The sequence below is a fragment of the Aestuariibaculum sp. YM273 genome, from assembly GCF_030908365.1.
Taxonomy (GTDB): Bacteria; Bacteroidota; Bacteroidia; order Flavobacteriales; family Flavobacteriaceae; genus Aestuariibaculum; species Aestuariibaculum marinum.
In genome coordinates this window covers 722059-1565000 of sequence record NZ_CP133090.1, presented here as the reverse complement: position 1 = coordinate 1565000, position 842942 = coordinate 722059, and the positions used below count along the sequence as shown (strand labels likewise).

Sequence of the window (842942 nt, the reverse complement as noted above, 5' to 3'; positions counted from 1 at the left end):
CCAGCTTCACGGAGTCGAGTTGCAGACTCCGATCCGAACTGTGATAGGGTTTATAGATTCGCTCCTCCTCGCGAAGTGGCTGCTCTCTGTCCCTACCATTGTAGCACGTGTGTAGCCCAGGACGTAAGGGCCGTGATGATTTGACGTCATCCCCACCTTCCTCGCAGTTTGCACTGGCAGTCTTGTTAGAGTTCCCGACATTACTCGATGGCAACTAACAACAGGGGTTGCGCTCGTTATAGGACTTAACCTGACACCTCACGGCACGAGCTGACGACAACCATGCAGCACCTTGTAAGTAGTCCGAAGAAAGATCTATCTCTAAATCATGCAACTTACATTTAAGCCCTGGTAAGGTTCCTCGCGTATCATCGAATTAAACCACATGCTCCACCGCTTGTGCGGGCCCCCGTCAATTCCTTTGAGTTTCATTCTTGCGAACGTACTCCCCAGGTGGGATACTTATCACTTTCGCTTAGCCACTCAGCCCGAAAGCCGAACAGCTAGTATCCATCGTTTACGGCGTGGACTACCAGGGTATCTAATCCTGTTCGCTCCCCACGCTTTCGTCCATCAGTGTCAATACATTATTAGTGATCTGCCTTCGCAATTGGTATTCTATGTAATATCTATGCATTTCACCGCTACACTACATATTCTAACCACTTCATAATGATTCAAGAAAACCAGTATCAAAGGCAATTCTACAGTTGAGCTGCAGGATTTCACCTCTGACTTAATCTTCCACCTACGGACCCTTTAAACCCAATGATTCCGGATAACGCTTGGATCCTCCGTATTACCGCGGCTGCTGGCACGGAGTTAGCCGATCCTTATTCTTACGGTACCGTCAAGACTCTACACGTAGAGTGGTTTCTTCCCGTATAAAAGCAGTTTACAACCCATAGGGCAGTCTTCCTGCACGCGGCATGGCTGGATCAGGCTTGCGCCCATTGTCCAATATTCCTCACTGCTGCCTCCCGTAGGAGTCTGGTCCGTGTCTCAGTACCAGTGTGGGGGATAACCCTCTCAGGCCCCCTACCTATCGTCGCCATGGGGTGCCGTTACCACTCCATCTAGCTAATAGGACGCATACTCATCTTGTACCGTAACCTTTAATGTTTAAGTCATGCAACTAGAACATACTATGAGGTATTAATCCAAATTTCTCTGGGCTATCCCTCAGTACAAGGCAGATTGTATACGCGTTACGCACCCGTGCGCCGGTCGTCAGCGGTGCAAGCACCCTGTTACCCCTCGACTTGCATGTGTTAGGCCTGCCGCTAGCGTTCATCCTGAGCCAGGATCAAACTCTTCATCGTTAAATTTTAAATATTTTAACAACTAATTAGAATCTCTAGTACTCAAAATGGTTTATTCTCTTAGTCAATAATAACCGTTTCCAATTATTATTTTACGCTGTCAATTCAATATGTTTATGAACTTATTTCTCTTTGTTCCTTAACTCGTTTCCTCGTTAAGCGGGTGCAAATATAAAACCCTTTTTTTAACCTCACAATAGTTTTGATACTTTTTTTGAGAAAAATTTTAAAGCTCTTAAACTCCGCTTTTCTCAACCATACCAACACATCTTATAAGAACTTCGCTACTCATAACGCTCGCTATTTTTGCGGCTGCAAACATACAACCTTTTTTAATTCTACAAACTGTATTTTGATATTTTTTTGAAGTTTTTTTATTTGGTTTGAAAACCAACTATTTAAACCTCGTATCACCACCTTTTTTATGAACTTACCCTAGCAGCTTCGCCGCTAACGGGCTGCAAATATACCACCCTTTTTCTCTACCAAACAAACTTTTTTAAACCTTTTTTTGAATCTTTTTTACCCCAAGCTTATTCTCAATGAGTTAACACTGATTTAAATTACAATCAAGCTTAAACATTCTTTTATAGTATCTATTCTATAATAATGTCTCTACTATATACTATATGAAATTGATTTCTGCGTTAGGGATAGGAATGACATCCTTTTTATGCTTACCTCCTACTTCTTTATCATATATATGTATTATAAATACCACTTATTACTCTTTATTACTCTATTTATATATAGAAGCATAAAAAGATATAATGGATAGCCCGACCCGAAGTACTGCGAAGGGAATGCCCTAATAAAACTATTATCCCACAAAAAAAGCGAACTTTTCAGCTCGCTTTTTCTATATTGTAAAATGTTATTCTAAGCATTCTTCATAAACTCTTCACATTTATCTACCATATTTCTACTTCCACAAATAAACGGTACACGCTCATGTAATTCGGTTGGTTGAATATCCATAATTCTTGTAAATCCGTCACTCGCTTTTCCATTGGCCTGTTCAGCCAAATATGCCATAGGATTACATTCGTATAGCAAACGCAATTTACCTTTAGGGTTTTTAGAACTTTGCGGATACATATAAATCCCTCCCTTAATCATGTTTCTATGGAAATCGGAAACTAAAGAACCAATATACCTTGACGTATAAGGTCTGTCTCCTTCATCTTTTTGGCAGTACTTAATATAATCTTTTATACCTTGAGGGAACTGAATATAATTTCCTTCATTCACCGAATAAATATTACCATCTTCAGGAAACTCCATTTTAGGGTGCGATAAATAAAATGACCCAATGGCCGGGTTAAGTGTAAAACCATTTACGCCATCTCCGGTAGTGTAAACCAACATAGTTGATGTTCCGTAAACAATATAACCTGCAGCAACCTGCTTACTTCCTTTTTGTAAAAAATCTTCAATCTTCACAGGCGTTCCTACAGGAGTCACACGACGATAAATAGAAAAGATTGTTCCAACAGACACGTTAACATCAATATTTGAAGACCCGTCTAAAGGATCAATCAATACAACATATTTATTACCATGACTTTCATCAATACTATTAATAGTAATAAAATCGTCTTCCTCTTCACTCGCAATACCACAAACAATATTACGCTTGGTAAGCGTTTGAATAAATTTATCGTTAGCGTATACATCTAACTTTTGTTGATCTTCTCCTTGAATATTTGTATCTCCAGCAGCCCCAATAATATCAACCAATCCGGCTTTATTAACTTCGTGATTTACTATTTTAGCCGCCAAACGTAATGAATTAAGAAGACTGGATAATTCACCAGAAGAATATTTAAAAGATGCTTGATTTTCGATTATAAATTCTCCTAAGGTTTGCTTTTTATGCGCCATGAAATGAAGGTTTAGTTTATACAAATATCCGTTATTTTTTAAATAACTACAACGTTTTCGAGTAAGAAAACAATTTAAATATTCCAGTTTAAACTATCTTTGAAATAATTATTAAAGTATTATGAATTTCACAATTAGAAAAGCTGAAAAAGCAGATATGACACGCGTCCTGGAACTTATAAACCAGCTCGCCGTATTTGAAAAAGAACCCGATGCTGTAGAAGTTACCCTTGAAGACCTTGAAAAAGATGGCTTTGGAAACCGTCCAGCCTTTGAGTGTTTGGTTGCCGAAGTTAACGGAAAAGTACAAGGTACTGCCATTATGTTTCACCGTTACTCCACCTGGAAAGGTCGCATTTTACACCTTGAAGATTTAGTAGTTAGCGAAGACATGCGCGGTGCTGGTATCGGAACAGCTTTACTTGACGAAGTGGTTAAATTCGGATACGACTTAGGCGTCAGACGCATCAACTGGGAAGTACTTGACTGGAATACGCCTGCTATTAATTTATATGAGAAAAAAGGAGCCAACGTATTAAGAGATTGGAATGTTGTACATTTAAGCGAACAAGGTATAAAGGATTATATAGCGAACTTATAATATGCAAGTATTTAAATTTGGTGGTGCATCGGTTAAAGATGCCGAAGGTGTAAAAAATATGGCATCGGTACTCCAAAAAACGGGGTATAAAAATACCCTAATTGTGGTATCGGCTATGGGTAAAACAACCAACGCCTTAGAACTTGTTATTAAAAACTATTTTGACAACAAGACCGAATTACAAAGCTCGCTTCAGGAGGTTATTAAATATCATAACGAAATATTACTAACACTCTTTGAAGATGATTCGCACCAGGTTTATACCAAAGTAACATCGTTTTTCGACGAACTTAAAAGCATTTTAAAAAGTAACAAATCGCCAGATTACAATTTTGTTTACGACCAGATTATTGGTTTTGGAGAACTCATTTCCACAACTATTGTTAGCGAATATTTAAACTCTATTGGCATATCCAATAATTGGATTGATGTTCGCAATCAAATAAAAACCGATAACTATTACCGGCGTGCTCACGTCAACTGGAGCATTACTCAGGAACACATTTCAAAACAATTCAACACTCAAATTTTAAATATTACGCAAGGCTTTTTAGGAAGTGATGCCAACAACTTTACAACCACATTAGGCAGAGAAGGCAGTGATTATACGGCTGCCATTTATGCCTACTGTTTAAATGCCAATAGTGTCACAATCTGGAAAGATGTGCCCGGTGTATTAAATGCTGATCCTCGATATTTTGAAAATGCGCAGTTACTAAACAAAATTAGTTATCGCGAAGCTATCGAACTAGCCTTTTACGGGGCTTCTGTAATTCACCCTAAAACCTTACAGCCACTGCAAGCTAAGGAAATTCCGTTGTACGTTAAATCGTTTTTGCATCCGGAAGCTCCAGGAACACGAATCGGTAAAAACATTACCCTCGACCCTATGATTCCCTGCTTTATTGTTAAAAAAAATCAGGTGTTGATATCGCTATCATCTCTGGATTTCTCGTATATCGTAGAGGAAAACATTAGCGAGATTTTTAATTTACTGCATTTGCACAAGATGAAGGTGGATGTTATTCAAAATTCAGCAATTAGTTTTTCGGTTTGTATCGACGATAATTACAATAATCTGGAAAAATTACTGCTTCATTTAAAAGCAAAATTTAAGGTAACGTGCCATGAAAACGTTTCGCTTTACACGATTAGACATTATAATCAATCGGCAATAAATCAAATTGAAACAGGTAAAACGGTATTATTAAAACAATTAACTCAAGAAACTGTACAAATTGTTGGCTATTAAATCTCACTAAGAAGTAACTAAACAATTTAGTACATTTACACTCATGACTAAACAGCAAAATACAGGGCTGGTAACTGCCAAAGAAGTCGCTAAAGTAATTCATGTAGCGAAATACGGTTTTATAGGCACCTTTTTAGGGTGGCTACTTATGAAAGTTTTAAAAATTTCAACCCTTAATAAAATATACAACAGAAATAAGCATCTGGAAGAACTCCCCTTTTTGGATGCTATTTTAGACGATTTTAAAATAAAATTCGAAATTCCTGAAGAGGATTTAAAACGCTTACCAAAAGATGGTGCTTATATTACGGTGTCTAATCATCCGCTTGGTGGTATTGATGGTATTTTACTTTTAAAATTAATGCTCGAACAACGCAAAGATTTTAAAATTATCGCCAACTTTTTACTGCATAGAATTGAGCCGTTAGTACCCTTTATTATGCCGGTAAATCCTTTTGAAAACCGAAAAGACGCTAAGTCAAGCATTGCAGGCTTTAAAAATGCCATTCTACATTTAAGAGAAGGGCATCCGCTTGGTATTTTCCCCGCTGGTGAAGTTTCAACCTATCGCGATGGTAAACTGGTTGTAGACCGCCCTTGGGAAGAAGCCGCCATGAAACTGGTTAAAAAAGCCGAAGTTCCGGTCGTACCAATTTATTTCCACGCCAAGAACAGCAAACTGTTTTACAAACTTTCAAAAATTAGCGACACTTTAAGAACGGCTAAACTACCTTCGGAATTATTAACCCAAAAACGTCGTACAATTAAAGTGCGTATTGGTAGACCTATATCGGTTGCCGATCAAAAAGAATATACCTCTCTTGACGATTTCTCAGAATTTTTAAGACGAAAAACCTATATCCTATCTAATGCATTCGAACATAAATCGAAAATATTAGATAATTTATCATCAACCTTAAAAACGGCAAAACTTCCTAAAAACATTGTAACACCTGTAGATAAAACGTTAATGACTGCAGAGGTTGATACACTACGAGAAAATGACGGCCGACTGTTACAAAGTAAAAATTACGAGGTGTTTTTGGCCGAGCCTATTAAAATACCAAACATACTAAGGGAGATTGGTCGACTACGCGAAATTACCTTTAGAGAAGTTGGAGAAGGTACAAACGAATCTATCGATCTGGATAATTTCGACACCTATTACCATCATATGTTCTTGTGGGATAATGATGCTAAAGTAATAGTAGGCGCTTACCGTATGGGATTGGGGGCTCAAATCTTTGAAAAATACGGTATCAACGGATTCTATTTACAGGACCTATTCAGATTCGAGCCGGAATTATATAAAATGATGAGCCAGTCTATAGAAATGGGGCGCGCCTTCATCGTTAAAGAATACCAGCAAAAGCCCATGCCTTTGTTCCTATTATGGAAAGGTATCGTACATATTACACTGCGTTATCCGGAACACAAATACCTGATTGGTGGTGTAAGTATTAGTAATCAGTTTTCAAATTTCTCGAAATCGTTGATGATTGAGTTTATGAAATCGCATTACTACGATCCGTATATCGCGCAATATGTACGTCCGAAAAAAGAATTTAAAGTGAAGCTTAAAGACGCCGATAAAGACTTTGTCTTTGATGAAACCGAAGCCGATTTAAATAAATTCGATAAAATTATTGATGAAGTAGAACCAGGGGCCTTACGCTTACCTGTACTCCTTAAAAAATACATTAAACAAAATGCGCGTCTGGTCGCCTTTAATGTCGACCCGTTGTTTAACAACTCGGTAGATGGCTTGATGTACATTAAAATAGCCGATTTGCCGGAAAGCACGGTTAAACCAGTTATGGAAGAATTTCAAGCGGAACTGGAACGCAAGTTTATGAATGGTAATAACGAAGAAGATGTCTAAAAATCAAGCTTGTTGTCTTATTTAGCTTGTCGAAATATTTTTAACGTACAGATAATCATTATCAGTTTCGACAGGCTCAACTTGACAAACCAAATTATAACGCCTTTTTTAGACACCTTCTTTTTATTTAGATTACCCTATTACGGGAAAACCACAACAACTTGAATGTTAAAATTAACATTTATGTAATTTTTTACAAAACACGTTGTTTTTTCTGTTTTTTTTTTACATTTAAACCGTTCATTACTTTTTGGTCTAGTCTATACATAAAGGTGACGAACAATTTAGGAGTACTCTAAGCCAGCGCTGGTTTTTTAAAATGCTCTAAAAACATTTTTATAAATGGCTTAGACTACCATTTTATGCAATAGACTACCATAGACTAATTTTTATAGACTGCACAAACAACAATCGATTAGGATAATGTTTTGCAGCAAAAAAAGCTATTTATCCATTTGAGGGTTAAAGCCATAATACGTCTTGCAAACTATTACCTAATAATTATTAACAACATGAAAACATTAACATTATTTTTCTTTTTTGTATTTACCTGTTCTTTAACTAGCAACGCACAAATTACCAAAGGCCATTGGATGGTTGGGGGGGATGCAAATTTTAATTTTAGTAAAACTAAAAACACAAGTAGTAACGGTTTTGTAGCAACTAATAAAGTTGCTAACTTTCGTATTACGCCTGACATTGGGTATTTATTATACGATAAATTTACTATTGGTTTAAGCCCCTTTCTAGCTTTTTCGAATCCAGAAGGAGCAAATAATAATTCGACAAGCTATGGAATTGGACCTTTTGTACGTTATTACTTTTTAAAAACAGATAATATAATAAATCTATTTGCTCATACCGGATATTTTTATGCTCATACCAAAAATCCTTCTGATAATGGAAACAGTTCATCGTTTGAATTAAAAGCAGGGCCAGTTATTTACTTTAATAGCAGTGTAGGCTTAGAATTGACTTTAGGCTATAAGAAAGATAATTTAAACACTAGTTCAGGAAGTAAAGGGGAGTTTAATACATTAAGCTTTAATATTGGTTTCCAAATACATTTAGAAAAATAATTTTAATGGTTGAAAACCTTAAAATTATGAATTTAAAAATTACCATTACTTTAATGTTACTTTTAATAGTAAATAAAGTGTCAGGACAAATAACATTAACGTTAGATGAAATATATTTGAACAATCAGACTTCAATTGAAAATTGTAACACGGTTGATTTTGGACTAACAACTAATAATTATTTAGTTTTTTATTATACATTACAAAAGCCCATTAATCAAGCAGTATCTGATGGAACAATTAAAGTTATTTTGAAATATGATTCGTCTAGTAGCAGTGAAAAAAACTCCTCAGTTATAGGTTCTGCACTTTGGAATACTACAGATATGTATAGCAATAGTATTACTGCAAATATTCAGGCTAGTCAAATTCAAGCCTCTGGAAGTTCCATTTTGTTGGAATTTTCAGAAGGAGGCTATACATATAAAAGCTGTGAGTATCCATTAATTAAAATACCAACACCAGAATTTAATTTACAACCTACATCGGTAAGTTTTGGGTGTGGTTCTATAAGTTCAAGGGCCTTTACAGCTGTTAATGTATACAATTCGCCCGGTGCAGTAAGTTATAACTGGAATGTGGGTACAGGTTGGAAACAAAACGGGACACCTGTAAATGGTACATTTACCACCACAACCAATAGTATTACTTTAGAGCCTGTTTCGGGTTCTGTTTTACCTTCAAACGTAACCATGACAGCTACTTTAAATGGTGTCGTTTACCCTCCTAAAACAACAACTATTAGTCGTTCGGCTATGTCGCAAACTATTACAGCCATTTCCGGTCCATCTACAATATGTAGTGGAAATACCAATTATAATTTTGGAACAGAAAATGTATTACCGGGCCAAACTGTAACATGGAGTTTATCAAACAGCAGCGTTGCCTCTTTAAGTAACACTTCTAATACGGGTGTTACTCTTAATTTAATTGGTAGTGGCGAAGTTACATTAACAGCTACAATTTCAAATGATTGTGGACAATCGTACAGCAAAACAAAAAAAATATTTGGTGGTTCTCCCCCATTCTTTAATGTGGCAAGAGGTACGGCGCAAAGTGAAACTTGCGATACTAAGTACCATTACGTACCTTTTACCATAGCCAACAAAAGCCCTTTATTAACCTATAGTATTAATGTGTACGGAAATAACAGTGGTTCTTTTGCCTACTTCACTAATGATGGCTTTGTACTTGAGTTTACAGACACATATAATGATTGGGCAACATTTACCGTTACAGCCAGTAATAGCTGTGGATCTAGAACTGTACTGCATGAAGTGTATATAGACGATTGCAGCTCTTTGCCTTACGGAAGCAGTTCTTCTAACAAATCTATGGACAAAAACACTATATTATCCATTTACCCCAATCCCTCAAGTAGCACCATAAATCTAAACTTAAACGAAACTTTAATCAATTTAGAAAGGGATGAACAAATAAAAGCATCTATATATAATACGCAAGGTATAGAAAAGCAAAAAATTAATATTAAAAACAACTATACACCTGTAAACATTAGCAAACTACCAAAAGGGCTTTACATTTTAATCGTAGACCTTGGTTATAAAACCGAAAGTCACATGATATCAATAGAATAATTTTCAAACCTAACTAGAACGCAAGTTTATGAATGGTAATAACGAAGAAGAGAGCAACGAATAATTGCTCTCTTCTTTTTAATATCTCTCTTTGGCTTAATTAATTAAAACCAAGGTTTCTTTCCAACCTGATAGGTATTGTAAAAATCATCATCCGATTTTGTTAAGTAAATAATCCCTTCTATAAAAGGGATAATACTGGCAATACCACACGTCACCACACTAGCAATTAATTGAATAATGCCTTCTTTGGTATAACCCAAAACAAACTTATGAATTCCCAAATACCCCAACAGTATTGCTAAAATACCAGCCAACACCTTTTTGTTGTCACTTTCAAAAGTTTCTTGTGCGCCTTCGGTAAATTCTTTAGCAGTTTCCTTAGCTTCTTCAGCAAACTCCTTTGCTTTATCTTTAAAATCGTCGTTTAAATTTTTATCTTCTGACATAGGTAAAACGTTATAAATTGATTAGTCTCTCTAAAATTAATAAAATTCTATTCAACTGAAACAAATATATTACCTGAATAACATTACAACTCCACCAATAGCCGTTACTATAAGTATAAAACGCCTGTAGTTCAAATTCGAAATTCGTTTAACCATAAACGCCCCCAGAAAAAAACCAATAATTACAAAAGGAACCAAGACAGAGTTTAGTGCCAGCGATTGGAGACTAACCGTATGCCAGACAAAAAAATGAAAAGGTAATTTAAAAAGATTAATAATGAAAAATAACCAAGCGGCAGTGCCTATAAATTCATTCTTTGGTAATCGGGTAGCCAGAAAATAAATATTAGCAATTGGTCCTGCCAGATTACCAACCATGGTAGAAAAGCCTGCTAAAAATCCTGTTGAAATTGCAAACCCTACATTATTTGGGACATCGTTAAGCGGTTTTCTTTCGGTATAAAACATGATAATTACCGAACCTATAATGATAATGGCCATAATACGTTTAAACAATTCTTCGGAAATGTCGTTACCTACCCAAACACCTACCAATACTCCAACAACCATGGCGGGCATGAGTTTCCAGATATAATTCCATTTAGCATGTTTGTTATAATAAACCACCGCAAAAATGTCGGCAACAATAAGCATAGGAAGTAAAATACCGGTGGATGCTTTTTCGCCAAAGACAAAGGCCAGAACCAAAATAATAATAATGCCAATGCCTTTAATACCGGATTTTGAAAGTCCTAAAACAAAAGCCGCAAAAGCAATAGCCACCCATTGATACAAACTTAATTGATATGCATAAAGACTCTCTAAATACCCCAATAGAAATAATTTTAAAATTTAAGATGAAGTTACAAAAAAGCTTTGTCTACGGGTTCCCAAAGTTCTATTTTATTCCCTTCATTATCTAAAATCCAACCAAACTTTCCATATTCATACTCCTCCATTTCACCAACTACAGTAACCCCTTCCTGCTTTAAGGTTGCTAACAATAGGGGGAGATTTTCCACTCGATAATTAAACATGAAGTCTTTTTTAGAAGGCTGGTAATATTTTGTATCCTCTGGAAACGGACTCCATTGTGTAGAACAATCCTTCCCATCTGCATCCTTCCACCAAAACGTACAACCGTAATCATCGGTATTGAAGCCTAAATGCTTTTTATACCAGTCTTTCGACGCTTTGGGGTCTTTCGATTTAAAAAACAAACCGCCAATACCTGTAACCCGTTTCTTCATAATTATTTCTTTTTAATATTAGTTTCGTAAATGGTAATCCATTGCTCAGGGGTAAGTTTCCTGCATAATTCTGCAATGAGTTGATAAGGGATCTCTTCTACTTTCTTAAAACGAATACAACTTTTACCCATGTCCAGTTTACGCTTACTGTACTTTGGGTATTCAGTAACAAACCAATCGTAAATCTCGGGAACTGCATAAATACCCATATGGTAAAGGTTGACAGAATTTTTCTGGGATGCAAAACTCATAAACGGCAAAGGCTCACTTGGGTTACAATGATATCCGTCGGGATATAAACTATGAGGCACAAAATAGCCAATCATTCCATATTGAATGCCTTCCTGAAACCCTTCCGGAAGATTTTCTTTAATAACTTCACGAAGTTTAGTCAACACCTCCTGACGTTCTTCAGGAACTTGTGTAATATAATCTTCAGGTGTTTCGGCTTGATATTGCATAGCGTTAGCTTTAGTTTCCTAAAGTTAACAAAATTTAGCTTTTATTTTATCGACAATAGTTTGTGCTAATTTTTCTTTGCTCTCTACCGTCCAGCCTGCAACATGAGGTGTGAGTAACACATGTTCCGAATCGATTAGATACTGAAACGCTTCTGGTAATTCTGAAGAAAATAATGTTTCGAACGATGCTTTTTCGTATTCTAACACATCAAGACCTGCACCAAGAATTTTACCCGACTTTAAAGCATCAACCAAATCTTGAGTTACCACACTTTTACCTCGTGCCGTATTTATAAACCAAAACGATTTTTTAAATCCGTTAATAAAACTGGTGTTAATCATACCTAGTGTTAACGGGGTTTGCGGCGTATGCAAACTCACTACTTCCACTTTTTCTTGAAACTCTTCTAAACTTACTTGTTTGGCATTCGCATCACCAACACCCTCTTTAATATCGTAACACAATACCTCAACATCAAAGCCTCTTAACTTTTTTGCAAAGGCTTTTCCCATATTACCATAACCAATAATACCTACCGTTCTGCCATCGAGTTCAATGCCACGATTGGCTTCACGAAGCCATTGTCCATGTCGCACTTCTTTGTCTGCTTTATTCAATTTATTAAATAGCGACAACAACATCCCTAAGGCATGCTCACCAACTGCATTTCTGTTTCCTTCAGGAGCTGCAATTAGCGCAATTCCTTTTTGTTCGGCGTACTCACAATCTATATTTTCTAAACCGGCACCAACACGACCTATAAATTTAAGGTTAGTGGCTGCATCAAGAAAGGGTTTATCGATGGTAAATCGGCTACGAAGAATAATTCCATCATAATCTGAAATTTTTGCCTCGACAGCTTCTTTTGATGATGTATAATCTTCATGATTAGTAAATCCTAAATCGTTTAACTGATTTAGCATGAGCTCGTGATTGGTGTCTAAATGAAGAATTTTCATGGTAAAAAATTAGACTGCAAATTTACGAAGTTTCGGGTTAGAGGATATAACAATACCTTTAAAACCCTAAAATAAGTTTTGCTATTAAAAAATAGATAAAAATCCCAAACACATCGTTGCTGGTGGTAATAAAAGGCCCTGTAGCCACCGCAGCATCGATGCCACGTTTATCAAGGAAAATCGGAATAAAAGTACCTATAAGGGCAGCCATAATTATGACAGAAATAAGCGCAACACAAATGGTTAACGACTCGTAATAACTTGTTTTAAAAGCAAAATGGCTTATTAGTAATACAATGGCAGCAATAGCCAATCCGTTAACCAATCCTAATGCGAACTCTTTAAGTAAACGACTAAAAATTTTACCATCGATCGTATCGTTTGCCAAACCTTGTACCACAATTGCTGAAGATTGTACGCCAACATTACCTGCAGTTGCCTGAATTAATGGAATAAACATTAATAATGCTGGAAATTTTTCCATAGCATCACTAAACCCGTTAATAATACTGGCAGCACCAATACCTCCGAACATACCAATAAGTAACCATGGTAAGCGAGCTTTGGTTAACTTCCAGATGCTATCATCGGCTTCAACATCTTGAGAAATACCGGCAGCTAACTGATAGTCACGTTCAGCCTCTTCTTTCATCACATCGACAATATCATCGATGGTAATTCTGCCTAACAATTTCATATCGTCGTCTACAACAGGAATAGCCTCTAAATCATATTTTTGCATGACTCTTGCCACATCTTCGGCATGATCTTTTACATCAACATAATCGACACTGGAAATATAAATATCTGAAATCTTTTGCTCGTTCTTAGCAACAACTAAATCTTTTAAAGATAGGCGACCAACTAACTTTTCCTGTTTATCGACCACATAAACCGAATGTACACGGGTAACTTCTTTGGCTTGCCCACGAATACGACGTAAACAACCGGCCACCGTCCAGGTATCGTAAACCTTAACCAACTCTTTAGCCATCAATCCACCAGCAGAATCTTCGTCGTATTTAAGTAACTCGGTAATTTCAGCTTTGTGCTCTTCATCCTCAATTTGAGAGATAACCTCTTGGCGGCGTTCCTGTGGTAACTCAGCAATAATATCGGCAGCATCATCTGTATCTAATTCACCAATCTCTTCGGCAATTTCTTTGGTCGATAAATTTCTCAGGACTTTTTCTCGATTGTCCTCATCGAGCTCCATTAAAATATCGGCCGTCGTTTCAGAATCCAGAAGTTTAATCACATACATGGCCTCTTCAAGATCCAGCTCATCAAGAATCTCGGCAATATCGGCGTAATGAAAATCGTCTAACAGGTTTTTAAGATCTTTATCACGGTTTAAGCGGATAAGACTTTCTACCTGATTAACTAAATCGTCTGTTAACTCAAATTGTATGTTTTCTGTTTCTTCTGCCAAATGCTATGCTTTAATATCGTTTTCTATTAATTGTGTAAGTTCTATAAACTGCTGAACATTGAGTTGTTCCGGGCGTTTATCAAATATACTATTTGCTTTTAAACTATCGCTTAAATTAAATGTTTTTAAGCTGTTACGAATAGTTTTTCGACGTTGCTGAAAAGCTGCCTTGACTACTTTAAAGAATAAGGCATCGTCACAAGGCAAACTGTAATCGGCTTTACGAATTAATCGCATCACACCAGAGTCGACCTTTGGTGGCGGGTTAAACACATCTGGCGGTACTGTAAATAAATATTCGGCATCATAATACGCCTGAGCCAAAACCGATAAAATACCGTACACCTTGCTGCCTTCTTTTGAACAAATACGCTCGGCAACTTCCTTTTGAAACATCCCTGAAAATTCAGGAATTTGGTCGCGCATCTCAAGCATTTTAAAAACAATCTGCGTTGAAATATTATAAGGAAAGTTCCCGATGATTGCAAAAGGCTCACCTTTAAAAACCTCGTTTAAATCGTACTTTAAAAAATCCTTTTCAATAATTCGTGGTGCTAAATTCAGATAATTAGACTGCAAATACTCTACCGACTCCGTATCTATTTCAATCACATACGTAGTAATATCCTTTTTAAGTAGGTATTTGGTAAGCACACCCATACCAGGCCCAATCTCTAAAACCGATTTGTAACCGTTTAAAGTAAGTGTATCTGCAATATCTTGTGCTACACTTTCATCATTTAAGAAATGCTGTCCTAAATGTTTTTTTGCCTTTACCTGATGTTGATTGGAATTATTTGCCACAGAATATTGAATATTTTAAATGCAAAAGTAAGTTTTATAATTTGGAATAGCTGCATTTCTCAAGGATTCGCAACTTATTCAATAAAACGACACCTACTTAAAGTTTACCGTGTACTCGTCTACTATTTGAAGTTCGGTTCTAAACGACAACACTTTATCACCAAAACGCTTCACCACATCTTCTCGTAATATGCTGGCATGATCTCTTAAATAGTCGTCTAAAGCCTCACGAGATGTTGCTCTGTACTGCACCGAATAGGTAACGCCTCCCATATCTTCCTCTACCAACACACGCGTTAAAGTTGCTGTTTTAAACTTTCCTGTAGATAACACCTGCGGAATGTGATCTTTTATCCATACTAACCACTGCTCGTGAATTGACTCCTCTACATTTGAAGTAACGTTATATATATACATAATGAAAGTGTTTTTGCAAAGTACCGTAGTTCTGCAACAGCATCAAAGTATTTTAGCGTAAAATTGGAATGGCAGGTATATATTTATACGATTTATTTTGGTAAACCCTAATGGTATTAATAACAGTAACTAAAATATTAAAACCGTAGGTGATAAATATAAATTTAATTATCCCAAAGGGGCCTACAGATATTCCTAAACTCCCCGATGTTCTAAAAAAACCTAAAAAGCTTGACATTATTATTAAATAAAAAGCGAACAACACCAGAACCCAAGTGATTTGAAAGTTCATAATTGACTTTCCTAATTTATCAACTCCCTTTAACTTATCCTTTTTTAATATCCATAAAACAAGAGGGATGATGATTCCTAAAATAGGAAAGAATAAAAAACTTAAAGACGATATACTCATAAATGTTAAATAGCCTTTGTCTTCCTGAATTTTCCAATCAATGATATCTTCAGGAGTACACTCTAAAGCTTCAGATAATTTTCTTAAGGAATCGCCTCTGGGTTCGGTTTCGCTATTCTCAATTCTTTGAATGGTTCGCAGGCTTAAACTGGAGGCTTCAGCTAGATCTTCCTGAGATAATCCTTTTCTGTTTCTTAATTCTTTTACACGTTGCGCTAAATTCAATTCACTCATTTTTTATAGGTTTTAATTTTGAGTAAAATTATGTCTCAGAGCTTCTTTTTGATAACGTCTTTAGAACGACATGTTTACGTCATAAGTGTCAAAACCTAATGTTTTCGGTATATTTGAGGCTAATTTATAAAATCGCCACGCAAAGCACGATAGCGCTTTCTGGCATCTACAAAGTAAATACTATCGGCATGATTAAAAATAATTTGCTCGTATAAAGGCTTAGCTTTTTCCGGCTGATTCAGGATATTTTCATAAATATCAGCCAGACTAAATAGTGCGTCATCAACCAAAATGCCTTCGCTAAAATTTTCTATTATACTCTCATAATTGGCTTTTGCCTGCTCAAACTGTTCAAGAGCTTCAAACAACTGGGCTTGTTTAAACAAGGCCTGAGGAATGATCGCTTCGGTTTTATGCTCATTCAGAATTTTATTTAGCAAACCTATCGCCTCTTCTTCCTTATTTTGAAATGCTAACAAATCGGCCTTTGCATACATTTTTAAAGCCGTTTGCAAAGAATCGCCATCATATTTGTTATCGGTAATCAAGAGTTTCAAATCTAAAGCATCATTAGCTATTAATTGCGATGTTGAGGCTTTTAAAATATTTAATTGAGATTCTGCCCATTTAAAATCTCCTTTGTAATAACTTGTCTTGGCCACTTTAAAGCGCGCTTCCTGAGAAATGGTACTATTCTTTAAGTTCCGCTGAATTTGTGTATAGTAAATTAAGGCATTATTAAACTTTTCCTGCAACACTAAAATATCGCCAAGCTCAAGCTTTACCTCTGCCTGCTGCATTTGATTTAAAGGTAATTTTAAGGTATCCTCTAGAAACGACGTTGCCTTATCCGGTTGGTTATTTGAAAACGCCAAAAAGTGCGCATACCCCAATTGCAATTTAAAGGTTAATGAGGACAAACCAAATTCAGAAAACAACTCCTGATACTTTTCATTTATGATTGCGTAGTCTTTCTTGGGTGTTTGTCGCGTTTCAATTTGAATTAAATTATAATGGGCGTTAAGCAACATTTCGGTATCCTGAGCCGTTTGGGTTACGAAAGTTAAAATATCTTTTGCTATATCAAGTTCACCCTCATTCATCGCTATTTCTGCAAGGTCTTCAATACTATCAAGGCTTTCTGGTTGGCGCATAAAAATAGCTTTCTCCTGCACAAAGGCTTTATTGTAATCTTTCTGCTGAATAAATAACCAACTCAACAACTGGTTCCACAAGACCTGAGGTTCCTGCTGCATTTTTTTTAGTAAAATCTTTCTGAACAGAATATTATTTTCATTCTCTCCATTCTCACTTATAAAGTCGCTTATAAATCGCTTTACATTACTTAAGGCTATAGGATTGGCTTCAGCGAAATCGACATAACCAATAAACATCTCTTCAATATTCCCCAACTCTCCATTTAATTGTGCCAATTGCAAATTGAAATTAAAATCAGGTTTTAACGCCATCGCTTTTTCATAAGCCTGTATGGTTTCGTTTAGAAGTGTATGACCTTGAAAACTCTTAGCCACTGCAAACACATTACTTGGGCGCTCTTCTATGCTATTAAGGGCTTCATTATAATATAAAGTGGCTTGTTCCAAATCTCCCTTAAGCTGGTAATTATAACCTAAATCTACTTTAAATGCCGGGTAATTGACACGCTGTATTAGTTTTAACAGAAAAGTTTCAGCCTCGGTGTATTGCTCCAGTTCCTGATGTGCTGAAACAATCTGATTTATATAATTGACGTTAGAAGGCGATTCTGCATATAGTTTTTTATACTCGAACAAAGCTTTCTCGAAATCACCATTATTAAAATATTCGCGAGCCAGCATATCGCTTTGCGCAAATGCAGCCGAACTCACCAATAGAAAAATAACAAACAAACGTCTCATACCGTAAATATAATAAATGCCATGTGTAGATGTGGCATCTTACAGAAATAAAAAATGCCCGAATAACATCCGGGCATAACCAACCAAAATTAATGTTCTATTAACTACCTCCTAAAATGAAAGTAACACTCGATTGGGGACAGTCTTAATTGCACCGCATAAGCGATAACAGACAGTTTAGATTGAACACTTAATTATAAAAATTAGAATTTAATTCTTGCTGTAAAATGTTATTCTGCAGTAATTACATTTTCAGTTTTATGTTCAGAGTGAAAAATATCGAAATCTGAAAATAAAACTTTCGATGCTACAAAAATTAACGTGATAAGAATGAGTAGGCGTTTAACATTTTTCATGGTAGGTCAGGTTTTTCAGTTTTGGAACTCCTAACTTCGAAAAATTATTTAAAAACGCAAAATAATAAGGCAACAAATCGACTAAAAACGCTGTTAATTAACACTTTGTCGATTTTAAAATTAAAAAATCGGGTGATTTGTAAGTTTTTTACCCGATTTTTATTATTCTGTTAATCAATGATTTTAAATCCTGTGTATGGCTGTAAAACTTCAGGGATAACAATACCCTCTTCCGTTTGGCAATTTTCTAAAATTCCTGCTAAAACACGAGGTAAGGCTAACGAACTTCCATTTAAGGTATGAGCCAATTCGTTTTTACCGTCACTATTTTTAAAACGCAGCTTTAATCGGTTAGCCTGGAAAGTTTCAAAGTTAGACACCGATGAAATTTCTAACCAACGGTCTTGCGCTGTAGAGAACACTTCAAAATCGTAAGTTAACGCTGAAGTAAACCCTAAATCACCTCCACATAATCTAAGAATTCTGTATGGTAATTTAAGTTCCTGTAAAATTCCTTTTACATGTTCTACCATACCGTCTAAAGCCTCATAAGATTTGCTTGGATGTTCTACACGTAAAATTTCAACTTTATCGAACTGGTGTAAACGATTTAAACCTCTAACGTGGGCACCGTAACTTCCCGCCTCACGACGGAAACATGGTGTGTATCCTGTGATACCTATTGGCAATTCACTTTCGTTAAGCACCACATCTCTAAAAATGTTGGTTCCCGGAACCTCAGCTGTTGGAATTAAATATAAGTTATCAGCCGTCACATGGTACATTTGCCCTTCTTTATCCGGCAACTGTCCAGTACCAAACCCTGATGCCTCATTTACTAAATGCGGCAACTGAAATTCGGTGTAACCTGCTGCTGTATTTTTATCTAAAAAATATGCTATTAAGGCACGTTGTAATCGAGCGCCTTTGCCTTTATATACCGGAAAACCTGCTCCAGTAATTTTATTCCCTAATTCGAAATCGATAATATCGTATTTCTTAGCCAGTTCCCAGTGTGGCAAGGCCCCTTCATGTAATTTAGGGATGTCACCTTCTCTGTAAACTTCTTCATTATCCTCATCTGTTGAACCAGCCGGAACAATCTCGTTTGGTACATTAGGAATTTTATAAAGTAATTCACTTACCTCGGTTGACTTTGTATTTAAAGCTTCGGTAAGTTCTTTAGATAATTCTTTTAACTGACCCGTTTTTTCCTTTAACGCATTTGCCTCTTGTGCCTTACCAGATTTGTACAAGTTTCCTATTTCCTTGGATAAGGAATTGGATTCAGCTAAAGTGTTATCTAATTCTGTTTGAATTCGACGTCTGTCTTCATCAAATGCAATAACATTATTAATCATCTCAACAGCATCAATATTACGTTTTGCTAAGCGATTAATTACCAAATCTTTGTTTTCTCTAATAAAAGGAACTTGTAACATGAATATAAAATTTAAGCGACAAATTTAATGAATTGCACGATATATATTTGGCTTTTTAAAACTAAAAATCCAATTAAAAGTGGGAGGCGATATAAGTTAGTGAGGTTTCTTTATCTTTTTGTAATTGCTCTTTTAAAGCCTCTATAGATTTGAAGGTTTTCTCATCTCGAATACGGTGTAGTAAGTCTATTTGAATTTGTTTTCCGTAGATATCTTCATTGAAGTCGAAAAAGTGCACTTCAATCGTTTCTTTATTACCTTTAACCGTTGGATTCGTTCCGATGTTCATCATACCAAACACTGTTGCACCGTCAATAATCGATTTTACTACGTAAGCACCTTGTTTAGGTATTAATTTATAGTCTTCTTCTATTTGAATATTGGCTGTTGGGTAATCTATTTGTCTCCCTAAGGCTTTCCCTTCAACTACCGTTCCTGTGAGCATAAAATTATACCCCAAATAAGCATTTGCCTTGTCGATATCTCCCTCACCTAAAGCCACTCTTATTTTCGTAGAACTTACTGAGACATCATCTATATCCTGAGCAGAAATTTCTTCTACATCAAATCCGTAAAGCTCTCCGTACTTCTTCAAGTCGTTTATATCGGCATTTCGGTTTCTACCAAAACGATGATCATACCCAATAATTACTTTTTTAGCGTGAAGCGTATCAACTAGAATTTCTTTAACAAACTCTTCAGCAGTTAAACGTGAAAATTCTTTGGTGAATTTTTTAATAAGTAAATAATCTAAACCTAAGCCATCTAAAATGGCACGGCGTTCATTTATAGTATTAATCAGCTTAATATTAGAATCCTTTTGCAACACCATGCGCGGATGAGGAAAGAACGTAAGGATTACCGATTTTAATTGCGATAGCTTCCCTGTATTAATTAAACGGTTAATTATTTTTTGATGCCCAATATGAACTCCGTCGAATGTTCCTATGGTAACAACTGATGGCGTATCAGAGCTGTAAGCCGTAATATTTTCAATCTTGCACATAAAAGCTATTAATTGCTAATTTGATTTAAAAAAGTTAGATTTGTTATTAGCGTTTTAATAATCTCGTTCTAAATCAGTTTTATGAAAGCAAAACTACATTATGTTTTATCAATAACAATGCTTTTATTTATCTTTTCAGCTTTTGGTCAAAATTCTTCATGGAAAAAACTAGAACGTGTTAAAGATTCTAAAAAACTATCGAAACTGCATTTAGATCGTTCTAAAGTTCATTTTTTTAAACTAGACATAACATCTCTTAAAAAGAATATAGGTCCAGCAACATCGAGATACGCTAAATCTAAAAAAACTGAAACCTTAGTAGACATTCCATCACATGATGGAATCATTGAAACATTCAAAATTTATGAATCTTCTGTTTTTGCTCCATCGTTAGTAAATAAATACCCTGATATAAAAACCTATGTAGGCTATTCCTTGACTAATTCAGGTAAAAAACTAAGAATGTCTATTTCTCCACAAGGTGTATACACCATGGTTACATCCATGAACAAAGGAATGATTTTTATGCAGCCGGTAGAGAAAAACTCAGACGAGTATGTTCTTTACCATAGAGCTGATAAAAATGATTTGAAATATGAATTTCTATGTAAAACATTTGAGAACCTTGATAAATTATCTTTAAAAAGCACTTCATATTCAAAAACAACCGTAGACGAAGGCGGCGCTAATAATCAAACCCTTCAAAAATTCAGAATAGCTATTTCTACCACCGCTGAATATACCGCTTACCATAACGATGGCATTGCTGCGAACGGAAATGCCGTTGCCGATGCCTTAGCAGCAATTAACACAACCATTGGTCGTGTTAATGAAATTTTTGAAACCGATATGGCTATTACTTTCGAATTGGTTGATGCGCCCCAACTTATTTATACCAATGCAACCACCGATCCTTATTCCGATGCCAATATAGGGGCAAGTGAAGATTATGCAGGTGAGCCTGAAGGCTGGAATTTACAACTACAAAACACTTTAACATCTGTAATAGAAAACAGCGCCTATGATATAGGACATTTATTCGGTGCTACTGGTGGGGGCGGAAATGCAGGTTGTATAGGTTGTGTTTGTGAAGACGACACTCCCGCATCAAACGATATGCATAAAGGCAGTGGCTTTACCTCTCCCTCTAACGGAATTCCAGAAGGCGATACTTTTGATATAGATTTTGTTGTTCACGAAATTGGTCACCAAATGGGAGCAAACCACACCTTCGCATTTGAATCTGAAGGTACTGGAGTAAACTCGGAACCAGGGAGCGGATCGACGATAATGGGATATGCCGGTATTGTAGGTCCAGACAATGTAGAAAATAACAGTGATGCTTATTTTCACTATCACAGTATAAAACAAATTCTTGATAATATTGTTGGTAAATGCCAAACTACTGAAAACATTAATAACCTTCCACCAGCTGCCGATGCCGGTCCTGATTATATTATCCCTGCGGGTACCGCTTATGTTTTAAAAGGAAATGCAACAGACTCCAATAGGGCAGATAACTTAACCTATTGCTGGGAACAAATAGATAGCGGCACAACAAACTATTTAAATTTTGGGCCCGATTTAGCTACGGGTTCTATGAATCGCTCATTACCGCCTTCAAATTCAAGTGATCGGTACATCCCTAATTTCAGTAGTGTTTTAGAAGGAAAAATTACTCAAACGGACCCTAATATTTTTAGCGACTGGGAAACAGTTTCTAACGTAGGCAGAACGCTAAACTGGGCTCTAACGGTACGTGACAGATCGCCCGGTGATGGCAGTATTGGACAGTCCAGTTACGACACAATGCAAATAACCGTTGAAGACGTTACTCCATTTACTGTCACTAATCCTATATCCTGGGCACAGGGAACTTCACAGGAAATAACATGGGAAGTGGGTCAAACGAACAATGGCACCATTAATTGTCAAAATGTAAATATAAAGTTATCTACCGATAGCGGACTTACATTTGATACAACCATAGCCTCCAATGTACCAAATAATGGGTCATACAATTACACCGTACCCAGCCTGACCAATACAACAACTGCTAGAATATTAATTGAAGCTGCCGACAATATTTTTTATGATGTTTCAGACTTTGATTTCTCGATATCAAATGAGCCGGAATTCTTTATGGTAGGTGAAACTCTGGACCCATTAGCTTGTAAGAGCACTTCTGCTATTTTTCATTTTAACTTTGCCACTGCTAACGGTTATACAGACAATACAACATTTAGCGCAACAGGCAACCCAGCAGGATCATCGGTAACATTTTCTCCAACAAGTTTAGATTCAGATGGCACTGTAACAATGACTATTAACAACCTAGACAACATCGCTAATGATGACTATACCATCACTGTTACCGGAACCTCTAACTCCCTAACCAAAGATAAAGTATTTGAATTTCCATTTTACAATGGTGTTTGTAAATCTATTGCAAACGACAACTACGAAACCAGTACCACAGGAGTTATTTTTAACACCATCAATAATCTAAATAATGGAAAACCCTCGGGCTATTCAGATTACACCAATCTTTCTACAGATGTCAATCGATCTAACACATTTGACTTAACGGTTAATGTAAATACAGATGGAGATTACAGCACCAATACAGTTGTTTGGATTGACTGGAATCAAAATTGTAGTTTTGATGATGATGGTGAAACTTATATCTTAGGGTCGGCAACCAATGTTGTTAATGGTCCTACAAGTAATTCTCCGTTTTCTATTACGGTTCCGAGTAATGCCGTATTAGGCAATACCATTATGAGAATATCTACCAAGTTTGCTGGTGAAGGTTCTCCAATACTTTGCGAAAATGGTTTTGATGGAGAAGTTGAAGATTACAGCTTAAATATCATTCCTACACTTAGCGTTGAGCAATTTGGCTTTGATAACTTCAATGTCTTCCCTAATCCTAATAATGGAACTTTTACAATTAAATTAAATGGATCACTAGAGGGCAATATTACTGTAGATATTGTTGACTTAAGAGGTAGAACGATTTTTAAAAACAGGTATAAAAACCCTGGTGACTTTGAACAGGACATTAATTTAAATCAAGTTCAAACCGGGCTTTACCTTTTAACTGTTAGTGATGGTATGCGAAAATCGAGTAAAAAAATTATCATTAAATAAATAAAAAAAGCAGAATTGAGTTCTGCTTTTTTTACTTCCCATTAAAACTATTCATGGTATTTGATAGTCCAGCCAAACCAAATGATTTTATTAGTTCTACCGATTTTTCTAAACGCTCGTTTAATTTATCATTTTCTTCTTCCGTCCACTCGCCAAGCACATAATCAACTTGACGCCCTTTACTAAACGTATCACTAATTCCGAATCGGTAGCGGTTATATTTGGTAGTATTCAATTTATCCTGAATATCTTTTAAACCGTTGTGCCCCCCATCACTTCCTTTAGCTTTAACACGAATACTTCCAAAAGGCAAGTTCAAATCGTCGGTAATTACTAAAAGGTTTTCTAAGGGAATTTTCTCTTTCGTCAACCAATACAGCACTGCCTTACCACTTAAATTCATATAAGTGCTTGGCTTTAAAAAAATAAAGGTTCTCCCTTTTAATTTATATTCCGTTACATCACCTAATTTTTGAGTTTCGAATGTTAGCCCTTCCTTTTTAGCGAAAAAATCTAAAATCTTAAACCCTATATTATGGCGCGTATTCTCATACTTATCTCCAATGTTTCCTAAACCTACGATTAAGTATTTCTTCATAAAATATGTGTCGTCTTAAAAATCTTTTGTAAAAATAAAAAAGCATCCTGAATTCAGGATGCTTTCGTATTCAATTTAGAATAAAGTCTTATTCTGCTGCTGCTGCTTCTACTTCTTCTTCTTCATCTTCGTCATCAACATCTACTGAAGTTCTAGAACGTCTTACTTGACATACAACCGTGTTATCTGGGTGCATAAATTTGTAAGCATCGTTTTCTAAAGTAGTGATGTATAATTTACCACCAATTTTTAAAGGAGTGATATCTGCTTCGATAAAATCTGGTAAGTTAGCTGGAAGAGCTTTTACTCTTAAGCTACGTTTATTTTTACGTAAAACACCACCATTCTTAACACCACGAGAGTTACCAATTAATACTACAGGAATTTCCATAGTAATTTCTTTGTCTTCGAATAACTGGTAGAAATCGATGTGTAAGATAGCATCTGTTACTGGGTGAAATTGGATATCTTGTAATACCGCATTGTAAGTTTCACCATTTTCTAAAGCAATCACAACTGTATGCGCATTAGGCGTGTATACAAGTTTAGAGAATGCAATTTCATCTGCAGAGAAATGAACTGGTTTATCTCCTCCGTATAATACGCAAGGAACCTGACCAGCATTACGTAAGGCTTTTGTTGCTTTTTTGCCCACGCTTTCTCTTTGAGATCCGTTGATTGTAATTGATTTCATAATTATTTATTTATTATTACTTGTTTATAATGGAAGCACGTATGCGCTTTCATGTCTTTTTACATTACAAATTTAGAAGCTATAGATTGGTTGTTGTGTACTTTTTCCATTACCTCAGCAAATAAATCGGCACAACTTAATACTCTAATCTTATCGCTTAATGGCTTAACAGGAATAGAATCTGTTACTATAAGTTCTTCTAGTTTTGAATTATTTAAATTATCGTAAGCCTTACCAGATAATAAAGCATGAGTACAAATCGCTCTAACGCTTAATGCTCCTCGCTCCATCATTAAATCGGCAGCTTTAGTTAAAGTTCCTGCAGTATCTACCATATCATCAACTAACACTACATTTTTCCCGGTTACATCACCAATTAATTCCATATGAGAAATAACATTGGCTTTAGCACGTTGCTTGTAACAAATAACCACATCACTTCCTGAAGCTTTTGCATAAGCATAAGCACGTTTCGAACCTCCCATATCAGGAGAAGCGATTGTTAAGTTATCCAGACCTAAACTCCTTAAATATGGTAAGAAAATAGTTGACGCGAATAAATGATCAACTGGTTTCTCGAAAAACCCTTGAATTTGATCAGCATGTAAATCCATGGTGATAATTCTTGTTGCTCCCGCAGCTTCTAAGGTTTTAGCAACAAGTTTTGCTGCAATTGGCACTCTAGGCTTATCTTTTCTATCTTGTCTTGCCCATCCAAAATATGGTAAAACCGCGGTAATGTGTCTTGCTGATGCACGTTTAGCAGCATCAATCATTAATAACATTTCCATTAAGTTTTCCGGTCCAGGATTGGTAGATCCAATGATAAAAATACGAGTCCCTCTAATCGATTCTTCATACGATGGTTGAAACTCTCCATCGCTGTAAGTCGACATAATTACTTTTCCTAATTCTGTTCCAAAAGCCTTAGCAATTTTCTCTCCCAGTACCTGACTTTGGGTACATGCAAAAATCTTGGCTTCGGTTACAATTGTCGGCATAGCTAACTTGTTGTTTTTTAGCGCAAAAGCGCGGCTTGTTTTTAACGAGGTGCAAATTTAGACATTTATTTTTACCTAAAAAGTATATTACACCGTATTTTTATCATAATTATGAAAATTTTATATATTTTTGCTCTCGCTAAAATGCTCAAGTGGCGGAATTGGTAGACGCGTCGGATTCAAAATCCGATTCTTAGGAGTGCGGGTTCGATTCCCGCCTTGAGTACAACAAAAAGCTTCACAAATGTGAAGCTTTTTTCATTTTAATCTGCTCACAAACCTTATTGTAAATATTTATACACGTATTTATATCCTGTTTTTCTATACTTTAGGTTTTAATATTACCTTTGTACCCTTTAAAACACTTTGTTTATGATATATTCAATGACAGGCTACGGTAAATCGGTTTTGCAATTGCCTACCAAAAAAGTGACTATAGAGTTAAAATCACTTAACAGCAAAAATTTAGATTTAAATGCGAGAATGCCGTCTATATACAGAGAAAAAGAATTGGCCATTAGAAAACTTCTTGCCGATAAACTGGTAAGAGGTAAAGTCGATTTTTCAATTTATGTAGAAGCCACTGCCGAAGACACCTCAACGCAAATTAATACACCTGTTGTTAAACAATATATTGAACAATTGCGTCAAGTGGTTGATGGAAATGACATTGAATTATTAAAAATGGCGGTGCGTTTCCCTGATGCTTTAAATACCGTTCGTGAAGAAATTGACGAAAACGAATGGCAACTTATCGATGCCGAAATTCACAAAGCTGTAAAAGATTTAAACAATCACCGATTAGACGAAGGTAAAGTTTTAGAACAAGATTTTAACGCCAGAGTAGCAACTATAGGTAGTATTCTGGAACAGGTAATAGCGATGGATCCGGAGCGTGTTCAAGGGGTTCGCGAGCGATTATTAAAAGGTGTTGAAGAACTAAAGGAGAAATACGACGAAAACCGTTTCGAACAGGAATTAGTCTATTACATTGAAAAATTCGATATCACCGAAGAAAAAGTACGTTTAAAAAATCATTTAAACTACTTTATAGAATCTATCAATTCTGAAGACTCCAACGGAAAAAAATTAGGCTTCATCTCTCAGGAAATGGGTCGTGAAATAAATACCATTGGTTCTAAAAGCAACTATGCACCAATGCAACAGTTAGTCGTACAGATGAAAGACGAGCTGGAAAAAATTAAAGAACAATTATTAAACGTATTATAATAATACCAAAACCTTATAACATTGAATCAAGGTAAACTTATTGTATTTTCTGCACCATCGGGTTCGGGAAAAACAACCATAGTAAGACATTTATTAGGTATTGAAGATTTAAATTTAGAATTTTCAATATCGGCGACATCACGTGAAAAACGCGGCACAGAAGTAGACGGTAAAGACTACTACTTTTTATCGCTTGAAGATTTTAAAAAACATATTAAAAATGAAGATTTTTTAGAATGGGAGGAAGTGTATCGCGATAATTTCTACGGTACTTTAAAAACTGAAGTAGAACGCATCTGGGCGATGGGTAAACATGTTATTTTCGATATCGATGTATCTGGAGGCTTACGTATAAAACGAAAATTCCCTGAGCAAACGCTGGCGCTTTTCGTAAAACCCCCAAGTATTGACGAACTTAAAATTCGCTTGAAAAACCGTAAAACGGAAAGCGAAGAAAAGATAAGCATGCGTGTATCGAAAGCATCAGCCGAATTGGCAACCGCACCGCTTTTCGATAAAATAGTAGTGAACGACACCTTAGAACACGCTTTAGAAGAAGCCGAAACACTGGTAAGAGATTTTATAAACTCTTAAAAATAAAATAGCGCGCCATAATTACTTAGTAGTTATGGCGTTTTTAAAACTTATAAACACTGTACTAAACTCATGAAAATCGGATTGTATTTTGGCTCTTTTAACCCTATTCATGTTGGACATTTAATTATTGCCAATCACATAGCAGAATACAGTGATTTAGATGAAGTTTGGTTTGTGGTAACACCGCATAACCCGTTTAAAAAGAAAAGCACTTTACTAGACAACTTCGACCGGCTAGAACTGGTGCATCGCGCCACAAAAGATTACGACAAGCTTAAGCCTTGCGATATCGAGTTTAATTTACCACAGCCAAATTACACCATTAATACACTGGTACACTTACAGGAAAAATATCCTGGTCATGAATTTGCCTTACTTATGGGTGAAGACAATTTAAAAAGCTTCCATAAGTGGAAAAACTACCAGGTGATTTTAGAGCATCATCATATTTATGTGTACCCTAGAATTTCGGGAGAACAGCAAACCACGATTTTCGATAACCACCCTAAAATTCATCATATCGATGCCCCGGTAATGGAACTTTCTTCAACCTTTATTAGAAAGTCTATTAAAGCAGGCAAAAATGTAAAGCCTATGCTACCCGAACACGTTTGGGAACATATTGATGATATGCTTTTTTATAAATAGACCAAAACTTCTTCTTTTATGAACAAAATATATTTAGATGAGAACTTAAAAAATTATTATACAAATTGTCTCTTAGAAGAAATTAAATTAGAAAATATTGATAAAGGAATTGAAGATTATCTTCTTCTTATCTGTAAAAATAATAGTATCAGACCTATTTTTTCGAAAAAAGGAATCGATTTTGGAAAACATTATAGTTACCTAAAAATCTCATACTCAAAACACTCTGAAGATACTATTTTAAAAAAAGTTATCCCTTATTTTGAAACCGAATATTCAGACAATAGATATAAATGTGTTTGTTGTGAAATCAAACCATATATACAAACCAAAAGAAAAGTAACAATAGAAAATGAAGGTTCTAAGTGGCTTGTAGATTCAAACTACTTCAATATTTCTCAAATTAGATTTGAATTAAAAGGCGGTTCTGAAGATTTACATGAAAAATTCTGGAGCGAATTAAGCTTACAACTATCAGAATTAGATTAACTCCAAAACAAAGAAACCGCTTAAAGAAAGTCTCTTTAAAACGGTCTCTTAACTACTAAATAACCAACCAAAAATTGTTATACCCTTGTACTTGATCTCGGGTTTTCTACTTTATCTTTTCTAGGCTTACGCATTTTCTCTGTGGTTTCAGAAGTTGTTGTCGCTTTGCCTTTTGTATTTGTTGTTTTTAAATATTGAATGTATCCACGCCCTGTAAACTGGTAAACCGATTGCGACGACGGATGATACAATTCTATCTTACTGTCATTTATAACGCTCAATTCAAAATATTCATTGTCGAAATAATCATAATCTAATGTTAAAGTTTTCAGGTACATATCTCCGGCAACATCACCTACACCATACACACCTGTGTAATCCCAGATTAAATTATTAACACTGGTGCCTGAATTATCTTGAGAGCTTCTAAATTCAGAATCATTGCCTCCTGCTAAAAACTGTAAAAAGTTTTCGTTGTCAAATTCATTTAAAGCTCCGAAATCACTGGTATATGTCTTTTCCCAGGCATCGTATTCCTGTAAGAAATAATGAATGTTATCGTAGAACACAAAATCGTAATCGAAATTGTTTCGTTGGTACCCATCTAAGAAATAGGACGTATCATTTTTTGGGTTATACAATTCAATGGTATTGTTATCTATTTGATACACATCAAAAGTTGAAAATCCATCAATATCGTGATATACATCTAAAATCATCTCATAAGCATCGTATTCCCCGATATCAATTCCGAAGCCATTGCCGCTGTCTCCTAAACCTACAATATTATTATTGGCATACACCACACCATTTAAAAACGACATAGTAAACGCTTTTTGTAAAAACGGTGTTGTTCCGTAACCAACCGTACTATTTATATCTACATACCAAATCTCATAAGAGCGCAATAGCTGATTTAATGATATTCCAGGTTCTTCTTCCACAACTACAGTTTCCTGATAACAGGATGTGAAAAGTGTCGCTATTAGCGAAAAGCTTAAAAGTAATTTTACAGTCTTCATAGTCATTCGTTTTTTGAGTTACTGACTTAAGAGTTTCAAAACGCGTGCCAAAAAAATTGTTTAATAATTTCTTCACACCACTACAATGAATATTTTATGTACTTTTGCTCAGTATTAAACATTTAAACTTTTCATGGAAAAACCTTTAAAATATGCGGTGTTTGGCGCTGGAAGCTGGGCAACGGCTATTGTTAAAATGCTTTGCGAAAATTTAGATGAAATTGGTTGGTATATGCGTAGCGTATACACCAAAGAACACTTACTAAAAGAGCAACATAACCCTAATTATTTAAGTTCGGTTGAGTTTCATTTAGAGCAGTTAAACATCAGTAATGATATTAACGACATTGCCGATTATGCCGACGTTTTAATCTTCGCCATTCCTTCGGCATTCATGCATAGTGAACTTGAAAAATTAAACATCGATATTTCTAATAAAATTATTGTTTCGGCAGTGAAAGGCATTATGCCTGAAAGCGGATTACTGGTTGGTGAACATTTTCATGATTTTTACAATATCCCTTTTGAAAACATAGCCGTTATTGCTGGTCCATGTCACGCCGAAGAAGTCGCTTTAGAGCGTTTATCATATTTAACCATTTCATGTTTTGACCTTAGTAAAGCTAAAGCTATTGCTAAAAACTTATCCAGCGATTATATAAAAACTAAGGTTAATGATGATGTTGTTGGCGTTGAATATGCCGTTATGCTGAAAAACATTTACGCCATTGCTGCCGGTATTGCTCATGGTTTAGGGTATGGCGATAACTTTCAGTCGGTATTGATGAGTAATTCTATTAGAGAGATGAAACGTTTCATTAAAAAAATGCATAAGATGAAACGTAATATTAATAATTCTGCATATTTAGGTGATTTACTGGTTACAGGATATTCCATCTTCTCTAGAAACCGCATGTTTGGTAATATGATTGGAAAAGGGTATACCGTGAAGTCAGCACAAATGGAAATGAGTATGGTCGCCGAAGGATATTACGCCACTAAAAGTGCACACCTACTGAATGAAAAAAATAAACGTAAAACAAAACTCCCGATTATCAACGCCGTTTATGAAGTGCTTTATGAAAACAAAGACCCTAAAAAAGTCTTTAAAAAGCTAACCGAAAAATTGGACTAATTTTTAGAAAAACAATACAATCAAAAAAACCTCTTGAATATACAAGAGGTTTTTTTGATTTAAACTAGGCTACTCTAGGTACTCACACCTCTTCTACCAAATTCTCAGAACAATACAATGAATATAAAATCAACCAATTAGACAAGTTTATCACCTATCCGTTTTCTAAAGGAGCTATAGTTTTACCGAAACTATTACAAACTAAACTCTAACTTTCATGAAAAAGGTTTTACTTTACTTTTGGGTATTAATAATGCCATTATTCTCTTTTGGTCAAAATTCGGCGCCTTCATCTCATATAGGGGCAAACGACTATGCTTCTGGCGATATTATAATGAAATCTGTTCGATCTACCATAACAACAACCTCAACTTACTACTGTACCATGCAGTGGAACGCAGGCGGAGAAGGCGGGGCTTACTGCGGATTTCAAGACTCATCTGTTAATGGTCATCAATTTATTTACTCGATTTGGGACCCAAGTAACGGAGAACCAATTACAGCAGTTTACAGACCGGATGGCACTACAGTACAAAATTTTGGAGGAGAAGGCACTGGCCTAAAATCCGAAAACCAGATTATTGGATGGGATTTAAACAAATGGAATACATTAGTGTCTCGTAGGTGGGATGTTGGCGATCATACCTACTTTGGCTTCTGGATTCGTCGCGACTCTAAAGATAAATGGTACCATATGGTAACAATGGATTATCCAGTTGCCAACGTCACTTTTAATGGTAGCACAAACGCCTTTTTAGAAGACTGGTTGTCGTCTGGTGCAAATACCCGTCGTTTTGAAATGAAAGATGCCTTTAAAAGAAAACTTGATGACACCTGGCTACCAATGACCCAAGGTAATTTTAGTGTTAACAGTGGTGACATTACCTCTGGGGGGCGTTCAGAAAACTATGCTAGCTCCTATGATGCCGATGAAAACAATGGTGTATTTGCTATGCAAATAGGAGGCAGCACGACACCTTCTTTTTCAGGAACCACAAGAACATTAACCACATCGACTTACGCTTCAGAACCACAAAACCCTGCAATTAGTTTCTCTATAACAGGAGCCGCTACCAATAATGTAATTTGGGAAGTACCGGAATCATCTACACCTCAATTCAAATTCACTGTAAAAGTGAATGATGTTACTGTAGGTTCTGAAATTGAACCTGAAATTAGGCATTTTAATTTATCCGCTTCTGCTGGTGATAATGTAGAAGTTACTCTTGAAGACATTTTAGGAAGAACTTCAACTATAAGCACAACAGTAGCCGCAGGAACTATTGATGACCCGATAGCTACTGATTACACCTTAGCTGATGGTACCTATAAAATTACAGGGGTTGAAAGCGGTAAAGTTATTGCACCAACAAGTGCAAACCAATGGACACAAATAGCAAATTATAACGGTACTGAAAGTCATCAATGGGTACTTTACAACCAAGGCAATGACGACTATATCATAAAAAATGCTAATTATACAAGTCAATCTTTAGATGCCTTTGTTGCCGATTCAAAAGTAGGTATGTATCAATCTCATAATGAACCTGTAGGAAGTAATCAAAAATGGTATCTTACACACATTGCAGATGGTAAATACAAAATTACTAGCGTAGGTACAGGTAAAGTTGCAAACGTTTCAGGGACTACAAATGGATCAAATATCGATTTAATAAGTCCTTACACAGGAGAAGACAGCCAACTATTCACCTTTACAAACTTAGATGAAACCCTATCTACTAACACCCCAAATAAATATACTGGGTTATTTAAGTTTTACCCTAATCCTGCATCAAAAACCTTAAACGTTTTTATCGATAATCAAATCAATAAAAGTGAAGTTTTATTAGAACTTTACACCTTAACAGGTTCTTTGGTTTCTAAAAAACTTGTAAAAGTTGGACTCAACAAAGAATTAAACATCTCAAACCTTTCCTCTGGATTATATATTTTAAGATCTGAAGGAGTTACTCAAAAAATAATTATAAAATAGAACCAATTCAAGGTTAATTTTTATGTAACAAAAAAAGGCATCGAAAAACCGATGCCTTTTACATTTATATTTTCCAAACCTACTTCACAACAACCCCCTTAACTTTCATTAAAGGTACCGGTTGCAAAGCCTTTAGGTTAATGGTGTTTTTTCTAAACAGATACGTTTTTTCAAACATTTGGTTTCCTTCAAAAAACGTCACCTTAAACTGGTTATTTAATGCGAACAAAGCCTCCTGCATCAATTCAATTTTAGCATAACTTTTTGCTGGTAACTTATCTAATTTCTTTCTAAAGACAGATGTTATTTTTTCATCATTGTATCCATTAGTAACAATAAGAACCACGTCTAAATCAACCTCCTTATCATTAATAATATATGCATTCCAATCCTGAGTTTTATAAATGTCATTATACTCATTTACAATTGCTACATAGACGTCCTCTACCTTTGGAATTTCAATATCTTTTTTCATATTTGATTTATCTCCTAACTTAATTTGTGCTGCAAAAGTAATAAACTATTCAAAATCTATTTTATAACCTTCTTTAGTAATTCCTTTTAAATTGTAAATAATGAAATGCCTTAAAAGTTCTTCGTTAGTATAATTATCAAAAAATATGTTATTCTTTAAAGCAATTTCTTCAAATCGCACAAAATAAAGATCGCAGAACAGTCTTAAATTTACCTCTGGCCTAATAATACCATCGGTTTGCGCTACAACTAAAAGTGGAAAAATAAGCGTGTTTAAGGTATAATCTCTAAACTCATCGAAAACCAAATTGGCTTTTGGGTAGTATTTTTTAAGTCCGAAAATGAAGGATGGTTTAAAATGTGAAACGTGCTGAAAAGCCTTTTTATAGATTAAAATAATAGAAGTTATAGGGTCCTCGTCGATACTTTTTATTTCGTCTTTGTAATTTTGAATCAATAATTCTACACATTGAATGACCAAATCTTCTTTATTTTCGAAGAATTTATAAATGGTTTTTTTAGAAACTCCTAACGATGATGCCAGCTCATCCATAGTAAAGCGCTTACTTCCAAACTTAGTAAAATTAGCAACCGAGCACTCTAAAACTTCCTCTTTTGTAGTCATATTAATTAACCATTATAAGATTTTAATTTGACCATAAAATCCTTAAAATGGGGTTGTAAATCTGAAAAAACTTCATGATTCCTATTTCTAAGAAGAACTTCACCAAATAATTTTAAACCTACAGCAAACTCTTTCGCATCTTTAGCATTTTCAAAGATATTTTTCGACTCTACTTTTTCAATAATATTGAAAATATTATCGTGGTTTTCGAATTCAAAATCTAAAGATTGGGTTGGAGCAGAAGCATCTTTTAAAGATACTTCTGCCAACGTCAATCGGTACTTATTGTTCTTCTTTTTCATTGTATTATTTCCAACCGCCACCTAAAGCTTCGTAAATATTTACTACACTTAACAACTGTTGAAGTTTATTGTCAATCACATTAAGTTCGGCATTTAAGGCACTTTGTCTAGCTGTTAACAGGTCTAAATACGTAGCATAACCGTTTTGTAGTAACTCTTCAGAATTAGTTTCTGCATTACGCAAAGCTTCTACTTCCTTTTGTCTGTATTCAAACTTTTCGGTCTCAGCGTTATATGTATAAAGCGCATTAGACACCTCGTTTCCTGCTGTCAATAACGTTTTCTTAAAGTTTAACAACGCTTGTTCTTGCTGGGCATCGGCCACTTCTTTTTGCGTTCTAATTCTACGCTGATTAAAGATTGGCTGTGTTAAGCCTCCCACGATATTAGCAAACAACGAATTCGTATCGATTAACTGATCTAGCTGTAAACTTTGCAACCCTCCAGAACCTGTTATGGTTAAAGACGGATAAAAATTACTACGTGCCACATTAGTCATTTCAAAAGCATTAATTAAACCATATTCTGCCGCCATTACATCTGGCCTGTTACTTAACAATAAAGATGGTATACCTAGTTTAATTTCAGAGTCTAAATGCTGACTCTCTAAATCGCTGCGCTCAATAACAACCGACGTACGACCTAAGAGTAAATTCAGAGTGTTTTCAGTTGTAAAAATAGCCGCTCTTAAATCGACTTCAAGTGCTTTGGCATTGTTGTACTGTGCTATATTTTGATCTACCGCTACCTGAGTTACCTGACCAGCATCTTTTAAAGCCTGAATAGTTTCTACACTACTTTCTCTGGTTTCAATTGTTTTTCTTGTTACATCTAACTGTGCATCTAAAGCTAACAACTGATAGTAAACCGAAGCAATACTAGATACGAGTTGCGTTTTCACAGCCTGATGGGCCGCTACACTTTGTAAATAACTGGCTTCACTTGCACGTTTGTTACTTCTAATTTTACCCCAAATATCAGCTTCCCAAGATAAATTACCTGAGATTTCAAACTGTTCTATCGAACCATTAAAGAACGACCCGAACTGACTGTTACCCGCTAATTCCTGATGCGTCATGGAAGCCGTAGCTCCCAAAGTTGGAAAGTAGCCAGCTTTACCTTGTTTGTAATACGCTTCGGCGGCAGCCATTTGCTGAATAGCCACTCGAATATCAATATTATTCTCCAAACCTTCCTGAATATATTGATTCAGGTAAGAGTCGGTAAACATATCTGTCCACGATACATCTGCCATCGATAAACTATCGGATGGCAGCGCATCGGTTCTATATAAATTCTCAGTTTCTTCAAACTCTGGTCTGTCATAATTTTTAGCTACAAAACAACTCTGTAAAAATGTTGCTGCTACAGCTAAAACCAAAGCTTTTTGTACCATGGTATTTTTTATATGTAATTTCATAATTAGTCTACTTTAGTTTCTATAACAACAGGTTTACTTGATACTTTTTCTTGTAACCACTGGAATACGATAAACAACACTGGAATAATAAATACCCCTAAAATGGTTCCTATTAACATACCTCCGGCAGCACCTGTACCAATAGAATTATTTCCTTCAGCACCCACACCTTTGGCTAATACCAATGGCATCAACCCTAAAATAAAGGCAAACGATGTCATTAAAATTGGCCTTAAACGCGCCTTGGCTCCATGGATTGCTGCATCAATTAAACTTTCGCCATTTCGTCTACGCTGTAATGCGAACTCTACGATTAAGATGGCATTCTTCGCCAATAACCCTACAAGCATAATTAATGCAATCTGGAAGTAAATGTTATTTTCAAGCCCCATCATTTTTGTGGAGAAAAAGGCTCCGAATACCCCTAATGGCAGTGAGAATATTACCGAAAGTGGTAACAAGTAACTCTCATACTGTGCAGATAACAGGAAGTAAACGAAAACAATTACTAACAAGAAAATCATTACGGTTTGATTACCTGCATTAACCTCTTCACGTGATAAACCAGAATAAGCCACCTCATAATTACTAGGTAGATTTTTAATCTCGTTGTTTACAATGGAAATCGCATCACCGGTACTAAATCCAGGATTCGATGCACCATTTATCTTTACGGAGTTATATAAATTAAAACGTGTAACCGACTGCGGACCATACACACGCTTTAAGTTAACGAATTGTGTAATAGGCGTCATTTCACCGCTTCCGGTTTTAATATATAATTCGTTTAGTGAATTTTTATCCGAACGATCTTCTGGAAGCGCTTGAACATACACACGGTACTGCTTACCGAATCTAGAAAAGTCTGCCGCGTAAACCCCTCCAATATATCCTTGCATGGTGGAAAAAATACTGCTTATCGAAACACCATACTTTTTAGCTAACGGTACATTGATTTCTAATTCGTATTGAGGATACTTTGTATTGAAAGATGACTGTCCGTATTGTATTTCTGGATTCTGCATCAAACTACCAATAAACTCCTGAGTAGTTTTATCTAACTCCTCGAAACTTCCTCCTGATTTATCTAATAAGTTGACCTCAAAACCTCCAGACAAACCGAAACCAGGTATACTTGGCGGTGCAAAGAAAATAATATTCGCATCTGGAATAGTCGCTGCAATACCAAATAATTGCCCAATAATTGCATTTGCCGATTGACTTTCGTCTTCACGCTCTTCCCAATCATTTAATTTAACAAATCCTAATCCGTAGTTAGATCCTGCTCCACTAATTAAACTTCTACCATTTATAACAGTAACCCCTCTTACACCTGGTATTTGTTTTGCTTTATTATAAATTTCTTGCGTCACCATATTGGTACGGTCCATAGAAGCACCTGCTGGCAACTCAACATTCATAAATATAATACCTCTATCTTCTGAAGGCACAAACCCTGTAGGCGTAGAATTGGCTGCCCAATAAATACCCACACCCGATAAAATAAGCACAAAAACAGTCACCCATTTATTATGCGATAAGAATTTTAATGATTTTCCATAACGCTCTGTAGTCGCTTCGAAAGCTGCGTTGAAGGCATCATAAAAACGTTGTAAAAAACTTTTACTTTTATGTTCTTCGTCGTGAGATTTTAAGAAAAGCGCACATAAAGCCGGACTCAACGTTAAGGCATTAACCGCCGAAATTAAAATGGCTACAATTAAGGTTACACCAAACTGCTCGTAAAATACTCCTGTTGGCCCTTGAATAAAGGTTACCGGAATAAATACCGCCGCCATAACTAAGGTAATAGAAATAATAGCACCAGATATTTCGTGCATCGCTCCTAATGTCGCCTTCTTCGCATTCTTTTCTCCTTGGTCTATTTTTGCGTGAACCGCTTCAACTACCACAATCGCATCATCTACCACAATACCAATCGCTAGTACTAATGCAAATAAGGTTAATAAGTTAATGGAGTACCCGAATAAATTTAAGAAAAAGAAAGTACCAACAATCGCTACTGGTACAGCTATAGCTGGAATTAGCGTAGAACGGAAATCCTGAAGGAAGATAAACACCACTAAGAATACCAATAAAAAGGCTTCAATTAAGGTGTGTTTTACTTTATTCATGGACGCCGTCAAGAAATCGTTCGTATCATAATTAATAACATACTTAACGCCATCAGGGAAATCGGCCGATAAACGCTCTAGCTCTGCTTTAATTGCAGTAATAATTTCCTGAGCGTTAGATCCTGCTGTTTGATAAATCCCCATATTCACACTCGGAAAGCCTTCGGTAAATCCGTAAGATTCATAACCCTGAGCATCCATTTGCACAGTCGCCACATCTTTCAAGCGTAAATACTCACCATTATCTAAAGCTTTAATGATGATATCTTCATATTGTTCTTCAGTTTTAAAACGCCCGCTATACTTAATATTATAGGTAAATGCCTGACCGTCATTCTGACCTAATGAACCTGCCGAAGCCTCTAAACTCTGCTCATTTAAAGCTGCAGTTACTTCAGCCGGAATTAAATTATACGCTGCTAACTTTTCTGGTTTTAACCAAATACGCATCGCATAATCCTGATTAGAAAATACGTTTACATCCCCTACCCCGTCAATACGTTGAATGGCAGGAATCACGTTAATTTTTAAATAATTCTGAACATAGGTCGCATTGTAATCTTCATTTTCAGAATACACCGAGAAGAACATCAATGCTGATGTTTGTTGTTTTTTGGTTAATACTCCGGTTTGTTTCACCTCTTGAGGTAAAAGCGGATTAGCTCTCGCCACACGGTTTTGTACGTTTACCGCGGCAATATCCGGATCAATATTCTGGTTAAAGAATACCGTTACGTTTGCAGTACCGTTGTTATCTGCAGAAGAGGTCATATACGTCATCCCTTCTACGCCATTAATCTGCTCTTCAATAGGAATGATAACACTCTCTAAAATGGTTTCGGCACTGGCTCCTGGATAAGTAGCCGTTACCTGAATGGTTGGCGGAGCAATATCTGGATACTGCTCAACCGGTAAGGCCGCATAGCCTAAAATCCCCAAAATAACTATGATAATGGAAATTACGGTTGATAAAACCGGTCTTTCTATAAATGTTTTTAACATAATATTTTTTGTTTCTAACTCTTACTGGAATAATGGTTTAATAGGCTCTACAACACTATCGAATGCAACTTCTTGTGGCACAATAGGCATTTGATTTCTTAATTTACCAATACCTTTCACTACAATTTTATCTCCTGTATTTACACCAGATGTTACCACATAAAGCTCATTGGTCTTATCTTTAATTGTAATTAACGTTGCCGACACTGTATTGTCTTCATTAACCTTATAAACAAAGGTTTGCCCTTGTTGCTCGTATGTTGCAGATTGTGGCACTACCACAGCATCTTTATAATTGGTAGGAATTTCTATAGTTCCACTATTACCGTTAGCGAGTAATAAATTAGGATTTTCGAAAAGCGCTCTAAAACTTACCGTTCCTGTAGTTGGATCAATTTGACCAGTAACTGTTTGAATTGTTCCTTGCTCGTCATATTCCTGTCCGTTAGCCAACAATAAACTCACTTTAGGGAAGTTATTTACTTTATCCTGAAGTGTTTTTCCTTCAGTCTTTTGAATGAAGTTTAAATATTCGGTTTCATTCATTGCAAAGAATGCGTACATCTTATCTATGCTTGCCACCGTAGTTAACGGTTTTGCACTGGTAGCACTAACCAGCGCTCCTTCTCTATAAGGAATAGCTCCTACATACCCATCAACCGGACTGGTTACTGTTGCGTAACCAATATTTGCTACAATACTATTGTAGTTACTTTTGGCTTGTAACAATTGAGCTTTAGCCGTTTCTAACTGCACTTCGCTAATGATGTTTTTTTCAACCAGTGGTACTAGTTTATCAACCTCCACCTGAGCTGCATTTACATTAGCTTTAGCCGCTTCGGCATCCTGACTTAACGATTGCGTTTCTAATTTAAAAAGGGCCTGCCCTTTTTTTACTTTTTGCCCTTCGTCAATTAATACTTTTTGAATGTACCCCGATACTTTTGCTCGAACTTCACTACTTATAGTTCCTTCAATGGTAGTTGGATACTTTATAAATGAAGTAACGTCCTTTTGAGGTAAGGTTGTTACCGTAAATGGTAATGCCTGTGATTGCCCTTGAGCAGCCTGACCTTTATCTTTTCCGCAGGCTACGAATAACATCGTTGATGCTATCAACGATAATATAAAATAATTATGTTTTATCATTTTCAGTGTATTGATTTTTCTAATTGGTTCTCTCTATTATTTTTGTTTTTAATCTTAATATGGAATTGGTTGCTTCTTCTAAATATTGAAGGTAATCGTCATGAAAATCTAAATCAAACTCCTCATCTTCATTTAAAGTTCCCGATTTATTCACCTTTTCTTTATAATCTCGAATTTCCAGATGCACTTCTTTCTCGGTATTCCAACTCTCTACCATTTGGTCAATACTGATTAAAATGGTATCTCTTTTTATTATAAAGTACTTTTTTCTGTCTCCGGGTTTCGTAAAATATTCAATCTTCTTTAAATCCTGTAGATGATTTAAGTGCGTCGAGATGGTACTTTTGCTAGCGCATAAATCTACCACCAAATCTTCAAAGGTTGTTCCTGCCTTTCCTTTAAGAATAGCATAAGCCATAATGCGGGCAGCAACCGGCGCAAGCTGTTCTTTGTTCTCTAAAAATACGCCTAACTTTTCAATTAGGGTACTTCTTTCTTTACACGTCATCATTTCTTTTAAAAATTTGTGCAAAGATATATTTTAGTTCGGAACAAACCGAACTAAACGAAGTTAAAATTTGTTAAAAACAATTTTTTGAAAGAAAAATTAGCTAATTTTAAGATGATCAAACCACTAAACCAATGAATAGACTTCTTATTTTTACTTTCTTTTTAATTTTCTCATCAAGCCTTTTTGCTCAAAAAAACACTATAAACAATGACTTTAATATTGATTCTATTCCCGCTAATAACTTGGAATTAGAACTAAAAAACAAACTCATAAAAGAATTAGAAAACATAGATCGGTCTGAAAGAGACAATTTAAAAATTGGTTTTGTTTCACCTATTGAAGACCTTAAACATGAGAATAGTTATACTTTTACGATAGCTGTAGTTTACAATCTTGTAACTACTGAAGAAGGCATATTAAATATAGGCTACAATAACGCTACAAAACCTAATTCACATAGGTTGATAACTGAAGTCTCAAAAGTAATTAATAAAGGGAAAGGTTACCACATTTTTAACATCACCGCTAAGGTTTACGACTTGCATAAAATAGGAAAAGCCTTTTATATAGCAACAAACCTATCTGAATACCCTCACGCACAAGCTTGGCGTCCTTTGGCTTCAGACAGGTTTATTCTAAAAGTTAACTAAATTTATAAAGCAGATTTAAATTGCTCTAAGAAACGCACATCGTTTTCACTTAATAAACGAATATCGTTAATTTGGTGCAATAACATTGCAATACGATCGATACCCACACCAAATGCAAAACCTGAATATTCTTTAGAATCGATATTACAGTTTTCAAGTACATTTGGGTCTACCATACCACAACCTCCAATTTCTAACCAACCGGTTCCTTTGGTAATACGGTAATCAGATTCGGTTTCTAATCCCCAGTACACATCAATCTCTGCACTTGGCTCAGTAAATGGAAAATACGACGGACGTAAACGGATTTTGGATTTTCCGAATAACTGCGTAGTAAAATATTGAAGTGTTTGTTTTAAATCAGCAAAACTCACTTCTTTATCAATATATAATCCTTCTATCTGATGAAAGAAACAGTGAGAACGTGCCGAAATCGCTTCATTTCTATACACACGACCTGGTGAAATTGTACGAATAGGCGGCTGGTTCTTTTCCATATAACGCACCTGTACCGAACTGGTATGTGTACGCAACAACACATCTGGATTGGTTTGAATAAAGAACGTATCCTGCATGTCACGCGCCGGATGGTATTCCGGTAAGTTTAAGGCGGTAAAGTTATGCCAATCGTCTTCAATTTCCGGACCTTCACTTACGTTGAATCCAATGTTTGAAAAGATATCGATAATTTGATTTTTTACAATAGATATCGGGTGACGTGCTCCTAAATTAATTGGAGCTCCCGGACGTGATAAATCACCGTAAACACCTTTTACTTCTTCCTTGCTTTCTAACTCCTCTTTTAAGGCGTTTACTTTATCTTCGGCTGTTTTCTTTAGGGCATTAACGGCTTGACCAAACTCTTTTTTTTGCTCGTTTGCTACATTTTTAAACTCTGCAAAATACTGGTTTAATAATCCTTTTTTTCCTAAATATTGAATTCTAAATGCCTCTACTTCTTCTTTAGTTTGCGCTTTAAACGCTTCGGCTTCAGCTATAAGTTCTTTTATCTTATCTATCATAACATCCTTAAAATGATGGCAAATTTACTATTTTTTGTTTAGTTGCGTTAGGGATTGCCGTGTAAATCCTTTTTGTTTTTACAAAAGATTAAAACCTTTCGACTACGCTCAAGATAAATTCCAAGCTCGACTCGAAGGGTAACGCCTAAAAACTAATCGATATATTCGGCTTCAAGAAAATAGTTTACAATAGCCTCTTTCATCAGTACACTTTGCTCACCAGCTTTTAAATGTGGTAACTGTGCTTTTACTTTGTAGTGCGGCCATTTATCGTCGTCGAAATAATCGAACTCGTAATACCCATAAGGCTCTAACAGTCGGCAAATAGCAATATGCATTAAATCTAACTTGTGGTCTTTTTTAAATTTTAGGTGTGGTTGCCCTAATTCCTGAACACCAATAAGGTAAATAATGGAATCTAAATCTAACCGATCTCCATCGGCAAATTGATTAGAAAGCTTATCTACCACTAAATCCCATCGTTCTTTTAATTGTTCGTCTCTCGCCATTTCTATTGTGTTTCGTAGTCTGTGCTACCAAGTCGCAAAGTTAATTTATATTTGTTAAAAATCTTATAGAATATGAGTGTATTAGACATCGTTTTACTGGCCTTGCTATTATTTGGACTAATTAGAGGGTTTATGAAAGGGCTATTTGTTGAAATTGCCTCTTTAGTTGCATTAATTGCTGGAGTTTACGGTGCCATTCACTTTAGTGATTATGCCGGGTCTTTTGTTGAAAATAACGTAGACTGGGATGAAAAATACGTCAACATCGTTTCGTTTGCTATTACCTTTATAGTGATTGTTCTCGTGATAGCCTTAGCTGGAAAAGCCTTAACACGACTAGCAGATTTTGCCGCTTTAGGGATTATTAACAAAGTACTAGGTGGTATATTTGGCGCTTTAAAAATCGGATTGATTTTAAGTGTTATTCTTATTGTTTTTGATACGATGAATAAAACACTACCCTTTGCCAGTGAAGAAAATTTAGAAGATTCCGTTCTTTATGAGCCCGTAAAATCCCTTGCACCAATAATTTTCCCAAGCATTTTAAATAAAAAGAATATTTTGGATGATGACGAAACTGAAGAAGAACCTGCAATGAAAACTGAAACCACTTAAATTTAATCTAAGTGGTAAATCTCTCGTATTTTTTCAAGAATGGCTTCGAAATCTATCTTTAGATCAATAAGTTCACCTGTGTGAATATCGAATACCCAACCATGTACTTTTAAACCTCGTTTCCGTGCCGCCTTTTGAACGGCTGCAGTTTTAATAAGATTAACACACTGCTCCTGAACATTTAATTCTACAAGTCGTTCGTATTTTTGCTCTTCATTTTTAATGGCATTCAACTCCTTTTTATGAATCCGGTATACGTCACGTATATTGCGAAGCCAGGGATTTAAAATCCCTAAATCGGCCGATTGCATGGCCGCTTTTACACCGCCACAGGCATAATGACCACAAACCACCACATGATTTACTTTAAGATGCACCACAGCATATTCGACTACCGACATGACATTTAAATCGGTCGCCGTAACCATATTAGCAATGTTGCGATGTACAAAAGCTTCACCAGGCCCTAAGCCCATAAGTTCTTCTGCCGTTACACGACTATCGGAACAGCCTATAAATAATAATTCAGGATTCTGCCCTTCACCTAAGGCTTCGAAATAATGAGGGTCGACCTCCAGTTTACTTTCAATCCATTTCTTATTGTTATTAAAAACACGTTCTAAATTCATATTACAATAATTACAGATTAAAGGTAATCTAAAAAACGTTACAAGGCTTTAATATCTTGGTTAGCTATCCAACCAGATTTACCATCGGCGAGTTTTATTTTTTTCCAGTCTTCAACGGTATCTAAAATTTGTACTTTAGTCCCTTCATGAAGTCTGAAAGACTCTTCACTTCTATTGTTGGGTTCGCTCTTTACTTTACTCTCCTGAACAAACACAATCGCCGGACGGTCCTTTTTATCTAATGCATATTTATGAAATGCCAAGGACACACTAATGCAAATAAAAGCGAGCACCGTTAAGCTACCTACAAAAGCAAGGCGCTTTCTCATAGTAGAATAAGCAAAATAATACGCTAAAAATAATATCACAAAACACAATACAAAAACAATAGCTAATTTCGCCCATCCATCGAAACTCATCGTGTTCGTAATTTTTTTAACTAATTTTGAAACACCACCCTCTGGTAACACATCAATAGCATCGATGGTCATGTTTCTGGCGAAACTTAAATTGTTCTGAATATCACTATCATTTGGCGACAATTGTAAAGCCTTCTCGTAATAATATATACTTGGCGCAATATTATTAAGTTTATAATTGGCATTTCCTAAATTGAAATACAACTCTGCCGATTCGTTTTTTGTTGCTAAAATAGCTTCATATTTATCAATTGCTTCAGCATATTTTCCGTCGTTATATAAAGCGTTTGCCTGTTCGAACAGTGCCAGATTTTGCGCAAACACTCCAAAACTCATCAATACCAAAAGTGTAACTAATAACTTTTTCATCTTATCGTGCCTGTTTATCAATTAAAGAAATGGTCTTCGCTGCCTTATCGTAATCTTCCTGCATGGTTACAATATCGATTGGGGTGTAACGCGCCAATTCACAACTTTCTAAAATGCTATTAAAGTCTTTAACCACATCCTGCTCTACCTGTTTTTCTGTAAGTAACTCCGTAATATTTTCTTTACTCAACTCACTGGTTTCAATATGTAATTTAGCTTTAAGGTAGTTATGTAACGCTTTCTCTAAAGCAATATAGAACTCTTCTTTTTTACCTAAAGATTTCTTAGCATGACTTAAATATTTCCTTGCCAGTTTATCCGCCTTACGTATTTTATTACCGTAAACATCGGCATCTCGAACGGCTTTCTGCTTTCTAATAACAATAGCAATAGGAATCGCTAAAAATGGCAACAATAATAAACTCCAAAATAAATTGGTTTTAAAAAACTGAGTGCGCTTCATACTTTCAAAGGTCGTATCGGTTTTTATAAACGCAAACTGATCGTTGTTTAAGGTCACTGCTTGCTTCACTGTACTTGCAGGACCTTCAGTATTGGCTGAAGCATTATTTGTCGGGCCTTCCAAGACATCAATCACGATTTCCTCTGATGACAAGCGCTTATAGCTTTTAGTCTTTAAATCGAAATATGAAAATGAAATGCTTGGAATCGGGTATTTACCTTTGTATTGTGGTACCACCGTATAACTATCGGAAATACTTCCCTGCATACCCGATAAATTGGTTCTAACATCTTCGTTGTATTCCGGTTCGTAAACCTCTAGCGAACTCGGTAAAGATACCTTAGGCAGTTTAAATAATTTCAGGTTACCGCTACCGCGAACCGCTACTTTTAGTTGAAGTGATTCTGAAGCACTTAACTCCTTTTTCGATGCTGTAACATCAAAACTAAAATCCCCAACTGCACCGGTAAAATCCGATGGCTTACCAGCTTCTGGCAGTGCTTTTACATTAATAGTTCTGTTTCCTGCCGACACCGTTCTGTTTGTGCGCGTCATTAACATACCACCAAAAATATCACGTCGGTTTGTTGGCACGCGCAAAGCAATATCCAACGTTAAAGGCTCTATGGTTAATTCGCCCGTTTTCTGCGGATACAATACCGTTTTACGAAGTACTAAAAAGCGATAATTTTCACCCTTATAGGTGCCATTTTGAACCTTTTGCCCTTGGGTATCAATATTCTGACTCCAGAAATCATTAAAACGTGGGGTGTCAATTTCATTCCAGTTATCGACAGACACTGTAGGGGATACATATAGCTTATACACCACCGTAATAGCTTCATTTAAATACGGATTCTCTTTAGATATCTCGGCTACCAAATGCACACTTTCGGAAGCAATATAATCCGGGTTATTAGGGTCCTTTGGAATATCAACAGCTGCTGTAACTTCAACTTTAATCGGCACAGTTTTATACACCTCATCATCTATCGTAATAGATGCTTGATTTATGGTAAATGTGCCGCGTTTTTTTGGCGCTAAAAAGTAACTATATGTTTTTTTGTAAGTACGCACCCCATTGATCCAGGAATTACTTACCGACTGATTTGGTCCGCCAACAACCGTAAAATTTGAAAAATCGGGAGGGTTAAAATTATCGCCGTCCTGATTCATTTCAAAATCGATACGCAGACGCTCATTAACTCCTAAAGTTTGCTTACTAACTTTTGCTTCGAATTTAACTTGAGCTGTTAATACACTTGTGCTAAGTATAATTAACAGTAAGGTTATGTGCTTTATCAGTTTCATCATAAATACGATATTAGATCTTTTGTTTACCCATAGGATTTCGTTTGAAATTTCAATTTGTAAACCGAAAATCGTCTACTCGTTTACCAGTCTTTTTCTGTTTTAACTTTTACGCCCTTAACCTTTTCAGCATTCATTTTTTCCTGAACTTTTTGCTCCTGGTTATTCATGGCTTCTAATAAGTTCTTTATTTGTTGCGGCGACATTTGCCCTTTTCTAGGCTGTTGTGGTTGTTCTTTTTCATCGCCTTCGCCTTGGTCTTTTTTCTCATCCTTAGGCTTACCATCTTCATTTTCTTTATCGTCGCCGTCTTTTTTATCCTGATCGCCCTCGTCTTTATTATCTTGATTCTGGTCGTCTTTATCGTCGCCTTGGTCCTTGTCGTCCTTGTTTTGTTGATCTTCTTTATTCTCCTGATCTTTATCTTTTTGCTGATCTTGATTATCCTTATTCTCCTGATCGTCTTCGTTTTGGTCTTGCTGGTCCTGATCTTTTTGTTGCTCAGCACATACCTTGGCCAATCCTAAATTATAACGTGTTTCTTCGTCGGAAGGGTCATTTCTTAGTGCATTTTTGTAAGCTTCAACAGCTTCCTTACACTTCTTATTTTCCATTAACACATTTCCAATATTATGAAATGCTTTATGCTTTTCAGATTTTGAAGTTGCCGTTTTAGCCGCCTGTTCTAAACGATAAAGGGCTTCATCAAAACTTCCTTTTTTAATATATGAGCTTCCTAAATTATAAATCCCAGCAACCGACGACGGTTGTTCAGAGACAGCTTTTCTATAAGCCATCTCCGCTGAAACAAAATCGTCATCCTGAAGTAAATTATTGGCTTCGTACACATAGCCATCTGCTTTTTTTTGAGCCAACAAAGCCTGCTTTTGCGCGTCTTCATCCTGAGCAAAAACATTACCTACAAATAATGATAATATGATTAATAATACGTTCTTCATCTTCAATTTTATAATTTCTAAGATATAAAACCCTATGTTTTTGTTAGTTAAAAATTATATAAAATATTCATCTAACTTTTATGAAACCCTAAGTTTTTAAAGGTTTTCGTTAAATAAATTCAATTTCTTTAACCAAGCGGTTTTACGGTCTAATAAGAAAATATCAAGTAATAAAAAGAAAATTGCAAAACCTAAAAACCATTGAAACTGATCTTTAAAATCGGCAAACTGTTTGGTTTCAAATTCCTTTTTATCCATGTTGTTTAAAATGTCTCGAATACTTTCTACTACATCGTTGGTATTCCTTCCATTTATATACACCCCATTCGCCTCGCTGGCAATGGTTTTAAGGGTTTCTTCGTTTAATTTTGTAATTACCGTTTCGCCACTACTATCCTTCTTGTAGTTTAAAAGCACACCATTTCGCTTTTCAGGAATCGGACCACCTTTAACATCTCCAACACCAATGGTAAAAATACGAATGCCCTGTTCGTTAGCTTGTTCGGCTACTGCAGCGGCTTGCTCACTGTGATCTTCCCCATCGGAAATAATGATTAAGACACGGTTGGTTTGCTCTTCGTCATCAAAATAAGTGGTTGCTAATTTAATAGCTTCGTTAATGGCTGTTCCTTGCGACGATAACATATCGGTGTTCATGCCTTGCAAAAACATTTTTGCCGAAGCATAATCGGTAGTAATTGGCAACTGTGGAAACGCTTTTCCTGCATAAGCAATAATACCAACACGGTCACTTGCTAAGTTATTAATAATTTGCGTTACTAATTGCTTTGCTTTTTCCAATCGGTTGGGCGCAATGTCTTCAGCTAACATACTTTTAGACACATCGACAGCAAACACCACATCGACACCTTCACGCTTTACGGTTTCTAATTTAGATCCTACTTTTGGGTTTACTAAAGCAATGGCCAAACAGGCAAAAGCCAAACTTAAAACAATGACTTTTAAAACGGACTTAAATAATGATGTATTCGGACTTAACCGCTTAAGCAATGCTTTATCTGCAAATTTGCTCTGTGCCTTGTGTTTCCATATTTGAAGCACCAAAAAGAATAGGATTATTACCGGAATAATACCTAATACCCAAAACCATATTTTTTCTTCTAATTGATACATATTCTCTATTTATTTTTCTTGGAATTGTTTTGACGAATTAAACAAAACTTCTAAAAATAGTGTTACGTAACAGAAATTCTAAAAGCAACATCAGCCCTGCTAAAATAACTAACGGACGGTATTTTTCATCGTAGTTATAATACTTGAATTCTTCTATTTCTGTTTTCTCCAGCTTATTAATTTCTTCGTAAATATCTTCAAGCTTTTTATTATTGGTTGCTCTAAAATATTCACCTCCGGTTACCTCAGCAATTTCCTTTAACAATACTTCATCTATTTCCACCTGAATACGTCCATATTGAAAATCTCCCGTTCTTGGATCTATAGCCACAGGAGATAATGCCATACCGTTTGTTCCTAATCCAATGGTGTACACTTTAATGCCATATTCAACAGCTAATTCACTGGCTATTTTAGGGTCTATAAACCCAGAATTATTCACCCCGTCGGTTAACAGGATAATAACTTTACTCTTCGCTTTACTATCTTTTAAACGATTGACCGAAGTGGCTAACCCCATACCAATGGCGGTTCCGCCTTCAATAACCGTGTTGTACCTTATCTCCTTTAAGGAACGCAATACAATAGATTTATCGCTGGTAATTGGTGTTTTGGTATAACTTTCTCCAGCGTATTCCACCAATCCGATACGATCGTTCGGTCGTCCTTTAATAAATTCGGCAGCGACATTTTTAAGTGCTTCCAAACGGTTAGGACGTAAATCTTTAGCCAGCATACTCGCCGAAACGTCAATTGCCATAACAATATCGATACCACGCGTTGTTTTTGTTTTTGTCGACACATCAACGGTTCGCGGTCTCGCTAAAGCCATAATTAATAACCCTAAAGCCAATAATCGTAATGCAAAAAGCACGTGTTTGAATTTCGGCAGCACCGAATTTGTGACTTTAAACCCTTTAATGCTTGATATTTTTAACTCAGCAGTTTGCTTATTATGTTTAAACACGTACCACAAAATAGCTAATGGCAACACTAATAGTAACCAGAAAAACTCTTTGTTTAAAAACTCTATTCCTTCAAACATTACTCTTCTGATTTTTTAAGTTCAACTGAGTTTAAAATACGCTCTACCATTTCATCGGCGTAAGTATCATTCTGTTTCCACGTTAAGCTTATTTGCTGTATCACACTTCCTGTCGTGAAACCTAAAATAGCATAATTTGCTGTTTCGTATCTGTCTGTATTTTGTACCGGCATATCTAACGTACCAAATACTTTCAACCCTTCTGCTCCATTAGGTGTAGTAAACTTTTCACTTTTTGTAACTATATTTTGCGCTCCAGCTTGTTCTAAAACCTTCAAACTATTATCTAAAGCTTTTTGTAAGTCAATTTTATTTTCTTGGCCTTGGTTTTGACCTAAATTTTTAAGCTTAGTCGTTGTTACTACAACATAAAAACGATCAATTAAACTACCATAAGTAAACTGAGTCAGCTCAATTTGTTGAGCCAGTTGCTCTGGTAATTCCGGGGTGGTTCGTTTTAACACCTTAGGTGTTGAAATTGTAACCGGTGGCACACCATAATCGCTGGTTACCCATTCGCCTTCTAAAAGTTCTTTGCTCTCATGACCGATAATGGTATCCTTAACATATCCGAAACCATATTTAATACCGAAACCTACAAACGTTGCTGTTAATAAGAATAAACTTATCGCTACTGTTAATACAATTTTGTTTCGTTTCTTTTTGCGCTCCTGCTCGGCTCTGTATTGCTCATCTAAAAGCTTTTCTTCTTCGGTTGGTTCCGGAAGTGCTTCTTTTACGTGATCTATTTCTACATCGATAGTATTACGGTCTAATTTAGCCAACTCGACATCGACAGCAGACTTCGCAAATTTCACCAAATCGGCACGCTTTAAAATACTTTCAAGGTTTTTAAGATCGTCCTGACTGATATCGATTTGATTACCATCTTTCAGTAATTTTAGACGGCTAATTAATTCATCTGTGGTACTTTCTAAAGCACGATCGTAAACTTTTTCGTCAAGGTATTTTCTGATGATAAATGTTAACTCTGAATAATAATCTTTAATTTCATCATTTTCTAAATAATGACTTTCATCTAATTTCTTTAAGGCCAGTTTCGCACGATCGTATGGTGGCAATAAAGCGATTTCCTCTTCTTCGGTTAGTGGTTTCTTTCTCCAGATAAACCAATACATTAAAAAGGCAACGGCTCCAATAATCACTAAAGCAATCAATACATATTTCCACCAATTGCTCGCTGGTTTTTCAACCTCAATAATAGGTTTAATATCGTAAAGGCCTTGCTTTGTTGTATCGATAACCACATTTCTTACCTCAACTTGTAACGAATCAGTAAAAAAGGTTTTATCTCCAATAAGTATTTTTTGTCTTGGAATGGTGTAGCTCCCTGAATCGAATTGCGTTAACCCGTATTTTTTAATCAGGTTGAATTTATCTTTATTCTTTAAGGTGTCAACATCGTAAGAATCGATAACCTCTAAAGGATTAAACGTTTGCCCTTCGGGGAATACCACCAAGTTTGTAGAATCGGTTTCTACCGAAACCGTATACGTTATTTGTTGTCCGATTTTTACAGACGTCGAATCGATAGTCGATTTAACCTGCGCACTGGCAACAAATGAAAACAATACAAAACATACAAAAAACAGGATTGAAATCGGAAGGTATGGTCCTTTAGATTTAGGATTCATAATGTTCTTTTTGTAATTCATATATCGTTTATCCTCTTCTTTTAAAATAGCCCAACATTTTTTTAACATAGCTTTCATCAACGCGACAATCTATGGTTCCTGCTCCTGCTTTGTTAAAGCTTTCTTTATAATAACCTACTTTTTCACGATAGTATTTCGCATAGTTAAGTCGTACTTTTTTAGAGGATGTATTTACCAGCATAAATTCACCGGTTTCTTCATCCTGCATTTGCACGACACCCAGATTAGGAATCTCTTCCTCGCGTTTATCATACACACGTATTCCGGTTACATCATGTTTACCCGCTACAATTTTCATAGTTTGATGATAATCGTCAGCGATAAAATCAGACAATACGAACACAATTGCTTTTTTCTTCATGACGTTCTGCATAAACTTTAAAGCTTCAGCTAAATTCGTCTGTTTGCTTTCCGGCTCAAATTCGATTAATTCACGAATAATACGCAACACATGAGAACGCCCTTTTTTAGGCGGAATATAAAGTTCAACTTTATCAGAAAATAAAATCAATCCTATTTTATCGTTATTCTGCGTTGCCGAAAAGGCTAAGGTCGCCGCAATTTCGGTAACCACTTCGTTTTTAAACTGCTGGTCGGTACCAAATAGTTCTGAACCTGAAACATCAACCATTAGCATCATGGTGAGTTCGCGTTCTTCTTCAAAAACCTTTATATAAGGCTCGTTATACCGCGCGGTAACATTCCAATCGATATTACGAACATCATCACCAAAATGATACTGACGAACTTCACTAAACGTCATACCACGCCCCTTAAAGGTAGAATGGTATTCTCCTCCGAAGATATGATCAGACAAACGGCGTGTCTTAATCTCTATTTTCCGTACTTTTTTTAGTAAATCTTTTGTATCCATTTTTTAATTTGTCATTCCGCACTTGATGCGGAATCTATCTGATTAAATTCCTATCAAATAACAATGAGATTCCTGCCTACACAGGAATGACAATTATGGCACTTCGATTTCGTTTACAATCTTATTGATGATATCTACTGAAGTTATATTTTCTGCCTCAGCTTCGTAAGTAATACCAATTCTGTGTCTCAACACATCGTAAACCACGGCACGAACATCTTCTGGAATGACATAACCACGACGTTTGATAAATGCATAACATTTAGCGGCAGTTGCTAAACTGATACTACCACGAGGTGATGCTCCAAAAGAAATTAATGGTTTTAAATCGGCTAATTTATATTTTTCCGGGTAACGTGTGGCGAAGATGATATCAAGAATATACTTCTCAATTTTTTCATCCATATATACTTCACGCACCACTTTTTGTGCTTTTAATATTTGATCTAAGCTAACTACAGGATTTACCTTTTCCCAAGCGCCTTTTAAGTTGGCACGCATGATTAACTGCTCTTCAGCAATTTTAGGATAATCGATAACTGTTTTTAGCATAAAACGGTCTACCTGAGCTTCTGGTAACGGATAGGTTCCTTCCTGCTCTACCGGGTTTTGGGTTGCCATTACTAAGAATGGTTTATCTAACGGGAAGGTATCGTCGCCAATAGTTACTTGCTTTTCCTGCATCGCTTCAAGCAAGGCTGCCTGAACTTTTGCCGGTGCACGGTTAATCTCATCAGCTAATACGAAATTCGCAAAAATAGGTCCCTTTTTAATAGAGAAATCATTCTCTTTCATATTGTAGATTAATGTACCTGTAACATCGGCAGGTAATAAATCCGGAGTAAACTGAATTCTGCTAAACGTGCCGTGAACGGCTTGTGACAAGGTATTAATAGCTAAGGTTTTTGCCAGACCAGGAACCCCTTCTAATAAAATATGCCCTTGACCAAGTAATCCGATAAGCAATCTTTCGACCATGTGTTTTTGTCCGACGATGACCTTGTTCATCTCAAGCATTAGCAAGTCAACAAAAGCACTTTCTTTTTCTATTTTTTCGTTAATTGTCTTAATATCAATTGTACCTGTATCTTCCATCATTATTAGAATTTTTAAAAGCCGAATATAATACGCATATTCGAGCAATGCAAATTGTTAATTTTTTTCTTGGAAGCCTGTTAACAATTGGTTAAAATAAATATTTTAAGAAGTTAATAATAGGTTAAAACAAAAAAAAGCAATGCGAATTGCATTGCTTTTAAATTTTTAAGGGTTTTATTAAGATTTACTCAGCTGCCGTAAATACAATATCGCCAACTGCTGTATCTGCATCCGGATTAACTGTAGCATTCACGGCGTCTGAAGTATAACCTTCAGCTGAAGCTGTAACTACATAGTCTCCTGGAGTAACACCTTCCAATAAAAAAGCGCCATCTACTGAAGCTCCTGTAAACTCAATATCATCTTCTGTATCTTCTGTTCCCATATCATTTAAAGCAGAAATTGTTGCCTCCATACCTTCACCTAAACCAGAAACTGTTCCTGAAATAGAACCTGGTTTTAACATCATTACGATTGGTGCTTCAATAGTAGTAATTTCACCATTAACAACCACAACATCCATGGCGCTAGCCATACCGTAAACTGATGCTTCATCTACCGGAGCAATCATAACTTCATAAGTTCCTGCTGGAACACCCCATAATGCGAATGCTCCATTTTCATCGGTGTATGCAGAAATCACAAAATCATCTTCTGTTTCTTCTGTTCCCATGTCGTCTACTAATACAGATGCCATTGCTGATACATCCATTGGCTCAACCATTCCTTCAATAATACCTGAACTCACTTCTGCACTGGCGTAGATAACAGGTTTTAAGATAATATTACCTGAATTCCCAGCCATTACAATAGATTTCTCTACATCAAAATCTAAGACATAATCATAAGTAAAACCTTCTTCAATAACAGCATCAATTTTAATTTTTAATCCTGATTGTTGTGCACTAGGCGTCTTTAGCGGGTAATTCTCAACCGTTCCTTCTTCATCCACTTCAATATCAATAGTGTTTCCGTCACCTAAAACCAAACGCATTTGGCTTAAAGTTCCTGCCGGAATAGGAAAACGATCTACCAATACTTTACTGAAACCTCCTGTAAAGTCTAACAAATCAACCATACCGCCTTCGGCATCTAGAGACATCCAACCTTGGTCGCTATCGCTGTCGTCATTCATTTTAATCATAACGTCAACAATCTCTACGTTAACACCTGCATAATCTCCAGGGGCATCAACAAGTCTAACTGAAATTTTTGGTGCTTCGGCGCTTACTCCATCAGAATCAGAGTCTTTACATCCAAACACGAAAGTTAATAGTAACAGTGGTAAAATAAATTTTAGCTGTTTTAAAGTTTTCATAAGGGTAATTTTTTTAGATTAACTATTGCATATATACGTAGCAAAATTGAATACGGACTATATACAAACCACATTTCCTGAATCCAAAACCGCTTTACAAGTAATAATAAGCCTCGAGAAAATAAGGTTTAATTTCTTTTTCATTTTTAAAATTCGGATCATCAATTTAAGCATTTGAAGTTGTTTTTGAGTACTTTTATATATGAATTGCAGATAAATTGATATGAACTGTACCCTATTATTACACTAAGAATAAATAATGACAAAAACAGCCTTAATAACCGGAGCTACCAGCGGTATTGGACTTGCAACCGCGCGTGAATTTGCAAAACACGGCATTAATTTAATTTTATGCGGACGCCGTTTTGAACGCTTAAAAACTATACAAAACGAATTAAACTTGCTAACCAATGTTTACATTTTAAACTTTGACGTAAGCCATAAAACAGAAACTTTTAAAGCCATAGAAAGTCTTCCGGAAGACTTTAAGGTTATCGACATTTTAATAAATAACGCCGGAAATGCGCATGGTCTAGACCCCATTCAAGATGGAAGTATTGACGATTGGGATGCCATGATGGATATAAATGTTAAAGGACTACTTTATGTGAGTAAGGCCATAATTCCTCAAATGACAGAACGCCAGTCTGGGCATATTATTAATATAGGCTCTTCAGCAGGAAAAGAAGTATACCCAAAAGGTAATGTGTACTGTGCCAGTAAGCATGCTGTTTTAGCGGTTACCGAAGGCATGCGCATTGATTTAAATCCGTTTGGTATAAAGGTCAGTGCCATAAACCCCGGACTAGTGGAAACCGAATTTTCTCAGGTTCGTTTTAAAGGTGATAAAAAAGCCAACGAGGTTTACAAAGGATTTAAAGCCTTACAAGCCGAAGACATTGCCGAAATTATCTATTTTGTAGTCTCAAGACCCGACCATGTAAATATTGCAGATATGCTTATCTTTCCAAAAGCACAAGCCAATAGCGTGACCGTTAAAAAAGATTTTTAATTTATGATTAACAAACGCCTGCTTATTAAGCATTTATTAGCCCACAATGATGAAAACAGCTTTTACGACAAAAAGCGCAAGGTTAATATTAGCTTTAAAGAAGGTAAGGCGAAATTTTTAAAGCATATTTGTGCCCTATCGAACAGTAATCCTAAAAACAATTCTTATATCTTAATTGGCGTTGAAGACCATGATAACAAAATTGTTGGTGTCGATTTTTTTGATGATAGTAAAATTCAGAATTTAATTAACGCGTATTTAACCAACCCGCCAATTGTACAATACGAGAATATTTCATTTCCACACCTTCCTGATGATAAAGTAGTTGGACTGGTTACCATTCGACCCACAGGCAAAATAACCTCACTGAGAAAAAATATCTGGAAATATTATGGCGGTTCGGTCTTTTTTAGAGACGGCAGTATGAGTATGCCGAAAGTGTTCGATATTGAAATAAAAGATATCAACTCTAAAATTGTTGAAGCCATTGAAAACAACGCACAAAACAATATCGAGCACACTTTAAACGGGGTAATCGACTTTATGAATCTTCATAAGGACTACAATCCGCAGTATAAAGTTTTCAAGGAGTATTTTGTAGTTTGCTGGTCCGGACAAAAGAAAATCGTTAAAGAGGAAACCTTCTATTCCAGAGTAGATATTAAACTCATAAACGAACAGGTATTACTCTTTTTCTCTGCTTTAGATGAAGTTGCCATAACCATAAACGAGGACTCTTTTAAAATTGTTGAGTATGTAAACCTGGGGTTTCAAAATGCAAACAAATATTATCAACTGGAAGAAACCATAATTCATTTTGATAATAGTGCCAGCTATACAATCGATACGAAATTACTTTTTGAGCCACCTCAATATGATAAAAAAGTACTTTACCATATTTACAACACCAATAACACCATTTTAGAGAAATTAAAAAAAGGGCTATCCTTTACAAAAAATGAAGAAGCCGATTTAAACAATTTACCTGTTACGTACTTAATTTGCTATTTTAATTCATTTCATGACGCCATCGATAAACTTAATGAAGCCAAACCTTATTTGAGAGATTATAGTGAATCATTATACCAACTTTACAAAGAAACCATTAGAATTTTAAGAAAAGTAAAATATAGTTGATAACAAGTTTCTTAATTTTAATTTAATCTAAAAAATTCACATCGTATAAGAAAATTCACTATATTTGAACTGCTATTAATCTTTTTAAGATATGACCTTGTTTCTAAATGAGCTTGCTCAAACTGGAACAAGGTCTTTTTTATTTAGCAGATTTTATCCCTGAAAAAACATCTTTATTCCCAAAATAAAGTCTTAAACCAAAGGTTACGGTATAGAAGCCTGCATTATCAAATAAAGGTTGAATTTCAGAAGCCGTTTTAATATCCATCCTATCGTTCCGGTAAGCAGCATTTAAATGAAGTGCTATAATTTTGTTAAGCATATAATCAAAATACAATTCATAACATCGAATTCGTCCTGTATCTCTCTGAAAAGCTACTCTATTATTGGTCTCACTAGTATTGATGAACTGTGATTTACCAAAAAGAGCAGTACTAAAACCTAACCTAAAATTTGTTGCAAGCACAAATTCATATCCCAACCCTAAATATTGATGCCCTTCTTTCGCTTTATAATAATTACCAATAATTTCTTTATTCTTTACGTCAAAATAGTTAACTCCAAAGGTTCCTGAAATAAAAAAATGTTTAAAAACAAACAATTGTGCATCAACACTATACCCTCCTTTTCCTTCTAACCCCTTGCCTACAAAATTATCACCAGTAGCAATAGGCAAAGTATACCCAATTGCATATGTTCCTAAAACCTGATTTTTCGGAAGTCTCTTGCCTCCATTAATTTCCAGCATAGAATCGTTAATCTGAGCAATACATATACCCTTAAAAATCAGTATAAAAGCAAAGCAATAAAACTTAATACGAGAATTCAAATTCATAATTTTCTTGATCTACAGTGAAGGTTTCTATAATTTCAGGTTGATCATTTATTGAATAATGAAATTCAACCACTGTTCCTATTGGAGTTAAAAATGAATTGGAATAATCCGGGTAAGTATCGTTTAAAAATGATCCTGAATTCGCTTCGAAAAAGCAACGACTTAACTCGGGCTCTAATACGCCTTCATTAAAATACTCTATACAATTTATATCGCTGTATTGAAATGAAAACCGAAAAGTAGTTCCTTCAGGGCTTGTTCTACTAATGGAGTAATTAACTTTTGAGACGCTTTTTAACTGTTTATCTTCTAAGTCGAAAACTAAATCCTCAGGAGTATGATCTGTTGTACTTGATAGATATGTATAATTAGTATATTTTTCATTTCCATTTATTACAATTGCAAAATCCTCATCCTTATCGAAAAGTGAAACAACTTCAAAAGAGCCATCAGTTTTACTTTTACCTAAACCCAGGAGATACTCATCCTCGATGGCATCAAAAATATAACCACTAAACCTATAAGTATATACACTAATTTCGACTTCAGAAATAGGCTGATTATTTTCATCAATCATCTTTCCTTTAACTAAAACCCTGGTATTCCTTTCAAATTCGGGAGGTTTACAATTAACAAAAGCCATAAGCCCTAACAACAAAAACACGTATCTCTTCATATGCATAAGCATTTTAATCTAAGATACGTGTTTTGCTAAAAGGTTGCGTTTATTTTAAAAGAAAAATATTACAAATCGAATTTTATACCTTGAGCCAATGGCAACTCGGTCGTGTAGTTAATGGTATTGGTTTGACGTCGCATATATACTTTCCAGGCATCAGAACCAGATTCTCGTCCACCACCAGTTTCTTTTTCACCACCAAAGGCACCACCTATTTCTGCTCCCGAAGTTCCGATATTCACATTGGCAATACCACAATCTGACCCGGCAACGGATAAAAAGCGTTCTGCTTCTCTTAAATTGTTGGTCATTATCGCAGACGACAACCCTTGAACTACATTATTTTGAATATCAATAGCATTTTCTACATCACCGGAATACTTTAATAAATATAGTACCGGTGCAAAAGTTTCATGCTGTACAATTTCAAACTCTGGTTGCGCCTCAGCAATAGCCGGTTTTACGTAACATCCACTTTCATATCCTTCACCTGTTAACACACCACCTTCAACAACTATGTTTCCTCCTTCTTCAACCACTTTCACTAATGCATTCTGGTAATTTTTAACCGCATCGGTATCAATTAACGGCCCAACATGATTGGTTTCATCTAACGGATTACCAATACGTAATTGTTTATAAGCATCAACAATAGCTGTTTTTACCTTATCGTAAATACTTTCATGAATAATTAATCGGCGTGTACTGGTACAACGTTGTCCCGCTGTTCCAACAGCCCCAAAAACCGCACCGATTACCGTCATTTTTATATCGGCATCTGGCGTTACAATAATCGCATTATTTCCTCCGAGTTCTAATAAACTTTTTCCCAAACGCGCTGCTACTTCCTGAGCCACAATCTTACCCATACGAATAGAACCTGTGGCCGAAACCAATGGTATGCGCTTATCTTTAGTGATAAATTCACCAACCTGATAATCGCCATTTACTAAACAAGAAATGCCTTCCGGTAAGTTATTAGCTTTAAATACTTCGGCTGCGATATTCTGACAAGCAATTCCACAAAGCGGTGTTTTTTCGCTAGGTTTCCAAATACAAACATCGCCACAAACCCAGGCTAAAGCCGTATTCCAAGACCAAACAGCCACCGGAAAATTAAATGCTGAAATAATACCAACAACACCAAGCGGATGGTATTGTTCATACATGCGATGCCCCGGACGCTCGGAATGCATAGTCAAACCATGAAGCTGACGCGATAACCCCACAGCGAAATCACAGATATCTATCATCTCCTGAACCTCGCCTAAACCTTCCTGATACGATTTTCCCATTTCGTAAGATACCAGCTTACCCAGCGCTTCTTTCTTTTCACGAAGCTTTTCAGCAAACTGTCGGACAATTTCGCCTCGTTGTGGTGCTGGCATTAATCTCCAAATTTTAAATGCTGAAGTTGCTGTTTCTAATACCTGATTATAATCTGTTTTTGTTGTTGTTTTTACTTGAGCAATAAGTTGGCCATCAACAGGAGAACGACTCTCAATTAAGTCTCCCGAACCAAAATTATTCGAGCCTGTCGATGTTCCTTCGTTTATATCTTTAACCCCTAAAACTTCAAGGGCTTTATCTATACCAAAACTTACAGTTTCTGCCTGCATATATTATCGATTTATTATTATTTTTAAAATTCCTTACGAATATAATAATTAAATGATGGTTTTATCGAACATATATTCTGAAGTTTTCTCTGTAACCTGTTCTTTTACTTCTTCTTTATGTTTTTTTTTAACTAAACTTCGGATCACCAAATACCCTAAAACACCTGAAAACAAAGAACCAACTAAAATTCCGACTTTAGCTGAACTTAGTAATATTTCGTCTGTAAATGCTAAATTAGCAATAAACAGGGACATGGTAAACCCGAGTCCACCAAGTAAAGCAGCACCAAGAATATGTTTAAAATTCACCCCTTCCGGCAAATAGGCTATTCTGGCTTTAATTGCCAACCAGGATGCGAGACTAATACCAATAAATTTTCCAAGAATTAAAGCCACAGCAATTGGAACGGCTAATCCGAAATCAATCTCTGAATCGCTAGTTAAGGTTACTCCGGCATTTGCAAAAGCAAACACGGGCATGATAAAAAACACTACCCACGGATGTAAATCGTGTTCAATTTTTTGAAGTGGAGAATTAATACTTTCCGAAGCCATTTTTATATCGATAGCTGCATGAACATGTTCTTGTTTTAAAATATGGTGTGTTGTAATGTGTTCGCGTTCTTCAGAAAATCGTTTTAAAGAAGTTTTTATCTTTTCAAAAAAACGATCTAAAGTTGTCGTTCTTGTTGCAGGAATGGTAAAAGCTAATAATACCCCTGCTATTGTTGGGTGTATTCCTGATTTTAAAAACAGAATCCATACCACAACACTTAATGGAAAAAAGATAAACTTAGAAAAGTATTTTTTCATCCCTAAAATAGTCATAAAGAGCAATATAACCGCCGAATACAAAAGAAGCATTAAGTTAATATCTGTCACATAAAACACACCAATTACAACAACAGCAGCTAAATCGTCGACGATAGCGAAAGCTGTTAAAAACACTTTTAAACCTAAAGGCACGCGCTTTCCAAAAAGCTTTAAAACACCCAGAGAGAATGCTATATCTGTAGCCATAGGCACACCCCACCCTGATGTTAACTCAGGGTTTCGAGCCATGAACAAGTAAATAATTATAGGAACTATAACACCTCCTAAAGCAGCCACCACAGGTAGTGATGCTTTTCGCAATGAAGATAATTCTCCATCTAAAATTTCACGTTTAATTTCAAGACCAACGTGAAAAAAGAAAATGGCCATTAAGCCATCGTTAATCCAAAGGTAAAAAGGTTCTGTAAGCTCAAAACCATTATGAATAAACCCGAAAGTGAATTCACTTTTTAATAAATCATGATACATAGAACTCCAAGGGGAGTTCGCTATAATTAATGCCAACGCCGTTGTGAACAACAATAAAAAACTTCCTGAGTTTGAAGATTTTATAAAACGGTTAATAGGGTCTATAATCTTATCCATTGTAATAATTAGTTGTTTTTGATGGTCAAGATACAAATTACACGCCCTGCATAATATGACAATTATCAAGTTTAGAATGAAACAGTTATAACAAAACTAAAATTTATAAAAAACAACTACCTTTAAAACTATAAATTCATTTACCATGCATAAATTTCTTTCCGCTGTATTTATTATCATCCTTTGTTTTTCATGTAAAAACGAAACGAACAATATCAAACCGTCATTACCCGAAGCCGCCACTTTTAGCATCGTTATTCATGGCGGTGCAGGTACTATTCTGAAAAAAAACATGTCGCCTGAAAAAGAAGCACTTTATAAAGCCAAGCTTGAAGAAGCTATTAAAGTTGGTTATCATATTTTAAAAGATGGTGGAAGCAGTTTAGATGCTGTGCAAAAAACAATTAATGTTTTAGAGGATTCTCCCCTCTTTAACGCTGGAAAAGGAGCTGTGTTTACCAATGCCGGCACCAATGAACACGACGCCTCCATCATGGATGGTAAAACCTTAAATGCAGGAGCATCAGCAGGAACAAAAACCATTAAAAACCCTATAAATTTAGCCAGAGCGATTATGGAACATTCACCTCATGTGATGCTTTTCGGAAACGGAGCAGAACAATTCGCAACCGAGCAAGGTTTAAATATTGTAGACTCAACTTACTTTTATACAGAAAACAGATATAATTCCCTTAAAAAAGTAAAAGCTTCTGAACAGGTTGCTTTTTACGATGACACTATTAAGGATTCTAAATTCGGGACTGTAGGTTGTGCTGCACTCGATAAAAACGGTAATCTGGCAGCAGGAACTTCTACGGGTGGCATGACCAACAAACGCTGGGGACGTATTGGCGACTCCCCAATTATTGGTGCGGGCACGTATGCGAACAATAACACCTGTGCTATTTCTTGTACCGGTTGGGGTGAATTTTTTATTCGTTCGGTAGTTGCTCATGATATCTCTGCGCTTATGGAATATAAAGGCTTATCCATTGAAGAAGCTGCCAAAGAAGTTATTCAAAATAAAGTACCGGCTTTAGGTGGCGATGGCGGTATTATTGGGGTTGACAGACACGGTAATATTGCAATGGAATTCAATACAGCAGGCATGTACAGAGCAACTATGAATGCTAACGGAGAATTATATATTGGAATTTACGGAAATTAAACGCAACCTTTTCTTACTTTTTGTATCTACATATAAAATACAAACGTTATGAAAATTTCAAGTCTTCTATTAAGCCTGTTTATTTTATTATCTTGTAATTCAGATTCTGATGAAAACGGAATTGACTGTTCGTCTATAACTATTGTACCTCCATCTATATTATTGAAAATAACAAATGTAACTGGTGATAATTTAATTGAAAACGAAACTTATATAGCTAATAATATTACAATAGAATTTAATAATGATTTATATAATAATGTTGTAAATCAAAACTTTGAAAATTTCAAAAATCTTATAAATATTCCTCTTTACGGCTCCGAAATAGAAAGAGAATACAAAATCAACCTATCAGAAACAGAAACTGATATTTTAAGTTTAAAAGTTTCATTAAAAGAAGGCGCTTGCGGGATAACTATAACAACACCAAATTCTGGTACTTATAACGGTAATAGTATAACCTTTGAAGATTACAACGGCAATCATCTCATTACCGTTGTAAAATAGATATTATCTTAACGAGAATCCTTTAGCAGCCCACCACGGATGGATTTCGATAATTAAACGTCCAGCTTTAACCATGGGGTCTGAATTTGCTAAACTATCGGCCATTTTTTGCGTTGGCACATTATAAATGGTGATGCCTCGAATATCGCCATCGTCACCAAAAGGACCTGAAATATCGGCATAACCTAACTCATACATTTTTTTCAAATGAGCTAGATGTGCTTCCTGCAACATTTCGGCTTCTTCTTCGTTTTGCGAACGGATTGGTCCGCTTTTTAAAAAGGCCATAAAATACTGTTGCATTAAAATGGTATCCTGTGTTTTTTCATCTACATAATCAAAAGTCTTAAATCCTTTGGCTATAAGTTCTTCTTTAATTTGTTTTGTAGTTTTAACCTCAGGTTTTTCGATAACTTCAATTGTATCTACAACTTCCTCAACAACTTCTGTTGTTATTTGTTCTGATTCCTTTGTTTCGTCTTTACATGCCACAAATGCAAGTGCCAAAACTAAAACCAATGCTATTTTTTTTACTATTTCCATAATTTAAATGGGTATTTACTTAGTTGTGAATTATAATATTTTATATCGCCGGTAACTTCGGCACCAAGCCATTCCGGCTTTTCAAAATCTTCTTCTTTAGTTTCTAACTCGACTTCTGCAACAACAAGTCCGTCGTTATCACCATAAAACTCATCAATCTCATAAACATGTGCTCCCACTTTTACCTCGTAACGTGTTTTATCGATCACTCCTTCTTCGCATAACTTTAAAAGTGCTTCTGCTTCAGTTTTAGAAATTTCTTTTTCCCATTCAAAACGTTCCAAACCATCTTGAGATGACGGTCCTTTAACGGTTAAAAAACCTTGTGTTCCTTTTAATCGTACCCTAACAGTTCTCGCCTTATCCGTATTTAAAAAGCCCTGAATGATTCTGGTCTCCTTAAAAGCTTCAGCCTTAAAACTTTCCGATGTTACTAAAAATTTACGTTCTATTTCTATCATTAATTCCGCTTAAATGCACAATAAAATTACAGCTATTAATGCTTAAATTTACACTATGTTTAGCGATTTACCAATACGAAAAATTATTCATGTGGATATGGATGCCTTTTACGCTTCGGTGGAACAAATGGATAACCCCGAACTTAAAGGCCAACCTATTGCTGTTGGCGGTGGTGGTAAACGCGGTGTTATTAGTGCAGCGAGTTATGAAGCACGAAAGTTTGGAGTTAAAAGCGCTATGTCTGGAACATTGGCGGCTAAACTGTGTCCGGACTTAATTTTTCTTAAACACAATTTTGAACGCTACGCCGAGATCTCTAAACAAATTCGTAACATATTTTACGATTATACCGATTTGGTAGAACCTCTATCTTTAGATGAAGCTTACTTAGATGTGACCAATAATAAAAAAGGAAACCCCAGTGCTTCTCTGATAGCTAAAGAAATTCGAGCGCGCATTTTAAGTGAAGTGGGGTTAACAGCTTCTGCAGGCATCTCCATCAATAAATTTATTGCTAAAGTAGCGAGTGATTACAATAAACCTAACGGACAAAAAACGGTAAATCCTGAAGAAGTTATAGACTTTTTAGAGCAATTAGATATTCGAAAATTTTACGGTGTTGGAAAAGTGACCGCCGAAAAAATGTATCAACTCGGTATTTTTACTGGCATGGATTTAAAACAAAAATCTATAGAATATCTGGAAGAGCACTTCGGAAAATCAGGTAAGGACTATTATTATGTGGTTCGAGGGATTCATACCAGAGAAGTAAAACCCAATCGTATTAGAAAAAGCCTGGCAGCCGAACGTACCTTTAGCGAAAACCTGTCTAGTGAAGTCTTCATGCTTGAAAAACTGGAACATATCGCCGATGAAGTTTCACGACGTTTATTAAAAAGTAAAGTCTCTGGAAAAACGGTAACCTTAAAAATAAAATACAGCGATTTTTCGCTTCAAACACGGAGTAAAACGCTACCTTATTATATTAACGACAAACACCTTATCCTGGATACAGCTAAAGACTTACTCTATCAGGAAAAACTAAAAAACTCGGTACGCCTTTTGGGTATTTCACTGTCTAATTTAAATACCGAAACCAAAAAAGAACCAGAGCAAAAAAGTGTTAGCGTACAGTTAAAATTCGGATTTTAGCGGCCCACACTCCTGTCAGCATTCGTATTTTATTTATAATCATTATAAATAAATATCACTTTCATAATATTTACCTCACAAAAAACACAATTCATTAATACATTTTAAGCATTGATGAATTTTTGATAAATCCCTTATTTTTATTTGTACTAATTCTAAATAAGATATAGTTTTGTCAAAAAAATTAATGTTTTGAGAACAACTTTACCTCTTCTTATTGGTTTACTCATAAGCTTTTCTGCTATAGGACAAAATGGAAACCTTTCTGGTTATGTTCTATTCGATAATAATACCCCTGCCCTAGGTGCTTCTATTGTTCTATCAAATGAAACCATGAAAAAAGATATCTCAACAGGTATAAGTGGTGAATTCATTTTTAAAAACCTCGATTATGGTGATTATACTTTAGAAATACACTCCTTAAATGCAAAATCTAAGACTGTTCACACTAAAGTCGATGCCAATACAAACACCATAAATGTCGTTTTGGAGCTTACAGATCATCAGGATCTGCAAGAGGTTTTGGTACAAACCAAAACTGAAAAACGAAAAATTGAAGATGAAGGTTTTGCCGTTAATGTAATAGAAACGAAAGAAGCCAGTATTAGAAATATTCAAACCAACGAACTTTTAAACACAACGGTTGGTGTAAAAATTAGACAAAACGGTGGTTTAGGATCAAATGTACAGTATAGCCTAAATGGATTATCGGGTAGTGCCGTACGTATTTTTATTGATGGTATTCCCATTTCTACATATGGTTCTTCCTTTAGTTTAAACAGTATTCCACCTTCCATGATAAAACGTATTGAAGTTTATAAAGGGGTGGTTCCTGGTCATCTAGCCGATGATGCCTTAGGAGGTGCCATTAATATTGTACTTCATAATTCTACAAAAACCAACTTTAACGCTTCGGTATCTTATGGTTCTTTCAATACCCTACAAACCAGCGTTAATGGTTTATACCGTTTTGATAAATCTGGTTTTACGGTTAAGGCTTCCGGGTTTCATAATTACTCAGATAACGATTATAAAGTTTGGGGTGGACAAGTTAAAGTTACTGGACTTGGTGGTGTACAAACGCCAATAACAGCGAGACGATTTAACGATGCTTACCGCTCTACAGGTGGTATGGCTCAAGTTGGTTTTACCAATGTGACATGGGCTGACCAGTTTTTTATTGGAATGACAGCTTCAGACAATTATAAGGAGATTCAACACGGGGCTTTTATGACCATCATGCCATATAAAAACAGGTATATGGAATCTGATGCCATGCTATCGAATTTAACTTATAAAAAAGAGAATCTTTTCACTGAAGGTTTAGATGTTAGCATAAACGGTTTATACGGTAAACGCAATCGTGTTGTAAGTGACACCTTAGCCTGGGCTTATGCTTGGAATGGAGAAAGAGCAATAGATTATGAAGGCAATGAATATCAATACTCTTGGGGATCTCAACAGGAAAAAGAAGAATATGGCCCTATTTTAAATCATATCAACAGAAATGTTGCCTCTATTAGAACTGGTGCATCATACGCTATAAACAAACATCATAAAGTCTTATTAAACCATGTATATAGTAGTATTGATAGAAAAGACCGCGATGACTATGCCTCTGATTTAGAAAATACCTTCACAGGAACAAGAGAGTTACGTAAAAATATATTTTCTGCCACTTATGAGCTAAATGCTTTTGAAAACAAATTAAAAGCGAGTGTATTTGGAAAATATTACCAACAAAAAACCATAAATATAGACCCCTATGTTGACCAGAACACAGGCGAAATTCAAGACGACATAACTCGTGCTAATACAACAAATGAAGGTTATGGTTTTGCCTTTTCATACGCCATTCACCCAAATATTACCATACTAACATCGGCTGAAAAAGCCATTCGTTTACCTAACGAAACAGAAGTATTTGGTAATGACGGCGACAACGTTGTGGCAAATCCGAGCATCAATCCCGAACAAAGTAAAAACTATAATTTCGGATTCCGATTGGGTACCTTTAGTCTGAAAAAACATGATTTCACTTTTGCTACCAATTTATTTACCCGAAATATTAAAGATAGAATTGGTTTACCTATTGAAAGGACACCTGATGAAGTTCTTATTTTATATGAGAATCAAGGACACGGAACTTCTAAGGGTATCGACGCACAGTTCAACTATACCTACAACAAGAACTTTGCTTTTAATTTTAACCTATCACGTTTCGATTTAAAAGTTGTTAACCGAGGTGTGGAAATAGATGTACCTAACACCCCATTTTTTACAATGAACAGCAACTTTAGGTATTCATTAAACAATGTGTTTCAAAAACATAGTGCTTTAAACCTCTTTTACACCCTTTACTTTACAGACGAGTTTTCATACATCCCTCCACAAGGTAACAATACTACGGGAAACGAATTCTTTAATGTACCACAACAATTAGCTCAAGACTTCGGATTGAGTTATGCTTTTCCAAACCAAAAATTTGTGGTGAGCTTCGATGTCAAAAATATTTTCAACGAAGCACTTTACGATAACCTCAGAGTACAGAAACCTGGGAGAGCCTTTTATTTAAAACTAAATTATTTTATCAATAAATCTTAAATATAATCAAATGACAAATCGATTTCTTAACCTTAATACTTTAAGTCTAGCACTAAGCGCATTATTACTTACTGTAAGTTGTAGTGATGATTCTAACGATATAATTGACGAAGAAAAAGAAGAAACCAGCCGATGGATTACTGTTGCTGCTGCAAAAATGGGAGACAACCCTGGTGATGGTAACGGTGGAACCTTAATTTATTCTATTAGTAGTGATGATGCTAAAGACCCAACAAAATCAATAGCACCATTCGATAATGGTTTTATCGTTCCTTCCAACAGAACAGCGCGTTTACAAGCTTCAGAAGATGGTAATACTATTTTTAATATTAGCTATGCTGGAGATACAGGTGGCAACTACTCTAAATACCTTGTTAACGGCGGACAAAATTTTGTTCAAACAGGATCTGAAGTTAGTATTGCACCTTATGTAGGGTCTGCTCCAAGATGGATTAAATTATTCGATGGCGATAAAACAGGTGCCGCTGTATATGTTTCAACTGAACATCAATTTGATGATAACGGAACTCCTGAAGATACTGCAGACGACACTTACACACGAACCGAAGCCACTATGGGTATTGTAACCTTAGACTTAGAAAACTCATTGATTAAAAACTTCGAAGAATCTAGTATTCCTTTAACTGCTGAAGAAGAGGCACAAGGATATTACATTTCAAGAATTGATATGCCGGTATTAAATGCTGCAGGAGACAAATTATATATTGGTGCTCGTTTAAGCAAAGTAGACCCTGCCACAGCAGAAAGAGATAATGACTATGAAATTTTAGGTTCAAAAACTATTGTTCTGGATTACCCATCATTATTAAACCCAACAATTATTAGTTCTACCGTAGGGCACGGAAACACCAATGGTTACCGCAGTATTAATACATTCCTTTATAACGGTAGTGTTTATCAGGCCAATCAAGGCGACCCTAACGGTTCACATATTTTAAAAATTGATGCCAACAATCAATACGATGATTCTTATACTTTTAGCTTAGACGATGCTTTAGGTATCGAGGATGCTTATATTTTAGCCTGGAGACCTGCAGCTAACGGAAAAGCCGTATTAGCATACCGTCATGCCGGATCTCAAGATGGAATTTCAGGACGACCAGAATCGTTTTTTGCTTTAGTAGATTTAGAAGCACAAACAGCTACTAAAATAAATGAAATTCCTTATACCGTTGATTTAGATTTATTTCAATACCAAGGGTACGCTGTTGAAGGAAATGAAATCTACTTAACAGCTGCTCCTGTGGGACAAAATGGAAATATCTACGTTATTGATACCGAAACAGGTGAAGTAACTAAAGGTGCTGAGTTAGTCAATGTAGCAGGAAGCCATTTTATTGGTGCCTGGTAACAACACCTTTCTATTTAACTAAAAAAGGGAGAAATTTAAATTTCTCCCTTTTTTTTATCTAAATATATTATAAACTATTTAGTAATCTCTCGTACACGAAGGGTATTTACCATACCTTTTTCTGCAATTGGCATTGAAGCTAAACTCACTACAAAATCCCCTTTCTTAACAAAACCTTCGGCTTTAGCCATTCTATTAATATCACCTACAGTTTCATCAGTAGACACAAACTTATCGTAATGGAAAGCTTTAACACCCCATAATAAACTTAACTGCGTTAAAATTCGCTTATTAGGTGTAAACACTAAAATATGACATGATGGTCTCCATGCTGAAATCTGAAATGCCGTATACCCACTGTTTGTTAAAGTTGAAATTGCTTGTGCATCAATCTCATTGGCCATTAATGCGGCATGATAACAAATTGATTTTGTTATATAACGTTTTGTACGCACATGTGGTGGCAATTGAGGCACTTGAATTAATGGTGAATCTTCTACATTTTTAAGAATGTTGGCCATTTGTTTGATAACCTGTACCGGATACTGACCAACAGAAGTTTCTCCAGAAAGCATTACAGCATCAGCGCCATCCATTACAGAGTTTGCAACGTCATTCACTTCGGCACGTGTAGGCGTTAAACTGCTAATCATGGTCTCCATCATCTGGGTTGCTATGATAACTGGTATTCTTGCCTTCTTAGCACGTAATACTAATTGCTTTTGTATTATTGGCACTTCTTCAGCAGGAACTTCAACTCCTAGATCTCCACGAGCCACCATTAAACCATCACAATTGGCTACAATAGCATCGATATTTTTAACCGCCTCAGGCTTTTCAATTTTTGCTACAATCGGAATTTTATGCTCTGTATGTTTAGCAATTAAATCGCGTAACTGTTGTAAGTCTTCAGCGTGACGCACGAATGAAAGTGCAATCCAATCGACATCCTGACTAATCGCGAAAATAGCATCTTCAATATCCTTTTCTGTTAACGCTGGCTGCGAGATATTTGTGTTTGGTAAATTAACACCTTTCTTAGATTTTAACGGTCCACCTTGAATGACTTTTGCTTTAACTTCAGAATCGCCGTCTGTAGATACGACTTCAAAGATTAATTTACCGTCATCTAAAAGAATGCGCTCACCTGGTTTTGCATCTTGTGGAAATCTTTCATAAGTCATGTAAACACGCTCTTTAGTTCCCTCAAAACGTTCTCCGGTAGCGAAAACAATTTCATCTCCAGGGTTTACAACAACTTCTTCTTTCATAACCCCAACACGAAGTTTAGGACCTTGTAAATCGGCTAATATCGCTGCAGAAAAACCAAATTCATCATTCAGTTCACGTATCATTTTTATGCGCTCGGCAACATCTTTATAATCGGCATGAGAAAAGTTTATTCTAAACACGTTAGCTCCTTCTTCAAGCATCTCCTTTAGAACTTCTTTTGTACTTGTAGCAGGACCTAAGGTTGCTACTATTTTGGTTTTCTTATTTAATGGCATTAGCTAAAAAATTAAATTTTCTTTTGATTTCAATTTATTAATATCTACACTAAAGGCTGTTGCTACTTTAGGAATACTTAATATACTTTGCAGTATATATTTCTCCTTATTTGTACTAAACTCGTTATCTATTTTTAAAAAATAATTAACGGCCTTGTGTTCTGGTATTAAATGTGATACCCTTGTTATTTTTTCCTGTAAATCGAACAATGATTTACCTGTATTTTGTTGAAAAACTTCAGTCTTACACGCATTAGAAACCAAGTTCCATGTGGTTAACTGTTTTTCGTCCTTCCACTCGAAAATAGAATAGGCTGACTGGTCTACATTAACATCGATATCGGCATTTTTTCGAGACAGACTTATTCCTAAGTGTTTGTTTAACAGATAGGCTAATCGGTAATCGTCAATAGAACAATGAATCGCAATTAAAGTGTGTGAAACTTCATTAAAAACATCATCCAGAATAAGTTTGTGAACAGCCATAACTTATATTAAACGTTGTAAATATAATATTTATAAACATTCAATTGTTATAAGTTTATATTAATATTTACTAGAACTTTAACTAAAACGTTGTAGTTAATAGCTTTGTTTGATAAGTTTTACAGCATTTTTGATATTTTATTCTGGAATACAAAAAACGCACGCTTTGATGCTTTTTCTTCGGCTTTCTTTTTAGATGTTGCTCTGGCTTTAGCCACCACTTTGTCGTCTATAGAAAGCTTAACCGAGAAGTGTTTTACTTCATCAATTCCAGTGTCGTCATAAACATTATAATTAAATGTTTTTTTCTCCTTTTGGCACCATTCAATAAGTAAACTTTTATAACTTATTACCTTTCCTTCCAGACGCTCGATATCGACATGAGGTGTAATAATTCGATTGTAAATGAATTTTTCACAGTGTTTATACCCACGGTCTAAGAAGATTGCACCTACTAAAGCTTCGAATAAATTTCCGTGAATATTATCTCCAAACTGACCCGGGGGAATTTTACTCTCTACCAAATCGATTAACTTAAGCTCTTTACCCAATTCGTTAAGATGCTCTCTACTTACAACTTTAGATCGCATTTTTGTAAGATAACCTTCGTCGCCACTAGGAACCTCTAAATATAGGTGAGAAGCAATAACAGCACTTAACATGGCATCACCTAAAAATTCCAATCGCTCGTAATTAACAGCATTTCCTTTACTGTCTTTAATATTCATGGAGCGGTGTGTAAATGCCTTTTTGAAGTATTTTAAATTCTTAGGTTTAAACCCGAGAATCTTATGTAATTGCATAAAAAAATTCCCGTTACGTTTAAAACGGGAATTTAATATGTTACGAATGTTTTTCATTCGGGATTTAGTCTAATTTCTTGAATAATACACAAGCGTTATGTCCGCCAAATCCAAATGTATTACTCATAGCCACTTTAATGTCTCGCTTTTGAGCCTTATTCAAAGTTAAATTTAATTCAGGATCGATATTTTCATCTACTGTTGTATGGTTAATGGTTGGCGGAATAATACCGTTTTCCATTGCCATAATAGACGAAATCGCTTCAATAGCACCGGCTGCACCTAATAAATGCCCGGTCATTGATTTTGTTGAATTAATATTTATGTGTTTTGCGTGATCGCCAAACACCTCTGAAATTGCTTTAAGTTCTGCAACGTCTCCTAATGGTGTAGATGTTCCATGTGTATTAATATGGTCTACGTCTTCAGGGTTTAGACCTGCATTCTCTAAACAATTTTTCATTACGGCTACTACGCCTTTTCCATCCGGATGTGGTGCCGTCATGTGGTAAGCATCAGAAGATAGACCTCCACCTATAAATTCTGCGTAAATTTTCGCACCTCTTGCTTTTGCGTGCTCATATTCTTCTAGAACAAGTGCGCCTGCACCTTCTCCCAATACGAAACCATCTCTTGTACCGTCAAACGGACGAGAAGCTGTTTCAGGGCTTTCGTTTCTAGTTGATAAGGCATGCATAGCATTGAAACCTCCCATTCCTGCAATTGTTACTGCTGCTTCACTTCCTCCTGTAACCACTACATCACAATGTCCTAAACGAATCGTGTTTAAAGCATCGAACATAGCATTAGCTGAAGAAGCACAGGCTGAAACCGTTGTATAGTTAGGCCCCATAAATCCATGTTTAATGGAAATATTTCCTGGTGCAATATCTGCAATCATTTTAGGAATAAAGAACGGATTGAATCTTGGCGTACCGTCACCTTTCGCAAAATTTAAAACCTCGTCTTGGAAGGTCTCTAAACCTCCAATACCAGCACCCCATATAACCCCAACACGTAGCTTGTTTACTTCGTCTAAGTTTAAATTCGCATCTGCAATAGCTTCGTCTGAAGCTACCATAGCATACTGCGTAAACTTATCCATTCTACCAGCTAACTTACGGTCTATAAAGTCTGTCGCTTTAAAGTTTTTCAACTCACAAGCAAACTTGGTTTTAAATTTTTCGGTATCAAAATATGTTATAGGCGCAGCACCACTTTTACCACTGATTAAGGCATCCCAATACTCTTGTTTGGTATTACCTATCGGTGTTAAAGCGCCCAATCCTGTGACTACAACTCGCTTTAATTCCATAAAGTATTTGGCTTATTTTGCTTCTTCGATGTATGATATAGCTTGACCTACAGTTGCAATGTTTTCTGCTTGGTCATCTGGAATCTGGATATCGAATTCTTTTTCGAACTCCATGATTAATTCTACAGTATCTAAAGAGTCTGCTCCTAAATCGTTAGTGAAGCTTGCTTCAGTTACAACTTCGTTTTCATCAACTCCTAATTTGTCTACGATAATCGCTTTTACTCTTGATGCAATGTCTGACATAATCTTTTAATTTTAAGTTTTAATTAGTTGGCAAAAATAAAAAACTTTATTTTATAACACACCTTTAGTGTTAAAAAAGTGTTTCTAATTTACTAAATTCCTTTTAAGAATTTAAATTTAACCTATTAATTGTTAATAATTATTCTTTTTTTTGCCCAAATAATCACAACTCTATAAGACTGTGATTAAATTGTGCTTAAAAATTTAATTTTGAAATACTTTAATATTTTTGGAAAGCACATTACATTCCATACAAATTTAAAACGTCAGCCATTCAATGAAACGTATCGTCATTTTTGCTTCCGGAAGCGGTTCTAACGCAGAGAATCTTGTAGAATATTTTAATAACAACGATGTTGCTTCGGTTGTTCAAATACTTACCAACAACCCACAAGCCAAAGTTTTAGATCGTGCTAAACGATTAAAAGTTAGCGCACTTTCATTCAACAAGATTGCCCTAACCGAAACAAACGATGTTTTAAACCTGTTAAATGCAACCAAACCAGATTTAATTGTTTTAGCGGGGTTTTTATGGAAATTTCCTGAAGCCATTATTAATGAATATCCGAACAAAGTGATTAATGTCCATCCGGCTCTATTACCTAAATTTGGCGGTAAAGGCATGTATGGCATGAACGTACATAAAGCCGTGGTTGATAATAAGGAAACTGAAACTGGAATTACGATTCACTACGTAAACGAAAACTACGACGAAGGCGCCATTATTTTTCAAGCCAAATGCGATGTAACTCCTACTGATACAGCCGAAGATGTTGCTGCAAAAATTCATGAACTGGAAATGGAGCATTTCCCTAAAGTGGTTGAAGATTTATTAAAATAAAAATGTCATATCGAGCATTTGAAATTAAACGGAACAAACACTGTTTGTGGAAAATATCGAGATATCACAAAATAATGTACAATATATAATTGTTATACTTTAGCAACAACCCATGTCTAAAAAAAAGAAGAAATACTATACCGTTTGGAAAGGCCACAAAACCGGTGTTTTTGAAACATGGAACGATTGCAAAGCTCAAATAACCAATTACGAAGGTGCTCAGTACAAATCGTTTGAAACTTTTGATGCCGCTAAAAACGCTTTAAACGGAAATTACAAAGATTTTATTGGCAAAAACAAATCCTTCTCAAGCTCGTTATCTCCTGAACAATTAAAAAAAATCGGGCAACCTAATTACAACTCAATTTCGGTAGATGCCGCCTCAAGCGGAAATCCTGGCGTCATGGAATATCGAGGTGTCGACACAAAAACCAAACAACAACTTTTTATTCAAGGTCCTTTTCAAGAAGGCACTAATAACATAGGTGAATTTTTAGCTATTGTTCATGGCTTGGCCCTTCTTAAAAAGAAAAACAGCAACCGTATTATTTATACCGATTCACGGACTGCCATAAGCTGGGTAAAGAAGAAAACCTGCAACACCAAATTAGAGCGCAACGAAAAAAACAAAGCTCTTTTTGAATTAGTAGACCGTGCCGTTAACTGGTTAAAGACCAACAACTATACCACAACCATAGTAAAATGGGAAACAAAAGCCTGGGGTGAAATCCCGGCAGATTTTGGACGAAAATAAATTCGTTTTTTAGCACTTAAAAGACGTATATTTGCACCAAAATTAAAAAACCTTTATGGGTAAATTAGTAATTGTTGGCACAGTAGCCTTTGATGCTATTGAAACGCCGTTCGGAAAAACCGACAAAATACTTGGTGGTGCAGCCACTTTTATTGGATTATCTGCTTCACATTTTAACGTAGACGCTGCAGCCGTATCGGTTGTTGGTGGCGATTTTCCTCAAGAATATTTAGACCTATTATCTAATAAAAATATTGATATTTCAGGTGTTGAAATCGTAAAAGAAGGAAAAACCTTTTTCTGGAGTGGTCGTTACCACAACGACATGAATAGCCGTGATACGTTAGTAACAGAACTTAACACATTAGCAGATTTCAATCCAGTAGTTCCTCAAGATTACAGAAATGCAGAAATCGTGATGTTAGGAAATCTTCATCCTATCGTCCAACTAAGTGTTTTAGAACAAATGGAAGAAAAGCCTAAACTGGTTATTCTCGACACGATGAATTTCTGGATGGACTGTGCTTTAGACGATTTACATAAAGTGATTAAGAAAATTGATGTGATTACCATCAATGATGAAGAAGCTAGACAATTAACCGGAGAGTACTCACTGTTAGTTGCTGCCAGAAAAATTCACGAAATGGGACCTAAATACGTAGTGATTAAAAAAGGGGAACACGGTGCTTTGTTGTTTAACAACGATAATGTATTCTATGCTCCGGCTTTACCACTGGAAGAGGTTTTCGATCCAACAGGAGCTGGCGATACGTTTGCGGGAGGTTTTGCAGGATATATTGCAAAAACTGGAGACACCTCATTCGAGAATATGAAGAATGCTGTAATTTACGGTTCTACATTAGCCTCCTTCTGTGTTGAAAAATTCGGAACAGAACGCATGCAGAATTTAAGCGAAGGAGAAGTCCATAAGCGCTTGTTACAGTTTAAGCAACTAACACAATTTGAAATAGAATTAGCATAAAACCGCGCGCTCGAAAAAGAGCGCGTTTTTAAATTATAAACGTTATTATTTACGCAAAAGCGACAAACACAATAGATCTAAAATGAGTGATGCTTTAAAACACGAATGTGGAATAGCCATGGTTAGGTTATTAAAACCACTTGAGTACTACAAAGAAAAATACGGAAGTGCATTTTACGGGGTAAACAAAATGTACCTGATGATGGAAAAACAGCACAACCGTGGTCAAGACGGTGCTGGTTTTGCTAGTATTAAGCTAGAAATGAAACCTGGCGAACGTTATATTAGTCGAGTTCGTTCTGTTGCACAACAACCTATTCAGGACATCTTTGCTCAAATTAACGATCGCATCAACACCGAACTTACGGCACATCCAGAATACGCAAACGATGTTGAAGCTCAGAAAAAAAACATTCCTTACATAGGTGAAGTTTTATTAGGTCACGTGCGTTATGGAACATTTGGTAAAAACAGTGTAGAAAGTGTTCACCCATTTTTAAGACAAAACAACTGGATGCACAGAAACTTAATTATGGCCGGTAACTTTAACATGACTAATGTTAAAGAGTTATTCGGAAATTTAATTGAGTTAGGACAGCACCCTAAAGAATATACCGACACCATTACTATTATGGAAAAAATCGGTCATTTCTTAGACGATGCCGTTGCTAAAGTATACAAAGACCTTAAAAAAGAAGGCTACAACAAAAGAGATGCATCTCCTAAAATTGCAGAGCGTTTAAAAGTTGGTAAAATTTTAAAACGTGCTGCTAAAAACTGGGATGGCGGTTATGCTATGGCTGGATTAATAGGTCATGGTGACGCCTTTGTTTTACGTGATCCGGCAGGAATTCGCCCAGCATATTACTACCAAGACGACGAGGTGGTAGTTATCGCTTCAGAGCGCCCGGTTATTCAAACTGCTTTTAACGTAAAATTTGATGATGTTCATGAATTAGATCCAGGAAAAGCCATCATCATTAAAAAATCGGGAGAAGTTCGTTTCAAACAAATTTTAGAACCGTTAGAAAGAAAATCATGTTCTTTTGAGCGTATTTATTTCTCAAGAGGTGGTGATGCCGAAATTTACCAAGAACGCAAAAAACTAGGAAACTTGGTCATGCCTAAAGTTCTTGAGTCTATTAATTACGATGTAAAAAATACGGTATTTTCATTCATCCCTAATACCGCTGAAACCTCATTCTACGGTATGGTAGATTCAGCGGATTTATATTTAAATGAAAGAAAAACATCCGCTATATTAGAAGGACAGCACTCTTTATCTTCAGATAAAATTAAAGAAATCCTTTCTGAGCATATTCGAGTTGAAAAAATCGCCATTAAAGACGCTAAATTAAGAACCTTTATTACTGAAGATAGTAGCCGTGACGATTTAGTAGCGCACGTTTACGACATTACGTATGGTGTTATTAAACCTGAAGATAATTTAGTAATTATTGACGATAGTATTGTACGTGGTACTACACTCAAGAAAAGTATCTTAAGAATGTTAGATCGCTTAGGTCCTAAACGCATCGTAGTCGTTTCGTCTGCGCCACAAATTAGATACCCTGATTGTTACGGTATTGATATGGCTAACCTAGAAAGTTTAATAGCTTTTAGAGCGGCGTTAGAATTATTAAAGGATAATGGTCAGTATCATATTGTTGAAGAAGTTTACAACAAGTGTATCGAACAAACAGAATTAGCGGATAAATACGTTCAAAATTTTGTTAAAGAAATTTACGATCCGTTTACAGACGAACAAATTTCTGATAAAATAGCCGAACTATTAAGTCCTGAAGGCATTAATGCCGATGTAAAAATTATCTTCCAACCGGTAGAAAATTTACATAAAGCATGTCCAAAAAATTTAGGAGACTGGTATTTTACAGGAAATTATCCAACTGTTGGAGGTAACCGTGTAGTGAATAGAGCGTTTATTAATTTTTACGAAGGCAACAAAGAACGTGCTTATTAATTAAGCACTTCTTAAAAGATGATAGCCAAAAATATATAAATCTCATTTCATCGCAGATAAAATACATTTTAACTAAAAAAAATGCACTTTATCTAATAAATATTATAATTACCTGAATACCACCTACATTCGTAAGACCATAACATAAGTAGGTTAAGTTCATGGTAGATTTGGGGCAAAAAAAGGTGAACGTCTGTTCGCCTTTTTTTATGCGTTTTAGTTTCCTAAACAAAAATTAACATAGAAGAGTAAAAATCTTACCTAATTCCCTTTAAACCAATTTTTTGTACTTTAAACTAAATTTTTTTACCACAATATTTTACTGATATATATTTGAATCACCATAACATAAGTAGGTTAAGTTCATGGTAGATTTGGGGCAAAAAAAGGTGAACATCTGTTCGCCTTTTTTTATACGTTTTAGTTCCTTAAAAATCAGAACCTTTACAAAAACTTAAATTTAACGGAATTCGGTTAAGCCAAATTATTGGTAGTTCACCCAAAATATTTTATCACAAATTTTTACCACGATATATTTGCCCTTACCATAACATAAGTAGGTTAAGTTTATGGTAGATTTGGGGCAAAAAGGTGGACATTCCGTCCACCTTTTTCATTTTTATTCATATCTCTTCTAACGTTAAGACATAAAAAAAATCGCCTGAATAACTCTTCAGACGACTTTTATATTTTAACCAGCTTAATGCTAATTATTTAGCCTCAGCGTAACGTTTTTCAGCTTCGTTCCAGTTTACTACTTTAAAGAAAGCTTCAATGTAATCAGGACGACGGTTTTGGTAATTTAAGTAATATGCGTGTTCCCAAACATCAAGTCCTAAAATTGGAGTACCTCCACAACCAATGCCTGGCATTAAAGGGTTATCTTGGTTTGCTGTAGAACAGATTTCTAATTTTCCTCCTTTATGAACACATAACCATGCCCATCCAGATCCAAAACGTGTTGCAGCAGCTTTACTAAACGCTTCAATAAAAGCTTCTTTAGAACCAAATTCTGCCTCGATAGCATCTTTTAATTCTCCAGATAAATACCCTCTGTCTTCAGGATTCATTACTGTCCAGAATAAAGAGTGGTTATAAAACCCACCTCCGTTATTTCTAACAGCTGTATTATTTGAATCTAAATTAGTAAGGATATCTTCAATAGATTTTCCTTCTAAGTCTGTTCCTGCAATTGCAGCGTTTAAATTGTTTGTATATCCTTGATGGTGCTTAGTATGATGAATCTCCATTGTGCGAGCATCCATATGAGGCTCTAAAGCATCGTAAGCATAACCTAATTCAGGTAATTCGAAAGCCATAATTTTTTTGTTTTAACTATTAATAAATATTTTGTTTTTCAAATTTACGGATAAATGACCTCAATTAAAAATAATAAATCGTTATGAAATGATTGATTGTTTCTATCTTGTGTTCAAATTACAATTTCATGTTGCAAACTCCGCCGTTTACAATTTACAATGCCTCTGCAGGAAGTGGAAAAACCTTTACACTGGTTAAGGAATATTTAAAAATCTTATTCAAATCGGACACTTCGGATCAATTCAAACGCATTTTAGCCATCACCTTTACCAATAAGGCGGTTGCTGAAATGAAAGAGCGTATTATTGAAGTTTTAAAACAATTTTCTGAACCTGAAATTTTAGAAAAGCCGAATACGATGTTTAATCTCATTTCTGAAGATTTAAATATAGCACCTGAAGCACTTCATGAAAAATCGATTAAACTACTAAACACCATCATTCATAACTATGCCGCATTCGACATTTCGACTATTGATGGGTTTACACATAAACTGATAAGAACCTTTGCCTACGACTTAAAACTACCTATTAATTTTGAGGTCGAACTGGATCAGGATACACTACTAAATCAGGCTGTAGATAGTTTAATTGCCAAAGCCGGAAGCGATAAAACTCTAACCAATATTTTGGTTGAATTTGCACTAGAAAAAGCAGATGACGATAAAAACTTCGACATTGCTTTCGATTTCAATAAAATCGCCAAATTACTCGTTAACGAGAACGACATCCCTTATATAGAAACCTTAAAAGATAAAACGTTAGCCGATTTCAATACTTTAAAATCTCAGCTTAAAAAAGATATTAAAAGCACCGAAGAAGTTATTATTGAAGGCGCTCAAAATATACTAGAGTTAATTGAAGGTGCTGGCTTAGAGTTTGGAGATTTTTCAGGGAGTTATTTACCCAAACACTTCAAAAAAATTAGTGACGGTAATTTTGATGTTGCCTTTACCTCGAAATGGCAGGAAGATATAGAAACGAGAACCCTTTACCCTAAAAAGGTAAGTAGCGATATCGCTTCAACCATAGAATCAATTCAACCACAAATAGCCTCTGCTTTTAATTTAACGAAGCAAGCTATTTTTCATGTGAAATTTTTAAAAGCATTTTATAAAAACATTACACCTTTATCGGTTTTAAATGCCATTAACAAAGAGTTAAAATCACTGAAATTAGATCAGAATAAAATGCTTATTTCAGAGTTTAACACCATAATTAGTCAGGAAATAAGCAATCAGCCAACACCGTTTGTTTACGAACGCTTAGGTGAAAAATTCAATCATTATTTTATCGATGAATTTCAAGACACTTCGGTTATGCAATGGCAGAATTTAATTCCGCTATTAGATAGCTCGCTTTCGGCAGACAAAGGAACCACAATGTTGGTTGGAGACGCGAAACAAGCCATTTACAGATGGCGCGGCGGAAAAGCCGAACAGTTTATAGATTTATTTCTTGATAAAAACCCGTTTCATGTTGAAAAAGCATTAAAAAACCTACCGGCCAACTTCAGAAGTTTTAGAGAAGTGGTAGACTTCAACAATAAATTTTTTGAATTTTTAGCACATCAAGTGTTTAGTAACAACACCTATAAAAACCTTTACGAAAAAGGACACCAAGATATTAGTAAAAATGAAAATGGTTATGTTGAATTATCTTTTTTAGACCTTGATAAAGAAGACGATCGAGACGAACGTTTTTGCGAACAGGTTTTAAACACCATTAACCGATGTTTAGACAACAATTTTAAACTCGAAGATATTTGTGTTCTGGTTAGAAAGAAAAAAGAAGGTGTGGCTGTGGCTAACTATCTAAGTCAGTCTAATATTCCTATAATATCTTCGGAAACTTTACTAATACATAATGCACCGGAAGTCGTCTTTTTAAACAACGCTTTAAAACTACTCATTCAACCCAAAAATAACGAAGTAAAAATTGCCGTTTTAAACTATTTGGTTGATTTGTTTCATATTGAAAATAAACACGACTTCTTTAGCCAACATTTAAAATTCGAATTACCAGAACTCTTTAAAAGCTTTGAAGACTATAATGTTTACGTGAACAGTAATTATTTGCTTCAATTGCCTTTATATGATTTAGTTGAAACATTGGTGAGAAGTTTTAATCTGGTTGAAAACTCTAATGCTTATATCCAGTTTTATTTAGATATTGTTCTGGATTTTTCTCATAAAAAAGGATCGGATATCGGTGGCTTTCTGGACTACTTCGATACTAAAAAAGAGACATTGAGCATTGTATCTCCCAAAGGGCAGGATGCTGTTCAAATTATGACCATTCATAAATCTAAAGGATTAGAATTTCCGGTAGTTATCTTCCCCTATGCCGATTTAGATATTTACAGAGAAATTGAGCCTAAGGAATGGTTTCCTATTAATAATGAGGTGTATCAAGGCTTCTCTCATACGTTGTTAAATTTCAACAAAGACTTTGAATATTTTGGAGATATAGGCTTAGACATTTATAATAATCATCGTTCAGAACAGGAATTAGACAATATAAACCTCTTATACGTTGCTTTAACGCGTCCGGTAGAGCAACTTTACATCCTTTCTACTAAAGACCTTAATGCAAAAGGCCTAACCAACAGTAATAAATATTCTGGTCTGTTTATAAACTATCTTCAGCATATTGCACTTTGGAATAACAACCAAACCACTTATAGTTTCGGGTCACCTGAAAAAACAGTACATGAAGACAGCGCAACAAAAGAAACCATAACGGTTAACGACTTTATATCTACTGCAAAAGAAGACCATAATATTAATGTGGTTACAAAATCAGGGATGCTTTGGGACACTAATCAGGAAGAAGCCATTGAAAAAGGAAACCTTGTACACAATATCATGTCTAAAATTATTTCTAAAAATGATATTAATTCTGCACTGTCAGAATTCTTATCTGTAGGAACAATCAATCAAACTCAAGCTAGCCAGCTAAAAGGCACTATTTTTGAAATTGTTAATCACCCAAGCCTTGAACCTTATTTTCAAGACAATCTAACTGTATATAACGAACGAGATATTATATCGAAAGAAGGTATTATATTACGCCCTGACCGAATCATTTTACTACCTGATAATCAATCCGTAATTATTGATTACAAAACTGGTATGGAAGACAAAAAACACGCCCAACAATTACAAACTTATCAGGATGTATTAAACGAAATGGACATTTCAGTCATGAAAAAAATCCTAATTTACACTAACAAAGAAATCACAATAAAAGAAGTTTAATTCCTACATAACGAACAAAAAATACATTTTACAAGATTTTTATGCACTTTATCGAAAAAAAACGATTCATGTTTCAGAAACTTTATAAAGCATTATTTTTGTTTGCTTAAAAAATTGTTCAAACAAATCTGACACATGAAAAAAATTATTTTATTTTTCGCTTTAGTTGTTGTAGGATTAAGCAACCTACAAGCACAAGATGCTAATAACCCTTGGTTAATTGGTATTGGTGTAAATGCAGTGGATACTTATCCAACAAATGTTGGTGATTCTAACTTCCCAGGACAAAGCTGGTGGACTGACGAATACTTTAATGCTACAGACCACTGGAATATCGCACCTTACCCATCTTCTTTAACAGTTTCTCGTTACTTAGGTGGTAACTTCTCTTTCGGAGTTTTTGGATCTGTAAACAAAATTACTAAAGTTGGTGATGCTTCTACTTACTTAGGAAAACAAATTGATGATTTCTCATACTATGGTTTTGACGGATTCTTCAAATACAGCTTTGCCACTGAAGGTAAATTCGAGCCATTTATTAAAATTGGTGGAGGTTACTCTTGGATTGATAAAATTGGAGCTGGAACTTTAAACGGAGGTTTAGGTTTTAACTGGTGGTTTACAAGAAAGAAAAATGTTGCTTTAAACTTCCAGTCTACTTACAAGCACGCTTTCGAAGATTATTTAATTCCACACTTCCAACACAACGTAGGTATCGCTTACAAATTTGGATCTAAAGATACTGATAAAGATGGTATTAAAGACAATGAAGATGCTTGTCCAGAAGTTCCTGGTTTACCAGAATTTAATGGTTGTCCTGATTCTGACGGTGATGGTGTTCAAGATAGCGAAGACGAGTGTCCTGAAGTTGCTGGTTTAAAAGAATTCAATGGTTGTCCTGATTCTGATGGTGACGGTGTTGCTGATAAAGATGATAGATGTCCTAACGAAGCTGGTTCTAAAGAATTAAACGGTTGTCCTGATTCTGATGGTGATGGTGTTGCTGATATCGATGACAAGTGTCCAAACGAAGCTGGTCCTGCATCTAACAACGGATGTCCAGTTGAAGTTGATAACACTCAAGAATTAATCGATGCGCTTGCTAAAACTATTTTCTTTGAATTTGACAGTGCTAAATTAACTACTGAAAATCAAATTACTTTAAACAAGATTGCAGATTTAATTGAGAAAACAGATATGGATTATCACTTAACTATTGAAGGTTATGCTGATAGCGTAGGTCCTAAAGCTTACAACCAAAAATTATCTGAACAAAGAGCTCAAGCTGTTTCAGATTATTTAACAAGAACTGGAGTAACTCCTGCTCAAGTTTCTACTGTAGGTTTCGGGGAAACTAACCCAGTTGCCGATAACAAAACTAAAGAAGGTAGAGCTGAAAACAGAAGAAGTGAAGTTAAATTCAAACTTGTTTCTAAATAAAAAATCTTACATATTTTTTTTAAAAGCCTCATATTGTGAGGCTTTTTTTATTATATTTATTTTGTTAATAAATTTTAACAACTTAAATTTGTTTACGATTAACACTTAAAAATTAAACTTTTGAATATGAAAAATCTTAGCAGATTATTGTTCGCTATGTTGTTAGTGCTAGGCTACAGCAACATGAATGCGCAAGACAAAAACAATCCTTGGCAGATTACTATTGGTGCAAATGGCGTAGACGCATACCCTTCTGGAGATGGCGTTGTAGGCAGTGCTCAATTTGGTGAAACCATTTTTGATGAATTTTTTAATGTAGATGATCACTGGAATATCTTACCTTCATTATCTACAATTTCGGTATCGAAACATATAGGAGGAGGATTCTCTTTTGGTGTTGCCGGATCTTTAAACAAAATTGAAAAATGGGGTGATGTCCCTGGATCTGACCCAGAGGTAGTAAATGATGTTGACGATTTATCATACTACGGTGTAGATGGTACAATTAAATACAATTTCTTAGAAGGAACAACTATCGATCCATTCCTTGGTGTTGGTGGTGGTTATACTTGGATAGATGAAATCGGAGCTGGAACTTTAAATGGAACTGTTGGTTTCAACATTTGGTTTAGTGAAAATATCGGTTTAACTTTCCAATCTTCTTACAAACACGCTTTCGAAGACTATTTACAAACACACTTCCAACATACTGCTGGTATCTCTATCAAGTTTGGTGGAGCTGATAGCGATGGTGATGGTGTTTACGATAAAGACGATGCTTGTCCTGAAGTTGCAGGTACAGAAGAGTTTAACGGATGTCCTGATACTGACGGTGACGGTATAGAAGACAGTAAAGACGATTGTCCTAACGAAGCTGGTTCAGTTGAAATGAATGGTTGTCCTGATACAGATGGTGACGGTATCGCTGATAAAGACGATAAATGTCCTACAGTAGCTGGTTTAGCATCATTAAACGGATGTCCTGATGCTGACGGTGACGGTGTTACAGATGCTGAAGATAACTGTCCTAACGAAGCAGGTCCTGCATCTAACAACGGTTGTCCTTACGCTGATGCTGACGGTGACGGTGTATTAGATAAAGATGATTTATGTCCAGACAAAGTAGGAACTGTTGCTAATAACGGTTGTCCAGAAGTAACTGAGGCTGTACAAAAAGCACTTAACGATTACGCTAAAACTATCTTATTCGATACTGGTAAATCAACAATTAAATCTCAATCAGCTCAAGTATTAAACGATATTGTTGCTATCTTGAAAGAATACCCTAATGCTAAATTTACAGTTGAAGGACATACTGATAGTGTTGGTAGCGAATCTTTTAACCAAAAATTATCAGATGCACGTGCACTTTCTGTTAAAGATTACTTAGTACAAAATGGTGTAGATGAATTCAGACTTTCTGCTGAAGGATTTGGTGAGTCTAAACCAATTGACACTAACTCTACAAGAGAAGGTAAAGCAAACAACAGACGTGTTGAAATTAACTTAGTAAAAGAGTAAAAAACTAGAAACTAGTTTTTAATAAATAAGTTTTATAAAAACGCTTCGGATGTCCGGAGCGTTTTTTATTTTTATCCAATGACGACGTTTATTTTCGATGTTCTAAAAGATTTACAGAACACCAACAAAAATCTTTCAGATATAACCTTTATTTTACCTAGTAAGAGAGCCGGGCTCTTCTTAAAACACCAACTTCATAAGGTGTGCAATCAAACTATTTTTGCTCCTGAAATCATCAGCATCGAAGAGTTTGTCGAAGAATTATCCGGGTTAAAAACCGTATCTAATACCGAATTACTTTTCGAGTTCTATGATACCTATCTGGCATTAACTCCCAAAGAAGAAACCGATTCTTTTGAAGTGTTTACTAAATGGGCACAAATTCTATTACAAGACTTTAATGAGATAGACAGATATTGTATTCCTCAAAAAAAGATTTTCGATTATTTGAGTGATATTAAAGAGATCGAACATCATCATTGGTCACTAGAAGAAAACCAAACCGAGTTTATTAAAAACTATTTAGCGTTCTGGAATAAACTTCATAGCTACTATAATCACTTTTCTGACGCATTAAAACACAAAAACATAGGATACCAAGGTTTACTTTATCGTGAAGCTGCCAATAGTATTTCAAATTACATTGAAACCAATCCTAATAAACAACACTTGTTCTTAGGATTTAACGCCTTAAATACCTGTGAGGAAACCATTATTCAAGCCTTACTTAAAGAGAGGTTAGCAGATATTTATTGGGACATCGATGCGTCGTTTTTCAATAACACCTATCATGATGCGTCTTTATTTACGCGACAACACAAGAAAAACTGGCCTCATTTTAAAGCACATAATTTTAAATGGATAACTAATAATTACACCGAGAAGAAAAATATAGCCACTTTTGGTATTCCAAAAAATATCGGACAAGCCAAATACATAGGTTCGCTTTTAAAAGATTTACAACAAGACAATCCGAATCTTGAAAACACTGCGGTTGTTTTAGGCGATGAAGATTTATTAATTCCGGTATTAAATTCCATTCCCGATGGAATTAATGCCTTGAATATAACCATGGGATTTCCCTTAAAATCCATTCCACTAGCCTGGTTATTTGAATCGCTATTTTACATTCATAAAACTCCAGCTAAAAGCTTTTATTACAAAGATGTGATTAACATTATTTCACATCAGTTCATCAGACCATTGTTTTTCGTTGATGATATAGACTATGCTTCAAAACTTATTGAAACTATTGATGGCAATAACATTATTTACCTGACTGCCGAACGCCTTAAGGCCATTGCTCCAAAATCAGTTGAGTTGCTAGATTTATTATTTTCTAACTGGCATAAATCTATAAATCTAGCTTTAAAAAATTGTTCTGATTTAATTCTACGCATTAAAAACAATCTTGATCAGGACAAAGATGCTAACTTATTGGCTTTAGAGTACCTCTATCGCTTTAATGAGTTATTCAATGAACTAGGAGACCTAAATTCAAAATACGAACATATAAACGATATTTCAACTCTTTTTGGTATATACAAAGAACTGCTAAGTTCTGAAACTTTAGACTTTCAAGGAGAGCCATTACAAGGACTTCAGGTTATGGGAATGTTAGAATCGCGTGTTTTAGATTTTGAAACCGTTATTATTTCTTCGGTAAACGAAGGCGTTCTACCCTCCGGAAAGAGCAACAATTCGTTTATTCCTTTCGATTTAAAAATTGAAAATAAACTCCCAACCTATAAAGAAAAAGACGCGGTTTATACCTATCACTTTTACCGACTATTACAGCGCGCTAAAAACGTATACATCCTTTACAACACCGAAGCAGATGTACTAACAGGAGGTGAAAAAAGCCGATTTATAACCCAATTAGAACTGGAAGATATTCATAACATCAACCATCAAATTTTGGCTCCAAAAATTCCTGTTTTAAAATCGGAAGAACATATTGTTGAAAAAACGGAACAACTGGTTAATGAAATAAAAGCTGTCGCTGAAAAAGGCTTCTCGCCGTCATCATTAACTTCATACATTCGAAATCCGATGGATTTTTATTATCAAAAAATATTAAAAATCAAAGAACACGACGATGTTGAGGAAACCGTTGCGGCCAACACATTAGGAACCGTGGCACATAACACCCTCGAAGATTTCTACAAACCTCTGGAAGGCACGTTTATCTCTGTTGAAATTATTAAAGGTTTAAAATCTAAAATTGACGAGCGTGTTACGTATCATTTTAAAAATGAATATAAAGAAGGGGATATTACCAAAGGAAAAAACCTAATTATTTACGAAATCGCCAAACGCTACGTATCCAACTTTTTAGATTTCGAAATTAAAGATCTAAAAGCTGGAAATGAAATAAAAATAGTAGCCATTGAAGCCGATAACAAAGTAGAGATAACAGACATTCCCGAATTAGATTTCCCCGTAAAGCTTGTTGGTAAAGTAGATCGCGTGGATGAATACAATGGCATTACCCGAATTGTAGATTATAAAACTGGCCGTGTAGACCAGAATCACGTTGAAATTATAAATTGGGAAGATCTTACAACAGACTATAAAAAATACAGCAAGAGTTTTCAGGTATTAACCTATGCCTACATGATGCAACTTATGAATCAAATAAATCTACCTGTTGAGGCCGGCATAATTTCCTTTAAAAACTTAAGTGCAGGGGTTTTAAAATTTGCTAAAAAAGATAAATCGGGATACGGTGCTAAAAAAGATGTTTTAATTACTAATGAAACCCTTGACAATTTTAAAGTTGAGTTAAAAAATCTTATTTTAGAGATTTGCAACCCTAACATTCCGTTTACAGAAAAGGACGTTTAAATGCTAACCAGAAAGCAAACCGTTATTGATGGTCAACACCAAAAATCCATTTTAATTGATGCAACTTACACATCAACTAAAACCAATCAGCCTATTATTATATTTTGTCATGGCTATAAAGGTTTTAAAGACTGGGGCGCCTGGAACTTAATGGCTGAAGCTTTCGCCCAACAAGGATTTTACTTCTTAAAATTTAACTTTTCGCATAACGGCGGAACAATAGAAGAACCCATCGACTTCCCAGATTTAGAAGCTTTCGGAAATAATAACTACTCGAAAGAGCTAGATGATTTAGAAAGTGTGATGGACTGGATTTGTAATAATTCCAACATACAATCGTTTGCTGATACCAAAAACATTTCGTTAATAGGCCATAGTCGTGGGGGAGGCATTACTTTGATAAAAGCCGCTGAAGACTCAAGAGTTAAAAAACTTGTTAGCCTAGCCAGTGTATCAGATTTTGAAAACCGAATGATGAATCTTTGCGATGCCAATCAATGGAAAGAAAACGGTGTTACATTTGTAGAAAACGGCAGAACCAAACAGCAAATGCCGCATTACTACCAATTTTACGAAGATTTCATGGCTAACCAAGACCGTTTTAATATTGAACGTGCAACAAAACTTATACGTATCCCACATCTTATTATTCATGGCGATGCAGACACTAGTGTATCTATAAAAGAATCTAAACATATCCATAGTTGGAATACAAACAGTAAATTTGTAACCATTGAAAATGCCAACCACGTTTTCGGTGCTAAGCACCCTTGGAAACACAACGAACTACCACCTCAACTAAACACCGTAATTCAAGAGATTTTAAACTTTTTAAATGATTAACATGACCACCACACAAGAAACACACACTTACGAAAACGGAGAGAAAATCTATGTTGCCACCGATTGTATCATATTCGGTTTCGACGATGGTATTTTAAAACTTTTAGTTTTTGAACGACGTGTAAAACCTAAACAAGGTGAGTTATCTCTTATAGGAAGTTTTGTTAGCCCTAATGAAAGTGTTACCGAAGCAGCACAACGTGTTTTAAAGGAAATTACAGGCCTGGAGAACATTTTTATGGAAGAGCTTAAATGTTACTCTGACACCAGCAGAGATGATGGTGCTCGTTGTATTTCTATAGCACAATATGCTTTAATCCGCATTGGAGAATACGACAAAGAACTGGTTGAAAAACATGGTGCACATTGGTTTGAAGTCGATAAACTACCTAAACTCGTTTACGACCACGGTGATATGGTTCAGGATGCTTTAGAACGTTTAAAATTGAAATCAAGATTCTACCCAATAGGCATCGAATTATTACCGAAACAATTTACTATTCCGCAACTTCAAAAGTTATACGAAGTCATACATCAAAAAGAATTAGATCCAAGGAATTTCAGGAAGAAGGTATTATCGCTTAAACTTCTTATTCCGTTAAATAAAAAGGATAAATCTGGATCTAAGAAGGGCGCTTACCTTTATAAATTCGATTATAAAAAGTATAAAAAACTGGAGGAAAAAGGTTTTAATTTCTCCATATTCAAATAATACAATTCAACATAAAAAATCCCGATAAGTTGGTACTTATCGGGATTTTTGATTCGTTAAAACTTTAAATTACTTGGTAATAAATTTAAATATAGTTGTTGTGTTATAGGTTTCGCCTGGGTTCAAAGTAACCGATGGAAACTCTGGTTGGTTTGGAGAATCTGGATAATGCTCTGTCTCTAAACAAAAGCCTGTTCTATGGCCATAGGTTCCTCCGTTTTTAGCAGGTAATGTTCCATCAAGAAAATTACCTGTGTATAACTGAATGCCTGGCTCATCAGTGTAAACTTCTAACACTCTACCGCTAGTTTTGTCGTAAGCTGATGCCGCTAAACGCATACCTTCATCCTGATTGTTTAATACCCAACAGTGGTCGTAACCTAAACCACGCTTTAACTGGGTATCCTCTGCATTAATATCCTGACCTATTGTTTTGGCTGTTCTAAAATCAAACGGTGTTCCTGCAACATCTGTTAACTCTCCTGTTGGAATTAAGGTTTCATCAACTGGAACTAACTGGTCAGCATCAATCATTAATTCATGATCCAAAATAGTCTGAGACTCATCTCCTGTTAAGTTAAAATAGGAGTGTTGCGTTAAGTTTACAATGGTCGGTTTATCGGTTGTTGCCTCATAAGCTACTTCTAGCTCATTATTATTATTAAGTGTGTAAACCACTTTTGTATCTAAATTCCCTGGGTAACCTTCTTCCATATCTTTACTTAAATAAGTTAACACTAAAGAAGCTGTGCTATCGGTTTGCGTTTCAGAAGCTGTCCAAACTACTTTATCGAAACCTTTTTTACCTCCATGTAAGTGATTTGGGCCGTCGTTAGTTGCAAGGGTATATTCTTCTCCGTTTAAAGAAAATTTACCTTTAGCTATGCGATTTCCATAACGCCCAATTAATGCTCCAAAGAAGGTCGGATTTGTTTCGTAAGGCGCTAAGGTTTCGTACCCTAAAACAATATCTTTATAATTGTTGTCTTTATCTGGCGCTGTCCAGTGTGTAATAATGCCGCCAAAAGTGATAATGCTTACTTCCATACCCTTTTCATTCTTAAGAGTATATTGATCTACAGCAATACTATCGGAAGTCATTCCGAATGGTTTCTTTGATATGGTAACGACCGGAGTTGGTTCTATAACAACCACATCTTCTACAGTTTTCTTTTTATCACTTTTACATTGCACGCTTAGTAAAGCTACTCCTAGCAAAGCAAACGTGTAGATGCCTTTTTTAAATGTATTGTTCATTTTTATCTTTATTTAGTTATTCTTGAGACAGGATATAAAATTAGCTTTAAAATTGTAAAATTCACACTTATCTTATCTTAAATTTAAAAACAGATACTGAATAAGGCTGCAACTCAACACTAAGCTTACCTCCTCTATTTTGAATTTCAGCAGTTACAGGAACAATTTTATTTGGGTTTTCAAATGAATTTTCATCCTCTAAGTGTTCACTTTTTAGAACGATTAACTCTCCTTTCTTATAAACTTTTTTCCCTTTTAAATTTATAGCAACCTCTTGTGATTGATTTGACGTGTTAACCACTTTTACAATCACTTCATTTGTTCCTGAATCGGTTACTGCTGAAGCATATAATTCGTTTTGTCCTGTTAAATCTTTTCCGGCGCTGGTTACCGAAATTAAATCGGTTCCACGGTTGGTTGAAAACAACTTTTGCACCTGATAGTTGGCTGTTCCATACGATTGCAAATTGTTAAACCAAATCATATCTGGTGTCCATTGCCAGCCTTCTTCGTGAGCCATAAGCGGTGCATATGAGGTTAAATTTACTACCTCAGCATTACGCTCTAGTCCTGTTATAAAAGCAGCTTCGGAGAATGCACACTCCCAGTTATTTTTATTTTCAGGACTGGCAATAGCTACACTTTGAGCTGCATATTCACCTGCAAAAATTTTAGGCCCTTTTCTGTCGTAACTATCATAACGTGTTGCATTCTCTCTAAACCATTCTGGGCTACGGTAATAGTGCTCATCAATAATTTCTGCATTTAATTTTTTAAGCTCTTCCATACCATATTCGAAATAATCGCCATCCGGAAACGGACCACTTCCAGATACAATAATCATGTCAGGATATTTAGCTTTAATAGCTTGTTCAAACACTTTGTAACGATCAATATAATCTGGCCCCCATTGTTCATTACCAACTCCAATATATTTTAAATTAAACGGCTCCGGGTGCCCCATCTCGTTTCTTAATTTACCCCAAGGTGTATCTATAGACCCATTGGCAAATTCAATTAAATCTATGGCATCCTGAACATAAGGATCTAGCTCATCCATAGGCACTAACTCCCCTGAATTAAACTGACAAGCCATACCACAGCTTAAAATAGGTAGAGGCTCTGCACCTAAATCTTCAGACAACTGAAAATACTCGAAAAACCCTAAACCAAAACTCTGGTAATAATCGGGTGTTAATCGATGACTAAACTCGGTATTCCATCGGTTTACCAAAACCTCTCTGTTTTCGATTGGGCCTACCGTTTTTTTCCATTGGTAACGTCTTGCCAGCGTGCGACCTTCTACAATACAGCCTCCAGGAAATCTTAAAAACCCTGGATCTAAATCGTATAATAACTGTACTAAATCTTTGCGTAATCCTTTTTCTCTGCCTTTCCAGGTATCAACCGGAAATAAAGAAATCATGTCTAAATCGATTTCTCCGGTACCTTCAAATGTAAATCTAAGTTTCGCTTTTGCCAGTGTTTTGTTAGCTGTAATTTGCGCGGTATAATCGGTCCAATCTGATGATGTTATATCTACTGAAGTTTCTCCCAATACCGCATTATTTTCATCGATAAACTGTACTTTAATTTTACTAACATTTCCACTATGTTTAGCAACTGATAAATACAAGTTATAGCTTTCGCCTTCTTTGATTCCCATGCCACGGAAGCCCTCATTAATCAATTGATAGCCTTGATCGTTATTTACTTTTACTCTAATAAAATTGGTATTTCCGGGGTTATCTGCATATTTCACGATAGATCCAATTCCGGAATTATTATTAAATGAATGTCTATCACTGTTGGGTTGTATCCAGCCTAAAAACGGATCGACCGTAAACTCGAACGATCTATTTTTTATCATTTCGGCATACAAACCGCCGTCGGCAGCAAAGTTGATATCTTCAAAAAACACACCATACATCGTTGGTTGAATCTCTGCTATTTTATTATTGATATCTACCTCCAAATCGGTTTGCCCAACCGCCAAAAATACATTTAGCATCAGGGATAAACCAATAGCTTTTTTTAAACGTTGTTGTATCATAATATTTAGTTTAGTTGTTGTATTAATTTTTAGTTTCACTAATTAATCGTACGCCATAAATGCCTCCCGCTACAGAACCTGCTTTGGCTTCAAAACGTACGTTTAAAATATCTTTCTCCCTAGTTAAATCAATAGGAATTTCATAGTCTACATCGTAAAACACATTGCCCTTAGAACCGTCTAATGTTACTTCTGATATCTGCATTCCGTTTATTAAAATGTTGAACGTTCTCCCTGTATCTCCACCAAAATAAGTGACACGTAACGCTTTTGCCTTATGTTCTTTATTTTTCATGTTATAACTGAACCAACCTGAAGCATCACGCCAATGACGATTTTGATGCACACCATTATTTGATTGCTCTGATTCTATACCATGATCAGATTCTGGTTGCTGTTCTCCTGGAGCAACATAATCGATAGTAATAGATCTTAAATACGCATCGGATTTTTGTTTTTCTTCAAGAGCATGCTTCATTTTAGCTAAACTTTCAGGTGTTTCATTTTTGAAATAAATAGCATATCGTTTCTCATGAAGTTTATAAAATGGCTGAAGAACCAAACCTTTAAATTGATTTGGATACACCATATCTCCCGTTGAAAAGGTTAACGGCTTTCCTTCAACAGGTTTTATATTTTTTAAGATACTTTGAAGGTTTTCAGACACAAACATTGGTGCTTCAGTTAATGGTAAAAACGGACCATTTGCAATATGTCCGCCGCGGCTATCATCGGCGAATAAACCCACCTGATTATCTTCTCCTGTTACAGCAGCCAAAACAATAGGTCCATACTTAACCGACACATAACCTGAATTATCTGGAATTTGCTCTACAACTAAATGCATAGGCAATTGCATTTCAATGGTATCACCCTTTTTCCATTTACGTGTTATGGAAATATAGTTCCCCGGCTGGGTTTCGATAGTTAATAATTTTTTATTGATGAATAATTTTAACTCACCCGGTTTTACCCAAGTGGGATAGCGCAATTTTAAAGTGGCATTGGTTTTCTTTTTACTTTGCCAAACCAGTTGCGTTTTAGCCTCTTCCGGGAAGTTTGTATTTTGTGTTAATGTTGCTTGTTTTTCTTTCCAGTTAACTTTTGATGGAATAAACAGATTCACATAAAGTGTATCTTCTTTTTTAGCATAAATAAGTTCATTATACTTGGTATGATTTTCTAAACCAGAACCCACACAACACCAAAAACTGGTTTCAGGTTGCGAATACACACGGTAATGTCCCGGACGCATCGGTGTGAAATACACAAAACCACCATTAGGATTTTGCGATGATAAAATATGGTTATATAACCCTCTCTCGTAAAATTCAATGTATTTATTGTCTCCTGTATCTTCAAACAACAACTTACTTAACTTAAGCATATTGTAGGTGTTACAGGTCTCAGGACCTTGCTCGCCTGCTAACACAGTACTAAAATCATCAATCGGATTGAAATGCTCTCGCACACTATTACCACCTATACTCAGCGAACGATGTTGGGTCACATTATCGTAAAAATGAGAAGCGGCATTATGATATTTTGCATCGTGATCGAGCTGACTAATTCTTTCAAAACCTATAAACTTAGGGATTTGTGTATTGGCATGCATTCCGGTAAGGATATCTTTATTTTCAGCCAACGGATTTAACAACGCGTTTTCTGAAAAACGTTTAGCCAATTCTAAATAGATTTTATCATCTGTAATCTTATAAACCTCAGCAAAGACTTCGTTTAATCCACCATGCTCCGAACGTAACATATCCTGTACCTGAGCTTCGGATAAATCCTTAGTAACCTCAATAAACCAATCGGTTAATTTAATGAGCATATCCTTTGCCTCTTCTTTACCAGCATGCACCCAAGCATCTTTTAATCCTGCAAAAGTCTTATGAATATTATAAAGCGGTACCCATTTGTTATTTAAGCTAAAACTTCCTGCTTTAATTTTTCCAGATTTAATTTCCTGCCATAAGTCTGAACTACCTGGAATACCTCCAATATACCCGTTGCCATTAGCTTCTTGAACACGTTTTAATTCAGAAAGCGTGTAGTCCAGTAACTCTTCGGCTTTAGCATCGTTAGTTGATGCCAAATACATAGACAATGCCGATACATAATGCCCAAGAATATGACCATCTAACCCCGTATTTTCCCAATTGGTATAAGACGTCGCCTTTGATTCCAATCCAGCTTGCCGTAAAAAAGGCGCTAATAATCGATCTGCATTAAGTTTTTGAATGTAATTAAAATCGGTTTCAGAAGCTTGCTTAAACACCCCAGTAGTGACAGAAACCTGATCTAAAGGAAATACCTCAACCTGCTTCTGCCCATGAACATAAAAACTTCCGATAGTAAATATACCGACAACTAATTTTCTCATCTTAATCCAAAATATTTTCTTTTAAACTTGGCCAACCTAATTCATCCCAAACTAACTCTGCAATCTTAAGTTTTGGTGAACCATTATCGTTTGCATCATACGCATGGAAAAACATATAATCTTTTCCATTAAACGTGTAGGTGCTGTTGTGCCCTGCTCCGTACCAGTTTTTATTCCCTTCAACGAGTAAAGTTCCGCCACCTTCAAAAAGTGGTTTTCCTGTTTTATCAACATAAGGTCCAGTTGCCTTTTCCGAGCGTCCAACCACAACTTTATAAGTGCTTTTATCCCCTCGGCAACATAAGTCCCAAGACAAGAATAAATAATAATAACCGTTCTTTTTAAAAATGAAAGGCGCTTCAAGAGCAGCATCACCAGGATTCGTATCCGCCAAATCGAATGAACGTTCACGTCTGGCAATAGTATACCATTCCTGAGGTTCAGCAATAGACAATAAATCCGGATTCAACTTCACCATTTTTAAACCATCCCAAAAAGACCCGAACGATAACCACGGTGTATTCTCCTCATCAAAAATTAGATTGGGATCAATAGCATTCCATAAATCACGATTAGGTACCGATTGGATAACAATACCATAATCTATCCATTTATAATTTTCATCGGAAGGATTTAACGTGGTGTTTGTAGCTACTCCAATAGCAGAAGTATTTTTAGCAAAAGCAGATACCGAATAATACAAATAATACTTCCCGTTATAAAACGAAATATCGGGTGCCCAAATATGATTTTTAAAGTCTGAAACCACTTGATCTGTCCACTCTGGTTTTTCAGAAAACACCGAAGGCTGCTTTTCCCAGTTCTTTAAATCTTTTGAGCTAAAACAACTAATCCCTCGTCCGGTACAATACAGATAAAAGGTATCATCCTGCTGAATGACCACTGGGTCGTGTACACGAATATCCTGTGCGAAAGCAAATGTTCCGACGAACAAAAACAAGAAGCTAAACTTTGATGCAAGTGATTTCATAATATTATTTTATTCCTGAATGCCTTCAGAAGTCATTATTACACGTTTCATCGTGCCGTCTTCATTATAATACAAACGGTCTACACAAACCGAACGTCTGAAACTTCCGCCGTGTGTTGGGATACTTCCATTATGATAAATGAAATAATCTTTGCCTTTAAACTCAATAATGGCCTGATGATTCGTATTACTATTTCCGGCTACTTCATTTAAAATTCCTTTAAATTCCCAAGGACCTGTGATGGATTTGCTCATCGCATAAGCAATTTTTTCAGGGAACTGATACGCATACGATAAATAATACCAATCGCCTTTTTTGTGAATCCAAGGTGCTTCGGTAAAATTTGGTAAGTCAACTGTCATTATCGGGCCATCTAACTCAATCATATTTGGTTTTAGCTTCGCATATTTACAAACGGTATTCCCCCAGAATAAATACGCCTGACCGTCATCATCTACCCAAACAGTGGGATCGATATCGTCCCAGCTTATTTTGGTTTGTGTAGTCATATCGTTTGTTATTAAGGCTTTTCCTATGGCATCTACAAAAGGGCCAGTTGGGCTATCAGAGACGGCAACACCAATGGCTTTACCATGAATACTGCCATGCTCTACGGTAACATACCAATAAAACTTCCCATTATGTTCTATTACTTGAGATGCCCATGCACTGCCTGATGCCCACTTAAAATCTGTAGGTTTTAAAGGTACTGGATGCTCTTCCCAATGCACCATATCTGATGATGAATACACCAACCACTCATGCATACGATAGGCATTTACATCGTTTGCTGCCTGATCGTGACCTGCGTATAAATACACTTTATCGTTGTGCACAATAGCAGCAGCATCAGCTGTGTATTTGTCGGTAATAATAGGATTGTTAAACTTTTCGGTCGCTTTTAAGGCTTCATTGGTATTTGTTGTTTTACCTGATTTACAAGCTACTGTAAAGGCTAAAAGTCCTCCCAAGCATACATAACTTAATTTCATGTTTAAATATTTATTTTTTAAAGAACAATACTTCAATATTATATTTTCTTACCCCAAACTGGCAATCCACCAGTTGTTAATCCTGAATAAGTAATTGTTACTTTTCTGGTACTTGCCTCCCAGTCCCAGGCATCTTTTACCTTACATTTAACGCCATTTATGGTTAATGTTTTCGAAGAACTATCGTAAGACCATGTTCCTGATACACCACCCGTAACCTTTTTATCGGCTGTGAGATTTATGGTTTTTGATGTTTGAAGGGTTTTATACTGATATTTCATTTCAATATGTTCCCAAGAACCAATGAAAGAGACTTCGGTAATTTCGGTATTTGGTACTCCGGCATAACGCTCTGGTGCAATAACCGGCCAACCATCATCGGTCCATTGAATTTCACGTACATGCCCCATCATTATCGCATTAGAAACATTAATACCTGGAATATCTTTAGGCAAACGAGCTTGCGATGCATAGAACCATTCCTGGGTATCAGGATTTTGGAAAACAGCGTTATGAGAAAACCCAACCCAGCCTGTATGGTTTTTAAAACTGTATGGATGTGTCAACATCGGGTAACAATCTGCACCAGCTGAAACATCTGCTCCATTAATACCTAAATAAGGTCCGGTAATAGTTTTAGAACGCGCAACACGAGTGTTATAAGCAACTGATAATTCATCGTAAGCCATAAACAAATAATAATAATCAGTATCCGGATTATATAAAATTTCTGGACCTTCTGAAGCTTGCCAACGGCTACTACCACGCTTCGCAATAGTAACACCGTAATCATCTAACGTGTCTAATTTATCAGGTTTTCCTGTTTCTGGATTCAGCTTTAAAGCTGCTATGCCTGAATGCCAAGACCCGTAAATTAAGTATTGTTCATTCTGTGGGGTTTCAATGAATGTTGGATCGATGGCATTGAATTTAAAATAGCCACTCCAATCATTTCCGCTCGTTCTTGTATAGGTTTCCAATCCATCTGCAATCGAGCAAACCACCATACCTTTATCGGTCCAATTATTCGAGGCTAAATCGTCGGTTTCCATTAAACCAATAAACGCACGTTCAGTCCATGAGGTATTAAATTCGCTTCCTACAATAGGCTCAATAACAACGATACTATAATACATTCTGAATTTTTCACCTACTTTTCTAACACAAGGTGCCCAATAGCCATACCGCGGATTTTCGATAGGCGGTAAAGCTGGATCCATTTTAGAACGCATATTGTTCAACGTGTCCTTTACCCAAACTGGGGCAGAAGGCATTGTACTCCCACGATACTCCCAGTTTACCAAATCTTTGGATCTTCTGTGATGAAAATGTCCATGACCATCATGCGCATTGCCATAAGACGCATCGGTTTGGTACATGTAGTAATATTCACCATCTTTTACAACCGACGGATCGTGCACATTAGCCAAATTCCATTGCGAATGACTACTCCATGAAGCTATCGATGAATAATTGTCAGGATACGTCGGACCATCAAAAGCTTCAACATCTGGATCTGGAGATGGGTTTGGCTTTTCTATAACATCATCTGCAAAACCATCATCTTTAGAACAGCTCATTACTGTTAAAGCCACTAAAAAAAATATTCTTAGTGCTTCAACTTTAAATATGTTATACCTTTTCATAAGCTTAGGTATTATTTCCCTTCCAGCATCACAACAGAAAACGGAGGAATAGTTACAGTAAGCTTATTCTTTTTTAATTTGAAATCTTTAAAATCTTCAACTTTAACCGTTGAAGGCTCATCAAATGTATTATGGTCTTGAAGTTTTTTAGAAGCTACAATGTTTGCTGTAAAATCTTTTACATCTAAATTAGCACAATCAATTTCAATTGTATTTTCTTTTTTAGAATCGATATTTACTAATGAAATATGCACTAATCCTTCTTTATCTTTTGAAGCTGAGGCAGAAATAGCCGGAAGCGATTCTCCGTTAAAACTATACTCTGGCGACTCGAATGAAAGTGGCAACAATTTCGCATCCTGATGCGCTGTATACATTTTCATAACGTGATATGTAGGCGTTAGCAACATTTTTTCATCCTTCGTTAAAATCACCGCCTGTAATACATTAACCGCCTGTGCCAGATTAGCCATTTTAATTCGGTCTGCTCTTTCATGAAGCATGTTTAATGTTAGTCCAGCGATCATGGCATCACGCATAGAGTTTTGCTGATAGGCAAACCCTGGATTTGTTCCTTCTTCAACGGCGTACCAACTTCCCCATTCATCAACCACTAAAGCCACTCGTTTTTTAGGATCATATTTATCCATGATGGCAATATGATTATCTAAAATTTCACTGGTCTTTAAACAGGTTTTCATGATAGAGAAATAATCTGACTCATCAAATTTTGTTGCAGAACCTGACGGTGGCCATCCTGTACGCGTATAATAATGTACTGAAAGTCCCCACATCATATGATGCGGTACATCTCTCATCATTACTTCGGTCCAGTGATAATTATCGGCATCGGCACCCGAAGCAATTCTTTTAATATCTATTCCAGGATAGTTTCTAGCATACGTAGCATATTGTCTGTACAGATTAGCAAAATACTCTGGTGTCATGTTACCACCGCAGCCCCAACTTTCATTCCCAATTCCCCAGTATTTCACTCGCCAAGGTTCTTCTTTCCCATTTGCCTTTCTCCATTGCGCCATGCTTGTATTACCATCGTAATTACAATACTCGACCCAATCGTTCAGTTCTTCTACCGTTCCGCTACCTACATTTCCCGCCAGATAAGGCTCAGCACCAAGTAACTCACATAACTCTAAAAACTCATGAGTTCCGAAGCTGTTATCCTCTTCGACCATACCCCAATGGGTATTAACAATCACAGGTCTGTCGGCTTTAGGACCAACACCATCTTTCCAATGGTATTCGTCTGCAAAACAACCTCCTGGCCAACGCAAATTAGGAATCTTTAATCCTTTAAGCGCTTCAACAATATCGTTTCTAATACCGTTTGTATTTGGTATTTCACTGTCTTCACCTACATAGAAACCATCGTAAACAGAGCGTCCTAAGTGCTCTGCAAAATGTCCGTAAATATGTTTGCTAATTACAGGGGCATTTTCATCTACCTGAATGGCTATTGAAGTTGTATTATCTTGTGCATTTAAACCCGAAGTAACCATTACAAATAAGGCTAGAGGTTTTAATAGTTTAGTTTTAAAAGTTGTCATTAGTTGTTGGTATAAATTTTATACATTTTTCTCTACAAACACGATAAGTGTTTAATGTACACTTACAAATAAATTAAAAAAAGTTAATATATCCAAGACGGAAAGGCAAATAACTGTAATATTAACATTTAAAAACCTTGTACCTTCTTAGGTGTTTAACGCTTTGTCTACAATAAAAAGACCAATTATTAGTCTATATAATTCAAAATCAATTTGAATTTCTAAAATCGAACCACAATTTAATAGGGTAGCTATCGTCACCATGACGTTCAAAAAACATCCCTTTCTTACTAGTTGGTCCCAAATGATCGACATTAAAAAATTTTGTTCCGATAGCTGGAATTTCATATAAAAATGAAATATCTCCATCTGGAAAAGATGGATCTGTTCCTCCAGCTATATGTTTAGGTTTTGCGGGTTTAAACAATTGGAAATACAAGTTAGGTGTTTCTGAAATAATAGTAATCGGACTTTCCTTTGTTTCAAGCGTTGCCCAAAACAGTGTTCCATGGTAGCCTTTAAATTCAGGGTAAATTAAATTTTCAAAACTTTCACCTGTAATGGTGTTATTGTATGCTTTTTTCCAAACACCAATATTGCTTCCTTTCAATCTATTTTTCCAAACACGGTATGGTCCTTTTCCCATCCAGGTTACACCAGTACATTGTTCTTCAGGATAATTAAATGAAATCCCGATAAAATCAATATCTGTTACATGCTCGCGAAGTGGATTCGCTTCAAACTTTAATAAACCAGACTGTAATAAAGTCCATGTCATTTTTCTCGGATACCCTTTCGAATTAATTTCAAAACTAAAATTTCCTTCTTTATCCGTTTTCCAATTGGTTCCTAATATTTCACTTTTTACACCTGCAATTGAAGGTCCGCCAGTAAATGAGACATTACCTTTTTCATTTTCAATGGATAATAATTCCCCATTGGTTTTACTAAACTCAATTTTTAACTTAGAGACAGATGCCACAACCGATGTTTCAGTTTCGTTAATAACAATCTGATTCCTTTCGCCATTCAGTTTCTGTAACAGTTCTTTGGCTTTGTCTTTGGGTTGAATAACAGGCCAAGACCAAGTATACAATACCCTACCATGAGGATCTACAGCTGTAAATCGAAACAAATCGGCATTTTGAAGTGCATTATTATGATCTATTGTTATTTGAGCCGTTTCCCCTGGTTTAGCATCAGGACTGGTAGCATTTCCTGAAGCAATTATAGTTTCAGCTTCTGGAGTTAATCCTGTTTTAACCGCTTCCCATTTAAACTCACACTGATTTAAATTAGTATAAATGAATTTATTGGTTAAAAATATTCGTCCGTTCCAACTTTTAATAATAGACACAGGTTCAACCTGAACGGGCGACCATATTTCTTTAATGGTATAAAAACTACCTTCGCGTTCTCGGTGTGGCCCTAAAATACCATCTGGCGCATGATTACCGTCGCCATCGAATACCGTTCCGGGTTTATCGGTTCTTAATACGGCTTCATCAACTAAAGACCATAAAAATCCTCCGGCATGCAGCGGTGATGTTTGATAATTTCTCCAGTAGTCTTCAAGTCCAGCTCCATGACCACCATCATACAATCCATGAAGAAATTCTGTTGGCATAAAAGGATTGTTTCCAAAAATATTACGTCCAATGGCATATTCAAACTCCGGATAGTGATGTGTATCAACACCGTTGCGCAATAACCAAGGATAAATTACAGGTCGCTTTTGAATATCGAACAGATTAAATCCGTCCTCGTTTTTAAAATCCCATCCGCCTTCATTTCCATGATCCCAGATAACTACACTCGCATGGTTTTCATCTTTCAGAATCGTTTCCTTAACTAATTTGGGTCCTACAACTGTATCGTAACCTTGTTGCCAGCCTGTTACCTCATCGAGCACAAAAAGTCCTAACGAATCACACAAGCTTAAAAAACGTTCATCTGGTGGATAATGGGACGATCGAACCGCATTCATATTCATTTCCTTCATAAGTTCAATATCCATAATATGATGCTTATCACTCAACACCCGGCCAGTTTCTGGCCAGAATGAATGACGATTAGCGCCTTTAAAAACTACCTTTTCATTATTAATGTAGAATCCATCGTGCTCTCGCAATTCAACCGTTCTAAAACCGATACGCTCGGTAACTTCGTGCAATACTTTATTTCCTTTTTTAAGAGAAACTTTCATATTATAAAGTGTTGGAAACTCAGGATTCCAAGCTTTTACACCTTCAAACTGTCCTGAAATCCATGCTTCTGAATTGCCTTTATTAATTTCAGAATTAACCGTTTCCCCTATTTTATTTCCTTTTAAATCAAATAATTCGATTGAAGAAGAATAATTAGATTTGGAATTATTTAGGTTTACAAAAACATTGAATGTGCCATCCATTTTAGGGTCGATAGCCACACGACTCATATGTGTTTCTGGCAACACCTCTAAAAATACCGGACGAAAGATTCCTCCGAAAATCCAGAAATCGGCTTGTCGTTCTGCTCTATTAATCGATTCGTTTTCGGAATGTTTAGCGACATCAACCTCTAAAACATTGGTTTGTCCAAACTTTAATAATTTACTAACGTCGTATTTAAACCTATAAAATCCGCCTTGGTGCATGTCACCTGCCGATTTACCATTTATTTTCACTTTGGTATCGGTCATAGAACCATCAAAAACAATATTTATGGTTTTACCTTTCCAGCTATTTGGCACTTCAAATTGATGCTTATATAAACCGTGTTCCTTACCTAACTTTTGCTTTTTATTCGCCCAATCGTGACCGTAGTTATAATTTCCAAAACCTTGTAATTCCCAATTAGAGGGCACTGGAATTGTTGTCCAAACTCCACTATTTCTTCCTTCTGTGCAGTAAAAATCCCAATCGACTGTGTGGTCTGCGTCGGTTCCTGATAAATATACAATTTCAGTGTTTTGTGACATCCCTTTAAAAGTTATTAAAACAACTAAAAAGAAGGCAAAAGAAATATTTTTAAGGTTCATTATTGTGAATTTGATTTGTTGAAAAAACAATATAAAACAATCCCTACAATTTATAGTTTGTTGTTAACAAATTGTAGGGATTTTGTTTGAATCTATTAATAATCCGGATTCTGGATTAATAAGTTATTCCTATTAATTTCATCTAATAAAATTGGTAGGAAATAAGACTTATTTTCCCAATTTCTGGTTTGGTTTTGTACTTCAAAAACCTGATAACTAAGGTCTCCTCCTCCGTAAGGATACTCAATTCGGATGCCTTGAACATTTTCAATAACATCTGGAGCAATCATCCATCTTCTAATATCAAAATATCTATGTTGCTCATAAGCTAATTCAATTTTTCTTTCGTTTCTATAACGACTCTCTAAATCGTCTCCACTTTCTGTATCAGGCACATCTGGCATTCCTGCACGATTACGAATCATATTTAAGTAAGTTCTTGCTTCTCCTTCTTCTCCTAGTTCGAAACTCGCTTCTATATAGTTTAATAAAACTTCAGCATAACGTAATTCACGCCAAGGTAAATCTTGTTTTTCAAACTGATGATCAATCGCTGGGTCTACAAATTTACGGATGTAGTATCCCGTATAAGTTCCATTCCAGTCATCAATTCCTTGTCGAGTGTCTAACCCTCCTCTGAAAGAGCCGTCTTCATTTTCGTAATACCCCGTTTGAATAATACCTTCAGGATCTGCTGAAATAACATTAGCCGGACGTTGTCTCCATTGAGATCCATCGTAAAGAATATTTGCGTAAAATCTAGGATCTCTGTTATCGTATGGAGCTACTTGATGTGTTGGATTACTCCAATCAAACATACTACCATCAACCATTTCAAAAGAATCTATAAATTGTTGAGTTGGTGTATGGTTTCCCCAACAATGGTATCCGTTAGGGCCATAAAACAATCCTGGATTTGGTTCTTGCCAATCGTTATCGTTTAACATATCGTGAAAGGTAAGAAGGATATCTTCTTCACTTCCATAATTTAAAAATAAATTAATATAATTCTCTTTAGCTTGCTCTAAAGAACCTGGATTAGTTCCTCCATATAAACTATATAAATTTAAATCCATTACAGCCTTAGCTGCATCTTTAGCTGCTTGCCAACGCGCCATTTGATTTCCATCGGTGTAGCTTACCAGCTCTGGGTTGTTAAACCCGGAAGTCCACGATGCATTTGAATTACATAAATCACTCGCTGCAAATAGCAATACTCTAGACTTTAATGCCAATGCTGCTCCTTGTGTAGCTCTTGCTTTATCGCCAGAAACTGGTAACAAATTGGCGGCAGCATCTAAATCTGAAACTATAAAATTAACTGTTTCTTCAAGAGAGCTTCTACTAATCTTTAAGTCATCCGACAATTCATAAGCCTGATCTACTAATGGAACACCTCCCCAAAATTTAAGTAGCCAATGGTAATAATATGCTCTAAAAAAGTAAACCTCACCTTTAAGTCTATCTATTTCATCTCCTTCTAATGTTGACGTACTCATATTATCAAAAAACACATTACAAGCTCTAATATTTTGGTAAAGCCTATTCCACGTAACATTTCTATAGCTTATCAACCAATGATTAGGATCTAAAACGCTTAAATAACTATCTCCTATACCACTATTTAGAATTGGGTTAACTTCACCACGTTTCGTCATAGATATATCGCTAAGGGATGCCATCATTTCTAACTGAAATCCATTTTGCCTTCCCATATTAATGCTGTTAACAAAAGCTTCTACTAAAGCTGGATCTGACCACACAGCGGCATCAGAATAAGAATCCATGGGTTTTGTTTCTAAAAAATCCTCATTACATGATGATAACAATCCCGCAATAAGTACTATATATATTTTTATTTTATTCATAATTTTTCCAATTAAAATGTTACACTTAAACCAACATTTAACACTTTATTCAGCGGATAGTTATATCCTGAACCACTTGTGTTTTCCGGATCGTAATCTTTCATATCTGGACTTAGAGTTAATAAATTAAAAGCACTTAAATACACTCTAAAATCCTTCGCTTTGAAACGACTTACTAATTTTTCTGGTATTGTATATCCTAATTCTATATTTTTTAACCTTATATAGTCCGTTTTGTGTAACCAATATGAATTTCGCTCTGTTACCCAATACGGTGAATTTCTATTGTAAGTTCTAGGGTGTTCTGTACTCGGGTTTGCTTCCGTCCAACGATTATCATAGAAGCTTTTTAAGTAGTTTGCAAAATCTCCAGATTCTGTTGTTTCGTAAAATATACCTCCTGAAGCTCCTTGAAAAAGCACAGACAAATCGAAATTCTTATAGGACAAATCAAAATTTAAACCTGCTGTAAATGTAGGTGTTCTACTCTTGTCGTAACGCACTCGGTCATCGGCATTAATAACCCCATCATCATTATAATCTTCAAAAATAATATCTCCGGGTTGTGCCCCATTCCAATGTGGATACGCATCAATCTCTTCCTGAGTTTGAAAAACTCCAATAGCATTATAATATAAATCTGATCCAATTGGTCTTCCTGTTGATTGCTGATAATCTGGACGTCCAGCAGTTTCACTCCAATACAAGATTTTATTTTTAGAGTATACACCATTGAAACCTACACCAAAAGATAAATCATTAAACTGGGTTCTGTAATCTATATTAAAATCAACTCCTTGATTTTTAACTTTACCAATATTCACATCTGGCAGCTTACTAACAAAGCCTGTTGTATAAGGAACATCAGCCGAATCTGGCCACAATATATCCTCACGCTTATTGATGAAATAATCGGCTGTTAAAGCAAGAGCTCCATTGAAAAATTGTAAATCAACCCCTATATTTTGCTGGATAGCTGTTTCCCAAGTTGCACTACTATTAGGAATAAGTTGTTCATAAACAGCTTGATTTAACACTTCTCCATTATTCGTAGGAAAATACAACCCATTAATACTGTATGTAGAAAGGTATTGAAATGGCGGAACTAAATCGTTACCTGTTTGTCCCCACGATGTTCTAATTTTTGCATAATTGATAACAGAAGAAATATTATCCCAAAAACCTTCTTTAGAAATAACATAACCTAACGAAACCCCTGGGAAGAAGCCGAAGCGATTTGATTGTTCGAAGATATAAGATCCTTGGTATCTCCAAACAAACTCAGCTAAATACTTATCCTGATAGCTATAATTTACACGACCAAAATAATTTAATCGTCTTTGTTCCCAACCACTTCCATTATTATTCAATTCATCCTGTCCTCCTGCAAATAATTGATCTATTTCAGTCGAGTTAAAATATCTTCTAAAGGCAGAAAAATTATCTCCTTTATTAGTTATTCTTTCAACTCCGGCCATTAAATTTATAGTATGGTCTTCATTAAAAGTACGATCATAATTTAAAAGTCCTCTTAGTAAAATACCCTGAGAATCGTCCATGGATTCTCCTAATCGAGCGTCTTCAAAACCTACCTTGGCTTCACTTAACAAAGGATCTCCATCGTCTCCATATGAACTGCCATCCCACGAATAAAGATACCATGGTGTTTCCCAACGTTTTGTAAAGCGAAAATTCTTATCTAAAGAAGCTGTTCCCTTAAAGGTTAATCCTTCTACCCCAGGAATTTTTAAATTTGCCCCGAAATCGGAATTTAAAACATATCTTTTATCACGGTTATACCCCATTTCGTCCGTAACAATAACAACTGGGTTATCTCCAAATTCAACACCAGGACCAGGCAATCCATTTGGCCAATATGCACGATCTGTTGGTTTAGAACGCATTAACATTCTGAAAATATTTTCAGCCGATCTAATTGGGAAATTACGATCTTCAAAACGACCTGTTGTATTGATATACAAATCGAGGTATTCGTTTACTTTAACATCCAGATTTGATCGTAAATCGTATTGCTTATATTTTGTTGCACTTTTTTCATAAAAACCATCTTGTGATTTCTCTGACAAGCTAACGAAATACTTAACATTCTCGGTACCTCCATCAATAGACATGTTTCCATAACTTTGTAAAGACCAAGGTTTTAGAGTCTCTGCAAACCAATCTGTATTTGGGTGTCCCCATGGATCTGATCCATCTCTATACATTTGAATATCTTCTTCTGAATATCTCCCCGGCTCAATTTCATTTAATAATGTTGCGTACTCTGCCGCATCAGCCATTTCAGGTATAACTGTAGGCCTAGCAAAGCCTTGGTTATAAGATAACCTAATGGTTGGTGCTCCAATAGTTCCTCGTTTTGTTGTTACCAAAATAACACCATTAGCTGCCTGTGCTCCATAAATAGCAGCTGAGGCATCTTTTAAAACAGAAATACTTTTAATAGTACTTGGATCAATACGCTCTAATGAACGCCCAGGAACTCCATCAACCACTACAAGCGGCGCTGAATTACCGAAAGTATTAACTCCTCGAATTCGTAAAGTTGCACCATCATACCCTGGCTCTCCTCCTTCTGAAATAGCAACAACACCGGGTAGTCGACCGGCAATACCCTGACTTACATTAGTTACCGGGGCTTGAGTTAATTCCTCGCCATTTACACTGGCAACTGACCCTGTAAGTGTTTCCTTTTTCTGCGTTCCATACCCTACAACCACAACCTCATCTAACGCTGCTGCGTTCTCTCGTAAACTAATATTAAATGACGTTTGTTGTCCTACTGCTACTTCCCTTGTTGTATAACCTACATAAGACACCACAAGAATAGCATCTGAACTTGATACGGTTAAAGAAAACTTTCCATCAAAATCTGTTTGGGCACCAATAGTTGTTCCTTTCACAATAATATTGGCTCCAGGAAGAGGCATACCTAATTCATCTAAAACTTTTCCTGATATATCAATACCTTGTGTATCTAAAACCACTTCTTCTATTTTTTTACTGATTACAATGGTATTATTTTTCGATACTTGAAAATTTAAATTACTTGTTTCTAGACTTTCATTTAGCAAGTCTTGTATTTTAATATTTCCCTTTTTTAATTGAATTTTAGGGGTATCTTTAAATAAGTCCTTTGGATAAATAAAATGATAGTTGGTTTGCTCCTTAATAATTTTGAAGACCCGGTCTACACTCACCACTTCGTCCTTGGTAATAAATACTTCTTCTTGAGAAAAAACGTTTACCGAATTCAAACTGAATACAGCCGTACAAAATAAGAAGATAAATGTTTTCATAATAAACAATAGCAGCCGTTTTCGCGTACGCGAACGGTCCGTAATTAATTTAATTTTCATAATTTAGTTGTCGGATTAGTTAAACATTAGTTTTAATTAATTTAGTTTAGGAGAGACGAAGTTCGATACCGCTAAATGTCAAAACTTCGCTCTCTTTTTTATTTTAAAATGATGGTCTTATCGTTTATTTGGTAATCGGAAATAATTCCGAAATTTTGGATGGTTTTAAGAATCTCAACAATATCCTGGTCTTTACCTAAAACCCCAATAAATTCTTCTTTTTCAATAGATTTATTCTCGAAAATTACATCGGTATCATACCACCTGGACAGCACCGTCATAATCTCCTTTAGATTTTTATTTTCAAAACTAAAAATGCCTTCGCGCCATGAAATTTCATTATATACGTCTATCTCATACACTTTAAACATATTCGTTTGTAAATCAAGATTGGCCTGCTGACTCGGCTTTAAAACCTCCTTTTTATCATTAATACTTACTTCTACTTTACCTTCAACCAAAGTCGTGTAAATATTAAATTCTTCTTTATAGGCCTTTACATTAAACTCGGTTCCTAAAACCTTTATTTCCTGATCGTTGTTATAAACTTTGAATTTAGAGCCTTTATTTTCGGTACTTGGAGACACATCAAAATAAGCTTCACCGTATATTAATTCTACTTTACGGGTATCGCCTTCAATAAAACTTACTGGATATTTTAATTGAGATTCTGAATTTAACCACACTTTAGTACCATCGGAAAGCTCGACATAAAACTGACCTCCGCGAGGAATAGTTAAGTAATTGTAAGCAATTTGTGAATTTTGAGGATTTGGTTTCTTGTAAATTAAATTTTCACCATCGCTATTAGCATTCTCACTTTCAAAGGAAGTACCTTCCCCTAATTCAACTTGCGAACCATCCTCCAGAGTTAATGTCGCCTTATCGGAACCCACTTCTATATTATTTACAATAATTTGAGGTGCGTCAACTGCAGTATAATTTTGCTTTATTAAATACCCTACAGCTAAACATGCAACCAACACCGCTGCAGCAGCATAATACCTGTTTAGCTTTATAACAGGCCTGGTAATTTCATTTTTCACTAATTGCCAATCGGCTTCAGTATTTATTTTTTTTGCTAAAGATTCACGACGCTCAATAGCTTCTTTATTGGTTAACTCATTTAAAATATAAGCTTTATCTTCTTCTGAAAAAAGTTCTGTTTTAAGCAACTTTTTTGGTGGCTTATTATTCAATAAAGATTTTGCTGTCTTTTTTGAAAGTTTAAATATTTTATTGAAAATCGACATTTAAAATATGTTTTTTTAACCTTATTATATGCTTATTTAACCATAAGACGACAAAAGTTACTTTAGGGGTTAAAAAAAAATTAACTTTTTTTAAGAAATATTAAAATACGTAGGTATAAAAGCTATATAAATTATTGATTTGCAATAAAAAAAGCCTTGAAATTATGGGTGTTACAAAATGCTTATTCTAAAGTGAAAACAATAAACAGAAAATACTCTTTAAGGATGGGTTTAAGCTTTTTGTAGGCTATTTTCTTTTGTGCTTTAACGGTATTTATTGAAATTTGAAGCTCGTTAGCAATATCCTGATTACTATAATCCTGAATACTTAACAATAGTATTTCTGCACATTTTTTGGGTAAAGTAGCAATAGCCTCATGTATTATTTTTGAAGTTTCCTGAACCACCACTTCTCGCAAGAAAAAGGGCTCTGTTTCTAATTTTTGAATGTCTAAATCGGTAAGTTTATTGGTAGCTTTATAAGTTTTGCTTTTAAGAAAATCAAGACTTTTATTTTTCACAGAAGTATACAAATACGTCTTAATGTTACTTTCATTTTTAAAGGTAATTTTCTCTTCCCATATTTTCACAAAGACATCCTGTACAATATCTTTTGCTATTTCCATATCACCAATATACTTATTAGCAAACAAACACAAAGACATGTACTGACTATCAAAATACTCCTTAAATTCCTTTAAGCTAATACTGTGCATTTACATAACTATTAATCCCTTATTGGTACAACTTTATTAAAGTTAGCCAAGTTATATTGAAAAAATTGATTTAGGGACAAAAAAATATAAAGTGTTGTTTAAACACTTTCAAATATAAGTAAAATGCTAACTATCTATAAAATTTAAATTTCAAACATAAAAAAACTCCAAGGGTCATTGCTTGGAGTTTTATAGAAACCGGCAATCTTTTATGAAATCTCAGAGACATATTCTAAGTCCTGCAGAAACATTGGCTTTTATGATAGCTATATATTTTTGTTTAGACGCGATTCTAACTCTATTCTAACCTCATCTGCTGTAGGATCTTTGGCTAAAATAATTCCATTTTCGTCGATAAGGAATATGCCTCCACCGCCACCATCAACGCCATATTTTTGCCATAGATTATTTTGTCGATCAAGTTCTACAAGATTTAACCATTCCCATTTTTCTTTTTCAAGGAACCTAGTGAGTCTGTCTGTACCTTTAAATTCTCCAGCAACTCCAATAATTGTAAATCCTTTGTCCTTGTATTCATTATACACCGGCACCATGGTTCTACTTTTAGCGATACACGGACCACACCAAGTTGCCCATAAATCTAACAAAGCCACTTTTCCTTTTATCTGATTTGAAAGTTTAAATTCACTTCCATTTAAGTCGGGAGCAGAAAAATCTGTGAATGGTTTACCAACCTGAATGTTTTCAATCGCATCGATTAAATTTCCAGCAAGCTTGTTATAAGGGTGATCTGGATTAGTTTCCTTTAGTGCATTATAAGTTTCTTTAGCTAAATCAACGGTTATTGTTTCTTTATTATAGTAATCCTTGTATCTTGAATATGATTGTAAATCGTTTAAAAGTAAATAGTAAGATATTAAACTATTATGAGTTGACATGTATTCATGTTTAAAAGCATTTTGTCCATCATAAATTAGACTTAATTTACCTTCTATTTCCTTGGCTTTTGGACTTAAATATTGCCCTGATTCTCTTAATTTTTCAAGCTTTTTATAGATAATAATATTTTCATCCTGATTTTTAGACTCTCTTAATTCAGCATATAATACTCTTGCCTTATCGCTATGGTATGCGTCATTTTTTGAAAGCCTTAACATACTGTCTTGAAGTGGTTTTAACTTATTATTAAATTTATTTTCTAGACTTTTATTGAATTCATTGTATTTAGCATTTAAGTTTCCACCTTGAACGGAATTTTTATCAAACTCCTGTTCTCCATAAATAGTTAATTCTATGGATTCATTTTCAAGAAATAGCGGCATCGGTCTGTAAGCTCCGTTTTTAACACTTTCGGCAAATGCCAGATTTACTGCTTCTGGATATTCCAGTTTTGCTTCATAATAAAATTTTCCATCCACAACAGGAATCTCAATTATAGAATCGAATCTTGGATCCTGATTAGGTTTAATAAGCATGATAGATTTGCTATCTGTTCCGATAACTTCCCCTCTAAGTTGCAATAATTTCTGTTTTCCTGATGAGCAGTTAAGTAAAAATAGAATTAATAAAGGTGATAATAATTTGGAGGTAAATTTCATTTTATGTTTTGATTTTGAACAAAATAAGAATTTTCTTCAAATAAAATGATGTAAACAAAGGGTTTTTATATTTCTTTCTATTTACAAACTCTATAAAACTAAAAAAACCTCCAGAAAATCTAGAGGTTTTAAAACCAGTGGAGAATACCGGATTCGAACCGGTGGCCTTTTGGCTGCCAGCCAAACGCTCTAGCCAACTGAGCTAATCCCCCGACATTTATTTCAAACCACTTAATACCAATACTGGAATCGAGCTGTAAAATTCTTTTTTCAAGATAATATTTTTTTCCCAGGCTTTTACAAAAAATCCGCGTTTGCGTCTTACCACACATAACAGATCTGGTTGATTAGCCTGAAAATGTTCTAACACACCTTGGTAGGTCGTTGCATTTACGGTTTCTGATGTTGAATCGACTAAAGCCGATAACTCTTCGTTTAAAACAAAATCGCCATCGCCATAAAACGGCGTTTTTACTAATAATAAGTTTACGGCCGATTTAAATTGCTCTTTTACCGACTTTAAAGGATTTAAAACATCTTCTTTTTTAATAATCGCTGACTTTACCGCGAACAATACATTAGACACCGGTTTGAATGTATAACCTTCAGGTACAATTAAAGCCGGTATTTGCGTTTGCTTAATAATTTTACCCGATGTTTTTCCTAAATACACCTCATCACTTATAGAAGTCGTTCTTGGCTCAACAATAATCAAATCGATATCACCTACTTTACAAGCTAGCTCAAGGGTATCTATTAATTTTCCTTTAAAGGTTTTTATAACAACCTCAACATTTTTAGTATCTAATTGAGACACCAAATTGCTTAAATACGCTTTACTTTCACGCTCAATAATATCATCAACTTTAAGCATCGTTCCCGCCTTGGTATATACGTTATACACCTGAACCACATAAAGCTTGGCTCCAAAAGCATCGGCAAAATCTACAGCATATTGTAAATTACTCAACGCATTTGATGACGACCCAACGGGAACCAAAATATTTTTCATATTGATGACTTTTGAAGTTTAAATTTAATATAATTCTTGAAAAACGAGCACAAATGTAAAACATTTTACATCACACTAAACTGAATTATAACATTCCGTTAAGACAGGTTTTAAATTCAAATAATCTAAACCATTAAAAATTACGACCTTTGGCATTCGCTTAGCTGTAAACTTATGAATCCAACCTTAAGCTTTAAACACATTAATAAATTAGCTATTCCCGCTTTAATTGCAGGGATCTCAGAACCTATTCTTTCTATTACCGACACGGCTATAGTTGGAAATATGGAGGTTAACGCTACCGAATCGCTTGCTGCGGTTGGTATTGTAGGCACATTTATTTCCATGCTCATTTGGGTTTTAGGACAAACGCGAAGCGCCATTTCTTCAATTGTTTCACAATATGTTGGCGCTAATAAAGTCGATAAAATTAAAAACCTACCGGCACAGGCTATATTCATCATCACTTCGTTAAGTATCATTATCATCATAACTACTTTTCCGTTTACAAACACCATATTCAAACTGTACAATGCTTCTGGGTTAATTTTAAATTATACCTCGGAATATTACAAAATCAGGGTGTTTGGCTTTCCTTTCACCTTATTTTCAATTGCTGTATTTGGAACGTTCAGAGGATTACAAAACACCTATTACCCCATGATTATTGCTATTATCGGGGCTTTAAGCAATATTATTTTAGGTGTTGTTTTGGTATTTGGTATTGAAGGCTTTCTTCCTGCTATGAATATTAAAGGTGCCGCTTGGGCGAGTCTCATTTCACAATGTATAATGGCTATCCTTTCTGCATACTACCTTTTAAAAAAGACAGATATTCCTTTAAAATTAAGCTTCCCTTTTAATAAAGAAATCAACCGATTCATCATCATGATTCTAAATTTGTTTGTTAGAACCTTAGCCCTTAATGCAACCTTGTATTTTGCTACGCGATTTGCAACAGGTTATGGAACTGCTTACATCGCTGCCTACACCATTGCCATTAATTTATGGTTTTTTGGGGCTTTTTTTATAGATGGGTATGCCAGTGCTGGTAATATATTATCGGGAAAACTTTACGGAGCTAAAGATTATAAAGCGCTAATTGCATTAAGCAATAAACTTATGAGATACGGTATTGTTGTTGGTATTACTTTAGCCATTATTGGAGGCATTGGCTATTTCCCGCTTGGGCGATTATTTTCTCAGGACCCCGAAGTTCTTAACTTGTTTTACAACACCTTCTGGATAGTCCTTGTCATGCAACCAATTTGTGCACTGGCTTTTATTTTTGATGGTATGTTTAAAGGCCTCGGTATGATGAAATTTTTGAGAAACATTTTATTGTTCTCAACGTTTTTAATTTTTATCCCCATACTTTTTCTGCTAGATAGTTTCGATTATAAACTCCATGCTATTTTCTTTGCCATGACACTTTGGATGATAGCTCGAGGCTTGCCACTAATTATATTTTTCAGAAAAAAATTCTTAGCGCTATCGCAAAACCATTAAATTTGTTTTACAAGCGCATATCGAATGACTTTACTCAACACACTTTTATTTCTTCAGGTAGATATTGAAGAAAAAATAAAAAAAGCCCCGGATAAAGGTTACGAAATCGGCGTATTTATTGGCACCATGTTACCTTTTATTGTACTGGTAATTATTGCCTACGCTATATACCGTTACAACAAAAAAAAGAATCAATAACCCTCAGGCTTCTGTTTCAAAAAACGTAACTTTAACCTCTAATCTTAAACACCGTAAATTATGGGAGGAAATACACTTTTCTTAATATTAGCCTTAGTACTTGTAATTATTTACGTTTACAACCGCAATAAAAGACGCTAATTATCGTGTTTTTAACCAGCCAGTTATACTTAAACGTTCAATATTAACTACTTTTACTTCGTGTTCTATAATCTGGCTTTCAAAAATAACCACGCGACCAGGAAACGGGTAAATCACCTTTTCAGTTTCCTGTCCGTTTTCATTTAAATATAACACCAACTCGCCACCATTTTCAGGTAGCCAGCCATCTTCGTTTAAATAACACACCACCGATAATTTTCTTCGGTCATCATTTTGAAAGGTATCGATATGGCGCTGATAAAACGTATTCTGCGGATATACAGCATAATGAAACTCCTTATGCAAAATCCCCATAAAACAGGTTTTATTTAAATACCCGACCAAATCGTTTATCTTTTTAAAAAACACCTGTTCAACAACATCTACTTTGGCCTCGTCTATCCAGAAAATCATATCACCTCGAATCGATTTTTCAATGGTTTCATTAACACGATTTCCAATGGCAGCCTTTTTAAAAGCATGGTCTTCATGCTTATCGATTAACGACTGTCTTAAAAGTTCTACTTCTTCATTAGTGAAAAAGCTTTCAACAATACTAAATTGCTGGGTTGAGATATCCGAAATAATTTGCTCGTATAACGGATTTTCAACAAAATCAATAGCTTCAAAAAGTTGACTCATAAATAACTAAGCGATAAAAACTATTAATCCTGAGTGGATAAAAGCGCGCAAATGTAAACTAAAATCCAATTGCTTTTACAAAATGAATATCTTTGTATAAAATATTTTCATTTTGATGACCTATATCCGCATAACGAAACAGTTTTCTTTCGAAACTGGACATGCCCTTTACGGGTATGACGGTAAGTGTAAAAACGTACACGGACACAGCTACAAACTATCGGTAACGGTATTTGGAAAACCTATTTCAGACAAAAATAACGTGAAATACGGTATGGTTATAGACTTTGGTGACCTTAAAAAAATTGTAAAAGAAGAGATTGTAAATGTCTTCGATCACGCTACAGTTTTTAACAAAAACACACCTCATGTCGAGTTGGCCAAAGAGCTTGAAGATCGTGGTCACAATGTGCTTTTAGTAGACTATCAACCAACCAGTGAAATGATGGTTATCGACTTTGCTAAAAAGATTATGAAACGTTTACCAGAGCATATCACCCTACACTCGTTAAAACTTCAGGAAACCGATAGTTCGTTTGCCGAGTGGTATGCTAACGATAATCTATAGGGCGTTACCCTTCACTACGTTTCGGGTCGCGCTTTACGCTGTATCTTTTTTACAAAAAAGGATGCCGCTGCAATCGCTAACGCAAACCACAAATAAATACGACATAATGAGATTTCTGCAGTCGCAGGAATTATTATATTTACAACATGCAAATTCCAGAAGGAAAAAAAATATATTTCGCCTCCGATAATCATTTAGGCGCACCAACTTCAAAAGACTCATTACCACGCGAAAAAAAATTCGTTGCCTGGTTAGATGACGTCAAACAAGATGCTGCGGCTATTTTTTTATTAGGCGATTTATTCGACTTCTGGTTTGAGTACAAAACCGTAGTTCCTAAAGGCTTTACAAGAACTTTAGGCAAACTTGCCGAAATAACAGACTCAGGCATTCCGGTTTACTTTTTTGTTGGTAATCACGATTTGTGGATGAACGGCTATTTCGAAGAAGAGCTTAACATTCCGGTTTACCACAAACCACAGGAATTCACCTTTAACAAAACGACATTTTTTATTGGTCACGGCGATGGTTTAGGTCCTGGAGACAAAGGCTATAAACGCATGAAAAAGGTATTTACCAATCGGTTTTCAAAATGGTTATTTCGTTGGTTACACCCCGATTTAGGCGTTAAGTTAGCGCAATATATGTCGGTTAAAAACAAACTTATTTCTGGCGACGACGATGCTAAATTTCTTGGTGAAGACAACGAATGGCTGGTACAATACTGCAAACGCAAACTGGAAACCGAACACCGCGATTATTTTATTTTTGGTCACCGCCATTTACCTTTAGAAATTGATTTAAATGAGCAATCGAAATACGTTAATTTAGGTGATTGGATTTCGTATTATACCTATGGTGTTTTTGATGGAAATCAATTGGAATTAAAAGTTTTCAATCCTAAATAATTATTAAATAAACCCTCAAAACAGTACAATTTATGTTCGAAATTCTATTTGTCCTTATTGTACTTTTTGGTATCTATGCCGTTGTTTCAACACGACGAAAAAAGCCAAATCCATTTCCTAAATCCTGGCACAATCTCTTACTTCAAAATGTGCAATTCTATAAAGCTTTAAAACCAGACGAACAACAACGATTTCAAAACAGAATGATGTTGTTTTTAAGTGAGGCTTTTGTTGAAGCTGTCGGGTTTCAGCTGGAAGACCTAGATAAAATTCTGGTTGCTTCAAGCGCTGTTATTCCAGTATTTTACTTTCCTGAATGGCATTATAATAATTTGAGTACCGTTTTGATTTATCCCGATCATTTCAATGAAGACTTTGGATACAAACAAACCGATAAAAAACGACAAATTGCTGGTGTAGTTGGCAACGGCCGCTTAAAAAACCAAATGATTTTATCACGAAAAGCATTGCACCAAGGATTTGATAGTAAACGTGATAATTTCAACACTGGGATCCATGAATTTATTCATTTAATAGATAATACAGACGGTATAACCGATGGTGTGCCAGAAGCCTTAATACAACACCCTTATGTTATTCCTTGGTTAAAAACCATTCATAAAGAAATGGAAGCCATAAACAACAACAGGTCTGACATTAGGCATTATGGTGGTACCAACGAAGCTGAATTTTTAGCTGTTGCTTCAGAATACTTCTTTGAACAACCTGAACGCATGAAAGTAAAACATCCTGATTTGTATCAAATGCTAAAAACCTGTTTCCACAGTAAACAAATAAACTAAGAGATTATTTAATATCCCTTAACTTAAGTTGTAAAGATACATTGCCTTGCCACTCGTTTTCATCAACCGAATACACAGCATCAAAAGGTGCCTGACTGGAAATGATATCCTTTTTATCGCCCAAGCCAAAACCAATACCTACAATAGGATTGGAATCGGACTGTTTTACGGTAACTCGTAAATGCGTTTGATCAGCACCAACACGTTTTCCCCAACCCGTATCCATTAAATTTTTGGTCATAAAAACTGGGGTCATATTACTGGGGCCAAAAGGTGCAAATTGTTTTAAAATTCTATAAAATTTAGGGGTGATGTCGTTGATATTTATTTGAGCATCAATTTTAATTTCGGGAACTAATAAACTCTTGTCTATAGTTTTAGTCACTTCATCTTCAAAAGCCTGCTTAAAGGCTTCGTAGTTCTCTTCTTTTAGCGTTAGTCCAGCGGCGTATTTATGTCCTCCAAATTGTTCAATATGTTCGCTACACGCCTCTAAAGCGTTATACACATCGAACCCTACCACCGAGCGCGCTGATGCCGCCAGTTTATCACCACTTTTAGTAAACACCAAAGTTGGCCGATAATACGTTTCGGTTAAACGTGAGGCTACGATACCAATAACCCCTTTATGCCAGCTTTCATGGTATACCACCGAGGTGATTCGGTCTTCTTCTTTATTGTTTTTAATTTGCTCTAAAGCCTCTTCTGTAATGCGCCTATCGGTTTCACGTCGGTCTTCATTATAGGCGTTTATTTCCTCAGCATATTTGGTTGCCAAAGCTTCATCTTCTTCTGCTAATAAGGTCACCGCGTAATTACCGTGCTTCATACGTCCGGCAGCATTAATTCGAGGGGCTACGGTAAAGACGACATCGGTAATGGTCAGTTCATTTTTCTTATTAACCTGATTGAGCAACGCCTTAATTCCCGGACGCGGAAATCCATTAATAACTCTCAATCCGTAAAAAGCAAGAATCCTGTTTTCGCCTGTAATCGGAACAATATCAGCCCCAATAGCTGTCGCTACCAAATCTAAATACCCGACTAAATCTTTAATGGTTTTTCCTTCCCGTTCGGCTAAAGCCTGAATGAGTTTAAACCCAACACCACATCCACACAATTCTTTATATGGATATTCACAGTCACTACGTTTTGGATCTAAAACAGCAATCGCCTCAGGAATGATATCTCCTGGTCTGTGGTGGTCACAAATGATAAAATCGATGCCTTTTTCTTTTGCGTAAGCCACTTTATCAATCGCTTTAATACCACAGTCTAAAGCGACAATAAGTGTAAAATCGTTATCGCTGGCAAAGTCGATCCCTTTAAACGACACCCCGTAACCTTCATCATAACGATCTGGAATGTATGTCGCCACAAGGTCACTTCTAGTTTTAAGGTATAAGCTCATTAGTGCCACCGAGGTGGTGCCATCAACATCATAATCACCATAAACCAGAATATTTTCGTTATTGGCAAAAGCTTCTTCGATTCGGGTAACGGCTTTATCCATATCTTTCATAAGATACGGATTATGTAAATCGTTTAAATCGGGGCGGAAAAAAGCTTTCGCTTCATCAAACGTTTCAATGCCACGCTGTAATAACAACGTAGCAGTGATATCATCTACTTGTAAAGCGTCTTTTAGGGTTTTTAATTTTTGGGTTTCTGGTTTTGCTTTTATTGTCCAGCGCATAATCTGAAGTCTATATAATCCATCCCGCAAATGTTTACACATTTACACATACAAAACTGCGAAACATTTCCATAACACCACAATATTTTTCTAATTTAAATCAATAGCTTGAATTTTAAAAGAGGCTTACTTCATTAAAATCACAAAATATTACTCAGGTAAAATACAAGCCTTACTCAATCGCTTTAAACTGGCTTGCAACCCATCTTCTAAAGTTTGTTGCATGACTCTGGAAGTATCTGAATGACACTGTAAACATGCACCAACAAACAACAAACGCTGTTGCTCTTCAACATTGAAAGGCCTGAAATTGGTTCGTGTTGATGTTAACGCTTGCCCGTTTCCATGCTTCATAAATGGAATCCAGGCATCTTCAGGCAAACCATCATTAGGATTCAATGCATATTCCGGGGTAAAGATCCATTCTCCTTTTTCTTTGTCTATATGATATACCAAATCTCCATTGCCATAGCCCAAGGCATAGGGATCGGCGTGACAGGATTTACAATCGCGAACTTCTTTAGTTGTGGTATGTGGGGCATTTGGGGCAAAAAGCCTATGAAAGGACACATCGGTATCCGGATGTCCACTATAACTTCCTTTGTCTATGGTCATGACCATCCCGGGAATCGCCGCTTCAATAATGTTTCCTTCCTCGTGTTCCCTAACACCCAATGCAGGTAACGACGCCGAAAACTCAGCCACATATTCCTTCCATTGGCCTTTAACCAATTTCTTATCTAACAAATCGAAAGCCTGCGGCTCATTGCCATCAAACTTATTATGACAACCTATACAGCGTGGTGTCCATGAAGAATGACAGGCACTACAACTCACATTTTTATGAGCATTATCCCGAGAACAAACCTCGGATTGCGGTGCTAAAGGATGCAATTTCTGGTCCTTTTTTCCTATTAAAAAGGCATTACCCAAAGAATCGATATAATTATTTATTAAAGGGTGTCCATCTTTTTCTACTACCAAAACGTCTTTGTCGTGATGCTCATAGCCTCTGTGTAAATAGACCAATCGGCTTTCTCTATCAATGGAATCGAAAGGTACTGTGCGAGGTTTTGATTTGAAATGGCAATCGCTGCATTTCAGGGTTACGGCATCTTCGGCATGCGCATAGGTCTTACCGTCTCCCATCACTTCATGAGATGAATGACAATCTATACACAATAAGCCCTTAGTATGGTGCACATCTTCCTGCAACTGCTTATAAACCCTTTTGTCTTCCAGCACCACATGGCCTTCCTCAGCTTCATCTAACAAAGTTTCCTGAAGCCCTATATAATTGGTAGAAATTCTGCTGGAACGACTATGACAGCCAAAGCAATGGGTATCGTTCATAAACACATCACTGGAAGGGTGTACTTTTGGTAACTGAATTTTGTTAGAAGCTATATAGGTATTAAGATCGGCTTTGGCCTGTTGTGAATAATTTAAATGACAGGCATTACACCCGCCTCCACGACTTAATTGAGTAATGGGCCCATAATCGGTTTTTTGGGCACCCAAATGGCAATTGGCGCATAAATCCCGTAAATGTTTATCGGCAGCAGAATACTGCAAATCTTTAATATGGTAATGGGCATTCAAGCTATCAGATTCACCGAACACAAATTTATCGACCGCGACCAAACCACTATTGGTAGTCATTAGGGAGTGCTCTACATTATGTAATTCGTTGGCATGACATGTTCCGCAGGTTCTTTGGGCATCTACCAGGTTCCCAGGTATCAAAACCATACCTTTATGTGCTTCCGCTTTGTTCAAAGCCTCTGTATTCCCCAAATGGCAATTGGCACAACCAATAAGTTCCGGATTATGGTATTCTGAAAACCCTTTGGTTTGCTGATGACACTGCAGGCAAGATTCCCCTTCGGATACGACCTTACTTTCATAGTCTACATCAATAAATTCATGAGACCGAAAAGCATCTGCATGCCTTACAACATAAAGCAAGCCAAATAACAATACGGCGAGAATCAAAATCCATCGAAAATAAGTCTTTTCTTTCATAGTAAGTACACAATCAAATTTACAATAAATTTATTCCTGAACATCATTAAAAAAATGTTTCTACTGTAACAAATGTTACTCCCAAGTACCTGATTTTATTATACTTTTAGTACGCTCAAACATTGAAAAAAATTCTTAATTTTAAGAACCAATCCATATAACTATGGTGACTTCCAGACGAAAATTTATAAAAATTTCAGCTTTAGGGTTAGGGGGATTAACACTTTCCGCTTCAGCAGTCAATTTATTAGCGTCTAATCCTCTATTAGATGCAGCCGTAAAAGAGAACCTTGCCAAAAAACTTTCCAGAACCGCTACCTATTGTGAGGTATGCTTTTGGAAATGTGCCGCATGGGCCTATACAGACGAAACAGGAGACATTAAAAAAGTGATAGGAAATGATGACGACCCACACTGTAACGGAAGACTCTGCCCGAGAGGTACGGGAGGTCTTGGTATGTATAGTGACGAAGATCGCCTTAAAACCCCATTAATAAGAACCACCATAAACGGTGAAGAAACCTATAGGGAAGCAAGTTGGGAAGAGGCCTTGGATTTGATTGCCGAAAAATTCACTGAAATAAAACAGAAATACGGACCCGAGTCCTTCGCGCTTTTAAAACACGGTTCTCCAGGAAGTCATTTAGAACATCTCTTTAAAGCCTATGGCTCCGATACTATTGCCGAACCTGCCTACGCACAGTGTAGAGGCCCAAGGGAAACAGGATTCGGACTGACTTTTGGCTCTTGGGTAGGCTCTCCTGAACCTACCGATATTAGAGACACCAAATGCCTGGTGCTTATTGGTTCCCACATTGGGGAGAACATGCACAATACACAGGTTCAGGAAATGTCGGATGCCATTGATAATGGCGCTACCATTATTACCGTAGACCCTAGATTTTCTACAGCGGCCAGTAAATCGTCGCATTGGTTACCAATCAAACCCGCTACCGACATTGCCTTACTTTTATCATGGATGCATGTGTTGATAGAAGAAGAACTCTACAACAAAAAATATGTTGAAAAATATTCCATTGGCTTCGATGAACTAAAAGCCCACGTAAAACCATTTACACCAGAATGGGCCTACGGCATCACCACCATAAAACCGGAAAGCATTAGAGAAACGGCACGCCTTATGGCAGCTGCAGCCCCGGCTACTATAGTTCACCCTGGACGTCATGTGACCTGGTATGGAGACGACTCGCAACGCGAGCGTGCCATTGCCATATTAAATGGACTTTTAGGCTCTTGGGGGAACAGAGGTGGTTTCTATTTTAAAGAAAAAATCAGTATTCCAAAATATCCGCATCCAGCCTATCCAGAACCTAAATGGGGCTGGCATGAAATAGGTGAGCAATATCCATTTGCTGAAATGGGCAATACTTCGGAAGTAGTCAAAGCGACCATTCCTAATGAAGATAATCCATATCCTATTAAAGCATGGATGATTGCCGGCACCAATTTAATCAACACACTACCACAGCGAGAACAAACTCTTGAGGCAATTAACGCTCTTGAATTTTTGGTCGTAGTAGATACCATGCCAATGGAAATCACAGGCTATGCCGATGTGGTACTACCTGAATGTACTTATCTGGAACGTTATGATGGTATTCGCTCTGCGACCAACAGACATCCGTCTATTGCGGTTCGTATTCCAGCTGTAAAACCTAAATACAATTCGAAACCCGCCTGGTGGATAAGTAAACAAATTGGTGACCGCATTGGTTTGGGCGACTATTTCAATTACAACGATTTTGAAGAGGTTATTGAATGGCAACTCAATAAACTAGGGACTTCCTTAGATGAAATGAAAAAGATTGGTGTTAAGAACTTCGAAAGAACCTCTGGGCCATTATTTCTCGAAGAAGGACAAGATTATGAATTCGGTACGCCAAGTGGAAAAATAGAATTCTATTCTCAGGAATTGGCAGATTTAGGATTCGATCCTATGCCGGTTTACACGCACCATCCGCAACCACCTCAAGGGTATTATAGGCTGAATTACGGAAGGTCTCCAATGCACACATTCAGTAGAACCATTAATAATCCGTATTTAAGTGATTTAAAAAGCGAAAACACCCTTTGGGTCAACCCTAAAGTAGCCCGTATATTAGATCTTAAAAAAGACCAGCCCGTTTGGCTTAAAAATCAAGACGGCATTCTGTCTGCATTCCCCATTAAAGTAAGAGTTACAGAGCGTATCCGCTGGGATTCTGTGTATATGTACCATGGCTTTGGCCATAACAATAAAAAATTGAGCCGCGCCTTTGGAAAAGGTGCCAGTGACGCCGAACTTATTTCCCAGATTGTTGTAGATCCATTAATGGGTGGTACTGGATTAAGAGGAAACTTTGTTTCTATTTTAACCGAAGATCCACATAAAAACACAAAGGTATGAGATATGCAATGGTGATAGACACCTTAAAATGTGTTGGCTGCAGTGATTGTGTTGTTGCTTGCCAAACAGAAAACAATGTGCCACATGGCTATTGCAGAGATTGGGTAACTGAAGCTGTTAGCGGTTCCTACCCAAATCTGGAATTGGAATTGCGTTCTGAACGCTGCAACCATTGTGCCAATCCGCCATGTGTAAGATGCTGCCCAACAGGAGCAAGTCATGTTATTGAAGGTGGAATTGTATTAGTGACTGCCGACCAATGCATAGGCTGTGGTGCCTGTATAGAATCCTGTCCTTACGATGCGCGGTACCAACACCCTGACGGTTACGTAGACAAATGCACTTTTTGCCATCACCGATTGGAAAAAGGACAATTACCAGCCTGCGTATCTGTATGCCCAACAAAGTGCATGTATTTTGGTGATTTAGACGACCCAAACAGTGAAATTTCTCAATTGTTGAAAAACAGAAAATATAAAACCCTATCGCCAGAGGCAGGGACCGATCCCCACGTGTTTTATCTCATTTAAAGCTAAAGTACCATGCAAGAAGAACTATTTACAAGCGGCCGAAACATTCCAAACATTGATCCTTCATTACAAATTTGGCATTGGCCCATCTCTTTATACCTATTCCTAGGCGGACTCGCTGCAGGCATTTTATTTTTTGCAGCTTTATTCTACCTCATGGGTAAAGAAAAACAATATCCCGCGCTTAAAGCAGCGGCTGTAATACCTCCAATTGCTCTTTCCGTTGGTCTATTGGCACTGGTTTACGATTTAACACACCCTTTATACACCTGGAGATTATACACCACCTTTAGGATAGAATCTCCAATGTCTTGGGGAGCCTGGGTACTACTCATTACCACCCCACTTTCCTTTTTATGGTTGTTTAGCTTCTACAGAAGCACTTTCCCTAAATGGGAATCGAAACTCAAACTCTTTAAAAAATTTAAGTTTCTGGAAAAATTTGAAAAATTCCTTATTGCCAACAGAACCTATATGGCATACGCCCTTGTTCCCCTATCCATAATTTTAGGCGTCTATACTGGTATTTTATTATCGGCATTCAATGCCCGACCTTTATGGAACAATGCCATTTTAGGACCTTTATTTCTAACCTCGGGACTATCAACCGGAGCGGCAGCGATTATTTTGTTATCCAAAAACAGAGAAGAACGTCATCTGTTCAGTAAAATAGATTTAGGCCTTATTGTTATTGAAATAGCCTTAATCATTCACATGATTATGGGCTATTATGCAGGTTCTCAAGTACAACTGGAAGCCATGGACCTTTTGGTAGGCGGTGAATTCACCCTGATGTTTTTTGGCTTCGTTATGCTCCTAGGCTTACTCGTACCCGCTATTTTAGAAGTTATTGAATTATTAGGCTTTAAAGTCCCCGTTGCAGTCCCTGCTATTTTGGTCATTATCGGCGGACTCATTTTTAGATTTATTATGGTAGAAGCAGGACAACTTACACGATACCTTTACTAAATTATTTGTTATGAATACAAAATATAAAACAAACCCACACCAATACTGGAACCCGTATTTTGGAGGATTCCTTTTAGGCATCATCATTATTTTTACGTTTTATCTTACCGGTAGAGGTCTGGGAGCCAGTGGTGCCATAAAAAGCAGCGTGGTTACGGTGGTTGAAAATGTAGCTCCAAAACATGCCGAAAGCAACAGTTATTACAGTCAGTTTATAACAGACGACAAATCACCTATGAATACCTGGCTGGTGTTTGAAGCCTTAGGTATTTTGATAGGAGCCTTTATTTCGGGAAGTATCAGCGGACGCATCAAATGGCGCGTTCAGCACTCTCCTAAAATAACAACTAAACGTCGTTTAATATTTGCACTAATAGGAGGTATCTTATTTGGATTGGGCGCTCAGATTGCCAGAGGCTGTACCAGTGGTGCCGCTTTAAGTGGCATGGCGGTGTTGTCTACGGGAGGCTTCCTTACTATGCTCTCCATTTTTGGATCTGCCTATGCTTTTGCGTATTTTTTTAGAAAGAACTGGATTTAAAATTTAAAAGAAAAAATTATGGGACCTTTAATTCCTGGTGGTTACATTCCTTTAGAATGGGATAGCATTATAGCAATATTTATAGGTATTGCCTTCGGTTTCGTTCTTGAAGCTTCGGGCTTTTCCTCCTCACGAAAATTGGCCGGTGTGTTTTACGGTTACGACTTTGCTGTACTTAAAGTATTTTTCACGGCAGCAGCTGTATCGGTAATTGGCATTTACTATATGGATTATTTAGGATATCTGGACATCTCTAAACTTTATGTACATCCCACCTATTTATGGGGAGCTATCATAGGCGGCATTATTATGGGTGCCGGTTTTGTTACTGGTGGCTTTTGTCCAGGCACAAGTTTGTGTGCCGTAGCCATTGGTAAATTAGATGCCTGGATATATGTATTTGGTATTATGGTGGGTGTCTTTATATTTTCGGAACTTTTTAATTTTTTTGAACCTATATACGATGGCTATAACTTCGGAAACATTACTTTGATAGACTCCTTTGGCTGGAATCCATATTGGGTTATTTTTGTTTTTGCCATTATTGCTGTACTGGCTTTTGGCATTGCCGATATGGTTCGAAAAAAAATAAAAAGTGTGTTTTACTAATAAAACCAATACAATATGAACCAGAAGAAAACCATAAAATTTCCTTCAAACAGGTATCAAATCCTGGCAGTTATACTGGTTATTCTAGCAGGTGGACTCCTATTACTTCCAAAATACGATAAGCAGGAAGGCATACGTTCCAAACAGTTATTGAGCCACGCCATTAGTCCAGAACGCTATATTTCGACTGACCAACTTTCACACATACTCATTAGCCAGGACCCTTCATTTATCCTTGTAGATGTTAGAGACGAATCTAGTTACAATAGCTATGCTTTACCCAACGCTATCAATATTCCTTTACCTAAATTATTAGATGAAGACTCCCTTACCTACCTAAATCAAGACCAGTTTGACGTCGTGTTCTATTCCAATGACACCTTTCTTGCTGACCAGGCCTGGATGTTATGCGATCGTTTAGGATTTAAAAACCTGCATGTTTTAAAGGGAGGCCTCAACATCTGGTATACTACCATAATCAACCCCACAAAACCAAATGAGACCATGCCAGAAGCAGACTTTAAACTCTATGCCACCAGAAAGGCTGCCAGTATGTATTATGGCGTAGCATACCCTGATCAAAATTTAGGTGCCGAATTGCCAACAGTCCCTACAACTCCTAAAAAAGTAATTACTGTAGAAAAGAAAAAGAAGCGTAAAGCAGAAGGCGGCTGTTAAGTCTAAAATTGACCTTATAACTAGTATTATGAAAGAAATAGAAAAAACCAAACGAATATCCATTGCTGCCACGTTATTTATTTTGGCTGTGTTAATAGGCTTTTTAACCTACAAACGTCCAAAAAACACCTATGCTTTCAACACCAAAAGCACCTTGGAAAAAATCACCTCAACAAATTATTTCCTTCCCTATTCCCTTCTTGAAAATGAAGATGTAGTATTTATAGACATTAGAAACTCTTTTGAGTACAACAAAGGCCATTTACAAAACGCCATAAACATACCTTCAGCAGACATCATGAGTGAAGCCTCTCAAAAACTACTACAGGACCTAAAAACATCCAATACAACAACGGCGCTTTACGGAAGCACTCCCAAAGAAGCTAACATCCCTTTTCTTATCTTATATCAATTAGGGTTCGATAATCTTAAAATCCTTCCAGTAGAACTCAGCTATTCCCAAAACAAACTCATCACCAAAGAATCAAAACTGGAAACTCTGGCACACGATATTAATGGGTTTATCATGGATTCTAAAAAGCATTTGGATAGCTCTAATACTATAGTTCCACCAACTTCAAATGTGCCTAAAAAAGTGATTACAGTTGAAAAGAAAAAGAAACGTAAAGCTGAAGGTGGTTGTTAAAAGTTCTGATTTTAAGCTTCTGGCTTTGGTTTTAATCGTTCAACAAATCTATTTCTTTTATTCTTTTAATCGTATTCTGTTTTTATAAACTTCTTTGTCGTTTACAAATACTTTAATATAATAACGTTTAGCCGGTAAATACGATAAATCGTAAGACAGTGATCCTTTACTGAAGTTTTTATATGAATGGGTTTCAACAACATCAGATTCATTCTCCTGATCCACAAGAAGCACTTTGACTTCCGATGGCGTATTGCAGAAGTAATCCAAAGTGATAGGTCCTTGAGTACGCGCAGGAAACACCCCTACTGAAGGTTCATTATCCAATTCGTAAGACATATCGGGTTGAACAGAGAAATAATAATTAATACCACTTCCAAAATCGGAGGCAAATTGCTTAATGGCTTTACCATTGGCATCTAATAATTTAACTTCCCCTCGACCATCTTTGGCTTTGTACCAAAACTCTAATCCATCACCTTCAGTATCATCAAATTTAAAATTATAGTTCCCCGGCTTTAAGGCAATCGTATCTTGATTTACTGTACTTGGTTTCACATTAATGCTATCTTTTGTAAAAACAACATCTCCAAAACTGTTTTGAATGCTATACGTATTTTGCCAAGGTTTGTTGTTGCTTTTATAACGAACCACTATAGTGTCTGGAAAAATATCCGGACGTTCGTAATCTGATTCTAATGCATTATCAGCTTTAAAAGCATCACGTTTACCATTTGGTTTTGACAATTCTACATGAAATTTGGCATATTTCTGTTTACTGAACACTTCTGTTGGCAAAGTAATCGCCGCTTCATCTCCAAAATTAATATGTCCTGTCCACTGATATTTTTGCGGTTTTTCACCTTCTATAAAATACTGAATGGTCATTTTCTTTAACGGGTTACTCCCATTATTTTTCACCTGAATAACCGGCAATCCTCCAAACGGATTTTTTCGACTATGAATTAATCGTTTAGACGGCTGCACAATATCAACAAGTGTGACATCATTTTTTGCATTTGGTGCTTCATACTCTACTACAACAGCCGATAGCAATTCGTTGGCGCTTGGTTTTTCGGTTTCATATGCCTCCATATTTATATCAACGGTATATGGCTTTCCTGCTTCGGTATTTAGCATCACCTCATCGGGTTGTAACAAGTAGCCAGGACACCAATTGGCACGATCAAAAATCCAGGTTCCAGCCTGTGGAAATAACGGATTATCGCCACATTCCATCCATAAATCTTTATGATCTATAACCTTACCATTAAATACAATGTCGCGGTACTTACTACAAAACTCACCACAACCATTTGCATCCATACCATGTCCGGTTTGGAGAATCTTCATTTTAGAAAATCCTGCATTAGTATCTGCACTGAATGTTAACGGCACCAAATGGTTTTCAATTGGATCGTCTTTGTATCCATATTTAAAATTTCCATCGTATACTTTATGAATCGCTAACGGATTGGCCACTGGTGTTCCGTAAGTTACTTCAAAATCTACGGTGACTTTCCAACCCCGGGTTTTATTATCTTCGTAACCCGTGTGGATATAATCAATTTCTACTTCATCTCTTAAAATTAAACTAAAATCAGTAACATCTACACGCCATTCAAAACCCCAGTCTTTTTGAAAAAACCCACCATAAGGTGTTAGCATTCTTGCTATTTCGTAAACCGTGGTATCATTTTTTTGACGTGCTTTAATATGATCGACATAATCCCAGTCGGCACAACGCATTTTGTCTGGACATTCGAATTTTAAATTTAAAATAATGCTTCGAATACCTTCTGAAGCTTTTGGGAATACCGCAGTGCGTTTATAACTATTGGTTCCTTTAGACGGATCGGTTACTATCGTTTCTCCATCATGAGATATAACGTGGGTTTTCTCCTGTGCCTGGCCTAAAAAGGCAATAAAAACAATACAGAAAAAGAGTTTAAAAGTATTCAATGGTGGTAATTTTAGTTGTTAAAAAAGGTGTTTACTTGTACATCGGCAAATTGGCGAAACATTTCCATAACACCACAATATTTTTCAACCGATAAGTCTACCGCTCTTTGCAACTTTTTCTCATCTAAATTATCACCAAAAAAATGGAAATTCATCTCTACTTTATCGTAATATTTGGGGTGTTCTTCCGTTAAATTTGCGTTGATTTCAATTTTAAAATCGGCCACCTCAAGTTTCATCTTTTTAATTAACGAAGCTACATCTAACCCCGAGCAACCTGCCAAACCAGATAACATTAAAGCTTTCGGGCGATACCCTTCACCATTGCCATCGTTTTCAGGACCTGCATCAATAAACAGGTTATGTCCAGACGGATTTGTACTCTCGAATTTCATGTTTCCAAGCCAGGTTGTAGTAATATGATTTGTCATAGTTTGTGAAATATTTTTTGTTACTTGTAGATATCAAAAATACTACTAAAAAATAAATTTATGCCTTTAGTTTCGCCTTTATCTGCCAATCACGATTCGGAAACCAGACAACTGGCTGAGTTCTTTAATGAAACGCTTGGCTTTTGCCCAAACTCGGTTTTAACGATGCAACATCGCCCTGAAATAAGCCAGGCGTTTATCAACCTGAATAAAGCGGTTATGGCAAATAAAGGACGTGTCACATCGGCTTTAAAAAGGATGATTGCCTGGGTTAGCAGTAATGCTGCAGGTTGTAGTTATTGTCAAGCACATGCCATTCGGGCTGCCGAACGCTATGGTGCCGAGCAAGAACAACTGGATAATATCTGGGAGTACCGTACTCATCCTGCTTTTAGTGAAGCCGAACGGGCGGCTTTAGATTTTAGTTTAGCAGCATCACAAATTCCGAATGCTGTAGACGATTCTATTAAAACCCGATTATATGAATATTGGAATGAAGGTGAAATTGTTGAAATGTTAGGTGTTATTTCTCTTTTTGGTTATTTAAATCGTTGGAATGATAGTATGGCCACAACCATTGAAAGCGGCGCCATTGAAAGCGGCACACACTATTTAGGAAAACACGGTTGGAACCAAGGGAAACACGTATAAAACATCGTAACTTCGTAAGCATGAAAATACCATACTACACATTAAGATTAATAACATTACTTATTCTTAGCTCATTAACTGCTTGCAAAAACACCCCATCTGAATCTGGTTTTAAACTTATTGGAAGAAGTGATTATTACGTTGATGCCTATGACGGAATTTCCTACTATAGAAATAGCGAAACACATGAGTTTCTGGACGGCTATTTTGTTGTTGGTAATAAAATATCGAAATGGGAAGAATTTAATACTATAAAAGGCATACTGAACGGAGAAAACATCGTTTTCCATAATAATGGTAATATATTTTCTAAAACAGAATACAAGAACGGTAAACGCCACGGAGAAGAACGTCTCTATTCCCCTTCTGGTAACTTAACAACCCTAAACCACTACAGAAACGATGTAAAATATGGTAAATCTTATTTATACTTTGAAAACGGAGACATTCAAACTGAACTTAAAATAAAAAATGGAAACGTTATAGAGTCTATAACCTATAACACTATTGGGGAAATGGTAGCGCAGATGTTTATTGAAGATGGTAAAAAAATAACACAACATCTAAAAAATGGCATTCTTTTCTCCGAACAAATATCATCAACCTACGACAATTTTGAAGCGACTAAACTTTATAATGAAGATGGCTCATTAAAACTATTTATACAAATGAAGACACAAGGTGACGAAGCCTTTATTATTGAACGAGACGAAAATGGTAAAGAACTAAAACGTATTAATGTTAAAGAGAATCCACAAGAGATTATGAAATACCAAATGCTTTTTAGAGAACTTTAATGTATATTCTGAACATGATCTCGAAGCACTGGCACTACCTCGGCTTCAAACCACGGATTTTTGGTTAACCAAAACCGATTTCTTGGCGACGGATGTGGTAAGGGTAAATATTTTGGCAGATATTCGCAATAGTTTTTTACCGTTTCGGTTAAGGTTTTCTTGGCTTGATTTTTCAAATAATAATTTTGAGCATACATACCAATGAGCAGCACTAACTCAACTTGTTTCAAATGATCAAATACAGGTTGATGCCACTGCGGGGCACATTCGGGTCGTGGAGGCAAATCACCGGTTTTTCCTTTTCCAGGATAACAAAACCCCATTGGTATAATGGCAAACTTCTTAGCATCATAAAACACTTCTGGAGTCACACCCAACCAGCTTCTTAATTGTTTACCACTGGCATCATCCCAAGGAATACCAGACTCATGTACTTTGGTTCCCGGCGCCTGACCTACAATAACAATTTTAGACTCTGGGTGTGCTACCATAACCGGTCTTGGCCCTAAGGGTAAAACATCTTTACAAATCGTGCATTGTTTTATGTTTTGTAACAGGTCTTGCATTAAAAAAATATCGCTAAGAGGATTTTAATTTATTAGTTATTAGAACCATATTCATAATTTTTGAGTTCTTCAAGTTCTTTAGAAATTCTTTCTGACCATTCTACCTGAACTCTTTTACTAAAATTAGATTCTTCATATAAATTATTAATTTCACTAGACTTATTCATATATTTCCTACAAATAGATTCATAAACTTTTATATCACTTACTTTTTGCTTATTTAAACTATCATATGCTTTACGTATTTTTCTAGCATAAATCTCGTAAATATCAAAATGCCCTTGTTCATGTACTAGAGATAAAGAGTCAGAAATTTTATTCCAAGAATCAAACTTTTTCATATAGGAATTAATTCGAAATACAGGAATATCTCCATTCCAATATTCAAGGACAGTAGTTATCCCTGCTTTAATTATAGCTCCTGCACTAATATAATTTTCATCATCAACCTCGCCCTTAAAGTCGTCCCAAATCAATTTTCTTTCAGACCGCCAAAATAATAAACTATCAGTCTCTAAATCTTCGACTTGTCCTACCGTTCTATTACTAAAACACAGAAGAACTATAATTAAAATTATTAATCTCATCTACTATTTTCTTCTATTTACATTTAAAACAAAAAATGCTTTAGCATCACTAAGAAGACACTAAAGCGTTTTAAATATATAAAATTTTAAACCCTTTTATTTCGCTATTAAAGGCTCACCTTCAAAAGATAAACCTTCAAAACCGGTTTTCATAAAGTTTCTAATATTTTGGTGTCCTGTACCTTCTGGATCGTTTAATACCTCTTCAGAATAGAATTTACCAAAGCATGCTAAGGTTTCTTCTTTTGTGAAGTTTTGATGTTTTGCAAAGGCAAATAATTTACAAGACCCTGAATTTTGCCCCGCCTCATTTTGCAATTCTCCATTTTTGAATGCGGTTGGTGTAAATTCAAAATTAGCTTCAATGGTTGCCATAGTATCATTAAACTCCACTGTTTCAGGTGTACTTTGTAATTTTGCTTTAAACGTTTCTAATGTCATTTTTCTTTATTCTTAATTCAATTTATTTTCCTTTTCCTGCAACCACAACTACAATTTCACCTTTTGGTGGTTTGTTGGTGTAATGCTCTAAGACCTCTTTTGCGGTTCCACGAACGGTTTCTTCATATAACTTAGTAAGCTCACGAGATACAGACACCTGTCTGTCCTCTCCAAAATACTCACAAAAATGCCCTAAAGTTTTCACCAGTTTATGCGGACTTTCGTAAAAAATCATGGTTCGGGTTTCTTCGGCAAGCAATAAAAATCGAGTCTGACGTCCTTTCTTTACAGGCAAAAACCCTTCGAATACAAACTTATCGTTTGGCATTCCTGAATTCACCAAAGCAGGAACAAAGGCTGTGGCACCAGGTAAACATTCCACGTCAATATTGTGTTCTATACAGGCACGGGTTAATAAAAATCCGGGGTCGGAAATAGCAGGTGTACCGGCATCACTAATTAAAGCCACCGTAGTGCCACTTTTTAATTTCTCGATAATAGTTTCAACAGTTTTATGCTCGTTATGCATGTGATGCGATTGCATGTGGGTTGAAATTTCGAAGTGTTTTAGCAATTTTCCCGAGGTTCGGGTATCTTCGGCTAATATTAAATCGACCTCCTTTAAAACTTCAATCGCTCTAAAGGTCATGTCTTTTAAATTCCCAATGGGTGTTGGTACTATATAAAGTTTACTCATTAATTAAATTTACCTTCAATAATCTCCATAAATCGTGCCTCATACTCTTCTTTGTTAGCCCAACCCTGATGGTCTGGCTTTACCATGGTTTCAATAAACTCCTTAGCTTCGGCAAAAGACCCAATGGTATTGATTTGTGAAATGACACGATCGTAATCGGCTCCATTACCTTCAAACAGATGTTTTATAAAAGCCAACTTATCGTTCAACCCTATGGCTAAACCTCCATTTTTAAGCTTATCGTTTAACGATTTCTTATCGTTAGATTGACCATTCTGTTCTTTAGGAACGGGGTCAAAAATAGGCATATCTTTATAATCCGCGGTAAGATCTTCCAAATCGTTTTTATGGTATTCTGTTTTTGGCAAAATATCCTCTACTGTTTGTTTAGGCTCCTGAGCTATATCTGGCATAAATGCCACCATATTTTTTATCTTTTCAATGGCAGGTTCCATAATGCCATCATCTTCCTTTTCATCAAGGTTAACAAATAACCTATCGTCTATTTCGCGATTATCGCTAATCTTATCGTTATAAGACGAATCAATTACACCATAAAAAGAAGCATCTTCACCTATAACAGGCATTTCACCATCAAAATGTTCATACGAAAACTTTAACACCGATAGCTTTTCAAGAAGAAGTGTTGCTTCGGCATGCATTTTAAGTACATCTTCCTTTCCTTTTAGTTTTAAAATTCTATGTGCAATACTGACCAACTCAGATTCTAGTTTCTTCTTCATAGCTACAATATTAAAATTAATGTGATTAAGGTTTTTGATTTTTAATAAATTTAGTTCACCTTTATACAAACATATAATCGCTTTATTTTAGTGTTAAATTTACGAAATGTTTCTTGAAAATACAGTAAATCATAAAGAACAATTTGGATGGATAGAAGTGATCTGTGGATCAATGTTTTCCGGTAAAACCGAAGAACTTATCCGCCGATTAAAGCGTGCCCAGTTTGCAAGACAAAAAGTCGAAATTTTTAAACCGGCCATCGATACCCGATACAATGATGAAATGGTAGTATCACATGACGATAATGAAATTCGATCGACACCTGTTCCTGCGGCTGCAAATATTCCTATTCTTGCCGACGGCTGCGATGTTGTAGGTATTGATGAAGCACAGTTTTTCGATGATGAAATAGTACGTATTTGTAACGATTTAGCCAATAAAGGGGTTCGTGTTATTGTGGCTGGTCTGGATATGGACTTTAAAGGCAATCCTTTTGGCCCCATGCCAAACCTTATGGCTACTGCCGAATATGTTACCAAAGTACACGCCGTTTGCACCCGAACAGGAAATTTAGCCCAATACAGTTATAGAAAATCTACCAACGATAGTCTGGTGCTTTTAGGTGAAACCGATGAGTACGAACCATTAAGCCGTGCCGCTTATTACAAGGCCACCATGCGCGATAAAGTGCGAAATATTAAGGTAAACGATGTTGAACAACTTACTCCCAAACCCAAAGATACCGATAACAATGCCTAAAGCGGAAGAGACCATTTTAGAAGTCGATTTAAAAGCGCTGGAACACAACTTAAATCATTTAAAGTCAAGAATACCAAAACACACCAAATTCTTGGCTGTGGTAAAAGCTTTTGCCTACGGTAGCGACGCCTGTGAAATTGCCAAACACCTGGAAAGTTTAAATGTCGATTACTTTGCTGTAGCTTATACCAATGAAGGGGTTCAACTTCGTGAAGCCGGTATTACCAAACCCATTTTGGTATTGCACCCGCAAACGGTGAGCTTTACAACATTAATAAAACACCAACTGGAACCTAACTTATACAGTCCTAAAATTTTAGAGGAATTTATAGAAGTGGCTTCTGCTTTAAACTATAATAACTATCCGATACATGTTAAGTTTAACACCGGATTAAACCGATTAGGATTTGCTGAACATCAAGTGGATTATTTGGCTGAAACCTTAAAATCGACTGAGGTTGTTCATTTAACATCTATCTTTTCACATTTAGCAGCCAGTGAAGATTTAAACGAACGTGAATTTACCATAAATCAGATTAACACGTTTAAACGTATTGCTGAAGCCTTAACAAAAAATATCAGGTTTAAACCCATGATGCATATGTGTAACACCTCTGGAATATTAAATTACCCGGAGGCGCATTTCGATATGGTAAGAAGTGGCATCGGACTTTACGGCTATGGAAATTCTGAAAAGGAAAATAAAAACTTTAAGCCTATTAGCACTTTAAAAACCGTTATTTCTCAAATTCACAATATTGAGCCAGGGTCATCGGTAGGCTATAATAGAGCTTTCACCAGTGAAATTCCTGTTAGAACCGCCACCTTACCTTTGGGTCACGCCGACGGTATTGGCAGACAGTACGGCAATGGTAAAGGCTACGCCATTATCAATGGTAAAAAAGCCCCTATTGTTGGTAATGTGTGTATGGATATGATTATGGTTAATGTTACCGATATAGCTTGTAAAGAAGGGGATGAAGCCATCTTGTTTGATGCTAATACAACTGCCGAAGATTTTGCCGAAACTGCAAATACCATTTCCTACGAATTGTTAACCTCTGTTTCTCAACGTGTAAAACGTGTTTTTTTGAAATAAATCGTTTACATCTTTTAAAGATTTTAACTACTTTAGTAACTCACTAACTATAAAATAACTTCATATGTTAAAAGAGTTTAAAGAATTTGCCATGAAAGGCAACCTGGTCGACATTGCTGTCGGTTTTGTAATGGGTGCTGCATTTAAAGAAGTAGTTACGTCATTTACCGGTGGTATTGTTTCGCCGTTAATTGGTCTAATCTTCAATGCAGACTTCAAAGATTTAAAATGGGTCATCTCAGAAGGTGTAGCCAATGCCGATGGCGTTATAGAAGGTGAAGTATCAGTACTTTGGGGAGCATTCCTAACCAATGTTATCGACTTCATTATTGTTGCTTTTGTAATGTTCTTAATTGTAAAAGGCGTAAACAAAATGAAGAAGAAAGAAGAACCTGCACCAGAGCCTCCAAAAGGTCCATCTCAAGAAGATTTATTAGCAGAAATAAGAGATTTGCTTAAAAAATAACTATATGTTAAATAAATAACAAAGTGTTATTTGTTGTTAAAAAGCCTTGGTTTTAAAGAATCTAAGGCTTTTTTTTATTTTTAAAATGGAATTAATAGTTAGTTTTGTCACTCGAAAAATTTAAGTACAAGATTTTAAACTATTATAAAAGATGAAAGTAGCTGTTGTTGGTGCCACTGGTATGGTTGGCGAAGTGATGCTAAAAGTATTAGAAGAACGTAACTTCCCTGTTACAGAATTATTATTAGTCGCTTCAGAGCGTTCTGCAGGAAAGAAAATAGCATTTAAAGGAGAAGAATTAACCGTTATTGGTTTAGCTGATGCCGTTGCTGCAAAACCGCAAATCGCTATCTTTTCAGCAGGTGGAGACACTTCATTAGAATGGGCTCCTAAATTTGCTGAAGCAGGCACTACTGTAGTAGATAACTCTTCTGCCTGGAGAATGGATCCATCAAAAAAATTAATCGTTCCTGAAATTAACGCTGGTGAGTTAACCAAAGACGATAAAATTATTGCGAACCCTAACTGTTCTACCATTCAAATGGTATTAGCTTTATCGAAACTTCACGAAACGTATAAAATGAAACGTATTGTGGTATCAACGTATCAGTCGGTTTCTGGAACAGGTGTTAAAGCTGTACAACAGTTAGAAAATGAAATTGCGGGTGTTGAAGGTGAAATGGCGTATCCTTACCCAATTGGTAGAAATGCATTACCACACTGTGATGTATTTATGGAAAATGGTTACACTAAAGAAGAAATGAAATTAGCTAAAGAACCTCAAAAAATCTTTGGCGACAGTTCTTTCACTGTAACGGCAACTGCCGTTCGTATTCCTACGGCTGGTGGACACAGTGAATCTGTGAACGTACAGTTTGAAAACGATTTCACTTTAGCTGAAGTAAGACAGTTAATCAGTGAAACACCTGGTGTTGTTTTACAAGATGATACAGCTACAAACACTTACCCAATGCCAATTTTAGCACACGATAAGGATGAGGTTTTTGTTGGTCGTTTAAGACGCGATGAATCTCAACCAAATACATTAAACATGTGGATTGTTGCCGATAACTTACGTAAAGGTGCTGCAACAAATACCATTCAAATTGCTGAATACTTAGTTGAAAATAACTTGGTATAACAAACAGTATAACCAGATAATTATTTTAAGCTCCTGTAATTCTACAGGAGCTTTTTTATTTAATCCTGATTGATAAAATATAGCTCTTCTGCTGAAGAGGCCTTCTTTAAAATGGTTTGAAAAATATATTCACATACCATTTTCTCTCCCGGTAAATTAATGAATTCTAAAGTATCTTCAGGAGTATGATATTGCGGATGTCCGCCGGTATGCATTCCTAAAACAGAAATCCCTTTTTTATAAAACGACACGTGATCCGATCCGCCTACACTACCGGCATGCACTCCCGGATTTAAGCCTAACGAAACGCCCAGGTCTTTCATAAAATCGACACCTCCAGGAAAGGTTCCTGCGCCTCCCATATACACTTGTTTTTTATCATTCAGCCTTCCAACCATATCCATATTAATCATCAACTTAATATTTTCGAGTGGCACTAACGGATGTTCTGTAAAATATTTACTTCCTAATAATCCTTGCTCTTCAGCACCAAAGGCAATAAAAATAACACTGCGCTTTAATTCATCTTTATGGGCCGCCAGTTTTTCAGATATCTCCAATAAAGCGGCTGTACCGCTGGCATTATCATCAGCACCAAAATGAATGGCGTTCTTTTTATCTGATTTCGACGATGGTCCACCCAATCCTAAATGATCGTAATGGGCACCCAATACAATATATTCATTCTTTAATTCAGGATCATTACCTTCAATAAAACCAATAACATTACAGGTAGACGCCAGTGGCTTCTCTGGCTCTCCTTCGGCTACACGTAACTTAGCTTCAAAAGGTTGCTTATATCCTGTTTCGAAAGCCTGTATGCCCGAAGATTTAAAATCTTTTATAATGTACTTCACTACTCGTTTGTTGGCCTTTGTTCCTGGATAACGTCCGCCATTTTTCTCTAAGGTTAAAAATTTAATATGGCTTTCAATTTCCTTTTCAGTGACCTCATCCTGAGCAAACACCGATAACCAACCGGCTGTAACTAATAACGCAAATAAGAATTTATTCATCTGCTAATATATTATTGAAATTTAGTTGTTAGATGAAATGCCCAAATTAACATATCGATTGATATTAAACATTTTGATAATGGCATTTCATAAAACAATTGTAATTAAAAATAAAGTAAGGGTTTTAAAAACGAAAATATAAACTTTTAAGACGAACAACGTAAACCAGGGTATTTTCGTTATTTTTAGTTGTTTTTTCAAAACGATTTTTCAATATTTAGCAAAGTAAACCCTCGAGAATTATAGCCAGTGAAATACCCGAAAACAAAAACTGTTGATGTTGTAGATACTTATTTTGATGTTGAAGTAAAAGATCCGTATCGTTGGTTAGAAGACGACAGAAGTTCTGAAACAGAAGCCTGGGTAAAAGCACAAAATAAAACAACTTTTGATTACCTTGAGAAAATTCCGTTCCGAAATATTTTAAAAAATAGATTATCGCATTTATGGAATTACGAAAAAATTGGTGCGCCTTATACCGAGGGGGATTACACGTATTTCTCAAAAAATAATGGTTTACAAAACCAAAGTGTCGTTTACAGAAAAAAGGGAGATGAACAACCTGAAATCTTCCTCGATCCGAATACGTTTTCAAAAGACGGCACCATTTCTTTAGACGAATTAAGTTTTTCAAAAAGCGGCAAGCTTGTAGCCTATTCTATTTCTGAAGGTGGTAGCGACTGGCGTAAAGTCATGATTCTGGATGCTGAAACTAAAGGTATTTTAGAAGCTCCCTTAGTAGATATAAAATTCAGCGCTATTTCCTGGTACAAAGACGAAGGCTTTTACTATTCAAGTTACGATAAGCCTGAGGGCAGTGAACTTTCAGCAAAAACTGACCAACATAAAGTATACTATCACAAATTAGGAACTTCTCAAAAGGAAGATATCCTTATTTACGGTGGAACAAAAGAGCAAAAGCATCGCTATATCAATGCGCATGTCACTCGAGACAACCAATATTTAATTATTATTCCAAGAATATCAACATCTGGAAACAAACTTTTAATTAAAGATTTAAATGTTCCTGACGGCGATTTCATTACCATTTTAGATGAAGATTACAGCGATACTTTTGTGATACATAATGAAGGTTCAACACTATTTTTAGTCACTAATTTAGATGCGCCAAACCGACGTATCGTAAAAGTAGATGCTTCAAACCCAACTCCGGAATATTGGGAAGATTTTATTCCTGAAACAGAGCACGTACTCACCCCGACAAAAGGTAGTGGCTATTTGTTTACACATTATATGATTGACGCCATTTCTCAGGTTAAACAGTACGATTGGTCAGGAAAACACATTAGAGATATCGAACTACCAGGGATAGGCACAGCCAGTGGATTTTCAGGTAAAAAAGAAGCCTCTAAATTATATTTTAGTTTTACGAATTATAAAACACCTACTAGTATTTTTGAATTGAATCCCGAAACAGGAAATACCAAAACCTATTGGCAGCCTGCTATAGATTTTAACCCGGAACACTACGAGAGTAAACAGGTTTTTTATACCTCAAAAGATGGTACAAAAGTCCCTATGCTCATTACCTATAAAAAAGATATTAAACTTGACGGAAAAAACCCGACCATCCTTTATGGCTATGGCGGATTCAATATTAGTTTAACACCTGCTTTTAGCATTACAAACACTATTTGGCTGGAACAAGGTGGCATTTTAGCTGTGCCCAATTTACGTGGTGGTGGAGAATACGGTCGTGCATGGCATGATGCGGGCACCCAACTACAAAAACAAAATGTATTTGATGATTTTATCACTGCCGCGGAATATCTTATCGACAATCAATATACATCTTCTGAATATCTGGCACTACGAGGAGGATCTAATGGAGGTCTCTTAGTTGGTGCAGTTATAACTCAGCGTCCTGATTTGGCCAAAGTAGCTTTACCTGCCGTTGGTGTTTTAGACATGTTGCGTTATCATACCTTTACCGCAGGTGCGGGATGGGCCTACGATTACGGAACTGCCGAAGACAACAAAGCTATGTTCCAATACTTAAAAAACTATTCGCCATTACACAATGTAAAACAGGGTGTTGAATATCCAGCAACTTTAATTACTACAGGCGACCGCGACGATCGTGTGGTGCCTGCCCACAGTTTTAAATTTGCGGCTGAATTACAATGTAAACAGTCAGGAATAAACCCTACACTTATTCGTATTGAAACCAATGCTGGCCATGGTGCCGGAACGCCTGTAAGCAAAACTATAGACGAATATGCCGATATTTTTGGTTTTACGCTTTACAATATGGGCTTTAAAACCCTTCCCAATTCAATTGAAGAAAATTTAGAAGATGTAAGCACATTATAAACCCCAAACCCTTTCTTTTCAAACATTTTTTAACCTACTTTTACAGTATGTTACAGATAAAAAACCTGTCGTTTCGCTATAAGAAACAGGCTATTTTAGATAATATTTCTTTTTCCGCAAAACCGGGAGAACACATCTCAATTATTGGTGAAAGTGGCTCTGGAAAAAGCACACTTTTAAAATTACTTTACGGCTATTACGATTTACCTGAAGGTGAAATTTTCTGGAAGGATAATCAAATTCTCGGGCCAGATTATAATTTGGTTGTAGGCTATGATTTTATGAAATACGTGGCGCAGGAATTCGACTTAATGCCTTACATTTCTGTTTCTGAAAATATAGGCGCTTTCTTGTCTAATTTTTATCCTGAAGAAAAACAGGACCGCATTAATGAACTTCTTAAAGTGGTAGAATTAGAACCCTATGCAAATGTAAAAGTGAAAGAATTAAGTGGCGGACAAAAACAACGTGTAGCCATTGCCAGAGCTATAGCAAAGGAACCCGAAATTTTATTGTTAGATGAGCCCTTTAGCCATATAGATAACTTTAAAAAACAATCACTAAGACGTAGCCTTTTTAAATATTTAAAAGAACATCAAATTACTTGTATTGTTGCGACCCATGATAAAGATGATGTGCTATCTTTTTCAGATGAGATTATTGTGTTACATGATGCTAAAATTATAACTCAAGACACCCCGCAAAACCTATTCAATAATCCGAAAAACAAATTAATAGCAGCTTTTTTTGGAGAGTATAATGAAATTGAAAATCATGGTATTGTATACGCACACCAATTACAAGTAAGTGAAAATGGGACTTTAAAAGCAACCGTAAAACAAACTTATTACAGAGGAACTTCGTATTTAATAGAAGCCGATTTAAATGGAAATTCTATACTGTTTGAACACAAATATGCTTTGAATATTGATGAAGAAATCCATTTATCTGTCTTAAAATAAGTCTACAGAATATTAAGAATGGTAAACCCATTTCCTCTAAAGTTAATATCATCATGTACAGCTTTACCCAATAGTAATTGACCTATTGGTGTACTTGGTGATATGGCATAAAACACGTCACTATCAACTTTTAACTCACCTAAGCTAACTGCTATAAAATAATTAGCTTGAGAAGTAAAAACAATGCTCCCTAAACTCACTTTAGTGGCTGAAGCTTTAATATCAATCTTAGAAAGCACCTGCTTAATTTTATTGATTTCTGCTAATTGCTGTCCGGCTTTTTCACGTTCTAATTGAAGCATGGCTCTTCCCGTTTCATGTTTATCGCCTGCCGTACTTTTTGTTTCCGACGTTAACGATTCCTGAATTTGAGCAATTTGTTGTTTTACCACGTTTAAACGTTTAGACACTAAAACCTCACACTGGTTGTAAAGCGCCTCTTTGATTTCAAAATTACTTTTTGTCATAGGAAAAAGGACCATAAAAATGCATTTGTTTAACAATCCAAACTTTTCTCCCCTGAATATAAGCCGATGCTGGATTAGCCTTATATCGCTGTGGACTTGGTAATACCGCTGCAATTGCTGCAGCTTCATATTGCGTTAATTTAGCTGCTGGCTTTTTAAACCAATATTGAGCAGCAGCCCCTACTCCATAAACCCCCCTACCCATTTCAATACTGTTTAAATAAACTTCCATAATACGCTCTTTACTCCATATAAGCTCTATCAATCCCGTAAAATAGGTTTCTAACCCTTTACGCAACCAGCTGCGCTCTGGCCATAAAAACACATTCTTCGCCGTTTGCTGAGTAATTGTACTACCACCTCTAACGCGTTTGCCTTTTTTGTTGTATTCTATCGCCTTTTCAATGGCTTCTATATCAAAACCATTATGGTTTAAAAAGTTTTGGTCTTCACTACAAATGACCGCCAATTGCATGTTTTTGGAAATCTCGTCTATAGACACCCAATCGTGTTTCCAAAAGGTTCTTTGTTCACTATCCTGCTCAAAATAACGAATCACCATTAACGGCGTTACCGGTACGGGAATCCACTTAAATAAAACAACAAAACCCACTGTGATAATAACAAACCACACAACTATTTTAAATAAAAACCGAAACAGTTTTTTCATGTAATATTAAATCTAATTTTGAAATTAACAGCTAGACAAACCGGCAAGTTCTTTACCTACTAGGCTCCCCATAGCGATTCCCATTCCTCCTAAACGAACACCACAAAACACCTGATTCGACAATTGTTTTACAATGGCTTTTTTTTGACCACCAACGCCCATAATACCACTCCAACGATGTTCAATTTCAAAAGGCGTATTAGGCAAAATAACCGTTTTTAATAGTTCTTCCAGCCTATTCTGAATTTGTTCCGTCTCACCAAATTCTGTTGTTTCTTCACCTTTAAAATCTAAATGTCGTCCGCCACCAAACAAAATTCGGTTGTCTATATTTCTGAAATAATAATAGCCTTTATCTAGATGAAATGTGCCTTTAATATGTAAGTCTTTTATAGGTTTGGTAATAAGCACTTGCGCTCTTGCTGGTTTAACCTCTTCACCAATTAGCTGTGAGGCAAAACCATTGGTAGCAATTAACAGTTTTGAAGTTGAAAACTCAAATAAATTGGTTTTTATTTTTACTGAATTTCCACTTTCGGTAAAATTTTCAACACCACAATTGTTTATAATTTTAATGCCTTTAGACTGCACTTTATTAAGCAAACTTGCCATCAAAAGACCTGTATCTATTTGTCCTTCAAAAGGATTGAATACATAATATTCTTTAATATTATTAAATTTAAAAACATTTGATTTTTTACTGTAAACCGGAGCATTAAAAACAGGTTTTAACAGCTGGTTAATTGAATTCATTTGAGTCAAGCACGATTCATACAAATCATCTTGTTCCAAGAACAACTCGTAACCACCATAATTTTTATAACCTATAGATGTTTCTCCTAAAGTTTGCTTTAAAAGATTCAAACCATCTACACGCATTTTTACAAGCTGTAAGACTTCCTCTTCCGAATGTGTCTTTAAATCTTCTATAACCTCACTTAAACTACCAAAACACGCAAACCCCGCGTTCTTTGTACTAGCTCCCTGAGGCAAGAATCCTTGCTCTAAAATTAAAATGTTTGATTTAGGAAATTGCTCTTTTAATTGCAAAGCACAACTTAAACCTACAATACCACTTCCCACAACAGTAAAGTCGGTATTACAAAGCCAAGATTTTATTTCCCAATAGGAGAGGTTCACTATTTTTTTATGGTTTGATTTTAGTAAAAATAGTGATTTCGTGTTAAGGATCACGCCATTGTTCGAGCTCTTTTATTTTGATTCCCATTGACAGAGGAATAACAATTTTAACGGAAACCTCGACACAAACGTCGAGCAATTATCTTTAACTAAAAAGCGACTTACGAAATACTAATATTCATGAGTTCATTAATTTAAAATATAAACTCTCGAATAGAGCAGACATCTCCTTCTTTAATAAGGAAAAGTAACACCATAAAAAAACTCCGAAATTACTTTCGGAGTCTTTTACTGTTTTATTCTTCTTCAACGGGCTTTTCCATAACGAAATCTTCCATGAACTTGGTGGTATAATTACCCGCAACATAATCGGGATTATCCATAAGCTGACGATGGAAAGGAATCGTGGTTTTAATACCTTCGATTACGAATTCGTCTAAAGCACGTTTCATTTTACTAATGGCTTCTTCTCTGGTTTGCGCTGTTGTAATTAACTTGGCAATCATAGAATCGTAGTTTGGTGGAATAGTATACCCAGCGTAAACGTGAGTATCTAATCGCACACCGTGTCCTCCCGGAGCATGTAATACTGTAATTTTCCCTGGAGAAGGACGGAATCCGTTATAAGGATCCTCGGCATTAATACGACATTCGATAGAGTGTAAGTTTGGTAAATAATTTTTACCAGAAATTGGCACTCCTGCCGCTACTAATATTTGCTCACGAATCAAGTCGAAATCAATTACCTGCTCGGTAATTGGGTGCTCTACCTGAATACGTGTGTTCATTTCCATGAAGTAGAAATTACGGTGCTTATCTACTAAGAACTCAATCGTTCCAGCACCTTCGTACTTAATGTATTCTGCCGCTCTAACCGCTGCTGCTCCCATTTCCTCTCTTAACTCATCGGTCATGAATGGAGATGGTGTTTCTTCGGTTAATTTTTGGTGGCGACGTTGTACTGAACAGTCTCTTTCTGAAAGGTGACACGCTTTTCCTGTTGCATCTCCAACAATCTGGATTTCGATATGTCTTGGCTCTTCAATAAGTTTTTCCATGTACATATCGTCATTTCCGAAAGCTGCTTTACTTTCCTGACGCGCTGAATCCCATGCTGCTTTTAAGTCTTCTTTCTTCCAAACCGCACGCATACCTTTACCTCCACCACCGGCAGAAGCTTTAAGCATAACAGGGAATCCTGTCTCTTTCGCTACTTTTTCACACTCTTCATAAGAGTTAATAACGCCATCACTACCAGGTACACATGGTACTCCAGCGGCTTTCATAGTAGCTTTCGCATTGGCTTTATCTCCCATTTTATCAATCATCTCTGGAGATGCACCGATAAACTTGATACCGTGTTCTTCACAGATTTTAGAAAACTTAGCGTTTTCTGACAAGAACCCGTATCCTGGGTGAATAGCATCTGCATTTGTAATTTCAGCAGCCGCTATAATATTAGACATTTTTAAGTACGATTCGCTACTTAAAGCAGGTCCGATACAAACCGCTTCATCAGCAAACTTTACGTGTAAACTTTCTGCGTCGGCTGTAGAATATACTGCAACCGTTTTGATGCCCATTTCTTTACAGGTTCTAATAACACGAAGTGCTATTTCCCCTCTGTTGGCAATCAGTATTTTTTTAAACATATCTTTATGAGTTTAAGAGTTTAGGGTTTATAAGTTCTACTGAACTTTAAACTTTAAACTTCAAATTAAGATGGATCTACTAAAAATAACGGTTGATCGAATTCTACCGGAGAAGAATCGTCAACTAAAATCTTAACAATCTTACCTGATACTTCAGATTCGATTTCGTTAAAAAGCTTCATCGCTTCAATGATACAAAGTACATCACCTTCAGCTATAGTTTGACCCACCTCTACAAATAATGGCTTATCTGGAGATGGTTTTCTATAGAATGTACCAATGATTGGCGATTTAATTGTGATATATTTTGATTCCTCAGCTGCTGGTGCTGCTGGTGTAGCTACTGCTGGAGCCGCTGGTGCTGCTTCTGCTGCCGGAGCTGGCGCTGCTACTTGTGGAATTTGTGCTGCTGGCATAGGGGCATACTGTACTGTAGTTGCCTCGTCTGATCCTGTTTTAATGGTGATTTTAATGTCATCCATTTCTAATTTAACCTCACTTGCACCTGATTTTGCTACAAATTTGATTAAGTTTTGAATCTCTTTAATGTCCATAATTGTATTAATTAATTATTGGGTTATGAATTATAGGCCCATTTTAAATAAATAGAACCCCAATTGAATCCGCCTCCAAAAGCGGCAAAAATTAAATTATCTCCTTTTTTAAGTTTAGACTCGAAATCACTTAGTAATAAAGGTAATGTAGCCGATGTTGTATTTCCGTATCTATGGATATTTACCAATACTTTTTCTTCAGCTAAATCAATACGCTGCGCCGTAGCATCAATAATACGCTTATTAGCTTGATGTGCTACTAACCAGTCAACGCTATCTTTATCTAAATTATTACGTTCTAATATTTTTACAGTGGCATCTGCCATATTGAATACTGCGTTTTTAAATACAGTTCTTCCTTCTTGAAATGCATACTGACCACCTTTGGCCATAGCCTCTTCGGTGATTGGGAATGAAGAACCGCCATAGGTAGCTTGTAAAAACTCTCTACCTGTACCGTCACTTCTTAAATATTCATCTTGGAATCCTAATCCTTCTTCATTAGGTTCGAATAGCACTGCTCCTGCACCATCTCCGAAAATGATACATGTCGCTCTGTCTTCGTAATTAATAATTGATGACATTTTATCGGCACCAATTAACAATACGTTTTTATATCGACCTGACTCAATATAACTAGCTGCTACCGACATACCATATAAGAAACTAGAACAAGCCGCATCCATATCGAAAGAGAATGCATTAGTAGCTCCAATTTCGGACGCAGTGTAAGCAGCTGTAGATGCAGCTTTCATATCTGGTGTTGCCGTTGCAACAATAACAAGTTCTATAGTTTTTGGATCGATGCCTTTCTTATTGATAAGGTCTTGTGCAGCTTTAATAGCTAAATAGGACGTCCCTTTTCCTTCTTCTTTAAGAATGCGACGCTCCTTTATTCCTGTTCGTGAAGTTATCCATTCATCATTTGTATCAACCATCGTTTCAAGAATTTGATTGGTTAATACATATTCTGGCACATAAGCGCCAACAGCCGTTATAGCCGCTGAGATTTTACTCATAACTTTATAGTTAAATTGACCGAAAAATCACTAAAATTGATCAAAAACACGTCAAAATTTGTGAAAATTACTAAAAACTAGCTTAATAACTCGCAAATTACGTGTTTTTACGCTTTAGAAAAAGCATATCATAAAAAAAACGCTCACATGTGAGCGTTTTTTTATATGCACGCATAACTATTATGCTATGTTTTCTACTGCTTCAGAATTGTCAATTAATACTTGACCTCTGTAATAAAGTTTTCCTTCATGCCAGTGAGCTCTGTGATATAAGTGAGCCTCTCCTGTAGTAGGACATGTAGCAATCTGTGGCGCAGTTGCTTTGTAATGGGTTCTTCTTTTATCTCTTCTTGTTTTCGAGATTTTTCTCTTAGGATGTGCCATTTTCTATCGTTATTTATCCGTTAATAGTTTCTTTAATGTATTCCAACGAGGATCTATATCGTCCTCGGTTTTATTCTCTTTCTTTCCTTTCGGGCTTAATTCTTCTAACTTTTTAAGTATGTCTGAATCTAATGTTCCGTCTTCAATTCCAGGATGCACGCGCTTAATTGGCACCGCTAACACAATGGTCTCGTATATATTCTGTTGAACGTTAATTTCGTATGTTCCGTGTGGTACAATTAAAATATTAACGTCTTCATCATTATACTCGTCACCAAATTTAACTACTAAATCGAACTCATTTTCGATGCTTTGATCGTACGGTTCGTTAGTTAAATCGCAATTAACATTAACAAATCCTGAAATTTTAAAGTGCAACTCTAGTAAAGTTGTTTTCTTCTCTAACTGAAGATCGACCTTTACTTTCACATCATTAAATTCCTGATACTCAAAATAATCAAAGAACGCTTGCTCAATTTCATACTCAAAATGGTGCTTTGCTAATTTTAGCCCTACAAATGGAATTGTATACTCTTTTAATGGCTTCATTATCAAATCTATTTTGAGCCTGCAAATATATAAATTTTTATTTAAGCAGCATTACTTATAAACATTTTTTTGTTTATATCTTTTTTGAGGATTTTTTTAATGGGTTAGCTGTAAGTTCCTCATATTCATTTCTATTTCTAAAAATATGTATTGCTGTAAACACGGCTTCCTTAAAGGAACTCTCGTCTGCAACACCTTTTCCTGCTATTTCATAAGCCGTACCATGATCTGGAGATGTTCTTACCTTATTTAATCCGGCTGTAAAATTAACCCCCTGACCAAAAGATAAGGTTTTAAACGGAATTAAACCCTGATCGTGATATGATGCCACGACCGCATCAAAACTTTTATAATTATTTGACCCGAAGAAACTATCGGCCGCATATGGCCCATAAACCAGCTTACCTTCTTCTTTAAGTTTTTTTAATGTAGGTCTTAAAACCGTATCATCTTCATTACCAATCACCCCATTATCTCCCGTATGAGGATTAATCCCTAATACTGCAATACGCGGCCTTACAATATTAAAGTCCGTTTTTAGAGAATTATAAACCGTATTAATTTTATTAATGATTAATTCTTCAGTAATATGATTTACTACTTCTTTAACCGGAACATGGTCTGTTAACAAGCCTACTCGTAAATCATCGGTTACCATAAACATTAAACTTTCCCCCTCCAGTTGCTGTGCTAAATAATCGGTATGGCCCGGAAATTTAAAATCCTTAGACTGTATATTATGTTTATTAATTGGCGCCGTTACTAAAACATCGATATCCCCATGTTTTAAAGCTTTTGTTGCAGATTGAAGGGATTTAATAGCGTAAGCTCCTATTTTTAGGTCTTCTTTACCGAATTCAATATTCACGGGCTCACTCCAGCTATTAAACACATTTACCTTTCCGTGAACTATTTGATTAAGATTATTGGTTATATTAAAATTAATTTCAGATTTGAAATGCGACTTGAAAAAATTCATCGCTTTAGCCGAAGCAAAAATTACAGGCGTGCAGAAATCTAATACTCTGGAATCTACAAATGTTTTTAAAACAATTTCGCCTCCAATACCATTTAAATCCCCTATTGAGATCCCTACTACTATATTTTCTGATTTCTTCATTAAAAATGATAACTTTTGTTTGTAATTTTGACGTTACAAATTTAGTTAAATAAACAAACCATAGATATGTTTACAGGAATTATTGAAGATATTGGCGTTATTACCGATTTAAAAAAAGAATTTGACAATCTTCATATTACCGTAAAAAGTAATATTACTTCTGAATTAAAAATAGACCAAAGTGTAGCTCATAATGGTGTTTGTTTAACTGTAGTTAATATTAAAGGAGACGAATATACCGTTACTGCTATAAAAGAAACACTGGACAAAACCAATCTAAACACATACAATATTGGAAACAACATCAATCTGGAACGCGCCATGAAGCTAGGTGACAGATTAGACGGACACATTGTTCAAGGCCATGTAGACCAAACAGCTACTTGTGAAAATATAGAAGAAGCTAATGGTAGCTGGATATTTACATTTAGCTATGACTCTTCTCTAAATAACATAACCATTGAAAAAGGTTCTATTACAGTCAACGGAACGAGTTTAACAGTAGTAAATTCGAAAAGAAACTCGTTTAGTGTAGCAATTATTCCTTACACTTACGAGCACACCAATTTTAATTCCTTTCAAAAAGGAACAATAGTAAACTTAGAATTTGATGTTTTAGGGAAGTATGTTTCAAGATTGGTTAATCTGGATAAAATAGATTAGTCTTTTTTAGATAGGAGTTTATTAGCCCCATAAAATAAAGCAATACCCAAGCCCACTATAACATCTCCATCAATAGGAAGATTCACTGGTGGTGGTGGTGGCCCCTGTGACATACAAACAAAACTTATTAATACAAATAAGATTGAGGCAAGTATTTTCTTGTTTTGTATTCTCATTGCTTACAAATTTAAATGTTTTGTTGATTTAACAAAACTAAACTCGACCAGATACACAAAATAGTTTGTAATTCAATCAATTACAACAAAAAAACCTTTCAATTTCTTGAAAGGCTTTACGATTTCAAATCGTGGTCCCACCTGGTCCACTGGTATTTTTACTTTATTTTACTCTATTTTCCCGTATTTATTGGGCTTAAGCCTTGAAAACAGTACGTTATAAAGTTACATGAAATTAAGCCAAATTAAACAAAATTAAAATTATTCGTCCCCTCATTCGTCCCCTAGAAATACTTTTTATGTATATTTACCTACGCAATATATAAAAACCCACTAATTGAAACTACTTTACTTAACTCTAATTTCATTACTCATTATCTCATGCAATCATGACATAAACAATAAGAACTTTAGAAATGAAAATTACGTCTTTTACCAAGAAGATGGTAAAAAAGGAGAATGGCGAGAAATTGACCCAGATTTAAAAATTAAACCACCTAAATCATTTTCAACATATTTCTATCCTAACGGCAATAGGTATCTTGAACAAGAGGTTCTTGATAGTTTCCCAAATAGAATACTAAAACACTACGACATGCGTAATGTTCTATCCTATACTGCAACTTATAGAAATGACTCATTAATTGATCAAACATTTGAAAACGGATACCACTATGAATATCATTCAAATCTAGGCAATCTCAAATGTGAGGGCATTATTAAAAATTCAATGTTTCAAGGAAAATGGAAGTTTTATTGGAAAGATGGAAAAACATTAAGACAAATAGTAGAATATAAAAATGATACTCTACATGGAATTCGAGAAGATTATTGGGAGAATGGTAATTTAAAAAGCAAGACTACTAATGTAAAAGGAAATCAAAATGGCAAAACATTTCATTATTACGAGAATGGACAACTTGAAGAGGTTCTTTATATAAAAAACAATTTAGCACATGGTAAATCAATTAGATATTATGAAAATGGCAATATCCAAGCTAAATGTCAATACTGGAATAGAATAACAAAAGACACTTGCAGATTCTATTATGAAGACGGAAGCCTTAGCGGAATAGAAGTTTCAAAAATTGACACTCTAACATCTAGTTATGCAAAAACAGTTAAAAGCTACTATAAAAATGGCAATTTAAAACAATCTTTTAAATCAATAAACGGAAAAAACAATGGCTTGATTCTTACTTATTTTGAGAATGGTAATTTATATCTCAAAATAAATGCCGTGGATAACATAAAAAATGGAGAGGCTTTTGAATATCACGAAAATGGTAATTTGAAATTTAAAGCTTTTTATAAGAATGATTTAATCGATGGTGAAATGCTAGAGTATAATAACAATGGAAAACTTATAAAAACTCATATAGTAGAAAAAGGTGTAAAAGTAGATTCAATTATTCACTAAATCTTTTAAAATGGCTAAAGCAAAATTCGTACTTAAAGAACCCAACTCAAAGTCTGAAACTTTAATCTATTTGGTTTATAATTATCAATACAAAAGATTTAAATATTCAACTGGAGAAACTATAAATCCTAAGTTTTGGAATAAAACTGCTCAAAGAGTAAAGACAACAAAACAGTTTAAAGAATATCCCGAATTCAATTCTCGATTAGATAATTTTGAAAACGGTATTAATAATGCATTTAGAAAACTTCTTAATGATGGCATTCAACCCAACAATACAATTCTCAAACAAGCTTTAGAGGATGAATTAGATGATAGTATTGTTAAACCTAAAAGACTTACATTCTTTGAATTTATTGATGATTACATAGAAGAAAGTAAACTGAATAAAACAGAAGGCACAATTAAAGTTTACAATACAACATTTAAGTACTTAAAAGAATATGCTAAAAAGTATAAGTCTGTAAACTTTGAAACTATTACTCTGGAATTTTACAATCATTATTTAGGTTTCTTAAAAACCGACCACAATCTCTCCTCTAACACAGTTGGCAAACACATAAAAACAATTAAGTCGTTTATGAATGAAGCCACAGAAAGAGGTTACAATACAAACTTAGAATTTCGAAATAAACGTTTTAAAACCATTCGAGAAGAATCAGACACTGTTTACTTAAGCATTGATGAATTAAAAAAGATTGAAAAAGTTGATTTCTCAGCTAGTCCAAGATTAGAACGAGTTAGAGATTTATTTTTAATTGGTTGCTATACTGGTTTACGGTTTTCTGACTTTACACAAATAAAACCCGAAAACATTGTTTCAAATAACACTGTAATTGAAATTAGAACCCATAAAACAGGACAACGTGTTTCTATTCCACTTCATAAAACAGTTAGAAAGATATTAAAGAAGTATAAAAATAACCTACCAAAAGCTTACACAAACCAAACAATGAATGACTATTTAAAAGATGTTGTAAGTGTTGCAGGAATCAAAGAAGAAGTAGAAACAACTATAACAAAAGGAGGTAAAGTCGTAAAAAAACCACTTCCAAAATATAAGCTTGTTTCAACGCATACTGCTAGACGTAGTTTTGCAACTAATTTATATCTTGCTGAAGTCCCCACTATTTCAATCATGAAAATTACAGGACATAAAACCGAGCGTTCCTTTTTACAATACATAAGAATGACGCAAAAAGAAAACGCAGACAAATTATTAACGCACCCATTTTTCAACTAATGAACCAAGAACCAAAAAATCACTTTATTGAAAGCTTTAAAAGTAGTTTAGAAACAATTAAAAACAAGGAATATTTAATTGATAATGAGATTAACCAAATACAGCTTTTCACAAGTAGCGAGGGTAGTTCCAGTATCCCATGGAATCCAGGTGATTTGAATTTTAATAATGAAACAAATAGTGTTTTTGATTTAATGGAAATGGGAGGTCGTAGTTATTTTAATTCTGTATTTAACGAATACCTAATGCATGGAGAAGTCCAACCTATTTATGAAGAAAATGAAGAAGGAGAGATGATTCCAACAGATGAAGATTTTCTTAGGCATGATAGAGAAAATGCAATTCTATTTGCTGATTATTATCAATGGTTAAAGGAATTAAAAAATGGAAAAAATAAGAGTCATAAACCTAAATTATCTCCACTAACTCACAAACAAAAAATTCTAGCCTTACACTATTTAGGATTAGATTTGAATAAATACGACAATGTCAAAACAGCTAAAATACTATCTCAAATTTTAGGAGTTGGAGAGGAAAACACAAGAAAATATCTATCCTATGTATCAGCAGGTAAAAACAGCGTAAGAACAAAACAAAATTTAGATAAAATTCATCAATTATTTGAAAACGTTGGAGTTACAGAAATATCAAATAAAATAAAATCAGATTTAGAAAAATAAGATAAAAGTTGTGGTTACCACAGCAATTACCATACGACTGTCATTGAATCATATTTGCTCTGTAAAATTAAAAAAACAGAAAATTTATGAAAAATCCAGTCATGTACTTATCAGGAGTAACTTTATCAAACATTAAAGATATTCTCCAAGAAGTAATAGAAATCAACCTTAAACGAATTGACAATGGAGTAAAGCAAGAAATGCTAACTCTATTAACTAGGCAAGACACAGCAAAAGCCCTTTGCATTTCACTACCTACACTCAATCAGTGGACTAAAGAAGGCGTGATTAAAGCCCATAGAATTGGGAATAGAGTTTTATATCGTTTAGAAGATATAAACGACGCTTTAACAGAGGTTAAAACTTCAGTAAAGAGAGGAGGTAAGTCATGTTAAAAAAGAAAAATGATTACTCCGTTATTGTATTCTTAGAAAATGAGAAAAAGCCTAAAAAATGGACTTATGTACATAAGCTAAATGGGTTCTCTCTATTCCTATCTAAAAAGCATCCTACTTGGCAATACATGAATGTATACAACCGAAGAGAAGGAACCTTTATCAAACAAATCAAGAAAGGCGAGTTCGTCCCTGCGTTCCTCGACTAAGGGGCGTCTTTCTTTTTTTTAACCTTTAAAAACCTATCCACCTTTATAAACAACCTTTAATAAATAACCTTTTAATGGTATTTATTAATGTACAACGATTCAGATTATGGTAGTTAAGAATACATACGGAACAAGTGTTGCTTTTTCAACTAGATTAAGTGGAAAAGAACCTAAACATGAATTCACTGGTTCTGCTTTACAACGAAAAAAGTATGAGCCTGTAAAAAATACAAAAGCAAAAAAAAAGGAAAGTAAGGACAAGGAGAAAAAGGAGCGCTCCTTGTCCAGGCGTTCGAAACAAAAGATTCGAAAAAAGATAACCTGTTTTGCTAGATGTTATAAAAGATTAAGCTTTGTCACACTCACCTTTTTAAATAAGGTGAGTGATGAAGAAGCGGTTAATTTACTTCGCAAGTTTGTTGATAATGCTAAAAAGCGAAGTGAGGATTTTCAATATGTATGGGTAGCGGAACGGCAAACCAAAAATGATGCGTTCAAGGGAAATGTACACTTCCACATGATAACCAATAAATACTGGAAAATTGAAAAATGGTGGAATTATTGGATAAAACTCCAACAAAAAAATGGTATCACTCCAAGAGATAAAGACTTTAAACCCTCATCTGCTTTCGATGTAAAACAGTTAAATTCTAACAATATTAGGTCCATCGCATCTTATGTTACAAAGTACGTAACCAAGAACGATGCTAAGTTTAAATGTCAAGTATGGAATTGCTCAAAACGAGTTTCTGAACTATACACAGACTTCTATACCACAACAGACTTTACAGACCAATTTAAGCGCATGAATGCCGTTTTAAGCGAATTACCCAACACAGACAGAAAAAGCCCTGTAATTAATGTTAAAATGATTGATTTGAATAGAAATACCCTACCTATGTATAAAAGGCTAGATGAAAAAAATAAGTTTTTAAGAGATAATTTAGATATTCAGTGAATTAGTTAGATAAATGAAAGACCAAATAATTCATGATACTTACAATGCAAATTATTTAATCTATTTTTTTTCTATCAAAACAATCTCTTTTGGAGGGTCACACAATGGAATATTACTCAGTTGCTTTGAAATTTTAGCGAATGTATACTCTTTAGAAGTGAAAGTTTGTGCTTTATGTCTCCCCGTATGATTAATCTTAGTGTATTTATAGGGCTTCTTTTTATTAATTGCAACAAACATATTTTCACATTCCAACTTTGAGCCTAAATCTAGTAATGAGTGTTCATTGTAAAATGGCTCTTTAGGGTCTAATTCCTTTTTCACTGTAGCTTCACTATTTCGTGAACACTTATAAGTAAAACACCTACCTACATGTTCAATCTCAAGAAAAGAAGATGGTAAAATTTTACGAGAAATAATTTCAGCAGATAGACATTCAATGGTGGAATTGTTGAATACTTCTTTACTCATTATTAGATTTGGCTTTTAATAAGATTTTTTCAAAATTTTCAGATTTTAGAGAAAATATCTCACTTAAGTCATCGTCTAACAATACATCTCCAATTCTATTCATAATTTTTGAAATAGTAAAAAAGTTTTTAGCATTCAATTTATTATCTAATTTAATTAAGTACTTAGATTCATTTTCCTCTAATTCAGTGCTAAATTCTTCATCTGAAATCAGTTCATTACTAACTTGGTAAAGCAAATTAACATATTCTTTTTGCTTTTTTAAATTTTGAATTGCTTTTACATAAAACTTTTCCCTCTCTTGAAATTCTTGCATAATTTCAAATATTCCCTCTGTATAAGAGCATAATTCACCATGAACTAAATTAACTTCATCTTTCTTGCTAATTGCAAAAAGAAAGCTATCTGAAGGTGTTATATAATCTTCCTCAAATGAACTTGAAGAAAAACTACTTCCTTCTACAATTTGATATTTCTTATCAATACTACTCATAATCCTTAGTTATTTCAGAAACCTTACTTGAATACACATCATAACTTTCAATAGATTTCATTATGTACTCTTTTTCAAAATGAAGATTATAATCTAAATTTAATATTAATTTTGAATTATTGGAATCAACTTCTTTTAAAACGCCCGGCTTTATATCTAACTTCATCCTAGCATCTAAAAAATCCCTACTAACATAATAACCATACGCAGAATTATCCGAATCAAAATGACTATTCAGTTTGGTATTTGAACTATTCCAAAATCTCGTCTTTGTATGCTCATGGATATCAGGCAAAAATATAAACCATTTATAATTAAAACCTATAGCCTCAAAATCAAAACTAGATTGAGTAATAATCTTTAAAGTAATATCCTTAATAAAATCATTTTGTTTTCTAGTTTTATTAACTATAACTATTTTAGTTGTTTCTATATTAATAGCAATGTCATTTGTAATAATGCGAACCAAACTAGGCGTTATAATTGTTGAGTCTAAAAAAGAATCCTCTGATATTAGATTATTTTTAACGAAAAACAACTTATCATAAAATGATGGTTTTAAATCACCTAAAATAACAATATTCGACTCTATAAATTCTTTTTCCATATTTGATTAGTATACATTAAGTATATGAAATTTATGTTTAAATAACTAAAAAGTAGTCGCAAAAGTACAGTTTAAATTGAATCAGAATAAAGAATTTTCACCAAATTAAATAAATTTTAATGAAATCCAAGAAAATCCTTGTTAATTATGACAAATAATCCTAAATAAATCATTCGCCCCCTCATTCGTCCCCTAGAAAAGAAAAAGCCTCGTAAACTCAACGTTTACAAGGCTTTACGATTTCAAATCGTGGTCCCACCTGGGCTCGAACCAGGGACTTTCTGATTATGAGTCAGATACTCTAACCAACTGAGTTATAGGACCGAAATCGGCTGCGAATTTAAGACTATTTTTATAACCCCACAAGAAAATTATTCGTTAAAATTAATTTCCTGACAAAGTTCTATTAAAACGCCATTGGTCGATTTTGGATGCAAAAAAACAACTAACTTATTATCAGCACCTTTCTTTGGCACATCGTTTAAAACCGTGAATCCTTCAGCTTTTAATCTTTTTATTTCTTTTTCTATATCCTCTACATCAAACGCGATATGATGTACGCCTTCTCCTTTTTTTTCTATAAATTTTGCTATCGGGCTATCGGCTTTTGTTGCTTCTAAAAGTTCAATCTTATTCTCACCTACTTTAAAAAACGACGTTTTCACTCCTTCACTTTCTACCGCTTCGGTTTTATAACTTGGTGACCCAAGTAATTTAGCAAACAATTCATTAGAGTTCTCAAGGTTTTTAACCGCAATTCCTATATGTTCTACTTTATTCATCAAATATCAGTTTAGTTTAAGATACAAAATTTGTAAATCAAAAGTAAGATTATCTTTAAATATCCTGTATTTTTGCACGATAAACAACCTTAGTACTTAAAATAAAGGCTTTGGTAAATATAAATTTTAATTTCGGGATAAATCTCGGTATATTTAAAACTCACTTAGTGAGTAACCTTTAACAGGTATAAACATGAGCAACGTAGAGGAAAGTCAAAGACAGAAGAAAATAGGATCGGTTTTACAACGCGATTTGGTTGAAGTATTACAAGGAGCAGCTACTCAAGGCGGTATGCAGGGTGTGATTATATCGGTATCTAAAGTTAAGGTAACGGTAGATTTAAGTGTTGCAAAAGTATATTTAAGCATTTTCCCAAATGCTAAAGCCAAAGAATTATTAGAAGGCATCAAGTCGAACACCCCTTTAATTCGTCATGAATTAGCACAACGTACCAAAAACCAGTTGAGACGTATGCCTAATTTAGAGTTCTTTATTGACGACTCTTTAGAATACATTGAAAAAATAGATCGTTCACTAAAAGGCGAAGAAAACCCTATTAAAGATCCGAGTATTTTAGATAAAAGAAAAAAATCGTAATTGAATTTTCCGTTATATATAGCTAAACGTTACTTGCGCTCCAAAAGCAGCAACAATGCTATTAATTTCATTACCTATATTGCTATTATTGGCGTTATTTTAGGTGCCGCTTCTTTATTTATTGTACTTTCAGGTTTTGCGGGGCTTAAAGATTTTACACTTCAATTTTCAAGTATTGTTGACCCCGATTTAAAAGCCGAAACCACTTATGGGAAATCTTTTGAACTTTCAGACTCCGAAATATCTCAATTAGATACTGTTCAAGGTGTAGCTTCGTATTCAAAAATAGTTGAAGAACGCGTTATCATTTCATCAAACAATAAAAATACGATTGCTACTATTAAAGGTGTTGACCAAAATTTTGAACAGATTGTTGCAGTCGATTCTATTTTAGATACCGGAAGTTGGCTCGATCAGAATACCAGAGAAATTGTTGTAGGCTGGGGACTATCAAACACGCTTTCTTTAGGACTTTTAGACTACACTAAACCCTTAAATATTTATGTCCCTAAACCTGGAAAAGGGCAAATAACATCTACCAAAAATGCCTTTAATACCGTAACTGCAAATAATGTTGGTATTTTCTATATTAATGAAGATTTAAACGACAATTACATTTTTGCACCTATAGATTTAGCTCAAAACCTTTTAAACTACCAGCAAAATCAAATTACGGCAATTGAATTCAAACTGAAACCAAATGCAGATATCGAATCTGTAAAACAGGAAATAGGTACCATTTTAGGCGACAAGGTTATTATTAAAAATCGTGAACAGCTGAATGATGCTTTGTACAAAATGCTGAACACTGAAAATCTTGCAGTATACCTTATTTTCACGCTGGTTTTAATCATTGCCTTTTTCAATATTGTGGGTTCATTAATCATGATGATGCTGGATAAAAAACAAAGCTTAAACACCCTGTTTAATATTGGAGCTACAGTAAAAGACATTCGTAGAATTTTCTTTTATCAAGGCAGCCTAATGAGTATTATCGGTGGACTTTTAGGGCTTATCATTAGTGTAATCGTTGTGATTCTTCAGCAACGTTATGCCTTACTTATGATTACACCATCGTTACCTTATCCGGTAGCCATTAAATGGGAGAACTTTTTTGTTGCCTTTTTAACCATTTCTGTATTAGGTGTTATTGCCTCAAAAATTGCCTCCGTACGTATTACAGAATCTTTAGTAAAAACCAACTAACCCAACTAAACTATGTTAAATAAAAACCGAATAAACCTTAAAAAGTTATGGCTTTTTATAGGTTTCATATCCTGCTGCCTTATTGTTTTCAATTGCAAAAATAAAAGAATTATCAAACTAAAAGTCCTTCAGTTTAATATCTGGCAGGAAGGCACGGTGGTTAAAAACGGATTTGACGCTGTTGTAGATGAAATTATAAGAACCGATGCCGATTTAATTTCTTTTAGCGAAGTCAGAAACTATAACGGTGTCGATTTTAGTAAGCATATTATTGAAGCTTTAAAAGACAAAGGACACACCTATTACGCACAACCAAGTCAGGATACAGGACTACTGTCTAAATACCCTATTATTGAACAAACCGCATTATACCCTGTTAAAAACGATCATGGCTCAATCACCAAAGCCATCATTAATGTCCTTGGAGTTGAAGTGGCCTTTTACAGCGGGCATTTAGATTATTTAAACTGTGCCCTATACTTACCTCGCGGTTACGACGGATCGACATGGAAAAAATTAGATAGCATTGTTACGAATGTTGAAATCATTCATAAAAACAACCTCGAATCGATGCGAGATGAGGCTATCGATACCTTTATCGCTGACGCGGAAAACGAAATCAAACAAGGCCGCTTAGTTATTTATGGAGGGGATAACAACGAGCCTTCACATTTAGACTGGATTGAAGCTAATAAACATCTATACGATCACAATGGTGTAGTTATCAATTGGAGAAACACCGCCAAAATCGAAAAACACGGTTTTAAAGATGCTTACCGCGAAATATTTCCAAATCCGGTATCACATCCAGGATTTACCTATCCTGCCGATAACCCTTTGGTTCCTATTAATAAATTAGCCTGGAGCCCTGAAGCAGATGATAGAGATCGTATTGATTTTATCTTTTATAACCCTGATGAACGTCTTAAACTTATAGACGCTAAAATTCTTGGACCGAAAGGCGATGTTTCCAAAAACAAACGTGTTTTACAACCTACCGAAGATATTTTTATAGAACCGCTTAACGTCTGGCCTACCGACCATAAAGCCGTATTAGCCAGTTTTGCACTTAAGTTTTAAGACTTATAAAAACAGCTGCTTAATTAAGGGTGAAATTCCTTGGCACACTTAGAATGACAAAGTATACGCAAAAGTGATAGCAGCGGCAGCTTTTGTAAAATTAACTTCTCGATACAAATTTTCCTCATTTCAATTGGAAACCCCACTCGAAGTGACAAATTTTACAAAACTACAGCGCATACCACGGTGGCTTGCCATTTGCCATAAAAATTAATGTGTAAACTGATAGTCACCGAAGTTCTCTAAAACCTCATCGAAAGCTGCAAATACATCTTTCGGGTCATCGCTGGTTACCATTTTAGTGCGGTATTCCTTGAAATGTGGAATCCCTTTAAAATAGTTGGTATAGTGGCGACGGGTTTCGAAAACGCCAAGCACTTCGCCTTTCCAGTCGATAGACATTTGCAGGTGTCTGCGAGCGGCTTCTACACGCTCTTCTATAGAAATAGGCGCTAAATGCTCACCTGTTTTAAAGAAGTGTTTTACCTGTTTAAAAAACCATGGGTTACCAATACTCGCTCGACCAATCATAGCACCATCAAGTCCGTAACTATCACGCATTTCCATAGCTTTTTCGGGTGTATCGACATCGCCGTTACCAAACACTGGAATATGCATTCTTGGATTATTCTTTACTTCAGCAATAGGTTTCCAATCGGCATTACCCTTATACATCTGGGCTCTGGTACGACCGTGAATAGAAATAGCTTTACACCCTACATCCTGTAAGCGCTCAGCCACTTCTAAGATGCGAATAGACTCGTGATCCCAGCCTAAGCGGGTTTTTACCGTAACCGGAATATTAGTGCGTTTTACCATTTCGGCAGTAAGTTGCTCCATTAAGCATACATCTTTTAAAATACCTGCTCCAGCACCCTTACTCACGACTTTTTTAACCGGACAACCAAAATTAATATCAATAATATCTGGTTTCGATTCGGCTACAATATCTATGGTTTGCAGCATACTATCCAGATTGGCACCAAAAATTTGAATCCCTACCGGGCGCTCCTTTTCATAGATATCCAGCTTCATAACGCTTTTCGCAGCATTACGAATTAAACCTTCACTCGACACAAACTCCGTATACACAACATCGGCTCCTTGTTCTTTACAAAGGGCACGAAATGGTGGATCACTCACATCTTCCATTGGCGCTAAAAGCAATGGAAACTCTGGTAAAACTATATCGCCAATTTTGGGCATATGCTTCAAAAATTAATATCCTAAAAACAAATAAAGCTGTATTAAATACAGCTTTATTTGGTGCAAAGATACTAATTTTCTATAGTTTAGCTGCAATATCAGCCGTATATTTCCTTAGGGTAGCTCTTGCCATACCTAAGTTTGCCTTGCTAGAATCTACAGCTAAATACACAAAGTACTCTCCGTTTTCAGACAAATTAATAATGTGAATTTGAGAGTTTAGTGTAATCAAAATATCGTCTATTTTTTCGTTTAACTTTAAAGCGCGGATAGCGTTTAACTTTGCTTTTACAACTTCTAAGTTATATGCTGAAGCTAACTCAGGATCGAAACTTGGATCTAATGTATTAGAAACATAAGACATTCCGGTCTGAACCTCTGTTACAGCAACCGCTACGAATCCGCTTAAGTTACTTTTTAAATCATTTACAAATGTGTTCAAAAAATCTGACATAATTTTTTAATGGTTAAGTTTATAATTATTTTGGGTTTGTATTAAGATGAGGCATTATGCCTCGGTTTCTTGAAATAAGCTTTGTAATCTTTTGTGAATAAGGGCTAGCTTACTAGAATCGTAAGTGACCACGCCTAAGTACCTATCTTCCTCTACCTTTTTAACAACAAATAGCCCTGATTGGGTATTAAGAATGATGTTGTCTATTTCTCCTAATTCGAAGTCTTCCGCAATCTCCCTGCACATTGTAGTTATCATACTTGACATTGCAGCAAAATTTTCGGCTAACTCTAAATACATGGATTCCTCTAAAACGCCATCTGAATCAAAGATAAATCCACACTCTACGTCAATATCTTCTATTAACGCATCTAAATCTATTGGTTTAGGCATAGGTTGTAGGTTTTAAGATTAGGGGTTTTCAAATATAAAGAGTCCGAGACTGACTACAAAATGTTTTTTAACATAAAAACTCCTATATTTTTATGTATTTTGTTAAATTTTTCCTATTTGGTTAATATATTTATATTTACAAAAAGAAAACCCAAATTTACCACCTATGAAAAACAAGATGTCTTTAAAAAATCTAGAAAAAAAACTAGACAAACAACTCATTGAATTTAGAAAATATAGAACAAAAAATGGTTTGCAAACCAAAAAGAAAAGTTTATTAACCAAACTTTTTACCTAAATATTATATTACTAATTTATACATAACTGAGCCTGTAAAATAGCAGGCTTAGTTTATTTAGACGCCCATCCAGTTTTTAACTACGGTGTTATACGTTCGACCGGTTGTAATAGATGTTTTAGAATCGTTATTTAGGGAAATGATATACCTATTACCAAAATACTTTTGAACCTCCTTTACATAATTTGTGTTTACTATAATACTTCTGTGAACCCTTATAAAGTCTTCAGGTAGTTTTTGTTCAAGACTTAGTAGCGATTGTTCACTAAGATGTTTTTCGTTTTTAGTATGAACAGTAACATATTTTTCATTTGCTTCGAAATACAAAACTTCTTCTAACTTGATAAAAACAATTTTATCACCCTTTTTTATAGTCATAGAAGTCATTTTAGTATCACTTTTCAAGGTTGTTAGTTTTCGTAGTGTATTTAAAATATTCTCATTAGAACTTCTATCGAATAATGTAAGCTTTTTAATCGTCGTTTCTAACCGTTCCTGACGCACAGGCTTTACTAAATAATCCAGACTATTCGTATCGAAAGCCTGCAAAGAGTATTGGTCGTATGCTGTACAAAATATAACTATAGGAATAACCTCTATAGACTGTAACACCTCAAAACCGTTTAGACCAGGCATTTCAACATCTAAAAAAATAAGATCCGGGTTTAGTGTATTAATTAGCTCTTTAGCTTCAGTTCCGTTTTTGGCAATACCTATAATTTGAAACGTTTCAGGATATACCCCTAACAAACGCTCCAAACGATCGCGAGCAGATTGTTCGTCGTCAATAATTATAGTCGTATACTTAGCGCTCATATAAGGTCTTATGAATTATAATCAATAACAATTTCTATTTTCTTTTCGGGTTGATTTTCCCAATTTAATTTAGCGTTCGATTTATAACTTAAACGCAACAAATCGAATACCGATTGTAAGCCATGCCCACTAACTAAACCTTCTGGAAATTCAAGACCATTATCGAAAACTGCAATAACCAATCCTTTTTCAGTTTTACGTATTACCAACTTAATAATCCCTTTGGTTTCCTGTTTAGAAATACCGTGTTTTACGGCATTCTCCACCAATGGCTGTAATAAAAACATAGGTAACGCTTCGTCTTCTAAATTTTCGTCAATTTCGATGGTAAACTCCAGACGGTCGCCAAACCGAATTTGTTCAATTTCGAGATAGGTCTGCACCATGTCGACCTCGTCTTTTACGGTGCTCATTTGTTTTCCTTGTCGGTTTATAGAATAGCGAAATAAATCGGAAAGCGACAAGGCCATTTTCTCGGTTTTATTGGCATCGGTATGCGACAACTCGGCAATAGAGTTTAACGCATTGTATAGAAAATGAGGATTAATTTGTGATTGTAACGATTTAAGCTCGGCTTGGGTATTTAATGCTTTTAGCTCACTTAGTTCTACATCTTTTTGTTTAATAATATTATCGGAATAACTTTTTAAATACAACAAAACACCTCTTGCTATAGCTACTACTAAAGCAATAGCATATACAGGATTAGTTGCCACCATGACAGCGTTTACACCTTTGTGGATCCAATATTCAGAAACAACAAAATAGTAGATAGAAAACGGAATGATAATGGCAATAAACAGTAAAACCGATTTTAAAAATAATTTGGTATGAAACGACTTATCATTTTTAACAAATATTTTTTCCAAACCCCAAATAAAAAATGAAACAACCAAACCTGGGGTTATTACCATAAATACCATCAACTTAAAAAAGTGAGACCAAGTTGAATAAATCAATAAATCTATATTGGATAAATGATTGTATAACCCTTGCAATCCAACAATTCCTGAAAAAACAATTAAAGCAGGTATTAAATAATTAAGGTAACCTACTTTAAAATAGGGATTAACAAAGAAATTTTTAGAAAAGACCACCAAACATAAAACCAATACGGCAATAATCATTGCTGATATCGTTTTCAGTTCGCTTGAACTTAAATAATGCATAGCAAATCGCCAGTTGTAATGGCTATACATATATTCTTCAAACTGTTGGTTGAAGTCTGGAGCGTATAATTTTTTAAGTAAAAACTCGTCTTGGTAAGTAAATGTATAGTACTGAGGATAATATTCCTTAAAATTAAATACAGCACCAGGAACAAAAGATTTATTAGCTTGCGGGTTATCCTTTATCTCACATAAACTTCGGAGCATTTCATATTTTATTAACTTCGCTTTCTCCTCAAAACTTATTGTTTCATTAAATGCGAAGCGAATATTTGGGAAAGTGAAATAACTACCCCAACTCGCATAATCACTATAATCAGTTCTTTCAATATATGCTGCCGAATCTAACTGTGTTTTAATTAATTTTAGAGGTGCAAGTTTTTTAAAAGGCTTGTCGTTATCAAAGTTAAATTGCATTCTTATTGCTGCATCCCATAAATCAATACGCCTAAAATTCCCTATTTTTTCTTCTGGATCGCTTTTATCTTTACTGGTAAACATAACATCGATAAAAACACCCGTGTAGTTACTGAAATAATCAATGGTTTTATGCGGCAGTAACGCCTTTAGCTCCTTTATAGTATTATTGACAGCCAAACTATCTTCCTTAGACGCATTATAAAGCGCAAACAATATTGGTGTTTGAAACCTCTTAATAAACTGCCCCATTCCATCATTTGTGGTGAGTCTGTCTTTTACATATTCCCAGTTGGGGTCTGCTTCTTTTTTTAAAAATTTGTTTTGGGAAAAATCCCATTCTGGGTTATTAATCTTAGCTCTGGACAAATTATCCAAATAAGGATAAATAAAAATCCCTACAAGAAGTAATATTAATAAAATAGGTTTTAATTGTGTCATGTTCGTTGTGTTATATTATAACCACAAAACAACCTAAAACCCTTATACAAGGAAACCTTTTTCTGACGAACGGCACATAGCTGGAATGAACGGTTTTTACTTTTCAATGGAATATTCTGTTGTTCTAATTACTGGAATACCAGATAAGGTTAGCCCTTCTAAAGTGACTTTTACCTTGGTTTCTACCTTACTATTGTTATAGTTTAATTTAGCTAGACCTTTATCGTCTGGATGTACATAAGGATTCCAATAAAGTGTATTTCTAATCGCATCGTTATTATTTAAATCGAACTCGGCATCTTCACCATAACTTCCTGTGTAAAACACGCGAGCATCATAATACCCTTCAACGGTTTTAGAAATAGAATGGAATTCCTTTTTAGGCTGATTATTCACCGATCCTATCTTAGTGTAAATTAAAATAACACCATTACCACCATCTGGTCCAAAAATAGCAGCGCTAGGCCCTTTAAATACTTCTACACGATCGACATTTTCGGGCATGATGTAGCTAATATCTGCTGAAGAAAACACAGGAAACCCATCCAGAATAATATGTGCCGGGCCATTAAACCTCATAAACCTAATGGTATCGTTCGTAACCAAAACACCAGGAACCAGAAATTGAATCAATTGATAAATACTACTGTAAGGCGGTGTATCTTCATCTACGTAATATTTATATTCCGGATTGCCATAGTAACTAGGTGTTTCATCCTTTTTTTTGGCTATAATTTCAACTTCATCTAAAACGTTTTCAGGAGAAACACCGTAAGCAATAAATTTATTATAGACATGTTTTTTTATAGACTCCAATTTTAACGTATCAGACATCACCGGTTTATATTTAAAGTTTGCCGGCATAGGTTTAGATGATAAACTATCGAGTAACAACTCCCCTTTCCCCTTTCCTTTTTCATTTTTAGTATTCACCAACATCGTGGTTTTACCAGTATAACTAATGTCTTTAAAACGAAAGCGCCCTAACGAATCGGTAACTTCGGTAAACAACTGCATCCCTTCCTTATCGTTTAATAACGCCAAAGTAATATTGTTGTCCGGTTTGGGTTTGTTTCCAAAAAGTTGTTTAACCCTGCCCGATACCGGAAGACCTGTCTCGATATTATATTTTGGTAATTTAGGCACCTGAGGTAATGTTTTCCAATAGAAATCTCGCCATCCCTGGGTTAATAGCAATAAATCTAAACAGACCAATCGTTTAGAGTTACTCTTATCGAAATAAAACCCGGGATTGTGCACTTGCCCTTTAATATCGGATTCCATTAAAAAATAAGAACAGATATTGCTTGCGTATTTAGAATTCTCACTCACACTACTCACGTCAATACTAGCCATAGAAAAACTGGCAGGTAATGGTTGCCCTGACTTGCTTTTTGAAACCACACTAATTTCCACTTTTTCCTCTGGTTTGTAAATAGCCTTATTGGTCTTTAGTCTAACATCTAAATCATCTTCCGAACCTTTATCATTATACCACAGCCGTTCGCTTTGCGGAACAGCATTTTTATCGTAAAGGGTTATTTGGCATATACCTTCTGGAATTTGATTTTTAGGAATTTCAAAAGACACCTTTTTGGCGTTAAACGGAATTTCACCTTCGAAATAAGAAATGCCTCGTACTCTGACAACGATAGCCACAGGATCACCTTTTTGTCCTTTAAATGTTTTATCGTTTGTTTTAACCGTAATAATATCTCTTCCTCGAACCTTAGAAATCCCCATCAATACCCCTGTTTCACTCACCTTAGGTAATGGGATATCTATAGTTTTTCCGCGCTCTGAAGTTATTTCTGCTCTTAAATTAGAACTTAAATTGGGCTGAATTTGAAATTTCCCCATACCATCATGTAAACTGGCAAAAAGCGTCACCAAATTACCATTAGGTTCCACAATTCTTCCTTTAACTTTTAAAGGATTTCCATTCTCATCTGACGCTTTAAAAGCCACTGTACTAATAACACCATCAACTAAATTTCCGCCTTCAGGAAAAAACTGAAATTGAAAAGGCTGTTTAACTTCTGTTGCCGCTTCTTCTTTCTCCTTTTTTCTTGAATTTAACTTTCTCTTAGCTTCAGACTCATTAGAGTTGTCTTTAAAAACATCGATAATTTCAATCTCTTTTTCAAATACAAAGTCATCTCCGAAATTTCGATCCCAATTGGTGTAAGCTCGTAACTGATAAACTCCGGGCTGCTTAATACCTAAAGAATCTGACAGTTTAAAATCGCCATGTCCTAAACCTTGATCTAACTTGGTTTTATTTCGTGCAATAATTTTGGAGTCTGGTGAAATTAACTCTACATAAAGAATTTTGCTTTGATCGAACAACAAATGATTATATGCCAATACCGAATAGGCTTTATACCATAACGACTCTCCCACAGTATAACACGATCTGTCGGTATGCACGTAAACCTTTTCTATATTCGCAACGGTTCCACTTTCCTGAGCCTGTAGACCTCCTATTATTAAAACAAAAATACCGGTTAAAAACCATTTTAAATCTGTAGATATTCGGGTTAGCATATTTAGTTTGTAATGAGTTAGCAGTAAAACAATAGACACTAAATGTAAGTAAAAGTTTAATGTTTTAAGCTAGCAAGCTTCATTCCATGTCACTTTTCTTATTAAAAAAACTAATTATTCATCTGAATTATAACTCCAAGTAATATTTTAGAGAGATACAATTTGAAAACATCTATATTTGCAAATTATATCTAGGTTTAGATCAGTTTTATGAAGAATATTAGAAACTTTTGCATCATTGCACATATAGATCACGGGAAGAGTACACTTGCAGACCGACTATTAGACTATACTGGTTCGGTTACCGAAAGGGAAAAACAAAACCAGCTATTAGATAATATGGATTTGGAGCGCGAGCGCGGTATTACTATTAAATCGCACGCCATCCAGATGGACTACATTCACGAAGGTGAACATTTCGTTTTAAATCTTATTGACACTCCTGGTCACGTTGATTTCTCTTATGAGGTTTCTCGTTCTATTGCCGCATGTGAAGGGGCTTTACTTATTGTTGATGCCGCCCAAAGTATTCAGGCACAAACCATATCTAACCTATATTTAGCTTTAGAGAACGATCTGGAAATTATTCCAGTTCTTAATAAAGTAGATTTACCGAGTGCCAACCCTGAAGAAGTAACCGATGATATTGTTGATTTATTAGGTTGTGATCCTGAGGATGTTATTCACGCCAGTGGAAAAACAGGTTTTGGTGTTGACAATATTTTAAAAGCTATTATCGAGCGTATTCCTGCCCCTAAAGGTGACCCGGATGCGCCATTACAAGCCTTAATTTTTGACTCAGTTTACAACACCTTTAGAGGTATTGAAACCTATTTTAGAGTATTTAATGGTGAAATTAAAAAAGGACAGCACATTAAATTCGTAGCAACAGGCAAAGATTATTACGCCGATGAAGTTGGAACGTTAAAACTAACTCAGGTTGCTAAAAAAGATATTAAAACCGGAGATGTAGGCTATCTTATTACCGGTATTAAAACGGCAAAAGAAGTTAAAGTTGGTGATACCATTACCGATTTTGAAAAGCCAACACAAAACATTGTAGAAGGTTTCGAAGATGTAAAACCAATGGTATTCGCTGGGATTTATCCTGTAGACACCGAAGATTACGAAGACCTTCGTGCTTCTATGGAAAAACTACAGTTAAACGATGCTTCGCTGGTTTTCCAGCCGGAAAGCTCGGCTGCATTAGGGTTTGGATTCCGTTGTGGATTCTTAGGAATGCTTCACATGGAAATTATTCAGGAGCGTTTAGAGCGTGAATTCGATATGACGGTAATTACTACCGTACCCAACGTATCTTACCACGCCTACACCAATAAAAACACTGAAGAAACCATTATTGTAAACAACCCGTCTGATTTACCAGATCCTTCAACCTTAAATCGTGTTGAAGAACCTTATATCAAGGCAACCATCATTACCAAATCAGACTTTATTGGTAACGTAATGTCGCTTTGTATTGAAAAGCGTGGTATTGTAACCAATCAAACGTATTTAACACCAGAACGTGTAGAATTATCGTTTGAAATGCCGCTTGCCGAAATTGTATTCGATTTCTACGATCGTTTAAAAACGGTTTCTAAAGGGTATGCTTCTTTCGATTATCACCCAATAGGAATGAAACCATCTAAACTGGTACGTTTAGACATTTTATTGAATGCACAACCTGTCGATGCGCTTTCTGCATTAATTCACGCCGATAACGCACAAACTATTGGTAGAAAAATGTGTGAGAAGTTAAAAGAACTTATTCCGCGTCAGCAATTCGATATTCCTGTTCAGGCAGCCATCGGAGCCAAGATTGTATCTCGTGAAACCATCAAGGCCTTACGTAAAGACGTAACAGCAAAATGTTATGGTGGAGATATTTCTCGTAAACGTAAATTACTTGAAAAACAGAAAAAAGGTAAGAAACGTATGCGACAAGTTGGTAACGTTGAAATCCCTCAGCAAGCGTTTATGGCGGTATTAAAGCTTAACGACTAACATTTTTCTAATCAGCAGGCGTTTTTATAAGAAATTATTATTGATATTTTTGAATTATTTCGATAATGTAATTTTTTCTTTAAAAATGAACGTATGTTAAAAAAGTGGACAATATTTTTGTAAGTTTATAACAAAGCAAAAATATTTAATGACTATTTTACATATAAGTGCAGAATGTTATCCCGTAGCAAAAGTAGGCGGGCTAGCTGATGTCGTTGGAGCTTTACCTAAATACCAAAACAGCTCAAGCACCACATCTCAGGTTATCATGCCATTTTATGATAACAAATTTACTCAGGAAAACACGTTTTCTTCAGTTTACGATGCACAGCTAAAATTAGGAGATTCCGTTTACGATTTTCAAATTTTAGTATTAAAAGATAAGCCATTAGATTTTGATGTCTTTTTCGTAAATGTTCCGGATTTGTTATTTAAAGATTATGTATATTCTTTCGATGACACCGAGCGTTTTTTAGCCTTTCAAATAGGCGCTTTAGATTGGTTACTAACCTGGCATGATTATCCGGATATTATCCATTGCCACGACCATCATACGGGACTGGTTCCATTCATGCTTCAGGAAAGTTATAAATACGAAGCCTTCAGAAATATTCCGAATGTCATTACCATTCATAATGCGCAATATCAGGGCTGGTTTTCGCATGATAAGGTTGGTTTAATTCCTCCTTTTAATTTTGACCATGTTGGATTATTAGATTGGGGCAGCCAGATTAACCCCTTAGCGGCAGGTATAAAATGCGCCTGGAGTGTGACTACCGTTTCGCCAAGTTATATGGAAGAACTTAAACAGGCTGCCAATGGTTTAGAAAGCTTATTAAGTGCCGAAAGTGAAAAATGCACCGGTATTTTAAATGGAATAGATTGGAAGGTATGGAATCCGGAAACCGATACCTATATCGTAAAAAACTATTACATAGAAACCGTTGATAAAGGCGCTAGCTCTAACAAGAAATATCTATGCGACACTTTTAATCTGGACTTTAAAAAACCCTTGTTTGCTTTTATCGGTAGACTGGTTGATGAAAAAGGATCGGATTTATTTCCCGAAGTGTTTAAACTGGCACTCGAAAAAGATAACCTTTCCATTTTACTACTGGGATCAGGAAATAAAATGGTTGAAGGTCAATTACAAGATTTAAAACCAGATTTTGTTGGAACCTATAATGCCTTTATAGGCTACGACGAAAAGTTATCACATATAATTTATGCCGGGGCCGATTTTTTACTAATGCCCTCGCGTGTTGAGCCATGTGGCTTAAATCAAATGTATGCCCTGCGATATGGAACCATTCCTATTGTAAGAAGCATAGGCGGTTTAAAAGATACCGTAACTGATATTAATGAAGAAGGCGGCTTTGGTATTTGCCACCCAAATACAGCCGTTTCAGAAATAACCGAAGCTATCGATAGAGCTATAACCCTATATAAAGACCAACCAACCTATAAAGGCATTAGGCGCCAGATTATGGCTATCGACCATTCTTGGGACGCTTCTGCTGGAGAATACATTAATTTATATAACACATTAAAATCTAGCCAACAATGATTAACAACAAGGTTTTAGCCATCATACTTGGTGGTGGACAGGGATCTCGATTACACCCATTAACGCAACAACGCTCAAAACCAGCAGTACCAATTGCCGGAAAATACAGGTTGGTCGATATTCCTATTTCAAACTGTATTAATGCAGACATTAAGCGTATGTTTGTGTTAACACAATTCAATTCTGCTTCGTTAAACCGCCACATTAAAAACACGTACCACTTTAGTTTTTTTAGTAGTGCTTTTGTCGATGTATTGGCAGCAGAACAAACACCAGAAAACAAAGGTTGGTTTCAAGGAACAGCAGATGCCGTGCGACAAAGTATGCACCACGTATTAAGGCACGATTGTGAATACATTTTAATTTTATCTGGTGATCAGCTTTATCAAATGGATTACGATAAAATGATTGAGGCCCACGAAAAATGCGGTGCCGAAATCTCTATTGCTACCATTCCTGTTAATGCAAAAGATGCTACCGGTTTTGGAATTTTAAAATCAGACGAAAATAGTATCATCACCTCGTTCATTGAAAAACCAGATGCTAGTTTATTACCTGAATGGACCTCGGAAGTAAGTGATGAAATGAAGGCTGAAGGTAGAAACTATCTTGCTTCAATGGGTATTTATATCTTTAATCGGGATTTATTAGTTGAATTAATGAATGACGAATCGACCATAGATTTTGGAAAAGAAATCATTCCGCAGTCTATCGATAAACATAAAACCTTGAGCTACCAATACGAAGGTTACTGGACCGATATTGGAACTATTGAATCCTTCTTTGAAGCCAATATTAGTTTAACCGCTAACATTCCTAAATTCGATTTATACGACGAAAACAGGCGTATTTATACGCATGCCCGAATGCTTCCAACCACCAAACTGGCAGGAACCAATTTAGATAAAGCCGTTATTTCTGAAGGTTGTATTATCGCAGCAGCAAAGATTGAAGAATCGGTTATTGGTATTCGCTCCCGCATTGGTAAAGAATCAACCGTAATAAAAACATATATGATGGGTAACGACTTTTACGAAACCCTTCAGGAAATAGAAGAAAAACACATCAAAATATTAATGGGTATTGGCGAACGATGCTTTATTAAGAATGCTATTCTCGATAAAAACTGTCGCATTGGAGACGACGTAAGAATTAATGGTGGCAGTCATTTAGAAGACACCGAAAATGACATGTACGCAGTAAGAGATGGCATTGTAGTAGTAAAAAGTGGTGCAACTATACCTAACGGATTTGTAATATAATTTATGGCTCAAACTAAAGTTTATAGTCTGTTCACAGACTTCGATATCAATTTATTTAAAGCAGGTAAACACTATAGGCTTTACGAAAAATTTGGCTCACATATTGTAACCGTCGATGGCATTGAAGGTACCTACTTTGCTGTATGGGCACCAAGTGCTAAACGTGTTTCGGTTATTGGCGACTTTAACTACTGGGCCGAAGGCGAACATGAGCTGAATGTGCGTTGGGATAGCAGTGGTATTTGGGAAGGCTTTATTCCTTTTGTTGGCAAAGGCAACCTGTACAAATACAAAATTGAAAGTCATAATAACGGCATTAAAACAGAAAAAGCCGATCCATACGCCAAACGATGTGAGCATCCACCTAAAACAGCATCGATAGTTTGGGATGACACCTACAAATGGAAAGACACCGATTGGATGAAAAAGCGTAAAAAGCACAATGCTTTAAATGCTCCATATTCGGTTTACGAAGTCCATTTAGGCTCTTGGAAACGCAACATTGAAGAAGACCGATCGCTATCTTATTTTGAATTGGCAGATGAATTGGTAAACTACGTTAAGGACATGAATTTTACACACGTCGAGCTCATGCCTGTTATGGAGTTTCCTTACGATCCGTCTTGGGGCTATCAAATTACAGGATACTTCGCTCCTACCTCACGTTACGGCTATCCGGAAGAATTTAAATATTTAGTAGACAAATTACATCAAAACGATATAGGAATTATTTTAGACTGGGTGCCTTCGCATTTTCCTGAAGACGCCCACGGCCTGGGATTTTTCGATGGCTCAAATTTATATGAGCACCCAGACAAACGCAAAGGCTATCATCAGGACTGGAAGAGTTTAATCTTTAATTACGGTCGTAATGAAGTAAAATCTTTCCTGATTAGTAATGCCATTTTCTGGCTCGAACAATACCATGCCGATGGCTTACGTGTCGATGCCGTAGCCTCAATGCTATTTTTAGATTATTCTCGTGAAGATGGAGAGTGGGAACCAAATATTTACGGAGGAAGAGAGAATCTGGAAGCCATCGACTTCATGAAAGAGCTCAATAAAGAAATTTATGCATCCTTCCCCGATGTACAAACTATCGCTGAAGAATCAACAGCATTTACAGGCGTCTCTAAACCTGTTTTTATGGGAGGACTAGGCTTTGGTATGAAATGGATGATGGGCTGGATGCATGATACCTTAGAATACTTTTCTAAAGATCCTGTATACCGTAAATACCATCAAAACGATATTACCTTTAGTTTGGCTTATGCCTTCTCAGAAAACTTCATGTTACCCCTATCGCATGACGAAGTCGTTTATGGTAAAAATTCTATTTTAGGCCGTATGCCTGGCGACGAATGGCAGCGCTTTGCTAATCTGCGCGTGCTTTTTGGTTATATGTTTACTCACCCGGGCACTAAACTACTGTTTATGGGTGGCGAATTTGGTCAGTATAATGAATGGGATTTTCAGGCGAGTTTAAACTGGAATCTGTTAGAATTTGATCCACACAGAAATTTCCAAAATTATTATAAGGCCTTAAATAAATTATACACCACTACCCCAGCACTATTTGAAAAAGGATTTTCTTATGACGGGTTCGAATGGATAAACTACGGTGATCATGAAAATTCTGTGATTTCATATATACGAAAAGGCGAAAACCCAGAAGACAACGTCGTTGTTGTTTGTAATTTAACACCAACCATTCATAAAAAATATTGTATTGGTTTACCGGTATCTGGAAAAATTAAGGAGATCTTTAATAGTGATGACGAAACCTTTGGTGGGAGTGGCGTTTTAAATTCAAGAGCTATCACTATAAAAAACAAGCCGTATAATGGTAAAGACTATTCGGCAGAAATTACTTTACCTCCTTTAGGCATTTCCATTTTCAAATTTAACTAGCAAGAAGGCTTTGTTATACATTACGCAATTATACAACTGATATGTTGCGCTTTACGCAATTTGTCTCTTGTATTTTTGCCAATAATAGCGCATTAAAAATTAATTGTTTTAGTACTTTTAATGATGCATATACTAAAGTTATAATTTTATGATTTTAAATACAGAATTAGAGTATAAAGGAAACTTGTTTCCTTCCCATATAATTTCCTACGAAAAAAATCTTGACACTCTAAATTTCACCACAGAAAATGGTGTTATTTTACAAATAACCGTACAGCGCGATAGTGTACTACGTTTTCGATTTACAACAACAGGTATCTTTGAAAACGATTTTTCATATGCTATTACCAAATACGCCAGTCGAGGTTATAACCATTTAGAGGTTGAAGAGGAAGAGGATAAATATATCATTATCACTTCTAAACTTAAATGTCAGGTTAATAAAGCCGACTTAAGAACCGCTATTTATGATGCACAGACCAATGAATTGATTTGTGAAGATGAATTAGGTTTCCACTGGGAAGAAAGTTACGAGTTTGGTGGAGATATTGTAAAAATGTCTAAAGTTGCACAAGAAGGTGAAAGCTACTATGGCTTAGGCGACAAACCTGCCGATGTAAATCTAAAAGGCAAGCGCTTTGAAAATTGGGTAACCGATTCTTACGCCTACGGAAAATATACCGACCCTATTTACAAAACCATTCCGTTTTATACGGCACTTCATCATAAAAAAGCTTACGGGATTTTCTTTGATAATACCTTCAGATCGTATTTCGATTTTTGTCAGGAGCGACGTAATATTTCCAGCTTCTGGGCGCAGGGTGGTGAAATGAATTATTATTTCATTTACGGACCAGACATGTCGGAAGTGGTTGCAAACTACACCGATTTAACCGGAAAACCACATCAATTACCGCCGCTTTGGGCTTTAGGGTACCACCAGTGTAAATGGAGTTATTACCCGGAAGCGAAAGTAAAAGAAATCACCAATAAATTCCGAGAACTAAAAATTCCATGTGATGCCATCTATTTAGACATCGATTATATGGAAGGATTTCGATGTTTTACCTGGAGTAAAGAATATTTCCCGGATCCGAAACGAATGGTTAAGGAATTGGCAGATGATGGCTTTAAGACCATTGTTATCATTGATCCTGGAATCAAAATCGACAAAGAATATTCAGTATTCAAGGAAGGCTTAGATAACGATTACTTCTGTAAACGTGCCGATGGCCCTTATATGAAAGGTAAAGTATGGCCCGGCGAGTGTTATTTCCCTGATTTTACGAATCCGGAAGTACGCGAGTGGTGGTCTAACCTTTTTCAGGAATTAATTGAAGAAATAGGAGTTAAAGGCGTTTGGAACGACATGAATGAGCCTGCTGTAATGGATGTGCCTGGAAAATCGTTTCCAGACGATGTAAGACACGATTACGAGGGTAACCCCTGTTCACATAGGAAAGCGCATAACATCTATGGTATGCAAATGGCAAGAGCTACTTATCAAGGCTTGAAAAAGTTTGCCTACCCTAAGCGTCCGTTTGTCATTACGCGTGCAGCATATTCAGGAACCCAGCGTTATACCTCGAGTTGGACAGGCGATAATGTCGCATCCTGGGAACACCTATCAATTGCCAATATTCAAGCACAGCGTATGTGTATGTCTGGATTCTCGTTTATCGGATCGGATATTGGTGGATTTGCAGAACAACCTAACGGCGAACTTTACGCTCGTTGGATTCAGCTAGGTATTTTCCATCCGTTTTGTAGAACACACTCTTCCGGCGATCATGGCGATCAGGAACCATGGACTTTTGGTAAAAATATAACCGATGTGGTTCGTAAATTTATAGAGTTAAGATATGAGCTCCTACCCTATTTATACACTGCTTTTTGGCGTTATGCCGAAGAAGGTATTCCTATTTTAAAATCACTGGTGTTATATGACCAGTTAGATACCCATACTCATTACAGAAGTGATGAATTTATATGTGGTGAAAAAATACTGGCCTGCCCTATTTTAGAACCTAATGCTAAAGGACGACGCATGTATTTCCCGACTGGGGAATGGTATAATTACTGGACCGACGAAATTGTTGAAGGTGGTCAGGAGTTGTGGGTTGATGCCGATTTAGATAGTATGCCTATATTCATTAAATCGGGTGCATTAATACCTAAATATCCTGTACAGCAGTTTGTAGGAGAAAAAGAAATTGAAGAGTTAAAACTGGACGTTTATTTTAAAATTGGTAAAGAAACCTCTGAAGTTTATGAAGATGCCCACGATGGTTACGATTACATTAAAGGTAGATATAGCCTAAGAAACTTTAGCTTAACCGGTAAAACAACAGAACTTGTTATACAACAACATAAATCTGGTAAATACACCACTCCTTATGATACGTTTAAACTACAGTTACACGGTTTACCGTTTAAAATTAAAAAAGTGATTATCGATAAAGTAGAATATTCATTTAAAGATATTCAGCTCAACGGGAATAATTCTTTTATCATTAATAAAGACTTTACCGACTTACATATTTTATAAACTCCACACAAAAACAAGTTGAACAAAAAAGCGCTCGTATCTAACAAGCGCTTTTTTTATTTATTAATTCAAATTAAACATCTATACTATCGAAAGGTTTTCCTAAGTACACAAGTTTAAATTCTTTTTCAATTTTAAACTCTTTGGTAAGGGTACATATAATATGAAGTTCTCCGTCGCCATCTTTAACAAATAAAGGAATGGCCTTTTGCTCTCTGTTAAGTTTATCAATCTTCTTGAGGTATTCCTCTTTTGTATTGATATCTACTTCATGGATAATAGGATAATCTCTGGCTACTTCACTGAAATTAATAAAATCATCTTTGGTAGAGAATATCGTATCTAGTGACATATCTTCCTGGTTTTTTATTTCTTGCGACGAAATCAACCTATACGATCCACGTTCTCCTAAATGATCTCTAAACTTATTAATACTGTATTTATTAATCTCATCACTTCCCGTAAACGCCAATAAATAGCCAATATCACTTAACTCGACATCATTAGTTAAGTCTTCAGAATAAATATTGGCCTGCATGGCATCTAAATCTAAATTTTTTGCTTTGTTTATATTATCCAGGTTATTATCAATCAAGACCACATGACGGGCGTTTTGTTTTAAATATCTTGCAATAATTCTTGATGCTTCAGAAGCCCCAATTATTAAAATACCATTACTTGCTTTAAGATACACCCCTATCCATTTGGCTACATAGCGTGCAGATGCCGCATTTAAAAGAACTGTCACCAAAACGGTTGTAAATACTAAAGGTGTGATATATTCGGCATAAGGCTCGCCTCTAAAAGCGAGTTTTGTACCAAATAACGAGGCGATTCCCGCTGCTACAATACCTCTTGGTCCTACCCAGCTTATAAATACTTTTTCATTGAACTTAAGTCCGGAGTTTGAACAACTTAAGAAAACACCCAATGGCCTTAAAACAAAAATGATAATAGCCATGAGTAAAACGGTTTTCCAATTGTAAACAATTAGTAAATCTTCAAGATTTATATTCGCCGACAGTAAAATGAATAATATTGATATCAATAAAACACTCAACGATTCTTTAAAATATAAAAGCTCTTTTAAGTTTGGCAACTTACTATTTCCTAATACCATTCCCATCACCACAACCGCCAAAAGTCCGGATTCGTGCGCAAAAATGTCCGATTCTACAAAAACTAATAACACTACAGACAAGGCCGTTACGTTAAGCAGATAATGTGGTATGAGCTTTTTCTTAATTGAAAAATATAGCACCAACGCTGCCGTAGTACCAAAAGACAAACCTACCACGACAATTTTACCAAATTCTATAATAGCCTGAAGAGTATACCCATTGGTTTCTTCAATACTAATAAACTCAAACATTAACACGGCTGCTAAAGCACCAATCGGGTCGATTAAAATTCCTTCCCATTTAAGCACCGTTGAAATTTCCTTTTTTAAAGGAATATTTCTCAAAATAGGAGCTATAACGGTTGGCCCAGTAACTATAATTAGAGCCGAAAACAAAAAGGACACTTTCCAACTTAAGTCAAATATAAAATGTGCTGCTAAACCAGCCCCTATAAAAGTAATGAGTCCACCTATACTGATTAGCTTCATTATAACTGGACCTACCTTCGATATTTCATTTCGCTTTAAGGTTAATCCTCCTTCAAAAAGAATAATACCAATGGCTAAGGATACAAAACTATACAGGCTATCACCTGGAAATAATCCTTTTTCGCCATTCCAAACAGGCTCAATCCACTTGCTTCCATCTGCAGAAAATAACGTTGAAATAGGTCCTACAAAAAGTCCTATAAGGATTAATGGTAAAATTGCGGGGAGTTTCATCCGCCAAGCAACCCATTGTGATAATATTCCTAAAATAACAATCCCTGAAAGTTCTATCATGTACAAATTCTTTTACTTAAGATAATAGCAAAATATTAAAAAATGACTACTAAACAGCTATGTTTCTGGGGATATTTATAAAAATTTCGGATATTTATAGTATACCGTTTAAACTAAATAGGCTTTTATGGAAGGATTTGATATTTTAAACCTCTTCTTTGTCCTGCTTTCTGCTTGGGGAGCCGGCGCCCTAATTAAACGTATTGGGTATCCCGCTATTTTAGGCGAACTATTAATTGGAATCATTATAGGTCCGCCATTACTCGGACTTGTAGACACCTCAAGCACCCTAACAATCCTATCTGAAGCTGGAGTTATTCTACTTATGGCCTACATAGGTATGGAAATTAATTTTAAAGATTTAGGAAAAGCCTCTTGGGCAGGACTTCTTGCCGCTATTGGTGGCTTTGTTGTGCCATTTGCTTTAGGATATTATGTAGTAACTTTATCTGGAGGCACAAGTATAGCCGGGCTTTTTGTTGGTATTGCAGTTGGCGTTACTTCCTTAGCTACTAAAAGTAGAATTTTGGTAGATTTAAACCTCTTAGATACCCGAATTGCTTATGTTTTAATGGCTGGTGCTCTATTTTCTGATACTTTAGCACTGATTATTTTTGCCGGATTATCAAGTTTTATAGATGCTGGTTCTGTAAATATGAATGAAATCATATGGATTAGTGGCAAAATAATTGGATTCTTTTTATTTGCAACGGTATTCGGACTTTACCTTTTGCCGAAACTTATCAAATGGTTTGAATCCAAACATATTGAAAATCGTACATTTTATTTTTCCTTACTTTTAATTATTGTTTTTGGACTATCAGAATTAGCAGAATTGGTGGGACTACATGGTATTTTAGGGGCTTTTATGGCGGGGTTATTTGTTAAAGACGATCTCTTCAATAAAAAAATAAGTAAAAACATTTCAAACGTTTTTCATGATGTATCAGTCGGTTTTATGGCGCCCATATTTTTTGTTACTGCCGGGTTTCATGTATCTCTCAATGTATTTCAAACCGATTTAAATCTATTACTACTAATACTAGGCGCGGCCTTTATAGGTAAAATATTAGGAACTATTTTATTTTATTTACCAAGCGGACATGGCTGGCGAGAAGGATTAGCCGTAGGTACCGGAATGAACGGTCGAGGTGCTGTAGAAATTGTTATCGCGGGTATTGGTTTACAAAAAGGGGTGATAACCCAAGAAATATTCTCAATCTTGGTATTCATGGCCATTATAACGACACTTTCGGTGCCTCTATTATTAACATGGTCTACCAATTGGTTAAAAAAACGTGGTGAACTCGTTAAACAATTTTCTAAAAAAGGATATATTATTTTGGGTGCAAATCCATTAGGGTTACTTCTTGGTAAACACCTAAAAGAAACGCATAAAATTGTTTTTATTGATGCTAACAAAGACATAACTGAACATGCTGAGAGCATGGGATTTCAATGTATTCATGGTAATGTTTTAGACGAAACCACATTAACCAAAGCCTCTGCGAAAGATTACAGAACATTTATTGCCATAACCGAAAATACCGAAATCAATTTACTGGCCTCTCAATTAGCAAACGATACATTTTATATACCCGAAAAGTATGTTGTTGTCAGCCCAAATAACAATAGCGAAGGGGCAGGTGTTAATTTATTAGGAGCAGCATCTACCCTATTTGCAAGTCGAACAGACATAAAACCATGGATAGAAAAAGTGCAGAATTCAAATTATAAAGAAGTTAACTCTAAAATAACCAAAGAATCCACTACCCGCTTATGGGTAAAAGCTCAATTACAAAAAAATAAAAATGTTCTTCCTCTTGTTATTATTGGAGTCAACGGAGATAAACGTCCTTTTGGATATAACGATGCACTAGAACCTAACGAGTCTGTCATTTATATAGAATAGCACCTCAAAATAAGGTTTTCCACAGACAATTTTAATCTAACACAGTAGTAAACAGAATATATACAGATAACACAGTGTTATTTAATTCATAATATATTCTTAACGTTTTAAAGCAATTAGTCGATTTTTAGTAATTTGCAGCACTTATGAAATTATACCCAATAAACGCTGGTAATTTTAAGCTGGATGGTGGTGCTATGTTTGGCGTTGTTCCAAAATCGATATGGCAAAAAACCAACCCTGCCGATGCTAACAATATGATTGATATTGCTGCTCGCTGTTTACTTATTGAAGACGGTGATCGATTAACTTTAATTGATACTGGCATGGGTAATAAACAATCAGATAAATTTTTCGGATATTACCACTTATGGGGTGACGATAGTATTGATAAATCCTTAAATCAATACGGGTTTCATCGCGATGATATTACCGATGTATTTTTAACGCATTTACATTTCGACCATAGTGGAGGCGCCATTCAATGGAATAAAGACCGTACCGGTTACGAGCCTGCCTTTAAAAATGCACATTTCTGGAGTAATGAAAACCACTGGCAATGGGCTATCAAACCAAATCGCAGAGAACAGGCTTCATTTTTAAAAGAAAACTTACTGCCAATGGAAGAAAGTGGACAATTAAAGTTCACATCGCTTCCTAAAGGAGATCTTTTAAAACAATCGACCCTAGGTTTCGATATCTTTTTTGCAGACGGTCACACCGAAAAACAAATGATTCCGTTAATTCAATATCAAGGTAAAACCATCGCTTTTATGGCAGATTTACTACCTACGGCAGGACATTTACCATTACCATATGTTATGGGCTACGATACAAGGCCGGTATTAACCTTAGATGAAAAAGAAAAATTCTTAAATCTTGCAGCAGACCAGAACTTCTATTTGTTTTTAGAACATGATGCGCACAACCAGATTATAACAGTTCAGCATACCGAGAAAGGTGTTCGCTTAAAAGAAGTCTTTACTGCCCAAGATATATTTAATTAAAAAAATAGACTAAAACAATAATTACCAAATGAGAACAATTCAAAGATTATCATTATCAGTGGCTGCAACCGCTATATTATCTGGTTGCGGTGGCTCTAGTTTTATATCAACACCCGTTGAAAATATAGATTCCTCACCTTTAAAAGTTTCTGAATTAACCGAGCAAGAAAAACACACTTGGGGACATTTAGATTTAGTAAAAGATACCATTCCTGGAATGAGTGTTGAAAAAGCATACGAAGAGTTGCTTAAAAACAAAAAAGGAGCGAGCGTAATTGTAGCAGTTATCGATTCTGGTATTGATATCGATCATGAAGATTTAAATGATGTACTTTGGACAAACGAAGATGAAATTCCTGGAAACGGTATCGACGACGACAAAAACGGTTACGTTGATGACGTTCACGGATGGAATTTCTTAGGCGACGGTTACGATGAGCAATTAGAGCTTACCCGTATTGTTGCCAGCGGAGATACAAGCAACCCTCAATATGCTGCTGCGAAAGCAGAGTTCGATGAAGAGTTTGAAAAATGGTCTCAAAGAAAAATGCGTTATGAGCAAATTTATGCGCAATTAAAAGCTGCAGACGAAACATTTGTAAAACACTTCGGTAAAGCAGATTATACAAAAGAAGACATTAATGCTATTGGTGCTACAACTGACGAAGACTTAACTAAAGCTGTGCAAATGGCCAAGTTTATGTTCAGCAATGGATTAGAATCTATTCAGGATGCTAAAGAAGAAATTAACAGTGGTTTAGAGCACTTTGCAGATCGTTTAAACTACAACTTAAACCTGAACTTTAACGGTCGTGTAACTGGTGATAACCCAGACGATATGTCAACAAAATACTACGGTAACGGAAACGTTAAACCAGTAAAAAAATCTGAAAGCCATGGTACACACGTAGCTGGTATTATTGCTGCAGAGCGTGGTAATGGTTTAGGGGCAGACGGTGTTGCAAACAACGTGCAAATAATGTCTGTTAGAGCGGTACCTAACGGTGACGAGTACGATAAAGACATCGCTTTAGCTATTCGTTACGCTGTAGATAATGGCGCAAAAATAATTAACGGAAGTTTCGGTAAAAGCTACTCTCCACACAGCGACTGGGTGCGTGAGGCTATTAAATATGCTGCCGATAATGATGTTATTTTTGTTCACGCTGCTGGTAACGAAAGTAAAGATGTAGATGTGAAGCCTAACTTCCCTGACGATAACGTAGACTATGTTGAAATTGCAAACAACTATATTAGAGTGGGTGCTTTAGAGCCTAAATACGGATCAGGTTTATTAGCTGGTTTTTCTAACTACGGTAAAAAGAATGTAGATGTATTTGCTCCTGGAGCTAAAATTTACTCTACAACTCCAGAAAACGAGTACGATACTAAAGGAGGTACATCTATGGCTGCTCCTGCTGTAGCTGGTGTTGCTGCTTTAATTCGTTCTTATTTCCCAGATTTAAATGCTGGTCAGGTAAAACAAATTATTTTAGATTCTGGTTTAGCCTTAAACCTTAAAGTTGTTGTTGCTGGTGACACTAACGATGTTAGACCATTTAGCGAGTTAACTACTTCTGGTAGAATAGTTAATGCTTACAATGCTTTAATTATGGCTGCTAAAGAATCTTCAGCCAAATAAAAGATGATATTCTATTAAAAAAAGAGGCATATGCCTCTTTTTTTAATTATAGCCTTTTGGTATTTTACTCCAAGAGCAATACGTTTAACAAAACTAATAATCCCTTAGATGAAACAATTTTTTATCTCTATTTTAAGCTTGTCATTATTGGCTTCTTGTGGTGGTTCTAAAGAATATACTACAATTACGCCAACAGTTCCGGTCATTCCTAATACACCGGCAACATCAACATACTGGCAACAACATGTAGATTACACTATGGATATTGATATGGATGTGAACGACTATCAATATCAAGGAAAACAAACGTTGGTTTACACCAACAATTCACCAGATGTTTTAAACAAAGTATTTTACCATTTATACTTTAATGCCTTCCAACCGGGCAGTGAAATGGACGTACGTTCGCGTACAATTACCGACCCAGACGCTCGCGTAGGCGATCGTATAAGCAAACTTAGTCCTGATGAAATCGGATATATAAAAGTTAACTCATTAAAACAAAATGGTACTGCGCTAACTTACGATACTGTTGGTACTATTTTAGAAGTCGAACTTGCAAAACCTATTCAACCGGGAGAGCGTGTAACCTTCGATATGCTTTTCGATGCACAGGTACCGGTGCAAATCCGTCGTTCGGGAAGAAATAATAAAGAGGGAGTTGCGCTTTCTATGACACAGTGGTACCCAAAATTAGCTGAATACGATTTTGAAGGCTGGCACACCGACCCATATATTGGTCGAGAATTCCACGGTGTTTGGGGTAATTTCGATGTAACAATTCACATTGATAAAACTTATGTAGTAGGAGGGACAGGGTACCTTCAAAACCCTAATGAAGTAGGTCATGGTTACGAAACATCAACTGTAAATCGCCCTGATGGAGAAAAACTAACCTGGCATTTTGTGGCGCCTAATGTACATGACTTTACCTGGGCTGCCGACCCTGAATATATTCATGATACTTTAAAATCGTCAAATGGACCTACATTACACTTTTTATACAAAAAGACTTTAGATAAGGAAAAACTTAATTATTGGAAAAAATTCCAGCCAAAAGCAGCAGAATTAATTCAGTATTATAGTGAGCACATAGGAACGTATCCATATAAACAATACTCTGTTATTCAAGGCGGTGATGGTGGTATGGAGTATGCTATGTGTACATTAATTACAGGTGACAGAAGTTTTGGTAGTCTGGTAGGCGTTACTGCTCACGAAATGGCACATACCTGGTTTCAGTTCTTATTAGCCACTAACGAAACAAAACACGAATGGATGGACGAAGGGTTTACCAGCTATATTAGTGATTTCGCTATGAATGATATCATGAATGAAGGTAAAGAAAACCCAGCAGCCTCAGCATACAAAAACTATATTTATTTAGCTAAATCTGGTAAAGAACAACCACTTTCTACGCAAGCCGATCGCTACCAGTTTAATCAAGCGTATAGCATTTCAGCATATAGTAAAGGTGAAGTGTTCTTATCTCAATTAGGGTATGTAATAGGCGAAGAAAACCTGAAAACAACGATCAAGAAATACTTTAATGATTTTTCATTTAAACACCCAAGACCTATTGATATTATCCGCTCTGCCGAAAAAGTATCTGGTTTAGAGTTAGATTGGTATTTAATCGATTTTACACAAACAACAAACACCATAGATTACGGTGTTAAAGTTATAAATGGTGAAAATATTACCCTTGAGCGTATTGGCTTAATGCCAATGCCTTTAGATTTAACGGTAACCTACACTGATGGAACTACTGAAGATTTCTACATTCCGTTACAAATGATGCGTGGTGAAAAGCCAACTACTGTAACGATTGCCCCAGATTGGGCCTGGGCATATCCGGTTTACACGTTAAAAGCAAATAAAGCTGTAAAATCTGTACAAATCGACCCTAAAGAATTGATGGCAGACATTAATAAAGAAAACAATAAAATGTAAATTCATTCCTCATTTTATTTTAAGTACAAAAGGCTTCTTTTTTATTAAAAGAGGCCTTTTTTTGTTTCCTATAAAATCAAATAATTTTAAAATCATTGTGCCAACGCTTTATTTTTTAATACCTTCGTCGTGTAAACTTTAGGGGTGTTCTAATATTTAGAACTGAGACATACCCTTTGAACCTGATACGGTTAGTACCGTCGAAGGGAAAAGTTGAATAGCCTGTTGCAATACAGACTAACACACCTTTTCATAAACACACTTCAAATCGCGAAGTGTCTTTTTTCAAAGTCTTTATTTTCCTCTACGGTTTACAATATAAAATGTATTGTAAATGATAACCATTCAACTTAACGAACGTAAATTAAATATTGATGCTAATGTCAATATTTCACAATTACTGCTTCAGGAAAACTATCCACAAATTGGCATTGCTGTAGCCATCAATCAACAAATTATTTCCAAAACCAACTGGGCAAATCAATTGCTACAGGATGGCGATAATATTCTCATTATTCAGGCAACCCAAGGGGGGTAATTAAATTTTGAAAAACCACAACCCATGAAAAATAAAGATACCGCTCCTAAACAAGAGCAAATTACAAGAAACCCGTTTCCTAACTCTAAAAAGATATACGTTCCCGGAAAAATCCATCAACAAATAAAAGTGGCGATGCGTGAAATTTCTTTGAGTGATACCAAAGATACCTTCAATGGAAAATTAACGCCAAACGAACCCGTAACGGTCTACGATACTTCGGGGCCATATACCGATCCAGATAAAGAAATCAATGTGCACAATGGTATTGAACGCATTCGTGAACAATGGATTTTAGATCGCGGAGATGTTGAACAATTAAATGAATTTTCATCTGAATATTGTAACCAGCGTTTAAACGATTCAAGCTTGGATCACATGCGTTTTTCACATTTAAAAAAACCATTACGTGCCAAAAAAGGAAAGAATGTAACGCAATTACATTACGCTAAACAGGGGATTATTACGCCGGAAATGGAATACATTGCGATTCGTGAAAATCAGCGTATCGATGAAATGACTGAGATTAGAAAACAACATCCTGGTCAAGATTTTGGAGCTGCTATTCCTAATAAAATTACGCCAGAATTTGTTCGAGAAGAAGTTGCTCGCGGTCGTGCGGTGATTCCATCGAACATTAATCACCCGGAAGCCGAACCTATGATTTTAGGGCGAAACTTCTTAGTGAAAATTAATGCAAATATTGGTAACTCAGCCACGACTTCGTCTATTGAAGAAGAGGTTGAAAAAGCGGTTTGGGCTTGTCGTTGGGGCGCCGATAACATCATGGATTTATCTACTGGACAAAACATTCATGAAACCCGCGAATGGATTATTCGTAACTCACCAGTTCCTGTTGGAACCGTACCTATCTATCAAGCTTTAGAAAAAGTAAATGGGGTTGCCGAAGATTTAACCTGGGAAATTTTCCGAGATACCTTAATAGAACAAGCAGAGCAGGGGGTTGACTATTTTACCATTCACGCTGGTGTGTTATTACGCTATGTGCCAATGACGGCTAAACGGGTTACCGGTATAGTTTCTCGTGGTGGTTCTATCATAGCTAAATGGTGTTTGGCACATCATAAAGAAAGTTTCTTATATACACATTTCGAAGAGATTTGTGAAATTTTAAAACAATACGACGTTGCGTTTTCTTTAGGTGACGGTTTACGTCCGGGTTCTGTTGCCGATGCTAATGATGAAGCGCAGTTTGCTGAACTGGAAACTCTAGGCGAATTAACTCAAATAGCGAGAAAACACGAGGTACAATGTTTTATTGAAGGTCCAGGTCACGTACCGATGCATATGATAAAGGAGAATATGGAAAAACAAATCGAGGTTTGTGATGAAGCTCCTTTCTATACCTTAGGTCCTTTAACCACAGATATTGCACCGGGTTACGACCATATTACTTCTGGCATAGGAGCCGCAATGATTGGTTGGTATGGCTGCGCCATGTTGTGTTATGTAACACCTAAAGAGCATTTAGGCTTACCAAATAAAGAAGATGTTAGAGTAGGTGTAGTCACTTATAAATTAGCTGCTCATGCTGCCGATTTAGCCAAAGGGCATCCGGGTGCTCAACATCGTGACAATGCTTTAAGTATGGCGCGCTTCGAATTCCGTTGGGAAGATCAGTTCAATCTTGGTTTAGACCCTGAGCGTGCGCGCGAATACCACGATGAAACCTTACCTGCTGAAGGTGCTAAAATTGCACATTTCTGTTCGATGTGCGGACCAAAATTCTGCTCAATGAAGATTTCACAGGAAGTGCGTGATTTTGCCAAAGAAAATGACATTGTAGAAAACGAGGTCATTAAAAAAGGTATGGAAGAGAAATCACAAGAGTTTAAAGAAAAAGGTTCTGAAGTTTACCTTTAAAATGTAAAATATGATTGTTCTAATTGCCCCTGAACATACACTTGATAATGAAATCATAATCCTTCATGAATTATTTCGTGAAGGTTTACAATACTTTCATTTACGTAAACCGCATCAAGATTTTCAATTTTATTATGATTACCTGAATCAAATAGAGACAAAATATCACAATAGAGTAGTGGTTCATGAATTTCATGAGCTTTTAGAACATTATAACTTAAAAGGCATTCATTTTCAGGAAGCTAAAAGACGAGAAACTTCAACGGAAGCTTTTCAAAAGTTAAGAAAAGAAAATAAGATTTCAATAAGCAGTTCATTTCACTCACCTGAAGAACTCGCCGATTGCAAATTTAATTTTGATTATCACTTGTTGAGTCCGGTATTTTCTTCCATTTCAAAACAGGGTTATGAAGGGCAAGGCTTCAAGGTAAATCACATTAATAAAACGATTATTGGCATGGGCGGTGTAACAAACAAAAATCTTTCAGAATTTGATAAACTGGGCTACAACGGCGTTGGTGTTTTAGGAGGCATTTGGCAAAGTCAATCTCCCGTTGAAGATTTTAAAATCATGCAAAAGCATTACAAAAATTAATTATTTGGATACCAATACATACATATTATCAATAGCCGGATTTGATCCGAGTAGTGGAGCAGGACTTACTCAGGATATTAAAACTTTTGAGGCTCATGGACTTTATGGCTTATCAGTTTGTACGGCTATCACTGTTCAGAATGATGTGGATTTTAAACAATGTATCTGGACAAACCCTAAAATCATTTCTGCTCAAATTGAAACGCTTTTTCAACGTTTTTCTATATCGGTAGTAAAGATTGGTATTGTAGAATCCTGGGAGGTATTACTCCAAATTTTAAAACAATTAAAACAGCTAAACCCTGACATAAAAATTGTTTTAGACCCTATTTTAAAAGCTAGTGCAGGTTTCGATTTTCATTCTAAAGACCATCAATCTACTTTGGATGCTATCTGGACATATTGCAATATCATCACTCCAAATTACGATGAAATTAAATGTTTATACCCCGAATTAAACATTCAGGAAACTATAGAACACATTTCAAAACTCACTAATATTTATTTAAAAGGAGGACATCGCAAAGACAAAAAAGGCTGGGATGAACTTTATTACAACCGCATTGTTATGGTAAACATTCCACCAAATACAGAAACTATATCTGAAAAACATGGCAGCGGTTGTGTATTATCGTCAGCTTTAACATCAAATTTGGCTTTAGATTTTTATTTAGAAGACGCTTCAAAACTGGCTAAATATTACACCGAACGATTCTTAAATTCTAACACAAGTTTACTCGGAAATCACACCTATCAAACGAAAACATAATATTATGAACATCGCTAAATTACATTATATATCACAAGGAAACACATCAGAAGAACACCTAGAAAATATTCAAAAAGCCTGTACTTACGGTGCCGAATTGGTACAACTACGACTTAAAAACACAGATGAAAATACCCTGTTAAAAACAGCAGAAAAAGCTCGGGAAATTACAAGTCATTTTCAAACGCGACTTATTATAAACGATCATTATAAAATCGCAAAATCAGTGAATGCCGATGGGGTTCACTTGGGAAAAACCGATGCTTGTCCTTTAGAAGCTCGCGAGCATTTAGGTAAGTGGTTTATGATTGGAGGTACTGCAAATACCCTTGAAGATTGTCAAAATTTACTAAACAAAAAAGTCGATTATATTGGTTTAGGTCCTTTTAGATTCACTAAAACCAAAGACAATTTAAGTCCGGTTTTAGGTCTTGAAGGCTATCAATCGATACTTGAGCAATTAAAATCTACAACTCCAATAATTGCCATTGGTGGTATTATTGAACAGGATATTCCTCAACTTTTACAAACTGGAATTTACGGTATTGCCATGTCTGGTGCTATTACAGGAAATTTCAATAACATTTCAACCTTCAACAAGTTACTAAATGCATCAGCAACTTTAGAACAACGACACACTTTTTAATTATGAACGATTTACTACATATAGCCGACAAAGCTTTTCAATCCAGATTATTCACAGGAACAGGAAAATTCAGTTCCAACCAACTCATGTCTGATGCTTTAATAGAAAGCGAAAGTGAACTGATTACCGTTGCTTTAAAACGTGTAGATGTGAATAATGAACAAGACAAAATGCTAAAAAGTATTATGCGTCCAAACATTAATTTATTGCCAAATACCTCAGGGGTTCGCGATGCTAAAGAAGCTGTTTTCGCGGCCCAATTGGCTCGTGAAGCTTTAGAGACCAACTGGATTAAACTAGAAATTCACCCTGACCCTAAATACTTATTACCTGATCCTATTGAAACCTTAAAGGCGGCAGAAGAATTAGTGAAATTAGGATTTGTGGTGATGCCATACATTCATGCCGATCCCGTTTTATGCAAACGATTAGAAGACGTCGGTGCACAATGTGTGATGCCATTAGGCGCTCCAATAGGAACCAATAAAGGCTTAAAGACGCTTGATTTCTTAGAAATTATTATTGAACAAAGTAATGTACCTGTTATTGTTGATGCCGGAATTGGCAGTCCGTCGCATGCGGCTTATGCTATGGAAATTGGTGCCGATGCTGTTTTGGTAAATACAGCTATTGCCGTTTCTCTAAATCCTGTTATTATGGCTAAAGCTTTTAAAATGGCTGTTGAAGCTGGTCGTATGGCCTACAATGCAAAACTAGCCTCAGTGAAACACCATGCTGAAGCCAGCAGCCCTTTAACCAGTTTTTTAAACTAAAAACTCATTATGAATACTTCATTTCAAACTCTATTCGATACGTATAATTGGGATGATACTTTAGCCAGTATTAATACTAAAACATCACAGAATGTTGAATTTGCACTGGCTAAAACCAAGCGTGATTTAGAAGATTTTAAAGCGCTTATTTCACCTGCCGCTAAACCGTATTTGGAGCAAATGGCACAACAAAGTCGATTAATTACTAAAAAGCGTTTTGGTAATACCATTCAAATGTATGTGCCTATGTATTTATCTAACGAATGCCAAAACATTTGTACCTATTGTGGTTTTAGTATGACCAATAAAATTCCGCGTCGCACGTTAACCGACGTAGAAATTTTAAAGGAAGTTACTTTCCTAAAAGAAAAAGGTTACGATCATATTTTACTGGTTACTGGTGAAGCCAATAAAACGGTTGGCGTGCCGTATATAAAACATGCGATGGAATTGATTAAAGATCAATTTTCAAACATCACTATTGAAGTTCAGCCATTACACCAAGATGAATATGAAGAACTAATTGAAGCTAATTTATATGCCGTTTTAGTCTATCAGGAAACGTATCACAGAGCCGAATATAAAAAACATCACCCGAAAGGGAAAAAATCTAATTTTGACTTCCGATTAGAAACACCAGACCGCTTAGGTCGTGCAGGAATTCATAAAATAGGGTTAGGCGCTTTGTTCGGATTAGAAGACTGGCGTGCCGACAGTTTCTTTACCGCGTTGCATTTAAAATACCTTCAAAAGACCTATTGGAAAACAAAATATTCCATTTCTTTTCCGCGATTAAGACCACATAGCGGTGGCTTAGAACCCAAAGTAGAAATGACCGATCGGGATTTAGTCCAAACCATTTGTGCGTTTAGATTGTTAGATGAGGATGTTGAACTATCGATGAGTACAAGAGAAAGTGAAACCTTTAGAAACAACATTGTGCACCTTGGGGTAACTTCATTAAGTGCCGAATCGAAAACCAATCCGGGTGGGTATGTTGTAGAACCACAATCCTTAGAACAATTTGAAATTTCAGATGAACGCCCTACCGAAACTATTGCTAAAATGCTTCAGAACAATGGTTTGGAACCTGTTTGGAAAGACTGGGAAAACAATTGGTAAATTATAGTATTTTAATCTCGATTATCGAGTAGAATTTTGACATTGCATAACATTTAAAGTACCTTTATACTTTTAAAATTTTCAACCTAAAAGCATGCTAAATTCAATTAAAACAAAAACCTTTAAAACATTAATTCTTGCCCTTATTCTATCATCAACTTCAGGTTTTGCACAAACCGAAAGTTTATGGGATAAAGCAAGTGGTTGGGTTAAGGAATTAAACTTAAATGACGAATCGAAAGAAACCACAGTTACCTCATTAATTACATCCCATTTAACGGCCGTTCGCAACTGGCATAACAGTCATTCGTTTGAAGAAGTTCCGGCAGGAATAAACCCAAGGACCGGAGAAAAATTATCAGATTTAGACCGTTCTATTATTGCTGATTCAGCCATGCCAGATAGTGTTCATACCGATTTAATGACGGGTTTAAATAATAATTTAACTGAAGATCAGGTAGAATTTATTCTAGATAAATATACCATTGGAAAAGTCGATTTCACTATGAAAGCCTATCGTGAAATCGTTCCTTATCTAAAGCCTTACGAAGAAGCTGAGCTCATTAAAAACCTAAAAGAAGCTCGCGAAATGGCGATTGATTTTAAAAGCATGAAGCAGATTTCAGCTATTTTCGAAATCTATAAGACTAAAAACGAACAGTTTTTAAACAATAATGGTCGTAACTGGCGAAAAATGTATAAAAACTATGTTAACCGAATGAAGAGAACTAAATAACTCAATACTAATACCAAGATTCATTTTTGTAAATCTCGGTTTTAGCAACGCGTTCTCTGTTTTTTAGTCTTAAATGAGTTTTATCAAATTGTTTACTTCTGTATCCTAATAAATGGAAAAACGATTTTGCAAAAAATCTGGCTATTTTAAGGTTAACCTGTAAAACACCTTCGTTTTTATTAAGCCAGGATATACCGGGTAATACCACCAGTAAATTATCAAATTTTATAAGTCTTAAAACCGTAGATAACTTTAAGAAAAAGGGTGCGATGTGTTTTATAATAAAAAAACCATCGGTGCCCTTTTTTTGATAAAGCGGCATAAAAATACTACCCTTGTAAGGAGATTCAATAACCTTGTTATTATTGATGGCGAGTTTAGTTCCTTTGGCAATCGGCTGAAAGCTTTCAAACCCATTAATCATTTTAAATGTGTCCTGCTCCTGAATTTTATACAGATATACGATTTCAAAAAAACCTACAGAATTATTAGCCGCCTTTTGCAGTTGCTCGTAATACTCAGAAAATTTAAAGCAGTCCTGTTTCAAAACAATACCAGAAAAAACAAGTGCTAAATTTATAAATGCAATATGGTTGTTTATAGCAGCCATTGCATCATGTTGGCCAGACTCAAAACCCAGAGATACATAGCCTAATTCGTTAATATAACTCAGCAATGCGCCATTTAAATATTCCTCAATACCTAATACAATTGGAACTGGGAATTGTTTAGCAAATTTTCTATTTATTAATGCATCACTTAGAGTAATAAAAGGGAATGTTTTACTGGATGTGGTATGTAAATCGATAAAATAAAACGGTGGCTCATTACTTTTTAAAATATCTTCCAAAATATATAATAGCTCCTGAAGCTCGCTCTCTTCTGTATTTAAGGTTTTACTTTGCTTTATAACCTCTATATGCTCCTTAGTCCAATAACGATTTAAATCTTTATCAATAAAACGCTGATGTTGTTCTAAGGCTTTTAAATTCCCTGAAATAGCATAAATAGTTCCTTTAACATTGGTGTTATTTACAGATTCCAAGATGCTCTTTAAAGCAAAAATCCCAGAAGTTTCATTCCCATGAATACCTCCAAAAATTACTAATGTAGGTCCTGGTAAATCTCCTTGAATTGTACCTATTATTCTGTTAATATTTACTGTTGAATTAACCGCTTTGTTATAAACTGAAGTCATTTTTAAAAATCTTTAAGGGTTAATAAGCCCACTAATTTTTTATATTTTACAACAGGAAGACAACTTATATTATACTCCTTCATAATGTTTTTTGCTTCCGATACACTTGCATATTCTTCAATAGTTTTAATATCTGTTTTCATAATATCAGATATGCTATTTTTCTGTTTTTCTACATCATTTAAATAACATTCCAGATCTTTCCAGCTTACCAAACCAATAAGTTCTTCATTGGTATCTATGACGGGCATGTGATGAATATTTTTCCAGGTCATTACCTGTATGACAAGCTCGATAGTATCATTTTTATTCACCGAAAATATATCTGAACTCATAACGTGTTTAACAATCCAATGGTGTTTGTATGTGGTATCGTAAGATGGGGTTAACATTTCCCAATGATGAACAGGGATACCTTCTTCCTGTTTTTCATACATTTTTGCCGTAAGAATTTGCATGGCTTCAAAACGCTTATGTGATTTTAATAAGTGCCTGTAATTTCTAACCAACCACTCTGACGCATTTCTACTATGCACCCGGCTTTTTATAATTCTTAAGTAATATTCCGAATCATCGGCAGATATTCCTGCGTTTTGTAACCCTTTATAAGCCATAGGTAATAATTCATTTAAAATAAGATCGAAGCTGGAAACGTATTTTCCATCCCAATAAAATTGAGTTGCCATACCATATCGGGCTGCATTAAAGAAATTGGTTTTTACATCTTTAAAATCCCATTTTTCATGAATATTACTATACTTTTCAGGTTTACCAAGCATAACACCAACCCAGAACACCATATTTGCAATTTCGTCGGTTGTAGTTGGCCCTGAAGGTATATATCTGTTTTCTATTCTTAAATTTGGTTTGCCATTGGTTATACCGTAACACACTCTATTCCATGGATACACCGTACCATTGTGCAGATGTAAAGCTCTTAGTCTGGGGATTTTATCTTCTTTTAAAAGCTCTACACTTGTTTTCGTAAAATTTGTTGTTAAAAAACCTCTGAATCTGGAAATATTGTCTTTATAAATATCGGTTATTGATCCCGTTTGCCATTGATTACCAAAGCTAACTCTGGATTGTTTTTCATTTAATAAATACGAATTCACACGCATATCAAAACTTTGGGTAAAGAGCGCTATTCGGGTTTCACTCCATAATTCTTTACCAAAAAGTAAAGGTGAATTTGTACAAATACTTAAAATAGGACCAGCAATGGCCTGCGCCCAATTATAATCGTCTACAAAAGTTTTTGGTTTAATTTGCAAATGCGACTGAAAGCTGTTGTTACAACCTTCCAGCATGGCCGAATTATGTAATAGGTTTAATTCATCGACACCTTTTATGTGCACATTAAATCCGCGTTTACGCGTCTTTTTTACAATTTCATTTAAAACCGAATACCGCTTCGTATCGGTCATACTTTTATCGCCTACATTATTAATAGATAATGATGGTAATATACCGGTGAGAACAAGTTTTATATGCTGTGTAGCTGCAACTTTTTTAGCCTGTTCTAATAAATGATCTAATTGTTTATGTAAGGCTGAAAAACAACTATCTTTAAGTTCAAAGACATCTAAATTAATCTCAAACGTATAGGTACTTATTTCAGTAGTAAAATTTTTATGATTGATTTTTTTTAAAAACTCCAGAGATTTATTTTCAGGTAAAAACTGATCATTAACCAAAAAAACCTCCTGTTCTGCGCCAATACGTTGTGGCTGGGCTTCAATCATACCTTCTTCAATCATTATATCTAAAGCCTTAATATCATTTAGCAAATGATGAATATAATTTGACTGATCTTTTTTGGTCTTTATTTGTGTAACATTCAAATCTCCCATGACTATTCAATCAGCTTAGTTTAAGGCTTAATTTAGCTATAATTCGAGGATTTAAAAATGACTAATATCAGTAGTATTAAAATACTATTTACACTATAATGAAGACCTGATTTTTTTATTTCCGTACCTTTGAAAAATTAAATGACACATCTTGAAATTTACTTACAATAAAAACGAAAAACTAAAAAGTAAAAAGCTGATTGATCAGCTCTTTAGCGAAGGTCAATCTGTTTCAGCTTATCCTTTACGTTTAGTGTATATGCCTACAGCTTTTAATGAAGATATTATTGCTAAAACAGGAGTTTCTGTAAGTAAACGTCAGTTTAAAACCGCTGTAGATCGTAACCGAATAAAACGTTTGTTAAGAGAAGCTTACCGCCTGAATAAGGGTGTATTTTTTAACAACATTTCTACACAATATGCGTTTATGATTTTGTACATTGGCAAAGACAAACCTACTTTATCCCAAATTGAAAACAGAATGCAACACTTGTTTAAGAAGTTTTTAAACAAGGTTTCTGAAACTGAAAACAAGTCTCATGATGAAAAAAGTACTTAAAAAACGCATTATTATTCCGATACTGGCTTGTGGTTTATTTTTTACCACAACTGCCTTTCAAAATGATTTTTTTGAGATTGCAAAACAGCTGGAAATCTTTACCACCTTGTTTAAAGAACTCAACATGAATTATGTTGACGAAACCAATCCAGGGGACTTAATGGATACAGCTATAAAAAGTATGTTAGCCGATTTAGACCCGTATACCAACTTCATGAACGAGCAAGATGTTGAAGCGGCCAGAATTAATAATACCGGGGATTATACGGGTATTGGAGCTAAAGTTAAAACCTTAAAAGATAAGTTAATAATTGTTGAACCCTATAAAGATTATCCAGCAGATAAAGCGGGTTTAAAAGCGGGCGATGAAATTATTCAAGTTGGTAATATTCGTATTGAAGATTATAAAGAAGATGCCGGAGAACTGTTAAGAGGTGTTACCGGAAGTTCTGTTGAAGTGACTTATAAACGCCAGGGAAAAACCAATACAGCTACTATTAATCGCGCCGAAGTAGAAATTAAAGCAGTCCCTTATTTTTCGTTAATCAATAACAAAACAGGATACATTGTTTTATCGCGTTTTAATAATAAAGCAGCAGCCGAAACAAATTATGCCTTACGTGATTTAAAAGCTCAAGGCGCTCAAAAAATCATTTTAGATTTAAGAGGAAATCCTGGTGGATTATTAAACGAAGCCATTAAAATTGTCAACCTATTTGTACCTAAAGGGCAGTTGGTGGTTACAACAAAATCAAAGGTTAAAAAGTATAATAAAACTTATTACACACAAGGCAATCCTATCGATACAGAAATTCCTTTAGTGGTTTTAATTGATGGTGGCAGTGCCTCGGCAAGTGAGATTGTTTCTGGATCTTTACAGGATTTAGATCGTGCGGTTATTGTTGGTTCCAGAAGTTTTGGAAAAGGACTGGTACAACGCCCTAAAGAGCTTATTTACGGGACTCAGGTTAAGATTACCATTTCAAGGTATTACACGCCTTCTGGTCGTTGTATTCAGGCCTTAGATTATTGGCACCGTAACGACAAAGGGGAAGCTGTAAGAGTAAAACAAGAGAACTACAACGAATACAAAACTAAAAACGGTAGAAAAGTATTTGATGGCGGTGGTATTTTCCCAGATGCCAGTTTCGATGCGTCTAACAATTCAGCAATTACCAGCGCCATTGTAAACAACGATTTGGTGTTTGATTATGCAACAGACTACTACTACAATCATAAATTAGATAACGTCGATAATCTTAAATTAACAGATACCGATTTTAACGATTTTAAAAGCTATTTAAAGGCTAATAATTTCTCATTCGAAACCGAAACCGAAAAAGCTTTAAATAAAGCCTTCGAAACCGCTACAAAGGAAGAATTAAACGATAATATAGAAAAAGATTACAAAACCCTTCTTACCAATTTAAATAAGTCTAAAACCAGTATTATCGACGCTAATAAAGATTATTTATTAGAGTTATTAACTGAGGAGATTGTTAAACGTTATGTATACCGTGAAGGCTTGTACGATTATTATAAAACACACGATACGAAAATTAAGAAGGCAACCGAAATTCTTAGTAATCCTTCAACTTACAACGATTATTTACATTAGTTCTTAGGGAATTTTAAAAAAAATTCATTTAAAATAGTATATTTATAATCCTGTCTTTTGCCGCAGATTATGAATAAACTAGTAACCTTTATACTCATATTTTTAGGGAACCTTACCTATGCTCAAAATAATATTACTCACGAAGTTTATTTTGAAACAGATAAATATGAAGTGATTCCAACCGAAGAAAACAGGTTATTACTTTTCATTTCCGGGTTAGCAGACATCGATATTGAGTCTATTGCCATCTTTGGTTTTTGTGATGATGTCGGCGCCGATAGTTATAATTTAAAACTTTCAAAACAACGCGCTGAAGCGATTAAAGGTATTCTTTCCAATCATGAAATTAGTGAAAATGTCATCACCAACGTAGACGGAAAAGGTGAGGTTTTACTAAAAATTGTAAACGAAACCAACGTTGCAAAAATTAGAGGATTAAACCGAAAAGTGGAAATAATAATAAATCCGAAACCACCTATTCTTCCAAAAAAAGAAGAGAAAAAAATTGAAATTCCTATTGAAGAAACACCTTTAGAAACTGCAGAAATTTTAAAAGGAGAAGTAAAGGTTGGGGATAAAATTCGCTTTGAAAATATTTTATTTAAAACAGGGTATAGTGTGATTAATCCTGAGTCAAAAAAAATACTTAACGATATTGCGAATGTCTTGGTAGATCGTGAAGATATTTACTTTACTATTGAAGGTCATGTATGCTGTACACAGTTTAGCAGAGATGCTATCGATCGTAAAACAAAACAACGTAATTTATCGGTAGCCAGAGCCAAATACGTATATGATTATTTTGCAAAAAAAGGGGTGAGTAAAAAGCGTATGCGTTACTTAGGTATGCGTCGAAAATTTCCTTTAGGTGGCGACCCAAAATACGATCGTCGCGTAGAAATAGTGATTAATTATATTGATGACAGACCAAACAGACGAGAAGAAAGTAAATAGTATAATAAGCTAAAACTTCATATAAATGGATACGTTTTTAACAGTATTAATAACCATCTTAGCCTTTGTTTTAATCACTTTTTTATACTGGAAATTAACCAATGGCTATGTAAAAAAACTATACGGTAAACCGCTTTGGAAACAATGGGGTTCTAAAATGTATTATTGGACTACCGCTATAGCTGTGAGTGGTGCTCTTACTGTACTATTAATTTATGTTGTTAAAAACCTAAAATTTTAGAATAATCAAGTTACTCTTTTACCATCGCAATATGAGGAATATCATCTTCCAGATAGCTTTCTCCTACTTCTACAAAACCTAAATTTTTATAAAAATTCTTGAGATAAACTTGTGCTGAAAGTCGAATAGTAGTTTCATTAAAATGTGTTTTGATGGCTGAAATTGCCGCCTTCATAATATCGTATCCATACTTAAAATCACGTTCATTTAAATGTACAACTACACGCCCGATACTCGAAAATTCAAAGTAATCGCCAGGCTTAAAAATACGTGAATAGGCAACTATTTTTCCATTTTTAAACCCTAAAATATGAAGTGCTTTTTGGTCCTTCCCATCTACATCCTGATACACACAATCCTGTTCAACCACAAAAACTTCAGAGCGTAATTGTAAAACATTGTATAACTCATGAACTGATAATTCATCAAAAGCTTTGACTTGTATTTGCAGCATATTTCAGATATTAATAATTAACCTCTACACTTATTAACAAGATACTAAATTTTTTAATCTTGCACAATAACATGCTTATCGTCTGATTTTCTGAATTCTGGCTGAATATTAACATGATTGATATGATACCTTATTAACACTAAATCTTCTATATTGTGCAAAACTTCATCGAACTGCGACAGGGTAATATCCTCTTGAAAATCGATGTGAGCCTCTAAATGAACTTCATCTTCGTTAAGCTGCCACACATGCACATGGTGTACATTCTTAATGGCATCGAATGCAGAAATCTCATCTACAATTTTTTGAATAGGCACATGATCTGGAGTAAAGAGCATCAACACTTTAGTAGACGATTTTAATAAATCATACCCCATATAAATAAGATATATGGCAATCGCTAAAGTTAAAGCACTATCTACCCAGAAAATCTGGTAATACTTCATTAACAAGCCACCAATTAGTACCGCAACACTTGCTAACATGTCTGTTAATAAGTGTAAATAAGCACTACGCATATTCATGTTAGATTCACTATCCTTTTTTAAGAGTAACACACTGGCTCCGTTAGCGATAATAGCAATTAACGATAACCAAATTACTAGTCCGGTTTTGATTTCTTCAGGGTGTTGAAAACGTTTAATAGCTTCAATAATTAAAAGAATAGCAACAATTATTAAAGTAGAAGCATTTATAAAAGCAGCAAGAATTTCAGCCCGTTTATATCCGAAGGTTCTGTGAATAGAAGCTTGCTTTTTGGAAAGTTTATTAGCAACGTAACTAACTATTAATGAAAGAACATCACTAAAATTATGAAGTGCATCACTAAGTAATGCTAAACTACCAGACACTAAACCACCAATAATTTGAGAGGCCGTAATAACAATATTTAATATTATAGATATTAAAAGATTACGGCCCTTTAAATCGTTGTGCGCATGCGCGTGGTTATGCGAGTGCTGGTGTGACATTTAACAAGATACAGGAATTTTATCTATACGAGTTTGGTGTCTGCCTCCTTCAAATTCAGTACTTAAAAAAACATCGACCATTTCAACAGCTTGCTGAATCGCTGTAAATCTGGCTGGTATACATAATATGTTGGCATTATTATGACTACGAATTAAATGTACAATCTCTTTATTCCAACATAAACCGGCACGTATTTTTTGGTGTTTATTAGCAGTCATAGCTACACCATTGGCACTACCACATATTAAAATTCCAAAATCGGCATCTTTATTTTCAACATCGGTAGCTACCGGGTGAACAAAATCGGCGTAATCTACACTATCATTACTATCTGTACCATAGTTTTTTATAGTATAGCCTTTTGATTCTAAATGCTTTACAATAGCAAATTTATAATCGGTTCCAGCGTGATCGTTTCCTATAGAAATATTCATTGTTTGTGTATTAAAGTAAAATATACTGCAAAAGTACTAACTAAAAATGACTTACAAGAGTTGTCAATTAGTATATTAACAACTTGTTAATAGGTGTTAATACTAACTCAAAAAAAAATCATTGTTCTTTCAATTTTTTTTCCAAACAAAAACCGCAAGCACATCACCAAAAAATAACTCCACTTTTTTTAGCAAAATTATTAGACACAAAAATAACGGATATAAACAGAGATATTAAAATTAAATATCAAAAAATAGCTGTTAGCATTGGTTATCAACAGCTGTTAATAGACCTATTAAATCAATTAAATATTAAGCATTTACAATGATTATATCTGTTAACAACCATCTAATAGCTTGTAAAGAACGAATATTCCTAATCATCTCTAAAAAAGTTATTCTAGATATTAACAGACTATAATAACAAGTATTTTTTTTTAAATTTTTCAAGAAGATAAATGATAATTATATCTATTGTGAATAACTCTGTTTTTCATTTCTTGCTTTAATTTTTAATTTGATGGTTATGGCCTATTCATAATTTCAAAGAACCTAAGTCTAAAGGTCGGTATTTAAAAAGACGTTTGATATTTTAGTTATTAGAAGTTTTTAGATGGTTTATAACAGGTGCTTTTTGATAATTAACATTCTCTAAACCTTGTTTCAATTTTTAATTGTAACTTTGAAAAAGAAATAGTTGTCACTTCCGCTTTTATCATAAGCTATTTTTATAACAGATTTTCCTCTATCTTAGGAAATGAAAATGATCACAGAAATTACATGAGTAAAAAGAAAAAAAGGAAATCAAGAAATGGCATTTCCAACCTATCAAATACAATTCTTAGTATTTTAAAAAAAGAAAGAAACCAGGCTTTTAACTATAAACAGATTGCTGCTAAGTTAGGAGTGAATGATGCGAGCAGCAGAAATCAAATCATAAAAAAATTACGCGACCTACAAGGAAAGAATGAAATTGAAGAAGTTGATCGCGGAAAATTTAAAGCTGTTATTAACACCGAATACCACACAGGTATTTTAGATCTGTCTGGTAAAGGTACCGGATATGTAATTTGCGACGACTTCGATGACGATGTTTTTATCGCCTCAAATAATATCAACAAAGCCCTGAATGGAGACGAAGTTGAATTTTACGTTTATAAGCGCCGTAAACGCGGTAAAATGGAAGGGGAGATAGTTAATATCATAAAACGAGAGAAAAACGAATACGTGGGCGTTATACAGCTTCATGAGAAGTATGCGTTCGTTATTGCCGACAGCAATAAAATGTATAAAGATATTTTTATCCCGATTAACAAGGTTAATAAAGCTGAAGATGGTGATAAAGTTTTAGTTCGTTTAGAAGACTGGCCAGAGAAAGCCGATTCACCTTACGGGAAAGTGATTGAGGTTTTAGGAAAGCCAGGAGAACACAATACAGAAATTCATGCCATCCTTGCCGAATATGGTTTACCGTTTGAATTTCCATACGAGGTTGAAAAGTTTGCTAATAATTTAGATACTTCGATTACTGCTGAAGAAATTTCGAAACGTCGAGACATGCGTAACGATTTAACGTTTACCATCGATCCTAAGGACGCCAAAGATTTTGATGATGCCTTATCCTTCACCGTGATAAAAGATGGCTTATATGAGATTGGAATACATATTGCAGATGTATCGCACTATGTGAAAGAAGGAACGGTTTTAGATGATGAAGCTTACGAGCGTGCTACTTCGGTGTATTTAGTAGATCGTGTGGTGCCTATGTTACCAGAAGTTTTATCTAATAATGCTTGTTCATTACGCCCGCATGAAGAGAAGTATACCTTTTCTGCTGTTTTTCAAATGAACGATAAATGCGAAATTAAAAATGAATGGTTTGGTAGAACCGTAACGTATAGCGATGCGCGTTTTGCTTACGAAGAAGCACAATCGATTATCGAATCGAAAACAAACGAAATTCCGCAAGAGGTTTCTTTAACTGGTGAAGCGTATCAAGCCGATCAAAAAATTGCCGATGCTATTTTAAAAATGGATGAGCTGGCGAAAAAAATGCGAAACAAGCGCATGAAGTCTGGAGCGATTTCATTTGACAAAGTTGAAGTGAAATTTAATTTAGATGAACAAGCAAATCCAATTGGTGTATTTTTCAAAACCAGTAAGGATGCTAATAAATTGATTGAAGAATTTATGTTATTAGCTAATAGAAAAGTGTCTGAATTTATTGGAAAACAATCACCGAAAAAAACATTTGTATATCGTGTACATGATGAACCAGATGTAAGTAAGCTGGCTAATTTACAAGGCATCGTTTCTAAGTTTGGTTATAAACTGAATTTTAAAGACCGAAAAACCACATCGGCATCTTTAAACAATTTATTAACCGAAGTAGTTGGTAAGAAAGAACAAAATCTTGTAGATACTTTAGCGATTCGAAGTATGAGTAAAGCTGAATATACCACGCACAATATTGGTCATTACGGATTAGCGTTCGATTATTACAGTCATTTTACCTCGCCAATTCGTCGTTACCCAGATGTGATGGCGCATCGTTTATTACAACATTATCTCGATGGTGGAAAATCGGCAAATGAAGAAGCTTACGAAGATAAATGTAAACATTCCAGCGATATGGAAAATTTAGCCACTAAAGCCGAACGTGATTCTATCAAGTACATGCAAATTCGTTTTATGGAAGATCATAAAGACGAACAGTTTGTTGGTGTGATTTCAGGCGTAACCGACTGGGGAATTTATGTCGAAATTATCGATAATAAATGTGAAGGAATGGTAAGTGTTCGCGATATGAACGACGACCATTATGCGTTCGATCAGGATTTATATGCCATGATTGGTCGATCGACAAAAAACATGTATCAGTTAGGAGACGAAGTTGTAGTAAAAGTTAAAAATACCGATTTGGTTAAAAAACATCTCGACTTTAACCTGATTGGGAAATACGAAGGATAGTATATTTAAAATATTAATTTAACGTCATTACGAGGAAGTATGACGAAGTAATCTTTTTACTAGGAGTTCCTTATTTAAGATTACTTCATTTCACTACGTTTCATTCGTAATGACGTTATTTTTTTAACCCGTCAGTTCGAGTGATTTTCGATGAATTAGAAAATTGTATCGAGAACGTTTTTAAATTTATTTTCTAAAAACATTTCTTAATTATTATCTCTTAAAAAAATCCAAAAGCAAATTTACAACGGTATAATTATTGATAATTTTACATTCAAATCAAAAAAAGTTAAGAAATGAAAACCTTAGTTAAAATATGTGTTCTATTTATAACAACTATAATTTATGCACAAGATCCAGTAGAAACAAATCTTGAAGAATTTAACGAATTAAAAGTTTACGATTTAATTCAGGTGAAACTGGTAAAGTCTAACGAGAATAAAGCGGTGGTTTCAGGAAAGAATAAAAACAACGTGGTGTTGAGTAATAAAAACGGCGTGCTTAAAATTAAAATGGAATTCGAAAAAATCTTTGATGGTGATGCTACCGAAGTGGTTTTATATTACACCTCGTTTGATATCATTGATGTTAATGAAGGTTCTAAAGTAGAAAGTGAAGACGAGATAAAACAATTTGAAGTGAATTTACGAGCTCAGGAAGGTGGAATTATTAATGTACCGGTTAATGTTTCAGTAATAAATATAAAAGCGGTTACCGGTGGAATTGTTGAAACTAAAGGAACGGCAAAAGAGCAAACCATTGCACTTAGAACTGGTGGTATTTGTAAAGCCACCAATTTGGAAACAAAATATACCGATGTAACGGTTAACGCAGGGGGTGAAGCTTATGTAAGAGCATCAGATCAGGTCGATGCTACAGTCCGTGCTGGTGGAAATGTTTATGTTTATGGAAAACCAACAACTATTAATGAAACCACTGTTATTGGAGGGAAAGTACATCGAATGAATTAACAATCTTATTTTCAATATAGATGATAAACCGGTAATTATGTTACCGGTTTTTTTATGCTAAAATCTAACATTGAGGCGGTCTTTTATAGTTCTTCTAATAATATGTTTTTAAAATATTCCTTTACTTTGTATTGAAACTCTCGCTCGATTATGTTTGATGATATTTTAGCGGCTATTCCTTTTGGTATTGTATTGGCATTTACAATAGGTCCGGTATTTTTTGTACTTCTGGAAACCAGTATAACCAAAGGTTTTAAAAGTGCCTTGATTTTTGATTGTGGTGTGATGCTTGCCGATGTTATTTTTATCCTGGTAGCTTTTTTTAGTACCAGTAAATTACTCGATAAAATTAAAGACGATCCTAATTTTTTAATTTTTGGTGGTGTATTATTGGTGGCTTATGGAATTATTTCATTTGTAAAAACCTCTAAATCGTTTAGAGACATTGTTCGCGAATACCATAAAGTGGAAATTAAAAAGGGCTACGGAAAATTATTTTTAAAAGGCTTCCTTCTTAATTTTATAAATATTGGCGTGCTTTTGGGGTGGGTGGCGTTTATTGTTTTAGGAAATTCTCTAACCACTTCTGAAGATGGTGTCATTATCTTCTTATCAACGATTTTAATTGTGTACTTTTTAATCGATTTAATAAAAATTGCGGTGGCAAAAAAATTACGTCATCATTTAACCCCGCGCTTAATTTTTAAAACCAAAAAAATTATAGCGCTAGTGATTTTAGGATTTGGCGTATTATTACTTACCCAAGGGTTCTTCCCAAAAGAAAAGGAACTTATTAAAGAAAAGTTAGAACAGATTAATCCTGTGAATAGGTAGGGTTAAGGTTGTTCGTTTGATGAGTTTTATAAAGTTTTAAGTGAAAATGGTAAAGTTTATATTTTTTTGTGTGTAGGTAATTTTGTTGTTTCTAAATCAATTTCACATCTAAAATCGACTAATTTTAAGTCCATCTCGGAAAGATCCACATTTTTAAATACTGTTTCCCAACCATTTGGTGAATAAGGACCATAGAATACAATGTTTTCTGCTTTTCCTGTGAAACTACAATTTTCAAAATTTGTATTCCAAAACTGATTATTTTTAAATAAAATATTAGTGAATTCACAATCCAAATATTTAGTTGGTCCGCCCATGTTAGTATTCTGCCCTAAGAATTTACAACTAATAAATTTACAGTTTTCTAAATTCGAATTACCAAGAATATAGGTGTTCTTAAATTGACAGTTCTTCCATGTAACACTTTTAAAGTTACAATTAAAGAAAGTACAATTGTAATACACAGTGTTTTCAAAAGTAATACCTACGAAAGTTTCATTTAAAAACTTAATACTATCTATTTTTTTAAGTTTTTTCATTTTATACTTCAGTCAATCTGTTAATAAGTAATCGCTTTTACGAAACCTAATTTACACATTTTTCTTACAGCTTAAAATAAAGGCATAAAAAAACCTTCAAGAACTCTTGAAGGTTTTTTGAGGTGTCGAGCGGATTCGAACCGCTGTAGCAGGTTTTGCAGACCTGTGCCTAAGCCCCTCGGCCACGACACCATTAATTTTAGGGGCAATTAATTTTATGTAGTAAATCTACAAAAAATATGTCAACTGCCGTTAAGCGGTTGCAAATGTAAAAAAAAATAAGACTTTACAATAACTTAAAATTAATTTTTCCGCGATAATCGAGATTTATAGACTTTAGCTGATTTCTCGGAATGAAAAATCAGTTATTAATTAACGTCTTATTGGTTTAACCTTTATAATCTTTACGTCTGTCCATCATTTTAATGGTTACTTTCTCCACATCGCCACCAATAGGCGGGTTTAATTTACTTACCCAAACTGTGGCTTTTCTAACCAGTTGATCTTCGTTAAAAATACGATCTAAAATACGACGCGCTACCGTTTCTAATAAATGCGAAGGCACAGCCATTTCTTCTTTTATAATTCGGTTTAGTAACACGTAATCTACCGTATCTTTTAAATGATCAGATTTAGCCGAAGGTTGTAAGTCGGCTTTAACCTCTAAATCTACACGGTAATCGCTACCAATTTTAGTTTCTTCTTTTAAACATCCGTGGTAAGCAAATACACGAATATTTTCAACTTTAATAATGCCCATAGTTTAAGTGAATAAATCAAAAATGTTACTCAACGCGCTAGTACTGGCTTTATAGAATTCGGTATAGGTGCAATTGGAACAGGTTACCGAGGTAAATTTTTTGTTTTGAACATCAAAAATTTTCGATAAAGTGCCGCCGGTTGCACGTATTTCACCAACTTCAAAAGTGGTATTAGCACATTTAGGGCAAATGTAGTTAGTATTTTTCATTGTTATAAGGTGTTTTCCAAGATTTAAATGATTAGTAACGTTTCCTTAAATTTTGTTACGCTTCTACAAGTATATTCATCTATAATAACTTGTTTTTATGTAATTTTGAGCCTTATTTAGTTGAAATAAATTTCACGTATGTCTGAAGAAAGAAAATCGCTCAATTTTTTAGAGCAAATTATAGAAGAGGATTTGGCTAATGGCATGCCAAAAGAAAACTTAAGATTTCGTTTTCCACCAGAACCAAATGGGTATTTGCACATTGGTCATACTAAAGCTATTGGTATTAGTTTTGGTTTAGGTGAAAAATATAATGCACCTGTAAACCTTCGTTTCGACGATACTAACCCAGCTAAAGAAGAGCAGGAGTATGTTGATGCGATTAAAGAAGATGTAGCTTGGTTAGGTTACAAATGGGATAAGGAATTGTATTCTTCAGATTATTTTCAGCAGTTATACGATTGGGCCGTTCAGTTAATTAAAGATGGTAAAGCCTATGTGGATTCGCAAAGTAGTGAAGCGATGGCTGAACAAAAAGGAACACCTACGCAACCAGGTATCGATGGTCCTTATAGAAACCGTACCGTAGAAGAAAATCTTGATTTATTCGAACGTATGAAAGCGGGTGAGTTTGAAGAAGGCGAACATATATTACGTGCTAAAATAGATATGCAGCATCCTAATATGTTGATGCGTGATCCTATTATGTATCGTATTTTAAAGAAACACCACCACCGTACTGGTGACGATTGGTGTATTTACCCAATGTACGACTGGACACATGGAGAAAGTGATTATTTAGAACAAGTATCACACTCCTTATGTTCATTAGAATTTAAACCACACCGTGAATTATACAACTGGTTTAAAGATCAGGTGTACGATTATAGTAAAACAGAATATCCGTTATTACCAAAACAACGTGAGTTTGCCCGTTTAAACTTAAGTTATACTATTATGAGTAAACGTAAGTTATTACAATTGGTAAACGAAAAGGTCGTTGTTGGTTGGGACGATCCGCGTATGCCAACTATTTCAGGTTTACGTCGTCGTGGTTATACGCCTGCTGCGCTTAGAAAGTTTGTGGAAACTGTTGGTGTAGCCAAGCGTGATAATGTGATTGATGTATCGCTTTTAGAATTCTGTATTCGTGAAGATTTAAATAAAACAGCGCCTCGTGTTATGGCAGTTTTAGATCCGGTAAAAGTGGTAATTACAAACTACCCTCAAGGGAAAGAAGAGTGGTTGGATGCTGAAAACAATCCCGAAGATGAAACGGCTGGTTCAAGAAAAGTACCGTTTTCAAGAGAAATTTATATTGAGAAAGACGATTTTAAAGAAGAAGCTGGTAATAAGTTTTTCCGTTTAAAATTAGGTGGCGAAGTGCGTCTTAAAAATGCATATATCATTCAGGCGAACGATGTGGTGAAAGATGCTAATGGTGAGGTAACTGAAATTCACTGTACATATTCCGAAGACACTTCTAAAAAGGTAAAAGGAACACTGCACTGGGTATCGATTAAGCATGCAGTAAAAGCTGAAGTTCGTGAGTACGACCGCTTGTTTATGGACGAAGCTCCGGATAGTCATCAGGATAAAGATTTCATGGACTTTTTAAATCCAGATTCATTAAAAATTATCGAAGCTTACGTAGAACCAAGTTTAGTGGAAGCTCAAATAGGTGATCGATTCCAGTTTCAACGTTTAGGGTATTTTAATGTCGATAACGATGCAACTTCAGATAAACTAATTTTTAATAAAACCGTTGGTTTACGCGATACCTGGGCTAAGCAAAAACCTGTAAATACACAAAACACTACACAGAAGGCACAACAAAAAAATCAACCTCCTAAGAAAAAGGCGATTGATGTGATTCAGCAATTAGGTAAAAAATATACCAATTTACCTGAGGCTAAACAACAAAAGGTAAAGACTGAAATTTTAGAATTAGCTAAAGAAATAAGTTACGAAGAGCTTCAACCCTTATTTAATACGGCTGTTAAAAAAGTAGGAACGCGAATTGCTGTTGCCCTTGCTTTAGGTGTGTTATTAGAAGAAGGTTTAGAAAAGAATACAGATGTTCAGGAATTCATTGATAAAGCCTTGGAAGATAAAAACGATATTCTAGTAGCAGAGGCACAGACCCTATAATCGGTCTTTTGCTATTCGATTATAACTTGTAGATTCCATAATTATTTTAGCTATATTTAAAGTATCTAACTGTAACTAAAATAATTATGGAATTTAATTTATTAGCAATTATTGTTGCCGCAATTTCAGCTTTGGTTGTCGGTGCTGTTTGGTATAACCCAAAAGTATTTGGAACAGCCTGGATGCAGGCTGCAGAGATGACCGAAGACAAAATGAAAGGCGCTAACATGGGTAAAATCTTTGGATTAGCCTTGTTGTTTGCATTCTTTTTAGCTTTTGCACTCCAGATTTTAACCATTCACCAAACGGGAGCCATAAGTATGGTTGGTGGCGATGTTGAAAATGCCTTACCGTCATTTCACGCTTTTATGGATGATTATGGAACTGCGTTCAGAACATTTAAACATGGTGTGCTGCATGGTGTTATAGCGGGTATTTTTATAGCACTTCCTATTCTTGGTACCAATGCGCTTTTTGAACGCAAAAGTGGAAAATACATTTTAATTAACGCTGGGTATTGGATTGTAACTTTAGGTTTAATGGGCGGAATTATCTGTGCATGGCAATAATGTTGTAATTTTTATAGATATTTAAAGACTGAAGCGATTTAATCTTCAGTCTTTTTTTTGCCTTAAGCTATATGTATCACATCTATAATACAGTTTCCGATTTACCCGATTCTTGGGATGGTTTAGTCAAACAGGATGTTTTTCTTCAGTCGGATTATCTACAAGCTTTAGAAGCTTCTGCTCCAGAAAATATTAAGTGTTATTATATAGGTATTTTTAAAGCCGACAACTTAGTTGGTATAGCGATAATACAACGGGTTCAGTTGTATTTAAAAGATATGTTTCGAAATGCGCAGGTATCTTGTGTGAAAGACTTTTTAAAGGATCAAGTATCAAGGATTTTAAAAGGGAATATTCTTGTGGTTGGAAATTTGATGCACACCGGGCAACACGGTATGTTGTTTAAAAAAGAGAATATCGATCAAACAGAATATTTAAAATTAATTTTTGAGGCTTTAAACGATATAGAAAAACAAATTAAACAAGACGAAAATAAAACCATTCGAGCGGTGGTTTTTAAGGATTACTTTTTAAAGGATACGATGCATTCTGAAGTTGATTTTTTTAAATCACATGGGTTATATCAAGTCGCTGTACAACCAAATATGATTATGGAAGTAAAGTCTGGTTGGACTAACTTTCAGGATTATATTTCAGAGTTAAATAAAAAGTATAGAACACGTTATAAACGTGCCAGAAAAAAGTTTAACGGTATTATAAGTCAGGAATTAAATCTTGATGCTATTGAAAATAATCAAAATCAACTTTATGCACTGTATTTAAATGTTTCAGATAATGCCAAATTCAATACGTTCATTCTTTCTCAAAATCATTTTTACCAATTAAAACTTCAGCTTAAAGAACGATTTAAAGTGTATGGGTATTTTTTAAATAACGAGTTGGTTGGGTTTTATACGTTAATACTAAATGGTAACGATTTAGAAACCTATTTTCTGGGTTATGATTGCAAACATCAATACCCTAATCAATTGTATTTAAATATGCTTTACGACATGGCGGAATACGGCATCAATAATAATTTTAAGAATATTGTTTACGCCAGAACGGCCATGGAAATTAAGAGTTCGGTAGGAGCAGAAGCTAAACCTATGGTCATGTATTTAAAGCATACTAATTATGTTTTAAATGCACTTTTAAAAGAGATTTTTGGTTTAATGAACCCTACTAAGCAGGACTGGCAGCCCAGACATCCGTTCAGGTAGTGTTAAAATGCTTTGTTAAATGGTTTAAAATTAATAACTATATAGCTATAGTTTATTTTTAATTTAGAAGTCATGAAACCTTTAACCAAAACACTTTCAAAAATTTCGCATCTTATCCGTTATATTGAAACCGATTATCCGGAATTATATCAGCATCTTGATGAAAACCCAGTGACACTTTCAAGTCATATGGGAGCGCAGATGGATACCGATTCGATGCAAAATTATTTAGAAACCCTCAAAAGTATATTACATAATTACAAGCTTGAAAAAGGTATTATTGCAGCCTCATAACACTATTTTATCCTCTATACTTGTAATAGTTACTTTGTTTAAAAGCAACATGTTTTTTCTTCAGTAAAACATGCGGAATGGTTTATGTCCTTTTATTGTCTTTTTAAAGGATTAACTTTCGTAGGTAAATAAGCTTTCCTATTTTTAGATTTTAATTCCACAAAACGTTAGAATGAGTATTAGAACCCTGATATTAGTTATTATGAATAGCTTAATTTTTTTAGTGGTTCTGGTCTTATCTATTACTTTTTATCATCAGTTTTCAAAGGTTTTAGATGATAGAATTTTATTGCAGTTAAATTCCATAAAAACCCTTAAGAAGGTTCAGATTGAAAAATTGATTAACGACGAATGGTTGCTCTTTAATAATGAAGTAGAAAGTTATATCCCTAACGATACTTCTGATGTTGTTTTACCAAAAGGGATGCATTTTAAATCTGGAATCTACGATTTAACGTCCTATAGCACATCAGGTAAAACGTCTATTGGGTTAATTCTTAATAAGGATGGTAGTCCTGTTTTTAAGATTATAGATTACAATAAAATTAAATCCATTTTATTGGAGCGTACAGGAATGGGAAATACCGGTGAATCGTATTTGGTGGGAGAGGATTTTTATATGCGATCGCCATCGCGTTTTTATCCCGATAAACGGCCAACTACGATAAAGGTAGAAACCAAAGGAGTGATAAATGCCCTTTCTGGAAACGAGGGTCGGGCGATTATACAAGATTATCGTGGGGTTGATGTGTACAGTTTGTTCAGCCCTATTGAAATTTCTAATCTTCATCTGGCTATACTTTCAGAAATTGATACTAGCGAAGTAAATGCACCTCTAAAAAAGTTAAAAGTTAGGCTTACAGGTTTGATTGTAATTACTATGCTTATCGCTGTTATTTTATCTTTGTTTTTGACTAAAATTATTACCAGACCCATTATAAACATGCAGAAGAGCCTTAAAATTATGGCTGCCGGCGATTATAATAAAACCAATACTTTTAGTAAGAATTCAAACGAAATTAAGGAAATGTTTGATGCCTTAGATAATCTTAAAAAATCGCTTCAGGGGGCTGTTAAGTTTTCCAACGAAATGGGGGAGATGAATCTCAACTCAGAATATGTTCCAAAAGGTGATAATGATTTATTAGGAAAAAGTTTATTGAAAATGCGCGATAAGCTTATTGAATTCAGAAATAACGAAAATAAGAACCGTATTAATACCAAGCGTTTGCTGGTTGATGGTTTAGAAAACGAAAGGCAGCGTTTGTCTCGTGAGTTACATGATGGAATAGGCCCTTTGTTAACCTCCTTAAAATTTTACATTGAAAACCGTATTGAAAGTAAAAAGAAACGTACTGAAATGAAACAGCTTTTAGATACGACAATTACCGAAATCCGATCGATGTCTAATGCGTTAATGCCATCCACTATAGACGATTTTGGGGTTGGAGCGGCATTATCTAATTTTGTTGATAGTGTAAAACAATTTTCAGATATCGATATAGAATTTGAAGATTTAACCAGTCCGGAACAAAGTAAAATAACAAAAAATCAGGCCATCAATATTTTTCGAATTGGGCAGGAACTCATCAATAATTCCTTAAAACACGCACAAGCAAAACACATTAGGTTAACCTTATCGGAATTCGAAAATTTCATCTCCTTTTTTTATTTTGATGATGGTATTGGTTTCGATTTAAATACCGTAAAATTAGGTTCAGGAATTATTAATATTAAAGAGCGTGTTGAGATTTGTAATGGAGAAATTGATATAAATTCCAAAGCAGGCCGAACAACGTTTGAAATAGAATTACCCATTAATCATGACACAAATTAAACTTATTATAGCCGACGATCACGAACTATTTAGAAATGGTTTAATAGAATTATTGAAGAAATACGACGATGTTTCTGTGGTTAAAAGTGTAGCTGATGGAAAGGAATTTATTGAAGCTATTAATGAAGATGATGATATAGATATCGTCTTGTTAGACATTACTATGCCTAATATGGATGGTTTTCAGGTTTTAAAGGAAATAAAGGATTTAAATACCAAAGTAAAGCCTATAATCATTTCTATGCATAACGATGGTAATTATATTGCAAAGTGTGCTAAAAGTGGCGCTTATGGTTATTTATTAAAGAATACAGACCAGGAAGAACTGATTAAAGTTATTCGTATTGTCCATCAGGGGAAAAAGTATTTCAGTCCTGCTATTACAGAGAAGATGATTAATTTCATGTCGGTACAAAATGTGAGTGAAAATATTCTTTCTAAAAAAGAAAAGGAAGTATTAGGACTCATTGCAGAAGGGCTCACCACTAAGGAAATTGCAGCTCAATTATTTGTAAGTAGCCGTACTATTGAAACCCACAGAGCTAATGTTTTAAAGAAACTGGAAGTAAAAAACACTGCCGAATTAATAAAAAAAGCCACCCTTTTAAATTTAATATAAAGTGAACGTATCCGTATTTATACGGATATAAATTACGTGATTTCTCATATATGTAAAACCTTGAGTTTGCCTGTAACTTTGTAGCGAACATTAAATTTTATATATCATGAAAAATTTATTATTTATCCTAGCATTCGTGTTTGTTTCATTTAGTGCATTTTCACAAGATAGAAGCGATCTAAAAGGACCTGCATATAAGAATTACAAGCCTTGGAAACACAAAACAGAAGCTAAACCTGTTTTTACTTCAAATACAAAAACAGATTTAAAAGGACCAGAATATAAAAACCGCAAAGTATGGAAGAAGTCTGAAGAGGCATCTTACACTCAAGTTGTGGTTGAAAATAAAAAGGCTAACTTAATGGGGCCGGCTTATAAAAACTATAAGCCAAATAAAGAGAAAGAGGTTAGTATTGTCGCTGCGAATGAATAGAGAGCATTAACAGCGTTATAATTTTTTAGTTAATTAGGATAAAAAAAGCATTTCAATTTTGAAATGCTTTTTTTGTTTTAGAGAATTATGTTGAGTTTACGAATCTTTTTTCTTTTTGCTTTCTTTCATAGCTTCACCAATCTGGTTACTGGCCGTAAAACTTGCTACCATATCGTTAAGCATGTTACTACCGGCTTGTGGTGAGTTTGGAAGTAATATCAGGTTGCTGTTGGTTTCGCCACCAATAGCCTGTAAGGTATCGTAATGCTGAGTGACTACAATTAAGGCAGAAGCCTCCTGACTGTTAATACCAACGCGATTTAAAACGTCTACCGATTCTTCTAAACCACGGGCTATTTCACGACGCTGATCGGCAATACCTTGTCCTTGTAAACGCTTACTTTCTGCTTCGGCTTTTGCTTTTTCAACTATTAAAATACGTTGTGCATCCCCTTCGTATTGCGCGGCTGTTTTTTCGCGGTCGGCAGCATTAATACGGTTCATGGCAGCTTTTACCTGTGGGTCTGGATCGATATCGGTCACTAAAGTTTTAATAATATCGAAACCGTAATCCAGCATCGCGTCGTTTAATTCGGCTTTTACAGCTAATGCGATATCATCTTTTTTTACGAAGACGTCATCGAGTTTCATTTTAGGGACTTCGGCACGAACAACATCAAAAACATAACTGGTAATCTGGTCATGCGGATAATCGAGTTTATAAAAGGCATCATACACTTTATCTTTAATGACTTTGTATTGTACCGATACTTTTAAACGGACAAAAACGTCGTCTAAGGTTTTGGTTTCAACAAGAACATCTAATTGTTGAATTTTTAAACTTAAGCGTCCCGCAACGGTATCAATTAATGGAATTTTTAATTGTAAACCGGAGTGTCGAATGCTTTGAAATTTACCAAAGCGTTCAATTATAGCCGCTGTTTGTTGTTTCACGGTAAAGAAGGAAAATATCAAAACGACAATTCCTAAAAACAGAATAATGGGCAATGAGAATGACATAATGTGTTATTTAATGAGTTAGAATAAATTAAGATACTAAAATTATATGTTATATTTGGTTACAAACCACTAACCAATGAATTTTAAGCAATCTTTACTATTAGTAGCATTTATGCTATGTTTTGTTACAAAAAGTTTTTCTCAACATCGAAATTATCGCATTACTAATGGGTTTTCTATTTTTGGTGGAATGACTCAGTTAGATATCACGACAGACAATTTTACCACCAGTAAGGAATGGGGGTTTCTTGGAGGTATGTGGGCTACGGTCGATATTCCACACCGTTGGTATAATGTAAGTTTTGGGATGCAGCTTTCTGAAAGTAAAATTGGGATTTCTGCTCGGGAAATTCAAACTGTTGCGGAAGAAAACTATGTAAATTATAAATTATTTGCCGCTCAAATTGCTTTGTTGGGGCATATTAAATTAGGTACGCCAGATGTGACGATTGATTTAGGACCGATGTTTCAATACAACAGTGATTTGGAAATGAAGAACAAAGACTACGAAAGTTATTACGTAAATAATTATATCAATTTGCAAGCTTCACAAATAGGAAGTATTTCAAACTTTAATTTAAACGGTGTTGCAGGTATAACAGCAGGTTATAAGTATGTGAAATTACGTGCCCAATATATTTATGGGGCTACCAATATTTTGAAGCGATTAAATTCTAAAGATTTGAATACTGAAGGAGGGAAGTCAACATTTAAAGGCAACCAAACTATGTTGGTTTTAGGGTTGAATGTGTCTTTCTAAACATTGATATTTATAAAATATAAAAGCCATCCTCAATAGAAGATGGCTTTTTTGTTTGATAATAAATATGTTCTTACAGTGTGGAGATAACGTTTTGAATACGTTTAATAGTTTCTGCTTTTCCAATCATATAAATAATATCGAAAACATCAGGTCCTTGTAACGCGCCTACTAAAGCTAAACGTAAAGGCATCATTACTTGTCCGAAACCAATCTCGTTAGATGTAATCCAGCCTTTAATCTCTTTTTGAAGCGCTTCTGCTGTGAAATCTTCATTAGCTTCAATAATTGATATCACTTGGGTTAAAATATCTTTAGTACCGTCTTTAAAAGCTTTTTTAGAGGCTTTTGCGTCGTATTCTGTTGGAGCTGTAAAGAAGTAGTGGCTTAGGTTCCAAAAGTCGCTTACAAAGGTTGCTCGTTCTTTTACTAAGTCAATAACCATGGCAATATAATTCACATCAATATCGGCTAACTCCGAACGTTGTGCTTTAAAAGCTTGAGCTAAGTCTTCATTAAATTGCTCTTGCATGTAATGGTGATTAAACCATTTTATTTTATCCGGATCGAAACGTGCTCCCGCTTTATTTACGCGTTCTAAATCGAAGGCTTCAATTAATGCATCTAAACTAAAAATTTCTTGTTCCGTACCTGGGTTCCATCCTAAGAAAGCTAAAAAGTTCACCACGGATTCTGCGAAATAGCCATCTTCTTTATAACCACGAGATACTTCGTTGGTTTTAGGATCGGTCCATTCTAATGGAAATACAGGAAACCCTAATTTATCACCATCACGCTTACTTAATTTTCCTTTTCCGGTAGGTTTTAAAATTAATGGTAAGTGTGCAAATTCTGGTATAGTCCAGCCGAAAGCTTGATATAAAGCTATGTGAAGAGGTAAAGATGGTAACCATTCTTCACCACGTATAACGTGTGAGATTTCCATTAAATGGTCGTCCACAATATTTGCCAGATGGTAGGTTGGCATCCCATCGCTTTTAAATAATACCTTATCATCTAAAACTTCTGTTTTAAATGAAACATGTCCTCTTATTATATCTGTAGTTGAAATTGTTCCATGTGCTCCATTTTCCGTTTCATGCATTTTAAAACGAATCACGTAGTCCTCGCCAGCATCTAATTTCGCTTTCACCTCTTCCGCACTAAGCGATAAAGAGTTGCTTAATTTTAGTCTGTTATGCCAGTTGTAGATAAAGGTTTTTCCTTTTTCCTCATGGTCCTTTCTATGCACATCTAAAGATTCGGCAGTATCAAAAGCATAGTAGGCTTTGCCTTTAGCAATTAATTCTTCAGCATATTGCTTGTATAAATGCTTGCGTTCACTTTGTCTGTAAGGTCCAAATTTTTCGTTTTTATCAACCCCTTCATCAAACGGGATACCACACCAGTTTAAAGCGTCGATAATATATTTTTCTGCGCCTTCAACATAACGGTTTTGATCGGTGTCTTCAATTCTTAAAATAAAAGTACCGTTGTGTTTTTTGGCAAATAAATAGTTAAATAAAGCAGTACGAACTCCACCTATGTGAAGTGGGCCAGTTGGGCTTGGTGCGAAACGCACACGAACATCTTTAGTCATGTTTGAAAAATTTGCTGCAAAGATACAATTAACACATTATTATAAAGACTCTAAAAAATAAAATTGTAGCTTTATAAGTTATAAAGCCAATAACTGTGACGAATTTTAAGAACATACAATTAAAGCTTGAAGGGTTTATAAAGCGGTATTATTATAATGAATTACTCAAAGGAGCTATCCTGTTTTTTGCTATAGGATTACTGTTTTTTTTAGGCACCTTATTGGTTGAATATATGTTGTGGTTAAATACTACGGCGCGTACAGCTTTATTCTGGGGCTTTGTGCTTGTTGAGCTAGGGTTACTTATAAAGTTTATAGTTTGGCCGTTAAGTAAATTGTTTAAACTTCAGAATGGCATTAATTACGAACAGGCTAGTAAAATTATTGGCATACATTTTCCGGAGGTAAATGACAAATTATTGAATGTACTTCAGTTATATGAGAACAGTGATAAAAGTGAATTGCTGTTAGCGAGTATAGATCAGAAATCTTTCGAACTTTCACCCATTCCTTTTAAGTTGGCTGTTAATTTTAAAAGCAACCTCAAGTATTTAAAATATGCTGCTATTCCTGTTATAATTTTATTGGTTGTTTTTTTTACCGGAAATATCAATTGGTTTAGTGATAGCTATAAACGTGTTGTGCATTATAAAACAGCTTATGAACCACCAGCACCGTTTCAGTTTTTTGTGGTTAATGAAAATTTAAACGCTTTAGAGGACAAGGATTTTAAGCTTTTAGTTAGAACCTCTGGTAGTGTTGTTCCAGAAAATGCGCAAATAGCTTATAATGACGAAACGTATTATTTGCAGCAAACTGGAGTAGGGGAGTTTGAATATATTTTTTCTAAACCTAAGGGGGAAATAACATTTCAATTAACAGCTAATGATGTTACTTCAAAGCCCTATACCGTAAAGCTTATTGAGGTGCCTTCATTGTTAGATTTTCAAATGATTTTAGATTATCCTGAGTATACTAAAAAGCAGGATGAAGTGTTAAAGAGTACCGGTAACGCTGTTGTTCCTGAAGGAACCAATGTGAGTTGGAAATTAAAGGCAAAATCCACCACGCAGGTGCATCTGTATGCTACAGATACTATCTTATTTTCTAAAGATAATGATGCATTCCTAACATCTAAGCAAGTGTTTAATAATTTAAATTATAGTTTAAGTACAAGTAATGAGAATTTAAAGAATTATGAAAACCTTGGATTTACAATCGACGTCATTAAAGATGCTTATCCTGAATTGAATATTAAAATGGAAAAGGATAGTCTTGATTTGCAGACTTTATATTTCTACGGGCAGATTAGTGACGACTATGGATTTAGTAAATTAGAGATGGTGTACTATCCTGCTGACGACGTAACTGATGTTAAAACTGTTGATATGAAAGTGTCCGGTTCAAATTTTGACGAATTTATTACATCTTTCCCTTATAATATTGATATTCAGGATGGTATATCTTATGAATTGTATTTTCAAGTCTCTGATAATGATGTAGTTAACCGTTTTAAAACAGTAAAATCGAACACGTTTAGTTATAGAAAACGAACGTTAGATGAAGAGGCTCAAAAAAATCTAAATGAGCAGAAGGAAACTATAAAAGATCTGAATAAATCCTTAAAGAATTTTGAGGAACAAGAAAAACAATTAGAGCAATTATCCAATACGCAAAAGGAAAAGGAGATTCTAAATTTTAATGATAAAAAGAAACTGGAATCTTTTTTAGAACGTCAAAAGCAGCAAGACGAATTGATGAAAAATTTCAATAAAAAATTAAAAGATAATATTGAAAATTTCCCAAAGAATGAAAAGGAAGATCCGTTTAAGGAGGATCTAAAAAAGCGTTTAGATGAGAATGAAAAAAAGTTAAAGCAAGACGAAGAATTACTTGAAGAGTTAGAAAAGTTTAAGGATAAAATTACCAAAGAGCAACTAGCTAAACGCCTTGAAGATTTAGGTAAACAAAATAAAAATAAAAAGCGTAGTTTGGAGCAGTTGTTAGAATTAACCAAACGTTTTTATGTGCAACAAAAGTTGGATAAATTAAAAGAAGATTTAATGCAAATGGCCATTGAGCAGGAGGAATTATCCAAACAAAAACCCCAAGAAAATACTAAAGAAAAGCAAGATAGATTAAATAAAGATTTTAAAGATTTCACCCAGGAATTGGAAGAATTACAAAAGGAAAGTAAAGGATTAAAAAAACCGATTGATATTCCTCAGGATAAATTGGAAGAAAATGAAATTAAAAAGGAACAGCAATCGGCATCTGAAGCATTAGAGCAAAATCAGGACGAACAGAACCCTGATGATGCACCAAAAGATTCTAAACCAAATAAGAACATGCAGGATGCTCAGAAAAGTCAAAAAAAAGCTGCAGAAAAGATGAAACAAATGAGCGAACAAATGCAGGCTTCTATGCAAGCAGATGGAGGTGAGCAGATGCAGGAAGACGTTGATATGCTCCGTCAGATTTTAGATAATTTAATATTATTTTCTTTTGATGAAGAAGCGCTGATGAATCAGTTTAAGGCAATAGAAGAGGGGCATAGTAAATATGCTAATTATCTAAAAATCCAGAATTATTTGAGAGAACACTTCGAGCATATTGACGATAGTTTGTTTGCTTTGTCTTTACGTCAACCAAAATTATCAGAACAGGTCAATAAGGAAATTACAGAAGTGTATTATAATGTCGATAAGGCTTTAAATTATTTCGCCGAAGGACAATTGTATCAAGGTATTTCCAACCAACAGTTTACTGTTACAGCGGCTAATAATTTGGCTAATTTTTTAAGTTCCGTTTTAGATAACATGGAGGAACAATTAAACATGTCACAGAGTTCTAGTGGACAAGGTGAAATGCAATTGCCTGATATTATTTTGAGCCAGGAGCAATTGAATGAAATGATGGAAAAAGGCATGAAACAAAGTGAAGAAGGAAAGCCCAAAAATGATAATGAACAAGGGCAACTTAAAGATGGAGAAGGGGATAAAGAAAATGAAAAAGGGGAGCAAGGAAAGCCTGGGGAGAAGGGAAAGAACAATGAAAATGGAGAAGGAAATAGTGAAGAACTTAATGGAATGTTGTATGAAATTTATCAACGACAGCAGGAGCTTAGAAACGCGCTTGAAGAGCGTATGGCTAAAGAAGGTAAAGATGCTAACACAGAGCGTTTAGTTAGGTCTATGGAGCGTGTTGAAATGGAATTATTAAATAAAGGATTTACTAATCAAACACTGCAAAGGATGATGAATTTAAAACATCAATTATTAAAATTAGAAAACGCTACCTTACAGCAAGGAGAAAATAATAAGCGTGAATCTGAATCTAATAATAAGACGTTTCAGAATACTTCAAATAATCCATTACCAAATGCTAAACAATATTTCAATACTACAGAAATATTGAATAAACAAACCTTACCTTTGCAGCCGGATTATAAAAAGAAAGTTCAAGTTTATTTTAAGCAAAACAATGATTAATTTCAATTACGAAACCGATTTCAATATCGAGAATGAAGACCAATTGGCTACCTGGTTAACTGGGGTAATTTCTAATGAAGGATTTAAGTTAGAAGAGATAAATTATGTGTTTTGTGATGATGAATATTTACATAAGTTAAATGTTGAGTTTCTTGATCACGATACGCTAACTGATATTATTAGTTTTGATTATACGGTAGGTAAATTGATTCAAGGAGATATCTTTATTTCGGTTGAGCGAGTGAAGGATAATGCTAAAGATTTTGAACAAAATTTTGATAAGGAATTACAACGGGTTATTGTTCATGGTGTGCTTCATTATTGTGGTTATAAAGACAAAACTGATGATGAGTCTAAGTTGATGAGAGAGAAGGAAGACTTCTATATTAATCAGCTGGCTTAATATTCACAAAATCAGTGTATATTTGCAAACTCAAATTTAAAAATTGTATTGTGTTCCACGTGGAACAACCTTAAAAAGTAAAGTTATGTTTAGTGATGTATATGATGTTATAGTTGTTGGTGCTGGTCATGCAGGGAGTGAAGCTGCTGCTGCTGCTGCCAACATGGGAAGTAAAACATTACTTATTACAATGAACCTTCAAAACATTGCACAAATGTCTTGTAATCCTGCCATGGGAGGAATAGCAAAAGGACAAATTGTTCGTGAAATTGATGCGCTTGGTGGGTATAGTGGAATTGTTTCCGATACCTCTGCTATCCAATTCAAGATGCTAAATAAATCTAAAGGGCCTGCTATGTGGAGTCCGAGGGTGCAGAGTGATCGTATGCGATTTGCTGAAGATTGGCGTATGCTTTTAGAGGGAACTCCTAATCTGGATTTTTACCAGGAAATGGTGTCGGGGTTGTTAATAGAAGGCGATCAAGTTGTAGGTGTGAAAACATCACTTGGTGTTGAGGTTAAAGCTAAATCTGTTGTCCTTACTAATGGAACATTTTTAAATGGATTGATTCATATTGGAGATAAAAATTTCGGTGGTGGTAGAGCAGGGGAAAAAGCTGCGAAAGGAATCACTGAGCAGTTAGTTGATTTAGGTTTTGATTCGGGTAGAATGAAAACAGGTACACCGCCACGTGTTGATGGTCGTTCGTTAGATTATTCTAAAATGACTGAGCAACCTGGTGATGAGAATCCTGAAAAATTCTCTTATCTAGACGTCACAAAACCGTTGACTAAACAGCGATCTTGTCATATGACATATACGAGTGAATTGGTTCACGATTTACTTCGCGAAGGTTTCGATAGGTCGCCTATGTTTAATGGTAGAATTAAAAGTTTAGGTCCGCGTTACTGTCCGTCTATCGAAGATAAAATTAATCGTTTTGCAGATAAAGATCGTCATCAGTTATTTATTGAACCAGAAGGGTGGAACACCTGTGAAGTGTATGTAAATGGTTTTTCAACATCCTTACCAGAAGATGTTCAGTTTAAAGCGTTGCGTTCAGTTGCTGGATTTGAAAATGTGAAATTCTTTAGACCAGGTTATGCTATAGAGTATGATTATTTTCCACCAACACAATTGAAGCATACTTTAGAAACGAAGTTAATTAATGGGTTATATTTTGCTGGACAAATTAATGGAACTACTGGATATGAGGAAGCAGCTTCTCAAGGTTTAATGGCTGGTATAAATGCTAGTTTAAAAGTACAGGAAAAGGATGCTTTTACATTAAAACGAGATGAGGCTTATATAGGGGTTTTAATTGATGATTTAATTACAAAAGGTACCGAAGAGCCCTATCGTATGTTTACGTCGCGTGCTGAGTATCGTACGTTACTAAGACAGGATAACGCTGATTTAAGATTAACACCAAAAGGTTTCAATCTTGGTTTAGCTTCAGAAAAGCGTTTAAGACGTATGGAAGAAAAACACGAGGCTGCAGAAAAGTTTGTTACCTTTTTTGAAGAAACAAGTGTAAAGCCGGATGAGATAAACCCAATATTAGAGAGTAAAAATTCTTCAGCGGTTAAACAGTCTGGGAAGCTATTTAAAATTTTTGCACGACCTAATATTGAGATGGAGGATGTTCGAAAAGTGGATAGTGTTGAACAGTATATTCAAGATAATAATTTAGATCGAGAGGTTATCGAACAGGCCGAAATTCAGGTAAAATATTCTGGATATATAGCCAAAGAAAAAAACAATGCCGATAAATTGAGTAGATTAGAATATGTTAAAATCCCAGAGAATTTCGATTATTCAAAAATTAAATCTATGAGTTTTGAAGCGCGTGAAAAACTAAAAAAGATTCAACCAACAACTGTGTCGCAAGCGTCACGAATTAGTGGTGTTTCTCCTAACGATATTTCCGTACTATTGGTTTACATGGGAAGATAATTTTTTAAACGTTCCACGTGGAACGTTTATTTTTTTATTGAAAAGACATCTTGTTATATTAATTTTCAGTTTAATTTCTAAAAAATAGTTGAGCATTCGTGGTGAAAGAAAACGAAACTAAAGTGTATTTAAAAGTAAAAGATCATTCCGTTTCAGGAGAAGAATTTAGTTTAATTCAAAATTCAGAATACGGTTTTTTAGAAACCGTGCCTCAACCTAGTTTAGAAAAATTACCAGATTATTATAAAAGTGAAGATTATATTTCACATACTGATGCTAAACGAAATGCTTTTGAAAAAGTATACCATCTGGTTCGTTCGTATGCGTTAAATAAAAAATTGCAATTAATAAATTCATTTCAATCGGAATCTAAAACTATTTTAGATGTTGGATGCGGAACAGGCGATTTTTTGCAAACGGCACAAAACAATGGTTGGACCATTTTTGGAGTGGAACCAAACAAAGAGGCGAGGGGAGTAGCAAATCAAAAAACAAATGATTCGGTTTTTGATATCGATCAACTTTCAAAATTTGAACCGCATATTTTCGATGTGATTACCCTTTGGCATGTTTTAGAGCATTTGCCAAATTTAGAAAAACAAGTTTCTGTTTTTAAAACACTTTTAAAACCAAATGGTACTTTGGTAATTGCTGTTCCAAATTTTAAAAGTTATGATGCCAAATATTATAAATCGTTTTGGGCTGCTTTCGATGTCCCGAGACATCTTTGGCATTTTGATGCAAATTCTATTTCTAAGTTATTTGCAACCGTTGCAATGGAAGTTGAAAAAATTAACCCCATGCTATTTGATGCGTTTTATGTAAGCTTACTTTCAGAAAAATATAAATCAGGAAAAATGAATTTTATAAAAGGTTTTGTTGTCGGGCTACAATCAAATATAAAAGCATTAACCACAAAAGAAGCGTCATCACTTATTTATATACTTAAAAACGCTAAAAAATAGTTTTAAGGCTTTGTTTGCTTTTTAATCCCTTTGTGATGATAAAACACCTGTCTTAATTTTTAAAGTGTCTTAAATCGCTTAAAAACGGGTTGTTTTTTATAAGTCTTTCTTATCATTATTTATTTTATAGATAAGAATTATTTATTATTTAAATAAAACTTAATTTTTATCTATTTATAGATTACTTTGCTACATTTGGCTTAATTAAATTAACGAACAAAACATGAAGAAAATATTTTACTTAGCTGCTCTTGCAGTGGCTTTAACATCTTGCCAGCAACAGGCAAAAATTGGATTTGTAGATAATGGGGTGGTGATTAATGATTACCAGGAGAAAAAAGATGTAGAAACAAAATATCAAGATAAAGAAGCGGCGTTTAGAAAAAGAGCAGACAGTATAGGTCAAGCCTTCCAAATGGAAGTTCAGTCTAAGCAAGCCGAAGCTCAAAAGTCCTCTCAGGCAAAAGCTCAGGAAATAATGACTACGTTGCAAAAAAAACAGCAGCAGTTACAACAGCAAATGCAAATGGAGCAACAGATGATGCAACAGGAATTTCAAACTGATATTGATTCTGTAATTAATCGTGTAAAAGCTTTTGTTAAAGATTACGGAAAAAATAATGGCTACACGTATATTTTAGGAACTAGTGAAGCTGCTGCCACTGTAATGTACGGTTCTGAAGAAGATGATTTAACTAAAACTATTACTGATGCTTTGAATGAAGCATACAAAAAGTAAAAATAGTTTCAGTTTTATATATAATTTAGGCTCAGATTTAATTTTCTGAGCTTTTTTTGTAAAATGTAATTTATTTATAAGAAATTTCTGATAACTAAATTACAGGATATCAGAAACAATTCTAAGTCTCGTTCGTTGACAGAGTAAACAGCCTCGAGTCAAGCCCATGAGGTATTAAGTGAAATTATAATTTAATTTCGAGATATGACATTGAGTTTTTAATTTCGATTATCTAGTAAAATTTTAACCCAAATTGATTTTGAATTCAGTTTTAAAATCGGACTTATATAAAACGTTTAATCTTAAAGTAAATTAATTTTTATGAAGCACGTTGTGTTTAGCTTATGTATGTTGTTTAGCTGTGTGATTTTTGCGCAGGATAAATATACCATTAGGGGTACATTAAAAGATAAAGCCAATGGCGAAACTATTATCGGGGCTACAGTCTTTTTAAAAGGTACTTCTAACGGTGCCATAACCAATGAATATGGTTTTTATTCATTAACGGTGGCTGAAGGCGATTATGCGGTTTCTGTATCGTATTTAGGATATAACACCATTACAAAAACTATCAGTTTAACGGCTGACATGACCTTAGATTTTGAATTGGAAGAGTCGGCCATGTCATTAAATGAAGTTGTTATTACCGCTGAAGAATCTGAACAGATTGCTATTAGAAAACCACAAATGAGTGTATCCAAATTAAATTCTGGGACTATTAAACAGATTCCGGTGGTTATGGGTGAAGTAGATGTATTAAAGTCCATTCAAACATTACCTGGTGTTACAAATAATGGCGAAGGGTCATCAGGTTTTAATGTGCGTGGTGGTGCAGCCGATCAGAATTTAGTACTTCTTGATGAAGCTATTATTTATAATACATCCCACTTTTTTGGTTTCTTTTCAGTGTTTAATGCCGATGCTATTAAAGATATTAAGCTTTATAAGGGGGATATTCCAGCCAATTTTGGAGGAAGGGTATCATCTGTTTTAGATGTAAGACAAAAGGACGGTAACAGCAAGGATTTTAGTTTAAATGGTGGTGTTGGATTAATATCAAGTAGACTAGCTGCTGAAGGACCTGTGTTTGGTGATAAAGGTTCTTTTTTAATTGCCGGAAGAACATCTTATGCGCATTTGTTAATGAAAGCTATTGATGATTTAAAAGATGATAAAATTTCATTTTATGATTTGAACCTAAAAACCAATTATCAGATTAATGATAATAACCGAATTTATTTGTCTGGATATTTTGGTCGCGATGTATTTAATCTGTCTACAATCATTGAAAATAACTACGGAAATGCTACTGGAAACGTCAGGTGGAATCATATTTTCAACGATAAGTTGTTCTCTAATTTATCGCTTATATACAGTAAATACGACTATCAAATTATTCTTGATTTTATCGAGTTAGATTGGATTGCAGATATTAAAAATTACAACCTTAAGTACGATTTAAAGTACTATCTAAACGATAAGATTAATTTTGATTTTGGTGTAAGCGGAATAACTTATAATTTAAATCCGGGAGAAGTCAAACCAAGCTCCGAAAGTTCCTCTATTAATTATTTAAAATTAGATGATAAACGGGCGTTTGAAGGTGGTTTATACGTAAGTGCTGAGCATGAAATTACTAAAAATCTATCGGCACAATACGGTTTGCGTTTTAGTACCTTTTCAAGATTAGGCGGACAGAGTATGACGAATTACGTCAATGATCAGCCAGTAGTTTACAACCCGGAATTGGATATTTATGAGCGCGGTGAGGCTTCAGATGAAACTTACTATAAAAAAGGAGAAAGCATTAAAAATTTCAGCTATTTCGAACCGCGTTTGGGCTTGTCTTATCAGCTGAATAGTAATGCGGCTTTGAAAGCGAGTTATACCAAATCGTCACAGTATTTGCATTTATTGTCTAACACCTCTTCAGTAACGCCTTTAGATGTATGGACTCCTAGTGGACAGTATATAAAACCGCAAATTTCAAATCAGTATGCGATGGGGTTTTTCAGAAAGTTTAAGAATAATACTTATGCATTAGAGTTAGAAACCTATTACAAGACTATCGATAACCGGATTGATTATATCGACGGTTCAGATTTAATTGGAAATAATAACATAGAAACCGAAATTTTAAACGGGGAAGCCCGTGCTTACGGTTTAGAATTGTTACTAAGAAAAAACAAAGGAAAATTTACAGGCTGGTTTGCTTATACTTTATCAAAGTCAGAGCAACGTACCTTAGGAGGAAAAGCAGGAGGTCCGGGTATAAACAATGGGAATTGGTATAATACGCCTTACGACAGGACGCATGATATTTCGGTTACTGGAAGTTATAAACTAAATGATAAATGGAGTTTCAGCTCGAATTTAATATTTCAAACGGGGAGATCGGTAACTTATCCAAACGGACAGTACAATTACGAGGGACTTTCGGTGGCGACGTATGCCAATAGAAATGAAGATCGTTTACCAAGTTATCATAGATTGGATGTATCAGCAACGTATAAGCCAAATAGAAAGCCGGACAACCGTTGGAAAGGCGAATGGGTATTTGGTATTTATAACGTTTATAATCGGAAGAATGCAGCCTCTATTTCGTTTAATCAAAACGATCAAACAGGGTTAAATGAAGCGTCTCGTATTTCAATCTTCGGAATCATTCCTTCAGTAGCTTATAATTTTAAATTTTAAACAGAATGAAACGATATATAAAAAACATAGCGGTACTAATCATGGCGAGTTTAGGGGTATTAGCTTGCGAAGATGTAATAGAAGTAGAGGTGCCAACAGGGGAAATTAGATTAGTAATTGAAGCTTCTTTAGATTGGGAAAAAGGAACTTTAGGAAACAATCAAACCATTAAATTAAGTACATCAACACCGTATTTTGAAACTACAAATAATACAGCCGTAACTAATGCGACGGTAACGGTAACAAATTTAGAGACAAATGAAGTTTTTGATTTTACAAATCAAAACGATGGCACCTATACAACTTCGACCTTTGTGCCGGTTGAAAACAACCAATATCAATTAGATGTGGTTTATAATAACGAAACATATACCGCTATCGAGACTTTAATTCCGGTGCCTGATATCAATGCCGTTAATCAGTCCCAAGATGGTGGTTTAGATCCGGATTTATTGGAAGTAAATGTCTATTTTGACGATCCAGCTGATGAAGATAATTTCTACCTGTTTAGATATTATGAAGACGGTGATTTATTTCCATATTTTGAAGATTATTCAGATGAGTTTTCTAACGGAAACGAAATTCATGATTTCTTTGAAAAACAAGAAGATGATGATAATGATCAGGCCGAATTTCAACCGGGAGATACTGTCGATATTAATCTATATGGTATTTCAGAAGGCTACTATAATTACATGCGTATTTTAATAGAGCAGTATTATTCTGGAGGTAATCCTTTTTCTTCAAATGGCGTTCAGTTAAAAGGAAATTGTATCAATACCACCAACGCAGAAAATTATCCATATGGCTATTTTAGAGCCACACAGGTTGTAAAAACAAGCTATACGTTTGAATAAATAGATAAAAGAAATAGTGAAAAGTTTGCGAATTTGAAACAGTGTCTAATAGCAGAAAACCTTGTGACAAATTCGCTTTTCACTCTTCTCACTTAAAATACTCCCAGCATAAGTTTTAGCTATTAAACCAGTCTTGGAGGTTAAGATTTTGGGAACAAAAAAAGGATCAACTCACTAGAAAATCTAGTTCATTTAAAATCTCTCGTTTATATTAAAACAGTCGAAAGTAGATTTACCCTACTTTTTATTTTAATTTTTTTAAATTTGATTGTCAGGCCCTAAGCATTTTAGCAAATTATGGACAATGAAAATCAATCTGTTTGTGAGGAGAAAACCTACGAATTGCTCTTCAATATACACTCGGAGTCACTGTATAACTTCATATATTATAAATGTGGTGATCAGCACCAAGCCGAAGACATTGTCCAGGAAGCCTATATAAAACTTTGGAATAATTGTTCAAAAGTACTTTTTAAAAAAGCAAAATCTTATCTCTTTACGATATCACGTAATCTCTTTTTAAATGAAGTCGCGCATCAAAAAATTGTTTTAAATCACCAGTCTAAACAAATAAAACAAAACAATATTGAAACGCCAGAATTTCTTTTAGAAGAGCAGCAATTCATGGAAAAATTAAAAAGAGCGATAGCGAATTTGCCTGAAAAACAACGTGAAGTTTTTTTGTTAAGCAGGATTGATAAGAAGAAATATAGTGAGATCTCAGAGATTGTAGGCATCTCTGTAAAGGCCGTAGAAAAACGCATGAGTCAGGCCTTGGAATTGTTGCGGAAGCAAATAGTTGAAATTTAAAGTAGGGTAAAACCGTAATTAACTGTTTTAGAAGTATAATAACTTATTTATTCATGGAGGGGTTTAATAAAGATGAATCATTTTTAGCACGCTGGGTTGCTGGTGAATTAACCGGTGAGGAGCTTGAGAATTTCAGAAATTCTGAAGACTATGCGCTGTACAGTAAAATTAACGAAGCCTCTCAAACCTTAAAAACTCCTGAGTTTAATAAAACTGAAACGTTTAATAAAATCCAAGCCGGTACTAATAAAAAGGGTTCAATACCTAAAGTTAAACGACTTGTTCCGCTTTGGAGTTATGCCGCCGCTGCAGCAATTGTTATCGCTTTTGGTCTATTTTATTTTACATCAGCAACAAATGAATATGTAACAGGCTTTTCAGAGCAATTAGCTGTTATACTTCCTGATGATTCTAAAGTACAGTTGAATGCTAATTCAGAGTTAGAATTTAAAAAATACAATTGGTTAGACAATAGAACCTTAAACCTTAAAGGGGAAGCATTTTTTGAGGTTGAAAAAGGAGAAACGTTTACAGTGCTAACATCTCAGGGGGCAGTAGAAGTTCTTGGAACGGAGTTTAATGTTATTGCCAGAGATGGTTATTTTGAAGTGCAATGTCGTGAAGGTAAAGTACGTGTAACAAGTAAACCTGCTAATAATCAAACGGTGTTACTTCCAGGTAATGCCGTGCGTATTGTAAATAATAAATTGGAACCCTGGGAATTTAATGCCAAAGAACCAAGCTGGGTAATTGGTGAAAGTACGTTTTATGACGCTCCCATTAAACAGGTTTTAATTGCCTTAGAGAATCAGTATCAAATAACCGTTGATGCGTCTCAGATAGATTTAAACAAAAGATATACCGGTGGGTTTACCCATAAAGATTTAAATCTTGCTTTAAAAACGGTTTTAATACCAATGGATCTTACCTATAATTTTAATGCCGAAAAGCGCGTTATAGTTTTAGAATCAAGTAACTAAAATTAGATTAATAATATTATTTTAAATTTAAGGTGTTATTTGAATGAACTTAACCGCATAAATGAAACATAAATTAACGTTACTTTTTCTGTTAGTTTCCTTTTCTATGCTTTCACAGGAGAGAGCATCGGTAAGTTATTTAAATATTCCAATAGCTCATGTTTTTCTTGATTTAGAATCGAAGTTCAACGTTAAATTCTCGTATAATTCAAAGTTGATAAGCGAGCAATTAATAACCTTGGAGGCAAAGGAGATTACTTTAGAAGAGCTTTTGTTTGATATTGAAGCTTTGGTTGATATTAGGTTTAAAAAAGAAACAGAACGCTATTATACAGTTCAAAAAATTAAAAACCGAAGTGTAACAGATACGCAGCATCTGGAGCAGGTGGTAGTTCGGGAATACCTTACTTCCGGAATTAATGAAAACAACGATGATACGTCTATTATTTTATCTCCTGAAAAATTAGGGATACTTCCTGGCTTAACTGAGCCTGATGTGTTACAAAGTATTCAATTGTTGCCCGGTGTTCAAAGTCCTACAGAAACGGCTTCAGGCTTATTTATAAGAGGAGGGACTCCCGACCAGAATTTAGTACTTTGGGATGGTATTAAAATGTATAATTCCGGACATTTTTTCGGAACCATTTCGGCGTTAAATCCTTACATAACGCAAGATATTAAGCTGTATAAAAACGGAACGAAAGCGCGATATGGTAATCGAATTTCAGGAGTTATTGATATTACATCAGATGAAGATATTCCTAAAAAAATAACAGGTAGTACAGGCCTTAATATGACGCATACCGATGCGAATTTAAGATTACCTTTAGGAGAAAAAGCTGCTGTAATGATATCCGGAAGACGATCTATAGCTGATATTTTTGATACGGAAACCTTTAGAAATTTGTCCAAACGCGTGTTTCAGGAAACCAAAATATCGGAGGGCAATAAAGTGACCGAAGATGATGAAGTAACTACGACTAAAGATTTATTTTATTTTAATGATTTCACCGTAAAGGCAATTCTTAAACCCAATGAAAATAACACGTTTTTGGTTAGTAATTTATTTACAAAAAATAAACTGGACTATGGGTTTTTAATAGACGCCTATGATGAAGCTTCACAAGATAAATTAGATATTAAAAATCAAGGGTCAAGCGTGAAATGGAATCATCGTTATAATGATGTTTTTACGCATGAATTTAGTGCATATTATTCAAATTATGATTTTGAATATACCGGTATAAATTCAATACCAAATGAATTCAGTAATCGACTTAATAAACAAAATAGAGTAGAAGATTTGGGTGTGGCTTTCGATGGCAATTACCATTTGGGTAGTGCTTCGACATTAGATTTTGGGTATCAATTTTCGTCTAATAAAGTTAATTATGCACTGAGTTTTGAAGACAGCGAAAGTCCGGAGGATAATTATAACGAATTTAATTTTAAAACGAATAATAACCATGCCGTTTATGGTGATTATAAATATTGTGTTTTGGATAAATGGTTATTGAATTTTGGAGTAAGAGCCAACTATTTTTCGGTAGTAGATAAACTCTTTTTTGAACCGAGGTTTCAGTTAGAAACCAGACTGTTTCAGAATATAAAATTTAAAAGTTCAGTTGAAAATTTACACCAATCGGTTAGTCAGGTTATTGAGTTTAATACCCAAGAATTTGGTTTAGAAAATCAAATATGGGTATTATCCGATGGCGAAGACATTCCTGTTTTGAAGAGTTTTCAGGTGACTTCCGGCTTTGTTTTTGATAAATCGGGCTGGTATTTTGATGTTGAAGGGTATTATAAAGACATCGATGGTTTAACCTCGTTTACCTTAGGTTTTGATAATATCGATGACTTCTTTTCAAAAGGAAAAAGTAAGGTTTTAGGGCTTGATGTATTGGTAAAAAAGAAAATACATAATTACCGAACCTGGATGAGTTATTCGTTGATGAATAATGATTTTACGTTTAATACTATCAACAATGGTAATGCTTTTCCCGGTAATTCAGATATTACGCATCATTTTACTTGGTCGCATACTTACGAATGGAAACATTTAGAGTTTTCTTTAGGCTGGAATATCAGGATGGGTATTCCTTATACAAAAGCGAATGGCTTAATAGAAACCTTGGGGGATCCTATAATTGATTTTGAAGAAACTAACGGCGCTAGATTACCAAACTATCATAAATTAGATGTTTCTGCGACATATAGCTTTAATTTTTCTAAAAATGAACGCTGGAAAGGAAAACTAGGTGTGTCCTTTTTGAATGTTTACAATCAAAAAAATGTGTTGAGTCGAAAATACGAAATAGCTCAAAGTACAGAAGATGATAGTCTTGTGCTACGCGAAATCAATAAGAATTCATTAGGATTTACCCCTAATGTAGTATTTAGAATAGATTTTTAAAGGTTACTCTTTTTTATGAAGTAAACGAGTCAGTTTAATCGATAAATCGGTTAAAATGATTTTTGAATTCCCGTTACGCTCAATGTGGTAAATGGCATCTTGAAGTTCATCACTAATTTCCATGATATTATTGCCGTGAATGAACGGTGCAAAATTTTCCAGTTTAAACTTTTCCGTTTTTGGTTCTAAGAACACCAAATCTTCCGCATTGTAATTCAGTAATAACGCTTGTCTGAAGAAATCGATACAAAACTGAAGAAACTGTTTTTGGGTTTCTCTGCCCGTTTTAGAGATATCTTCGCTCCATGAAATTAAATCGTGAATAGCGGCTTTGTTACCTTTGGCTTTAAAGGCGCTGCGGACCCAGAATATAAACCAGGTTTCAAACTGAATGTCTTCAGAATCGTGATAAACTAAATCGCAGGCTTTGTTAAAATTACCGTTCGATTGATGTGCAATTTTCGTGGCTGCTGCTTCGTTTAAATCGTATTTGTTTTTAAGTGTTTCTTTAATAACCTCTTCGGCTAATGGAGGAAAATGCAATACCTGACAGCGAGAGCGAATCGTGTTTATAATTTGCTCTTCATCTTCTGCAATAAGTAAAAATATGGTTTTAGTTGGAGGCTCTTCAATAAGCTTTAAAAGCTTGTTAGCGGCTGCAATGTTCATCTTTTCAGCCATCCAGATAATCATCACTTTATAACCACCTTCATACGATTTTAACGAAAGGGCTTTTACAATGTCCTGAGCTTCATCTACACCAATTTGCCCCTGTTTGTTATCTACCCCTAAAAGTTTATACCAATCGAAAAGGTTTCCGTAAGGCTGTTCTTTTAATAATTGACGCCATTCTTCCAGATAATGACTCGAAACGGGATGACTTTTGGCTTTTTCACTGGTCGTTACAGGAAAGGCAAAATGTAAATCGGGATGTGATAGGTTGTTAAACTTTAGGTTGCAAGATTCATTGCCTGTGTTGTTTTCTCCGTTACTATTTTTACAAAGTATATACTGAGCGTATGCAATGGCCATTGGTAAAGTGCCCGACCCCTCTGGTCCAACGAATAATTGGGCGTGCGGAATTCGTCCATTATCAACACTTTGTGTTAAATGGGATTTAATATAGTCTTGACCTAAAATTTCTGAAAATAGCATGAGACAAATATAACCGAATTCATAAAAGAATTCATAGTAACTCTTGCAATAAGACTAATTAACAGGCAGATTGTCGAAATTGTGACAGGGATTTATATTTTTCTATTAGATTTGAAAAACCCTATTAATCTATTCATTTTTAGTTGTTTAAAATTAAGAGTCATGAACAAAACTACAATCACTTTTCTATTTTCGGTGGCCTGTTCATTTATTCTTAGGGCTCAGGCTTATAAGCAGGGTTTCGATGCCAGTAATAAAGACAATTGGGCATATACAACTAATATTCCGTTTTATTCAGAACAAAATGGAACCGATTTATGGGGAAGAACTTCCCAGGCTAATGGTAGGATTCCAAGAGCGTTTTCAGGAACTAGTTATATTGCTGGGCGTGATCTAGATAATGAATATTCTGAAGCAGCAACAGGGAAAGCTTCTCCAGAGCATATGTTGTTGTTTGATCCGATTGAATTGAATGGCGTTCCTGCCGATATTTCGTTTCGAGCACAATATGTGAATCTAAAATCTTCTGATTATATCTTCTTTGAAATAGCTTTCGATAACGAAACCGAGTGGACGAGATATGATTTTCACGAAGATATATTTAAAACGGCTCTGTCCGGCAGGTTTAATTCTAACGGTTGGAAACATCTAACGTATAATGTGCCATCTGGGCATCAATACGTACGCATGCGAGTGGTAATTTACCAAAATGGAAATGCTTACTTAGGTTTGGATGATTTTGAATTAACCATGAAAACCTTATCCTCAGATGATTTTAGTTTGGAGGGGGTTTCTTTTGGGCCAAACCCAACTAAAGATTATTTAAAAATTAAAGCTCATGTTGTTCTTGATGAGGTGTCAATTTACAATGTTTTAGGAAAAGAGGTGCTGACTAAGAGTATTAACAGAAGCGAAGTTAATTTAGATTTATCGAACCTACCTAACGGCATTTATATTGCAAAAGTGACGTCAGGAGATACGTCTAAAAGCATTCAAATAATTAAGAAATAAGCCTAAATTCAATAATAAATGTAAATCCGAATTGCTGTATTAGTGGTTCGGATTTTATTTTTTTTTAAAATTATACGCCGGTTACATCGTTTTCGTAAAAAAAGGCGTTTTAAAGCTCTATTTAATTAGTTACATTTGTGAAACAAATTAATTAAGAATAAGAATGAAAACGCTAAACGATTTTAACTTCAAAGATAAAAAAGCACTAATCCGTGTAGATTTTAATGTGCCTTTAGATGAAAATTTTAATGTAACAGATGCGACACGAATTGTTTCAGCAAAACCAACCATTATAAAGGTTTTAGAAGATGGTGGGAGTTGTATTTTAATGTCTCATTTAGGGCGTCCAAAGGGTATACAGGATGAGTTTTCATTAAAGCATATTGTAGCAAAGGTTTCTGAAGTTTTAGGAGTTGAAGTGAAATTTGTTTCAGAATGTGTAGGAGAAAAGGCTGAAGCTACCGCTGCAGATTTACAACCAGGAGAAGTATTGTTACTTGAAAATTTACGTTTTCATGCTGAAGAAACAGCAGGAGATAAAGACTTTGCCGGTCAATTGGCAAAACTTGGAGACATCTATGTGAACGACGCGTTTGGTACGGCACACAGAGCGCATGCTTCAACGACTATTGTAGCTCAGTTTTTCCCTGAAGATAAATGTTTTGGAAGCCTACTAGCTCAGGAAATTGAAAGTATAGATAAAGTAATGAAGACGGGAGAAAAGCCTGTTTTAGCAATTCTTGGTGGTGCTAAAGTGTCTTCAAAAATCACTATCATAGAAAATATTTTAGATAAGGTAGACCACTTGATCATAGGTGGTGGTATGGCATTTACATTTGTTAAAGCTCAAGGCGGGAAAATAGGGAATTCTATTTGTGAGGATGATAAAATGGATTTAGCCTTAGATATCTTAAAGCAAGCGAAGGAGAAAAATGTTCAGGTTCATATTCCGGTAGATACTATTGCTGCAGATGCGTTTAGTAACGATGCTAATACTCAGGAAGTGGATATTGATGCGATTCCTGATGGTTGGGAAGGTGTTGATGCCGGACCTAAATCAAGAAAACAATTCCATGATGTGGTAATGCATTGTAAAACAATTCTTTGGAATGGTCCATTAGGTGTTTTTGAAATGGAAAGCTTTGCTCAAGGGACAATTGAGTTAGGAAATTCAATTGCTGAAGCGACTAAAAATGGAGCTTTCTCATTAGTTGGAGGAGGTGATTCTGTAGCTGCTGTTAAGCAATTCGGTTTTGAAGATAAAGTAAGCTATGTAAGTACTGGAGGTGGTGCAATGCTTGAAAGTTTAGAAGGAATTGTGTTGCCTGGTATCGCTGCAATTCAGGAATAAACCTAATTAAGTTTTTAATTTAGCTTAAAAAATACGATTTTAGCCATATTATCGTTCAATAACGTAATGAATTGATTTTATGGCTTTTCGCATTTTTATAGTTGTATGTTTTGTGTCGTTTACGAGTGCTTTCTCGCAAACAAATGGTGTTGAGGTAGAAGAAAAGACTGATGTTTCTCAAAATAATGTCGTTTTAAAGGATTCTTTAGTGGATGGAAAAAAGCCTAAAGTAACCCAAGTTCTATTTCAAAACGACTCACTTCTAATTCAAAAGTTTGAAGATAATTTTTTAGCGGCAGGTGTCGATGAAAAATGGTTAGAAGAATTATATAGTAATTCGCTTTACGATACGGTTTACAATTCGGTTGCTCAAATGAATTTTGAGGAGGTCGAATATCCTGAATTACCTACCGATACTCTTAAGTCTAGGTTAGCCTTATTAAATGCTAGAACACCTTTTAATGTAGAATACAATCCAAGTTTGGAGAGTGTTATTAAAGGGTATTTAAAAAATCGTAGAGAGTTATTACAACGCTTAATTAATTTAAGCGCCTTTTACTTTCCAATGTTCGAGCGAGAGTTGGATAACTACAATTTGCCATTAGAAATAAAATACTTAGCAGTCGTTGAATCAGCGTTAAAACCTAGGGCTAAATCTAGAGTAGGAGCGACTGGTTTATGGCAGTTTATGTTTAGTACAGGTAAAATGTATGGTTTGGATGTAAGTAGTTATGTTGATGAACGTAGCGACCCAATAAAGTCTACTGAGGCAGCTGCAAAATATTTGTCTAAACTTTATGAAATTTTTGGTGACTGGGATTTAGCTTTGGCGGCATATAATTCTGGCCCTGGTAACGTAACAAAGGCGATTAGAAGATCTGGAGGCTATCAGAATTATTGGAATATCAGACATAATTTACCACGTGAAACAGCGGGATATCTTCCGGCATTTTTAGCCAATATGTATATTTTTGAATACGCCGAAGAACATGGGTTTACCAGGCCCAGACCGGAAGTGGCGTATTTTGAAACGGATACTATTCGTGTAAAGCAAATGATTACTTTAGATCAGGTTGCCGAGGTAACAGGTGTGGCTATTGAGGAGCTTCAATTTTTAAATCCATCTTATAAATTAGATATTATTCCGTTTATAAAAGATGAAAATTACACGTTGCGTTTGCCAAGAACGGTAATAGGTGACTTCGTTACCAACGAAGAACAGATTTATGCGTTTGCTAAAGCCGAATTTGATAAACGAGAAAAGCCTCTACCTCAGTTTTTTGATGCCGATGCTAAAACCATTTACAGAGTTAGATCGGGTGATTTCTTAGGCAAAATTGCCAGAAAATATGGTGTTCGAGTGAGTCAGATTAAACAATGGAACGGATTGCGTAGTAATGATTTAAGAATAGGTCAACGATTAACGATATACCCTAGAAACCCTAATATGGCTGTTGCTAATAATGCTACAACAAAAGTGGTGGCTGGTAACGCAACGACTTATGTCGTTAAAAGTGGTGATACACTTTGGGGTATTTCTCAAAAATTTCCTGGAGTTTCTGTTCAAAATATTAAAGATTGGAACGGTATTCGCGGTAATACTTTAAAACCAGGAATGAAACTTAAAATATCTAAAGGATAATTCCTTAAATTTATCGAACTATGAGAACTCTTTTTGTTTCAATTTTAACTCTATTACTTGTGGTGTCTTGCGGTGATAAAAAGTCGTCGGATAAGAAAATCATTTTAGACTCATCTGGAAATATTAATAATGTTTCAGTGATTTTAGAAAATGATTTGTGGGATGGTAGAATAGGAGATGCCATAAGAAATGTGCTTGCTGCGCCTATTTACGGACTTCCTCAAGATGAACCTACTTTTACTTTGAGTCAGATACCACCATCGGTGTTTTCAGGCTTTGTAACCAAGAACAGAACGATTTTAAAAATTGAAATGAATAAGGAGCCTGGTGTAACGTTTCAGGATAATGTTTATGCTCAGCCACAGAAAGTAATTGTTGTTTCAGGAAAAGATAGAGAAGAGATTGTAGGTTTAATTCATGAAAACGGTGATGCTATAGTGCAAACGTTCAGAGCCATGGAGTTAAAAGAAAGACAACGCCAAATGGCTAAATCACCTCATAATTTTGAATCTATAGAAAATAAATTAGACTTAACTCTAAAATTTGCTTCAGCTTATCGTATTGCCAAGGAAACCGATAATTTCTTTTGGATTAGAAAAGATATTACTACAGGAACCACGAACTTAATGATTTACGAATTGCCGCATTCAGCTATTAAAAGAAACGATAGTGTAGTTGGGCAAATCATTAAAATAAGAGATTCAATTGGTCAAACTCATATAGAAGGAACTGTTGAAGGAACGTACATGGTAACAGAAAATGCCTATACACCATTTTTTGAAGAAACAACATTAGACAATAAACCAGCTTTTGAGGTTAAGGGGATTTGGGATTTGAAAAACGGTTTCATGGGAGGTCCGTTTTTAAGTTATACCATTGAAGATAAAACGCATGACCGATGGGTGGTTATTGAAGGCTTTGCGTTTGCGCCATCGGTTGAGAAACGCGATTATATGTTAGAATTAGAGTCTATTATAAAATCGGTTAAAATAGAGTAAAAAAGGTATTTAAATACATAAAAAAACCAGCTGAATCAGCTGGTTTTTTTATATGAATAAAAGATGATACTTATTGTTTATCCTCTTTTTTGTCTTCGTCTTTACTAGCGTCTTTAAATTCTTTAATTCCGCTTCCTAGTCCTCTCATTAATTCAGGGATTTTTTTACCTCCAAATAATAATAAAACTACTATAACTATTAGAGCTATTTGTAATGGTCCAATAGCGCCTAAGAATATACTTGATGAGATCATAATTAAAAATTTAGTTTCGCAAAGTTAATAATTAAAGTTTAATAAAATCGTTATTAACAATAACTTTAGAATAAAGCAAAGCTATTACACTATAATTTTAATTATTTTTGTTTTTGTCATGGAGGATAAAAAGAAAAGACCTAAAAAAATAAAACGCAAATTACTCGATAAGTACCGTTTAGTTATTCTAAATGAAAACACGTTTGAGGAGCGATTATCTCTAAAATTAACGCGATTAAATGTGTTTGTTATAGCGTCGTTATCTGCCATATTTTTAATGGTTGTAACTTGTTTAATTATAGCTTACACACCTTTAAGGGAATATATTCCTGGGTATTCCTCTGCTGCTTTAAAAAAGAAAGCTACGGAACTCAATTATAAAACCGATTCATTGCAGCGCGTATTAGCTTTGAATGACCGCTATTTTGAATCTATAAAGCAGGTGCTAAAAGGTGATGTTAGCGTATCAGATGTGAATAAAGATTCCATTATTCAAGCCGTTAAGTTAGAAGCTAGTCAAGTTGATTTTACACCTAGTGCAGAAGATTCATTATTAAGAGAAAAAGTAGATAAAGAGGATAAGTATAATTTGTTTGAGTCGGCAACGTCTGCTTCAAATTTCATCTTGTTTTCTCCGGTTAACGGCACAATTAGTGAAGCTTATAATGTGAAGGACAGGCATTATGCGGTAGATATTGTAGTGGCTAAAAATACACCAATAAAGTCGGTGGCCGATGGCATAGTGATTTTTGCCGAATGGACGGCTGGCACTGGGTACGTCGTAATTATAGAGCATAGTTACGGTTTAATTTCGGTATATAAACATAATGCTTCGGTAACCAAGGCACAAGGCGATTTGGTTAAGGCTGGAGAAGTTATTGCGACGTCTGGTGACGAAGGGGAGTTGTCGACCGGACCACATTTACATTTTGAGCTTTGGAACGACGGGTATCCTGTTAATCCAACAAATTTTATAGATTTTAACTAGTATATGATTTCATTAAAATCGGCATTGGCAAAACCATTTGCCAAACGTATATATAAAAGTGTTTTAAAGTGGGCTAATAACCCTATTGAAACTCAAGAAAAGGTATTTCAGAATTTAATTGCCGATGCTGCTGAAACAGCTTTTGGTAAGGATCATGATTTTGTAAGTATTAATAATCATTCAGATTTTGTAAAACGTGTCCCTATTCGTGATTATGAAAGTTTAAAACCGTATGTAGAACGTGTAGTTGCAGGCGAAGACGACGTGCTTTGGAAAGGGAAACCTTTGTATTTTGCTAAAACTTCTGGAACAACCTCAGGGGCGAAGTATATTCCCATTACTAAGGAAAGCATGCCCTATCATGTAGAGGCTGCCCGTAATGCCATTTTGCTATACATTCAGGAAACAGGAAACAGTACGTTTGTCGATGGTAAAATGATCTTTCTTCAGGGAAGTCCGATTTTAAAAGAACAAAATGGCATTCAGTTGGGGAGGTTGTCTGGCATTGTGGCGCATTATGTGCCTAAATATCTTCAGAAAAACAGATTGCCTTCATGGGAAACCAATTGTATTGAAGACTGGGAAACCAAGGTGGATGCTATAGTTGAAGAAACCTTGCCTGAAAACATGACGGTGATTTCAGGAATCCCATCGTGGGTGCAGATGTATTTTGAAAAACTTCAGCAGAAAACAGGCAAGAAGGTCGGTGATGTTTTTAAGAATTTTAATTTATTCATTTTTGGAGGGGTTAATTATGAACCTTATCGTGCCAAGTTCGAAAATCTTATCGGTCGTAAAGTAGATAGTATAGAATTATATCCGGCCAGTGAGGGCTTTTTTGCTTATCAGGACAGGCAGAATGAAAAAGGAATGCTACTTCTTTTGAATTCAGGAATCTTTTATGAGTTTATAAAAGCTGATGAGTTTTTCAAAGAAAACCCGAAGCGTATTACCATAAGAGATGTTGAAATCGGAGTAAATTACGTGATGATTATTTCAACCAATGCCGGGCTTTGGGGGTATAATATCGGTGATACCATTCAGTTTACATCCACAAAACCGTATCGCGTTATTGTTTCCGGGCGGATTAAGCATTTTATTTCAGCATTCGGCGAGCATGTTATTGGAAAAGAAGTAGAGCAAGCCATGCAGGAGGCTATTTCGGAAACAAATATCAGGGTATCTGAGTTTACTGTGGCACCACAAATTAATCCGGAAGAAGGCTTGCCGTATCATGAATGGTTTATAGAGTTTGAGAATGAGCCAGATGATTTAGAACTATTAGCACAGAAGTTAGATGAATCTCTTCAAAAGCAAAATGTTTATTATTTCGATTTAATAGAAGGGAAGGTTTTAAGGCCTCTTGTTATAAGAAAAGTTAAAAAAGATGGATTTAAAAATTATATGAAATCGATTGGTAAATTAGGGGGACAGAATAAGTTACCGAGATTATCGAACGACAGAAGTATAGTTGAGGGTTTCCCTCATGTTGATTAACGGAAATAATAGTATATTTGGCCGAATATTAAGACGTATGAGTAATAGAAAACATCACGAAAGAACACGAGCTCAAGAGAGTTCGAACGCCATTGAGCGGATGTATATTACTATGCGTCATTTATTTAACCGTGGGTTTTATAAGCCTATGGGTGTTTCTGGAGAAACTTTAAGGCAATCGTTATTGCTTTTACGCCCTGAGATTTATGGTTCTATTGGTGATGAAAAAGCAGAGTTAGAAGGCTTACTTTATGTGATTGATCGCCTTCCTATGGGAATTGAAGAATGTATGTTCATCAATTTAACCAGTGATGAAGGTTATTTGAATTCACATTTTAAACCTATAATTCCTTCAAAACGACGTCGTAATTGTTACCGAATAGATGCCGAACAAATGAATATTGAAATTACGCGAGGTCGTTCGGAAATCTATGATATTTTAACCCATTTAACGTTTTTGTTTGTCGAGTCTCATAAAATTAGTAGACGTGTAGTTATCAATGAATCGGGAGCAACAACACGTGACTGGATTAAACTAGAAAAGGCGGTTTTATCGAATAAAAAGTTAACTCAAGAAGAGCGTGAGGTAGCCATAACGCATACGGCAAATATTTTAGGAAGAACGTTTAACGAATTGATGACGGTTTACAATCAATTCGCGACTGAAAATCAACCAGAACGTTTTTTGCATATCATTTATTGGCTGGGTAAACTAGCTATCGAGGAGCAAACGACGAATAATAAACGTACCATAACTTTCAGTCCGATGCTTAGAGAACGCATTGGGCATCATATACACGGAGAAATCTGGTCTGACAATATTAAGGAGATTCTATATAAAGAAGGACTTATTGAGCGTCCAATTCATATCATTAGTGCTAATATGCATAGTGTGATGAACACATTATATGCTCCCAATGCATTAGCGTCTTTAGTTGCTAAAAAGGAGATATTCGGCGTTTATGAAGATTTAAGCAATAAAGAGAATAAGTCACTTCGAATTAAGGTAAGTAAAGAAGCTTTAAAGCGAGGAATGATTTATGTTAAAGATACTTCCGGAACAAATATAGACGTTCAAATTTTTGATACCAGTAAAATTGATGTTTCGAAAATTGATATTCCTCTAAAATTAGAATATTTAAAAGATAAAAAGCCGGTTATTTTAGTCATGGATTATGCGTTTGGAGAGCAAGCCTATGAAACAATAGACGAACTTTTAAAGCCCTATAGTTTTAAGGATGAAGATATGCTTTTAGATGTCGATTCAATTTCCATTATGGGTAAAGCAGGAATCTTACAAGGTGGTAAAGGCGATATTATGATTCCTTCGGCGCATATTTTTGAAGGTACAGCAGATAATTATCCGTTTGAAAACGAACTCAACAAGAAAGATTTAGAAAATCAAGGTGTTGCTGTTTATGAAGGTGCTATGATTACAGTTTTAGGAACATCGCTTCAGAATAAAGATATTTTAAAGTTTTTCCATAATTCGACCTGGAAAGTTATAGGTTTAGAAATGGAAGGTGCGCATTATCAAAAGGCTATTCAGGCAGCTTCCAAAGTGCGTGGAAGCATAAGTAAAGATGTAAAGGTAAGATATGCCTATTATGCCAGTGATAATCCTTTAGAAACAGGAGCAACACTTGCATCCGGAGGTTTAGGAACGTCCGGAGTAAAGCCAACATATTTAATTACAAGGAACATATTAGAACAAATTTTCAATTAATAATTTAATTTATGAGTAAAGAATTGCAAAAGCCAGAGCAATCATCAGAAGAGGTAGATTTAGGGCAGTTATTTAAGTTAATCGGTAATGCTTTCGACCGCTTTTTTAAGTTTATAGCATCTATTTTTCAAGGCTTGTTTAAAGTTGTTTTAATGTTATTGATACATTTTTACAAGCGTTTTGTTTGGTATGTTGGAGTCGTTGTTTTAGGTGTAGTAGTTGGTTATATTTTGGACAATAAGGCAGATACACTTTATGGTGCTAATATGTTTATAGAAACGAATTTCAATTCTACCCGTCAGGTTTATGAGAATATGAAAGAATTTCATCAGTTAGCTCATGAAGACCGCGACACTTTAGAATTGGCGAGGCGATTAGGTATCACGCCGTCTGAAGCTTCTAAATTAAAAGGGTTTTATATTGAACCAGATGTGGATGAAAACAAGTTGTCAGAGATGTATTCAGCGTATTTCAATAGATTAGATTCTATAACTCAATTAGAAATGACATATGATAAGTTTAAAAGCTCTTTAAATGCATTTAGTTTTCAAGTTCATAAATTAGGTGTGGCATCTAAAGATAAATCTCTGTATAAAAAAATAGAAAAAAACTTAGTAAAGGAGTTGTCAAATAACCCCTATTTAAAAGAATTATTAGAGGTAAGTAATGAAAACCTTGATAAAAAGGATGCAACCTTAATGGACCAAGTAGCTAAAACAGATTCTTTATTAAAAGAATATTTAAAGATTAGAATTAATGAGTCTCAAAAGGAATCTAAGTTAGGTTCTGGAACTAATTTATATATGGGAGATGCTGAATCGACTAGCTTAATTGTAGATGAGTCTAAAATTTTAGATAAACGCTTGGGTCTAGAGGCAGAAAGACTAAAAATTAATAGATATCGAGTTGAGCAGCAAAATATTGTTAATGTTTTAGCAGGATTTCCCGTTACTGGATATGATATTACTACTTGGAGAGATAAGATGAAGTTTAAATTACCAATACTATTATTAGGCTTGACATTAGTAGTGTTTTGTTTGTTGGGGCTTTCGGAATATATTAAGGAACAAGTTAAGGATTAAAGGATAAAGGCATGACTATTTTAATTACAGGAGGAGCTGGTTTTATAGGGAGTAATTTTATTTCTTACTTTCTCAAAGAATATCCTGGAGTTAAAATAGTTAATTTAGATAAACTGACTTATGCAGGAGACCTTTCTAATTTAACAGATATTGAACAATCAGATAGGTATACTTTTGTAAAGGGAGATATTTGTGATAGAAGTTTTATTGAACAGCTTTTTAAAAAATTTGATTTTAAAGGCGTTATTCATTTCGCAGCGGAATCGCACGTAGATAATTCTATTATGAACCCTGATGATTTTATGCAAACCAATGTTTTGGGAACATATAATTTGTTAGATGTTGCTAAAAATCATTGGATGCAGGCGCCTAATGTGGTGAAAAAAAACTTTGAAGAAGCAAGGTTTCATCATATTTCAACAGATGAAGTTTATGGATCTTTAGGAGAAACAGGTTTGTTTTCAGAAAGTACCCCGTATGCACCAAACAGCCCATATAGTGCATCAAAAGCATCATCAGATTTTATTGTAAGAAGCTATTTTCATACTTATGGAATGAATGTTATAACGACAAATTGTTCTAATAATTATGGGCCCAGACAACATGACGAAAAGTTAATTCCAACCATTATTAGAAAAGCTATAAACGGAGAAAAAATCCCGATTTATGGTGATGGTAAAAATGTTCGTGATTGGTTGTATGTCGACGATCATTGTAAGGGGATAGACTTGGTTTTTCAAAAAGGTAAAGCCGGAGAAACATACAATATAGGAGGAAACAACGAACGAAATAATTTAGATATAGCTGATACTATTTGCGAAATATTAGATGAAATATGTCCTAAGGATACTTCATGTAAATCGCAAATTTCTTTTGTTAAAGATAGACCTGGACATGATTTTAGATATGCGATTGATACCTCTAAAATTGAATCTGAATTGGGATGGAAAGCTAATGAAAATTTCGAATCAGGAATTAGAAAAACCATAGCTTGGTATTTAAAGAAATATAAAGAATAAATGAAAGGCATCATATTAGCAGGAGGTTCAGGAACGCGCTTGTATCCGCTTACAAAAGTGGTAAGTAAGCAGCTTATGCCCATATATGATAAGCCTATGATTTATTATCCGTTAACAACATTAATGTCGGCAGGAATCAATGAAATTTTAATTATTTCTACATCTAAGGACCTTCCTAAATTTAAAGATTTACTAGGAAATGGTTCTGATTATGGATGTAAATTTGAATATGCTGTACAGGAACAGCCAAATGGTTTAGCTGAAGCGTTTATTATAGGTGAGGACTTTATAGGTAAGGATAGCGTCGCGTTAATATTGGGAGATAATATTTTTTATGGTTCAGGATTAGAAGATACCTTACATAAAAGTATAAACCCTCAAGGCGGTGTTATTTTCGCTTATCACGTGTTAGACCCTAAACGTTATGGTGTTGTTGAATTTGACAAAGAAAATAAAGCCATTTCAATAGAGGAAAAGCCGTTAAATCCAAAATCTAATTTTGCAGTTCCAGGTGTTTATTTTTATGATAATTCGGTTATAGAAATCGCTAAAAATATTAAGCCAAGTCAGCGAGGAGAGTTAGAAATTACTGATGTCAATAAAGCGTATTTAGAACAAGGTAAACTTCATGTAAGTGTTTTAGATCGCGGTACAGCTTGGTTAGATACAGGAACATTTTCTTCATTAATGCAGGCTTCACAATTTGTTCAAGTTATTGAAGAACGCCAAGGGCAAAAAATAGGGTGTATAGAAGAAATAGCCTTTAAGAAAGGTTTTATAAATAAAGATCAGTTGCTTAATTTGGCTAAACCTTTATTAAAAAGCGGTTACGGCGAATACCTTCAGCAAATAATAAAAGAATGATTGTAAAAGAAACATACCTGAAAGGCTGTTTCATTATTACGCCTAAAATTTTTGAAGACGATAGAGGTTATTTCTTTGAAAGTTTTAATGAAAAATTGTTTGAAAAAGAAATAGGACAGCAAGTTAATTTTGTTCAGGATAATCAGTCAAAATCAAATAGAGGCGTTTTAAGAGGGTTACATTATCAAACAAATAATCATGCACAGGCTAAATTAGTTCGTGTCATTAAGGGAAAGGTGCTTGATGTTTGTGTCGATTTAAGAGTACACTCCAAAACGTTTGGTAAGCATTTTTCAATACTATTGGATGATGTAACGCATCAACAATTATATATTCCTAAAGGATTTGCACATGGTTTTGTAGTGTTAGAAGATAATACCTTGTTTTCTTATAAATGTGATGCTTTTTATAATAAAGCTTCAGAATCAGGAATCATTTTTAATGACAAGGATTTAAATATAGATTGGAATTTTTCAGAGGATGAGTTAATCATTTCCGATAAGGATAAATTACTTCCATCATTTAAAAGTCAATTTAAACTGTAATGAAAGTAAAGGTCTTATTAACAGGAAGTAAAGGGCAGTTAGGGCAATGTGTTAAAGATTTATCTGAAGAATATAGTTCAATTGATTTTGTCTTTGCAGATCGTGAAACCTTAGATATCACAAATCAAGAGCAGGTTGATCGAATATTTCAAAAGGAAAATTTTGATTATTGTATAAATTGTGCGGCATATACTGCTGTAGATCAGGCTGAAGAAGAACAAGATAAAGCATTTGATATTAATGCCAATGGCCCTAAGAATTTAGGGCTTGTTTGCAAACGATATGGTGTAGTTTTAATTCATATTTCTACTGATTTCGTTTTTGATGGAACTAAAAAGGAGCCTTATACAGAAGAAGATACACCAAACCCAATTAGTGTTTATGGGGCTTCTAAGTTACAGGGAGAAATAGAAATTCAAAAAGATTTAGAGCGGTATTTTATTATTCGTACATCCTGGTTGTATTCAGAGCATGGCAATAATTTTATGAAAACCATGTTGCGTTTAGCAAAAACACGTGATGAAATTAGTGTAGTAAAGGATCAAATTGGGACACCAACTTATGCCGGAGATTTAGCTCAGGTTATTTTAAAAATTATTTCAGATAAAAGTGATAATTTTGGATTATATCATTACAGTAATGAAGGAAGTATTAGTTGGTATGATTTTGCTAAAGCGATTTTTAAGGAATCAAAAATTAATATAAAAGTAAATCCAATAACGACAGAAGCGTATTCTGCATTAGCTAGGCGTCCAGCTTACAGTGTGTTGAATAAGCAAAAAGTGAAATATAATTTAGGGGTTATGACCTCAGATTGGAAAGAGAGTTTAAAGAAGGCTGTTTATGCTTTTGTTAGTAAATAATTTGTTGTTGATTTTTAGTTAAAATTTAAATTACGAACTTCCATAGAGTATCCATAGAGTATCCATAGAGTATCCATAGAGTATCCATAGAGTATCCATAGAGTATCCATAGAGTATCCATAGAGTATCCATAGAGTATCCATAGAGTATCCATAATAGAGAAATGAAATTTTTATATAATGTGATTTAAAACTAGGATTTGTTTTTAAAATATTGATTTCCTTAAGGATGTTTAAAAATGCTATTAAATAGTATGAATTCTCTTGCCAACATGGTTTAATATCTTATTTTTGCTAAGAAAGCCAAAAGGTGTTTGATAAATTAAAATAAATGAAAAAGAAAGTAGCCTTAATTACAGGGGTAACAGGTCAAGATGGGGCCTATTTAAGTGAGTTTTTATTAAAAAAAGGGTATGAAGTTCATGGTGTAAAACGACGATCTTCATTATTTAATACTGACAGAATCGATCATCTATATCAAGATCCACATGTAGAAAACCGTAATTTTTTTCTTCATTATGGCGATTTAACCGATAGTACCAATTTAACGCGTTTAATTCAGGAGGTTCAACCAGATGAAATTTATAATTTGGCAGCGATGAGTCATGTACATGTATCTTTTGAAATGCCGGAATATACGGGTAATGCAGATGGTTTAGGTACACTTCGTTTATTGGAGGCGATTCGTTTGTTAGGCATGGAGAAAAAGACCAGAATTTATCAAGCATCAACATCAGAATTATACGGAAAGGTACAGGAAGTTCCTCAAACTGAGAAAACGCCATTTTATCCTAGGAGTCCATATGCAGTTGCGAAAATGTATGCCTATTGGATTACTGTAAATTACAGAGAAGCCTATGGTATTTATGCGTGTAATGGTATTTTATTTAATCATGAGTCTCCTATTAGAGGGGAAACGTTTGTAACTCGTAAAATTACCAGAGCCACTTCAAGAATTGCGTTAGGATTACAGGATAAATTTTATTTAGGAAATTTAGATGCGCAACGCGATTGGGGACATGCTAAAGATTATGTGAGAATGATGTGGATGATTCTTCAAGCAGATGAGGCAGAAGATTGGGTTATTGCCACTAACAAAACAACTACTGTAAGAGATTTTGTGAAGATGAGTTTTGCTGAAGTAGGTATTGAATTAGAATTTAAAGGCGAAGGAGTTGACGAAAAAGCATTTGTTAAAGCTTGTAATAACTCCGAGTATCAATTACCAATAGGAAAAGAGGTATTAGCTGTAGATCCTAAATATTTTAGACCTACGGAGGTTGATTTGTTAATTGGAGATGCTACTAAAGCAAAGGAAAAACTTGGTTGGGTGCCAGAATACGATTTACCAGCCCTAGTTAAAGATATGATGCAGAGTGATGTTAAACTCATGAAAAAGGAGCAATATCTTAAGGATGGAGGGTACCAAATCATGAACTATTTTGAGTAAACCTTATGAACAAAAATTCTAAAATTTATATAGCTGGTCACCGAGGTTTAGTTGGTAGTGCGATTTTAAAAAATCTTCAGGAAAAAGGCTACACTAATATCATCACGCGCACCCACAAAGAACTGGATTTAACTAATCAGGTTGCTGTGGCTTCTTTTTTTAAAGAAGAACAACCGGAGTATGTGTTTTTAGCCGCAGCTAAAGTAGGCGGTATTGTGGCCAATAATATGTATCGCGCTGACTTTATATACGAAAATATGATGATTCAGAACAATGTGATTCATCAGAGTTATGTGCATCAGGTTAAGAAGTTGTTGTTTTTAGGAAGTACCTGTATTTACCCTAAACATGCGCCACAACCTATGAAAGAGGAGTATTTGTTGACCGATACGTTAGAATACACCAACGAGCCGTATGCTATAGCTAAGATAGCCGGCATTAAGATGTGTGAGAGCTATAATTTGCAGTATGGCACGAATTTTATCTCGGTGATGCCAACCAATTTATATGGCCCCAATGATAATTTCGATTTAGAAAAATCACATGTCCTACCAGCCTTAATCCGAAAAATACATTTGGCGAAGTTGCTATCCGAATCAAAATATGATGAGGTTATACAGGATTTAAACGTGTCAAATATGGAAGAAGCTAAAACGTATTTAGCAACGTTTGGCGTTTCTGAAAATAGTGTGGAAATCTGGGGGTCAGGAAAACCCAAAAGAGAATTTCTTTGGAGTGAAGATATGGCCGATGCCTGCGTGTTTTTAATGGAAAACAGAGATTTTAAAGACTGTTACTCTTCACTTTCCTGTCATTCTGAACTTGTTTCAGAATCTTTTTCCAAAGGAGCAGAAATCCGAAACACACACATCAATATAGGAACTGGAACGGATGTTTCCATTAAGGAATTGGCTGAAACAATAAAAGATATCGTTGGTTTTAAAGGCCATTTAATATTTAATACTGAAAAACCCGATGGTACGATGCGTAAACTTACAGATGTTTCTAAATTGAATGGTTTGGGGTGGAAACATAGGGTGGAATTAAAGGAAGGTGTTAAGCAGATGTATGAATGGTATAAAGTTAATAAAACTTAAAGGTTGGATTCAAAAAAAATTGTTTCTGGAATAAAATGGACAGGTATTGAATTTGTTCTTAATACAAGCTTTAGGTTTATTGTTCAGTTTGTTTTGGTAAAATTGCTTTTGCCTGAAGAGTTTGGATTAGTTGGAATGTGTACAGTTTTTTTAGCAGTAACTGGAGCAGCTTCAGAATTGGGGATGAGCGCTGCTCTAATTCAAAGAAAGGATGATAGTGAGGTTGAGAAAATGTATTCTACAGCTTATTGGAGCGGTATCGGTTTTGGAGTATTGTTTTTTCTCTTTATGTGTTTTGCCGTTGCTCCATTTGCGACTTATTTTTATGGAGAACCAATATTAATAAAGTTAATAGCCTTTTTAAGTTTAGGTGTTTTAATCAAGCCTTTTAGTTTGATTTATAATGTGATTTTAACTAGAGCTTTAAATTTCAAAAAAATAGCCCAGATTTTTAATTTATCAGCTTTTATTGCAGGCGTTATTGCTGTTTTTGCAGCTTATAATGGTGTTGGAGTTTGGGCCTTGGTAATTAATAATATATTGTCTATTGCATTAACATTACCCATGTTATATTTTAGTACTAAATGGAAGCCTAAACTGGAATGGAATAAAGAGTATTTTAAAAGTATATTTGGTTTTGGTATCTATTCAACAGGAACAGGAGTTTTTAGTACTTTAACATATAATATTGATAATCTTATTATAGGTAAAATGTTAGGGGCTTCAGTGTTAGGATCCTATACACTTTCTTTCTCCTTAACAGAGCAATTAAGGCAAACGGTGAGTGCTGTTTTAAATAAGGTAATGTATCCTGTTTTTGGTAAATCACAGGATGATAAGCAAAAGCTTAAAAGTTATTTCTTAAAAATCATAAATTTTAATGCCTTATTAATTTTTCCTTTAATGACATATTTTTTTCTGTTTGCTGAGGAAATAATTGGTTTTTTTGGAGAAAAGTGGATTGATGCTATTGTGCCTCTTAAAATATTATCGATAGCAATGATGATTCATTTGTTAATAAATTCTTTTACCTCATTAATTAGAGGGTTAGGAAAACCTAAATTAGAAATGAAAATAATAGTTGGATTAACTCTTTTTGTTCTTGTGCCTGGGTTATATTTTGGGATTTCATTTTTTGGATTAGTTGGAGCTTCATTTGCTATATTAATTAATAAATTTTTTTTGGTAGTAATAGGCATTATTGTATTAAAAAAAGAAATTGGTTTAAAAATTGTAAATGTTTTTTGCTCTGTTAGAAGTGCATTAATAGGGGTTTTTATGAGTAGTTTTGTTGTACTCATTTTAAAGTTATTTTTTGATTTTGAAAGTATATTGATACTTTCCTTTATTTATGTTATTTCATATTTAAGTTCTATCTACTGTTTAGAAAGCAAAACGATTACTCCCTTAATCAAAAAACTATTTTAATAGATTATGAGAAAGTATTTAGTTAAATTATATCTCGCTTTTCAATATTTCATACATAATATTTTGCCTCGGTACTTTGTCTCGACACCCTTTATGAGTGGACTTTATTATTTGTTTTTTTCAAGAAATTTTTTGAGAGAGCAGCATGCCGTGTTAAAAGGTAAGGTCCTGCATTTAAAAGAAATGAAAACAGCAAAGGCTAATATTTATACTTTAGTACGTAATACGCATAGGATAGAAAAAGGCTTGCTTATGAGGCCAAGGCGTGAAATTTTTGCTTTGGATTATATAGAAGAAACTATTGAAGCGTTTGTAGTACTTTGGAGTAAAGAAAAATTAAAGCAAGATTTGCAATATCAATGGTTTCAAGATGTTTTATATGAATATTTCAAAGGTAGTGCTAGTCATCCTTTGATAGATAGTTTATCAATTAAGTTTTTTGATAAGATAAAAGAAACTAATAATGATAATCAATATGATAAAGCCTCTTTAAAGCGTATTCCATATAATAGATTAGAAAAAGATTTGTCTTGCATTTCATATAATGATTTTTATAGGTTAGCACGGCAACGCCGTTCCGTTAGATGGTTTGAAGATAAGCTAGTCCCCCATGATTTAATTGATAAGGCCATAACTGTAGCGAGCCAATCACCCAGTGCTTGTAATCGTCAACCTTATGAATATAGAATCATTGATGAGCCTAATTTGCTCAAAGAGTTAGTAAATTTACCAGGTGGTGTTAAGGGCTATGCAGAAGGAATTCCTATGATGGTTGTTGTTGTTGGGAATTTAAATGCTTATTTTGATGAAAGAGATCGACACGTTATTTACATTGATGCTTCTTTAGCCAGTATGACTTTTATGTATGCTTTAGAAACTTTAGGATTAAGTAGTTGTGCTATTAATTGGCCTGATGTAGAAGTTTTGGAGAGAAAGATGGAAAAAGCATTGAAACTTGAAAAATACCAAAGACCAATTATGTGTATGGCTGTTGGTTATCCAGATCCTGATGGCAAAGTCGCTTATTCAGAGAAAAGAGTCCTAAATAATATTAGAAAATTTAATTAAACCAGTTATGACAATTCAAATAGATGGTACTAATACCTTAAATAAAGGGGCTGAATTAATGCTTTATGCTGTATTGGAAGAAATCGAAAAGAGTCATCCTGATGCTCTTATATACTACAATTCTAATTATGTAGGAGAAGAAAAACTTAACATAAAATCTTCTTTAAAAATAAAAAAAAGATTAGCGTTGCATTATGGAAGATATCCAAAAGCTATCCTAAGAAGATTAAAGTTACCTTATACTTATTTCACTTCTAAATATCCTATCGATAATATTGACCTAGTTTTAGATGCCGCTGGATTTCAATTTTCTGATCAATGGAATTATTCAAAAGAAAGTTTAGTTGTAATTGAAAAGTATTATAAAAAACTTAAAGAAAATGGGGCTAAAATAGTTTTTTTACCTCAAGCATTTGGGCCTTTCGAGACAACTGAGGGAAGAAAAAGCATTGAGATAATTAATAAATATTCTGACCTAATAATTGCTAGAGAAAGGATTTCCTTAGAACATTTATTGAAAGCGGGGGGAGATAAAAATAAAGTTTTAATGTACTCTGATTTTACGTTGTCGGTAAAAGGAAAACTATCTGAAGAATATAATTTTGTTAAGGGAAAAGTATGTATAATCCCAAATCAAAAAATGATTACACATACTAAAACAGGTTCTTTAGAATATGTTGATTTTATGGAACAGACGATTCGTGAGATTCAAAGAAAAGGTAAAGATGTCTTTTTGTTAAATCATGAAGGAGAGGGAGACTTTGATATTTGTAATCAAATTAATGCTAAGTTTGAAAACAAGCTTCGAGTAGTTAGTGGTTTAAATTCAAAAGAAGTAAAAGGTGTAATAGGGGCATCGTTTATGGTCATTTCATCTAGGTTTCACGGTGTTGCAAGTGCTTTAAATCAAGGCGTTCCTTGTCTGGCTACAAGTTGGAATCATAAATATGAAATGTTATTTGAGGATTTTAAGCAGAATAATAGGATACTTGATGTAAAAAATAGTATTATTGGAGACGAAATGTTAAAAATTGATGAGCTTTTAAAAGACTACGATAATATTAAAAGTATTTTACAAGAAGCGAAAATTAACTTAAATAAAGCAAATACAGAAATGTGGACTAAAGTTTGGTCTTTAATAAAATGAAAATAAATTAATTATTACTATTGGATACTTAAATTTGATTGTTCTTGGATCGTTTAAAAAAAAAAATATTATATATCCATCATGCAGGAGAGTTAGGAGGAGCTCCTAAAAGTCTATCTATTCTATTAAATGGTTTAGATAAAAAATTTTTTGAGTCTACCGTTTTTATGCTTATTGATGGTCCTGCTAAGGTATTATTTGAGAATGTATGTGACAAAGTTATTGTTAGTAAAAAGCGTTTATTTGCTTTTCATGGCACAACTGTGTCTGGAATGAGTTTTAGGTTATTTGTAAAAAATCTTTTATTTATAATACCAAATGCTATAGCTGCTTACAGAGTAATAAAAAAAACGAAACCACAGTTAATCCATTTAAATACTTCCTGTCTATTTATTTACGCTTTAGTTGCCAAACTATTTTTTAAAAATATAAAAATAGTTTGTCATGTGAGAGAACCACTTCTAGAGAATTTTCATGGAAATATTCTTAAATTTTTTAATAATAAGTATTGCGATTTTTTTATTCCTATAAATGAATACGAGGCTGAACCATTTAAAAAAAATAAATATAAGGTAATAAGAAATTCAATAGATACAAGTTTGTATCATTTTAATAAGGATATTAGAGCAGAGCAAAGGGAAAATTACAGAATTATCGAGTCAGATTTTGTTATAGGTTTTTTTGCAAGGTTTAATTTAGAAAATGGAATACAAGATTTATCAAACTTGGCAAATGCTTTAAATCCAGATATAAAAATTTTGGTTTTTGGATATGAGCCTAACGGTTTATATCAAAAAGAAATAGATATTGCTAATAGTATGCCTAATAATGTTGTATTAAATGGAATGATATCAGATGTAAATATTAAAATGCAAATGATAGATTTGTTATTGAGTCCTTTTAAAACACCCCATTTTTCTAGAGCAATGATTGAAGCACAATCTCTTTCAATACCTGTTATAGCTTCTAATATAGGTTCTCAGAATACACTTTTAAGAGATGGTGAAACAGGTTATTTATATGAAGTTGGTGCGATACAAGATTTGAAGAATAAGATTACGTTTTTAAAATCAAATAAAGAGATCTTATCTAAAATGAAGTTTGAAGCAAGAAATTTTGCGTTAGATATGTTTGACCAGAGTAAAAATAATGAGATGGTTTATAGTATTTACAAAGATTTATTAAAAATAAAATGTTAAATAAGGTTTATGCCATATTAGTTTCTTTAAGATATTTTGGTAGTAGATTATTAAACAGAATTAAATTAGCTCTATTTAAAGTTAAGGTGGGGAGAAATTTAAAAATTAATGGCTCTTTGTTTTTAAAAGGCAAGGGAAATATTACTTTTGGTAATCATGTAACCATTAATTCTAACTATTTTTTTAATCCTATAGGTGGCCAAACGTTTAGCAGTATAGTTGTTGCTAAACAGGCCAAGTTAAAAATTGGTAACCACGTTGGAATTTCGAATACTGCTATATTTTGTTCTATTGAAATAGTTGTTGAAGATAATGTTTTAATTGGTGGCGGTTGCAAAATTTGGGATACAGATTTCCATTCTTTGGATAAGAATATTAGAGGAACAGAGAAAGACAATGGGGAGTCAATTCCTGTTAAAATAAAGAAAAATGCTTTTATTGGAGGAAGTTCAATAATTTTGAAGGGAGTAACCATTGGAGAAAATTCAATTATAGGAGCAGGAAGTGTTGTGACAAAATCTGTTCCTGATAATGAAATCTGGGGAGGTAATCCCGCAAAATTTATAAGAAATATAAAACAAAACTAATTCTGTGCTTACAATAATTACAGCAAGTTACAATTCTGAGAAAACAATAAAAAGGACTATTGATTCCTTATTGAATCAAACCAATACCCAATTTGAGTACATTATCGTTGATGGAAATTCTACAGATACGACGGTTGATATTATACAATCGTTTGAGGAAGCTTTTAAGACTAAAGGAATATTATACAAGTGGATATCGGAACCCGATAAGGGTATTTATGATGCTTGGAATAAAGGTTTAAAAATGGCGACCGGAAATTGGATTTCATTTTTAGGTTCTGATGATTATTATCTTGATAACGCTTTAGAGATATACAGTCGTGAGTTAAACAAATTCCAAAATGTAGATTTAGACATAATATATTCTAATGTTAATGTCGTTTCAGGTAATAAAACTTTGAAAACAATTAGTGGTAAATGGTCTTGGTCTGTTTTTAAAGGACGCATGAATATTGCTCATGTTGGAGCATTTCATAGCGCCAATTATTTTGAAAAATATGGGTTTTTTGATATATCTTATAAAATTGCTGGAGATTATGAGATGTTGTTGCGAGCTGGGCATATATTAAAAACATTAAAGGTTAATGAAATTACGGCTATTATGGGAGCCGAAGGAGTAAGTAATAATAATATTTCAAAAGTTTTAAAGGAAACATTAAGAGCTAAACATCAAACAGCGGGTGTAAATTATATTGTTTGTTTAATAGATTATATTTGGGCAATGCTTAAATTTGAAGCAAAAAAAATCTTACATGAAGATTCTTGATAAATTCATTGTCGGAACAAGTATTTTTGCACTTTTTAGTGAAGATTTTAATTTTCATTATATAATAGACATTAAGCTGTTTTATTTTATAATATTATTGAATTTAAGTTTACTTGCTTTAAAAAAACAGATTTATCTAAATAAATTTTTCTTTGGTTTAATTTCCTTTTTTATTATTCACGGGGTTCTAAATTACATAGTGGTTGGTAGTCCCATAGATTCTTTAATAGCACAGCTAGCGGGAATTTCTTTGAGTTGTATATTCTATTATAGTTTAATTAAGACTTACGGCAAGCAATATTTAATTAAAGTTTATTTACAATTTGCTTTTTGGCTGGCAGTATTAGCCATTTTTATGTTTTATTTAAGAATAAACGTTTTCTTAAATGGGGATAGATTGAACGGTATTTTACAGGAACCAGCGCACTATGCGGCAATTATGTTGCCTGCGGTTTATATTTATTGGAAGCAAAACAAATATTTTAGAGTATTTGTTTTGGTTATAACCATAATGCTTTCTAAATCATCTATGGGGTATATAGGACTATTTTTAATGATTATAATACCGCTTTTTAAAGTCAAATATTTTATGAAATATGTTCTAGTGGTTTTAATACCATTGGGAGCAGCTTTTTATTATTTATACTCTAATTGGGATGTAAATGTAAATTCTGAGGATTCCAATTTTTTTATCAGAAGGGCAAAACAAACGGTTGAATCGTTTTCAGCAGTAGATGATGGTAAATTTAAACAATCTACTAATTTAAGTTCTTATGCTTTGTTGAGTAATATGTTTATCACAAAAACCAGTTTTTTAAACAACCCATTAGGTTCAGGTCTTGGTTCATATGGTTCAGTGTATGAAAAATATTACTATTCAATGGAGCCCCCTGAGTATTTAATTACTATTGGTTTTTCTAAAATAAATAAGGATGATGCAAATTCATTGTTTTTAAGAATGTTGGTAGACTTTGGGGTTTTCGGTTTGTTTTTAATAGGGTATTTTATTTTAAGGGCAAGTCGTATTTTTAAACGGAACGATAAAGTTATAGAACAGGGTACTTTTTTTTATTTAATAATTAAATTAATTAGAGAAGGACACTATTTTCCTCCTGAATTTTATTTTATATTACTCGTTTTTATAAAAGATTTTAATGAAGATAGCACACATCATAGAAGATTTCTCGATACATAGTGGAGGTTTACGTACCGTAGTTCAGGAACTTAATGGTAGACTGAATAATGTTGAAGGTGTTGAGTCGTTTGTTATTTCTTCAAGGAAGGAAAGTGAAGATGATATATTCCTTGTAGAAACTAATAAACCATGGTTGTTTTCGAAGGATTGGGAAAAACTATTTAATAGCATTAAGAAGGATAGAGGTATCGATGTTATCCATATACATGGTGTATGGATGTTTCCTCAGTATTGTGCAGCTAAATTTGCAATTAAAAATAAAATTCCTTTTATATTAACACCTCATGGCATGTATGAACCTTGGCTTTGGGAAAAAGGGCGCTTAAAAAAGAAAATTTACTTTAATAGTTTCGCTAATTCTGTTTTTTCAAAGGCCTCGAAGATTCATGGAATAACTTCCGATGAAATTAAAAATTTAGCAAGTATATTTCCCTCTTCTAATTTTGTTGAATTACCTAATGTTATTGACCATAACAAATTTAGTTTGCAAGAGGATTTTTTTGTTGAGAAAAAGGAAAAGTACTTTTTTTATTTAGGTAGGCTAGATGCTAAAAAAGGTATTGATATGCTTATTAAATCGTTTTCAAGACTAAAAAACGATGATTTTAAATTAAAAATAGCGGGGCCTTTTAATGCATATAAAATCTATTTAGAGAAGCTAGTCAAAGAGTTAAAAATTGAAGATAAAGTTGAATTTTTAGGCTTGGTTACTGGGGAAGAAAAAGAACGTTTATATAAACAGGCTTTTGTTTTTGTGGCACCTTCTTATTCCGAAGTTGTCGGGATGGTTAACTTAGAAGCAGCTATTTGCAAAACACCGGTAATAACTACTTTTCAGACCGGATTGGATTTAAAGTGGAACGATAACGGAGGAATTTTAATAAACCCAAATGAAAGTGAGTTGACACAAGCTTTAATTAAGGTAGCTAATTGGACCTTTGAGGAACGTAAACTTAAAGGAGAACACTTAAGTGATTTTGTTAAACTTAAATATTCATGGCAAAAAAGAATAAAAGATTGGGAATTATTATACAAATCTTTAGTGCAATAAAATTGAGAATGTAGTTTTTATGAATAATTTTAAGGACATTCGGGTATTACCTTTATATAATAAATTCTTTTTTTTATTGTTAGCATGTTTTCCGTTAATGAAAGAAAACATAAATTCAATAACTATTATTTGTTGTTCACTTGGATTTTTTATTCAATATTTTAAAACCGACGGACGCAGGCAAATAACCAAAGAATTGATTTTTTTGACTTTAATGTTTTGGTTGTTTTTAATTCATGAATTAGTGTCAACCGATTTATCTGTTAAAACAATATTGCTTAATTTACCTTTTCTTGTTTTTCCTTTGCTTTTTTATTTTAGACCTATTTATATTGGAGAAAAAGAAAAGTCTTTAGCATTAAAAGTTTTTCAAGGTGCTGTGTTGATAGTATCTATTTATTTTTTGTGGTTTTTTTTAGATGTTAACAGTGTTAAATTGTTGTTTAATGTTAGCCCAGAGAACATTCCTTTTTTTAGAGATTATGTTTTTAGACATGCTAAATTAGATATTCATCCAACGTATTTTTCAATGTTTTTACTCATTAGTTTTACATTATCCATTTATCATTTGGTTACAAATAAATTAAATTTTAAAAGAGAAAAATACTTGTTTATCGTAAACGTAATAATGACAACATTCATGTTGTTTTTGTTTAGTTCAAGAATTATTATGGTGATATATTTATTAACTTTGGTATTGATAGTTTGTTTTTTCTTTAAAAAGCTTAATAGAAAGCATAAAATAATTACCTTAATTTTCCTAGTCAGTTTAGGTTTTCTTCTTTTGTTTTCATTTAAAGAAATTCTATTTAAACGTTTTATTGAAGTTTTTACAGAATATAAAGTAGAATTAAAAGGAAACCATCATAATTCTACCAATATCCGCGTTGCTATCTATAATTGTGCAAAGGAGCTATATTATGAAATGCCTTTTTTAGGTTATGGAGATTCGTTACAAGGAGAACTTAATTCATGTTACGAGTCAAAATACGATAGTAACTTTAGTAAAATCCAACCTTATAATACACATAATTACTATTTAAATATATTGCTTTATGGCGGATGGATTTGTTTGTTGATTTTTTGCTATTACATCTATGTTGTTTTTAAATGTATTAAAGGCTCTAAATTATCCGTATTGTTGCTTTTTCAAATGTTATTGGTTTGCACAACTGAAAACTTTTTGTCTAGGCATTTTGGAATAGTTACATTTACCTACTTTTTGGGAATGTTTATTTTTATAAAGGAATTAAAGGAAGTAGGTTAAGTGCAATAGTTTTATGCAGAATTTAAACATGTTTAAAATGCCTGGGGGCTTTAGGGGCAAATCGCCTATTTTTGTACAAATTTGGTGGTTTGTACAAGCAACTTTATTTGCCTGGTCTCCACAATTTTTATACGGTTGGAGGCGTTTTCTTTTGCGTTGTTTCGGTGCTAAAGTAGGAAAAGGGGTTATTGTAAGACCTTCAGTAAAAATTACCTATCCGTGGAAAGTATCTATTGGCGATTATAGTTGGATTGGGGATGAGGTTGTTTTATATTCTTTGGGAGAGATTGAGATAGGTTCTAATACCGTAATATCACAAAGAAGTTATATTTGTACGGGGTCTCATGATTATTCGAAAATGGAGTTTCCAATTCATGCTAATAAGATCATAATAGAAGATGGATGTTGGTTGGCCACAGATGTTTTTGTAACTCCGGGAGTATTAATTGAAAAAGGAACGGTAGTTGGAGCCAGAAGTTCTGTATTTAAAAATTTAAATGCATTTTCCGTATATGCAGGATCTCCAGCTAAATTTATAAAGATTAGAGAAATTGAGTAAAAAAATTACCATAGTAGGTATAAACTATTACCCCGAAGACAGTGCAATTGGTTTATATACGACTCAAAAAGCAGAATATTTAGTAAGACAGGGATTTGATGTAACGGTTATAACAGGCTTTCCGTATTATCCTCAGTGGGAAATTAGGGAAGATTATAAGAAGAAATCCTATTTGCTAAAAGAATACATTAATGGAGTAACCGTTTTAAGAAGTAAGCAGTATGTTCCTAGTAATCCTACGTTTTCAAAGCGTATTCTTCATCTTATAAGTTTTACGTGTGGAAATTTTATAAATCTTTTTAAAGTCTCTAAACCAGATATAATTATATCTATAGTTCCTTTTACTACTTCTGTTTTATTAGGATGGTTTTTAAAATTGCGGTATAAATCTAGGTTATGGGTACATATTCAGGATTTTGAATTTGATGCAGCCATAGATTCTGGCTTATTAAATGGTAATACAAAGCGTATTTTTAAGTCCCTGTTATGGGTAGAAAAAAAGTTGCTTAACAAAGCTGATGTCGTCTCGACAATTAGTTATGGCATGATAAATAAGCTTAATTCTAAAACTAACACTACATCATATTATCTTACCAACTGGATAGATGTTTCATTATTTGATGATATACAGAATAGACATCCGTATTTAAAATCAAGTAAATTCAAAATTTTGTATTCTGGTAATATTGGGGCCAAACAAGATTGGAAGTTTTTTATTGATTTTGTGAATCAATTGAATAATATGGACAACATTGAAGTTATTGTGGTTGGGGAAGGTGCCGAAAAGGGTAAAATTGTTGAAGAATTAAAGCAATTTAACTTTGTGAAGCACTTTAATCTTGTGCCTTTTGAAGAGTTACCTGTTTTATTATCAAGTGCAGATGTGCATGTGCTGTTTCAAAAAAAAGATGTTATTGATACGGTTATGCCATCTAAGTTATTAGGAATGATGGCTAGTGGGAAACCTTCAATCGTAACTGGAAATATAGAAAGTGAGGTAGCTACTGTTTTAAGGGAATCTAATGGGGGCTATTATTTTGATGGCACAAATTTAGAGGATATAATAGGGTGCCTTAATAACTTGAGAAACAATAACGACTTGAGTATTTCAATTGGAACCAATGCAAAAAAGTATGTTCAAGAAAAGTTTTCTCAAAAGGAAGTTTTAGATAAGTTTGTAAAAGAATTAGTTAGATAAAAGAAATAAATGAAAATAAAAAATATTTGCTGCATTGGTGCTGGGTACGTAGGCGGGCCTACTATGGCTGTTATTGCACAAAAATGTCCAAGTATAAAAGTAACTGTTGTAGATGTTAATAAAGCTCGCATAGCAGCATGGAATGATGAAAATCTGGACAAATTACCGGTATTCGAACCTGGGTTAGATAAGGTTGTTGAAGAAGCACGTGATAGAAACTTGTTTTTTTCTACAGAAGTAGATAAAGCAATTGACGAAGCCGATATGATTTTTATATCCGTGAACACACCTACAAAAACCTACGGTAAAGGGAAGGGGATGGCGGCGGATTTAAAATACATCGAATTATGTGCGCGCCAGATTGCTTCAGTTTCTAAAAATAATAAAATTGTCGTTGAGAAATCAACGTTACCAGTACGTACAGCTTCAGCCATAAAGAATATTTTAGATCATACAGGTAATGGTGTTGAGTTTCAGATATTATCAAATCCGGAATTTTTAGCAGAAGGAACAGCAGTTGAAGATCTATTTGCTCCTGACCGTGTGTTGATTGGGGGAGATACTTCGGATAAAGGTCAGGAAGCCATTCAGGCTTTGGTTGATGTGTATGCCAATTGGGTGCCTAAAGAGCGTATTTTAACGACTAATGTCTGGTCTTCAGAATTATCAAAATTAACAGCCAATGCGTTTTTGGCGCAACGTGTATCATCTATCAACTCTATGTCGGCACTTTGTGAAAAAACGGGAGCGGATGTCAATGAAGTAGCCAAAGCCATTGGACTGGACTCTAGGATTGGTTCTAAGTTCTTAAAATCTTCAGTTGGGTTCGGAGGGTCTTGTTTTCAAAAGGATATCTTAAACCTTGTTTATATCGCTAAAACCTATGGCTTAAATGAAGTTGCTGATTATTGGGAACAGGTCATCATTATGAACGATTATCAAAAGAATCGTTTTTCTAATAATATTGTCAGTACCCTATATAATACGGTTTCAGGAAAGAAAATCACATTCTTAGGCTGGGCGTTCAAAAAAGATACAAACGATACTCGGGAGTCTGCAGCAATACAAGTGGCAGATAATCTATTGAATGAACAAGCGCAAATTGAAGTTTACGATCCTAAGGTGATTGAAGAGCGTATGTATGCCGATTTAGATTATTTGAATACCCGTACTGAAGACGAAAACAGAAGTTTATTGAAGGTAAAAAAGGATCCGTACGAAGCTTGTAAAGATTCCCATGCTATTGCAGTCTTGACTGAGTGGGATGAGTTTAAAACTTACGATTGGCAACGTATTTACGATAACATGTTAAAGCCAGCTTTTGTGTTTGACGGACGAGGTATTTTAGACACAAAAGCTCTTGAAAACATTGGTTTCGTTTGCTATTCTATAGGAAAAGGATCTAATAAATAAATTAAGGATGAAGAGGGTTTTAATAACTGGTGCTGCAGGGTTTTTAGGGTCACATTTATGTGATCGCTTTATTAATGAAGGTTTTCATGTTATTGGCATGGATAACTTCATTACAGGTGATAAAAAGAACCTTGAGCATTTAGAATCAGACCCTAATTTTGAATTTATAGAACACGATGTTACGGAGTTTATTAAAATTGAAGGGGATTTAGATTATATCCTTCATTTTGCATCTCCTGCCAGTCCCATAGATTATCTTAAAATTCCTATTCAGACGCTCAAAGTAGGTTCTTTAGGTACGCATAATCTGTTAGGTTTGGCTAAAGCTAAAAGGGCAAGAATATTAATTGCCTCAACGTCGGAGGTATACGGTGATCCTTTAGTGCATCCACAATCTGAAGATTATTATGGAAATGTAAATACCATAGGGCCAAGAGGTGTTTATGATGAGGCGAAACGTTTCCAAGAATCTATAACTATGGCTTATCATCGCTTTCATGGATTAGAAACGCGCATTGTTCGTATTTTTAATACTTATGGACCAAGAATGCGATTGAATGATGGTCGTGTTATTCCTGCATTTATGGGACAAGCCTTAAGAGGGGAAGACTTAACCGTTTTTGGGGATGGGTCTCAGACGCGATCGTTTTGTTATGTAGACGATCAGGTTGAAGGAATTTATCGCTTGCTATTTAGTGATTATGCTTATCCGGTTAATATTGGAAATCCTCATGAGATAACTATTCGAGATTTTGCAGAAGAAATTATCAAGTTAACAAATACGTCTCAGAAAGTAATATATAAGGAATTACCGGTTGATGACCCTTTACAACGTCAGCCAGATATTAGTTTAGCAAAAAAACTATTACATTGGGAACCTAAAGTAAGTCGAGAGCAAGGGATGAAATTAACTTACGATTATTTTAAGACTCTATCGGAAGACGATCTATTTAAAAGTGAGCACAAAGATTTTAAACAACATATAAAAAAGTAAATTGAGTACAAACCCAAAAGGACGATTTTCTAAATTTATTAATCCCATATCTCGCTGTATTGATATAGGGCTTATTATAGGTGCTATTTTTTTGTTTCCTATTAATTTCAATCATGTTTATTTGTTTTTGTTATACTCCATTATTTTCTGGGAAGCTATTGCCTTTTATAATCATTTCTATGAGGTGCAAAGACATACGCGTTTATTTCAAATCATTGCTTTGTTGCTGAGACAATTTGTGTTACTCGCTTTTGCGCTGTATGCTTATATTGGATTTTTTAAACAACCTAATATTAGTAGATTGGCTTTGGGGGAGTATCTCATTTCTATTTTTATTTTAGTGTCCTTTTTTAAGATTTTAACGTTTTTCTTACTAAACAGATATCGAGCAGTTTTAGGAGGGAATTTAAGAAATGTTATCGTTTTAGGTAATACAGAAAAGGCAAGACAGTTAATTAAAATTTTTAACACTAAACTTCATTTTGGCTATAAGTTTAAAAAGCAGTTTATAGTGAAGGATGATGATTTTTCTTTAAAAAAATGTTTTGATTATATTATTGAAAATGATATTAATGAGATCTACTTTTCTGTAGCAAATTTATCAAATAAACAAATAAATAAACTTATTGATTTTGCCGATAATAATTTAAAAGAATTAAAGTTTATTCCTGATAACAAGGACATCTATTCAAGAAAATTGAAATATGAATATTACGACTATATTCCTATTCTTTCTATGAGAGATATACCTATTCAAGAACCTATAAATAAATTTGTGAAGCGAGCATTTGATATTATTTTTTCTTCATTTGTTATCATTTTTATTTTGTCTTGGTTGACCCCTATTTTAGCAATAATTATAAGATTAGAATCAAAGGGACCAATATTTTTTAAACAGTCCAGAAATGGATTTAATTATAAAGAATTTGACTGCTATAAATTTAGGTCTATGACACCGAATGAAGATGCTCATAAGCAACAGGCAACTAAAGGTGATATGAGAATAACTAAGGTTGGTGCTTTTATTCGTAAAACCAGTATAGACGAATTGCCTCAGTTTTTTAATGTGCTATTTGGGGACATGTCTGTTGTAGGTCCAAGACCGCATATGGTAAGTCATACCAATATGTACGCTCAACGCGTAGATAAGTTTATGGTACGTCACTTTGTAAAGCCTGGCATAACGGGTTTGGCGCAAACTAGTGGTTTTCGTGGTGAAATAGAAACAGATAAGGATATTGTTAATCGTGTTAAATACGATATATTTTATATAGAAAACTGGTCTCTGTTGCTAGACTTAAAAATTGTCATACAAACATTTTTAAACGCTGTTAAAGGGGAAGAAAAAGCATATTAATGAAAGGGTTGGTTTCTATAATAACGCCTTCTTATAATTCGGCTAAATTTATTAGTGAAACCATTGAATCTGTTCAAAGTCAAACTTACACAAATTGGGAACTGATTATTGTAAATGATGCCTCAAGTGATAATACTATTGAGCTTCTAAGGGAATATATCCATAAAGATTCCCGAATAAAACTACTTCAATTAAAAACCAATTCAGGACCAGCAATTGCTAGAAATAAAGGAATTGATGAAGCAAAAGGTGACTATATAGCATTTTTAGATGCGGATGATATTTGGAAACCTAATAAGCTTGAAAAGCAAATTTCTTTTATGCAAGTTGAAAATTGTGATGTTTGTTTTTCTGATTATGATTTAATTAATGACCAAGGCGTTCATTTGAATAAAAGAATTAAGGCATTGCCAAAAGTGTCTTACAATACACTTCTAAAGAGCAATTATATTGGGAATTTAACCGGAATTTACAATGCAGAGGTTTTAGGTAAGATAAAATCCCCTAATTTACGTAAAAGACAAGATTGGTTATTATGGATAAATGCTGTTAAGTCTTCTGGAAAAGATGCCATAGGTATTAATGAATCTTTGGCATATTATAGAGTTCATAAAAATAGTATGTCTTTTAATAAGTTTCACTTACTAAAACATAATTTTTTGGTTTACAAAAAAGGGTTGGGTTTTTCTGTTTTTAAATCATGTAAATACATGATTTTGTTCTTGTTTGAACATTTTTTTGTAAAATCAAAACTAGTAGTAGCTATAAAAAAGATCTAAACTGTTTCAATTTGCCGCTTTTTTCTCGGTTTAAGCGTTCTTTTCTTTCAAATTGAACAGTTAGTCCAGACTCTAAATAGGTTTCGACAGCGGCTTTTATATTGATTTTGTCTTTTTCGGAAAGAATCTCATTGCTAACATAACTAATTTTAAAGGTATTTATCTTAGTTTGCTCAATAATGAATTCCTTTACATTGCCAGAATCTTCAATTACTGTTTTTGTGACGTAATAAAAGGTTAATCCTGCTGCTGTTTTTCCGCTTGGTAGTTTAACCAAATCGTTTGTGCGACCAGTTAAATTCTCAAGGATAGGTGTTTTTAATGTGCTAGTTTTAGATAAAACTCCTATGTCACCTAAATCATAGCGAATAAAGGGGTGTGCTTTATTGTAAAGTGTGGTAACTACAATGCGTCCTTCTTTCCCGAATGGCAAAACATTGTCGTTTTCATCTAGTATTTCAACATATAAATCGTCGCTGTTTACGATCCATTGGTTGATTGGGTTTTCAAAACCGATTATTCCTAATTCTGCAGCACCGTATTCATTAACAATAGGAATACCAAACTGTAATTTTAGAAGTTCTCTATCGGTTTCAAATAGCATTTCCGAAGTCACAATACACAATTTTAAAGTTGGACAAATATCTTTTAAAACAATATTTTTCTTTTCAAGAAACTTAGCAAACTGAACAATGGCACTGGTATAGCCGTTTATGTAGTCGAATTTTGTTGCCTTAAATTTATCAAGGTTTTTTTCAAATTCAGAATCACTTAAGTTGAAAACCGAGAATCGATGCCTGTTACCTAGAGTATCTTTTAAACGTTCTTTGTAATAGCCTTTTTTGTTCAAAGGAATACCATAAAATCGGGCTTGTTTCGATGTGTTTAAATCAATATTATACCAGCCATAGCGATCAAAAATGCCAGACCATGTTAAAGCATGACAAAACGTGTCTTTCGCAAAAATAAATGGATCACCCGAAGAACCAGATGTCTTGTTTACAAATGTGTTTTTTTTAGAAAATCCTTCCGAAAGCCGGTTTGAAAGTGGTTGTTGTAAATCGCGTTTGGTCATTACTGGAATGCTATTCCAATCGCTTAAGTCTACATCTTTAGCAAAAGTCTTGTAAAACGGGTTATGTTTTAAATGGTAGGCAACAATTGCTTGTTTTTGAGTATTTAAATATTCCGCGTAATGTTCCTCACTAATATTTTGAATAGATTTCAAAAGTGTATTGGTTTCCTTAACAGGAAAGCCTTTTAAAGCTAACGATAGATTAAATAAATTCAACAGGACACATTATTTTTGTAAAGTAAATAAAAAAAAGTCGTGAATTCGAGGCATTAATTTTATTTTTGCACTCAGAAAAATTACGTTTAGTGCTAAGCATTAAATAACAATAAATTGAAATCCCTAAGAAAGGGGAAATCTAAAAACATCTAAACAATGAATATATTAGTTCTTGGTTCAGGAGGAAGAGAACACGCTTTCGCTTGGAAAATTGCACAAAGCCCGTTATGTAATGAATTGTATGTAGCACCTGGAAATTCAGGTACTGCTAATGTGGCGACCAATGTAAATATTGGCGTAACAGATTTTGAAGCCATTAAAGAATTAGTATTAGACAAGAAGATTGATATGGTTGTTGTTGGGCCTGAAGATCCTTTAGTACAAGGGGTTCATGACTTTTTTTTAAATGATGATGCTCTTAAGCATATTTCAGTTATAGGGCCACAAAAAGAGGCTGCTGAATTAGAAGGTAGTAAAGAGTTCGCTAAAGAATTTTTATACCGTCATAACATTCCAACGGCTGCTTATGAAAGTTTTACTGCTGAAACAGTTGAGAAAGGCTATGCTTTTTTAGAAACGCTTAATGCGCCGTATGTGCTTAAAGCCGATGGTTTAGCTGCCGGAAAAGGCGTTGTTATTTTAAATGACTTAGACGAGGCTAAAGCCGAATTGAAAAGCATGTTAGTTGATGCTAAATTTGGTCAGGCGAGTACTAAAGTGGTCATTGAAGAGTTTTTAGATGGTATCGAGTTAAGTTGTTTTGTGTTAACCGATGGTGAAAACTATAAAATTTTACCAACCGCTAAAGATTACAAGCGTATCGGTGAAGGAGATACCGGATTAAATACAGGTGGTATGGGAGCGGTTTCTCCAGTGCCTTTTGCTACCGAAGAATTCTTAACTAAAATTGAAGACCGTATTGTTAAACCAACTATAGAAGGGTTTAAGAAAGATAAATTACCTTACGTTGGTTTTGTGTTTATCGGTTTAATTAAAGTTGGAGACGATCCTAAAGTGATTGAATACAACGTGCGTATGGGCGACCCAGAAACCGAAGTTGTTTTACCTAGACTTAAAAATGATTTTGTTGAAGTGTTACAAGCAATGGCAAATGGTACACTTAATAAGATTGACATCGAGATTGACGAACGTGCAGCGACAACCATCATGATGGTATCTGGAGGTTATCCTGAAGCTTATGAAAAAGGCAAAGAGATTACTGGTTTAGATGCCATTGAAGATTCTATTCCGTTCCACGCAGGAGCGCAATTAAAAGAAGGTAAAGTTGTGACTTCTGGAGGACGCGTTATTGCAATTACCTCTTATGGGGAGACGTACCAAGAGGCCATAAAAAAATCTTACCAAAGTATAGATAAACTAAACTTTGATAAGATGTATTATCGTAAAGATATAGGATTCGATTTATAAAAACGAGTGCGAAGAAACAGTTTTGTCTTCTTCGTTATTGTCGTTAAACTTTTTAAGTTGTAACATCCAGTAAACCAAAGCTACTAGACAGATAACAACAAAAATCCAAGAAATGATGCTTGCTGCGAACCAGTTTTCAAGTTCTAAAGCACGTAAAGCATCTAAAGGTTTAAAAAGAACATTAACGAATAAATCCTGTATCGCGTAAAAAAAGTCTTTCATGAGTGTGTTATATTATTTTTTTAAGGCTCATGTCACGTTCAATATTTAAAATTTCAAAAGAGAAATAAATAAATATATCAGTTTCATAGTTAGTATATTTACGTAGCAAAAATACAAAAACGGTTAATGATAGCAAGTCTTTTTAGTAAATCTAAGCCAATAAATTTCGTCGTAGTACTTTTTATTACGCTTTTAGCTTTTACTATGGCTAGAATTCCGTTGGTGAATCAACCGATAACCATTGCTTTTATTTTTAAGCAGTTATCGGTTTTTTTATTGTGTTGCTTGACCATTTTGGTAGTAAATTTTATTATTTCAAAGAATAATTTAACCAAGAAGAATAACTACGATGTGTTGTTGTATAGCGTGTTTTTACTCACGTTTGTGCAAACTACAGGAGATATCAATATTCTATTTGCTAACTTCTTTTTCTTACTGGGATTACGACGAATTATGAGTTTGAGAACTGAAAAAAACGTCAAAAAAAAATTGTTTGATGCTGCGTTTTGGATTGCCATAGCGTCACTTTTTTACTTTTGGGCGATTCTTTTTATCGTACTTATTATAGTCAGTCTTTTGTTGTATTCTGACAATCATTTACGTCATTGGATTATACCATATACAGGCGTAGCTTCTGTATTTATATTGTCGGTTTGTACCTCAATTGTGGTAACAGGAGATTATTTTAAGTTACTGCATATTAATCCAACTATTGGCGCTGATTTTACATCGTATAATTCATTAAAGTATTTGGTTGGGATTACCATGCTACTATCCTTCGGAATCTGGGCTTCAATATTTTATTTGAAGAATTTAAAAAGTAAAAAGAAATCGTTTAGAGCATCGTTTCAAATTGTTATTATTGCGTTTCTGGTTGCGGCTTTAGTAATTGCTATGTCGCCAAATAAAACAGGAAGCGAATTCTTATTCGCTTTTGCACCATTGGCTATAATTATTACTAATTATTTGGAAACCATTGAGGAAAACTGGTTTAAAGAAGTCTTTTTGTCAATTTTGGTAGTTGTTCCTTTTATTTTATTACTGCTGTAGTTTTTGACCGAAAGCTAAGTCGCCTGCATCACCTAATCCAGGGACGATATAACTGTTTTTGTCTAACTTTTCATCAATGGTTGCGATCCATAAATGAGTATTGGCATTAAAATGTTTGTTTACTAACTCTACGCCTTCAGGGGCTCCAATTAAACTTACTAAATGAACTTCTTTTGGTGTCCCAAAGGGCTTTAACGCTTCGTAGGTTGCAATCATAGATTGGCCGGTGGCTAGCATAGGGTCTGCGAGAATTAGGGTTTTGCCTTCTAAACTGGGGCAAGCTAAATATTCCACTATAATTTCAAAACTTTCTGGATTGTGTTTATGGTGGCGATACGCCGAAATAAACGCATTTTCGGCTTTGTCAAAATAATTTAATAAGCCGTTATGTAAAGGCACACCGGCGCGTAAAATGGAACATAACACAATGTTGTTGTCTATTAAATTCATATTACAGCCGCCTAAGGGCGTGATGATTTCTGATATTGAATAGCTTAATGTTTTACTCATTTCGTAGCCTAAAATTTCACCAATGCGTTCAATATTTCGTCTAAAACGCATGCTGTCCTTTTGAATGTTTACATCACGCATTTCAGCAATAAAGCTATTCAGTATAGAATTTTCAGTTGAGATATTGTGAATTTTCATGCGTTCTATTTTAGAATTGAACAATAAAGTTAATTAATTAGACTTATATTTGTGCTCCTAAATATTAATACATCATGTTTACAGATAAAGCCAATAAAATATTTCAAGAGGTTATTGCAAAATACCACGTAATAGATTCAGTAGATCAACCATTCGAAAATGCTTACCCAGAAAGCGATTTAATCGAGCATTTATTGTATAGAAAGTGTTGGATTGATACGGTACAATGGCATTACGAAGATATTATTCGCGATCCGCAAATCGATCCAGTAGCCGCTTTAACCTTAAAACGTCAGATTGATGCTTCAAATCAGGACAGAACGGACATGGTGGAGTATATTGATAGCTATTTTTTAGATTTATATAAAGACGTTGAGGCTAAAGCCGATGCTACAATCAATACAGAAAGTCCGGCATGGGGCGTAGACAGGTTATCGATTTTAGCCTTAAAGATCTATCACATGAATGAAGAAGCAACGCGTACTGATGCTTCCGATGAGCACCGTGCAGCTTGCCAAAAGAAATTAGATGTGCTTTTAGAGCAACGTGTGGATTTAAGTACTGCTATCGATACCTTATTAAGTGATATTGAAAAAGGCGATAAGTACATGAAAGTATACAAACAAATGAAAATGTACAACGACGATGAGCTTAACCCGGTTTTAAGAGGTCAGAAATAATAATTGTCATTCTGAACTTGTTTTAGGATAAAACAATGATATTAATGTTGTCACACTGAGCTTGTCGAAGTGTCAATCGTATAATTTCATTAAAAATACATGCCAAAATCACCAGAACATATTCTTGTTATTCGCCTTTCGGCAATGGGTGATGTGGCGATGACGGTGCCTGTACTTCGGGCATTTACAAAACAATATCCTCTGGTTAAAATTACGGTTTTAACCAGAGGTTTTTTTATGCCTTTTTTTAAAGGGATTCCTAATGTAAATGTGTTTGCAGCTGATTTAAAAGGTAAACATAAAGGCGTTTTTGGGTTGTATAAATTATCAAAAGAATTAAAAGCTTTAGGTGTTACTCAAGTTGCCGATTTACACAATGTCCTTCGAACAAATATTTTAAAAACCTTCTTTTTAGGAACTAAAGTGGTGCAAATTGATAAAGGTCGTGCTGAAAAGAAAGCTTTGGTTTCGGGTGATGTTTTTCAGCAATTAAAAACCACGCATCAGCGCTACGCCGATGTGTTTAAAGCTTTGGGGTATCCAATTGATTTAAGTCAGCCGGAATTTCCAAAACCAAGTCCGTTAACATTAAAGGGCTTTGAATATAAATCTGAAAAATGGGTTGGTATTGCGCCTTTTGCGGCTCATGAGGGGAAAATGTATCCTTTAGAGTTGATGAAAGAAGTCATCGCTGAATTATCAAAAGATTATCACGTTATTTTGTTTGGTGGTGGAAAAGAAGAAGCTCAAACTCTTAAAAATATTGCTAAAAGTTTTGATAATGTTACCAATACCGCAGGACAGCTAAAGTTCGATGAGGAATTAGCTGTGATTTCTAATTTAGATCTCATGCTGGCTATGGATTCTGGTAATGCACACATGGCTGCTATGCAAGGCGTAAAAGTAATTACTATTTGGGGTGTAACACACCCATTTGCAGGTTTTGCGCCTTTCAATCAACCGGAAGATTATGCTTTGGTTGCTGATAGAAATCAGTTTCCATTGGTGCCAACTTCCATTTACGGAAACAAATATCCTGAAGGTTACGAAAAAGCTTCAGCGAGTATTTCTCCACAAACTATTATAGAAAAGATAAAAGCGGTTATTTAATTAAGAACCGTGTCAACCTGAACTTGTTTCAGATTCTCATAACACTTGAGATTTGACACAATGTGATTCTGAAATAAATTCAGAATGACAGTTTTTTCAGTCTTTATTAAATAACCGCTTCTTTATTCTAAAAGCGAACTAGTCTAAAAATCTAATTTAAACGTCGTCGTAGTCTACGGTAATGGTCGGTGTTGTCGGTTGGGCCTGACAGGTTAATATTAAACCTTCTGCAACTTCCTGCTCGGTTAAAATACTGTTTTGGCGCATGGTTGCAGCACCTTCTTTTATGCGTGCTAAACAGCTGCTACAAATACCACCCTGGCATGAATACGGTGCATCTAAATCTTCGTCGATTGCTGCTTCCAAAATGGTTTGTTTTTGAGACATTTCAATTACCGTTTCTTCATCGTCAACTATAATGGTTGCTTTAGTAGATCCGTTTGTTGCTGAAGTGGCAGGTGTTTCAATGGCTTCAGCTTTTGCAGCCTTAAATAATTCGTAATGAATACGCTCTGCATCGGCACCGTTAGCTGTTAAAACATCTTTTACGGTGTGAATCATAGCTTCTGGTCCACACAAGTAATAGGCATCAACATCAATATGTTTGTGCTTGTTTTTCATCACGTAGTTTACCGTACTTTTCTCGATACGACCAAAAATAGCATCGTCTTCATCAGCTTGGCTAAATACAAACTGAATAGAGAAACGCTCTTTATATTCATGTTGAAGCTCTAAAAGTTCGTTTAAGAACATGGTGTCTTCGGTAGTTTTGTTTCCGTAAACCAAAATCACATGACTGTGCACTTCTTCTTCTAAAGCACATTTTATAATACTTAAAACAGGTGTGATACCACTACCAGCTGCAAAAAGCGCAATGTTTTTAGTGATAGAATCATTAGGTTCAAAGGTAAAACGCCCCTTTGGAGGTGCAACTTCTAAAACATCACCTTCTTTTAATTCTTGGTTGGCATAAGCAGAAAACGTTCCGTCTTTAACTTCTTTAATAGCGACTTTTAATGCACCACTTTTTGGAGAAGCGCAAAGCGAATAATCACGACGAACTTCGTTGCCGTTAACTGTAGCTTTTAATGTGATATACTGTCCTGATTTAAATGAAAAAGTATCGGTTAAAGCTTCCGGAACATCAAACGTAATGCTAATGGCTTTTGATGTCTCACGCTTTATGTTTTTAATGGTAAGATTATGAAATGATGACATGTGTAAATTTTTGACAAAAATAGTGAACTTGGCGTGGAAAAATTAAATTTGTTAGTAACAATTGAGCTAAAAAAAATATTAATTCGTAGAATTGTGTAAGAATAAAGCTAAGTATTAACCAATTAAAAATCAGTAAAATTGAAAAATCTTTTATTTGCTTGCTTATTAGTGGTGGGAACAGCAACCCATGTTCACGCACAAGACAATTCAGAATTCAAAAAGGAAACTATTGAATTCATTAAACTAACGGGTTCAACTACCGCTTTCGAAACAGCTATTTCTCAAATAGGAAATATGGTTTCTGAAGATAAAAAAGAAGCTTATATGCAGGAGGCTAAAGGGACTTTAGGAGGTTTGTATGAAAAAATGGCCGGGTTATACATGGTTGAATTCACTCGTGAGGAGATTAAGGAATTAACTGCTTTTTATAAAACTGATTTAGGGAAGAAACTTGCAGGAAAACAATACGGTTTAGCGCAAAAAGCCATGATGTTTGGACAGAGCTGGGGCATGGAAGTGCAAGCTATTGCTCAAAAATATATGTAAAAAGAGGTCTGTAGACTTCTTAAGTCGAGTTTTCATAGGCATTTCATCGCATAATCAAAAAAGATGTTTATTTTTACCTGCTTACATAATATAAGTAAGAGTTTACAGTTATTTAATTAGACTAAAAATACCAACATTGAAAGCATCATATAAGGTTCCATCTATTATTGCATGTTCCATTCTTTTGGTTGTAGGTTGTTCTAGGAAAAAGGACAAGTTTATCAGCCGAAATTTTCATGCAGTTACGGCAGAATTCAACACGCTATACAATGGGTATAACGCTTTAGAACAGGGTAGAGCTAGTCTTAATGAAAGCTATACCGATAATTACTGGGATGTTCTTCCAATCGAGCGCTTAGAGGTTTTTGATGAGGTTATTTTGCCAGGACAATCAAAAAATGAGAGTTTTTCAACGGCAGAAGAAAAGGCAGTAAAAGCCATTCAAAAGCACAGCATGAATATTGGCGGGAAAGAGAAAAATCCGCAAATGGATGAAGCCTACTTGTTATTAGGAAAAGCGCGTTACTTCGATCAGCGTTTTGTGCCGGCTTTAGAAGCGTTCAATTACATTCTATACAAATATGCAGCTAGCGATAAAATTAATCAAGCCAGAATTTGGCGAGAGAAAACCAATATCCGTTTAGAAAATAACGAGCTGGCGATTAAAAACTTAAAGCGTTTATTAGAGCAGGAGGAGTTAGAGGATCAGGATTTAGCCGATGCAACGTCTATGTTGGCGCAAGCGTATTTAAATACCAAATCTATAGACAGTGCTATAACCCAGCTTGAAGTGGCATCAAATGTTACAAAAAGTAATGACGAACGCGGACGTTACCGTTTTATACAAGGGCAGTTATACAATGAACTAGGTTATAAAGACAGTGCCAATATCGCATTTGATAAGGTTATCGAACTAAACAGAAAGACGCCAAGAATTTACATGATTAGTGCCTATCTCGAGAAGATGAAGAATTTCGATTACGAAAATGGGGATAGAATGGCGTTATTAGAATTGTTAACCGATTTAGAAGAGAATCGTGAAAACCGTCCGTATCTCGATAAAATTTATTTCCAAAAAGGGCAATATTATCAAAATACAAATGCCGAAGCTTTAGCGATTGAATACTACAACAAGTCGTTAAGAACTAATTCCAGAGATCGCTTATTAAAAGCTAAAAATTACGAGATTTTAGGTGATATCAATTTTGATAATTCGGTTTATAAAGAAGCTGGAAATTATTACGATAGCACACTAACTAATCTTGAATTAAATTCCAAACCGTATCGCGTTATTAAGCGTAAGCGCGATAATTTAGAAGATGTTATTTACTACGAAGGTATTGCAATAACTAACGATAGTATTTTACGATTGGTGCGCTTACCGGACGCAGAGCGGTTAACTTATTTTCAGGGTTTTATAGATGATTTAAAAGCCAAAGCTGAAGCAGAAAAAGAAAAAGCCGAAGCTTTAGAACGTAATCAAGGGTTAGCTACGGTTAATGCGGGAGGCAGACAGGCACCAGCGTTTCAAGGTGTGGGAGCTCCAGCACAAGCAACGTTCTATTTTTACAATCCAACCACTGTGGCATATGGTAAAAATGAGTTTATTAAAAAATGGGGGAATAGAGCACTAGAAGACAACTGGCGTTGGTCCAGTAAAGGTGTTATTGGAAATATTGGAGAAGCAGGAGGGACAGATGTTGTAGCCGCTGCGACCGAGGAAGAATTATACGATCCGGAATATTACATCTCTAAAATTCCAACTGAGCAAAAGGAAATTGATAGTATTTCTAAAGACCGTAACTACGCTTATTATCAGTTGGGGTTAATCTATAAAGAGAAGTTTAAGGAATACGAATTGGCGAAAGATAAGTTTCAGGATTTGTTAGAGAGTAATCCGGAAGAGCGCTTAATATTACCTTCAAAATATAATCTGTATAAAATTTACGAGTTGCTTGGTGAAAATGGTGAAGCAGCCATTGCTAAAAATGACATTATAAACAATTATCCAGATACGCGCTACGCGATGATTTTAAGTAATCCGGATATGGTTTCTGATGAAGATGAGAATAGTCCTGAGAATTTATATCAGGCTTTATATGCGCAATATGAGAATCAGGAATATGCCGACGTGATTTCGAAAAGTGAAGATTACATTAATAGATTTGAAGGCGATGCCATTGTGCCAAAGTTTGAGCTGTTAAAAGCAACAGCTACTGGTCGATTATATGGTTTTGATGCTTACAGTAAGGCTATTAATTTTATAAGTGTCACTTACGCAAACAAACCAGAAGGTAAAGAAGCACAACATATTGAAAGCAATGTATTACCTGTTTTAGCAAATAAAGATTTTGTAAAAGATAGTGATAGCATCAGGCAGCAATATAAGGTGATATATACGTTTAAAGACGCTAAAAAGGAGCAATTAGAAGGCTTTAAAACCGAATTAGATACGGTGTTAAGTCATGTTAAATATTATAAATTACAATCTTCAGTTGATGTTTACGATACAAATACTAATTTTGTGGTCGTTCATGGCATAACTAATAAGTTAGTGGCGAACACTTTCGAGCAGTTATTTGCTAAAGAAGATAAAAAGAAAATAAAAGAACCCCATTTCGTAATATCGTCTAAGAATTATCAAATTATTCAGATTCATAAGAACCTAAATGATTTTTTAAACGTAGATACAAATTAAATTAATAGCAATTATGTTTACCGAAAACAAAAAAGAAAAAAAAATGACAGAAGGACCTACCAGTCAGAATATTTCGCAAGGCACTAAATTAGTTGGAGACCTTACAAGTGAAGGTGATTTTAGAATAGAAGGCACCGTAGAAGGTAATGTAATTACCAAAGGAAAAATTGTAGTAGGTAAAACAGGATTTATAAAAGGAACATTGCAAGGTACCGATGCCTATTTTGAAGGTAAGTTTTCTGGGAAGTTAACCTTATCAGGAACATTAACCTTGAAAAATTCAGCAGAAATTGAAGGCGAAGTTTCTGTAGGTAAGTTAGCTGTAGAACCTGGTGCAGCATTTAATGTAACCTGCTTAATGAAAGGTGCTGTAAAAGAAATGAAGGGTGGACAACAATCGAAATCAGCCGAAAAGACAGCTTAATAAGTATGTAAGGTTTACATCTATTGCGCTTCAAATGGGGTTAACCATTTATTTGGGGAGCAAATTAGGCGAGTGGTTAGACCACAAATTTGGCAACGCCAATCAATTATATTATAAAATAGTAACATTGCTAGCAGTTTTCCTGGCAATGTTTTCTGTTATTAGGCAAGTACTTAATATTACCAATAACGATAAGAATGATTAAAAGAATACTCCTTTTTACACTGGTTGTGGTGTTGCTTTTTGCAATAGCATTAGCAATACATCAAAGCATTTTATCGCAACCACTGTCGTTTCCATTGTGGCAGGTGTATTTGTTTCACTCTGTAGCATCGTTAGTAGTGTACGCCAGTATTGAGGGGATTTGCAGCATTATGCCTAACAACGCGGGCTATGCGTATCTGGCATTTATGTTTTTAAAAATAGGTTTGTTCTTATTGATTTTTAAAAATGCCGTATTCGAAAATGATAGTTTAACACAGGTGGAACGCTACGCTTTAGTATTGCCTTTATTCTTGTTTTTAACAACCGAAGCTATCGCAGTAGGAAAGTTGCTTAACAACAAATAGTTAATGAATATTTTCCCTGAAAAATGAGAATTCCGCAACATAAAAAAAACTAACTAAAAAAAGGGTTTGGGTTTTTAAATTATTGTGTACATTTGCACAAAATTTTAGAGAGCGTAATTTCATTAGTTTAGAAAATATGATGGTAGCAACAAAATCTATCAAGTTTATTGCAATTTTAGTTTTAATGATGACTTCGGTTTTTGCTTTTGCAAACGAAGGAGAGCATGATAATCAGCATCATGAAGGAGGAAATAAAGTTGATACTCCAGAAGAGATTAAGGAATATATTGCGCATCACTTAAAAGATTCTCACGATTTCCATTTATATACTAACAACGAAACAGGAACGCATGTAAGTTTCCCGTTACCTGTTATTGTATGGACTAGCGAAGGTTTAAGAATGTTTATGTCTTCAGAATTTCACCACGACGATGCAGGTCATGTTATTGTAGAAAAAGATGGTGTTAAGTTAACAAAGATTCACAGTAAAATATACGAACTAGAAGCAGGTGCTGATGAAGTTATTTTTGACGATCATCACCACGCTGAAAATGCACGCAAAGTTTTAGACTTCTCTATTACTAAAAGTGTATTCGGTATGTTATTAGCAGGGCTTTTAATGATCTTAGGATTTGGAGCCTTAGCTAGAGGATACAAAAAGGGAGCGATTCCAACTGGTTTTGGTCGTGCTTTAGAACCATTAGTAATTTATGTGCGTGACGAAATTGCACGTCCTAATATTGGTGAGAAAAAATACAGAAAGTTCATGTCGTTCTTATTAACTGTATTTTTCTTTATCTGGATCTTAAACTTATTAGGGTTAACGCCACTTGGGTTTAACGTAACAGGTCAGATTGCAGTAACTGTATGTTTAGCAATTTTCACCGTAGTTATCTATTTATTTAGCGGAAGTAAAGATTTCTGGGGTCATACCTTATGGATGCCTGGAGTACCTTATATCTTAAGACCTATTTTAGCAGTAATAGAATTAATTGGTTTCGTATTAATTAAACCATTCTCTCTGTTAGTGCGTTTATTTGCTAACATGACTGCAGGACACTTTGTGGTTATGAGCTTAATAGCATTAGTTATTACAATGAAAGAAGCCTTTGGTCCGGTAGCATCAACAGGAGTTTCATTAGCACTGGCATTATTTATCTCGGTTATCGAAATATTGGTAGCCTTTTTACAAGCGTTTATTTTCACGATGTTATCATCGTTATTTATAGGAATGGCTGTTGAAGAACACGACCATCACTAATTAAGAATTTGTTTAATTAATATTTAAAATCAATTAGTATGTACAATTTAATTGGAGCAGGATTAATCGTAATCGGAGCTGGATTAGGTTTAGGTAAAATTGGTGGTAGCGCTATGGAAGCTATCGCTCGTCAACCAGAAGCTGCTGGAAAAATCCAAACAGCAATGATTATCATCGGAGCTTTATTAGAAGGTTTAGCATTCGGTGCATTAATCTTAGGGAAATAATTCCTAAAAGAAACAAAATAGAAACAGCATTCTGTAACGGTTGGTTGCAGAAGCTGTTTTTAAAAGATTAAACAAAACACAAAAACGAAACGTATTATATAGTTACATATGGATCAGTTATTAAATGATTTTTCACCGGGATTGTTTTTTATGCAAGCCATCATCTTATTAATCTTAATTGTATTAATGAGAAAATTTGCTTGGAAACCTATTTTAGAGTCTTTACAAACTCGTGAAGACGGTATTAAAAATGCATTAGATTCAGCTGAGAAAGCTAGATTAGAAATGCAAAATCTTCAGGCAGATAATAAGAAATTATTAAACGAGGCTAGAGCAGAAAGAGAAGCGATGCTTAAAGAAGCACGCGAGATGAAGGATAAAATGATTGAGTCTGCTAAAACAGAAGCTGAAACACAGGCTAACACAATCATCGAGCAAGCGCATGCTGCTATTGAAAGCGAAAAGAAAGCTGCTATCGCAGAGTTGAAAAATCACGTTGCTGGTTTATCTATTGAAATCGCTGAAAAAGTATTACGCGACGAGTTATCTGATAATAGTAAACAACAAAAATTAGTAGATTCTTTAATTGGAGAAGCTACATTAAGTTAATATTACTATGGCAGGAGAAAGAGCAGCAATACGTTACGCAAAAGCGGTTTTAAGTTTAGCATCAGATAAAAATGCAGCCGAGGCTGTAAATGCTGATATGACTTTAATTGCTAACACCATTGCAGAAAGCAAAGAATTAAACGGTGTGCTTCAAAATCCTATCGTAAGATCATCTATTAAAAAATCAGTAATCGAAGAAGTGTTTAAAAACACTAACGAATTAACTGGAAATTTAGTAGACACTTTAATTAGCAACAAAAGAATTGCTTTAATTGGTGAAGTAGCAAAACAATACAGTGTGTTATTCGATCAGTTAAAAGGAACTCAAATTGCTAAAGTAACTACAGCTGTGCCATTAACGGCAGAATTAAATACTAAGGTATTGGCTAAAGTTAAAGAACTTACAGGAAAAGAAGTAGAAGTTCAGAATATAGTAGACGAAAACATTTTAGGTGGTTTCGTATTACGTGTTGGCGATGTGCAGTACGATGCAAGTATCGCAAACAAATTAAACAAGTTAAAAAGAGAATTTACATTAAACTAAAGATAGTTTTATCTTAAATAAACAATAAGATGGCAGAAGTTAAACCAGCTGAGATATCAGCAATCTTAAAACAACAACTTTCAGGTTTTGAAGCAGGAGCTTCATTAGACGAAGTAGGAACAGTATTAACTGTAGGTGATGGTATTGCACGTGCTTACGGACTTTCTAATGCACAATACGGTGAGTTAGTAGAGTTTGAAGGAGGATTAGAGGGTATCGTTTTAAACCTTGAAGAAGATAACGTAGGTGTGGTATTATTAGGTCCTTCTAAAGAAGTAAAAGAAGGTTCTACAGTAAAACGTACAGGACGTATTGCTTCTATTAACGTAGGAGAAGGTATTGTTGGTCGTGTTGTTGATACTTTGGGTAACCCTATCGATGGTAAAGGTGCTATTGCAGGAGAAACTTACCAAATGCCTTTAGAGCGTAAAGCGCCAGGGGTTGTTTTCCGTGAGCCAGTAACTGAGCCATTACAAACTGGTATTAAATCTATCGACGCGATGATTCCTGTAGGTAGAGGACAACGTGAGTTGGTAATTGGTGACCGTCAAACTGGTAAAACTACCGTTTGTATCGATGCTATCTTAAATCAAAAAGAATTTTACGATGCTGGTAACCCAGTATACTGTATATATGTTGCTGTTGGACAAAAAGCTTCAACTGTAGCAAACATTGCTAAAACATTAGAAGAAAAAGGTGCTTTAGCTTATACTACTATTGTTGCTGCTAACGCATCAGATCCTGCTCCAATGCAGGTTTACGCTCCTATGGCAGGTGCTGCAATTGGTGAGTACTTTAGAGATACTGGTCGTCCTGCTTTAATTGTATTCGATGATTTATCGAAACAAGCAGTTGCTTATCGTGAGGTATCTTTATTATTACGTCGTCCACCAGGACGTGAGGCGTACCCTGGAGACGTTTTCTACTTACACTCTCGTTTATTAGAGCGTTCTGCGAAAATCATCAACGATGATGAGATTGCAAAAGGAATGAACGATTTACCAGAGTCATTAAAACCAGTAGTAAAAGGTGGAGGTTCGTTAACAGCGTTACCAATTATTGAAACTCAAGCGGGTGACGTATCGGCTTATATCCCAACAAACGTAATTTCGATTACAGACGGACAGATTTTCTTAGATGGTGATTTATTCAACTCTGGTGTACGTCCGGCGATTAACGTAGGTATCTCTGTATCTCGTGTTGGAGGTAATGCACAGATTAAATCTATGAAGAAAGTATCTGGTACTTTAAAATTAGATCAAGCGCAATTCCGTGAGTTAGAAGCATTCGCGAAATTCGGTTCAGATTTAGATGCTGTTACTTTAAACGTAATTGAAAAAGGTAAACGTAACGTAGAGATCTTAAAGCAAGCTCAAAACGATCCATTTACTGTTGAAGATCAGGTAGCAATTATCTACGCTGGTTCTAAAAACTTATTAAAAGACGTTCCTGTAGATAAAGTAAAAGAATTCGAAAAAGATTACTTAGAGTTCTTAAAAGCGAAACACAGCGATGTATTAGCAACTTTAAAAGCAGGTAAATTAACTGATGAAGTTACAGATACATTAGCAACTGTAGCAAAAGAATTATCAGGAAAATATAGAGCATAATATCCATTGTCATCCTGAACTTGTTTCAGGATCTCAAATTATAGTTAAAGAAGATTCTGAAATAAATTCAGAATGACAAAAAAGAGACTATGGCAAATTTAAAAGAAATACGTAGTAGAATCACATCGGTATCTTCAACCATGCAGATAACCAGTGCCATGAAAATGGTATCTGCTGCTAAGTTAAAGAAAGCCCAAGATGCTATTACAGCAATGCGTCCTTATGCAGATAAGTTAACTGAACTGTTACAAGGCTTAAGTGCTACTTTGGACGAAAATACTGGAAGTAAATTTTCTACACAACGCGAAGTAAATAAAGTGCTTATCGTAGTGATTACTTCAAACAGAGGTTTGTGTGGGGCATTTAACTCTAACATCATTAAAGCTGTAAATAAGTTAACTACTGAAACGTATGCTAATCAAGAAGTGTCTTATGTAGCTGTTGGTAAAAAGGCAAACGATGCATTTAAGAAAACCAACAATATTATAGCTAATGAGAGCGATGTTTTTGATGATTTAACCTTTGATAATGTTGCTGAAATCGCACAAATGTTAATGGATAAATTTGTTGCTGGTGAGTTTGATAAAATTGAAATCGTTTACAACAAGTTTAAAAATGCGGCTACGCAAATTGTTACGAGAGAGCAGTTTTTACCAATCGTACCAGTATCGACTGAGGAAAATGTGAATTTAGATTATATTTTCGAACCATCGAAAGTAGAAATCGTAGAAGCATTAATTCCAAAGTCTTTAAAAACACAACTTTACAAAGGAATTAGAGATTCTTATGCTTCTGAGCATGGTGCCCGTATGACGGCAATGCACAAAGCAACAGATAACGCTAAAGAGTTAAGAGATCAACTTAAATTAACTTACAATAAAGCACGTCAGGCTGCTATTACTAATGAGATTCTTGAGATCGTTGGTGGAGCAGAGGCTTTAAATAACTAAGTTTCCATTTAGATTTCTTAAAATCATAATATTAAAACCTCTCATAACTATGGGAGGTTTTTTTATGGCTTAAGGTAAAGTGCTAAAACTATATTAAAAGCTTTATTAAGGCGCATGGTTTTCATAATTTTCGACATTAATAAAACTCAATCAATGAAAAAACTATTTGCCATCCTGTTATGTCTGCAAGCATTAGGATGTAAAACTTCAAAGCAAGAAAGTTATTCTACAGAACGACAAATTTTCGATCATGTTATTTTTTATAATGGTTATGGAAAAACTGTAAACGAACCCGTTCCGGAACACGTTATCCGTTTAAAAAATTCCAGCTATGTAAAAAAGCTAACGCAAGACGATTTAAATGCGATTAGCAATCGTTTAAACCTTCAAGTTACCCTACATGCACGTTGTGATAATTACGATCGTTTAGGCCACGTAGGACTTAATTTTGTAAAAAAGGGAAAACCTTATACAGAAAAGAATGTGGTTGTTAAACAGGAAATCGCACGTTTTGTGAGTCCGTTTATGAACAAAAATAAGATGCCTAATAGTGTTGATTATTTGTATGAAATCAACAATATAGGGCGATTACTTAACAATAAAGAATTGAGGAATACCTATGATTTCTGGATACAGTTTGATTTGTTTGGTACACCGGATGCTGCTCAAAAAGAAGTGCCTGGATGTGAAGGGCGAGGTGATATTTATGGCGGAAGTATTAAATTAGTTTCTTCAAGTGCTAAATACAGCAACAAGGATGAAAAACTAGTGCATTTGTATTCTCGTGATAAACTAGATAACTATAAGCATAGTGATGTGGAAGGTGAAACGATTAAGGTGAATGATTTTACTTTAGAAAAGCCTGTAAATAATGCCAGATTGTATGTTATAACTTCAAATCATGGAGCTAATAAAGGCGGAGAGGAGTACATACGTAGAGAACATATGGTGTATTTTGATGGTGAGGAATTGGCAAAATATACTCCGGGAGGTGAAAGCTGTGAAGAATTTAGAGTTGTAAATACCCAGGGTAATGGCATTTATGGTAAAAGACCTAAAAAGCTGGAAGATTGGGCACGTTGGAATAATTGGTGTCCAGGAAATAAAATTCCGATTAGAATTTATGAGTTAGGCGATTTAAAAGCGGGTAAACATCAATTTAAAATGGATGTACCTGAAGCCGAATTTAAAGATCAAAAAGGATATATACCGTTAACGGCCTATATTCAAGGTGAAGAAAAGTAATTAAAAAAAGGATGTCTTATAAGGCATCCTTTTTTAGTTTTAAAAATCTGTTGGTGTATAATAATTTTCTAAGGTTACAGGATACCAGCCGTTTTCAAAAAAGACGTTCATAATTCTGCTGGTAACAGTACTAAATCCGGTATTCTTGTCATCTATTTTATGTGGGTAAGTCATGTTAGAATTGTGATTGTATCCAATCATATGGCCAATCTCGTGGGCGGTAACAAATCCGGTTTCTTTCGTGATATAATCCCTTAAAACATGATTTGCAACACCAAAAGTAGCACCTCCACCTAAACCGGAAACATTAACCGATCGGCCGCAGTTGAAACGTGGTTTGTTTAATAAGTTCTGATAGATGGTTTCTTTTTCTTGTAGTGTTAATACCGTAGTACCATCATTGCCTACAATGTGTTCTTTTAAAAAGGCTTCTTTAAACGTATCAGACGCAAAGACAACGCCCAGATTTATCATTAAACCTGTATAGCGTCGAACATCAAGAGCAGACATATCTTCGGCCCAGTTGTTATCGGGATTGTTGTCAGGATCGAAATCATGGTATTTAACTGTCCATTTTAATTTTTTAAGGTCTTTTAGTTTATCAAAAATCTCACCTTCACCTTTAAAATCGAAAACAACATCATTTGGACTTATACCTGTTTCTCTGTATTGAGACAAGTTAACTTCTTTGTTATCGATGTTTAAAAATTTTGAAGTGCCATTTGTAAACGGGTAAGAGATAACATGAACAGCATGTGCTTTTATCTTGTCGATTTGCAATAATTTAATGGGGGTTTCAATACCTGCAACAGTTGTGGTAATGGTGATGTCTTCAAAATCGAAAGGGGCAAAATTGGCAATTTCAATGGTGTAATTGTCAATAGGTTTTACGCGAATAAGTTGACTTATTTCATAGATTCTATCTGCGGAAGTCAGATATTCAATGCTTTCGCCGTCTTGAAACATAAATGTAACATTTTTATCAGTCTCAAAAGAATAGGTTGTAAGTTCGATATCTGTTTTGCTACAGGAAACACAAAACAAACAATAGATAAAGGTTCTAATTATTAATTTCATAGGTTAAAGATTTGGGAGTTGTGAAGATATAATCAAAACAAATAATATGAAAGTATTTTCTTAATAAATAAATATGGCATCAATTTTGAAAATACTATCTTGAACGTTATTAATCGAAAACCCATGAAGCTATTAAAACATATATCGTACGGTATCGCAGTTTGTACACTAAGCTTAAGTTTATTTCAATGCGCAGGCGCTAAACAGACGAATTCTGAAAAGTCTTTGGGTGTAAAAGAGGTGTATTATAAAGCGTTAGATTCAATAAATCGAGAGCTATACATTGTTGTTAAGCCCAATTCCCAGCCATTGGATCATGTTTATTTTCAAGGTAGGAAAATTAGTTTAGCCAAAGATAATTCGATGTTGTATATAGGACATTACCAAAAGCTGCCATTAGCAAAACAAGATGTAATTATGAGTGATAAACCTTTTGCTGAATATGGCAATAAGCTACCTGTATTACCAGAAAAGATACCTTTCAATTTAAAAGAAAATGAATGTATGATTGTCTATAAACTAGATGATGATTACCAGTATCTTAAATATACTAATGTTATTAGGAAATAGCAAATTAAGCATCAAATAGGTTTCTTTGGTTTGCGTTGGGTAAAAGCGTATTTTTAGCCATAAAATAAATTGATTGAGTACATTAAAAAGTTTTTTTAAAGACACCATAATTTATGGTATTGCAGCCATCTTACCCAGGGCTGTGAATATATTTTTAGTTCGCTTGCATACAAATGTATTTGGCGCAGAAAGTTATGCTATAAATACAGATTATTATGTTTACGCAGCATATTTAAATGCGCTTTTAACGTACGGCTTAGAGACTGCGTTTTTTAGATTCTTTAGTAAAGAAAAGGAAAAAGGAAAAGTGGTTTCAACCTCATTTTTGTCACTATTAATAACAACTCTTTTGTTTTTAATTGTCGCTTTAACCAATGTGGAAGCGATAACCAATATGTTTGGTTTTGAGGATGTACTGTTTGTTAAAATATTAATTTGGACAGTTTTTTTCGATACAATTGTAGTTATTCCATTTGCCTATTTAAGAGTAACTAATAAACCAATTAAATTTACTTCTGTTAAGGTGTTGAATATTTTAATTTTAGCACTTTTTAATGTATTGTTTTTATGGGTAATTCCTAATGGAATTCTGTCAGAAGGATTTTTACCAAAAGTCTTAAATTTCTATGAAGGAGGAGAGCCTCAGGTGATTTATATTTTCTTTTCCAATGTAATAGCTAGCTTTTTAACCTTTATCATTTTAATTCCAGTTTTATTCAAAATGAAATTAGAATTAGACCCTAAAATATTAAAAAAGTTATTAACGTATGGACTTCCTATTATGGTTGGTAGTTTAGCGTATGTTACCAATGAAAACGTAGATAAATTGTTTTTAGGTGATCTTGTTGGTAAAAAGGAAATGGGAATATATGCAGCCTGTTACAAATTGGGAGTGTTTATGACGCTTTATATTTTTGCTTTCCGTTTGGGAGCAGAGCCGTTCTTTTTTAATCATTCAAAAGAGGTAAATGCAAAACAGAATTATGCAACAATACTTAAATGGTTTACTATTTTAGGAGCCATTTTTATGCTAGTTGTGGTTTGTTTTATTGATTTGTTTTCAAGTTTATTACTTGGTCAAAAGGAATATTTTGAGGCATTAAGTATCGTTCCCATTATTTTGCTCGCAAACCTATGTTTAGGTATTTATAATAATCTGGCTATTTGGTACAAACTTACAGATAGAACGCGTTATGGTATGTATATTTCAATTCTAGGAGCCATAATTACAATTGTCTTTAATTTAATTATGATTCCAAAAATGGGATTTATGGCTTCGGCTTGGGCTACATTAGCAGCCTATGGTATCATGATGTTAATTTCGTATGTTATGGGAAGAAAATATTACCCTGTACCATATGATTTAAAACGTATAGGAGGGTATTTAATACTTTCAATAGGTTTATGCTTTATTTCTTTTCAGCAAGGATTAAGAGGCAATTATTATATCAATACCTTGTTAGTTTTAGTATTTTTGGGCATCATTTATATTTCAGAAAAAAAACAAATTAAACAGCTTTTAAAAAGATAATATGCAAATAAAAATCATTAATAAATCCAGTCACGACTTACCTAATTACGAAACCATAGCTTCGGCAGGAATGGATTTACGAGCTAATTTATCAGAGCCTAGAACATTAAAGCCTTTAGAGCGCAGCATTGTTGGTACGGGGTTATTTATTGAATTACCAATTGGTTATGAAGCTCAGGTACGTCCGAGAAGTGGTCTGGCAGCAAAAAAAGGAATAACAGTTTTAAATGCTCCAGGAACAGTAGATGCCGATTACAGAGGTGAAATAGGTGTGATTTTAGTCAACTTGTCTAATGAAGAGTTTGTAATTAACAATGGCGAACGAATTGCGCAGTTAGTAATAGCTAAGCATGAGCGCGCGGAATGGGTTGAAGTTGAGGCTTTGTCAGAAACCGATAGAGGAGAAGGTGGATTTGGTAGCACCGGTGTAAAATAAAACGTTTAATGTAAAAAGATACCTGTTTTGCAGGTAATGAAAGAATGAAAATTATAGTACCCATGGCAGGTCGAGGTTCTCGTCTGCGTCCACATAGTTTAACAGTGCCTAAACCGTTAATTCCTGTTGCTGGTCAGCCAATTGTTCACCGATTGGTGAAAGATATCGCAAAAGTATTGAAGCAACCTATTGAAGAGGTGGCCTTTGTTTTGGGTGATCCGGCTTGGTTTGGTGACGATGTTGTAGAAAGTTTAGAAGCTCTTGCCCAAAGTTTAGGAGCTAAGGCATCCATTTATCGTCAGGATTTACCATTAGGAACCGGTCATGCCATTATGTGTGCAAAGCCATCATTATCTGGTCCAGCAGTAATTGCTTACGCGGATACACTAATTCGTGCAGAATTTGATTTAGATCCTACTGCCGATAGCGTGATTTGGACGAAGGAAGTAGAAAATCCTGAGGCTTATGGTGTGGTGAAGCTTAATGAAAACCAAGAGATTGTTGAGTTGGTAGAGAAACCTAAAACTTTTGCAAGTAATCAGGCGGTTATCGGTATTTATTATTTTAAAGATGTTGCTGTTTTAAAGGATAAATTGCAAGAGGTTCTAGATGAAAATGTAACCAATGGTGGAGAATATCAGATAAACGATGGTATTAAGCGCATGATGGCAGAAGGAAAAATATTTAAAACAGGAACGGTTGACGAATGGATGGACTGCGGGAACAAAGCCATTACCGTTGAAACCAACGGAAAAATGCTTCAGTTTTTGAAAGCCGATGGTGAAGAACAAATGGTAGCATCTTCTGTCACGCTTGATAATGCTGAAATTATTGAACCGTGTTTTATAGGAGAAAATGTGGTATTAAGAGATTGTATTATTGGTCCTAATGTTTCTATTGGAAACGATTGTATTATCGATAATTCAATTATTAAAAATAGCTTAATACAAAACCATACAAGCATAAAAAATGCTAACTTAGATGATGCTATGATAGGTAACCATGTAAAATATAATGGTAACTTTACAAGTGTAAGCATTGGTGATTATGCTGTTTTAGAATAAAAAGTTAATTGTAGCCTGACTAAGATGTTTATTGTGTTATATAATTTTGTGGTGAAGCGCGGTCAGGAAGACATATTTGTTGACGCCTGGACAAACTTAACAGACTTAATTTATAAGCACGAAGGTAGTTTAGGATCACGTTTACATAAAAGTGAAACGCAGCAATATATTGCTTATGCGCAATGGCCAAACGAATTCGTATTCGATAAAGCTGGGAGTAATTTACCAGAAGAGGCCGATGCATACCGAGATGCTATGCGCACATCTTGCGAAAAAATAGAGGTGCTACAAAAACTGGAAGTGGTTAAAGATGTATTAAAACAAACCCCAAATGTGTAAATTTAACAAGAACATAAGGTACGTTATTTGTGCTTTTGCCATTGCTCTGCTGCCGCAGATGCAGTATGCTCAAGTCGATTTTAATAAACGACCGGACGACGATTTGGGTAATGTTGAAGATAAATTTCAGGAAAACTTTTATGAAGCTCTAAAACAGAAAAGTATCGAGAACTACGACCGATCTGTTGAAGCACTATTGAAGTGTGTTGATTTAGATAATTCGGTGCCGGTTTTGTATTTTGAGTTGGGAAAAAATTACATGCAGCTTAAAAACTTTGGTGCGGCCGAAGATGCTTTTAAGAAAGCCGTAAGTAAAGACCCCGATAATGAATGGTTTTTAGATGAATTGTATGGGTATTACATTGTACAAAACGATTACGATAAAGCCATAAAAACGGTTAAACAACTCGTTAAATATCATACCGATTATAAAGAAGATTTAGCCTCATTATACGTTAGAAATAAAGATTATAAAGAAGCCCTTAAAATTCTTGATGAATTAGATGCCGAGCTTGGTATTTCAGCACGTCGCGACGTTATGCGTAATCAGATTTACAGTGCTACTGGCAAGAAAAAAGATCAGATAAAAAACTTAGAAGAACGCGTTGAAAACGATCCAGATCGTGAAGCTAACTATCTGGCATTAATCTTCCGCTACAGCGAGAATAACGAAAAAGAAAAAGCGTTTGAAACGGCTAAGGAACTGCTAAAAGTGAATCCGAATTCGCAATTGGTACACCTGGCGTTATATAAGTTTTATTTAGACGATAATAATGCTGATAAAGCTATTGAGTCGATGAAAATTGTAGTGAAAAGTAGCGAGATAAAACCGGAAGCTAAACTTAAAGTACTAACCGATTTTGTTCAGTTTGTTGGTGAGCATCCGGAATATGAAGATGACTTGGTTGAAGCTACAGCCTTGGTTGGAGATACCAATAATAGCAAAACACTGGAAGAACTGGGACAATATTATTTGTCAAAAAATGATAAGGCAAAAGCTCTGGAGTATTTTGAAGCATCTTTAAAAATAAATTCTGAAAACTTTAATGTCATTCGTAATACGTTGCTACTTTATATAGATTTGCAACAGTACACTAAAGCAGAACAAAAAAGTAGTGAGGTGCTACAAAGGTATCCGTCGCAGCCCTTGTTTTATTTGGTTAATGGTGTTGCATTAAACGAACTAAATGCACCTAAAAAAGCAGTTAGTAGTTTAGAAATGGGATTAGACTATATTATCGATGATACTAAAATGGAACACGATTTTTACAGTCAGTTAAGTAAAGCATACACCTTGTTAAACAATACCGCTAAGGCAAAAACGTTTAGTGATAAAGCAAAACAATTAGAAACCTCGAATTAAATGAACAAACTTAAATATATCATCTTAACCCTTGCTTTGGGTTTGATGTTTAATTGTAAGTCTTCAAAACATGTTACTGGTACCGACGCCAATTTAAGGCTTTCTACACGCCAGCTTATAAAAGAAAATGCCAAGCAGGTAGCTGATTTTAAAACCTTGCAGTCTAAACTTAAAATCAATTATCAGGAAGGAAATAAGTCGCAAACGTATTCAGTGAATTTCCGCGCAGAGAAGGATAAAGCCATTTGGATGAGCGCTGCGTTTTCGGTGGTAAAAGTCCTAATTACTTCAGAAAAAGTTAGTTTCTATAATAAGTTAGACAACACGTATTTTGAGGGTGATTTCACTTATTTAAGTAATTTATTAGGAACCGAATTAGACTTTCAAAAAGTGCAGAATCTCCTTTACGGAGAAACCATTTACAGTTTAAAGGATAACGATTATACTTCCGAAGTAAATGATAGTCTTTACGTGATTCAACCTAAGAATCAGCGTGAATTGTTCGAGATTTTCTTCTTATTAGATCCTGTAAAATTTAAGGTACAATCGCAACAAATATCGCAACCCAAGGAGTTCAGACATTTACAAATTGATTATTTATCGTATCAAAATATCGATAAACAATTACTTCCGGAAAACATAAAAGTTATTGCTGTTGAAGCTAATGAAGAGCTAATTGTAAATTTGGAATTTAAAAATGTAAGCCTGAATGAAAATTTAAGATTTCCATTTAAAATACCATCAGGTTTTAAAGAAATTCAATTTTAATGAATTATAAAACGTCTGCATATAATCTGCTTTTTATTCTGGCTTTAACCTTAAGCAGTACATTGGTATTGGCACAAAGCAATAAACAGAAAGAACTGGAAACGCGCAGACAGGAGTTACGTCGTGAAATTCAAAAAATCAATCAACTTCGTGCTGAAAATAAGTCTAAAGAAAAGTCGGAGTTGTCATTAATTGAAGGGTATAATTATAAGATTAATGTACTCGACAATCTTATAAAAGTTACCAATCAGCAGGCAAATTATTTAACCCGTCAGATTAATTCCAATCAGAAAAAAATCACAGATTTACGAGATGAATTAAAGGTGTTAAAAGAAGATTATGCTGCCATGATAGTGAAGTCTTACAAAAGTAAGAACCAGCAAAGCCGGATAATGTTTTTACTGTCTTCAAATAATTTTAAGCAGGCGTATAAGCGTTTGCAATACATGAAGCAATATGCCGACCACCAAAAGCAACAAGGCGAAACGATAAAGTTAAAAACGGTAGAGTTGCAGGAAACCAATACGAAGTTATTGGCGCAACAGGAAGAAAAGAAAAAACTAATTGCCGAGAATAAAGAAGTTCAGCGTTCGCTCGAGGTCGAAAGAAAGCAGCATCACGAGCTAATGAAAACCATAAAGAGTAACCTTAGTCTTTATGCGAGCCAGATAAAAAAGAAACAACAAGAAGTTGATAGAATTGATGCTGAGATAGATCGTATTATTAAGGCAGCTATTGCTAAATCTAATAAAAAGGCGGGGAAACCTACAACATCTTCTAGTTTTGCTCTTACAGCCGAAGAAAAGGTGTTAGCGGCCAGTTTTGTATCTAATCGTGGTAAATTGCCCTGGCCTGTGGCAAGAGGTTATGTAATAGAGCGGTTTGGTAAGCAACCATCTCCTATCGACAAATCTATTGTTGTAGTAAGAAACGGAGTTAAAATTGCGACGGAGAAAGGGGCCGATATTAGAGCTGTCTTTAACGGCGAGGTCATTGGTATAGGTACTATGAAAAACATTAACCCATTTGTAATTATAAAGCATGGTAACTATATAACCACATATACAGGTCTGGGTAAAGTATATGTAAAGACAGGTGATAAGGTGTCTACAAAGCAAAAAATCGGACAGGTTTTTACAAATCCTTCAAATGGAGAATCAAACTTTAGGTTTTTAATTTCAAAAGGGGCATCCGTAGAGAATCCAGCGTCGTGGATTTATAAAATGTAGGTTAGTATAAGATAGTTTAGTTTGAAAGAATTAAATTTTGAAATAACCCCTTCAATAGCAGAAATATTAAATGCTGAGCTAAATTTAGGGAATAGTATTGTGGAAATAAATAAGGGTTGGCCAGAAAAGGATTCAGTATTAATAATTTTGGAAAAGCCTTTTCATAAAAATTATAAGATTCCAGATTTAATATTTTTGAGTATTAATGATCCTCATTATTGGAAAGAAGAGTATACTCATAAAATAGCAAAACAATCAATTGCTTGTAGGTTTTAGTTTGCTGGTCTAGTAAAATGTAAAATCCCGTCCGAGGTCAGGATTTCATATATGTTTACTTTTTAAAAAGGCGTATTATTCTCCTTCCATAAAAAAGGCTTTTAATTCGGTAGCTTCGCTTGGTTTCATTTTACCTGAAAGTAATAAACTCAATTGTTTTCGGCGTAAAGCAGCATCGTAACGTGCTTTTTCTAATTCGGTTTCTGGTAATAGTTCAGGAATTTTTACAGGACGCCCGGTTTCATCTACCGCAACAAAAGTGTAAATACCTTCATTAGCTTTAGTACGATCTCCCGATTGACGATCTTCAATCCAAGCATCAATAAATACTTCCATCGACGTTTTAAAGGCGCGAGATACCTTAGCTTCAACAGTAACAACGCTATCTAATGGTACCGCTTTATTAAATGCCACATGGTTAACCGATGCCGTTACTACAAAACGAGCACTATGGCGTCTGGCAGCGATAGCCGCACAGCGGTCCATTCGGGCAAGTAATTCACCTCCAAACAAATTGTTTAAAGGATTGGTTTCACCAGGTAAAACCAGGTCGGTCATGATTGTTTTTGATTCTTCAGGAGTCTTTCCCTTCATTGCGTTTAGTTTAATTTTGCCGCAAAGGTAAAAGGATTTTAGAAATCAAGAGGAATAAATAAGTTAAAGAATGCTTAATCTAAGACTCTTACATCTAACCAAGCCTCTTTATTGTGCTCTTTTTTAATGGTTCTTAAGGCTCTTAAGGCTTCAAGTCTGTCTTCGTAACTTGCATACACCACTTCGTGTAAACCAAAACGGTTAACACCAATTTTTCGAGCGCTAAACCCTAAGGCTTTTAATTCGGCTATTTTAGCATCACAGTTGTCTTCAACTCTAAAAGCACCTGCTACAATATGGTATTTACCGGTTTGCTTAGTGACCTTTAAATTGGCTACAGGAAGCGGGTTTAAACTAAATGTGGCCTGCTGTATTTTATTTTCCAACTGCTGAGTAGCTTCTTGCTGAGCAATTTGATTGTGTTCTTCCACTTGATTAACATACATGTTGGAAGCGAAGTAACCACTAAGAGTCAGGGCTATAACGGCAACAGCGGCATACTTAAAGTAAGGTCTGTTTTTACGTTTTTCAGCAGTAATGGTTAAAGGAATAACGTTTTCAACCGCTTCAACCTGTTCTTTGTAAGTTTCGCGAGCAACAGATGGTGAAACAAATTGAGATAAACCAAAAGCATCGGTTAAGTAGTTTACCTGATACGATGGTTCGAACATTATTTTGTCTTCACTATTAAAAACAAGGGTTCCAATGTTTTTAAAGTTAAGCGTTTCACCTTGTGTTAAGTTTGCTTTTAAAACGTCTACACGTTTTGCTATTTTTTTGTTGGCAGCTTCGAAAGAAATCTGCTCTACATCGGCAATATAATGCGCTAACAAGCCATCATTTTTTTGAATTTGCTCATTAAACGATAAGATTTTTTTCGGCGGAAAAAACGCATTCGAAGTTTCATCTATCGTTGCAGATACGCATTGTGTTAAAAACGAACCAAACTCAGGAACGGTAACACATTCATATCTATATAGTAAATCGCTTATGTAAGTTTCTAATTGCATATTAACAAAGTTAAAAAATTATGCTTTCGATGAAAATATACTTTTATATTTTTTTTAAGAGTACGAAAATTCTTTTATTGTAGATTGAAAATCAGTTAAGTATCATGAATGAACACGAGTTATTATACACTTTAGCCTTGCAACATGTGCCTAATATAGGTGACATTATTGCTAAACGACTGATTGCGCATTGTGGTAGTGCTGAAGCGGTGTTGAAGGAGAAACAACAAAATTTGCTCAAGATTGATGGCATTGGCGCAGTGACTTTAAAGCATTTATTTGAAAAGGAACATTTAAAGGCAGCCGAAGAAGAACTGAAGTTTATTAATGAGAATGATATAAGAGTCTCTTATTTTGATGGTGTAGAATACCCTCAAAAGTTAAAGCATTGTATAGATGCCCCAATTTTGTTGTTTGAAACAGGGAACATTAATTTGAAGCAACAGCGGGTAATTAGTATCGTGGGTACCAGAAAGATTACAAGTAGTGGTATTGCTTTTTGCGAGCAGTTGGTTGAAGAATTGGCTATATACAACCCGGTTATTGTTTCTGGATTTGCCTACGGAACTGATATTACCGCACACAAGGCAGCTTTAAAACATAAGTTACAAACCATTGGTTGTTTAGCGCACGGTTTGAATCAAATCTATCCTAAAGTTCATAAAAAGTATATGGTTGAGGTCGAACAAAACGGTGGTTTTTTTACCGATTTCTGGAGTAGCGATACCTTTGATAGAAACAATTTTTTAAAGCGAAATAGAATTATTGCCGGTGTTAGTGAAGCCACTATTGTTATCGAATCTGCAGAGAAGGGTGGAAGTCTGGTAACGGCCGATATTGCCAATTCGTATAACCGTGATGTGTTTGCAGTGCCTGGTCGAACAACAGATATACAAAGCGTAGGATGCAATAACTTGATTAAACAACAACGGGCCCATATGTTATCAACTCCTTTAGATGTGCCATATATTCTTAATTGGCAATTGGAAGAAGAAACCAAGCCGGTAATACAAAAACAGCTGTTTGTAGAGCTTGATGATACAGAAAAACTCATATACAATTATTTGAAAGTTGAGGAAAAACAGCAATTAGACTTGATTGCCATTAACTGTAACTTACCCATTTTTAAGGTCGCCAGTATTTTATTGAATATGGAATTGAAAGGTGTTGTGAGACCGTTACCCGGTAAACTTTTCGAGCTTATTTAGTAGTTGATTTTCGCTACCCAAAGTCCTTTAAAATATTCTTTTTCCGAAAGTTTTTCTTTTTCAAGGAAGATATAGTAAGGGTCAGTGTCTTTTTTTATGTAAACGTAATACCAATTGTTTTCGGGGTTTATATAGTAGTTTGTATTGTATCCTTTTTCATTTAAAAAGGTCATCCAGTTTGTAGTGTGTATTTTGTTTTTAAACACATTGGTAACCAGATAAAATCCCTTTTCTAACTCAGGAACAGAAACTCGTGTCAGCGAATTTACTTTTTTGTCAATTTCAAGTTTTGTATTTTCAGGTATGTCGCTTGATTTTTTAATTACTTCTTCTGTTTTAGAAAGATTATTTTCAGAGGAATTCGGTTTAAAACTATTTGTAGTTGTCGCGTCAATAGAGGCGATTAGCTGGCCTTGTTTTGATTCGTAATAATCGCTGCTGATTTCAGTTTGAAAAGCTATAAAAAAAGGATAGAAGCGATCGACTTTTGTTGAAAGTTGAATAGCAGTTTCCGTGCTACTTGGCTTTAAAATGGAGTTGTTTTCGTTCGGTATATCTATTCTTACTAAATCGTAACCAAGTGTATTCGTACTATTGGGTGTTCTATTGGTTTGTGAATCGATACCGCTATTGAAAAAATTATTTTCTTCTCGATTGTTACTTTTCAGATTGGTAAAGCTTTGGGTGTCCGAATCTAAAATGCCGCAGTAATCCGATTTAATACGTCGGTCGCCATCAAGTGTTGCAATAGTTAAATTCGCTTTTATTATATCGGTTTCAGGTGTTTTAAAATCCTTAAAATGGATGGTGACAGGTTCACTTTCTATACCTACAAGACCATTATAGGTTGTAAAATATTTAGGGGATTCGTTTTCAGATTCGTAAATCACATAAAGTAACCAGCCGCCAGATGATCCACCTGAAATATGGCCTTGTGCAGCTTTTATATTAGCGACGGTATAGGTGCCAGATTGGTTTGATTCTTGAATTAAATTAGTGATATCGGCAGAACACACATAAGGAGAGTTCGATTGAAAACCTTCTTGTTTATAACTGTCAAAAACAATCTCACCAGTGATAGGAATATAGGTGCTGGAAGCAGGTGTTTTTAATAAAACTTCATTAATATTTTGTGCTCTTCCCCCTTTGCCTTCATATAAAATTTCTAGATTTGATTTTTCCTTTTCCCCAAATTCAAAAGGGTAAGTGGCACTCCAGCAGAGAGCTGCATAGGTGATTTTAGCATTTTTTTTTATAACTAAATCAGCGCTACTGGAACTAAATGTTGTGCTGTCTTGATCGATATCTACATAAACAAGACTAAAACTATCATTAATTTCGGTTGTATCGTGATACGGGTTTTGAGCGTCAATACTCAAAATGCTGTTACCCGTAAGTGCAGAATTTCCTTTCAAATAAAATTGCTTGTTGGGATGAAATTCTAACCCAACTTGAGAAAAGATGAGGTTGCCACAAAAAAGGATTGCTATTTTTAGACAGATAAGGTGTTTCATCTATCTAAAAATAGCAATTATATTTAATATCCTACTTTTTCACGAACTTTATTTAGCACTTTATCAGCAACTTGTTTTGCTTTGTCAGCGCCTAAAGCTAAAACTTTGTCTAGTTCTTCTAAGTTGTTCATGTAATAGCTGTAGCGTTCACGCTCGGTAGCAAATTTTTCAACAATCAACTCAAATAATGCTTGTTTGGCATGACCGTAACCATAATTACCCTTTTCGTAGTTGGCTTTCATGGTTGTTATTTGGTCGTCATTAGCTAATAAGTTGTAAAGTGCAAAACAGTTACATGTAGACCAATCTTTAGGTTCTTCTAAAGGGGTACTATCGGTTTTAATTCCCATAATTTGCTTACGTAGCTTCTTATCGGTTTCAAAAATATTGATGAAGTTATTACGAGATTTACTCATTTTCTCGCCATCGGTACCAGGAATAAGCATGGTGTTTTCCTGAATTTTTCCTTCAGGTAACACAAAAACCTCTCCCATTTTAGCATGAAAACGTGATGCTACGTCACGTGTCATTTCAATATGCTGTAACTGATCTTTTCCAACCGGTATAATTTCGGCATCGTATAATAAAATATCGGCAGCCATTAACATCGGGTAAGTAAATAATCCTGAGTTTACATCTTCTAATCGGTCGGCTTTATCTTTAAAACCGTGCGCTAAGGTTAAACGTTGATATGGAAAAAAGCAGCTTAAATACCAAGATAACTCAGTTACCTGTGGAATATCGCTTTGTCTGTAAAAAACAGTTTTTTCGATATCAAGACCAAAGGCAAGCCAGGTTGCAGCGACAGAATAGGTGTTATAACGTAACTCTTCTGCATTTTTAATTTGCGTTAGGGTGTGCAAATTAGCGATAAATAAAAAAGAATCGTTTTCAGGTTGTTCAGCCATTTTAATAGCTGGAAGAATTGCGCCTAAAATGTTTCCTAAGTGTGGTGTTCCTGTACTTTGTATACCTGTTAATACTCTTGCCATAATTGTTATTTCCGCTGTAGCGGAAATGCTTTAAATTAAACGAAAGAGCAAATGTAATTATACTTGGCAACATAAAAAAGCAATTATAAAACCCCCTTTAAGCTTAACGGAAATATTATCTGATTTTTAACTAAACTGAAACCCTATTGTTAATTTTTTAAAATTCGACCGACATTAAATAGAATCAATTTAATAGTCTATTTTTGTTTTTATGAGAGTCTTTAAATATCTATTCTGGATTTTATACCGCATTTGGTTTTATGTGCTTGTAGCGTTACCAATTGTATTGTTATTTCCTTTGCTATTACTCTCTATTTTAAAGGAAAAATGGTATCCGTTTTTCTTTAAGCTGGCTCGTATCTGGGCTAAGTTTATATTGATAGGTATGGGCTTTTATTTTAAGATTGAACGGGAACAAACCCCCGAATATGGTAAAAGCTATATGTTAATCGCTAACCATACCTCTATGGCAGATATAATGCTCATGCTGGTAACGGTTAGTAATCCGTTTGTATTTGTTGGTAAGAAAGAATTGGCTAATATTCCGTTATTTGGTTTTTTCTATAAGCGTACCTGTATTTTGGTAGATCGAAATTCAGCAAAAAGCAGACAGGCCGTTTTTTTAAGAGCACAACGCCGATTGAAATCTGGATTAAGTATCTGTATATTTCCTGAAGGCGGCGTGCCGGAGGAAGATATTCTATTAGACGATTTTAAAGATGGTGCATTTCGTTTGGCGATTAACCACGATATCCCAGTGGTGCCCATTACCTTTGCCGATAATAAAAAGCGCTTTTCTTATACTTTTTTTAGTGGTGGTCCTGGTATAATGCGTGTGAAGATACATAACTTTTTACCCACGGAGCACTTGCAGGTTGAACATACCAAAACGCTTAATGAAACATCAAGATCTATAATTCTTAATCAGCTTAAAAACTTCGGATAGAGGATTATAATATAAAAGTAAAAGGCTGCTCTGGGCAGGGAGCAGCCTTTGTATGATATTGATTTAGGGCACAGTAAAATCAATATCCAGATTTAACCAAAAAATCTAAAATTTAATCGAGAATCCACTATACACCCCAATAAAATAAGGTTTAAAATCTCCAGATGTATTCTCGAATGTGTTAATCTGGTACTTGAACATAGGTTCTAAGTTCAGGTCTAATTTTTTAGTGACTTTATAATTTAAGCCCAATCCGAAATTGGCACTGTAACTTACGTTGTTAATATTAATGGCTTCACCTATATAGGTTCTTGAACCATTAACGGGTTGCGAGTAAACTTCATTGTTGTTTAAAAATAATGAGCTAAATCCGCCAATAACATTAATACCTAATTTCTTATTGGTAATGGCGTACTCTATTTCTAAAGGAACTTCAATAAACCCAAAAGATTGGTTTAAAGATGTGTTGAAACTTTTAAAGGTTTCGGGAGCTTTATTAGCATCAGCAATATTGTTAGAACTAATAACAGCAAGGCTACTTTCTTTAGAACCACTTGAACTTACATTTTTTAGCATGCTAGAACTGCTGCTAAAGGCAGTAGATTCGTAAACGACAACATCGTTAGTGTTGTAACCTAGATTAACACGGTTAATTCCAGAACGAATACGTACTTTTTTATTAATGGCATAGCTGGCGTTTATACCGTAGCTCATATTAACTTCTCCGGTCTTCGAGTTTTTCACAAATTGTTGATCTAATGAAGAGCCTTCACCTAAAGAGTTGAAGTAAACAGGAGCGACATTAGGCGTAATAGTCCAACGGTTTGGTTTACTTTTATTATCTGCAATAGTATTGTTGTTTTCAATAGCCTCTTCAATAGATAAATTATTTTTTTGTTCTTTTTGAATACTAGTACTGGCAATTGTGGTTTCTGTTTTTGGTTCACTTTGGTTTTCAGTGTGGCCAGCGATTTCAGATTTTGAAATTTCGATTTTATCGGAAACAGAACTATTTGCGATTATAGTATTATTGTTGTCTTCGGTATGGTTTATAGCGATAGTATTCTTAGCTGAGTTAATACTGGATTTTGAATCCTCGCTTTTCGAAATATAGCTTTCGGTTAAAGCAATAGAAGACTTACTGTTTTGTTGAATAGGAGTTGTTATTTCCGATGGATTTTCAGTCAGCTGCTCTTCAGGATTTATAGTTTCATTGTTTTCTGAAGCGATAGAATTTTCATCGTTGTTTGAAGATTCCAAACTAGAATTTGTGTTTACAATTGTTGGAACATCAACAGGAGTGGTTTTGTTATTATTAAAAAATAGATTGCCTAAAGTCAGTAACAGTAATAATACAGCTGCTGCACCGCCATAGCGCCACCAGATAGGAATGACTCTTTTCTTTTTCTTGTTACTAAGTTGAGCCTCAATATTGTTCCAAACAGCATCATTGGGAGTCGCTTCAAAGTCTTTAAAGCGCTCCTGAAACAGCCGGTCTATATGTTTTTTATCACTCATTATTATAATGATTGTAAATTTTGTGATGCCAGATATACTTCTATAGTTTGCTTTAAAATCTGTCTGGCACGGGCTAGATTAGATTTAGATGTTCCTACATTTATATCGAGCATGTCTGCTATATCTTTATGCGAATACCCATCAAGTACGTAAAGGTTAAAAACCAATCGGTATCTATCGGGTAATTCCTGAATGATCTGCAATAGATAGTCGATGGATATACGATCATCATCAATATCTATGTCTACATCTTCAATATTCTCATCGTAAGCAATTTCAAAAACCTTTTCTTTTCGATATTGCTGCAATACGGTATTCACGGTGATGCGTTTTAACCAACCTTCAAACGATCCTTTGTTTTCGTACTGGCCAATTTTTTTAAAGATGGTTAAAAAAGCGTCCTGTAAATTATCTTCGGCTTCGGTGTAATTACGCGAGTATTTTAAGCACAAAGCAAACAACTTACCGGAAAAGAGGGTGTATAGTTCACTTTGTGCTCTAATGTTGTTGTTCTTACACTTTTCTATGAGTTGACTTAAACTCAAATTTGCCGAATTAGTTAATACTTACTTAGTTTATTCTACTACCGGAACTTCAATGGTTAAATATAAGTCTTCTCCATTTTCGTCTTCTCCCTGCCAAAATTTAAACACATAAGAACCATTGCTTGTCACGATAAAGTTAAAGGTAACATCTTCTTCAAATTCTACCAAAGGTTGACAATTATTATTGTCGTATACCGTCATGATAGGTGCTACTGTTCTTTGATTGTTGTCTTTAGCATAGTACAAGTTTCTGTAAACATAGCAAGACGAAGGTTTTTCGTAACTCACCGTAATCGGGTAAGTTTCTCCCATAACAAACTCTTCCGGGATGTCTACACTTTTTACGGGTAGAATCTCAAAGTAATAGTTGTCGTAATCATCATCGGTGTTACACGACACAAAGAGTAATAAGCTTAAACTAAATAATAGTAACTTTTTCATAATAAATTAAATAACTTTTCTTTTTATGCTTTTTGTTACTAAGATGCGAAGCGGCTTAAAAGGTTGCGTCTAGAAATAAAAAAATCCCGATAAAATCGGGATTTTTTTATTTATTCATCTTCTGACGCTGCTTTGGCAACAGCTCTTACTTTCGCTTCGAGCTCTTCCATGAGTTCAGGATTGTCTTTTATAAGTGTTTTAACGGCATCTCGACCTTGACCAAGTTTCGTGTCTTCGTAGCTAAACCAAGAACCACTTTTCTTAACGATTTCGTTTTCTACAGCGATATCTAAAATTTCCCCTACTTTACTTACGCCTTCGCCATACATAATGTCGAATTCGGCAGTTTTAAAAGGAGGTGCTACCTTGTTTTTAACAACTTTTACGCGAGTCTTGTTTCCGGCAACATCACCGTTGGTCTCTTTAATTTGTGTTGAACGACGAATATCTAAACGCACAGAAGCGTAGAATTTTAAAGCGTTACCACCAGTAGTTGTTTCTGGGTTACCAAACATAACACCAATTTTTTCACGTAACTGGTTAATGAAAATAACCGTACAGTTTGTTTTGCTGATTGAAGCTGTAAGTTTTCTTAACGCCTGAGACATTAAACGGGCGTGTAACCCCATTTTAGAATCTCCCATTTCACCTTCAATCTCACTCTTTGGAGTTAAAGCAGCAACCGAATCGATTACTACAATATCAATAGCTCCCGAACGGATTAAGTTATCGGCGATTTCTAAAGCCTGCTCACCGTTATCTGGTTGCGATATAATTAAGTTTTCTAAATCGACACCTAATTTTTCAGCATAAAATCTATCGAAGGCATGCTCTGCATCAATAAAAGCCGCAATACCACCCGCTTTTTGAGCTTCGGCAATAGCATGTAATGTAAGGGTTGTTTTACCCGAAGATTCTGGTCCGTAAATTTCAATGATACGTCCACGAGGATATCCTCCAACACCTAAAGCAATATCTAAACCTAATGAACCCGACGGGATAGCATCAACATCTACAACTGCTTGATCGCTCATTTTCATTACAGTACCTTTTCCGTAGGCCTTATCTAATTTGTCTAGTGTAAGTTTTAGCGCTTTTAATTTCGCTTCTTTTTCGTTGCTCATTTCCTAATCTATTTTTATCTGAAATTGTATGCTAAAATACTATATCTTTTATCATCTTACAATTTTATGACGCAACCTTTTTGAACATTTTGCATCTAGTAGAAAACTAGGGAAATTATTGCTATGAAATTTACCTATGAAACATTTTAAGTAGACTAACTCGAAATGATTTGAAAAGCGCTCCATACTGCACATGGGCGCTTTTTTCATGTTGTTGGGTGTTGTGTTTAAATTGTTTACCTTTGCGGCATTAAAATATAATCTTTAACCTTAAAACATTAGTATAGCATGCAACTGTACAATAAATTAAGTGCTAAAGAGAGAGCAGAATTAATCGACCAAGCAGGGAAAAATCGATTAACGCTTTCTTTTTACCAATACGCGAAAATTCAAAATCCTCAGGAATTTAGAGATCAGTTATTTATCGTTTGGGACAAATTAGATGTCTTGGGTAGAATTTATGTGGCTCACGAAGGCATTAATGGGCAATTATCGTTGCCAGCTGATCGTTTCAATGAGTTTAAAACACATTTAGATACGATTGATTTCTTAAAAGATATTCGTTTGAATGTAGCGGTAGAGCAAGACAATAAATCGTTCTTAAAACTGAAAGTTAAAGTACGTGAAAAAATTGTTGCCGACGGATTAAACGATGAAACCTTCGACGTAACAAACAAAGGTGTTCATTTAAAAGCGGAAGATTTCAATAGATTTATTGAAGACGAAAATACCGTATTGGTTGATATGCGTAACCACTACGAGAGTGAGATAGGTCATTTTAAAAATGCCGTGACACCAGATGTGGATACGTTTAGAGAATCGTTAGATATTATTGAAGACGATTTAAAGGAACATAAAGAAGATAAAAATCTGGTAATGTATTGTACCGGAGGTATTCGTTGTGAAAAGGCGAGTGCTTACTTTAAACATAAAGGGTTTAAAAATGTATTTCAGCTTGAAGGTGGTATTATAGAATATACCCGTCAGGTAAAAGAGCAAAACTTAGAAAATAAGTTTTTAGGTCAGAATTTCGTATTCGACGAACGTCGTGCTGAGCGTATTAGTGACGATGTTATTGCTAATTGTCACCAGTGCGGCGAGCCGTTCGACTTACATACCAATTGTGCAAACGATGCCTGTCATTTACTGTTTATTCAATGCCCGAAATGTCAGGAAGAAATGGAAAACTGTTGTTCTACAGCTTGTATGGAAATTAATAGATTACCGTACGAAGAGCAAAAAGCGTTGCGTAAAGGGCAAGGTAATAGTAATGACATTTTCAAAAAAGGTCGCGCCGACCACTTACCTTACAAAAAGGATTTAAGAAACATTTTCGATCATTTTAAACAAGAAGAAGCTTAGTTGAGTTATGCAAAAGATTGAGTTAATGGCGCCTGCAGGGAACTTCGAGTCGTTGCAAGCAGCCTTAGATAATGGTGCAGATTCTGTTTATTTTGGTGTTGAGCAGCTTAACATGCGTGCCCGAGCATCTATCAATTTTACGTTAGATGATTTACCTGAGATTGCACAACGTTGTCAGGAAAAAAATGTTAGAACCTATTTAACTTTAAATACGATTATTTACGATCACGATTTATCGATTGTAAAAACCCTTATCCAAAAGGCTAAAGATTCCAATATCACAGCGGTAATTGCTATGGATCAAGCGGTCATTATGGCGGCTCGTGAGATTGGTATGGAAGTGCATATTTCTACACAAATTAACATCACCAATATCGAAACGGTTAAGTTCTACGCTATGTTTGCCGATACGATGGTGTTAAGTCGTGAGTTAAGTTTACGCCAGGTGAAAAAAATTACCGAACAAATTGAGAAGGAACAGGTTAAAGGCCCTTCAGGAAATTTAGTGGAGATTGAAATTTTTGGTCATGGTGCCTTATGTATGGCGGTTTCCGGAAAGTGTTATTTGAGTTTACACTCGCATAACTCATCGGCGAATCGTGGTGCTTGCAAGCAAAATTGTAGAAAGAAATACACGGTGATCGATCAGGAGTCTGGTTTTGAAATAGAACTGGATAACGAGTATATGATGTCGCCAAAAGACTTGTGCACCATTGACATTTTAGATCAGGTGGCAGATGCTGGTATTAAAGTGTTAAAGATTGAAGGTCGTGGCCGTGCACCAGAATATGTTGCTAACGTGATTAAATGCTACCGTGAGGCGATCGATAGTTTAGAGAATAATACTTTCGATAAAGAGAAAACCATCTCCTGGATGCAGGAACTGGAAAAAGTTTACAATCGAGGTTTCTGGAATGGGTATTACTTAGGGCAGAAATTAGGAGAGTGGAGTAAAGGCACAGGGTCTCATGCTACCCAAAAGAAAGTCTACATAGGTAAAGGCCAACACTATTTCCCAAAGGCGCAAATTGGAGAATTTAAAATTGAAGCCTTCGATTTATCGTTAGGTGATACCATTTTAGTAACGGGTCCAACCACAGGAGCTAAGGAAGTTGAGGTGGCTCAAATGTTGGTAAACGACGAGCAACTTACTAAAGCTTCAAAAGGCGATTTGGTAACAATTCCGTTAGGATTTAGAATACGTCCTTCAGACAAATTATATAAAATCGTAGAAAATAAAGTAGAAGCATAATGGTTGTTGTTACCTTACAACGAAATAAATGTATTGGGTGCAATTATTGTGTGGAATTAGCACCCAATCAGTTTCAAATGTCGAAGAAAGATGGAAAATCGGTGTTGTTGAAAAGTGCTGAGAAGAAAGGCTTTTTTACTATTAAGTCTAACGATTACAATATTTTAGAAGACTGTGAAAATGCTGCAAAAGCATGCCCGGTAAAGATAATAGATGTAAAAAATATTTAATTTTTTATCGATTTAGATAGTCTATATAATAATCTTATCTTTACCTTTTGATAATAATATGAACATTCATTCGCAATAGATTAATTATTAGCGAATTCAATATATAGAAATTTATGGCTTGTAACAGTTGTTCAACTGGTAAAGACGGTCAACCAAAAGGATGTAAAAATAATGGCACTTGTGGAACAGATAGTTGTAACAAACTAACAGTTTTCGATTGGTTGTCTAATATGTCTCTTCCAAGTGGTGAGAAACCGTTTGACTGGGTTGAGGTTCGCTTTAAAAACGGAAGAAAAGATTACTACAAAAATACAGAGCATTTAACGCTTAGCATAGGTGATATTGTGGCTACACAGGCGCCTGCAGGGCACGATATTGGTATGGTTACCCTAACAGGGGAATTGGTACGCATTCAAATGAATCGTAAAAATATCTCCGAATCTCCCGATGATGTTCTTAAAATTTACCGGAAAGCCAATCAAAAAGATATTGATATCTGGCAAACCGCGCGCGATCGCGAAGAACCCATGAAGGTAAAGGCGAGACAGTTTGCAATAGATTTAAAGTTGGAAATGAAAATTTCCGATATTGAATTTCAAGGCGATGCCAGTAAAGCCACATTCTATTATACCGCCGAAGAACGTGTCGATTTTCGTGAGTTAATTAAAGTCTTTGCTCGCGAATTCAGAACGCGTATCGAGATGAAGCAGGTTGGATTCCGTCAGGAAGCAGCCAGACTTGGTGGTATCGGGTCTTGTGGTCGTGAGTTGTGTTGTTCTACTTGGTTAACCGACTTCCGTTCGGTGAGTACCTCGGCAGCACGCTATCAGCAGTTATCATTAAATCCTCAAAAATTAGCAGGACAATGTGGGAAATTAAAGTGTTGTTTAAATTATGAGTTAGATACGTATTTAGATGCACTCAAAGATTTTCCAAAATCAGATATAAAACTTCAAACAGAAAAAGGTATTGCTGTTTGTCAGAAAACCGATATTTTCAAAGGGCATATGTGGTATGCTTACGAAGGCGAATGGATTAACTGGCACAAAATTACTACCGATCAGGCGAACGAAATTATTGCTCTAAATAAGAAAAATAAAAAGATTGCCAGCCTTGAAGAATATGCTTCAGATTTAATAGCAGATACCATTGCAGATACTAAAGCCGAGTTTGAAAACGTTGTAGGTCAGGATAGTTTAACACGATTCGATAATCCAAAACCTAATAAAAAACGTAAAAACAATAGGAACAGGAATAATAGAAACCAAAACAACAAAGGCAGAGGTAACGCAAATAATAAAAAAGGAGGCAATAAGACGGCGGATAAGAGTTCGAATTCAGGAGCTAAAAATCCTAAAGCTAAAACTACCGGAAACAATCCAGATAACACCAAAAATTCTGGAGGAAACAAGAGTAGAAGCAGAAGCAATAACCGTTCTAAAAACAAGAAGAAACCTCAAAACCAAAGCCAAAAAAATAAAGATGTTACGAAGTAATACGTTGTTATTTTTAGTAATCTTTTCATTAGTGTTTGTGTCTTGCGATTCCAAACGTGTTTTCGATGAGTATAAATCGGTTCCTAACAAATGGCATAAAGATTCTATTGTTAGCTTTAATTTAACACCTCCAGATTCTACTAATGCCTATAATTTATTTGTAAACCTTAGGAATACAAATGCTTATAAATACAACAATTTGTTTTTAATTGTTGAGATGGTTTTTCCACATGGTAAAACGATAAAAGATACTTTAGAGTATAGAATGGCAGACCCTACTGGAAAATTATTAGGTACCGGTGTTACCGATACCAAAGAGAATAAACTCTGGTATAAAGAAGGTGTGGTATTTCAGGAAGCAGGAGAGTATCAGGTTAATATTCAGCAGGCTATGCGGGAGAATGGTAAAGTTAATGGTGTAGAAGAGCTTGAAGGAGTTACCGATGTTGGTTTTAGAATAGAGCATATAAACAGTAACGAGTAAAAATCACTGCTGTAGACCTCAAAGCTACAGACATTGTTTAAAACGTATTTGTAAAATATAGTACATGGCAACAAAAAAACAAGAAGCAAAACCTACAACAAACTTCGCCAAATACATACGTTGGTTTTGGATGCTATTTACCACTGGAATTCTGGCGGTAGTTTTAATATTTTTATTAGCATCTTGGGGTGCTTTTGGTGAAATGCCCGACCACACCGTATTAGAAAACCCAAGAACAAATTTAGCTACTGAAATCATTTCTTCCGATGGACAAACCTTAGGAAAGTTCTATTTTGACGATAACAGAACACCTGTAGGTTACGACGATTTACCTCAGGATTTAGTAAATGCTCTAATTGCTACCGAGGATGCACGTTTTAAAGAACATTCAGGCATTGATGCCATTGGTACATTAAGAGCTGTTGTTAAGTTAGGAAGCGGCGGCGGTGCCAGTACTATTTCACAGCAGCTGGCCAAACAATTATTTCACGGTGAAGGATCTAAAAACATTGTTGAGCGTATTTTACAAAAAGTTAAAGAGTGGATTATTGCTATTCGTTTAGAACGTCAGTACACCAAAGAAGAAATAATTGTACAATATTTTAATATTTACGATTTCTTAAATAACGCCGATGGTATACGCAGTGCGGCAAGTATTTATTTCGATAAGGAGCCAATGGAATTAGATTTAAAGGAATCTGCGATGTTGGTGGGGATGTTTAAAAATTCATCATATTATAACCCAAGAAGACGAGAAGAGTTAACCAGACAAAGACGAAATACGGTATTATCGCAAATGGCGAAGTATGGTTATATTGAAACTGCAGTTAAAGATTCTCTTCAAAAAACAGATTTAGATGTTAAATACACTCCGCAATCGCATCGCGATGGGCTTGCAACGTATTTTAGAGGGTATCTTGATACGTTTATGAAAGATTGGATTAATAATAATCCGAAACCAGATGGTACTAAATGGAATCTTTATAACGACGGATTAAAGATATACACAACTATCGATTACAGAATGCAAGGATATGCCGAAGAGGCGGTTCAAAAGCATATGGTGAAGTTACAAAAGGAATTTTTTCACCAGAATACTCCAGATAGAAATCCAACGGCGCCATTTTTAGATTTATCTAAGGAGGAAATCGATGCGCTAATGAAAAATTCTATGCGTCAGTCTGAGCGTTGGAGACATATGAAATACGACCTAGGTAAATCTAATAAAGAGATTGAAGAATCATTTCAAAAACCTGTAGAGATGTCGGTTTTTGCCTGGAAAGATGGTCAGCCTTCAGAGATTGATACTATTATGAAACCAATCGATTCTATGCGTTATTACAAATCGTTTTTACGTACCGGAATGATGTCTATGGATCCGCAAACCGGTCATGTAAAAGCATGGGTTGGTGGTATGAATTATCGTCATTTCCAATACGATATGGTTAAACAAGGAAAACGTCAGGTAGGTTCAACCTTTAAACCTTTTGTTTATGCCACAGCTATCGACCAGTTGCATTATTCGCCTTGTGATGAATTTCCAGATACACCATTCTGTATAGAAAAAGGTAAATATGGTAATATGGAAGACTGGTGTCCTAAAAATGCAGGAGGTGATTACGGAGGTATGCGTACTTTAAAAAATGCACTTGCAAATTCCGTGAATACGGTTACTGCACGTTTAATGGATAAAGTAGGGCCTGAAACTGTGATTAATTTAGTAGATAAATTAGGGATAGATTCTGAAATTCCTCCAGTGCCGTCTATTGCTTTAGGAACACCGGATTTAAGCGTTTACGAAATGGTTGGAGCTTACTCTACATTTGCCAATAAAGGAGTGTATACAAAGCCCGTTATGGTAACCACCATTGAAGATAAAAACGGAACTATTTTATATCAGTTTAAACCGGAAACAAGAGATGTGGTAGGCGAGGAAACCGCTTATGTAACCGTTAAGCTTCTTGAAGGGGTTACTCGTGGAGGTTCAGGCACACGATTACGCGGTAATTGGGCGGTGAATAATCAAGTGTATAAAGAAGTGATTACCGGATATCCTTATGAGTTTGAAAATCCTATTGCCGGTAAAACAGGAACTACGCAAAACCAGAGTGATGGCTGGTTTATGGGGATGGTACCAAATCTGGTAACAGGAGTTTGGGTAGGCGGTGAAGATCGCGCTGTGCATTTTAGAAGTATTACTTACGGTCAAGGGGCAACTATGGCATTGCCAATTTGGGGGATGTATATGAAGAGTTGTTATGCCGATGAAACCTTGAACATTTCAAAAGAAGATTTCGAGGCTCCCGAAAACTTATCTATCAATGTGGATTGCGATAATATTGTAGAAAATGAGACTGTTATTCAGGAAGAAAAAGAAACACCAGACGATTTAGAGTTTTAAATTTGTTAGGTGAAATAATAGTGTTAAACCCGTTCAATAATTGAGCGGGTTTTTTATTTCTCATTATTTTGTGGTTATCCTTTAGTTATTCGTAAATTTATATTGCTAAAACTAATAATAATGATAAATAAGAAAGTAGCTAATATAAATGAAGCGTTACAAGGTGTTACCGATAATATGACCTTTATGCTTGGGGGTTTCGGTTTAAGCGGTATTCCTGAAAACTCCATTGCCGAATTAGTAAATTTAGGCGTCAAAGGATTAACCTGTATTTCTAATAATGCGGGCGTAGACGATTTTGGTCTGGGATTATTACTTCAAAAACGTCAGATTAAAAAGATGATTTCTTCATATGTAGGCGAAAATGAAGAGTTCGAGCGCCAGATGTTATCCGGTGAGTTAGAGGTTGAACTCATTCCGCAAGGTACATTAGCAGAACGTTGTCGTGCGGCACAAGCTGGTATTCCTGCATTTTATACGCCTGCTGGTTACGGAACTGAAGTCGCTGAAGGTAAAGAAACGCGAGAATTCGATGGTAAGATGTATGTTATGGAAGAAGCCTTTAAAGCCGATTTTTCTTTTGTGAAAGCATGGAAAGGGGATTCAGCCGGTAATTTAATATTTAAAGGAACCGCCCGAAATTTTAATCCGGTCATGTGTGGGGCCGCTAAAATAACGGTAGCTGAGGTTGAAGAATTGGTGCCGCTCGGTGAACTGGATCCTAATCAGATACATATTCCAGGCATATTTGTGCAACGTATTTTTCAAGGTGAACATTACGAAAAACGAATAGAACAACGAACTGTAAGACAAAGAGATTAATTATGTTAGATAAAACAGGAATAGCACAGCGCATTGCTAAAGAAGTTAAAGATGGCTATTATGTAAATCTTGGAATTGGTATTCCAACTTTGGTGGCCAATTATGTGCGTAACGATATAGAAGTGGAGTTTCAAAGTGAAAATGGTGTTTTAGGTATGGGACCTTTTCCTTATGAAGGCGAAGAAAATGCCGATGTGATTAATGCCGGAAAGCAAACCATAACCACGTTGCCTGGAGCTAGTTTTTTTGACTCCGCTTTAAGTTTTTCCATGATTCGCGGTCAACACGTTGACTTAACAATTTTAGGCGCTATGGAAGTCGCTGAAAACGGTGATATTGCGAATTGGAAAATTCCAGGTAAAATGGTTAAAGGTATGGGAGGTGCTATGGATTTAGTAGCCAGTGCCGAAAATATTATTGTAGCGATGATGCATACGAATAGGGCAGGAGAGTCTAAGCTATTAAAAAAATGTTCATTGCCATTAACTGGTGTAGGCTGTGTAAAAAAGATTGTAACTAATCTGGCCGTATTAGAAGTTACTCCAAAAGGATTTAAATTATTAGAACGTGCACCAGGCGTTTCTGTGGAAGAGATTCAAAAATCTACTGAAGGTACTTTAATTGTTGAAGGCGATATTCCAGAAATGACACTTTAGTTGTAGGAAAACGTGTTTATTCTATACGATAAATTCGGTGAAATGTTAAAAATAAACGCATTTCATCGAATTTATTTGTTTTTAGACGATGATATTGAAAAAATGTTGCATCTTAGTAATCCCCAAAGAAACCAAATTAATAACTAGATTTACCTAAATCTATCATAAACTTAACGCTTATGAATTTTGCAACAAATCTACCTGACCAACCTACATTGACGGAGAATAAATTCAAAGAAACAATGCGTGAAAACCTAAAGTTTTTAAAGAGTTTATTCTATTTAACTAAAAAAGTGTTCATGTTATAATCCCTTCGGGATAGCCTTTATTAATTTTTTAGTGTATGCAGAATTGGGTGTGCTGTAAATGGTATCAGCATCACCCAATTCTTCTATTTTACCCTGGTTCATTACCAGTAATTGATCCGACATATATTTCACCACGGCTAAATCGTGGGAAATGAAAATATAGGTGAATCCAAAACTCTCTTTAAGCTCATTTAACAGATTTAAAACCTGTGCCTGAACCGAAATATCCAATGCCGAAACCGATTCGTCGCAAACAATCAACTTAGGTTGTAAGGCAATAGTTCTGGCAATCCCGATACGCTGACGTTGTCCACCTGAAAACTCATGAGGATAACGGTTAAAATAGTCTTCCGATAGACCAACACGCTCCAGTATGTCTATCACTTTTTCTTTTCGTTCTTTATTCGAATTATAAAGTTTATGTACCTGCATGGGTTCCATAATGGCTTCACCAACTGGAATTCTGGGGTTTAAAGATGAATACGGATCTTGAAATATAATCTGAATCTCTTTTCTAAGCGTTTTTATGGCTTTGTTCGATAGTTTAGTAATGTCGGTGCCTTTATACAGAATTTGTCCTGCAGTGGCCTTATCAAGCTGAAGAATGGCATTTCCTAGAGTCGATTTTCCGCAGCCGGATTCACCAACCAAACCTAACGTTTCGCCTTCGTATAATTTAAAACTCACATCGTTTACGGCTTTAAAGGTACTTGGTTTACTAAACCAACCGCTTTTCGAGAAGTATTCCTTTTCAACATTAACCACTTCAAGTAAAGGTGGTTTGCTGTAAATACTGTCATGTTTTTGTTTTCGGTCGTCAGCCGTAATAATAGAATGTTTGATTGTACCGTCTAAATAATCTTTTATGGTTGGTAATACCTTTAGTCGTGTATCTAACGATGGACGAGCATTAATTAGTGCTTTTGTATAAGTGTGTTGCGGATTGTGAAATATGGTATGCGCATTCCCTTGTTCTACAATATCACCTTTATACATCACTAAAACACGGTCTGCAATTTCTGAGATTAACGACAAATCATGCGTGATGAAAATCACACTCATTTTTGTTTCAATCTGAAGGTCTTTCAAAAGTTTAATAATCTCTTTTTGAACGGTAACGTCTAAGGCAGTTGTAGGTTCGTCGGCAATTAAAACATCCGGTTTACAACTTATAGCCATGGCAATCATAACTCGTTGTTTTTGTCCGCCTGAAATCTCATGCGGATAGGCATGATAAACCCTTGTAGGATTCGGAAGTTTTACTTTTTCAAAAAGCGTAATCGTTTCTGCTTTGGCTTCTTGCTTCGATAAATTGGTATGTTGAAGCAGGATTTCCTGAACTTGTTTTCCGCAGGTCATAGACGGATTTAAGGAACTCATGGGCTCCTGAAAAATCATGGCTATTTTTTTGCCGCGAATTTGTTGTAATGCTTTTGAAGATAGCGTCGTTAAATCTTCATTATTAAAAAGAATTTGCCCTGAAGAAATGTTTGAAATGTTCTTTGGAAGCAAACCTAATATGGCTAACGATGACACCGATTTCCCGGATCCAGATTCACCAACAATACCCAGAATTTCATTTTCAAATAACTCATACGAAATGTTATGAATCACTTCATTTTTTCCAAAGGCAATGGTTAAGTCTTTTATGTTTAAAATTGGGGTATTCTGCATTTATATATGAAAAATTTCATCGTTGGTTAATAGCTCGTCGCCTCGTAATCGTAAAAAGATTTGTGCTACGGCAATGGTATCTTTTTCGCAGTATATAACAATGCGATCGATTTCGTTTTCTTCGTAATACACGCGATAGACTTCACTACCATCGATATCATCTTTAGGAGAAGGAACACCTAAAACATTGGTAAGCAGTTTTAGAGAGGTGTAACTTTTAAAATCCCCAAACTTCCAAAGTTCCAAAGTGTCGATGTGAGGTACTTCCCATGGTTTTTTACCAAACAAATTAAGTTTATGAGGAAGTTCAATACCGTTTATAATCATACGACGTGCGATATAGGGAAAGTCGAATTCCTTGGCATTATGTCCGCAAAGCAGATGATTTGGGTGGTTGAAATGGGTATTCAGTAAATTTTTAAAATCCTTTAAAAGTTTGGCTTCATCACCAAAAAAAGAAGTGACTCTAAAGTTGCGCATGTCGCCTTTAAAAGCAAAATACCCAACCGAAATACAAACTATTTTACCGAATTCTGCCCATATACCGGCGCGATCGTAAAACTCTTCGGCGGTGTAATCGTCTTTACGTTGGTATTGTGATTTTTGTTCCCATAAGGCTTGCTTAGTCTCGTCTAAATCTGAGAAATGCTGAACCTCGGGTACGGTTTCAATATCTAAAAATAATATGTTTTCTAAGTTGATTTTAGAGATCATATCCTAACATGTTATAAGCTTCTTCAATATAGACAGTAATATCTCGTGTAAACTGTCCAACGCCTTCGTCGGGTGATTTTCGGTGTCCTAAACGAACAATGATGAGGTTGTCTTCGGGCTCTACAATAACATATTGCCCCAGATGGCCACGCATCATAAAAAAGTGTTTGCTTCCAACATCTTTCATCCACCACCCGTAACCGTATTGTGGGCTTTCAGGAAAACGAGGGGTCACGCTTTTTACAGCATAAGAAGAATCGAGAAGTTGCTTGCCATTCCATTTTCCGTAGTCTTTATATAATTTTCCAAAACGGGCAAAATCCCGGGCGTTACTTGAAATACAGCAAAATGCTTTAGCTAATTTGTGTTTGCTATCATCTAATTGCCAAAGGGCATCGTCGGTAGCCCCCATAGGCTCCCAAAAACTTTCTGATAAATAATTTGAAAGAGATTTTCCGGATGCTTTTTCTATAATCATCCCTAGTAACTGAGTATTTCCGCTTAGGTATTTAAATGACTTACCAGGTTCCTCTATCACTTTTTGGTTAAGAATAGTTTCGGCCAAATCATCGTCGTAATTGGCTCTTGCGGTTACCGAAAACGGACTTGTATAATGCTCGACCCAATCTAATCCTGATGCCATTGAAGCCAGGTCGCCAACCGTAGTTTTCGTATCATTATATTGTGGATAAAAATCACTTACAGGTTGGTCTAAGTTATCTATGTAACCATCCATAATAGCTTTTCCCAGCAACGTGGTGGTGATGCTTTTTGCCATTGAAAACGAATTGGTTTTTGAGTCTTTACCAAAATCTTCGTAATATTTTTCAAACCAAATGCTATCATTTTTAATAATGAGATAGGCTATGGTTCCCCAGTCGTTATTGACTTTTATAAGTTTCTCGGTGGGTTCGACTGAATTGTAATTTTTGTGAATAGGCCAAGGTTGAGGATCTGTTCCTTTTTTTATAGTGTCGTTTTCGAAATATGGGTAATCATCAATAAAAGCAGTGTTATGACCTGTGAAATAAACGATTTTGGCACCACGAATAATGTAACCGTAATCGAAAAGGTAAAGTAAAGCAATAAGCAGCGCAATGGTGATTACGATCCATTTAAGTAGTTTTTTGAGGAATTTCATGCTGACAGGTTTAGTTGAACTAAATATAGGAAATATTTTAAGGAATAAAGGGCTCGACTTTAGGGCTCATTTTAAAATTTTAAAGAACTTAAAATAAACTTTGTTGTTTATTCGGGCTTTCGTGTTCTAAAAGCCATTGTTTGCGATTTAAGCCACCGGCATACCCTGTTAAACTACCATCGGTACCAATAACGCGGTGACATGGCACAATAATCCAGAACGGGTTTTTGCCATTCGCATTAGCCACGGCCCGAATGGCTTTTGGATCGCCAAGTTGTTTGGAAAGTTCTAAATAGGAAATGCTCTTTCCGAAAGGAATTTGCTGTAATAATGTCCAGACAGATTTTTGAAAATCGGTGCCTTTAGGGCTTAGTTTTAGGTTGAATGTTGTGCGTGAACCTTCAAAATATTCTTTTAACTGGGTGACACAATCTTGTAAAGTTTCGGGAATAGTTTCAGAGATTATTTCTTCAGAATTTAAAACAGTAACCGATGAAATCCCCATATTGTCTCCAGTTATTTTGGTAAAACCTAATGGTGATTTAATAATACAAGTATCCATGTTTATTGTTTAGAATCGTCAATAATACCTAAGCGTTTAGCTCTGGTTTCCCAGCTTTTTCGAGCCAGATGTTGCAAATCGGATACGTTATCACTTTCGTCCATAATTTCCAAACCAAGTAAAGTTTCAATAACGTCTTCAACAGTTACAATACCACTTACAGAACCGTATTCGTCAACCACCAAAGCCATATGATTTCTACTATCAACAAGCTTGTCAAATAATAATGGGATAGGCATATTTCTAGTAACAACAATGATATTTCTTTTAAGTTCAGATAACTTTTTGGTATTGTTATCTAAAGCCATTTGTTTGTAAACATCGTCTTTTAATACCAAGCCTATAATATTGTCGTGATCTTTAGAATAAATAGGAATTCTTGAAAACCTAAGATTTAAATTTTTCTTGAAAAAAGCTTCCACAGTCATATCTTCATCTTCAATTTTCATCACGGTTCGTGGAGTCATGATATCTTTAGCGAAGACTTCCTTAAATGTGAGTAGGTTTTTAATCACCTTACTTTCGCTTTCATGAAAAACACCTTCCTCATGAGCGATATCGGTCATAGCCATAAAACTTTCTCTGCTTAAAACACTGCCATGTTCTGTGCCACCAATAAGTTTTGTAGTAAGTTGTAACAACCAAAGAATCCCGGTCCATTTTAAGGGGAAAATCAAGATGGTCAGAGTTGTAGCGGTAAACCCTGATAAGTTTTTCCAGTAGGTTGCTCCAATGGTTTTCGGAATAATTTCAGAGGCAATTAAAATTAATAGAGTCATGATTGCTGAAACCACTCCTACTGTATTGATACCGAATAGTTCAATTTTATACGGAAGTTTTTCTGCCTGAATACCCACCATCATCGCACCCAAAGTGTGTGCGATAGTGTTTAGGGTTAATATAGATATTAGCGGTTTGTCGACGTCCTTTTTTAAGGCTTCCAAAGTAAAAGCAAAGTCTTTACCTTCCTGTTTTTTTAAGTTGATAAACGTTGGTGTTACACTAAGTAATACCGCTTCGAGTATGGAACATAAAAAGGAAAAGAAGATTGAGATTGTTGCCCAAAAAATAAGTGCGCTCATAAAATATGATATCGTTTTTTACGAAGTTACGAAATCTGATTTACTCCTAAAGTAAAAAAGCATATTCCGAAATTGAATACTCTTGGAATATGCTTTTAAGAACGATATTAATATTTTAAGAAATTAACTTAACCATATCTTTGGCAAAATATGAAGCTATAATATCTGCACCGGCACGTTTAATGGCGTACGTTTGCTCTAATATAACGGCGTCGTGGTTTAACCAGCCTTTTTCTGCAGCAGCTTTAATCATGGCGTATTCGCCAGACACTTGGTATACAGCGACAGGAACATCAACAGCATTTTTAATGTCACGAACAATATCTAAATAACACAAGCCCGGTTTTACCATAACAATATCAGCGCCTTCGTCAATATCCATTTCGGTTTCTCTTATGGCTTCAATACGATTTGCATAATCCATCTGGTAGGTTTTTTTATCCTTTGGAACATCTGCCATATCAACAGGGGCAGAGTCTAAAGCATCACGGAAGGGCCCGTAAAATGCCGAAGCATATTTTGCTGAGTAACTCATAATTCCAGTATTGGTAAAACCTTCGTCCTCTAATAACTCTCGCATTTGAATAATACGACCATCCATCATATCACTTGGTGCTACAAAATCGGCACCAGCCTGAGCGTGAGACAAAGCCATTTCTGCTAGTACTTGAGACGTTGGGTCGTTTAAGATGATGCCGTTTTCAACAATTCCGTCGTGTCCGTAAGCTGAATAAGGATCTAAAGCCACATCCGTCATGACCAACATCTCAGGACAAACATTTTTTACGGTTTTAATGGCGCGTTGCATTAATCCGTTAGGGTTTAAAGCTTCAGTTCCTTTATTGTCTTTTAAATTTTCTGGTACTTTAACAAATAATAATACCGATTTTAAACCTAGGCTCCAAAGTTCTTTAACTTCGTTTTCCAGTAAATCTAAGCTATAACGAAAGTAGTTTGGCATCGAAGCAATTTCTTCTTTAATACCTTTGCCTTCAACAACAAATAAAGGTACTAAAAAGTCGTTCGGTGTAACTATGGTCTCTCTTACCAAGCTTCTAATAGCTTCGTTAGCTCTTAATCGTCTATTTCTTCTTAATGGATACATAATCTTTTTTATTTACTCGATAATCGAGGTTTGTAGTTTTTATCGGATTAATTGATGTTTACTGGCTTAATCCTAAGTATTTCCAAATGTTATTTTCTTTTACAAAAGCTGATTTTTCATGAATGACGTCTACTTTGCCATTTTCAAAAAAATAGGCATCGAAGGTTACGGTGCCTTCATTGTCGGTAGCCATACCTTTTGAAGTTTCTTGTACTTCTAGCTTTATCCACTGTACCGATTTGGCCCAGTTTACAATCGCTTTTTTCTCTTTTACAGGCCTGGTTGAGCTGTGATGAGTCAGCATTAAATAATCACCATCAGCCACAACAAAAGCACTGTAACGCGAACGCATAAGTTGCTCGGCAGTTTCTGTTTTTCCACCGTTTTTATGAAATACTTCGCAGCATGTGCTGTAGGTTTTGTTATTTCCGCAGTAGCAATTCATGTTACACCCAGTCTACAGGATTTTGTAAAACCTCGACTAGTTTTTCTTCCTCGCTACCAGTTTCAGGCTGATGGTCGTAAACCCATTGCACATGTGGTGGTAAACTCATTAAAATACTTTCTATTCGGCCATTTGTTTTTAACCCAAATAAGGTGCCTTTATCGTGTACTAAATTGAATTCTACATAACGCCCACGACGAATTTCCTGCCAAGTACGGTTAGCTTCGGTATAAGGTAAATCTTTACGTTTTTCAACTATTGGAACGTAGGCTTCAAGGAAACTGTCACCAACTTCGGTTACAAAGTTATACCAGTCTTCCATACTGGTTTCTTTGGTTGCTTTACAATAATCGAAAAATAAACCACCTATACCACGACCTTCATTGCGGTGTGTATTGTAAAAATACTCGTCGCAACGTTTTTTATAAGTTGGGTAAAATTCCGGATTGTGCTTGTCGCAGGCTGTTTTACAGATTTGATGAAAATGAACAGCGTCTTCGTCGAATAAATAGTACGGCGTTAAATCTTGTCCGCCACCAAACCATTGGTCTACAATCTTTCCATCTTTATCATACATTTCAAAATAGCGCCAGTTGGCATGAACTGTTGGCACCATTGGACTCTTCGGGTGAAGTACCAGGCTTAAACCACAGGCAAAAAAGTCGGCGTCTTCAACACCAAAATACGCCTGCATGGTATCTGGTAACTTACCGTGAACACCAGAGATATTTACGCCACCTTTTTCAAATACATTGCCGTTTTGAATCACACGGGTTCTACCACCGCCGCCTTCAGGACGTTCCCAAAGATCTTGCTGAAACGTGGCTTTGCCATCAATAGCTTCCAGTTTAGAAGTGATGGTGTCTTGGAGTTGTTGTATGTATTTGTAAAATTTATTTTTCATAATGACTTTCTAATTGAAGGGCTTCAATGGTTTTTACTGAAGCTGCCGTTACCGATAGGGGCAATACTAAAATGACTCCGATAAACGGAATTAATAAAAACAATATAAATATGATACCGTTACCAATAGCCAATCCGCGATTTCGTTTTACAAAGTTAAGGCTTTCGTTGTATTTATAGTGGCGTTCCAAGGTATAATCCATGTTACCAAAGCCAGCGTAATAGGCCTGAATAAAGAAAATAAGTATGGTGAACAGAATGCCTATTATAGGAATAAAACTTAAGATTAACAACGGAATTGTGATGAGCAATTCCATAAACAGGTTTCTAACGTTAATACGAATGGCGCGCCATAACTGTTCGGTAAAAGAGGTAATTCTATAGGTTTTATCGGAACCAAGAAGATGCGCTTCAATTTTCTCGGAAACTGGACTCATAAATGGTGCCGATAAGGCCATAACAATATGCTTGTAGATAATTAATCCTAAGAGAATAATTATAAGTCCTGTTATAATTCGGAAAGTAGTTTTTAACCAATCGTATGTGTTCCAGCTTGGATAAATACTTGTAATATAATCTACAATATTATCAGAAAGGCCGTAAGCAGAAACACCAATCACAATGGCAGTTATGAAACTAATAAGCATGGGGATGGCGAAGTATTTCCAAAGGTTTAGTTTTGAAATCAAACTAAACGCTCCGAAATAGGCTTTAATTCCTGAAACAATATTTTTAATCATGGCTGTTGTTTTGCGTTAGCGATAGAGGCTTTGTTGAAGCTCTCCCGGTTATATTTAACCGGGAAGCGACTGCCGAAAGCGCGACCTTTGGTAACGCCCAAATATTATGCGCTATAATTTTTAACAGCATCTACAAAGGCTTGCGCATTTTCTAACGGGATGTTAGGTAAAATACCATGACCTAAGTTTACAATGTATTTATCTTTACCAAATTCGTTAATCATTTGGTGAACCATGCGTTTAATATCGGCTGGAGGTGATAATAATCTTGATGGATCGAAATTACCTTGAAGCGTGATGTTTCCACCGGTTAAATAACGTGCATTTCTTGCCGAGCATGTCCAGTCTATACCAAGTGCAGAAGCGTTACTTTGCGCCATGTCGTGAAGCGCAAACCAGCAACCTTTACCAAAGGCGATCACAGGTGCATCGTCTTTTAACGCTTCAATTATTTGGTTAATGTATTGCCAAGAAAACTCTTGGTAATCGGTTGGTGATAACATACCACCCCAAGAATCAAATACCTGAACGGCATTAACACCAGCTTTTACTTTTTCTTTTAAGTAAGCAATGGTGGTATCGGTAATTTTTTGCAGTAGTGTGTGTGCTGCAACCGGATTAGTAAAACAAAATTCTTTCGCTTTATCAAAGGTTTTACTACCTTGGCCTTGTACCATGTAGCAAAGAATAGTCCATGGAGAACCTGCGAAACCAATTAAAGGAATTTCGTCGTTTAATAATTCTTTAGTGGCTTTAATAGCCTGATAAACGTAATCTAAAGCTTCTTTTACATCTGGAACAATTACATTTTCGACATCTTTAGTCGTACGTATCGGGTTAGGAAGGTACGGACCAAAATTTGGTTTCATTTGTACCTCGACATTCATAGCCTGCGGAATCACTAAAATATCACTAAATAAAATAGCGGCATCCATACCGTAACGACGAATAGGTTGTACGGTAATTTCACTTGCTAATTCTGGTGTCTGGCAACGCGTAAAGAAATCATATTTCTCACGTAACGCCATAAACTCTGGCAAATAGCGTCCTGCCTGACGCATCATCCATACTGGTGGACGGTTAACAGTTTCGCCTTTTAGTGCTCTTAAAAACAGATCGTTTTTTATCATCTTAAATGTTTTTGTTTCTTAAATCGTATTCTTCTTCACCCATACAGTAATTTTCGATGTCTTTGTTGTTTCCGTAAACCACTAAAATATCGTTATCTAAAACTACTGTATCTGGGTTGGTGCGGCCAATAGTTTCTTTAACTATTGTTTTTTTGCCTATTAAATTTTTCTTTTCTCTTTCGCGAATAATGGTAATCAACGTTAAGCTATAGGTGTCTATAGAGTCCAGTTCTCTTAAAGTCTTTCCGTAGAATTCTTTTTTGGCTCTAACTTCTGAAATGGTAAAGTTGTTATCTAACTGATAGTTTTCCAGTGTAGACTTAAAGTTGATTTGTTTTGTTAATCGATCTGCCGAATCCTGCTCTGGGTGAATGATACTGTGAATACCCATCGCCTCCAATACCGTATCGTGAATAGGTGATAAGGCACGACTGATGATTTTTACCGTACTCAATTTTTTAATGATAGCTGTGGTGATAATCGCTGCACCTTCATTTTCACCAATAGCAACCACCACTTTGTCGGCGTCGTTTAAAGGTACGGCATCGTAGGCCAGCTCGTTGGTAGAGTCCATACAAATGGCATGAGAAATCTTGTCTTTCACCAAGTTAATCTTATCCATTTGTTTGTCTATGGCAATAACTTCATTTCCTGTTTCGGTAAGGCTTAGTGCTAAGGCTGTACCGAAATTCCCAAGTCCAAAAACTATTATTTTCATGAGTTATTTATTTTATTAGAAACGGTTTCTAGTTGATTAAAATATTTTCTTTTGGATACTCATAGAATTGATGATTTAACTGTCGTAGTAAACCAATCATTAAGTTGAGCATACCTATTCTCCCTACAAACATCACAATAATGATGACGTATTTACTTGGGTCTGAAAGTGTAGGTGTAAAATTCAAACTCAATCCAACGGTACTATATGCCGAAAAACACTCGAATGCTACGGTAAGCAATGGCGTGTCTTTGGGTTCAAAAATTAGTAATGCCATAATGGCAATACCAATAACAATTAACGAAATACATAAAATGGCAAACGCTCTTAATGTCGATTCTGCCGAAAGGCGTCTTCCAAAAAGCTCTATCCTACTTTTTCCTCTGGCTATAGCAATAATATTAAGCGTTGCAATTGCAAAGGTACTGGTTTTTATACCACCACCGGTAGATGCAGGCGAGGCTCCAATCCACATTAAAAAAATAACCAATAGTAATGATGGTACGGCCATTGAAGAATAGTCCACCACATTAAACCCTGCGGTTCTTGGTGTAACCGACCCAAAAGCGACATTAGTAAATTTACCAAACGCTGAGGTATGGTCTAATAGCGTATTGTTGTATTCTGAAATAAACAGAAATCCAGCACCGCCAATAAGTAAAATAAAAGTCGTGTAAATTACAATTTTTGTATTCAGAGTTATGACTGGAATACGCTTGTGAATACGTTTTTTGCTAAATAATTCCAGGATATAGGTTTTAATGTATTGTACAAAGTTGAACACAATATTATGGCCTAGACCACCAAATACAACCAGTATCATTATTATCCATTGAAAACCATAGTTGAAACGAATACTTTGGTCGAATAATCCTGCTGAAAATATCGAGAATCCGGCATTACAAAATGCAGAAATGGAGTGGAATACCGAAAAGAAAAACTTGTTACTTATAGTACTAACATCAAGTATAGAATAATAAATAAAGAAAGCTCCAATAATTTCTAAAGACAATGTAAAGATTACTACGTGAAGGGCGGCTTTAAAAACGTCCTGTAAACCTTCCTGTGCTATAAAATCTCGTGTATTTAGGCCTTCTTTAAACGAGGAACTCCCTCTAAAGAAAAAGGCGAAAAACGAGGTGAACGTTAAAATTCCAATACCTCCTAGTTGTATTAATACTAAAATAATGGTTTGCCCAACCAGCGTAAAATCCAGACTGGTATCAACTACGGCTAATCCGGTAACGCAAACGGCGCTGGTTGCTGTAAATAGGGCATTGGTAAAAGTGATGCCGTGCGGTGTTGCACTGGGCATAATTAATAAAAATGCACCCGATAACGCCAAAATTATAAAACTCCCGACAAACACTATGGCGGGATTAAAATACACATCGTAAATGTGACGTACTAAAATGAGTAATCTTAAAAAGAAATAGGCGATAAGACCACCTTCTAATACCGGTTTTATTTTTTGCAGGATGTAATGGTAGTTATAGTCGATATAGACTATGGTCATAATAAGGGACGTCAATAGTAGAGATCCCATAATAACAATGTTTACCAGAGCAACTTTCTTACTTTTCTTGTATTTATATACAAAGAATTTGGCTGCATTAAAAGCAAGTAAAAAGCCTGAAAGAATAAGTAAGCCTAAAACGTGAGGCGTATTAAAGTTATCAGCAAAGTCGTAACCAAAATCAAAAACAATAAAGAGCAATACTATGATATCAAAAAAGCGATATACGTTATTTAGTAAAGATTCTCTTTTCATTGTTATAATTTAGTTTTCTCTATGCTTATAAAATAACACTGATTTTAAGCAGGTTAAAAAACGTGGAATTCTATAACAAAAATAGAATTTTTATATGTAATGCTTGTTAACTAATTCTATAACACTTTCTACCGTAGGTACTTTTGCAACTCTAACATCGCTAAAATGCTTTTTAGCTTCCTTAGCTGTGCTATCTCCAATACAAAAGGCAATCACTTCTGAATTGTTTTTCTCAACAAAACTTTGCACTGTTGAAGGGCTGTAAAACATAACGCTTTCTACGGAGTCATTTACACGAATACCATCGTATTTGGTCTGGTAAGCCTCAACTTCGGTTACTTTAATATTGTTTTCGGCTAAAATAGTCGGAAGGTCATCCAGTCTTAAATTACTACAGAAATAAGTAACTGCATTGCCATCAATATTTTCAACTAAATAATGAGCCAATTTTTTGGCACTATTTTCAAAATGGGTGACTTTACCAATCTTGTTTTCTACCATACGTTTGGTTCGGCGACCCACGCAATAGATGTTTTTAAACTGAAGCTCTAAAGGAGAAAAACTAGTTAGTAAACTTTCTACAGCATTTTTACTGGTAATGATAACGTTTTCAATTTCGTTTTTTACAAAACGCGGATGAATACGGTTTAAACTTATTTTTATAAAATCGCTATGTTCAACGATGGCCTTATCATGAAATAATACACGTTGGTCTTCGGTAAACGATTTTGTAGAATATACATTCGTATTTTTATGGCCGTTTTTAATGTTATCCATTAAACGTTTTCCGCCACGTTCAATAACGAAATCGGCACAGTATTTAGCCATGCCATCATGTTGCCCCACTTTTTTAACATGGGTTACATCGATGCGTTTGGTTCCGTCGAAACTTAAAAGCACACCTTTAAAGTGTATTTCATCATTTTTTATGGTGGCTAGTGCGCCAATTGGAGCGGTACAACCACCTTCAAGTTTGTTTAAAAACTCACGCTCGATAGAAGTACAGATTTCTGTTTCTCTATGGTTAAGTTGTGAACAGGCTGTAAGTGAATAATCATCCTCGCCTAAAGCAGTAATCATAATGGCTCCTTGAGCTGGCGCAGGAATCATCCAGTCTAAGTTGATAGCTTCTTCTGGACGAATGCCAATACGTCCAATACCGGCAGCTGCGAAAATAGCACCATTCCAGTGTTCGTTATCTGCTAATTTTTGTAAACGTGAGTTTACATTACCGCGTAAATCTACAATGGTATGTGTTGGGAAACGGTTTAGCCACTGTGCTCTACGACGTAAACTTCCTGTTGCAATAACGGCTTCTCTGGCGCCTAAAAATTCTTCATTGTGTTTAAAAACCAAAGTGTCGTTTACATTACCACGTTTTAAAACTGCAGCTTGTACAATGCCATTAGGTAAAACCGTAGGAACATCTTTTAATGAGTGTACAGCAATATCGATATCATGATTAAGCATGGCAATATCAAGTGTACGGGTAAAAATTCCGGTGATTCCTAATTCGTAAAGGGGTTTATCTAATACTATATCACCTGTAGATTTTACAGGAACTAACACGGTATTATACCCTAAATCTTCAAGTTGACTTTGTACTATTTTGGCTTGCCATAGCGCTAATTCGCTATCGCGTGTACCAATTCTTATTATTTTAGACATGTGTTTTGGTTTCTAACTGAAACACCTTTTTAATGAGTTCCAGACTCTCATCTGTAGATACAGCATCATCTTTTAAATGATGTGCAAAATGATTTGTTATTTTTTGAATAAGGTTGTTACTGATTAATTCGGCTTGCGCTTCATTAAAATCAGTGGTTTTTTTGCGTTGCGTTTCTAATTCGCTTGACGCAAAATCCATTAATTTATGTTTTAATGCTTTAATAGTTGGGGCAAACTTTCGTGTTTCCAGCCAACCGTTAAATTCTGTTTTTACTTCTTCGATAATAGCTTCGGCTAAAGGAATATGTTTTCTGCGTTCCTCAAGTGTTTGATCTGTTATTTTCGATAAATCATCTAAATGTACCAAAGTCACATTGTCTAAGGTTTCAACATTAGAATCAACGTTTTTAGGAATCGATAAATCTAAAATTAGTAATGGCTTTTTAGATTGAATCAAGTGTTTGTCAACCGTTGGGCGTTGCGCGCCGGTAGCCACTATTAAAATATCAGATTTGTTGATTTCTTCCTGAAGGTTGGCATAATCTTTAACTACTAAATTGAACTTACCAGCAATTTGTTCGGCTTTGGTCTTGGTTCTATTAATTAAAGTAATATGCTCGTTCTTGGTGTGCTTTACTAAGTTTTCACAGGTGTTTCTTCCTATTTTACCTGTTCCAAAAAGTAAAATATTTTTACTTGAAATATCTTCAACGGTATTAAAGATATATTGAACAGAAGCAAAAGACACCGAAGTAGCTCCCGAAGAAATTTCGGTTTCTGTTTTAATGCGTTTACTTGCTTGAATTACAGCGTTTAGCAAGCGTTCAGTAAAATGATTTAATAACTTGTGTTTTTTAGAAACACGTGCACTGGCTTTTAACTGACTAATAATTTCAAAGTCACCTAAAATCTGACTGTCAAGACCAGAACCTACCTTAAACATATGGGCAATGGCTTCGTTGTTTTTGTAGATATAAGCAACCTTTTGAAATTCGTCAACAGTACCTTTGGTGTTGTCGCAAAGCAGTTGTATAAGCTGATAAGGATGTTGTGCAAAACCGTAAATTTCGGTTCTGTTACAGGTAGAGGTAACAAGCAAACTTTCAACACCATTTTCTTTCGCTTGATTAATTAACGCTTGTTTGGCGTCTTCATCTAAACTGAAGTGTCCTCTTATTTCGGCGTCAGCTTTTTTGTAGCTTAACCCTATGGCATAGAAGGAGTTACTCTTAGATATATTGTATTGGTGCATGCTTGGTTTGAAATTTCATGGCAAATGTATGTCGATAGAAATAAAAAAAATAACGCTGAAAGAACTTTTAATAACGTTTGTGGTTTTTTATGTCCCATTTTAGTTATAAATTAGCTTTTGTCATATTTTTATAGGGAAATAGGCAGGTTTAGAGTTTTTTGTTTAGAACTAATCTAAATAATTTAGATATGATGAATAATAAAATAGATTTTAAAAATAACGCTGTAAGTGCTTTCGATGAAACTGAAATAGATGATGGCTTTTTAGTGTTTACGTTTAAAAACGATACCAGTAGTGAACAGTGTATTGTGAAAGATATTAACTGCGATTATATACAATTTCACTTTTGTGTGAAGGGATCCAGTAAATTTCTTTTTAATGAAGGTCGCTATACTTTAAATATTCATGAAGAAAACTCATTGTTGCTTTATAATCCCCAGCGCGATTTGCCCATTAATCTTGAGGTAAGCCCAAACTCGTGGATTGTTTCGGTTCTAATTTCCATTAAAAAATTTCATGGCTTGTTTTCTCAGGAAGCCGATTATATTTCCTTTTTAAATGCTGAGAATAAAGACAAAAAGTATTATAAAGATGGTATTATTTCGCCGTCTATGGCTATTGTTTTAAATCAGTTAATCAACTTCAATTTAAATTCGTCTATTAAAAATCTTTATTTTAAAGGGAAAGCTTATGAGTTGCTGAGTTTATATTTTAACAGAAGTGAAGATGCCAATGTTGAGCAATGTCCGTTTTTAGTTGATGAAACTAATGTTATTAAAATTCGAAAGGCAAAGGATATTATTATAGCGAATATGGCAGAGCCACCAAGTTTACAGGAATTAGCCGATGAAATAGGCTTAAGTCTAAAAAAATTGAAGGAAGGGTTTAAACAGATTTATGGAGACACGGTTTATAGTTTTCTATTTGATTATAAAATGGAAGTATCTCGAAAGCTATTGGAATCTGGTGAAAATAATGTGAATGAAGTCGGTTTAAAAGTCGGGTATAGCACAGCAAGTCACTTTATTGCAGCATTTAAAAAGAAGTATGGTACAACGCCTAAGAAATATCTTCAATCTATAAGCTAAGTTATGCGAATAATTTTTCTATTGATTTCCTTGGTGCTACTCACTGGTTTTGCTGTGCCGCCTAAAGATAGTGAGGTGTTAGTATTTACCAAAACAGCGGGTTATAGGCATAAATCTATTACGGTTGGTGTTGAAACATTAAAAGAATTGGGAGCGGAAAATGACTTTAATATCACTCATACTGAAAATGCCGAATTATTCAATTACAAAACATTAAAACGGTTTGATTTAGTAATTTTTTTAAACACTACAGGTGACGTTTTAGACTCTGAACAGGAACAAGCATTTGAAAAGTACATAAATAAAGGTGGCAGCTTTATGGGGGTTCATGCTGCTACCGATACCGAATTCGAATGGCCTTGGTTTAATAAACTGGTTGGTGCTTATTTCCTGGATCATCCAGATAAGTCTACGGCAATTATTAAACGAATTATTAGATCGCACCCTTCTACTGCACATTTGCCAAACCAATGGAAGCATTACGATGAATGGTATAATTTTAAATCGATTAATAAAAGTACAAATGTCTTGCTTATGTTGGATGAGACTTCTTACAAAGGTGGGAAAAACGGTGCATTTCATCCCATCGCGTGGTATCATGAGTTTGATGGTGGACGTTCTTTTTATACAGGATTAGGGCATACAATTGAGTCTTATAACGATCAAAAATTTAGAAAACATTTACTTGGAGGAATTTTTTATTGCTTAAACCGATGATTTTTAGTAGATTAGGAAAACCTAAATCCTTGTTTATGAAATATTTAACCCCAGAAATTGAAGCGCTTTCAAAAAGTGTCAATTCAAAAGCATTAGCAAGACCCTCAACCTCCTGTGGTATTTTTCAGGATTGTGATTACAACGAAGAACGACCAAAACCTTATTTTCAGAAAAAAATTGAAGAAAACGACGTATAGTTTATTTTACCGAGAATTAATCTCTTTTCGTATCAATTTGGTTTAATTCTTAATAAGAAAATACTATACCAACATAGTACTACGATTATAATTTCTATTGTATTTTTGCAATAGGAGATGAGCCTTGGTCACCCATTTTTTAAAGTAAAATGTTTACAGGCAAATTCCATCTGACGAAAAAATAGAAATTTAGCATTAACAGATGAAAAAAGGTATTCTACTCGTTAATTTAGGGTCGCCAGACAGCCCGTCACCAAAAGATGTCAAGAAATATTTAGGAGAGTTTTTAATGGATGAGCGCGTTATCGATATTCCGCTCGTTGCTAGAACAGCTCTGGTAAAAGGTATTATTTTAAAAACACGACCTAAGGCTTCGGCAGCTGCTTATCAGAAAATTTGGTGGGAAGAAGGCTCGCCTTTAATTGTTATTTCAGAACGTGTTAAAAAGAAAGTGCAGGACCTTGTTGATGTGCCTGTAGCTTTAGCGATGCGTTATGGAAGTATGACGATTAAAAAAGGGCTACAAGAATTGGTAGATCAAGGGGTGGAAGAAGTGTTGTTATTTCCGTTATATCCTCAGTTTGCAATGGCAACAACCGAAACAATTACGGTTTTAGCTGAAGAATTACGTAAACAACATTTTCCGAATTTAAAGATTGAATCGGTACCAGCTTTCTACAACAAACCTGGCTATATAGAAGTGCTTTCAGAAAGTATTAAGAAGCATTTAGAAGGTAAAAACTACGAACATTTACTGTTTTCATATCATGGGGTTCCGGAGCGTCATATCCGTAAAAGCGACGTGACAAAATCGCATTGTAAAATAGATGGTAGCTGCTGTAAAACGCCAAGCAAAGCACACGAGTTTTGTTACAGGCATCAATGTTTAGAGGTTACCAGGCTGGTGGCTGAAAAACTTCAGCTTAAAGAAGATTCATACTCTACATCGTTTCAATCACGTTTAGGATTTGATCCATGGTTACTGCCATATACAGACAGAACCATTGAGCGTTTAGGAAAAAGTGGAGTAAAAAACATGGCCATTGTAACACCAGCATTCGTAAGTGATTGTTTAGAGACTTTAGAGGAGATTGCTATGGAAGGTCAGGAGATTTTTCATGAGATGGGTGGTAAAGATTACACTACGGTACCATGTTTAAATGATGACAAGGAATGGGTTGAGTTACTGGCAAAATGGATTAATAACTGGGCGATTCCTAATGTAAAAGCTTAATGGCAAAAGTATCGGCAAAAGATTTAGGCGAGCAACCTATAAGTAAATTATTGGTGAAACAGGCCGTACCTGCTTCGATTGGTATTTTGGTGATGTCGCTTAATATTTTGGTTGATACCATTTTTGTAGGCCATTGGATTGGATCTATTGCTATTGCGGCCATCAATATTGTATTACCGGTGTCATTTTTTATTGCGGCATTAGGTATGAGTATTGGGGTTGGTGGTTCGTCTATTATATCAAGAGCTTTAGGTGCTTCTAATTATGAAAAAGCGCTAAAAACTTTCGGAAATCAAATTACCTTGGCATTACTTTTTACTGTGTCGATGGTAGTTTTAGGTTTGGCTTATGCCGACAATATTATCATGTCTTTTGGGGGGAAAGGTGCTATTTTCGATCCTGCCAAAATTTATTACCAAATTGTGCTTTATGGTGTGCCGTTTCTGGCATTGTGTATGTTGGGAAACACGGTAATTCGTGCAGAAGGCAAGCCAAAGTTTGCCATGTACGCCATGATGATTCCATCGGTAAGTAATTTGATTTTAGATTATATTTTAATTAATCTTCTCGATTTTGGAATGTATGGTGCGGCATGGGCAACCACCATTTCATATGTTATCTGTTTCATCTTTATTCTTTGGTTTTTCTTGTCTAAACATTCTGAATTGAAACTTAATTTCATTCATTTTGGACTGAATTTATCTATTGTAAAGGAGATTGGGTCATTAGGCTTTGTAACCTTAGCAAGGCAAGCTGTTGTAAGTATTACATATTTGTTTATGAATAATATTCTCTTCGATTTAGGAGGGGAGACATCGGTAACAGCATATGCTATTGTTGGAAGGATGCTTATGTTTGCTTTGTTTCCAGTATTCGGAATTACCCAAGGATTTTTACCAATTGCTGGTTTTAATTACGGTGCCAGAAACTACGATCGAGTTAGAGAAAGTATCAATACAGCCATTAAATATGCTGCAGTTTTGGCGACTTTAGTTTTTATTTTATTAATGACGTTCCCCGAAGCTATTACTAAAATGTTTACCACCGATGTAGAGGTGATTAAGCAAACTCCAAGTGATATGCGCTGGGTATTTGCAGCTACACCAATTATAGCGCTTCAACTAATTGGAGCCGCATATTTTCAGGCAATAGGTAAGGCAACACCAGCCCTATTGTTAACCTTGTCCAGACAGGGTTTTTTCTTTATTCCATTAATTTTAATTTTACCAAAATTTTATGGAGAATTAGGGGTTTGGATGTCTTTCCCGATTTCTGATGTGCTATCTACTTTGGTTACCGGGTATTTTTTAAACCGTGAAATTCGAAGAGATTTAATTGCTAAAACTGTATAATAAACGCTATGGAATATTACTACTATATAAAATCGTTACATCTTATTTTTGTGATTACCTGGTTTGCCGGGTTGTTTTATATTCCCAGGTTGTTTGTATATCAAATTGAAGCTTCAGAAAAGCCTTCGCCGGAAAAAGAGATTTTAGGAAAACAACTGGCCTTAATGGCAAAGCGATTGTGGAATATTATTACCTGGCCGTCGGCCATTTTAGCTGTTATATTCGCTATTTGGTTACTACTCCTTCGTCCGGATTTTTTACAGGAACCATGGATGCGCGTCAAACTGGGTTTTGTGGTATTGCTAATCATTTATCATTTAAAAACACATCAGTATTATAAGGAATTGCAAAACGGAATAGTGACAAAAACCTCTAACTTTATGAGGTTATGGAACGAAGGTGCTACCTTTATCTTGTTTGCAGTAGTGTTTTTAGTGGTTTTACAAAGTGCCTTAAACTGGATTTTTGGAGTCGTTGGAATTATCGTTTTAGGTATTCTCATTACCTTAGGATTTAAAATCTACAAGAATATTCGCGATAAAAATCCGGAGGCATAAGAGTCTGCTTCAGGCTAGCGAAATATTGGCTCAATTATTGCTATATTTAGTCAATTAAAACTTCAAATGAAATTAAAGAAGCTGTCTTTACGAACCCGTATTTTCTTAGCCATGATTATGTTGGTATTTTTGGCGTCGGTGCTTATATCGGCCGTAGCAATATATCAATATAAAGAGCAAAGTGAGGATTATCACAATGAAAATTTAGAGAATAAAGAACGAAATATCCAAACGCATTTAAAGCGTGTTTTAAATGGTAGGCAAAATACCTGGGAGGTAAAAACAGAAAATATTCCTATTATTTTTAAAGAAGAGATTTTTAATATCGCTGATATTCATAAACTTCAAATTAACCTTTACGATCTTGATGGTGGTTTATTAATATCTTCCCGTGCCGGAATACAAAGGCAGGAAGCAGAGAGTTGCTTAAAGGCTGAAATTTTAAACGCCATATCAAATACTGCAGAGCACATGTATATGGATGTGCATAAGGAAAATGGGGAGATTTTTCAGTCGTCTTATACCTATTTGCTCGATCAACAATCTAAGGCTATTGCAATTTTAAATTTACCTTATTTAACAAAAGATGACTTTTTAACCAATGAGATTTTAGAGTTTTTACAACGCATCGCTTACGCCTTCATGTTTGTATTGTTATTGGCCATTGGTATTGCTTTCCTTTTATCAAAATACATTACAAAATCGTTACAAACCATTAGTGAAAAAATTAATGCCACGCGATTAGAGCGACGAAATGAAAGAATTGATATAGATGATACCAGTGAGGAGATTTCAACTTTGGTAACCTCTTATAATAGTATGGTGGATGAGCTGGAAGAAAGTGCTATTCAATTGGCCAGAAGTGAGCGTGAACAGGCTTGGCGAGAAATGGCTAAACAGGTGGCACATGAAATTAAAAATCCGTTAACCCCTATGCGTTTAACGGTTCAGAATTTCCAACGGAAGTTTAATCCTGAGGATGAAAAAATTAATGAAAAACTCGATGAATACAGTAAAACGCTTATTCAGCAAATTGATACGATGAGTGCTATTGCGTCAGCTTTTTCAAACTTTGCAAAAATGCCGGCACAGCAAAATGAGACTTTAAATGTGGTTAAAATTGTAAAACTGGCACTTGATATTTTTACTGAAGACTATATACAGTTTAATGCCGAAGACGAAGAAATTATCGCTAAATTTGATAGAACTCAGTTGATTCGGGTGATTACCAATTTAGTGAAAAATGGTATCCAAGCGATTCCTGAAGACCGCGAACCTAAAATTGAAATTGAAGTCTCTGCGACCGATACAAATGTAATTATGACGGTTTCCGATAATGGATCCGGGATTTCAGAAGATAATTTAGATAAGGTATTCGAACCCAAGTTTACAACAAAAAGCAGTGGTATGGGACTAGGATTGGCAATGGTTAAAAATATTGTGGAAACCTATAAGGGAACAATAACCGTAACATCAGAAAAACAATTAGGAACGACTTTCAAAGTGATTTTCCCTAAAGAATAGATCGCTTAGTATTTAAATATAGTAACATTATGAAATTCAATAATATTCTTTTAGAAGCAGATAATAGCATTGCAACCATCATTATTAATCGTCCTAAAAAACTCAATGCACTTAATAGGGAGACCATTGAAGAGTTACATCAGGCGATAAAAGCTGCAGAGGCAGATAAGGCTATAAAGGTGATTATCATTACTGGTAGTGGAGATAAGGCCTTTGTTGCAGGGGCGGATATTAGTGAATTCGCGGATTTTTCGGTGGAAGAAGGAACACAGTTGGCTGCTAATGGACAAACCATATTATTTGATTTTATTGAAAACTTATCGAAGCCTGTTATTGCAGCTGTTAATGGTTTTGCTTTAGGAGGTGGACTTGAATTGGCGATGGCCTGTCATTTTAGACTCGCTAGCGATAATGCTAAAATGGGACTTCCGGAAGTGTCTCTTGGTGTAATTCCTGGCTATGGTGGTACACAGCGTTTGCCTCAGTTAATAGGGAAAGGACGTGCTATGGAGATGATTATGACTGCAGGTATGATTGATGCTAATAAAGCACTGAGTTTTGGTTTGGTTAATTATGTAACTACGCAAGAGGAGCTACTTCCGCTTTGTGAAAAAATAGCTCATAAAATCTGTAATAATTCTCCGGTTGCCATTAGTTCTGCTATTGCTGCTGTAAATGCTAATTTTAAATCTGGAGTTAATGGTTATGATGTTGAAATAGAAGGATTTGGTAAATGTTTCGGAACAGCCGATTTTACCGAAGGAACTACTGCCTTTTTAGAAAAGCGTAAAGCCAAATTTACCGGAGAGTAAATTTAAATATTTTAAAAACAGCAAGATACCCGAGTTGCGAACCCTGTAGGATGTTTATAAAGAAGGGCATTAAAATTATTTTAATAAAAAAAGGTGAGCTATTTAGCTCACCTTTTTAGTTGTTTTAAGTGTTTTCTTGTCGTGTTTTACTTTGCGATTTCTTCAGTAAAAACTTTACCTTCAGTCTTGTAAACAATTTTATAGTCACCTTTGTTTAAACCTGAAAGTCTGAATATTCTACTAACATTTTCGGTGTTTGTAATAGTTTCAGAATGCATTAATTCAGGAACTGGTGCACCATCTTCACTTGTAAAATACACATTGATTTCTAAAGGAGCTTTGTTTAAAGACAATCTAGAAATATAAACCATCTCGCCTTTTATGCGTGTAACCGGTTTAAACATAGTGCTTTCCATTTCTTTTTGAAAGTCTACTGTGTTGTCGTTTACAGTAAATGGGATAGTAGTAATTTCTACATCTTTATCTAATTCAAAAAAGTAACTACCATCAGGAAGCGAAGTTAAATCGAATCCTTTCGTGTACGTTCCGGTTTTCTGAATTTGCTCTTTATATAAAATCATTCCGTTATCATCTTTAATAGACAATAGGTTGCCTGCTTTAACATCACTTAACGTTACAGAAGTCTTCTTAGCATCTTCTTTAAATGCGAAAAATGATGCGTCGTTTGCGAAACTTAACAAGGTAGCAAACATTGTTACCATTAAGAATCTTTTTCTTGTGTTGTTTAATACGTTTTTCATGATTTGGTGTTTTTAACGTTTCACAGTGTAAAGATACTTCGGGAATTCTGTTGGTAAAACACTGAAATTAATGAATTTATATACTAAATTATCCGTTATTTTATCGTGAAATTTAGGTTAAGTCAATTTGGTTTATAATGTGGTTAATTAAGTATATAACTACAATTATTACAAGAATTTACATTAAAAATTCTTTCTTCTTAATGTTGTAGTAGCAGTCAATATAAAAGCTCTTTTGTGCATAGAATCTCCAAAGATCTTAATGTGATTTTTTATTTAAAGGGTGAAACTCCTATCTGGAATTTCATTTCAATCTGAATATTTTATTGTAGAAAATTAAATATAGCGCAAAAAAAAAGTGAGCCACCACAGCTCACTTTACCAACTAAACTAAATAAGACATTAAACTAATTATTAATGAATTTCGTGTATTCCTTGTTATCAGAGACAAAAACTAATTTATAGTTACCTTTCCCTAATTTATATGCTTTTTCAATAGATTGAACACCTTTAATTCTTTCTGTATGAACTAATTCGTATTCGCTATTATTGTTTGCGTAAATGTGAATGTTTAAAGCCTCTTGCTTTGGAGCTAATTTTGTAATGTAAACAATACCATTGTCTTGTCTTACATAAGGCTTATAGCTTGTACTTTCTTTTTCTTTGTTAAAGTAAACTTCTTCAAAGTTTACAGTAAAAGGAATCGTTTTTACCTCTAGGTTTTTATCGATTTCGAAAATATACTCACCGTTTGGTAAAGCAGATAAATCGAATCCTTTTTTATACGTTCCGGTTTCTTTAATTTGTTCTTTGTAAAGAACAACACCGTAGTTATCTTTAATAGATAAAATATCACCAGCTTTTACATGGTTTAATGTAATGGCTGTTTTAGAAATTTCTTCTGCATTTGTTGAAATGGTAATATCACTAGCGTTACTTAATAGAGATGTAGAAACAGCTAATAATAAAATACTTTTCTTTAATACGTTAATTGTCTTTTTCATAATAATGTGTTTTTCAACGTTCAACAAGGCAAAGATATGACGGATATCAGGTTAAGAAAACATCGTATTTGACGTATTTGTGTGCTATTTTATCAATTAATTCTATGTTAAATTAATGTAAAGGTAAAATAGCATATGTTGAGGTTAAATATTTATATAATCGTGATTTTGCTGTGTTATTTTAACCTGGTAAATCTTATAGAATTTAAATTGTTTCGGACTACAGGTTAAAATACTATATGGGAGTAAGGTTGGATAATGTAATTATAGTGCTTTGGTTAAAGTTTAAAAGAATAGTTTCTATTTAAAGAGTGGTATATGTTATTTATAATAACCTTTGTCTGGAATAGAAGATTTATGCTTGCTAATTAATTTTTAATATTGAATAAGTGGTTAGATCTTAAAATTAAATTAGGGCAAAAAAAAAGTGAGCCACCACAGCTCACTTTACCAACTAAACTAAATAAGACATTAAACTAATTATTAATGAATTTTGTATATTCTTTATCGTTAGAGATGAAGACTAACTTATAGTTACCACCTTTCTCTAATCTGTAAACACGTTCTATAGATTGTATTCCTTTTATTTTTTCAGAGTGAATTAATTCATACTCACTATTATTATCAACATAAATGTTAATTTTTAACGTTTCGTGCTGAGGAGCAAGTTTAGAAATAAATAACATGCCATTGTCTTGCTTTAAGAAAGGTTTGTATGTTATTGTTTCTTCGTTTTTGTTAAAAGTTACATTTTCAAAGTTTACTGTAAAAGGAACAGTTTTAATTTCTAATGCTTTTTCTACTTCAAAAAAGTAGTTACCGTTTGGTAAAGCAGATAAATCGAATCCTTTTTTATAAGTTCCTGCTTTTTTAATAGCCTCACTATATAAGGTAGCTCCGTTAACATCTTTTATAGATAACAAATCTCCAGCCTCTACATTATTAAGAGTAAATGCTGTATTTGTAATTTCATCATTGATTGTAGACACAGAAACTTCGATAGCGCTACTAATTAATGAAGTAGATAATGCTAATACTAAAAGACTATTCTTTAAAATTTTTACTGCGTTTTTCATAATGTGTTGTTTTAAATTGTTCAACGGTACAAAGATAGGGTAGAGTAAGAGGTTGAAAAACAACATTTTTGACGAATATATATGCTATTTTATCAATAAGTATGCTTTTTTGTTATTTATATGAAAAATTAGTGTAAATTAGGGTTAATTAAGCATATAATGTTTGTTTAGCTGTGTAAAATTAACATGAGATTTTAGTTTATAGGATTATTGAAGTTAAAATAGTGCAAAAAAAAAGTGAGCCACCACAGCTCACTTTACCAACTAAACTAAATAAGACATTAAACTAATTATTAATGAATATTGTAAACTCTTGTATCGAGTTATTTGTATATCGAAATTTCTGTTTTTTAGAAATTCTTGATGTCAAAATTTAAATGTTCTTAAAAATATCGCTTTAATTACGAATGATTTTAAGAGCGCGTTGTTATCATAAATCAACAATACAAATATACCACAGGTTAAGTGTTAAGAAAACAACTAATTTATCGTATTTATATGCTATATTAACTGTTAACTAAATGTTAAATCAATGTGAAGTTAAAATAACACATAATTGAGATAATAAAAAATATGTTTGCACTGTTATATGTTGTAAATTTGCTTTAAACCCAATTTGTTATGATTAATAAAAAGCCAACATTCAGAAAGCTTACTCCAAGTTTTGGTAGTTCGATATTAGTTAAGCAACATGTCGATAATGTAGATAAGAGCTTTGCCTACTGGCATTTTCATCCAGAATTAGAACTTATTTATATAAATAAGGGGCAAGGAAAGACACATATAGGAAACCATTTATCATATTTTAATAATAGTCAGTTAATATTAATCGGATCTAATTTACCCCATAACGGGTTTACAGATAGGTTAACCGCTAACGGAACAGAAACTACAATACAGTTTAAGTCTAACTTTTTAGGAAACGATTTTCTTGAAGTGCCCGAAATGGCGAATATTGTATCGCTTTTTGAACGTGCTAAAAAAGGAATTCGTTTTAAAGTAGAAACCAAACAGAAAATTGGTCCTAAAATAGAGAAGCTAACCAAGTATCAAGGGCTTAAGCGCGTGTTTAAATTTTTAGAGATTTTAGATTACCTGGCAACTACCGATGATTATACCATATTAAACGCCGATGGCTTTTCGTTCGAGACCGAGGCTCAGGATAGTTCTAAGGTAGATGTGATTTATAAATATGTGAATAAAAACTTCCAGAGACATATTAGCTTAGATGAAATTGCCGAAGAAGTAAGCATGACCGTACCTGCCTTTTGTAGGTACTTTAAAAAAGCTACGGGAAAAACATTTACGCAATTAGTAAATGAGTATCGTGTAGTGCATGCTACCAAATTGCTTAACGAAAGCCAGATGAGTATCGCAGATATTTGTTTTGAGTGTGGATTTAATAATTTTTCGCATTTCAATAAGCAGTTTAACGAGATTGTGGGGAAAAGTGCCTCGAATTACCGTAAGGAAATTAAAATGATGATAGGGTAACTTATTATTTTAGGCCGTTCCACTCGTTATAAAATTGATCTAGAAACTGAGTCATATATATATGACGCTCGGCAGCTACTTTTTGCGCCGTTTTAGTATGCATTTTATCCTTAAGTAATAGTAATTTTTCGTAAAAATGATTGATGGTTGGAGCTGTGGAAGCTTTGTATTCCTCTTTGCTCATATTCAAATTAGGCTTTATTTCAGGATCGTAAAGGGCACGGTTTTTAAATCCGCCATAATTAAAGCAACGAGCAATGCCAATAGCTCCAATAGCATCTAATCGGTCGGCATCCTGTACCACATCCAGTTCGGGAGATTTAAAGTTTTGGGCCTCATTACCACCTTTAAAGGAGATGTTTTCAATGATTTGAACAACATGTTCAATAATAGTAGAGTCTACATTGTGCTTAAACAGAAATTCACGTGCTATTTTAGGACCAATAGTTTCATCGCCATCATGAAATTTACTGTCGGCAATATCATGTAATAAAGCACCAAGCTGTACAATAAAAAGATTTACAGGTTCTTGTTTGGCTATAAGAACGGCATTGTTGTAAACGCGTAAGGTGTGAAACCAGTCGTGTCCGCCTTCGGCGTGCGCTAAAGTGTCTTTTACAAAGGCTTTTGTAAGATTGATAATATTGTCGTTGTTCATAATAGCATAAAAATAAAAATTCCTTTCGGTAAAGAAAGGAATTTAAATAAACATATATGTTGTAATTATTTTACAGTTGCTGGTTCAACCCACTTAAATTGGTATGAGTTTTCAGGAACTTTCATTCTATCTGCTAATCGATACATTCTCGCTGGAAGCTTCATTAAGTAATCCCTTGCTTTTTCGGCTTCATCGGTTAGGTTGGTAATTTTATCGATTTCCCAACGATCGATTAGTTTTTGAAGAATATCTACGTAATCTGTTGAAGTGTATACGCCAATACGTTGTGCTGTATTCGAGAATTCTTCGAAAGCAGTACTTATTTTATCTCCCGATTCACGTAAGAAATGTGCCGGCATGGTAATTTTTTGTTTCATCATATAATGAAACGCCATCATCATCTGGCTTGGATCGACTTTAAATATACGATCTACAAAGTCTGAATACGCATGGTGGTGACGCATTTCATCTCCTGAAATAATCTGACACATTTTAGCCAATCGCTTATTTCCATTCTTTTTAGCAATCTTAGCCACACGATTATGTGAAATATAAGTTGCTAATTCCTGGAAACTGGTATACACAAAGTTTTTATAAGGGTCGCGGTCGGTACCAATATCGAAACCATCAGCAATTAGATATTGTGTGGTTTTTTCAATTTCCTTCATATTTACACGTCCCGACAGGTATAAGTATTTGTTAAGTACATCGCCATGGCGGTTTTCTTCGGCAGTCCACTGTTTTACCCATTTAGACCATCCGTTTCCACCATTATCCACTTGGTTAACACCTTCAACGTCCATAAGCCAGGACTCGTACGTTGGAAGGGCTTCTTCGGTAATCATGTCACCAACCAAAACCACCCAGAAATCGTATGGTAATTCTTTTGCTAATTCTCTTATCTCGCGTACCTCTTCAAAAAAGGCATCATCTGTAGTTTCTGAATTTGGTAAAAAATCGGTAGGTTGCCATATGCTTTCAATGGGAATTAAATATTTTTCCATTAAAGCATCAACGTCTTTTTCCAAAAACTGCATCACTTCTAATCTCACGTTCTTTAACGACATTTTTCTAGGGTTTTATTAGTGAATACTGTTTGTAATAGTAGTTTCTATACTATTTATAAGCTCTTCTTTATTTGCAAAGGTACTAACTTTTAAAGGCTTATGAATGGTAAATGTTACATGATTCCCTAATCCCATTGGATATTTACCATATTTTAACATTTTCCATGAATTGTTAATACTTACAGGAACCACGTAAGCCGAGGGTATTTTTTTGAATAACACTTCTAAACCTTTTGTTTGAAATGGTTTAGGTTTTCCCGTTTTACTTCGAGTCCCTTCCGGGAAAATAACGGCTGCACGTTTATTGGTTTCAATATATTCACCAAACTTCATTAGTGCAGGTAAAGATTGTCTCGGGTTTTTACGGTCGATTAAGGCGGCACCACCGTGGCGTAAGTTATAAGAAACACTCGGAATACCTTTTCCTAATTCAATTTTACTAATGAATTTTGGGTGATGCTTACGCATGTACCAGGTTAGAGGATAAATATCGTGTAAACTTTGATGGTTAGCAACGAAAATAATTGGCGTATCTTTTGGAATATCATGCGCGTTAATACACGAAAAACGTGTGCCTAATACATAGCCACATAGCATTAAACAATACTGTAATGCATCTACACTTAATTTATGTGCCTGATAACCGAACAGGTTGAAACAAATCCATTGAATCGGATGGAAAATAACCAGTGTTAAGAAAAAACACAGGTAATAAATAGCCGTTAGTGGGTATGATAATAATTTTAACATGCCGCAAAAATAAGTAAAAACTATGCTTAATAAATAGCGATGCGGTTGTTATTTTTAGGATCATGACAGTTTATAAACAAAAAAGCCACGAATGTATTCGTGGCTTTTAAAACTAATATTTTGAGTCATTAGCAGTGTTCGTTGTAAGCATCAACAAGGTTTTCTGCAATTAATTCTGCAGGACGACCTTCAATGTGATGACGTTCTAACATGTGTACTAATTCCCCATCTTTAAATAAAGCCATACTAGGCGAACTTGGAGGGAATGGTACCATATGTTGTCTTGCTTGTGCAACCGCTTCTTTATCAACTCCTGCGAAAACAGTAACGATATGATCTGGTTTTTTAGCATTTTGTAAGCTCATTCTAGCACCTGGACGTGCATTGGCAGCGGCACAACCACAAACAGAATTTACTACAACTAGAGTAGTTCCTTCTTTTGCTAAGGCAGCATCTACAGCCTCAGGAGTATGTAATTCTTCAAAACCAACTTTGGTTAAATCTTCACGCATTGGTTTTACTAATTCTGCTGGATACATATTTTAATTTTTAAAAATTAACAAATTTAGATTGCAAAGATACCAATTGTGTAACAATTAGCACTTTCAATCTACTAACAAATATTATATTTACACTCATTTTTTCACAATCATTAAAACAGTGAGTGTGAACCTGCCTTAACATGTTTCTTGTTAAAATGAAAGAAACCATTGGTAGGTTTGACGTTAAACCATATTTATACTTACATGAATTTTTCAAAATGGATTGGAGCGGCCTTAGGATGGTCGTTTGGAGGACCCATAGGGGCTATTATAGGATTGGCATTAGGAGGCATAGTTGATTCGATGGGAAATGGCTCGGAAACGCATCAAGATACACAACAGCGCTACAGACAACGGCCGGTAACGCAGCCAGGTGATTTTGAAGTTAGCTTATTAATTTTAGCATCTATTGTTATTAAAGCTGATGGTAAGCAAGATCAGCGTGAGTTAGACTACGTGCGTACACATTTCGCGAATATGTACGGTAAGGAGCGTGCGAACCATGCTTTTAGATTGTTTAAAGAAATAAGTAAGCAGAAGAATATATCTACAAGACAGGTTTGTATGCAAATCAGGCAAATGATGCAGCATCCGTCACGTTTGCAACTCATTCATTTTTTATTTGGTGTAGCGAAGGCTGATGGTGTGGTTACTGAAAGTGAAGTGTCGGTTATTCAAACTATGGCGGGGTATTTAGGAATAAGTTCTTACGATTTTCAAAGCATTAAGGCGATGTTCTACGAATCGGCTGATAATGCTTATAAAATTTTAGAGATTGATAAGTCTGCAACCAACGACGATATTAAAAAGGCTTACCGAAAAATGGCAAAAAAATACCATCCAGATCGTGTGATTCATTTAGGAGAGGAACACCAAAAAGGTGCTGAAGAGAAGTTTCGTCAGGTACAAAAGGCATACGAACAGTTGCAAAAAGAACGCGGGTTTATTTAAAAATAAAAAAACCAATTATGTTGTATGCATAATTGGTTTTTAAATGATTTTTTTTAAAAGAATGAATTTTCGCTGCATATTTAGTATTCAAGTTTTTGATTACCAGTATACTCTACAACTTTATCTTCTTTTTTAAATACTAAAACGACTTTATCGTTTTCATCTAAGTATTTGGCTTTTAATTCCCATCCTTCTTCATTTGCCGAATCAATTAAGCATTGGCGTACGTCAGGATTGTTAAGGTTCAAATTTAATTCTACAGCTTTTACATGAGTAGTAAGTAAAAGCATCCCTGTAAAAAGTAATAATTTTTTCATAGAAAACATTTTTAGGGTTATAAATTGCTTTCTACTAAGGTATTACAAGGTTTATGGATTGGTGAATTTTATAGTTGATTGTTCTTTTTTAACGACGAATTCAACGTTTTTACCTAAATAAAGCGCCCGATTATCTTTTTCGTGGCCTGCAGGCATGTTGAATGCGATTGGAAAATTATAGTCTTTAAGCACATCTAATATCAATTGTTCTGTAGAGGAGCCCCATGGTGTGGTGTTTCGTTTTACTCGGGTCATATCACCAATAAGCACTCCGGCACATTGGTCAAAATATCCGGCACGTTTTAAACTTTGTAACATGCGGTCTATGTGATATTTGTATTCACCAATTTCCTCAATAAACAGGATTTTTCCGGTAGTGTCAATACTAGTGTCTGAACCTAGCATACTGGCTAGTAAACTTAAATTACCACCTACAATTGGTGCAGTTACCAAGCCTTCTTTATTGTAGTTTGAACCGTTTAAACTATATGATAACGATTCACCAAAAATAGCTTTTCTAAAGGTTTCAATAGTTTCAGGAATGTTTTCGTTTTCGTCTTGCAGGCTGGTACACATCATGGCATGAATACTTTCGTACCCTTTAACGTGCATTAAATTATGTAACGCAGTAATGTCTGAAAAGCCAATCAGCCATTTCGGTTTCTCGTTGAATTTTGTAAAATCCAGTTTATCAAGAATTCTAACAGCTCCATAACCACCACGTGCACACCAAATCGCACTAATGTTTGGAGCGTTCATAGCTTCCTGTAAATCTTTCCAGCGTTCGGCATCAGTTCCAGCGAAATGGTTGTTTTGATTAAAAACATGTTTCCCTATAACTGCGTGTAATCCCCAGCTGCTTAATAACACTTTGGCTTTATTAATTTCGTCAGTTCTGTTTTTTAAAATGCCGGAAGTTGCCACAATAGCAACGGTATCGCCAGGTTTCAGGTATGGAGGTTGTATCAAAGTATTCGCTGTATTTGTTGCATTATTTTGTGCTGAAATATTAAGTTTTCCGAAGAAAACGACAGCAAAAAACATTAGGCTTAGTATTGAGATTTTTGACATAAGGTAAATGTACATTTTTTTTCTAAATGCGGAAGAGTGCCTAATCACTTTAAACGTGCGATTATCGCATAAAAATGTGTACTTTTGTGGCTGCAAAAAAAGAAATAACAATGTCAAAAAGATATACAATTACCTCGGCATTACCGTACACTAACGGGCCTATTCATATTGGGCATTTAGCAGGGGTTTATGTACCAGCCGATATTTATGCGCGCTATTTACGATTAACAGGAAACGATGTAGTTTTTATAGGGGGAAGTGACGAGCACGGTGTACCGATTACTATTAAAGCCAAAAATGAAGGGGTGACACCACAGGATATCGTAGATAAATATCACGCCATAATTAAGCAGTCTTTTGAAGAGTTTGGTATTTCGTTTGACAACTATTCTCGTACTTCGGCGCCAATTCACCACGAAACGGCTTCAGAATTCTTTAAAACGCTTTACGATAAAGGAGAGTTTGTTGAAGAAACTACCGAGCAATTGTACGATGAAAAGGCGAATCAGTTTCTTGCCGACCGTTTTGTTACCGGAACCTGTCCAAAATGTGGTAATGAAGAAGCTTACGGAGACCAATGTGAAAAATGTGGAACGAGTTTAAATGCAACAGATTTAATTAATCCGAAATCGGCATTAACAGGAAATGTGCCAACATTAAAGCAAACTAAACACTGGTTTTTGCCATTAGATAAGCATGAAGCATTCTTAAAAGAATGGATTTTAGAAGGGCATAAAAAAGACTGGAAACCGAATGTTTACGGACAAGTAAAATCATGGATCGACGATGGTTTACGTCCGCGTGCCGTAACTCGCGATTTAGATTGGGGAATTCCTGTGCCTGTAGAAGGAGGCGAAGGAAAAGTGCTTTATGTATGGTTCGATGCGCCTATTGGATACATCTCATCAACTAAAGAATGGGCTAAACGCGAAGGTAAAGATTGGGAGCCGTATTGGAAAGATAAGGATACCAAGTTGGTACACTTTATAGGTAAAGACAATATTGTATTCCATTGTATTATTTTCCCGGCTATGTTACAGGCTGAGGGTAGTTATATTTTACCGGATAATGTGCCGGCCAATGAGTTCTTGAATTTAGAAGGCAACAAATTATCAACCTCTAAAAACTGGGCGGTTTGGTTACCAGAATACTTAAAAGAATTCCCTGGGCAACAGGATGTATTACGTTATGCTTTAACGGCTAATGCACCGGAAACAAAAGATAATGACTTTACCTGGAAGGATTTTCAGGCTAGAAATAATAACGAGTTAGTTGCCATTTTTGGAAACTTCATTAACCGTGTGGTAGTGTTAACTAACAAATATTACAATGGTGTGGTTCCTGCTCCAAGCGAGTTATCTAAAATTGATCAAGAAACATTAGCGGTAGTTAAAGCATATCCAGGTGTGATTGCCAGTTCTGTGGAGCGTTACCGTTTTAGAGAAGCACAACAAGAGTTAATGAATTTAGCGCGTTTAGGTAACAAATATTTGGCTGATGAAGAGCCTTGGAAGGTGGTAAAAGAAGATGAAACCCGTACACAAACCATTATGTATGTAGCATTGCAAATAGCTTCGGCTTTAGCAACCTTAAGTGAGCCATTTTTACCTTTTACTTCAGAAAAGTTAAAAGGTATTTTAGCACTTAATGAAAATGTAAATAGTTGGGATGAGGTTTCAGAAAAGGACATATTACTTCCTGAAGGTCATCAAATTGGAAAATCAGAATTATTATTTACAAAGATTGAAGATGAAACGATTCAGTTTCAATTAGATAAATTAGAAGCGAGTAAAAAGGCTAACGAAGCGGCTAATAAAGCTGTTGAGCCACAAAAAGATACGATCACTTTCGATGATTTTGTGAAACTTGATATGCGAGTAGGAACGATTATCGAAGCCGAGAAAATGCCAAAGGCGAAAAAATTACTCGTTTTAAAAGTTGATACAGGTATCGATACCAGAACTATTATATCAGGAATAGCAGAAAGTTTTACAGCCGAAGAAGTGATTGGTAAAAAAGTAACTGTTTTAGTAAACTTGGCACCAAGAAAATTACGTGGTGTAGAAAGTGAAGGTATGATTTTAATGACGGAGAACGCCGAAGGTAAACTGGTATTTGTTAACCCAGACGATTCAAATGTTGCTAACGGATTACAAATTAGTTAGTACTTAAAATAAATCTTAAGTTAATTAGAGAGTCATGTACCTTGTATGTGACTCTTTTTTTGTCCAGACTCAAATATTATAGGAATTTAAAAGTGCTTGCGGAAGATAAAATTTACAAGAACACTATTGATGAGATGGAATGTTCAATTTTTAACATATTATCTTATTTAGATTTAATAAAAATAAATATATTTGCCTCGAGGTAAAATATTTATTCATAGACTCTTGGGTAAAAAGAAAAAAAAGAAAGCACTTAAAAAGCTAGAGAAACTTGAGGCAGCAGGTATAGTTCTTCCAGAAAAGGTAAAGACCAGTTGTTGCAAGAAATACAAAAAGGGAGAGAATAAGCGTTGTAAAAAATGCCCTTGTTTCGATATGCTTAAAAAGGTAGCTTAATTATTAGGAACAATTTTTTATTTATACATATTTGAAAAACAGATAATTCAATTCGAGTTATCTGTTTTTTTATTTTATGATGTTACTAAACTCAATTTTTTGGGTCTAAAAGATGAAACATGTAGTTTTATATGGGGGTTTAAGCTGTTATTTGTTGAAAATATAATCTATAACCATTAACCTTTCGTATATTAGTGTACGCTATTAATTATTAAAAAATTGAATATGAAAAGAATCATTTTATTGTTTGTGGCTGTAACAATGATGGCCTGTGGTGGATCGAAAACCGTTAGAGTATCTAAAAAAGTAATTAAAGGGAACTGGAGCTTAAATACTATTACTTATAGTAAAGCAGGAACCTATGATGTTACTTTGTTAAATGATGCTTCAAAATCTTGTTTTGAAGGTAGTACCTGGCAGTTTATTCCAAATAATAACACAGGTGTGTATTCCATTGGTAAATATGCTTGCGAATCTGGCGATCGTCATTTTATTTTTACTATTGACGAAGTTGATAAAACAACCGGACTTTACGACTTTTTATTAAAACCAACCGATGAGAAGGGTAATTCTGAAACAAATAAGGGTTTTAGATTGAGTTTAACATCATTGTCAGACACTCAAATGCAATGGCAACAAACGGTAATTGTAGACAATCAGCCCTTTACTATTTCTATGAATTTCGATAAATTATAATTATTGATTTTTAGTAAAAAATATCGAAAGAATTTTCTTGGTAATCATATCTCGATTATCGTTTAAAACGTATAACTTTATACTTGCAATCTTTAAAAAAAAGAAACATGAATATGAAAAAGTTAATTAACAAAATAGGAGTTTTAAGTTTAACCGTAGCATTGGTTGTAGCAGCAACCAGCTGTAAGTCTATCCAAAATGCTAATAATGCACAAAAAGGTGGTGTTATTGGCGCGACTGGTGGAGCAATTTTAGGAGCTATTATAGGTAACAATGTTGGAAAAGGTGGTAATGGCGAATTAGGAGCTGTTATTGGTGGCGTTGTTGGCGGAGGTGCCGGAGTGCTTATTGGTAATAAAATGGATAAACAGGCGCAACAAATTGAAGAAGAAATACCAGGAGCTCAGGTGGAACGTGTAGACGAAGGTATTGTTGTAACTTTCGATGAAACGAGTGGTGTGTATTTTGATACTGAAAAATATAATATTAATGCTGCTTCTCAAGCAACTTTAAACAAGCTTATAGGTGTCTTTAAGGAGTATCCAGATACTAATATTTTGGTTGTTGGACACACCGATAGTGCCGGAGCAGCGGAGTACAACATGACACTCTCTAAAAATCGTGCCAATGCAGTTACTTCTTATTTAAAGGCTAATGGAATTTCTTCAGGAAGATTAACAACAAATTGGTTTGGCGAAGAACAACCTATTGCAGATAATTCTACTGCCGAAGGTCGCGCAAAAAACCGTCGTGTAAACGTTGCTATTGTTCCAAACGATAAAATGATACAAGACGCTAAAACGGAAGCTGGCGAATAAAAAATAAACTTATGTTTGCTTAAATCTCGTTTTCAATGTTTCTTTGAAAACGAGATTTTTTTTGCAATAAACCTAAAGTAATGACTTCACTAATTCAATATATAATTTCACAAATTCAATTACCAGAATCTTCAGTAAAAAACACGGTAGACTTACTCAATGAAGATTGTACTGTGCCTTTTATAGCCCGATATAGAAAGGAGCGTACCGGAAATTTAGATGAGGTTCAAATTGGTGAAATCGTAAAGTATAAAGAGCAATTTGAAGCTTTAGAAAAAAGAAAAACAGCGATTTTAAAAGCTATTGAAGAACAGGGTAAATTAAACTCAGAACTTCAGTATAAAATTGAGGCTACTCAAGATATGACAGCTTTAGAGGATTTATATCTTCCTTTTAAGAAAAGTCGAAAAACTAAAGCCGAAAAAGCCCGTCAAAATGGATTGGAGCCTTTAGCAAAAATCATTATGAGTCAGAATGCGAATGATATTGAATCCATTGTATTTAAATATGTAAAAGGGGACGTTAAAAGCACAGATGATGCCTTAGAAGGAGCTCGCCATATTATTGCCGAATGGATTAACGAACGTACCGATGTTCGGAACAATATCCGTTATCAAATGGAGCGTTTTGCTGTGATTACAACTAAAGTGGTTAAGACTAAAGCCGAAGATGAAAATGCGCAAAAATTTCGCGATTATTTCGACTGGGAAGAGAATTTAAGCCGTATTCCATCACATCGTTTATTGGCAATTTTGCGCGCAGAATCTGAAGGGTTTATTAAGGTGAAAATCTCAATTGATGATGACCGAGCCTTGGCAAAAATTGAAGATCGCATTATTCGTTCAAATAATGCCTGTGCAGAACAGATAGAATTAGCTATTAAGGATGCTTATAAACGCCTGTTATTACCAGCATTGTCTAATGAAGCCTTACAATTAGCAAAGAAAAAAGCTGATGCTTCAGCCATTTCGGTATTCGCTAAAAATTTAAAGCAATTATTGTTAGGTTCTCCGTTAGGCGAAAAGCGGGTATTAGCAATCGATCCAGGGTTTAGAACTGGATGTAAAGTGGTGTGTTTAGATGCGCAAGGAAGTTTATTATATAACGAAACGATTTATCCACATCCACCAAAAAGTGATAGTACAGGAGCTATTAAAAAGTTGAGTTCACTTTGTGAAGCTTATAAAATTGAAGCGATTGCCATTGGTAATGGAACAGCTTCCCGAGAAACCGAAGCTTTGGTGCGTAAAATTCATTTTAAAAATGATATGCAGGTGTTTGTGGTGAGCGAAGCAGGTGCCAGTATTTATTCGGCGTCAAAAATTGCTCGTGATGAATTTCCAAATTATGATGTTACCGTCCGTGGTTCGGTATCGATTGGTCGTCGTTTGCAGGATCCGTTGGCAGAATTGGTAAAGATTGATGCGAAATCCATTGGGGTAGGGCAATATCAGCATGATGTAGATCAGACAAAATTAAAAAGGGAACTGGACACGGTTGTTGAAAGTTGTGTGAATGCAGTAGGTGTAAACATCAATACAGCAAGTGTAAGTTTATTGAGTTATGTGTCTGGTATTGGACCAAAACTGGCTGAGAATATTTTTAATTACAGAAATGAACAGGGCATGTTTAAATCCAGGGCAGCGATTAAAAAAGTGCCACGATTGGGCGATAAAGCCTTTCAGCAGGGGGCTGCTTTTTTACGTATTAAATCGGCTAAAAATCCATTAGATGATTCGGCGGTTCATCCTGAAAGTTATCGTATTGTAGAGCAAATGGCGAAAGATTTAGGTAAAGAGGTAACATCGTTAATTGGTAACGAGCCTGTACTAAATGCCATAGATTTGAAGCAATACTGTACTGAAACTATTGGTTTGCCAACACTTGAAGATATTATAAAGGAACTTAAAAAACCAGGCTTGGATATTCGAGAGCAGGCAAAAGTATTTACGTTCAATCAAAATATTAAAACGATTAACGATTTGCAAGTTGGCCAATTGCTGCCGGGAATCGTTAATAATATTACCAATTTTGGAGCTTTTGTCGATGTCGGTATTAAAGAAAGTGGTTTAATTCATGTATCAAATTTATCTGATAGTTTTGTGAGTGATGTGAATGCTCATGTGAGCTTGCACCAACAGGTTATTGTTAAAGTTTTAGAGGTGGATATTCCGCGAAAGCGCATTCAGTTAAAGCTTCATGAATAAGCTAAAAACTTATATCTTTTGTTCATCACTGGGGTTTCGTATGTTGATATAATCTTGTGTTTTTTGTAACTCAGGTTGCTGAAAATGTAGTTTTTATTCTTGAAATTAGTGTGTAATTAAAGAATAATTAAAATGAAAACATATTGTAAAACTCCAAAGATTTTTGTTTTGCTGTTCACTATCACGATGTCGTTATTGTATTCTTGTGATTCTAGCACCAATGAAAACGAAATTAATAGTGATGACCAAATTGTAACAACTGCAGATAAGGATGCATTGTTGTTTATGCTAGAGGAGGAAAAACTAGCAAGAGATACTTATACATATTTAAATGATAAATGGGCAGTCAATCAGTTTGCGAATATTAAAAATAGTGAGCAAAGCCATATGAATGCGATTGAAAATTTATTGATTGAATACGGTATTGAATATTCTATATTGCCTACAGGACAATTTAAAAATGCAGAATTACAAATCTACTATAATCAGTTTATAAACGAAGGTTCAGTAAATCAGTCCAGAGCCCTTATGGTTGGAGCAACTATTGAAGATTTAGATATTGTAGATCTTCAGGAGTATATAGATGCAACAAAAAATACACAACTAATTTCTGTGTTTCAATCGCTGCAATGTGGTTCAAGAAATCATTTAAGAAGTTTCGAACAGGCTATTGATATTTTAGGAGAGACCTACGAACCGCAGTTTTTAAGTTTAGAGGAGTATAATGTCATAATTAACACGATTAATGAAAAGTGTGGGTGAAGTAAAAATAGCGTGAAGTCATTTTAAGCCATAAAAAAAGCGAACCAATTTGGTTCGCTTTTTTTATTTCAATAATAGAATAATTACTTATTCATATTTTTAATTTCATCCATAAACGTATCTAAGTCCACACCGTTACCTACAAGTGTTAATGCTTTGTCTACAATATATTTTACGTTTTCAGGGTGAAATCCAAGACCTACAGCTATTTTTCGAAGTAATAACTCCTCAAGATCTCCTTTAATATGATCTACATAAACCATACGAGCTAAATCGAATAAACGCTCTAAACGTCTTTCGTAATCGTGTGGAGGATTAATAGGATGTGATTTATAATCTTGTAATATTAAGTTATAATCAGCTTCACTAATATCTAAGCTTCTTGCTAATCTGTCTAAAAAGGCTCTTTCATCAGAAGAAATAAATCCGTCAGCCATTGCTACGCGAACAATAGCAGCGAAATGATCTTCGTTACGCTTTTTAAACCCACTATCAAATAAATCTGAAAACGACATATGTTTTAATTGTTTTTAAAGTGCTGCAAACGTACATATTTTTTGGCAATTTTCTCATAAAAAACAGTTTGAAAATCTGTTTTTTTCATCAATAAATAACCTTTAAGAGGTTATGGTGTTCGTGTCTTATTTTCAACAAGATAATAAGAATTAAAATTATCTCAAAGCTTTAAAAAAAAAGATTGTAAACTGTATCTTTGTAGCCTTAAAACCCAATACTTAGGTGAGTAAAACAGATATCGCCCAAACCTACCAACAGCTTTTGCAAACGCAAAAACTGCGAGATTCTATTGCCAATTCTCAAAGTAAAACACATTTAAAAGGACTTGTTGGATCTGCATTATCATTCGTGATATCGAATGCATTTAAAGATAGTGACAAGCCGTTTTTAATGGTGTTTAATGACAAGGAGGAAGCGGCATTTCATTTAAATGATTTAGAGCAGCTTTGTGGAAAAGACGATGTGCTTTTTTATCCGGGCAGTTACCGCAGACCATATCAGATAGAAGAAACCGATAATGCTAACGTGTTATTACGTGCTGAGGTGCTTAACCGCATTAATTCACGTAAAAAGCCGGCTATAATTGTAACCTATCCGGATGCACTTTTCGAGCAGGTGGTCACCAGAAAGGAGTTGGAGCGTAATACTTTAAAGATCGCAGTTAATGATAAGTTATCTATCGATTTTGTTAACGAGGTATTGTTTGAATATCAGTTTAAACGCGTTGATTTTGTTACCGAACCTGGAGAATTCTCTGTTCGCGGTGGAATAGTCGATGTCTTTTCGTTTTCACATGATGAGCCTTACCGAATTGAGTTTTTTGGAGATGAGGTCGATAGTATTCGTACGTTTGATGTCGAATCGCAATTATCAGTCGATCAGATTAAGAAGATTAATATCATTCCGAATGTAGCGAATAAGTTATTAGAAGAACGCAGACAGAGTTTCTTAAAATACATTGCGCAGAAAACAGTGGTGTGTTTAAAGAATGCTGATTTGTGTTTTTCGCGTATTGATGATTTTTACGAAAAGGCTGAAGACGCGTTTAAAACCTTGTCTTCAGATATAAAGCACGCCGAACCAAACGAGTTGTTTTGTAATTCGACTTTGTTAAAACAGCAATTATTAGAATTTACGATAGTTGAGTTTGGAAGAACTTCAGTGTTTAATGCTTCTGAAGTTATCGAGTATCATACCACGCCACAACCGTCTTTCAATAAACAATTCAATTTGTTAATTGAAGACCTAAACGCAAATCACGAAAATGGGTATGCCAATTATATTGCTTGCGTGAGCGAACAGCAGGCCAAGCGTTTTCACGATATTTTCGACGATTCGAATTTAGATGTGAAGCAATATTCAACCATTATTTTATCATTACATCAAGGATTTGTCGATGCCGATAGCAAAATGGTTTGCTATACCGATCATCAGATTTTTGAGCGTTATCATAAATTCAGTGTTAAAAATGGGTATGCGAAGAAGCAGGCGATTACCCTTAAAGAATTAACCAATCTGGATATTGGCGATTATGTAACCCACATCGATCACGGTATCGGACGTTTTGGGGGTCTTCAAAAAATAGATGTAGAAGGCAAAAAACAGGAAGCTATAAAACTAGTTTATGGCGAGCGCGATGTATTGTATTTAAGCATTCATTCATTACATAAGATCACCAAGTTTAACGGTAAAGACGGTAAACCTCCTAAAATTTATAAACTAGGGAGTAATGCCTGGAAAAATTTAAAAGAGAAAACAAAGTCGCGTGTAAAACACGTAGCGTTTAACCTGATAAAACTTTACGCGAAACGTAAAACAGAAAAAGGATTTCAATATAAGGAGGATAGCTATATGCAACATGAGTTGGAAGCTTCCTTTATTTATGAAGATACACCAGATCAAAGCTCGGCAACAGCCGATATTAAAGCTGATATGGAAAGCGAACGCCCAATGGATCGCCTGGTGTGTGGTGACGTGGGCTTTGGTAAAACAGAGGTTGCTATTCGCGCGGCTTTTAAAGCCGTTGATAATGGTAAACAGGTTGCCGTTTTAGTGCCAACCACAATATTAGCTTATCAGCATTACAGAACCTTTAGAAAGCGCTTAAAAGATTTCCCAGTAACGGTAGATTATGTAAATCGTTTTAGAACCGCAAAGGAAAAACGAGAAACCCTGGCTGGTGTTGAAAGTGGTTCGGTAGATATTATTATCGGCACGCATCAATTAGCTAATAAAACGGTTAAGTTTAAAGATTTAGGTCTGTTAATTGTAGATGAGGAACAGAAGTTTGGAGTAGCGGTTAAAGAGAAGTTGAAAACTATTAAGGAAAATGTAGATGTATTAACTTTAACGGCAACACCAATCCCCAGAACGCTTCAGTTTAGCTTAATGGCAGCTCGTGATTTATCGGTAATTACCACGCCGCCGCCCAATCGTTATCCTATAGAAAGCCATGTGATTCGTTTTAACGAAGAAACCATTCGAGATGCGGTAAGTTATGAGATTGAACGTGGTGGACAAATCTTCTTTATTCATAATAGAATTGAGAATATCAAGGAAGTAGCCGGTATGATTCAACGTTTAGTACCCGATGCGAAAGTAGGTGTTGGTCACGGACAAATGGATGGTAAAAAACTGGAAGAGTTGATGTTGTCGTTTATGGATGGTGCTTTCGATGTGTTGGTGAGTACAACAATCATCGAGAGTGGTTTAGATGTGCCAAACGCTAATACCATTTTCATCAATAATGCAAATAATTTCGGATTGAGCGACTTGCACCAAATGCGTGGTCGCGTGGGGCGTAGCAATAAAAAGGCATTCTGTTATTTTATTACACCAGAATATTCAGCAATGACTGATGATGCCCGCAAACGTATTACAGCCTTATCTCAATTTACAGAGTTGGGTAGCGGATTTAATATCGCGATGAAGGATTTAGAAATACGTGGTGCTGGTGATTTATTAGGAGGAGAGCAAAGCGGCTTTATTAACGAAATAGGATTCGACACGTATCAGAAAATTTTAAATGAAGCGATTGAAGAACTTAAAGAAAACGAATTTAAGGACCTTTATGATGAAAATGAAGATGAGAAGGAATATGTTAAAGATGTGACAATTGATTCTGATTTTGAGCTTTTGTTTCCTGATGATTACGTAAATAATATCACCGAACGTTTAAGTTTATATACGCAGTTAAACGGTTTTAAAACCGAAAAGGATTTACAAAAATTTGAAAGTGAACTTATCGATAGATTTGGAGAATTACCGAAACAAGTACACGATTTATTGAACAGTGTCCGCATTAAATGGATTGCTGCTAAATTAGGTTTCGAAAAAGTAATTATGAAACAAGGGAAGTTTATCGGTTATTTTCTTAATGATCAGCAAAGTAGGTTCTACCAGAGTAAAAACTTTACTAAAGTGCTGCAGTTTGTTCAAAATCATCCTTCGGCTTGCAAAATGAAAGAGAAACAAACGCGTAATGGTTTAAGATTATTACTTACTTTTGATAATATTAAAACCGTAGACCAAGCGTTAAAAGCGATACAGCCCATAATGGCTTAGTAATTGATTATAAATAATTTACAAATACCCTGAATTTTGAAAAGGTTTTTAATACTAATCGGCTTAATCTCAAATATTTTAATGGCGCAGCACTCCATTAAAGGTGTGTTTACTCCACCCGAAGATTATCGTGTGGCGGTGTTGTATAAGGTGACACCTACAATTTCAGAGTATATTACTCACGCCGAAGTAGATAAAAAAGGAAATTTTGAAATCCCTTTAGATTCTACCGTAACCAAAGGGATGTATCGTATTGTATATGCTATTCCTGAAGAAGATTATAACTTCGATATTATTTATAACAAAAAGGAAGATATCAGCTTAACATTCAATTCTGAAACCGGATTGAAGATTTTATCATCTTCCGAGAATAAATTAATGTCATCCTATACCAATAGCATGTCTATGATTACCCATAGTATAAATAATTACTACAGGGATAAAAGTGAAGATACTTTGGCGTTAGTTTCTATTTTTAAAACGCAACGAGAAGCTCAAAAAGGGTTTGAAGATTTAGCTAAGAATACCATTGCTTTAGCCTTTATTAAAGCGAATAAGCCATATATTCCTAAGCATTACGAAGATGTTGAAACTTACAGTAAGAACGTAAAAACGCATTACTTCGATCATGTGAATTTTACCAATAAAACCTTGCAAAGTTCTAATTTCCTGAATGAACGTATGGTGAATTATGTTTTTGGGGTGGTTACAGATTCGATTAACCGAGAGGCGAATTACAAAGAAAATATCAATGTGTTTTGCGAAGCGATGAAAGAAGCGCCTATTCAAATTAAGCGTACGCTTTTGGTTGATTTATGGGAGCAAATGCGAGATTTAAATTATGAAAAGACAGCGAATTACATTTCAGATACCTATTTAATTAACATTGCTAAAAAATTAAACGATACTGCCCTGGTTGATGGCTTAACATTATACAGGAATATATCGATTGGTAAAGTAGCTCCGGACTTTGCTTTTGATGTTGAAAAGGATGGTGTAAAGCGTAGTAAAAAATTAAGTGAGTTAACAGGTGTCAAAAATTATATTCTGGTTTTTTGGAATAGCACTTGTGCGCATTGTTTAGATGAAATTCCGCAATTGGAGGCCTTCATTAAAGACAAGAAAAAAGAAGACATAACCGTAATTGCTATAGGCTTGGAAGATTCGCCTGAATACTGGAATCGAGTGGTGAAACGCCTTCCCGATTTTATTCATGTATATGGGGCTGGCTATTGGGATAATGATATAGGCAACAGTTATGGAGTAACAGCAACTCCTTCATATTTTGTTTTAGATAAAGACAAGCATATTGTTGCGAAGCCAGACGATATTGATGTGTTGAAATTGTATTTTGAATCTCAAAAGAATAAAGAGAAGAATAAGGCGTCTCAAAAGTGATAAAATGCATCTTTTAGATGTTCTATCTTATAGTTCTTGCCTTGTTTAACAATGGCTATGATATCAAAACGGACTTCAACATCTAATTGATTTTCGGTGATATATTCATCGACGGCTTTGACTAAGTTTTTTATCTGTTTGGGTTTTACAAAATCCTGCGGATTACCAAAGTCGATGGTCGATCTGGTCTTTACTTCAATTATGGCTAGAATATCTTGTTGTTGGGCAATAATGTCAACTTCAGCTTTATTAAATCGGTAGTTTCGTTCTACTATGGTATAGTCATGCTCTAAAAGAAAATCGACTGCTAGTTGTTCACCTTTTTTACCTAATTCATTATGTTGTGCCATACCTTGTTTTGTTGAATTATAGGTCTTAATTTAGGTATTTGTTATTGTATTTATCTCATTTAATTCAATTTAAATTTTTAGTCTTGTCTAAAAATATTTTTAACATCGTGTAAATTAAAGTATATTTGTCTGTGATTTTGAAGTAAATTGAAAACATAAATTTAAAATATGTACACATATAACCCTATATCGGCACTTCTTGTATTTTTTGTTGCTGGAGGTCTTTTGTATTTTTTATTCAGACCTGCTAAAGGATGGTATTGGGTTTTAAAGAATCAGTTTATCAGTAATGAGAAAACAATAATAGAAGATGTTTTAAAACAGCTTTATCATTTTGAAAACTCAAATAATAAGGTCGATATGAAAACCTTAGTGCATATGTTGAGTTTTAGCAACAAAAGAATCGTTGATGCTATCAATAAAATGACGGTTAATGATTTAATTTACTTTGAATTTGATATTTTAAAATTAACCGAAAAAGGTAGAGAATATGCGTTGCGTATTGTTAGGGTTCATAGACTTTGGGAGCGTTATTTAGCCGATAAAACGGGCTTTCATAAAATAGAATGGCATGATAGAGCTGAATCTATGGAGCATCGATTGAATCATGATGAGGTTGAAGAATTGTCTATGCATTTGGGACATCCAAAATTCGATCCACATGGCGATCCAATTCCAACAAAAACTGGTAAAATGGCACAGGTAAAAGGTGTTGAATTACCGTTGTTACAAGTAGGCGCCGTGGGTAGAATTACGCATATTGAAGACGAGCCTGAAGTAATTTATAAGCAGATTTTAGCTGAAAATATTCATATGGGGTCTTTGATTAAAGTCGTCGAAAATAACTCAACCCGTATTGTGTTTCTTTCCGAAGGTGAAGAGTTTAAATTGGCTCCAATAGTGGCTGCGAATTTAACTGTAGCACCTTTAGAGAAGGAAGTTGCTGTTGAAGATAATGTGGCACGATTATCTAGTTTAAATGAACATGAAAGAGCAAAAATTATTGGGATTTCCCGCGAAAGTCGAGGAGAAAGTCGTAGACGATTATTGGATTTAGGTTTCGTAAAAGGTGCCAATGTGAGTATTGATTTGGTCAATCCCTTAGGTGAGCCCAATGCTTATTTAATTAAAGGAACGTCTATTGCTTTACGTAACGATCAGGCCGCTAAAATCCTGATTAAAAAAGATTAGATTATGGAAACAAAAGTAAATAGTGCCTGCGAAACTTGTGAGCATTTTAATAAAGACGGATTGAAAAAATTAGGTGTTCGTACTGATAATTTCGATTTTGTTGTGGCTTTAGCAGGTAATCCAAATACAGGAAAAAGTACCGTGTTTAATGCACTTACTGGATTGCGTCAGCATACCGGAAACTGGCCGGGAAAAACGGTAACACGTGCAGAGGGTGGTTTCGAATATAATACTAAAAAATACAAACTGGTTGATTTGCCTGGCACTTATTCCTTAATGTCAACTTCGGAAGATGAAGAAGCTGCACGAGATTTTATTCTTTTTGGTAAGCCAGATGTTACCGTTATTGTTGTGGATGCTAATCGATTGGAGCGTAATCTGAATTTAGTACTTCAAATTTTAGAAATTACTGATAAAGCTGTATTGTGTTTAAACCTTATGGATGAGGCTGAACGTAACGCTATTGAAATAGATGTACGCACTCTATCACGCGATTTAGGGATTCCAGTGGTTCCGGCTAGTGCACGATTTAATCGTGGTATTCCAGAGCTTATTCAAACCATAAGTGAAATTGCAAGTGGTAAAATTATATGTAAACCACACCGCATTAAAAGTGTCCCTGAAAATATTGAAAAGGCCGTTAAAACCTTAACGGTTGAAATTGAAAAAGAATTCCCGAATATTTCTAATAGCCGATGGATAGCCTTTAGGTTGTTAGAAGGAGATAAACAAATTATTGAAGCCCTTAAAACAGGAGAATTTGTTTAAAAATAAAACTTAAATGAAACAAAATAGTATTGATAATATCATTGAGTTGTCTAACGAATTGCGTTGGCAAATAGGCGATGAGTTTCACGATAACTTATCCGAAAGTATCTATGCCGATGCGGCCGATATTGTTAAAGATTCCGTGCGCAGTAATGATTCAAAAAGACGCTTTAGGCTAGATGCTAAAATCGATAAAATTGTAACCAGTAAACGGTTTGGTTTCCCTATTATGTTTTTAATTTTAGGAACTGTGTTGTGGCTTACCATTCAAGGTGCTAATTATCCATCGTCTTTATTAGCTAATCTTTTACTCGATTCAATTCATCCGGCTTTAAAAAGTGGAGCTGCAAGTCTTGGCATGCCTTGGTGGCTTGATGGTTTCTTAATTGATGGGGTGTATTTGGCTGTGGCTTGGGTAATCGCGGTTATGTTACCACCAATGGCTATCTTTTTTCCTATGTTCACCCTTTTAGAAGATTTTGGATATCTACCGCGAGTTGCTTTTAACCTTGATTCATTATTTAATAAATCGGGAGCACATGGTAAACAGGCATTAACCATGAGTATGGGCTTTGGTTGTAATGCAGCGGGAGTTGTGGCTGCGAGAATTATAGATAGCCCCAGAGAGCGTCTCATTGCGATTTTAACCAATAACTTTTCATTATGTAACGGACGCTGGCCTACCCAAATATTAATTGCAACCATTTTTATTGGAGCCGTAGTGCCAAAATCTTTATCCAGTTTGGTTTCTTTATTGGCGGTAATTGGTGTAGCTGTTTTGGGAATGGCTTTTATGTTTGGGGTATCTTGGGGCTTGTCCAAAACCGTTTTAAAAGGGGAGGTGTCTACCTTTAATTTAGAATTACCACCATACAGACCACCACGTTTTTGGAAAACCATTTATACGTCGTTAATCGACCGAACTTTAATTGTGTTATGGAGAGCGATTGTTTTTGCTGCACCTGCTGGAGCTGTAATTTGGTTAATTTCAAATATTCATATTGGTAATGAAAGTATAGCAGCCTGGGCCATAAACGGTATGGATGGTTTCGGATTTCTTTTAGGATTAAATGGGGTAATTTTATTAGCATATATCGTGGCGATTCCAGCCAATGAAATTGTAATTCCTACTATTTTGATGCTTACGGTTTTAGTGACAGGAGTTGGCGTTGGAGAAGGCGCTGGGGTTATGTTTGAATTAGATTCTATTAATGCCACAGCCGATGTGTTAAAAGCTGGAGGGTGGACATTATTAACCGCCATAAACCTAATGTTGTTCAGTTTACTGCATAATCCGTGTAGTACAACCATTTATACTATTTATAAAGAAACTAATAGTGTGAAATGGACTGTTGTGGCGTCTGTGATGCCTGTTATTTTAGGATTTATTGTTACCTTTTTGGTCGCTCAATTGTGGCGTCTTATATTCTAAAATCAGTCTTTTATTTTAAAGAATATCGTAACCCAAAAAATAATCTTCGTCCTTGGTTAGGACCATAAACATAAGAAGGGTCGAATGTTAAAGCATATGGGTTATCGGGTGTGGCTAATGCGTTTCCATTGTTGTCAAATTCAACCTGTTCATCAAAAGGATCATGAGCTCTGGCGATAATAAAAGGGTTGCCTTTATTAGGTGTCCAATTCAGTAGGTTTTTAATGCCGCCATAAATTTCAAAATTCTTTAAACCATCGAAAGTCAACTGAATATTTTGAATACTCCAAACAGGTGATTTCGGTGATCTAGGATCTAAATCTCCCAATAAAGGTAATCGCATTGGGCCGTAAATGTTCCCTGTATAATCGAAAGTCAGATTGTATTTGTAAACTTTGTAAGTTGCAGCCCAGGTTCCGGTAAAACTTTCGGTAAGCATTTGTTGTTCGGTAATACTATTTTCAGTTTTAGAAACATCCTGAAATGTTACGCCAGTAAGGAATTTTAGACTGTTAGAAAACATCGTGTCGATGTTTAGACTAATCCCTTTACTTACTGCTTTCCCGTCTAGGTTATCGTAAATAATCTGATTCGGATTTGTGTCGTAATCTGGTAAAATAATATTACTAAAGTGCGTGTACCACGCTGAAGCATCTAAACCAATCATCACACCGCTTTTGGTGTACAGTTTTGTTAAATAATTTAGGTTGATGTTATAGGAGCGTTCAGGTTTTAAAGCTTCAGTAATTATCACGTCTCTAGCACCGGTTAAAGCGGCGTGTTCTTCAGTGAATAAGTTTACGACTCTAAATCCGGTTCCGGCATTAAGGCGAAAGATGTCGTTTTTAGATGGTTTAAATTTATAAGCGATTCTTGGTGTGAAAATATTGCCATGTCGTTTATCGTAATCGTATCTGGCTCCTAAAAGTAAATTATGTTTTTCGCTGAAAGCAATTTCATCCTGAGCAAAAAATGAAGGAATAACAATTTCATCAGCATGTGCTGTAGCAGGTGTATTGTCGTCATAAAAATTGTAGCGTACGGCTGTTCCGAATAATAAATCGTGGTTTGATAACGATTTGTCCCAGGTAAATTGACCAAAACCGATGCGTTGTGTTGCTAAGTAAAGGGTGTTTCCGTAGACGGAGTTTTGATTGTGATCGGTATACGAATACTGAAACAATACTTTTTCATCAATAGGTAATTGATACTTTCCAAGGAGTTCAAAACGTTTGGTATAAATACTTTCTCCGTAGATGTCATCGCCGCCTCTGTAGCTTGGATTCCATTGCATTTCACCTCCCCATCTGTCTTCATAAAAAAAGCGTCCGGCTATAGAAAATAGCCGATTGTTTTTTCTGTTAAAATTCCATTTTTGAAAAACAGAGATGCGGTCTTGTAAGGTTAAATCGGTAAAATTATCATCATTATTATCTATTGGATTACTGTAGTTAAAGTAATTAATCCCGGTTAACACGTCAGTGCTTTGTCCTAGTTTAGCTTTAAAACCGATATCGGTGTTAATTTCGCCCCAGCCAGAAATATAACTATCTGCAAACACTAGTGGAGCGTTTTCTGGAAGTTTGGTAATAATGTTGATTAAACCACCAACGGCTTCACTACCGTAAAGCGAGGATGCCGGACCTTTAACGATTTCGATTTGTTCAATTAATGAATTAGGAATTCCAGATAGGCCATAAACCGTAGACAGTCCGCTAACAATGGGCATCCCATCAATAAGGACTAAAGTGTACGGGCCTTCCAGTCCGTTAATGTGAATATCACCGGTATTACAGACGTTACAGTTAATTTGTGGTCTAACCCCATTTACATTCTGTAAGGCTTCAAAAATATTTGGTGTTGGATTTTTCTTAAGAAAGGTAGGAGTGTAAACTTCAACAGGGACAGGGCTTTCTAGTCTTGAAACCGCTTTTAAAGTACCTGTAACGACCACCTCTTCAAGCATGTCCGATTCCTCTAAGTAAAAATTTATGCTATTGGTTTCATTAATAACTTCAATAACTTTGCTTTTCGTTTTGTAGCCCGTAAATGATGCCGAGATATTATACTTACCAGTGTCGACATGTTGTATTTTAAAAAAACCATTGTCATCTGTTATAGCGCCTTTTGATAATTCTTTAATGTATACGTTTACATAGGGGAGCGGTAAGTTATTTGAAAAAACTCGTCCCGTTATTTGTTGCGCATTTAAAGAAATTGAGGTTATTGCTATTAAAAAAATTAGAGGTCTCATTAATTAAGTTTTTGCAAATATAAAGATTAATTTAGGTTAGTCTAAAAATAGTTTTAAAATAATGATTAATATATATTTGTCATAAATAAACTCAGAATCATGATTACGCTAACCGAGGAAAATTATATTAAGTCTATTTATCAATTGGGTAGATATGGCACGATGACTGTGAGCACCAATGGTATTGCAGAAGCATTGGAGACTAAAGCGTCTTCGGTAACCGATATGGTTAAGAAGTTAGCGGAAAAAGGTTATGCTAATTATAAGCGCTATCAAGGGGTATCGTTAACGCTTGAAGGGAAAAAAATTGCTGCTGATGTGGTTAGAAAACACCGTTTGTGGGAAGTGTTTTTAGTTGAAAAATTAAATTTTACCTGGGATGAGGTTCATGATATTGCAGAACAATTAGAGCATATAAAGTCTGAAAAACTGATTAATGAGTTAGATAAACTTTTAGATTATCCAACACATGATCCACATGGAGATCCTATCCCTGATAAAAACGGAGATATTAAGAAAACCGATAAAATTCTTTTGTTTAATCTTGCAGAGAATGCTAAAGGTGTTTGTGTTGGAGTGAAGGATACTTCGTCGTCTTTTTTAAAGTACCTAGACAAGCATAAAATAGCTTTGGGTTCTGAAATAACAGTGGTATCCCGTGAAGATTTTGATGATTCTATGGTGATTCAAATTAATGGAACGATGACCATAAGCATATCTCAGGCTGTTGCTAATAACCTTTTCGTTAAGGAAGAGGCTCTCGATTAAACAAATCAATTTTAAAGCATTCTAGATTTAATGGCAGCCACAGTTGTCGTTACCACAGGTTTTTTTTGATGCCTTTTTCTTCCAGAAGAATTTTCTAATCAAAAATAGTAAGGCTAAAGCTACCGCTGAAAAAACAAGTATGTTTTGAATAATGGTGTTCATAGGTGTTTAGCCGTTTTATTTTATAAAACCTTTCGTTGTTATTTTAAAAATTGGAATGCTATTAAAGCCACCACATAGGCTAATCCGCTCATAAAAATCAACTGTAACGACGGCCATTTCCAACTATTGGTTTCTCTTTTAACAATCGCCAATGTACTCATACATTGCATAGCGAAAGCATAGAATAATAGTAAAGAAATTCCGGAAGCAAAGTTAAACAAAGGGCCGCCTAAAATAGGATTCACTTCGGCAGCCATTCGGTTTTTGATAGTAGCTTCATCGTCGCTTCCTACGCTGTAAATAGTTGCTAATGTTCCAACAAAAACTTCACGAGCAGCAAAACTACTTACAATGGCAATACCAATTTTCCAGTCGTAACCAAGCGGTCTGATTGCCGGTTCGATAGCACGACCGGTTATGCCAATAAAAGAATGTTCTAATTTAAATGAAGCGATATGTTGCTGTAATTCATCTTCAGATAAATTCTGTGACGCATATTCTTTTGTAACGATTTCTTCCGCTTTATTAAAGTTATCTCCCGGTCCATAAGATGCCAAGAACCATAAAATAATTGAAATAGCTAATATGATTTTACCTGCACCAAAAACAAACGATTTTGTCTTTTCTAATACTGTTAATGTAACGTTTTTAAATAAAGGTAATTTGTAGTTAGGCATTTCTACAACAAAGAAAGATTTGCTTCTAATTTTTAAAACTTTATTTAAAATGTAAGCCGATCCTACTGCAGCTCCAAAACCGATAAGATATAATAACATTAGAGTTAATGCCTGATATCCTAATCCAAAGAAGCGACCTTCAGGAATCACTAACGATATAATAATTAAATACACAGGAAGTCTTGCCGAACAGGTTGTAAATGGTGTTACCAATATGGTAATTAAACGTTCTTTCCAGCTTTCAATATTTCTTGTCGCCATCACTGCGGGAATAGCACAGGCAGTCCCAGATATTAAAGGAACGACACTCTTTCCGCTAAGTCCAAAACGACGCATAATACGATCCATTAAAAAGACTACACGGCTCATATATCCGCTTTCTTCTAAAACAGAAATGAATAAGAATAAGAAAGCAATTTGCGGAATGAAAATAACGATACCACCAAGTCCGGGAATAATCCCTTCTGCTAACAAGTTGGTGAAGGCACCGTCAGGTAATTTTTCTTTAGCCCATTCGCTAAGCGAAGCAAAGGTACCATCGATAAAGTCCATAGGTACGCTCGACCAATCGTAAATGGCTTGGAATATTACTAATAAAATAAAGAAAAAGATAAGGTACCCCCAAACTTTATGGGTTAATATTCTATCCAGTTTTGTGCGTAAATCTTTAGCTTGAGACGAATCAATGGTTTGCCCTACTTTAAGTACATTATTTATGAACTGATAACGCTTAATGGTTTCTTTTTGTTGTAAACGTTTAAGGTCGCCCTTGCTTTTAGTTTTGAAATCGTTTAAAGCTTCAATTTCGTTTCTGTCAATTTTGCCAAAGTTAACATCCTGAGTGATTACTAACCATAACTTGTAAAGTAATTGGTTAGGGAACGCTTTGCGTAATCTGTTAAAATAATCGACATCGACTTCCGAAGCATTTAAACAAGGCTCGTCTGAAACCTCTTTATAATTGGTAATTAATTGCTTTAATTCCTCAATACCTTGTTTTTTTCGGGTGCTGACTAAAGCGATTTTAGTTTTTAGTTCTTTTTCTAAATAAGGAATATCTAAAGAAATGCCTTTATATGCCATTCTATCAGCCATGTTAATGACTAAAATGGTTGGGATTTCTAAATCTTTAATTTGAGTGAATAGTAGTAAGTTTCTTTTTAAATTTTCAACATCACTAACAACAACAGCAACATCGGGGAAGTCTTTATCGTTTCTGTTTAGTAGTAATTCAATCACTACATTTTCATCTAACGACGATGCATTTAAGCTGTAGGTTCCTGGTAAATCAATAATATGTGCCTTAACACCACGTGGTAATTTGCAAATACCTTCTTTCTTTTCAACAGTAATCCCCGGGTAGTTTCCTACCTTTTGATTTAATCCGGTAAGGGCATTGAAAACAGAAGTTTTTCCTGTGTTTGGATTACCAATTAAGGCGACATTTATTTGTTTACTCATCTACTTTTTCAATTAGGATATGATTAGCAGTTTCTTTTCTAATCGCTAAATGCGAACCGTTAATGTTTAAATACATGGGGTCTTGAAAAGGTGCTAATTGTACAAGCTCGACAGTATTACCAGGTAAACACCCCATTTCTAAAAGTTTTAGCGGAATGTGAATAGACGAAACATCGGTTATGGTTGCTTTTTCGCCGCGTTTTAGATGTGCTAAAGTGTATTGCAAGCTTATTTAGATTGAATTTAAAGAGGCAAAAGTAATGTAAAAATTTAGGCTAAAAAAATTGAGGCTAAAAAACTATTGCTCATACTCTTGTTTTAAGATTTCTATATCCTGAATTAGGCGCTCAATATCCTCCGGATTGGTACCGTCATAAAAACCACGGATTTGACGTTTTTTATCGATTAACATAAAGTTTTCGGTATGAATCATATCATACGGTCCGCCATCACCATCGTCTTTAACAGCAAGGTAACTTTTCCGCGCAAGCGCATAAATTTCTTTTTTATCACCAGTAACTAAGTTCCATTTTCGGTCTATAACGCCTTTAGCTTCGGCGTAGCGTTTTAGTTGCTCAATAGAGTCGATTTCTGGCGTTACCGTATGTGACAGTAGCATGACGTCATTGTATTTCATTATGGCCGTTTGAATATCGACCATATTTTTTGTCATAATCGGACAAATGGTTCCACAAGTCGTAAAAAAGAAATCGGCCACATAAATTTTATCCTTGTAATCATCTTGGGTAATCGTTTTCCCATTCTGATTGATTAAAGAGAAATCTGCGATTTTATGATATTTCTTTTGGTATTGAATGGTGGTGTCCACTAATTCGGTACTAACCATAGCCGGCTGGTAAATAGGTAGCGGCTGGTAAACATTCAATGTGTTATAAATAAGAGATATTATGATAACGGAAATGATAGCAAAAACAATAGCAAATGTCTTGTATCCTTTGAAAAACGATAGCATTTTTAAATAAATTGATTCATGCAAAAATACATTGAAAATTATAGATGTTCGGCGAATATCTTTTAATTTCTTGTTAAAAACCAAGCGATTAAACAATTGTCTTTTTAAAGTTGGTTTAAAAGCTTACTTTTGGGCGACATAAAAAAATTGAATGACGTTATATGGAGTTTGTTATTAAAATATCTCAATTCTTACTTAGCCTTTCGTTACTTATTATATTACACGAATTAGGGCATTTTATCCCAGCAAAAGCATTTAAAACCAGAGTAGAAAAGTTCTATTTGTTTTTCGATGTGAAGTTTTCATTGCTTAAAAAGAAGATTGGAGAGACTGAATATGGAATAGGGTGGCTGCCACTTGGAGGATACGTAAAAATTTCCGGAATGATTGATGAAAGTATGGATACCGAACAAATGTCGCAAGATCCACAACCTTGGGAATTTCGTTCTAAACCGGCATGGCAACGTTTAATCATTATGTTGGGTGGTGTAACCGTGAACTTCTTATTAGCTATTTTAATTTACATAGGGATGAGTTATTTCTACGGAGATATGTTTTTACCGAATACGAACATTAAAGACGGACTTTTAATTGAAAGTACGGTTGCAAATAAAGCTGGGTTATTAACTGGAGATAAAATTTTATCTGTTGACGGAGAAACAATAGAAACCTATTCTGAAATTTCTGAGAAAGTTTTATTTGGTAAAGATGTTACTATTGAGCGTGATGGTGTGAAGTCTGTAGTGCATTTACCTGAGGACTTTTTAGCCCAGTTAATCGATTCTAAAGAAAAGTCTTTTATAAGTCTTCGTGAACCGTTTGTCATTGTTCAGGTTGCTGATACCTCTCATAATAAGGCTAGCGGAATAAAAGAAGGTGATATTATTGTTAAAGTGAATGGTAATAAAACAAGATATGCCGATCAGGTAAAAGGGTATTTAGAGCAATTTAAAGGTCAGCAAGTCACTGCTACAGTATTGAGAGATCAATCTGAAATAGATTTGCCTTTAAAGATTAGTGAGGAAGGTAAGTTAGGGCTTGTTTATGCCGGTAGATCGACTCCTGAAACATTAGAAGCTCTAGGATATTATAATTATGAGACTAAAAAATACGGGTTACTAGAATCGGTTCCTGTAGGGGTAACAAAGTTTAAACAACGTATTGTATCCTACTGGGATCAGTTAAGTGCAATTTTTACACCAAGTACAGGTGCATACAAAGGCGTTGGTGGATTTAAAGCGATTTATGATATATTTCCAAGCTTTTGGAGTTGGCAAGTATTTTGGGGAATAACAGCATTCTTATCGATTATGCTTGGTGTTTTAAATTTATTACCAATTCCAGCTTTAGATGGAGGTCATGTCATGTTTTTACTATATGAAATCGTTTCTGGAAGAAAACCTGGAGATAAATTTTTAGAATACGCTCAAATGGTTGGATTCTTCATTCTCATAGCGTTAGTGTTATTTGCGAACGGTAATGATATCTTTAAAGCAATATTTAATTAAAATTTTTTCAAAAAATGTTTGCAGATATTAAAAAGGGTCTTATATTTGCAACCGCTTAGCGAAAGCAACGCATTAACACTCCTCCTTAGCTCAGTTGGTTAGAGCATTTGACTGTTAATCAAAGGGTCCTTGGTTCGAGCCCAAGAGGGGGAGCAAAATTTAAGCCTTACAGAAATGTGAGGCTTTTTTTGTGGAGTAAACTTCCAGGTGGTTGCTTTTCATTAGACATATCCTAAAAGTCATTTTAATCAATTTCATTATATTTATGTAATAGCTTAAACGAATAAAATGATTTTTACCTCTAAAACACTATGTTTTTATATTGCTACTATTATTAGTTATGTGGTGTTTTCTCAAGATAAGCCAGAAGTCAATTTAGGAGGAGCTTTAAGGTTTAACTACAATTTATCTTCATGGAAAGACGGACAAAAAAAGCGCGGCGGAGATTTCGGATATGATTTTTTTAGAATTAATACAAAGGCTAAATACAAAGGTGTTAAACTAAATGCAGAATACCGTTTTTATTCTAATAGTTTTGGTGGAGGAATGTTGAAGCAAGGTTGGATCGGTTACGATTTTAATGCTCAGAATAATTTACAAATGGGTTTAACTCAGGTACCATTTGGTATTACACAATATAATTCTCATAATTGGTTCTTTGGGATCAATTATTATTTGGGCATGGAAGATGATCATGATATGGGAATTAAATTTAGCCACGAAGGGTCTAATTGGGAGTATGCTTTAGCATTTTTTAAGAATGCTGAAGAATTGAATTTTGGAAGTAATTCTGATGTGTCAGATAGCAGATATTCTTACGATGTAGGTTCAATAGATCTTGATGGAGATGGTAATTTAGATTATCGAAATAAAGAAGTTAATCAAGTAAACGCAAAGATTAATTATCTTTTTTCAGGAAAAACCACGATGCATAAATTGGGAGCATCAATTCAATATGGCGGATTATATAACTTAGATACAGAAAATATGGGGAGCCATTATGCGATAGCAATACATTACGAGTTGTTTGTTGGTCATTTTGATGTTAAAGCGCAATTATCAAAGTATAAATATAATCCTGAGAATCCTTTAGGAGAAGCTAATAATGTTATTGCAATGACGGCTTATGGGGCGCCATACTTAGTGGCATCGGAAGGAAGTACGTACACCTTGGGAGCTGCCTACAATATACCTGTAAAATGGCATCCTGTTTCTAATATTCAAATTTATAATGATTTCGGTTATATTAATAAAAATGAATCTGATTTTGAAAACACCTTAATGAATGTCACAGGCGCATTAATTACTGCAGGAAATATTTACACTTACGTCGATTTTGCCGCAGGTAAGAACCAACCATGGTTAGGCCCGGTTTGGACAGGTGCTTTAGCCTCAGGCACTGCAAATGCAAATTGGGAAATGCGGTTTAATGTTAATATAGGCTACTACTTTTAAACCCTTAAAAAAGCCCTTAAAGTCTTAGGGCCTTCTAATGGGTAAAGAGCTTTTACAAAGCTGTCTTAACAGCTTCAATAGTTTTTTTGCTGTTACCTATAAAAATAGCATCATCGATTATAATTACTGGACGACTTAAAAACGTATAATGTTCTAAAATGTAGTTTTTGTAGTCACGCTCTGTAAGGTTTTGGTTTTTTAAACCCATTTCCTTGTAAAGCTTCGATCGTTTGCTGAAAAGCGATTCATAGCTCCCAGAAATGGCATGCATTTCTTCTAATTGTTTAACGGTAATTTCTTCGGTTTTTATATCCTGTAAAATAAAGTCGGATGGCAGGTCTAAATCTTTTAGAATTCTAACACAGGTACTGCAAGTTTTCAGGTAATAGACTTTTTTCATGATGTTGTTGTCGTAAAAATTTATAGCAAAATAAAAGTAATTTTATCATTTAAAGTATATTTATCAAAAAAATAAACTATGCATTTTACACTAGACGTTTTAACTAAAACAAGACATTTTTTTAATCAGTATTTGGAAAATTCTTCCCTTGAAGATTTGAATAAAATCCCAGAAGGATTTAATAATAATATTATTTGGAATATCGGTCATATTGTTGTGACTCAGCAATTATTAGCCTATAAGTTGTCAGGCTTGCCGATGATGATTGATGAGGTTCTGATTTCAAAGTATATGAAAGGCACAAAACCTGAAAGCGATGTGTCTCAAGATGAGGTAAATGAGATTAAAACCTTATTGTTTTCAACTTTAGAAAAAACCAAAGAAGATCTGGATAATGATGTATTTAAAACCTTTAACAGTTATACAGTTTCAACTACTGGAAATACTTTAAATACTATTGAAGATGCTTTCGATTTTATCTTGTTCCACGAGGGGATGCACCTGGGTTACGTGATGGCTTTAGTAAGGGCTATTAATGGCTAATAAAGAATTAAGCTCTTCGGCAGGAATTGTATATTCTATGATTCCTGCTGAATAAGGAGCAATTTCGTAAGTGTTATAAAGTAAGATTAGTCCATCTTCACTAAAACCAATATTTTTAGCAAGCTGAAAGTTTTCAGGGTCAAAAAGGATGCTTTTATCTTCTATCGATTCTTCAAAATAAGTTTTGGCTACAGTTTCAAAATCATTTTGACCAATAAACAGACTTTCATTTTCTAGTCGTTTTCCAGTGCCAGCATCAAAATTTAAAAATAAAATATGAACATTGCCATGAGCGCCGCCTGTATTTAGGTAGGAGGTAATAGAGATGCTTATAATTGCTGGGGATTGAAACATGACTTCCCCGTCTATTTGTGCTTCCCATGGGAACGTACTTTCGGGGAAATCTGTTGCAAAAGAATTGTATTCTGAATTAAAGTTTTCAATATTTTCTTCAATGGAAGTTTCAGAATTAGGGGTGCCTTCACCAATGTGTAATGATGCTGAAACCACCTTGTTTATTTCAGTATTTATATTTTTTGCGATTTCATCGTTGCCTATTGCTTTTGGGATATTAATTTCTACTAATTTATTATTACTCGTTGTAACGTTTGTAGATGAAAATTTTGTTTCTCGGTCTTCAGCACATGAAAATAATACTAGTACTAAAAAGACGGATGAAAAAAAGGTTTTAAGAGACATATTAAGAGGCTTAAGTCTGATAAAGGTAATTATTGTAGAGTAATTCAACAATTAATCTTTATAAACTTAAGAATAATTTAAAAAGGGCTAGTCTAAGTAATATACATATCCAAAGTTTAACCAAACCAACCAGTCATTTTTGCGGTCATAGTTTCTCCAGTTGTGGTCAAAACCGTCAATCCAGTCGCTAAAGTAATATTGCCATCTTAAATCTAACATTAAATCAGAAAGCACACCTAATTTATAACGAAAGCCAATACTGCTTACTACAGACCATGTACTTCCTCCGTCAATATTAATAGGATAAGGGGCTTCACCAGCATTATAATCGTAAAACCAATGTGAGTATAAATTAGATTGGTCGTAGATGTCTCCATAAGCATCAGGGTTCGGGTTGTTGTATCTTGTGCTAGCTTTTGGATTATATGATGTATAATGAACTCCCAAGCTTACAAAGGGTGCAATTCTGTAGGCGAAAGCCTGAAACGAACGAATACTTAACGGAAAGTATTCTAATTGCATTCCAATATCAAAATTTTCCGCCGCACCACTATGAGCCCTTAATTTATCCGCATTAACACTCGTTTTATCAGGTGCGACCCAAAAACCATGATGATCTAGACGTGTATAGTTATATGAGATTTCACTTCGTAACTTAAAATGATCATTAAAATAAGTGTCGGTGGAGTAACAGTTACAATCTGCAGTATATGCAAAACTAATATAATGAATTAACCCAATTCCAATTCCTGAGTTACCGAGGTTAGTGGCTTCTTCGTTACGGCTACCAAAATCTGATCGAAACTCAACAGGACCAGCAATAACGCCAATTTCGTGAGAAAACCCCAGTTGACAGAACATAGTTTGCGAAGTAACAAACATAAAAAAAAGTAGCGCTAAACACTTATAGTTAAGCATAATAGGGGTTTGTTTAATGGAGCCATTGTTAAAACAAATATAAAAAAACTGCCCATAGAAACAAATAACCTAACTTAGTGCAAGATAATGATTAAAATATTAATTATGAAATTCAGAAAAAAACAACATTTTTTTTATAGATAATGTATATTTGCATCAATAAATTGTATATTCAATAAATTGATGCGGTTTTTAGAGGCTTAATTAAGCGGAATTAAAATTTAGTCATTAGTCTATTTTGAAATTTTGTACAGTTTTTTGTTAAACTAAAAAACATTAAAGTAATTGATGAAAAGTAATATTGAAGCTTTTTTAGATCAAGTTAAAGAGCGTAATGGTCATGAGCCAGAGTTTTTACAGGCCGTAGAAGAAGTAGCTGAAACTGTTCTTCCTTACATTGTAGAACATGATATTTATTATGGTAAAAACATTCTTTTAAGGATGGTTGAGCCAGAGCGTGTTATTATGTTTAGAGTATGTTGGGTTAATGATGATGGAGAAATTCAGGTAAACAGAGGGTATCGTGTACAAATGAATTCGGCAATAGGTCCTTACAAAGGAGGATTGCGTTTTCACCCAACGGTTAACTTAAGTATTTTAAAATTCTTAGCTTTCGAGCAGGTCTTTAAAAATAGTTTAACTACACTACCTATGGGTGGTGGAAAAGGAGGAAGTGATTTCGATCCTAAAGGAAAAAGTGATGGAGAAATTATGCGTTTCTGTCATGCTTTCATGAGTGAGTTGTTTAGACATATTGGCTCAAATACCGATGTTCCAGCTGGAGATATAGGTGTTGGTGCGCGTGAAATAGGATTTCTTTTCGGAATGTATAAAAAACTTAGAAATGAGTTTACCGGGGTGTTAACTGGTAAAGGATTATCTTGGGGAGGATCGTTAATTAGACCAGAAGCAACAGGATATGGTACAGTATATTTTGCAGAAAATATGCTGAAAACCCAAAATGATACGATTGAAGGGAAGCAAGTTGTGATTTCAGGTTCTGGAAATGTGGCTCAATTTTCGGCCGAAAAAGTTTTACAGTTAGGAGGTAAGGTATTGACTTTATCTGATTCTTCAGGTTATATTTATGATGCTGATGGTATTGATGCCGATAAATTAGCATTTGTAATGGAACTGAAAAATGTAAAACGTGGAAGAATTAGTGAGTATCTTGAAGCGTATCCAAATGCTGAGTTCGTAAAAGGTAAAACGCCTTGGGGTGTTAAATGTGATATCGCTTTACCTTGTGCTACACAAAATGAACTTCATGAAGAAGATGCTAGAGCATTATTAGCTAACGGTTGTATTTGTGTTAGCGAAGGTGCTAATATGCCTTCTACTAAAGGAGCTATAGTAGCATTCCATGAAGCAAAGATTTTATTTGCTCCTGGAAAAGCATCTAATGCAGGAGGAGTTGCAACTTCAGGGTTAGAGATGACTCAAAACTCTTTAAGATTTAACTGGACGAGAGAGGAAGTAGATAAGAAACTTAAAGAGATTATGGCTAATATTCACGATTCTTGTACTGTTTACGGAAAAGGTGAAGATGGTTATATCGATTATGTTAAAGGTGCAAATATCGCAGGGTTCGTTAAAGTTGCTGATGCCATGTTAGCACAAGGTATAGTCTAATCTAACGACCTAAATAATAAATAAAAAGCTTCCTGAATTTCAGGAAGCTTTTTTGTTTTAATTTATATGATTTTCAGTTAAAACTCGTTAGTAATAAATATATTTGACCAATTAAAAGGTTTGTATGTTTAAAAAGCTCATAGTATTTATATCTTTTATCATTCCGTTTTGTTTTTATGCTCAGGATTTTTCAGCATCATGGCAAGGGCATTTTTCATATTATAATATCAAGGAAGTTGCTCAAGGAAATAACAAAGTTTATGCCGCATCCGAAAATGCTATTTTTAGTCTAGATCCAGATACCAATCAGTTAGATCAAATTACGACGATTAATGGTTTGTCTGGAGAAACAATTTCTACAATTTACTATAGTGAAACCTATGAACTTTTGGTGGTTGGATATGAAAATGGCTTAATGGAGATTGTTTTTGATAATGATGATAACGTATTAACGATAGTTGATATTATTGATAAACCAACCATTCCACCAACAAGCAAGCGAATTAATCATTTTAATAGTTACGATAATTTAATTTATATATCCACCAATTATGGTATTTCGGTTTTTGATTTAGCACGTTTAGAGTTTGGAGACACCTATTTTATAGGAGATGGAGGAACTCAGATTCAGGTTAACCAAACGACAGTGTATCAGGATTATATTTATGCAGCTTGTTCTGGAGGAAATGGATTAAGACGAGCATTAAATACAAATACGAATCTAATAGATTTTAGTAATTGGCAAACAATTACTTCCGGTAATTTTACAGGAGTAGAATCGCAGTTAGATAACTTATATGCCGTAAGATCTGATAAAAGACTTTTTAAAGTTGAGAATAGTGTTTTAACTGAAATGTTTCTTTATGCAGATCAACCATTAGATTTAAGAGTAGTAAATGATAATTTAATTGTCACAACTAAGAATAATGTTTTTGTTTATGACTCTGTCTTTAGTCTTTTATCACAGGCGATTATAGATACCAATAATTTTTCAACAGAGTTTACTTCAGCAACAATAGATTCTGATTTTATTTATTCGGGAACTAAGAATTTTGGGGTTCTAAAAACTGAATTGTTAAATCCGGTAGCTTTTGAGGAAATACACCCAGAAGGACCTTTATTAAATACTCCTTTTTCCTTACAGGCCACACCGAATGGGGTTTGGGTTGTTTATGGAGAATATGATTTGTTTTATAATCCTTATACTAATGGAGGACCACATGGGAGAGGGATTAGTCATTTAAATAGAGAAGCATGGATTAATACACCTTATAGTGAAGTTTTGGGAGCGAGATCTTTAAATTATATAGCTATTAATCCTTTTAAAGATAGTCAGGTATTTATTAGTTCTTTTTTCAATGGGTTGTTAGAAATAACCGATGAGATTCCCTCTTTTTTATATAACGAAACTAACAGTGGTTTAGAGTCATTAGTGTTACCTAATAATCCAAATTATATTGATGTTAGGGTAGGAGCAATTAGTTTTGATGATCAAGGAGTTTTATGGACAACCTCAGGTATAGTAGACAAGCAACTAAAATCTTTTGATGCTAGTAATAATAAATGGACATCTTATAGTCTTAATGAAATTATTGGAGGAGCCATGGAAAATAATGGATTTAAGGATATAATTGTTGATAGTAATGGGACAAAATGGATGACTGCAGGTTTTTCATTTGGTGTAATAGCTTTTAATGAAAATGGAGGGAATCCATTGGTTAAAGGGATTTATTCTGAAGAGCAAAATATGCCTATTACATTTGCTTCTGCTATTGCTTTAGATAGGCGTAACCAATTATGGATAGGGACTTATAGAGGTTTACGCGTATTATACAACACATCTAATGTTTTTGATAATGGAAATATTGAAGTAGATGAAATTATAATAGAAGAGGGTGGTGTTGCTAAAGAATTACTATATCAGCAATATATAACAGATATTAAAGTAGATGGATCTAATAACAAATGGATTGGAACTAGTGATTCTGGACTATTTTATTTATCATCAGATGGACAGCAAACCATTTATCATTTTACAACCGATAATTCCCCTTTACCATCAAACAGCATTCGGGATATTTCTATTGACGATGTTAACGGGATTGTATATATCGCTACTACCCGGGGCTTAGTGTCGTTTCAATCGGGAAGTTCAGGTGCTCTTGAAACTTTAGAGAATGCCTATGCGTATCCTAATCCGGTTAGGCCAGGTTTTGATATTGTAGAAAAGAAAATTAAGATAAAAGACATTTCAGAAAATGTTAATATTAAAATTACCGATATAGAAGGTAATTTAGTAGCTGAAGGGCAATCAAGAACGAACCAGCGTTATAGTGGATATAATTTAGAAATCGACGGAGGTACGGCTTACTGGAATGGTAAAAACTTAGCTAATAATGTTGTCGCTTCGGGAGTGTATTTGGTTATGCTATCTGATTTAGATTCTTATGAAACGAAAGTGCTTAAAATAATGGTTGTACGATAATGTTAGTTACCACAAATGCTATTGTTCTTTCTAAATTAAAATATAAGGATAACGATCTCATCGTTACCTGTTATACTCAAGAATTAGGCGTTGTTGGTTTTTTGCTGAAAGGGGTTTTAAAAAGTAAAAAATCGAGTAATAAGGCAGCGTACTTTCAGTTGTTATCTCAATTACAATTAATTATAAATTATAATAGTAATCGCTCATTACAACTTGTTAAAGAATCTAAACCTATTAATGTCTATTCTAGTTTACATACTAATATTTTAAAGAGTTCAATTGTAATGTTTTTGGCGGAAGTAATGTATTCGTCATTACGAGAGGAAGAACAAAATGAAACCCTTTATCGTTACTTGGAAGCTGCTTTATTATGGTTAGATGAACAACCTGATTTTTCGAATTTTCATTTATTGTTCCTGCTAAATCTAACAAAATATCTCGGTTTTTACCCTGATACATCTAGTATCGATTTTCCGTATTTCAATTTAGTTGATGGAATGTTCGATTTAAAAGAATATGGCAAGCATTCTGTATCGGGTGAAAGTTTAAGGTTGCTAAAAGAGCTTTTAGGGATGTCGTTCGACGATTTGTCATCTGTAAAAATTAATGGAAAACACCGGCAGTCCTTCTTAAATATGCTATTACAGTATTACGAATTGCATTTAGAGAGTTTTAGAAAACCAAAGTCTCTTGAAATATTAAATCAGGTCTTTAGTTAACGAAAATTCACTAAAGGTAGAATTACTATTTTAGTGCCAAAATGCAGCAATCTAAAAAAACATACACGGTAGAGGAGGCAAAGCGAAAGTTAGAACATTATTGCGCTTATCAGGAACGTTGTCATCAGGAAGTCGTTCAGAAACTCACTCAAATGCATATGATTCCTGAAGCGATTGATTTGATTGTGGTGCATTTGCTTCAGCATAATTTCCTTAATGAATCCCGTTTTGCTAAACAGTTTGCCAGTGGGAAATTTAAAATAAAGCACTGGGGAAAGAATCGAATTTCATTCGAACTCAAGAAAAAAGATATTAGTAAAATAAATATTCAGGATGCGTTAAATGAAATTGAAGAAGAAGAGTATTTGGAGTTATTTAATGCAATAGCAGAGAAAAGAGTGCAAAGTATTAAAGAAAGCAATATTTATAAAAAGAAAAAGAAGTTCGCGGATTACTTTTTATATCGGGGCTGGGAATCTTATCTGGTTTATGAGAAAGCTAACGAATTGATAAAATAAAAAAGGGTTAAGTTTCAACTTAACCCTTTTTTATAAAATTATATTGAATTTCAATTATAAGCTAAAAGACATACCAAAGCTTATTGTAAACTGATTGTGAATTTCCTCAGCAGGTGTTAAATCTTCAGTTTTATACTTTGCTAAAGGGGTATTTAATTCAGAGTAAACTCCAAAACCGTCAGTAAAGAAATAACGAGCGCCTAAATGACCTCCAAAATTTTTAAGACTTAGATTTAAACCTGGATATAAATCGAAGTTTTCATCAATATTAATTACGTTACCTAAGTTCGCATTAAAACGTCCTTTAATATCAAAACGGTCACCAAAATTAGCATCGATATCTTCATTAATCCCTAAGGCATAAGCCGATGAAAAACCAATAGAGATATTATCGCCAAGACCATAATCGTAAGTAATGTTGATACTCGTGGCGTTATCTTGTAGGTTAACACCAACTTGAAATTTATTATCGTTTACACCGTTGTAAGCCTGTGCATCTGCAAACGAAAAGCTAAGAACGGCAACAGCTAATAAAATTAATTTTTTCATAATTTGAATTTAGTATTTTTTGGTAAACAAATATATTATAACTTTTACAAAACGCCGTATTTATTTACAAAGCTTTGTGAGTTTTAACAATCGCACGGGTGTTTTTCCAGTCAATCCATTTCTGGCCACCTAAACGGCGCATAACATTGTCGAAACTACGCATGAAAACAAGATTTGAAACTGCTTTGCTGAAGTTTTTAGGGTTTCTGGCAATGGCTCTTAAGCTCATCGAAAAACCTGGTGTTACATAACGCATATAATGCCAGTAACCCTCAGGCATATATAAGACTTCGCCGTGATTTAATTCTGTTTGAAAGCCTTTTGCTTTTTTAAGCATAGGCCATTTTTTAAAATCCGGATTATTAAAATTGATATCTTCCCTAGTAATTAAAGAATATGGAATTTTATACAGATATTTATTTTGTTTCTGGTCGAACAGGATAATCTGTTTTTTTCCTTCAAAATGAAAATGAAAAATGTTAGCCAAATCAATGTCGTAATGCATAAACGTGTACGAATCACGCCCACCAAAAAACAACATAGGGATACCTTTCATTAGGCGTAAGCCAAAATCGGGAAAGGTGAAATCGTCTTGTAATTGCGGAATTTCCTTGATAGCATTCCATAAAAATATGCGGAATTTGGTGGGTTCCCGTTTTAGTAAATCAATATAATCGCCAAGTTTCATTTTGGCATGCGGCTCATTAAAACCATCTTTATAATCCACAGGGCGGTCATCATACAATGGAATGGTAATATTGCCTCCCAGTTCCTTCATATAATCTAAACTCCATTTTGTGTAAGCCGGCCAGTCTTCTATAAAACGCTCAATAACCACAGGTTGTTGCGGTATAAAATAATTCTTTATAAAATCCTCTTTGGTAATGGTTTTTACTCGAGGAATGTCTTGTAAGTTTAGCGACAAGTTGATAACAATTTAGTGTCGCAAAGTTAAGAAAAGGTTATCACTTGTAAAATAGAAATTGAGCCGTTTCCTATTTAGTCATATTTCGCTAACTATTTTAAGATTTAGCTTTTTCTTTTGCTGATTCATTCCGTTGAATGGTATGTTCAGGTCGACTCCATTTAGGTTTTTCTCCCAAGCTTTCGTATTTTGAATCTTTAGCTTCCACAGTTTGTGGTTGCCTCTTTTTTATAAAAGGCCTTTGGGTATTTAATCCGAGAAGTTTAAATAATTCCATATCTTCATTCACATCCGGATTAGGTGTGGTTAAAAGCTTATCGCCAGCGAAAATGGAATTCGCCCCGGCAAAGAAGCACAAGGCTTGTCCTTCTTGCGACATTTGTGTTCGACCAGCACTCAAGCGTACTTGTGTTTCAGGCATAACAATACGCGTTGTGGCCACCATGCGAACCATATCCCATATAGAAACAGGCTTTTGGTTTTCTAAAGGTGTGCCTTCAACAGCGACTAAAGCATTAATAGGTACCGATTCTGGTTGCGGATTTAAAGTGGATAAAGCGACTAACATACCTGCGCGGTCTTCCTCAGTTTCACCCATACCTATAATACCACCGCTGCAAACTGTAACATTAGTTTTTCTAACATTATCGATGGTTTTCAGGCGGTCTTCAAAACCTCGCGTAGAAATTACTTCTTTATAATATTCTTCAGAAGAATCTAAGTTGTGGTTATAAGCATATAAACCAGCTTCTGCTAAACGCTTCGCCTGATTTTCGGTAAGCATTCCTAAAGTACAGCACACTTCCATGCCAAGCTTATTAATAGTGCGAACCATTTCTAAAACCTGATCAAATTCTGGACCATCTTTAACATTACGCCAGGCGGCTCCCATACAAACACGGGAGCTACCAGACGCTTTGGCACGTAAAGTCTGAGCCTTTACCTGCGTAACGGACATTAAATCGTTGCCTTCAATATTAGTATGATAGCGTGCGGCTTGGGGACAATACCCGCAATCTTCTGGACAGCCACCTGTTTTAATAGACAGTAAGGTGCTTACCTGAACGGTATTAGGGTTATGGTGCAAACGATGTACAGTAGCTGCTTCGTAAAGCAACTCCATTACAGGTTTGTTGTAAATATTCTGAATTTCTTCCTTTGTCCAGTTGTGCCTTGTCACTGTCATAACTATTTATTTAAAGTGGTAACGTAAACCAAATAACACATTGCTTGGAGGCATTGGCACAATACCGGTTTCGATATAATCTGCATCGAAAATGTTGTTAGCCGTGATGCTTAATTCAACTTGATTGAAATGGAAGATCGCTGAAGCATCTAGTACGTTATAACTTAATCCCTGAGTACGTTCAGCGTATTTATAAATCACATTAAAGTTGATGCTTTTTGTAATACGCGTGCTTAAACGTGATGTGAAATGATGCTTTAACGAGTTGATGGAATATCGAGAAAAATCAAGGTTGATGTCTTCAATTTTATCTTCCATGAAGGTGTACCCAACCGATAAATTTTGCTTTAAGTTGTTAACTGTAAAATTGTAAGAGGTATTAACTTCAAATCCTTTCGTTTTAGAATCTCTAATGTTTTGTGCCATAAAAGGATCGTCGGCATTCGCTTTTACGTAATCAATTAAGTTTTCTGCATCCTTATAGAACAATGCAAACGAGGCATTAAATCTTGAAGAGAAAAATTTACCTCCAACTTCTCCAGAAAGTGCCTCTTCTGGTTCCAAGTTTTCGTTTCCAATACTTGCCGGGTCGCTGTAATATAAATCGGTGTAAGTCGGCACGCGGTAAGTGTATCCTACATTACCGTAAGCTCTAAAGTTTTCAGAGATTTTATATCCTAAATCTACACCAGGGAACGCATGAAATTTAAAATCTGAAAAGTAAGTCACGGCTACACCAGGCGTAATATCCAGATTCTCTAATTTAAAGCGATGCTCTAAGAATGCTGTAGTCATGAAACGTTCGCGGTCACCTAATGTATTACTCGTCATATAAATTTGTGAGACATCAATACCTAAGCCAGTAACTCCAAGATTTGAAGTATAAGACGTATTAATTTCAGCGCCTACTTTATTGCTAATGTGTAAGTTTCTATAAAAACTAGGTTCGTTACGTCTTAGCAAGAACATATCCTGGTTACGTTTCCAGTATAGTCTTGGTTTTATTTTTAGTTTAGATGTTTTAAATGCTGTGGAAATACCAATTAAGCTATTCTGAGTTTCTTCATATTCATGAAAGGTTTCATTATTTGTGTAGAAGTTTTCAGCACCAAATTTTCTCTCGAAAAATGTGGCAAGCATTTCTATTGGAAGTGCATTTTTGTTAAATACACTTTTTAAGAAATAGTTAGAATTATCGTAATCTGAATTTGTTCTGTAGCCATCAGACGATAATTTTCCCATGTGTGCAATATGGGAGGAGTTTTCTAAGTCAGATCCCACAGTTACCGATCCGTTTAACTGATTAAAAGAGCCCGTTTCAAGATTTGCCGAAACACTATTGTTTAGTTGGTTTTTAGTTACAATGTTTATCGCTCCGGCAAACGCATTTTGTCCAAATGCTCTCGCTGCAGGCCCTTTTATAATTTCAATACGTTCAATAACTTCAATGGGTAAAGCGGCATTCATGGTGTGGTGACCGGTTTGTGCATCGTCCATTTTTATGCCGTCAATAAGCAATAAGGTTTGGTCGAAACTACCACCACGAATGTATAAATCGGCCTGGCTTCCACCAGTACCACGTTTTCTAATGTCAACACCTGCAACTTGTTGTAGTAAATCTGCGACATTAGTAGCAGCACTATTTTTTATGTCTTCAGAAGTTATAATATTTATGGTTCTTGAGTTTTCTTTAAAGGGTAAATCGATACGCGTTGAAGTAATGGTAACTTCCTGTAACGAATCCATTTTTACAGGTTCATTTTGTGCCTTAGCGAAAAAAGAATAAAGCAATACAAATGAAATGAGAGTCAGTTTGTTTTTCATGATTAAGTTTAAAATTAAAAACAGTGCAAAAGTCGTAACTTAGCGGACTATTAAAATAGTCCAGTTTGAAAACACTAAATAGTCCGGTTGAAAGTCTTTTTGAAAAACTTGTTTCATTCGATAAGTCCTTAGCGAAACCCATTTTTATGCAGGTTGCTGAACAAATTATTAATTTAATTCAGCGTGGTTATTTATTAAAGGGAACATTGTTACCCGGAACTCGAGGTTTGAGTCAGTTGTTAAAAGTTCACAGAAACACGGCAGTTGCCATTTACGATGAGTTGGCTTCCCAAGGTTGGGTTGAGATTTTACCCAATAGAGGGACCTTTGTTTTGGTACCTGAACAACGAACGGCTAAGATTACTGCATCTGCACAGCAAATCGATCAGGCATATGCGTATTCGAAAACCACCGGGTTTCCGTTTCAAACTTCTTTACATTTGGCATCTACTACCCAAATCACTACTGCAAAATATAGTCTTACCAATGGAAAACCTGATTTACGATTGCATCCTATTCACCAGTTTTCTAAATGGTATAGTGCGGTTATGAAGCGAAAAACGCTCATTAACAAGTGGAATCGAGTAGGAAAGAATACACATTCTATCTTCCAGCATCAGTTGTGTAATTATTTAAACGCGACCCGAGGGTTTCATATTAAACCTGATAATATCATTAATACGCGCAGTACTGAAATGAGTTTGTATATCGTTTCACAGCTGCTCATAAAACCGAAAGATTTGGTGTTGGTAGGACAGTTGAGTAATTATGAATCGAATATGATTTTTCAGGAAGTAGGGGCGACTATTAAAACCATTCCGGTAGATAATGAAGGACTTGACATTGATTATATTGAAACGCATTTTGTAAAGGGTAGTATTCGCTGTGTGTATGTTTGTGCGCAACGTGATTACCCTACCACGAGTACCCTAAGTGCAGAACGCCGTTTAAAGTTACTGCATTTGGCAAAAGATTATGGGTTTGCTATTATTGAAGACGATTACGATTACGATTTTCAATACGAAGGATCGGCTATGTTGCCCATGGCAAGTGCTGATGCTAATGGTATGGTGATTTATCTCGGGAAGTTGGGGCAGTCGTTATTTCCAAGTTTTCAAACAGGGTTTGTAGTGGCTCCGGAAAACCTGATTTTGGAAGCTAAAAACTACTTACAGCTATTGGATAAACAAGGTGATTTAATTCAGGAGCAAATGTTGGCGGAATTAATTCATGAGGGCGAAATTTCTCGGCTTATTAAAAAGAATATTTTGGTTTATAAAGAACGACGTGATGTTTTATGTGAGCAATTAAAAAAGTATTTTGGTGATAAAATCCATTTTGAAACACCTACTGGAGGACTGGCATTGTGGTTGCAATTTGAGCCTAAAATCTCTTTAGTAAAACTCGCTGAAGAAGCTGAAAAACTAGATTTATTCATTCCTAAAACCATTTTGTATCAGGATAAAAATACCTGTGCTATTCGTCTGGGATTTGGACAGTTAAATGAAGAAGAGATTGAAGTTGTTATTAGGAAATTAAAGCAAGCTCATGATGAGGTAATGTTAAAATAAAAGCCCCATTAAGTTAATAATGAGGCTTTTATTAGAGTGAATAATATTATTCTTCATTAGCAGAAGCTTCTTCAATATCTGAATTACCTTTAGTTTCTGGTTTTATTTCAACATCTTTCCCTTTTAAATATTCAGGTAATTGCATGCCGGCCATATTAAACATGTCTTGTAATGGCGGTACCGATTTGTACATGCCAGAAAGGAAATTTGCCGTAGACGATTTACCGTCTTTACTCGTACTACCATTATCCCAAACCGTAACTTTATCAATCTTAATGTTTTTAATGGCTTCAGATTGTAGTTTAACCAGCTCAGGAAGTTTGTCGGCAATTAATAATAACACAGCATCTCTGGAGTTGTTTCCGGCAGCTTTAACAATTTCATCAAGACCGGCGGCTTGCTTGGTTAAGACTTCGTAAATACCTTGTGCTTCGGCTTGCGCTTTAAATAAAATCGCATCGGCTTCTCCTCTGGCGCGTCTTCTAATACGTTCAGCTTCTGCTTCAGCATCAATTTCTACTTTCTTTTTATCAATTTCAGCAGGGACGATAACATCGGCCATTTGTGAAGAACGCTCACGTTCTGCTCTGGCAGTTTCGGCTTCTTGTTCTGCGGCGTAAGCCTCTTCTAATGCTTTTGCACTTTGTACTTTTTCTGAAGCGATAGCCACACGTTCTGCTTCTGCTTCACGCTGACGACGAAGAGAGTCGGAATTGGCAACCGCAATTTTAGCGGTATTTTCACCTTCTACAGCCTGTGCATTGGCGGCAGCAACCTGAGTTCTTTCGTCTTGAACAGCGTTAGCTTCACCAATAGAACCATCTCTGTTTTTCTCAGCAACCGATTTACGAGCGGCATTAATAGCGTGTGCGGCAGCTTCTTTACCTAATGCTTCGATATACCCGGACTCGTCTACAATATCGGTAATGTTTACGTTAATGAGTTTTAAACCTACTTTTTTAAGTTCCGACTCGACACTTTGCGAAATGTTGGTAAGGAATTTATCTCTATCAGAATTGATTTCTTCAATATCCATCGAGGCCACAACTAAACGTAACTGACCGAATATAATTTCTTTAGCTAACTCTTGAACATCGTTCATCGATAAACCTAACAAACGTTCAGCGGCATTTTGCATAATGCCAGGTTCGGTAGATACTCCAATGGTGAATCTTGAAGGCACATTAACACGGATGTTTTGTTTAGACAGGGCATTAACCAGATTCACCTCAATAGAAATAGGTGTTAAATCTAGAAATTCGTAATCCTGAATGACAGGAAAAATAAAGGCTGCACCTCCATGAATACATTTGGCCGATTGCCCGCCGCCTACTTTACCATAAACCACCAAAATGCGATCGGAAGGACAGCGTTTATAGCGGCGAATAAGCACGATAAAAAATACAAAAATGAACATAATGGCTGCGATAACAGCCACTGGAAGCCCGAAACTAAAGGCGTCCTGAGTGATAAGTGTTAGCATTAAATTAGTTATTAAGTTGTTCTACAATTAAAATTCCGTTATCGGTAACATCTTTTACTTTTATTACAGTTCCCGACTTCAAGTTAGTTTTTGCATCGGTTAAAGCTTCAAGTTCTCTGAGTGCACCCTGAATGCGAACATGAGCTTTTCCAATAGAAGAGCGGTTAGCACCAATAGTCAGGTAGACCTCACCAACAGCGCCAATGGCATTTTTAAAATCTAATGTACCGCTATGGCTTAGTTTTCTCATATAATAAAACATGGCCGCCATAATAGCCATCATTAATAAACCTGCACCAAGTGAAATGATTACGGTAAGCGGTTTTGATAGGCCACTATCTATACAAGCAATACCGCTCCACCCGAATATGGTAAAGAACCCGACCAAGTTTTTAAAGGTGATAAACTGAAATCCGATACCGGTATCGGCTTCTATTTCGGCATCTGTTTCAAGTTCAAGTCCATCAGAATCGCCGCCAATAAAGGTTAGCGCCATGATGATTATAAAAACAACTGAAGCAATTAGGGCAATACCCCAGTAAATCTGAGGAAAGAGCTCTAAGCTGTAAAACCATTCGGTCATAATTAAAAGATTTAAATTTTATGATATCAATATAAAACCTTTTTACGGTTTTATATTACTCTTTCGAAAGTAAAATCAACATCAATTTCGTTAAATTCCTATTTGTTAAATTAAAATGTTATTAATGAGTTTAATAGGCAATTACGAAATGAAGTTTTCTTACCTATATGTAGTTTGAATCTAACATTTGTTACAGTGAAGGTGATTATTTTCAATTTTTATGGAAATTGTCGGTGATTCAAAAATGTTATATTAGTCCTCTAAAATTTCGTTATGTATAGAATTCTTTTTTCATTCCTTTTAATTTTCAGTAGTTCCACGATTATAGCTCAAGTAGCTTCAACCTATACCATTTCTTTTGAAAATTCGGCACACCATGAAGCAGTTGTTGAAGCTGTTTTTACCGATTTAAAAGACAAAACTGTTGAGTTTAGAATGAGCAGAACCTCGCCAGGGCGTTATGCTTTGCATGAATTTATGAAAAATGTTTACGATGTAAAAGTGACCGATGGTAAAGGAAAGGAATTAAAAACCTTAAGACCTGATCCGTATTCCTGGACGGTTTCAGGACATGATGGCACGATAAAAGTAAACTATGTTTTATTCGCTAATCGAGGAGGAGGCACCTATTCTCAAATAGATGATACGCATGCGCATTTAAACATGCCGGCAACTTTTATGTATGCGCCCAGTTTAGAGGAAAAACCTATGGAGGTTACTTTTAATGTGCGTGAAGACTTAAACTGGAAAGTCGCAACGCAATTAAAACATGTTGAAGGAAACACGTATTATGCTGAAAACTTGCAGTATTTTATGGATAGTCCAACCGAAGTGAGCAATTTTAGCAAGCGTTCCTTTCAGGTAAACGGACAAACCATAAGCTTTGTGTTGCATCATAACGGTACCGAAGCGGAATTGGATGAATATTTTAACCGCGTTAAGAATATTGTTTTGGAGGAGGAGCAGGTGTATGGCGAATTGCCGAAGTTCGATTACGGTGAGTATACTTTTTTGGTGTGTTATATTCCTAATGCCTCAGGCGATGGTATGGAGCACAGAAATTCAACTATTGTTACCAGTACGCGAAGTTTGGCCAACGGAGGAATGGATTCTAATTTAGGAACCGTGGCTCACGAGTTTTTTCATTGCTGGAATGTGGAGCGTATACGTCCCGATGCATTAGAACCGTTTGATTTTGAAGAAGCGAATATGAGTGGTGAGCTTTGGTTTGCCGAAGGGTTTACCAGTTATTACACAACATTAACCTTATGCCGAGCAGGTTTAATCAGTGAGGAGCAATATGTAAAAGGCATTACAGGAACGTTCAATTATGTTTGGAATTCCCCAGCGCGACAGTTTTTTAACCCGATTGAAATGAGTTATCAGGCGCCTTTTGTAGATGCCGCTCGTTCGGTAGATCCTGTTAATAGAGACAATACATTTATTTCATATTATTCATACGGAAATATGCTTGGCCTGGCTTTAGACTTGTCGTTGCGTAAAAACGGATTGAATCTCGACGACTATATGAAACTGGTATGGAACAAATTTGGAAAACAGGAAAAACCATATACTGTTGAAGACTTACATAATACCTTAAATGAGTATGCCGGAGAAACTTTTGGCTCTCACTTTTTTAAGAATTATATCTACAAAAGTGATATGCCTGAAATGAAGGGTTTATTAAGTTCTGTAGGTGTGATTTTAACTCAGGAGTTAGACAAAGCTGCATTTGGAGTTTCTGTAAACGACGAAGGTTTTATTTCAAAAAACACCATTATCGGAACAGCAGCCTATAACGCTGGACTGGAAGAAGGTGATAAAATTTTAAAGGTAAACGAAACAGGTTTTACTTCTGCTAAGGATTTCAATGCTTTAATAGCCAGTTTAAAACCAAACGATAGTATTCAAATTGAATATGAACGATTTGGTGTTCCGAAGCAAATAAATGTGACTTTACAACCAAATACGGCATATAGGTTGAACCTGTTTGAAGCAAATAACCAAAAGTTGAATACTAAACAAAAAGTAGCAAGAAAGGCATGGCTGTCTTCTAAACAGCGTTAGAAATATCTCTTTTTCAATAAATTATTATTGTTTTTCAATAATTTAATTATATTTGTTATTGTTAAACGATAATAACATTTACTATGACAAAGAATGTTTTGCTTAATATTACCATTGCGATATGTAATATTTTAAGAGGCTTTTTAGTTTTCTCTTTTTTAGGATTAACAATTTTGTTCATTTATTTACAATTCGATAAAAGTCTGTTTGATAAAGGAACATTTAATTTTGAAATCAACTCTGGAGGCTATAGTTTGGTAAGTAAATGGAAAGATAATTCCGTAGAGGATTATAGTCAGATTTTTAAACTTAGTAAAATTAAGACGACTTCACTTTACATAATATATTTAAAGCTTACAGGAATTTTAGTTGTTTTGTTTTTATGTGTAAAAGAATTTTTAAAAGTTATTAAATCGGTAAAACAAGTTGAAACATTTGGTTTGGGGAATGTAAAATCATTTAGGAGATTGGGCGTATTCATTTTAATATATGCTTTTTTAACGAGCTATTATTATATTGGTTTTGAGCAAGGCGGAATAAGTAAAATTTCTATTTCATTTGTTCCTCTTTTTTTTAGTGCTGATTTCGTTTGTAATGGCCGAAATATTTAAGGAAGGTGTTTTGTTAAAACAAGAAAACGACTTAACCATATAACCATGTCTATAGTTGTAAATTTAGATGTTGTGCTGGCGCAGCGTAAAATAAAGAGTAAAGATTTGGCTGAAATTATTGGAATTACCGAGGCGAATCTTTCTATTTTAAAATCGGGTAAAGCAAAGGCTATTCGTTTTTCAACATTAGAAGCCATTTGCAAAGCTTTAGAATGTCAGCCAAGTGATATTCTGGAATATGTTGAAGATTAAATTTGTACTTTTGAATTCATCGAATTTAACACTCTTTTTATGAAATCTATTATTTTCCTTTTATTACTTTTTATCACATCTGCGACTTTTGCTCAAAACAATTACATTGTGAAAACAGAAGATGGTCGCCGAGTGTTACTAAAAGCTGATTATACCTGGGAATATATTGATGCTGCACCTAAGGAAGCTTCAAAAAATGATATTTCAGAAGCAACTAAAACTGATGATGCTTGTAATTTAGGAGCCGATTATGAGGAGCCTAAGTTGAATGGTAAAATTCAATCGCAGTTAAAGAAGGGTAGAGCAACTATTGATGATGTTAAGCGAAAAGTGGCAAAAGATTATAATTGCTCGGTTGATGAGGTTATTTTAATATCTGCCTCAGAGCAAAAATCTAAAGGCAGATATCAGTTTTGTGCTAATGGTAAAAAGGTCGATTATAAGCGAACCGGGTTTACCATTATTCAAGCAGGTAAACTATTTTAAAGCCTCAAATAGTTTTTCCAAATCATTTACAATAACCAGTTCTACATCTGCAAAAGGTTGTCTTAAAGTTTCTATTCGAGCTTTGAATGTGTTCAGGTCTTTTTTCGATGTCTTTTCTTTTTGTAATTGCTTTAACAGGAATTTTGAAACTTCCGATAGGTTATATGATAAAGTTTCCAATGGTGCTATCTTAGGGTTTTTATCAATATTTTGAAAGGCTTCATGGTTTTTCGACCAGATTTCCAATAGCGAAATAATGTCTGTTTTATGTGCTTCGGAAGGCGAATTTAAATAGTTTGTAACGGCTTTTTTAAATTTTAAAGCATCCTTAGCATCGACATTGCAGGCGTCGGCAAACAAGGTGAAAGGGGAAAAGGTTTTATACTCAGTACCACCTTCATTTCGGCTGTAAATTTTAAGCGGCTCACAAACATTAGAAAGTATTTCTAATGCTGAAATATCCTCATTATTACTCAGGTTTCTTAAAATAACATCCTTGTTTCTAATGTGGGTAATGCCAACCTCTTCTAGTCTGTAATTGATAACTTCTAAGCGTTTAAGCATATTGTCAACATCGGTAACTGTTTTTTGTGACCATAAGCGTTCAGCAATAGCTGCTGTTCGTGGCCAGATTCTGGAGTCGATGGTTAATGGGGTTACCAATTCACTCCACATGGTTACTTCGCCACCTAAAATGCGTTTACGTTCTTCAGGTGTTAAATCAATATTTCCAATCGGTTCGGTTTGGTAATGTTTCACCACCGATTCCATACGGTCGATGTAAAACCCGTTAGATAAAATGGTATTATAGCCTTTTTTTGCAGCTTCAATTAAAGTGCCTCCCTTTGCTAAACCTTCATGTTCACCTCTCCAAGAATGAATGATTGCCGTTTTGGGCATGTTTGGTGTCATTATTTCATCCCAGCCTACTAGTTTTTTATCCAGTTTATTCAGAATTTTTTCTAATCGGATATTGAAATACGTTTGTAAATCGTGATTAGTAGCAAGATTATTATCTTTTTTAAATTGCTGAATATCTTCGTTAGCATCCCAGTGTTTGCCTTCGTTTTCATCGCCACCAATATGAAAATAACTATCAGGAAACAACGGCGCTATTTCAGTAAATAATTTATCTAGAAAAACATATACGTCCTCGTTAGTTGGGTCTAAAGTCGGATCGAAAACACCGGCATAACGTTCAATTTTATAGGTTGCTCCGGGTTTACTTCCAAGTTCCGGATAGGCAGTTAAAATGGCGGTAGCATGGCCAGGAACATCAAATTCCGGAATTACTCGAATACCAAGCATAGAGGCATACTCTACAATTTCTTTAATCTGTTCCTGTGTATAATACAGTCCGTCGGAAGCCAGTTCGTGTAGTTTGGGATAGGTTTTCGACTCGATTCTAAAACCTTGGTCATCGGTTAAATGCCAGTGAAAGACATTCATTTTAACCGAAGCCATAGCGTCCAGATTTCGTTTTATCACGTCTATGGGATGAAAGTGTCTGGAGACATCAATCATTAAACCACGCCAAACAAAACGTGGGGCATCGGAGATGGAAACACCGGGTAGATAGTATTCAAAATCGTTATTTGTTAGTAATTGTAAAAGTGTTTCCAGCCCGCGAATAGCCCCAACATCTGTCTTGGCAACAAGCGTTACTTTATTAGACTGTATATCTAATTGGTACGACTCGTCGTCGTCAATGATTAACTTAGCAGATTCTTTAAAAGATATTTGAATTGATGCTTGCTGGTTTTCAGATAAAGGCATTGCAAAACCTTCACTGATAAACACGCCTGATCGGTTTGATAAACGTCTTAAAAATGAAGTCACTGCATGCTGAACCCGTTTTGGGGCATCACCTTCAATGGATACGGTTAGGTTTTCATCTATAACAAAGCGTTGGTTATTTTCCTCTATTGATTTTGGCCAGGGCATTAAATTATAAGTCTCTTTCAAATTGGATTGAGAGAAACAATTTAAAGTAATGAGGCAAAGTATAGCAAGTAATCTATTCATGTTAGTTTTTAAAAATGGTAGCGTTTAAAGGCTTCAATAGCAGCATATTCGGCTAAGCCTAAATCATTGTATTTTTTTGCGGTTAAGCGGTTGCGGTCTTCGGCGCGCACCCAGAATTCTCTGGAATCGTCGCCCTGAAACATCACCCCGTCTTTTTGCGACTGGTGATAGAAAATGGCATGACGTTTTTTAAGTACCTGATCGGGACTCATAGGAATCGCCATGTCTATTTCGTAGGATTCCCATTCGTGCCAGGCACCACGATAGAGCCAAACCCAGCAATCGTTCATATAGGGTTCGGTTTTTAATTCATCTAATGCCATAAATAAAGCATTTAAACATACACGGTGTGTGCCATGCGGATCGGCTAAATCTCCGGCAGCATATATTTGATGCGGTTTTATGCTTTCAATCAGGTTACACATGATACTGATATCAGCTGAAGTTAAATGCCCTTTTTTAATGGTTCCGGTTTCGTAAAACGGAAGATCTAGAAAGTGTACGTTTTCATCTTTTAAGTTTAAATAACGCGTGGCGCCAAGCGATTCGCTACGACGTATTTTGCCTTTAAGATTTCGTACTTCTAAACAGTCGATGTCGCTCTCTCGCTTTGTTTTGAGGTATGAAATTATTTTATCTATTTCTGCATTTGGTTCGAAAAGGTTTGCTATTTCTGCAAATTTCAAGCTTTCTTCATCCGAAACAGCAATGTTTCCTGAAGTTTGGTAAGCCACATGTACGTCGTGACCCTGCTCCACAAGGCGATCGAAAGTACCACCCATAGAAATAACGTCGTCGTCGGGGTGTGGGCTAAAAATTATGATGCGCTTTTTTTCTGGAGTGGCGCGTTCAGGACGGTAAGTATCATCAGCATTAGGTTTTCCTCCGGGCCATCCTGTAATAGTATGTTGTAGCTGATTAAACATTTTAATGTTTAAATTGTAAGCAGTGCCTTCTTCGGTTAATAAGCCAGACATGCCATTATCGTTATAATCCTTATCAGTTAGTTTTAAAATAGGTTTATTTAGTAGTTCACTAAGCCAAACCACGGCCTTTAATTTTAAAATATTGGTCCATAAGCAAGAGGTAACTAACCAAGGGGTTTTTACTCGGGTAAGTTCCAGTGCTGCTTCATGATCTAATACAAAGGTGGTGTTATGATGTTCCTGTAAATAAGTTGCAGGAATGTTTGCGGTTATTTCGCCTTCAATGGCTTGTTGTATAATTTGTGCTTTATTATTTCCCCATGCTAATAACACAATACGTTTGGCGCTTTTTATGGTGCCAATACCCATAGTGATGGCTTTACGTGGCACGTTATCAATGCCTAAAAAAGATGAGGCGGCATCAACACGTGTAATGTGATCTAGAGTAATGCTTCGTGTGCCAGAGTTGAGGTGTGATCCGGGTTCGTTAAAACCGATATGCCCTGTTCGTCCTATGCCTAATAATTGAAAATCTAGTCCGCCATAGGATTTAATTTTCATTTCATAATCTATGCAGAATTGGTATAGTTCGTCGGCAGGTACTTTACCATCGGGGATGTTGATGTTTTCAGAAAGGATATCGATATGGTTGAACAAATGTTCGTGCATAAAGTAGTGATAACTTTGAATGTTGTGTTTATCCATTGGAAAGTATTCATCCAGGTTAAAAGTGACTACATTAGAGAAACTTAAGCCTTCCTCTTTGTGCATACGTACCAGCTCTTCGTACACTTTTATAGGAGACGATCCGGTGGCTAAACCAAGAATACAAGGTAGACCTTGCGATTGTTTATCACGAATTAAAGAGGCGATTTCCTGGGCTACAATAGTTGAAGCTTCAAGTGAAGATTCGAAAATAACATTGTGAATTTTTTCAAAGCGTGTTTCTTCAAATTTTCCAGCCTCTCTGTAGGCTATACTTTTATAATCAGTGATATCTACTTTCATTTCATCTGTTTTTAAAAGCAAGCAGAACATTGTTCTGCTTGCTTGTTAAGAGCTTCTTCAATTAGAGCGTGCTCTGTTTAAACTAAACCAAAAAATATATGCTTATGAAAATCTTAAAAATTTGCAGCTCCTGTATCCCACCATAATCTCGTACCACCATTGTCAGCACCTTTTAACATGCCTACTGCAGTTTCTACATTAGCACCATTGGTGTTTTTCTCTACATCTACGAAGTTGATTCTACGGATTTGAATATCGGTGTCTATTGTACCGCCACTGTTATTTATAACTACAGGGAATACTCTTGGGTAGCCAGTACGTCTGAATTCACTCCATGCTTCCTGACCATCAGGGAACATAGCAATCCATTTTTGAGTAATGATTTGCTCTAGCTTTTCTTCGTTAGTTCCGGCATCATCAAACGCAATAGTAACATCACTAGGATAAGCGTAATCGTTAGCAGTATTTAAAGCATCAACGAAGTCGGCTGGAGTACTTGTGCTATCGGCTAAATATGAATCAACACCACCAACACCAAACTGAGAGAAAGAAGCCTTAACGCCCATTTCGTAGTTTGTTTTTGCATCGCCTGCGCCTGCCCATCCACGTAAAGCGGCTTCTGCTTTCAAAAAATAAACTTCGGCAGAGGTCATCCAGATTTTATCGGTACCTTCCACCACCTGACCAATAGTAGAGTGACTTCCGTATTGTCCTTTGGCTTCAATTTCAATACCTTGACGAATACCTTTGTAATCTCCTAAAGATGCATCAGCCGGAGCGTTAAAGTATTTTTCAATTCTACCGTCGTTGAATCCTTTTAAGATAGATTCCATTTCGGCACTCATACAAATGTCTCCCCAAACATTACTAATGGTATATACGGGGTGAACAAATCCGCCCATATCAACCAACATGTTTTCTGTTTCCATTAAACCAGCATTACTAGATAAGGATTTTTCACCTTCGGTTTTTGCCAAAGTCGCATCAACTTTCGATACGCGAATGGCTAAACGTAAGCGTAATGAGTTTGCGAACATACGCCACTTGGCAATGTCTCCACCTAAAGACGATTGATCGAAAGGAATGAATTGCGCATCGCCTTCGTAAGCTTCAAGTCCGTCGATAGCTTCGCCTAATTGAGCGAAGAACGTTTTGTATGCCGTTTCTTGAGAGTCATATTCTCCAGTAGTATCGAAGTCATTGAATTTTGAATATCTGATAGGTCCGAATACATCCGATACACGATGCATCGCCATTACTTTTATGATGTTTCCTAAGAAAACAAATTTCTCTCCAGATGGATCGCCGGTTAATTCTACCATTTGAGCAATGTCTCTGGCATAAGGCATAACCCCATTCCCATTTTGAGAATCGTAAGCATCAGCCCAAATGAAACCGTTCCAACCATTCACCAAAGCATAAGTCTGGTTGTTAATATTACCTGCGAATGGTGTTGGTGCTGTCATATAACCAGAAAATACATCAGCATTCAGGTTTTGCTGTAACTGGTAGTTCCATGCTGGTTCTACACGAATGACATTAGCGAACATTGGAGCAAAATTAGAACCAATGTGGTTGTTTTGTTGTGTTAATCCACCAACCAGTTCTTCACCGTAAGGATCGGTATTTAAGTCTTCAAAGTGGTCGGTACAATTTGTTAAGCTAATGGCCACAACCGAAGCCAGAGTATATTTTAATATATTTTTCATATGTCTTAGAAATTTATGTTAATGTTTAACCCTACACTTCTTGTAGAAGGCTGGTTATAAATATCTACACCTTGTAATCCTAAACCGGTACTTGCTGCAATATTTGGATCGAAAGGTGCATCCTTATAGAAGAAGAATAAGTTATTTGCGATGATTGAGAAGTTAATGTTATCTATAAAATCACTTTGTCCCATAATTAATTTGTAACCTACCGAAAGTTCTCTTAAGCTCACGTTAGTAGCATCGTACACATACTCACCTAACATCCCGGCTCTACCACCAACAGCATTGTAGTATTCTTGAGCTGTAATTTGTGATGCGTTCCCAGATTCGTCAACAACATTAATCATACCTCCGTTAGCATTTCTGGCATCCGCAGTGGCCTTTGACACACCGTAGTAATCATTTACTGCTTCAGTAACACTCATAACATCACCACCAAATTTACCATCGATAAGGAAGTTAAAGTTGAAGTTTCCGAATGTAAAGTTGTTATTCCATCCTAAAGTGAAATCTGGTTGTGCATGAGCTACAGTTTCAAAATCGGTAGACATTAAAGCTCCAGAATCGTTGATGACAGGAGTTCCGTTTCCATCTCTGATTAATGAGCGCGCTTTAATACTACCAAAGTCTTCTCCTTCGATTAAAGAATACTCATAACCGTTTACACCACGAGCCGTAATAACTGCGTCTCCGTTTTGTAAAGCAGGGTGAACAGACACCACTGTATTATCGTTTCGGGCAAAGTTAAATGCTGTATCCCAATTAAAGTTTTCTCCAACTACAGGTTTTCCGTTAAGAACAATCTCGAAACCTTTATTAGAAATTTCACCGGCATTAACAATGTTTTGAGAATATCCGTAAGGATTTGGTTCTGCCTGAATGTAGAAAATCTGATTTGTAGTTTTTGTGTCGTAATATGTGAAATCGAATCCTAAACGGTTACCAAAGAAACGCCACTCTGTACCAAATTCTAGAGACTGTTGTAACTGTGGTTTTAAAGTTTCTCCTTCCTTAGGACCAACAGATGGTTTAAGAATATTAGTGGACGTAGTACTGATGTTGTATAATGGAATGGTTGCATAATTTGGAATATCGGTTCCTACTTCGGCATACGATACTCTTGCTTTTGCGAATGAAATAGCTTGTGGTAATTCAACCATATCGCTAATGATTCCTGTTAAACCAACAGAAGGGTAGAAGAACGAGTAGCTATCTGTAAGCGCTAAAGTTGAAGACCAGTCATTTCTCCCTGTAACATCTAAGAATAACATGTTTTTATAACCAAAGTTTACAGAAGCAAATACCGATTGCATTTCTTTTCTTCCAATACTTTGTGCAATGTTATTTGTTGTTACAAAGTTGGCAATCGTGAAGTAATTAGGGTATTTAAGTCCAGCACCATCACGCCCTGAATCTAAAAGAACTTTATCTCCAATCGTAGATTTAGTTAAACTTGTTCCTAATAATCCGGTGAAAGAAAAGTTCTCTCCAAAATCTTTGTTATAGTTCGCAATGAAATCAACGTACTGTTGGTTGTTTTCAGTTTTTTCTAAAATATATCGTCCGTTATCACCAGAGTTTACTGGGTCTGTTCCGGCGTATTGTTTTTTCTCGTAAGTAAAGAATGATTTATCGTAGCTTGCTCTTGATTGCAAAGAGAAGGCATCAGTAATTTGATATTTTAACGAAGCGTTAATTAAAACACGTTGTGCAATATCTTTACTTGGTGTTCTGTATGCTAACCAATATGGGTTTTGCTGAATGTTCTCGTCGAAAGAAGTGGCATACTGATCCATTTGGTTTAAAGCGGTATTGAAATATTCAAATTGGTCTTTGTAACTATTTCTATCGATTCCCACAGGGTTCAAATAATGACCTGTTAGTGGGTTGGCGTATAAACCATTCGTAGGACGGTTCCAGATGCGTTGGTCTGATAAGTTTACACTTGCAGAAACATCTATTTTTTCATCTAAAAACTTAGCGGTTTCTCTTAAGGTAATATTGTTTCTTGTCAAGCGGTTTTCAGGAATAACCCCTTCACCAATTGTATTAGCGTATGATAAATAGGTTTGCGCTTTTTGATTTCCTGCGGTTAACGAAAGGGCGTTAATAGACGTAAATCCTGTGTTGAAGAACGATTCAGTATCATTTTTTAATCCTGAAGATTGTGTTCCCCAAGATTTTGGGTCGGTTACATTTCCGTTTTCAGCGATTGGTTGTCCAACAGAATTACTTTGGTATTCTGATTGTAATTTTGGTAACGACATGACGTTGTCGGCAGTAAAACTAGAATTGAAGTTTACACTTAAAGCGCCTTCTTTTCCTTTTTTTGTGGTAATTAAAATAACCCCGTTTGCCCCTTGACTACCATATAGTGCCGAAGCAGATGCTCCTTTCAACACGGTCATACTTTCAATATCATCCGGGTTGATTAAAGACATCGCATCACCACCGTCTCGGTTACCAGTCTGACTACCAAAAATGTCTGTTCCTGGCTCATTTCCGTTAGCTCCGTTACCGCTGTTTAGCACAGGGATGCCATCAATAACGTAAAGCGGATCGTTGTAAGTTGTAGAGGCATTACCTCTTAAAACTACTTTAGTCGCACCTCCTAAACCAGAAGAACTTCTGGCGATTGTAATTCCGGCAGATTTACCAGATAAACTGTTAATCGGGTTGGTTTGTTTTACTCTAGTAAGCTCGTCACCGCCAACTTCCTGAGCAGAATAGGTAAGTGCTTTTTTCTCTTTCTTAATACCTAAAGCCGTAACAACAACTTCAGCAAGCTGTTCGTTGTCTTCTGCTAATTGAACATTAATAGTGTTTGAACCAGAAACGGTTACTTTTTCGGTAGTCATACCTAAGAATGAAAATGTTAACACGTCGCCAGCTTTAGCCATGATGGTGTATTTTCCATCAAAGTCGGTAAGCGTACCGGTAGTTGTGCCATCAATAATAACATTACCTCCGGCGATTGGCATACCGTCTGCTTTCGAGGTAACAGTTCCTTTAATTTCCTTTTCCTGAGCAAACAGCTGTATACTGAAGAATAAGAAGGAAAACAAGAGTGTCGTTTTTAAGTAATACTTCATAATTTGAATGTTTAGTCTTGTTATTTGCTATCAATGTTATTTATTATAAAAGTTGTTTTAAAAAAAAATATCTGAACTACACCATTTTACACACAGAAGACAGAGAATTATCGATAAATGATTTTGCGAAAATAAACTCTTGATGAAATTATTGTTAATTAATTATTATATTCTTAAAATTGCTTGAGATAGTTTAATCCTTTTGTCGATTTATTAATAATAATTTAAACCAAGACCCTTGTTGAGACTTAAGATCAAGAATACCATTTCCCCTAAATACCATGTGCTTTTTTGGCTCGTTTATTTCCTGTTTAATGTTGTTAGATGGGGTAGTTATTTTAATGATTACTGGTATTCTTTTAAATCGAACCTTGTAGAGTTTCCAATTCACGTTATCGTTGTTTACATAAATATTTATTACCTAATACCTAGGTTAATTTTAAAGCGGCGTTATTTGACTTATGTTTTGAGTTTGGTGTTTATGTTGGCTATGGTGTATTTGGTGAGAACCGGATTGAATTATGTTTTAGTAACTAAAGATATCTGGCCTGAAGCCGGAGGTACAGGAGAGTTCATGCAGCTTAATCATATTATCGCGGTTGTTTTAGGTGAGCTCTACGTTATAGGTTTTGTATCGGCTATAAAACTAGTAATCGATTGGAGTTTGGAAAAGCGAAGAAATGAAAAACTGGCGAAGCTTCAATTAAGTACTGAATTGAAATATTTACGAACCCAGATCCAGCCGCATTTCTTCTTTAATACGCTAAATAATTTATATGCACTAACTTTAAAAAAATCTGATAGTGCCCCGCAAATGGTTATTAAAATATCGGATCTGATGCAGTATGTCTTGTATGAAGTTAATAGCTCTAAGGCCGATTTACTAGAAGAAATTAATCATATTAACACCTATATTGATGTGGAACGTATGCGTTTTAATGAGCGTGTAGAATGTGAAATGGATATTATCGGAGATATTGAAGATATTAATGTTCCGCCGTTGTTATTCTTGACGTTCATCGAAAATTGTTTCAAACATGGATTAAAAGGTTGTGAAAACGTAAGGGTAAACATGAGTTTTGAAGTATTAAATAAAGACTATTTAGAGTTTAAATTGTCGAATACTTTTAATGCCAAATCTAGTATAAACAACGAACAAGGTATTGGAATAGCCAATACCAAACGCAGGTTAAGCCTTTTGTTTAACAGTGATTACGAGTTTAAAACAACTGTAGAAAACAACATGTATAACCTGTACTTAAAAATACCTATTCGATGAAAATAAAATGTGTAATCATTGATGATGAAGCACTGGCTATCGAGGTAATTGAAGATCATTTAAAGAACTTCGATCATGTTGAAATTGTTGGGACTTTTACCAACCCTTTAAAAGCCTATGGTGTTTTGGAGCAAGAAAAAATTGATGTGGTTTTTCTCGATATTAATATGCCCCAACTTAACGGGTTCGCATTTATCGAGAATTTAAGTTATAAGCCTCATATCGTTATCACGACGGCGTATAGAGAATATGCTGTGAAAAGCTTCGAACTCGATGTTTTAGATTACCTCGTGAAACCTATTCCGTTTAATCGGTTTTTAAAAACCATTAATAAAGTGTACCAGCAGGTATATGTTAATAATACTTCCAATGACTTAGGTTTTCAGCAGGAACCACATATTTTCCTAAAAGTGGGAAAGAAATTAGTAAAGGTAAACCTGAACGATATTTTAATTATCGAAAGTCTTAAAGACTATATAAAAGTAATTACCACGCTTGGTGATTACGTGGTGCACAAATCCCTAACAGCTATTTCAGAAGAATTACCGCAGTCAAACTTTTTGAGGGTGCATCGCTCGTATACTATTTCAATAAATAAGGTGAATTCTGTAGAAGGAAATATGGTTGAAATATCTAACAGAAGAATACCTATAGGAAGGAATTATGTTAAAATTACGCGCGAACGTATTCTTAATACTAATGATGATACCGATAACTAATAAAAGAAAAGCGGTATGTTAATATGGTAGCAAAACAAAGAATTCAGTCGGTAGATTTATTACGGGGTATCACTATTGTCGCTATGATTTTAGTTAATAACCCTGGAGATTGGTCACATATTTACGCGCCATTGTCACATGCGGAGTGGCATGGTTTAACACCAACCGACCTTATTTTTCCGTTCTTTTTGTTTATTGTCGGAATATCAATCTACTACGCCTATAAGAATAAGCAACCAAATACAACAACCTATAAAAAGATAGCGGTTAGAAGTTTAAAATTAATTGGTTTGGGGATTTTTTTAAAGGCATTTATCCCTACGGTGCCTTTTATTCAGGATTGGGAAGGTATCCGGTTTATGGGCGTGCTACAGCGTATCGGTATTGTCTTTTTCATTTCAGCCATTATGTATTTAAATTTTAATTGGAAAGCGTTGTTAGTAATCTTAGCTGTTATCCTTTTGGGATATTGGTTATGGCTTGGTTTTGTGCCGTTACCAAATGGTATGATGCCAACGTTTGACCGTGCACCTAATAATTGGGCCAACTATATCGATTTGCAAGTTTTAGGGATACACATGTGGCAACCAGATTACGATCCAGAAGGACTGCTAGGAACAGTTTCTTCGATAGCCACCTGTTTACTTGGTGTCTTAGTAGGACAGGTGCTAGATAAACCTATAGACCGTAAAGCGTTTATATTGTTTTTTATAGGTTTGATCTTGTTAGCTTGTGGTTATTTGTTTAGTATTTATTTTCCTGTAAACAAAGCACTTTGGAGTAGTAGTTTTGTTTTGGTAACAGCAGGGTATGGCACGATTATTTTGTCTCTAATTTATTATATTGTTGATGTGAAACATTGGCATTTTGGAGGAGTCTTTAAAATGGTTGGCATGAATGCGATTACTATTTATTTTCTTTCAGAGTTTATTGCGAAAAGCTTTTATTTAATTCCTATCGGTGAAGATTCAAATATTCATAATTGGTTGTATAGCTCAGTTTTTGCCCACGAAACATTAAGTAATAAGTTTTCTTCCCTTTGCTACGCTATGGTTGTGGGATTATTTTACTTAGGCTTAGGTTTCTACTTGTACCGAAGGAAGGTTTTTATTAAAGTTTAAGTGGGTTTTAAAATTCTGTTGAGAATGATGAGTTTAAAGTAAAATAAAAGCTTTAAATATGTATATTTGAGCTAAATGAAGGGTTATGATAGCAAATGAATCTAATAGCTTAACTTTTTTTACACCTGAAGCTTCAGACGCTCTTGGTGCCGTATTTTTTGATACGGGTATTTCCTGTGGATTTCCGGCACCTGCCGAAGATTTTAATGAACAACGTTTATCGTTAGATAAAGAGTTAGTAAGAAATCGGGAAACCACTTTTTTTGCACGTGTAAGCGGACAAAGTATGATTGGTGCCGGGTTAGAAGATAACGATTTGTTAGTCATAGACCGAAGTCTTGAACCTCAAAACAATCGCATAGCTGTTTGTTTTTTAGATGGCGAATTTACAGTGAAACGACTTCGGGTTGAGCAGGGAGAGATTTGGTTAAAACCAGAAAACCCGAATTATCCCATTATTAAAATAACCGAAGAAAACGAATTCATCATTTGGGGTATTGTAACCAATGTGATTAAAAAGGTGTAAAATACTCAGAAACGTTTAAAAATAAAAAACGCGAAACCTAAGTTTCGCGTTTTTTTATTCTGAATAAAGTAGTGTTTAGTCAACTAAAACAATCACTTTATTATCTTTCATTTCAATAGTCCCTGATTTGATTTTTAAGGTTAAAACTTTGTTATCATCATGGTGAGGATTAACTTCAGAATGTAACGCATCAAATTCTAAGTGACTTTGTGTGTGGGTATGAATTTTAATGGTTCCTTCAGTTAAAATAGACACGATTGCGGCGTGATCATTTAAAATCTGAAACTCACCATTAATACCAGGTAATGCTACAGAATCAACTTCTGAGTTAAAAAGGGTAGCTTCTGGTGATACAATTTCTAAATTCATAATGTTTTATAATTTTCTATTGAATATTAAGCTTCAGCTAACATTTTCTCTCCAGCCTCGATTGCTTCTTCAATAGTTCCTTTAAGGTTGAACGCTGCTTCTGGTAAGTGATCTAATTCACCATCCATAATCATGTTAAATCCTTTAATAGTTTCTTTAATATCTACTAACACTCCTGGAATACCAGTAAACTGCTCAGCTACGTGGAATGGTTGAGATAAGAAACGTTGAACACGTCTAGCACGAGATACGGCTAATTTATCTTCTTCAGATAACTCTTCCATACCAAGGATAGCAATAATGTCTTGTAACTCTTTGTAACGTTGTAATAACTCTTTCACACGTTGTGCACAGTCGTAGTGCTCATTTCCTAAAATGTCTGCAGTTAAGATACGAGACGTAGAATCTAATGGATCTACCGCAGGGTAAATACCTAACTCAGCAATTTTACGAGATAATACGGTTGTAGCATCTAAGTGAGCGAAGGTTGTTGCAGGCGCCGGGTCAGTTAAATCATCCGCAGGTACGTAAACCGCTTGTACAGATGTAATCGATCCTTTTTTAGTTGAAGTAATACGCTCTTGCATCGCACCCATTTCTGTTGCTAATGTTGGTTGGTAACCTACTGCAGAAGGCATACGACCTAATAATGCAGATACCTCAGAACCAGCTTGTGTAAAACGGAAGATGTTATCAACGAAGAACAATACATCTTTTCCTTGTCCGTCTCCGGCTCCATCACGGAAGTACTCAGCGATTGTTAAACCAGATAAAGCAACACGTGCACGTGCTCCTGGTGGCTCATTCATCTGTCCGAATACGAAAGTCGCTTTAGATTCTTTCATTTTAGATTTATCTACTTTAGATAAATCCCATCCGCCATCTTCCATAGAGTGCATAAAGTCTTCACCGTAACGGATAATTCCAGACTCTAACATCTCTCTTAAAAGGTCATTTCCTTCACGAGTTCTTTCTCCTACACCAGCAAATACTGATAAACCACCGTGACCTTTTGCAATATTGTTAATTAACTCCTGAATTAATACTGTTTTACCTACACCAGCACCACCAAATAATCCAATTTTACCTCCTTTTGCGTAAGGCTCAATTAAGTCGATGACTTTAATACCTGTAAATAAAACTTCAGTTGAAGTTGATAAATCTTCGAATTTTGGTGCTTGTCTGTGGATTGGTAAACCAGCCTCACCAGCTTTAGGTAAATCACCAAGTCCGTCGATAGCGTCACCAATTACATTGAATAAACGTCCGTAAACATCATCTCCAATCGGCATTTGTATAGGTGCTCCAGTTGCAACAACTTCAGTTCCTCTACTTAAACCATCTGATGAATCCATAGCAATGGTACGTACGGTATCTTCACCAATGTGAGACTGTACCTCTAATACTAATGTAGAACCATCAGCTTTCTTAATTTCTAATGAATCGTAAATTTTTGGAAGTTCTGAACCAGCTCCAAACTCAACGTCGATAACCGGACCTACTATTTGTGCAACTTTACCTGTAACTTTAGACATTACTTATATGTTTAATATTATGCGTTTTAATTCAATGAAAACACTTCTAGTTTTCGGCTGCAAAGATAATTTTTTTAATTTAAAATGAAACTTGTTTTTTCAGGTTTTTTAGAATAAAAAAACACCCTCATAATGAAGGTGTTAAAAAATGTTATTAAAAGTCTTGTTATTGCAGTGTTGGTGAATAATTGGTAGGGTAATTTCCTATATCAACCAACTGTCCAGAATCAACAAAATTAGAATCGTAAGTTTCATCAATAGCCTTCATAAACTCATTAGCTAAAAAAGCATATCCTCTCGAGGTTAAATGAACGCCATCTAAAGAAAAGGCACCACCTACAACTAAATTCGATGTTAGAGTATAATCTCCGCTTGTTATGCCACCACTAGCCAATTGATTAAGTATCTCATTCGTATTTACTAAGGCTAAACCGGCTTGTTGTCTTATATTGTCTATTACCGCATTAAAACTTGTAGTAGCTGTTGCGATTTCTTCCTGTTCTTCAGACGTTAAAACCCATTTATCGGCTAAAGGAATTGCAACGCCATTAACTGTTTGAGGATTCCCTGGAACAGCTTCGGTACCAATAAACGTTGAAGCCGATAAGACTAATAGGTCGTCTGCAGTAGCCTGTCTCATACTTATTAGGGCTGGATTTAAACCGGTTAAATCCGTTAAACTTTCATCCATAATAACTACTGCATTGGTTGTTCCAGCTTCAAATGTTATGGTTCTTTTTGCAATTTCAGTATCTGCTGCATCCTGGGTCATTAAACCATTTCCAACGAGATAAGCAAATGCTTGAACAATGCCAGCATTATAAGCACCGTAAGCCGATGTGCTATTTAAATACGCAGCAGTTGCAGCATCTAAAGGAATTGGATTGTGAGGTACTGTTGTAAAGTGTGGAATGCTGGTCACATCAGGAATATTAGCGACAACACCTTTAGCACCTTGTGAAGTAAGCGTAGCAATTATAGCACCATACGTTTGGGTAAAGCCAACCCCAACGGCACCATCTAAAGGTGTAATTGGATTGCTGCCATCTCCACCTGATAAGGCGTATCCTAAAACATCATTATTACCAATCCATAACGAAAAGAAGGTCGGCGATTGTGCCATAACATCACCTAAAACCGTTGCCGAAGTACTTGATGCCATGCGTACAAAATATGGATTGGCTGTCATTGGGTCTGTTAGTAACCCTGAAGGATTTCCTAAGCCATCATATAATAAATGATAGGATTTTGCTCCCGGCACTCCCATATTATTAAAAGGCCCTGTTGGATTATTTAATGCTAAATCTGTTGAAACTGTTACCGGGCCAATTACAGATTCTAAAGCCGCAGGACCTGAGCCGTTAAAGATTAAACGAGGCTCGGTGATTCTGTTTCCTCCGTAAGCTAATCCGCCGTAATTATCGTTCATTAAAGGTTGTTTAAATTCCCCACCACCGGCTAAAGCAAATTTAGAAGCCAGAATATTGGGCATTGAATTTTCCTGTGTGGCAATAAACAGGGCGTTATCTGTAAACCCAGCTGTAAGTGAGTTACCTAAAGATACATAGGTTGAAAAATCGGCGGTACCTGAAGTTAATGTCGGTAGAATAACTTCTGCTTCTTCCCGGTTAACATCTTCTAAGTCGTTACACGCTGTAAACCCTGAAGCAATGAATAACAGGGCAATATATTTTAAATTCATGATTTTCATTTTATAAGTTATTAATTACCCAAGACACATAGTACATAGAACCAATGTAACCGGTACCAAACGCCGTATAGTATTCTTTACCTGTCAGGTTGGTGCCTCCAATTTTAAATTGTGATTTAATTTTAGGTACGGTATAACTGATTTGAGCATCCAGAACGTGGAATTCAGGAATAGCGCCATTCCCAAAAGTAGCTTCCCAATAATAATCGTCGCTAAATCTGTAAGAGATATTAAAGCCTAAATTTTTAATGACTTCAGGGTTTCCAAAAGCAGCTTTAAATTTGTGTTCCGGTGTGTTAAAGAAGGTTGTAAAATCCGGATACCTGCTTTGGTTGAAATCTAATTTTGCATAGGTATAACTTCCGCTTAAATCATAGTTTCCAAAAAGTTTAGTTGATAAACTGATTGATGCTCCATAGGAATTAACGTTTGCAGGGGAGTTGGTATACGTACTATAAGCCTGAAAATCTCCATTAGAAATCGCCGCAACCGATAAACCGCCATCTCCCACGGTTCCGTAGTAAGGAGAAACGACAACTTCTTGTGACAAGAAATCTTTATAAGAGTTGTAGTAAGCACTAAAATCTATCACGAAACTGTTTATTTTTCCGCGATACCCGATTTCTCCTGATGTTACTTTTTCTGGTTTAACAAGTTCCGGGTTAGAAATTTCTAACACTCCAGGATCTCCTGTTTCTCCTAATAGAGCAACTGAACTTGATGTGTAAGAGTTATTGTAGGCAACAGCGCCGGTTTGTGTGATGGTTGATGGTTGACCGTATAACGTTTGTCCTGTAGCACTAACATTATAAGTTCTGGACCAACGATCTAAATTCTCAGGAGCCGATCCCACTAAGATGGCACGTCCGGCATCAAGACCGATGAATAAATCTTGAGTTGTTGGATTTCTAAATCCAGTTTGAACCGAAGCTCTGATGTTATGGTCTTTATTAATCGTTAAACCGGCCGAAAGCCTTGGGGAATAGAACCCGTCAAAAAACTCCGATTTATCGTAACGAATCGATCCTGTTAATTTCAGATTTAAGCTTTCATTTAAATCGAATGCTTTCTGAATTTGTGTGTAAACACCATATTCAGAGTAATCAATTGTCCCATCGGTATCTGTGTAAATTGTTCCGAAGGAATTCAAACTATATTTTCTGTATGATCCACCAACCTGAATTTCAGCCCAGTCTATCAAATGGCTAAAGTTGTAATTGGCATCGGTATGATAATATTCTGAAGCATCCTGAAATTTTGAACCTGTCGATAAATCCGGGTCATTAATACTTCTGTTGAATGCCGCAATATATTGTGGTGTCCCCGGAAGGTAACGTCCTGTATCGGCTACCGATCTCGCCATGGCATGTGCCTGTTCTTCTGTAGCACCACCAAGGGATGCCTGAACAAAAGTGCCCGCATATTCACCAAACCAGGTTTCATCATCTTTCCATGCTCTGTTGATATTGATTCCGGTAAAGACCATATCATAAGAATCACCAGCTTTATCGGTTACAATATAAGTTCTAACAAAGAAGTTATCGTTTTTAACTTCTAGTTTATGTTGTTGTTGAAAGAAACCATCAATATAGTAGCGGTTGGTGCCTTGGTATAAAGTTGTTCCTGTACCTACTTTTCCAACATATTGAATTTCGAAGTCGTTAGCCCATGGTCTGAAATATAAACCCCAATCGGCTTTAATACTTTCTGCATTATAATCGGTTAAATACTTCTCGTTATATCCTGTTCTACTTACGTCTACAGATGGAATAAGCGCATTAGCACCGGCAGGTAAAATGCCTAAGCCTTCTAGGGCAACAGCAACTTCTTTTATGTTTGTGGAAACTTCGTCTCCATATACATTTATTCCGTCGTAGTTAGGATTTTGTCTGGTGCCACCGGGGGTCATTTTATCGGCTTCGCTGGTTGCAGCCCAGTCGGTACCTTTTAAATACCCAAAATTCACTTTGGCAGCAAAGTGTTCGGTGAATTTATGTGCTGCTCTAAAACTAACATCGGTGTAAGGGTTGTCTCCTGCTGCTTTTTGAGAGGTGATACCACGTTTTACCGAGGCACTAATACCTTGGTGTTTAAAGGGGTTTTTACTTCTCATGAATAAAATCCCGTTGAAGGCATTAGCTCCATATAACGCAGAAGAAGCCCCTGGTAATAGTTCTACGCTTTCTACATCAGTTTCAGTCATACCTACTAAATTTCCTATAGGGAAGTTTAAAGCAGGAGTAGAATTATCCATACCATCAACCAATTGCATAAAACGGTTGTTGGCAAAGGTTGCGAAACCACGTGTGTTAACCGATTTAAAGGTTAAACTATTGGTATTTACATCGACACCTTTTAAGTTTTCCAGTCCGTCATAAAAATCTACAGAGGTTGTATTTTTAATATCACGAAGGCCGAAGCGTTCAACCGTAACGGGTGATTCAAAAATACGTTCAGGGGTACGCGATGCTGAAATAACCACTTCATCTAATGAAGTTCCTTCTTTTAATATAAAAGTGAGTACTTGTCCATCGGTAGTTATTTCTTCAGTGGCCGTATCGAAACCAACACTACTGGCTTGTATTTTAAACGGTGGAGTTAGATTTACAGTTAAACTGAAATTTCCATCAAAATCACTTACGGTCCCAGTGGATGTTCCTAAAACAAATATGTTTGCACCTGGAAGAGGGAGATTATTATCATCCTTAACAACACCGGAAATTTTTGTTTGCGCATAGGAGGCAAAACACCATAATAATACATAGAGAGGGAGAAATGTTTTCATTTAAAATTAGTTACGTTTTAGTTTAGTATGACACAAAAAGCAATTGTGTATTGCTAAAAATATAAAAAATTATGCATGCATAGTATATTTTGCAAAAAAAATGACTGTATTTTGTGTATTCTTTAATCCAGAGTGCTAAAATAAAAGAAAAGCGTATTGAATTCAATACGCTTTTTATCTAAAATTATAGAATAATTTATAAGTTATTGATTGTCCACGAAATAAAGTATTGTTGCCCAATATAACCTGTACCCACAGCACTTTGATATTCTTTTCCTCCTAAATTGGTTCCGCCAATTTTAAAAATTGATTTTATAGCAGGTATGGTGTAATTTATTTGAGCATCGATAACAGTTCTTGAAGGTATCATGGCGTTAGCTATATTGGCTTGCCATAGGTATTCGTCACTCCAACGTCCGTTAACTTGAAACCCAAAATTTTTAAAAAGATTAGCATTACCAAAGGATATTTTAACTTTATGTTCAGGGGTGTTGAATCCAGCACTGAAATCAGGGTCGGAAGATTGATCGAAGTCGAATTTGGCAAAGTTATAACTTGCGCTTAATTTAAAATCTTTGGCTATTCGTGTTGATAATCCTATAATGGCGCCATAAGAACTGATGTCTGCAGACGAATTTGTATTCAATTGAAATATAGTATAATTTCCTGAAGCTATATCGGCAATACCACTTAAATCACTAGTTGAACCTGAGTTAGGAGTTATGACTACTTTCTCGGCGAGGAAATTGTCGTAATTGTTATAATACGCACTAAAATCGATGTCTACAGGGCCAAGTGTGCCGCGGTAACCAAGATCGAATGCTTTTACTTTTTCTGGCTCTACAAGTGGGGTCATGCCTGTTCCATTTACAGGTTCTATGGGGGAAGCACCTTGTGATGCGGCAAAAGCCAAAAAGGAAGCTAGCGAGTAGGAATCCGAATAGGCATCTCTGGCTGTTAAGTTCGTGTTTGGTAAGTTTCTATCTAGATTAGTTGGGGCACCTCCAACTAAAAGAACATTACCAACATTAAGTCCAATAAAAAGAGATTGGGTATGAGGATTTCTAAAACCCGTTTGAAAGGAGGCTCTAATGTTATGGTTTTTGTTTGCTCCCGCAAAATAAACTAGGGATATTCTAGGAGATAAATTCGCATCAAAAAATTCATTTTTGTCATAGCGAATCGAGGCTGTAACTTTTAATCGGTCATCAGCTAGTTTTTTTATGCCCTGAATATAAGCACCGTATTCGTCGTACTTAATTGGACCATCGTAATCTGTGAAAATAGTTCCTTGAGAATTCAATGCATATTGTCTTGCAGAACCACCAATTTGTAAATCCAAAGCATCCCTTAAAAGACGACTAAAATTATAATTACCTTCAACAACATACATTTTAGAATTGTCGATAAATTTAGAACCAGTATTAACATCTGGATCTGACGTTATTTGATTGAACAGGGTTCTAAATTGTGGCGTTCCCGGTTGTATGGTTACTAATTGATCGGCAGTATTTCTTGAAGCAGTGTGAAGTTGCTCCTGAATAGTTGAATCAAATGGATTGCCTCCACTTGCCTGAACTTGAGCCGCTCCTTGAATGTAGGCGCCGGCATAGGTGCCAAACCATTCTTCGGCGCCAACTTTGTTCATATTAAGACCTGTAAAAAACATATCATAAGAATCGCCAGCTTTTTCACTGGTTGTGTACCCTCTTAAAAAGAAATTATCGTTTTTAATTTCCAGTCGATGTTGTTGAATAAAAAAGTTTTTTAGCTGATACCTATTTCCACCCTGAAAAATGGTATTACCTCGACCTAATCTGGAATTCCAGATGATTTCTAAATCGTCAGCGAGAGGTCTATAGTGTAAAGCAAAGTCTGCCTTTAAACTATTGGCATTATAATCTGTTAAATCTAGCTCTCTGTATCCTGTTCTTGCAACATTGTCTTCAGGAACCAGCATAGATGAACCTATAGGGAACAGAAAACCTTCATAAGCTTGAACTAATTCCTTTAAATTCATCCCAAGGGCAGCGCCTAATGAAATTTCATCTCCATATATATTTAATCCGTCATGGGCGGGACTTGATCTAAAGGGTGAAATGTTATCAGGTGTACCAACTAGACCTCTAGTATATTCATTATAATCCGTAGCATACCAATCGGTGCCTTTTAAGTAAGAAAAGGAAGCTTTTCCGGCAAATTTATCACTGAATTTGTGAGCTGCTCTTATTCCGAAATCTCTGTAAGTGTTGTTGCCTGCAGCGTCTTGCGAAGTAATACCTTGTTTGTAGTAAGTACTAATGCCTTCAAAATTAAAAGGGTTTTTACTAGTCATGAATAAAATGCCATTAAACGCATTGGCGCCATACAAGGCGGAAGAAGCACCCGGAAGTAACTCGACACTGTGTACATCGAGCTCGTTCATACCAACAAGATTCCCCATAACAAAGTTTAGAGCTGGAGAGGCATTATCCATGCCGTCTATGAGTTGTACAAACCGGTTATTTGCGAAAGTTGCAAAACCACGCGTATTAACAGAGTTGAAAGTTAAACTACCGTGATTGATATCAACACCTTTTAAATTTTCAAGACTGGTATAGAAATTGGGTGTTGCTGTGCTTAATCTAATGTCTGTCGCGTCAAAAATTTCAATTGGCACTGGTGATTCCCGAACACTTTCTGGTTTTCTAGAGCCATAAACGACCGTGTCATCTAGGTCGGTTCCTTCGTCTAATATGAAATTAATAATTTGATTATCATTTAAAACTTGAATTGAAAGAGTTTTGTAACCTATTCGACTCGCTGAAAGATTAAAAGGAGGTGTTATATCCACTGTTAAAATGAAATGACCTTCTGTATCGGTATAGGTTCCATAAATAGAATTTTCAATAATAATATGTGCATCAACAAGTGGTTGGTTATTGGAGTCTACAACCGATCCTGAAATGGTGGTTTGCGCAAGTAATGTTGCGCTAAATAGCATAATAAAAAGAGAGATGGTTTTGTTTAGAGTCTTCATAATAGCCGATTTTAGATTTTTACTAAAATTAAGTTTAGGCTATGTAAGAGGTGTCCGAAATGATATCTGATAGATAAATTAGTACATGTTTTTAGTTGTTCTGATAAAAAGAAAGCGCCAAAATTCACTTTGAACTTTGGCGCTTTTTATAATGTATTCTTGTTTTATCTATTCAACAGTAACCGATTTTGCTAAGTTTCTAGGTTGATCTACATTTTTACCTAATAATACGGCAATATGGTATGATAACAATTGAAGAGGAATAGTCGTTAATAATGGAGATAACGATTCTAAGGTTTCCGGAACTTCAATCACATGATCAGCAAGCTCTCTAACTTGTTCGTCTCCTTCGGTGACAATTCCGATAATTTTTCCTTTTCTTGATTTAATCTCCTGAATGTTACTCACTACTTTTTCGTAATGTCCTTTTTTGGTGGCGATAACGACAATTGGCATATTTTCGTCAATCAAAGCAATTGGTCCGTGCTTCATCTCTGCTGCCGGGTAACCTTCAGCATGGATGTATGAAATCTCCTTAAGTTTTAATGCGCCTTCTAAGGCAACCGGGAAATTGTATCCACGACCTAGATATAAGCAGTTACGAGAATCTTTATATAAATCCGCAATTTCTCTAATATGAGCATCAGCTTCTAAGGCTTTTTCTACTTTATTAGGAATCATTTCTAATTCCAATAAATGTTGACGGAATTCTGAACTGCTAATGGTTCCTTTAGCTCTAGCTAATCTTAAAGCCATAAGCGTTAACACGGTAATTTGTGTTGTAAAGGCTTTGGTTGAAGCTACCCCAATTTCTGGTCCGGCATGGGTATAAGCACCGGCGTGGGTTTCACGCGCAATAGAAGACCCTACTACATTGCAAACGCCAAAAACAAAAGCGCCTTTAGATTTTGCAAGTTTTATAGCGGCTAAGGTATCTGCTGTTTCACCAGATTGTGAAATAGCAATGACAATATCGTTCTCGTCTATAATGGGATTTCTGTATCTGAACTCCGAAGCATATTCAACTTCGACAGGAATTCTTGATAAGTCTTCAAATATATATTCGGCAACTAAACCAGCGTGCCAAGAGGTTCCACAAGCAACGATTATAATTCGGTTAGCATTAAGGAATTTCTTCATGTTATCCTCAACACCAGCCATTTTAATGATGGCTTCATTTCTTAATAACCGACCGCGATAGGTGTCGGTAATAGCTTTTGGCTGTTCGTGTATTTCTTTTAACATGAAATGCTCGTAACCGCCTTTTTCTATTTGCTCAAGATTTAATTTTAATTCTTGAATATATGGATCGACTAAAGAGTCGTCTTTAATTTTTCTAACTTTAATCTCACGATGTAATCTAACAATTGCCATTTCTTCATCTTCCAGATAAATGGCATTTTTAGTGTATTCTAAAAACGGAGATGCATCACTGGCGATAAAGAATTCCTCTTCACCAACACCAATTGTTAATGGACTTCCTAAACGGGCAATAACAATTTCGTCCGGATTATTCTGGTCGAACACCGCAATGGCGTAAGCGCCGATAACTTGATTTAATGCAATTTGAACAGCTTTACCAAGTTTTACATCTTCTTGTATTTGAATTTCTTCAATAAGGTTGATTAGAACTTCGGTGTCTGTATCAGATTTAAACGTATAGCCTCTTGAAATTAATTCTTTTTTAAGCGATTCGTAATTTTCAATAATTCCGTTATGGATAATCGCCAGATTACCTGAGTTGGACACATGAGGGTGAGAATTAACATCGTTTGGTACTCCGTGGGTTGCCCAACGGGTATGACCAATACCTATATTTCCAGCTTTATTGTTTTCGGTTTGGCAACGTTCCTCTAGGTCAGATACTTTGCCTTTGGTTTTAGAAATTTTTAGGTTGTCACCATCATAAAGTGCTATACCGGCACTATCGTAACCTCTATATTCAAGACGTTTTAAGCCTTCAATAATAATAGGGTAGGCTTCACGCTTGCCAATATATCCAACAATTCCACACATAAAATTTATTCCTTAGGTTCAGTAAAAAATACTTCTAATGTCATTTTCTGAGGAACAGTTGTATTTGTTCCGTGCAAAATGGTTCCTCTTGGAGTTATAATGGAAGCAGCAGGGACAGTAGTAACGTCGCTATCTTCACTATCTAATATTCTAGCATTAGTGGTTGAGTTTACGTTAGTCGATAAAACTAAACCAACTTTTGTGTTTGTAGAATCTCTTAATAAGATGTTATTCAGGTGCTCTGTGATTCGGATTTTGTATTTAGCTTGTCCGTTTTCATCATTTTCACGACGTTGCCCTAAATGCACAATAATAGAATTGAAAGGATCTGCTGTATTAGAAATTGGGTCTAATGCATAGTCTGTTAAAGGAATATTATTATTAACGTCGTAAGCATAAAGACGGTCGTATTTATGAAAATCTTCATCACCTCCAGTGTTTATGCTTTGGTCTTCATAAACGATTAATTGGGCGTCATTAATTAAACGTTGTAAAATATAGTTGCCTCTTTCGTCTTTTTTGTATTCTCCGTTTTCAAGAAGCACTCTATGGTTGTCTATAAATGATTTTAAATCTTCATCTGTAGGGAATAAATCTACAATAGCCATAGAACCTTCGGTTCCTTTTAAGTATAATTTACCATCACCTTCGGTTGTGTTTCCGTCAGCTAAAGTTTGTAAATTATAATTATTTATGAATGTATTTAAACGCTTCCCTGAAAAACTTAGGGTGTAGGTGCTATTTGAAGTTGTGGTAGTTTCATTTTCGCCCGTACCTGTTGTTGTTGAATAGGAGTAGTAAATAATAATATTAGCATCAGAAGAGCCTAAGTTTAACATAAGCATATGCCCATCGGCCGATGTTGCTTCAGCTTTAAAATACAAACCTCTAAAATAGTTTTGAAAAGCACTGGCACTTGTTAGAACATCGTTATTTTCTTGATCTATAATATGTGATTGCCAGAAATCGTGATCTAATTTTACTCGAAGTGAAGGTGCAATGTTTGTACTCGAGGTTACTTCATTGTTTTCATCTCTGGTTACTAAAGGAATTCTATTAGCATCAGGGATAAAATTAGCGATTTCTAATATGGTATCATTGGTGTATTTATGCTCGTCAAAATTAATGGTTGAAGATCCGTTTAATGCGAAATTATCGGTAACATTTATTTCTCCGTCAGCTTTTGAGTAGTAGTACTGCGCCTCTCCTAATGGGGCAGTAGGATCAAAATCTCTTAAGAAATATTCATTTTTAAAAACCGTTAATTTTATAGGGACTTCGTCATTTCCATATAACGAATCTGCAATTGTATATTCATTTAAACCTTCGTCATCCAACCCGATAACACGACTGAAATAAGGAATGGTCATGACTACAGAATCGATAACGGTATCATCTCCAAAATTTGGACTATAACTAGAAGGTGTAACCTGAGTTACTATACTTGCTGTAGTTTGACCAAAAGCAGGATCGTTAAAAACACCAAGAAGGTTAGATGTTAATCCGTCAATTTGTAACGCGTTTAATTTTTTGTTGTACGCTAGTATAGGTAAGGACTCTTTATTGGTTTGGAAATTTGTGTTGTCTTCTCCTAAAACGTCACTGTCAACAGAGGCAAACTCCTTGTCGCAAGCCAAAAAGGAAGAGATAATTACTGAACAAACTGCACAAAATTTAAGGGCACTAATGGTCTTTTTCATATATAATTTTAAAAGAATATTTGGTTTACTTATAACACACTTTCGTTAAAGAATGTTGTGTAAGCCGGACCAAATTCGTCTTTAGGTTTGTATTCTAAAGTAGGTTTTTTAGATGCTTCTACATAAGCTTTTAAATCTTCAGGGATATCTTCAGACCCAATAATAAGAGCATCAGAATAATCTATAGCTACTTTCATTAAATTTGTATACGAAGGTTCTTCAAGAACTTTAATGGCATCTTCGTTAATATTGTCAAATTTAACTTTATTAACCATATCTTCATTTAATGAATTGTTAAAACTTTGGCTGTAAACCGAAGTAACAATCTTACTTTCATTAAATAAAGGTTCATCTTTATAGTATTCTTTAAGGTATACAGGAAGTAATGAAGCCAACCATCCGTGAACATGAATAATGTCGGGAGACCAGTTTAATTTTTTTACCGTTTCGATAACGCCTTTGGCGAAAAAGATAGCACGCTCATCATTGTCTGGAAATAAGTTCCCATCTTCGTCGGTTAACGTGGCTTTTCTTTTAAAATACTCGTCGTTATCAATAAAATACACCTGAATGCGCTCTTTTGGTATCGATGCTACTTTTATAATTAGCGGCATGTCTAGGTCGTTAATTACTAGGTTGATACCTGAAAGTCTTATAACTTCATGTAATTGATGTCTTCTCTCGTTAATGTTGCCGTATCGGGGCATAAAAATCCTTATTTGTCCACCTTGCTGATTCACTAATCTTGGTGCTTCAAAAGACATTGAAGAAATTTCGGTTTCCGGTAAATAAGGCACTACTTCAGATGATACATACAATATCCTCTTATCTTTCATGTGTTTTTATTTATTGCTTTATAAGTACTTATTGATGTTAAACAGGGGCTAACCTACATAACGTTTGTTTTAGTTTGTTTTTCGTGGCCTAATGCAACAATAATGCGGTATTTCTGTGATTTTAGAAATACAGTTTCTTTGTTTTAATAAGGCGTTGCTTTTTTTAGTTCAAAATAAAAAACACGCAAAAGTACAAAAATTTATGCAGATTGGCTGTAAAATCTTAAGTTTGCACCCGCTTAATTTATATAGAACTGTGGAAGTTTATTCAGAAAAACAACAAATTACGAAAGTATTAAGTGCTTTTAAAGACCAAAATTTAACCGTTGGCTTGGTGCCAACAATGGGGGCTTTGCATAAAGGTCATTTGGCATTAGTAGAAAAAGCATTACAAGATAATGATATGGCTGTTGTTAGTATTTTTGTAAATCCAACGCAGTTCGATAATAAAGACGATTTACAAAAATACCCACGAACTTTAGAGCACGATGTGCAACTGTTAGAAGGTGTTAGTAAAGATAATATTGTTGTTTATGCCCCATCGGTTGAAGATGTTTATGAAGGAAAACTAGAAGCAGAGCATTTCGATTATGATGGTCTGGAGCATGAAATGGAAGGACGTTTTCGCGACGGACACTTTAATGGCGTAGGAACCATTGTAAAGCGGTTATTCGAAATCGTAAAACCAAATTTCGCCTATTTTGGAGAGAAAGATTTTCAGCAGTTACAGATTGTAAAAAAGCTGGTAGAAAAGCATCATATACCTGTAAATATTGTAGGGTGCGATATTTATAGAGAAGATTCTGGTTTGGCAATGAGTTCTCGCAATACACGTCTTAAACCAGAATACCTGGAAGCAGCACCTTTTATTTACAAAACTTTAACAGCTGCCAAATATAGTTTTGGCACAAAAAGTGCTGAGGAAGTAACGCAATGGGTTGAAAATGAGTTTAAAAGTCAGAAGTTGTTAGAATTGGAATATTTTATCATAGCCGACGTTTTAACTCTTAAAACCGTTACAGAAAAAGAAAATAATAAACAATACAGAGCGTTTATTGCAGTATATGCAGATGATATTAGACTGATTGATAATATTGCTCTAAATTAATTACCTTTGCCACATGCAAATTCAAGTCGTAAAATCTAAGATTCACAGAGTTAAGTGTACCGGTGCGGAACTTAATTACATTGGTAGTATTACTATTGATGAGGATTTAATGGAAGCTGCCAATATTATTCAAGGTGAGAAAGTTCAAATTGTAAATAACGACAATGGTGAGCGTTTAGAAACGTATTGTATTCCTGGTCCTCGTAATACTGGAGAGATTACTCTTAACGGTGCGGCAGCACGTAAAGTAGCGGTAGGAGATACATTAATTCTTATTACCTATGCCATAATGGATTTTGAAGAGGCTAAAACCTTTAAGCCTTCTTTAGTATTCCCAGACGAAGCAACAAATCTGTTAAAATAAATTTTCAATTATTTGAAGCTGAAGATAACCAAGGCCTTAAAAATCGTACTTCCTCTATTGTTGGGAGTGTTTTTAGTCTGGTATTCGTTGTCTAAAGTTTCAGTAGGTGAAATATGGCAATATCTAAAAGAATCTGATTATGGTTGGATTGTTTTTGGTGTGTTTTTGGGACTGCTAAGTCACATGTCTCGAGCGTACCGTTGGCGATTTCAGTTAGAACCTATGGGGTATCATGTTCGCTACGCCAATAGCTTTATGGCCGTTTTTGCTACCTATTTAATCAATTATACCATACCTAGAGCAGGCGAGGTTGCTCGGGCTTCTATTCTTTCAAATTACGAAGAGGTTCCGTTCGAAAAAGGTTTTGGAACCATTGTTGCTGAGCGTATTGCTGATTTGATAGTCATGATGGGAATTATAATTGCAACCCTTTTTCTTCAATTCGATTTTATTTATGGCTTTTTTATTGAACGATTAAACCCTTTGAAAATTGGGGTTTTGGCTATTGTAGGGGTTATCGGGGCGCTTCTGTTTTTTAATTATTTAAAGCGAAGCGATTCTAAATTTGCTCAAAAAATAAGAACCTTTATTTCGGGGTTAGTTGAAGGTTTGTTTAGTATTTTTAAAATGAAAAAAAAGTGGGCGTTCATTTTTCATACCTTGTTTATCTGGGCTATGTATGTGCTTATGTTTTACGTGACGTCCTTTGCAATTCCTGATTTAAAAGGCATGTCTTTGGGTGTTATTTTAGTAGGGTTTATATCTGCAAGCTTTAGTATAGCGGCCACAAATGGCGGTATTGGGTCGTATCCGTTAGCTGTGTACGCAGCCTTTTCATTGTTTGGAATTGCAGAAGATCCAAGTATTGCTTTTGGGTGGATCATGTGGGCGTCTCAAACCCTTATGATTATCATTTTTGGCGGCCTCTCTCTCATTTATTTGCCAATTTACAACCGAAAAAACAAGGGTTAACCCGTTTTATAGTTGTAGTTTATTTCATAACTTGCCTTAATAAATCTCAAATCATTTTCTAGCCATGAAATGTATACTTTCTGTTTTAGTGCTTTTGGTTTCGTTTAATGTTACCCAGGCTCAGGTGAAATTCGAGAAAATTGAATCTTCAAGATTAGGTGATACCCGCGAAATAAAGATCCAGTTACCACGTGGATACGGAAGTGATAAAAACAAAACTTATCCATTGTTTGTTGTTTTTGATGGTGATTATTTATTTGAAGCTGTAGCAGGAAATACCGATTATTACTCCTATTGGGAAGATATGCCAGGGGCTATTGTGGTTGGGGTTAATCAGTATGGAAAACGTTACGATGACTGTTTGTATTCTGAGCAAAATTCATTACCTATTGAAACCGGAGCAAGTTTTTTCGAGTTTGTTGGTATGGAATTGATTCCATACATTGAAAAGAATTATAACGTCGGAAATTTTAAAGTAGCTGTAGGTCATGGTGAAACAGCTAATTTTATAAACTACTTTTTGTTAAAATCACAGCCTTTATTTCAGGGATATATTGCTATTAGCCCCGTTTTAGCGCCAGGAATGATTTCCTATCTTCCGGGACAGTTAAGTAAAACACCTTCTAAAATATTTTATTATTTATCGTATACCAATAACGACATAGGCTCCGTAAAAGATATGGCTAAGGTATTAAATCAAGATATGGCTGCAGTTAATAATGACAATGTGGTGTATAAATATCAGGGTTTTGAAGGACCTTCTCATTACTCGGCTCCCGCGCACTCGCTACCAAATGCTATAGAAACTATTTTTAGTATCTATAAGCCTATTAGTAAGCAGGAATATCAGGACGTAATTTTGAAATTAGAAGACTCTCCAGTAGCTTACTTAGAGGAAAAGTATCAGGCTATTTTCGATTTATTCGGAATTAAAAAACCGATTTTAGTAAATGATTTTAGGGCGATCGCCGCGGCGATTGAGAAGAAAGAGGCTTTTGAATATTATGAGCGATTAGGAGATTTAGCACGTGATGCGTATCCTGAAACTTTGTTAGGAAACTATTATTTGGCCCGTTTTTATGAAGAAACCGGAGAAGCAAAAAAGGCAATGAAAACGTATCAGTCTGCATATATTTTAGATGAAATTGGTGGCATTACCAAAGATTTAATGGTAGAGAAAGCAGAAGCAATTAAAACAGATTTTGGGTATTAATGGCAAAAGTTAAGACAACATTTTTTTGTCAGAGTTGCGGGTCGCAATATTCGAAATGGCAGGGGCAGTGTAATGCTTGTAAGGAGTGGAATACTATTGTTGAAGAGGTGATTCAAACACCTGAAAAGAGCGATTGGAAATCACCAACAGCAGCTGTAAAAAAGGCGGCTGTACCCTTACGCGTAAAAGATATTGATGTATCAAAAGAACCGCGTTTAGATACGTTCGATGGGGAGTTAAATCGTGTTTTAGGTGGTGGTATTGTTCCTGGATCGCTAACGCTTTTAGGAGGTGAGCCGGGAATAGGAAAAAGTACCTTGCTGCTTCAAATTTCATTAAAATTACCTTATAAAACACTTTATGTTTCTGGTGAAGAAAGCCAAAAGCAAATTAAAATGCGTGCCGAACGTATTAATCCGAATAACAACAATTGTTATATTTTAACGGAAACGAAAACTCAGAATATTTTTAAGCAAATTGAATCTTTAGAACCTGATGTGGTTATTGTTGATTCTATTCAAACTTTGCATAGCGATTATATTGAGTCATCTTCCGGAAGTATTTCACAAATTAAAGAGTGTACTACAGAGCTAATAAAATTTGCTAAAGAAACGGCAACACCAGTGATTTTAATTGGTCATATTACGAAAGATGGGAATATTGCCGGACCAAAAATATTAGAACATATGGTTGATACAGTCCTTCAGTTTGAAGGTGATCGCAATCATATTTTCAGAATTTTAAGAGCAAATAAAAACCGATTTGGTTCAACCAACGAACTTGGAATTTACGAAATGCAGGGCTCTGGATTACGAGAAGTGACCAATCCTTCCGAAATTTTAATTTCTAAAAAAGATGAAGAGCTTTCAGGGAATGCGGTCGCTGCCACTTTAGAAGGCATGCGTCCGTTAATGATTGAGGTTCAAGCTCTGGTTAGTACTGCAGTTTATGGTACGCCACAACGTAGCGCAACCGGTTTTAATGCCAAGCGATTGAACATGTTGCTGGCGGTTTTAGAAAAGCGAGCAGGTTTCAGATTGGGAGCAAAAGACGTCTTTTTAAACATTACTGGAGGTATTACCGTAGACGATCCGGCGATAGATTTGGCGGTAGTTGCATCTATTTTATCATCTAACGAAGATGTAGCTTTAGAAAAAGATTTTTGTTTTGCAGCAGAAGTAGGTTTGTCTGGAGAAATCCGTCCCGTTCAACGTGTAGAGCAACGTATTTTAGAAGCTGAAAAATTGGGGTTTTCAACCATCTTCGTGTCTAAGTACAATAAGATTTCTCTCAAGAATACGGCTATAAAAGTTCAAATGATATCAAAAATAGAAGATTTGGTCGGTTTTATTGTTTAATTTACTTGTAATCGGCACCGCTATTTTATCAAAATTCCTTAATTTCGCTGCTCGAAATGAAAATTGATAAAATGAGTGCTAAATTCCCTGAATATAAAGGTCTTGACTTGCCTAAAGTAGCAGAAGAAATTCTTAACTATTGGCAGGAAAACAATATTTTTGAAAAGAGTGTTTCTACCAGAGAAAACAACGAATCCTATGTGTTTTTCGAAGGACCTCCTTCTGCAAATGGTCTTCCAGGAATACACCACGTTATGGCTCGTGCTATTAAAGATATTTTCTGCCGTTATAAAACGCAAAAAGGATATCAGGTAAAACGTAAAGCGGGTTGGGATACACACGGTCTTCCTGTGGAGTTAGGAGTTGAAAAGGAGTTAGGAATTACTAAAGAAGATATTGGTAAGACTATTTCTGTTGAAGAATATAACGAAGCGTGTCGTAAAGCTGTAATGCGCTATACCGATATTTGGAATGACTTGACAGAAAAGATGGGATATTGGGTAGATATGGATGATCCGTATATTACCTACAAGCCAAAATACATGGAGTCTGTTTGGTGGTTGCTAAAGCAGATTTACAGCAAAAACTTGTTGTACAAAGGGTATACCATTCAGCCGTATTCGCCTAAAGCGGGTACAGGATTAAGCTCACATGAGTTGAATCAGCCTGGAACCTATCAGGATGTTACCGATACAACCATTGTAGCGCAGTTTAAAACGAAGCAGGAGTCATTACCTCAATTTTTACAGAACGAAGGTGATATTCACTTCCTGGCCTGGACGACAACCCCTTGGACCTTACCAAGTAACACCGCGTTAACTGTTGGTCCAAAAATTGAGTATGTTTTAGTTGAAACATATAACCAGTATACCTTCGACCCGATTAAAGTGGTGTTAGCTAAGAAATTAGTAAGCTATCAGTTTTCGGGGAAATTCAAACAAGTTGAAGATCAGTCAGAAGTTGCTGCTTACAAAGAAGGTGATAAAAAAATACCGTTTTACATCGTAAAAGAGTTTGTTGGTAAAGACTTAGTAGGCATCACTTACGAACAATTATTACCATATGCATTACCAAACGATAATCCTGAAAATGCGTTTAGAGTTATTTCCGGAGATTTCGTAACCACTGAAGATGGTACGGGTATTGTGCATACTGCGCCTACTTTTGGTGCCGATGATGCCTTGGTGGCGAAACAAGCAACACCTGAAGTGCCGCCAATGTTGGTGAAAGATGAAAACGGAAACTTAGTACCATTAGTAGATTTACAAGGGAAATTTAGACCAGAAATGGGAGAGTATGCCGGTAAATACGTGAAGAATGAGTACTATAACGAAGGTGAAGCACCAGAAAAATCAGTTGATGTTGAAATCGCTATTCAGTTAAAGATTGAAAATAAAGCCTTTAAGGTTGAAAAATATAAACATAGCTACCCGAACTGCTGGAGAACTGATAAACCAATTTTGTACTACCCGTTAGATTCTTGGTTTATTAAGGTTACCGATGTTAAAGAACGTATGGTAGCGCTTAACGATACCATCAACTGGAAACCTAAAGCCACGGGAACAGGGCGTTTTGGAAACTGGTTAGCCAATGCGAACGACTGGAATTTATCACGTTCACGTTATTGGGGTATTCCTTTGCCAATCTGGAGAACAGAAGATGGTAAGGAAGAAATCTGTATCGGATCTGTTGAAGAATTAAAAGCTGAAATGGCAAAAGCTGTTGAGGCTGGTGTCTTAGCAAAAGATATTTTTGCTGATTTTGAAGTTGGAAACAATTCGGAAGCCAACTACGATAAAATCGATTTACACAAAAATATCGTTGATGAGATTGTATTAGTATCGCCATCAGGACAGAAAATGTTTCGCGAAAGCGATCTAATCGATGTGTGGTTCGATTCCGGGTCTATGCCTTATGCACAGTGGCATTATCCATTTGAAAATAAAGAATTAATTGATAACGGAACATCTTATCCGGCAGACTTTATTGCTGAAGGTGTCGATCAAACTCGTGGTTGGTTCTATACACTTCATGCTATTGGTACCATGGTATTTGATTCTGTAGCGTATAAAAATGTAGTATCTAATGGTCTGGTATTAGATAAGAACGGACAAAAAATGTCTAAGCGTCTTGGAAATGCTGTCGATCCTTTTGAAACTTTAGGAAATTATGGTGCCGATACGACACGTTGGTACATGATCAGTAATGCCAATCCTTGGGATAATTTAAAATTTGATCTGGATGGGGTAGAGGAAGTGAAACGTAAGTTCTTCGGAACCTTATACAATACGTATTCGTTCTTTACACTTTATACCAATCTGGATAACTTCACTTATGCTGAAGCCGATATTCCATTAGATGAGCGTCCGGAAATAGACCGTTGGATTCTTTCAGAATTACATACCTTAATTAAGAAGGTGGATGAGTTTTATGCTGAATACGAGCCAACAAGAGCGGCACGTGCCATCTCTGATTTTACGCAAGATTACTTAAGTAACTGGTTTGTGCGTTTAAGCAGAAGACGTTTCTGGAAAGGTGATTATCAAAAAGATAAGATTTCGGCATACCAAACGTTATATACCTGTATGGTAACCATTGCTAAATTGGGTGCTCCTATCGCTCCTTTCTTTATGGATCGTTTGTATTTAGATTTAAATTCGGTAACGAAGAAAGAAGAATTTGACAGTGTTCACTTAGCTGATTTCCCGAAATTCAACGAATCGTTTGTTGATAAGTCATTAGAAAGAAAGATGGAAAGTGCGCAAACGATCTCATCTTTAGTGCTTTCACTAAGAGCTAAAGAGAAGATAAAAGTGCGCCAACCGCTTCAAAAAATCATGATTCCTATCGATAACGAAATACAGAAAAATGAGATTTTAGCAGTGGCAGACCTTATAAAATCTGAGGTTAACGTAAAAGAAGTTGAAGTTTTAGAAGACGCATCAGATATTTTGGTGAAAAACATAAAACCAAACTTTAAAGTGTTAGGACCTAGATTTGGAAAAGACATGAAAGCTGTGGCTCAGTTAGTTAATAACTTTACTGCAGATGATATCAAAAAAATCGAGCAAAATGGTATTTTAGACGTAGATATCAACGGAAAAAGTATTACTTTAGAGCGAGGAGATGTAGAGATAACATCTCAGGATATTGAAGGATGGTTAGTCGCAAACGAAGGAGCTTTAACAGTTGCTCTGGATGTTGCCATAACCGACGACTTAAGAAAAGAGGGTATTGCGAGAGAGCTTATAAATCGTATTCAAAACTTAAGAAAAGATTCAGGCTTCGAGCTTACCGACAGAATAGACGTAATCCTTCAGAACGACGAGCAAGTTGCTAATGCTGTAGGTGCGAATATGGCATATATTAAAGCTGAAACATTAGCTAATGAACTCGAGATAATTGATGAATTAGAGAATGGTATAGATGTTGTATTTGATGATGTAAATACCAAATTGTTTATACAAAAGCATTAAAGTTATGAGTTTAGATTTAAATGTTAGATATTCTGACAAGGATTTAGCGGAGTTCAAGGAACTTATTCAAGAGAAAATTGTTAAAGCACAGCACGATTTAGAGCTTATTAAGAGTGCGTATATGAACGACCATACCAATGGAACTGAAGATACGTCGCCTACTTTTAAAGCTTTCGATGAAGGTAGTGAAGTAATGAGTAAAGAGTCGAATTCGGCTTTAGCAATCCGTCAGGAAAAATTTATTCGAGACTTAAAAAATGCGCTTATTAGAATTGAAAACAAAACATACGGTGTATGTCGCGTTACTGGTAAGTTAATTAATAAAGAGCGTTTAAAATTAGTACCGCATGCTACTTTAAGCATCGAGGCTAAAAATATGCAACAATAAATCTTAACGTATACAATATTAACGTCCCGGTTTAATTATCGGGGCGTTTTCTTTTATAGAGGGGTGCTTCTATATAATCGCTAAACTATTTATGTCCTTAAAAAAATCAATAGTCTTAATCTTTATTATTTTACTTATCGATCAGGTAAGTAAGGTTTACATTAAAACGCATTTTAAGTTACAGGAGAATATTGAAATTTTTAGTTGGTTTCAAATCTATTTTATTGAAAACGACGGGATGGCCTGGGGTACAAAAATTAGCGATTTCACTTCTTTTATTTCAGAGCGTACGGCTAAAATAGCTTTAACCGTTTTTAGAATAGTTGCCATATTTGGTATTGGTTACTGGCTGTATGATGCGACTAAAAAGCAAAGCTCTAAAACATTAATTCTTGCTATTGCATTAATTTTTGCTGGTGCTTTAGGGAATATTATAGATTCGGTATTTTACGGCGTTATTTTCGACGATAGTTTTAATCAGGTGGCACAGTTTTTACCTGAAGCTGGTGGTTACGATACGCTTTTACATGGTAAGGTTGTCGATATGCTTTACTTTCCTTTATTTTCTGTCGATTTACCCGAATGGTTTCCCATTTCAGGGGGTAAACGCTTTAATTTTTTTGAACCTGTTTTTAACATTGCTGACGTTGCAATTAGTACAGGGTTCATCATGCTTATTGTTTTTAATAAAAAAGCCTTCCCTAAAAGTAATAAATAAGCAAAAAATACGTACTTGTACTTATTTAAAAAGTTAAAGAGTTTTTTAACTTTATAGATTAATTAATTCAATTTTTCAAATCTCTCAACTAAATGAAAGGAAAATCCCTCCTCTTTCTATCATTATTGCTATTGTCATGCTTCAATGTTTTCTCTCAACACACATACGATATTGTTTTTCCGAACGCAGATAGAGACCAAAAATGTAAAACGTGTTTCGATGCGTTTAGACAAAAGCCTAAAGAAGTAAAATTCTCTATTAAACGAAATGGTGCTAAGCTGTTTTTTGAAGTTAATGACAAAGACTGGTTTAATACCTTGTTTGTTAATTCCGGCGACGGAATAGCGGTCGACATTGTTGTAAAAGATCGTTATGCGTGTAGTGAAGAATCAATTGCTAATACCCAACTTAGAGGTTTTTTGTTAAAACCGGTGTATGCTCAGGCCTTAAAAAGTGGTTTAAAGCCTAATGGGGAAAATCGTTTTAATGTATTTGTAGGCAGTATTCCGGAAGGTTTACTTAACGATGAAATGGAATTTAATATTCTGTTCTTAAGCAATAAGAACTTGTGTCAGTATTATGTAATTTATGATTTAGAATCTTATGCCTGGGATTTGCTGGATATGGGGATGTATCTCGACGATTTAACTTATGATACCAAAAAAATAGAATCCTCAACAGGAGAAGCTTACACCATACGGAATAAAACCATGAAGTTTATTATTCCGTTTCAAAAGAATAAATCGAATTATTCTCAAGCCGATATTAAACCGATTTATGATTCGTTACGATTAACCGATTTCAATATTAAAACTATCGATATTAAAGCTTATTCGTCTATTGAAGGGATACCGCAACGAAATATCGAATTGCAGGAATTACGTGCTAATAGTATTGTGGCGGCGTTACAGGCTTTTCAGAAGTCGACTATTAAAACAGAGGTGTCAGCTTCAGAAAACTGGGTAGAATTTTTTAATGATATCAAAGGAACGAAATACGATAACTTATCTAACCTAACAAAAAGCGAGGTGCGCTCCAAAATTGAAGGGGCTGTTTCAAGAGAAATGGAACCTATTTTAAAAAATCATAGAAAGGCGGTTATCGAACTTGAGTTAGAAAAGAAGGATAAGTATATTAATGAAACTCCCGAACAATTACTGGTTAGGTTTAATAACGCTGTAACAGAAGACAACTTAACAGAAGTAGAGGAGCTTCAAAATTCTATTTTCGAAAAAATAAGATCTCGAGAAACTTCATATGAGATTCTAAATAAAATGGAAATACCGCTTCAGGATAAGTTTGTGAAGGTTTTTAATAAGAATTCGGCGTATAAATACATGAACGATTTTAGGGAAGCAGTAATAGTTTATAATGAACTTCAGCAGCTTGAAAAACTCGCTCCGAAGGATGCCGGGGTTAAGTATAATATAGCGGCAGTCAAGATTAAATTATGGCGCTATAACGCTATTGAAGTTGACGAAGCGGCACTTAAAACTCAAATTAATGCGCTTAAAAACTATGGTATTGGCAGCGGACTTATTTCACGTATGATGGTGAATTACCACATTATAAAAGCTGAGAATTATATGCGTTCCAGAGATTATGCTAATAAGGACAAATCCGTGGAATACATTAATAGGAATTATAAAAATTTTCCGTTGTCGGACTATGATTATTTGAGTTTGGCACAATTCTTTAGTTTTTATGCGAATACCGATTTGGCAGTAGATTTGTTAGATAGAAAAGCCAGAAGTATTGATATTGATGAAGATTTATTGTTTTACTATCTCAATTTAACCTTGATTAATCCTAAGCTAACAAAAGATTCAGATTACCGAACCGTATTGCTTAATGCGGTTAACATGAACAAAGAGCGCTTCTGTAAATTGTTTAATGCTGTTGAAAAAGGAGGGGTTACCTTCCAGCTACTGGAAGATGAATATTTGAGAAAAACCTATTGCGAAAGTTGTAATAATTAAAAGGTATAAAGTGTTTTGGGGGTAACGCAATAATCCAGTTTTATGTCGTTATCATGAACATCCTGTATTTGTAATTCAGCTTCGAAAAAAGACAATCCTATTTTGATGGTTTTCGGTTTACAACGTTTTAAAAAACGATCGTAAAACCCCTTGCCATAACCTACTCGGTTCCCTTGTTGGTCGAATGCTAAAAGCGGAATGAATACGACGTCAATTTTATTATCAGCAATTTCAATACCATCGACAGGTTCTGGGATGTTGTAGTTATTTTTTTTAATCAGGGTGCTATCGGTTAATAAGTAATTTGTCATTTCCATCGTTTTAAAATTACTTTTCGAAATCACAATATGCTTGTCTTTTCCGGATAGAATATTTAAAATAAAATCGGTGTCGACCTCTTTAGATTCTCTAATGGCTAGAAAAATATGGTAAAACGAATAATCCCAAATAGGGAGTTTTAATAACCGGTTGGCAATTTCTAAACTTAAGTCCTCAATATCGTTTACCAAAAGGTTATTCCGCAGTAATTTGTAGGTTTTTCGAAGGTCCGATTTAAGCATGTCAGTGTTTTAACGTTTTAATTTTTTTGAAATATGAAAAAGCGCATCACCCTGATAAACAATGGGCGCTTCGTTTACATTTATTATAAACCCTGAATTTGTAGCTTTTACTTCGTGGTTTAATTTGCCGTAAGGGTCGGTAATATGACCTAAGACATCCCCTTTTTTTACCTGAGAACCTATGGGGATTGAAGCTCTGAACATGCCAGAAAAATGAGCACGAATCCATCGGCTTTCATTAATGAATACAGTTTCCTTTTTGGAAGGTTTAGCTTTGTACTTAATATTTAACATCCCAAAATGACTCAATAGACGCTTTGCACCGTTAACTCCGGCATTGGTTACCGATTCATCGATATGAAATGATTTTCCGCCTTCAAAAAGTAGCATAGGTTTGCCGAGTTTGTAGCAGGTGTTTCTAAAGGATTTATTTAGATTTTTAGAGTATAATACAAATGGCGCAGCAAAAACTTTAGCTAAGTCGTTAAGTTCTTTATGTTCTTTTACAATGCGTATTTGTGGGGCATTAAACCTTCCTGAACCCCCGGTATGGAAGTCGATAATATAATCGACGTAGGGTACAATTTCGTTAATTAACTTGTGAGCAACCCGACTGGCCAAAGAACCATCAACACTTCCTGGGAATACACGGTTTAAATCTCGGCCATCAGGAAATTCTCGTTTTAAGTTAATAAAACCAAAAACATTAATAACGGGTATACAGATAATGGTGCCGCACTTAGGTTTATTAAGTCCTTTGGCTATTAATTGTCTTACAATTTCAACGCCATTAACTTCATCGCCGTGAATGCCTGCTGTAAATAATACAACAGGCCCAGGTTTTTTAGCACGTTCAATAATTACAGGAACATTAACCGGAGACGAGGTATGAAGGTTAGCAACATCAAAATTCACTTCTTTGCTCTCACCTGGTAAAATTCGGGTGTCGAGAATGGTTAAAATGTCCGGTTTAGTTGTGTTCATACAATTATTACAGGCGTGCGTTTCTTTCGATATATGTAATGATGTTTTTAGCAATATTTCTTCCGGTAGCTGCTTCAATACCTTCAAGACCTGGGGTAGAGTTAACTTCTAAAAGTAATGGACCACGAGATGATTGTAACATGTCTACACCACAAACAGGCAGCTTAAGTACCTTAGAGGCGTTCATTGCTAAACGTAATTCAGCTTCATTTAATTTAATGATATTTGCCGATCCGCCACGGTGTAAATTAGAACGGAATTCACCTTCTTTACCTTGGCGTTTCATGGCACCAACCACTTGTCCGTCTACGATTAATGCACGAATATCAGCCCCTTTAGCTTCACCAATAAATTCCTGAACAATGACGCGGGCTTCCAATCCGTTAAAGGCCTCTAAAACCGATTCGGCTGCATTTTTAGTTTCCGCTAAAACCACACCTAACCCTTGGGTGCCTTCAAGTAGTTTAATAATTACGGGTACACCACCAACATGTTCAATAACCTCTTCAACATCACGAGAATAATTAGTGAAAACCGTTTTAGGCATGCCTATTCCAGCTTTACTTAAGCGTTGTAAACTGCGCAGTTTATCTCGAGAACGTTGAATGGCATCAGATGTAGCGATGGTGAATACCCCCATCATTTCAAACTGGCGAACTACGGCACAACCAAAAAAAGTAATGGAGGCACCAATACGCGGAATCACTGCATCGACATAATCCAGATAGCGATCTTTATAAAATATGGTGGGTTTTTCCTTTTCAATAATAATATCGCATTTAAGAGGATCAATAATTTCAATTTTATGACCTCTTTTTTCGCCTTCTTTAATAAGTCTTTCTGTTGAGTATAGATTAGGATTTCTAGAAAGAATAACTATGTTCATTTGTTTTTATAATTATAGGAAACATTTTCTAAATCTACATCAACTAAAAATTTGCGCTTTAAAAACTGTCTTCCAATTAATACGGGGAATCTCATATCGTCGCGTGTGCTTAAAGTTAAGTTAATCTTATATGTTTTCCCAAAAAAGATTACTTCAGATTTAATTTTATATCTGTTTTCTTTAAAGCCATTGCTGCTTTTTACGTTTGTTCGTGAATAGTCGTCGAACACGATTTCGGTTTTTCCGAAGTTTTCGTGAACGTCACTATGAAACGTCACTTTTAGAGTTTTGTTTTCTTCAACAATCTCAGAACAATGAATTGCAGAGGTGTAGGCACCGGTATCAACTTTAACGTTAATATCGAACAAGCCTAATTTTGGGAAGCTAATAACATCCGCTCTGCCTATAATTTTTTTGCTCATCTTGTATTTTTAAATATGGGCGCAATGTACCAAATAAGTCAATTGAAAAATGATTTGCCCATAAAAGTTTAATAGATTTAATATAGTGAATTTTATCAATAAAAAATTAAATAATTACCTTTGAATTGATGGATAAACCTGCTCTAGAAATACAATTAAAAACACTGCCAAATCAACCAGGGGTGTACCAGTATTACGATGCTAATGGAACTATTATTTACGTGGGTAAAGCCAAGAATTTAAAGAAGCGTGTAAGTTCTTATTTTACCAAAACACACGATAACGGTAAAACCCGTGTATTGGTAAAAAAGATAGCAAGTATTAAACATATTGTTGTTGAAACTGAGACTGATGCCTTGTTGCTTGAAAATAACCTGATAAAAAAGTATCAGCCCAGGTATAATGTCATGCTTAAAGACGACAAATCCTATCCGTGGATTTGCATTAAAAAGGAACGTTTCCCAAGGGTGTTTTCGACGCGTCGGGTTTTTAAAGATGGTAGTGAGTATTTCGGACCCTATACCAGTATGAAAACGGTTTCAACCTTGCTCGATTTAATAAAAGGGTTATACTCCTTACGTACTTGCAATTACGATTTATCGGAGGCTAAAATTGACGCTGGTAAATACAAAGTCTGTTTGGAATACCATTTAGGAAATTGTAAAGGTCCTTGTGAGGGTTATGAAAGTGAAGCCATTTATCAAGGGCATATACAAGATATCAAGGAGATATTAAAAGGAAATTTTAAAGATTCTCTCAATCAGTTTCGTGCGCAGATGAATGCTTACGCAGCCGAAATGCAGTTTGAAGAAGCGCAGCGTATCAAAGAAAAAATTGAGGTTTTAGAAAATTATCAGGCAAAGTCCACTATTGTCAATCCTAAGATTAGTAATGTTGATGTATTTTCAATTGTTAGTGATGAAGGTTACGGCTATGTGAACTTTCTTCAAATATCCTACGGATCAATTATTCGTTCGCATACGTTAGAAATTAAAAAGAAACTGGATGAAACCGATTTGGAATTGCTAGAGTTAGCCATTACTGAAATCAGGCAGCGCTTCAATTCAAAATCCAGAGAAATTTATGTGCCATTTGAAGTTGATTTAGGCGAAAATGTGAAAGTTACAGTGCCTAAGCTGGGAGATAAAAAACATATTTTAGATTTATCGGTTCGTAATGCGAAATATTATCGCATGGAACGTTTTAAGCAAATAAAAATAACCGATCCGGACCGGCATGCTAATCGTATTATGGCGCAGATGAAAGTCGATTTACGTTTACATGAGGAACCTCGACATATTGAGTGTTTCGATAACTCTAATATTCAGGGGACGAATCCTGTAGCGGCTTGTGTGGTGTTTAAAAATGGAAAACCAAGCAAGAAGGATTACCGACATTTTAATATAAAAACGGTTGAAGGTCCTGATGATTTTGCTTCCATGGAAGAAGTCGTGTATCGTCGTTATAAGCGCTTGTTAGACGAAGATCAGTCCTTACCACAACTTATTATTATCGATGGGGGAAAAGGGCAATTGGGGTCGGCTTTAAAAAGTCTTGAGGTTTTAGGGTTGCGAGGAAAAATTGCTATTATCGGAATTGCCAAGCGTTTAGAGGAACTGTTTTATCCGGGAGATCCTATTCCATTATACTTAGATAAAAAGAGTGAGTCTTTAAAAATTATTCAGCAACTGCGAAACGAAGCACACCGTTTTGGTATCGAGCATCACAGGAATCGCAGAAGTAAAAGTGCTTTGAATACAGAACTTGAAACTATTTCTGGGATAGGTGAAAAAACAATCGTAGATTTATTAAAGCATTTCAAATCGGTAAAGAGAGTTGCCAATGCCAAGCTTGATGAGTTAGAAGCTGTGGTAGGAACATCCAGAGCCGAAAAAATATATAACTATTACCATAACAATTAGCACTATATGAGATCTGTTTTCCTGATACTTTTTCTTTTTGTTTGTTTTGCAGGATTTTCGCAAAGTCAGCATGAAGAAGATATTAAGGTTGGGTTGGTATTGAGTGGAGGTGGAGCCAAAGGTTTAGCGCATATAGGTGTTTTAAAGGTTTTGGATAGTTTAGGTGTAAAAGTAGATTACATTGCAGGAACCAGTATGGGGGCTGTTGTTGGAGGGATTTATGCTTCAGGGTATACAGGAAAACAATTAGATTCTGTATTTAGAGAAATAGACTTCGATAAGTTAATTAATGATGATATTCCCAGGTCATCAAAGGCATTTTTTGAACGTAATAATTCGGAAAAATATGCTGTATCACTACCATTTGAGGATTTTAAAGTAAAGTTGCCTTCCGCATTGTCCAGAGGGCAAAACACATACAATTTAATTGCAAAATTAACTTTACATGCCAACGAAACAGAAGATTTTGACAAATTACCCATTCCCTTTTTCTGTATCGCAACTAATGTCGAGACAGGGCAGCAGGTGGTCTTAGATGAAGGTAATTTGGCACAGTCTGTTATGGCTAGTGCGGCTTTACCTTCTTTATTTCAACCCGTTATTATTAATGATGAGGTGTTAATTGATGGTGGTGTTGTAAATAATTATCCTATCGATGAACTTCAGGCAAAAGGCATGGATATCATTATTGGAGTCGATGTTCAGGATGGGTTGGCAAATAGAGACGAGCTAGGTTCTGCGCTTGATGTTTTGGTTCAAATTAATAATTTCCGAACCATCAACGATATGAAATTGAAAGGCAAAAAGACCGATGTTTACATCAAACCTGATATTAAAGAGTATTCGGTAGTATCGTTTGATGAAGGTGCGAGTATCATAGAAAATGGTACTGTGGCCGCATTGACTCAAATATCAGAACTTAAAAAACTGGTTAAGGCGGATAAACTTTCTCATAATAAACAGGTAAATATCAAACCTCAGGATTCTCTTGCTATAGAGAGTATTGTAGTGCGTGGTAATGAAAAATATACCCGGGCGTACATTTTAGGGAAATTAAAATTGAAGAGTCACGAAACGGTTAGCTATGAGAAGTTTAATAAAGGAATAAACAACCTAATAGCTACAAATAATTTTGATTCATTTGAATATAAGCTTCAAAAAAGAGCGGGGACGGATGGCTATGATTTAATTACTTACCTCCAGGAAACCAAAGCCACTACATTTTTAAAGCTCGGATTGCATTATGATGATTTGTATAAAAGTGCGGCTTTAATTAACCTGACTAAAAAGCGCTTGTTTTTTGATAGTGATTTAGCCTCTTTAGATTTTATTCTTGGGGATAATGTGCGTTATAATTTTGAATATTTTATTGATAAGGGTTTTTATTGGAGTATAGGTGTAAAATCCAGATTTAACCAATTTAAAAAGAGTATTAATGCACAGTTGCTTTTAGAGAATGATTTTATTGTAGAGGAAGACCTTAATAAAATTGAAACAAGTCTGGAAGATCAAACCAATCAAGTCTATGTGCAAACCCTGTTTCGAAAAGATTTTGCATTAAGTATGGGGGCAGAACATAAACGACTTGAGATGAAATCAGAAACCTTTTTGATAGATAATCAACAAGGAGAAACTGTTTTTGAGAGCACCGATTATTTAAGTGTTTTTGGTACTTTAAAATTAGATACTTACGATAATAAATATTTTCCAAAGCGTGGGTTTTATTTTGATGGCGATTTACACATGTATTTATGGGCTTCAAGGTTTAATGAAAACTTTGAAGATTTTACTATAGCTAAAGCCGATATGGGGTATGCTTTTAGTGTAACCGATAAACTGGCTTTTAATATTCAATCTAGCGGAGGGTTTAAAGTCGGAGATAGATCGACTAAGGCGCTGGATTTTGCTTTGGGAGGCTACGGGAACAACTTTATAAATAACCTGTCGCCGTTTTTAGGGTATGATTTCATAGAATTAACAGGGAATAGTTTTGTGAAAGCTACCTTTACAGCAAACTACGAGGTGTTTAAAAAACAATATATCACCTTAGAAGGCAATTTCGCTAATATTGAAGATGATATTTTTGATTCAGGTGAATGGTTTACACTTCCAGATTATAGTGGCTATGCTTTGGGTTATGCTGTCGATACGTTTTTAGGTCCTATTCAGGTTAAATACAGTTATTCTCCCGAATTAAAACATAGTAAATGGTACTTTAATGTTGGTTTTTGGTTTTAAAAACTGATAAATAATTATTTTTTACATCTTTTTTTTGCGATATTTGTAATGTTATGCAGGTATTTTGGCAAGACTTACTTTTGTTTCTACACTTCCTCATCAAGAGAAATCCTGAGTGAGCGTATTTCTCTAGTCAATAATTCAGCCTTAATGTTAGGGCGAAGTCTTTTTATGTTTAATTAATTAAAAATTCAAGCTATGCCTTTTTATCATAAATTAGGAAGCATTCCGCATAAGCGTCACACACAGTTTCGAAAACCTGATGGGACTTTGTATTACGAGCAGTTGTTTGGTACAATTGGTTTCGATGGTATGTCAACTAATAGCTATCATGAACAGCGCCCAACACAGGTAAAAGCTATAATAAAACAATATAGTGTTGCACCTAAAATTGCGAAAGCTAATAATATTCAATCGTATCGGTTTAGAGGGTTTCAAGTAAAACCTGAAACCGATTTTCTAGAGAGTAGAAAAACAGTATTGGTCAATAGTGATTGTGCCATTATTCTGGCGGCACCACAACAATCAACAAAAGACTACTTTTATAAAAACACCGATGCCGACGAACTGATTTTTATTCATAAAGGTTCGGGTAAATTACGAACCCATTTAGGAAATCTTGATTTTAAATATGGTGATTATCTGTTAGTTCCCAGAGGAATTATTTATAAAATAGATTTCGATACCGAAGATAACCGTTTGTTTATTGTAGAGTCGCATCGACCTATTTATACACCGAAGCGCTACAGAAACTGGTTCGGACAATTATTAGAACATGCTCCGTTTTGCGAGCGTGATATCAGACGTCCTGAAGAGTTAGAAACGTATAATGAAACTGGCGACTTTTTAATGAAAGTAAAAAAGCAAGGTGAGATTATAGAAATGGTTTATGCCACCCATCCGTTCGATGTGGTCGGTTACGATGGTTATAATTACCCTTACGCCTTTTCCATTCACGATTTCGAACCCATAACCGGGCGTGTGCACCAACCGCCACCAGTACATCAAACTTTTGAAACCGATGCATTTGTGGTTTGCAGTTTTGTGCCCCGATTATACGATTATCATCCACAAGCAATTCCGGCACCATACAACCATAGTAATATTGATAGTGATGAGGTGTTGTATTATGTAGATGGGGATTTTATGAGTCGTAACGATATTGAAGCGGGGCATATTTCATTGCATCCTGCAGGTATTCCACATGGGCCGCATCCAGGAGCTACCGAACGTAGTATAGGTAAAACCGAAACCGAAGAACTGGCGGTTATGGTCGATACTTTTAAGCCGCTTATGGTTACTGAGGAGGCTATGAAAATAGCAGACGAAGATTATTATAAATCATGGTTGGAATAAGAATAAAATAATACAACAAAACTAAATTAAACTCATAAATAGAAAATAGTAAAATAATGAGTAAAGACATTAAATCCGTAGATTACGGTTTAGAAAAAATATTTAAAGGAGCGAAAGATTTCCTTCCGCTTTTAGGGACAGATTATGTCGAGTTTTATGTGGGTAATGCCAAACAAGCAGCGCATTTTTATAAAACGGCATTCGGTTTTCAGTCTCACGCCTATAAAGGTTTAGAAACAGGATCTAAAGAAACGGTGAGTTATGTGTTAAAACAAGACAAAATTAGATTAGTCCTTACTACGCCGCTAAATAGTAAATCCCCAATTAATGAGCATATCGTTAAGCATGGTGATGGCGTAAAAGTGATTGCACTTTGGGTAGACGATGCAAGAAAATCTTATGAAGAGACCACCAGTCGTGGCGCAAAATCTTTTATGGAACCAACTGTTGAAACTGACGAGTTCGGTGAAGTGGTGCGTTCCGGGATTTACACTTACGGGGAAACTGTTCATATGTTTGTAGAGCGTAAAAATTATAACGGTACGTTTATGCCTGGATTTCGAGAGTGGAAATCAGAGTATAATCCAGAACCTATGGGGTTAAAATATATCGACCATATGGTTGGTAACGTGGGCTGGGGACAAATGAATACCTGGGTGAAATGGTACGAAGATGTAATGGGGTTTGAGAATTTCTTGTCGTTTGATGATAAGCAAATCCATACCGAATATTCAGCATTAATGAGTAAAGTGATGAGTAACGGTAATGGGCGTATTAAATTCCCGATAAACGAACCAGCCGAAGGGAAAAAGAAATCACAGATCGAAGAATATTTAGATTTTTATGAAGGGGCTGGCGTGCAGCATATCGCCGTAGCGACAGACGATATTATAAGTACAGTTTCAAGTTTACGTGCCAGAGGAGTAGAGTTTTTAAGTACGCCTCCGGAGGAATATTACAAGGCTGTTCCTGAGCGTTTGCACGAACATGACCATCAGTTAAAAGAAGATATTGAAACCTTGAAACGTTTAGGAATTATGATTGATGCCGACGAAGAAGGTTATTTGTTACAAATTTTTACGAAACCGGTTGAAGACCGGCCAACATTGTTTTTCGAAATCATTCAACGTATGGGAGCTAAAGGTTTCGGAGCAGGGAATTTTAAAGCTTTGTTCGAATCTATTGAGAGAGAACAGGCCAACAGAGGAACGCTTTAATTATAATTTTAAGTTTGACGAAAAGCTATCATTTATTTGGTAGCTTTTTTTGTTTTTTGGAGTAACAATTTTACTTAAAGGTCTTCTTAATATTACAGGGCGTACCACTAATTTTTATATTTTTGGAATAGTAATTGTAATTCCTTAATCCAAGAGCAATAAAAACTTAATTGAAAAGTTAAATTACCAGTACCCGAATCACATGAAAAAAACACTATTTATATTATCCGTTTTACTAATAATGCCACTCTCTTATGCTCAGCAAGAGTCGTCTTTTGGAACAGGCGAATGGTTTAAATTTAAAATGAGTTATAGCGGATTTTTAAAAGCAGGTAACGCGACACTTACTGTTAAGGATGCTAAAGTAGACGGTAAAGACGTATACCATGTGGTCGGTAAAGGTTGGACAACAGGAATGATTAAATGGTTTTTTAGAGTTGAAGATCTTTATGAAAGTTATTTTGACAAGGAAGCTATTAAGCCTTACAAATTTATTCGTAAAATAGATGAAGGCGGTCATATAAAGGATATTGAAATTAATTTTAATCATGACCAGAATAAAGCTCATGTGTTTAATAAAAAACACAATACTAAACGCGTTTTTGATACGCCGGTAAATGTTCAGGATATGGTATCAACGTATTACTATTTACGTGATAACATTGATATCAAATCACTAAAAATTGGACAGGAAATTAGAACGGATATGTTTTTCGATGAGGAAAACTACGGATTTAAACTAAAGTATCTGGGAGAGGAAGTTATTGAAACCGATTTTGGTAATGTACTTGCCTTAAAATTCAGGCCTTATGTTATGGCAGGCCGCGTTTTTAAGGAAGAAGAAAGTTTAACACTTTGGGTTTCAAAAGATAAAAATAAAGTACCTTTGCGAATTAAGGCAGATTTGGCTGTGGGCTCATTGAGAGCTGACTTAGAAGCGTACAAAGGGTTAAAGCATTCATTTAAAATTATAGCTGGAAAAAACTAGAAACTTTGGATAAAAAAATAACCAATCAACTTAAGGAAAAATACGAGGCAATAGACCAGGATGTAGAAGATTATCTGGAAGGTTTATTGCAAAGTAAGCCCTTAAATTATTGGGATTATATTCAAACCGATGCCTTATTAAATCTTCAGGTTCAACGTACCACCTTTAAAGATGAAATGGTTTTTATCATGTATCATCAGGTCAACGAGTTATTGTTTAAAATGATTCTTTGGGAAATCGATCAGGTTGCAAAAACCAAAAAGGTTGATGCCGATTTCTATACGACAAAAATTATGCGTATTAGTCGGTATTTTGATATGTTGACTTCGTCTTTCAGTATTATGAAGGATGGTATGGATTTAGAGCAGTACAATCAGTTTAGAAAAACCTTAACGCCTGCTAGTGGATTTCAAAGTGCACAATATCGAAAAATAGAGTTTGCCTCCACCGAATTAATCAATCTTATAGATAAGCGTTTTAGAGATACAATTGATAGAAATTCGTCCTACGAGAATGCTTTCGAGCATTTATATTGGCAGGCCGCTGGAAAAGACTATAAAACAGGTAAAAAGAGTTATACTTTAACAGTTTTTGAAGAAAAATACAAAGACGAATTTATTAGATTTACCAAATTTTATTATAAAAATAATTTATACGCTAAATACAAGGCGCTTCCAAAGGAAGCACGAGAGAATGAAGCGTTAATAAAAGCGATGCGTCATTACGATTATACCGTTAATATAAAATGGGTTATGGCGCATTATAATACAGCAAATCATTATTTAAATATTGGCGGAAAGACCGCTGAAGCAACAGGAGGAAGTGAATGGGTGAAATATATGCACCCAAAATATCAAAAGAGAATATTTTTTCCAGAGTTATGGACAGAGCAAGAAAAAGAAAATTGGGGAACAGATATTTAACAATTTTACCGCTATTGGCCTTAGGGTTGGTAAGCTGTAAAGACAAGGAAAAAGAGGTAGTAGAGGAGAAACCAGAATTAGCCATAGTAGAACCAAAAGAAAACATTGAGTTCGGTTTTAATCTCGATGAATATGTGGTTAGAAGAGATACAGTAAAATCAGGTGAGAGTTTTGGTGAAATTTTAGAGCGTAATAAAATCGGGTATCCGCAAATTTTTCACATAGCAGAGAAAACAAAGGAAACATACGATATTGCCAGATATTTTCAGAAAGGAAGACCCTATACTATTTTATGTTCTAAAGACTCATTAGAGTTGCCTAAAACGTTTATTTATCAGCCTAGTTTAGAAGAGTACGTTGTTATAAATTTTAAGGATTCAATCCATGCCTATAAGAGTAAAAAGCCAATTAAGTATGTCGAAAAACTAGCTACGGGCGTGATAAATAGTAGTATTTCAGAAACCTTGGATGAACAAGGGATCAGTCCGGTTTTAACCAATATCCTAGCCGACAATATTTATGCATGGACGATAGATTTTAGACGTCTTCAGAAAGGGGATCGCTTCAAAGTTATTTACACCGATAAGTATATAGACGATAGTATTTACGTAGGTGTTCATGATGTGAAAGCGGCTTACTTTGAGCATAATACAGAACCGTTTTATGCTTTTAGATATGAAACAGATAGTATAAAAGGTATTGTAGATTATTTTAATGATGATGCTAAAACATTGCGTCGTGCCTTTTTAAAAGCACCAGTTAAGTTTAGTCGCATTTCATCTCGCTATAACTTAAAACGTCGTATTGCAGTTTATGGTTATAAAGTAAAGCCTCATAAAGGAACCGATTTTGCGGCACCTATAGGAACACCAATTATGGCTACGGCAGCTGGAACAGTAACGAAATCGTCTTACACTAGAGGTAATGGTAATTATGTAAAAATTAGACATAACGGTACTTATGAAACCCAGTATTTACATATGAAAAAGCAGAATGTAAAAGCCGGACAACATGTAAATCAGGGTGATGTTATTGGTTGGGTAGGAATGACAGGCTATACCGGAGGGCCTCATGTGTGTTATCGTTTTTGGGTAAATGGCAGACAGGTCGATCCATTCAAGCAAAAGTTACCAGCAGCAGAGCCTATTCCAGATAGCTTGAAAACAAAATATTTAGAGTTTATTAAACCTATAAAATATAGATTAGACAACACAAACTTTAAACCTCAAAACGTTGAGGATAGCGAACTAACACAACCAGAAATCAGACAAGCAACTTCTTAATTATGGCATTACCTAACATTAATCCAACCGAAACAAAGTCCTGGAAAAAACTTCAGGAGCATTTTGAAACCATTAGTAGTGTACACATGAAATCTTTATTTGCAGAGGATGAAGACCGAGCAAGTAAGTTTACCATTACATGGGATGATTTTTATGTCGATTATTCTAAAAACAGAATCACCGAAGAAACTGTAAAATATTTGTTAGAGTTGGTCGACGAGGTAAAATTAAAAGAAGCCATAAATAGTCAGTTTTCAGGAGAAACGATAAATCAAACCGAAGGTCGTTCGGTATTACATATGGCACTTCGTGCACCGGAATCGGCAGATTTTAAAGTAGATGGTGTTAACGTGATGCCAGAAATATTTGAAGTAAAAAAGAAAATTGAAAAGTTTACCAACGAAGTGGTAAACGGACACAGAACCGGTTATACAGGTAAACGATTTACCGATATTGTTAATATCGGTATTGGTGGCTCAGACCTAGGGCCTGCTATGGTGGTTGACGCGCTTCAGTATTACAAAAACCATTTAACGACCCATTTTGTGAGTAATGTTGATGGCGACCATGTAAATGAAGTGATTAAGAAATTAAATCCGGAGACCACACTTTTCGTTATTGTGTCAAAAACATTTACGACTCAGGAGACCTTGTCTAATGCCAATACCATAAAATCATGGTTTTTAAAATCGGCTGATGAAGCTGCAATCGCTGAGCATTTTGTGGCTGTGTCAACTAATATTGCTAACGTAAAAGCCTTCGGGATTGACGAAAACAATATTTTCCCGATGTGGGATTGGGTTGGTGGCCGTTTTTCTCTTTGGAGCGCGGTAGGTTTATCTATTAGTTTATCTGTTGGATATAACAATTTTGAAAACCTATTAAAAGGAGCTCACAAAATGGATGAGCACTTCAAGAATGAAGATTTCAGCCAAAATATTCCTGTAATATTAGCTCTTATAAGCGTCTGGTATAACAATTTCTTTAAAGCGGAAAGTGAAGCTGTTATACCGTATTCGCAATACTTGAATCAGTTTGCAACCTATTTGCAACAGGGTATTATGGAAAGTAACGGCAAAAGTGTTGATAGAAACGGTAACCCAATTGATTACCAAACCGGTACTATTATTTGGGGAGAGCCAGGAACCAATGCACAACATGCCTTCTTCCAATTAATACATCAAGGAACTAAATTAATTCCGGCTGATTTTATTGGATTTACAAAATCGTTACATAATAATAAAGATCATCAGGATAAATTAATATCCAATTTTTTAGCGCAAACAGAAGCCTTGCTAAATGGTAAAACTAAAGAAGACGTTTTAGCCGAAGGAACAGCCGATAGTTTGGTGCCATTTAAGGTCTTTGAAGGTAATAAACCAACAAATACGGTGTTTATTAACAAGTTATCACCAGAAAGTTTAGGTAAATTGATAGCCATGTATGAACATAAAATATTTGTACAAGGTATTATTTGGAATATCTTTAGTTACGATCAGTTTGGAGTGGAATTGGGTAAACAGTTAGCGAACAAAATTTTACATGAATTTAACAATAGCGCGGATTCAGTGCATGATTCCTCTACTCAGAATTTATTGAATTATTATAAGGGAATTTCATAAAAGATAGAATTATTCTCATAAGAATCTTTAAAACGCGTCAGTATTTTTAATACTGACGCGTTTTTTTTATCAACAATCGTTAAAATATTTAACATATTGGTAATGAATGTTTTCTGATTATCAGTATTTTTGCCTTGACTAATTCAAATAATTAATTATGAAAAAAACCGCTCAGTTTATGATGCTCGCGGGAGCATTGTTATTTACTTCAGTTATTTTGGCACAATCAACAATTAAGGGAGTTGTTGTAGAAGCTGGAATAAACATGCCACTTCCAGGCGCTAATGTAATAGAAAAGGGGACAACCAACGGCGTTGTAACAGACTTCGATGGAAACTTTACATTAGAAACGGAATCGGATTCAGGGGAAATTTTGATTACTTACGTAGGGTATACTACTAAAACAGTTGCCTTTACAAAAGACGCAGACTTAGGGACCATATCGATGGAATCTAGTCAGGTGGGTTTACAGGAAATTCAAATTATTGCTTCTGTAGCCGTAGACAGAAAAACACCGGTAGCTGTATCTACAATTAAATCGGAAGAGATTTCTTTAAAATTAAGTACTCAGGAGTTTCCTGAGATTTTAAAAGCTACACCAGGGGTTTATGCTACTCGTGCCGGTGGTGGTTATGGTGATGGTAGAATTAATCTTCGTGGATTTGATTCTGAAAATGTTGCTGTAATGATTAACGGGGTGCCTGTTAACGATATGGAAAACGGAGCTGTATACTGGTCTAACTGGGCCGGTTTAGGTGATGTAACATCTTCAATGCAGGTTCAAAGAGGTTTAGGGGCTTCTAAAGTAGCCGTACCTTCAGTTGGGGGTACCATTAATATTATTACCAAATCTACTGATGCCGAGCAGGGTGGAAATGTATACTCAAGCATTGGTAATAATGGATATTTAAAATATGGAATGACGTATTCTACAGGGTTAACCGAAAAGGGTTTTGCAGCAACCGTTAGTGCTTCAAAAATTTCTGGTGACGGTTATGTAGATGGTACAGAGTTTTCTGGATATAACTATTTTTTGAGTTTGGCACAACAGTTAAATGAGCAACACAGATTAACATTTACTGCTTTTGGTGCGCAGCAAACACACGGGCAACGTTATAATCGTTCAACAATAGCAGAATTGTTAGATACCGATTCAGGGCCTCAAAAAGCAAATAAGGATTGGGGGTATAAAAACGGAGAAGTATACCATCAATCGTTTAACTTCTATCATAAACCTCAAATCTCTTTAAATCATTTATGGGAGATTAATGACAATTCGGCTTTATCAACCGCATTATATGCTTCATTCGGATCAGGTGGTGGTCGTAGAGATGAAGGTTCTAAAATAGGGTCTAGCGAATACCGCATTGGTGGTTCAGGATTACAGCCTATAGATTTTGATAGAATTATAGAGGAGAATAAAGCTAATGGGGCATTAGGATCTACCGATATTATTTCATCTTCTAGAAACTCACACGAATGGTATGGATTATTATCGACTTATAAAAACAGAATCAACGATCAGTTAACCATTTCAGGTGGTTTAGACGGCCGTTACTATGTAGGGTCTCACTGGTATGAAGTTGACGATTTATTAGGAGGACAATTCTTCTTAGATAATGAAACGGATACTTTCGCTTATGGAAAACCTTTACGTGTTGGTGATAAATACAACAAAGATTACGATGGTGTTGTATTAAGAACCGGACTTTTTGGTCAGGCAGAATATCAATTAACAGATGCGTTAAACTTCTTTATTGCTGCCGATATTTCTAACAGTAGCTATAAGCAAAAAGAATACATGAATAACGAAATCACAGGAGACCGTTCTTCAGATTATGTAGACTTTTTAGGTTTTGGTGTAAAAGGTGGTGGTAACTACAATTTAGATATGAATAATAATGTATTCATAAATGTTGGTTATTTTTCAAAAGCACCATTTTTAGATAACGTATTTTTAGATGAAGACGGTATTGTTCCAAATGCCGATGCAGTAAACGAAAAGGTGTTTAGTGCAGAGTTAGGGTATGGTTACCGAAGCGAAAAATTATCTGCCAATGTAAATATTTATTATACAAATTGGTTAGATAAAGCTTACACAGGTTCTCTTCAAGGGGCTGACAATGAAATTTATTTCTACAACTTATTAGGAATTGATGCCTTACACCAAGGTATTGAGGTTGATTTAAGATATAAGTTAACCGATAAGTTATCATTTACAGGTATGGCGTCTTTAGGAGATTGGAAATGGAAAAGTAACTCCTCGGCTCAGGTTCAAGATCAGGGAGGTACTGTTATAGACGAAGTGGTTGTAATTGCCGATGGGATTAAAGTTGGTGATGCAGCGCAAACCACATTTGCTTTAGGTGCTAAATATAAATTAGCTCCAAAATCTTCAATCTATGCCGATTATAACTTTGCTGGTGATAACTACGCATCGTACGATGTAACTAACAGATCGAGTGCCGATTTACCAGATGTATGGAAATTACCTGATTTTGGATTATTCGATTTAGGATTAACACATGCCTTCGATATGGTAGGGTTTGAAGCCGTATTAAACGGGAAAATCAATAACGTGTTTAATACAGAATATGTTTCTGATGCGAACGATGTAGACGGTACGGCTGCAACAGCATTAGTTTACTATGGAGCAGGAAGAACGTATAGTGTTGGTTTAAAACTTAAATTTTAAAAAGAACGATGAAAAAGATATATTATTTATACACGATTTTATTAGGAGCAATCATGGTGGGTTGTAATCCTATGGAAGATATTCATGAAGACGCTAAAGCGGATGAGGTTGGTGTTATTGAAGAAGTATCAATTACGCTTACTGATGATGATTATGACGAACTGGATTTGTCTTATGGAAGTTTTAATTCTGAAGACGAAGCTAAAGAGTTATTACCAGATTATTTAGGGGAATTATATCCTTATTTGTCTGACGGGTCTTCTATTACAGTTGGTTATATGCTTTATGTTGGTACTGCTGAAGGCGTAAGCGATTTAACAAGTTCAGATATTTACCAGTTAACCAATGCAGATTATGCCTCAGCAGGAAGCGATGCTTTTGGGTTTTACCCTAATGTTGATGCCGCTTCTATGATCCCTGATGTTCTAGAAGCTCAAATAGCTAGCCCTACAGAGGGGCAAATAATTTTAGCCAAATACGATCAATATACAGAAGTGCCTGAAGTAGGATTAGCAGATTTAGTATCGTATAATTTTGCAGGAAGTATGGAAGGCTGGTCTGTGGAAGAGGAGTTTGGATCTGATGCTGTATGGACTTCGGAAACCGGTTATGTTCAGGGTAACAGTTATTTTGGAGGTCAGGTAGCTAATACAGAATGGCTGGTGTCTCCTTCAATAGATTTAACCGATGCGGCTGATTTAAAATTTCAAATAACTCAAGAGCTGGATTATGCAGGTGATGCCTCGCTTTTAAAAATATTAGTATCTACAGATTATACTGATGATATTTTAACAGCAACATGGGATGAGATTACCTTGGCTAACCCAGCTACAGGAGATATGGCTGCTTCTGAAGATTATGATTTCTCAGCCTATGATGGACAAACCATTAATATTGCTTTTAAATATGAATCTACCGATTCTGATGCTGCAAGATGGCGTATAGAAAGCGTAGCAATTAAAGTGTTAGGAGCTACTGGTGCTACAGATTCTAAAGGCGAGTATTTCATATACACCGAAGGAGCTTGGGAGGCTATCGAAGGTGTCTATTATTTAAGTTCTGGAGATTTTGATTCTATGGGAGAAGGTTCAGGACAACCTGGTCAGTATGATAATTTTGGAAGTTCAATTCCGCCAAATAATTATTTACCAACGTTTATGAGCTTAAAATTCCCTTACGGTCAGGAAGAAGAAGAGATGTTGGTGATTTATGATTATTACTCAAGTTCAAGTGGAGCGCAAAGAAGAGGAAACTTATTTACAGTAATTGACGGTGTTTGGACAGGGGCTGAATCGACTATTGAAACCACTTTACAGTTTGGTTTAGAAGATGGTATCTGGGTGCCAGATAATACAATTCGTTATACATTAGTGCCTTCAGATTATACCTTGATTGTTGAATCATTATCAGCTACATATCCTGCAGCTACGGGAAGTATGGATAACTATGGTAATTTTGAAAGACGTCCAGGTAATGCTGCAGAATGGACGGATGAAATGATTGCTGAAGCTATGGATTATGTGTTGAATGAGTTAGATCCATCGGCAGAGGAAGGACAAAAATATTTGGTAACTTTCGATGTTTACAACGGTTCTAGTGGAGTGGAAAGCCTATTGGTTATTAAGACTGATGGGGTTTGGCAACTTCCTTCAGAATAAAAGTATTTAATCTTTATAAATAAAAAAACCGCTTCAAACGAAGCGGTTTTTTTATGTTTTTAATTAGTACATTTGTTACTCTAATTTAAAATTTAAATTTCATGATTTACGAAGCTGTAAAAAGCCTGCACTCTTATTGGGCATATCTAGTATTTATTGTTTTAATCGTTACTGTTATAAACGTTTTGATTAAAGTATTTGGTAAAAAGGAATATGAAGTAAAGGATTTTAGATTGGCACTTTTTACATTAATCCTAACACATACCCAATTATTAATAGGTATGATTCTTTACGTGGTTTCGCCGAGGTTGGAATTATGGAGCCAATTAGGAGGAGAAGTTATGAAAAACTCTATTGCACGTCTATATTTAGTAGAGCATCCTATCGTAAATATCTTAGCCATAGCAGCTATAACCATAGGCTATTCAAAACATAAAAAGAAATTGACCTCACAAGCAAAGCTTAAACCAATTGCTATATTCTATACTATTGGCTTAGTGTTGTTATTATCAAGAATTCCTTGGGATGTTTGGTTAGGCTAAAAACAAAATAAAAAAGGCAGCTAACAGCTGCCTTTTTTATTTTGTTAATCCACTTCTTTAATAACATAGACATATACCGGAAAATGGTCGCTATATCCATCGGTAAAACTTCCATTGGCAAAGCTACGTAACGGATAACCTTTATATCTGCCTTTATTACCTATTAAATAGTTTTTATTAAAAATGCCTGCTTTGTATAATCGAAAGGAGGAGTAGTCATCCTCTAATAAAGGTTTAGTCATTAATATTTGATCAAACAAGCTCCATGCATCACGATAGGCTGTCGTGCCTAAGCCATCTTTAAAATAGGTTTCGTAAGGGTTATAAATGCCTTTTAATTTTACCTTATCTCGATTTTTTTCAGCTTTTAAAACGTCTTTTACACTGTTATTAGTTGGGTCATCGTTAAAATCGCCCATAATAAATACCTTCGCATAGGGGTCGATAACTTGTAAAGAGTCTACCAGATGTTTGGTGAGTTTTGCAGCAGCCACACGTTTGGGGCGGCTTCGTGCTTCACCACCACTTCTCGATGGCCAGTGATTTACAATAATACTTATCGGATCGTCTTCTAATGTCCCGCTAACAACCAGCTGGTCGCGTGTATATACACGTTTTTTAGAGTTGTCGTCGTAGATTTTTAATTCGTTACTTGTGGTTGAGGTTGGGGTAAATAGCTTTTTTTGATATAATAAAGCGACGTCAATACCTCTGGCGTCTGGAGAATGGAAATGCACAATGCCGTAATCTTTATCTCTTAAAGATGAATCATTAACCAAATCTTCCAGAACTTCCCGGTTTTCAACTTCAGAGACTCCAATAATAGCTGGTGAGTTATGTGTGGTTTCCTTACCTATATCGGCAATAACCATAGCCATATTCTGAATTTTCTTTTTGTACACCTCAGAACGGTTCGTTTTCAATTCCATCATCGGGCTGGCTTCATCAAATTTGTTAGGATCATTGATGGTATCAAACAAATTTTCAAGATTGTAAAATGCTATGGTGTGTACTTTGAAGGTCTTTTTAGGTTGTCCAAAACTTAGAGAATAAAGGGACAGGAAAAAAACAAATAAGAGGAGTTTAATTTGCTTCATTATAAAAATGTTACGTTATCGTTATTTTGGTTATAAACATTCAACCAAATTTAAATATTAATTAGAAAAAATGTAAATTAGTAGACATTAAATTGCTGTTAAATAGCAAATTGACTAACTCTATTTTTTAATATGAAAAAAAAACTACTCATTTCTTTTTGCGGGTTTTTTTCAATTTTCACTGTTTTTGCACAACAAACTATCATTACCGGAAGTGTTAAAGATGGTGTTACTTTTGAGCCCATACCCGATGTTACTATTTCAGTTGAAAAAACAACCCTATCCACCGAAACCGATGCTAAGGGAGTATTTGTTTTTTCAGGTAATGTTCCGCTCGGGGAACAAATGTTAAACGTATCGAAGCCCGGATACCAAACCAAACGCTTTCCTATTGTTGTTAATGAAAACAGAACAGTAGATTTATCGGACATTACTTTAGATGTCGATGTTACAACTTCACAGGGGTTATTTACGATTACACTTTCTGATGATGAATTAAATGACGATACCACCGGAGCCGATAATATTTCAGGACTCTTATCATCGTCTTTAGACGTGTTTCAGCGTACTGCAGCCTTCGAATTTAGTCCGTCGTTTTTTAGATTACGTGGTTTAGATTCCGATAATGGTTCGGTGCTTATTAACGGTATCGAAATGAACAAAATGTATAATGGAAGGCCGCAATGGAGTAATTGGGGTGGATTAAATGATGTGGTTAGAAATCAGGAATTAACCACCGGATTAACCCCTTCGGCTTATAATTTTGGAGGTGTTTTAGGAACGACTAATATTAATACCAGGGCCACGAATTATCGTCCGGGGGGACAATTAACATATTCCTCATCTAATCGTAGTTACACGAATAGGTTAATGGCGAGTTATTCTACTGGCTTGATGGAAGAGGGCTGGGCCATGACGGTTATGCTTTCCAGACGTTGGGGAAATGAAGGGTACCAGGATGCGACCTTATACGATTCTAAGTCGCTATTTGCATCTGTTGAAAAAGTTATTAACGATAAGCACAGTATTAATTTCACCTCAATTTATGCGCCTAACCGACGTGGAAAATCGGCGCCGAATACTCAGGAAGTTTACGATTTAAAAGGAATTAAATACAACGAATACTGGGGTTGGCAAGATGGCGAGAAACGTAATTCGCGTTTTAAAGATGTTGAGGAGCCTATTTTAATGCTTAACCATTACTGGGATATTTCAAGTAAAACTACCTTAAATACGAATGTCGGTTATCAGTTTGGTAAAACCGGGAATAGTCGATTAGATTATGGAGGGACCCGTTTAAATGATGACGGCTTTCCTATAGGTGGTGGTTCTAATCCAAGTCCGGCGTACTACCAAAAACTACCTAGTTACTGGTTAACACCAACCGCAGGACCAAATTATGCTAATGCCTATCTAGCAGAACAGGAATTCTTGAATGATGGCCAAATAGATTGGAATAGTTTGTATCAAACCAATTTAGAAAACGTAGGGAATTATTCAACTTATATTTTATATGAAGATAGAAATGATGATAAGCAATGGACGTTCAATTCTATTTTAAATTCAGAATTGAATGAAAATATCATTTTAAATGCTGCTGTGAATTACAGAAAGCTAAAGTCTCAAAATTTCGCTGAAATTATGGATTTATTAGGCGGTAACGGCTTTTTAAATGTCGATTCATTCGATGGGTTTCAGTTTGATTTACAGAATCCGAATCGTATCGCTATTGAAGGTGATAAGTTTAAGTACAATTATAACCTGTTTGCCAATGTGCTGTCTGGATATGCTCAGGCACAGTTTAAATACAATAAAATTGATTTTTATCTGGCAGGAAGTGTTTCAAAAACTGATTATCAACGTGAAGGGTTATATGATAATGAAGCCAATACAGGAAATTCTTTAGGAAAAGGCGACAAGTTAGATTTTACAGGTATTGGTGCTAAAGGGGGCTTTACTTATAAGTTTTCTGGTAAGCATTTGTTTGATGCCAATGCGGGTTACATTACGCGAGCACCATCTTTAAGGAATACCTTTTCTAATGCGCGTGTTAATAATAATATAGTGCCAGATATCACAGAAGAAAAAATTACCTCGTTCGACGCGAGTTATATTTTCCGCTCGCCAACTATAAAAGCACGGGTTACCGGATTCTATATTAAAACGGAAGATGCTAATGAAATCTCGTTTTACTATGCCGATGGGGTAACCGGTTTTACAGAAAGTTCAGAATTTGTGAGTGAAATTCTTCAAGGGATTGATAAAATTCATTTAGGAGTAGAAACCGGTATTGAAGCGCAGGTAACACCAACCATTAAATTAAAAGGTGCAGCCTCTGTAGGTCAATACACTTACGATAATAATCCGAATTTAATTTTAACGGCCGATGCGGCTACAGCACCCCAAGGTCCGGCCAATATGAAAGATTATAAAGTGGCTGGTGGGCCGCAAGGAGCATATTCTGTAGGGTTTGAATATCGCGATCCGGATTACTGGTGGTTTGGAGCCACAGCCAATTTTTTCACAAATACTTATGTAGATGTTAGTCCGTTAACCAGAACGGCAAATTTTTATAAAGATCCGGTTGATGGCTTACCGTTTAATGATTACGACGAGGATATTGCCAGAGAGTTATTAAAACAGGAACAGTTTGATGACTATATGGTAGTGAATCTTATTGGAGGTAAATCGTGGAAAATAGACGATTATTATGTTGGATTCTTTGCAAGCATAGGAAATGTGTTAGATAAAGAATATAAAACAGGTGGTTTCGAACAAGGGCGCGCAGCCAATTACCGAGAGTTAAGAGACGATATGAGTAATGATACTCGTGTTTTCGGACCAAAATACTGGTACGGGCGTGGCGCAAATTATTTCCTTAATCTTTATTTCAGATTTTAAAGTATAAAACACAAAACAGATGAACTGCGAAGCATTCAAAAAACATAAAAAAAATAATATCATGAAAACGACAAATATATATTTAACTCTGGCACTAAGTTTTGCGTTGGCTTTAACATCCTGTGTCCATGACGACGATTATTCTATTCCTAATGTAGAAATTGAAGAACCAAATATTGAAGCGAATACCACAATTTCTATAGTGAAAGATATGTATGCTGGTAGTCTTGTAGATTTTAACGAGGCTAATAATGAAGGCGAATTAATAATTGAAGGCTATGTAGTGTCTAATGACGAAGCTGGTAATTTTTATAAAGTATTGATTATTCAAGATAAACCTGAAGATCCAACCGCGGCCATTCAGTTAGATGTAGATGTCACGTCTTTATATGCCTTATATAAACCCGGGCAAAAAGTGTATGTGAAGCTAAATGGTCTGGGAATGGATGAAATGAATAGTGTGTTACATATTGGTGAGATTGATGGCACTAGTGTTGGAAGAATTTCTGCATTTACTTACGATGATTATATTATTCGTTCAGCTGAAGTAGCAACCATTGTTCCAAAAGTTATCACTCCGTCTGAGTTTAATGACAACTATATAAACATGTTAGTTCAGATTGATAATATGCAGTTAAATAGTTCAGAAGTCGGGGAGCCTTATGCTAATGCAGATAACACCTTTACGGTAAATAGATATTTAAAAAATTGCGAGGATAACTCTCAAACTATTTTAAGAAACAGTGGTTTTGCCGATTTTAAGAATGAATTATTTCCAGTAGGTCAGGGATCTATAGTAGCAGTGTTTAGTAAATATAATTCCGATTATCAATTATTCATTCGTGATACCGAAGACGTTATGTTTGATGGAAGCCGTTGCGATCCGTTATTTGAAGATTCGTTTTCATCAGGAAATTTAAATAAATGGACAACTTATAGTGTTGTTGGTGATCAGGAATGGTATTATAATACTTTTGGAAATCCAAATGACAGTGCAACAATGTCTGGTTATAGTGGTGGCAATAGAGACAATGAAGACTGGTTGATTACTAAAGCTATTGACTTATCTGGAGTTTCTGCTGCAACTCTAACTTTTCAAACGGTTAAGCGTTATGCAGGCAACGATATTGAGCTGTATATGTGTACCGATTATATGGGAGGCGACCCAACAACTGATGGTACTTGGGTGCAATTAACGGCCGATTTTGATACTAATATAAATAGTTGGTCCTCATGGACCGATTCTGGAGATGTAGATGTGTCTGCAGCTGCAGGAGGTAACTTGTTTGTAGGCTTTAAATATACCTCGACAACATCAGCTTCATCAACATATGAGATTGATAATGTTCAGGTATTTGGAGAGTAATTTAATGAAATATATAATAAAAAAACCGCCTGAATGGGCGGTTTTTTTATGTCTTAGTTTTTCTTAAAAATGGCATATACCGGAAAATGGTCGCTGTAACCACCGTGGTATTTGGTGCCTACGTAGGTTCTAAACGGTGTGCCTTTAAACTTGCCATCGAATTGCTTTAAAAAGTCTTCATCAAAAATATTAGCTGAATGAAATTCTAAGCTATTTGGCGTGTTTTCAAAAAAGTTGGTGGTAATGATAATCTGGTCGAACAAATTCCATTGGCGGCTATGGTATGTGGTTCCTCGGCTATACGAACGAAGCGTTTCCATAGGATTGTACAGGTTCTGAGTTTCCACCAACGATTTTATACTGGCACTTGACGGATCATCGTTAAAATCGCCCATAATAATCAGTTTGGCTTCTGGATGTTCTTCTCTTAACTCATCAATAACCTCACTTAAACGTTTTGATGCTACGATGCGCTTGGGTTCGGTTTCTTTTTCACCTTCACGTCGCGATGACCAATGATTTACAAGAACATGGACAGGTAAACCCTCTAAAAATCCAGAAACGAGTAAAATGTCCCGGGTGTAATCCGGGCTGCCGTCATCATCAAATAAGGTAATGGTATACGTTTCAGAATTAGTGACTTCAAAAACATCACGATCGTAAATTAAAGCTACATCAATACCGCGTTCGTCGGGCGAGTTATAATGTACATAATCATAATTATAATCTTCTAAGTGTTTAAATTCTATTAACGCTTTAATAGCAGAGGCATTTTCAACTTCGGCAATACCAATTAATGCCGGGTGTTTTCCTGTTTCCCGTAGTCCGATATTTGAAATGGCATAACTTAATTTTCGTAGTTTATTATCATAGCGTTTTGGCGTCCATTTCTTTTTAGAAATAGGTAGAAAATCATTGTCATTTGTATGTTTGTCGTCGTAAATATCAAACAGATTTTCAAGATTATAAAATGCCGTAGTGTATAAATTTGGTCTTACTTCGGCATCATCAAAATCGATCATAGGAAGTTTTTATTTTGCAATAAAAATATAAAAATTAAAATGGATGCAATTATGTAACTTTGCATATTATTTATAAGTATGTTAGAGAAAAAAGATATAAACTTAGAGAAAGCTGTATTAATTGGTATTGTAACTAAAGACCAGGATGAAACCCGATCTAAAGAGTATTTAGATGAGCTTGAGTTTTTAACTTATACTGCCGGAGGAGAAGTTGTAAAGCGCTTTACCCAGAAAATGGATATGCCCAACCCAAAAACCTTTATTGGGACAGGTAAGATGGAAGATGTTAGAGAGTTTATTGAAGAAAATCATGTGGGGACTGCTATTTTTGATGACGAATTGTCTGCAGCACAGGAACGAAATATTAGTAAAATACTTAATTGTAAAGTATTAGATAGAACCAATTTAATTCTTGATATTTTCGCTCAACGTGCACAAACCAGTTATGCCCGTACGCAGGTCGAGTTGGCACAGTGTGAGTATTTATTACCGCGATTAAGAGGTATGTGGACCCACCTTGAGCGTCAAAAAGGAGGTATTGGTATGCGTGGTCCGGGTGAAACCGAGATTGAGACCGATAGACGTATTGTCCGTGATAAAATTGCCTTATTAAAAGACCGAATCAAGACCATCGATAAGCAGATGTCGGTACAACGTGGTAATCGTGGAGCTATGGTTCGTGTGGCATTGGTGGGGTATACCAATGTTGGAAAATCGACCTTAATGAATGTTATTAGTAAAAGTGAAGTGTTTGCTGAAAACAAACTTTTTGCTACGCTTGATACGACCGTTAGAAAAGTCGTGATTCAAAATTTACCGTTTTTATTAAGTGATACCGTAGGATTCATTCGTAAGCTTCCAACGCAACTGGTAGAAAGTTTTAAAAGTACACTTGATGAGGTTCGCGAAGCCGATTTATTATTACATGTAGTTGATATTTCACATCCTAATTTTGAAGAACATATCGATTCGGTAAATAAAATTTTAGGTGAAATAGAAAGTATCAATAAGCCTACCATTATGGTATTCAATAAAATTGATGCTTACAAGCCGGAACCTTTTGAAAGCGATGACGAATTTGATATTGAGCGCACCAAAAAGCACTATTCTTTAGACGAATGGAAAAAAACCTGGATGGGTAAAATAGGGGAGAACGCCTTGTTTATTTCCGCTATAAATAAAGAGAATCTGGAAGATTTTAGAAAACGCGTGTACAACGAAGTACGTAAAATTCACATTACACGTTTCCCTTACAACAATTTTCTTTATCCTGATTACGACGATATTATCGATTCGTAACGTATATAATCTGGGAACCCCAAAAGATTAAATTAATGAAATTACTACTAAAACGAAAATGGATAAAGTGGGCGGTAATAGTAGGTGTTTCGGTAGTTGGCTTTTTCGCGCTAATATATGCCAGTGTATTTTTAGGTGTATTTGGTAAGTTACCAACAAAAGAAGATTTAAGTTCTATTAAGCAGGCTGAAGCTACCCAACTATTAGATAAGAATGGGAAACTTATAGGGAAGTATTACATTTACGACCGGCAGCCTTTAGAGTTTGATGATATTCCACAACATCTTATTGATGCTTTAGTGGCTACTGAAGATGTGCGTTTTTATGAGCACGATGGGGTGGATAATGTAAGTTTACTTCGCGTATTTATAAAAAACATTATTCTTGGAGATAAATCGGCAGGAGGCGGAAGTACCATAACCCTGCAATTGGCTAAGAATTTATTCGGAAGGAAAAATTACGTCGTGTTTAGTATGCTCATTAATAAGTTTAAGGAGTCTATAATAGCCAAACGCATTGAGGATATCTATTCCAAAAACGATATTCTAACCATGTACTTTAACACGGTACCATTCCCTGATAATACTTACGGAATAGAAAGCGCTTCGCGGAAGTTTTTTAATAAACCAGCTATCGATTTAAATTATTCTGAAGCCGCTGCACTTATCGGAACTTTAAAAGCTACGAGTTATTATAATCCAAGATTGCATAGAGCGCGCACACAATCGCGACGAGATGTGGTATTTCAGCAAATGTATAAATATGATTATTTAACAGAAGAAGAAGCCGATTCGTTAAGTGAGCAGGAACTGGTTTTAAACTATAAATCTTTTAATCACGATGTAGGTCTTGCTCCTTATTTCAGAGAAACTGTAAAAAAGGAACTCAAAGCAATATTAGATACATTGAAAAAGCCCGATGGTGAACCTTACGATTTGTACCGTGATGGACTGGTAGTTCATACGACTTTAGATTCTACGATGCAGGCTTTAGCCGAAACTTCTATGAAAGAACATCTAGCCGGTTTACAAAGGTCTCATGAGCAATCGTTTGGAAGGTACGCGCCTTGGAATTCTAAAAAAGTAGTGAATGCAGCTATAAAAACCTTACCAGCATATAAAACCTATAAAAGTAAAGACTTAACCGATAAGCAGATTTTAGATTCTTTATCGGTAAAACGAAAAACCGAATTGTTTCAATGGAAAGGAGATACCATAAAAAATGTATCAGCGATTGATAGTTTAAAACATTATCTAAAGTTTTTAAATACAGGTATGTTGTCTGTTGAACCGCAAACCGGAGCCATTAGAACATATATTGGCGGTATCGATTATCGCTTTTTTAAATACGATCACGTATTGCAAAGTGAGCGTCAGGTGGGATCGACGTTTAAACCGTTTGTGTATACTGCAGCTATTGAAGACGGCATGAAGCCGTGTACTTATTTTTCATTATCGGCAGTGACCTACACCGATTTTGACGACTGGACACCAACCAATGCAGGTAAAGAGGAAGATGACGAGCATTTAAATTATAACCTGGAAACCGCTTTAAGTCAGTCGGTGAATACCATTGCCGTTAAGGTACTGAATAAAGTAGGGATTGAAAAAGTGGTTGAACAGGCGGCTAAAATGGGCATTCAAAAAGAATTACCAAAAGAACCGTCTTTGGCTTTGGGTGTTGCTGAAATTAATTTAAAAGAATTAACCGGAGCCTATGCCAGTTATGTAAACGATAGCAAACCGGTAAAAGCGTATGCGATTACGAAAATCACCGATAAAAATGGTCATGTAATTGCCGAGTTTAAACCTGAGATAGACGAAGATCAAGCCTATAGCGATTACACACGTGAAGTCATGCTGCAAATCATGCAATCAACAGTGAACAGCGGTACTGCAACCCGATTGCGATCAACCTACAATTTAAAAAATGATATTGCTGGAAAAACAGGTACGACACAAAACAATAAAGATGGCTGGTTTGTGGGTATTACGCCTAAACTGGTTACGGTAACCTGGGTTGGGAATGATAACCACAGTATTGGATTTAAAACCACAGGTATTGGTCAGGGCGCCAATTCAGCTTTGCCTATTTTTGCGAAGTTTTATCAAAAACTAAATGCTGATTCACAATTTAATACAATTACTAAATCGAAGTTTGAAACGCCTTCAGATGAAGTTTTACAAGACCTTGATTGTGAACCTGAAAAACGCGATGGGTTTTTAAAACGACTGTTCGGAAACAAGAAAAAGGAACGTAAGTTTAAGAAGAGGTAAAGATTACATGTTAAAGAGATCCCATATGTAATTTAGAATTTTATTTTTGAATCTTAAAGGTCTTTCATTGTTAGGGTCTTCAAGCCAATAGCCGCAAACGTTACAAATAACATTGTTTTTATAGGTTACATTTCCTGCCATACCTGAAAGAACGGCTACTTCATCTGCAAAGCCGGGAGTACTAGATGTATTTGTCCATTCAACTTTATCTGCTCTTATTTTTGTAGAACAACATCGTGGGCACATTTTTAGATCCTTATTATGATTTGTTTTAAGGTGTTTTTTAGTAATAAGCTGCTCAATTTTATCTTCAGTAAGATTTTTGTTTTTGAGATATTCTTTAATTAAATCTTGAGTTGGTTTAGTGTAAGTGCCAATTTTATATTTAACAAAGAAGGCTAACTCAACATCGTCCAGCGTATTAAGAAATTCTATTGTTTTACTCATACTGAATTTTCATTTTTCATTTAATTCTTTTATTTCCAAAATTTCGGTAAGTTTATTTATGCCCGTTTTTGAAATTAATCGAAAACCTAACCCTATAAAAATAAATCTTATAAAAAGAAAACCGAATAATAGGATTGGTATGAAATCAATTCCTTTTTCGATTCCTTGTGTGTATGAAATTATTCCAAATCCAATAAAGGGGTATGATAAAATAATGGAAAACATGACTTTAAAGGCATTATGGATTCTTACTTCGATTTCGCCAGTTTTTCCTTTAAAATTTCCAATTAACACGCAAACCGCGCCACGTCCTATTTCTGAAGAAATAACTTTAAATCCAACATCATCCACAAGTCCACGAAACGCTTTCTTAGTATGGTCTGAAACCAATGTGTCTGTAATGTCTGTATTAGATTTTAGATTTTGCATTGAGATTAAATAATCGTTTCTCAATTCTGTTTTAAAAATTTTACTAGGAAATAGTTTCATTAAGTTTAATAGATTTTACGCAAATATGCCGGAATATATTTTAAAAATACACAAATACTTACAAAACAAAAACAGCTGCCTTACAAAAGTAAAACAGCCGTTTTTTAAATACTATTTGTTCTTGGTTTAGAACTTATAACTTAAACCAAAGGTGTAATAGCTTTGTAATTTGTTATCTAAATCGTCAAAACCGGTAGCGGTTGCAGGGTCTTGAGCTAGCGCGAAATCAAGTGCTTCCTGTCTGTTGTTACGTAAGCCAAAATCGAAACCAACACCAATTATTTTCCATAGGGTGTAACTAAACGAGTTGGTCCAGGTCCAGTTGGAGTAGTCGTTACTTTTATAACTCTGGAACATCGATAAGTTGGTTTTAAAATTCACAGCGCCGAAACTTCTAGTATAATCTGCAACAATTTTAGCACCCAGTGAGGATTCGTAAATCGTTTCCCCACTGCTAAACACAAAGTTGTAGTTTAAAGGGTGAATAACCACCACTAGATTCTCGATTGGTGTCCACGTGGCACCAATACCTAAATCTAAGTATCCAGGGTCATTAAAGTTATCTAAAAGCGTGGTACGGTATTCCATTAATCCCGAAGCTGCTAACGATTTGGTAATGTTTCTACCGTAAAGCGATGAAATGTTAAACACATCGGTTGTTGGGTTGAAGCTATCATCGTCATTTGGGTCGTCTTTATCGTCTAATTTCACCCAGTTTAAGTTTGTAGTCAGGGCATTCCTCCAAAAGAATTTCTCCTGAATTAAATTGGCATAGGCATTCAAAGTAAATCCTATATTTCCGGACTGGTTGTTAGGTGTCCCTTGTGAATACCAGTTACTAAAGTTCGAAATGCTTCCCCCAATGGTTCCAAAGGCGCCTATTCGCCAACCTGGAAGTGCATCAATTTTAGCTTGTATGGCTTTAACCTCGGCAGTAAGGGCATCGGCTTCAGCCTTTTTTTCTTTTTTCTGAGCTTCAAGTTCTTCTTTTGTTTGCGCATTAACTGATACCATACCAATTAATAATGCCAAGAGTAAAAGTGTTTTTTTCATATTGGTTTGTTTATGAATGGAGTATAAATATAATTTTAAAATAATTGACTTACAACAGCTGCCGTAAATCATTACGATTTAAGACACTTGTTTTGTGTGAGTGTCACTTAAAATTATTTGTTTTTATATAGCGGAACCGAAGAACAGGCTTCACCGTACATAATAGACTTAGCAATGGGTTTTAGTTTTGAAGCCAGCATGATGTAGGCATTTTGCGGTACCGGTTTTTTTGAACAGCCTTTAATAATAATAGGCTTATCGGTGTACTCACTAACCTCTAAATTATTGATGATATTCTGATAAACGCTAGTCTCTAAATCTTCTAAAGAACCTATAACTACATGTTGGGCATAAGGGTCTAAATGGAGACTGATAAGCATAAAAGCCCATCCCGGAATAATAGCATCGCTACTGCAGGTTAACGCCACATAACAGTTCTCGTATTGCGACCAGTCATGTTCTGAAACATGAGTTCTAAAATCTTTTTCGCGAAGCACAAAACCTTCAAAAAGCCAGTCTTTAATATCGAAAACCATACGAGGTCCTTTTGGGTAATAGTCTTCTAAGTTTATTGTTACCAGTTTACTATTCGCTACGCGATTTATAATTTCATCTGCCATACTGCAAATTTAAATAAAGTTTAATTAATGTATTATTGATAGCCTTCAGCCTGAAGCGAGAACAAATGTGCATATAAATTGTCGTTTCGCATGAGTTCTTCGTGGGTGCCGAGTTCCAGAACTTTGCCATCTTCTATAACCAGAATGCGATCGGCTTGTCTTACGGTGCTAAAACGGTGTGAAATAATAATGCTGGTTTTGCCTTCTGTTAAACCGATAAAACGGGTAAACACATCGCTTTCGGCTTTGGCATCGAGAGCTGAGGTAGGCTCATCTAAAATCATCACTTCGGCATTTTTCATGTATGCACGAGCCAAGGCTACTTTTTGCCATTGCCCGCCCGAAAGGTCTTGTCCGTTTGCAAAACGTTTTCCTAATTGTTGGTTGTAACCGAGTTTTAATTCGTTTACGACTGAATCGGCTAAACTTAATTCGGCAGCATTTTCAATTTTTGTTTGATTGTCTAATTCATTAATATCACCAATAGCAATGTTTTCTTTAATGGTGAATTCATAACGGAAGAAATCCTGAAAAATCACTCCGAAAAAGGCCTGGTATTCTGCTTTGTTAAATCGATTAATATTAATTCCGTCTAATAAAATGTCTCCCGAAGTCGGTTCGTAAAAACGCAATAACAATTTAGTTAATGTTGTTTTTCCTGCACCATTTTGTCCTACAAAGGCTAATTTTTCACCAGCTTTAAGGGTGAAATTAATGTTTTTTAATATTTCATGATCCGAACCAGGATAGGAAAAATATACGTTCTTAAATTCGAAACCTTCTTTAATAGTTTTTGGAAGAGGCATATCTTCCTCGGTTTTCGAGGCAACTGAAATATCTGTAAAATCAAAATAGTCTTTTAGATATAAAGCACTCTCTGAAATACGGGTAAAACGCGAAAAGAATTCCTGGAGATTCTTCATTAAACGGTTAAACGAGCCCGAAAGGAACGTAAGTTCACCAATAGAAATCGCACCTGAAAGTACGCGATAAATAATAAACACATAAGCGCCGTAATAACTTAAAGAGCCCAGAAGATTGAATAAAAAACCAAGAGCCGAACGTTTAACGGCAAGTGTTCTGTTGAGTTCGTAATATTCTTCGGAAAGGCTTTTAAAACGATCGACGATAAAATCGGTTAAACCGAAGAGTTTAATTTCTTTAGCTGTTTTATCGTTAGCACCAATAAATCGCAAATAGTCTAATTGCCTGCGTTCTGCTGTCCAGCTTCTAGCCAGTGAGTATTCTTGTTGACTAAAACGCACTTCGTTAATAAACGATGGAATAATACTCAATATTAACAGTAATATTAAATACGGTTCAAAGTACACCAATCCGGCAATTAAAGTGACTATTGATACCGCACTCTGTGCCTGACCAAGCACATTAGACATGAGCCCAACACGCCCAGTGGTTTGTGTTCTGGCACGTTCCAGTTTGTCGTAAAATTCAGAATCTTCTAATAAGCTAATATTAATTTGATTCGTCTTTTTTATAATGGTCACCGACGTTGCTATATTGTATTCATCACCTAATAAACCATCGGTTAACGAAATAGCTCTGTTCATTAAGTCGGATAAAATAACTAAACCGAATTCAAGGGCAACGTAGGTCCAGAGTTGGGTGTAATCGCGAGCATCAAGCGAAATTTGATATAGAATTTCGTCGATAATTAATTTACCAACCCATAAAATAATAACTGGAAGCAGGGCGCCAATAAGCCTGCAAAAGGCCGAGAGTAAGAATAGTTTTTTGTTGACATTCCAGATTTCTTTAAAAAACCGGGGAATGTACGTAAGTGCATTAAAAGACGACTTTAAATTTGTTTTTTTACCGCCGTCTTTTAATGATTTAGGTGTGCGTTTAGCCATCTAAAATTTGTTATTAAAGCATGCCCAATTCTAATTTGGCTTCTTCACTCATTAAATCTTGTGTCCATGGCGGATCGAAAGTGATTTCAACCTCGGCGCTATTTACGTCATCTAATGATTTTATTTTTTCTTCAACCTCAAGAGGTAATGTTTCTGCTACTGGGCAGTTAGGTGTGGTTAATGTCATTAAGATTTTAACATCGTAATCTTCATTTACAAAAACATCATAGATTAACCCTAGCTCGTAGATATCTACAGGGATTTCCGGGTCATAAATGGTTTTTAAAACATTAACTATTTTTTCACCTAAATCGGCAGTGTCAATTGCTTCGCTCATATGTTCAATGTTTACAGGCTTAGTCGGATTCCGATAAGCGACTTAACGAATAATATTATTTTATTTGTGTTTGGTATGCGATGGCATACATTTTAAGTTGTTTTATCATACTAACCAAACCGTTAGCTCGGGTAGGTGATAAGTGTTCTTTTAAACCAATTTTGTCTATAAACGCCATATCGGCATCGATAATATCTTTAGGGTGTTGGTTTGAGAACACACGAATTAAAATAGCAATAATACCTTTAGTGATGATGGCATCACTATCAGCTGTAAATTCTACCTTATCGTCCTGCATATCGGCATGTACCCAAACTTTACTCTGGCAGCCTTTAATGATATGGTCATCGGTTTTATATTGTTCGTCAATTAGGGGTAAGTCTTTCCCTAAATCAATCATATATTGGTAACGTTCTTCCCAATCTTCAAACATTGAGAATTCGTCGATAATTTCATTTTGAATTTCTTCTATAGTCACAATCTCAAATTTTATGTAAAAATACAATAAGAATATCAGCTATTCAATGTTTTCTGTAAGAGATAGTATTTCTTTAACAAGTTGATCGATTTCTTCAGGTGGGTTTCCGTGGTCGAAGGGCTGACTTTGATAAATAGAATCTTGATATGTTATTTTTAGTTTAGCAATGGCAGCAGCATCAAACATACGTTTATCTGAAGGGGCTTTTAAATTCGGAATGTTTGAAATGTCAATTGTTTTTAGGATGTCGTAAATGGTATACCAGTTTTCCTCTGAACAGGGCTTTATTAAAGTTTTTGAAGATCGGCTCTTTTGAAAAGCTATTTGTTTTTTGTTGACGATAATGTGTTTATAAGACCCTCGGGACGTAGCTGAATATTCTATAGAAATAGCGTCTTGATTAATGTTTGAGTCGTTACAGCCGTTTACATTTAGAATAATTGCCAGAATAGTAATAAAGAGTTTCATCTCATAGATTTTAGTATTTAATAATACAAAAAAGACGCCAAATTTGGCGCCTTTTTGAATTTTATGTCATTCTGATTTAGTTTCCTAACATAGACGCTCTAAAACCTCCAGATGTAAAGACAGCGCGCATTCTGTTGCGCTGGCCATCGGTAAACATATACATGCAGGCATCATCGGTATAATCCATGTAATTCATAGTCATATCAGCATCTTTACAACTAATAGAGGGGTAAGATGGACAACCGTAATTTGCGCCATCAGAAGAAGGCGTGTCTTCAACGAAATCGTCTTGTCTACATCTACCGTCTCCCCAGATGTGTCTAAGATTTAACCAGTGACCTACTTCATGGGTTGCTGTTCTTCCTTCATTATAAGGCGCAGCCGTTCCTCCTGGTAAGCTTTCATGTAATAATACAACACCATCGGTTGCAAGATTTCCTCCAGGGAATTGTGCATATCCTAGAATACCTCCCCCTATATTACATACCCAGATGTTCAAATGGGTTTCTGGAGTGATAGGAGGGTAAGCAGCTTTTACAGCATCATTTGTTCCCCACGAACTTCTGGAATCATCGTGTCTGTAAGTGGTAATAAGGTTGAATTCTATATCTGTTATTGTAGCATCATTAATAAAATCTGTCGCCCCACTTGGTAATAGATTTGTATTTGTACTACTAAAGTCATCATTTAGAACTGATATTTGATCGGTTACTTGTTTGTCGGTGATATCACTTGCATTTGGTAGTACAACATGAACATAAACAGGAATAGTGATGGTTCCTAAACCATCCTCGATAGGAAGGACGTCGACATCGGTGCTGCCTGTATCACCACTACCTCCTCCTCCAGGGTTGGTAGGTTTGCCTTTTGCAGTTATGAATTTGCGGGTGTGGTATTCTATAGCATACATTTTTTGCTCTAAACCCGGATTTTCCTGAAGCTGACGGTTAAGTACGTTCATGGTGTAACACGGGGTAAGCGATTTTTTTGAGGTAGCAGATTTAGCTGAAATATCTTCTAAATCTGTGTAAACATAAAAATCACTCATGTCAATTTCCTGTTCTTGAGTGATTTCATTTTTTTCGCTCTCGCAGGCAGCAAATAGAAGTCCTATAGCCGCCATACTTAAAATTAATTTTTTCATTTTTTAAATTTAATTTGAATTAGTCGGCTTTGAAGATAGGATATTTTTAGAGTTTAATGGTTCTAAAGTGAAAATTATTGTTAATAATTCGACAAAATGCAATGTTTTGTTATTTATTTAACAAAATAAGATAAGAAATACTAAAGAATGAGATTGTTTTATGCAGAAAATACGATTCTGAATCAATGTATTAAGGAGTAAAAAGGCTTCTTAACCTATTAAGAAAGCATCATTTTGGCTTTTTTAACCCCTTCAACTAAAGCATCGATTTCCGCTTTGGTGTTATAGAAAGCAAAGGAGGCACGAACAGTACCTGGAATACTATAAAAGTCCATGATTGGCTGTGCACAGTGGTGTCCTGTACGAACGGCAATCCCTAACTTATCTAAAATAGTGCCTACATCGTAAGGATGAATACCATCAAGATTAAAGGAAATTACAGAGGTTTTATGTTTAGACGTACCATAAATTGTTAAGCCTTCAATACTTTGAAGTTTTTCGGTAGCATATTCTAGAAGTTCTTGTTCGTAACTTGCTATGGTATCGAAACCAATAGCATTCATATAATCTACTGCAGCTCCAAATGCGATACCACCGCAAATATTTGGAGTTCCGGCTTCGAATTTATGAGGTAAATCGGCGTACGTTGTTTTTTCGAAAGTGACTTCGGCAATCATTTCACCTCCACCTTGATAAGGTGGTAATTTTTTTAACCATTCCTCTTTACCATAAAGCATGCCTTGTCCAGTAGGGCCACACATTTTATGTGCAGAAGCGACGTAAAAATCGACGTCTAAAGCCTGAACATCTGGTTTTATATGTGGTGTAGACTGTGCACCGTCAATTAAAACAGCAGCGCCAACCAAATGCGCTTGTTTTATGATATACTCTATAGGGTTTATCGTTCCTAAGGCATTTGAAATATGATTAACGAAAATTAGTTTTGTTTTTTCAGATAATAAAGCATCAAATTCTGAAATAACGAGTTCGCCATCCTGATTCATTGGAATCACTTTTAAAGAGGCGCCTGTACGTTCGCATAACATTTGCCAAGGCACAATATTACTGTGATGTTCTAAGGCTGAAACGATAATTTCATCGCCTTTAGTTAATAGCGATGAAAACCCGTTAGCAACTAAATTGATGCCATGTGTTGTGCCCGAAGTAAAAATGATTTCATGCGCATGTTTTGCATTGAAATGTGCCTGAATTTTTTGTCTGGCCTGCTCGTATTTATCGGTAGCTTCCTGACTTAAACTATGTACACCACGATGAATATTAGCATTGTAGTTTGAATAATAATCTACAATCACATCAATAACCTGTTGAGGTGTTTGTGAGGTTGCAGCATTATCAAAATATACTAAAGGTTTACCATTTACTTCGCGTGAAAGAATAGGAAAGTCTTTTCGTATGGTTTCTACATTAAACATAGTTGGTGTGTTTAGCCCCGATAGAGGTATTTGTTGAAGCTCTTCCCGGCAGGTGTCGGGAAAGCGACTACCGATAGCGGGAAGAGCTTCAAAATAATTTTACAGATCGAACCCAATATTAACGCCTAATTTGTTGGCGATAAGCTTGGTGATACGTTGTTTGATTTCTGGAATCTTTACCGAACTTAAAACGTTATTACTGAACGCATACATTAAAAGTCCTTTGGCTTCTTTTTCTGGAATTCCGCGTGAACGCATGTAGAACATAGCGCTTTCGTCTAACTGACCAATCGTACAACCGTGAGAACATTTTACATCGTCGGCAAAAATCTCTAATTGTGGTTTGGTGTTAATCGTCGCTTTATCGCTAACTAGAATGTTGTTGTTAGCCTGGAAGGCATTGGTTTTTTGCGCTTCTTTTTCAACAACAACTTTACCATTAAATACGCCAACGGCATTATCGTCGAAAATACCTTTGTAATCCTGGTGGCTTTCGCAGTTAGGCTCGATATGGTGTACTAAAGTGTTGTGATCTACATGTTGTTTATCGCCAATAATGGTCACACCTTTTAGTGTAGAATCGATACGTTCTCCGTTTTGGAAGAAGTTAAGATTGTTACGTGTTAATTTACCTCCGAAACTAAACGTATGCACAGAAGCGTGACTTTCGCGTTTTTGGTTGATAAAGGTATTATCAATCAATGACGCATTAAGGTTGTCATTCTGAATTTTGTAATAATCAACAATAGCGCGTTTATTAGCAAAAATTTCAGTAACACTGTTGGTTAAAACCGGGTTATCGGTTAAACTTTGGTGACGCTCTATAATTTGTACATGCGAATTCTCGTCAACCACAATTAAGTTACGTGGTTGTAACATGGTAGCAACTTCACTTCCTGTAGAAAAATGTACAATTTGAATTGGTTTTTCTACGAGTTTGTTTTTAGGAATGTGGATGAAAGCGCCTTCATTTGAAAATGCCGTGTTTAACGATGTTAAACTGTCTTTACTTGCCACTTTGTTAAAGTAATTTTCAATTACTAAACGGTATTTAGGCTTGCTTAATGCCGCAGACATTAAACATACATCCATACCATCATGTGTGGTTTGCGATAGGTGCGACGAATATTTTCCATCAATAAATACAATTTTGTAACTATCGATTTCGTGGATAAAATATTTCTTTACATCACGGTAATCTAGAGCCTCTTCACGTTTTGGAAATAAGCTATAGTCGTGTTTTAGCACACTGTTTAGTGAGGTGTATTTCCATGCTTCGTCTTTTTTAGACGGAAAACCTGTTTCCTCAAATATTTTGATAGCATCACTTCTAACTTCGTGAACATACGCATCGTTATCGACACGGTTTTCGAAGGCTAGAAATGATGATACTAATTTATCTTTTAAATCCATTTGCTCGGTTTATTTAGCGTTCACTTCTTCTTTAATCCAGTCGTAACCTTTCTCCTCTAATTCGTGAGCTAATTCTTTTCCTCCTGATTTTACAATGCGTCCGTTGTATAATACGTGAACGAAATCTGGAACGATATAATCTAATAAACGCTGGTAGTGTGTAATAACTACAACCGCGTTATCTTCACTTTTTAATTTGTTAACCCCATTAGCAACAATACGTAAAGCATCGATATCTAGACCAGAATCTGTTTCATCAAGAATAGCTAATTTAGGATCTAACATAGCCATTTGGAAAATCTCGTTACGTTTCTTTTCACCACCAGAGAACCCTTCGTTTAGAGAACGTGATAAGAACTTACGGTCGATTTCTAAAAGTTCAGATTTCTCACGGATTAATTTTAGCATGTCTTTAGCAGGCATTTCTTCTAATCCTTGAGCTTTACGAGTTTCGTTAATAGCAGTTTTCATGAAGTTTGTTACTGAAACTCCAGGAATTTCTACAGGATATTGAAATGATAAGAAGACACCTTTGTGCGCGCGCTCTTCAGCAGCCAATTCGTCAATATCTTCACCTTCAAAAATGATGCTACCATCGGTAACTTCGTACTCTTCTTTTCCTGCGATTACAGATGATAAGGTACTTTTACCAGAACCATTAGGTCCCATGATAGCGTGAACTTCACCTGGTTTTACTTCAAGGTTTATACCTCTTAAAATCGCTTTATCCTCAACACGAGCGTGTAAATTCTCAATTTTTAACATAACTATTCTTGTCCTAGTTTTACAACATTGTTACTCTCTGGATTGGGTTTTGAAACGTTTAATATTTCAACCACTTCAACTTTATTATCCCAAAGAATTTTATCGTCTTTTTTATTTGTGATTTTTCCTCTTATTTCTACAGGAACCATATCTGTAGGTTCGGTTTTATATTTTTCGGCAAGCTCATTAAGCTCTTGCATTTTATCGGTTATAAAAACTCCGTAAATATTAGCATGTGTTTGTATTACTGCGGCTCCATCAAAGTACACAAAGTCGCCTTTTAAAAGGGTTAGCCCGTCGCTTTGTTTAGCGGTTTTTTCAGGACTATCGGCAGTGAATGTTTCTTCGGCAGTTTCTGTTTTTTTATCGCTTTTACACGCCGTTAAAACAGAAAGAGTTAACAGTAAAACAAATGCTTTTTTCATATTACAGAGATTTATCCAACGCTTCCTTCTAAGCTAATTTCTAATAATTTTTGAGCTTCAACGGCGAATTCCATTGGTAACTTGTTAAGTACCTCTTTACTGAACCCGTTTACGATAAGCGCAATAGCTTTTTCGGTATCGATACCACGTTGGTTACAATAGAAAATCTGGTCTTCACCAATTTTACTGGTTGTTGCTTCATGCTCGATTTGAGCTGTCTTATTTTTAGCTTCGATATATGGGAAGGTATGTGCGCCACACTCGTTACCCATAAGTAAACTATCACATTGCGAGAAGTTACGTGCGTTTTCTGCACGGCTTGCCACTTGTACTAGTCCGCGGTAAGAGTTTTGCGATTTACCTGCCGAGATCCCTTTAGAAATAATGGTAGATTTTGTGTTTTTACCAAGGTGAATCATCTTCGTACCAGTATCGGCTTGTTGGAAGTTGTTAGTTACTGCAATTGAGTAAAACTCACCAACTGAATTGTCGCCTTTTAATACACATGATGGGTACTTCCAGGTTACAGCACTTCCGGTTTCAACTTGTGTCCAGGAGATTTTAGAATTCTTCTCGCATAAACCACGTTTGGTTACAAAGTTGTAAACACCACCTTTACCTTCGGCATTTCCAGGGAACCAGTTTTGTACGGTGCTGTATTTAATTTCAGCGTCGTCTAAAGCGATAAGCTCTACAACGGCAGCATGTAACTGGTTTTCGTCACGACTTGGTGCTGTACACCCTTCAAGGTAACTTACGTAACTCCCTTCATCGGCTACAACTAAAGTTCTTTCAAACTGACCAGTTCCGGCTTGATTAATACGGAAATACGTTGATAATTCCATAGGGCATTTTACGCCTTTTGGAATATAACAGAAACTGCCATCACTAAATACCGCACTGTTTAAGGCAGCATAGAAGTTGTCTGTTTTAGGAACTACCGTACCGATATATTTTTTAACTAATTCCGGGTGTTCTTTAATCGCTTCAGAAATAGAGCAGAAAATAATGCCTTGCTCAGCTAATGTTTTCTTGAATGTTGTTGCTACCGATACAGAATCGACAACCACATCCATAGCCACACCAGCTAATTTCTTTTGCTCGTCCAGAGAAATTCCTAATTTATTAAACGTGTCTAATAACTCAGGGTCTACTTCGTCTAAACTTTCGTATTTAGGTTTTTTATTTGGTGCTGAATAATACGAAATGGCTTGAAAGTCTGGTTTCTCATAGTGCACGTTAGCCCATTCTGGCTCGGTCATACCTTGCCAGATACGAAAGGCTTCTAAACGCCACTCGGTCATCCATTCTGGCTCTTCTTTTTTAATAGAAATAGCACGGACTATATCTTCATTTAAACCAACAGGAAATGTTTCAGATTCTATGTCGGTATAAAATCCGTATTCGTATTCTTTAGTCTTAAGTTCTTCTCTTAAATCGTCTTCAGTATATTTACTCATCAGTCTTCAGTTATTGATTTAAAGTGAAAAAGATTCACCACAACCACAAGTTCTATTGGCATTCGGGTTGTTAAACACAAATCCGGTACCGTTTAGTCCTCCAGAATATTCCAGAGTGGTTCCTATTAGGTATAAAAAGCTTTTTTTGTCAACAATAATTTGTACACCATTGTCTTCAAAAACTTTGTCTTCTTCTACTTTTTCTTTATCAAACTTTAAATCGTAAGATAGCCCAGAACAACCACCGCTTTTTACCCCAACACGGATATAATCGGTCGTCGGGTCAAAGCCATCTTCTTGCATAAGCTCGACAACTTTTTTCTTAGCTGTTTCAGAAACTTTTATCATAATTATCTATATAAAAATATATATTGTCAAAATTGACTGCAAATATACAATATAAGTCGCGGATTACCATAGAGCCTAACATTATATTCACATATAGTTTTATAGGTTTTTTTTATTGTTTGTAAAATCAATAGTTTGTTGTATAATTTTAGTTATTAGGCAAATAATTTGAATTTTTATTAGTGTTTGGGTATTCAATAATCTAAATAAGCTTCTTATTTTTGCAGCATGATAGAAGATAAAAACCAGCAGCGTACAGATTTAAGTGAGTTAGGAGAGTTTGGATTAATAGACCATCTGACTAAGAATTTTGTAATCAACCATAAATCGACCGTAAAAGGTATTGGTGATGATGCCGCCGTGCTTGATTTTAAGAAGAAAGTTGTGGTAACTACCGATTTGTTAGTCGAAGGCGTACACTTCGATTTAAGTTATATGCCTTTAAAACACTTAGGGTATAAATCGGTGATTGTAAATTTGTCTGATGTGTATGCTATGAATGCTACGGCTACACAAATTACCGTATCTATTGCGGTTTCTAATCGTTTTCCATTGGAAGCTTTAGAAGAAATTTATGCAGGTATTGAAACGGCTGCAAAAATTTATAATATTGATGTCGTTGGAGGTGATACGACATCTTCTAACAAAGGTCTTTTAATTTCTGTAACTGCTTTAGGTGAAGTGGAGAATGAAGTGTATCGAAACGGAGCAAAACCTAACGATTTGTTAGTCGTTACCGGGGATGTAGGTGCCGCTTATATGGGGTTACAGGTGTTGGAACGTGAAAAGGAAGTGTTTAAAGTCAACCCAAATAATCAACCGGATTTAGATCAATATACCTATGTTATTGAGCGTCAGTTAAAGCCTGAAGCCAGAAAAGATATTGTGAAGTTGTTACAGGATTTAGATGTGAAACCAACATCGATGATTGATATTAGTGATGGATTATCTTCTGAAATTATGCACATCTGTAAGCAAAGTAAAGTGGGGTGTGATTTGTACGAAACAAAAATACCTTTAGATCCTCAGGTCATTTCAACATGTGAAGAGTTTAATATTGATAGTACTACGGTAGCTTTAAACGGTGGTGAGGATTACGAGTTGTTAATGACCATTTCACAGGACGATTATCCGAAAATTAAAGCGAATCCTAATTTAACGGTTATAGGTTATATGACCGAGGAAAGTGCTGGTATGCATTTAGTAACCAGGGCAGAAACTAAAATACCAATTAAAGCTCAAGGTTGGAAAAACTTTAACGAGTAAGATATTAATGAGGTGATTTTAAGAGGGGTACCTGTTTTTACATTCAGTTACAAAGAACAGTAATCAGAGTTTTTGTGAACCCTAAATCTGCAGAAATAAAAAGCAATTAGATTTCAGGACCTTAATAAGGTGAGGAAGCGATAATTTTTCTTTGTTTGCGTTCCATTCTTGAATGGTGAATACGCTCTAAAATATCATTGATTTCCTGAAACTTTGGTGTTAATTCAATTAAATTGCCGTTGCTATTTGTTGTTAACTGCTTTTTGCAATGTGAGCAGGTGTATTCTTTAACGTGGTACGTAACCTGTTTTGTTACTTTGTAGTTATGACCGAAAAGACTACAGTACATTTTCGGTATAAATGCTTGGGTGTTAGTAGTGGTTTTCATGGGTTGTGGTTAATTTGTTGATTTAAACATAGTTAAAAAAAACAAACAAACCGACAAAACGCTATAAATTTTCGATGAAATGCATGGTATTGAGTGAAAATTCATGTGAATTTTCTATATGAGCCATGTGTCCATCAGGAAATTCAACCACTTTTACATTCCTGTGTTTGGTTTGATTGACTAGGTTTTTATAGTCTAAAACCGGGTCTTTTTTACTAATCATCATGAGTTTATCAAATTCATGTGCTTCCAGAATATGTTCGCGGTTGGGTCTGATTTTCATGCCTTCCAAGGCGGCGATAATCCCTTGAAGTGGAGTTTGCAATGCGCTTTCAATAACCTCTTTTATTTTATCAGCAAAGATTTCTCTGTTTTTTGGTCGGAATAAATTATTAATCGCGATTCTGATAAAAGTTCTATGATTTTGTTTTACAGCTTCAATAGCCCGATCTCTCCCAATTTTGCGTTCCTGATTGTCTTCTTTTGCTGTAGAATTCATCAAACAAATGCCGCTAACTTTATTGGGGTGCTCTTCAGCGTAAGCTAATGCGACGTAACCACCCATAGAGTGTCCTAAAAAGGTTGCTTTCTTAATCTCTAAATGATTAAGAACTACATCAACCGTTTCGGCCATGAGTTTCATGCTGTGGACATAACCTAGGCATCCGGTTTCACCATGACCTAACAAATCGATACATATAATACGATGCGTTTTTGAGAATTCCGGTAAAAAAGGCTCCCACATGTTTTTATTTTCCAGAAAACCATGAAGTAAAACAACTGCATTGCCTGTTCCGGTATCGGTATACGCTATGGATGTGTTTTTGTGAGTTAAATTCATAAACTGAAAGTTGCTTTATTCTAAGCTTTAACTTTTTTTATGGCTGCAAAGGCTTTGTCGACAAATTCATCTTCAACCAAGATGGTGAACTCGTTAGTGGTTGAAATCACTTCATATAAAACAATACCTTCCCAAGCTAAACGCTTAAAGAAATGGTAGTATAAACCTGCGATTTTAGAATTGTCTTCCGGAAGGTTAACACAAATTGCTGATAATCCGGATTGTGAAGCTAAAAAGGTTTCGTTGTCTAAGCACTCTTTAACAAAAGCATCTAAACTACTAGAAACAATTAAGTTGCTTTCGTGAATACCACGGGTGAAGGTGTAGAATAATTTCGGTTCTTGATTAATACGGTCTAAAATCTTAGCGTGGTTATCAATAATGGTATCCGAATTTTTAACTGTAAAGTCGGTTAGGTTAGATCGAACTGTAATATCACCTAAATTTTGCATCACCTTTTTCATCTTCACCGAATTGGTTAACGTAGTAGGTGGATTATAGCGTCTCAGGGCCATCATAATTGCACCGGGCTTCACGTCTTTCTTGAGCATTTTGCTAATAGGTTCGGTTAGCTCGATAGCCAAGGCGCTAAAGTTTATAATGTTCCGCGAAAGCGCTTCTTCTAAATAAGGTTGTGTTATTAAAATATCTTCAACACAGTTTGATACAGTCTTCATGTTAATTATTTAACAATATGTGCAAAAGTAAACATATTTTTTAATAAATATCTTTTTTATAGAAAGGAGTTATAGTTTAGCATCCAAAATAATGAAAATGAAGCTGGTAATTGTAAGTTTCGAGATGGAGAAACAACAGCTGCCAGTATAGAACACTAAATACATTAAGTATTTATAAATATGAAAGTATTAAAATTTGGAGGGACCTCGGTAGGGTCGGTGGAGAGTATTAGTAATGTAAAAAACATTATTAATGATGGAGATAAGAAGATTGTTGTTTTATCGGCTATGTCTGGAACAACAAATCATTTAGTGTCTATTGCCAAGGATATTGAACAAGGAAATGCAAGTGAAGCAGCTACAAAAGTAAAAGTGCTTCATGAAACCTATAAGGTGGTTGTTAATAACCTTTTAAATACGAATGCAGAATTAAATGCAGATGTTCAGAGTTATGTGTCTGGTGTATTCGAATTGCTATTAGGAGCTACAGAGAAAGCGTTTACTCAAGCTTTAGAAAATGAAATTTTAGCGCAAGGTGAAATTTTATCTACATACATGGTAAACGCCTACTTGAAGCAAGAAGGAATAAGTTCAACCTTATTGCCGGCTTTGAGTTTTATGCGTATTGATGCTGAAAAGGATCCAGATATAGATTATATTAAAGCACATTTAAAAACTGTTTTTGATAACGCTGAAGATGCTCAAATCTACATCACACAAGGATTTATTTGTTTAGATGCCGAAGACGAAATTTCAAACTTGCAACGTGGCGGAAGCGATTATACAGCAACCATTATTGGAGCTGCGATTTTAGCTGAAGAAGTTCAAATCTGGACGGATATCGATGGGATGCATAATAACGACCCGAGATATGTGGAAAATACGCGTCCTATTTCAAACCTATCGTTTGATGAAGCGGCTGAGTTAGCGTATTTCGGAGCTAAAATTTTACACCCGCAAACGGTAACACCAGTGAGAGAAGATAATATTCCGGTGCGTTTAAAGAATACTATGAACCCGGAAGCACATGGTACTTTAATTAACAACAACCATTCTGAAGTTGGTATTAAAGCCATTGCTGCGAAAGACGGCATTACTGCGATTAAGATTAAATCGGCACGCATGTTAAATGCACACGGGTTCTTAAAGAAAGTATTTGAAATATTTGAAGTGTATCAAACGTCAATCGACATGATTACAACCTCGGAAGTGGCGGTGTCGTTAACCATTGATGATGATAAAAATTTAGACAAGATTTTAGTTGAATTAGAAAAAATCGCAACTATTGAAGTCGATAAAAATCAAAGTATCGTATGTTTAGTGGGGCACTCTGTAGTGAACCATCACGATACTTACAGATTGTTCCAGATATTACAAGATGTAAAAATTAGAATGATTTCATATGGCGGAAGTAATAACAACATTTCGCTGTTAATTAATTCTAACGATAAAATAAAAACACTTAGCAAGCTAAACGATTATTTATTTGAATTAGTCACTCTGTAAATTATAATTTTAGTATTGTTAAAAAGGGTCGTTGCAAAACGACCCTTTCTTATTTGTTCTATTTAGATTGATGAATTAACTATTCATTAAATCTTCAATTTCTTCAACTTCAATCGGGATGTTTGCCATTAAGTTTAAAGGTTCTCCTTTTTCCTGAACGACAACATCATCTTCTAAACGAATTCCGAAACCTTCATCAGGAATGTAAATTCCAGGTTCAACCGTAAATACCATGTTAGGTTTAATAGGTTCAGTTAAAATACCGTAGTCATGCGTGTCTAATCCCATATGGTGAGACGTACCATGCATAAAGTATTTTTTGTATGCCGGCCAGTCTGGGTTTTCGTTTTGAACATCGGCTTTGTCTAAAAGTCCTAAGCCTAGTAATTCTGAAGTCATCATTTTACCAACTTCAACGTGATATTCAGCCCAAAGTGTACCTGGAACTAATAGTTTTGTGGCTTCGTTTTTAACTCGTAATACCGCATTATATACATCCTTTTGTCTGTCGCTGTAACGACCATTAACCGGAATGGTTCTGCTTAAGTCACTAGCGTAATTAGCATACTCAGCGGCGGTGTCAAATAAAATTAAATCACCGTCTTTACATTGTTGGTTGTTTTCAACATAATGCAAAACATTAGCATTATTTCCTGAAGCAATAATTGGTGTGTAAGCAAAACCTTTTGAACGGTTACGAATAAATTCGTGAATCATTTCGGCTTCAATTTCATGTTCCCAAACACCTGGTTTAACAAAACCTAATACACGACGGAATGCTTTTTCGGTAATATTACAAGCGTTTTGAATTAAGTCAATTTCAATCTGGTGTTTTACCGAACGAAGGCGTTGTAATATTGGGTTACTTTTAGCAACGCTGTGCGCAGGGAATGTTTCTCTTAACCATTTATTGAAACGGTCTTCACGTGTTTGCGTTTCAACATTAGAGCGGTAATGCTCGTTGGTGTTTACATAAACGGTGTCACACTGCGACATTACTTCTTTAAAGATTTTGTTGAAATCATGCAGCCAGTAAACTGTTTTAATACCTGAGGTTTCAAAAGCTTTCTCTTTGTCAAGTTTAGCGCCTTCCCAGATAGCGATATGCTCGTTAGTTTCTGTTAAAAATAAGATTTCGCGGTGTTTTGGATTTGGACAATCAGGGAATAATAATAAAATACTTGATTCCTGATCTACACCACTTAAGTAAAATATATTGCGATCTTGTTGAAATGGCATGGTACTGTCGGCACCAATAGGATAAATATCATTAGAATTGAAAACAGCCAAACTATTTGGTTTCATTTGTGCTGTGAAATTCTTTCTGTTGTGAATAAATAGAGCGTTGTCTATTGGGTGATATTTCATGTTAATAGAATATTAGATTTTGTGAATGACACAAAAGTAAAAAATTCAAATGTTAATAAATGTTATAATTGGAAATAAGGTGCTTAGCTTGGTGTTGTGAGTTGAATTAGTCGGCTGGGAGTAAGAGGGGTACAGTTTTTTAAAATGATTTGTTAAGTAATCGATTACATTTTGAATTTGAAACCGAAAGGTTAAAATTTATTGTTCCTCTATATCGAATACTAAAGATTTGTTAAAGGAAATACTTAGGTAAGGGAGGTAGTTGCTTTGAAGGTGTTGGTAATTAAAGGTTTTGGACTATTTTTGTCTAAGTATTAGCTTCTTTAAAACCATTCTAAATACCTAATAAAACCGGGGTTAAAGTTTGTCTAAAATAGGCATGCTCACTACATTTGCATCTAGATATTAAACTAACTTCAAAATAATGAGCGGATTTTTTAAATCTTCGATTGGAAGAAAAGTAGCGATGGCATTATCGGCTTTTTTCCTAATGATTTTCTTATTTCAACATTTTGTAATCAACCTTTTATCAGTTTTTAGCGGTGAAATCTTCAATGAAGTATCTCACTTTATGGGAACCAATTGGTTAATTCAATTTGTAATGCAACCAGTTTTAATTTTTGGTGTGGTATTCCACTTTATCATGGGATTCATTTTAGAAATTAAAAACAAAAAAGCACAAGGGGTAGCCTATGCTAAAAATAATGGAGCTGCAAACTCATCTTGGGTTAGTAGAAACATGATTTATAGTGGGTTGGTTATTTTAGCTTTTATCGTGCTTCACTTTATCGATTTCTGGTTTCCAGAAATTAACACCAAGTACATTCAGGGCGATTGGTCTGGTGTACACGAAGGTGTAGAAGGTTACAGGTATTTCCACGAGTTACAGGAAAAATTTGTTAACCCTGCAAGAGTGGTTGCTTACATTGTAGCTTTTGTGTTCTTAGCATTACACTTGTTACACGGGTTTACATCGGCGTTCCAATCTATGGGAGCTACAGCTGGAAGAAAGAAAACATTACAAAACATTGGTAAAGCATATTCAATTATTATTCCTGCAGGATTTATAATTATTGCTTTATTCCATCATTTTAATCATATCCATTAATCTTAAGATATTATGGCATTAGATTCAAAAGTACCAAAGGGTCCAATTAAAGATAAATGGACTGAGTATAAAAATCATATTAACCTGGTAAATCCAGCTAACAAACGTCATATCGATGTTATTGTTGTGGGTACTGGTTTAGCAGGAGGGTCTGCAGCTGCTACCTTAGCAGAGCTAGGTTATAACGTAAAAGCATTTTGCTACCAGGATTCACCACGTAGAGCACACTCTATCGCGGCACAAGGTGGTATTAATGCAGCGAAGAACTACCAAGGTGATGGTGACTCGACTTACAGATTGTTTTACGATACTGTAAAAGGTGGTGATTACCGTTCACGTGAGGCCAACGTTTACCGTTTGGCAGAAGTATCAGCAAATATTATTGACCAATGTGTGGCACAAGGAGTTCCTTTTGCACGTGATTATGGTGGATTATTAGATAACCGTTCGTTCGGTGGTGTATTAGTATCTCGTACTTTTTACGCTAAAGGACAAACTGGTCAGCAGTTATTATTAGGAGCTTACTCGGCAATGAACAGACAAATTGCTCGTGGTAAAATCCAAATGTACAACCGTCATGAAATGTTAGATGTTGTTAAGGTTGACGGAAAAGCGCGTGGAATTATTGCTCGTAACTTAATAACCGGTGAAATTGAAAGACATTCAGCGCATGCTGTAGTTATTGCTTCAGGTGGATACGGAAATGTATATTTCTTATCAACTAACGCTATGGGGTCTAACGCAACGGCAGCCTGGAAAATACATAAAAAAGGAGCGTATTTTGCTAACCCATGTTATACGCAAATTCACCCAACATGTATTCCACGTTCAGGAGATTATCAGTCTAAATTAACATTAATGTCTGAGTCTTTACGTAACGATGGTCGTATTTGGGTACCTAAAAACATGGAAGACGTTTTAGCGATTCGTGAAGGTCGTAAAAAGCCAACCGATTTATCGGAAGACGAAAGAGATTACTACTTAGAGCGTCGTTATCCAGCATTCGGTAACTTAGTACCTCGTGACGTTGCTTCTCGTGCAGCTAAAGAGCGTTGTGATGCTGGTTACGGTGTTAATGCTACCGGTGAAGCGGTTTACTTAGATTTCGCATCGGCTATTGAACGTTACGGAAAAGAGCAGGCAAGAATTCAGAATATTGAAAATCCTTCAGCTCAAAAAATATATGATTTAGGAAAAGCTATCGTAGAAGCAAAATACGGTAACTTATTCCAGATGTATGAGAAAATCGTAGATGAGGATCCATACAAAACACCAATGATGATTTATCCTGCAACCCACTATACAATGGGTGGAGTTTGGGTAGACTACAACTTAATGACTACTGTTGATGGTCTTTATTGTATTGGTGAAGCTAACTTCTCAGACCACGGTGCTAACCGTCTTGGAGCTTCTGCTTTAATGCAAGGTTTAGCCGATGGATATTTTGTATTACCATACACTATCGGAGATTACTTAGCAAACGATATTAGAACAGGGGCAATTCCAACAGATACTAAAGAGTTCGACGAAGCTGAGAAGGGTGTTAAAGATATGATTGATTTCTTCATCAATAATAAAGGACAACACTCAGTAGACTACTACCACAAAAAATTAGGTAAGATTATGTGGGATAAATGTGGTATGTCTCGTAACGAGCAAGGCTTAAAAGAAGCGATGGCTGAAATTAAGGCATTGCGTGAAGATTTCTGGAAAAACGTAAAAGTTCCTGGAAGTGCTAACGAAATGAATCCTGAGTTAGAAAAAGCAGCTCGTGTAGCAGATTTCCTTGAATTAGGGGAGTTATTCGCTAAAGATGCCTTAAATAGAAATGAGTCTTGTGGAGGTCACTTTAGAGAAGAGTCTGTAGAGTTAGATGGTGAGCAAAAAGGAGAAGCGAAACGTAACGATAAAGATTACGCTTATGTAGCTGCCTGGGAGTACAAAGGGGAGCCTGCCGATGCTGTTTTACACAAAGAAGAATTAGAGTTTAATGATATAGAACTAAAACAACGTTCGTACAAATAAAATAGACATTATGAATTTAACACTTAAAATTTGGAGACAAAAAGACTCAAATGCAAAGGGTCAAATGGTCGATTATAAAGTTACTGATATTTCAGAGCATATGTCTTTTTTAGAAATGATGGATGTTTTGAATGAACAACTTATCGCTGCCGGAGAAGAGCCTGTAGCCTTCGATCACGATTGTCGTGAGGGGATATGTGGTATGTGTTCTATGTACATTAACGGTGAAGCACACGGACCAGACAGAGGGGTAACCACTTGTCAGTTACACATGCGTATGTTTAACGATGGCGATACCATTACTATTGAGCCATTTAGAGCAGCTGCATTCCCGGTAATTAAAGATTTAGTAGTAGATAGAACCTCTTTCGATCGTATTCAACATGCAGGAGGTTATATTTCTGTAAATACATCGGGTAACACACAAGATGCTAACAATATTCCAATCTCTAAGCATGCTGCCGATGAGGCTATGGATGCGGCGACTTGTATAGGTTGTGGAGCTTGTGTGGCAACGTGTAAAAACTCAAGTGCTATGTTATTCGTTGGTGCTAAAGTGTCTCAGTATGCCTTATTACCTCAAGGTCAGGTTGAAGCTGCCGATCGTGTTCGTAACATGGTAGCTCAAATGGACTTAGAAGGTTTTGGTAACTGTACTAATACTGGTGCTTGCGAGATTGAATGTCCTAAAGGCATTTCTTTAGAAAACATTGCAAGAATGAATAGAGAGTTAATGAAAGCACAATTCTAAAAATTGTTATTTCAACATATAAATGAAAACCCAGGCTTAGGCTTGGGTTTTTTTGTGTAGCTTTATCAGGTTAATTGTATCTGATGAATAAACTATTCTGTTTAATTGTAATTTGCTTTTTGTCTTTTTCCAATGGATCTGCTCAGGCTAAAAGTGAAATTTATGAGCCGTCTTTTTTTGAAGAAACCTTATTGAAAAATATAGAAAATTTGTCTGCGGATGCTTTTGAAGGTAGAAGAACAGGAACAAGAGGAGGTATTAAAGCTAGAAAATATGTTATTAATGAGTTTTCTAAGTTAGGTGTGCAACCTTTGTTTAAAAGGAATTACGAGCAGCCTTTTACCTTTACTCTGGATGGCAAATATTATGAAGCAGCGAATGTTTTAGGTGTAATTAAAGGTGAAAAATATCCTGATAAATACATTGTAATAAGTGCTCACTACGATCATGAAGGGATTAAGCATGGTGAAATTTATAATGGAGCAGACGATAATGCCTCTGGTGTTGGAGCTTTATTTAGTTTTGCTGAATATTATCAATATCACCAACCAAAATACTCGATTATACTGGCTGCTTTTGATGCCGAGGAATTAGGCTTACAAGGTTCGAAATACTTTGTAAATAACCCTAAAATTCCGTTCAAGAATATTGTTTTTAATATCAATATGGATATGATTAGTCGCAGTGAAAACAATGAACTTTTTGCTGTAGGAGCGGCTCATTATCCGTTTTTAAAATCGGTAATTAAAGGTATAGAAACTCCTGATAATTTTAAACTATCTATGGGCCATGACCAAGGTAATTGGAAAGAAGACTGGACACATTCCTCTGATCATGCGCCTTTTCATAAACAAGGTATTCCATTTTTATATTTTGGTGTGGAAGACCATAGTGATTATCATGAACCGACTGATGATTACGAGAATATTCAGCCGGTTTTTTATTCTAATGCAGTAAAAGTTATTATCTCTGTATTTGAAAAGTTAGATAGTTTATCGCTTTAAATGGTTGAAGGTTAATGCGAATGACCACCACCTTCCTCTGCTAACAACATGAATCCGCCTTGGGTTAAAATAGTTTTATTTATTAAATCATCACTATTTAGAATTTCAGCATAAGTTTCATTTTGTAGCCCCAACTTAAGTTTAAGTTTTTCAAAACTATATGTTCCATTTTCTTCATTTTTTAAAACTAAAGCATACAAAGCATCTTCATGCTCAATAATGGCGTCTTTAGGTAAAGCAGATTTTTCAACCGAGTTGCTAATAATTTGGGCTTCAACAAACATACCTACAATAAAATTGGCTTGTTCCTCGTCTAAAAGATGCGCATGAACTTTTATGATGCGATTTTTCTCATCTACAGTAGAACCAACTAAATAGACTTCAGCTTTAAAAGTTTGGGTAGACGCTTCGGGTATTTTAAAGTTTATTTTTTGTCCTTTTTTGATGTTTAAAATATCCTTTTCAAACACCGATAGTTCCAAATGTATATGGTCGGTATCAATAATTTCCATTATCATATCAGAAGGCGAAACATGCATTCCGTTACTTACTTCTACCTTCGTAACAGAACCTTCAATTGGAGAATATAAATTAACTGTCGATGTTAATTGACCTTGTTCAACAGAAGCCGGATTAATATTTAACATGGTTAATTTCTTTTTTAAACCGTTGTATTCGGCAAGTGCACTTTTGTAAGCGCTTTCTGCTTTTAGGAAGTTTTTTTGAGAGGTTATATTCTCATTAAATAAACTTTGTTGTCTGGTAAATTCCGATTTTAGATAAGTCAACTGTTCTGCAATTTCCAAATATTGTTGTTGTAACTCTACAAATTCAGGGTTTTCCATGCTTACCAGCAATTGGCCTTTTTTAACCTGATCGCCGATAAGAAGCGGTGTTTTGGTAATGTATCCGCCCATAAAACTACTTATTGTAGCCTTATTGTGGGGAGGAACATCAATGATTCCGCTAACGTTAATAGTTTTATTGAATGTATGCTGTTCCAAATTCCCCAATTTCATATTTTCGGCTTCAAACTGTTTTTGGCTTACCGAAAGATGCTCTTCCATGGTGTCTTCAACAACAGGATTTACATTCTTTTCTGAATTTTTACAGGCTATTACCGTTAATAGCGCAATAAGTATATATAAGTTTTTCATCTTCGTTTATTTTACAATAAGGTGGTTGATGGTAATAATGGTTTGGTTATAATGATTCAAATGCTCCAGATAATTTAACTGAATATCGGTGGCGGTTTCTATACTTTGTATGTACTGAAAGAAATCAATCTCGCCTTCTTTAAAGCTTCGATTGGCAGTTTTTATAATTTCTTTAGATAAGGCTTTGCCTTCATTTTCGTAATAAGTAATGGAGGCATTATGTTGTTCCAATTTGGCTAATAATTTCTGGTGTTCGGTTTGTAACTTCACCTTATAGTTTTCCTGTTCTGCAACAGAGGCCTCTCTTGCTAATTTGGTAGCTTTAATTTTTGAAGCGTTACCGCTAAAGAGTAAAGGGATTTTAATACCGAATTGATACCCAATCATGTTGTCGTTTAGGGAACTGTTAGAACCTTGAAAGTACTCGACACTTAAATCGGGTAACAAGTTTTGCTTTTCCTGTTGATTTAAGGCCTTGTAATAATCATTATACAAATCGTAATACCCTAAACCGATATTATCGTCAATCGATATATTTTGAAGTTCCAACTTTTTAAAATTCGTGTCAATCTCGGGTAATGTATCTACTTGAACCATTTTTTTCAGTTGTTCGTTTGCAGAAGCCACCTCCAGAAGCGATTGCCTGTATTTGGTTTCTAATTGCTTTTGTTTAGACTTGGCGCTTATCATTTCAAGATAATTGGTTTCACCAAGTTCAAAACGACGTTCGGCAGCTTTTGAAAAGTTTTGATATAAGCTATCTAAAAAACGATACGATTCGGCTTTATTCGTTGTATAACACAACTCATAATATGCTTTTGAAACATCGCGTTTTAAGGTTTCTAATTGTATGTTATAATCTGTATTTTGTAACTCGTATTGTGCTTTGTTAACTTTCTTATCTGCGAAATATAAGGTCGGAAATTTAAAATCCTGACTCACACCAAAAACCTTCAAAGGAATACCATTAACAGCCATATTGTTTTCATCGTAGCTATAAAAAATGTGTGTTTTATCAAAATTAAAAGCACTACCAATACGTGCTTTGCTTTCTTCAGTTTTTAATGAAGACGCTTTTAATCCCGTATTGTTTTCAATAGCCAGATTAATGGTTTCATCAAGCGATAAAGGGTTTGATTGTGCATGCATTTTAAAACAGAATAAAAGAATGACTATTGAAGCTACTATGTTTTTATTCATTTTAATATGTTTCTTTTCTTCAAACCAGGCATAAAGCACAGGTAATACAATTAAGGTTAAAACTGTAGCCGTAATTAATCCGCCTATAACCACGGTGGCTAACGGACGCTGAACTTCGGCACCAGCATTGGTTGAAATGGCCATAGGAAGAAAACCTAAAGCCGCCGCCGATGCTGTTAATAAAACAGGACGCAAACGCTCGATTGTACCTCGTTTGATACGCTCTTCAATATCGAGAACACCTTCTTCTTTAAGTTCTTTAAAATGTTCGATTAATACAATACCGTTAAGTACAGCAATACCAAAAAGAGCAATGAAACCGATACCTGCCGAAATACTAAACGGCATGCCTCTAAACCACAGTAAAAAGATACCACCAACAGCTGAAAGAGGAATGGCAGAATATACCATGGCAGCTTCTTTTATTGATCCAAAGGCAAAATGTAGCATAATAAAAATGAGAATTAAAGCTACAGGAACAGCTACCATTAAACGGTCTTTAGCGCTTTGTAAATTTTCAAATTGTCCGCCATAGGTAACACGGTACCCCACAGGGAGTTTTACTTCGGAGTCTACAATATGTTTTACATCATCTACCACAGATTGTAAATCGCGGTTTCTAACATTTATCCCAATAACGATTCTACGTTGCGTATTATCACGCGATATTTTAGCAGGACCTGTTGTATATTTAATTTCGGCTAATTCACTTAAAGGAATTTTAGCACCAGTTGGTGTGTCGATATATAAATTTTGAAGATTTTCGATATTGGTGCGTTTGTTTTTATCTAAACGGATTACCAAATCGAAACGTTTCTCGCCTTCAAAAATGTTTCCTACGGTTGCACCAGCAAATCCCATGGAAATAATTTGATTCACATCGGCAATATTAAGTCCGAAGCGCGCAATCTTACTTCGGTTAAAATTCACTGTCATTTGCGGAAGACCTTCCACTTTTTCAATAACAATATCAGATGCACCTTCAACATCGTGAATCAGTGATTTAATTTCGTTGGCTTTACTCGCTAAAACTGATAAATCTTCACCAAAAATTTTAATCGCCACATCGGCTCTAACTCCGGTAATAAGCTCGTTAAATCGCATTTCAATGGGTTGTGTGAATTCCACTTCCATTCCAGGAATGATGCTTAAAGCTTCTTTGAATTTATCGGCAAGTTCATCTTTGCTTTCTGCGGAAACCCATTCATCTTTTGGTTTCAATTTGATAATGACATCGCTTTCTTCCATACTCATGGGATCGGTAGGGACTTCGGCGGCACCAATTCGGCTCACCACCTGATCGACTTCAGGGAAATTATCTAATAACGTTTTTTCAATTTTGGTAGTGATTTCAATAGTCTTTTTTAAAGAGGTTCCTGTTTTTAAAACTGGTTGAATAACAAAATCACCTTCATCTAGCGTTGGCACAAATTCGCCACCCATGGTTGTGAAAATATAAATGCTTGAGGCTAAAAGTACCCCCGATGCTGCAATTACAATTTTCTTGTTTTGCAAAGCCCAGTGAATGGAAGGTTTATAAAATGTGTTAAGGCGGCTCATCAGTTTTACCGAAATATTTTTCTCACTGTGTTTTATAGGTTTTAGGAACATCGAGGAAATAACCGGAACATAAGTTAAACACAATATCATGGCACCAATTAACGCAAAGCTGAACGTAAGTGCCATAGGTTTAAACATTTTACCTTCAACACCGCTAAGCGATAGAATAGGGATGAATACAATAAGAATGATGAGTTGCCCGAAAATAGCCGAGTTCATCATTTTTGAAGCACTTTTTTTTGTGATTTGGTCTATTTCATCCTGTCGGTCTTCTTTAGATAAAGTATTGATCTTTGCACTCTGACTTGTAATTTGAAAGGCTATAAATTCCACGATAATGACGGCGCCATCAATAATAATTCCGAAGTCGATAGCCCCTAAACTCATCAGGTTGGCATCGATTCCGAACATGTTCATTAAGGAAATCGCAAATAGCAAACACAACGGAATTACCGAAGCTACAACCAGCCCAGAGCGGAAATTTCCAAGAAGTAAAACCACCACAAAAATTACGATTAGCGAACCTAAAATAAGGTTTTCGGCAACGGTGAATGTGGTTTTTCCAATCAGTTCGCTACGTTCTAAAAATTCATTAATATAAACGCCTTCGGGTAAAGAAGTTTGAATATTGGCAATACGTTCTTTAACGGCTTCAATAACTTGTTTAGAGTTACCGTCTTTAAGCATCATAACTTGTCCGAGTACTTTTTCGCCTTCGCCATTTCCAGTAATTGCACCAAATCGGGTAGCGCTTCCAAAGCCTACAGTTGCTATATTTTTTATATAAATAGGAACACCATCATTTTTTACAACAATGTTTTCAATATCACTTAAAGAATTAACCAAACCTTCGCCACGAATAAAATAGGCTTTATTGGTTTTTTCAATGTAACCACCACCTGCAATACTGTTATTTTTTTCTAAGGCATTGAAAATATCAAGGTAGGTGATATTCATGGCTTTCAGTTTTTCTGGGTTGATAGCCACTTCGTATTGTTTTAAGTAGCCTCCCCATGTGTTAATTTCAACAACGCCGGGAATACCAGAGAGTTGGCGTTTAACAATCCAGTCTTGAATGGTTCTTAAATCGGTAGTGGAATATTGGTCTTTATATTCAGGTTTTACATCCAGAATATATTGATGTATTTCCCCTAAACCTGTCGTGATAGGACCCATTTCAGGTGAGCCAAAACCTTCAGGGATTTTTTCTGATGCCGATTTTATTTTTTCTGCAATAAGTTGACGCGGGAGGTAGGTTCCCATCTTATCACTAAACACAATGGTAACCACCGATAAACCGAATTTTGAAACCGATCGGATTTCCTCTACGCCGGGTAAATTGGCCATTTCCAGTTCAACGGGATAGGTTATAAATTGCTCGACATCTTGCGTAGACAGGTTACGAGAGGTTGTTATCACCTGCACTTGGTTGTTGGTGATATCTGGAACGGCACCAATAGGTATTTGGGTTAACGAATAAATACCAAAGCCAAATATAAATGCAGTGAAAAGTATAACGATTAGCTTATTCTTTAAGCTGAATTTTATAATGTTTTCTAACATAATTCAATGTAATCAAATAATTAAATAGGGCTATTTTAAACCGATGTAGTTTAAATAGTTTTAATAATGTCGATAAAGAATTATGCTAATTTGGGAGGTTGAAATACCGAAGGTTTTTCAAATAAAGAAACCGGTTCTTTGTAGAAGAAATTTATAGGTTTTTCTACAATTTCATCACGTTTAATATCATATGAAATGTGCTGAGTAAGTATAAATGTAGCATTTATATGACATAGCAAATGCTGGTGATCTTTAAACGGTAAGTTTTTATGCTCTTCATGTTTGTCGCCGTGGGTTGCAACTTCGTCACCGTAATGTTCTGCTAAAAATTGAAGGAAGTTATCGCCATACATTTTTTTGTGATAGCTGGCATGTTCCAATAACGCATTGAACTTTGAAAAGTCGTCAAAGTTGATGTTGAAACTTTGTATAAGAATCAAAAAAGAAAATAATATAACCGTTATTTTACTCATACCTAATTACAATAGTACAAAAAATATAAGAGCAAAATGTTAAGAGTAGCTTAAAAATAGGCCTTTAGCTGTACAGTTCCGGTGTGAATCGTTTTGCTGGTTTCGGTTTTTCTACCGTAATAACTTAGGTTTAAATCTAAAAAAGTGGTTAGTTTTTTTTGAGCTAATAAACTCCATGTAAAGTTTTTTCCAGGTTGTAATCCTTCAAGCATTTGGTAAGCCACAGGAGTGTTGGCGCTACCGCTAAAATCGTTGGTTAAAAAGTTGAATTCTCCAATAACCGAACTTTTTGAATTGTTACTAAAGGTAAATGAAGTGCCGTATTTAGACTGCTTCAAAGCTTCAAAACTACCAATCGTATTTTCTTTGTTAGCATATTGATAATAGATGTCGAAGCGCGTGTTGTCATTTAATAAATAAGAAAGTTTCGGACTCAAGCGAGTTTCATCAAAATTGTAATTTTTACTGATGAAATTTTCGCTTAAGCTTTCATTGTTCTCAAAATCTGATTGTAAAGTGATTAACCAGCTCTCTTGAATTTTATGATTGAAATTGAACTGATGACTTTGCAGAGCATTTTCAACAAAGCCGGTGGAAAGAATATTTCGCGTTCGGTTTGATAAAAAGGTGTAAGACGTGGTATATTGCTGTTTTCCGCGATTAAAAAACAGAATATTTCTGAAGTTAAGCTGAAGTCCTAATTGGTTGTCTTCATTATTTTCAAAAGGATTTAAGTTAAAACCGTTGCCATCGCGTTTTAATTTTCTATCGATTAAATAACTGGTTTGACTATAGAAATGAGACCAGAATTTCTTTGAAGCATTATCGCTAACCGCCCATTGAGAGGGATTAATGGTCACCGTTTGACTCAATCGGTTTTGGTGGGTTTTAATGTATACGCGATTAGGAAGTAAGACACGAATGTATTTCCCTTGATCCTGAAATTGTGCAATCTCGAATTCTTCCAGTTCCTGAATACCATTGTTATTATAATCTATCCAAGTATAGGTGCCTTGCCCAGGTTCGACCTCCACATAAGTAAAATCCTGTTGCGGTAAGGTTCCCGAATTAGTTTCAAAAAGTGTGTTCCAAAGGATGAGTTTTTTGAATAGCTTTTGACTGAATTGAAGTCTGGAGTTAATAGATTGTTCGTTTTCTACATCTTCTTCTACACTTTTTAATGTTCTGTAATTGGCGTATAAAACCAGGTTAGTGTTAGTGTTTTGAATGAGTCGAGTGTCTAAATAAAAGGTGTTCGATGTATTTACTTTTTGTAATTGATTGTTTCTAATACTGTCGTTTATTCGATTTTTATAACCTATTTCGGTGAAAATCTTCGTGCTGTCTCCCACACCAAAAAAGACTTCATAAGATTTAAATTTCTGACTTAAAGGTGTTAGGGAATCGGTTAAAAGTTCGCGTTGCTCATTATCTTCAATAGCTAATTTTGTTCCCAGCCAGCTACGTTTCATACTATACGTTACACGATTATACGATCTTAAAAAAGTTGAGGAACTTAAAGTTGAATTGGCATCTAAGAAACTGGAATAAGATTGAATATTGAATTTATTTAATCTGAGATTCATATTCGCTAAATGGCGATTTCCATTGAAAAACCCGGAATATCCTAAATGCTCAAACTGGTAATTTATACCTCCTTTTTCAGGGTGAAACAGATTGATACCAGAACTCAATAAATTTTGGTTGTCGTAGTCGTTAATAATGGTGGTGCCGTTAAGGTCGCTTAAATTCCAGTCGCGATTAAATTCGGCATTATACAAGCGTTCAATGGTATTGAAGTTTTTCTGAATGTAATCTCCATCGGCAAATACATTTATGTTCCAAAGGCTATCCGTCTTAATGATGCTTTGCGTGATTTTAAGTTTTCCAGCAAAACCATCATTATTATTGTCATCGAGGTTAGAGAATAAGTTTAAATCTTTTTTACTTCCAGCAACTTCAAAAACAATATTTGTCTTTTCGGTAGGGGTGTAGCTTCCGTTTAGAACAGCAATTTGTAATTTGGTAGGAGCTACCAGTTGAACAACGGGCTCATAGTTTCCTTGCGGTATACCGAGTTGAGGTTCAATATATTCGTAAATATTACTGATGGCATTGGTGCTGCTTAAAATATAATTTCCTTGATTTGTGCCTACTTGAGTGAAGGTTACACGGTATAATTCATCGTCAGGATTGTTTGAAAATACAAAGGCTTCATCACCGTTAATTAATTCCTTTCGGTATAAAATGCGGTTGTCGTTATAGCTTTCCTGAATTTCCGACGGCGCTACCATCTGTGTTCGGTCGTCTCCAGCTTGCGATAATATTTGAACCTGTTCTTCCGATAGGTTTTGTTGTAAAGGTTGATTTTTGGCATCGTTTTCAGAATATACCGATACTCCAAGTTGTAGTTTGTTGCTTTTGTAGCTCCCGCCACCGTAGGCCACTAATCGTGAGTAATTACGCTCGCTGTATTGGTAATCTACGGTAATACGCATTTCGGAAGTCATTGGGTATGTCGAGTTGAAAATAATTTCACCCGCATTATAATCAATAACATAATCTTCATTTTCACCGCGTTTTAATGCGCTTCCATTGACGTAAACGGTTTCACTACCTGAAACAATAAGCACAAACAGCTCTCCGTTTTGACCCTGTAATTTATAAGGGCCCTGGTTTCCTTCCTGAGCAGTAAACTGACTCCGTGTAAATTGTCCGCGAACTAAGGCACCTGCAGCGAATAATTGTGTTTGTTTATCGTCGTTCCCTAAGTTAGCATTTACTAACAACCCTTGAACACGCTTAGAAAAATTGGCAAAGTATGAGTTGTTATTTTCCAAATCAATATCCCCTGCACGAACACTCCAGTTATCGCTTAACAATTCAATGAAGATTTGATCGAATTCATCTAATCGCTGACTGTACCCGCTTTCCTGAAGCGGAATATTAGCATCCTGAATGGAAGCACGAAGCGAAATTTTTTCATTTAGTTTTCCTGAAATCTGTAAATCCAGTTCACTATTTAATACCGAATTTTGGTTGTTACCAACAGTAACCCCACGTGAAATACTTCCTGAGGTAGTTAAACCATCAAACGGAATATAGTTTTTATTGGTGTTTGGTTGAGATAGTTGATATAGTTTCTGAATATTATCGGTGTCCTCTACAATAATATTTTCATCTAATTGTTTGTAGGTCTTGGTTAGAAAGTCAGGAAACTTTAAATAGTTAATAATAATGGAGTCGAGCGCTATACTTTTTTTAAAGTACAACGTCGCTTTTGGGAAATCTACCGTATAATAAGTAGTATCAATAGTCGAACCGTCGAGAGTTTTTATTGAAAAATAATTAGGGTTTATACTCAGGGAGTCGATGGCGATGGTATCGTTTACAGCAACCTTTATGTTTTTGTAACTAGCATTTTGTTCTTGGGCAATAACCCAAAAACTAACAAAAAACATAAAAAGGAAAACTGTATATTTCATTTGATACTTAAACAGTAAAATGTTGAAATTATTTCGTTAGAGTTTTTGTTAAATGAACCGCAAAATTGTGGTGTAAAAGTAACGCATTATTTATTTTAGCAGAAATTAGATATACTTATTAGCTTTAGTATCACCATATTTATCAGCAAATAAGTGATTTGTAAAACTTTAAATAGAAACATGAAGATAATATCTTATAACGTAAATGGTATTCGGGCAGCAATTAATAAAGGGTTCTTAGATTGGTTAAAAAGTGCAAATCCAGATGTTATTTGCTTGCAGGAAATCAAGGCTTTAAAAGAACAATTAGATCTGGATTTGTTTGTTGAAGCAGGTTATAAATATAACTATTGGTTTAGCGCAGAGAAGAAGGGATATAGCGGTATAGCGATTTTAAGTAAAATTGAGCCAAATCATGTCGAGTATGGCACGGGAATTGATTCAATGGATGCAGAAGGAAGAAACCTTAGAGCCGATTTTGACGGTCTTTCGGTAATGAGTTTATATCTGCCTTCAGGAACAAATGATGCCCGCTTAGACCATAAGTTTGAGTATATGGATATGTTTCAGGAGTATGTTAATAATCTAAAAAAGGATATTCCTAATCTGGTTATTTGTGGCGATTATAACATTTGTCACGAAGAAATCGATATTCATAACCCTAAAGGATTAAGTAAAGTATCTGGGTTTTTACCAGCCGAGCGTGAATGGATTGGTGCTTTTATAGATAGTGGGTTTGTTGATTCGTTCAGACACTTAAATAAAGAAGCCGACAATTATACATGGTGGAGTTATCGTGCCAATTCTAGGGCCAATAATAAAGGTTGGCGTTTAGATTATGCGATGGTTGCAGAGCCGTTGCAAGAAAAAATAAAAAGAGCCGTTATACTAAAAGATGCAGTGCATAGTGATCACTGTCCTATTTTAGTAGAAATAGAATAATAGAGTTAGTTAAAATACAAACCAAAGAGAACTTAAACATGATTAAAAAATTTGTTTTAGCAGCATTAACCTTATCGTTTTTAGCATCGTGTGTATCGCCAAAAGTGTATAAAGATTTAGAAAATAAATACAATAGTTTAAAAAAGGAAAATCGTAAGCTTCTTTTAGAAAACGAAACCCTTTTAGACGATAAAACAGTTTGTGAAAACGAACTTAGCAAATTAAAAGATTCTTATGCAAGTGCGGTGGAACAACGTGACCGCTTACAAAGTGATTATAATGCCACTAAAGCAAATTTAGATAACCTTAAAGCTTCTTATGAAGCCTTAGAGCAAAACAGTTCTAAAGCTATAGCGGCCAATTCGCAAAAGAATCGTGAGTTATTGGCTGAGTTAGACGCGAAGGAACAAGCTTTAAATGCTGAAATTGCACGTTTGGCTAAGTTAAGATCGGAATTAGAAGAGCGTTCAGCTCGTGTAGTTGAGTTAGAACGTTTAATTGCTGAAAAGGAAGAGGCTATGACAGCTTTAAAAGACGCAATATCTAAAGCCTTAACCGATTTCGAAGGTAAAGGATTGACGGTAGAACAGAGAGATGGTAAGGTGTATGTGTCTATGGAGAATAAATTATTATTCAACTCAGGAAGCTGGGCAGTAGGTGTCGATGGTCGTCGTGCTGTACAACAATTAGGTAGTGTACTTGGACAAAACCCGGATATCGCCGTACTAATTGAAGGACATACCGATAACGTGCCGTATTCAGGTAATGGACCATTAATTGATAATTGGGATTTATCTACAAAGCGTGCTACAGCTATTGTGAATATCTTAGCAGAAAACGACGATATTTATCCTGAAAACCTTACAGCAGCCGGTCGTGGTGAATTTGCGCCTGTTGCAAGTAACGAAACTCCGGAAGGACGCGCTAAAAACCGAAGAATAGAAGTGATTTTAACTCCGAAATTAGATGAGTTATCTGAGCTTTTAAATGAGTAAGTAAATTATAAGATTAACATAGATTTAAGCCTTTCAGTTTCCGGTAAGCTGAAAGGTTTTTTTATCTTTAATTTTTAAAATAGCTTCACAGAAATTATTCAGAATGATGAAATATACAACCATACCAAAAACCGATATAAAAGTTAGTAAAATTTGTTTGGGAACCATGACCTGGGGAAATCAAAATACAGAAGCCGAAGGTCATGCACAGTTAGATTATGCTCTGGAACAAGGTGTCAATTTTATCGATACTGCCGAAATGTATCCGGTGCCAGCTAGTCCGGAAACGCAGGGAGAAACCAGCAGAATTATTGGTAGTTGGTTAAAGAAACGCGAAAACCGCGATCAAGTGGTGATTGCGAGTAAAATTGTTGGTCGGTCAAGTGATTATACGGCTCATATAAGAACTTCTGGTTTACAAGGAAATGCTATTGCCGAGGCCGTTGATAATGAATTAAAACGCCTGCAAACTGATTATATAGATGTGTATCAAATTCATTGGCCAGAGCGCGAAACCAATACGTTTGGCAAACGCGATTATGTTCACAATCCGGATGATGAATGGACGGATAATTTTAATGAGGTACTGCATAAGATGGATGAGCAGATTAAAGCAGGAAAAATTCGTCACGTTGGGTTGTCTAACGAAAAAGCCTGGGGAACCATGCGTTTTCTAGAAGAATCGAAAGCACATAGCTTGCCTCGCATGAAAACGATTCAAAATGCCTATTCTTTATTAAACAGAACTTATGAAGGTGATTTAGCTGAAATTTCTATGCGTGAAGATATTGGTTTATTGGCGTATTCACCAATGGCTTTCGGAGTGCTTTCTGGTAAATATATTAAAGGCACGGCTGCCGATAATGCCCGATTAAAGTTGTTTCCGCGATTTGCCCGTTACAGTAGTGAGCAATGTACAGAGGCTACTAGACAATATATGAAAATAGCAGAGGATCATGATATGACTTTAGCGCAAATGAGTTTGGCTTTTGTAAATCAGCAACCATTTGTAACCAGTAACATAATTGGAGCAACGTCCTTAGAGCAGCTGAAGGAAAATATAAGCTCTATTGATCTTACTTTAACTAATGAAGTTATGGGCAAAATTAATACCGTTCATGCTGTAATTCCGAATCCTGCAACTTAGTTTTTTAAGAATTTAGATATATAAGAAGCTTAGGTTTAGACCTGGGCTTTTTGTTTTTGCTGATTTACTAATTTTACTACTTCATCTAACTGATTTCTATAAATATAGAGATTGAACTTGTGTTCCGTATTTTGATTAGTTTTTATAAATAGATTGTTTTCAAAATCATAAACAGGAAGAAATAGACTTAGTAGGTCTTCGGTTAAATCTGATTTTTGAGTGAATTTTCCTTCTGATTTTATTTCTAGAATCTCGGAGAAGTTAAACGTTTTTTTTAAACAAATAAGACCAAAGCAGTATTTGTTATTTAAATGCAATGCTTTTTCATCGACTGTAAATTCTTGAAAATATGTAATGAAAAACATGAATAAGATAAAGATGCTAACAGCAAACAAATTCCAGCTAAAATTATTCATTAAGGAATTTATAACCACTATAAATAATACAACTAGTAAGGTTTGAATGCCAATTATTTTTAAGTAGCGGATGGAGGAAAAGGTTGAAAGCATTGGGTAGTCATTATTAATTTTATTTTTAAAGTTAGATGTTTTTATAATATTTCAAAAATATCTGTATTCTAAACCTGTTTTCATTTACTTATTTTACTAAAAATTTTTAAAATCGTTTTTTGTGTAACTTTCCGAAAACGAAATAGTTAATAAGTTTTGTTTGTCGTGCAGGATAAGCTGATAAATGTTAGGTTTTTTAGGGAATTCGAAGTGTAATTTTGAGAGATATTAACCATTTCTTTTAATTATGATTACTCGAATTCATTATTATTTATGTTTCGTTTTTATTATTACATCATGTAATGAGACAGTTAAACACTCCAAGGATATAGCTTTACATACAGAAAAGCATTGGAGTTATTCAGGAGAAACTTCGCCAGAACACTGGGAAGAGATTGAAAAGAATTCGTCTTGTGGCGGAGCGTTTCAATCGCCAATTAATATTATTCATAAAGATGCAGACTCTTTAGAACAATCTCAATTAAAAATACGTTATAACGCAACTACTTTTATAAGTAAGGTTGAGAATAACGGGCATTCCATTCAGTTTGATTTTGAGTTAGGCGATTCGATAAATTATAATAATAAGACTTCTTATTTAAAACAGATACATTTTCATGAGCCCTCAGAACATAAAATTAATGGCGTTGTATATCCAATAGAAATGCACCTTGTGCATCTTGATGATAATGGAGAAGTTACTGTCTTAGGTGTTTTAGGAGAAGAAGGCGAAGAAAGTCAGTTGTTTGAGTTTTTCGAGAGTTTTTTACCTATTAAAGAAGGTGTTTCTAAGGAAATAAACCAGCATGTAGATTTATCTGGTTTATTGTTAAATGAAAAGCAATACTATTCTTATAAAGGATCTTTAACAACACCGCCATGCACAGAAAATGTAAACTGGGTTGTTTTTAAAGAGCCTATTATTCTTTCGGAAGCCGAAGTGCTTAAGTTGAGAAATAATATGCCCATTAACAATTATCGTAACGAACAGCCGTTAAATGGAAGGAAAGTAGGTTACAATTATTAAAAGCTATAAAAAAAAGAAACCCCTAACTAGAAATAGCAGGGGTTTTTTTAAGATTATTTTACCTGGTTACCATCTTTGTCAAAAAAGTGATATTCTAGGTATGTGTAAGCATCTCTTGGTAAAATTTTAACCCATTTCTTATGTTCAAAAAACCATTTTGAACGTATAGATGGAAAACCTTTTGTTAAAAAGGCTGCTATAAAAGGATGTGTGTTTAATGTCAACTTTTTATAGTCTTTTTTTAATAGTTTTTCAAGATCGTGTGTAATGTTTTGCACGATTCCTATCGGTGCTTCTACCTCAGAATTATTCATAAGTTCATCAGGATTTTGTTCCCTGGTTTTTATGTTCATTTCTGGGCGTACACGCTGTCTTGTAATTTGTATCAATCCAAATTTACTTGGTGGCAGTATTTTGTGTTTCGCTCTGTCATCTTTCATTTCATCTCTAAAATGATTAAAGAGCTTCTGCCTGTTTTCAGCATTAGTCATATCTATAAAGTCAACTACAATAATACCTCCCATATCGCGTAAACGCAATTGTCTGGCAATTTCGGTAGCGGCTATTAAGTTAACCTCTAATGCGGTTTCCTCTTGGTTGTTGGCTTTGTTAGAACGGTTACCGCTGTTTACATCTATAACATGCAGGGCTTCGGTATGTTCTATTACCAGATAGGCACCCTTGGCCATAGAAACGGTTTTGCCAAACGAGGTTTTAATTTGTCTTTCTATTCCGTATTTTTCGAAAATAGGAACATTTGATTGATACTGCTTAACTATTGATTCTTTATTAGGTGCAATTTCGTGCACGTAATCTTTAATTTTAATGTAAAGCTCTTCATCATCAACATGAATTGCTGTAAAGGTGTCGTTAAAAATGTCTCGTAATATAGACGAGGCTTTGTTCATTTCACCTAATACTTTACTTGGATGATGGGCTTTGTGTAGCTTTTTGCACATTGCAGTCCAACGACTTAACAAATTCTGCAAATCTTTATCTAGTTCAGCTACCTTTTTGCCTTGTGCTACCGTACGAACAATAATACCAAAACCTGGAGGAGTAATGCTCTTAACCAGGCGTTTTAGACGTTCTTTTTCTTCTTTGTCTTCTATTTTTTGTGAAATAGAAATACGACTAGAAAAAGGCACTAAAACAATATATCTACCGGCAATAGAAAGCTCAGAGCTTATTCTAGGACCTTTGGTAGAGATTGGTTCTTTTACTATTTGTACTAATAGCGACTGATTTGATTTTAAGACATCGGCAATTTTACCGTCTTTATCAATATCCTTTTCAAATGGGAAATTTTTTAAAGAAAAATCTTTTAGTTTACCTGTGCTTACACTTTTTGTGAATTTTAGAAGGGAAGGAAGTTTTGGTCCTAAATCATGATAATGCAAAAAGGCATCTTTCTCGTAACCTACATTAACAAATGCAGCATTTAGACCAGGAACAGCTTTTCTTATTTTGGCTATAAACACATCACCAACAGAAAAGTTATTACCACCTTCGTCTTTCTGTAATTCAATTAGTTTTCCATCTTTTAATAAGGCAAAATCAACATCATCGGAACTAGATCTAATGATCAATTCTTTATCCATTTAGTTAATTTTTATCCATACTTTCTAGGCTATAGTTTATAATTTTCTGTTTTTTCAGCAAACTGCTAATAGACTAAAAACCAGTAACTAGAACTTAATTGTACAGATGGATTATACATAATATTTTATCTGATGCCAGTAATAGCAACAGATTTCACAGGATTTTTTTAAATCCGTGGAGTTCAGGAAAAGCACAAATGTGCTCACATTCTCTTGAACTCATTTCAAAGAACGTTTTGTTTTGTAAAACCAAAAAAAGTAGCTGTTAACTACTTTTCTTGATTATTTTTTCTTTTTGTGACGGTTAGCGCGTCTACGTTTCTTACGCTTGTGCGTAGCAACCTTATGTCTCTTACGTTTTTTACCACTTGGCATAAATAGTGTTTTTTAAATTAATAATTTCTTTTAAATGTTTCGTTATTTAACCTCTACATTAGTTTTAACGCCTTCTACAAAAACTTTAGCAGGCTTAAATGCAGGAATGTTGTGAGATGGTATTTTAATAGTAGTGTTCTTAGAGATATTTCTACCTGTTTTTTCAGCTCTAGTTTTGATGATGAAACTTCCAAAACCTCTTAAGTAAACATTATCTCCCGCTTCTAAAGATGATTTTACTTCTTCCATAAATGTTTCAACCGTCGCTTGAACATCACCTTTTTCAATTCCTAATTTCTCAGAAATTTTTGCTACTAAATCAGCCTTCGTCATTTTAATATATTTTTTTAGATTACTATAATTTTAAAAGGGATGCAAATATAGGAATTAAATATTCAATATTTCAAACCTAATTCATTAAAATTTAAGATTATAAACGTTTATTTTTGTTCGCTGTATTTATTTGATTGATGATATTTTATAAAACTTTAAACAATTGGTACTCAAATAATAAGCGTGAATTGCCATGGCGGCAAACCACAAATCCGTATTATATTTGGCTATCAGAAATTATTTTACAGCAGACACAAGTCAAGCAAGGACTGCCATATTACAGCGCATTTGTCGCCGAATTTCCGTCTGTTTTCGATCTTGCCAATGCCGACGAAAGTCAGGTTTTAAAATTATGGCAGGGACTGGGATATTATTCCAGAGCGCGAAATTTACACGCATCAGCAAAATATGTCGCCAATGAATTGAAAGGCGAATTTCCAGATACCTATAAAGACTTATTAAAATTAAAGGGCGTGGGAGATTATACCGCTAGTGCCATTGCTTCTATTTGTTTTAATGAGGTTGCCGCGGTAGTAGATGGTAATGTATATCGTGTACTCTCTCGATATTTTGGCATAGATACACCTATTAATACTACTACAGGGAATAACGAGTTTAAAGCACTAGCTCAGGAATTGATAGATAAAAAAGATCCGGCGACCTTTAATCAGGCTATTATGGAATTTGGTGCAACACATTGTAAACCTAAAAACCCAAAGTGCGATACCTGTCCGTTTAAAAATAGCTGTTTGGCCTATAATAAAGGTGATGTTGAAAATTTGCCAGTGAAGTTGAAAAAAACTAAGGTTAAAACGAAGTATTTTAATTTCCTTGTAATTCTTTCAAATAACAATCAAACTATTTTAGAACAACGTCAAGGAAAAGGTATTTGGCAAAATCTGTATCAGTTTCCTTTAATAGAAACCAAAAACGAAGTGGCTTTTGAGGAATTTAAAAGTTTGGTAAAGGAGCATTCTATATTAAAGGATAAAACCTTTGAGTTATCCTTGTATAATAAGGAGGCTATTGTACATAAATTATCGCATCAGCATTTGCATACAAAATTCTGGATTGTAAAACTTGATGCACCATTAAATAATGGTGTGGCTTTAGAAACCGTATCCGACTATGCTGTACCTATATTAATAGGGAATTTTATTGAGGCTTTTAATTTTTAATTGGGTTATATATGGCTAGTCGCAATTTTTTTTTAATTTTAAAAAAATGGAAATCGATTCTAAATAATGAAAAGCAATTCTTTAATTTTGCTTTGTATAAACTATAATATATGTCTGGAACTTTAAATAAAGTAATGTTAATTGGTCATTTAGGTGACGAGGTGAAAATGCACTATTTTGAAGGTGGTGGATGCGTGGGGCGTTTTCCTTTGGCTACTAATGAAACATACGTTAGTAAACAAACTAACGAACGTGTAACCAATACCGAATGGCATAATATTGTTGTTAGAAATAAAGGAGCCGAAATTTGCGAAAAGTATTTAAGCAAAGGAGACAAGGTGTATATTGAGGGGCGTCTTAAAACCAGAAAATGGCAAGACGATTCAGGTAATGAACGTTACTCGACCGAAATTCAATGTACAGATTTTACATTTTTAACTACTAAAAAGGAAAGTGAAGCACAACAAGCAGCAGCCTCTAATACGCCAAGTGCATCAAAGCCTGAAAAACCAGTAGAAAATAAACCTGTTTCAAGCGAACCTATAGAAGATGACGATCTTCCATTTTAAGAAAACGCCAGAAAGCGTTTATGTTTAACTTAAATATTAGTATTTGGACCCTGAGCCCGCCAGTTTTAGTAGTTTAATAGCAGCAGTTGATTATTCAGTTGTTTTTGGTTTTGTGTTATTATTTATACTGCTATGTTCTTCAGCACTTATTTCTGGAGCTGAAGTTGCCATGTTCTCACTTTCACGTAGCGATATTGAAAAAGGTTTAGAGGAGAAGTCTAGACCCATTCAAATCATTTCAGAGTTGTTAGATCGACCTAAGAAATTATTGGCGACCATTTTAGTGGCTAATAACTTTATCAATATTGCAGTCGTTATTTTGTTTGCCTACTTAAGTAGCTTTGTGTTTTCAGGAATAACATCGGCCTTAATTAAGTTTGTGATAGAGGTGGTTATTGTAACCTTCTTAATTTTATTATTCGGGGAAATTTTACCTAAAATTTATGCCAGCCGTAACAATTTAAAGTTTGCGTTGTTTATGGCGTATCCTTTAAAGGTGCTAGATGTTTTATTGTCACCTTTAAGTTTGCCAATGCGAAGCGTAACTTTAGCGATTCATAATAAATTGGGAAAGCAAAAGTCTAATTTAAGTGTCGATCAGTTATCGCAGGCTTTAGAGTTGACCAGTGAAGAGGATACGACCACAGAGGAGCATAAAATATTACAGGGTATTGTAAATTTTGGTAATACTGATACCAAACAGGTGATGCGCCCGAGAATTGATATTTTTGCGCTTAATATTGAACAAAAGTATGCCGATGTTCTTGCCGAAATTATAGACAATGGCTATTCCCGAATTCCGGTGTATCAGGATAATATCGATACGATAAAAGGTATTCTTTATGTGAAGGATTTATTGCCATATATCGATAGGAAACAGTTCGATTGGACCAGCTTAATTCGTGAACCGTTTTTCGTGCCTGAAAACAAAAAACTGGATGATTTAATGACGGAGTTTCAGGAAAAGAAAGTGCATTTAGCAGTTGTGGTTGATGAGTATGGAGGAACTTCAGGGCTGATTTCTTTGGAGGATATTATTGAAGAAATTGTTGGTGATATTAGTGATGAGTTTGACGATGAAGATTTAACCTATTCAAAACTCGATGATCACAATTTTGTGTTTGAAGGGAAAACAGCGCTGAAAGATTTTTATAAAATTATTAAAATTGAAGATGAAACGATTTTCGAAGAAAATAAAGGCGAAGCAGAAACGATTGCTGGTTTTGTTTTAGAGATTTCGAAAAGCTTTCCGAAGTTAAACAGTAAAATAAATTTTAAAAATTTCGTTTTTAAAATTGAAGCTTTAGATAAGAAACGTATAAAGCTTGTAAAATTTACCATTCTTGATGAAGAATAATATTTACTTACTCTTATTTATAGTACTATGTATGTCTTGCGGCGAGGATTATGTACCCAAGCCAAAAGCCTTTTTAAGATTAGATTATCCGCAGCACAAATACGCTAGGCCTGATTTTACAGGGTTGCCGTTTTCGTTTGAAACCAATAAACTGGCAACCGAAGTAAATGTAAAACCTATGCGATCAGCAACCGAGAGTTACGGTATAGATTTGCAATATCCTTCAATGAAAGGAACCATATTTGTAACTTATAAGGCTATTAATGGTGATAAAAGAAACTTGGAATCTTATTTAAGAGATGCGCAAAAATTAACTTTAGAACACACGATAAAAGCAGACGAGATTCCGGCATTTCCGTATGAAAATGAAGAACGAAAAGTTTACGGGGTGTTATCAGAAGTAAAAGGCGATGTGGCCTCACCAACACAGTTTTATGTTACTGATAGTGTGAATCATTTTTTAACGGGGTCATTATACTTTTATGCAAAACCCAATTACGACTCCATATTACCGGCAGCTAATTATCTGCAAAAAGATATTGAACATATAATGGAAACTTTAAGGTGGAAATAAAAAAAGCGTCTCGATTTCGAGACGCTTTTTTTATATGTTATTAGTAAATGTTAAGCTTTTTCAGCACAACAAGCTTTTTTACAATCTTGATCACAAGCCGCTTTTTCTTCAGCTGTTTTATTTGCACAACATGCTTCAGCGCAATTCGCATCACAAGCTTTACCAGTTGAAAAACTATCAACAGTTTTCATGTCGCTAACTTTGTAGGTATCGCTAACAAGCGCAACAGTTTCAGTTAAGTTTTCTGGAGTAACCATAGCTTCGTTATATTCTACCATGGCTAATTTTTTGTCAAAATCTACTTTTGCAGATTTTACACCATCCATCTTAGCCAATTTATTTTCAATGGTTTTAGCACACCCCATCATACAAGTCATGCCTTCAACAGTAAACTCTGCTTTAGCGTAAATGGCATTTGGGTCTAACTTTTGAGCAGTATTGGCTGTAGCAACTTCAACAGTTTTTATTTCAGCTTCAGCTTTATTCTTGCAGTTAAAAGCGAGAAGAGATAATAAGGCGATAAAGAATATGTTTTTCATTTTCAATGATTTTAAAAGGTATTAAGAATCACAAAATTAGTAAATAATACGGTTTATTGCTTTTAGAAATTCTAATTTTGTGGCCTAAAACAAAAAAGCTAGGTGAAAAGTCAAAATTTAAAGTGGGTATATTTATTTATACTCTCGTTAATCTGGGGGAGTTCTTTTATTTTAATTAAAAAATCACTTTTAGGGTTAACACCGATGCAGCTCGGGGTTTTGAGAAATTTAATAACGTCTTTAATTTTATTGGCTTTAGGGTTTAGAGGCTTGAAAAGTGTAACCTTAAACGAATGGAAGTGGTTAGCTCTCTCGGGGCTGGTAGGGTCTTTTATTCCGGCATTTTTATTTGCTATTGCAGAAACTGAAATTGATAGTGCTGTAACTTCAGTGCTAAATTCTTTGGTACCCATGCATACGTTTTGGCTGGGGTTGGCCTTTTTTAATATTCCGTCTTCTAAACGTCAGTTTTTAGGTTTAGTTATCGGGTTTATAGGATCTTGTATTTTGATGTTGAATGGCGCTGATCTCAATCCGAGTCAAAATTATTGGTATGCTGGATTTATACTTTTGTCTGGTTTAATGTACGGGTTGAATGTGAATATAATCAAACGTTATTTACATAACGTCAAACCATTAACCATTGCGGCAGGAAATTATACGGTAATCTTTTTTCCGGCCATAATTATGTTGTTCTTTGTAGATTTCTTTTCAGAAAAGACATTTAGAAATCCAGAGTTCAAAATGTCCATGGTGTATATAGCAACCTTGTCCTTTTTTGGTACAGCGATGGCAAAAATCATGTTTAATAAACTGGTTAAAATCAGTACGCCTGTATTTACGTCGTCGGTTACTTATGTGATGCCTATCGTTGCTTTAATGTGGGGGTTTCTTGATGGTGAGCGGTTTAGTTTGGTTCAGGCAGGGGCTAGTTTTGTAATTCTTTTAGGTGTTTTTTTAGTGCATCGCCGACAGTAACTTTCAGATATTCAGTTGTTAATAATTGAATTTAAATTATTTTTTTTCAGGAATTTTCACGAAATTTAAGAGAATTAATTTCTAGTAAAAATGAAAAAAATAGCTCTTCCTATCCGATTTGGTCTGGTTACCAGTGCCGTGTTAATTGCTTATTTTCTAATTCTTGCTTTATTTCATAGGCATATTTATCCGGCGTTTAGTTTTTTTAATGCGGTTATAACAGCCTTTGGAATTTATGAAGCAGTTAAGCTAACTAAGTTAGAAAAACCTGAAGCATTTTCGTATGGTGAAGGTTTTAAAACCGGCTTAATAACAGGTTTTATTGCAGCAATATTATTTACATTCTTCTTCTTGTTTTACATAACTGAAATAAATGCAGGTTTTCTATCAGAATTATTTAAAGTGCTTAACGGTGGATTAGATGCTGATACAGGCTTAGTTACCTTTGTTGTTCTAATCATGGGATTCGCCACTACAGTCATTGCAACTCTGGTAGTTATGCAATTTTTAAAAAATAGTACGCAAACTAAATAAAACGTTTGTAAATTAATTAATTAGCAGTATATTTGCACCCGCCTTATATAAGGTTAGTAGTATTTATAACAAATTTAATTAATAAACGTTACGCTATGTACGCAATTGTAGAGATAGCAGGGCAACAATTTAAAGTTGAAAAAGACCAAAAAGTTTTTGTTAATCGTTTAGCAACAGAAGAAGGTGAAGCAGTATCTTTTGATAATGTACTTCTTTTAAGCGATGGTGACAATGTAACTGTAGGCGCCCCGGCTATAAACGGAGCTCAAGTAGGAGCAAAAGTTTTAAAGCACCTTAAAGGTGATAAAGTAATAGTTTTCAAGAAGAAACGTAGAAAAGGTTACCGTGTAAAAAACGGTCACAGACAAGCTTTAACAGAGATTGTTATTGAAAGTATCGTTGCTTCAGGTGCTAAGCCAGCTGCTAAAGCTGAGAAAAAAGCAGAAGCTCCTAAAGCTGAAGCATCTCAAGATTTAAGCGCTTTAACTGTTGCTGAATTAAGAGAAATGGCGAAAGCAAAAGATATTTCAGGATATTCTTCAATGAAGAAAGCCGATTTAATTGCTGCTTTAAGTTAATAACAAAATAAAATCGAAATAAAATGGCACATAAAAAAGGAGTCGGAAGTTCGAAAAACGGTAGAGAATCAGAATCGAAACGATTAGGTGTTAAGATTTTTGGTGGTCAAGCTGCATTAGCTGGAAACATTATCGTTAGACAAAGAGGTAACACACACCACCCAGGTGAAAATGTTTACCAAGGTAAAGATCATACTTTACACGCTCAAGTTGATGGCGTTGTAAAATTCACTAAAAAGAAAGACAACAAGTCTTACGTTTCTATCGAGCCTTTCGAAGCTTAAGAAACAATCTTTTTAAGATATTAAACCCTTTCTGTTTACAGGAAGGGTTTTCGTGTTTAATAATTATAACTTAATATTAAATACATGTTTAAGTAATACAGGCTACGTTTTTTTAAGGTTTTTATAAAATAGAACTTTAATTGTGCCTTACTTAAAATTACTTTTATCTACTTTTTTTTTAATCATGTCTGTTTATTTGCAGGCTCAGGATACTATATATTCTTCTCAAGTCGATTTAAAATTTAGCTCCCTTAAATCCCAATTACAGTCTGCGCAAACCAAAAATGATTCGTTTACTGTAGCTTCAGTTTACATGAAGCTTGGAGTGTTTTATAGAAGTTTGGGTTTAGACAGTGAAGCTGTAAAGCAATATCATTTAGCACAGCAATTTCATAGTGACACGGATACATTATTTGTTTGTCTTAATAATCATTTAGCTGAAATTCATCATGACCTTAAACAGTATGGTGAGGCTAAATCATATTTATTACAAAGTTTAAATGTTTCAAAACGTTTGAATTATAAAAAAGGTTTGGCTGAAACCAATGCTTTATTAGGAAGTGTTGCAGAAAAACAAAAGCAATATGAAGAAGCTTTAAACTACCAGGAAACAAGTTTGCTGCTTTTTAAGTCCTTAAATGACAGTACTGGCTTGGCGATAACCAACGAAAATATTGGGAGCATATACGAAGATTTGGCAGATTATGATTTGGCTTATCAATATTTTTCTAAGGCTTTTAATTATGCGAATCACAGCATATCTGATGTTAAAATTAATATCATCAATAATTTAGGTGATGCCAATCGGAAATCCGGGAATTATCATAAAGCACTTCATTATACACAACAGGCGTTAAAGTTATCACGCGAGACAAAAAATGGATCTCAGATTGAAAGTGCTTTAAAGGATTTAGCCAGGACATACGCAGAAAAGGGAGATTTTCACAAGGCCTATCAGTATTTAAGTGACCAGACGATTGCCAATGAGCAAGAACTGAAGCGCCATAATGCGGAATTGGTGAGTTCTCTACAGATTTTACATGATGTAAAGGAGCGTGAAACAGAAGTTCAGTTGTTGAGTAAGCAAAATGAATTAAGTAAACAAAGGCAGGTAATCATTGGTTTATTCACTGTTGCCTTAACAATGATTTTTATTGGTGTTTTGATGTATTTCAGGAAAAAAAAGAAACAAGAAAAAACCATTCTTCAATATAAACAACAACTATTACAAGCGGATTTAGAGCGTAAAACTTCTGAAGAAAAAGCATTAAAACGCGAAATAGATATTCAGGTGTCGGCACTTACTAATTATAGTTTGAATCTGGCGCAGAAAAATAAAATGCTTTCCGATGTTTCCAGAACCTTGTTAAATGTTAAAGATAGGAATAGCGAACTTGTAAAAAGTAAACTTGAGAGTCTGGCAAAGGATATTAATTTCGAATTATCACAACAAAATGAATGGAGTGAGCTCTTAGGGTTCTTCGGGCAAATTCATCCGGGATTCTTCGATAAATTAAAAGAAAAGGCCAAAGAAGAATTGTCAACTTCCGATTTGCGTTTGTGTATGCTTATCAAATTAAATCTGTCTTCAAAGGATATGGCATCTATTCTTCATATTACACCCGATAGTGTTCGAATTGCGCGTTACCGCATGCGAAAAAAATTGCCACTTGAGCCTAAGGAAAAATTAGATGTGTTTTTGGCAAATGTGTAGCAAAACTTAACGCTATGTTACGCTAATGTTAATGTTGCCTTGTAATATACCCTAAGTGCGGTGGTTTGTTACGGTTTGTTAACACTAGCTTTAGCTATTTGAGAGTGTTGGTAGGTAGTTTTGCTCCAAGAATTTAACTAAAAACAATCAACTCAAAAATGAAACACTATTTAGTTTTTTTAATGCTGCTTGGATTTTCTTTAAGTAGCTTTTCACAAACCGGAAATATACAAGGGGTTATTACCGATGAAAACGGTATTACCGTGCCGGGAGCCACTATTGCTGTACAAGGTTTTAACAAAGGGGCTGTTACCGATTTTGATGGTACCTATACTATTGTAGGAGTAAACGAAGGGCTTCAAAAATTAGTATTTAGCTTTCTTGGTTATTCCAGCGTAGAAAAAGAAGTAACTGTAAAACCAAACCAAACAGTGACTTTAAATGTTACTATGAGTTCTGAATCTACAACTCTAGATGAGGTGCTTGTAACGGGATATGGTTTAGGCGGACAAGCCAGAGCGTTAAACACGCAAAAAAACAAACAAAACATTACCAATATCGTGTCTACCGATCAAATTGGTAAATTCCCAGATGCTAATATTGGTGATGCTGTAAAACGTATTCCTGGAATTACTATGCAGGTTGATCAAGGGGAAGCGAGAAATATTATTATTCGTGGTTTATCTCCACAATTAAACTCGGTAACTTTAAATGGTAGCCGTATTCCTTCGGCAGAGGGTGATAACCGTAACGTACAGATGGATTTAATTCCTTCTGATATGATACAAACCATTGAGGTAAACAAAGCGGTAACTCCAGATATGGATGCCGATGCGCTTGGTGGTTCGGTAAATTTAATAACAAGAACATCACCACAAGGGTTCCGTTTATCTACTACTGCAGGTTCTGGGGTAAATTTTATAACAGACAAACGAATCTTAAATGGGTCATTCTTAGTCGGAAATCGTTCTAAAAATGATAAATTCGGATGGATGGTTTCTGCGTCTATCAACGATAATGATTTTGGAAGTGATAACGTTGAAGCAGAATGGGAAGATGAATTCGAATTCAATAACGGAGACGAAGATAACTTAGAGGAAGTTGCTGTAAATCCGTACGCAAAAGTGTTCGAAATTAGAGAGTATTTAGTACAACGTGTGCGCCGAAGCTTTTCTGCTAACTTCGATTATAAATTAAATGAGACTAATAATTTATATTTTAAATCAATCTATAACTGGAGAGATGACCGTGAGAACCGTTTCCGTTTAGAAAACGAAATCTTAGATGGTGAAGATATTGGGCCTGGTGATTTCTCTGTTGATGCGAACGGAAATTTAACGAGTTTCCCTGTTGAAGCAAAGCGTCAAACTAAAGGCGGTATTGCTGGCGGACGTAATAAAAATGCACGTCTTGAAGATCAACGTATGCAAAACTACAGCGTAGGTGGTGATCACTTGTTAGGTAATGTAGAATTAGACTGGATGGCGTCTTTCTCGAAAGCTTCAGAAGAACGTTTAAACGAGCGTTATTTAGAATATGAAAGTGAATACGGTGTAGCGTTTAACAACAATGCCGATAAACCATTATTTACGCCTTTAGATGGTGCAGAAGCAGATTATAGGTTATTTGAATTAGATGAAATCTCTGAAGAGAATCAGTATACCGAAGAGAAAGACGTAAACTTTTTCGTCAATGTAAAAGCGCCTTTAACTTTAGTTGATAATCAGGAAGGTTTCTTGAAATTCGGATTTAAAAGTCGTTTAAAAAACAAAAACAGAGATAACGACTTTATGGAATTTAGTGATGAGACCGGAGCTTTAGATATTTTAGGTGATATTCCTACTAAAAACTATTCAGATAATGATTTCTTGGCAGGTAGCCAGTATCAGGTTGGCTCGTTTGCTTCAGCCGATTATTTAGGAGGATTAAATTTTAATGATTCAAGTCTTTTTGAAGGTGAAGATCTTCCAGATGAATATTTAACAGCTAATTTCGATGTAAACGAAAATGTTTATGCAGGTTACGCTATGTTAAATCAGCAGTTTTCAGATAAGTTTTCTGTGTTAGCTGGGGTGCGTTTAGAGCATACGGCAATTGACAGTGAAGGAAATATATTGGTCTTTAACGAAGATGGTGATTACGATGGTACACAGGTTGTTAAGGATAAAGCAAACTATACAAATTTATTACCAGGCGTACATTTAAAATATAATGTAGCTGAAAATACGGTGTTGCGTTTTGCGTGGACAAATACAATAGCGCGTCCTAATTATGTAGATTTAGTGCCTTATCAGGAAATTAATAATGAGGATGAAGAAATTTACTTCGGAAACTCAGAATTAAACCCAACAACATCGATGAACTTCGACGTTATGGCCGAGCAGTATTTTAAATCTGTTGGATTATTATCGGGAGGTGTATTCTATAAGGATATTCAGGATTTTATTTACACTAATGTCTCTGAAGACGATAACGGATTTGAAGTTTACAAACCGTTAAATGGAAATGGAGCTACAGTATTTGGAGCAGAGGTGTCTTTACAACGTCGTTTAGATTTCTTACCAGGGTTTGCTAAAAACTTCAGCATTTTCTTAAACTATACGTATTTAACTTCTAACACAGATGGTATTTATAACGAAGATGGTGATGAGCGTACCGATTTAGATTTACCAAACACAGCACCAAACATGTTTAACGGATCGTTAGGGTATGCCGATAAACACTTTAGCGTGCGTTTATCAGGAAACTTCTCTGATGCGTATGTTGATGAAATTGGTGGTCGTGCATTCGAAGATCGTTACTACGACAAACAGTTTTTCTTAGATTTCAATGCTAATGTAGCCTTATCAAAACAGTTGAGTTTATATGTGAATTTAAATAATATCACAAATCAACCATTACGTTATTACCAAGGAGTAAAAGGAAGAACCATGCAAATGGAATACTATGAAAAACGCCTGAACTTTGGTTTAAAATACGATTTGTTTAAAAAGAAGTAAGATTAGATTATAAATGAAAAAATTAAAAATAAATTTAGTTTTAGGTGTCGCAGCTTTAATGGTAAGTTGCGGACCTAAACTACCTGAAATTGTAGCAACAGCAATAACCGAAACCACACCTCACGATACTGACGATCCTGCGATTTGGGTGAATAAAGCCAATCCGGGGCAAAGCATTGTGTTTGGTACCGATAAGGATGAGGTTAATGGTGGTGTGTATGCCTTTAATCTTGACGGAAAAATAATTCCAGAAAAAAGTTTAACAGGGGTGAGTTACCCGAATAATGTGGATGTAGAATATGGTTTTAAATTAAACGATTCTACACAAACCGACATTATGGTGTTTACCGAAAGAGAAAAACACCAGGTACGTGTATATTCGGTGCCAGATATGACACCATTGGATAATGGAGGTTTTAAAGTCTTTGCTGATGAAACTGACATTGCGATGAAGCGACCAATGGGCGTTTCAATCTATAAAAACCCTAAAAATGGAGCTGTTTCTTTTTTTGTAAGTAGAAAAGAAGGGCCAACCGAAGGGTATTTATATCAATACGAATTGGTATCAGATTCTTTAGGCGTAAAAGCGAACTTACTTAGAAAAGTGGGAACCTTTAGCGGACAAAAGGAAATTGAAGCCATTGCAGTAGATGATGCTTCAGGATATGTGTACTATTCAGATGAAGGTGTTGGAATTAGAAAATACCACGCCAATCCGGAGCAAGGTAATCAAGAAATTAGTTTGTTTGGTGGTGAGCTTTTTAAAGCTGATATCGAGGGAATCGCAATTGCTAATTTCAACGATAAAGGGTTTTTAGTAGTGTCTAATCAACAGGCGCATACATTTAACGTGTTCGATTTAGAAACCAATGCCTTTATAAAAACTATTAATTTAGGAACTGTTGAAACCGATGGTTGCGATGTTACTACTATCGCTTTGGGTAGTAAGTATCCAAACGGCTTATTTGTTTCTATGAGTGATGATAAAACATTTTTATATCATGATTTAGCTTTACTTAAGCTAATCGATTAGTTAGTTTTTTTTCAATACTTTCAAGCCTTCTCTTTTTTAGGGAAGGCTTTTTTTGTTGATTATTTCGGAATAAATGATTAATTTAATGCAAGTTAAATCCTCAACTAAACAAAAGACTATGCAACTTCCTTTTAGATCTGAAATTAGAAATTCCCCAAAGCAGCAAACCATTAAAATTTATTTAGGTGATGAATCTTTAGATGAAAAGATTAAGGTGCACTTAGAGCATTTTAAGGAAATAGAACATATAGAAATACGCGAAACCGTTGGCCAAAATCGAGCTAATGAAAACATTACGGTATTTTTGAATGATGATGTCGATATTGTTAAGATGCAAAAAGCGATAGATTCCAGTTTGTGGTGGTATTTTGAAGAGGATATGGTTGAAGAATGATTACCACATAATTTAAAATAAAAAAATCCCAAGCTTTGAAGCTCGGGATTTTGTGTATTAAGAGATGCTGAAATAAATTCAGCATGACAAATTTTAGTATCTGTAGTGTTCTGGTTTGAAAGGACCTTCAACAGTAACGCCAATATATTTAGCTTGCTCGTCATTAAGCTCGGTTAACTCAACTCCAATTTTAGCTAAGTGTAATTTGGCCACTTTTTCATCTAAGTGCTTTGGTAACATGTAAACCTCGTTTCCGTAAGCTTCAGCGTTGTTCCAAAGTTCGATTTGAGCTAATGTCTGGTTTGTGAACGAGTTACTCATTACAAAACTTGGGTGACCAGTTGCACAACCAAGATTAACTAAACGCCCTTCAGCTAAAATAATGATATCGTTTCCGTCTACAGTATATTTATCAACCTGTGGTTTGATGGTATTTTTAGTGTTTCCGTAGTTTTCGTTTAACCAAGCCATTTGAATTTCGTTATCGAAGTGTCCAATGTTACAAACGATGGTTTTATCCTTCATTGCTTTAAAGTGCTCAGCTCTTACAATATCTTTATTTCCTGTTGTTGTAATCACAATATCAGCATTACCAACAACGGTTTCTAATTTTTTAACTTCGTAACCGTCCATAGCAGCTTGTAATGCACAAATTGGATCGATTTCTGTTACAGTAACAATACTTCCTGCACCTTTAAATGAGGCAGCTGTACCTTTACCAACATCACCATAACCACAAACTACAACGCGTTTTCCGGCAAGCATCACATCGGTAGCACGACGAATGGCGTCTACAGCACTTTCTTTACATCCGTATTTGTTATCGAATTTAGATTTAGTTACAGAGTCGTTAACGTTAATAGCAGGCATTGGTAATGTTCCGTTTTTAACACGCTCGTAAAGTCTGTGAACTCCAGTAGTTGTTTCTTCAGATAAACCTTTAATTCCGGCAGCTAACTCAGGATATTTATCTAAAACCATATTGGTTAAATCACCACCATCATCAAGAATCATGTTTAACGGCTTTCTGTCTTCACCAAAGAATAAAGTTTGCTCGATACACCAGTCAAACTCTTCTTCTGTCATATCTTTCCAAGCGTAAACAGCAGTTCCTGCAGCAGCAATAGCAGCAGCAGCTTGATCTTGCGTTGAGAAAATGTTACAAGAACTCCAAGTTACTTCAGCACCTAAAGCTTGTAAGGTTTCAATTAATACAGCCGTTTGAATAGTCATGTGTAAACATCCGGCAATACGAGCACCTTTTAAAGGTTGAGAAGCACCATACTCCTCACGTAAACTCATTAATCCCGGCATTTCAGCTTCGGCTAATTCTATTTCTTTTCTACCCCAGTCTGCAAGCGACATATCTTTTACTTTATGCGCTACGTAAGGAATCGTTTTTGTACTCATATCAATCTTTGTTTTGTTTTTAAAACTAAACATTCTTGTGGTTAAAACTTAATTAGTTAAATTCGCCTTTAAGAATGTAAATTGCCTTAGGCGGTGCAAAGATAACTATAACTTTTAGAATATTAAATGCCTCTTTATAAAACCATTACTCCAAATTCACAAACTACAGTTAAAATCTGGAAAATAACAGAGTCGTTTGACGATTTAATGCACGGATTAGACTTAAAACCAGAAAGTTTGAGTCGTGTTTCAGGGATGAAAAGTGAAATGCACCAGCGTGGATTTTTAAGTGTAAGACATCTTTTAAGAGCGTTTGGTTATAGTGATTCTGATTTATTTTACGACGAAAATGGTAAGCCCCATTTAAAGGACGGTAAGCAGATTTCTATAACGCATTCCTTTCAGTTTTCAGCAGTGATAATAAGTGAAGGCATAATCGGTATTGATATTGAAAAACAGCGTGAAAAAATTCAGGTCATTGCTCATAAATTTATTGATTATGAATATAATTATCTGGAAGAACATACCGAAGATTATATCAATAAGCTAACGGTGATTTGGTGTGTGAAAGAGTCATTATATAAACTTTTTGCTACGCCAGGATTGAGTTTTAAACAGCATTGTTTAATGATTCCTGCCTCTGATAATGCCAGTGAAACCGTTGCGTGGATTGATTATGAAGATAAAAAATACAGATACAACGTTCAGTTTTTAGAGTTCGAAGGTTTTACCTGTGCCTATGCCATGGCTTAAATGAAATCGGTTTATAAAGACATACGGTCCGCAGTTGATTCTGGTAAAAAGTTATTAGCCGTTTTAATTGATCCTGACAAGTTTTCAATTGAAAAGATTCCTGATTTTATAGCTAAAGTAAATGCTTCGGTAGCAACTCATATTTTTGTTGGCGGAAGCACCGTTGAAGATGAAGCTACTCATGTTTTGGTTGAAGCGATAAAAACAAACACATTATTACCTGTCGTGTTGTTTCCAGGCGATGTCACGCAAATTACACCTAAAGCCGATGCGTTATTGTTTTTAAGTTTGATTTCAGGAAGGAATCCAGAGTATCTTATTGGGAAGCATGTGGGGTCAGTTTCAAAACTTCGAAATTTAGATTTAGAAGTGATTCCGACGGGTTATTTACTTATTGAAAACGGAAAGGAAACTGCCGTACAACGCGTAACAGCAACTAAACCTATGTCTAGAGCAGATATTCAACATATTGTTGATACAGCCAAAGCAGGTGAGTTCCTCGGAATGAAATTAATCTATCTTGAAGCAGGTAGCGGAGCGATACACCCAATAACAACAAAGATTATTTCTTCGGTTAAAGCTGATTTAAAAATGCCGCTAATTGTAGGAGGAGGCATTCGAACCAAAAAACAATTAGAGTCGGCCTATAATGCAGGTGCAGATATCGTTGTTATAGGGACTGCTTTCGAACAAGATGAATCGTTCTTTAATAATGTAACTATTTCTTAGCCCTTTTTATAATTTCTATATTCGGTGTTTTTGGTTTTTCCATACCGTGACCTAAATAAAAACTGGTATGTGCTGGCTGATTATAACCTACATTTTGCCATGCTATACTCACGCGATATAGTGGATCGTGCATCAAAGTGAATATTCGATGTTCGGTAGGGTAGGGTGTTGAAAAAATTACGAGTTCGGTATTGTCCTCATTTCTCCAGATGACTTCTTCGCGCCAATCTCCCAAGATATCAGCAATTAAACATGGATTCGATTTTGTCCAGTTATTACTTCTTAGTTTCATGCCGTCATAATCGTAAGCTTTAAGTAGCATATCGGTAGATTTAGTTTCGTAATTCCATTTGGTGATGACTGTTTTGTCAACAATTTCCCGAAGTAGATCACCATCCCACCAACCAAACATATTCCAGCTGGCACCACGGCGACCAGCTTTTGGGTAGGTTTTGTAAATAACGTCGCCTTTCACATTATGAATCCCAGAACCATTAGAAGCCCAGCTTTCGGCTCCTAAATAATTAGGGTCGATATCTGCAGTAACGCCACGACCAAAATCGCCTTTGCCTTTAATGCTCCAAATTACGTTTCCGTTTTTCGGGTCTCTAAAATCGATTGCCGGAATGGTTGTTCCGTTGGCTTCTTCATGACACATAAAGTATTCAAGTCCTTTGCGCGATGGATCGAAATCACCTAAATGCGCCGCATCACCATGGCCAAATTCTGTGGAATATAATCCTGTGCCATCATGATCTATAGCACAAGACCCAAACTGAATTTCATCAAAACCATCACCGTCTAAATCGCCAACAGCGAGGTTATGGTTGCCCTGACCAAAATATTTTTCGTTTCCTTTGGTGTTGGTGTCAAATACCCAACGTGTTTTTAATTTGTTGTTTTTAAAATCGTAGGCAGCAATAACGGTACGCGTGTAATATCCGCGTGTAAAAACTAGGGATGGGTGTTTCCCATCTAAATAGGCTACGCAAGCCAAAAAACGGTCAACTCGGTTCCCGTAGCGGTCTCCCCAATCAGCAACGTTTCCACGAGGAGGTAAATAAGGTTCGGTTGTAATAAATTCACCTGTTTCCCCTGAAAAAACACTTAAATATTCTGGTCCTTCTAGAATATAGCCTCTTTCGTTTCTGTAATCGGCATCAGCATCTCCAAGAATATTTCCGGTTCCATCTGTGGTGCCATCAGCCGTTTTGCAAGCAATTTCAGCTTTGCTGTCTCCGTCAAAATCGTAAACCATAAATTGGGTGTAGTGTGCTCCAGATCGGATGTTTTTTCCTAAGTCGATGGTCCATAATACAGTGCCATTAAATTCAATGCCTTGTAAAAATGTGTTTCCTGTGTATCCGCGGTGCGAGTTGTCATGTGAATTTGTAGGTTCCCATTTTAATACTATTTCATATTGACCATCACCATCTAAATCGCCAACCGAAGCATCATTAGCTGTATATTTGTATTCTCGACCGTCAGGAGATATTCCGCCTTTGGGTGCCGTTATCGGAATGGTTTTATATATGTTATTCCAAGTTTTAACAGGTTTAGATTTTTTCTGTTCTTTACCATTAATTATGGCTGAAATACTGTAATATTCATTAGATGTTGTCTTATCGATATAGTTACTAGCTCCAGTTAATGGGGTTTGGTTTAATTTTATAGATCCTCGATAGATGTTGTAGGATGCAGTTTCAAATTCGTCAGCCAAAATACGCCAGCTAATTAAAATTTCATTTTCATTGGTTCTAACTGCTACGGTACCACGGTCTAAATCTTCCATTTGGTTTTGGGCGAAAATGGAGATATTAAACAAAAGAAAAACAGATAAAAAAGAAAGTGTATTTAAGGATTTTATTTTTTTGAAATGAAACATTTTAATAAATTGTTTAAGTCAGTTATTTGGTTTAGAATAGTTTGGCTCAGTGTTAAGACTCTCTGAATCAAGAAAAGTTTAATGATAAAATGCTGGTTTTAATCAAATGTATATTTTACACATAATTAGTCTGTCCTGTGCTATCCTGAATCGTAATTTTTCTCTTGATATAAAAGGTAGTACTTTTAAGGTCTTAAAAAAAGACTTATGAAAATATCAGTAGAGCTAACCCTTACGCCGCTACATGACGATTACGAGCCAGCGATTATAAACTTTATTAAAAAGTTAAGAGCTTCAAATTTAAACGTTTTAGAAAACCCTTTGAGTACTCAGGTTTATGGAGATTATGATGAGGTTATGCAGGTTTTGACTACAGAGATAAAAGAAGCGTTTGAACTTATAGAACGTGGCTTGTTTTATATGAAAATTGTAAAATCTGATCGTTACGAATATGAGCCACATTTTTGATTGGTTGTTTTCACAGTATCAGGGCGTAGACACTTACCTTATCGTTCTTGAGCTTCTCGGAGTTTTTTTCGGATTTTTAAGTGTTTGGTATTCTAAGCAAGAAAACATTCTGGTTTATCCAACAGGTATAGTAAGTACCGCAATTTTTGTTTATATTCTGTGGGTGTTTAGCCTTTTAGGAGACATGCTCATTAATGCCTATTACTTTTTAATGAGTATTTATGGTTGGTATTATTGGACGAGAAAGGATGATGAAAATCATGAGGTGCCCATAACAAAAATGACTAAGAAGGAGCATTTATGGAGTGTGATCATTTTTATGTTAACAATGTTTTTTGTGGTAATTGTTTATATTGTAAATGATAAGTTTGATAATTGGACAGCCTACGTAGATACGGTTACGACAGCCATATTTTTTGTAGGTATGTGGCTCATGGCTAAGAAGAAATTAGAAAACTGGACGTATTGGATTATAGGAGATATTATTTCGGTGCCATTGTATTTTTACAAAGGGTTAATTTTTACATCATTTCAGTATGTATTATTTACTATAATCGCTATTTATGGATATAAAGCATGGAAGAAGACTTTAAACAACAACCCAGTAGTTGCATAAAAGTAGTGCTATTTGGACCTGAATCTACAGGGAAAACAACATTGTCAAGACAACTTGCTAGACATTATAATTCCATTTGGGTGCCGGAATATGCACGAGAATATTTGCAGGATAAATGGAATAATGAACGTAAAACCTGTGAGCCGGAAGATTTATTGCCTATAGCTAAAGGTCAAATAAAATTAGAAAATGAATTAGCTAAAAAAGTAGACGATATTTTAATTTGTGATACTGATTTACTGGAAACTAAGGTGTATTCCGAAGCATATTATTTAGGACATTGCGAGCCTGTTTTAGAAAAATATGCATTAGAAAACACTTACAATTTATATTTTTTAACTAATATTGATATTCCGTGGGAAGCCGACGATTTGAGGGATAAGCCGAACGATAGGGAGGCTATGTTTGAAGCTTTTCATAATGCCTTAGTTGAAAATGAACGCCCTTTTGTATTACTTAGTGGAAGCAAAAAAGAACGTTTGGAAATAGCAGTAAGGCATATTGATAAACTATTGAAAAAGAAAAGTTAATGATTACAGAAAAAGGGGTAATGTTTACCGACAAGGATATCCGTCAAATAGAAAATCACGGCCTTACTCAAGATAAAGTTATTGAGCAAATAGCACGTCTTAAATCGGGTATGGCATTTTCGAATTTGGTTGAAGCCGCAACCATTAATAAAGGCATTTTTAAATTCGATAAGCACGAAATTCAACAATATGTTGATTTATATAACGACCGATTAAATTCCTTAAATGTTTTAAAGTTTGTGCCGGCTTCGGGAGCTGCGACCCGAATGTTTAAATTCATTTATCAGTTTTTAAAAGATTATCACGAAGACGAAGAGCGTTTAGGGCATTACCTAAAAACCCATAAAAACTTTTGGGTATTTGTTAATGGGTTGGAAAAATTACCTTTCTTTCATGAGGTGGTTAGTCAGATTCCAAATTATGCTACTTTAGAAATACAGGAAAAATATATTGCTTTTGTGAACGTTATGCTTGGAGAAAACGGACTTAATTGTAGTTCATGTCCTAAAGGGTTGTTGCCATTTCATAAATATAACGATGAGGTGTTGACAGCGTTTCACGAGCATTTGTTGGAGTCTACCCTATATGCTTCTTCAAATAATAAGGCAAATTTACATTTTACCATTTCCGAAGGCCATGCCAAAAAGTTTCAAGAGGAGCTCAGCAGGATTCAGGAACATGTTGAGCATAAAACCGGAACTAAATTTGAGGTGTCGTTTTCCTATCAAAGTAAATCTACAGATACCATTGCCATTAAATCGAATAATGAGTTGTATAGAACACCAGAAGGCCATTTATTATTTAGGCCGGCAGGTCACGGAGCATTACTCGAGAATTTGAACAGCCTTGATGCAGATCTTATTTTTATAAAGAACATTGATAATATTGTTGTTTTAGAACAAAATAAGAAGCAATCTGAGTTTAAAAAGTTGTTAGCTGGTGTTTTATTAGATGCGCAGGAAAAGGCTTTTAATTATTTAAATGAATTAGATAAAGATTCTGTTTCAGAACAAAAGCTCTTGGAAATCGCCATGTTTTTAACACATCGCATGAATGTAAAATTAGATGAAGAGTTTGATGATTTTACTTTTAATGAAAAAGTATCTTATTTATATAAAAAGCTAAACCGACCTATTCGTGTGTGTGGAATGGTTAAGAACGAAGGTGAACCAGGTGGCGGACCGTTTTGGGTGAAAGATTCTAAAGGAGATGTGTCATTACAAATTATTGAGTTTGCTCAGATCGATGTTGAAAATAAAGCTCAAAAGGCTATTGTAAAGCATGCAACACATTTTAATCCGACCGATTTAGTTTGTGGAACCAAAGATTACAAAGGCAATAAATTTAATCTGCAGAATTATGTTGATCATAATGCGGCTTTTATAACCTTAAAATCTCAAAATGGGACAGAAATAAAAGCTTTGGAGCTACCTGGTTTATGGAATGGTAGTATGGCCGATTGGAATTCTATTTTTGTTGAAATTCCTCTATCAACATTCAATCCTGTAAAAACGGTTAACGATTTACTGAAACCGGCGCATCAAGTATTGTAATGTTTGACAAAGAAGCCTTAGTGCAAGAATTACACTTTAAAGCGATAAGAAGCTCTGGCGCTGGAGGTCAGCATGTAAATAAAGTCGCATCAAAGGTTGAGTTAAGTTTTAATTTGAACGATTCGGTTGTTCTCGACGATCTTCAAAAAGGAAGGCTTCAAGATAAACTTCAAAATAGATTAACCAATGAAGGTGTTATCACTCTTCAATGTGGAGAAAGTAGAAGTCAACATAAAAATAAAGAACTAATAATAAAGCGTTTTCTAAATCTTATAGAAGACGCTTTAAAAGTTCAAAAAAAGCGTGTGCCCACCAAAATTCCGAAATCTGTTATCAAAAAACGTTTAAAAAGTAAGAAGAATCAGTCTATAAAAAAGGAAAATAGAAAAAAGCCTAATTTAGACTAAAATTATACTTTGCTTTTCGTAATTGGTTATTACCTTTGCGGCGTTCTCATAAAGGGGTGCCTATATCGGCTGAGATCATACCCATTGAACCTAGAACAGATAATGCTGTTTAGGGAGGCGAATAGATAATCGCTGTTTGGATAAATTTATTTATCAATACATTTTAATCAAATTAGTTAAGAATAATAACCTCTTTTTATTCGATTATAAAGTCATAATCGTAATGAAACATTTATTTATTGTTTTAACTGCTTTGGTGTTAACTTTTCAGGTTAATGCTCAAGAACAACATCAAGATTCAACACAAGTTGAAAAATTAGACGAAGTGTTGCTTTCGGCCACCCGGGCAAAAGATAAAACGCCGGTGGCCTTCTCAAATATTTCTAAAAAAGATTTAGAGTCTACTAATTTAGGGCAGGATTTACCCATTTTGTTAGACCAGTTGCCATCGGTGGTAACCACTTCCGATGCCGGTGCAGGAGTTGGCTACACGGGTATTCGTGTGCGTGGTACTGATGCGACTCGGGTTAACGTCACCATAAACGGTATTCCGTATAACGATGCCGAAAGTCAGGGGACCTTCTGGGTAAATATGCCTGATTTTGTGAGTTCAGTTGAAGATATTCAGTTGCAACGTGGTGTAGGGACCAGTACCAATGGTTCAGGTGCGTTTGGAGCAAGTCTGAATTTAAAAACGCTTAACCCATCTACAGAAGGGTATGCGACCACAACTAATGTGGTTGGGTCGTACGGAACACGTAAACATAATATTAGTTTAGGTTCTGGATTGAAAAACGGATTTTATGCAGAGGGGCGATTGTCTAAAATTATGAGTGATGGATACATTGATCGTGCGTCTTCAGATTTATCGTCCTATTATGTGGAAGGTGGTTATTTAGATGAAAAAACATCCATTAAAGGTATTGTCTTTGGTGGTAAAGAAGAAACGTATCAATCATGGTATGGTACACCGGAAGCTGTTGTAAAAGGTGATGCACAAGGTATTCAGGATTTTATAGATAGAAATTATTCGTCGGAGGCAGAAGCTGAAAATTTACTGAATTCTGGGAGAACATATAACTATTACACCTACGATAACGAGATTGATCATTACGAGCAAACACATTATCAATTGCATATGTCTCATCAGTTTAATAATCATTTTTCAGCTAACCTTTCGGGGAATTATACACGCGGAAAAGGCTATTTCGAGCAATATAAGGATGGTGAAGCTGTTGGTGATTATTTTCCTAATAGTGCCAATGCTGATGAAGAAGGCGATGTGATTAGACGCCGTTGGTTAGATAATGATTTTTATGCTATTGTGTCCTCGTTCAACTATAAAAAGGATAATCTAAATTTATATTTAGGAGGTGGTTATAATAAGTACGATGGCGATCATTTTGGGGAATTAATTTGGGACTCCTTTCCTGTTTCTGTACCAATTCGCACTGATTATTATACCAGTATAGGCGAAAAGAATGATTACAATGCCTATTTAAAAGCGGAGTATACTCTAGATTACACCTGGTTTTTATTTGCCGATTTGCAGTATAGAGGAGTGGATTATAAGTCTAGCGGATTGAGTTCAGATTTGGTTCCTATTAATGTTTCAGAAACGTATAATTTCTTTAATCCAAAAGTAGGATTAACCTATTCTATTGATAATTATAATTCGGTTTATGGGTCATTAGCCATAGCTAACAGAGAGCCGAATCGTGATGATTTAACGAAGAATCCTGTATTGCCTCAACCGGAGCGTTTATACGATTACGAGTTTGGGTATAAGCTCAAAACCACAAACTATTACGCAACAGCCAATTTGTATTATATGGATTATAAAGACCAGTTGGTGTTGACGGGAGATTTAGATAATGTTGGAGACCCTATTCGCGAAAATGTTAAGGAGAGTTATAGAGCAGGTGTTGAGTTGCAGGCTGGTTATAAGTTTTCAGATAGGTTGCGTTTTGATGCGAATGCGACCTTTAGTCAGAATAAAATAAAAGATTTCGACTATGTAGTTTACGACACGCAATACGACCCTAATACATGGGAAACTGTCTCTTATGAAGCAGTAACCACATCTTATGAAGATACAGATATTTCATTTTCTCCAAACGTTGTAGCTGGCGGAACTTTACGTTTTACACCTCTTGATAATTTAAATTTAGCTTTCATTTCTAAATATGTAGGAAAGCAATATTTAGATAATACATCAAGCGAGAGCAAAAGCATGGATGCTTATTTTGTAAATAACTTTAATGCATCGTATAAAATTCAACCAAACTGGATTAAAGAAATAGCTTTTAACCTATTGGTGAATAATATTTTTGATAACGAGTATGTGTCAAATGGGTATACTTACAGCTACTATTACAGGCCACAAGGCTCTACTGATGATGCAATAACAGAAAATTTCTATTATCCTCAGGCTAAAATTAATTTTCTATTAGGAATGACTTTAAAGTTCTAAGAACAGAAATTGCTATGAAAAAGAAAACGTCCCGTACTCGGGGCGTTTTTTAATTGTTGTAAACTCGAATAATATATCCGCTAACTTCAATATTGTAACGCAGCAAAGGATATTGTCCGGTGGTGCCTTCTGCCATGTTGCCAGATAGAATATCATAGGAGTTACCATCATCACAACTGCAAGATGCTATAATACCATCAATAGTTAATTTAGAGCAGTTACTTACAGCATGATTAGGATCTGAAAGTTCAAAGGCGTTGTAGATATCTCCTCCGGCATAAAATAAAACAACGCCATTTATTCCGTAGCCATCTAAAATCACATAATTACCCGGCACTTGTAACAGGTTGTACTGCGGCAATCGCGTGTCAATAAAGTTATTGGTGTTGAATTTGTAGTCCGGCAAATATGGGTTTTTTATAATGTCGTCGCTACTGCAAGATACCAATATTATAAGGGCTAATAAATTTATAAGAAGCTTCATAAAATTCGCAAAATATTCTCATGCAATTTACAACAAAAAGCAAATTGAGTTAAATATTTTGTATATTTGTTACTCAATCTCGTGAAAACGGGATTTTTTTTATGCTGAAAATCGATAAACACATTTTCAGTGTTTTTAATTATAAAATGATGAAGTTATGAGTAAAGTATCGTACTATACACCGGAAGGATTAAAGAAATTAAGAGACGAGTTAAAGCAACTTAAAGATATAGAACGCCCCAAAGCATCTCAGGCTATTGCCGATGCTAGAGATAAAGGAGATTTGAGTGAGAATGCAGAATATGATGCGGCAAAAGAAGCTCAGGGTTTATTAGAAATGAAGATTTCTAAACTAGAAGAAGTATTATCTAATGCACGTATTATTGATGAGTCGCAGTTAGATACTTCTAAGGTTTTAGTATTGTCCAAGGTGAAAATTAAAAACCAGACCAATGGTATGGAAATGGTATACACTTTAGTCGCAGAAAGCGAAGCCAATTTAGCAGCAGGTAAAATTTCTGTGAATTCACCTATCGGTAAAGGCTTATTAGGGAAGTCGGTTGGCGATGTTGCTGAAATTCAGGTGCCGAATGGTGTAATGAAATTCGATATAATTGAAATTTCGAGATAACTAAAAGATAAAATCAACGTTTAAAAAAGATTCCTAGCTAAATTTAGTTAGGAATCTTTTATATTTACAACCTCTCATTCTTAATATTATGGCTTCAATATTTACAAAAATAGTTAACGGAGAAATTCCTTGTTATAAAATAGCAGAAACCGATGATTTTTTAGCATTTTTAGATGTAAACCCTAATAGTTCTGGGCATACGCTTTGTATTCCTAAAAAGGAAGTTGATAAAATTTTCGATTTAGACGAACCGACTTATATGGGGTTAATGCAGTTCTCAAGAAAAGTGGCGATAGCCATCGAAAAGGCAATTCCGTGTAAACGCGTTGGAGTTTCTGTAATCGGGTTGGAAGTACCTCACGTTCACGTACACTTAATACCATTAACAAGCATGGAAGATGCCCGTTTTATTAAAAAGGTACCCCATACAAAAGAAGACTTTGAAGCTGTAGCCGAAAAAATTAAAGCCGAATTATAGGGTGTAAAATAGAATGCCAGCTGTTACAGATAGAGCGATAAATATACCTGTAATAATGACTAGCCAAGTTGCTTTTTTTAAGTGGGTTGAAGCCTGTTTAGGAGTAAATCCTCTTTTATGGTATTCAAACACACGCTCAATATCTTGAGTCCATTTTACAGGATAAATTGGCATGTTGCATGTACTGCAATCCATTTCGTATTTAATATCTGATGTAATAGATTTATAGAAATTAGTTTCTATAAATTTTTGTTTAAATGTGAGTTTTAAACCTTCGGTACTATAACATTCCGGGCAATTATTGTTAAGGTTAACAGCTTTAATTTTGATGTATTGTTCTGCCATAGCTTAAGCGCGTTTAAGAGTTATTTGTATAGTTGTGCCTTTATCTTTTTCAGAGCGTAAAACTTTAATTTTACCATCATGAAAGTCTTCAATAATACGTTTGGTTAGCGATAACCCCAATCCCCATCCGCGTTTTTTCGTGGTGTAACCAGGTTCAAAGATTTTATTAAAGTCTTTCTTGGCAATACCCTTTCCGGTATCAGTAACATTAACCTTTACAATACTATCAATCTGATCAATTTCAATAATTAATTTTCCTCTGCCTTTCATGGCATCAATGGCATTTTTAACCAGATTTTCAATGGTCCAACTGTAAAGTTGTGTGTTCAAATTTACTAAAATGCTTCCTTTAGGCATAATGATTTCAAAATCAATTAGTTTGGAAGCACGCGCTTTTAAATAATCGAAAGATTCTAAGGTTTCTTTTTTAATATCTGCTAATTCTAAGGTAGGAATTGAGCCAATTTTGCTAAAGCGTTCGGTTATGGTTTGCAAGCGATCTATATCTTTTTCTATTTCAGCGATATAACTCGGGTTGACGTTTTCAGATTTTAAGATTTCTGTCCATCCAATTAAAGAAGATAAAGGCGTACCTATTTGATGCGCTGTTTCTTTAGCCATACCCGACCATAATTTGTTTTGGGTGGCATTTTTATTACTTCGATAGAAAAAGAAAATTACAGCTCCAAATAAAAAGACTATTAGTAATAACGCCAATGGGTAATATTTAAGCTTGTTTAAAAGAGGTGAATTACCATAATAAATGGTGCTGGCAATGGTGTTTCCAAGTTTTACCGGAATTGGTCGGTTTTCTTCGGCAAATTTTGCGATTAGTTTCTGTACGTATAGTGAATCCTGAATTTTTGTTTCATCCAAATTATTAAAACTACCTAAGCTACCATCTTCATTAATAACCAGCATGGGTGTAGTTTTGTTGCTACTTAAAATTTTAAGGGTAAGGTCGAGGTTAGTAGCATCGTCATCAGAGTTAATAAATTCCGTTTGAGCAAACGACCAGTTTTCCATTTTGGTGCGTTCTTCTTCTTTAAAATGTTGAAAAAATTCATAGGTTTTCCACAAAATAAGGGAAACAATAATAAAAGAAGCGGTAACAATAACCCAGCGTAGTGTATTACTATATTTAGTAAAAATCATGCGTTTTTAATTAGTATCTAATATAATGCAAATCTGTTAATATTATTGTTTAACTTGTTAGTAAATTGGTTTTTAGTTACAATTTAGATTAGTTACATTTGTTGAAACAAAACGAGATGCTGTCTATAGATCCGAAAGATATAAAAACCAGTTTGTTACATGGTTATTTGTTAAGTGCAGTAGCACCAAGACCTATAGCTTTTGCCAGTACTATTGATGCTGATGGCCGTGCAAATTTATCGCCGTTTAGTTTTTTTAATGTATTTGGGTCGAATCCGCCAATATTGGTTTTTTCGCCATCACGTCGTGTTAGGGATAATACAATTAAACATACATTAAAGAATGTTGAAGCTACTCGGGAAGTGGTTATCAATGCGGTAAATTACGATATGGTTCAGCAGATGTCTTTATCGAGTTCAGATTTTCCAGAAGGTGTAAATGAGTTTGAAAAGTCAGGTTTAACCATGTTAAAATCGGATATTGTAAAGCCATTTCGTGTAGCGGAATCTCCGGTGCAAATGGAATGTAAGGTTAACGATATTATTGCCTTGGGAACCGAAGGTGGAGCCGGTAATTTAATTATCTGTGAAGTTGTAAAATTTCATATTGACGAAGACGTTTTAGATGAAAACGGTAAAGTAATCCAGGAAAAACTGGATTTGGTAGCCAGAGCTGGAGGAAGTTATTATACGAGAGCCAATAAAGGTTTTTTTGAAATACCAAAGCCCTTAGCAACCGTTGGAATAGGAGTAGATTGTTTGCCTGAAGATATAAAAAACAGTATGGTTTTAACTGGTAACGATTTGGGGATGTTAGCCAATGTAGAAGCTTTACCAGGTAAAGAAGAGGTAATGACATTTGTAGCTGATTTAGGAGAGCGTTATCCGAATATAAAATCAGCCTCGCACAGAGAGAAACATAAACTGGCTCAAAATTATTTGAGTTATGGCGATGTCGATAGCGCTTGGAAAATATTATTAAGTTAGAGTAAATAGAGTATAAATCTGAATAAATAGAAATACATGGAAGTTCAAGGAAGAATTAAAATGATTGGAGAAACTCAATCTTTTGGAAGTAATGGGTTTAGAAAAAGAGAAATTGTTGTAACTACTGAAGAGCAGTACCCACAACATATTATGGTTGAGTTCGTGCAGGATAAAACTGATTTATTAAACAGTTATCAAGTTGGACAACAGGTAAAGATTAGTATTAACTTACGTGGTAGAGAGTGGGTAAACCCACAAGGAGAAACAAAATATTTCAACTCTATTCAAGGCTGGAGAATTGAAGCCTTACAAGCTGAAGGTTCAGGAGAAAATTTACCTCCGGTACCACCAATGGATGCATTTGAGCCAGCAGGAAACTTAAATGAAGACGATCACGACGATTTACCGTTCTAAGACGTAATAATGAATTTAAAAAACCTCAATATTAAATAAATGTTGAGGTTTTTTGTTTTAATACAAAGACGATGCATTTCTTAAACCAAGACTTATGGTTCCCCGATTACAGCGAAGCCAGTGCCGATGGTTTATTGGCTATAGGTGGTGATCTGTCAACAGAGCGCTTGTTGTTTGCTTATCAGTCTGGTATTTTTCCATGGTATTGTGAGGATGAACCCATTTTGTGGTGGTCACCCGATCCGCGTTTTGTATTGTATCCTGAAAAATTGAAGGTTTCAAAAAGTATGCGTCAGGTCCTTCGGAATAAAAAGTTCAATGTTACTGTTAATAAAGATTTTAAAGCAGTAATGCAGGCGTGTTCAAAAATAAAGCGTGAAGGACAAGATGATACCTGGATCACCAACGATATGATTGATGCTTATATAAAACTTAATGAATTGGGATATGCAAAGTCTGTAGAGGTGTGGCAGGACAAAGTTTTGGTTGGCGGTTTGTATGGTGTCGATTTAGGAAATGGCGTGTTTTGCGGGGAAAGTATGTTTTCAAAAGTGAGCAATGCCAGTAAAGTAGGATTCATCACTTTTATTCAAAACAGTAACTATAAATTAATAGATTGCCAGGTACATACCAATCATCTGGAAAGTTTGGGAGCAGAAGATATTCCGAGATCTAAATTTTTAAAGTATTTGTAAAAACTTTAGTTTTTTTAAATAGATAGACTTAAGGTGTTTAAGAAAAAAAGATAATTTCTTGAGGTTAGATTGAAGCGTTCTAGTCTGTATTCAATTCCGGTTTTAAACTTTAGTTGCTTTCCAAAATGCCAGCCGAGATACACGGCAGTACGCTGATCGATTTCGGGAGCATCAGGTTTACTTAAACTTAATAACCCTTCAAAATAACATAACACATAAGGAGCTTCAACGTCTTCATTATGACCGCTAATCGGAAAATTAGCAGAAAACCTATAGCGCTGTCTAAAAATAGTTTTTGATTCTAAAATTCGTTGTTCGGTTCTAAAACGATGACCAAAACTAACTCTGGCCTTATGTTTTTGGTATTTAAACTGCTGCATAAAGCGAAGCTCGTCACTTCCAGATTCAAAAACATCACGGTGTCTATAATAAAGTCCTACTCCAATGCGGTTTGAAGAGCTAAGAGTGAATGTAGACATGTGAAAAATATCTAACTGTTGTTGCTGAAAACCAAATGTTTTGTTCTCGAACAAAAAATAACGAGAACGACTTGTGAAACTTATGTTGTAGTTGCTTGTTGCACTATAATTTAGTACAAATGAAGTCTCTCCAAGTATTCCAGAATGATCTTGTTCTTGTGCTTTTATAGTATGAATAAAACAGGAGAGGCCGATATAAAGAAAAAGATATTTTAATTTCATAAGCTTTAAACACCGGTCTTATTTTGGGTTTTGAATACCATAAAAAGAGTTTTAGCAAAGATAGGAGAACTAAATTACACTTGGTTATATCTAAAACAATTGACCTCATGATCGTTAACCATGCCGGTGGCCTGCATGTGGGCATAAATAACTGTCGAGCCAACAAACTTAAACCCTCGTTTTTTTAAATCCTTACTTAGGGTATCACTTATGGGGGTTGTTGCAGGAGCTTCTTTGTAATCTTTAATTTTGCTTTTTATAGGTGTATCCTTCACAAAACTCCAGATATATTTACTAAAGCTTCCAAATTCTTCCTGAATAACCATAAAGGCTTGGGCATTGGTTACAGTAGCTTTTACTTTAAGTTTATTTCTTATAATGCCCGCATCTTCCAGCAGGCTATCTATTTTAGATTGCTCGTAATTCGCTATCTTTTTGTAATCGAAGTTATCAAACGCTTTTCTGAAGTTTTCACGTTTTCTTAAAATGGTAATCCAACTTAGTCCGGCCTGAAAGGTTTCTAAAATTAAAAACTCAAAAAGCGTGGCGTCATCATAGACAGGAACGCCCCATTCTTCATCGTGGTAGGCTTCATAAAGTGGGTCGCCAACACACCAGCCACATCTGTGTTTTTCATTCATTGTATTTTCTGTAAGGATTTATGTAAAAGTATGACAAAAATCATTTTAAATGAAGGAGTGACCATCTAATTTTGTCCCAGATAATAGCACAAACTATGAAGTCAATAATAAAAACCAGTTTAGATCGTAGTATGTCGTATGAGGCATACAGAGATTTAGTAAAACGTTTAGCCGAAGAGCATTCGACTACAGGATCCGAACAAACCGAAGGTCATAAAGATTTTACCAAACTTAATGACAGACGTATGAAACGTTGGGATAAAACGATAAAAATACCTGAGGTTTCTCAAAAGCGTATTTCTAAGTTGACTCAAGATATCACCTGGTTGGTTATTGCTGAGAGTTGGTGTGGTGATGCCGCTCATGTTTTGCCAGTACTTAAAAAGATTGCCGATGTTAACCCACATATAACATACCGTGTGGTGCTTCGTGATGAAAATCCAGATTTGATGGATGCCTTTTTAACTAAGGGTGCACGATCCATACCCATGGTAATTATTATTGACGACAATACAGGTGAAGTGTTAAATACTTATGGTCCAAGACCAACAGAGGCAACGACATATGTACAGCGGTTTATTGCTAAAAATGGAAAATTGACTCCTGAATTTAAAGAAGATTTACAGCATTGGTATAATAGTGACAAAGGACAAAATATTGTTAATGATGTCACCGAAATACTATGTGGATTAGAATCTAAGGTTTGCCTATAAAGTTAAAGGTAATTGTTCCGACTTGTGAAGGCTTCGAAGCGTCTTCGCTAAAAGTGGCTTCTCTGGCATATTCCAGAGCGTGTTCCTTCAGGCATTGATTGTCTGAAGTCGATGACCCGTTTATAGAAGTTTCGGTAACAGTGCCTAGCGAATTTACAGTGATATTAACAACAATTTTTCCGCCTTCCTCACATAGGTAAATTGGGGTAGGCATAAAGTTGTGCGTTCTGTCTTTAAGAGAGTAACTCATGGTACTCTTCTTGTTAACGCCTTCGCTTTTTTGCTGTTTTAGAAGGTCACTTACTTTATTGAAGGCCGATAATTCTTCTTGTTTTATCGCTTTATCTTCCGAAAAATATTCACCTAAAGCATTTGTGTTATCACTGTCGCCGGTATCTGTATTAGTATTGGTTTTCGGTACGTAATCTTCGGGAGGTGCTATGGTTTTATAGGCTTGAGCAAAATGCTTGCTGTTGTCAGTTTCATTAAAGGCCTGATTGGTTTCCGCTTTACTGCCTTGTAGTTGTTCTAAAGCTTCCAAAACTTTAATTTCTTCTTCAGTTAATTCCTCTTCAGGCTCCATTTCATAATAGCTTTCTGCTATTTGTTCGCTTTGCTGTTTTAAGTGAAGATTGAATACAAAAAGGATGACGGTTCCTGTGATAAGAAGCGTAATGAGTAGGGCTTTATGTTGATGTGTTAGGCGCAAATCGAGTTGTTTTTTTGGGTGATTCTACTCGAAATATACGTAAAATTACTCAATTTGGTTGTTTAGCGAACTTATGAAGTCTTCAATGCTTACTCCTTCTTTAATATCAAAATCACCTATTTTTGTACGCCTTAACGCTGATAAATGGCCGCCGGAATTTAGCGCTTTTCCAAAATCGTGAGCTAAAGAACGAATATAGGTGCCTTTGCTGCAAACCACTCTAAAATCAACTTCCAAGCCATTAATGTTAGTGATTTCAAATTCAGCGATATTAATGTTTCGAGGTTTAATTTCAACATCTTCACCAGCACGTGCAAATTCATATAAACGCTTGCCGTCTTTTTTTAATGCGGAAAAAACAGGCGGGTATTGCTCAATATCTCCAATAAACTGTTTGGTGGTTTCTCTAATTAAATCTTCTGTAATATGCTCTGTCGGAAAGGTCTCGTTGATTTCAGTTTCTAAGTCGTAAGACGGTGTCGTACTTCCTAAAACAATGGTCCCAGTATATTCTTTTATTTGCGCTTGAAACGAATCGATTTGTTTGGTCATTTTACCTGTGCAAATCACCAATAATCCAGTGGCTAAAGGGTCTAATGTACCGGCGTGACCTACTTTAATCTTTTTCAGTTTAAAGGCTTGCTTTATTTCCCAGCGCAGTTTGTTAACCACTTGAAACGAGGTCCAGTTTAGAGGTTTGTCTATGAGTAATACTTTACCCGCTTGGAATGCTTCTAGTGAGTTCATATTAGCTGTTTAAAATTGAAAATAGAATTGCAATTAATCCAACAATAGCACAGTATACCGCAAAATAGGTGAGTTTGCTTTTTTTAACTAAAGCAATCATCCAGGTGCAGGCAAATAAACCAGCTATAAACGCTGCAATGAAACCAATAGAAAGCGATGTAAAATGTGTGCTGTCATACGTTAGGTCCCCACTTAAAATATCTTTGGCGATCTTTCCAAAAATTAATGGTACGACCATTAAAAATGAAAACCGTGCGGCTTTTGTTTTATCGTTACCAAGTAAAACCGAAGTTGATATGGTTGCTCCCGAACGTGAAATACCAGGAAGCATAGCAATGGCTTGAGAAATGCCTATAACAAACGCATTTGTGAAAGATACTTTTTTATTGGTGTCTTTGGCTTTATCTGCAAAGAATAGTAACGCTGCCGTTATAATTAACATGCTTCCAACTAACAAAATATTACCACCAAAAAGTGCTTCTAATTGTTCTTCAAAAAATAAGCCGACAATAACAGCGGGAATCATGGAAACAACAATCTTGGCAACAAATTGTAAATCGTCATTCCATTTAAACTGTAATGCCCCTTTAATAAGTTCCAGAATGTCTTTTCTAAAAACAACAATGGTACTTAAAGCGGTGGCAAAGTGTAAAACAACTGTGAAAAGAAGACTTTCTTCCGGGACAGACTGGTCGCCTAAAATGGCTTTTCCTATTTCTAAATGTCCACTTGACGATACTGGTAAAAATTCGGTTAGCCCTTGAATAATACCAAGAATGATAGCGTTTATTATATCCATGGGGCAAAAATATTAAAATAGCGGTATAATTGGTGGTCGATAGTCGAAACTTTAAATGATTAATTAGTATTTTGTTTGATAATCAAGATTGGATTTTATTCTTAATATCATGAAAATTATTATTGCGCCCGATAAATTTAAAAATTCCTTATCTGCTTTAGATTTTTGTGAAGCTACTGAGAGAGGTATGCTTTCTGTAATTCCTGATGCTGATATATTAAAATTACCTTTAGCCGATGGCGGGGATGGGACCATTGATGTTGTAAATTATTATCTGGCTGGAGAAAGAGTAAATGTTACTGTACATAATCCGTTTTTTAAACTGATTCAAGCATCATATCTATATGCTGAAACTACTAAAACTGCCTTTATTGAAATGGCGGAAGCTTCCGGATATAAATTGCTAAAACCTGAAGAACTTAATTGTAAACAAGCAACGACGTATGGTACAGGAGAATTGATTCTTGATGCCATAAATAAAGGGGCTAAAACTATTATTTTGGGTATTGGAGGGAGTGCGACCAACGATTGTGGTATTGGTATGGCTAAGGCTTTAGGGTATCGGTTTTTAGATGATTTTGATGAAGGTGTTAAGCCGATTGGTGTAAATTTAAGTCGTATACAATCTATTGATAAATCTCATGTGCACCCTAAACTGAAAGACGTTGAATTTAAAGTGGCCTGCGATGTGAGTAATCCGTTATATGGAGAGCAAGGTGCCGCAAGAGTCTATGGGAAACAAAAAGGAGCGTCTAATGACGATATTGAAATGTTGGATAGGGGGTTAGAAGATTTTGCAAAAGTGATACAAAAGACTTTTCATATTAATCCGCAAGAAGTGAAAGGAGCAGGGGCTGCTGGAGGCATGGGAATTGCTTCAAAAATATTTTTGAATGGCGATTTAAAACCAGGTGTGGAATTAATAAAAGAATTAGCCGATTTCGATAATAAACTTCAGGGTGCTAATTGGATTATTACTGGTGAAGGCTGTTTAGATGCGCAAACTTTATCGGGTAAAACGATTCAAGGCGTGCTGTCTTCCGCGAAAGCGAAACAAATACAAGTTGCTGCCTTTTGTGGCGATATTAAATTGCCAGAACAGGACATAAAAAACTTAGGAATAGATTATTCCGATAAGGTGTTAAATTACAGTAAAACTACTGAGGACGCTATGAAAAATGCCAAACATTATGTGAGCCATATGGCTAAAGTGTTTGCTGAATTTTTAAGTAAATAATTACTTTTCGGGGTTTAGTAAAATGGCATACATCTCGATGCCAAAACCTAAAAGTACCAACATTGGTGCTAAACGAATACGACGAAAACTGAAGATATCCGGGTTAAAAACATTAGGGTCGTCACTACCACCGCCCGACATTAAAATAAAGCCTAAAGCGATACAAGCCAAACCAATAAACATGAATTTGTAGTTCTTCTTTCCGAAAATAAACTGACTTTTATTAGCGTCTTTTTGTTTTTGTTCTCCCATAATGTATGTAAAAGTGTAACGCAAATTAACGTATTTATTTAAAACATAAACGTTAACAGGGTTATAAATTATCTAATAATATAACTCGTCGGTTTTTAAATTCAAGAAACGCTGCGTTGCAAAATGTGTACTAATCCATGTAATCACAATCCCTAAAGCAAATACAAAAGCAAATAGTAAGACCACTAAAATAGGTGCGTTAAGTAAGCCTAATTCTGGGAACATTTTGTTAACGTAAAATAAAACAATACCCATGCCTATAAGTGCAAGAACGGCACCAATAACTCCGAGGCGTACACTTTTCCAAACAAACGGACGACGAATAAATTGTTTTGTCGCGCCCACCATTTGCATGGTTTTAATAGTGAATCGTTTGGAGTATACAGACAGTCTTATAGAACTGTTAATTAATAATACCGCAATTAAAGTGAAAATGCTACTCAATACCAATACCCAGAAGCTTATTTTTTTAACGTTGTCGTTCATCAAGTTTACCAAGTCGTTATCGTAAGTCACTTCGTCAACAAAGTTTTTAGATGAGGCTTCTGCAGAAATTTTTTCTAAATGTTCAGACGTTACATAATCGGCTTTAAGATGTACATCAATAGAATTTTGTAAAGGGTTGTACCCCACAAAATCCATAAAATCTTCTCCGTTTTCAGCTTTCATAAATTCAGCCGCCTGTTCTTTAGAAACATATTCGGTAGACTTTACGTAATCGGCCATGGCCAGACTTTTTTCAAGCTGTTTGGTTTCTACATCTTTCGCCGAATCTTTCAAATAAATGGTAACAACCACCTGTTCTTTAAAATGATCGGAAACTTTTTTAGCATTAAGAACCAAAAGGCCTAATAATCCTAATAAAAATAAAACCAAAGCAATACTTAAAACCACTGAAAAGTACGATGATATAAGTCGGCGTTTTTGGTGTTTCTCGAAAGATGAACTCATATAAATGTGGGATTAACGATGTAAAAATACTAAAAGAAAAAGGAAAACTATAATTTAATTATTTGCAAAGTAATTCCTTTTCAATAGTATAACTTTTAGAAAGGAAAATTGTTGTTTATAGTATTGATTTTAGGTGTTGATAAAGGCTTTTTCGTAATCTTCAATATAACAGTAGGTTGCCATTTTTTGTGTTTGTTGGCATGGTTGTTGAAAACGTCAAACTAAAATCGAAAAACAAACATTATGAAAAAGAACATTCTAATTTTAGCCCTAGTCACATTAGCTGCATTTTTTAATCAAGCTCAGGCGCAACGTTATAATCAGAGGTATAGTGGTAATGCTAATTATGTATTTGGTTTAAAAGCCGGATTAAACGTATCGTCCTTTCAAGGCGGTAACGATGGTATAGCTAGAAACAGTTTATTAGGGTATCATATAGGTTTAACTGCCGAGAACAGAATAAATAGAAACTTTGCTATTCAACCCGAGTTTCTGTTTTCACGTGTTGGAGGTGAAGAGATATATTCAGATGGTCTTCAGGCACGATATTACTTAGATTATGTTTCGGTACCGGTGATGGCTAAATTCTATTTAGGTGATCAGTTGAGTTTAGATTTCGGCCCGCAATTAGGATTCTTGGTTAAAGATCGAGCTAACTACAGTGACGATTATTACGACTACGATGCTGGTGCCAATACGTTTGATTTAGGATTTAATTTTGGTTTAAGTTTAAACCTGGATCGCTACTGGTTTGCTCAGGCGCGATATAATATTGGTGTAACCAACGTTTTTAATAATCCGGATGCCCAAAACAGTGTATTCCAGTTTTCAATAGGTCGCCGATTTTAATTATTGAGTTTAGCCAATAAAAACATCTGGAAAAATGGGATATTGTCATTCTGAATTTATTTCAGAATCTACATATTAGGTTTTAATTGAATTAGAATCTGAAACGAGTTCAGATTGACAGTAAGGGGGTGTTTAGATAGGTTTCTTTTTTTGCGGTTTGCTTACCAGATAAACCCCAAAGGCTACTAAACCACAACTCAATATTTTAACCAGATTAATGTCTTGCGCATATTGAGTTTGCATAAAAACAAAAGCCATAATACTAACCATAATAAAACTCACTGCTGGTTGTAAATACACATAGCTACTGGTTACCGAAGGCGCTAAATGGTTAAGTGCATAGATGTTGAAAAAATACGCCAGAAAGGTGGTAAAGATTACCACATATCCGATGGTTAAATAGGTGTCTAAATCAAAACCAGAAAAATCAGTTTCCAAAAAGGCGTTAATGCCAAACGGGAAGACATATAAAAATCCGAAAAGGAAAATCCAGCTCACTACGGTCATGACGTTGTATTTATGCATCAGTGTTTTGGCGAGTACCAGATATAATCCGTAGCTGCAAGCATTCAGTAAAATGAATAAGTTTCCTAAAAAGGAGCTGGTTCCAACGGCTTTGTTTCCGTAAAGTATTAATAGAACGGCACCAATAGCTCCTAAAGTAATACCTATAATTTTGTTTTTAGTGATGCGTTCTTTCAGAATAAAATAGCTGAATACTAAAACAATGACCGGTGTTGCTGTTGTAATAATAGAGGCATCAATAGGCGAGGTTAAGTTGATGCCGTGAAAAAACAAACTTTGATTTAAGGCACCTCCAAACAACCCGCAAAGGGCCAAGCGTAAAAAATCTTTCTTTTCAACTTTTTCCTTGACAAATAGGAATTTAATCAACCAGAATAATAAAACACAACAGGCCAAACGAATAAAAACAAAGGCTGTCGGACCAATTTTATCGGGCATTACGCCTTTAGCAATAATGTAATTGGCGCCGTAAATAATGTTGGCTCCTAATAATGCTAAGTGTGCTTTGGTGGTGTCTTTTATCAAGGTCAGATAATTTAAGCTGCGAAATTACAAATTGTCTTTAAAAAGCAAGCTTAAAGGATTGTTATATTATTCGTGTCAAATTCAATTTTATTAATTGTGTATAAAGGCTTTCTGTTTTCTGAAGAAACCGTAAATTTGCGCTTTTAAAAAGCAGAATGACAATAGGATGAATGCCTGTTGAAAGAATAATATATAAGTAGATGAAATACGATTTCAATCAAATCGAGAAGAAGTGGCAAGAATACTGGGCCAAAAATCAAACGTTTAAGGCTGAAAATCATTCAGACAAACCTAAATATTATGTGTTAGACATGTTTCCTTACCCGAGTGGAGCCGGATTACACGTTGGGCATCCGCTGGGATATATTGCCTCAGATATTTATGCACGTTACAAACGTCACCAAGGGTTTAACGTATTGCATCCGCAGGGGTATGATAGCTTTGGTTTACCGGCAGAGCAGTACGCGATTCAAACAGGGCAACATCCTGCCATTACTACAGAAACGAATATTGCAACTTACCGTCGTCAGTTAGACCAAATCGGTTTTTCATTCGACTGGTCTCGTGAGGTTCGTACGTCTGATCCAAGTTACTATAAATGGACGCAATGGATTTTCATTCAGTTATTCAATTCATGGTACAATAACGAGGCAGAGAAAGCGGAAGACATTTCAGAATTAATCAACATTTTTGAAGCTGAAGGAAATGCAAACGTTAATGCCGTTTGTGATGATGCTGTTGAAACCTTTACAGCTGAAGAGTGGAAGGCATTTTCATCGAAAGAACAACAGGAAATTTTATTACAATATAGATTAACCTATTTAGCAGAAACCGAAGTAAACTGGTGTCCCGCTTTAGGAACGGTATTAGCAAACGACGAGATTGTTAACGGCGTTTCTGAGCGTGGTGGTCATCCGGTAGTGAGAAAGAAAATGACGCAGTGGAGTATGCGTATTTCTGCATATGCCGAGCGTTTATTACAAGGTTTAAATACAATTGACTGGACAGATTCATTAAAGGAAAGTCAGCGTAACTGGATTGGTAAATCGGTTGGTGCAGCAGTGACTTTTAATGTGAAAAATCATGATGAGGTAATTGAAGTTTTCACTACACGTCCTGATACCATTTTTGGAGTGAGTTTTATGACTTTAGCACCAGAACACGACTTAGTATCTAAAATTACAACGCCAGAGCAAAAAGCTGAGGTTGAAGCTTATATTGAAGCGACTGCAAAACGTAGTGAGCGTGAGCGTATGGCCGATGTAAAAACCATTACAGGTGCTTTTACCGGGGCGTATGCTGAGCATCCGTTTACTAAAGAGCCAATTCCGGTTTGGATTGGTGATTACGTATTAGCAGGTTACGGAACAGGAGCAGTCATGTCTGTGCCATGTGGCGATCAGCGTGATTACGATTTCGCGAAGCATTTCAATATCGAGATTCCAAATATTTTTGAAGGAGCCGATATTTCGGAAGAAGCCTTTGCCGATAAAGAAAAAACCATCATTGCCAATAGCGATTTCTTAAACGGACTGAACTATAAAAAAGCAACCAAGCGCGTTATATTCGAATTAGAGCAGCTAGGTCAAGGTATTGGAAAAACCAACTACCGCTTACGCGATGCGGTATTTAGTCGCCAACGTTATTGGGGTGAGCCGTTCCCAGTATATTATGTAGATGGGATGCCACAGATGATTGATGCGGCGCACTTGCCAATTCAATTGCCGGAAGTAGAAAAGTATTTACCAACTGAAACCGGAGAACCTCCATTAGGTAATGCTACGGTTTGGGCTTGGAATACTGAAACAAACAAAGTTGTTTCTAACGAGTTAATTGATCATAAAACTATATTTCCATTAGAGTTAAATACCATGCCGGGTTGGGCGGGAAGTTCCTGGTATTTTAACCGTTATATGGATGCTAATAATACGGAGGCTTTTGCAAGTCAGGAAGCGTTGAATTACTGGAAAGATGTCGATTTATACATCGGTGGAAGCGAGCACGCTACAGGCCACTTGTTATATGCGCGTTTCTGGCAAAAATTCTTATTCGATAAAGGGGTTGTGCCTGTTGATGAGTTTGCTAAAAAACTGATTAACCAAGGGATGATTCTTGGAACAAGTGCTTTTGTGTATCGTGTTGAAGGAGAAAATAAATTCTTATCAAAGGGATTAATCGAGGGGCAAAAAGTTCAACCAATCCATGCAGATGTAGCTTTTGTTAATGCGTCAGATGAATTGGATATTGAAGCTTTTAAAAACTGGAGAGAAGAATTTAAGGATGCTGAATTTGTTTTAGAAGACGGTGTTTATAAAGTCGGTCGCGAAGTTGAAAAAATGTCGAAATCGAAATACAATGTGGTGAATCCAGACCAGATTTGTATCGATTACGGTGCCGATTCTTTACGTTTATACGAAATGTTCTTAGGTCCATTAGAGCAATATAAACCTTGGAATACGGCTGGTATTACGGGGGTTCATGGGTTCCTTAAAAAACTTTGGAAGCTTTATGTAGACGATAACGGCTTAAAAGTAACCGATAGCGAACCAAGTAAGGACAGCTTAAAAACGCTTCATAAAACTATAAAGAAAGTACAGGAAGATATCGAGAACTTCTCGTTTAATACTTCGGTGTCCACATTTATGATTGCGGTTAACGAATTAACAGCTCAAAAATGTACCTCTAAAGCTGTTCTAGAGCAATTGTTAGTGTTAATTTCACCTTATGCACCCCACATTGCAGAAGAATTATGGAGTCAGTTAGGATATAACGAATCGATTTCTACAGCAGCCTTCCCTAAGTTTGATGAAAGTCATTTAGTGGAGAGTAGCAAAAATTACCCAATTTCATTTAATGGTAAAATGCGTTTCACCTTAGAGTTGCCGTTAGATATGAGTAAGGAAGATATCGAAAAAACGGTGTTGGCTCACGAAAAAACTCAGGAGCAATTACAAGGCAGGACCCCTAAAAAGGTGATTGTTGTACCAGGTAAAATTGTGAATATTGTGGGCTAAATCTTTAGCTTAAAATACAAGTAATAATACGAAAGCATTGTGCATTTTTATATTGCGCAATGCTTTTTTTGTATCTATTTATAAATCAAGATGTTATTTGTTTGTGTTTTAGGGGTTTAAATTGAAGAATCTCTAATCTAAGTCTACTAAATCGATAGTATTTATTTATTTCATAATTTAATGTTAAAACGGTTAATAATAATGTATTTAAAACAGACATTTGCTGAAAATTACCAAAAGGAGTTATTTGGTGTAAATATTTTATAACTAACTTTTTAAATGAATTCAAAATGAAAATTGGTGTTCCTATAGAAATTAAAAACAATGAGAACAGAGTAGGGATGACACCTTCAGGTGTATTCGAACTTACTAAAAGAAACCACGAGGTTTACGTGCAAAAAAATGCAGGTTTTGGTAGTGGATTTTTTGACCAAGATTATATCGATGCCGGAGCAACTATTCTGGAAACCATTGAAGAGGTTTATGAGGTAGCTGAAATGATTGTTAAGGTGAAAGAACCTATTGAGCAGGAGTACAGCTTAATTAAGAAAGATCAGGTTGTATTTACTTATTTTCATTTTGCATCAAGTGAAGCACTTACAAAAGCAATGATCGATAGTGAATCGGTTTGTATCGCTTACGAAACTGTAGAAGATGCAGACGGTTCTTTACCGTTATTAGTGCCAATGTCTGAAGTTGCAGGTAGAATGTCTATCCAACAAGGTGCCAAATATTTAGAGAAACCAATTAAAGGACGCGGAATTTTATTAGGAGGTGTTCCTGGAGTAAAACCTGCTAATGTATTAGTATTAGGTGGTGGTATTGTGGGTATCCAAGCCGCTAAAATGGCAGCTGGTTTAGGTGCTAATGTTACTATCATGGATATTAACATGAAACAATTACGTTACATCGCTGATATCATGCCAGCTAACGTAAATACGGAATTCTCTAGTGAGTACAACATTAGAAAACACTTACCAAAAACAGACTTAGTAATTGGAGGTGTATTAATTAAAGGCGCAAAAGCACCTAAATTAATCACTAAAGATATGCTTAAAGACATGCGTCCAGGAACAGTAATCGTTGATGTTGCTGTAGATCAAGGTGGATGTTTTGAAACAACTCATGCAACAACACACCAGGATCCTACTTACATTATTGATGATGTAGTACACTACTGTGTGGCTAACATGCCAGGTGCTGTACCTTACACGTCTACTGTAGCGTTAACTAACGTAACATTACCTTACGTTATTAAATTAGCTAACGAAGGATGGGAGCAAGCATGTGCTAACAATGCGTCTTTAGCAAAAGGTTTAAATGTTGTTAAAGGAGACATCGTTTATAAAGAAATCGCTGAAGCTTTCGGTTTAGAGTTTTTAGCGTCTTAATACATTATTTTTAATAAAGCTTAAAGCGGGAGATCTAGAAATAGATGTTCCGCTTTTTTTTATACCGTTATTTTAACACTTTTTTGGGTGCTGACAGAATATCATACCTACAAGATTGGCGCTATTTTTGTTATATTTAATGACATAATTAAAAAAGAAAACAATGTTTGGATATTATATATTAATAGGAGCCATCGCTTTAGTAAGTTGGCTGGTAAGTAACACATTAAAACGTAAGTTTGAGCAGTACTCGAAAGTGCACTTACGAAATGGAATGACAGGAGCTCAGATTGCTGAGAAAATGTTAGCCGATCACGGTATTAGAGATGTTGAGGTGATTTCTACACCAGGACGTTTAACCGATCATTATAACCCAAAAAATAAAACGGTGAATTTAAGTGAAGCTGTATACCATCAGCGTAATGCAGCCGCAGCAGCTGTTGCCGCACATGAGTGCGGTCATGCGGTGCAACATGCTCAGGCTTACGAATGGTTAAAAATGCGTTCAGCATTGGTTCCTGTGGTTAGTGTAACTTCTGGAATGTCACAATGGTTAGTGATTGGAGGTTTAATTCTTGGTGCTGCCGAAAGTGCTGGTATGGGATTCTATATTGCCGTGATTGGTTTGGTATTTATGGCTGCTGCGACCTTATTTAGCTTTATTACCTTACCTGTAGAATACGATGCTAGTAATCGAGCTTTAGCTTGGCTTAAGAATAAAAACATGGTCTCGCAGGAGGAATATAAAGGTTCTGAAGATGCGCTAAAATGGGCCGCTAGAACATATCTTGTAGCTGCCATAGGTGCCTTGGCAAACTTATTATACTGGGGATTACGGGTATTAGGTGGTTCGAGAGATTAATAAAACGACAAAATAATAATAAAGCCCTGAAGACATTCGGGGCTTTTTCGTTTCTTTACTCGATAATCGAGATTATAAAGTTTTACCTTTAGATCAAATATTCTTTTTTCAATATCATCAAATGAAATCACCAGAATCTTATTATAAAGAGCATTTAGAAATTTATACAGCCGAAGCGCAAAAGTACTATAGAAAAATGACAGGATTAAGTAGTCTGCGTTTATTGGTTTTTCTGTTGACGTCAGGTGGAATTTATCTGTTTTTTTCTCAATGGCAGGTAGCTGTCGCAATTGCAGTGGTTGGTATTTCAGCATTTATTTTTTTATTGACGAAATATAACGATGTTAAAGCCAAACGAAATTTTAATAAGGCGTTAGCCGAACTGAATAAAGAAGAACTTAAAATTTTATTGGGAGATTTCCACCATCGTGATGAAGGTTTGCAATTTCAGGATCCGAAACATTTTTATAGTTTAGACATCGATTTGTTTGGTCGTGGGTCTTTCTTTCAGTTTGTTAACAGAACCACTAATAATGAAGGAACTCAGACCTTAGCTAATTTGTTAAAGGCTAATAATATTGAAAATATTGAAGTCCGTCAGAAAGCCATAAAAGAGCTTAACGAAAAACCGAAGTGGCGTCAGTATTATTCAGCAACCTCTAGTTTGGTGCATGCTGAAACGCCCGCAAAACAAATTATAACCCGGTTAAAGGGCTATGAGTCGTTTTTGCCAAAATTTATGAAATGGCTGCCATTGGTATTTACATTGGTAACTATCGGTCTGGCGGTAGGTGCATTTATAGATTTTAAGTTTACAGCTTACCTTGGCTATTGGTTACTTGTAGGCTTGGGTGTTAGCGGTGGCTATCTTAAAAAGATAAATATTCTGGCCTCAAATACAGATAAAGTTAAAGATACCTTTAGGCAATACGCCCTCTTGTTAGATTTAATCGAAGAGGAAACCTTCACTTCAGAATTATTAAAAGAGAAACAACAGCAAATTCAGTTGGGAGACGAAAAAGCTTCAGTAATTTTTAAAGCTTTTTCCAGATCTTTAGATGCGCTCGATAATCGAAATAATTTAATCGGCGCTATCTTTGGAAATGGGTATTTTCTAACCGATTTAAAAAACAGTTATCGTATTGAAAAATGGATTGAAAAGTACGGACATAAAGTAGCTGATTGGTTTGAAGTCGTAGCCTTTTTTGATGCTTATAATTCATTGGGTAACTTCAATTTTAATCATCCGGAATTTGTGTTTCCTGAAATCATAGAAAACGGACCAACGATTCAGGCAGAACAGTTGGGTCATCCATTATTAAACAAGGAAAAGCGTGTAGATAGCGATGTGACTATTAATAATGAACAGTTTTTTATTGTTACCGGTGCAAATATGGCAGGTAAAAGTACCTTTTTACGAACCATTTCGTTACATATTGTTATGGCTAATGTCGGATTGCCGGTTTGCGCTAAGTCGAGTACCTATTCGCCAATAAAACTCATTACCAGTATACGAACAACCGATTCGTTAACCGATGATAGTTCCTATTTCTTTTCAGAATTAACACGCTTAAAATATATTGTCGATACCATTAAAAACGAACGTTGTTTTATTATTTTAGATGAAATTTTAAAAGGCACCAATAGCACGGATAAAGCCATTGGTTCTAAAAAGTTTGTCGAGAAATTAGTCGCTTCTAAGGTTACGGGTATTATAGCAACACACGATTTAAGTTTATGTGACATAGAGGAGGAACTCGATGCTGTAAAGAATTATTATTTTGATGCTGAAATTTTAAACGACGAGCTCTACTTCGATTACAAATTAAAAAAAGGGGTTTGCCAGAATATGAACGCCTCTTTCTTATTGAAAAAAATGGAAATTGTTTAGAAAATTATAAACTTCAATATATTGCATCAATTGAATAAGTTAGTATCTTTAATCTAACTAACAGCCTGTTATCTTATGCAAGATCAATTGAAAATAGCCCTTATTCAATCCGATTTGGTTTGGGAAAACCCCAAAGCTAATCGTAAGCAATTCAAAGAGAAAATTGAAACTATAAAAGGCGAGGTAGATCTCATTGTTCTTCCTGAAATGTTTACCACGGCCTTTACTATGAATGCCAAAAAAGTAGCTGAGACTATACAGGGTAAAACAGTCACTTGGATGCAGACTATTGCTAAAGAAACCAATGCGGCAATCATGGGGAGCATAATAGTTGAGGAGGACACATTGTATTATAACCGGTTGTTATTCGTTGAACCTTCAGGAGAAGTAAGGTGGTATGATAAACGTCATACATTTACCTTAGCAGGCGAGGATAAAGTCTATTCTAAAGGAGATAAAAAGGTTATTATAGAATACAGAGGTTGGAAAATTTGTCCGCAGGTATGCTACGATTTACGCTTTCCGGTTTGGGTTAGAAATATTGAAGATTACGATGTGTTGATTTATGTTGCTAACTGGCCGAAGCCAAGAATTTTCGCCTGGGATACCTTGTTGAAAGCGCGTGCTATTGAGAATATGTGTTATTGCATTGGGGTAAATCGTGTTGGACTTGATGACTTACAAAATGAATATTGTGGTAATTCTGAAGTATACGATGTGTTAGGTAATGCCATTTCTAAACTAAAATCTAACCGAGATATGATAGATGTGGTTACACTAGAGCGCAACCACATTAATTTTTACCGTAATAAGCTTAAGTTTTTAGAAGATAAAGATGTGTTTACTCTCCAATAAAATTAAGAGTTTCTTCTAGGCCCCAATCCGCTCGAATTTCTATTTCTTTAAAGAAACTGACTTCTTCAGGTTGAACTTTCTTTAAATAGTTTCCGGTATCAAATATGCCATTACCATTGCTATCATGAATAACTCGAATATAAAAAATACCGGCAGGTAAATTTTCAAAATCTACAACCCCTGCTTTAGCTGCTGTTTGTTCGTATTTTACATCGCCTTTTTCATTAGTTAATTGAATAATGAGAGGGAATGTAGCATTTACCAAATTAAAACGCACATAACCAAACTCTGATGATTTCTTAGTTCGCACTGTGTAATTTAAAGTGTCAGTATTTTTGTTGTCGAAGAAATCGGTTAGCGCATCAGGGAATATTTGAATTTTATAATTGTTGTCTTCAGTCTTTTTAAAATCGATCGCATAGGTGTTGTTCAGGCTGTCTAGTTTTGTAGTAAAATCTACTTGTGCTGAATCCTTATCAATTAAATTGACTTTAGATGTGTCGAAACTTACAAAAGGAATATTTCCTTTAATTTTAAAAGTTTCTGAGATGCTTCCGGCTGGAATACTTTTAATAATTAACGAATCTTTATCCTGAGGACGAATTTTAACAGTGTAGTCTTTTTTAAATTCAGGGTGCGTCACTACAAAAATTAAAGAATCGATATCTGTTTTTGGCTTGTACCAATAGTTTAGTGTATCTGTTTTTTCTTCTTTAGTAATGCGGTGTTCAAATTCAGCTGGCACATCAGAAATTAAATTAATATCCATACCTTCTACGTTACCTTCGTAACCAAAAGCTATTTTTTGTTGTGCAGCAATAAACGGACGCGTAGCCTTAAAATCTAAAGTTTCTTTAAATAGTTTTATAGTATAACTTGAATCGGTAGGTACAGTAATAAGGTTATCGTAAAACCCAATTTGATCAGTTTTTTGCTGAAATTTATTATCACCATTGTTATCCTTTAAAGCCATTAATAAATATTTCCCCGCTTTAATGTTTTCAATATTAAACGTCGTTACACTATCTAAAGTGTTGGTGATATAGGTTGGAACTTTTCTGTATACAATAGAATCGTTAAAGGTTGAGTCTACTTCGTATAGTCCTACATTAACAAACGTTTCGGGTTGTTTTTTAAGGGCATCGATAATAGTTCCTTTTACTGAAAGCGAATCGATATAACTTCCTGTTGAAAACACATAGCGATAGTATGGATATGGGTTACCTTCATTATTATCGGTAATGCTATTACCAAAATTGAACGCATAAGTCGTGTTTGCTTTTAACGTGTCTTTAATTTTTATGGTAATAAATTTACTCGCGCCTCCAAGAGGTGTGACCTCTGGCTGATATTCCATAGGCGGCGAAATAATAAGCTGCTTTTGTAAATCTTTTATCTTGATATATTCATCAAAATAAATCTTGATTTCATTGCTGTTAAAATTGGTTGTAAAATTTTCAGGTAACGATTTTACAATTTGTGGAGGTGTTTCATCTTTAGGTCCTCCGTCTGGAGTGCCACGATTCGCACAGTTAGCTAATAACAAGCCTATTAAGGCTAATAAAATAACATTTGAAAACGTTTTATTCATTACCTGTTTTAAATTTTTAGCAAACCTACATAATTTTAAAGATATAACGACTAACTGTTTAGGCTATTGCCATGGTAGCAATGCTTATTTTTACATTCTTTGCATGGTTTAATACATTAATACAAGCCTCTAAAGTCGCTCCGGTGGTAATCAGGTCATCAACCAGTAATATATGTTTGCTTTCTATATGTTTTGGGTTTTTTAGTTGAAATAATTCGTTGTTATTGTTCCATCGGGCAATTCGAATTTTATTTACTTGCGACTGGGTGTTTGTTACCTTCACTAAAACATTGTCTTGGTATTCGGTATTTAAAGCTTCAGCAATGTGTTGTCCGAATTTCGCAACCTGATTATAGCCGCGTTTTTTCAATTTCTTTTTATGTAACGGTACCGGAATGACCATGTCAATATGTTGATATTGCGATAGTGAGCTTAGTTCACCGCCTAACCAATCACCAAGGGTAACACCTATGTCTTCGTAGCCTTTATATTTCAGGCCATGAATAAGTTGTTGAACGAGACCTTTCTTTTTAAAACGAAAAAGTGCCGTAGCATGTTCTATTTTGGCGCGACCATAAAGTACTTTTTTAACAGCATCGGAATTATCAAAATGGAAATTGGTAACCGGTAAATCATGTCTGCATTGCACACAAATAGTTTTTTCATTATCATTTAATGTGTTTAGGCAGGCGTAGCATACTTTTGGAAATAATAAATTGATAACAGATTGAAACATTACTTGCGAAAAAATGGGTTCTATAAACTTAATCAAAAATTTAATGCATTGCACGCTTAATTTTTAATGAAGAATTCCATTAGTTAGCGGCGGTTTTTTATTTTTGCAGCATGGCAAATCAAGATGATCAATTTAAAAAGGTAATCTCTCACGCTAAGGAGTATGGTTACGTGTTTCAGAGTAGTGAAATCTACGATGGATTAAGTGCAGTTTACGACTATGCACAAAATGGTGCAGAATTAAAGAAAAACATTCGCGATTACTGGTGGAAAGCCATGGTGCAGATGAATGAAAATATAGTAGGAATTGACGCTGCTATTTTTATGCATCCAACCACATGGAAAGCTTCAGGTCACGTTGATGCCTTTAACGATCCTTTAATTGATAACAAGGATTCTAAAAAGCGTTACCGTGCGGACGTTTTAATTGAAGACTACTGTGCTAAAATTGAATCTAAAATAGATAAGGAAGTCACTAAAGCGGCGAAACGTTTTGGTGACGCTTTCAATAAAGAAGAATTTGTATCTACAAATCCTCGTGTTTTAGGATATCAGGAAAAAATAAATACCATACTTTCTCGTATGGCAAAGTCTTTAGAAAATGAAGATTTAGCCGATGTGAAAGCCCTTATAGAAGAGTTAGAAATTGCCGATCCGTTAACCGGAAGTAAGAACTGGACCGACGTGAAGCAATTCAATTTAATGTTCGGAACCAAGTTAGGAGCTTCAGCTGAAAGTGCGATGGACTTATACTTACGTCCTGAAACGGCTCAGGGTATTTTCGTGAACTTTTTAAACGTTCAGAAAACCGGCCGTATGAAAATACCATTTGGTATCGCGCAAACCGGTAAGGCGTTTAGAAACGAGATTGTTGCCAGACAATTTATCTTTAGAATGCGTGAGTTCGAGCAAATGGAAATGCAATTTTTCATTAAGCCAGGAACGCAGCAAGAGTGGTACGAGCATTGGAAAGAAACCCGATTAAAGTGGCATTTAAGTTTAGGAATGGGTGAAGATAATTACCGTTTCCACGACCATGAAAAATTAGCGCATTATGCCGATGCTGCTGCCGATATCGAGTTTAAATTCCCATTCGGATTTAAAGAATTAGAAGGAATTCACTCGCGTACCGATTTCGATTTATCACAGCATGAAAAATTTTCTGGTAAAAAATTACAGTATTTCGATCCGGAAGAAAATAAAAGCTATGTGCCTTACGTGTTAGAAACCTCTATTGGTTTAGACCGTATGTTCTTAGCGGTATTCTCGAACTCGTTACAGGAAGAGGAATTAGAAAACGGAACGACAAGAACTGTTTTGAAATTACCAAGTGTTTTAGCACCTGTAAAAGCAGCTATTTTACCATTGGTTAAAAAGGATGGTTTACCAGATGTGGCTCGTAAAATTATTGAAGACTTAAAATGGGATTTCAATGTGGTTTACGATGAAAAGGATGCTGTTGGGCGCCGTTACAGAAGACAAGATGCCAACGGAACGCCATTCTGTATCACTGTAGATCACGATACCTTAGAAGATAATACCGTAACCATTCGTCATAGAGATTCTATGGAGCAGGAACGTGTTAAAATTGAAGATTTAAGAGATATCATCAAGAAAGAAGTTGATGTACGTAACTGGTTATTAAAAATGAAATAATCTGAAAATACTTCAGAATGTAATAAATGAAATGCCTGAGAACCTCTCAGGCTTTTTTTGTACCCTATATTAGATAAATTTGTAAACCGATAGCCCAATAGTTTTAGTTATTTTAGCAAGCATTTCAATCAAAACAATTTAAATAATGAAAACATACAGTTTAGTTTTTGCCGTTTGTTTAGCCTTTTTTAATCAGGTCGTGGCACAACATTCCGATTTAGAAACCCAACTTTTCGATCTGCCAGATGTGAGTTTCGAAAAAATTGATACACCTGAGGGGTATCAATCGGCTTATGTTTTAAAAGTAAAACAGCCTATCGACCATTCCGATGCATCGAAAGGATATTTTCAACAGAAAGTATATTTATCTCATTTAAGTTTTGATGCGCCGTCGGTTATTATTACTCAGGGGTATACCAAAGCCAGAAATAGTATTTTCGAACTTTCCGATATTTTAAAAGCCAATCAAATAGATGTCGAGCATCGTTATTTTGGCGATAGTTCACCAGAAAATATAGATTACGACTATTTAAATTTGAAGCAAGCTACGGCCGACTTGCACCATATTAGAGAGCTTTTGGGTGAAATTTACAAAGGAAAATGGGTAAGTACAGGCGTGAGTAAAGGTGGTGCCACCACTATATTTTATCGCTATTTCTATCCGGATGACGTTACAGTGAGCGTACCTTACGTAGCGCCAATTAATGACAGTTTTGAAGACGAGCGTATTTATAAATTCTTCGATACTATTGGTACAGCTAAGTGCCGAAATAAGATTGAAAACTTTCAGAAAGATATTTTAAAACACAGAAAAGAAGTTTTGCCTTTGCTTGAATTTTATAGTTTGGGACAAAATGTACATTATACTTATGTTAACGATGAACAGGCTTTTGAATTGTCGGTTTTAGAGTATCCGTTTTCGTTCTGGCAATGGGGTTCGAATTGTGACGAGATTCCATCGAAAAACGCTCCAATAGAAGAGAAAGTGAAACACTTAATAGAAGTGGCTGATATCGTATTCTTTTCAGATGAAACTATGGAAAAATACGCTTCACATTACTATCAGTCTGCTGAAGAATTTGGATATTATGGTTACGAAACCAAAGATTTTAAAGGGTTGTTGAAAGCCTTACCAAAAGATAAAAACACCCATGCGGCCTTTACACCCAATCATATGAAAGTCGATTTTAAAGGCGGTGAATTGTTAACCGATATCGGGGAATGGTTAGAAACTGAAGGTAATCATTTTATTTATATTTATGGCGGAAACGATACGTGGTCGGCTACCGCTGTGCCTAAAAGTGATGCTGTAGATTCACAGTGGTTTATTTTAAAAGGAAAGCATCACGGTAATGCCAGAATTAAAAACTTTACAACCGCGGAAAAAGAACGTTTTAATAAAACGATTAATGACTGGTTGGGTATCAACCTGAACTAAATTTGTATCTGGCGGTCTATTTGTTGGTCTAAAGAAATCATCGATTCTGTTCTTAAAACACCAGGGATAGTCTGTATGTCTTTATTTAATAAATGCATTAGGTGGGCATTGTCTAAACAAATCAGCTTGATGAAAATGTTGTAATTACCAGTGGTATAGTGACATTCCAATACTTCAGGTATGCGTTTTAAAGCCTTAACAATAGACTCGTTGTTCGTCGCATGGTCTAAATAGATGCCCACAAAAGCCATGGTATTGTATCCCAATACTTTTGAGTTAAGAATGAATTTAGAACCAGAAATAAGTTTCGATTTTTCAAGTTTTCGTAGCCTTTGATGAATTGCAGCACCAGAAATCCCGACATTACGGGCTATTTCTAAAATAGGAGTACGAGCATCGCTGGTTAAAGCCCTTAGTATTTTCTTATCGATACCATCAATAGTGATGGTTTTAGTTTTTGCCTTCATTCATTTCAAATTAGAATATAAATGTAATTATTTAGTTTTAAAATGAAAGAATAAAGGGGTTTATATGTTTAAAGGGTTATAGCCGAAGTAGGGGACGTCTTTTTCTTTAAATTGAATGCCATAGGTTTCCAGTTCTTTTAAAATAGGTGTGTAGACTTCTTTGGTTATAGGTATTTGAACACCAGGGGTTTTAATTTTTCCATTTAAAATGGCCAATGTAGCTATAGCAACTGGTAAGCCAACTGTTTTGGACATGGCTGTATAGGTTTGGTTTTCGCCTAAAACAACCATGCTCGAATCTATTTGATACTTTTCTCCGTTTAATTCGTAACCAAATTTATGGTACATCACAATCATATCTCTGTCTTCTTTATCCAAAGTCCAGCTATCCATCAATATTTTTTGGAGAATTTGTGCCGGCGTGGCTTTTTTTAATTCCACTTGTTTGGTGCTACTAAAAATATCCAATTCCAGAAGCTTATCCCACATAATATCATCCTGATCAATTTTTAATTGATGACGTAATTTCAATTCAACAGAATCTGTAGGACTATAAGGTAAAAAGGAATTGATAAAATCTCGGTAACTCATATGTTCGCTATCGTCGATGGTATAGCCGTCATCAGTCATACCAAGTGCTACAAAAATATTCCAGGCACGACTAAAGCCTACACGACGAATGGTGCCTCGGTACAAAGTTTTAATATCGTTCAATCCATATACATTTTGATATTTTAAAGAGTCCCGGTTGGCGTAAACTTCAAACCGTCCGTAATCTTCAATATCAATAAATTCGGTGCGACGGAATAAACGATTATATGGGATATATTTATAGGTGCCTTCCTGTAAAAATTTAGCGGCACCACCTTGTCCGGCAGTCACAACATTTCTTGGATTCCAGGTGAATTTGTAATTCCATAGGTTATTATCACTTTCAGGAGCCACTAAACCTCCCGTAAACGATTCAAATAAAATCATTTTTCCGCCTTTAGCACGAATTCGGTCAATGACTTGCATGGCACTCATATGGTCGATACCTGGATCGACACCAATTTCATTCATGAAAATAAGCCTTTTCTCTTTGGCTTCTTCATCTAAAGCCTGCATTTCTGGACTAATATAGGATGCAGTAACCATATTTTTGTTAAAAGCAATACAGTCTTTAGCAACTTCAATATGAAAGCGGGCAGGAAGCATTGAAATCACAATATCGGCCTTTTGTATGGCTTGTTTGCGATGTTCTTCATTAAAGACATCTAACTGAATAATATCAACTTGTTTATGCTGCCCAACCAGTTTTTTTGCATGTTCTGTATTTAAATCACCGATGGTGATGTGAAGGTTTTCAGATTGAGATTTATCGAGTAAATATTTTAGCAGGTAAGTGGTGGATTTACCTAAACCAATGACTAATATGTTTCGCATAATGAGTTTAGTTGAGTAATTTTGTATGGACTAATTTAGTAAATACAAAACGTATTTGTTTAAAAAATAGAATTTTGATATGAACAAACGAGTATTAATCACTGGAGCTGTTTTAGGGGTGTTAAGTGTAATTCTTGGTGCTTTTGGTGCTCACGGACTTAAGACTTTGGTACCTGCAGAGGCTATAAACACTTTTGAAACTGGTGTACGTTACCAGATGTATCATGCTTTTTTGTTGCTGTTTGTGGGGATTGTTCCTAACGTATCGGTAAAAGCAAAAAATACACTTCTTTATTTGGTTGTTGCTGGTGTCATTTTGTTTTCGGGTTCTATTTATGCATTAGCGACAAATACGTTAACCACATTCGACTTTAAAACCATAGGATTTGTAACGCCGATAGGAGGGTTATTCTTAATAAGCTCCTGGATATTCTTGATTATTAATTTCGTAAAAAATAATTATTAAAAGAAGTTAAAATCAAGAATAATTAAAAATTATTATACTAGTTTTGTCAAGTAAATAATTTTAAACTAAACTATGGAAAACTATAGTCAAATTACGAAAACGATTTCGTTGGAGAAATATGGAATTAAAAATGCCGATGTAAGGTATCAGTTAACACCAGAAGAATTGCATAAAATAGCTATTGAAAAAGGGCAGGCTGTTGAAGCATCTTCAGGAGCTTTGGCTGTTAATACCGGAGAGTTTACAGGACGCTCACCTAAGGACAGATTTATAGTTAAAGACGATGTGACACGCGATCGCGTTTGGTGGGGTGATATCAACATTCCATTTGAAGCGGATAAGTTTGATGCTTTATACGATAAAGTAACAGATTATTTATCGAACAAAGAGGTGTTCGTAAGAGATAGTTATGCTTGCGCCGATGCCGATTACAAATTGAATATTCGTGTTATTAATGAATATCCTTGGAGCAACCAGTTTGCTTACAACATGTTTTTAAGACCTACTGAAGAGGAATTAGTTGGTTTTGATCCTGAATGGACGATTGTTAATGCGCCAGGTTTTATGGCAAATCCAGAAGAAGATGGAACCAGACAACACAATTTTGCCATTTTAAATTTTACAAGAAAGATTGCGCTTATTGGAGGAACTGGATATACAGGGGAGATTAAAAAAGGAATTTTTTCTGCTTTAAACTTTATTCTTCCGGTTTATAAGAATACGTTACCAATGCACTGTAGTGCCAATGTTGGTAAAGATGGAGATACTGCCATTTTCTTTGGGTTATCAGGAACTGGAAAAACAACTTTATCTACCGATCCAAACAGAAGTTTGATTGGTGACGATGAGCATGGTTGGACAGCCGAAAATACCGTGTTTAATTTTGAAGGTGGTTGTTATGCCAAGGTAATTAACTTATCGAGAGAAAACGAGCCTGAAATTTATGATGCCATTAAAAAAGGAGCTATTCTTGAAAACGTGATTCTTGATGCCGATAAGAATGTAATTTTTGAAGATACCTCTATCACCCAAAATACAAGGGTAAGTTATCCTTTAAACCATATTGAAAATATTCAGGTACCATCAATAGGAAAAAATCCGAAGAATATTTTCTTTTTAACCGCCGATGCTTTTGGCGTGTTACCTCCAATTTCAAAATTAACACCAGCTCAGGCAGCGTATCATTTTATTTCTGGTTATACGGCAAAAGTAGCTGGAACAGAAGCAGGAGTAGTTGAGCCACAGCCTTCGTTTTCAGCGTGTTTTGGAGCACCATTTATGCCGCTGCATCCAGCGAAATATGCAGAAATGTTGAGTGCTAAAATGACCGAATCCGGAGTTAATGTATGGTTGGTCAATACCGGATGGACCGGAGGACCTTATGGTGTGGGGACTCGAATGAAATTAAAATATACACGTGCCATGATTAATGCCGTGCTTAATGGCGATTTAGGGTTATATAATTACGACGATTATCACATTCACTCTGTATTTGGAGTAGCGCAGCCTAGATCTTGTCCGGGAGTGCCAACATCAGTGTTAAGCCCGAGAGCTACTTGGAATGATGATGAAAAATATTATACTACAGCATTTAAATTAAGTAATGCATTCCGTGAAAACTTTAAAAAGTTTGAAGCACACTGTAGTGAAGAAATCCGTCGTGGAGGACCACAACGATATGCTTTTTAACTTTACCAACTAAACTAAATACCAAAAGAAAAGGGCTGATTTTTAAATCAGCCCTTTTTTATTTGTTTAGTCAACGGGTTATTTTCCTTTGTTTACTTTTTCAATGTATTTTTCTAAAGCCATTGTCATAGAAGGGGTTTCAGGGGTCGGTGCAGCAATATCTACACGTAATCCTTTTTCCTCAACCGCTTTAATGGTCGTATTTCCAAATACAGCAAGACGAGTGTCGTTTTGCTTGAAATCTGGGAAATTATGGAATAAAGATTCAATACCAGAAGGGCTAAAGAATACTAAAACATCATAAGTTACATTCTCTAAATCAGAAAGGTCACTAATTACTGTTTTGTAGAAAGTGGCTTGTTTCCAATCGACTCCTAAAGCATCTAAAGTGTTTGGCACTTCATCTTTTACTTTATCAGTGTTTGGTAATAAAAATTTCTCGTCTTTATACTTTTTAATTAAAGGAGAAAGCTCAGAAAAAGTACGTTTACCTACATAGATTTTACGCTTTCTATAAACAACATATTTTTGAAGATAAAAAGCAACAGCTTCAGACTGACAAAAATACTTCATAGTATCAGGCACCTTAAAGCGCATTTCATCAGCTACTCTAAAGAAATGGTCTACAGCGTTTCTACTTGTTAAAATAATGGCAGTATACTTGCTTAAATCAACTTTTTGTTGTCTAACCTCTTTCGCTGGAACACCTTCAACGTGGATGAAAGGGCGAAAGTCTATTTTTACTTTTTGTTTCTCTATTAAATCGAAGTAAGGCGAGTTTTCTATTTTAGGTTCTGGTTGAGATACTAAAATGGTTTTCACTTTCATGGGCGCAAGTTGTTAGTTTGTCAATTAAGAATAAACACCTTATACAGTATTATGTAAGGTGCGATTTCAAGTGTGCAAAGATACAAAATAAAATAAAATAAGTTGGGTTTTATTAAACTTTGATGTGCTTTAAAAGAAGTTATTAGTCCCACCACGTTGATAATTAATAATAAAATAATTATAAAGTAAATGAAATTTAAACTTGGCGTAAAACTGTAAAGCAAAATGGCGTTGATGGGAAGTAATAATAGCCCTAAATAGTTTTTATAGGTGATTTTTTGAAATAAGTAGAGATCAGTCAGTTTTTCAATTTCAAAAATGCTGGCAACGAGCCTCTCAATAAGTACTTTTATTAAAATAAATACTGCAATTCCCGTAGCTAATTTAACTATGGCATCCGGGTAAATGGTAGTAGTCTGAGTGGTTTTAAGATAAATGATATATACAAAAACCGATGCCGAAACAATTAGGTTAAAGAACAATAAAGCTTCAAACTTATCTAAAAACTTCTGCTCTCGGGCATAAATTTTTAAATATTTCGAGTTTCCAATAACATAAGTAAAATCATTAAAACGTTTAGGGGCAATAAGTTTTGTAATGGCTATAGTAACTAAGCCAATAATAATAAAAATAGTGAATAAATCGTTAGATAGTGTTTCCCTAAGCATGTTGTAAAATTATTATAAAAATTTAAGAAGAAAAGGCAATTATTAAGGAATATTTAAAATAAATAAACGACTAATAGTGTACATTTGCTGAAATTAATTTTTAAGTCTCATTAACACCAAAGAATGACAAACGCGATTGTAATCATTCCTACTTATAACGAAATTGAAAATATAGAAGCAATCATTAAAGCTGTGTTTTCTCAATCGGATGGTGTTCATGTTCTTATAGTTGATGATAATTCTCCAGACTTAACCGGTTTAAAGGTTAAGGAACTCCAAACCGAATTTTCAAATCGCTTATTCTTAGAAGAGCGTAAAGAAAAATCCGGATTGGGTACGGCCTACATTCATGGTTTTAAATGGTGTTTAGAAAGAACATACGAGTATATTTTTGAAATGGATGCCGATTTCTCGCATAACCCCGAGGATTTAGTGAGGTTGTACGAGGCATGTCATGATACAAAGGCCGATTTGGCCATCGGTTCGCGGTATGTTACTGGAGTGAATGTTGTTAACTGGCCTATGAGTCGTGTTTTGATGTCTTATTTTGCATCTAAATATGTAAGGTTAATAACGGGAATGAAAATTCACGATACCACGGCAGGGTTTGTATGTTATAAAAGGCAGGTTTTAGAAGCTATAGATTTAAATAATATTAAATTTATAGGCTATGCGTTTCAAATAGAAATGAAGTTTAAGGCCTATTTAAAAGATTTTAAAATAGCAGAGGTGCCTGTCATTTTTACCGATAGAACGAAAGGTGAATCGAAATTAAGTTCTGGCATAATTTCTGAAGCTATATTTGGAGTCATCTCAATGAAATTGAAAAGCTTATTTAAGAAGTAGATAAATAATGAAAAAGAAACAAACGTTAATAAAAAACGCTCACATAGTAAACGAAGGCACCATTTTTAATGGCGATATACTTATAGAAGGCGAATATATTAAGGAAATAAGTGACTCTATAAGTGCAAAATCATCAGATGTTCATGTAATCGATGCAGAAGGTAAATATTTGTTGCCGGGAGCTATTGACGATCAGGTGCATTTTAGAGAGCCTGGATTAACGCATAAAGCGAATATAGAAACCGAATCGAAAGCAGCAATAGCCGGAGGTATCACTTCGTTTGTAGAAATGCCAAACACCAATCCGCAAACCACTACCGTTGAAAAGTTAGAGGAGAAATTTGCGATTGCAGCCGAGACATCTTCGGCGAATTATTCGTTTATGTTCGGTGGAACTAACGATAATTTAGATGAGATTTTAAAGGTAGACCCTAAAAGTGTTGCAGGGTTAAAGCTGTTTTTAGGATCATCAACCGGAAATATGCTGGTTGATAACCCTGAGGTGTTAGAGAAAATCTTTAAAAGCACCAATATGGTAATTTCTGTGCACTGTGAAGATGAAGCGACTATCAAGAAAAATTTTCAGGAGCATTTTGATAAATACGGCGACGATATTCCAGTAAGTTGTCACCCAATTATCAGAAGTGAAGATGCATGCTATATTTCTTCATCAAAAGCGATTGAACTGGCGAAGAAAACAGGAGCACGTTTGCATGTGTTTCATTTATCGACAGGAAAAGAAACGAAATTATTCAGTAACAAAATTCCATTAAAAGATAAAAAGATTACAGCTGAAGTTTGTGTGCACCACCTATGGTTCTCTGATGAAGATTATGAGAAAAAAGGAACTTTGATTAAGTGGAATCCAGCAGTAAAAACCAAGGAAGACCGTGACCAATTATGGGAAGCTTTACTTGATGACCGTATTGATGTTATTGCTACAGATCATGCGCCACATACTATCGATGAGAAGAAAAACGTTTATACAAGTGCGCCTTCAGGAGGACCATTAGTTCAGCATGCATTACCAGCTATGTTGGAAATGTATCACCGTGGTAAAATTTCAATTGAAAAAGTAGTTGAGAAAATGTGTCACAACCCATCTATTTTATTCGAAATAGAAAAGCGAGGATACGTTAAGGAAGGATATTTTGCTGATTTAGTATTGGTAGATTTAAACAATCCGTGGACGGTTAATAAAGATAACATCCTATATAAATGTGGTTGGTCTCCGTTTGAAGGGACAACCTTTAAGTCTAGAATTACGCATACATTTTTAAATGGAAGTTTAGTTTATCAAAATGCTAAATTTAGTAAAGAAAAGGCGGCTAAGCGTTTAACTTTTAATAGATAATGTTGAAGCAATTCATAACATATTTTTGTATTATCCTTATTGCTACATCATGTGGTAATTTAAGCGGACCAAAGAAGCCTGAGAATTTAATTCCGAAGGACAAAATGGTTGAAGTGCTTATCGATGCACGTTTGGTAGGCTCTGTTAACGGGACAAATAAGCGCCTGTTAGAAGATAAAGGATACGATCTTAAAAATTATGTTTTCGAAAAGCATGGTATCGATAGTTTACAGTTTGCAGAAAGTAACGATTATTATACCTATCACATTAAGCAATATCAAGAAATTTTCGATAAAGCCATTGATAGTTTAGAACATTTGAAAAATCAGTTAGAAATACAAAAAAAGAAACTTGATAAGGAAAGGAGACATAAAGAATTAGATTCAATTAGAAAAATAGAAAAATTAAAAGATTCTCTGCTTCAATTGGATAAAAAGAAATTAGATATTCTTGAGGAAGAAACAGAAGAAGGTAAATTAGCTAGACCTCTTTTAGAAAAAGATACCCTACCTCAGTAATCGTTTTATTAACAGCCTTGAACTTGTAGTTTAGGGCTGTTTTTATTTTAGCACTGCTGTATTCCTTGTTGGACGATAATGTCGTGGTTAAGTGCTTTGTTAACTGTCTGCGCTTGCCTGTTAACACATGTTTTAACCAGTCTAATCGCCAAGCAATGCTCAATAGATTTTTAGAGGCTAATTTTTCAGGAATTTTTCCGTTTACCGAAGTAGCTAAGGTTTGTAAAAAAGCTTTGTAATTCCATGTTTCCGCTACCAGAACAAAACGCTCGTTTGAGATGTTACTTTTTATAAGTTGTATCATAATCTCTACAACATCTTTCACATCAACTAAACCAATTGTACCAGAGCTGTAATATTTTATGCCTTTATGGGCTCTTTTAAATAAACTACCTGTACCATATTTCCAGATACCAGCCCCTAGTATAACGCCAGGATTCACAATAACAGCATTTAAACCTTCCTGTGTGCCGCGCCAGACTTCCATTTCGGCACCATATTTTGTAATTGCGTAAACATTATTGTCGTCTTCCGGATTCCAAATGGTTTCTTCGTCAATTACAGCATTATTGATTGGTTTGCCTAAGGTAGCAATCGAGCTTACATAACACAGTTTTTTTATATTTTTAGATAGGCTTATGTTAACTATGTTAGCTGTACCTTCTATATTCGTTTTTCTTAACAGATGGTATTTGTCTGGTTCGAACGACACAAAGGCTGCACAATGGTACACGTATTCAATGTTTTCAAACGCGTCCTCTAAAGTAGGAATGTCTAAAAGGTCGGCTTTAACCCATTCAATGGCATTAAAAAGATGCTCATAAGATTCGGTGTAAGTAGAAAACACATCTCTTACCTGAGTTAATTTTGCTTCAGTTCTGTAAATCGCTCTTACTTTTTCGGTGTTACTTACCAGCTTATAAAGTAAGTGTGAACCAACTAAACCAGTGCCTCCTGTTACTAAAATCATGCAACTAATGTAAAGAATTATTCATTATACTAAAGTAATTCTACATTGATTTTTATCTTTGCCATACTTTTATAATAAACGAACACATAATGATAAAGAATTTTGTTGAAGAATTAACCTGGCGCGGAATGATCCAGGATAGTATGCCAGGAACCGAAGAGCACTTAATGGAAGCTATGCGCTTGGCTTATGTGGGTATCGATCCAACGGCCGATTCGTTGCATATTGGGCATTTGGTAGGTGTTATGGGGCTTAAACATTTTCAATTATCAGGACATAAGCCCGTGGCACTTGTAGGCGGTGCAACAGGTATGATTGGTGACCCGTCCGGGAAGTCTGCTGAGCGTAATTTATTAAACGAAGAAACGTTAAGACACAATCAAAATGCGATTAAAGAGCAGTTATCTCGCTTTTTAGATTTTGATAGTGATGCGGATAATGCAGCGGTTATTGTGAATAATTACGACTGGATGAAAGAGTTTTCATTCTTAGAGTTTATTCGCGATGTTGGTAAGCATATTACCGTGAATTACATGATGGCTAAAGATTCGGTTAAGAAACGTTTATCTTCAGAATCGTCTGTAGGGATGAGTTTTACTGAGTTTACATATCAGTTAGTTCAAGGTTACGATTTTTTACATTTATTTCGTGAAAACAACTGTACATTACAAATGGGCGGAAGCGACCAGTGGGGAAATATTACAACAGGAACTGAGTTAATTCGTCGTGTAGATGGTGGAAAAGGATATGCTTTAACCTGGCCATTAATTACAAAAGCCGATGGAACCAAGTTTGGAAAAACCGAAGGTGGAAATATCTGGTTAGATGCCGAAAGAACATCGCCTTACAAATTCTACCAGTACTGGTTAAATACCAGTGATGTTGATGCTGAAAAATATATCAAGATTTTTACGTTCTTATCTCGTGAAGAGATTGAAAGTTTAATCGAAGAACATAAACAGGCGCCTCATTTACGTGTGTTACAAAGACGTTTAGCGGAAGAAATCACAACCATGGTGCATTCTAAAGAAGAATTAGATAACGCGATTAAAGCGAGTGAAATTTTATTTGGAAAATCTACAGGTGAAGATTTAAAAGGCTTGAATGCAAAAACCTTTTTGGAAGTTTTTGAAGGTGTGCCGCTAACTGAAATTTCAAGAGAAGATATTGAAAACGGATTAGATATTATTGGTGCTTTAGCCGAAAGAGGCGGTTTCTTAAAATCGAATAGTGAAGCCAGACGTGCTTTAAAAGAAAACTCTATTTCTGTTAATAAAGAAAAAGTAAAAGAAGATTACAGTATCACTGTAGAAGACTTAATAAACGATAAGTTTGTCTTACTGCAACGTGGTAAAAAGAATTACTTTGTACTAAGTATTGTATAAAGAAAAAAGCCTGATGTAAACATCAGGCTTTTTAATTAACCAACCTAAAAATAATTAATCTTTTAGTTTTGCTTTCTCAGCAAGAGGTTGGTCGTATATTTTTATTGAAACTTACAGCCTTTTTATAAAACCATAAGGTTGCATCCGCGTATATCAGAATTGTCAAAGCGACCGATGACTTCAAAAGAATTATCTTCATAAACCTTACCTAAATCCTGAGTTGCAATAAACGAACAGGAATTAACGTTGGCTAAATCAATTACATTAATGCCGCCAGCTTTACCTTTTGTTAAAATGGTTAGGGCATCTTCGGTGTCACGGGTTAAAATGCGCATCCATTTCGGACAATTAAAAACACCATGACCTTTTGAATAGGCCTGACTTAATAATTCGGTCATGCCATATTCGCTGTGAATCGCATCCACGCCAAATCCTAGCTTTAAAATATGATGAAGTTCGGCACGAATCAATTCTTTTCGGCGCCCTTTCATACCGCCGGTTTCCATGATAATCGTATTTTTCAATTGAAACTGATGCGTTTCAACTAAATCAAGAAGCGCAAAAGAAACACCGATAAGCAAGATTTTTTTACCTGAAGCATCCAATTCAGTTAAAGTTTCTTTTAATTCTGAAAGGTTATTCAAATAAAAGCCGCTTTCAGGGTGTTTAGATTCTTTAATCATGGCATCGACCATATAGATTAACGAAGAGCCTTCGCGTTCCAGATAAGACGGTAAAAGCGCCAGTACTACATAATCCTCAACTTTACCATAAAACGATTCAAAACCTTTAAAAAAGCTATTTTCATAAATGCTTAAATGGGTCACCAGATGTCTACTAGTTAAATTTCCTGTGGTGCCCGAACTGGTAAATGTGGTTTTAATATCGTCTTTAGAACTTAAAATCTCATGCGACTTAAAAAACTGAATAGGTAAAAAAGGAATATCGTTTACAGATTTTACATCACCTGGGTGAATGTAAAGCAAATCACAAAATGAGCGGTATACTCGATTGTGATTGAACTGAAATTTGAAAACCTCTAAAGCTAAGTTCTCAAACTCCTGGTTGTTTTTTATATTGAAAATGGCTGTTGTATCTATCATATCTAAATTACCGTAACAAAAGTAGATAAAATAAAAAAGCGCCACCAAATGGTAGCGCTCTAAAATTTATAAAAAGGAAATTTATTTAATTACTAATTTTCGTGTTGATACAGCGTCATCTTGAGTCACTTTCATAATATAAACCCCGGCTTTTAACCCAGAAACATCAAGCGTGTTTGAAATGGATTGTTTAATCACTTGTTTGCCTAATAAATCGAATACAGCTATATCCATTGTGGAAGTGCTTTTTGCTGTAATATTTACATAACCTAGCGAGGTTGGGTTAGGGTACATATTGAAACCTTCAATGTCGAATGTTTTGTTTGAAAGGGTGAAATCGTTAACTGCTCCAGGGGTTCCTAAATCTCCGGATCCAAATGTTGAAGTTGCAGCACCCCAATTTGAACTACTATTATTATCTGTGCTGTTCAAAGCTGCTGTAGATAATTCCATGCTTGCTCCGTTAGGGTCTGGGAAATTTGGTCCTCCGTCGTACGCAACCTCATCTATTACTGTTGAAGTACATGAAATAATGATTTCATCATCTCCATTTGCTAAATTAAAATCAGAATATTGATAATCTACTGTTACACCGCCGTTTGTTCCAGTATTACTGTTAATTCCAAGGATAGCATAATCCATTGGTGCTACTATTAAATCAGATGTTATTGTGTGGGAATCAAAACCGGCATCAGAAATAGTCCATCCTATTAAGTTTATGGAGTTGCCAGTAGTATTGTAAACTTCAAAATATTCACCATCACCATCATTAACAATGCTAGGGTTTTGCATAATTTCGGTTATTATAATATCACCTGGATTGGCACAAACGCTAGAAATGCATGAAGGAGATGAAATATTTCTTGTAAAATCACAACTACTATCAGTAGGATTTCCATTAAACGTAACTGTGAAATCTGTTCCTTCATTGACTCCGGTAATAGTAATTGTTCCAGAAGTAACACTTGTAGGGTCGTCACCTTCAACAGTGCCGACACCGCCTGTGTCTATGGTATATTGTGAAGAAGCCCCTCCCGTGAATTCTATTGTTGTTGTGTATGTGTCTGTTCCTGATGTATTGGTGTCACAGATAGTTTCTATTGTGCCAACTTCTAATGTGCACGGGAATAATACATCAAAATTAATTGTCTCGGATTGAAGAATATTTGCTCCAGAATCCACTAATTCTACAAGTACCGAATAAGATTCTCCATCTGATGTGTTTACGGGAAAAGGACTTGATACATTCGTGTTGGTTGTACCTCCATTAACTGTTATGTTAACTTGTTCTCCAGAGTTAGTATTGGCTGTTAAAAATTCAATATTAACAGAAGAGGTGCCGGAAGGATAAATGCTGTTGTCGCTTGGAGAAGTTACAGATAGTGTTGGAGTAGCAGAGCCAGTATACCCCGTCCATGTAATATCGTCTATAGTTACTTGTCCGTCACTATTGTTTACGTTTATTAGTTTGATGACTATATCTCCGGGTTGATTAACGGTAATTGTACCTGAATTTTGCACTGTCTGATCTGAAGATGTTACTGTCCCATATACAATGTCATTAATAAGAATATTTAGATTTACAGGAGTACTAAAAGCTTGTTGGTAACTGAAACTTATGGTTCCAATTCCGCCTGAAATTGTACCAGAGTATACCTCAGATTGAGGAGTTCTGCCTCTACCTAACATTAAGGATTTTCCATTTATGCTTTGGTCTCCTCTAGATTGAACATAGTTCCATGTGGAGCCGTCTTGCCCTGTAAATGTTCCGTCAGCATAGGAACTGCCAGTTTCAGAAAAATTGTCAAAAGTTTCGGTACCTTGCCCAAAAGATAGTGAGGTAATTAAGAGTGTAATAAATAAAAAGTAAAATTTTTTCATGTTACGTAAGATTAATTATACAATAAGATGTACTAAAATTACGTATTATTTTTTTAAAAAGCTGTAAATAAGAATGTTAAAGTTGAGTTTTAACCGTGATATAACAATTAGTTTACCTTATAACTAATTTACGGGTTTCACTAATGCCGTTTTCGGTCACCTTTAAGATGTAAACCCCTTTGTTTAAACTGGATATATTTAACTCTTTACCTACAAGGGTGGTGGAATAAATGCGTTTCCCTAAAACATCAAAAAACTCAATTTTCTTTGATAAGTTTTGTTTTGTGGTAATGTAAATATAAGTTCTACCGCTATTAACAGGGTTAGGATAAATGGAAAGATTTTCGATAGTTTGTTGAATAGGATTTCTGTTAGCGCTATTTTGCCCCCAGTTTAATTGGCTGGTAGACAATGCTAAAGAGAGAAGTAAGATTAAAACGTAGTTTTTTTTCATAGGTACTATTCAACGTTGTAAATTTAAGAAATTATTGCAAAAGTGGTGCCAAAAAAGAGTTAAAGAAACTCGTATTTGGTCGAAAATTTTAAGATTATGTAATCTATTTGTTATCTTAGTGTTATTAAATATACGTAGAGTTAACAGTTTTGGTTTAAGTTATATCTTTGACTCAGAAATCAAAAAAAGTATTCTACATACTAATAAATATGAATAAAAAAGATATCAAAATACTGCTTGTCGACGATGAGCCGGATATTTTAGAAATTGTTGGTTATAACCTGTCAAGTGAAGGATATCAAGTAATTACTGCTGAAAATGGTCAGGAAGGGGTAAAGAAAGCCAAAAAAGAATTACCTCACTTAATTATTTTAGACGTGATGATGCCTGAAATGGATGGTATTGAAGCCTGCGAGCTTATTAGAAAACATCCGGATTTGCAAAATACATTAGTAGTGTTTTTAACAGCTAGAGGAGAAGATTATTCTCAGGTAGCTGGGTTTGATGCTGGTGCCGATGATTATATTACGAAACCTATCAAGCCAAAGGTGTTAGTAAGTAAGGTTAAAGCACTTTTACGTCGATTTAAAGATGAAGAGGCTGCCGATATGGTCAAATTAGGTAGTTTGGTAATTAATAGAGACGAGTACAAGATTACGTCTAAAGGAAAAGAGATTGTTTTACCAAGAAAAGAATTTGAATTACTATCTTTATTAGCATCAAAGCCAGGTAAGGTTTTTAAACGCGATGAAATTTTAGATACCGTTTGGGGTAACGAAGTGGTAGTTGGAGGTAGAACTATTGATGTTCATATTCGTAAACTTCGTGAGAAAATTGGAGACGATAGTTTTAAAACCATTAAAGGAGTAGGCTATAAGTTTGTAGATTAATGCAACCAAAATTTAAAAAATCATATAGATTTGCGGTAATTACATCGCTATATATAACCGGTTTTATAACGCTCTTAACGAGTGTTTTTTTATATTCATTTTATACCATTAATTTCTGGTATATTTTCATTTTAGCAATAGGAACTTATGCGTTTTCGTTCCTAATGATTCAATCCCGTATCGAGCGCTTAATCTACAAGCGGGTAAAGAAAATATATGATGATTTGACGCTTTTAGAATCGACGAGTTTAACAAAGCGTACCATTACTACCGATATGCAAACTTTAACTGAAGAGATTGATAAGTTTGCTCGTGATAAGAAAATAGAAATTGAATCGCTTAAAGTACGAGAGAATTACCGAAAAGAGTTTTTAGGTAATGTATCTCACGAATTAAAAACACCATTATTTACGGTTCAAGGATATATACTAACGCTCTTGGATGGAGCGATGGATGATAAAAATATACGTCGGAAATATCTGGAGCGTGCCAGTAAAGGAATTGAACGTCTGGGCTATATCATTAAGGATTTAGATATGATTACCAAGTTGGAAGTTGGTGATTTAAGTTTAAATGTTGAGGTGTTCGATATTGTGGAGTTGGTAAAAAGTGTTTTCGATATGCTGGAGATGAAAGCGTCCAAAAAGAAAATTACATTAACCTTTGATAGAGTATATCCGGATCCTATTTATGTTAGAGCCGATAAGGAACGTATTCAACAGGTAGTCGCTAACTTGGTTGTTAATTCTATTAAATACGGAAACGAAAAAGGAACAACCGAAATAAGTATTGAAAACCTGATAAAAAATAAGGTTATTGTTCGCGTTACAGATAATGGAGAAGGGATTGCCAAAATGCATTTACCACGACTGTTTGAGCGTTTCTATCGTGTTGATAAAAGTGGCTCGCGTAAAGAAGGCGGTTCAGGATTGGGACTTTCAATTGTAAAGCACATTATTGAAGCACACGACGAAAAAATCTATGTGGAAAGTGAATTTGGCGTAGGAAGTGAGTTTTCATTCACTTTAGAAAAGGTTAAATAAACTTTTAAAGTCAGCTTCAAAGTCAAAAGCAGTTAAGCCTTTGAAGTTGGCTATGGTTTCTAATTTATCTAAAGTGAATTTTTCCTGTTTGCAACTCGGTACTAAACCTTCTTCGGTTAACCGATTGGCTAAATATTCCTGTTCAAATTGCCCAGGGGTTGGTATAAAAAAAGCTTTTTTACTCAGTTTGGCTAAATCCATAACTGTTGTGTAACCCGAGCGTGATATAACTAAAGCACTTTCGTTAATGGTTTGTTCTAACAATTCCGATGTCATAAAATTATACACGGTAATATTCCCAAATTGCTTCTTAGTTTGTTTGGGTTGCATTAGTCCTTTAACAAAAACCACCTTGCCTTTATAGCTTTTCAGCTCATAAAGTAATTTGTCTTCAAGTAAGGTGCGTTGTGGTTCTGGTCCCGAAAGCAAAACCATTAAATCGTTTTTAAAAGGGACTTCTTTTTTCTCAAATCGGCTTAACGGACCAATATACTCGGTTGGTATTTCAAAAGCGTCTACGTGGCCTAGCTTTCCACTTAAATTAAGGTTGTCACTTGTGTCTGGTACCCAGCATACATTGAACTTTTTAATGAATTTTTCATGCATTTTTGTGCTAAGCCATGTTGTAGAACCGCTTAATACTTTTAATTGATGTGTAATGAAAACCGAAGGCACAGCCTTATTATAAACACCTAAACGGTTATCTGAAATAATTCCCGAAATGTTATAGGTTTTCACAATGGATTCAATCGCCTTTTTTTCGTTGTAAATAGCTTGTAGTAACCGCGGAGAGTCTTTCAGAAGTTTTAATTTAAAGAACTTGCCATTTTTAGCATAGGTTACGTTATATGAAGGTAATTCAATATGCGTAAGCTCCGGAAACTCTTTCTTTAAAAGTGAAAGTGCCACACCATCACTAGCAATAATAGGGTCGAAACCGTTAGCTGATAAAGTCTTTATGATAGGAATGCACCTGGTGGCATGACCTAGACCCCAATTTAAGGGAGCGACTAAAATTCGTTTTTTCATTAAAATCAAAGGTATGTATATAAACGCTCTCGTATATTTCCTTAATTTTACCAAATATTTATTTCCTTCTTAACTGAAGGATATTAACAACACTAAAAATAGTAATTATCTGTGGGAAGCAAGAACAAACTAAGACGTTTTAGAGAGAACGAAACGTTTTCAAATGTGTATCAACCAACACGTGACGAATTGGTGAATGAGGAGTATGAGTTTAAGGGCAACTGGAATAAAAATGTTTTTAAAAATGATAACCCACTAGTATTGGAATTAGGCTGCGGAAAAGGAGAATATTCTGTAGCATTGGCACAACGTTATCCCGATAAAAACTTTATTGGAATAGACATCAAAGGCGCACGTTTTTGGCGTGGAGCTAAAACTGCTGTGGAAGAAAATATTCCTAATGTTGCTTTTTTACGTACGCAAATAGAACTTATCGATCATGCTTTTGGTGAAAATGAAGTGGATGAAATCTGGATTACCTTTCCTGACCCACAAATAAAATACAAGCGAACCAAACACCGTATGACTAATGCTGAGTTTTTAGCACGCTATAAGAAAATATTAAAAGCCGATGGTGTCGTGAATTTAAAAACAGATAGCGAATTTATGCACGGTTATACCCTTGGTTTGTTACACGGTGCCGGTCATGAGGTATTATACGCCAACCATAATGTTTATAAGCAGGAAGGAAGTCCGGAAGAAGTAACCAGTATTCAAACCTTTTACGAATCGCAATATTTAGAACAAAACAAAGCAATTACGTATATTCGATTTAAAATTAAGTAGTTGTGAATATTACAGTCATCTTTTTTTTAGGCTTAATTATATCGTTAGTGGGGGTGATTCCACCGGGCTTGTTGAATATGACAGCTGCCAAAATTAGCCTAAAAGAAGGGCATACAAGAGGTATTATGTTTTCGGTTGGGGTTTGCGTTATTGTATTGGTGCAAACTTATATTGCTTCGGTTTTTGCAAGGTATTTAAGTAAAAACACCGAAGTGGTTGATATCCTTCAGCGTGTGGCTTTTGTAATATTTGTACTGATTACCATATACTTTTTATTTGTAGCTAAAAAAGAGCCTAAAGAAGTCGCAGAGATTGAAATGCGAAGTAAGCGTAGTCGCTTTTTTCAAGGTATGTTTATGTCGGTCATCAATGTGTTTCCTATTCCATATCAGGCATATATGACGATTACTTTGGCTTCAATCGGTTGGTTAACTTTCAATCAGATTGATATTTTAACTTATGTGATTGGAACCGCTATGGGGACTTTCGTCATGCTGTATATTTACATGTTTTTCTTCGATAAAATAAAAGATAAGCCTATTACCTCACAAAAAAGTATGAATTACTTGATAGGTGGTATCACCGGAATTATTTCTGTAGTGACCTTAATCAATATTTTAAAAGAGCTTTAAGATGAAACCGGAAACCCTAAATTTTTTCGATAAAGTTTACGAGGTTGCCAAACAGATTCCTTTTGGAAGAGTTACAAGTTATGGTGCTATTGCAACTTATCTTGGTGCTGCCAGAAGTGCACGAATGGTTGGTTATGCCATGAATGGGTCTTCAGGAAAGGATGTGCCTGCCCATCGGGTGGTAAATAGAAAAGGATTGCTCACCGGGAAACAACATTTCGATGGTACTAATTTAATGCAACAGCTTTTAGAAAGTGAAGGCATAAAAGTAATCGATAATCAAATTCAGGATTTTGAAGAGGTGTTTTGGAATCCTACTGAAGAGTTATAATTCTTCAATATAACCTCTTGTTTAGCAGATAAAATGAAGGTTTTTTTAGAATTCATCGTATTATCATTAAATAAAATTCATCCATAAATCATTTCAATAGCTAGGACTTTATATTCTGAACAATTCACAGTATATTTGTAGCCTTAGAATAAATCTAAATAGAGCATGAAGCTTAATAAAAAAGACATACTTAAAGCATTAGAATCTATAACAGTACCTGGCGAAGGACAAAACATGGTTGAAAGCGGAGCTGTAACCAATGTTGTTGTTTTTGGTGATGAGGTTGTTGTAGATATCACAATAAAAAATCCGAGTTTACAAGCCAAAAAACGGACCGAGGTAGATATTTTAAAAACTATTCACGATCAGGTTTACGAAAAGGCCAAAATTAAGGTAAATGTAAAGGTAGATGCACCTGAAAAGCCTAAAGCGAATGTTATTAAAGGAAACCCGATTCCGGGTATTCAAAACATTGTAGCTGTAGCTTCAGGTAAAGGTGGTGTTGGTAAATCTACTGTAACAGCCAATTTAGCAGTAACACTTGCTAAAATGGGCTTTAAAGTCGGGATTTTAGATGCCGATATTTACGGACCATCGATTCCAATCATGTTCGATGTTGAAGCAGGAAGACCTTTAGCCGTTAATGTAGATGGAAAATCGAAAATGAAACCTATCGAAAACTACGGGGTTAAAGTATTATCTATAGGGTTTTTTACGCAACCTAACCAAGCAGTAGTTTGGCGTGGACCAATGGCAGCGAAAGCCTTGAATCAGATGATTTTTGATGCGCATTGGGGCGAATTAGACTTCTTACTAATAGATTTACCCCCGGGAACTGGCGATATACACTTAAGTATTATGCAATCCCTTCCAATTACAGGATCGGTGGTGGTAAGTACACCTCAAAATGTTGCTTTAGCAGATGCAAAAAAGGGTGTGGCCATGTTTCAGCAGGATAGTATAAGCGTTCCAGTGCTAGGAATTATTGAGAATATGGCTTATTTTACACCTGAAGAATTACCAAACAATAAATATTATATCTTTGGTCAGGAGGGTGCTAAAAATTTAGCTGAAGACTTAAATGTACCGTTTTTAGGAGAATTACCTTTGGTGCAAAGTATTCGAGAAGCGGGAGATGTTGGTCGTCCGGCAGCTCTACAAACAGCAACGCCTTTAGAGAAAGCTTTTGAAAAGATAACTCAAAACGTGGTTCAGGAAGTGGTAAGACGTAATGAAGATTTACCACCTACTGAAGCAATTAAAATAACAACGATGGCTGGATGTTCAGCAGTTAAAACTAAGTAAATGACATCAGAAGAAGTTAGACTTAATGTCGAGAAAGCGTTAGAAGAAATTCGCCCATTTTTACAAAGTGATGGTGGAGATATTTCATTGTTGTCTATTGAAGATAACGATACATTAGTAAAAGTTCAGTTAGAAGGGGCTTGTGTGGGTTGTAGCGTAAACCAAATGACTTTAAAGTCTGGTGTGGAAATGACTATTAAAAAGCACGTTCCACAGATTGAAAAGGTTGTAAATATTGCGGTTTAAGAGTGCGTTTCTGTAAAACGTTCAATTTAAACCCCGTTTTCATAAAAAAGGAATAGAAAAAATAAAGAATTTTAGTAATTCTTTATTTTTTTTGTTTTTCCTAGTAATTTGATAGGAAAAAGATTTGTAAATTCATTTTAAGCTTTAAATTTGCACAAATATTTTTTCGGTTTTTATATAGAGAGATAAGATGAGTGATATTAATATCAAAATAACAGACAGAGACGGTGTAACACACGATGTAGTGGCTCCAACAGATATGGCTATGAATTTAATGGAGGTTGTACGTAGTTACGAATTGGCTCCAGAGGGAACTATTGGTGTTTGTGGAGGTATGGCTATGTGTGCATCTTGCCAGTGTTATGTGATTAGTGAAACAGAATTACCGGAAATGAGCGATGACGAAGAAGCTATGCTATCTGAAGCTTTCGACGTAAAAGATAATAGCCGTTTAGGATGTCAGATTCAAATGACACCTGAAATGGACGGTCTTGAAGTTGAACTAGCTCCGGAAAGTTAATTTTTATTTATTCTAAATAAAAGCTATATTTGCCCTCGTGAATACAGAAATACATACAAATACAAGTTATCAAATCGAACATCTTACATTTTGTAAGTATGTTTTAAGAACGCCTAATAAGACTATTAGCTTAAGCTTTCCGCAAATGCTTGAGTTAAGGCGTAAAATCAACGAATTAACAAGTTATAGTTCACTTAACAGAATTATTGATAATGAGAATTTTGTATTACTTTTTGTAGCAGACAAGCAACATTTAATCTTCTTAGAGATTCCTCAATTATTACAATTAAAAGAGGAAATAGCTTTAGTTTTTCACACTCCGGCTTCGGTTTTAGTATAGTATTCTGGGCTTATTTAGAATTTTTTTAAATTCTAATCATTCGCTTTAACAGTTTTATTTTATTGTAACTTTGTGTAAAAGCCCATTTTATGAACACAATAGTTAGAAAACAAATGTCTATTCACCCGGACGTGATGGACTTATTAAATAATCAAATAGCGATGGAAATGAAAGCTTCAGCTTCATACCTTGCTATGGCATCTTGGTGCGACCAACGCGAATTGTTAAATAGTAAAGCTCTTTTTTATAAGCAAGCAGAAGAAGAAAGAGAGCATGCCATGAAGATTTTTGAATTTATTAATGATAACGGCGGAGCTGCTATTTCACCAAACGTTACCAATGTTAATAATGATTTTGAAAGTTTAATCTCTATTTACGAAACGGCTCTTGAGCAAGAGATAAGTGTTACCCAGTCTATATTTAAAATCTTTAAAGCAGCAAGAAAAGCAGACGATTATATAACCGAAGTATTTTTACAATGGTTTATAACAGAACAAGCTGAAGAGGAAGATACTTTTAGAAGTATTTTAGATATTTTTGGTTTAATGGAAGGTATGCCGTTAAAAATGATAGACGAAAGAATTCCAACGGAATAGAATACATAATTTTGTACAAAATAAAAAACGCTACTGAGAGACCAGCAGCGTTTTTTTTGTTTGGTAAATACTTACATAGCGGGTGGAATGGGTGCCGGAACTACATTCTCAACTGCTGGTAGACTTTTTAAATATGTGAAAATAGCTCTGATGTCTTCATCGGTAAGTTTAGCAAAATCCTGCCAAGGCATTGGTGGTAATAGCATTCTGCCTCCATCCTGACCTTTTGATTTGCCTTCACGTATTGCTTTGAAAAATTGAGCTTCACTCCACGTACCAATGCCACTTGCATCTGGAGTTAAATTAGCTGCAAAAGAGGTTCCCCAAGGACCGGTTGTAGATGTTAATCCCATAGAGAAGAGGGCGTAACCTTTAGCTGTTTCTTTATCGTAAGGCGGTAAGACTTCATCGGCTGGATGACCAGACAATAAACGTTTTGGGTCAGGCATAGGACCTTGGTCTGTCATAACTTTTGGAGAATGACAATGGTGGCATCCGCCTAGATCGACCAGATATTCTCCACGTTCAACAAGATTGATAGGCTCTTGTTCTACGGTTTCTAATTTCATTTCGGTTGTCTTTTTCTCAGTACGAGAATTACAGGAGTAAGCAATTAAGCTCACTACGGCTAGTAGTAAAATTTTAGATTTCATAAAGTAATAGTTGGTTGGTGATTAAAGTAAAGTTAGTGAATTTCACAATACAATAATTAAAATAAATTCAATCGGATAAGATGTTTCGTATTGATAGTGAGTTAATTGATTGAGTAGTCTGTTAGTTTTCTGGGTCCCTCAAGAACAACACGAACAATTTGAAGAATACCATCGTCATTCGTATCTATAAGCCATTTTATTAAGGTAATTTTACCGTTTTCAATTTCAATACCGGTAATACATCTTGGATGAACACAACTCCCATCATTAAAAAAAGGAATATCACCTGGCTCGGGAAAACGAGGTCTGTGTGTGTGGCCTGCAATGGTAATACGATTGTTGTTTTCGGTAATCCATTTTTTGGTGCGTCGCTCTACTTTAATAAGCTCTTTATGGTTTTTGGCGGGGCGTGTAGGATCTGAAATCCCGATTACATTTAATGGTTTCCATAGAATACGAACCAAAAACCGACTCCACTTCCAGAAGGTGTAGTTCCATGTGTCGGCTTGATGGCCATGGGTTAAAAACAGTTCTTGTCCCGTTTGTTCATGTTTTAATACAAGGCCTTCATGATATTTTAAATCATTTAGTAAGGTTTTGTCTTTTTCCTCTTCGGCATCAAAATAGGTTTCTAAATGTTTTTTAACAAAATTGGGATTTCGGTATACCATATCGTGATTGCCCCACACCATATGCAAGCGGTTTTGCTGATGAAATTTTTTCATGAGCATATATACATTTTTGTGGGCTTCGAAAATAGGATCGAAAGATAAGTTTTCCCAAAGTTCATCACCGTCACCAAGTTCACAGTATTGGAAACCTTCGGCAAAATAATGTTTTAAAGCATGAAAATATATATTACGGTTATTGGCAAAATCGTCTGCAAAACTATTGTCACCTCGGTGGCAGTCACTAAAAAGAATAAACTTGCTTTGGTCATCGAACGGGATGATTTTAGCAGTGTTGTAGGCTTTGTTTAATCTTTTTTTGCTTGAAAACATGATAGTAAATGTAAATAAAAAAGTGTTTCATTTTTGAAACACTTTTTTAAAAATCAATCAATTACTAAATATATTAGCTTCTGTAAAGCGGATCAGCTCCTATAGTTCCCATTAAACTATTTAAATAAGAATCATTACTCGCCTGGTAAAGTTTAGTTTTTACCTGCTGTAGTTTTTCTAAGATATGTAGTTCTTTAACTAAAGCAACGTTATGGTCTGTTGAAGCAAAGTTTGTAAGATAATCTTGTTGCTTTTTGTAAAAAGCTATATCCTTTTGTTGTTTTAACTTCAAGCGTTCCAAATACCAATCGCTATTTATAACATAATCTCTCTTGAAATACTTTCTAAGTTCAGGATGGCTAATTTCTTTGCCTTCATAAGTACCGTATGCCATAATATGTAATAATATTTTTAGAGGCGGTATAGCAGCTTCAATACTGCCATCTTCAAAATAGCGAAGAGCGACTTTTTTCTGAGCTTCAACAATATTGTTAATACCGTCTACATAATCATCCATGCCTTGCAGTTCAGGTTTCAACATTTTTTCATCAAATACAATATTAGGCTCGTCAAATAATCGGTTTAAACATCTTAGAGAAAATTGTTGGGTAATTCGGTAACCTAAACGACTCGCTAAAACTTTTTGTCCTTTGTATTCAAAATCATCTATTTTTTCGAGTGCACCATCATTAATCAGGAAATTAGGATCACGGTCCTGTGGTTCTAATCTTGCCCAGATTTCAGGGATTAATAAACTAATATCGTGGTCTACTTTATTTTCAGCACCCACATAACCAGCCGCTGTGCTAAAGGCATTAGACTCGGTTAAAATGTGAGAAAGCAGAGCGTTGTTTAGATCGGTTGTTGGAGTGAGCATGTTGAAAGGGCCTTTGGTTAAAGCTCCTTCTGAGCCAGCCCCAGTTGTAGATGGCGATTTCCCTGTAAGGCTGCAAATAAAATCCATAAACAATTCCGGAGTTTCCTGATAGTGAATAGGATTGTAGACGGCTAATGGGCGTATGCCGGCTTTTTTGTCTACCGGGTTGTTTCTTCTTCCGGGAAGTACCGCATTAACCACATTAATTACCGGGTCTTCCGATTTTATTTTTCTGAATAAACGCACACCAATTTCTCCTAAATAACTGTCTTCGGTTTCGTTATAAAACCTGTTGTATTCTAAATAACGCGGGTTTTTTGTTGGTTCACCATCCACAATTCGGGTATGCGAAGGTAAAACAAAGTATTCTTCATCGTTATCACTATTAACAATATTAAGAATAAGGTCCTTTACAGGTTGCGTGTACTTGTCAAAATTAATGGTGTCTTCATAAATTTCAACGGCATCTTTTTTAGTTAGTAGCTCATAATTCGTTAAGAAGGTATTATCTGAAACAATGTCGCGTTCGGCACCTTCATCATACCCTCGTACGATCGCTTCATCTGGTCGTTGAAACAAATAACTTTCACAGTTGGTAACTACTTTTAAACTTTTATTTGTGAATTCAGGATTAAGGTTTTTAAACTCTTCTTTAGGTAAAGTTATAGAAGCTGAAATATCGTCTTCCAACTGAATTTTATGGGATGCTGAAAAATCAGATCGCAATTTGTTTAATAACCATTGTCCGTTTTGATTAAACCCGATTCTCACGTAGCTACCAATAACAGGAGTGTTGTTGTGTTTTAATCCGGTTCCTTTTTTTCCATTTATAATATCTACAGATATGCAGTCTTTCCAGTTTAAATCACCATGATCCTGACGGTATAATCTTTTTACAAATAAAACTAAAGATCTGATATGTGGTGGTATGTTAGAAACGAATTCGTTGTACTCATCCTTATAAACAGGCAGGGGAGTAAGCAACCTTACAGCTGAACCTAATGTGCGTTTTGCACTTAAAAAGGGCTCGGAAGGCGGTAAGGTAGGGTCGTACTCTTTCCAGCGTTTAGAATAATCGTATTCAATAATTTCATCAGCTTTTTTAAAATCTTCATCAATATCTACAATATTAAACGTGCTATAGGTAATAGCGTTTAGCATCGATTTTGAGATTTCCGATTTTCCTCCACCTGAAACAGTGCAAGGTTTATGGCAAAAAATGCCTTCAGGGGCTGTGTTAACTATACGCCATAGCGAAACAGCTTTATGTTTTTCTAATTTGAATTTATTTCCCGTAGGGTGTATGTATGTTTTATAAGGCGATAAAACCAACTTTTGCTCTTTGCCTTTGAAATTCCAAGTGATGCTGTTGGTGTTTGTATTTATATAAGCATCCTCAGGGATATACACCAGGTTAGGATACGTTTTATCGATGGCATAGTTTTCTGGTTTAACATCAATGCGGTCTCCTAAAAGCTTTTTGGTGTCTTGAAAGTTAAATTTGTTATCTTCTTTTTTAGAAAACGCCAAACCGTCTACAATATCTCCCATAACGCCTCTAGGGTAAGCAATAGCTCCACCTGAGTGTTCTTCTTCAACTAAACCATATAAATTGGCAGAATAACTAATTTGTGTTTTGATTTCTTTTTTAGAATACCCATAATAGTTATCTGCAATAATTGTAACAACAACGCCTTTGTCGTCTCTACAGGTAACTTTAAAAGCACTGCCGTCATTGTAGATTTCGTTTTCGTTTTTCCAACACATTCCCTCTCTTTTTTGACGTTCGGTAGCGTTGTCCCAATGTGGTAAACCAACATCTTTTTTCTTCAGGGTTTTTAGTTGGGGAGCCAGAATAATACAGCCTGTATGTCCAGTCCAATGATCGATATCTAAGGCAGCATCGTTATGTGCTAAATTAGGATCGCCGGCATTGCCAAAAATAGATTCAACAAAGTCGAGATTACTAACCAGACTTCCTGGAGCGAAAAAGCGGACTTCCATACTTTTTTTAGCAATCACACCTTTAACCTCAGGACAAACGGTAGGTCGCAACATTAATGAAACCATAACTTTAGCTTTGTCTTCTTGACTAGCGGTTAGCGGTAAAGTGTTTAAATCATCAGAAGGTGAAAAGGCTGCTTTTAAAAAATGGGCAAATGTAAGTTTAGAAACTTCTTTTTTGTCTAACGGAACAGGCAAATTACTTTCTACAATATGAAAGGTGCCTTTAGTTGTACGTTTATCATGCAAAGGATTGTTAAGAATTCCTTGTTTAATTCTGTATGATTTAACATTCTCGCTTGAAAACGTGTTTTCGTCTGGTGGTAAGCTAATTTCTCTGGCATGGCCTTTCTGATTTAGGATTAAAGTGTTGTTGGGAATCCTTATTGATTTTATAAAGGGGATTTCTTTTAAATAATCGTTTATAAAATCTTGTATTCTTTGATCGGCAGGAGCAAGGTTCCCTGATAATAGTCGGGATTTTTCTTTAAAGCCTTGAGTAAATGCTTTAGTAAGCATTTGTAATTTAGGATTGCAAAATTTTTGAGAAGCTCCTTCTTTATCCTTAAATAAAGGTTGACCTAAAGCAGCAAGCTGTAAGTTAACATATTGAACTATATCCTTTCTGCTTTGTAATTGCTCTGAAGCGTTGGTTTTATTCGTTTTCATTTAAACTTAAGTAATCGATTGTAAAATAGTGTACTAGAAAATCAATCAAACTTACTAAGTTCTATTCGAGGTTTATATGATATTTGTCATGCTTTAAGTATATTGATGGTTTAGTGTTGAAATACTACTTAAATGCATTGAGTCCGGTAATGTCTAAGCCGGTAATAAGCAGGTGTATATCATGAGTGCCTTCATAGGTAATTACACTTTCTAGGTTCATGGAATGTCTCATGATGGAATATTCACCTGTAATACCCATACCACCTAATATTTGACGTGCTTCGCGAGCAATGTTAATAGCCATTTCTACATTATTTCTCTTGGCCATAGATATTTGTGCAGAGGTAGCTTTGTTTTCGTTCCGTAACACTCCCAGACGCCAGGTTAATAATTGGGCTTTGGTAATTTCTGTAATCATTTCGGCTAATTTCTTTTGTTGTAATTGAAACTGACCAATAGGTTTGCCAAATTGTGTGCGTTCTTTGCTGTAACGTAATGCCGTATCATAACAATCCATAGCAGCACCGATTGCGCCCCAGGCGATGCCATAACGAGCAGAATCTAAACAACCAAGCGGAGCTCCTAAACCAGATTTGTTAGGTAATAAATTTTCTTTGGGTACTTTTACATTATCAAAAATGAGCTCACCGGTAGCACTTGCTCTCAAAGACCATTTGTTATGAGTTTCTGGTGTAGAAAACCCTTCCATACCACGTTCTACAATTAATCCGTGAATGCGGTCGTTTTCATCTTTAGCCCATACAATAGCTACTTGAGCAAAAGGTGCATTGCTTATCCACATTTTGGCTCCGTTTAAAAGGAAGTGATCACCCATATCTTTAAAATTGGTAACCATACCGCCGGGGTTACTTCCATGATCAGGTTCAGTTAGACCAAAACAACCTATCCATTCGCCACTTGCTAATTTAGGCAGGTACTTTTCACGTTGGGCTTCATTACCATATTTCCAAATAGGATACATAACTAAGCTAGACTGTACAGAAGCCGTGCTGCGAACACCAGAATCACCACGTTCTATTTCCTGCATAATAAGGCCATAAGAAATCTGATCTAAACCAGCACCACCGTACTCTACAGGGATGTAAGGTCCGAAAGCGCCTATTTCTGCAAGACCATTTATAATTTGCTTTGGGAATTCAGCGTTTTGAGCATAGTCTTCTATAATAGGAGAAACTTCGCGTTTAACCCATGCTCTGGCAGCATCGCGCACTAATTTATGTTCGTCGGATAGTAGCTCATCTAGGTTGTAATAATCTGGAGCTTCAAATACATCTGGCTTCATTGAATTTGAGTTTTTAAAAGATTTTCAAAAGAAAATTTTTAATGATACGGTTCTTTTTTTGAGAATTTATCATTTTATAGTCTCAAATTTAAATAAATCTTATTTGGTGTGCTACATTTTTATGTAGAAATCTTTAGTAAGATTAATATAATCTTCGGTGTATTGATGACGTTGCGTTTCAATAGTTAAAACGGATTTTTCTAAAGCTTTTGAAGTGTCATTGACAAACGAGAAGTTTAATAGACTACGTTTGAAATCTGAGTTTGGGTTGCCCTTAACGTGAAGTATTTTCTTGGGAAACAAATTGTAATTTGAAGCTAATTCAACAAATTGTTCTTCTTCTTTAAACGGAATAATAACACAAAACTCTCCGTGTTCAGAAAGTAATTTAGAAGCGCTTTCAATTAAATGGTTGAAAGGCATAGCATCGCTAAAACGGGCTAAATCGCGTTGTTGATTTTCAGATTTATAATCCTCAGAATAAAATGGGGGGTTCGATAGAATCAAATCGTATTTGTCTTCAATTTCATCTGCAAATTCTTCCAGAGATGCGTGATAACAAAACAGTCGGTCGCCCCATGGCGATTGTTCAAAATTATCAACACATTGTTCGTAAGCGGCATCGTCAATCTCTAAAGCATCGATAAGCTCAGCATGACTGCGCTGCGCTAACATAAGTGAGATTATACCCGTACCCGCACCGATATCTAAAATCGAAAATGGGTTGCTTTCAACTGATGCCCAGGCACCTAGAAGGACACCATCGGTTCCTACTTTCATAGCGCATTGATCTTGGTTTATTGTGAACTTTTTGAATTTGAAAGGCTTACTGGACATGCTGTAAATGTTAAAAAAATTAAGAAGTAAGTGATTGAAATCGGATAAAATGCAGCCAAAAATACTAAACTGTGTTAAAATAATAAGTTAATTTTTATTTAAGTAGTAATTTTGCTTGTTAAGTGTAGATTAGACACTCCTAATTTCTTTGGGTGTCTATTATGGAAAAGAAAAAAGATTGTTATGAATTCAGGAAGAGTTTTTTATAAAGTTAATGAGCTGTTGGTATTTAATAGTGGCGTTGAAAAAGTGTATTTAGAAGCTTACGATTCTGTTGAAAATGAAGAGTTAAAAGCGTTTTTTAACGAACGCGCTTTTGAAAGAAATCAGTTTTCAAAAGATTTAAAAACAGAGATGGAAAACATCGAAGATAAATCGTCACAGCCCGCTGGTTTAAGTACAAATTTCTATGAGATTTGGAGAAATTTTAGAAATTTAATTTTAATGGATAATGAGAATGGTTTACTAAATGAAGTGTACCGTTTAAAAGAAGTAAGTGTTGAGATGTACAACCAATTACTTATGGAGCCTAATTTACCATTATCGGTTTGTAAGCTTTTAGGAAAACAACGCGATAGCATTCAAGCCTCAATGAACACTATGAAACGTGAACTTACTTTAGTTTACTAATTGTAGTTAAGGAGTTTTAAATCAAAAAAAGCGCGACCAAATTTAAATTTGGTCGCGCTTTTTTTGATTTCTTACTTATATGTAGACTAAAGGTATAAATCGATTAAACCTTCAGGGGTGTTAACAATAATGGTTTTTTTATTTCGATCTACTTTTACAATAAATTCGTCGTTCATCGGGATTAAGATTTCTTTTCCGTTGTTTTCTACTTCAAATAAAGCTTGTGCTGTAGAGTCATTTACGGCGACAATTTTACCAACGGTACCATAGTTTTTATCTTCCATAGTAAAGCCAATAACTTCATGAAAATAAAATTTATTGCCGTCTAATTTAGGAAGTAAATCAAGAGGTAAATAAACCTCTGTTTTAATTAAAGCCTCGGCATCAGCTTCGGTATCGACATCTTCAAACTGAACGCGTAGTAAATCTGACTTATGAAGCTGTGAGTGCTCAATAAAAAACGGAATTAGCGTATGGTTTACATCTAAAAACATGGCGTCTAAATTCTCGTATAAATCTGGTTGGTCGGTATCTAGTTTTATTAATAATTCGCCTTTAAAACTGTATTTTTTTACAATTTTACCTAAATAAAAGCAATCTTCTTTTTTCATTTTTTTAAGGTGTTAAGTGTTAGAGTGAACACTTTTTTGCATAAAAAACTCCGATAGAGACTATCGGAGTTTAAAAGTATAAAAAAAAAGTTTTTTATTCTTCTTCGTTTGAAGCTTCTGCTTCTTCAGCTGGAGCTTCTTCTTCAACTACAGGAGTTGCAGCAGCAATTCTAGCTTCATTTACAGCTTTTTCAGCTTCTAATGCTTTAGCTTTAGCTTCTGCTTGTGCTTTAGCTAAATCTTCAGTTTTAGCACCAACTTTAGCAGACTTAGCGTCAACCCACTCTTGGAATTTAGCTTCAGCTTGCTCTTCAGTTAAAGCACCTTTTCTAACACCACCAGCTAAGTGATTTTTTAATAAAGCTCCTTTGTAAGATAAGATAGCTTTAGCAGTATCGGTTGGTTGAGCACCATTTTGTAACCAAGTTACAGCACCGTCAACATTTAAATCGATAGTTGCAGGGTTAGTGTTTGGATTGTAAGTACCTAATTTTTCTAAGTATCTACCATCTCTTTTTGCACGCGAATCAGCGGCTACGATCCAATAAAAAGGTTTTCCTTTTTTACCGTGTCTTTGTAATCTAATTTTTACTGGCATAATAATTAATTATTTGAGGTTCTCGACCTCGGTTATTAATAAGGGTGCAAAGATACTACATTTTTTGAATAAGCAACACTTTATTTTGTTTTTTAAATAGTTGTTTTTCAGTGGGTTTTTAGAATAATAAACAAACCGGACTTGGTACGTTAAATGAATTTGAAAATTTAAGTTTTCCAGTTCTCTTGTTTATTGAAAATATACTAATGTTGTTGGTTCTTCGGTTGCCTACTAACAGGAAATTACCAGCCGGATCTATAGTGAAATTTCTTGGCCAGTCGCCTTCAACCGATATGTTCTGAATCTTTTTAAGTTTCCCCGTAGCATGATGTTTTTTAAAAACAACTATAGAATTTTCGCCACGGTTTGAGCCGTATAAAAATTGCTCGTCTGGACTTAAATGAATATCGGCGCAGTAGCTTTCTCCTTTAAAATCATCATCTAAAGTAGAAATGTGTTCCACAAGTTTAAAACCTTTATTGGTGTGTTTTGCTACGGTAACTGTGCTGTTTAACTCATTTATGATATAAAAGAACTTGTGATCTTTGGTAACGGTAAAATGTCTTGGGCCTGCTTTTGGTTGCATGTTCACAATAGATTCGGTTTTTAATTTATAGCCATCTCCAATATTGCTTTGTTGATATTTAAAAACCGAGTTTCTGCCTAAGTCGGCTACGAATAAATTATTGTCTATAAATTGAGCGGAATGCGCATGAGACGCCTGCTCGTCTGTACTTTGTTTGAAAACCTGTAAGGCTTCAGTTAAGCTGCCATCTTTGTTTATGTCATACAATGCGATAGTGCCACCACCGTAGTTAGAAACTACAAGTTTTGTTCCCAGATTGTTAATAGCAACATGACAAGGGCTGCCACCATGGCTATCAACACTATTTAAAAGCTCTAAAGTGTCGTCGTTTTTAATTTTAAATGCCGAAATGATGCCATCACTTTCACGACAGGTAGCATATAAAAAGTTTCTGTCAGGAGAAAATGCAAGGAATGAGGGGCTTTCAGCTTTGGCGATTAATTTAGTGTTGCTCAAAGTACCTTGAATGGTGTCGAATTGTAGTTTATAAATGCCTTCGCTGTCACCATCGGTAAAAGTACCAAGGTACATGTCGATGTTTTGTGAGTAGCCAAGTAGTAGGTTAAAGGCAATGAATAATAGGCTAAAGTTAAGTTTCATGGTTAGGGTGATTTTATTTCAAAAATAAGGTTTAAATTGAGTTTATTCAAATGAAAATAAATAAGATACATAATAGACGGTTTTGTTGTTTACAACTCGTGATAAATTCACTTTAATTTCGATGAATTTCTATGTATTTTTATCCACTAAGATCGGTTTTTATAATCTTCTTATTCACAATAAATTAAACTTTCAGGATGTACTTAATTTTCGATACAGAAACCACAGGTTTACCAAAACGATGGGATGCACCCATTACCGATACCGATAATTGGCCACGTTGTATACAAATTGCATGGCAGTTACACGATGGTATGGGAAATTGTATCGATCAACAGGATTATCTGGTGCAACCGGAAGGATTTAATATTCCGTATGATGCCGAGAAGGTTCACGGGATTTCTACCGAGTTGGCTCAGGAGCAGGGCGTGCCCTTAGTTGAAGTTCTTGAAAAGTTTAATGCCGTGTTAGGGAAAACCAAATTCATTGTCGGACAAAATGTAAAGTTCGACTTGAATATTATGGGTGCCGAGTTTGTTCGTGGTGATATGGCTAACGTACTTCAGGAACTCCCTGTGTTAGATACTTGTACCGAGCATACTGCCGAATTATGTCAGATACCCGGAGGTCGTGGTGGTAAATTCAAGTTGCCAACACTTACCGAGTTACACGAGTTTTTATTTAAGCAGCCTTTCGCTGAAGCCCATAACGCAACTGCCGATGTTGAGGCAACGACGCGTTGTTTTTTGGAGTTAATTCGTTTAGAGGAGTTTACAAAGGAAGAATTAGATGTCGAGGAAGATTACTTCGAAAACTTTAAAGAAGCAAATCCGAAGGAGATTGAGCTTATCGGATTAAAGCACATTAACCTGAAACAGGAAAGTGCTAAAATTCGTGAGCGCATTAAAAAGGCTGAAGGGACTCAGATTTCTTCTGAAGAAATTAAACAAAATATTTCCGATTTAAAGGAAGTTGAATTTGCTCATCTGCATAATCACTCGCAGTTCTCCATTTTACAATCCACTATTAGTATCCCTGCGTTGGTGGCCGAAGCGGCAAAACACAATATGCCGGCGGTAGCGTTAACCGATCATGGGAATATGATGGGAGCATTTCACTTTGTTAAAGCGGTAAGTGCACATAACAAATCGGCTCAGGCTAAAATAGCAGCGGCTCAGGAAAATGGAGAAGAAACCGATGTAAAAGAGATAAAACCTATTATTGGTTGTGAGTTTTTTGTGTGTGAAGATCATCTAGATAAAACCAGAAAAGATAATGGGTATCAGGTGGTTTTACTGGCTAAAAATAAGAACGGTTATCATAACATGGCTAAGCTATCGTCTCATGCCTTCGTTAACGGTTTTTACTATGTGCCACGTATTGATAAAAAACTAATAGAGCAGTATAAAGAAGATATCATAGTGCTTACCGGAAACTTGTATGGTGAGGTGCCTAGTAAGGTATTAAATGTTGGTGAAAACCAAGCAGAGGAAGCGTTGCTGTGGTGGAAAGAGCAGTTTGGTGACGATTTGTATATCGAATTGATGCGTCACAATCAGGAAGATGAAGACCGAGTTAATGCGGTGCTGGTTGATTTTGCTAAAAAGCATGATGTTAAATTAATTGCGACTAATAATACATATTACTGTGAAAAGGACGATGCTAATGCGCATGATATTTTATTGTGTGTAAAAGATGGTGAAAAACAGGCAACGCCAATAGGTCGTGGTCGTGGGTATCGTTATGGTTTACCTAACCAAGAATATTACTTTAAGTCTTCGGAAGAAATGAAGATCCTATTTAAGGATATTCCAGATGCGATTAGTAATATTCAAGAGGTTGTCGATAAGGTAGAACCTTTTGAACTGGCCCGTGATGTTTTGCTTCCAGCCTTTGGAATTCCTGATGAATTTAAACATGAAGAAGATTTAGTTGATGGCGGTAAGCGTGGTGAGAATGCCTATTTACGTCATTTAACTTATGAAGGTGCTAAAAAGCGTTACGGCGAGCCTTTAACTGAAGAAGTTACCGAGCGTTTGGATTTCGAATTGTCGGTAATTGAAAATACTGGATATCCCGGGTACTTCTTGATTGTAGAAGACTTTATTCGTGAAGCCCGAAATATGGATGTGTCGGTAGGGCCGGGGCGTGGTTCGGCAGCAGGGTCGGTGGTAGCCTATTGCCTCTGGATCACCAATATCGACCCGATGAAGTACGATCTGCTTTTCGAGCGTTTCTTAAATCCGGATCGTATTAGTATGCCCGATATCGATATTGACTTCGATGATGAAGGTCGAAGTCGGGTTATGGATTACGTAATCAAGAAATACGGCGCAAACCAGGTGGCGCAAATTATTACTTATGGTACCATGGCTGCGAAGTCGTCTATTCGTGATACGGCGCGTGTACTGGATTTACCATTGTTTGATGCCGACAGGATTGCGAAGTTAATTCCGAATATGTCTAAACTGAATAAAATTTTTGGTTTAGATGAAAAAGGACTAGCAGATAAATTCAGAGCTGAAGAATTAGAAAAAGTAAACGAACTTTTAAACATAGCCGATGGTGAAGGGTTGGATTCTGAAACCGTAAACCTGGCAAAAGTTCTGGAAGGTTCGGTGCGTAATACAGGTATTCATGCCTGTGGTGTGATTATCACGCCAGACGATATTACCAAATTCGTTCCCGTATCAGTAGCTAAAGACTCCGATTTATACGTCACTCAGTTTGATAACTCGGTAGTAGAAGAAGCCGGACTACTTAAAATGGATTTCCTGGGGTTAAAAACATTAACTCTGATTAAGGATACCGTTAAAATAGTAAAGGCAAAACATGATATTCAGCTCGATCCGGAGAATTTTCCGTTAGATGATGAAGAGACTTATGCGTTGTTCCAAAGGGGAGAAACAGTTGGCGTGTTCCAATACGAATCGCCTGGAATGCAAAAACACCTTCGTGATTTAAAGCCAACGGTTTTCGAAGATCTTATTGCGATGAATGCCTTGTACCGACCGGGGCCAATGGAATACATTCCGTCTTTCGTTCGTAGAAAACATGGCGATGAAGAGATTGAGTACGATTTACCAGCAATGGAAGAGTACCTTCAGGAAACTTATGGTATTACGGTATATCAAGAGCAGGTAATGTTACTGTCGCAAAAACTGGCTGGATTTACGAAAGGTGAAGCCGACGTACTGCGTAAGGCGATGGGTAAAAAGCAGATTGCCGTACTGGACAAGATGAAACCAAAGTTTATCGATCAGGCGAGCGCCAATGGTCATGATGCCAAGGTTTTGGAAAAGGTTTGGAAAGACTGGGAGGCTTTTGCGAGTTACGCGTTCAATAAATCGCACTCTACGTGTTATGCCTGGATTGCTTATCAAACGGCGTATTTAAAAGCTCATTATCCTGCAGAATATATGGCAGCGGTATTATCGAATAACATGAATGATATTAAGCAGGTGACCTTTTTTATGGAAGAGTGTAAGCGCATGAAATTGGATGTTTTGGGACCTGATGTGAACGAATCGTTTTATAAATTCTCGGTAAATAAAGACAATGCAGTGCGTTTTGGTATGGGGGCGATTAAAGGTGTTGGTCACGGTGCGGTAATGACGATTGTTGAAAACAGAAAAAAAGACGGTCACTATAAATCTATTTTCGATTTAGCCAAACGTATTGATTTAAGAGCAGCTAATAAAAAGGCTTTTGAAAACTTAGCCTTAGCAGGAGGTTTTGATGGTTTCGGAAAAACACATAGAGCACAGTATTTTCACGATGAAGGCGATGGAATTACTTTTTTAGAAAAAGCTATTAAGTACGGAAGTAAGCATCAGGAAAATGAAAATTCGTCTCAGGTAAGTTTGTTTGGCGAAGCGAGTGAAGTGCAGATTGAAGAACCTCAGGTGCCACCATGTGAAGAGTGGGGAACGATGGAAAAACTAGCTAAAGAGCGCGAAGTGGTTGGTATTTATATTTCGGGGCATCCGTTGGATGATTTCAAAATAGAGATGAAAACCTTTTGTAATGCCAATTTAAGTTTTTTTAAAACCTTAGACCCTTATGTTAATCGAGAACTGGTCTTTGGTGGGGTAGTTACCGATGTGCAACACCGTGTAAGTAAACAAGGTAAAGGTTGGGCTATGTTTACCGTTGAAGATTATACCGATAGTTTTGAATTCAGAATTTTTGGTGAAGAATATCTTAAATTCAGACACTTCTTAATGCATAACAATTTTGTATTCGTAAAAACATTTGTTCGTGAAGGGTGGATTAATAAAGATACCGGTAAACGCAGTGAACCACGTTTACAGTTTAATAATTTTCAGTTGTTGCATGATGTTATGGAGAGTTATGCAAAGAAATTATCCATTCAGCTTGAGATAGGCGATTTAAAAGAAAGCACAATTTCAAGGTTGAAGGAGCTCATCGATATGCATCCGGGTAATCAGGCCTTGAATTTTGTGGTTTACGATAATCAGGAAAAAATTAAACTACACATGCCAAGCCGACGCCAAAAAGTTAAAGTGTGTCAGGAATTAATTAGTGAACTTGAGAGTGAGCATGTTAAGTTTAAATTGAATTAATTAATACTAAAGCTTCCTATAAATGCGGAAGCTTTTTTGTTTTGCTATGGTAGAGCTAAGAAAGTCAAAATGAGTCTGAAATATAAAAAAATCTTAAAATAAGCTTAAACAATCGAGTTATAAATAAAACAAATTGTTACTTTGTAAGCTTTAGGAGTTTTTTTGACTAATTTTGTAACATTAAAATAGTATTACAATTAAAACATAAATATTATGGCATTAGAAATAACAGATGCAACGTTTGAGGAAACGGTATTAAAGAGTGATAAACCAGTAATGGTTGATTTTTGGGCTGCTTGGTGTGGACCTTGTAGAATGGTAGGACCAATCATTGAGCAAATTAGCGAAGAGTACGATGGTAAAGCGGTAGTAGGAAAAGTTGATGTTGATGCTAACCAAGAATTCGCTGCGAAATACGGTGTGCGTAATATTCCAACAGTATTAGTATTCCAAAACGGAGAAGTAGTAGGAAGACAAGTTGGTGTAGCACCTAAAAATGCATACACTGATGCAATTGACTCGCTTTTATAGTCTATAAAACATAAAGATTATCTAAAAGGTTTGCTAGTAATAGCAAACCTTTTTTATTTTAGATAGATTTAATTAAAGAAAGAGACCATAAATAATGAATTTACAAAGCGAACTTAATAAAGCAGAAGGGTTTAAAAACTTAGAATTGCTGGCAAAGCAAGTTGTCGAAGGATTTATTGCCGGAATGCATAAAAGTCCGTTTCATGGGTTCTCAGCAGAGTTTGCCGAACATAAAATATACAATCAAGGCGAGGGTACACGTCATATCGACTGGAAGCTATTTGCAAAAACCGATAAATTATACACCAAACGTTATGACGATGAAACAAATTTAAGGTGTCATATTATTATCGATAATAGTAGTTCGATGCATTACCCAAGCATGAATAAGTTTTCTATTCATCATTTAAATAAAATTGCATTTTCAGCTTTAGCTTCGGCGTCTTTAATGGGGATTTTAAAAAAGCAGCGCGATGCTGTTGGTTTAAGTGTTTATAGCGATGCATACGATTATTATGCGCCGGAAAAGGGGAGTGAGCGTCATCATCAAATGTTGTTAAATCAACTGTCTAATATGGTCATCCAAAAACCAATAAACAAACAAACCGATACGTATACATATTTACATCAAATAGCTGAAAAGATTCACAGGCGTTCCTTAATATTTTTATTTACTGATATGTTTCAGGCTATGGAAGATCCTAATAAGTTGTTTGAGGCACTTCGTCATTTAAAATACAACAAGCATGAAGTAATTTTATTTCATGTCATTGATAAGGAAAAGGAGTTGTTATTCGATTTCGATAATAAGCCCAAACGTTTTGTTGATGTTGAAACCGGTGAGTTTATAAATTTATATGCCGACACCATTAAGCACAATTATAACGAAGCGGTGAGTGCTTTTTTTAAGGAGGTGCAGTATAATTGTTTGAAATACAATATTAAATATGTTGAGGTAGATGTTAACGATGATTTTAATAATATACTTTTAACATATATGGTAGAGCGTAAGAAGTTCGGGTAGAACAAAAACTCAAAAAAAACTCAAAAAAATGTTTGCGGTAAACAAAAAGGGATGTATATTTGCAACCGCAATACAGCAACGGTCTGGTAGTTCAGTTGGTTAGAATGTCGCCCTGTCACGGCGAAGGTCGCGGGTTCGAGTCCCGTCCAGACCGCAACATTGCAGAGAAGCTCTAAGTGATTAGGGCTTTTTTTGGCACTATAAAGAAGTTGTGTTGTCCCAATGTAAATTGGGAGTAGTAGTGATTACCAAAGTTTTTTGGTGTTCCAATGAAAGGCTTTCCTTTTTTCTTAACAGAAAATCGGGATGCTTTTTTTGTTTACAGCTGTTTTTCTAAAATTCTACTTATGCGTCTGATTTGTTAATAGTATTCGGTCAAATATAAATTCTTAAAAGCTAACGAAGACGTTGAGAGTAAGTTAATCATCCTGATTTTGTGGTTGTTTTTCTAAAATATTTCAGATTTTTATTGAAAAGAAGTTATGTTTACGAAGTGGTGTTAAACAAAACAGAATAATTTATCAAAATAGAAATCAGAATACTGTGAAGCATATTTACTTTACATATCCAACCATAATAATTATAATAGCTTTTCAAAATTTAATCAGTTTAAGATATTTTACTGGAACTAAAGATTTATATTTTGTTGGTGTAAAAGGAGAAGATACGAGTGTTTTAAATGATTTAAAATTTGAATTAAAACCAGTTAAAGAATTAGTTTCTAATGAAATTGTTATTACGTTTTATGCTGACGAAGATAGTGATGGGTACGGAGATCCGTCGAAATCAATAGATGCAGTATCGGCTCCTGCAGGGTACGTGCTTAATGGTAATGATTGTGATGATACTGATTCAGCAATTAATCCCGATGCTATTGAGGTTTGTGATGGTGTTGATAATAATTGTGATGGTCAAATAGACGAGATTGCAACAACTACCTTTTATTTAGACGGTGATGGCGATGGTTATGGAGATGCTTTAAATAGTGTTCAGGCTTGTGTAAATCCCGTGGGATATGTAGCTAATGATAATGATTGCGATGATACTGCTGCTTCAGTTTATCCTGGCGCTTTGGAAATTTGTGATGGGGTAGATAACGATTGTGATGGCCGCATTGATGAAGATGCTCCAGATTTAAATGGAGATGGTGTCCCCGATTGTTCCGAAATGGAAATATGTGATGGTATAGATAACGACGGAGATGGTTTGGTTGATGATTCCGATCCTTCTGTCGTTGGTTTGGCAATGTGGTATGCAGATTTAGATGACGATGGGTATGGAGATGCCACAAATACTATTCAGGCGTGTTCAGCTCCAGTAGGTTATGTCTCAGATAATATTGATTGTGATGATTCAAATGCTTCTGTTAACCCAGGGGTTCCTGATATTCCTTGTGACGGTTTAGATAATAATTGCAATGGTCAAATCGATGAAATAGCACTAACATATTTCGCAGACGTTGATAGTGATGGTTTTGGAGATGCTTCAAATACTGTTCAGGCATGTATTTTACCTACAGGTTATGTTTCAGATAATACTGACTGTGATGATACTAATGCGGCGGTTTATCCTAATGCACCAGAGTTATGTGACGGTGTTGATAATAATTGTGATGGTCATGTAGACGAAGATTTTTCAGATTCCGATAGTGATGGTGTTGCAGATTGTATGGATACAGAAACTTGTGACGGACTAGATAATGATGGTGATGGTGAGGTGGATGAAGGTTTTTCAGATACAGATACAGATGGCGATGGGATTGCAGATTGTATGGATTCAGAAACTTGTGATGGATTAGATAATGATGGAGATGGAGATATAGACGAAGGTTTTTCAGATACAGATGGCGATGGTATTGCAGATTGTGTGGATACAGAAACTTGTGACGGACTAGATAATGATGGGGATGGCTTGGTTGATGATTCCGATTTTCTGTTACAGGACAGTTATTTTGGTATGTAGATGCGGATGGTGATGGTTTTGGAGATGCTTCAAATACTGTTCAGGCGTGTACTGCGCCTACGGGATACGTTTCAGATAATACTGATTGTGATGATGCTAATGTAGCAGTTTACCCTACTGCACCTGAGTTATGCGATGGTTTAGATAATAATTGTGATGGTCAGGTAGATGAGGGAGTAACAATAACTTATTATGCAGATGCGGATGGTGATGGTTTTGGGGATGCTTCAAATACTGTTCAGGCATGTACTGCGCCCACGGGTTATATTTTAGATAATACTGATTGTGATGATACTAATGCAGCAGTTTACCCTACTGCACCTGAGTTATGCGATGGTTTAGATAATAATTGTGATGGTCAGGTAGATGAGGGAGTAACAACAATTTATTTTGCAGATGCGGATGGTGATGGTTTTGGGGATGCTTCAAATACTGTTCAGGCATGTGCTGCGCCCATGGGTTATATTTCAGATAGTACTGATTGTGATGATACTAATTCAGAAGTATATCCTAATGCGCCTGAGTTATGCGATGGTTTAGATAATAATTGTGATGGTCAGGTAGATGAGGGAGTAACAACAACTTATTATGCAGATGCGGATGGTGATGGTTTTGGGGATGCTTCAAACACTGTTCAGGCATGTACTGCGCCCACGGGTTATATTTTAGATAATACTGATTGTGATGATACTAATGCAGCAGTTTACCCTACTGCACCTGAGTTATGCGATGGTTTAGATAATAATTGTGATGGTATTATCTCTGAGCCAAATATACATGACGTGAACAATCAAATTGTTGATGATAGTTTTGTTTTACCTACTATAAGTGGAGCTAATTTGTCAAGTAATGAGAGGTATTACACTGGTTCGGGAGGAACAGGTACTATTTTTGAAGCGGGTGATGTTATAGAGTTTTCAGATTTTTTGTCATATCCTGTGACCTTATATATTTATGATATTGGTGATTATGGATGTGATTCAGAAGAAAGTTTTACTCTTACTATTTCACAGTCATTACAATGTACATATTTAACACAGCCCTTAGATGGTGCGACAAATGTTTCTGTAGATACAACTATATCTTGGGCAGGTGTCTCATCTGCTATTGGTTATATTTTAACAATAGGAACAAGTCCGAATAGTGGTGATATTATTAATGCTTTGGATGTTGGAAATGTTGTAAGCTATCGGCTGGCAAAGAATTTACCTAACGATGCAGAAATTTATGTACGTATAAATCCATATAACAATACAGAAATAAATTCATTCTGTATTGAAGAATTTTTTACAACACAAGGTTCTCGTTTACCTCCAAGATTTTTCACCCCTAATAACGATGGTGTTAATGACTATTGGCGCGTAACACACAGGTTAAATGAAATAAAAGCTGTGTATATATACAATAGATATGGTAAGTTGCTCAGTGAAATTGATGATCCAAAGTTAGGTTGGGACGGTACAGCTCGTAATAAGGAAATGCCAACGGATGATTACTGGTATTATATTTTATATGAGGATGGTGAATACTTAAAAGGACATGTTACTTTAAAACGTTAAATATTAACCTTTTTGCGAGATCAGGGAATGCTTAAAATAATGACAAATTAAAAAAATCAAAAAATATTATTATATATTAAAAAGTATTGTATATTTGCACCCGCAATACGCAACGGTCTGGTAGTTCAGTTGGTTAGAATGTCGCCCTGTCACGGCGAAGGTCGCGGGTTCGAGTCCCGTCCAGACCGCAACATTGCAAAAGCCCTTAGAAATAAGGGCTTTTTTTATGCCTTAAATTTAACATAGATATTTTGAATATAATGTATGACATTAACTGTCGTAAACCAACATGTATTTCTATCGTACATTTGTCATGTAAAAACGTAGTAAAAAGTTTTTTCATAGTTGGTTTGGTTAGTTAAAAGCTACAGGTAAGCGTATTAGGGTGCTTTACTGTAGCTTTTCTTTTTTATGTGAAATTTAGTTTTTCCAGGAATTAGTTTTCTAAAATATTATAACCAAATAGTTTTAATCACGTTTTATGCAAACACGTAATGTCGTATTGTTACCTGTATTTCTATCGTAAATTTGTCATGTAAAAACGTAGTAAAAGTTTTTTCATAGTTGGTTTGGTTAGTTGAAAGCTACAGGTAAGCGTATTAGGGTGCTTCACTGTAGCTTTTTTATTTATAGGAATACATTTTTTTATATATTTAGAGAAGGAATATTCAAACAAACAACTATGCGATTAACACAATTTGCTAATAAAGTAGCCTCATTAATTTTAATTGGATTTGTCATATTCACGTTCCAGTTTTGTAAATCTTCAAAAGAAACTACTGTAAAAAAAGAGAATGTTACGGTCTCTTACAGTCAACATATTGCACCGGTAATGGAGCGTAGTTGTACGCCTTGTCATTTTCCTGAAAAGGGTAAGAAGAAATTTTTAGATACTTATGGGGCAGTAAAAAATAATATAGAAGATATTATTACTCGTGTAGAATTACCCGTAAGCGAAAAAAAATATATGCCATTTAAAAGTAAAAAGCCAGCATTAACAAGCGAAGAAATAGCTATGTTGAAACAATGGGTGGCAGAAGATTTTCCAAAGTAAGATGAAATAAAACTATTGATAATAAAAGCTCTATCAATAGGAGCTTTTTTTTGTGTGAAATGGAAGCTTTTTTTAGGTAATGCATGACACGTGATGTCGCAATAATTTGTGTGTTTCAGTGGTATCTTTGAAGTGTAAAAACGTAGTAAAAAGTTTTTTCATAGTTGGTTTGGTTAGTAAAAGGCTACAGTAAGGTATAGAAGGGTACTACTGTAGCCTTTCTTCTTTTGATTAAGCCTAATTTAGTTTATTCAAAAATTCTTCGAAATTACCTTCCAAAAACCTTGGCGGGTATTCCAGGTTTAATGTGTTTTGAAGCTCTTTGTCTTCCCAAACAATATGTAATCCAATCTGTAGGTTTAAATCGTAATTATCGTCTCTTTCCGTGTAGGATACCATTAGGTAGTTTTTATTTTCGATGGTTCTGAAAAACCTAAAAAATTTAGCCATAACATAAAAAATGGAGTCATTACAATCTCCGGTAATATCGTATCTGTAAAAAATGGGACGTTCTATGTTTTTATAGTTTACAAGATCGCTGGCTCTTAAATGTTTATTACTTATTTCCTGATTTTTAAGTTTTAAGTATGCTTCCTCTTTTAAAGGCAGAACAATACAATGTCCAGCATAATAACCACTTTTTCCCGTAAAAACGAAATTAAGCTCTGGTAGTAGGCGTATGGCTTCTTTTATTAATTCTTGATTAACGTAGGTGTCATCTTTTTTTTGTGAATCTATAAAGTGCTCTAAATGCTTAATATCGAAATCAAAATCTATGGTTCGTAAATTGGTTGATTCAACATTTATTTGATCGAGATACCACTCAAGTTTAGGAAGGGCATTGGTTTGTGAGGATAAGGAGTATTTACGGGTTTTAAAATCGTAAAATGTTGGAATGGGTACAGCGGCATTTAAATTATGAATAAGCTGGTAGGGCATAAGCGTATTTAAAACAATATCTTCCTCTTTTTCAGATTTGATTAAGGTGAGATCCTTTTCCCATCGTTGAACGGTTCTTAAATCAACATTCAGTTCAGAAGCAAAATCAGATTGCGAAAGGGTATTAAATGCTCTGTAGTCGATGAAAAGTTCTCCAATAGAATTATATTTTTTCATACTTATGGCTTAGTCTTTAGGTAAATATAAATAAAATGATTGGGTTTAGACATGACGTGTCGTATTAGAAAAGGGGCATGTATAGTAATTTTGCTATCAAAACAGGCAATAAAGGTTCATGTTACTTTTTAAATTGAAAGAATTGGAATGTACTTTAGAAAAGGCATCGCAGCAAGATGAAATGTTGTTAAGGGCTGTGAAGACTTTGAAAGACTTGTTTTTGAAAATTGATTACAAATATGAAGAACTACCAGAATTTTCTTTTGAAAAAATGGTTGAAGTTTTAAAAGAAGTTAATGGTAGAGAACTTACAGGTCGACAAGAACTTGTACTAAAACAGATTATGTTTTAATGGGAATTGATTAATAGCAAGTTTAATTTGATTTCTACAAAAGAGCAGTGCGAAAGCGCTGCTCTTTATTTTTGTGAAGTCAGGTTATTTAGGACATGTTGTGTCGTAAAATAACTTGTAATGTCAATGTATCTTTGTTATGTAATTAGAGCAAAGCACTACAAATAGCCCTAATTACAGTTTTTCATATTTAATATTTTTTGGTTAGTTTATTGGTTAGTAAAGGTTGCTTAAGTTTAGCAACCTTTATTGTTTTTATAGTTGTTTACTAATCAATAATTCCTCCAGGATATTTTCAACACCTTGCTCCGAATTACTTTTGGTTTCAAAGCGCGCAATTTTCTTAACATCGCTGTGTGCATTTTGCATCGCAAAACTAAAGTAAGCCAGTCCTAGCATTTGTAAGTCATTGTTGTAATCGCCAAAGACCATGGTTTCATCTTCTGTAACGCCCAATTGTTGCTGTAATATTTTTAAAGCATAGGCTTTGTTGGCTTCAATATGCGAAATGTCTAACCAGTTTTGCCCTGAAACAATAACCTGAAGTCGGTTATTTAAAGCTTTAGCTTCAGGAAGCACAAAATGCTCAGACGATTCGTTGTGATAAACCGCAATTTTTAAAAATACATCGTCGGTAACTTTGGTTAGGTCGTCTACAATTTTGTATTCGGCGTAGTAGGTTTCGAACTTAGAAATAAAATCGGGGTGCGATGTTTCAATATAGGCTGCTTTTCTTCCGCAGAGTACAATATTAGCCCCGTTTACTTTTCGTAAAAGCTCAACAGCTATTTTAATATCTTCTTTGGTAAGTTGAAGTAAGATGTGTTCCTCACTGTTGTGTTTCATGATGCCTCCATTTTCAGCAATAATGGAAATATCATCTTTTATATGATTTAATTTGTCTAAAATGCTTTGGTACTGACGACCACTAGCAGCAACAAAATGGATGTTTTGTTTTTTAAGTTCATTAAACTGATTAAAAAAACGGCTGCTAACTTGACTTTCAGGATTTAAAAGTGTGCCATCCATGTCCGACACGACTAATTTTACTTTAGATAAATTCATAGTCAATAATAAAGGGCAAAAATACCATTATTTAAGTTTTAATATGTTATTTAAATATTAAAGTACTTATTTTTGCTTGGTTTTTACGAAATCGATTTTTTTTAATTCGGTATTTTGAATAATCTATTTTTGTAAATTGCAATAACTAAATTATATTCTTTAACACCCATATGGTAACATTAAAACAATTGGCAAAAGAGTTGAGTGTTTCAATTTCAACAGTTTCTAAGGCATTAAATAATAGTGAAGAGATTGGTGAAGAAACTGTAAGACGTGTTAAAGAGCTTGCCGAACTTTATAATTACAAACCCAATAAAGTTGCTTTAAGTTTAAAGCATAATAAAACCAAGACTATTGGTGTAATTATTCCGGATATTTTAAATCACTTTTTGGCTAAAGTATTGTTTGGAATAGAGCGTGAAGCTACCAAATATGGCTATAATATTATTACCTGTATATCAAACGAATCTTTAGAAAAGGAGAAGGAAAGTATGCATTTATTAGCCAATGGTAGTGTTGATGGATTTATACTTTCTTTAGCTGAAGAAACCCAAACAAAAAATGAGGTGGAGCATTTTAAGAAAACCATGGCGCAGGGACTGCCCATAGTTATGTTCGATCGGGTGGCTCATGATGTTTTATGTGATAAGGTTATAGTCGATGATTTTGAAGCTATTTATAATGCCACTAAAAACCTTCAATCTAAAAAGCGTAAAAATATTGCTTTTATAAGCAGTATAGACAGTTTAAGCGTTGGTAAATTAAGAGAGCGCGGATATAACAAAGCGATTTTAGAACAAAATGCGGCAAAGCCCATAGTTTTAAAAATTAAAAAGAAGGATGATAATCAGAAAAAAATTATGTCTTTCTTAAAAAAGAATCCTACTATCGATGCGGTTGTAGCTGCCGACAGTTCTTCTGGTGTAATTGCTATAAATGCTGCCATTAATTTAGGGTTAAAAGTGCCTAAAGATATTTCTGTTATTGGTTTTTCTAGTAAAGCAGACAGTAACTTAACGTTTCCAAGGTTAACAACTATAAGACAACATGCTAAGGAAATTGGCGCAAATGCAGCACAGTTGTTAATTAATAGACTACAAAACAAAAGTAACGATGAAGACGTTAAAACTATTATTGTTAAAACGAGCCTAGTTAAAAGTAAATCAACGGTTTAAAATTTATTTTCGTCGATAAAAATACATTTAATCGATGATTTTGGTATTTCATCGATTATTTTGTATTAATAGATTTTCTTTCGTATAAATTTGTTTAAGCACGTAAGTCATTAATACCCTCAGACTTATATAGTGCTTAATTAATCCATTCAAAATTGACTTCATTAAAGTCAATATAATCCCTCATAAAATATTTTTATAAGATCATTGGGCTATTATACCCTATTGGTTTTTAGTTAATTATTCCATTATTCCCTCAGCTAGAATTTCGATTTGTTCGAAGTTGTGGTTTATGTTTTGTATTTAAAAATTTAGAGAAATAATAAAATAATTAACCTTAAAAATCAATATTATGAAAGCCCTAAGAATAACCTTTATCGCTGCAGCAATTTTCGCAAGTTTAACATCATGTACTAAACAAGATTTAAATGAAGATGATGTTTTAATTGATGCCACAAATGATATAACAATTGAAAAACCAATTACAGGTGGTGGAATTGATGACTAAATTCCGTTTTTTCAAATAATAATTTAAACTCTTTACCTTAGGTAAGGAGTTTTTTTATTTGTAATAATTCAAAAATTATAAATACATTTGAAGGAATACCTTGCTAATCCTCTTTTATTTGAAACCGATATTTAAAATATTTTTGATTTTATGTTTTATTTCATCTTATGCTCAGAATGATAGTAATTTAGAGAAAATAGACTCTATAAAAAAGAGTGTTTCAAATTTTAAAATTCAAGATTCAATTCTGCTCGCTAATGCACATTTCAACATTGGCGAACTTTACAGGTATAGTTTTATTGGCGACAGTGCTTATTACCATTACCATCAGGCACAAAAGATATTTAAAATTCAGAACGAAGATTATAAATTGGCAAAAACATTGTATGGTCTTGCCGTGGTGTTAAAAAATGAAAAAGATTTAACAGCAAGTGAATTAGTATCCATACAAGCTATTACCATTCTGGAATCCCTGAGACAGACAAATGATGTTAAAGAAACAAAATCCTTTTTGTTAAATAATTTAGGATTAGTTTTTGGCGAATTACAACAATATGAAGAGTCAATTTATTATTATAAACAAGCCATTGCATTAAAACAAGATTTAAAAGGGGATTATAGAAAAAGCATTAATTTTTCAAAAAATAACTTAGCGTTATCTTATAAAAAATCAGGAGATTATGGTAGATCTCTCCAGCTATATAATGAGATACTAGCAAATGCAGACTTTGTTGAAGATTTAATGAATACCAGACCTGATTATTATGCTTTAATTCTAGATAATTACGCGCATTCTTTGTATTTGTCTAATGAACATAGTGAACTTCCTGATTTGTATTTCGAGGCATTGCATATTACAGATAGTGTTAATCCAAAGGGATATAATTCAATAGCTATTAATCAACATTTAGCCGAGTTTTATAAGGATAAAAAGAGCATAGATTTGGCTAAGTACTACGCAAATCAAGCCAGGAATATCGCTGAACAATACCATAATGATGAACTATTGAGTTCTTTGTTGTTGCTTTCTGAAATTGAAACGGGTGAAAAAGCAGTAAACTATTTGCAGAAATACATTAACCTTAGTGATAGTTTACATAGAAATGAAAGGGCTTTAAGAAATAAATTTGCCAGAATACAATATGAAACCGAACAAATAGAGCGCGAAAATGTGCAAATTGCTAAAGAGCGCATGTGGCTGTTTGTTATATCAGTAAGTTTAATAATTACCTCATTTTTGTTGTATTTGGTAATTACACAGCGTAATAAAAACAGACAATTACAATTAATTCAGAAGCAGCAGGAAGCTAATGAAGAGATTTATAATCTGATGCTTTCGCAAAATGAAAAAATAGAAGAGGCAAGAGCTTTAGAGAAGAAGCGAATTTCTCAAGAATTACATGATGGCGTTTTGGGGCGTTTATTTGGTACGCGATTAAGTCTGGATAGCTTAAATTTTAATAATACGCCAGAAGCCGTTCAAACCCGAAGTCAATATATCGATGAGTTGAAAAATATCGAGCAGGATATACGTAAAGTGTCGCACGAATTAAACACCGATTTTGTCTCAGGTGCTGGTTTTATAGACATTATCAAAACGTTTGTAGAAACGCAAACCATTATATATAAACTGGATTATAAGTTAGATCACGATAGTGTGATTAACTGGGATGAATTACCTAATAAAACAAAAATTCATATTTATAGAATTGTTCAGGAATCACTTCATAATATCCATAAGCATGCCAATGCCACTCGTGTTGATATTAGTTTTACTTTAAAAAATAATGTAATTTGCCTAACCATAGAAGATGATGGTTCAGGTTTCGATAACACCAAATCTAAAGCTGGTATTGGACTGAAAAATATGAAATCCAGAATTAATGATATTAACGGAACCCTAGAATTTAAATCAGAAATAAATAAAGGAACACAACTTATTATTGAAGCCCCAATAACCTAAATTTAAAAATGAATACCGAAAAGATAAAAATATTAATGATTGACGATCACCCGATGATTATTGAAGGGTATCAAAATACCATTCTTTTTACGAAAAAAGAGCATCAGGAGTTGAGCATTGATATAGCAAATAACTGTGACGACGCCGTAAACTTGATGGATAAATCTATTCAGCAGGAAAACCCATATAATCTGTTGTTTGTAGATATTAGTTTACCACCGTCGTCTGACGGGAAAATGACCAGTGGTGAAGATTTAGCGACTTATGCTCGCGAAATATTGCCCAAAGCAAAAATTATTATCCTTACCATGTTTAACGAATCATTTCGAATTCATAACATTATAAAAACCATTAATCCAGAAGGGTTTTTAATAAAGAGTGATTTAACGTCTAGTGAATTAGCCAGTGCCTTTCAGGCAGTACTTTATAATCCGCCGTTTTATAGCGGAACCGTAAATAGCTATATTAGAAAAGTAGATTCCAGTGATATTGTTATCGATGATAAAAATCGAAAAATTCTGCATTTACTATCCCAAGGTGTAAAAACTAAAAATTTGGCACCACATTTAGATATTTCGTTAAGTGCTGTAGAAAAACGGAAAAAACAGCTTCGTGAAATCTTCGATGTACAGGACGGACAGGATGAAACCCTTATTGAAGAAGCACGTAAAAGAGGTTTTGTGTAAGAAAAGGATTTTATTTTCGATTAACATATGTTAAAATTCGATTAAAATCATTTTTTTTAAATCTTCCGAAAACCTTATTAATAAACAGGTTACTGAATTCTTGATTTGTTAAGTGCGGGTTTCCCGCAGCTACAAATAAAAAGTAATACTTAAGTTTGTAGCATCAACACTTCAAAAAATTAATTAATCCCTCAATTTTTTTGTTGATAATAGCAATTTACAGGCCCTATGGAGGTGAGAGACCCATAGGGCTTCTTCTTTTTATATATTTTCCTTATTTAAATTTGCAACTAATAAATTAGTTTAAACTAAAATTTCAGTTATATTAGTTTTGAACTAAGTTTTTAGTTTGAATAAAGTGTAACTCATAAATCCTTTCAAAATGAAACAATTAACAAAAGCCGAAGAGGACATTATGCAAATTCTATGGCAACTGGAAAAAGCAAATGTTAAAGCCATAATACAGGAATTACCGGAGCCTAAACCGGCATATAATACGGTGTCGACTATTGTTAGAATTTTAGAAAATAAAGGGTTTGTAGATTACGAAAAGGAAGGAAAGGGGCATATTTATTTCCCGATAATCCCTAAAAACGAATATAGTAACCAATCTATTAATAAGCTGGTTGATGGGTATTTTCAGGGCTCGTTTAAAAATATGGTGTCCTTTTTTATGAAGAAAAATGATATCAGCCTGAATGAGTTAGAATCGGTTTTAAAAGATATTAATAAAAGCGAAGAGTTATGATACACTACATTATACAAACCATAGCTTTTCAGTTATTCTTTTTATTGATCTACGACCTCTTTTTAAAAAGAGAAACCTTTTTTAACTGGAACCGGCTGTATTTAATAGGCACTATGCTTTTGTCTATACTATTGCCCTTTATACAAATAGAGTCATTTAAAGAAGTCATTCCTCCAGAGTATGTTATTCAGTTGCCTGCAGTAATTGTAGGAGATGTATCTCAAGGTGTTTCTGAAGGCGTAAATCAGGTTAATGCAGTGTCAGTTTCAAGTTCAATGTCGTATGTGTATCTGTTGTTTTATATCGGTTTGGCTATTGCCATATTTATGTTTGGTTTTAAGCTGTTTAAAGTCCTGAAGTTAATTGTTAACAACCCGAAAACCAGTTCAAACAAATTAGTTGTTGTTAAACTGTTAAATAGCGATTCGGCATTTTCATTTTTTAAATATGTGTTTTTAGGTGAGTTTTTAAAAGACGACGAAAAAGCACTCATTTTAAGTCATGAAGAGGTTCACGTAAAGCAATACCACAGTTTAGATTTGTTGTTTTTCGAAGGGCTTCGTGTTGTATTCTGGTTTAATCCGTTGGTATATATGTACCAAAACCGAATCATAGAATTACATGAGTTTCTGGCCGATGCCGAAGCTGTAAAAAATCAAAGTAAACAGCACTATTATCAAAATTTATTAGCTCAGGTATTTCAAACCAAGAGCATTTCATTCATCAATCCATTTTTTAATCAATCATTAATCAAAAAACGAATTATTATGTTACAAAAATCGAAATCAAAACACACAAGGTTACTAAAGTATGCATTTCTTATTCCGGCCGTTATTACCATGTTGGTGTATACGTCTTGTGAGAAACAAAGTGAAAATTCTTCGGATAATTTAAACTTATCGGATTATACATTTACTGTGAATATAGCAGAAAGGTTTAACGAAGCAACATTAAATAAGCGTAGTGAATATGATAACTTTTTGTTTTCAAATCCCGACGAATATGTTGCATGGGTTTTACTAGATGAAGGAAAAGCGACTTATAGTATTCATAAAAAGAAAGAAAAATTGCCGGACGGGTATGCTTTAGTGTCTGATAAAACGTCAAAGGAAGGAAAAGTTTATAAAATATTTATGAATTTAAAAGGAGTTCAGGAGCTTATGAAAACAGAATCTCAAGTTGATCTAAATATAGAAGTCCCATTTGCTTATATCGAAAATGTTCCTTTATTTCCGGGGTGTGAATCTTTAGAATCTAATACAGAACGGAAAAATTGTATGTCTCAGGCAATAACAAAATTTGTGGGAGAACATTTTAATACCGATTTAGCCAATAGCTTAGATTTAGAGGGAAGACAACGCATTAATGTTGTATTTAAAATAAATGAAGAAGGAAATGTTGTTGATGTAAGAGCAAGAGCTCCACACCCAGTTTTAGAAGCTGAAGCTGAACGTGTTATTAATCTGTTACCTAAAATGCAGCCAGGTAAACAAAAAGGGAAAGTTGTAACGGTGCCTTATTCTTTACCTATTGTATTTCAGGTTGCAGATAAAGAATAGAAGTGTAAATTATATAAGATTGAAAACCGAAGTGAAAACTTCGGTTTTTTTAGTTTTAAGTGCTTAAAAACCAAAAAAATTGTACATTTCAGTTTTAATAAAATCCTCGATGAAATGCATCCGAGGTATTATAAATGAGAAAGTTTGATTTTGGAGAAAACTTCCGTAAATTAAATCTTGATTATCTAGTAAAATCTATGAGGCTAATTAGTGTTTTTTTTATTTTTTCATTGGTCGCATCCTGCGACTATTTTAATGTGAAAAAAACATCTTCTGAAGCTATTTTAAATGAGGAATTGAAAACCTTTAACTGGAACGATGTCGATGAATACCCGTCGTTTTCGGTATGTGATTCCTTAGTGTCTAATAGCGAAAAGCAAGCGTGTTTTTCAGAGGTGCTCACGTCTCATATTTTAGGGTTTTTACAACGAGAAATGATTATTGTTACTAAAGATGTTAACGATACGATTAACCTTCAATTTAAACTGTCTGAACAAGGCATGCTAACTTTAGTTGATGCTAAAATTGATAGTTTAACCATAGCTGAAATTCCTAATTTACAACAGCTAATTACCCAAAGTTTAGACTCGTTGCCTAAAATATTTCCGGCGAGTAAACACGGGCAGCAGGTAAAAACAGCTTTCAATCTGCCTATTGTTATTAACGTAGAGTAATTTACGTTTTAAATGTGCGTCCTTTCCATTGGTAGGTTGAAACCATGGACACCAATGCAACATAAACGCTAAAAAGCGGATAAACTATAAATCCGAATACGTAAAACTTCATCACTTCTCTTTGATTAAAAAACTGAGCGGTTTTATTAATTAAGTACAAATCGATACTGAATTTAATCATCAGTAAATAAATTAAAGTTTGAGAAGTCATTGTTCCCATAAGTGTAAAGGAATAAGCTAATACAATAAACAGGTTGGTGAGTAGTACAATGCTTCCGGTGAGTTTGCCAAACCAATTATTATACCGACTTGTTTTTGCTGCCCAGCGAATACGTTGCGAGATTAAACTGTTCCAGGTAGGTTGTGCATTTGTGTTAATAACGGCGGTTTCACTTTTTAAATAAGCAACGCTTCCCGCATTATGTTTTACTACTTTTTCCAATAAAAAAATGTCATCGCCACTGGCAGTTTGGTTGTTGCCTTCAAAACCTTTCAAGGCGTTAAATAGTTTTTTTTTGTAAGCAAAGTTCGCGCCGTTGCACAAAAACGGTTTGTTTATACCAAATCCGCCAATAGTTGCCCCTTGTAAACTCAAAATATCTAAAATTTGGAAGGTGTTTAAAAAGTTGTTTTGAGAAATATATTTTACGGGTGCCACAATACATTCCACTTTGTTTTCCTGAATAAAGGCATCAAAAGTATTTAGCCATAATTGTGGTAAAATGCAGTCGGCATCGGTGGTAATAATCCATTCGTAATTAGCTTTAGTAATGGCGGTAGAAATGGCATCCTTTTTAGGAGATGGACTCACCCTGTTATTATTTAGAAGTGTTACAGGAAGAGACGATGATGTTATAAAATTATTGATAATGTTAACGGAATCGTCTTCAGAGTCATCATTAACTAAAAGTACTTCGAATAAGTTGGAAGGATAATGTAATTGCTTGATAGAATCCAATAATTGAGGTAGATTTTCAGCTTCATTTCTAAAGGGGATAATTATTGAAAATGTTGTCTTGGCAGCGGTGTTTCGATTTTTAAAAGTCGGTACTTTATGGAACCCATAGGCGAAGCTTCCTATTAAAGCGACATAACTTAAAATAATAAAAAATGAAATTATGGTCATTTCGATATTTGGGGTTTAGGCCATTTAAAAGTAAGTACAAAGTAACTTCCAACAAGGCTTGGTAAAGCAAAGTTAAATATCCACATGATGGTTGTGATTTGAATTATAGTAATGGCTTCAATATTTAGAAATGAAAATAAATAAACTCCAATACTTCCTTTAATAACAAAATCGAAAATAGCTATGGAAGGTATTACGGATGCTAATAAATACATGGTTGTAATAATTATCATAGCATTCAAGTAAACAATGTCAACCCCAAAAATGTTCAATAAATAGTAAAACTGAAATGAAAAGAAGAGGTAGCGAATAATTGAAAAATTCAACCCAAGGATAACTGGTTTTTTTGGATAGGTTTTTACGAGGTGTAACAGTTTACTCAACCAACCAGTGCTTTGTTTTAATCGAATTTTAGACAGTGCAAAGTAAGCTAATACAATAAAACCAATACAAAGTACAGCTCCTAAAATAGGTTTGGTATAGTTAAGGTGTGTTGAGTAAATCGAGATGAAACACAGTAACCCAATGCTTCCAAAAATAATGCTAACACTAAGTTGTAACAGGTTGTGCAAGATGTTAATAGATACAATATGTTTTATCTGAGTTTTGTTGTAGAATAGTGCTTTTGCTCCATATTCACCAATTCGATTGGGAGTGAACAATGAAACCGTTAAGCTGCCCAAACTTTGTTCGGTGGCTTCAAAAAAGCTAATTTGTTTTAATGGTTTTACAAGGGTTTGCCATTTTAAAATTTCAAAACACCAGTTACCAGTTGATAATAAAATTAGGAACACGAGGTGGACTATAGAAAATGCATCATTTTTTGATGCTAATTCTAAAAAATCAGAAAATGGTAATGTGTTATTATTACTCAGCTTGAAGTAGATAAAATAAAATACAGCAATTACCAGGCTTATTTTAATAAGCACAAAAAAGATTTGTTTAGTTTTGTGTGGTAACACGTACATATGTTGCAAATTAAATCAATAATCGCGTATGATTTCATTTTTAAGCCGTAATAAGCGCTTATCTTCTTTATTTATTTTTCTTTTTTGTGTGATTTCTGGCTTTACGCAAAACGATACGAGCACCATAAAAGCGCAGATAGCTTTGGGAGTTAATAGTCCGTCGAGCGATGGTTTTGTGTCTGGTTTCGAAGGGCAGTCGTTAAACTTTCCAACCGTAAATCTAGGAGTGCAATACATGTTTAACCCCAATTTAGGTACTAAGCTTGATTATGGGTTTAGCCGAATGATTAACGATAGTAATGCGCAGGAATTTAAATTGAATTATTCACGTATAAATCTGCAAGGCGTTTATAATCTGTCTAATATTATTTTTATCTCCAACAGAACCGGAATTTTTGTGCATGCCGGGCCGGGTTTTTCGATGGTGAAGCCATTACATAATTATGGAGAAAATAAAACTTCATACCTAAATGCGATGGCCGGTTTGGAGTTTCATTACGGACTTTCAGATACCATGTCGTTGTATTTTGATGCGTCTTATATTCATGGGTTTGCAAAGGAGTTTAATCCAGTAGCAGATGGTTACGGATCTTTTAACGGAAATGTGTTAACATTTACTGTGGGACTTTCGTTATCTTTAAGTGGGTGTTATTACTGTAATTAATATGGCGAAGGAAAGAATTATTTTAGGAATCGACCCGGGAACAACGGTTATGGGTTTTGGGTTGATAAAAGTTGTTGGGAAAACCATGTCTTTTTTGCAGTTGAATGAGCTAGATTTAAAAAAATACGACGACCATTATTTAAAACTGAAACTTATTTTTGAACGTACGGTTGAATTAATAGACACCCATCACCCCGATGAAATAGCAATTGAAGCGCCTTTCTTTGGGAAAAACGTTCAAAGTATGCTTAAGTTAGGGCGTGCGCAAGGCGTAGCTATGGCAGCTGGTTTAAGTCGTGAAGTACCCATAACGGAATATTCCCCAAAAAAAATTAAAATGGCGATTACAGGGAGTGGTAATGCCAGTAAAGATCAGGTTGCTAAAATGCTGCAAAGTTTATTAGGATTAAAAACCTTACCTAAAAATTTAGATGCCACCGATGGATTAGCTGCTGCGGTCTGTCATTTTTACAACGATGGCCGTGTTGAGGTTGGTAAGAGTTATTCGGGCTGGGCTAGTTTTGTTAAACAGAATGAAAGTCGCGTAAAAAAATAACGTTTTAAGAGCTTTACAGGTTCAGGTGAAGTTTATAATTATAAAATTCAAAAGTCATCGCTGGAATATACATTCACATACCATTTTGTAAGCAAGCTTGTCACTATTGCGATTTTCACTTTTCAACCTCTCTAAAGAAGAAGCCGGACTTAATTTCTTGCTTGATCAAAGAGTTAGAGATGAGGAAAGGCGAATTCCAAAATCAGGTGGTCCAAACCATTTATTTTGGTGGCGGAACACCCTCTTTATTAAATGAATCTGAATTGGATTCCATTATTCAGGCAGTATATTCAAATTATAAGGTAATTAGTAACCCGGAAATTACCTTAGAAGCTAATCCCGATGATTTAACCATTAAAGGAACTGATGTGCATGCCGTTTTTAAAGCTTACAGGAGCATAGGTGTTAACAGGTTATCGATTGGTATTCAGTCGTTTTTTGAGCGTGATTTAAAGTTGATGAACCGAGCCCATAATGCTGAAGAAGCCAATGGGTGTTTAGAAGTTGCTACACAGTATTTCGATAATATTTCACTTGATTTAATTTATGGTATTCCAGGATTGAGTCATGAAGACTGGATGGAGAATATTGAAATGGCTTTGTCATTCAATATCCCTCATATTTCCAGTTATGCATTAACGATTGAGCCTAAGACGGCTCTTGATGCCTTTATAACAAAAGGAAAAGTTAAGGCTCCAGATGATGCCATAGCTCAGGAGCAATTTCATATGTTGATAGAAAAACTGGAGCATGCAGGTTTTGTACATTATGAGTTATCTAATTTTGGAAAGCCAGAGTTTTTTAGTAAAAATAACACTGCTTATTGGCAAGGGAAGCCCTATATAGGTGTTGGGCCATCGGCGCATTCGTTTGATGGTACAAGCAGAGGCTGGAATGTAAGAAACAATTCAAAATATATTCAAGCAATTGAAAATGGAGAATTACCTATGGAAGTCGAAATCTTGTCTAAAACCGATCAGTATAATGAATATGTGATGACGGGTTTACGCACCATCTGGGGGGTGTCTTTAGAAAAAGTGGCGCAAAATTTTGGTGAAAATTACAGAACTTATATTTTAAAGCAGTCTGAAAAACATAGAAATCAACAATTATTGTATATTGAAGATGATAAACTTATCGTGACTAAAAAAGGAAAGTTTTTAAGTGACGGTATTGCTTCAGATTTATTTAAAATAGACTAATATATGCTTGCAACCATTCAATACAATTCAAGAAAGCTTCAAATCGATTTAACCAAACCTCTAGATATTTCTATCGCTATTCAGTCAGGAGAAGCGAATGTTAATGCCTGGTATATAGGAAACCCTGAAATTGAGCCGGTGGTTATTGAAGAGGAAGATTGGGTTGGAAGTGTGGTAAAAGGATCGGCTGTAAATTTTAATACGATTGTATTTAATCCGCATGCCCACGGGACGCATACCGAATGTGTAGGGCATATTACTGAAACGGTGCATTCTATCAATAAAAATTTAAAACAGTTTTTCTTTCTAGCTGAAGTGATTAGTGTGGCTCCGGAAAAGTTAGGTGACGATTTTGTAATTTCTAAAAAACAAATTCAGTTTGCCTTAGGAAATAAAAAACGAGATGCTGTTATTATTCGTACCATGCCAAATTTAAAAGATAAACTTACCAAACGCTATTCAAAAACCAATCCCACGTATTTATTGGAGGAAGCGGCTGTGTATCTTCGAGAAAAAGGTATTAAACATTTACTTATCGATTTACCAAGTGTTGATAAGGAGCGCGATGAAGGAAAGTTATTAGCACATAATGCGTTTTGGAACACTAAAGGTAAGTTGCGTTTAGATGCCACAATTACCGAATTTATTTATGTGCCAAACAAGGTGAAAGATGGCGAGTATATGTTAAATTTACAAATAGCATCTTTTGAAAACGATGCGACACCGAGCAAACCAGTTTTATATAAAATTATAGAGTAATGGATATTCTTTTCGGTTTAATATTAGGAGGGCTGATAACTATGGCGGTAGTCACCTATTTAAAAATTCAGACGCAGAAGAAACGTGTGAATTCGCAGTCGGTTATCCTTCTCGATAAGATTAAAAAAGTGTATAAATTCATTACTGTTGAAGGTGATTTTGCCGAGATTTACCATTACGAAGATGTAAAGGAGCGTTTTTTAAAACTTATTTCAAGTACTAAAAAAGCCTTGGTTGTTGTTAATGCCAAAGCACATGTAGGATTCGATTTTTCAAAAGTTTTGTTAGAGGCCGATACTAAAACCAAAACGATTATTATTCACAGGTTTCCACAGCCAGAAGTGTTAACTATAGAAACCAATTTAAACTATTACGATAAAAAGGATGGTGTGTTCAACAAGTTTGCAGCCTCCGATTTAACCGAACTGCATAATGATGCCAAGAAACATATTTTAGATAAAATTCCAGAAAGTGGCTTGTTTAACGCAGCACAACAGGAAGCTTTAGAGGCGATATCACTCATTGAGAATATCGTGCAAACCATAGGTTGGAGATTAGATTACGATGCTTTAAAAATAGAACAGCCGGTTAAAGCAAAAGCTTTAGAATGAATATTGAACAAATACGAGATTACTGTTTAAAAAAGAAAGGAACAACCGAGGAGTTTCCTTTTAATCCTGATACTTTAGTCTTTAAGGTTTTAGGGAAAATGTATGCGCTAATCGCTCTCGATAATTGGGAAATAGGAGAGAAAGCCATTAATTTAAAATGTGATCCCGAATATGCATTAGAGCTTCGTGGAGAATATGATAATATAGGTCCAGGATTTCATATGAGTAAAACGCACTGGAATACCGTCAAACTTCATGATGGAGAAATTTCAGCTTCCCTTTTAGTCTCTCTTATTGATCATTCTTATGAGATGGTAGTAAAAGGAATGCCCAAAAAACTAAAAGATCAATTAAATTAAATAATTGATTGTTAGTAAATTAAATTTTGTAAATTAGTGATGTTATTTCACTACCCTCTTGGAAATAATAATAGCAAAAAAACAAATTTTACTTCCCCAAATTTTTATTACCCCCAGGTTTTCAATTGCCCCAATTAAAGATTTAGTATTTAATGTTCAAAACTAATATACTAACCTTAATTATTACAATTATGAAAACAACTAATCAACTATTTGCAGCAATGCTAACTTTGCTATTATTATTCAGTATGTCTTCAGCTTTTGCACAAGACGACTCACGTCCCATGTATATTACAGTAACCAAGGCCCATTGGAATATGGACTATGAGGATTTCGATATGGACACATGGAAGTCAGTAGAAAAAGAATATCTGGAGAAAGTTATTAAGAAAAATGATTTAAGAGTAGGAGCATCGGTGTATTTACACCAAATGACTCCGGATAACACAGAGATTCTTTTCGTTAATGTCTATAACACATGGGAAGATATTCTAAAGGCTAATGAAAAGGATGCGGAATTAGCTGAAGCGGCCTGGCCTGATAAAGATGCTAGAGAGGCTTTTTTTGAAAAACAGCGGGCTTATTACTCACCAATTCACTCCGATGAGATTTATTATACAATGCCCATGGCGAAACACATTCCAGAGAATAATAAAAAAGATTTAATCCTTTATGTGAGAACGTCTCATTGGGCGTTTCCAAAGGATTATGATGGCGATGAAATCAAATCCTTAATGGAGGAAAACTTCGATGTGTTCATTAAAGATAATTCACTAATAAAAGGCTATTATCCACATAGACATGCCTGGGGAAGTGATTCGTCTCAAGTTATAGAAGCTTATTTTTTAGATTCATTAGGAGATCTTGATAAAATGTTCGATGGGTTTACTGAAATGGCTAAGAAAAAATGGCCAAACGAGGCAGATCGGAAAGCTCGTGGCGAAAAATTTGGTAAATATTTTACACCAGTACATGGTGATGCCGTATACAAGTTAGTAGCAGAGTTATCAAAATAGGTAGCTTAATTAGTGGGAAAGAGGCGTCTAATTTAGATGCCTTTTTCTTTTTATAGCTTGTGGAAGCTTTAATTTAGGCGTATTATTGCAGTCTTAAAATACAAATCATGAGTATACTACAAACATTAAAAGATAGAAGCAGCAACACATGTGAATTATGTAAATCAGACAAAGAATTAAGTCAATATACATTGCCGCCATCGTTAAACGAAAGTGTTGACAATAGTGTGCTTGTTTGTAGTAACTGCTTAAGTCAGATTGAGGGCGAAACCGAAATGGATGCCAATCACTGGCGTTGTTTAAATGACAGTATGTGGAGTGAGTTTGTAGCGGTGCAAATCTTATCTTGGAGAATGTTACAGCGTTTACGAAACGAAGGGTGGCCTAAAGACTTATTAGACATGATGTATTTAGACGACGATGCTTTGGCTTTAGCGCGAGCAACAGGAGAAGATAAAGATGAAAGCGAAAAAATAATTCACCGTGATGTTAACGGTGTTATTTTAGAAAACGGAGATTCTGTTGTTTTAGTTAAAGATTTAAAAGTGAAAGGATCGAGCATGGTCGCGAAACAAGGAACGGCCGTTAGAAACATTCGTTTAGATCGCGACAATGCCGAATATATAGAAGGTAAGGTTGACGGACAGCAAATTGTAATAATTACAAAATACGTTAAGAAAACCTAATTGTATTTTTAAGCGGAGGTATCAGCGATAATTTTCCATTCGCCGTTTATCTTCTTGAATACTAACATAAAAAAACCGGTGGCATTACCAACTTCACGTTTTAAGTGAAACTCTCCTAATACGTAATATGCGCCATCCGTAATTTTAGATATATCGTTTATTTTAAAGCTTAACTTTCCCGTGTGGTCTTTACTTGGGTAGGCTTTTTTGTAACGTTTTAAAGTGTTCTCCCATCCGTAAGTAACACCATTACTTCCATAGAATTTAAGAGAGTCACTTTTCCAGTAGCCTTCCATAAATTCTTCAATATTGTTTTTAGACCAAGCCAGGCGTTGTGCTTTTAAAACGGCTTGAATGTCTTTTTTGTCGTCTTCCTCATTACTTTGAGAAAATCCATGACATGCACAAATAAGGCAAAGGAATAGAATAATTTTTTTCATAATATAATAGTTGTGCTTCTTTGGGAGTTGAGGTAAAAATAAACAAACTCACTTAAAATTAGCGCCTAACTACAATATATTCTTTTGCTGGTTAAAAAAAGCATCAGCTTGTAATTGCAGTAGTTCGCGTGCTTTTTTACGCTTGTAGTTATACAGTTCGTCTTCGGTTTCAATGTCTTTATATACACGGTCGTTGATCGCAAACTCAGTTTTTAAGAGTGCTTCTCGTTGATTTTTATTTTGAAGCACATTTGTTTTAATGGCCGTTTCTTCATTTTCTAATTTAAAATCATAAGCACCTTTGGGAGATAACAACTTAGCGAAAATCGGTGAGGTTTCAATGGCTAAAAACAACAGGAAAATAAAAAATGACGGCAACCAAGGTAATTGACCTAAAGCATCTACACGAGCCATTAATCCATCGAAATTTGAAATAATAGGTTGCGATGTCGTTACCTGATTGTCATAATCGCTTTTTAAAGTGGCTATTTCAGTTTCAATCGCTTTAATTTTTTCAGTATTAACTATTTTAAGTTGTTGCAATTCAGTTAAGGCAGCGTCATGTTTATCTCGTTTTTCTTTATATACGGGGCCTTTACCTAATAGTTTTGTGCCAACTGTGCCTTCAGCTTCAGAAATATAGGTTTCGTAAAGGGCGTTTACTTCGGTTTCTTTGGTTGTAATTTCATTTTGCAGATCAGTAATAGACTGTTCGAGTTCTTTTATTTGTGGAGTATATTGTTCGGCAATTTGGCTTTTGTTGGCTAGTGTAAATTCGTTTTTTTGTTCTAACAGTACACGGTCTATTTCCTTTTCAAATATTTTTAGTTCCAGAGGTTTTGAAATCACTACAGCAATGATAACCGCCAAAATAATTCGAGGTGTAGCCTGAATCACTTCATCTGCAAAATTTCCGGTCTTTTTAATAGTGGACACAATATAACGATCCAGATTAAAAATGAGTAACCCCCAAATCAATCCGAAAAACACAGCCGTGTAATAATTGTCGAAAACAGTATATAAGGCATAGCTCGCCGCGATAAATGCCATCAGTGCTGTAAAAAATACTGTGGCGCCTATGCCAGCATATTTGTTTTGTTCGCCTTTAGAGCAGGAGTTTAAAATATCGGTGTCGGCACCCGAGCAGATAATAAAAAATTGCTTTAACATAATGATTGATGATTTTGATTGATAATCTATAAAACGTTAAAAGCAAGATTTTGTTACATTTTTGAATAAAAAAAGACTTGTAAGATGTTGTTTATTATGAGTCTAAGTGTTTTTGTTTTACTCGATAATCGAGATTTAAATGAACAAAAGTCTGTGGCGTAATCAGAGGGGTACCTTTTTAAAAGGTTTACCTATTTCTCGATCTTACACTTTCAATAATAACAGTTGCTAGGATAAGTGATCCACCAATAAAGGTGTTCAGGGTTGGCACTTCGTTTAAAAAGAAGAAGGCAAGAATGATTCCAAAAATGGGTTGAATACTATTAATAATACTTGCGGTACTAACTGTAAAATGTTTCAAACTGTTTACCAACATAGAATGGCCTACAGCGGTCGTAATTAAACCAAGGAAAAGAATATAAGGGAATTGCTCTTTTAGTCCGTTGCTATCTAAAAATAATAGGAAAGGTGATAATATTAAAGCGACAACTAAACTCTGGTAAAACATAACGCTGGAGCCGTTATATTTTGCTGTTAATTTTTTAGATAGAATATTGCGTAAGGCGTAAAATACAGCCGAGAGTAATCCGAAAAGAACACCTTTAACCTGAGAACTTTCTAAATTAAACTCGGGAGCTAAAATGTAAAGGCCTAATAATACTAAAATACCCAATAGAATATAAAACGGATCGAATTTTGTTTTAATAAACAAAGGTTCTAAAAATGCAGTTAAAATAGGGAAGGTAAATAGTGATAACATGCCTAAGGCTACGTTTGATAATTTTAAGGCAAAAAAATAGGTTATCCAGTGGCCGCCCATTAAAAGCGCACTGATGATAACTGTGGTAATATCTGTTTTCGAACTTAGTTTAAGATTGAATTTTTTATAGTTGCAAAACGCAAACAATGTAATACCAGAAAGAATACAACGCCACCAAATAATTACCGGAATGGGTAAATCAATATACTTTCCTAAAGCCCCTGATGTACTAATAAAAAAGGTGGCTAAAGTAAGTTGAATAAGGTGGTTGGAATGTTGGTTTTTCATTGGCGATGTCGTGTTCGTGTTAGCGATTGAAGCCAACTACCGCGTAGTGCGTAAAGCGCGACCGGTTTTTGCTCCTGTAAGCAAAAACCGGTAACACCCTAAAAATTATTTAGATAATTCTGTGAAATATTTATAGAATAATGGAATGGTTTCAATGCCTTTTAGGTAATTGAATACTCCGAAATGCTCGTTAGGGGAGTGAATAGCATCACTGTCTAAACCAAAGCCCATTAAAATAATTTTGCTGTCTAATTCTTTTTCGAAAAGCGCTACAATAGGAATACTTCCACCACCACGTTGTGGAATCGGTGCTTTACCAAACGTATCGGTGTAAGCTTTCGCTGCTGCCTGATAGCCAACATTGTCGGTTGGAGTAACGTAAGCTTGACCGCCGTGATGCGGTTTTACGTTAACCTTTACAGCTTTAGGTGCGATGCTTTCGAAATGAGTTTTAAATAGTTGTGTGATTTCTTCCCATTCTTGTCCGGGAACTAATCGCATAGAAATTTTAGCATAAGCTTTGCTGGCAATTACTGTTTTGGCACCTTCACCAATGTAACCACCCCAAATTCCGTTAACATCTAAAGTTGGACGAATGGAGTTACGCTCGTTGGTCGTGTATCCAGCTTCGCCGTAAACGTCGTCAATATCTAACGCTTTTTTGTAGTTCTCTAAACTGAATGGTGCTTTTGCCATTTCGGCACGCTCGTCTTGAGACAACTCTTCAACTTTATCGTAAAACCCAGGAATGGTAATATGGTTGTTTTCGTCGTGTAAAGAAGCAATCATTTTTGTAAGCACATTAACAGGGTTGGCTACAGCGCCTCCGTATAAACCAGAGTGTAAATCGCGGTTAGGTCCGGTAACTTCAACTTCTACGTAGCTTAATCCGCGTAATCCTGTTGTGATAGATGGCGTATCTTTAGCGATCATTCCAGTATCTGAAATCAAAATAACGTCGTTGCTTAGTTTTTCACGGTTTTCTTTTACGAAGGTTGATAAGTTTACACTGCCAACTTCTTCTTCGCCTTCAATCATAAATTTTACATTACACGGCAATTGATCTGTAGAAGTCATAAACTCCAGCGCTTTAACGTGCATGTACATTTGTCCTTTGTCGTCACAGGCACCACGTGCAAAAATAGCACCTTCCGGGTGGATGTCGGTCGTTTTAATTACGGGTTCAAACGGAGCAGAGTCCCATAGTTCTAATGGGTCGGCTGGTTGTACATCGTAATGTCCATAAACTAAAACGGTAGGTAGGGTTTTGTCAATTATTTTTTCACCATATACAATAGGGTAGCCTGCCGTTGGGCAGATTTCTACGGTATCGCAACCTGCTTTTTCAAGGCTTTCTTTTACAGCTTCAGCAGTTTTTAAAACGTCACTTTTGTAAGCAGAATCAGCACTTATAGAAGGGATTTTTAAAAGTTCGACTAGTTCAGATATAAATCGGTCTTTATTTTTTTCTATGTAAGACGTGGTGTTTTTCATGTAGTTATGCAAATTTTGCAACAAAAGTATAAAAAAAAGAATGTTTTTTTGGGGATAGGTGTTTGCAATTTCAAAATCTTGTTTATATTTGCAACCTCTTAGCGGGCGTGGTGGAATTGGTAGACACGCTAGACTTAGGATCTAGTGCAGCAATGTGTGGGAGTTCGAGTCTCCCCGCCCGCACAAGCCACAGTATCAGTGGGATAACCGACTTTTAAGTCGGTTTTTTTTTGCCCCAAATTTTCGAAACGGTATAACAGTCGGCATAAAAAACGGTATTAAAGTCATTTGTGATAATTGTTAAAATGCTTAAAATCAGTAATTTATGTTTTTTATTTCTAGGAAATTTTACCAGTAACTAGATTTTTTGTCTAGCGTCACAAGTTTTTTAATGTAAAACTCTGTATTTCAGCGACTTAACAATTGATTTTTGTCTAGCGTCTTTAGTTTTTATAAGATATTTTTGTTAAAAAGTTTGTTAGTTAAGTTCTTAACTTTGGTTTAATATATCAGTAAGTATAACTAACTTTACGTCAGAAAATTTGTCATGAATAATTGTTGGTACGATAATTGTTGTAAATGATTACAAATATAGATTGAGTTCATTGAAATAATATATTGGATTTGACTATAGGTTCACTCATAAATCTATCGTCAGGATTGCCCTAGAACACCTCAAGAGAATATGTGTCCAAACCTTTTACGGATTAGGACTTTATTTAACCTTAAGTGCTTCTGTGTGCTTCTCGTTTGATGCTATTGTGTATGACAGCACAATACCTTTGGAAACAATAGTATCAAGCTCTTTTAAGAGCAGAGTGTACAGGCGGTCGGAAGCTTGTTTTGAAAAAAGTGCAAAAAAGTTGCATATGTCAGAAAAAACCTTAAATTTGAATGAAATGAGAATATATTGTAAATTCAATTTGGGCGGGAAAGCTCAATCCAAAAAACTGTAATCCAAAGCGCCGATGAGAATTCGCTTAAGTTTAGGCTTAAGTTTGCGTTTGACTATAGGTTCACTCATAAATCTATCGTCAGGATTGCCCTAGAACACCTCAAGAGAATATGTGTCCAAACCTTTTACGGATTAGGACTTTATTTAACCTTAAGTGCTTCTGTGTCTAAATTGTAGGGGCTGTCATACGGGCATTTTGTCATCCATAAGGTCTTTGCAACACAAGAATTAATGAAAAAAACACTACTAAAAAAAATTTCTTCAGAGAAGAAATTAAGGTCTGCTTGGAAAAAGCTTGACAAAACAAACAGATTATCTCATGGTATAGATAATATATCAATTGAGGAATTTGAAAAAAATTTAGATGATAAATTGTCTTCTATATCATCACAATTAAGAAGTGGAACTTATAAATTTAAGGAAAATAGGGCTGTTGTTATTCCAAAATCTAACGGAAAATTCCGTCCGTTACAAGTTCCTATTATTTCAGATAGGGTAGTTTTGAAAGCTATAGCCTTAGAGTTGGAAAATCAATTAGAGGATGTTGTACAGGGGAGTAGTGGTTATAGTTTTGCATATCAAAAAAAAATAGGGGTAAAGCAAGCTATAGAGAAGATTAATTTCCATATTGGTAATGGAAATAGAGTAGTTCTTGAAGCTGACTTGATAAACTTTTTTGGACAAGTAAAAAGAATAAAACTTCTAGAGGATCATGTCTTCCCAAAATTAAAGGATGACTCTTTGAACGAACTTATTTTGTCAGCTTTAAGTCAAAAAATAGGTGGATTAGAGTTTATCAACGAGGCACATCATAGTTTATTCGAAATTAAAGATGGAATACCTCAAGGTAACCCATTATCTCCTTTGTTATCTAATATATATTTAGCACCCTTTGATTCTTTTATGATAAAGAAGCAATATAATTTAGTAAGGTATGCTGATGATTTTATTGTTTTGGGAGAAACAGTAGAAGAATGTAAAAATGCTTATGAAAATTGTATTGAAATATTAGATGAGTTGGAACTCAAAGTTCATCCACTGGGGGCTAGTGATAAGACCAAAATAGTTGAAATTACTAGAAATGCATTTGACTTTCTTTCAATAACTTTTGATAAAGGAGCTATTTATCCTTCGAAGGCGAATGTTGATAGATTTAAAAGTAAGATTCGGGACATATGTAATGGAAAGAAGAAATATAATGTTCTAACATTGCTAAGAAAAATTTCAGATGTTTATGATGGTTGGGTGTCAGCATTTTATTATACAGAACTGGAAAGATATTCTGATGAGTTGGATTATTATATAAATAGACAAATTTTTTTAGTGTTACGAAAGTTTAATTGGAAGCTTAGTGCTAAATCTATTGGTCTGCTACCGAAACAATTTAAACAAAATGGTGAGAGTGGTGATTGTTTATCTGAAGAGCAAAGGATTAATTCAGGTGTGCCATTATGTTTAGAATTGGCTTATGAAAAGCGGAAGAAGAAAAATAAAAAAGAATCTTCTAATTAAATATATTAATTGGAAAATATGTTATGTGACTTATGCTAAGTTGTTTGAATTTTATTATTTAAATTGCATAAAACTTGTAAAAATAGTCTTTTTGTTGTATTTTTATGTATAATTTATAATGCGTAATCATCTGTAAATCAGGTGTTTATAATTGTTTTATTACGGTATAAAATCCGGTATAAATCATCGATTTCAGACAATTTTTCAAAATATAAATAATTGATAATCAAGTATTTAAGAATTTAAAAAAGGCTAGATTAAACTTAGGATCTAGTGCCGCGAGGTGTGAGAGTTCGAGTCTCTCCGCCCGCACTAAGAAACGGAAAGCTTCTCAATTTTTGAGAAGCTTTTTTTATTTTGGGTTGCTCCTTAATAAGAGACATACGATAAATAATTTATCATTTCTTCACAGTTTATCTTCCGTGTTTAAGATTTTGGTTTCCATAACGAACATAAATAATAGCAAAGGTTTTAGTAGAAAGTGTAAGACAAATTGTAAAATTTAGGGTTGCAAGATTTTAATTTATTAAATTTATGTACATCTTAATTTAAAATAATTAGAACATGGGAAAAGATAGTAGAACCATTTTAGGATTTTTAGTCGGTACTGCCGTTGGCGCTGTTGCAGGGGTTTTATTTGCTCCGGATAAAGGAACAGTAACACGAAAAAAAATTGCTGATGAGGCTCAAGGTATTAAAGACAGAATGTCTGAGAATATAGAGCACACCAGTGAGAGCATTTCGAAATCCGTGAAAAACAAAAGAGCTTCTTTAGAAGAGGAGTTGGAACATCTCATGTCTAACGCGAGTTACCAGGCAGATGATGTGATAACCTTGTTAGAAAAGAAATTAGCAGATTTAAAGGCAAAGAATAAAAAGTACCAGAAATAGTATGGGGATTCTAAATTTATTAAATGAGAAGACTCAGGAAACTTTTCAGCATGGCGATGATTACTTAAAATCTTCGGAAAAATATATTAAACTCAAAATTTTTGAGCAGCTATCGCTAACTATAAGTTTGTTAGTAAAGTTTTTTATAATTATCGGATTAGGTTTTTTGGGTGTTTTTTTCGTTTCGGTTGCAGGGGCGATTGCATTAGGAGAAAAATTAAATAGTGTGCCATTGGCTTGTCTTTTAATTGGCGCAGGGCTTTTAGTTTTAATGGCGCTGGCTTTTATGTTTCGACGAAGCATTGATAATGTGGTGATAACTAAAATGTCAAATAATTTTTTTAATTCCGATGAGGATGAAAACTAAATATAATAATATAGAACAGATAAGATACGATTTGAAAGTACACTCCTTAGAACGTCAAATAGCTTTTGAAAAAATGAAGCAATCAGGATATGAGTTAAAAGAAGTGGTTGCTGGACCAGCGAATTTTGTGTCTTCGGTTGTATCTCATAGATATGTGAAAATAATCGCCTTAGTTAGACTTTTTCGAAAGGTGTTTTAGATTTATTTAAAGGTTGAGTTAGGGTTATTAAAAGAGAGAATTAAAGTGCGTTATTGTTAAAATATTTTATATTTGTGTTCGAACACAAATATAAAATATTTAAGACTTATAATCAATGCGTTACCTACTTAGTTTACTTTTTATAACGATTTTGAGTTGTTCTGAAACGAACAAAACATTTACTGCTTCAGAAATAAAATTATTACCTAAACCTTTAGAAGTTGTTTTGGGAGAGTCTTCATTCTCTGTTAAAGAAGGAAAGAGTATATCTTTTGAAAACGAAGATCAAAAACAAACAGCTACTTATCTAGTTAGTCTGTTAAAAACTAAAACAGGAAAAGAGTTGGTTGTTGAGACATCTGGAAGTGCAGATATCGAATTTAAAACGGACGAAACTTTAGCCGATGAGGCGTATATATTATTGGTAAGTGCTGATAAAATCACGATAAATTCTAATAGTAGAGCAGGAGCATTTTATGCGGTTCAAACTTTAAATCAGTTATTGTCTGAGGAAAGTAATCCAGACCAAAAGAGTGTTACATGGTTAGTGCCATCAATTGAAATTAAGGACGAACCGCGTTTTAAATGGCGCGCTTACATGTTGGATGAGGCACGTTATTTTCATGGGGAGGATTTTGTAAAACAAATGCTTGACCAAATGGCGGCTTTAAAAATGAATGTCTTTCATTGGCATTTAGTTGATGATGCAGGTTGGAGAATTGAGATAAAAAAATATCCATTATTAACTGAGGTTGGGGCGTTTAGAAAAGATAGTGAAATTGGCACATGGAAAAGTGGAAAAACTTCAGGAGAACCGCATGGTGGCTTTTACACACAAGACCAGATTAAAGATATTGTGGCTTATGCCACCGAGAGAAACATAAAAATTGTGCCAGAGTTTGAAATGCCTGGGCATTCGAGTGCTGCTATTGCGGCTTATACCTGGCTTGGCACCGCAGATGTTGATATAGATGTGCCTGTTAAGTTTGGGCGCCATTATGATAACTATGATGTAACCAAACCGGAAACCATCAAGTTTGTGAAAGATGTGCTTTTAGAGTTGTTTGATTTGTTTCCTTCTAATGTAATTCATATTGGAGGTGATGAAGTACCTTATGAAGTTTGGGAAAAATCTGCTCGAGTGCAAAAGTATATGAAAGAGCACAATGTAAATACACCTGCCGATTTACAAATTGATTTTGTAAATAAGATTTCGATTTTTGTGCAGGAGCATGGAAGAAGAATGATGGGATGGAATGAGATTATGGGTAAAAAGCTTCATTTTGATTTTGAAGAGAAAAAGAATGATGAGGATGCAGAAACCGAATTGGCAAAAAATGTAATTGTACATTTTTGGAAAGGAGATATTAAGCTATTAGAGGAAGCCGCAAGTAAAGGCTACGATATTGTGAATTCTTGGCATAAGTTCACCTATTTAGATTACAAGCACAAAGGCATCCCATTAGAAAAAGCGTATAATTTTAATCCAATACCTAAAGATTTGGATGAAAAATATCATAAAAATATTCAAGGTTTAGGCTGTCAGATGTGGAGCGAATGGACACCAACCAATAAGGATATAGAGCGTCAAACCTTTCCTAGAATAGCTGCCTATGCAGAAGTTGGTTGGACAACAATGGAAAATAAAGATTTTGAGAGCTTTAAAGTAGCTTTGACTGAAGTTAAAAAAGGTTGGGATGCTTTAGGGATTAATAGTTATAAAATCGAATAAAAACCAAACTTGTAAAAGAAATTTAAAGGCTTTTAATACCTTTGAGGGTTGTCAGTCTAAAACAAATAATAGGTTTTAGTGACAACCTTTTTTTATGTAAATGCATAAAGTGAAAATTTGAGATATAAATTATCGTTTTAAGTGGTTTCTTTTATAAGAATTTTGATTTTAAGAGGGTTGTATTATGAAGCGCTCAGAAAACAAGATGCATCACCGTTGAAAATACTACAATTTATGTTCGAAGATTAACAAATCACTTAATTATTTATATATTTACGGACTAATCTTTGAAAATAATGCTTTTTTTTAGTGATAATGTTAATTTAGGTAGTGTATAAGCGCTAAATTAATTATTTTTGCGTAATCGATTACTTTAGCGTATTTCGCTTAAACGATTAACTAAACTAAACGCTTTGTTTTTTAAAGGTTTAAATCTTTAGGATTATTGAGAGATTACTTGAAAAACGAATTATAATAAGACAATGAATTTATTTAATTTAAAAGGAAAAAGAGCACTAGTTACAGGAGGAACTCATGGTTTAGGAATGGCTATGGCCGATGGACTAGCAAGCGCAGGAGCGGAACTTGTTATTACAGGTACAACGCCATCTAAAATGGAAGATGCTCTTAAACACTACAGAGATCAGGGTTTTAAAGCTTCAGGATACTTATTTGATGTTACTAACGAAGAAGATGCTAAAAAGTATGTAGATATTATATCTAAAGAGGTTGGTGATATCCATATTTTAGTTAACAACGCCGGAATCATTAAAAGAGAATTGGCGATAACCATGCCGGTTGAAGATTTCAGACGTGTTGTTGATGTCGATTTAGTAGGGCCATTCATTATGTCTCAGTTGGTTGCTAAACAAATGATCGAGCGTAACGAAGGAAAAATCATTAACATCTGCTCAATGATGAGTGAGCTTGGTAGAAACAGCGTTTCTGCATACGCAGCTGCAAAGGGCGGATTAAAAATGTTAACACAAAACTTAGCAACCGAATGGGCTAAGCATAATATTCAAGTCAACGGAATTGGACCAGGTTATTTTGCAACCAGTCAAACCGCACCAATCCGTGTTGACGGTCATCCATTTAACGAATTTATTATTAACAGAACTCCCGCAGCACGTTGGGGAGATCCAGAAGATTTAGCTGGGGCAGCCATCTTTTTAGCTTCAAAAGCGAGTGATTTTGTCAACGGACAAGTGGTTTATGTTGATGGAGGTATTCTTGCGACTATCGGTAAGCCATCAAATGAAGACTAAATATAAGACGAACTTTTTTAAAACATTGAAATGAGCAAAACATTCATTCACGACAATTTCTTATTAGAAAATAAATATGCTGAGGAATTATATCATACCTATTCAAAACATCAGCCTATTATAGATTATCACAATCACCTTCCACCACAACAAATTTCAGAAGATAAAACCTTTAGCAACATTACAAATGTTTGGATAAATGGAGATCACTATAAGTGGCGTGCTATGCGTACTTTAGGTGTAAACGAGAAATTTATTACCGGAGATGGTTCTGATAAAGACAAGTTTTTAAACTGGGCTAAAACGGTGCCTTACACGATGCGTAATCCATTGTACCACTGGACGCATTTAGAGCTGACAAGATATTTTGGAATCACCGATTTATTAAGTGAAAAAACGGCTGAAAAAATCTGGGATCAAACACAGGAGCAGTTAACATCTGGAGATTATAGCTGTCGTCAACTTTTGAATAAAGTAAACGCAGAAGTGGTTTGTACGACAGAAGATCCTACAGATACTTTAGAGCATCATCAGGCCATAGCTAAATCTGATTTTAATGTAAAAGTAAGTACATCATTCCGCCCGGATAAGGCTATTTTAATAAATGCTGATGGGTATAATGATTATGTAAATGCTTTAGGGAAATCGGCAGAAGTAGAAATCAATTCTTATGATGATTTACTTGGCGCATTAAGAAAGCGTATCGAATATTTTAACGCAAATGGATGTTCTTTATGTGATCACGGTTTAGATCAAATCTACTTTGAAGCTTATACCGAAAGTGAAGTAAAAGCCATTTTCGCTAAAAAGCGTGAGGGTAAAGAAGTCTCTAACGAAGAAGCTTTAAAATTCCAAAGTGCTGTTTTACTATACTTATGTGAAACCTACCATGAGTTTGGTTGGGTACAACAATTTCACTTAGGGGCTTTAAGAAATAACAACGCTCGTATGCACCGTATATTAGGTCCTGATACAGGTTGGGATTCTATTGGCGATTATCCACAGGCACAAAAATTATCAGCATTTTTAAATGCTTTAGATAGTAAAGATAAATTAACAAAAACAATCATATATAACTTAAACCCTGCCGATAATGAGGTTATGGCTACCATGATTGGTAACTTTAACGACGGTAGTGTAAAAGGTAAAGTGCAGTTTGGTTCCGGATGGTGGTTCTTAGACCAAAAAGACGGAATGACTAAGCAGTTAAACGCTTTATCTAACATGGGATTAGTAAGTTGTTTTGTTGGGATGTTAACAGACTCCAGAAGCTTCTTATCTTTCCCAAGACACGAATATTTCAGACGTATTCTATGTAATCTTTTAGGTGATGAAATACAACGTGGCGAATTACCAAACGATATGGAATGGATTGGTAAAATGGTTGCAGATATTAGTTATTTCAACGCCAAAGAATATTTTAAATTTTAAGAATAACGCTTTTCAAGCTAAATAATAAATTGCATACAAGTAAATTTAAACTAGATAAACTAAGTTATTATGAATGTAAATACAAATGTGAAAGCAACAAGATATAGATGGACCATCTGTGGTCTTCTATTCATGGCAACAACTATTAATTATTTAGACAGGCAAGTACTTTCTTTAACATGGAAGGATTTTATTGCTCCTGAATTTAATTGGACTAACAATGATTACGGAAATATTACAGCATTGTTCTCTATTTTTTATGCTATTTCCTTAATATTCGCAGGTCGTTTTGTTGATATTTTGGATACCAAAAAAGGGTTTCTGTGGGCCATTGGAGTTTGGTCTGTTGGTGCCTGTTTACATGCTTTTGCTGGTATTGCAACTTCTGGTTATTTAACCGGACATTGGTTTGTAGGTTTTGAAGAAGCAAAAGAAATTATTTCTACCATTAACGATACGGGTATGGTAATTTCGGTAAGTGTTACCTTGTTTATTTTTGCCCGATTTGTTTTAGCATTAGGTGAAGCAGGAAACTTCCCGGCAGCTATTAAAACAACGGCCGAATATTTCCCGAAGAAAGACCGTGCGTTCTCAACAAGTATTTTTAATGCAGGTGCTACAGTTGGTGCATTAGCTGCACCGATTTCCATTCCTTTCATTGCTGAAGCTTATGGCTGGGAAATGGCATTTATTGTTATTGGTGCATTAGGTTTTGTTTGGATGGGCTTCTGGGTATTTATGTACGATAAACCAGAGAAAAGCAAACACGTAAATGCAGCCGAGTTAGAATATATTCAGCAAGATGAAATTGAAGACAGAAAACTTGAAGGTTATGTACCTGAATCTACTAAAAAAACGTCTTTAGCAGATTGTTTTAAATACAAACAAACCTGGGCCTTTGCCTTTGGTAAATTTATGACCGATGGTGTTTGGTGGTTTTTCTTATTCTGGACACCGGCCTATTTAAGTTCGGTTTATGGCATGGATTCTACCGAAGCAGCCTTCCCGTTATTTATTTTATACGCAATAACGCTGCTTTCAATTATTGGAGGGTGGTTACCAACGTATTTCGTAGAGAAAAAAGGAATGAATCCATATGCAGGTAGAATGAGAGCGATGTTAATTTTTGCATTTTTTCCATTATTAGCATTAGTGGCACAACCTTTAGGACATTTTACATATTGGATTCCTGTTATAATCATTGGTATTGCCGGGGCTGCACATCAAGCATGGTCGGCAAATATTTTTACTACGGTGGGAGATATGTTCCCTAAAAAAGCCATTGCAACCGTTACTGGTATTGGTGGTTTAGCTGGAGGTATCGGTTCAACACTTATTAATAAAGGCTCTGGTCTTTTATTCGATTTCAGTGCAGAGTCAAACATGAAGTTTATGGGATTTGAAGGTATAGAAGCAGGCTATTTTATCATTTTCTCAATATGTGCTGTTTGTTACTTAATAGGTTGGAGTGTAATGAAAACATTAGTTCCAAAATACAGTCCTATTACAGATATGTAATAAATAATTTCAATTACTAATTATTACTTTAATTATGTCAACAATAAAAAAATTAAATAGAGCAAACGTTGGATTAGAAGAAAAACGTCCAATTAAGATAGTGCAGTTTGGTGAAGGAAACTTTTTAAGAGCCTTCATAGGATATGCTATCCAAGAATTAAATAAAAAAGCAGATTTTAATGCCGGAATTGCTGTAGTACAACCTATTGATAGAGGTTTGGTAAATATGCTAAACGATCAAGATGGGTTATATACACTTTTCATGAAAGGGATTAAGAAAGGTGAAGAAATTCAGGAAGTTGAATTAATCGATAATATTGTAAAAGGAGTAGATCCTTATGCTAATTTCGTTGAATATTTAAGCTTAGCAAAAGAAGAAAGCTTGGAATTTATCATTTCTAACACAACAGAAGCGGGTATTGCTTATGTAGAAAGTGACACTGCAGAAATGCAGCCGCCAAGTTCTTTCCCGGCAAAATTAACTGTGCTTCTTCATGAAAGATTTAAACATTTTAACGGCGATGCAAGTAAAGGATTAACCATCATTCCTTGTGAGTTAATCAATCATAACTCTGAAACCTTAAAGGAAATCATTTTAAGATACATTAAGGATTGGAATTTAGGAGAGGATTTCAAAAACTGGATTTTAGAGCATAATGCCTTCCACAGTACATTAGTAGATAGAATTGTACCTGGGTATCCTAAAGATGAAATCGAGGCTTATAACGCGCAGTTAGATTATGCAGATAACCTAATTGTTGCGGCAGAGGTATTTTTATTATGGGTTATTGAAGGTGGTGATGACTTAAAAGCGAAATTACCTTTCGATAAAACAAATCTTGATGTTAAAATTGTTGATGATATGCAACCGTACCGTACACGTAAAGTACGTATCTTAAACGGGGCGCATACAGCAATGGTACCATTCTCTTACCTTTACGGAAACAGAACAGTAAAACAATCTGTAGATAATGAATTTACAGGTGAGTTTATCAATAAAGCTGTATTCAACGAAATTATAGATACTTTAGAAATGGATCGCGATGAGTTAAATAGCTTCGCTGAAGAGATTTTCGATCGTTTTAGAAATCCATTTATTATTCATAACTTATCTAGCATTGCTTTAAATTCAATTTCTAAATTTAAAGTACGTGTGTTACCAAGTTTATTGGGGTATATAGAAGTACATGGTAAAGTTCCAGCTAACTTAACATATGCATTTGCTGCCTTAATCCGTTTTTATAAAGGAACTTGGAATGGCGAAGAATTACCAGTTCAGGATAGTGAAGATATCGTAGCTAAATTTGCAGACATTTGGTCGTCTAACGATTATTCAGAAATTACAAAACAGGCGTTATCAATAGTAGAGTACTGGGATACAGATTTAACAAAAGTTGATAATTTAGTTAATGCCGTGGCGATCGCTTTAGAAGAAATTGATACCAATGGTATTGAAGCAGGTTACGCGAATTACAGTGCGAAGCTTTAATTAGAAAGTCAACGATAATACATTTTTTAAAATGCAGAAGAAAATCATAAAAGTAAATGCGCCGGATAACGTTGCGGTAGCATTGGTGGATTTAAAGGCAGGAGACGTTGTTTCTTTTGAAGGAGAAGATATAAAAATACTTTCAGATACGAAGTCGAAGCATAAAATCGCTTTACAACGTTTTGAGCCGGGAGACCGTATCATCATGTATAGCGTATTGGTTGGTTCGGCGAATGGTGTTATTGAAAAAGGTGATGTATTAACCACCGAAAATGTAAAACACCAAAGTGAGAAAGTATCTGGGAGAACAGAAACGGTTCAGTGGACGGCTCCAGATGTTGCGAAATGGCAGGATAAAACCTTTATGGGGTACCATCGAGAAGATGGACAGGTAGGAACAGAAAATGTATGGTTGTTTTTCCCATTAGTATTTTGTGAAAACCGCAACATTGAAATTTTAAAAGATGTTTTTGAACGCGAACTTTTAAAACAAAAGGTGAACCCTCACCAGATGTTATTACGTTCTCTAGTTAGTGGGAGCGATGAATCTGCTGTTGCAGAACAGTCAACCGATGTTTTCGATAACATCGATGTGAAATTCATTACGCACCCAGGTGGTTGTGGTGGAATTCGTCAGGATTCTGAGAGCTTAGCGAAGTTATTAGCAGGGTATGTGAATAACCCGAACGTTGCTGGGTGTACCGTATTAAGTTTAGGGTGTCAAAACCTTCAAATTAGTGTGTTCAAAGAAGCTTTAGATGCTATTAACCCAAATTTAAACAAGCCTGTTTTAATTTATGAACAGCAACAAATGGGTACGGTAGACGAAATGTTAACAGCAATAGTTAAAGATTCTTTTGAAGCTATTAAAGAGGCAAATAAAATTGAACGTAAACCAGCGCCTTTATCTAAATTAAGAGTTGGTTTAGAGTGTGGAGGATCAGATGGATTCTCTGGTATATCGGCAAACCCTACTTTAGGTGCGGTTTCAGATTTATTAGTAGCCCTTAACGGAACAGCTGTTTTAGCAGAGTTTCCTGAGTTATGTGGTGTAGAGCAGGAGTTAGTTAACCGTTGTGTTGATGATGCCGATGGTGAGAAGTTTTTAGATTTAATGAAAGCTTACGAGAAATCGGTGGTTGATGCTGGTTCAGGTTTCGATATGAATCCGTCACCGGGTAACATTAAAGATGGTTTAATTACCGATGCTATGAAATCGGCTGGTGCAGCTAAAAAAGGAGGAACATCGCCTGTAAAAGATGTGTTAGACTATGGTGAGTATATCTCTAAACCAGGATTAAACTTATTATGTACTCCAGGGAATGATGTAGAGAGTACAACAGGTCTTGTAGGTTCTGGAGCTAATGTAGTATTGTTCACAACAGGATTAGGAACACCAACAGGTAACCCTATTGCACCAATTATTAAAGTGTCCTCTAATACTGAGCTTAAAGAAAAAATGCCGGATATTATCGATATTGAAACAGGTGCTGTAATTCGTGGTGAAAAGTCTATTGATGAAATGGCAGAAGAGATGTTAGATTTCATTATAGAAGTTGCTAGTGGTAGAATCCAAACTAAAGCCAAATTATTAAATCAAAACGATTTTATTCCTTGGCGTAGAGGAGTGTCTTTATAATTGATATTCTAAAATAAAAATAATGAAAAAGCCAAGATTTATTTAATCTTGGCTTTTTTTATATTGTTCCTAATTATTTTGAAATTAGGCTTTGTTTAATATTTGAGATTTAAGAGATGATTTTCTAATGATTAGCTCTGGAGTAAGTACAACTTGCTTTTCGGATTTTATGCGCTTATCGTTATTGACTTCTTCAAGGAAAACCTGAGCAGCCAAACGCCCCATTTCTATAGGGGATTGATCTACAGAAGTTATTGAGAGTTCCATAAAACGAGTAAATGGCTCATTACTGAAACCAACCACACTAATATCTTCTGGTATTTTTAATCCGTGTGCTTTTATTTCCTGAATAGCTCCTAACGCCGTAAAATCACTGGCAGAGAAAATAGCATCAGGTCTATTTTCCAAGTCTAAGAGTTTTTTCATGGTTTTTCTGCCGTCTAACACCTTACTATGTGTTTCGATAACCAAACTCTCGTCAAATTCGAGACCGCTGTCTAAAATAGCTTGTTTATAGCCTAAATAACGATTTTTAAATATAAGCAACGACCGATCGTTAGAAAGGTGTGCTATTCGTCTGTAACCTTGGTCTATTAAATGTTTGGTGGCATCGTAAGCCCCTTTAAAATCATCTATGGTAACAGAACTGATACCTTTAATTTCTTTCTTTCTATCAAAGAAAATTAAAGGAACATTTTTCTTTAAAAGGGCATTAAAACTTGCGTCACTATCTGCTTTGGCATTAGAAACTGACATGAGAATGCCATCAACCTGTGCATTTAATAAGGAATTAATATTTCCTGTTTCTAAATCTTCTTGATCGTGAGTTTGGCAGATGATAACATGATACCCTTTCGGGTAAAGTTCTTCCTCTATTCCTCTAATAACAGAGGCAAAAAAGTTACTGTCTATACGAGGTACAATGACCCCAACATTATAACTTTTTCCACTTTTAAGAGCCTGAGCAAGTTTGTTTTGCTCATAGTTCATTTCTTTTGCTGTTTCGGCAACCAATTTACGGGTTGCCTCGCTTATTTTAGAGTTTCCATTTAAAGCTCTCGATACTGTAGCGGCAGTTATATTGAGCTTTTTTGCAATGTCATAAATGGTTGTCTTTTTCTTCATGCACTTATTTGGTTGAGTTGGTAAAAATACACTAAAATAATAGTGTTTGTGGTGGTTATGGTAAGTTGGATTTGCAGAAGTACAAGTTTGTGCTTTTGACAAGCGTAGCTATGTGTTTTCTTTATTTATGAGTAAAGTTGGCAATATGATAATAATTTTAGTTAATAATTAGTTAGTTGTTATTTAAAGAGAAGGTTTATTGAAAATATATTGCAATATATAAATATTTTTCTATTTTTGTGTAATCGATTGCAGATTTGATGTAAATTTTTTTTAAAATATATCAGAGCATGAAAATTGTTAAATAATGTGATCAAATTAAACTAAAATCCTAACCAGATTTTATGATTTAAACCAACTAACAACTAAATAAAAACAAGCCTATGCATTAAACAATCTTCAAAACCAAACTAATTATTAATACTTCTTTTTGAAGTAAACAACTAAACTAAACAAACACATATGAATTCAAGAAAGAGTGTGAAGTATTATTTCTTCTTACTAGGAATACTATTTTATTTACCTATTTATGCGCAGGAAGCACGTATAAGTGGTACCGTTTCAGACGAATCTGGAATACCATTACCAGGTGTTTCAGTAATTATTAAAAACTCCTCAACGGGAACAGCTACAGATTTTGATGGAAATTTTACATTAGAAGCAAAATCTACTGATGTATTAGTATTAAGTTTTTTAGGATATAAGAAACAAGAAGTGCCTGTTGGAGGAAAAACAACATTTTCTATTACCTTACAGGAAGAGGCAGGCCAGTTAGATGAAGTCGTTGTAATCGGTTACGGCAGTACAACAAGACGAGATGTCACTGGAGCAATTGCTTCGGTTTCGGGTGAAAAATTAGCTGCTGTACCTGTGCCAGATGTAGCGCAAGCTTTGCAGGGTAAATTACCCGGGGTTAGAGTTACAACACAGGATGGTCGTCCTGGTGCAGAAATATCTATTCGTGTACGAGGTGGGGGTTCCATTTCAGGTAGTAATGAACCACTATACATTGTAGACGGATTTCCTGTAGGATCTATCAGTAATATACCAAGTAACCAGATTGAGAGCATTGATGTTTTGAAAGATGCATCGTCTACAGCAATTTATGGTGCTCGTGGAGCAAATGGTGTAATTATTATTACAACGAAAGGTGGACGCTCAGGACAACCTAAAGTAACCTATGATGGGTATACTCAATTTAGTGTAATTCCAGATTATATCCCTGTAATGGATGGTTACGATTATATTGCTTTTAACTGGGCTTACGCCGATGCCATCGGGACTCAATATACTGATGCATGGGAAAAACTTTGGTTAATAGGTTCTCAAAATGGAACAAATACGGAAGGGATTGACTATTACAAATCTGTACCAAGTAGAGATTATACAAAAGAACTTTATAATAGTGCATTTACCCATAATCATAATGTAAATATTTCTGGAGGTGATGACAATACAAAATATTTGTTGGCATTAAACTATTTAGACCAAGAAGGAAATAAAGTTGGGTCGTCTTACGAAAGAGCAAATGCACAATTACGTTTAGATCAGGACTTAGGTGAAAAATTAAAATTCACCTTGAATACACGTTTTTCACAGGTTTCAGTAGGTGATAATGGAGGTAATTCTCAAGCCTATTGGTTCCGTCCTATAGATTCTGAATATATGTTAGGAGATTCAGATGTTACCAGTAATACTCAGCTAGGTGACTATATCGGGTTATTGTATGATGAGTACAGCCCTATAGCTAATATAAACAGTAATGTTTTAGATAATAAAGATCGTTCCTTAGTAGCGAATACTTCTTTGAGCTGGGAGATTGTAAACGGACTTACAGCAAAAACAAACTTTAGTTTAAGCAATAGCTGGAGAATAAGTAAATCATGGGCAGGTGGTGTAGCAAATACTACAACAGAACCAGATGGAACTGAAGTTATTGGTCAGGCATCTATTCAACATGCTCAAGGGTGGAACTACCGATGGTTTAATACTTTAAATTATGATGTACAAGGCTTAGGTGATGATCATAAATTAGGTGTTTTAGCCGGTATGGAGGTTGCTGATTCTGGTTCTGAGTCAACTAGAATATGGGGTAGAAAATACCCTATCGCTTATGATGCAGAACGTGCATGGGCAAATATGGAATCGTATTTACGTTCAGAAACAGAAACAAATTATGAGTTAGATTCTAACGCAGGTACACCAAACAGAGTACAGTCTTATTTTGGTCGATTAAATTATGGATACAAGGATAAGTATTTATTTAATGCTACATTCCGTGCAGATGGATCATCTAAATTTTCACCTACAAATCAGTGGGGATATTTCCCTGCAGGAGCTTTGGCGTGGCGTGCTTCAGAAGAAGCGTTTTTAAGAGACGCTAGTTGGTTAGACGATTTAAAAGTTCGTGTATCTTATGGTTCTGTAGGTAATGATAATATTAGTGCAGAACGCTGGAAACAAAGTTGGAATCCAGGATTAAGTAGATTTTCAATCAATGAGGTAAGACAACCTAATTACGGTCCGGGGTCAGAAATTGCAAACCCTGATTTAAAATGGGAAACAACGATTACCAGAAACTTAGGTGTTGATTTTACAGTATTAAACAGTAGGTTAAGTGGTACTGTAGAGGTCTATAAAAACTCGGTTAAAGATTTGTTATTCAGAGTTCCTGTTTCTGGGTTAACAGGGTTTGAAGCTACTTATGCCAACGTAGGAGCAACTAGTAATAGAGGTGTTGAAATTTCATTAAATGGAGCTATTGTGGCTTCAGAAGATTTTAATTTAAATGCGAGTTTCAATATCAACTTCAATAAAAATAATGTTGATGAACTTGACGATGCTGTTAATGGTACGTATAGTCAGCCTGGGCAGGAGTACGTTTGCAGCCTTCACAAGATTATTATTTAACGGTTGATGAGCCTGTTGGTTTAATGCGTGGTTATCAACATGATGGATGGTATACTACCGATGATTTTAATTACGATCCAAGCACCCAAATTTATACCTTAAAGGACGGGGTTCCAGATTTAGATAGTGGTATTTTAGGTCCAATTTATGGTACTACAGCCAACAAGCCTGGCTCTCAGGTGGCCTATCCTGGAGTTCAAAAACTAAAAGATGTTAATGGTGATGGCGTAGTTGATAGTAATGATATTGGGGTTATTGGTAATGCAAACCCAACACATACAGGAGGTTTCTCTTTAAATGGTAATTATAAAAATTTCGATTTCGGGTTTGATTTTACATGGAGCTATGGAAACGATATTTATAATGCATCACATTTAGAGGCTTACTTAGGAAACAAGGAATCTGGGCTGTTCAGAAACAGATATCAGGAATTAGCAGGACATTACAAACTTCATGATATTGTTAATGGGCAGTTAGTAAGAGTGGTTGAGCCATCCGCTTTAGATGCGCTTAATGCCAATGCTAAAACTTATTTGCCATATGGGGAGTATGCTGCCATGTCCACATTTGCTATCGAGGACGGTTCTTATTTGAGATTGAATACAGCAACATTAGGATATACCTTGCCACAAGGTATTGTTGATAAATTAGGAATTAACAAATTCCGTGTTTATAGTTCTATTTTCAATGTATTTACCTTAACTAGTTATACAGGATTTGATCCAGAGGTAAACGTTGAAGAGAAACAAAGTTCAGGCAGCTACCCAACTCCAGGATGGGATTATGGAGCGTATCCACGTTCACGTTCATTTACGTTTGGTGTTAATGTTGAATTTTAAAAAAAGAGATTATGAAAAAATTAATTTATATCATGCTGGCTGCAATGGTCCTTACCAATACAGCTTGCGAAAAAGATTTTTTAGAAGTTGAAGCACCCTCAAGTGTAGATGAAGATTTCGTGTTTGGTTCGCCTAGTGAGGCTTTTAAAGTACTGGCTGGGATGTACGACTATTGGCACGATTTAGATAGACTAATGTATTACGAAACAGAAGTGGTGGGGTCAGATTCAGAGCGTCATCCGGAAAACTATAGTTCACAGGGTAGACATATTCCAGAAGGGCTTTTTGCTTCGGAGTACACCATTCATGCAGGCGAGTCTGTAACAGAGTGGAATGAGTGTTATTTAATTATCAACCGCGTTAATATCATGTTAGAGGCTCTTGAAGGAAAACAAGAGTATCAAGATGCTGTTAAGGCTGGTAAACCAAGTGCCTGGACCCAATTATACGGAGAAGCTGTTGCGTTTCGTGCAACATGTTATAAGCTGTTAATTCGTTATTTTGGTGATGTGCCTTATTTTGATTATCCAATTAGAAATACTGCGCAAACAGATACTTTAGGATTGACATCACGAGATGTGATTTACGATAAAGAAATCGCAGCGTTAAAAGCAGCTACACCTTTAATGTATCGTTTAGGAGATGGTGGTTTAACGGCTGAGCGTTTCTCCGGAACTTATGCCGATGCAGTTATCGGTAGAATGGCCTTCGATGCCGCTGGATATCAGTTACGTCGTACGAATTTTGATTATGGTAATGTAGCTTTTGATCAAATAGGGGTTGAAAACGCAACATGGCAAGCTAAATATGTAAGACGTACAGATTGGATGGATTATATGCAAATCGCTAAAGAGCATTATCTAAAAGTCGTAAATAATCCGGGATCAGCAATACTATTAGAATCAGATGAAAGAGGTGCAGGCTTTAATAACCCATTCCAAAGAAACTTCCAGTATCTGATGGATTTAGAAATTAGTCCGGAATCTATTTTTGAGGCGGGTTATACTCGAGGACAAAATTCAGATTTTCCTTATTCATTTGGTCGTCCATCAGGAGGTGGTAGCCGTAATGCATACCCTTGTAAAAATTACGGACAAAGTCGCGTGTATGCCAGTTTCTATTATGGCGATTTTATGCCAAACGATATGCGTCGTGATGTTACCGCTTGTGTAACTGCAAATTCTGGAGCAGCATCAGAGATTTTAATCAATTTCCAACCAGGTAGTCGTGAAAAGGGTGGTTTAGCAAATAACAAATTAGATGAATCGCGTTTTGCTGATCCATATACGGCACGCCAACGTCAATCAGGCTGTAACTGGCAGCAATTAAGAATGGCTGATGTGATGTTAGATTTAGCTTATGCTTCTGCTGCGACAGGTGATGAAGGTACCGCAAAAACATACTTAACAAAAGTAAGAAGCCGTGCGTTCTCATCAGCAGATCAGGCAACCTATGTAACAGGTTATGTGAATGCACTTTCTGGTCAGGATTTATTAGACGCTATTGCACAGGAACGTAAATTGGAATTAGCTGCTGAAGGTAAAACACGTTGGGATATGACACTTTACGGAACCATGCCAGAGCGTATCAAAAAATTACGTGATACTCAAATTGCAATGGTTGAAGGATTAAAATCAGATGGTTACTATACGTTTGCCGAAACAGGAATGACCATTTCTAATTGGGTTTGGACCAAGTATGTTAATATCAAGGAGGATATTGATCCGTCTTTAAATTTATTAACAACTCAAGCTCCAGATGGAATTACAACGGCAGATCCAACTTACCCTGTATTAGTGCCAGGATGGAGAGGAACGAGCGACTTATGGACAGATTATATTTCGACATTAGCTAGTGACAAAGTGAATTTAGCGATTCGCGGTTTATACGAATATATTGATCCGGATGGCCCTGTAGCTTTAGCTTTAGAAGCCGATGGTTATGAAAAACAACCATGGGGACAAAACATTATTGATAACGAGAGTCAGTATACATCCGATATTTTTAAAGGATATCCAGATTCTTATTATAGTGCTGGAGAACCACCACGTTATATTAGAGCTATTCCATATGAAACTTTAGTGTCTTCCAATGGAAATATAACTCAAGGGTACGGACACGCATCAGAATAAAACAGAGTTTAGTTTATTAATAGTTCATTAGAAAACCCCGTATTACATATGTAATGCGGGGTTTGTTGTTTATGATTTTACCAGAGCTAATTCAATATTAAGGATTCCTTTTGTGATGATTTCCGAACAATAAGCTCAGGGGCTAAAATCACTTGTTTTTCAGACTTAACGTTGCCTTTACTGTTAACTTCATCTAAAAATACATTAGCGGCAATTCGCCCCATTTCCATCGGAGATTGATCTATTGATGTGATTGAGAGCTCCATGAATTGAGAAAAAGGCTCATTACTAAAACCAATTACACTAATGTCGTCGGGTATGCTTAAACCATGGGTTTTAATTTCTTTAATGGCTCCAAGTGCTGAAAAATCGCATGAGGCAAAAATACCATCTGGTGGATTGTTAAGGCTTAATAGTTTTTTCGTGCTTAGGCTTCCTGATTCAACTTTGCTTGTCGTCTCTACAACTAAATTGCTGTCTAATTCAAAACCGGCATCTAAAATAGCTTGTTTATATCCTAAAAATCGATTTTGAAAAATTTCTAAAGATTGATCATTACTTAAATGAGCGATGCGTTTGCAACCTTGTTCAATTAAATGCTGTGTCGCCATATAGGCGCCTTTAAAGTCATCGATAGTTACAGAACTAACCCCTTTGATGTCTTTTTTTCTATCGAAAAATATTAGAGGCACATGTTTTCGTACAAGGTTTTTAAAAGCAGGATTATTTTCAATATTCGAATTGGAAATCGACATTAAAACACCATCAACCTGAGCATTAAGCAGCGAATTAATATTTTCAATCTCGAGATTTTCCTGATCATGGGTTTGACAGATAATCACATGATATCCTTTCGGATATAATTCTTCTTCAATACCTCGAATAACCGAAGCAAAAAAGTTGCTGTTTATATAAGGAACTATAACGCCAACGTTATAGCTTTTACCACTTTTTAAGGCCTGAGCAAGTTTGTTTTGCTCATAGTTCATTTGTTTGGCGGTTTCAAGAATTAATTCTTTGGTCGCTTTTTTAACTCTCGGACTATCATTTAATGCTCTCGATACAGTAGCAGCAGTAATATTTAATGCTTTAGCTATATCGTATATGGTTGTTTTTTTTGGCATGATTTCATGTTATATACTAGCAAAGTATATTTTTAAAAATGACCTTAACATCATTAACTTTAATTATTTAATGATGTTAAGGTCATTTTATTTATTCTTTATTTTTCAGCAAAGTAAAAATTTATTTTTTGTATTGAAGCGTTTATTTATCGATTCTTTATGATTTTTAGGGTTGCAGGATAATCTGAAACTAGTTTTAGAAAATAAATCCCCTCAGGTTTATCAGAAAGATCTAGTTCTAGACTATTGGTATTTGTTTTATGTATTTGTCTGGAAATTAAACTTCCACTAACGGAGTATAATTCAGTTATAAGGTTGTTTACGGTATTAGGTAATTGAATGTTTACAGTTCCATTAGTGGGGTTAGGAAACATTTTAATTCCAAAATCAGATTCAAAATTTTCGGTAGAAAGCGCTGAATTTTGGACGGTTATATTACTTCCTTCAAGGCTAATATAATCGTACATTAAATGACTATTAGATTGATTAGAGGGCATCAGGAACGTTAGTGTATTTTCGCCTTGTACCAGACTGCTGTAGGGAATGTTAAATGTTTGAATACCATACTTACTTCTGTTTGACTGTCGAATCCAGGCATTACCGCCAGATGGTGCTGTAGGATAGCTTAGATATACGTTATTTCCATTTAAATACAACCAAAACTGTGCATGGTCTACACTGGCAAATGCAACTGTAAGTTTAGCGTTTCCTGTAGTTGGAATTGTTCCTGTTACTGTGAAATTAATATTCCAGTTCCATGCATCTCTACTACCATCCGATTTTATGTATTTAGTGTGTACGTACGGTAGAACTGTAGCCCAGTTATTATCTTCGATATTATATTCAATAGGGTTAGAAAACGTGTTTTCAAATTTATCTTCCACAAAACCTTCACAGTAGTCAAAATCTCCAAACTTATATTCGGCAGCTGTCCGGTCAGGAATACCAATTTCCCATAATAGTTTTCCATTGTTACGTGGAATGGTCCAAGTTACATTTCCTAAGGAAGTTGTACCCCCGGCTGTAACCGTTACATTTTCCATACGGTATTCGTCTACTGCACCATTTTTAAAGGCAAATAGGGTGTAAGTTCCTGGGCGCACATGTTTAATATCGAAGTTTCCTGAAGCATCTGTTTTTACCCAATACTGATAGTTTTTGTCTTCAAATTGCCAATCACCATCAGAGGCCGGTGTTAATTGTGTAACGCCTATCCATGCGTTGCTGCCATCTAAATCTGGCTTTTCAGAATCACTGATAGAAAAGTTTCCAGTAATATTTCCGCGGCCATCCGCCAATGGATATTCAGGAGTGTTAGTAAGCCATGAAAAAGGCCATTCTGCTTTGTCTTGTGCTGCTCTGGTTTTGGCATCTGCCCATTGAGCATCACCGTTGCCAGTTACTGTCGAGGTATAAATAAGATAAGGACCATAAATTTTAGACCATTCTTCGCCTTGTGGAATTGAAAAACCCCTACAGTTATAATGAACGGTGTTCATATCGATATGAATGATTCCTGCAGCAGCGTTTAAATCGTGGTTGGTTGGTCCTGCATTAAAAAATTCATGACTACCAAAAACGGCCCATGAACCGATGTTGTTTTTATCGCTGGCATGACCATAGGCTGGAATATCAATTAGGTTTTCGCAATATTCATACTTACCATCATACTTTCCAGCTCTAACACCTGTGTTTAGTTTTATAATTTCAGGGATTGGGGTTCCTGATGCCTGACTAAAGTCGTAAACCGATGGCATTTCCCAGCTTTTCTGTTCGGTAACATAAATTTTTTCTGCCAGATAATCTGTTCCATCATTACCAATCCACACCACTTGTCGCCAGGAACCTAAGTCGAAAGCAGGATATTCTGCTTTATGCGTTAAAATGGAATACGTGTAAATTCCTGTATCGTTCTTTTTTAATACATAATGAATATCGGCATCACAGGGGGCTAAATAATTTCCGTCGGAGTAGGTTCTTTTAAAGGAAACATCTATATAATCTTCGGTTTCTTCTTTAATAGAAAAAACAGTACCCGAAATCTTATCGAAACCATAAGATCCTGTGAAATCGTAATAAGTACCTATTCGGCTATTATTAGCAGCATTAAATGTTGCAAGAGTTTCAACGCCGTTAACTTTTAATGATTGAATGTTACTAGTTGCTTTTTCAATTTTTGCTTCTAAATAGTCATTTTTCAGAATAATATAAGATGCATATTCTTCAATCATTCTATTCGGGTCCTGAGCAATTGATACTGTTGTTCTGGAGCCATCGAAATTTACGGATAAATTTTCGTCATTAAGTGCCGATATTTTTCCATTTGAAATGTAATTTTCTAATGTCGTTGTATGGTCTCCAGTAACAATTAAAGCACCGATACTTGATATTATAATATTACCATTGGTTCCTATATTTACAGCCGAGGTAACGTCTACAACTCCTCCTGAAATATTAAGGGTTCCTGTGGGGTTTGTGCCACCAGGGCTTGTAGCAACTTCAAGGTAGTTACCCACGTAAAGTGTGCCTCCATTTACATTAACGGTACCATTTCCTCCGGTATTATATCCAATAATGGTCTGGAATCTGCTGTATAATGCACCGCCATTAATGTTAACAGTTCCGTTGTCGCCCTTTCCAATATAAATTACATTTCTAATACTTAATAACGCAGGAGTATTTAAAGTTACAGTACCATTAAGCATGTCACTATTCCAAGGGTATAATGTTCCGTTAAATGTTGCATTGGCACCTGCTATTGTATTTAAATAGTTTGGTCTAGCCCCAATACTATTACTTCCTCCAATTTGAACAGGGTTATTAGGATTCCCAGCTCCAATTACAAGGGTTTGAGAACCTGCATTAGCAAAGTCTATGGTGTTATCGCTCCAGTTATTAACATCATAAAAATCGGAGCTAATATCACCTTGCCAATTGTTCTGTGCGTTTAAAAAGTTTAGGGAAGTACAGGCCATTATAAGCCCGAAAAAGGTTGTAAAACCTTTTTTGAGTAAAGTTTTTCTCATAATTAGTTTAGTGGTTTGGTTTAGTTGTTAAAATTTAATTAGTGTAATTTTTACATTTATTAAATTTTATTCTAAAGTAAATCCTAATTAAGAGAAAGGTATCCTGTACTTACCTGTATAATATATTGTTTTTCAGAGTTTTTGTATGTGTCTATTGGTTTTTTAGTTTTTGAAATTCCTCTTGAGAGATGGTAAATATAGTTCCGTGTCTTGTTCCTGAGGGAAATTCAATTTTATCAGAGATATCTTCCCAGTGTTTTAAATCTGTTGATTGAACAGCGCCGTATTTATGGTCGGTGTATTTATCGAAATAAACGATCCATTTTCCGTCAATTTTAATGGCAGTAGGTCCTTCAGCCCAATATTTTCCTGTTATGGGAGCACTGGCTTCAGAATATGGGCCATCTAAATTATCGCTAAAGGCAACTTTTAAGTTCTTTTGAACAGGCTTTTTTGTTTCGTCCTTTAAAAACATGACGTATTTATCAGTGTCATATTCCTGAATAGTCGCATCGATAACATTAAACCCAGGTTCGTAAAATAGTTTTGTAGGTGTAAAGTCTTTGAAATCTTTGGTTTTGGTATAATACATTCTATGATTATAACCATTATCTTCTGTAGTTTGCGTTTCAGGGAATTTTCCAACAATAGTTGTTGCCCAATAGATGATGTATTCTTTAGTTTTATTATTATAAGTTATCTCTGGAGCCCAGGTATTTCTGGCGCCTTCTTCGTGAGCCATTACAGGAATGAATTTTTGTTCAGACCAGTTAATTAAATCCTTTGAAGCGGCGTAACCAATACCTTTATCGGTCCAACTAACCGTCCAAACCATATGGTAAAGTCCGTCGCCACCTTTTATAATGCAAGGATCACGCATAAGCTTGTCCTTACCAACTTCTGGGGTTAAAAAGGGTTGGTCGTTTTTAAGTGATTGCCATTTATAGCCGTCTTCACTATAAGCAAGATGTAAACCGTCACGTCCGTTTCCTTTAAAATAAGAAAACATATAAACAGGTTTTTCTGGGATAAATTTATTGTCTCTTAACCAGTTTTCGCAGGCTGCAGGCCATTGGGTGTGTGTGCCTGTTCTGCCCAACCCAAAACCGTGACCACCGTCTTCATAAATATGCATTTCCGCAGGAACTTTATGGTCTTTTAGTGCCATATAGTAATTGATACTATTTTCAACAGGAACGGCATAATCGTCTGTGGCGTGAATTAAAATAGTAGGCGGTGTATTTTCGTTAACCTGTTTTTCGTTAGAGTATTTATCAATTAATTCTTTGGAAGCATTTTTTCCCAGTAAATTCACTTTTGAGCCATTATGTGTAATACCATCTTCCATTGAAATTACCGGATAAATAAGCATGGAAAAGTCTGGTCTTGCGCTAATGTCATCAGATTTATAAACGTTGTCGTTATAATGCGTAGAAGCCGTAGAAGCTAAATGCCCACCAGCTGAAAACCCTATAATTCCTATTTTATTAACGTCAAGATGCCATTTATCAGCGTTTCTGCGTAAGGTTCTAATGGCTTCCTGAGCGTCTTGTAAAGAGCCAATAGTTTTGTCCTTCATAATGGCATCGCTTGGCAAACGATATTTTAAAACAAAAGCCGAAATACCTAATGAGTTTAACCATTCGGCAATTTTATCACCTTCTTTTATATGCGCTAAAACACTGTAACCACCACCTGGACAAACCACGACAGCAGGCGTTTTCTCATTGGTGTTTTTTACTAAAAATGGTTTAAGTGTAGGAACAGATACCAGCCGAACGGCATTAGGATTTCCTTTCGAATCTAGTCGAAATTCTTCTTTATAATCTTTATTCTCGATGGCTCCAGGAATGTTATCCCAAAGCTGAATTTCTTCATGTTGAGCGAAACTATTTGTCGTAATAGCTATCAACAAAAAGGCAAGTAGTTTATTTATTCTGTTCATTATATTCTTCATAAAATTCTATTTCAACAATTCGCAAATCACCTTTTCGGTTTGCGGCATCTTTATCTTTGTATAAATCAAGTTCTTTATCAGGATCTACTTCAACAATTTCATTAAAGGCATCATTTTCTGTATTTAAACCAATAAGCTCAATGGTTATTTTTTCGGCTAAAATGGGTTTTAAAGGAATGGTAATATACCCAAGACTTTGCTGGGTATCGCCTTTATAAACTTCTTTGTCATCAGCTAAAATACGAATTGGATAGCTTTTAGAACGCCAGCCAGTAAATTTAGCTACACATTGATTAACCACTGAAGGTTTTGCAAGTGTATAGGTAATTTTTCCTGTGTTCATTTTACCATTGTTTCGCCACTCGGTTAATTCGTTGTCATCATAACTGTTATATGCATTTTCGGCATTCGATTCGGTTTCTGCATATTTAATAAATACAGGTTGCCTTTTAATGGTGTATGAAGGGGTTGAAGGTGTTGAGCCTCGGTCTAAATAAGATTCTAAATCGGCATTTGGAAGAGCTGTGGAAAGTCCGTTAGAGGTTTCAAAAGGAATGGTTTCTAAAGTTATTTTAGCCGATTTTAAACCTTTTGATGTGGCTTCAATTTTAATCTTGTCAGGGTTGAATCCTGAACGAATCATTATGCGATTGATGCCGTTTTCAACTGGAAGTGATTTTGAAAGAATATAGTTATTGGGTCCTTGAGCAATACCTCCTAACCAGATCGCTTCCCCTTTCAAGGAGAAGTTAATTAGGCTATTATCAATAGGGCAGCGGTTTCCGTTTTTATCAATAACCTCAATATCAATAAGAGCTACATCGGCACCGTTGGCTTTAAATCCTGTAGGATTTGTAATGGGTGTTAATTTGATGGCATGTGGTTCGCCAGCTGTTATTTTTTCATCTTCACTTAATTTGTTTCCACTAGCATCATATCCGATGGCTTTTATAGAACCTTTTTCAAATTGAATAGCTTCAAAAGTGAATAAAAACTGTTTACTTTGAGTACCAAATCCTTTCGATTTCCCATTAATAAACAATTCAACTTTGTCGGCAGAAGATACCACGTAAATATTTTTGGTAGCGGTATCGGCATAATTCCAGTGGCCTAAAATATGGGTGCGGTAGTTTTCAATATCAACCCAACCATCCCACATTACCTGATGTGCAAAAAAGCCATCTTTAGGAATACGCATCGGGTCTACCTCGCCGCTGGTTCTGTAATTCGATTCGCCACGGTGATGTGTATTCGTATCTGAAAAAACAATGTTTACACCACCAGAACTTACGCGATGTCCAGTTCCGGGACGCTCTACATAGTAATCGTACCAGCGCGTTACGTTTTCTATGGTGTGTGCATCCTGATTGTGATTATAATCGTTGGCAGGTTTGCCACGATAAAGCGGACCTTCACCTTCTTTATGGTATGGCGGACTAAACTCATCCCAATATTTTCTTAAACCTTCATCTCTTGAATATTCGGTAGCCCAAAGTGGTTTGCCTGCACTTTTATTGATGTAAAGCATCTCTCCACCATATTCCGCTTCGTGGCTGTCAAGCATTTCACGAGAACCAATGGCTCGACCACCATGGGGGTCGAAAGTATTTCTGAGGCTTTTCATTTCATGCATATGCGGTTCGCTAATTGCATCGTTACCACATTCGTAAAAAAGGATACTTGGGTTGTTTCGGTTATAAATAATAGCATCACGCATTAAATTAACTCGTTGTTTCCAGTGGTCGCCTTGCGAGTCTTTTTCAGCATCACCTGCGGGCATAGCTTGTATAAGTCCGACACGGTCGCAGGATTCAATATCTTGTTTCCAAGGGGTAACGTGCATCCAGCGCACGGCATTTCCATTGCCTTCAACAATCATACGGTTACTAAAATCGCTCAACCAGGCAGGAACCGACATACCAATGGCTGGCCATTCGTTACTGGTACGCTGGGCGTAGCCTTTTATTTGAAGAACACGATCGTTTAAAACCACTTCGCCATTTTGGAAAGCTGTTTTTCTGAAACCGGTTTTAGTTTCTACTTTGTCGGTAATTTTGCCATCAATTTTCAGGTAGCTTTTTACTTTGTATAAATAGCCATAACCCCAGCTCCAGAAGTTTAAATCTTTTAATTGTTTTTTGGCTTTTAGAGTTTTTATATCACCAGAATTAATAGAGTTCGATTCTGAGGTGAATTCCGCTATTTTAGTGTTGTTATTATCAAATATTTCAACAAACAAAGCCACGTTTTTATCGGAAGAAAATTCATTTTTTATTTCAGCTTCAACGTTAATATTGGCGCTTTTATTTGCAATATCTATGTCTTTAGCGTACACATAAACACCTGTGGTTTTCAGGTTAGAATACAGGGGTAATGTTTGATATATTTTATCGGTAATATGTAAATACGCATTTTTAGGAATACCACCATAATTGGCATTAAAGTTAATGTTGTTCCAACGGTAAGTTGCATTGGTAGTGGTTTCTCGGTAACGCCAGTCGTTGTCAATACGAAGCGCGATAACATTATTAAACGGAAATGGTTTTACATACTCTGAAATGTCGAAACCAAAGGCCATGACACCGTTTTCATGCATTCCAATTTTTTGTCCGTTAACGTAAATGGTACCTCCCTGACGGATACCTTCAAACTCAATAAACACTTTTTTATCGATTACATGTTCAGGAAGTTTAAACGATTTTCGATACCACACAATGCCCGTGGTTAAATCGGTAATATCTTTTAAAAAGGCTTCTCTTTGGTTGTAGGCATATGGTAAGGTAACCTGTTTCCATTGAGAGTCATTAAATTCATTGCTTAAAGCATTTTCAAAATCTCCTTGTTTTAATTTCCAGTCGGAATTGAAATTATATTTTGTTCTTGAAAAATCCTGCGAAAATAAGGGAGACCAAGTTATTAACAAGATTAATAAAAGCTTTAGTTTCATATGGTTTTAAAGTTTAGTTTCTGTCCCTAAATGATAGGGTTTGATTTTGTTTTTAGATGTGTTTAAAATGAAATAATCCAGAGTTACTCCGGCATCGATCATATAAATTTTTAAGGTTTGTTCTCCTTTATATTTGATAGGAACTGGTATTTGTTTTTTTGCGGTGTTACTCAAAACGTTTTGCTTCCAAGTATTGCTGCGTCCTTTAGTTTTAAAATCGATTATTTCAACAGGCTCATTATTCCATTGCACAGCAACTTTAACGGTGCCATTAGTGGTTAACGGATGCGTTGGAAGTGCATTTACAGTTAAGAAGGCTTCGTTAGTTATGGTTTCTGTGTTGATGTGATACTCTAAAACAGGTGCGCTTTTGTAATCTGAAAAGGATTTAGATGCTAAAGGCCATGCTTGTAGTGCGTTTTGCGAATGCCCTAAGCCTTGTAACGATTTCCAAAAAGTACCGTTTTTCTCAACATTGTTACTAAAACTACTAGCATGCCAAATGGCTAATCCATTCTTTTCAATAATGCTGTTTTTGGTTAGATTAGAATAGCTTTCGGAAATATTAATTTGAATATCCTTTTTGAAATTTTCGACCTCAATTGTAATTACTTCTGAAAGCGGTTTACCACTTTGCTTCCATGAATCCCAATCTATGGAAACAAAGATTCTGTCTTCTAAAGAATTTTCAAAATTCAGAAATCCTGATGATTCTGAAATATTAAGCCATTCAGGAACATTTTTGAATGTCCACTTTGCATTCCCTTTCGATTTTAAATACACATCAATAAAATGTGATGTAGAATCATTCGCATAGAAGGTTGGTAGCTTACTTCTTCCCTCAGAAGTTTTTAAAGTGTCTTCAACTGAAACCCCTAAAATATCTTTTGAAACCTTTTCATTGAGTTCAATTTCCGGATTTTGGTAAACAGGAAGATTTCTAGGCTTCATATGCATGATGCCGTTCCATTTTCCGTTTGACAACGCGTTGTATTTTTCGGTTAACGAAACAATATTTTCATAAGCCTGATTGGCTAATAATTTATAGGTTTCAGCACTTTTTCGACCTTGCTTAGCATAAGTTAGTGCCTTATCCCGATACAAAAATTTTTTATTCATGTTAGAAGCAGCTTCAACGGGATAACTGACTAACTGAACAAACGAAGATTTTAAATTTTCAGGAATGGTTTGTTCAATGTTTTGAACTTGGTTCTCTATGGCTTCATATGTAGCAATCCGATTAGAAATTTCATCGCCAAATGAGAACGCGGTGTAATCTGTATTATGAATTTGTGTGGTTGGTTCGGTTTGACTCCAGCCCATAAATTCGGGTTTTCGTTCGAAAGCTAAATGGTAGTAGGTCTCTTTTATTTTTGCGATGGTTTTGGCTTTTTCTTCTCCAAAAATGTCTGTGAAAAAGTCTTCTTGATGTTGGGCTATGGCTTTAATATCTTCAAACTGGGAGGCATCATAAGCCATATCTAAAAATAGCTGGGTATTGTATTCGGCAGGTTTAATATCGCCAACATTTAAAATCCAAATAGTTTTATTGTTTAGGGTATAAGCTTTCATCATTTCTTCCCAAATAAGATGCGGACTCGTAGTGCTTAACCATAAATAATCATGAGGTCTTCCCCAATAGGATGCATGATAATATACGCCACCGCCACCAGATCGTTGTTGCTCTTCGGTATCACTTAAAGATCGAATATAACCGTAGTTGTCGTCGGTCCAGACTAAAGTAATATCTTCCGGAACTTCAAGTCCGTTTTTATATAAGTCCAGAACTTCTTTGTAAACGGTAAAAGCCTGTGGCACCTGAGAGGCATCAGAGTTAATATATTTTTCAAGTAAACCACGCTGGTCTTTTATAATGCCGTCTAATAAATCTACAGCTTCATCTTTACTTTTCACACCTTCCATACCGCTGTCGTGTACACCTCGCATACCCATAGTATAAATAGCATCGATATTTTTTGCAGCTTTTACGCGGTTTTCCCAATAGTTATAAACTGTGTTTTTATTGTTTTTGTAATCAAAGCGTCCTAATTCTGTTTTATTCCATTCGTCTAAATTATTTCTTAGCATAGGTTCTGCGTGCGATGTGCCAATGACAATGTTGTATAATTCTGCCATTTTTGCATTGCCGGGATAGTGAAAAAAGGCTTTAGTACTAGGGTGCATGGCAGGCCAAATAGCATTGGCATTTAGCCTAAGTAATAATTCGAAAATTTTGGAATAAGTTTTCGGACCAATATCTCCTGTTTCAGGTTCAAAAGTTTTAGCCGCCCAGGGTTGTAAGCCCCAATCTTCGTCATTTAAAAAGATACCTCTGAATTTTACCGATGGTTCTTTGCTAAAATAGTTAGAATCCTTAATAATGAGCTCGCTTTGTTTTTTTGCAGGAATATCGGCCCACCAATACCACGGATTTACGCCTATTTGTTTAGAAAGATTGAATACGCCATAAGCTGTTCCGCGTGGTTGGGTTCCGGCAATAATAAACGCTTTTTCGATGTTTTTATTAGAATTTGAAACGGTTTTGTACTGGTAACTTTCCCATTGGTTTTTAAATTCCAAAGGATAGTCAGATGGACTTAAAAACTGATTAATCAATTCAGATTCTAACGCTCCAATAACAATAACATGACCTTTAGCATCGTCTATATTTGTTATGACTTCAGGTTTATAGTTAGTGACTTTAAAGATATCTTCAGCCAATAAATTTGAAGTTATAGAATCTAAGGGTGATGCCTTATCATATAGAATGACTGTTTTTTTAGTTTGGGTATAAATTTCGAAAGCAGCACTCTGATTGTTTGTAGATTGCATTGAAGTTCCACAAGCAAGCAGAATAAGACTTAAGAAGAATAATATATTTTTTAAAAGTAACTTCATTTAATGTTTTGTTTTTATAAAAGAAACATCATCAATCTGGCAGCTAGCATTTGCTTCTGCATTAGCAAAAAAGCCAATTTCTACCTTATCGTTTTTAACTTCAATGTCTTGAATTGTTATTGTGGACCAATTTTTAGTGTTTTTATTAACGGAAACATGCTTTTCAATACCACCACTTTCAGCATACATATTTAATATTTTGAAATTGCCATTGGTTTTTATTTTCGCAGTTAGAGTATATACTCCGTCAGCTAATTCAACCGAGGGAGTAGATTCTATAAACTGAAATACTTTACGTTTAAAATCAACTTTATCTTCAATATTCAGACTTTTTTCACCAATAACATGTTTTCGATCTTCTTGAGAGTTGAAATAATTAAGTTGAGGTGATTCTGAATCGCCTACAAGAACAGCATTACCCTGATACAACTGAGTTACCCACCCTGTAAGGTGTTCCTGAATCGGTTTTACAGGTGAAGGAATAGCTCGACGGTCGGCTTCAAAGCTTGGGTTTTTTACATAATCATTATCGCTTTCTACATACCATTCGCCTGTAGATTCGTTAAGGCTCCATGAATTAAGTGAGTTGAAAACTGGTGTATCGCCATCAAAAGACATAGGCATCCATTGGTTGTAACCAAGACCATTGCCGGCAAAATTAGCCCAGCGATCGCCGCAATAAACTACAGTTTCCTGTTTGCTTCCTTTTACGTTTACAAAAAATCCGGTTTGAGTTATGTGGGCAAAATCATCCATACAGCCTGGTGTGACCAACATTTCGTTAGCTGGGGTGTAGGGGCCTTTAATGTTGTCTGCTACTAAATAATAGGCATATGACGAATCCCAGCCATAAAGATTTGATGCAAATACATAATACTTGTTATTGTATTTAAACATGCAGTTACCCTCACGTCCTTTGCCTTTGTAAATTTGAGTGCAATCGAGTAAATCGACTTTTCCGTTTTTTATACCAATTTCTGAAATGTATATTTTGTTACGTCCACGTCCGTAAGAATACACCAAATAAGATTTTCCGGTATCGTAATCGGTGAAAACGGTTTGGTCGCCCGTATTTTGAGTGCCTATCATTTCGGTCATGTCCAATCGGTTATGCTTTTTAAAGTTTCCGGTAGCCGAATCAGATAAAGCGATTAGCACGCTGTTATCATGTTGAATAAATAACGCATATTGCTTTTTTTCTGGAATATAAGCCACTCCCATACGTCCTAACCAACCAGTGCGACCGTCTTGTTCTACTTCATTTCTTTCCAGTACATTATTTTCAAATGTCCAGTTTACTAAATCTGTAGAACTGTAACAGGTAACTGCAACAAAATTATTTCTAGCTTGCGTTTGCGATGGGTCTTTGCGGTATAATTCAGCTTCTTTGTAATGAACACCGTACCAGTAATACCTTTCTTCTCCAGTTTTCGGATTAGGAAAAATGAAAATACCGCCACCTTGACTGTAAATGGGTTTACCTTCAATGGTGTTCCAAAACGTGTCGTTTTTAATAGTGTTGAATTGAGCATATACAATTAAGTTCATCAATATAATTGATGAACTTAAAAGTCTTTTTAAAAGAATGGATTCAAATTTCAACATTATAAAGGGAGCGTTTTAATTACTTCATTCTATAAATTTCGGCACCAGCTAAAAGAAAACAACCTAAACCATAATCTTCAAAATCTGGTACTTTGGTGTACGATAAAGGCATACCATCTTTAGGTTCTTTTCCAGTAGATTGCAAATAACCAAGGAACCCGTTGTCGTTTAAAGCTTCATGAATAATACCATTCCAACCTTTTTCAATAACAGGAAGGTATTTATCTTTATTTAAAATACCGTTGTTAACGCCGTAAGCCATACCGTAAATAAATAAGGCAGTCCCCGAAGTTTCTTTACCTCCAAAATGTGAAGGATCGTGTAAACTTACGTTCCAGAACCCATCATTACGCTGGATAGGAACTAAAGCTTCAGCCATAGCTTTTAAATCTTTAATGTACTGATCGCGGTGTGGCGCATCTTCCGGGATGATTGATAAAACTTTTGCTAAAGCACCAATAACCCAACCATTACCACGACTCCAATAACAGTCTTCACCATTAGGTTCTGTATACGGCGGATCGAAATCGGCATCGCGCCACCATAATCCATCTTTTGGGTTGTAAAGTCCGTTGTCGCCATGTTTATCTCTGGTATACATGTACATTTCGTACATTTTTTCGAAGTAGCGTGTATCGTTTTCTAAAATACCTAACTTAGCAAATACAGGCATCCCCATTTGAATGGCATCAATCCAAGACCAGTCGTCCAATTGAGGGGTGTTGATAAGCATGTTTATACAAGCCTTTGTGTTTCTTAGTTTCTTAGAATCTGGTTCCAGATTGTATAAATCAATATAGGTTTGCGCCGCACAATAATCATCGGCATTTCGGTTAGCATTACCATTTCTAAAACCCCAGTTATGGAATTCCGCCCAATCGTAAGCATATTTATAATAGCTTTCTTCAGGATATATTTCGTATAAGGCCATTAATCCTTCGTAGTACACACCACGCGTCCAGATGTTACTTGGGCGTTCTTTATTGGTTATAATCGTTTTACCTACATCTTCCCATTTTTCCATGAAATATTTGTTGGCAAGTTGGATGTTTTCTAAGACTTCTTTTTTGTTGAAAGGTTGCTGAGCAAAACTTAATCCTGAAATTAAAAGTCCTAAGCTGAATGATAAAAAATGCTTTTTCATAAGAGAATTGTTATTGTAATGTCTTTTTTAGAGGAGTTATAGTTACAGGACCTAAAAGTCCAGACGGCATCGGGTTCCAAAGGATGGCATCAAATTTTTGATAATCTTTATTTACCATGTTAATCTCGTAGAAGATTTTCCATTCTTCGCCTCGTAGTTCTTTAGCACGTATTCTGTTTGCTGGTAAATTGGTGACTTGTATTTTTAATTCGTTGGTTCCTTTTTTCAATTTGCCTAATTGAATATTGAAAGGTGCCGACCATACGTCTCCAATATAGGTGCCGTTTAACCAAATTTTGGCGCTTTCTCTAACATCACCTAAGTTGAGCTTCCAGTTATCTGCATCAATTTCAGGTGCATTAAATTCTATCGTATAAGAGGCGGTTCCTGAAAATGCTTCAGCTTCTGGACTTAAAGTTGTCCATGACTGTAATGAATCTATTGTAACGGAAGCAGGAAGTTGCGGGCCGCCTTTTTCAAAATCAATTGCCCAAGTACCGGTTAAAGGAATTGGTTTTATTGGTGCTTTAATAATATTATCACCTTCTTTATATTTCAAATGAAGTGAAATAAAATCTTCATAATATGTCCAGTCAGTTTGAGACTTGCTGTTTTCGGTTTTAAGAATATAAGATTTTCCTGGTTCAATTTGAAGTTTTACCAAAGTTCTATCGTCTTCTTTTTTAACGATAGCATTACCAACGTTGCGCGTCAACGGATCTAAAATAATGACTTCTTTATTGCCAATAGCAATAGGAAGGAAATCGTCTATAGTTTTAGATGTATGATTTACCAAATAATAAATTTTTTCCCCATCAATATCACGACGAATGAATTTTAAACCGCTTTCAACCAGAGTTTCAGGGTTTACATTGGCGGTTTTTAAATCGGCGTATAAATTTGTTGTTGGTTGAAATAAAGATTCATTAGAAGATATCAAATCTGATAATTCTTTGTTTTGAGCTTCATAATCGTGATATCCAGGAACCGATTCCGGCAGGCCTTCAAAAATTATTTGTGCACCGGCTTGTTTTAATTCCAGTAATTTTTTCAAGGTTTCAAGTGGCATAAACTCTGAATCCGGAACCACTAATGATTTGTAAGTTCCGCCAGGTAAAACAATCAAGCCATCTTTAACCGAAGCTTTAGCAACAAATTTGTCTGAAATAAAATCGGTGTTATAACCTTTAGCCATTAAACTTTTACAGGTTTCATAAAATGGTGTGTCGTGAAGCCATTCGTCTAATGAGTGAATTTTAAACTGAAAGAATAATGAGTTTTTTAAGTTTTTGCCCCAGGTATCGTAAATAGGCCAGTACAATAAAGTTTCGTTGTCCGGTTGCCCCGATTGGAGCATCGATTGGCAGTTTGAAATATATGAAAATAACGATGGGACATCTTCCCAAATGGTCTTATTAGGATTGAAATTAACCGACGCATAGAATTTCCATCCTGGCCATGCTGCACGCTCCGGAGAGTAGGTTGAGCCGTGTAAAGATACGTGGTTAATACCGTTAAGCATTAAATCTTCAACTTCGGGTTTACATTGTGATAAAGCGGTTTTAAAGTGGTCGCGAAGCCATGTAAATGTTTCTGATGAGGTTAATTGTTTTCCTGCAATATGCGCTGCCGATGACGAGAATTTTAACATTACCGGGTCGGCATCACCTTCACGAATGTCTTCTAATTCACGTCTAAACCCAGGAATATCGTAAGGCATAGAGCCAAAGGTTTCACATTCCGGAATATCGGCTGAAGCGTATAAATCAATCAGGTTTCCAGGCGAACCATGTGCTTGTAATTTTGTTTTAAATTGTTTTGAATTTGCCCAGTCTGTCCACGGAATATCGAATTTATTCAGTAATAAATCTGATAAGGTTTCTCTGTAATCACTTTTAATACGGTTGCTAATATCGTTATCGGTAGTGTCTAGCAATTGTTGTAATTGTGGTAATAAATCATAGCCGCGACGTGCTTTAAATTCATTAAAGAATTTAGGCGTAAATGTTGTGCCGTAAACTTCATAACTGTCGTTAAAAATAGCACGAATTTTTCCGTCGAATTCGGATAAGGCTTCATTGAAAGGTACAACGTATTCGTTTAGAGCATCGGTAGAGTAGTGGTCTAAAGTATAACCTTTACCACCCGGTGCCGCACGTTTTACTTGCTGGCGTGTTTTTCCGCTAAATACTGCATAAATGGTGTAATCGGAGTTGTTTGCTTGCCAGTTTAGCTTGTCGTTTTCTAGTTTGTCTGTTATCTCGGTTGCATTTCCATCAGTATCAAAAGCAATAACATGTAATAGGCTTGCTAAACCATGTTGTTTTTTATCCTTAGGTTCAATGGTTGTATTGATAGTTGCGCCTTTTTTTACTTCGTATTTTTCAACTAAAAGTTGTGTCGCAGCATGTTCGGGAGTGACTTGTGGTCCGCCATAAGGCCAGCCTGTTCCTAAAACCATATCGACACCCATATTCAAACTATCAGCTACATCAATGGTATAATCCAGAATATCCATGTATTTAGGAGACAGGAAGTCTATGAAATTTTCTTCTTCGCCTTTAACACCATAAATCGGCGTAATTTCTACACCGCCTAATCCAGCTTTTTCAAAAGCTATTAAGTGCGATTTAATATTTGGCTTATCGACTGCACTTCCCATCCACCACCAACGTGTCCAAGGCTTTGTGGTTTTGGTTTGTTCCGGCCATGGCGATTTTGAATCGGTTTCAAGTTTTTTGCAGTTAACAAGTGTTAAACAGGTTAAAAGTAGTAGGGTATATGTGTTTTTAATCTTCATATAATAGTTTGAAAATTGAGTTTAGTTTAATGTTGTTTTAGCAATATCCACCGCGTAAATTTGCGTAGTTCCTTCAAAGTTAGCTCTAAAGATAATTTGTTTTCCGTTGGGAGAAAAATGAACATTTGGCTCTAAATCGTAGTTATGGTTTTTCATGTTTACTAGTTTTTCAGAAACTAAACTGTCTCCTTTTGGGGTGAAATGGTATAACCACATGCCGTCCTTAGCACGCGCTACTTGTCCGGGGTCGCCACCATCGCCAGCAAATGTTTTTTGGTCGGGTGAAATATTATAGTGAATAGACCATTCGTCGCGTTTTAATCCGTAACGAGTTTCTTTTCCTGTTGCTAAATGTTTTCCTGCAAGGTAAAAGGTAACGCTTCGCGGAATTTGTAAATCGAACCAAATGGTTTCTCCATCAGGACTAAAAAATTCATGTCCTGCTATTTCTCTTTCAACTGTTCTTTTGTGAATTAAAGTCGTGTCTTTTGTTTTAATATTTATGTTCCAAATGCGATTAACTTTATGCCAAGGACCTTCGTGACAATACATAAGTAAATCAGGATTGGATGGTGAAAACTGAATGTGATTTAACCAGGCATTTTCAGAGTATATATTCTTAAATTCTTTAGTGTTTACATTAATGGTAATAAGGCTTCGTTCTAATTTGGCTTCGTAAATCTTATCAAAATAACTAGATTTTTTAGGGTTCTTTTTAAAGATTTCGTTTTCTTCTTTGGTAATTAAAGCACCGCCGAGTAAGGTTTCATCTGCATTTAAAGTGGTTACAGAGCCAATAACATCATCACTAAATTTATAGATGAATTCGGTTTTATGCGTGTCAATATGTGTAGCAAATACACTGTCTTTAATCATGTAAAAGACTTTACGAGATTTTGGACCAATAATTTCACCACGTTTATTTCCTGGTTTATTGGTAATTTGTTGAACTTGTTTAGTGGTTAGATTGACAGTGAAAAACTGATTTCCAGTTTCAGAAGAACCGGAAAAAATCATTAAATCTTCAGTCCCGTCTTCCGATTTTAAAAACGGGTTATTATGAAAGTAAAAACTTCGGTTGTCTCCGGTTCTGTCGACTAATTTTTCAACTTTATGACCTGTAATAGAATCGATCCAGATTTTTGCAACAGAACTAGCTTTGCCTGTTTCTATCACTGGAATTTGATGTTTCGCTTTTGAATTATTCGATTTACATGAAACAGAAATAATTAGTGAAAGGGTTAATAAATATGTTAAAGGTCTCATTGGTTTAGTTTTAATTGAAGTTTTTTAGGTTGTCATATGTTCTTCAAATCAATAGTTAGTTTTCCATGAAATTAACAACGTTTTCATGAATATGTTTTTCCTTTAGGATATTATCTACCGATACATTTTTGAGAAAAACATTCTCGATAGGAAGTTCTGCCTGACCAAATATTTTTGATAGATATTCGGTTTCCGTAGCCGATACATTTTTAAGATGCACGTCGCTAATTGGAGTTAGTTTTCTTTCTATTGTTGGCACTAAATCACGCCATTGGTAAAGCACATCGGTTTCTATTCCTAAAACTCCATTAGCTATTTTACCCGCTTTTATATTTTCAACAAAAATGTTTTTTACATATCCACCACGACGTTCGTTGGTTTTTATAAATACTAAATGATACATTTTGGCACCATCAACCACATTACAGTTATCAACAAAAACATTCTCAATACCACCGGAAAGCTCACTGCCAATAGCGACTAACTGATGACCGTTTTTCATGGTACAGTTGCGCATGACAATATTTTTTGAAGGTGTATTTAATCGCCAGGCATCCTGATTTCTACCAGACTTTATGGCAATAGCATCATCACCTTGGTCAAATATACAGTTTTCAATAAGGACATTTTCGCTCATCTCAGGATCAACACCATCATTGTTATGTCCGTGAGCATATACATTTAAATTTCTAATAACCACATCTTTTGAAAGGTAAGGGTGAATGGTCCAGAACGGACTGTTTTCAATAGAAACACCTTCTAATAAAATGTTTTGACTACGATTAAATTGAATAAACTGCGGACGAAAATGTGCCGTATCATTTACCATCTGACGTTCTTCAATAGGTTTGTTATAAGACGCTAAATTGTAAAGACGTTTTAAGCTATTCATATGTGGTTTTGGGCGTGGAAACCATGTTTTCCAGATATCCATTTTTGCTTTTAGTTTTCCTTCGCCAGTAATAGCAATATTTTTACACTGATAGGCATAAATTAATGGAGAATAATTGTAACATTCCATGCCTTCCCAAGTAGAATGCACAGCAGGAAGATAATCTTCAGGAGCTTCAGAGAACAGTAAAACAGCTCCCTTGTTTAAATGCAGATTTACATTGCTTTTCAAGTGAATACTTTTTGTAATCCATTCGCCTTCAGGAATAATTACAATACCACCCCCTATTTTATTCGCTTCATTAATAGCATCATCAATAGCCTTCGAGTTTCGTTTTTTATTTCCTTTAATGGCTCCAAAATCTGTAATAAGAAATTGTTTGCAATAGCTAAAATCAGGAATTTCGATAGCTGGCATTTTAAACGGAGCTTCCACTTCAACCTTAGAAATTTTAACAGGATGAATGGTTTCTTTACAGGAAACGAAAAGTAAAAAGACAACTACAAAAAAAGCTTGGGCTATTTTAGTCATTAATAATGGTTATTTTGTTTAATTGGATAGTAAAGGTATTTTTTACGTTTAAAAATAGTATCCTGTAGCATCCTGTTTTAGTTGATTATAGCACGGTTTAAGAGTTTATTTTTATAAAAAGATAGGGGAAGTGCAGTATACCACAGGATACTATTCCGTTTACAACTAAATATCTTTAACTTTCCAACAAACTTTTTAAAACATAATTAATATTCATGAGTATTAGGTTTTTACCATTTACATTGCTTTGTTTTTTGCTTCTTTTGTTTTCAGCGTGTAAAAATCATTCTGTAGAAAAACAAACAGAAATTCATTTAGATAAAGGGTTGAATGTTTTAGTTATTATAGCAGATGATGCTGGATGGAACGATGTTGGTTATAATGGTTCTGAAATAAAAACGCCAAATATTGATAGTCTTGCAAATCATGGGGTAAAGCTAAACAGATTTTATGCCAATCCTACTTGTTCTCCTTCAAGAGTGTCTTTATTAACGGGAATGCCGTCAAGTAGAATAGGAGTTGTGGCCCCTATTAGCGGAAAAAGCAATAAAACCTTACCCGATTCGATTACCACCTTACCTCAGGCTTTAAAAAGGAAAAATTATCAAAATGCGTTGTTTGGTAAATGGCACTTAGGTTTAGATATATCTAATGGACCAAATGCTTTCGGGTTTGATTATTCGTATGGTTTTTTACACGGGCAAATCGATCAATACACGCACCGTTATAAAAATGGCGATGCCAGTTGGTATAGAAATGATAAGATGATAGAGGAAGACGGTCACACCACGGATTTAGTAACAAAAGAAGCTATTCAGTGGTTAATCAAGAAACGAGATACCACTAAAAATTTCTATGTGCAATTGGCTTACAGTGCACCTCATTTTCCGTTGCAAGAAGAAGAAAAGTGGAAAGTACCGTATTATAAAACCATAAAAGATAGCAGTCGCGTAGATTTTGCAGCGGCAATGACGCACATGGATGATGCCATAGGGAAGGTGCTTGAAACTTTAAAGGCACATCATCTTGATGAAAATACTTTAGTGTTTTTTATAAGTGATAATGGCGCTATGGAAAACTGGTATCCAACCTATCAGTATGATGGTAAATTTAAAGGCAATGATGTTTTAGGAAGTAATTTTCCGTTGCGCGACTGGAAAACCTCTAATTACGAAGGCGCCATTCGAGTGCCTGCTATAGCTTATTTTAGAGGAAAATTGCAGGCCGAAGAGAATTCAAATTATATGGCGGTTAGCGATGTTATGCCTACTGTTTTAAATTTAATAGGTGAAGATATTCCACAGTATGTTGAAGGTGTAAATGTTTGGCCGTCTATTGAAAATAGTAAAATAGAAACCAATCACGATATTTATGTGCGTGGCCATATTCAGGAAAGTTTGATTCATAAACCCTGGAAAATTATTAGAAATCGTCATAAAGATGGTTCGCCGGCCTTATATCAGTTATATAATATTGAAAGCGACCCAGAAGAGAAAAATAATCTTATAGATGAGCAAACAGAAATAGCAGAAAACATGAAAGTGCGACTTCAAAATCAGTTTAAAAAAGACGATAAAACGGTGAATGTTGAATTAAAATAGATTCTCATATAAATGAAATTAAAATCACTTTATTTTATTCTATTGCTGATTATTTGTTCAGCATGTGGAACTCAAAAAACAAAATCCAATCAACCTAATATTGCCGATAAACCTTTGTTTCGAGACCCTGTTTTCGACGGTGCTGCCGATCCCTCAATTCTCTGGAATGAAAAGGACAAGGTTTGGTATATGTATTATACCAACCGCCGGGCAAAAGACACCACTTTAAGCGGTGTAGCATGGGTACACGGAACAAAAATAGGTATCGCAGAATCTAAAGACGGTGCACACTGGACTTATAAAGGCACTTGCAATATCGATTATGAAATTGAAAATGTCACGCACTGGGCACCCGATGTTTTAGAGTATGATGGTGTTTATCATATGTATTTAACCATTGTGCCTGGGATATTTGAAGGTTGGTATCATCCGAGATATATTGTGCATTTAACAAGTAAAAATATGATAGATTGGGCATTTCAGTCTAAGTTGAAACTGGCTTCCGAACGCTGTATCGATGCCGATGTTTTTAGACTACCAGATGGTAGATGGCGCATGTATTATAATAATGAAAACGATGGGAAGTCCATTTATTATGCCGATAGTAAAGATTTATACAATTGGGTAGATAGTGGTAAAAAAGTGGTTAAAGATCGTGGTGAAGGACCAAACGTATTCCGTTGGAAAGGTAAAAACTGGATGGTTAACGATGCCTGGCGCGGATTAGGTGTGTATTGGTCTGATGATTTTGAACACTGGAACCGCCAAGAGAAAAATATTTTGGAAATTCCAGGAAAGGGTGAAGACGATAAAGTAAAAGGAGGGCATCCTGATATTGTTGTGAGCGGAGACAAAGCTTACGTGTTTTATTTTACGCATCCAGGGCGCACAGCAGAAAATAAAGGAAAAGACACGTATAATACAAGACGAACATCCTTACAAGTTGCGGAATTAAAGTATGTAAATGGAGACATTGTTTGCGATCGCGATGCACCTGTTTATATTAATTTAAATGCCAATTAAAATGAAAAAACATACCATTAGAAACGCTTTTAAAATGAAGTTGAAACCAGGATTCGAAGCTGAGTATAAAAAGCGTCACGATGAGATTTGGCCTGAACTTTCAGAGTTACTTTCTGAAACTGGAATTCAGGATTACAGTATTTTTTTAGATGAAGACACTTTAACACTGTTTGCGGTTCAAAAAATAAGTGAAGATTTCGATCACGATTTGTTGCCTAATCACCCTATTGTAAAAAAGTGGTGGGCATATATGGCAGACATAATGGATACAAACCCTGATAATTCTCCAGTAGCTTTACCCTTAAAAGAAGTTTTTCATTTAGATTAGTAGCTTTAAAACAACTCCTTATGCGTTTTTCAAATTTTGTTCTTTCAATTATTATAATATCTACTCTTAAATTATCTGCTCAGACTAGGCAGATTATTAATTTAAAAGAGGGTTGGAAATTCACTAAAGGAAATATTGAAAAAGCTTCTGAAAAAGACTTTAACGATAGTAAATGGGAAACAGTAAACGTTCCACACGATTGGGCTATTTACGGTCCATTTGATAAAGAAATCGATAAGCAAACTGTAGCCATTGAACAAAACGGAGAGAAAGAAGCAACCGAAAAAACAGGGCGTACTGGGGCTTTGCCGTATATAGGTGATGGCTGGTATCGTAAAACATTTAAACTTTCAGATGTTAAAGTAAATCAAAAAGTATTATTAACGTTTGATGGCGCTATGAGTCAGCCAAAGGTTTATGTAAATGGTAAGAAAGTAGGCGAGTGGAATTACGGTTATAATTACTTTTATTTCGATATCACAGATTTCTTAGATGAAGATAATGTTTTAGCAGTGCATTTATCAAATCAGGGTGAATCTTCCCGTTGGTATCCAGGAGCTGGATTGTACAGAAAAGTACAACTGATTGTAAAAAATAAAGAAAGCATCAACCATTGGGGAACGTTTACTACAACGCCGCTGGTTTCAAAGGATGTTGCAAAAGTAAATGTGAAAACTCAAGTTACGGGAAGTGATTTTAAACTGGTAACGACTGTTTTTGACGCAGATGGAAACGAAGTTGCTTTAAATGAAACAAGCACTATGTTCGATAATCAATTCGAACAAAATATCCTTGTTCAAAGCCCGAAGTTATGGAGCCCGGAATCACCGTATTTGTACTCTGCTAATTTAAAGCTTTATAAAGATGAGAAGTTAATTGATGAGGTGTCTACAACATTTGGCATTCGAACCATTGCTTATGAAGCCAATGAGGGTTTTAGTTTAAATGGCGAGGTTCGAAAGTTTAAAGGCGTTTGCCTACATCACGATTTAGGGCCTCTTGGAGCAGCGATAAATACTTCAGCTTTGCGAAGACAACTTCGAATTTTAAAAGATATGGGGGTTGATGCTATTCGAAGTTCTCACAATATGCCGTCGTTAGAACAATTAGAATTATGTGACGAAATGGGCTTTATGTTTTTAGCTGAAAGTTTTGACGAGTGGGCAAAAGCGAAAGTTAAAAATGGCTATCATCAGTTTTTTGAATCTGATGTGGAAAAGGATTTGGTAAATCTAATTCATGCCACCCGAAATCATCCATGTATTGTGATGTGGAGTTCTGGTAACGAGGTGCCCGATCAGTTTGGTGCCGAAGGGGTAAAACGCGCAAAACGTTTACAGGATATTTTTCATCGTGAAGATCCAACAAGACCAGTAACGGTTGGTATGGATCGTGTAGCGCAAACTATGAAATCTGGTTTCGGAGCACTTTTAGATGTACCTGGATTAAATTATCGTGTGCATTTATATGAAGAAGCGTTTGAGAAGTTTCCTCAAGGCTTTATTCTGGGGTCAGAAACGGCTTCTACAGTGAGTTCACGAGGTATTTATAAGTTTCCTGTTGAAAAGGCAAGCATGAAGCAATACGACGACTTTCAATGTTCGTCATACGATTTGGAATATTGTAGTTGGTCGAATTTGCCTGATGATGATTTTGTGCTTCAGGATGATAAACCTTGGGTCATCGGGGAATTTGTCTGGACAGGTTTCGATTATTTGGGAGAGCCAACACCTTATGATGATAAATGGCCGTCACGTAGTTCGTATTTCGGGATTAATGATTTGGCAGGATTACCTAAAGACCGTTTTTATTTATACCGAAGCCGATGGAATACAGAAGATGCAACGCTTCATGTTTTACCGCACTGGAATTGGGAAGGGCGTGAAGGTGAAACCACTCCGGTGTTTGTATATACCAATTATAACAGCGCCGAATTGTTTGTAAACGGAAAAAGTATGGGGATTCAGAAAAAAAATAATGAAACCCCTCAAAACCGTTACCGTTTAATGTGGATGGATGTTAAATATGAACCAGGAACACTTAAAGTTGTGGCTTTCGATGATGATGGAAATCCAGCTGAAGAAGAGGAGATTCATACCGCAGGAAAACCTTATAAAATTGTTTTAGAACCAGAAGAACAACAAATTAGGGCAAACGGAGAGGATTTGGTTTTTGTTAGAGTGTCTGTAGTCGATAAAAATGGAATTCCTTGTCCGACTGCGACTAATCAATTAGAATTTAAAGTGTCTGGAAACGGAACCTATCGTGCCGCCTGTAATGGTGATGCCACATCTTTAGAGCTTTTTCATTTGCCTACAATGAAATTGTTTAGCGGTCAATTGGTGGTATTGGTTCAAACCACAACTGAAGCTGGAGATATTCAGTTAAAAGTGAGAGGTAAAGGACTCAAGACAGGAGAAGTGACATTGAAGTCTATTAATCCGTAATTATAAAAAAAATGCTTCGAATAATTTCGAAGCATTTTTTTTATGTGTAACAAACTATGTGCTAATCAAAATAAATATAACTGCGTAAGCCCAGTCTTCTTGATTTTTTAAATAGTTCAGCTACAGTTTTAGCTGTAAATGTAGCGCCTTCCAAATTAGTGTGAGTGTGGTCTTGCGGAAAAAATGGTTTTACTTGTTCTTTGCCTAAAGCCTCATATTTGGTAGCTACTATATCATTTATATCGAAAAAGGGTACATGTTCAGCGTCAGCAACTTCTTTTGCCCATTTTACATAACTGTCGGTGCGTCTTTCAGCCTTACCGTTGGGCCATTCGTTACGTGGTGTTAGGCTTAAAATAATTGGGTTTGCACCTTTTTCTTTAGTGTCGTTTATCATCTTTTTTAAGTACCAACCATAAGTATGAACAGTTTCAAGTCCGGTGCTGTCGCGCATCACTTCCTGAGTTTCTTCTCCAATACCTTTTAAAGAACCTCTGTATTTCTTTTTATCAATGTTTCCGGCATCATTATGTCCGAATTGAATAATGACAAAATCTCCTTCCTGAAATTCGCTTTTAGCAGCATCCCATAAACCTTCATAAATAAACGTTCTGGTACTTCGTCCGCCACGCGCTTTATTAATAACATTGACTTGCGTAGTATCGCAAAATTGTGGGAACGGAACACCCCAACCAATGGTGTTTGGGTTACTGCTACTCGCCATAGTTGAATCGCCAATTAAGAAGATGTTTTTCTTTTTTGGAAGAACAACCTTTACATCGTTAAGGATATAATTTTTTATAGAATTATCGGTTTGTTTTAATTCATTGATAATAAGCGATGCTGCCATAGCAGCTCCTCTTGCTGATGGATGCGTGTGGTCGCGTTTGTAGAAATAAGTTCCTGTAACTTTATCTTCGCCAAAACCTTCAAGTTTCGCTGCCATTTTTTCATTTAAATTAATGAATGTCGCGCCTGTTTTTTCTGCAATTTGCTTCGCCCATAATCCGTAAGAATTATCATTTCTTGGTACTTTACCATTATGCCAGTCGTTTCTTGGAATGGGAGACATAATAATAGGAATAGCGCCTTTAGCTTGCGTTTCTTTTACCACTTTTTCAATATACCAACCGTAGGTGTGAACAATTTCGTGTACACCAGTAATCATATTATCTATTTCTTCGGTTTCATCACCAATACCTTTAATGGTGCCACGAGCTCTAATGGTATCGTTTACAGGACCGTTATCGTTATGACCAAATTGAATCATAACATAATCGCCACGTTTTAATTGCTTTTGGACAGAGTCCCATAAGCCTAAATTCTGATAAGTACGACTACTAGTTCCTCCTAGTGCATGGTTTTCAACCTTAACTTTAGTACTGTCTAAAAACTGACCGATAAAATCACCCCAACCCCAGAGACCTCCATAACCATCGCCACGACCGTTTTTTACGGTTGAATCACCAACAGTGTATAATTTTGGCGTTGTATTTTTTTGTTGTGCACAGGACGTTATTGAAATACAGAGGCACAAGAATGTTAATAACTTAAATTTTTTCATCAATATGTAATATTTAGTTGTCAGATCTAAAATCGAACAATAAGGTCATAGGAATACCTTCATCGCCACTTTTAATGCGAATGTTTGTAGGTTGACTTTCTGGTCCTTGATGTTCTAAAGGTTTAAAAGCGCGCATTCCAGGAATCTCATACATGAATGAAATATTTCCTTCTGGGAATCTTGGCTGCGGGAATACTTTTGAAACCGCATGCTTTGGTAAATCTGGTGTGAATAATCTAAAGAAAAGCTTATCGTTTTCACTAAAGAATTTATAATCACCATGGTTTGTTTTAAGATTACCTCCAATAAAATTGGCATGATAACCTTTGAATTCCGGGTATACTAAATTTTCAAAACTTTCACCGGTAACAGTGGTATTATAATCTTTCTCCCAAAGCCCAAGAGTTGTCCCTTTAATTCGGTTTTTCCAAACATGGTAAGGACCATTGCCAATCCATTTCATAGCTTCAACACCTTCTTCAGGAAAATCGAAGGTAACACCAAACTGATTGATGGCTCCTTCAAAAAAGGCACCGTCAAAACCACTATTTCTTCCTGCATTTTTCAGAAATATCAATTCTAATTTTAAACGACCGTCGTTAAATAGGGTCCAGGTGGCAGTTTCGATACCTCCCGCATATTTAAAAACACAAATAGCCGCTTCTTTAGTTTGAGAAATAGAAACATCTTCAACTTCAGCTTTCATGCCAATCGGTTTTGGTCCGTTTGTGAACGGGACATCTCCTTTTTTGTTTTGAATACTGATGATTTGCCCTGTTTTAGTATCTAATTTTACTGTAAGAGCTTTACTTGATAATGTGATTTCGCTATCTGTTTTTTCAGCTTTTGCTTCTTTTTTAAGGTCATTTTTAGCAATGAGTTTATTGGCTAAATATGATGCTTTATGAATTGGCCATGACCAAGTATAAATTTCACGACCATGTTTGTCTGTTGCTGTTATTTCTAACCAATCACCTTCAAAAAAGTTGGAAGGAACATTAAAATGAAGAGTTCTTGTTTCTCCAGGAGTGATGCTTTCAATAGTAATTGGGTTAGAAGCAATAACTTCAGCTTTATCATCGGTATATAAAATTTCTTCGGTCGCTTTTAAAACACGGTATTCAAGTTTACAGGTATTTAGATTTGTATAGATATAATCGTTAGTTACCAAGAAAGAACCGTCGAATTTTTGAGTAATTTGTTTAGGAGCAAATTGAATAGGAGACCATACTTCTTTAACTGTAAAGAAACTGCCTTCTTTTTCTCTATGCGGACCTAAAACACCGTCGGCCGCTAGGTTACCTTTGGAATCATATTTTTGTTCTCCCGTCCAATCAGTTCGTAAAACAGCTTCATCCAGCATGGCCCACATAAAACCGCCTGCGAATAATGGACTTTGTTTATATCGTGTCCAGAAATCTTCAAGTCCGGCACCAATACCGTTGTCGTAAGTACCATGCATAAATTCAGTTGGGAAAAATACATTTTCACCGTTATTAAAGCGGTGCATACCTGTTAAATACGTTGGGTAATGGTGGGTGTCCCAGCCATCGAAATCAGACCATGGATGAATTACAATACGCTTTTGGGGGTCGTATTCGTGGAAGACGTGGTCTATTTCGTAATTCCAACCACCCTCGTTACCGTGATCCCAGATAATTACAGAAGGGTGATTCACATCGCGTTGAACTGTTTCTTTGATGAGTTGTGTTCCGGTTTTGGTATCATAACCATTTTGCCAGCCTGCAACTTCATTTAAAACAAATAAACCAAGGGAGTCACAAGCTTCAAGGAAATGTGAGTCTGGAGGATAATGAAAACGCACGGCGTTCATATTCATATCTTTAATCAGGTTTACATCTAAAACACTAATATCCTTATCTGTGCTTCTACCAGATTCTGGCCAAATGGTATGGCGGTTAATCCCTTTCATGATAATCTTTTTACCATTTACGTAGATGCCATCTTTTTTAAGGAATTCTAGAGTCCTGAATCCGATTTTTGTTTTTGAGGTATGAAGTATTTCATTCTCTGATTTTAACTCTAACGTAAGAGTATATAGATTTGGTGATTCCGGGTTCCAGGTTTTCACGTCATCCCATTTTGCTGAAATGGTTTGGTGAGTTTTTTTGTCATCTAAAGGAATCGTTATAGTTTTGAATGATTCATGGCTTCCAATTGGGCTGATAGTAGCTTCTATACTTGCTTTTTTGGGAAGATTAATGATGTCTAAATCGGCTGAAAGTGAGCCATCCATTTTAGCATCAACAGCAACATGTTCAATGTATGTTTTAGGAGAAACCTCTAACCAAACCGGTCTGTAAATTCCACCAAATAACCACCAGTCGGTTTTACGCTCAGCGTTATTTACGGTGTTGTTACTGGAGTGTTTAGAAACGTGAACTTCTAGCAGATTGTCTTCACCATAGTTTAGAAGGGAAGTAATATCGTATTTAAATTCGTAAAAGCCGCCTTGGTGAATTGGTCCTGCCGATTTCCCGTTGATTTTAACTTCAGTATCGGTCATAGCGCCTCCAAAAACTATGGTGACATTCTGATTTTTATAAGTTTCTGGGATGCTGAAGTTGTATTTGTAAAATCCTTCCTCTTTACTCGGTTCTTTTTGGTTAAGTTCTTTATACCAGCGACCGTATGTGTACTCACCAAAACCTTCTAGTTCCCAGTTTGAAGGTACGTTTATTGTTGACCATGTTTTACTGTTGTGCCCGTCGGTACACATAAATTCCCAAGAAACTGGGTGTTTAAAATCTTTTCCAGAAAGGTAGATTTTTTTGGTTTCCTGCGCATGGCTAAAGAAAGTTATTGCAAAAAGAACAAAAAGTGTGTGTAATGTATTTAATCTCATTTGTGTTTAGTGGCGTTGATTGTTATGCGTTTTTTGTGAAACACATTCTGTAAATGTACTTTATACATTTATGAGAACTATCCTGTGGTATCATGTGTTTTGTAAAGAACAGGCCCTTTAATTACCATCAGGTTTTTTAATTTCAAATCGTGTACTCATCGGTAGCGTCCAATTGCTAATTACATTTGGTTTTTTAGGGTTGTACTCTGGAATATTTGGTCTAAGGTGTTTTTGTAAATCCAAGTTTAAACCTTTAATGCCTTGAACCACACATTTAGCAATTTCGTTAGCTCCAAAACTGTTAAAATGCGTATTGTCTTCTAATTTTTTGCTTTGTCCTGGAAATGTATTTGCCGGATATTGAACAAAGGCCTGCCTAGATGGTTCGTCTCCCCAACTTTCGTACATATCTGTTGTCATTTTCGTGATATCAATTAATGGCACATTCATATCTTTTGCTACTTTACGCATAGCAGCAGGGAAGTCGCCATGAGTTGCTTTTAAAGTGCCGTCAGCATTGAACGCTCGGCGTTGCGTTGGGGTACATAGAATCGGGATTCCGCCTTTTTCTCGTGCTTTTGTAATATATTCTTTTAAATAGTTTGTGTATGACTCCCAGGGACCAATACCATCGCCTTTTTGTTTTTCATCGTTATGAGCAAATTCTATAAATAGATAATCACCTGACTTCATTAGCGATAGAATTTTGTCTAAACGTTTTACAGCTTTAAAAGCGCTTAACGAAGAACCAGACTCGGCATAATTCGCAACAACTACATCAGCTGATAGATAATTGGTAAAAAATTGCCCCCACGATGCCCAGGGTTCTACATCCTGATCGGTAACCGTTGAATCGCCGGCAAGGAAAATGGTAGTGATGTTTGAAACCTGAGTTATGTTAATACTTTGAATCGCTGGACTTCCTGAAAATTCTAAAGTTAATTTGTCATCCCAGTTAAGTTGGCGTTTATCACGGTCTTTTATTCGAATGGAAGAATTATTATCAATTTTAGGCGTTCTAACATTAACGGTAAAGGAATAGTGAACGGTGTCTTTTTTTTCGACTTGGAGTTCCTTAATCATTAAACGTCTGGATTCAGCTTTTACAGTCGTTTCAGAACATTTTTTATCACCTAAAATTAAATCGACTTTGTAAAATCCTTCGGGTAATTTTATTGAAAAATAAACCGAACTGTTTGAAGTTAATGCCTGCTTGCTGAATTTAGCATTATTAGCGGTATTAAAGTCAAAACCATAGCCTTTAGCTTCATTGTATATTGTAGCTTCTGAAATATTTACAGCATTGTCGGGAGTGTTTTTTGTTCCAAAGCTAAATGATTTATTTAGATTAGATTGCGCAGTAGTATAAAGTGTAGCTAGTAAAAATAAAAGATTTAGTAAGTTGGTTTTGTGGTGGATCATAAAATTTATTTTTGACTAAAATATTAGTCTAATTGTAAAGATCCATCCTGTACTATTCTGAAATAGAATCTTTTTAAACCGAATTCCTTTCTATGTAATCAAAAACGTTCTTTACTTTTTCTTTTTTATTATTTAAAACCAGATAAGCTGCTGTCTCACCCATAGCTTTAAAATGGGTACTAACGACGTTAATACCTAAGAGGTCTTTTAGAGGCGTATCGTTATAGGAAATGATACCGATATCTTCTCCTAAAGTTAAATTTTTGGCACGTACCTGACGAACTAAATTCACTAAGTCGTGTTCTTCAATAATGATGTAGGTGTCCTTACTATCAAGATCCATGTCATCGTAAATTTCATTTAAAATCTCAAAATCGAAATTAAATTTTGAACAAAATTTTCTAAAACCGTGGACAATGCGCTGAGGGTAAGGATATACCGATTTTGATGGGTACACCAAAACAAGCTTGTCGTATTTCTTTAGTTTGTCGACACCTTTTTTCAGAGCGTTGTATATATCTTCTTGAAAATCTTGATAAACCGCGCCATAATTCCCCTCTATTTGCAGTTTATTGTTGTCTAAAATAATAAGCTTGTCTTTAGGGACTTTATTTAAAACATCCTGAACCATGTTAGTGGTACTTATATGGTTCGAATCATCGGTTTTAAAATGAGGCATAATCACATAATAGTCGTAGGCGCCAAGATTACGTTCTAAAGTTTTGGCAAAGATGGATTCTTCACAGTGGTATACCGATAAAGTAACAAGACTATTCATTCCTAAGCTGTTAACAAATGAGTTGTAAATCATCATTTTGTAGGAACTTAGTTTGTTAATCATGAAGAAGATTTGAATTTTAGAAATCAAATCGGTTTTTGCGGTATAGTAGCCTTTACCTTTAACAGAGATAATAACTTTCTGTTCTTTGAGTTGTTTATAGGCTTTTTCTACTGTGTCACGAGAAAGATAACAGGACTCACTTAATTCGTTAATGGAAGGTATTTTTTCACCAACCTTTAATTTGCCCTTCGAAATATCATTAATAATAGAATCAACAATTTGCTTGTATTTGGGGACACGAGACGATTCATTAATTTTAATTTCAATTTGTTGAGCCATAAAATGAATTGCTATAATTAGAAACTCCACTTGAGAGGGTTGATAGCAAAATTAACATAAAAATAGAATTGAAGTAATCTTATAGCAGGTTTTTTAAGGATTTACAAGGAATTAGAACTAAAAATTGCGAAGCTTAAAATAACTAAAAGAATAAAAGAAATAGATTTTATGTAAGTAATATCGTGTAAGTACAGGATACTTAACTTTTAGTTATCGGTTATATTTACGTTTCACAATTCAACTAAACTATGAACCACATTAAACTTGCAGGGCTTATTCTGTATAGCCTATTGACTATTTCGTGCAAACAAAAAGACGCTTCAGTAAAGAAAGAAAAAAGTAATGCAGAATCCTTTATTCCAGAATGGGTTGATAAAGTAGGAGCGAAATCCTTTGAAAATAAAAAGGAAATCTTTTTTGTCAATGATTATGGTGCTGTAAATGATGGAGAAACTTTAAATACCGAAGCCATTCAAAAAACCATTGACGCTTGTTTTGATGCTGGCGGAGGAGTTGTAACCTTTAAACCGGGAAGCTATTTATCTGGCTCCATTTTTATTAAGAGTGGTATTAACTTTATTGTTCCAAAAGGCGTAACCATAAAAGGAAGTGAAAATATCGAAGATTACAAGGAAATCGATACACGTGTGGCGGGTATAGAAATGGTGTGGCCTGCCGCTTTAATAAACGTAAAAGAACAGACTAATGTTGTTTTGGGAGGTGATGGTGTAATAGACGGACAGGGGAAAGTGTTTTGGGATTACTATTGGGATTTACGTAAAAACGATTACGAACCCAGAGGACTGCGTTGGATTGTTGATTACGATGCAAAGCGCCCGCGAACCGTTTTAGTCCAGAATTCTAAAAATATCTTTGTTCAAGATTTGAATTTACAACGTGCTGGATTTTGGACAGTACAGGTATTGTACTCAGAATACATTACAGTCGATGGTTTAAAAATAAGAAACAATATTGGTGGTCACGGACCAAGCACCGATGGTGTGGATATCGATTCTTCGAAATGGATTTTAGTACAAAATTGTGATATCGATTGTAATGACGATAACTTTTGTTTAAAGGCTGGTCGCGACTGGGATGGTCAGCGCGTTAATAAACCTACCGAATATGTCGTGATAAAAGACTGTATTGCAAGACAGGGAGCGGGGTTGTTTACTTTAGGTAGTGAAACTTCCGGAAGTATTCGTCATGTATTTGTGTCTAACATAAAAGGAATGGGTACTAAAAATGGATTGAATATAAAATCAGCAACTAATCGAGGCGGTACTGTTGAAGATATCTATTTAGAGAATATTAAAATGGATAGCGTGCGTACCTTTATGCAAGTGGGCATGAACTGGAACCCGAATTATAGTTATTCTAAATTGCCAGAAGAGTTTAATAAAGATTCCATTCCTGTGCATTGGAAAAAAATGTTAGAAAAGGTTGACTCTGAAAAAGGGATTCCGACCTTTAGAGATATAACCTTAAATAATATCCATGTAAAGGGAGCCCAAACAGCAATTAATGTAAATGGATTAGAACAATCGGTAATCGATAACATAACATTGAACAATGTTTATATTCAGGCAAAAACAGCAGGTAAAATAAGTTATAGTTCTAATTGGATCCTTAATAATGTGAAAATTTTACCCGATGACGGAGGGCAGGTATTGTCAGAAAACACGCAAAAAGTTGATTTGCCTGCGTCCGTTTACCAAACAAAATAAGGTTTTAAATGAATTTATTAAAATCGAGAATAATTGCTATTAGTTTTGGCTTTTTTGTAGGTATGTTGGGGCAATTGCCGGCACAAGAATCGGTAGAAAAAAAAGCAGAACCACGACAGATACATTATCTTCCTAAAGGCGAAAGTTTTATTTTAAAAAACGGCTCTAGAAAATTTAATAGAGCATTGTACGGAACAAATACAGGTTTTAGAGTAGAAGCTGGAGATTTGCCCGAGTTTGCCATGTATATGCCAGGCATGGGAGGTAACTTTAAATTAGGAATTACTACAGAAGGAAAAAGCAAGTGGCTTACCGAAGGTGATGTTATTGTAACGAAATATACGCCAGGAGTAATGCTTTATGAAATAGAAGACACATTACTTGAAAGAGGCATAATAAAAATAGAAGTTGCTGCACATGCCGATACCGAAGCCATGTTGCTTAAAGTAAGTACTGAAAATATTCCAAAGAGCATATCATTAATCTGGGCCTATGGTGGAGCCACAGGCAAAAAGTTTCATCGCGATGGCGATATCGGGGCCGATCCGGAATCGGTGTTTTATATGCATCCTGAGTATTGTGTTAATAATCAATATGAAGTTAAAGATGATATGTTTTTGTTGCATTACGGATCAGAAAGTAACAAGCAGAAAACAGGGAACAATAGAAGTATTTCAGGGTATTTTCCAAAATCTAAAACTAAAATTGTTGAAGCTAATTTAACAGCTAACCCAAAGGAACTTTTTTCATCACAAGCAGATGTAAGTCCGATAGTTATTGGAGAAATCTCACTAAAGAAAAGTGAAACGCTATATTGGAAACTTGAGAATAGCAACACCTTATCCGAGGTTAAACAATCGCAATTAGCAACCGAATTTAATCAAGCTTCAAATAAAGTTAAAGCGTTACGCTCTCGTGTAACTTTAAAAACCCCAGATCCATTCATTAATACACTCGGCGGTGCTTTAGCTGTTGCAGCAGACGGTATTTGGGAATCACCAGCGTATTTACATGGTGCAGTAGCTTGGCGTATGCATTTAAATGCCTGGCGAGGCGCTTATGTAGCGAACCCTTTAGGTTGGCACGACCGGGCAAAAACTCATTTTGAAAGCTATGGTAATTCACAGGTTTTAGAACCAGAAACGGGCCCGGTAGTGTTAGACAGCTCCAGAAATTTTGCCAGACAAAAGGAGGTCTTAGGTACAGCCATGTTTAGTCGAGGGTATATAAGTCGTCACCCGAATAACAATACAAAGGCCCACCATTACGATATGAATTCCGTGTTTATTAATCAGTTGTTACGTGGTTATCAATGGACGGGCGATTTAGATTTTATGCGTAAGATGTGGCCGGTGGTTCAGCGTCATTTAGCTTGGGAAAAACGAAACTTTGATGCGGATAACGATGGACTTTACGATGCTTACGCTACCATTTGGGCAAGCGATGCTTTACAATATATGGGGAGTGGCGTGACGTATTCATCAGCATATAATTATTCAGCAAATTTACTGGCGGCGAGTATAGCCAAACTGTTAGGTGAAGATAATGACGTGTATATTAATGAAGCAAAACATATTAAATCAGCCATTGAAAATAAATTGTGGATTTCTGAAAAAGGTGTTTTTGCAGAGTATAAAGATTTATTAGGAAATCAATTATTGCACGACCATCCAGGTATTTGGACTATCTATCATGGTTTAGATGAAGGCATTGCTAATGAATTTCAAGCGTATCAATCATTACGATATATAGATACCGAAATTCCTCATATTCCTTTTAAAGCAGAAGGCTTACCTCAAACAGACTTAGAGTTGATTTCTACAACAAACTGGCAACCTTATACCTGGTCGGTTAACAATGTGGCGTTAGCCGAAAATTTACACACGGCTTTGGCTTACTGGCAAGGCGGTCGACAGGAAGAAGCCTATAAATTATGGGAAAGTGCTTTGGTAGAAAGCATGTATCTCGGTGCATCACCGGGCGGATTTCAGCAATTGTCGTATTATGATGCTATCCGGGGGGAATTGTATCGCGATTTTGCCGATCCCATTGGTATGGCGGCACGTTCGTTAGTTGAAGGACTGTTTGGTATTAATCCGAATGCTATAGAAAATACATTAGTTATAAAACCTGGGTTTCCAGAAGCTTGGAATAATGCGTCTTTAAACATTCCTGATATCAATATAGATTTTCAAAAAAGAGCCGAGGTTTCAGAATTTCAAATCGAATCAAAATTCACAAAAGAAATGAAACTGAATTTGGAAGTTAATGTTTATAGCTCAAATATAGAATATGTTGAAATTAATGGTGAGAAGGTTGATTGGAAATTCAATGAAAACGCTATTGGAACACCAAAATTAATCATTGAAAGTCCTTATCAAAAAAAGTATGATATTAAAATCTATTGGAAAACTGAACCTTTAGAACAACCTGTTTTTGAGTTTTCTGGAAAGCAGAATGATATTAAAATATTTTCAACAGAAAAGGCAGATATACTTCAGGTATACGATCCTCAGGAATCCATTTCAGAAGTTAATAAGGGAAATAAGCAATTAGAGTTTGAAATTAATGAGATAGTAGGTAACAAAACCTTATTTGTTCAGTTGAAGCAAAACGATGTAGTGTGGTGGCAACCTATTCATTTGAATGTTGCTAAAGATAAATCAATCTCGAGATTTCAAAACTGGGATGAAAAACTTCCGGAAACCACGAAATTCGAGATGGTCGATCTACAAAATGTTTTCAACAATAAAGTCACAGACATTTTTGAGGAAAAATATTTAAGTCCGCGACCATCATCGCCAACCTTACAACTGCCAACTCAAGGTATTGGGAACTGGTGTTATCCATACATTAAACCAGAAATAAATGATTCTGGGTTACGCCGAAAAGCAGGAGAAAATAATACGATTGTAAGTCCGCAAAATATTCCATTTAAATCGCCTTCCGAAGTAACCAATCAGAATATTGTTTTTGTATCGCAATGGGATAATTTTCCGAAGAAAATTGAAATTCCATTGTCAGGGCATTCATCTCATGCATATTTTATGATGGCAGGAACAACAAACCCGATGCAAAGTCGATTTACTAATGGGAAAATTATTGTTAATTATACTGATGGAACTTCGGAAAATTTAGATTTGAAAAACCCTGAAAACTGGTGGCCTATCGAGCAGGATTATTTTAGAGATGGTCTGGCTTTCAAGACAGATGCACCAAAGCCTCCAAGAGTGTATTTTAAGAATGGAGAAATTACCAGAGTTTTTAAGGATTTTATTCTAATAAAAGGGTTTTCAGATTTTGGAATCGATGGCGGAGCCGGAACCATTTTAGATTTACCTCTAAATGATTCAAAGACTTTAAAAAGTTTGGAATTAAAAGCTATTGCTAACGATGTGGTTATTGGCCTGATGAGTTTAACGTTAATACGCTAATAACATGAACAGGAAGGAATTTATAGCGACTAGTATTCTGGCGTCTTTAGGCAGTTGTTTGCCCATGTTTGCGAACGATTTTAATAGTTTAAGTCAGAAAGTTAAATTATCCGATTTTGAAAAACGGTTGTCTCCGGTTGGTCGAGCTTTAGAATTCGAAAATTACTACGTGTGGTGTAATAGCCCTATTGAGGGACCAGATGGAAAGATTCATGTATTCTTTTCAAGATGGCCAAAATCTAAAAGCATGAGTGGCTGGACGCATGCTTCGGAAATTGCTCATGCTGTTGCCGATAAGCCAGAAGGTCCTTATGAATATGTAAGTACGGTCGTCGCCCCACGAGGTGAAGGATTTTGGGATGCTACAACTTGTCATAACCCCAGTATTCATTATGTTGATGGAAAGTATGCCCTGTTTTTTATGGGGAATTCTAATGGGAAATTGAATACACAACGTATCGGGTTAGCTACCGCCGATTCACTTTATGGGCCATGGAAAAGACCTGATAAACCACTCTTGCTTCCAGGAAAAGAAGGTGAGTGGGATGATCATTGTACAACGAATCCATCATTTTTAAAGCATCCTAACGGCGACTATTGGCTGTATTATAAATCTTTTGATACCGAAGGATATATCCATCCTAAATTTAAAATTCGAGGTAATAGAAAATATGGGTTGGCTATTGCTAAAAGGTTGGAAGGGCCTTATGTAAAATATGAAGGTAATCCAGTTGTAGATTTCCATAAAATGGGTAATAACGAACAATGCGAAGATGCGTTTACCTGGTATGATGGAGAAAAGTTTCATATGTTGGCTCGCGATTTAGGAGTTTATGGTATTGATAAAGGTTTGTATATGAGTTCTAACGATGGAAAGCATTGGTCTCAACCCGAAATAGGATATCAAGAACTGAGTAAATATGTACAGCAGCCACCGGCACCAAAGCATTTAAATCGGTACGGTAGAGCCGAACGTCCACAGGTATTATTTCAAGACGGAAAACCAACCTATTTATTTACGGCTTCCCAAGGAGGAAAGTATGAAACTGCCTCGGGCTTTATTTTTAAAATCAACTAAACAAAATACACCATGAAAAAACAAAATTGGTTTTATCTCTTAACGATTATATGCATCAGTTTGTATTCCTGTAAGGATAAAGAAGAAACTATTGCAGAAAAGATAGACCGAAAGGCTGTAGTTACACGGCATAATGTTAAAATTACTGAGGTCGATACACTAGGGTCTTTAAACGTAGGAAACGGCGAATTTGCTTTTACAGTCGATGTGACGGGATTACAGTCCTTCCCTGAATATTATCAAAATGGTGTGCCATTAGGAACACAGTCGGAGTGGGGCTGGCATAGTTTTCCAAATAAAGAAAATTATGAGTTTAGTGAAACTTTAAAAGGCTATAATTTTAACGGAAAGGCCGATGCGCTTTATGCCATCCAAAATAGGGAAGATGAACGAAAGAATGATGCTGCCGATTATTTTAGAGCAAATCCACATCGCTTGCAGTTAGGGAATGTGGGGTTGGAAATTTTAAAGTCTGATGGAACTTTAGCTTCTCCTGAAGATTTGAAAGATATCAATCAGGAATTGAATTTATGGACTGGTAAAATCGAAAGTCAGTTTACGGTTGAAGGTGTTCCGGTTAAGGTTACAACTTATGGAGATTCGGAAAAAGATGCCATTGCAGCCAAAATAGAATCGCCTTTGGTTACCGAAGGAAGAATAAAAATGAAATTAAGATTTCCTTATCCAACGAATCAATTTGCCGATCGAGGAACAAATTACGAACACAACGATTTACATGAAACGAAGGTGAATCAAGAAAACGGAAATAGCTTTGTTTTTAATAGAACATTAGATAACGATGCCTATGCTGTTCAAGCTTCTCTAGATGTTGAAGGTCATGTTACAGAGGTTGCTCCTCATTATTTTACCATTCAACCCAAAGCTGAAAATAGTTTTGAAGTTGCTGTGGAATTTGCTTCAGAATTTCCTAAAGAGATATTGAATTTTAGTGAATCAGAAACTCATAGTATTGCTGCATGGGAACAATTTTGGGAATCTGGTGGAGCAGTAGATTTCTCTGAATGTACCGACCCAAGAGCCTTTGAAATTGAACGTCGTGTGGTACTTTCTCAATATTTAACCCGCTCGCAATGTGCTGGGCATTATCCTGTTCAGGAAACAGGTTTAACTTATAACAGTTGGTTTGGGAAACCACACATGGAGATGTATTGGTGGCATAGCGCACACTATCCGTTATGGGGAAGAACTGAATTGTTGGAAAAAAGTATTGGTTGGTATTTTGATGCCTACGATAAAGCTAAATTAATAGCTGAGCGACAAGGCTATAAAGGCGTGCGATGGCAAAAAATGACCGATCATTATGCCGATGAAGCGCCATCTAATGTAGGGTCCTTTTTAATCTGGCAGCAACCTCATGTGATTTATTTATCGGAAATGATTTATAGAAATAATCCAACAAAAGCCAATTTAGAAAAATATAAAAAATTAATATTTTCAACTGCCGATTTTATGGCGTCTTATCCTAATTATGATGAGGCAAACGATCGTTATATTTTAGGAAAAGGTGTGATTCCTGCACAAGAATGTTTTAATAAAATAGAAACGTACAATCCGCCATTTGAATTGGCGTATTGGAAGTGGGCTTTGGAAAACGCACAACAATGGCGTGAGCGATTGGGAATGGAAAGGGAGCAGGAATGGCAAAAGGTAATAGATCGTTTGTCACCATTGGCTCAACATGATGGTGTTTATTTGGCGGCAGAAAGTGTGCCGAATTCCTATTCGCCAACCAGTGAACATACTATAGATCATCCGGCTGTTTTAGGTGCTTTAGGTTTTGTTCCTAGTACGGGTTTTGTTGACGTTTCAATCATGAATAAAACCTTTAATATTGTCGATAATGTGTGGCATTGGGATCATACCTGGGGATGGGATTTCCCTTTAGAGGCAATGACAGCGACACGACTTCAACGACCTGAAGAGGCAATAAAAGCTCTATTGCGAGATGAAATAACAAACACCTATTTACCTGGTGGGCATAACTACCAAACCCCTAGATTGACGTTATATCTTCCTGGTAACGGAGGTATCCTATCAGCTGTAGCATTAATGTGTGCTGGTTATGATGGTAATACTACTGAAAATCCTGGATTTCCAAAAGATGGAAAATGGAATGTGAAATGGGAAGGCCTTCAGCCGATGCCTTAAATAATTATCTTTTTTTATTATAACAACGCACTCTATTTAGGGTGTGTTGTTGTTCATGGACGATTGCATTTCATTATTTTTCACATTGAAGGATTCTTAAAATGATTTCTTTTAATTCTTGATATGAAATTTTAAGTATGGTTTTTATTTGTTTTTGTAAAAATTTTAGTTAAAAAACTTTTATTACTAATTTTTATTAATTAATATTGTGTAATCGATTGCATTTTTCGATTACCAACTAAACAAAATAAGCCACATATTAATGAAAAAACTAAAAAGACTTTTAGTATTGTCTTTAGGATTTCTTGCCCTAAACGCATGTAGTAGCGACAGTGACGCTATAGATGAAGATAAAACCATTCTTGTTACATCTGTAATAGTTAATGGAAGTGATATAACAGATGGTCAAGCGAAACAATTTACCACAGTTGTACTACCTAATAATGCGACCGATCGCTCCGTTACCTGGTCTGTATCCGATGAATCCATTGCTTTAATTTCCGATAAAGGTGTTTTAACCCCATTAGAAAACGGTACAGTTGAAATTACTGCTACTGCTAACGATGATTCAGGAATATCAGCACAAAAGACTGTCGAAATATCTGGTGTAGCCGGCCCTGTGGTATTGGTTGAAAGTATAAGTGTTTTTGGAAGTGATATAACAGATGGTCAGGCGAAGCAATTTACAGTTTCTGTTCTACCAAGCGATGCAACCAATAAAGTCGTTGTTTGGTCCGTATCCGATACCTCGATAGCCGAAGTTAATTCAGAAGGACTTTTAACTCCTAAAAAAAATGGAACAGTTAATGTCATAGCAACAGCTACAGATGGTAGTGGGATTAAAGGAGAATTAAGTGTTAACATTTCAGGAATTGTACTAACAAATTTAAGAGCAGAAAACATGTTGTTATGGCAACGCAACAATGGTGGATGGCCAAAAGAACCATATAATGATTTCTCTGGATATGATAGAGAACAAACCGAGTCTGAAAAATCAAAAGCACAAGCCGAGAAAGACTTTACCGATACTACAATAGATAACAATCATACCATAGGAGAAATTAGAGCATTATTAAGTGCATATAAAGCTACCAATAATACAGCATATCTAGATGCTGCTGTTAGAGGAATTGACTTTTTATTTGAAATGCAATATGACAATGGAGGTTGGCCTCAATATTATCCTTTAAGAAATAATTACAGCAGACATATTACTTATAACGATAATGCTATGGGGAATGTTATGAATTTAATGCGTGATATTTTCTTAAAGAAAAATAATTTAGAATTAATAGACGAAAGTTACATCAGTAAAGCAGAAACCGCTTTCAATAAAGGAATTGATGTTATTTTACAAACTCAGGTTGTTATAAATGGAGTAAAAACGGCTTGGTGTGCACAGCACGATGAAGTGACATTAAAACCAAGAATGGCAAGGTCTTACGAGTTAGCTTCAAACAGTGGCTCGGAGTCTGTAGGTGTAGTAAGATTACTTATGACTTTAGATAATCCTTCCTCGGAAGTTATTGATGCTATAAATAGTGCGGTTGCTTGGTTTGAATCTGTTAAGATTGTAGGGTATGAACTTAAAGATGTTAATGGAGACAAAGTGCTTGTAGAATCTCCAGGAAATGTGATGTGGGCGAGATTTTACACACTAGATGATTATACCGGAGATCAGTATGAATCATTATTTAATACGTTTAATCCTAATGAGCCATTTTTCTGTAGCAGAGATACAGACGCTGGAGGAGGTGGTCCTAGAAAAACGATTGCCGAGATATCTTACGAAAGAAGAAATGGTTATGCCTGGTATGGTAGTTGGCCTAAGAATTTAATAAGTACTGAGTATAGTGCATGGAAAGCCGAGCACAGTATTTAAGTTTTGTTTGAGTTAGTCGAAAAAAGTCGCTTTGGGGAGAAGCGACTTTTTTTATTTAAAGATCCAAGGATTGCAAGTGTTAAAGATATTTTCTACGGTATAGTTACTAGCTTCCTTTTTACTCAGTTGGTGAGACCAGGATACTCGTTGGCTGGTATCACTACCTAACCCGGAGCATTTATATTCAGCAAAAAATGCAGTTTCTTCATTTTCAGGATTACCCCAGTTGTGCCATCCTTCAGGTCTTATAGCTTCGGGTAAATCGCATCTTATGAAAACCGATTTAGCATAGTAACGCCAAGGTCTACCTAAATACAATTTATTCACATGTTCAGCGGTTGTAATCTTACAATCTATAAATACAAAACCGTATGCTTTATCTTTTGGGGTGTTAGGTGCTGTTATGTAAGAATCAGATTTGCAATGTATGGTACAGTTCTTAAAAACCGCTGTTGCCGGACCGAAAATAAAGTCGGTTGTTCCTTCTATATAACAGTCTTCGAAAAGCTGACGGGAGTACTCTCCGCCATGGTAAATGGTGTCTTGGTTTCCTAAAAATTTACAATTTTTAAAAGTGGCTTTATCAGCATCAATATGTAAAGCTACGGCCTGACCGACTGGGCCCGATGAATTTTCGAACGTGATATTTTCTGCTCTAAACCTGTTTCCTGAGATTTTAGCAGTATAAGAATTAAACGTTCCAATATGTGGCCCTCTGCCGGCATAATCATTAAACGTAATGATGGTTTTATTTATGTCTTCACCTATAAAAGTAACATCGACATTGTAACGTGGAAGTTCTATTTTTTCAGTGTAAGTGCCATTTTTTATGAAAAGTTTAATAGGTCTTAACGGAAAAACACGCATCGCATCGATGGCTTCTTGTATATACTTGTAATCACCACTGCCGTCTTTAGCTACAACAAAATCATATTTGTATTTATTAGGATTAGAGGTTTGGGCGGATATATTTTGGAATACAATTAGTAAGCATATTACCAAAAAGGATTTTATTGAATGTTTCATGAAAATGGAATGTTAAGGATGAAATACTTTGGTTAAAAAATTATCCATGTAATTAACGGTTTGATTAACCCAAGGATTAAATAACCAAAAGGTATGTATATTATAATCGAATTTATGGACTTCATTGTAAATGCCCCAATGGTCCAACAAACCAACAAGTTCGTCTTGTCCGGCATGGAAACGAGGAAATCCACTGTTTATAAACATAATTGGACATGAATTTTCATTGGCCCAGAAAATGCTCGATGCGTCTTTCCAAAGGTCAGGTCTATCGTAAAATGAGCCTCCTAACCATTCTATATCCGGTGAATCAGGTCTACGAGTTAAATTTAAAGAGGTGGGAGCCATAAAGTCAACAACACCATCTATATCTATAATAGCTTGCACTTCGCTGGAATATCCAAGTTTTCCATGATTTCCTTCTTTCTCTGGAATATTGTTGGTGAGCCCAACAAGCATAGCGAGTTGTCCTCCGGCCGAACATCCTGAAATAGCAATCTGGTCGGGGTTAATATTATATTTTTCGGCATTGGCACGAAGCCATCGAATAGCACTTTTAATATTGAATACAGCAGCCGGGTATTTTGCTTCTAAGGATAACTGATATTCCACACAAACCGTAACAAAACCTCTTGAGGCTAATTTTTGAGCCATTGGAACTTGTAGAGACTTATCTCCCGAACGCCAGCCGCCACCATGAACCATGATTAAAGCCGGATATCTACCTGTTTTTTTAGGAGAAAAGACATCGGCATGTAAATCTCTTTTTCCAAAAGGTGTATTTTCTAATGTTGTATAAACGATATTGCGATAAGCATTTACATTTGCGGGTAAAGAATCTTTAGCAGGCGTTATATAAGGGAAGTATTTTAAATATTTTTTATACTCGCTTGCTACCTGGTACGAGGTGTCTTTTGGGAATTTATTTTGTTGGGCAAAGCCATAAACGCAGACAAAAATTAGAATGATGCAACTATATAATTTGGTGAATGTTCTCATATTATTTTCTACGGTAAGGTTTAATAACATGTTGAGCTAAATTTAAATTTTGTTCTATGATACCTTGAAGCACCAGTTCAGCCATTTTTCTAGCTCCAAATTCTGTAAAGTGGGTGTTGTCTGGGTAACCATCAGGAAATCGAAAGTACTCTCCAGGTTCAAAGTACATGTATAAATACCTTGAACAAGCTTTTCCCATAGCATTTAAAAGAGCTCTACTTTTTGAGTCTAAATCAATAAACGGAACATGATGTGTTTTTGAAAGCTCTTCTAAAGCCTTTAAATACGGTTCGTGACATTCAACAGCATTTTCTTCCGAATCAAATTTCCAACGTGTCACCGGACTTATAATCACTGGAAAGGCGCCTTTTGATCTGGTCTCAGAAATATATTTACTGATGTATGTTTTGTATTGTTCAGGTGTTGTTTTTCTATCCGGATGGTCTTTAGAGTTCTGCGCGTCATTATGACCAAATTGAATGAGTACATAATCACCTTCTTTTAAGGCATCTAAAACAGGTTGCCATCGGTTTTCTGCAATAAATGATCTTGAACTTCGTCCACCTTTGGCACGATTTTCAATGCTTACAGACTCATTAAAAAAGTATTCGAATGGCATGCCCCAACCCATTTGTGGAAATCTGCTTTCATCATACAAACACATGGTAGAGTCGCCTATCAGGTAAACTGTCGTGGTTTTATTCTGAGCATTTATGGATGTGTTAAAACCGAATATCAAAACGGTTAAAATCGTAATTAGTTCATTGGTTTTCATGTTTTAAAAGTTTATTTAAAAAGTTAACGGTATAGTTTAGTGTGGTGTCAAACCAAGGGTTGGCCAGCCAAAAGGAATGCGGACTTCCTTTAAGTGTATAGGTTTCATTGTAGATGCTATGCTTGTTTAAAATATGAAGCATATCATCCCTTCCGGCATGAAATCTTGGATGCGAGCTGTTAATAAAGAGTGTTGGAGGTGTTTGGCTGTTAACATATTCTAAAGGCGAAGCTTCTTTCCAAAGTTTAAAGTTTTCCTCTTTTTCACCGTTTAACCAAATACCAGCCATCGAAGCTTTTCCAGGTTTCGATTCTGCAGCTGCTTCAGGATGGATGAAAGATACAATCCCGTCAACGTTTACTATAGCTTGGACTTTATTTGAAATTTTAGGATGAGAAGAATACATTGATGAATTTGGAGTTACTCCAACCAGTGTCGCTAATTGGGCTCCTGCCGATGCTCCTAATACAGCAATTTTTTCTGGGTTGATGTGATACTTTTTGGCATGCTTTCTTATCCAGATAATGGCATCTTTTATATCGTTAACAGCTGCCGGATATGTGGCTTCAAAGCCCAGGCGATAGCTTACAGGAATGCCTATGTATCCATTTAAGGCTAGGTGTTGCCCCATAATACGTTCATTTTCTTTGCTGCCAACAAGCCACCCCCCGCCATGAATGAGTAAGACAGCAGGGAAGGTTTCTTTCTTGTTTTGTGATTTTGGTCGGTAAATGTCCAGCTTTAATTTTGAAGTTTCTGTTTTTTTATAGGTGATATCTTCGCAATAAATAATACTATCTGAAACTAAAGGAATTATGGCTGAAATATCGGGATAATCCTTTTTTAATTTTTGAAAAGTGTTTTCAATAGTATAAGGCTTATAATCTTCCTTTTTTTGGGCTATTGCGTTATAAATAACTAAAAAACAAGCGATACTAATTAAAACAGAAGACTTCATGACGGTTAGTTTTTTATGTGAAACTCATAGGTTTTTCCTTTTTTCGTTGGAATATCATACAAGTTGTATGTAGGTAGTTCTAATGGTTTAATTTCGGCAGCTTCAGAGATTAAAGGTTGTTTAATGTCTGGTGTCTGGTAAAATGGATTATTGTTTTCTCCAGATGCTTTTGGTAATTCGTTACCACTATCATCTACCAAGACCTCCTTGGTTCTTAATCTTAAATTTCCTCCCAATCCAGACGTGATTTTTACTGACTCTAACTGGTTGTTATTCCATTTTAAATCGACTTCAAATCCGCCTCTAGCTTTTAAGCCTTTCACTTCGCCTTGGCTCCAGCTATCTGGTAACGCCGGAAGAAAGTGTAAGGCTTCATCGTGCGATTGAATTAGCATTTCAGCAATCCCAGCAGTACAACCAAAGTTTCCATCAATCTGAAACGGTGGATGCGCATCAAAAAGGTTAGGGTAGGTGCCTCCAGATTCGGTGCCATCTTCCACTAAGGTAAGCTGAGTTTTAATAAGTTTATACGCACGGTTTCCGTTAAGCATACGTGCCCAGAAATTCACTTTCCAGCCCATAGACCAACCTGTTGAAATATCTCCTCTAAACTCTAAGGTTTGTTCGGCCGCTTTGAATAAGTCTGGATTTTTAAAAGGAGAGATTTGAGCCGATGGATGCAGGCCGTATAAATGTGAAATATGACGATGTTTATCACCTGGTTTATCCCAGTCTTTTATCCATTCTTGTAATTGTCCGTATTTACCAATTTGCATGGGTGGTAGTTGCGATTTCATTACTTTAAGTGAATCTGCAAATTCTATGTCAAGTTTTAATACTTTAGATGCGTTAATAACGTTGCTAAATACATCGAAAACCAGCTGGTTATCCATAGTTGTTCCATATGTAATCCCAACACCGCTGATATATTTGTTTTCTGGAGACATAGAAGGGGCCACAACCAACCAGTCATTTTCAGGTTCACGTTGTAAGACATCTGCATAGAATTCGGCGCTTGATTTTAAAATCGGGTAGTATTTTTCTAAGAACTTTTTATCGCCGGTAAATAAATAGTGTTGCCATAAATGTTGACTTAACCAGGCACCACCCATAGGCCAAAAACCATAAAAACCACCGTCTATCATGCCGGTTACACGCCAAATGTCGGTGTTGTGGTGCATATTCCAACCTTTAGCATGATACATTTTTTGAGCACTCTCTTGACCTGTTACAGCTAAGTCTTCTAGCATAGAAAACAAAGGTTGGTGTAGTTCAGATAAGTTAGTAACTTCTGCTGGCCAGTAGTTCATTTCGGTATTGATATTCACCGTGTATTTACTGTCCCATGGAGGTGATAAACGGTCGTTCCAAATACCTTGTAGGTTGGCAGGTTGTCCTCCGGGTCTTGAACTTGAAATTAACAAATAGCGACCAAACTGGAAATACAAAGACACAAGCGATAAATCTTCCTGAGTTGCAAAATTTTCAAGACGTTTATTGGTTGGAATTGAATCGTTAACCTGTTCGCTTAATGTAATAGATACACGTTTAAATAACTTCTGATAATCTTCAATATGCTGTTCTTTTAAATCTGTATAGCTTAGTTTAGTACTCTGCTCTAAGTACTTATTAGCATTTTCATCAGGTGAATTACTTAGGTCGTTGTAATTTTTAAAATTGGTTCCTATGCTCACTAGTAAGGTGACTTCATCTGCATTTTTGATACTTAAAGTGTGGTCTTTCGTAATAAGATCTCCTCCTGTTAGTTTAGGGTAAACCAAAGTTGAGAAGTTTATTTTCCCGGTTTTATTTTCATAATCACCACTGGTACCGGTTAACTTAAGGGCACCGTTTTCGGTTTTTACGATATGGGTTTTTTGAGGAGAATCTAAGCTAATGCTAAAGTTTAATTGTTTGGGCTTATCGGCGGTTAAATGAATCACCAAAACCTGATTTGGGTAGGATACAAAATATTCTCTTTTAAAGTTTACACCATCGGAAGCATAGCTTACCGAGGAAACAGCATTTTCAATATCTAAATCCCTTCTGTAATTTGTTGGGTTGTTTTGGTTTTCAAATGAAATATTTAAGTTACCTACAGTCTGGTAAGGAACACCGTAGTTATTGTCTTCTGGAGTGCTTTTAGGAAATACATTAAGAGCCATTTTTTGAGCCTCTTCATATTTTCCATTAAAAAGTAGTTTTCTTAGGTTTTCAACATCTTGATAATAATCTTTTGTGATGTTATTTCCGGGTTCTCCTGCCCAAACGGTTTCTTCATTAAGTTGAATTCTGTCTTGTTCAATTCCGCCAAAAATCATACCACCAATTCTACCATTGCCGATAGGTAAGGCTTCATTCCAGTTATTCGCCGGCTGGTCGTACCAAAGTACATTTTTTGATGGTGCTTTAACTGGTTCTTCGGTATTACAAGCTGTAAAACATACTACAGCTAAAAGCCAAACGCATGGTTTTAAAATGTAGTTATTAGTTATGGTCATCTTAGTTTAGTGTCTTATTGTTATTTTATAAAATTCATTTCTTTTAACCATTTTGTGGAAAGTGTTTTCCATTCATCGGTTAAGTTGGAGGTGTTATAAACCCCAATTTTGTGCCCGCCTTCCGGAAAAATATGAAGAGACCCTTGAACCTTATTTTTTATCATTGCTTCGTAAAATAGAATACTATTCATGGGATGTACTGCTTCATCATTTTGTGCATGAAATAAGATGGTTGGCGGCGTATTAGCGGTTACCTGATGTTCGTTAGAGTAATAATGAATGTTTTCCCAAGTACGGTGTTTTCCCAGAAAATTGGTTTTACTTCCTTCATGGGTGTATTTTCCCAGACTAATCACCGGAGAGACTAAGACCATAAAATTAGGTATAAATCGTTCATTGTCTATATCATCACCAATACTAGAGAAATCGGTAATGTGAGTTGAAATGGTTGATGCTAAATGCCCACCTGCCGATGAACCAAAAACACCAACTTTATCTTTATCTAAATTCCATTCTTTAGCATTATGGCGAATAATTTTCATGGCGCGTTGCGCATCTTGAACCGGGCCTTGTTCACTAACAATTAAATCGGGTGAATTCGGTAAACGATAGAGTAATACAAAGGCTGTGATGCCTTGCGTATTATACCATTTCGCCAGTTGAATACCACCTAAATTATAAGTGAGCTTTTGGTAACCACCAGAAGGTAAAATTAAAATGCTGCTGCCATTCTGTTCTTCTTTTGGAGGAAAAAACGAAAGTAATTTAGGCTCTTTAATTTGGGTAATGCGTTCACGTTCTTCTATATACTCTAATGTTAAACCTTTAGAGTTTGGCATTTTACCTTTTGGCCAGATATTCATGCTTTCTTGCGCATAAATCATACAACTCAATAATAAAACACTATAAAAAAACATTCTTTTCATCATTTCAATTATTTTAGTTTAACAGCTTTTTTGTTGACTTCTTTTGCTTGAAGTATTTGCTGTGTAGGGTTCGTAATATCTTTTTTGTTAAACTGAATGTTTTTAGTTTTATTTCCTAATATTTTTATGGCTGATTGACTTTCTGAAAAGAACAAGTCTTCCACGTTTACATTCTTACTGTTGTAAATGGTTAAGGCATAATCTTCCGAAGCTTTTACTTTAACGTTTTTCAAAATAATACCATCTGAATCTATTGCTGTAAAACCTTTTTTAGTTTCAAAAACAGCATTTTCAATCGCTACATTTTTAAGATTCATTTCAGGAAGTCCCATGAAGAATACAGCTGTTTCAGACTCCGAAACATGAATGTTTTTCATAAAAATATTTCTGAAAGACGGGGTTTCCTCGGTAACAGGAACCATGGTTTCATCACGTTTTTCATCATCGGCATTCTGGTCTTCTTCAAGAACAGGCGAGTTACCGCCATAAAACAAATTAAAACGTATGGCTTCGGTAGGAATGTGCATCATGTCGATGTTAGAGATATAAATATTTTCCACAATACCTCCACGACCGCGAGTGCTTTTAAAACGAAGACCAACATCGGTTCCTAAAAACGTACAGTCAGACACATGAACATTTTTTACGCCACCAGACATTTCGCTACCAATAACAAACCCACCATGGGCATGATACACCACATTGTTTTTTACAATCACATTTTCTGTAGGTATGCCGCGGTCGCGACCATCTTTGTTTTTTCCGGATTTAAAACAAATGGCATCGTCGCCAACATCAAATGTGTTATTGTAGATCAACACATTTTTGCAGGATTCTAAATCTAAGCCATCTCCGTTTTGCGAATACCAAGGATTTCTCACTTTTAAATTTCTAATAATAAGGTCTTCACTCATTAACGGGTGAATATTCCAAGCGGGTGAATTTTGAAATGTCGGCCCGTCAAGGAGGATACGTTTGCTGTTTACCAAACTAACCATTACCGGACGTAAATAATCTTTTATAGATTGAAATTCGGCATCATTAATTAAATCCGGAACATTGAAGTTTGTCGTGCCTTCATGGCCTTTTTTTGCACCTTCTGAAGGAAACCAGATGCGTTTGTCTTTAGAAAGAACACCACCAGAGTTCACTAACTTTTTCCATTGTCCATCTGTCATTTTTGATTTTTTAACAGGACGCCATGCATCGCCGCTTCCATCAATTATACCTTCACCTGTAATGGCTATATTTTCAACATTATTAGCGGTAATAGGAGAGATGCATCTTGCGGTTTCAAGACCTTCAAAACTGGTTTTTACCAAAGGGAAATCGTCAAAGTTTTTACTGAAAACAATTACAGCTCCGGCCTCTAAATGAAGGTTGACGTTACTTTTAAAAATGATTGGTCCCGTTAGCCATAAACCTCGGGGCACAATTACATGGCCGCCACCCTTGTTGTTAACATCGGTTATGGCTTTTTCAAAAGCTTTAGTGTTTTTGGTAATGCCGTCATTTACAGCTCCAAAATTTGTGATGTTAACCTTGTAGTCTGGAAATGCTGTAGTTTTTACTTTAGGCATATTAAACTCTATGCCGTCGTAAATATTTTGTTCGGTTATAATTTTTGTCTGTTGTGCTTGTAATAGGAAAGCACAAAAAAGGGTTAAACAAATTAACCCTTTTTTAGTTGTTGATAACTTGATCATTATTTTGTGATGTTGAAATAATCTATATCGGCGTAACCACCGCGCTTTGCTTCTTGCGTACTTACACTGAATAGGCCAACTTTAGCGCCTATCCATTTACCTTCACGTGCTTTAAAAGCCTTACCAATTTTTCTGAATTTTTTGCCATTTTCAGAATAATAAAACTGGCATGTGCTATCTGGTCCAGAAACTTCAACTTTAAAATACGCTGAATTAGTTTTGATGCGTTTTTGATCATTAACCTTTTCTTCGGAGCCTTTAATAGCGTTAATAGCTTCGGTTTGTTTTATAAAAAATCCTTTTTCATCATGTGATATACTTAGCGTCGCATAATCCATTCCCATAATGATTAAACCAGCCGTTTTACCACTTTCGGCTTCCTCAGGTTGCAAGATGATTTTTGTTTCGGCTGTAAAATCGGGAGCAGGAAATTTTTGGAGTAACAGGTTAGGAACCATCCATAGGTTAGGTTCGTTTTCGGGTACTTTAATTGAGAACAATCTTAAGTAATCGTTGCCAGGTAGTTTAGCATGCCAAACCACATTGTTGTTCGCACTCCATTGCCATTGTAAACCGATATTGAATCCAGTGAAGTCATCAGTTTCAACAGGGGTTTCTATAGGATAGGTTTTGCCAACGTTTGGTTTGGTGTGAGTCATTACAGGTTCTCCAATACCATTACCATCTAAGTCTTTACCCATAACAGGCCAGTCGTTTTCCCAAGTCATAGGTTGTAGGTGAACAATTCGACCTACAGGACCAACATCCTGAAAATGGTAAAACCAGGATTCGCCATTTGACGTGTCTACCCACGCCCCTTGATGAGGACCATTAATGTCGGTTTTTCCTTGTTCTAAAACTACTTTTTCTTCGTAAGGGCCATAAATGTTTTTAGAACGCAATACCAATTGCCATCCGGTAGCGACACCTCCGGCAGGAGCAAAAATGTAATAATATCCATTGCGTTTGTAAAATTTAGAACCTTCAACCGTAGGGTGGTTTTCATGACCGTCAAAAACATGAATGCCCGGGTCCAGCACTTTTGTGCCTTCTGTATTCATCTTATTTACAGATAGAAGGCTTTTTACGCCTGCGCGACTTCCTGCGTAAGCGTGTACTAAATAGGCATCACCATTATCATCGAAAAGGGGACAGGCATCAATTAAACCTTTGCCTTCCATAACTAAAACAGGTTCATCCCATTTTCCGTAAGGATCTTTGGTTTTAACCATGTAAATTCCGAAATCGGGATCGCCCCAGTAAATATAAATTTCACCTTTGTGATAACGGATAGCCGGAGCCCAGACACCATTACCATGTTGTGGAATGTTAAATGTATCCAAAGGTACTTGAAGCGGTAAAGCATGGTTTATTAATTTCCAGTTTACCATATCTTTGGAATGTAGGATAGGTAAACCCGGCGTGGCATTAAAGCTAGAGGCGGTCATATAATAATCGTCTCCAACTCTTACCACATCAGGATCTGAATAATCAGAATATATAATTGGATTTTTATAAGTTCCATCGCCATTATCTCCAACCCAAACTTCAGAAACATATGGTTTTTCGGTTTGTGCGATTAGTAGCGACGAACAAAATAATGAAAGTGCAATTATGTGTAGTTTCATTAAAATTAGTTTAGTGTTAAATGGTTTATTTGTTTAGTTCTAGGCTGGCCATAATAAAAGGGCCAGTTCCTTTAGGGTCGTTAGCTCGGATTTTTTCTCCAATGTAATATTCAAACGAACCATCGCGGTAAGGATTTCCACCTAGTCCTGCAACAGCACAACATTGATTAAGATTTACAACACCGTTTTCTTCAACAGTAACTAAATTTTCCAAAAGTCCGTTGTAGGCTTTGTTAGCTACCTCTAAATATTTTTCAGGTAAATACCCTTTGTTAACGCCTTTAGCGAAGGTATAGGTAAACATTGAAGTTCCTGTAGCTTCTAAATAGTTGCCTTCTCTGTCTCCTTGGTCAAGGACTTGCCACCATAAGCCAGAGTCATCCTGTACCTTAATTACAGCTTCAGCATATTGGTTTAAGTATTTAATGATTTTTTCACGTCCCGGGTGATTTTCCGGTAAAAAGTCTAAGACATCCACCATAGCCATACCGTACCATCCCATACCACGAGACCAGAAATGTTGTGAATTTCCAGTTTCTTTGTTAGCCCATTTTTGTTCTTTACTTTCATCCCATCCGTGGTATAAAAGACCAGACGCTTCATCGCGGCTATGCTTTTGAATTAAATCAAACTGAAGTACAACATGGTTGTAGATTTCTTCTTTTTTTGCTTCGTCCTGGATATAATCGTTGGCATATTTTGTATGGAAAGGCTCAGCCATGTAAAGACCATCTAACCACATTTGGTAAGGATATATTTTCTTGTGCCAGTAACCTCCATCGGATGTTGTTGGTTGCGATTCTAATTGGCTATCTAATGTTTTCATAGCTTTTAAGAAACGCTCTTCTTTGGTAATCGGGTATAAGAATAATAGAACATCACCTGACTTTATCATGTCCAGGTTTTGTTTTTCCAGACTATAAGTGTCTATGGTTCCTGTGCTATCGATTAAGGTATCGGCATAATCGTAAATATAATCGTAATATTCTTGTTTATCGGTAGCTTCGTATACACGAGCACATGCACTTAAAACTAACCCAGGAGTGTATGTCCAGCGGGCACGAGTGGCAAAGTCTAATTTTGTAGCTTCCGGAAAACGGTGAATTTCTGAAAGCATCATACGTTCAGACCATTTTAAATTTTCAGGAACTACCTTTTCAACGGTTGCTGTAGGTTCTTCTTGGGTGTTTTCTTTTTTTGCATCTTTACAAGAGGTGGCCGATAAGCCTAATGCTAATGTAAAAAGTGCAATATACTTTGTTGTTTTCATGATGCTTATTTAATCGAGTTTGTTGCGTTTAATGCTTCTAATTTTGTGTCGATATCTTTTAAGAAATCTGCTTCAGTTTTAATGCCGTTTAATTCTTGTTCCCAAGCTGCTAAAAAGTAATAAGTAACGGTCTCTGTGGTCGGTTTAAAAATAACCAGATGTTCGTAATCTCCTTTTTTCTGTTCGGCAACTTCATCTAATTTATAGAATAAAGCCATTCCTAATTTATCGGCTGGTTCTGTCAAAGTTTGAATACCATAAGTAGCAATGTATGCCCAGGTTTCACCTTCTTTTTTATGAAATGTTACATTGTGGTCTACAATTCCTGTGCAAAGGCCTTCAATAGCTTTTGATGGTGTTAATTCTGCTTTTGTAAAACGGTCTTCAGGGTAGATGGTTAATTTAGATTTTAAATCAATCGTATCTTCTCCCGATTCCCAACCTGTGTAGGCAATATCAATAGACGAGTTGGCGTCTGTATTTGTAATGTTGGCTTTCGTATCTTTTACTTTTTGGAAATGTACCATAGTATCTGCTACAACACGACCATAGCCCCCAATACCCATAGATTTACCTGCTTTTAAGATATCTTGTCCCCAAGGCGAATCGTGGTGATAAGAATCAAACCCATCTTGGCCAACGTACGGTAAAACTATAGAATCTACCTTTTTACCATAAATGTCGATAGCGTTTCTCCAGTCTAAGTATAAACGGTAGCCAACCTGACTATTTTCCCAACCTGGTCCTTCGTAACGAATATACCAAGTGTGATCGGTATGCTGTTCTGGTACCTGTAGTTCTTCTACATTTTTAAAAGATGTCCCTCCCTTGTATTCTTGATGTCCGTTTGGACCATCACCCCAAGTTCCGCCTTGAGCAACGGAAATTTCAGCGTATGTTTTAGGTGTTGTTTTAACTTCAGTAACAACATCTTCTAAGACTTCAGAAGATTTAGATTTATTATCCTTGCAGGAATAGAGACTTAGTAAAACAATTGGTATAATTGCTATGTTTTTCATGATTGAAAGTTGTTTGAATGATTTAATATTGTTTACCATTAATGGTAGTATTTTCAAAGATAACAGGTTCTGAGAATTCTACCGAAAGTGGTGTCTTTGCATTTTTAATATGAACATTGGTTAAGGATACGTTTTTTATAACCATATCTTCTTCGCGACCTTTTATAAGAATACCATATTTGCCACTGTTTTCAACATTGATATTTTCTAAGTGGATATTACTTACTTTAGGCATAAATTGTCCCTCCTGATTAGCGTAGATGGCGTAATGTAAGTTAATTTTTAACAAAGCTTCTTTTACTTGGCCCACCTGAATGTCTTTTACATATAGGTTTTCAACAAAACCACCACGAAGTGTATTGGTTTTTATACGTACGGCACGATCTAAATTCGGGCTGTCCATTTTACAATTTCTGGCGAACACATTTCTAACACCAGCTGAAATTTCACTACCTAAAACGACACCTCCATGACCATCTTTCATGTCGCAATTTTCAATAACAATGTTTTCACTTGGAATGTTTACCCGTCTACCATCGTTATTTCTACCGGCTTTAATTGCAATACAGTCGTCGCCAGTATCGAATGTACAATTGGTAATGTGAACATTTTTGCTGTACTCCGGATCGCAACCATCATTGTTTGGTCCATGACTGCTAACGGTAACACCATCAATACGTACATAATTACATTTTAAAGGATGAATAATCCAAAATGGTGCATTGGTAATGGTAACACCTTCAAGTAAAACATTTTCGCATTCAAACGGTTCGAAAAATGTTGGGCGTAAGTGATAACCTTTGCCAAATACCCGTTCGGAAACAGGTGTTTGTTTGTCGTTCATGTCGCGTAATCTGGGCAGATTTATAGAATCATGTTGCTTGGGAGCACCTTCAACCCAGCCATAAGAATCTTTACCACACCAGGGCCACCAATTGGTATTACTCGCTTGTCCGTTAAGAACTCCTTTTCCCGTAACGGCAATATTATTTTGTTTATACGCACGAATAAGGGGGGAATAATTCATGAGTTCAACAGCTTCGTACGAGGTGTGAACTACAGGAAGGTAATCATCATGATTAGTTGAAAATAGCACGTTAGCACCTTCTTCTAAATGTAAATTGACATTACTTTTTAAAACAATTGGACCTGTTAAAAAATCCCCTTCTGGAATAATAACTTTTCCACCACCTAATAGACTACAACTATCAATGGCTGTTTTAATAGCTTCAGAATTAAGTGTTGTCCCATCAGCTACAGCTCCAAAATCAATGATGTTAAATGTGCGATCTGGAAACTCTAATACTTTGATGCTTTCAATAATTTTATCGGCAGCAGCAAAGGCATCAGGTTGTGTTTGTTCTTCCTGTTTTGCTTTTTCCTTACACGAGTTAAACGTTAAAGCAAAAAGTGAAAAATATAGTAAAACGTAGTGCCTTAAATGATTAGGTGTTGTTTTCATATGATTTAATTTAGTTGTAATCGATTGCTTAAAAATACTAAAGATGTCTTGGTTAACATAATTTATATGCAATTATCAAACGTTAAAATTGATAAACTTTTGTATTTAAATGTCTTATAAATTAGGTGTCCAGTTGTCAGTTCCTCCTAAAACGGCATTTAAATTAAAAGTATCGGCATCTTCTTTAGATAGAGCTTTAGCCCATTTTACCCGATTTGTTGATGCTCCTGGTCCTGTGGTACCGTACTCGGCATAAAACGTAGTTTGCTCTGCATGAGGTTTGCCCCAATTGTGCCAGCCTTCGGGTTTAATAAGATTGTCCATATAACAGTTTATCCAAACCGTTTGTGCATAATCGCGCCAGGGTCTACCCAGGTAAAAGGTGTTTTCTTCGGCACTTCCCGTTATTTTACAATTTTTGAAAACAAAGCCATAGGCTGTGTTTTGGTCTGTAGATGCAGCCGTGACATACCCTGAGTTTTTACAGTATATTTCACAGTTTTCAAAATAGGCTGTAGACCATCCAAAAATAAAATCGACCGTACCTTCAATATAACAGTCTTTGTAATATTGTCGGCTACCCTTTCCGTGGCAGTACAAAGTATCTTGGTTACCTAAAAAACGACAATTGTTAAAAATAACTTTGTCGCCATCAACTCTTGCGGCTACGGCTTGACCCACTGGTCCTGCGCTATTTTCAAACGTGATATTTTCAGCTTTAAAGTTATCACCAAAAATGAAAAAGGATGTTGACCCTGTAGTCCCCATTTCTTCTCCAAATTTATTGTGTTTTTGAGCAAAATCGTCGTAGGTTAAAATGGTTTCAAACTTGTCTTCACCTACGAAAGTGATATTTGTTTTTGAAGCAGGAAGTACCAACTTTTCTTTATAAATTCCGTTTTTAATATAAATTTTAGTTTCTTTTTTTCTGAAGTTTGGTACCGCATCAATAGCAGCTTGTACAGATGTGAAATCACCATTACCCTTAATGTCTATGATGTATTGGTAAGTCTCTCCGTTTATTGTTTTACTGTTGGCGAAGGGGGTGATTAATGAATTGGCATAGACTTCAATATTTGTGTAATTTTCATCTAATGTATGCAGGTTACTGTCTTTTTCGTTTGGGTTTAAATTGTTTGCTTTTTCCCAATCATTTGGTATCCCATCTTCATCGGTATCAGTGTTTTGATTTCCTGATTTCAACTGAGGCCAACCTCCAACATTTTCCTGAGAGTCAATAATACCATTTTTGTAATTCGCACCACCTTCACGAGTGTTATGAACAATTCTAGCATCTACCGCATCTCTTGATAGACTTGCACCAGCTTTTTTTAAAACAGACTCGTATGTGTCTTTTGCACTTTCAGTTGAGGTATTATTAGCGATGTCAATTTCAGAATTAAGCTTTGTATCTAATGTGGTTTCACATTGAACTCCACCAGTCCAGTTGTTATTTGATATCTTTTCAAAGCCATCAATATAGTTGCCGCTTACATAAAACTTTCCGTAAGGTTCGTATGGTTCAATAATTCTATCCTTAATAGATTCTTTTGTAGCAGGTCCTGATTTAAAATAGTTGTTAACTATGTTGTATGTCCCTTTTTCGCCTCCATATATGCTATTGTTTCCCCAGTTGTAAATGACATTATTTCTAAAGTCTACAAATTCGTTTTTTGAGTTTTCGGTAGTTGAAGATCCGCTAAATCTTGGGTTTCTACTATTGTTAGAAGCAATTAAGTTATGATGAAAAGACACATTTACGCCACCCCAAATCCCACCATAGCCGTGAGCTCCTTTATGATGTACAGAATTATTTAAAGCTTCAGAAATAATACAATACTGAAGTGTGAAATTTGAGTTATTGTAAAATGAAGCATTTTCATCGGTTGCCCAACTAACCGAGCAGTGGTCTATGATAACGTTGTTAGTATCGCGACACCCCAAAGCATCCCCTTCAACTTTGTGAATATCTCCCATTCTAAACCTCAAGTACCTCAGGATTACGTTATCGGCTTTAATTGTGAAAGAATATCCTTTTATGGTAATACCATCGCCAGGAGCCGTTTGTCCCAGTATAGTTAAATTACCTCTGTTAACATCTAAATCGGATTTTAATTCTATGGTACCTGAAACTGCAAATACTATAGTTCTAGGTCCTTTTTTTAGAATTCCTTTTCTTAAACTACCTTCACCATCATCATTTAAGTTGGTAACCCTGTAAACGAGTCCACCTCTTCCTCCGGAAGCATATTTACCAAAACCTTCGGCGGAAGGGAAGGCCAATTCCTGGGCTTGAGTCAGGAGTGTTGTAAAAAGGATAATTAAACTTAAGATGTTATTTTTATTCAACATGTTTATTTGTTTTGGTTTTCGGTTATAGAAGCAACAAGACTGTTTATGTATACTTCTATATTTTCGTAGCCTGTGCTTAAATCATGACCATTCGGATTATTGTCGGTAGCTTTCAATTTCATCGCTACTTTCCAATCATCTGGCATTCCGTCACCAGAAGTGTCAGTAGGAGGTGTTTCTGAGGCTAGCTCTGGCCATCCGCCGACATCACTTTGTGTGTCTATAATACCTTTGGTACTTCCGTTTGATCCTTCATAGGTGTATGATTTTGTTCTTACATCATTTACAATTCTGGTATCGATAGCATCTCGCTTATATGAAGCGCCTCCGTAATCTAATACTCTTTCGTAAGCGATTGGGGCTGTGTGTGTGGTTACATTGCTGTTTATATTATGAGGTTCTAACACGCGCATACCGTTTTTATCTTCTTCAGAAACTGTACCATAACTACCATGAAATTGGTTGTAAACACCGTAAGTCCAGTTGTCATTTGTGGCTTGTGTGCTACCTTCAACGTAATTACCATTAATATAAAATTTGCCCCATATATTGTAAACCTCTGTGCCTTCGACTTTATTCTTGTCAATAGACATGATGCGAGTGGTTTTCGTCGTTGCTGGCCCTGGTTTGTAATAACAATTAACTATGTTAACATTCATAGCTTCACCTCCGTAAGCGCTATTGCCTTGCCAATTATAAATTACGTTATTTCTCAGGTCTACTAAATCGGTTAAAGCAAATGCTGAACCAGCATATTCTCCTAAACGCGGATTTCGACTATCGTGATGTGCGAGTAAATTATGATGGAAAGATGCATTTTTACCTCCCCAGATACCGCCATATCCATGTGAGCCTTTATCGTGAACAGAGTTTCTTAAGCTTTCTGTTATAAAACACCATTGTAGGGTTGTGTTTTCATTATTATAGATAGAAACCGTTTCGTCGGTAGACCAACTCATAGAGCAGTGATCAATTATAATGTTCTTATGAAACCTGCTACCAATGGCATCACCTTCTTGTTTGGCTTCGTCGCCCATTCTAAAACGCAGGTATCGAATAATAACATTATCTGCATTGATGGTTACAGGGTAATTTTTTAAGCAAATCCCATCTCCTGGAGCTGTTTGTCCTGCGATGGTTACGTCTCCATTGTTTATTTTTAATTCAGAGAGTAGCCTTATGGTTCCTGAAACCTTAAACAAAATATAACGTGCCCCTTGTGTATTAACAGCTTCTCTTAAACTTCCAGATCCGTAATCGTTTAATGTGGTTACAAAAATTACTTTGCCACCACGACCACCGGTGGTGTTTTTACCAAACCCTTCTGCACCGGGAAAGGCAAATGCAGTTTCTTCTACAGGGGTTGGTTTTTCTGTATTAGTTTCTTCTTCTTCAGGGGAAGGGTCAATAATTTCAATTTCTTCTTCGGGTTCTTCTTGTGAGGAACTACTGCAAGTAAAGAAAATAAAAGTAGACCAAACTATAATTATTTTTAAATATAACTTCATGTTTAATTTGAGTTAGATTTATATTAAAAAGTGGATATCTTTAAAGCAAATTGCCTATGAGATATCCACTTTGTATAAGATTTATAATTGACCTATAATTTAGTACGCCATCTAGGGTCTCCAGCAGAATACTGACCTATAAAAGCAGATGCCAAGAAATTAAAGTTATTGTTTTCTGGATCTACCCAAAGAGCATCCTGGGTGTAGCCGGCATTACCTACAGTAATTTCTCCAATTTCATCTCCAGAAAAATAGAAATCGTTAACGGAAAATGTATTATTTACACTGAAATTAGTGTTGTCAAGTCCTTCTTTACCTTTAACAGGGAAATCATCGTCATCTGGTTTTCCCCAGCCGTGACCAAAAATAGTATTAACAATTGTAATACCATTGGAAACATCGTTTTGCCCACTTTGTCTCCATCTAAAAATAGCGGTGCCACTAGAAGGTGTATTTGCAATTGTACAGTCTTCAATGGTTACACTTTCACTATTGTTTTTTGATGTCAAGAATCTCTGTATATGGTTAAATGTACTTTTTGTAAGCTTAAAATTATTTAAAGTGCTAGCCGATTTGTCGTTATTGGCAAGTCCGTAATCGCGAATACTATCTACAATAGAATTATTAACGATAAAATTATTTAAAGTAAACCCATCTTTTTTAATCCTACATACACCTCTAAAATTAGAAATAAGACAGTTGTCAAAACTTATTTCGTTTAATGAGCCAGTAGCATCGACATTGATGACGTAACCGCCATCCCAATCTCCTCGTAGTTCAAGGTCTATAAATCTAAAATGATCAACATTACTACCATCAACTAAATCATAATTTCCAGAGAATGTAAGTTTAGCCTTTTGTTCACCAAAACCATAAGCAGATCGAATGGTTAAAGACTTATTTAGATCTCCGCTAGGAGCTGTGTATTCGAACCCTCTTGAGATTAATATAGTAGCGCCGTCGGCTGCACTAGAAACAGCATCTTTAATTGCAGAAGGATTTTCATCACCTCTTAGGTCTATTAAATTAGCAACTGTTGAATAATCTAATTCAGCTACCAAAGTGGTATAGTTTACCCAACCTCTTAATGTCGATCCACTGTAAATTGCTATTTGGTATTGGGTTTCAGGTTCTAATCCATCTACAAAAGCTTCTCCAGCTAAGAATTGCTCATTAGTAACCGTTGTTTCAGGTAATAAAGGATCTGTTAGTCTTAAATCATCCGAAGCAAACACTTTTATTCCTGTAACCGCATCACCTAGAGGAGTCCAGGTTACTCTTGCTGCTACATCGGTAACATCATAAGTTTCAGGAACATTTAAAATAGAAGGGAAACGTTCCGTTCTAACGCCTCCAAAATCTGATATTTTACTATCGTATTGAGGATCTGCTTCATGTGCGGTTGCTCTTACTTGATAAATAGTGTTCCAAAATAATTCTTCACCAACGTTGTTTGCATTAATTTCCACGTAGTTGGTGTCTGAAGGAATGGTGTATTCTATTGTTTGAAAAGTGTCGCGACTTACCTCAACGGTATAGCCAACAGCACCTTTTAGTTTACCCATATTTACCACAATGGTATTTCCTTCGGCAAAAAGAGGCTGATTAAGAACCGGGCGAAACAACCTAGTCTTATCGTAACTGCCTTCATCATCTTTATCACAAGCGTTAAACATGGTAACGATTAAGGATAAAAATAACAGCGTTCTTATATTAAATATATTACTTTTATTTTTCATGTTTATTAGTCTAGTTTAGTTAGTGAATTGGTAACCATCGTTAGCAAGAGTTCCTTGGCTATTATCAATGGCCGTTACAGGAATTGGGAAAATATATCTAACGACTCCTGGTTGTGGTCCATTGATGTAATTCTCGAAATCATTTATTATAAATTCTGAATAGGTCGTTGTGTCATTGTGTAACCCTATCAAAAATGATTGTCTTATCCATGTTTCATCAGGTGCTGCTGCAACCTTATTATCCGGATTTAGTACAACAAAATTCCCTTGGTCATCTGTTTTCCAATACATGTAATCAGGTCCGGTTCCTACGCCAGCAAAAGCTTCATCGGCTAATTTTTTAAGACCATCTACTGTTTCCTGAATTTTTTCAGAATATAAGTTCCAACGAACCAATTCATATTTACGAATCATTTCACCTCCAAACTCCCAAGCACGTTCATCAACAATAGCATCAAAAAAGGCTTGTTTAGATGTTGAGATTTGAGACATATAAGCATCTACTTTTGTGCTCCAGTCAGCAGGGTCGAATGCACGTTGACGCACTCTTTTAAATGCATTTTGAGCTTCCATTGTTGGTCCGTTTAATTCGTTTTCAGCTTCAGCAAACATTAATAATACATCTGCATAACGTAGCATTGGCCAGTTAATTCCAGTTCCTTTGGCAGATTCACGCCCAGGAGGTTCTGGTAATAAACGTCTGTTCCATTTTCCTTGAGAAATGTTAGTAACACCAACATGGGCTAAAGTGTCTTCTGCAGTCACTCTAAATAATCCACAAGTTACTTCTCTACGTAAATCTTTACTGTCGAAAGACATGTAGTAAGTTGCAGGCATGGCCATATAGTTTCCTCCAGATCCGTAGTCGTGTTTAGCCTCTGTACCACCACTTACGCTAATACCAATATTCCAACCTACATCACCGCCACCTTTTGCAAACGGAACTTCAAAAAGGATGTCTTGGTTTACCGGCGATAAGAAAATATTTTGATTGTAAAATATTTGTCTGAAATCTGATGGTAATTCTCTGTCTTTTAAGTTAATTAATTTTTGTGAATATTGTTTAGCGATTTGATAATAATCTAGATAATCGCTATCTCTAGCCATTGTTAAATCTGGTTTTAAGTAATATCCACCACGTTGTAGTGCTAGTCGAGCAATCATACCTATAGTATACTCACGATTTACTTGTTCAATACCGTATGGTAAGGCATCGGCCCATTGCATGTTTTCTTCGACAGCCATCAACGCTTCAATTTCCTTAGAAAGAATGGTGTTTCGGTTTGTTTTAGGGAAAAAGAAATCTGCTCCGGCAACAGGTGCTTCGGTTACATAAGGAACATCTCCAAAATAGTAAGCTAACATACTGTACCAATACGCTCTTAAGGTATATGCTTCTCCTAATAACTGGTTGAAGGTTGTTCTAACATTCGCATCATCAGAATCTAAATTACCACTATTGGTAATCCCTTCAATTGCAATGTTAGCATCTCTAATAGCTCTGTAGGCATAAGTCCATACAATATTTAAGTCGTTGTTAGATGAAAGTGCATCGGCATTCCATATTTCACGACGACCATTATCGTATTCACTGTTATGGTAACCTATTTCAATATCTGTAATTCCTGTCATGTTATTAGATAACCTTGATCTAAAGGCATCCTGATTAAAATAAGAATAAACAGCATTAACTCCATTTCTGGCATCATCGACATTGGAATAAATATAATCGAGGTCGAATGTTGAAATAGAATCTGGTTCTAAAAAGTCTTTTTCACAAGACGATAGCATTATAGCTGGTATAAAAGCTAATAAATATTTAAGTTTCATATCAATCAATTTTTTAATTAAAATGTTAAGTTAACTCCAAAGGTGTACGAACGTGCTCTTGGGAAAGAAGATCGGTCTAAACCAGGAGTAAAAGGGTTTCTACTGGAGTTAACTTCTGGGTCATATCCTGAGTATTTGGTCCAAATGGCCAGGTTTCTACCTGTAGCAAATACTCTGAATTTTGATAATCCTACTTTAGAGATTAATTTGTCTGGCAGACTGTAACCTAAGGTTAGGTTGTTTAATCTTAAAAAAGAACCATCTTCAATAGCCCAGTCGTGAATTACAGCTGCAGCTATACCGTGGCTAGCATGAGACCAAATGTTTTTACCTTGGTTAAGTTGACGTAAGTCTTCAAGGTCGGTTACTATACCGCCTGGAGTTCCTGTGATAGTTCCGTCTATATCCAGATAAGTAAATCTGTTCTCTAAACTCATTGTTTGAAGAAGGTTACCATTAGTTACCCTTCTTAATTGATTGAATTGTATTTTTCCTGTGTTGTATACATCGTTACCTACCTGGTAGTTGAAGAATGTTGATAAGTCGAAGTTTTTCCAACGTACATTAACTCCGAAACCACCTTGAAAATCAGGTAAAGCATTACCAATTATTTTTCGGTCTAAATCGTTTATTACACCATCATCGTTTAAATCTTTTAATTTTAAACTACCTGGACGTAAAGCACCACCAACAGTACCTGAAGCATCTGCAACGTCACCGTTTAGTATATACGTATTACTTACCTCATCGTAGCTTTCAAAATCATCTACAGAATAAAAACCATCAGTAACAAAACCGTACATGTTACCAATTTTTCCGCCTAATTCTAAAATGTAATCGTTACGGTTTCTTAAATCGGTACTTGCCCAGTTTGATTGTGCAAAGCGAGATTGCGTTCCATCAAGTTTTTCAATGGTAAGGACGTTATGTCCAATATTGAAATTAGCAGATAAAGTAAAATCTTTATTATCTACAATATACCCTGTTAATCCAAGTTCTACCCCTTTATTAGCCGTACTACCAATATTAGCGTATTGTTCATTAAACCCTGTATTTGTTGGAATAGCTTGGGTGTATAATAAGTCGCGGGTTTCATTTCTATAGTAATCGAAACTACCATTTAAACGTTTATTAAAGAATGTAAAATCTAAACCGTAGTTACTTGTAACTGTTGTTTCCCATTTTAAATCTGGGTTGTAAAGCGATGAGCTTTCAGGTTGGTAGTAGATGTTGTCTACATTTCCAAAACCAGGTCCACGGTTTGTTGTAGCACTAAATAAGAATTGGTTTAACCCCGATCCGATACGGTCGTTACCAGTTTCACCATAAGAGATTCTTAATTTTAATTGATCAATCCAGTTCGAGTCTTTCAAGAAATTTTCTTCTTCTAATTTCCAGGCGAATGCTAATGCAGGGAAAATTCCTAGGTTGTTATCTTTACTAAATTTACTCGATTGATCTGCTCTTGCTGTAAGCGTAAAAATGTATTTTTCTTGTAGTTGGAAGTCGAAACGTCCAAATAATGATTTTCTGTTAGATTCTGTAAATTCAGAAGTAGAGAATCTGTCTGCATCACCAAATTGCATGTTAGCAAATAACTCTTCTGGTGTAATAGATAGACGGAAATTCTCAGCTCTTAAAAAGTCGCTATGTCCACCACTGGAAGAAACTTCATGACCAACTAACACATCGATTCTGGAATCACCCCAATCTTTTTTATAGTTTAAAGTGTTAATCCATCTATAGCTGTGGTCGCTTCTGTTAGAACGTTGTCCTAGAGGTAAACTACCACCATTATTGAAAGATTCACTTGTTAAAGGACCGTAGAATCTTAAATCTTCTTGAAAACCTTTATTTCTAGAGAATGATGATTTTGCTGTAATATCATCTGTAATTTTCCAAGTTAAAGCGGCATTAAAAACATAGTCGTAATCTGTTCTTTTTCTCCAGTCTTGCTCAACTAAATCATTTGGGTTGATTAAACCTAAAAGGAACTGTTGAAAGTCATCATCTTCATTAACTTGATTTAAATCGATATCTAATTCATCAGCAATACCATTTACAGGTCTTGTTTGAACCGCATCCTTAATACTTAATTGACCACTTGACGTACCTGCACCATCTCTTATTGAGTTGGTAATCCTTGCTTGAGCATCAAATGTTAAACGATCAGATATTTTTTGATTCAATTTGAAGTTAACCGCAGTTCTTTCGTAACCAGAACCTGTTAATAAACCTTCGTCGGCATTGTGTGAAATACTTAAATTCATTTTAGTCATTTCAGTACCTCCACCAATAGATAAATTGTGGTACTGTGATAATCTAGAGCCTCCAAATAATTCATCTTGCCAATCGGTTGGTCTGCGTTCTTGGTAAAGTTCTAAATCTTCATATTTACCGAAATACTTTTCAAAACCTTCAATAGCAGTTTCTCCTCTTAAAGCTTGATATTCATAATTTGCTAAAACAAATTCATAAGGACTTAACACATCATATTTTCTGTCTTGTGGTAATTCGTTAAATTGGAAAAAATTGTTGTAGGAAATTGAAGTTTTTCCTGCAACAGGATTTTTTGTGGTTACAACAATTACACCGTTGGATGCCTGAGCACCATAAACAGCAGTTGCGGCGGCATCTTTTAAGACGTCAATGCTAGCAATATCGTTTACCGGAATATTATCAATACCAGCAACTATAAATCCATCAACTACATATAACGGACTATTGTCTTGTGATAACGAAGTACCTCCACGAACACGAATTCTAATTTCAGCCCCAGGCTCACCATCAGCAGATGTTACATTTACACCCGGTAAACGTCCTGTTAAGGCCTCGGCAGCATTCGAAATAGGTATGGTTGATAGCTCTTTGCTGCTAATGCTAGCTGTAGAACCTGTCATATCCGATTTTTTTACTTTACCATAACCATAGTCTACAATTACGATTTCATCAAGTTGACTGACATCAACTTGTAATGTGATATTTATAGTAGTTTGATTATTTACGGCTAATTCTTGCGATTTGTAGCCAACATAAGAGAAAATAAGCGTAGCATCTGGAGCTACATTGCTTAAAGAATAATTACCATCAAAATCTGTTGATGTTCCGTTCGATGTTCCTTTCACAATTACGGTTACACCTGGAAGAGGACCTCCAAGTTCGCCCCCATCTGTAACGGTCCCGCTTACAGTTGAATTCTGCGCGTAGGTTAACCCTGTGAATAAAACGAAAACGCCCATTAAAAGAGTATGAAATACCTTTTTAAATGGAGGTGTTTTTTGTCTCGCTTTGAGCAAGAAAAATTGATGTTTAAAAAAGGGATAGTTTGTCATAAATAGTTCGTTTAATTGTTAATTATTTGTTTAGTTTGAAAAATTCAGAGTGAAGAAATTCGGTTTATGTCATATTTTGCTGATGTTAAGTTGGTTTTGTGGTGGTAATCGATTACTCTTTTTTGGTTAGAAAAAGTGAAATTGCTTTATTTTTAAGGCTTTTTTTAAATGAAAGCGTTGATCTTAGAGCAAAACAAAATGTAATCGATTGTCCAAATATAATTAATATTTTATTTTAAGCAAATAATTGTTGATTTTAAAATTTATTTTATTCTAAAATATTTATCAGATATTTTTTTTGGTATCTTATTGTTAATCTGATAAAAAAATAATTTTTTAGACATGGAAAGTTATGAAGTGGTTAGTGAGACGAGGCGATATGGATGATTGAGATTAATTTGTCTCACTTTTTTTGCTGCTCAGTAATAAGTTAAATTTAAATAAGGACTTTTTTTTTATTAGTAAATTTCTTAACTTCAAAGGGTTGTGTTGTTTTTTTATGAAATCGACCACAGTTCGATATTTGTAATCGATTATTTTGTAAGTATATAAATTGCTGAAATATTTCCAAGATTTCAATTTTTGGATATAACTAAAAACTAAGTATTAATTAAAACAATTATTAAAATGAAAAAAAAATTACTATTATCTATTCTTTCAATATTTCTTATTTCTGAAGTTTCACAGGCTCAGATTAAATATTGGGATTTTGGAGCTAAAGATTTAGGGGCTGGTTACGATAATATGTTGCCTGTAGAGCATTTAAATGCTTTGTCAAATAGACTTCGTCACCTTACTTGGGTTGATGGTTCAGGAAATACAGTTGTAAACTATGCGGATGGTGTAGAGTATGCTGTTACTTTTGACAGCACATCAGGTGAGGATTGGAGATATGAAAATGGAGAGTCGCCAGAATCAATTTTTAATTTTTACTTCGATTCCAGGTATGATGGAATAAATTTTGAGATATATTCTAGAAAAAGAGACACCGATGTTAATGGTGTTTTAATAAGTGGTTCTAGTGCGTTTACAAAACCTCAAATGATGCCAGATTTAGATGCTGATGTGAATATGACGTACAACTACGATAGTACAAATGATAGAATTGTAACCGTAAATGATCAATTAACAAGATACGACGAGCGTACAACAATGCCTGATGATGTAAGTGCTGATTTGTTTCCTGGATGTATTCAGTTTACAACGGCTGGTGAAAAACGAGCGGATAGAGATGGAGGTCGTGGATTTACGATGAATTTAGCTGCAGGGGAATATTTAACGGTTGTTGGTTCCGGAGAATATGGGAATATTGATGATGAAGGAGATCCTGTTAGATATGGGTATGGTACTGGGTATTTTCAATTTGAATATTTAGGAACAGGAGCAGTTGTAAATATAGAAGACTATGGAACAGGTAAAGGTAGTCCAACAGGTCCTTTAGATGGTCCTGATCAAGGAGATGAGTCTGTAAGAGTAATGGAGTTTCAAGCGATTGATGCAGGGCAATATGTTTTAAGAAACCGTGGATATAAAATTAGAATTTACAGAATGTATATTAGTTCTACTTCGATTAAAAGTCAGGTAGAGAGTACATTAGATGTTGAGGAATTAGTAGCATCAAAAGTGTCTACAGATGTTCAGGCTAGAGGAAATAGAGTTTATGTATCTAACGTAACTTCTAAAACTGAAATTAACGTTTATAGTATCACTGGAGCTTTGATTAAATCTATTTCTACAACAAGTGATATGGATTTCTCTTTCAGATCAGGTTTATATATTGCAACCGTAAAAACTGCTGAAGGACAAAAATCGGTTAAATTATTAGTGAAATAATAGAACCTTAAAATACAAATAAAAAAAGGGACGCCACGGCGTCCCTTTTTTTATTTTAATATTGGTTTATGTGAATGTTATTAGTGATTTGAAAATTTTGTTTTTATGAAATTGGTCGTCGTTCAAAAATATTATTAAAATATTATTAATTTAATAATATTGTATAAGTAACGTTAAATGTTGCGCAATTAAACTAAACTATTTATGCAAAAACGATTTTCAGGTGTGGTAGTGCCAATGGTTACACCTTTAAAAGAAGATTTAACGGTTGATATAGATGCTGTATCTATGCTTGTTAAATTGTTTGAAAAGAATAATATACACCCTCTCGTTTTAGGTACAACAGGAGAGTCTACTTCTATTAGTGAATTGGAAAGTCTGAGGTTGTTGCAAGCAGCAGTAGAAGCAAAAGGAAAAAGCCAACATGTATATGCAGGTTTAGTTGGGAATCAAGTGGAAGATGTAATTCAGCGAGGAAATAGGTATATAGAGTTAGGAGCTGATTGCGTGGTTGCTACACTACCGTCTTATTACAGTTTAAGCCCAAAACAAATGGCTTTGTTTTATAAAACACTTGCTGATAAGATTTCCGGGCCAGTTATGATGTATAATATAAAAGCAACCACTCAAATGTCAATTCCTTTAGACGTAATAGATGAGTTGTCCGAACATCCTAATATATGGGGGTTAAAAGATTCTGAGCGCGATGAAAAACGTTTGGAAACATGCATCAATACCTTTAAGAATAATGAAAATTTCTCTTTTTTCTGTGGATGGGGTGCTCAAGGTGTAAATAGTTTAAAATTAGGAGCCGATGGTATAGTGCCTAGTACTGGTAATTATGTTCCGGAAATGTATAATAAAATTTATCAAGCAGCTATAGAGAAAGATTGGGATTCGTGTTTTAAGTGGCAAAAAGTAACTGATCGAGTGGCTTTGGAGTATCAAAAGGATAAAACTTTAGGAGAGTCTTTAGCGCATTTAAAGTTGCTGATGAGTAAAAAAGACTTATGTGCTAAAACCATGATGCCACCTTTAACCGAGGTGGAATAATTAAAATAAACCAACTAAACTAGACCAAACTATTATGTTAAACATTCATTGGATTGATTACTTAATTGTTATCATATCTGTTCTTTTCACTTTAGGAGCCGGGTTTTATTTTGCGAATCGGCAAAAGAGTTCAGATCAGTATTTTTCTGGAAGTAAAACCATACCGGCATGGGCGATTGGTATATCTATTTTTGCAACACTTATAAGTAGTGTAACATTTTTAGCTTATCCAGCAGCGGCATATAAATCTAATTGGATTTTATTAGTTCAAGGTTTAATGGTGCCAATTGTACTTGTAGGGTTAATTTGGGTTATTGTTCCTCTGTTTAGAAAGGTGATTCGTTTAAGTACTTATGAATATTTTGAAAGACGTTTCAGTGTTTTTGCAAGAATGTACAGTTCTATTGCTTTTATATTAACTCATTTTTCTAAAATGGGAACAGTGCTTTATCTTGTTAGTTTGGCACTAGCAACATTAACAGGTTATGATGTTACTTTGTTTATAGTCTGTTTAACTGTTGTTATTATTTTTTTAACCTTACTCGGAGGGATAGAAGCAGTAATTTGGATGGATGTCATTCAGGGGTTTTTATTAATCGGAGGAGGTTTGTTTTGTGCCGGTATTTTATTATTTGGATCAGAACAAGGGGCAGGTTATATGTTAACCGAAGCTATAACAATGAAAAAAATTGATTTTGGCCCGTATAATTTTAGTTTCTCAGAACTTACCTTTTGGGTTATGGTAATTAATGGTGTATTTTATGCATTACAAAAGTATGGTACTGATCAAACCATAGTACAACGTTATTTAGCAGCAAAAAGCGATAAAGATGCAAAAAAAGCAGCTTACATAGGGGTGTTAGGAAGCGTACCGGTTTGGGGATTGTTTATGTTAATTGGAGCTTTATTATTTGTATATTATAATGCAGGCTTGGGACATGATTTGCCTGAAGGCATTACCACAGATCAGGTGTTTACCTATTTCATAGGAACAAAATTACCTGTTGGAGCTGTTGGATTGGTTTTGGCTGCGTTAATAGCAGCTGCTGTTTCAAGCTTAGATTCAGATATGAACTGTTTGGCAGCTATTGGAGTTGAAGATTTTTATCAAAGAATTAATCCAAATTGTACGGATAAACAACGATTAATTGTTGGGCGACTATTAGTGTTATTTTCAGGTTTGGCTACCGCGGGTGTAGCATTGCTCTATGTGGCTTGGGAAGGTCAGGGTGTTTTAGGGGTGGTGTTTAAACTGTATGCTATTTTTTCTGCTGGTATAGTAGGGATATTTATGTTAGGGTTGTTTTCAAAAAGAGCCAATAAGGAAGGGCTACATATTGGTATTTACGCCTGTATATTGTTTACGGCCTATGCTATTTTAACAACTACGGAAATTGATGGTCAATTAATACTGGATTTAGGGAAATATAACTTCCCGCATCATAAATATATGTTAGGGGTCTATAGTCACCTTATTGTTTTAGTAGTAGGTTATGCTGCTAGTCTGTTATTTAAATCAGATGATGCAGAAGATGAATTAACCATTTACGGATATTTTAAATTAAGAGAAAAAGTACTGTTTAAAAAATGAAATCAATTACTTTATTACAGCCGCAGGAAATCGTATTTGGAAGTGGTTCTTTAAAACATCTTCTTGAAGATAGAAATATAGAAAAGTCAAAACGTATTCTGTTTTTAGTGGCACCACCATTATTAGAAGCAGTTAGTTCTATAGTAGATAAACTTAACTCTAAAGGGAAAGAGGTTTATTTTGTTGAATATAAGTTTTTAGGAGAACCGACATTTTCACAATTCAATACGTTACTTGAAGAAAATAAATCTTCAAATCCTGATTGTGTTATTGGTGTTGGAGGTGGAAGTGTATTAGATTGTGCTAAATTATTGGCGGCACTTATAAAAAATGGTCAGAAGTTAGAAGATGTTGTTGGGATAGGTTTGCTTAATGAACGTGCTATAAATTTAATATGTATTCCAACAACTTCGGGAACTGGAAGTGAAGTGTCTCCAAATGCGATATTATTAAATGAAGAATCTCAGGCGAAAAGTGGTATAATTAGCCCGTATTTAGTGCCTGATGCATGTTACCTCGATCCTGATTTAACTATTAGTTTACGACCCAAACTTACAGCGGAAACGGGAATAGATGCCTTATCGCATTGTATCGAAGCGTACACCAATAAATTTGCACATCCAACGGTGGATGTTTATGCATTAAAAGGCATCGAATTAATTGCTAAAAATATTGAACGGGCTTATTTAAACGGAAATGATATTGAGGCGCGTTCAGCGTTATTGCTGGGTTCAATGTATGGAGGTCTTTGTTTAGGTCCGGTAAATACCTCGGCCGTACATGCGCTTTCTTATGGATTGGGAGGTAAGTTTCATGTGCCTCACGGCCTTTCAAATGCTATTTTAATGCCAGAAGTACTTCGATTTAATTTATCGGCAAATCCAAAGCGACACGCTGAGGTGGCTCGAGCATTAGGAATAACTTTAAAGGGAACAGATGAAGAGGTGGCCTTAGCTGGAATTGAAAGCATTGAAGCGATTTCAAAAGCGTGTCATATACCGCAGAGGTTAACCGAAATAGGCGTTGATGAAGATGTGATTCCAGAGTTGGCGGATATTGCGATGAAAGTAACAAGACTATTAAAGAATAACCCGAAGGAGGTTACAAGAGCGGATGCCATAACTATTTATAAAAAATTACTTTAAAATATGAAACCTAAAGTAGGAATATCTATGGGGGATCCGGCAGGAATAGGACCGGAAATCATTATTAAAACATTAGAATTAGAAGATGTTTATGAACGTTGTTATCCCTTAGTTGTAGGTGATGCTAAAACAATGGATAGAGAGGTTAAGGCGCTAAAATCATCATTACAAATTCATACCATTAAAAATGTTCAGGATGCTAAATTTGAGTTTGGAACCATTGATGTTTTTGATTTGGATAATGTAGATCTTGGAGAATTAAAACCAGGAGTAGTCACTGCTATGGCAGGTAAGGCCGCTTTTGAAGCGGTTGTGAAGAACATTGCTTTGGCTTTAGATGGAGATATAGATGCAACAGTAACGGCGCCAATAAATAAAGAGTCTATTCATAAAGCTGGCCATAAGTATTCAGGGCATACCGAAATTTATGCGGATTATACTGATACAAAAAAGTATGCTATGCTTTTAGCTGATGAGAATTTCAGAGTAATTCATGCGAGTACGCATGTCTCGTTAAGACAAGCTTGCGACTTATGTAAAAAAGAACGTGTTTTTGAGGTGATTACCTTATTACACGATGCATGTAAAAAATTTGGCATTAAAAATCCTAGAATAGCAGTAGCAGGATTGAATCCACATGCTGGAGAAAATCAATTGTTTGGAGACGAAGAGGTCAAAGAAATAATTCCAGCCATCGAGGAAGCTAATAGCAAGGGGTATAATGCGGAGGGACCATTTCCACCAGATACTATGTTTGTTAAAGCAGTACAAGGTAAGTTCGATGGTTGTGTTGCTATGTATCATGATCAGGGTCATATTCCTTTCAAATTAGAAGGGTTTAAATGGGATAATGAAAAAGAAACAATGAAAAGCGTAAAAGGCGTGAATATAACTTTAGGGTTGCCAATTATTCGCACTTCAGTAGATCATGGAACAGCTTTTGAAATTGCAGGACAAGGTATCGCCTCTGCAGATGCCATGCTTGTTGCGATTGATTATGCTATTGTAATGGCTAAAAATAAAGGGTAGTATGATAACTGTGATTGCAGATGATTTAACCGGTGCAGCAGAAATTGCTGGCATTTGCCTAAGGTACGGTATTGAGGTTGCTTTTGGGATAGATATTGTTCCTGAAGGTCATGCTTTAATCTCTGTAATAGCTACGGATTCACGTTCATTATCAGAAGATGAAGCTTATAAGATTCATTTGCAATTAGTAAGTGAAGTTCTGAAAAAGAACCCAAATCAAATGATATTTAAAAAATGTGATTCTGTACTACGTGGTCACGTTTTAGTAGAGCTAAAGGCAACAGTAAAGGCAACAGGGAAAACTAAAGTTATTTTACAACCGGCAAATCCGTTAGGCGGGCGTTGTGTAAAGAATGGAGTTTATTATGTAGAAGGTGTAGAAATTGAAAAAACAGGTTTTGCTAACGATCCGGATTTTCCAGCCAATACATCATCTGTTAGAGAATTACTTTTAGATAGAGTAAAAAACCATGCTGTGATACCAGGAGATATTCATCTTGAGCTTTTAAATGGTTTGGAATCAGAGGGTGTTTATGCCTCAGATTGTAATAGCGAAGCAGATTTAATGAAAGCGTTGGAGTATTTTGATAAATCAACTTGTTTGGTAGCGGGCAGTGCAGCTTTTTTTGAACAATTTCTGATTAAAAATCAGCTAAACCTGAAAAATAAATCAACTTCAGACCCGAAAACCTTCAAAAACTACTTGCTTGTTTCAGGAAGTATACATCCCAATAGTGTAAAATTTGCTGGCGAGTTAAAGCAAAAGGGATGTCCGGTATTGTTGTTTCCTGATTATTTGTTAGAAAAAGAATTCGAAGACTATCGTTTTAAAAGTTGGGTAAATATGGTAGAAAAAGAGTTTAAGGTAGCCGGAAAAGCGGTTCTGAGAATTTCAAATCAAGTCATTGAATTTGAAAATAGTTCTTTGTTACTAAAACAGCGGTTAAGTAGAGTTGTAAAGGATTTTTTCGAAAATATTCCGGTAAAAGACCTTTTTATTGAAGGGGGCGCAACTGCTTATGATATTTTAAAAGCACTAGGATGGAATGAGTTTGTTCCTGTTACAGAGTTAAGCTCTGGCGTTGTTAGGTTGAAAAAAAAGAATGAAGAAGTGTTTATAACCGTAAAGCCTGGTAGTTATCAATGGCCGAAAGGGTTATTGCAATAATTAAGAATTGAAAAATAAATGATAAATTTAAAAGGAATTGCTTGGAATCATACACGTGGTTTTACGTCTGTAGTAGCCACAGCACAGCGATTTGAAGAATTAAATCCAGATGTTAGAATTACCTGGGAGAAACGTTCATTACAGGCCTTTGCCGATGCGCCATTGGACGTGTTAACAAGTCAATATGATTTGTTAATTATGGATAATCCTCATGTGTCTATAGCGGCAAGAGATAAGGTGTTATTACCTTTCGATGATTATTTGAGTCAGGAATTTTTAAAGGAGTTGTCCGATAATAGTGTGGGGATGTCGAATGCAAGTTACAATGTAGATGGGAAGCAATGGACATTGGCAACCGATGCAGCAACACCAATAGCCACATGGAGAGAAGATTTAATGTTGAAAAGAGGCTTAGATGTTCCAAAAACCTATGAACAACTCATTGAACTGGCGAAAACAGGAGTAGTAGGATTTGCGTCAATACCTATCGATACTTTAATGCATCATTATATGTTTTGTATTGCTTTGGGAGAAAATGTTTTTGAAAGTAAAACAGAAGTAGCACCAAGACAAATTATGATTGATGCTATTAAAATGTATAAAGATTTAGTAGGTTTGATTCCTGCTTATTGTTTGGAAATGAATCCTATTAAAATGGCAGAACACATGACGCAAACTAATGATATTGTGTATAGTCCATTTAATTACGGGTATTCAAATTATTCCAAAAAGAATTATGCCGAGAATACCCTAAAGGCAGGAGGGTTAGTTACCTTTAATGGAAGAAGGTTACGGTCTACTTTAGGAGGGGCAGGTATAGCGGTATCGTCAACAACAAAGCATGCTGAGGTAGCTATGAAATATGCTGAATTTACAGCGTCAGAGAAAATACAGTCAGGACTTTATTTTGAGTTTGGTGGACAACCCGGACATAGAAAATCATGGTTAAATGAAGATGTAAATGCACAGTGTAAAGACTTTTTTAAAGATACTTTACAAACTTTAGATGAAGCTACTATGCGTCCGCAGTATTATGGTTATATGCATTTTCAGGATGAAGCCAGTCCGGTAATTCACGATGCGGTTACCGGAAAAGTAACGGTTGAAAGCGCTGTAGATAAAATGAATGAAATTTATAGAGAATCACTAACACATTAATAGTTATATAAAGTGAAACCATTAGAAGGTTTGTTAGTATTAGAGTTTGCTCAGTTTTTAGCAGGACCATCGGCAGGATTAAAATTAGCCGATTTAGGCGCTCGTGTGATTAAAATTGAGCGTCCTGTAAAAGGAGAAGCTTGTCGTCAATTAAGTATTAAAGATCTTTTTGTTGATGAAAGCAGTTTGCTATTTCATACTATAAACAGAAATAAAGAATCTTATGCCGCTAATTTAAAAGATCCAGAAGATTTAGAACAGGTTAAAAAGTTAATAGCTAAAGCAGATATTATCACCCATAATTTCAGACCTGGAGTTATGGAGAAAATTGGTTTAACATTTCAAGATGTTCTCGCTATTAACCCTAAAATTATTTATGGTGTTATTACGGGGTATGGAGATAAGGGGCCGTGGGCTAATAAACCGGGACAAGATTTATTGGTGCAATCGCTTTCAGGTTTAACTTGGTTGAGCGGAAAAAGTATGCAAGGGCCAGTGCCATTTGGATTAGCTGTAGCCGATTTAATGTGTGGAAATCATTTTGTTCAAGGGATTTTAGCGGCATTACTTAAGCGAGCTAAATCCGGAAAAGGGGTTTTGGTAGAAGTAAGTTTGTTAGAGTCTATTTTAGATGTTCAGTTTGAAGCACTAACAATCTTTTTAAATAATGGAGGTGTTTTGGCCGATCGCGGAAATGTTCGAGGTAGTGCACATGCCTTTTTAAGTGCGCCATACGGTATCTATGAAACTCAGGATGGCTATTTGGCTTTAGCTATGGGAGATTTGAATTTTATGGCAAAGGTTTTAGATGTCGATTTAGGTGAATATACAGAAAAAAAAACCTGGTTTAAAGAACGAGCGGCTATTCGAGAAATTTTAAGTGAAAAAATAATAACAAAAGATTCAGGTTACTGGATTGAGATCTTAAGAAGTAATGGACTGTGGTGTGAAAAAGTGTTAGATTATAATCAGTTGAATAACAGGGCTTTTATGGGAGAACTTAAATTGAAACAGGAAGTAAAAAATGTAGAAGGAGAAACACTGATAACCACAAGGAGTCCTATTCAAATTGATGGACACATATTTACATCTGCAAAAGCAGCACCTAAAGTAGGTGAAGATAATGAAGCGATTTGTAACCAATTTTTAAATAATTAAATGAAGCCGTTAGAAGATTATTTAATAATAGACTTTAGTCAGTTTTTGTCTGGCCCATCGGCTAGTTTGCGATTGGCAGATATGGGGGCTCGGGTTATTAAAGTAGAAAAACCAGTTACTGGTGATATCTGTCGAAGTATGTATACTTCAGATTTGATTATGAATGGGGAATCATCCATTTTTCATACGATAAATAGAAATAAAGAATCCTTTGCGGCTGATTTAAAACATCCTGAAGATTTAAACCATATAAAAACGTTAATCACTAAAGCTGATGTGGTTATGCATAATTTTAGACCTGGCGTTATGGAACGTATAGGCTTAAGTTATGATGATGTGAAAGTACTAAATCCTAATGTGGTTTATGCTGAGATTTCAGGCTATGGGTTGCACCCGGAGTTGGTTGGTAATCCTGGTCAGGATTTATTATTACAGTCATTAACCGCACTTACATGGTTAACAGGAAATGCCGATGATGGTCCCGTTCCTATGGGTTTATCTATTGTAGATATGTTAGCCGGAGCCCATTTGGCTCAAGGTATTTTAGCTGCATTATACAAGAAAGCCATTCAAAACACGGGAGCCTTAGTGCAGGTGAGTATGTTGGAATCTGCCATCGATTTTCAGTTCGAAACCATTACAACCTATTTTAATGACGGAGGCGAGTTGCCGGAAAGAACAAAAAGTAATAATGCACATGCTTATTTAGGGGCGCCTTATGGTATTTACAAAACAAAGAATGGATATTTGGCTTTGGCTATGGGATCCATTCCTGTTTTGGCTGAGCTTTTAAGTTGTGAGGCTTTATTACAATTTCCGGAAAATAAATTTAGTCTTAGAGATGAGATTAAAACGGTTTTAGCGAATCATTTAGAAACACAGGATACATCGTATTGGTTGAACATTTTAGAGCCTGCGGATATCTGGTGTGCTGGTGTTTTGAACTATCAGGAATTGTTTGAAGAAGATGGATTTAAAGTCTTGGATTTTGTACAGAAAGTAACCATGGGTGATGGGTATTCTTATGATACTACACGGTGTCCGATAAAAATTGATGGAGAGCTTTTAAAGTCAGATAAAGGGTCGCCTAAGTTAGGTGAGCATACCGATAAAATTTTAAATGAATTCATAGGTAATGGATAAAATAAGGATAGCTGTTCGGAAATTCGAGCCTTTTGAAACGACATTACAAAAGCTGTGGGATAGGTTTTGTGAATCTCGTAATATTGAAATAGAGGCTGAAATGATTCCGTTAGAGCTTCATGATTTATATGATGAAACATTAACAAAAAAAGGATTGCAAAATGGTAGTTGGGACATAGCCCATCTTAATACCGATTGGATTTTTGATGCAGTTAATGCCGGTGCTGTTGAAAACATGTCAGCGTTTATAAAAGAGCAAGCTCCAGATAATTTTCCGGAAGGATGGCATGAGTCTTTATTACATCTTCAGCAAATAAATGAAGGTATCTATGGGCTTCCGTTTCATGATGGTCCCGAATGTTTGATTTTTAGAAAAGATTTGTTTAATCATGAAGAAGAACAAATTCAATTTAAAAAGAGGTATGGGTATGATTTAAAGCCTCCAAAAACTTGGAATCAGTTTGTGCAAATGGCTCAATTTTTTAATCGCCCTGAAGAAAACCTATATGGTTGTGTTTTTGCAAATTACCCAGATGGGCACAATATGGTGTTTGATTTCTGTTTACAGTTATGGACAAGAGGAGGGGCGCTTGTAGGTGACGAAAATAAGATAAATATCAATCAACCAGAAGCTATTAAGGCTTTAGATTTTTATAGAGCAATTGTTAACAATGAGACAACAACGCATCCTAAATCAAAAGAATTTGGTTCGGTAGAAGCAGGAATGGCTTTCGCTAAAGGAGAAGCCGCAATGGCTATCAATTGGTTTGGATTTGCCTCGATGTGTGAAGTTATAAAAGAATCGAAAGTTAAAGGGAAAGTTGACATTACCGAATTGCCACATGATAGTAATTATAGTTCAGCATCCTTAAATGTCTATTGGCTATATACGATTGGCAAGGGAAGTAAAAATAAAAAATTAGCCTATGATTTTCTTCGGTTTGCAACCTCCGTTGAAAGTGATAAATTATTAACCAATGAAGGTGGTATTGGTTGTAGAAAATCAACTTGGAATGATTCTGATATCAATAAAACCATACCTTATTATCATAAATTGGGAATGTTGCATGAAAATGCATTAACATTACCTCAGACCCCTATTTGGCCTAAGGTGGCAGAACTTATAGATCAAATGGTTCTTAAGGCTATTAATGAAAACATCGCATCAAAATTATTATTAGAAGAAACACAAAAAAAGATTAACGAAATTACTAAAGAATGAATGTTACCTATAAACCATTATTACCAGAAACAGAACAGCCTATTGTTATAATTGGAGCTAGTGGTATTGTTAAAGATGCACATTTGCCGGCTTATAAGATGGCCGGTTTTAAAGTATTCGGTATAACCAATAGAACGATTTCTAAAGCTCATAAAATGGCTGAAGATCATGGTATAGAACATGTTTTTGATACGGTAGCTGATTGTGTTAAACATGCGCCCAAAAATGCGGTTTATGATATCACAGTCCTTCCAGACCAGTATGTTGAAATTTTAGAACAATTACCCGATGGGGTTGCTGTTTTGATTCAAAAGCCAATGGGTAACGATTACAAACAAGCCAAAGAGATCGTAGAGGTTTGTGAACGAAAAAATTTGGTTGCCGCTATAAATTTTCAGTTACGTTTTGCTTCATTTGTGAGTGCAGCAAGAAGCATTATCGATCAGGGGCTAATTGGCGATTTGTATGATTTAGAGTTTAAAATAACGGTGCAAACACCTTGGGAATTATTTCCGGTTATAAAACAACACCCACGTTTAGAAATTTTATTTCATAGTGTTCATTATATAGATTGTATTCGTTCGTTTTTAGGAGAACCCAAGCGTGTTATGGCAAGAACATGGAAACATCCTTTAAAGGATTTATCTTCATGTCGATCAACTATTATTTTAGATTATGGAGATACCATGAGTGTTAAAATAAATACCGATCATGATCATGATTTTGGAACAGATCATCAGGAAAGCTATATAAAATGGGAAGGGACAAAAGGTGCTATTAAGGCAAAAATGGGACTGTTAAAGAATTATCCTGATGGATTGCCGGATGAGTTTCACTATATCATAACAGAAGAAGGAAACCCTAATGAATGGAAAACACTTCATTTAGAAGGATCCTGGTTTCCGGAAGCTTTTGTTGGGACCATGTCTAATTTAATGCGATTTAAAGAAGGGTCTGCTGATGTATTGCATACAAGTGTCCAGGATGTTTTAGGCACAATGAAAGTTGTGGAAGCTTGTTATCAAAGTAATAATGAAGGTGGCGTGCCATTAGATCAAATAGATTAAAAGAAAAAATATAAATAAACTTACTATTATAAATTACAATGTATTTTAAATCAACATTTTTTGAAGATTATCAATTAAATGATAAACGTATTACTTTGGGCAGAACGATTACAGAAACCGATTTTGTGGTACATGCCGGTCATACTGGAGATTTTTTTCCGCATCATATGGATGAAGAATGGTGTAGAACTCAACCTTTTGGTCAACGTATTGCGCATGGAACCATGATTTTTAGTATTGGTATTGGTTTAACAGCTTCAGAAATAAACCCTGAGGCTTTTTCAAAAGGTTACGACCGTATGCGATTTGTTAAGCCTGTTCATATTGGAGATACTATTCATTCCGAGGTTACTATTTCTGATAAAGGAGATTCCAAACATCCAACTATGGGCACTGTTACCGAACATGTTGAAATCATAAACCAAAAAGGAGAAGTGGTGTTGGTTTGTAATCATTTGTTGCTGGTGAAAAAGAAATCTTAAAATTTAATCATCTAATCGTCAGGCTTAATTTAAGCTTGATAAAACAATTTAAAATATAATGAGTGCACCTAATTCTTTACTAGGAACATTACTTCATGCAGTTGGAGGAATATCGGCATCGAGTTGTTATCTGCCCAGTACAAAAACTAAAGGCTGGTCGTGGAATACGTTTTGGTTAGCCCAATCTATTTTTGCGTGGTTTATAGTACCAACTTTATTGGCGTGGATAACTGTACCTGATTTTTTTAACATCTTATCTGAAGCCCCTTCGAAATCTTTTTGGATGGCACTTCTTTTGGGTGGAGTTTATGGTTTTGGAGGGATGTCTTTTGGGAAAGCAATTAATTATATAGGCTATTCATTAACCTATACTTTAGCCATTGGTATTTCTGCAGTCGTTGGGACTATTATGCCTCTAGTTGTTTTTGGTGGCTTAAACGATTTTTTTAATAAACCAGGAGGTAGCATTGTACTATTAGGAATGATACTATCTGTTATTGGAGTGTTTGTTTGTGGATGGGCTGGTTTTAAAAAGGAAAAAGATTTAGATGCAGATAAATTAAATAAGGCTGGATTTAATATGATGTTAGGTTTAGTGTTAAGTATTATTGCTGGGGTTTTGTCGGGTGTGTTTAACTTATCATTAGAATACGGTCAGCCAATTGCAGATATGGCTGCTGAGCACGGAGCAGGACAATTTGAAGGGAACGCGAAATTAGTAGTATCTACCTTTGGGTGCTTTATAGTAAACTTTGTCTGGTATATTATTTTAGGCATGAAGCAAAAAACACTAGTTGAATTCCGACCTAGTAAAGAAGATAATTATTCAAAAAGACGACTTATTAAGAATTGGCTATTATCCTCGTTAACAGGAATGCTTTGGTGTTTTCAGTTTTTCTTTTACGGACTTGGTCATGTTAAAATGGGGGAGTATCAATTTGCGAGTTGGGTACTACACATGTCGATGCTAATTTTCTTTAGTTACATTGTAGGCGTTATTATGAAGGAATGGAAAGGTGTTAAAAAAGAGACTTATACTTTATTGGTTGTTGGGTTAATTGTTTTAATTCTATCCTTTTGTGTAACTAGTTATGGTAGCTATTAATTGATTATTACTATAATCAAAAGAATCAGATGTTTAGCGTGATTAGTTAAGAGTAAGTTGATGTTGGGGTAACAATTTGATTTTTAACATTTTTGTTGATGTTAATTTGTAATTTATAAATATATTTGGTAATCGATTACATTTTGAAATTTTGTTAAAACAGATTTGTAAATACTTAAAGATAAAGAGTCTTAAAGCTGTGGTTTGTTTATTAATAGTCTTTGGCGCATATAGTTGTTTAGGACAAAATTATGAAACATGGGATTTAGTGTCATTAAGTAAGAATACTGTTGGACTCGAATTAAGTGGAAGTCCTAAAGTAGTTAGTTCCCCTCATGGTGAGTCTTTAAGTTTTAACGGTATAGATGATGCATTGTTTTTAAATCAAATGCCATTAAAAGATTTAGAAACTTTTACTGTTGAAATGATTTTCAAACCCGCTATCGATGGTAGTTTTGAACAGCGTGTTTTACATATGGGAGAGGTCTCTGGTGATAGAATGCTGTTAGAAATTCGAGCTTTAAACGGACATTGGTATTTTGACGGATTTGTTAAATCTGGAGAAAATAAAAAGGCATTAGTTGATGAGGCTTTGATTCATGAATTGGGAGTTTGGCATCACGTTGCTTTCGTAATTGATAAACATAGATTAACCACCTATGTGAATGGCGTAAAGGAATTGCAAGAGGCTTTTGAGTTCAGCCCAATACAGACAGGAAGAACATCAATAGGCGTCCGGCTAAATAAAAGATCGTGGTTTAAAGGGGATGTTTTCAAAATTAGAATAACACCAAAGGTTCTAAAACCTAAAGACTTTATGTCTTTTGGAAAAATCAACTAAACCTAGAAACTAAAACTAAATAAGATGAAGCTTGCTCAAAAGCTAATTATTTTCAGCTTTACTAGCGTATTTGCTTTTGCGCTTAACTCTCAAACTAATTTTTCGAGAAATGTGGTTCTTGAGACTATGCTAAATGCTACAAAGTATATGGTAGAAGATGTTAGTTATAATGGAGGCTACGTATGGTATTATATGCCAGATTTTTCAAGACAATGGGGTGAGATGGAAGCTTATAAAACAATGGTTTGGCTCCAGCATCCAGGAACAATAAGTATGGGGCATGTGTTTTTGGATGCCTTTAGAGTTACCAAAAACGAATACTATTATCAAGCCGCCGAAAAAGCGGCATCAGCAATTATCTGGGGTCAAAGTTATGAAGGAGGCTGGAATTATATGATTGATTTTGCAGGTGATCGATCTTTAAAACAATGGTATAATACCATAGGTAAGAATGGTTGGCGATTAGAGGAATTTCAACATTATTATGGGAATTCTACATTTGATGACGATGTCACTTCGGATGCAGCACGGTTTCTTATGCGTATGTACTTGGAAAAGATGGATCCGAAATATAAACCAACAATAGATAAGGCTATTGGTTTTATTTTGAAAAGTCAATATCCTAATGGCGGTTGGCCGCAGCGCTATCCTTATGTTAAAGGGTTTGAAACCGATAGATTTCCTGATTACACACCGTTTTACACATTTAATGATGATGTGATTTGGGAGAATATTAATTTTTTAATGCAATGTTATTTGGTTTTAGGTGAGGAGCGCTTTCTGGAACCTATTTACAAAGGCATGAATTTTTATAAGCTTTCTCAGGAGGAGTGCGGGGCATGGGGGCAGCAGCTAAATATGAATATGGAAACAGCAAGTGCCAGAACTTACGAGCCCGCAGCCTTTTTGCCAAGGACAACATGTGAAAGTGCTTTGTTATTGATCAAATTTTATAGACTAACTGGGGATAAAGTATTTTTAGAGGGAGTACCTAAAGCGATATCCTGGTTAGAAAACGTAAAATTGCCTGATGATAAAATTGAAGGGCATCGCAGCTATCCGACTTTTATCGATATCAAAACTAATAAACCAATTTATGTGCATAGAAGAGGTGCAAATGTTGCAAATGGAGAGTATTATATAAATGAAAATGATAAAGACTTACTTGCTCATTATTACGGAAAAACTTATGTGCAGTTAGATTATCTGAAGGAAGAATACGATATGGTTTTGAGTATACCAGAGGAAGAAATAACTAAAAATTCTCCTTTAAAACCCAAACAGTTTAATGAATCAGAAACGCCACAGCGATTTTACGATTTAAATCGGTATGTGTTTAATTTTGAAATTGATGAAGGAAAGATTCGTAAAGTTATTAATGATTTAGATGGTAAAGGTCGTTGGCTAACAACTCGAGCATACATTAGTAATCCGTACATAGGTAATCCTAAATATACGGAACCTACAAATCAATATTCAACAACTCGTGTAGGAGATAAGTTTGATACTTCTCCCTATCCAAACACAACAGATCAAGAGTATATTTCAACAGGAACATACATTAGAAATATGAAACTGTTGATAAATTATATAAATAACAAATGAAAAATAAATACAAGTTTAAAATGAAAAAGAAATTTTTAAAAGTATTAATGTTAGCAGCTTCTGTTTTTTGGGGATACGCTCAAAATCCGGTAGTTAAAATTGATTTTGATGAAGCTAGTAGGCAGACGTCAGAGGTGAATGATCCTGATTATACATCATGGGCTGTGCCTACTGAGTTTTCAGATAGTAAGATTATTAATGGTGTAACCTTTACAGTTAGCAAGGCTGGTGATTTTGGATATGCTGTAGGTAGTAATTGGTATAAGGCAGGAGTACAATCTCCAAACTTTGCATATTTACTAGGGGATGGTGTCACTGTTAAAGGATTTGATGCTAATCAGGGAGGTCAAATAGAACTCCGTATTAGTGGTCTGGAATCCGGGAACCATACCTTGCTGGTGTTTTTAAATGCTACTGATAGTGAGACAATATCATACAGTCCTATAGATGTTTCAGTTGATGGTAATTTAGTTTTTGATGATGTGATTCCAACAGTTAGGGCTCTTTCTCCAGAAACGGCAAGATCAATATATTTAAATTTTGAAGCTACAACAGGGAATGATGTAGTTATTTTATTTTCAGCTGAAACATCTGGAGATGAAACACAAAAAAATGTGATGATTAATGGGATTGAGTTGAATACTCCAAATATATTTTATCAGGCTACAAACCCAATTCCATCACATAATAATGAACATGTTGAGTTAAATTCAGGTAACATTTTATTAGAATGGACACCAGCTCCTAGTGCTGTAAAACAATATGTTTATTTTGGTACAGATGAGATGATAGTTGATGAGGCAGATACAAGTTCAGCAGAATATAAGGGAAGTCAGGGCAATGCAAATAATAGTTATCAGGTTAACGGGTTGTATACAGGAGATACTTATTATTGGAGAATTGATCAGGAAACTTCCGAGGGTTTGATAACCAAGGGTAATGTGTGGCGTTTTAGACCGGCACAATTGGCTTTTCCAGGAGCTGAAGGCTATGGTCGATTTGCTCGTGGAGGACGTGGAGGAAAAGTGGTGGTTGTTACTAATTTAAATGATAATGGACCTGGAAGTTTAAGAGAAGCGGTAACGAATGATATAGGTCCAAGGACTATTGTTTTTAATGTGTCTGGTATTATTCAATTACAATCGCGTTTGGTTTGTAATCAGCCATATGTGACAATTGCAGGGCAGACGGCTCCCGGTAAAGGAATTACTATTAGATCTGCTCCCTTTGGTGTTACAGGAAATGATAATGTAGTACAAAATATTAGAGTTAGGTTAGGAGGAGGGCAAACATATGATGGTATGGGGCTTACTGGTGCTAACCACAGTATAATTGATCATTGTTCAATTAGTTGGACAATTGATGAAGCATTTAGTTCTCGAGGTGCTCAAAATATTACGCTTCAGCGTACCTTAATTTCTGAAGCTTTAAATGCAGCTGGACATGATAATTATGAATATGGAACGGAGCATGGCTATGCGGCATCTATTGGAGGTGATATAGGAAGTTTTCATCATAATCTGTTAGCTCATAATTATGGAAGAAACTGGAGCTTAGCCGGAGGTTTAGACGGTAATGGTTATTATTCAGGATTGTTAGACATCACTAACAATGTGGTATATAATTGGGGCTCTAGAACAACCGATGGGGGAACTAAAGAATTAAATTTTGTTGGGAATTACTATAAACCTGGTCCAGGTATGCAATTGGAAAGATATGCATTAACTGTAGATCATGAGAATGTTGGAATGGGAATGCAACGTGCTTATTTTGCAGATAATGTGATGCCTGGATATTTTGATGAAACGAATCAAGAATATGGAAGAAGATCGAGAGACTCAAATGGGGCTGTTACAGAGTATGAAACCTTTGTTGATACACCATTTTTTCCTTCTTACGTAACAACACAGTCGGCAGAATTAGCTTATAAATTGGTGCTTTCAGATGTAGGGTGTAATCAACCTGTTTTTGATGACCATGATATTAGAATGATTAATGAAACACTTAATGGTACGTATTCTGTAACAGGGAGCTATACTGGTAAAAAAGGCTTTCCAGACGATGAAGCCGATGCAGGAGGGTTTGAAGATTATCCGGTTATAACAAGAGCTGCCGATTGGGATTCTGATAGTGATGGATTACCAAATTGGTGGGAAACTATTATAGGAACAAATGTCAACTCGCCGTCGGGTGATTTCTCAGATGCTAATGCAGACGATAACGCTGATGGTTATACTAATTTGGATTACTATTTACAATGGATGTCTTTGCCGCACTTTAGTACAAATACTGGTGAAGCAATAAGTGTTAATTTACAGGAGTTATCACGAGGTTTTACAAATAACCCAACCTATCAGGTCTCTAACGAGGTAAATGGAAATGCAAATTTAACAGGAGATACTGTAGAGTTTACACCTTCAGCTAGCGGTTTGGCTTCTTTTGATTTTACCGTATCAGATTCGGATGGAGATAGTATGACTCGTACTGTTAATATTGTAAACGGGTATGATATAACCTTGTCTACTGAAATAAAAAAGCTAAGTGAAGTTAAAATTTGGCCAATTCCAAATAGAGGAACATTTTATGTGAATACAGGACAACGAGACGAAAATACAGAATATAAACTATTTGATATTTTAGGAAGAGAGGTTTCTAAAGGAATAATTAACGTAAATGAAACAAAGGAGATTAATCTTAATATGAAAGGGGTTTTTGTAATTAAATTATATGAACCTTCAGGGAAAATAATTTTACATACTCAAAAGTTAATTGTTCAATAAAAGATTGAATTTATGAAAGCAGATATATGAGATCCTTTTTTGTGAGGTTGCGTATATCTGCTTTTTTATTAACCCTAAAATTCTATTACAATATGAATTAAAAGTAAATAATCACCAACTAAACTAAACCATATGTACCGTTACTTAATACTATTCCTAACGTTTTTAGGACTCTCATTTTCTTCTAGCGCACAATCTTATAAGGGTGATTTATATCAGAACCTTGAATTTTATGGAGATTACATTCTTTACAAGGGGAAAGAGATAAAATTAGGGTCTCATGCCTTTTTTATCGACGGACAAATGTCGGATGCTGAGGTCGCAAAATACCCTTTTGTATTTAATTCTATTGTAGAAGCATCAAAACATTTAAACGATGGAACAGAGTCCAGTCCCATGGTTTTGTATATTGCACCTTGGGTATATTGGGTTGATGATCCCGATGATCCGGAAATTCGAATTCCAAAACCAGGTAACCCTGTGCCATTTGGTTTGGAGATTTCATGCGAATGGTTACGGTTTCAGGGGTTGTCTGAAAACCCAGAACATATTATAATAGCCAGTAACCGCGGACAAACAATGGGGGCAAAAGGTAATTTTACCATGCTGAATATTAAAGGTAATGGAACTTCTGCCGAGAATTTAACGTTTGGAAATTACTGTAATTTAGATTTAGTTTATCCGTTAAACCGCAAGCTAAATAGAAAAAAGAGAGGGTCTGCTATTGTTCAGGCGCAGCTAATTTTTTCAAATGGCGATAAGGTGGTTGCCAGAAATACCAGATTTATTAGTCGTTTAAATTTAGGACCGTTTTGGGGGAGTAAACGTACTTTGTTTGATGGTTGCCATTTTGAAATGACAGACGATGCGCTAAATGGTAGTGCTGTGTATTTAAATTGTAGCTTCGATTTTTACTCATCAAAACCGTTTTATAGAACAGATGGTACGGGATCTGTTTTTCTAAATTGTGATATTAATGCATTCACTCAAAACGTACAATATTTTTGTAAAAGCCGCGGGCCTGTTACTTTGGTGGATACGCGTTTTTCAGCAAAGGAACTTAATTACATAGGCTGGCGAGATATTCCGGATAAAGAAGCTCGGTATTATCAATATAATGTGAGTTTAAATGACAAGCCGTTGTTTGTTGGGGTAAAAGATGCCTACGCTACGGTGGAGATGACTGATAAACCTATTTTAAATGCATACAGATTTCAATATAACAATCACATTGTTTATAATACTTACAATTTACTTCGGGGAAATGACGATTGGGACCCCATGAAAGTTAAATATATGGTGAATAAAGTGGAAGAAAAGTCCGGTGAAGATTATTCTAATATACCAACTTTATTGGAAGTGAAACCTACTCAAAAAACGTTGGAAACAGGAAAAGATAGTTTGGTGCTCACACCAAAACTTTTTCGATTTGGAAACTTCGAAGTTGATTCAAAGGATGTTCAGTGGACAGTTTCATCAGAATATAAATCCTTTGTACAATTGATTGTAAATGACGATCAAACCTGTTTGGTTATTCCAACTAATAAAGAAGACGAAACAAAGGAGGTTATTGTTAAGGCATCCACATCTTCAGGTTTAGAAGCGGCAGCAGTGTTGTATATAAAACCTTCGTTTATTAATCCTCCTGATTTTATTGTTGCTCCAAAAATTCAAAATATAAAGCCTGGAGAATTATCATTACACTATGAATTGGATATGGAGTTTGAAGATGAATCTCTAATTTCATGGTATCGCTGTGTTGATGAAAAAGGAAACCAACCCATAGAGATATCTGTTTCAAGATTAAATAAACCTTTAAGAACATACCGCCTTAGTGTTGGAGATATTGGTTACAACATTATGGCTAGTATTCAACCTAAACATTTAAGGTGCTATCCAGGGAAAGCTAAAACAGTCATTTTTAAAAATAAGATTAAGCCTAGTGATGTAAAAAATGATCAACAGGTATTAATACCCAATTTTGAAGCGATGTCTACTAAATATCAACCCCAGGTAATACCCGGGTTTTGGAGTTTAGATAGTTATGCACCAGCCGATACGAATGAGTATAACTGGCAAGCCGATAATAGTAAAGATCCCTGGTATTATGGAGAAGGAATAAATGGAGCAGCAGGTACAAAAGGGTTTGTTCAGAATACAAAAGGGGCGCGTATGCGTTATCAACCGGTGGGTGAATCTTTTGGTGATATGAAAATAAGTTTTACCGCTGTTCCTTCAAAAACAGCAGGTCAAGGGTTTAGTAGTGCGCGCGCTCAGTATATGGATATTGGGGTTAAAATGGATGTCAAGGCGATGAATGGCTATGCATTACGATTGATTAGAACAACGAAGTATAGTGATGCAACAGATTTTATTCTAATGAAATACGAAAATGGCGTTGCTAAGGCTATTAGCGAACCAATTTCTACCTCTTGCTACAGGCCGAATTGTAAAATCACAATTGAAATTAAAGGTAACAAGTTAACTGCTCATGCAGAAAACACGAAAGGTTATTTCGCGAGTCATAAGGATAAATCCGTGGTTAATGAGGTGGATTTACAAACAGAAATTAAACCGAATACTTATGGTGGTTTAAGTTTTCAGCATACCGGAAGCGTAGGTAGTGGGGCCACATTGATTAAAAACTTAAAAATAGAATGGTACGATTAAAAAACTTAATAAGAATGAATAAAACTAAGCAACAGTCAAAGTTGATATATGGGGTTCTGCTTTTCTTTATCACTTTTATGAATTGTAAGCAAGAGTATAAAAGCACTGCGACTGCAACCCAATCAGAGGAGGGGCCAAAATACACGAACCCAATTTTAGGAGGAGATTACCCCGATCCTTCAATTGTTCGGGTTGGTAGTGATTACTACATGACGCATTCGTCATTTAACTACTATCCGGGGCTAGTTGTTTGGCATTCTACCGATTTAATTCATTGGGAACGAATATCCCATGCTTTAACTAAAAATGTGGGATCGGTTTGGGCGCCGGATTTGGTGTTTGTAAACGGAAAATATTATATCTATTTCCCGGCAGGTGGTACAAACTGGGTAGTGTATTCAGATAGTCCTAAAGGGCCATGGAGTCAGCCTGTTGATTTAAAATTGAATGGATTTATAGATCCAGGTCATGTGGTGGACGAGCAAGGTAATCGTTACCTGTACCTTTCAAAAGGATATGTTGTAAAATTAAGCAATGATGGCTTAGCAATTGCAGAAGAGCCTGTGTTTAATTATGAAGGTTGGCAGTTTCCGAAGAGTTGGAGTACGGAGTGCTTTTGTTTAGAATCTCCTAAATCTACAGTTAAAGATGGGTATTATTATTTAACTACAGCCGAAGGTGGAACAGCCGGGCCGGCAACAGCGCATATGGTAGTTTCAGCACGAGCTAAATCACCTTACGGGCGATTTGAAAATTCACCATATAATCCAATAGTACATACCGAAAGTAGAGCAGAGCGTTGGTGGAATCAAGGCCATGGTACACTGGTTGACGATGTAAATGGAGACTGGTGGATTATGTATCATGGTTATGAAAAGCATTTTCAAACTTTAGGCCGGCAAACCTTGATGCTACCCATTGAGTGGACGGAAGATGGTTGGTTTAAAGTGCCCGATGGCATTAAACCTTCTGATGAAATTTCGGTCCCAAACCTAAGAAGCTCAAAAGCAAAGCATGGCTTAAGTGATGATTTTGATAATGAAACCTTAAACCTGCAATGGCAGTTTTATAAAGATAACGATATGAGTCGTGTACGATTTAAAGATGGCGCTTTGGTTTTTAAAGGTAAAGGGACATCTTTTGCAGATAGTTCACCGCTTTTAGTAAACAGTGGCGATAGAAAATATGAAGTTGAGGTGGAATATACGTTAGAAGGAGAGGCTGAAATCGGGTTGTGCTTGTATTATAATGAAGTCGCTAATATGCATATTTCGGTTAACAAGGATCGTTTTGCCGTTTTCAATCGTCAAAAACGAAAAATCAGTGAACCTAATACTTTAGGAAACCATGGATTTCTCCGTATTTTAAATGAAGAAAACGAGGTGAGTTTTTATTTTAGTAAAGATGGAAAACAATGGAGTCGGGTAGAGCGAAGTATTGAGTCTAGTGGATTTAATCATAACGTATTCGGAGAGTTTTTAAGTCTACGTGCCGGATTGTTTGCCTTTGGTGAGGGCGATGTTATCTTTGATAACTTTAATTATAAACCATTACATTAATTCAACTAAATAATAAAAGTAAATGAAAATTTTAAAGCATATCACGCTTGCATTAATCTTTATAATAACCTTTGAAACATTGGCGTTTAGTCAAGTTCATGATCGGTCGTGGCGACGCATCATTTATCAAAGTGAAGATAATTGGTTTACTACAGAAGAGGCAAAAAGCATAGCAGAAAATGTTTTGTTGTATCAAAGAGCAATTGGCGGGTGGCCTAAGAACACGCAAATGCAAAAGCCTTTAAGCTTAAGCGAGAAGGAGCATCTTAAAAAGCTTAAAAATACAAATGAAGAAGCAACTACCGATAATGGTGCTACCACTCAAGAATTGTATTTTTTGTCTAAAATGTATAAGGCAACTGAAGAAGATGTGTATAAACAGGCTTTTTTAAGGGGTGTAGATTATCTTTTGGAAGCGCAATATGAAAATGGAGGCTGGCCGCAGTTTTATCCGTTGAAGGAGGGGTATTATACGCACATCACTTATAATGATAATTCTATGGTGAATATCTTAAAAGTGTTGCAAGACTTAAAAGATGACACTGGGAAATACGCTGTAAAACTTTCAGAAGAGAAAAAGGCAGAAGTTGAAACAGCATTTAAGAAAGGAATAGCGTGTATTGTAAAGACACAGTATAAACAAAATGGTGTTTTAACGGCTTGGTGTGCACAGCATGATGAAAATACTTTGGAGCCAGCTAAAGCAAGAAGTTATGAGTTACCTTCATTAAGTGGAGCCGAATCGGCTAATATTGTTTTGTTATTAATGTCATTAGAAAATCCTTCTCCTGAAGTTATTAATTCGATTAATAGTGCCGTAAAATGGTTTGAAAAAACCAAGTTAATCGGTATTCGTATTAAACGTGAGTTTGACAAAGAAACTGGTAAACGCAATACCATTTTAGTTAAAGAAGATGGTAGTTATCCGCTATGGGCGCGTTTCATGGAACTGGATGATAATACACCATTTTTTTGTGATCGAGATGGAATAAAAAAAGCCACTTTGGCTGAAATTGGTGAGGAAAGAAGAAACGGATATGCCTGGTATAGTGGCGCTCCAAATGAGGTTTTAAAACGATATCCAGAATGGAAAGCAAAATACGATGCTCCCAAAAAGAAGCAAGCGCCTAAAGATCCTTATAATATGGTTGTAGCTAAAGACGGTACGGGTGATTTTACGACCATTCAGGAGGCCTTGTATGCTTCAAAATCTTTTCCGTATCAACGTGTTATTATTAATGTTAAAAATGGAGTGTATACTGAAAAAGTACACATTTATTCATGGAATACCCATGTGTCTTTAATTGGGGAAAGTAAAGAGGGGACTATCATCACATTCGATGATTATTTTAAAAAAATTGACTTAGGACGAAATAGCACGTTTCATACATCAACATTGTTGGTAGAAGGCGATGATTTTATTGCGAAAAATCTAACTGTTAAAAATACAGCAGGCGCAGTTGGGCAGGCCATTGCACTTTCGGTAAATGCAAATCGTTGTTATTTTGAAAAATGTGCTTTTATCGGCAATCAAGATACCGTTTACACAGCGGGCGAAGGTTTTAAGCAATATTTTAAAAGCTGTTACATTGAAGGGACCACCGATTTTATTTTTGGTGAAGCTACGGTGCTTTTTGAAGATTGTGAAATCTACAACAAATCGAATTCCTACATCACAGCAGCATCTACACCGCAAAATCAAGATTATGGTTATGTGTTTAAAAATTGTAATCTCACAGCTGGTAAAGATGTGATCGAGGTATATTTGGGTAGACCTTGGCGTTTTTATGCTAAAACCGTATTTATAGAATGTGATATGGGAGCACATATTAGACCTGAAGGTTGGCATAACTGGAAAAAGGCTGAAGCTGAAAAATTTTCATTTTACGCAGAATATAATTGTTCAGGAGAAGGTTTTCAGCCGGAAAGTAGGGTGGAATGGTCTCATCAATTAAAAAAGTCACAAGCGAAAAAATATACTAAAGAAAACATATTAAAATCAACAACTAAATGGTATCAAAACTTATAAAGACGTTAAAAAGGAATATGAAAGCTGTTTTAAAATTAAATCTCATCGTACTATTTTTAATCACGTCGAGTTGTATAGCGCAGACCACAATTTATATGATTGGCGATTCTACAATGGCAAATAAAAAGAATCCGGAAACTAATCCCGAGCATGGTTGGGGACAAGTATTTCCCGACTATGTTGCTGAAGGCGTAACGGTAGACAATAGAGCAGTAAACGGTAGAAGTAGCCGCAGTTTTATTGGTGAAGGCCGTTGGGGTTCGGTGTTGGAAACTTTAAAAGCTGGAGATTTTGTATTTATTCAGTTTGGGCATAACGATCAGAAGTTTAAATCGCCAAACCGATATACAAATCCGCATGTAACGTATCGTCATAACTTAATCAAGTTTGTTGAAGAAACAAGAGCAAAAGGCGCAAAACCTATTTTGTTTTCATCAATTGTAAGACGTAACTTTAATGAGCATGGCACGTTAATAGACACCCATGGAGAATACCCTTTAGAAACACGTTTAGTCGCCTTGGAGTTAGAGGTTCCGTTTATTGATTTACAATATTTTACTGAACATTTAGAGGAGTCTTATGGTGTTGAGGGTTCGAAGAAATTACATCTTCATTTTGAGCCGGGCGAAAATCCATATTACAAAGAAGGGAAACATGACGATACGCATTTGTCTAAATTAGGAGCTAATGAGATTGCTAAATTGGCAGTGGCAGAGTTAAAAAAGAAAACCTCAAGTATAGTGAAATATTTAAAATAATTTCAATAGAAACAAAGTTAACGAAAGTGGTTGCTTTTAAAGGTGAACTACTTTTTTTTGTTCGTTACTTCTAAAAGCAGCTTCTATTATTTTAATCACAAGCATACCATCTTCTGCAGTAACAGGAACATCTTTGTGGTTTCTAATAGCATCGAAAATACCATCGTAATAGGTCATATAATTTCCAGTCGCTGTTGGGATGTGTTCTCTAATTATTCTACCATCTTTTTCGGTATGTAAAAGTCCGCGTTCAGTTTCTGGTTCTTCGCCCCAATGTGCAATGTTAGGTTTTAGGCCAGCCTGAAGTGCTTTTTCCTGAATATCGGCTCTTGTTTTTATGAATGAGCCTTTTGTGCCATGTAGAGTGCTTCCTGGTAAAGGTTCGCGAACAAAATAACTGGATTTTAAAATAACACGATGGTTGGAATAGAAAAGTTTTACATCGAAATAATCACCTACTTTGGAGTTTGGTCGGTAACTATCTAAATCGGCAAAAAGAGCATCTGGCATTCCGAAAAGTTGCAAGGCTTGATCGATTAAATGAGAACCTAAATCGTATAGGCTGCCGACACCAGCTGTAGGTTTTTCTTTGTGGACTTTATAACTTAATAGAGGGTCGAAACGGTCGTAATGAAATTCAGCTTCAACCAAGTCTCCAATTAAATTCTCGGAAAGGACCTGCTTAATTGTTAAAAAATCACTGTCGTAACGTCTGTTGTGATATACTGATAAAATGACATTTTTTTCTTTAGCTAGTTTTATAAGCTCTTCAGCTTCCACAGCGGTGGTTGTAAACGGTTTTTCAATAATAAGATGTTTACCTGCTTCAATAACTTTTTTTGAGAATCCGTAATGTGTTATATTAGGTGTGTTAACAACAATAAGCTCAATATTGTCATCAGATAACATAGCCTCAAGCGATCTGAAAGTCTTAATGTTTGGATAATGCTTTTCAGTTTCACTTTTAGTGCGTTCTAAAACGCCATATAAATTGAAGTTAGGGTTTACAGAAATGAACGGCGCATGAAATACATGACCACTCATGCCGTAAGAGCATAATGCTGTATTAATGGGTTGCATAGGGTTGTTTTTTTAACTAAACTAAAATAAGGATTTTATACTAGTTAAGGCTAATTCAAACTAAGTTACTGTTTCTTATACTTCCCAGGGCTAATACCTATACGTTGCGAAAATGTAGAGGTAAAATGTTGAAGAGACGAAAATCCACAGGCAAAAGCAATTTCAGACATAGTCATTTCGCTGTCATTTTCAATTAAATCGATGGCTTTTTGAATTTTTAAATTAATGATAAAACTGTTTGGAGGGTATCCTGTTAAGTTTTTTACTTCGTAAGTGAATTTTGTTTTTCCCATGCCAAAACCGTATGCAAGATCATCGATAATCCATTTTTTGCTTAAATCACTTTGTATTAATTGGGTTAGTTTGTCTATGAATGTATCTTCTCTATATGATTTTTGTTTCCTTAAATATAAGTGGCGATGGATATCAATAAATAAGTTCTCAATAATATTACCAACCATAATTTCGAAACCTTCTTCCTGGTTGGTGAGCTCTTTTTCAAGGTCCACAAAGTATTTTTTAAAAATTTTAGCTTTTTTAATGACAAATTCTTTATCATTGGCTAGCAGAGACCCAAAACTTTCTTGAAAATTTGCAGGTAATTTTGTCCATTTTCCTAATTTAAGAGGTGTTTTAGGGCTGTAAGCTTCTGGTTTTATAACGAGCCAGTTAATTTGGCCAATATCCATCTTTCCTGTTGGGCTCCCGTTCAATTGCCAAGGTGCTGAAATAGAAAGGTTATCGGGGAGTAATTCAATTTCTTTGTCATCAATAATCCAATTATATTTCCCACTATGAACAAAATGGATTTCTATTCCATCATTAAGATGCGGTAGCATATTTTTATCCATCTTAACCTTCGAAAATTTCATGCTTCCAAAGTGCTTTATATATGGTAAATTTTTAAGTGGACCAATGTTTTCTTCGTGCCACCAAACACCTTGATTTCCTGTCTTGTTTTTTTTTGTTGAATTTTCCAAATTTTAAAATGTTAATGGGTTGAAGGTTAATTTTATAATATTGAAAATGTCTTATAAATATGCCTTATTTAGACTTATAAAATTGACCATCGTTTAAAAATAGCATTTTATTTTTGTTAAAATCACAATATTGCTTCGTTTATGCTACATTTGTGAGTTAGCATTTTTTGAATTTGATAGGATAAACTTCTAAAATTCAAAGAAGAATACGAGATTTTAGATGCTAAAATACAAACTTTTTATGTCCTATAGTTTGTCTTTAGTTAAAAATGAAAATTTAGAGAGTATAAAAATAAAATGAGCGAATTACGCTTAGAATTAAAATGACAACTAATACTAAATACACCACAATTCTTACACTTTTTGTGTCCATTTTTATTGTTTTTTCAGGTTATGCAACCGAATTATGGGTGAGTAACAACGGTAATGATAATGATTTAGGAACGAAAGAACAGCCATTAGCAACCTTGAATATGGCCTTGAGAAAGGTCAGAAATATGCGTCGTTTAAATGCCCCTTCAATTATAGATGGGGTTCGCATTATTTTAATGGATGGTGTGTTTAGTTTGAATGAGCCTGTATTTATTCGTCCTGAAGATGCTGGTACTGCAGAAAGTCCTACGATTATTGAAGCAGCTACAAACGCAATGCCTGTTTTAAGTGGCGGTGTTCAAATTTTAAATTGGAAAAAGGCTGAAGCGATTAACGGATTAGCCGCAGGAACCGTCTGGGTAGCAGATGCACCAAAAAAGGCTGGAGCTCTTTTAAATTACAGACAGTTATGGGTTGATGGAAATAAAGCGGTTAGAGCAAAAAGTACGGAAGGAGATAAGATGAACCGTATTCTTTCTTGGGATACAAAATCTGAAACCTGTTGGATACCTTTTAAAGATAAATCGGTTGCTTTTGAACCGGGTATGGAAATGTTTATTCAGCAATGGTGGGCCATTGCAACGCTTCGTATTAAGGACATGGAAGTTAAAGGTGATAGTGCAAAATTGTATTTTGAGCAACCTGAAAGCCGAATCCAAAGTGAGCATCCTTGGCCAGCACCGTGGATTTCTGAAAAAACAGGAAATTCAGCTTTCTTTTTAAATAACGCGTTGTGTTTGCTAGATGAACCAGGTGAATGGTATTTAGACCGTTTAAGAGGTAAGATTTATTACTATCCAAAAGCTGGAGAAGATATAACAACGTCTAAAGTTGTTGCTCCGGTTTTAGAAAGTTTAGTTGAGGTAAAAGGTACTGCCGATACACCTGTTCAGCATGTGTATTTTAGAAATATAGCTTTCGAATATAGTAATTGGTTACGCCCATCAGAGCAAGGTCATGTGCCTCTTCAGGCGGGAATGTACATGCTAGATGCATACAAATTAAAAGAGCCAGGGACACCAGATAAAGCTGGCTTAGAAAATCAGGCGTGGTTGGGTAGACCAAGGGCAGCAGTTGAGGTGAATTTTGCTAATAATATTTTGTTTGAAGGGTGTGTTTTTCAGCATTTGGCTTCAACAGGTTTAGACTTACATAAAGGCACCAACAATAATACAGTACAAGGAAATTTGTTTAAAGATATTGGAGGAAGTGCTATTAATATCGGCGTGTTTTCAGATGAAGCTTTCGAAACGCATTTGCCTTATAATCCTAAAGATGAACGTGAGGTGTGTTCGAACGAAACTGTAATCGATAATCTTATTACCGATGTAACCAATGAAGATTGGGGTTGTGTGGGGATTAGTGCTGGTTTTGTTAAAAATATTACGATTGCACATAACGAGATTTCCGATGTCGCTTACACCGGAATTGGTTTAGGCTGGGGCTGGACAAAAACAGTGAATGCCATGCGAAATAATAAAGTTGTAGCTAATAAAATTCATCATTACGGAAAGCATTTATACGATACAGCAGGAATTTATACACTATCAGCACAACCAGAAAGTGTGATTGAAGAAAATTACGTTTACGACATTTATTTCAATCCTTACGCCCACGATCCGTATCACTGGTTTTACTTGTATACCGATGAAGGTTCGGCATATTTCGATGTGAAAAATAACTGGGTTCCGGCTGAAAAGTTTCTTCAAAACGCTAACGGACCAGATAATGTTTGGGAAAACAACAATGCTTATGTAAATGAGAGTATTAAAACTAATGCTGGTATTCGAGAACCATACAAACATCTGTTAAAAGAGGTTGTTGTAGACACAAATTGGCCAATGCAGGAGATTCCTCATTTTGCTGCAGTGGAATTAATTGGAAAAGGATTTGATGCTGAAAAAATTAAATCCATTGCCAAAACTAATGGGGTAATCGATGCGCAATTATATCAATGGAAAAAGCATACGGTTTTGTATGCTAAAATGAATCATATCGAATATTTAAAACAGCAGCTGGCATTAGAATATCCGAAAGCTGAAATTAAAACTTACAACAAACCTGTTTACAATTTCAACAAATTTGAATATTGTGAGGATAAAACCATGGCTGCCGAATGGGATCATATTGTATTAACGGCTAATCTGGTTGATGAAGCTAAACTTCAAGAAGAATATTTACAGTATCACGAAACCCAATTTGAAGAATGGCCAGAAGTAGCTCAAGGATTTTGCAATGCCGATTTTCAACAACTTCAAGTCTTTAAAAACGGGCGTCAATTAATGCTTGTTATCAGTATTCCAAAAGGGGCTGATTTAGACGAATTAAATCCAAAAACGACCGAAAATAATCCACGCGTAGATGAGTGGAACGAAATAATGAAACGATACCAAACAGGAATTAAAGGGACAAAATCTGGTGAGACCTGGGTGTTTTTAAACAAATTAAATTAAAATTCAACATGTTAAGAATTGCAATTCTAGGTCTTGGAGAAGGACGCAGCACCATGTCGGCTGCCTTGGAAAGTAAAAAATTAGAGTTAGTTACTATTTGTGATAAGAATGAGGCCCTTTGTAAGCAAAGAGCAACAGAATTCGATTTTAAGAATTATACAACGGAATACGATGATGTATTAAAGGATGAATCAATCGATATTATAGCCATTTATACACCAGATTATTTGCATGCTGAGCATGTCAAGCAGGCTTTGTTGCATGGGAAACACGTGGTATGTACAAAGCCTTTTATTGACGATTTATCTAAAGCAAATGAGCTTCTTGAAATTAGTGAACGTACAGGTAAAAAGGTATTTGTTGGACAAAGCTCAAGGTTTTTCGAGCCAATGAAACGTCAGCATAAAGACTTTACCGAAGGTGTTATTGGAGATTTAATTACTATTGAAGCTCATTACCATGCCGACCACCGTTGGTTCCTAGAGAAAGGCTGGGCGCTTTTAGATTCTTTCAAGTGGTTATATGGTGGATTAAGTCACCCTGTAGATTTCATTCGATGGTATTTGCCAAATATTGAAGAAGTAATGGGGTATGGCATGATTAGTAGTAATGCTAAAAAAGCCGGATTAAAGAACGAAGATACCATGCACTTTATTTTTAAAGCAACCGATGGTCGTGTGGCTAGAGTAAGTGGTGTTTACACCTCACCAACGCAGCCAACAAAACGCGATAGTGGGATGAGTTGTGTTTTACGAGGAACCGAAGGTGCAAGTCAGGCTGATTATCACGAACTACGTTATTCGGTGACGACTAAAGAGGGTGAAGAGAAAATCATTCACTGGGGGGATGAAAAATTAAAATATTATTTCAGATTCTCAGGTCAAACTCACCATGCTGGAGAATATCAAAACTATTTAGAGTATTTCGTAGATAGTATTGAACAAGGGTTTACTGCTTATCCAGATATGAAAGAAGGTATCGGGACTGTAGCATTATTAATTGCCATGGATAGAACTTTAAAAACTGGTGTTCCTGTTAAAATTTGCGATATTTTAGCAGAGTATAATCTTTTAAAATCTGAGACGGTTTAAACATGGGACAAATCAGTAGTTTTTTAGAACCAATAGACTATGGGGTTATTATCGGATACCTTATACTGCTTGTTGGTTTCGGATATTATATTTCATTCATAAAAAATAAGAAAACAGATGCCAGTTACTTTGTAGCTGGCAATACTTTAGGATGGACGAGTATAGGTCTAAACATGTGGGGAACCAATGTAGGGCCGTCCATGTTGATTGCTTCTGCCAGTATTGGGTTTACAACCGGTATTGTCGCAGGTAATTTTGCATGGTATGCTTTTGTTTTTATCTTATTGTTAGCAGTAGTGTTTTCTCCAAGGTATTTAGGAGCCAATGTGGTAACCTTACCTGAGTTTATGGGGAAGCGTTTTGGTGATTCTACGAGAAACATTTTAGCATGGTATACATTAATTACCATTTTAATTTCGTGGTTATCATTAACCCTATTTGCGGGAGGAATTTTGGTGCAGCAACTGTTAGATATACCAATGTATCTATCGGTGATTTTAATGGTGATTTTGTCCGGGTTTTTTGCGGCAGCAGGAGGACTTAAGGCTATTGCCTACACTAATGTATTTCAAATGTTATTGCTAATAGGAGTGTCGCTTTTATTAGTGATTTTAGGAATTAATAAAGCTGGCGGAATTGAACATATCTACAACAGTACACCAGGATCGTACTGGAACTTGTTTTTGCCAGCCGACGATGCTAATTACCCATGGACAGCAATCATATTGGGGTATCCTATTATGGGGGTTTGGTTTTGGTGTACCGATCAATCTATGGTACAGTCTATTTTAGGTGCAAAAAACTTAAAACAAGGACAATTGGGAGCTAACTTTATCGGTTGGCTAAAAATATTAGACGTACCGTTATTTATTTTACCTGGTATTGTATGTTTTGTGTTGTTTCCTGAATTACAGAACCCTGATGAAGCTTATATGACTATGGTAACGCAGCTATTTCCTGCGGGACTAAGAGGCTTAATTATAGTCGTGTTAATTGCAGCGTTAATTAGTACTATTGGTTCGGCATTAAACTCCTTGAGTACGGTATTTACAATGGATGTGTTTGTTAAGAAATACAGACCAGATGCGTCACAGAAAACCATTGTTAAAACGGGTCGATTAGTTACTTTATTTGGATCCATTTTAGCAGTATTAATCACATTAGCAATTAATAGTATAAAAGGATTAAACCTGTTCGATATTTTTCAGTCTATCTTAGGGTTTATTGCGCCTCCAATGTCTGTGGTCTTCCTTTTTGGGGTTTTATGGAAAAAAACCAGTACAAAAGCCGTAAATTTAGTGTTGACTTTAGGTACGGTACTAAGTCTTGGTGTAGGGGTGCTGTATTTATGGGTGTTCCCAAATGGCGAATATCCTTGGCCTCACTTTTTACTGTTGTCTTTTTACATTTTTGTAGCCCTTTGTGCTATGGTGGTTGTTATTTCTTTAGCCGATAAAACTGTACAAGATAATCATGATGAGTTATTAACTATCAATCCTAAGGCACGACCAGATAGACAAGTAAAAATGTTATGGGTGTTATTAACCATTGTTATGGTGCTGTTATACATCTATTTCAACGGACATTAAACCATGATGCGTTGGTATTACAATGCACTAAAATATAAACAACTAACATGTATTATAAGTCGTTAACGTTAAAAATTATATGTCTAACCTTAGTCCTTTTCTTTTCGGAAAGGACTTTGTCGGCTCAAGAAACTACTAATAATGAAGCTACATGGATTTGGTATCCAGGCGATTTCGAAGTGTGGTTGAGCAATAAAATGCAGGTAAGACGTACCGAACGTGAAGCTGTGTTTCCGCCGCTATGGCGCTATTACAGTCCTTATGCATTAGTCACATTTCAAACGGAAGTTGATATTCCAGAAGCCGATGAAGTGAAAATCCTATCAGAAGGTCCGTTTCAGTTATTAGTCGATGGTGTTCAAATTTATGGGCAACCTAAATCAATTACTATTCCCGAAGGAAAACATAAAATATCGTTTAAAGTTTACAATCAGGAAGTATTGCCAGCTATTTTTATAGATGGGAAATATGTGAATTCTAATGCCAGTTGGCAGGTAACCAACGAAGATAAATTATGGATTGATGAAGCCGGAAATGCGCAGCAATCCGGAACGCCATGGGTGCCTGTTGGCTCATGGAATTTTAATACGCCAGAAGAAAAACCTTCAGAATTCCGTTTAGCTACCGAACCTTGGAATGCTAAAAGTACAGAGAAAATTGAAGGAGGCGAATTGGTCGATTTCGGAAAAGAAACTTTTGGTTATATTCAGATTCACGGTTTAAAGGGAAAGGGAAAACTAGCCTTGTATTACGGCGAGTCTCGTGAAGAAGCCTTAGATTCAGCCAAATGTGAAACTTTAGATCATTTGTCTTTCGACGGAACACAGTCTGAAACCTATACTTTGGAAGGTTCAAAAGCATTCAGATATGTTCAGGTGCAGGCTGAGGCAGGTGTAAAGTACGATTCCATTTCTATGCTTTACGAATATCTACCATTAGAGTATCGCGGAAGCTTCAAATCGTCAGACGATTTACTGAATCAAATCTGGGATGTGTCGGCATACACCATGCATTTAACCTCGCGTGAATTTTTTATCGATGGTATTAAACGCGACCGCTGGGTGTGGTCTGGAGACGCTTATCAGAGTTATTTAATGAACTATTACCTGTTCTTCGATAGCCCATCTGTTGAGCGTACGTTATTGGCGCTTCGCGGAAAAGACCCAGTAACGGCACACATCAATACCATTATGGATTATTCGCTGTACTGGTTTGTGGGCATTTACGATTACTATCTATACACAGGCGATACGAAATTTATTCAAACGTTTTATCCTCGTATGAAATCCTTAATGGAATTCTGTTTAGAAAGAAGAAACGAAAATGGTTTCCTTGAACCTTTAGAAGGCGACTGGGTGTTTATTGACTGGGCAGATGGTTTACCAAAAACAGGAGAGACCAGTTTCGAGCAAATGTTATTGGCCAGAAGTTTAGAAGCTATGGCTGTAAGTGCTGAAATTGCTGGTGAACAGGAAGATTTTAAAAAGTATCAAACCCTTTCGGAAGATTTAAAAGAAAAGCTGTTTGATGTATTCTGGGATGCAGAGCAAGGCGTAATGAAACATCAGCGCATCGATGGAAATATGCAGGATATTGTTACGCGATATGCTAATATGTTCGGCATCTTTTTTAACTATTTTGATGAATCTCAAAAGCAAAGTGTAAAGGATAAAGTCTTGCTGAATGACGATATTCTTCAAATCACAACCCCATACATGCGTTTTTATGAATTGGAAGCGCTTTGTGCTATGGGAGAGCAAGAATTTGTTTTGGATGAAATTCGCGATTATTGGGGAGGTATGTTAGATCTTGGAGCAACGTCGTTCTGGGAAAAATACGATCCAAATCAAAGTGGTGAGGAGCACTTAGAAATGTATGGTAGACCTTACGGAAAAAGCCTTTGCCATGCTTGGGGAGCGAGCCCAATATATTTATTTGGTAGATATTATTTAGGTGTTGAACCAACGGCAGCAGGCTATGAAACCTATACAGTGAAACCAAATTTAGGGGGACTGAAATGGATGGAGGGTAAAGTGCCTACACCAAACGGAACCGTAGATCTTTACTGTAGCACACGTGAGATAAACGTAAAGGCTTCAGAAGGTGAAGGGACATTAATTATTGAAAGTAAAAGTAAACCTTCAACAAATGTGGGAGAGGTCAAATCGTTTAGTAAAAATAAATATCAAGTAACGATTAAACCTAACACCCAATATACAATCAAATACAAAGCACTATAATTCTCTATAATGATTAAATTTATTAACAAGTTATCTTTTGTTTTGGCTTTAGCTGGGTTGTCGGCTGTGGCGCAAAACACCGAAATTCAATATTTATCTGGTACAGGATATCAAGACACGAAAGAATGGGAATTTAAAATTTCCGATGGACGTAAAAGTGGCGAATGGTCTACTATTAATGTGCCTTCTGTTTGGGAACAGGAAGGTTTTGGAAAATATCAGTATGGTATTCGTTTCTACGGAAAGCCGTTTCCTGAAGGTATTGCAGATGAAGTAGGTGAGTACAAATATAAGTTTACTGTGCCTAAAGCATGGGAAAACAAAATTGTGAAAATTGTTTTCGATGGTTCGATGACCGATACTAAAGTGCGTATCAACGGGCGTTCGGCGAGTGATGATACACATCAAGGTGCGTTCTATAGATTCAAATACGATATCACCGATTTATTAAAATTCGGAAAAGAAAACGTACTGGAAGTTACCGTTAGTAAAGAGTCGAAAAACGCGAGTGTAAACCTTGCGGAACGTCGTGCCGATTACTGGAACTTCGGAGGGATTTTCCGTCCGGTGTTCTTAGAAGCGCTTCCAGCAACACATATTGATTATACATCTTTAAAAGCGGAAGCTGACGGAAGCTTTGAAGCGAATGTGTTTTTAGGAAAGGCAGGTCAAAATGTATCTGCTGAAATAACCATTTTAGATGAAAAAGGTAAAAGAATAGGTTCGACTATGAAGGCTGAAGCCGTTAATGGCTCCGATAAATTGCATTTAGCGGGTCAGTTTGAAAATATAAAACAATGGACTGCCGAAACACCAAATCTTTACACTGCTGAAATCAAATTATTGAAAGCTGGTAAAGTCGTTCACGAAATCAAAGAAACCATTGGTTTCAGAACCATTGAAATTCGAAAAGGCGATGGAATCTACGTTAACGGACAACGTGTGTTAATGAAAGGGGTAAATCGTCACAGTTTCTGGCCGGAATCAGGAAGAACCTTAAACACCGAATTAAACTATGCCGATGTGCGTTTAATTAAAGAAATGAACATGAACGCCGTACGTTTATCACACTATCCTCCAGATCCAGACTTCTTGAAGGCTTGTGATGAGTTAGGGTTGTATGTTATGAATGAACTTGGTGGATGGCACGGTCATTACGACGATGCTGTAGGAAAGAAGTTAGTAAAAGAAATGGTAACGCGCGATTTAAATCACGTAAGTATTATTTTCTGGTCTAACGGAAATGAAGGTGGTTGGAATACCAATTTAGATGATCAATTCGATATCTGGGATTTGCAAAAACGTCCGGTATTGCACCCGCAACAAGAGCATAATGGTGTTGAAACTATGCATTACCGTTCTTACGGAGAGACGTTAGAGTATTTTAGAGACGATAATATATTTATGCCAACCGAATACCTTCACGGATTATATGATGGTGGTCACGGTGCTGGTTTCGACGATTACTGGGAAGTAATGCGCAAGCACCCGAGAAGTGGTGGTGGTTACCTTTGGGTTTTTGCCGATGAAGGTATTGCTCGTACTGATCAGGATGGTCGTATAGATAATCAGGGGAACTATGGTGCCGATGGTATTGTTGGCCCTCATCACGAAAAAGAAGGTAGTTTCTTTACGGTAAAAGAGGTTTGGTCGCCGGTTATGATTATGAACAAGCCGGAATTGTCAAATGATTTCGATGGCACATTCTCAATTGAAAATCGTTACGATTTCACAAATACAAACACCTGTACATTCGAATACGAATTAGTAAGTTTTACGTCACCGCTAAGCGGAAAGGCAGAGCGTAAAACGGTTAATAAAGGCACGATTAAAGCGCCGAGTATTGAACCTCACGGAAAAGGGGAGTTAAAAATAAACTTACCAGGTAACTGGAAAGATGCCGATGTATTATATGTAAAGGCAACGAATGCTAATGGTGAAGAATTATGGACTTGGGATTTTACCTGGGATAAAGAAAGTGAAGCTAAAGCATCAGCTTCAGGAAACGTCGATTTAAATGAATCTGATGAGTTTTATACGGTTTCTGCTTCAGGAACTGTTGTGAAATTTGATAAAGTTTCAGGAAAATTGGTTGAAGTTACCCAAAACGGAAATACCATCAGTTTAGCTAACGGACCAAAAATTATTATGGCGCGTCGTGGCGATCGTACGTTAGACGGAACTGTAAATCCTGAATTCTTAAAAGGAGAAGATCGTATCTACAAAGAATTTGCTTGTATTGATGAAGAAGTAAACTGTTCTGAAAACTTGTTAAACATTTCAGCTAAAGAAGTTGATGGAAAAGTTGTTATTGAAGCCAATTACCATGGTATTCTTCAAAAAGTGGTATGGACGATTGACGCTTCAGGATTAATTCAGTTAGATTACGAATACGAGTATAACGGTGTGGTTGATTTAGCGGGTGTGTATTTCGAATATCCGGAAGAAAAAATGCAACATAAAAAATGGTTAGGAGACGGGCCATACCGTGTGTGGCAAAACCGTTTAAAAGGAACCACTTTAGATATCTGGGAAAACGATTATAACGATCCAATTCCGGGTGAGTCATTTAACTATCCAGAGTTTAAAGGGTATTTTAATAACTGGCAGTGGGCTGAGTTTACCACAGAAGAAGGTAAAATATATATCGAAAACAAAGGAACCGATACATACTTAGGGGTGTATTCACCTCGCGATGGACGTGATGCCTTATTATACACGATTCCAAATACAGGAATTGCGGTTTTAGATGTAATTCCACCAGCGAGAAATAAAGTAAATGCTACCGATTTATGTGGACCGTCATCACAACCAAAATGGTTAAGCGGATTACAAAAGCGTACGGTATATTTAAAGTTTGATAAATAATAGTTGTAAACCTGAAATGTCATACTGAGCGGAGTCAAAGTGTAGTTTCTGGTTTTTAGTTAAAATAAATAGTGAAAATGAAATCAAAAGGTATTTTACAATTTGCTGCAATAATCGGTATTCTGGTTTCAGTAATTTCATGTGCTTCAAAACCTGAAAGGTTGAAAAAGCGTGAGATTACCGATGCCGTAATGGAAGAGATTTATAACGAAATTAAAACGCCATACAAATACGGTATGGTGATGGTGCCAACGGATAACTCTTATAAAATGGATTGTCCGAGTATCTATAGAAAAGATGGAAAATGGTACATGACCTATTTAATTTTTGAAGGTCGTGGCTACGAAACCTGGCTAGCGGAAAGTGAGGATTTATTACACTGGAATCACTTAGGTAAAGTGATGTCTTTTTCAAAAGATACTACTGAATGGGATGTGAATCAAAAAGCGGGATATATTGCTTTACAAGATCCAACCTGGGGAGGTTCTTATGCATGGGAACCTTATGATGGAAAATACTGGGTGAGTTATTTTGGTGGTAATACTACAGGTTATGAAGCCGGAATTTTATCAATGGGTATGGCTTACGCCGATGAGCTGCCAACCACGCCTAAAGAATTTAAACGTTTACCAGAACCTGTTCTTAGACCAAACGACGATAAGGCTAAGTGGTGGGATAACAGTACCATGTATAAAAGCTCGGTGATTCGTGATATTGAGAAAGAAACTGGTCATGAATTCATTATGTATTACAACGCACGCGGTGATAGTATCAATCCGGCGAAAGGCGCAGAGCGTATTGCAATGGCAGTTTCAGATGATATGAAAAACTGGAAACGTTACGGTGATGCGCCGTTAATTAATCATCATAGAGGTATTTCAGGTGATGCTTATATTCAACGTATCAACGATACCTGGGTGATGTTTTATTTTGGTGCCTTCTGGACCGGTTGGGATCAGGGTGCCTTTAACCGTTTCGCGGTGTCTAACGATTTAATTCACTGGAAAGATTGGGAAGGTGATAATTTAGTTGAATCTTCAGAGCCTTATGACGATATGTTTGCTCACAAATCGTTTGTGGTAAAACACGATGGTATTGTGTATCATTATTATTGCGCGGTTAACAAAGCCGGACAGCGTGGTATTGCTTTAGCGACGTCTAAAGATATAGGGAAAAGTGATTTACATTTTGTAAAACCAGATGATGAAGAGAAGAAAGAGTAACATATTATTTTTAGGAGCTTTTTGCTGGCTTTTAGGATTACAAGCACAAACCGTAACTGGTGAATTGTCAGGTATTCCTGAGGCTCCAAAAAAATACACCTATGCACCTTGGGAAGATCCTTTGGTAACCAGTATAAACCGTCAACCGGCAAGGGCGACAGCTTATTCGTATAAAACGGTAGAGGATGCCTTAGAAGGTAATCGTGAGAAGAGCCGGTTGGTGATGCTTAACGGCGAATGGGATTTTAAGTATTCTGTAAATCTCGATCAGGCACCAAAAGATTTTTATAAAACCGAAGTTGAAGGCTGGGATAAAATTGAAGTACCATCTAACTGGGAATTAAAAGGCTACGATATTCCAATTTATAAAAGTGCGGTATATCCATTCCGTCCTATCAATCCGCCTTACGTACCTAAAGATACCAACGGTATTGGGTCGTATCAGCATAAATTTAAAGTGCCTAAAGACTGGCAGAAAGATATGACGGTAACGCTTCATTTTGGAGGCGTGAGTTCGGCATTCCAAGTGTGGTTAAATGGTGAGTTTTTAGGTTATGGTGAAGATAGTTTTCTCCCTTCAGAATTTAATATTTCACCTTATATAAAAGAAGGTGAAAATGTATTGTCGGTTCAGGTGATGCGTTACAGCGATGGCGCTTATCTAGAAGATCAGGATCACTGGCGTATAAGTGGTATTCAGCGTGAGGTCTTTATTATGGCTGAACCAAAATTGCGTATTCAGGATTTCTTCTATCAAACAAAACTTGATAAACAATATAAAGATGCGGTGTTTCAACTGCGTCCGAAGCTGGAAAATCTAACGGGAGATTCGGTTCGCAATGCCTCATTTGAATATCAGTTATACAACGATAAAAATGAAGCTTTGTTTAAAACCTTCAAGGATACGTTAGCGAAAGCGATTGTTAACGAAAGTTATCCGCGTTTAGATAATGTGCGTTTTGGTTTCTTTGAAAATAAGATTGAAAATCCGAAGAAATGGAGTTCAGAAGATCCTAATCTGTATACCTTAGTAATGATTTTAAAGGATGAAAACGGAAGCATTTCCGAAGTGAAATCCTGTAAAGTTGGTTTCCGTTCCATTGAGTTTTCAAAAGATAATGGTAAATTGTTAATAAATGGAAAAGAAACCTATATCTATGGCGTGAATCGTCATGACCATCATCCGGTTCGTGGAAAGGCGCTAACCCGTGCTGATATTGAGCAGGATGTTAAAACGATTAAGCAGTTTAATTTTAATACCATTAGAACAAGTCATTATCCAAACGATCCGTATTTCTACGAGTTGTGTGACGAATACGGTATTATGGTTATGGATGAAGCTAATCTTGAAACCCATGGCATTGGCGGGATGTTAAGTAATAATCCAAGTTGGACGCATGCCTATATGGAGCGTATGAGCCGCATGGTGGAGCGGGATAAGAACCATCCGAGTGTGATTATGTGGAGTTTGGGTAATGAGTCTGGTAAAGGACCTAATCATGCATCTATGGCCGCCTGGACACGCGATTTCGATATTACAAGGCCTATCCATTACGAGCCAGCACAAGGGAATCCGAGATTAGATGGTTATATCGATGAACGCGACCCGAGATATCCTTCAACGGGCGATCATTCTCACCGTTTTGAAAATCCGCAGGACGATTGGTATGTGGATATGGTGAGTCGTTTCTATCCGGGGGTATTTACACCTCAATTCTTGTTGGACAATAAAGCGGATTCGCGTCCAATTTTATTTGTGGAATATTCACATTCCATGGGGAATTCTACAGGGAATATGAAAGAATTCTGGGATGAGTTTAGACGTCTTCCAAGAATGATTGGAGGCTGTATCTGGGATTATAAAGATCAGGGTTTATTGAAAGTTGATGAAAGCACCGGACAGGAATTTTATGCTTACGGCGGTGATTTTGGAGAAGTGCGCCATGATGGTAATTTCTGTATTAATGGTATCGTAGCTTCCGATGGACGGCCAAAAGCAGCCATGTACGAAAACAAGTGGGTGTATCAGCCGGCAACATCAAGTTTCAACGGGCGTCAAGTAACCGTTAAAAACCGACGAGCAGAAAAATCGTTGGACGATTTAACTCCGGTGTTAAGCATGCTGTTAAACGGTAAAGTATTTAAAGAAGTTGCATTAACAGCATTAAATTTAAAAGCAGGAGATAGTACAATTATTGATTTGAACAAATATCTGCCAATGGTTAAAACCAAAGGAGAGGTGACTTACGAAATTCAGTTTCAACTTTCAGAGGATACGCCTTGGGCAAAGAAAGGTTTTGTTGTCGCTAAAGACCAGTTTGCTTCAAAAGTGTTAAACGATAAATCGGATTTGTTTTCTAATCTAAAAGGAAGTATTTCAGCAGCTGAAAATAATGACGCTATAGAAGTTTCAGGTACAGGTTTCAAATTGAAATTCAATAAAGAAAATGGTGCTTTAAGTTCGTATGTATTTAATGGTAAAGAACAGGTGTTTGCACCGTTGTTACCAAATTTCACGCGTCCGTTTACCGATAACGACAGTAAAGGGTGGAAACCGCATAAAGTGTTAAAACAGTGGTATGATAATAAACCGGTTTTAACTTCCTTGAAAACGGAACAATCAGGAAACGATGTAGTTGTTATATCAAATTACGAGATGATTAAAGATAGTGCCAGTGTTTCTGTAACCTACAATATTAAACCTTCTGGATTAATTAAAGTTGATTATAAACTTAGCGCTTCAACCGATTTACCAAACCTTCCAAAAGTGGGTATGCAAATGGGGATAAAAGATGATTTTAGACAAATTTCATGGTACGGAAAAGGAGAAATGGAAAATTACATCGATCGTAATCATGGCTTTTTTGTGGAACGTTACAGTCTGCGGTTAGATGAGTTTATGGAACCTTATGTTAGGCCTCAGGAAAATGGAAACCGAACCGATGTGCGTTGGCTGGCAGGTACAACTTCAACTAAAAACGAAGGATTGTTAGTCGTTGCAAATCAACAACCGCTAAGTATGAGTGTCTGGCCATATACCGAAGAAAATATAAACGAGGCGAAACATACTTACGACCTAAAGGAATCAGGGTACTTAACGGTAAATATCGATTTAATTCAGATGGGTATTGGAGGAAACGATAGTTGGTCGCCAGTGGGTGCGCCAATGGAAAAATATCAGATTCCGTCTAAAGATTACGAGTATAGTTTTTATCTGCTGCCTTTTAAAGGGAAAGACGGATTAAACAAAACATTAGATAAATTTCAGTATTAATGACCTTGTCTTTTAAACATATTTGCCTGATTTTAGTTGCGTTTTTACTGTCTTGTAACCAACAAGAACCGCAAAAGCTATCTTATTTTGAACCAACCGAAGATTCGTCTAAGCCGTGGGTGTATTGGTATTGGATGCGCAGCGCCTATTCTAAAGAAGGCATTACCGCCGATTTAGAAGCGATGAAACAAGCGGGTATTCGAGGGGCTTATTTAATGACGATTAAAGGTCCGGATGAAGAACCTTTAATGAATCCGCCAGTGGTGCAATTAAGCAAAGAATTCTGGGATTTGGTGCGTTGGGCATTAACAGAAGCCGACCGATTAGGTTTGAAAATCGCTTTCCATCCGGCTGATGGTTTTGCAGTGGCTGGTGGTCCTTGGATTACTCCGGAACTGTCTATGCAAAAGGTAGTCTGGGCAGATACGATGGTTAGTTCAGATCAAGCGAATGGAATAAAATTACCGCTTCCTAAGCATTACAAAGATTATTATCAGGACATTGCCACGTTCGCGATACCTGTTGATAAGGTGTTTAAAACATCGGTTGATATTCAACCTAAAATCACAACTACTTTAGAAGGTGTCGACGCTTCATTTTTAAGTGATAATTCAACCGAACAAACGCAATTCAGACTTGGAGAGCCGGGCTATATTCAATATGAATTTGAAACGCCTTTTGATTGTAAATCGCTTCAGGTTGAAACGCGCGGAAATAATTATCAGGCGCACCGCATGATTGTTCTAGTGAGCAACGACGGAAAAACGTTTGAAAGCCTTGGTCACTTAGAAACGCCACGTTCGGGTTGGCAGGATACCGATGCCTTTTATACGCACAGCCTTTCCGCGATAGCGAAATATTTCAGGTTTATTTACAATCCTGAAGGGTCAGAACCTGGCGCCGAAGATATAGATATGGCAAAATGGAATTCGCCTTTTAAAGTCACAAAAATAATTCTTTCAGAAGAACCTTTAATTGATAATTACCAGGGGAAATCGGGTGCTGTTTGGCGCATAAGTTCTAGAAATACCGATGCTCAAATTCCAGAATCAGAATGTGTGAAAACTGAAAATATGGTTAATGTTTCTGAATTTATTGATGCTAATGGTGTTTTAAATTGGGAAGCGCCGAAAGGAAACTGGCGTATCATGCGTTTCGGGCATACGTCTACGGGACATGAAAATGCGACGGCTGGAGGCGGTCGTGGTCTGGAAGTTGACAAGTTTAACAAAGAAGCAGTTCAGTTTCAGTTAGGCCATTGGTATGGCGAAATGCGTCGCACCGCAGGAGAGGAACTGGCTTCAAAAGTGGTGGAAATTCTTCATATGGATAGTTGGGAATGTGGTAGCCAAAACTGGTCGCCTGTTTTCAGGGAAGAGTTCAAAATACGTCGCGGTTATGATATCGTTCAATATTTACCTGTTATGGCTGGTATTCCGTTAGACGATATTGAAAAATCGGAACAAATTCTTTACGATATTAGAAAAACGATAGCCGAATTAACAGCCGATAATTTCTTCGGAACTTTAAAAGAAGAGGCCAAAAAAACTGGCGTGAAATTCAGTACCGAAAATGTAGCACCAACCATGACGAGTGATGGCTTATTGCATTTTAAATATGTTGATTATCCGAGTGGCGAATTCTGGTTTAGAAGTCCAACACACGATAAACCAAACGATATGCTCGATGCTATAAATGGTGGACATATTTACGGGCGTGATATCATTCAGGCGGAAGCTTTTACGCAACTTAGAATGGATTGGGATGAGCATCCGGGGAATTTAAAAACCATGGCCGATAGAAATTATGCTTTGGGTATTAACCGTTTTTTCTATCATGTATTTATGCACAATCCGTGGTTAGATCGAAAACCGGGAATGACGCTGGATCCTATCGGAACATTTTTTCAACGTGATCAAACTTGGTGGGAACCTGGAAGTGCTTTTTTTGAGTATTGTAAAAATGTTCAGTTTCAGCTTCAAAAAGGAAAACCAGTTATTGATTTCGCAGTGTTTACGGGTGAAGATATTCCGTCACGTTCGGTATTACCCGATCGTTTAGTGCCGTTTATGCCAAATATTTTTGGGGAAGAGCGTGTGGCTTCCGAGGTTATGCGATTAAAAAATGAAGGTCAGCCAACGGCTAGAATGCCAAAAGAAGTGAAATACACAAAAAATAGCACCGATTTATCGGAATGGGTGAATGCTTTAAACGGTTATAAATACGATTCGTTTAATACCGATGTGTTGCTAAATGCTGAAGTGAAAGACGGAAAAGTCGTTTTTAAAAATGCTTTAACGTATAAGTTTTTAGTGTTTCCTGATCATCGAAAAATGATGCCGAGTAACATCATGTCTTTGCAAGTGGCTCAAAAATTAGTGGATTTGGTAAAGGCTGGAGCAACCATTTTGGTTGGAGAAAAGCCGCATAAGAAAGCAGAGTTAATAACCAGCCAAACTGACTGGCAGGCTTTAGTTGATGAACTTTGGTGGGGCAAGGGACAAAAACAATGGACTTTAGGTAAAGGAAAAGTGATTCAGTTGCCATATTTGAGAGCTACGTTTTCAGAATTAGGTGTTGAACCTAATGTCTTGGTTGAAAAAGATATCGCCTGGACACAACGTCAATCTGCTGATGAGTCTATTTATTTCTTGTCAAATCAAAAGGAAGAAACGAGAAACTTAGACGTGTCGTTTAGAGTCAGTGGAAAAATTCCGGTGTTATATCATCCAATTTCAGATGAAACGGTGGTCTTAGAAAACTGGATTGTTGAAAACGGTAGAACTATTATACCGTTGCAATTTCAGTCTAACGAAGCTTATTTTATCATTTTTGAAGATGAAACCGATAAAACAGTTTCAACGGGAAGGCCAAACTGGGAAACTTTTAAAACGGTTGAAACCTTCAATGAAGACTGGACGCTTCAGTTTGATAAAGAGTACAACGGTCCTACAGAGGTTATTCAGATTGACAAATTATTTGACTGGACAACTTCAGCTAATGATAGTATTAAATTCTATTCAGGAACGGCGACCTACACGAAAGCATTCAATTGGAATGAAATTAAATCTAACGATTTGTGGTTGCAGTTTGATGAAATTAATTGTATCGCCGAGGTGATTTTAAACGACCGACCTTGTGGTGTTGTTTGGACATATCCATATAGAACAAACATTTCAGAAGCCTTAAAAACAGGAGAAAATACCTTAGAGATTAAAGTAACCAATACCTGGGCAAACCGATTAATAGGTGATGAGAAATTACCAAAAGATCAACGCTTAACTTGGACAACGGCGCCTTTTAGACTAGACGATACCATGATGGTAAAATCAGGTTTACTTGGGGAAATAAAAATTATAAAGAAAACCCAAAATGGGCATTAGGCAAACAATGGTCTTACCTATAAAAATAACTAAACCAGATATTCTTGATTAAATTTAAGTAGATGAAAAATAAAATAGTATTAGTAATAGCATGTGTTTTTAGCGTATTCACTTTGCAAGCTGAAATAAAATTGCCGGCATTATTTACCGATAATATGCTGTTGCAACAACAAGGTAATGCACCTATTTGGGGCTGGGCTTCTAAAAACGAAAGTTTGAAAATTACCACGTCTTGGGATGGTAAAGTTTACGAGGTAAAAGCCGATAAAACTGGAAAATGGAAAACCAGTTTACAAACTCCAGAAGCAGGAGGACCGTATACGATTTCGGTTTCTAACGGAAAGGAAACGAAACTTGTTAACAACGTATTGATAGGTGAAGTTTGGTTGTGTTCGGGGCAGTCTAATATGGAAATGCCTTTAAAAGGTTTTCCTAGTCAGCCAGTGCAAGGTGGTAACGAAGCTATTGTGCGTTCAAATAATAAAAATATTCATTTTATAACCGTGCCACGAGCAACGGTTTTAGAACCAAAGGAAGATTTTGAAGGGGGTTGGCAAGTGGCCTCACCAAAAACAACTGCTAATTTTAGTGCAACTGCCTGGTATTTCGGGTCGTTATTACAAGAGGTTTTAGATGTGCCTGTGGGTATGATTGTGGTGTCATATGGTGGCTCAAATGTTGAAGCATGGATGAATGAGGAAATGCTTAAAGATTTCGATTTAGCATTAGAGTTACCAAAAAAAGAAGAAGACTTAAAAAGCAATCCAAATCGTGTGCCAACCACGTTGTTTAACGGTATGTTGTCGCCTGTGATTGGTTATGGCATTAAAGGTGCTATCTGGTATCAGGGGGAATCGAATTATGAGCGTCCGTTTCAGTATAAAGATTTATTTAAAAAAATGGTAATGTCTTGGCGAGAGTTATGGAATCAGGGCGAATTTCCGTTCTATTTCGCACAAATAGCTCCGTTTGATTATGCACGTTTTCATCCCAATGATAATAAAGAAAAATTCAATTCAGCTTACTTAAGAGAAGCGCAATTAAAAGCTTCAAAAGAAATTCCGAATTCAGGAATGGCGGTGTTATTAGATGTTGGTGAGTTTGGAAATATTCACCCGGCACAAAAAAATAAAGGAGGAGAACGTCTGGCATATCAGGCATTAGCAAAAACTTATGGTTTTGAAGGGTTTGAGTTCGAAAGTCCGGAGTTTAACGCCATGGAAATTAAAGGTAGTACGGTAACCGTATCGTTTAATAATGTGCCGAACGGTGTAACGTCTTACGACAAAGAAGTGGTTGGTTTCGAAATCGCAGGGGAGAATAAAGTGTTCTATCCGGCACAGGCTGTTTTAAGAAGAAAATCGGTTATGTTATCGTCACCACAGGTTGAAAAACCAGTCGCTGTTCGATACTTATTCAAAGATTTTACCAAAGCCGAAATTTTCAGTACAGGAGGTTTACCAATGTCGTCGTTTAGAACGGATGAGTGGTAGGGCTTTATAAAACAAAATAGAATTTTTGTCACCCTGAATTTATTTCAGGGTCTCACAAAATAATACGGTTTTATGAGATGCCGAATCAAGTTCGGCATGACAAAATAATTGATAATAAAGAAAATTGAAAAAATTAGTACTCCACATATTTCTTTTTACAGCGCTTTTTTCAGTAAAAGCACAAATCCCTACGCTTGAAAATTACAATCAAGTGTGGACGACACAAAGTAAAAATACATCTGAATCTATGCCTTTAGGAGGTGGTGATATTGGTGTGAATGTTTGGGTTGAACAAGGCAATCTGTATTTCTATTTTTCAAAAAGTGGCACCTTCGATGAGCATAATACTCTATTGAAATTAGGACGTGTTAAAGTAGAACTAACGCCAAATCCGTTTAAGGATGATCAAGGTTTTCATCAGGAATTAAATTTAAAAGATGGCTATGTTGTCGTATCGCAAAACAAAACCGAAGTGAAACTTTGGGTTGATGTGTTCTGTCCGGTGATTCATGTTGATGTAAAAAGTAAAGAGGCTTTAACTATGCAAGCCTCGTACGAAAGCTGGCGATATAAAAATCGAAAAGTTGAAGGTCGTTCGAATAATTCCAATTCTTACAAATGGGCGCCACAAGGCGATATTATAACCTACAAGGATTCCATTTCCTTTGAAGATAATGGCATTCAGTTTTATCATAGAAACCGAGAGCACACAGTGTTTGATGTTGCTGTAAAACAGCAAAAAATGGAGTCGGTTAAAGAAGAGATGATGAACCCTTTAAAACATCTCACTTTCGGAGGTTTAATGAAGGGAACGAATATGAAATCTAAAGGCGTTTACACTGGGAAATATGTGAATACCGATTTTAAAGGCTTTAGTCTGGTTAGTCGAAAACCAAGTAAAAAGCACAGTTTGGAATTGTATTTACATACGGTTCAAAATGAAGATGTTTCTCTGTGGAAACAAGGGATACAAGATTTATTAACTTCATATAAATCTAAAGAAAAGGAAACAAAAACCTGGTGGAATAACTTCTGGAATCGAAGTTTTATTTATACAAAAACCGATAACAAAACACAGAAGGATTCTGTTTATCAAATCGGGCAGAACTATCAGTTGTTTCGGTACATGTTAGGCTGTAATGCCTACGGAAAATACCCAACAAAATTTAATGGCGGGTTGTTTACTTACGATCCGGTTTACACAAAAGAAGATCATACGTTTACTCCCGATTTTAGAAATTGGGGCGGTGGTACTATGACGCAACAAAATCAGCGACTAGTATATTTTCCGATGTTGAAAAGTGGCGATTTCGATATGATGGAATCGCAGTTAGATTATTATTTAACACTTCAAAAAAATGCTGAATTACGTAGTAAAGTCTATTGGAATCACAATGGTGCAGCGTTTACCGAACAATTAGAAAATTTTGGCTTGCCAAACCCAGCTGAATACGACTGGAAACGTCCTGCAGATTACGATCCGGGACTGCAATACAACGCTTGGTTAGAATACCAGTGGGATACCGTTTTTGAGTTCTGTAAAATGATGCTGGAACAAAAGGAATATGCTAATATCGATATTAACAAGTATAACGATTTCATTCTAAGTTGTCTCCGTTTTTTTGATGAACACTATCAGTATTTGGCCAAGAAACGTGGACGAAAAGCTTTAGATGCCAACGGACATTTAGTGTTGTTTCCAGGTTCGGCAGTAGAGACTTACAAAATGGCGAATAATGCCAATAGTACCATTTCGGCTTTAAAGGTGATGACTGAAAAGCTATTGAAGTTGTCATCGGAAGATTTAACTTTAGAAGACGTTGAATATTTAAAAGGCTTTCAAACGCGTATTCCCCCTTTAAATTTCAGAGAGATTAATCATCAAACGGTATTATCTCCAGCGAAAACTTGGGAACGTATTAATAATACAGAAGCCGCACAGTTGTATCCTGTATACCCCTGGAAATTGTATGGCATAGGACAACCAGATTTAGAGGTGGCGCAGAATACGTATAAATTAGATGAAGATTTAATTAAATTCAGAAGTCATGTTGGGTGGAAGCAAGCCAATATTATGGCTGCCAGACTTGGGTTGACTAATGAAGCTTCAAAATATACCTTGTTGAAAATGGCGAATTCCGAAAGGCGTTTTCCAACATTCTGGGGGCCTGGTTTCGATTGGGTTCCTGACCATAACTGGGGAGGCTCGGGTATGATAGGTATGCAGGAGATGCTTATGCAGGAAGTAGATGGTAAAATTGTATTGTTTCCGGCATGGCCAAAACACTGGGATGTACATTTTAAATTACATGCAACTCAAAACACTACCGTTGAAGCGAGACTTGAAAACGGTGAGGTAGAAATTATAAAAGTTGTTCCTGAAAGCAGGAAGAAGGATATTCAAAATCTGTTAGATTTTACAATAATTGAAAAAAATAAACTTAAACTAAAATGAGAAAAGTAAAACACGCGATAAGTTGTTTGTTTCTGTCAACAATTGCGCTTTTAAATGTGCAATGTCAGGGAAACAAACCGACAGAAAAGCAAACCGTAAAAGTGGATTTTGATTTCTCGGGCAGACGTATATCTGAGGTTCATGATCCGCTATATCAATCTTGGGTAATTAACGAAGGAACAAGTGATGAAAAATCGTTTGAAGAGGTTACTGTCAAACTTAACGGGGCAATCAATTCAAAATGGTTTAAACTTGGTATGAGTGCTCCTCATTATGCGCAATTAATTAGCGATGGATTAGTCGTTAGTGATAGTTTGGAGTTTTCAATCAGCGGATTAAAACCTGGAAAACACTCATTGCTGACTTTTCATAACACATTCGATAAAATTGAAGCCAGAGATTTTCCGGATATCAAAGTTTATGTGAATGATGAATTAGTAAAAACAGTGAAGCCAAGTAACAGAGCATTTTCAAAAGTTGAAGCAAGTACTTCTTATTTGAAATTTAATGCCGAAGCAGATAAAGATGTTATTGTAAAGTTTAAAATGGACTTAGGAACCGAGCAATGGCATGATGCTTTCTACTATAAGCAATTGGTGGTTAATGGTTTTGAAATTGATACGCCAGATATTAAAAAACAAGCCAATACACCATATCCTGAAAATACAGATGAGCACGTTGTTATAGACGATAAGCTGAATTTACAATGGCAGGCACCTAAAGAATCTAAAGAGTATCATGTTTACTTTGGAGAAGATAAGGAAGCGGTTTTTAATGCCGATGAATCTTCCGAATTATATAAAGGTACATTTACTACTAATAACTATGAGGTTAGCGATTTATATAGTATGAATACTTACTTCTGGCGTGTTGATGCTGTTGATGCCACTGGAGACATAACTCAAGGAAATGTATGGTCATTCAGACCTGCTCAATTAGCGTTTCCTGGTGCCGAGGGTTATGGGCGTTTTGCAATTGGTGGCCGTGGAGGAAAAGTAGTTGAGGTGACTAATTTAAATGATGACGGGCCAGGCAGTTTCCGTGAAGCCGTAACAAATAACATTGGTCCCAGAACGATTGTTTTTAATGTGTCTGGAAATATAGAATTAAAATCGAGATTAGTTATAAGCGACCCTTACGTTACTGTTGCAGGACAAACTGCTCCTGGCGAAGGGATAACGATTAGCAGAGCGCCAGTTGGTTTAACAGGTGATGAAGGGATTATGCGTTTTGTACGTGTTAGAATTGGTGCGGGTAGAACATACGATGGTATGGGGCTTACCGGAGCAAACAACAGTATTATAGATCATTGTTCAATCAGTTGGACGATTGACGAGTCCTTTAGCTCGCGTGGAGCACACCATATCACGTTACAACGAACATTGATTTCCGAAGCTTTAAATGTGGCAGAGCATGGTAAGTATGGAACAGGAAAAATGCACGGTTACGCAGCGACTATTGGTGGAGATATTGGAAGTTTTCATCATAACTTATTAGCGCATAACTACGGAAGAAACTGGAGTATGGGTGGCGGATTAAACGGAGATGGATATTATTCAGGGCGTTTAGATATTAGAAATAATGTTGTGTACAACTGGGGACACCGCACTACCGATGGTGGTGCTAACGAGGTGAATTTTGTAAATAACTATTACAAGCCTGGAGCGGCAACCGATATTTTTGTAGCCTTAACAGCCGATCATGAGGGTGTAGGCAAAGGAAGTCAGCGCTATTATTTTGAAGGTAACGTGATGCCAGGTTATTTTGATGAAAATAGTCAGGAAAAAGGAAGACGTTCGCGTATTAAAAATAATGAAATTGTCGATTACGAAACCTTTGTTGGTGAGCCGTTTTTTCCATCTTATGTGAATACTCAATCAGCACAATCAGCATACAAAAATGTATTGTCCGATGTTGGTTCAACACAACCGTATTTCGATAAACATGATCAACGTATTATTGATGAAACGTTGAAAGGTACGTATACCTTTAAAGGTAGTAAAAGTGGGTTGCCAGGTATGATTGATACAGAATTAGATGCTGGTGGATTTCCTGAATATAGTAGTGAAACACGCTCTGAATCTTGGGATACTGATCATGATGGTTTACCAAATTGGTGGGAAGAAACTAAAGGTTTTAATTTGAATTCCGTTGCTAATGATTTTTCAGATGCGAATAAAGATGAGGATAAAGACGGATTTACTCAATTGGAGGATTATTTAAACTGGATGGCAGAACCGCATTATTTTGTTTCAGAAAGCGAAACCTTAGAATTCAATGTTGCCGATTATTTTAAAGGTTATGAAAGTAAACCTAAGTATAGTTTTTCAAATGTTGTTAACGGAATGGTTGAGTTGAAAAATGGAAAGTTAGCTTTTCAACCTTCGGAAAAAGGCTTTGCTTCGTTTAGTATTTCGGTTAAGGATGCAGAAGGTGATACCATGACAAGATTGATAAATGTGTTTGTGAAATAAAAAGTATTAACAAATGAAAAATAAAATAGTTTTAATCGGACTAATGGCAGCAAGTGCTTTGTCGTTTTCTCAAGACAAGGGGCTGGTTGCAAATGCTGATAGTCCGCATACAAAACTGCATAGCGTGAATTTACAGGATGTGCAGTGGACTGATGGTTTTTGGAAAGAGCAGTTTGATATAGGTGTTGAAAACACCTTGCCTTACATGTGGGATTTGTATCATAACGATTCCATTACACATGCCTATGCCAACTTTAAAATAGCAGCAGGTTTAGAAAAGGGCAAGCATAGTGGTCCTTCATTTCACGATGGCGATTTTTATAAAATCCTTGAAGGTATGGCAGCAGCATATGCCGTGACGCAAGATCCGGAATTGGATAAGGAAATGGATACAGCTATTGCCATGTTTGCAAAAGCACAACGAAAAGATGGATATATTAATACTCCCGTACTAATTGAAGAACGTTGGGGAACCTTAGGGCCTGAAGAATTACAGAAGCAATTAGGATTCGAGAAATATAACATGGGACATTTAATGACCGCCGCTTGTGTACATTATCGTGCTACTGGAAAAACGAATTTTTTAGAAGTAGCAAAAGGTGTTGCCGATTTCTTATATGATTTTTATAAAAAAGCGTCGCCAGAATTAGCGAGAAACGCCATTTGTCCGTCACATTATATGGGTATTGTTGAAATGTACCGTACGGTTAAAGATCCACGCTATTTAGAATTAGCCAATAACTTAATAGATATTCGAGGAACCACAGATGATGGTACAGATGACAACCAGGATCGCGTGCCATTTAGAGAACAAACGACTGCAATGGGGCATGCGGTAAGAGCGAATTATTTGTATGCTGGAATTGCAGATTTATATGCCGAAACAGGTGAGGATAAACTTCTGGAAAACCTAAAGTCGATTTGGGAAGATGTGGTGTATAGAAAAATGTATATCACCGGAGCCTGTGGTGCCTTATATGATGGCGTGTCACCAGACGGGACGGTATATGATCCTTCAATCGTTCAAAAAATTCATCAGGCGTATGGTCGTCCGTATCAATTACCCAATGCTACAGCTCATAATGAAACCTGTGCCAACATAGGAAATGTACTATGGAACTGGCGTATGTTGCAAATTACAGGAGATGCCAAGTATGCCGATATTGTGGAATTAGCACTTTATAATAGTGTATTGTCAGGAGTAAGTTTAGGAGGAAAGGAATTTTGCTATAATAACCCGCTAAACGTATCGGAAGATTTGCCGTTTCAACAACGCTGGGGTAGTAAACGTGAAGGTTACATAGCACTGTCAAATTGTTGTGCACCTAATGTAACACGAACCTTAACTGAAATTGGGAATTATGCTTATAATTTATCAAATGAAGGTTTATACGTAAACCTTTTTGGAAGCAATGATTTAAAAACAGTAACGCCCAATGGTGATAAGTTAGAAATCGAACAGAAAACCAATTACCCATGGGATGGTAAGATAGTCTTAAAAATTGTTAAGGCACCAAAATCGGAATATGCAATAAATTTACGAATTCCAGGTTGGAGTCAAGGAGCGCAGATTTCTATTAATGATAAGCAAATGCATTTTAGCTATAATTTAGGGTATGCTACAGTAGCTAAAAAATGGAAAAAGGGTGATGTGATAGAATTGAATTTGCCAATGCCTGTTGAATTGATGCAGGCAAATCCTTTGGTTGAGGAAACTAAAAATCAGGTAGCTGTGAAGCGAGGTCCAATTGTGTATTGTTTAGAGTCTGATGACTTATCTGAAAAAGCCGAAATTAACTCCATTGTTTTAGATATTTATTCAGAGTTAGATTTAAAAGATATCGTGATTAATAATAGAAATGTTAAAGGAATTACTTGCAAAGGCTTTGTCGAAAATGATAACTGGGAAAGTACATTGTACAGACCAATTTTAAAGGAGAAACAAGAAGTTAATTTAACGCTTGTGCCTTATTATACTTGGGGTAACCGTAATCAGGAAGAAATGACCGTTTGGTTACCTTATTAAACGGTATTATGAAAATTGTTTTCAGAAGGGGTGATATGAAAAATCATCCCTTTTTTTATACCTCATTTTAAACTTGAAATCGCTAATTGTATAAAAATAAATTTATAAAATCGGTCGCAGTTCAAAAATTACAACAGATAATTGTTAAATTCACAATATTAGTGGGCTATTACTTAGGACATGTAAGTAATAATTTATAATTTAAACGAACTAAACAATTTAAACTAAACAAACAAGTATGAAAAAGACATTTACTAATGTATTTATTTTGTTTTTTTTCACTTTAAGCTTATCGGTTTTTGCACAAGATGCAAATGTTAAAAGGGATATTTCGGGTGTCGTTGTAGATGCATCAGGGATACCTTTACCGGGGGTTAATGTTATAGAAAAAAGCACAAGTAATGGAGTAGTAACGGACTTTGATGGGAAGTATCAACTCCGAGTTGGGGAGGAAAGTACCATTGTGTTTTCTTTTATAGGAATGAAAACACAAGAGTTTAAGGTTCAAGGAAGAACTGATTTTAATGTTGTATTAAAAGAGGATACAGAAGCTTTAGACGAGGTGGTTGTTGTCGGTTATGGAACCCAAAAGCGAGAGGCTATAACGGGGTCTGTAGCTACAGTTAAAATGTCAGAAGTTGAAGATTTGCCAGTAGGTAACTTAGGGTCAGCTCTGGTAGGAAGGGTCTTAGGAGTTAATGTAACCGGAGGAGAATCACGTCCGGGAGCACCGGCACAGATAACTATTCGTAACCCGGTAGACGGAAATAATATTAGAGCAAAAGATAGATTTGCAACAGATCCCTTGTATGTAATTGATGGAGTTATGCAAATTGATCCTAATACAGGGTTAAGTGATCCAACTTTATTTAATTCATTAGATGCTTCTCAGGTTGAAAGTATTTCATTCCTTAAAGATGCGTCTGCTGCTATTTATGGGGCAAGAGCAGCGCAAGGGGTTGTATTAGTTACAACAAAAAAGGGAAAAAAGGGACCAGCAAGATTTTCCTATTCAGGAAACTTTTCAGTAGCCGATGAAACCTATAGAAATGAAATGTTAGATGCGTATAATTTTGGAAAGGTTTTCAATATAATGAATGGTAGTAATGGAGAGGGGCGAGCATATGATCCATCAGACCCTGTTCCAAATAGCACTTATTTTTTCTCACCTACTGAGCTAGATCATTTTAGAACTATAAATTATAATGCTTTGGATAAATATTGGTCTTCAGCAGGTACGCAACGTCATAATCTTAATTTAACAGGGGGTTCTGAAGATGCAACTTATTTTGGAGGTATTTCATATTATACTCAGGATGGTAACTTGGGGACACTAAATTATGACAGATGGTCTTTTCGAGCAGGCTCTAGTGTTAATTTAGCCAGAGGGTTTAAGGCCAATTTTCAGGTTAATGGGTTTTTTACAGATGAAAGTAAAACAACAAGTAAAATAGGTAGTGAAAATGTAGAAAATGATTTTAGACAACTACAAAATAGAGCGCCCTTTTTACCAATGTATGTTAATGGTTTGCCAGCAATTCAAATTGGTTCAAGTGGTAATGATGCTTTAGCAGGTTATCATTATGGTGAAATTCAAAGGTTGCAAAATTTAGCTGAAAGTTCAGATAATAATGTAGGTATTAATTTAAATGTTGAATATGATGTGCCTTTTATTCAGGGCTTTAAGTTAAAGGCAAGTTATGCTCGTCAAGAAGCCGGAGGAAGAGGAAGTCAATTAGGAAGTAAGTTTAATTTATATGAGTTTTTTGGTGCTGATCAATTAACTACTCCAGGACAGACCTATGTTATGTACGAGAGTGGCTCCGGACCTCTTGGGACAAATGATATTAGAGTTGTTAATGAAATTGTTAATGGAGATAGACTACTTATAGATAATGAAAGAAGCGGTAATGAGCAATTACGTTTTCAAGCTATGTTCGATAGGGATTTTGGAAAGCACAGTGTTTCAGCTTTATTTGCTGTAGAGAAGTCAGAAAGGTATAGATTTCAAGAGCGTATTATAAAATATGGTGTTCCGGATTGGTCGGATGGTATGATTTGGCAAACAACTGGAGATTTTGATCCTGAGAATACTTATAATTGGAGAACTGAATCAGGTGATTTAGGTTACATTGGAAGGCTTAATTATAATTATGATGGTCGATACTATGCCGAATTTTTATTCAGATCAGATGCATCGGCTAAGTTTGCTCCTAAAAACTATTGGGGAAGTTTTTACTCTATTTCTGGAGGTTGGATAATATCAAATGAGGAGTTTTTCAAATCCAATACTATTGATTTTTTAAAGTTTAGAGGTTCTGTAGGTTTGTCAGGAAAAGATGATACAAGACCTTGGCAATGGAGACAAAATTTCCAGTATGATATCACTTCTGGTGCTGTTTTTGGAGGGAATTCTTCTGTTACGGGAGGTTTAGAGCCGGGAGTAATAGCTAATGAAGATGTAAGATGGGGGCAAGAGTTGAAAACAAATTTTGGATTTGAAGCCAGATTTCTTGATAGTAGATTATCTGCTAGTGCAGAAACCTTCTATAATATGGGAACTGATTTGTTGGTGAACTTTACATCAGGTGTTCCATTTACAGTTGGAGGAGGTATTTCTGCTTCAAATTTTGGAAAAGCTGATACTTGGGGTACAGAGATTTCTCTTGCTTGGAGTGATGATGTAGGAGATGACTTTACTTATGGAGTTAATTTCAATATAGGTTGGTATAATAATAAAATTATTGAAGGTAACTTTACTAATGAAGATAACTGGTATCCTTGGCAAACTAATCAACCTGGACCATCAGACAGAGGTACTTGGGGATACGACTATTTAGGAATGTTTAAATCTCAAGAAGATATTGATAACTATATAGCGGAAAGTGGAGTCACTCAAATTTTAGGCATTTCGGCTGCTAATTTAAAACCTGGAATGTTGTATTACAGGGATGTCCGTGGAGAATGGGATCCAGAAACAAAAACTTTTGGTCCTAAAGATGGAATTGTTAACCAATGGGACCAAATACAGTTAAGAAAAAGAGCAAAAGGACCACAAGGATTTGCTTCAACAATTCGTTTAGGCTACAAAGGAATAAGTTTAAATACAGTCCTAAGTGTTAACTGGGGAGGATATAGAGAAGTAGGTAGTGCGAAGTCACCATTAAATTCTGGTTTAATAACAGGAAATTATGAAAACAGACCAGCGTTTTGGGGTAGAATGTATGACCCTGTTTTAAATCCTAATGGTGATATACCAAATTTATCACGAGGTATAAATCAAGGAGTTCAAGATAGCGATGGAGGAATAAATACTGTTAGCTCTAAATTTTGGCAGGTAAGTAGCTTTAGTTTGTTAATGCGTAATATTAATTTAAGTTATGCTTTGCCTAAAACGATTACCGAAAAAATTGGGCTTAATAGCTTTAAATTAAATTTAGTAGCGATAAACCCGTTTATCTTATTTAACCCTTACAAAGATTATGGATTAAGTCCTTATGGGTCGTACAACAACTACCCGGTACTTAAAACCTATTCATTAGGTGTAAACGTTGGATTTTAATTGATAAAAATTGAAGCATGAAAAATATTAAAATAAATAAACTAATTATATTTATAACTACATTAGTCTTATGCAGTTGTAGTACAGATTTTATAGAAGAAAAGAAGGACTATTCCAGTGTGAATGTTGGTGTATATCAAGATGAATTTTTGGCAACCGGTTATGTTGACTATTTATATAATCAAATGCTTCCTGGAGGAAATGTCAATATGGCGATGTGGTCTAGAGCCGCTGCTGAACACTCTGGTTCAGATTTATTTGCTAAAACCTCAGATGAAGTTGAAGGTCAAGTTGATTTGAATAGAGAATGGGCAGATATATCAATCGCAAACAACCATTGTTTAAAATCTTTAGGAACTAGGTTGGGTACGAGTAGTACAAATATGGCTTATACACGAATAAGACATTGTAATTTGTATCTTGATAATGTTGATGATTATTCAGGTCTAGAGGAGGATTTCAAGAATCAAATTAAAGGTCAAATTTATTTTTGGCGTGCCTGGCAATATTTCGAATTAGTAAGATTGTATGGAGGAGTACCATTGGTGCTAACTGCTCAACCTGCGAATTTAGAAGATGAGAGTATTCAAACACCTAGAAGTTCTTCTCAGGAGACTATAAATCAAATTGTTTCAGATCTTGAAATGGCTCAGGATTTATTAGAAAATGCAAGGCCATATACATCAGAAGATGCCGGTAGAATTACAACAGCTGCAGCTGCAGCTTTAAAAGGTCGTGTGTTATTAACTTGGGCAAGCCCATTATTTAACAGAAGTGACGATCAATCAAGGTGGCAGCGTGCATACGATGCAAATCTAGAAGCTTATAATATATGTTTGGCTTCAGGGAAAGGGTTAGATCCTGATTGGGGTAATATGTGGTTTTCAGACAACGGTATGGAATCAGTATTTGGATTTGGATTTAATGATTATGCTGCTAATACAGGTGCAATAGCGAAAAATAATTATACAGAATACCAATCGAGATCAAGAGAACAAGGAGGAAACGGTGCCATTTCTCCTACTAAGCAAATAATTGATGCTTTCCCAATGGCAGATGGTACGCCATATGATGCGAATAGTGATTTGAACCATTTCTACAGAGATAGGGATCCACGATTTTATTTCACTTTTGCTTATAACGGAAGTATATGGCCATACAGAGAGAATCCTAATTATAAAAATTGGAGTTATTTTTGGTATCCTTTAACTTCTGCTCCTGGTTCTCCAATAATTCCGACATTTAACCCTCAGAACAATACAGGAGTGTATTTAAGAAAATTTACAAACCCAAATTCTTCTAGCAATAATAACTTTAGGAATAATGGAACTGATTATATGGAAATTCGCTTTGCTGAGGTTGTGTTGAATTTGGCTGAATCAGCTATAGGTATTAATAATCTTTCAGAAGGAAAGTCTTATATTGAAGAGGTAAGAGAGCGAGCAGGAATTACTAATACAGATGGGCATTACGGATTAGCATCAGTTTCTTCTAGAGATCAACATTTTGCTGCTGTCATTAATGAAAGGAAAGTTGAATTTGCTTATGAAAATAAAAGGTTTCATGATTTAAGACGTTGGTTGTTGTTTAATGATGATTTTGGTTATTGTTCGAGATTAGGTCAAGAGCCGATTGAAGGGTCAAGGAGACAAGGTTATTACACTTTTGCTAAAACAGATGCTGATACGTATTATGAAAATGGTAGAACAGTAGATCCTTTTAAAGGAGCTAATGCGCCGATAATTAATAGAGATGCTACAACGTATCCAGATGGTATAACTACATATTCTGAATATCTAGATTATTTATACGATAATCATTTTGAAGTTGTAGTTAGAGATAATGTTGATCCAACAGGATTTACCTTTAGATGGTATAATGAATATTATTTTTTCGGTATTTATCAGCAGTTGTGGGAAACAGCTCCTTATTTGCAGCAAACACAAGGTTGGGGAGGTTCTTTTGATCCGCTCAATTAGTTAGAGTTATATTTTAAAAAATTAATAAGAAAGAGAGCTAAATAGAATTCTATTTAGCTCTCTTTCTTTGTTTTAAGTATTGCGATTCTTATAATGAATGAATAAAATAACCTGTTAAAATTATGTAATTCATAATATATTGTTTATAAAATTGGCCGTTGTTCAAAAATAGCACAGTAATATCGTTTAATTTCCAAACTTAGCGGGGAATTTATCGAGGGGGATTATCACCTTGATTTTTTCTAAAAAAAATTGTTATAAACTAAATAGATAAGTATGAAAAATAAGATTGGAAATCTATTCATGTTATTGATTTTCAGTTTGGTTACACTTGTGGGCTATGCACAAGAAACCAATGAGAAAAAAACTGTTACAGGAACAGTTGTAGATGCTTCAGGAATTCCACTACCAGGAGTTAATGTTGTCGAAAAAGGCACAACTAACGGTGTGGTAACTAATTTTGATGGAGAGTTTGAAATTTCCGTTGCTAAAGAAGGCTTTATTGTTCTGTCTTTTGTGGGAATGAAAACAACAGAGTTGTCCGTAAAGGAGCAATCACAATTTAATATCACACTAGAGGAGGATACAGCCTCTTTAGATGAAGTTGTTATTGTAGGTTATGGTGCTCAGAAAAAGGAGAATTTAACAGGTGCGATTGCAACTATTAAGCCAAATGAAGTTCAGGATTTACCAGTGTCTAATTTAGCGGAAGCTTTAGTTGGTCAAGTGCCAGGAATGTCCATTTCAGGGGGAGGTTCTAGACCAGGGGAGTCGGCGTCAATTCAAATTCGCCAAACTTATGGTTTTTCCAAAGACGGAAGTACAACAATACCGCTTGTTGTAATCGATGACATGGTACAAATTGATCCTGAATCGGGTAAACCAACCCTAGAGACTTTTAACCGATTAGATCCTTCTGAAATTGAAAGTATAACGGTTTTAAAAGATGGTTCGGCTGCAATTTATGGTTCACGTGCATCACAGGGAGCTATTGTAGTTAAAACTAAACGAGGTAAAGAAGGTAAAACACAATTTAGTTACAATAGCCAGTTTGCAATTAACGATGCTGTTAGTCACAGTAAAACGATGAATGCTTACGAATTTGGATTATGGCATAATCGTTTTTTAAGAGCAGGTAATCGAGATAATGATGGTGCAAATCTTTTCTCAAATGATGAGCTGGAGGAAATGAAATCGTTAAACTACGATTGGTTAGATAAAGCTTGGTCTTCTGCGGTGCAACAAAGACATTCGTTGAATGTTAGTGGGGGAACAGAAAAAGCGACTTATTTTGCAGGCGCTACTTACTTTACACAAGGAGCCAATCTTGGTGATCAAGAATTTGATAAATGGAATTTCCGTACGGGAGTTAACGCAAAAATCACTAATAATTTAGATTTATCAGCATCCATTTCCGGAAACACAGGATCTATAGAAAAGTCTTTTACGAAATCTGTATCCTTAAATGATGGTAGTTATGGATCTAGAACAAGTGGAGAACAGGCCGATTATGGCGTGTTGCTACATATGCCAAAGTATGTGCCTTGGGATACCACAGTAAATGGAGAAGAATATTGGATGTCTCCGTTTCCACGAACCGATCGTAACTTAGGAAGTGCTAATACAAATCGTACTATTGCTGGTTGGAACTATTTTGCAACTTTAGAAAATGGTTCTAAACAAATTGAAGACGATAATACGTTTAACGTTAACTTGTCTTTAAACTATAAAGTACCGTTTGTAGATGGTTTGTCTATTAAAGGAACGTTTTCTCGCAACGAAATGTCATCATATACTGAGCAAATTCAGTTACCTTACACTTTAGCTCAAATTAAAAACTATAATAGTGAAGGAAATCACTTGGCTAGTGCAGCTGATGATGGAGATTACACTATTCGTGAGAATACACAACGTACACGTGTATATTATAGTAATTACAGAAGTAGAAGCACGCAATCCAACTTCTTTATGAACTATGTGAAAGATTTTGGTGATCATGACATTAGCGCTATGGTTGGTATGGAGCGTTCTGAAAGCGATTTTAAAAGTACACGTTTAGCTTATGAAGGTACTTCAGCGGATTATTTAGGTACTTTTGAAACAGCAGGAGAGATTTCAGATAACTCAACAGCATATAAAGGAGAGTCTGGAGTTTTATCTTATTTAGGTCGTATTAATTATAGTTATAAGGATAAATATTTATTACAGTTATTATTCAGAAGTGATGCTTCAACAAAATTTGCTCCTGAAAATTATTGGGGATTCTTCCCTTCTGCACAAGTGGGGTGGATCATGTCTAGAGAAGACTGGTTTCAAGAGGCTTTACCTTGGGTAGATTATTTTAAAACGCGTTATTCGATAGGTAAAACTGGAAACGATAATGTACAACCTTGGCGTTGGGTACAGTTATACAACCTAGGTGGTCAAAGTGGTTTTCAATTTGGTGAAAACGGCGGTGTTTTAGGAGGAGGACTTACACCTCAAGTGAACCCTAACAGAAATGTAGGGTGGGATGCTAATCTAAAACAAAACTTAGGGTTTGACATTAATGTTTTAGAAAATAGATTAAAAGTTACAGCTGACTTTTATTACGACAGAACAAAGGATATGTTAACGGTTATGTCTTCAGCTATTGGTGTGCCAATTTCTGTTGGAGGTGGTTTTGCAGAACAAAACTATGCAACAATGGATACTTGGGGATCTGAATTTAGTGTTAACTGGAATGATAAATTAGATTCTGGCGATTTTAGTTATAATGTCGGAGTTAATTTTGGTTTCTCAGGAAACGAAGTTAAAAAATACCCAGAGCAACCTTTAGTACATCCGTCACAGAATATTACTCAGGAAGGTGCTTCACAGTTTTTTCCTGTTTGGGGCTTTAAAACCTGGAAAGGCACTTCAACAGGTGATGGTATTTTAAGAACTGATGCAGATATTGATAACTATTGGAATTATTTAACGGCATTAGCTAGTGATGCAGGTACTGATCCAAGTTATTTAAATATAAATTCGAAAGATGGCTTACGAAAAGGAATGTTAGCCTATCAGGATGTAGCTGGGTTTTTTAATACAAACGATGGTACTCAGGCAGGACGTGATGGTCGTATAACTAAACAGGAAGATTACGTTAAGCTTGCAAATAGTAACAGAACATACGGTTTTACCACAAACATCAGATTGAATTATAAGAGTCTTTATTTAAGATCTCAAATTAGTACATCTTGGGGTGGTGCACGTTTTGTTGATTTAATAAAACAAGGAACATCGTCTTCTCACAATATGTGGTCGCATGAAAGTTATTGGACCGATATGTATGATGAAACAGATAATGTAAATGGTAAATATCCTAACCTCGCTTTTTATGATGACGCAGCTTTAGGAACCTCTTCAGATTTTTGGCAATTAGATACATTCCGTTGTTTTGTTAGAAACTTAACAGTAGGGTATGATGTTCCAAAAGATATTTTAGAACCGATTAACCTTCAAAAAGTGTCTTTGGGTATTACAGGAAATAATTTATGGGATTTCTATAATCCATACCCTAATAAATATAGGAATATGTATGATACATCATACGAGAGGTATCCAACGCTTAGAACCTGGACCGTGAATTTAAGTGTGTCATTCTAATTTTAACATGAGAAGAATTATGAAAACGAAAATAAACATATATATCGCATGGGCATTATTACTAATGGTAAGTGTGTCTTGTAGTGATGATTTTTTAGAGGAAAAAGGGGTTTTTGGAAAGTATGACGACACATTCTATGAAAGTCAAGAACGTGTAGATTGGTACATTAATAATGTGTATTACGATTACTTTGGGTCGTATACAAGTCCTTTGTCAACTTTAGTCGGGTCTTATACACAAACCTATTCTCGATTAACTGAGGAAATTGGAGGAATGCAAGACCTTATTAATCCTACTGTAGAATATAAAATGGCTAACGATGGTTCTGGATATTACGGGACTAAATTAGAAGCAAAAGTAAAGAATGAGCCGTATCACAGAATTAGAGACATTAACAGTTTTTTAGAAGAAATAGATGTTAAAGGAGCTGATTTAGATGAAGATTATCGCGCTACTGCAAAAGGTCAGATGTATTATTTAAGAGCGATACAGTATTTCGATTTAATGCGTGTTTATGGAGGCGTTCCTTTAGTGACTGAAGTACAGGATGCTAGTTCAACCGATGAAAGTATTAAATTACCTAGAGCTAGTGTGTCTGAAGTTGTATCACAAATTGTTGAAGATTTGGATATGGCTGCTAGTTTATTGCCAGGTAGCTGGTCTCCATCAGATTATGGGCGTTTTACCAGAGGAGCCGCTTTAGCGCAAAAGGCCAGAGTGTTATTAACTTACGCTAGCCCATTATTTAATACATCTTGGGACACTTCAGTTGAGCGTTGGCAAGCAGCTTTAGACGCTGGTTTAGCAGCTGAAGTTCAGCTAACAGCAGATGGGTATGGGCTATATGGTAACTCAGCAAAAGACTGGCAAGATATGTTTACTATCGATAATTCGTTCTGTTCAGAAGCAATTACTGTACAGTTGTTAGGAAGTGGTAATAGTTCAAATATTATAAATAATAGTTGGGAGAACAGTGTTAGGTTATCGAGTCAATCAGGAAGTGGCGGATTATCTGCGCCTAAAGAAATGATTGATTTATTTCCTATGGCAGATGGATCTAAACCAACCGTGGCTAACGGGTATGATGACTTTTTATTCTTCGTAGATCGTGATCCAAGATTTTACAGAACCTTTTCTTTTTCAGGAAACAAATGGGGGTACAAAGATAATCAAGATCAAAGTGTTTGGGCTTACCGTTGGTTAGGTATTGGTGATGATGAAATTGAGAGAGCTTATTTTAGTGATAATAATCAAGTGTCTAGTCCGGCATTCGTCAGAAAAATGTCGAACATTGAAGAAAGCGAAGATAACTTCCAAAATTCTGGAACAGATATTTTTGAGTATAGATATGCCGAATTATTACTAAATATAGCCGAGGCTTATGCAGGAGTAAACGATATTGCAAACGCTACAGCTTATATTGGTAAAGTAAGACAACGTGTAGGTATTCCTTCAGCAAACAATTACGGAATAGGAACTCTTTCAAGTAAGCTTGAGGCATTTAAAGCGTGTTTATACGAACGTCAGGTTGAGTTAGCTTATGAAGGAAAACGTTTTTGGGATGTACAGCGTTGGATGTTGTATAATGATGATGCGTCTGTTAACAATACAACCTGTGCCGATTTAGGGGTTACGCCTTTAAATGGAACTAATCGTACCGGTCATTATTTACAGTATAATGGAGGTGTGGTGACTTCAGATGATCCATTGGCTACTGTTAGAGACGGAGTTGTGGTAGATCCGGATGCAGCAGATTTTGAAAACCAAATTCAAAATTTAGCAACCATCTATACTAATAATTTTGTTTTAGAAGATTTAGAAACTCCACTTGATAATGTTAATAATGTGGAAGTTAGCATAGATTGGAAGCAACGTTATTACATCATGGGGTTAAAAACCGATGTGTTAAGTCTTAATCCTTGGTTAGAACAAACCATAGGGTGGTTGGATGCAACAGGAAGTGAAGGAACTTTTAACTATCAGGATTAATTTGTATATTTAAGAGTCAGTGACACTTATATAAACCTGAATATTAAAATCTTTGAAAATACCTGTGTTTGTTGAAAAAATACAGGTATTTTTTTTCTAGATGAATTAAACCTTTATACAATATAAGTGTCTAAAAAACACTAACTGCTCGTGAAGAGTAAGTTTGTTACATAAATTGTATAATAACTCAAGAAAACTAATAATGAAAAAGAGTCATTTTATTTTATTAACTCTATCACTAATTATGGGTAATGCCTATGCGCAATACCCAAAACTAACCGATGATGATAGAGCTAAAGAAGCCGCAATAAAAGCTGAAGCCTACAAGCATTCTGATGAAGCTTGGGAGAAAGCTAAAATTATAGTTCAAAAGGAGGCTAGAGAAGGTAAACCGTATATTCCGTGGGCGGGTAGACCAACAGATTTACCACAGGCGGAAATTCCAGCTTTCCCAGGAGCAGAAGGTGGCGGAATGTATACTTACGGTGGTCGCGGTGGTGAAGTTTACACAGTAACCAGTCTTGCTGATGACGGACCAGGTTCACTTCGTGAAGCTTGTGAGAAAGGTGGAGCAAGAACGATTGTTTTCAATGTAGCAGGAATCATTAAATTAAAAACACCACTAATTATTCGTGCACCTTACATTACCATTGCAGGGCAAACAGCTCCTGGTGATGGTATTTGTGTAGCCGGAGAAACCGTATGGATTGATACGCACGATGTTATTATCCGTCACATGCGTTTCCGAAGAGGAGATACATTTGTTGGTCGTCGTGATGATGCTATTGGAGGAAATCCTGTGGGAAACATTATGTTAGATCACATCTCTGCAACTTGGGGGTTAGATGAAAATATGTCTATTTACAGACACATGTATAGTCCTGGTGCCGATTATAAAGATGAAAAGAAACCAACTGTAAATATTACTATTCAAAATAGTTTGTTCGGGGAAGCTTTAGATACTTATAACCATGCTTTTGGAAGTACTTTGGGTGGTGAAAATTGTTCATTCATGAGAAATATGTGGGCGAATAATGCAGGAAGAAACCCTTCTATAGGTTGGAACGGAATCTTTAACTTTGTTAACAACGTAATGTTTAACTGGGTACACCGTTCAGTTGATGGTGGTGACTACACGGCTAAATATAATATTGTTAATAACTACTTTAAGCCAGGGCCTTTAACGCCTCTTGATCAGCCAGTAAGTTACCGTATTTTAAAACCTGAGGCAGGTAGAAGTAAATTAGATACTATGGTTTATGGTCGTGCTTATGTAAAAGGTAACATTGTTGAAAATAACGAAAAAATTACTAACGATAACTGGGCTGGAGGCGTTCAGATTGAAGGTAAAGATGGCGAGTTATTAGATTTTGAAGGCGCTAAACCATATTTCGCTTATATGAATGCAAGCAGACCATTTCCTATGCCTTGGATAAGAGAAATTATGGATGCGGATGAAGCCTTTGATTACGTAACCGAACATGTAGGAGCAACACTTCCAATTCGTGATGTGGTTGATCAACGTATTGTTAGAACAGTTAAAACAGGAAAACCGGAATACGTTGAAGGTTTAGATCCTGATTCATTCTATCACTTTAAGCACCGTCGATTAGCAAAGGATTCGTACAAACACGGAATTATTACTGATATCGCTCAGGTTGGTGGATACCCGGAATACAAAGGTACGCCTTATGTTGATACTGATAAAGATGGTATGCCAGATGCATGGGAAGAAAAATACGGTTTAGATCCTAATGATTATTCAGATTGTAAGGAAGATAAAAATAACGATGGTTATACAAATATCGAGTCATATATCAACGGAATCAATCCGAAGAAGAAAGCAGACTGGAAAGATCTTAAAAACAATAAAGAAACGTTAACGAAGCCGCTATTAAAATAGGCTTCGTTAACTACTAAAATAAACAGTAATAATTAAACTAAAGACATATGTTGATTAAACGATTAAGCAAAGTAGTGTTGTTTTTTGCATTAGCTTTTGGAACAGTATCAGCTCAGCAGTATTTAGATCCGGAATACATTAAAGTTACTAAAGAGCGCGGAGCGAAAATTGTGAATGGATTAGAATTAAATGATGAGGTTAAAGAAGCAGTGGTTACCGAAATTATTGCTAAACAATATCAAAATTTAAGTAAACTTCAGGATGGGCGTGATGCTAAGATTGAAGACCTTAAAAAGAGTGAGCTTTCTAAAGAGAAACAAAACAAAAAGATTGAAAAAGTAAAATCGAAGTCTGAAAAAGCTATCAATAAATTACACAAATCTTATGTAAAGCAGTTGTCTTCAGAATTAACAGAAGAACAAGTTGATGGTGTTAAAGATGGCATGACTTATGGGGTACTACCTAAAACCTATGCGGCCTTCCTTGAAATGATTCCTAGCCTAACAAAAGAAGAGCAAGATTATATCTATAATAATCTGAAAGAAGCAAGAGAGCATGCGATGGATGGGGGCTCTTCTAAAGAGAAACACGCTTGGTTTGGTAAGTATAAAGGAAGAATCAATAATTACCTATCAGCTCGTGGTTACGATCTGGAAAAGGAGCGAGATGGTTGGTACAAACGCATCGAGGAAGCTAAGAAAAAATAAGCTTTCCAATAAAATATTAAACTAAAAACTAAATATCAGTATGTACAGCATAACTAAAAATAAGGCACTAAAATATGCACTTACAGTGGTGTCTTTTTGTTCATTGGTTAAAACGGCTCAGGCGCAATACCCTGAAATTCCTCATGAACTTCAAGCTAAAACCGATTCAGTTTTGGCTTTAGAAGATAAAAGACTTGATGATATTTGGCAGAAAAACTATCACATTATTGAAGCAGATGCTAAACAAGGAAAGCCTTATATTCCTTGGGCTGCTTACCCTGCAGATTTAGTTCAGGCAGAAATTCCTGCCTTTCCAGGAGCCGAAGGTGGTGGCGCATTTACGCAAGGTGGTCGCGGTGGAAAAATATTTGTGGTAACCAGTTTAGCTGATAGCGGACCAGGGACTTTACGTGAAGCGCTAGAGGCTGTGGGTTCAAGAACAGTTGTGTTTAATGTGGCTGGAATTATTCAGCTTGAAAAGCCAATTAGTGTTCGTGCACCATATATTACTATTGCTGGACAAACAGCTCCTGGTGATGGTATTTGTGTAGCAGGCGAATCTATTCTTTTAGATACGCACGATATCATTATCCGTTACATGCGTTTCCGTCGTGGTGCTACCGATGTAACTCGTAGGGATGATGCACTTGGAGGAAATGTAATTGGTAATGTGATTATTGATCACTGTTCGGTGAGTTGGGGGTTAGATGAAAATATATCGTTATACAGACACCAGTTTCAGGCAAACGAAAAGTCGAGATTAGAAAAAATGCCGGCTGTAAATGTAACCATTCAAAATACCATTTCGTCAGAAGGTTTAGATACGTATAATCATGCATTTGGTAGTACTATTGGTGGGTTAAATAGCACGTTTATTCGTAACTTATGGGCTAATAATATTTCCAGAAATCCTTCAATTGGTATGTATGGTAGTTTTAACTTTGTTAACAACGTATTATTTAACTGGTGGAACCGTTCTTTAGATGGTGGTGATTACCGCTCTATGTTCAATATTGTTAATAATTATTTCAAACCAGGCCCTATTACTCCAATTGATAAACCGATACGTTATCGAATCTTAAAACCGGAATCAGGATATAAACAACCCAAAGCTTTTGGTCGTGCTTATGTAGCTGGAAACATTACGGAAGGAACACCGGAAGTAACAAAAGATAACTGGAATGGTGGTGTGCAGTTAGAAGGTGAAGCAGATAATAAAGAACAGTATTATCTGGATTTAATCAAGCAGTCTAAAGCATTTCCGATGGCTAATGTAACCATTATGGAAGCCGATGAAGCTTACGATTATGTGTTAAATCATGTAGGTGCAACGTTACCAAAACGTGATGCGGTTGATGAGCGTGTAATTAAAACGGTTAGAACCGGTAATGTGGAATACAAGGATGGTCTTGAAAATACCATTGGAAAAGAATTTATCAATAGAAGATTACCAGCCGATTCTTATAAAAAAGGCATCATCACACATCCAGATCAGGTTGGTGGTTACCCGGAGTATAAAGGGAAAGCTTATAAAGATTCAGATGGCGATGGGATCTCAGATAAATGGGAGAAAAAATATGGTTTAAATCCTAAAGATGCTTCTGATGCCAATCAGGATTTAAACGGTGATGGATATACAAATATTGAAAAATACATCAATGGTATCGATCCGACTAAAAAAGTAGATTGGAAAAAATCTGAAAATAATGTCGATACCTTATCAGAAAGATTGTTACAATAAAATAGCAGATTCATAATGAATTTTATTGGGTTAAAAAATACAGGGCTTTATCTTCAGGGTAAAGTCCTTTTGTCGAGTTTAGCGATATGTTTAGTGTCTAATTTTGTGCTTGCTCAGGCGTCCTTTCCGGATATCATAAAAGATAAAAATGGAAAGGTGCAGCATGTTGCCGATAGCTTAGGGAATCAGATACCTGATTTCTCTTATGCTGGGTATATGGCGTCTGAAAAGGCGATTCCAACGGTCGATGCTAAAATTTTTGTGCCTAATCAAACCGAAGATGCTACAAAAAGAATTCAGGCAGCGATTGATTATGTAAGTCAGTTAAAACCGGATGCCAACGGGTTCCGTGGTGCCGTACTTTTAGATAAAGGCACTTTTAAGCTTAACGGAACATTATATTTAAAAACCTCAGGAGTTGTGCTCCGCGGAAGTGGTAACGAAGACGACGAAACGGTGTTGTTAGGAACCGGCTTAAAACGTGAAGCTTTAGTAAGTGTTCTAGGCGAAGATAACCGAACCTATGCAGATACGTTAGTGTTTAAAACGACATACACACCACTTGGTGCTCAAAAAATTCAATTAGAAAAGATTTCAAAATTAAAAGTTTCCGATAAGATTGTTATCCGTCAGCCTTTAACCGATAATTGGATAAAGACTTTGGGTATGAATTTCTTTGGAGCAGAAACCGGTTGGATAGGATGGAAAACCCGCGATTGGGACATTACCTGGAACCGCGTTGTAAAAAATATTAATGGTAATGAAGTGACGTTAAATGCTCCTCTAACCATGACTTTAGATGATACTTACGGCAAGCCGGAAGTTATTAAATATTCTTGGACAGGCAGAATTGAAAATGTAGGTGTCGAAAATATTAACATGCAATCTGCTTTTAATCCTGCAAACGAGAAAGATGAAGAGCATCGTTGGTTTGGTATTAGTTTAGCGAATGTAAAAAATGCCTGGGTACGTCAGGTTAACTTTAAGCATTTTGCTGGTGGAGCTATAGCTATTTTAAAAACCGCGCAGCAAATTACGGTTGAAGATTGTATTGCTACTGAGCCTGTTTCAGAAATAGCAGCATTTAGAAGACATACGTTTTATACCGAAGGACAACAAACCTTATTTCAACGTTGTTATTCCGAATACGGTTATAACGATTTTGCCGTTGGTGGTTTCGGAACTACAGGACCAAATGCCTTCGTACAATGTCATTCATACTTGCCTTATAGTAATAGCGGCGCAATTGGTTCCTGGGCTACAGGAGTCTTGTTTGATGTGTCTTACGTAGATGGTGAAGGTATTAATTATGAAAATCGAGAGCAAACTGGACGCGGGGCAGGTTGGACAGCAGCAAATAGTGTGTTCTGGGAAACTTCAGCTTCAAAAATATTAAATTATAGTCCGCCAACAGCTCAAAACTGGGCATTTGGTACTTGGGGAGGCATTATGGGCGGAAATGGGCATTGGAAAGATGTGAATAATCATATTACGCCAAGAAGTTTATTCTATGCGCAATTAGAAAACCGTCTGGAAAAGCTGCCTATGAATCCGTTTGTTTACGATATGGGTTCAGAACCAACATCAAGTCCGACCGTAGATGAAGCTCAGGTGTTAACTCAGGAAGCCTTGATTCCGGTAATGAGCATGCCGCAATGGATTCAAAAATCGTCTGAAGCAAATCCAATTCCAGTTGAGGCTTTAAAATTAAAATCGGTAAACGATTTAAAACTGAAATCTAAAGAGAATGCTTTAGAGAAAGGTTCCGTAAAAATTGTTAAAGGAAAACTAACCTTTAACGGTAAATTTATTGCCGGGAATCAACAAAATGTGCAATGGTGGCGTGGAAGTTTAAGAAAACATGACCTTAACAATTCAAAACCCCATGTAACACGTTTTGTTCCTGGGTGTACGGGAACTGGATTTACTGATAACTTAAATGAGGTTACAGCATATTTTAAACAAAATAATATTGTTGCTTTAGAGCATAACTACGGGTTGTGGTACGAACGTCGTATGGACGATCACGAGCGTACCCGCAGAATAGATGCCGATGTATGGCCTCCGTTTTACGAACAGCCTTTTGCAAGAACCGGAGAAGGATTAGCTTGGGATCAATTAAGTAAATACGATTTAACAAAATTCAACGATTGGTACTGGAATCGCTTAGACCGCTTTGCAGATTTAGCCGAAGCTAACGGACAGTTATTAATTAATCAGCAGTATTTTCAGCATAACATCATAGAAGCAGGGGCACACTGGTCGAGTTCACCTTGGCGTTCTATAAACAATGTTAATGGCACCGGGTTTCCTGAGCCACCACCATATGCAGGCGATAAGCGTATTTTTATGGCGGAACAGTTCTATGATGTCACCAATGAGAACAGAAGAAAACTTCACGAAGGCTTTATTAGAAAATCTTTAGAGAACTTCGCAGATAACAGTAATGTGATTCAGTTCACCAGTGCAGAATATACGGGACCACTTCATTTTATGGAATTTTGGTTAGATGAAGTAAAAAAATGGGAAGATGTAACCGGAAAAACAGGAATTATAGGGTTGAGTGCCACTAAAGATGTTCAGGATGCCATTTTACAAGATGCATCCAGAGTTAATATTGTCGACTTAATCGATATTCGTTACTGGCATTACAGACAAGATGGGACTGCGTATGCTCCTGAAGGCGGTAAAAATTTAGCACCACGTCAGCATGCACGTAAAATGAAAACCGGTAAGGAAACCGAAGAACAAATTTATCGTGCGGTACGCGAATATCGCGAAGCTTATCCTAATAAAGTGGTGTTGTATTCCACTATGGCAGCACCTCGATTTGGCTGGCCGGTATTAATGGCAGGCGGTTCGTTACCTAATATTCCATTTATCAATATCGACGGTTTTTATCAGGATTTAACCCAAATGCAGGTTAATTCCTCTCAAGATTTAAATAGTACTGTCTGGACTATAGAAGATGCAGGAAGGGCTTATTTACATTATTTGAGACATGGTGAAACTGTGGAAATCGATTTAAATGATTACAGCGGTAAGTTTGAAGTGTATTGGATTGATTCAGGTAACGGAGAAGTTATTGCTAAAACCAATATTAAAGGTAGATCGAGGCATAATCTAAAAGCACCACAACCGAACAAAGCAGAATTAGTAGTTTACATAAGAAAGAAATAATTACATAAAAGATGAAAAAGCGAACAACAAAACTATTTAGGGGGTTATCTATTTTAGGAGTGATAGCAGTCATGGTTTCTTGTAAAGGAAATCAGGAGAAGAAAGTAGAAGAAGAAGTCATAGCCGAGGCAAATATGCCGAATATTGAGGTTTCAGAAAATGGACATTATTTTCAAACCGAAGATGGTAAGCCATTTTTCTGGTTAGGAGATACCGGTTGGTTAGCTTTTAATAAACTAAAACGTGAAGAATTTCAAACCTACTTTAAAGACCGAAAAGATAAAGGATACAACGTCATTCAAATCATGACGATTCATTCTTTAGGAGTGGCCAATGTTTATGGCGATTCCGCATTAGTAAAGAAAGATTTATCGAAACCTTTAGTAACCAAAGGGAATGATTTTAATAATGAAGAAGCTTACGATTTTTGGGACCATGTCGATTATGCTTTAGATGTGGCTAAAGAAAACGATTTGTACTTAGGAATGGTGCCTGTTTGGGGTTCGCCAGTTACAGCAGGAGAAGTTTCTATCGAACAAGCTAAGGCGTATGCCAACTTTTTAGCAGAGCGTTTTCAAGATCGCGATAACATTATTTGGTTAGTTGGAGGTGATACCTTTGGTAATGAAAACACTGAATTATGGAACGCCATAGGAAGCATTCTAAAAGCAAAAAATCCGAAGCGAATGGTTACTTTCCATCCTCGTGGTCGTACCGATTCTTCTGATAATTTTCATAACGAAAGCTGGTTAGATTTTAATATGTTCCAATCAGGTCACCGTCGTTACGATCAGGATGATACTGAGCGAAATTACGGAGAAGATAATTATAAATTCGTAAATGTTGATTTCAATTTAAAACCTGCAAAACCAACTTTAGATGGTGAGCCTTCGTACGAAGGAATTCCTCAAGGGTTGCACGATACCTTACAACCTCTTTGGAAAGATAACGATTTACGTCGTTACGCCTATTGGTCGGTGTTTGCCGGTGCAGCAGGATTCACCTACGGAAACAATCACATCATGCAGATGCATGCCAATCATAAAATCCCAGAAGCTTACGGAAGTAAAACGTATTGGGTTGATGCCTTAAACGATCCGGGAGCAGGGCAAATGGTTCACCTAAAAGATTTAATGTTGAAATTCGATTATTTTAACCGTATTCCTGATCCTACTTTAGTAGCTAATCAAGGTGAAAAATACGGTTATATCGCCGCAACAAGAGGAAACGATTATGTTTTATTTTACACCTATAGCGGGCGAACCATTAAAGCCAATATGGGTGTTATTGAAGGAGATGAAGTAGAAGCGTCTTGGTTTAACCCATCAACTGGCGAAACAACAGCTGTTGGAACGTTAAAAAATGAAGGTGTTTTAGATTTTGATGCACCAGGTGAAGAGCATGAAGGTAACGATTGGGTATTAGTTTTAACAACTAAAAAATAAGATATAATGAAAAAGTTAGTTTTAATACTTTGTGTTTTAGTTTCAACTATGGGTTGGGCAAACAATGGCTGGTTTAATATTTTAGAACATGGTGGAAATAATAAAGGCGAATTATGTACTGAAGCCATTCAAGACGCTATCGATAAAGCTTCGGAATTTGGAGGAGGTACTGTTTATTTCCCTGCCGGGGAATATTTAACCGGGCCTTTAACCTTAAAAAGTAATATTGTTTTACATGTTGAAGCAGGAGCCTTAGTCAAGTTTTCAACCAATTTTGATCACTATTTACCATTCGTAGAAGTACGTTGGGAAGGTACTGTAATTCAAACCTTCAAACCATTATTACATGCTCGCGATGCTAAAAATATTACCATTACTGGTCGTGGAACTATCGATGGTCAAGGACGTGCCTGGTGGGAAGAAATCTGGCGTATTGAGTCGGCTAAAGAAAAATTAGAGCCGACCAAATATCAAAAAATGACCGAGGAAGCTAACGGGCATATTCAAACGGCCGATTATTACAAGCGTACGAGAAGCTACTTGTTTCACCGTCCACCGTTATTTCAAGCGTTTAAATGTGAAGATATCACTATCGAAGGGGTAACTATTCAAAATTCACCATTCTGGACGATTAACCCGGCGTTTTGTAATAACATTACTATAGATAATGTATCAATTTACAATCCGTATTCTCCAAACACCGATGGTATAAACCCGACCTCATGTAGTAATGTGCGCATTTCAAACTGCCATATTAGTGTAGGTGACGATTGTATTACCATTAAATCGGGTCGTGATGCCGATGGTAGAAAATGGGCAACGCCAACCGAAAACGTTACCATTACAAATTGTACCATGCTTAGCGGTCACGGTGGTGTGGTTATTGGAAGTGAAATGTCTGGAAGCATCAAAAAAATTACCATTGCTAACTGTGTCTTCGATGGCACAGATAGAGGAATCCGTTTAAAAGCAGCTCGTGGTCGTGGTGGTGTTGTTGAAGATATTCGCGTGAGTAATGTGGTTATGAACAATATTCAAAAGGAAGCGTTTATGTTCAACTTATTTTATGATAAAAATACGGTTGAAGAACCAGTTACTGAGCGTACACCAATTTTTAGAAACATTCATATTAGTAATGTAACGGCTACGAATGTTAACACAGCTGGTCGCGTCATTGGTATTCCTGAAATGCCAATTCATAATTTATCGTTTACAAATATCAATGTTGAAGCAGAACAAGGATTTTCAGTGACTACAGCGCGCGATATTGAATTTCACGATGTAAAAGTAAATACCACTATTGGTTCGGCTTTTAAAGTTGAAGAGTCCAGCAACATTATTTTAGATCACGTGTCAACACAAGCACCATTAAAAGATACACCTGTTGTGAAATTGAATAATGTATCGAATGTGTTGTTGAATAATAATTTCCCAATGCAACCAACCGATGTGTATGTTGAAGTTGACGGAAAAGATACGAAAAGTGTATTCTTAAAAAACAATGTTTTTGAAAACGTGAAAACACCTTTAAAAACAGGAAAGGAATTAAAAGTGAAATTAAAAGTCGATTAATCGGCAATAATTATAATAGCTCATGCCTGAAGTTTAAGGTATGAGCTTACAACTAAAACTAAAAGATGAAAAAACTGCTGTTCATACTGCTTTTAGCTACGGTATTTAACTGTGCGCCTAAAAAAGGCATTTATCTGTTTACGTCGTTTAGAGAACCGGCAACCGAAGGTCTGTATTTAGCCTACAGCGAAGACGGTTATCATTGGAAAGACCTTAAAGGGCCTTATTTAAATCCTGAAGCTGGAGATAGTAAAATCATGCGCGATCCTTCAATTGTTTGTGGAAAGGATGATACCTATCACATGGTTTGGACTACCGACTGGAAAGGTGGCAATGGTTTTGGTTATGCCAGTTCTAAAGATTTAATCAACTGGAGTGAACAGCAATACATTCCGGTGATGAAACATGAACCAACCGTTGTTAATGTCTGGGCACCTGAAATTTTTTATGACGACGAGCAAGATCAGTACATCATTATTTGGGCATCGACTATTCCTTACCGTTTTGAGAAGGGTGTAGAGGCAGAAGATAATAATCATCGCATGTATTATGTAACGACTAAAGATTTTAAAACCTTTTCAGATACGAAGTTGTTTTTAGATCCTGGTTTTAGCGTGATTGATTGTGTTATTGTTAAGAAAGGTAAAGACGATTATGCTTTAATTATAAAAGATAATACCAGGCCAAGACGCGATATTGAAGTCGGTTTTGGAACCTCGCCAATTGGTCCATTTACAAATATAACGGAACCATTTTCAGGACATTTATCGGAAGGTCCAACGGTGTTAAAATTAAAAAACGACTGGTTGATCTATTACGATAATTACGGAGAGAAAAACTTTAAAGCAGTAAAGACTTCAGATTTTAAAACGTTTGAAGATGTATCTGAGGAAATCAGTTTGCCTGAAGGACACAAACACGGAACCATTACAACTATTTCTCAAAAAGTATTGAATGGTTTAATTGAAGAAAAGAATAAAAAATAAAAATTGTTGTCATGCTGAATTTATTTCAGCATCTCATAAAATAGAAAATAAACACATGAAACGTAATATATTTTTAGCAGTGGCTTTGTTGTTGGCAAGTGGAACGGCAATCGTTTCGGCACAGCAAGACACCATACGTTATGTCGGGAACACATTATCAAATGTCGATTATCATCACGGACAATTGCCTTTGGCTGTTGGGGTGCACGCCACACAGATTATGCGTGCCAGCCGTGAGCATCCAAATAAAGCCGATGGTTTTGGTTGGACGTATAATCACGCCACGAACATGGCGTATTGGAATGGTAAGTTTTACTTAAATTATTTAAGTGACCCTGTCGGGGAGCATATTCCTCCAAGTCAGACGTTTTTAATGCATTCTGAAGATGGAGAAAACTGGAGTTTTCCGGAAGTCGTTTTTCCTATTTACAACATTCCTGATGGTTACACGAAGGAAGGTGTAGAAGGTGTAGCTAAAAATTTAACAGCAACCATGCACCAGCGTATGGGCTTTTTTACGTCTTCAGATAATCGTTTTTTTACTTTGGCGTTTTACGGTATTTCCATGGATGAAAAAGACAGTCCGAATGACGGAAAGGGTATTGGGCGTGTCATTCGTGAAATTTACAAAGATGGTAGTTTAGGACCTATTCACTTTATTCGTTATAACCACGGATGGAACGAATCGAATACTAATTTTCCATTTTATAAAAAGAGCAAAGACAGAGGGTTCAAAAAAGCTTGTGAAGAATTATTATCGCAACCTTTACAAATGCAGCAATGGGTTGAAGAGGCCGATAGAGACGATCCTTTAATTCCGCTTCAAAAGCAATACAAGGCTTTTAGTTATTACCATTTGCCTAACGGAAATGTGGTTGGGTTATGGAAACATGCTTTAACCTCAATCAGTAAAGATGGTGGAAAAAGTTGGGAGTACCGTCCGTTAAGAGCGCCTGGATTTGTAAATAGTAATGCGAAAATCTGGGGACAAAAAACCAGTGACGGACGTTACGCTACAGTTTATAATCCTTCAGAATACCGTTGGCCATTAGCCATTTCGACCAGTGATGATGGTTTAAATTATACCGATTTATTATTGGTTCATGGTGAAATCACACCAATGCGTTATGGCGGAAATTATAAGTCGTATGGCCCACAATATGTTCGTGGTATTACCGAAAATAACGGAACACCTGACGATGGTAAATTATGGGTGAGTTATAGTGTGAATAAAGAAGATATCTGGGTGGCATCGGTTCCGGTTCCAGTAAAGAGTTCTGTTGATAGCGATGTTAACGACGTGTTTAACAATTTAGAAGACGGTAAAGAATTAGACCTTTGGAATGTGTATAATTTATCTTGGGCTTCAGCCGAAATTGAAAAAGCAAATAACCAAAAAACGTTAACCCTTCGTGACCACGATCCGTTTGATTATGCGCGAGTAGATCGTGTGATTCCATTCGCTCAAAAAATGGAAGCAGAATTTACAGTAACGCCTGAGCAAAACGATCACGGGTTACTTCAGGTTGAATTCCAGAATAAAACCGGGTTGCCATCTATTCGTTTGGTATTCGATAACGACGGGATTTTAAAAACTAAAGCAGGGTCACGTTTCAGAACGATTTCAGAATATGAAGCTGGAAAAACCTATACAATTAAGGTGATTTTAGACACAACCTCACGTTCATATACGGTAAGTGTAAATGGAGGCAAAGAATCTCGCCAAATATTTTATGCACCTGCCGATGGTATCGAACGCATCATGTTCCGTACCGGCGAGCAGCGCCATTTTCCAAATCCGGATACACCTGCCGATAGAGAAGATTACGACGATTTACCAAATACCGGTTTACCAATTAAAGAAGCGGTATTTCACATACAATCATTAATCACTAAAAAGCAATAAATTGAAGGTATTAAAAGCTATAGTTTTATTTGTTTTGGTGTTTACAGCCTGTAAACCATCAAACAAGGCATCCGTATTTTTGTCTGATTTAACCTGTGAAATGGCTGAAAACCCATTGGCAGTTGAATCGACTAAACCACGATTGAGCTGGCAGATTAAGGCTCCGGAATTACGCAATGTAACTCAGCAGGCTTATCAGGTTTTAGTGGCGTCTTCCGAAGAAAATTTAAAGAATGATGTTGCCGATATCTGGGATAGCGGAAAGGTAGATTCAGATCAAAGTCAGTTGGTAACTATAGCAAAACCCTTAAATGCTGAAACGAAATACTATTGGAAAGTAAAGGTTTGGATAAACAATAATAAAACTACAGACTGGAGTTCTGTAGCTTTTTTTAGAACAGTGCCAGAAGCTTCAAGTTTAAATCCAACATGGATTGGTGCGGTTACAAAAGCCGATAGCCATTTACCGGAAGGCAGACATTATCATACGGCAATTATAAAAAGATCCAGACGCGATAGCATCATTAATGCGTCCGATTCTTTAGCGCGTAAAAGTATTTTGCTTCGCAAGCCTTTCAATGTTGATAAAACCATTAAAGAAGCAGTGGTTTTTGTGTCAGGTCTTGGTCATTACGAGTTAAGTATTAACGGTGAAAAAATCGGAAATAGTGAGTTTGCGCCATTATGGACTGATTACGATAAATCGGTAAATTATAATACTTACGAAATTCCTTCAGAGTCGTTAAATAAAGGCGATAATGTTGTAGGGGTTTTATTAGGAAACGGAATGTACAATACAGTACAAGGACGCTATACCAAGTTTTTTGTGAGTTTTGGTCCTCCGACTTTATTCTTTAAAATGAAGCTGACTTTTGAAGATGGTTCCGAAACTATTGTAAATTCAGATGAAAGTTGGAAATATAGCCTAAGTCCGATTACTTATAACGGAATGTTTGGTGGCGAAGATTACGATGCGAATTTAGAACAAAACGGATGGAACACGCCAAACTTCGATGCTACGAACTGGAATCCGGTTGTTATTCAGGAAGCACCAAAAGGTGAGTTGAAAGCGCAAATAGCTCCTCCAGTAACCATTCAAAAACAATACGACGTTAAAGAATTTAATGAAGTTGCTCCAAACACCTATGTGTTTAATATGGGGCAAAACCTGTCTGGTTTTCCAACTATTTCTGTAAAAGGAAAACAGGGGCAAACGGTTCGTGTTTGGGTTGGTGAAGGTTTAAAAGAAGATGGAACCATTAGTCAAGGGCGTTCAGGGAAACCATATTACTACGATTATACCCTAAAGGGTGAAGGTACTGAAACCTGGCAGCCTAAATTTAGTTATTATGGTTATCAATATATTCAGATTGAAAATATCAATTATAAAGAAATCAAAGTAGATAGTTTACCCACTTTGGTGGATTTAAAATCGAATTTCATCTATAATTCGGCTGGTGAAATTGGTTCGTTTGATAGTTCAAACGAGATTTTCAATAAGGCACACGAATTGATTAACAATGCTATAAAAAGTAATTTTCAGGCGGTATTAACCGATTGTCCGCATCGTGAGAAATTAGGTTGGTTGGAAGAAGCACATCTTAACGGACCAGGCTTAATGTTTAATTACAATATGAAAGCTTATTTCCCAACCATCATGCGAAATATTGAAGACGCACAACGTGATAATGGTTTAATACCAACTATCGCACCGGAATATGTGGTGTTTGGTGGCGATTTTACCGATTCTCCGGAATGGGGTGCATCAGGAGTTATTTTACCATGGATGTATTACGAATATTATGGTGACGATTCCTTAATTCGTGAGTACTACGACGTGATGAAAAAGTACGTCGATTACCTAACAAGTACATCCGATAATTACATTGTGTCTCATGGTTTAGGTGATTGGTACGATTATGGTGAGCATGCTGCCGGCTACTCTAAAAACAGCCCGATAGCTTTATCGGCGACAAGTCACTACTACTATGCGGCGTACTTGTTTGCAAAAGCAGCTAAGCATTTGAATAAAACCGAAGATATTGCGAAATACGAAGCCTTAACTCAGGATATTAAAACGGCTTATAATAATGAGTTTTTCAATTTAGAAACTAAGCAATACGGTACGGGAAGTCAGTTTAGTAATGCCGTTTCTGTGTTTATGGATATTGTTGAGCCACAGTATAAGCAAGCAGTTATGGACAATTTATTGGCTGATATCAAAAACAGAGGCTACCGCTTAACTACCGGTGATGTTGGTAACCGCTATTTATTTGAAGCCTTGGCAAGAAATGGTGAAAACGAAGCCATGTACCAAATGAATAACCACTATGATACTCCTGGTTACGGGTTTCAGATAAAATTCGGGTTAACCACATTAACAGAACAATGGGATCCAAGAAAAGGGAATTCATGGAACCATTTCATGATGGGACAAATTGAAGAATGGTTTTATACCAGTTTAGCTGGAATTACACCAGATATGGAGTATCCTGGATTTAAACATTTCTTTATTGAGCCAGAAATTGTTGGCGATATGACCTTTGTAAAAGCGAGTTACGAGTCGCTTTACGGTAAGATTGTTTCAGAGTGGCATGTGTCAGATGAAGAAATTACTTTTAAAGTGGAAGTGCCTGCCAATACCACTGCGACTATTACCTTGCCGGTTGATTTGTCAATGCATATTGAAGTGAATGGAAAGGATTTTAAAAAGTCGAATGTAGAGCACAACAGACCAACTTATTTAGTCGGTTCTGGGGTGTATAATATAGTTTGCAAAAAATAATGATGAAATTAAAAAACATAGAGTTTGTTCTGTTTTTTGTAGCATGTTTCATGTTGCCGAAAGGGCATGCGCAAACGTCTGATACGAATTTTAAACAAGCTTTAACCGAAACAGTAAAAACCATTCAGTCTGTATTTCATATTGAAATTATAGATAACGATGGATTACTAAAAGATAAAGAACTCGATTACGCCCAATGGAAAATTGATGCCACCAATCTTGAAGTGACTTTCGCCAATGTGTTGAGTCCATTTAACCTGTCTGCTGTAAAGCAAAGCAACGTTACTTATAAAATTAAGAAGTTTCAATATCATAAGTTAACAGAAGAAAAAGGCGCGGAGCGTCTTAAGTATTTAGAATCTTTAAGTCCTGATTTAGCATCTTGGGAAGCACGTAAATCTGAATTGAAAGCGTGTATGTTTTCAGCTTTCGGATTGGATAAAGCGCCAGTCATGCCCGATTCCAAACCTATTTTAACAAAAAAAAGAAAGTATAAGGGTTACACGGTTGAAAACATTGGTTTAGAAATATTACCGGGTGTTTATGCTACCGGATCGATTTATAAACCACATCCAATGCCTAAAAAGGCAGCTGTAGTTGTGTCGCCTAACGGACATTTTGGTGATGGTCGTTTCCGCGAAAGCGAGCAAATTCGTTGTGCGATGTTGGCAAAAATGGGTGCCATTGTCGTGAATTACGATTTGTTTGCTTGGGATGAATGTCAGTTGCAATTCGATTCAAAATATCATAGAAACAGTATCGCCTCAACTGTTCAGGTGCTAACAGGTATGCGCTTGTTGGATTATGTGTCGACTATAAAACAAGCCGATATGTCTCGCGTAGGTGTTACCGGAGGTTCGGGTGGCGGATCGCAAACGGTATTTTTAGCGGCGCTTGACGATAGAATTACCGTATCGGTACCTGTGGTTATGGTATCGTCTTACCATTCTGGAGGTTGTCCTTGCGAGAGTGGTCGCGGAATTCATTTATGTGGCAAGGGAACCAATAATGTTGAAATAGCTGCCATAGCGGCTCCAAAAGCACAATTGTTAGTTTCCGATGGTGGTGACTGGACGAATAATACACCCGAATTGGAGTATCCTTTTGTGAAACGTATTTATGAATTTTATGGTAAGGAAAACTTAGTTGAAAATGCACATTTTCCAAAAGAAGGACATAATTACAAGGAGTCAAAACGTATGGCGATGTATCCGTTTATGGCGAAATATTTGAAATTGAATTTGAAAAAGGTATCCGATAAAAAAGGAGACATTGATGAATCAACGGTAACTGTTGAACCTTATGAAAACCTTTATGTGTTTGGAAATAACCCTGAAAACTTACCAAAAAACGCCATAAAAGATATTGAAGCATTGTATGAATTGTTTGGAGAAAAAAATGAAAGAGTTTATGAATCGAAATAATATAATATTAAAAAGTCTTGTGTTGGTTTTCCTTTTTGGAATGCTAAAAGTGTCGGGACAAAATGAATTGAAACTTTGGTACGATAAGCCAGCCGAAATCTGGAACGAGGCCTTGCCTTTAGGTAATGGTCGTTTAGGTGCCATGGTTTTTGGAGACCCTGCGGTGGAGCGTTTACAGTTAAACGAAGAAACCATTTGGGCAGGTTCGCCAAACAGTAATGCACACGAAAAAGCGTTGGTGGCTTTGCCAAAAGTACGTCAGTTAATTTTTGAAGGACGCTATAAAGAAGCTCAGGATTTAGCAACATCCGATATCCGATCGCAAACCAATAACGGGATGCCTTACCAAACTTTCGGAAGCGTGTATGTATCGTTTCCTGGGCATCAGAATTACTCCAATTATTACCGCGATTTAAATATTGAAAACGCAACGGCCAAAGTGAAATACACGGTGGATGGTGTTGAGTATACGCGTGAAATTTTAACGGCCTTTGGAGATGATGTTATTGTGGTTAAGTTATCGGCAAACAAACCGGGCATGATTACCTTCAACACCTTTATGAACAGTCCGTTTGATAAAACCTTAACAACCACTGAAGATAATCAAATCACTTTAGCTGGAGAAACAAGCACGGTTGAAGGCACCAGAGGAAAAGTGAAGTTTCAGGGGCGCATGACGGCTAAGCATGATGGCGGACAAGTGTCAGTGAAAAACGGAATTATTAGTGTAGAAAAGGCGAATGAAGTAACACTTTATATTTCTATCGCGACCAATTTTGTAAACTACAAAGATATTTCAGCCGATTATATTGCGAAGAGTAAAGGGTTTTTAGATAAAGCCATCACGAAAGATTTTCAAACCATAAAGGAGGCTCATGTTAAATACTATCAAAAGTTTTTCAATCGAGTGTCTTTAGATTTAGGAAAAAGTAAAGTTGCTAACGATCCAACCGAAATCAGAATTAAGAAATTCGACAGTCAGTTCGATCCGGAATTGGCAGCGTTATATTTTCAATTTGGACGTTATTTGTTAATATCTTGTTCACAACCGGGAGGACAACCAGCAAACTTACAAGGGATCTGGAATGATATGTTATTTCCACCATGGGAAAGTAAATATACCATGAATATTAATGCCGAAATGAATTACTGGCCTTCGGAATTAACAAATCTTTCTGAAATGCACGAGCCGTTTATTCAGCTGGCAAGAGAAGTTGCTGAAACTGGTAAAGAAACCGCAAAAATTATGTACAACGCTAACGGTTGGGTATTGCACCACAATACTGATATCTGGCGTATAACTGGACCAATCGATATGGCGGCATCGGGTATGTGGCCAACAGGTGGAGCCTGGTTATGTCAGGATTTATGGGAGCGTTATTTGTACACGGGAGATACCGAGTATTTAAAGGAGATTTTCCCGATTATGAAAGGGGCAGCACAGTTCTTTTTAGATTTCATGATTACCGATCCTAATTCTGGATATTTAGTGATTGTGCCTTCAAATTCTCCTGAAAACACCCATGGTGGCGAAGATGGAAAATCGACGATTACTGCAGGAACGACTATGGATAATCAGTTAATTTTCGACTTGTTTACAAACATTATGCGTGCCACCGATATCCTTTCAGAAGATAAAGGGTTTGCTAAAGAACTTCAAATAGCTTTAGATAAAATGGCACCAATGCAAATTGGACAATATGGACAATTACAGGAATGGCTAATCGATTGGGACGACCCGGAAGATCATCACCGTCACGTGTCACATTTGTACGGACTATTCCCAAGTAATCAAATTTCACCAAATAGAACACCGGAATTATTTCAGGCGGCTAAAACCTCATTAGAGTTTAGAGGCGACGAATCTACAGGGTGGTCTATGGGCTGGAAAGTGAATTTATGGGCGCGTTTGTTAGATGGCGACCATGCCTACAAGTTATTACAAGATCAGTTGCACTTAGTAACTCCTGAACAGAGAAAGGGAGGAGGAACCTACCCGAATATGTTAGATGCGCATCAACCATTTCAAATTGATGGAAATTTTGGATGTACTGCTGGTATTGCCGAAATGTTAATGCAAAGTCACGAAGGCGCGATTCAGTTATTACCAGCCTTGCCTTCCGTTTGGAAAGAGGGGGCAATAAAAGGATTAAAAACCAGAGGTGGTTACGAACTGGATATGAGCTGGAATAGTAACAGGGTATCGGAATTAAAAATTACAGCTTCAAAAGATGGTAATTGCCGATTACGTTTAGAATCGCCTTTACGAGGAACAGGTTTAAGAAAAGCCAAAGGCAAAAATGATAATCCGTTCTTTTATGAAGTAACCGTAAAAGAACCTATTGTTAATAATTCAGTAAAACTAGAAAAGATAAAACTTCCGAAATATTACGAATACGATGTGCCGATGAAAGCCGGGGAAACCTATACGTTTTACGGTAAATAAAATATAGAGTTATGAACATGAACAAGATAAAATCTTTATTACTGGTATTACCTGTTTTAATCGCAGGATGTAAATCTTCAGAAACGGAATCTGTTTTGAAGGCAGATGATTTTAAGCATTACGCCGATTATTTCAACCGAATGGAAGATGAAAACATCGCCAAAGCCGTGCCAAATGATAGTGCTTGGTCTTGGATGAAAACCAATATTCCATTGTTTGAATGTCCGCAGGATAATTTCGAGGAAATGTATTATTTCCGTTGGTGGAGCTTACGTAAACACATCACCGATACGCCTGAAGGTTATGCGATTACCGAGTTTTTGGTAGATCGTTCGTATGCTGATAAGTATAATTTAATAGCCTGCGCTTTAGGTCATCATATTTATGAATTTCGTTGGGTGCATAACCCGGAATATATCGAACAGAATGTGCATGTTTGGTATCGTGGTAACGAAGGGAAACCAATGAAAAGGTTGCATAAATTTAGTAGCTGGACGGCAGATGCCTTATACAATATGTATCTCGTAAATAAAGATGAAAACTATCTTTTAGACATGTATCCTGATATGGTTTCCGATTATGCCGCCTGGGAAAACGAACGTCAAATACCTAATGGGTTATTTTGGCAGCACGATGTGAAAGACGGTATGGAAGAATCGTTAAGTGGTGGTCGTCATGTACAAAATATGCGTCCAACCATTAACAGTTATATGTATGCCAATGCCAAAGCGTTATCAACAATGGCAAAAATGAAAGGGGACAGTGAACAATCGGTATATTTCGATAAAAAAGCGAAGACTTTAAAAGGTTTGGTTGAAACTAAACTTTGGAATACCGACCATGAATTTTTTGAAACTTTAACCGAGAAAGATACATCATCACAAGTGCGCGAAGCAATCGGGTTTATTCCTTGGTATTTCAATTTACCATCTGAAAATAAAGGTTTCGAAGTGGCTTGGGAGCAGGTAAAAGATGAAGGTGGTTTTTTAGCACCTTACGGATTAACCACTGCCGAGCGCAGACATCCACGTTTTAGAACACATGGCACCGGAACCTGTGAGTGGGATGGGGCGGTTTGGCCATTTGCTTCGGCACAAACGTTAACGGCTATGGCGAATCTTTTAAACAATTACAATCAGGAAGTGGTTGGTAAAGGGGATTATTTCAATCATATGAATTTATATGTAGAGTCGCAATACCACAGAGGACGCCCTTATATTGGAGAGTATTTAGATGAAGTAACCGGATACTGGCTAATGGGAGATCGTGAGCGTAGTTATTACTACAATCATTCAACATTTAACGATTTAATGATTACCGGATTGGTTGGTTTACGTCCGCGTGCCGATGACAAGATTGAAGTAAATCCGTTAATTCCGGAGGACCAATGGGATTGGTTTTGTTTAGATAACGTGTTATATCACGGCGATATAATTACCATTCTTTGGGATAAAACCGGTGAAAAATATAACAAAGGTCAAGGACTAAAAGTATTTAGAAACGGAAAAGAAGTAGCATCTTCAAGTAAATTGGAGAAGGTGATTTCTGAATAAAAGGAAGACAATGAATAAGACATTTATATACATCATATTAGTATTGATTTCATGGGTTTCGGTGGCCCAGAATACCATTCAGGTAACCGATTTGCAATGTGAAATGTTAACCAATCCGTTAGGAATTGATGTGGTACAACCACGATTAAGCTGGCAATTAGAAACAGATGCATCGCAGATTGAACAAACGGCATATCATATTTTGGTGGCATCTTCACCTGAAAAATTAAAAAATAATGAAGCTGATTTATGGGATAGCGGAAAAGTAAATAGTGATACAGCTGTAAATGTTCAATATACAGGAAAACGCTTAGATAGTAAAGACGAAGCCTATTGGAAAGTAAAAGTCTGGACCAATAAAGGGGAAAGTAACTGGAGTGAAACAGCATTGTGGAGCATGGGAATTTTAACCTATGCCGAATGGAAATCAACCCGATGGATAGGCTACAACCAATTATTTCCAGGAGATAGCGTAAGTCAGTTTGCAAAATTGTCAGCGCGCTATATTAGAAAACCCGTCAACTTAAACAGCAAGGTTAAAAATGCCAAGGTTTACATTATGGGGATGGGCTTGTATGAGTTCTACATTAATGGGGAGAAAATTGGAGATCAGGTATTGGCTCCAGTGCCTACCGATTATACTAAAAATGTAAAATACAATGTATTTGATGTGACTTCTAATTTGCAACAGGGCGATAATGTATTGGGCACCATTTTAGGAAACGGACGCTTTTTTGCAATGCGCCAGGAATACAAACCCTATAAGATTAAAAGTTTCGGATTTCCAAAAATGGCGATGCAGTTGGTTATAGAATATGAAGACGGCAGCAAAGAGACTATAAAAACCGATGAAAGCTGGAAATTTACACCATATGGCCCAATCAGAAGTAATAATGAATATGACGGTGAAGTGTATGATGCCCGAAAAGAAATGCCAAACTGGAACAAAGTTGGGTTTGACGATAGCGATTGGTTAAACATGATGTGGGTTCAGGAGCCCGGTGGTTTTTATGAAGGCCAGATGACACCCAATATGAAAATCATGGATGAGGTAAAACCTATTTCTATCTCTTCAACCAACCGAGGAACCTATATTCTGGATATGGGGCAGAATATGGTAGGCTGGTTACAAATAAAAGTAAAAGGAAATCGTGGTGATAAAATTACCATGAAATTTGCTGAATCATTGCAAGACGATGGTTCGCTTTACATAGCCAATTTACGTGACGCTCGAACTACCGACGCCTACATTTTAAAAGGTGAAGGAGAAGAAGTCTGGGAACCAACATTCGTCTTTCATGGGTTTAGATTTGTAGAACTTACAGGCTTTAAATCGAAGCCATCATTAGATCAGTTTTTAGGAAAAGTGGTTTACGATAACATGGAAACCACGGGAACTTTCGAGTGTTCTAACGAAACTATGAACCAGATTTTTAAAAATGCGTTTTGGGGGATTAGCGGAAACTATAAAGGGATGCCAATCGACTGTCCGCAACGTAACGAACGCCAGCCGTGGTTAGGCGATCGTACCACGGGTGCTTACGGTGAAAGTTTTATTTTCGATAATCAAACACTTTATGCAAAATGGTTAGACGATATAAAATATTCCCAAACTTTAGATGGCGGTATTCCCGATGTTGCACCCGCGTTCTGGCGTTATTACGGTGATGGGGTCACCTGGCAAGGTGCTTACATGAAAGTGGCCGATATGTTATACACTCAGTTTGGAGATGAAAAGGTAATTAAAGAACATTATCCATATATGAAAAAATGGCTGCTGTATATGGAAGCCAATTACCTGAAAGATGATTTAATGACCAAAGATAAATACGGCGATTGGTGTGTACCACCGGAATCATTGGAGATTATCCGTTCCAGCGATCCAACCCGATTAACCGATGGTGAAGTGCTGTCTAGTGCGTTTTATTATCACTTGCTTCAAATCATGAAAAAGTTCGCTAGAATTCAAGGGAATAGTGATGCTGATATAGCATATTACGACGCTTTAGCCGAACGCATTAAAAAAGCATTCAATACGAAGTATTTCAACAGAGAAAATTATAGCTATGCCAATAATACGGTAACCGCAAATGTGTTGCCTTTGGCGTTTAATATGGTTCCCGATAATCTTCAGCTAAAGGTTTTTGAGAATATGGTTCATCAAATTGAAGTGGTCAAAGAAGGACATATTAGTACAGGGGTTGTAGGAACACAGTTTTTAATGCGAACCTTAACCGATTTTGGTCGTGGAGATTTAGCTTTTAAACTGGCATCGAATAAAACCTACCCAAGCTGGGGGTATATGGTTGAAAACGGTGCAACTACTATTTGGGAACTGTGGAATGGAAATACTGCCGACCCAAAAATGAATTCACAAAACCACGTGATGCTATTGGGTGATTTAATCATTTGGTATTACGAAAACATGGCGGGTATTAAAAGTAATCCTGAAAAACCAGGGTTTAAAGAAATCATCATGAACCCAGATTTTAAAGCTGGTTTAACTTATGTAAACGCCTCTTATAAATCGATTCACGGCATGATTAAAAGTCACTGGAAACTGAACAGAAATAAGCTTCAGTGGGAGGTGACTGTGCCTGCAAATACTTCGGCGAAAGTGTATGTGCCAACCAGTGAGGCTTCAAAAGTGAAGCTTAATGGGAAAAAAATAGATTCTGAAGTATATCAATCAGAAAATGGCAAGATAGTTTTAAGTCTGAAATCAGGAACTTATACCATTTCAGCGAAGCTATAAAAAAGAGAAAACCAATTGAATAATAGATAATAGAGATAAAATGAAAAAGTTTCAAATAGCTATGGTGCTCTTAGGAAGTATCCTTCTTGGGAGTTGTAAACAACCTGTTGAAAAGAAAATAGCTTTAGAAGATAAAACGTGGCGAGAAGGTATTGTGGTTGACGAATTTATTTATGATAAAGCGCCATATCCGTCTTGTCATGCAGCAACGATAGTCGAAAATACAGACGGCGAACTGGTGGCATCGTGGTTTGGAGGAACGCACGAACGTAATCCTGATGTATGTATTTATGTAAGTAAGCGCAAAAATGGTAAATGGACAGAGGCTGTTGAGGTGGCTAATGGTGTTCAGAATGATACCTTACGCTACCCAACTTGGAACCCGGTGTTGTATCAAATTCCAAATGGAGACTTAATGTTGTTTTATAAAATTGGTCCACATCCATCAACATGGTGGGGGATGTTGAAGCGTTCTTCTGATGGGGGCGAAACCTGGTCTGAAGCCGAAAAATTGCCTGAAGGCTTTTTAGGTCCGATTAAAAACAAACCTGAACTCTTAGAAAATGGTACATTGTTATTGCCATCGAGTGTAGAGGGTAACGGTTGGAATTTGCGCATGGAGTCTACACCAGATTTTGGTAAAACCTGGAACATACAGGATACCTTGCCAAAAGGACCTAACGACATCAATGCAATTCAACCAAGTATTTTATTCCATGACAATGGAAAACTGCAACAAATTGGTAGAACTAGAAACAGACATTTATTTTCTACATGGTCTGAAGATAACGGACAAACCTGGTCGCCTTTAGAGTTGTTAAACATGCCGAATAATAGTTCAGGGACCGATGCGGTAACCATGAAAAACGGTGAACATGCTTTAATTTATAACCATGTTTGGCCTAATGAAGATATGAACAAAAGCTATAGAAGTCCTTTAAATATTGCGACTTCCAAAGATGGAATCAACTGGAATGCCGCTTTAGTGTTGGAAGATTCTAAAATCAGTCAGTATTCGTATCCTTCAATTATTCAAGGGTCAGACGGTATGCTACATTGTGTATACACCTGGAGACGTCAAAAAATAAAGTATGTGAAAATTGATCCTTTACAGTTGGTGACTTTTCCAATTGTTAATGGGGTTTGGCCAGGGCCAACTAAAGAACGTTATAAAGTGGCGGTTTGTGACTGGATGATTTTAAAACGTCAGAAATTAGGTGAGTTCGAGCGTGCTCAAGAAATTGGAGCTGATGCTGTTGAGATGGATATGGGCGGTTTAGGTAATCGCGAAACGTTTGATAGTAAGTTTGTTAATGGTGATACCGCAAGTGTTAGAGTGTGGAACGAAAAAATGGCAGAAACAGGCGTTGGTATTAGTTCTGTTGCCATGTCTGGTTTCTATGGGCAGTCGTTTGCAGAGCGTCCAACGTATAAGAAAATGGTGTCTGATTGTATCGAGGTGATGAAAACATTCGATGTTGAAGTAGCTTATTTGCCACTAGGAACTAAAGGAGATTTAGTGAAACATCCAGAATTACGTCCTGCTATTGTTGAACGATTACGTTGGGCAGGAGAACAGGTCGATAAGATTAACGGCATTATTGCGGTTGAAACCTCTTTATCTGCAGCTGAAGAAAAAGAGTTATTAAAGGAAATAGGAAACAGAAATATTAAAATTGCGTTCAATTTTGCAAACGCTATAAAAAACGGACGCGATATTTCAAAGGAATTAAAAACATTAGGTCGCGATAATATTGGTGAAATTCATGCCTCAAATACTGACGGGCACTGGATTGAAAACGATCCGGCTATCGATCTTCCGAAAATTAAAGAAACCCTTGATAAGATGCATTGGAAAGGTTGGTTGATTGTGGAGCGTTCACGTGATACTACCGATGTTCATAACGTGGTGAAAAACTACGGAGCGAATGTCGCATACCTTAAAAAAGTGTTTCAGGGTGAATAAAAAATAAGATGAAGTATTTAAGTTTATGTTTTCTTTTGCTGATATTATCCTGTGCTAAAACCAAGCATGTGGTTATTGTTGGCGATTTAGAATCGTCTCGATTAGCCTTTGCTATCGATAAGCTTTCAGGCGTATTATTGGAGAATAATTACCATGTAACCGTTTCCGATAGATTACCCGAAAATAATACCGATAGAACCATTATTATTGGTGAAAAAGGAAGTGAGAACTGGAACTTAAATACTTCAGATTTAAATATTAATGATTCAAGTCTTACAGAAAAGGAAGGTTTTCAAATCACGTCTTTTGGGCAGGTAACTTACATTGAAGGCACCGATGCTTCTGGCGTGCTTTACGGAACGCTCGATTTGGTAGATCGTATTTCTGAGACCAAAGTATTACCGGATAGCATCAATAAAACAGATGCTCCGGAAATGGTATTGCGAGGTACTGTAATTGGCATTCAAAAACCGGAATACCTTCCGGGAAGAACCGTTTACGAATACCCGTATACCCCAGAAAATTTTCCTTGGTTTTACGATAAAGACCTTTGGATTGAGTATCTGGATATGATGGTCGATAACCGTTATAACTCGCTATACCTGTGGAATGGTCATCCGTTTGCGTCTTTAGTCAAGTTAGATGATTATCCATTTGCGGTTGAGGTTAGCGACGAAGATTTTAAAAAGAACGAAGAGATATTTAAATTCGTTACCGAAGAAGCCAATAAGCGTGGTATCTGGGTTATTCAAATGTTTTATAATATTCTGGTATCAAAACCATTTGCGGAGCATTACGGAATAAAAACACAGGAACGCTCGCGGCCTATCACTCCGCTTTTAGCCGATTATACCAGAAAATCGATAGCGGCTTTTATTGAAAAATACCCGAACGTTGGTTTACTAACTACCTTGGGTGAAGCCATGAACACCATTGATGACGATGTCGAATGGTTTACCAAAGTCATTATTCCAGGGGTTCAGGACGGTTTACAATCTATTGGAGAAACTAACGAGCCACCCATCATTCTTCGTGGTCATGATACCGATGCGCCTTTGGTTATGGAAAAGGCACTCCCGCTGTATAAGAATTTGTATACCATGAACAAATACAACGGCGAATCGCTGACGACTTATGAACCTCGCGGTCCATGGGCAGAAACCCACAGAAAGTTAAGCAAAGCGGGTTCAACGCATATTTCTAACGTACATATTTTAGCGAATTTAGAGCCTTTCCGATATGGCTCGCCAGACTTTATTCAGAAAAGTGTAAAGGCCATGCATAGTATTCATGGCGCCAATGCGCTGCACTTATTTCCGCAGACGTCGTATTGGGATTGGCAGTATGCACCCGACAATACCGAACCGCGTTTACTGGAAATGGAACGCGACTGGATTTGGTATAAAGCTTGGGGGCGTTATGCTTGGAATAGTCAACGAGATAGAACCGAAGAAATTAGTTTTTGGCAAGATCAGTTAAGTCAGAAATACGGTAAGGGTTCAGGAGAAGGGATTTTAAAAGCTTATGAGGAAGCTGGTGAAATTGCGCCTAAAACGTTACGCCGATTTGGAATTACTGAAGGTAACCGACAAACCTTATTATTGGGCATGTTCACAAGTCAGTTGGTGAATCCTTATAAATATCGTGTGTATCCCGGGTTTTATGAGTCTTGCGGACCTGTAGGTGAGATTTTATTGGAGTATGCTAAAAAAGAATGGGAAGGCGAGCCCCATGTTGGCGAAACACCGCTTCAAATCATCAACGAAATTGTCAATCATGGAAAAGCTGCTGTTGAAGGTATTGAACAGGCAACGCCTTATGTTACTCAAGATGTTACAGAATTCAATCGTTTAAAGAATGATATTTATTGTTATAATCTCTTTGCTGATTTCTTTTCCGAAAAGGTAAAAGCAGCCATGTTAGTGCTGCGTTATAGTTATTCGAATGACATTGAAGATTTAGACCAGGCCTTGCCAAATTTAGAAAAAAGTGTTGCTTATTATCAGGAGTTGGTTAACCACACAAAAGACACCTATTTATACGCCAATAGCATGCAAACCGAGTTGCGCCGTATTCCTATTAGAGGTAACGATGGTAAAAATAAAACCTGGGAAGAGTTATTACCACATTATCAAAAGGAGCTGGAGGTGTTTAAGCATAATATTGAAATGTTAAAGTCTGATAATAATGGTGAAATAATAAAAAACTTCAAGACGTTAGAGCCTGTAGAAGTTTCAATTTTTAATAAAGAAGCATCCCGTTTTTCGTTGAAAAAAGGACAAAAAGTTTACTCTGATAATGAAGCTGAAATAGCCGAAGTAGCAAAAGAATTAAGACATCTGACAGGTGTTCAATTCTCAGACAAAGAACAGCAGGAAAACGGCACCGTTTTACATTTTAAAACAGACAAAGCGGTAAAAATTTTGGTGGGGTATTTCAATACCAACAGTTTTACTGTTTTGGCACCGCCAACATTAGAAACCAATGCGCAAGCGAATAACAGGGGGCAAGCCGATATCAAGATTGCTAATGCTATGTTGGTTTCTGGTTTGTATCCGGTAAATATTTACAGTTATCGTTACGAGCCGGGCGAGCATAAGTTGGTGTTAGGAAAAGGACGGGTTTTAGTTTTAGGATTTATCGACGGAAACGAAAAAATCGTTATTCACGATGCCGGTATAACCAACAAGGAAGAAGGTAAAGCCATAGATTGGTTATTTTATTAACAAGACATGTCTTGTCACCCTGAACTAGTTTCAGGGGTTCTAAATTTATAATTTTATTAGAATCATTGTTTGATGAAAAAGTTACAATACATAGTTTTAGCAACCATTTTAATGTTCATGTCTTGTGGAAAAGAGGTGAAGGTTGATACTATTCGAAAAGAAATAAGTTTAAACGACAATTGGCATACGATCCATTTAGATAGCTTGCATCAACCGGAGGCCGATTTTGTGAATAACATAGCGGTAAATCAGGAGTGGAAATCTGTTTCAATACCTCACAACTGGGATCAGTATTATGGTTATCGTCGTATGAAACACGGTAATTTACACGGTACAGCCTGGTATTACAAGACTTTAAAATTAAATACTGAAGACGAGGGAAAACAACACTTTTTGTTTTTTGAAGGCGTAGGCTCGTATGCTACGGTTTGGGTCAATGGTAAAGAGGTGGGCGCACACAAAGGTGGAAGAACCACCTTTACTTTAGATATTACTGATGCTGTTGATTTTAATACTGAAAACAACATTGTAGTGAAAGCAGTGCATCCGGCATTTATTGCCGATTTGCCATGGGTTTGCGGTGGTTGTTCGGGCGAATGGGGCTTCTCTGAAGGCTCTCAGCCTATGGGAATCTTTAGACCCGTATCTCTAGTCATTACCGATAAATTACGTATTGAACCTTTTGGTGTTCATGTGTGGAATGATGCTTCAACAAACAAAGAAAACGCTTTACTTCATACCACTACAGAGGTTAAAAATTATAGCGATTCAGCAAAGCAAATTACTGTTGAAAATGTGCTTTTAGATGCTGACGGAAAACAGGTGGTTTCAGTGAAAACTGATGTGGAAAACGTTTCCGGTTTAAAAGAAATCAAACAAACCTTACCAGAGTTTTCAAACCCAAAATTATGGTCACTGGAAGATCCGTATTTGTATCAACTAGTGACTAAAGTTTACGAAAATGGTGATTTAAAGGATGCATTAACGACACCTTATGGAATCCGTTGGGTAAACTGGCCAATTAATCGTGAAGGTGATGATAATCGTTTCTTCTTAAATGATGAACCAATTTTTATTAACGGTACTTGTGAATACGAACACCTTATTGGTAGAAGTCATTCGTTTTCAGATAAAGATGTAAAAGCCAGAATAGGTCAAATTAAAGCCGCGGGGTATAATGCATTTCGCGAAGGTCATCAGCCACATAATTTAAGATATCAGGAGCATTTAGATGAAGAAGGTATTTTATTCTGGAGTCAGTTTTCAGCACATATTTGGTACGATACACCAGAGTTTAAAGCCAATTTTAAAACCTTATTGAAGGAATGGATTAAAGAACGCCGAAACAATCCTTCTGTGGTGATGTGGGGCTTACAAAACGAAAGTACTATTCCGAAGGATTTTGCAGAAGAATGTACGCAAATAATCCGAGAGTTAGATCCAACCGCAACGCAACGCTTAGTAACGACCTGCAACGGTGGGCAGGGAACAGATTGGAATGTGATTCAAAACTGGTCAGGGACCTACGGCGGCGATCCATATAACTACGGCGAAGAGATGACCGAACATTTACTAAACGGTGAATATGGAGCCTGGCGTTCGGCCGATTTACATACCGAAGGCGAGTTTAATCAAAAGGGTGAGTTAAGCGAAAATCGTTTTTCACAATTGATGGAAATTAAGGTGGCCGAAGCCGAATCGGTAAGTGATAAGATTGTTGGGCAGTACCATTGGTTATTATATTCTCACGAAAACCCGGGGCGTTCGCAAAATGGCGAAGGCTATCGCGATATCGATAAAGTTGGGCCAGTTAATTATAAGGGGATTTTTACCATTTGGGGTGAACCTTTAGATGCATTTTATATGTACCGCGCCAATTATGTGTCGAACAAGAAAGAACCTATGGTGTACATTGTATCGCATTCGTGGCCGACCCGTTGGAATGATGCCGGAACGAAAAATGGTATCGATATTTATTCAAATTGTGATGAAGTGGAGTTGTTTAATGATGTTGAAGGTGCGTCTTTAGGAAAACTAAAAAATCCGGGATTAGGTAAACATTTTCAGTTTAACAATGTTGATGTAAAATACAATGTACTGTACGCGATTGGTTATGTTGATGGACAACCTGTTGCCAAAGATTATATTGTGTTAAATAATTTACCGGAAGCGCCACATTTTGATGTTTTGGTGAGCGAAACAAACGATATTTTAAAACCAGCTGATGGTTTTAATTATTTATATCGCGTGAATAGCGGTGGAGCAGATTATACCGATACCTTTGGGAATACCTGGTTAGCCGATGTGCATAAAACCGATGAAAATTCCTGGGGATCCTTATCATGGACGGATAATTTTGAAAAACTTCCGGCGTATTATGCGAGTCAGCGTACCACTTACGACCCGATTGCAGGAACACAAGACTGGAAATTATTTCAGGATTTTAGATACGGAACGGATAAGTTACGTTACGAATTCCCTGTGCCAGATGGCGAATACCAGGTAGAATTGTATTTTAATGAGCCTTGGTACGGCACTGGAGGAGGTATGGATTGCGAAGATTGGCGTGTGTTTGATGTAGCAATCAATAATGATATTGTTGAAAAGAGTTTAGATATTTGGAAAGCTGTTGGACATGATACTGCTTTAAAGAAAGTCTATACAGCAAAAAGTGAAAATGGGAAGTTAGTGGTGTCCTTCCCGAATATAGCTTCCGGTCAGGCGGTAATTTCAGCGATTGCTATTGCTTCTAATGATTATAATGTAAATCCAGCTAAGGCCTCCGATAAGAATATTTTAAATATTTCAGCGAATACAGATGTTGAAGTATCAACCTGGCTAAATATTACCGATAAACAATATGTGGGTTCAGAAGTTAGTTTTACCAAATTGCCTTCCGAAGTTTATGGTGCTGATTATTTAAAATTCTCGATTTCAGAAGCTAATAAAACCGTTTCAGGAGAGTTTACCTTGAAGACCGATGCCACTGTTTATGCTTTTGTAAATTCAGAAATAAAACACTTTGAAGGTTATGAAGCATTGGAAGAAACTGCTGAAAATAGTTTAAATAAAACCTTCACCGTTTATAAACGCGTAGCTAAGAAAGGTGAACAAATTCAGTTTACAACTGAAAAAGGCTTGGCAACCATTGCAGTGGTTCCAACATATTCTATGGAAGAAAAAGACGATCGCTCGATTGTAAAACTAGAAGCAGAAACCGATGCAGAGATTACTGGTTCTGGAGTTGAAAAAGCTTTCTTTAAAAAAAGTGATTACGTCGGGTTTACCGAAAACACAAAAAACAGTATTACTTTTACAGTCACGCCGGGTGTTGCTAATATTTATTTGATGCGTTTCAGATATATGAATATGACCGACGGACCTTTAAAAGTGCGGTTAAAAATTGAAGATGCTAACGGCATTTTATTACGAAATGACGATATCGAATTCCCGGTTAGAAATGATAAGTGGAAAATTTTAAATACCACGTCTGGAGGGTATATCAATGCCGGAACCTATAAGATTCAGTTAGAATCAGAAAACATGAAAGGACTTCGAATCGAGTCGTTCGAATTTCAATAAAAGTGATTATTAATTACGAGTATAGATAATGAACAAGACATTAAACCAAACAAAAATCTTTAGCCTGTTGCTGTTAGTCAGCGTAATTTTTTCTTGTAGTAAAACAGAAGACGTTGTTGAAAAGGACGTGCGGATTGTTGAAGATTTTAATTTCAACTGGAATTTTAAATTAGGAGATTTTCCTGAGGCGATTAAACCTAATTTTCAGTTAACCGATTGGCGAACGCTTAACTTACCTCATGACTGGAGTATTGAAGGTGAGTTTAGTGAAGAACATCCAACAAAACCTGAAGGCGGTGCTTTACCTGCCGGAATAGGTTGGTATAGAAAAACTTTTAGTTTACCAGTAGACTGGAATGGTAAATCGGTTTCTGTGGAGTTTGATGGCGTGTACAGAAATAGTGAGGTTTGGATTAACGGGCATTACTTGGGTAAACGACCTTTTGGATATATTTCTTTTGCTTATAATCTGACCGATTATTTAAATTTTGGAACAAAGGAGAATGTGATTGCGGTTAAAGTAGATAATTCATTGCAGCCGAATTCACGTTGGTATACCGGATCTGGGATTTATAGAAATGTGCGTTTAGTGGCTACTGAAAATCTTTATGTCGACCACTGGGGAACGTATATAACCACGCCAAAAGTTATAAAAGATAAGGCAACGGTAGCTTTCGAAACAACGATTAAAAATGATAGCACAGCAAAACGTGTCTTTAAGTTAGTAAATACGATTTTAGATTCCGACAATCTGGAGGTTGTCGTTTCAGAAAAAATAGATACCATTCAGGCACATACATCGTATGTTACCAGACAACAAATGGAAGTTGTAAATCCTGTTTTGTGGAGTGTTGAAAACCCGTATTTGTACACTGTAAAAACCAAAATTTATGAAGGTGAAAACTTAGTGGATAATTACGAAACACCACTTGGTATTCGCTATTTCAGCTTCAATGCTAAAAAAGGGTTTTCATTAAACGGTGTGTCAACTAAAATTCATGGAGTTTGTCTGCACCACGATAACGGTGCTTTGGGTGCTGTGGCCAATAAACATGCTATAAAAAGAAAACTTCAAATCATGAAAGATATGGGAGTGAATGCCATTCGTGTGGCTCATAATCCGTCATCTTTAGAATTGTTGCAGTTGTGTGATGAAATGGGATTAATCGTTCAGGTAGAAGCTTTTGATGTGTGGAAAAAAAGAAAGGTTAAAAATGATTATAACCTGGAGTGGGATGAATGGCATAAACGAGATTTACAGGATTTAATCCGTCGAGATCGTAATAATCCTTCGGTAATGATGTGGAGTATTGGTAACGAAATTCGTGAGCAGTTTGATAGCACCGGAATTGCAATGACGAAAAATTTGGTAAAAATTGTAAAAAGTTTGGACCAAACCAGACCTGTAACCTGTGCCTTAACCGAGAATATTCCGGAGAAAAATTTCATTTATCAATCGGGGGCGTTAGACCTTTTAGGTTTTAATTACAAACATGAAGATTACGGAACTTTCCCTGAAAATTTTAAAGGGCAAAAAATTATTGCTTCCGAAAGCGTATCGGCTTTAGAAACCCGCGGACATTACGATGCCACATCTCCAGAAATTAAATTCTGGCCTCCGGCTCATAACGAATCGTTTGATGGTAACGACGATTATACAGTTTCGGCTTACGATAATGTAGCAGCGTACTGGGGAACAACCCACGAAGAAAACTGGAAAACCGTTAAGAAACTCGATTATATCGCAGGAACATTTATCTGGACAGGTTTCGATTATATCGGGGAACCAATACCGTATCCGTATCCGGCACGTAGCTCATATTTTGGTATTGTAGATTTAGCAGGTTTACCAAAAGATGTGTACTACATGTACCAAAGTGAGTGGAGTTATAAAAATGTATTACACGTTTTACCGCACTGGAACTGGAATGCTGGACAAGAAGTCGATGTCTGGGCATATTATAATAATGCTGATGAGGTGGAACTGTTTGTAAACGGAACATCGCAAGGTGTAAAGTCTAAACAAGATGAAGAGTTGCATGTGTCTTGGAAGGTGAACTACGAACCAGGAACCATTAAAGTGGTCTCTCGAAAAGCCGGACAAGTGGTTTTAGAGAAAGAAGTGCATACGGCAGGAGCTGCTTCGCAAATAGCTTTAGAGGCTGATAAAGCAGAGATTAAAAATGATAACTACGATTTAGTTTATGTGACAGTAAATGTGAATGATGATCAGGGGAATTTGGCTCCAAGAGCCAATAACCTCATTCAGTTTGAAGTTACAGGTGGTGGAAAAATAGTAGGTGTTGATAACGGTTATCAGGCGAGTTTAGAATCGTTTAAAGCTAAACAACGTAAAGCCTATAATGGTAAATGTGTTGTTATTATTCAATCTAATGGTAAAACTGAAAATATTCAAATGAAAGCCACTTCTGATGGTTTAAAGGAGGCAACCATTCAAATTGATGTAGAATAAAAATCAAATAAGGAAATGAAACTTCATTTAATCGATAGGAGTACACCACGTGATACATCGTTTACTGCTAAAGTGCATGAAGATTCTAATTTTTTAAAACTCTGGCATTACCATCCCGAGCTGGAACTGGTCGTTATTTTAAAAAGTGACGGCAACTGTTTTATTGGGGATGGTATTGAAAAGTTTGAGTCTGGCGATGTGTTTCTAATTGGTAAAAATACACCGCATATGTGGCTGAATCAGGAAGCGTATTTTGGAGATGATTCTGAACTGGTTGCTAAGTCTATTGCCATTCATTTTAAAAAGGATTTTTTAGGCGATTATTTCTTTGAAACACCAGAGATGCATCACTTATCGGAACTGTTTGATCGTGCTCGTTTTGGTGTTAAGTTTTTAAATCTAAAGAGTGAATTTTTAGAAACGGTCCAAACGATGTTAAGCCTGGACGGATTTCTTAAAACCATTGCCTTTTTAAATATTCTGAACACACTTTCAGGTCATAAAGATTATAAGTTATTGGCGAGTTCCGGGTATATGAAATCGTTTAAGGTTAAAACCAATAAGACGCTGGATAAGGTCTATGCGTATATCTTTAAGAATTTCAATAAGGATATCTCCCTAGATGCTGTGGCTAAGATTGCAAATATGAATGCTACAGCGTTTAGTAGATTGTTTAAACGCGTTAACGGGAAGCCGTTTTCACGTTATGTGTCCGAAATCCGTATTGGTTATGCTTGCAAGTTGTTATTGGAGGAGAAGGTGAATATTTCTGAGGTTTGTTATGAAGTAGGTTTCAATAACATTTCAAATTTTAATCGGCAGTTTAAAATAATAATGGGCTGTAATCCTTCAGAATACATAAAGCAACATTTTAATTCATATCAGGAGGGTTAACGATTTTTAAAAGTATGTTTATTGCTGTTTAAATCAATATAGTGAAGTTTTAAGCAAAAATAGTATCATGTTTAGTCATGATTTAGGAAGATTTGATGATTTAATATTTATAGTATTGCAATTATTAATCTTATTTTTAAATGATAGGAAATAGACAAGAAATACTAAAAATACATTCGAAAGATAATGTACTGGTAGCCTTAACCGATTTGGTTAAGGGCACTGAGCTTTCGTTTGAAAATCAAACATACATTTTGGCAGATAATATTCCTGCCAAACACAAATTTGCAACCAAAAATTTTAACGTTGGTGCCCCGATTTATATGTACGGGGTTTTAGTAGGAAGAGCTAAAAAAGAGATAGCAAAAGGCGGACTGATTACTACTGAAAATTTAGAGCATGATACCGAGCATTACACCGCCGATCATGTAATAGAAAAAATACAGTGGCAAGCACCGGATATTTCAAAATTTAAGGATAAAACCTTTTTAGGATACCACAGAACTAATGGAACCGTTGGAACTGAGAATAACTGGTTAATTATTCCTATGGTGTTTTGCCAGAACAGAAATGTTGAAGTATTAAAAAATGCCTTAGTTGATAAGTTAGGTTTTGGGAAACAGCAGCATTTAGGTTTAAATGTCGATACGCTAATTGAAACGTATAAATCAGGCGGTTCAGCCGAAGCTATTTTAGAACAAGATATTTTAAAGGAAGCTGACGATGTTTATAAAAATCCGTTATTCCCAAATGTAGATGGTATTCGCTTTTTAACCCACGATGGAGGTTGCGGCGGTTCAACGTCTGATGCTATTGCTTTATGTCATCTGTTAGCAGGATATATTAATAACCCTAATGTGGCAGGCGCTACGGTATTAAGTTTAGGTTGTCAGCATGCACAGTCCAAAATTTTGCAGGATGCTTTAAATAAAATGGCGCCAAATAACGACAAGCAGGTTTACTTTTTAGAGCAGCAACATATGAATTCTGAAAAGGAATTATTGGCTGAAGCCGTAAAGAAAACTTTTGTAGGTTTAATGGAGGCGAATAAAGTGGAGCGTCAACCAGCGACATTAGATAAATTGGTAATTGGGTTAGAATGTGGAGGCTCTGATGGGTTTTCAGGTATTTCAGCGAATCCTGTTTTAGGTTATGTGTCCGATTTATTAGTTGGTTTGGGAGGTTCGACAGTATTAGCAGAGTTTCCGGAGTTGAATGGTGTAGAGCAGGAATTAATTAACCGTTGTCAGTCGAAGGAGAAAGCCGATAAGTTTTCTGATATCATGGCGGTTTATAATGAAAAAGCAACCTTGTTGGGCGGCGGGTTTTCGGCAAACCCTTCACCAGGAAATATAAAAGACGGATTAATAACCGACGCGATAAAGTCGGCAGGTGCAGCTAAAAAAGGAGGAACATCACCAGTGGAAGACGTTTTAGATTATACCGAACAAGTGGTGAAACCTGGACTAAATTTATTATGTACTCCCGGTAACGATGTAGAATCGACTACTGGTTTAGCAGGTTCAGGAACGAATATTATTTTGTTTACTACAGGATTGGGAACGCCAACAGGAAACCCAATTACACCGGTGATTAAAGTGTCGTCAAATACAAAATTATTCAACAGAATGAATGATATCATCGATTTTAATACCGGAGGTGTTATTGATGGTGAAGCAACTATTGAAGAAACAGGAGAACAATTACTGGACTTTTTAATTAAAGTAGCAAGTGGAAAGCAGGTAAAAGCAAGAACATTAGAGCAGAATGATTTCATCCCTTGGAAACGGGGCATGTCGTTATAGAGATAGAGAATTAGTATAATTTAGTACTTAGAATAATGAAATATATAGTTTGCGAAGAACCAACAAAATTCGCATTAAAAGAAAAAGAGCAGCCGGTTCGCGAAGCGAATCAAGCGTTAATTAAAATCCACCGCGTTGGAATTTGCGGTACCGATTTACATGCCTATTCAGGTAATCAGGCGTTTTTTACTTATCCAAGAATTTTGGGGCATGAGTTAGCAGCCGAAGTTTTAGAGGTTGGAGAAAACGAGCAGAATTTAAAAGTAGGTGATAAGGTTATCGTTATGCCTTACGTAAGCTGTGGCGAGTGTATTGCCTGTAGAAAGGGAAAAACAAACTGTTGTAGTAATATTAAGGTTTTAGGTGTTCACGCCGATGGCGGAATGCAGGAAGCTGTAGCGGTCAGAACCGATTTATTAATTCCAGCTAACACCTTATCTTACGAAGCAATGGCTATTGTAGAACCTTTAGCTATTGGAGCACATGCCATTCGAAGAGCTGATGTTGAAGCTGGTGAATTTATTGTGGTTGTTGGTTGTGGGCCTATTGGAATTGGTTTAATGAAACTGGCACAGATTAAAGGAGCTGAAGTCATCGCTATCGATGTAGACGAGTCGCGTTTAGCGTTTGTGAAGAATGAAATTGGCGTAAAACACGTGGTTAAAGTTTCAGAAACAGCAGCTGAAGAAGTGTCAAAAATAACCAATGGCGATTTAGCTACTGCGGTTTTCGATTGTACAGGAAATAAGCGCGCACTTGAAGGTGGTATTGCTTACATGTCTCATGGCGGACGTTATGTGTTAGTAGGACTTTCAAAAGGCGATTTGGTGTTTAGTCACCCGGGAATTCACGCTAAAGAATCGACGATTATGTGTAGTAGAAATGCGACTTTAGAAGATTTTCAATTTGTTATTGATAGCCTGCCAGAGTTCCCAACCGATAAATTTGTAACCCATCAGGTACCTTATACAGAAATGATTGCTAACTTCGATTCTTGGTTAGATCCGAAAAACGGAGTTATCAAGGCTATGGTTAATTTTAGTGAAGAGTAAATTCGTAATCCTGAGAAAAACATAAAACAGATGAAATTTAGTTTAAAAAACAAAACAGCTATTGTTACCGGAGGCGGAAGCGGGATAGGTAAAGCTATTTCTAAAACATTAGCCGGACAGGGCGCGTACGTTCATATTCTAGAATTGAATATTGATAATGCTGAAGTTACAAAATCTGAGATCGAATCAGACGGCGGTGAGGCTGAAGTGCACCAATGTAATGTGGTTAACCAAGCTGAAGTCGTAGAAGTAGTTAATAAAATATCTGAAGAAAGCGGAATTGATATTTTAATCAATAACGCCGGAATCGCACATATTGGTAATGTAGAAAATACACCAGAAGCCGATTTAGATCGCGTGTATAGTGTGAATGTAAAAGGTGTTTATAACTGTATTTTTGCATCGGTTCCTCACATGAAAGCTAAAGGTGGTGTGATTATTAATATGGCATCAATTGCATCGTCTGTTGGACTTAATGATCGTTTTGCTTATTCCATGTCTAAAGGAGCTGCATTAACTATGACGTATTCGGTAGCTAAAGATTATATTAACGATGGTATTCGTTGTAATTGTATTTCTCCCGCACGTGTGCATACACCTTTTGTAGACGGATTCCTAAAAAATAATTATCCAGGAAAAGAGGCTGAAATGTTTGAGAAATTATCACAAACACAACCAATCGGACGTATGGGTAAACCTCAGGAAATTGCTGATTTAGCACTGTTTTTATGTTCAGATGAAGCGTCTTTCATTACAGGAACAGATTTTCCTATAGATGGTGGGTTTATAAAATTAAACGGATAAGATGCTTAAACAGATTCGTCCTTTTATCATTGTAATAGTTGCTTTTGCTTACACGTTGATAGGTGCACAAAACATCTCAGACGATTTAAGTTTAACAGACTATTTAAAACCCATTACAGCTGATAATGTTTTTAAAACTGAAGGCTACTATAATTGGGGGACATCCATTTTAAAAGGGGACGATGGTAAGTATCATATGTTTTATTCCCGTTGGAAAAAGGACTACGGATTTTATGGATGGCTAACCCATTCTGAAATAGCACATGCCGTTTCAGACAACCCTGCAGGACCATGGGCTTATGTGGAAACAGCTTTACAGGGGCCTCGCGAGAATCGATGGGATGCGATTACAGCACACAACCCTAAAATTAAATATTTTAACGGGAAATATTATCTGTATTATGTGGGAACTAATTTAGGAGACAAAACATTTACGGAAGAGGAATTGATAGAAACGGCGCATACAGGTTACAGTCACCCTAACTGGAAAATATTAAGACCCAATCAGCGTGTGGGTGTTGCAGTGTCAAATTCTGTTAATGGTCCATGGAAACGTTTCGATAAACCATTAATAGAACCATCAGGACCTATAACAACCCTAACGGTAAATCCGGCGATAACTAAGGGAAAGGATGATAATTATTATTTGATTGTTAAAGGCGATAAGCCTAACGAAAAGCGTTTTATTAGAAACCAGGCTATGGCTATTTCTAAATCACCTACAGGACCTTTTGAAATTCAGGAAAAACCTGTTATCGATTATATTGATACCGAAGATATGTCTATGTGGTATGATGAAATTAGAGACCGCTTCTATGGAGTTTTTCATGCTGAAGGTTTTATAGGGATGGTAACCTCGGCAGATGGAATTCATTGGGAGAAAGCAATAAATTATGAGCTGATGGCAAAAAAAGTAAAACAGGCAGATGGCTCCTTATTAATTCCGGGACGATTAGAACGACCATTTATTTATCAGGAAAACGGTAGTCCTAAAGTTTTAGGGTTAGCTGTAAAACAAGGCGATGAATCTTTTAGTATTTTTATACCGATAGATGAGATTTAAAAAAAATATTTAAAAAGTAAAAGAACTAATAAACTATAAAAGATGAAATTAATACGATTTGGAGAAGCTGGTAATGAAAAACCAGGAGTTCAATTACCAGACGGAACAAAAATAGATGTATCAGCTTTCGCTGAAGATTATACAGAACGTTTTTTTGAAACTAACGGATTAGAACGTTTAGAGGAATGGTTAAAAATTAATCAGTCAAATTGTGAAGTAGTTGGAGATGATGTTAGATTAGGATCTCCAATCTGCCGTCCTTCAAAGTTAGTTTGTATCGGGTTAAATTACGCAAAACACGCGGCTGAAGCAGGTATGAAGATTCCAAATGAGCCTGTATTATTCTTTAAATCAACAACAGCTATTGTTGGTCCTAATGATGATGTTATCATTCCAAAAGGAAGTGAAAAATCTGACTGGGAAGTGGAGTTAGCTGTGGTTATAGGTAAAAAAGCCTCTTATATTTCTCAAGACGAAGTTATGGATCATGTTGCCGGTTATGTATTGCATAACGATGTGAGTGAGCGAGCTTTCCAGATTGAAAAAGAAGGGCAATGGTGTAAAGGAAAAGGTTGTGATACATTCGCACCTCTAGGTCCATTCATGGCAACGAAAGACGAAATTGAAGATCCGAATAACTTACATTTATGGTTAAAGTTAAACGGAGAAATGATGCAGGATAGTTCCACTTCAGATTTCATTTTCAACATTCAGGAATCGATTAGCTATATCAGTCAGTTTATGACCTTATTACCTGGAGATGTCATTTCAACAGGAACACCATTTGGTGTAGGCTTAGGGTTAACACCTCCAGTATACTTAAAGCCTGGTGATGTTATGGAGTTAGGTATTGAAGGTTTAGGCCTGTCTAAACAAAACGTTATCGCTTACCCAGGAAAATGATAATAGATAGTCATCAACATTTTTGGAAATACGAGCCCGTAAAACATGCATGGATTGATGATAACATGGCTGTAATTCGCAAGGACTTTATGCCTTCCGATTTACAGTCTGTTTATCAGGACAATGGTGTTGATGGGTGTGTAGCGGTTCAGGCCGATCAAACCCTTGAAGAAACCGATTTTCTTTTACAACTTGCCCAAGACAATAACTTCATTAAAGGTGTTGTAGGTTGGGTAGATTTAAGAGCTGATAATTTAGAAGCGACACTAGAAAAATATAGTGAAGCTGATAAATTGAAAGGCTTTAGGCACGTGGTTCAGGGCGAGCCCGATCATAACTTTTTGTTACGCCCTAATTTCTTACGAGGTATCGAAGTGTTAGAGAAAAACAATTACACCTACGATATTTTAATTTTTCCTCATCAATTAGGTGCTGCTTTAGAGTTTGTAAAGCGTTTTCCTAATATGAATTTTGTAATTGATCATATTGCGAAACCTTATGTTAAAGATGGTTTTTACGAAGGCTGGGCGGTTTTAATGAAGGAAATAGCAAAGTACGACAATGTATATTGTAAGCTTTCTGGAATGATTACGGAAGCCGATTATAATACCTGGACACCGGAGCAAATTCACCCGTATATGGAATTGGTGTTAGAAGCTTTTGGTTCTAATCGCATTATGTTTGGTTCCGACTGGCCAGTGTGTCTGGTCGCAGGAAACTATGCGAAAGTAAAAGAATTAACAACGAATTTTATTTCTACATTAAGCGCCGAAGAGCAACAGCAAATTATGGGGGCTAATGCGATGAAATTTTATAAACTATAAGATATGGATTTACATTTAAAAGATAAAGTAGTTGTGGTAACTGGTGCTGCCGGAATTAAAGGGAGCATTGGAGAAACAATTGTTCAGCGTTTAGCTGATGAAGGCGCTATTCCTGTGATTGTTTGTAGAAACGATCGTGGTTTTGGTTATGAAAAGGAATTACAGGAAAAAGGAGTTGATTCTATTTTTATAAAAACCGATTTAACCGATCCTGTTCAAATTGAAGCGGCGGTAAAAACCATTGCTGAAAAGTATGGTCGTATTGATGCTTTAATTAACAACGTGGGTGTCAATGATGGGGCAGGTTTAGATGCCTCAATCGACGATTTTATGTGGTCGCTTAAATTGAATTTAGTAAGCTTTTTTGCGATGACTAAGTATTGCTTGCCATACATTAAAGCTTCAAAGGGAAATATACTAAATATAGGTTCTAAAGTTGGTATGACGGGTCAAGGCGGAACATCAGGTTACGCGGCTTCAAAAGGAGGTGTACTTGGTTTAACGCGCGAGTGGGCTGTCGATTTAATTAAAGAAGGTATTCGTGTAAATGCGATTATAATAGCCGAAAGTTGGACTCCAGCTTACGATAATTGGATTAAGACATTAGAAAATGGCGAGGAAAAATTAGAGTCTATCGTTAAAAAGATTCCTCTAGAAAACCGTATGACAACCCCAGAAGAAATTGCAGATACTTGTTTGTTTACTATTTCAGACAGATCTTCACACACCACAGGGCAATTCATTTTTGTTGATGGTGGTTATGTTCACTTAGACCGATCGTTGTTAACCGAATAATTAAAATTCAACAAACCTAAATAAGACATTATGGCTAAAGTACCAGTGGTAGCGAAATCCGTTATCGTTCCTTTTATATTAATTACTTCATTATTTGCCCTTTGGGGATTTGCAAACGATATTACAAATCCTATGGTTTCTGCATTTAAAAAAGTGTTAGAACTCGATAATTTTCAGGCTTCGCTGGTGCAAATGGCATTTTATGGCGGGTACTTTACTATGGCACTTCCTGCAGCTATTTTCGTAAATAAATATTCGTATAAAAAAGGTGTTTTATTAGGATTGGCATTGTATGCTATTGGGGCTTTATTGTTTTATCCGGCTGCGGCTTTTGAAGCATTTGGATTCTTTTTAGCTGCTTTATATATTTTAACTTTCGGATTAGCTTTTTTAGAAACTACAGCGAACCCATACATTCTGTCTATGGGGGATGAAGCCACTGCAACACAACGATTAAATCTGGCTCAGGCCTTTAATCCTATGGGAGCTTTAGGCGGATTAATAGTGGCTCAAAAGTTTATTTTAGGGTCTTTGCAATCTGATGATTTAAATGCCGATGGAACTTCGGTATTTGAAACTTTGGATGAAGCGGCAAAGTCGGTAATTAGAACTGCCGATTTGCAGGTGATTCGTAATCCGTATGTATTATTAGGTGTTGTTGTTATTGGGTTCTTTATTTTAATAGCAATGATGAAAATGCCACAAAACCAAGAGCAGGAAACAAAAGTGTCAGTTATAGGTTCTATAAAACGTTTATTTTCGTCTAAGAAATTTGTTTGGGGAGTTGTTGCTCAGGCATTTTATGTAGGTGCACAAATTATGTGTTGGACCTATTTGTACCAATATGCAGAGTCTATCGGTATCGATAATCAATCAGCAGTAACTTACGGAATAAGTGCCTTGGTTATCTTTTTATCTGGTAGATGGGTTGGTACGGCTCTTCTGAAATATATTAATAGCGGTAGACTATTGTTTTACTTTTCTATTGGTGCGTTAATTTGTACGCTAACTACCATTTTCGTTCCAGGTATGGTTGGGCTTTACGCTTTAGTTGGTATTTCGTTTTTTATGTCTATTATGTTTCCAACCATTTATGGTATTGCACTTGAAGGACAAGGTGAAGACGCTAAATTTGGTGCAGCGTTTTTAGTTATGGCCATTGTTGGAGGGGCATTAATGCCAACTTTACAGGGCTTAATTTTAGATATGGGTGGCGTGGGTTACACCGATATTAAAATTTTAGGCGTACCAGAAGTTAATTTTTCGTTCATTTTACCGGCTTCATGTTTTCTTATTATTGGGTATTATGGGGTTATGGTTTACAAAAAGAATTTTTAAAAGATGAAAACAAAACGATACGCTTTGGCCTGCGACCTTAAAGATAGTCCTGAATTAATTGCCGAATACATAGAACTTCACAAAAATGTTTGGCCTGAGATTATAGAAAGTATTAAGGCAGCGGGTATAGAAGACATGGAAATCTATAATATTGGAAATAGATTATTCATGATTATGGAAGTGAACAATGAGTTTTCTTTCGATAAGAAGGCTGAAATGGATACAAATAACCCTAAAGTTCAGGAATGGGAAAATTTTATGTGGAAGTTTCAACAAGAGTTACCAATGGCTAAATCTGGAGAAAAATGGATGCTTCTAGATAGTATTTTCAAGCTTTAGCAGATTCCTTTATTTAATAACTTTCAAACAAAAATTTAGTTTTTTTAAAAACTAGTCAAAAATTTACAAGTGTTTTTTGTACACTTATAAATAAATGTTATATATTTGTGAATATCAAATTCTAATGCGTTTAAAATAGGCATTAGGTAAAATGTTTTTTTATTTTTGCACAATTATTTTAAATGCGTTCAACAAACTAAGACGTTGACTATTAAATTAACTAAATTAAAATGAACAAAAAATTAGATCAGCAGGCAGCAGATAATATCAGAGCATTGGCTGTAGCGATGGTAGAAAAGGCAAATTCAGGACACCCTGGAGGACCAATGGGAGGTGCAGATTTTATGCACATCCTTTATTCAGAGTTCTTTAACTTCGATCCAACCGACATGGAGTGGCCGTTTAGAGACCGCTTTTTCATGGATGCAGGGCACTTATCTACATTAATGTACGCTCAGTATTATCTTTTAGGGAATTATGAAAAGGATGATGTAGCTAATTTTAGACAATGGGGTTCTATCACTCCAGGTCACCCAGAGGTAGATGTTAAAAGAGGTATTGAAAATACGTCTGGACCACTAGGTCAGGGACATACTATGGGAGTTGGAGCTGCAATCGCTGCTAAATTTTTACAGGCACGATTTGGAGACTGGATGAACCACAAAATCTACGGATTTATTTCAGATGGTGGTATTCAGGAAGAGATTTCTCAAGGTGCTGGTCGTATTGCAGGTCACTTAGGATTAAGTAACTTCATTATGTTCTTCGATTCTAACGATATTCAGTTATCAACATCTACTGATGAGGTTACAACTGAAGATACTGCAATGAAATATGAAGCTTGGGGATGGAAAGTTGTAACAATCGACGGTCATAACCACGACGAAATTCGTAAAGCATTACAAGATGCTAACGCTGAAACTGAAAAACCAACCTTAATTATCGGTAAAACGATTATGGGTAAAGGTTGTGTAGCTGCCGATGGTAGTATGTTTGAAGGGCACTGTGAATTACACGGTCAGCCAATCGGACACACTGGTGCAGATTACGCTAAAACTATGGAAAACTTAGGTGCAGATACTGAAAATCCGTTTGATATTTATCCGGAAGTTGAAGCATTCTACAAAGATATTCTTGCTCAAAAAACAGCTCAGGCTGCAGAGAAAAAAGCTGAAATCGAGGCTTGGAAATCTGCAAACCCTGCATTAGCTGAAAAATTAGATTTCTTCTTATCTGGTCAGTTACCAGAATTAGATTTCTCTGCAATAGAGCAAAAAGCAGGAGTTGCAACTAGAGCAGCTTCATCTGCAGTTTTAGGTTACTTAGCTGAAAACGTTGAAAACATGATCGTGTCTTCTGCCGATTTATCAAATTCAGATAAAACAGATGGTTTCTTAAAGAAATCTCACGCACTTAAAAAAGGAGATTTCTCTGGTGGATTCTTACAAGCGGGTGTTGCCGAGTTAACTATGGCGTCTATCGCTAACGGTATCGCATTACACGGAGGTATTATTCCTGTGGTGGCTACCTTCTTCGTATTCTCAGATTACATGAAGCCAGCCATTCGTTTAAGTGGTATTCAGGAATTACCGGTTAAGTATGTTTGGACGCACGATGCTTTCCGTGTAGGAGAAGATGGGCCAACACACCAACCAATCGAGCAGGAAGCTCAGATTCGTTTATTAGAAAAGCTTAAAAACCACAGTGGAAAACCAAGTTTCCTTGCGTTACGTCCTGCTGATGCTGCTGAGACCTCGGTAGCTTGGAAAATGGCTTTAGAAAATACATCAACACCTTCAGGTTTAATCTTATCGAGACAAAATATTAAAGATGTTCCTGCACAAGGTTCAAGATATAACGAAGCTTTAGCTGCCGAAAAAGGTGGTTATTTAGTGAAAGAAGTTGAAAATCCAGACGTAGTATTAATCGCTAACGGATCGGAAGTATCAACTTTAGTAGCTGCTGCCGAGATCTTAGAAAACGAAAACGGATTAAAAGTGAATATTGCTTCAGTAATTTCAGAAGGTGTATTCAGACTTCAGTCTAAAGAATACCAAAACAGTGTGATTCCTGCAGGTAAACCATTATTTGGTTTAACAGCTGGATTGCCAGTAAACTTAGAAGGTTTAGTTGGTGATGCTGGTAAAGTATTCGGATTAGATCACTTCGGATATTCTGCGCCAGCAGGTGTTCTTGATGAGAAATTCGGATTTACTGGTCCACAGGTAAGCCAGCAGGTTTTAGAGTATTTAAAAGCATATAACAACTAATAAAAATAGGATATAAAATGAAGTTTTTTATTGATACAGCAAACCTAGACGAAATTGCAGAAGCACAGGCGTTGGGGGTATTAGATGGTGTAACTACAAACCCATCTTTAATGGCGAAGGAAGGAATTACTGGTGAGGCAAATATTTTAGCACACTACCAAAAGATATGTGATATCGTTGAAGGTGATGTTAGTGCCGAGGTAATTTCAACAGATTTTGAAGGTATGGTAAAAGAAGGAGAGGCTTTAGCTGCACTTCACCCACAAATCGTGGTTAAATTACCTTTAATTGCTGATGGTATTAAAGCATGTAAATATTTTTCAGATAAAGGCATCAGAACAAACGTAACATTAGTATTCTCTGCTGGACAAGCATTATTAGCAGCTAAGGCGGGAGCAACTTATGTATCTCCGTTCTTAGGGCGTTTAGATGATATCTCTACTGATGGATTAAACCTAATCGCTGAAATCAGACAGATTTACGATAACTACGGTTTCGAAACACAAATCTTAGCGGCGTCAATCCGTCACACAATGCACGTTATCGACTGTGCTAAAATTGGTAGTGATGTGATGACAGGACCTTTATCGTCAATTACTGGATTATTAAAACATCCTTTAACAGATATCGGTTTAGCGAAGTTCTTAGCTGATTACAAAAAAGGAAACCAATAACAGTAGACTAATTTGTTGTGAATAAGAAATTGGAACAAAAACAACAAATTAAGCTAGCTGTAGATTGTATCATTTTCGGGTTCAATAATAACAGGCTAGAGTTACTTCTGGTACATCGTGGTTTTGAACCCGAAAAAGGTAAATGGTCTTTAATTGGTGGTTTTGTTGGTAACGACGAAGATATCGACGATGCTGCAAATCGTGTTCTGTATGATTTATCTGGATTAGAGAATATATATATGGAACAGGTAAGAACCTTTGGTAAGGCCGATAGGGATTCTTCAGGGCGTGTAGTTTCTACTACCTATAGTGCAATGATTCTAAAATCAGAGTATAATGAGGAACGTGTAGGTAAATACGATGCCAAATGGTTCCCTATTGAAGATTTGCCAGAACTTATTTTCGATCACAGCGAAATGGTAGGATCCGCAATTCGACGTTTAAGACGTCGTGTTAGAAATTTCCCGATAGCGTTTAATTTATTACCAGCTAAGTTTACTTTACCGCAATTACAAATGTTGTATGAAGGTATTTTAAGCGAGTCTCTTGATAAACGAAACTTCAGAAGGAAAGTATCACAGATGAATTACTTAGTTAGATTGGAAGAAAAAGACATGTCTGAATCCAGAAAAGGTGCCTATTTCTATAGATTTGACGAAGAACTTTATAACAAAGAATTGAATTTCAATTTATAACACAAGAAAAAAATAACTTTTTTAAAGTTATTTTTTTTGGCTAAATTTTTAAAAGTGTGTGTGTTACACTTTTAAAATAAATGTTATATTGCAATGTTCTTTCTTTAAAAAAGAATAAAAACTAAAATTGTTATATTCATATTATGAATAATGTAAAATACACCATAGGAATGGACTTCGGGTCAGATTCGGTTAGAGCGTTAATTGTTAACACCGCTACCGGAGAAGAATTGGCTACTGCTGTTCATTATTATGCGCGATGGAAAAAAGGGAAATATTGCGTTCCATCGGAAAGTCAATTTAGACAACACCCTTTAGATTATGTTGAAGGTATAGAGGCTACCATTACATCGGTAGTATCTCAGGTTAGTGAAGAAGTTGTTAGTAACATTGTAGGGATTGGAGTAGATACTACAGGGTCTACGCCGGTAGCTGTTGATAAAACAGGAACACCATTAGCATTGTTAGAAGGTTTCAAGGAAAATCCAAATGCGATGTTCGTTCTTTGGAAAGATCATACAGGAATTAAAGAAGCAGACGAAATTAATGCCCTTTGTGCAAAGTGGGATATTGATTACTCTAAGTACGAAGGAGGAATTTATTCTTCAGAGTGGTTCTGGTCTAAAATATTACACGTTTCAAGAGCCGATAAAGCCGTTCACGAAGCAGCCTACTCATGGGTAGAACACTGCGACTGGGTGCCGTTTTTATTAACCGGAGGAAACGATATTACTCAAATGAAACGTAGCCGTTGTGCTGCTGGTCATAAAGCATTATGGCATGAGTCTTTTGGTGGATTGCCTCCAAATGATTTCTTTGTGGCTTTAGATCCCGTTTTAGATGGATTAACCAATAGATTATTCAAAGAAACATACACCTCTGATGTGTCAGTTGGAACACTTTCAGAGGAATGGGCAACACGTTTAGGTTTACCTGCAAATGTTGAAGTTGCTGTTGGTGCTTTCGATTGTCATATGGGAGCAGTTGGGGTTAATATTGAGCCTTACCACTTAACAAAAGTGATGGGGACTTCAACCTGTGATATCGTGGTGACGCCAATGCAAGAAGAAGAGCATTTAGTAAAAGGTATTTGCGGACAAGTAAATGGTTCTGTAATTCCTGGTATGTTAGGCCTTGAAGCTGGTCAGTCAGCTTTTGGAGATATTTATGCATGGTACGAGCGTTTAATTGGATGGCCAATTAAAGAACTTATCGGCGGAACGAATTTAATTTCAGAAGAGGTTAAATCACAATTAGTGGAAGAAGCTTTAGGGAATATTTTACCAAAACTAAGTGAAGCTGCGGCTAAAGAACCAATTGGTGCTTCTGGGGAGTTAGCTTTAGACTGGATGAATGGTAGAAGAACACCAGATGCGAATCAGAATTTAAAAGGTGTCATTTCAGGAATTAATTTGGGAAGTACATCTCCAAAAGTATTCAGAGCATTAGTAGAAGCATCTTGTTTCGGAGCTAAAAAAATCGCTGATCGTTTTGTTGAAGAAGGTATCGCTATCAATGGCGTTATTGCCATTGGAGGAATTTCTAAAAAATCAGATTTAGTGATGCAAATTATGGCCGATGTTTTAGATGCGCCAATTAAAGTGGCTAAATCTGAGCAGGCTTGCGCTTTAGGGGCTTCAGTATTTGGAGCTGTTGCAGCAGGAGTTCACGCCAATACGGAAGTAGCTATGGATGCTATGGCAAGTCCGTTTGAAAAAGTATATGAGCCAATCAAAGATAATGTAGAGGCTTATAAAAAAGTATATAACGACTATAGTGAACTTTGTGTTGCTATGGAAGATCACATTATGAAAAAATAAGATTATGAGTAGTTATAAATCATTAAAAGAAGAAGCTTACGAAGCAAATATGCAATTGCCTGAGTTAGGTCTGGTATTGTTTACTTTTGGTAATGCAAGTGCTGTAGATCGCGATAAAGGGGTGTTTGCTATTAAGCCAAGTGGTGTGCCATATTCAGAATTAAAACCTGAAGATATGGTTATTTGTGATTTCGATGCTAAGATTGTAGAAGGGTCTATGCGTCCGTCATCAGATACAAAAACACATGCGGTTTTATATAAAGAGTGGGATAAAGTTGGAGGTGTTGTTCATACGCATTCAACTTACGGTACAGCTTGGGCGCAAGCCATAAAGGATATTCCAATTTTTGGAACCACTCATGCCGATCATCTAATTTCTGATATTCCTTGTGCTCCGCCAATGAAAGATGAGTATATTGCGGGTGATTATGAGCACATGACCGGGTATCAAATAATAGATTGTATTAACGAACGTAAATTAGATTACAACGAAGTAGGAATGATATTAGTTGGAAATCACGCGCCGTTTACTTGGGGAGCTACAGCTGCGAAAGCAGTGTATAATAGTGCCGTTTGTGAGGAAGTAGCCAGAATGGCCTACTTGACCTTACAAATTAACCCAAATGCAGCTATTTTAAAAGATGCCTTAAAGAAAAAGCATTTTGAACGTAAACACGGAAAAGATGCTTATTATGGTCAAGGGTGCTAATGGCAGTAATAATTTCTAATAACTAAAACTAAATAAACTATTATGAGTATTTTATCTTTTGTCGCTTTTACTTTGCTGGTTGCCGTAATTGCATGGTGGTCAACAAGAAAAACAGATGAGAATTCATCTGATGGGTATTTCTTAGGAGGTAGAAGTCTTACTGGGCCTGTAATTGCAGGGTCTTTATTGCTTACCAACTTATCAACAGAACAAATTGTGGGAATGAATGGTGTATCGTTTAGAGATGGTATTCCAATTATGGCTTACGAAGTTGTAGCAGCAATTGCTATGGTGTTTACCGCATTTGTTTTATTACCTAAATACCTTAAAAGTGGTATTGCAACCATTCCTCAGTTTTTAGAGAACCGTTATGGTAAAAGTACAAAAACAATTGTCTCATTATTATTCTTATTAGGATATGCAATTTCGATGCTTCCAACCGTATTGTACTCTGGAGCATTAGCGATAAACACCATGTTTGATATTCCTGAAATGATTGGAATGGAGCCAGAACCGGCCTTATGGGTTACGGTTTGGGCTATAGGTATTATTGGTAGTATCTATGCGATTTTTGGTGGATTGAAAGCGGTAGCAGTATCCGATTCTATTAACGCAGTAGGTTTAATTGTTGGAGGGTCTTTAATCCCAATCTTCGGTTTAATGAAAATTGGTGATGGAAACGTTTTTCAAGGATTAAAAACTTTAACTACAACTTTACCTGAGAAGTTTGATATTATTGGTGGACCAGATTCAGATGTGCCTTTTGCAACCCTATTTACGGGGATGTTAATCGTAAATTTCTACTATTGGGGAACCAACCAGGCTATCATTCAAAGAGCCTTAGGTGCTAAAAACTTAAAAGAAGGTCAGAAAGGATTATTGTTAGCAGCATTCATTAAAATCTTAGGGCCATTCATCGTAGTACTTCCTGGTATTATTGCATTCTATTTATTCAATGGAGATTTAGCTAATGCCGATGAAGCGTATCCAATGGTTGTAAAAGCAGTATTGCCAGTTGCCTTTATAGGGTTCTTTGCTGCAGTGCTTTTTGGAGCGATTTTAAGTTCATTTAATAGTGCCTTAAATAGTTCAGTAACGTTATTCGGTTTAGATTTCTACAAAGAATATATCAATCACGATGCATCTGAAAAGCAAGTGGTAAAAGCAGGTAAAACTTTTGGTATCGTGCTGGCGTTATTCTCTATGGCGATTGCACCATTATTATATGGCGTTGAAGGAGGAATCTTCACGTATTTACAAGAGTTAAATGGAACGCATAGTGTGCCGATTTTAGCGATCATTTTAGTTGGAATCTTTTCTAAGCGTGTGTCGGGAAAAGCAGCAAACATATCTATTGTATTCAGTGTAGTAACATATTTAACAACGTTATATGTTATTAAACCAGATATTAGTTTCTTACACTTAATGGGTATTCTGTTTGTGTTAACCGTAATCATCATGTATGTAGTGAGTTCTTTTGTTCCAAGAGAAACAGACTACAATCAAGAGTATACAAAACAAGTGGATATCACACCTTGGCAATATTTAAAACCAGTTGGTTTCGCTGTTGTTGCGGCTGTGGTGGCACTTTATATTTATTTATCATAATAATTAACAAAAACTATTTTTTATAAATAATGATTAATTTTAAACAAGGTGAAGTTTGGTTTGTAACAGGTAGTCAACACCTTTACGGACCTGAGACCTTAAAACAGGTTGCCGAACATTCAAAAGAAATTGCAAATGCCTACACAGAAAGTTCTGAGATTCCGGTAAATGTAGTTTTCAAGCCAACAGTTAAGACGGCAGATGAGATTCACGCAATTTGCAAAGCTGCAAATAACGATGATAACTGTATTGGTATTATTACTTGGATGCACACGTTCTCTCCGGCAAAAATGTGGATTGCTGGTTTAACGGCTTTACAAAAACCATTTTTACACTTACATACGCAGTTCAACAGGGATATTCCTTGGGGAACTATCGATATGGATTTCATGAACCTAAACCAATCGGCACACGGTGGTCGTGAGTTCGGATTCTTAGTATCGCGTTTACGTAAAAACCGTAAAGTGGTTGTAGGTCACTGGAAAAATGAAAAAGTTATCAAACAAGTAGCAGACTGGTGTCGTGTTGCTAATGCTGTAGCAGATAGCCGTCGAATGAAAGTCGCTCGTTTTGGAGATAACATGCGTCAGGTAGCTGTAACCGATGGAAACAAAGTATCTGCACAAATTAAATTTGGATATGAAGTTAATGGTTACGGAATTGGTGACTTAGTTGATTTTGTGGATCAAATTACCGATGCACAGGTAGACCGTTTAGTACAAGAGTACGACGATACTTATGTGATGGCTCAAAAAATTAAAGCTGATGGATCTATGCGTCAGTCTTTAAGAGACGCAGCTAAAATCGAATTAGGAATGCGTGCCTTCTTAGAAAATGGAGGGTATTCTGCATTTACTGATACATTCGAAGATTTACACGGTATGAAACAATTACCAGGTATCGCAACCCAGCGTTTAATGGCAAGCGGTTACGGTTTTGGTGGCGAAGGTGACTGGAAAACATCTGCTTTAGTACGTACAATGAAAGTTATGGGTGCTGGTCTTGAAGGAGGTAACAGTTTCATGGAAGATTATACATACCATTTCGATCCGGATAACTCAACGTGTTTAGGGTCTCATATGTTAGAGATCTGTCCTACAATTGCTAAAGGTGATGTGTCTTGCGAAATTCACCCATTAGGAATTGGAGGAAAAGAAGATCCTGTACGTTTAGTATTTAACAGTGGAGCAGGTAAAGCTTTAAATGCGTCTGTTGTAGATATGGGTAACCGTTTCAGAATGTTAGTAAATAAAGTAGAGGCTGTAGAAATTGAAAACGATATGCCTCACTTACCGGTTGCTCGCGTATTGTGGGATGCTAAGCCAGATTTACAAACAGCTGCTGCTGCTTGGATTCACGCTGGTGGTGCACACCATACATGTTATAGCCAGAATATCTCTGCTGAATCTTTAGAAGATTATGCAGATATTATGGATATCGAATTCTTATTAATCGACGAGAAAACCGATTTATACAGATTTAAACAAGAGTTGCGTTGGAATGATGCAGCTTACGCAATAAACAAAGGATTTTAGTTTTATCTGAATTCTTTAATTAATCTTAAAAAACCACTGAGAGCTTACTCTCGGTGGTTTTTTCGTTATATAGAGTTTAACATGCTCTTGGGAGAGAATATCTGTATTTATCATTAAATTGTAAATAGCGAATAGTTGAAAGGAAACCAATGTTCTGTCGACTATTCTTTAACTTTGACGAAAATTAATATAAAAGAAAGATATCAAGCCTATGTTGACTTGGAAAGACATTATAAATTTTACAGTTAATGGTAATCCTAAACCAGATACTCGAATTGAAAAAACTGAGGAACAATGGAAAGAACAATTAACCCCAGAACAATATAGAATTACCAGAGAAAAAGGAACCGAAGCACCGCATGCTGGAGCTTTATGTTCTTCATACGAAGAAGGAAAATACAATTGTGTATGTTGCGATACGCCCTTATTTGATTCTACCATAAAATTCAGTTCAGGGACAGGTTGGCCAAGTTTTACGCAACCCATAAAAACAAATGCTGTCAAATATGAAAAGGATGTGTCCTTTGGTATGGTTCGAGTAGAAATTATGTGTAATACCTGCGATTCGCATTTAGGTCATGTGTTCCCTGACGGACCAGAACCAAGTGGATTGCGCTATTGTGTGAACTCAGAATCACTAACATTACAAACTGTGGAAGAAGAAAATTAATGGAAGAAAAAACATTACAATTAATGACTGTGGGTGGTGGCTGCTTTTGGTGTGTCGAAGCTGTTTTTAATGAAATAAGAGGTATTGAAAAAATGGTTTCGGGTTATACAGGCGGAACAGCACCAGGTAAACCAACGTATCGAGAAGTGTGTTCAGGGTTAACTGGTCATGCCGAAGTTGTTCAAATTACGTATGATGCCAATGTAGTATCGTTTGAAGATTTGTTACTTGTTTTCATGACGAGTCACGATCCAACAACATTAAACAGACAAGGTGCCGATGTAGGAACACAATACCGTTCTGTAATTTATTATCACAACGACTTTCAGAAAGATGTTGCCGAGGTTGTGGTAGAAGAAATAGCTCAGTATTACGACAATCCTATTGTGACAGAAATTAGTCCGTTAGGCATCTTTTATGAAGCTGAAGATTATCATCAAGATTATTACGCAAATAATAAAGAACAAATGTATTGTGCGGCAGTAATCACACCTAAATTGGCAAAGCTTAGAAAAATGCATGCCGAAAAATTAAAATAAAAATGAACCTAAATATCGATAATACATTCATAGATAGCTTACCTGCCGATGCTGTAAAAGAAAATACGAGGCGTCAGGTAGAAAAGGCTTGCTATTCGTTTGTAATTCCCAAACAAACCGCAAAACCAGAGTTGCTTCATGTGTCTGAAGCCATGTTGGAGCAGTTAGGATTGTCGAAAGAAGATAGCGAAAGTGATACCTTTTTAAAAGTATTCACTGGAAATGAAGTGTATGAAAATACTAAGCCTTACGCCATGTGTTACGGCGGGCATCAGTTTGGGAATTGGGCAGGTCAATTAGGCGATGGACGAGCAATAAATTTATTTGAGGTTAATCATAATAATCAACGTTGGGCCGTACAGCTAAAAGGCGCTGGCGAAACGCCGTATTCAAGAACAGCCGACGGTTTGGCAGTGTTGCGTTCGTCCATTCGTGAGTATTTGTGTAGTGAAGCTATGCATTATTTGGGTGTGCCAACAACACGAGCGTTAACGTTAGCCTTATCTGGTGATCAGGTATTACGTGATATGTTGTATAATGGCAATGCCGCTTACGAAAAAGGAGCAATCGTTACGCGCGTAGCACCAAGCTTTTTACGTTTTGGGAACTTCGAAATTTTTGCTGCTCGTCAAGATGTTGAAAATTTAAAAAACCTGGTTGATTTTACAATAAAAGAGCATTATCCCGAATTAGGCAAACCAAGTAGGGAAACCTACCTTAAATTCTTTAAAGAAGTCAGCAATCGTACCTTAGATATGATTATTCACTGGCAACGTGTTGGTTTTGTGCATGGGGTGATGAATACTGATAATATGTCTATTTTAGGATTAACCATAGATTACGGACCATACGGTTGGTTGGAAGGTTTCGATTACGGCTGGACACCAAATACCACCGACAGAGAACATAAACGCTACCGTTACGGCAATCAGCCAAATATTGGGCTTTGGAATCTCTTTAAGTTGGCAAACGCACTTTATCCGTTGATTGAAGAAGCTGAGCCGTTAGAAGCTATTTTAGATGCTTATAAAATAGATTTTGATAAGAAATCTTTCGAAATGATGCGTAGTAAACTTGGTTTAGAAACCGAAGATGTTTTCGATAAATCCTTGATTCAGGATCTTGAAGACAACCTGTTGTTAATAGAAACCGATATGACCATTTTCTTTAGAAACCTAAGTCAGTTTAAAAAGGAAAATTATTTAGAAGGCACCCAAATAGTAGAGGGTGCTTTTTACAAGGCAGAAGAATTAACGGGAGAAGTGATTAACAAATGGCAGGCGTGGTTTCAGCGTTATGCAGACCGATTACAGCAGGAAAGCATTTCAGACGAAAGTCGAAAAGAAAAAATGAATTCGGTTAACCCTAAATATGTGCTTCGTAATTATATGGCACAATTAGCTATTGATGCCGCCGATAATGGAAATTATTCGTTAATTGATGAATTATTTCAACTGTTAAAACAACCTTATGCCGAGCAGCCAAATAAGGAAAAATGGTTTGCTAAACGTCCGGAATGGGCGCGACATAAAGTTGGGTGTTCCATGTTATCCTGTAGTTCTTAATTTGTAACTTTGCAGCATCTGTAAAAGCTATGATAGATATCAACGAAAATACACCGTCGCCGTTCGATTTAAGAATAAGTTTTAATAAACTTATTGAACATTATGAGCGCTTATCAACAAGTGATGACGATTTTATTGCATCTAAGGCTCGTAAAGTCTTAGAGGTGCAAAAGCCACATCCTATTTTAAGAGAAGGCTTTAGTGATCTTACTTATTTTGAAACTTATAAGAAGGAAATAAAGCTGATTTTACAGGATTCGTTTAGCGAAGTGTTAAGTAATAACGAAATTAAAACGGCGTCTATGCCTTTTAAAGACGTAGTATTTAATGCGTCGAACCGATTCAGAAAATTAATTGAAGAAGCAGGTGAAGGTTTTCAGTTGAAAATGAAAAGCATGCCGGAAGATGACATTTATATCATGTCCTGTGCAGTCATCTTAAATGCGTGTTACGGATATAATCTTAATTTTAAGCGTCCTATTTTATATGAAATACCGGATGCTCAAGGTGTAATGCGTTATTATAAAATAGCGTACAATGCCGATTTTATTGAAATCCTACCAACCGAGCATGCACCTAAAATTACTCAGGAAGATTTCAATGAATTAATAGATAATTTCAATAATATTGAATTGTGGAAAACTAAATTTCCACCAAAAAGCTACTTGTTTAGAGGTTTTGTGATTTCAAATATGTTTGATATAACAGACGATCAGTCCATATCAAATATGAAATCGACGTTTATATCCGAAAATAAAGTTCAGAGCAAAGATAATATGGCAGATTTTCAAACCATATTTCAATCTTTATTTGGTATTAAGGATTTACAGGTTGGTTTTTCAATTTACAACAAAACAGAAGATAGTTTCGATTGTGTACATGAACAAGGTGTACAAAGTTTCTTGTTGAAAGATGTTGAAGAATCGCCATGTAAAACTATATTATGTGAGGCTTCTTATAAATCGTTAATCAATAAAAATACATCTTATTCCATTTCTGATGTTGATAAGTATTTTAAAATGTCAGAAGGTAAGGTTGCGCAGTTCAGAATTTTAAAAGAACAGGGGATTAAGAGTGCAATTTTTGCGCCAATTTCAGATAAAAATGAGTTGTTGGGGATTTTAGAGATTGTATCGAAAACACCTAAAATTTTAAATAGCGTTAATGCCAATAAATTGGTGGATGTTATGCCGTTTATTCTGTCGGCGGTAAAACGTTCTAAACGTGAATATGAAAACTTAATCGAAGCCGTTATTCAGCAGGAATGTACTTCAATCCATTCCAGTGTGTCCTGGAAATTTGAAAATGCTGCACGTCAGTTTTTAAAAGATAAACAGGATGTTGGTAGTAATGCTATATTCAGTAAAATCAGTTTTGAAAATGTCTATCCGCTGTTCGGTCAAATTGATGTAAAAGGATCTTCTGAAGTGAGAAATCTGGCGACAAAAAGAGATTTGGAGTTGCAATTAACTTTGGTGAATCGTATTATTCATGACGTGCTTGAAGATGAAACCTTACCGATTTACGAACAGTTGAAATATCAAATTGATAGCTACAGAAACTTGCTGCAAGAAGATTTTAAGGTAGATAGCGAACAACAAATAGCTAATTTCTTTAAGCAGGAAATAGAACCGTTGTTTAAGTTTTTTATGGTGAAAAAGGAAGCATATCGCGAAGCCATACAAGATTATTTTAGTAAGGTAGATCCGAATTTAAATGTGGTATATCATTACCGAAAAGATTTCGATAAAACCATAGCACTGATTAATAAAAACATGGCTTCTGTTTTGGATGAGAAACAGAAGGATGCCCAAAAAATGTATCCGCATTATTTCGAACGTTTTAAAACAGACGGGGTAGAGCACAACATGTATATTGGTGAGGCTATAACCAAAGAGGAAAGCTTTAATACAATTTATCTTTACAATTTAAGGTTGTGGCAGTTACAGGTTATGTGCGAGATGGAGAACGAATACTATCAGAATCGTCATGTGTATCCTGTGTCACTGGATGTCGCTTCCATGATTTTGGTCTTTAATCAGCCATTAACTATTAGCTTCAGAATGGATGAGAAGCAGTTTGATGTTGATGGAACTTACAATGCGCGTTATGAAGTGGTTAAGAAACGCGTAGATAAAGCGGTTATAAAAGGAACCGGGCAACGCGTTACAGAAAAAGGAAAAATAACCATCATCTACTCTCAAAAGGAAGATGAAGTAGAATATTTAGAATATATTAAATTCTTGCAGCATAAAAAGTTACTCAATGATGATGTTGAAATTGTTGAGCTTGAGGATTTACAAGGTGTTACAGGGGTAAAGGCTATTCGTGTTAGTATTCTTTACCAACATCAGGAAAATGCCAAAGACTTTTATACTTACGAAGATTTAATGAAAACCATCAAGGCCTAGCGAAACAATATTTACTTTAATTCATTAATTTAAACGAGATAGCGAAAGCTAATACCGATACGATAATACCAATCATAAAGCAAGAATAGGTAATGCGTAAAATACGGTATTTGCGGTCCAGTACTTTTCCTAAAAAATATAAGTCTTTAGTAAGTGATGAATAAACGTAGTCTTTGTCTTTTAGAAGTTCGCTAATCGCCCATTCAAACTCGTTTAGTTCCATTTTATGAAAATTACCAAAGAAGGTCAGGTTCACATTTTTATTAGCCACATCTTCTTTTGTAAACTCTCCGCGTGTTACGTTTGGTCTCGTAGCAATGATGGATAAAACCATAGAAATGACACTAGACGTGGTAAAAATAGCGGTTGGTATAATTAAAAAGGCATTACTAGGATTATCTAATTTTGAAAATAGGTTAGATAAAACCAACGAAATGATAATGGCATTTACCGAAAGCAGAATATTAGCTTTGGTATCGGCAATATCACTAAGTTTTATGTGATTTCTTAAAGCAACGCGATAAAAGGTTTGAATGCCACGTTCCGGGCTTTCGCTCTTGTATTGAGCCTTATACTTTGCTTTGAGTTTTTCTTTGTTTAATTGCTCTTTTAGTTTTTTCTTTCGCTTAATCAGTTTAGCAAGATTATCTTCTTTCTGTTTTTGCCAATGTTTTAAGGCATAATCAGTATAAAATTCGTGTTTTTTGGTTAGTACTTTTATGTTTTCATCTAACCATTCCGAAGCCGAATAATTCTTTACACCCTGAATTTCCAGTTCTTTTCTTAAAAACTCGCTGGCCTCATCAAAATAAGGTTTCCCAAAGTGTGACGAGTCGGCATCGCGAATAATTTTTTCTAATTCGGTAGTTGGTGATCCTTCAAATTTAGTAGCCAGAATACAGTTATTAATGGCGGCAATAGTGGTTTGGTCTACTTCTTTGTCTGTTAAAAATTCAGTAGCAATTTTTACACTTTCTTCCTCATGATTTTCTCTGGAATTAATATAGCCTGTATCGTGAAGTAGAGCTGCTAACTGAAGCATTTCAGCATCTTCTTTGCTGATGTCTGAGTTCTCGATAATTTCTCGTAGGCTTCTTAAGACACGCTCTGTATGTGTAAGGTTGTGGTATAAAAAAGTTTGGTCTAATTGCGACTTAAACAAATTAAAAACAAACGATTCTGTGTTTTCTATTAATTGCGACATAAACTATTGGGATTACACGGGTACAAATTACTAAATTTAACTAAAAGAGACAGTATTTTAATCTATAATCGAGATTTGAAAATTTCATTAAAAACAATCTTTTTGGTCATTAATGTTAAGGGAGATAAGTTTAGGAAGTTTGTTTATCTTTAAAGTAACTTGTTTTTATAACGTAGCGTAACTCAAATTAGTACCTTTATAGTTTAAAAATAACCCTAATGAAGTTATACTTTCAAACCATTTCAGTTTTAGTGAGTTTCATCATTTTAACGGCTTGTGCAACTAAAAAAGCGCAATATAAAAATGAAATCTCCACGAAGGTCGATTTTCCTGATAAAGAAGTTGAAGCAACGTTTTATTTGATTGGTGATGGAGGTTTGGTGTATAATAATGAAGCTTCAGAAGGTATTAAAGCATTTCAGAATTTTATAAAAAATAGGGAAACTAAAAATGACTTTGTCTTGTTTTTAGGTGATAATATTTATCCTGCAGGTATGCCTAAAAAAGGCAAAAAAGGAAGAGCCGAAGCCGAGCAAAGTTTAAAAGTGCAAATTCAAGCGGTAGAAGGCTTTGAAGGCAAAACTATTTTCATTCCTGGCAATCACGATTGGTATGCGAATCGACTGGTTGGATTAAAGGAAGAAGAAAAGTTTATTGAAAAAGAACTAGGGAAAAACACTTTTTTACCGGAAAATGGTTGTCCAATTGAAAGTGTCGATGTTAGTGATAAGGTACAATTGGTTATTGTAGATACGCAATGGTATTTAGAGAATTGGAATAAAAATCCAACAATAAACGACGATTGTGAGATAAAAACCGAGGAACGTTTTTTTGATGAATTAGAAGGAGAAATTAAAAAGGCACAAGGTAAAACTGTGGTAATTGCCATGCACCACCCAATGTTTACAAATGGCGCACATGGTGGCGAGTTTGGTGCTGCAAAACATTTGTTTCCAATGCAGAAGCCTATTCCGCTTCCTGGTTTAGCATCGTTAGCGGTGCAATTACGTGCGCAAGGCGGGGTTTCTCCACAAGATCGTTATAATAAGCGGTATAATGAATTGATGCAACGCATAGAAACCATGTCTATAAATAATGGAAATATCGTGTTTGTTTCAGGGCATGAACACACCTTGCAGTATATAGAACATGAAGGCGTGAAGCAGATTATTTCCGGAGCAGGTTCTAAAGAATCTTATGCCGCGTTAGGAGAAGATGGTTTGTTCTCCTATGGGAAGCAAGGGTTTGCGGTTTATAAGGTTTTTAAAGATGGAAGTTCGCGGGTGTTGTTTTATGCGTCCAATAACGGAGAACCTAAATTATTATATCAAAAGGAAGTCTACAAACCGTATCAGCCGTTTGATGTGTCTGATTTAGAAGAGCACTTCCTGCAAACGTTGGAAGTTTCTGTTTACAGTGATGAAGAAACCGACCGTTCTCAATCGTTCAAAACGTTCTGGGGTGATCATTATCGTGATTTATATAGCACGAAGATCAAAGCCCGGGTAGCGACATTAGATACGCTTTATGGCGGATTGGAAATTGTTAGAAAAGGCGGTGGTCATCAAACACGATCTTTACGATTACAAACTAAAGATGGTCGTCAGTTTAATATGAGAGCACTTCGAAAAAGTGCAACGCAGTATCTTCAGGCGGTATTATTTAAGGATATTTATATAGAAAACGATTTTAAGCAGACCGAAGTTGAAGAGTTGATTCTTGATTTTTACACAGCAGCTCATCCCTATGCTTTCGAGATTATTCCGGAACTGTCAAAAGCAGCAAAAGTATATCATACCACCCCTCAACTTTATTACATTCCGAAGCATAAATATTTAGGAGATTTCAATGACGAATATGGTGATGAATTGTATATGATTGAAGAACGTCCGGAAGAAAACCAGGCGTATAAGAAGAATTTTGGATATGCCGATGATATTGAAAGTTCACATGATATTATTGCCAAAATAAGAAAGGATGAAAAGTATAAAATAGATGAAGAGGCATACATAAGAGCACGATTGTTTGATATGCTTATTGGCGATTGGGACAGGCATCAGGATCAGTGGAGGTGGGCACAATTCAATCAGGAAAATGGAGATAAACTGTATCGGCCAATTCCAAGAGATCGTGACCAAGCATTTTCAAATTTCGATGGCGGTTTGTTAACATTGCTTAAAAAAATTAGTAACCCGGTAAAGCAGCTTCAGGTTTACGATGCCGACCTAAAAGATATTAAATGGATTAATAATGCAGGTGTAAAATTAGATCGCGTATTAATTCAGAATGCAAAAGAAGATTTGTGGTTAAAACAAGCTGAATTTCTTCAAAAAAATATAACCGATGACGTTATAGAAAGTGCCTTTAAAAATGTGCCAGATGCCGTTAAAAATAAACAGCTTCAGGATATAAAACAAAAGTTAACCGGCAGGCTTGGTAATCTTAAGGATATTGCCAGTCGTTACTATGCTTATTTAAACGAATTAGCGATTATCACAGCCACGGACAAAGATGATTATATCGAGGTACTGCGTGTAGATGATTATAAGACCAGAGTTGTCATATCACGAATCAAAAAAGGGAAAAAGGCAGATGTTTTAGTGGACAGAATTTTCGATAAAAACATTACTAAAGAACTTTGGGTTTATGGTTTAGATGATAAAGATATTTTTGAGGTTTCTGGAGAAGGAAAACATCCTATTTTTACTCGATTAATAGGAGGGCAAAACAATGACACTTATATTATAAAAAACGGTAAGGGTATTAAAGTTTACGACTACAAGAGTAAAAAGAATACGGTCGAGGAAAATAAAGGAGGTGGAATTAATTTAACAGATATCTATACATTGAATTTGTTCGATTACGAAAAAGGCATAACCCGAACTAATTTTATTGCTCCAGGTATAGGTTATAATCCTGATGATGGGATGAAGTTAGGAGTATCTTTTACCCGAACAACCAAAGGTTTTAAGCGTAATCCGTTTTCAACACAGCATCGTTTTAATGGCGGGTATTATTTCGCAACCAACGGTTATGATATACGTTATAACGGTGAGTTTGCTAATGTTTTAGGTGAATGGAATTTAGTTTTAGGTGGTGTTTTTGCCAGTGAAAATTTTACCAATAATTTCTTTGGTTATGGAAACGAAACTGAAAATAATGATGATAATTTAGGTTTAGATTACAATCGTGTAAAAACAGGAATTTATGGATTTGATATAGGACTATCTAAGACTACAAATTACGGAAGTGCCTTTGGTGCAAAATTAATGTTTGAAGGAATTGAAATTCAAGATACCCCGAATCGATTTATTTCAGAATTTGAACCGTTAATTAATCTTGATTTTTATGAGCGCCGTTTTTTTGCTGGTGCCGAAATAAATTATAGCTATAACAGTTTCGATAAAAAGTTAAACCCATCACGCGGGATGACCTTTTTAACCGAAGTTGGTGGAAAAACCGAGCTTAAAGAATCGACGTTTACTTACGGTTATATCAATTCGAATTTAGGGTTTTACAATGCCTTATCGGTAAATAAAAGATGGGTGTTAAAAACTGATGCTCGAACTCAGTTACGATTTGGTGATGATTTAATATTTTATCAGGCTGCGAATATTGGGGGTGAAAATGGATTTAGAGGGTATCGTACACAACGTTTTACCGGACGTAATTCGTTTATAGGTAGCGCCGATTTACGTTACAGTTTCAATTCGTTTAAAACCGGATTTGCACCATTACAAATAGGTGTGTTTGGAGGTGGTGATGTAGGACGTGTTTGGTTGAGAGGTGATCATTCCAACAAATGGCATAATGATTATGGTGGTGGTTTTTGGGTGGCAGCTGCCGAAACTGTTTCGGCTACGTTTAACCTGTTTAATGGAGAAGATGGTATGCGATTTTCATTTGGGTTTGGAATGAAGTTTTAAGTGATTTTGACAGCTTTAATTTTTTTGCTTCAACTCAAAACGATAAATATTACTACCTAAATCGTCATTGCTTTCATCAGTGATTAAAATGTTGTTGTCGTCTTCAAAACAAACACCTTCTTTTTGAGAATCGTGTTCAAAAGGTAGTTTAGTTAGCTTCCCTCCAAAGAAATTGTCGTCTGTGAAGTTTGTTAATATCCATACTTTTTCATGGTTTAGTAAAACTACGGTTTTGCCATCTTCGCTAATGTCAGCTGATGTAATGTAATTGTGTTTTCCGTTTAGGTTAAATTCAGTAAGAATTTCAGCGGTATGTTTTCCTATAATATTGGGTACTTTTATTAAAATGGCTTTACCAGATTCTTTACTAAACAAGTAGAAGAAATTATTGAAAAGAAACATCGCCTCAAAGTCTTTAGGTTTTTCACCTTTAGGTAGTTTGAATTTTATCACTTCGGCGGTAGTTTCATCTTCAATGGCTTCTGGATTTGATATTTTTAAAATGCTTAGCCATTTTCGGTTTTTATCATTATTTCCAATATCTCCAATGTAAAGGTTGCCTTCTTTATCGGTGGTTAAATCTTCCCAATCCAGGTTATTTACATTCTTAACATCAATATCTTTTACAATATAACCTTTGTCGTTTAAGCCATAAACATTGTTACGATTTCCAGCGTCTTCAATCACCCAGATTAGATTAGAATTTGTGGTGATTTCATTACCGGAAACTTCCTTTAAATTATTTGGTATATCTGCAACAACAGAAAGTTTTCCTGTGCTGCAAGCAAAGAATAATAAACAGATAGAAAGGGTAAACAGAATTCTTAAGGGCATGATTAATTATTTTGAGCAAAATTAAGTATTTAAAAAATATGGTTGGCTTATTTTCATTTATTAGATTTATAGATTCAATGGAAAAATTAGGGCATGACAACGGTTAATCATTTAATAGATCTTATAAAATTAGGTAAAACAGGCGATACCACTTTTGTTGGTAATAGTGTAACTATAGGTAGTCCGCATGTGTTTGGTGGTCAGGTTTTGGCACAAGCCATTAATGCGGCGAGTAGAACCGATGTTAAAGACCGAATTTTACATTCTATGCATGCTTATTTTTTAGAAGCTGGAGATTTAACAAAACCCATCGAATATAATGTAAGCATTGTGCGCGATGGCGGAAGTTTTTCGGTGCGTCGTGTAACAGCGGCTCAGGAAGGCACGACCATTTTTATTTTATCGGCGTCGTTTCACAAAGAAGAAGAAGGCTATAACCATCAAATTGAGATGCCGAAAGATATTAAACAGCCTGAAGAATTATTAAGTTGGACCGATATGCTCAATCAGTTTGGTGATGCTATTCCATCAAGAACCAAAAGCTTTATAGAGGTTGAGCGTCCAATAGAGTTTAAACCGGTTGAAGTGGTGAATCCATTTAATAAAGAAGATTTGCCATCGTTTACACATGTTTGGTTTAAGTTAAATGGGGATGCACAATCCTTAGATCATGCCACCAAGCAACAGATTTTAACCTATATCTCAGATTATAATATTCTGGCCGCAGCCATGAACCGTCATGCTAGTAAGGCGCACTACGGAAATACACAAACCGCAAGTCTAGACCACTCGATGTGGTATTTTAGAGATTTCGATTTCGATGACTGGATGCTGTATTCCATAGAATCTCCCAACACATCAAATGCGCGTGGCTTTGCCCGAGGAAATATATTTACAAGAGACGGTAAGCTTGTGGCATCTGTAACTCAGGAAGGTTTAATGCGACCAATTAAAAAGAAATAATGAATTATAAAGGTTTAAAAGTGGGACATCGCGGCGCTTTGGCATATGTAGCAGAAAATACCATCGAGTCGATACAAAAAGCATTAGATTTTAATGTAGACGGTATTGAAATCGATGTGCATGAGTGCGCTTCAGGAGAATTGGTAGTTTTCCATGATTTTACCTTAGATCGAATGACCAACGGAACAGGTGAAATTGGTAAACGAACGTTAAGCGAGTTGAAAGAACTAAAGGTTAACGATCATTATAAAATTCCAACGCTTGAAGAAGTTCTAGATTTGATTGATAAATGCTGTTTTCTGAATATCGAATTAAAAGGAAAACACACAGCGGCAAAAACCTGTGAGGTTATTGAAACTTATATAAATGAAAAAGGCTGGAAGTATTCCGATTTTATCGTGTCCAGTTTTCAACATCACGAATTGGAAGATGTTTATAAACTTAATAAACAAATTCCGTTAGCGGTTTTAACGAAAGCCAATGTGGCTGAAGCTATTGAGTTTGCTGAAACCATTAATTCAAAAATAATTCACCCCAATTTTGCTTTATTAACTCGCGAGAACGTTAATTTTGCCCAACAAAAAGGGTATAAAGTAAACACGTGGACGGTAAATGATGAAGAAACCATTGCCAGAATGAAAAGTTATGGTGTAGATGGTATCATTTCCGACTATCCAGATAGAATATGAAATGAGCTATAATAAATTTTGAATCCAATCGAGGTTATTTTTAGCGAATTACATCTGACCTTTGAAAGGTAATAAGTATGAACAGATGAAACAATACGATGTTATTATAGTTGGTGGTGGAGCAGCAGGTTTTTTTGCGGCCATTAATATCGCTGAACAAAATCCGGAGTTAAAAGTCACTATTCTAGAAAAGGCAAAAGAAGGACTTCAAAAAGTTAAGATTTCTGGCGGCGGACGCTGTAACGTCACCCACGCCGAGTTTATTCCGCAGGAATTAATAAAAAATTATCCACGAGGTGAAAAAGAACTGTTAGGACCTTTCCATCAGTTTATGACAGGTGATACCATCGAGTGGTTTGAAAAACGTGGTGTACCTTTAAAAATTGAAGACGACGGACGCATGTTTCCGGAGTCGAATACTTCGCAAACAATTATTGATTGTTTTTTAAGTGAAGCCAAAAAGTATCAGGTTGAGGTATTGTACAGTCAGAATGTTTTAGATATTCAACCTACAGATGAAGGGTTTGAGGTGAAAACTAAAGAAGAATCATATTCTTGTAAAAAACTGTTGCTAGCTACAGGAAGTAGTGTGAAATTCTGGAAACTTCTTGAAAATTTAGGACACACCATTTCACAACCGGTACCATCATTATTTACTTTTAATATTAACGATAAACGCATTAAAGATATTCCAGGAGTTGTGGCTTCGCATGTTGAGGTTACGGTTTTAGGAACCAATTTATATAGCGAAGGTCCACTGTTAATTACGCATTGGGGTATGAGTGCGCCATCTATTTTAAAGCTTTCGGCGTTTGGTGCGGTAGAGTTGGCAAAACTGGATTATAAATTTCAAATAGAAATTAATTTTATAAGGCTTTCATTTGAAGATTGTCTGGATGAATTAAAAGTCTTGAAACAGGATTTAGCCAAGAAAACCGTGTTTAAATCGACGCAATTCGATTTGCCAAAACGCTTATGGCATCAAATGGTCTTGGCCTCAAATATGGGTGAGCAAACCCGTTGGGCCGATTTAAACAAACAACAATTAGAAGTTTTGGCAGGTCAGTTAACTAAAGGCGTTTTTAATGTGGATGGTAAAAGTACCTTTAAAGATGAATTTGTAACTGCTGGTGGTGTCGATTTAAAGGAAATTAACTTTAAAACTTTTGAAAGCCGAATTCATAAAAACCTGTTTTTCGCAGGAGAAGTATTAAATATCGATGCCGTAACTGGCGGATTTAATTTTCAGAATGCCTGGACAGGTGCATATATTGCATCAAAAGCCATAGCAAAATGAAAACCTACATCGCATTACTTCGAGGCATAAACGTTAGTGGACAAAAGAAAATACCGATGGCAGATTTACGTAAGTTACTGGCTGAAGAAGGGTTTAATAACGTTAAAACCTATATTCAAAGTGGTAATGTGATTTTTCAGTCGGATTTAAAAGATGAGATAACTATAGCTGAACGTATTTCAAAAGCGATATTAAAAAAATTCGGTTTCGACGTGTCGGTTTTAGTGAAAACCCCTGAAGATTTTCAAGCTATTTTCGAAGCAAGTCCGTTTTCAGATGAAGCTCTCAAGAAAAGCTATTTCATGTTGTTGTTTGATAAACCAAAACCTGAATTAGCAAAGCAAATTAAGCAATTAAGTACTTCCGAAGAACAATTCACGATTACCGAAAATTGTATTTATTTCTTCAGTTTAAACGGGTATGGTAAAACGAAATTCAATAATAATTTTTTCGAGCGCAAATTGAACATCATTGCGACAGCAAGAAATTACAATACTATGCTAAAGTTGTTATCTTTGTCGGCAGAATCTTAACACATGACCGAAGCACAATTTATTCCTCAAGCATATATCAAAACAGTTGAACAAGGTAAGGTAACCTGGGAGTCGCCAAGTAATATTGCCTTAGTGAAATACTGGGGAAAGAAGAAAAATCAAATCCCAGAAAACCCATCTATCAGTTTTACACTTAACAACTGTAAAACCATTACGACCTTAACTTTTGAAAAAAAAGAGGATACGTCTGATTTTGATTTTGAAGTGTATTTAGATGGTGAAAAAAAGGACGGTTTTAAACCAAAAATCGAAACCTTTTTCAAGCGTGTTGAAGCGTATGTTCCCTTTTTAAAGGATTATAAATTTGTAGTTGAAACACGAAACACCTTTCCACATAGTTCGGGTATCGCTTCTTCCGCAAGCGGGATGAGTGCCATGGCCTTGTGTTTAATGAGTGTTGAAAAGCAGTTGAGTTCTAACGAAATTTCAGAAGAATATTTCAATCGAAAAGCATCATTTTTAGCGCGATTAGGTTCAGGAAGTGCTTGTAGAAGTATTGAAGGCGATTTGATAGTTTGGGGCGAAAACGAAGTTGTTGAAGGAAGCAGTGACTTATTCGGTGTGAAATATCCGTATGCGGTTCATGATAATTTTAAGGAGTATCAGGATAGTATTCTCTTGGTTGATAAAGGCGAAAAGCAGGTGAGTAGCACAGTTGGTCATAATTTAATGTTTAATCATCCGTATGCCCAAAACCGATTTGCTCAGGCGCACGATAATTTAGAAAAATTAAAACCTATTTTAGAATCTGGAAATCTGGACGAATTTATCAGTGTAATAGAAAGTGAAGCTCTAACGCTACACGCTATGATGATGACTAGTATGCCGTATTTTATTTTAATGAAACCAAACACTTTGGAAATTATCAATAAAATTTGGGCTTTTAGAAAAGAAACAGGATTACACATTGGATTTACTTTAGATGCCGGAGCTAATGTACATGTATTATATCCGAAAAATGAATCAGAAAAAATCTTAGAATTTATAAAGAACGAGTTAGTTGTTTATTGTCAAAACGAGCAATATATTTGCGACCAGATAGGTTTTGGTGCGCAACAAGTACAATAATATTCTTATCTTTGTCTAAAATATTGGTTTTAAGCGTGTAGCTAATTGAATGTAACTTATGAAAGGACCTCTTTTTTACTCGAAAATTTTATTGTTTGGTGAGTACGGTATCATCAAAGATTCTAAAGGCTTATCAATTCCTTATAATTTTTATAATGGGGCTCTAAAAGTTTCAGAGAACCCTACCGAAGAGGCGATACAATCTAATGCTAGCTTAAAACGATTTGCGGATTATTTAGAAAACATAAATCCGGAGTTGGTAACTTTCGATATCGCTGCTTTAAAAAAAGATGTTGAAGAAGGCATGTACTTCGATTCTTCTATTCCGCAAGGTTATGGTGTTGGAAGTAGCGGTGCTTTAGTGGCTGCGATTTACTATAATTATGCGCAGGATAAAATTACGGTTTTAGAAAATTTAACGCGTGAAAAATTATTACAGTTAAAATCGATTTTTTCTGAAATGGAGTCGTTTTTTCACGGTAAATCATCAGGGTTAGATCCGTTAAACAGCTATTTAAGCATTCCAATTCTTATAAATTCTAAAGATAATATTGAAGCGACTGGAATTCCTTCTCAAAAACCAGACGGAAAAGGTGCTGTATTTTTATTAGATAGTGGTATTGTTGGTGAAACCGCACCAATGATTAGCATTTTTATGGAAAATATGAAACAGGAAGGGTTCCGTAGTATGCTTAAAGATCAGTTTATAAAGCATACCGATGCCTGTGTTGACGATTTCTTAAAGGGTGATGTGAAATCGTTATTCCAAAATACAAAACAATTATCTAAAGTAGTTTTAAGTCATTTTAAACCAATGATTCCAAAACAATTTCACGAGCTTTGGAAAAAAGGACTAGAGACTAACGATTATTATCTTAAACTGTGTGGTTCTGGTGGCGGAGGCTATATTTTAGGGTTTACTGAAGATATAGAAAAAGCTAAATCAGCATTGTCTGATTATAAACTGGAAGTGGTTTATAACTTCTAAAACTTCTGTCATTCTGAAACGTTATTCAGAATCTTATAAACATTTATAATTCTATGCTTAACCGAAGACAGAAACATATTCTAATTAAGTTTTTTAGTATGTTTTCTGTAGTTCGTGGCTACAATATTCTTATTATTGTTATTGCCCAGTATTTAGCGAGTATTTATATCTTAGGAAATCATTTGCCGGTGAAATCGGTGGTGTTTGATTTAAATTTATTTATGCTGGTTATGGCAAGTGCGATGACGATAGCTGGTGGTTATATTATCAATAATTTTTACGATTCGGAGAAGGATTTAATTAACAGGCCGCAAAAATCGATGCTGGATCGATTGGTAAGTCAGAATACGAAACTTTCATTGTATTTTGTTCTTAATTTCTTAGCAGTTATTCTGGCAAGTTATGTATCGTTTAGGGCTGTATTGTTTTTCTCTGTGTATATTTTCGGTATTTGGTTTTATTCGCATAAGCTTAAGAAGTTGCCGTTTATAGGTAATTTAACTTCGGCAATCCTCACTATTACCCCGTTTTTTATCATCTTTATTTATTACAAGAATTTTGAGCCTGTAATTTTTGTTCATGCCATGTTTTTATTTTTAATGATTTCCATGCGAGAACTCACAAAGGATCTGGAAAATATAAAAGGAGATATGGCTCAGGATTATAAAACCATTCCTATTGTTTATGGCGAGAAAGCTTCAAAACTAATGCTTACTATTTTGGGAGTGTTAACCGTGATTCCGGCATATTTACTTATTAATAAATTTCATGTGGGGAAGATGAGTTACTTTTTTTACGCGAGTATCTTTTTATTAATCATTTTTCAGTTTCTATTGTGGAAATCAAACAGTAAATTGCAGTATCTTATACTTCATAATATAATAAAGTTCATTATTCTGGCAGGGGTTTTTAGTATTCCTCTTATTGATATTTCACTGGTTTTGAATAAAATTACATTAATTCGTTAAGGAACGAATTATAGATTATCTTTGCACAAAAATTATAACGAATGAGCAGACATCAAGGGACAAATAGAAAAGGGAAACCTTCAGGAAGAAAGCAGCAAACAGGGTCCAATAGAAATTCTAGCAGAGGTGCCGGAAATTCTAATACCAAAAGCTTTGCCAGAGGAAATGCGCCTGTGAAAAAAACAAGCTCAAATCAGCAAAAATCGAATTCAGATGAAATTCGCTTAAATAAATACGTTGCAAACTCAGGAATGTGTTCTCGACGAGAGGCCGATGTGCATATCGCTACTGGGTTGGTAACCGTAAATGGAAAAGTGGTAACCGAAATGGGATATAAAGTGAAGCCTGGAGACGAAGTACGTTACGATGGTTCGCGTATTAATCCTGAGAAAAAAGCCTATGTGTTATTAAATAAACCAAAAGGTTTTGCAACGACCACAAGTGAAGGAAAAGGAAGAACTGTAATGGATTTGGTTGCCAATGCAACCAGTTCTAGAATTAAACCGATTGGTCGTTTAGGAAGAAATTCTAAAGGTCTTATCTTATTTACAAACGATGAAGCTATTGTTAATAAGTTTACCAATTCAAAAAATGGGGTGCCGCGTTTATTTCACATTGAGTTAAGTAAAAACTTAAAGCTGGAAGATTTAAAGAAGATTGAAGCCGGATTTAAAATAGATGATAAACTAATTACAGTAGAAGAGATTAGTTACATTGACGGCGCTTCTAAAAAAGAGATAGGTTTAAAAATTAAGAATACCGGAAACACTATTATCCGAACAATTTTTGAACACTTAAACTACGATATTGTAAGTTTAGATTGTGTGGCTATCGCACATTTAACAAAAAAGGATATTCCAAGAGGTCACTGGAAACACTTAACCGAGCAGGAACTTAATGGTTTACAAATGCTGTAAGGTTTTGTAAATCAATAATAAAGAATGTTAAGACCAGTAAATTGTTATTTGCTGGTCTTTTTTTGTTTAAAATTGACGGTTTTTAACGGTGATATTTAAAAATATAAAGGTTGCTGAGTGGCTGATTTCATTGGAATGCCCTGTGTTTATTGGTTAAAAAAATATTCAAAAAAAATATTCAAAAGAGTTTGAAATTCATTTTTTTGTATTTCAT

The 842942-nt window shown here is 35.6% G+C and carries 694 protein-coding genes, 8 tRNA genes, 1 rRNA gene, 3 pseudogenes and 1 riboswitch (1 of these 707 running past the window's edge); of the genes and pseudogenes, 423 read left to right on the top strand and 283 right to left on the bottom strand.

Annotation, left to right across the window (positions count from 1 at the left end):
* Both RBH94_RS06735 and fbp read right to left on the bottom strand, forming a co-directional pair.
* Nucleotides 1-1322: ribosomal RNA gene (locus RBH94_RS06735) — 16S ribosomal RNA — on the bottom strand (it extends 196 nt beyond the left edge of the window).
* An 879-nt stretch (nucleotides 1323-2201) separates the two neighbouring features.
* On the bottom strand, nucleotides 2202-3206 hold the full coding sequence (gene fbp, locus RBH94_RS06730) for a class 1 fructose-bisphosphatase (RefSeq protein WP_307882938.1): 1005 nt from the start codon (nucleotides 3204-3206) through the stop codon (nucleotides 2202-2204).
* A gap of 121 nt (nucleotides 3207-3327) precedes the next feature.
* Between fbp and RBH94_RS06725 the strand changes: the two genes are divergently transcribed.
* The 5 genes from RBH94_RS06725 to RBH94_RS06705 all read left to right on the top strand — a co-directional run bounded on the left by RBH94_RS06725 (nucleotide 3328) and on the right by RBH94_RS06705 (nucleotide 9618).
* Nucleotides 3328-3807 (top strand): GNAT family N-acetyltransferase, encoded by a 480-nt coding sequence (locus RBH94_RS06725; protein WP_188222477.1) that lies wholly within the window; start codon nucleotides 3328-3330, stop codon nucleotides 3805-3807.
* Between the two features lies 1 nt (nucleotide 3808).
* Nucleotides 3809-5059 carry an aspartate kinase gene (locus tag RBH94_RS06720; RefSeq protein ID WP_307882937.1) on the top strand — a complete coding sequence of 417 codons (1251 nt, stop codon included), beginning with the start codon at nucleotides 3809-3811 and terminating at the stop codon, nucleotides 5057-5059.
* Between the two features lie 43 nt (nucleotides 5060-5102).
* Nucleotides 5103-6941 carry a lysophospholipid acyltransferase family protein gene (locus RBH94_RS06715; RefSeq protein WP_307882936.1) on the top strand — a complete coding sequence of 613 codons (1839 nt, stop codon included), beginning with the start codon at nucleotides 5103-5105 and terminating at the stop codon, nucleotides 6939-6941.
* Nucleotides 6942-7453: 512 nt separating this feature from the next.
* Nucleotides 7454-8020, top strand: a complete 567-nt coding sequence (locus tag RBH94_RS06710; RefSeq protein WP_307882935.1) for a hypothetical protein — start codon at nucleotides 7454-7456, stop codon at nucleotides 8018-8020.
* Between the two features lie 26 nt (nucleotides 8021-8046).
* Complete coding sequence (locus RBH94_RS06705; RefSeq protein ID WP_307882934.1) at nucleotides 8047-9618, top strand: T9SS type A sorting domain-containing protein; 1572 nt, start codon at nucleotides 8047-8049, stop codon at nucleotides 9616-9618.
* 104 nt (nucleotides 9619-9722) lie between these two features.
* Here the strand turns inward: RBH94_RS06705 and RBH94_RS06700 are convergent, their stop codons facing one another.
* The 13 genes from RBH94_RS06700 to RBH94_RS06640 all read right to left on the bottom strand — a co-directional run bounded on the left by RBH94_RS06700 (nucleotide 9723) and on the right by RBH94_RS06640 (nucleotide 20739).
* On the bottom strand, nucleotides 9723-10067 hold the full coding sequence (locus RBH94_RS06700; RefSeq protein ID WP_307882933.1) for a TM2 domain-containing protein: 345 nt from the start codon (nucleotides 10065-10067) through the stop codon (nucleotides 9723-9725).
* Nucleotides 10068-10136: 69 nt separating this feature from the next.
* The gene (locus tag RBH94_RS06695) at nucleotides 10137-10901 is read right to left on the bottom strand and encodes a sulfite exporter TauE/SafE family protein (protein WP_307882932.1); all 765 of its coding nucleotides are present in this window, start codon (nucleotides 10899-10901) and stop codon (nucleotides 10137-10139) included.
* A gap of 29 nt (nucleotides 10902-10930) precedes the next feature.
* Complete coding sequence (locus tag RBH94_RS06690; RefSeq protein ID WP_307882931.1) at nucleotides 10931-11317, bottom strand: VOC family protein; 387 nt, start codon at nucleotides 11315-11317, stop codon at nucleotides 10931-10933.
* A gap of 2 nt (nucleotides 11318-11319) precedes the next feature.
* Nucleotides 11320-11778 (bottom strand): DUF1801 domain-containing protein, encoded by a 459-nt coding sequence (locus RBH94_RS06685; protein ID WP_307882930.1) that lies wholly within the window; start codon nucleotides 11776-11778, stop codon nucleotides 11320-11322.
* Nucleotides 11779-11802: 24 nt separating this feature from the next.
* Nucleotides 11803-12738: a 2-hydroxyacid dehydrogenase gene (locus tag RBH94_RS06680; RefSeq protein ID WP_307882929.1), complete on the bottom strand. Its 936-nt coding sequence runs from the start codon at nucleotides 12736-12738 to the stop codon at nucleotides 11803-11805.
* A 58-nt stretch (nucleotides 12739-12796) separates the two neighbouring features.
* Complete coding sequence (gene mgtE, locus RBH94_RS06675) at nucleotides 12797-14170, bottom strand: magnesium transporter (protein WP_307882928.1); 1374 nt, start codon at nucleotides 14168-14170, stop codon at nucleotides 12797-12799.
* A 3-nt stretch (nucleotides 14171-14173) separates the two neighbouring features.
* On the bottom strand, nucleotides 14174-14974 hold the full coding sequence (gene rsmA, locus RBH94_RS06670) for a 16S rRNA (adenine(1518)-N(6)/adenine(1519)-N(6))-dimethyltransferase RsmA (protein ID WP_188222486.1): 801 nt from the start codon (nucleotides 14972-14974) through the stop codon (nucleotides 14174-14176).
* A 93-nt stretch (nucleotides 14975-15067) separates the two neighbouring features.
* Nucleotides 15068-15391 (bottom strand): DUF4286 family protein, encoded by a 324-nt coding sequence (locus RBH94_RS06665; RefSeq protein WP_307882927.1) that lies wholly within the window; start codon nucleotides 15389-15391, stop codon nucleotides 15068-15070.
* 52 nt (nucleotides 15392-15443) lie between these two features.
* Nucleotides 15444-16037: a helix-turn-helix domain-containing protein gene (locus RBH94_RS06660; RefSeq protein ID WP_307882926.1), complete on the bottom strand. Its 594-nt coding sequence runs from the start codon at nucleotides 16035-16037 to the stop codon at nucleotides 15444-15446.
* Nucleotides 16038-16156: 119 nt separating this feature from the next.
* A complete protein-coding gene (locus tag RBH94_RS06655) occupies nucleotides 16157-17935 on the bottom strand; it encodes a tetratricopeptide repeat protein (protein ID WP_307882925.1) in 1779 nt (592 codons plus the stop codon).
* 230 nt (nucleotides 17936-18165) lie between these two features.
* Complete coding sequence (locus RBH94_RS06650) at nucleotides 18166-18291, bottom strand: hypothetical protein (protein ID WP_262891395.1); 126 nt, start codon at nucleotides 18289-18291, stop codon at nucleotides 18166-18168.
* A 170-nt stretch (nucleotides 18292-18461) separates the two neighbouring features.
* Nucleotides 18462-19733: a serine--tRNA ligase gene (gene serS / locus RBH94_RS06645; RefSeq protein WP_307882924.1), complete on the bottom strand. Its 1272-nt coding sequence runs from the start codon at nucleotides 19731-19733 to the stop codon at nucleotides 18462-18464.
* A 73-nt stretch (nucleotides 19734-19806) separates the two neighbouring features.
* A complete protein-coding gene (locus RBH94_RS06640; protein ID WP_307882923.1) occupies nucleotides 19807-20739 on the bottom strand; it encodes a bifunctional riboflavin kinase/FAD synthetase in 933 nt (310 codons plus the stop codon).
* Between the two features lie 81 nt (nucleotides 20740-20820).
* On the opposite strand from RBH94_RS06640, the gene RBH94_RS06635 reads away from it, so the two are divergent.
* Nucleotides 20821-23892, top strand: coding sequence for a reprolysin-like metallopeptidase (locus RBH94_RS06635; protein ID WP_307882922.1), 3072 nt, complete (start codon nucleotides 20821-20823; stop codon nucleotides 23890-23892).
* A 31-nt stretch (nucleotides 23893-23923) separates the two neighbouring features.
* On the opposite strand, the gene pth is transcribed toward RBH94_RS06635, so the two are convergent.
* The 3 genes from pth to RBH94_RS06620 form a co-directional block, all read right to left on the bottom strand.
* The gene (pth, locus tag RBH94_RS06630) at nucleotides 23924-24490 is read right to left on the bottom strand and encodes an aminoacyl-tRNA hydrolase (RefSeq protein ID WP_307882921.1); all 567 of its coding nucleotides are present in this window, start codon (nucleotides 24488-24490) and stop codon (nucleotides 23924-23926) included.
* 88 nt (nucleotides 24491-24578) lie between these two features.
* Complete coding sequence (locus RBH94_RS06625; protein WP_307882920.1) at nucleotides 24579-25184, bottom strand: 50S ribosomal protein L25/general stress protein Ctc; 606 nt, start codon at nucleotides 25182-25184, stop codon at nucleotides 24579-24581.
* Between the two features lie 59 nt (nucleotides 25185-25243).
* Complete coding sequence (locus RBH94_RS06620; RefSeq protein ID WP_307882919.1) at nucleotides 25244-26185, bottom strand: ribose-phosphate pyrophosphokinase; 942 nt, start codon at nucleotides 26183-26185, stop codon at nucleotides 25244-25246.
* Between the two features lie 146 nt (nucleotides 26186-26331).
* On the opposite strand from RBH94_RS06620, the gene RBH94_RS06615 reads away from it, so the two are divergent.
* The 5 genes from RBH94_RS06615 (at nucleotide 26332) to RBH94_RS06595 (ending at nucleotide 29149) form a co-directional block, all read left to right on the top strand.
* Nucleotides 26332-26411: transfer RNA gene (locus RBH94_RS06615), tRNA-Leu, on the top strand.
* 146 nt (nucleotides 26412-26557) lie between these two features.
* Complete coding sequence (locus RBH94_RS06610) at nucleotides 26558-27415, top strand: YicC/YloC family endoribonuclease (protein ID WP_307882918.1); 858 nt, start codon at nucleotides 26558-26560, stop codon at nucleotides 27413-27415.
* 21 nt (nucleotides 27416-27436) lie between these two features.
* On the top strand, nucleotides 27437-28009 hold the full coding sequence (gene gmk, locus RBH94_RS06605; RefSeq protein ID WP_307882917.1) for a guanylate kinase: 573 nt from the start codon (nucleotides 27437-27439) through the stop codon (nucleotides 28007-28009).
* A 72-nt stretch (nucleotides 28010-28081) separates the two neighbouring features.
* Nucleotides 28082-28660: a nicotinate (nicotinamide) nucleotide adenylyltransferase gene (gene nadD / locus RBH94_RS06600; RefSeq protein WP_307882916.1), complete on the top strand. Its 579-nt coding sequence runs from the start codon at nucleotides 28082-28084 to the stop codon at nucleotides 28658-28660.
* Between the two features lie 18 nt (nucleotides 28661-28678).
* A complete protein-coding gene (locus tag RBH94_RS06595) occupies nucleotides 28679-29149 on the top strand; it encodes a hypothetical protein (RefSeq protein WP_307882915.1) in 471 nt (156 codons plus the stop codon).
* Nucleotides 29150-29226: 77 nt separating this feature from the next.
* On the opposite strand, the gene RBH94_RS06590 is transcribed toward RBH94_RS06595, so the two are convergent.
* On the bottom strand, nucleotides 29227-30171 hold the full coding sequence (locus tag RBH94_RS06590; RefSeq protein ID WP_307882914.1) for a nicotinic acid mononucleotide adenyltransferase: 945 nt from the start codon (nucleotides 30169-30171) through the stop codon (nucleotides 29227-29229).
* A 133-nt stretch (nucleotides 30172-30304) separates the two neighbouring features.
* On the opposite strand from RBH94_RS06590, the gene RBH94_RS06585 reads away from it, so the two are divergent.
* Nucleotides 30305-31306, top strand: coding sequence for an NAD(P)H-dependent glycerol-3-phosphate dehydrogenase (locus tag RBH94_RS06585; protein ID WP_188222503.1), 1002 nt, complete (start codon nucleotides 30305-30307; stop codon nucleotides 31304-31306).
* Between the two features lie 217 nt (nucleotides 31307-31523).
* A complete protein-coding gene (locus RBH94_RS06580) occupies nucleotides 31524-33299 on the top strand; it encodes a DUF3472 domain-containing protein (RefSeq protein ID WP_307882913.1) in 1776 nt (591 codons plus the stop codon).
* Between the two features lie 79 nt (nucleotides 33300-33378).
* Here the strand turns inward: RBH94_RS06580 and RBH94_RS06575 are convergent, their stop codons facing one another.
* The 7 genes from RBH94_RS06575 to RBH94_RS06545 are packed head-to-tail and all read right to left on the bottom strand — an operon-like array spanning nucleotide 33379 to nucleotide 40917.
* Nucleotides 33379-33774: a hypothetical protein gene (locus RBH94_RS06575; protein WP_188222505.1), complete on the bottom strand. Its 396-nt coding sequence runs from the start codon at nucleotides 33772-33774 to the stop codon at nucleotides 33379-33381.
* Between the two features lie 45 nt (nucleotides 33775-33819).
* A complete protein-coding gene (locus tag RBH94_RS06570; protein WP_307882912.1) occupies nucleotides 33820-34398 on the bottom strand; it encodes a TetR/AcrR family transcriptional regulator in 579 nt (192 codons plus the stop codon).
* A 5-nt stretch (nucleotides 34399-34403) separates the two neighbouring features.
* Nucleotides 34404-34700: a DUF3861 domain-containing protein gene (locus tag RBH94_RS06565; RefSeq protein ID WP_307882911.1), complete on the bottom strand. Its 297-nt coding sequence runs from the start codon at nucleotides 34698-34700 to the stop codon at nucleotides 34404-34406.
* Nucleotides 34701-34704: 4 nt separating this feature from the next.
* Entirely contained in the window at nucleotides 34705-36120 is a 1416-nt protein-coding gene (locus RBH94_RS06560; RefSeq protein ID WP_307882910.1) for an efflux transporter outer membrane subunit, read from the bottom strand.
* A gap of 2 nt (nucleotides 36121-36122) precedes the next feature.
* Entirely contained in the window at nucleotides 36123-39257 is a 3135-nt protein-coding gene (locus RBH94_RS06555) for an efflux RND transporter permease subunit (protein ID WP_307882909.1), read from the bottom strand.
* A gap of 21 nt (nucleotides 39258-39278) precedes the next feature.
* On the bottom strand, nucleotides 39279-40406 hold the full coding sequence (locus RBH94_RS06550; protein ID WP_307882908.1) for an efflux RND transporter periplasmic adaptor subunit: 1128 nt from the start codon (nucleotides 40404-40406) through the stop codon (nucleotides 39279-39281).
* A 19-nt stretch (nucleotides 40407-40425) separates the two neighbouring features.
* Nucleotides 40426-40917 (bottom strand): GbsR/MarR family transcriptional regulator, encoded by a 492-nt coding sequence (locus RBH94_RS06545; RefSeq protein WP_307883146.1) that lies wholly within the window; start codon nucleotides 40915-40917, stop codon nucleotides 40426-40428.
* A gap of 131 nt (nucleotides 40918-41048) precedes the next feature.
* On the opposite strand from RBH94_RS06545, the gene RBH94_RS06540 reads away from it, so the two are divergent.
* Nucleotides 41049-41567, top strand: a complete 519-nt coding sequence (locus RBH94_RS06540; protein ID WP_307882907.1) for a hypothetical protein — start codon at nucleotides 41049-41051, stop codon at nucleotides 41565-41567.
* 2 nt (nucleotides 41568-41569) lie between these two features.
* On the opposite strand, the gene pheS is transcribed toward RBH94_RS06540, so the two are convergent.
* Both pheS and RBH94_RS06530 read right to left on the bottom strand, forming a co-directional pair.
* Nucleotides 41570-42589, bottom strand: coding sequence for a phenylalanine--tRNA ligase subunit alpha (gene pheS, locus RBH94_RS06535; protein WP_307882906.1), 1020 nt, complete (start codon nucleotides 42587-42589; stop codon nucleotides 41570-41572).
* A 152-nt stretch (nucleotides 42590-42741) separates the two neighbouring features.
* Nucleotides 42742-43098, bottom strand: a complete 357-nt coding sequence (locus RBH94_RS06530; RefSeq protein WP_307882905.1) for a hypothetical protein — start codon at nucleotides 43096-43098, stop codon at nucleotides 42742-42744.
* 72 nt (nucleotides 43099-43170) lie between these two features.
* Here RBH94_RS06530 and RBH94_RS06525 point away from each other — a divergent pair, with 72 nt between their 5' ends.
* Entirely contained in the window at nucleotides 43171-43713 is a 543-nt protein-coding gene (locus RBH94_RS06525; protein ID WP_307882904.1) for a CvpA family protein, read from the top strand.
* 2 nt (nucleotides 43714-43715) lie between these two features.
* On the opposite strand, the gene RBH94_RS06520 is transcribed toward RBH94_RS06525, so the two are convergent.
* The 10 genes from RBH94_RS06520 to RBH94_RS06475 form a co-directional block, all read right to left on the bottom strand.
* Nucleotides 43716-44342, bottom strand: coding sequence for a carbonic anhydrase (locus tag RBH94_RS06520; protein ID WP_307882903.1), 627 nt, complete (start codon nucleotides 44340-44342; stop codon nucleotides 43716-43718).
* Between the two features lie 38 nt (nucleotides 44343-44380).
* Nucleotides 44381-45130: an SH3 domain-containing protein gene (locus tag RBH94_RS06515; protein ID WP_307882902.1), complete on the bottom strand. Its 750-nt coding sequence runs from the start codon at nucleotides 45128-45130 to the stop codon at nucleotides 44381-44383.
* A 1-nt stretch (nucleotide 45131) separates the two neighbouring features.
* Nucleotides 45132-46904, bottom strand: a complete 1773-nt coding sequence (locus RBH94_RS06510; RefSeq protein WP_307883145.1) for a BatD family protein — start codon at nucleotides 46902-46904, stop codon at nucleotides 45132-45134.
* Between the two features lie 83 nt (nucleotides 46905-46987).
* Nucleotides 46988-47863: a tetratricopeptide repeat protein gene (locus RBH94_RS06505; RefSeq protein WP_307882901.1), complete on the bottom strand. Its 876-nt coding sequence runs from the start codon at nucleotides 47861-47863 to the stop codon at nucleotides 46988-46990.
* Between the two features lie 96 nt (nucleotides 47864-47959).
* Entirely contained in the window at nucleotides 47960-48997 is a 1038-nt protein-coding gene (locus RBH94_RS06500; protein ID WP_307882900.1) for a VWA domain-containing protein, read from the bottom strand.
* A gap of 37 nt (nucleotides 48998-49034) precedes the next feature.
* Nucleotides 49035-50042, bottom strand: a complete 1008-nt coding sequence (locus tag RBH94_RS06495; protein ID WP_307882899.1) for a VWA domain-containing protein — start codon at nucleotides 50040-50042, stop codon at nucleotides 49035-49037.
* Nucleotides 50042-51718, bottom strand: a complete 1677-nt coding sequence (locus RBH94_RS06490; RefSeq protein WP_374047737.1) for a BatD family protein — start codon at nucleotides 51716-51718, stop codon at nucleotides 50042-50044. Before RBH94_RS06490 ends, RBH94_RS06495 begins: the two co-directional genes overlap by 1 nt.
* A 7-nt stretch (nucleotides 51719-51725) precedes the next feature.
* Entirely contained in the window at nucleotides 51726-52592 is an 867-nt protein-coding gene (locus tag RBH94_RS06485) for a DUF58 domain-containing protein (protein ID WP_307882897.1), read from the bottom strand.
* 93 nt (nucleotides 52593-52685) lie between these two features.
* Nucleotides 52686-53687 (bottom strand): MoxR family ATPase, encoded by a 1002-nt coding sequence (locus tag RBH94_RS06480; protein WP_188223117.1) that lies wholly within the window; start codon nucleotides 53685-53687, stop codon nucleotides 52686-52688.
* Nucleotides 53688-53874: 187 nt separating this feature from the next.
* Complete coding sequence (locus RBH94_RS06475) at nucleotides 53875-55008, bottom strand: DUF4382 domain-containing protein (protein ID WP_307882896.1); 1134 nt, start codon at nucleotides 55006-55008, stop codon at nucleotides 53875-53877.
* A 259-nt stretch (nucleotides 55009-55267) separates the two neighbouring features.
* Between RBH94_RS06475 and RBH94_RS06470 the strand changes: the two genes are divergently transcribed.
* Nucleotides 55268-56020 (top strand): SDR family NAD(P)-dependent oxidoreductase, encoded by a 753-nt coding sequence (locus RBH94_RS06470; protein WP_307882895.1) that lies wholly within the window; start codon nucleotides 55268-55270, stop codon nucleotides 56018-56020.
* Between the two features lie 3 nt (nucleotides 56021-56023).
* Complete coding sequence (locus tag RBH94_RS06465) at nucleotides 56024-57157, top strand: ATP-binding protein (protein ID WP_307882894.1); 1134 nt, start codon at nucleotides 56024-56026, stop codon at nucleotides 57155-57157.
* A 139-nt stretch (nucleotides 57158-57296) separates the two neighbouring features.
* On the opposite strand, the gene RBH94_RS06460 is transcribed toward RBH94_RS06465, so the two are convergent.
* The 4 genes from RBH94_RS06460 to nhaA form a co-directional block, all read right to left on the bottom strand.
* On the bottom strand, nucleotides 57297-57992 hold the full coding sequence (locus tag RBH94_RS06460; protein ID WP_307882893.1) for a hypothetical protein: 696 nt from the start codon (nucleotides 57990-57992) through the stop codon (nucleotides 57297-57299).
* Nucleotides 57970-58668 carry a hypothetical protein gene (locus tag RBH94_RS06455; RefSeq protein ID WP_307882892.1) on the bottom strand — a complete coding sequence of 233 codons (699 nt, stop codon included), beginning with the start codon at nucleotides 58666-58668 and terminating at the stop codon, nucleotides 57970-57972. The genes RBH94_RS06460 and RBH94_RS06455 overlap by 23 nt, the downstream gene beginning before the upstream one ends.
* Before the next feature lie 68 nt (nucleotides 58669-58736).
* The gene (locus RBH94_RS06450; RefSeq protein WP_307882891.1) at nucleotides 58737-60290 is read right to left on the bottom strand and encodes an aldehyde dehydrogenase family protein; all 1554 of its coding nucleotides are present in this window, start codon (nucleotides 60288-60290) and stop codon (nucleotides 58737-58739) included.
* Nucleotides 60291-60338: 48 nt separating this feature from the next.
* Nucleotides 60339-61709: a Na+/H+ antiporter NhaA gene (nhaA, locus tag RBH94_RS06445; RefSeq protein ID WP_307882890.1), complete on the bottom strand. Its 1371-nt coding sequence runs from the start codon at nucleotides 61707-61709 to the stop codon at nucleotides 60339-60341.
* 145 nt (nucleotides 61710-61854) lie between these two features.
* On the opposite strand from nhaA, the gene RBH94_RS06440 reads away from it, so the two are divergent.
* Nucleotides 61855-62877: an isoaspartyl peptidase/L-asparaginase family protein gene (locus RBH94_RS06440; RefSeq protein ID WP_307882889.1), complete on the top strand. Its 1023-nt coding sequence runs from the start codon at nucleotides 61855-61857 to the stop codon at nucleotides 62875-62877.
* 48 nt (nucleotides 62878-62925) lie between these two features.
* On the top strand, nucleotides 62926-63384 hold the full coding sequence (locus tag RBH94_RS06435; RefSeq protein ID WP_307882888.1) for a hypothetical protein: 459 nt from the start codon (nucleotides 62926-62928) through the stop codon (nucleotides 63382-63384).
* Nucleotides 63385-63387: 3 nt separating this feature from the next.
* Here RBH94_RS06435 and RBH94_RS06430 read toward each other — a convergent pair whose 3' ends face one another.
* The gene (locus tag RBH94_RS06430; protein WP_307882887.1) at nucleotides 63388-63927 is read right to left on the bottom strand and encodes a YciI family protein; all 540 of its coding nucleotides are present in this window, start codon (nucleotides 63925-63927) and stop codon (nucleotides 63388-63390) included.
* Nucleotides 63918-64388 (bottom strand): CYTH domain-containing protein, encoded by a 471-nt coding sequence (locus RBH94_RS06425; RefSeq protein ID WP_307882886.1) that lies wholly within the window; start codon nucleotides 64386-64388, stop codon nucleotides 63918-63920. Before RBH94_RS06425 ends, RBH94_RS06430 begins: the two co-directional genes overlap by 10 nt.
* 55 nt (nucleotides 64389-64443) lie before the next feature.
* Here RBH94_RS06425 and dinB point away from each other — a divergent pair, with 55 nt between their 5' ends.
* The 3 genes from dinB to RBH94_RS06410 all read left to right on the top strand — a co-directional run bounded on the left by dinB (nucleotide 64444) and on the right by RBH94_RS06410 (nucleotide 69517).
* Entirely contained in the window at nucleotides 64444-65541 is a 1098-nt protein-coding gene (gene dinB / locus RBH94_RS06420) for a DNA polymerase IV (RefSeq protein ID WP_307882885.1), read from the top strand.
* Between the two features lie 192 nt (nucleotides 65542-65733).
* Nucleotides 65734-68145, top strand: a complete 2412-nt coding sequence (locus RBH94_RS06415) for a TonB-dependent receptor plug domain-containing protein (protein WP_307882884.1) — start codon at nucleotides 65734-65736, stop codon at nucleotides 68143-68145.
* Between the two features lie 10 nt (nucleotides 68146-68155).
* Nucleotides 68156-69517: a hypothetical protein gene (locus RBH94_RS06410; protein WP_307882883.1), complete on the top strand. Its 1362-nt coding sequence runs from the start codon at nucleotides 68156-68158 to the stop codon at nucleotides 69515-69517.
* Between the two features lie 74 nt (nucleotides 69518-69591).
* Here the strand turns inward: RBH94_RS06410 and pyk are convergent, their stop codons facing one another.
* The 5 genes from pyk to RBH94_RS06385 all read right to left on the bottom strand — a co-directional run bounded on the left by pyk (nucleotide 69592) and on the right by RBH94_RS06385 (nucleotide 73875).
* Nucleotides 69592-71025, bottom strand: coding sequence for a pyruvate kinase (pyk, locus tag RBH94_RS06405; protein WP_307882882.1), 1434 nt, complete (start codon nucleotides 71023-71025; stop codon nucleotides 69592-69594).
* A gap of 3 nt (nucleotides 71026-71028) precedes the next feature.
* Nucleotides 71029-71511, bottom strand: coding sequence for an IPExxxVDY family protein (locus RBH94_RS06400; protein WP_188222537.1), 483 nt, complete (start codon nucleotides 71509-71511; stop codon nucleotides 71029-71031).
* 119 nt (nucleotides 71512-71630) lie between these two features.
* Entirely contained in the window at nucleotides 71631-72371 is a 741-nt protein-coding gene (rnc, locus tag RBH94_RS06395; RefSeq protein WP_188222538.1) for a ribonuclease III, read from the bottom strand.
* Nucleotides 72372-72378: 7 nt separating this feature from the next.
* The gene (gene fabF, locus RBH94_RS06390) at nucleotides 72379-73629 is read right to left on the bottom strand and encodes a beta-ketoacyl-ACP synthase II (RefSeq protein WP_188222539.1); all 1251 of its coding nucleotides are present in this window, start codon (nucleotides 73627-73629) and stop codon (nucleotides 72379-72381) included.
* A 12-nt stretch (nucleotides 73630-73641) separates the two neighbouring features.
* Nucleotides 73642-73875, bottom strand: coding sequence for an acyl carrier protein (locus tag RBH94_RS06385; RefSeq protein ID WP_008269813.1), 234 nt, complete (start codon nucleotides 73873-73875; stop codon nucleotides 73642-73644).
* Nucleotides 73876-74152: 277 nt separating this feature from the next.
* Between RBH94_RS06385 and RBH94_RS06380 the strand changes: the two genes are divergently transcribed.
* The 4 genes from RBH94_RS06380 to RBH94_RS06365 all read left to right on the top strand — a co-directional run bounded on the left by RBH94_RS06380 (nucleotide 74153) and on the right by RBH94_RS06365 (nucleotide 78433).
* Entirely contained in the window at nucleotides 74153-74716 is a 564-nt protein-coding gene (locus tag RBH94_RS06380) for a phosphoribosylglycinamide formyltransferase (protein WP_307882881.1), read from the top strand.
* Between the two features lie 112 nt (nucleotides 74717-74828).
* A complete protein-coding gene (locus tag RBH94_RS06375; protein WP_307882880.1) occupies nucleotides 74829-75470 on the top strand; it encodes a ribonuclease H family protein in 642 nt (213 codons plus the stop codon).
* Between the two features lie 55 nt (nucleotides 75471-75525).
* Nucleotides 75526-76452 (top strand): PfkB family carbohydrate kinase, encoded by a 927-nt coding sequence (locus RBH94_RS06370; protein ID WP_307882879.1) that lies wholly within the window; start codon nucleotides 75526-75528, stop codon nucleotides 76450-76452.
* Between the two features lie 82 nt (nucleotides 76453-76534).
* The gene (locus RBH94_RS06365; RefSeq protein WP_307882878.1) at nucleotides 76535-78433 is read left to right on the top strand and encodes an amidophosphoribosyltransferase; all 1899 of its coding nucleotides are present in this window, start codon (nucleotides 76535-76537) and stop codon (nucleotides 78431-78433) included.
* A 710-nt stretch (nucleotides 78434-79143) separates the two neighbouring features.
* Here the strand turns inward: RBH94_RS06365 and RBH94_RS06360 are convergent.
* A complete protein-coding gene (locus RBH94_RS06360) occupies nucleotides 79144-79752 on the bottom strand; it encodes a superoxide dismutase (protein WP_307882877.1) in 609 nt (202 codons plus the stop codon).
* 128 nt (nucleotides 79753-79880) lie between these two features.
* Here RBH94_RS06360 and RBH94_RS06355 point away from each other — a divergent pair, with 128 nt between their 5' ends.
* The 6 genes from RBH94_RS06355 (at nucleotide 79881) to RBH94_RS06330 (ending at nucleotide 90375) form a co-directional block, all read left to right on the top strand.
* Nucleotides 79881-83012: an exodeoxyribonuclease V subunit beta gene (locus RBH94_RS06355; protein ID WP_307882876.1), complete on the top strand. Its 3132-nt coding sequence runs from the start codon at nucleotides 79881-79883 to the stop codon at nucleotides 83010-83012.
* Between the two features lie 135 nt (nucleotides 83013-83147).
* Nucleotides 83148-84452: an OmpA family protein gene (locus tag RBH94_RS06350; protein WP_307882875.1), complete on the top strand. Its 1305-nt coding sequence runs from the start codon at nucleotides 83148-83150 to the stop codon at nucleotides 84450-84452.
* Nucleotides 84453-84578: 126 nt separating this feature from the next.
* Nucleotides 84579-85973: an OmpA family protein gene (locus RBH94_RS06345; protein WP_307882874.1), complete on the top strand. Its 1395-nt coding sequence runs from the start codon at nucleotides 84579-84581 to the stop codon at nucleotides 85971-85973.
* A gap of 78 nt (nucleotides 85974-86051) precedes the next feature.
* Nucleotides 86052-88820 (top strand): PD-(D/E)XK nuclease family protein, encoded by a 2769-nt coding sequence (locus RBH94_RS06340; protein ID WP_307882873.1) that lies wholly within the window; start codon nucleotides 86052-86054, stop codon nucleotides 88818-88820.
* Complete coding sequence (locus RBH94_RS06335) at nucleotides 88821-89663, top strand: S9 family peptidase (protein WP_307882872.1); 843 nt, start codon at nucleotides 88821-88823, stop codon at nucleotides 89661-89663.
* Between the two features lies 1 nt (nucleotide 89664).
* Nucleotides 89665-90375 (top strand): NUDIX domain-containing protein, encoded by a 711-nt coding sequence (locus RBH94_RS06330; protein ID WP_307882871.1) that lies wholly within the window; start codon nucleotides 89665-89667, stop codon nucleotides 90373-90375.
* A gap of 69 nt (nucleotides 90376-90444) precedes the next feature.
* Here RBH94_RS06330 and RBH94_RS06325 read toward each other — a convergent pair whose 3' ends face one another.
* From RBH94_RS06325 to RBH94_RS06255, 15 genes are all read right to left on the bottom strand, one after another.
* Nucleotides 90445-91632 (bottom strand): aldose epimerase family protein, encoded by a 1188-nt coding sequence (locus RBH94_RS06325; protein ID WP_307882870.1) that lies wholly within the window; start codon nucleotides 91630-91632, stop codon nucleotides 90445-90447.
* Nucleotides 91633-91699: 67 nt separating this feature from the next.
* The gene (locus RBH94_RS06320) at nucleotides 91700-93685 is read right to left on the bottom strand and encodes an alpha-L-arabinofuranosidase C-terminal domain-containing protein (protein ID WP_374047725.1); all 1986 of its coding nucleotides are present in this window, start codon (nucleotides 93683-93685) and stop codon (nucleotides 91700-91702) included.
* 22 nt (nucleotides 93686-93707) lie between these two features.
* On the bottom strand, nucleotides 93708-96071 hold the full coding sequence (locus tag RBH94_RS06315; RefSeq protein ID WP_307882869.1) for a glycoside hydrolase family 127 protein: 2364 nt from the start codon (nucleotides 96069-96071) through the stop codon (nucleotides 93708-93710).
* 1 nt (nucleotide 96072) lies between these two features.
* The gene (locus RBH94_RS06310) at nucleotides 96073-97062 is read right to left on the bottom strand and encodes an arabinan endo-1,5-alpha-L-arabinosidase (RefSeq protein WP_307882868.1); all 990 of its coding nucleotides are present in this window, start codon (nucleotides 97060-97062) and stop codon (nucleotides 96073-96075) included.
* A gap of 9 nt (nucleotides 97063-97071) precedes the next feature.
* Nucleotides 97072-98055, bottom strand: a complete 984-nt coding sequence (locus RBH94_RS06305) for a glycoside hydrolase family 43 protein (protein ID WP_307882867.1) — start codon at nucleotides 98053-98055, stop codon at nucleotides 97072-97074.
* Nucleotides 98056-98093: 38 nt separating this feature from the next.
* Nucleotides 98094-99701 carry an arabinan endo-1,5-alpha-L-arabinosidase gene (locus RBH94_RS06300; RefSeq protein WP_307882866.1) on the bottom strand — a complete coding sequence of 536 codons (1608 nt, stop codon included), beginning with the start codon at nucleotides 99699-99701 and terminating at the stop codon, nucleotides 98094-98096.
* Between the two features lie 11 nt (nucleotides 99702-99712).
* Nucleotides 99713-101269 (bottom strand): alpha-N-arabinofuranosidase, encoded by a 1557-nt coding sequence (locus tag RBH94_RS06295; protein WP_307882865.1) that lies wholly within the window; start codon nucleotides 101267-101269, stop codon nucleotides 99713-99715.
* 208 nt (nucleotides 101270-101477) lie between these two features.
* Nucleotides 101478-104288, bottom strand: a complete 2811-nt coding sequence (locus RBH94_RS06290; protein WP_307882864.1) for a glycoside hydrolase family 2 TIM barrel-domain containing protein — start codon at nucleotides 104286-104288, stop codon at nucleotides 101478-101480.
* A 95-nt stretch (nucleotides 104289-104383) separates the two neighbouring features.
* Nucleotides 104384-106156 carry a RagB/SusD family nutrient uptake outer membrane protein gene (locus RBH94_RS06285; protein WP_307882863.1) on the bottom strand — a complete coding sequence of 591 codons (1773 nt, stop codon included), beginning with the start codon at nucleotides 106154-106156 and terminating at the stop codon, nucleotides 104384-104386.
* Between the two features lie 11 nt (nucleotides 106157-106167).
* On the bottom strand, nucleotides 106168-109473 hold the full coding sequence (locus RBH94_RS06280) for a TonB-dependent receptor (RefSeq protein ID WP_307882862.1): 3306 nt from the start codon (nucleotides 109471-109473) through the stop codon (nucleotides 106168-106170).
* Between the two features lie 158 nt (nucleotides 109474-109631).
* Nucleotides 109632-110786, bottom strand: coding sequence for a FecR family protein (locus tag RBH94_RS06275; protein ID WP_307882861.1), 1155 nt, complete (start codon nucleotides 110784-110786; stop codon nucleotides 109632-109634).
* A gap of 182 nt (nucleotides 110787-110968) precedes the next feature.
* Complete coding sequence (locus tag RBH94_RS06270) at nucleotides 110969-111502, bottom strand: RNA polymerase sigma-70 factor (RefSeq protein ID WP_307882860.1); 534 nt, start codon at nucleotides 111500-111502, stop codon at nucleotides 110969-110971.
* A gap of 266 nt (nucleotides 111503-111768) precedes the next feature.
* On the bottom strand, nucleotides 111769-113061 hold the full coding sequence (locus RBH94_RS06265; RefSeq protein WP_307882859.1) for a TlpA disulfide reductase family protein: 1293 nt from the start codon (nucleotides 113059-113061) through the stop codon (nucleotides 111769-111771).
* 138 nt (nucleotides 113062-113199) lie between these two features.
* A tRNA-Ala gene (locus tag RBH94_RS06260) sits at nucleotides 113200-113273 on the bottom strand.
* A gap of 5 nt (nucleotides 113274-113278) precedes the next feature.
* Nucleotides 113279-114073 (bottom strand): universal stress protein, encoded by a 795-nt coding sequence (locus RBH94_RS06255; protein WP_307882858.1) that lies wholly within the window; start codon nucleotides 114071-114073, stop codon nucleotides 113279-113281.
* A gap of 174 nt (nucleotides 114074-114247) precedes the next feature.
* On the opposite strand from RBH94_RS06255, the gene RBH94_RS06250 reads away from it, so the two are divergent.
* Nucleotides 114248-115582: an MATE family efflux transporter gene (locus tag RBH94_RS06250; protein WP_307882857.1), complete on the top strand. Its 1335-nt coding sequence runs from the start codon at nucleotides 114248-114250 to the stop codon at nucleotides 115580-115582.
* Nucleotides 115583-115606: 24 nt separating this feature from the next.
* Nucleotides 115607-115780 carry a hypothetical protein gene (locus RBH94_RS06245; protein ID WP_307882856.1) on the top strand — a complete coding sequence of 58 codons (174 nt, stop codon included), beginning with the start codon at nucleotides 115607-115609 and terminating at the stop codon, nucleotides 115778-115780.
* A gap of 141 nt (nucleotides 115781-115921) precedes the next feature.
* Here RBH94_RS06245 and RBH94_RS06240 read toward each other — a convergent pair whose 3' ends face one another.
* The gene (locus RBH94_RS06240; RefSeq protein WP_307882855.1) at nucleotides 115922-116563 is read right to left on the bottom strand and encodes a 2OG-Fe(II) oxygenase; all 642 of its coding nucleotides are present in this window, start codon (nucleotides 116561-116563) and stop codon (nucleotides 115922-115924) included.
* A 115-nt stretch (nucleotides 116564-116678) separates the two neighbouring features.
* Between RBH94_RS06240 and RBH94_RS06235 the strand changes: the two genes are divergently transcribed.
* The 3 genes from RBH94_RS06235 to RBH94_RS06225 all read left to right on the top strand — a co-directional run bounded on the left by RBH94_RS06235 (nucleotide 116679) and on the right by RBH94_RS06225 (nucleotide 118842).
* Complete coding sequence (locus RBH94_RS06235; protein WP_188223120.1) at nucleotides 116679-117131, top strand: 6-carboxytetrahydropterin synthase; 453 nt, start codon at nucleotides 116679-116681, stop codon at nucleotides 117129-117131.
* 146 nt (nucleotides 117132-117277) lie between these two features.
* Nucleotides 117278-118039, top strand: coding sequence for a UDP-2,3-diacylglucosamine diphosphatase (locus RBH94_RS06230; protein ID WP_307882854.1), 762 nt, complete (start codon nucleotides 117278-117280; stop codon nucleotides 118037-118039).
* A 32-nt stretch (nucleotides 118040-118071) separates the two neighbouring features.
* Nucleotides 118072-118842, top strand: a complete 771-nt coding sequence (locus RBH94_RS06225; RefSeq protein ID WP_307882853.1) for a zinc-dependent peptidase — start codon at nucleotides 118072-118074, stop codon at nucleotides 118840-118842.
* Nucleotides 118843-118846: 4 nt separating this feature from the next.
* Here RBH94_RS06225 and recJ read toward each other — a convergent pair whose 3' ends face one another.
* Together recJ and RBH94_RS06215 are read right to left on the bottom strand one after the other, a co-directional pair.
* Nucleotides 118847-120538, bottom strand: coding sequence for a single-stranded-DNA-specific exonuclease RecJ (recJ, locus tag RBH94_RS06220; RefSeq protein WP_307882852.1), 1692 nt, complete (start codon nucleotides 120536-120538; stop codon nucleotides 118847-118849).
* A 150-nt stretch (nucleotides 120539-120688) separates the two neighbouring features.
* A complete protein-coding gene (locus RBH94_RS06215) occupies nucleotides 120689-122563 on the bottom strand; it encodes a hypothetical protein (protein ID WP_307882851.1) in 1875 nt (624 codons plus the stop codon).
* A gap of 163 nt (nucleotides 122564-122726) precedes the next feature.
* Here RBH94_RS06215 and RBH94_RS06210 point away from each other — a divergent pair, with 163 nt between their 5' ends.
* From RBH94_RS06210 to RBH94_RS06180, 7 genes are read left to right on the top strand one after another with little or no spacing between them, the layout of a single operon-like run.
* Nucleotides 122727-124970 carry a molybdopterin-dependent oxidoreductase gene (locus RBH94_RS06210; RefSeq protein ID WP_307882850.1) on the top strand — a complete coding sequence of 748 codons (2244 nt, stop codon included), beginning with the start codon at nucleotides 122727-122729 and terminating at the stop codon, nucleotides 124968-124970.
* On the top strand, nucleotides 124967-125500 hold the full coding sequence (locus tag RBH94_RS06205) for a 4Fe-4S dicluster domain-containing protein (RefSeq protein ID WP_240572564.1): 534 nt from the start codon (nucleotides 124967-124969) through the stop codon (nucleotides 125498-125500). Before RBH94_RS06210 ends, RBH94_RS06205 begins: the two co-directional genes overlap by 4 nt.
* Nucleotides 125501-125512: 12 nt before the next feature.
* Complete coding sequence (nrfD, locus tag RBH94_RS06200) at nucleotides 125513-126469, top strand: NrfD/PsrC family molybdoenzyme membrane anchor subunit (protein WP_307882849.1); 957 nt, start codon at nucleotides 125513-125515, stop codon at nucleotides 126467-126469.
* Between the two features lie 10 nt (nucleotides 126470-126479).
* Nucleotides 126480-127010 carry a YeeE/YedE thiosulfate transporter family protein gene (locus tag RBH94_RS06195; RefSeq protein WP_307882848.1) on the top strand — a complete coding sequence of 177 codons (531 nt, stop codon included), beginning with the start codon at nucleotides 126480-126482 and terminating at the stop codon, nucleotides 127008-127010.
* An 18-nt stretch (nucleotides 127011-127028) separates the two neighbouring features.
* Complete coding sequence (locus tag RBH94_RS06190; protein ID WP_307882847.1) at nucleotides 127029-127619, top strand: YeeE/YedE thiosulfate transporter family protein; 591 nt, start codon at nucleotides 127029-127031, stop codon at nucleotides 127617-127619.
* 15 nt (nucleotides 127620-127634) lie between these two features.
* The gene (locus tag RBH94_RS06185) at nucleotides 127635-128297 is read left to right on the top strand and encodes a rhodanese-like domain-containing protein (RefSeq protein ID WP_307882846.1); all 663 of its coding nucleotides are present in this window, start codon (nucleotides 127635-127637) and stop codon (nucleotides 128295-128297) included.
* Nucleotides 128298-128325: 28 nt separating this feature from the next.
* Complete coding sequence (locus RBH94_RS06180) at nucleotides 128326-128943, top strand: rhodanese-like domain-containing protein (RefSeq protein WP_307882845.1); 618 nt, start codon at nucleotides 128326-128328, stop codon at nucleotides 128941-128943.
* A gap of 57 nt (nucleotides 128944-129000) precedes the next feature.
* Here the strand turns inward: RBH94_RS06180 and RBH94_RS06175 are convergent, their stop codons facing one another.
* The gene (locus tag RBH94_RS06175; protein ID WP_307882844.1) at nucleotides 129001-130905 is read right to left on the bottom strand and encodes a peptide-N-glycosidase F-related protein; all 1905 of its coding nucleotides are present in this window, start codon (nucleotides 130903-130905) and stop codon (nucleotides 129001-129003) included.
* An 11-nt stretch (nucleotides 130906-130916) separates the two neighbouring features.
* Entirely contained in the window at nucleotides 130917-131336 is a 420-nt protein-coding gene (locus RBH94_RS06170; RefSeq protein ID WP_307882843.1) for an OsmC family protein, read from the bottom strand.
* 60 nt (nucleotides 131337-131396) lie between these two features.
* Between RBH94_RS06170 and RBH94_RS06165 the strand changes: the two genes are divergently transcribed.
* The gene (locus tag RBH94_RS06165; RefSeq protein WP_307882842.1) at nucleotides 131397-131987 is read left to right on the top strand and encodes a carboxymuconolactone decarboxylase family protein; all 591 of its coding nucleotides are present in this window, start codon (nucleotides 131397-131399) and stop codon (nucleotides 131985-131987) included.
* Nucleotides 131988-132007: 20 nt separating this feature from the next.
* Nucleotides 132008-132784 carry a toxin-antitoxin system YwqK family antitoxin gene (locus RBH94_RS06160; protein WP_307882841.1) on the top strand — a complete coding sequence of 259 codons (777 nt, stop codon included), beginning with the start codon at nucleotides 132008-132010 and terminating at the stop codon, nucleotides 132782-132784.
* Here RBH94_RS06160 and RBH94_RS06155 read toward each other — a convergent pair.
* The 5 genes from RBH94_RS06155 to RBH94_RS06135 form a co-directional block, all read right to left on the bottom strand.
* Nucleotides 132781-133350 carry a uracil-DNA glycosylase family protein gene (locus RBH94_RS06155; protein ID WP_307882840.1) on the bottom strand — a complete coding sequence of 190 codons (570 nt, stop codon included), beginning with the start codon at nucleotides 133348-133350 and terminating at the stop codon, nucleotides 132781-132783. The genes RBH94_RS06160 and RBH94_RS06155 overlap by 4 nt on opposite strands.
* A 32-nt stretch (nucleotides 133351-133382) precedes the next feature.
* The gene (locus tag RBH94_RS06150) at nucleotides 133383-133937 is read right to left on the bottom strand and encodes a hypothetical protein (protein WP_307882839.1); all 555 of its coding nucleotides are present in this window, start codon (nucleotides 133935-133937) and stop codon (nucleotides 133383-133385) included.
* A gap of 96 nt (nucleotides 133938-134033) precedes the next feature.
* Nucleotides 134034-134378, bottom strand: a complete 345-nt coding sequence (locus RBH94_RS06145) for a HopJ type III effector protein (RefSeq protein ID WP_307882838.1) — start codon at nucleotides 134376-134378, stop codon at nucleotides 134034-134036.
* 22 nt (nucleotides 134379-134400) lie between these two features.
* Nucleotides 134401-135075, bottom strand: a complete 675-nt coding sequence (gene rsmI / locus RBH94_RS06140) for a 16S rRNA (cytidine(1402)-2'-O)-methyltransferase (RefSeq protein ID WP_307882837.1) — start codon at nucleotides 135073-135075, stop codon at nucleotides 134401-134403.
* Complete coding sequence (locus tag RBH94_RS06135; RefSeq protein WP_188222574.1) at nucleotides 135075-135818, bottom strand: hypothetical protein; 744 nt, start codon at nucleotides 135816-135818, stop codon at nucleotides 135075-135077. Before RBH94_RS06135 ends, rsmI begins: the two co-directional genes overlap by 1 nt.
* Nucleotides 135819-135924: 106 nt before the next feature.
* On the opposite strand from RBH94_RS06135, the gene RBH94_RS06130 reads away from it, so the two are divergent.
* From RBH94_RS06130 to RBH94_RS06115, 4 genes are all read left to right on the top strand, one after another.
* A complete protein-coding gene (locus tag RBH94_RS06130; RefSeq protein WP_188222575.1) occupies nucleotides 135925-136578 on the top strand; it encodes a thymidine kinase in 654 nt (217 codons plus the stop codon).
* Entirely contained in the window at nucleotides 136571-137677 is a 1107-nt protein-coding gene (gene alr / locus RBH94_RS06125) for an alanine racemase (protein WP_307882836.1), read from the top strand. The genes RBH94_RS06130 and alr overlap by 8 nt, the downstream gene beginning before the upstream one ends.
* 64 nt (nucleotides 137678-137741) lie before the next feature.
* Complete coding sequence (gene mscL, locus RBH94_RS06120) at nucleotides 137742-138143, top strand: large conductance mechanosensitive channel protein MscL (protein ID WP_188222577.1); 402 nt, start codon at nucleotides 137742-137744, stop codon at nucleotides 138141-138143.
* A gap of 151 nt (nucleotides 138144-138294) precedes the next feature.
* Entirely contained in the window at nucleotides 138295-139284 is a 990-nt protein-coding gene (locus RBH94_RS06115) for an aspartate-semialdehyde dehydrogenase (RefSeq protein ID WP_307882835.1), read from the top strand.
* A 59-nt stretch (nucleotides 139285-139343) separates the two neighbouring features.
* On the opposite strand, the gene RBH94_RS06110 is transcribed toward RBH94_RS06115, so the two are convergent.
* Nucleotides 139344-140300, bottom strand: coding sequence for a M28 family metallopeptidase (locus tag RBH94_RS06110; RefSeq protein WP_307882834.1), 957 nt, complete (start codon nucleotides 140298-140300; stop codon nucleotides 139344-139346).
* 249 nt (nucleotides 140301-140549) lie between these two features.
* On the opposite strand from RBH94_RS06110, the gene RBH94_RS06105 reads away from it, so the two are divergent.
* Together RBH94_RS06105 and RBH94_RS06100 are read left to right on the top strand one after the other, a co-directional pair.
* Nucleotides 140550-142634 (top strand): prolyl oligopeptidase family protein, encoded by a 2085-nt coding sequence (locus RBH94_RS06105; protein WP_307882833.1) that lies wholly within the window; start codon nucleotides 140550-140552, stop codon nucleotides 142632-142634.
* A 47-nt stretch (nucleotides 142635-142681) separates the two neighbouring features.
* Nucleotides 142682-143596 (top strand): ABC transporter ATP-binding protein, encoded by a 915-nt coding sequence (locus RBH94_RS06100; RefSeq protein ID WP_307882832.1) that lies wholly within the window; start codon nucleotides 142682-142684, stop codon nucleotides 143594-143596.
* Nucleotides 143597-143598: 2 nt separating this feature from the next.
* Here RBH94_RS06100 and RBH94_RS06095 read toward each other — a convergent pair whose 3' ends face one another.
* From RBH94_RS06095 to pdxA (RBH94_RS06055), 9 genes are all read right to left on the bottom strand, one after another.
* Complete coding sequence (locus RBH94_RS06095; RefSeq protein ID WP_307882831.1) at nucleotides 143599-144063, bottom strand: 3-oxoacyl-ACP synthase; 465 nt, start codon at nucleotides 144061-144063, stop codon at nucleotides 143599-143601.
* Entirely contained in the window at nucleotides 144050-144733 is a 684-nt protein-coding gene (mtgA, locus tag RBH94_RS06090) for a monofunctional biosynthetic peptidoglycan transglycosylase (protein ID WP_307882830.1), read from the bottom strand. The genes RBH94_RS06095 and mtgA overlap by 14 nt, the downstream gene beginning before the upstream one ends.
* 24 nt (nucleotides 144734-144757) lie before the next feature.
* A complete protein-coding gene (locus RBH94_RS06085; protein ID WP_307882829.1) occupies nucleotides 144758-145873 on the bottom strand; it encodes an FAD-binding oxidoreductase in 1116 nt (371 codons plus the stop codon).
* Nucleotides 145874-146169: 296 nt separating this feature from the next.
* Nucleotides 146170-147525, bottom strand: a complete 1356-nt coding sequence (accC, locus tag RBH94_RS06080) for an acetyl-CoA carboxylase biotin carboxylase subunit (protein ID WP_188222585.1) — start codon at nucleotides 147523-147525, stop codon at nucleotides 146170-146172.
* 65 nt (nucleotides 147526-147590) lie between these two features.
* Complete coding sequence (gene accB, locus RBH94_RS06075) at nucleotides 147591-148079, bottom strand: acetyl-CoA carboxylase biotin carboxyl carrier protein (protein WP_307882828.1); 489 nt, start codon at nucleotides 148077-148079, stop codon at nucleotides 147591-147593.
* A 23-nt stretch (nucleotides 148080-148102) separates the two neighbouring features.
* On the bottom strand, nucleotides 148103-149098 hold the full coding sequence (locus tag RBH94_RS06070) for a beta-ketoacyl-ACP synthase III (protein ID WP_307882827.1): 996 nt from the start codon (nucleotides 149096-149098) through the stop codon (nucleotides 148103-148105).
* Between the two features lie 180 nt (nucleotides 149099-149278).
* On the bottom strand, nucleotides 149279-149482 hold the full coding sequence (rpmF, locus tag RBH94_RS06065) for a 50S ribosomal protein L32 (RefSeq protein ID WP_027138009.1): 204 nt from the start codon (nucleotides 149480-149482) through the stop codon (nucleotides 149279-149281).
* A 9-nt stretch (nucleotides 149483-149491) separates the two neighbouring features.
* A complete protein-coding gene (locus tag RBH94_RS06060; protein ID WP_188222588.1) occupies nucleotides 149492-150031 on the bottom strand; it encodes a DUF177 domain-containing protein in 540 nt (179 codons plus the stop codon).
* Between the two features lie 73 nt (nucleotides 150032-150104).
* Nucleotides 150105-151151 (bottom strand): 4-hydroxythreonine-4-phosphate dehydrogenase PdxA, encoded by a 1047-nt coding sequence (gene pdxA, locus RBH94_RS06055; RefSeq protein WP_307882826.1) that lies wholly within the window; start codon nucleotides 151149-151151, stop codon nucleotides 150105-150107.
* A 66-nt stretch (nucleotides 151152-151217) separates the two neighbouring features.
* Here pdxA (RBH94_RS06055) and RBH94_RS06050 point away from each other — a divergent pair, with 66 nt between their 5' ends.
* Entirely contained in the window at nucleotides 151218-151814 is a 597-nt protein-coding gene (locus RBH94_RS06050; protein ID WP_307882825.1) for a riboflavin synthase, read from the top strand.
* On the opposite strand, the gene RBH94_RS06045 is transcribed toward RBH94_RS06050, so the two are convergent.
* Nucleotides 151811-151990, bottom strand: a complete 180-nt coding sequence (locus tag RBH94_RS06045) for a hypothetical protein (RefSeq protein WP_307882824.1) — start codon at nucleotides 151988-151990, stop codon at nucleotides 151811-151813. The two genes, RBH94_RS06050 and RBH94_RS06045, sit on opposite strands and share 4 nt — an antisense overlap.
* A 337-nt stretch (nucleotides 151991-152327) precedes the next feature.
* Between RBH94_RS06045 and RBH94_RS06040 the strand changes: the two genes are divergently transcribed.
* From RBH94_RS06040 to RBH94_RS06015, 6 genes are all read left to right on the top strand, one after another.
* On the top strand, nucleotides 152328-153410 hold the full coding sequence (locus RBH94_RS06040; protein ID WP_307882823.1) for a toxin-antitoxin system YwqK family antitoxin: 1083 nt from the start codon (nucleotides 152328-152330) through the stop codon (nucleotides 153408-153410).
* A gap of 10 nt (nucleotides 153411-153420) precedes the next feature.
* On the top strand, nucleotides 153421-154653 hold the full coding sequence (locus RBH94_RS06035; protein WP_307882822.1) for a site-specific integrase: 1233 nt from the start codon (nucleotides 153421-153423) through the stop codon (nucleotides 154651-154653).
* Complete coding sequence (locus tag RBH94_RS06030) at nucleotides 154653-155333, top strand: hypothetical protein (RefSeq protein ID WP_307882821.1); 681 nt, start codon at nucleotides 154653-154655, stop codon at nucleotides 155331-155333. The genes RBH94_RS06035 and RBH94_RS06030 overlap by 1 nt, the downstream gene beginning before the upstream one ends.
* Nucleotides 155334-155419: 86 nt before the next feature.
* Complete coding sequence (locus RBH94_RS06025) at nucleotides 155420-155728, top strand: helix-turn-helix domain-containing protein (RefSeq protein ID WP_307882820.1); 309 nt, start codon at nucleotides 155420-155422, stop codon at nucleotides 155726-155728.
* On the top strand, nucleotides 155722-155937 hold the full coding sequence (locus RBH94_RS06020) for a hypothetical protein (protein ID WP_307882819.1): 216 nt from the start codon (nucleotides 155722-155724) through the stop codon (nucleotides 155935-155937). The genes RBH94_RS06025 and RBH94_RS06020 overlap by 7 nt, the downstream gene beginning before the upstream one ends.
* 106 nt (nucleotides 155938-156043) lie before the next feature.
* The gene (locus RBH94_RS06015) at nucleotides 156044-156895 is read left to right on the top strand and encodes a hypothetical protein (RefSeq protein WP_307882818.1); all 852 of its coding nucleotides are present in this window, start codon (nucleotides 156044-156046) and stop codon (nucleotides 156893-156895) included.
* A 60-nt stretch (nucleotides 156896-156955) separates the two neighbouring features.
* Here RBH94_RS06015 and RBH94_RS06010 read toward each other — a convergent pair whose 3' ends face one another.
* The 5 genes from RBH94_RS06010 to mce all read right to left on the bottom strand — a co-directional run bounded on the left by RBH94_RS06010 (nucleotide 156956) and on the right by mce (nucleotide 159248).
* The gene (locus RBH94_RS06010; RefSeq protein WP_307882817.1) at nucleotides 156956-157366 is read right to left on the bottom strand and encodes a hypothetical protein; all 411 of its coding nucleotides are present in this window, start codon (nucleotides 157364-157366) and stop codon (nucleotides 156956-156958) included.
* Nucleotides 157359-157859 (bottom strand): hypothetical protein, encoded by a 501-nt coding sequence (locus RBH94_RS06005; protein ID WP_307882816.1) that lies wholly within the window; start codon nucleotides 157857-157859, stop codon nucleotides 157359-157361. The genes RBH94_RS06010 and RBH94_RS06005 overlap by 8 nt, the downstream gene beginning before the upstream one ends.
* Nucleotides 157852-158466, bottom strand: coding sequence for a hypothetical protein (locus RBH94_RS06000; protein WP_307882815.1), 615 nt, complete (start codon nucleotides 158464-158466; stop codon nucleotides 157852-157854). Before RBH94_RS06000 ends, RBH94_RS06005 begins: the two co-directional genes overlap by 8 nt.
* Before the next feature lie 250 nt (nucleotides 158467-158716).
* Nucleotides 158717-158790: transfer RNA gene (locus tag RBH94_RS05995), tRNA-Ile, on the bottom strand.
* 47 nt (nucleotides 158791-158837) lie between these two features.
* Complete coding sequence (mce, locus tag RBH94_RS05990; RefSeq protein ID WP_307882814.1) at nucleotides 158838-159248, bottom strand: methylmalonyl-CoA epimerase; 411 nt, start codon at nucleotides 159246-159248, stop codon at nucleotides 158838-158840.
* A gap of 193 nt (nucleotides 159249-159441) precedes the next feature.
* Between mce and rbfA the strand changes: the two genes are divergently transcribed.
* The 3 genes from rbfA to RBH94_RS05975 are packed head-to-tail and all read left to right on the top strand — an operon-like array spanning nucleotide 159442 to nucleotide 162132.
* Nucleotides 159442-159846, top strand: coding sequence for a 30S ribosome-binding factor RbfA (rbfA, locus tag RBH94_RS05985; protein WP_307882813.1), 405 nt, complete (start codon nucleotides 159442-159444; stop codon nucleotides 159844-159846).
* Nucleotides 159847-161052, top strand: a complete 1206-nt coding sequence (locus tag RBH94_RS05980; protein WP_307882812.1) for an FtsX-like permease family protein — start codon at nucleotides 159847-159849, stop codon at nucleotides 161050-161052.
* 12 nt (nucleotides 161053-161064) lie between these two features.
* Nucleotides 161065-162132: an endonuclease/exonuclease/phosphatase family protein gene (locus tag RBH94_RS05975; protein WP_307882811.1), complete on the top strand. Its 1068-nt coding sequence runs from the start codon at nucleotides 161065-161067 to the stop codon at nucleotides 162130-162132.
* Between the two features lie 210 nt (nucleotides 162133-162342).
* On the opposite strand, the gene dusB is transcribed toward RBH94_RS05975, so the two are convergent.
* The 6 genes from dusB to RBH94_RS05945 form a co-directional block, all read right to left on the bottom strand.
* On the bottom strand, nucleotides 162343-163338 hold the full coding sequence (gene dusB / locus RBH94_RS05970; protein WP_188222600.1) for a tRNA dihydrouridine synthase DusB: 996 nt from the start codon (nucleotides 163336-163338) through the stop codon (nucleotides 162343-162345).
* Between the two features lie 79 nt (nucleotides 163339-163417).
* Nucleotides 163418-163792 (bottom strand): hypothetical protein, encoded by a 375-nt coding sequence (locus RBH94_RS05965; RefSeq protein ID WP_307882810.1) that lies wholly within the window; start codon nucleotides 163790-163792, stop codon nucleotides 163418-163420.
* Nucleotides 163793-163846: 54 nt separating this feature from the next.
* Nucleotides 163847-164185, bottom strand: coding sequence for a roadblock/LC7 domain-containing protein (locus RBH94_RS05960; protein WP_307882809.1), 339 nt, complete (start codon nucleotides 164183-164185; stop codon nucleotides 163847-163849).
* Nucleotides 164186-164540: 355 nt separating this feature from the next.
* Complete coding sequence (locus tag RBH94_RS05955; RefSeq protein WP_307882808.1) at nucleotides 164541-165299, bottom strand: LytTR family DNA-binding domain-containing protein; 759 nt, start codon at nucleotides 165297-165299, stop codon at nucleotides 164541-164543.
* 8 nt (nucleotides 165300-165307) lie between these two features.
* The gene (locus RBH94_RS05950) at nucleotides 165308-167326 is read right to left on the bottom strand and encodes a sensor histidine kinase (protein ID WP_307882807.1); all 2019 of its coding nucleotides are present in this window, start codon (nucleotides 167324-167326) and stop codon (nucleotides 165308-165310) included.
* 96 nt (nucleotides 167327-167422) lie between these two features.
* The gene (locus RBH94_RS05945) at nucleotides 167423-169873 is read right to left on the bottom strand and encodes a TonB-dependent receptor (protein WP_307882806.1); all 2451 of its coding nucleotides are present in this window, start codon (nucleotides 169871-169873) and stop codon (nucleotides 167423-167425) included.
* A 210-nt stretch (nucleotides 169874-170083) separates the two neighbouring features.
* Here RBH94_RS05945 and lepA point away from each other — a divergent pair, with 210 nt between their 5' ends.
* The 5 genes from lepA to RBH94_RS05920 all read left to right on the top strand — a co-directional run bounded on the left by lepA (nucleotide 170084) and on the right by RBH94_RS05920 (nucleotide 179168).
* Nucleotides 170084-171880, top strand: coding sequence for a translation elongation factor 4 (lepA, locus tag RBH94_RS05940; RefSeq protein ID WP_188222604.1), 1797 nt, complete (start codon nucleotides 170084-170086; stop codon nucleotides 171878-171880).
* 148 nt (nucleotides 171881-172028) lie between these two features.
* Entirely contained in the window at nucleotides 172029-173447 is a 1419-nt protein-coding gene (locus RBH94_RS05935; RefSeq protein WP_307882805.1) for a glycogen synthase, read from the top strand.
* Nucleotides 173444-174709 carry a glucose-1-phosphate adenylyltransferase gene (locus tag RBH94_RS05930; protein ID WP_307882804.1) on the top strand — a complete coding sequence of 422 codons (1266 nt, stop codon included), beginning with the start codon at nucleotides 173444-173446 and terminating at the stop codon, nucleotides 174707-174709. Before RBH94_RS05935 ends, RBH94_RS05930 begins: the two co-directional genes overlap by 4 nt.
* A 3-nt stretch (nucleotides 174710-174712) precedes the next feature.
* A complete protein-coding gene (glgB, locus tag RBH94_RS05925; RefSeq protein ID WP_307882803.1) occupies nucleotides 174713-176620 on the top strand; it encodes a 1,4-alpha-glucan branching protein GlgB in 1908 nt (635 codons plus the stop codon).
* Nucleotides 176621-176768: 148 nt separating this feature from the next.
* The gene (locus RBH94_RS05920; RefSeq protein ID WP_307882802.1) at nucleotides 176769-179168 is read left to right on the top strand and encodes a glycoside hydrolase family 31 protein; all 2400 of its coding nucleotides are present in this window, start codon (nucleotides 176769-176771) and stop codon (nucleotides 179166-179168) included.
* Between the two features lie 73 nt (nucleotides 179169-179241).
* On the opposite strand, the gene RBH94_RS05915 is transcribed toward RBH94_RS05920, so the two are convergent.
* Entirely contained in the window at nucleotides 179242-181071 is a 1830-nt protein-coding gene (locus RBH94_RS05915; RefSeq protein ID WP_307882801.1) for a sodium:proton antiporter, read from the bottom strand.
* Nucleotides 181072-181198: 127 nt separating this feature from the next.
* Between RBH94_RS05915 and RBH94_RS05910 the strand changes: the two genes are divergently transcribed.
* The 12 genes from RBH94_RS05910 to RBH94_RS05855 all read left to right on the top strand — a co-directional run bounded on the left by RBH94_RS05910 (nucleotide 181199) and on the right by RBH94_RS05855 (nucleotide 194648).
* Nucleotides 181199-182983 (top strand): cation:proton antiporter, encoded by a 1785-nt coding sequence (locus RBH94_RS05910; RefSeq protein ID WP_307882800.1) that lies wholly within the window; start codon nucleotides 181199-181201, stop codon nucleotides 182981-182983.
* A gap of 146 nt (nucleotides 182984-183129) precedes the next feature.
* Nucleotides 183130-183990, top strand: a complete 861-nt coding sequence (locus RBH94_RS05905) for an MBL fold metallo-hydrolase (protein ID WP_307882799.1) — start codon at nucleotides 183130-183132, stop codon at nucleotides 183988-183990.
* 28 nt (nucleotides 183991-184018) lie between these two features.
* Complete coding sequence (locus RBH94_RS05900; protein WP_307882798.1) at nucleotides 184019-185632, top strand: S8 family peptidase; 1614 nt, start codon at nucleotides 184019-184021, stop codon at nucleotides 185630-185632.
* Between the two features lie 108 nt (nucleotides 185633-185740).
* On the top strand, nucleotides 185741-187585 hold the full coding sequence (locus RBH94_RS05895) for a M1 family metallopeptidase (protein WP_307882797.1): 1845 nt from the start codon (nucleotides 185741-185743) through the stop codon (nucleotides 187583-187585).
* Between the two features lie 130 nt (nucleotides 187586-187715).
* Nucleotides 187716-187811: riboswitch (TPP riboswitch) on the top strand.
* 108 nt (nucleotides 187812-187919) lie between these two features.
* The gene (thiS, locus tag RBH94_RS05890) at nucleotides 187920-188123 is read left to right on the top strand and encodes a sulfur carrier protein ThiS (RefSeq protein ID WP_307882796.1); all 204 of its coding nucleotides are present in this window, start codon (nucleotides 187920-187922) and stop codon (nucleotides 188121-188123) included.
* 24 nt (nucleotides 188124-188147) lie between these two features.
* Nucleotides 188148-190007: a phosphomethylpyrimidine synthase ThiC gene (gene thiC, locus RBH94_RS05885; protein WP_307882795.1), complete on the top strand. Its 1860-nt coding sequence runs from the start codon at nucleotides 188148-188150 to the stop codon at nucleotides 190005-190007.
* Nucleotides 190008-190017: 10 nt separating this feature from the next.
* Nucleotides 190018-190602, top strand: a complete 585-nt coding sequence (locus tag RBH94_RS05880; RefSeq protein WP_307882794.1) for a thiamine phosphate synthase — start codon at nucleotides 190018-190020, stop codon at nucleotides 190600-190602.
* 4 nt (nucleotides 190603-190606) lie between these two features.
* Nucleotides 190607-191371: a hydroxymethylpyrimidine/phosphomethylpyrimidine kinase gene (locus tag RBH94_RS05875; RefSeq protein WP_307882793.1), complete on the top strand. Its 765-nt coding sequence runs from the start codon at nucleotides 190607-190609 to the stop codon at nucleotides 191369-191371.
* 4 nt (nucleotides 191372-191375) lie between these two features.
* Complete coding sequence (gene thiE / locus RBH94_RS05870; protein ID WP_307882792.1) at nucleotides 191376-192017, top strand: thiamine phosphate synthase; 642 nt, start codon at nucleotides 191376-191378, stop codon at nucleotides 192015-192017.
* Between the two features lie 2 nt (nucleotides 192018-192019).
* Nucleotides 192020-192790 carry a thiazole synthase gene (locus RBH94_RS05865; RefSeq protein WP_307882791.1) on the top strand — a complete coding sequence of 257 codons (771 nt, stop codon included), beginning with the start codon at nucleotides 192020-192022 and terminating at the stop codon, nucleotides 192788-192790.
* A 9-nt stretch (nucleotides 192791-192799) separates the two neighbouring features.
* A complete protein-coding gene (gene thiH / locus RBH94_RS05860) occupies nucleotides 192800-193912 on the top strand; it encodes a 2-iminoacetate synthase ThiH (RefSeq protein WP_307882790.1) in 1113 nt (370 codons plus the stop codon).
* 94 nt (nucleotides 193913-194006) lie between these two features.
* Complete coding sequence (locus tag RBH94_RS05855; RefSeq protein WP_307882789.1) at nucleotides 194007-194648, top strand: DUF3826 domain-containing protein; 642 nt, start codon at nucleotides 194007-194009, stop codon at nucleotides 194646-194648.
* Nucleotides 194649-194655: 7 nt separating this feature from the next.
* On the opposite strand, the gene RBH94_RS05850 is transcribed toward RBH94_RS05855, so the two are convergent.
* Together RBH94_RS05850 and RBH94_RS05845 are read right to left on the bottom strand one after the other, a co-directional pair.
* Complete coding sequence (locus RBH94_RS05850; protein ID WP_307882788.1) at nucleotides 194656-195846, bottom strand: succinylglutamate desuccinylase/aspartoacylase family protein; 1191 nt, start codon at nucleotides 195844-195846, stop codon at nucleotides 194656-194658.
* Nucleotides 195847-195848: 2 nt separating this feature from the next.
* Nucleotides 195849-197699 (bottom strand): CBS domain-containing protein, encoded by a 1851-nt coding sequence (locus RBH94_RS05845; protein ID WP_307882787.1) that lies wholly within the window; start codon nucleotides 197697-197699, stop codon nucleotides 195849-195851.
* Nucleotides 197700-197850: 151 nt separating this feature from the next.
* On the opposite strand from RBH94_RS05845, the gene rnpA reads away from it, so the two are divergent.
* From rnpA to RBH94_RS05825, 4 genes are all read left to right on the top strand, one after another.
* Entirely contained in the window at nucleotides 197851-198258 is a 408-nt protein-coding gene (gene rnpA, locus RBH94_RS05840) for a ribonuclease P protein component (RefSeq protein ID WP_188222621.1), read from the top strand.
* Complete coding sequence (locus RBH94_RS05835) at nucleotides 198242-199876, top strand: S41 family peptidase (RefSeq protein WP_307883143.1); 1635 nt, start codon at nucleotides 198242-198244, stop codon at nucleotides 199874-199876. Before rnpA ends, RBH94_RS05835 begins: the two co-directional genes overlap by 17 nt.
* A gap of 69 nt (nucleotides 199877-199945) precedes the next feature.
* On the top strand, nucleotides 199946-200830 hold the full coding sequence (locus RBH94_RS05830) for an OmpA family protein (protein ID WP_307882786.1): 885 nt from the start codon (nucleotides 199946-199948) through the stop codon (nucleotides 200828-200830).
* Between the two features lie 25 nt (nucleotides 200831-200855).
* On the top strand, nucleotides 200856-201071 hold the full coding sequence (locus RBH94_RS05825; RefSeq protein WP_307882785.1) for a hypothetical protein: 216 nt from the start codon (nucleotides 200856-200858) through the stop codon (nucleotides 201069-201071).
* 10 nt (nucleotides 201072-201081) lie between these two features.
* Here RBH94_RS05825 and RBH94_RS05820 read toward each other — a convergent pair whose 3' ends face one another.
* From RBH94_RS05820 to rpiB, 3 genes are read right to left on the bottom strand one after another with little or no spacing between them, the layout of a single operon-like run.
* Nucleotides 201082-201525 (bottom strand): GNAT family N-acetyltransferase, encoded by a 444-nt coding sequence (locus tag RBH94_RS05820; protein ID WP_307882784.1) that lies wholly within the window; start codon nucleotides 201523-201525, stop codon nucleotides 201082-201084.
* A 53-nt stretch (nucleotides 201526-201578) separates the two neighbouring features.
* Nucleotides 201579-202496, bottom strand: a complete 918-nt coding sequence (locus tag RBH94_RS05815; RefSeq protein WP_307882783.1) for a cation diffusion facilitator family transporter — start codon at nucleotides 202494-202496, stop codon at nucleotides 201579-201581.
* Entirely contained in the window at nucleotides 202497-202931 is a 435-nt protein-coding gene (gene rpiB, locus RBH94_RS05810) for a ribose 5-phosphate isomerase B (RefSeq protein WP_188222626.1), read from the bottom strand.
* A gap of 780 nt (nucleotides 202932-203711) precedes the next feature.
* On the opposite strand from rpiB, the gene rnr reads away from it, so the two are divergent.
* The 3 genes from rnr to RBH94_RS05795 all read left to right on the top strand — a co-directional run bounded on the left by rnr (nucleotide 203712) and on the right by RBH94_RS05795 (nucleotide 207706).
* Complete coding sequence (gene rnr, locus RBH94_RS05805; RefSeq protein WP_307882782.1) at nucleotides 203712-205901, top strand: ribonuclease R; 2190 nt, start codon at nucleotides 203712-203714, stop codon at nucleotides 205899-205901.
* 296 nt (nucleotides 205902-206197) lie between these two features.
* Entirely contained in the window at nucleotides 206198-206872 is a 675-nt protein-coding gene (locus RBH94_RS05800) for a head GIN domain-containing protein (RefSeq protein WP_307882781.1), read from the top strand.
* Between the two features lie 150 nt (nucleotides 206873-207022).
* The gene (locus tag RBH94_RS05795; RefSeq protein ID WP_307882780.1) at nucleotides 207023-207706 is read left to right on the top strand and encodes a LysE family translocator; all 684 of its coding nucleotides are present in this window, start codon (nucleotides 207023-207025) and stop codon (nucleotides 207704-207706) included.
* A gap of 56 nt (nucleotides 207707-207762) precedes the next feature.
* Here the strand turns inward: RBH94_RS05795 and RBH94_RS05790 are convergent, their stop codons facing one another.
* The 4 genes from RBH94_RS05790 to RBH94_RS05775 form a co-directional block, all read right to left on the bottom strand.
* A complete protein-coding gene (locus RBH94_RS05790; RefSeq protein WP_307882779.1) occupies nucleotides 207763-208245 on the bottom strand; it encodes a pentapeptide repeat-containing protein in 483 nt (160 codons plus the stop codon).
* Between the two features lie 120 nt (nucleotides 208246-208365).
* A tRNA-Cys gene (locus tag RBH94_RS05785) sits at nucleotides 208366-208437 on the bottom strand.
* A 196-nt stretch (nucleotides 208438-208633) separates the two neighbouring features.
* On the bottom strand, nucleotides 208634-209005 hold the full coding sequence (folB, locus tag RBH94_RS05780) for a dihydroneopterin aldolase (RefSeq protein ID WP_188222632.1): 372 nt from the start codon (nucleotides 209003-209005) through the stop codon (nucleotides 208634-208636).
* A gap of 3 nt (nucleotides 209006-209008) precedes the next feature.
* Complete coding sequence (locus RBH94_RS05775; protein ID WP_188222633.1) at nucleotides 209009-209215, bottom strand: zinc ribbon domain-containing protein; 207 nt, start codon at nucleotides 209213-209215, stop codon at nucleotides 209009-209011.
* 138 nt (nucleotides 209216-209353) lie between these two features.
* Between RBH94_RS05775 and RBH94_RS05770 the strand changes: the two genes are divergently transcribed.
* The 7 genes from RBH94_RS05770 to RBH94_RS05740 all read left to right on the top strand — a co-directional run bounded on the left by RBH94_RS05770 (nucleotide 209354) and on the right by RBH94_RS05740 (nucleotide 216341).
* A complete protein-coding gene (locus RBH94_RS05770) occupies nucleotides 209354-211366 on the top strand; it encodes a glutamine--tRNA ligase/YqeY domain fusion protein (RefSeq protein WP_307882778.1) in 2013 nt (670 codons plus the stop codon).
* 86 nt (nucleotides 211367-211452) lie between these two features.
* Nucleotides 211453-211935 carry a DUF1761 domain-containing protein gene (locus RBH94_RS05765; protein WP_307882777.1) on the top strand — a complete coding sequence of 161 codons (483 nt, stop codon included), beginning with the start codon at nucleotides 211453-211455 and terminating at the stop codon, nucleotides 211933-211935.
* 71 nt (nucleotides 211936-212006) lie between these two features.
* Entirely contained in the window at nucleotides 212007-213158 is a 1152-nt protein-coding gene (locus RBH94_RS05760; RefSeq protein ID WP_307882776.1) for a GNAT family N-acetyltransferase, read from the top strand.
* Nucleotides 213159-213230: 72 nt separating this feature from the next.
* Entirely contained in the window at nucleotides 213231-213452 is a 222-nt protein-coding gene (locus RBH94_RS05755) for a hypothetical protein (protein ID WP_307882775.1), read from the top strand.
* A 202-nt stretch (nucleotides 213453-213654) separates the two neighbouring features.
* Nucleotides 213655-215289: a sensor histidine kinase gene (locus RBH94_RS05750; RefSeq protein WP_307882774.1), complete on the top strand. Its 1635-nt coding sequence runs from the start codon at nucleotides 213655-213657 to the stop codon at nucleotides 215287-215289.
* Nucleotides 215276-215908, top strand: coding sequence for a response regulator transcription factor (locus tag RBH94_RS05745; protein ID WP_307882773.1), 633 nt, complete (start codon nucleotides 215276-215278; stop codon nucleotides 215906-215908). The genes RBH94_RS05750 and RBH94_RS05745 overlap by 14 nt, the downstream gene beginning before the upstream one ends.
* A gap of 106 nt (nucleotides 215909-216014) precedes the next feature.
* A complete protein-coding gene (locus RBH94_RS05740; RefSeq protein ID WP_188222640.1) occupies nucleotides 216015-216341 on the top strand; it encodes a hypothetical protein in 327 nt (108 codons plus the stop codon).
* A 96-nt stretch (nucleotides 216342-216437) separates the two neighbouring features.
* Here RBH94_RS05740 and RBH94_RS05735 read toward each other — a convergent pair whose 3' ends face one another.
* Nucleotides 216438-217361, bottom strand: coding sequence for an SPFH domain-containing protein (locus RBH94_RS05735; protein ID WP_307882772.1), 924 nt, complete (start codon nucleotides 217359-217361; stop codon nucleotides 216438-216440).
* A 76-nt stretch (nucleotides 217362-217437) separates the two neighbouring features.
* On the opposite strand from RBH94_RS05735, the gene RBH94_RS05730 reads away from it, so the two are divergent.
* Nucleotides 217438-218121 carry a hypothetical protein gene (locus tag RBH94_RS05730; protein WP_307882771.1) on the top strand — a complete coding sequence of 228 codons (684 nt, stop codon included), beginning with the start codon at nucleotides 217438-217440 and terminating at the stop codon, nucleotides 218119-218121.
* Between the two features lie 73 nt (nucleotides 218122-218194).
* Here the strand turns inward: RBH94_RS05730 and gltX are convergent, their stop codons facing one another.
* Nucleotides 218195-219721, bottom strand: a complete 1527-nt coding sequence (gltX, locus tag RBH94_RS05725; protein ID WP_307882770.1) for a glutamate--tRNA ligase — start codon at nucleotides 219719-219721, stop codon at nucleotides 218195-218197.
* Between the two features lie 95 nt (nucleotides 219722-219816).
* Here gltX and RBH94_RS05720 point away from each other — a divergent pair, with 95 nt between their 5' ends.
* From RBH94_RS05720 to RBH94_RS05675, 10 genes are all read left to right on the top strand, one after another.
* Nucleotides 219817-223212, top strand: coding sequence for a DUF4175 family protein (locus tag RBH94_RS05720; protein WP_307882769.1), 3396 nt, complete (start codon nucleotides 219817-219819; stop codon nucleotides 223210-223212).
* Nucleotides 223205-223615, top strand: a complete 411-nt coding sequence (gene ybeY, locus RBH94_RS05715) for an rRNA maturation RNase YbeY (protein ID WP_307882768.1) — start codon at nucleotides 223205-223207, stop codon at nucleotides 223613-223615. The genes RBH94_RS05720 and ybeY overlap by 8 nt, the downstream gene beginning before the upstream one ends.
* An 85-nt stretch (nucleotides 223616-223700) precedes the next feature.
* Nucleotides 223701-225572: a tRNA uridine-5-carboxymethylaminomethyl(34) synthesis enzyme MnmG gene (gene mnmG / locus RBH94_RS05710; RefSeq protein ID WP_307882767.1), complete on the top strand. Its 1872-nt coding sequence runs from the start codon at nucleotides 223701-223703 to the stop codon at nucleotides 225570-225572.
* Nucleotides 225573-225673: 101 nt separating this feature from the next.
* A complete protein-coding gene (locus tag RBH94_RS05705) occupies nucleotides 225674-226537 on the top strand; it encodes a class I SAM-dependent methyltransferase (RefSeq protein WP_374047720.1) in 864 nt (287 codons plus the stop codon).
* A gap of 223 nt (nucleotides 226538-226760) precedes the next feature.
* On the top strand, nucleotides 226761-227276 hold the full coding sequence (locus RBH94_RS05700) for an OmpH family outer membrane protein (RefSeq protein WP_307882765.1): 516 nt from the start codon (nucleotides 226761-226763) through the stop codon (nucleotides 227274-227276).
* A 321-nt stretch (nucleotides 227277-227597) separates the two neighbouring features.
* Nucleotides 227598-229973 carry a TonB-dependent receptor gene (locus RBH94_RS05695; protein ID WP_307882764.1) on the top strand — a complete coding sequence of 792 codons (2376 nt, stop codon included), beginning with the start codon at nucleotides 227598-227600 and terminating at the stop codon, nucleotides 229971-229973.
* 5 nt (nucleotides 229974-229978) lie between these two features.
* On the top strand, nucleotides 229979-230830 hold the full coding sequence (locus RBH94_RS05690; RefSeq protein WP_307882763.1) for a DUF4249 domain-containing protein: 852 nt from the start codon (nucleotides 229979-229981) through the stop codon (nucleotides 230828-230830).
* Nucleotides 230831-231127: 297 nt separating this feature from the next.
* A complete protein-coding gene (locus RBH94_RS05685; RefSeq protein WP_307882762.1) occupies nucleotides 231128-231640 on the top strand; it encodes an RNA polymerase sigma factor in 513 nt (170 codons plus the stop codon).
* A 53-nt stretch (nucleotides 231641-231693) separates the two neighbouring features.
* The gene (locus RBH94_RS05680) at nucleotides 231694-232620 is read left to right on the top strand and encodes a FecR family protein (protein WP_307882761.1); all 927 of its coding nucleotides are present in this window, start codon (nucleotides 231694-231696) and stop codon (nucleotides 232618-232620) included.
* Between the two features lie 61 nt (nucleotides 232621-232681).
* Nucleotides 232682-235036 carry a TonB-dependent receptor domain-containing protein gene (locus RBH94_RS05675; protein ID WP_307882760.1) on the top strand — a complete coding sequence of 785 codons (2355 nt, stop codon included), beginning with the start codon at nucleotides 232682-232684 and terminating at the stop codon, nucleotides 235034-235036.
* Nucleotides 235037-235039: 3 nt separating this feature from the next.
* Here the strand turns inward: RBH94_RS05675 and holB are convergent, their stop codons facing one another.
* Entirely contained in the window at nucleotides 235040-236191 is a 1152-nt protein-coding gene (holB, locus tag RBH94_RS05670) for a DNA polymerase III subunit delta' (RefSeq protein ID WP_307882759.1), read from the bottom strand.
* A gap of 162 nt (nucleotides 236192-236353) precedes the next feature.
* Between holB and RBH94_RS05665 the strand changes: the two genes are divergently transcribed.
* The 4 genes from RBH94_RS05665 (at nucleotide 236354) to RBH94_RS05650 (ending at nucleotide 241193) form a co-directional block, all read left to right on the top strand.
* Nucleotides 236354-237202 (top strand): T9SS type A sorting domain-containing protein, encoded by an 849-nt coding sequence (locus tag RBH94_RS05665; protein ID WP_307882758.1) that lies wholly within the window; start codon nucleotides 236354-236356, stop codon nucleotides 237200-237202.
* A gap of 163 nt (nucleotides 237203-237365) precedes the next feature.
* Nucleotides 237366-238553, top strand: coding sequence for a phosphoglycerate kinase (gene pgk / locus RBH94_RS05660; protein WP_307882757.1), 1188 nt, complete (start codon nucleotides 237366-237368; stop codon nucleotides 238551-238553).
* 79 nt (nucleotides 238554-238632) lie between these two features.
* On the top strand, nucleotides 238633-240195 hold the full coding sequence (locus tag RBH94_RS05655) for a lytic transglycosylase domain-containing protein (protein ID WP_307882756.1): 1563 nt from the start codon (nucleotides 238633-238635) through the stop codon (nucleotides 240193-240195).
* A gap of 20 nt (nucleotides 240196-240215) precedes the next feature.
* A complete protein-coding gene (locus tag RBH94_RS05650; RefSeq protein ID WP_307882755.1) occupies nucleotides 240216-241193 on the top strand; it encodes a DUF4837 family protein in 978 nt (325 codons plus the stop codon).
* 70 nt (nucleotides 241194-241263) lie between these two features.
* Here RBH94_RS05650 and tatA read toward each other — a convergent pair whose 3' ends face one another.
* Nucleotides 241264-241446, bottom strand: a complete 183-nt coding sequence (gene tatA / locus RBH94_RS05645) for a twin-arginine translocase TatA/TatE family subunit (RefSeq protein ID WP_188222659.1) — start codon at nucleotides 241444-241446, stop codon at nucleotides 241264-241266.
* Between the two features lie 118 nt (nucleotides 241447-241564).
* Here tatA and RBH94_RS05640 point away from each other — a divergent pair, with 118 nt between their 5' ends.
* The 25 genes from RBH94_RS05640 (at nucleotide 241565) to RBH94_RS05520 (ending at nucleotide 268584) form a co-directional block, all read left to right on the top strand.
* Nucleotides 241565-242434, top strand: coding sequence for a M23 family metallopeptidase (locus RBH94_RS05640; RefSeq protein ID WP_188222660.1), 870 nt, complete (start codon nucleotides 241565-241567; stop codon nucleotides 242432-242434).
* Between the two features lie 3 nt (nucleotides 242435-242437).
* On the top strand, nucleotides 242438-243931 hold the full coding sequence (locus tag RBH94_RS05635; protein WP_307882754.1) for a GH3 auxin-responsive promoter family protein: 1494 nt from the start codon (nucleotides 242438-242440) through the stop codon (nucleotides 243929-243931).
* Between the two features lie 37 nt (nucleotides 243932-243968).
* Nucleotides 243969-245657 carry a hypothetical protein gene (locus RBH94_RS05630; RefSeq protein WP_307882753.1) on the top strand — a complete coding sequence of 563 codons (1689 nt, stop codon included), beginning with the start codon at nucleotides 243969-243971 and terminating at the stop codon, nucleotides 245655-245657.
* A gap of 11 nt (nucleotides 245658-245668) precedes the next feature.
* On the top strand, nucleotides 245669-246739 hold the full coding sequence (locus tag RBH94_RS05625; protein ID WP_307882752.1) for a hypothetical protein: 1071 nt from the start codon (nucleotides 245669-245671) through the stop codon (nucleotides 246737-246739).
* 11 nt (nucleotides 246740-246750) lie between these two features.
* Nucleotides 246751-247758: a dTDP-glucose 4,6-dehydratase gene (gene rfbB, locus RBH94_RS05620; protein ID WP_307882751.1), complete on the top strand. Its 1008-nt coding sequence runs from the start codon at nucleotides 246751-246753 to the stop codon at nucleotides 247756-247758.
* Nucleotides 247759-248622 (top strand): glucose-1-phosphate thymidylyltransferase RfbA, encoded by an 864-nt coding sequence (gene rfbA, locus RBH94_RS05615; RefSeq protein WP_307882750.1) that lies wholly within the window; start codon nucleotides 247759-247761, stop codon nucleotides 248620-248622. It abuts the gene before it with no gap.
* Nucleotides 248619-249167 carry a dTDP-4-dehydrorhamnose 3,5-epimerase gene (gene rfbC / locus RBH94_RS05610; RefSeq protein ID WP_307882749.1) on the top strand — a complete coding sequence of 183 codons (549 nt, stop codon included), beginning with the start codon at nucleotides 248619-248621 and terminating at the stop codon, nucleotides 249165-249167. Before rfbA ends, rfbC begins: the two co-directional genes overlap by 4 nt.
* The gene (gene rfbD / locus RBH94_RS05605; protein ID WP_307882748.1) at nucleotides 249167-250030 is read left to right on the top strand and encodes a dTDP-4-dehydrorhamnose reductase; all 864 of its coding nucleotides are present in this window, start codon (nucleotides 249167-249169) and stop codon (nucleotides 250028-250030) included. Before rfbC ends, rfbD begins: the two co-directional genes overlap by 1 nt.
* Nucleotides 250031-250360: 330 nt before the next feature.
* On the top strand, nucleotides 250361-251479 hold the full coding sequence (gmd, locus tag RBH94_RS05600; protein WP_307882747.1) for a GDP-mannose 4,6-dehydratase: 1119 nt from the start codon (nucleotides 250361-250363) through the stop codon (nucleotides 251477-251479).
* Nucleotides 251480-251484: 5 nt separating this feature from the next.
* Nucleotides 251485-252576: a GDP-L-fucose synthase gene (locus RBH94_RS05595; protein ID WP_307882746.1), complete on the top strand. Its 1092-nt coding sequence runs from the start codon at nucleotides 251485-251487 to the stop codon at nucleotides 252574-252576.
* Nucleotides 252577-252579: 3 nt separating this feature from the next.
* The gene (locus RBH94_RS05590; protein WP_307882745.1) at nucleotides 252580-254004 is read left to right on the top strand and encodes a lipopolysaccharide biosynthesis protein; all 1425 of its coding nucleotides are present in this window, start codon (nucleotides 252580-252582) and stop codon (nucleotides 254002-254004) included.
* Nucleotides 254005-254097: 93 nt separating this feature from the next.
* Nucleotides 254098-255072: a nitroreductase family protein gene (locus RBH94_RS05585; protein WP_307882744.1), complete on the top strand. Its 975-nt coding sequence runs from the start codon at nucleotides 254098-254100 to the stop codon at nucleotides 255070-255072.
* Between the two features lie 7 nt (nucleotides 255073-255079).
* Nucleotides 255080-256219 carry a polysaccharide pyruvyl transferase family protein gene (locus tag RBH94_RS05580; protein WP_307882743.1) on the top strand — a complete coding sequence of 380 codons (1140 nt, stop codon included), beginning with the start codon at nucleotides 255080-255082 and terminating at the stop codon, nucleotides 256217-256219.
* 44 nt (nucleotides 256220-256263) lie between these two features.
* Complete coding sequence (locus tag RBH94_RS05575) at nucleotides 256264-257418, top strand: glycosyltransferase family 4 protein (protein ID WP_307882742.1); 1155 nt, start codon at nucleotides 256264-256266, stop codon at nucleotides 257416-257418.
* On the top strand, nucleotides 257412-258005 hold the full coding sequence (locus RBH94_RS05570; protein WP_307882741.1) for a DapH/DapD/GlmU-related protein: 594 nt from the start codon (nucleotides 257412-257414) through the stop codon (nucleotides 258003-258005). Before RBH94_RS05575 ends, RBH94_RS05570 begins: the two co-directional genes overlap by 7 nt.
* Before the next feature lie 4 nt (nucleotides 258006-258009).
* Nucleotides 258010-258771, top strand: coding sequence for a glycosyltransferase family 2 protein (locus RBH94_RS05565; protein ID WP_307882740.1), 762 nt, complete (start codon nucleotides 258010-258012; stop codon nucleotides 258769-258771).
* Entirely contained in the window at nucleotides 258758-259966 is a 1209-nt protein-coding gene (locus RBH94_RS05560) for an O-antigen ligase family protein (protein WP_307882739.1), read from the top strand. Before RBH94_RS05565 ends, RBH94_RS05560 begins: the two co-directional genes overlap by 14 nt.
* Nucleotides 259926-261017 (top strand): glycosyltransferase, encoded by a 1092-nt coding sequence (locus RBH94_RS05555; protein ID WP_307882738.1) that lies wholly within the window; start codon nucleotides 259926-259928, stop codon nucleotides 261015-261017. The genes RBH94_RS05560 and RBH94_RS05555 overlap by 41 nt, the downstream gene beginning before the upstream one ends.
* Before the next feature lie 97 nt (nucleotides 261018-261114).
* Nucleotides 261115-262284 carry an O-antigen ligase gene (locus RBH94_RS05550; protein ID WP_307882737.1) on the top strand — a complete coding sequence of 390 codons (1170 nt, stop codon included), beginning with the start codon at nucleotides 261115-261117 and terminating at the stop codon, nucleotides 262282-262284.
* A 13-nt stretch (nucleotides 262285-262297) separates the two neighbouring features.
* On the top strand, nucleotides 262298-262843 hold the full coding sequence (locus RBH94_RS05545) for a putative colanic acid biosynthesis acetyltransferase (protein ID WP_307882736.1): 546 nt from the start codon (nucleotides 262298-262300) through the stop codon (nucleotides 262841-262843).
* Nucleotides 262836-264041 carry a WcaI family glycosyltransferase gene (locus tag RBH94_RS05540; RefSeq protein WP_307882735.1) on the top strand — a complete coding sequence of 402 codons (1206 nt, stop codon included), beginning with the start codon at nucleotides 262836-262838 and terminating at the stop codon, nucleotides 264039-264041. The genes RBH94_RS05545 and RBH94_RS05540 overlap by 8 nt, the downstream gene beginning before the upstream one ends.
* A gap of 9 nt (nucleotides 264042-264050) precedes the next feature.
* Nucleotides 264051-265454, top strand: a complete 1404-nt coding sequence (locus RBH94_RS05535; protein WP_307882734.1) for a UDP-glucose 6-dehydrogenase — start codon at nucleotides 264051-264053, stop codon at nucleotides 265452-265454.
* Nucleotides 265455-265461: 7 nt separating this feature from the next.
* Nucleotides 265462-266448 carry a UDP-glucuronic acid decarboxylase family protein gene (locus tag RBH94_RS05530; protein ID WP_307882733.1) on the top strand — a complete coding sequence of 329 codons (987 nt, stop codon included), beginning with the start codon at nucleotides 265462-265464 and terminating at the stop codon, nucleotides 266446-266448.
* Nucleotide 266449: 1 nt separating this feature from the next.
* On the top strand, nucleotides 266450-267805 hold the full coding sequence (locus tag RBH94_RS05525) for an undecaprenyl-phosphate glucose phosphotransferase (protein ID WP_307882732.1): 1356 nt from the start codon (nucleotides 266450-266452) through the stop codon (nucleotides 267803-267805).
* Entirely contained in the window at nucleotides 267805-268584 is a 780-nt protein-coding gene (locus tag RBH94_RS05520) for a glycosyltransferase family 2 protein (protein WP_307882731.1), read from the top strand. Before RBH94_RS05525 ends, RBH94_RS05520 begins: the two co-directional genes overlap by 1 nt.
* Here RBH94_RS05520 and RBH94_RS05515 read toward each other — a convergent pair.
* A complete protein-coding gene (locus RBH94_RS05515) occupies nucleotides 268568-269875 on the bottom strand; it encodes a phenylacetate--CoA ligase family protein (protein WP_307882730.1) in 1308 nt (435 codons plus the stop codon). The genes RBH94_RS05520 and RBH94_RS05515 overlap by 17 nt on opposite strands.
* 156 nt (nucleotides 269876-270031) lie before the next feature.
* On the opposite strand from RBH94_RS05515, the gene purD reads away from it, so the two are divergent.
* Complete coding sequence (gene purD, locus RBH94_RS05510; RefSeq protein WP_307882729.1) at nucleotides 270032-271303, top strand: phosphoribosylamine--glycine ligase; 1272 nt, start codon at nucleotides 270032-270034, stop codon at nucleotides 271301-271303.
* Here the strand turns inward: purD and RBH94_RS05505 are convergent.
* Nucleotides 271298-271525 carry a uracil phosphoribosyltransferase gene (locus tag RBH94_RS05505; protein ID WP_188222683.1) on the bottom strand — a complete coding sequence of 76 codons (228 nt, stop codon included), beginning with the start codon at nucleotides 271523-271525 and terminating at the stop codon, nucleotides 271298-271300. The two genes, purD and RBH94_RS05505, sit on opposite strands and share 6 nt — an antisense overlap.
* A 126-nt stretch (nucleotides 271526-271651) precedes the next feature.
* On the opposite strand from RBH94_RS05505, the gene RBH94_RS05500 reads away from it, so the two are divergent.
* The gene (locus RBH94_RS05500; protein WP_307882728.1) at nucleotides 271652-272575 is read left to right on the top strand and encodes a DUF6427 family protein; all 924 of its coding nucleotides are present in this window, start codon (nucleotides 271652-271654) and stop codon (nucleotides 272573-272575) included.
* Here the strand turns inward: RBH94_RS05500 and upp are convergent.
* On the bottom strand, nucleotides 272564-273223 hold the full coding sequence (upp, locus tag RBH94_RS05495; protein ID WP_307882727.1) for a uracil phosphoribosyltransferase: 660 nt from the start codon (nucleotides 273221-273223) through the stop codon (nucleotides 272564-272566). The two genes, RBH94_RS05500 and upp, sit on opposite strands and share 12 nt — an antisense overlap.
* A 74-nt stretch (nucleotides 273224-273297) precedes the next feature.
* Between upp and RBH94_RS05490 the strand changes: the two genes are divergently transcribed.
* Nucleotides 273298-273903, top strand: a complete 606-nt coding sequence (locus RBH94_RS05490; RefSeq protein WP_307882726.1) for a DUF4254 domain-containing protein — start codon at nucleotides 273298-273300, stop codon at nucleotides 273901-273903.
* 99 nt (nucleotides 273904-274002) lie between these two features.
* Nucleotides 274003-275013: a glycosyltransferase family 9 protein gene (locus RBH94_RS05485; RefSeq protein ID WP_307882725.1), complete on the top strand. Its 1011-nt coding sequence runs from the start codon at nucleotides 274003-274005 to the stop codon at nucleotides 275011-275013.
* Between the two features lie 156 nt (nucleotides 275014-275169).
* Here the strand turns inward: RBH94_RS05485 and RBH94_RS05480 are convergent, their stop codons facing one another.
* Complete coding sequence (locus RBH94_RS05480; RefSeq protein ID WP_307882724.1) at nucleotides 275170-276231, bottom strand: ferredoxin--NADP reductase; 1062 nt, start codon at nucleotides 276229-276231, stop codon at nucleotides 275170-275172.
* Between the two features lie 138 nt (nucleotides 276232-276369).
* On the opposite strand from RBH94_RS05480, the gene RBH94_RS05475 reads away from it, so the two are divergent.
* The 12 genes from RBH94_RS05475 to RBH94_RS05420 all read left to right on the top strand — a co-directional run bounded on the left by RBH94_RS05475 (nucleotide 276370) and on the right by RBH94_RS05420 (nucleotide 286914).
* Entirely contained in the window at nucleotides 276370-276777 is a 408-nt protein-coding gene (locus RBH94_RS05475) for a DUF2059 domain-containing protein (RefSeq protein WP_307882723.1), read from the top strand.
* 136 nt (nucleotides 276778-276913) lie between these two features.
* Nucleotides 276914-279475 carry a hypothetical protein gene (locus RBH94_RS05470; RefSeq protein ID WP_307882722.1) on the top strand — a complete coding sequence of 854 codons (2562 nt, stop codon included), beginning with the start codon at nucleotides 276914-276916 and terminating at the stop codon, nucleotides 279473-279475.
* A gap of 13 nt (nucleotides 279476-279488) precedes the next feature.
* A complete protein-coding gene (locus tag RBH94_RS05465; protein WP_188222690.1) occupies nucleotides 279489-279899 on the top strand; it encodes a polymer-forming cytoskeletal protein in 411 nt (136 codons plus the stop codon).
* Nucleotides 279862-280104: an AtpZ/AtpI family protein gene (locus RBH94_RS05460; protein WP_307882721.1), complete on the top strand. Its 243-nt coding sequence runs from the start codon at nucleotides 279862-279864 to the stop codon at nucleotides 280102-280104. Before RBH94_RS05465 ends, RBH94_RS05460 begins: the two co-directional genes overlap by 38 nt.
* Complete coding sequence (locus RBH94_RS05455) at nucleotides 280097-280468, top strand: DUF6168 family protein (protein ID WP_307882720.1); 372 nt, start codon at nucleotides 280097-280099, stop codon at nucleotides 280466-280468. Before RBH94_RS05460 ends, RBH94_RS05455 begins: the two co-directional genes overlap by 8 nt.
* A 136-nt stretch (nucleotides 280469-280604) precedes the next feature.
* The gene (atpB, locus tag RBH94_RS05450; RefSeq protein WP_307883142.1) at nucleotides 280605-281729 is read left to right on the top strand and encodes a F0F1 ATP synthase subunit A; all 1125 of its coding nucleotides are present in this window, start codon (nucleotides 280605-280607) and stop codon (nucleotides 281727-281729) included.
* Nucleotides 281730-281767: 38 nt separating this feature from the next.
* Nucleotides 281768-281956, top strand: a complete 189-nt coding sequence (atpE, locus tag RBH94_RS05445) for an ATP synthase F0 subunit C (RefSeq protein ID WP_057782517.1) — start codon at nucleotides 281768-281770, stop codon at nucleotides 281954-281956.
* A gap of 108 nt (nucleotides 281957-282064) precedes the next feature.
* A complete protein-coding gene (locus RBH94_RS05440; RefSeq protein ID WP_307882719.1) occupies nucleotides 282065-282565 on the top strand; it encodes a F0F1 ATP synthase subunit B in 501 nt (166 codons plus the stop codon).
* A 7-nt stretch (nucleotides 282566-282572) separates the two neighbouring features.
* Nucleotides 282573-283109, top strand: a complete 537-nt coding sequence (atpH, locus tag RBH94_RS05435; protein WP_307882718.1) for an ATP synthase F1 subunit delta — start codon at nucleotides 282573-282575, stop codon at nucleotides 283107-283109.
* Nucleotides 283110-283138: 29 nt separating this feature from the next.
* Complete coding sequence (gene atpA / locus RBH94_RS05430; RefSeq protein WP_307882717.1) at nucleotides 283139-284719, top strand: F0F1 ATP synthase subunit alpha; 1581 nt, start codon at nucleotides 283139-283141, stop codon at nucleotides 284717-284719.
* 89 nt (nucleotides 284720-284808) lie between these two features.
* Entirely contained in the window at nucleotides 284809-285669 is an 861-nt protein-coding gene (gene atpG / locus RBH94_RS05425; RefSeq protein WP_307882716.1) for an ATP synthase F1 subunit gamma, read from the top strand.
* 153 nt (nucleotides 285670-285822) lie between these two features.
* Nucleotides 285823-286914, top strand: coding sequence for a peptide-N-glycosidase F-related protein (locus tag RBH94_RS05420; RefSeq protein WP_307882715.1), 1092 nt, complete (start codon nucleotides 285823-285825; stop codon nucleotides 286912-286914).
* A 39-nt stretch (nucleotides 286915-286953) separates the two neighbouring features.
* Here the strand turns inward: RBH94_RS05420 and RBH94_RS05415 are convergent, their stop codons facing one another.
* Complete coding sequence (locus RBH94_RS05415; protein ID WP_307882714.1) at nucleotides 286954-287991, bottom strand: hypothetical protein; 1038 nt, start codon at nucleotides 287989-287991, stop codon at nucleotides 286954-286956.
* A 99-nt stretch (nucleotides 287992-288090) separates the two neighbouring features.
* Between RBH94_RS05415 and RBH94_RS05410 the strand changes: the two genes are divergently transcribed.
* The 9 genes from RBH94_RS05410 to RBH94_RS05370 all read left to right on the top strand — a co-directional run bounded on the left by RBH94_RS05410 (nucleotide 288091) and on the right by RBH94_RS05370 (nucleotide 295567).
* Nucleotides 288091-288561, top strand: coding sequence for a hypothetical protein (locus RBH94_RS05410; protein WP_307882713.1), 471 nt, complete (start codon nucleotides 288091-288093; stop codon nucleotides 288559-288561).
* 73 nt (nucleotides 288562-288634) lie between these two features.
* Nucleotides 288635-290092 (top strand): oligosaccharide flippase family protein, encoded by a 1458-nt coding sequence (locus RBH94_RS05405; protein WP_307882712.1) that lies wholly within the window; start codon nucleotides 288635-288637, stop codon nucleotides 290090-290092.
* Nucleotide 290093: 1 nt separating this feature from the next.
* A complete protein-coding gene (gene dut, locus RBH94_RS05400; protein ID WP_188222700.1) occupies nucleotides 290094-290528 on the top strand; it encodes a dUTP diphosphatase in 435 nt (144 codons plus the stop codon).
* Between the two features lie 44 nt (nucleotides 290529-290572).
* A complete protein-coding gene (locus RBH94_RS05395; RefSeq protein ID WP_307882711.1) occupies nucleotides 290573-291592 on the top strand; it encodes a sugar phosphate nucleotidyltransferase in 1020 nt (339 codons plus the stop codon).
* Nucleotides 291593-291625: 33 nt separating this feature from the next.
* A complete protein-coding gene (locus RBH94_RS05390; protein ID WP_307882710.1) occupies nucleotides 291626-291931 on the top strand; it encodes an antibiotic biosynthesis monooxygenase in 306 nt (101 codons plus the stop codon).
* A complete protein-coding gene (locus tag RBH94_RS05385) occupies nucleotides 291924-293294 on the top strand; it encodes a lipopolysaccharide assembly protein LapB (RefSeq protein WP_307882709.1) in 1371 nt (456 codons plus the stop codon). The genes RBH94_RS05390 and RBH94_RS05385 overlap by 8 nt, the downstream gene beginning before the upstream one ends.
* A complete protein-coding gene (locus tag RBH94_RS05380; RefSeq protein ID WP_307882708.1) occupies nucleotides 293295-294062 on the top strand; it encodes a DUF4292 domain-containing protein in 768 nt (255 codons plus the stop codon). It abuts the gene before it with no gap.
* Nucleotides 294062-295291 (top strand): murein hydrolase activator EnvC, encoded by a 1230-nt coding sequence (locus RBH94_RS05375; RefSeq protein ID WP_307882707.1) that lies wholly within the window; start codon nucleotides 294062-294064, stop codon nucleotides 295289-295291. The genes RBH94_RS05380 and RBH94_RS05375 overlap by 1 nt, the downstream gene beginning before the upstream one ends.
* Before the next feature lie 21 nt (nucleotides 295292-295312).
* Nucleotides 295313-295567 (top strand): hypothetical protein, encoded by a 255-nt coding sequence (locus RBH94_RS05370; protein ID WP_307882706.1) that lies wholly within the window; start codon nucleotides 295313-295315, stop codon nucleotides 295565-295567.
* 75 nt (nucleotides 295568-295642) lie between these two features.
* Here the strand turns inward: RBH94_RS05370 and RBH94_RS05365 are convergent, their stop codons facing one another.
* Nucleotides 295643-296161 carry an acyl-CoA thioesterase gene (locus RBH94_RS05365; protein ID WP_188222706.1) on the bottom strand — a complete coding sequence of 173 codons (519 nt, stop codon included), beginning with the start codon at nucleotides 296159-296161 and terminating at the stop codon, nucleotides 295643-295645.
* A 74-nt stretch (nucleotides 296162-296235) separates the two neighbouring features.
* Nucleotides 296236-297171 carry an SPOR domain-containing protein gene (locus RBH94_RS05360; protein WP_307882705.1) on the bottom strand — a complete coding sequence of 312 codons (936 nt, stop codon included), beginning with the start codon at nucleotides 297169-297171 and terminating at the stop codon, nucleotides 296236-296238.
* Between the two features lie 104 nt (nucleotides 297172-297275).
* On the opposite strand from RBH94_RS05360, the gene dprA reads away from it, so the two are divergent.
* Complete coding sequence (dprA, locus tag RBH94_RS05355) at nucleotides 297276-298379, top strand: DNA-processing protein DprA (RefSeq protein ID WP_307882704.1); 1104 nt, start codon at nucleotides 297276-297278, stop codon at nucleotides 298377-298379.
* Here dprA and RBH94_RS05350 read toward each other — a convergent pair.
* On the bottom strand, nucleotides 298376-299794 hold the full coding sequence (locus RBH94_RS05350; RefSeq protein ID WP_307882703.1) for a hypothetical protein: 1419 nt from the start codon (nucleotides 299792-299794) through the stop codon (nucleotides 298376-298378). The genes dprA and RBH94_RS05350 overlap by 4 nt on opposite strands.
* 122 nt (nucleotides 299795-299916) lie before the next feature.
* Nucleotides 299917-300885 (bottom strand): tryptophan--tRNA ligase, encoded by a 969-nt coding sequence (trpS, locus tag RBH94_RS05345; protein ID WP_307882702.1) that lies wholly within the window; start codon nucleotides 300883-300885, stop codon nucleotides 299917-299919.
* A 211-nt stretch (nucleotides 300886-301096) separates the two neighbouring features.
* On the opposite strand from trpS, the gene RBH94_RS05340 reads away from it, so the two are divergent.
* Nucleotides 301097-301831 (top strand): 1-acyl-sn-glycerol-3-phosphate acyltransferase, encoded by a 735-nt coding sequence (locus RBH94_RS05340; protein ID WP_307882701.1) that lies wholly within the window; start codon nucleotides 301097-301099, stop codon nucleotides 301829-301831.
* A 105-nt stretch (nucleotides 301832-301936) separates the two neighbouring features.
* Here RBH94_RS05340 and RBH94_RS05335 read toward each other — a convergent pair whose 3' ends face one another.
* From RBH94_RS05335 to recA, 4 genes are all read right to left on the bottom strand, one after another.
* The gene (locus tag RBH94_RS05335) at nucleotides 301937-303349 is read right to left on the bottom strand and encodes a hypothetical protein (protein WP_307882700.1); all 1413 of its coding nucleotides are present in this window, start codon (nucleotides 303347-303349) and stop codon (nucleotides 301937-301939) included.
* Between the two features lie 2 nt (nucleotides 303350-303351).
* Entirely contained in the window at nucleotides 303352-303894 is a 543-nt protein-coding gene (locus tag RBH94_RS05330) for an RNA polymerase sigma factor (protein ID WP_307882699.1), read from the bottom strand.
* A 30-nt stretch (nucleotides 303895-303924) separates the two neighbouring features.
* Nucleotides 303925-304335 carry a hypothetical protein gene (locus tag RBH94_RS05325; RefSeq protein WP_307882698.1) on the bottom strand — a complete coding sequence of 137 codons (411 nt, stop codon included), beginning with the start codon at nucleotides 304333-304335 and terminating at the stop codon, nucleotides 303925-303927.
* Nucleotides 304336-304445: 110 nt separating this feature from the next.
* Nucleotides 304446-305459, bottom strand: a complete 1014-nt coding sequence (gene recA, locus RBH94_RS05320) for a recombinase RecA (RefSeq protein WP_188222715.1) — start codon at nucleotides 305457-305459, stop codon at nucleotides 304446-304448.
* A 288-nt stretch (nucleotides 305460-305747) separates the two neighbouring features.
* Between recA and RBH94_RS05315 the strand changes: the two genes are divergently transcribed.
* From RBH94_RS05315 to RBH94_RS05280, 8 genes are all read left to right on the top strand, one after another.
* Nucleotides 305748-306821, top strand: a complete 1074-nt coding sequence (locus tag RBH94_RS05315; protein ID WP_188222716.1) for a rhodanese-related sulfurtransferase — start codon at nucleotides 305748-305750, stop codon at nucleotides 306819-306821.
* A 7-nt stretch (nucleotides 306822-306828) separates the two neighbouring features.
* Complete coding sequence (locus RBH94_RS05310; protein ID WP_307882697.1) at nucleotides 306829-308073, top strand: peptidase U32 family protein; 1245 nt, start codon at nucleotides 306829-306831, stop codon at nucleotides 308071-308073.
* Nucleotides 308073-308303 carry a ferredoxin gene (locus RBH94_RS05305; RefSeq protein ID WP_188222718.1) on the top strand — a complete coding sequence of 77 codons (231 nt, stop codon included), beginning with the start codon at nucleotides 308073-308075 and terminating at the stop codon, nucleotides 308301-308303. The genes RBH94_RS05310 and RBH94_RS05305 overlap by 1 nt, the downstream gene beginning before the upstream one ends.
* A gap of 113 nt (nucleotides 308304-308416) precedes the next feature.
* Nucleotides 308417-309799, top strand: a complete 1383-nt coding sequence (locus RBH94_RS05300; protein ID WP_307882696.1) for a regulatory iron-sulfur-containing complex subunit RicT — start codon at nucleotides 308417-308419, stop codon at nucleotides 309797-309799.
* Nucleotides 309786-310283: a gliding motility lipoprotein GldH gene (locus RBH94_RS05295; RefSeq protein ID WP_307882695.1), complete on the top strand. Its 498-nt coding sequence runs from the start codon at nucleotides 309786-309788 to the stop codon at nucleotides 310281-310283. Before RBH94_RS05300 ends, RBH94_RS05295 begins: the two co-directional genes overlap by 14 nt.
* A gap of 64 nt (nucleotides 310284-310347) precedes the next feature.
* Nucleotides 310348-312684, top strand: a complete 2337-nt coding sequence (locus RBH94_RS05290; RefSeq protein ID WP_307882694.1) for a penicillin-binding protein 1A — start codon at nucleotides 310348-310350, stop codon at nucleotides 312682-312684.
* 120 nt (nucleotides 312685-312804) lie between these two features.
* Nucleotides 312805-313506: a CoA transferase subunit A gene (locus RBH94_RS05285; protein WP_307882693.1), complete on the top strand. Its 702-nt coding sequence runs from the start codon at nucleotides 312805-312807 to the stop codon at nucleotides 313504-313506.
* A gap of 2 nt (nucleotides 313507-313508) precedes the next feature.
* Nucleotides 313509-314162, top strand: a complete 654-nt coding sequence (locus tag RBH94_RS05280) for a CoA transferase subunit B (RefSeq protein WP_307882692.1) — start codon at nucleotides 313509-313511, stop codon at nucleotides 314160-314162.
* Nucleotides 314163-314464: 302 nt separating this feature from the next.
* Here RBH94_RS05280 and RBH94_RS05275 read toward each other — a convergent pair whose 3' ends face one another.
* From RBH94_RS05275 to hemA, 14 genes are all read right to left on the bottom strand, one after another.
* Nucleotides 314465-316144, bottom strand: a complete 1680-nt coding sequence (locus RBH94_RS05275; RefSeq protein ID WP_307882691.1) for an ABC transporter ATP-binding protein — start codon at nucleotides 316142-316144, stop codon at nucleotides 314465-314467.
* The gene (locus RBH94_RS05270) at nucleotides 316145-316858 is read right to left on the bottom strand and encodes a 3'-5' exonuclease (protein ID WP_307882690.1); all 714 of its coding nucleotides are present in this window, start codon (nucleotides 316856-316858) and stop codon (nucleotides 316145-316147) included.
* The gene (locus RBH94_RS05265) at nucleotides 316848-317999 is read right to left on the bottom strand and encodes a serine hydrolase (protein ID WP_307882689.1); all 1152 of its coding nucleotides are present in this window, start codon (nucleotides 317997-317999) and stop codon (nucleotides 316848-316850) included. Before RBH94_RS05265 ends, RBH94_RS05270 begins: the two co-directional genes overlap by 11 nt.
* 88 nt (nucleotides 318000-318087) lie before the next feature.
* On the bottom strand, nucleotides 318088-318561 hold the full coding sequence (locus RBH94_RS05260; RefSeq protein WP_307882688.1) for a methylated-DNA--[protein]-cysteine S-methyltransferase: 474 nt from the start codon (nucleotides 318559-318561) through the stop codon (nucleotides 318088-318090).
* Nucleotides 318562-318563: 2 nt separating this feature from the next.
* Nucleotides 318564-319643, bottom strand: a complete 1080-nt coding sequence (locus RBH94_RS05255; protein ID WP_188222728.1) for a CNNM domain-containing protein — start codon at nucleotides 319641-319643, stop codon at nucleotides 318564-318566.
* Nucleotides 319644-319758: 115 nt separating this feature from the next.
* Nucleotides 319759-320748, bottom strand: coding sequence for a porphobilinogen synthase (gene hemB, locus RBH94_RS05250; RefSeq protein WP_307882687.1), 990 nt, complete (start codon nucleotides 320746-320748; stop codon nucleotides 319759-319761).
* Between the two features lie 58 nt (nucleotides 320749-320806).
* The gene (locus RBH94_RS05245) at nucleotides 320807-321193 is read right to left on the bottom strand and encodes a YchJ family protein (RefSeq protein ID WP_307882686.1); all 387 of its coding nucleotides are present in this window, start codon (nucleotides 321191-321193) and stop codon (nucleotides 320807-320809) included.
* 1 nt (nucleotide 321194) lies between these two features.
* A complete protein-coding gene (gene hemF, locus RBH94_RS05240) occupies nucleotides 321195-322097 on the bottom strand; it encodes an oxygen-dependent coproporphyrinogen oxidase (protein WP_307882685.1) in 903 nt (300 codons plus the stop codon).
* The gene (locus tag RBH94_RS05235) at nucleotides 322087-322836 is read right to left on the bottom strand and encodes an EI24 domain-containing protein (RefSeq protein ID WP_307882684.1); all 750 of its coding nucleotides are present in this window, start codon (nucleotides 322834-322836) and stop codon (nucleotides 322087-322089) included. The genes hemF and RBH94_RS05235 overlap by 11 nt, the downstream gene beginning before the upstream one ends.
* 104 nt (nucleotides 322837-322940) lie before the next feature.
* Entirely contained in the window at nucleotides 322941-323966 is a 1026-nt protein-coding gene (hemE, locus tag RBH94_RS05230; RefSeq protein ID WP_307882683.1) for a uroporphyrinogen decarboxylase, read from the bottom strand.
* A 1-nt stretch (nucleotide 323967) separates the two neighbouring features.
* On the bottom strand, nucleotides 323968-324684 hold the full coding sequence (locus RBH94_RS05225; RefSeq protein ID WP_188222734.1) for a TrkA family potassium uptake protein: 717 nt from the start codon (nucleotides 324682-324684) through the stop codon (nucleotides 323968-323970).
* A gap of 28 nt (nucleotides 324685-324712) precedes the next feature.
* Nucleotides 324713-326455, bottom strand: a complete 1743-nt coding sequence (locus RBH94_RS05220) for a TrkH family potassium uptake protein (protein ID WP_307882682.1) — start codon at nucleotides 326453-326455, stop codon at nucleotides 324713-324715.
* 90 nt (nucleotides 326456-326545) lie between these two features.
* Nucleotides 326546-328123, bottom strand: coding sequence for a hydroxymethylbilane synthase (gene hemC, locus RBH94_RS05215; RefSeq protein ID WP_307882681.1), 1578 nt, complete (start codon nucleotides 328121-328123; stop codon nucleotides 326546-326548).
* Nucleotides 328116-329375, bottom strand: coding sequence for a glutamyl-tRNA reductase (hemA, locus tag RBH94_RS05210; RefSeq protein ID WP_307882680.1), 1260 nt, complete (start codon nucleotides 329373-329375; stop codon nucleotides 328116-328118). Before hemA ends, hemC begins: the two co-directional genes overlap by 8 nt.
* 188 nt (nucleotides 329376-329563) lie before the next feature.
* Between hemA and RBH94_RS05205 the strand changes: the two genes are divergently transcribed.
* The 8 genes from RBH94_RS05205 to RBH94_RS05170 all read left to right on the top strand — a co-directional run bounded on the left by RBH94_RS05205 (nucleotide 329564) and on the right by RBH94_RS05170 (nucleotide 336856).
* Nucleotides 329564-330463 carry a helix-turn-helix transcriptional regulator gene (locus RBH94_RS05205; RefSeq protein WP_374047718.1) on the top strand — a complete coding sequence of 300 codons (900 nt, stop codon included), beginning with the start codon at nucleotides 329564-329566 and terminating at the stop codon, nucleotides 330461-330463.
* A gap of 3 nt (nucleotides 330464-330466) precedes the next feature.
* Nucleotides 330467-331180 (top strand): ThuA domain-containing protein, encoded by a 714-nt coding sequence (locus RBH94_RS05200; RefSeq protein ID WP_307882679.1) that lies wholly within the window; start codon nucleotides 330467-330469, stop codon nucleotides 331178-331180.
* Between the two features lie 35 nt (nucleotides 331181-331215).
* On the top strand, nucleotides 331216-331377 hold the full coding sequence (locus RBH94_RS05195; RefSeq protein ID WP_307882678.1) for a hypothetical protein: 162 nt from the start codon (nucleotides 331216-331218) through the stop codon (nucleotides 331375-331377).
* Between the two features lie 202 nt (nucleotides 331378-331579).
* Nucleotides 331580-332611 (top strand): ferrochelatase, encoded by a 1032-nt coding sequence (hemH, locus tag RBH94_RS05190; RefSeq protein ID WP_307882677.1) that lies wholly within the window; start codon nucleotides 331580-331582, stop codon nucleotides 332609-332611.
* Nucleotides 332611-333963, top strand: a complete 1353-nt coding sequence (locus tag RBH94_RS05185) for an MATE family efflux transporter (protein WP_307882676.1) — start codon at nucleotides 332611-332613, stop codon at nucleotides 333961-333963. Before hemH ends, RBH94_RS05185 begins: the two co-directional genes overlap by 1 nt.
* Before the next feature lie 8 nt (nucleotides 333964-333971).
* Nucleotides 333972-334520 carry a CopD family protein gene (locus RBH94_RS05180; RefSeq protein ID WP_307882675.1) on the top strand — a complete coding sequence of 183 codons (549 nt, stop codon included), beginning with the start codon at nucleotides 333972-333974 and terminating at the stop codon, nucleotides 334518-334520.
* Nucleotides 334521-334586: 66 nt separating this feature from the next.
* Nucleotides 334587-336044 (top strand): ATP-binding protein, encoded by a 1458-nt coding sequence (locus RBH94_RS05175; RefSeq protein WP_307882674.1) that lies wholly within the window; start codon nucleotides 334587-334589, stop codon nucleotides 336042-336044.
* A gap of 29 nt (nucleotides 336045-336073) precedes the next feature.
* Nucleotides 336074-336856: an enoyl-CoA hydratase/isomerase family protein gene (locus RBH94_RS05170; RefSeq protein WP_307882673.1), complete on the top strand. Its 783-nt coding sequence runs from the start codon at nucleotides 336074-336076 to the stop codon at nucleotides 336854-336856.
* 146 nt (nucleotides 336857-337002) lie between these two features.
* Here the strand turns inward: RBH94_RS05170 and RBH94_RS05165 are convergent, their stop codons facing one another.
* The 3 genes from RBH94_RS05165 to RBH94_RS05155 all read right to left on the bottom strand — a co-directional run bounded on the left by RBH94_RS05165 (nucleotide 337003) and on the right by RBH94_RS05155 (nucleotide 339697).
* Nucleotides 337003-337617: a hypothetical protein gene (locus RBH94_RS05165; protein WP_307882672.1), complete on the bottom strand. Its 615-nt coding sequence runs from the start codon at nucleotides 337615-337617 to the stop codon at nucleotides 337003-337005.
* Between the two features lie 407 nt (nucleotides 337618-338024).
* Nucleotides 338025-338621: a hypothetical protein gene (locus tag RBH94_RS05160; protein ID WP_307882671.1), complete on the bottom strand. Its 597-nt coding sequence runs from the start codon at nucleotides 338619-338621 to the stop codon at nucleotides 338025-338027.
* Between the two features lie 476 nt (nucleotides 338622-339097).
* A complete protein-coding gene (locus tag RBH94_RS05155) occupies nucleotides 339098-339697 on the bottom strand; it encodes a hypothetical protein (protein WP_307882670.1) in 600 nt (199 codons plus the stop codon).
* 621 nt (nucleotides 339698-340318) lie between these two features.
* On the opposite strand from RBH94_RS05155, the gene RBH94_RS05150 reads away from it, so the two are divergent.
* Complete coding sequence (locus RBH94_RS05150; protein WP_188222748.1) at nucleotides 340319-341191, top strand: AraC family transcriptional regulator; 873 nt, start codon at nucleotides 340319-340321, stop codon at nucleotides 341189-341191.
* Between the two features lie 4 nt (nucleotides 341192-341195).
* Here RBH94_RS05150 and RBH94_RS05145 read toward each other — a convergent pair whose 3' ends face one another.
* From RBH94_RS05145 to RBH94_RS05130, 4 genes are all read right to left on the bottom strand, one after another.
* A complete protein-coding gene (locus RBH94_RS05145) occupies nucleotides 341196-341849 on the bottom strand; it encodes an HD domain-containing protein (protein ID WP_307882669.1) in 654 nt (217 codons plus the stop codon).
* A gap of 65 nt (nucleotides 341850-341914) precedes the next feature.
* The gene (locus tag RBH94_RS05140; RefSeq protein ID WP_307882668.1) at nucleotides 341915-342916 is read right to left on the bottom strand and encodes an acyl-ACP desaturase; all 1002 of its coding nucleotides are present in this window, start codon (nucleotides 342914-342916) and stop codon (nucleotides 341915-341917) included.
* A gap of 15 nt (nucleotides 342917-342931) precedes the next feature.
* Complete coding sequence (locus RBH94_RS05135; protein WP_307882667.1) at nucleotides 342932-343666, bottom strand: 1-acyl-sn-glycerol-3-phosphate acyltransferase; 735 nt, start codon at nucleotides 343664-343666, stop codon at nucleotides 342932-342934.
* Between the two features lie 128 nt (nucleotides 343667-343794).
* Complete coding sequence (locus tag RBH94_RS05130; RefSeq protein ID WP_188222752.1) at nucleotides 343795-344205, bottom strand: BrxA/BrxB family bacilliredoxin; 411 nt, start codon at nucleotides 344203-344205, stop codon at nucleotides 343795-343797.
* Between the two features lie 207 nt (nucleotides 344206-344412).
* On the opposite strand from RBH94_RS05130, the gene RBH94_RS05125 reads away from it, so the two are divergent.
* Nucleotides 344413-345159, top strand: a complete 747-nt coding sequence (locus RBH94_RS05125; protein WP_307882666.1) for a TerB family tellurite resistance protein — start codon at nucleotides 344413-344415, stop codon at nucleotides 345157-345159.
* A gap of 80 nt (nucleotides 345160-345239) precedes the next feature.
* Here RBH94_RS05125 and RBH94_RS05120 read toward each other — a convergent pair whose 3' ends face one another.
* Complete coding sequence (locus RBH94_RS05120; RefSeq protein ID WP_307882665.1) at nucleotides 345240-345476, bottom strand: hypothetical protein; 237 nt, start codon at nucleotides 345474-345476, stop codon at nucleotides 345240-345242.
* 51 nt (nucleotides 345477-345527) lie between these two features.
* The gene (locus RBH94_RS05115; protein WP_307882664.1) at nucleotides 345528-346547 is read right to left on the bottom strand and encodes an LD-carboxypeptidase; all 1020 of its coding nucleotides are present in this window, start codon (nucleotides 346545-346547) and stop codon (nucleotides 345528-345530) included.
* A gap of 110 nt (nucleotides 346548-346657) precedes the next feature.
* Between RBH94_RS05115 and metG the strand changes: the two genes are divergently transcribed.
* The 5 genes from metG to RBH94_RS05090 all read left to right on the top strand — a co-directional run bounded on the left by metG (nucleotide 346658) and on the right by RBH94_RS05090 (nucleotide 353591).
* Nucleotides 346658-348712, top strand: a complete 2055-nt coding sequence (gene metG / locus RBH94_RS05110) for a methionine--tRNA ligase (protein ID WP_374047716.1) — start codon at nucleotides 346658-346660, stop codon at nucleotides 348710-348712.
* A gap of 621 nt (nucleotides 348713-349333) precedes the next feature.
* Entirely contained in the window at nucleotides 349334-349804 is a 471-nt protein-coding gene (locus RBH94_RS05105) for a lipocalin family protein (protein WP_188222756.1), read from the top strand.
* Between the two features lie 113 nt (nucleotides 349805-349917).
* Nucleotides 349918-350622, top strand: a complete 705-nt coding sequence (locus RBH94_RS05100) for an OmpA family protein (RefSeq protein ID WP_307882662.1) — start codon at nucleotides 349918-349920, stop codon at nucleotides 350620-350622.
* Nucleotides 350623-350702: 80 nt separating this feature from the next.
* The gene (locus tag RBH94_RS05095; RefSeq protein WP_307882661.1) at nucleotides 350703-352829 is read left to right on the top strand and encodes a Tex family protein; all 2127 of its coding nucleotides are present in this window, start codon (nucleotides 350703-350705) and stop codon (nucleotides 352827-352829) included.
* A gap of 132 nt (nucleotides 352830-352961) precedes the next feature.
* Nucleotides 352962-353591: a DUF2202 domain-containing protein gene (locus tag RBH94_RS05090; RefSeq protein WP_307882660.1), complete on the top strand. Its 630-nt coding sequence runs from the start codon at nucleotides 352962-352964 to the stop codon at nucleotides 353589-353591.
* A gap of 83 nt (nucleotides 353592-353674) precedes the next feature.
* Here the strand turns inward: RBH94_RS05090 and RBH94_RS05085 are convergent, their stop codons facing one another.
* Nucleotides 353675-354106: a TerB family tellurite resistance protein gene (locus tag RBH94_RS05085; protein WP_307882659.1), complete on the bottom strand. Its 432-nt coding sequence runs from the start codon at nucleotides 354104-354106 to the stop codon at nucleotides 353675-353677.
* 223 nt (nucleotides 354107-354329) lie between these two features.
* Here RBH94_RS05085 and mfd point away from each other — a divergent pair, with 223 nt between their 5' ends.
* The gene (gene mfd / locus RBH94_RS05080; protein WP_307882658.1) at nucleotides 354330-357671 is read left to right on the top strand and encodes a transcription-repair coupling factor; all 3342 of its coding nucleotides are present in this window, start codon (nucleotides 354330-354332) and stop codon (nucleotides 357669-357671) included.
* An 81-nt stretch (nucleotides 357672-357752) separates the two neighbouring features.
* A complete protein-coding gene (locus RBH94_RS05075) occupies nucleotides 357753-359069 on the top strand; it encodes a TlpA disulfide reductase family protein (protein ID WP_307882657.1) in 1317 nt (438 codons plus the stop codon).
* Here RBH94_RS05075 and RBH94_RS05070 read toward each other — a convergent pair.
* Entirely contained in the window at nucleotides 359060-359419 is a 360-nt protein-coding gene (locus RBH94_RS05070) for a YraN family protein (protein WP_307882656.1), read from the bottom strand. The two genes, RBH94_RS05075 and RBH94_RS05070, sit on opposite strands and share 10 nt — an antisense overlap.
* Nucleotides 359420-359587: 168 nt before the next feature.
* Between RBH94_RS05070 and RBH94_RS05065 the strand changes: the two genes are divergently transcribed.
* Both RBH94_RS05065 and feoB (RBH94_RS16075) read left to right on the top strand, forming a co-directional pair.
* Entirely contained in the window at nucleotides 359588-360610 is a 1023-nt protein-coding gene (locus tag RBH94_RS05065) for a metal-dependent transcriptional regulator (RefSeq protein WP_307882655.1), read from the top strand.
* 3 nt (nucleotides 360611-360613) lie between these two features.
* Nucleotides 360614-362810 (top strand): annotated as a pseudogene (gene feoB, locus RBH94_RS16075) (ferrous iron transport protein B).
* A 10-nt stretch (nucleotides 362811-362820) separates the two neighbouring features.
* Here the strand turns inward: feoB (RBH94_RS16075) and RBH94_RS05050 are convergent.
* On the bottom strand, nucleotides 362821-365064 hold the full coding sequence (locus tag RBH94_RS05050) for a TonB-dependent receptor (protein WP_307882652.1): 2244 nt from the start codon (nucleotides 365062-365064) through the stop codon (nucleotides 362821-362823).
* A 102-nt stretch (nucleotides 365065-365166) separates the two neighbouring features.
* Here RBH94_RS05050 and RBH94_RS05045 point away from each other — a divergent pair, with 102 nt between their 5' ends.
* Nucleotides 365167-365832: a metal-dependent transcriptional regulator gene (locus RBH94_RS05045; protein ID WP_188223131.1), complete on the top strand. Its 666-nt coding sequence runs from the start codon at nucleotides 365167-365169 to the stop codon at nucleotides 365830-365832.
* Between the two features lie 27 nt (nucleotides 365833-365859).
* On the opposite strand, the gene RBH94_RS05040 is transcribed toward RBH94_RS05045, so the two are convergent.
* From RBH94_RS05040 to RBH94_RS05025, 4 genes are all read right to left on the bottom strand, one after another.
* Entirely contained in the window at nucleotides 365860-365994 is a 135-nt protein-coding gene (locus tag RBH94_RS05040; RefSeq protein WP_307882651.1) for a FeoB-associated Cys-rich membrane protein, read from the bottom strand.
* A 38-nt stretch (nucleotides 365995-366032) separates the two neighbouring features.
* On the bottom strand, nucleotides 366033-368132 hold the full coding sequence (gene feoB / locus RBH94_RS05035; RefSeq protein ID WP_307882650.1) for a ferrous iron transport protein B: 2100 nt from the start codon (nucleotides 368130-368132) through the stop codon (nucleotides 366033-366035).
* Nucleotides 368125-368358: a FeoA family protein gene (locus tag RBH94_RS05030; protein WP_188222769.1), complete on the bottom strand. Its 234-nt coding sequence runs from the start codon at nucleotides 368356-368358 to the stop codon at nucleotides 368125-368127. Before RBH94_RS05030 ends, feoB (RBH94_RS05035) begins: the two co-directional genes overlap by 8 nt.
* Nucleotides 368359-368430: 72 nt before the next feature.
* Nucleotides 368431-369105 carry an SCO family protein gene (locus RBH94_RS05025; protein ID WP_307882649.1) on the bottom strand — a complete coding sequence of 225 codons (675 nt, stop codon included), beginning with the start codon at nucleotides 369103-369105 and terminating at the stop codon, nucleotides 368431-368433.
* Between the two features lie 161 nt (nucleotides 369106-369266).
* On the opposite strand from RBH94_RS05025, the gene rseP reads away from it, so the two are divergent.
* The 3 genes from rseP (at nucleotide 369267) to RBH94_RS05010 (ending at nucleotide 372068) form a co-directional block, all read left to right on the top strand.
* On the top strand, nucleotides 369267-370613 hold the full coding sequence (rseP, locus tag RBH94_RS05020) for an RIP metalloprotease RseP (RefSeq protein ID WP_307882648.1): 1347 nt from the start codon (nucleotides 369267-369269) through the stop codon (nucleotides 370611-370613).
* A 79-nt stretch (nucleotides 370614-370692) separates the two neighbouring features.
* Nucleotides 370693-370766 (top strand) — tRNA-Asn (locus RBH94_RS05015).
* 135 nt (nucleotides 370767-370901) lie between these two features.
* On the top strand, nucleotides 370902-372068 hold the full coding sequence (locus RBH94_RS05010; protein ID WP_307882647.1) for a hypothetical protein: 1167 nt from the start codon (nucleotides 370902-370904) through the stop codon (nucleotides 372066-372068).
* Nucleotides 372069-372120: 52 nt separating this feature from the next.
* Here RBH94_RS05010 and RBH94_RS05005 read toward each other — a convergent pair whose 3' ends face one another.
* Entirely contained in the window at nucleotides 372121-372468 is a 348-nt protein-coding gene (locus tag RBH94_RS05005; protein WP_307882646.1) for an arsenate reductase family protein, read from the bottom strand.
* 78 nt (nucleotides 372469-372546) lie between these two features.
* Between RBH94_RS05005 and RBH94_RS05000 the strand changes: the two genes are divergently transcribed.
* Nucleotides 372547-373011: a DinB family protein gene (locus tag RBH94_RS05000; RefSeq protein ID WP_307882645.1), complete on the top strand. Its 465-nt coding sequence runs from the start codon at nucleotides 372547-372549 to the stop codon at nucleotides 373009-373011.
* On the opposite strand, the gene RBH94_RS04995 is transcribed toward RBH94_RS05000, so the two are convergent.
* Nucleotides 372988-373710 (bottom strand): DUF3298 and DUF4163 domain-containing protein, encoded by a 723-nt coding sequence (locus RBH94_RS04995; protein WP_307882644.1) that lies wholly within the window; start codon nucleotides 373708-373710, stop codon nucleotides 372988-372990. The genes RBH94_RS05000 and RBH94_RS04995 overlap by 24 nt on opposite strands.
* Before the next feature lie 87 nt (nucleotides 373711-373797).
* Nucleotides 373798-374571, bottom strand: a complete 774-nt coding sequence (locus RBH94_RS04990) for a glutamate dehydrogenase (RefSeq protein ID WP_307882643.1) — start codon at nucleotides 374569-374571, stop codon at nucleotides 373798-373800.
* Between the two features lie 345 nt (nucleotides 374572-374916).
* On the opposite strand from RBH94_RS04990, the gene gdhA reads away from it, so the two are divergent.
* The 4 genes from gdhA to RBH94_RS04970 all read left to right on the top strand — a co-directional run bounded on the left by gdhA (nucleotide 374917) and on the right by RBH94_RS04970 (nucleotide 379982).
* Complete coding sequence (gdhA, locus tag RBH94_RS04985; protein WP_307882642.1) at nucleotides 374917-376260, top strand: NADP-specific glutamate dehydrogenase; 1344 nt, start codon at nucleotides 374917-374919, stop codon at nucleotides 376258-376260.
* A gap of 124 nt (nucleotides 376261-376384) precedes the next feature.
* Nucleotides 376385-378745, top strand: coding sequence for an ABC transporter substrate-binding protein (locus RBH94_RS04980; protein ID WP_307882641.1), 2361 nt, complete (start codon nucleotides 376385-376387; stop codon nucleotides 378743-378745).
* Nucleotides 378745-379464, top strand: coding sequence for a DNA repair protein RecO (gene recO, locus RBH94_RS04975; RefSeq protein ID WP_307882640.1), 720 nt, complete (start codon nucleotides 378745-378747; stop codon nucleotides 379462-379464). The genes RBH94_RS04980 and recO overlap by 1 nt, the downstream gene beginning before the upstream one ends.
* Nucleotides 379465-379505: 41 nt before the next feature.
* Nucleotides 379506-379982, top strand: a complete 477-nt coding sequence (locus tag RBH94_RS04970; protein ID WP_307882639.1) for a regulatory protein RecX — start codon at nucleotides 379506-379508, stop codon at nucleotides 379980-379982.
* 54 nt (nucleotides 379983-380036) lie between these two features.
* Here RBH94_RS04970 and RBH94_RS04965 read toward each other — a convergent pair whose 3' ends face one another.
* The 4 genes from RBH94_RS04965 to RBH94_RS04950 form a co-directional block, all read right to left on the bottom strand.
* A complete protein-coding gene (locus tag RBH94_RS04965) occupies nucleotides 380037-380531 on the bottom strand; it encodes a DUF6646 family protein (RefSeq protein WP_307882638.1) in 495 nt (164 codons plus the stop codon).
* Between the two features lie 64 nt (nucleotides 380532-380595).
* Nucleotides 380596-381456, bottom strand: a complete 861-nt coding sequence (locus tag RBH94_RS04960; RefSeq protein ID WP_307882637.1) for a cupin-like domain-containing protein — start codon at nucleotides 381454-381456, stop codon at nucleotides 380596-380598.
* A 97-nt stretch (nucleotides 381457-381553) separates the two neighbouring features.
* Entirely contained in the window at nucleotides 381554-382642 is a 1089-nt protein-coding gene (bioB, locus tag RBH94_RS04955) for a biotin synthase BioB (protein ID WP_307882636.1), read from the bottom strand.
* Between the two features lie 6 nt (nucleotides 382643-382648).
* Nucleotides 382649-384466, bottom strand: coding sequence for a TonB-dependent siderophore receptor (locus RBH94_RS04950; RefSeq protein ID WP_307882635.1), 1818 nt, complete (start codon nucleotides 384464-384466; stop codon nucleotides 382649-382651).
* A 65-nt stretch (nucleotides 384467-384531) separates the two neighbouring features.
* On the opposite strand from RBH94_RS04950, the gene RBH94_RS04945 reads away from it, so the two are divergent.
* The gene (locus tag RBH94_RS04945; RefSeq protein ID WP_307882634.1) at nucleotides 384532-386037 is read left to right on the top strand and encodes a PLP-dependent aminotransferase family protein; all 1506 of its coding nucleotides are present in this window, start codon (nucleotides 384532-384534) and stop codon (nucleotides 386035-386037) included.
* A gap of 46 nt (nucleotides 386038-386083) precedes the next feature.
* On the opposite strand, the gene RBH94_RS04940 is transcribed toward RBH94_RS04945, so the two are convergent.
* A complete protein-coding gene (locus tag RBH94_RS04940) occupies nucleotides 386084-387520 on the bottom strand; it encodes a flotillin family protein (protein WP_307882633.1) in 1437 nt (478 codons plus the stop codon).
* Between the two features lie 4 nt (nucleotides 387521-387524).
* A complete protein-coding gene (locus RBH94_RS04935) occupies nucleotides 387525-388103 on the bottom strand; it encodes a hypothetical protein (protein WP_307882632.1) in 579 nt (192 codons plus the stop codon).
* Nucleotides 388104-388376: 273 nt separating this feature from the next.
* Here RBH94_RS04935 and RBH94_RS04930 point away from each other — a divergent pair, with 273 nt between their 5' ends.
* The 5 genes from RBH94_RS04930 (at nucleotide 388377) to RBH94_RS04915 (ending at nucleotide 391519) form a co-directional block, all read left to right on the top strand.
* Nucleotides 388377-390170 (top strand): M61 family metallopeptidase, encoded by a 1794-nt coding sequence (locus tag RBH94_RS04930; RefSeq protein ID WP_307882631.1) that lies wholly within the window; start codon nucleotides 388377-388379, stop codon nucleotides 390168-390170.
* 98 nt (nucleotides 390171-390268) lie between these two features.
* Nucleotides 390269-390781, top strand: a complete 513-nt coding sequence (locus RBH94_RS04925; RefSeq protein ID WP_307882630.1) for a hypothetical protein — start codon at nucleotides 390269-390271, stop codon at nucleotides 390779-390781.
* A complete protein-coding gene (locus tag RBH94_RS16070) occupies nucleotides 390765-390824 on the top strand; it encodes a hypothetical protein (RefSeq protein ID WP_374047736.1) in 60 nt (19 codons plus the stop codon). Before RBH94_RS04925 ends, RBH94_RS16070 begins: the two co-directional genes overlap by 17 nt.
* A 2-nt stretch (nucleotides 390825-390826) precedes the next feature.
* On the top strand, nucleotides 390827-391033 hold the full coding sequence (locus RBH94_RS04920; protein ID WP_188222800.1) for a helix-turn-helix transcriptional regulator: 207 nt from the start codon (nucleotides 390827-390829) through the stop codon (nucleotides 391031-391033).
* Between the two features lie 39 nt (nucleotides 391034-391072).
* On the top strand, nucleotides 391073-391519 hold the full coding sequence (locus RBH94_RS04915) for a DUF3157 family protein (protein ID WP_307882629.1): 447 nt from the start codon (nucleotides 391073-391075) through the stop codon (nucleotides 391517-391519).
* On the opposite strand, the gene RBH94_RS04910 is transcribed toward RBH94_RS04915, so the two are convergent.
* The 4 genes from RBH94_RS04910 to RBH94_RS04895 all read right to left on the bottom strand — a co-directional run bounded on the left by RBH94_RS04910 (nucleotide 391511) and on the right by RBH94_RS04895 (nucleotide 400282).
* The gene (locus tag RBH94_RS04910) at nucleotides 391511-393544 is read right to left on the bottom strand and encodes a beta-N-acetylhexosaminidase (protein WP_307882628.1); all 2034 of its coding nucleotides are present in this window, start codon (nucleotides 393542-393544) and stop codon (nucleotides 391511-391513) included. The genes RBH94_RS04915 and RBH94_RS04910 overlap by 9 nt on opposite strands.
* Before the next feature lie 8 nt (nucleotides 393545-393552).
* The gene (gene nagB, locus RBH94_RS04905) at nucleotides 393553-395478 is read right to left on the bottom strand and encodes a glucosamine-6-phosphate deaminase (RefSeq protein WP_307882627.1); all 1926 of its coding nucleotides are present in this window, start codon (nucleotides 395476-395478) and stop codon (nucleotides 393553-393555) included.
* A gap of 113 nt (nucleotides 395479-395591) precedes the next feature.
* Nucleotides 395592-397187: a RagB/SusD family nutrient uptake outer membrane protein gene (locus RBH94_RS04900; RefSeq protein ID WP_307882626.1), complete on the bottom strand. Its 1596-nt coding sequence runs from the start codon at nucleotides 397185-397187 to the stop codon at nucleotides 395592-395594.
* Nucleotides 397188-397192: 5 nt separating this feature from the next.
* The gene (locus RBH94_RS04895) at nucleotides 397193-400282 is read right to left on the bottom strand and encodes a SusC/RagA family TonB-linked outer membrane protein (protein ID WP_307882625.1); all 3090 of its coding nucleotides are present in this window, start codon (nucleotides 400280-400282) and stop codon (nucleotides 397193-397195) included.
* 241 nt (nucleotides 400283-400523) lie between these two features.
* On the opposite strand from RBH94_RS04895, the gene RBH94_RS04890 reads away from it, so the two are divergent.
* The 4 genes from RBH94_RS04890 to RBH94_RS04875 all read left to right on the top strand — a co-directional run bounded on the left by RBH94_RS04890 (nucleotide 400524) and on the right by RBH94_RS04875 (nucleotide 403927).
* Complete coding sequence (locus tag RBH94_RS04890; RefSeq protein ID WP_307882624.1) at nucleotides 400524-401561, top strand: sensor histidine kinase; 1038 nt, start codon at nucleotides 400524-400526, stop codon at nucleotides 401559-401561.
* Nucleotides 401558-402280, top strand: coding sequence for a LytTR family DNA-binding domain-containing protein (locus tag RBH94_RS04885; RefSeq protein WP_188222806.1), 723 nt, complete (start codon nucleotides 401558-401560; stop codon nucleotides 402278-402280). Before RBH94_RS04890 ends, RBH94_RS04885 begins: the two co-directional genes overlap by 4 nt.
* Nucleotides 402281-402303: 23 nt before the next feature.
* On the top strand, nucleotides 402304-403401 hold the full coding sequence (locus RBH94_RS04880; RefSeq protein ID WP_307882623.1) for an acyltransferase family protein: 1098 nt from the start codon (nucleotides 402304-402306) through the stop codon (nucleotides 403399-403401).
* An 85-nt stretch (nucleotides 403402-403486) separates the two neighbouring features.
* Nucleotides 403487-403927, top strand: a complete 441-nt coding sequence (locus RBH94_RS04875) for a LexA family transcriptional regulator (RefSeq protein WP_307882622.1) — start codon at nucleotides 403487-403489, stop codon at nucleotides 403925-403927.
* 75 nt (nucleotides 403928-404002) lie between these two features.
* Here RBH94_RS04875 and RBH94_RS04870 read toward each other — a convergent pair whose 3' ends face one another.
* The 8 genes from RBH94_RS04870 to RBH94_RS04835 form a co-directional block, all read right to left on the bottom strand.
* The gene (locus RBH94_RS04870; protein WP_188222810.1) at nucleotides 404003-404296 is read right to left on the bottom strand and encodes a F0F1 ATP synthase subunit epsilon; all 294 of its coding nucleotides are present in this window, start codon (nucleotides 404294-404296) and stop codon (nucleotides 404003-404005) included.
* A gap of 26 nt (nucleotides 404297-404322) precedes the next feature.
* Complete coding sequence (atpD, locus tag RBH94_RS04865; protein ID WP_188222811.1) at nucleotides 404323-405831, bottom strand: F0F1 ATP synthase subunit beta; 1509 nt, start codon at nucleotides 405829-405831, stop codon at nucleotides 404323-404325.
* 166 nt (nucleotides 405832-405997) lie between these two features.
* Nucleotides 405998-407533 carry a G-D-S-L family lipolytic protein gene (locus RBH94_RS04860; RefSeq protein WP_307882621.1) on the bottom strand — a complete coding sequence of 512 codons (1536 nt, stop codon included), beginning with the start codon at nucleotides 407531-407533 and terminating at the stop codon, nucleotides 405998-406000.
* A 10-nt stretch (nucleotides 407534-407543) separates the two neighbouring features.
* Nucleotides 407544-410327, bottom strand: a complete 2784-nt coding sequence (locus RBH94_RS04855; protein ID WP_307882620.1) for a TonB-dependent receptor domain-containing protein — start codon at nucleotides 410325-410327, stop codon at nucleotides 407544-407546.
* Between the two features lie 196 nt (nucleotides 410328-410523).
* On the bottom strand, nucleotides 410524-413346 hold the full coding sequence (locus RBH94_RS04850) for a TonB-dependent receptor domain-containing protein (RefSeq protein WP_307882619.1): 2823 nt from the start codon (nucleotides 413344-413346) through the stop codon (nucleotides 410524-410526).
* 168 nt (nucleotides 413347-413514) lie between these two features.
* The gene (gene glmS / locus RBH94_RS04845) at nucleotides 413515-415362 is read right to left on the bottom strand and encodes a glutamine--fructose-6-phosphate transaminase (isomerizing) (RefSeq protein WP_307882618.1); all 1848 of its coding nucleotides are present in this window, start codon (nucleotides 415360-415362) and stop codon (nucleotides 413515-413517) included.
* Nucleotides 415363-415367: 5 nt separating this feature from the next.
* Entirely contained in the window at nucleotides 415368-417062 is a 1695-nt protein-coding gene (locus RBH94_RS04840) for a DUF4270 domain-containing protein (protein ID WP_307882617.1), read from the bottom strand.
* A 29-nt stretch (nucleotides 417063-417091) separates the two neighbouring features.
* Nucleotides 417092-417898 carry a glycogen/starch synthase gene (locus RBH94_RS04835; protein WP_307882616.1) on the bottom strand — a complete coding sequence of 269 codons (807 nt, stop codon included), beginning with the start codon at nucleotides 417896-417898 and terminating at the stop codon, nucleotides 417092-417094.
* Nucleotides 417899-418154: 256 nt separating this feature from the next.
* On the opposite strand from RBH94_RS04835, the gene panC reads away from it, so the two are divergent.
* From panC to RBH94_RS04790, 9 genes are all read left to right on the top strand, one after another.
* Nucleotides 418155-419006, top strand: coding sequence for a pantoate--beta-alanine ligase (gene panC / locus RBH94_RS04830; RefSeq protein WP_307882615.1), 852 nt, complete (start codon nucleotides 418155-418157; stop codon nucleotides 419004-419006).
* Between the two features lie 13 nt (nucleotides 419007-419019).
* Nucleotides 419020-419370 (top strand): aspartate 1-decarboxylase, encoded by a 351-nt coding sequence (gene panD, locus RBH94_RS04825; RefSeq protein WP_188222819.1) that lies wholly within the window; start codon nucleotides 419020-419022, stop codon nucleotides 419368-419370.
* Between the two features lie 12 nt (nucleotides 419371-419382).
* Complete coding sequence (locus RBH94_RS04820) at nucleotides 419383-420342, top strand: lysylphosphatidylglycerol synthase transmembrane domain-containing protein (protein ID WP_307882614.1); 960 nt, start codon at nucleotides 419383-419385, stop codon at nucleotides 420340-420342.
* Between the two features lie 64 nt (nucleotides 420343-420406).
* Complete coding sequence (locus RBH94_RS04815; protein WP_307882613.1) at nucleotides 420407-421555, top strand: alpha/beta hydrolase; 1149 nt, start codon at nucleotides 420407-420409, stop codon at nucleotides 421553-421555.
* Nucleotides 421555-422913: a DNA repair protein RadA gene (gene radA, locus RBH94_RS04810; RefSeq protein WP_307882612.1), complete on the top strand. Its 1359-nt coding sequence runs from the start codon at nucleotides 421555-421557 to the stop codon at nucleotides 422911-422913. The genes RBH94_RS04815 and radA overlap by 1 nt, the downstream gene beginning before the upstream one ends.
* Before the next feature lie 71 nt (nucleotides 422914-422984).
* Nucleotides 422985-426389, top strand: a complete 3405-nt coding sequence (gene ileS / locus RBH94_RS04805) for an isoleucine--tRNA ligase (protein ID WP_307883140.1) — start codon at nucleotides 422985-422987, stop codon at nucleotides 426387-426389.
* A 4-nt stretch (nucleotides 426390-426393) separates the two neighbouring features.
* On the top strand, nucleotides 426394-426777 hold the full coding sequence (locus tag RBH94_RS04800; RefSeq protein WP_188222823.1) for a TraR/DksA C4-type zinc finger protein: 384 nt from the start codon (nucleotides 426394-426396) through the stop codon (nucleotides 426775-426777).
* A 91-nt stretch (nucleotides 426778-426868) separates the two neighbouring features.
* Nucleotides 426869-427495: a lipoprotein signal peptidase gene (locus tag RBH94_RS04795; RefSeq protein ID WP_307882611.1), complete on the top strand. Its 627-nt coding sequence runs from the start codon at nucleotides 426869-426871 to the stop codon at nucleotides 427493-427495.
* Nucleotides 427496-427587: 92 nt separating this feature from the next.
* A complete protein-coding gene (locus RBH94_RS04790) occupies nucleotides 427588-429474 on the top strand; it encodes a hypothetical protein (protein ID WP_307882610.1) in 1887 nt (628 codons plus the stop codon).
* Here RBH94_RS04790 and RBH94_RS04785 read toward each other — a convergent pair.
* Genes RBH94_RS04785 through RBH94_RS04770 form a run of 4 tightly spaced genes read right to left on the bottom strand, consistent with a single transcriptional unit; the run spans nucleotide 429471 to nucleotide 432326 of the window.
* Nucleotides 429471-430034 (bottom strand): 5-formyltetrahydrofolate cyclo-ligase, encoded by a 564-nt coding sequence (locus RBH94_RS04785; protein ID WP_307882609.1) that lies wholly within the window; start codon nucleotides 430032-430034, stop codon nucleotides 429471-429473. The two genes, RBH94_RS04790 and RBH94_RS04785, sit on opposite strands and share 4 nt — an antisense overlap.
* Nucleotides 430035-430043: 9 nt before the next feature.
* Entirely contained in the window at nucleotides 430044-431018 is a 975-nt protein-coding gene (locus RBH94_RS04780; RefSeq protein WP_307882608.1) for a succinylglutamate desuccinylase/aspartoacylase family protein, read from the bottom strand.
* 7 nt (nucleotides 431019-431025) lie between these two features.
* Nucleotides 431026-431904: a 30S ribosomal protein S6--L-glutamate ligase gene (gene rimK, locus RBH94_RS04775; protein WP_307882607.1), complete on the bottom strand. Its 879-nt coding sequence runs from the start codon at nucleotides 431902-431904 to the stop codon at nucleotides 431026-431028.
* Entirely contained in the window at nucleotides 431901-432326 is a 426-nt protein-coding gene (locus RBH94_RS04770; protein ID WP_307882606.1) for a RimK/LysX family protein, read from the bottom strand. Before RBH94_RS04770 ends, rimK begins: the two co-directional genes overlap by 4 nt.
* A 128-nt stretch (nucleotides 432327-432454) precedes the next feature.
* Between RBH94_RS04770 and uvrC the strand changes: the two genes are divergently transcribed.
* From uvrC to RBH94_RS04715, 11 genes are all read left to right on the top strand, one after another.
* On the top strand, nucleotides 432455-434248 hold the full coding sequence (gene uvrC / locus RBH94_RS04765) for an excinuclease ABC subunit UvrC (protein WP_307882605.1): 1794 nt from the start codon (nucleotides 432455-432457) through the stop codon (nucleotides 434246-434248).
* 6 nt (nucleotides 434249-434254) lie between these two features.
* Nucleotides 434255-436486 carry a patatin-like phospholipase family protein gene (locus tag RBH94_RS04760; RefSeq protein WP_307882604.1) on the top strand — a complete coding sequence of 744 codons (2232 nt, stop codon included), beginning with the start codon at nucleotides 434255-434257 and terminating at the stop codon, nucleotides 436484-436486.
* Nucleotides 436487-436684: 198 nt separating this feature from the next.
* Nucleotides 436685-437842 carry a homogentisate 1,2-dioxygenase gene (locus RBH94_RS04755; protein ID WP_307882603.1) on the top strand — a complete coding sequence of 386 codons (1158 nt, stop codon included), beginning with the start codon at nucleotides 436685-436687 and terminating at the stop codon, nucleotides 437840-437842.
* A gap of 56 nt (nucleotides 437843-437898) precedes the next feature.
* A complete protein-coding gene (gene hppD / locus RBH94_RS04750) occupies nucleotides 437899-439059 on the top strand; it encodes a 4-hydroxyphenylpyruvate dioxygenase (RefSeq protein WP_307882602.1) in 1161 nt (386 codons plus the stop codon).
* 202 nt (nucleotides 439060-439261) lie between these two features.
* Nucleotides 439262-440047 (top strand): DUF3108 domain-containing protein, encoded by a 786-nt coding sequence (locus RBH94_RS04745; RefSeq protein ID WP_307882601.1) that lies wholly within the window; start codon nucleotides 439262-439264, stop codon nucleotides 440045-440047.
* A gap of 5 nt (nucleotides 440048-440052) precedes the next feature.
* Nucleotides 440053-440970: a tryptophan 2,3-dioxygenase family protein gene (locus RBH94_RS04740; RefSeq protein ID WP_307882600.1), complete on the top strand. Its 918-nt coding sequence runs from the start codon at nucleotides 440053-440055 to the stop codon at nucleotides 440968-440970.
* Nucleotides 440928-442253 carry a peptidoglycan DD-metalloendopeptidase family protein gene (locus tag RBH94_RS04735; protein WP_307882599.1) on the top strand — a complete coding sequence of 442 codons (1326 nt, stop codon included), beginning with the start codon at nucleotides 440928-440930 and terminating at the stop codon, nucleotides 442251-442253. Before RBH94_RS04740 ends, RBH94_RS04735 begins: the two co-directional genes overlap by 43 nt.
* Before the next feature lie 2 nt (nucleotides 442254-442255).
* Complete coding sequence (pgi, locus tag RBH94_RS04730) at nucleotides 442256-443875, top strand: glucose-6-phosphate isomerase (protein ID WP_307882598.1); 1620 nt, start codon at nucleotides 442256-442258, stop codon at nucleotides 443873-443875.
* A 157-nt stretch (nucleotides 443876-444032) separates the two neighbouring features.
* Nucleotides 444033-446570 carry a TonB-dependent receptor domain-containing protein gene (locus RBH94_RS04725; RefSeq protein WP_307882597.1) on the top strand — a complete coding sequence of 846 codons (2538 nt, stop codon included), beginning with the start codon at nucleotides 444033-444035 and terminating at the stop codon, nucleotides 446568-446570.
* A gap of 8 nt (nucleotides 446571-446578) precedes the next feature.
* On the top strand, nucleotides 446579-448228 hold the full coding sequence (locus tag RBH94_RS04720) for a choice-of-anchor J domain-containing protein (RefSeq protein ID WP_307882596.1): 1650 nt from the start codon (nucleotides 446579-446581) through the stop codon (nucleotides 448226-448228).
* 104 nt (nucleotides 448229-448332) lie between these two features.
* Entirely contained in the window at nucleotides 448333-448770 is a 438-nt protein-coding gene (locus RBH94_RS04715; RefSeq protein WP_307883139.1) for a hypothetical protein, read from the top strand.
* Between the two features lie 44 nt (nucleotides 448771-448814).
* Here the strand turns inward: RBH94_RS04715 and RBH94_RS04710 are convergent, their stop codons facing one another.
* Entirely contained in the window at nucleotides 448815-449867 is a 1053-nt protein-coding gene (locus RBH94_RS04710) for an endonuclease/exonuclease/phosphatase family protein (protein WP_307882595.1), read from the bottom strand.
* A 132-nt stretch (nucleotides 449868-449999) separates the two neighbouring features.
* On the opposite strand from RBH94_RS04710, the gene RBH94_RS04705 reads away from it, so the two are divergent.
* Nucleotides 450000-452768: a carboxypeptidase regulatory-like domain-containing protein gene (locus RBH94_RS04705; RefSeq protein WP_307882594.1), complete on the top strand. Its 2769-nt coding sequence runs from the start codon at nucleotides 450000-450002 to the stop codon at nucleotides 452766-452768.
* Nucleotides 452769-452829: 61 nt separating this feature from the next.
* Nucleotides 452830-454134 carry a DUF5689 domain-containing protein gene (locus tag RBH94_RS04700; RefSeq protein WP_307882593.1) on the top strand — a complete coding sequence of 435 codons (1305 nt, stop codon included), beginning with the start codon at nucleotides 452830-452832 and terminating at the stop codon, nucleotides 454132-454134.
* 53 nt (nucleotides 454135-454187) lie between these two features.
* Here RBH94_RS04700 and RBH94_RS04695 read toward each other — a convergent pair whose 3' ends face one another.
* A complete protein-coding gene (locus RBH94_RS04695) occupies nucleotides 454188-455156 on the bottom strand; it encodes an endonuclease/exonuclease/phosphatase family protein (RefSeq protein WP_307882592.1) in 969 nt (322 codons plus the stop codon).
* Nucleotides 455157-455234: 78 nt separating this feature from the next.
* Between RBH94_RS04695 and hflX the strand changes: the two genes are divergently transcribed.
* Together hflX and RBH94_RS04685 are read left to right on the top strand one after the other, a co-directional pair.
* Nucleotides 455235-456455 (top strand): GTPase HflX, encoded by a 1221-nt coding sequence (hflX, locus tag RBH94_RS04690; protein WP_307882591.1) that lies wholly within the window; start codon nucleotides 455235-455237, stop codon nucleotides 456453-456455.
* Nucleotides 456456-456490: 35 nt separating this feature from the next.
* A complete protein-coding gene (locus RBH94_RS04685) occupies nucleotides 456491-458731 on the top strand; it encodes a transglycosylase domain-containing protein (RefSeq protein WP_307882590.1) in 2241 nt (746 codons plus the stop codon).
* Between the two features lie 3 nt (nucleotides 458732-458734).
* On the opposite strand, the gene RBH94_RS04680 is transcribed toward RBH94_RS04685, so the two are convergent.
* From RBH94_RS04680 to RBH94_RS04610, 15 genes are all read right to left on the bottom strand, one after another.
* Entirely contained in the window at nucleotides 458735-459178 is a 444-nt protein-coding gene (locus tag RBH94_RS04680; protein ID WP_307882589.1) for a hypothetical protein, read from the bottom strand.
* Nucleotides 459179-459187: 9 nt separating this feature from the next.
* The gene (locus RBH94_RS04675; RefSeq protein WP_307882588.1) at nucleotides 459188-459667 is read right to left on the bottom strand and encodes a hypothetical protein; all 480 of its coding nucleotides are present in this window, start codon (nucleotides 459665-459667) and stop codon (nucleotides 459188-459190) included.
* Between the two features lie 126 nt (nucleotides 459668-459793).
* Nucleotides 459794-460720: a DUF3078 domain-containing protein gene (locus RBH94_RS04670; protein WP_307882587.1), complete on the bottom strand. Its 927-nt coding sequence runs from the start codon at nucleotides 460718-460720 to the stop codon at nucleotides 459794-459796.
* A 113-nt stretch (nucleotides 460721-460833) separates the two neighbouring features.
* Nucleotides 460834-461340 (bottom strand): DUF2480 family protein, encoded by a 507-nt coding sequence (locus tag RBH94_RS04665; RefSeq protein ID WP_188222848.1) that lies wholly within the window; start codon nucleotides 461338-461340, stop codon nucleotides 460834-460836.
* 32 nt (nucleotides 461341-461372) lie between these two features.
* Nucleotides 461373-463211, bottom strand: a complete 1839-nt coding sequence (locus RBH94_RS04660; RefSeq protein ID WP_307882586.1) for an ABC transporter ATP-binding protein — start codon at nucleotides 463209-463211, stop codon at nucleotides 461373-461375.
* A 13-nt stretch (nucleotides 463212-463224) separates the two neighbouring features.
* Complete coding sequence (locus RBH94_RS04655) at nucleotides 463225-463548, bottom strand: SUF system Fe-S cluster assembly protein (RefSeq protein WP_188222850.1); 324 nt, start codon at nucleotides 463546-463548, stop codon at nucleotides 463225-463227.
* 55 nt (nucleotides 463549-463603) lie between these two features.
* A complete protein-coding gene (locus tag RBH94_RS04650) occupies nucleotides 463604-464026 on the bottom strand; it encodes a SufE family protein (protein ID WP_307882585.1) in 423 nt (140 codons plus the stop codon).
* A gap of 39 nt (nucleotides 464027-464065) precedes the next feature.
* The gene (locus RBH94_RS04645; protein ID WP_307882584.1) at nucleotides 464066-464494 is read right to left on the bottom strand and encodes a hypothetical protein; all 429 of its coding nucleotides are present in this window, start codon (nucleotides 464492-464494) and stop codon (nucleotides 464066-464068) included.
* 76 nt (nucleotides 464495-464570) lie between these two features.
* The gene (locus tag RBH94_RS04640; RefSeq protein ID WP_307882583.1) at nucleotides 464571-465638 is read right to left on the bottom strand and encodes a zinc metalloprotease; all 1068 of its coding nucleotides are present in this window, start codon (nucleotides 465636-465638) and stop codon (nucleotides 464571-464573) included.
* 218 nt (nucleotides 465639-465856) lie between these two features.
* Nucleotides 465857-467071 carry an aminotransferase class V-fold PLP-dependent enzyme gene (locus tag RBH94_RS04635; protein WP_307882582.1) on the bottom strand — a complete coding sequence of 405 codons (1215 nt, stop codon included), beginning with the start codon at nucleotides 467069-467071 and terminating at the stop codon, nucleotides 465857-465859.
* A 99-nt stretch (nucleotides 467072-467170) separates the two neighbouring features.
* Entirely contained in the window at nucleotides 467171-468484 is a 1314-nt protein-coding gene (gene sufD, locus RBH94_RS04630; RefSeq protein ID WP_307882581.1) for a Fe-S cluster assembly protein SufD, read from the bottom strand.
* A gap of 9 nt (nucleotides 468485-468493) precedes the next feature.
* Entirely contained in the window at nucleotides 468494-469249 is a 756-nt protein-coding gene (gene sufC, locus RBH94_RS04625) for a Fe-S cluster assembly ATPase SufC (protein WP_307882580.1), read from the bottom strand.
* Nucleotides 469250-469251: 2 nt separating this feature from the next.
* A complete protein-coding gene (locus RBH94_RS04620) occupies nucleotides 469252-469674 on the bottom strand; it encodes a hypothetical protein (protein WP_307882579.1) in 423 nt (140 codons plus the stop codon).
* A gap of 11 nt (nucleotides 469675-469685) precedes the next feature.
* Nucleotides 469686-471134 carry a Fe-S cluster assembly protein SufB gene (gene sufB / locus RBH94_RS04615; RefSeq protein ID WP_307882578.1) on the bottom strand — a complete coding sequence of 483 codons (1449 nt, stop codon included), beginning with the start codon at nucleotides 471132-471134 and terminating at the stop codon, nucleotides 469686-469688.
* 18 nt (nucleotides 471135-471152) lie between these two features.
* Nucleotides 471153-471482, bottom strand: coding sequence for an iron-sulfur cluster assembly accessory protein (locus tag RBH94_RS04610; protein WP_188222859.1), 330 nt, complete (start codon nucleotides 471480-471482; stop codon nucleotides 471153-471155).
* Between the two features lie 228 nt (nucleotides 471483-471710).
* Between RBH94_RS04610 and thiL the strand changes: the two genes are divergently transcribed.
* Nucleotides 471711-472748: a thiamine-phosphate kinase gene (gene thiL, locus RBH94_RS04605; protein ID WP_188222860.1), complete on the top strand. Its 1038-nt coding sequence runs from the start codon at nucleotides 471711-471713 to the stop codon at nucleotides 472746-472748.
* Nucleotides 472749-472869: 121 nt separating this feature from the next.
* Here the strand turns inward: thiL and RBH94_RS04600 are convergent, their stop codons facing one another.
* The 3 genes from RBH94_RS04600 to RBH94_RS04590 all read right to left on the bottom strand — a co-directional run bounded on the left by RBH94_RS04600 (nucleotide 472870) and on the right by RBH94_RS04590 (nucleotide 474654).
* Nucleotides 472870-473136: a hypothetical protein gene (locus RBH94_RS04600; protein WP_188222861.1), complete on the bottom strand. Its 267-nt coding sequence runs from the start codon at nucleotides 473134-473136 to the stop codon at nucleotides 472870-472872.
* A gap of 61 nt (nucleotides 473137-473197) precedes the next feature.
* On the bottom strand, nucleotides 473198-473977 hold the full coding sequence (locus RBH94_RS04595) for an alpha/beta fold hydrolase (RefSeq protein WP_307882577.1): 780 nt from the start codon (nucleotides 473975-473977) through the stop codon (nucleotides 473198-473200).
* 20 nt (nucleotides 473978-473997) lie between these two features.
* On the bottom strand, nucleotides 473998-474654 hold the full coding sequence (locus RBH94_RS04590) for a hypothetical protein (RefSeq protein WP_307882576.1): 657 nt from the start codon (nucleotides 474652-474654) through the stop codon (nucleotides 473998-474000).
* Between the two features lie 180 nt (nucleotides 474655-474834).
* Between RBH94_RS04590 and RBH94_RS04585 the strand changes: the two genes are divergently transcribed.
* Nucleotides 474835-476160, top strand: coding sequence for an aspartate kinase (locus tag RBH94_RS04585; protein WP_307882575.1), 1326 nt, complete (start codon nucleotides 474835-474837; stop codon nucleotides 476158-476160).
* A gap of 75 nt (nucleotides 476161-476235) precedes the next feature.
* On the opposite strand, the gene RBH94_RS04580 is transcribed toward RBH94_RS04585, so the two are convergent.
* Complete coding sequence (locus RBH94_RS04580) at nucleotides 476236-477528, bottom strand: aminopeptidase P family protein (RefSeq protein WP_307882574.1); 1293 nt, start codon at nucleotides 477526-477528, stop codon at nucleotides 476236-476238.
* Between the two features lie 424 nt (nucleotides 477529-477952).
* Here RBH94_RS04580 and RBH94_RS04575 point away from each other — a divergent pair, with 424 nt between their 5' ends.
* The 4 genes from RBH94_RS04575 (at nucleotide 477953) to RBH94_RS04560 (ending at nucleotide 482416) form a co-directional block, all read left to right on the top strand.
* Entirely contained in the window at nucleotides 477953-478636 is a 684-nt protein-coding gene (locus RBH94_RS04575) for a succinate dehydrogenase cytochrome b subunit (RefSeq protein ID WP_307882573.1), read from the top strand.
* A gap of 12 nt (nucleotides 478637-478648) precedes the next feature.
* A complete protein-coding gene (locus RBH94_RS04570) occupies nucleotides 478649-480661 on the top strand; it encodes a fumarate reductase/succinate dehydrogenase flavoprotein subunit (RefSeq protein WP_188222867.1) in 2013 nt (670 codons plus the stop codon).
* 10 nt (nucleotides 480662-480671) lie between these two features.
* The gene (locus RBH94_RS04565) at nucleotides 480672-481412 is read left to right on the top strand and encodes a succinate dehydrogenase/fumarate reductase iron-sulfur subunit (protein ID WP_307882572.1); all 741 of its coding nucleotides are present in this window, start codon (nucleotides 480672-480674) and stop codon (nucleotides 481410-481412) included.
* A gap of 83 nt (nucleotides 481413-481495) precedes the next feature.
* Nucleotides 481496-482416, top strand: a complete 921-nt coding sequence (locus RBH94_RS04560; protein ID WP_307882571.1) for a M28 family peptidase — start codon at nucleotides 481496-481498, stop codon at nucleotides 482414-482416.
* Between the two features lie 11 nt (nucleotides 482417-482427).
* Here the strand turns inward: RBH94_RS04560 and RBH94_RS04555 are convergent, their stop codons facing one another.
* The 4 genes from RBH94_RS04555 to RBH94_RS04540 all read right to left on the bottom strand — a co-directional run bounded on the left by RBH94_RS04555 (nucleotide 482428) and on the right by RBH94_RS04540 (nucleotide 491854).
* A complete protein-coding gene (locus RBH94_RS04555; RefSeq protein WP_307882570.1) occupies nucleotides 482428-483573 on the bottom strand; it encodes an efflux RND transporter periplasmic adaptor subunit in 1146 nt (381 codons plus the stop codon).
* A 6-nt stretch (nucleotides 483574-483579) separates the two neighbouring features.
* Nucleotides 483580-487896: a CusA/CzcA family heavy metal efflux RND transporter gene (locus RBH94_RS04550; protein WP_307882569.1), complete on the bottom strand. Its 4317-nt coding sequence runs from the start codon at nucleotides 487894-487896 to the stop codon at nucleotides 483580-483582.
* Between the two features lie 80 nt (nucleotides 487897-487976).
* Nucleotides 487977-488336 (bottom strand): hypothetical protein, encoded by a 360-nt coding sequence (locus tag RBH94_RS04545; protein ID WP_241739494.1) that lies wholly within the window; start codon nucleotides 488334-488336, stop codon nucleotides 487977-487979.
* Between the two features lie 83 nt (nucleotides 488337-488419).
* A complete protein-coding gene (locus RBH94_RS04540; RefSeq protein ID WP_307882568.1) occupies nucleotides 488420-491854 on the bottom strand; it encodes a hypothetical protein in 3435 nt (1144 codons plus the stop codon).
* Nucleotides 491855-492034: 180 nt separating this feature from the next.
* Between RBH94_RS04540 and RBH94_RS04535 the strand changes: the two genes are divergently transcribed.
* The 3 genes from RBH94_RS04535 to RBH94_RS04525 all read left to right on the top strand — a co-directional run bounded on the left by RBH94_RS04535 (nucleotide 492035) and on the right by RBH94_RS04525 (nucleotide 494938).
* Nucleotides 492035-492796: an exodeoxyribonuclease III gene (locus RBH94_RS04535; RefSeq protein ID WP_307882567.1), complete on the top strand. Its 762-nt coding sequence runs from the start codon at nucleotides 492035-492037 to the stop codon at nucleotides 492794-492796.
* A gap of 38 nt (nucleotides 492797-492834) precedes the next feature.
* Nucleotides 492835-493791, top strand: coding sequence for an OmpA family protein (locus tag RBH94_RS04530; protein ID WP_188222875.1), 957 nt, complete (start codon nucleotides 492835-492837; stop codon nucleotides 493789-493791).
* Nucleotides 493792-493897: 106 nt separating this feature from the next.
* Nucleotides 493898-494938, top strand: coding sequence for an NADP(H)-dependent aldo-keto reductase (locus tag RBH94_RS04525; protein WP_307883138.1), 1041 nt, complete (start codon nucleotides 493898-493900; stop codon nucleotides 494936-494938).
* A 35-nt stretch (nucleotides 494939-494973) separates the two neighbouring features.
* Here RBH94_RS04525 and RBH94_RS04520 read toward each other — a convergent pair whose 3' ends face one another.
* On the bottom strand, nucleotides 494974-495354 hold the full coding sequence (locus tag RBH94_RS04520) for a hypothetical protein (protein ID WP_307882566.1): 381 nt from the start codon (nucleotides 495352-495354) through the stop codon (nucleotides 494974-494976).
* A gap of 340 nt (nucleotides 495355-495694) precedes the next feature.
* On the opposite strand from RBH94_RS04520, the gene RBH94_RS04515 reads away from it, so the two are divergent.
* On the top strand, nucleotides 495695-496474 hold the full coding sequence (locus RBH94_RS04515) for a carbonic anhydrase (protein WP_307882565.1): 780 nt from the start codon (nucleotides 495695-495697) through the stop codon (nucleotides 496472-496474).
* A 53-nt stretch (nucleotides 496475-496527) separates the two neighbouring features.
* Here the strand turns inward: RBH94_RS04515 and RBH94_RS04510 are convergent, their stop codons facing one another.
* Nucleotides 496528-498075, bottom strand: coding sequence for a ribonuclease E/G (locus RBH94_RS04510; RefSeq protein ID WP_188222877.1), 1548 nt, complete (start codon nucleotides 498073-498075; stop codon nucleotides 496528-496530).
* Nucleotides 498076-498492: 417 nt separating this feature from the next.
* A pseudogene (locus RBH94_RS04505) lies at nucleotides 498493-498792 on the bottom strand (HU family DNA-binding protein); the annotation flags it as partial.
* 128 nt (nucleotides 498793-498920) lie between these two features.
* Here RBH94_RS04505 and mutY point away from each other — a divergent pair.
* From mutY to gldD, 4 genes are all read left to right on the top strand, one after another.
* Nucleotides 498921-499961, top strand: coding sequence for an A/G-specific adenine glycosylase (mutY, locus tag RBH94_RS04500; RefSeq protein ID WP_307882564.1), 1041 nt, complete (start codon nucleotides 498921-498923; stop codon nucleotides 499959-499961).
* 110 nt (nucleotides 499962-500071) lie between these two features.
* A complete protein-coding gene (locus RBH94_RS04495; protein ID WP_307882563.1) occupies nucleotides 500072-500530 on the top strand; it encodes a single-stranded DNA-binding protein in 459 nt (152 codons plus the stop codon).
* A gap of 43 nt (nucleotides 500531-500573) precedes the next feature.
* Nucleotides 500574-501887: a gliding motility-associated protein GldE gene (locus tag RBH94_RS04490; RefSeq protein ID WP_188222880.1), complete on the top strand. Its 1314-nt coding sequence runs from the start codon at nucleotides 500574-500576 to the stop codon at nucleotides 501885-501887.
* The gene (gene gldD / locus RBH94_RS04485; RefSeq protein WP_307882562.1) at nucleotides 501877-502461 is read left to right on the top strand and encodes a gliding motility lipoprotein GldD; all 585 of its coding nucleotides are present in this window, start codon (nucleotides 501877-501879) and stop codon (nucleotides 502459-502461) included. Before RBH94_RS04490 ends, gldD begins: the two co-directional genes overlap by 11 nt.
* Before the next feature lie 50 nt (nucleotides 502462-502511).
* On the opposite strand, the gene RBH94_RS04480 is transcribed toward gldD, so the two are convergent.
* Nucleotides 502512-503000, bottom strand: a complete 489-nt coding sequence (locus RBH94_RS04480) for a heavy-metal-associated domain-containing protein (protein ID WP_307882561.1) — start codon at nucleotides 502998-503000, stop codon at nucleotides 502512-502514.
* A gap of 102 nt (nucleotides 503001-503102) precedes the next feature.
* Here RBH94_RS04480 and RBH94_RS04475 point away from each other — a divergent pair, with 102 nt between their 5' ends.
* The 8 genes from RBH94_RS04475 (at nucleotide 503103) to RBH94_RS04440 (ending at nucleotide 511514) form a co-directional block, all read left to right on the top strand.
* Entirely contained in the window at nucleotides 503103-503978 is an 876-nt protein-coding gene (locus RBH94_RS04475) for a DMT family transporter (protein WP_307882560.1), read from the top strand.
* A gap of 90 nt (nucleotides 503979-504068) precedes the next feature.
* The gene (locus tag RBH94_RS04470; protein WP_307882559.1) at nucleotides 504069-504512 is read left to right on the top strand and encodes a DUF4199 domain-containing protein; all 444 of its coding nucleotides are present in this window, start codon (nucleotides 504069-504071) and stop codon (nucleotides 504510-504512) included.
* Nucleotides 504513-504607: 95 nt separating this feature from the next.
* Nucleotides 504608-505090: a 50S ribosomal protein L21 gene (gene rplU / locus RBH94_RS04465; RefSeq protein ID WP_188222885.1), complete on the top strand. Its 483-nt coding sequence runs from the start codon at nucleotides 504608-504610 to the stop codon at nucleotides 505088-505090.
* Between the two features lie 23 nt (nucleotides 505091-505113).
* Complete coding sequence (rpmA, locus tag RBH94_RS04460; RefSeq protein WP_188222886.1) at nucleotides 505114-505374, top strand: 50S ribosomal protein L27; 261 nt, start codon at nucleotides 505114-505116, stop codon at nucleotides 505372-505374.
* Nucleotides 505375-505558: 184 nt separating this feature from the next.
* The gene (locus RBH94_RS04455; protein WP_307882558.1) at nucleotides 505559-507088 is read left to right on the top strand and encodes a tetratricopeptide repeat protein; all 1530 of its coding nucleotides are present in this window, start codon (nucleotides 505559-505561) and stop codon (nucleotides 507086-507088) included.
* 158 nt (nucleotides 507089-507246) lie between these two features.
* A complete protein-coding gene (locus RBH94_RS04450; RefSeq protein ID WP_307882557.1) occupies nucleotides 507247-510087 on the top strand; it encodes a TonB-dependent receptor in 2841 nt (946 codons plus the stop codon).
* A gap of 13 nt (nucleotides 510088-510100) precedes the next feature.
* Nucleotides 510101-511120 (top strand): phytase, encoded by a 1020-nt coding sequence (locus RBH94_RS04445; RefSeq protein ID WP_307882556.1) that lies wholly within the window; start codon nucleotides 510101-510103, stop codon nucleotides 511118-511120.
* 118 nt (nucleotides 511121-511238) lie between these two features.
* The gene (locus tag RBH94_RS04440) at nucleotides 511239-511514 is read left to right on the top strand and encodes a hypothetical protein (protein WP_188222890.1); all 276 of its coding nucleotides are present in this window, start codon (nucleotides 511239-511241) and stop codon (nucleotides 511512-511514) included.
* Between the two features lie 93 nt (nucleotides 511515-511607).
* On the opposite strand, the gene ahcY is transcribed toward RBH94_RS04440, so the two are convergent.
* Complete coding sequence (gene ahcY / locus RBH94_RS04435; protein ID WP_307882555.1) at nucleotides 511608-512924, bottom strand: adenosylhomocysteinase; 1317 nt, start codon at nucleotides 512922-512924, stop codon at nucleotides 511608-511610.
* 126 nt (nucleotides 512925-513050) lie between these two features.
* Here ahcY and RBH94_RS04430 point away from each other — a divergent pair, with 126 nt between their 5' ends.
* Nucleotides 513051-513677, top strand: coding sequence for a 4'-phosphopantetheinyl transferase superfamily protein (locus RBH94_RS04430; RefSeq protein ID WP_307882554.1), 627 nt, complete (start codon nucleotides 513051-513053; stop codon nucleotides 513675-513677).
* On the top strand, nucleotides 513678-514406 hold the full coding sequence (locus RBH94_RS04425; protein WP_307882553.1) for a geranylgeranylglyceryl/heptaprenylglyceryl phosphate synthase: 729 nt from the start codon (nucleotides 513678-513680) through the stop codon (nucleotides 514404-514406).
* Here the strand turns inward: RBH94_RS04425 and RBH94_RS04420 are convergent.
* Complete coding sequence (locus tag RBH94_RS04420; RefSeq protein WP_307882552.1) at nucleotides 514396-516198, bottom strand: rhamnogalacturonan lyase; 1803 nt, start codon at nucleotides 516196-516198, stop codon at nucleotides 514396-514398. The two genes, RBH94_RS04425 and RBH94_RS04420, sit on opposite strands and share 11 nt — an antisense overlap.
* Nucleotides 516199-516498: 300 nt before the next feature.
* Here RBH94_RS04420 and RBH94_RS04415 point away from each other — a divergent pair, with 300 nt between their 5' ends.
* From RBH94_RS04415 to RBH94_RS04390, 6 genes are all read left to right on the top strand, one after another.
* Nucleotides 516499-516759, top strand: a complete 261-nt coding sequence (locus tag RBH94_RS04415; RefSeq protein ID WP_307882551.1) for a thiamine-binding protein — start codon at nucleotides 516499-516501, stop codon at nucleotides 516757-516759.
* On the top strand, nucleotides 516743-517375 hold the full coding sequence (gene pnuC / locus RBH94_RS04410; protein ID WP_307882550.1) for a nicotinamide riboside transporter PnuC: 633 nt from the start codon (nucleotides 516743-516745) through the stop codon (nucleotides 517373-517375). The genes RBH94_RS04415 and pnuC overlap by 17 nt, the downstream gene beginning before the upstream one ends.
* Entirely contained in the window at nucleotides 517336-517905 is a 570-nt protein-coding gene (locus RBH94_RS04405; RefSeq protein ID WP_307882549.1) for an ATP-binding protein, read from the top strand. Before pnuC ends, RBH94_RS04405 begins: the two co-directional genes overlap by 40 nt.
* On the top strand, nucleotides 517905-519458 hold the full coding sequence (locus RBH94_RS04400) for a DUF4301 family protein (RefSeq protein ID WP_307882548.1): 1554 nt from the start codon (nucleotides 517905-517907) through the stop codon (nucleotides 519456-519458). The genes RBH94_RS04405 and RBH94_RS04400 overlap by 1 nt, the downstream gene beginning before the upstream one ends.
* Nucleotides 519458-519865 carry an alternative ribosome rescue aminoacyl-tRNA hydrolase ArfB gene (arfB, locus tag RBH94_RS04395; protein WP_307882547.1) on the top strand — a complete coding sequence of 136 codons (408 nt, stop codon included), beginning with the start codon at nucleotides 519458-519460 and terminating at the stop codon, nucleotides 519863-519865. The genes RBH94_RS04400 and arfB overlap by 1 nt, the downstream gene beginning before the upstream one ends.
* Before the next feature lie 223 nt (nucleotides 519866-520088).
* Nucleotides 520089-522338, top strand: coding sequence for a TonB-dependent receptor (locus tag RBH94_RS04390; RefSeq protein ID WP_307882546.1), 2250 nt, complete (start codon nucleotides 520089-520091; stop codon nucleotides 522336-522338).
* Nucleotides 522339-522387: 49 nt separating this feature from the next.
* On the opposite strand, the gene RBH94_RS04385 is transcribed toward RBH94_RS04390, so the two are convergent.
* The gene (locus tag RBH94_RS04385) at nucleotides 522388-522822 is read right to left on the bottom strand and encodes a hypothetical protein (protein WP_307882545.1); all 435 of its coding nucleotides are present in this window, start codon (nucleotides 522820-522822) and stop codon (nucleotides 522388-522390) included.
* Between the two features lie 157 nt (nucleotides 522823-522979).
* Here RBH94_RS04385 and greA point away from each other — a divergent pair, with 157 nt between their 5' ends.
* Both greA and RBH94_RS04375 read left to right on the top strand, forming a co-directional pair.
* A complete protein-coding gene (gene greA / locus RBH94_RS04380) occupies nucleotides 522980-523453 on the top strand; it encodes a transcription elongation factor GreA (protein ID WP_188222901.1) in 474 nt (157 codons plus the stop codon).
* Between the two features lie 88 nt (nucleotides 523454-523541).
* Nucleotides 523542-523931, top strand: a complete 390-nt coding sequence (locus RBH94_RS04375; protein ID WP_307882544.1) for an HIT family protein — start codon at nucleotides 523542-523544, stop codon at nucleotides 523929-523931.
* Here the strand turns inward: RBH94_RS04375 and RBH94_RS04370 are convergent.
* Together RBH94_RS04370 and RBH94_RS04365 are read right to left on the bottom strand one after the other, a co-directional pair.
* Complete coding sequence (locus RBH94_RS04370; protein WP_307882543.1) at nucleotides 523926-524276, bottom strand: hypothetical protein; 351 nt, start codon at nucleotides 524274-524276, stop codon at nucleotides 523926-523928. The two genes, RBH94_RS04375 and RBH94_RS04370, sit on opposite strands and share 6 nt — an antisense overlap.
* A 3-nt stretch (nucleotides 524277-524279) precedes the next feature.
* Nucleotides 524280-525431, bottom strand: a complete 1152-nt coding sequence (locus RBH94_RS04365; protein ID WP_307882542.1) for a PAS domain-containing sensor histidine kinase — start codon at nucleotides 525429-525431, stop codon at nucleotides 524280-524282.
* 116 nt (nucleotides 525432-525547) lie between these two features.
* Between RBH94_RS04365 and RBH94_RS04360 the strand changes: the two genes are divergently transcribed.
* The 3 genes from RBH94_RS04360 to aat all read left to right on the top strand — a co-directional run bounded on the left by RBH94_RS04360 (nucleotide 525548) and on the right by aat (nucleotide 527526).
* The gene (locus RBH94_RS04360; RefSeq protein WP_307883136.1) at nucleotides 525548-526417 is read left to right on the top strand and encodes a flavin reductase family protein; all 870 of its coding nucleotides are present in this window, start codon (nucleotides 525548-525550) and stop codon (nucleotides 526415-526417) included.
* 36 nt (nucleotides 526418-526453) lie between these two features.
* Nucleotides 526454-526831 (top strand): DUF3127 domain-containing protein, encoded by a 378-nt coding sequence (locus RBH94_RS04355; protein WP_188222906.1) that lies wholly within the window; start codon nucleotides 526454-526456, stop codon nucleotides 526829-526831.
* Between the two features lie 71 nt (nucleotides 526832-526902).
* The gene (aat, locus tag RBH94_RS04350; protein ID WP_307882541.1) at nucleotides 526903-527526 is read left to right on the top strand and encodes a leucyl/phenylalanyl-tRNA--protein transferase; all 624 of its coding nucleotides are present in this window, start codon (nucleotides 526903-526905) and stop codon (nucleotides 527524-527526) included.
* 14 nt (nucleotides 527527-527540) lie between these two features.
* On the opposite strand, the gene RBH94_RS04345 is transcribed toward aat, so the two are convergent.
* Nucleotides 527541-528227 (bottom strand): DUF2490 domain-containing protein, encoded by a 687-nt coding sequence (locus RBH94_RS04345; protein WP_307882540.1) that lies wholly within the window; start codon nucleotides 528225-528227, stop codon nucleotides 527541-527543.
* Between the two features lie 74 nt (nucleotides 528228-528301).
* On the bottom strand, nucleotides 528302-528868 hold the full coding sequence (locus RBH94_RS04340) for a DNA-3-methyladenine glycosylase I (RefSeq protein WP_307882539.1): 567 nt from the start codon (nucleotides 528866-528868) through the stop codon (nucleotides 528302-528304).
* A gap of 95 nt (nucleotides 528869-528963) precedes the next feature.
* On the opposite strand from RBH94_RS04340, the gene RBH94_RS04335 reads away from it, so the two are divergent.
* Nucleotides 528964-529581 carry a thioredoxin family protein gene (locus RBH94_RS04335; protein ID WP_307882538.1) on the top strand — a complete coding sequence of 206 codons (618 nt, stop codon included), beginning with the start codon at nucleotides 528964-528966 and terminating at the stop codon, nucleotides 529579-529581.
* On the opposite strand, the gene RBH94_RS04330 is transcribed toward RBH94_RS04335, so the two are convergent.
* The 3 genes from RBH94_RS04330 to RBH94_RS04320 are packed head-to-tail and all read right to left on the bottom strand — an operon-like array spanning nucleotide 529565 to nucleotide 531836.
* Nucleotides 529565-530290: a hypothetical protein gene (locus tag RBH94_RS04330; protein ID WP_307882537.1), complete on the bottom strand. Its 726-nt coding sequence runs from the start codon at nucleotides 530288-530290 to the stop codon at nucleotides 529565-529567. The two genes, RBH94_RS04335 and RBH94_RS04330, sit on opposite strands and share 17 nt — an antisense overlap.
* Nucleotides 530291-530335: 45 nt before the next feature.
* Complete coding sequence (gene truB / locus RBH94_RS04325) at nucleotides 530336-531037, bottom strand: tRNA pseudouridine(55) synthase TruB (protein ID WP_307882536.1); 702 nt, start codon at nucleotides 531035-531037, stop codon at nucleotides 530336-530338.
* A gap of 1 nt (nucleotide 531038) precedes the next feature.
* Nucleotides 531039-531836 (bottom strand): undecaprenyl-diphosphate phosphatase, encoded by a 798-nt coding sequence (locus RBH94_RS04320; RefSeq protein ID WP_307882535.1) that lies wholly within the window; start codon nucleotides 531834-531836, stop codon nucleotides 531039-531041.
* 109 nt (nucleotides 531837-531945) lie between these two features.
* On the opposite strand from RBH94_RS04320, the gene RBH94_RS04315 reads away from it, so the two are divergent.
* Entirely contained in the window at nucleotides 531946-533073 is a 1128-nt protein-coding gene (locus RBH94_RS04315) for a glycerate kinase (protein WP_307882534.1), read from the top strand.
* Here the strand turns inward: RBH94_RS04315 and RBH94_RS04310 are convergent, their stop codons facing one another.
* Together RBH94_RS04310 and RBH94_RS04305 are read right to left on the bottom strand one after the other, a co-directional pair.
* Complete coding sequence (locus tag RBH94_RS04310) at nucleotides 533074-533325, bottom strand: DUF3098 domain-containing protein (protein ID WP_188214574.1); 252 nt, start codon at nucleotides 533323-533325, stop codon at nucleotides 533074-533076.
* A 72-nt stretch (nucleotides 533326-533397) separates the two neighbouring features.
* On the bottom strand, nucleotides 533398-534276 hold the full coding sequence (locus RBH94_RS04305) for an ABC transporter permease (protein ID WP_307882533.1): 879 nt from the start codon (nucleotides 534274-534276) through the stop codon (nucleotides 533398-533400).
* A gap of 243 nt (nucleotides 534277-534519) precedes the next feature.
* Here RBH94_RS04305 and RBH94_RS04300 point away from each other — a divergent pair, with 243 nt between their 5' ends.
* Entirely contained in the window at nucleotides 534520-535125 is a 606-nt protein-coding gene (locus RBH94_RS04300; RefSeq protein WP_307882532.1) for a porin family protein, read from the top strand.
* A 132-nt stretch (nucleotides 535126-535257) separates the two neighbouring features.
* Here RBH94_RS04300 and RBH94_RS04295 read toward each other — a convergent pair whose 3' ends face one another.
* Nucleotides 535258-536175 carry a DMT family transporter gene (locus RBH94_RS04295; RefSeq protein WP_307882531.1) on the bottom strand — a complete coding sequence of 306 codons (918 nt, stop codon included), beginning with the start codon at nucleotides 536173-536175 and terminating at the stop codon, nucleotides 535258-535260.
* Nucleotides 536176-536375: 200 nt separating this feature from the next.
* Between RBH94_RS04295 and leuS the strand changes: the two genes are divergently transcribed.
* From leuS to RBH94_RS04270, 5 genes are all read left to right on the top strand, one after another.
* Nucleotides 536376-539189 carry a leucine--tRNA ligase gene (gene leuS / locus RBH94_RS04290; RefSeq protein WP_307882530.1) on the top strand — a complete coding sequence of 938 codons (2814 nt, stop codon included), beginning with the start codon at nucleotides 536376-536378 and terminating at the stop codon, nucleotides 539187-539189.
* 290 nt (nucleotides 539190-539479) lie between these two features.
* Complete coding sequence (gene ald / locus RBH94_RS04285) at nucleotides 539480-540580, top strand: alanine dehydrogenase (RefSeq protein WP_307882529.1); 1101 nt, start codon at nucleotides 539480-539482, stop codon at nucleotides 540578-540580.
* 163 nt (nucleotides 540581-540743) lie between these two features.
* A complete protein-coding gene (locus RBH94_RS04280; protein WP_307882528.1) occupies nucleotides 540744-541442 on the top strand; it encodes a zinc metallopeptidase in 699 nt (232 codons plus the stop codon).
* A gap of 121 nt (nucleotides 541443-541563) precedes the next feature.
* Nucleotides 541564-543333, top strand: coding sequence for a DNA mismatch repair protein MutS (locus RBH94_RS04275; RefSeq protein ID WP_307882527.1), 1770 nt, complete (start codon nucleotides 541564-541566; stop codon nucleotides 543331-543333).
* A gap of 75 nt (nucleotides 543334-543408) precedes the next feature.
* Complete coding sequence (locus tag RBH94_RS04270) at nucleotides 543409-544188, top strand: amidohydrolase (protein WP_307882526.1); 780 nt, start codon at nucleotides 543409-543411, stop codon at nucleotides 544186-544188.
* Here the strand turns inward: RBH94_RS04270 and RBH94_RS04265 are convergent.
* Complete coding sequence (locus RBH94_RS04265; protein WP_307882525.1) at nucleotides 544175-545779, bottom strand: Ig-like domain-containing protein; 1605 nt, start codon at nucleotides 545777-545779, stop codon at nucleotides 544175-544177. The two genes, RBH94_RS04270 and RBH94_RS04265, sit on opposite strands and share 14 nt — an antisense overlap.
* A 58-nt stretch (nucleotides 545780-545837) precedes the next feature.
* The gene (locus RBH94_RS04260; protein WP_307883135.1) at nucleotides 545838-546515 is read right to left on the bottom strand and encodes a ComF family protein; all 678 of its coding nucleotides are present in this window, start codon (nucleotides 546513-546515) and stop codon (nucleotides 545838-545840) included.
* A 110-nt stretch (nucleotides 546516-546625) separates the two neighbouring features.
* On the opposite strand from RBH94_RS04260, the gene RBH94_RS04255 reads away from it, so the two are divergent.
* The gene (locus RBH94_RS04255; RefSeq protein WP_188222923.1) at nucleotides 546626-548170 is read left to right on the top strand and encodes a glycine--tRNA ligase; all 1545 of its coding nucleotides are present in this window, start codon (nucleotides 546626-546628) and stop codon (nucleotides 548168-548170) included.
* 145 nt (nucleotides 548171-548315) lie between these two features.
* Nucleotides 548316-549608: a S28 family serine protease gene (locus tag RBH94_RS04250; RefSeq protein ID WP_307882524.1), complete on the top strand. Its 1293-nt coding sequence runs from the start codon at nucleotides 548316-548318 to the stop codon at nucleotides 549606-549608.
* Here RBH94_RS04250 and RBH94_RS04245 read toward each other — a convergent pair.
* Together RBH94_RS04245 and RBH94_RS04240 are read right to left on the bottom strand one after the other, a co-directional pair.
* Nucleotides 549605-550075 (bottom strand): Lrp/AsnC family transcriptional regulator, encoded by a 471-nt coding sequence (locus RBH94_RS04245; protein ID WP_307882523.1) that lies wholly within the window; start codon nucleotides 550073-550075, stop codon nucleotides 549605-549607. The genes RBH94_RS04250 and RBH94_RS04245 overlap by 4 nt on opposite strands.
* 60 nt (nucleotides 550076-550135) lie before the next feature.
* Nucleotides 550136-551500 (bottom strand): saccharopine dehydrogenase family protein, encoded by a 1365-nt coding sequence (locus RBH94_RS04240; protein ID WP_307882522.1) that lies wholly within the window; start codon nucleotides 551498-551500, stop codon nucleotides 550136-550138.
* A 79-nt stretch (nucleotides 551501-551579) separates the two neighbouring features.
* Between RBH94_RS04240 and RBH94_RS04235 the strand changes: the two genes are divergently transcribed.
* Both RBH94_RS04235 and pckA read left to right on the top strand, forming a co-directional pair.
* The gene (locus RBH94_RS04235; RefSeq protein ID WP_307882521.1) at nucleotides 551580-551966 is read left to right on the top strand and encodes a DUF423 domain-containing protein; all 387 of its coding nucleotides are present in this window, start codon (nucleotides 551580-551582) and stop codon (nucleotides 551964-551966) included.
* Between the two features lie 72 nt (nucleotides 551967-552038).
* Nucleotides 552039-553655 carry a phosphoenolpyruvate carboxykinase (ATP) gene (gene pckA, locus RBH94_RS04230; RefSeq protein ID WP_307882520.1) on the top strand — a complete coding sequence of 539 codons (1617 nt, stop codon included), beginning with the start codon at nucleotides 552039-552041 and terminating at the stop codon, nucleotides 553653-553655.
* A gap of 78 nt (nucleotides 553656-553733) precedes the next feature.
* On the opposite strand, the gene RBH94_RS04225 is transcribed toward pckA, so the two are convergent.
* On the bottom strand, nucleotides 553734-554483 hold the full coding sequence (locus RBH94_RS04225; protein WP_188222928.1) for a uroporphyrinogen-III synthase: 750 nt from the start codon (nucleotides 554481-554483) through the stop codon (nucleotides 553734-553736).
* A gap of 20 nt (nucleotides 554484-554503) precedes the next feature.
* On the bottom strand, nucleotides 554504-555151 hold the full coding sequence (locus tag RBH94_RS04220; protein WP_307882519.1) for a DUF4271 domain-containing protein: 648 nt from the start codon (nucleotides 555149-555151) through the stop codon (nucleotides 554504-554506).
* A 123-nt stretch (nucleotides 555152-555274) separates the two neighbouring features.
* Here RBH94_RS04220 and RBH94_RS04215 point away from each other — a divergent pair, with 123 nt between their 5' ends.
* Genes RBH94_RS04215 through RBH94_RS04205 form a run of 3 tightly spaced genes read left to right on the top strand, consistent with a single transcriptional unit; the run spans nucleotide 555275 to nucleotide 557869 of the window.
* Nucleotides 555275-555997, top strand: a complete 723-nt coding sequence (locus tag RBH94_RS04215) for a polyprenol monophosphomannose synthase (RefSeq protein WP_307882518.1) — start codon at nucleotides 555275-555277, stop codon at nucleotides 555995-555997.
* Nucleotides 555998-556004: 7 nt separating this feature from the next.
* Nucleotides 556005-557351, top strand: a complete 1347-nt coding sequence (locus RBH94_RS04210) for a dihydroorotase (RefSeq protein WP_188222931.1) — start codon at nucleotides 556005-556007, stop codon at nucleotides 557349-557351.
* Nucleotides 557351-557869, top strand: coding sequence for a DUF4296 domain-containing protein (locus tag RBH94_RS04205; RefSeq protein WP_307882517.1), 519 nt, complete (start codon nucleotides 557351-557353; stop codon nucleotides 557867-557869). The genes RBH94_RS04210 and RBH94_RS04205 overlap by 1 nt, the downstream gene beginning before the upstream one ends.
* On the opposite strand, the gene RBH94_RS04200 is transcribed toward RBH94_RS04205, so the two are convergent.
* Nucleotides 557832-558839, bottom strand: coding sequence for an NAD-dependent epimerase/dehydratase family protein (locus tag RBH94_RS04200; RefSeq protein ID WP_307882516.1), 1008 nt, complete (start codon nucleotides 558837-558839; stop codon nucleotides 557832-557834). The two genes, RBH94_RS04205 and RBH94_RS04200, sit on opposite strands and share 38 nt — an antisense overlap.
* An 89-nt stretch (nucleotides 558840-558928) precedes the next feature.
* Between RBH94_RS04200 and tyrS the strand changes: the two genes are divergently transcribed.
* Nucleotides 558929-560224 (top strand): tyrosine--tRNA ligase, encoded by a 1296-nt coding sequence (tyrS, locus tag RBH94_RS04195; RefSeq protein WP_307882515.1) that lies wholly within the window; start codon nucleotides 558929-558931, stop codon nucleotides 560222-560224.
* Between the two features lie 122 nt (nucleotides 560225-560346).
* On the opposite strand, the gene RBH94_RS04190 is transcribed toward tyrS, so the two are convergent.
* From RBH94_RS04190 to RBH94_RS04180, 3 genes are all read right to left on the bottom strand, one after another.
* Nucleotides 560347-561327: an acyl transferase gene (locus RBH94_RS04190; RefSeq protein WP_307882514.1), complete on the bottom strand. Its 981-nt coding sequence runs from the start codon at nucleotides 561325-561327 to the stop codon at nucleotides 560347-560349.
* 81 nt (nucleotides 561328-561408) lie between these two features.
* Nucleotides 561409-563208 carry a lamin tail domain-containing protein gene (locus RBH94_RS04185; protein WP_307882513.1) on the bottom strand — a complete coding sequence of 600 codons (1800 nt, stop codon included), beginning with the start codon at nucleotides 563206-563208 and terminating at the stop codon, nucleotides 561409-561411.
* A gap of 112 nt (nucleotides 563209-563320) precedes the next feature.
* The gene (locus RBH94_RS04180; protein ID WP_307882512.1) at nucleotides 563321-563662 is read right to left on the bottom strand and encodes a T9SS type A sorting domain-containing protein; all 342 of its coding nucleotides are present in this window, start codon (nucleotides 563660-563662) and stop codon (nucleotides 563321-563323) included.
* A 209-nt stretch (nucleotides 563663-563871) separates the two neighbouring features.
* Between RBH94_RS04180 and RBH94_RS04175 the strand changes: the two genes are divergently transcribed.
* Nucleotides 563872-564552, top strand: coding sequence for a response regulator transcription factor (locus RBH94_RS04175; RefSeq protein ID WP_188222938.1), 681 nt, complete (start codon nucleotides 563872-563874; stop codon nucleotides 564550-564552).
* Nucleotides 564552-565595, top strand: coding sequence for a cell wall metabolism sensor histidine kinase WalK (locus RBH94_RS04170; RefSeq protein ID WP_307882511.1), 1044 nt, complete (start codon nucleotides 564552-564554; stop codon nucleotides 565593-565595). The genes RBH94_RS04175 and RBH94_RS04170 overlap by 1 nt, the downstream gene beginning before the upstream one ends.
* On the opposite strand, the gene RBH94_RS04165 is transcribed toward RBH94_RS04170, so the two are convergent.
* Nucleotides 565578-566624: a glycosyltransferase gene (locus tag RBH94_RS04165; protein ID WP_307882510.1), complete on the bottom strand. Its 1047-nt coding sequence runs from the start codon at nucleotides 566622-566624 to the stop codon at nucleotides 565578-565580. The genes RBH94_RS04170 and RBH94_RS04165 overlap by 18 nt on opposite strands.
* 111 nt (nucleotides 566625-566735) lie before the next feature.
* Here RBH94_RS04165 and trmB point away from each other — a divergent pair, with 111 nt between their 5' ends.
* The 8 genes from trmB (at nucleotide 566736) to RBH94_RS04125 (ending at nucleotide 571380) form a co-directional block, all read left to right on the top strand.
* Nucleotides 566736-567410 carry a tRNA (guanosine(46)-N7)-methyltransferase TrmB gene (trmB, locus tag RBH94_RS04160; protein WP_307882509.1) on the top strand — a complete coding sequence of 225 codons (675 nt, stop codon included), beginning with the start codon at nucleotides 566736-566738 and terminating at the stop codon, nucleotides 567408-567410.
* A 2-nt stretch (nucleotides 567411-567412) separates the two neighbouring features.
* Complete coding sequence (locus tag RBH94_RS04155; RefSeq protein WP_188222942.1) at nucleotides 567413-568042, top strand: LysE family transporter; 630 nt, start codon at nucleotides 567413-567415, stop codon at nucleotides 568040-568042.
* A 1-nt stretch (nucleotide 568043) separates the two neighbouring features.
* On the top strand, nucleotides 568044-568373 hold the full coding sequence (locus tag RBH94_RS04150; protein ID WP_188222943.1) for an MGMT family protein: 330 nt from the start codon (nucleotides 568044-568046) through the stop codon (nucleotides 568371-568373).
* Between the two features lie 165 nt (nucleotides 568374-568538).
* Entirely contained in the window at nucleotides 568539-569678 is a 1140-nt protein-coding gene (locus RBH94_RS04145; protein ID WP_307882508.1) for an Mrp/NBP35 family ATP-binding protein, read from the top strand.
* Nucleotides 569679-569924, top strand: coding sequence for a NifU family protein (locus RBH94_RS04140; RefSeq protein WP_307882507.1), 246 nt, complete (start codon nucleotides 569679-569681; stop codon nucleotides 569922-569924). It begins immediately after the preceding gene.
* A gap of 190 nt (nucleotides 569925-570114) precedes the next feature.
* Nucleotides 570115-570444, top strand: a complete 330-nt coding sequence (locus tag RBH94_RS04135; protein ID WP_188222946.1) for a 2Fe-2S iron-sulfur cluster-binding protein — start codon at nucleotides 570115-570117, stop codon at nucleotides 570442-570444.
* Between the two features lie 37 nt (nucleotides 570445-570481).
* The gene (locus tag RBH94_RS04130; RefSeq protein ID WP_307882506.1) at nucleotides 570482-570784 is read left to right on the top strand and encodes a hypothetical protein; all 303 of its coding nucleotides are present in this window, start codon (nucleotides 570482-570484) and stop codon (nucleotides 570782-570784) included.
* An 89-nt stretch (nucleotides 570785-570873) separates the two neighbouring features.
* A complete protein-coding gene (locus RBH94_RS04125; protein WP_188222947.1) occupies nucleotides 570874-571380 on the top strand; it encodes a ferritin in 507 nt (168 codons plus the stop codon).
* 71 nt (nucleotides 571381-571451) lie between these two features.
* Here the strand turns inward: RBH94_RS04125 and RBH94_RS04120 are convergent, their stop codons facing one another.
* The 5 genes from RBH94_RS04120 to RBH94_RS04100 form a co-directional block, all read right to left on the bottom strand.
* The gene (locus RBH94_RS04120; RefSeq protein WP_307882505.1) at nucleotides 571452-572033 is read right to left on the bottom strand and encodes a c-type cytochrome; all 582 of its coding nucleotides are present in this window, start codon (nucleotides 572031-572033) and stop codon (nucleotides 571452-571454) included.
* A gap of 101 nt (nucleotides 572034-572134) precedes the next feature.
* Entirely contained in the window at nucleotides 572135-573034 is a 900-nt protein-coding gene (locus RBH94_RS04115; protein WP_307882504.1) for a metallophosphoesterase family protein, read from the bottom strand.
* Between the two features lie 73 nt (nucleotides 573035-573107).
* Nucleotides 573108-576584 (bottom strand): hypothetical protein, encoded by a 3477-nt coding sequence (locus RBH94_RS04110; RefSeq protein WP_307882503.1) that lies wholly within the window; start codon nucleotides 576582-576584, stop codon nucleotides 573108-573110.
* Between the two features lie 124 nt (nucleotides 576585-576708).
* The gene (locus RBH94_RS04105; protein WP_307882502.1) at nucleotides 576709-577887 is read right to left on the bottom strand and encodes an acyl-CoA dehydrogenase family protein; all 1179 of its coding nucleotides are present in this window, start codon (nucleotides 577885-577887) and stop codon (nucleotides 576709-576711) included.
* Nucleotides 577888-577998: 111 nt separating this feature from the next.
* Nucleotides 577999-578724 carry a tRNA1(Val) (adenine(37)-N6)-methyltransferase gene (locus tag RBH94_RS04100; protein WP_307882501.1) on the bottom strand — a complete coding sequence of 242 codons (726 nt, stop codon included), beginning with the start codon at nucleotides 578722-578724 and terminating at the stop codon, nucleotides 577999-578001.
* Nucleotides 578725-578907: 183 nt separating this feature from the next.
* Between RBH94_RS04100 and RBH94_RS04095 the strand changes: the two genes are divergently transcribed.
* A complete protein-coding gene (locus RBH94_RS04095; RefSeq protein ID WP_307882500.1) occupies nucleotides 578908-579354 on the top strand; it encodes a DUF2383 domain-containing protein in 447 nt (148 codons plus the stop codon).
* 86 nt (nucleotides 579355-579440) lie between these two features.
* On the opposite strand, the gene rimM is transcribed toward RBH94_RS04095, so the two are convergent.
* The 3 genes from rimM to RBH94_RS04080 all read right to left on the bottom strand — a co-directional run bounded on the left by rimM (nucleotide 579441) and on the right by RBH94_RS04080 (nucleotide 581749).
* Nucleotides 579441-579965 carry a ribosome maturation factor RimM gene (rimM, locus tag RBH94_RS04090; protein ID WP_307882499.1) on the bottom strand — a complete coding sequence of 175 codons (525 nt, stop codon included), beginning with the start codon at nucleotides 579963-579965 and terminating at the stop codon, nucleotides 579441-579443.
* A gap of 94 nt (nucleotides 579966-580059) precedes the next feature.
* Complete coding sequence (locus tag RBH94_RS04085) at nucleotides 580060-580563, bottom strand: 30S ribosomal protein S16 (RefSeq protein WP_307882498.1); 504 nt, start codon at nucleotides 580561-580563, stop codon at nucleotides 580060-580062.
* 118 nt (nucleotides 580564-580681) lie between these two features.
* Nucleotides 580682-581749 (bottom strand): lactonase family protein, encoded by a 1068-nt coding sequence (locus RBH94_RS04080; RefSeq protein ID WP_307882497.1) that lies wholly within the window; start codon nucleotides 581747-581749, stop codon nucleotides 580682-580684.
* 197 nt (nucleotides 581750-581946) lie between these two features.
* Between RBH94_RS04080 and dnaE the strand changes: the two genes are divergently transcribed.
* From dnaE to RBH94_RS04040, 9 genes and pseudogenes are all read left to right on the top strand, one after another.
* A complete protein-coding gene (gene dnaE, locus RBH94_RS04075) occupies nucleotides 581947-586335 on the top strand; it encodes a DNA polymerase III subunit alpha (protein WP_307882496.1) in 4389 nt (1462 codons plus the stop codon).
* Nucleotides 586336-586548: 213 nt separating this feature from the next.
* Nucleotides 586549-586866 (top strand): thioredoxin, encoded by a 318-nt coding sequence (trxA, locus tag RBH94_RS04070; RefSeq protein WP_307882495.1) that lies wholly within the window; start codon nucleotides 586549-586551, stop codon nucleotides 586864-586866.
* A 94-nt stretch (nucleotides 586867-586960) separates the two neighbouring features.
* Entirely contained in the window at nucleotides 586961-587890 is a 930-nt protein-coding gene (locus RBH94_RS04065) for a DUF58 domain-containing protein (protein WP_307882494.1), read from the top strand.
* Nucleotides 587891-587970: 80 nt separating this feature from the next.
* Nucleotides 587971-588044 (top strand) — tRNA-Asp (locus RBH94_RS04060).
* 389 nt (nucleotides 588045-588433) lie between these two features.
* Complete coding sequence (locus RBH94_RS04055; protein ID WP_307882493.1) at nucleotides 588434-589852, top strand: putative metal-binding motif-containing protein; 1419 nt, start codon at nucleotides 588434-588436, stop codon at nucleotides 589850-589852.
* A gap of 95 nt (nucleotides 589853-589947) precedes the next feature.
* Nucleotides 589948-590211 (top strand): annotated as a pseudogene (locus tag RBH94_RS16065) (putative metal-binding motif-containing protein); the annotation flags it as partial.
* A gap of 96 nt (nucleotides 590212-590307) precedes the next feature.
* Entirely contained in the window at nucleotides 590308-591411 is a 1104-nt protein-coding gene (locus RBH94_RS04050) for a T9SS type B sorting domain-containing protein (RefSeq protein WP_307882492.1), read from the top strand.
* 114 nt (nucleotides 591412-591525) lie between these two features.
* Nucleotides 591526-591599 (top strand) — tRNA-Asp (locus tag RBH94_RS04045).
* A 494-nt stretch (nucleotides 591600-592093) separates the two neighbouring features.
* Nucleotides 592094-592465, top strand: a complete 372-nt coding sequence (locus RBH94_RS04040; RefSeq protein ID WP_307882491.1) for a hypothetical protein — start codon at nucleotides 592094-592096, stop codon at nucleotides 592463-592465.
* Nucleotides 592466-592702: 237 nt separating this feature from the next.
* Here RBH94_RS04040 and RBH94_RS04035 read toward each other — a convergent pair whose 3' ends face one another.
* Nucleotides 592703-593581 carry a DNA-binding transcriptional regulator gene (locus tag RBH94_RS04035; protein ID WP_307882490.1) on the bottom strand — a complete coding sequence of 293 codons (879 nt, stop codon included), beginning with the start codon at nucleotides 593579-593581 and terminating at the stop codon, nucleotides 592703-592705.
* A 133-nt stretch (nucleotides 593582-593714) separates the two neighbouring features.
* Here RBH94_RS04035 and RBH94_RS04030 point away from each other — a divergent pair, with 133 nt between their 5' ends.
* Nucleotides 593715-593933 carry a hypothetical protein gene (locus RBH94_RS04030; RefSeq protein WP_307882489.1) on the top strand — a complete coding sequence of 73 codons (219 nt, stop codon included), beginning with the start codon at nucleotides 593715-593717 and terminating at the stop codon, nucleotides 593931-593933.
* A 255-nt stretch (nucleotides 593934-594188) separates the two neighbouring features.
* Here RBH94_RS04030 and RBH94_RS04025 read toward each other — a convergent pair whose 3' ends face one another.
* Nucleotides 594189-594998 carry a Cof-type HAD-IIB family hydrolase gene (locus RBH94_RS04025; RefSeq protein WP_307882488.1) on the bottom strand — a complete coding sequence of 270 codons (810 nt, stop codon included), beginning with the start codon at nucleotides 594996-594998 and terminating at the stop codon, nucleotides 594189-594191.
* A 170-nt stretch (nucleotides 594999-595168) separates the two neighbouring features.
* Between RBH94_RS04025 and RBH94_RS04020 the strand changes: the two genes are divergently transcribed.
* The 7 genes from RBH94_RS04020 to RBH94_RS03990 all read left to right on the top strand — a co-directional run bounded on the left by RBH94_RS04020 (nucleotide 595169) and on the right by RBH94_RS03990 (nucleotide 602311).
* On the top strand, nucleotides 595169-596173 hold the full coding sequence (locus tag RBH94_RS04020) for a LacI family DNA-binding transcriptional regulator (protein ID WP_307882487.1): 1005 nt from the start codon (nucleotides 595169-595171) through the stop codon (nucleotides 596171-596173).
* A gap of 352 nt (nucleotides 596174-596525) precedes the next feature.
* The gene (locus RBH94_RS04015) at nucleotides 596526-596681 is read left to right on the top strand and encodes a hypothetical protein (RefSeq protein WP_307882486.1); all 156 of its coding nucleotides are present in this window, start codon (nucleotides 596526-596528) and stop codon (nucleotides 596679-596681) included.
* A 142-nt stretch (nucleotides 596682-596823) separates the two neighbouring features.
* Nucleotides 596824-598644: a sensor histidine kinase gene (locus RBH94_RS04010; protein ID WP_307882485.1), complete on the top strand. Its 1821-nt coding sequence runs from the start codon at nucleotides 596824-596826 to the stop codon at nucleotides 598642-598644.
* Between the two features lie 8 nt (nucleotides 598645-598652).
* Nucleotides 598653-599330 carry a response regulator gene (locus RBH94_RS04005; RefSeq protein WP_307882484.1) on the top strand — a complete coding sequence of 226 codons (678 nt, stop codon included), beginning with the start codon at nucleotides 598653-598655 and terminating at the stop codon, nucleotides 599328-599330.
* Between the two features lie 382 nt (nucleotides 599331-599712).
* On the top strand, nucleotides 599713-600078 hold the full coding sequence (locus RBH94_RS04000; RefSeq protein ID WP_307882483.1) for a BlaI/MecI/CopY family transcriptional regulator: 366 nt from the start codon (nucleotides 599713-599715) through the stop codon (nucleotides 600076-600078).
* The gene (locus RBH94_RS03995) at nucleotides 600075-601637 is read left to right on the top strand and encodes a M56 family metallopeptidase (RefSeq protein WP_307882482.1); all 1563 of its coding nucleotides are present in this window, start codon (nucleotides 600075-600077) and stop codon (nucleotides 601635-601637) included. Before RBH94_RS04000 ends, RBH94_RS03995 begins: the two co-directional genes overlap by 4 nt.
* Before the next feature lie 134 nt (nucleotides 601638-601771).
* A complete protein-coding gene (locus tag RBH94_RS03990; RefSeq protein ID WP_307882481.1) occupies nucleotides 601772-602311 on the top strand; it encodes a hypothetical protein in 540 nt (179 codons plus the stop codon).
* Nucleotide 602312: 1 nt separating this feature from the next.
* Here RBH94_RS03990 and RBH94_RS03985 read toward each other — a convergent pair whose 3' ends face one another.
* Both RBH94_RS03985 and RBH94_RS03980 read right to left on the bottom strand, forming a co-directional pair.
* A complete protein-coding gene (locus RBH94_RS03985) occupies nucleotides 602313-603437 on the bottom strand; it encodes a glycosyltransferase (RefSeq protein ID WP_307882480.1) in 1125 nt (374 codons plus the stop codon).
* Nucleotides 603434-604366, bottom strand: a complete 933-nt coding sequence (locus tag RBH94_RS03980) for a lysylphosphatidylglycerol synthase domain-containing protein (RefSeq protein WP_307882479.1) — start codon at nucleotides 604364-604366, stop codon at nucleotides 603434-603436. The genes RBH94_RS03985 and RBH94_RS03980 overlap by 4 nt, the downstream gene beginning before the upstream one ends.
* Nucleotides 604367-604433: 67 nt before the next feature.
* Here RBH94_RS03980 and RBH94_RS03975 point away from each other — a divergent pair, with 67 nt between their 5' ends.
* The 8 genes from RBH94_RS03975 (at nucleotide 604434) to RBH94_RS03940 (ending at nucleotide 610258) form a co-directional block, all read left to right on the top strand.
* Nucleotides 604434-605069, top strand: coding sequence for an outer membrane beta-barrel protein (locus RBH94_RS03975; protein ID WP_307882478.1), 636 nt, complete (start codon nucleotides 604434-604436; stop codon nucleotides 605067-605069).
* A gap of 1 nt (nucleotide 605070) precedes the next feature.
* Nucleotides 605071-605625, top strand: coding sequence for a crossover junction endodeoxyribonuclease RuvC (gene ruvC, locus RBH94_RS03970; RefSeq protein WP_307882477.1), 555 nt, complete (start codon nucleotides 605071-605073; stop codon nucleotides 605623-605625).
* 56 nt (nucleotides 605626-605681) lie between these two features.
* Nucleotides 605682-606827 carry a radical SAM family heme chaperone HemW gene (gene hemW, locus RBH94_RS03965; RefSeq protein ID WP_307883134.1) on the top strand — a complete coding sequence of 382 codons (1146 nt, stop codon included), beginning with the start codon at nucleotides 605682-605684 and terminating at the stop codon, nucleotides 606825-606827.
* Nucleotides 606828-606830: 3 nt separating this feature from the next.
* The gene (locus RBH94_RS03960; protein WP_307882476.1) at nucleotides 606831-607586 is read left to right on the top strand and encodes a cyclase family protein; all 756 of its coding nucleotides are present in this window, start codon (nucleotides 606831-606833) and stop codon (nucleotides 607584-607586) included.
* On the top strand, nucleotides 607586-608197 hold the full coding sequence (locus RBH94_RS03955) for a DUF4230 domain-containing protein (RefSeq protein WP_307882475.1): 612 nt from the start codon (nucleotides 607586-607588) through the stop codon (nucleotides 608195-608197). Before RBH94_RS03960 ends, RBH94_RS03955 begins: the two co-directional genes overlap by 1 nt.
* Nucleotides 608194-608556, top strand: a complete 363-nt coding sequence (locus RBH94_RS03950; RefSeq protein WP_307882474.1) for an MmcQ/YjbR family DNA-binding protein — start codon at nucleotides 608194-608196, stop codon at nucleotides 608554-608556. Before RBH94_RS03955 ends, RBH94_RS03950 begins: the two co-directional genes overlap by 4 nt.
* Nucleotides 608557-608747: 191 nt before the next feature.
* On the top strand, nucleotides 608748-609572 hold the full coding sequence (locus RBH94_RS03945; protein ID WP_307882473.1) for a hypothetical protein: 825 nt from the start codon (nucleotides 608748-608750) through the stop codon (nucleotides 609570-609572).
* A 107-nt stretch (nucleotides 609573-609679) separates the two neighbouring features.
* Nucleotides 609680-610258 carry an alkylphosphonate utilization protein gene (locus RBH94_RS03940; protein ID WP_307882472.1) on the top strand — a complete coding sequence of 193 codons (579 nt, stop codon included), beginning with the start codon at nucleotides 609680-609682 and terminating at the stop codon, nucleotides 610256-610258.
* A gap of 8 nt (nucleotides 610259-610266) precedes the next feature.
* On the opposite strand, the gene RBH94_RS03935 is transcribed toward RBH94_RS03940, so the two are convergent.
* From RBH94_RS03935 to RBH94_RS03920, 4 genes are all read right to left on the bottom strand, one after another.
* A complete protein-coding gene (locus RBH94_RS03935) occupies nucleotides 610267-610698 on the bottom strand; it encodes a nuclear transport factor 2 family protein (protein WP_307882471.1) in 432 nt (143 codons plus the stop codon).
* Nucleotides 610699-610767: 69 nt separating this feature from the next.
* Nucleotides 610768-611868 carry a DUF4407 domain-containing protein gene (locus tag RBH94_RS03930; protein ID WP_307882470.1) on the bottom strand — a complete coding sequence of 367 codons (1101 nt, stop codon included), beginning with the start codon at nucleotides 611866-611868 and terminating at the stop codon, nucleotides 610768-610770.
* 187 nt (nucleotides 611869-612055) lie between these two features.
* A complete protein-coding gene (locus tag RBH94_RS03925) occupies nucleotides 612056-612916 on the bottom strand; it encodes a DMT family transporter (RefSeq protein ID WP_307882469.1) in 861 nt (286 codons plus the stop codon).
* A 105-nt stretch (nucleotides 612917-613021) separates the two neighbouring features.
* A complete protein-coding gene (locus RBH94_RS03920; RefSeq protein WP_307882468.1) occupies nucleotides 613022-614410 on the bottom strand; it encodes a dipeptidase in 1389 nt (462 codons plus the stop codon).
* 101 nt (nucleotides 614411-614511) lie between these two features.
* On the opposite strand from RBH94_RS03920, the gene RBH94_RS03915 reads away from it, so the two are divergent.
* The 11 genes from RBH94_RS03915 (at nucleotide 614512) to RBH94_RS03865 (ending at nucleotide 627411) form a co-directional block, all read left to right on the top strand.
* Nucleotides 614512-614593: transfer RNA gene (locus RBH94_RS03915), tRNA-Leu, on the top strand.
* A 1003-nt stretch (nucleotides 614594-615596) separates the two neighbouring features.
* Complete coding sequence (locus RBH94_RS03910; RefSeq protein ID WP_307882467.1) at nucleotides 615597-616877, top strand: reverse transcriptase domain-containing protein; 1281 nt, start codon at nucleotides 615597-615599, stop codon at nucleotides 616875-616877.
* 564 nt (nucleotides 616878-617441) lie between these two features.
* The gene (locus tag RBH94_RS03905; RefSeq protein WP_307882466.1) at nucleotides 617442-617768 is read left to right on the top strand and encodes a YtxH domain-containing protein; all 327 of its coding nucleotides are present in this window, start codon (nucleotides 617442-617444) and stop codon (nucleotides 617766-617768) included.
* Between the two features lies 1 nt (nucleotide 617769).
* Nucleotides 617770-618135: a hypothetical protein gene (locus RBH94_RS03900; RefSeq protein ID WP_307882465.1), complete on the top strand. Its 366-nt coding sequence runs from the start codon at nucleotides 617770-617772 to the stop codon at nucleotides 618133-618135.
* 31 nt (nucleotides 618136-618166) lie between these two features.
* Complete coding sequence (locus RBH94_RS03895) at nucleotides 618167-618334, top strand: hypothetical protein (protein WP_307882464.1); 168 nt, start codon at nucleotides 618167-618169, stop codon at nucleotides 618332-618334.
* A gap of 115 nt (nucleotides 618335-618449) precedes the next feature.
* Nucleotides 618450-620066 carry a beta-N-acetylhexosaminidase gene (locus RBH94_RS03890; RefSeq protein WP_307882463.1) on the top strand — a complete coding sequence of 539 codons (1617 nt, stop codon included), beginning with the start codon at nucleotides 618450-618452 and terminating at the stop codon, nucleotides 620064-620066.
* Between the two features lie 482 nt (nucleotides 620067-620548).
* Entirely contained in the window at nucleotides 620549-621334 is a 786-nt protein-coding gene (locus tag RBH94_RS03885) for a gluconate 5-dehydrogenase (protein WP_307882462.1), read from the top strand.
* Between the two features lie 30 nt (nucleotides 621335-621364).
* A complete protein-coding gene (gene uxaC / locus RBH94_RS03880) occupies nucleotides 621365-622765 on the top strand; it encodes a glucuronate isomerase (RefSeq protein ID WP_307882461.1) in 1401 nt (466 codons plus the stop codon).
* A gap of 69 nt (nucleotides 622766-622834) precedes the next feature.
* Nucleotides 622835-624283 (top strand): MFS transporter, encoded by a 1449-nt coding sequence (locus RBH94_RS03875; protein WP_307882460.1) that lies wholly within the window; start codon nucleotides 622835-622837, stop codon nucleotides 624281-624283.
* A 43-nt stretch (nucleotides 624284-624326) separates the two neighbouring features.
* Nucleotides 624327-625772, top strand: a complete 1446-nt coding sequence (locus tag RBH94_RS03870) for a tagaturonate reductase (protein ID WP_307883133.1) — start codon at nucleotides 624327-624329, stop codon at nucleotides 625770-625772.
* Between the two features lie 31 nt (nucleotides 625773-625803).
* On the top strand, nucleotides 625804-627411 hold the full coding sequence (locus RBH94_RS03865; RefSeq protein ID WP_307882459.1) for a UxaA family hydrolase: 1608 nt from the start codon (nucleotides 625804-625806) through the stop codon (nucleotides 627409-627411).
* Nucleotides 627412-627495: 84 nt separating this feature from the next.
* On the opposite strand, the gene RBH94_RS03860 is transcribed toward RBH94_RS03865, so the two are convergent.
* A complete protein-coding gene (locus tag RBH94_RS03860) occupies nucleotides 627496-628536 on the bottom strand; it encodes a LacI family DNA-binding transcriptional regulator (RefSeq protein ID WP_307882458.1) in 1041 nt (346 codons plus the stop codon).
* A 462-nt stretch (nucleotides 628537-628998) separates the two neighbouring features.
* On the opposite strand from RBH94_RS03860, the gene RBH94_RS03855 reads away from it, so the two are divergent.
* Genes RBH94_RS03855 through RBH94_RS03845 form a run of 3 tightly spaced genes read left to right on the top strand, consistent with a single transcriptional unit; the run spans nucleotide 628999 to nucleotide 634417 of the window.
* Complete coding sequence (locus RBH94_RS03855) at nucleotides 628999-631446, top strand: SusC/RagA family TonB-linked outer membrane protein (RefSeq protein ID WP_307882457.1); 2448 nt, start codon at nucleotides 628999-629001, stop codon at nucleotides 631444-631446.
* A complete protein-coding gene (locus tag RBH94_RS03850) occupies nucleotides 631419-632285 on the top strand; it encodes a hypothetical protein (protein WP_307882456.1) in 867 nt (288 codons plus the stop codon). Before RBH94_RS03855 ends, RBH94_RS03850 begins: the two co-directional genes overlap by 28 nt.
* Before the next feature lie 11 nt (nucleotides 632286-632296).
* Nucleotides 632297-634417 carry a RagB/SusD family nutrient uptake outer membrane protein gene (locus RBH94_RS03845; protein WP_307882455.1) on the top strand — a complete coding sequence of 707 codons (2121 nt, stop codon included), beginning with the start codon at nucleotides 632297-632299 and terminating at the stop codon, nucleotides 634415-634417.
* Between the two features lie 86 nt (nucleotides 634418-634503).
* On the opposite strand, the gene RBH94_RS03840 is transcribed toward RBH94_RS03845, so the two are convergent.
* The 10 genes from RBH94_RS03840 to RBH94_RS03795 form a co-directional block, all read right to left on the bottom strand.
* Nucleotides 634504-635541, bottom strand: a complete 1038-nt coding sequence (locus RBH94_RS03840) for a LacI family DNA-binding transcriptional regulator (RefSeq protein ID WP_307882454.1) — start codon at nucleotides 635539-635541, stop codon at nucleotides 634504-634506.
* Between the two features lie 146 nt (nucleotides 635542-635687).
* Nucleotides 635688-638567 (bottom strand): polysaccharide lyase family protein, encoded by a 2880-nt coding sequence (locus RBH94_RS03835; RefSeq protein WP_307882453.1) that lies wholly within the window; start codon nucleotides 638565-638567, stop codon nucleotides 635688-635690.
* Nucleotides 638568-638718: 151 nt separating this feature from the next.
* Nucleotides 638719-640524: a prolyl oligopeptidase family serine peptidase gene (locus RBH94_RS03830; RefSeq protein WP_307882452.1), complete on the bottom strand. Its 1806-nt coding sequence runs from the start codon at nucleotides 640522-640524 to the stop codon at nucleotides 638719-638721.
* Entirely contained in the window at nucleotides 640496-643471 is a 2976-nt protein-coding gene (locus tag RBH94_RS03825) for a glycoside hydrolase family 2 protein (RefSeq protein ID WP_307882451.1), read from the bottom strand. Before RBH94_RS03825 ends, RBH94_RS03830 begins: the two co-directional genes overlap by 29 nt.
* Before the next feature lie 6 nt (nucleotides 643472-643477).
* Entirely contained in the window at nucleotides 643478-646369 is a 2892-nt protein-coding gene (locus RBH94_RS03820; RefSeq protein WP_307882450.1) for a glycosyl hydrolase 115 family protein, read from the bottom strand.
* Nucleotides 646370-647974 (bottom strand): family 43 glycosylhydrolase, encoded by a 1605-nt coding sequence (locus RBH94_RS03815; protein WP_307882449.1) that lies wholly within the window; start codon nucleotides 647972-647974, stop codon nucleotides 646370-646372.
* Between the two features lie 19 nt (nucleotides 647975-647993).
* Entirely contained in the window at nucleotides 647994-649118 is a 1125-nt protein-coding gene (locus tag RBH94_RS03810) for a glycoside hydrolase family 88 protein (RefSeq protein ID WP_307882448.1), read from the bottom strand.
* 10 nt (nucleotides 649119-649128) lie between these two features.
* Entirely contained in the window at nucleotides 649129-651918 is a 2790-nt protein-coding gene (locus RBH94_RS03805; RefSeq protein ID WP_307882447.1) for a glycosyl hydrolase, read from the bottom strand.
* A 21-nt stretch (nucleotides 651919-651939) separates the two neighbouring features.
* Nucleotides 651940-653184: an oligogalacturonate lyase family protein gene (locus tag RBH94_RS03800; protein ID WP_307882446.1), complete on the bottom strand. Its 1245-nt coding sequence runs from the start codon at nucleotides 653182-653184 to the stop codon at nucleotides 651940-651942.
* Between the two features lie 55 nt (nucleotides 653185-653239).
* Nucleotides 653240-654607, bottom strand: a complete 1368-nt coding sequence (locus RBH94_RS03795; protein ID WP_307882445.1) for a glycoside hydrolase family 28 protein — start codon at nucleotides 654605-654607, stop codon at nucleotides 653240-653242.
* A gap of 215 nt (nucleotides 654608-654822) precedes the next feature.
* Between RBH94_RS03795 and RBH94_RS03790 the strand changes: the two genes are divergently transcribed.
* Genes RBH94_RS03790 through RBH94_RS03775 form a run of 4 tightly spaced genes read left to right on the top strand, consistent with a single transcriptional unit; the run spans nucleotide 654823 to nucleotide 660006 of the window.
* Complete coding sequence (locus tag RBH94_RS03790; protein WP_307882444.1) at nucleotides 654823-656208, top strand: sulfatase-like hydrolase/transferase; 1386 nt, start codon at nucleotides 654823-654825, stop codon at nucleotides 656206-656208.
* A 12-nt stretch (nucleotides 656209-656220) separates the two neighbouring features.
* Nucleotides 656221-657231: a family 43 glycosylhydrolase gene (locus RBH94_RS03785; protein WP_307882443.1), complete on the top strand. Its 1011-nt coding sequence runs from the start codon at nucleotides 656221-656223 to the stop codon at nucleotides 657229-657231.
* 1 nt (nucleotide 657232) lies between these two features.
* Nucleotides 657233-657559: an L-rhamnose mutarotase gene (rhaM, locus tag RBH94_RS03780; protein ID WP_307882442.1), complete on the top strand. Its 327-nt coding sequence runs from the start codon at nucleotides 657233-657235 to the stop codon at nucleotides 657557-657559.
* A 20-nt stretch (nucleotides 657560-657579) separates the two neighbouring features.
* Nucleotides 657580-660006: a DUF4982 domain-containing protein gene (locus RBH94_RS03775; protein WP_307882441.1), complete on the top strand. Its 2427-nt coding sequence runs from the start codon at nucleotides 657580-657582 to the stop codon at nucleotides 660004-660006.
* A 61-nt stretch (nucleotides 660007-660067) separates the two neighbouring features.
* Here RBH94_RS03775 and RBH94_RS03770 read toward each other — a convergent pair whose 3' ends face one another.
* The 4 genes from RBH94_RS03770 to RBH94_RS03755 form a co-directional block, all read right to left on the bottom strand.
* Nucleotides 660068-661570, bottom strand: coding sequence for a rhamnogalacturonan acetylesterase (locus RBH94_RS03770; protein WP_307882440.1), 1503 nt, complete (start codon nucleotides 661568-661570; stop codon nucleotides 660068-660070).
* 13 nt (nucleotides 661571-661583) lie between these two features.
* Nucleotides 661584-664436, bottom strand: coding sequence for a glycoside hydrolase family 2 TIM barrel-domain containing protein (locus RBH94_RS03765; RefSeq protein ID WP_307882439.1), 2853 nt, complete (start codon nucleotides 664434-664436; stop codon nucleotides 661584-661586).
* A gap of 117 nt (nucleotides 664437-664553) precedes the next feature.
* Entirely contained in the window at nucleotides 664554-665858 is a 1305-nt protein-coding gene (locus tag RBH94_RS03760; protein WP_307882438.1) for a rhamnogalacturonan acetylesterase, read from the bottom strand.
* Between the two features lie 73 nt (nucleotides 665859-665931).
* Nucleotides 665932-666978, bottom strand: a complete 1047-nt coding sequence (locus tag RBH94_RS03755; RefSeq protein ID WP_307882437.1) for a GntR family transcriptional regulator — start codon at nucleotides 666976-666978, stop codon at nucleotides 665932-665934.
* A gap of 248 nt (nucleotides 666979-667226) precedes the next feature.
* On the opposite strand from RBH94_RS03755, the gene RBH94_RS03750 reads away from it, so the two are divergent.
* The 5 genes from RBH94_RS03750 (at nucleotide 667227) to pelA (RBH94_RS03730) (ending at nucleotide 677268) form a co-directional block, all read left to right on the top strand.
* Entirely contained in the window at nucleotides 667227-668705 is a 1479-nt protein-coding gene (locus RBH94_RS03750; RefSeq protein ID WP_307882436.1) for a glycoside hydrolase family 28 protein, read from the top strand.
* Between the two features lie 8 nt (nucleotides 668706-668713).
* A complete protein-coding gene (locus RBH94_RS03745; RefSeq protein ID WP_307882435.1) occupies nucleotides 668714-672139 on the top strand; it encodes a DUF4450 domain-containing protein in 3426 nt (1141 codons plus the stop codon).
* A gap of 4 nt (nucleotides 672140-672143) precedes the next feature.
* On the top strand, nucleotides 672144-673217 hold the full coding sequence (locus tag RBH94_RS03740) for a glycoside hydrolase family protein (protein ID WP_307882434.1): 1074 nt from the start codon (nucleotides 672144-672146) through the stop codon (nucleotides 673215-673217).
* A 12-nt stretch (nucleotides 673218-673229) separates the two neighbouring features.
* Nucleotides 673230-675386, top strand: a complete 2157-nt coding sequence (locus RBH94_RS03735; protein WP_307882433.1) for a hypothetical protein — start codon at nucleotides 673230-673232, stop codon at nucleotides 675384-675386.
* Between the two features lie 262 nt (nucleotides 675387-675648).
* Nucleotides 675649-677268: a pectate lyase gene (gene pelA / locus RBH94_RS03730; RefSeq protein ID WP_307882432.1), complete on the top strand. Its 1620-nt coding sequence runs from the start codon at nucleotides 675649-675651 to the stop codon at nucleotides 677266-677268.
* 51 nt (nucleotides 677269-677319) lie between these two features.
* On the opposite strand, the gene RBH94_RS03725 is transcribed toward pelA (RBH94_RS03730), so the two are convergent.
* From RBH94_RS03725 to RBH94_RS03650, 16 genes are all read right to left on the bottom strand, one after another.
* Nucleotides 677320-678294, bottom strand: a complete 975-nt coding sequence (locus tag RBH94_RS03725) for a pectinesterase family protein (protein ID WP_307882431.1) — start codon at nucleotides 678292-678294, stop codon at nucleotides 677320-677322.
* Nucleotides 678295-678306: 12 nt separating this feature from the next.
* Complete coding sequence (locus RBH94_RS03720; protein WP_307882430.1) at nucleotides 678307-679323, bottom strand: alpha/beta hydrolase; 1017 nt, start codon at nucleotides 679321-679323, stop codon at nucleotides 678307-678309.
* Nucleotides 679295-680068, bottom strand: a complete 774-nt coding sequence (locus RBH94_RS03715; protein ID WP_307882429.1) for a rhamnogalacturonan acetylesterase — start codon at nucleotides 680066-680068, stop codon at nucleotides 679295-679297. Before RBH94_RS03715 ends, RBH94_RS03720 begins: the two co-directional genes overlap by 29 nt.
* Complete coding sequence (locus tag RBH94_RS03710) at nucleotides 680055-681026, bottom strand: alpha/beta hydrolase (RefSeq protein WP_307882428.1); 972 nt, start codon at nucleotides 681024-681026, stop codon at nucleotides 680055-680057. The genes RBH94_RS03715 and RBH94_RS03710 overlap by 14 nt, the downstream gene beginning before the upstream one ends.
* A gap of 5 nt (nucleotides 681027-681031) precedes the next feature.
* Nucleotides 681032-683527 carry a glycoside hydrolase family 95 protein gene (locus tag RBH94_RS03705; protein WP_307882427.1) on the bottom strand — a complete coding sequence of 832 codons (2496 nt, stop codon included), beginning with the start codon at nucleotides 683525-683527 and terminating at the stop codon, nucleotides 681032-681034.
* Between the two features lie 20 nt (nucleotides 683528-683547).
* Nucleotides 683548-684456, bottom strand: a complete 909-nt coding sequence (locus RBH94_RS03700) for an alpha/beta hydrolase (RefSeq protein ID WP_307882426.1) — start codon at nucleotides 684454-684456, stop codon at nucleotides 683548-683550.
* 5 nt (nucleotides 684457-684461) lie between these two features.
* Nucleotides 684462-686159 carry a glycoside hydrolase family 28 protein gene (locus RBH94_RS03695; protein WP_307882425.1) on the bottom strand — a complete coding sequence of 566 codons (1698 nt, stop codon included), beginning with the start codon at nucleotides 686157-686159 and terminating at the stop codon, nucleotides 684462-684464.
* Complete coding sequence (locus RBH94_RS03690) at nucleotides 686159-687787, bottom strand: glycoside hydrolase 43 family protein (RefSeq protein ID WP_307882424.1); 1629 nt, start codon at nucleotides 687785-687787, stop codon at nucleotides 686159-686161. Before RBH94_RS03690 ends, RBH94_RS03695 begins: the two co-directional genes overlap by 1 nt.
* A 25-nt stretch (nucleotides 687788-687812) precedes the next feature.
* Nucleotides 687813-689057 (bottom strand): glycoside hydrolase family 105 protein, encoded by a 1245-nt coding sequence (locus RBH94_RS03685; protein WP_307882423.1) that lies wholly within the window; start codon nucleotides 689055-689057, stop codon nucleotides 687813-687815.
* A gap of 5 nt (nucleotides 689058-689062) precedes the next feature.
* The gene (locus tag RBH94_RS03680) at nucleotides 689063-690076 is read right to left on the bottom strand and encodes a DUF4861 family protein (RefSeq protein ID WP_307882422.1); all 1014 of its coding nucleotides are present in this window, start codon (nucleotides 690074-690076) and stop codon (nucleotides 689063-689065) included.
* 22 nt (nucleotides 690077-690098) lie between these two features.
* Nucleotides 690099-691538, bottom strand: coding sequence for a glycoside hydrolase family 28 protein (locus RBH94_RS03675; RefSeq protein WP_307882421.1), 1440 nt, complete (start codon nucleotides 691536-691538; stop codon nucleotides 690099-690101).
* A gap of 114 nt (nucleotides 691539-691652) precedes the next feature.
* On the bottom strand, nucleotides 691653-693890 hold the full coding sequence (locus tag RBH94_RS03670; protein WP_307882420.1) for a pectinesterase family protein: 2238 nt from the start codon (nucleotides 693888-693890) through the stop codon (nucleotides 691653-691655).
* 2 nt (nucleotides 693891-693892) lie between these two features.
* A complete protein-coding gene (locus RBH94_RS03665; protein WP_307882419.1) occupies nucleotides 693893-695398 on the bottom strand; it encodes a polysaccharide lyase family 1 protein in 1506 nt (501 codons plus the stop codon).
* 92 nt (nucleotides 695399-695490) lie between these two features.
* Complete coding sequence (locus tag RBH94_RS03660; RefSeq protein ID WP_307882418.1) at nucleotides 695491-697137, bottom strand: DUF5123 domain-containing protein; 1647 nt, start codon at nucleotides 697135-697137, stop codon at nucleotides 695491-695493.
* Nucleotides 697138-697152: 15 nt separating this feature from the next.
* The gene (locus RBH94_RS03655; RefSeq protein ID WP_307882417.1) at nucleotides 697153-698967 is read right to left on the bottom strand and encodes a RagB/SusD family nutrient uptake outer membrane protein; all 1815 of its coding nucleotides are present in this window, start codon (nucleotides 698965-698967) and stop codon (nucleotides 697153-697155) included.
* Between the two features lie 17 nt (nucleotides 698968-698984).
* The gene (locus RBH94_RS03650; RefSeq protein ID WP_307882416.1) at nucleotides 698985-702206 is read right to left on the bottom strand and encodes a TonB-dependent receptor; all 3222 of its coding nucleotides are present in this window, start codon (nucleotides 702204-702206) and stop codon (nucleotides 698985-698987) included.
* 720 nt (nucleotides 702207-702926) lie between these two features.
* Here RBH94_RS03650 and RBH94_RS03645 point away from each other — a divergent pair.
* From RBH94_RS03645 to RBH94_RS03550, 20 genes are all read left to right on the top strand, one after another.
* A complete protein-coding gene (locus RBH94_RS03645) occupies nucleotides 702927-704132 on the top strand; it encodes a T9SS type A sorting domain-containing protein (RefSeq protein ID WP_307882415.1) in 1206 nt (401 codons plus the stop codon).
* Nucleotides 704133-704336: 204 nt separating this feature from the next.
* Nucleotides 704337-705185 (top strand): dihydrodipicolinate synthase family protein, encoded by an 849-nt coding sequence (locus RBH94_RS03640; RefSeq protein ID WP_307882414.1) that lies wholly within the window; start codon nucleotides 704337-704339, stop codon nucleotides 705183-705185.
* Nucleotides 705186-705219: 34 nt separating this feature from the next.
* Nucleotides 705220-706776 (top strand): sodium:solute symporter, encoded by a 1557-nt coding sequence (locus tag RBH94_RS03635; protein WP_307882413.1) that lies wholly within the window; start codon nucleotides 705220-705222, stop codon nucleotides 706774-706776.
* Nucleotides 706773-707921, top strand: coding sequence for an iron-containing alcohol dehydrogenase (locus RBH94_RS03630; protein ID WP_307882412.1), 1149 nt, complete (start codon nucleotides 706773-706775; stop codon nucleotides 707919-707921). Before RBH94_RS03635 ends, RBH94_RS03630 begins: the two co-directional genes overlap by 4 nt.
* 3 nt (nucleotides 707922-707924) lie before the next feature.
* Nucleotides 707925-708950: a 4-hydroxythreonine-4-phosphate dehydrogenase PdxA gene (gene pdxA / locus RBH94_RS03625; RefSeq protein ID WP_307882411.1), complete on the top strand. Its 1026-nt coding sequence runs from the start codon at nucleotides 707925-707927 to the stop codon at nucleotides 708948-708950.
* A 1-nt stretch (nucleotide 708951) separates the two neighbouring features.
* Complete coding sequence (locus RBH94_RS03620) at nucleotides 708952-710118, top strand: four-carbon acid sugar kinase family protein (RefSeq protein WP_307882410.1); 1167 nt, start codon at nucleotides 708952-708954, stop codon at nucleotides 710116-710118.
* Nucleotides 710119-710136: 18 nt separating this feature from the next.
* Complete coding sequence (locus RBH94_RS03615) at nucleotides 710137-711276, top strand: extracellular solute-binding protein (RefSeq protein ID WP_307882409.1); 1140 nt, start codon at nucleotides 710137-710139, stop codon at nucleotides 711274-711276.
* Nucleotides 711277-711288: 12 nt separating this feature from the next.
* Nucleotides 711289-712434, top strand: a complete 1146-nt coding sequence (locus RBH94_RS03610; RefSeq protein ID WP_307882408.1) for a CaiB/BaiF CoA-transferase family protein — start codon at nucleotides 711289-711291, stop codon at nucleotides 712432-712434.
* Nucleotides 712435-713577 (top strand): CaiB/BaiF CoA-transferase family protein, encoded by a 1143-nt coding sequence (locus RBH94_RS03605; protein ID WP_307882407.1) that lies wholly within the window; start codon nucleotides 712435-712437, stop codon nucleotides 713575-713577. It begins immediately after the preceding gene.
* Nucleotides 713570-714799 (top strand): sugar ABC transporter substrate-binding protein, encoded by a 1230-nt coding sequence (locus RBH94_RS03600; protein ID WP_307882406.1) that lies wholly within the window; start codon nucleotides 713570-713572, stop codon nucleotides 714797-714799. Before RBH94_RS03605 ends, RBH94_RS03600 begins: the two co-directional genes overlap by 8 nt.
* Entirely contained in the window at nucleotides 714796-715866 is a 1071-nt protein-coding gene (locus tag RBH94_RS03595) for a Gfo/Idh/MocA family protein (protein WP_307882405.1), read from the top strand. Before RBH94_RS03600 ends, RBH94_RS03595 begins: the two co-directional genes overlap by 4 nt.
* A 38-nt stretch (nucleotides 715867-715904) precedes the next feature.
* On the top strand, nucleotides 715905-716348 hold the full coding sequence (locus tag RBH94_RS03590) for a MaoC/PaaZ C-terminal domain-containing protein (protein ID WP_307882404.1): 444 nt from the start codon (nucleotides 715905-715907) through the stop codon (nucleotides 716346-716348).
* Between the two features lie 58 nt (nucleotides 716349-716406).
* Entirely contained in the window at nucleotides 716407-717453 is a 1047-nt protein-coding gene (locus tag RBH94_RS03585; RefSeq protein ID WP_307882403.1) for an L-rhamnose/proton symporter RhaT, read from the top strand.
* Nucleotides 717454-717604: 151 nt separating this feature from the next.
* Nucleotides 717605-718294 carry a LamG-like jellyroll fold domain-containing protein gene (locus tag RBH94_RS03580; RefSeq protein WP_307882402.1) on the top strand — a complete coding sequence of 230 codons (690 nt, stop codon included), beginning with the start codon at nucleotides 717605-717607 and terminating at the stop codon, nucleotides 718292-718294.
* A 24-nt stretch (nucleotides 718295-718318) separates the two neighbouring features.
* Nucleotides 718319-719899, top strand: a complete 1581-nt coding sequence (locus RBH94_RS03575) for a pectate lyase (protein WP_307882401.1) — start codon at nucleotides 718319-718321, stop codon at nucleotides 719897-719899.
* 20 nt (nucleotides 719900-719919) lie between these two features.
* Nucleotides 719920-722679, top strand: a complete 2760-nt coding sequence (locus RBH94_RS03570) for an Ig-like domain-containing protein (protein WP_307882400.1) — start codon at nucleotides 719920-719922, stop codon at nucleotides 722677-722679.
* Between the two features lie 132 nt (nucleotides 722680-722811).
* Complete coding sequence (locus RBH94_RS03565; RefSeq protein ID WP_307882399.1) at nucleotides 722812-725349, top strand: hypothetical protein; 2538 nt, start codon at nucleotides 722812-722814, stop codon at nucleotides 725347-725349.
* Nucleotides 725350-725426: 77 nt separating this feature from the next.
* Complete coding sequence (locus RBH94_RS03560; RefSeq protein WP_307882398.1) at nucleotides 725427-726908, top strand: family 43 glycosylhydrolase; 1482 nt, start codon at nucleotides 725427-725429, stop codon at nucleotides 726906-726908.
* Between the two features lie 22 nt (nucleotides 726909-726930).
* On the top strand, nucleotides 726931-728937 hold the full coding sequence (pelA, locus tag RBH94_RS03555; protein WP_307882397.1) for a pectate lyase: 2007 nt from the start codon (nucleotides 726931-726933) through the stop codon (nucleotides 728935-728937).
* Nucleotides 728938-728954: 17 nt separating this feature from the next.
* Nucleotides 728955-729695: a rhamnogalacturonan acetylesterase gene (locus RBH94_RS03550; protein WP_307882396.1), complete on the top strand. Its 741-nt coding sequence runs from the start codon at nucleotides 728955-728957 to the stop codon at nucleotides 729693-729695.
* A 36-nt stretch (nucleotides 729696-729731) separates the two neighbouring features.
* On the opposite strand, the gene RBH94_RS03545 is transcribed toward RBH94_RS03550, so the two are convergent.
* Both RBH94_RS03545 and RBH94_RS03540 read right to left on the bottom strand, forming a co-directional pair.
* Nucleotides 729732-730775, bottom strand: a complete 1044-nt coding sequence (locus RBH94_RS03545; protein WP_307882395.1) for a Gfo/Idh/MocA family oxidoreductase — start codon at nucleotides 730773-730775, stop codon at nucleotides 729732-729734.
* Nucleotides 730776-730840: 65 nt separating this feature from the next.
* Nucleotides 730841-731755, bottom strand: a complete 915-nt coding sequence (locus tag RBH94_RS03540; protein WP_307882394.1) for an AraC family transcriptional regulator — start codon at nucleotides 731753-731755, stop codon at nucleotides 730841-730843.
* 323 nt (nucleotides 731756-732078) lie between these two features.
* On the opposite strand from RBH94_RS03540, the gene RBH94_RS03535 reads away from it, so the two are divergent.
* From RBH94_RS03535 to RBH94_RS03270, 54 genes are all read left to right on the top strand, one after another.
* A complete protein-coding gene (locus RBH94_RS03535; protein ID WP_307882393.1) occupies nucleotides 732079-734580 on the top strand; it encodes an L-rhamnose mutarotase in 2502 nt (833 codons plus the stop codon).
* Nucleotides 734581-734588: 8 nt separating this feature from the next.
* Nucleotides 734589-735671, top strand: coding sequence for a Gfo/Idh/MocA family protein (locus tag RBH94_RS03530; RefSeq protein ID WP_307882392.1), 1083 nt, complete (start codon nucleotides 734589-734591; stop codon nucleotides 735669-735671).
* 2 nt (nucleotides 735672-735673) lie between these two features.
* Entirely contained in the window at nucleotides 735674-737260 is a 1587-nt protein-coding gene (locus tag RBH94_RS03525) for a sodium:solute symporter (protein ID WP_307882391.1), read from the top strand.
* A 116-nt stretch (nucleotides 737261-737376) separates the two neighbouring features.
* Nucleotides 737377-739500 carry an alpha-rhamnosidase gene (locus tag RBH94_RS03520; protein ID WP_307882390.1) on the top strand — a complete coding sequence of 708 codons (2124 nt, stop codon included), beginning with the start codon at nucleotides 737377-737379 and terminating at the stop codon, nucleotides 739498-739500.
* Between the two features lie 9 nt (nucleotides 739501-739509).
* Nucleotides 739510-742368 (top strand): glycoside hydrolase family 2 TIM barrel-domain containing protein, encoded by a 2859-nt coding sequence (locus tag RBH94_RS03515; RefSeq protein ID WP_307882389.1) that lies wholly within the window; start codon nucleotides 739510-739512, stop codon nucleotides 742366-742368.
* Between the two features lie 77 nt (nucleotides 742369-742445).
* Entirely contained in the window at nucleotides 742446-743591 is a 1146-nt protein-coding gene (locus RBH94_RS03510) for a glycosylase (RefSeq protein WP_307882388.1), read from the top strand.
* On the top strand, nucleotides 743569-746865 hold the full coding sequence (locus RBH94_RS03505) for a glycoside hydrolase family 2 TIM barrel-domain containing protein (protein WP_307882387.1): 3297 nt from the start codon (nucleotides 743569-743571) through the stop codon (nucleotides 746863-746865). The genes RBH94_RS03510 and RBH94_RS03505 overlap by 23 nt, the downstream gene beginning before the upstream one ends.
* Nucleotides 746865-750248, top strand: a complete 3384-nt coding sequence (locus RBH94_RS03500) for a glycosyl hydrolase (RefSeq protein WP_307882386.1) — start codon at nucleotides 746865-746867, stop codon at nucleotides 750246-750248. Before RBH94_RS03505 ends, RBH94_RS03500 begins: the two co-directional genes overlap by 1 nt.
* Before the next feature lie 62 nt (nucleotides 750249-750310).
* A complete protein-coding gene (locus tag RBH94_RS03495) occupies nucleotides 750311-751741 on the top strand; it encodes a sialate O-acetylesterase (protein WP_307882385.1) in 1431 nt (476 codons plus the stop codon).
* A 124-nt stretch (nucleotides 751742-751865) separates the two neighbouring features.
* Nucleotides 751866-754196, top strand: coding sequence for a DUF5703 domain-containing protein (locus RBH94_RS03490; protein WP_307882384.1), 2331 nt, complete (start codon nucleotides 751866-751868; stop codon nucleotides 754194-754196).
* Complete coding sequence (locus tag RBH94_RS03485) at nucleotides 754193-756670, top strand: polysaccharide lyase family 1 protein (protein ID WP_307882383.1); 2478 nt, start codon at nucleotides 754193-754195, stop codon at nucleotides 756668-756670. The genes RBH94_RS03490 and RBH94_RS03485 overlap by 4 nt, the downstream gene beginning before the upstream one ends.
* A gap of 13 nt (nucleotides 756671-756683) precedes the next feature.
* Nucleotides 756684-758696 carry a glycoside hydrolase family 127 protein gene (locus RBH94_RS03480; protein ID WP_307882382.1) on the top strand — a complete coding sequence of 671 codons (2013 nt, stop codon included), beginning with the start codon at nucleotides 756684-756686 and terminating at the stop codon, nucleotides 758694-758696.
* 238 nt (nucleotides 758697-758934) lie between these two features.
* A complete protein-coding gene (locus tag RBH94_RS03475; RefSeq protein WP_307882381.1) occupies nucleotides 758935-762258 on the top strand; it encodes a SusC/RagA family TonB-linked outer membrane protein in 3324 nt (1107 codons plus the stop codon).
* A 17-nt stretch (nucleotides 762259-762275) separates the two neighbouring features.
* Nucleotides 762276-764237, top strand: coding sequence for a RagB/SusD family nutrient uptake outer membrane protein (locus RBH94_RS03470; protein ID WP_307882380.1), 1962 nt, complete (start codon nucleotides 762276-762278; stop codon nucleotides 764235-764237).
* Between the two features lie 276 nt (nucleotides 764238-764513).
* The gene (locus tag RBH94_RS03465) at nucleotides 764514-767867 is read left to right on the top strand and encodes a TonB-dependent receptor (protein ID WP_307882379.1); all 3354 of its coding nucleotides are present in this window, start codon (nucleotides 764514-764516) and stop codon (nucleotides 767865-767867) included.
* Between the two features lie 19 nt (nucleotides 767868-767886).
* Entirely contained in the window at nucleotides 767887-769857 is a 1971-nt protein-coding gene (locus RBH94_RS03460; RefSeq protein WP_307882378.1) for a RagB/SusD family nutrient uptake outer membrane protein, read from the top strand.
* Nucleotides 769858-770059: 202 nt separating this feature from the next.
* Entirely contained in the window at nucleotides 770060-771760 is a 1701-nt protein-coding gene (locus RBH94_RS03455; protein ID WP_307882377.1) for a polysaccharide lyase family 1 protein, read from the top strand.
* Between the two features lie 47 nt (nucleotides 771761-771807).
* Nucleotides 771808-772467: a DUF3826 domain-containing protein gene (locus RBH94_RS03450; RefSeq protein WP_307882376.1), complete on the top strand. Its 660-nt coding sequence runs from the start codon at nucleotides 771808-771810 to the stop codon at nucleotides 772465-772467.
* A 40-nt stretch (nucleotides 772468-772507) separates the two neighbouring features.
* Nucleotides 772508-774208 carry a polysaccharide lyase gene (locus RBH94_RS03445; protein ID WP_307882375.1) on the top strand — a complete coding sequence of 567 codons (1701 nt, stop codon included), beginning with the start codon at nucleotides 772508-772510 and terminating at the stop codon, nucleotides 774206-774208.
* A 15-nt stretch (nucleotides 774209-774223) separates the two neighbouring features.
* The gene (locus RBH94_RS03440) at nucleotides 774224-777388 is read left to right on the top strand and encodes a DUF6298 domain-containing protein (protein WP_307882374.1); all 3165 of its coding nucleotides are present in this window, start codon (nucleotides 774224-774226) and stop codon (nucleotides 777386-777388) included.
* A gap of 11 nt (nucleotides 777389-777399) precedes the next feature.
* Entirely contained in the window at nucleotides 777400-778833 is a 1434-nt protein-coding gene (locus RBH94_RS03435; protein WP_307882373.1) for a glycoside hydrolase family 140 protein, read from the top strand.
* Between the two features lie 6 nt (nucleotides 778834-778839).
* On the top strand, nucleotides 778840-780405 hold the full coding sequence (locus tag RBH94_RS03430) for a glycoside hydrolase family 28 protein (protein WP_307882372.1): 1566 nt from the start codon (nucleotides 778840-778842) through the stop codon (nucleotides 780403-780405).
* A 65-nt stretch (nucleotides 780406-780470) separates the two neighbouring features.
* Nucleotides 780471-781391, top strand: coding sequence for a glycoside hydrolase family 43 protein (locus RBH94_RS03425; RefSeq protein ID WP_307882371.1), 921 nt, complete (start codon nucleotides 780471-780473; stop codon nucleotides 781389-781391).
* Between the two features lie 55 nt (nucleotides 781392-781446).
* A complete protein-coding gene (locus RBH94_RS03420) occupies nucleotides 781447-783297 on the top strand; it encodes an exo-alpha-sialidase (protein WP_307882370.1) in 1851 nt (616 codons plus the stop codon).
* Nucleotide 783298: 1 nt separating this feature from the next.
* Nucleotides 783299-786082: a glycoside hydrolase family 78 protein gene (locus tag RBH94_RS03415; protein WP_307882369.1), complete on the top strand. Its 2784-nt coding sequence runs from the start codon at nucleotides 783299-783301 to the stop codon at nucleotides 786080-786082.
* Entirely contained in the window at nucleotides 786082-787506 is a 1425-nt protein-coding gene (locus RBH94_RS03410) for an acetylxylan esterase (RefSeq protein ID WP_307882368.1), read from the top strand. Before RBH94_RS03415 ends, RBH94_RS03410 begins: the two co-directional genes overlap by 1 nt.
* Nucleotides 787493-789952, top strand: coding sequence for a glycoside hydrolase family 95 protein (locus RBH94_RS03405; protein ID WP_307882367.1), 2460 nt, complete (start codon nucleotides 787493-787495; stop codon nucleotides 789950-789952). The genes RBH94_RS03410 and RBH94_RS03405 overlap by 14 nt, the downstream gene beginning before the upstream one ends.
* Before the next feature lie 17 nt (nucleotides 789953-789969).
* Nucleotides 789970-791505, top strand: a complete 1536-nt coding sequence (locus tag RBH94_RS03400) for a glycosyl hydrolase family 65 protein (RefSeq protein ID WP_307882366.1) — start codon at nucleotides 789970-789972, stop codon at nucleotides 791503-791505.
* Between the two features lie 10 nt (nucleotides 791506-791515).
* On the top strand, nucleotides 791516-794260 hold the full coding sequence (locus RBH94_RS03395; protein ID WP_307882365.1) for a glycoside hydrolase family 78 protein: 2745 nt from the start codon (nucleotides 791516-791518) through the stop codon (nucleotides 794258-794260).
* Between the two features lie 40 nt (nucleotides 794261-794300).
* Entirely contained in the window at nucleotides 794301-796226 is a 1926-nt protein-coding gene (locus RBH94_RS03390; RefSeq protein ID WP_307882364.1) for an exo-alpha-sialidase, read from the top strand.
* Between the two features lie 8 nt (nucleotides 796227-796234).
* Nucleotides 796235-798952 carry a hypothetical protein gene (locus tag RBH94_RS03385; RefSeq protein ID WP_307882363.1) on the top strand — a complete coding sequence of 906 codons (2718 nt, stop codon included), beginning with the start codon at nucleotides 796235-796237 and terminating at the stop codon, nucleotides 798950-798952.
* A 72-nt stretch (nucleotides 798953-799024) separates the two neighbouring features.
* A complete protein-coding gene (locus RBH94_RS03380; RefSeq protein ID WP_307882362.1) occupies nucleotides 799025-802534 on the top strand; it encodes a malectin domain-containing carbohydrate-binding protein in 3510 nt (1169 codons plus the stop codon).
* A gap of 28 nt (nucleotides 802535-802562) precedes the next feature.
* On the top strand, nucleotides 802563-805007 hold the full coding sequence (locus tag RBH94_RS03375; RefSeq protein WP_307882361.1) for a sugar-binding domain-containing protein: 2445 nt from the start codon (nucleotides 802563-802565) through the stop codon (nucleotides 805005-805007).
* 15 nt (nucleotides 805008-805022) lie between these two features.
* The gene (locus RBH94_RS03370; protein WP_307882360.1) at nucleotides 805023-805901 is read left to right on the top strand and encodes an AraC family transcriptional regulator; all 879 of its coding nucleotides are present in this window, start codon (nucleotides 805023-805025) and stop codon (nucleotides 805899-805901) included.
* 140 nt (nucleotides 805902-806041) lie between these two features.
* Complete coding sequence (locus RBH94_RS03365; protein WP_307882359.1) at nucleotides 806042-807706, top strand: UxaA family hydrolase; 1665 nt, start codon at nucleotides 806042-806044, stop codon at nucleotides 807704-807706.
* A gap of 35 nt (nucleotides 807707-807741) precedes the next feature.
* Entirely contained in the window at nucleotides 807742-808758 is a 1017-nt protein-coding gene (locus RBH94_RS03360; protein WP_307882358.1) for a zinc-binding alcohol dehydrogenase family protein, read from the top strand.
* Between the two features lie 30 nt (nucleotides 808759-808788).
* Nucleotides 808789-809562, top strand: a complete 774-nt coding sequence (locus RBH94_RS03355; RefSeq protein ID WP_307882357.1) for an SDR family NAD(P)-dependent oxidoreductase — start codon at nucleotides 808789-808791, stop codon at nucleotides 809560-809562.
* A gap of 1 nt (nucleotide 809563) precedes the next feature.
* Nucleotides 809564-810625, top strand: coding sequence for a glycoside hydrolase family protein (locus RBH94_RS03350; protein WP_307882356.1), 1062 nt, complete (start codon nucleotides 809564-809566; stop codon nucleotides 810623-810625).
* Nucleotides 810626-810667: 42 nt separating this feature from the next.
* The gene (locus RBH94_RS03345; protein ID WP_307882355.1) at nucleotides 810668-811528 is read left to right on the top strand and encodes a fumarylacetoacetate hydrolase family protein; all 861 of its coding nucleotides are present in this window, start codon (nucleotides 810668-810670) and stop codon (nucleotides 811526-811528) included.
* Nucleotides 811525-812352 (top strand): amidohydrolase, encoded by an 828-nt coding sequence (locus RBH94_RS03340; protein ID WP_307882354.1) that lies wholly within the window; start codon nucleotides 811525-811527, stop codon nucleotides 812350-812352. The genes RBH94_RS03345 and RBH94_RS03340 overlap by 4 nt, the downstream gene beginning before the upstream one ends.
* A 3-nt stretch (nucleotides 812353-812355) precedes the next feature.
* Nucleotides 812356-813147 (top strand): SDR family oxidoreductase, encoded by a 792-nt coding sequence (locus tag RBH94_RS03335; RefSeq protein ID WP_307882353.1) that lies wholly within the window; start codon nucleotides 812356-812358, stop codon nucleotides 813145-813147.
* A gap of 30 nt (nucleotides 813148-813177) precedes the next feature.
* The gene (gene fucP, locus RBH94_RS03330) at nucleotides 813178-814485 is read left to right on the top strand and encodes an L-fucose:H+ symporter permease (RefSeq protein WP_307882352.1); all 1308 of its coding nucleotides are present in this window, start codon (nucleotides 813178-813180) and stop codon (nucleotides 814483-814485) included.
* A gap of 3 nt (nucleotides 814486-814488) precedes the next feature.
* Nucleotides 814489-814824, top strand: a complete 336-nt coding sequence (locus RBH94_RS03325) for an L-rhamnose mutarotase (protein ID WP_307882351.1) — start codon at nucleotides 814489-814491, stop codon at nucleotides 814822-814824.
* 230 nt (nucleotides 814825-815054) lie between these two features.
* Nucleotides 815055-817094 (top strand): transketolase, encoded by a 2040-nt coding sequence (locus RBH94_RS03320; protein WP_307882350.1) that lies wholly within the window; start codon nucleotides 815055-815057, stop codon nucleotides 817092-817094.
* Between the two features lie 17 nt (nucleotides 817095-817111).
* The gene (gene fsa, locus RBH94_RS03315; RefSeq protein WP_188223080.1) at nucleotides 817112-817768 is read left to right on the top strand and encodes a fructose-6-phosphate aldolase; all 657 of its coding nucleotides are present in this window, start codon (nucleotides 817112-817114) and stop codon (nucleotides 817766-817768) included.
* Between the two features lie 17 nt (nucleotides 817769-817785).
* Nucleotides 817786-818463: an NUDIX domain-containing protein gene (locus RBH94_RS03310; protein ID WP_188223081.1), complete on the top strand. Its 678-nt coding sequence runs from the start codon at nucleotides 817786-817788 to the stop codon at nucleotides 818461-818463.
* A 143-nt stretch (nucleotides 818464-818606) separates the two neighbouring features.
* Nucleotides 818607-820283 carry a ribulokinase gene (locus tag RBH94_RS03305; protein WP_307882349.1) on the top strand — a complete coding sequence of 559 codons (1677 nt, stop codon included), beginning with the start codon at nucleotides 818607-818609 and terminating at the stop codon, nucleotides 820281-820283.
* A gap of 1 nt (nucleotide 820284) precedes the next feature.
* Nucleotides 820285-820992, top strand: a complete 708-nt coding sequence (locus RBH94_RS03300; protein ID WP_307883132.1) for an L-ribulose-5-phosphate 4-epimerase — start codon at nucleotides 820285-820287, stop codon at nucleotides 820990-820992.
* 42 nt (nucleotides 820993-821034) lie between these two features.
* Nucleotides 821035-822600, top strand: a complete 1566-nt coding sequence (locus RBH94_RS03295; protein WP_307882348.1) for a solute:sodium symporter family transporter — start codon at nucleotides 821035-821037, stop codon at nucleotides 822598-822600.
* Nucleotides 822601-822629: 29 nt separating this feature from the next.
* On the top strand, nucleotides 822630-824135 hold the full coding sequence (araA, locus tag RBH94_RS03290; protein ID WP_307882347.1) for an L-arabinose isomerase: 1506 nt from the start codon (nucleotides 822630-822632) through the stop codon (nucleotides 824133-824135).
* 211 nt (nucleotides 824136-824346) lie between these two features.
* Nucleotides 824347-824805, top strand: coding sequence for a peptide-methionine (R)-S-oxide reductase MsrB (gene msrB, locus RBH94_RS03285; protein ID WP_307882346.1), 459 nt, complete (start codon nucleotides 824347-824349; stop codon nucleotides 824803-824805).
* A complete protein-coding gene (msrA, locus tag RBH94_RS03280; RefSeq protein ID WP_307882345.1) occupies nucleotides 824805-825344 on the top strand; it encodes a peptide-methionine (S)-S-oxide reductase MsrA in 540 nt (179 codons plus the stop codon). Before msrB ends, msrA begins: the two co-directional genes overlap by 1 nt.
* A gap of 2 nt (nucleotides 825345-825346) precedes the next feature.
* Nucleotides 825347-826909 (top strand): YdiU family protein, encoded by a 1563-nt coding sequence (locus RBH94_RS03275; RefSeq protein ID WP_307882344.1) that lies wholly within the window; start codon nucleotides 825347-825349, stop codon nucleotides 826907-826909.
* A gap of 29 nt (nucleotides 826910-826938) precedes the next feature.
* Nucleotides 826939-829320 carry a GAF domain-containing protein gene (locus RBH94_RS03270; protein WP_307882343.1) on the top strand — a complete coding sequence of 794 codons (2382 nt, stop codon included), beginning with the start codon at nucleotides 826939-826941 and terminating at the stop codon, nucleotides 829318-829320.
* 16 nt (nucleotides 829321-829336) lie between these two features.
* On the opposite strand, the gene RBH94_RS03265 is transcribed toward RBH94_RS03270, so the two are convergent.
* The gene (locus tag RBH94_RS03265; RefSeq protein ID WP_307882342.1) at nucleotides 829337-830524 is read right to left on the bottom strand and encodes a Pycsar system effector family protein; all 1188 of its coding nucleotides are present in this window, start codon (nucleotides 830522-830524) and stop codon (nucleotides 829337-829339) included.
* A 218-nt stretch (nucleotides 830525-830742) separates the two neighbouring features.
* Between RBH94_RS03265 and RBH94_RS03260 the strand changes: the two genes are divergently transcribed.
* On the top strand, nucleotides 830743-834450 hold the full coding sequence (locus RBH94_RS03260) for a metallophosphoesterase (RefSeq protein ID WP_307882341.1): 3708 nt from the start codon (nucleotides 830743-830745) through the stop codon (nucleotides 834448-834450).
* A 15-nt stretch (nucleotides 834451-834465) separates the two neighbouring features.
* Here the strand turns inward: RBH94_RS03260 and RBH94_RS03255 are convergent, their stop codons facing one another.
* Nucleotides 834466-835284, bottom strand: a complete 819-nt coding sequence (locus tag RBH94_RS03255; RefSeq protein ID WP_307882340.1) for a hypothetical protein — start codon at nucleotides 835282-835284, stop codon at nucleotides 834466-834468.
* A gap of 93 nt (nucleotides 835285-835377) precedes the next feature.
* Between RBH94_RS03255 and RBH94_RS03250 the strand changes: the two genes are divergently transcribed.
* From RBH94_RS03250 to RBH94_RS03215, 8 genes are all read left to right on the top strand, one after another.
* Nucleotides 835378-836247: an acyl-CoA thioesterase II gene (locus RBH94_RS03250; protein WP_307882339.1), complete on the top strand. Its 870-nt coding sequence runs from the start codon at nucleotides 835378-835380 to the stop codon at nucleotides 836245-836247.
* Nucleotides 836247-836936 carry a glycerophosphodiester phosphodiesterase family protein gene (locus RBH94_RS03245; protein ID WP_307882338.1) on the top strand — a complete coding sequence of 230 codons (690 nt, stop codon included), beginning with the start codon at nucleotides 836247-836249 and terminating at the stop codon, nucleotides 836934-836936. Before RBH94_RS03250 ends, RBH94_RS03245 begins: the two co-directional genes overlap by 1 nt.
* An 85-nt stretch (nucleotides 836937-837021) precedes the next feature.
* On the top strand, nucleotides 837022-838233 hold the full coding sequence (locus RBH94_RS03240; RefSeq protein WP_307882337.1) for an NAD(P)/FAD-dependent oxidoreductase: 1212 nt from the start codon (nucleotides 837022-837024) through the stop codon (nucleotides 838231-838233).
* Entirely contained in the window at nucleotides 838230-838766 is a 537-nt protein-coding gene (locus RBH94_RS03235) for a DUF1697 domain-containing protein (protein ID WP_307882336.1), read from the top strand. The genes RBH94_RS03240 and RBH94_RS03235 overlap by 4 nt, the downstream gene beginning before the upstream one ends.
* A 3-nt stretch (nucleotides 838767-838769) precedes the next feature.
* On the top strand, nucleotides 838770-839855 hold the full coding sequence (locus tag RBH94_RS03230; RefSeq protein ID WP_307882335.1) for a diphosphomevalonate/mevalonate 3,5-bisphosphate decarboxylase family protein: 1086 nt from the start codon (nucleotides 838770-838772) through the stop codon (nucleotides 839853-839855).
* Nucleotides 839856-839913: 58 nt separating this feature from the next.
* Nucleotides 839914-840843, top strand: a complete 930-nt coding sequence (locus RBH94_RS03225) for a mevalonate kinase (protein WP_307882334.1) — start codon at nucleotides 839914-839916, stop codon at nucleotides 840841-840843.
* A 53-nt stretch (nucleotides 840844-840896) separates the two neighbouring features.
* Entirely contained in the window at nucleotides 840897-841811 is a 915-nt protein-coding gene (locus tag RBH94_RS03220) for a geranylgeranylglycerol-phosphate geranylgeranyltransferase (RefSeq protein WP_307882333.1), read from the top strand.
* A gap of 41 nt (nucleotides 841812-841852) precedes the next feature.
* A complete protein-coding gene (locus RBH94_RS03215; protein WP_188223100.1) occupies nucleotides 841853-842728 on the top strand; it encodes a pseudouridine synthase in 876 nt (291 codons plus the stop codon).
* Nucleotides 842729-842942: the final 214 nt, after the last annotated feature.

Coding starts and splice junctions, on each gene's coding strand:
- fbp (WP_307882938.1), bottom strand. CDS start 3,206: ATGGCGCATAAAAAGCAAACCTTAGGAGAATTTATAATCGAAAATCAA.
- RBH94_RS06725 (WP_188222477.1), top strand. CDS start 3,328: ATGAATTTCACAATTAGAAAAGCTGAAAAAGCAGATATGACACGCGTC.
- RBH94_RS06720 (WP_307882937.1), top strand. CDS start 3,809: ATGCAAGTATTTAAATTTGGTGGTGCATCGGTTAAAGATGCCGAAGGT.
- RBH94_RS06715 (WP_307882936.1), top strand. CDS start 5,103: ATGACTAAACAGCAAAATACAGGGCTGGTAACTGCCAAAGAAGTCGCT.
- RBH94_RS06710 (WP_307882935.1), top strand. CDS start 7,454: ATGAAAACATTAACATTATTTTTCTTTTTTGTATTTACCTGTTCTTTA.
- RBH94_RS06705 (WP_307882934.1), top strand. CDS start 8,047: ATGAATTTAAAAATTACCATTACTTTAATGTTACTTTTAATAGTAAAT.
- RBH94_RS06700 (WP_307882933.1), bottom strand. CDS start 10,067: ATGTCAGAAGATAAAAATTTAAACGACGATTTTAAAGATAAAGCAAAG.
- RBH94_RS06690 (WP_307882931.1), bottom strand. CDS start 11,317: ATGAAGAAACGGGTTACAGGTATTGGCGGTTTGTTTTTTAAATCGAAA.
- RBH94_RS06685 (WP_307882930.1), bottom strand. CDS start 11,778: ATGCAATATCAAGCCGAAACACCTGAAGATTATATTACACAAGTTCCT.
- RBH94_RS06680 (WP_307882929.1), bottom strand. CDS start 12,738: ATGAAAATTCTTCATTTAGACACCAATCACGAGCTCATGCTAAATCAG.
- RBH94_RS06665 (WP_307882927.1), bottom strand. CDS start 15,391: ATGTATATATATAACGTTACTTCAAATGTAGAGGAGTCAATTCACGAG.
- RBH94_RS06660 (WP_307882926.1), bottom strand. CDS start 16,037: ATGAGTGAATTGAATTTAGCGCAACGTGTAAAAGAATTAAGAAACAGA.
- RBH94_RS06655 (WP_307882925.1), bottom strand. CDS start 17,935: ATGAGACGTTTGTTTGTTATTTTTCTATTGGTGAGTTCGGCTGCATTT.
- RBH94_RS06650 (WP_262891395.1), bottom strand. CDS start 18,291: ATGAAAAATGTTAAACGCCTACTCATTCTTATCACGTTAATTTTTGTA.
- serS (WP_307882924.1), bottom strand. CDS start 19,733: ATGTTACAAGTTCCTTTTATTAGAGAAAACAAAGATTTGGTAATTAAT.
- RBH94_RS06640 (WP_307882923.1), bottom strand. CDS start 20,739: ATGTGCAAGATTGAAAATATTACGGCTTACAGCTCTGATACGCCATCA.
- RBH94_RS06635 (WP_307882922.1), top strand. CDS start 20,821: ATGAAAGCAAAACTACATTATGTTTTATCAATAACAATGCTTTTATTT.
- pth (WP_307882921.1), bottom strand. CDS start 24,490: ATGAAGAAATACTTAATCGTAGGTTTAGGAAACATTGGAGATAAGTAT.
- RBH94_RS06625 (WP_307882920.1), bottom strand. CDS start 25,184: ATGAAATCAATTACAATCAACGGATCTCAAAGAGAAAGCGTGGGCAAA.
- RBH94_RS06620 (WP_307882919.1), bottom strand. CDS start 26,185: ATGCCGACAATTGTAACCGAAGCCAAGATTTTTGCATGTACCCAAAGT.
- RBH94_RS06610 (WP_307882918.1), top strand. CDS start 26,558: ATGATATATTCAATGACAGGCTACGGTAAATCGGTTTTGCAATTGCCT.
- nadD (WP_307882916.1), top strand. CDS start 28,082: ATGAAAATCGGATTGTATTTTGGCTCTTTTAACCCTATTCATGTTGGA.
- RBH94_RS06595 (WP_307882915.1), top strand. CDS start 28,679: ATGAACAAAATATATTTAGATGAGAACTTAAAAAATTATTATACAAAT.
- RBH94_RS06590 (WP_307882914.1), bottom strand. CDS start 30,171: ATGAAGACTGTAAAATTACTTTTAAGCTTTTCGCTAATAGCGACACTT.
- RBH94_RS06585 (WP_188222503.1), top strand. CDS start 30,305: ATGGAAAAACCTTTAAAATATGCGGTGTTTGGCGCTGGAAGCTGGGCA.
- RBH94_RS06580 (WP_307882913.1), top strand. CDS start 31,524: ATGAAAAAGGTTTTACTTTACTTTTGGGTATTAATAATGCCATTATTC.
- RBH94_RS06575 (WP_188222505.1), bottom strand. CDS start 33,774: ATGAAAAAAGATATTGAAATTCCAAAGGTAGAGGACGTCTATGTAGCA.
- RBH94_RS06570 (WP_307882912.1), bottom strand. CDS start 34,398: ATGACTACAAAAGAGGAAGTTTTAGAGTGCTCGGTTGCTAATTTTACT.
- RBH94_RS06565 (WP_307882911.1), bottom strand. CDS start 34,700: ATGAAAAAGAAGAACAATAAGTACCGATTGACGTTGGCAGAAGTATCT.
- RBH94_RS06560 (WP_307882910.1), bottom strand. CDS start 36,120: ATGAAATTACATATAAAAAATACCATGGTACAAAAAGCTTTGGTTTTA.
- RBH94_RS06555 (WP_307882909.1), bottom strand. CDS start 39,257: ATGTTAAAAACATTTATAGAAAGACCGGTTTTATCAACCGTAATTTCC.
- RBH94_RS06550 (WP_307882908.1), bottom strand. CDS start 40,406: ATGATAAAACATAATTATTTTATATTATCGTTGATAGCATCAACGATG.
- RBH94_RS06545 (WP_307883146.1), bottom strand. CDS start 40,917: ATGATGACGTGTAAAGAAAGAAGTACCCTAATTGAAAAGTTAGGCGTA.
- RBH94_RS06540 (WP_307882907.1), top strand. CDS start 41,049: ATGAATAGACTTCTTATTTTTACTTTCTTTTTAATTTTCTCATCAAGC.
- pheS (WP_307882906.1), bottom strand. CDS start 42,589: ATGATAGATAAGATAAAAGAACTTATAGCTGAAGCCGAAGCGTTTAAA.
- RBH94_RS06530 (WP_307882905.1), bottom strand. CDS start 43,098: ATGGCGAGAGACGAACAATTAAAAGAACGATGGGATTTAGTGGTAGAT.
- RBH94_RS06525 (WP_307882904.1), top strand. CDS start 43,171: ATGAGTGTATTAGACATCGTTTTACTGGCCTTGCTATTATTTGGACTA.
- RBH94_RS06520 (WP_307882903.1), bottom strand. CDS start 44,342: ATGAATTTAGAACGTGTTTTTAATAACAATAAGAAATGGATTGAAAGT.
- RBH94_RS06515 (WP_307882902.1), bottom strand. CDS start 45,130: ATGAAAAAGTTATTAGTTACACTTTTGGTATTGATGAGTTTTGGAGTG.
- RBH94_RS06510 (WP_307883145.1), bottom strand. CDS start 46,904: ATGAAACTGATAAAGCACATAACCTTACTGTTAATTATACTTAGCACA.
- RBH94_RS06505 (WP_307882901.1), bottom strand. CDS start 47,863: ATGAAGAACGTATTATTAATCATATTATCATTATTTGTAGGTAATGTT.
- RBH94_RS06500 (WP_307882900.1), bottom strand. CDS start 48,997: ATGTATCAATTAGAAGAAAAAATATGGTTTTGGGTATTAGGTATTATT.
- RBH94_RS06495 (WP_307882899.1), bottom strand. CDS start 50,042: ATGTTTGAAGGAATAGAGTTTTTAAACAAAGAGTTTTTCTGGTTACTA.
- RBH94_RS06490 (WP_374047737.1), bottom strand. CDS start 51,718: ATGAATTACAAAAAGAACATTATGAATCCTAAATCTAAAGGACCATAC.
- RBH94_RS06485 (WP_307882897.1), bottom strand. CDS start 52,592: ATGGATACAAAAGATTTACTAAAAAAAGTACGGAAAATAGAGATTAAG.
- RBH94_RS06480 (WP_188223117.1), bottom strand. CDS start 53,687: ATGGAAGATACAGGTACAATTGATATTAAGACAATTAACGAAAAAATA.
- RBH94_RS06475 (WP_307882896.1), bottom strand. CDS start 55,008: ATGAAAACTTTAAAACAGCTAAAATTTATTTTACCACTGTTACTATTA.
- RBH94_RS06470 (WP_307882895.1), top strand. CDS start 55,268: ATGACAAAAACAGCCTTAATAACCGGAGCTACCAGCGGTATTGGACTT.
- RBH94_RS06465 (WP_307882894.1), top strand. CDS start 56,024: ATGATTAACAAACGCCTGCTTATTAAGCATTTATTAGCCCACAATGAT.
- RBH94_RS06460 (WP_307882893.1), bottom strand. CDS start 57,992: ATGAATTTGAATTCTCGTATTAAGTTTTATTGCTTTGCTTTTATACTG.
- RBH94_RS06455 (WP_307882892.1), bottom strand. CDS start 58,668: ATGAAGAGATACGTGTTTTTGTTGTTAGGGCTTATGGCTTTTGTTAAT.
- RBH94_RS06450 (WP_307882891.1), bottom strand. CDS start 60,290: ATGCAGGCAGAAACTGTAAGTTTTGGTATAGATAAAGCCCTTGAAGTT.
- nhaA (WP_307882890.1), bottom strand. CDS start 61,709: ATGGATAAGATTATAGACCCTATTAACCGTTTTATAAAATCTTCAAAC.
- RBH94_RS06440 (WP_307882889.1), top strand. CDS start 61,855: ATGCATAAATTTCTTTCCGCTGTATTTATTATCATCCTTTGTTTTTCA.
- RBH94_RS06435 (WP_307882888.1), top strand. CDS start 62,926: ATGAAAATTTCAAGTCTTCTATTAAGCCTGTTTATTTTATTATCTTGT.
- RBH94_RS06430 (WP_307882887.1), bottom strand. CDS start 63,927: ATGGAAATAGTAAAAAAAATAGCATTGGTTTTAGTTTTGGCACTTGCA.
- RBH94_RS06425 (WP_307882886.1), bottom strand. CDS start 64,388: ATGATAGAAATAGAACGTAAATTTTTAGTAACATCGGAAAGTTTTAAG.
- dinB (WP_307882885.1), top strand. CDS start 64,444: ATGTTTAGCGATTTACCAATACGAAAAATTATTCATGTGGATATGGAT.
- RBH94_RS06410 (WP_307882883.1), top strand. CDS start 68,156: ATGACAAATCGATTTCTTAACCTTAATACTTTAAGTCTAGCACTAAGC.
- pyk (WP_307882882.1), bottom strand. CDS start 71,025: ATGCCATTAAATAAGAAAACCAAAATAGTAGCAACCTTAGGTCCTGCT.
- RBH94_RS06400 (WP_188222537.1), bottom strand. CDS start 71,511: ATGGCTGTTCACAAACTTATTCTGGATGATGTTTTTAATGAAGTTTCA.
- rnc (WP_188222538.1), bottom strand. CDS start 72,371: ATGAAAAACATTCGTAACATATTAAATTCCCGTTTTAAACGTAACGGG.
- fabF (WP_188222539.1), bottom strand. CDS start 73,629: ATGGAATTAAAGCGAGTTGTAGTCACAGGATTGGGCGCTTTAACACCG.
- RBH94_RS06385 (WP_008269813.1), bottom strand. CDS start 73,875: ATGTCAGACATTGCATCAAGAGTAAAAGCGATTATCGTAGACAAATTA.
- RBH94_RS06380 (WP_307882881.1), top strand. CDS start 74,153: ATGAAACGTATCGTCATTTTTGCTTCCGGAAGCGGTTCTAACGCAGAG.
- RBH94_RS06375 (WP_307882880.1), top strand. CDS start 74,829: ATGTCTAAAAAAAAGAAGAAATACTATACCGTTTGGAAAGGCCACAAA.
- RBH94_RS06370 (WP_307882879.1), top strand. CDS start 75,526: ATGGGTAAATTAGTAATTGTTGGCACAGTAGCCTTTGATGCTATTGAA.
- RBH94_RS06365 (WP_307882878.1), top strand. CDS start 76,535: ATGAGTGATGCTTTAAAACACGAATGTGGAATAGCCATGGTTAGGTTA.
- RBH94_RS06360 (WP_307882877.1), bottom strand. CDS start 79,752: ATGGCTTTCGAATTACCTGAATTAGGTTATGCTTACGATGCTTTAGAG.
- RBH94_RS06355 (WP_307882876.1), top strand. CDS start 79,881: ATGTTGCAAACTCCGCCGTTTACAATTTACAATGCCTCTGCAGGAAGT.
- RBH94_RS06350 (WP_307882875.1), top strand. CDS start 83,148: ATGAAAAAAATTATTTTATTTTTCGCTTTAGTTGTTGTAGGATTAAGC.
- RBH94_RS06345 (WP_307882874.1), top strand. CDS start 84,579: ATGAAAAATCTTAGCAGATTATTGTTCGCTATGTTGTTAGTGCTAGGC.
- RBH94_RS06340 (WP_307882873.1), top strand. CDS start 86,052: ATGACGACGTTTATTTTCGATGTTCTAAAAGATTTACAGAACACCAAC.
- RBH94_RS06335 (WP_307882872.1), top strand. CDS start 88,821: ATGCTAACCAGAAAGCAAACCGTTATTGATGGTCAACACCAAAAATCC.
- RBH94_RS06330 (WP_307882871.1), top strand. CDS start 89,665: ATGACCACCACACAAGAAACACACACTTACGAAAACGGAGAGAAAATC.
- RBH94_RS06325 (WP_307882870.1), bottom strand. CDS start 91,632: ATGAACAATACATTTAAAAAAGGCATCTACACGTTTGCTTTGCTAGGA.
- RBH94_RS06320 (WP_374047725.1), bottom strand. CDS start 93,685: ATGATACAACAACGTTTAAAAAAAGCTATTGGTTTATCCCTGATGCTA.
- RBH94_RS06315 (WP_307882869.1), bottom strand. CDS start 96,071: ATGAGAAAATTAGTTGTCGGTATATTTACTATCGGAAGTTTTTATGTT.
- RBH94_RS06310 (WP_307882868.1), bottom strand. CDS start 97,062: ATGAAATCACTTGCATCAAAGTTTAGCTTCTTGTTTTTGTTCGTCGGA.
- RBH94_RS06305 (WP_307882867.1), bottom strand. CDS start 98,055: ATGAAATTAAGTTATGTATGCTTGGGAGGACTTTTAGCCTTTACAGTA.
- RBH94_RS06300 (WP_307882866.1), bottom strand. CDS start 99,701: ATGAAAAGGTATAACATATTTAAAGTTGAAGCACTAAGAATATTTTTT.
- RBH94_RS06295 (WP_307882865.1), bottom strand. CDS start 101,269: ATGACAACTTTTAAAACTAAACTATTAAAACCTCTAGCCTTATTTGTA.
- RBH94_RS06290 (WP_307882864.1), bottom strand. CDS start 104,288: ATGAACCTTAAAAATATTTCTTTTGCCTTCTTTTTAGTTGTTTTAATA.
- RBH94_RS06285 (WP_307882863.1), bottom strand. CDS start 106,156: ATGAATAAAATAAAAATATATATAGTACTTATTGCGGGATTGTTATCA.
- RBH94_RS06280 (WP_307882862.1), bottom strand. CDS start 109,473: ATGAAAACATTTATCTTCTTATTTTGTACGGCTGTATTCAGTTTGAAT.
- RBH94_RS06275 (WP_307882861.1), bottom strand. CDS start 110,786: ATGTCGATTTTCAATAAAATATTTAAACTTTCAAAAAAGACAGCAAAA.
- RBH94_RS06270 (WP_307882860.1), bottom strand. CDS start 111,502: ATGCACAGTATTAGCTTAAAGGAATTTAAGGAGTATTTTGATAGTCAG.
- RBH94_RS06265 (WP_307882859.1), bottom strand. CDS start 113,061: ATGAAATTTACCTCCAAATTATTATCACCTTTATTAATTCTATTTTTA.
- RBH94_RS06255 (WP_307882858.1), bottom strand. CDS start 114,073: ATGAAAAATATTTTGGTTCCCGTTGGGTCGTCATCAAATGCGTTGAGT.
- RBH94_RS06250 (WP_307882857.1), top strand. CDS start 114,248: ATGAATCCAACCTTAAGCTTTAAACACATTAATAAATTAGCTATTCCC.
- RBH94_RS06245 (WP_307882856.1), top strand. CDS start 115,607: ATGACTTTACTCAACACACTTTTATTTCTTCAGGTAGATATTGAAGAA.
- RBH94_RS06240 (WP_307882855.1), bottom strand. CDS start 116,563: ATGAGTCAACTTTTTGAAGCTATTGATTTTGTTGAAAATCCGTTATAC.
- RBH94_RS06235 (WP_188223120.1), top strand. CDS start 116,679: ATGACCTATATCCGCATAACGAAACAGTTTTCTTTCGAAACTGGACAT.
- RBH94_RS06230 (WP_307882854.1), top strand. CDS start 117,278: ATGCAAATTCCAGAAGGAAAAAAAATATATTTCGCCTCCGATAATCAT.
- RBH94_RS06225 (WP_307882853.1), top strand. CDS start 118,072: ATGTTCGAAATTCTATTTGTCCTTATTGTACTTTTTGGTATCTATGCC.
- recJ (WP_307882852.1), bottom strand. CDS start 120,538: ATGCGCTGGACAATAAAAGCAAAACCAGAAACCCAAAAATTAAAAACC.
- RBH94_RS06215 (WP_307882851.1), bottom strand. CDS start 122,563: ATGAAAGAAAAGACTTATTTTCGATGGATTTTGATTCTCGCCGTATTG.
- RBH94_RS06210 (WP_307882850.1), top strand. CDS start 122,727: ATGGTGACTTCCAGACGAAAATTTATAAAAATTTCAGCTTTAGGGTTA.
- RBH94_RS06205 (WP_240572564.1), top strand. CDS start 124,967: ATGAGATATGCAATGGTGATAGACACCTTAAAATGTGTTGGCTGCAGT.
- nrfD (WP_307882849.1), top strand. CDS start 125,513: ATGCAAGAAGAACTATTTACAAGCGGCCGAAACATTCCAAACATTGAT.
- RBH94_RS06195 (WP_307882848.1), top strand. CDS start 126,480: ATGAATACAAAATATAAAACAAACCCACACCAATACTGGAACCCGTAT.
- RBH94_RS06190 (WP_307882847.1), top strand. CDS start 127,029: ATGGGACCTTTAATTCCTGGTGGTTACATTCCTTTAGAATGGGATAGC.
- RBH94_RS06185 (WP_307882846.1), top strand. CDS start 127,635: ATGAACCAGAAGAAAACCATAAAATTTCCTTCAAACAGGTATCAAATC.
- RBH94_RS06180 (WP_307882845.1), top strand. CDS start 128,326: ATGAAAGAAATAGAAAAAACCAAACGAATATCCATTGCTGCCACGTTA.
- RBH94_RS06170 (WP_307882843.1), bottom strand. CDS start 131,336: ATGACAAATCATATTACTACAACCTGGCTTGGAAACATGAAATTCGAG.
- RBH94_RS06165 (WP_307882842.1), top strand. CDS start 131,397: ATGCCTTTAGTTTCGCCTTTATCTGCCAATCACGATTCGGAAACCAGA.
- RBH94_RS06160 (WP_307882841.1), top strand. CDS start 132,008: ATGAAAATACCATACTACACATTAAGATTAATAACATTACTTATTCTT.
- RBH94_RS06155 (WP_307882840.1), bottom strand. CDS start 133,350: ATGCAAGACCTGTTACAAAACATAAAACAATGCACGATTTGTAAAGAT.
- RBH94_RS06150 (WP_307882839.1), bottom strand. CDS start 133,937: ATGAGATTAATAATTTTAATTATAGTTCTTCTGTGTTTTAGTAATAGA.
- RBH94_RS06145 (WP_307882838.1), bottom strand. CDS start 134,378: ATGACATTAGAAACGTTTAAAGCAAAATTACAAAGTACACCTGAAACA.
- rsmI (WP_307882837.1), bottom strand. CDS start 135,075: ATGAGTAAACTTTATATAGTACCAACACCCATTGGGAATTTAAAAGAC.
- RBH94_RS06135 (WP_188222574.1), bottom strand. CDS start 135,818: ATGAAGAAGAAACTAGAATCTGAGTTGGTCAGTATTGCACATAGAATT.
- RBH94_RS06130 (WP_188222575.1), top strand. CDS start 135,925: ATGTTTCTTGAAAATACAGTAAATCATAAAGAACAATTTGGATGGATA.
- alr (WP_307882836.1), top strand. CDS start 136,571: ATGCCTAAAGCGGAAGAGACCATTTTAGAAGTCGATTTAAAAGCGCTG.
- mscL (WP_188222577.1), top strand. CDS start 137,742: ATGTTAAAAGAGTTTAAAGAATTTGCCATGAAAGGCAACCTGGTCGAC.
- RBH94_RS06115 (WP_307882835.1), top strand. CDS start 138,295: ATGAAAGTAGCTGTTGTTGGTGCCACTGGTATGGTTGGCGAAGTGATG.
- RBH94_RS06110 (WP_307882834.1), bottom strand. CDS start 140,300: ATGAATAAATTCTTATTTGCGTTATTAGTTACAGCCGGTTGGTTATCG.
- RBH94_RS06100 (WP_307882832.1), top strand. CDS start 142,682: ATGTTACAGATAAAAAACCTGTCGTTTCGCTATAAGAAACAGGCTATT.
- RBH94_RS06095 (WP_307882831.1), bottom strand. CDS start 144,063: ATGACAAAAAGTAATTTTGAAATCAAAGAGGCGCTTTACAACCAGTGT.
- mtgA (WP_307882830.1), bottom strand. CDS start 144,733: ATGAAAAAACTGTTTCGGTTTTTATTTAAAATAGTTGTGTGGTTTGTT.
- accC (WP_188222585.1), bottom strand. CDS start 147,525: ATGTTTAAAAAAATACTGATTGCCAACAGAGGGGAAATAGCACTTCGT.
- accB (WP_307882828.1), bottom strand. CDS start 148,079: ATGGACATTAAAGAGATTCAAAACTTAATCAAATTTGTAGCAAAATCA.
- RBH94_RS06070 (WP_307882827.1), bottom strand. CDS start 149,098: ATGAGTAAAATCTCAGCGGCTATAACGGCTGTTGGCGCTTATGTGCCA.
- rpmF (WP_027138009.1), bottom strand. CDS start 149,482: ATGGCACATCCTAAGAGAAAAATCTCGAAAACAAGAAGAGATAAAAGA.
- RBH94_RS06060 (WP_188222588.1), bottom strand. CDS start 150,031: ATGAAGCCATTAAAAGAGTATACAATTCCATTTGTAGGGCTAAAATTA.
- pdxA (WP_307882826.1), bottom strand. CDS start 151,151: ATGAAGAAATCAGAAAATATAGTAGTAGGGATCTCAATAGGGGATTTA.
- RBH94_RS06050 (WP_307882825.1), top strand. CDS start 151,218: ATGTTTACAGGAATTATTGAAGATATTGGCGTTATTACCGATTTAAAA.
- RBH94_RS06045 (WP_307882824.1), bottom strand. CDS start 151,990: ATGAGAATACAAAACAAGAAAATACTTGCCTCAATCTTATTTGTATTA.
- RBH94_RS06035 (WP_307882822.1), top strand. CDS start 153,421: ATGGCTAAAGCAAAATTCGTACTTAAAGAACCCAACTCAAAGTCTGAA.
- RBH94_RS06030 (WP_307882821.1), top strand. CDS start 154,653: ATGAACCAAGAACCAAAAAATCACTTTATTGAAAGCTTTAAAAGTAGT.
- RBH94_RS06025 (WP_307882820.1), top strand. CDS start 155,420: ATGAAAAATCCAGTCATGTACTTATCAGGAGTAACTTTATCAAACATT.
- RBH94_RS06020 (WP_307882819.1), top strand. CDS start 155,722: ATGTTAAAAAAGAAAAATGATTACTCCGTTATTGTATTCTTAGAAAAT.
- RBH94_RS06015 (WP_307882818.1), top strand. CDS start 156,044: ATGGTAGTTAAGAATACATACGGAACAAGTGTTGCTTTTTCAACTAGA.
- RBH94_RS06010 (WP_307882817.1), bottom strand. CDS start 157,366: ATGAGTAAAGAAGTATTCAACAATTCCACCATTGAATGTCTATCTGCT.
- RBH94_RS06005 (WP_307882816.1), bottom strand. CDS start 157,859: ATGAGTAGTATTGATAAGAAATATCAAATTGTAGAAGGAAGTAGTTTT.
- RBH94_RS06000 (WP_307882815.1), bottom strand. CDS start 158,466: ATGGAAAAAGAATTTATAGAGTCGAATATTGTTATTTTAGGTGATTTA.
- mce (WP_307882814.1), bottom strand. CDS start 159,248: ATGAATAAAGTAGAACATATAGGAATTGCGGTTAAAAACCTTGAGAAC.
- rbfA (WP_307882813.1), top strand. CDS start 159,442: ATGAGCAACGTAGAGGAAAGTCAAAGACAGAAGAAAATAGGATCGGTT.
- RBH94_RS05975 (WP_307882811.1), top strand. CDS start 161,065: ATGTTAAATAAAAACCGAATAAACCTTAAAAAGTTATGGCTTTTTATA.
- dusB (WP_188222600.1), bottom strand. CDS start 163,338: ATGCCCAAAATTGGCGATATAGTTTTACCAGAGTTTCCATTGCTTTTA.
- RBH94_RS05965 (WP_307882810.1), bottom strand. CDS start 163,792: ATGTCAGATTTTTTGAACACATTTGTAAATGATTTAAAAAGTAACTTA.
- RBH94_RS05960 (WP_307882809.1), bottom strand. CDS start 164,185: ATGCCTAAACCAATAGATTTAGATGCGTTAATAGAAGATATTGACGTA.
- RBH94_RS05955 (WP_307882808.1), bottom strand. CDS start 165,299: ATGAGCGCTAAGTATACGACTATAATTATTGACGACGAACAATCTGCT.
- RBH94_RS05950 (WP_307882807.1), bottom strand. CDS start 167,326: ATGACACAATTAAAACCTATTTTATTAATATTACTTCTTGTAGGGATT.
- RBH94_RS05945 (WP_307882806.1), bottom strand. CDS start 169,873: ATGCTAACCCGAATATCTACAGATTTAAAATGGTTTTTAACCGGTATT.
- lepA (WP_188222604.1), top strand. CDS start 170,084: ATGAAGAATATTAGAAACTTTTGCATCATTGCACATATAGATCACGGG.
- RBH94_RS05935 (WP_307882805.1), top strand. CDS start 172,029: ATGACTATTTTACATATAAGTGCAGAATGTTATCCCGTAGCAAAAGTA.
- RBH94_RS05930 (WP_307882804.1), top strand. CDS start 173,444: ATGATTAACAACAAGGTTTTAGCCATCATACTTGGTGGTGGACAGGGA.
- glgB (WP_307882803.1), top strand. CDS start 174,713: ATGGCTCAAACTAAAGTTTATAGTCTGTTCACAGACTTCGATATCAAT.
- RBH94_RS05920 (WP_307882802.1), top strand. CDS start 176,769: ATGATTTTAAATACAGAATTAGAGTATAAAGGAAACTTGTTTCCTTCC.
- RBH94_RS05915 (WP_307882801.1), bottom strand. CDS start 181,071: ATGATAGAACTTTCAGGGATTGTTATTTTAGGAATATTATCACAATGG.
- RBH94_RS05910 (WP_307882800.1), top strand. CDS start 181,199: ATGGAAGGATTTGATATTTTAAACCTCTTCTTTGTCCTGCTTTCTGCT.
- RBH94_RS05905 (WP_307882799.1), top strand. CDS start 183,130: ATGAAATTATACCCAATAAACGCTGGTAATTTTAAGCTGGATGGTGGT.
- RBH94_RS05900 (WP_307882798.1), top strand. CDS start 184,019: ATGAGAACAATTCAAAGATTATCATTATCAGTGGCTGCAACCGCTATA.
- RBH94_RS05895 (WP_307882797.1), top strand. CDS start 185,741: ATGAAACAATTTTTTATCTCTATTTTAAGCTTGTCATTATTGGCTTCT.
- thiS (WP_307882796.1), top strand. CDS start 187,920: ATGATAACCATTCAACTTAACGAACGTAAATTAAATATTGATGCTAAT.
- thiC (WP_307882795.1), top strand. CDS start 188,148: ATGAAAAATAAAGATACCGCTCCTAAACAAGAGCAAATTACAAGAAAC.
- RBH94_RS05880 (WP_307882794.1), top strand. CDS start 190,018: ATGATTGTTCTAATTGCCCCTGAACATACACTTGATAATGAAATCATA.
- thiE (WP_307882792.1), top strand. CDS start 191,376: ATGAACATCGCTAAATTACATTATATATCACAAGGAAACACATCAGAA.
- RBH94_RS05865 (WP_307882791.1), top strand. CDS start 192,020: ATGAACGATTTACTACATATAGCCGACAAAGCTTTTCAATCCAGATTA.
- thiH (WP_307882790.1), top strand. CDS start 192,800: ATGAATACTTCATTTCAAACTCTATTCGATACGTATAATTGGGATGAT.
- RBH94_RS05855 (WP_307882789.1), top strand. CDS start 194,007: ATGCTAAATTCAATTAAAACAAAAACCTTTAAAACATTAATTCTTGCC.
- RBH94_RS05850 (WP_307882788.1), bottom strand. CDS start 195,846: ATGACTTCAGTTTATAACAAAGCGGTTAATTCAACAGTAAATATTAAC.
- RBH94_RS05845 (WP_307882787.1), bottom strand. CDS start 197,699: ATGGGAGATTTGAATGTTACACAAATAAAGACCAAAAAAGATCAGTCA.
- RBH94_RS05835 (WP_307883143.1), top strand. CDS start 198,242: ATGAAAAAAGTACTTAAAAAACGCATTATTATTCCGATACTGGCTTGT.
- RBH94_RS05830 (WP_307882786.1), top strand. CDS start 199,946: ATGAATAAACTAGTAACCTTTATACTCATATTTTTAGGGAACCTTACC.
- RBH94_RS05825 (WP_307882785.1), top strand. CDS start 200,856: ATGGATACGTTTTTAACAGTATTAATAACCATCTTAGCCTTTGTTTTA.
- RBH94_RS05820 (WP_307882784.1), bottom strand. CDS start 201,525: ATGCTGCAAATACAAGTCAAAGCTTTTGATGAATTATCAGTTCATGAG.
- RBH94_RS05815 (WP_307882783.1), bottom strand. CDS start 202,496: ATGTCACACCAGCACTCGCATAACCACGCGCATGCGCACAACGATTTA.
- rpiB (WP_188222626.1), bottom strand. CDS start 202,931: ATGAATATTTCTATAGGAAACGATCACGCTGGAACCGATTATAAATTT.
- rnr (WP_307882782.1), top strand. CDS start 203,712: ATGAGTAAAAAGAAAAAAAGGAAATCAAGAAATGGCATTTCCAACCTA.
- RBH94_RS05800 (WP_307882781.1), top strand. CDS start 206,198: ATGAAAACCTTAGTTAAAATATGTGTTCTATTTATAACAACTATAATT.
- RBH94_RS05795 (WP_307882780.1), top strand. CDS start 207,023: ATGTTTGATGATATTTTAGCGGCTATTCCTTTTGGTATTGTATTGGCA.
- RBH94_RS05790 (WP_307882779.1), bottom strand. CDS start 208,245: ATGAAAAAACTTAAAAAAATAGATAGTATTAAGTTTTTAAATGAAACT.
- folB (WP_188222632.1), bottom strand. CDS start 209,005: ATGGGCATTATTAAAGTTGAAAATATTCGTGTATTTGCTTACCACGGA.
- RBH94_RS05775 (WP_188222633.1), bottom strand. CDS start 209,215: ATGAAAAATACTAACTACATTTGCCCTAAATGTGCTAATACCACTTTT.
- RBH94_RS05770 (WP_307882778.1), top strand. CDS start 209,354: ATGTCTGAAGAAAGAAAATCGCTCAATTTTTTAGAGCAAATTATAGAA.
- RBH94_RS05765 (WP_307882777.1), top strand. CDS start 211,453: ATGGAATTTAATTTATTAGCAATTATTGTTGCCGCAATTTCAGCTTTG.
- RBH94_RS05760 (WP_307882776.1), top strand. CDS start 212,007: ATGTATCACATCTATAATACAGTTTCCGATTTACCCGATTCTTGGGAT.
- RBH94_RS05755 (WP_307882775.1), top strand. CDS start 213,231: ATGAAACCTTTAACCAAAACACTTTCAAAAATTTCGCATCTTATCCGT.
- RBH94_RS05750 (WP_307882774.1), top strand. CDS start 213,655: ATGAATAGCTTAATTTTTTTAGTGGTTCTGGTCTTATCTATTACTTTT.
- RBH94_RS05745 (WP_307882773.1), top strand. CDS start 215,276: ATGACACAAATTAAACTTATTATAGCCGACGATCACGAACTATTTAGA.
- RBH94_RS05740 (WP_188222640.1), top strand. CDS start 216,015: ATGAAAAATTTATTATTTATCCTAGCATTCGTGTTTGTTTCATTTAGT.
- RBH94_RS05735 (WP_307882772.1), bottom strand. CDS start 217,361: ATGTCATTCTCATTGCCCATTATTCTGTTTTTAGGAATTGTCGTTTTG.
- RBH94_RS05730 (WP_307882771.1), top strand. CDS start 217,438: ATGAATTTTAAGCAATCTTTACTATTAGTAGCATTTATGCTATGTTTT.
- gltX (WP_307882770.1), bottom strand. CDS start 219,721: ATGACTAAAGATGTTCGTGTGCGTTTCGCACCAAGCCCAACTGGCCCA.
- ybeY (WP_307882768.1), top strand. CDS start 223,205: ATGATTAATTTCAATTACGAAACCGATTTCAATATCGAGAATGAAGAC.
- mnmG (WP_307882767.1), top strand. CDS start 223,701: ATGTTTAGTGATGTATATGATGTTATAGTTGTTGGTGCTGGTCATGCA.
- RBH94_RS05700 (WP_307882765.1), top strand. CDS start 226,761: ATGAAGAAAATATTTTACTTAGCTGCTCTTGCAGTGGCTTTAACATCT.
- RBH94_RS05695 (WP_307882764.1), top strand. CDS start 227,598: ATGAAGCACGTTGTGTTTAGCTTATGTATGTTGTTTAGCTGTGTGATT.
- RBH94_RS05690 (WP_307882763.1), top strand. CDS start 229,979: ATGAAACGATATATAAAAAACATAGCGGTACTAATCATGGCGAGTTTA.
- RBH94_RS05685 (WP_307882762.1), top strand. CDS start 231,128: ATGGACAATGAAAATCAATCTGTTTGTGAGGAGAAAACCTACGAATTG.
- RBH94_RS05680 (WP_307882761.1), top strand. CDS start 231,694: ATGGAGGGGTTTAATAAAGATGAATCATTTTTAGCACGCTGGGTTGCT.
- RBH94_RS05675 (WP_307882760.1), top strand. CDS start 232,682: ATGAAACATAAATTAACGTTACTTTTTCTGTTAGTTTCCTTTTCTATG.
- holB (WP_307882759.1), bottom strand. CDS start 236,191: ATGCTATTTTCAGAAATTTTAGGTCAAGACTATATTAAATCCCATTTA.
- RBH94_RS05665 (WP_307882758.1), top strand. CDS start 236,354: ATGAACAAAACTACAATCACTTTTCTATTTTCGGTGGCCTGTTCATTT.
- pgk (WP_307882757.1), top strand. CDS start 237,366: ATGAAAACGCTAAACGATTTTAACTTCAAAGATAAAAAAGCACTAATC.
- RBH94_RS05655 (WP_307882756.1), top strand. CDS start 238,633: ATGGCTTTTCGCATTTTTATAGTTGTATGTTTTGTGTCGTTTACGAGT.
- RBH94_RS05650 (WP_307882755.1), top strand. CDS start 240,216: ATGAGAACTCTTTTTGTTTCAATTTTAACTCTATTACTTGTGGTGTCT.
- tatA (WP_188222659.1), bottom strand. CDS start 241,446: ATGATCTCATCAAGTATATTCTTAGGCGCTATTGGACCATTACAAATA.
- RBH94_RS05640 (WP_188222660.1), top strand. CDS start 241,565: ATGGAGGATAAAAAGAAAAGACCTAAAAAAATAAAACGCAAATTACTC.
- RBH94_RS05635 (WP_307882754.1), top strand. CDS start 242,438: ATGATTTCATTAAAATCGGCATTGGCAAAACCATTTGCCAAACGTATA.
- RBH94_RS05630 (WP_307882753.1), top strand. CDS start 243,969: ATGAGTAATAGAAAACATCACGAAAGAACACGAGCTCAAGAGAGTTCG.
- RBH94_RS05625 (WP_307882752.1), top strand. CDS start 245,669: ATGAGTAAAGAATTGCAAAAGCCAGAGCAATCATCAGAAGAGGTAGAT.
- rfbB (WP_307882751.1), top strand. CDS start 246,751: ATGACTATTTTAATTACAGGAGGAGCTGGTTTTATAGGGAGTAATTTT.
- rfbA (WP_307882750.1), top strand. CDS start 247,759: ATGAAAGGCATCATATTAGCAGGAGGTTCAGGAACGCGCTTGTATCCG.
- rfbC (WP_307882749.1), top strand. CDS start 248,619: ATGATTGTAAAAGAAACATACCTGAAAGGCTGTTTCATTATTACGCCT.
- rfbD (WP_307882748.1), top strand. CDS start 249,167: ATGAAAGTAAAGGTCTTATTAACAGGAAGTAAAGGGCAGTTAGGGCAA.
- gmd (WP_307882747.1), top strand. CDS start 250,361: ATGAAAAAGAAAGTAGCCTTAATTACAGGGGTAACAGGTCAAGATGGG.
- RBH94_RS05595 (WP_307882746.1), top strand. CDS start 251,485: ATGAACAAAAATTCTAAAATTTATATAGCTGGTCACCGAGGTTTAGTT.
- RBH94_RS05585 (WP_307882744.1), top strand. CDS start 254,098: ATGAGTGGACTTTATTATTTGTTTTTTTCAAGAAATTTTTTGAGAGAG.
- RBH94_RS05580 (WP_307882743.1), top strand. CDS start 255,080: ATGACAATTCAAATAGATGGTACTAATACCTTAAATAAAGGGGCTGAA.
- RBH94_RS05570 (WP_307882741.1), top strand. CDS start 257,412: ATGTTAAATAAGGTTTATGCCATATTAGTTTCTTTAAGATATTTTGGT.
- RBH94_RS05560 (WP_307882739.1), top strand. CDS start 258,758: ATGAAGATTCTTGATAAATTCATTGTCGGAACAAGTATTTTTGCACTT.
- RBH94_RS05555 (WP_307882738.1), top strand. CDS start 259,926: ATGAAGATAGCACACATCATAGAAGATTTCTCGATACATAGTGGAGGT.
- RBH94_RS05550 (WP_307882737.1), top strand. CDS start 261,115: ATGAAAGAAAACATAAATTCAATAACTATTATTTGTTGTTCACTTGGA.
- RBH94_RS05545 (WP_307882736.1), top strand. CDS start 262,298: ATGCAGAATTTAAACATGTTTAAAATGCCTGGGGGCTTTAGGGGCAAA.
- RBH94_RS05535 (WP_307882734.1), top strand. CDS start 264,051: ATGAAAATAAAAAATATTTGCTGCATTGGTGCTGGGTACGTAGGCGGG.
- RBH94_RS05530 (WP_307882733.1), top strand. CDS start 265,462: ATGAAGAGGGTTTTAATAACTGGTGCTGCAGGGTTTTTAGGGTCACAT.
- RBH94_RS05520 (WP_307882731.1), top strand. CDS start 267,805: ATGAAAGGGTTGGTTTCTATAATAACGCCTTCTTATAATTCGGCTAAA.
- purD (WP_307882729.1), top strand. CDS start 270,032: ATGAATATATTAGTTCTTGGTTCAGGAGGAAGAGAACACGCTTTCGCT.
- RBH94_RS05505 (WP_188222683.1), bottom strand. CDS start 271,525: ATGAAAGACTTTTTTTACGCGATACAGGATTTATTCGTTAATGTTCTT.
- RBH94_RS05500 (WP_307882728.1), top strand. CDS start 271,652: ATGATAGCAAGTCTTTTTAGTAAATCTAAGCCAATAAATTTCGTCGTA.
- upp (WP_307882727.1), bottom strand. CDS start 273,223: ATGAAAATTCACAATATCTCAACTGAAAATTCTATACTGAATAGCTTT.
- RBH94_RS05490 (WP_307882726.1), top strand. CDS start 273,298: ATGTTTACAGATAAAGCCAATAAAATATTTCAAGAGGTTATTGCAAAA.
- RBH94_RS05485 (WP_307882725.1), top strand. CDS start 274,003: ATGCCAAAATCACCAGAACATATTCTTGTTATTCGCCTTTCGGCAATG.
- RBH94_RS05480 (WP_307882724.1), bottom strand. CDS start 276,231: ATGTCATCATTTCATAATCTTACCATTAAAAACATAAAGCGTGAGACA.
- RBH94_RS05465 (WP_188222690.1), top strand. CDS start 279,489: ATGTTTACCGAAAACAAAAAAGAAAAAAAAATGACAGAAGGACCTACC.
- RBH94_RS05455 (WP_307882720.1), top strand. CDS start 280,097: ATGATTAAAAGAATACTCCTTTTTACACTGGTTGTGGTGTTGCTTTTT.
- atpB (WP_307883142.1), top strand. CDS start 280,605: ATGATGGTAGCAACAAAATCTATCAAGTTTATTGCAATTTTAGTTTTA.
- atpE (WP_057782517.1), top strand. CDS start 281,768: ATGTACAATTTAATTGGAGCAGGATTAATCGTAATCGGAGCTGGATTA.
- RBH94_RS05440 (WP_307882719.1), top strand. CDS start 282,065: ATGGATCAGTTATTAAATGATTTTTCACCGGGATTGTTTTTTATGCAA.
- atpH (WP_307882718.1), top strand. CDS start 282,573: ATGGCAGGAGAAAGAGCAGCAATACGTTACGCAAAAGCGGTTTTAAGT.
- atpA (WP_307882717.1), top strand. CDS start 283,139: ATGGCAGAAGTTAAACCAGCTGAGATATCAGCAATCTTAAAACAACAA.
- atpG (WP_307882716.1), top strand. CDS start 284,809: ATGGCAAATTTAAAAGAAATACGTAGTAGAATCACATCGGTATCTTCA.
- RBH94_RS05420 (WP_307882715.1), top strand. CDS start 285,823: ATGAAAAAACTATTTGCCATCCTGTTATGTCTGCAAGCATTAGGATGT.
- RBH94_RS05415 (WP_307882714.1), bottom strand. CDS start 287,991: ATGAAATTAATAATTAGAACCTTTATCTATTGTTTGTTTTGTGTTTCC.
- dut (WP_188222700.1), top strand. CDS start 290,094: ATGCAAATAAAAATCATTAATAAATCCAGTCACGACTTACCTAATTAC.
- RBH94_RS05395 (WP_307882711.1), top strand. CDS start 290,573: ATGAAAATTATAGTACCCATGGCAGGTCGAGGTTCTCGTCTGCGTCCA.
- RBH94_RS05385 (WP_307882709.1), top strand. CDS start 291,924: ATGTGTAAATTTAACAAGAACATAAGGTACGTTATTTGTGCTTTTGCC.
- RBH94_RS05380 (WP_307882708.1), top strand. CDS start 293,295: ATGAACAAACTTAAATATATCATCTTAACCCTTGCTTTGGGTTTGATG.
- RBH94_RS05375 (WP_307882707.1), top strand. CDS start 294,062: ATGAATTATAAAACGTCTGCATATAATCTGCTTTTTATTCTGGCTTTA.
- RBH94_RS05365 (WP_188222706.1), bottom strand. CDS start 296,161: ATGAAGGGAAAGACTCCTGAAGAATCAAAAACAATCATGACCGACCTG.
- RBH94_RS05360 (WP_307882705.1), bottom strand. CDS start 297,171: ATGCAATTAGAAACTTACATAAGCGATTTACTATATAGATATGAATGT.
- dprA (WP_307882704.1), top strand. CDS start 297,276: ATGAATGAACACGAGTTATTATACACTTTAGCCTTGCAACATGTGCCT.
- trpS (WP_307882702.1), bottom strand. CDS start 300,885: ATGGCAAGAGTATTAACAGGTATACAAAGTACAGGAACACCACACTTA.
- RBH94_RS05340 (WP_307882701.1), top strand. CDS start 301,097: ATGAGAGTCTTTAAATATCTATTCTGGATTTTATACCGCATTTGGTTT.
- RBH94_RS05335 (WP_307882700.1), bottom strand. CDS start 303,349: ATGAGTGATAAAAAACATATAGACCGGCTGTTTCAGGAGCGCTTTAAA.
- RBH94_RS05325 (WP_307882698.1), bottom strand. CDS start 304,335: ATGAAAAAGTTACTATTATTTAGTTTAAGCTTATTACTCTTTGTGTCG.
- recA (WP_188222715.1), bottom strand. CDS start 305,459: ATGAGCAACGAAAAAGAAGCGAAATTAAAAGCGCTAAAACTTACACTA.
- RBH94_RS05315 (WP_188222716.1), top strand. CDS start 305,748: ATGCAACTGTACAATAAATTAAGTGCTAAAGAGAGAGCAGAATTAATC.
- RBH94_RS05310 (WP_307882697.1), top strand. CDS start 306,829: ATGCAAAAGATTGAGTTAATGGCGCCTGCAGGGAACTTCGAGTCGTTG.
- RBH94_RS05305 (WP_188222718.1), top strand. CDS start 308,073: ATGGTTGTTGTTACCTTACAACGAAATAAATGTATTGGGTGCAATTAT.
- RBH94_RS05300 (WP_307882696.1), top strand. CDS start 308,417: ATGGCTTGTAACAGTTGTTCAACTGGTAAAGACGGTCAACCAAAAGGA.
- RBH94_RS05295 (WP_307882695.1), top strand. CDS start 309,786: ATGTTACGAAGTAATACGTTGTTATTTTTAGTAATCTTTTCATTAGTG.
- RBH94_RS05290 (WP_307882694.1), top strand. CDS start 310,348: ATGGCAACAAAAAAACAAGAAGCAAAACCTACAACAAACTTCGCCAAA.
- RBH94_RS05285 (WP_307882693.1), top strand. CDS start 312,805: ATGATAAATAAGAAAGTAGCTAATATAAATGAAGCGTTACAAGGTGTT.
- RBH94_RS05280 (WP_307882692.1), top strand. CDS start 313,509: ATGTTAGATAAAACAGGAATAGCACAGCGCATTGCTAAAGAAGTTAAA.
- RBH94_RS05275 (WP_307882691.1), bottom strand. CDS start 316,144: ATGCAGAATACCCCAATTTTAAACATAAAAGACTTAACCATTGCCTTT.
- RBH94_RS05270 (WP_307882690.1), bottom strand. CDS start 316,858: ATGATCTCTAAAATCAACTTAGAAAACATATTATTTTTAGATATTGAA.
- RBH94_RS05265 (WP_307882689.1), bottom strand. CDS start 317,999: ATGAAATTCCTCAAAAAACTACTTAAATGGATCGTAATCACCATTGCG.
- RBH94_RS05260 (WP_307882688.1), bottom strand. CDS start 318,561: ATGGATACTTGTATTATTAAATCACCATTAGGTTTTACCAAAATAACT.
- RBH94_RS05255 (WP_188222728.1), bottom strand. CDS start 319,643: ATGAGCGCACTTATTTTTTGGGCAACAATCTCAATCTTCTTTTCCTTT.
- hemB (WP_307882687.1), bottom strand. CDS start 320,748: ATGTATCCATTAAGAAGAAATAGACGATTAAGAGCTAACGAAGCTATT.
- RBH94_RS05245 (WP_307882686.1), bottom strand. CDS start 321,193: ATGAATTGCTACTGCGGAAATAACAAAACCTACAGCACATGCTGCGAA.
- hemF (WP_307882685.1), bottom strand. CDS start 322,097: ATGAAAAATAAATTTTACAAATACATACAACAACTCCAAGACACCATC.
- RBH94_RS05235 (WP_307882684.1), bottom strand. CDS start 322,836: ATGATTAAAAATATTGTTTCAGGAATTAAAGCCTATTTCGGAGCGTTT.
- hemE (WP_307882683.1), bottom strand. CDS start 323,966: ATGATAAAAAACGATCTGTTTTTAAGAGCACTAAAAGGCGAAACTGTT.
- RBH94_RS05225 (WP_188222734.1), bottom strand. CDS start 324,684: ATGAAAATAATAGTTTTTGGACTTGGGAATTTCGGTACAGCCTTAGCA.
- RBH94_RS05220 (WP_307882682.1), bottom strand. CDS start 326,455: ATGAAAAGAGAATCTTTACTAAATAACGTATATCGCTTTTTTGATATC.
- hemC (WP_307882681.1), bottom strand. CDS start 328,123: ATGTCTAAAATAATAAGAATTGGTACACGCGATAGCGAATTAGCGCTA.
- hemA (WP_307882680.1), bottom strand. CDS start 329,375: ATGCACCAATACAATATATCTAAGAGTAACTCCTTCTATGCCATAGGG.
- RBH94_RS05205 (WP_374047718.1), top strand. CDS start 329,564: ATGATGAATAATAAAATAGATTTTAAAAATAACGCTGTAAGTGCTTTC.
- RBH94_RS05200 (WP_307882679.1), top strand. CDS start 330,467: ATGCGAATAATTTTTCTATTGATTTCCTTGGTGCTACTCACTGGTTTT.
- RBH94_RS05195 (WP_307882678.1), top strand. CDS start 331,216: ATGAAATATTTAACCCCAGAAATTGAAGCGCTTTCAAAAAGTGTCAAT.
- hemH (WP_307882677.1), top strand. CDS start 331,580: ATGAAAAAAGGTATTCTACTCGTTAATTTAGGGTCGCCAGACAGCCCG.
- RBH94_RS05185 (WP_307882676.1), top strand. CDS start 332,611: ATGGCAAAAGTATCGGCAAAAGATTTAGGCGAGCAACCTATAAGTAAA.
- RBH94_RS05180 (WP_307882675.1), top strand. CDS start 333,972: ATGGAATATTACTACTATATAAAATCGTTACATCTTATTTTTGTGATT.
- RBH94_RS05175 (WP_307882674.1), top strand. CDS start 334,587: ATGAAATTAAAGAAGCTGTCTTTACGAACCCGTATTTTCTTAGCCATG.
- RBH94_RS05170 (WP_307882673.1), top strand. CDS start 336,074: ATGAAATTCAATAATATTCTTTTAGAAGCAGATAATAGCATTGCAACC.
- RBH94_RS05165 (WP_307882672.1), bottom strand. CDS start 337,617: ATGAAAAACGTATTAAACAACACAAGAAAAAGATTCTTAATGGTAACA.
- RBH94_RS05160 (WP_307882671.1), bottom strand. CDS start 338,621: ATGAAAAAGACAATTAACGTATTAAAGAAAAGTATTTTATTATTAGCT.
- RBH94_RS05155 (WP_307882670.1), bottom strand. CDS start 339,697: ATGAAAAACGCAGTAAAAATTTTAAAGAATAGTCTTTTAGTATTAGCA.
- RBH94_RS05150 (WP_188222748.1), top strand. CDS start 340,319: ATGATTAATAAAAAGCCAACATTCAGAAAGCTTACTCCAAGTTTTGGT.
- RBH94_RS05145 (WP_307882669.1), bottom strand. CDS start 341,849: ATGAACAACGACAATATTATCAATCTTACAAAAGCCTTTGTAAAAGAC.
- RBH94_RS05140 (WP_307882668.1), bottom strand. CDS start 342,916: ATGTCGTTAAAGAACGTGAGATTAGAAGTGATGCAGTTTTTGGAAAAA.
- RBH94_RS05135 (WP_307882667.1), bottom strand. CDS start 343,666: ATGTTAAAATTATTATCATACCCACTAACGGCTATTTATTACCTGTGT.
- RBH94_RS05130 (WP_188222752.1), bottom strand. CDS start 344,205: ATGTATCCAGCAGAATTAGTAAAACCAATGCGTGAAGATTTAACCAAA.
- RBH94_RS05125 (WP_307882666.1), top strand. CDS start 344,413: ATGAATTTTTCAAAATGGATTGGAGCGGCCTTAGGATGGTCGTTTGGA.
- RBH94_RS05120 (WP_307882665.1), bottom strand. CDS start 345,476: ATGAAAAAATTATTACTTTTTACAGGGATGCTTTTACTTACTACTCAT.
- RBH94_RS05115 (WP_307882664.1), bottom strand. CDS start 346,547: ATGTCAAAAATCTCAATACTAAGCCTAATGTTTTTTGCTGTCGTTTTC.
- metG (WP_374047716.1), top strand. CDS start 346,658: ATGTCAAAAAGATATACAATTACCTCGGCATTACCGTACACTAACGGG.
- RBH94_RS05105 (WP_188222756.1), top strand. CDS start 349,334: ATGAAAAGAATCATTTTATTGTTTGTGGCTGTAACAATGATGGCCTGT.
- RBH94_RS05100 (WP_307882662.1), top strand. CDS start 349,918: ATGAAAAAGTTAATTAACAAAATAGGAGTTTTAAGTTTAACCGTAGCA.
- RBH94_RS05095 (WP_307882661.1), top strand. CDS start 350,703: ATGACTTCACTAATTCAATATATAATTTCACAAATTCAATTACCAGAA.
- RBH94_RS05090 (WP_307882660.1), top strand. CDS start 352,962: ATGAAAACATATTGTAAAACTCCAAAGATTTTTGTTTTGCTGTTCACT.
- RBH94_RS05085 (WP_307882659.1), bottom strand. CDS start 354,106: ATGTCGTTTTCAGATTTATTTGATAGTGGGTTTAAAAAGCGTAACGAA.
- RBH94_RS05075 (WP_307882657.1), top strand. CDS start 357,753: ATGGCGCAGCACTCCATTAAAGGTGTGTTTACTCCACCCGAAGATTAT.
- RBH94_RS05070 (WP_307882656.1), bottom strand. CDS start 359,419: ATGGCACAACATAATGAATTAGGTAAAAAAGGTGAACAACTAGCAGTC.
- RBH94_RS05065 (WP_307882655.1), top strand. CDS start 359,588: ATGTACACATATAACCCTATATCGGCACTTCTTGTATTTTTTGTTGCT.
- RBH94_RS05050 (WP_307882652.1), bottom strand. CDS start 365,064: ATGAGACCTCTAATTTTTTTAATAGCAATAACCTCAATTTCTTTAAAT.
- RBH94_RS05040 (WP_307882651.1), bottom strand. CDS start 365,994: ATGAACACCATTATTCAAAACATACTTGTTTTTTCAGCGGTAGCTTTA.
- feoB (WP_307882650.1), bottom strand. CDS start 368,132: ATGAGTAAACAAATAAATGTCGCCTTAATTGGTAATCCAAACACAGGA.
- RBH94_RS05025 (WP_307882649.1), bottom strand. CDS start 369,105: ATGCTATCGTTTTTCAAAGGATACAAGACATTTGCTATTGTTTTTGCT.
- rseP (WP_307882648.1), top strand. CDS start 369,267: ATGGAGTTTGTTATTAAAATATCTCAATTCTTACTTAGCCTTTCGTTA.
- RBH94_RS05010 (WP_307882647.1), top strand. CDS start 370,902: ATGATTTTTACCTCTAAAACACTATGTTTTTATATTGCTACTATTATT.
- RBH94_RS05005 (WP_307882646.1), bottom strand. CDS start 372,468: ATGAAAAAAGTCTATTACCTGAAAACTTGCAGTACCTGTGTTAGAATT.
- RBH94_RS05000 (WP_307882645.1), top strand. CDS start 372,547: ATGCATTTTACACTAGACGTTTTAACTAAAACAAGACATTTTTTTAAT.
- RBH94_RS04995 (WP_307882644.1), bottom strand. CDS start 373,710: ATGTCTCTTAAAACCTTTTTTTCATCCGTCTTTTTAGTACTAGTATTA.
- RBH94_RS04990 (WP_307882643.1), bottom strand. CDS start 374,571: ATGTTCTGTCAACTGGGGTTTTCTCACGAAATTGGCGTTATTGCTGGT.
- gdhA (WP_307882642.1), top strand. CDS start 374,917: ATGAAAAGTAATATTGAAGCTTTTTTAGATCAAGTTAAAGAGCGTAAT.
- RBH94_RS04980 (WP_307882641.1), top strand. CDS start 376,385: ATGTTTAAAAAGCTCATAGTATTTATATCTTTTATCATTCCGTTTTGT.
- recO (WP_307882640.1), top strand. CDS start 378,745: ATGTTAGTTACCACAAATGCTATTGTTCTTTCTAAATTAAAATATAAG.
- RBH94_RS04970 (WP_307882639.1), top strand. CDS start 379,506: ATGCAGCAATCTAAAAAAACATACACGGTAGAGGAGGCAAAGCGAAAG.
- RBH94_RS04965 (WP_307882638.1), bottom strand. CDS start 380,531: ATGAAAAAATTAATTTTATTAGCTGTTGCCGTTCTTAGCTTTTCGTTT.
- bioB (WP_307882636.1), bottom strand. CDS start 382,642: ATGACAGTGACAAGGCACAACTGGACAAAGGAAGAAATTCAGAATATT.
- RBH94_RS04950 (WP_307882635.1), bottom strand. CDS start 384,466: ATGAAAAACAAACTGACTCTCATTTCATTTGTATTGCTTTATTCTTTT.
- RBH94_RS04940 (WP_307882633.1), bottom strand. CDS start 387,520: ATGCTAACACTTATCACTCAGGACGCCTTTAGTTTCGGGCTTCCAGTG.
- RBH94_RS04935 (WP_307882632.1), bottom strand. CDS start 388,103: ATGACCGAATGGTTTTACAGCTTAGAGCTCTTTCCTCAGATTTACTGG.
- RBH94_RS04930 (WP_307882631.1), top strand. CDS start 388,377: ATGTATAGAATTCTTTTTTCATTCCTTTTAATTTTCAGTAGTTCCACG.
- RBH94_RS04920 (WP_188222800.1), top strand. CDS start 390,827: ATGTCTATAGTTGTAAATTTAGATGTTGTGCTGGCGCAGCGTAAAATA.
- RBH94_RS04915 (WP_307882629.1), top strand. CDS start 391,073: ATGAAATCTATTATTTTCCTTTTATTACTTTTTATCACATCTGCGACT.
- RBH94_RS04910 (WP_307882628.1), bottom strand. CDS start 393,544: ATGAATAGATTACTTGCTATACTTTGCCTCATTACTTTAAATTGTTTC.
- nagB (WP_307882627.1), bottom strand. CDS start 395,478: ATGAAAGTAGATATCACTGATTATAAAAGTATAGCCTACAGAGAGGCT.
- RBH94_RS04900 (WP_307882626.1), bottom strand. CDS start 397,187: ATGAAAAATATATTAAAATATACTCTGGCTTCGGTTGTGGCCATTAGC.
- RBH94_RS04895 (WP_307882625.1), bottom strand. CDS start 400,282: ATGAAGTATTACTTAAAAACGACACTCTTGTTTTCCTTCTTATTCTTC.
- RBH94_RS04885 (WP_188222806.1), top strand. CDS start 401,558: ATGAAAATAAAATGTGTAATCATTGATGATGAAGCACTGGCTATCGAG.
- RBH94_RS04880 (WP_307882623.1), top strand. CDS start 402,304: ATGGTAGCAAAACAAAGAATTCAGTCGGTAGATTTATTACGGGGTATC.
- RBH94_RS04875 (WP_307882622.1), top strand. CDS start 403,487: ATGATAGCAAATGAATCTAATAGCTTAACTTTTTTTACACCTGAAGCT.
- RBH94_RS04870 (WP_188222810.1), bottom strand. CDS start 404,296: ATGAATTTAGAAATTGTATCACCAGAAGCTACCCTTTTTAACTCAGAA.
- atpD (WP_188222811.1), bottom strand. CDS start 405,831: ATGTCTAAAGTTACAGGTAAAGTTGCACAAATAGTAGGTCCGGTTATC.
- RBH94_RS04860 (WP_307882621.1), bottom strand. CDS start 407,533: ATGAATTTAAAATATATTGCCCTGTTATTCATTGCTTCAGGGTTTACA.
- RBH94_RS04855 (WP_307882620.1), bottom strand. CDS start 410,327: ATGAAAACATTTCTCCCTCTCTATGTATTATTATGGTGTTTTGCCTCC.
- RBH94_RS04850 (WP_307882619.1), bottom strand. CDS start 413,346: ATGAAGACTCTAAACAAAACCATCTCTCTTTTTATTATGCTATTTAGC.
- glmS (WP_307882618.1), bottom strand. CDS start 415,362: ATGTGTGGAATTGTTGGATATATTGGCAAGCGTGAAGCCTACCCTATT.
- RBH94_RS04840 (WP_307882617.1), bottom strand. CDS start 417,062: ATGAAAAAGACCATTAGTGCCCTTAAATTTTGTGCAGTTTGTTCAGTA.
- RBH94_RS04835 (WP_307882616.1), bottom strand. CDS start 417,898: ATGAAAGATAAGAGGATATTGTATGTATCATCTGAAGTAGTGCCTTAT.
- panD (WP_188222819.1), top strand. CDS start 419,020: ATGCAAATTCAAGTCGTAAAATCTAAGATTCACAGAGTTAAGTGTACC.
- RBH94_RS04815 (WP_307882613.1), top strand. CDS start 420,407: ATGAAATGTATACTTTCTGTTTTAGTGCTTTTGGTTTCGTTTAATGTT.
- radA (WP_307882612.1), top strand. CDS start 421,555: ATGGCAAAAGTTAAGACAACATTTTTTTGTCAGAGTTGCGGGTCGCAA.
- ileS (WP_307883140.1), top strand. CDS start 422,985: ATGAGTGCTAAATTCCCTGAATATAAAGGTCTTGACTTGCCTAAAGTA.
- RBH94_RS04800 (WP_188222823.1), top strand. CDS start 426,394: ATGAGTTTAGATTTAAATGTTAGATATTCTGACAAGGATTTAGCGGAG.
- RBH94_RS04795 (WP_307882611.1), top strand. CDS start 426,869: ATGTCCTTAAAAAAATCAATAGTCTTAATCTTTATTATTTTACTTATC.
- RBH94_RS04790 (WP_307882610.1), top strand. CDS start 427,588: ATGAAAGGAAAATCCCTCCTCTTTCTATCATTATTGCTATTGTCATGC.
- RBH94_RS04785 (WP_307882609.1), bottom strand. CDS start 430,034: ATGCTTAAATCGGACCTTCGAAAAACCTACAAATTACTGCGGAATAAC.
- RBH94_RS04780 (WP_307882608.1), bottom strand. CDS start 431,018: ATGAACACAACTAAACCGGACATTTTAACCATTCTCGACACCCGAATT.
- rimK (WP_307882607.1), bottom strand. CDS start 431,904: ATGAACATAGTTATTCTTTCTAGAAATCCTAATCTATACTCAACAGAA.
- RBH94_RS04770 (WP_307882606.1), bottom strand. CDS start 432,326: ATGAGCAAAAAAATTATAGGCAGAGCGGATGTTATTAGCTTCCCAAAA.
- uvrC (WP_307882605.1), top strand. CDS start 432,455: ATGGATAAACCTGCTCTAGAAATACAATTAAAAACACTGCCAAATCAA.
- RBH94_RS04760 (WP_307882604.1), top strand. CDS start 434,255: ATGAGATCTGTTTTCCTGATACTTTTTCTTTTTGTTTGTTTTGCAGGA.
- RBH94_RS04755 (WP_307882603.1), top strand. CDS start 436,685: ATGCCTTTTTATCATAAATTAGGAAGCATTCCGCATAAGCGTCACACA.
- hppD (WP_307882602.1), top strand. CDS start 437,899: ATGAGTAAAGACATTAAATCCGTAGATTACGGTTTAGAAAAAATATTT.
- RBH94_RS04745 (WP_307882601.1), top strand. CDS start 439,262: ATGAAAAAAACACTATTTATATTATCCGTTTTACTAATAATGCCACTC.
- RBH94_RS04735 (WP_307882599.1), top strand. CDS start 440,928: ATGGACAGAGCAAGAAAAAGAAAATTGGGGAACAGATATTTAACAATT.
- pgi (WP_307882598.1), top strand. CDS start 442,256: ATGGCATTACCTAACATTAATCCAACCGAAACAAAGTCCTGGAAAAAA.
- RBH94_RS04725 (WP_307882597.1), top strand. CDS start 444,033: ATGAAAAAAACCGCTCAGTTTATGATGCTCGCGGGAGCATTGTTATTT.
- RBH94_RS04720 (WP_307882596.1), top strand. CDS start 446,579: ATGAAAAAGATATATTATTTATACACGATTTTATTAGGAGCAATCATG.
- RBH94_RS04710 (WP_307882595.1), bottom strand. CDS start 449,867: ATGAAGCAAATTAAACTCCTCTTATTTGTTTTTTTCCTGTCCCTTTAT.
- RBH94_RS04705 (WP_307882594.1), top strand. CDS start 450,000: ATGAAAAAAAAACTACTCATTTCTTTTTGCGGGTTTTTTTCAATTTTC.
- RBH94_RS04700 (WP_307882593.1), top strand. CDS start 452,830: ATGAAAACGACAAATATATATTTAACTCTGGCACTAAGTTTTGCGTTG.
- RBH94_RS04695 (WP_307882592.1), bottom strand. CDS start 455,156: ATGATCGATTTTGATGATGCCGAAGTAAGACCAAATTTATACACTACG.
- hflX (WP_307882591.1), top strand. CDS start 455,235: ATGTTAGAGAAAAAAGATATAAACTTAGAGAAAGCTGTATTAATTGGT.
- RBH94_RS04685 (WP_307882590.1), top strand. CDS start 456,491: ATGAAATTACTACTAAAACGAAAATGGATAAAGTGGGCGGTAATAGTA.
- RBH94_RS04680 (WP_307882589.1), bottom strand. CDS start 459,178: ATGAGTAAAACAATAGAATTTCTTAATACGCTGGACGATGTTGAGTTA.
- RBH94_RS04675 (WP_307882588.1), bottom strand. CDS start 459,667: ATGAAACTATTTCCTAGTAAAATTTTTAAAACAGAATTGAGAAACGAT.
- RBH94_RS04670 (WP_307882587.1), bottom strand. CDS start 460,720: ATGAAAAAAACACTTTTACTCTTGGCATTATTAATTGGTATGGTATCA.
- RBH94_RS04665 (WP_188222848.1), bottom strand. CDS start 461,340: ATGGCAGATGAAATTATAAATCGCGTAGCGAATAGTAAACTGGTAACA.
- RBH94_RS04660 (WP_307882586.1), bottom strand. CDS start 463,211: ATGGCTAAACGCACACCTAAATCATTAAAAGACGGCGGTAAAAAAACA.
- RBH94_RS04655 (WP_188222850.1), bottom strand. CDS start 463,548: ATGAGCGAAGCAATTGACACTGCCGATTTAGGTGAAAAAATAGTTAAT.
- RBH94_RS04645 (WP_307882584.1), bottom strand. CDS start 464,494: ATGAAACTCTTTATTACTATTCTGGCAATTATTCTAAATGTAAACGGC.
- RBH94_RS04640 (WP_307882583.1), bottom strand. CDS start 465,638: ATGAAAAAATTAATTTTAAGTATGGCGGCTATAGGACTTCTATTTGCT.
- RBH94_RS04635 (WP_307882582.1), bottom strand. CDS start 467,071: ATGTTTAATGTAGAAACCATACGAAAAGACTTTCCTATTCTTTCACGC.
- sufD (WP_307882581.1), bottom strand. CDS start 468,484: ATGGATTTAAAAGATAAATTAGTATCATCATTTCTAGCCTTCGAAAAC.
- sufC (WP_307882580.1), bottom strand. CDS start 469,249: ATGTTAAAAATTGAGAATTTACACGCTCGTGTTGAGGATAAAGCGATT.
- RBH94_RS04620 (WP_307882579.1), bottom strand. CDS start 469,674: ATGAAAAAAGCATTTGTTTTACTGTTAACTCTTTCTGTTTTAACGGCG.
- sufB (WP_307882578.1), bottom strand. CDS start 471,134: ATGAGTAAATATACTGAAGACGATTTAAGAGAAGAACTTAAGACTAAA.
- RBH94_RS04610 (WP_188222859.1), bottom strand. CDS start 471,482: ATGATAAAAGTTTCTGAAACAGCTAAGAAAAAAGTTGTCGAGCTTATG.
- thiL (WP_188222860.1), top strand. CDS start 471,711: ATGATAGAAGATAAAAACCAGCAGCGTACAGATTTAAGTGAGTTAGGA.
- RBH94_RS04600 (WP_188222861.1), bottom strand. CDS start 473,136: ATGAAAACCACTACTAACACCCAAGCATTTATACCGAAAATGTACTGT.
- RBH94_RS04595 (WP_307882577.1), bottom strand. CDS start 473,977: ATGAATTTAACTCACAAAAACACATCCATAGCGTATACCGATACCGGA.
- RBH94_RS04590 (WP_307882576.1), bottom strand. CDS start 474,654: ATGAAGACTGTATCAAACTGTGTTGAAGATATTTTAATAACACAACCT.
- RBH94_RS04585 (WP_307882575.1), top strand. CDS start 474,835: ATGAAAGTATTAAAATTTGGAGGGACCTCGGTAGGGTCGGTGGAGAGT.
- RBH94_RS04580 (WP_307882574.1), bottom strand. CDS start 477,528: ATGAAATATCACCCAATAGACAACGCTCTATTTATTCACAACAGAAAG.
- RBH94_RS04575 (WP_307882573.1), top strand. CDS start 477,953: ATGAGCGGATTTTTTAAATCTTCGATTGGAAGAAAAGTAGCGATGGCA.
- RBH94_RS04570 (WP_188222867.1), top strand. CDS start 478,649: ATGGCATTAGATTCAAAAGTACCAAAGGGTCCAATTAAAGATAAATGG.
- RBH94_RS04565 (WP_307882572.1), top strand. CDS start 480,672: ATGAATTTAACACTTAAAATTTGGAGACAAAAAGACTCAAATGCAAAG.
- RBH94_RS04560 (WP_307882571.1), top strand. CDS start 481,496: ATGAATAAACTATTCTGTTTAATTGTAATTTGCTTTTTGTCTTTTTCC.
- RBH94_RS04555 (WP_307882570.1), bottom strand. CDS start 483,573: ATGAAAAACTTATATATACTTATTGCGCTATTAACGGTAATAGCCTGT.
- RBH94_RS04550 (WP_307882569.1), bottom strand. CDS start 487,896: ATGTTAGAAAACATTATAAAATTCAGCTTAAAGAATAAGCTAATCGTT.
- RBH94_RS04540 (WP_307882568.1), bottom strand. CDS start 491,854: ATGAAATATACAGTTTTCCTTTTTATGTTTTTTGTTAGTTTTTGGGTT.
- RBH94_RS04535 (WP_307882567.1), top strand. CDS start 492,035: ATGAAGATAATATCTTATAACGTAAATGGTATTCGGGCAGCAATTAAT.
- RBH94_RS04530 (WP_188222875.1), top strand. CDS start 492,835: ATGATTAAAAAATTTGTTTTAGCAGCATTAACCTTATCGTTTTTAGCA.
- RBH94_RS04525 (WP_307883138.1), top strand. CDS start 493,898: ATGAAATATACAACCATACCAAAAACCGATATAAAAGTTAGTAAAATT.
- RBH94_RS04520 (WP_307882566.1), bottom strand. CDS start 495,354: ATGAATAATTTTAGCTGGAATTTGTTTGCTGTTAGCATCTTTATCTTA.
- RBH94_RS04515 (WP_307882565.1), top strand. CDS start 495,695: ATGATTACTCGAATTCATTATTATTTATGTTTCGTTTTTATTATTACA.
- RBH94_RS04510 (WP_188222877.1), bottom strand. CDS start 498,075: ATGGATAAAGAATTGATCATTAGATCTAGTTCCGATGATGTTGATTTT.
- mutY (WP_307882564.1), top strand. CDS start 498,921: ATGATATTTTATAAAACTTTAAACAATTGGTACTCAAATAATAAGCGT.
- RBH94_RS04495 (WP_307882563.1), top strand. CDS start 500,072: ATGTCTGGAACTTTAAATAAAGTAATGTTAATTGGTCATTTAGGTGAC.
- gldD (WP_307882562.1), top strand. CDS start 501,877: ATGAAGAATAATATTTACTTACTCTTATTTATAGTACTATGTATGTCT.
- RBH94_RS04480 (WP_307882561.1), bottom strand. CDS start 503,000: ATGAAAAACATATTCTTTATCGCCTTATTATCTCTTCTCGCTTTTAAC.
- RBH94_RS04470 (WP_307882559.1), top strand. CDS start 504,069: ATGAAAAAAATAGCTCTTCCTATCCGATTTGGTCTGGTTACCAGTGCC.
- rplU (WP_188222885.1), top strand. CDS start 504,608: ATGTACGCAATTGTAGAGATAGCAGGGCAACAATTTAAAGTTGAAAAA.
- rpmA (WP_188222886.1), top strand. CDS start 505,114: ATGGCACATAAAAAAGGAGTCGGAAGTTCGAAAAACGGTAGAGAATCA.
- RBH94_RS04455 (WP_307882558.1), top strand. CDS start 505,559: ATGTCTGTTTATTTGCAGGCTCAGGATACTATATATTCTTCTCAAGTC.
- RBH94_RS04450 (WP_307882557.1), top strand. CDS start 507,247: ATGAAACACTATTTAGTTTTTTTAATGCTGCTTGGATTTTCTTTAAGT.
- RBH94_RS04445 (WP_307882556.1), top strand. CDS start 510,101: ATGAAAAAATTAAAAATAAATTTAGTTTTAGGTGTCGCAGCTTTAATG.
- RBH94_RS04440 (WP_188222890.1), top strand. CDS start 511,239: ATGCAACTTCCTTTTAGATCTGAAATTAGAAATTCCCCAAAGCAGCAA.
- ahcY (WP_307882555.1), bottom strand. CDS start 512,924: ATGAGTACAAAAACGATTCCTTACGTAGCGCATAAAGTAAAAGATATG.
- RBH94_RS04430 (WP_307882554.1), top strand. CDS start 513,051: ATGCCTCTTTATAAAACCATTACTCCAAATTCACAAACTACAGTTAAA.
- RBH94_RS04425 (WP_307882553.1), top strand. CDS start 513,678: ATGAAATCGGTTTATAAAGACATACGGTCCGCAGTTGATTCTGGTAAA.
- RBH94_RS04420 (WP_307882552.1), bottom strand. CDS start 516,198: ATGGAAGATTTAGACCGTGGTACCGTAGCAGTTAGAACCAATGAAAAT.
- RBH94_RS04415 (WP_307882551.1), top strand. CDS start 516,499: ATGAAAATATCAGTAGAGCTAACCCTTACGCCGCTACATGACGATTAC.
- pnuC (WP_307882550.1), top strand. CDS start 516,743: ATGAGCCACATTTTTGATTGGTTGTTTTCACAGTATCAGGGCGTAGAC.
- RBH94_RS04405 (WP_307882549.1), top strand. CDS start 517,336: ATGGAAGAAGACTTTAAACAACAACCCAGTAGTTGCATAAAAGTAGTG.
- RBH94_RS04400 (WP_307882548.1), top strand. CDS start 517,905: ATGATTACAGAAAAAGGGGTAATGTTTACCGACAAGGATATCCGTCAA.
- arfB (WP_307882547.1), top strand. CDS start 519,458: ATGTTTGACAAAGAAGCCTTAGTGCAAGAATTACACTTTAAAGCGATA.
- RBH94_RS04390 (WP_307882546.1), top strand. CDS start 520,089: ATGAAACATTTATTTATTGTTTTAACTGCTTTGGTGTTAACTTTTCAG.
- RBH94_RS04385 (WP_307882545.1), bottom strand. CDS start 522,822: ATGAAGCTTCTTATAAATTTATTAGCCCTTATAATATTGGTATCTTGC.
- greA (WP_188222901.1), top strand. CDS start 522,980: ATGAGTAAAGTATCGTACTATACACCGGAAGGATTAAAGAAATTAAGA.
- RBH94_RS04375 (WP_307882544.1), top strand. CDS start 523,542: ATGGCTTCAATATTTACAAAAATAGTTAACGGAGAAATTCCTTGTTAT.
- RBH94_RS04370 (WP_307882543.1), bottom strand. CDS start 524,276: ATGGCAGAACAATACATCAAAATTAAAGCTGTTAACCTTAACAATAAT.
- RBH94_RS04365 (WP_307882542.1), bottom strand. CDS start 525,431: ATGATTTTTACTAAATATAGTAATACACTACGCTGGGTTATTGTTACC.
- RBH94_RS04360 (WP_307883136.1), top strand. CDS start 525,548: ATGCTGTCTATAGATCCGAAAGATATAAAAACCAGTTTGTTACATGGT.
- RBH94_RS04355 (WP_188222906.1), top strand. CDS start 526,454: ATGGAAGTTCAAGGAAGAATTAAAATGATTGGAGAAACTCAATCTTTT.
- aat (WP_307882541.1), top strand. CDS start 526,903: ATGCATTTCTTAAACCAAGACTTATGGTTCCCCGATTACAGCGAAGCC.
- RBH94_RS04345 (WP_307882540.1), bottom strand. CDS start 528,227: ATGAAATTAAAATATCTTTTTCTTTATATCGGCCTCTCCTGTTTTATT.
- RBH94_RS04340 (WP_307882539.1), bottom strand. CDS start 528,868: ATGAATGAAAAACACAGATGTGGCTGGTGTGTTGGCGACCCACTTTAT.
- RBH94_RS04335 (WP_307882538.1), top strand. CDS start 528,964: ATGAAGTCAATAATAAAAACCAGTTTAGATCGTAGTATGTCGTATGAG.
- truB (WP_307882536.1), bottom strand. CDS start 531,037: ATGAACTCACTAGAAGCATTCCAAGCGGGTAAAGTATTACTCATAGAC.
- RBH94_RS04320 (WP_307882535.1), bottom strand. CDS start 531,836: ATGGATATAATAAACGCTATCATTCTTGGTATTATTCAAGGGCTAACC.
- RBH94_RS04315 (WP_307882534.1), top strand. CDS start 531,946: ATGAAAATTATTATTGCGCCCGATAAATTTAAAAATTCCTTATCTGCT.
- RBH94_RS04310 (WP_188214574.1), bottom strand. CDS start 533,325: ATGGGAGAACAAAAACAAAAAGACGCTAATAAAAGTCAGTTTATTTTC.
- RBH94_RS04305 (WP_307882533.1), bottom strand. CDS start 534,276: ATGAGTTCATCTTTCGAGAAACACCAAAAACGCCGACTTATATCATCG.
- RBH94_RS04300 (WP_307882532.1), top strand. CDS start 534,520: ATGAAAAAGAACATTCTAATTTTAGCCCTAGTCACATTAGCTGCATTT.
- leuS (WP_307882530.1), top strand. CDS start 536,376: ATGAAATACGATTTCAATCAAATCGAGAAGAAGTGGCAAGAATACTGG.
- ald (WP_307882529.1), top strand. CDS start 539,480: ATGAAAATTGGTGTTCCTATAGAAATTAAAAACAATGAGAACAGAGTA.
- RBH94_RS04280 (WP_307882528.1), top strand. CDS start 540,744: ATGTTTGGATATTATATATTAATAGGAGCCATCGCTTTAGTAAGTTGG.
- RBH94_RS04275 (WP_307882527.1), top strand. CDS start 541,564: ATGAAATCACCAGAATCTTATTATAAAGAGCATTTAGAAATTTATACA.
- RBH94_RS04270 (WP_307882526.1), top strand. CDS start 543,409: ATGCAAGATCAATTGAAAATAGCCCTTATTCAATCCGATTTGGTTTGG.
- RBH94_RS04265 (WP_307882525.1), bottom strand. CDS start 545,779: ATGAATAAAACGTTTTCAAATGTTATTTTATTAGCCTTAATAGGCTTG.
- RBH94_RS04260 (WP_307883135.1), bottom strand. CDS start 546,515: ATGTTTCAATCTGTTATCAATTTATTATTTCCAAAAGTATGCTACGCC.
- RBH94_RS04255 (WP_188222923.1), top strand. CDS start 546,626: ATGGCAAATCAAGATGATCAATTTAAAAAGGTAATCTCTCACGCTAAG.
- RBH94_RS04250 (WP_307882524.1), top strand. CDS start 548,316: ATGAAAACATACAGTTTAGTTTTTGCCGTTTGTTTAGCCTTTTTTAAT.
- RBH94_RS04245 (WP_307882523.1), bottom strand. CDS start 550,075: ATGAAGGCAAAAACTAAAACCATCACTATTGATGGTATCGATAAGAAA.
- RBH94_RS04240 (WP_307882522.1), bottom strand. CDS start 551,500: ATGCGAAACATATTAGTCATTGGTTTAGGTAAATCCACCACTTACCTG.
- RBH94_RS04235 (WP_307882521.1), top strand. CDS start 551,580: ATGAACAAACGAGTATTAATCACTGGAGCTGTTTTAGGGGTGTTAAGT.
- pckA (WP_307882520.1), top strand. CDS start 552,039: ATGGAAAACTATAGTCAAATTACGAAAACGATTTCGTTGGAGAAATAT.
- RBH94_RS04225 (WP_188222928.1), bottom strand. CDS start 554,483: ATGAAAGTGAAAACCATTTTAGTATCTCAACCAGAACCTAAAATAGAA.
- RBH94_RS04220 (WP_307882519.1), bottom strand. CDS start 555,151: ATGCTTAGGGAAACACTATCTAACGATTTATTCACTATTTTTATTATT.
- RBH94_RS04215 (WP_307882518.1), top strand. CDS start 555,275: ATGACAAACGCGATTGTAATCATTCCTACTTATAACGAAATTGAAAAT.
- RBH94_RS04210 (WP_188222931.1), top strand. CDS start 556,005: ATGAAAAAGAAACAAACGTTAATAAAAAACGCTCACATAGTAAACGAA.
- RBH94_RS04205 (WP_307882517.1), top strand. CDS start 557,351: ATGTTGAAGCAATTCATAACATATTTTTGTATTATCCTTATTGCTACA.
- RBH94_RS04200 (WP_307882516.1), bottom strand. CDS start 558,839: ATGATTTTAGTAACAGGAGGCACTGGTTTAGTTGGTTCACACTTACTT.
- tyrS (WP_307882515.1), top strand. CDS start 558,929: ATGATAAAGAATTTTGTTGAAGAATTAACCTGGCGCGGAATGATCCAG.
- RBH94_RS04190 (WP_307882514.1), bottom strand. CDS start 561,327: ATGATAGATACAACAGCCATTTTCAATATAAAAAACAACCAGGAGTTT.
- RBH94_RS04185 (WP_307882513.1), bottom strand. CDS start 563,208: ATGAAAAAATTTTACTTTTTATTTATTACACTCTTAATTACCTCACTA.
- RBH94_RS04180 (WP_307882512.1), bottom strand. CDS start 563,662: ATGAAAAAAAACTACGTTTTAATCTTACTTCTCTCTTTAGCATTGTCT.
- RBH94_RS04175 (WP_188222938.1), top strand. CDS start 563,872: ATGAATAAAAAAGATATCAAAATACTGCTTGTCGACGATGAGCCGGAT.
- RBH94_RS04170 (WP_307882511.1), top strand. CDS start 564,552: ATGCAACCAAAATTTAAAAAATCATATAGATTTGCGGTAATTACATCG.
- RBH94_RS04165 (WP_307882510.1), bottom strand. CDS start 566,624: ATGAAAAAACGAATTTTAGTCGCTCCCTTAAATTGGGGTCTAGGTCAT.
- RBH94_RS04150 (WP_188222943.1), top strand. CDS start 568,044: ATGAAACCGGAAACCCTAAATTTTTTCGATAAAGTTTACGAGGTTGCC.
- RBH94_RS04145 (WP_307882508.1), top strand. CDS start 568,539: ATGAAGCTTAATAAAAAAGACATACTTAAAGCATTAGAATCTATAACA.
- RBH94_RS04140 (WP_307882507.1), top strand. CDS start 569,679: ATGACATCAGAAGAAGTTAGACTTAATGTCGAGAAAGCGTTAGAAGAA.
- RBH94_RS04135 (WP_188222946.1), top strand. CDS start 570,115: ATGAGTGATATTAATATCAAAATAACAGACAGAGACGGTGTAACACAC.
- RBH94_RS04125 (WP_188222947.1), top strand. CDS start 570,874: ATGAACACAATAGTTAGAAAACAAATGTCTATTCACCCGGACGTGATG.
- RBH94_RS04120 (WP_307882505.1), bottom strand. CDS start 572,033: ATGAAATCTAAAATTTTACTACTAGCCGTAGTGAGCTTAATTGCTTAC.
- RBH94_RS04115 (WP_307882504.1), bottom strand. CDS start 573,034: ATGTTTTCAAGCAAAAAAAGATTAAACAAAGCCTACAACACTGCTAAA.
- RBH94_RS04110 (WP_307882503.1), bottom strand. CDS start 576,584: ATGAAAACGAATAAAACCAACGCTTCAGAGCAATTACAAAGCAGAAAG.
- RBH94_RS04105 (WP_307882502.1), bottom strand. CDS start 577,887: ATGAAGCCAGATGTATTTGAAGCTCCAGATTATTACAACCTAGATGAG.
- RBH94_RS04100 (WP_307882501.1), bottom strand. CDS start 578,724: ATGTCCAGTAAGCCTTTCAAATTCAAAAAGTTCACAATAAACCAAGAT.
- RBH94_RS04095 (WP_307882500.1), top strand. CDS start 578,908: ATGAATTCAGGAAGAGTTTTTTATAAAGTTAATGAGCTGTTGGTATTT.
- rimM (WP_307882499.1), bottom strand. CDS start 579,965: ATGAAAAAAGAAGATTGCTTTTATTTAGGTAAAATTGTAAAAAAATAC.
- RBH94_RS04085 (WP_307882498.1), bottom strand. CDS start 580,563: ATGCCAGTAAAAATTAGATTACAAAGACACGGTAAAAAAGGAAAACCT.
- RBH94_RS04080 (WP_307882497.1), bottom strand. CDS start 581,749: ATGAAACTTAACTTTAGCCTATTATTCATTGCCTTTAACCTACTACTT.
- dnaE (WP_307882496.1), top strand. CDS start 581,947: ATGTACTTAATTTTCGATACAGAAACCACAGGTTTACCAAAACGATGG.
- trxA (WP_307882495.1), top strand. CDS start 586,549: ATGGCATTAGAAATAACAGATGCAACGTTTGAGGAAACGGTATTAAAG.
- RBH94_RS04065 (WP_307882494.1), top strand. CDS start 586,961: ATGAATTTACAAAGCGAACTTAATAAAGCAGAAGGGTTTAAAAACTTA.
- RBH94_RS04050 (WP_307882492.1), top strand. CDS start 590,308: ATGGGTTATATTTCAGATAGTACTGATTGTGATGATACTAATTCAGAA.
- RBH94_RS04040 (WP_307882491.1), top strand. CDS start 592,094: ATGCGATTAACACAATTTGCTAATAAAGTAGCCTCATTAATTTTAATT.
- RBH94_RS04035 (WP_307882490.1), bottom strand. CDS start 593,581: ATGAAAAAATATAATTCTATTGGAGAACTTTTCATCGACTACAGAGCA.
- RBH94_RS04025 (WP_307882488.1), bottom strand. CDS start 594,998: ATGAATTTATCTAAAGTAAAATTAGTCGTGTCGGACATGGATGGCACA.
- RBH94_RS04020 (WP_307882487.1), top strand. CDS start 595,169: ATGGTAACATTAAAACAATTGGCAAAAGAGTTGAGTGTTTCAATTTCA.
- RBH94_RS04015 (WP_307882486.1), top strand. CDS start 596,526: ATGAAAGCCCTAAGAATAACCTTTATCGCTGCAGCAATTTTCGCAAGT.
- RBH94_RS04005 (WP_307882484.1), top strand. CDS start 598,653: ATGAATACCGAAAAGATAAAAATATTAATGATTGACGATCACCCGATG.
- RBH94_RS04000 (WP_307882483.1), top strand. CDS start 599,713: ATGAAACAATTAACAAAAGCCGAAGAGGACATTATGCAAATTCTATGG.
- RBH94_RS03995 (WP_307882482.1), top strand. CDS start 600,075: ATGATACACTACATTATACAAACCATAGCTTTTCAGTTATTCTTTTTA.
- RBH94_RS03990 (WP_307882481.1), top strand. CDS start 601,772: ATGAGAAAGTTTGATTTTGGAGAAAACTTCCGTAAATTAAATCTTGAT.
- RBH94_RS03985 (WP_307882480.1), bottom strand. CDS start 603,437: ATGACCATAATTTCATTTTTTATTATTTTAAGTTATGTCGCTTTAATA.
- RBH94_RS03975 (WP_307882478.1), top strand. CDS start 604,434: ATGATTTCATTTTTAAGCCGTAATAAGCGCTTATCTTCTTTATTTATT.
- ruvC (WP_307882477.1), top strand. CDS start 605,071: ATGGCGAAGGAAAGAATTATTTTAGGAATCGACCCGGGAACAACGGTT.
- RBH94_RS03960 (WP_307882476.1), top strand. CDS start 606,831: ATGCTTGCAACCATTCAATACAATTCAAGAAAGCTTCAAATCGATTTA.
- RBH94_RS03955 (WP_307882475.1), top strand. CDS start 607,586: ATGGATATTCTTTTCGGTTTAATATTAGGAGGGCTGATAACTATGGCG.
- RBH94_RS03950 (WP_307882474.1), top strand. CDS start 608,194: ATGAATATTGAACAAATACGAGATTACTGTTTAAAAAAGAAAGGAACA.
- RBH94_RS03945 (WP_307882473.1), top strand. CDS start 608,748: ATGAAAACAACTAATCAACTATTTGCAGCAATGCTAACTTTGCTATTA.
- RBH94_RS03940 (WP_307882472.1), top strand. CDS start 609,680: ATGAGTATACTACAAACATTAAAAGATAGAAGCAGCAACACATGTGAA.
- RBH94_RS03935 (WP_307882471.1), bottom strand. CDS start 610,698: ATGAAAAAAATTATTCTATTCCTTTGCCTTATTTGTGCATGTCATGGA.
- RBH94_RS03930 (WP_307882470.1), bottom strand. CDS start 611,868: ATGTTAAAGCAATTTTTTATTATCTGCTCGGGTGCCGACACCGATATT.
- RBH94_RS03925 (WP_307882469.1), bottom strand. CDS start 612,916: ATGAAAAACCAACATTCCAACCACCTTATTCAACTTACTTTAGCCACC.
- RBH94_RS03920 (WP_307882468.1), bottom strand. CDS start 614,410: ATGAAAAACACCACGTCTTACATAGAAAAAAATAAAGACCGATTTATA.
- RBH94_RS03910 (WP_307882467.1), top strand. CDS start 615,597: ATGAAAAAAACACTACTAAAAAAAATTTCTTCAGAGAAGAAATTAAGG.
- RBH94_RS03905 (WP_307882466.1), top strand. CDS start 617,442: ATGGGAAAAGATAGTAGAACCATTTTAGGATTTTTAGTCGGTACTGCC.
- RBH94_RS03900 (WP_307882465.1), top strand. CDS start 617,770: ATGGGGATTCTAAATTTATTAAATGAGAAGACTCAGGAAACTTTTCAG.
- RBH94_RS03890 (WP_307882463.1), top strand. CDS start 618,450: ATGCGTTACCTACTTAGTTTACTTTTTATAACGATTTTGAGTTGTTCT.
- RBH94_RS03885 (WP_307882462.1), top strand. CDS start 620,549: ATGAATTTATTTAATTTAAAAGGAAAAAGAGCACTAGTTACAGGAGGA.
- uxaC (WP_307882461.1), top strand. CDS start 621,365: ATGAGCAAAACATTCATTCACGACAATTTCTTATTAGAAAATAAATAT.
- RBH94_RS03875 (WP_307882460.1), top strand. CDS start 622,835: ATGAATGTAAATACAAATGTGAAAGCAACAAGATATAGATGGACCATC.
- RBH94_RS03865 (WP_307882459.1), top strand. CDS start 625,804: ATGCAGAAGAAAATCATAAAAGTAAATGCGCCGGATAACGTTGCGGTA.
- RBH94_RS03860 (WP_307882458.1), bottom strand. CDS start 628,536: ATGAAGAAAAAGACAACCATTTATGACATTGCAAAAAAGCTCAATATA.
- RBH94_RS03855 (WP_307882457.1), top strand. CDS start 628,999: ATGAATTCAAGAAAGAGTGTGAAGTATTATTTCTTCTTACTAGGAATA.
- RBH94_RS03845 (WP_307882455.1), top strand. CDS start 632,297: ATGAAAAAATTAATTTATATCATGCTGGCTGCAATGGTCCTTACCAAT.
- RBH94_RS03840 (WP_307882454.1), bottom strand. CDS start 635,541: ATGCCAAAAAAAACAACCATATACGATATAGCTAAAGCATTAAATATT.
- RBH94_RS03835 (WP_307882453.1), bottom strand. CDS start 638,567: ATGAGAAAAACTTTACTCAAAAAAGGTTTTACAACCTTTTTCGGGCTT.
- RBH94_RS03830 (WP_307882452.1), bottom strand. CDS start 640,524: ATGAAGAATATAATGAACAGAATAAATAAACTACTTGCCTTTTTGTTG.
- RBH94_RS03825 (WP_307882451.1), bottom strand. CDS start 643,471: ATGAAACTAAAGCTTTTATTAATCTTGTTAATAACTTGGTCTCCCTTA.
- RBH94_RS03820 (WP_307882450.1), bottom strand. CDS start 646,369: ATGAAGTTACTTTTAAAAAATATATTATTCTTCTTAAGTCTTATTCTG.
- RBH94_RS03815 (WP_307882449.1), bottom strand. CDS start 647,974: ATGTTGAAATTTGAATCCATTCTTTTAAAAAGACTTTTAAGTTCATCA.
- RBH94_RS03810 (WP_307882448.1), bottom strand. CDS start 649,118: ATGAAAAAGCATTTTTTATCATTCAGCTTAGGACTTTTAATTTCAGGA.
- RBH94_RS03805 (WP_307882447.1), bottom strand. CDS start 651,918: ATGAAGATTAAAAACACATATACCCTACTACTTTTAACCTGTTTAACA.
- RBH94_RS03800 (WP_307882446.1), bottom strand. CDS start 653,184: ATGAGACCTTTAACATATTTATTAACCCTTTCACTAATTATTTCTGTT.
- RBH94_RS03795 (WP_307882445.1), bottom strand. CDS start 654,607: ATGACTAAAATAGCCCAAGCTTTTTTTGTAGTTGTCTTTTTACTTTTC.
- RBH94_RS03790 (WP_307882444.1), top strand. CDS start 654,823: ATGAGTATTAGGTTTTTACCATTTACATTGCTTTGTTTTTTGCTTCTT.
- RBH94_RS03785 (WP_307882443.1), top strand. CDS start 656,221: ATGAAATTAAAATCACTTTATTTTATTCTATTGCTGATTATTTGTTCA.
- rhaM (WP_307882442.1), top strand. CDS start 657,233: ATGAAAAAACATACCATTAGAAACGCTTTTAAAATGAAGTTGAAACCA.
- RBH94_RS03775 (WP_307882441.1), top strand. CDS start 657,580: ATGCGTTTTTCAAATTTTGTTCTTTCAATTATTATAATATCTACTCTT.
- RBH94_RS03770 (WP_307882440.1), bottom strand. CDS start 661,570: ATGAAAAAATTTAAGTTATTAACATTCTTGTGCCTCTGTATTTCAATA.
- RBH94_RS03765 (WP_307882439.1), bottom strand. CDS start 664,436: ATGAGATTAAATACATTACACACACTTTTTGTTCTTTTTGCAATAACT.
- RBH94_RS03760 (WP_307882438.1), bottom strand. CDS start 665,858: ATGATCCACCACAAAACCAACTTACTAAATCTTTTATTTTTACTAGCT.
- RBH94_RS03755 (WP_307882437.1), bottom strand. CDS start 666,978: ATGGCTCAACAAATTGAAATTAAAATTAATGAATCGTCTCGTGTCCCC.
- RBH94_RS03750 (WP_307882436.1), top strand. CDS start 667,227: ATGAACCACATTAAACTTGCAGGGCTTATTCTGTATAGCCTATTGACT.
- RBH94_RS03745 (WP_307882435.1), top strand. CDS start 668,714: ATGAATTTATTAAAATCGAGAATAATTGCTATTAGTTTTGGCTTTTTT.
- RBH94_RS03740 (WP_307882434.1), top strand. CDS start 672,144: ATGAACAGGAAGGAATTTATAGCGACTAGTATTCTGGCGTCTTTAGGC.
- RBH94_RS03735 (WP_307882433.1), top strand. CDS start 673,230: ATGAAAAAACAAAATTGGTTTTATCTCTTAACGATTATATGCATCAGT.
- pelA (WP_307882432.1), top strand. CDS start 675,649: ATGAAAAAACTAAAAAGACTTTTAGTATTGTCTTTAGGATTTCTTGCC.
- RBH94_RS03725 (WP_307882431.1), bottom strand. CDS start 678,294: ATGAAACATTCAATAAAATCCTTTTTGGTAATATGCTTACTAATTGTA.
- RBH94_RS03720 (WP_307882430.1), bottom strand. CDS start 679,323: ATGTTATTAAACCTTACCGTAGAAAATAATATGAGAACATTCACCAAA.
- RBH94_RS03715 (WP_307882429.1), bottom strand. CDS start 680,068: ATGAAAACCAATGAACTAATTACGATTTTAACCGTTTTGATATTCGGT.
- RBH94_RS03710 (WP_307882428.1), bottom strand. CDS start 681,026: ATGAAGTCTTCTGTTTTAATTAGTATCGCTTGTTTTTTAGTTATTTAT.
- RBH94_RS03705 (WP_307882427.1), bottom strand. CDS start 683,527: ATGACCATAACTAATAACTACATTTTAAAACCATGCGTTTGGCTTTTA.
- RBH94_RS03700 (WP_307882426.1), bottom strand. CDS start 684,456: ATGATGAAAAGAATGTTTTTTTATAGTGTTTTATTATTGAGTTGTATG.
- RBH94_RS03695 (WP_307882425.1), bottom strand. CDS start 686,159: ATGATCAAGTTATCAACAACTAAAAAAGGGTTAATTTGTTTAACCCTT.
- RBH94_RS03690 (WP_307882424.1), bottom strand. CDS start 687,787: ATGAAACTACACATAATTGCACTTTCATTATTTTGTTCGTCGCTACTA.
- RBH94_RS03685 (WP_307882423.1), bottom strand. CDS start 689,057: ATGAAAACAACAAAGTATATTGCACTTTTTACATTAGCATTAGGCTTA.
- RBH94_RS03680 (WP_307882422.1), bottom strand. CDS start 690,076: ATGAAAAACATAGCAATTATACCAATTGTTTTACTAAGTCTCTATTCC.
- RBH94_RS03675 (WP_307882421.1), bottom strand. CDS start 691,538: ATGAAAACAACACCTAATCATTTAAGGCACTACGTTTTACTATATTTT.
- RBH94_RS03670 (WP_307882420.1), bottom strand. CDS start 693,890: ATGTTGAATAAAAATAACATCTTAAGTTTAATTATCCTTTTTACAACA.
- RBH94_RS03665 (WP_307882419.1), bottom strand. CDS start 695,398: ATGAAGTTATATTTAAAAATAATTATAGTTTGGTCTACTTTTATTTTC.
- RBH94_RS03660 (WP_307882418.1), bottom strand. CDS start 697,137: ATGAAAAATAAAAGTAATATATTTAATATAAGAACGCTGTTATTTTTA.
- RBH94_RS03655 (WP_307882417.1), bottom strand. CDS start 698,967: ATGAAACTTAAATATTTATTAGCTTTTATACCAGCTATAATGCTATCG.
- RBH94_RS03650 (WP_307882416.1), bottom strand. CDS start 702,206: ATGGGCGTTTTCGTTTTATTCACAGGGTTAACCTACGCGCAGAATTCA.
- RBH94_RS03645 (WP_307882415.1), top strand. CDS start 702,927: ATGAAAAAAAAATTACTATTATCTATTCTTTCAATATTTCTTATTTCT.
- RBH94_RS03640 (WP_307882414.1), top strand. CDS start 704,337: ATGCAAAAACGATTTTCAGGTGTGGTAGTGCCAATGGTTACACCTTTA.
- RBH94_RS03635 (WP_307882413.1), top strand. CDS start 705,220: ATGTTAAACATTCATTGGATTGATTACTTAATTGTTATCATATCTGTT.
- RBH94_RS03630 (WP_307882412.1), top strand. CDS start 706,773: ATGAAATCAATTACTTTATTACAGCCGCAGGAAATCGTATTTGGAAGT.
- pdxA (WP_307882411.1), top strand. CDS start 707,925: ATGAAACCTAAAGTAGGAATATCTATGGGGGATCCGGCAGGAATAGGA.
- RBH94_RS03620 (WP_307882410.1), top strand. CDS start 708,952: ATGATAACTGTGATTGCAGATGATTTAACCGGTGCAGCAGAAATTGCT.
- RBH94_RS03615 (WP_307882409.1), top strand. CDS start 710,137: ATGATAAATTTAAAAGGAATTGCTTGGAATCATACACGTGGTTTTACG.
- RBH94_RS03605 (WP_307882407.1), top strand. CDS start 712,435: ATGAAGCCGTTAGAAGATTATTTAATAATAGACTTTAGTCAGTTTTTG.
- RBH94_RS03600 (WP_307882406.1), top strand. CDS start 713,570: ATGGATAAAATAAGGATAGCTGTTCGGAAATTCGAGCCTTTTGAAACG.
- RBH94_RS03595 (WP_307882405.1), top strand. CDS start 714,796: ATGAATGTTACCTATAAACCATTATTACCAGAAACAGAACAGCCTATT.
- RBH94_RS03590 (WP_307882404.1), top strand. CDS start 715,905: ATGTATTTTAAATCAACATTTTTTGAAGATTATCAATTAAATGATAAA.
- RBH94_RS03585 (WP_307882403.1), top strand. CDS start 716,407: ATGAGTGCACCTAATTCTTTACTAGGAACATTACTTCATGCAGTTGGA.
- RBH94_RS03575 (WP_307882401.1), top strand. CDS start 718,319: ATGAAGCTTGCTCAAAAGCTAATTATTTTCAGCTTTACTAGCGTATTT.
- RBH94_RS03570 (WP_307882400.1), top strand. CDS start 719,920: ATGAAAAAGAAATTTTTAAAAGTATTAATGTTAGCAGCTTCTGTTTTT.
- RBH94_RS03565 (WP_307882399.1), top strand. CDS start 722,812: ATGTACCGTTACTTAATACTATTCCTAACGTTTTTAGGACTCTCATTT.
- RBH94_RS03560 (WP_307882398.1), top strand. CDS start 725,427: ATGAATTGTAAGCAAGAGTATAAAAGCACTGCGACTGCAACCCAATCA.
- pelA (WP_307882397.1), top strand. CDS start 726,931: ATGAAAATTTTAAAGCATATCACGCTTGCATTAATCTTTATAATAACC.
- RBH94_RS03550 (WP_307882396.1), top strand. CDS start 728,955: ATGAAAGCTGTTTTAAAATTAAATCTCATCGTACTATTTTTAATCACG.
- RBH94_RS03545 (WP_307882395.1), bottom strand. CDS start 730,775: ATGCAACCCATTAATACAGCATTATGCTCTTACGGCATGAGTGGTCAT.
- RBH94_RS03535 (WP_307882393.1), top strand. CDS start 732,079: ATGACAACTAATACTAAATACACCACAATTCTTACACTTTTTGTGTCC.
- RBH94_RS03530 (WP_307882392.1), top strand. CDS start 734,589: ATGTTAAGAATTGCAATTCTAGGTCTTGGAGAAGGACGCAGCACCATG.
- RBH94_RS03525 (WP_307882391.1), top strand. CDS start 735,674: ATGGGACAAATCAGTAGTTTTTTAGAACCAATAGACTATGGGGTTATT.
- RBH94_RS03515 (WP_307882389.1), top strand. CDS start 739,510: ATGATTAAATTTATTAACAAGTTATCTTTTGTTTTGGCTTTAGCTGGG.
- RBH94_RS03510 (WP_307882388.1), top strand. CDS start 742,446: ATGAAATCAAAAGGTATTTTACAATTTGCTGCAATAATCGGTATTCTG.
- RBH94_RS03505 (WP_307882387.1), top strand. CDS start 743,569: ATGATGAAGAGAAGAAAGAGTAACATATTATTTTTAGGAGCTTTTTGC.
- RBH94_RS03500 (WP_307882386.1), top strand. CDS start 746,865: ATGACCTTGTCTTTTAAACATATTTGCCTGATTTTAGTTGCGTTTTTA.
- RBH94_RS03495 (WP_307882385.1), top strand. CDS start 750,311: ATGAAAAATAAAATAGTATTAGTAATAGCATGTGTTTTTAGCGTATTC.
- RBH94_RS03485 (WP_307882383.1), top strand. CDS start 754,193: ATGAGAAAAGTAAAACACGCGATAAGTTGTTTGTTTCTGTCAACAATT.
- RBH94_RS03480 (WP_307882382.1), top strand. CDS start 756,684: ATGAAAAATAAAATAGTTTTAATCGGACTAATGGCAGCAAGTGCTTTG.
- RBH94_RS03475 (WP_307882381.1), top strand. CDS start 758,935: ATGAAAAAGACATTTACTAATGTATTTATTTTGTTTTTTTTCACTTTA.
- RBH94_RS03470 (WP_307882380.1), top strand. CDS start 762,276: ATGAAAAATATTAAAATAAATAAACTAATTATATTTATAACTACATTA.
- RBH94_RS03465 (WP_307882379.1), top strand. CDS start 764,514: ATGAAAAATAAGATTGGAAATCTATTCATGTTATTGATTTTCAGTTTG.
- RBH94_RS03460 (WP_307882378.1), top strand. CDS start 767,887: ATGAAAACGAAAATAAACATATATATCGCATGGGCATTATTACTAATG.
- RBH94_RS03455 (WP_307882377.1), top strand. CDS start 770,060: ATGAAAAAGAGTCATTTTATTTTATTAACTCTATCACTAATTATGGGT.
- RBH94_RS03450 (WP_307882376.1), top strand. CDS start 771,808: ATGTTGATTAAACGATTAAGCAAAGTAGTGTTGTTTTTTGCATTAGCT.
- RBH94_RS03445 (WP_307882375.1), top strand. CDS start 772,508: ATGTACAGCATAACTAAAAATAAGGCACTAAAATATGCACTTACAGTG.
- RBH94_RS03440 (WP_307882374.1), top strand. CDS start 774,224: ATGAATTTTATTGGGTTAAAAAATACAGGGCTTTATCTTCAGGGTAAA.
- RBH94_RS03435 (WP_307882373.1), top strand. CDS start 777,400: ATGAAAAAGCGAACAACAAAACTATTTAGGGGGTTATCTATTTTAGGA.
- RBH94_RS03430 (WP_307882372.1), top strand. CDS start 778,840: ATGAAAAAGTTAGTTTTAATACTTTGTGTTTTAGTTTCAACTATGGGT.
- RBH94_RS03425 (WP_307882371.1), top strand. CDS start 780,471: ATGAAAAAACTGCTGTTCATACTGCTTTTAGCTACGGTATTTAACTGT.
- RBH94_RS03420 (WP_307882370.1), top strand. CDS start 781,447: ATGAAACGTAATATATTTTTAGCAGTGGCTTTGTTGTTGGCAAGTGGA.
- RBH94_RS03410 (WP_307882368.1), top strand. CDS start 786,082: ATGATGAAATTAAAAAACATAGAGTTTGTTCTGTTTTTTGTAGCATGT.
- RBH94_RS03405 (WP_307882367.1), top strand. CDS start 787,493: ATGAATCGAAATAATATAATATTAAAAAGTCTTGTGTTGGTTTTCCTT.
- RBH94_RS03400 (WP_307882366.1), top strand. CDS start 789,970: ATGAACAAGATAAAATCTTTATTACTGGTATTACCTGTTTTAATCGCA.
- RBH94_RS03395 (WP_307882365.1), top strand. CDS start 791,516: ATGAATAAGACATTTATATACATCATATTAGTATTGATTTCATGGGTT.
- RBH94_RS03390 (WP_307882364.1), top strand. CDS start 794,301: ATGAAAAAGTTTCAAATAGCTATGGTGCTCTTAGGAAGTATCCTTCTT.
- RBH94_RS03385 (WP_307882363.1), top strand. CDS start 796,235: ATGAAGTATTTAAGTTTATGTTTTCTTTTGCTGATATTATCCTGTGCT.
- RBH94_RS03380 (WP_307882362.1), top strand. CDS start 799,025: ATGAAAAAGTTACAATACATAGTTTTAGCAACCATTTTAATGTTCATG.
- RBH94_RS03375 (WP_307882361.1), top strand. CDS start 802,563: ATGAACAAGACATTAAACCAAACAAAAATCTTTAGCCTGTTGCTGTTA.
- RBH94_RS03370 (WP_307882360.1), top strand. CDS start 805,023: ATGAAACTTCATTTAATCGATAGGAGTACACCACGTGATACATCGTTT.
- RBH94_RS03365 (WP_307882359.1), top strand. CDS start 806,042: ATGATAGGAAATAGACAAGAAATACTAAAAATACATTCGAAAGATAAT.
- RBH94_RS03360 (WP_307882358.1), top strand. CDS start 807,742: ATGAAATATATAGTTTGCGAAGAACCAACAAAATTCGCATTAAAAGAA.
- RBH94_RS03355 (WP_307882357.1), top strand. CDS start 808,789: ATGAAATTTAGTTTAAAAAACAAAACAGCTATTGTTACCGGAGGCGGA.
- RBH94_RS03350 (WP_307882356.1), top strand. CDS start 809,564: ATGCTTAAACAGATTCGTCCTTTTATCATTGTAATAGTTGCTTTTGCT.
- RBH94_RS03345 (WP_307882355.1), top strand. CDS start 810,668: ATGAAATTAATACGATTTGGAGAAGCTGGTAATGAAAAACCAGGAGTT.
- RBH94_RS03340 (WP_307882354.1), top strand. CDS start 811,525: ATGATAATAGATAGTCATCAACATTTTTGGAAATACGAGCCCGTAAAA.
- RBH94_RS03335 (WP_307882353.1), top strand. CDS start 812,356: ATGGATTTACATTTAAAAGATAAAGTAGTTGTGGTAACTGGTGCTGCC.
- fucP (WP_307882352.1), top strand. CDS start 813,178: ATGGCTAAAGTACCAGTGGTAGCGAAATCCGTTATCGTTCCTTTTATA.
- RBH94_RS03325 (WP_307882351.1), top strand. CDS start 814,489: ATGAAAACAAAACGATACGCTTTGGCCTGCGACCTTAAAGATAGTCCT.
- RBH94_RS03320 (WP_307882350.1), top strand. CDS start 815,055: ATGAACAAAAAATTAGATCAGCAGGCAGCAGATAATATCAGAGCATTG.
- fsa (WP_188223080.1), top strand. CDS start 817,112: ATGAAGTTTTTTATTGATACAGCAAACCTAGACGAAATTGCAGAAGCA.
- RBH94_RS03305 (WP_307882349.1), top strand. CDS start 818,607: ATGAATAATGTAAAATACACCATAGGAATGGACTTCGGGTCAGATTCG.
- RBH94_RS03295 (WP_307882348.1), top strand. CDS start 821,035: ATGAGTATTTTATCTTTTGTCGCTTTTACTTTGCTGGTTGCCGTAATT.
- araA (WP_307882347.1), top strand. CDS start 822,630: ATGATTAATTTTAAACAAGGTGAAGTTTGGTTTGTAACAGGTAGTCAA.
- msrB (WP_307882346.1), top strand. CDS start 824,347: ATGTTGACTTGGAAAGACATTATAAATTTTACAGTTAATGGTAATCCT.
- msrA (WP_307882345.1), top strand. CDS start 824,805: ATGGAAGAAAAAACATTACAATTAATGACTGTGGGTGGTGGCTGCTTT.
- RBH94_RS03275 (WP_307882344.1), top strand. CDS start 825,347: ATGAACCTAAATATCGATAATACATTCATAGATAGCTTACCTGCCGAT.
- RBH94_RS03270 (WP_307882343.1), top strand. CDS start 826,939: ATGATAGATATCAACGAAAATACACCGTCGCCGTTCGATTTAAGAATA.
- RBH94_RS03265 (WP_307882342.1), bottom strand. CDS start 830,524: ATGTCGCAATTAATAGAAAACACAGAATCGTTTGTTTTTAATTTGTTT.
- RBH94_RS03260 (WP_307882341.1), top strand. CDS start 830,743: ATGAAGTTATACTTTCAAACCATTTCAGTTTTAGTGAGTTTCATCATT.
- RBH94_RS03255 (WP_307882340.1), bottom strand. CDS start 835,284: ATGCCCTTAAGAATTCTGTTTACCCTTTCTATCTGTTTATTATTCTTT.
- RBH94_RS03250 (WP_307882339.1), top strand. CDS start 835,378: ATGACAACGGTTAATCATTTAATAGATCTTATAAAATTAGGTAAAACA.
- RBH94_RS03245 (WP_307882338.1), top strand. CDS start 836,247: ATGAATTATAAAGGTTTAAAAGTGGGACATCGCGGCGCTTTGGCATAT.
- RBH94_RS03240 (WP_307882337.1), top strand. CDS start 837,022: ATGAAACAATACGATGTTATTATAGTTGGTGGTGGAGCAGCAGGTTTT.
- RBH94_RS03235 (WP_307882336.1), top strand. CDS start 838,230: ATGAAAACCTACATCGCATTACTTCGAGGCATAAACGTTAGTGGACAA.
- RBH94_RS03230 (WP_307882335.1), top strand. CDS start 838,770: ATGACCGAAGCACAATTTATTCCTCAAGCATATATCAAAACAGTTGAA.
- RBH94_RS03225 (WP_307882334.1), top strand. CDS start 839,914: ATGAAAGGACCTCTTTTTTACTCGAAAATTTTATTGTTTGGTGAGTAC.
- RBH94_RS03220 (WP_307882333.1), top strand. CDS start 840,897: ATGCTTAACCGAAGACAGAAACATATTCTAATTAAGTTTTTTAGTATG.
- RBH94_RS03215 (WP_188223100.1), top strand. CDS start 841,853: ATGAGCAGACATCAAGGGACAAATAGAAAAGGGAAACCTTCAGGAAGA.